The organism is Paenibacillus sp. J23TS9, assembly GCF_018403225.1.
In the GTDB taxonomy this organism is placed as follows: Bacteria; Bacillota; Bacilli; order Paenibacillales; family Paenibacillaceae; genus Paenibacillus_AQ.
The window spans coordinates 802,996-1,725,741 of record NZ_BOSG01000001.1 but is presented as its reverse complement, the minus strand read 5'-3'; the positions used below and the strand labels follow the sequence as shown (position 1 = coordinate 1,725,741).

The window sequence follows — 922,746 nt, the reverse complement described above, 5'->3', positions numbered from 1 at the left end:
GCGTGGCATTCGGCTTCAAGTCCGCTGCGATAGCGGGGGCGGCGAAAAACAGGACAGCGACGTCCATGGATGCAAACATCAACGGCAGACATAAAATGCTAAGCGCAATCCATTCTTTGCGTCCTGCACGCTTGGCCGCTTGAGGGGTAAAAGTTGTCATTGAAATCCTCCCATTACTGTTTATAATATAAACAGTTATTTTTATAAACAGTATATGCCGTATACAGTAATTGGTCAACAAAAAATTATGATTTTTTTAACCTTTCTGATTTGTCGAGGGAACGTCCTAATAATCTAAGCAGCTTCCTCTTTATTCGCTATATCGTTAAGTATGGATTTTTGAAATCCAATCTATAATTTTATGCTATACTCATACAGTAAAAGAGGGGGCTCGCTTCTTCTACTCATCCAAAGCCAAGTTTTGCTTTGCAAGGGGCAAAATCATTTTTAACGCTGAAAAAGCTTTTCTAATATTGTGGCTTTGCGCCTTGTTTTTCTTGAAATCAAAATAAGCAGCGGGTCAACATTGAAATATACGTATCTCAATGTCCTTATTGATCTGTATGACCAACAGGCTATGATTCGAGCGATGTATGGGACAGTGCTTCTAACTTTATTTAGAGGAGCTCAACTAAGGAGTGGTCGAAATGGCGCGTGTTTTATTTATCAATGGTGGATCCGAGGGACATATCAATCCAACGATTGGCGTTGTACAAGAGCTTATTTCGCGTGGAGAAGAAGTTGTATATTTTTGTATCGAAGCGTATCGGGAGCGTATGGAGAAGACGGGAGCAACCGTTCGAACCTTTGACGACCAGAAATTCATCAAAGCCTTTATTTCAGGTGGAAGAGATTATCTGCTTGAAAGAATCAACGGACTTTTACTTACGGCAGATATCGTCATACCAAGTATTCTCGCACAGATTCAAGGAGAGCATTTTGATTACATCATCCATGATTCCATGTTTGGTTGTGGACGTATAATTGCTCAAATTCTGAAGCTTCCTGCTATCAGCTCATGTAGTACATTTGCTCAGACAAAAAATACAATCGATGACATGCTGGAACAATCTTTTGAACATGTCCCGGCAGAAATCGTCAAACCTATAAAAGATAAATTCCAAAGCCTGACGGTCATGATCAAGGAAAAATTCGGTGTGGAGATCCATTCTCCTTACGAAGTGTATTGTAATCCAGCACCTCTTACAATGGTGTATACAACAAGGGAGTTTCAACCAGATGGAGAAGCATTCGATCCAACATATGCATTTGTAGGTCCATCCATCATTTCACGATTCATTCCAGAAAAGTTCGACTTTACTACAATCCAAGGAAAAAATCCCATTTACATTTCATTGGGTACGGTGTTTAACCAAGCCATGGATTTCTATAAGCTTTGTTTTGAAGCTTTTGGAAACACGGATCATTCGATTATCATGTCTGTGGGGAATAAAGTCCGGATTTCTGATTTAGGGGAGATTCCTGCTAACTTCAGCGTCCAAAATGTTGTTCCTCAAACGGAAGTTCTGCAGTACACGAAGCTATTCATTACCCATGGGGGAATGAATAGTGCCCATGAGGGTCTCTATTACGGAGTGCCGCTCGTTGTCATTCCACTAAGCGCGGATCAGCCGATCATTGCGGGGCAAGTCGCCAAGATGGGAGCAGGCGTTACCTTACATATGCAAAGCTTGACTGCAAATCAATTACGTGAAGCCGCAGATCATGTGTTAAGCCTCCAATCATTCAAGAAAGCCGCTTCAGAGATTAGGGAATCCTTTCGCAATTCGGGCGGCTATCATCAAGCTGTTGATAAGATTTTCGAATTCAAAAATCAATTTCATATTTAAAACGAGAGCGGCCATCCGAAAAGGATGGCCTTCATTTATGCGTTATTGACTGGTCTCATTTCGCCCTCAGGCGCTTAATATCTTCTCTTGGCGGGAAACCAAACATGCGTGAGTATTCACGGCTGAATTGCGATGGGCTTTCATAGCCAACCTGAAATGCAACATCAGCGGCGTCTGTTGATTCGGACAATAATAGTCGCCGTGCTTCCTGCAATCTCAGGTGTTTTTGAAATTGTATTGGACTCATCGCTGTCACTTCTTTGAAATGTCTATGAAGTGAAGCAGCGCTCATATTCGCAATTTCCGCAAGCTCCTCAATCCGCAAAGATCGATCATAGTTATTCATGATTTGTTCGATCACATCTCTGATCCGATACGTAGAGCTTCCTTCTAATGCAATTTGTTCCAGCACATCCCCGTGCTGCCCTTGCAGAACTCTATACAGAATTTCCTTTGTAACTAGCGGAGCAAGCACCGGAATATCCATCGGATGGTCCAGCAAACGAGCTAATCTAAGTACCGCATCCAATAAGGTTGACTCAGTCGGGCTGACATACATGGCTCGCTTTGCATTCTCTTTCTTTCCACCAGCGATCTTAGAATCACATAAAACATCCAGGATTTGATTCGGCGTAAATACAAGATTCAGTGCCAAATACGGAACGGCGGGTGAGGCTTCAACGACTTGCCCGGATACCGGCAGGTCAACCGATGCAACAAGGTAATCGGCTGGACTGTACCTGAAGCGCTCTTGTCCCAACCATACTTCCTTCGCTCCTTGAACGATGATACATAAGGAAGGCTTGTATACACTCTGCTTAGGTCCTGTAACTTCAGATCGGCGAACCAAAAATAAGGATGGAATCGCAATTGAGTTTACACCCTCCTGTACTGAATAACGCTCTATAAGTTTTGCAAGCTCATCCTGCTGTTGAAATATGGGTTCAGACATCTTGCCCTCCTTACTATTTGACCTTTATAACTTCATTATAATGCATATTCACAGTCGTAAAACGGGTTGTGAGATGATTAGGCAATGATTTGATACAAAGTGTATATCGTTCTCTTGCGTCGTACCGGACAATTGAACAAAAAAATATAATCTTCCCTGAAACGAAATAGGAGCAGATGGCTTAACATCTGCTCCTTGACTTGATATTTAGTGGATAAATCAACGAGTGATTAACCGAATTACGATAGTTAGATATCAAGCTTACGGTTCCCGAGCCATTTCACCATTTCCGGATCCCGATGTGAAAAGAACAGGCTCTGTTTCGTATCTAACGCAGCGATCTTCACCATATCCTCTTGGCTTAATTCAAAATCAAAGATATCGATGTTTTCGATTATTCTTTCTTTACGAACAGATTTTGGAATCACAACGACTCCTCTTTGTGTTAACCAACGTAGAACCACTTGAGCAACGGATTTATGAGCCTTTTCAGCGATGGATACCAATACTTCATTCTGGAACAGGTTATTTTTCCCTTCCGCAAAAGGCGCCCAGGATTCGATCTGAACCTGATTCTTTATCATGAATTTTGCATTTTCGATTTGCTGGTTAAAAGGATGCGTTTCTACCTGGTTTACGGCAGGAACGATTTCGTTATGGATAATCAGATCGATCAGACGATCCTCATGGAAGTTACTAACGCCAATGGAGCGAACCTTTCCTTCACGATGTAGTTCCTCCATAGCACGCCAAGAACCGTACACATCTCCATATGGCTGATGAATTAAATACAAATCCAAATAATCCAATTGCAATCTTTCCAGTGATTTTTCAAATGCTATTTTTGTGCGCTCATAACCCGTATCCTGAATCCAAAGCTTCGTCGTGACAAATAAATCCTCTCTCGCAACACCACTTCGTTTGATTGCTCTGCCAACGGCTTCTTCATTTAGATATGAGGCAGCGGTATCAATCAGCCGATAACCTGCCATGATAGCATCATAGACGCTTTGTTCACATTCATTTTGATCTGCAATCTGATATACGCCAAAACCGAGTATAGGCATCTCAACACCATTGTTCAAAATTACTTTTTGCATATAAAAGCCTCCTGTTTTTAGAATTATTTGTTGATCCCATCGTCGATCCGCCTTTTTACTTCTTTATTATGTACCAGATGTTAAAGTTACCGTTATTACATTCGTATCAAATGTTTGCCTAATTCTCTCACGGACACTTATCTGACTGACGAATATCCACTTTCATCGGACTGAAATGGAGTTGCGGCATTGGGGCTCTTGGTATGTTCAAGGTACACCAATTTTGGTAAGATGAAGTGATAAGAAATGGAAGGATCCGGAAACAGTCGAATTCTACTTTGGCGAGTAGTTTGAGGAGGAATCGAAGGCAAATGAATAGGGAAAAAATCCGATACGAGAAATTCAGTCAAAAAGATGATCCAATGGCGAGAGCATTATTAAGCGAAGACGTTGAAGGCGGGGAAGAGATCCATCGGGTGCTTATCAAAGAACCGGATTTGTTTAAAGCCGCGTTTATGGAGGACAAGCTTGTAGCGCTGGCTCAAGTGAATGAGCCCGGATCCCAATCCTATTTGAATGTGTTTGTAGGTCCGCGGTTTCGCAGGCAAGGCATCGGTTCCGCAATGGTCAAATATTTTGAAAGCGAATTGCAGGCGGGCGGAACCGAGAAAATCAGGAGTTCCTTTCTCGCCGGTCGACCATCTTCAATGTCGTTTGCGCGCAAGCTCGATTACGACCCATACTTTTCATCGGCTTTCATGCAGCGAACCGGCAATTCCTTCCCCCTGAAAGTCCTTCCGGTGAGACTGTATAGGGACGAAGACTATCTGGTAAGTCAATCTCTGTATGCCCAAGCATTTCATGAGATGCGTGTCCGTGTCGGGAGCTTTCCTGATTCTGTGATTGCCCAGCCCAGTGAAAAAGAGAGAACATTATGGAAAGATGATACAAACAACCATTTTGTCTACGAAATCAATGGGGAAGTCGTCGCTTATAGCCATATCTCCGGTAATGTACTCAGCAGCATATCAGTCCGTACAGACCTTCAGGGGCTTGGGATCGGAAGAAAGTTTGCTATGTATTTATGCAATGAGATCTATCAGCGGGGCAACGCGAATGTCGAACTTTGGTGCGTTGTCGGCAATTATGCCAGAAATTTATATAACAGCCTAGGCTTTAAAGAAAAATATGTTACGCAATACTTGCGGAAAACGCTATAAAGATTTGGGTTTATGCGGGACAAAAGCGAGAGCTGTTTCAGGAATCTATCCGAATTTCTTAAAGCTTGCTCTTCTGATCGAGTGGTCTAGGATGATGGTTGCATAACACCGTTTACACGACTCCAAACGGTAGCGTATAATTAATTGTCACAAAAAGTTAACTAATTAGAAGATATTCATTCCACGAATGCTTGGAATCTAAATTTTTATTTGGAAATTAACTTGACCGGAAGGATGTTGCTCATGAGCGAATCTAATCAGGAATATATCGTCATCTCGGCTGCAAGGGAAAACAATCTTAAGAACGTATCCTTGCGTATTCCCAAAAGAAAAATTACGATTTTCACCGGAGTATCCGGATCGGGCAAATCATCGATCGTCTTTGATACGATTGCCGCAGAATCCACGCGTTTGTTAAACGAGAACTTCAGCATGTTCGTGCGTACGTTCCTGCCCAAATATCCGCAGCCGGATGCGGACGCGATCGAGAATCTGAGCATGGCTGTTATTGTCGATCAGAAGCCGCTGGGCGGCGGTTCCCATTCCACAATGGGTACGATTACCGATATTTCTCCTATTCTCAGGATGCTCTTTTCACGAGTGGGGAAGCCCTATGTCGGGGGAGCAAACATGTTCTCGTTCAACGATCCGCAGGGCATGTGCCCCGAATGCAACGGAATCGGCCGCAGCCTTGGAATCAATATGGGCAAAGCGGTGGACATGTCCAAGTCGCTCCAAGAAGGGGCGATTATGCTTCCCGGCTATACGGTGGGCGGATGGGAATGGAACATGCTCATGCAGTCGGGTTCGTTTGATCCCGACCGGAAGCTCAGCGAGTATTCGGAAGAAGAGTTGGAGCAGCTGTTGTATGGCAAGGCAAGGAAAGTGAAGATGGATTTCGCCGGGAAAGCAACGAATATTACCGTGGAAGGCGTCATTGAAAAGTTCACCAACAAATACATCAAGCAGGACGTGAAGACGAAGTCCGAACGCACGCAACAAACCGTTGCACCGTACATCACCGAGGGTCCCTGCTCCAGCTGTCACGGTGCGAGACTCAGCCAGGCTGCGCTTGGCTGCAGGATCCATGGACATAACATTGCGGATTTGTCCTCCATGGAAGTAGGTCATCTCATCCGTGTCATCCGGGAGATTGACGATGCCGCCGCCGGGCCGATGATCAAGTCGCTGACGGAGCGGCTGCAGCATCTGGTGGATATCGGACTTGACTACTTGACGCTAGACCGCGAGACGGATACCTTATCCGGCGGCGAGTCGCAGCGGGTCAAGATGGTGAAGCATCTTAGCGGGAGCCTGGTGGATGTCACTTACATCTTCGATGAACCCAGCGTTGGCCTTCATCCCCGTGATGTACACCGGTTAAATGAATTGCTTCAGAAGCTGCGCGACAAAGGGAATACCGTGCTTGTCGTCGAGCATGATCCCGATGTCATCAAGGTGGCGGATCATATCGTCGACGTGGGGCCTTTCGCAGGCAGCCGCGGAGGCGAGATCGTGTTTGAAGGGAGCTACCCAGGTCTGCTGGAGTCTGGTACATTGACGGGTAACCATCTGAAACGCCATCTTCAGTTAAAGCAGGATTGCAGGAAGCCATCCGGCAAACTTAGCATCAAGGATGCAAAGCTGCACAACTTGCAGAACGTTAGTGTAGATATTCCAACCGGTGTCCTGACAGTCGTAACCGGCGTCGCAGGCTCGGGCAAGAGCACCTTGATTAACGACATATTGTTAAGCCAGCATCCGGACGCGATCGTCATCGACCAATCGGCGATAGGTGTGTCGACGCGCTCGAATCCCGCTACTTACACGGGGATACTGGATGATGTGCGTAAGGCGTTTGCTTCCGCGAACAAGGTGAGCCCAGGCTTGTTCAGCTTCAATTCCAAGGGGGCTTGCGAGCATTGCCAAGGGCTGGGCGTTGTGTACATGGATCTTTCGTTCATCGAAAGCGTGAAGCTGCCATGCGAAGTATGTGGAGGGAAACGATTCAAGGAAGAGGTACTCGAGTACAAGCTAAACGGCAAGTCGATCGCAGATGTGTTGGAGATGACGGTAGAGCAGGCATTGGAATTTTTCCAGATTAAAGAGGTCGTGCGCAAGCTCCAGGCAATGAATGACGTAGGTCTGAACTATATTACGCTAGGCCAGCCGCTCAGCACGCTCTCGGGCGGCGAATGCCAGCGCATCAAGCTGGCTAGCGAGCTGCATAAGAAGGGCAGCATCTACGTGATGGACGAGCCGACGACTGGCCTGCATATGTCGGATATTGGCCACCTGTTGGATATTATGAACCGCCTCGTGGATGCCGGCAACACGGTAATCGTGATCGAGCACAATCTCGAAGTGATCAGCCATGCGGATTGGATCATCGATATGGGACCGGACGGAGGCAGCAAGGGTGGCCAGGTGGTATTCGAGGGTACTCCTTCACAGATCATCCATGCGGAGCAATCGATCACGGGAACCTATTTGAAGTAAGCCAGCAGAATCGGTCGCCCTCAGACGATTAGATCTTATAAACATTGAAAGCCGCATAGCATGAAATGCGGCTTTTCTTGTTGTAAAAGCTCAAGTGCTTACCCTAACTTTATGACAAGAACATGATTGCTCGGCCGAAAAAGGATAATGTGCATTAACGTAGATGAAACACAAAACCGATGTCATACATGTTTATTCATTGCCCATATCCGATACATTGTTAGCATTATCATTAACATGAATCAGGTTTGAAAGCATACCAGGGAGTAGAACCAGACTGGTGACAATGAAGCGCGATTATTGACAATAGAACGTCCGTTTTATAAGATTTACCTATCATACAGGTGGAAAGGTGAAGAGAGACGAACGATGGGGAAAATTCAGAAAATTTTACTGCACGAACAGGTCTCGCAAGAGATACAGAGCTACATACAGGAAAATGAATTAAAAGAGGGAGATAAGCTTCCTTCCGTTGAAGAGATGACCCAGATGTTCGGTGTCGGACGATCTTCGCTTAGGGAGGCTCTACGTTCTCTGGAGGCAGTAGATCTTGTAAAGGTAGAAAACGGGAAGGGAATCTTTGTCCGGGATGTAGACATGTTCCGCTTTTCCGGCAAAGTAAAGATTGAGAGCGAACGCCACTTTTTGTTGAATACCCTTGATGTCCGCAGAGCTTTGGAAGGTCAGGCTGTCGCATTGGCTTCGAAACGAATTACAGCCCCGCAGATCAAAGAACTGGAACAATGTCTAGAAAAGTACCGGCTTCTGAAAGAAGCCAATCAAGATACTTCCGAGATCGATTTGGTGTTTCACCAGCTTGTGATTAAAGCCGCTAACAATCCGATTCTTAAGACGGTACTGGATTCCATTTCCGGGTTGTATGCGAAATTCTTTAACGAACCTCTGGGCGATAAGCAGCTATTTGACGAGACCTATCCTTACCATATTACGATGTTCAAGGGGATTGCCGCTCATGACACGGAATACGCGATGGAAGAGTTTCATAAGCTGATGAATTGTATTGAGGAGAAAATCAAAAATTTTTGAGCGAGCGGGCGTATATCCTGTATTGACACGATATATGTCTTCTCCTATAATCTACCTATCAGACAGGATGACTGTATGACGGACTACAAATTAAAGGGGGACCAAGGAATGCGATTGAAAAAAATGAAAGCGATTACTTTATTGTTATCGGCAGTTTTAACCGTCGGCTTGATCGCCGGTTGCGGCGGCAAACAGGAAAGCGACAAGGTTACGATTCGTATGATTGAAAGCTTAACCAGCCCCAAAAGAACGGAACTGATTCAAGCGATGCTCGATAAATTCCAAGAGGATAACCCGAAAATTAAAGTGGAACTCATTTCGCCACCCTTCGATCAGGCCGACAATAAAATCAGAACGATGCTAGGATCCAAAGAAGAGATCGACATTCTTGAGGTAAGGGACTTGAATGTCGCTGAATTCGTCAATAACGGATACATTGAACCCCTGAACGCGTATACCGACAAGTGGAGCGATTTTGCCACGGTAAGCGCGGTTTCAAAATCAGTGGGAACCGTTGGTGGTAAATTGTACTTCCTGCCCAATGGTTTATATCAGAGACAAATGTTCTACCGGGCCGACTGGTTTAAAGAATTGGGATTAAACCCGCCAACGACATGGGAAGAGCTTTATGAGACGGCGAAAAAATTGACGGATCCTTCTAAGAACCGTTTCGGATTCTCCTTCCGTGGAGGAGCCGGATCTAATGGCACAACGGATTCGATGATTCTGGCTTATAACGGAGATAAAGTGAATCTGGAAGATTCCATGTTCACGAAGGATGGAGCTACGATCTATTCCACACCCGAAGCCAAGGCTGCGATGGAATTGTATCTGAAGCTGTATAAAGACGCCTCACCACCCGACTCTATCAACTGGGGCTTCCAAGAGCAAGTGCAGGCCTTCACTTCCGGCGTAACTGGCATTTTGCTGCAGGACCCGGACGTTATTCAGTCGCTGCAGGAGAAGATGGAAGAAGGAACATGGGCGACGGCACCGCTGCAGACAGGACCAACGGGCAAAGCGCTTTTCGCCGCCGGCGGTGCGGGGTGGGGAATGTCCTCCAAGTCTAAGCATAAAGAGGAAGCTTGGAAGCTTATCGAATACCTGTCCAGCCCAGAGGTAAATACGAAATTTTCGAAGGATTACGGACTTATCCCTCTTCATACGACCGCAACGGAAGACGAATATTTTAAAACCGGTCCATACAAAACGCTGATTGATATGTCCGACAAGCCCGACACGTTTGTCAACTATAAACCTGCCTTCGAGTACCCGGGGAATGGACAGTGGGGCCAGGTGGCAATGGAGACCGGTCAGGCGCTCCTTCTGAATAAAGCAACTTTAGACGAAACCTTGAAGAAATGGGACAGCTATTGGACCGAACAAAAGGCAAGTCTGAAGCAATGAGCATATAAAACAAAGCCGTGAGGGGCGGGACTGCCGCCTCTCGCCCTTTATATTTAAGGCGGTGCTAATATGAATAATCGGAAAATCATACTTACGGGATTAATTCCCGCCTTGCTCCTTGTGCTGGTCTTTACGTATTATCCTTTCCTCCGCGGCATTATTATGGCTTTTCAGGAATACAAGCTGTTTAATTTAAGCCATGTTCATTTTATCGGAATAGATAACTTTAAAAATGCCTTTCAAGATCCCAAATTTATTATGGCTTTGCAAAATAGCGCCTACTGGGTGTTCTGTTCCCTTATTCTTCAATTCCTATTTGGCTTGACCCTTGCGCTGATGCTGAAAAAAAAATTCAGAGGACGAGGGATCTATCAAGGCCTGGTTTTTTATTCTTGGGCGCTCTCTGGTTTTCTGATCGGGATGATTTGGAAGTGGATGTTCAATTCCCAGATTGGCGTCATCAACGATTTGCTGCTCCGCTTCGGTTTCATTCAAGAACGAATCGGTTTTTTGTCGGAGCAAAAGTGGGCGATGATGTCCGTAATTATTGCGAATGTATGGTACGGCGTAGCATTTTTCGCAATCATGCTGCTGGCTGCCCTGCAATCCGTCCCCTCTGAGCTGTATGAAGCCGCGGAAATGGACGGCGCAGGGGGAGTGCGCAGGCTGTGGAATATTACGCTGCCCTATATCAAGCCGACGATTATCTCGACTTTGATGCTGAGGGCGATCTGGATATTTAATGATCCTTCGTTAATTTACGGATTGACCAATGGGGGTCCGGCAGGCAGTACGCATATTTTGTCCTCCTTGATGCTGGAACATATTATTTACGGAGGAGATTATGGGGCTGCTTCCGCCATTGGTATCATCATGATTGTCATTCTGCTGCTGTACACGATCTTCTTCCTGTCGGTTACGAAAGCAGAGAAGGCAGGTGAGTTCTGATGAAAAAGAACATTTTCCGATCGGGTAAAATCATTTATCTGGCACTTTATCTGCTGATTATGATTTTCCCCTTGTACTGGATACTCATCACCTCGCTCAAGCCGCAAAAGGAAATCTTCTCATTTCCGCTGAAATACTGGCCGGAGCATATGACACTGGACAATTACATTCATATTTTTAAAATTTCGAAGTTTCATATTTATATCGGAAACAGCTTGCTGGTCTCCATTGTCTCTGCACTTATCGTACTTGTCATCGCCACGTTAAGCGCATATGTTATGGCCCGGTTTACGTTTCGAGGACATAAACAGATCATGATGGCTTTCATCGCCACTCAGATGCTGCCGGGTTTTGTCGCACTTGCGCCCTTGTATCTCATGATGAGCAGCATGAACCTGATCAATAACCGCATGTCTCTCATTCTCATGTATACGGTAACGCTTATTCCATTTACGACGATTATGCTGCGCGGTTTTTTTCAGCGGATACCCGCCAGCTTGGAGGAAGCGGCCATGATCGACGGATGCTCCAGGTGGTCAGCCTTGCTGCGGATCATCATTCCTGTCATGCTTCCGGGAATCGCTTCCAGTTTTATTTTCGCATTCGTGCAGAATTGGAATGAGCTGTTTCTGGCGGTCATGTTCATTGACAATGATTCCTTGAAGACGCTGCCGGTAGCGATGAACTCCTTTATTCTAAAATTTGACGTCGATTGGGGAGCGATGTCCGCCGGAGCTGTTCTATCCATTATACCGACAGTTCTTATATTTGCCTTTGCGCAAAAGTTCATGCAGAAGGGCTGACACAAGGAGCGGAAAAAGGATGAGTGAACCGTTGAACCAGGCCATGAAGGATGAAAAACGAGAGCAACAATTTACACAAGCGGCATATGATCTACTGGATGGCCGGCATCATGGCGCAATTCATGTGCCTATTTACCAGAACAGCTTGTTTGCTTTCGAGAGCTACGAGCAGTTCGAGGAAGCCGGAAGGGAGCTTCTGAGCCACCATGTGTATTCACGGGGCAACAATCCTACAGTGCAGCATTTGGAACGGAAGCTGGCTGACTTGGAACAGGCTGAATCCGCCAAGTGCTTTGCCTCAGGCATGGCCGCCATTACCTCGGCGATCCTGTCGGTAGTAGAGGAGGGGGACCACATTATATGCGTTCGGCAAGCATATGGTCCGACCCGTGAATTTCTCGGTTCGTACCTGGCAAGGTTCCATGTGGAAACCACATTCATTGATGGCAGTTCCATCGATCATTGGCAGGATGCAGTTCAGCCGAACACCAAGGTATTTTATCTGGAGAGCCCGACCTCCATGTTGTTTCAACAGCAGGACTTGCGGCAGTGCGCGGAGCTTGCCCGCAGCATTGGAGCGATCAGTATCATCGACAATACGTGGGCGACTCCTTGTTTTCAGAATCCCCTTGCCTTCGGAATTGATTTGGTTGTTCATTCCCTGACCAAATATATAGGCGGACATAGTGATTGTATCGGTGGTGCCGTATTAGGCTCCAAGCTGCTAATGAACCGGATCGGGTATACGGAATATATGCTGCTTGGCGGGATCATGGCACCACAGACAGCTGCCCTGATATCCAAAGGGCTGCGGACGCTCCCTTTGCGGATGCAACGGCATGAAGAGAGCGGGCTTATCGTTGCCGAACATCTTTCCAAACAAGGCTACGTCGCCCGGATGAACCACCCGGGTCTGCCTTCTCATCCGCAATACGAGCTTGGCCAGCGTCAGCTGTCCGGCAGCAGCAGCTTATTTTCATTTATCTCGTATGAACCGGTAGCCAAATTAAAGGAATGGGCCAACCAGCTGCGTTTTTTCAAAATCGGCGTCAGCTGGGGGGGCTTTGAAAGTCTGATCACGATCAACTCCCTGGAAACTGACAAGGATGACCGGAAACCTTCCGTTGTGAGGCTTTACGTCGGATTGGAAAATCCGAAGGATTTAATTGCCGATTTAGATCGGGCATGGGGCGAGGTATAGCCGCAGATTATAGCCTTACTAAAATGAGGGCGGCTCAAGCGTCATTATGGCGGATCGCCCTCGTCTTTGCGTTTGGTCAATATGTGAATCAGTTGTTAACACGGTATGAAATTCGCTTTGACACAGAAGCGAGATCCGTACTCATGCAACCAACATCATGTTTCCGTCGTCCACAACAGCTGAAAAAACGGAGTTAACGTCCTGATTCCTGATACCGAAATGAGTTTGACAAATTAAGTCGATCATTGTTCAATGGAAATAAAACACAATGGGAGGTTTTTGATGAAAAGCACAGTAGCTGGAACGATAGCTGCATTATTTGCTGTTTCCTTGCTGGCTGGGTGTTATGATGCAAAAAAAACGAAAACCGCAAATTTGGACCTGAAAGGAAACTGGAGTCTTGTCACCGATTCCCAATCTCCAGCTTGCTTTTCCAGTGTAAAATTTTTGAACAATCCTACTTCCAACAGGAGCCCTATTTCCGTTCATGAGACAACGGGCAATAACACAAAAATTTGGATCGGCGAATATGAGAATGAAGGAAATAATATCCGGGTTATGTTGCATGAGCCTAAAGCTGATCCTTTCATGATGGCCGCCAACCGCAGCGAAGACGAATTAAAGCTTCGATACGAATGGAAATCGGCAGATTTAGTTTGCACGTATCAACCTGATTCATAGGTGTGACCACGAATTCCTGCATGCCTTTTGAATCTGCTATCCAAGCTTAAGGATGAAGTTATGTAAGGAGCCATGGCATCGCTGCTAGAAGCGTTCGAATCGAGTTTGCATATCAAGGGAATCTAGGCGGCATGATCGGAGCGGGGCTTCAGGTATGGAAACACCAGCAAAATATCTTATATTAGCATTTATACATCCCATCGATGAAATTCATTGATGGGATTTTCATTTAAATGGTTTATTGGCTGTAAGGGACTAGTGGTCATGTCTTGGGAGTATTGGTCATCAATTTTTCAGATTGCATGCGCTAAGGATTATGAGCAATGGATTAGGTTTTTTTTCGGTGAAATCCGGAGCGATAGCTTCGTGGCGACATCCGGCTAAACGACTTGAATACCTTCTCAAAATGCGAAAAGTTCTCGAAGCCGGACAATTCCGAAATCACGGTGATGCGTTCGTCGGTTTCACGGAGCAGCCGCTGGGCTTCTTTGGTCCGGGTAATGCCGATATATTCGATCAATCCAAAACCGGTATATTTTTTGAACGTACGACTGAGGTGGCTGGGACTGAGATAAAAACGTTCACTGAGGCTTCCCAGGGTTAGCGGTTCCTGATAATGCTCCGAGATGAAGCGAGCAATTTCCGTTATTCTGGCCGCAGCGGGGGAGACGGCCTCCTCAGAGGATGCGTGTTTGGGATGCAGCACCTCTCGTGCTGCGAATAATAGGGTCAAAGCCGCAGCATGGCGCACGGCAAGCTCATATCCAGGGGATTGATCCTGAATTTCACGAAGCATTTCGTATAATAACTGCTCGATCCGCAGCTTATCCGCCTCTGCCAGATGTAGTACGCGATTGCTGCGTAGAAACGGAGCCAGAAGCAGTTCGGCCTCTTCTTCGACCATCTGCTCAAAGTATTCCATGTTGAAATAAAGCACGACACGCTCATGATTGGGCACGCCGGTATCCGAGGTTCTATGCACTTCATTGCTGGGCACAAAAACCAGGTCGCCGGAACGGACCGGATAAATGCGGTCTTTGATGAAGAAATATCGTTCACCTCCGAACAGATAGTACAGCTCGCAGTGTCTGTGGATATGATCCGTCGCCATTGAGAAATGCCCTTTACGCCGGTTGTATTCCAGATGAAAAGGATGCTGCGCACTTCCGTAACGAAGTTCGTGGTTTAGAGTCATTTGCTTTTTCTTCCCTCCATGGCACAAAATTTGCGGGGTTTTATCCATAGTAGCATATATTGCGGAGACATTATGCTGATATTGCGTTACTCTTTTACTGGAAATCATCAAATAAGGAGAGTTGTAGCCATGAACAAGAAAACATATGTGCAGGTTGGCGCAGGTGGAAGAGCTGAATTTTTCTATGGGGCTATCGCCAAAACGTTCAGGGATTCCTCCGAGCTGCTGGCTTTTTGCGATGTCAATCAGACCCGCATGGATTATGCCAACAAGCTGCTTATGAACAAGTACGATTACCCTGCGGTGCGCACCTATAAAAGTGATGCATTTGATGAAATGATTGAGGCGGAGAAGCCTGACTTTGTCATTGTCACCAGCGTGGACCGAACACATCACCGTTACATTATTCGCGCTCTGGAGATGGGCTGCGATGTGATCACTGAAAAACCGATGACGATCGACGCGGCAAAATGCCAGGATATTATCGACGCGGTAGAGCGGACCGGAAGAAATGTTCGCGTAACCTTTAATTATCGCTATGCACCGCATCATACCAAGGCGCGTGAATTGATCGCGGACGGCACGATTGGCGACGTTACCTCGGTTCATTTTGAATGGCTTCTGAATACGCAGCATGGTGCCGACTATTTTCGGAGATGGCACCGGGACAAACGTAACAGTGGAGGACTTCTTGTACATAAGTCAACGCATCATTTCGATCTAGTGAATTTCTGGATTGATTCCCAGCCGGAAACGGTATTCGCCATGGGCGACCTGCTCTTTTACGGACGGGAGAATGCGGAACAGCGGGGGGTTACCACATTTTATGACCGAGCAACGGGCAATCCGAACGCCAACGACGACCCCTTTGCACTGTTTCTGGATCGCAATGAGCATCTGAAGGCGATGTATCTCGATGCGGAAGCTGAAGACGGGTACCGCCGTGATCAAAGTGTATTTGGAGACGGCATTTCGATCGAGGATACGATGAGTGTCCTTGTACGATACAAGAATAAAGCGCTTCTGACCTATTCGCTGAATGCTTATATGCCATGGGAGGGTTATCGAATTGCGTTCAATGGCACCAAGGGGCGGATTGAAATGACTGTCATCGAGCAATCTTATGTCAATTCCGGAGGTGACAAGGCACTTGAGGGAGCGGTCAAGGGAGTCAACATTCTGGTATTTCCGATGTTTGGCGATCCGTACAAGGCAATTTTTGAAGAGGGCGCAGGAGGACACGGCGGTGGAGATCCGGTGCTGCTGAACGATATTTTTGGCGTACCGGTCCCAGACCGTTTCCAGCGCGCGGCCAATCACGTTGATGGTGCGCGTTCCATATTGACAGGTATCGCTGCGAACCAATCGATTAGTACGGGGCGTGCCGTTAAAGTCGATAAACTGGTGCGATTAACTTGAATAGGTGGGGAACAATAATCGTTATGTTTTTGGTATTATGAATAGATCATTCTCCAGTACTAGACCATCGGGGAGCGATCGTTAAATTCCACTTGATCCGAGTCAAACATAACCGGCTGCATATCTGTTGCAGCCGGTTTATACACTTTTCTCTTTATATAGAAGACCGGGTTGCCATATAAATAACAACATGCTACAATACTGACTGAACGTTCGGTATAGATGATGGATTGGAGTGACGTTATGAATCAGAAACAGCTTCAGAGCGAGCAAACCAAAAAGAAAATCGCATTAGCTGCTCGTGCGCTATTTGTCCAAAAGGGCTATAAAGCGACTTCGATCGAAGATATCGTAGGCGCCACCGGGAGCAGCAAAGGCAATATCTATTACCACTTCAAAAGCAAAGAGGGCCTGTTTCTTTTTTTAATTGAAGAATGGGACCGCGAATGGGAATTGAATTGGGAACAAAGCGAGCATTTGTATAGCACAACCACCGAGAAGCTTTACGCCGTAGCCGAACAACTGGCGATCGATGATTTGAACCATCCGCTCACGAAGGCAGCCGATGAATTTTTTCATAACGAGGAGAAGACGTCTGAGGTCGAATCCAGAATGGCCGAGATGAACGCCAAGCATTTGGCGTTTAATCAAAAGCTGCTGCAGGAAGGAATCGAGAGCGGCGAATTTAAGCCAGGTGATGCCGAGAGCCTTGCTGTCGTATTGGAAGCCATCTTTTTCGGTGCAAATCATCTATCGCGAAGCTTGGCGCCTGATAAGACGACTATACTTTATCGAGATGCTGTCACTGTATTTTTAAATGGCGTAGCGGAAGAATAAAGAAAGCAGGCAACGGAGTGCAAAAAATCCGTCTACGTTATTCCGGGACAAAATACATAACGAATGTTCAGAATTAATGCAGAATTTTATGGAGGCTTTCTTGTATGTCGCTACTGCTTAGAAACCGGGGAGCAATACTGCTTCTCATGCTTAACAACTTCATTATTTTCACGGGGATCGGGCTGATCATACCGATCATGCCCAGTTACATGAACTTGCTTCATATAAATGGGAGCATACTCGGCCTGCTGGTTGCGGCCTTTTCGATTACGCAGCTCGTATTCTCGCCGATCGCCGGACGTCTATCCGATTCGATTGGCCGCAAAAAGGTCATTTTGTCCGGGTTGCTGCTGTTTGCCATTTCGGAATGGATGTTTGGCGCCGCCAGCTCGCTGCCTTTATTGTTTCTGGCTAGACTGTTGGGAGGGGTGAGCGCCGCCCTGGTCATGCCTGCCGTAATGGCTTATACGGCCGATGTCACCAGTGAGGAAGAACGGGGCAAAGGGATGGGATTCATCAATGCAGCCATCACCACGGGCTTTATCATTGGGCCGGGGATCGGCGGTTACCTTGCCGAATACGGCATACGGGTTCCTTTCTACGCTGCCTCCGTCGGTGGCTTGCTTGCGATGGCGGTTTCCGCACTGTTTTTGCGCGAAGTGAAGAAGGAGGGCCATACCAAAGAGGAGGGGACAGCACAGCCGGTTCAAGCCGGATTGCTGGGTCAGTTAACCGCCGCTTACCGGGCGCCTTATTTTATCAGTTTGATCGTCGTGTTCGTTGCTTCTTTTGGACTAGCGAACTTTGAAACGGTGTTCGGTCTGTTTGTCGATCACAAATTCGGTTTTACCCCGAAGGATATCGCGTTCATCATTACGTTCGGTTCGGTCTGTGGAGCTGTCGTGCAGATAACAATCTTCGGCTGGATCATTAATCGTTTCGGCGAGAAGAGAATCATTACTGTCAGCATTCTGGTGTCCGTCCTCTTTATTCTTTTAACGCTGCTGGTGCATACGTTTTGGCTCATAGTTGCGGTAACTTTTGTCCTGTTTCTGGCGATGGACATTCTGCGTCCGGCCATTGGAACCCAAATGTCCAAGTTCGCCAACGAGCAGCAGGGCTATGTCGCAGGTCTGAATTCGGCCTTCACCAGCCTCGGAAACATTATTGGTCCCATTATTGCGGGAGCACTGTTTGACTTGAATGTAAATTATCCTTACGTGATGGCGAGCGTCGTATTAATGTTAGGATTCCTGATCTCTTTCAAGTCTAAAGAAACACAATATGAGCTTGAGACAAGGTCACTTCGATGATCATTAACATTGAAATTATGAATGGAAGCAGGCATGAATAATGAAAAACCCTCTCAGACCGCAGCAGGTCTGGAGGGTTTTTCATTATGATTATTAATTCAAATTTGTGAAAATCGGATAAAATCGGATATTTTAGCCATAATAAGACAGCCTATTTTATTCCAAATGTATAGAGGAGCAGATGATTATGAACAACAAATGGTTGCTGGCGTTGCCTTTAACCTTGGCGCTCGTTTTTAGTATGACGCATGCGGTTGCATCCGGACAAGCGAAGGTAGGCGAAAAGAAAGCTTCAGTTTGCCTAAGCCCAAAAATGGTGCAATTGAAAGTCGATATGCAGAAGGTTTGGATTGACCATACGATATGGACGAGAAGCTATATTGTCAGCGCTATCTCTAATCGTCCGGATCAGAAAGATGTCTTAGACCGGCTTTTGCGGAATCAACAGGACATAGGTAATGTAATCAAACCTTATTACGGAGATGCCGCAGGCAATAAGCTGGCTGATCTTCTGAGAGAGCATATTCTGATCGCAGGGAAGATTGTGGATGCTGCCAAAGCGGGTAATCAGGCGGATGTGGAAAAGTTGGATGCCGATTGGCATAGAAACGCCGACGATATCTCCAAATTTTTAAGCTCAGCGAATCCAAACTGGCAATTTAAGGTACTGCAGGACATGCTGTATGAACACCTCCAATTGATTAAGGAAATCGTTCTGGACTGTCTCAAAGGAGATTGGAAAGCGGATATTGCAGCAACCGACAAAAATGAAATCCACATGATTCATTTTGCCGATATCTTGACGGAAGGCATTGTCAAACAGTTCCCCAATAAGTTTTAAACGGGGCGCAGCGGTTCTGCGCTACCGATGAGAGCTTTTGTAGTTGCCCAAAAGGCAGCTGTAAAAGCTTTTTAATTTATTCTAATTATGTTGCAAATGCAACATAATTAGAATATGATGAATTGAAGATTGTAGTTAGGATGAGAAAGGAGCGGCGCCGAAATGAAGACGGAAATCCTACGCGAAATCGGAATGATTGCCCGGGTTTTGGATTCGATCAGCAATATCGAATTCAAAGAATACGACCTGACCAAAGGGCAGTATCTGTACCTTGTACGAATATGCGAACACCCGGGCATCATTCAAGAAAAGTTGGCCGAAAGGATTAAAGTAGACCGTACGACCGCAGCTCGCGCCATACAAAAGCTCGAAATGCATGGCTTTATCGAAAAACGGGATGATGAACGCAACAAAAAAATAAAAAGACTCTTTCCGACGGAAAAGGGGAACGAAGTGTATCCCATTATTGCAAGAGAGCACGATCATTCGAATCGTGTAGCCTTAGCGGGATTTTCCGATAGCGAAGCCGATGTCATGCTTCATTATCTGCAAAGAGTGAGAAAAAACGTGGAAGCGGATTGGGAATCCGTCAAAAAGGGGAACAAAAGAGTCTATTGAACCAAAAAAAGGAGCTATCGATTTTTATGAATATTACAAAGTGCAGCCTGGAAGATTTGCCTGTCCTCCAGGAGATCAGCATCGAAACTTTTCGCAATACATTCAAGGACGAGAATTCACCCGAAAGCATGAGAGCCTACCTGGACAAAGCCTTTCATCCGAAACAGTTGGAGAAGGAAATGTCCCATGGCTCGTCGGAATTCTATTTCATCCGGATCCATGATGAGCCCGCCGGATATTTAAAGGTCAACGTAGATGATGCTCAGACCGAGGAAATGGGGCAGGATTCGCTCGAAATCGAGAGGATTTATATCAGGGACAAATTCCAAAGAAAAGGTCTTGGAAAACATCTGATCAACCAAGCACTGGAAATAGCCATCAAAACTAAACAAAAAGACTATATGGCTTGGCGTTTGGGAGAAGAACGGGAACGCGCTCGATTTTTACGCCAAATTGGGCTTTGTCCGCACGGGACAACACTCTTTTTATATGGGCGACGAAGAACAAATCGATTATGTTTTGACTAAAACTCTGGTGTAAATCGTTTAGATATCAGGAGCACCAATCATAGCCTAGACGCCTTGAGCGTTCCGACGAATTGAATAGCGCCCACGACAAGATACCGCGAATCATCGCGGTATTTTTTTGTTTTGCAACCGAAGTCAGGTTCCTGCACCTGTCTAAAATATGGGAATCTTGCGGTCTTATTCCGTATTCGGGCTTCCTAGAAAAAGTTTGTGGTACAGTACATACAAATCGTTCGTAAGGGAGAAGTGAATCCGCAATGCATAAAGTTATCGAACCCAAAATACTATACTTCGGAAGCTCGGTCGTGCTGATCAGTACACTCAACGAGGACGGTACGCCAAACCTCGCACCGATGTCTTCGGCCTGGTGGCTGAATCAATCGTGCATGCTTGGGATGAGCAGCAGGTCGAAGACCGTTCAAAACTTGGTCCGGGAAGGCGAGTGCGTCCTTAACCTCCCGTCGATCGACCTGGTGCCGGCCATAGAGCGATTAACGTTGTTAACTGGCAGCAATCCCGTCCCAGAGTCTAAAGCCAAGAGGGGTTATACATATGAAAAGGATAAATTCGGAGCCGCGCAATTGACTCCGCTTCTGTCCGAAATCGTTCAAGCGCCGCGCGTCCTCGAATGCCCCGTCCACCTGGAAGCCAAGTTAACGAAGCTTCATGTCTTTGAAGAACCCGGCTCGCTGGTTGCCTTGGAGGTCCGGATAGAAAGGGTCCACATCGAAGACCGTCTGCTTATGGACGGCCAAACGCAATACATCGACCCTTCGAAATGGAATCCGATGATCATGAATTTCTGCCAATATTTCGGCTTGTCCGAGCAGCTGACCGACTCGCGGTTAGCGCCGGTATTCGGACCCGGTTCCGCCCAATAGGTTGGGTTCTAGGCTGGATGCCCGAAAACTTAAAAGGAAACAGCGTTAGATCAGGACTTGAAATGAAAAGTCTTGGTCTAACGCTGTTTTTGATCGCCTGGCCATGATCTTTGCGCGGGTCCGATCCGTCTCCGTCATGAAGTAAAGGGAAAATGGTAACATGAACGACAGCGGACAAAATAGTATTCGTATATCCCATTTGGTGGGGAAGACCTCCCGCGATGCTTCTGGGGTATATTGACCAGATGTTTGCCTCGAATTTTGCCTATCGGGACAATGGAAAGCTGTTGCCGGAGGGACTCTTGAAAGGCAAATCCGCAGTATGCATTTCCACCATGAAAGGACCGCCATTCTATCTTTTGTACTGGTTGGGCAACGCACATAAAATTCTGATGAGGAAAGCATTGCTTCAATATGTGGGCATCCGAAAAGTGAAGTTTTTTGAATTTGGAAGCATGGAGAGCCAGAAAGGCAGGCACGAACAGAAATTGAAGCGGGTGTATCGCTGTTTTAGCGCAATAACCCGATAATCTGTATCCAATAAAACAAGCAATGCTCGTGGCGAGCATTGCTTGTTTAGTCATTTTGATTCCGCTATTTCAGTCTTAAGAAGGAGGTGAACGATGGAACATTGAGTATAATGAATTATGGAAGGGAGTGGAGAATCTTTACTAAGAATGGCATTCTTTATTAAACAAAGTGGAGGTTGAAAGTTTGAATAGGCCCGAAAAAAGCACAAATGCATCAGGCTTGCTTCGCAATCAATTCCTGCAGACGATTTTATTATCAAGCGTGCTCCTGCAGATCGGCATCTGGGTACGCAATTTCGCGATTCTTCTGTATGTTGCCGACAGAACAAACAATGATCCCTACGCCATTTCGTTAATCAGCGTGGCAGAATTCGCGCCTATTTTTGTTTTTTCGTTCATTGGTGGAACATTTGCCGACCGCTGGCGGCCAAAGCGAACGATGATCTGGTGCGATTTATTATCCGCGGTATCGGTATTCGTGGTCCTTCTGACCCTACATTATGGTTCTTGGGAATCCGTTTACCTTGTCGCGTTCATCTCGGCTATTCTTTCGCAGTTCTCGCAGCCTTCTAGTATGCGGTTGTTTAAGTATCACGTGCCAGAACAACAGCTGCAGCAGGGGATGGCTCTGTTCCAATCACTGATGGCTATCTTCATGGTGCTTGGCCCTATGCTTGGCACCTTCGTGTACAGCACGTTCGGCCTTGAAACATCGATCGCTGTCATGGGGGTGGTTTTCCTGCTCTCGGCTCTTGTTCTTATTCGCTTGCCAGAAGATCATATGGAATCTCAAACGGTTGCTGTAAGAGGGCAATTCCGCAAAGATTTCGTTGAAGGCTTCCGCTTTGTTTGGAAAAGCCAAGTGCTGCGGATGCTCGGACTTGCGTTTGTTCTCGCGGGACTCGCCGTTGGCGTAGCCCAAGCTCTCAACCTGTTTATCGTAACGGAGAGGCTGGGCAAGAGCGAGGAATTCCTGCAGTATCTGCTTATGGTGAACGGCGCAGCAATGCTGATTGGTGGCGGGATCGTAGCCGTCTTCGCGAAGCGGGTACCGCCGCAGATTCTTCTTGCCATAGGAATGCTGGCAGGAGCAGTCTGTACAGCTATAGTCGGGTATTCGACAAGCGTTCCGGTCACATTGACCGTCCAATTCCTGAACGGGCTAGTTTTCCCTTGCATTCATATTGGAATCAGTACCATGATTCTGAAATGGTCGCATGCTTCCATTGTCGGCCGGGTGAATGGGGTCTTGAATCCGATGTTCGTGGGCATGATGGTCATTTCCATGTCCTTCGCAGGTGCATTAAAAGACGCTTTTTCGCTTAGTACGATCTATAGCGGGGCAGGATTATTGTTTCTTCTAGGTGCACTGGTCATGGTACCGATCATGAACCAAAAAGCGCCGGATAACGTACTTACTGCACAAGAGACATAATTTCACGAAATCTATAAAATTGACCGGCCGCGTAAAGTCGTCGGTACTTCTGCATTCCCAGGAGATCGTTAATCCACATAAAGGTCGAGCGAAATCATCCAGACATTGAAAGCCGCATCAATTGCGGCTTTTTTGTTATGTGTACCATAGGGAAAGGGTTCGTATCGATCCAAAAGAAGACGATAGGAGGGGAGTGTTGATCCGTATCGGACAGCAACTTTTAAAGGTACAACATGATGTTTTCACCTGTATGTCCACCGACAGCAGAGGCAGTCCCATGAATTCGCCGTACCTCGAAGCGGCAGCGATCAGCTCGTCCGTCCGGTCGTCATGTGCAGCAAACAACTCCAATAGCAATTCCAACCACTAGCGCATGAGATCGATTTACACAAGGAAGGCCACTTTGCTGCAAAAAGCTTATCAGGAGCATCGGATGTTATATGGCATGGGCTTACCGGACCCGAAAATCCACGAAAGCAAAGTTGTTCCCATTATTGTTCTTGTTGATTGGAAGCATTGTTACCCATGCGGCAGCCGCTTCGCTCTTATGGTTTGTTTTTTTGTATCCGATTACCGAAGCTGCTCTGTGGAGCATGACAGCTGTGACGCTGACCGAGTCAATCATAGCCGCTTACCGGAAACAGTACGTGAAGTGGGTTGGGTTATTGAGTTTAGTGATCGTTCTGGTGTTTTTTATCAAATTGTTATCAAGGGCTTTTTAGTTCGGGCATAATCGTTATCAAAGGCATGTGGGGAAGAAGCGAATAAGGAAAATAACTTTTAGTTTATGTGATAGAAATGTGGTGTAGTTTGCATGCGGCAGCTGCTCCTATTGATCAAGTAGCGGGCAGGATAATTCAAAATAATTAAAGAACTATTACAAAGTGGGAATTTTAAATCATCTGATATTTTACTGCATAAAAAATCAGGCGACTTGATCTACCACATGATATGCTCCTTTTGAAAGGAGGGGTTGCCGTGGATTGGCTTCAACGTATGAACCACGCTATTGACTATATTGAAGACAACTTAGGAAATAATATTGATTATGAACAGATTGCTAGAATTGCTCTATGTTCTGTTTATCAATTTCAACGCATGTTTTCATTTGTACTTGGAGTATCTTTATCAGAATATATCAGACGCAGAAGGCTTACCCTTGCCGCCTTTGATCTAAAAAACAGACAGAATAAAGTGACTGATATAGCCTTGAAATATGGATATGAAACGCCGGAATCATTTTCGCGAGCATTTCAAAATCTGCATGGATTGACTCCCACATCAGCGCGCAATGCAGAAAGTCAGTTAAAAGCCTATCCACGCATCTCCTTCCAAATGATATTAAAAGGAGTTGCCGAGATGAATTATCGTATTGAGAAACGGGATGCTTTTCAAATTTTTGGGTTAGAGGATATATACACTTACGATAATATTGCGAACCCGCAGGGCGTATCTATACCGGAGGTTTGGCAAAACATTAGCAAGAATGGCGAGTTTGACAGATTACGCCAGTCGGTAATAGGGGATTGGTGGCGCGAAGGTAATTTCAGCAAGGAGCTTGGAGCTGTTTTTGCATTCGATTCCTACAAATTCACAAGTAATACCACGTTTCCTTATCTTATCGGGTGTTACAAATCGGAGGACAGCGGGGTCACTGGATATACTGTTGTTAATGTTCCAGCATCTACCTGGGCCGTATTTTCAACATTAAGTGATGAGAATGGCAGTGGCAATTACGATTTGCGCTCATTAAAAAATCGGGTATTTTCTGAATGGCTACAAACATCAAATTTTAATATTCTAGACGGCGGCAATTTTGAAATGTATTGTACAAATAAAGAAGGTTATGAGTATTGTGAGTTATGGTTCCGAATTGAGGAAAAGCAAATAGGATAAACACAAGTTCGCTCGCCATTTAGTTTGTTTGGATTGTGCCGATGTCTAAATCCGAATTGAATTTTATTTATATGCTCTGTTTTCCTTGATTGTTGATTTGCGACTAATAGAATAAACCGCCACATGAGGCGGTTTATTCTGAACTTTCGTTACCCTTTAGCGTGTTGCAAATCACTGGCTGCGCAACGCAGTTTAGTACTTTAAACCTTCCTGCTGGTTAGGGATGGTTGACCTACTTACGATTATTTCTTAATTCTTGTGCCCAGTATAATAAAAGCAGTATAGATTAAAATAGCAATCGAATCGATTAACGTATTCGTAAGTGCCGAAGCATCATATATTGCGGTTACACCGAGAATGACCATCAGACGAACGAGCAGAAGTGACACAATCATCCACGCAGCAAACCGGATCTTCGATTTCTCGCTTTGAAATGACAGGAAAATGAATACTATGCCGAAAACCAGATTCTCAGCGGTAATAATGTGCCAGACATACGTGAATGTTATCCGTGTATCCAAGGCTATATCCTTCACTAAGAGCGTCGGCAGTACAGCGGATTGCCCGTTCCATGCATGCGTAGCGGCAAAAAGTATCGCAAGAACGCCGGCTATCAAACAATAATAATTCTTAATTTTGATTTCCATCACAATCCTCCTTAGTTATTTCAGGTTCCTTCTTGTGAAGATCCCGGTAAATCTCCCGAACGAACACTGCCAGCCGCTGGTCACTTTCAAAATTAAAGTCCCTTAGCGTTTTAACGGCTACGTCAAGCAACTGACTGACCTTTTCAAGATGTGCGATTTTCTTGCGTGTTTCTGCTTTTTTGACATCAAGGAACTCAGCGACCTCCTGGCAATAAGCAGGATCTACACTCTGCATTCTGTGGAACTGAAACTTCCCCTTGATTTCTTCTAGAGAAAAGTCCGCATACTGCATGATTTGAATATTCATTAAATCGACGATGTCGTCCCTAGAATACCTGCGATAAGAATTGTGTCCCCGGGACGGCGATACGATTCCAATACGGTCATAGTACCGCAGCGTATCCTTCGGGATACCAAGTATCCGTGAAACCTCTTTTATAGAATATTGTTTTTCCATACATTCACAATAACATTGGAGTAAACTCCGATGTCAACTTGTTTTTTTAACAACACAGTTTAACAAAACCTATTTATGAGAAGTAGTGAAATAGGAAAGAGAATGGGATACAATTCCATTTAAGGGCTTGAATAATAGCGTAATTTGAAAGCAGCTCAAAATGTCGGAGAGATCAGTTAACAGAGAGTATTTTCTCCAAGATTAACTTCATGAAAATAGGGGCGAGTATTTATGATAGCATTTAAGGAAATAGACCGAAGCAATTTTTTTGATGTCATTAAGTTGAGCGTAGCTGATGAACAAAGTGAATTTGTAGCGAAAAATTTGTTTTCACTCGCACAGGCCAAGGCTTTCCCGGAATGTGTTTTATATGAAAAATTGGGATTTGATGAAGATGGTCGAGTGATAGATGGTGAGGTCGTTTATAAACTGGAATATTAATGAGACAAAAGAGAATAAATCGTTCTACGATATAATAAAAAAGACAGAGTATTTGAGTATATAAGAAAACATGGAACAATAGACTACGTTGATTCTGCTAGAGCTTTTCAATAATGAAGGGAGATTTAGACCATGCAGCAGGTTGATGTCATCAAGGTTCAAGAGGATCAAAAGTCTATACTAAGACAATTGATCGAATTATATGAATACGATTTTAGTGAATATAATGATCAAGATGTCAATGATTATGGAGTCTATGGATATAAGTATCTCGACCATTATTGGACTGATGAAAACAGATATCCTTTTTTCGTGAAGATCGATAATAATTATGCAGGGTTTGTTTTGATTAATAGCCATAGCTACTTACATAAGGATGATAAAGCGAAATCTATCGCTGAATTTTTTATCATGAGAAAGTATCGGAGAAGGGGAAATGGTAAGAAGGCAGCAATTAAGATATTTGATATGTTTAGAGGACACTGGGAAGTTCTCCAGCATGGAAATAATGGTCCTTCTAAATCCTTTTGGAAGGGAGTTATTGAGGAATATACGAAGGGTAACTTTGAATTGCTTGATGTAGAAACGGAAGATTGGAAAGGCCAAGGATATATTTTTAATAATGGAGTGAGATAGGGGGATTCAATCGGTGCGGGGCAACGTTAAGTGAAATCATCGAAAAACGAAAAGTATTCTGAACAAATATCAACCGGAAGAAAAAACGAAGGTGCAAGTAGAAAAACAACAAAGAGTTTTTAAAATCCGGAGCTTAAAAGCTTGTAAGTGCAGAGACAAAAGGGCTCGATGACATCACTTAACATTATATTCACGCATCGGGCATACTCCTCGGTCCGACAGAAGGATTTCAAGGAAGCGAAGGAAGAAGATGAAAGGAGAATATAAGTTGCATGACGATTTTGAAATAGATGATTTTATTAACCAAGCAGATGTTTCCGTTCCATTAGTAGCCATGATGTGTGGAGTAGCAGGATCCGGAAAAACAACATTTGCTCAAAGATTAGAGAAGAGAGGTTTTGTACGTCTTTCCATTGATGAAGAAATATGGGCTACGCATGGTCGTTACGGAATTGACTACCCAATTGAAATGTACGAGCAATTAAAAGTTGAAGCCGAGTTAAAGTTGCGTAATGAACTAGTCAATCTTTTGAATGAAAAGCGTAATGTGGTTGTCGATTTCAGTTTTTGGCAACGAAAGAGACGAAATGAATATAAGAAGTTAATTGAAGTTGGAGGAGGATTGTGGAAACTTATATATTTGAAAGTTCATCCTAATGAATTACGTGAACGACTTCGTATTCGGAGTCAGAGATTCGATGCAAATGCAGCATTTACAATAACTGAAGAAATATTATCTTCATTCCTGGAGGGTTTTGAAATACCTTCTGGAGAAGGGGAAATTATCATAGAAACAAAAGCGTAATCAAACTGAGTTTAGGAGGTCCAATGAAGACGCTGACCCAATAACAGTGTGTTCGGATTCATGACGTTCTAGGATTAGAAAGTGAAGCAGTGCCTTATAAATCTCTAGAATGGATTAAAGGGAGAAGAAAGACAAGGTGCATTATTTGGACTTGGAAGTACATATAGAACATTAGGGATGTATGATGAAGCCATGTCAATATTATTGAAGCAACTAGCAGAAACAAGTAACGATGAGGGGATTCAGAGCAATAGAAAGGCAATTTTATTTTACTCAGATACATTGGATCAGATAAGGAATTAAAGTGATATGAGGCTTCTTCACGGGGAAACCTCCATTCTCATTAAAAGATCAATACACGGCCCAATGAGTCGGATAACCATTAACCATTTCTCATTGGGCAGTAATTCAATTCTATAAACAGAGGTAATAACGTGTGAGGATGCAAACCCGAAATTGACCGAATTAGGATGTTTTTGGACCCTGTCCCTGGGCCAGGCGTTGTTCCGCCGCCTGTTGGTGCCGGAATTGTCCCGGGGTAAGTCCCGTTCTGGCTTTGAAGATTTTGTTGAAATAGCTGACGTTCGCGTACCCGATCTCCCGGCAAATCTCCTCCACGGAGACGTCTGTCTGCTTCAACAGCTCCATGGCTCGCTTAATGCGAAGCTGGATGAGATAATCATTGACGGTCATGCCCTTGGACTCCTTGAAGATGCGTCCCAAGTAGGACGTGCTGCGTTTTACATGTTCCGCCACACTATCCACGGATATATTGTTGTTGAAATTGTTGTCCATGTATTCCGTGGCGAGCTGAAGCGTCACATCCGTCATTTTAGAGCGTTTCTCTCGATGGTAGTCAATGATCTTACTGCACATCGTTAAGACGCATTCCTCCATATCCTGTACAGTTTCCGCGCGCGCCAAAGCTTCGGTATAGGATGATTTTTCGCCGAAAACAGCGGTCACCTCACCGCCGGTCTGAACGAGTGTTTTAACCAGCTCGCCGCTTAATTGCACATACAGCTGGTGAATATTGGCTCTACCCAACCTTTGGTCCAGCACCTCCCGGGTGATGGATCGGATCACAGCGGTACATTCCTCTTTATCCGTCTGCAAAAGGGATTGCTGCAGCTTCGTCTCAAGTTCATAAGGATAATAGTAGGAACCTTCTTCCGATTTCCATTCATCCAGAATAGAATAAGGCAGAATTTCGCCCTTACCAATGTATATTTTCATATTTAATGCCTCCTGAGTCTCGTTGTAAGCCGCACGCACGGATGGCTCTCCGAAGTGAACGCGACTGACAGCGATGGTCACGGAGATACCGTAACGACTGTGAAAATATAGTTTGAGACTCCGGGCTTGTTCCATCGGAAAGGTATCATCGGCATCCGGTTGTAAGGAGAGGAGGATGACCGTATGCCTGCTGTCTTTGACAAAGATTTCTCCGTCGATATCTTCTCCCAGTTCTTCCATCAGACCGTACTGGAGCAGATGGGAATGGAATATATCCTCCGTTCCCATCATCGGATCATGCTCTTCCAGTTCGAGGATCAGGATGGCATAACGATCGAAATCAAGCTTTAATCCAAGCAGCTCTGCCGCATGGTCGGGTCCGCTAACAGGTTCTTCCCGACCGGCGCCATGGATTAAATCGTTCAAATACTTTTCCTTAATGGCCGTACGGTTGCCGATGAGGAGTTCATCCACTTTTCGCTTCTCTTTCATTAAGATATCGTGGTGTCGTGTCATCTGCTCAAATGAATGACGGATATAGCCAGCTTCGTCAGTACGTCTTGGGGCGCCGGATTTGTCGCGCCGTTCGGATTCTTCAGAGCTCACGATATAGGAAATCACGCTTTGAAGCGGGCGATATAATCTTCTCGATAAATAATAGGAAATCGCAACAGCAACCGTAATGTATAGGATGGCGACGGTCCAAACGATGATTTTAATACCGTTCATGCCTTGCAGAAGGACGGATCGCTCGGTGATATCGACGAATCGCCAGCCTGTCATATTCGATGTCGTGTAGGTCACGATCTGATCGGAGTCGCCGATATAGTAGCCGCTGTCGGGTGTGATCTGTTCTGCATCCAATTGCTGAAGGAGCGTTTCTCCGTCAGGAGCATCGGAATAGAGAAGTTCACCTTGCGGACCGATCACCATGATGGTGCCTTTTTTGCTCTTGTAATGACTTAAGTAGTCGGCAAAGAGTCGATCCAGATTCAAATTAATGACGATGGCGCCATCCACATGGCCGATCAGTGGCATCTTCTGAAGCAGGGAGGTCGCAGGATGATCCGGAGCAAAACCATTCTGCCTTCCGGTTAACCACACCGTACGAGATCCCGTATCTTGATTTAAAGTATCCAGCCAGGATTGATCGGCAAAGCTCAATATAGGAGAAGTCTTTACCTCCGGACGTGATGTCAGGACAAGCTCGAGCGGGGCATAGTACAAATAAATGGAATCGATGTAGGGACTGAGCTTTTTTTGCTCTTCCACAAGCGCGGATAAATCGATTAATGAACTTACGGAGAGCTTACCTCCTATGGTCTGGTACAAGTAGGATTGAGCCATTAGCAGACTGTTGGCTGCATTTCTAATGGTGGTCAGCTCCTTTTGAATCAGCTCCTGCTGCTGAGCCAAGACGGATTCATTGTATCCGATGGAGTTACGAACACTGTTATTTGCAGATATCATGTAAGTGACTGATGAAATGAGAACAACAGTGATTAGAGCAATGGCGGTCATGGATAAGAGCAGTTTTACGAACATGGAATTATTCTTCATAGCCAAAAGTCCCCTCACGGCAATCCCCCCTTAACTTCGGGCGTGGCAGCGCTTACAAATATAAAGTTCCGGATATTTTAAAAGACGTGTGCAGTCAATTATATATCACATAAACGGAATTAGAACAGATCGAAATTGAAAAACATACAAAAAACGGAATAACGTCAGAAGCTTAAAACGGCTTTCGGAGCCAAAAACATAAGAAAAATGGAATCAGAGGATTGTGCACTGGCACGATATAAGCTTAAAGTTTTAGATAGTAAAAGCCGTTCCCAATACCCGGCCGGGTCGTCATACGGGCTGCGGATGTATCGAATCCAATAACAATTTCATAACAGGGGGTAGGTTCTTTTGAGTAAAAGAATCAAATTTGTAAGCGCCATCTTACTGACGGTAAGTTTAGCTGCAAGCTTGCTTACCGGATGTACTTCCAAGACAGACACCTCAAGTCCAAGTCCAAATATAGGAGGCACCCCGGAAGCGAAGTCCAAGCCGATCGAAATCTCCTGGGGCATTCATTTCGCGGCTGACGGAGTCGTAAATGACTCTGAGGTACAGAAGTGGCTGGAGCAGAAGTTTAATGTAAAGATCAAACCGGTGAAGGTAACGGATGCCAGTATCGCATCCGGGGATGTACCAGACATATTTATGCTCGGCGACCCTGCAAATGTAATCGCTTACCAGAATCAAGGCGTGTTAATGAGCATTGATCAGAACATGTTGAAGGAGAAAATGCCTGAGTATTACGCAGATATCGAAAAAAAGAAAGAGCTGTTCCAAACCGTTACCGTAAATAACGAGCTGTGGGCCATCCCGATGTTTATCGATTTGAAGCCATATGATTTAGCGATGTTATGGCGTAAGGACTGGTTGGATAAGGTCGGTATCACTAAAGTCCCGGAGACCTTGGATGAATTCGAGGAGGCTGTGTATGCCTTTGCTCAAAAGGATCCGGACGGTAACGGTGCTAAGGATACGTACGGTTTAACAGGAACGGCTACTTCCACCTGGTCTTCAGGTTTCTATTCCATCTTCGGGGCATTCGGCGTGGAGCCGACCATGTGGATGGAGAGGGATGGTCAGATTGTAAACGGTTCGGTCATGCCGGAGACAAAGGAAGCCTTGGCAAAGCTGCAGAAATGGTATGCGGATGGCGTCATCGATCCTGAATTCATCACAGATACACAGGATTCATATCGTAAGAAACTTTACAACAACCGGATCGGCGTCATTGAAGAGCAAATCAGCAAAGGTGCACTTCCTGAATCTGCCACAGTCAAGGAAATGCAGGCATTGAATCCGGATGCCAAGATGGCATTTTCCAAGAATCCGAAGGGTCCTGGCGGCGACGGCTCATGGGATTGGGGGATAAAGAGTAATTTCATGGTCATCGGCAGTAAAGTAAAGGATCAGCCTGAAAAGCTTGAAAAGCTGTTCGAAATTTTACAGGCACAGAGCAATGATGAAGAGACGATCAATAGGACCAGCCTTGGCGTAAAGGGAACTCAATGGGATTTTGTCGAGAGCGGTGCCACCTCAGGGGCCACAAAATTCCTGCCTGGTTTCGAAAAGCAGGAGCAGCGCGATCAGCTTGGAATCCGTCTGTTCTCTTTTGGTAACATTACAACCCAAGCTTACCGGGACAAATATTCCGATCCGAAGCTGAATGAGGCGGTTAAAACATATTCATCCGCTCCAAGATGGACCGATGCGCTGCTGTTCTCGGTGCTGCCTTCGGACGGGAAATACAAACAAGACCTGACGTCACTTATGCAAAAATATTTCGCTCAAATCATCAGCGGCGAAATTCCTCTGAGTGATTTCGATAAATTCGTAACGGAATGGAAGGCAAAAGGCGGCGATGAATTAACCAAGGAAGCCAATGAAATGTACCAAGCTCAGTTCAAAAAATAACCTGAACCCGGCCTAGGCCCCCCCCCGTAAGAGCTGAATCAGTCCTTACGGGGGGTCTGGCGGTTCGGTTTACAAGGAAGTGCGACATGAAAACGATAAAAAAACACGGAGAGCTGCTCTTACTATTTCTATTCGCCTTCGCGTTCTTCTTCGTATTTAAATATGGCCCTTTATACGGAGTCGTCATTGCCTTCAAGGATTTCCGGGTAGTCGACGGTATTTGGGGAAGTCCGTGGGTTGGATTCCAACATTTTCAAGAGATATTCCAGAATGGCGACTTTTACCGTTTACTTAAAAATACGCTGCTGCTGAACTTGTATCAGATGATCTTTTCTTTTCCCGCACCGATCATTCTGGCGATCTTGCTTAACGAGGTCCGCTCCAAGTATTTCCAAAGGTTTATCCAGACGACCATGTATTTGCCCCATTTCGTATCGTGGGTCATCATGTCCGGACTGATTATTTATTTTCTCTCTCCAACGTCTGGTGTTGTAGGAGAAATCATGAAATGGTTTGGAGGAGAACCCGTCTTTTTCATGGGGAAAAAGGAATATTTCCGTCCGATCGTGGTCATTTCCTCCATCCTGAAGGATATCGGCTGGGGCTCGATCATCTACTTCGCAGCCTTAGCGGCGATCAACCCGGAGCTGCATGAATCGGCAGTAATCGATGGAGCCAACAGGTGGCAGCGAATCATTCGAATTAATATTCCATCCATTATGCCTACCATCGCGATCATGTTCATTCTGAGTCTGGGCGGTTTCTTAAGCGCAAATTTCGAACAAATCATCAATCTGCTCAACCCGGTCAATTATGAAACCGGAGACGTCATCGATACTTATGTCTACCGGGTCGGTCTGCAGCAGTTCCAGTACAGTTATACGGCGGCCATAGGTTTGTTTAAATCGCTGGTTGGGCTTCTGCTGATTCTTGGAGCGAATCTTACCGTGCGCAAATTGAGCCGTGGCGAGAGCGGTCTATGGTAAAGGCAGGAGGAAGACCATCATGAAAACAAAAAGATGGCAAGACTTAATTGCACCCGCTATTATCTACCTTACGTTGTCGATCTTGGCACTCATCGTCGTGTACCCTTTCATACATGTTCTATCCGTCTCTTTCAGCGGAAGGGGAGAAGCTCTTCGAAGCGGATTTCATTTTTATCCCCGGGATTTCGAATGGCAGGCATACCGCGAGCTTCTGGACTATCCTTTAATCTGGTCAGGATACGGAAATACGCTGTTCCGGATGGTCGTAGGGACGACGTTAACGCTTCTGGTTACCGTCTGTGCCGCTTATCCGCTCTCCCGTCCAGATTTACCGATGAAACGGTTGCTTATTATGCTGCTGTTGTTCACGATGATCTTCGATGGTGGAATTGTGCCTCAATATTTATTAATAAAAGAACTGCATCTCCTTAACACACTGTGGGTTTATGTGCTGCCGCCGGCTGCCAATGCCTTTCATGTGCTTGTTATGATCTCGTTTTTCCGTTCTATTCCGGATGCACTGATCGAAGCAGCGCGCATCGACGGGGCAAGGGATTTGCGGATACTGTTCCGCATTCTTCTCCCGCTTTCGATTCCGTCTCTTGTGACGATCGGGCTCTGGAATATGGTATATCACATTAATGCTTTTATGGATAACTTGCTGTACGTCACTGATTCTTCCAAATTCGTGCTGCAGCAGGTTGTCCGCCAGATCCTCATCGAGAGCAAGCTCGACCCGTTTACGACGGCGACGCTTACAACACCTCCTGCTCCGGAGAGCCTGAAAATGGCGGCTGTCATTGTCAGCTCCTTGCCGGTGCTCGTGTTGTATCCGTTCTTGCTTAAATATTTTGAAAAAGGAACCATGATTGGGTCAGTGAAAGGGTAGTGATCGTTTTTCATTTTATTCAATTGATTTTAATAGGGAGGGATTATTAAAGATGATGAGAAGACGGATCATCGTTTCATTGATCATCGTCTTGTTGCTGGGTTGTCTGCCGGTTACGGGAACGTATGCGGAGGATATGGAGGATGCCAAGAACCCTGGTGCTGTCTTTTATATTTCAAATGATGGAGATGACTCGAATTCCGGCACTGAAGCGGCTCCTTTCCATACCCTGGAAAAGGCCAGGGACGCGATCCGGCAATTGAAGAAGGGTTCCGGGCTGCCTGAAGGCGGTGTTACGGTCTATTTGAGGGGCGGTACCTATAACCGAAGCGAAAGTTTTCATCTGGAGGAACAGGATTCCGGCACAGAGGATAAGCGGATCACCTATCGGGCTTACCCGGGGGAAAGCGTGCGCTTAAGTGGTGGTCTGGAATTGCAAAAAAACTGGTTTACTCCGGTAACAGACACGAAGGTCCTGAATCGAATCATCAGTCCCGATGCCAGAACGAAGGTTCTGCAGGCAGACTTAAGGACTCATGGGATCAGCGATTACGGTGTCATGAGCCGGCATGGCTATTATAAAGCCAATGATGTCAGTCAGGTTCCCCCGATGGAGCTGTATGTCGAAGGTCAAGGCATGACGCTTGCCCGCTGGCCAAACAACGGAACGGTCCAGATGGGAACCATCACGGATCCCGGACCTACCCGCAATGATCCGGACCTTCAGACACGCGGAGGCACCTTTACTTACAATTACGAAAGACCCGATCTCTGGAAAGAAGCGGATGACATTTGGTTGGACGGTATTTTCGGTTACAGCTGGGAATGGTCGTACAACAAAGTGGCATCGATTGATACAAGTAAAAAGACGATCACCTTGGCCTACGGGGAAATGAGCGGTCTGTTTACCAATTGGTACCCCGACTTCCATTTTGCACAGAACTTGCTAGAGGAGATCGATATGCCAGGCGAGTATTACATCGACCGGAAGCAGGGCGTACTTTACTTCATGCCTACGGCTGCCTTTGAAGGTGATCATCCTGAGATCACGGTTACGATGCTTAAAACCCCGATGATCAATGCGGTCAATGTTTCGCATGTGACCTTTGAAGACCTGATTTTGGAGAATGGCCGAGACTCGGCGGCAGTCATTATGGGCGGAGACGGCGTCAAATTGGATCACTGCGAAATACGCAATTTTTCCAATGGAGGCGTATTGATTAATACCCAGAGCCGCTGGTTGTATAACGACTTCGCCAAAGCGACCGGAGTGAATCATGCGGTGACGGGCTCCCATATTCATCATATCGGAGGCACGGGGGTCATTCTCAATGGGGGAGACAAACAGACACTTGAGCCAGGCAACAATGTCGTGGAGAACAGCCATATCCATGATTTTGCCTACTACCATAAAGCCTACAATCCCAGCATCTTCCTGACAGGGGCAGGGAACAAGGTTTCCCACAACGAAATTCATGACGCACCGCATCCGGGAATGCTGATCTTTGGCAATGATCATCTCGTGGAATACAACAACATTTATGATGTCTGCAAAACCTTCTCGGATCTCGGTGCCATCTATATGAATCTTGGCGAGTCGCCCCAGGAACGGGGATCGGTGATCCGCCGGAATTATTTTCACAACATAGGGGAAGGCAAGGAAGGCGTTCAAGGCGTATATCCGGATAACTTTACCATGGGGATAACTATCGAAGAGAACATATTTAACGGAATGGGCAACGATGCCATTTTGAATAACGGCGGCGCTCATATCAAGACCCGGAACAACCTTTTTATTGATGCGAAAGTGCCGTATGAATATTCGGACATGTATTTAGGCGATAAACCAGACCAGCAGATATCCAAAAACTATATGCCCAAATGGAAGGCTTTGTTCGAAAAGAACAACAATTTCGAAGGGACGCCGCATATGGAGAAATACCCGGAGCTGGCGGATTTCTTCACGGAAAACCGTTATTATCCGGATACTAACACGTTTCAGAACAATGTGATCTATAACCCGACGAGGAAATTAAACAGCACGACGAATGATCAGGGAGCAAATGACAAACGCAACCTGGTCCAGTATGCGAACAACTGGATTACAGATCATGATCCTGGTTTCGTTAATCTGGCGAACGGGGACTTGAACTTAAAAGCGGATGCGGAGGTGTTCCAGAAGATCCCTGGTTTCCAAGCGATCCCTTTCAGTGAGATGGGAACGGTGGGTAAAGTCGGTCCTTACTTGGCTCCGGATCGAATTGCTGTTGATGGAATCCAATTGTATGACGAGAGCGTAACGCTCGGGATTGGAAAGTCGTACGCTTTGTACCCGGCAGTACTTCCCTGGAACGCAACAAACCCTGCGATTCAGTACACGTCCAGCGACCCTTCTGTCGTAAAAGTGGATCAAGCCGGCAAGCTGAAGGGTGTTAATCTGGGGAAAGCTACCGTTACTGCAGTTTCTGCCGATAATCCGTCCTTAAAGGATGAGGTTCAAGTTACGGTCGAAGTCGGGGATGGAATTATCGATTATACCGATTTCGAGAACGGCAGGAACAGCTGGCCGACGGACCCGAACCGGAGCATTGTCGAGGTGGATGGCGGCAACCATATGTATAAGCTTCTTAAAGGAGCAACGACGTTAAACGATAATGATTATAACAACTATGAGCTGACCTTTAAGCTGAAGACCCCGAAAGTCATTGCGGAAGACGCTACGTTCTATGTGTTTGACCGGCTGAATCCTAGCGGAAGCGGCGGCCGGATCGGCTATCGTAAATATGCGAACGGAACGTCTTCCTGGCTCTTGTATAATTCGAACTGGGCTACGGTGAAGCAGAATACGCTGGCTGCCCCGGATTTACAGCCAGACACCATCTATAACATGAAAATTATCGTCAAAGGTCCGGAGATCAGCGTTTATGCCGATAACAAGCTTAAGCTGAAAGCCAGCGACGCGACATTCAACGCATCCGGCAAGGTCGGGTTTTATGCCGGCGGCTTCAGTGAGCTTTTGTTTGATGATATCAAATTCACGGTTCCAAGCACGGACGTGTCCGGTTTGCTGCTTAGCGAGAGCAACGTCAACATGGTCATGGGGGAACAAAAGCAGCTGCAGGTCCAATTTGATCCGCCTGATGCCGAGAACAGGGAAGTCGTCTTTCATACCTCCAGATCGGAGATTGCCACCGTGGATGCAAACGGACTGGTAACCGCTTTGGCGGAAGGCGAGGCTGAAATCACCGTCACTTCGGTCGCCAATCCGGAGGCCACGGCATTCGTACGAATTCAGGTATCCGATGTGATGCACTTTACGGATTTTGATTCGGGAGCGAACGGATGGCCGGTGGACCCGAACCGCAGTATCGTAACCGTAAACGGCAACAAAAAGTATAAAATTTTAAAAGGTGCCTCGGCACTTCATCCGAAGACATTTACGGACTATGACCTGACCTTCACGCTGAAGACGCCGACTGTCATGCCGGATACGGGAACACTCTATGTGTACGATCGTTCCGTCTCCAGCACATCAGGCAAGATTGCTTATAAGAAGCTGGCAGACGGCACCTCGCAATGGCTTCTTTATGACGGGGCATGGAGGGTTTTGAAAACGACGAACCTGCCTGGTGAGGACCTGAAGCCGGACACGGAGTATAACCTTCGTATTCGGGTCGAAGGTGCGGACATCCGCGTATACGTGAACGGGGAGCTTAGGCTTGAAGGAGCGGATACCCGTCATAATCCATCCGGAACGGTAGGTTTCTATGTCGGCGGGTTCAGTGAATTATGGTTCGATGACATCAAGTTTTCTCAGATCGATCGAATCGCTCCTGAAACCACGGCCGTCTTGAGCCCGGCCGAACCGGACGGCTTAAATGGATGGTATACAAGGCCAGTAACACTCACGTTGAGTTCATCTAAAGGGTCAGAAGCCGCGACTACGGAATACAGCCTGGATGGAGGGGATACCTGGCTGGCATATCAGGACGCCCTGACCTTCAGTCAGGATGGCCGTTATTCCATTCGTTACCGTTCGCTGGATCCGACCGGAAATGCGGAGGAAGCGAAATCCCTGGAGTTTAATCTTGATGCTTCGGCTCCCACTATATCGGTGACAGAGCCGATCTCTGGAGACTATACAGGAGTGGATTCCCTGAACCTGTCATGGACAGCTGCCGATGAGATGTCCGGGACGGATGAATCGAAAAGCACAGCAAAGCTCGATGATCAGCAGATGGAGCAGGGAGCGGTGGTGCCCCTCTATACGCTGTCTTTGGGAGCTCACATCTTCACGGTAGCCGCTATGGATGAGGCGGGGAATAAGCAAGAGTCTATAGTTTCGTTCTCAACGTATGCAGACATCAGCTCGCTGAAAGCCTTAGTAACACTCTTCCGGGAAAAGTCCTGGATTGACAATGGCGGGATCGCAAACAGCCTGCTCAAGAAACTGGAAAATGGGAATATCGAAGCCTTCCTGCATGAGGTTCAAGCCCAGAGCAGCAAACACGTTACGGAGGAAGCGGCAGCCTACCTGCTTCGGGATGGGCGGGCTGTAGCGAAAGAATAGAAGACAGAAAAAAGCCTTCCGATCGATTCGGAAAGGCTTTTTCTGTAGATATCAGAAAGTATAAAATTCGAAGCAAGATCTTCCTGATATCGCAAGAAAAACTACATCTTAATGCGGTCTGTCTACTTAGAGATACGTCGATTGACGTTTTTCTAATATCTAATCTTGACATTGCAGCTCCGGATAAACCCAGGCATACGAATGATAAAGCCCGCTGTTTGTATTGATATTGCCCTTGATCGGACGGTATGGGGCGACCAAACGTTCAAATTCCGGATTCTGATACACGACAGACATCGCCTCGTACAAATCGAGGGGCCAAGTGCCGGCTGAGAGCTGTGCCGGGAAGATCGGATCCTCGTCATACGGCCATTCCTCAACATGACCATCGGCATAATGAAAGAATTGTTCGACGGCTTGCTGGAGGCTTTTACCGCCAGGAGAGACCCAGCGGAATAAATCCTCTCCTGTTGTGTCCAGGACCAGCTTGGCGGCGGCCGTAACAGGAGCGAGGGCGAAATAATGATACCACATGGAATTCTTCCCTCGATTTGCTTCTTCCGGAATGAATCCTTCGACGGAGAGGGAATGGTCGAGATGTTCTTTAAGGGCCATTACCTCTTCCGCAAAACAGGGCTTATCATCCATAAAACGATACAGAGCTAACTGGGCATGCAGGCTCCAGCTCCACCAGTTGTTCCGGAGGGGGATACGATCCCACTCCGGCAGACACACCTGCGTCAACCACTCAGTGAATAGATGCCGTTCACGGCCGCTCCAGTCCCCGAATTTTTTAATCCAGTTCGCGGCTATAATCAGGCCAACTCCCAGATAAGCAGATACAAGCGGTCCATCTGGCCCCGTGATTTTCTTATTGACTTGTGCCCAACCCATCATGATTTCTTTCGCTTGATTAGCGTAGGCAGCTGTTCCTGTCAGCCGATATGCAAGTGCAGTTGTATAGGCTGCCTTGGCGTCCTTCTCCATCCGTCGCTTCGCCAGCGTATGCCCCTCAGCATCCTGATAAAAGCCGGGAATATCCCATGTTGAAACAGCATGACCGACCTCGGATAGACTCTCGTTTGCTTCTTCGAGAAGAACTTCAAGTGCAGTTTGGTGTTTCGTATGCATGCTACTTACCTCCTTTGGAATGGAATGATTCATCATAATCACTTCAGCAGCAAGAGATACGGAAGCGTAAACTTATTTGGGCTCTACATCATCCAAGGTGAGACGGTATTGAAGATGTCTCATGTAAGAACCGCCGGCATTCTTAAATACCAAACCGAACCGGATGTCCTCGCCGGACCCTTGTAGGATGGCGATCAGACGATTGATACCGGCACGCAGCTCGATATGACTCTCCGGATCGGGAACACGGCTCCCGTTCAAATAAATCTCAAACCCACAGTTCGTGTTCACTTGAAGCTTTCCGCTAAGGGTTCCATCGACCGGATTGCAGGCAGGGTCCAATACATGAACGAAACAACTCAGGAACCATCGCTCGTCACCGGGATCCTTTATATGAAAGGCTCCGTCCGAAGGTCTTCGTTCTTTTTTGAGCATCCAACCGTATAGACCCTCGCCCAGATTGTTCAGCGAGAACTCCGGATCCGTATAATAGGCCTTCATTTCTTCGTAATTTACCCAAGGTTTGCATGGCAGCGCCATCACCTTGTCAACGGTCCAGTGCGCGTCTTCTTTGGAGCTAAAGAGAAGACCGTCGTCGAAGGTTGCCCCAAAATTAGCCAAGAGCCGACTATATAGGCGTATGGACTTGTCGCTATCTGCTTCAAGGAGCAGTTGGGATAACACGATACTTCCTCGGCCCTGTTCGGCCTGCAGTATGAAACTGCCGGCAGGCTGCCGATTTTCCCGGTTCAGCTCTACCAATGCTAGCCTGCTGTATTCAGAAGTATGCTCATGCACAAAATAATCCTTCCATGCAGTACCTTCTACGCTTGTGCACAGTACCTCGGTATCGGACGCATCCAGACTGTAAGAAGCTAAGGGACGATTCACAACCTCTCTGGGCGAAAGAAACACTTTGTCGAAGCCGAACAGGTCAACCGGACTTAGCCCTTGGACCGCAGGCATATCGTATCTCGCCTCCAAGTGGTATGTCTCATGTTTCAGGATCGAGACTGGACGCTTCAATAGAGCGGATAGGGTAGCTTCATGACCCGGAACAGCGGAAAGGACCACGAGTTTACCACCATGGCGAACATATTCACTAATAACCGCTTCAGATTCCGGATCTGTGAGAAGATGCGGCTCAGCGACAAGAAGACCATAGGTCTCCAGAAGGCTGCTCGTGATATTTCCGAGCACATCGCAGGAAAGGCAAAGTGACCGCAGGAAATGCTCGGCCGGTCCTCCCGGTTCCACGAATGCACCCGTCCGAACCGTTAATGTTTCCACGTTTCCTGCATAAGCGAGCATATTGCGCAGCAAGCAGCAAGCTGCAGGGACAGTATGGAAATGGTCCATGAGCTGCAGTTGATTAGCGATGAAGAGACCATTACCGCTCCGGTATTCCAGAAGAGGCGACCACAGATCCCCGCCATCTCCGAAATCACCTGCGCTGCATTCCAGGATCAGATTGAAGTTGCCCTTGATCGGTTTTTCGTAAGCGGCACGGATGATGGGAGAAGGGCCATCCTCGCGTATTTTTTCGTCCCAGTACATAAAGTCATCATGTTCCAGTCCTTGAAGGACAGGATGATTATAGCTGCCCGAATGGGCCCTAATGAAATCTTGCCTCGAAATCGTCAGATTGCCAAGAGACAGATGGAGCTGTTCCAACAGCAGAAGACGTCCGCCCCTACTTACATAATCTTGGAGCGCCGTCTCCAGTCGGCCGTCCGCATCCTCCAGTCCGCTGCCTGCAACAACCAAATGCTTGGGGGAAAGCTCACCAATCTGTTCGAGCGGGACCCGCTTGCATCCCGGTGCAAGGGTGTTCATCAGATCGAAATCCTCGTCCCGGCCGATGTAGGCCACAGGTCGCCCGACAGAGACAGGGGTAGTCTTAACATGCGATGGATACATTTTGTATCGCAGATCCAGCTCATGAACGGGCTTGTCATCGTGAAACATCACGGCGTGAAAGTGTACAACCGTTACATCCTTGACAGGTTCAGGTTTCCAAGTGATTGTCACGATTTCGTGATTCGCCGGTTCTTGATCGAACGCGAAGAGCTCCCGGTGAAGGAGTCTGCCTTCCTGACGAACTTCACATTCGATCCGAATCTTGCTTCGATGGAACGTATCGTTATAGACATCGAAGCTTCTGATAATCGGCTCATCATCGAAGAAAGAACGATTGTATTCTGCCGGTATCATGGTGGCAGGCTTGAAAGAGGCTTCCATGATCGGGAAAGACGGGTTCTTCGTATATAGCGGATATTCCTTAGGAAGAAGGCCGTTGTTCAGCGTTAAAGAGTATTTCGGAATGACCTTCGGTTTCGGGCCCGCCGCGTTTAAAGCGGATGGAGGAAGCACAATATCGCACTCCGGCATAGCCCGTATGAAATAATGGGCGAAGTTGAAGGTGGAAATTCCGGAAACGCCTTGTCGTCTCGCATATTCCACGAACAGCCGCTCCTTCTCGGCGAGACCTTTGATGCATTCATCCGTGTTTCGATATGCGGCCAACCCTACATACATACTGCTGTTCTGGGGGCAGACATACCACCAGCCGCCGTGTTCGCCGAACACGAGAGGCACCTTCCGATCCCACCCGTCGATCGTCCCGTCAATGTTATAATGCCGGCTCTCGATCTCGGTGCGTGCTTTGGAGAGAAGCCGGTTATCACCTTCAGCGATGATCGGACGGGTAGGATCCAACTTGCGTATGAGGTTCATCATCGAAGGCATATGCTGTTTAAATGTATCGCGGCCGTCCACCCAGCGCATCTCGTTCTGCAAACTCCACACGATGACGGAAGGGTGGTTTCGGTCCCGTTCTACCAGTCTGCTCACATGGGCCTTGCAGTTGGCGATATAATCGGGATGATCCGCAGGCATTGATTTGCTTGAACCGTAAATAGCGGTTTCGTCCACGATCAGCATCCCCATCTCATCGGCGATATCAAGATAATAAGTCGGGTAGGGCTCAGCATGAAGCCGAACGCAGTTCACTCCTGCCTCCTTGCACATGCCATACCAGTTCCGGACATATTCGTGCGTTTGTTGGATCGCGCCTTGGAAATGCCAAGAATCGCCGCGCAGGTTGACGGGAGTACCGTTAAGCATGAACTGCGAACCTTCGATCCAGATTTCCCGGAAGCCGAACTGTTCCTCCACCTGGTCGATAACCGCGTCACTGACAAGGAGCAGCAGTTCCAGCTTGTAGAGGGTTGGTCGTTCAGGGTTCCAGTACTTGGCGTCCTCCCAATCCAAGCGGTACGTGAGTCGGCTTACGACCCCTTGGTCGCTCATCACCAATGCGTCAGTTTCAGCTTGAAGAACGGGGGAGGGGCTCGAATCACCAATCTCCCGCACTTTCAAGATTACCTTATAAGGTTTGCCTAGGGAGTGTTTCGAGGAATGGACCACCGAGGCATCGACCTCAAGTTTGTTCTTCCGGACGGAAGTGCGTATGGTTACATCCGCCAGGGAAACCATCGGCCGGCTTTCGAGATATACATCCTGCCAAATACCTCTGGCAAGAGAACCGAACCATGAGCCCGCTAGACCCGTGATTTTCTGTTGCCCTGAAGGAATCGCCACCTTGTCAAAGCTGCCGCAGACCACATGAAGATTATGTTCGGCATCACTCGTGACAAATTCGGTGATTTCTACCGAGAACGGCAGGTAACCATCCTCCCACATGGCAATGAGGTGATGGTCCAAGTAAACGGCAGCCTTCTGCATTATGCCGTCCATCCGAAGGAATATACGTGCCCCTATAACATCCATGTCTTGAGGCACCCGGAAGGTCCGGTGAAGAACTCCTGCTTCCGCTTGAGCCCACTCCTTCGGATAACGAAACAAATCATATGGAGCATATTCGTGCTCAGGAATGACCCCGAAGATCTTTCCAGGCAGCCTTTCGTAAGAGCTTCTCCAGCTGGAGGGAACTTGGACCTTTTGCTCTTCATAAACCAGCTCAGCAGGAAGCGAGAAGCCTGTGCCTTGCCCATATAAGGGCATGAAATTCCATTCTCCGTTTAAGCAATGTTCAATTCGCATATGAGGAATACTCCTTTCGTTGGGCATTCGTTAGGCCTGGATCATGAGTGGAATTTCCAGCCAGATCCGGGATTGTTCTGCAGGCTGATCCCAGGGTATGAAGTGAGGCTCCATCGTTCCCGCCCAGTCAGACGGCGTATTGGAACTGGAGAGCTTACCTGAATAGGACGGCTTTTCGACGGTTGCCGGATCTTCCGAGTAGAAAAACATCAGATTTTCATGAAGAGCAATCATACCGTACTTATCGCCATCGCCCGGCTTCTCCTCCTGATACTGGTAATGGTAAAACACATAACTGGCCACTTTATCCGGTTTGAGATGGGCGATTCTGGCATAAGGCTTGGCTGAAGTATTTGTTCTTAGCCAATGCTTCTCACTGATCGGCTGCTGATAATGAAAAATATCCATCATCGGCACCCACCTTCTAGGTTTATCCGTTCCGGGCCAGGTTTCCAAAGCGTCTTCGCAGTGAGCGAAGAGTGAATGGGGATCAACCGTCTTAGCCGGACTTTCATAATAAAGAAATAGCTGTGTTCCAAAATGGAACAGGCTGAGATGACTGGCCCCAAATTCCTTCATCCGGATCTGAAGTACGGATAATGCTTCGTTGAACTCTCGTTCCAGGTCGATATTTTCACGGCATTGCGCACGGAAATGATAGCGATACATAAGCCACCTCGTTTTCATGTCGTTTATCCCCATGTTACTGCAATCTGCAGCATGATTCCTTGACGATAGTGACCTTTTTTAGCATAATAGCGACATGAATAGAAAAAGCCATTACCTGGACCTGGGGCTGGAACCGGACTTTGTTTTTCGCATCGAAAAGTGCCCTCTAACTCAAGATTTTAGTGTCCATCAACATGACTATTCCGAGCTGGTTGTCATTCTTGGAGGTACCGCAACTCACATTATTGAAGGAAGGGAGTATCCGATCTCGGCCGGGCAGGTATTCTTCATCCACGGCAATGTTTCCCATGGCTATAAGGACGTGGATCATATTCAGTACGTCAACGTCATGTTTCATCCCGACCAGATCGCTCAACTGCAGGAACTGAAGCTGATGCCCGGCTTTCAAGCCTTATTCTATTTCGAACCGTTCTATCGGAAGGAAATGAACTTTAAAGGGATGCTTACCTTGAATGATGAGCAGCTGCAGCAAGTAGAGGGTTTGCTTGATGTCATTCTGAATGAGCATGATCAGAGGCCGGAAGGTTATCGGATGCTGATCCGCTTATACTTTACGGCACTCATAGGTCTGCTCTCCCGGTATTATGTGGCTAACAACGGGTTGCTTCAGAACAAAGCGCTGCGAATTGCCGAGTCCATTACGTACTTGGAGGAACACTTTCAACAGCCCCTGAGTCTGGATGCGCTGGCGGGAAAAGCCTATTTATCCAAAAGACAGTTTCTTCGCGAATTCGTAAGGAACTTCCAAACGACGCCCATGGACTATGTGATCCGGCGGAGGCTGGATTATTCCTGCACGCTGCTGCGTAATCCCGACTTGTCCATTTTGCAGGTGGCTCAAGAGAGCGGATTCCGGGACCAGAATTATTACGCTCGCCAGTTCAAGAAGAGTTACCTGTGTACGCCTACGGAATACCGGGACAAATATATCTGAATTATTCATAAGAAAACAGCAGGAACGATTTACGTTCCTGCTGTTTTTGTCAAGTCCGGCCCAATCGGGTATTTCGATATTGCCCGGGTGTCATTCCCATCTTTTTTCGAAATAAGCGAATAAAATAATTGGGATTCTCGATTCCTACATGCACACCGATTTCGGATACGGGGAGACCTGTATTTTCCAAAAGGGATTTGGCTTTACTGATCTGCAGCTCGTGCAGGTATTGAAGAGGGCTCAGCCCCGTGTATTTCTTCAGGCAGCGCGAGAGATAGTCAAAATGGAAATGAAGCGTTTCTACCATATGCTTCGCATCGAAGGGACGGGTTACATGCTGCTCGAGATAGGTTATCGTTTGATCGCACAGTATTCTCGAGCGGGGAGCATATTGCAAGCGCAAAGCCGTCTGCAATTCTGTCAACAAGCCAACCAGCTGCCACTGCAACGGTAAGGACGCTGCGGGTGACAAGCTTTGATGAAGCTCCATCATCCGCAGCAGGTATGGAAGAATGCTAGGGGTATGCAGGCTCGTGTATTTAGGAATATACATGACCTGCCGCTGCGGGGTGACATCCAGGTTGGAACTCTTCGTGAAAGGAGTCGACCATGGAATTTGTCCGCTATCCATCGTCCGGACAGGCGCAGAGTGGGCCAAATGGAGCCAATAAATTTCGGTTTCTTCCTCGCAAGGGCGATGCCCGGCATGCAGGCGGTTCGGCTCGAGCACAAGCAAGGAGCCTTCCGTGATTTCGTAAGGTACATCATCTTCCGTCATGTACAAGATGCCCTTCAACACGAATAGCATGTCATACGCATGGAAGGAACGGCTCAGGTGTTGTTGCCCCGGGTTCCAGATGGAGTGACCGATCGTCACCAATTGCGGAAGTGGAGGAATGGTTAGCTCAAGACAATTCATAACAGGCAGCCCTTTCCCTTATTTAATGGTGTTCCCATTGTAGCATGGACTGGAAAGTGATTGGTCGGAAATGTGCTATAAAAAGTCGGCTTTGCACCTATCCGCTCCATGCTGGAAGGACTATATTAGGGATATATGAATAGGAAAGGAAGAGAAATCATGCGATTCCGTCAAGTCCATCTGGATTTCCACACCTCGGAGGCCATTGTCCCGATCGTGGACTGTTTTGACAAAAGGCAGTTTCAAGACATGCTGAAGCTAGGACATGTCGATTCCATAACGGTGTTCTCCAAGTGCCATCATGGCTGGGCATATCATCCATCGGAGGCCAATGAGATTCATCCGGGCTTAAACTTCGATTTGCTTGCGGCCCAGATCGAGGCAGCTCATGAAATCAACGTAAAAACACCGGTATACCTATCGGCCGGATTGGATGAAAAACTGGCCCGGCGGCATCCTGAGTGGCTCATACGAGACAAGAATGATCGAACGAATTGGGCCGAAGGCTTCATGCAGCCAGGCTATCATCAGTTTTGCATGAACTCACCTTATCTCGATATTCTGATCGAACAGGTTCGGGAAGTGGTTCAGCGGTATGACGTAGACGGCGTGTTTCTAGATATTGTAGGTATTCGCAAATGTTACTGTCATAACTGCGTAGATGCCATACGCCGTAAGGGGCATGACCCTCGGAATGAGGAAGCGATGCAAAACCTCTGGGAGAGCACATACGCTAATTACACAGCCAGGGTAAAAGAAACCGTAGAATCGGTAAAACCAGGCCTGCCAATTTTCCATAACGGCGGACATATTAAGCGCGGTCGTCGCGACTTGGCTGCAATGAATACCCATTTGGAACTGGAGTCGCTGCCTACCGGCGGATGGGGTTATGACCATTTTCCGCTTTCGGCCAGGTACGTACAGACGCTCGGATACGATTTTCTGGGCATGACCGGAAAATTTCATACCGCGTGGGGAGAATTCGGCGGGTATAAGCATCCGAACGCGCTTCGTTATGAAACCGCTCTCAGCCTCGCCCATGGTGCGAAATGTTCGATTGGAGACCAGCTTCATCCTGACGGCCGCATGGATCCGGCAACCTATGAATTAATCGGCAAGGCTTTTCAAGAGGTCGAGAGCAAAGAAGCATGGTGCGTGAATGCCACGAACGTCGCGGATGTAGCCCTTTTGTCATTGGAAGCAGCAGGCGTGCACCCGAAAGCCAAAGAGAACGCAAGCCACTCCAATTCGGATGCAGGCGCTGTACGAATGCTGCTGGAGGGTAAAATCCTGTTTGATGTCATTGATATGGAGCATGATTTTTCGGCTTATCAAGTATTGATTTTGCCGGATTATGTGGCGGTGAATGACGAGCTGAAGGATAAGTTGGAACTATTTTTGAATAAGGGAGGTAAGATTCTCGCCACAGGCTGGTCGGGTCTAAATCAAGAAGGCACTCGCTTTGCCATTGACTTTGGAGTTCAATATCTCGGGGTTAATCCTTACCGTCCTGATTACTTTCGTCCTTTGTTCAAGCCTGAGAGCTTGAGGGAAGCTTCCTTCATTATGTATACGGAAGGCCAGAAGCTCTCGCTTGCGGGCGGAACGGAGCTTGGAAGCAGGAAAGACCCGTATTTTAACCGCGATGTTTATACCTTCTGCTCGCACCAGCATACGCCAAGCAGCGATGTCTATGGAGGACCGGGCATGGTAGAGGGCAGCAGCGGAATTTATCTGGCCTGGAATGCGTTTGAGGATTACGCAAACCAAGGAAGTCTGATATTGAAGGAAACGATCCTGTACGCGCTGAACCGCCTGCTGCCTGACAAGACACTTAATACCGATCTGCCAGCTCAAGGCGTGACTACCCTGCAGGAGCAGAAGGAAGAGAAAAGGCTGGTCCATCATCTGCTGTATGCGTCACCGGTTCGCCGCGGAAAAAATATCGAAGTGATTGAGGATATTATACCTCTATATGATGTTGAGGTGTCCATCCGGACTCCCCATCAGGTGAAGAGTGTATATTTGGCGCCGCAAGTTCAGTCCATTTCCTTTCAGTGCGTGAATGGATCGGTGTCTTACACCGTTCCAAAACTGGAATGCCATCAGATGGTCGTCATCGATTATGATTGAAATCAGATAGGAAGGAAGCAAAGCGATGGACTTCAAACCGCTATCAAAGTTTATCGACCGGATCACGGATTGGCGTATTCCATGGGCAGAGGTTCTGGTTCTGTACCAAAATCAAGAGGTGTTCCGGTACCGCAGCGGCTATGCTGACTTGGAAGGACGTATTCCCATCCACGACAGGCAAATCATTCGGCTGTATTCGCTGAGCAAAATCCTGACCTGCACAGCAGCACTTCAGCTGGTAGATAAGGGAGAGCTGCTGTTAAATGATCCGCTGTCGGACTATCTTCCCGAATATGGTGAGATGACCGTGAAGGTGACCTTACCGAGCGGTGAAGTTACTTTCGAGAAAGCAAAGAGACCGATCAGGGTACGGGATCTCTTTACCATGTCGGCAGGGCTCTCTTACGATATCCGTTCGCCTTCGATCCTGGAAGTCGTAAGACGCACAAGCGGCAGAGCTCCGACTCGCGAGGTAGCGGCGGTGATTGCGAAAGAACCGCTGCTGTTCGAACCGGGTGCGAGGTGGAGCTACAGCTTGAGCCATGACGTTCTTGCCGCTTTAGTCGAAGCGGTGGACGGAAGACGGTTCGGTGCCTACGTCCGGGATGAAATCACCGGCCCGCTTGGGATGCGGGATACCGGCTTCGATGTACCGGATGAAGATCGAAGCCGGTTGGCTCCGCAGTATGAATATAGCGAGTCCTTAAGCAAACCTGTTCTCAAAGATGGGAACGATTACATGCTCGGTTCGGAATACGAGAGCGGCGGTGCCGGATTATTCTCCACCGTGAATGACTATGCTCTCTTTCTAAATACGCTTACCAATCAGGGAACAAGCCCTGAAGGTATTCGGATACTGGCTGCCGAGACAGTTGAGCTTATGCGAACGGATCACTTGTCTGAGGCAATGCGCAGCCATTTCTCCTGGTCGCAGCTTGCGGGGTATGGCTACGGGCTGGGTGTTCGCACCCATTGTTCTAAGAAGACTAGCGGATCGCTTAGCCCACTCGGTGAATTCGGCTGGAGCGGCGCGGCTGGCGCTCTTGCTATCATCGATCCGTCATCTCAGGTGACCGTCATGTATGCGCAGCATATGTTGAACAATCAAGAGCCCTATGTACATCCTCGCTTGAGAAATTTGGTTTACACTTGCTTGTAACATCGTTAGGAGGAACCTGTATGAGGATTCGTTATGATCGTTTTCCTGGTGGAGTTCATAAGGCTATCACCCTCAGTTTTGATGATGGGCGGATTCATGACAGGAGACTGGTCGAGAAGTTTAATGCATATGGTCTTAAAGGTACGTTTCACTTAAACAGCGGCACTCTCGGAAAAGAGGGGTTTCTTACGCGGGAGGAGGTACGGCCTCTGTTCATGGGGCATGAAGTATCGGCTCATACCGTCAGCCATCCTTTTCTCGAACAGTCCCCGATCGAACAAATGGTGCAGGAAATCACGGAGGACCGTAAGGGGCTGGAAGCTCTTGTTGGTTATCCCGTACGTGGAATGAGCTATCCTTTTGGTACATATAACGAACAGCTCGTCTCGCTGTTACCCTCACTCGGGATTGAATATGCCCGGACAGCAGCAAACGAGTTCGGGTTCAATATGCCGTCAGACTTCCTAAGATGGCATCCGACCTGCCATTATCGGCAAATGGTGGAATATGCCAATCAATTATTGGCTTTAAAGCAGCGGCATACCCGGATGGCTTTGCTCTATGTATGGGGGCATAGCTATGAGTTTGAGAATGACAACAATTGGGAGCTGATCGATCGGTTTGGAGAACTCGTTGCCGGAAATGAAAGCATTTGGTTTGCTACCAACGCTGAAATCGTTTCTTATATGCAGGCATTGCGGCAGCTCCGTTTCTCAGCCGATTACCGAATGGTCCATAATCCGTCTGCACAAAGTGTATGGGTAAGCGTGGAAGCGGACATCGTTGAGCTGGCGGCAGGCCAATTGACCGTACTTGGCTAATGAGAATAAGACGGAAATAAAGACTAACAGTTAGCTGTTAGTCTTTTTACCTGCAAAAGGAGAGATTCACTGTGAGCAAAAAGGTAGATTATAAAAAAGATTTTAAGAACCTCTATTTGCCAAAAACATTACCGGATATCGTGGAAGTGCCGAGGATGCTGTTTTTTACGATCAGTGGTTCGGGGGACCCTAACGGCGAGGAGTTTGCCAAGGTCATAGAGGCTTTGTACAGTTTAAGTTATGCTGTGAGAATGTCATACAAAAGTGATGATGTACCAGCGGGATACTATGAATATACGGTTTTTCCACTTGAGGGCGTATGGGACTTGCTTGATCGGACAAAGCCTGCGACAGACAAAAGCAATTTTAAATATACGATGATGATACGTCAGCCCGATTTTTTGACCGAAAAAGGGTTTGTGCGATTTCTGGAACAGACGAAGAGAAAGAAACCGAATCCTTTCCTCGAGAAAGTCCGGTTCGAACAAGTGGCAGATGGATTAAGCTGTCAAATGATGCATATGGGAAGCTTTGACGATGAGCCGGAAAGTTTTGCGCAAATGGAAGCATTCTGTACAGTACATGGATTTATCCGTACAAGCAAAATTCATCGGGAAATCTATTTGTCAGATCCTCGAAAGACCGAACCAGCCAAGTTGAAGACGGTGCTAAGATTCCCTGTGGAAAAATGCTGATCGGTGATTTTTAAGGGGAATTCATCGCTATCAAAGGAACTTACCTGTTTGCTTATCATATTAAGGATATACTAATATTAATGAAGTATTGGAACAGCTTGAATCGAACAAAAAAGTGGTGGTTGAATTGGGGTAACCGTTAAAGATTTACTGCAGCTGCCTTCATTTAGAGGAGCTCAGGTAGTCACTGGAATAAGCAGGCTTCATCAGACCGTTTCCTCTTTATCTGTTTTAGAGGTGGCGGATGTTAATTTCTTCTCGCAAATCATTCAAACCGTTCAAGAAGAATGGTATGCCGAAGAGCTGGTCATCAGCTCTTTTTATTCCATAAAGGACAGCGTGGAGCAGCAGTGCAAAACGGTTCAATATTTGCATGACCTTGGTGAAGTGGGATTGATTCTGTACTATGTCGGCATTGTAATGCCGGATATCGCGGATGAAGTGCTCGAGCTGGCCGAATCCCTGAATTTTATTATCATTTGCATGCCGAGAAACGATTACTCTCTCCGGTATAATGAAGTCATTTATGAAGTCATGGAGGCGATCGTCAGCAACCAGCATGTGAATGAGCATTTCGTGAATGAATCACTGGAAAAGGTTTCACTGCTGCCGGAACATTTGCGGAGCGTGGAAATTACCCTTAAACTGCTGTCGGACCGGATGAAAGCGAACATCGTGCTGACGAACAGCAACCTGGATATCATCAATCGTGTCATGTGGCCGCGCAATTCATCGCTCCCTGTTGCGGATCTGATCCGGTCCATGGCGCCTTCCATTTTGAACGGCAGAGTGGGAGAAGATGAGCTGAATTCATCCTGCTTTGTTGAATACAAGCGGGTTCATCAAAAAAACGGGGAGACCCTGTACCTGTTTCTCATTAAAGAGAATACGAAGCTGCCTCCAAAGACCATGGATCAAATCAGCGAGGTGGTACAGGTGGCCATCAATTTATGGGGAGACAAGCATAACGAGGTCAGCGAATACGCCTTGGTTAAAGCGATCGTGAATGACGAAAGCGAAAAAATGCGCAGATTGGCCAATTTGCTATATATTGACGTTTCCGCCATCCAAATGATGTGGCTCGTTTACATTCAGGATTTGTCGGAGGAAAAAAGGATACGGGAAGACTTAAAAGCACATCTCTCCCAATATTACAAAACCGCGGTCATTCAAACGATCGATCACGGCATTGTCGTCTTGTTAGGGGATTGTTCCCATAAATACAATGAGTTTGATATCGCGGCGGAGTATATCGAAACCACGAGTCTCAGCGCTGAAATATCCAGCATCGTGTATTCTCCCCGGATGCGCAACACCCAGGACGTACGCCGGATGTATCAGCTCGTCAACGAAGCGTCCAAAGAAGTTCACCGTGTCTATCATAACCGCAAACTATACACCGCGGCTGAAGTCCGTTCCCTGAAACGGGCCATCGACCTCAGCAAACAAGGAGAAGAAACAACTGAAGAATGCTTGTCCGTCATGGAGCCGATCCTGGATGACCCTGACGCTTTGCAAACCCTGACGACGTTTCTCCTGGATGCGAAAGGGAATATGGATGACTGCAGCAAGCTGTTGTTCGTCCACAAAAACACGGTGAAATATCGCATTAAAAAAATCTGCGAGCTCATAGGATATGATGTAACCATCAATTCGGAATCGTATGATGTTTATACCGCCTGCATGGTCCACCGTCTCATTCATAACTAGAAAGTTCCGATGTTTTGTCCAATCAGACAAAAACATCGGATTTTTTTTTGTTTTCTGAAAAAGACGCTGACCTACTTCATCTTTTACAATAAGAAAAACTATTCGAAAGAAAAAGGTTGGGGGGATCCTATGAAAACCGTTAAAGAACATCAATCCTGGTTCAGTCTTGGGATCATCTGGGCTGGCGCGGTCATCAGCATCCCGAGTTTGTTGGTGGGAAATGCGCTTATAGCAGGCATGGGACTATCGAAGGCATTGCTTGTCACGTTGGTAGGGTACTCCATTATTGTGTTACTCATGATTCTGCAGGGAATTCAAAGCATGGATTTGGGGAGAACGACGGTTCAAGTTGCAGGTCAGGTGTTTGGCAAAAAAGGGTCTCGGACGATTCTTTCGATCATCCTCGCCATTGCGTGCCTTGGATGGTTCGGAATTCAGGCGAATGTATGCGGCGCATCCTTGGCTAACCTGCTAGCCGCGACCGGAGTGAACATACCGGTGCCTTTGGCATCTCTCATCTGCGGTCTCGTAATGGTGATTTCGGCCGTTTATGGCGTTAAAGTGCTGCGGGTGATTAGCTATATCGCCGTTCCTTTATTGGTGGGAATCAGCATATTTGGTCTAATTAAAGCTTTGACCGGTGACTCCCTGCAGATCATTCAGAATTATAAGCCTGAGGGAGCAATGAGCTTTACGGATGGGCTGGCGGTAACGCTGGGTTCATTTGCCCTGGGTGCAGTCATCGCTGGGGACTATTCGCAATTTTCAAGAAAACGGTCCGATGTCCTGAAAGCCGCTCTATTCGGGATTGTTCCGGCAGGCTTGCTGATGATCGGTGCAGGAGCTGTCCTGACGATTGCTTATCAAGCCAGCGATATCACAGCAACCTTTTTGAGCATCACGACACCGTTTATTGGCGGTGTGGTCTTGATTCTGGCTACATGGAAGACGAACCTCGTGAATGCCATTTCAGGCGGTTTTGCCTTAATTAACGTGTTCAACGTATCGAAGGAAAAAGAAAAATGGGCCGTTGGCATCGCGGGAACGATCGGGACGGTACTGGCTGTCATAGGCATACTCAACTATTTCACACCGATCATGTCCATCTTGTCGGCCATGATTCCGCCGGTGGCAGGCGTGATGATCGCTTCTTACTGGGTGCTTGGCAAAGGGGATAAGAGCCGCTGGCATGAGGTCGAAGGCGTGAATATACTGGGCATCGTTTCCTGGCTTGTGGGCGCGGTTATTGCTAGTACCCCTGTGGTGTTATCCCTGTTTCCAAGCTTGCCGCAGGTACCGAATCAGCCGTTGATCGGGATTGTCATTTCTTTTGTCATGTATTATGCAGGCTATCGTATATCGGCTCAAAAGACAGTCATATTGGAGGAAACGTGAATGAGATATTTAGATAAAGCAGCTGTTGAAAACATCGCCGTCGGCGCAGCCTTTCTGGGAACCGGCGGAGGGGGAGACCCTTATATCGGAAAATTGATGGCTCTCTCGGCCATTGAGAAGTTTGGACCTGTACAGTTATTCTCGGTTGATGAGATTAAGGATGAGGACTTTTTCATTCCGGCCGCGATGATGGGGGCGCCTTCCGTACTCGTGGAGAAATTCCCTAAAGGGGACGAGTTTGTAAAGGTTTTTCAAAAACTAGCGAATTACTTAGGAAAAGATCAGATTACCGGCACGTTTCCGATGGAGGCGGGGGGTGTCAATTCCATGATTCCCATCGTCGTTGCGGCGCAGCTGGGATTGCCCCTGATCGACTGTGACGGTATGGGACGTGCATTTCCGGAGCTTCAAATGGTGACGTTTAACCTGGACGGCATGCCGGCGACACCGATGGCGATTTCGGATGAAAAAGGGAATATCGGTATCTTTGAGACTATTAATAATACATGGACGGAACGGCTCGCCAGGGTGGCAACGGTAGAAATGGGTGCCAGTGCTCTAGTAAGCCTATATCCGGCAACAGGTGCTCAAATGAAGCAAAGCGGAGTTCATCATATTGTGACCCTTTCTGAACAGATCGGAGAGATCATTACATCGAAGAATCGGGAAGCCAATGATAAGCTTCAAGAACTGTTGAAACTTGTGTCCGGCTATGAACTTTTCCAAGGCAAAATCGTAGATGTCATTCGGGAAACCAAGGGAGGATTTAACCTCGGCCAAATGCATCTCGAAGGAATCGAGGCGTTTAAAGGCGGAGAGATGAAGGTTCATTTTCAAAATGAAAACCTGATTGCTGAAAAGAACGGTCAAGTGGTAGCGATGACCCCCGATTTGATCTGTCTGGTTGATTTCGAAACTTTGTCGCCTGTAACCACGGAGAGCCTAAAATACGGTAAGCGCGTACGGGTGGTTGGACTGCCCGCTCATGAAAAGTGGAGAACCGAAAAGGGAGTCCAGACGGTAGGACCAAGATACTTCGGATATGATTACGATTATGTTGCTATTGAGGAACTGGTGAAAAAGGCGGTGGCTGAAAATGTATAGAATCGGGATCGATGTAGGCGGCACCAACACAGATGCCATCATATTGGATGAGAATCATCATTTGATTCATGCGGTTAAATCCCCAACAAGTCTAGATATTAAAATAGGGATTGAAACCTCGCTCCGGAATTTGCTGCAGGAATCGAATATTGATAAAGCGCAAATCACGCATGCCATGTTAGGCACGACGCAGTGTACCAATGCCATAGTGGAGCGCAAAAAGCTGGCCCAAGTCGGCGTCATTCGTCTGGGTTACCCAGCAACGGCTTCCGTGCTTCCGTACACGTCCTGGCCTGAGGATATGGTTCAGAAGCTGTCGGGTCAATATGCTCTCGTCCATGGCGGATATGAATACGACGGCCAGGTGCTTGGAGAAGTAGATGAAACCGAAATCACAGCTTTATTAGAAAAATGGCGCGGCAGTGTCGAGTCCATCGCAGTCATCGGTGTGTTTTCATCCATTAAAAATGACCAGGAGCTTCAGATTCGCGATCTCATTCATGAAGTGTATGGCGAAGAGTTTCCGGTTTCCTGCTCTTCCCTGATCGGTTCGGTCGGTTTAATCGAGCGGGAAAATGCAACCATACTTAATGCAGCATTGTGCAAGGTCATTGAAACGACAACCCAAGGATTTGTACAAGCGTTAAAAGAAGAAGGCATCACGGACGCAGCGGTGTTTTTATGCCAAAATGACGGTACATTAATGTCGATCGATTACGCTAAACAGTTTCCGATCCTAACCATTGCCTGCGGGCCAACGAACAGCATACGCGGTGCCTCGTATTTGGCGAAGATCAAAGATACGATGGTTCTCGACGTGGGAGGAACGACATCGGATATCGGGGTGTTGCAGGACGGCTTCCCGAGAGAATCCTCGGTTGCGGTCGAGGTTGGCGATATCCGCACGAACTTCCGCATGCCGGATATTATCTCGGTTGGACTGGGCGGCGGAAGCATCGTACGCTCGGATAACGGGAAAATAACGGTTGGTCCTGACAGCGTAGGATACAAGATCGGACAGGAAGCGCTGGTCTTTGGCGGGAATACGCTGACGACAACAGACATTGCCGTTCGGCTGGGCCTTGCGGATGTCGGGGACAAGAGCTTGGTAGCGCATTTGGATGAAGGGTTCGCTAAACGAGTTGAAGCTGAAATTTCATCGATTATTGAGCAGGCCATTGATAAAATGAAGACTTCATCGGGAGACGTCGAGCTTGTTTTGGTGGGCGGCGGCAGTGTCGTTATTCCGGACGCGATTCGCGGGGTATCTCGTATGATTAAGCCTGAGAATGGAGGCGTAGCCAACGCCATCGGCGCATGTATTGCTCAAATCAGCGGACAATATGAACAAATCTATATATATTCAACAGAGCCCCGCGAGGATTCGTTAAGAGACGCACAAGAAAAAGCCGTGAAACAGGCGGTGCTAGCTGGCGCTGATCCGGCAACGGTGGAGCTCGTGGAAGTGGAAGAAACTCCGCTGGCTTATCATCCGGGAAATGCGACGAGACTGAGAGTGAAAGTGGTAGGAAACATGAAGTAGAAGAGAGGCTTCACATGAGTGTATACAACTTGTGTGAGGCTCTTTTTTTGTTACCCGTGAGGAGCAACGTGAACTATGGATGAATTCAGAAAATTATTCATCTAATAGTTTCACTAAGTAGAAGGGGATTTTTATTTAAAGTTGAAATATTATCCTATATTCATTTTAAGGAAGGAGAATTTATATTGAACAATCAATTAACGGAATTGGACACAAAACATCAACTGAAATTCGGAACGACAATTCAAGTTCGATTAGTCTCAGATCTAAAGAAATCACAAGAATACTATCGTGATGTTCTAGGATGTAGAATTGATGGTTGAGGACATGCTGAACGGGATGGAATGATTGTTATCTTGCAACAAGCAAATTCCCATGAAGATGTTAGACCAAATGCTCCTTCAAAGAAACGATCTGATTATCCAACTGAATGGGAAGGACCAGAATATGGATGGGATACATTTATACATGTTGGTTGGAATGATATTGACAAATTAACTGAAGAAATTCGAAATAAGGGTGGACTTTTTCCTAATGAGCCGGTAAGTGGTTCTCACGGCAATTGGGAATTCAAAAACGTTTATATACAAGATCCAGATAAATACACTATCGTGTTGGGTGCTATGAAGGAAATAATAGGATAGCAATAATAGGGGACTTTTTGAAGCTAAAATAAATTTATTTAAAGATAAAGTGATAAGAATATCAGACAATAAAAACCTGAATTTCTCAGATATGCGATTGTCCATTCGATAGTCGTTTAGATATCTTGATGAAGATTATTAGATGGAATGTTCAGCGGAGGCATGCGAAAAACAAAAAAACTTGGCCGATTGGCCAAGAAATAAAAAAATATTTGAACGACTAAAAGCACTATGATATAATCAGTAGCGCAATTGAAAATCATATGTGATTGGTCACTCTAATATTTTCCCTAATTTTATTGTACACCAGTGACATCTGATTTGTCAATGCCTATTTTACCGGACTGTAAAGGAGCGTGTTCAGACCCTATGGAAGCAAAGGAATGGCAGACTGAACAAGAACGGCTGAATCGGGTAAGGGAAAAGCTGAGAGCGAGGATCGACGAGCTGGAACCGATGGTTACCGGGCTGAGCGATCAGGCTGCAGAGATTCGCAAACGGTTCTGGGAAGAAGTTACGGTCAATACGAGCTCGGACGAAGAATTTGAAGAAACGTTCTATACGATTAAACAACAGGCCGCGGTGTTATCCGAACGAGAACGGCGCTACCGGCTTCTGACGCAACAATGGAGGAGCCTGAATCGTCTGCTGCCCTCTCCTTATTTTGGAAGAATCGATTTTCTGGAGGACGGTCTGAACTCAAGTGAGCGGATTTATATCGGTGTATCTTCATTCGTCGACGAAGATGGATTAAACTTCCTGGTATATGATTGGCGCACTCCCATAGCGAGTCTTTACTATGACCATTCACCAGGTACGGCTTCTTACGACACGCCTGGTGGGCGGATCACGGGTACGATGGAGCTGAAAAGGCAATATCAGATTCATAACGGACAAATCCGTAATATGTTCGATGCGAATGTAACGATCGGTGACGAGCTTCTCCAGCAGATGTTGTCCAAAGGCGCGGACTCTCAAATGAAGAGCATCGTAGCAACGATCCAGAAGGAGCAGAACGCTATCATCCGAAACGATCGCAGCCGGCTGCTTATCGTGCAGGGGGCAGCCGGCAGCGGGAAGACCTCAGCGGCTTTGCAGCGCGTGGCGTATTTGCTGTACAAAAATCGCGATACGCTTAAAGCTGACCAGGTCGTTCTTTTTTCGCCGAATCCGATCTTTAACAGTTATGTATCCTCCGTCCTGCCCGAGCTCGGTGAGGAAAACATGCAGCAAACGACGCTGCAGGAATATCTCGAATATTGGCTTGGTACATCCTTGCGACTGGAGGATCCCTTCGATCAGATCGAATATGTGCTGAACGCACAATCCACTCCGGATTACGAAGCTCGCCTGCAAGGAGTCAAATACAAAGCATCCGAGACTTTCCTGAACGCTTTACAGAACTATGCGCAGTGGCTGGGGCGTGAAGGGATGCTATTCACCGGGATTCGGTTTCGAGACCGCGAATTGATCTCCGCGAAGCAAATAAGCTCGAAGTTTTACAGTTACGACACATCCTTGAGCTTGGCCAATCGCGTCGAGCTGCTGCAGAATTGGCTTCTGAAGGAACTGTCAATATTGGAACGTGAGGAACGCGAAGCTTCTTGGGTTAAGGAGGAGATCCATTACCTCGACAACGATCAATATGCCGAAGTTTACGGCGCGCTGCACAAGGATCGGGAAGTGTTTGACATTGCCGAGCGTTACGCCCTCGTCCACGAGAAAATACGCAATAAACGCCGGGAAGATGAAGGGGACTTCGACTATGCCGAGCGGGAGGAGGATTTGCTCAGCCAAAAAATCGTAAAGGCAAGCTTTAAACCGTTAAGAAGAAGCATCAAGAAATTTTCGTTCATTCATGTCCAAGGTCTATATACTGAGCTATTTAGCGATGAAGCTGCTTATCGGGAGAAGACGAAAGAGGACGAAATCCCGGCTTTATGGGCTGAAATCTGCAAGCAAACCAGAGAAAAGCTGGACCAACAAGAATTATTCTATGAGGATGCCACTCCATACTTGTATTTAAAAGAACTGATCGAAGGCGTTCGGACGAATACCGAGATTCGGCATGTATTCGTCGATGAGGGACAGGATTATTCGCCATTTCAATACGAGTATCTCAAAAAACTCTTCCCGCGTGCCCGCATGACGGTACTCGGCGATTTCGGCCAGGCGATCTTCATGCAGTCTACCAAGCTGCAGGGGGCAGATTCGCCGCTTCTTCGATTATATGGCGAAACCGAAACAAGCTTGATCCGCCTTGTGCGCAGTTATCGTTCAACGCGGGAGATCGTGGAGTTCACGAAAGAGCTGCTCACGGATGAATCGGAAATCGTACCTTTTGAAAGGAGCGGACCGAAGCCTCTTCTTGCCAGATTAGAAGGCGGAGAAAGTCGTGACATTCGGATGTTGAAAGACATCGAGCGGCTGAAAGCCGATGGCTTCGACTCTATAGCCGTCATTACAAAGACTGCTGCCGAAAGCCGCACAGCCTTTGAATCCTTGCGGGAGAAAGGCAGCGGAGCAGTGCATCTCATAACGAAAGAGACGATCAACTTTCAAAAAGGGGTTATGGTTGTTCCCGTATATCTCGCCAAGGGGATTGAGTTCGATGCGGTTCTGATATATGATGCTTCGCTTCAAGCATACGGACGGGAAAACGAGCGCAAGCTTTTGTATACGGCAAGTACGCGGGCCATGCATCGCCTTCATTTATATACGACGGGCGAATGGTCGCCGTTCGTGCAGGCAGTGCCTGCGAATTTATACGAGAATGCAACCTGTTGAATGATCGGTGGCGCGTTGAGATCGCAGTGATTTTGTCTTGCCGTGTCAAGCGTATTCCCCGAAAAGAACGAATCGACTTTCAACTCCGAACAAAATTGTCGTCTCATCACTCACCCATTGGATGCTGATTTATCGGTGCTTGGGAGGGGCGGGGGCAGGAACGATAACAAAAGGAAGCCGCAGCTGGAGTTATACCTCCTGTGCGGCTTCCTTCATTTTACCCCTTACTAGCACTGCTGAATACGATATTGCGTAGCTTTCGCGTAATCGCCATCGTACCGGCATCTTTTAGCGGAGCGGCGAACGAAATCCGGTTTATCGGTCCAATAAAATAGAAGTCTGCTTTGGAAGTCGCCAAGCACGCGGCGTTTTTGACAACGAAAGTTAATTCTCGGTTGTTGTTTTTTCAAGATGCTCGTCCATTTTTCGGGCCAGTTCCGGATCTTCGTAGATCGCGATTTTTGAATCGATAAGCTCAAGGTTTTTCCCTAAATCCTCAATCTGCTTCAATACTTGGCTCCGGTGAACGATAAGCATCTCTTTCCGTTCGTTGATCGCCCGGCTGCCCTGCATGCACCAATCACTGTACTGCTTCATATCTTTGATCGGCATTCCGGTCTCCTTTAGGCAACAGATCAAAGCTACCCATTGGAGATCCAATTCAGTAAAGACCCGGTTTCCGGATTTGTTCCTCGAGATAAATGGCAGAAGTCCTTCTTTGTCATAATAACGTAATGTGTGTGCGGACAGACTGAATTTTTCAGCCACCTCGTTGATGGTGTAGTACATTTTTTCTTTCCCCCTTGACTTAGAGTTAACTCTAAGTGCTACGATCACTATAGACCACAGCTTCAGAACAATCAAGTGGTCAATCATAAAATGTAAGGAGAAATATACTATGGCAGCAACTCATAAGATCGCGCTAGTAACAGGAGGCAGCCGAGGGCTGGGCAGGAATACAGCCATCGCACTGTCCCGCAAAGGAATAGACGTCATCGTTACTTATCATTCCCGGATGGAAGATGGGATGTCGGTCGTCAGGGAAATTGAAGGTTACGGAGGGAAGGCAGCCGCGCTGCAGCTTGATGCGGGTGACATTTCCTCTTTCGAAGCGTTTGCGTCCCAATTGAATGATGTACTTAAAGAAAAATGGAATCAGGATTATTTTGATTTTTTGGTTAACAATGCAGGATTTGGGGTGAATGCTCTGCTTGCGGACACAACAGAGGAACAATTCGACAGCTTGATGAACGTGCACTTCAAGGGTGTCTTTTTCCTGACGCAGAGGTTGATATCCCGTATTGCCGATAACGGAAGGATTGTCAACATCTCGACCGGCTTAACCCGGTTTGCGAATGAAGGCTACGGAGCTTATGCGGCTATGAAAGGCGCAATCGAAGTATTGACGAAGTACATGGCCAAAGAGTGGGGACGCAGAGGCATTCGGGTCAATGCGGTTGCCCCGGGAGCGATCGCTACGGATTTCGGCGGAGGAGTAGTTAGGGATAATCAGGGGGTAAATGATTTTATCGGTTCACAAACAGCGTTAGGCAGGGTTGGAGAAGCCGACGATATTGGCGGAGTTGTGGCCTCTTTGTGTACTGACGAGATGGGCTGGGTCAACGCGCAGCGCATAGAAGCTTCCGGTGGCATGTATCTCTGATATGGGGATTAAACAGAAACCTAATGAAAACGGCTCTCTTCGGAGAGCCGTTTTTTCTTTTCAATCGGAAAGCTCATGAACCGGAATCCTCAACACCTATAAGATCGAGCCGTACGCTTCTAACTCATATTCTGTTTTAACTCCCGTGTTCTTTCCTTTTTAAGCTGCGGCATGAAAGCCGTGCCCAAGATGATCACCATGCCCGCGAGTCCGATCCACACGAGAACGGAAAGAGGCCCATTCCAGGTCAAACCTTGACCGAAGAAGAAAATCTCCCGCAATCCTGCGACCATGAATCTCATAGGAAGCCAAGAGAAAACCCAGTCCTGGTAAAAAGGAGACATCATTTCCGGCGCTAAAGCCAGCAGTGGACCGCCGAAGAAGAGCAGTAATGCAAAGATCGCTATCCCGCCAAATCCCAACAGCGAAATCACGGCCGAAATCAGCAGGAAAAAGCTGAATGACGAAATGGTCAGGAACAAAGCGGTATCCGTAAAATTCGGGATATGAAGACCGACCATTCCATCGGCGATCCAGGTGAAACCGAATCCCACCACGAGGGCGATGACCGCTCCTGTTAGAATCTGCCCTATTTTAACGGAAAGACGGCCCTTTCTCGTGCGGGCTTGAACTTTTTTGACCGCTGTGAAAATGATAGCGGAACTTGCCAGGCTGGCCATCCACAGAGGTTGGAACAAGGACACGGGCGCGTTGCCGTTGGCACTATGGGTGCCGATCTCGTGTACGTTCGTGACTTTCTTGGTAATCGGGTTCACCAAAAGAGAAGCTTGATCGACCGACAGTACGGCTCCTTGAGCTTTGAATCCTTCGAGGAGCTGGGTGCGGACCGTGTTATTGATATTATCAACGACACCGTTCAGGATTTGTCCCGCCGCCGTTGACGCCGCCATATTCATGCCCTGGTTGATCAGAATTTGAATCTCCGGCGAAACAGGGGCGGAAGTCCTGAGGGACGCCTGTTTTGAACTGAGATCCTGCGGAATAACCAAGGCTGCGTAGTACTCCTGATGGTCGAGTCCTGTTTGAACTTCTTCCAGGCTGTTAACCATCACCCACTTGACCGCAGGTTCTTCGCCATTCGCTGTTGCTGATGTTTTTTGCATCATTTTGACGATATTCTGTCCCATGTTCATCTCCGGCTGGTTTGGGATTTGAACCCCCTGATCCTCGTTCACGACCGCAATCGGTAAATTTTTGGGCTGGGGCTGCACCGATGGAAATAAAGTCAATGAAAAGACAAAAATGATAACCAAAGCAAGGATGGGCGATAGAACGACCATCTTATTTTTAAATAGATCCAACAAACTTCACTCCCTTTTAATGATCATGATGTTGATTAGCAATCACAATGTTGATTATAATAATTGCACGAAGAAAAACAATAATCACATTTTCATAAAGTGAACATTACTCAACACGATCCGAAAAGGTGTTGAATAAGGAGCGAAACGAAGTGGATCATGAATTGAAGAAGGATAGACGTAAGATCCGAACGAAGAAACTGATCCGACAGGCTCTGCTCGAGTTAACAGCAGAAAAGGGACTGAGCCGGATCAGCGTCATGGACCTGGCGGAACGGGCTGAGATTAACCGCGGTACGTTTTATCTGCATTATCATGATGTCGCGGACCTCGTAGACCAGTTGAAGCAGGAGATTTTCGAAGGGATAAAACTCATTGCAGTCGGCCTCAATCCGATGGAAGTAAAACTGTATGCGGAGCGCGGAGAGCCCTATCCAACGCTTCTTAGGATATTGGAATATCTTTTATCGCACGCGGATTACTTGCGTGTCATGCTCAGCCCTAATGGCGATCTGCAGCTTCCGATTCAGCTTAAAGAATTGATGTCGCAGCAGATGCTGCAGCAATTCGAATTGCAAAAATCAACAGAATCTGCGTCGATCGTCGCATGGGATTACTTTTTGGCTTTTACCGCCTCGGCCAATATCGGGCTATTAACGCACTGGATGTCCCGCGGGAACGATATAACGACCCGGGAGCTTGCCTCGATGATGACTCAAATTTTGAGCCGGGGTCCTTTGGAAACGCTGATGCGGGGAGTAGGAAATAAGTTATGATACAGATTGGCTTCATTGTTGAAAGGGTCGATGAATATGGCAGAGAAAATACATGATCAAATGGTGGAGAGGACACGCCGATTGATTCAAGATACATTTAATCGAGGACAAGGGCTTCAGTCATGCCAAATCAAGAAAACGCACCGTATTTTCCGTTGGTGGGGGTTTTTCAATATTTGAAAAAGATGATAGCTTAGAATCTACTTATCTCGGTCATTCTTAACATGCATCAACCGGGTTGAAGGCCGTCACCGAAACTTTAATCAATATTTCGTCCGGATCCCTTCGAAATGCTTTCATAAACCTTTTGTTTTGATTCGGAAATTCAAAAAAAAGAATCAGATAAGTTACGTTTTGAGGGATGGTTGAGTTATTTTCGAAATTCGTATTGGCAAAGTTCTGCCTAATAATGTCTGACATATCGTGAACTTGAGAATAGAATTTTATGAATCTTGGCGTCGATTTATAAATGTAAGTTAAAACGATCAGAATATCTATCAGATTGATGCCGCGTAAATCGCGGCTTTTTTCGTTCCAACGATTCTCGCCTTTAGCCTCAATAAAACACTTTGCTTTGAAGCACGTCCAATGCATGTTCGATGTCCGCCAATTCTTCCGGGGAAGCGTCTTTGATTCGATCCAGAAAGCGCCCGCCGATGCGTTGAAAAGCGCCGTCCATCAGGGTCTGACCAGCTTCGGAGAGACGGATCAATTGCTTGCGGCGGTCTTCGTCATCGCTATATTTCTCGCATAAGTTTTTTTCGGTTAACTTCTTAATCTCACGGCTCGTATTCGGCATGGAAATATCCTTACAGTCGCTAATTTCGCTAAGGGTAACCGGCTGGCTTACGGCGATATACTCTAGAATGCTATATTGAACGGGCGTAATGTCATCCGGCTTGATGCCTTTGGTCAATTCATGTGTCACTTCATGCACGGCCGTCGTAAAAGTCACGAATTTTTGAAACAAGGTTTCTTTATCCATTTCAATCACCTCTAACTGAAACCATACCAAATTAATTATCAATATACAATTATCAATTGACAACTAAAATAGAAACGTGTTACCATTTTGTTATCAAATGACAAGTAATGAGGTGGCCACATGAATGTCTTGGCGATTTATACGCATCCGAATCATCGGAGTTTAAGTTATGCGTTTTTGCAAAAGGTCATTGAGGGGAGCAGCGAAAACGCGCATATCACGGAAGTCCAGGTGCTTGATTTATATGAAGAGGGCTTCGATCCGGTACTCGTCTTTAACGAGAACAAAAGGAGGAGGGATATGCATATCGATCCCCGGTTAATGAAATATCGCGACCAGATACGTTGGGCGGACAAAATCGTGTTCGTGTATCCGATCTGGTGGGGGAGGCCTCCCGCGATGCTTTTGGGGTATATCGATCAGATGTTTGCATCAAATTTTGCCTATCGTGACAACGGAAAGCTCTTGCCGGAGGGTCTGTTGAAAGGCAAATCCGCAGTATGCATTTCCACCATGAAAGGACCGCCCCTCTATCCCTTATATTGGCTTGGAAATGCGCATAAAATTCTGATGAGAAAAGCCCTGCTTCAATATGTAGGCATCCGCAAAATGAAATTTTTTGAATTCGGAAGCATGGAGAGCCCAAAAGGCAGGCATGAGCAGAAATTGAAGCGGATATTTCATTATTTTAAAACGATTGCCCAATAATTGAAATCAGGATGTGAATCCAGTTTATATTCCATTATTTTCACTGCCAAAGCTATTGTAGAAGGGTACATTTAAAAAGGATGAGTAAGATTCACGTTTGGTGGTGGATCTTAACTCATCCTTTTTACTGAAAAAAAAGACAGAGAGGAAACGACAATTTCCCATCCCTTTTTCACATCAAAATGGTTATGATTAAACTGCGAGAACATACATCTACATAAAAAATGCGGGGGTTGATCATGCGAAAATCCTGGTTCAAGCGTCTATTGCTCTCCTATATGCCCATTTTTGTGATTGTGATTACGTTTATATTTTTTGTTTTCTTTCAGCTATTCAGCGAGCAGAGCCGGCAGGAGGCGCTAAATGCCAATAAAACGCTCTCCTTGCAAGCGATGCGTATGGTAGACACATCGCTGAAGGTGATCGACAATATGATCGTCCTCGAAAGCATCAACAGCAAGCCTTTGAACGATTTTTTCAAATCATCGATGACAAGTGATCCCTATATCAATATCCAAACCGTTCAGAAGCTCAAGGAAATCATTAATTACTATCCCTTGATCGATTCGATTTATCTGGTGAGAAATTCAGACGGTTATGTGCTCAGTGAAGCTACCAATGGATACATAAGCTCTTATCCGGATCGGAATTTTATCGAGCAATATCAAATATCGAAAACGCCCAAATGGACAGGGGTAAGGACTTTTGAACAATTTAAGATGAAAGGCAGCAAGCAGGTTGTCAGCCTGGTTAGAGGGTCGCCTTATATGAAAAACGACCTTGGCATGATTGTAGTCAATGTGGCTGCGGATTCCTTGAACAGGCTTACACAAGATATGTTGGATTCCAAAGTCAGCTTTATCCAGGTCAAGGATGCATTGGGAAAACCTTTGTTTGGCAGCCCCATGGATGTTCCGCCGTCTCAAGTGTATTCCCAGTATGTTTCAAGCTATACCAATTGGAAATATGATAGCGGCCTGTTGAACAGTAATTTTGTAAGCGCTGTCTCTTATCTTTATAACCTGTGGTTTATCGTCGGCCTTATCATGATCGCCATCGGATTCATCTGGATGATCTATGTTTCCAGACGGAATTCCAAGCCGATTGAGGCGATTGCCGCCCGGTTTAGCAGCTATTCTCTCCCGGTCGTCGGCGGAGGCTGGTGGAAAGGAAAACCGGATGAGTTTGCCTTTATTGAATCCGCATTTGACCAAATATTAGATCAGTCCAAGCAGTATCAGGAGAAGTACCGGGAGGATCTCCATGTACGAACCCGGTATATGTTCCGTCAGCTGATCGAAGGGGATTCTTCTCTGACCGTTTCCGAATGGAAATCTGAAGCTGTTCGACTAAACTTGCCGCAGCCGCTGGATCAATTCCGCATCCTAATGATTGAAATCGATAAGTATGGAGACTTCTGCAAAAATTATTCTAAGGTCGATCAGGATTTGTTGAAGTTCACTCTGCGGACTGTCGTGGATGAGATCGCTTCGAAATGGGAGTGCCAGCTTTGGACGGAATGGACATCTTCCTCCAACCTGTCACTCATGCTGTTTGAAGAACGGGATCATGACCGTTTCGAGAACACGGTGATGTTCCGTGTTGCGGAACAACTCATTACATGGACCCATCAAAATTTGAAGTTTACGATTACGATCGGCGTAGGCGGATCCACGAATCAGCTTGGCGATATTCCGAAATCGTATAAAGGAGCGATGGAAGCCTTAAAGTATAAAATTGTGCTCGGCGAGAACCGATTGATCCAAAGCGAGGATATTTCCAGCCAGGGCATCGCAGAAGTATATACGCATTTGGGCGAAATCCGTTCAATCATACAATCCTTCCGGATGCTTAAGGAGCATTGGAGCGACGATTACGAAAAATGGTTTGAGCAGTTAAAGAAAAGCTTCCTGACCAATGACGAAATATTTAGCCTGATGAATTACTTGATCTACTATATAGGACGCGAAATGTCGGGTATGGGCAAGGGGATTTACAACAGCTGGGTTCAGGAAGGATTGCCGAAGCTTACGGTAAAGGTGGACAATTCATACTCCTTGGAACAGCTGAGACATGAAACCAAGCAAGTGCTTATGGATCATTATGAAATGATGAAGCAGCTTCAGGATGAAAAGCAGTACTCCAATATCATCAGAGACATATGCAGACTAATCGAGAGGGATTACGCGAATCCGGATTTATCGCTTGAGATGCTCGGCGACCGATTTCAGCTGAACGCCAAATATGTAAGCAAATTGTTTAAAGAAAACACCGGACAAAGGTTTGTTGATTTTTTGATCGATATCCGAATGAAAGAAGCGAAGCGTCTACTGACGGAAACCGAATATTCTGTGCAGGAGGTTGCGGAACGGGTCGGATACGCTCATGCCATTTCGTTTACGCGGGTGTTCAAGAGAACGACCGGGGCTGCCCCGGGCGAATACCGGACGGACCAGAAGGCAAAGCGCACGGGTGAAAATGATTCAGCAGTAGAAAATGGTTAAGGCAGCGATCTTGTATCGCTGCTTTTTTTATTAGATATCAGAAAGTATAAACTTCGAGGATTCATACATCCTGATATCGCAAGAAAAACTTCCGCTTAGCGCGGTTTGTCTACTTTGAGATACGTCGATAAACGTTTTTCTTATAGAATCTGTTCCTGCATTAAATGCGGTCCGGCCACCATGATTACACACCGATACGTCTCTCTTATGGCGTTCAGGCGAAAAAGGTTAGGCGTTTTATTTTTGTTTATTGTTGTGGGATCACGATGTCGTTTACAATCGGCTTACATTACAAGTACCCGAAAGTTATGAATGAACGGAAGGAGTTAACCAGCATGCCTAGACTGACCTCCAAGCTTCAAACCGAGCCAAGCCTGGCTCCGAAAAATCCCGTGTCCTTGAAAGCGCCGCCTGAACGAAGAACAGGAAGAACAGTAGGAAAAAAAATAAAGCGGCATTGGCAGTTATATCTCGTTCTGCTGCTGCCCGTCCTTTATTTGATTATTTTCAAATATATACCGATGGCTGGAATTGTAATCGCATTCAAAAATTATAACGTCATTAAAGGAATCTGGGGCAGCGACTGGGCCGGGCTGAAGTATTTCCACCAGTTCTTCGACTCGCCGAATTTCTGGCTCTACATCAAAAACACGCTCGGCATTAGTTTTTACGGTTTGATTCTAGGCTTTCCTGCACCTATTTTATTGGCATTGGCACTAAACGAGATTCGCAACGGTCTTTTCAAAAAGAGCGTGCAGATGGTATCTTACGCCCCTTATTTTATTTCTACGGTCATTATGGTATCGATCATTATCGTCAACCTGACGCCAAACGTAGGGATGGTCAGCAAATTTTTCGAGATGCTCGGCGTGAGCAATACGAATTTCATGGGCATTCCTGGCCTGTTTAAATCTATTTATGTATGGTCTGATGTTTGGCAGTTTACGGGATATGGCGCGATTATCTACATTGCAGCGCTTTCCGGCGTCAACCCTGAACTGTATGAATCGGCCAAGGTGGACGGCGCATCCCGCATCCAAAAGATCCTGCATATCGATATTCCGAGCCTCATCCCTGTGTCGGTCATCATGCTGATTCTCAACCTGGGCAACATCATGAAATTAGGCTTTGAAAAAATATACCTGATGCAAAATCCGCTTAACCTAAGCACTTCGGAAGTCATATCCACTTATGTTTATAAGGTTGGTTTGCTTGGGTCCAGCTTCAGCTTCTCGGCGGCGATCGGTCTCTTCAACTCGGTCATCAACCTGATCCTGCTCGTGTCTGTAAATTATATTGCCAGAAAGCTGTCTAGCAATAGCTTGTGGTAGACATGTCTAATTTATTGAAAAGCAAAAGCAAACGAACTTGGAAAGAGAGGAGATCTTATGTCTAAAGGAACCGCTATACGTGAGTCCAAAGGTGATCGCCTATTTGTCTTCTTCATCTATCTGTTTTTGTCACTGGTCCTGGTTATTGTGGCAGTGCCGCTGATCTACATCTTAAGCTCATCCGTCAGTTCGCCCCAAGCCGTTGTATCGGGCAAGGTATGGCTGTTTCCCGTGGATTTTACGCTGGATGGCTATAAGGCGGTTTTTCATAATCCGCAAATTGGCGTCGGTTATTTGAATTCCCTCTTTTATACCGTCGTCGGCACGGTCATTAACGTGGCATTAACAATCATGCTTGGTTACCCGCTGGCTAAGAAGACGCTTTACGGCCGTAATTTTTTTATGGTTCTGCTCGTGATTACGATGATGTTTGACGGGGGGCTGATTCCTTATTATCTCGTCGTTAAAGATCTCCATCTGCTGGATACACGCTGGGCCATGATTTTGCCGGGGGCGCTGGGAGTATTTCAGGTTATCGTTGCAAGGACTTTTTTCCAAACCACGATTCCAGATGAATTGGCGGAAGCCGCGGAACTGGATGGATGCAGCGATATACGGTTCATCTTCAGCATCGTCCTGCCACTGTCCAAACCGATCATTGCGGTCATGACATTGATGTACGCAGTCGGCCATTGGAACGCCTATTTTGATGCGCTGATCTTTTTGCGAAAACCTGACTTGTTCCCGCTTCAAATCATTCTCCGCAATATACTCATTCTGAACACGGTCGATGCATCCATGATGGCGAATGTGAGCCAGGTGCAGGCGCAGCAGGGGCTTAAGGATTTGCTGAAATATTCACTGATTGTCGTTGCCAGTGCGCCAGTGCTCATCATTTATCCATTTGTGCAGAAACATTTCGTCAAAGGTGTCATGATTGGCTCACTGAAGGGCTGAAAATGAAGATCAATAGCAGTTTGAAGGAGGTGATGCCGCCCGTTATTCAGATATAGTTGAAGTTCGTGGTGGCAAAGGAAAGGGGCTCATCGCCCGGAATTCTGATGATGAATGGGGGAAATGTTCGATGCACAAAAGCTCTATGAAAAAAACCTGGCTAGGCACCATCAGCTGTCTGATGATTTGCATGCTTCTTCTTAGCGCCTGCGGCGGAACCAAAGCGGCCGATCCGAATTCTTCCGGTGATCAGGCAAACAACCAGACTGCTGAGAAAACAGACAATAAGGCCGCAGAGGAGGATGTGTTTACACCCGTCGGCTCCTATCCAATCGTGAAGAAGCCGATGACCATCAAAATGTTTGCGCCTCAGTTCGCGACGATTGAAAATATGGATACGAACTTATTCACCAAATATCTTGAAGACAAGACGAATATCAAAATCGCCTGGGATCTGGTACCCGATAACGCTTTGAATGACCGCAAGCAATTAATGCTGGCCAGCGGTGATTATCCGGAAGTCATTCTTCATGGGGGGTTGACCAAAGAAGAGCAGATGAAGTACGGGCAACAAGGGGTGTTTATCCCGCTGAATGATTTAATAGAACAATATGCTCCGAATATTAAGAAAGCTATGCAGGATATTTCCTACATGAAAGCTTCGATTACGGCTCCAGACGGCAACATCTATGCTCTGCCGCAGGTCAATGAATGCTATCATTGCGATAATGCGCTCAAAATGTGGATTAACAAAAAATGGCTTGATAAATTAGGACTGTCTGTTCCAACAACAACCGACGAATTTTATAATGTTCTGAAGGCATTCAAAGAGAAAGATCCGAATGGAAACGGCAAAAACGATGAAATCCCGCTAACGGGCTCGGATGAAATGTGGGCGGGCAACGTCTCGGCCTTCCTGATGAACTCATTCATCCTCGATGATTATGTGGATAAAGATTCAGGAACGTTCCTCCGCGATGTCGATGGCAAAGTCGACTTTACGGCCAATAAAGAAGAATGGAAACAAGGCCTCATTTATTTGAACAAATTGTACAAAGAGGGATTAATCGATCCGGCGGCCTTCACGCAAAATGCCGACGCCGTTCAGCAAATGGCCAACCGTGAGCCGGATAACATCATGGGGACGCTCTCAACTGCATTGATCAGTTATGCGTACAGCATGGATGATAAAGCTCCGCGCCATAAGGACTACGTTGCCGTGCCGCCGCTGAAAGGCCCGAATGGCGTGCAGCAGACGCTGAATTTTGCAGGAATCGGAAATTCGCAATTTGCAATTACGAACAAAGCAACGAAAGAACAGCAGATTGCAGCCATTCGGTTAGCGGATTATTTATACACAGAAGAAGCGATCCTTTTGGAGGAAAACGGCCCCGAAGGACCTGGGTGGAGGAAGGCGAAGCCTGGTGAAATGGATATGAATGGACAGCAGGCCAAATATACGGCAATTCCGGCAACGGAGAAGAAGCCGACTCATAACGATGGATGGGAGCAGATCGGTCCATCGCTCAGAACATATGCTTACCGCGCATCTTGGACGTCTCCTCAGGACCCGCTCGCTCCGGACGGATACGGTACCCGCCTGAACCAGGTTTCCAAGGAGTATGAACCGTTCCATTCCAAGGAGCAATATCCAAACGGGCTGTTCATAGCGCTTGAAGATGCCGAGATCGCTGCACAGATCAAGACGACGCTTGTTGGTTATGTGAAATCCAATATGGCCCAGTTTATTACAGGCTCCAAAGACATCAACAAAGAATGGGACTCCTATGTAAAAGGGCTTGATGGTATGCAGCTGAGCCAGTACTTGGATATCTATCAAAAAGCATTGGATGCCAAAAAATAACGAAAACCCTAGTCCCCTGTGCACGAATATTCTCTGTGCAGGGGATGATGATCTTTAACTCCATGGAAAGCAGGTGTACTATTCAATGTTAGCAAAACCATCTCCGCAGCAGCTGACATGGCAGGAATATGAACTGGGCATGTTTTGCCATTTTGGCATGAACACGTTTTGCGATCAGGAATGGGGGGAAGGAACGGATTCCCCAGAGCTCTTTAATCCAGATGAATTTGATGCCCGTCAATGGGCTAGGACGGCGAAACGCGCCGGCTTCAAGTATTTGGTTTTGACTGCAAAACATCATGACGGCTTCTGTCTGTGGCCGACTCGAACGACCGATTATTCCGTGAAGTCCAGTCCATGGAAAGACGGCAACGGGGATGTTGTTCGTGAGGTTGCCGATGCCTGCAGGGAGGAAGGGCTTAAGTTTGGGCTGTATCTGTCTCCATGGGACCGGCATGAACCCTGCTATCCGGATAAGGAGGCTTATGATGATTTTTACGCTGATCAATTAACGGAGCTTCTGACAGGGTATGGACCACTTGTCGAAGTATGGTTCGATGGGGCCGGTTCTCAAGGCAGAGAATATGATTGGACCCGAATCATCGGGCTGGTGGACAAATATCAGCCAGACGCGATGGTCTTTAACATGGGACGTCCGACGATCCGCTGGGTAGGGAATGAAGATGGCGTTGCTCCTTACCCGTGCTGGAATACGGCGACCACGGCAAGGGAGAGCATGTTTACCAGCGATATGCTGACTTGGATGGAAGGGACTCCCGCCTGGGTACCGGCCGAATGCGATGTCCCGATACGCAAACGTCACTGGTTCTGGCATCCTGACGATGAAGCAAGCTTAAGAAGCCTTGAGGAAGTGTTGGAGCTCTATTACCGTTCGGTTGGCCATGGCGCTACGCTGCTCTTGAATGTATCCCCGGATAACCGTGGGCTGCTGCCTGATGTTGACGTGACACGGGTCATCGAATTCGGGGATGAAATCCGCCGCAGATTCGGACAATCTATTGGCCAGACGAATGGAGAAGGAAACGAATTGCTGCTGAGCCTAGAACGCATCCAGCCAGTGAATCACGTGATACTCATGGAGGATATCGTCCAAGGGGAGCGTATACGCGAATACGTTCTTGAAGCTTACAGCAAAGGCGATTGGAAAGAGCTAGCACGGGGAAGCGCAATAGGGCATAAAAAAATAGACCGGTTTGACGCTATCGAAACCGATCTGTTGCGTGTAACTTTCCTATCCAGCGTGGAGAAGCCCATGATCCGATGTTTTGCTGCATACTGCGTGGAATGATTCCATGCTATGTCACTTAGTTGACAGAAGGGCTTACACACGGCTTTAGCACAACATGAATTTAGAATTCAATCCACTATCTGGTATTAAGCATTAGGGTATGAAAACAAGGTCAGACGCTCATGTTAAGAATGGAGGTGAACGTCATGACTGGAAGAAACAATAAACCGAAGAACGACGGACCTGCCTCTTCTCCAGGACGGCTGGATCAATTCGGTGAAAAGATGTCGGAAAGTGACAGAAACAAACCGATGAACCCAGGTAACAATAGTGGAAAGAACTGCTGAGTGAAAGCTTTCAAAAAAACGGCCGCCTTAAACAGACAGCCGTTTTTTCTATTCATGGCAAGTTTCATGTAAGATGACATTAACTTGTATTGTTAGCCCAGGACACGAACTTATATACATAGCCGATTATAAGAAAGACTAATGTTATTCAGCATCAGTATCGTTGCTCTGGTAAGGGGCTGGATTATTCAACTCATGGCTATTTACTTCTCCCTGATTATCTCATACGATATGGATAATGATAGATAAGGAGTTGAAATCAAATGAATGCTAAAGAAGCAGCGTTATTACTTGGGGTTCATTACAAAACGATCCTTAACATGATTAATGATGGGCGTTTGACCGCTACGAAAAACGACTCAGGAGATTGGGTCATCAGTGAGAGTGACCTGGCTGCTCGCGAGCAAACGATCGGTGATAAGGAGTTTGCAACGATATACACTCATATGGCAATACAAATGATTGAAAAAGCTCATAATCGCGCAATAAATGCAGCACAAGAAGAGCTAATTCACGTCGCCCGTTCAATTATTAAGGTAAAAGAGAATCGGAACGAGCTGAATCAACATGTAAAACGACTTCAAAATGCAGTAGATGCCTATAAAGCCGCTGATGCATTTACACTCACTATTGATTCCATCAAAAGGCAAGCGGAAATAGAAAATCACTAACATATGAGAAGATATTACGCGGATCATATTACGGCCATACATAATCCACGATCAGGAGGTTGAAGACATGAATATGATTGTTAGACAAGAAAAAGCGGAAGACGTTAACGAAGTCTACCATGTGGTACAAAAAGCGTTTGAAAATGCTGACTATTCAGACCATGATGAACATAATTTGGTAAACAGACTAAGGAATTCGCCGAATTATATTCCGGAGTTGTCTCTTGTAGCTAAATACGAGGACAAGATCGTGGGTTATATTCTTTTTACTGAAATCAAAGTGGGGGATAAAACGTTGATTGCCCTTGCACCTGTTGCTGTATTACCAGAAATGCAAAGCAAGGGCATAGGGAAGCTGCTGATTATGGAAGGCCACAAGATCGCTGCGCTGCTTGGTTATAAGGGTTCCGTTGTATTGGGTCATGACAAGTATTATCCGAAGTTTGGTTATAAAAAAGCCAGTCTATATGGTATAGAAGCACCATTCGAAGTTTCTGACGATCATTTTATGGCCGTTGAGCTTATTGACGGTGGTCTTACAGATGTCCATGGCGTTGTAGAATATGCTAAAGAATTTTTTGAAGAATAGAATATTAACTTGAGATCATATATTTAAGTCTTCTCTACTTGAACAGGAAACGGGAACCGTAAAAGGAGCAATTGCTGCGGCAGTTGCTCCTTTTTTCATTCATCGTGTTGAAAAGATTCGGTCGCTCCGTTTCTCTAACCAAGATTTCTGGAGAGGAGTATTTATATTGACTAGTGCAGAACAAATAATTTAGGATGTGTTAATGAAGTTGTCGGCAATTCCGATAAAAATACCTGTGGGGAATGTGGATGATTGTTCTGGAGGCTAGTTCAAAGCGATTCACATACAGTTCATAAATTTACTTTACAATGAATTCTTATTAGAAACCTGTGTATACGAAAAGATGATGATTGCAGAAATGGAAGGAAGATTCGTTTGGAATTGTTCGAATTTATTTTGCTAATGCTAGTGGCCGTTTCTTTATCCAATTTAGTGAACCGTTTTATCCCTTCAGTCTCCGTACCCATAATTCAAATCGTGCTGGGAATGTTGATTACTTGGTTACCCTTGCATTATGAACTGAAATTAAATCCGGAGCTGTTCTTGCTGCTGTTCATTGCCCCGTTGCTGTTTAATGATGGCAAGCATGCGGATAAAGAAGCGCTGTGGAAACTTAAGAAACCTATCCTTTTGTTAGCGTTGGGTCTAGTGTTTGTAACGGTAGCTGTGATGGGTTATTTCCTGAATTGGCTGCTTCCGGTCATCCCGCTGGCGGCATCCTTTGCTCTGGCGGCTGCATTAGCGCCTACCGATGCTGTGGCTGTGGGTGCACTGGAACAGAAAGTGAAAATCCCCCATCAAACGATGCAAATTCTCGAGGGGGAATCTTTAATTAATGACGCATCGGGGCTTGTTTCATTTCAGTTTGCCGTAGCTGCTATGGTCACCGGGATGTTCTCCTTCAAATCTGCTGGTCTCAGCTTTATTTCCATTTCGCTTGGCGGTGTGGTGCTGGGTCTTCTGCTCACGCTTGTAAAATATGGCGTAGTAAAATGGCTGCGGAGACTGGGAATGGAGAATGTCACGCTTCACATGCTGATTGAGATCCTGACTCCCTTTTTAATTTTTATGACGGCCGAGGAACTGGGGGTTAACGGTATCCTTGCCGTCGTCGCAGCAGGGATTGCCCATTCTTTCGGTTACAAGAAAATGAATCCCGAGGTAGCCAAGCTGAGAGTTGTATCCAAAAGCACCTGGTCGGTCATTATCTTTGTATTGAACGGACTGGTTTTCCTGCTGCTAGGCACACAGCTTCCGGATATTATTCAAACGATTTGGAACAGCGAGGAAATAGGGAATTTCAAAGTCATTATGTACACATTATTATTGACTTTGGCTGTACTCGCGCTGCGACTAATCTGGGCACTTCTGATGGATATCTCCAATCGCACTGAACCGCGTGGCCCTTGGCGGCTCAGGTTCAAGAAGGCACTTATTCTCAGCCTATCGGGAGTCCGGGGAACGATTACTCTGGCGAGTACGTTGTCACTGCCGTTTTTTCTTGATGATGGCACAGCTTTTCCGGCTAGAGATCTGATCATTTTCCTTGCGGCAGGAGTTATACTGTGGACCTTGCTGGCCTCTAACTATCTGCTGCCGCTTGTATTGGGGAAAGAAACGCAAACGGAGCAGGAAGAGGAGGAGATTCAGGCGAAAATTGAGATTCTGAGGAATGTAGTTAACGGATTAAACGAACTGACTACGGACCAGAACCGGCTGGCGACCGCCCAGCTCATCAATACGTATACTTCCAGAATCCGAACACTCAGGAAAGATGAAAAGAAAGATAAGGTACAACGGTCCTTGGGCCTGTCTGTCCTGAAATGGGAAAGAGAAAACACTTTGCTTGCACTAAAAAATAAAGAAGTAAATCCATACACAGCATACCGTTACCTTAACAAGATTAACCAACTGTTGTTTATGCACACAAAAGATGTCCGTTATAAAAAAGATCTTTTTCCAGTTAAACATTGGGACGAAGTGTTCGGGATGCTGCAGCAAGTCAGGTTAAGCATCCGAGAGGGACGCGCCGAATTGACCAGGCTCAGAATTCAAAATATATCATATGTCATTAAGCAGCTAAATGCTTTACTCGCAGTAGGCGAGCCGGATATGGAGACGGTCAGCTCTCTGATCCTGCAAAATGAACGTATGCTGCTGCATCTGACCAGAAACGAATCGGACACCGGCACCCGAAAAGAGTTCGACCTATCAATGCAGGAGCTGGCCCGAGTCGGAATTCAGATGGAGAGAGACAACATTCAATCCATGTTCGAGACAGGACGGATTACAAGACAGGGCATGAAGGAAATGAAACGCGATATCCTCTTCATGGAGCATGATCTGCGAGAAGAGACGAGTTAAGAGCGGTCCCGGACTATGAACATAGTTGCGGGACTTTTTTTATATTAATAATTCATCCAGAAATTTCTGGCCGATGAACAATGATTCATAAAAAGGAAGGCTTCTCGGATACTCGAATTTGCGTACGCCTTGCAGCTCGGTCTTAATTTCATTAACGATGGGATTCACATTGTTTTTTTTACGTAAATCGGACGATTTTCTCTATTGTCACGACTAAGGTTTATGCTACGATATTATGCACAGACAAGAAAATTACATATAAAGGGAGCTAAACTCATATTTCACAACGTATCCTCTGGATTTTGGATATTTATGAAAGCGAATACATTTAAAATGAATTGAGAAAGGAAAAGGCCGGGATCCATCCATGTTAAACGCTCGTCATAAAAAAGGAGGAAAAAACGATGAACATTCAGACGGATATCGACTGGCCCGCATTTCTCTCGCGGCATGATATGTTGTGGAAGACCAAGCCTATTAGCTGGGACGAGGGGGCTTTTATAGGCAATGGACTACTGGGAGCCATGATATACAGTGAAGAACATCGCGACCAGCGTCATGTGCTCAGATTCGTGCTAGGAAGGACAGATGTGACGGCATCACGTTCAGGGGGCGCCAAGAACTTTCCTGTACGTGTGCCCATAGGGGAATTTGTGCTTGAGATGGAAGGGTGGATCTACCAGCCTTGCGAGATTCGGATAGACCTGTGGAACGCAGAAATGCGGGCGGTTATCCCTACAACAAAGGGAGAGGTGAAATTGCGGGCTTTAATCCACGCCTCATCCCCCGTTGCGTTTATTGAACTAGATACAGATGAAGGTGAACATGGGGCGAAATTAAACTGGTATGCCTATCCGGATGTGAACCCGATTCTCAAAAACGCCGATGGAATCAATCTGAATCAATATATTCCCAAGATTGCAGTGGAAAAAACCGAAGAAAAGGGGATATATTTCGGGATTCAATCCTACGGACAGGGTGAAGGCTGCACGACGGCATGGAAGATGCATAACCATGAAAGAGCTGGGGTGTGCAAGGAAGAAGATATACCTCAAGACAGAAGATATCACCGAGTATGCCTGCTGACCGTAATGAAAGGAGTATCCGAACAGGACAAGGAAAACGCCCGCAGGGAGCTTGATAAGATAGACGTCACGGAGACAGGCATAGGTGAATGGATTTCCGCCCACCGCGTGTGGTGGCATAACTACTATCCGGCAAGCTTTATCTCGATCCCTGACATGCAGCTCGAAAGTTTTTACTGGATTCAGATATATAAGCTGGCTAGTGCTACCCGAAAAGATATGCTGCCTATGGACAACCAAGGTCCATGGATGACTTCAACGCCTTGGCCGGGTCTCTGGTTTAATATGAACGTGCAAATGAGCTATTCACCGGTGTATACCGCGAACCGGCTTGAGCTTGGACAATCTCTCATTTCTTCGCTCCGGCTACATGAGAAGCAATTGATCCATAATGTGCCTGAAGCTTTTCGCAGCGATTCGGCCGGCCTCGGGCGGAGCAGCAGCTATGATCTGAACAGTCCGGTTGACGATGAGGTCGGGAATTTAACATGGCTTATGCATAATTGCTGGCGGCAATACCGCTATTCGATGGACAGCGAGCTGCTGCGCGAATTCCTATATCCGCTTCTACGGCGGAGTATCTGCTTGTATATGCATCTGTTGGAGGAAGGGGAGGACGGTATGCTTCACCTGCCTCCCATGGTTTCGCCTGAATACGGTTCCTTCAAACAACTCGTGACCCGTGATTCCCATTATGACCTTTCTCTATTACGTTGGGGCTGCGAAACATTATTGCATGCATCCGAGAGACTTCAGATTCTTGACCCGCTCCGGGAGAGATGGAATGAAATCCTCACCCGCTTGACACCTCTGCCGGTTGACCCGGAACTCGGCTACAAGATCGGAGAGGATCTCAGTCTGGAGTTCGGTCATAGACACTTCAGCCATCTGCTTGCTGTTTTTCCGCTGCATATTGCCGGAGGATCGGAGGAAGAACGGGTGCTTGCCATCCGCACTCTCAGGCATTGGATCGCCATGGAAGGAGATCTGCGCGGCTTCAGCTTCACGGGTGCGGCTTCCATTGCGGCAGCACTGGGTCTTGGCGATGAAGCACTCGCTTATGTGCGAAGCCTGATGCATTTTATTAAACCGAATACGATGTATAAAGAAGCGGGACCGGTTATCGAGACGCCGCTGGCCGGAGCGGAGGCGATACATGATATGCTGCTGCAGAGCTGGGGGAACCTGATCCGGGTATTTCCGGCCATACCGGGCGAGTGGCAGGAAGCCGTCTTTCATAATCTGCGCACAGAGGGCGGTTTTCTTGTCAGCGCCGTCTATAAAGAGGGGAGAACAGAGCTGATCCGTATCCGCAGCCTTGCTGGAGAGCCCTGTCGATTGCTTACTGATCTCGCACATTCGGAACAAGGCTTCGTGATTGAAGTGCAGAATAAGACGCCGGATTATAGGATACATGAGGACCAATCCATTGAAATATCGCTTGGACAAGGAGAGGAAGCGGTGATCTACGCGACAGGCAGCAGGCAGAATGAGGCAATTGCACCTATACAGGCTGAACCCGGCATGTACAATTTTTTTGGAGGAAAGAAACCTTGGCGACTATACGGAATTCCCAAATAACATCCGGGAGGTAAGCGGATTATGTTCAAGCAGCTGCGCAAGTACAACCGAAGCGTTATTGTAACCTGGTTAGTATCCTATACAACCGTTCTAACGGTACCTATTCTCATCAGCTTTGTGTTGTATTCGATCTCGTTCAATCAGGTGAAGACGGAAACGAACCGGGCGAATGACCTGTTGCTCGAGCAGATGGAAATGTCCATTGACAGCAAGCTGAAGGGGCTGGAACAGCTGAGCCTCGAGATTGCCTTAAACCGCAATATTTCCAGCTTCTCCAGCGTTGATCTTCCGCTAAGGGATGCCCAATACTATGATTTATTCCAGATTTCGGAGAGCCTGCGCACCTATAAAAACGCCAATGATTACATCGATCAAATCTTTGTATGGTACATGAACAGCGATACCGTGTTATCTACCTACGATCATATGAACCGCCAAGGTTTATTTCAAAAGCTGCGCCCGCAAAAAAATACGACTTTCGAGCAATGGAACAGCCTGTTCGAACAAAAATATGTAAACGGCTACATTCCGATGAATTACTGGGATGACGGCACGGCGACACCGGTCGTAGTGTTCGCGCGCTCCCTTGTATTCAACACACCGGGCCAGCCGCCTGCCATCATCATGTTCGTCATGAAGGATGCCAAATTGATCGAGAGCGCTCCCCGAAATCCGGATGCTAGCGTGTTCATTCTGAATGAGGAAAGCCGCTACATTGCCGCTCCCGCGAAATCGGGAAGCCTGCTCTCACTGCAGCTTAAATACGATGAGCTTCAGGAACAGCAGGGCATGGTATACAAGGAGGTTCAGAATCAACAAGCGGCGGTCTCCTACATTACTTCCAAAGTTACGGGCTGGAAATATGTGTCCGTGCTGCCGGCATCCCTGTTCAATGAAAAAATGGAGTATATGCGCAGGCTTACCTGGATCAGCATCGGGCTCTGTTTTTTGGTCGGCGGCGTCATCTGCGTTCTGTTTCTTCGTAAAAATTACATGCCGATCCAGGTCATGCTGCAGAGTCTTTCCCATAAATTCGGACTGCGCTTTGACGGGGGCTTGAGCGAATATTCCTTCCTGCAGGGTGCGATCCAGGACTATTTTACGGAAAAGGAAGATATGCGCGTCCGCTTTGATAAACATCGCAATACGATCCGGGCTCATTTGCTCCGAAGGCTGCTGAAAGGGGCGATAGATCAAGAAGCGCCGCTGCATGAATCTCTTGCCGCCCATCATATTCAGTTTTCATCTGATCGTTTTGCCGTCATGCTGGTATCTGTGGATGAATACGGGAAATTTGAGCAGTACGGATCGGAGGAGTTGTCTGATAAAAAGCAGCAAATGCTGCATTTTATTCTGACGAATGTCCTTGAAGACACGGCGGCGGGCGAGGCTGCCGTATACACCACAGACATGAATGACGTTCTTGCTTCGATCGTGAATTTTCAGAACGATATTTCTGAAGAACAAGAGCAGCAGACTCTACAGCGCATTACGGAACAGATTCGTGAGTTCATGCATGTGCAAATGCAGGTGAAACTGACGATTGCGGTTGGTGGAGCCCATTCCCACATCTATGAAATTGCCCATTCTTATCAAGAGGCGCTGGATGCGCTTGAATATCGGGTTATACTCGGAAGCGGGCAATTCATCCGGTATGAGGATACGCAACTGAAGCATGCAGCGAATCATCATTATTATTATCCTCTGAGCGTCGAACAGCAGCTGATTTATGTGGTGAAGAGCGGGAATTATCCGAAAGCGGAAACGCTGCTCGAGGAAATTTTCAAGGAAAACTTCTCGGGTCATCCGGTATCCGTGCCACTCGCGAAATGCCTGATGTACAATCTGGCAAGCACGATGCTGAATACGCTCGATGAGGTAAGCGTAACAAGCAAACGAACGCTGGAATCGCAGCTCCTCGATGTAGAGCAGCTGCTCGCATGCGAACATGTCCTGCAGATGAAGGAGCAGATGAAGGATAAGCTGAAGCAGGTTTGTGAATGGATCCAATCCGAAAAGAGGGATCATCACCGTTATTTGATTGAGGATGTACGGCGTTACATAGAGAATCAATTGCATGATCCAAATCTGAATATCTCCATGATTGGGGAAGCCTTCCGAATGACACCCTCATATATATCGCGTCTGTATAAAGATCACGCGGGCGAAGCACTGCTCGATACGATTAACCGTTTACGCCTGGCAGAAGCCAAGGATCTCCTCCAGGAGCAGAAGCTGACGGTCAATGAGGTCGCCGGTCGCGTTGGCTATGCGGATGTCAGCACCTTTGTGCGAACCTTCAAAAAATTCGAAGGCATCACCCCTGGAGCATACCAAAAGACGACGAATTGAATGTAAAAATCAAAAAAATCACAGGCGAATTTACGTTTTTGCCTGTGATTTTATGTTTTGTCTATGTTCATATATACGGATTTGTTCAACAATGAGCATCGAGTACTTCATTTTGTAAGGGTATTCATAAAACAATCCGAATCGGGGGAATGGCAATGGTTCAACGTTTGCTTTCCAGTAAAAGTTTGGTAAGGCGTTTCAAAATGGGAGTTTCCGCCGTCCTGCTGATGAGCTTGGTGCTTGCGGGATGCTCCCAGGGAGATGGCAAGGAAACGAAAGCGAAACCGCAGGAAGACAAGAGTGCTGCTTCAGATCTCGGCATGACGTATCCGCTGAAGGCGAACAAGGGAATTACATCGTGGGAAATCCTGAATAATAACGCGGTTACGTTCTTCCCCAATCTGGCTGACACTCCATTCGGCAAGACGCTTGCCGAGAAGACCGGTGTTAATGTGAAGTATATCCATCCGAATGACCAGCAGACGAAGGAACAATTTAATCTGATGATCGCCTCGGATGAGCTGCCGGATACGATTGAGTATGACTGGACGGGACGGAGCGCGGGTTCCTATCCCGGAGGACCGCAAAAAGCGATTAAAGACGGAGTTATTCTGGAACTGAATGACATCATCGACCAATATGCGCCGAATCTCAAGAAGAAGCTGGAAGCAGACAAGGAACTCGACAAAATGGTGAAGACGGACAGCGGAAAATATTATGTATTTCCGATGATCCGCAATCCGTCCGGGCTTGTATTCCGCGGTCCGATGGTCCGCAAGGACTGGCTGGACGAACTGAATCTCCCTGTGCCGACAACGATTGAAGAGTGGGAAACTACTTTGAAAGCGTTTAAGGAGAAAAAAGGCGCAAAGGCACCGCTTAGCGTAACGTACACGGGAGGCAATTTTGAAATCCGCGATGCCTTTATCGGAGCGTTTCACACGTCCAACAATTTTTATATCGATGATGAAGGAAAAGTAAAATACGGTCCAGTGGATCCGCAGTATAAGGATTTTCTGACGCTCTTCCGTAAATGGTTTGCGGAAGGACTGTTTGACAAGGATTTTGCGCTTACCGATAGCAAAGCATTGGACAACAAGATTCTGACGGGTCAGACAGGAGCAACGGTTAACCTGCTCAGTGGAGGCATGGGCAAATGGATGGATGCGATGAAGAAGCAGGATCCGAAGTTTGAGCTCGTGGGCGCTCCTTATCCAACACTCAAAAAAGGCGAAGTTCCGTTTATCGGACAGCGTGATTTCAAATACAATCCAGGACCAAGCAAAGCGATAACGACCGCCGCAAAAAATCCGGAACTGGTCGCAAAGTGGCTGGACTATGCTTACAGCGACGAAGGCGCCATGCTGTTTAACTTCGGAATCGAAGGGGAGAGCTACACCATGGAGAATGGGGCCCCGGAGTATACCGATTTGATTAAAAATAATGAGAAATACAGTCTACAGCAAATGGTATCCATCTATTCCAAGCCGAATGGTCCATATGAAGCGGATGAACGCCGCAATTGGAACACCTTCCCGCAGCAGGATGAAGCGGTTAAGATCTGGTCCAACACAGAGGCGGAGAAGCATACGCTTCCGGCATTTCTAACGCCGACGGATGAAGAAAGCAAGGAGCTCGGCAAGATTCTGACGGACGTGACCAATTATAAGGAAGAAATGTTCGTGAAATTCATCGTCGGTAAAGAGCCGATGGAGAATTATGATCAGTACGTGGCACAGATTAAGAAGCTGGGCATCGACCGGGCAGTCGAAATCTACCAAAGCGCTATGGATCGATATAACAAGAGATAATGCCTGTAAGTCCGGGGGAGGCTTGTAATTGCCTGACTTCCTCCGGACGGCAGATTGATCATGAGGAGTGACAACGGCATGGCGAAACATCCATCTCACATGCAGCACGCGACCTTGCTGCCTGCTGACCGCACGAATACATCGAGCCGGTGGGGACTGCTGAAAGATATTCGGAAAAATCCTTGGCTATATATCATGCTTACTCCCGTACTGCTGTATTTCACTGTCTTCCACTACTATCCGATGTATGGAGCCATGATTGCTTTTAAGGACTTTTCGCCGCGGCTGGGTATCACGGGCAGCCCTTGGGTCGGCTGGGAGCATTTCGAGTCTTTTTTTCAGGGGATTTACTTTTGGCGCGTCATTACGAACACGTTAATCATTAGTTTCTATGAGCTTATTTTCGGTTTTCCTGCTCCGCTGATTTTGGCCTTACTGTTAAACGAAGTGAGAAAAACGGTATTTAAACGCACCGTACAGACATTGACGTATATGCCCCATTTTATATCGCTGGTAGTCGTGTGCGGCATTATCAAAGAGTTTACGATGAGCGACGGGATCGTTAATGATCTGCTTTCGTTCTTTGGCTGGGAACGGGTATCACTGCTGCTCGGACCGGAATATTTCCGTACCATCTTCGTCTCGTCAGGGATCTGGCAAAATATCGGCTGGGGCACGATTATCTATTTGGCTGCGCTGGCCGGAATTGACCAGGAACAGTATGAAGCTGCCAGGATGGACGGGGCAAGCCGCTGGAAGCAGATGCTTCATGTGACCTTGCCGGGGATTATGCCCACGATTATCATCCTATTTATCCTTGAGATGGGCAGAATCATGAATGTCGGCGGCGAGAAAATCATTCTGCTTTACAATCCGTCTACCTACGAAACAGCAGATGTGATCAGCTCCTACGTATATCGTGTAGGGCTCCAGGAGTTCGATTACAGCTTCAGCTCGGCCGTGGGACTATTCAATTCGGCTATTAACTTCACGCTTGTCATCTGCTCTAACTGGTTGAGCCGAAAGATGAACAATACGAGCTTGTGGTAGGAGGGATGGATATATGAAACACAGAATGGGACACTTGTCATTCGGTGAGAAGACTTTTGATGTCTTGAATTACACCTTGCTGACCATTTTAACGATTTGCACCTTATATCCTTTGGTTTACGTTTTATTCGCTTCCTTAAGTGATCCGACATTGTACATGCAGCATTCGGGTATTTTATGGAAGCCTTTGCACTTCAACCTGAACGCCTACCGTCTGGTATTCGAGAACCCCATGATCATTCGCGGGTATTTAAATACATTTATCGTGCTTATTGGCGGGCTTGTGCTCAATATTATTCTGACGGCTTTCGGCGCTTACGCGTTATCACGGAAAGGCCTTCGCTACCGCAAGCAGCTCATGCTGTTTATTGTGTTTACGATGTTTTTTAACGGGGGGCTCATTCCATTATATTTTACGGTAAAAGGACTCGGGCTGACCAACACGTTATGGTCCCTGATTATCCCGCAGGCCATTTCGGCCTTTAATCTGATTATAATGCGAACAGCATTCGAAGCCGTGCCGGACAGCTTGGAGGAGTCAGCGAAGATCGACGGGGCCAATGAATTCGTCATCCTGTTCCGCATCATGATTCCGCTGTGCATGCCGGTCATGGCCGTCATGCTGCTGTATTACGGGGTCAGCCACTGGAATTCCTGGTTTAATGCGATGATTTATGTGCAGGATCGTAACCTGTATCCGCTTCAGCTGGTCCTGCGGGAGCTGCTGCTGCTTAATGATGCCAGTTCGATGGCAACCGGAGCCAGCGGTGGTGAAGTCGCGGTAATCGGCGAAACGCTCAAACATGCTACCATCATCGTGGCTACCGTTCCGATTTTGTGCGTATATCCGTTTCTGCAAAAATATTTCGTTAAAGGCGCGATGATTGGCGCCATAAAAGGGTGAACCTTACAGATCAAACAAGGAGGTCAGCTATGGCTAAGCTTGCGGCTGAGAAGGATAAGAATCTGGAACTATGGTGGAGACAGGCGCAGCAAAAGGTAGACCAGTTAATGGCCAGAGGGCCGGAGCTGGCACCTCATGCGGCGAAAAACGGGGAATATGACGGATTGACCTTGGATAATTGGATATCCGGCTTTTGGCCGGGAATGCTCTGGATCTATTATGATATGACAGGGGAAGAGAAGTACCGGAACGCTGCTTGGGACTTTGATATCCGCATGGAGCGGCTGATGCTGGAGGAGAACCGTTTTCATCATGACGTCGGGTTTCAATTCCTTCCGACCTCCATTCTGAAGCATAAGCTTACCAATGATATCGATGGCAAACGGAGAGGACTGACAGCAGCCAATTTTTTGGCGGGACGCTTCAACCTCGCTGGACAATATCTGCGTGCCTGGAACCGGGATATGCCGGGCTGGGCGATAATCGACTGCCTCATGAATTTGTCCCTTTTGTTCTGGGCCGCAGAGGAAAGCGGTGATCCGCGCTTCAGCCATATTGCCAAAGCGCATGCCGATATGGCTCTGAAGCATATGATTCGTCCGGACGGCTCTACCTGCCATGTCGCGGTATTTGATCCGGCTAACGGCGAAATGCTTGAATACAAAGGCTGGCAGGGGTACGCGCCGGATTCCTGCTGGTCAAGGGGGAATGCGTGGGCATTGTACGGCATGGCAAATACGTACCGGTCTACAGGGGATATCCGATATCTGCATGCATCCCAGCGGGTAGCCCATCACTTTATTGCCTCATTGCCGGAGGATATGGTTCCGCCTTGGGATTTCCGCGTGCCGAATCCGGAGTCGGAGCCGCGTGATACTTCCGCTGCGGCGATTGCCGCTTCCGGCTTGCTGGAGCTTGCCGCATTAACAGTACCGGAAGTCGGTACGATATACCGTCAAGCGGCTGAACGCATTTTGGCTTCTTTATCCGAGGCATACGCAGCGTTTAACGACGCTGGCCATGAAGGCATTTTGCACGGTGCGACAGGGCATAAGCCTGAGGGAGTCAATGTCAATGTATCTTTGATTTACGGGGATTATTATTACGTGGAATCTCTGGCCAAACTCAAGGGTTGGTCACATCGTACTTTCTAGCAATCTATACCCTTCATTTCGGAAAGGTGGAGTGCACTTGGATACGTTATTGACAAAAATGCGGAACCGGCGATATTTCACAGGAATTTGCTTGGGATTGGCTTTCCTGCTGATCCTGGGATCCCTAACAGTACAACCTTCACAAGTTATGAGTGCCGCAAGCGGGAAGGGAGGAGAAGAAATGAAATTAGCAGTAGGGGCTGTTACGGCCAGCTCATACCAGCCGAATACGAACTATGTGCCGGCGAATGTCGTGGATGGAATTTGGGGCGAGGATGAGAACAGCCAGCAAAGCCGCTGGTCTGCATCCGGACAAGGAGAATGGCTTCAATTCGATCTGAATCAGCCGCAGAAGGTCACTTATGTAAAAATTGCTTTTTTGAATGCGCGCGAACGCCTTTCCAGCTTCGAAATCACGGCATCGGATACGCCCGAATTCAGTTCCGGAAAGACCGTGCTCCAAAAACAGTCGAGCCGCCAGCTCCAGCCGGAGGATAGCATCCTGCAAACCTATATGCTGGATCAACCGACAGAGACCAGATATTTGCGTCTTAAGGGATATGGAAACAACGCCAGCGGAAGCTCGGGAAATTGGAACAGCATCATGGAGGTGGAATGGTATACGGGGACTCCGCCGGAGACGGGAGAACCGACTTCGCCTCCTGCCGAAGGGGGAATTGTCAATGAAGGTGATGTAGAGCCTCCGGTATTCAAGCATGTTAAAGTCAGCACAGGCAGCGAGCTGCAGCAGGCCCTCGACCAGGCGGCCAGCGGAACATCGATTGAGCTGAAGGATGGATCTTATGAACAAAATGGGCCATTCGTGATTAAAGAAAAGCATGGTTCAGCAGCTTATCCGATCCGGATAACGGCCGTTCATCCCGGTAAAGCGTTGATTGCAGGAAACAGCTACATCCATATTGAGGATTCTAGCTACGTTGAGGTAAGCGGACTGAAGTTCGTGAACGGAATCGGAGATGAGAACGGGAATCAGACCTTGACGGATCGGGGTCTCGCCAGCCGTGCACTGACAGGCGTTCATCCTGGAGTGCAGCTGCAAAGTTCAAGCCATATCTCAATTCTGGGTAATACCTTCGCGCTCGATGAGACCAGCCAGGAATACAGATTCAAGGTGGATAATCGTTCCGTATGGTGCCTCGTTAACGTCAATGGAAGCTGCAGGTATGGTGAAAGCAGCTATGATCCAAAGGGCGAGGTTTACAGCGGTCCCACACCATATGAAGACAACAAGCTGCTGACAGACAATGGAACCAACCGTCATTATATCCGGGTGGAAGGGAAAAGCAGTCACAACCGTATTGCGTATAATGATATCGGTCCGAAGAAAGGTTTTGGCGCGGTGGTGATTTATGATGGCGAAGGGCACAGCGGACAAAGCATCTCGCAATACGATGTGATCGAATACAACCATTTTCATGACATCGGTCCACGGGTCAGCAACGGTTTGGAAGCGATCCGTCTAGGATTATCCAGTCTCTCCTTGTATTCCGGTCATGTAACGATTCAGCATAATTTGTTTGATGGATTGAATGGGGAAGATGAAATCATTTCGGTGAAAAGCAGCGACAATATCGTCCGCTATAATACGATCCGCAATTCCTACGGCGGTATTGTATCCCGGCACGGCAACCGCAACAGCTTCTACGGCAATTTCATTCTCGGGGACGGTAAAACGCCGGGTCTCAGCGGTTTCCGCATATACGGCAATGATCATAAAATTTTCAACAATTATATGGAAGGGCTTACCGACAAAGTGATTCGACTGGACGGTGGAACACATGACGGGGGGCCGGAAGGTAGTACGAACCCAACCGTACGCTGGGGAGGAGAACATGAGCAAACCGCCGTGCTGAATAATCTTCCGGAAGAGGAACGGACAGAGCTCCTGCGCGGACACTGGAGACAATATAATGTCCAGATCTTCCACAATACGATTGTCAACGTAGGCAACAGCACGCCAGCAATCACCCTTGGAGGCAGAACCTATCAGCCTGTGGGAACGAAAATATACAACAATTTGATTTTCAGCAATGCAGGCACAATTTTTAATGAAACCAGTGCGATGATGAAATCCCCGGAAGTCGAACGGCCTGACTATAAAGGCAATAAGATCGAAGGAATCGCGTCGGCTTCGAATAATCCCGTTGTCAGCGGGATGATCAAAAAAGAAGATCTGCGATTAGTACGCGGCATTGACGGATTAATCCGCTTGTCGGTTTACAGCCCTGCCATTGATGCAGCCGTCAGTCCGTTTTTTGCTCTTGACGATATGGATGGGCAGATGCGCTATGCGCCGGATGTCGGCGCCGATGAATACCACGCTGGCGGTGCGAAGACCAACCGTCCGTTACTGCCGGCCGATGTCGGTCCAAGAGCCTTATTAAAATGAGGTTCTAAAAGATAATTTGTTGCATCACGCTGACCAAATAACGTTATGGTGAACTCTGGAATAGTTGATTGGTGGGATAAGTACATTGATGATAAAAAAGGGCTGCTTCATACATGAAGCAGCCCTTTTTTATTCTTTATTCTAGAACGAGCGTACGACATGATCTGTCGGTCTTACTCCGGCTTCCCTTGAGTTACCCCATGAACGTATGTCTGCCAAGGGGTATCCAGTGCCCCTTGCCCAGGATTATAGGTAAAGAAGTACTCGATGGTATCCCCCTGCTTCAGGTTATGGACAGGATAGGTGTAATTGCTATTCCCCGCAGATGTCATGGCTACGTTCAATTGCACGCCGTTATTCACCTTATAGTGTAAATCGGCAAAGGTTGCGCCATTGACGTAGAACACCAATTCATCGCCGGTTTTCTTCAAGCCTTTTACCTCATCGCCGATGACGATAACGGTCGAAGGAGGAGGTACGACGGTGATCGTGGCGCTGGATGCTTTGTTGCCGTCGGCGGTCATTGCCGTAACGGTGGTTGTCCCCGGAACAAGTCCGGTCACGAGGCCGCTCTGATTCACGGAAGCGATGCCGCTATTGGAGACAGACCATGTTACCTGAGTATTTGTTGCATTGGATGGAGAAACGCTGGCATTCAATTGCGTGGTCTGACCTACTTCCACCTGTGAGGCGGCCGGATTCACTGTGACGCCGGTAACCGGTATGTTTCCAGGATTCTGGCTATTTCCTTCTTTATACACACGTACATAATCCACCTGCATCGTTGCTGGAATATCGGACGGATCCGGGGTCCGTCCGCCGTCAAAGTTTCCGCCGACCGCCAGATTCATAATAAGGTAGAACGACTGATCGAAAGGCGCGTTTGGATTGTTCGGCGCTGCCGCGGAATACCATTGATCCCGGGTCACTTTAAAGAAGAACTTGCCGTCCACATACCATTTGATGTCATCCTCTTCCCAGACGACCGAATATACATGATAGTCGCTCGCGATGGTTTGCCCTTGAGGGAAATGATACTCGCTCGAGAGATACTGGTTTGCCGGCCACGTTCCGCCAAAATGTACGGTGCCGCTCGTAGCGCCAGGCAAGCGTCCCCTGGCTTCCATGACGTCGATTTCGCCGGATGAGGCCCACGTGCCATATATATTATCTTTCGGAAGCATCCAAAGCGCAGGCCAGATCCCGTTGCCTGTTGGTAGCTTGGCACGGAAATCCACCCGGCCGTACTTGAATGAAAAATGATCTTTGGTATTGATCTTGCCGGAGGAATACTGGGCATTTCGGTTCGGATCTTGCGGAAACGATTTGGGCTCGTTCAAGGCTCTGATAGTTAACTTTCCATCCTGAACAAACACATTTTGCGCATGATCCGTATAATATTCCAGTTCCGCATTGCCCCAACCCCAGGTATTGGGATCGTCATTGAGATAATATCCTTGTTCATAGCTCCATTTGCTTTGATCAAGCTGCGTTCCGTTAAATTCATCCTGCCATATGAGATTCATGCCGTTAATGGCAGGGTCGCTTGGTGTTCCAACAAGAATATCCTCCTGATCGCTGACATCCGGGCGGGGAGCATTCGGATTGCCGATGAAGGTATACGTGACGTAATTGCTGCCGATATTGCCGCCGGATTGCCCATTCAGCGGATAGCCGATGCGAATCTGCATATCCACTTGGATCGGCTGAAACCACAGGCCATAGATATAATCGGACCAATATCCCCACTGATTGGCATTGGACATGTTATTATAGCCGTTCGAAGCATACATGAATCCGCTTTGGCTCGAATTGTCCAGATCGACCCAGCTGCCGTTGATCTTGATCTGGTATATGAAATTGCCAAGCTCCGTTCCGATCGGCGCACCGCCGTCAATTTTCGGAAGCGGGATGCCGATGGCGCCGCTCTCGTTGGCTGTATAGGTCGTACCGTCATAAGGCGTCAGCACAAACGAATTTCTTGCAGGTTTATCAAAGGTGATGGTATATACGAGGTTTGCCGAAGATGTCTTCGATTGTAATTTGACGTTGATCGACTCGGTCACGTTGAACCAGTAGCCTCCGCCGCCATCGGTGAATTGACCGAAGTTTTGATCATAAATCCAGCCGCTTGCTGCATTGTTATCGATATCGATCCATTCGCTTGTATTGACAGGTTTCACATATACCTTCAAATCATCCGCAACAGCTGCATAGGTTATGGCAGGATCATTGTTGAAAGTAGGGTAGGTGAAGCCGGCACCGCCTGTTAAACTCGCCGTAATTTGCGGACCTTGCGTCGGCGTCATCGCGGTGATGGTTGTTTTGTTGATGTTCTGAAAAACAAGTTGGTATTCCAGTTTAACCCCATTTGCTTTGGAGTACAGCTGAATCTCGGTTGTTGCAGAGAGCGTGAACCAATAGCCCGTAAAGCCGCCGTCATTCCAGTGACCCCAGTTCTGGTTATAGACAAAGCTTCCGACGCTGTCGATATCGACCCAGTTGCCGTTTACTTTCACATTGACGCCCAAGTCTTGGACAACATCATTCCAGGTGGCAGAGCCTCCGTTGAAAACAGGCATCACAAACCCATAACTGGCCTGGCCAACCCCTGATTTTGTGATGACAGGCCCATCTGCAGCCGAAAAGTAAGACATCGAGGAGATGGTGGATCCAGCTGCGGCCTGTACCTTCAAAGTAGGCCACAGGCCGGGACCAGTCAGCAGCAAGAGCACCAGCAACAAACTCCATGTCTTTTTCCTAAACATCCTTTTCGTCGTAAAAAAAAGCTTCATTTTTTCCCTCCCTGAAAAATATTGGTACTTCCAGAATTAGCAGCACAACAAGAAAGCGCTTACGAAAGGAAGTATCTTCATTTTATCGAATACCTTATGCGGATGAATAGGCGCTATATTTTGGGTTTTGTCTCATTTTTTCGGGTTCAGATCATTATTTTTTTGAAACGGTCTTGGAATATCCGGGCGCTCAAATCACGTGTCTCCCGATCAGCTTGTGCTGGTTTGATTTCACTCCAAGCCCCCTCAATTCGAGATATCTTTTTGAAGAATTTAATACGCTAGATACATGTATATAAGGAATATACATGTATCTAATTTAGGGGAAAATCAACAAAAGTATATCGATGTCATGAGAAGTCTCTTCTGAATCTATGAAAATGGCCTTTATGATAAACAGTAATCCAAACAAAAGGGGGGGCTATAATTGACTATTGATTATGGAGATTGAAGGCTGCGAAACAAGGAACGTACGGTCGCTTTGGAATGCGATGTACCGTAATCATGGATTTTGCAAGGAGAGCGTTTATTGCCATTTCACTTAACGAAATGAGGATAGAACATGAACTCTGGACAGCCTTTGAAACCGGGAATCTCTATGTTTTCAGCACTTGTACTGTTATTCACGATTGTTTTTTCGTCGTATCCGCCAGCAGCTGTTGCCGAAGAAAGCGTCAATGAACCCTCTCCGTTTGCTATAGAGGAACCGACAGCCGATGAACAAACGGAAATGCAGCAAACAGTTGTTGACGCCACGTATTCTGAAACCGCTTTATCTGAAGCGGGAAAAGAAAACTATGCTTTAAAAAAGCCGGTTAAAGTCTCTGGCAACGAAGTAGACTACGGATTATTCCCCGAATATGCCGTAGACGGGAACATGGGCACGCGCTGGTCATCGGCAAAGACGGACGACCAGTGGTTCGTCGTGGATTTAGGGGAAACGAAGGATATCGGCCAGGTGGTGATTCATTGGCAAACACCAGCCAAATCGTATCAAATCTACACATCTATCGACGGCGAACAATGGAATAATATCAAGGACGATGATAGTTTGATCGATTGCAGCGGGGGAAAAGACGTTCTTGATTTTCCAAGCAGACCGGCGAGATTCGTAAAATTCCAAGGGGTGGAACGAGCTCCGGTCGAAGGCATCTATTATGGTTATTCCTTTTATGAGTTTCAAGTGTTTGAGGAGGATCATATCGCGAAAATCATCCAGGGCATCACCGGTCTTGAGCCGATTGCCGAAGGACAAACCAAGCTTACACTGCCCGAGGTTCCCGCCGGGTACCGCGTATCCGTCTATGGCAGCGATGCGCTGCCTGTGATCGATAAAGATGCCGTCATACATCCTCCGTTAGTGGATCGCAAGGTCCATGTCATACTGCAGGTGCAGAATGAAGCGAAATCGGAAGAGAAAGGCATAACGGCCTCTTTCGAAGTGACGGTACCCGGAATCTATTCGCCCGGGACAGAGCAGAATCCGGAGCCAAGAGTCATTCCATCGCTGCGGGAATGGGTTGGAGATACCGGACAGTTCACGCTGACACCTGCTTCAAACATCGTAGTTAATGATGCGGCCTTACAGACGACAGCGGACATACTTAAAGAGGATTTGAAGGATGTCAGCGGTTTGGATCTGGAGACCCGTCAAGGCTCTCCGTCGAATGGGGATCTCTATCTAACCCTTGATCCTTCCCTAAACTATCTGGGAGCCGAAGGATACGTGCTGGATATAAATGATTACGCTTCCATAGCGGCCCCGACCGAAAAAGGAGTCCTCTGGGGAACGCGCTCCGTTCTTCAGATTCTGAAGCAGGACGCCGGGCATGATCAACTGCCGAAAGGGTTATCGCATGATTATCCCAAATACGAGACCCGGGGGCTCATGATCGACGTGGCACGGAAGTTTTACACGATTGATTTTTTACGCAAATACGTCAAAATGCTGTCCTGGTACAAAATGACGGATTTGCAAATTCATTTGAATGACGATGTAGGAGCACCTTTTCCGGATGGTAAACGTTCCGCCTTCCGTCTGGAGAGCGATCGGTACCCAGGCCTAACGAGTCAGGACGGTTACTATACGAAGGAGGAATTCCGCGATTTGCAGCGACTGGGCCGCAAATACGGCATCAACATTATTCCCGAGATCGATACGCCGGGCCATTCTCGTGCTTTCACCACCTATGACCCATCGCTTGGCAAGGACAGCTTCCTGGACATTACGAAGCCGGCCGCCACCGAATTCATCACGAATCTGTTCGATGAATACATTGATGGATACGGCAGCGACAAGGAGCCTACGTTCCTGGGACCGGATGTGCATGTCGGAACGGATGAATATGCAGGCGGATCGAACGAGGATTTTCGCAAGTACATGGATACGTTGATTCAGCATATCAACGACAAGGGAAAGCATCCCTACGTTTGGGGTGGGCTCAAACAATTTGCCGGCACGACGCCGGTCAGCAACCAAGCTACCATGGCGGTATGGTATGAACCCTATGAAGGACCGCAGCAGGCGATGGACGAAGGATACGATATCATCAACACGGATACCAACTATATGTATCTTGTACCGAGGCTCTATCGGGATTACCTGGATACGCCGCTGTTGTATCGGGAATGGGAGCCCGTTAAATGGCTAGGCGTCACCTTGCCGTACGGTCTTCCGCAGCTGAAAGGCGGCATGTTCGCCTTATGGAACGATATTTCTTATGCCTCAGGCATATCGATGGACGATTCCCATGCGAGGATGCTCCCGGCCATGCAGGTGCTTTCCGAAAAAATGTGGCAGGGGGCTCGTGACGGAGCCGATTATAACGCATTCATGAAAGCGGCCTCGACCATCGGGGATGCGCCCAATACCGATCTGTCGCACCGCATCGACGTTGATAATCCGGATGGAAACGTCATCAACTACACTTTCGAGGACGGATTTCAAGATGTTTCGGGTAATCACATGGATGGAGCAGCGACGAATGTAACGCTGGAAGAAGGTAAATACGGTAAAGGAGCCGCATTTCACGGTGGCCAAAGCTATATTCAAACGCCGCTGAACCCGCTGTGGTTCGGCTGGACGGTATCGATGTGGATCAAGCCGGATGCGGATAACCCGGATGATGCCGTGTTGATGGAATCTCCTAACGGCACGATTAAGCTAAAGCAGGGGAAGACCGGGAAGCTGGGTTTCTCGAAAGAAGGATACGACAGCGTTTTTCAATATGAGGTCCCTGTTAACCGCTGGACGCATATTCTGTTGACCGGCAACCAAATCGGTGTGTCGCTCTACGTGAACGGAAACGAGTACATGGAAAAGCTTGGACAGCCGGTACCGCTGATCCAAACGCTGGTGCTGCCTGCTGGAAAAATCGGAAGCGACACGAATGCATTTAAGGGCATGATCGACAATTTCCAGATTTACAACCGCTACACGCCGCTGCTGGATGTCAATAATTTCTCGCTTCAAGCCAAGGCGGAATCATCTCCTCTGGAAGCGGATGTATTGACGCCGGATAAAGCGATCGATGGCAATCTTTCGACCCGCTGGTCCAGCGCGTACGATGACGCTTCCTGGATGATCATCGATCTCGGACAGTCCCGGAAAATCAATAAAATCAATATTGCCTGGGAGACCCAGGCGGAAAAGTTCAAGCTCCTTGTTTCCGAGGATAAACAATCCTGGACTAACGTGAAACCAAACGACGAGATTCTCCGGTCCAATGGGAAACTGGATACGATCGATTTCGATCCGATCGAAGCCAGATACGTGAAATTTCAAGGCGTGGAGCGGCGTCCCGTAGGCGATACCAAGTATGGCTATTCGATTTATGAGCTGGAAGTGTACGGGGATGATTTAATGGTTTCCTATAATGAAACGATTCGTCTGGCAGAACTATTGCTCGCTTCGGGTAAGGGCGATCCTGCCCTCCGCAGTCAGTTGCTTGCCATGCTGGATCGCTATCCTTATCAATTCGAGGCTGTCGCCGAGACGCTGAAAGACCTGGTATCCCGGTTAAAAGCTTCAATCGAGGAAAAACCGACCGATCCTGGAGCAGCTAACGGAGGCACGGCCAGCAGCGGTGGAGGAGGGAACGCCGGAGGAGGAGGGACTTCTGCAAACGTAGACGAAGCAGAAATCTCACTGAACCCCGGTAAGCCCGGTATATTAACATTAGGCGACCGGGTCACCATTCAGATTCCGACGGATGCAGTGAAGACACCGGCGCGCTTGCATATTCGAAAGCTGGAGAATACCGAACCCGTTATGAAAGACAAAGCTGGAGCCATCAGTCCTGCATACGAACTGACGTTAACTCCAGGCGGCAGTTTCGAAAAAGCAGTCCGCATGTCGATATCCTTCGACAGTAGTAACCTTAAAGCGAATCAGAAGGCATCCATTTTCTTCTATGACCCTTCATCCAAGAAGTGGATCGAAGTCGGGGGGACGGCATCCGCAAGCATTATCCAAGCGGACGTTATGAAGACAGGCATCTATGCGGTCTTTGCGGTAGGGACTGAGGCTCCCCAGCCGGTATCAGGTACGTTCACCGACACGGCTCGCCATTGGGCTTCGGACGATATCGTGAAAGCCGTTCAGCTTGGGATCGTTACCGGTTATCCGGACGGCATGTTCCGGCCTGACGGGAAAGTGACGCGGGCTGAATTTGCAGCCATGGTGGCCAGAGCACTTAAGCTGCAGGGAAGCGGCAGCATTGTTACGTTTAAGGATGCGGTTTCAATCGGAGATTGGGCACGAATGCCCATCGCGCAAGCGGTAGAGGCCGGTATCGTTAACGGCTACGAAGACGGGACGTTCAGACCAAACGCCTTCATTCAGCGCGATGAGATGGTTACGATGGTTGCGCGCGCATTGAAGCTGGAATCGATCGAGGGTGGCAAAGCCAAAACGGCATTTGCCGATGACGCATCCATTCCCGCTTGGGCAAAAAACGCAATCCAGGCTGCAGCCTTGGAAGGATTGATCCAAGGCCGGAGCGGCAACCTGTTCGACGCAGACGAAACGGCTACCCGAGCGGAGGCGGTGACGATTATGCTAAAAGCCGCTGACTACAAGTCACGTTAAATTACGTCATAGAATGACAAGGCTGCCGATGTTTCGGCAGCCTTGTTTTAATGAAGAGTGAGGCTTCTTGCAGAGTATGTCAACTGGATATGGATATAGAACTACATTTACCCAGTATAATTAGCTCAAAGCTCGATATGCTGGGACTTTTCAATTGTAAGTTTTGGTTGTTAGCCGAAAAAGGTAAGACCATATATCGGTAAAAAAGCTGGGCCGCACATAACTCGGATTATAGACTTCTTTCTAACAAGGTCCCAACTTGTTTGGCTATGACTTGAGGTGAATAGGGCATTCCATTTCGGATCCACCATTCAATGACCCCTACATAAGCAGTCCCGGCATACTGCAGCATCACATCATCGATTAAATCCGTATTTTTACCGCTTTCTTGGTCAATCTCACCTTTGAAGCCTTCCATGAAAGAAGCAAGCAGCCGTGTTCTAAAAGATGAAGGGGCACCTTTAGATGCTAACATGGTTGAAAAAAGCAAATAATTTCTCTCGAAATATTCGAAATATGGAACTAGAGCTTCGACCCATTCCAACTCGCATGCCCATGTATCCATCTCCCTTAATTCGTTAATCTGATTCTCCATGATTTGATCCAATAAATCATATTTGTCCTGATAATGAAGATATATCGTACCTCGATTTACGTTTGCTTGGTCCGCAATGTCTTGAATGGTAATATCATCGAAATTTTTAACTGCCATCAGTTCAATGACGGCTTTTTTCAAGGATTCTTGCGTTTTTAGAATTCTCCGATCCACTTTTGCCATCCTGTCTTTCCCCCTGAGCTTTCCAAAATAATGAACATTTTTCATGAGGTTGTTGATATTTGAACAAATCGCGCTTTTTTAACCATTGAACTTCGGCTTCTTTTTTTATAATAATAGACACAAGTTGATTAAACAACTTAATTTGATTATTCACTTTCTGTGGATTATCACAATTGCCGTACCGGGAATATCATTTTTAGAAAAGAGGGTTGCACATATGACAGTTCATAAAAAGAGTGTGAATCAATATAGATACGGTTCGCGGCATGAGTGATTGCCCATCTATTCCCACCTGATTATTTTCTAAATAAGGACTTGCTGATAAAAACGGAATTATCTGGAGGTTAAACATGATTAATGCTAATGCACGTGCTGTGTTCGGTCCGGAAGGTCCGTTTGAATTAACCACAATTGAGCGTAGGGATCTTAGGCCGCATGATGTCCTCATTGAGACCAAGTACGCGGGTATTTGTCACTCTGACATCCATACCGCTCGCGGGGATTGGGGACCGGTCCAATATCCTCTCGTTCCAGGACATGAGATCGCCGGCATTGTCTCCCAGGTTGGTTCGGATGTCGCAAAGTATAAAGTTGGTGACCGAGTAGGGGTCGGCTGCATGGTTGATTCCTGCGGAGAGTGCGAAAGCTGCCGCCGAGGAGAGGAGCAGTATTGTCTTCATGGACATACGGGTACCTATGCAGCTATCGACAGACATGGACAATATACACAGGGTGGTTATTCCACCCACATCGTCGTAACGGAAGATTTCGTGGTTCGAATTCCCGACGGCATTGATCTCGATGTCGCCGCACCGCTTTTATGTGCTGGGATCACAACCTACTCGCCGCTGCGCCATTGGGGTGCTGCTCCCGGCAAAAGAATAGCGGTAGTTGGACTTGGAGGACTCGGACACATGGCTGTGAAGCTCGCTCATGCCATGGGAACAGAAATAACGGTTTTATCTCAAACCTTGAAGAAGAAAGAAGACGGTTTGAAATTAGGCGCGGATCATTATTATGCGACCAGCGATCCGGAGACATTCAATAAGCTAGCCGGTACGTTTGATCTCATCGTGAATACGGTGAGCGCCAGAATCGATTTGAATGCATACTTATCACTGCTGGCAGTGGACGGTACGTTGGTTAACGTAGGTGCACCGCCGGAAGCATTACCTGTTCAAGTATTCTCTCTTATCCCGCATCGTCGGTCGTTTGCTGGATCGGCAATCGGCGGTATTCAAGAAACACAGGAAATGCTTGATTTCTGCGCTGAACACCAAATCACACCTGAGATCGAGGTTATCTCCGCTGAACAGATTGATGAGGCTTGGGAACGCGTACTTGCTTCGAATGTCCGGTATCGATTTGTCATCGACATCAGCACGATGGGGAATGAATAAAGATTCATTGCAGCCAAAAAATATCAAGGGGCACGCCGAGTGGTGTGCCCCTTGATTGGATGGGAGTCCGGATTATTGGAGATGGAGTAAACATTAGTTTACAGAAAACATTTAATCAGTCATAGGAGTTAAAGGAATGAACGATAAGAATAAAAAAAACCTCTCGGTTTTGCCCTAATATTGGCAACATTTTCGGCGTTGGGGCCATTTACCGTCGATATGTACCTTGCATCACTTCCGCAGATCGCTGCTTTTTTTGGAACAAGCGCATCTGCGGTTCAAGCGAGTTTAACCACTAGCCTGTTAGGATTAGGGTTAGGACAGTTGATCATGGGGCCTTTAAGCGACATTTATGGAAGACGTCCGCCTTTATTGATTTCGATGATCATATATATTCTTTCTTCGATTGGATGCGCTTTTGCACCAAGCATCCAATGGTTCATATGTTTAAGGCTAATTCAAGGGGTGGCTGCGTCCGCCGGACTCGTCATTTCGAGAGCTATTGTTCGAGATCGGTTTAGCGGGGTCGAAATGACGAAGTTTATATCGCTGCTAACGATGATAAGCAATGTGGCACCGTTAATTTCCCCTACGGCCGGAAGTGCGGTCATGTCTTATAGCTCATGGATAGGTATATTTATATTTTTGGGGGTGCTTGGCATAGCATTAACCGGGATAACCCTATGGGGGCTAAAGGAAAGCTTACCTGTAATGCAGCGTGTACCGAGCAGTACCATTTCGCTGATGAGAAATTATAACAGCTTGTTCCGAAAGCGCTCGTTTATGGGGTATGCTCTCGTCAATGGCATTTTGTTCGCAGGTGTTTTTGCCTATGTTGCGGGTACCCCATTTATCTATCAAACCATATACGGCGTTTCGCCGCAAATGTTTTCGATCCTCTTTGCGCTCAACGGCCTTGCTATTATTTTGGGATCTCAATTCGTCAAACTTCTTGCAGGCCGGGTAACGGAAAGCCGACTATTTTTGATCGGATTAATAATAGCGTTTATATCTTCTGCTGCGACCTTATTTATAGTATTGGTACAAGGAGCATTATCAGCCATGTTTGTTTCGATCTTCTTATTCGCTTTATCCATTGGTATCATTGGACCCATCTCTTTTACATTAGCAATGGAGTCGCAGGGGCATATTGCAGGAAGCGCTTCTGCCGTGCTCGGTACATTACAGTTTGCGTTAGGTGCCGTTACGTCTCCGCTTGTGGGTATTGCAGGCGACAATTCTGCTATACCATTTGGGATTGTTATATTTTCGACCAGTTTACTATCAGTCATTGCTTATATCGTTCTGATTAAAGAAAAAAATGATCCGGCATTAAGATCATAAAAGAGCCACTCCTTTTTAAGAAGTGGCTTACTTTTTAGGGATGTAAGTTCTTTCGTATATGCCCCTTTTTAAGGATTCTCGTAGTTTCGTAACGGCATACCTACATATTCTTTGAAGGAACGGATCCGCTCTTCCTCGAACGTAAAGACGATTACAAGCTCATTGCTAAAATTCCGTCCATTCAACACACCTTCCGAGCGAAATAGAACCATCCCGTTATCTTCATTTTCAATTGCGATAACCGGAGTCAGCTGCATTTGAAATAGGGAGCGCTCAAACCTGATTAAATCTTCGAACCGCTCTTTCCCTTGCTGTTCATGATCCCAGCCCTCTAACGGAAGCGGAACGAAGAAATGAAAATCTTCCGTAACCAGCTTAAGAAATTCCTCGGTAGATCCCTTTTCTAAAGCCAGCTTAAACGCCTCAAAACCTTCGCTTGTTCGGGAAGTGATAGAACCTTTGGATTGTTTCATCATAGATTCCTCCTTATATTTAAGAGTTGCTTTAAAATATTGAGTTTCGATCGCCGAGATGCCTTTTCTACTCAATCTTTGGTTAGCGCGACAGAACCCTTTAGTTGGCTCGTTATCGTTCCAAGGTGGATGGCTTCATGAATGATAGCGAAATTAAACAACTCACCGGCGGTGTTGAATTGAAACGGACCCATGGCATAAGGAGTAGAAAGCTTTACTTCTAGCATCTCGGGTGTCAGCTCAGTCATTCTGAGAAGCTGCGCGGCTAAGATTCCGAGCATCTCTTTCTTCGATGGAGGAGTAGAGGACCAGTCCGAGGGCTTGGTCCCAGAGTTAAATAGCGTCTCATACGTATCCGGAATGACAGATGGAGAAGCGAAGCTCAAGGTAGAATATTGATCCATCCAATAAATGATATGACCGACATTCCAACGGATTGTATTGTTAAAACCTGCAATTTGAACGTCGAATAATTCCTCGGGGGTAGCCTGCACCTGTTGCTGTGTTATTTGACGTAAAACCTTTGCCGTATTGATAACCATTTCAGACATGTTCATTTCCTCCTTTGTTATAAGAAACGCTTGATATGTTCCCAGTATAGATTGCATGGAATATACCATCAATGCAGTGGGCGTTACCGGAACGTTAAGTAGAAGTTAATGAATATTTATTGACAGGGTAAGGAAGAAGGAGTGAGAATAATGATGTAACTTGCATTCATCATTCATGCTAAGGAAAGCAGGTGCGAATTTTGGAGTTGAAACAATTACAGTATTTTATGGCCATTTGTGATGAACTGCACTTCTCAAGAGCAGCTGAAAAAATGGGGGTCAGCGCACCGAACGTCAGTCAACAGATCAGGAGATTGGAAGAAGAATTAGGCGTATTGTTGTTCGACCGGTTGGGGAAAACAATTGTCCTTACAGACGCTGGGGCGATTCTTCAGGAACACGGAGCTGCCGTGTTCCAGCATCTGCAGCAAGCGAGCCACGCCATTGCGGACTTAAAGCAGATGCAGGGAGGATCGTTATCCATTGGCGTCTTGCCCGGTGATGCGGACCTCATGTTTAATTCCTTACTTTTGGACTTCCATCAGGCCTATCCCACCATCTCCTTGTCCCTCCTGGAAACCATGAAAGTAACAGAACAAGTTTGCGACCGAAGCATTGATGTCGGCGTAACCATTGGACCTGTTACCGATGAGCGTCTTACTTCAATTCCTCTGTTTCATGAGGAATTTTCCTTAGCGGTAAGTAAAAATGACCCCCTAGCCTCAGAAAACTTTATACCCTTGAACAGACTGCATGACTTGAAGATGGTTACGTTCCCACCTGACCATCAATGCCGTAAGCTGATCGATCGATTTTGCATGGACAAAGGTTTTGACATTCAGCCGCATATGGTGACGACAACGTTATCTTCCCTCCTACATATGGTACAGAGCGGAGTTGGCGCCTGTGTGCTGCCGCGTCTTCTATTGGATAATCTCCACAATACAGACATCAAAGTCGTACACTTGAGGAATCCCACGCCTTCTCAAGATATTTGTTTGATCTATCGCAGCGACAGATATATAGGATACGCCATGCGAACATTTATCAAGTCTTTGAAAGCATACATCGAGACAGCTATCCGACATTCAAAGTCTTCATAGAGAAGGGGCGAGAACGATGTCAATGGTCGCACCAGATACGGTAATTTTGCGGGCGAGGTGTTATTAAGAAAGACGACCAACACGCCGACCGTTGTTACGAGGTAATAATGAGCTGAACGAAGCGGAGCATCCACATATTAGTGAAGCAGATAAATGGGATAGGCAAATAGTAATGATATTGATGCGTTAACCTCGGTCCCATGGCCTTTCCGCAGTAAAGCAGTGAACTGCTGATTTAGCAAGGAGGCAGAAGGAATGACAATTGTTCTTGTTGTAGAAGATGATGCGAATATGTCGGAAATGATCTCAATCGTTTTAAAATGCGAAGGATATCGCGTTCTGGGCGCGGTCAATGGTAAAGAGGCTCTGGAGGAAATGGAACGCTCGCCTGCGGATCTGGTCGTGCTTGACGTCATGATGCCAATCATGGACGGATGGGATTTGTGCCGAGAACTGCGTCTTTTGAGCCCCGAATTGCCGATTATCATCATTACAGCCAAGCACGAGACGAGTCAGAAAGTGAAAGGATTCGGCTTAGGTGCCGATGATTACCTCGTCAAGCCTTTCGATCCGCAAGAGTTGGTAATCCGAATCAAAGCTGTGCTGCGCCGTTACCGGATCGCGGCCGATAAGAGTGTGATGCTGGGCAGCTTCAAGCTGGATCGGCTTCGGGGAACAGTCTCGGACGGCGACGTGAATTTGAGTTTGCCGCTCAAGGAATTCGAGCTTTTATATCAGCTTGCAAGCTATCCCGGCCAAATCTTTATGCGGGAACAGTTAATCGAAGCGGTATGGGGATTTGACCACGAAGGAGACGAGAGGACGGTCGATGTTCATATCAAGCGGTTGCGGGATCGGTTCGCCGATTATTCACATTTTTTCCGTATTGTAACGATTCGCGGAATCGGATACCGATTGGAGACGGAAAGCGATGTTTAAGAGTTTATATTTAAAAATCGTATTGCTGTTTTTCGTAGCCGTAGCGATAGGTCTCGGAAGCGCCATTCCGATCACCGTTTATTTGTTTAAAGATCAGATCACACAGTCGATCCAACGTGAGTATGCGGTGCGAAACTGGTTGATATCTGATGTTTTTTCTCGATTGGCGCCAACCGAACGTGACATTTTTCTGAAACAGTTGTCCGAAGAGCAGAAGGTATCCTTGTGGATATATGATCGGAACGGCCTTCGTTACGATTATGGAAAGGCAAGCAAGCCCAACCTTACAGGCGAGGATATCCGCCGGATTCAAAACGGTGCCGAAATCGTAAGGCGAACATCTTTTCTTCCCCTACCTACGAACCTGCATATGGGTTTCCCTTTACAAACTGCGGACGAACAGTTGGCACTTATCATCCATCCGGAAGAATCTAATATTTCTCAGATGCTTATGATCTTGGGCGTTGTGATTTTGATAGTGATTGCAGTCGCCAACACCAAGTTCATTCTCTTTACCAGCGTAGTGGTAAGGCCCTTAAAAGCATTGACCGCTGCAACGAAAAAAATTGCCAAAGGAAACTATGACCTCGATCTTCAGACGACGAGCAAAGATGAATTGGGCATCTTGTCGGAGCAATTTCAACATATGGCCCGCGAGCTGAGCCAGATAGAAATGATGCGGCAGGAATTTGTATCCAATGTGTCCCACGAAATTCAAACACCGCTTGCGTCTATTTCTGGTTTTATCTCCATCCTGCAAAATGCCGGTCTAGATGAAGCTGAGCAAAGGCGTTGCCTGGACATTATCCGTCACGAAAGCATGCGATTATCCCGGCTCAGTGAGAATATGCTCCGACTGGCCGCGATTGACTCGAACCAGTGCTCCTTTTATCCGTCACTCGTTCGGCTTGACAGCCAACTCCGCCGGATTGTCGTAGCCGCAGAGCCGCAATGGGCGGACAAACGAATAAATATTCATCTCAAGCTTTCCAAAACAGCGATTCAGGCGGACGAAGACCTGCTGAGCCAGGTATGGCTAAATATATTCAGCAACAGCATTAAATTTACGCCCGAAGGCGGTGAAATCTTCATCGAGCTACAGACCAGAAATGATGAAATCGGAGTCATCATTCGAGATTCGGGAATCGGCATTGCCGAAGAAGACCGCATTCGCGTCTTCGAACGCTTTTATATGGCAGATAAATCGCATAATCGTGCAGCGGGGGGGAGCGGTCTTGGACTCGCGATTGTAAAGCGTGTTGTTGACTTGCACGGCGGACGGATCGAGATAGACAGCCCTACAGGAAAAGGAACGGTGGTTACCGTCTTTCTGCCGGCTATGTAATCCAATCCAAACAATCGAATACCAAGCAAGAGAAAAGGTGAACAATTCGTTCATCTTTTTTACATTTTATCCCATTAGGTTCATATTACGTTCATATAGGATGCGTAGTATCGGTTGCGAAGGGAGACTTCATTTCATGAGAACATACTGAATCACCAAAACGTCTATATCAATTTAGTAAAGGAGCTGTCTTTTATGAGAAACGAATCATGTGTTGTACAGACCTCTCTTGGTACACTTCAAGGGATTCGAAGAAATGATGTCATTCAGTTTCGTGGTGTTCCATATGCAGCAGCACCCGAGGGGGAAAACCGTTTCTCTCCGCCACGCCCCGTATCTGCATGGACAGGAATTCGGGATGCAAGTATTCATGGCTTTATTGCACCACAGCCACCTTCGCCATTGCGTCAAGCCATCGGAGAATCTTCTGTGCCGCCACAAGGAGAATCTTCTGTGCCGCCACAAGGAGAAAATTGTTTATCGCTCACCATCTCTACGCCTGCCATAGATCAGGAGAAACACCCTGTTGTCGTTTGGTTGCATGGCGGACATTATATGACGGGAGCAGGGTCACTGGATTGGTACGATGGGGCGGAGCTATCTAAAGCTGGAAAGATCGTTACTGTTGGCGTCAATTACCGGCTCGGCGCTTTTGGATTCTTGCATTTTCCGGGAATTAGCGATGGAACAATGGGGATATCCGATATCCTCGCAGCGCTTAAATGGGTTCAAGACCATATTGAGCATTTTGGCGGCGATCCTGATCAAGTCACGGTCATGGGACAATCCGCGGGAGCTCATGCCATTATGTGCCTATTGGCCAGGAGAGAAGCGCGAGGTCATTTTCAAAGAGCGATTTTACAAAGTCCGCCCACAAGTCTTGCTCCGTTATCAGAAGCAAAAGCATTAGAAAATGGAAGACGGCTGTTGGATATCTTGAATGTGAATCCGAAGGATCCACAAGGAATCACCGCTCAATTGAATGCAGTGTCACCTACCCAGATCATCCAAGCAACGGGGAAATTAGCTCAGGAAATTGAACGTTTTGGACAGCTTAATCTTCCTTTTATGCCTGTTTTTGATTCTCTTTCCACGACGGATCATTTTATTGAGATGGTCGCAAAAGGAGCCGGTGAAGCAGGTATTGATCTCATTATGGGTACCAATCGAGAGGAAGCCAATGTCCTTTTGGGCAACCTGAAAACGCTAGATCCGGCTATGGTGAAAGAGCGTTTTGCTTCATTGACAGGGAAAGAAGAAACAATCGAGCGATACCGCGGGCGGCGACCCGGCAGCACTGCGATCGGTCTGGTATCTGACCTCATTACTGACTATACGTTCTTGCTCCCGACTCTAAGGCTAGCAGAAGCAGCTCATGAAGCCGGCTCAAGTACATGGCTTTATCAGTTTGACTGGGCACCGCTCGGAAATCCTTTTAAAGCCTGCCATGGCATAGAACTTCCGTTTATATTCGGAAATTTCGATTCGTACAGGGATGTTCCGATAATGCATGGGGCTGATCCAGAGGTTGTTGCTGATTTAACAACCGCTATGCGCAGGGCATGGATTGAATTTATCCGAACCGGCAATCCTGGCGTTTCCATCCCCTGGGGATCCTATGAGCCGGATCTTAGGCAAACCATGCGATATGCTTCCATAATTGGTGCTGTAGGTGACTTGGCCGAATTCAATCGCTTCCTTCTACGTTAGATATGTGTCCGAGCATGTCACCCGGGTGAAGTGATTCGAGTGACATGTTCATTTTCACCACAGGCTGTCATCCATTTTACTCAATAAAACAGTTAAAGGGAGGGAGAGCATTGACAAATAAAACAGGGTTGAATAGGCTGCTGGAAATCGCCGGAGAGAAACGCGGATTGATGATCATCTCCAGCCTGTTATCTTCCCTTAGCGCCGTTTGCATGCTGGTGCCTTACGCTTCTGTCTACTTCATATTGAAAGAATTATTGGAACATGCGGCGTCGCCGGGTTTGGCAGACGGAGCGAAAATGATCCGTTTAGGCGTTATTGCTTTAATAGGTCTGGCGGTCGGCTTGGTCACAATGTATGTGGGTGGAATGATCTCTCATATCGCCGCTTTTCGTATTCTATACGGTCTAAGAGTCAGGCTTTCCGAGCATATCGGCAAGCTGCCGCTTGGCTGGTTGAACGGTAACTCGACGGGAGCCGTCAAGAAAACGTTGGAACAAAATGTGGAGAAAGTGGAAACGTTCATTGCCCATCAGCTGCCCGATCTCGTTCATGTTACTGCGACCACAGTCCTGATGATCACCGTGATGTTTACGCTTAATATTTGGCTGGCTCTTGCGTGCATATTGCCGATTATCGTCGCTTTTGCGGTTCAGATCATGCTGATCAGCGGACCGAAGACGACAGAAAACCTCAAGCTCTGCCATGATTCGCTAGAACGGATGAATGCTTCAGCCGTTCAGTATGTGCGGGGGATGCCAGCCGTCAAGGTGTTTGGGCAAACCGTGCAATCGTTTCGCCGGTTTTACCAGGACATGATCCGCTATCGTGACTATGGTGTGAAATTAACAGATCAGTTTCAACTTGGATCTTTGATTCATAAGGTGATGCTCGGCTCTATTGTCGCATTTGTTCTGCCTGTCGGCGTGTTTTTATTGAGCCGCGATCCGGGCAGCGTCGCCTTCGCCTCCGTACTGTTGTTTTTCCTGGTCATGGCACCGGGCATATCCGCTCCGATGTTTAAAATCATGTTCCTGGCTGAAACGATCAGGGATATTAACGAGGGCGTTCAGCGCATCGACCGCATATTGGCAGAAGGACATGTACCGGAACCTGAGCGGCCAAGGCTGCCGACTACTTACGAAGTTTCATTTGACCATGTTTCTTTTTCATATGCAACGGAACTTACAGATACCGATGCGCTTAGTGACATTTCCTTTACCGCCCGTCAAGGGAAAATGACGGCGATCGTAGGTCCGTCAGGGGCAGGCAAATCAACCGTTGCTAACTTGGTACCCCGTTTCTGGAACGTGAACAGGGGAACGATCCGTATCGGCGATGTGGATATCCGCGAAATCGCGACCCCTGATCTGATGAATACCGTTGCATTCGTGTTTCAGGATTCGTTTTTGTTTTACGATACCCTGTACAACAATATCGCGATCGGGCGGCCGGACGCGCTGCCGGAAGAGGTGTACGCGGCGGCAGAGGCGGCACAGTGTCATACATTCATTGAGAACCTTCCGCTAGGATTTGACACACGGATTGGGGAAGGAGGCGTCCATTTGTCCGGTGGGGAGGAACAGCGGATATCCGTAGCTAGAGCAATCCTGAAAAATGCCCCCATCCTTGTGCTTGATGAAGCGACGGCGTTCGCCGATCCGGAGAACGAACATGATATACAGCTCGCTTTAAAAGCGTTGATGAAAAACAAGACGGTCATCATCATCGCTCATCGCTTGTCCACCATTCAGGAAGCAGAGCAAATTCTCGTGATGGAAAACGGGAGAATTATCGAGCGTGGAAGGCATGAAGCCCTCATCTCGGCTAACGGCATGTATGAACGCATGTGGCGTTCCTACCATCATGCAGCAGGGTGGCATATGGGCAAAGGGGAGGAGGACACTAAATATGAGCATGCTGCGCAACATAACGGCGGATAATCCGCGCTCGCTCGTTAAACCTGTTTTCTACACGACCATTGCCAATTTGGTGATCGTAATCCCTTTGATACTGTTGATGGAAGCAGTCAGATTGATGTTCACCCCGTTTGTACATCCCGATATGCCGTCCAATATTGCACGGCTTTGGTGGGTATGCGGAGCTATGGCGGTATCGATTCCACTCATGTTCGTCTGTGAAATTCCCGCCTATCGCGCACAATACCGGGATGCATACAGCGCGGCAGCGGAGGGACGGTCACGTCTGGCCGAGCATTTGCGCAAGTTGTCACTCGGGTATCTGAACAAGCGCGATCCGGGAGATCTGGCCAATATGGTAGTGGGCGATTTCGCGATGCTGGAACATGGCATCTCCCATGTGGTTCCGCAGATGATCGGGGCTATCGTCATGCCTATTCTGGCCTTGATTGGCCTGTTATTCCTCGACTGGCGCCTCGCGCTTTCGCTGTTCGCGGCGTTGCCTTTAGCGATCCTGCTGGTGTTATTGACTTCCGGGATCCAGCGCAAATTTGGTTCGCAACATATGCGAGCCAAGATGGATGCCTCCAATCGGCTGCAAGAATACTTGAACGGTATCCAAGTGATCAAAGCTTATAACTTGACCGGAGAACGTTTTGTCCGGCTCGAAAGATCCTTCAGTGAGTTGATGCGGCAGAGCATTCGCCTCGAAGGGATGGTGGGTCCGATTATACTGAGCGCGATGACCTTTATTCGTGCCGGTCTTACCCTGATGGTCATCGTTGGCGTTCATCTGCTGCTCGGCGGTAGCCTGGATGTTATCACCTTCGTAGCGTTCCTGATCATCGGAACCCGAATTTTCGATCCGCTGACAACCGCACTCGCCGGTTATGCGGAGTTTCGCTATTTAGATCAGGCAGGCGAACGCATCGTAAAGCTATTACGGGAGCCGATCATGCAAGGAGAGCGGCAGCCCCCTTCAGATCATGATGTCGAGTTAAAGCAAGTAACATTTAGTTATCTGGATCAGCCGATCTTGCGAGACGTAAGCATAAGCATGCCGGCAGGCTCCTTCACTGCATTGGTCGGCCCTTCGGGCAGCGGCAAAAGCACCGTCCTTCGTCTCATTGCCCGTTTCTATGACCCGAATAAGGGAAGATTGACGATGGGTGGAGAGGATATTCGTGCCATGGACCCGGAAGCATTGTTCCATAATGTATCGATGGTATTTCAGGATGTATACCTCTTTCAGGATACAATTGCAGGCAATATCCGGTTCGGGCGAAAGGACGCAACGCGCGAGGAAATTGAGGAAGCGGCTCGCCTTGCTTGTTGTCATGATTTTATCCTGAAGCTGCCAAAAGGTTACGACACGATGGTAGGCGAAGGCGGAAGCACACTGTCGGGCGGAGAAAAACAGCGAATTTCCCTTGCCAGGGCGATGCTGAAAAGTGCACCGATCATTCTCCTTGATGAGGCAACGGCTTCTCTCGATCCGGAGAACGAGGTGGAAATTCAGAAAGCGATCGATCGGCTTGTGCGAGGACGCACCGTTATCGTTGTCGCTCATCGGCTCAAGACCGTGCAGCATGCAGACAAGATTGTTGTAATGGATCATGGGAGGATCGTGGAGCAAGGCAGCCATGACGAATTGATCTCATTCAATGGCCTGTATGCCCGACTGTGGAAAAGGCAGCATGGTACAAGGGAGAGTCGTTCGGAATAGAACATACAGGAAAAGGTAAGTTTTAATCGAATTTAGATATAAATCTTTATTTACTTTTCATAAAGGAGTGACTTTTACTTTGATTTGTTCAGAGACTAAAGAAATCATTGATACCTATGTCGAAGCCTATAATTCGTTTGATGTTCCCGGGATGATTAAACTCTTACACAAGGATATCCTGTTCAGAAATATTTCAAATGGTGAAATTGACATGGAGACCCATGGTATCCATGAGTTTAGAAAGCTCGCGGAAAAGTCGACTAAGATTTTCTCTAGTCGCCGTCAGACAATTATCGACTGTAATGCTATTGACGACAAAATAGAAGTGATCATTGATTATGAAGGGATACTGGCCGTTGATTTGCCAAACGGGTTAAACAGAGGAGATAAGATGCAGCTGAAAGGGAAGTCAGTATATGGAATTCAGGAAGGTAAAATATTACTTATTGAAGATTACAGTTAATTAACAAGGTGTGGTGTTTTGTTGATAACCAGCGGAAATGGTAACCGGCAAGGAGGAGGAGGCACTGAGCAGCACTGTTATTTAATCATCTGTATATCAGGCAACGCATGAATATACCGTAGAAATGGAAAACCCCGGGGCTTTGCTGCAAACGGCACCATTCGTATCTTCCACTGACACAGAGGTTGGGGATGACGTTGCCGCTACCCGGAATGCTACGGGGGTCGGCCCGGTAATTGGCGGTATTTGGTTAAGTATATTGAAAGGGAATCCATCTTCTATGTGAATATTCCCGCCGACATCGTGGCGATTCAACTATCGTTTTGAGCGATCAAGCAGTCCAAGGACGAGTCTGCAGCACGTCCAAACGACCCAGCTTTATGGGTTCCGTGATTGCCGCCTTTTGTCTGAGCGCTGGGATGTATGCAATGCTATTGTATACAGAAATACAACTAGGAATGAGGTGGAATGAAAATGAGAATAAGAGTTATAGCAATAATCTTCTGTGGTCTGTTCATCTTTCCTTTATTCAGCTCAGCGGGCAGTGATGGAAACATGCAAATTGAGCAATCTGGAGATACTGTCTTCTCCGAAGTGGATGCGTATATTGCTCGCGAAATGAAACGGCAGCATCTTCCGGGGCTGTCTATCGGGATTGTTCAGGGAGATCGCATACTTTACCTTAAGGGATATGGCCAAGCCGATCCATCGGGCCGTCCTGTAACACCTGAAACACCTTTCGGAATAGGTTCGATCGGCAAGTCGATTACTGCTATGGCCGTTCTGCAACTTGCCGAAGCAGGAAAAATCGACTTGGATACGCCTATACAACGTTATATCCCCACCAAGTATAACGGTGCAGAGTTCATTACTGTACGTCAGTTGCTTAACCAGACAAGCGGGTTCACCCAAATCTCAACTTTTAGCAATACGCTGACAAGTGCCACTGACCAAGATCAAGATGCTTTGGAGAAAAACGCCTTATCTTATGCGGAAAGATTTTTAAAGGAAACCAAGCAATCTGAACATCCCTACAGGTATTCGAACGCGAATTATGTATTGCTCGGCTATATCGTGCAACAAGTATCCGGCCAGTCCTATGGTGACTATGTACAGGAACATATTTTCAACCCTCTGTCTATGAATGACAGCTTCGTTACGCTGAATGAAGCAGCCGTCCACGGACTGGCTACGCCCTACCAACGGATCTTCGGATACAACGTTCCCTACGATGGCCCCTATGTTTATATTCCGGGAGATGCACCAGCAGGCTATCTTTATGCCAGTGCAGAGGATATGAGCCATTACTTGATTTCCCAAATGAACGGCGGACGATATGAAAATCATTCCGTGCTTTCTTCGGATGGCATTCGACTTATGCAGACCGAACCTGTTCCGGGAACGTATGCCATGGGTTGGATGACAGGACGCATTAACGGTTTACCGGTGATCGGTCAACCTGGTGGCTCGATAGGCTTCCAAGCCCAGACTTATATTGTTCCGGAACAACAACTGGGAGTTATCGTGTTCGCTAACGTACTCAACGCGATCGATTCCACTTTATTCAAATCGCACATCATCACGACTACCCATATCGCCTCCGGGGTCATAAACTTATTGAATGAACAGCCGATTGGAGGATCTGGTCTAAGCATTACGCAGAAATACTTACTTGTAAATGGATTAATGCTCATACTCAGCGCATGGTTATTATACACGACCATTCGAACAGCGAAATGCTGCCTTGGACCGCTTAGTCCTAACAATTCCGGACATACTGAAATATCTATCAAAGTTATATCAAGCATTGTTCTGGATTTTGCAGGTCTGTTTATTGTCCTGATATTGAGTATGACTCAAGTTGTGCCGGTATGGCATATTGCAACAATCTATCAGTCGGACGTAATCCTTTGGCTGAAGATAATGACTGTACTTATGGCTCTGAAAGGAAGCTTGAAAATCATTAGGTTGTTTCGGTCCATTTCGCTTGAAAAAGCATCAAGGTTGAAATTTTGAGAATCAGTGAGAAAAACTGGAGAATGATCGCTGAATAAACAAATCATGTTGGGCAGGCTGCGGAGTCTGCTTTTTATTAAGCCTGTAGAAATCAATGCGTAAAGCAAAGTTATCTTATTTAGAATAATCAATTAACAATCAAGCATTTCTTTTTAAATTCACCAGGGTGATATGGAATACAATCTCTGCGATGAATTTTACACAAAGAACACGTAGAATTCATATATTTCCCTAAGTCCTTTTATATACTTAAATTGTTTGATACAGCGAATTAAAAGGACTAGGGGTAGATTAAATGTTAAAAAAACGAGATTTGCACGAATGCTATTCACTGTATAACTTAATGATCGATCCTATGGTTTTTCCTTATGTTCGTTATAAATGCCAATCTTATGAAGAGTATTTATTCATAACCAAACAGTTGATCGTTGAAGAAGAACAGGAGACATCTATTTCTAGAACGATTTTAAATGAGATGGGACATCCCATTGGTACTGTTGACCTATATAATATTGTTAATAAAACGGGCTTCTTGGCCACATGGATTGGAACCCCGTATTTTGGAAAAGGCTATAACCAACGCGCGAAGAAATCCATTTTTGCTGAACTCTTTCTACAGCATAATATCGAAACGGTATTCATGAAGATCCGAAAACAGAATATTCGATCGAAGAAAGCGGTAGAAAAACTTCAGTATGTCAAATTAGCAAATGATACAAGCCCTGAAATATATGAATCAATAAATTCTACGGATAAAATCTATGATTTGTACCATGTGGAGCGGTTAAGCTTTTTAGCAAGCTATCATGATATGCAGTATGTGGTTGCTACGTAACAAACTTCCCCAATTGAGATCTTATACGAAGGTAGTCTTAATTATGGATTTCTTCATTGCGTGAAACCGGTAGAACGGGAGGATTTAGCGAATTTATGGTAAACTTCTAATCAAGAAGACAAGGCAAGTAAGGAGTGGACCAGTTGTTTGCAGAGCAGCGGCATCAAATCATTATTCATAAACTGAACCAAGACAAATCGATCCGGGCATCGGAGCTCATGGAGCAGTTCGGAGTTTCGTTCGAGACGATCAGACGAGACCTCGAATACCTGGAAAGCGAAGGTTACCTGCGGCGGGTGCACGGCGGAGCGATTCTGAAGGAGCCGGACTATAGCCGGGAAATTCCGCTGCCGATCCGCGAATCTATATATTTAGAAGAGAAGAAGGAGTTGGCTCACATAGCGATTCGCTATGTGACCGAAGGGATGTCCATCGCGCTTGACCCGAGTACGACCAACACTCAGATTGCGAAGGCTCTGAAGGCCAAATTCGATCAATTAACGGTTATTACAAACTCGCTTCCGATCGTGAACGAGTTAATCTCCATGCCGGGGTACACGCTGATTATGACTGGCGGCGTTATTCGTCAAGACGAGCAAAGTATCATCGGTGATTTGGCGGAAGAGTTTACATCGCGATTTCATGCAGATATATTTTTTATGAGTATGAGCGGGGTTACATTAGAAGCAGGGATTACGGATACCGGGATAGGCGAAGTTCAAGTGAAAAAAATAATGCATGCGAACGCTAAGCGATCTATTGCCCTTGCAGATAGCAGTAAGTTCGGACAAAATTCGTTTATCAAAGTATGCGGCGCAACGGAAGTTGAACGGTTTGTAACAGATTCCAAAATCGACCGGACTATCGTGGATAAATTTAGCAAGAGCGGTATCGAAATCGTATACGAATGATATGATCAAATCCAAATAACGATTCTTGGTTTCCACGAACCCGGAATCGTTATTTTTATTGCGGAATAATATATCTGCCCTTTACATCGATAACCCGCTTTCCTGGTTTGCAAATTATAGAAATTTTTGTGTATTTGATTGTGAATGTGTGCTATTATTTGTGTTAATTGAGGGATCGCGGAAAAATGATCACTTCTCAAAGGGAGGAGAATCCAATGAAAATCCATTTTCTTGGAACGGCTGCAGCGGAAGGATTTCCGAACCCATTTTGCCGATGTGAGGCCTGTCGCAAAGCGAAATCGCTCGGGGGTAAAAACATTCGAACGAGAAGCTCTATATTGATCGATGATGTAATCAAGGTTGATTATTCAGCTGATTCCCATATGCAGGCGCTCCGTGATCAAATCGACTTGGGAGCGGTTGAGCATCTCTTGTTCACGCATACGCACTACGATCATTTTCAACCAACTGATCTGTACAACCGGATTGAGGGGTTTGCGCACGGTATCGATCATCCCTTACATATTTACGGCAACGATGCGGCGATTTGTCAGAGTAGGACGGCGCTGGGCTCGGTCGCTGGTAGCAAGAGGTTTGCATTCCACTTATTCCGACCGTTCGAGACGATCTCAATAGGCGATATGCAAATAACTCCACTGCTCGCAAATCATGACCAACTTGAAAATTGTTTGCTGTTTTATATTGAAAAAGGGGGTAAAGCTCTATTTTACGGAAATGACACCGGATGGCTGCATGACGATACTTGGGCATGGCTTCAAGGCAAAGCTATTGATATGGCGATCCTAGATTGCACCCATAGTTTTACGAAAAATGATCGAAATCCAAACCATATGGGGATTGAAACCGTGCTGGAGGTTCAGCGCATATGGAAGGAAGAAGGTACCCTTGGCGGGGACAGTCAAATTTATGTCACTCATTTTACTCATAACTCCGGTTTTATGCATAATGATTTTGAAAATGCTTTCAATTCCTACGGCATTAAGGTGGCCTATGATGGCCTGATCGTTGACCTATGACAAGTGGCAGCAGCGCAAAAGAACAGCGACAAATTATGGTTGTCGGCATTGTTACCGCGCTAACCCTCTTCGGCGATTCGATGCTGTACATTGTACTTCCGGTATTTTGGAAGGAAGTGGGACTGGATGCGCTTTGGCAGGTGGGAGTCCTGCTATCCGTCAATCGTTTCGTGAGGCTTCCCCTTAATCCTGCAATCGGCTGGTTGTATCACCGCATGTCGCTTCGAACGGGTCTGTTCCTATCCGTAGGGCTAGCGGCGCTTACCACAGTAGGATATGGCGTCTTCAAAGGGTTCGCTATTTGGATTGTGCTTCGGGCAGTGTGGGGAATTGCATGGTCCTTAATGCGAATGGGCGGTTATTTGACCGTGATTCGCTATTCCGACAATACGAATCGTGGGCGTTTAATGGGAACGTATAACGGATTATGGCGTCTTGGCAGTTTGGTAGGCGTACTGTTCGGAGGAGTGCTCGTACCCTTTTTCGGATTACAATCCGTCTCGATATTGTTTGGTATGATGGCGTTGGCCGGAATTCCGTTGATCGCGGCATCCATAAATGCGGGGAAAGCATCCGGGATTTATCAAACAGATTCAACTCGTGGTCGTGGAAATACGGTGTGGTCATTGCAAGTGAAGAAAATCGTTATAAGCGGATTAACTGTATCATTACTGCTCGCCGTGTTCAGTGCGACGCTTACTTATCTTATCGATACTAGCTATCCCAAGGGGGTACCGTGGTTCGGATTGGCCATCGGCAGCACGGCATTAGGCGGAATATTGACAGCGCTGCGCTGCGCTTGGGAACCATTCTTAGCCCGATGGTTCGGACAACGCACGGATGGATCAAGAGGAAGACTTCCATTGTTTATGCTGTCGTTGGCGGCTGCGGCGGTCTGTTACGCCTTGCTTCCGTGGAAGCTGCCGATCGGTATCTGGATTGTTATTGTGATTTTCGTAATGGTTACAAGCACCGCGCTTGGCACAATCATGGATGCCATGGCATCTGACGCCGCAAAGAGCACTTCTGTTATTACGGTCATGACCGCTTATTCCGTATCCACCGATTTGGGGGCGGCGATTGGCCCGACGTTGATTTATTGGGTGGTCGGTTTACGGTATGGCGTGACATCGATGTATCTGGCATGCGCTGCTGTATTCATCTTGATCGGCTTATGGTATTGGAAGGAATATGTGACAAAGGAGAGGGTATACCTTGGAAAAGAAGCTGAAGTTTCGTGACGACGGAACGTTTGTTATTGTACAGTTTTCCGATACGGAATTTATTGATGCGGAGGACCTGGATCCTGAGACACCACTTCTCGATGCAATGACGAAGGCGACGATGGAAAGGATCATCGAGCTCGAGCAGCCTGATCTTGTGGTGTTTGCGGGCGACGTGATTGCTAGCGCTAGAAGCAAAGACCCGCTCCAATCGTTCCGCAGCGCGATCGCTGTCGCTGAAGAAAACCGCGTAGCATGGGCTGCTGTCTTTGGAAATCACGACTCGGAAGGGAGCTTGCCACGAAAGAGAATGCATGAGGAGCAGCTTCTTCATGAATATTGTGTAGCCAAATCAGATCCTCCCGGGGTGAGCGGAGCGGGGAATTATGTGCTGACGGTCGACGATTCTACAGGAAAGCCGGCAGCTTCGTTGTTTTTCCTCGACAGCGGCGATTACTCACAGATGGATTCGGTGGGCGGATACGACTGGATACGCCGTGATCAAATCGGGTGGTACGTATCCGAATCTCGGCAATTGGCCGAGTGCAACAGTGGTACGCCATTACCTGCACTCGCATTCTTCCATATTCCGCTGCCGGAATACGATGAGGTGTGGAAGACCAAGGTGTGCGAGGGTCATTGCGTCGAATGGATCAGCACGCCTCAAGTGAACTCCGGCTTGTTCGCCGCTATGGTGGAGATGGGCGATGTTATGGGCACGTTCGCCGGACATGATCACTCAAACGATTACTGCGGTACACTGCACGGTATCCGTCTTTGCTACGGGAGATCTACTCGTTACGTTAGCTATGTAGACGGTGTGCGAATGGATGAGTTTCCGACGGGAGCAAGAGTCATTCGATTAAAAGCGGGCGAGCGTCAATTCGAGACATGGATTCGCCAAAGCGACGGACTTGTCGCGGAATTGCCTATGCATGAGCCGGATAATCGGTAAGACTGGGGTAGTTAGCGTATTCTAATAAGCCCCCGCATCCACGCGTAGATAACCTCATAAACCGATGTTTTTTAATTTAAGGATATATGTTCTTGTCTATTGCTCAGGACAAGAACATATATCCTTTCCTGTATATCGACAAAAACATGTAGTCTATGCCGATCATCAGTGGGAATGTCATCGAATTATTCTGGTTCACAGATGTCAGTTGCTCCTGCCGATGATTTTTCTGTGATACAGTATGCGATACAGAGAGAAGGGGGATTTGGAAGTTTAGCTGGAGAAGATGAAGGATTATTGATAGCGAGAAATCAAAAAAGAACCTGGACAGTTTTGCCAGATTCTTTGATATTGCATATAAAAAGACACAATGATATAATCAGATCACGACTGTCTCAAGGTTTAAAGGCAAAGTTATTTCATCTTACTCTTTAATTGTACCATGCTGATAAAACCTTGTCAAATGCTTTTTCTCAATTTAATGGTTAGGAGAGATGTTGAATGAGTTCTTTGGTTCTCGGTTTTCAAGAAATAGAAAAGACGCAGCACTTGCTCGTTGGCGGAAAAGGGTTTAATTTAGGGGAATGTTCAAAAATTGAAGGCATACAAGTACCAGAAGGATTTTGTATTACAACAGTGGGATATCAGAAAGCCATCGAACAAATCGAAGCGTATCATGTTTTACTCAATCGTCTAACCATGCTAAAAGCAGATGATCGAGACCAAATTGGTGAAATCAGCCGGAAAATCAGGCAACTCATTATGGAAGCAGAAATTCCATCCGATGTTGTGAAAGCAGTGTCTCAATATCTCTCCCGGTTTGGTGAGGAACATGCTTACGCAGTGCGTTCAAGTGCGACTGCTGAAGATTTACCACATGCCTCTTTTGCAGGTCAGCAAGACACCTATTTAAATATCATTGGCGTCGATGCCATCTTGCAGCATATCAGCAAATGTTGGGCTTCCCTATTTACAGATCGCGCGGTCACCTACCGTATTCAAAATGGATTCGATCACAGTCAAGTTTATTTGTCCGTTATCGTTCAAAGGATGGTATTCCCGCAGGCTTCCGGGATCTTATTTACCGCTGATCCAATGAGCGGAAACCGGAAGCAGCTGTCCATCGATGCCAGTTTCGGACTTGGGGAAGCGCTGGTCTCCGGCTTAGTTTCAGCCGATAATTATAAAGTACACGAAGGGGAAATCGTCGATAAGAGGATCGCAGCCAAAACATTGGCGATCTATGGACGAAAAGAAGGCGGAACCGAAACCCGGCAGATCGATCCAGATCAGCAAACGGCTCAAACACTTACCGATCAACATATTTTGCAACTGGAACGGATCGGAAGACAGGTCGAAGCTTATTTTGGCCAGCCACAAGACATCGAATGGTGTTTGGCTGATGATACATTTTATATTGTCCAGAGTCGGCCGATTACGACTTTATACCCGATCCCTGAAGCGAATGATCAGGAAAAACACGTCTATTTATCTGTTGGGCATCAACAAATGATGACAGATCCCATCAAACCATTGGGATTGTCTTTTTACCTGTTCATTACTCCTGCACCTATGCGTAAAGCCGGTGGGAGGTTGTTTGTTGATGTTGCATCTAGGCTGACTACACCTGTCGGCCGGGAAACCTTTTTGAAAACCATGGCATCCGATCCGCTCATTATAGGCGCACTCAAGACTATCATAGAGCGGGATTTTATAAAATTGTTACCAAATGATCCAACAGCACCGGTTCCCGCCAAAAGTAATACAAATAAGCCGGCAGCCTTCGAGAACGATCCGGCTATCGTTTCTGAGTTGATCCAGCAGAGTCAAGCCTCCATACAAGCTTTAAAACAAAACATCCAAACGAAATCCGGAGCGGAGTTGTTCGATTTTATCCTTGAAGACATCCAGGAATTAAAGAGGACTTTATTTAATCCGCAAAGTACGGCTGTGTTTATGGCTGCTATGAATGCTTCAGCATGGATCAATGAACACATGTACGAGTGGTTAGGCGAAAAAAACGCAGCCGATACGCTTTCTCAATCTGTGCCCAATAATATTACTTCGGAAATGGGCCTGGCGCTACTGAATGTCGCGGATGTGATCCGTCCTTATCCGGAGGTCATTGATTATTTGCAGCATGCAAAAGAAGATAACTTTCTGGATGAACTGGTTAAGTTTGATGGAGGTAAGGAAACCCAAGACGCTATCTATGATTATCTCAGCAAATACGGAATGCGATGTACCGGAGAAATCGATATTACGAAAACTCGCTGGAGTGAAAAACCGATCACTCTTGTCCCGTTGATTCTTGGCAACATCAAAAACTTTGAGCCTAATGCCGGCCATCGAAAATTTGAGCAAGGGCGCCAGGAAGCTCTGGAAAAAGAACAAGAGTTAATAGATCGATTGAAGCAATTACCGGATGGTGAACAAAAGGCTGAAGAAACCAAACGAATGATCGACCTCATTCGGAATTTCATTGGGTATAGAGAGTACCCCAAATACGGTTATATTAGCCGTTACTTTGTTTATAAACAGGCGATAATGAAAGAAGCCGAGCGGCTCGTTCAAGCTGGCGTAATTCTTGATCAAGAAGATATATACTATCTTACATTTGAAGAACTTCACGAAGTCGTACGCACCAATAAACTGGATGATCGGATCATCAGCAAACGCAAAGACGAGTATAGATTATATGAAAAACTGACTCCTCCGCGTGTCATCACGTCTGATGGCGAAATCATTTCAGGTGCGTACAAACGAGAAAATCTGCCGGCCGATGCGATTGTAGGTCTACCTGTTTCTTCCGGAGTGATCGAAGGAAGAGCGCGTGTCATTTTGAACATGGAAAATGCCGATCTGGAAGATGGAGATATATTAGTTACCCCCTTTACTGACCCTGGCTGGACGCCTTTATTTGTATCCATAAAAGGACTAGTCACTGAAGTTGGCGGATTGATGACCCATGGAGCGGTGATCGCGCGTGAATATGGCTTGCCGGCCGTAGTCGGAGTGGAGCATGCTGCCAAACTGATCAAAGACGGTCAGCGTATCCGCGTGAATGGAACAGAAGGGTACATTGAAATATTGAATTAAATGAAAAGTACGACATCTTTCGTAAATTCGGAGCTGGTGTTGTAATTTTTAAGCCGATCGTTTGGTTAATCTAAGGCAATCGGGAGAACGTCGCCATAAAAATAGTATCATGTTGAATGGAGCCAATAGAATGCACATAAGAACAATTCAAGCTGAAGATAACAGTGCCATAGAAGCGATTATACGGCAGTGTTTAATTGCTTTTGGCGGAAATCGTGAAGGGTTAGCATGGGAAGACGAAAGTTTAAGCCATCTGTTTGATTATTATAATCAAGATGGCAGAGCTTATTGGATCGCGTTCGATGCAAACGGAAAAATGCTTGGCGGTTGCGGGATCGCACAATTCGGCTCTCCTACGGAAGGGATATGCGAACTACAAAAGATGTATTTAATACAGGAAGCTAGGGGAACAGGTATTGCGAGAGAGCTGCTGCAGACCGCACTCCAGTTTGCACAACAGCATTATAGGGCTTGTTATTTGGAAACACTTCAAAATATGCAGGCAGCTAATCACTTTTATAAGAAACACGGTTTTCGGTTGTTGAAATCGCCGCTAACAGGTTCCGAGCATTTCGCATGCGACGCTTGGTATATTCGGGATCTATAATTGCCGGTCAGGGGAAGAGTCCCGGAACGGATGTGATCCGTTAGATGACGGTAGCAGAAAAATTGGAGGATGGCCAGGATGAAAAGAGCAGCGTAGTTCGCTGCTCTTTTTGTCGTTTATGGTGATAGGCAGGAGTGAATATCATCAGTTCCAGCATAGCGAAGCATCACGTCATTCCTCGACAGCGATGCGGGCATTTCCTAGCTTCAGGCAAGCTGGGCGGTGGGCCGGACCACCAGCTCGTTCACGTCGACGTCTGCCGGCTGCGCGATCGCATAGGCAATGGCACCGGCGATAGCGGAAGCAGGGAGGGCATCTCGCCGATACGTTTGCATCATTTTCCTGGCCCCGTCATCCGAAATACTCTCAGCGAGCTCGGACTCCGTCACGAGCGCGAACGGCGTATTTGGTCGCACAGTATACCGCTGCGGTCGGTGTGACGGCGTAAGCGCCGATGGAAGCCACGTTAACGAAGTGACCGGATTGCTGCTCTTTCATCAAGGGGAGCCCCGCAGCAATGCCATGCAATACCCCGCGGATGTTGATGTCGATCATTCGGTTCCATTCGTCGATTTTCAATGCTTCCAATCTTTCCACGCGTCTGGCCCCCATGACGACATGGGCGCCCCGGCTGGCGAGAAGCTTCGCCGTGGCTTCACCGATCCCGCTGCTTGCTCCCGTAATGACAACGAATTTTCCTTTTATTTCGGACATTGCATATTTCTCCTTTGAATGGATTCATATCGGTTGGTTCAAATAAATAATCACATGAATAATTAATGCCATTATCCAAATTGCAGTTCTCGCTATTTTTCAGGATAAAGGATCATGCCGGCGTGATAGAGCACCGAATCGCGGAAATCGCCGTCCGCCGTGAACCCTGTATCATCCAAGTAAGGTGAGCCGGATGAACGACACGCTTCTGGATGCGGTGCTGCGGCTCGTGAAGCTCGTCGAGGCACCACAGGATATTCCGGTACTTGCGCCCTATGCAATCCGGGAGATCATTTACCGGCTACTTCAGAACGAACAGAACGACGCATCTCTAAAGCAAATAACCGTCATCGGAAGCCATGCGCAGCGTATAGCTGGGATCGTAGAGAAGCTTAATCGCGATTTTGCGCAGCCCCTGCGAGTAAACGAAATGGCTGCAGAGGCTCGAATGAGCGCTTCGTCTTTGTATGATTATTTCAAGGAAGTAACGGGGATGAGTCCGATCCAGTTTCAAAAGCAGCTCCGATTGCAAGAGGCGCGCCGGCTGCTCTTCTCCGGATCGATCGATGCGGCGGAAGCTGCGTTTCAGGTCGGATATGAGAGCCCGTCGCATTTTAGCAGGGAATATGCGCGGATGTTTGGGGTGCCTCCAATCCGGGACGTTCACCGCTTGCGCAGTTCCCTTGTGAATGAAATGTCGGTTTCCTTGGAGATCAATGGAGGGTAGCCGGATCAATATAATGACATTCAGGCCCCTGTTTCAATTGAATACTGCATCCATCAACAAAACCCCGCTATGGCAGCGGGGTTTTGTTGACTAAATCAATGAGGCGATGCGTGATCGAAGCAAGCATCGTTCGATCTCTTCATTGAGGAGCTGTAATTCGGTATCCAAAACGCTATTTCCGGCCAAAATGTTGGAAAAGATCCGATAGATCGCCCCTCCAGCGCTTTAACCCGAGCTAGGAGGCCGGCAGCGCCAGACGGATCGGCCAGCGCTTCCCTTTCGAGAAGCTGCAGGTCCTTTTTGCCGCATTCGAGGAGCCCGAACTGTTGGCTGAAGAGATTCGTGCCTTCTTTCGGCTTTGAGAGGGAATATGTAATCTCATGATGCGGTTATAACGTCCAACGAAAAACAGGTGATCCAGGTAACTACACACAGAATGAATGGGATGTCCTCGCGGCGAGAGTAAAATAAATATCGAATTAAACTTTACACCTATTCATTTATATGCTAGATTAACTCAATAATAAATTCGACAAAGGAGGTGTAAGCAATGTTAACTGTTTTTAGAATTCTGTATGGAAAAAACGTGAAATTTGGCGATGATTTCGCGGACAAAGGGAGTAGTCTGTCCTTTATATGCGGAACCACCATACAAAAAACAGTTATCGGAGCTTTGCCTCTACGGCGAATACATGACAGAGAAATGACTCAGAATTCTTGATCATTATAGTCGTGTCTCGTTCTAAAGCTCAGCACCGATAATGCTATCGGTGCTTTTTTGCGGTTCATCTTCAGGATAGACCACTCCTTCTATATACTCCCGTTAAACTAGAGAGTCTTATGGAAGGATGGAAAACATGCAACTCAAACAAGGCAATAAGTATAGAAGAATAAAGGCATTCTTGAAGGAGCATCATTACCCCGATTTTAGGCTGAAACAAATAATGAATGCCGTTTTTCATGAGAAAATCGAACATTTCAACGACATCACCGTACTTCCCAAACGGTTAAGAGAAATGCTAGCCATGGAATTCGGAGCGTCTATTTTAGATATTGCTCCTTTAATGGAACAGCATTCCGAGCAAGTCACTAAAGTTTTGTTTGGGATTTCAGGAAATGAAAGAATAGAAACGGTAAATATGAAATATAAAGCCGGATGGGAATCATTTTGCGTCTCTTCCCAGTGCGGATGTCATTTCGGATGTACATTTTGCGCGACAGGCGACATTGGATTAAAAAGAAATTTGACCTCGGACGAAATAACCGACCAAATCCTTCATTTTTACCTGAAGGGGCATTCCATGGACAGCATTTCTTTTATGGGAATGGGGGAAGCGTTAGCCAATGTCCAAGTTTTCGATGCGTTAGACGTGCTCACGGATCCTGCTCTGTTTGGTTTAAGTCCTCGTAGGATCTCGATTTCAACGATTGGGATCATACCGAGCATTAAAAAAATGACCCTCCATTATCCGCAAGTCCATTTGACGTTTTCGTTGCATTCTCCTTTTCACGAACAGCGAAGTAAACTGATGCCGATAAATGATAAGTATCCGTTATTCGATGTCATGGACGCATTAGACGATCATATACGAGTCACATCCAGAAAGGTTTATATTGCTTATATTATGTTACCCGACGTGAATGATTCGATGGATCATGCCAAAGAAGTAGCGCGTCTATTGAAGGGGCGATACAGGGAAGGACGACTGTACCATGTGAATTTAATCCGGTATAACCCAACGGTGCGTTCCCCATTAAGGTTTGATGAAGCGGATGAGGACAGGGTGGTTAATTTTTACAAAACATTACAGTCATCAGGCATTCATGTGACCGTAAGAAGTCAATTCGGCATTGATATTGATGCTGCTTGCGGTCAGTTATATGGAAATTATTCAGCGGAATGACATATTCGCTTGTAACAGAAAGGAGTGAAAGAAATGAGTAATTCAGATACTGTGGTGACACATGTAATGCTCCGTATAAGTCGTTAATATCCATCAAGCTTATACGGAGAAGCAAAAAATCGATGGATGTGCCGACTTTGTATGAAAGAAACCAGCGAGATATACAAAGGAGGAATCATCATGTCAATGATTCAAGTACAAGACGTAACGTTTTCCTATCCATCCAGCTTTGACAACATTTTTGAAGGCGTGAGCTTTCACATCGATACGGATTGGAAACTTGGTTTTATCGGTAGAAACGGACGAGGCAAGACGACTTTTTTGAATCTATTATTAGGGAAATATGAGTACAGCGGGAAAATCGTTTCTTCGGTCGAATTCAATTATTTCCCTTATCCGGTGTCGGATATGAATAAGTACACGTATGAAATCCTTGAGGAAATATGTCCCCGAGCAGAAGATTGGGAATTTCTTCGTGAAATCTCCTATCTAGAAGTCGATGCCGAGATCATGTACCGGCCATTTAACACGCTCTCTAATGGAGAACAAACCAAAGTACTGCTTGCCGCGCTATTTTTGAATGAAGGCCAATTCCTATTAATCGACGAGCCGACCAACCATTTAGACACCAGTGCGCGAAAGATCGTCTCGGATTATTTAAAGAAGAAAAAAGGGTTTATTTTAATTTCGCATGACAGGAACTTTTTGGATGGATGCGTCGACCATATTTTATCGATCAATAGAGCGAATATTGAAGTCCAAAGCGGGAACTATTCTTCCTGGAAGCTAAATTTCGATAGACAGCAGGAACACGAGGAGGCAACGAATCAGCGTCTGCAAAAAGACATCGGGAGATTGAAACAGTCCTCCAAGCGTTCATCGGATTGGTCCCATCAGGTGGAAGCTTCCAAAAACGGAACGACGAATTCAGGTTCGAAATTGGATAAGGGCTTCGTAGGGCATAAAGCGGCCAAGATGATGAAAAGGGCAAAGAACATTGAATCAAGGCAGCAAAAGGCGATTGAGGAAAAGTCCAATCTGCTCAAAAACGTGGAAAAAACCGAAGCATTGGCTTTAGAAGCATTGAACTTCCCGTCAAAAGAATGGGTTGTTATGGCAGATGTGTCCGTTCAATACGATGGCCAAATCGTGAATAAGCCCATCAGCTTTACCGTTGAACAAGGAGATCGAATCGTGCTGGACGGAAAGAACGGGAGCGGGAAAAGCAGCATTCTCAAGCTGATCCTGGGACAACCGCTACAGCATACAGGCACGATGAAATTAGCTTCTGGGCTCGTCATTTCCTATGTTCAGCAGGATACTTCCCATTTGAAGGGCATGTTATCGGATTTTATTGAAGAGCATGAGATCAATGAACCACTGTTCAAATCGATCCTGCGCAAAATGGATTTTGACCGAATCCAGTTTGAGAAGGACATCTCTCATTATTCTGGTGGTCAAAAGAAAAAACTGCTGATAGCCAAAAGTTTATGCGAACAAGCACATCTATACATTTGGGATGAACCGTTAAATTTTATCGATCTTTATTCACGTATGCAGATCGAAGAGCTGATTCAAACCTTTAATCCCACTATGGTTATCGTTGAACATGATCAGGCTTTTCAACAAACCGTTGCAACCAAAATGATATCGATGTAGATGAACGTTACCGGAATGCACCTCGAAAGAGGTGTGAAGGGTAATGGATGTCTATGCAAACATGCATATATCAAAAAAAGCCTTTGGATTCGATCCAAGGGCTTTTTGTATGACTATTTTATTCGAGACCTTATTCAACATCATAAACAATCATAAAGAAAAAGTCTATACTTTTGGCTGGATATTTCTTACGATTGTGTTGCCGGCAAAACCTTAAAAAGGAGTTTTTGTACTTATGGATATTGATTGTCACCTCAATAAAGTTGATTTACAGGATTATGCTTGGAAGGTGTTTGGTGCCGGATATGTTGTGGATCATGTCTCGAAAATGCATGGTGGAGCGCAAAAGGTGGTCTATAAAATCGAATTTAGTAATGGATTCTTCTGCGTTTTGTATGTATGGGATCTTACCATGAATTATTTTCAAGAAGAAATCGCAGCTGATAACATTCATGAAAAATCCTATGGAAGCGACCTGTTTGCAATGAATAACAAATATTTAACCGAACATGGCATTCGAACGCCCGCTTCGTACGATCTGAATACGGAAAAAAACCTGTATCCTTTTGATTACGCGCTGGTTGAGTATATAGATGGGCATAAAGCAGAAGTCTATTTCCAACATTCTGATTCACGAGTTCAAGATAAGGTATTTCAACAGCTGGGGGAAATGCTTGCTGGGATGCATACCACAGAAAGATATTTCTATGGAAAAGCGAATCAAAGCGGAATGACCTCAGGGAATTGCCACCAATTGCAAATGGAAAACGCAAAAGTTCAGTTAGCCTATGCTTCCCAACATATGGATAGCATCAGAGAACATCAAAGTAAATTACTCGATACTTTATATGAACTTGAATCCAGAATCAAACCTAGAACACGGTATGGGTTTATTCACGGGGAACTCGGACCTGACCATGTTTTGGTGAATGACCGTCTTGAACCTTATTTGATCGATATTGAAGGAGCTATGTTTTTTGATATTGAGCATGAACACAGCTTTTTAGAGTTTAGGTTCGGAGATTTCTATCGATATCTAAAGAACGATACGATCGATCCTTACAGGATGTTGTTTTATCGGTATCATCACCATATCTCATTAACCTCGGGTGGTTTGAAGCTGCTTCATAGAGGATTTCCAGATCAACAGTTTGCTAGTCAGCTAGCCGTTCATCATTCCCAATGTGCATTGCGATTTAGTGAAGGAGGTTTTAAGTGAAATGACCCTAGTCATATGAAAGGATGCATCTGATTTCAGTTCATGGGCACGAGAGTGAATCAATGATTTGATTCGAGAGCAGACCGCTATGGCAGTCTGCTTTTTCTATTGAACCGCCGGAAGTTGTGAGCCGCATCAATCGCGGCATATTACAGTGCTCGATGTACGAGAATACGGGAAAGCTAGCAACAGGCCAAGCTCAACATGATCTGGGTTTAACCGGAACTACTTATGGACAATATAAGCTTAATCTGTCTTGCAAACATCCCAGGACTTCTTCCGGCATTTCCCTGACCTTGATATCCCTGCCCAGGAATAGCAGCCAATTTGTGATTTCGGTCAACTCTTCAGATTTATTTACATTGATATAAGTCCTTAAAATGGCGGTGGTTTGGTAAGGATTCGTATAGGAAATGGTAACTTTCAAAGGATGGTATTTTCTGAACTGGGCAATCGCTTTTGGACCAAGCTCAAGGACAAGGTTGATGACTTCTTCCTGCTTACGTATTTGTTCTAAAATCTTTTTCTTGCTTACTCTTTTTTTCTCGGGGTAAGGCTCTATTTGGGTGAGATCGTCGACAGGAAAAATCCTTCTTTTTTCTTCCTTCAAATCAAAACCTTCGATTAGCCAGAAGCTTTTTTCGCGATAAAGGTGCAGGAGATACATTGGATAAGACTTTATTTTCTTCTCTTCTTCAATGGAAACCAATACATAGCTGTCGAGCAGAATGATTTGAATTAGTTTCTCCAACATCGGATGGGGGAGGTCGGACAGATCGAGCAGATCGGGATTACTCGGGTTGGTCCCTTCAAAAAGCAACATTTGATTCAACAGAACAAGGTCATCCTGCTGGTTTTCCGAGATGAGCCCAAGCAATTTCTCAGCTAATGACTGGCGACTCTTCAGATAAGGGAGCTGTTGATTTCTTGTGGCCATAAAGGCAATAAACAGAGCTTTAATCTCGTTATCGGTAAAGCGGACCGTCGGCAGGATTGAGTTGTTCATGACAAAATAACCCCCATCCCTGCCAACTTCAGCCACAAGCGGCATCCCCATGGCTTCGATTTCCTGTATATCTCGAATAGCCGTCGAACGGGAGATGTTAAATTCCCGCATGATTTCAGAAATGGTAAAGTGGGCACGGTTGTTGATATAGCGCATGATGATATTAATCCGTTCAACTTTTTTCATCCGAGCCTCCTTAACAGTATCACTTTTTGACATGGTTTAAGGTTATTATAAGCCTATCAAGTGAAAAGACAAATCATTTGATCAAATTTAAAAAAAAGGAAGGTTTTGAATATGGCACAATATACGTTGGAAGAAAAGGACACCTTTATTGTTTTGGGAATTGGAACGGAGCTTAAGAGCCATTACACAGATTTTGCTGGCATAAACAAAGAAAAGTCAGAATTTTGGTCAGCCGTCGAAGAAGATGGGACGCTGGACACGTTAAAATCCGTCGCCACGAATGACTACATTTTTGCCGTGAACGAAGCGGTGAATAACAAGATGATGTATTATGCTGGCGTCATGACAGAGGCATCGTTGCCTGAAGCAACGAGAATGATCCAATTCCCTAAGGGGGAATACATCGTTGTTAAAGGAGAAGCGAAGTCGTCTGAAGAGCTCAGCAATCAGCTTGCCGGCATTGCCTTTGGGCAAGTCCTGCCGGAAGTAAATGAAGTTGCCTATGTCGGCGGTCCGAATGCATCGGTTGAGATGGGGCAGCGAGACGACGTCGTATTTGGTGAAATGTGGATTCCTGTTGTTAGGAAATAATGAGATACAGCTTCCGATGCGAGTTTTGCTCGAAGTCAGTTCTATTTGTTAGGAAATAATGAGATACAGCTTCCGATGCGAGTTTTGCTCGAAGTCAGTTCTATGATGCAATGCTCGCAAAACTAAGCCAATGCTTCCGATGCGAGTTTTGCTCAAAGTCAGTACTATGATGCTATGCTCGCAAAACTAAGAGCCAATGCTTCCGATGCGAGTTTTGCTCGAAGTCAGTTCTATGATGCAATGCTCGCGAAACTAAGCCAATGCTTCCGTTGCGAGTTTTGCTCGAAGTCGGTGCTATGATGCAATGTTCGCAAAACTTTTAGGAGGAATCGAAATGTCATATATCGTTGACTTTAAAAATGTGTCTACGGTTGGTTTGGAATCTTCGCCTGTAGCCGAAACGCTTGCTGGGTTGCGTGCGAATGAAGCCCGTTACCTCATGAACAAATATAATCACGAGTTTACGGTCGTACCCGCCAGCGAAAGTCAGGAAACCCTGGAGTACGTAAACCGTATTTTGAAAGAAGAACGTGATATCGAGTTTGCGGCCAAGCCTTTGGAAACGTCGCGTTTTCAAGTGGAAAATATTCAATTTACTTACGTCTTTTATGAAGATGGTCTTGGGCTCAATGTCATGTATACGGTTGATGACCCGAAGAAGCGGGCCGTTGGTTTTAAGCTTTCGGAAGGGATGGAAGTTCCGAAGGAGTTGGAAGCGAAATTCAAGTTTGCCAGACAGAAGTCTAAATTGGCCGGAACCATACGGGGCTCGTTTTTTGTCATTAAAAGAGAATATTAAAGTATCACTTTCTTTATCCTTAAAGAATAAAAAGAGCAGCGAACCGTCGCAGCTCTTTTTATTTTTCCTGATTAATCGAACAAGTCTCCAAACATATCCATGACACTTTTTTTCTTTTTCTTGTGTGGTGGATGGCCATGATGCGGGTACTGCTGCTGAGGTGGATAATACTGCCCTGAAGGCGGGTCTTCCTTCTTTGCTCCATGCTTGCTGGGGGAATCCCCGTAGTACCATTCGTTGTAATCCTGGCGGACTTCTCTGACGTCCTGCATCAGCTTGTCCAGCTCACCCCGATCGAGCCATACCCCTTTGCATGAGGGGCAAATGTCGATAAGAATGCCGTTCTTCTCCACTTCTTTCATGCGAGAGCCTTCGCAAACCGGACAATTCATTACTTCACCCTCCTTTATGAACCCAAGTTCACCAGTAATACGGCGCAATTGCACAGTGGGTTTCTTTTTTATGTCCGGGTTTCTGCTAAAGAGCAACAATGTGGATCGGTATGACTTCACTAATTCGAACTTCATTTTATTAAGTGCACTTCAAAACGTGTAGAGTACTTTATAAAATGTTTTATCCGTAGACTATTTAAACCTCCTTGATTATGATTACGGTGTAAACTAGTGTTTCTACGTCACAATAGAAATGCACCATCAGTCCAGTTCAAATCGAGGTGGAAAATGAAAACAGCTGACCATTTTAACTTAAGTGAAAAGTTAAATACTTACATGTATGCTTTAGCGGATCAAGGATATTTTAACGGAGCCGTACTGGTTGCGCAGGAAAACCAAATATTATTAAGTAAAGGTTTCGGTATGGCCAATTTTGAGCATGATGTACCGAACACTTCAACCACGAAGTTTCGTCTCGGGTCTTTAACCAAGAGTTTTACTTCACTTGCAATAATCCAGTTACAGAACCAGGGCTTACTTGATGTCAATGATCCGGTTACGTCGTATATGTCAAACTACCCCCATGGAGATATCATAACCATCCGCCACTTATTAACCAACTCATCAGGAATACCTGATTATCCGACTTCTCCTCACTTTTGGGAAAAAACAATGAAACTTTATTCGACTATTGAGCAAACCATTGAAACTTTTAAAGAGAGACCGCTGCAATTTACCCCAGGAGAGGGATACAATTACACAAGTTCTCCCTTCATCTTGTTAAGTTACATTATCGAGAAAGCTTCAGGAATGTCGTATCAAGACTATATAACTGATCATATCTTAACTCCGTTAAATATGAAAAATACGGGGGTTGAAGACGGTAGAACGCTCTTAAAACATTTTGCCTCAGGTTACTCCATTTGTAAGGGGATTATCCCAACCGAGTATACGGACATGTCATTGCATGCGGGAGCCGGAGGGATGTACTCCACAGTCGAGGATCTTTATATCTGGGACAGAGCTTTAACTAGGGACGGAATACTCACACATCAGCAATGGGAGCAATTATTCGGGGAGGATACGTCACCTTTTGGCAGCTACGGTTGGGTAGTAACAGAACAAATCATCAACAACAAATCAAGAAAACGGGTATGGCATAACGGAACCATGAATGGTTTTACTGCTGAGTTCAATCGCTATTTAGACGAAGATATCACCGTTGTAGTATTAAGCAATGTCAACCTTACACCTGTTGATGTCATTAGTGAGCGTTTGGCGAGAATAGTGATGGGCGAAGAAATCCTTTCACCAAATCCTTTCTCTCGTATAATTATAGCCCCCAATGAATTAAGAAAATATGCCGGAATATATCACACTGGTGAAGAGAATAACAGCATAGATTCCACAAGAGCAATTGAGTTGATGGAGGCTTTGGATAAACTATCAAGTATCGATAAACCTAAATTCGCTGTCGGATTATTTTATGAAACATTCTACCAATATGGGATCGACACTACAAAAACCGTTGTTGTAACTTATGAAGAGGATAGCCTTTATTTATTTATTCAAAAAAATTGGGGGGCATGGTTTAAGTACGAAATCGTACCTCTCTCCAAAAAAGATAACTCCCTAATTTGCACTACGTTGCACATAAAAGAACAGATAGAGTTCCTAATAGAACCAAACGGTCAACTCAGGTTAATCCATTTAGATCCGCATGGTCACCAAACTGATGCGCTTAACTTCATTCCGATTTAATTCATCCAGCGAATTGAAACAGATGTAATACATCATATGTAAGACGAAAAGAACATGCACGCTTAAATATATTTGCGGCTATTTGGGTTTTAACGATATATATTATCGATTTACGTAAATTAAACATACGTTTTCAGGAGGTGGAGAGACTTGATCGAGGAGTACAGCCAAGCCTATGAACTACTGCGAGAAGCCGTTGAAGGATTGTCTGAGGAAGAGTTGCGTTTCCAACCTGCACCAGACAAGTGGAGCATCCATCAGATTGTAATCCATGTGACAGATAGCGAAATCCTGTCGACACATCGGATGAGAAAAGTCTTGGCTGAGGAAGAACCGCTTCTGCTATCATTTGATCAGGAAGCCTGGGCAGACAACTTGGGATATGAACGGTTGGACCGTGAGCAGCATCTGCTCCTGTTCCAAATGCTTCGGGACAGTATGCTGCCGCTTATGAAAAATCTGACTCCCGAGCAGCTTGAGAGGATCGGGAAATATCCCGATGGAGCACAGTACACGTTCAAAGAGCTACTGGAATCGCGCATCAAGCATGTTCGTGACCACCTTGCCCAGATCGAGCGGGTAAGGCAGGCATATCTGGAGGATAGGGTATAACACTATTTGCTAGTGTTGATATTTGATATAAGAAAACCGCCTTTTTGAAAAGGCGGTTCAATGGGCCTTCGTACCGATAGATAAATAAATTAGTTGTCTGCTTTTATTGAGTGTCTTCATCGCTTTTGTACTCCAAAATATCTCCTGGCTGACAATCCAAAGTCTTACATATCGCTTCTAATGTTGAAAAACGAACCGCTTTTGCTTTCCCGTTTTTCAGAATGGAAAGATTCGCCATAGTAATTCCAACCCTCTCCGAAAGTTCTGTTACGCTCATTTTCCTTTTTGCCAACATCACATCAACATTGATGATAATAGCCATGATATTCACCTCAGACCGTTAAATCATTTTCTGATTTTATATTAATAGCTTCTTGTAAAAGTCTTTGGAGAACAGCAGCAAAAACGGCGATCACCATAGAGGCGAAAATAATGACCAATCCGATGGGTATGAAACTTGGAGGATCAACTCTTTTCCCCATGAGATAGTAGAGTGGCATACCTAGCAGGTACAAGGTACTGATCGTGATGGCACAGTATTTTATATTCCATAAAACCTTTACCGATAATTCCGAGAACGCTTGGTTCTTATCAATTATGCTTAAAAGTTTAAAAGCTTGAAACAGAGCAAAATAAAAAGGTATCGCTGCCGCGTACATATCGATTAAAACGAGAGATTTCATATATGCAATATCTGGATACAATTCCCCAGCAAAATTCCCGATCTTGGGTACCAAAAATATGCACAATGCAAGAACTAGGATTCCTATGAAAATAACAGCTAGCTTTAAAAAGAGTGTCGTAACTTGTTTCATAAAAAAGCACCTCGTTAATTAAACTTTACCGAAACGTTGACAACATGATTATAGTATATAATTTATCGTTTTACAATAAATAAGTATTGAATTACATTATATTATTATTGTTGTTGAAATATCCTATTAATTTTGACAAATATAAAAAGCATTTCTCATTACATAGAAATGCTCTAACTTTAAAATGTTAAATTTACAACTGGTCCCATTAAAGCAGTCCATCCATTTTTTTGAGCGGCTGTGGTAGTTGTTTACATTTTTGATAGGGTACCGCCTTTCACACGTTGTTCTCCGCCGGACTTGAATCGGTAATGAGCCGAGCCTTTTGAATTTGCATAGGAACGGAATCAGTAATTCAAAAGACGTCCGTTGTCATTCCAATTGCCATACAATTTATTTTGCCTAGTGTTTGTTATAAACTTATCTAATCTTTTCTTAAATAACTCAGGTTGATTTATATTACTTTGTATAGTGTCGATTCGAACTCTTTTATAGAGATCTGGTAATCGAACGAAATTCTGATATACACCTGTTTCCTCTTTCAGCCTCAGCTCGATAATAGGGTCAATGTTAAATGACTCGTAACTCAGATCAGGGAGCATCTTTCTACCTGCTTCTGTCATTAATCCTAACGTTACAAGACGACGTGCCCGTTCTTTATTTAATTCAGTCCATGAACTTTTTGGGGTTCTTGGAGATAGCCTTTGGGCTAGTTCAGTCTCGGAAATTTTCTTTTTTATTCCATCAATCCATCCAAAACACAAGGATTCTTCGACAGCGTCCAGATATAGCAACGTACCAGGTGTCAACTTCATACTCACGACAACCCAACAAGATTCTTCAGTCAAACAATGTTCCCGGAACCAATACCTCAATTCGCTTTTCGACTTTGCTGAAAGCAGTTCGTTGATTTCCATGAATGTCTTTCATTCTCCTTTCTGTCTTGGCTACAAACGAGAAAAGGTGGCAACGCTCATTGTACGTTGCCACTTATCCTTAAGTCATATGGCCTGCAACTTTAATTATCTAAAACGAAAAGATGCTCCTTGTAATTAATTACTGCTGTTGGTTTGAAACTAAACGTTCAAGAAACTTATCAGCGTCACGATTAAACTTCCAAACAACACCAAATTTATCAACCAACATGCCGAAGCAGGAAGACCAAGGCATTTCTGATAACGGCATGATAACATAGCCGCCTACAGACAAATTAGAAAAGTAATTTTCCAGTGTTTGCTTATCATCAATAACGATACTAATCAGTATATTGTTGCCTTTAACCAACTCGCCCGTTACCTTCTTCATAGAAGGAAGAATATCCGACATCATTATTTTGCCACCAGCGAATTCTAAGGATGACTCCATAATCATATTCAACTCATTTTCTGACAATGGGTAGTTTGGATCTTGTGGAAAATCCTTGAACTTCACTTTTTTGACCTTACTTGAACTCAGAGCTTCTGAATAAAAATCAATGACCTGCTCTGTATTCCCATCAAAGTTTAAATATGCAATAACTGACATGAAAAAACCTCCTTCTTGTAATACATGAAGTATAAGCTATAATAGGTGACAGCTATATTGTCACCTATTATAGCTTTGTAAAATTACTTTTTTATACCTAAGAAGATTCTCTGAAAGCTTTGTAAGTGTTCATAAATGGGTTAATTTTTTCACGGTTCGACCCGGGAGGGATAATATGGAGAAAATCGAAAGATTAATATCTATCGTAATGATCTTACTGCAAAAGAATGTAGTTTCAACTACCGAGTTCTCACAATTATTTAACGTATCTAAAAGAACGATTCTACGTGATATGGAAACCCTCGGTTTTACTAATATACCTATTTATTCTATCAATGGGGTTTACGGCGGCTACGGGATTATGGATGAATACAAATTAGACAAGCGACTTTTAAGCAGTAAAGACTTAGAAAATATCTTAACGGCACTGGGCGGATTGGGACAAATTCTATTTAGTGATGAAGTGGAACTAACTCTTAAAAAAATTCAATCGATGATAGAATCATCATCCTGGAAAAGCTCAATTCACCTGTCATTTTATGATTGGGACGGTCGTTCTGAGATTATTCAAATCTTAAAGACTTGTCAGGAAGCAATCGTGCAAGGAAGGTTACTTACCTTCGATTATATAGATCAAAGCGGACTCAAGACGAATAGAACGGTCGAGCCATACCAGCTTCATTTTAGTGAAATGAGTTGGTATTTGAAGGGATTTTGTTTAAATCGAATGGGATATCGAACTTTTAAATTGTCTAGAACGGATAATCTTAATATCGATATCAAAACATTTGTTCCTAGAGATTTTTTGAATGATCAAAAAGCTGAACAACATTATCAACCGAAATTAATTACAATTAAAGCATTGATCTCACATAGCATAAAAGATCACTTTATTGAAAGATACGGTCAAAAAAATATTGAAGCCTATAATTCTGAATTTCTAATAGCAACAATAGATGTGCCGCATAACCATAATGGATTCCAGTTTTTGGCTGGTTTTGGAACGAATTTAGTCATCATAGAGCCTAAATCATATGTTGAAGATTTTCGAGAGTTTCTAAATGTCATGATTAACAAATATGCCTAAATAACCCTATGCATAGTTCTGCTAATTATCTTTGTAGGGGGACTAACATGGTTACATTAGAAGTCGTCTATATGGCGGCATTTTTGTTTAAAGGGAACGATTTCTTGTACCTAGTTTAACTCGTTCCTTTGGCCGTAAAGGACAAGGGTATGGTCCTATTGCCACAGTTGATGAAAGTGTATATAAGAGAGAGGAAAGGGATACTTCAACAAAAAAAGGAAAGGCAACCGGCTGATAAAGCAGCTGCCTTTGCTCAACGAACAGGAGATGCGGAGTGTATAAGGGCCGTTTTTTAAATCTGAGCCGTAGGACGGATCACGATTTCGTTGATGTCCACTTCGGCCGATTGCTCGATTGCGAAAGCGACCGCGCGGGCAACGGCATCCGGCGGCAATCCTAGCCCGTCTCTAACCGAGGCCAGCCGATCCTTTACTTCCTGATTGGGTATTCCATCAATAAAGTTCGTCTGCACAACACCCGGTGAAATGATGGTTACGCGTATGTGATCGCCTGCTTCCTGCCGGAGTCCTTCGGAAATCGCTCGTACGGCAAACTTGGAACCGGAATAAACCGCCTGGTTCGCAACGGTCTTCAGTCCAGCAGTAGAGGCGATGTTTACAAAATGCCCGAAGTTTTGCTCTCGGAAAACAGGCAGCGCTGCAGCAATGCCGTATAATACGCCCTTCGTGTTGACGTCGATGGTCGCTTCCCAGTCTTCGACGCGCAGTTCATCCAGCGGGGAAATGGGCCCTATGCCTGCATTATTGATGAGCACATCCAGTTTTCCATACCTTCCGCATGCCAGCTGTATCAGATTGGACAAATCGTCGCGGCTAGTAACATCTGTTCTTGCATATACAGCCATTCCTCCGTAGCTTTCAATGCTCGTCACAATTTCTTTAAGCCGATCTGTACTGCGAGCCCCGAGAACAAGCTTTGCTCCAAGCTTTGCAAGGTGGACAGCTGTTGCTTCGCCAATTCCACTGCTCGCGCCTGTAATGGCAATGACTTTATCCTTAATTCCTGACATCGTTTTATCGTTCATATTCATAAACGAATCCCTCTTTCATTTTAAATTTGCTTTGCCTATCCCATAATAAGAAAAATCAGATGAAACCATGTAGACCATTCTTGCGTAATCCTTGCCTATTCCTGCTCAGTCTTATAATAGATTACTAGGTTGAACAAAAAGGAGCTGTGAACAAGCCTTGAACCAACTCGTTTCTGAATTAGCATTGCAAATTGCGCATCATGCGACGGTGGATGGTGTGCATACAACCGCGATTCCCGAGCTCTGCTTTCGGCGTGCATCCTATGAATCTGAACCGACGCATACGATCAACATGCCCTCGCTATACCTGATTGTCCAAGGATCCAAAACGGCCGCTTTTGCCGGGGATAGCTTCATGCTCGATCCGGGTATGTATATGGTAACCTCTGTTCATCTCCCGGTGATCGGGAAAATTATCGAGGCTTCGCCGGAAAAGCCTTATTTAAGCTTGGCACTGACGCTCAATCCGGATGTCATTGTGGATATAAACGAGAAATCCCGCCTTTCTCTTAAGGAAAGGGGAGAGATCTCAGGGCGGGGCATTCTGGTCAATCCGTCCATCCCCTCCTTGCTGGATGCAATGCTGCGCCTTGTCTACCTGTTAGATACGCCCGCAGATATTGACATGCTGGCACCGCTCGTGATCCGGGAAATATTCTATCGGGTACTGCAGGGAGAGCAGGGAGCGCTCATCAGGCAGTTTGCCGTAATCGGAAGCTATGCCCAGGGCATTTCAAACGCCATTCATCTGATCAACAGAAATTACTCACAGCCACTAGTGATTGAAGAGTTGGCAGCTCAAGTCAGCATGAGCCCGACAACCTTTCACAAGCAATTCAAACGAGTAACGGCCATGAGCCCGCTGCAGTTTCAGAAAACCATCCGCTTGCAAACGGCTCGACGGCTGCTGCTCAGGGAAGGACTGGATGCTGCAACGGCCGGATTTCGCGTCGGCTACGAGAGTCCCTCTCAATTCAGTAGGGAATATGCACGGTTATTCGGACGGCCTCCGATGAGCGATGTCCAACAACTGCGTGATTCGTTAGGGGAAGGATATGGTGACTGAATCGGCTCGATATGAAACCACAATAATATTTCTTCATTAATTGATGAATTAAAACTGAATTGATCAGCAATATCCTGGTGCTCTAGATGATATAGATTGAACGAGACAATAAAGAAGCTCAGAAAGCAGATATTGTAATACGACAAGTACTTGGATCTATAAAAGCCGCATTGCTGCGGCTTTTTGTATTTTAATAATAAATATTCTTTTCAAAACCGCAGGACAAGTACATATATCTCTGGCAGAAAAAGACAAGCAGATTTAGATTAACCGTTGCTGTACCCGTTTTAAACGGCAAATGATTTGATGGAATCCCGTTTAATTAAACGGGCGAGGGGTTAAAGCATGCGTAGAATAAAACGACATATTAAACATATGTATTTAAAATGTGTTCAAAATAGGATATTCTGTAAACAAGGAAAGCTGATGATATTGAAAAATGGAGGCGTTATCATGAATGGTTGGATTCAAGCGGGTACGGTAGAAGATCTTCGAGAGCAAAGACCGAAGTTGATCAAGGGGGGCATCGTAGTTTTTTATCACGAGGATGAAGTGCATGCGCTTGACAATCGGTGCCCTCACCTCGGTTTTCCGCTTCATATGGGAAGTTTGTGCAACGGGATTTTGACATGCCATTGGCATCATGCTCGGTTTGACGTATGCAGCGGTGGAACGCTCGATCCTTGGGCGGACGATGTTCCTGTACACGATGTAACCATTCAAAACGGAATAATTTGGGTCAACCCGAATTCTCGGAACAGCAATCAAGTACAGCAGTATAAAGACCGGCTTCTGAGCGGCCTTGAGCAAAATATAGGTCTTGTCATAGCTAAGGCCATAGTCGGATTAATGGAGGCGGGCGTTCCAGAGACAGAAATTGCTGCGATCGGGATCGAATTTGGGGTCAAACAGCGCACGCAAGGGTGGGGATCCGGATTAACGATTCTGGCCGCGATGGCCAACGTCCTGCCAAAGCTTGATAAGCAAGGCCGGATCCTTGCGTTGTTTCAAGGATTGCTGCATACGGCGCGCGAATCTGCCGGAGGAGGAACGCGCTACTTGCTCGATCCGCTTCCGAATACAGGCGTCTCTGAAGAACGATTGACGGAATGGTACCGCGATTGCATCGAGGTTCGAGATACACGCGGCGCGGAACGGGTATTGCTGACCGCCGTACAGGCGAGGGTGGATGAGAAGCGGTTATTCTCTATGATGGGCATGGCTGCGACGGATCATTTCTATATGAATGGAGGCCATACGCTGGACTTCCATAATAAGGCATTCGAGAGCTTAAAGTATGTTGGATCCGCCCAGCATAATGTTGTCCTCGCTTCACTCGTACCGATGTTCGGCAACGCATCGCGTAGCGAAGAACTTCATAGCTGGCAGTCTCCGGTCAATTGGGTTCAACCGTTGAAGGAAGTGTTCGAGGATCTGTCCAATAAGAGCTTTTCATCAGGAAGCGAAGACTCTGACATCGATGACGAGGAGATGCTCCAAGCGCTGCTCGGAGATGATCCGCTTCGAACGGTTCGCATGCTGAAGGAAGCTTTGCTCGGAGGCGCCTCTCCGGTGCGGATCTCGCAAATTGCCGCATTGGCTGCGGCAGAACGGATCGTTCGCTTCCATGTGCATAACGATTTCGGGGACTGGATTTCGGTACTACACACGTTTACGCATGCTCACGCCGTTCATGAAGGTTTGATCCGTTCTACCGATTCATGGCTAGTCCGCGGCATTTTCCATACTGCGGCTACGATTTACCTCGACCGGTTTTTGAACATCCCGGCTGCCCCGAGACCAGCTGCATTTGACACGACAGAGGAAGTGCCACAGCCCGAGGAGCTTCTGGAGATTCTCGACAAACAGCAGCAAGTGGCGCCGGCAGCGACATGGGTGATCCGCTATCTGCGCAGTGGCGGAAAGCCAGAGCCTTTATTCAACGTATTGGGTCATGCGCTGCTTCGAGAGGATGCGGAATTTCACACCTTCCAGATGTACGAAGCGGCTGTGGCGGAATATGACCGCTGGGCTTCCGAATCTGGACCATTTGCTGAAAAAGCCCGCGAAACGCTTATCCTTGCAGTTACCCGTTATTTGGCAGCACATGCTCCGACTTCCCGTGAAACGCCTCATACGGCGAAAATTGCATGGCGACTCCATCGCGGCGAGAAATTGTTCGAAGAAGAATAAAGTAAGCAAGCTGCTGCAATTATTGCAGAGTAGAGGTTACAACCGGCGAACCAGCTGAAAGGGGGTTCAGTTCTTAAAGAAGTTAATGCCCGATATTAGTTGATTTGAGAAAAGCCATGTACTGCAAGCTGGTATCAGTATTCAACTGCCGTCAGCTTGTTTTATTTTATTTTCCCTAGACAATAGTCGAAACAAATATGCTAACGAGGACATGAGGACAGCCGGTCGATTTAAATATGGCTCAGTTAAGTGGCTGTGATAAGAGTAACTTATTATTATATAAACGAAAAATGAAGGCTATATTGTGTATCCCTTAACCGCAGCGGTCAAGGGACAATAACATAAACGCTATAAAAACCCGCATATATAGCACCAGCAATATGCCGATAATGCACAAAATGGATTCGCAGTCATTAAGCTAACGATCAATTTGAATAAGCCGTATGGTTAACAATCACGTTGTGAAAATTCATGTTCGTAAATGGCTTTAATCCTCTCCAAAACGTTCCACGCTTCGTCTTTAAATTTTAATTCCGCAACCTGACCTTTCAACAAAAACACACCGGTTTCATTACGATGTTCCCCTAGCGCCCCTTCATACAGCTTGCCCGCGCCATGGGTAGGTGGAGAGAAAAACAGCTTCATCAACGGTATAACCAAAATGGGCAGCCCGGACTTTTTCCCTTTTCTTAACGTATTGTTGCTACCCGGGTCAACACTGCGGATCTTAATATCGTCCTTGGCAAGCTGCGGTGCGATGGCATGAGTCCACAGCGAAAGCGCTAGCTTTGAGGTGGCATAAGGTCCAATTAGTTTGCGGAAAACTTTGGGGCGCTCTAGGATTTCGATATTAAACTCTTTCGTAAATTTTAGCACTGAAGAAGAGGTATTAATCACCGTTTTTAAGCGACCGCTTTTTATAAGTTCCTTCAATTCCATTAGAATGATATAAGGAACGACTGTCAACAGCTCATAATGCTTTTCGCGCCCTTGTTTTGAATAGCTCAGCTCGGGAAAGGACCCGCCGGCGTTGTTGAACAAAATATCGATCCGCTGCTCCTTGCTTTTGATTTCTTCCAAAGTCCGTCTCAAGCTGGCATAATCAGCCAGATCCTCGATTTTATAAATTCGAAGCCATCCACTCTTGACCGCTGTTTGGATTCTTATATCGTCCGGCGGAAAGTCGGAACGATTCAAAGCAATCACCTGCCAGTCCTCCGACAGCAACTTCCGGGTTAATTCCAATCCGATCCCGGCGCTTGCGCCAGTAATCACTGCGATATTTTCACGTTGTCTCTTGTTCATTGCACGTCTCCTCCAGATAGGATATTTCCCTAATCGAGCACAATTCTATAACTTGGAGTCGACTCCAAGTCAAGGCAGGAAAAAAGTTTTTGTCCTAAGTATGGAAAGTTGACTTAGAGCCAGCACCAAGATGTATAATGGGACATAAAAATAATTTCGGAGGGACAGGATGAAGGAAGAGCAAACTTTTACGATAAAGCAAACCGCTAAGCAAACCGCAATTTCTGAAGATACGATCCGTTATTACGAAAAGATCGCACTACTGCCCCGGGCAGACCGGAAGGATAACGGGCACCGCGTCTACCGGCAGGAGGACATCAATACGATCCGGTTAATATCTTGCCTGAAAAAAACGGGGATGCCGCTGGAAGAAATGCGGCCTTTTTTGGCAGTCTCCGCCGATGCTGATCCCGCGGAATATCCCGAATTGGTGGAACACTTAAGGAGCCACCGGGAAAATATCGTCAGTCAAATTACCTCGCTGCAGCAGGTCGTCGATTTTATCGATATGAAGTTGGAGGAGGGGAAATACCGACGGGACTACTCGGATGAAATTCAGGAAGGTGTGTCAGAAAAAATGTTGGGAGAACCGAAACCAAAGCCCGTCTCACCTGTTGAGATGAGTTATTTTTCCGCATCGGCCAGAGCAGGCAAGTCGCCGACCTCCATAAGATAAGTTTGCAATAACAAGAGGGAGTACCAACGAAGCTGATACCACTGGCAAGCATTAGTGATAATCAGTTTGAATGATTCTTGTTTTCAATGCAAGGGCCGGATACTTCCTCACAACAACCGCCGGTTGCCGATGACAGTAGCATCCAATATTCCGCAGGCAGGTTATTCGTATTAGCTTGTGTTTATTTGCGGAAAATCTAAGCCAATCATCGATATTATGCCAATAGTTGGGGACATTGAAATAGTTGATAATTTTAATGAAAAAAGATGATTGAAATAGGTTATGAGCCTCTTGGAGAATTAAGGCAAATGAGAGAGACTTTTTATTTATAGTAGGTACACCATATTGGGAATGAAATGCAACTTAATTCATAATAATAATCCACGATTCCAGGAAAAGATCACTTGATTAAGCTAAATTAAAGAAATTAGAGAAGGGAGCGAGTTTATTAAAATGATTAAAGGTTTCGGGGGAATATTTTGGAGGACTAAAAATCTAGACGCTGTTAAAAAATGGTACAGTGAAGTGCTGAAGGTTGAAATGGAAAATTGGAATGGGGCTATTATTAAACCCCAATCAGGAAATGAAACTATCTTTTCATTCTTTACTGAAGATGACCTTTACTTCCCAACAGAACAACAAGTGATGCTAAATTTCCAAGTTTATGATCTAAACGAGACAATTAAGCATCTTGAACAAATTGGTGTACCTCTTGTAAAGGAAAAAGAGATTAGTGAATTTGGTAAGTTTATTTGGATTAAAGATCCTGAAGGTAGACTGATTGAGCTATGGGAGAAATAGTTGAATAATACATATTGTTGAGCAGGCTACCGCAGCCTGCTCATTTTATTAAGCTAATCGGCAGTAAGTTCAACTATAACTATTCATTCACTTGTTGACGTACTAGGTACTGTAGTATGTTAACCTTGATTCGTTATTGAATGTAAATTACTAACAGAGGGGGTTGTCTAATAGATGAATACCGTTCGTAAACTTGCAATAGAGGACGTAGATGCATTTACAGAAATTTCTTGTAATTCGTATCCATGGATTGGATATCAGGAAGATGATGTAAACAGGTTGAAAAGTTGGATTGAGAAAAGTATTGAACAGTTTCCTCAGCAAGATCTGTTTGGAGCTTATAGGGATAAACAACTTTTAGGCGGAATGTGTCTTTATGATTTTAAAATGAATGTTACATCGACAATTCTGAGTGTAGGAGGAATTGGTTCAGTGGCGGTGGATTTACTGCATAAAAAGGAAGGAATAGCCAAGGAACTAATACAGTTCTCTTTCCAGCGTTATAAGGAAAGCGGAGTGCCATTGGTCACACTATACCCATTTGATGCAGGATTTTATAAGAAAATGGGGTTCGGATTTGGCAGTCTAATTAATCAATATAGAGTAAAAACTGCAGGTTTCCCTAGAGGTGATTCGAAGCAACATATTGAATTTTTACATAATAACGACAGAAATGAGGTTCTTAATTGCTATAACAGGTTTTTTGAAAGGACAAACGGGTTAACTGAAAAGTTGGATAAAGGTCTGGGTGATCTGTTTGACTTTAGCGAGAATCGAATCGTGGGATTTAGAAAAGATGGAAGAATTTTGGGATATCTGGCATTTTCATTCCACACGCATTATCAGTACAAAAACGATCTGGTCATCAAAGAACTTGTTTACGAATCTCCAGATGTTCTTTTAGAATTCTGTACATTCCTTCATACACAATTTGATCAAGTAGAACGTGTAATCATAGAGACCCAGGATGAATATTTCCATTTTTTGCTTTCCGATCCCTCACGAGGCACTTATGATTCTTTTTTATCCAAATATCTCGAGACGAGTACAATAGGCATGGGAATTATGTACCGGGTAGTTGATATAAAAACACTATTCGATAAGCTAGTGAATCGTAACTTTGGAAATCAAAACTGTAAGATGAAAATCTCTATAGTTGATACTTTCTTCGAGTCAAATCATGGAAGTACAATAATACATTTTATAAATGGATTTCCAACTATAACTGAGAGCACCGATTACGATGTGGAAATTAGCATGGATGTCGCTGAGTTTTCTTCTCTAATTATGGGGGCAGTAGACTTTAAAACATTAATCCGTCTTGGACTAGCTAGGTTATCTGATAATACATATATTGAATCAGTACACAATGTGTTTAGAACAGAACAAAAACCAATGTGTCTTCTTCAATTTTGAACGCCAAAACTAAAGGAAGAAAGTAAGATACACAAGTCCAGTATTTCAAGGAGATAAAACATGGATTATACTACACCGATTGAAGCGGCGTTAAAGGTGAAACGATCGCCTAAAGATACCATAGCGGCGGGTCGTCGTCATACCGTAGGTCTTAAATTGGACGGAACGGTGACGGCAGCGGGTGATAATAAATTTGTCCAATGTGACGTAAGCTGCTGGAGCGATATTGTGGCGGTTGCTGCTGGTAATGTTCATATGGCGACGAACACGGGTAATGCTCATACAATTGGTCTTGCATCTGACGGCACGGTGGTGGCTGTCGGTTGGAATAAGCATGACCAATGCGATGTAAACGACTGGCGCGATATGGTAGCGGTAGCGGCGGGTTGGCGTCGTACCGTTGGACTTAAATCGGATGGCACGGTAGTGGCTGTGGGTCGAAATAGTGAAGGCGAGTGCAATGTAGGCAGCTGGCTTGGTATGGTGGCGGTAGCTGCGGGTGACTGGCATACCGTCGGACTTAAATCGGATGGAACGGTGACGATTGTGGGCAATAATCGGTATGGCCAATGCAATGTAAACGGCTGGCGCGGCATTGTGGCGGTAGCTGCGGGTTATCTTCATACTGTCGGGCTTAAAAAGGACGGTACGGTGTCGGCTGTGGGTTCGAATAAGCATGATCAATGCGATGTAGGCGGCTGGCGCGGTATTGTAGCGATAGCGGCGGGTAGTAATCATACCATTGGCCTTAAATCGGACGGCACGGTGATTGCTGTGGGTTCGAATAAGCATGACCAATGCAATGTAAGTGGCTGGCGCGATATTGTGGCGGTAGCTGCGGGTTGCGCGCATACGATCGGGCTTAAATCGGACGGTACGGTGGTTGCTGTGGGTGATAATGAATTTGGTCAATGCGATGTAAGCGGCTGGCACGGCATCCAACTACCCGGCAATTAGTATTCGAGTATCCGTAAAAGTGATTTCAACACGGTAGGACTACTATTATCAGCACCCTGCTGAAATTGTTGCAGTTTGGCACGGTGGCATCACTATCAATGGAACGTTAACCGCGGCGCTCCTTGCTGCTGTTTTTTTATACCCGCCAAAAAGGTTACAACTTTTGGCGGATTGCCGATATTTGTGCATCAGGACCGCTAATTAGAAGCATCAGTGGTCAGACCAGTTTCCCATTCAAAATTTGGGAAAGAAATGAAACTTCCCTGCAGATTCATTGAGTAAATAATTCACACAGTCATCGAGGTAAAAGGCGGAGGCAGATAGTAATAGTTAACATAACACTAATTATGTAACTCCATTCTACATGAATGAAAACATATTCTTGCCGCTGTCATTCGGGTATGCTCTTTTTCCTCGTTTGGGAAGGGGTCATCCCCATATACTTTTTATAAATCCTCGTAAAGTAATTCGGATTCTCACAACCCACATGAGCCGCAATTTCGGTAATCGAATCATTGCTATCTATAAGGAGCCGTTTGGCCTCTTTCATCCTAAAGATATTGACATACTCAACAAAGGTTCTGCCGGTTAGGCGCTTGAACAGCTTGCAGAAGTAATAGGGATTCAGACTTACCTCCCTGGCGGCCTGTTCAACAGTCACTTTAACCGCATAGTTGGATTCAATCCGCCGGATTAATTGCTTAAAGCGCTCCCGGTTGGGAAAATAAACCGCTTCACCTTGTTCCGCAAACTGCTGAGGCATAAAGCTGCGCGACATCAATGTGAAAAAGAGGTGAAGCTTGGATTTGACCACAAGCTGATAAGCAGGAGCTTTTGCAGAGAACTCCTGAATAATCTCATCCAAAAGAGAGAAGTAGGGTTTGCAGGTTTCGTCCTGCTCCACCGGCTTGACGGGAAATTGAAATCTGCCCTCCACGTAAGGGGCAACATACTGTGTGTGGACCGGATCCGATAGCCAGTCATTAAACAGCGAAGCATTAAGTACAATGCAGTCATAATTCACATCCCCGTCAACGAGTGAATAACCGACATGGAGACTGCCTGCAGGGATGAGGATGATATCCCCTTGCTGAACCACATATGGCCTGCTGTCAACGTGGAAAACAGCACTTCCTGTTTGCATAACCAGAAATTCAAAATGCTCGTGCCAATGCAGGTACAGGATACAATCCCCAGTTATGGCGGAAGCACAACGATTCTGAAAGAGTTGAAACGGATAATCCGCATGCTCAAGAACCGTATCCTCCCACAGTTCTTTTGGATAGGTCATAAGGTACTCCCCCCACAAAATCAGACTAGTATTGCACAAGATTGAGTAGAGATAACAGGAAAAATGCCCGTTATAATGATGGTGTTACGAATACTATAAGCCAATATAGGAGTGATAAACAAGATTGGAAAACATATTGCGCATTGGGACATTGGTGGGTGGAAATGATGCTGTAAAGGTCATTCCACAGATCGTAAATCATGGTTTTGAATCCTTTAATCTCACGTTCTGGCAATCTTCAGGCGATACAGATTTGGGGGAAATGGCACGAAAAGTACGTGAGCTCGCAGACGAGCATGATTTTGTGATTTCCGCAATCAGTGTGTTCGGCAACCCGCTGACAGGTGAAGGGGACAATGCTGATACACTTGCTACGTGGGAGCGTCTCATCGATCATGCCCACCTCTTCGGGACGAATCTTGTATCCGGTTTCACAGGAAGGCTGCCGGGCCGCCCGATCGACGAGTCAATCCCTAAATTTAAAGAGGTTTTCGGTGAATTGACAAGACGTGCGGCGGACAAGGGAATCCGGATTGCTTTTGAAAATTGCGATATGGGTGGTACTTGGGAGACAGGCGATTGGAATATTGCGCATAGTCCGGCGGCATGGGAGCTGATGTTTAATGCTATTCCTGAGAATAACATCGGTCTCGAATGGGAGCCCTGTCACCAGATGGTAAGCTTAATCGATCCGATCCCGCAGCTGCGCAAATGGGTGTCTAAGGTGTTTCATGTACATGGTAAGGACGCCACGATTGCCTGGGATATTGTAAAAGAACATGGGATTCACGGAAACCAGCCATTTGTGTGGCACCGGACACCCGGCTTTGGCGATTCAAATTGGACGGATATTATTACCATCCTAAGGCAGCATGGGTATCAGGGAACGATTGATATCGAAGGATGGCATGATCCGGTTTACAGGGGTGAGCTTGAAATGACGGGACAGGTTCATGCTTTGAATTATTTAAAACGCTGCCGGGGCGGTGACTTTGTCCCGAATCCGGTCTGAACAATGCGGCAGAGGGAGCTGAAGAAAATGGCAGTAGAGCACCGGATCGTTGTGGCTGGCTGTGGCGGCATGTCTAATACATGGATTGATTACGCCATGGCCAGGGAAGATACGGAAATTGTTGGATTGGTTGACATTAAGGAAGAGTTTGCTGCAGCCATGGCGGAACGAAAGGGTCTTTCCTGTCCGGTATTCACAGATATAGAGCAGGCAGTCACGGCAACTGAAGCTAACTTGGTTTTTGATGTGACTATACCGTCGAGTCATCACAAGGTCAGCACAACCGCGCTTGAACTGGGGTGTCATGTTTTTTCCGAAAAACCTCTGGCAGAATCGATTCAGGACTGTAAAGATATTGTTCATCATTCGGAGCAAAACCGGAGGACACATGCTGTGATGCAGAATCGTCGTTATGATCCGCGCATACGCGCTTACCGCAATCTGATTGCTGAGGGGACAATCGGACAAACCGGCTTCATAAGTGCGGACTTTTTTATTGGTGCCCATTTTGGCGGTTTCAGGGATGTTATGCAAAGCCCGCTGCTGCTGGATATGGCTATTCATACCTTCGATCAGGCGCGGTTTATTATGGATGCGAATCCCGTTTCGGTCTATTGCCACGAGTTTAATCCCCCCGGGTCATGGTATTCCGGAAATGCCATGGCGATTTGCATATTTGAAATGTCGGACGGTTCTGTTTTTAATTACCGGGGTTCTTGGTGCGCCGAAGGGGCCCCGACATCCTGGGAGGCATCCTGGCGTGTGACCGGTGAACATGGGACAGCGATTTGGGATGGGCAGGGAGAGCCTTATGCAGAGGTTGTCGCGGCTGGTGATCAGGAAGGCCAATTTATCCGTCATGTTGAGCATATCCCGTGCCAGCAGGTAGAAATGCATCATACCTTCCATCAGGGCTGTCTGGATGAGATGTTTGCATCGCTGGCTGAGAACCGCAAACCCGAAACCGAATGCAGCGACAATATTTACAGTATGGCCATGGTCCTGGCTTCGCTGGAAAGCGCGAAGACAGGCAGTAAAGTGCTTATTGCTGATTTGTTGAATGCGGAATTACCGATTTGAAAATGAGAGGACCATGAAGGTCCTTCTCGTTTCTTGCTCGCCGTTTACTGCTTCTGGTATGTACGACGCCGAGGAATATACCTCCGGAGGGAAACGCCTCGCCGATCTCGATGTTGACCTGTGTTTTTTGCTGAACAACGCAACAAAATGGTATAAACGCAACAAATGGTACATCAGAAGCGTCTATTCATCATACATAGAACAGCTAACAGAGGTGGAACAAATGAATGTAAAGATGATGACGATATTCGGTGCCGTTCTCGGTTCAATGCTTGTTTGGGCAGGAAATGCGGCTGCGGAAGAACGGTTTGCCGATCTGCAGCATTCGAAATGGGCAGAAGACAGCATTAACTATATGGCTAAAAGGGGTACAGTTGCCGGATATGGCAATGGGAAGTTTATGCCCGAGAGGCAAGTAACAAGAGCGCAAGCCGTGACATTCATGGTACGTGAGCTTTATCCGCAACAACTGCAGTCAGTAGCTCAAGGTACGAATTATTCAGATGTTCCAACAACACATCCTTTTTATCATGAAATCGCCATTGCGGAAAAAAATGGGCTGGCCAGCGGATTTCCTGACGGCACCTTCCATCCAGATACTGCGATGAGCCGCGCAGAGACTGCTGCATTCCTTACACGGGCATATTCACTTGTGACAGGCAAGCAACCCGTAAGTTTGATGGATACAAAAGGTCATTGGGCGGCAGCTCCTATTCTCGTCATGAGCTCCAACGGATTGATCGGTGGATATACGGATGGTACCTATCGGCCGGATCGGTCTGTCACGCGGGCGGAGTTTTCCGTATTTATGACGCGGGTGATTCGATTCGAACGATCAGCAGCCATTCAGGCGCATGATTGGGATAAGCTGATGTCATATATGACCGTCAGCGAGCAAGTCGGCCAAATGCTCATGCCTGACATTAGACAATGGAACGGTCAAGTGACCACGACCGTCAATGATGGGCTGAAACGTAGTATTCATGATCAAGATTTGGGCGGGCTTATTCTTTTCGACAAAAATATTATAGACGTACGACAAGTCACGAGGCTGACGCATGATATGCAAATGGAAGCGGGCGATATTCCGTTGTTTCTCGGTATCGACCAAGAAGGAGGCGTTATTAAGCGAATCCCCGGGGGGGCGAACCTGCCAGGTCAAATGGCGCTTGGAGCAACCGGTGACGCGGCATTGGCCGAAGCAGCAGGAAAGCTGACAGGGGAGGAGCTGAAGGCACTCGGGCTGCAGGTCAATTTTGCCCCGGTGCTCGACATTAACAGCAACCCGGACAACCCCATCATCGGGATGCGTTCGTATGGCTCGAATGCGGACTTGGTCTCGCGGCTTGGTCTCGCAAACATAAAAGGATTGCGGCAATCGGGTGTGATCGCGGCCGTCAAGCATTTTCCGGGGCATGGTGACACGACGGTAGACTCCCATCTGGGAATGCCTGTGCTGACACATAACCGTGAACGGCTCGATGCGGTAGAACTAAAGCCGTTTCGGGCCGCGATCGATAACGGGGTGGAGATGATCATGACCGCGCATATTGCTTTTCCCGCAGTAGATAATGAACACGTTATTTCGCTCAAGGACGGAAGCAGCGTGCCGATCCCTGCTACGTTATCTAAGAAGGTACTGAACGGACTGCTTCGGGAGGAGCTCGGATATAAAGGCGTCATCATTTCTGATGCCTTCACCATGAACGCGATTGCAGAGCACTTTGGGGAAAATAAAGCGGTGGAACGTGCAGTCTCCGCAGGCGTCGATATCATCCTTATGCCGCAAGATCCGGCAGCTGCACATCAAACGCTGGTGAACGCGGTGAAGAGCGGGACAATCCCGATCGATACCATCCATGCGTCCGTGAAACGCATTTTGGAGCTGAAATCGAAATATGGTTTGTTTGACCCCAGCGAAAGCCTTGCGTATAAATTGGCCGCTCTTAACGGCGTCATCGGATCCGAGGAGCATCGAGCAGTGGAGCGGGAAATCGCAGAGCGAGCGGTCACATTATTGGCCGGCCGCGACGGTAAGCATCCGGATCAAATTCATCAAGGCGACCGGGTTGTTATTGCCGCAGCTGATGTCGAAGTGGCGAAGCAGCTCGAGAGGCAGCTGCGGCAAGCCGCAAGTAACCTATCGCTAAAGACGGAAATTTCCGTCATGGGTCAAGGAAAAACGACTGAGGCGCTTCAGGCGATGGATAAGGCGGATTACGTCATCCTGGCCTCTTACCAGTTCCGTAACGTGGCCAGTCAGTTCGGATGGACCGACGTTCAAACCTGGATCGAAGAGATGAACAAGCGCAATAAGCGATACACGCTTTTATCGCTTGGCAACCCGTATGAGCAGATCTATTTGCAGAACATGCGCTCAGGTATTGCGGTTTACGGAAAGCAGGAGCCCAATACAATCGCCGGAATCAAAGTGCTGCTCGGAAGTTTGGAAGCCGGCGGCGTGTTGCCAGTGAAAACAGAGTAAAGATGGGTTAGTAGTTATTAACTCTCCCAGGGGGGCTTTCATCGAAAAAAAAAGTCATAACCACTAATAGTGGCTATGACTTTTTTTCTTCACAATGTAAGCCCTGTTATTCAACATGGCCTAACAGTCCTCAGTTGCAATGATCTAATCTTTTGCATTACGCGCCAACAAGCGTTTGAGATTATCATCAATAAATTGATTCTTCGGCACTGTTAAGTCCGCGGCCGGCAAAATGGCCCCGGATTGAATCGATCGGGTTGAAAACGGCATTAGGCATAAGCTTTGCCTCGTATTCGTTATCGTCCGCAGGACAGAAGAGATCCGTACTCCCGCGCTCCTAAGCATTAAAGCGCTCCTGCATCACTTTCGCCGGCGTGGCCAAGACTTAGCCCCAAACGTATGTGGTTCTGGAGGGAATGAAAGCCCCGCTTCGAATTATCTTTCATAGAATCAGCAAGAGAAGTTTTCACTTTTGAGAAGCAGGATAATACCGTTTAACCTGTTTCAGCGAATGACGCTTACAATGAGTCCATTATTTTAGAAAATATGTACTTTATCGGGGAAAGCTGCGAAATATCGCCAGGGCATTATGGCATCCCTAAAGTATTAACCGGATCGAAACCACAATCAGTAATAGAGCCAATATTTTCAGGAGCAGCTTGGCAGGGAGATATATGGCAAGCCGCGCGCCGATTTGACCGCCGATGATAGCACCCGGTGCGAGGGCTAATACCTTGAGCCAGTCAATGTTATATAAGAGCGCATGAACCGATGTGCTCACGATAGCGGACAGTAAAATTTGGAGCATGGAAGTTGCAACCGCAATATGGGGAGTGAAGGAGAGCAGCAGCGTCATTGTCGGAATCATGAGACTGCCGCCTCCGATCCCAAACAGGCTTGCCAGGAAACCGACGAAAAAACTAATGACGATGCCGGTAGGCATGTGATAGGCATATTCGAAACGTTCCCCGTTATTATCGATGAAGTTCCGGTTCACCGTTGGTTTAAAAGGCCAAGCGATCGGTTTATTGGGCTTAAATAGGAGCAGTAAGGCCACAAAAATCAAAAAAATGCCGAAACTAATGAAAAAGAGCTTCCCTTCCAAATACTCCGCAAAGAAGGCTCCGATGACCGAACCGGGAATCGAGGCTGCAGCAAAACGGACTGCTGCTTGATAATCGATTCTCTTCTGCTTGGCATACACATAAGTGCTTGAAATGGAATTAAAAAGAAGCATCGCCATGGAGGTACCCGCAATTTGTGCCCCTGGCATATCAGGAAACAAAAAGGCAAGGGCAGGTACGACGATAAAGCCGCCGCCAAGTCCGACCAATGATCCGGAGATGCCGGCAGCCAGTCCGATGCAGAATAATAATAAGTAAGTAAGCACGTTGAACTTCCCTTCTATAGCCGAATTCAGTTAATCCTTCCAGAAGAAGCGGCCGGCGAATAGATGCATTTGAAGCCAACTGCGCTGTTCGTCCGTTAACCGGACATCTTCGTCCAGCCTAGATATGATATGGTTAGTTATAAGTTTCGGGATGTATTGAACCATCGCCTGCTCCTCATTCGCATCCAGATAGAGGATATCGTTAGAACGGAATCCTGGGGTCCAGCGCTGCCAACCAGGTAGTTCTTCCCCATTAGGATCACCCGTGTATAAGAAACGCCGTAAATAACTGCGCATGAGGGAAGAGAGCATTTTACGCCCGGGATCGTTATGCTCGGAAATGACTCCCACCGGATGGTTTGTCATGACATTGGAGAAGTCGCCGGTATAAAAGGGGATATCCGCTCCATGAGAGGCTCCGATCAGAAATCGAATAACGGGATCGATAACGCCTTCTTGCAATCCCCAACCGAAGCGGTAAGCGTAAATCGGCAGTTCCGGGATCGAACTTATTAATTTCTCAGCGACTTGCTCGACATTAAAAGCCGCATACAGTTCACTTCCATATTGAACGGCAGTCTCATACAGTTTCTTTTGCTCCTCATCCTCGGTTAATTGTCCCTGCTGCAGGTAAAAGAAACGAGGATCGGTCAATGCAAATCCGGAAAATTCGCTAGCAGTACTCCCAAGGATGATCGGCATACAAGATGGATGTCGATCTTTAATCTTTTCGAAGCCTTCCTTGGGAATGACCGTACCATCTTCGAATAAATGAGGAAATGCATCCATTCGTAGACCTGTATCTCCGATGATCTCAGCAAAGTGAGCAGCCTGTTGACCTATGAGGTAGTCAGAAATCGTGGCGGGAGATTGCGTTGATATCCAGCCTAAAGCTTCTTCGAAGGTATTCGTTATCCCTGTTTTCATTAGTAACGAAGCTAGGACATCGTTAGCTTTTGCTTCGCCTTGTTCGCATGTAACCGTCGTTAAGCCTCCGCTCATCGCATAAAGCTTGTGAAAAAGTCCTTCGCTTAGAGGGGAAAGATATGCGGCTAATGCATTTCTTGCGCCGGCAGACTGGCCTGCCAACGTAACATTTTCCGGATCTCCCCCAAAGGAATTGATATTCGTTTGTACCCATCTCAGAGCTTGAATGATATCGAGTAAACCATAATTCCCCGAATCATCCAGAGGATCGCCGGTACGTAGAGCAGGATGACGGTAAAATCCCATTGCACCCAGGCGGTAATTCACCGTGATTACTATACTATTCGTTTCATAACCCAGTTGTCCGCCTTGAAAATCCCGTCCTGAACCATTTACATTTCCGCCTCCATGAAGGAAGACGAAAACGGGTAGATCCGATTCGGCAAGATCGGGTCGCCAAATGTTCAAATACAAGCAATCCTCGCTGCCAAATGGTAACCCTTGAATCATCTGGATGCAGCCATTTTTGAAATCGCGTACAGGCAAAATGCCAGTCCATGGTTCAACTTCACGCGGCGCTTTCCATCGGAGTTGGTCCACCGGAGGCAAAGCATAAGGAACTCCCAACCAAGCGATTACTTTCATTTTTGTCGAACGTATGCCCTTAAGCCACCCGCCAGAAACTTTTATCATTTCATCCCTAATTTGTTTCGTGTTCTTCATACTCTCCTCCGCTTTCTACTTTGCTTCCCTTTATTATAGGGTTCTGCCATAATAATGATAAATATATAATTATGCATATAATGTATAACCTCAGAGTTATAAATGGAGGGGATCGCAATGGAGTTACTTTCACTTCGGTACTTTCAAACGGTTGCACGTTTGGAGAATATGACCAGGGCAGCCCAAACACTGCAAGTATCTCAACCCGCATTAAGCAAAATGATAGGAAATCTCGAAAAAGAATTAACAATCAAATTGTTCGACCGAACAGGAAAATACATTCGATTAAATGAATATGGGAAACGGTTTCTTGCAAGAGTAGACTTGGCGCTTCAAACATTGGACGATGGGAAAACAGAGCTTCTCGACATGGCTGAAAAACCTTCTGGAACCTTAGTTATCTACATTCAAGTGGGGTCCTATTTGCTCCCAGATATGATTACTTCGTTTCGGAAGCTGTACCCGGAAGCCGAATTCAAGCTACTGCAGCATGATCAGGAACAACGCGAATCTCCAGCCTATGATTTGTGCCTTTCTTCATCTCCATTCAGAATACCGGGTAACGAATTCATTTCTTTATTAACTGAAGAGATCATGCTGGCAGTTCCGAGTGACCATAGGCTCGCTAACCGTGAGAGCATTCGATTGTCCGAACTTTCGGAAGACGGCTTTATTAGTTTAAAGCGTGGAAAACAGCTCCGCGAAATGACGGATTCTCTCTGCCTTGCGGCTGGTTTTACGCCTCGAATTATTTACGAATGCGACGAACCATCCATGGTTCGCAGCCTTGTTCATTCGGGGCTGGGTGTCTCATTTATCCCATCCATTACGTGGGGCGTATCTCAGGGATCTTCCGCCGTTCTCATACCCATCGAAGAACCGATAAGTACCAGAACCATTGAGATCACATGGTACACCAACCGTTACATGACGCAAGTCGCAAAAAAATTCAAGGAATTTGTTCAAATGTATTTCAAACAGTTATAAAACAGGCGAAATCATTAATATAGATCCAAAAAAACTTCCTGTAGTATAATAAAATGACTTGGAGTTATAGGGGGAATAACATTCTATGTTTGGCGCTGAGATCAGCATAACGGAGTCTTTTACGGAGCAAAACATCGAACTCTTTTTGGAGCGTTTCCGCTCGCTGGGACCGCTGCCCGGCATACTGCTAACTTTTCTGAAATCTTTCGTTCCGCCACTGCCTACCATCGTGATCGTCGGTGCAAATGCCGCCATCTATGGGCTATGGCTGGGTTTTTTATATTCTTGGATCGGCCTCGTAACAGGCAGCTTACTTACGTTTTGGCTGATTCGTAAAGCGTCGGATACACCCTTTATTCGGCGCTGGGCGGCCAAGCCCAAGGTACAGAAGGCCAGGGTGTGGGCGCAGAGGAACGGGTTTAGCTTCGTTTTTCTCTTAAGCATGCTCCCGATAGGACCGTTCGTCGTCATTAACATGGCCGCGGGATTAACGCGAATGCCTACGGTTTCCTTTGCGACAGCCGTAGCACTAGGCAAAGGAGTCATGGTATTCTGCGTTTCCTATATCGGAACGCATCTGTCCGATTTTATCGACCAGCCCGTCAAGTTTATTGGAGTGGCGTTGTTTATTGCGGCATCTATATGGTTGAACCGGAGGTTGCAGGCCTATTTTGTATCCGCGGCGGCTGTGGCACCCGAGCCCGCGGATACCATGGAATAAGACTGAGAGAGAACTTGGAGTTAGAATATAAGTAAATAGAACAATGAAAATGGCATCCCCTGGCCGAACGGCCAGGGATTTATTCTATGTTTTTCCTCTGTGCATCCAAGTTCGTTGTGTTTCGATTGTTTTATTACAATATTTCTGTACAAATACCGAGGTTTGTGTTTATAATATTGGAAATAAACCAAATCATGGGAAGGTGACATTCCTTTGCTTGAAGTTTCCATAAATGATTCCGAACGATTGGTAAAAGTAGCACATGCACTCAGCACGCATACAAGGGTCAATATCATCAAATTGCTGTTGAACAAGCCCAACCTCAATATTCTTGAAATTGCCGAAAAGCTGGATATCCCCGTATCCACTGCCGCCAACAATGTCAAAGTATTGGAAGAGGCCGAATTGATTGTAACAGAACTTCAACCAGCAACTAGAGGGGCTATGAAAGTATGCAGCCGGAATTTTGACGATGTTCGTCTAATTTTGAATCCCAGTGCTTATGATCCAAATACAAGCAAGGTTATAGAGATGGAAATGCCGATCGGTCATTTCAACAACTTTGACATTGTACCGACTTGTGGTATGGCAAACACTTCAGGCATGGTATTCCAAGAGGATGATCCTGTCAATTTTTACCTTCCGGACAGCAGGACGGCTGAACTCATCTGGTTTAGAAAGGGATGGATTGAATACCGCTTCCCTAAAAAACTGCCGGCGGGAGCTCAGATTTATACTCTTGAATTCTCCCTGGAACTTTGCTCGGAAGCTCCGAACTATAATAATGATTGGCCTTCGGAAATTACAGTTTGGGTGAATGAGGTTGAGGTTGGCTCGTGGATATCGCCGGGGGATTTTGGTGACCATCGAGGTAAGCTAAACCCGTCATGGTGGTATGACAACAGCACCCAACATGGTTTGCTGAAGAGTTGGTCGATTGACTTGACGAAGAGTATGATCGATAAGGAGAAATGCTCTGATCATTCACTTCATGATCTTCGGTTAGGAGAAAAGCCGTATATTACGCTCAGGATCGGAATTAAACCGGATGCGAAGCATCAGGGCGGCATAAACCTGTTCGGTAGAGGGTTCGGCGATTATGCGCAGGGAATTATTATGAGAATGGAGTATAACTAAAGCTATGCCCATAAATTCCAGATGCTTTGTAATAACAAGGCTATCTGGATTTTTTTTGCTTTATAATACAATAATATTGTAAGAAAGCGTTGACAATTACCTGATATATACATATTATCTTGTTTATAAACGAAATAATTGAATTAAATGCATTATGTGCTTTTTTATGTACAGCATGTTCTTCAGTTATTTTGTTTTTAACGACTTTATTAAAGGGGGAAGAGGGATTATGTTTCGAAAAGGAAAATGGGTTAGTCTTTCGTTAACTATGGTACTCAGCTTCATGTTGGTTCTCTCTGGTTGTAACTCCGGCAGCAACAGTAACGAAAGTAACACGGCAGATTCCAAAACAGATACTAAAACAGACACGAAAACAGAAGCAACAAATGCGACTCCAGACAAAGATGCAAAATCCGTAATTGAATTTATGGGATGGGGCGGAGATTCTGAGAAAGCCGTTTTTGAGAAACTGATTGCATCCTATATGAAGAAATATCCGAACAAAAAGGTAAAATATACTGTCGTTCCTCCTGCGGAATATTACCAGAAGCTTGATACCTTGATTGCAGCGAAGAAGACTCCGGACGTATTTTATGCCGGCGGAGCTCACTTTAACAAGCTTGTCTCTAGCGGTGTACTGCTGAATCTGGAATCCCAACTGAGCTCCAGCGAGTTGGTGGATACGAATAACGTGTGGAAACAAGGCCTAGACCGGTATCGATATGACGGTTCAAAGGTAGGCTCCGGGGATTTATACGGTTTGCCGAAAGACGTGGGTCCTTGGGCTCTTGCTTACAATAAGGATCTGTTTGATAAGGCCGGTCTGCCATACCCAAGCGCAAAAGCTGGCGAATATACTTGGGATAATATGATTGCCGATGCAAAAAAACTAACCGTAACCAATGAACGAGGAAAAATTGATACCTTTGGCGTTGCCGCCTATTCAACTGAGTCGGCTGTATGGGCAAACGGAGGGGATTGGGTGGATCCTACCTCAGGCAAAATCACGATTGATACACCTGAATTTGCCGAAGCGATGCAGTTCGTAGCGGATTTAAGCCTGGTCCACAAAGTCAGCCCTTCCCCGGATGATGAGAAGGCACAGAACGGTTATGCCCGCTTCGTTGCCGGCAAAGTAGCTATGTTTCCGATGGGGCCTTGGGATCAACCAGGTTTCTGGGATTTGCCATTCCAATGGGATATCGCGGCATGGCCGGCAAGCCCTAACACAGGTAAAACAGCGACTTGGCTTGGCTCCCTTGGATTCGTGGTATCGAAAAATACCGAATATCCGGAAGATTCATTCGCGCTTGCCTCTTACCTGAGTCTCGACAAAGATTCGCAGAAAGAAAACTATGTTCTGGGGCAGGCCGTACCGAACTTGATCGATATGGCGAAGGGCGAATTCATGGAAGTAGATAAAGCACCACATACGCGTCAGGTATTCATCGATATTATTGAAGATTATGGCCGGCCTCCAATTGAAGTATCCTCCAAGAATACCAAATGGTTGGACACGTTCTGGCAGGATGCGAGTCAGGTATGGAACGGTAAAAAAACGGCAGCGGAGTTTGTAAAAGAAGAGCAGCCTAAGCTGCAAAAGCTGTACGACGAGAACAACAAGTAAAGGACAGCTAATGCTGTGGCGGAAGAGCGAAAACGACGAGAGCTCGGTTGGAGACGTTTTCGCTTTTTCCGTTTCGGTATAGGGAGGGAAATGTGAATGAAGAACAAAACCCCGGGATATCGGCGTAAAGAAATTATTTGGTCTCTGATATTTATTGCGCCGCCAATACTAGGCTTCCTGATCTTCAGCTTGACGCCATTGATAACTTCGTTCGGATTAAGCTTCATGTCATGGGATATGTTCACGCCCGCAAAATTTACAGGTACGGAAAACTTTCGGTACATGTTAGAGGATGAGAAGTTTTATAAGTCACTTTATAACACGATTTTCTTGCTTCTTGGTGTACCGCTAGGCATGATTATTTCTCTGGTGCTGGCAATCTTGATGAACCGGTCATTAAAAGGGATTTCGATATTTCGTACCATTTACTATATTCCGGTAATTTCGCCGATCATTGCCGTTTCATTACTTTGGCAATGGCTGCTGAATTACGATTACGGGATCATCAATGAATTCATTTGGAATATTCTAGGCATCCAAGGGCCTAACTGGCTTGGCGATCCAAACTGGGTTAAACCGTCTTTTATCATCATGGGACTTTGGGGCGGAGTAGGCGGAACCATGGTACTCTATCTGGCCGGCCTGCAAGGAATTCCATCCAGTTATTACGAAGCGGCTCAGGTGGATGGAGCTTCACGCTGGCACCAATTTAAACATATTACGCTTCCGCTTTTATCGCCGATTCATTTTTATGTTGTTGTTATGGGGGTCATTGGGACTTTCCAGTCCTTCAGCCAAATGTACATTCTGGCGGCCGACGGCGGACCGGAATACAGCGGGGCGACGATTGTATATTACATCTTCCAAGAGGCCTTCAAGTATTTCAATATGGGGTATGCAAGTGCAGTGGCATGGGTACTCGGGATTCTGATTTTCATCCTAACCCTATTCCAGTTCCGCTTATCCAAGCGCTGGGTCTACCAGGAATAAGCTCATGCACGAATAGGAGGATTGAAAAGTATGGTAAAACAACGCCGTTTGATCAATTTGATCGTCTATATCGTACTGATCGCGGGGTCATTTATTATGCTGGCCCCACTAGCTTGGACGCTTTCAACGTCCTTAAAAAACCAGAAGCATGTTTTTGATATTCCGCCGCAGTGGATTCCAGACCCGGCAACATGGCTGAATTACAAGGATGTGTGGGCCAAAGCGCCTCTACTGTACGGTTTTATGAACAGCGCCATCGTCGTGGTGACTGTTTTGTCCGTTGGTTTATTTGTTGCGGCAATGGCAGCATATTCGTTTTCCAAGTTTGACTTTCCGTTCAAAGAAGGTATTTTCCTTGCCCTGCTGGGAACGATGATGATCCCTTATTCCGTCGTCATGATTCCCCAGTATATCGGGTTCTCGGAACTCGGATGGGTCGATACGTTACTGCCGTTAATTGTACCTGGAATGTTCGGAAATATTGTAACGATCTTCTTCTTTCGGCAATTTATGCAGGGTTCCATTCCGAACGACCTTATTGACGCGGCAAAAATCGACGGCTGCGGGTATTTTCGTACGTTTACGACCGTGGCGCTTCCTATCGTTAAGCCGGCGATCGCAGCCCAAGCTGCGCTTGGTTTCATGGGAATCTGGAATGACTTTTTGGGACCACTTATTTATTTGCATACGCCGGAACGGCAAACCATTCAGGTGTTGATTGCTAGCATGCAATCCAATTATATCTCCACCTCCAATTATCCATCACTCATGGCCGCTTCGATTATTGCGCTTTTGCCGGTCGTTATCGTCTTTTTCTTTGCCCAACGTTACTTCATTGAATCTCTTGCCATTACGGGCATCAAGGGCTAACCCATGAAGCAAAATCAAAACGTATGGAGGCATATAGGGATTGCGCTGGTAGCGGCCGGAGTTGTGGCGGCAGCAGCGATCTTTGTTTTAAGAGATAAGAATGGAAACGAGCAGACATCCGGAGGAGAGATTGCAATGAAACAAACCTATCAAAATCCGATGAAACTGGATCAGGAGTGGGAGGACTACGGGATAGGCGATCCCTATGTACTGAGATTCAACGGGAAGTATTACTTGTACTGCAGCACGAAGGATAGGCGGGTCGGAATCAAGTCGTGGAGCTCAGAAGATCTTATCCATTGGAAATATGAGGGGCTGGTAACTGAAGATCCAATAACGGAGGGAGCTTATGCACCGGAGGTCGTTTACTGGAACGGGTCATTTTATATGTACACTTCTCCCGGCGGCAAAGGACATTACGTGCTGAGAAGCGATAATCCGACTGGCCCGTTTAAGATTCAAACCGATAATTTGGGATTAAGCATTGATGGTTCCGTGTTTATTGATGATGATGCGAAATGGTATTTTACAAACGCCGCATCCGGCGGTATTATGGCAAGCACCATGGAGAATCCTTACACCATCGGTCCTGGAGACAAGCTAAATACGTCACTGGGACATTGGACCGAAGGTTCGATGATCATTAAACGTCAGGGGCGTTATTATATAACTTATACAGGCAATCATGTGTTTAGCCGCGGATACCGCGTCAATTATGCGGTAGCTCATGATTCGCCGAACGGAATCTATACGATACCGGACAATAACCCGATCCTCATATCGACCAAAGAGGACTTTAACGGCTTAGGGCATAGTTCAACCGTGATGGGTCCGGATATGGATTCCTATTATATCGTATACCACAATCTGATCGGCAGGTCGGCTGAAGGCCCACCGGTTCGGATGATGAATATGGATCGGCTGCTTTTTAACGGGGATAAGATGTCCGTTGCAGGCCCGACGTATGGGATGCCGGTGCAAGCGCCCGTACGGCCTGCTTTTTATGATTATTTGACGGGGTTGCCTGGTGAAGAACATTGGCAACATCAAGAATCGCGGCAAGACAAAGAGACATGGGTTACCAAGGACAGCACCAACAGCAAGTTTACGGCTGAGTTTAATGCCGTGATCTCCGAACGGGAGAATCAGGAGGCTTCGGGTCCTCGGGCATTTGAGGCGCTATTTTCTTACCAAGATGCCGACCGTTTCCGTGGTATTCGGGTGGATATGGAATCAAAAACGTTATCTTTATTTGAAACAGATCAAGGAAAGGAACGGGTCGTCCAAACCGGGGATTTGCCGAAAGGAATGGATATGACCAAGCATCATACCATGCGGGCGGAATCAGATCAAGAAGGGACATTGGTTTATTGGGACGGACTGCTCCTGCTGAGCGACGAGCAAATGAAAGGTGAAGTCGGCGCGATCGGCTACAGCTGGTCAACGGCTCTGAAACCGACTTTGAGCTACACGGCCTTTTCGAACGAAGCGGGAGGCAGCAGCGATCATAAGGTTCTTCACCCGCTACCGGGAACGATGGAAGCCATTCACGGTATTCCGGGAGAGGAGAAGGGGCAGGCATTTTCCACGAATGATGAGAATACGCCGGATAGAAGCTACTCGGTAACCCTCACGAAGAATGACTCGGAGCTGTCCTTTCCTGTTTATGTCAAGGAAGAAGGCACTTACCTGATCTCCGCTATGGTGGCAAAAGATAGCGCGGGAGGCAAGATATCGGTTCATGCAGGAGGAAAGGGCACAGAGATCAAGTTAAAGGCAGAAGATTTCTCGAATGAGTCGGAGTGGTCGAAGATTCCGTTGGCATCATTCCATCTCGGCGAAGGGCCTCAATGGATTTCCCTCTCAAAAGTAAAGGGAGAAGTATCTCTGCGGTACATCGAAGCCGATAAAACAGTCCCTGCACCATCCCGGCAAACCGTCGAATTTACGGATCAATTCGGAAATTGGGAGATGAACGGGGAACAAATAATGCTTCTATCGCAAGATCGGGAAGGCAAACTGTTCGGCGGAGATCCGGGCTGGAGCGATTACGAAGTGAATTTTCAAATGACTCATACGGAAGAGGCGCCGTCGAGAGCAGCTCTGCTATTTAGAACAGACAATGAATCCGATTTTAAGGATCAGGTAAATGATTCGTTTATGGGGTATGAACTCTCCTTCAATAACGGGTTTGTGAGACTGAACAGGATCAGTTACGAGGTAAACGAAGAGGTGGCATCGGAGCTCCTGGAGCTTGAAAATAACAAGGCCGTGAACATCCGGGTAAAGCTCGAAGGCGCTGGCATCAGCGTATTTATCGGCGACTCGAAAAATCCGTTGTTAACCTGGATCGATCCCAATGCTTTCCTGACAGGACGTGTTGGATTGCGCACAAGCTCGCAAGGCTGGATATTTTCGCCAATCACGGTCTCACCGATCAAATAGACGAAAAGATCTGCTCGAGATCATCCGTGGTTAAACATTCCAAATAGGAGGAGTAACATGTCACAGCAAACTTTCCAAAACCCGATGCTTGCCAGAGGGGCTGATCCTTGGGTAATACAGCATACGGATGGGTTCTACTATATGTCCGTTACATTGCGTGACCGCATTGACCTTTGGCGGAGCCGGACTTTGACGGGATTGGCTAATGCGAAGCCGACAACCATATGGACTCCGGAGCAGGAGGGCCCGTATTCATATCGTTTATGGGCGCCGGAGATTCACTTTATTGACGGATGTTGGTACATCTATTATACAGCCGACGATGGTGCTGGCGATGATACACGAAGAGTATGCGTTCTTCAACTAGAGGGAGATGACCCCATGCAGGATCCGTGGATCTTTAAGGGGGCCGTCAATACGGAATTTTCTGGCCTCGACGGAACGGTGCTGCAGCATCATGATGAGTGGTATTTCTTCTATGCCGGATATGGGCATTTCCCGGACTATGGATCAGCGATTTATGCAGCACGCATGATCAATCCCTGGACCTTGACCGGACCGAATGTCCTGATTACGGCTCCCACGGAATCTTGGGAAAAGCAGGGTGGAATGGCGATTAACGAGGGTCCTGTGTTTTTGCGGCGCAACGGGCGGATATTTCTTATATTTTCCGCCAGTGCCACTTGGTCCGATGATTACAGTCTTGGGATGGCGACGATTCAGGATTCCGAAGATTTGCTGGATGCCTCGGCATGGACGAAGCATGACGGTCCCGTGTTCGCCAAAAATCCCGGACAGGGTGTATACGCCCCTGGGCATAACAGTTTTACCGTTTCGCCCGACGGATCGGAAGATTGGATAGCCTATCACGCCTATTCCTACTCCGAGTCCGAACAGGACCGTTCATCCGGAACGCCGCGAAGCATGCGGATCCAGCGGTTTGGCTGGAAGGAGGATGGAACCCCGGATTTTGGAGTTCCCCTATCTACAGAAGTTCGTATTCCTTTGCCTGCGGGAGAGGCATAGCTCGATTGGTTACCCGGTCAAGCGAGACGGGCAGGATAGTTTAAGAAAGATCTTTATTTTTTTAACCCAAGTGATATAATTTTAATTATGGTAAAATACGGTTTGTAATAAAATGGTCCTTGGCATTCGATGCCAAGGGCCATTTTATGTTTATGAGAATATACAAATTGGAGGATTAAAAATGAAGTGGACTTCTATCAGGGATTTTCTTCATATTCCGAAAAGTATTACTGGAAGAGGGGTTAAAATTGCTATTATAGATGGAGGTTTTTATGGTCACCCAGACATTATTTCTAATCACATTAGAAATTCTTTCTTGGTAAAAACACATACAAACAATCCAGTACCAATTAAAATTACAAATGAATCACAACTGAATAATGGTCATCACGGATTATGGACAGCTTCTGCTGCCGGAGGTTCTGGCTTGTTGTCAAATGGAATGTATTCTGGGGTTGCTCCTGGAGCGGACATGTACTTAATTGAAACAGGATCACTTAGAACGGCAGAAGATGTCGAGAAAAATGTGGGGAGTGCGTTACAGTGGGTGATACAAAATGGAGGAAAATACGGGATAAGAGGGATTGTTCTAACGGTTGTTGGTCAAAGGGACACAGGGCTTCTTCCTTGGCAAGCAGATCCCCTTCGTATTTTATGTGAAGAGTTAATTTACAAAGGAATATTGGTTATAGTGGCATCGGGAAACAATATTGAGCTAACTAGTAGTTCTGTCATTTCACCCTCCGTTTTATCTGTAGGAGGTGTTGCTATACCTAAAAGTGGTGAGAGGGAAAGTGCTACTCCCTTTCCTGGTAGTAAAGGAATTACATTTGATGAGAAATGGAACCCTGATATTTTGGCTCCAGCAATGAATGTTGTTTTGCCTTTCCCATTTAAGTCAGAAGAAGAACGGTTAAATCATTATACAGTGATGCACGACAATCTTCCTCCAAATTATGCTCGACAATGGGGGACCTCATATGCCGCTCCTATAGTGTTAGGATTAGCAGCATGCTTATGGCAAATACAACCCGATTTGTCAGCTGAACAAGTTAAAGAGGCACTAATATCCAGCTCTGAATATAACGGAAGATGGGTAGAATTAAAGGCCGGACTTGTATCCTCAAATGCTTTGACGCTTGATTTTCATCAGATTGCTGACACTGGCATTAGAAGTTCTATGTATTTACGGTGGAAATATTGGAAAGAACGCTCCTTATCAGAAAAAATAGAAAAAATCAGCACTTTTGACCACGATGTGATTGATATTCTTTTATCATTTTTACCTGAAAGAGTACCTAATGAAGCAATTAATACTGTGCAAAAGTTGCTATATCACCCTTCATTTAAAGTGAGAGCAGCTGCAATTACTGTTCTTTCGACTCAACCATCCTCCATAAGTTACTCAGATTTATTACATTGTCTTACTGATGAATCCCCAAGTGTTAAAATGGGGGGGATGTATGCACTTAGATTATGTTCTATCTTTTGGGGGGAATTAACACCGACTCTTTGTATTTTAATAAACGATGAGAATACGGATATTCGTTATCATGCTTGTAAGTTAGCCTCAACAATAAAAAGCAAGCAATTCATTAAGCCATTGATGGATGGATTAATAGAAGATGCGCGAAAAAAAAGAATCGGCACCTTTGGGAAAAGACACTTTGCTTTGGAAAAAATAACTGGTATTGAGATACCGCGAGAGCCTGAATGGAAAGAAGGGGAAGATCCTTATTCAGAATGCAGCATTAATGCTCTCTTAGAAATAGCAACAAAATGGAAGACCTCCTTTCAAGAGAGGCAGTGATCGCACAGGCATGATCGTAGAATAAACAAAGGATTTTATTCAAGATTCGTAGAATTGGAAAGCATTTTGTAACTAGAACATTTGACGCATCTGCGATGGGAAATGGGGATTGCCAAGCAAAAGGTAAACCCACCTGTTCAACTAACTGGGAAACGATAGTTCGATACCGAAAGAGCTCCGGGCACGGTAATTCGAATTAAATTTATTGCATTGACCAGATTATAAACACGCTGTAAAATAATGTTAATAATATCGTTGAAAGTAATGAACTTACTTAAAGGTAAGGGGATGATTTATCAATGATTCATCAGCTTGAATGTCCTGTGGAGACAATCATTCATGTTCTGAGCGGCAAATGGAAACCAATGATTTTATGGCATTTGATACTATCCAATCTGCGATTCAGCGATCTGGAAAAGCTTATACCTGATGTTTCTCAAAAAATGCTTTCACAACATCTACGGGACTTGGAGCGAGAGGGTATAATCGATAGAACGGTCTACCCTACAGTCCCTCCAAAAGTAGAATATTCCCTTAGTGAATATGGAAAAACATTGATTCCTGTAGCAGAAGTCATGTGTGCTTGGGGAGAAAAACATAATAATCGGAAATATGAAGAACCTGCTTCTTAGCTGGTTCAAACAAATCATACACACAAGCTGCCACGGGATTTCCCCTGGCAGTTTGTGCTGTTTTACAGTCAGTATTCCTTCGCCGTGGACAAACATGGATATCCCATTCTGCTTAAGCTTACTTTTAAGTAAGTACCCTACTTTAAAGTGGGTTCTTATCAAGATTTTGAATTGATGCTAAGCTTGAGTCAATCCAATGACGAAATATCGGGATTCATTGATAAAGGGAGGGAAAAATGATGAAGATTATTGTTTTCGGGGCAACCGGAAATACAGGAAGGAGAGCGCTTGAGCAAGGGAGTAAAATGGGGCATGAAATGACCGCATTCGTACGAAACTCTGAGAAGTTTAACCAACAACAAGGCGAGCGTTCCGCAAAACAGGTAAAGGTGATCGTAGACGACATGATGAACCCGGCAAGCGTCGGTGAGTCGCTCTCGCATCAAGACGCCGCTATTATTGCTGCCGGCCATGCAGGACAAGGAGATGAGTTCGTTCGTCTCGTTGATAACATTATAAGCCAATGTGAAAACCACCCAAGTTTTTCTGGGAGGGTATGGGTAATGGGAGGTGCCGGCCTGCTGGATATTCCATATACGGATCTCATTGGCAACAATCTGCCCGGTTTCCCTACCGAGTATAAAAATCACAACCGGAATTTTGAACGACTGCTGCAATCTGAGCTCGATTGGTCCATGATGTGTCCGGGAACCATGAATGATTCGATAGAGCCTTCGGTGTCGGTTCATCTGCATGTAACAACGGAAATATTGCCCATTTCAATCCCGAAGACAATTGAGGGATTTTCCGAGGCCGATATAGCCGGTTACTTGTTCAGCCGGTTTCAAGAGCTGGATGTTGCTTATGATGATGTCGTAAAATGCATGCTAGACCATATCGAGCCCGGAGGGCCTTTTACTAGAAAAAGGGTCGGTCTCGCCTATCAAAGCGATTATCCGGTTCGCTAAGAAGCTGGAAGGGAGATGATCAGTTTGTTGGGATGGCTTCTCGTTTTGCATTTATTGGCTGCGATCGCGGTAATCGGTCCCGCTTTCGTGGTACCCGTCATTCGATGGTCTGCTAGAACGGCTGACCAGTTTCGCTTTGCTTTTGAGGTAACGAACAAGTTTGCCTTCCTGCCCAAAATTGGTGGAAGTGTACTTATTGTTACCGGGGTTTGGATGATGATTATAACCAAGATGGGACTGTCCCAAATGTGGCTAAACATATCAATCCTTTTATTATTGCTCGTGATCGCCACGCTCGACGGATTGATTGAACCACGCATTAAAAAGATTATGCAGATTGTATCTATCAGTCAAGGCATTGGGGATGAAGTACCCGCCGAGCTCGCCCGATTGATGAAGAAGATGGTACCCATCGAGTTGGCTTCACTGGTGATGATGATTGCCATCACCGTGCTTATGGTCCTTAAACCATTTTAAAGAAGCCGCCAAGCCTATTAACAATCGGCCCTTGTATAGTTACAGATATAGAAGATTCAATATCGAAAGGCAGCCGTAGCAACACTTTGTTCCGCTAATAGGGAACAATAATTGAATATAATACATCGTTGAGCAGGCGCTATGGAGTCCTGCTCATTGTATTAACGAGCAGATGAATGCACTGAATCTCCTAAATAGTAATTTTAATGTTATAATATCCCATATCGTTTTGATTTGAGAACGGAAAGGAGCAGGATGGAAATCCAGAAATGAACCAAGACATTGTTGATTACTCTCATGAGCATGTTAGACAGCATTTATACGCATTCCACAAAGTCTGAACAAGTAGAAGTACGTGGGATAAATATATAAATTTACTGTATTAGGAGGTCGTGAAATGGCATTTCCGACACATATTGTATCGGCAGGCGGAATAGTAGAAGATGGAAATGGAAATATCTTATTAGTAAAAGCACATGACGATGGTTGGGTGTATCCTGGTGGGGATCACAGAAGTTGGAGAAAATCTGATTGATGGCGTGATTCGTGAAATCAAAGAGGAAAGTGGAATAGACGCCACTGTTAGCTATTTAATTAGTGTTGTTTCGAATACAGCGATCCATAAATGGTATGACGGTGTGACTGATGTCCCTACGAAGGTCATGTTTGATTTCGTGTGCAAAGCTGTGGGTGGAGAGTTAGCTACCTCTGAAGAAACGAGCGAGTGCAGTTGGGTTCCCAAGGAAAGTGTTCTGGATCTCATTACCTTGCCCGCAATCCGCATGCGTTATGAAGCTTATTTGAACTTTAACGGCTCTGTGAATTATATGGAGTATGTCACTGCGACAACGTCAGAATGTAATGTCAAACTTCAAAGGCGTGTTTAATGGTAGTTTTTTGATGAGGAGGTTTAATCCATTTGTATAAGGCAATTCTTGATGAGGATACATACATTTCTATTTTTGAAGAGAGGCATTCACAAGAATTATATGAGTTAATAATAAGTAGCCGTGACTCCATAAGAAACTGGCTCGAATTCCCTGATCAAACCAACTCTGTTGATGATACTAGAGCCTTTATCAGTCGATCTTTAAATAGGTTTGCAAATAATAATGGGTACTGGGCCGGGATATGGTATAAGGAACAAATTGCTGGATCCATAGGGTTTTTAAGCATTGACTGGGATGCCAAGCGTACAGAAATAGGTTACTGGTTAGGTTCGAAATTTGAGGGTAGGGGTCTAATGACAAACGCATGTAAAGCCTTCATTGATCATGCGTTTAATGATTTGAATTTGCGAAAAATTGAGATCGGGGTAGCAACCAATAATATCAAGAGTCGTGCAATACCGGAACGTCTAGGATTTACTCAAGAAGGGGTTATTAGAAATTACGAACAGCTACATAATCAGTTTCTTGATAGAGTAATTTATGGGCTTATTATAGATGAATGGCAGTGAAATAATGAATGGGTCATAAACAAGAAAGAATACGTTCAACTAACGGGGAACGATAGCTCAATAAAAAGGGGAAGGCAGCCGGCTTCTTATCGGCTGCCTTTTCTCAGCTAACGGGCAGGTTAGTCAAGAAGACGTAGCAGAGTACCCCTGAACGAGAATAAAGGGACCCCTCCACATCGGACGGGTCCCTTCTTAAGCAGATGAATCCTGGAAAAGTCGGAGACCTTAAAAGGACTGAATTCTAATTCTATTGTTCGGTCAAAATAATCGGGCCATCCGCAGTAATGGCGATCGTATGCTCGTACTGTGCGGAAAGCGAGCCGTCAGCGGTTCTGGCGGTCCAGCCATCGGCATCAACCGTCATAAACGCTTTTCCGGCATTAATCATCGGCTCGATCGTTAAAACCATCCCTTCCTTTAAGCGGAACCCTTTGCCCGGTTTCCCGACGTGGGGATAATTAGGTTCCTCGTGCATTTCTCTTCCTACGCCATGACCAAGCAGATCGCGCACCACCGAGAATCCGTTTCGCTCGGCATGAGTTTGAACCGCGTGCATCACATCGCCGATCCGATTTCCGACGACAGCTTTTTCGATGCCAAGGTATAAGCATTCCTTCGTGACCCGCATCAATTTACGGGCTTCCTCCGACACCTCGCCGACCGCATAACACCAACCGGAATCGCCGATCCAGCCGTCCGCTTCCGCAACGATGTCGATGGTAACGATGTCGCCTTCCTTGAGCGGATTCCCGTTCGGAAAACCATGCGCAATGACGTCGTTGACAGACGCGCATGTGGCAAACGGATAGCCGTTGAAGCCTATCGTATAAGCTTTGGCGCCATTTTCCTTCAGGAACCGCACCGCGAACGACTCGATTTCGAGCGTCGTGATACCTGGCCGGATCATACCTGCTATGGCTTGATGAAAAGCAGCGACAATGTGGCCGGCTTTTCCCATTTCTTCAATTTCTGTTCTCGATTTCAATGTGACCATTCTATTTATCTCTCCTTTGCCTGATACCTGAAAAAATCATATCGACGATGCCTTCCACGTCTATCTCGCTCTGCATATTGTGGTGGATGTTCAAAGCCGTGCAGCCGACAAGCGAACCAAATATCAGATTAGCTGTTTTCTCCGGCGTTGAGGAATCGATTCCTTCACGAATCAGTTCCACAAAGGGCAAATAGATTCGTTCCTGAAAATCGGCAGACAGCTTAATAAACCGGTTTCCCGGGAAGTGATGAAAATTATCTGAAACCGTTTTAAGGAAAATGAACACGGAAGGATCCTGTACGCATTTCCGTAGAAGCAGCCTGGAGAATTCCTCAGCTTTCAGCAAACAATCGCCGTCCCCCGTCAAAGCGGGTTGTATTGCCGACTCCGTTCGATCCAGAGCATCCCATAGTAAATCCTCCAAAAGCATGTGCTTATTTTTGTAGTAATGGTACACGGTTCCGTAGCCGAGCTCTGCCTTGACCGCAACATCGCGTATTTCCAATTGAATGCCCTTCTCCAAATATACTTCCGCAGCGGCGTCCATAATTTGGTTCATCCGCATTTCCCGGATCGCATCATTTTGTTCTTTGGTACGTGGTGACATGGCTCCTCCTTTTTTAGACCTGCTGTAATGTCAATGTAAAAAACAATATACCTCATTTGAAGGTAAGGATCAAGTACTCGATTCGCCTGTTTTTTGGTACTGCAAGCCTTCAGATGCAAGAATCGCTTATAATCGCGAGTCGGCATGGCGAACACCATAAAATAATAATCTTTGCGGCTTCAGCCCATACGCGGCACTGATCTTCCTCATACGTTATATGGTACCTGCCTAATTAGTTGAAGAAAAATCATTGATCCATAAAAGGAGATGGAAGCATCCGTGAAATCTCAGGTTCAGCTTACTGGACGAGTGATCTTTAGGGGGGAACCCGGTTATGAAGCGGCTCGCAAAAATTGGGATCCGCATACGGACAGATTTCCTAAAGTGTTTGTTTTCGCTCAAAAAACGCAGGATGTTGCAAACGCCATAAGATGGGCCCGCAAAAACCATGTCCCTATCCGTCCGAGAAGCGGCAGACACGCCCTGGAGGGCAACCTTTCACAGGTAAATGGCGGCATTGTCATCGACGTAAGCGACATGAAGAAAATTAAACTGAATAAAAAGAGCGGGACTGCCGTGGTCGAGACCGGGAATCGGGTAGGAAGAATTGTGAATAAGCTGGCGCGCCAAGGTTATATCGCCCCATTTGGTGACAGCCCAACGGTGGGGATCGGCGGAATTACGCTTGGCGGGGGAATAGGACCGCTGCAAAGGACGACCGGGCTCATCAGCGATAACCTGATCGAACTCGAAATGGTCGACGCTAAGGGGAGAGTTCTCCGGGCAAACAAAAATCAGAACTCCGATCTCCTGTGGGCTTCCCGGGGTGGAGGCGGGGGCAACTTCGGCATTTATACCAAATATAAATTCAAAGTACTGCGCGCTCCGGCGAAAGCTACCGTATTCCACATTACCTGGCCATGGAACCAATTCGAAAAAGTCGTGAAAAAATGGCAAGTATGGGCTCCAAACACCAGTACCAAGCTGGGAAGCGAATTAAGCGTTGGTCCTAAAAAAGGCGGTAATGTCAGTATGCTGGGACTTTACCTCGGATCAAAAAGCGAAGCTATACGCCACTTAGAGCCTATTCTTAGTGTCGGCACGCCTACTCAAAAAACCATACGCTATCTGCCATACATTGAATGTACGAAGTTTTTGTTAGCTCCCGATCCCGTGCTTACCCAAAGGTTCAGCAACCAATTCTCCAGCAGCTTCGGCAGAAAACCGTTTCCAAATAAAGCATTTAAAGCCATGCGCGAATTTCTCGAGAAAGCTGAGGGAGGAACACCTGCCGGATTTTACTTCCTGAACTGGGGCGGTGCCATAAGTCGTATCGCACCTAGGGATACCGCATTCTTCTGGCGTGACCCTAAATTTTATGTAGAATGGAACAGCTCATGGGTGAAACCATCCCATGCGGCTAAAAATATTGCCTTAGTTCGAAATACCAGAAAGAAACTGCAGCCCTATATCGTAGGCTCCTATATTAACGTTCCGGATCAAGGCATCCAATGTTCTGGGCCGGTCTATTACGGAAAGAACTATGCCAGATTGAGAAGGGTCAAAGCGAAGTACGATCCGAATAATGTATTCAACAATCCGCAAAGCATCCCGCCAGCTAAATCAACCTAAACAAGCTGTAGACACCGGGCTATCATAAAAAGGAAGAACCATGGCAGCCATGATTCTTCCTTTTTATATTTCACATTTATGGTAAACTTTTTACCAAGAAGATAAGTTTGACATATCGTACCACGGCGGGAGGATAACACTATGAATAAGGCGGTAGGCGTAACTGTGATGTCTTACAATATTCATCACGGCGTAGGTGTGGATGACCAGTTAAGTTTGCAAAGAATTGCGGATGTCATCCGTGATTCCGGTGCAGAAATCGTCGCCCTACAGGAGGTTGACCGATTTTACGGAGACCGAAGCGAATATAAGGACCAGGCAGCAGAATTGGCAGTCTTGCTCGGCTATCACTACGCATACGGATCCAATCTTGATTTGGGACCAGAGGAGGGACGGGCTGACAACCGCCAATATGGGACCGCTATATTAAGCAAGCATCCTATTATCCGGCATGAGAATATATTGCTCAGCAGCTTTGAAGATGAGCCGCGCGGTGCACTGCATGCCATTGTAAATCTGCGTGACGTTCATATGAATGTATACAATACGCATCTCGGACTAGATACCACGAGCAGAACGGTGCAAGCCCAGGAAATTATTGACCTTGCCACCTCCGCCCAGGGACCGAAGATTTTAATGGGTGATTTTAATGCCGAACCCGACAGTCCAGAGCTTCAACTGCTGCTAAATAGCGGATTATTCGTCAACAGCTTTCAGGGAATTGAAGATGCCTATACTTTCCCGTTCAGCAATCCGCCCGAAATCATCGACTACATATTAACGTCTCCCACGGTACAGCACTCGAATCAGCAGGTAATCCGCACGGACGCTTCGGACCATCTGCCCATCGCAGTCGATTTGGCGTTCAAGTGAAACGAAGCGGCTGATAACGGCCTGTCGGGATGCAAGAGGTGTCTTCAATCCAGCGGCTGCGGCTGAAGCCGGAATCCTTCCGGCATCGGGTTAGAAACGAACAGAAAAAAACGTTAAAAACGCTACTGACATAATGGTGTCAGTAGCGTTTTTGTACCCTTAGATAAAAAGATAACTAAAGGCGATGATAAATTGATGAGCACAACAAAGGGAGCATTACAACGATTTGAGGAAACTGCGTTACCTTATATTCATGAAATGGATCCGTTCAGTCTGGATCAGCTGAAGGAATATGGATCAATGCCTGGTGCCAAGCCAAGATCTCCAAGGATCTCCAGCGGACAAAACCGAGATTGGCGGGGATCTGGATGCGTATAGATGAGATAAGCATAGAAAGCCGCTTCTGGGTTGGTGTCGTATCCGCATCCCACGTAAAGCGGGGAGAGCAGGGGGGATTCGCCCAGCTCTGTCATGGTAAGTCAGCACCTTTACGTAAGATGAGAGCAGGCGATTGGTTGATCTACTATTCTCCGCGTACAGATATGACGAAAGGGGAACCGCTTCAAGCATTCACCGCGATCGGAAAAGTGGCTGATGACCAAGTATATGAATATCTGATGTCCGAAACGTTTGTGCCATTCCGCAGAAATATCAGCTATATTCCATGCCACGAAGTCAAGATCAGGGATCTATTGGACCAACTAAGCTTCACGCGCGGGAACCGAAACTGGGGCTACGCCTTTCGCTACGGGCAGTTTGAAATCAGCCGGGAGGACTTTATGATCATTGCCTGTGCGATGCTCCAATGAGCAAACAAAAAACACCTCTTTCGAATCTGCATTCATAACATGCGGATTCAGGAGGTGTTTTGTCTTGTCCCGGGATTCGGAATCACTTTAGTGCATCAAATTCACTTGTAGTGCGCAAAAAATTCTTTCACAAAATCCAGAAAATGAACGGCTGCCTGCGACATATAATGCTTCCGATTCCAAGCGATGCCGAATGTTCTTATGCACTTCGGATCAACGATTTTGATCTGTACGGTCTCCTTGTTCAAGGCTCTGGTTCCTAACGATAGCGGAAGCGTCAACGTGACGCCGAGTCCCATTTCGACCAGGGTTTGGATAGCACTCGTTTCTTCCAATTCAAAAGCAATATTCGGCTCAAAGCCTGCCTGACGGCAATATTCGTCCGTGATTTCACGGAAAGTCGAGCTGACGGGAACGGAAATAATGGGTTCGTCAGCCACTTCACTCAAATGAACGCTTTCTCTTACGGCCAATGGATGATTCTTGGGCACGGTTAATCGCATTTCCTCTTCCACTAAAGTCAACCATTCAATGTCGGGACCGGTAATGGGGTAGGTGGACAAGCAAAAGTCCATATTCGATTTTTCCAGTTCCTTTCTCATTTCCAGCGTGGTGCTCGGTTGGCGCTGCGATATCCGAACATGGGGATGCCGGGCCAAGAATTCCTTTAGGAGTGTCGGCAAAATATGGGGGAGCATCATGCAAATCCTTAACTGCCCCCGGTATAACCCCGCCATCTCTTTGATTTCCGTTTCTCCTTCTTCTAATGCCCTAAAAGCCTCTTCCACTTTACCCAGATATACTTTTCCATAAGCATTTAATTTAAGCTGTCTGCCATGACGGTCAAAGAGGGGGACGCCCAGATTCTTTTCCAGCCTTTGGATCGAGTTGCTGAGCGAAGGTTGAGAGACATTTAACAGGTGGGATGCTTTCGTCATGTTTTCCTGCTGGGCGATCGCCTGGAAATATTTCAATTGCAGAAACTCCATCATGACCTCCTATATCACATCAATGTTATATATAAATTATATAATTAGTATTATACATGATATAAGGTTTTTTTGTATAATATTTCACATGCTGTTGATTCGGAAAGGATGGAGTAGAGAGAATGTCAGAAGGTAAGATATGGACCAAAAATTTTGTGATTGTTTGTTTGAGCAGTTTTTTTATGTTCCTGACTTTTTATGTGACGGCCACGGCCTTCCCTTTATATGTGGGAGATCATTTAAGCGGCAATGTACAGCAGATGGGTCTGGTGATCACGATTTATGTGGTTGGAGGCGTCTTAATCAGGCCGTTTTCCGGATTCTGGGTGGATCGTTTCGGTAACAAGAAGATGGCGCTGATCGGGCTTGGCATATTTTTGCTTGCCTGCATCTGCTATTTCGGGGCAAGTGGAATCGCATTATTCCTAGTGATTCGTTTTCTTCACGGCATGAGTTATGCGGTTGCATCGACAGCGACAAGCACGATTGCTGCTTCACTGATTCCCAATACCCGAAAAGGGGAGGGAATGGGTTATTACAGCATGTTTATGAGCATTGCCATGGTTATCGGACCGGCATTCGGCCTGTTATTGTGGCAGGATAAAAACGGAATGCTGCTACTGTCTGTTATTACCGTGATCGCGTTTCTGTCCCTGCTGTTTGTGCTACCGATCAAAGACCAAGATACATCGATTAAATCCAAACCAACCGCTGCGAAAAGTAGCTTCAGCCTGCGAGAGATCTTCGAACTGAAAGCTCTGCCCATTTCAATCGTGGGATTTGTATTAGCTTTCTCATACAGCCCGATTGCCGGATTTATTGCGCCGTTCGCCAATGAAATTCACCAATCCAAAGTGGCCAGCACGTTTTTTATCGTGTTTGCTGTGATGATTGTGGTTTTCAGACCGCTGGTAGGCAAAATATTCGATAAATTTAACGAGCATGTTTTGTTTTATCCCGGATTTATTTTATTCGGATTGGGCCTGCTTCTATTGAGTCAATCCCACACGGGAAGCATGGTGCTGTTATCGGGTGCTTTCATGGGAATCGGATATGGTGCTCTTTTTCCTTGTATCCAGGCGCTCGCCATGAAGCTGTCTCCTATGCATCGAACGGGCGCAGCCAACGGCACGTTCTTTTTATTGTTCGATCTGGGATATGGGGCAGGCTCGTATGTCATGGGCTTGATTAGCTCTCATTCCAATTACCGCACGATGTTTGCGGCTGCCGGCATCGTCGCATTGGCAGCCATCATCCTGTACTATTTTATCCATCATAAACGGCAGTCCGCTGTAAAGACGATTCGCAAAACGGCTTCAGAAGCCGTAGAGTAAGCTAATTTCGTGAGTGTCTTTTTGTGCAAATGGAAACAGCATATCTCCTGAGGGGAGACATGCTGTTTTAAGTTTTTCATCGAAAAGATCGTCTTGTATATTTTACTGCGTAATGAATTCAGAATGTTCCTAACTCAGGCCTGTTCCTGTTTAGGCGTTTTGATCAGGAGGGCCAAAACGGTAATGATCGCTGTGAAGACAAAGAGCATATTAAACCCGTTTTGTATGCCAAAAGCGTCGGATACCTGGCCGATCAAAAGTCCAACAACTGCGCCGCCGAGACCGGATGCGACATAAATAACGCCTTGCAGGGAGCCGGTCTGCTTCGTGAGCTTGGATGCAATGCCCTGTGCAGTAGGGAACAATACCGACATGGCAAGTCCGAAGAGCATCATCAGGTAGCTGGTGTTAGTGACCAGAATACGGCCAAGGATCAGTGACAGCAGGGCAAACAGCGAGAACGCGACCAATGTCCGGCGGTCACCAAGTTTGAGGATGATAAATCCTCCAAGAAAGCGGCCGATCGTAAAGAGGAATGCGAAGCTGGTAATGATATAAGCTGCCGTTGAAGCCTTTTGATCGGCAGACATTCCGGCAATGTTGAGTGAAGTGTAGAAGATCGGGAAGAAATTCAAGAACCCGGCTTCAGCCGCCACATAGAACAAAATATACAGAATGACAAAGAGAATCTGACGGTTCTTGAACAGTTGCAGTACCGATTTGAGCGTTACGCGGTCTTGCCCGTCCGCTGCAGCGAGAAGTACGAATCGCTTTTTATTTTTTAGCCATCCCTAGAAGATCCTTAGCGGCTAGATTAGATCCTTTAACCAGGCAGCAAGCGCCTCGCCAATTTCATGAGGCGAATCTTCCTGGGGATAATGAAGTCCACGGACGGTGATCTCTGTTTGCATTGACCAGGTACGGCAAAACTCAACATGAGAAATTGGCATAGTACCTGGATCACAATTGACGAAGAGTTTCGGGACGGAGCTCCGTGCCAACCACTCTCCGTACGTGGTAACAATGTCAGTCACATCAGCGGGATCCCCATCAAACGGAAGTTGCCGCGGCCAGGTTAACGTCGGGCGGCGGCCTTCACCAGGCAGCGAGAACGGCCTACGATATTCAGTCATCTCTTTCTCAGTCAACTTACGCAGAATGCCGATTGGAAGGTTAGTCTCGATGAACGAGTTGTGTTCTAACACCATCTGTTCACCTTCCTCTGATCGTAATGCCTGGAAAATTTTCCGCCCCCGTTCCGGAAGCTCGCTCCAACTACGAGGTTTTATGATTCCCTCCATGTATGCGATCCCTTTAACGGCCTTTGGATGACGGTAGGCCCAATCAAATCCCAGTGCCGATCCCCAATCGTGCACCACAAAAGTAACATGCTGGTGAACACCAATCTGATCCAACAGGGCATCGAGATAACGACGATTCTCTACAAAGGTGTAAGAGTCGGTACCACTATGGGGAATTTTCTCCGAATCACCCATACCTATGAGATCAGGTGCAATACAACGGCCAAACTCTCGAGCATAAGGAAGAATTTCACGCCAGAGATAAGAGGAAGTAGGGTTGCCATGTAGGAAGACAATCGGATCTCCACTTCCTTCATCTACATAGGCCATTTCTAGGCCAAGTACTCGTTGACGCTTTTTTTCGTAGGGAAAAGACGGCATGATCATTCAGAATCTCACCTTTCGTTGTTATATGTAAATGCATGCATTGATGAATGCAAGCACATACTTTCATTTGTTTTCTAAGAAAAGCCTCTTCGGAACTGTTCTCAGAGAAAACAATAACTAAGGGCTAAGTGCTTTCGTAAATACGCTAACGCTTTCTTCAATAAATTCGTCAAGTGTTTCTTCCGAGACCGCTTCTTTGGCATTTAGTCTACTGATGAAAGCCCCGTAATTCATCCACATAAACGATAATGCTTGGATTTCAGGATTTGAGGAGACCACTTTGCCTTCTGATGACATTGTAGTTAGATAATCAGCGAGCAAATTTTTCAATTGTTTCGGATTGCGCGAAGCCTCTTGTAGAACAGAATCAGGTAGAGTACTACTTCCTTTAAGCGCGATGGATATTAGTTTACTGTTTCGGTTCATGATGTTATGATACGTTCGACTCACTGTTAGCAGATCCTCATGCAGATGTCCTTTAAGACCCTCGTTAAAAACCCTAGTCATCTCATTACCATAGTGGAATCGGCTAAAGGCGGCCTCAAGCAGTTTTTCTTTCGTTCCAAAATGCCGAAATAAAGTGACTTCGTTCACTCCGGCAGCTAACGCGATTTCTTTGGTTGTTGTGCTGTCATATCCTTTTTCTGCCATAAGGTTGATGGTTGCCAGCAATATTTTTTCGCTTGTAGTCGGATTAGCACTCATAAGTTCATCCCCCCCCTTAATGCAAGTGCTTACTTTCATTTTATTGTAGATTACGTGTAATGTAGTGTCAATACAATATCCAACAAAGATGAAGTTGACCGAAGGAATATTATTTTGACTTGAGATCGACTTTTAACTATAACCGAACTGGAGAAATAGGTAAGTAGCTGATGGGTACGATAAATAGCAAGGAAAAGAGAGAACAGACACCTATTTAGCAAGTGTCTGTTTTTCCCAATTAAGGCGTCGCTCAATTTCTTCAGCTATTAGTATTCCATGGAATCGTCCATCTTCGATATAAACACGATTTGTAGTGCCTCCAGTTACAACACCTGCAAGAAAGGCGTTTTCAACGTTCGATTCATACGTTTCTGGATTAAAGGAAGGTACCAATGTTGAAGAATCAATCTCTATCCCAATGCTTTGTAGCATTGTTGTATCGGGTTGATATCCAATTAGTGAAAATACATAGTCATTTGAGATCGTAACCAACCCTTCCGGTGTATTTAAACAAACTGTAGTATCAAGTATCTTCTCCACACTGGAATTGGGATAAAATTTAATTTTTTCCTTTTCGATGAAATTTCGTATATCTAAAAGTAAAGATGGTTTAATTCCTTTGTAAACAGTGTCTCCACGATGGACAAGTGTTACGCGTGCCCCGTTACGATAAAGGTCGATAGCTGCTTCGACAGCAGAGTTTTTGCCTCCTACCACGGTTACGTCTTGTCCATGAAAAGAATGCCCCTCTTTATAATAGTGCATAACCTTCGACATATCTTCTCCTTCAACACCGATCCTTTTCGGATGATCAAAGATCCCTGTAGCCAAAACAATCATACGAGCTTGATAGGGAATTGTTGTTCCGATACGATCTACAGCATGAACTGTAAATGAATTAGTATTCTTCGAAATACTTTTAACCTTTTGAAAGCATTTAATATGAATACTTTGTCGTTCAGTAACAAGACGATAATATTTTAAAAGCTCCGTTCGTGTAGGCCTTACTTCTTGTGATAGGAAGGGGATATTACCAATTTCCAGACGGTCTGAAGTACTATAAAACCGCATATCTAATGGGCAATTAACAATTGAGTTCACAATCGCATCCTTTTCAACAATTACATAGCTGATTCCCTTTTCTTGAAGAGCAAGGCCAGTAGCTAAGCCGCAAGGTCCTCCACCTATAATGACAACATCATACATCTATAATTATCTCCTTAATCTTGGTTGATAATTTTGCTGTTTTACCCAAAAAATATTATTTATTTTACAATTCGATTGGATTTGTCCATTGATCGTTAATTTTTGATTTAGCTTTAAGCTAAACGTAATTCCCTATGTAAGGTAGGATTTCGAACACGTAGCAATGACAAGCGAATCATTAGTGATAGAATTTCAATATATCTATACAATATCATGCTACCAAACTAGTAAATCGTGTTACATTTTTAACAAATTGTAACACGATTAGTGTGTGCAGGAGGTAATTAACTTATACATTGTCTTTCAAACAAAAAAGTTTACTTCATAGATGAAAGAGGAGGTATTCTCTTGGATTTATAAAAGTTATTGCTAGATTAGGGCAAAGCCCTTCGTACAGCATACAAGGATAGCGGAATGATTCAACCTATCCCATACCCAGAAAAATACTATGAATCGCCATCGGCAAGGTGGCGAATCCCGGTCATTGGACGGTGGAGCTGGCAGTCGATGATATAGCTTTCTTTAACGAAATGCCTAAGGAATAACATAATGTAAACGACCTTGGCGCCAGAATATACAACGGCGACTGCTTAAGAATCATTTATCTTCTAACATTGAAGCCGATAAAAGCTTTGGTGTTGAAATCGAACACGACTATCAATGGACCAAGCAGCTCGTCTTGGTCCGTGTTGTAAGTAACCGTCACCACATTACCGCTTGCAGCCTGAACGTCTTCAAGTAATTTCTTCTTCTCGGCAGTCGAAGGCAATACGCCAACTTCTTTGGAAGAGACAATGTGGACTGCGGCTTCGTCTTGCTTCGTTGTAATATGGGCAACTTGCGCATTCACTTGCGACCATGCCAAGTTGCGGTATTCCTGCGCGGTCTCTGGCGTCATTTTCAGTCCGTCCGTAACAGGGGCTTGACCCTGAACTACGATTAGGAATACGGGGCTTTGCGGAGGAAGGCTTTTCGTCTCAAATGGACCGTAGTAGGCGGTGGCTTTCATTCCGGCCTTCATATCCTCCCACTTCACGGACTCGCCTTGGGACGTCATAACACGCGTTTCTTTGCCTGCGTTCAGGATCAAAGCGTCGCCCAATTGAACCTGCCAGCCGTCATCCGTATGTTTCACGGCTTGGATCGTATCTTCTTTGACCGCACGGTCTGCATGGACGTTAATACTTACGGCTTGCGCCTGACCCGGAAAACTCGTTGCCATGGCTGGTCCGAACTCTGCATCGATTTGCGTTCCGGCTTTCAAATCGACAGGGGTTAGCATGGTGCCGTCTAGATTTTGAATAGCTGTCGATTTGTCTACCGTCAAAATGACCCATGTGCTGCCGAGCAGCTCGATACGGTATTTCCCGTCTTCTTGAGCCTGCACGCTTACGATCACACCGGAAGCTCGAATCAGGTCAACCGCTTCGTCGAGCTCGATTTCTTTGTTTGCTTTATCGTAATTTAAAGTATATCCAAGCTTAGCCGCAGCATCCCGAACCGGAATATAAGCTTCTCCATTGATATAGACAGGAGTAAGCTTGCTGTCTTGTCCATTAACAAGAACCTTTACTTCTTTTTGTAAGTATCCTGTAACCTTTTCCGCTAGATTTTCAGCTGTAACTGCAGTCGTTGTGCCAAGTATACCAGCCAAGGTTAATAATACGGTCAGTTTCTTTTTCATGCAAAAATCCCCTTTCTATTTCCAGTCTGATGAGTGATCATGACGTTGACAATCCAACAGACGGAATTCAGACCGGATAGGTTGCAAATGTCCAATTAGCGTAACTTCATAACATCTGATTGCGTCTAATTTTAGAAAGGTAAAATATTAATTTCACGAGTGGTGAATGGGTAGATGATCGTGGATTGGTGAAGCGGATCGTCTTTGCTGTTATTTAAAGTGATTACCGGATCTCCATAGAATAGTCAACTCACATATACATCTTAAAAAGTCCGCATCAATAGCGGGCTTTTTCATTTGTTGATAGGAGTGCTTGTCCAATATTTAAAATAATTCGAACGATATCCATGATTATGACCAATATATAGTGTAGGCCCGAAGGGAAGGAGGTGGCGGATGAACCATTCATCTGAATATACAAGGCTCATTGCGCTTTCGCTGGACGGGAGCCTGAATGCGTTTGGTGAATTATATGAAGCAACCATTAATGACGTTTACAAAACCGTTTATTTCTTCATTCGGGAATCATCCGATGCAGAGGATGTCATTCAGGAGATTTATATTCAAGTATATCGGTCTCTTGAAAAATTTGACGTAAGCAGGCCGTTTCGGCCTTGGTTAATGGGCGTGGTTATGCGGCAAATCCAGGCTCACCGAAGAAAGAATTGGACACATATACGAACTCTCAAAAAAGCTGAACAGATTGACCAGGCCGTGGTTTACGATTTCTCCAGTGAGGTGGTCAACAAAGTATCGAATCGATCGCTGCTTGCAAGCGTGGATCGACTTCCTTATAAGCTGAAGCAAGTCGTTATTCTCCATTATTTGAATGATTACACGCAAGAAGAGATTGCAGCCACATTAGATATCCCTCTCGGAACGGTAAAATCACGAATCCATTCTGCTCTGCAAAAGATGCGCAAAAAACAAAAAATTAACATTCTGGGGATAGGGAAGGTGGAGGACCTAAATGAGTCTCGATGAAAGGTTGAGAACTGCTTTTAAGGAAGAAACCGAAGAATGGACAGCACCAGCGGAGCTCAAGGAAAAAATACTAAACCAAGTTGCACGCAATCAAGGAGGAAGACGAATGAAAAAATGGGTCGTGACATGTATTTTGGCTGCTTCATTATTAATACCTGCGGGTGCCTTTGCCGGGTATAGCTATTTATCTGATTCCATCTATGGTTCGCAAGAAAATATCGCTGAGTATGGAGTCATTCCACAGCAATATGATGAGCTGGAGGCAAAGCTGCAGAGCGCCAAGCAAATCCTAAGTGGGGAGGAGTTCACAAAATTCATGTCCTTGCTTAAAGAATTGGGTCCCCTTAATGTGAAAATGGCTGATACGAACGGGGAATTTAATTTGGAAAAATTGAGCGCAGGGGAGCAAAAAAACTATAAAAGGTTATTAACTGAGTTAGAGCCCTATTTTCACAAATTAAAGAATGTTCATCCAACGAAGAGCATAGCTAAACCTTTATATAGCTCTGTTTTCTGGAAAGAACAGTTACATGAAGCAAAGCAAATACTCAGCAAAGAAGAATTCAATGAGTTTCAAATCTTAATCAATGAGTTGAAGACATATGACGAGAAAACGCTTGATCCGGATGGTAGGGTTCATCTAGAACGGCTTACAAAGGAAGATCAGACAAATATAGAGCAAGTGGTACAGCAGCTGCAGCCCTTCTTAAAAAAGCTGGGCATTTCAATTAAGCCGAGAACTTGATCACAAGTTACCGAATGAAAAGAACATACTTGTATAATGGCCGCATCGCTGCGGCTCTTTTTTATTATTTTATTTGTTGCAGCTATTTCTTTTGGAATGTCGATTGACCTCAGGCGTTGCGCTAACGGGCAGGATAGTTAAGCATTTATATTGAATTTATTGAAAGCCAGGATTCGGAAAACATTACTTAGTGAGGTGAAAATATGAATAACGAAGTGATATTACGAGACGTGAATAAAGATGATTTGCCGATATTTTTTGAGCAACAATTGGACAAGGCTTCCAACTATATGGCTGCCTTTACTGCCAAAGATCCAACGGACAAGATTGCCTTTATGTCTCATTGGCAAAAGATATTAGACGACGATCGGATTATAAAAAAGACCGTACTCTTTAACGATCAAGTGGCGGGACATGTTTCGAGTTTTGAACAGTTCGGTGAACCAGAAGTCAGCTACTGGATCGGACGAGAGTATTGGGGAAGAGGTGTTGCAACTAGATCACTTTCTCAACTTCTTGACTATGTAAATATTCGTCCCTTATTTGCTCGTGCAGTGAAAGATAACATAGCTTCTATTATATGGATTGGGTTTGAATGACAGACTCATTCTTTAAAATAGGGCGAGATCCCTCTTGAATATAGGTTCTCCACTAACTTGAAAAATTCTTCTGACGATAAATCCTTTTGACGCTGGAGCCAAAGACGAAATAAAGAAAGGGATGTTGTCAGGTAAAACTCAATCAAGTATGGCGTTAAGGAATGGTTTGGCGGAACGTTTATTGCTAATTGATCCAAAGTGATTTCTTTTTTTAAGCGTTTTAAAAAACGGGCACTTCCATAATCACCCAAAAGGGCATTTAGAACCAGGAGATGTTCTCTTTTGTCCAGACAATAGAGCGTATCTTGAACTGTATGCATCGAGATGTCTTTATTCGCCAATTCTTTTTCAATTTCATTCAATAGGTTATTTTCAACAGATTCTAACAATTCGTAAATGTCAGTAAAGTATTGATAAAAGGTGCTGCGGTTATATCCTGACTTATTCGCAATTTCCTGAACCGAAATTTTCTCAATAGGCTTTTGGCTATATAACTCACAAAAAACTTCAACAAACTTTTGTCTTGTTTTCTCCGTTATTTGGGGTTGCTTCTTCATGTTTCCCTCCTGCTAGCGAATAAGAATATCATCCGACAAATACTAAAATACTGATGGTTGATCAATGAATACTAAAGATTTATGATCACATCATACAACATGTTGTCTGATAATTAAAAGAAAATGTGAATAAGTAGGGGAGGATTTCATGCCGGCAAAACAAGAACGAATTTTAATTTTTGGTGCAGGTGTCATCGGGAGCATGTACGCAATTAAGCTTATTGAAGCAGGGTTTGACGTTAGCCTGTTTGCACAATCTAATAGATTTAAATCATTAAGAGAAAATGGCCTGCAATATATAGAAAAAGGTACAGTTAGATCGATACAAGTGAATGTCCTTGATACGCTCGAAAATGATGATGTATACGATTTTATTTTTGTTACCGTTCGTTATGATCGGTCCGAATCAGCGTTGTTAGCGCTAAAAGATAATCAGAGCAAAAATATAGTTACGATGACTAGTAATTCAATTGGATTTTCTTCGTGGCTGGATATCGTAGGGGAAAGACTTTTACCAGCTTTTCCCGGCTTCGGCGGACAGATTAAAGATGGAGTATTGCATGCTCGATTTCTACCAAAGATGATAGCGGCAACTGCATTTGGAGAAATGAATGGTGTAGTTACAGAACGCATAGAAAATCTCGCAGAATTATTTGCAACAGCAAAGCTTCCCTACGTTATTAAAAAGGATATGCAAGCGTATCTGATCACACATTCCGTATCAGACATTGCCATGTTGAGCGTTTTGCATGCTGAGAATAAGATCATTGACAAAAAAACAGCCAGAACCAGAAAGACGGCACGCAAAATAACAGTCACTTTAAAAACGTATCTAAGGGCAATACAAAAAGCTGGCGTTTCAATTGATCCACCCATGCTTAAAATGGTGCTTAAATTTCCAAACTTATTTTTGGATCTTTTCTTTATGGCATGGCTACGAACTAAAATGGTTAGGGATATGATGTTGCCGGATTATGCGAATAGTGCTAACAATGAGATGGTGCAACTGAGTAATGATTTATCGAAATTTTTAAGTCAAAATGATATCACATCGGAAATACATGTTTAGTATTTTTATTGTTAAAATATTATGGTTCATTTAATCCATCAATTGGGCAAATAATAATGCATTTCGTCGTTGGACAAATGTCGAGGGACAAGAACATCTTCCCATTAAAGTCGCTATTATAGCGGCTTTTTTTGTTTTATCGGTACAAGTTCGTGTCTCAAGCTAAGGACAAGAAGAACTTGTACCAATTGCCGGAAAGGACAAGAACTTGTTCCCATTACCGTAAGACAAACAACTAGGAAACGTGTATCAGACTGTGTTAAAATAAGTACACCAAATCCATATTTTGCGCACTTTCGCTTTTGAACGATTTAAAAAAAGGAGCTTGACGATTGGACATGAATAAATTCGACATCGAAGAAATATACGCCGAACCAATCCGGGCTTTTACAATATGGATGAAGCAGTCGGGCTATACCGGAACCACAAGAAAAGAATATTTAAGGGAAGTTTACGATTATTTATCCTCGCTGGATCAGCTTCCGGTTCAGCAGGCCGGAAAATTGCAGGTCGTCAGCTTCTTGGTATCCAAACAAGAATCGGCCGGGGACCGGACGAGGAACCGTACGCTATCCGCAATCCGTTCGTTTTATGGGTCATTGATCGATTTTGAGCTGGCTACGAAAAACCCTGCTTTAGAGGTAAAAAAATCGAAGACGGAAAAAAATAAAATGCCGGTGTATTTGGAAGAACAGGAGCTGAAGACCACCCTTAATTATGTGAAGGGTCGTTACCGTAATCGAAATTTGGCTGTATTTATGCTGATGGGATATTGCGGTTTGCGCGTTGGAGAGATCCATCGCTTAAATCTATCGCATTTTAAGAAAGAGAAGGGAACGATTGAAGTCTTAGGTAAAGGGCGGAAATGGAATGAGATCCCTCTCCCGGATTTGGTTATAGAATACCTGACCAACGTGGAAGAGGAACGAATTCGTCCTTCCAGCTCACGGGAAGAAGCGTTCTTCGTTTCCCAAAAAGGGAAAAGACTATCCATCCGTCAGATCCAGAAGATTGCCGCGCAAGTCTTTAATGCTTTTAAGCAGGACCATCCGCACACGGCGGACTTGAAGTTGTCCTGCCATAAGCTGCGGCATTCCTTTGCCACGATGCTGCTGAACAATAATGTCGATATCCGGGTCGTCAAAGAACTGCTTGGGCATGCGTCCATCGAAACGACCATGATTTATACGCACATCAACGATGAGCAAAAACGAAGTGCCATGACGACAATCGAGGTACCGAGGATTTGACAGAAAATGAGGTTACAAGTTGTGACTGCAGCAGGAGGTTAGAATGTGATCATATTAATTGATTCTTACACGGAAGAAAAACTAGCTAAAAGTTTGATTGGAAGACCCGGTTTTTTCAAGCTTTTTTACGATACCGAAAATTGCGGATGCAACGGGGTGTTGGCCATCGAGATTGTTGAGCAGCCGCTTGAGACCGACATTAAGGTTTCTGTAAAAAAGTTTACTTTTCTGATCGACATGCAGCAGGAAAGCTTGTTCGACAAAGTGTTGAAGCTGGAAGCAGATCGAACATACCCGTCGTTTAAAGTGACCAGTGATTCGGCATTATACAGTACCAATGTTAGAATCAAAGACGACAGAGACATCGTTCTGGGCTGACCATCTGGCATACGTTTCATACCTTCGTGAAAGCATCCACTCGGACGTATATAATCAACGATCAATACATCCAGAATAAGCACAGCTCATGGACCGGAATGACTGTATTTGCTTTTGGGATTCGCAAGATTTTTGAAGCCGATATTCGGGTGGGGAAAATTTTGATCAGGACGAATACGAGCGAACGCCCGATTCATCATACACTGAAAATGCTGAAGCATATTATAAGTAAGGCGAACTATATTACGGAAGGTTACATAAGAAGCCCCTCCTCGAAAAATGATCGAGAGGGGCTTTCTTATTTAGTATAATGTTGAAAGTGTTTTTTTCTCAGATCTATTGCGCAGGAACCGAAATCATAGCTTTGAGGCTGTCTTCCTGGTACTTGTCCATGCCATGGAAAACGGCAGTATAATAAATACCGTCCTGCTTCCACAAATAATAAGGGAGATTCACTTCTTTCCCTTTGCTGTTGGAATACGAAGGTGGGAAGTAGACAGGGTCTTTGTCTTCATAAGCCGAAATTTCGATGCCGTCTGTCTCCAGCTTCCGAGTGAGCGAGAGTTTGGACGTTAGAAATATTCATCATGCGAAATCAATGGATAGTAGAGGTCGTTCCGGCCGGACTTTTCGAATCGAATCGCATTTTTCTTGTGAAGTCTATTCAGGAAGGTTTTAATCGTCTGATCCGACCATTGCATTTGTTGGGTTAATTTGATAATGATCTCACTGGCGGACAAAGGCTCCTTTTGCCAGAGGAGCTCATCATTCGCTTTCGGCCCCGAAGCAAGAAAGCGTCGCGCACAATCACAGTTGCAGAAACGAAAGTGGTAGGAAACCAGTTCTTATAAGCAAAACCTAGTAAATACAAAATTATTTTTCACCGATAGATCTGTTATGCTGAACCATATCAAAAATAAGGGCAAGTTTTTTTAGGTAACCCTGCAAAACTGTGCATGAGATGTCGGATGGGTACCGCTAAAACTTGCTATTCTGTTAACGAAAGGTGGTCATTCGCATGGATGGGCTTGGAAATCTGAATGAGGCCTTAAACTATATTGAAGAGAATCTTGCTGAAGATATAGATCTGAAGGAAGCGGCAAGGCTGGCTCGTTGTTCCGAATATCATTTCTCTAGAATGTTCTCATTCCTTGCAGGTATCACACTATCAGAATATATCCGCCGGAGACGCCTAACACTTGCGGCATTCGAGCTTCAAACCGGAGTTTTAAGAATTATGGATGTAGCGGTGAAATACGGATACAGCTCAGCAGACGCCTTTTCTAGAGCTTTCCAAAGCTTGCACGGTATTTCGCCCTCTTCGGTGAAGTCTTATGGCCCTTCATTAAAAGCCTATCCACGCTTGACCTTTCAATTAACCATACAGGGAGGAAGCGCAATGAATTATCGTATCGTAGAGAAAGAGTCGTTCCGTATCGTGGGTATCATGAGAAGGGTACCTATCCAATTTACAGGCGTAAATCCGGAAATCGAAACCATATGGAAAAGCTTATCCAGCGAAGATATCGATCAGCTCAAAAGGCTCTCGAATGTTGAACCTCTGGGGCTGATTCAAGCATCGACGAATTTTTCCGAGGGGCGAATGGAGGAAAAGGGGGAGCTTGACCATTATGTTGGTGTGGCTACAACAAAGCAGTGCCCCGAATATTTGACGAAACTAGAGGTCCCTGCAGCAACATGGGCTGTTTTTGAAGCCGTCGGACCATTTCCCGATACATTGCAAAATGTCTGGGGGCGTATCTATTCTGAATGGTTTCCTTCCGCAAGTTATGAGTTAGCAAGGGGCCCGGAAATTCTATGGAATGAGAATAAAGATGTATCTTCACCAACATTCAGAAGCGAAGTTTGGATACCGATTTTAAAAAGGTGACGAATATAGTCCCATTAAAAGTCGCTATATTAGCGGCTTTTTTGTTTTATCGCCGAAAAAAATCTACTTCTAATCTGCTTTCAGCGAAAATGGTAAATGTTATCTCCAATCTATGGGGAGTATCACAAAAAAGCGAAGTTGTTAGCACATAATACCAAAGGGGACCTCGGAACCCTTATGTTTTTCTCTTTATTGTTAACACTAAGTTTAAAGGTACGCGGCTAGCCCCAATTATAAAAACCTCTACATTACCATATTTCCTTGAAGGGGGATCTCTCTTTTGGATGCGCAGTTTTTAGATTTATTGGCCCAGAAATATGATACGAAAGAAAAAGTCGTAACCGAAATTATCAACCTTGAAGCGATCTCCAATCTCCCCAAGGGAACTGAGCATTTTGTCAGTGATTTGCATGGGGAGTTCCAGGCTTTTCAACATGTACTAAGAAACGGTTCGGGTACCGTAAAAGAGAAAATCAAGGATTTGTTCCGCGAGGCTTGGACGGATCAAGAAATCAGTGATTTTGCGGCGTTAGTTTATTATCCGGAAGAAAAAATACAGCTGGTTAAAGGCGACCTCTGCAATAAACAAGCCTTGAACCGGTGGTATAGACAATCGATTGAACACATGCTTAAGCTGATTACTTATGCCTCTTCCAAATACACGCGCTCGAAATTGCGTAAAGCTCTGCCGGAGCGGTTTGTATATATTGTCGAAGAGCTTCTATACAAGACGGATTCGACCCACAATAAGGATCCTTATTACGAGGAAATATACCGGCAGATTATCTCCTTGGGGCAGGCGGACAAGCTCATTATAGGCCTTGCTTATACAACCCAGCGCCTGGTGGTTGACCATCTTCATGTGGTCGGTGATATCTATGACCGCGGGCCGGATCCTGATAAAATTATGGACACCTTGATCAACTACCATTCTGTAGACATCCAGTGGGGGAACCATGATGTCCTGTGGATCGGCGCCTATGCGGGTTCCTTGGTCTGCCTTGCGAATATTATCCGGATATGCGCCAGATACGATAATCTTGACATCATCGAAGACGTATACGGAATCAATCTTCGTCCACTGCTGAACTTGGCGGAGAAATACTATGATGACAATCCAGCCTTCAGACCGAAGCTGCAAGCTGGCCATAACGTATCGGAGCCGGAAATCCTGCAGATTACCAAAATTCATCAAGCCATTGCCATGATCCAGTTTAAGCTTGAAATCCCGATTATTAAGAGACGTCCTTACTTTAATATGTCTGAAAGGCTTTTGCTTGAGCAGATCGATTACGACAACAATGAAATCGAAATAGGCGGAAAAAAGTACCCGCTGGCCAACACCTGTTTCAGAACCGTCAATCCGCAGCAGCCCGAACAATTATTAGAGGAGGAGCAGCAGGTGCTGGAAAAGCTGCTGTTCTCCGTTCAGCATTCCGAAAAACTGGCCAGACATATGAATTTTCTTATGAAAAAAGGCAGCCTTTACTTAAAATACAACGGGAATTTGTTAATTCACGGCTGTATTCCTTTGGATGAAGTAGGAAACACGGAAGAAATGCAGATTGAAGACAAACTGTATTCGGGTCGTCAGCTGCTCGATGTCTTTGAATATTATTTGCGTTACGCCTTTGCGAATCCGGAAGAGACGGATGATCTGGCTACGGATATGGTGTGGTATATCTGGACCGGGGAATGTTCCTCGCTCTTTGGAAAGAGAGAAATGACCACCTTTGAACGGTACTTTATCCAAGATAAAGAAACCCATAAGGAGCGAAAGAACCCGTACTACCATTTGCGTGAAAATGAGGAGATCTGCCGGAAAATCCTGCTGGATTTTGGTTTGAATCCGGATCATGGACATATCATTAACGGCCACACGCCGGTTAGAGAAATTCGTGGAGAGAACCCCGTTAAAGCTAATGGGAAAATGATCGTCATCGACGGCGGTTTTTCCAAAGCTTATCAATCCACAACGGGCATCGCCGGATATACCTTGTTGTATAATTCCTTTGGCATGCAGCTCGTCGCCCATCAGAAATTTAATTCCAGAGAAGATGTGTTATGTAACGGAACGGACGTTTTGTCTGTAAAAAGACTGGTGGACAAAGAACTGGAGCGGAAGCTGGTGAGGGAAACCAATGTCGGGGAGAAGCTGCAGCAGAAAATATCCAATTTGAACAATCTCCTGGAATATCGCTACATGAAATAAAATATTAACAATTAAGTTTTTTCACTTGATAATCATGCAGTGCATTTAAAAAAAGGAGTCCCCATTAAAAATATTAAAAATAAAGAAACCCAGCCATCTTCTCGCATGAAGGACGGCTGGGTTTTTAATTGGATGCTAAAGAAGTAAATAATGCATGGAAAGCTCTGAATTGTATCATAACGAGGATGTCCTTCAGGCCGCCTATAAATTCCTGTCCAACAAGATCCCTACTTGTTCTGCCACAACGTGAGTCGGTTCGGATAATCCGTTGGTGAACCAGTTTTCCACGATCTCAACGACAGCTGCTCCAAAAAATTTAAGAATTAATTCCTTGCTTAATCCTTGATTTATCCCTTCGGTTATATCTACATCGCGCTCCAATTCCTCAATTACAAATTTCAGGAAATGATTACGAAAAGCAGAAGTCCCTTTGGTGCCAAGCATCGTTGAAAAGAATGAAGAATGACGTTCAAAGTATTCAAACCAAATCAGATTCCCCTCAGCAAAACTCATTTCCGATGCTGTTTCACAAAGCTTCCTCAGTTCATCGATATGTTCCTTGATGAGCTTATCCAGCAAATCAAATTTATCCTCATAGTGATCATAAACGGTTCTCCGACCGACATTGGCCCGATCGGAAATATCTTGAACCGTAATATGATCAAAGCTTTTTTCGGACAGGAGTTGAATGAAAGCCTTTTTGATGGCTTCTTGAGATTTTAGTACTCTTCGATCTACCTTAGGCATCTACTTCACCAATCTCTCTATCGAATAACCGCACAATTTCCGCTCATTTGTATCATAACGTACAAAGCGTGGCATTTTGATAATTGAAGACATTCTTTTAACATTATATATTGTACACAGATGTGCGATATCGCATCAATATATATTTTCTGACCATCGTTTGTTGTTTCCTTCGGGATATTAGGAAAATGGAAAACATTCAAGAGGAGATGTGAATATGGATCGTGTTGAGAAGAGCCGAAAAAAATTCCAACAGCTTTTTGGCGATCATGTACCCGCCGCATATTCTACGGACCCGGAGTTCCATGATATTTTGAGCCGATTTATTTTCGGGGACGTTTTTTATCAGGGGAATCTGGATGACAAACAACGGGAACTGATCACCCTGGTCGTGCTTGCAACGATCCAGACGTTGCCCCAGCTTAGGTCCCATGTCAGCACGGCGCTGAATGTCGGCCTGACACCTGTAGAGATCAAAGAAGCGGTTTATCAGTGCGCTCCATACATTGGATTTCCCAAGACATTAGACGCGATCAACGAAGTCAACGGGGCTTTCGAAGCCAGTCATATTGCAATGCCGCTTGAGAGCCAAACGAAGGTTGATGAAGATCATCGCCTGGAAAAGGGACTTGCCGTGCAGACCGAGATTTTCGGCGATGTGATACAAAGCATGAGAACAAACGCCCCTTCAAATCAAAAGCATATTCAGGAATACCTTTCTGCTTTTTGCTTCGGAGACTTTTACACCCGGGGCGGACTTGATTTGAAAACAAGAGAGTTGTTAACACTGTGTATCATAAGCAGCTTGGGCGGCGCAGAAGGTCAAGTAAAGGCACATGTGCAGGGCAACAAAAACGTGGGGAATGACAAGGAAACTTTGATTACCGCCATCACCCATTGCCTTCCCTTTATCGGCTTTCCGAGAACGCTGAATGCGTTAGCTTGCGTGAACGAAATTATTCCTGAAGATTAAGTCAGGGGATTATTAATTTGGTCAAAACGATCGAAACCGAAGCAAATTTTTTTATCAAGATGATTCGTAAACATTTCAGTTCATTGGAGGAATTAAAAATGGCAAAGCATGAAGAAGTGAAAAATGGTGTTATTTTCCCGGCAGGAGAGAAAAACGACGCATTCGCACAATTTTTTGTGGGGCAAAGTTATCTTAAAACCTTGATCGCCGACCCTAAAGTGAATGTGGGGGTAGGGAACGTAACCTTTGAACCGGGATGCCGTAACAACTGGCATATCCACCGTGACGGATTTCAACTGTTATTGGTTACAGGAGGGGAAGGCTGGTACCAAGAAGAAGGGCAGCCTGCTCAATTCCTGACACCCGGCGATGTTATTGTCACTCACGATGGTGTGAAGCACTGGCATGGCGCAGCTAAAGACAGCTGGTTTGAACACATCGCCATTACGGCCGGCAAGCCGGAATGGCTCGAACCCGTTTCCGATGAAGTATATGAACAAGCAGCCAAATAAGCTCTTATGACGAAAAGGGGACGATATTTTGACAAGACCATATATTATCTGCCATATGCTGTCGTCATTGGACGGTAAAATCATCGGGAAATATCTTGAAACGTGACAGAGACCGAGCTCGGACACGATATTACCGACGAAGGCATCGCTGCCGGCTTAAAGGAACAGCGCAAAACAGCTCTTTCTCCGAAGGTCATTGCTAATGCCATGGCATATGCGATTGAGCAACCGGATCATGTGGACATAAGTGAAATTATTGTCCGTGAAAAGGGATGAATATATATAGCATCAACCTTGAGGCGTTTTTTACATGTAAAATAAACGATGGATTGATTACATTAGAACAAACCCAGCCAACTTCACATCTGAAGGTAGCAAATCCTGCGCCATACATCCAGCCGTCAATTTCACTCGGCTTGCCATAGATGCTTCATCCGGCAACTCTACTTTTTGAATCTACATTATCCTTGACGTAATGAAATATAATAGTTATTATAGATATGTTAAATCTGTGTTTGAGGTGATGATGAATGAAGTTCTCAAAGGCTACCGATTATGCCCTTCATACGATGCTCTTTCTTACTGCGGCGACTCCTCAAAAACCAATAGGTGTTCAGCAGTTGGCAGAGCGGCAGAGCGTATCTCCCACCTATCTGTCCAAAATTCTGACCAAGTTGGTCAAGGCGGGCATGATTGAATCGATAACGGGGGTAAATGGCGGATATCGGCTCAAACGAAATTGGGAAAATATTTCGTTCTTAGATATTATTCATGCGATTGAAGGTTCAGCCTCCTTGTTCGATTGCAGTTTCGATCATGGACCAGGATGCCCGATTCAAAAAGTGGTGTTATCGGCAGAGCAGAAGATGGAAGAACAGTTGAGAAATCAGAAAATGTCTGATCTTGTGCGGGATTTGGATATAGTCATATAATACTTTCTTTTTTTTTATTTAATTAAGGACATCACATGTCTTTGAAATCTGTAATAAGAAACTGAATGATCTATTGAGCCAACATTTGATCGGCCGAAGCCATTTGCGGAACATTCTGGTTGCAAAAGGAAATGGGCAGATCGTAGTGACAAATGATCAAAAGGAGAGTGAGAAGATGGATGTATTCAAAAGCCAGTATGAATTGATCCAACGCACAAGGGAATCTTTATTTCGTTATTGCGAGACTTTCTCCCATGCAGATTATGTTAAAGAAATGGAAGCCTTAGGCGGAATTTCTATTCGCAGTCTGCATGCTCATGTAGCCGATTGTTATAGGGTATGGTTGGGGAGTCGCGCACTTGGTAAATCACTTCCCAAAATAAAACCAGAATCCGTTGACAATGTACAAGAAATGCGTGAAGTTTTTAAGAAAACGGATGCCCTGGTTCATGAATTTCTGAATGATTTTAAAAACAAATGGGAACCTACCAATCAAGCATCCTGGCAAAGTGACAGCGTAGGGTTAACGGAATTATGGCTTTTTACACACACCATCACCCACGAATTTCATCATAGAGGCCAAATTGTAAAAATGGGCAGGCAACTCGGGTATATCCCGCCGAAAATGAACCTCGCTAAACCTTAGTGATGCCATGAAGATCCTTTCGGTAAGTTTGAGTCAACTCTTGGGGAGTATGACAACGATATTTTTTTCCAGGCATATGTCCTACATAAGATGCTCTTTCTTATTATGGTGGCTTCCCAAAGACCAATAGGTGATCAGCAGTTTGCGGAGAGGCAAAGGTATCTCCCGCCTATTAGTCTAAAATACTGTCAAAGGTGAAGGAAGATATCATTGATTCGATAAAGGGGGTGAATGGCGGCTATCGATCAAACTAAATTTTTTTTACAAATTAGAGATATCTAGTGTCTTTAAACTCTATATGTCAAGACGAGTATACAACGACAACCGTGCTATCCCGGCGAACAAGTGAACATCCGGCAAGTCGGCGGTTCGGCAAGTTGAATGTTCGTCTGCAAAGTCAACATATATGCGACAGAGAAGACCGTATCCAGCCTGCTGTCGCCATAAATATCGAATAACATACGAACGAGGAGGATAATATTCATGAACAAAGTGGATGTAGCGATAATTGGGGGAGGTCCCGCGGGTTTGAGCGCCGGACTTATGCTGGGGCGCGCGAGGAAGCAGACGATCATCATTGATGAGGGACGTCCCCGCAATGCCGTGACACGGGAGGCGCATGGGTTTTTGACGCGGGACGGAATCAGCCCGAGTGAATTCCGCAGTATTGCGAAGGATCAGCTGCGCGGCTATCCGTCGGTTTCCCATGCCGAAGGTACAGTTGTCTCGATCTCGGGTGAGGACGGAAACTTCTTGCTAGAGACGGCTACAGGGATGAAGATCGCCAGCAAAAAGCTGCTGTTTGCCGTAGGAATGAAGGATCGCAAGCTTGGGATTCCGGGATTGGATGAGGTATACGGAAAAAGTGCGTTTGTTTGTCCGTATTGCGATGGTTGGGAATTAAGGGATCAGCCGCTGGTTGTCATTAGCAGAGGAGCGGCGCTCATGCATTTCGCTCCATTGTTGTCGGGATGGACGAAGCAGTTTATCATTTGCACGAACGGCCCCGATGAATTGAGCGAGTCTGAACGCAATGAATTGCGGGATCATCAGATTCCGCTATTCAATCAACCAATTCGTGCCATTTTATCCAGCGAAGGTATGGTAAACCATGTTGTGCTTGAGGATGGGACAGAAATTCCGTGCACGGGAATCTTCTTCAAGCCGGAACTGGTTGCGGGAACGGATTTGCCGCAGGTTCTTGGCTGCAGCATATCGGATACGGGGGTGATTGCAGTCAACGAATTCGGAAAATCAAGTGTCCATGGCGTTTACGCAGCAGGCGACGCGTCGTCACTAATGCATCAATCTATTGCAGCAGCCGCATCAGGAGCCTTAGCTGCAGCAGCAATAAACGGAGAATTAAATCAGGAAGCTTGGCAGAATAAACAATGATTTGATCCATAGCGCGAGGGGAATTCTGCACTTTAGTGAGTACGGTTAATGTAAGACGACAAGAACATACACGTGTTTTGATGGAGAGAGAAGTTGCCCTCGAACTTATCTCTTTGGGCGTCATCAAACAAATAAACTCAACCACCAATCTAGATGTGGTTGAGTTTATTTGTTGTTTGGCGGAGCTTTCTCAGCCATGCAAATAGGCATTGGGACAGACCTACGAAATTAAACGATATCAACATTGCTGTAGTCCAACCAATACTATCAGCTAAAGTCGAAGTAATTATAAGGGAATGTCCCAAGCAGCCAATTAAGGCTTTGGGTTCGCTCCCTTTTTATGCAAAATAATGCCCTTTTTCGAGGTCGGCGATCAATCCGGGCTGTACCGGTTTCCAGCCCAGAAGTTCCCGTGTTGCCAGACTCGCTTGCGCAGTGTTGTACAAGTTTGTGATGTCCAATGACGCAATGGGGCCCAGAAATCCAAAATGAGAGGCTGCTTCCTCAGGTGTTATGCTGACTGTCGGCATCTTCAATTGCTGCCCGATAACAGCAGCGATCTCGCAAAGCGGGATGCCTTCATCGCCAGTGCCAAGCAGCCGTGAGCCAGCCGGGGCGGATTCCAGCGCCAAACGGTACAGAACCGCCGCATCCAGGCGATGAACCGCCGGCCAGCGGTTCGTTCCGTCGCCGATGTAGGCAGCGTAGCCCTTCGCCCGGGCGATGTTGATCATTAATGGCACAAAGCCTTTATCGCCTTCGCCGTGCACGGACGGTGCAAGTGAGACGATCGATGTCCGAGTACCCCGCTCTGCCATTGCGAGCACTGCTTGATCCACGGTATGTCCATTTGCGTGAGCCGTGGTAATGAACGGCTTGCCGGAGCCTTCGAGCGCCGCTCCCATGGCTTGGGCGGCCCTCAAATCCAGAGCTAATGCACCTTCAAAGTCGAAAAATCGTTGGTAAACGCCAAATGAATCACGCCGTCAGCAGCCGCGGCGGCACTGCCCAGAGTATCGAGATCGTCCAGCGTGCCATACACCACTTCGGCGCCCGCCGCCTTTAATCCCGCGGCTTTCTCTTCAGAACGGCAAAGACCCGACACGGTATGTCCCGCGACGATTAGTTCCCGGACGACCGCGGAACCGACATACCCAGTTGCTCCTGTAACAAAAACATGCATAATGATATCCTCCTTCAAGTGTTGACTGCTTGATCATGTTAAGCATAAACTATAAAGTTAACTCTAAGGCAAGCGGTCTGAAGGAAAAATAATCATGAAAATTCAGGAACTGGCGGACAAGATGGGATTAACGATCCATACGATCCAATTTTATGAAACAGGAATACCAACAAGCGATTTTGTTCGGCGACTATATTAGAAATGGAGGTTAATAAATGAGTAATAAGGCAGCTTTGAGTTATGGTCAGACAGCAGAAGAAATACTGAAGTATAAAGAACTCGATGAACAACGCCTACGTGAGCCAATACGTGAAGGGAAGTGGTCAGTCAAGGAAATCATAGGACATCTATATTATTGGGATAAGTTCATTTTAGGGAATCACGTCCCGTATATGAATGAGGGTACAAACTTGAACGCTTTCCCTAATCATGACTTACATAACAGAGAAGCCATCGAATACATAAGTGTTTTTACAACAACAGGTTCTTTAATAGATGAGTTTGTCCTGAATAGAAGACTATTAATTGGGGCGATATCTGATATCGACAGTAATGCTAAGTTCACAATTGGTTCCGGTAAACGTCAATTTACAGTTGATAAATACTTAAAGATATTCATTGATCACGATATCCATCACCTTAAACAAATGAATGAAGGGCTACGCTAACGGGACACGATAGCTCAATAAATAAACGAATACGCGGCTGCCGACATAGATCGGCAGCCGCGTTGCGCAAACACACATAGAACCAAAATCGGGAAGAGAGCGCAGTCACTCCTTACCCTTGGCCGAATGTAAGTTCCTTCACTTTGTTTTTATCCAATCGTTTGATTACTTCGTTAATCAGCTTCACGGCATTTTCGAAATCCTCGCGGTGAAGAATCGCCGCATGCGTGTGAATATATCGCGTTGCAATCGAAATCGCAAGCGACGGTACGCCGCCGGCTGTCACGTGAATGGCGCCCGCGTCGGTGCCGCCTCCTGCGACATAGTCGAATTGATAAGGAATGCCTAGCTCATCCGCTGTGTCGGTAACGAAGTTGCGCAGACGGCGATGCGAGATCATCGATCCGTCATAAATGAGAATTTGTGGCCCTTTGCCCATTTTGGCCAAGGCGTCCTTCTCGCTCACACCCGGCGTATCGCCGGCGATCCCTACGTCAACCGAGAAACCGATATCCGGTTGAATGACATTTGCGGCCGTTTTCGCTCCGCGCAAGCCGACTTCCTCTTGAACGGTGCCGACTCCGTATACGGTATTCGGATGCTCGACGTTTTTCAATTGCTTCAGTACTTCGATCGCAATGGCACAGCCGATGCGGTTGTCCCAAGCTTTTGCCATCAGCATTTTTTCATTTTTCATCACGGTAAATTCGCAAACAGGTACGATGGAGTCGCCCGGGCGAACGCCGAACTCCGTAGCTTGTTCTTTGCTTTCCGCGCCGATATCAATGAACATCTCTTTTTTGTCAACTGGATTTTTGCGGGCTTCCGGCGATAAAATATGCGGCGGTTTCGAGCCGATCACGCCGGGAATGTTCCCCTTGCGCGTCATGACGGTCACCCGCTGCGCTTGCATCACTTGCTCCCACCAGCCGCCGAGCGGTTGAAAGTATAGGAAGCCTTTGTCGTCGATCCGCGTCACCATGAAACCGATTTCATCCAAATGTCCGGCTACCATAATTTTAGGGCCGTCCGGGGCTGTGCCCGTTTTTTTGGCGATCAAGCTGCCGAGATGATCAACCGTCACTTCATCAGCGTAAGGGGCAATGTGCTCCCGCATAACGTCGCGCACTTCGTCTTCGTGACCTGGTACGCCGTTGGCGTCGGTTAGAGCTTTTAACATTTGCAAGGTAGAGTCCAAGGATATTCCTCCTCCAATATAATTGACTATCAATCTATTATATATGACTATACAGATTAAGTCATATATGGAAAGAGAGCGCCTTATTCGCTGCACACAGTCCCATTTACGGTCTTGCCTCGGCCCGTTTTCGAGGACAGATATGATTAATCGTTTCATGTTTTGGGCGAAATACGTTCGGTCAGTGAACTTGATTCATACTCAAGGGAGAGATTCAAATATGTGTGGGATATAATTGGAAAGACCAAATATTATTTTCACATGCCAACGTCACTAGAAGGAAAACGGCTGCCTTTAAGGCAGTCCATTTTGTTCTGCGTCGATAAAAAACAACAATTCAAAAATTCAAATGTCCCTTTTGGGCAACCAGAAGTGTTTTAAGGGATAAACAGAGAAGTGGGGTGAACTCAGAGTTGGACTCAACAGAGGAGTATGTTAGTCGGGTGAAAGCAGGTGATCGAGAAGCTTTTCGACCGATTGTAGAAATGTACCAACAACAAATCTATGTATACTGCAGGCGTATGCTCGGGTGTAAGCAAGATGCTCGAGACGCAGTTCAGGATATTTTATTCAAGACCTACAGGAAGCTTGATTTGTATGAACCGAGGGCGACGTTCTCATCATGGTTGTATAAGATTGCTTATCATCACTGTCTTAATTTGCTCCGTAAGCGCCGTGTCCGTGATCGAGTATATCGACTCTTTAAGTCTGTAACTTTCACCGAAAGCGCTGAACAGAAGTTGGATCGTCAACTGTTCAGTCCATCGCTTGAATATGCCCTGTCTAGGCTATCGGCGGATGAGCGAAGTATTCTGATTTTAAGAGTTTTTGAAGAAAAACGATTTGCCGAGATCGCCGACATTCTCGGTAAAAGCACGGATGCGGTCAAGAAAAAATATATGCGATTAAAGCAAAAAGTGATCCGGCTGATCGTTGAGAAGGAAGGTGAGAAAGGATGCAAGACAGAGGAGAGTCTGGTCAAGGTCAAGCTCTGAGAAACATGGAACGCATGGAAAGTCATGATCATATCGACGTTACTTCTGCTGTAATGCGCAAAGTTCATCAATACGAGGGAAGAAGAAAATCCGATCTGCGTGCAGGCACTCGTCGGAGGATGGCTCTTATCGCCTCATTTTGCGCTGTGGTCCTGCTCTCATCCATTACCGTATACGCGGGCACCAGATTCATTGAAATTAGAAACCATGAAGGAAAAATCGTCATAACTTCGATTGCACAGCAGTCCAACCCTTACGCGAATTATTACATAAATGTATTGGATAAGTATGAAGCAGAGCTCAAGAAAAAACTGAAGCCTGGCGAGATGGCTGCCTATTATGTCAAGGACAAACAAATACAGGCGGCTGAGACGCTCAACCCGGTTCATTTCCTGTATGTCCCGTATATGCACCGGAGTTATGATGAATTATCCAAAGAAATGCAAACCACGGATACGCCACAAATTCAAGAGCCAACATATATGCCCAAAGGTTATTTATTTGACACCGGCAGCATTCAGGCGAAGCCTGAACCTTTCGCGGGAACTCCTGAATATGAACAGCTTCTAGCAGAACTGAAGGCAATGGCGGAGAAATCTACGGACGAGCAAGCGTTATTTTACAAAATGATTCCTCCAACGAAAGGGGCATCATCGATGATTCGATATCGCAAAGGAGATCATCAGATCAACATCGTCGCTTTCTCCAAGCCCACGAATTCAACCGTTCAGGTTCCTTCCGGAAATGCTGAGAAACTAGTGGTAAACGGAAAGGAGATGCTCCTGTCATCACCTGAATCGGGTTCAGCCGCAACCTATACTCGCATACTAACATGGCTTGACGCGACAGGACATGTATTATACAACATCACGGATGACGCGAAAGACCCTCTTTCAAAAGAAGAGTTCGCCAAAATTGCAGCAGGAATCATGGGTGAATAAACGAGTGAACTGATTTAGTAATTGTAAAAAGAGTCCCTTTTCTGGTTTACCGGTTGTTATATGTTATGTAATCAAAATCCAATCATGCAAGGCCCTTGCGGCCGAAAGGAGCACGAATATCCATGTTAGGAACGAAATTGAAAACCGTTATTTCTCTCGTGGCAGTCATGAGCATTGCTGGAACGGTCAGCGCATACGCCTCGACTCCGTCAGTATCGCCAAAAGACTTGAAAAATAAAGTCGCCGTTACTCTGATTAAGGCAGACCAAAAGCCTGCAACTGTACAAGATCAGATCGATAAGCTGTACGCAGGACTCAAGCCAGGTCAAGTCATCGCGTATTATGTGAAGGATCCAAAGCTTAACCCGTCCGATCGGATCTCATTTGCAGGGAAAGGTTTTATGTTCCAAAAATACAACGATTATATGGCCAAAGCCAAGAAAATAAACGCACCTTCGCTCGCGAAGCCTGCAACTTTGCCAAAAGGTTATACATTCAAAGCTGGATTCTTATATCCGCAAAATCCGGATCCGACATCGGAATTATATCAAAAATTGGATCGAGAATTGAAAGAGCAAGCAGCACAAGGAAAGAAAACCTTGTACACCAAATCTTTGGAGGTCGTCGAAGAATCTAGTGCCGTTCTTACGTTCGTGAAAAACAAAGTAGAAGTGTCAGTGGTCGCGTCATTTGTGAAGTCCTCGGAGCCGATAGGCGGGACACCTGTACCCGGCTCCAATCCCGATGAAAAAACGGAGACCCTCGGCATCAATGGCATAGAGTGTACTTATACAACGGACATAAATGGAAAGGATCACTTAGATTGGACGGATCCAGCAAACAATGTGAACTATTCAATTAGGGCTAAGAATGCGAAAACGGATGTAATCAACCTTGCTAAAAGTATGGTGACAAAGTGATCCAGTACGGAAGAATCAAAGCGATAGATCATTTAAAGCGTGTTAGAATGTAAAGAAGCGGAAGGCAGCTCGGTTAACGGGCTGCTTTTTCTTGTTAAAGTGTATAGATCCATAAGGAAAATTCGACTTCCCAAGCGCAGCAGTACAGCTTTTTTATTGTTCTATAGGGCAGGATAGTTTGGAAATAACATCCATGTTAAAATGTAGCTAACATATTTAATGAGGGTGGACAAATCATTATGGAGAAATACGCCAAAGTCATGGGAGTTAATTTCCCAAAGATGACGTTAGACCGCACAATCGAAGTTCTCACTGATGTAATTGAAGAGAATAGACCCGAACTCTTTCATGTAATAACGGTTAACCCAGAGATCACCATGGCTTGTCAAAAAGATACATCTTTACGCTCAATAATTGATGAAGCAGGTCTCATTACAGCTGACGGTATTGGAATTGTAATGGTGTCTCGTCTAAGAGGTGGAAATCTCCCCGAAAGGGTTACTGGATACGACACGTTATTAAGGTTACTCGCTTCTGTCATCTTCCATCCATTCTTTTTTTATTAAAGAAATGCTTCAACTGCATAAGACCAAGTTTCTATATTTGAAAAAATGGAGAGAAAAGGACATCTCCATATAGATTACTGTTCTGGATGATCATTATTACGATCTGGGGGTTGCTTCTTCATGCGAGAGAAAATTTGCAGGGGCGGAACTCCTATCCAATCATATAAATCGGGCATTCCATAATGCTCGGTCAAGCTGTAAATGATCAGAAAGGGTAACAGTCCAAGCGCAAATACCGCAAATAATAATCCAATGGTGACAGATCGCCATGTCTTTCCAAACTTGATCATTTCACAAAACCCCACTTTCATCCTGATTTTCTAAGTCCCTTTCTCGGGATTCACATCCCCAAATCATATCGTATTGCGATATAAATATGTGAAGGAGGAAATAATCATGCCTGAAGAAAGTTTACCGAAGGTTGTGTACGAGCAGTTGGCCGAGTTCCGGTACAAGTTGAGAAAGTTTATTCGTTTCAGTGAGAGTGCAGCGAGAGAGGTCGGTTTGACTCCGCAGCAACATCAGCTGATGCTTATCATACAAGGGTATCCGGGAAGAGATTACGTGACGATCGCTGAGGCTGCTGAAAAGCTGCAAGTTACCCATCATGCCTGCGTTGGCTTGGTTTCTCGATGCGTAAACGCGGGGCTGGTTCTTCGTCGTTCTAACCCGAAAGATGCCCGGAGCGTTCATATAGCATTGACGGAAGAGGGGATGAATTGTTTGGAGAAGCTGTCAGCCGTACACCTGATGCAGCTCCAGAGTCTTGATATCGACTTGCTGTAGAATCTACTTCTGCTTAATATGTCACAAAAACAGGGAATGCGCCTATTAGCCCTGAGAGGCTCGAAAATAGTGCATCCCTGTTTTTAAGCTATGTACAGAACGGAATCTTCTTCAGGAATTCATTCAGCCATGTATACGCAAATTTGCTAAATCTGCAGAGGTTATTAAGGTAGAGGGACGATACTTCGGAAGCAGTCTGTTTAGAGGAATTTTATCGAGGGAGAGGCTTTACAGAATAGAAGTGAGGTTTCATGCATTTCAGATAAAAGTACATACACATTTTAGAATCCTTTCAGATGGGTTTGGGCAAGATATGTTTTGGGACTGACTGCGCTACAATGCAGCAGCGTTTCATATAAAAAAAGGATGGAGTGAGACGGATGAGTAAAAACAATGAACGCAATCGAAACGATGGACATGATGACATTAATACTGGTGAAGCTGTAGGAACCGTGGGTGGAGGGGCAGCAGGGGCTGTCGTCGGTTCCGCATTGGGTCCCATTGGAACTGTGGTAGGTGGCATCGTTGGCGCATCCTTGGGCCACAAGGCTGGTGAAGGCGTTGAAGATAACGACGATACTACTAAAGGAACAGATTAGAACCTTTGAGGATCACGCTAACGGTTCTACTTTAAAGAGCACTACATCACACAAAAGGATCAACCAGTTCTTTCTGGTTGGTCCTTTCGTGTGATGTAGGATTAAGATAGTCGGTACAAGTCGTATTTGATGTACGTGAGTGAGCTTGAATTTTAAAGGATAAACTTTTATAATTCAAATGTTCAGTTGAATAAAGAAAGCCGGTGGAAACAATGGAAGAAGCTAATTTAGCTAATTTATATAAAGAACAATTATTTTTACAATATGCCCGAATCGGAAAATGCTTATCCAGTGAGCGAAGACTTGAACTATTGAGTTTGCTATCAAACGGCCCTAAAGCTGTAGAAACGCTAGCACATCAGACAGGGATGAGTGTTGCCAATGTTTCACGTCATCTGCAAATTTTATTGGATGCGAACCTAGTCAGATTTACAAAAAAGGGCACATACGTCATTTACTGTTTGGCTAATCCGGTGGTCGCAGAATTTTTGTCGTCCTTGTGGAAGGTTTCTGAGCATCAGCTTTCGGATATTCCGCGGCTCAAGCAAGACATAGAGCAACATTACAATCGTGTTCATACCATTTCCAAGAAGGACGTTTTAAATCGGATGGAAAAGGGCGATCTGCTTGTATTGGATATTCGCCCAAGAGAAGAGTATGAGACCGCACATATTGAGGGGGCAATATCGGTTCCCATGGAAGAACTCGAAGACTATCTTGAAGAGTTGTCGCGAGATACTGAAATAGCAGCTTATTGCCGAGGGCCGTATTGTGTGTATACTACGCAAGCCGTTGAGCACATGCAAAAAAAAGGTTTTAAAGCCTATCGAATCGAAGAAGGCGTACAGGGCTGGCAAACTAGTTAAAGGAAATAATCAAAAACCGCAGCTCTTGAGCTGCGGTTTTTATTACAGGGATTATCTCGGCCTTCAGCTGATACTGTGTAGTCTCATTGATAAACCCAGTATGAGTGGATCTATCATCGCGTACTCGGAATCGAGAATTATATTCCGTTACCGATATGCAAGTGATCCTTGATCAAAAGCAAAAGTAAGAAATTGGTTTTGGCAAAAATAAGTACCATGTTGAAAATAGACTTGACGTAGGAAGATATTCAGCTTTATAATTCAATCAATCAATTGAATATTATAATACTTGAATATTCATTATTCAGAGGAGGAATTCATATGGGTGCAATAGCACTGACAAAAACAACATTTCAAAACCACATCGAGAAAGGTGTAACTTTGGTTGATTTCTGGGCGCCTTGGTGCGGACCATGTAAAATACAACTTCCGATTGTTCATGAATTGGCTGATGAGCTGAAGGGTCAGGCGACGACCGCTACAGTCAATGTCGATGAACAGACCCAATTAGCTTCGCAATTTGGTGTAAGAAGTATCCCAACTCTGCTGCTTTTTAAAGACGGCAAGCTGGTAGAGCAAATGGTTGGACTAAACGGAAAAGAGGTTCTCAAGGGAAAAATTTTAAAGCTGGCAAGTAACTAAAGACGAAAAGGAATATCAGCAACAACAATGTTGTTGCTGATATTTCTTTATAATCTTGGGATATATCTGTTGTATCCCGAATTTCCCGTAGCGAAAACCTGAAGGAATATTGACGGGTCGAAGTCTTGAAAAAAATACAAATGCACGTCGTGTAATTTATGATAGGGGAGAAGAAGTAGTGGAAAATTCAGTAGCAGTTGGGGAGAAGGTACAACACATGCCCGCCTCCATCGCGGAATATGTGAAATCTCCTGAAAAGCAGCGTCAGTTGCATACAAAAACAATGATGATCGTCATTATCTCACAAATTTTCGGCGGAGCTGGTTTGGCGGCGGGAATTACTGTAGGCGCGTTGATAGCTCAAGATATGCTGGGGACAGACAGCTACGCTGGAGTTCCCACAGGGCTGTTTACGTTAGGTTCTGCAGGCGCTGCCCTTTTGGTCGGTCGCCTTTCTCAACGATGGGGACGCAGGGCCGGGCTGTCCACTGGATTCCTCGCAGGTGGTGTCGGCGCCATTGGAGTTGTTCTCGCGGCGCTATTCAACAGTATTCTTTTGCTTTTTCTATCGATGCTGGTTTACGGGGCAGGCACGGCAACAAACTTACAGGCACGTTATGCGGGTACAGATTTAGCATTGCCTACACAACGGGCAAAAGCGATAAGTATGGCGATGGTGTTTACAACATTTGGCGCTGTTGCTGGACCGAATCTGGTGAATTTGACCGGAAAGCTAGCTACTTCTATAGGGTTTCCACCGTTATCCGGCCCATTCATGCTGGCAGCCGTAGCCTATATTGTAGCCGGACTGATCCTACTTATTTTTTTGCGACCCGATCCGTTCGTTGTCGCTAAGGCCATAGTTGAAGAACAACAATCCAATGCTGTTTCTGATTCTGATCAAGCGGAACTGTCTCGTGTTCATGAAAAAACCATCAATAAAAAAGGCATCATTCTTGGCGCTACTGTCATGGTGCTTACCCAAATCGTGATGATTGCGATTATGACCATGACTCCCGTTCATATGCAGCATCATGGTCACAGCTTGGGTAAGGTAGGTATTGTTATCGGCATCCATGTTGCTGCGATGTATCTGCCTTCTCTCATCACCGGGGCTCTTGTCGATAAATTAGGATATAGTATAATGTCGTTCGCCTCCGGGTTTACGTTGTTATTGGCAGGTTTAATAGCCGCTTATGGACCTGGTGATTCAATGGGCGTAACTATTCTTGCCTTGGCACTTCTTGGTTTGGGCTGGAACTTTGGTTTGATTAGCGGGACGGCAGCTCTCGTCGATGCTACACCTCCCCAGGTTCGTGCGAAGACACAAGGCACGGTGGATGTTTTGATTGCCTTGGGGGGAGCTGCCGGAGGTACACTGTCGGGTATGGTTGTGGCACACTCCAGCTATATGGTACTCTCTTTGGCGGGAGCTTTCCTGGCGGTGCTTCTTATTCCAGTAGTCGTTTGGTACCGGAAGAAAGCATATGAGAAATTTCTAAAAAATCATACAGGCTAGGCAGTGAATAGATCAAGCTTTTCCATTCTCATATGCTTGATCTATTTTACTATCTATGCTCGAACAGGGAAAAAAACCACTTTCACAAGCAATGTAAGGTGATCTTGACGCATGTATTTATAAATAAAATAATTCTATAAAACTATCGAATGGTTGAATAATGAAATCTTCATAATTCAAAGGGAGGAGAATAGAATGAACCACTTTCGTTCAGAATCGACCATTAAAGAAAGATTGTATCAGCAGTACTCCCGTATCGGAAAAAGTTTGTCCAGCGACAAGCGGCTTGAAATCATGGACTTACTTTCGAATGGTCCAAAAACTGTCGAGAATCTTGCCCAACAGACCGGCATGAGTCTTGCTAACGTATCGCAGCATCTAAAAATATTATTGGACTCACGATTGGTGAAATGTAAAAAGGCGGGTACTTATTCGATTTATAGTGTAGCGGACCCCGTAGTAACAGAGTTTTTATTCGTTCTATGGAAGCTCTGTGAGAACCGGCTTTCCGATATTCCTCGAATTAAGGAGGAGCTGCTGCATCAATATGAAGGGATTCGCACGATTTCTAAGAAAGAGTTATTAGAAAGAATGGCAGAAAACACGATTATGGTGTTAGATCTTCGACCTGAAGATGAATATGAGGCAGGACATATTGTAGGTGCGATATCGATACCCCTGGATGAACTGGACGGATATCTTGAAACATTGCCGCGGCATATAGAACTTGCAGCTTATTGTAGAGGTCCCTATTGTGAAAATACAACAGAGGCTGTGGAACATATGCAAAAGAAGGGATTTACTGCCTACCGAATCGATGAAGGAGTACAGGAGTGGAACTTCGCATGAATAAACATGATCCAGTGATAATTGTTGGTGCAGGTTTAAGTGGCTTGCGTATCGCGTCTTTACTAACAGCGCGCGGTTTCAACTGCAGTGTGCTTGAATCCCGGGAACGTATCGGTGGTAGAGTTTTAAGTGAAGAGGTTGCACACAGACCAGATCTTGGCAGATTTGATCTTGGTCCGACATGGTTTTGGCCACATTATGAACGTACCATTACCAAGCTTGTTAAAGAGCTCGGTTTAAGAACCTTTGAGCAGTATAATACAGGTTTGATGCTTTCGGAACGATCCAGAAATGAGCCCGCACAGCGGTATGTACTGCCAGAAGGAACGATGGAGAGATCCTTTCGTATTATGGGAGGCATTCAGTCCCTAATCGATGGCATAAAAGCCACACTTCCTCCGGGAACGGTTCAGCTCAATACAAGAGTGACATCAATCCGTCAGGAAGAAAACGGAGCCATTACGCTTGAAACGGATGGTAAAAGGGACCGTATCCGTGCTGGTGCGATTATACTCACCTTGCCGCCTCGAATGGTTGCGCGCAACATCACTTTTTGGCCGCAGCTACCTCCGGATCTCATAGCTAGCATGGACAATAAACCCACATGGATGGCAGCTCATGCTAAAGCCATTGCGGTTTACGAACGTCCATTTTGGCGAGAACAAGGGCTTTCTGGTCTCGCTTCAAGCTGGGTAGGACCTTTGCAGGAAATCCATGATGCATCACCTGATACGGGAGCAGGTGCTCTCTTTGGTTTCTTTGGAACACCGGCGAAGACACGCCAAGAACTAGGCAAGGATAAAATCCTTAAACTGGTTGTGGAACAGTTGACTCGTCTTTTCGGTCCGGCTGCAGAAAACGTGAGTGCCCTCCTCTATAAGGATTGGTCGAGTGATCCTGACACAGCGGTAGATGAAGATGCTGAGCCGCTTCGCGACTACCCAAGCTATGGTCCGCTTTTAAGCGTGGAGAGTTGGGAAAATCAGATCATATTTGCAGGGACAGAGACTACAAGTGAACAGGGTGGGCATCTTGAAGGTGCACTGCAATCAGCTGAGAGAGCGGTATCGGAACTTATGGAACTTTATAAAACACAGGGATGATATGAATCTCATCCCTGGTACCGTTAATGCCGAACCCTTGAAAGCAGATCTTGGTCCGTTGGTATTGACATAATTTATGCCTGACAATAATTCAACTAATCAATTGAACATTTGAAGTCTAACGCAAAATTGGAGGAGTTAAATATGTATAAATCCGTTATCGTAGGAACAGGGCCTGCAGGACTGACTGCAGCTATTTACCTGGCCCGCGCCAATATGAATCCACTTGTCATTGAAGGTCCAGAGCCTGGCGGACAATTAACCACAACGACGGAAATCGAAAATTTTCCCGGATTTCCGGAGGGAATTATGGGTCCTGAGTTGATGGACAATATACGAAAACAAGCCGAACGCTTTGGTGCAGAATTTTACACAGGTTGGGTAAATAAAGTGGATTTGTCCGATCGTCCATTTAAATTGCAGGTCGAAGGGAAGGGTGAAATTGTCACTGAAACACTCATTATTTCTACCGGTGCAAGTGCCAAATACTTGGGGATTCCAAACGAACAAGAGAATATCGGCCGCGGTGTCAGCACATGTGCCACTTGCGACGGTTTCTTCTTCCGGAATAAAGAATTGATTGTTGTAGGTGGTGGTGACACTGCGCTCGAAGAGGCTAACTTTTTGACACGTTTCGCATCCAAAGTCATCCTGGTCCACCGACGCGACGAGCTGCGAGCTTCGAAAATCATGCAAGAACGTGCGCGCGCCAACCCCAAAATTGAGTGGGCTTTGAACAAGACACCACTTGAAGTCATTGCCAGCGACCGCGGGGTAACCGGATTGAAAGTTCAAAACAATACCACAGGTAAAGAAGAAGTGATTGACTCTAATGGGGTGTTTGTAGCTATAGGTCATCATCCGAATACCGATTTTCTGGAAGGACAAATGATGACGGATCCGAATGGCTATATTATCACGACTCCAGGTTCTTCAGAGACCTCGATTCCAGGGGTATTTGCTTGTGGAGATGTGCAAGATAGTCGTTATCGTCAAGCCATTACGGCGGCAGGAAGCGGCGCAATGGCAGCCATGGATAGTGAAAAATTTATGGATTCCCACGAGCCCTCAAACCAATCGAGCTATGGAAATGAATGGAGCCACCTGAAACATAACGCTTAAATGATGTAAAATGATATAGAAAGCTCCCGTGGGTTACAAGCAAGCTTTCTATAATAATGGTCTAAGCTAAATTGAGGTGCGCAATGAATCGTATTTTACTGGTTGAAGATGATGAAAATTTAGTATTTGGTATCGAATATACCTTGACGAGTGAAGGATATACAGTAGTGGTTAGCGGCAGCTTAGAAGAAGCCAGGCAATCATTAAAGACAGCTGTCTTTGATTTAATATTGTTAGATGTCAATTTACCTGATGGCTCAGGGTATGGCCTATGCAGGGAAATCCGGGAATTGTCTCAGGTTCCAATCATATTCTTGACGGCTTTGGATGAGGAGGCGAACGTTGTTGCCGGTCTGGACTTGGGAGCGGATGATTATATGACCAAGCCGATCCGGACCAAAGAACTCCTCTCCAGAATGAAAGCCGTATTGAGGCGTAATCACAAGCCTAAGGTCGAAGTGAACAGGTGGATATCCGATGATATTGAAGTCCGGGTTCTTGAAGGGACGGTTCTTAAACACAATCAAGAGCTTTTGTTGACTGGAATGGAATATCGGCTGCTTTTGATGTTAATGACTCATTCCAAACAAATTTGCAGCAGAAGCACCATTCTTAACAGCCTATGGGACATGTCGGGAGAATTCATTGATGACAACACCCTTTCGGTCCATATCAGAAGGTTGAGAGAGAAGATTGAAGATATTGCTGCTGCGCCAAAATATATCATTACCGTTCGAGGAGTCGGATACAAATGGAATACAGATGTCGTAGGGCGATAAAGGATGCTTGATGTTGTCCGTAATCCGGAGTGGAAATCCATCGTCGTTAAAGTCATTGCAATACATTTGATGTTAGCGGTCATCATGTACCTTTTTTTGAATCATCAAGTGGGCCAGATCCATCATGCCTTGGTTAATCAGAATGCCGCTCTGGTGGGTCACGTATTGAAGCAAGATCCTCAGTTGGAAAACGACATGATACATTTGATCACCCAGGGGGCTCAACAAAGTGAAATTGAAGAGGGAAAACGCGTCCTGGCACAATATGCCTATAAGGAGAACATGTCCGTAGGAGATCAGCCTGTATTCGCAAATAACGCTTTATCCACGAAAACAGCAGCTGCAGTTTTGCTTTTTTGCATTCCATTTCTGCTGTTATTGTTATGGGAGTACCGCAAAATATTCGAAAAGATTCGAACCATATCCATTGCCGCGGAGCAAATTGTTGAGCATCAGCTGGAGAAGAGGCTTCCCGATAACATTGAAGGAGACTTTGGCGCCTTAGGACGGAGCTTTAACACGATGGCTGAAAGGTTACATAACAGCCTGGAGCAGCTTAAACAAGAGAGGACCTTTTTACGCAACCTGCTTTCCGATATCTCGCATCAGCTCAAAACGCCGCTGGCATCCCTGATCGTTTTTAATGAGAATTTGCTGAATGATCCGGATATGAAGCAAGAAATACGAAAGAAATTTCTGGAACGGAGCGGACAGCAGCTTGAACGAATGGAATGGCTGATTATCAGTTTATTGAAGCTGGCACGGGTCGAAGCCGGAGCAATCCGATTTCATAAGGAACACATCCGGCTAAGAGAAATAATCGATCATGCTGTACAGTCGCTGCGTATGCTAGCCGAGCAAAAGACCCAGAAAATCCACATTCATGGGGACCGGGATTTGTGCGTTCGAGCGGATGAAGAGTGGCTGACCGAAGCCTTGATTAATTTAATGAAAAATGCGATGGAACACTCGCCGCCAGAGGGTATCATCGATATCACTTTAGAGGAAAATCCATTGTTTACAACGTTAATCATCCGAGATCAGGGTGAGGGCATTTCCCCGGAAGATTTGCCCCACATCTTTGAACGGTTTTATCGAGGCGGAGGCAAGACCAAGTCACAAAGCATCGGAATTGGTTTATCCTTATCCAAATCCATTATTGAAGAACAGGGCGGTATCATCACCGTTTCTAGTGAGCCCGGGCGAGGAACGGAATTCAAAGTTTCGTTTCATAAAGGGGATAGGTAAGAGGAAGCTTACATTATCGTAAGCTTCCTCTTCACTTTGTCGTAAGCTTCGATGTTTATAATAACAAACATACGAAAACATACGAAGTGAACTTAAGCTCAGGAGGTACGCAAGTGGAAATCCTAAAAACCGTGAATTTATGCAAAACCTATGGAAGTGCAGAGGCCAAGATTGAAGCTTTAAAAAACGTGAATTTCTCTGTTCATCAAGGGGAATTTGTAGCCATTGTGGGAGCCAGCGGATCAGGGAAAAGCTCCTTGCTGCATCTTTTAGGCGGAGTGGACCAGCCATCTGGCGGACAGGTCATCATAGACGGAACAGATCTTTATGCCAAAGACGAAACGGAACTCGCCATATTCCGCAGACGAAAAATCGGATTTGTTTTTCAGTCCTATAATCTGATCCCGGTCCTAACCACGGAGGAAAATATCAAGCTGCCGATGCTATTGGAGAACAAAAGAGTTGATGAAAAATATGTGCAGGAACTGATGGGGTTATTAGGTCTGACCGAACGGAAAAACCATCTTCCATCCGAGCTGTCAGGCGGGCAGCAGCAAAGAACGGCCATTGGACGGGCATTAATCAATAAACCTTCGATTATATTAGCAGATGAGCCCACCGGAAATCTGGATAGTCAAAGCAGCAAAGAAATTATGGACCTGCTTACGTTCTCCGTTAAAAAATATCATCAGACGTTGATTATGATCACGCATGATTTAAATATTGCCAAAACCGCAGATCGTATTGTGAAAATCGAAGACGGCGTCCTCCTGCAGCCAAATGAGGTGAGTGAACGGTGAATAGCTATACAAGCCTTACCGGAAAATATTTAAAAGGACAGAAAAAAAGGTCCCTGCTTACGATCTTCGGGATAATCTTATCGGTTACGCTTCTAACTTCGATTGGGACGATCGGTTTGAGCTATTGGGATAAATCCATCAGACAAACCATGCGGGATTTCGGAGATTATCATGTCTCCATTCATGGCATTTCAGGAGAAGCCGTCCCGAAAATAGAAAACAATGCAACCGTAAAAAGCTCCGGCCTCATCAGCAGGGAAGGTTATGCCGTCATTCAGGAAACAACGGAGAAAGAAAAGCAGGAAGATTCGTTTGCGGCGCCCTATAGATACTTGAATGTCAAGGGATTTGACGCGAATGCGCTAAACATGCTTCAGGTACAGCTTGACTCGGGCAGGCTGCCTACAAATCCGAATGAGATTATGCTTTCATCATCGAGTTTGAGTTACTTTTCAGAAAAACCGAAACTGGGCGATAAGCTGAAGCTCCAGCTTGGGATTCGGAAGGTGGCGTCCACAGGTGAAGACAAGAAAATTAACGGTATTGGTGATTTTGGCTGGGATCTTGACGAAGCCTTCCAAGCGCAATCCCAAAAAGAATATACCGTCGTCGGCTTTATGAAGCCGCCAACGGGAAATTGGTCATCCAGTTATATCTTTCCGGCTATTACTTTCAACGATAACCAGACATTCGACAATAACAAAAAGTACTTCATTTACATCAAGATGAAATCTTTGAATCACATCCAGAAGAAAACGGAAGTGATGATGTCCACTTTACAACTGCGTGATGCACGTGATGCCGAGCAGGGTTCCGCTATGCAGCTGGGCAGAGATCATTCTGTTAATAATGTAAGAATAGAGTACAATAATGAGCTGCTTAAATGGTATGGCAAAAGCACCTATGAGGGTGTGAATCATAGCTTGATCCTGGCATACGCAGCCGTCATTGTAATTATTTTGATTTGTACCATTGCCGTCATCTATAATACGTTTCATATTTCTGTGTTGGAGAGAATTTCACAATTTGGCATGCTGAGATGCATTGGAGCGACGCCGGCCCAGATTCGCAAAATCGTGATTCAAGAAGCGGCACTGCTGAGCTTGATCGGCATCCCCATCGGACTTCTTATGGGAAGTCTTTTTATGAAGTTTTTGTTTTATAATATCAGTTTGTTGACGCTAGGTTACTTAAACGATATGAGAATGGTGATCTCCTTGCCGATTCTGGTATCTGCCGGCCTATTGGGCTTGTTGAGCGTGTTTCTTTCCGCCATTGGACCTGCAAGACAAGCAGCCCGCGTTTCTCCTTTAGAAGCGCTAAAGAGTACGGGGTCCACGAAGGTTGAACCTATCACTAAGGTCAACAAGTCCCTGATCGCGAAAAAGCTGTTCGGTATCATAGGACAATTCGCCGCCAGAAACCTGCAGCGGAACAAGAAACGGTTCCGGATTACAGCCTTTTCCATGATTATTAGTATTATTTTATTTATCGTCTTCAGCGGTTTGGCCCAGTTCATGCAGCAAGCAACTCAGGTCACAGGCACACAGTATTCTTATTCGATTTCCTATGATGGTCCTTCCAAACGAATGGATGACGCGGTGTATCAGCATATTTCCCGGCTTGATGCCGTTCGGAAAGCTTACAAGTTTTACAGCGATCAAGTGATGGCCATCATCCCGAAGGATAAGATCAATCCCTCATATTATGATTTAAGAAAGGATCGATATGTCGTTCCTGAAGGAGAGGGATATCGGACAAGCAATAACTCCCTCGTCTCCTACGGGGACAATGGGCTGGATGATCTGCAATCCAAACTCTCGGCCGGGAAAATCGACAAAGATCTAATGGACCGGGAGAACGGCGTGATCGTTCAGCAAAAAATTAAAATGCTGACGGAAAAAGGCAAACAGCTGATTATTGATCAAACCCATTTCAAAATTGGGGATCGCATCCAAATCCGAACATTTGACAGAAGCCGTAAAGGATACCAAACCGTGACGGTGGTCGGAATTGCGGATCATGATTTGTTGTCGCAGGAATATAGTGACAGCGAAGTTCTTTCCTTTATTACGACACCGAAAGTATACGCGAAAATAATGGGAACCGACGCTTATTCCAGAATATTTATTCTTGCTCACTCTGATATACCGAACCAACCGATAAGGGACTATCTTCAAACATTAAAAGAAAAAGATGCGGGGTTTAACTACCTGGATCGAGTGGCGGAGGTTGCCAAAGCCAAAAATGATTCCAAGACTTTCGGTATACTGCTTTACGGTTTTATCGGCGTCATTGTATTGATTGCTTTCTTGAATATCGTAAATACAGTCAGCACGAATCTGATCCTCCGCACTCAAGAGTTTGCAGTCCTTAAGGCCATCGGCATGACCCGGGATGAAGTGAGAAAAATGATCATTTTAGAAGCCGTTTTTTATGGTGTGTTTGCTGGCGTAATCGGAATCATGATTGGCACGGGTCTGGATTACGGAATACATGTGCTTTTCGCTGGGGCGTTCGAAACCGCTTGGGTGATCCCATGGCTCCATATCGGAATTGCATTTGTTGGTGCCCTGTTTTCGACACTTCTCGCAACGATTGGGCCGATGTATCGGCTGGATAAAGTAAATATCATCGATGCGCTTCGGAAGGAGAATTAGGCTCTTTTGATAAAATCAATGGCTGAATCTAAGGATTGGACGCGCTGTTCCAAGTATCTAAGGATCTCCGTTAAACGGCATAGTGATAAGATAGAAGGCTCCTGTAAAATTTAACAGGAGCCTGTTTTTATGATTTGTATAACCATCTAAACATTCTTCGAAATTCGTCCTCCGGGAATCATGGCTCCGGCGTGGCTTCCATTTGCTTGGGAATTAAGATGCCTTTTTACTTGATGTCAATACCAAAATCAACCCGATAATACATGCCGTACCCAGCCATTGAAAAAAACCAAAGGGCTCTTTTAACCAAAATACGGTTGTGATCACGGCAGCCAGCGGTTCCAAACTGCTTAGAAGGCTTGTTTCTTTAGGGGAAAGACTTTGCAAGCTTTCGATATAAAACCAAAATGCGATCATTGTGCCGAATAGAATTACGAATATAAGATACAGATAGGTCTCGATCGAAAGGCTTTTAAAATCGATTTGCCAAGGAGGGTGGATCAAGCTTAGTCCCAAGCCGCCGATCATCATCGCCCATCCGACAATGACGAGGGAATCGTATTGCTTCAATAACGGAACTGCGTACAAAGTGTAGAAGGCCAGGGCTATTCCAGATAAAACACCCCAAACCATGGCAGCGGTCGGTACGGAAATTTGGGAAACGGAGCCGTTCGTCAACAAGAGAAAGCAGCCCACGAGAGCAAGGAGAACGGTCAGCAAATCCTTACGCGTGAAAGTCATTTGCTTCCGCAGAATCAAATAGATAATGATCATGACTGGAGCTAAGTACTGCAGCAGCGTTGCCACGGCCGCATTCCCGTGCTGAATCGACGCCATATACGTATATTGAACCGAAAGCATACCGACCAAACCGAAAATAATGAGTTGAACAGCAGATCTTTTATTTTTCCATACGCCAAGTATTTGCGAGCGTTCTTTAAACAGAAAATGAACGGTCAACAGTAGAATCCCGGCGATAAGCAAACGAGTCGCTACAAGCCAATTGACTTCGATTGTGGTTTGCTGAAAGAGCTTTTTGGAGACGGTACCGCTGATCCCCCAAAATATCGCTCCTGTGGTAACAAGAAATAATCCCTTTTTTTCAGCTGTATTCATGACTCATTCTCCACCTTAAATGTAATAATAGTGTTATAATAGGTGAAAATTTTGAGCGAAAATACCGTAATTGGATATAAAAATATAAATATATTGAGGCAGTGGTCATTTGCAAATCAAAGATTTCAGGATCGACCAAAACTTAAAGGAACGAACCGAGCATCGAACAGTCATACTCCCGGTTGCTTGTTACGAAACGACGATTACCCAAAACATTCACGGACATATACCGCTCCATTGGCATGATGAAATTCAGTTTGTTCGGATTGTCAAAGGAGAGGCCGTTTTTCAAATTAATGAAGAGAAATTCATCCTTCGGCAGGGCGAAGGCATCTTTATCAACAGCGGCTGCTTGCACATGGCGGAAGATAGAAATGAATCGGGCTGCGTCTATATCTGTTTAAATGTTTCTCCTCATTTTGTGGTACCGAGAGAGCTTTACGCAACGCATGTTGCCCCGTATATCCAAGCGACAAATTTATCTTATTTGTATTTGGATTCTTATCAGCCTTGGGGAAAAAGCATTTTAGAAGCCATGATGTGCATTCATGATTGCATTCAACGAAAACCGCTAAACTTTGAAATCGATGTTTCGATGCATCTGACATGTATGTGGAAAAACTTAATCATGAACTGTTTTCAACTCACATACGACCCTTCGGAAGCAGTCAAAAGTGAGCGGATGAAGCAGATGTTAAGCTGGATCGATATCCATTACGCAGAAAAAATCACATTAAATGATATCGCCAGGGCCGGTCAATTGAGCCGTTCGGAATGCTGCCGCTATTTCAAACGGATTCTAAACACGACTCCGCTGAATTATGTGATGGATTACAGGCTTCAGATAAGTTTGCTCCTGCTGCAGCAAGACGGTTCTAACGTTACGGAAGTGGCCTATAAGGTTGGTTTTAACAGCACCAGCTATTTTATTGAAAGATTTCGAAAGTCAATGAACATGACGCCGCTGGCCTACAAAAAATCAAAAATGGATGCGTGATTGTTATCAGGACGCGACGGCAGTCACTTGTTTAAATGATCTGAAGGAGCATGTGCGAAATTAAGCATCCGTTTGCCGCTATTTTATTAAATTTACCTCCTAAGTGAAAACATGTCCCTTTCTTATGGATAAGTGATGTTATTGACACACGCATTCCTCTACTAGAGTACATAAAATATAGGATCAAACGTTATGAAAGTGGGTGGGAAACGTTGCCGAATAACCATGTTTTCAATTATCCCCTCCATGATCCTTTAGGTTCTGCGGAGCCATCTTATACAGCGGCTCAATCAGGGGATTATTATGTAATCACAACAGGAAACCAGTCAGTTATCCAAGCGAACGGTTTCCTGGCACTACAATTAACTGTTCCTGCAAATTCAAGAAAGACGATACGATTTGATAACATTCGAGCTTCATCATCATCTGACACGATTCTTAGTCTCTATCGTAATGCGACTCTGAACGTTAGTGGAACATCGGCGACACCTCGAAATGCCAATTGGGCCTATCCCGATGCGAGTGTAGTCACTGGAAGTTGGGTTTCGCAAAATGCAAACCCGACAAGTGGCGGTGTACTATTTCAAGTAGTGCACCAATTGGGAGGAGCAGTAGACGTTGATTTAAACGGCGAACGGGTCATTCCACCCATGACGACAAATCAAACATATTACATTCTATTGGAAAATTCAGTAGCCAACACTCAATTATCCATCAATATTAGTTGGTGGGAAGTGTAGGGGGACAATAAATCCTTTAACCTTGAGACACTTAAATTGCTCGATAAAGACCTTCCTAATGGCTGTTGGGGCTGAACACTTGGTATTCGTTAAATAAAAAGGGAATACATTCAGAAGCCTTTATGCAAGCTGGAGAACTTGAGAGGTTGCCACAATAGAGGCGATTTAGAAGATTATCGATATGTACCGCGAACATAAAATCACGAGAAAGACAGAGGAACCGTCGGAAGCGGATGAGCTGCATCAAGGTTTTGCTCTCATATTTGGCATTGCGTGGGCTTTTCTCGAGCATTACATTTTGAAGCAACCTGAGAATTTTCAGAAGCCTTGGACGTTGCCGATAACTGGAACAAAGCGGTATGAGAAGGCATAGACTATGGTCGCGATATGTGAAGGAATTGGACTCCGTTCAGGCGAGCGTCTTACGAGGGCAAAAGCAAAAATCCGTGCCGAACGCCTCACATTTGAAATGCAAGAGATTCCGGATCGCCTCGATTCCGTTCTGGAGGCCATCTATGCTGCTTACGGGAGTGGGTGGGACGAGGCAGCCATGGCCGATTCTCCTAGAAGAAGATTGGCGGAGGAAGCAATCTATCTGGGAAGGCTGCTTCTCCAATTGGCCCCCCGCAAACCTGAGGTCTATGGTCTGTTGGCAACCATTGCTAGTGGACTTAATCACAGATGTTTCTGTCCGGCAATTTCTAAGCCGTCAGGCTTCCGCGATATAAATAAATGTGGCATCGAAAAAATGTCTCCGAAGGGCACCCTACTAGGGTGCCTTAAACTTGCCGTCACAGACATCGAGGGGACCCATCGCCCAACACAAGACGACAAGGTCCTACTGCGTCTTGATGATCCTCATTCTTGAATTCCTACTGAAATAGAAAATGCCCTCATACGAAATGGGTCTTAGTGATGAATCACAAATGATATATGTAATATTGACAGCATTCAAACGTAAGTGAGATTTACCCAATAATACAAAGCGATTGACGAAACAAAGTAAATTATTTTTCACTAGCGCTTATGATTAATTTTCAATTGAGTGGAGCGGCCCTCTTTGATGTTAAGTGCCAGAATCACGCACAACACAAGCAGTCCCAGCATTAAATACACCGAGTTGATCCACGAAGCACTGTCCCCTTTTACAAGCTGCATACCCAATATGACAAGCACGCCACCTAGGTTTCCGGTCAGCATAATCAGTCCCGTCGCCTCTCCGGCATATCGCTCACCAGCCAGACGCTCCGTATGCGACAGCAGCAAAGCGTAACCGGGCAGGAAGATGAATCCGAGCACAGCGCCCAAAACAAGCAGAAGCATATATTGATCTATAGTACATATCAAATAGACCAGCACAATGGAGATCAGGCAGCTAATCCACAGGAAAGGCTTCATCGTACCGAGCTTATCGGATATACCTGGAATGATGCTCGAACCAACGATACCTCCAATGATCAGCATTCCCCCGATCAAGCCCGCCCCTTCGGCATCAATGCCATTTGGTTTTAGAATCGGCTCAAGCCATGAGGTCAGGCCGTTAAAGAAGCCGAGTGCGAGCAGCGCAATGACCGAAATCAAAAGGAGCTGCCGATTACGCAGCAGCGGAATATAATCTCGCCAGCTGATACCGCCGGATTCACCTATCATCCGTTCATCCAGCTTATTTAGCGGATTTGGATACGCTACAAGCGCAAAGAACACTGCCGACACGATCGTGATCACCGCAAAAATGGCCATTGTCATTTGAAGTCCTGCCGCGTCTACAAGCATCGGTGTACCTGCAAGCGCTAGGGCCATACCTGCGAACATGCCAGCGGTTCCCACTCCGGTCGCCATTGCCTGCTGCTTTTGACCGAACCAATCGACCACCAGCTTGGAAATCCCGTTTATTACATACGGCTGCCCAATGGCAATCCCAATCTGTCCAATCAGCAGCCACATAAAACTGTAGTCCATCATCCGAACACAGGCGAATATGGCCATAAGTAAGCCGCCGATTCCGATCCCGAACCGGTAGCCATTGCGGTCAATGACGATTCCGGCATGGATGGAAAGAAGCACATAAATGAGCGGAAAAACAATCAACAGCCAGTTGATATCCGATTCCGTCACATGATAAGTTGTTTCCAGCATTGTAATCAAGGGAGCAAAATTAAGCCAGAGCATTTGGCTGATACCTGCCAGTATCGTAAAGCTGATTAATACGGTGTAGCGATTTGTAAAACGATGCCGCTTGGCAAGTGCGTTCAACTTCAGTCCCCCCTGTAAACCATGAATAATTATAATTATGACAATACTTCGACCTTTAGTTGAATATTCCTTACAAAATGTAAAAGCAGACTCATCCATTGCTAAGCAGGGCTTTTATAAAAAAGTTGCTCAATTAATTCATTATAATAGAAGGGGAATGTGGAGGAATAAAACGATAGCGTCATTCGTAATTTATATATTGAACATATTGAATTGAAATGTGGTGATTCGGATGAACTCAACGGAAAGAATACCTTTGTATCAGATGGTTCAAGAGTATATACGAGACTTGATAACGTCGCAGATATTAAAGGTTGGAGACCGTATACCTACGGAAAAGGAACTCATGGAGCGTTTCGGTGTAAGCAAAATTACCGTTGTTAATGCCCTGTCCGGTTTGGTTAACGAAAAAATCATCACTAGGGTGCCCGGAAAGGGGACTTTTGTAAGCAATCCTGAATTTGAAATTTCAACGACAGTTCCTAAAGGTGCCGTAAAGCCTATCCAGAAAACTAGCGGAGAAATGCGGACACGATTGATCGGTCTCATTATGCCCAGCATCTATGACTATTTCACCATTAGACTTGTACATGGTATTCAGCAAGCATTAAATGAAAACGATTACCGCTGCATTATCTATTTATCGGAGGGCAGCATTGATAAGGAAAAAGAGGCTATCCAGACATGTAGTAAAATCGGAGTGGAAGGGTTACTGATTTTCCCGGTTGACGAGGAATTGTTCAACGAGGAAATACTAAGCATGAAATTTGCGGGATTTCCGTTCGTTCTCATCGACCGTTACCTCCCAGGGGTGGAAACTCATTATATAGCATCAGACGGTAGGCTAGGCGTTAACATGGCCGTAAATTACCTGTGGGAGCTTGGGCATCGTGATATCGCGATATGCTCCGATTCGCCGTTACAAACCGTTACCGTTCAAGAGCGGATCGATGGATATATGAATGCCTTCAAGGAAAAGGGAGCTTTAATTAACCCTGCCCACATCGTAACCGGTTTTGAAATCGGAAGCCTTGAGCAAGCCGAAACACATCCGCTGTACCGCTATATCCAAAATCGAATGGCTACGGCTTATATTACGCTAAATGGAAGTCTTGGAGTGAAAATTTATCAGATTGCGCGTCAAGTTGGATTGAAGGTGCCTGAGGATATATCAATCATCAGTTTTGACGATCCGACTTCTATCATCGAAGGATACAGCACTTTTACGCATGTTAAACAGTTTGAACGAGACATGGGCTACCGCGCGGCTTACACGCTGCTTGAGGTTATTCACAGTGATGACGGGCAACACGGAAAATACATTAAAACGCTAGTGGAGCCGGAATTGGTGATAGGCGAGACGACGGGGAAAAACATTTTCTCCTCATGATATCCCCCCGTTTCTCCTTAAATATATGTTACCTGTTAACGAGTCCGACGGGCCTTCGATTCGAACCTGACAAGGGGGACGAGGCCAGTTGGACTCTTCTATTAGGTCGGGTCTAATGAAATTGATTCATGTATATATTGAATATGATGTATCCTTACCAAGGAATAAAAGCGCCTGAAAAGAAGGCGGAAAACGGGTCGCTTAACCCGTTATCGATAACCTCAAGAACAGGATCCCCACATGGCCAACAGCAGCTTCCTTTCTCCATGTATCACCCAATTAATGAACGAAACCGCCAGAACTTCTTTTCAACCGGTTACTTTTTATCTAAATGAAGAAATTAAGGAATTTTTCTTACACCATATTGAATATATTTAAACTATATAAATGAAACCGTTTGCAATAGAGGAGGGGGACAGTCGCTATATTCCTTACGAAAAAGTGAGACCGGAATTTTTGATATCAATGTTCACGAGCTGGAGAAGTCCATTTATGTTCTACTTTCGAATTTAAACGTTACCGTCTGGGTGAACCTGTACACAGGCTTTCAGATGTCTGAAGCATAGCTTGCCGGTTTATTGGAAGAGCGCATAGAGCCACTGGATATCAACGACCAGACACTGAGCCTTACCTTCACACCTTTCGAGATTATGACCCTTAGATTGACCGCTCTATCCAGTACGACGAAGATGTAGGAGGTGTTCGGAGAATGGTATCCAAAGATGTTGTTATCCCTGGATTTGAACAATTAAAAAAGAACAGAAAACTAGTTAAAATATGGAGTTTCAGGCATATCTATTTATTTATTCTTCCTGCTATTATATGGTTTCTGGTTTTTGCTTACTATCCGATGTACGGCATTTTAATCGCGTTCAAGGATTACAAATTCAATCTGGGGATATTGGGGAGTCCGTGGGCAGGCTTTAAATATTTCGAACAGTTTTTAAATGATTCCAGTTTTTACGATGTACTCCGGAATACGTTATCCATTAGTGCCCTTAAACTTATTTTCGGATTTCCGGCTCCGTTGATCCTAGCCTTAATGCTCAATGCAGTCATGCACAAAAAATTTAAAAGAGTGTTTCAAACGGTTTCCTATCTGCCGCACTTCGTCTCGTGGGTCGTTGTCGTTACCTTACTTCAAAAAATCCTGTCTCCGAACGTGGGGCTTATCAATGACATTCGGTATCAAATGGGTTTGGATCCGATCTTTTTTATGGGAAAGCCGGAATTATTCTACCCATTGGTCATCATTTCCGACATCTGGAAAGGTATAGGCTGGGGCTCGATTATTTATTTAGCCGCATTAACGAATATCGATCCGCACTTGTATGAAGCTGCAGAAATCGACGGAGCAGGTCGATGGAGCAAACTATTCAAAATCACGCTTCCATGCCTGACGCCAACGATAGCCATATTGCTCATATTCTCCCTCAGCGGAATACTGAACGCGGGTTTTGACCAAATCTGGTTGATGCAGTCCCCAGCAACATTAAGCGTATCGGAAATTCTGGACACGTATGTCTTAAAAACAGGCCTCCAACAGGGGCAATTAGCATATTCCACGGCCATTGGTTTATTCAAGTCCGCGATCTCACTGTTTCTCATTGTTGCGGTAAATAAAATATCCAAACGCGTGAGTGACGTATCGTTATGGTAATAACTAGCGCTGATGATGAGGAGGTGTGTATATGGGTGTAAGAAGGCTGACGCTGGCAGATAGATTATATATGACGCTGAACTATTCGGTGATGCTTTTATTCTGCGCTACGGCACTCTATCCATTCATCTATTTTCTAGCCCTTTCTTTCAATGACGGCTACGATGCGATGAAGGGTGGAATCTACTTTTTTCCTCGAGTATTTACACTAGAAAACTATGCGAAAGCTTTTAGCAATCCTTTGATCTTAAATTCGTTTTACATTTCCATTTCCCGAACGCTTGTGGTAACAATTGGCTCCGTATTTTTGACGGCCTTATTAGCGTACGCACTTTCGCGGAAAGGTTTGCCCGGAAGAAAATATATCGTATTCTTCTTTTTCTTTACCACATTGTTCAGCGGGGGTCTTATTCCGACTTTTATCCTGTACCGGCAGTTACATATCCTGGATACGTTTTGGGTGTTGGTATTGCCGTCCCTATATAGTTTTTTCAATGCGATCATCATGAAAACCTTCTTCGACGGGATCCCTGATGGTCTGTCGGAATCGGCCCGAATAGACGGAGCTAGCGAGTTGTCGGTCTTTGCAAGAATCATCCTGCCTCTATCGATGCCGGTACTTGCTACCATTGCCTTGTTTGTCGGGGTGGGCGTGTGGAATGACTGGTTTACCGGTCAGTTTTTCATACAGAATGAGAAACTGCAGCCAGCAGCTACATTCCTTAACAAGATGATCAGCGAAGCGTCTTTCCAGTCGATGACGTCGTCGTCGGGTAATAGCGGATCTGCTATTCAAAACATGACTGAGTCTCAGATGGAACTGCGAGGTGTAACACCGGAAGCCTTGAGGATGACTTTCGTCATCATTATCACGACCCCGATCATCTGTGTATATCCATTTCTTCAGAAGTATTTCGTAAAAGGGGTCCTAGTAGGTTCTCTTAAGGAGTAGTTGGTATAAAAGGGTAAGCCTTTTATATAAAAACGTCCAATGGAAGGGGATTGTAGGATGAGGAAAAACAGGCGTAGGAGTGTTCTTGGTATGACACTGATCGCTTTACTGCTTTTAGTGACCATGACGGCATGCTCGGGGACAGGTAAAGAAGAGGAAACAGGCAAGGTTGATACGGGTACGGCGAAAGAGTCAGGTACGAATGAAATAAAGCCGGCAACCTTGACTTTCCTCAGTGCTTGGAACGGTGGCGGAGCCGGTTTCCCGCAAGACCAGAAGAATAATCCCGTAGCGCAAAAAATCAGGGAAAAAACCGGGGTAACGTTAAACCTGGAATCCATCACAACAAGCGAAGTAGAAAAACTAAACACCATATTTGCTTCCGGCACGGTTCCGGATATTGTTAACGCACCTTTCTGGTCTACAACAGGAGGAGAAGGACAAGTAATCAAGAAGGCGGCCGCGGAAGGACAGCTTCTGGATTTAACCCCTTATCTCGATAAATACCCGAATATTAAAAGACTTGTGACCACTGGAATCGCGAAGGACTTTGCCGAGTTCGATCTCAATAGTCCCGACTTTAAAGGCAAGACGTATCTCATTCCTACGGAGACCCCCGACGGAACCCCCGAGAGCATTCATAATTGGAATTACGGCCTGTTTGCCAGGGGAGATATCCTGAAAGCTTTAAATGTTAAGCCGGAGGATATTGATACACAAGACAAACTATATGATCTATTGGTCAAGATCAGAGATGGCGGTTTCAAGGATATTGGAGGGAAGCCGGTCATCCCGGCCGGAACCATGTGGAACGGATGGGATTACGGCCAATTCCTTGCCGGGTGGACGGATTACTCGATTTCGGACTTCCGTGAAGTGGATGGAAAACTGATCCACTGGACGCAGTCCAAGGATTATGAAGCTAGGTTGTTATACATGAGAAAGTTAATAAAGGAAGGTTTGTTTGATCTCGAAGCCTTCAACAATACGAGTACGACAGCGAATGAAAAGCTCACGACGGGCAAGCTTGCCATATTCGGAGCCCAACCGATGTTAGCTGATTTACAAAAAACGCTTTATAAGACAAATCCGGAAATGCAATATGAACTACTCGGACCAATGAAGAATAAGAACGGAGACATTCGGACTCAGGTTGAAAAACCCGGCCGTTCCGGTTTCCCTGTCCTTTTCTTAAGCGCTAACATCAAAGATCCCGATGCGGCATTGCGGTATATTGATTATGTCAACAGCGAAGAAGGCCGATTGCTTGCGAATTTCGGAATCGAAGGAACGCACTATACCATGGAAAACGGGGTACCTCAATGGATTCCTGATGTAAAAAAACAATTCGATGACAATCCGGATCTGAAAAGAGACGCAGGGCTCAACTATCTTCCAGGAAGGTTCATCGGTGCATTCTCCTCTGATGTCACTTGGCCTACGCCTGAAGATCAAAAAACGAAGTGGCAAAAGTTGGAGGAGAGTTTCTCGGCTAAAATGCCTATCAAAATCATCGACAAAGTAAGCGCCAGCTACCTTGCCAGAGAGTGGCCCAAATATCAGGATTTTATAAGTAAAACCAGCAGTTTGAATTTCGATGAGGAATTTAAGAAAGCGTTTTTTGCGGCATCAGATGAAGAAGCTCTAAAAATGCTTCATAGTGTTCAAGAAAAATTCAAAGCTGCCGGCGTGGATGAAATGGCGGCGTTCGTGGCTCAAAAAGCCGCAGAAAGAAATGATATAGGTTTCTAAAGAAGGTCCATGTTGGGGTGGCGTCATTGCCATCCCAAATCTCTTTTAACAGCACTCAAATTCATATGATCTGATTAAACGATTACAGGGGGGAAACGCATGTTGAACGTTGCGATGTTAAGTAAGTGGCATGTGCATGCCGCAGATTACGCAAGAAGGCTGCAAAATCATGGAAACGTTAAGCTCACGGCCGTCTGGGACGAACAGCCTGAACGCGGAAGCGAGTGGGCTGCCCAATTGGGAACGGATTTTGAAGCGGATTTGGACACTCTGCTGCAACGGGAGGACATCGATGGAGTCGTGGTTGACGCTCCTACAAGTATGCATGCAGACATCATGGTAGCCGCCGCTGAGGCCGGTAAACACATTTTTACCGAGAAAGCCATGGCGCTTACTGTCCAAGAATGCGACCTTATTTCTGCAGCAGTACGCAAAGCAGGCGTCAAGTTCTGCATTTCATTTCCCGCTCGCACAAGGCCGCACCAATTGTTCGCGAAGCAGCTGATCGATGACCATGTATTAGGGGCCATTACGCTTTTGCGCATTCGTAATGGCCACGATGGTGCTTTGAATAATTGGCTCCCGGATTACTGGTATGATGAGAAGCAAACAGGGGGCGGAGCCATGATGGACTTGGGTTGTCATCCGATGTACATCGCCAGTTGGCTGCTTGGTAAGCCGAAAAGAATCACATCCATGTTTCATTATTTCACCAATCGAGCAGTAGAAGATAATGCGCAGTGCTCTATTGAGTTCGTAAACAATGCGGTCGCACTGGTCGAAACAAGCCTGGTTACGTACAATACTCCTTCTGCTCTTGAGATTTACGGTACGGAGGGCACCTTGATCATCTCAGATGATACAGTCAGAGTCATTTCGAAGAAGCTCGATTTACCTTTTTCCGGATGGGTTTCACCCAATCAACTCCCTCAAGAGCAGCCACTTCCGATCATCCAATGGGCAGACGCATTGATTCATGGCAATCCGATGCCCTTCGGACTGGAAGACGGGAAGAAATTGACGGAGCTATTGGAAGGGGCATACGTCGCTCATAAGGAGAATCGAACGGTAGAGTTCAAATAACGCGGGGGAGGGAATTCAATGAGAACCGTAAAGGTAGGGATCATCGGCTGCGGAATGATTGCGGGCGGCAAACATATGCCGTGTTTGTCCAAGTTAGACAATGTACAGATGGTGGCCTTCTGCGATTTGAAGCCGGAAAGAGCCGAGGAAGCGGCACAAAAATACGGCACACCAAGCGCAAAGGTGTTTACAAATTACAAGGATCTGCTTGCGATAGAAGATATTGAAGTCGTACATGTGCTTACACCGAACAGCTCTCATGCGACGATTTCAATTGATGCTCTCGAAAGCGGCAAACATGTCATGTGCGAAAAACCAATGGCGGTCACAGGTGTGGAGGCTAAAGCGATGTATGAAGCCCACTTGCGAACAGGCAAGAAGCTAACCGTCGGATACCAGAATCGTTCCAACGCTAAAAGCCAACTGTTAAAAAAGATGATCGCTGATGGGGAACTTGGAGATATCTATTTAGCAAAAGCTGTCGCTACCCGAAGAAGAGGCGTACCTACGTGGGGCGTGTTTCTTGATAAAGAAAAGCAGGGGGGCGGTCCTATGATCGATATTGGAACCCACTCCCTTGATCTGATCTTATGGTTGATGGATAACTATGAGCCGGAGAGTGTCGTCGGCAGTGTTTTCCATAAACTGAAGTATACTGAAAATGCCGCGAATGAATGGGGAGCCTGGGATCCTAACGAATTCGAGGTCGAAGATTCGGCGTTCGGGTATGTGAAATTTAAAAATGGAGCTACAGTCATCATTGAAACCAGTTGGGCCCTAAACATTGCGGAAGGTGGCGGCAACCTGCTTTGCGGAACGAAGGGAGGAGCGGATTTTATAAAAAATGAACTACGGATCAATGGCGAAAGGAACGGGAGCTTGTTCCTGAATCATATCGATGTGAATCCGAACGCAAGAGAGCTATTCAGGGGAGAAGAAATGACAGATTTCGAGTATGAGGCCAAACAATGGATTCACAGTATCGTGAACGATACCGAACCCTTGGTTAAACCGAGGGAAGCTATGATTGTTTCACAAATATTAGAAGCGGTGTATATATCCGCAGATACAGGAAAAACCGTTTATTTTGATAAGGAATAAGGACGTGAAATAAAGAGTTTTTTGTTAGAACGATATATGTTCTTGTCAAAACCAGACGAAGGCTTTTTGTTATAGCGGAACAAGTTCTTATCGCAAGACAAGAACCTGTTCCGATTGCCGATAAGATATGATGCAGCATACGTGATGAATAAAAAAACAAGTCATCCCTTATTTTTTGAGTACCTTAGAATCCTGTTGTACATCGTTTTGTTCTTCAACGTGTTAAAGATGGTCATGTCAGGCCGGGTATTAATCTCCAAGACCCAGAGATTCATTTTATTATCAATTGCTATATCAACTCCAAATGCCCGTTTGCTTCTATAATTTCCACCAAGGACAGTGCTTGCGTCTTTCCCTAATTTCTCAATTTTTTGAATAAACGTTCTCCTTGATTCGCCACTCAGATGTGATTTGAGTAAGGTATCTATAGGTAAGGGAGTTCCTCCAGAATGAAAATTTGTTACTACTTTATTACGCTTCGCTTGTCTTCCAATAATCCCCGTAACATCTAATGTTCCTTTTCTATTTTTTTGTACCATAACTCTAATATCGAATGGACGATTATTGTGTTTCAACAGTTCAATTCCTTCTTGAACAATATATTTATCCCTAACTAGAATACTTTGAATTGGAATATATAAGTCATTTAATGAACTAAAGATACGCGAATTCGAACCGGTGCGTAAAATAAGACTATTTTTGCCCCTGGTGATTCTATATATCCCATGACCACCTGTTCCCTCATCGGGTTTTAAGTAAACAGATCCATACAATCCCAGCATTATTTTAATGTTAGACAAAGTTGCTTTTCGAGTGTCTGGCAAGAATATGCGTATCATTTTATATTTCCTCATGAAATCGTACTTTCCCAATTTCCCCATTTTATATTTCACCTTTTTCACAAGATCTACCTCCAATTGCTTTGCAATCTGGAATTCATAGGTTTACGTTTCAACAGGGGTAATACGGTTTTCTCATCAAAAAATAGACCATAGGTTTCAGGCCAGCTATTTCAGATTCATCCTTCAGCAGTTGCATTCCTCCAGTCACTTGGATCAATTCACAAGGTGAAATGTTCGCTTCTATCTAAGCAATGATCAATCTCCTTTATTCACATACGTTACGCTTCAGACTCCGTTCAGGACAGTGCGGATACCTATTTGATTGCTTGTCACTAAAAATAAAGGGATGACAAAGTATTGACTTACGAATTGGCATGTACGGCAACCCGATGGCTTTCGGCTATGCCGGTTTGGGTGGCATGATTGGATTTGCCGATCCAGCGAAATACCTTGCAGTGGCGGGACTGTGTAATCATATGAAGGTTGGAAGGGGAAAGCGGTCCCCTGATCGACTTGTATCTGATCTAACCGCGTGAAACTAAGTATGCTGAATCATAAATTTATACCTTGAAAAGAAAGGCCCGACTACGTTTTATAGTCGGACCTTTCTAATCATTCGTGGCGGCAGATATAGATAAACAACAAGGCATGGAATGAAATCCGTTCACCTTAAGAGTGGTCATCTCATTTAAGGGGTATCACAATCTCTCTGGATCGACTGATAATTCTGATTATGATGTTAGGAATGATCAGCAGCAACACAATGGAGCCATAAACGCCAATGATATAGCTGGTAGCATAAACAAGACCGAATCCCTGATGAAAAAGTGAAGTGATGAGATGAATCAACATGTTTGTAAAACAAAAGGCGTAACTTCGGATCATCCAGTTCCGGTGACGGATGATCCGTTTCTTTTTGATTTGGACGAGCGCCGTAATGGTTATAAGCAGCCATATCATATTTAGCACATTGAACCCCATACTGCTTATCTTTCCTCCGGTGGCGTAAGGCGCCATATATCCGGAAGTCATCACGACAAGAAGTACGGACACCAAATAAACGTAGCCGTTTATGCGATGGAACTTTCGGCTCTTTTCAAAGATTCGATTCGAAAAGTTGAGCAGCCCCGCCGCCATGGCGATACAGGCAAAAGTAACATGAACGTGCATTACGTTTAGCCAGACCGGGAGATTTAGCTCGCGCTTCAGTCCGGTTTTATGGCTTAAAAATGCCCCGGCTCCGGGATGGATTATAAAATTTTCCACCAAGACGTAAAGGATAAATACAATACTGACACAGGCCAAAAGTCCGTATAATGTTTTCAGCTTCTTCATGCAATCTATCCCCTCCCGCGGCTCCAAATTGATGACCAAACCACAATTCCGGGTCAGGAAACCCGCTTGCCTGTCAATTTTGATGCCGGCAGTATCCCGGCCTTGGCGATTCCGGTCATTTGATCTCCGTCCGCGTCAACTTCGAACTTCAGATTTAAGCGTATGGGTTTCGTGATGCTCAGCGACCAGATAAGCTTATTGTCCAGAAGTACGGGATTTACAAACTCGATCGTCTCATCCCCTTGAGTTGCCTGCCCTTGGATTATTCCATTAGTTGTGGAGATGGAGAGTTTGACCTGCAGTTTCCCGACTGGCGTAGCGATTGTCGTGTCCCAATCCCCGTCGAAGATAGATGCCTGCGTGACTTCGTCATGCGGGCTGCCGTAAGTCATTGGCGCTATGTCCGTAGCGATGTTCGGCTCATCCCCCGTCGGTGCTTTATGACTGCCAGGCGCCACTCCTGTTTCTCTCCAAACGGTCCCCCTGCGTTCAAATTCGAACAGCTGCTCTACCGCGTGTGCGATACGAGGTCCAAGCTCGCGTTCAACGAGATATAGCGCTACATCGAGTCCCGAAGTAACGCCGCCGCCGGACACCAGGTTGCCGTCGTCCACGACGCGTGCTGAAACGGGAATGGCACCGGTTGCTCCTAATACATCAATACCCAGATGATGCGTTACTGCCGGTCTGCCTTCCAAGAGCCCTCCCATGGCCAGCAGCAGGGAACCTCCGCAAACCGTTGCGATGACGATGTCTTTGTGCCCGAGTGCCTGTCCAATCATACCGGTCAACTCTGTATTCATTGCACGGTTTAGAATAGCCGGGATCGAATCAGGACCGTCTGCTTCGACGTCGCCGGCTGCGCCGGGAACGAGAATGATACCCGCACGTTCCGGGTTCAGCCGGCCGCTGGCCTCAATTTTTAACCCGTTGATGCCGCTAACCACGGACCTCGGCCCTTCGGCGGTGACGAATTCTACGCATAATGCGTTTTCAGCATGCATTGCAGCGGCGCAAAAGATCTCGTAAGGTGCAATGGCATCCAGAAGGTCGAAGCCATCAAAAAGCACGATTTGAACCGTTAACATCCATAAACCTCCCCATTAGTTTAACTTGTAGCGATCAGAAATTTGTTATTTTGTCAGAAGAGCTTTCAGCCTGTGATATTCCTTCTCGTCAATTTCACCTCTGGCCATCCGGCCTTTTAGAATCCGTGCGATGTCAAGGTCCTTTTGATTGTAATCCCCGTACCGATGACGAATCGCATAGATTCGAACTGCCACAAAACAAAAAAGTGTGAGACAAAATAGAACTCCGAATGGAAAAAATGAGAAACTGCCATGTTCCGATCCCATTGAAAACCTCCTTCATCAGATTACTGCGTGGGGGACAAGTCACTTCCCGCGATATTGGCCTTCCGTGTACGCAAGAAAAATCATATCAAATGAATATCTCAAACGAAGTTGTTAAAAAGTCACAAAACAATAAACAATACATCACAAATCAGGTGGATACGTTAGTTTCCCGCGGAAAGATGATAAACTAGAATTCAGAGGTGGGATATTCATGAGCGAAGTAAACACGATACTGGTTGTAGACGATGACCAAAGTATCGTTGAATTATTGAGGGACTTTTTGGAGAATGATAATTTTCACGTTATAACAGCTTGTGACTCCGCAGAAGCATGGGCCTTATTCCAACAAAGCTCCATTCACTGCATTATTCTTGACATCATGATGCCGGGACAAAACGGATTTGATTTATGTCGTCAGATTCGGGCAGAGAGCAACATTCCTATCCTTTTCTTGAGTGCTCGCAGCGATGATGTGGACAAGATTCGGGGACTGACTCTCGGCGGCGATGATTATATCGTCAAATCCGCTTCACCTGTAGAGATTGTTGCTAGAGTGAAAGCCGTATTGAGGCGTTCCTTTTCCCAGAAGCAAATGGATGGAAGGATCCTGGATTATGGACGCATCAAATTAAATCTGTCCACAAGAGAAGTGATCGTGGAAGGAAAAAAAGTCGATCTCACACCAAGGGAATATGAGTTGTTGAGATTATTTGTTGAATACCCCAGACATGTTTTTTCATATGAACAATTGCTTGCAAAATTTTGGGATGGTGTGGGTGATAAGCATACGATTCGGGTCCATCTCAGTCGGCTTCGCGAGAAAATCGAATCCGATCCGAACCATCCGCAATTCCTGGTCAACGTATGGGGAGTAGGGTATCGCTTCGAGGGAGGATAAAATGAGAACACTACGCATTCGTACGTTTACTGTGCTTTGCTTTTTCTTCATACTTTTATTACCGTGGATCTTTTTTCTTACAACTCACTATATGGACACTAAAACCCTTAGCTTCACAAAAAATCAGCCGCAAAATGGGACTCTCCAAAGACAATTGACTGAGACGATTCACCAGATCGAAGCGGGATCCGACAAATGGACGAATCGAAATTGGCAGAATCAATTACATAAAGAGTTGCGGAAAGCGAAGATGGATGTGGCTATTCTATCCGAATCAGATCAGGATATTTATCGGTCTAATCCGGAGCGTCGCGGCGCATTGTCGTCAACCGAACGGTTCTCCGTCATAGAGGACGGTCATTTGCTAGGAAGGGTTATTCTTTATCTGCCAAAATCAAATCCAGTCCCAATGATTTCGATATTTTTCGGATTACTACTTGCTTTCTTTGTTGTCGGTATTGAAATGAGACGATTCCTTCTTAAACCCCTCGAGAAGATGAGCGTTGCAGCCAGAAAAATTGCAGCAGGAGATTGGGATATGCAATTACCCTTGTCTAGGATCACAGAAATCACTGAAGTCCGCGACGGATTTGAAGTGATGGTGAAGGGGCTTCAAAAATCATATCGGAAACAAGTGGAATTGGAAGAAGAGCGCCGATTCGTGATTGCTGCTGTCGCACATGATTTACGGACACCGTTGTTCGCCTTACGGGGTTATTTGGATGGCCTGGAACAAGGGATTGCTCAATCACCGGAGAAAATAACAAAATATGTGGCGGTTTGTAAGGAAAAATCGGCACAATTGGATCGGCTGGTAGAGGATCTTTTCACATTTACAAAAATGGAGTATTTGGAGACGAAACTTAACAACAAGGCTGCTGATCTTAAGCTCATATTCCAGAAGTCGATTGACAGTCTGAGTCCACTGGCTTGGCAAAAACATATCTCGATTTCGAACCATGCTGCAGACGATTGCATCATTAACGGCGACACGCACTTATTGGAGCGTGCCATGAACAATCTTTTGGATAATGCGGTCAGACACACACCTTCCTATGGTGAAATTGTTGTTCATTGTTATAAAGACGGTAACAAAGTAAAGTTTACGATACGTGATACAGGTCCGGGTTTCTCATCAGAAGAACTACCACGGGTTTTCGATCCTTTATATCGTGGTGAAGAATCTAGAAATCGTTCAACAGGAGGGAGCGGATTAGGGTTAACCATTTCACAAAGAATTGTTAGTCGACACGGAGGTGAACTTGCAGTAAGAAACCATTCGGAGGGTGGAGCACTGCTGGAAGGTTGGATACCAGTAGCTAACCCACACTAAATATTGGGGTAGAGACAGCAGAACGCGAAATACATTCGTTAACAATTATGTTGCAAGTGAACTAGCACAAAGCAGACCAATAGTACTACCTATAAATGAACAAGAACTAAAACCTAATAATTTTATTATAGTTGAAGAACCATTCGGTAGAGGCAGAGAAGGAATGGCGGAATTAATTGATTTTGCTGTATGTATCGATATTCCACTGGAGGTAGCTCTGGCTAGGAGAATACTAGTTGGGATTCAGAAAGCAAAAAATACTCCCGATGAAACATTAAAAAACGTTGAAGAATATTTATCGCAGAATTAATTCCGTTAGGAGCTGTACAGGATTTCGACCATATGGATGATAGAGAGATGTATTCCGAACATTATATAGCCATTCGAGGACAGGAATACAAAGTATGTACTCAAAACCCAAAAGGACCGTCAGGATGAACTTCCCTGACGGTTTTTTCTTAAGTGGCACCCTGTTATTTCCGTTTCGCGAGGTGACTCCTAGTAGGATAACCAAAGATGCTCCATTTTAGAAATAGTCCGCGTTTCCCTCGATATGCTAAGATATGACTATATTAAATGGTTCAAAAAGGATGGAATTTATGATTCATGAGAAGTATGAAAACAATTCCCTTATATTAACCAAACTACGGATTCCACAGCTCCTGGATCAGTCTGTGCCCCGCCCCCATCTGCTTGAACGGATGAATCAGGGGGTGAATCGCAAAGCAACATTCATTATAGCTCCCGCTGGTTACGGTAAAACAACATTGGTCAGCGATTGGGTAAACCAGCTAGATGCGTCAATCGGTTGGTTGTCGTTGGATGACAAGGATAACGACCTGATTCGATTCTGGCAATATGCGACTAAGGCAGTTGAGCAGGCACTTGGCCATTCGTCCGGTCCGCTTCATTTGGCGGCCGGAACGCTAAGCCCTGGTCAATACGAGCCTTTTCTTGTTGCTCTGCTGAATGAATTGAATGTCTTGAGGGAACCACTTGTGCTGGTGCTGGATGATTGGCATGTCATTCGCGATAAGAACATCATCGCATCTGTCTCTTATTTTCTGGAGTACTTACCGTCTCTTGTACATATTTGCTTCGTCAGCCGTACCGTTTCTGAATTTTCGAAAGCGAGGTGGATCAGCCGGGGCTGGATTCATGAGGTCCATGTTGAGCATATGCGCTTTGATTTGCGGGAAACGGTGGATTTCTTCCGTTTATGCGTCAAGAAAGAGATGCGAAGAGAGCAGATTGAACAATTTCTGCAGAAAACCGAGGGCTGGGTAACAGGGCTTAAGCTTATATCTTTGTCCTTGCGTTATGATGAGCGGCCGATGGTCTTCATGCGTCGCGATTCCGGAGACAGCGTGCAAGTTGAGCAATTTTTGCTAGAGGAAGTCTTTGAAGTGCTTGACGAGTCGTCTAAGCAATTTCTGATGAACGTCTCCATACTTCAGAGAATGAACGAGTCGCTTTGCAAAGCGGTGGTTGGGGAAAACGGCGCAGGTAAACTTGCGGAACTGGCAAGCGTTAACCTGTTTCTCATCCCATTGGACGATAACAAAGAATGGTACCGATTTCATCATCTATTTGGTGATTTTCTGCAAAAGCAGTTGAGAGATCATAGCTCTGGGATAGTAAAGGAATTATACAAAGCGGCTGCTATATGGTGCGAGTCGTCGGGACTGCTGGAAGAAGCCGTAGATTACTATTTAGCCGGCCATTGCTTTACGGAAGCCCTACATTTGCTTGAGAAGCTGAGGAGCATCATGATTCGCAGGGAGTTCTCGACGCTAAAAGGATGGTTATCGGCTATCCCCGAACAGCTTCTAAGGGAGCATCCATATCTTTATTTCTCTTATATTTTTTCTTTATTATGGGCTCATGAGCTCGATCAGGCGGAACAGCACTTGCAACTGGCTGCAAAGCATTATGAAACATCCGCGGCGAGTTGGAGTCTGGAGGACAAAAATCGTTATTTGGGCTACTTATATTATGTAAGGAATTTCAAAGCGACCCAGTACGAAATGGATATGGTCAAGGGTCTCGAATACATCCGTCTGTCGCTTCTGCATAGTCCGTCAGGAACGGATCTAATATTTGCTTCCCCTCAGATGCCTTTGTCTCCGTCCATTTACAGATCGTACAACGGCAAGCGCGGCCAACATTTGCCCAGAGGGCTATCGGATACTTTCTTCCTTAACATGATCGATTTCATGACGCCTATGGGATTACAGCATTCGATACTTGTATGTTATGGAGAATTGCTGTACGAACGGGGCGAACTGGAGCAAGCGGAGTATTACTTGAAGCTAGGATTACATGACAAAAGCCAGATGTATTATCAACCGGAGAAGGTCTACATTCCAGCAAGCCTGTTCCTCTCGCGTATAAGTAATTCCAGGCAAGACATCTCCCAAGCAGAGAATTGGTTGGAAGAGGCCAGACAGAAGGCGATGAAGGATGGGGCGGAAGAAGCTCTTATTCTAATTGAAGCGGAAATGGCCGCATTGCGAATGGGATTAGGAGATCGAGATCTGTCAGCTGCTATTGAATGGAAAGAGCGTTACAGAATCTCAGCGGATGATCCCGTGTCCGTATACCAGTTGTACGTATATATCTTTCTTGTCAGAGTATTGATGGAAACCGGTTCCAGTAAAGAGGCTTGGGATTTGTCGGAAAGGCTATATTTTATCGCTGTTAAAGATCATCGTCCGATGGATGCGTTGGAAATTCAAGTGCTGCAGACGATGATTCTACGACTTGCGGATAAGCTCGAGCAAGCTCTGCTGAAGCTGGAAGAGGCACTAAAATATGCGGAACCCGACGATTATGTTCGTGTTTTCGCCGATAAGGGCAAAGTGATCACTGGTCTTCTGATTGCGTATGTACAGCAACGTCAGAAAGGCAATATTCGGGATAAAAATGCGCCTTCTTTAACCTATGTGCGTAAGGTCCTGTCCTTCTGCGGAGGGGTTGCAGACGCGCTCCATCCATCAGACGGTGCCTTGGGAACGCTTCTAACTCAGAAAGAGCACATGATATTCCGATGTATGGAGGATGGTATGGACAACAGTGCAATCGCAGAAGCGCTCGGCATCGGTATGGGTACTCTGAAAGCACACATTAATCACATATACAGCAAACTCCAGGTGACTAGCCGAGTAGAAGCGATTAAACGCGGCAAAGAAATGCAGGGTTAGCCGTGAAGATGCGACGTTGTCAGAAAGACTTGTGTTGTTTGTGCTATAACCGAATCTATAACCCAGGTTAGATTTCACATTCAATCGGATCACTTATAATACGGATAGATGTCGATAATTATCGAATGTGAGTGAAGGGAATGACGGAGCAGATGAGGCGTACTCTATCTATTTTAACAGCAATCTTTTTGTTTATAGGAATCTTTCCGCTTCAAGTGTTGGCTGATTCGGATAATGGGCTGACAGGCTCAGGAACGGAAGTTGATCCGTATATCATCATGAAACTAGAACAGTTGAATTTGGTGAGCAATGACTTGAGCGCACACTACAAGCTCGGTGCGGATATTGATGCTTCCGAGACCGCAAGCTGGAACAATGGAGATGGCTTTATTCCGATCGGCAGTGACGGGAATGACAGCAGCCCGTTCACCGGAGTCTTCGATGGGCAAGGACATATCATCAGCGGACTGACCATCAACAGGCCCTCAAGCGGTTTTATCGGTCTATTCGGAACCGTTGGCTCCGGAGGGGTCGTACGAAATGTCGGCTCTGAGGGAAGCTCCATTACCGGGCAACTCTATGTCGGCGGGCTGGTTGGGCGTAATGATGGCACAGTGAGCGGCTCCCATGTCTCAGGTACCGTCAGCGGTACGACCATTGTCGGCGGGCTAGTAGGGGACAATGAGGTCGGAAAAGTGAGCCAGTCCTATGCTACCGGGGTCGTCAGCGGAAGCGGAGAAAATGTCGGTGGGATGGTGGGGTATAATTTTGCCGGTCTCGTCATCCAGTCCAATTCCTTTAGCGATGTCAAAGGGCGGGATGGTGTTGGTGGACTGGTTGGCAACAATGATCAAGGTTCAATAAATCAGTCTTACGCCACCGGTACTGTTAACGGGCAGGATCATATCGGCGGCCTGGTGGGGATCATTAATAACTCCGGTGAGGTAAGCCAGTCTTATGCTATAGGCGCAGTCAGCGGGAGCGGGGATAATGTCGGCGGCCTGGTGGGATACAATAACTCCGGTGAGGTAAGCCAGTCTTATGCAACTGGCGCGGTTAGCGGGAGCGGTAATAATCTCGGCGGCCTGGTGGGGAGCAATAGCGGCAAACTCACAAGCAGCTTTTGGGATATGGATACAACAGGTCAAAGTAATGCCTGCGAAATGAATAACGGAAGTTGCACTGCTACCGGCCTCAATATTGAGCAGGCGCTGACACAAACGGGCTATTCCGGCTGGGATTTCACTAATGACTGGTTTATGGTCGAGGGCTTGACGCGGCCTTTCCTGCGAAGTGAATATTCCACTACCCTCACCAATACGCATCAGTTGCAGCTGATGGCGATTAACCAGTCGGAAAACTACACGCTGGCGAAGAATATTGATTTTGCCGCGACCTTCACTGATAGCACCCGCTCCGACATGTGGGCGACCAGCACGAACGGTGCGATTATCACGGGAGGGGGCTTCGCGCCAATTGGCGGGAATGGTGGTAGTTATTTCAACGGTACTTTCGATGGGCTGGGTCATACGATCAGCAATCTGATAATCCATCTTCCCCTAAGCAGCGATATTGGCTTGTTCGGTTATGTTCAATCCAACGGAGTCATAAAGAACATTGGGCTGGAAGACGGAAGTGTCACGGGAAATATCGCTGTCGGGGGGTTGGTTGGCATGAGCTTCGGCACGGTGAGCAATGTCTACAATACCGGCAATGTCATCGGCGAGGACTCCGTAGGCGGATTGGCAGGACGGAACAGCAATGGGGGCACGATAAGCGAAGCCTATTCGGCTGGCAGCGTTCATGGCCGTTCATTAATTGGTGGGTTGGTGGGAGAAAATTATGCTGAGGTGAGTGATACCTACGTCACTGGCTCTGTCAATGGTAACAATGAGGTTGGCGGATTGGTTGGGAGGAATTTCGCAACAGTGAGCACCTCCTACGCCACCGGTGCCGTTAGCGGCAATGCTTATGTAGGTGGGCTGGTGGGTTATAGTCAGATCGACACCTTGGTGAGCGCAAGCTTATATGACAGCCAGACTACCGGCCAATCCGATACAGGAAAAGGCGAACCGCGAACAACCTCAGAGATGAAGCGGGAATCTACTTTTCAGCCGGGATGGGATTTAAACGATACATGGATGATCGAGGAAGGGAAAGCATATCCCACATTACAAAGGATTGCTGCGAATATAGGATTGGACGCTGCTCCGCCGACAATCGTCAGCGCGAAGGTCGAGGGCGATCATCCTGATACCGTTATCGTAACGTTTGATGAAGAGGTAAACATTACGAATAGTGGCGGGTTTACGATTAAAGCAGATGGGATCGATGCAGCGATTATGAACCAAAGCTTAACAGAACCGAAAGTAATGACATTTACCATAAGCAATGCATTTGGAAATGATCAAGGAATAACGATTTCATATGATGGACAACTGGGCAATATTGTTGATGCGTCACACAATCCACTATACAGCTTTGCCAATCGAATAGTAGAGAATAATGCCGAAGTGCTTGAAGCGCCAACCAATTTGACAGCAACAGCAGATAACAGCCGAATCACTTTAAACTGGAACAACGTGACAAAGGCCGGCAGCTATAAAATCTATATGAGCACGACTAGCGGCGACTATTCCCTAGAGCCGATAGCGACCGTAACGGAAGCAACCTATAGCGTAACCGACGTGACCTACGGTACAACTTATTATTTCGCAGTCAAATCAAGCAATGAAGAGGAAGATAGCGAATACTCCAATGAGGTGAGCGCCACTTTACTGGATTATACGCCGCCTTCTGTTAGTTTCGGGATGAACGGCAGCGAAAGCTGGGTGATATCGGCAGAGACAACGGTAACGGTAAATAGCGATCCAACAGATATCGGAGTGGATAGTTCGACGCTGCAATATGCTTGGACAACGGATTCAGGGACGCCAGTATCGGGTTGGACGTCGTTTACAAACGGTGATTTGTTAGCGATAAGCGGTGTGGATGGAGACTGGTACCTGCATATTCAGGCATCGGATGAGGCTGGTCATAGGATAAACGTAGTATCCAACCGCTTCCGAATGGATTCGTCGATTGCATCATTAAGCGGCTTGACAGTGAGCACTGGAACGCTGAGTCCCGTTTTTGCGGCGAATACAACTAGCTACACGCTTAGTGTAGGGAACAGCGTTTCCAGCATGAACGTTACGCCCGTAGCCGTAGATGGGACAGATACCATAACATTGAGCATAAATGGAGGTACGTCCCAGAATATTTCAAGCGGCGAGCGAAGTAAACCTCTTGCACTCAATATAGGTGACAATACGATCACAGTTCATATCACAGCATTAAACGGCTCGCAGCAAACCTATATCGTCACCGCAACCCGGGCGGCAGAGAGTACAAATACAAGCAGTGGCGGAGGAAGTACAAGTTCAAGCAGTAGCGGAGGAAGTATACAACCTAACAGCAGCTACTTTATAAGCACGGACGGACGGACGATCACTTTCGATGGTGGTCAAATAATCCTGCCTAGCGGAGTGCTGGACCGTTCCTTTTATCTGACGCTAAAAGAGGTATTCGACACGAATACACTGCCGTTCTCCAACACGGAACAGTTAATAAGCAAAGTGATCGAACTCACGAAGGATCAACCAGAGAATTTTAATAAGGAAGTCATCTTATCCTTACATTTTGCTGTGGATAAGATAAAGAAGGAAGACGTTAAAATCAGCCTCTATTGGCTCAACGAAGCGACCAACGAATGGGTAGAACTGAAAAACACTCTAGTAGATTGGGAGAAGGGAACTGTCAGCGGTGCTACCGACCACTTCACCAAATTTGCGGTTATTGCCACACCAATAAAGGCAGTAGAACAACAACCGCAGGTGGAAGGCGAGTCGGGCGTTCATTTCACGGATATACATGGGCATTGGGCGGAAAAAAGTATTCAGCAATTGGCAGGAAAAGGTGCGTTGAGCGGTTATTCGGACGGTACGTTCAAGCCTGATAAACCGATTACCCGAGCAGAGTTTGCCGCGATTCTGGTTCGCACTTTGAAATTACCTCAAAAAGAAGGCAAGGTATTCGACGATACAGCCCATCATTGGGCTAGTCAAACCATATCTACAGCATATGCTTACGGGATAATTCAAGGTTACGATCAGCATACATTTGCTCCCAATGAACTCATTACACGCGAGCAAATAGCGATGATGATTGTTAATGCATTACAATTGGAGAATGAGGAAGCAAGTCATATCTTTGCCGATCAAGGAACGATTTCAACATGGGCGCAAAAAGCAGTCGCTGCGACAGTGGAGCAGGGAGTGATTACCGGTTATCCGAATAACACGGTGAAACCTAAAGCCCATGCAACCCGAGCGGAAGTAGCGACGATAATATCGCGCGCTATCGAGAAAATGAAAATCTAAGACCTGCCTTAGATGGCAGCCTGGATGCGATTCAGGTTTAAAAAGAGAACCGGCCCGTTGGTCGGTTCTTTTTGTTTAGAAGGCACTTATTTTCCTGTTGCCCTTCCGCATGGTAACACGAGCAAAGCCTGCTATCTTTTGTACACGCCGAGTAAACTCGTCTGCGCTTTCAACCTGTCTAAAGTTAAGTAGCAGCTCTTTTTTATTTTTGCTTCAATTGTTTAAGCATAGCAGTCCAAATTCTTAGACCGGTCACCCAGAGCGTCAGAGCAGAACTGAAGCCGATAAAAGTAGACGTCGCAATCAGAGATACATTGTTAACAGTAGCATTCATTGGTAAAAAGAAAGTAATAACGCCTAAAATACAGAGTGTTATACCTGTACCATAATAAAAATTTTCTCGAAACAATCGAGCTAAAGGAAAAAAGTGGATACCTACAATGATTGCCATAATAGGAAAAAAGATTTCAAAATAATTAATCATGTTACAAATTACACTTGCGATAAAGATAGCAAGCCCTTCCAGACCAACGTTCAAACCAAATTTCCGATTTATGTTTCTCCTCTGTTCTCTCTCATCTGGTGTAGCTGCATGTTTCATATTACGAGCTTTACCAAAAAGTGATATTGCTCCAATAAGTAAGATTAATGTCACAATACCTGAAAGAACAAGTAACCAAGGCTCCCCAAGTCCATGTGAACCAATAATACCAATGGAAGCCCAAAGAGCCCCAAAAAAAGTCATGAACATCACACCATTTGCAGCACCAAAGACAGCAGCTTTCGGTAATTTTACTAAACTCATTATTTCCAGACTCCTACACCAGATTTTATATTTTTATTTATCTAACCATCCTTCCTCCTTATTGTCTAGTTTTTTATTTGGTTCGAGTCCATTCTTTTACGAGAGAATATCGGTATAGGAGCCTTCAACCAATGGACATGTGGGGGGGGGACTATGGCGACTCGATTTCACTTTTAACCGGTGATTTAAATGAACGTGTAGCTGCACTTAAAAGCGATGTCCAAGGCAGCTTCATCATTCCTGGGAGTGCTGGCCTTGTGCAGAGTCTATTGAATACAAGTCTCCCCGACGAAATCAATATGGTTATCCACCCTGTCAGCTTCGGAAGCGGTAAGAGATACACCTCTCGTTTGCAACCAAATCTTCTATCAACCCGTTCATATTTATGTAAGGACTTAACTTGGAGGGGATCATTTTGAAAAAAATGTTTGTCTTATTCGTATTCGTACTGGTTCTGGCAACAGGATGTTCATCCGACAATACTAGTGAATCAGACGGGCGTTGGAATCATAAAGAAGGTTTTGTTGTTGCGAAAGAAAACGGTAGAGTCCTCGTGGTTCGTGACAGGGTTGATAATATTGAAGCACCACTTAACGAAATATTAGAAGATGCTAGTCCGAATGCAATCTGGCTTTCTGTAGACAAAAAGGGTTTCGATGTTGTCTCGGTAGGTGACCAAGTGAGCATAAATATCCATAATGGGGCGATAGACCAGTCCTATCCAGCTCAGGCGTCGGCGGACGTGATCAAGAAATAGCAATCGAAGACCTTTACGGGATAACTGCTCCGCAATTATAAATGGCAAGGGACCAAAACAAAGAGAAATTTACTTTACAATCTTTTTTGGGGACACATCATAGACTAAATGTACTTGCTGTGCAGGGGGGCTCTGCGTGAGATTACTGATTCTTTTGATAGGTGTGATATTACTTACTCTGCTTTGGACAAATCCTGATAGATCCGATTTTGAAAAGTGGGTGATCAAGAAGGAAGTCACCAATTATCAAAGAAGCACTTCTTTACAGCCTGTTAATTTTCGAAGCAAAAATTATCTGTTTTTTTCAATACATGAACTTTCGGTTGTAAGGCAACAGACTGATTTTATGACCGAATACACTAACTACGTGGGTGTGGGCATACTCGGAATGATATTTCCAGCTTCGGCTCCTAATATTGACGGCAAACAGTCCCCAGCATTTTAGTTCGTTTCTTAAACTAACGGGGAACGATAGTTAAGAAACGACCAGGAAGAAGCTGCCGGTGGATCGGCAGCTTCTTCACGTTAACGGGCAGGATTGCTCAATACAATCATAGAATACCTAATATCGGATTTGATGTTAGGAGGGCGAAAAATGGAATTCATATTTATTCGGCACGGTCATGGGGAACATCTCAACGATTATCCAAATCGGTTGAATACTCTGCATCCAAGTCTTACAGAGTACGGCAAATTTCAAGTATCGCAGCTACGAAATGAAATTAAAATTGATCCTGATGATTTAATGCTTGTTAGTCCAACCAAACGGACAATTGAGACGGCAACTATTATAAAAAATGGTATGGGCTTCATTATTTCTCCATTTGTTGGTCCGAGAATGTTTCCTCAGAACTCCAAACTTCCTTTTTTAGCATGTGATCACCTCCTTTCTAAAACTGAAATTACAAATCTGTATGGAGATACTGAATTTCTTGATTTCCATTTGGATTGCTGGAAAGAAGGGATTAATAGGATCGAACAAGATATTTTTGAAGGATATGCTAAGCGGTTATTAGATTGGATCGGGAAAAGCTATAAAAAAATATACATTATTTCACATGATGGTACGATAACGAATTATCGGATATTGCTTGGAGAAAAAGGATTGACCAGAAAAGATTTTCTCGGTGAGGCTGGGGTATATCGAATGAAGTTGTAGAGTAGTTTTTATTTATAATCAACCTTGGTCCATTTAAAAGAAATGTTATTGGTATAATTATGTAATAATAATGCCAACAACTGGAGTGAATATCATGCTTTCTGAAGAAGTTTATACGAAGGTGGCGAAACAAGCGTTAATTCAATACCCGATTATTTATGAGAAACTTGTATACCTTGGGAAAAGTGATAATGTTACATTCCAAATTCACACAAATGACGATAATCGGAAGTTTCTTATCAAAATCCATATCTCGACGAGTTCTAATAAATCAAAGGAAAATATCGAATCAGAACTCATTTGGCTAGAAGCTTTGGATAGAGATACAGATCTTGTTGTACCTAATCCGGTAAAGAATCTTGAAGGTGATCTGGTAACAATTATATCAACTGGTTGTAACGATAATAAATTCATTGTGACTATTCACCGCTGGGTTAATGGTAAAGTGCTTAACAGAGAGCCAAATAGTAATGAAACTGCAAGTTTGGCTATTTTAATGGCAACTTTACATAAACATTCTATGCAGTGGAATGCACCAGAGAGCTTTAATAGACCAATATACAATACTAACCATTTATATTCATCACTTAACCAATTAAAACAATTGGTAAATTTAGAACTAATGTCAATCGAAGCGTTTGTTCATGTGGAAGAGTCAGCACTTAAAATAGCAAAAGTGATACAAAACCATAAACGAGATCAGAATAACTGGGGAATTATTCATTCTGACCTTCATGAAAGCAATTATGTGTTTTATGAAGATATTCCTCGACCTATAGATTTTTCGAATTGTGGTTATGGCTTTTATTTATTTGATATGGCAGAAACATTTCTGCATCTTTCACTTAAAAATAGGGAAATATTTATTGCATCATATAGCAAAGTAAAACAAATACATGACAATTATTTAGAGTTATTAGAAGCTTTTTTCATATGGTCAATAATAAGAACTTTCGCATTTCATTCTTTAAATCCAAACGAACAACAATCTTTGGCAGATAGTTTTCCAATAGTTATTCAAGATTATTTTATAAAATATCTTAAAGGAGAAAATTTCTTGTTAAACTAATGGGAAACGATGGTTCAAAATGACAACAAAAGCGGCCAGCAAATTGGCTGCTTTTGTTACAAGAGTACAAACGAATTCAGAGCAAAGTCCTGACTTGTATAATCAGCTATTTATTATAAAGTTTGAATAGTAACCTACCTCACATAGTGGAGCTATGCTTCGTTACTTATTCCAAATACTTTGTGGGAATCCCAAAACAATTTTTTTAACCATAGTATCCTTATTTGCGGCTGACTGAACGAAATAACGTTCGGACTGCCGTCTTTTTTTTGGAGACAATATGTTTACAAGTAGGTGAAGTTTTCGAGACATCTTTACTTTATATTTGGAAAAGTCAGCGATAATAGTTTCAATTCTTTTTACAAGGATTGACAAGGGAGGGCCTTCCCGGAGGGTTGAAGACTATTCCAAGAGATAAGAAAGTGTAAACTTCAGAGACTTAACATCCTTATCTCGCAAGATAAACTTCCGCTACATGCGGTCTGTCTTCTGAGAAAGTACGTCGATAGACGTTTTTCTTATGATCTAATGGCTGCCCACGCTGCTTAAGGAAGTTAATGATAAAGAAAGGTGAGTCGTTGATGAAGAAAATAGGCTGGATATGGATTTGTCTAATTCTCTGTCTCTCCGCCTGCAGTGGAGCCCAGGGAAACAAAGGCGAAATGGCAATGAAAGAAGCGACAGCGGCGCAAGACGGGAATACGAAAGAAAGTGTGGATTCAAAAGGACATGTGAAGCTCGTGTTCTCGACTTTTTATCTGAGCAATCACATGCAGATGGCTGTGAAGAAGTATGAGAAGCTGCATCCCAATATCGAGATTGAGCTGCAGGCTACACCCTCTGAAGGTAAGGATCTCGGTGAGGTATATGCAAATATTGAAAAATTCGTTACCTCCTCCAACACAGCCATCTTGGCCGGCAAAGGTCCCGACCTGATTGAGCTTGATATGCTCCCGGCAGATAAATATGTAAGCCGTGATCTGCTTGTAAATCTAAGCGACTTGATGGAGAAGGATTCATCGATTCAGACGAAAAATTATTTCACCAACATCTTGGACAACTCGAAGATTGGCGGGGGACTTTACGGGATGCCACTTTATTTCTCCCTTGCCGGTTTGATCGGCGATGAGGATGCTCTCGAAAAGAGCGGAGTCAAGATCAATGATAGCAGTTGGACATGGAGCGATTTTGCGGATATTGCCAAACAATTGACACAGAAAGGCAAGTACAAGAATGTGCTCATTAGCGAACCGAATTATATGCTGAGCGAGATGGTCGCTGAAAACTACCCCCAGCTCGTCACAGAGGAAAACGGGAAAGCCAATTTTGATTCGGCGCGATTTGCCGGGTTAATGCAGCAGATTAAAACGATGTTCGATGACGGCTTGCTTTACGACATGGAAGCGGATGGCGGTGGCAGAGGCAGCGAAACTGCCAGGAATGTGAAAGTTTATTTTAACGAAGAAACCATCAGTTCTCTCCGAGGATATCTCTTGAACAACTTCGCCGAGCATACCAAGCTGTATACCAAACCGCATCCGCAAGATATGGGGGCAGGAGGTTATTTTAAAAACTTCGGAATGATCGGGATTAACACAAGCTCGCCCCATAAGAAGGAAGCCTGGGATTTTATCAAATTTCTGATAGAGGATGAGGCGCAGTCTTATACCGATGTATATGATCAAAGCCCTGGATTTCCAATTAACAGAATTGCCTACGAAAAACAGCTGAAGCAGCTTAAAGACGAAGGGACGATTCACGAGGCTGATCTTCCTGCGGTCAAGGTTGACAATGCATCGCTGGACCAACTGGACGCCTATATTACGGGAGCCGTTCATTCCACCGAGAAACTGTCCAAAATTGATGAGATCATTTCCAATAATTCAAAGTCTTTCTTCAGCGGACAGAAATCAGCGGACAATGTCGCGAAACAAGTTCAGAACAAGATCAATCTATATCTCAACGAATGAATCGATGAGGAGAATCGTCATATGAAGAAAATCGGGTTAGGATTATTGGTTAGAAGGTCGGATTGCTCGTACTTGCGGAAAGTGAGCCGTCAGCCATGGACATAAACATGGTCCGTGCCCAAAAAGGGGAATAATCTGCCCCGTCCGTTAAAGTTAATTGACCCTCCGCATGGAGCATGTGCTGCCGCTCGGAAGAATTTCATCAGGAGTCGCCGGATTTCCAGCGGAAGAGAGCGAAACTCATTCGATGGTCGACAACGAAAATAATTTGCATATAACATACGAATGGAAGACAATTACAAAGCTTGAGGGCCATGCTTTGTAAGCTGATGCCCGGTTAAACCATCCCCAGTATCTCCCTTGGAGAAACCGGGGATGGTTGTGTTTTTTTCATGCCCTTACAAGGAGGTGCGCAGCAGGCGACAGCTGATCAGCCCATTTTATGAAAGTCCTATCATTTAAAGCCCGTTTTTGATTGAACGAAATATGGGCAACCCAAAACATACGATAATGGAGGATATTAATGAAGAAGAAATGGTTGAAAACTCCGGCTTTGCACGCGCTTGTGCTTATTGAGTGTTGTTCTAAAATTTAGCGCGGCCACTTGGTTCAGTTATTTCAGATTTGGCTTGACCTTAACATGATGTAATGGATTAGAATATCAGTTATTAGACATGGAAGGGGAGGGTCTTATACATATTAGTGAATTATCCCGTAAGACAGGAGCAAGTCTTCGTTCTTTACGATATTATGAAGAAAAAGCCCTATTGAAACCTGCTCGTCTAGAGAATGGTTATCGTGAATATGATGAATCCCATATTGAGCAAGTAAGAATTATTAAACTATATTTTAGTCTTGGTCTCACTATTAAGGAGATTACCGATTTCTTTCACTGTACGATTAGTCGAGAAATTCAACGTCAGTGCTTACCGATTGCCATAGATGTCGGTGAAAGGAAGCTTGAAGAAATCAAAAAACAAATAGAGACTTTAAGAAAAGCAGAATCTCATTTGGAAGAAAGTCTATCAAGTTGGAGAGATGTCTTACGCAAAGGAGAGGAACAAAACGAATAGTCTAATGGATCAAGGAAATCCCCGAATTGCATTAGTCACAGGAGCCAACCGCGGTATAGGAAGGGAAATCGCATATCAGTTGGCTTTAAAAGGGTTAAAAGTATTGATTGGTTGCAGAGACGAAGATAAAGGGCGACATACTGTTGAGGACTTGCGCCAAAAAGGATTAGCAGTTGAGTTACAAGTTGTTGATGTGAATGATACAGAAAGCGTCAGAAAGATGGCGGAGTCAGTAAAAAAACATTATGGTCGTCTAGATATATTGGTAAACAACGCCGGTGTACTACTTGATCACGGGGTTTCCGTGTTGGATATTGAAGAGACCGTAATAAAAGAGACATTTGAAACGAATTATTTTGGGGCATTACGAATGATTCAAGCCACTGTTCCCTTGATGAAAGAAAATAGATATGGACGCATCGTCAATCTCTCATCAGGATTGGGAGCTTTTGAAGTACTTAAGGGATTATTAGGACTTAAAGGATCATCACCTGCTTATCGTATCTCTAAGACTATGCTCAATGCCATGACATGTTTAGTAGCACAAGATGTTGCTGAAATGGGTATAAAGGTTAACGCCGCCTGTCCTGGTAGAGTACAAACGGATATGGGAAGAGCAACTGCTTCCCAATCAGTTGTGGAAGGTGTCCCTGCTCCAGTAACGGTTGCTGAAGGAGCAGATACGGCTGTCTGGTTGGCTACTCTGGATGAAGAGGGTCCCAATGGTGGGTTCTTTCGAGAACGTAAGCTTGCCAATTGGTAGAAGCGTTTAAATGATATTGAAGCAATGGAGTCTATAGTTCAACGCTATAAAAGGGTCTAGCTCCCAGCTACTTCTTTGTTTCGCTTCCTCGAAATGATTCAGTTTCCTCACTCAGGCTCATGAATCCGCATAATTTTCCCAAGGAATCATTCTGGGTTCCGTGAAAGAATAGTACACAACCCCGCAGCAAGATACTGCGGGGTTTTCCTTGTTCCGATCATCTGTTTAATTATCGGTAAGCTTGCGGTGTAAAGCTCTCCACTGACTTGGCGTTATGCCGGTCACCTTTTTGAATACGGTACTGAAATATTGGCTCGTCTTAAACTCAAGATCTATAGCAAGGCGGGTAATGGGAATATCGGTATGGGTCAACAGCTGAGCAGCGTATTCGACGCGTGTACGCTCCACAAATGATGAAGGCGATTGGCCAAATGTCTGACGGAACAATCGGTAGAAATGAGATTCGCTTACACCAATCGCCGAAGCGATGTCCCGGTTGTTCCAATGCTTCTCAGGGTTTCTTTGAATGTTCTCCGTAATGGAATGCAAGGCAGCATGCAAGTCTTCAGGAATATGCAGATCAGGAGAAGGCTCAGTCATATTAAGAATAAGATCAAGCACAAGGTGCCTGACCTTAAGCTTAAGCCATGGCTGCTCTTCTATTTGAATAGCCTGCTGCAGCCTTCGGAAGCTTAGTTTCAGCTGGGCATTGGTCCGCAGGATTCTTGGCAGGCTCCTTAATTTATCTAAGACAGCGTCGGTCTCACTCTCGCATAGACCAAGCCATGAGGAGTTCGCCAAAGGCCTCCTGATAATCATCCACCAGATCGAGGAGGGCTCCATATAATCCATACGCGCCCGGTGAGTTTCATTCGGAAGGGTATGAAACATCTCGCCGGCCCTTGTTTCATAATATTGTCCATTAACCTCCCAAGTGACTTTCCCGCTTTCAGTCAGCACAAATTCATAGGCTCCGTCATGCTCGTGATGAGACAATTTCAATGCCTCCGTAAAATGATCATAGCCAAGCATAAGGAGCTCGGGAACTTGAATGACGTTTGTTAATGGGCGACCTGTTTCTGCTTCGTATTCCCATCTTCCCGTTCGGTTTTTCCTGGTTGTCATTGACCAATCTCCTTGTTTCAAATCATATGGATGTATAAAATCCTATTCGATAGTTTTCGGAAAGTCAAAGCCTAATACAACTGGTATCTTAAAGAGGCGGAACAATTACAAATGATGAGGTGGAATTATAATGGGTTTTATTCCTTATGAAGTAACCGAACAAGATAAGCAGGATTTTGAACGTGATGGCTATTGGATCAGTCCTAAGCTTATCGATGACGAGACCATTGAAAAGCTTAGACACGCACATGAACGGATTTGGTCTTCCGATTTCGACGGTGATGGCTATCCAATGTATGACATTCGTATTCCGGAGAATAAATTGGCTCTGCGTAAGCTTGATAACGGCTGGTGGATTAATAATGAGGTCCGCAACATTGTAACCAGCCCTGAACTGGGCCATATGTCTGCAGAGTTGATTGGAGAATCGTCCATCAGGCTGTGGCATGATCAGATTATTTATAAGCCAAGTGCTGCCGGTCAGGAAACCATGCTGGGAAATGTAGGCTGGCATCAAGATTATGGTTTTTGGAGATGCAGCAGCACAACCAATATGGTAACGGTCTGGATTGCCTTGCAGGATACCGATCTGGGAAACGGAGGAATGAGAACAATACTAGGTTCTCACAAATGGGGCGTTGTTGAAGGCAGCGATACTTTTTTTGATCAGGATTTAGATGGTCTTAAACAGAAATTCACCAAAGGAGAATGGATAGATGAGCCGTGTATTCTGAAAGCAGGCCAGGCAAGTTTCCACCATGCTTTGACGTTCCATGGCTCGGGTCCTAATCTGTCCGAGCATCCGCGACTTTCCATTGTCGCGCATTTGATGCCTGGTGATACCGTGTATAAAAAGGATAGAGGAAGACACGATAATGTCCGACTGCTAGGCCCGCAACCTTATGACGGCCAGCCCTTTAATAATCAATACTTCCCATTGCTGTACTGCAAATAAACACTCCTATTATGGAAAAACAGAAGAAGCTGTCCCAGTCGTTAATGACAGGACAGCTTCTTGACTTAGTATTTCGGCTATTCATCGGCATGCAAAGAAGAAAAATTGACTAGAATGGAGACCAATTCTGCCAACGGAATGTGTACCAAATAAATAGAAGAAGATATTGTCTAATATCACAAATGTAACCTCATAATTATTGTTTAAAAAGCCTGATGGATCAGGCTTTTTGTTATTTATATAGGAGAATTTGTGTCATAAAAAAGTGCACAAAAGTGCCTACATTGTAGGATAATGACATTAAAGTGCCTACATTTTGACGGGACTACAAGTATAGATAAAAAGAACATATCAGCCTAAAGATCCGCTAAATCGCAGTAAGCCTAAATATACCGTTTGCTCTCGAGAATGGCACCACTGTCATTAAGATATACCAGCTAATAGTTTGTCAACATTACCAGCAAAGTGAATGGAATTCCTGAGGTATAGTGAAAAGTAAGGATGCCTAATAACCCTCCAATTCACTGTGTTTGGTCAATTATAGAAATACTGAGGGTCATTAACCGTTAATTAGTCATGGGATGACATTTCCTTTCATAGCTTGACAGATTCCCCTCTGAATGCTAGGGTATTTTTAGACTTGCAAGTCAGTTTTTTTTGTGATTCGTTTTTTCCTAATTTACAGTGAAAGGTAGATCCTATTTGAGTAAAGATAGAATTATTAAAGCTGCCATTGAGGTGTTTTCTGAGAATGAATATCACCTTGCAAGCATGGATGAAATTGCCCTGCGTGCGCAGGTAGCCAAAGGCACCCTATACTATAATTTCCCTGGTAAATCCCAGTTGTTTAAAACGGTTGTCAAGAGAACTTTTGAACAATTTATACAGCGGATTGAGGCTGATCTACAATCTTCCATCCCGCTCAAGGAAAAAATTCAACAAACGATTCGTCACCATCTTGATTTGTTTCTGGAATCGCGCCATTTGTCACATATTGTATTTAATGATATTTCCACCGGGTTTGAGCAAGACGTTCTGGATGAATTAAAGCTGCTCAGACAGGAGCATCTCAACTTCTTAGCAAAGATCCTGGAAGAAGGAAAGTGCGATGACAATTATCTCCGTGATCTTGACTCGAATTTGGCTGCGGTCGGCATAATAGGTACGCTGGAGAGCACTTCAAAGTACTATCTTAGCCATCAGAATGAATATTCCCGCGTTGACTTGGAACGTCAAGTCTTTACGATGATTACCATGAGCCTGTTTAATTCGATCGAATAGCACAATTTACTTTTTCAGGTTCACAGAACTGATATATTAGTTCAAAAATGAAAAGGAATGCAAATCGTGTTCTTCTTATAAGAGGTGAAAATTATAGCTCATGCTGTACCGGGAGGACCATCAAAGATATGAAGATGTTAAATAATACTAATAGGAGCACAAAAATTTTGGACATACATAGTAAATACTCAAATCATAATCCTTGGAACTTTTTCTTGTTGGTTTTCATCCTTGCGATTCCTTTCTGGTTAATCGGAATGGCAGCTGAACATTGGCAACAAAAAATTCCGATAAATCTTCCTTTTAGTGCACTCATGTTTGTTTGCCCTATGATCGTGGCTTTCATCGTCGTCTATAGGACTCATGGATCAGACGGCATCAAACAACTATTGAAGAAGTCATTTCATCTGAGAATGAAGTACAAGATTTGGTTTGTCCCACTCTTACTCCTGATGCCTGTCATTACGATCTGTGCATATGAATTGATGAAATTAATGGGAGAACCACTCCCTAACTTGCACTTTTCCATCCTGACGGCACTGACTTTCTTCGTGGTGTTTTTGATTGCAGCCATATGTGAGGAGATCGGTTGGCAGGGCTATGTTTACGATATGCTGGAAAAACGGTGGCCCGCATTGGGGGCCAGCATCGTCCTTGGAGTTATTTGGCAGTTGTGGCACGTCGTTCCCCATGTTCAAAACCATCATTCGCCTGCATGGATCCTTTGGCAGTGCGCGGGTTCCGTTTTATTGCGGATACTGATTGTTTGGTTTTATAAAAATATGGGCAAAAGTGTACTGGCAGGTGCTATATTTCATGCTATGAATAATGTCTGTTCCTTTTTGCTTCCCAATTACGATTCCAGTTACGTTACATTCTCCCTCTTTATCATGACGGCATTGGCAGCTATAATCGTTACATTCTTATGGGGTTCTAAAACGTTGACTCGTTATAGATTCAAACACGCAAGCTAAATTTTTTTTGAGAATCATCAAGAGTTTTGAAGAAGAGAGAAGTCCGTTCAAAAAATGAGCGTAACAGATTACCGGATTAGGTACACACTGTGACGACGATCATCGCCTGCTTGCAAATCTGACGAATGAACTTGCTTACGTATTTTATGTGGTCACATATGTGTCATTAGTGTCGAGGGACAAAATCATAGACTCATGAAGGTCGCTATTCTAGCGGCTTTTTTGTTTTATCGGTACTATACGTAAATGAAACGGGGAAAGCGGTTGGTATCTTCACCTCTACACTTAGAGGAATTCAAGCTAGAATACCGACAATTACTGTAAAATGTGAATGGCACAGACGTGGTATTGGGGGAGCGATGCTAACCGAAATATTACTGCGGCTTCAACATTAAAATGCAGTTGATGTTCGATTAAGCGTAGAAAGTAAAAATGACGCGGCTAAGCTGCTCTATAAAAAATTTGGTTTTCAAGAGGAGTATAATGGCAATGCTTTTGTTCCCCATTCGGATAATCCCACGCTTTCCTGCCGCTGCTCGCCTTCCCGCAATTCATTGACTTTAAACAGAAGACATAAAAAAAATAAAAAAACCGAACCTTTTTTCCATCGAGCGACAATATAGGGTGTAAGCTGCTTACTCAGGAGGGCCCTCTGAATGCAAAACGAATCAATGTACCATATGCTCACAAAAATGATCGAAGGAGATCAGCAGGCGTTTCACACGTTGTATGATGCCACTTATCGGGATGTCTACCGGACCGTCTCTTTTCTAGTAGACCATCCGCAGGATCGCGAAGATATCATGAATGAGATTTACATGCAAATGTGGACCTCACTTCCCAACTACGATCCGAATCGTCCTTTCCACTTCTGGCTGCACGGCCTGGTCATAAGGCAAGTGCAGAGATTCCGGGTGAAAAGCTGGAGGAGATTCCGAATTTTCGAACGTATCCGTGTCTTTTCTCGGGAAGAGCATCATTGGGATCAGCCGATGACGACGGATGGGACAGACCCCGAGATATCGAAGGCCATGCACAAGCTGACTGATAAACAGCGAACGGTAATCATCCTCCGCTTTTACCACGACTATACGCTGGAGGAGATTGCAACATTACTCGCTATTCCGCTGGGTACAGTCAAGTCCAGATATCATGCCGGCCTGCAGTCGTTTCGAAAACACTTGGGAAATCTCCCCCTGGAAAGGATGGACAAGAACAATGCCTATTGAAAGCCAAATTCGCAAGTACCTGCACCAAAAGGCAGAGACCATGGAATGCCCACAGGCCGTTTCCAAACGAATCGAACAATCCTATTCTCAATACGTCCAACGACAAAGGAGCAAAAAAACGATGAAAAAACGATTAATTGGCGGCATTGTTGCTGCAGTAATTATGATTCCAACCGCGGCATTCGCGGCGCCTACCCTAATTGAAATGGTTACGAGAACACCGATGACGGCTGAACAAGTCAAGACGGATGCGGTTGGCCAAGCAGCGCTTGAAAAGCTGTATCGCTCTTATCCGGAAACCAAGTCGTTTGAAATCATCGACGCCAGCGAGCTTGGAGGAGACCCCGCCAATGCAAGTCAGGGGAAAGCCATCCAAACAAGCATCGTGCTGCAGGAAAAGGGAGCTTCCGGCAAAAAGATCCGACTTGACTTGAACGGTATCACGGGTGAAATTGAGCATGTGAACCAAGAGAATTGGGAGCCTCATGAGAAGCCGGTCATCTCCTTAACAGATGAAGAAATCAAATCGAAGGTAGATGCTCTCATTAACAAACTGTACAGCAGCACCGGTAAGTACGAATACAGCATGGAGCCAATGCAGGGTGCGGACCAAAAAACGATTTTATTGAACTACACCGAAAAGGGATCAACAACACCTTTCTATCAGGCATTCGTTCAAGGGAATACGATCAGCGTTTCTCTGATCGGAGGCGGCCCTGTTCCATCCGTGGAAGGCTTTTTCACGACAAACGGCAAGCCTGACTATACTGCGGATGCCTTTTTAAACGATGAAAAGCTCTTTTCATTACTTAACATGAGTCCAGCAGAATTGAAACAAGAATTGGCAAAGGGTACATCTGTCGTCGAGATCGCAGCATCTAAAAAGATTTCCCAACAACAAGTCATGGACGTGATCGCAAGTACGCAGGCCAAAAAACAAATCCAAGCCGATCCGCATGGAGGAGCTACCGATGACGATCGTACACTGGAACAATTGAAACGGATTCTTGAACCTAAAGTATCGCAAGTGATTGAACACAAAACAGAAACGCCTTGGTAGAGAAAGAAACACAGGCGCCAGAAATGGCGCCTGTGTTATATTTTTAAGATATTCTTTCATTACGTCATTCGAAATGCTTTATTTTAGAGCATCGGCTTTTGTAGATTGGTTGAATGATAAGATAGCAGCAGTCAAGGAAGTTATATTACTTGAAGGAAACCAATTTACTTCATCAAAAACCATTTATTTTTAAGAACCTCATAGGCTAACGGGGAGTATAATTACAATATATGGTATATTAAGAAAAAGGGTTTAAGGGGGGGACGATATTGAAGGAAATAAAGCATCCAGTTAAGAGCCCTACAAGGATTAAAACCATTATAGGCATGATTATTATTATATTGACTCAATCTAATCTTGTCTTTAGATCATGGGATAAGAGAGGTATATTCTACGCTTCATTAATGGTAATTCTTCTATGTTTAGTTGTACTGTTACTCGCATTGTACAGAACATTTTTCAAGAAACCAACCGAGTTATGCCTATCCAATGAACTAATCATATTAAACGGGGAAATTATTAATTCGAGGGATATTAAAGTGATCATGACCATGGGGTACTTTAAACCTGTTATCGGGATATTACCTTACAAGAGGAGAATTGTCCCAATGGATATGACATTTAGGTATTTAAAGGATGAAGACAGAGGTATCTCGAATTTAAAGAGCTGGGCGAAAATGAACAATGTACAGATGGTCAATAAATCGTTTCAAACTTGGATATAAGTATATTCCCTAATGAAGTGACGAAAAACTTTCTTTTGAAGAAGGAGTTGATCGTTTGTACCATAAGCAGGAAGTTTAGAAGATAATGTTGGACTTTCTTTAAGCAAAGTACGTTCAGCAATGTGTAATTGTGGTTACCAGATAATTTCTTAACTACAGTAAAATGCTAGGATAACCTTAGTTTCTTCTATAAGTATTGTTGAGGGTAGTGCGCACGATGTTCTACTTAAAATAGTCGTAAGATATTGTAACAAATTAACGAGGCTAGACTTATGATCAGACAGCAGAAGAAAAACCGAAGAAGAATTCGATGCTGAACTGTATAATGACGCAAATGTGACCCCATTTCGAACAGTACTAAAGCCTCGGAACATTTTATTTTAGGCAAAATATTAATCCCTTTACTTAAACGATGATCGAGGCGTATAATCCGTTAAGACATCGGAGTGAGGAAGAGGGAAATTGCTTATGAACAATGGGTTGGTCAATGCTATTATCGCGTATATCATGTGGGGGATTCTCCCACTTTATTGGAAGTTGTTTAACGATGTGCCGGCAGGCGAGATTCTGTCACATCGGGTTATCTGGTCGTTCGTCTTCATGGGTATTCTCGTCGCCGTCCAGCGTCGCTGGGGTGACATGAAGCGGATTGCGGCTAGTCGCTCGCTCCTGCTGTCGCTCACCGCTAGCGGACTGCTGATCGCAGCTAATTGGCTCATCTTCATCTGGGCGGTCAACAGCGACCATGTCGTCGAGACAAGTCTCGGCTATTATTTGAACCCGTTGCTGAACGTGCTGCTTGCGGTTGTCTTCCTTCGTGAGAAGCCAAACCGTGGCCAATGGCTCGCGATCGCCATCGCTGGAGCCGCGGTGCTCATCATCGCAATCGACTACGGACGGTTCCCATGGATCTCTATCTCACTGGCCGCGACGTTTGGCTTGTACGGCCTCGCGAAGAAGAAGATCGGACAAGACGCATCTGTAGGCTTGCTGTCGGAGACGGCAGTAGTCCTGCCCGTTGCGCTTGGCTATTGGATCTATTTGGCCGCCGTCGGAAAGACGACGGCATGGACGCTACCTGTGTCCACGTTCGTCGAACTGCTTCTTTCCGGTGTGGTAACAGCGCTACCGCTGCTTTTCTTTGCGCGAGCGGCTGCCCGGATGGCACTGTCCACGCTCGGCTTCGTACAATACATCGGGCCGACGATCATGCTTATAATGAGCGTATTCGTGTTCAAGGAATCGGTTTCTCCGGTTCTTCTCATCGGCTTCGCGCTCATCTGGACAGCGCTTGTCGTATACGTTGCGGCATCGGTTCGCGGCACGAAACTCTCGAAGACGCTCTGACGGTAAACACGTCCGTTAGGTACCGTCATAACAGCCATTTCCGTCCGCTGGGGAGGAGATGGCTGTTTACTGTTTGGGGTTAAGCTAACGGGAAACGTTAGTTGAATAAAACATTAAGTTAACGAACTGGTTAATGCAACTTTATCCTACTTCATACGTTTTAACAGTAAATGGAATCTAAGCAACCGATTATTGTTACAAAGAAGGATGGTCTTGCATAATGGCAGTAAAGATATGTACCAACTGTGGGGAATCAAACATCGAAGGATCGACTATATGTGTTATTTGTGGTAATTCGCTTAAAGATGCACGAATGGAAGGCACTTCAAACGTAGTTAAAGATTATTCAGGAAACTCAACAACTACAATATGCCAGCACTGTAATGAACGTTTGGCGCAAAGTTCAGTAACATGCAAATATTGTGGAACCGTAGTATCTAAGAAAGTAAAAGGTTCTCGTTATTATAATAATCATATTCCCTCGGATGAGGGGGACAGCGGAGGATCCACACCTATGGAGACGTTTGGAAGGGGCTGCCTGTGGCTCATTCTTGGAACATTAGGATTGTTGCTGATCGCTTTCATTACCCGGAGTACGATAAATATTCCGTTGTTCATATTTATCCCAATTGTGATTTTCGTCTTCTGGATGGCTTCAAAGAAAAGCAAATAATGAGATATGTTGTTTCAATTAACTAGCATAGAAACATACAACTTCACGACGAATTTCACACGGACATGATTCAGCCGTAATGAGAAAAGGCCCAAGGGCATGATCCCTGGGCCTATGTACGTTGAAATCAAATAGCAAACACATGACGTCCGATATTTACGGTACGGGCGCGTGTCCAAATCCACTTATTCGTTGCCGTTTTCGGATTATAGTAGTAGAGAGAATTATGTGTCGGGTCCCATCCGCGCACGGCATCAATGGCGGCACGGTAGGCGGTTCGGTTCGGCTTCATGCCATACTGGCCGTCGCTGACGGCAGTGAATGCATTTTTCTGAAAGACGACGCCTTGGATCGTGTCGGGGAACTCGTCCGACTGGATCCGGTTCATGACGACGGCACCGACGGCTACCTGTCCTTTATAGGACTCGCCCCGGGCTTCGCTGTAGATTATTTTAGCCATAATCTCCATATCGTTTTTGCTTAATGTGTACATTCGGAGCTTCCTCCATGTCGCGGGACCGACTGTACCATCTGCCACCGCGCCGTACTCCTTCTGGAATTGTTTGACGCTGGCCTCCATACCGGGGCCGTACTTTCCGTCAAGCGCGCCGGCATAGAGACCAAGCACTCGCAGCCGGTACTGTAAATCAGAAACTTTGGGATCCTCGCTCCCTAATGTAAGGACGGGAGCCGCTTCAGCATGGTCAGCCTTCCATGCGAAGCTTTGAATGACTAAGAGGACGACGAGGATCGAGGTAACTGCCCATTTTTTGGTTGTCATCGAATCATCTCCTTCACGAGGCATTATAACGGTAAAAGGACAGACTAAGCAAAGTCATAAACTGGAAATTAAGTGGTAAATCCTTGCGGCACTAAGCGAAATTTAGGGAAGATGGCAGTATTAAAATGATGGAGTTGGATCGTTTTTTACAACAAATAGGTTTGTTTCATTCAAGAAACTGAGTGGGATCTTTGGCTTGAAGATGAAGCAACCTGGAGGTTTATCCATGCGGTTGATTCTGATTCTGCTTTTATTAATACGATGTAGAGAGAGGGATGTTACTTGAAAAGAAAGGTATTATATATTGAAGATAATGAGAAAATAGGAAGCTTTCTAAAAGAAGAATTGGAACAGCGAGGATTTTCAGTTCAGTGGCTGCTTTCTGGTGAAGGAGCCGAAAAAGAAGTACATCAGCATGAAATCGTTATTTTGGATATCATGTTACCCGGTTTAGACGGATTTACTGTGGGAAAACGATTAAAAAAGGCAGCTCCTGCTGTTCCTATTTTGCTGTTGTCTGCTCGAACATCGATAGATGATAAGGTAGATGGTTTACAATTTGCTGATGACTATTTAACGAAACCATTCTATACGGATGAATTAGTTGCTAGATTAGAAGTATTAATCCGTCGAAGTGGTGGAACACATTCCGAACGCATTTCATTAGGAAATCATATAGAAGTAGATCCAGAAGTCCAAATGGTATTTGACAATCGCACAGGTGAAGAAATTATATTGACAGGGAAACAACATCAAATTTTAATGTATTTCTTACGCCATCCTAATCAAGTTTTACCAAAAGAACGAATTTATGAAGCCATTTGGGAAGAAGCATATATAACAGGTGATAAAACATTAATGGTACATATCCATCGACTGCGTCAAAAGTTGGAACGTGATCCGGATTCTCCAGAGATTATTGAAACGTTGAAGGGAATAGGCTATCGGGTGAAGCTATGAAACAGACAAGATCATTATTTCGTCGTTTTCTAAAAGGACATTTTCTGTTTATCTTTTTTCCTCCAATTTTGCTAATTTTCATGTCTGCGTTCATTGGGTTTTCTAACAATGGAGTACAACTGAATACGTTAAATCTATTTTACGTTACATTACTTTTGTTTGGTTTTATTATAGTCGCATTTGTTGTAATATCTTGGCTGTTCTTCTTGAGGCTTCGTAATCGTCTCACCAGCTTACAGGAAGTCATGTCATTTTCAGCTAATCATCATTCATTTCCTAAACCAATATCTGTTCAAACGGATCGTATGGATGAAATAGACCAGTTAGGAAGCTCTTTTAATTGGATGATTCAGCAGCTTGAAGACAGTCGCAAGCGAGAATATGAAGAGGAATTATTACGACATCGACTCATCGCGAATTTATCTCACGACTTACGAACGCCACTTACCATTTTGAGAGGACATATCACCAGATTAAAACAAGAATCAATGAGTTTAAAAGGGCAAGACTCATTAGCAGAAATGAACCATACGATTACAAGAGTCGGAGATCTAATGAATGATTTACTTTCCTACACATTGCTTACATCAGGGAAACATCCTTTTCATCCCACTTCAACAGATATTGTACGTTTAGTTAGAGCATCTGTTGCTGAGTGGTATCCAGCATTTGAAGAAAAAGAAATTCAGTTAGATGTTGATTTACCAACAGAGAAGACTTTTTATTGGGAAGCAGATCCTAAATGGATGACACGAGTTCTGGATAATTTATTTCAGAATATTCTTCGCCATGCAGCAGAGGGGAAATATACAAACATTGTGGTTGATGTAGAAAAAGAACTGGTCATTGTTGCAGACAGAGGTCCAGGTATGGATAACTCTTCTTATGAGGGTGGGTCGGGGATTGGTTTATCGACTTCAAATTATATGTTGAAAAAAATGAAGCTGAAAGCTGACTTTACATCAAATGAAAATGGTACAAGAGTAGCTATTGGTAGTGCTTAACCTAAAGTTAACCCAGAAGTAAACAGCATGATAACCGAGATGTAACTTTGCTTCTTTATAATTAAAACCATAACAGAAAGGGAGTGTTATGGTTGATTACCATTCATAACTTAGTCAAACAACGCGGAACTGGGGAAATCTTATCAGGTATCAGTTTTAAAGCTAGACCAGGTAGAGTAACTGGTTTTTTAGGTCCGAATGGGGCAGGTAAAAGTTCTACACTTCGCATCCTGCTTGGATTAGATCGTGCCACCTCAGGGAGTGCACTAATTAATGGTAAGCCATTCGCAGAATTACATAATCCTCTAGCAACAGTAGGTGCCGCACTGGATGGATTTGGAGCTCATCGTATGCGAACTGGACGTGCACATTTGCGTTGGATTGCTCGTGCCGCAGGATTGCCTCGCTCACGGGTCGAGGAAGTTCTGGAAATCGTAGGTCTTACGAATGCAGCTGGTAAAAGAGTTGGGAAGTATTCCCTTGGTATGGGGAGGAGACTTGGAATAGCAGCTGCACTGCTTGGTGATCCAAAAATATTGATTTTAGATGAACCCGTCAACGGGCTTGACCCGGAAGGAATTCGCTTTATTCGGACATTTTTACGTGAACGTGCTGAGTCTGGAAACACGGTGTTACTATCTAGTCATCTAATGGGAGAGCTTGCAGAGACTGTTGATGATGTGGTGATTATTAAGCATGGAAAAATCGTTGCAGATGGAACATTGGAACAAGTAATTGGTAACCATTCCTCGCTGGAGGAAGCCTTTTTTGCCCTGACATCTGACAAAGCAGGTGACGTGGTATGAGGGCATTCAACGCGGAACTATCTAAATTGTTCTCCCTGCCGGGCATTTGGCTTGCCTTTCTTATTGGAGCAGTCGCCCCAGCGGTTATTGCTGCCTTGGACAGTATGGCACAAAAAGAAGAGATCATTGCTGGAGTTAGCACACGTCTATCGGAAGTCGGATATATTGGATTAGTTCTTGGTGTGCAAGGTGTCATTATTCTCGGAGTAATTGCCGTCAGTAGTGAGTATGTGACAGAGAGCAGTGAATCTGGTGGAGGACAACAGATTGTAACAAGCTTATTGGTTGTTTCATCAAGGCTTCATTTTTTGCTGGCCAAGGCAGGCGTTGTGACCGTAACCAGCATACTGCTTAGTGTTGTTGCTATTATGACCACTTTGTCAGCCACACATCTTGTTCTTGGTGAATACACCCCTGCATTTGAAGGGTCTAAACTGCTCGGTGCAGTTTGTTACTGGACATTTACTGCTCTTGTGGCATTTGGGATTACTGTTCTAACGAAGAATGGCACGATTCCGCTTGCTGTGCTCATCATAAATACATCCGTTGTATCATTCAGTTTCCTGCTTTCTAAGGTTACAAAGTTAGCGTTATACTTACCGGATCGGGCTGGTGCTGAAATGTTTATGTTTACGAGCGATAGATTTCTCACCCCGTTCACAGGCGGTTTAGTCATGTTTGCCTGGGTAGTCGTTATTTTCATTGCTGCAGCTATTGTATTCCATAGGAGGGATGTTGCATCATGAGTGTCTCATCTAGTAGAAAGATAACACAAATCCTTGGTGCTGAACTGGATAAACTAGTTACATTACCAATGATATGGCTCACTCTTATTAGCACATTCATTCTTAATCTATTTTTAGCCGCAGCTTTTACTTCTGTTGATCTACAAGGGGCAGCAGGAACGCAAAGTATACTGAATATAGGACTTGCTTCTATGGGATATCTTCAAGCAGGGTTCATTATTCTTGGTATCTTAGCTACTTGTTCGGAGTATACTGGTGGACAGATTCGAACTACTTTAACTACGATACCTTGGCGTGGTTTTCAATTATCCACGAAGCTTTTGGCATTAGTGATTATAACCGTTCCTGTGGCGTTTATTATTGCTGCATCAGGTGTACTATATACTTTTATGATGACGAGAGACACAGCAGGAATGATTGAAATAGACACCATGATAAAAACATTATTAGGTGCAACAGGTTATCTAACATTAACCACACTTCTCAGTGCAGCTATAGGTGCATTATTAAGACGTACTACTCCTGCTTTAGTGATACTGCTTGGTTATTATTTCGTTGTCAGTCCATTGACGAGAGATTTTCTACCTAGAATGATAAATTATTTTCCGGATACTGCAGGATATTATATGTATATGCCGCCTTCCTCTGATGAAATAAATGTCCTTACATCAATACAAGGGACAGGTATTTCAATACTATGGACAATGATCTTTATTACAGTAGCTATTGAATTTTACCGTAAACGAGATGCCTAAACGATTCTCTTGCAATATTTAAAAATAAAAAGATTACATAAATCAGCTGCCCTGCTCAACTTACAGGGCAGCTTAGCTAAAAGTAGCTAATACATTGGATTTGTTGAAATCGACTTCAGGTGATGTAGCCAATGGATGCTATATAGTGCAATCATGGCAATATAATAATTATTTTCTGTGATGAACCCAACAATAGAGGGAGAATTGTATGATCTTCGACATGCTGACTTTTTCGTGCAGAAAATGCAAGGTATTCATTTTGTATCTGTCATAAAATTTATCTAGAAAGGAGGGAAAACGATGGATTGGTTGGACAGGATGAATAGCGCCATGGAATATATCGAAACAAACCTAGCAGACAAAATCTTATATGATGAATTAGCGAAGAGAGCCTGTTGCTCTACTTACCATTTTCAACGAATGTTTCCGTTTATTACTGGAGTATCGTTATCTGAATACATTCGGCGTCGACGGTTGACATTGGCTGCATTTGAACTGCAAACAACAGATGCAAAGGTTATAGATGTAGCAATGAAATATGGATATGATTCGCCAGAAGCGTTTGCACGGGCGTTTAAGAATCTTCATGGGATCATGCCGATATCTGCGCGCGATAAAGGCGTTTCCCTAAAAGCCTATCCTCGAATGTCCTTTCATATTTCAATTAAAGGAGATATCGAAATGAATTACCGCATCGAATCAAAAGGGCCTTTTGAGATGTTTGGAGCTTATAGTCTGGTCAATTCCGATCCCCAAAAAGTATATGCTGAAGTTGCTCAATTCCGTCAACAATGTGATGTAAATGGCAGTGTTGAAGGGATGAATGGATTACTGGGACGCTTTAGTAACACCATCTTGCACGCTGCCTTATATGATCATACTGGAACATCTTTTAAATACATGGTGAGTTATTTTTTGCCAAAAGGGCTTGAAATTCCGGAGAAATTTACAAAACTTTCTGTCCCGGCACTAACGTGGGCGATTTTCCCGGAACCGCAATGTGATCTAATCAAGTTATGGGGACGGATTTATTCCGAATGGTTTCCGACATCGGAATACGAACAGGTTGAAGGCCCTAGTTTCGAAATGTATTATGGAACGGCAGAGTATGTTTCTGGGGAGATTTGGATTCCGGTGAAGAAAAAATAACTTGTTACTTCATGCGGACGCATCTGCTTCTCATCGGGCACCCGTCGTACTACCTAAAATTCGGATTCGAACAAGAGAGACCACACGGCTTTGAACTATAGCAATTCGATGTGCAGACCGAGGTGTTTATGGTGAACATACTTTGTCAGAACGCCGGAATCAAAGAAGAGCGCCCGCAAGGTTGTGGGCGTCCTTTTTTATGGGCATTTGCTCAGACGGAAATGTAGTTATTGCACTAACGGGACACGATAATGGAGCTTGCATCTGTCAGCTCCTCTTTTGTTTTATTGAAGTAATCATGTGACGAAAGAAATTTTCATAATAGTATTTAATGTCCAACAGCATTATTTAACGTGTAAGAAGTACTTTAAATTTTATAAAGAAGTAATTAAATGGTGAAATTGAAGAAATATATCATGGTCAGTACAATAGGTGATGAAAGGCTAATTTTATCAGTAGATAGCAAGGAGGATTGTATTTGAGAAACATACTTAACTTACTGGTTACATTTCTTGTTTTTTGGTGTGGGAGTCAATACTTCAATCAGTATATATCCATTTCGGATACAAAAACATTGATACTTGCAACAGTGCTTATGTTTGTCATCAGTTTCATTTACGGTTTTTTATTAACCGTTTCAATGATTTCTATGGTAATTGGAATTGGTTGTTTAACTACTCCATTGTTAGTGGTAGCTTCACTTGTATTGACACCAATAAAGTTGTGGCTTCTTGATAAGTATTTAACGGGATTTGAAATTCATGGATTATGGACATATGTGATTCTCACCATTATATTAAGCATCTTTACTGTAAAAGTAAAAAGCAAAAAGGAATGAAGGTTTAAAATTTCATCAGGAGAACTAAACAGGCTAACCTAGAGCAATAGTTAAATGCAATCTGACATAACTGACGCAGAACGTAAGTGAAATAACCAAGGAGCAGTTCGCCGCGACCGGCAGCTGCTTCCTTTTTCTATTGAAGTAACGGGCAGATCAAATGGACAAGATGCTAAAGCTATATCCTGTGCTGAGTTAGGAAGTCCCCAAGAAGCGTTAGAGAGATATAGTGGAGCTGTTTACGGTGAAGTAAATCCAATAAAGGTCGACTTAAAGCAATTCGATCAATTGATTTTTGTCTGATTCCTGTACAAATATTGATTTTACCTCCGGGTTATCGAAAGATCATGTAAATTCGAAATAATGCTCCTTTAAAACATAAATTCACCTGACGACCGAAGAGCGGTTGCGGATTGTTGTTAATTCACGAAATATATAAAGTAGTCTGTTAGTACATTGAAAGCCGACTTTTCTCACTCCAAGAAAAGCAATTCTTCACGGCAGGGGAATTTAAACTAGGATTCTTTAGACACATGTTGCTTTCACGAATCAACTTCAACAAGAGTCTTATGTTTTTATGAATTGGGCAATGGAAATGCTATACATTAACAAATGTTAAATCCACATCAGTTCATAGATAAACACCGCCAATCCAACATGTTTAAACAATCCATTTATTCGAATCCTCGTAAGGGTCAAAGGACCGTGAATTCAGGCTTTTTTCGGGATAAATAAATTCTTGTCAGTAGAGATGCTGACAAGATAGCGTTTTCATTTTGTTGAGTGTCATATTGATGTCCGTTACGATGAGTATAGGACGAACGGCATATTGAAATATTACGTTCGACACAAGTATACAAGGAGGTTATCCTTATGGCCCAGTCCACTTCTTCCCCCGCATCCGGAGCCGCACGGGTGGGAGTTCAAAAATTCGGACGTTTCCTGAGCGGCATGGTTATGCCGAATATCGGAGCGTTCATTGCATGGGGCTTAATTACCGCACTTTTCATTCCGACAGGCTGGATTCCTCAAGAATACTTCGCCAAGCTTGTCGACCCGATGATCAAGTATCTGCTTCCGCTGTTAATCGGCTATACCGGCGGTACGATGGTGCATAAACAGCGTGGCGGCGTTATCGGGGCACTTGTCACCATGGGCGTCATTGTTGGAACCGACATTCCGATGTTCCTGGGCGCGATGGCCGTCGGACCAGGGGCTGCTTGGGTACTCAAGCAATTCGATAGAGCCGTGGAAGGCAAAATCAAATCCGGCTTTGAAATGCTTGTCAACAACTTCTCTCTCGGCATCATCGGCGGCGCGCTCGTCATGATCGCATACTCGATCGTGGGTCGCATCATTGAGGCCATCACGAATGTTCTTTCTTCGGGCGTCGAGTTTCTCGTGAATCATCACCTGATTCCTTTGGTCAATATTTTGATCGAACCGGCCAAGGTGCTGTTCCTGAATAACGCCATTAACCACGGCGTTCTGAGCCCGATTGCCATTGAGCAGGCGCAAAGCGCAGGTAAATCGATCCTGTTCATGCTCGAATCGAATCCGGGACCTGGACTTGGCATCCTGCTGGCCTACATGATCGTCGGACGTGGTTCGGCCCGTCAATCGGCCCCAGGAGCTGCAATCATCCATTTCTTTGGCGGGATCCACGAGATTTACTTCCCGTACATCCTGATGAACCCGCGCCTCATTCTTGCAGCAATGGCTGGAGGCGTGACCGGAACGTTCACGTTCTCGCTACTGAACGCAGGTCTGGTCGGACCACCTTCTCCGGGTAGCATCATCGCTTATTTGGCCATGGCACCTCGCGGAGAAATTCTGCCGGTGCTGAGCGGTGTCGTTACCGCTGCGATAGTATCCTTTGTCGTAGCCGCTCTTCTGCTGAAGACCAGCAAGAAGAAGGAAGAAGATGAAGAGGATTTGGAAGAAGCAACGAAGCGAATGAAAGACATGAAATCTGCCGGTACAACTTCTGTAGCAGTGGACGCTGATGCAGGACATAAGAGTAAGGAAGATGTTCAGAAAATCGTCTTTGCCTGCGATGCAGGCATGGGTTCGAGCGCGATGGGTGCTTCTATTTTGCGCAAAAAGATGAAGGCGGCGGGCTCCCCTATTGAAGTAACCAATACGGCGATCAGTGACATTCCGTCTGACGCGGATATCGTGGTGACTCATAAAACACTGACAGAACGGGCCCGTCGAGTGGCACCGCAAGCCGAGCATATTTCCATCGACAACTTCTTGAAGAGTCCGGAATATGACGAGCTTGTTGATCGGCTGAAATAACTATACAACGCTAAAGGCGAATGGATGCGGGCATAACGGCTGGCATCCAAGCGCCTTTTGCGGCCGTTTCTGGAGGGGCATTATCGATGGAATTGACGAACCGCATAAGACAGATCCTGGATTTACTCCTTCGCAGCCCTTATGAAACCACGGTTGCGGAAATGGCCCGCATCATCCGTGTCAGCCCGCGGACAGTACACAGGGAACTGGATGCGGTAGAGAGTTACCTGCATCGGCAAGGCATTACCCTTCACCGAAAGGCCGGTTCCGGTCTGAGCTTGGAAGGCGAGCCTGAACGATTCGAGAAGATCCGTTCGGAACTCCTCATCCCCTTCGATGTGGAATACTCGGCGGATGAGAGGCAGATTTACCTGCTCAGCAGACTGCTCGCTTCCCATGAACCGGTAAAACTATTTACGCTGGCGCATGAAATGAAGGTGACTGTGCCGACAGTTGGTGCAGATCTGGACGATCTGACGGATTGGATCAGCAAACAGGGATTGATACTCATTCGCCGGCGCGGGTACGGCGTGGATATTAACGGGCCCGAGCCTTTGCTCCGTGAAGCGATACGCAACCTCGTGCATTTTCGGCTGGATGACTTGTCGCTGATCGTCGGGGCAGACCGGAGGTCGCTCCATCCCGTGGATAGACGCGTAGCCGATATGGCTGGCGTCGACTTTATTACGTTGATTGAGGAAATATTGTGGAAGTGGGAGGAGCACCATCAGGAAGATTCATTCAGTGAAGAAGCATATACAGATCTGCTGATCCGGTTGTCCATTGCGGCTTCACGTTTCCGTTCTGGATCGGAAGTGAGAGATGCGGAAGCCGATCGGCTTGCTAATTTGCGGCGATTCGGCAGTCCTAGAACCACTCGGCGTTTCAAACAGGAAGCGGTAGATGCGCTATGCCGGCAGCTAGGCGATGCCCTGCAGCTGAAATACCCTGCGGCAGAGGTAAAGTATACCGAGGAGTTACTGGAAAGAGCCTATGTATTTTCAAGCAAGGCGCTGGCTGTCGATGACCTGGAGCTGTACGGAACGGTCCGATCTCTTATCCGCAAAATGGGGGAGCTTGACGTTAACGATTACACGGCGGACCGTTCCCTCCGGGACGGATTGTTTGTTCATTTGAAGGCGGCAATGGAGCGGATTGCTGCAGGGCAGCGAATCCGTAATCCGCTGCTGGATACGATCCGCAAGGACTATTCGGAATTGTTTGGACTCGTCCGGCAAGCGGCCGATGCCATTTTTACGTCCCTAAATATTCCTGATGAGGAAATCGCCTTTCTGGTGATGCATTTCGGAGCCTCAAGGGAACGCTTCGGACAGATTCACGAAAATATGCGTGCAGTGATCGTATGCACGAGCGGGATCGGTTCATCCAAAATGCTTGCGGTCAGACTGGGAAGAGAATTCCCGCAGCTGAACATCGTGGAACAAGCTTCGTGGTATGAAGCGACCCGTATTCCAAGATCTGATTACGATCTGATCATCAGCACTGTGGATCTGCCCTTGCCTGAAGAACAATATTTAAAACTAAGTCCGCTGCTTACCCCGGCTGAAGCCGATAAACTAAGGGATTATATCCGCAGGCTCAGCACGTCGCAGTCATCGGACATATTTATAGCCAATAAAAAACAACTGCCGGGGCTCGAAGATTTCAGCCCTTCTGCAGAGAAACCACCTGCCGGTCACAGTGAGGCGGCAGGCATGCTTCATATGAAGGAACTCCGTTCCTTAAACAGGGCCGTGCAGCAAAGCATCGAACTGCTGGAAGCTTTCCGGGTTGTTCCGTTGGCAACACAAGGAACACCCGACCTTCAAGAGTGCTTGCGGGCTGCTTGCTTCCATCCGCAGCTCAAGAACGCAATTCTCGATCCCGAAGCTGTCGTAAAGCTGCTGCTGGAGCGCGAACAAAACGGGACGCAGCTGCTTCCCGGTACGGAACTGGCCCTGTTCCATACCCGATCAGCTGTTATAAAGAAACCTGTATTAATGTTGTTTGTACTAGATCAAAGAATGAAGATGGACGCTTTGGAATCGGTTGAACTATCACGTTTTCTGCTGATGCTTGCCCCGAAGCAGTTGTCCCGGGAGAGTCTGGAAGTATTGAGCGAGATCAGCGCAACCTTGCTGGACAGTGAGATGATCGAAGCGCTGGCCGAGGGCCGTGAACAGCGGATCAGTGATATGATGTCCGTCCATCTTCGCGCATTCTTAGAAAACAAACTGGAGAGAGAGTGATCATCTATGAGTATTTTATCGGCAGATCAAATTCGGTTGAACGTGAATGTATCCGACAAATATGAAGCTATTCGCCAGGCAGGCCAAATGCTGGTCGATGCGGGGCATGTGGATCAAGAGTATATCGAGAAAATGATCGAACGTGAAAACGCGCTGTCCACCTATATGGGTTCAGGACTCGCCATTCCTCATGGCACCAATGAAGCGAAAGGAATGATCAAGTCTACTGGGCTTGCCGTGCTGCAAATTCCCGAAGGCGTCGATTTCGGCGGGGATGAGCCGGCCGTGCTGATCGTCGGAATTGCGGCCCAGAACGGAGAGCATATGGATATTCTGACTAGCGTCGCCATGGTATGTTCAGATGAAGACAGCATGGAAAGCATTCGTACTGCCACAACGGCTGAAGAAATCCTTGCGATTTTTGAAAGCGGGATGGAAGAATGAAGGCTCTTCATTTCGGCGCTGGCAACATCGGGAGAGGATTTATCGGGCTGCTGTTGTCTCAGTCAGGATATGAAGTCGTATTTTCCGATGTCAACGAGTCTTTGGTTCAATCGCTGCAAAAACGCGGTTCCTACGAAGTTACGATCGCAGATGAAAGTAGGGAGATAATTCCCGTCCACGGCGTTGACGCTATAGATGGCCGGAATTCCTCTGAGGTGGCCGAGGCGGTGGCAACCGCCGACTTGATCACGACAGCAGTCGGTGTTTCGATTCTTAAGCACATCGCTCCCGGCATCGCCACAGGAATCCGATTGCGCATGGAACGCGGTGGGTCTCCATTCCATGTCATTGCTTGCGAAAATGCCATTGGAGCCAGCACACAGCTGAAAGAACATGTCATGAGTCTGCTATCAGCAGAAGAGCAGGAAAAGGCTGCTATATTGGTCGCTTTTCCGGACTCGGCAGTGGACCGCATTGTACCTCTTCAGCATCATGAAGATCCGCTTGCCGTCACCGTAGAACGTTTTTACGAATGGGTAATCAACCGATCGCAAATGTTCCCGGACACGAAGGAGATCAGCGGCGTTCACTATGTCGATGATCTGATTCCTTATATTGAACGTAAGCTCTTTACCGTAAATACGGGCCACTGCAGTGCAGCCTATGCGGGCTATCACAAAGGGTATGCAACCATCCAGGAAGCGATGAAGGACGAGGAAGTCTTCGGCCTCGTGAATGGAGCCCTGCAGGAAACGGGAAGCATGCTGGTTCGCGATTACGGGTTCGATGCATCTGAACATGAAGCCTATATCTACAAGATCATGGATCGTTTTCGCAACCCTTATCTGAGCGACGAGGTCGTCCGGGTTGGGCGTTCGCCGATCCGCAAGCTTTCGCCGGATGATCGTCTGATCCGGCCGGCGATACGGATTTTGGAGCAGGGCGGCAGCGCGGAGCATTTGACCAAGGTTATGGCACTTGCCCTTAAATTCGACTATAAGGAAGATCCTGAAGCCGTGGAACTGCAGAGCTTAATTGCGGAGAAGGGGGTTCGCGAAGCCTTTGCCGAGGTAAGCGGGCTTGATGCTTCGCATCTGCTAACCCAGCGTGTCATGGTTGTTTATGAACAATAATGTACAATTTTATAAATGAAATGATTCGATTTTGAAACGATCGTAAAATAAGGAGGTATTGGAATGAGCAATCTGCTGAAAGGTGTACCTGCTTCTCCAGGCATTGCCATTGCCAAGGCTTACCGGCTTGAACCGGATGAATCCCTGCCGCAGCGGAAAGAGGCGGAAGACAGTTCAGCCGAGAAACAGCGTTTAATGGAAGCCGTCGAATCGGCGAAAGCCGATATCGACCGGATACGGGAGCAGACGCTGGAGCGGCTCGGACCGCAGAAGGCGGAAATATTCGAGGCCCATTTATTTCTGTTGGACGATCCGGATCTCATCGATGCTGCAATGGACCAGATCGACAGCGAAGGAGTCAACGCAGAGTATGCGTTATATGAAGTGGCATCCGGAATCATTGAAGCTTTGCGGTCCATGGACAATGAGATGCTGCGCGAACGGGCAGCGGACGTAAAGGACATTACCGGACGGGTGATCAGCAAACTGGAGGGACGTGAACACAGCGCGCTCTCCGAACTAAGCGAAGAAACGATTTTGATTGCCAAAGACCTTACTCCTTCGGATACTGCACAACTGAACCTGGAATTCGTGCGCGGTTTCGTGACGGAAATCGGGAGCCGTACATCCCATTCCGCCATTATGGCTCGTTCGCTTGAGCTGGCGGCCATAGTAGGCACCGGCACTGAAGCATCCGAAATTCGCACGGGAGACATGGTCATTTTGGATGCAACCCTAGGAGAAGTCATCGTTAACCCATCGGCTGTTCAGCTCGAAGAGTATTCGGTTCGTAAGCGGGAATACGAAGAGTACAAAATTCGTATGCGGAGCTATGTTGAACGTCCATCAGTAACGGCCGACGGCGTTCAAGTAGAGCTGGCGAGCAATATCGGAGGCATTGATGATCTGGAAAAGGTATTGGCCAACGGAGCCGATGCCATCGGATTGTTTCGCACGGAATTTCTGTACATGGGCCGTTCCGCATTTCCTTCCGAAGAAGAACAGTTTACCGTGTATAAGCATGTGCTGGAGAAAATGAACGGCAAACGCGTCGTGATTCGCACGCTGGACATTGGCGGAGACAAGGAACTGTCTTATCTCCAGCTTCCGAAGGAAATGAACCCCTTCCTGGGCCTTCGTGCCATCCGTCTCTGCCTGGACCGGGAAGACTTGTTCCGTATCCAGCTGAGGGCGCTGCTTCGGGCAAGCGCGCATGGTAAACTGGCCATCATGTTTCCAATGATCGCCGTATTGAGTGAACTCCGGGAAGCCAAACGGATCTTGGAAGAAGAACGTGTTCGACTGGCGCAGGAAGGAATCGCGGTATCGGATACGCTGGAAGTCGGCATCATGATCGAAATTCCCGCCGCGGCACTCGCAGCCGACATTTTGGCGAAGGAAGTGGATTTTTTCAGCATCGGCACCAATGATCTCATCCAATACACGATGGCGGCGGACCGCATGAACGAATCGGTATCCTATCTGTATCAGCCGCATCATCCGTCGATTCTCCGCCTGGTTCAGCTCGTAATTCAGGCAGCAGAACGTCACGGAAAATGGGTAGGCATGTGCGGAGAGATGGCCGGGGATTCGGCTGCCATTCCGCTATTGCTCGGTCTGGGATTGCATGAGTTCAGCATGAGCGCTTCATCTGTACTTCCGGCACGGGAGCTGGTGTCCCGGTTGTCCAAGGATGAATGGTCTGGTCTGGCCGAGCAAGCACTGGGTATGAGTTCACAGCAAGAAGTACTTGATTTTGTAAACCAACAACTTAGGAGTGAAGCATAAATCATGGTAACCGAAACTTTCACAGTCATCCACCCTCAAGGGTTTCACGCCCGTCCTTCCAAGCTTTTCGTGGAAAAGGCCACTACATTCCCTTGTAAAGTAACCCTCTTCAAAGGCGAGAAAAAAGCAAACGGAAAAAGTACTCTCGGTCTGTTGACTTTGGGCATTGCGGCAGGTGACGAAATCAGGCTGGAGACCGACGGCGAACAGGAAGAAATGGCTCTGAAGGAGCTTGGTCAGATGATGACCAAGATTTACGAGGAATAGGCGAATATTCAAAAAAAACATCCAGTTCAAAGTGGGAATTGCCCCATAGGCTGGATGTTTTTTTATTCAAGCGGATTTTTGGGTTTGAGAACAACAATAGTCGTATGTAAATGAATGCACTTGTATCATTCAACTAACGGGGAACAATGGTTCAAAATAACAACAACAGCGGCCAGCAAATTGGCTGCTGTTGTTGTTGAACTAAAGTACAGGTTAGTAACCGCCAAAAGTCTTGGTTATCCATACTGAAAATGGACAACACTTATAGTTGAATATTATTGCACACGAGAGGGGCATTTCTTCATGAAATTTGAGCTTGGACGCTGCTTGCTGCATGAACGACTTCTGGAATCCGGAAAAACAATGGAATCGCTGGCAAAAGAATTGCTTCTTAAACCGGAACGGATTTCCGACTTTATGGATAACAAAAGAGTCATGCCGCTCAAAATCGCCTTATCGATCGCCGACTCCATCGGTTGCGATGTACGCGCCCTGTATGAATTAATTCCCGTACGGCAGCCTTATTTCAGTTAACAAACTTATAATCTTAATAGGACCGTGGTTTGTATTGAGATAACTTTACTCTTTCCAACACTGTTCCAGTAGAATGACAATCATGGTACCTACGAGTAATCCATTACTTAAAATATATTGTAAGGAAGAAGGAATACCACTAAATGCACTCTCTGGAAGAAACATGATTCCCAGACTGATTAATAATGCAATTCCTAATATAGTTAATCGACGTTGATTTAATTCTTCACGTAAAATCGATTGAAATGAAATTCCTATCACTTGGACAAATGTTGCTAAAAGTGCGGCATTGGCAATAGGACCTGGTAGCAAGGACATAAAGCTTACAATTGAGGGAATTAAAGAAATTCCTGCTAATATGAGACTTGCAATTAGGAATGACTTCACTTTGTTTTGTCTTGTTAGTCGAATAAATCCTGCTGATGCAGGTAATGGTACAATTCCAATGGTAGAGAACAACGACGAGATAACATGTGATATCCCCCCCATCCATACACCACGGTTTAGTGTTTTCTTTTCATTTTCTTTAGATAACGGAGCCACTTGTTTTACAGCTGAAATAGCAGCAATCGTATTTGCAACTAAAAGAAATGTAAATAAAGTTGCAGTTAGCGTCATTCCAATATCGAATCTAGGTGTACCCCAAGCAAATATCTCTGGTAACTTAACTAACGGTGTATGAGAAGGCATATGAGATGTTTTCCCCAATACAGCATACAAAAGCCAACCACATGAAATGCCAAGTAATACAGCGTAGCTTTTCATCCATCCTTTCCCCTTAATTGAAAATAGGGAAATAGTAGCAAAAACAATGAATGCAATAGTAGCAGTTGTATAATCAGGATGAGTTACAGCTCCTTGTAATCCCATCATTCCTTTTAGCAACACACCACTAAGCTGAAGAGCTAAGATTAAAAGAAAAGCACCTGTAACCAAGGGGGTAAATAAACATAGAATTCGATTCACTAGCCCTGTTATCCCAAGAACGAAGAGTAATATACCTGCAATAATTAATCCACCTTCTAAAAGTTGTAGTACATCTTTCGAACTTTGTCCATGATGCATAGCTGCTTGTCCCAGTACGACAAATATACTTACCCATGAACCGGCAGGACCATCCGCAATGGGATAGCGATGCCCCAACCATGCTTGTATAAATGAACTTACTCCTACAACTAAAAAAGTTCGCTGCATTAATGTTGAGATGTCTTCTATTGAAAAGTGGAATATGCCACCAATAATGATTGGCAATGCAATTGCATTTGCTAATAGAAACACAAACCACTGTAGGATACTCAAGCTTGTATCAAAATATTTTTTATTCATATTTTTCTCCCTTGCCGAAAAAGAATCTCATAGTAAAAATCCATCCTTTCTATCATTTAGATTAAAAAGGATGGGTTTTTAGGATTATACGGTATTAGACTATAAAATAATTTAACTTATTTTGATAAATTCTTGTAATTAATTACCATCTGCGGTAAGGCAAGAATTTTCCGTTAAGTGTAAGGACAACACGAGGGTCACCACCATTTGGATCTTCTATTTTGTCCACATCTAGCTCGAAATTAATTGCACTCATAATACCTTCGCCAACTTTTTCTTGAATTAACTCCTTAATAGTTGGTCCGTACACCAATAACATTTCATACAATCGATACAAGATGGGGTCAGTAGGAGGCATTTGCATTACCTCACCTCTGTGTGGTATTACCGTTAATGCTTGAACTACTTCTTCATCTAACTCTAGTAGTTTGGCCATTTTTTCTGCTTCTGGACGTGTCATTGTGGCTTGTCCTAGTAATGCTGTTACCACCCAAGTCTCAGAGTTCTCACTTACCTTTGAAATTTCTTCCCATGTTAAGCCTTTTGCAATTTTTGCATCCATAATTTTTTGTGTAGCTTCTTTTCTATTCATATCTGATAACTTCCTTTCATTTGTGTGATGATAATACTTAATGTCTCAGACCATTCAATGTTTTATATCCATCAACTAACAAATCTAGTTTGCCTGTGTGAGGATCAATAGCTAAACCATGTACAGGAATGTCTTTTGGAATAAATGGATGATTTTTCACCAAATCAATATTCGCTTGAATGGAATCTTCGACATGATCAAATCCAAATAACCACTTTTCGAGGTCAACTCCAGCATATTCAATAGCTGATATAATTTCTGGTGAAGATACTCCACGATCTACTATTTTTTGAAGTGTTCCTTTTGGATTACTTTGGCTCATACCACATTTATGATGTCCAATAATATAAATTTCTTCTGCATTTAATTCATATACAGCTGTTACAATACTTCGCATGATACTACCGAAGGCATCGGTAATCGTACCACCTGCATTTTTGATGATTTTTGCATCACCATTGTGTAAATCTAAAGCTTTAGGAAGCAGCTCAATTAAACGAGCATCCATACAAGAAACAACAACCATACGTTTTTGAGGGATTTTCGTTGCTTCATAAGGCAGGTATTCCTTGTTTTGTACAAATTGTTCGTTGTACTCTAAAATTTCTTGTAATAACATGTCTTTAACCTCCTGTTAATCTTGATGTATTTCCTCTATGCTATAAGTTGTGAAATAAGAGGATAAACTAAGTATAGGGAATTGAATCGATAAGCAGAATAAGTTGGTGTAACACTTTCTGACTTTCTACTTTCGCGATGAAAGGATTGATTGATATCATTGATCAAACAGATATTGAGATACTGAAATTATTAGGAGAAAACTCAAGAATACAATGGAAAGAACTTGGAAAAGCAATACATTTGACGGGGCAGGCTGTAGGAAATCGGATTCGAAGATTAGAGGAATTAGGGATTATTGAACAATATACAATCTTAATAAACCGAATCAAATTAGGACAAATCGTGACTGCATTTGTTACATTGTTCGTAAAAACAGCTAATCATCTAGAATTCCAGAATTTCTTTCAAGAAGAAGAAGCAATTTCTGAAGTACATCGTATAAGTGGTGATGGATGTTATTTATTAAAAACACATTTTGCTTCCAATGAAGAATTGGATACCTTTCTAGAACGACTATTAAAGTACGGAAATTATCGTGTTAACCTATCAATAGGAAAGTTGAAATAAGGCTTTTTTTCTTTGGAGGTTATAGTAATATTAAGTGCCAATCCCTGTCTGTATAGAGATTATAAAGTTGTTTAAATTTCATCTTAAATAGTCAGAGCCTTACTACAATTTGTGTGTAGTAAGGCTCTTTACATTTGTTTGAACAATGCGAGACATGCTATGCAACAATCGGGGCTATTTCCCTCGTTACTAAAAATTAAATAAGTACAAAATTAATTTTAAAATAATACATTTTATTAAAAATTGTAGAGACTATAATTATGGACACGAGATATCTTCAGCTGAGTAGCGCAAATGACTCTACTTGCGGATGTTTTGTTAAATCTTATTCATTAAGGGGTTGATAGAAGTGAAAGCAGTCTTAGACAACCAGAGAAACAATCTCCGAATTAAGAAAAAAATAAGCAGCTTCCATAGTATAAAAAGAGATTCTCTCTTATATTTACTTTTACTGCTGCCATTGGCGTATATCATCATATTTAAATATGCTCCAATCTACGGTGTCTTGATGGCTTTCCAGGATTATAACATTTTTGAGGGAATTAGCGGGAGCGAGTGGGTTGGGCTTGATGTCTTCAGTTTCATTTTTCATCAGAATAGCTTTTATCGTGCTCTTATAAATACACTTGCATTAAACTTTCTGGATTTGGTAGCGGGGTTTCCGGCACCGATCATACTGGCCATTTTATTGAATGAACTCCGTTACATAAGATTAAAAAAATTAACCCAAACACTTCTATATTTACCTCACTTCTTATCATGGGTCATTATTGGCGGTATGGTATACCTGATGTTTTCTTCAGGCGGCATGGCGAATAGCGTCTTGTCCAGCCTTGGTTTGGGTAACATTGATTTCCTTTCTCAAAAAACGAACTGGCTGATCATGTATGTAGGTGTTGGGGTATGGCAAAGTGTAGGATGGGGGACCATCCTCTATTTAGCGTCAATTGTCGGAATCAATAAGGATTTATATGAGGCTTCAGATATTGACGGGTGCAGCAGGCTTCGTAAAATCTGGCATATTACTTTGCCTGGGATTAAGCCAACGATTATTATGTTGCTTATATTGCAAATTGGAAGAATGATCTCGATAGGATTCGATCGTCCGTTTGTTATGGGGAATTCCTTGGTGAGCGAATACTCCGATGTCATCAGTACCTATGTGTACAGGATAGGAATTGGGTCCGGGGATTTTTCGCAGGCAACCGCAGTTGGACTATTTCAATCTATTGTAGGGTTGATATTTTTAGTGGCAGCGAATTTTATTGCTAAAAAAATTGGCGAGCATGGAATTTGGTAAGGAGTGTGAATTTGATGAGCAGCAGGCTAAGAATGAATTGGGTTGATCTATTTATTATTATCTTCATTTCTGGAGTAGCGATTATATGTCTTGTTCCATTCCTGTATATGATTGCGCTTTCACTAAGTTCAAATAATGCAATTATTTCTCAGAAGGTTTCTCTTTGGCCGGTAGAGTTCACAATCGAAACGTATAAAACGATCTTAAGCGATATTGAAATGATATATACACTCGGATACACAATTGTACTTACGATTATATATACAATCTTCTGTATGTTTTTAACCATATGTGCAGCGTATCCGCTTACAAAGAAAAGATTAAAAGGAAGAAATTTTTTATTAACCATTATGGTAATTACCATGTACTTTAGTGGAGGTTTAATACCAAGCTATCTGCTAGTAAAAAACCTGGATTTGATCAATACGGTCGGGAGCTTGATTTTGCCTGGAGCTATGAGTGTTTTCAATGTGATTATACTAAAAACCTTTTTTTCCTCACTTCCGGAAAGCTTGGAAGAATCGGCATCTATAGATGGGTGTAATGATCTTGGAATCCTTATGCGGATTGTTCTACCACTATCTTTGCCTTGTATAGCAACGTTAAGCCTCTTTTACGCGGTTGACAGATGGAATGGATTTCAGGACGCCCTCTTTTATATCACAAGTAAGAACTTGTATCCGATCCAATTAAAACTGTACCAAATCATAACGGCAAATCAACAACTAGATACCCAGCAAGGTGAAGGCAGTGTTGGCGCCTTTATTGTTCCTGAGTCATTGAAAGCTGCGAGTGTTATGTTTGCAACTGTTCCTATTTTGGTTGTCTACCCTAAACTTCAAAAGTATTTTGTTGATGGTGTATTAACGGGGGCCATTAAGGGTTGACGAGTATTTGTATATTCATATTGCTTGTCAAAAGACGGCTCTAAAGGGGGTGATTATTGGGTCGACGGTCAGGAAGAAAAAACTCAAGCTTTATGGGAAAGCAACTCCTGAGAGGAACGATGAATAATTGGCTATAAAGCATCGAAATGACTAATTGAAAAGTGAGGTTACATATGAAAAGTAAAATAATGATGGTTTTATTACCGGTTTTGGCGCTATTAGCAGGTACATTGGCAGGATGTGGCAGCGATACAACAAAAGAAAGCCAGTCAACGTCATCAACGACGTCAACGTCAAAGGAAGAAGCCAAGTCTTCAGATTCGCCGGTTACCCTAACAGTTGAAGTATTTGACAGAGGCATACAGGGACAGCCGGATTTAAACAATAATACTTGGACTAGGTATATCAATGATAATTTTGGGAAACAGAACAATGCTATTGTGAAATTTGTTCCGGTACCTAGGTCACAGGAAGTCGATAAGCTCAATGTATTGATGGCAGCGGGCGAAGCACCCGATATATCCTTTACTTATGACAGTGCAACAGTCTCAAGATACTCTAACATGAATGGCATTCTGCAATTGGATGATTTATTGGATAATAACGGAAAGGATTTGACTAACTATCTGGGGAAAACAGTTCTTTCTTATGGAGCTTTTGATGGGAAACAGATGGCGATACCTGCCAAAAGAACTTCACTAGCATGGATTGGCATGTTTATTAGAAAGGACTGGCTGGATAAATTGGGTATGCCAATTCCTACTACAAGGGATGAATTATATAATACTTTAATTGCATTCCGAGATAAAAATCCGGGTGGCGTAGATGGTATTATTCCTTGGGGAGTGGCAGCAACCGGTATGAATTATGGCTATGGAAATTTAATTGACTCTTTCTGGGGGAAACAGTCGGAGGAAGAATTCGTTACAACTCCAGGCTGGCTAAAACCCGGAAACAAGGATGCATTCAAGTTCCTCAACAAGCTTTATAATGAAAAATTAATCAGCCCTGATTTCGCCTTAGACAAAACAGCAAAGCAAGTGGATGCTGACGTGACCAACGGTAAAGTCGGATTCTTCAGTGCAAACTGGGATTATCCGCTGCGTCAAAATATCAGTGAGCCATTAAAGGCAAATGTGCCTAGTGCAAACTTTGTTCCTATTGACACATTTAAGAATGATGAAGGAAAATACAAGAAAATTGCGTACAATGAAAACGGTATTAGCCTCTTTATCCCGAAGAGCAGTAAAAATGCAGAACTGGCAATTAAATACCTAAACTGGATGTCCGACCCCAAAGTATTATTCTTCTTGCAATACGGACAGGAAGGGGTTAATCACAAGATGGTGAATGGTATTCCGCAGGTGATCAATCAAACTGGGGATAACATGCAAACCAGCTATCTAAATCTTGATTATACACTGGTTGTAAATGGCGTGGAGCTTGGCGACCCTCAGAAAAATATTAAGGCATTAGCTGCCTCGGCTCCCGGACTTGAAGATGTTGCAGAACAATCATACAAAATAAATACGACAGACACATACACAGGCTTCTTCTATGATACTCCAAATAAGTCCAATATTAAGTTCGGCAAAACGCTTGGGGATATGAACAATCAAATGACGGATAAACTTATCGTTTGTAAGCCTTCGGAATTCGACACCTTGTACGATAAGTTAGTTGCGGAGTATATGGCAGCAGGCGGGAAGGCTGTTATGGATGAAAATGTGAAAATTTATAAGGCTATGCAAGCAAATAAGAAACAATAAACCATCCATGTTCAATATTGGACGTTGATCTATCAACGGCTTATATGAAAAAAAAACGTTGTTGAGTAAAAAGCCTGTGGACATAACGGCGTTATATCCATAGGCTTTTACTACGGAACGATTAGTACCATGACCGAGAATCAAATTTCAGGATACAAATGTTTTATTTTCCTCTGTCCTGCTCGGTGATATAATGCCATTGTCTTCTTAAGTATTTTTTACACCATGCGAAACGTCTCCCGTTATACAGAATCCAGAATATTCAGTTCGATCACCCGGCGATTCAACAGACGAATGGTCCAGCGCGCATATCGGTAAAGGAACTAGCAGGCATCTTGTCATCTTGCCAGCAAAAAAATGGGTATTTACGGAATAATATATCTAGGGGGTACCTATGTATAGCGTTATTATTATAGATGATGAACCTTGGGCGATAAAAGGCATTCGGAATGCATTTAACTGGCATAAATATGGATTTGAGATAACAGGCCAATTTACAAGCGTTCATAAGGCAATGGAGTTTATAAGCAAGGAGCGTCCTGATCTGGTTTTTACAGATATAAGAATGCCTGAAATTTCAGGTCTTGACCTAATGAGGCTTACCAAAGAAAAAGGAATGGATGTTGAATTTGTTATTGTAAGCGGTTTCTCTGAGTTCGCCTTTGCGCAGGAAGCCTTAAGGTATGGTGCGCTGGATTATTGCTTAAAGCCAATGGACATGGAGACGGCAGATCCATTGATAGAGAAACTGGCCTTGCACTTTTCAAAAAAAAGAAGCAGTAGAAATAACCTTATTCTAGAAGCGCTAACCTCAGGTGATAAAAGTGAATTAAATCGATTAACACAATTTTTTGACCATTTATCTGACGATTACTTTCGTGTACTTATCATTTATTCAAGTATTGAGAACAAGGGGTATAGGGACTTAAAGTTCTTTGATCGTAACCATACATTGGAAGTTGAATTTGGATCAACAAAGACGCTATATATTCTCAAAAGTGACACAAGATCTGATTTAGATGACGGATTAGATTGTGCAGTTTTCACGAGATCAGATATAAAAGCGGTAGGCATCAGCAGTACTTCAACTACCTGTGATCATATTGCAAAGCTTATCAAGGAAGCAGATCTCGCAGCATCACAAATATTTTTAAATGAAGGAACGGGGATATTTGAATATGAGTCAAAGCTAACTGTGGTTAAGCCCTTTATTGATGAAATCTCATCTATTATTCAAGAGAATAAGTTTGAAGAAATGGATGACATCATTAAAAGACTTGTGTATTTTTTCAAGCACAATCAATTAGGTATGGGAGAGTTGGTTCACTTATGGAATCAAGTGGTCAGTCTGTTGGCTAGTACCTATTACGAAGAGCTGAAATACATGGAGCTTGATTTCCTTAATTATTCCGAACTGAAGGAGCGATTTGAAAACTTTGAGTCCTTGTGCAGTTTTCTGAATGACATTTTTATATACATCAAGCAATTGAACAGCCAGTCTATCAATGAAGGTGATATCAACTCATATTTTACCCAGATGGTGAAGTACATTGACAATCATTTTCAGCATAGGTTGTATCTTAAAGATTTATCCGTGAAATTTTTTATTAACCAAGTGTATTGCTGCCAGCTTTTCAAGAAAAATTTGGGTAAAACCTTTTCGGAATATGTTACTGAATTGAGGATTAAAAAGGCTTGTGAGCTACTGAAACATACAGTGTTGTCAATTGAAGAAGTTGCAACCAAAGTAGGATATGCGGATTACTACTATTTCAATAAAGTATTTAAAAAACAGTGCGGGATTACAGCTTCGAAATTCAGAAAAAGTTGATGGTTGGGGATGGAGTGGGGAGTTTGCGGATTAGTAGAATGAAACTCAAACATCAGATTTTACTTATTTTTTTATTTTCGATCATCATATTCACAACGATGGAGTTCTATTTCTATTACAGCTTCTATAATCTGACCCAGAAAAGGGCTGTGAATTATGGAAATAAAATCATTGAACAAACACGCCAAAAAATAGATTCCGTTTTTAACGATATTGAAGTTAGTACAAATATTGCTGTTAATAATAGAAAGATCCAGGAATTTACCACTGCTGATGATGATTATAAACGGGCTTTTGATTTTGGCACCTATGTCATTGATCTCATGGAATATATGAGGTCCTTTAATTCCTATGTGAATGGGATTGTTATTAATGACAATCAAGGAAGACGAATTTACAGTTTAGCTATTGCAAAGGGTGACATCTTTTACTCAAATCAATATGATAAATTTTTCAAGCAATATAAAAACGATAGTGAGTCTGTTAAAAAAGGAACGTTTACAAATATTTTAAAAGACGAAAAAACAGGAAGTGAATATTTCTTTTATATAGCCCCGATTATTGAATCTATTGGCGGGGTTCATTTTTCTGAGCAAACCGGCTATTGTTCAGTTATGGTGAATACGGAAAAGCTGCAAGAACTTGTTGAAAATACCGATTTGACGCCTAACTCTTCTTTGTATCTATTAAACAGCCGAAATGAGGTCATTGTTTCAAATAACGCATATTACCGTGGTAATTTATTCAAAGATATACTCACCGTAGATCAGGGTAGTTTAACCAATGGCGTCAAAACAAATATAAACGGGAAAGACGTCATCGTTCAGGAAAAAGGCTTGGATCAGGCTAAGGGGTGGCGGATCGTAAGTATTGTTCCGGTGCACGAATTAACAACCGACATGAACGATATTAAAAACACGAGTATTATAGCAGGAATCGGTATCATTCTGAGTATGATGATTCTGGGATACTTTTTCTTGAATAATCTGACACGACCTGTCATGGGGCTTGTAGCCGATATGAAAAAAATTGGTAAAAGAGATATAGGATTCCGGATAAAGGTGCGCTCCACCAATGAAGTTGGCGTATTGGCCTACGATATCAATAGCATGGTTGACCAAATGGAAGAGATGTCAAGCGATATATTAAACACGCAGGTAAGATTATATGAGTCAGAGCTCAGCAAGAAACAGGCTGAATTTTCGGCCCTGCAAAGTCAAATCAACCCGCATTTCCTGTATAATACATTAAATTGCATAAGCAGTATCGGACTTGAATACGGCATCAATGAAATCGCGCAGATTACTTCATCCATGTCCAAGATCTTTCGATATAGTATTAAAAATGATGAGCTTGTTCTAATTAATGAAGAAATTCAATGTATTAAGGCATATATGAATATTATCTCAATTCGATATGAAAATAAGTTTTTGATGGAAGTAAATGTGGATTTAAAGCTATTGGAAATGAAAACACCTAAAATGATCTTGCAGCCCATTGTTGAAAATTCTGTATATCATGGGCTGGAAAGTATGGATGCAGGGGGGCATCTTCGTGTGAGCGGTCATATTGACTCTAATGGAGATGTATGTTTTCAAGTCTCCGACTCCGGAATAGGAATAGCTGAAGACGAGCTCGAGAGCATTAAAGCAAAGCTGAGTATGGAATATTCGGAGAGAATGAAAAACAGTCTGGATGGCAAAAATATCGGTCTATCCAATATACATAACAGGATAAAGCTGCTGTTCGGAGAAGGCTATGGAGTGGAAATAGAAAGTCAGATCGGTAGGGGAACTACAGTACTTGTTAAGATCCCTCACATTTGAAGGATTACGATGACAGCGGCAATGAATCCTGATTGTCTGCCGCTGAAACAGGAAGTCTGGCTGATGAGGTTGATTGACTAATGATCTTAAAGGAGCTGTCGCGGACAGCTTCTTTTTATATTCCCTACGGGTGTGATCACCTGTCGAACAAATCCCTCACCATCATTTCATTTAATACAAGATTATTGTACTAAAGGTCAATAAAGTGAATATTTCATTAATTTATTCATTAATCTTGGAGGAAAACGTTGACTTCGCCTGGAAAATGCCGATATACTCACGTTATATTACAATTATATTGTATGAAATGAGGTGATGAGATAACGGAGGCAGTAAGGATTCATATGATCATCCAAATATGAAAGCGTTTTAATTAAAATCGATGAGGTGATAAGTTTGATGTTAAAACGAAGCATTGCGGTCGTGCTGTGTGTGCTGCTCTTGATTGCCCCTCAGGCGGCATTCGCCTATAAAAATCCGACATCGCTGCCGGATGAATGGGGACAATATGGGCTTGGCGACCCTTACGTCTTGAAATTTAATGGTACATATTATTTATATGTGAGCACGAGAGATACCGATATCGGAGTCAAAGTGTGGAGCTCGCCAGACCTTGTCCACTGGAGCTATGGAGGATTGGCCGCAACAGATCCGGTTACGAAGGGAGCTTACGCTCCTGAAGTTGTTTATTGGAACGGTTACTTCTACATGTATACATCTCCTGCCGGCAATGGTCATTACGTGCTTCGCAGCGAGAGCCCGACCGGTCCGTTCACCGTGCAGACGGGCAATTTAGGCAATTCGATCGATGGCAACGTCTTCATTGACGATGATGGCAAATGGTATTTCTATCATGCAAGCGCAGCGGGCATTCTCGCGGCTACGATGCCTACGCCAACGTCGATCGGCAGCAGCGTCAATACAGGTGCAAGCATGAACGGTTGGACAGAAGGTTCTACGTTGTTCAAGCGCGACGGCAAATACTATATGACGTATACCGGCAACCATGTATTCAGCAAAGGCTATCGGGTCGACTACGCGGTCAGCTCAAACCCGCTCACGGGATTCGTGCGTGATACGGATAATCCGATTCTAATCAGTACGGAAGGTCCGACAGTCGGTCTCGGCCATAATACGGTCGTCGTCGGCCCGAACTTGGATGCCCGCTATATCATCTACCACAATCTCGAAGGAAAGGGCATTGTCGGACCTCTTCGACATTTGGGGATGGACCGGATCGTGTTCAACGGGGATAAAATGTCAGTGCTCGGGCCGACGGCAACCGAGCAGCCGGATCCGGAGATGCCGGATTTCGAGGACCGGTTCAATGGTGCAGAACTCAGCCCGGCGTGGACGAATGCGGACGGTGTCAGCTGGAGCATTGATTCCGGACTTCTACGTCAGCAAGCCGTCGGTACTAGCAGACTGTTGACCACTGCTACGGCCGGTAGCAGCTATACGGCAGAATTTAACCTCCAGTTAGCTGAGTCCAACAATACCGGAGGCCAACGGCTCGGGGCCGTATTCTCCTACAAGGACGATAACAATTTCGGCACAGCGCTTTTAGATCCGGCGAGCAATTCGCTGCAGACGCAGTTCCGTGTGAACGGCGCCGATCTGGGATGGGTGGAGAGCCCGCTGCCTGAAGGATACGATTATACGAAGCTGCACAATATCCGCGTTGAGAAGACAGGAGATACGTTCAAGATCTACGTCGACGGCATGCTGAAGGAGACGCGCAGTGTGATGCTTGGCGGCGGCAGCATCGGTTACGTCACGGAGAACGCGAAGGCTAATTTCGGTTATGCCGCTTTCAGCAACGACGTAAACGGCAGCAGCGATAATGACGCCGCAAAACCAGTACCGGGCCAAGTCGAGGCCGTCCATTACCTGTCGGGCGGCGAAGGGGTCGGGTATCACGACCAGACGCCGGGTACAATCGGTGATTACCGCGGAGATGGCGTGGATACGGGCAAAGCAGATGACAGCACCTCACATGTCACCGCTTTCGAGAAGGACGAATGGCTGCAATACCGGCTGAACATCGCGGAAACAGGCAAATACGACATCGACCTTTCTTATGCGGATGCAGCTCTGGGCAGCAAAGTACAGCTCACTCTGGATGATGGACAACCGCTGGGCGAGTTTGAGCTGGCTGGAGATACCAATTCTGCTGATACAGGATGGCAAACCGCACAGCTGAATGGGGTAGAACTGCCGGCAGGTGAGCATAGCATAAAGGTAACTGTCGTATCGGGTACGATCTCGATGGACAAGTTGACGTTCCACCAACACGCGGACGTTCCGGTTCTTTATGATAACTTCGATGATGGCAAGGATGACGGCTGGCAGCGCTATGAAGGTTTCTGGAGCGTGAAGAGCGACATTGCCGAGGAGGAGCAGGCTTACGACGCTTATCATCCGATCCCGGGTGAGATTGGTACGGTCCACTATATCTCTGGCGGCGAAGGTGTCGGTTATCATGAGAATACACTTCAAAACATCGGCGGCCAGTACAGAGGAGATTCGGTCGACATTCGCTCCAATCCGGTCAGCGGCGGTTACAACGTAGGCTGGAACCAGACGGGCGAATGGCTGAAGTTTAACATTGACGTAGCGGAAGCCGGAACCTATAACGCAGAATTCAAAGTGGCTACTACTTTGGATGGAGGTCAGATCCGGTTATGGCTTGACGATACGACGGATCTAACCGGTATTGTAGACATTCCGAAGACCGGCGACTGGAACATCTGGAATGTGGTGCGCAAATCCGGAGTTACACTGCCAGCAGGTAAGCATACGCTAAAAGCCGAGACGGTCCGCGGAGAATTTGATTTTGCAAGTATAGCGATAACGAGGACAGATCAGCCGATACCCGTACCCGGTGTCATCGAAGCCGAGCATTACAAGCCCGGCGGTGAAGGTGTAGGCTACCATGATTTAACGCCTGCGAACATTGGAGGCAAATACCGCACCGATAGCGTCGACATTCGATCCGCTGCATCCGGTGATCAGATCGTAGGCTGGAATCAAACAGGCGAATGGCTGAAGTACAATATAAACGTTGCGCAAGAGGGACTATACGATCTCGACTTGTGGGCAGCTACGACATTCACGGATGCACAAGTCCGCCTATGGTTGGATGACACGACTGATTTGACAGGTATACTAGGCGTTCCTGCTTCAGGCGACTGGAATAAGTGGAAGTCGGTGACGAAATCCGGTATTAGGCTGCCGTCCGGTGATCATGAACTGAAGGTCGAAATTGTTAAAGGCGAATTTGACATGACGAGACTGTCGCTCACCCAATTCAATAAGCCGCATGTGCTGCCCGGATTTATTCAGGCTGTTAATTATAAGGCAGGCGGTGAAGGTACAGGCTACCATGATCTGACTCCCGCTAACATCGGTACGGAATATCGGAATGATGCGGTCGACATCCGCCGAAATGCGGGCGGCAGCTATAATGTGGGGTGGAACGCTACCGGCGAATGGCTGGCCTACAATGTAGATATTGCCAAGGCAGGCGTGTACAACGTCGATTTTGTGACCGCTACATCGATGGACGGTGCGAAGGTTAGGTTGTGGCTTGACGATGCAACCGATCTAACCGGTGAAGTCGACATTCCGAATTCTGCCACCTGGGAGAACTGGGCGACAACAACGAAGCAAGGCATCAATCTCCCGGCGGGCGCACATACCTTGAAGGTCGAAACCGTAAAAGGTGAATTCGACTTCCAAGGAATACGTATTCATCAAAATCCGGTCCTACCGAAGGTTGCTCATACCGGCGAATATCAGGCAGCGGTCGGCAGCTTCGGGAAAACGTTGATTGGAGATGCCAATTGGTCGAATTACAGTGTGGAGTCTGATATCAAGCTGATTAGCGATACAGGCGACGGAGGCATTCTGTTGCGGGCGAGCAACCCCGCTCACGGCAAGGAGCTGAATCAGAACAATGCGGATTTCGTGCAAGGTTATGTCGCATACCTGAACAAACAGGGTGTTCATCTCGGCAAGCTGAATTACAGCTGGACCTATTTGACAGGGGCGCCGCTCGAGGTGAAGACAGGTGAATGGAAGCATGTGAAAGTCGTTGCGCAAGATGCCCGCATCCAAGTGTATGTCGATGATATGAGCAAGCCAGTTATCGACTACACGGACCGCAGCGGCAATCCATTCACACACGGCAAGGTCGGCATGCGGACGTTCACGAATGAAACGAGTTATGACAATTTCACGGTTCTACCTGCCCCCATGAACGCTCCTGCCATCGGACAGCTGCTGGAATGGTTTGGCTCAGCCGGACAGTTAGACGAGAAGATCTGGAAGCAGCTGGATAAGGAGCTTGAGCATGCTGCCGATGCGGTCAGCAAGAAGAAGCCAGACTGGAGGCAGGGGATCAAGCATCTGGAGAATTTGCTGAAGCAGCTGAATAAAGAGAAGAAGCAGGAAGAGGCTTCTGATCAATCAAAGACAACGCTCAATCGGAGCGTAAAGGCACTCATTGAGGTGTGGAGCGCAAATCTGAGCAAGTAGACGGCCAAATAGCGACTAACTAATAAGAACGTCCCTGTACCGAAGGATGGTGCCGGGACGTTTTGAGTTATTGCCGTTTGTCATTCAAGTAGACAGATATATCATTTCATAAACTAAATCCTTAAAGGAGGATGAGTAATATGGCAAATATCGAACACTTACAGACTGTGAATGTTCCAGCTTCTACAGTATATGAAGCTTTAACCACAGCAAAAGGGCTTTCAGAAATATGGACAAATGAACTAAAAGTTAATGATCAGATCGGTTGTATAAATGAGTTCCTATTCGGCGGCAAAGGCTTAACAAAGATGCGAGTGGATGAACTTATTACCGATAAAAAGATTTTGTGGAAGTGTGTAGATTCAGATCCAGAATGGATAGGTACGACTATTTCTTTTGATATTGAGGAAAAAAACGGGAGAACTTCAATCATTTTTCGTCAGATGAATTGGGCGGAAGTGACCGCATTTTTTCGTCTTTGTAATTATAACTGGGCTATTTTTTTGTACAGTCTTAAACAGTACTGCGAAGACGGCGAGGGTCTTCCGTATCATAAAAGAAAGTTTTAGCACGAAATAAAGTAACACCAAAGATGTGGTCTGAAAACTGTCGATATGTACCTGTACCATTTCGCTACTTATTTGCTTGGGTAGGGTTTTGAATTTGTTTTTCTGGACCATAAAAAAACAGACTCTTATTAAAGAGTCTGTTTTTTATTGTTATCATTTTTAAACTTTTTGTACGTTAGTAGCTTGGGGTCCACGTTGACCTTTTTCTACGTCAAAAGTAACTCTTTGACCTTCGTCAAGAGATTTGAAGCCTTCGCCTTGAATAGCTGAGAAATGAACGAATACATCTTCTCCGCCTTCACGTTCGATAAAGCCAAAACCTTTTTCTGCGTTAAACCATTTTACTGTACCTTGTTCCATTGTTATTTCCTCCTAGTGTGATAACCACACATATATTTACTATCCTTGCTCTCAGGATCTTCAAGACGAAATCCGAACAAAAATAATTCTTTATTATAATATCAGTAAATTGAACGGATAGCAATTTATTTGAGTTGTTTGTTAAACGGAATTAGATTGGTTGAAATAACCAGTTCCTCAAGTAAGCGAATTTTATGGAGGGATTCCTTTCTATATGAAGAACTAATACTCTGGATCATACCAAATAAAAATATTATTAATACGACCGTATGATTTTCAACATTCTAAACGTCTTACATAAGGAAAACAGGAAGGGATGGATGTCATGTCTCAATCTTATGATCCGATTGTTGAAGAGACTCGAGCATTACATAAGAAATTTGAGGAATTGGTCGAACCGCATCGCCCATCACTTTGGAGATATTGCCGTTATTTAACGGGTTCTCCCTGGGATGGAGAGGACCTATTTCAAGAAACGTTATTGAAAGCTTTTGCAACAATGGCCCAGATCTGGCACCCGATCGCATTAAAATCTTACTTGTTCCGAATTGCTACAAATACGAGAATTGACGGGCTTCGGAAGAAAAAGATTTCAATGGATACGTATTCAGAACAGGACTCCAACGATTTTCCAGAAGAAACAGTTGATCCATTGGAAATGATTGAGGCACTAGAAGTATTGGTCCAGTATCTGCCGCAAAGGCAAATCGCTGTTTTCCTGCTTATGGAAGTATACGATTTTACCGCTTCCGACGTCGCAGGGATGGTACGAATGACCGAAGGTTCGGTCTATGCAGCTCTTAACCGTGCGAGGGCTAATATTCGCAAGCATCGCAACATATTACCTGATCCAATTCATCCTGAAAAAATTGAATTCAACGCTTTGCTGCTCGATACCTTACTTCAGGCAATGAGAAGCGGCGATGTGGACAGTATTCTTGGAATGTTTGAGGAAAGTATTCATAATGATGCAAAACCCGGATTTCAGGAATATTCAAAGCGAGAAATGCTTAATGGTTCTTTCAAACACAGAGGGCCGGTTTTGCATGTTTCGTTGGAGCTTTTGTGGGGCCGGAAAGTATTCGTGGTATTGGCTGAAACTGAGCTAGGGCTTGTTCTTCACGATATTCATGAATATGATTTCGAAGACAATCGGATTGTGTATCATCGAGGTTATTATTTTTGTAAAGAGTTGTTGCTCCAAGCAGGAGAAACACTTGGCGTATCGGTGCAGCTGCAGAAAGCTCCAAACCTGGATTGGCGCGAGAAAATATAGTCTTTTAAGCTCAAAACATTGATAGACCTACATTATATCTGACTGCAGTTGAGCGGTTAGTTAGGATGTAGGTTTCTTTTTTACTTAAAGCTGTTTTTTTGTTTTACGCAAATAAAGAGTATTTGACTGATGTAAACTATGCTTTACATCAAAATGAAAGTAAAGTAAACTTTACGTAAAGCTAGCTTTACATTGAGGTGGGGTTGGATGGAACATCGTATTAAAAATTTAAGATCAGCTATAGGGCTAACACAGGAACAGTTGTCCGAACGAGTTGGTGTTTCGAGACAGACGATCATATCCATTGAGAATGGCCGATTTAATCCATCCTTAGAATTGGCATATAAAATTGCGAAAGTGTTCGATCGTTACATTGAAGATGTATTTATTTTTGACAAAGGGAGTGAATGATCATGAGTTTGAATCAGGTTGGAGTCTTACTGATGATACTGCTCGGCATTTTTGGAGGATTGCTCGGGTTATGGTGGGGTCGCAAGCAAGCAGCGCGTCAAAGGGGACTTGATGAAAGATTTCATGTCATTTCAAGTAAATCTCAAGCATCCGCATGGAAAATTACGCTGGTAGCAATCTATATCTTATTCATCATGATAGTATGCGGTGTGAAATTGTCTGCAGCTCCAGTCCTGGGGATTGTATTGCTCGTTCATATGGCAGGATGGGCGTTCTCGAGCGTGTATTACAATATTAAGCTATAGGGAACATCGAGCATGTTAGATTGACAATCGCTAAAATATAGGTGTTAAGCTAACGGGGAACGATAGTTCAAGTGCAGATTAGTTGAGCAAAATATTCAAATGATTAAACTAACGGATAACACCAGGTTCAAGGAATCGATGAGACGAAGAGGGGGAAACCGAAATGAAGACGATCAAGCGCATGATGGACCACCTGTACTGGGCGGACGGACGCATCTTGGACGCGCTCGAGGAGAGTGCGACGAAGAACAAGGACCTTCTGAAGCTGGTTCGACACGTCGCGGTCGCGGAACGAGTCTGGCTGTCCCGATTGCAGGGCAAGGGCAGCGCTCTATATTCGCTGTGGGAGGAAACGGAAGACCTGACGGCGATCCGGACGATGTTCGATGAAAATGCCGAGCAATATCGTGTCTATATCGAAGGGCTCAAGGAATCCGGTTTGGATGAGATGGTCGACTATGCAAACCAGAGCGGAGATCCGTTCCGATCGTCCGTCCGGGACATCCTGTCGCAGGTCCTCTTACATGGGCAATATCACCGGGGACAGATTAACCGGGCACTTCGGATCGAATCTGCAGAGCCCATCCAAGTCGATTACATCACGTTCGCGAGGCAATGAGCTGTAAGTATCTTGTAAAGCCTTATTTGTAACTGGTACACATCCAATAAAGCGAATGGCTATTCCAACGATCAGGTGGGTATTAAAACGGCTAGCTGATATATTCGCATCGCTTTCGTCATACCTATGCGTGTCACCTGCTTGATAATGGAATTTATACGAAGAGAGTCGGAGGACCAGAACATAGTCCCGTTGAGAGTCGCTATTTCAGCGGCTTTTTTGTTTTATCGGTACAAGTTCTGTGATTTTCGCGAGGATACTGACCAAGATCCTGAGGAGAGAGCACAGAAAAATTCGAGAAAATCATGGAGGTTTATCAAAAACCGATTTTTCTCTAATGTTATCATATGCTGGGCAATTATGCGGAAGCCGAGGATAACGCACAGGAAGTATTTTTGAAGACATTCCACAACTTGCAGAAGTATACCCTTGGTTTAACTGCGTTTGTAGGAATGATGTTAATGGCCTCCACAGGTTATGCGGCAGTTCAGTATAGAATTTGGTCCTTCGCATTTGCGCGAGTTGACATGGGTATACGAGAGCCCAGACAAAAATGAAAAATACGTTTATAATGTAACGGCAAATACGGATAAAATAAGCAAAGAAGCCTTGATGAAAATTGTCGAAAGCTACTTGGAATCATAAAAATTAAAACAATGGGAATCTTGTCCAAAGCCAGTGGGGGGCATTCCACTATTACGTATAACTTCGATATTGGATCGGGCTTACACGCTCAAAGAGAACCGTTAGCTAGATATATTACGGTGAACCGTATCTCAAGTAGCGGTGAATAAATGGGGTGTTTGCGAGGGGATTTTCGGGGCAAATATTACGCCAGATATTTCCATTCTGTGGTATCATACAATTGATGAGGAATTATGTGGAGTTGAATTACTACTCATTAAAGAAGAAAAAAAATCTGATCGACAGCGCGTTACAGACGGTAGTGAACACCGTCTGTTTTTATTTGAAAAACTTGCTGACTACATTATGGTTGAAAGGGCGGTCTTTGTGTGACAAAAAAGAAAACAATGAAAAGAATCAACAAGATTCTCCTGACTGCGATAGGTGGAATTATACTTATTTTCGGGGTTTTGGTGGGTTATGTTTATTTCTTTATCCTTGAAAAGCCTGCTGAACCGGATAAATGGGCTGCTGCGGAGCGCTATGTCTGGAATAAAATCAAGTTTGATCAGGATGCACAAGTATTTTCTGCCGACGGTTCGGAATATTATTTACTTGCCAATAAGGGAGCTGCTGCTGAAAATAAATTGATCATTTATTTTTCTGGGGGCGGTGTGGCCTGGGATGAGGTGACTGCCGCGCATCCGATCAGTCTGGGTGATGTAATGAAGAACGGTAAGATCAAATATTACTTTCCGAACATTCCATTCTTTAAGGTAAGTACGCTTGGCGGACTGTTGAAAAATAATAACCCTGACAATCCGTTCAAGGATTGGAACATTGTATATATCCCTTATTCTACTGGTGATCTGCATATCGGGAATGCATCCAAGGAATATACGGACGCCAAAGGCAAGCCGTTTACAATGCGTTACAACGGTCAAGCCAATACGCGTGCAGCATTGGAATGGGTTACAAACCATTTCTCTGCGCCTGAAAAGATCCTCATTGCGGGAGAAAGCGCCGGAGGATTCGGAGCTGCCTTCTGGGCGCCTGAGATTGCGAAATGCTACCCGGATGCCCGCATTTATCAATATTCGGACGGCTCCTACTTGAATGCCGAACGCTGGCCGAATATTATCGATAACGAATGGAGTGCCAACTTTGCAGCAACCTTTGGATATGAAGTCCACGATGATTTGATTTCGTCCATATTCACAGCGAACCGCAAGCTGCTCCCGGACAATGCGGTACTTTTGCAGTCCAATACACTTTATGACGAGCTGCTGTTCGACTTTGAAAAGGATCTGAATGGTGATGTTTCGGATGATGACGAATATGTGCATCGCTGGTCGGCGCGCATGCTGCAATCTGCCCGAGAGCTAACTGAAGTATTGCCAGGCTACTATTATTACATCACAGATTACGGTCTTAACGAGAAGACGGGCAGGACACCACATACACTCTCCCCATTAAATCATTTCTACAATGCCGAACAGGACGGGGTGAAGCTGATGAAGTGGCTGGACGATGCCGTGAATAAGGATGAATATTACTCTGTGGGGCGGCATTTTGTAGCACTAGCACGATAGTTGAATCACCGACAATCAGGCCGCCGATCACTTCGTGCACTCGTTATGAAAGGGGAGAAATTACATGCTATATCATTTTAGTGAGGATGATCGTATCAAAATATTTATTCCCAAAGAAAAACAAAATCGCCCCGATTTTCCTGCAGTAGTTTGGGCAATTGACGAAGAGCATGAGTTTACATACTATTTTCCCAGGGATTGCCCGCGTATTGTATTGAGAAGAGACGAAATGACAACGGATCAGCAAATGCAACTTTTCTTTAATAACACGACTGCCAATATTATAGTTACAGTAGAAAGCGATTGGTATACACGGATATCAAACCAGACCATGTTTAGATATAGCTTTAAGGATGAAGGTTTTGAACTCTTTGATAAGACAGCTGGTTATTATATCTCTCATCAAGCAGTTAAACCCAAGACAGTGCAAATATATGGAGATTTAATAGAAAGATTAATTCAAAGAGGAATTGAATTAAGATTCACTACAAATTTATATCCCCTAAGAGAAGCGATACTAGCTTCCAATTTTAAAGGGTTTGGCATACATAGATTTAATAATGCAAAAAACAATAATTCATTAAGCTAACGGGAAGGATTAATGGCAGATTTCTCCAAATGACGTTAGAATGGTTATAAGGCAATAACAGAGGAGGCAATCCATGCTTGATATTAATCAAATTAAAGAGCTTATTCCCCATAGATATCCCTTTCTTTTGGTCGATAGAATCTTAGAAATTGTTGAGGGAAAGAAAGCCGTTGGAATTAAAAATGTGACTTTCAATGAACCTTATTTCCTTGGTCACTTTCCCGATTATCCCGTCATGCCTGGAGTATTGATTGTAGAAGCACTGGCTCAGGTGGGCGGTATCGCTATGTTCAACGTAATGAGCAATAACCATATGATAGGGTTGCTGACTGGTATTGATAATTGTAGGTTCAAAAAGCAAGTAAAACCAGGGGATCAACTCCATCTTGAATTCGAAGTGACCCGAACCAAGGGACAGATAGTCAAAGGAACAGGCATCGCCATGGTAAACCATGAATTGGTTTGTGAAGCAGAAATCATGTTTTCATTTAATACTATTGAGGCATTCAACTAACGGAGAACAATAGCTCAATGAAGACAGTTCAAGGCAGACGATCAAAAAGACCGGCTGTCATTATTGGCCGCAACTACCACATTGGAAAAGAGGTTTTGAATCCATGAATAGTAATGTTATTTTGGGGATAGTATTATTAGCGCTGAGTTTGTTTCTTAAGCCCTTATTGGCGATTGTGGGACTGAATGAAAGGTTGCTCGGATTGTACTGGCAAGGTGAAACTGTGTTTTCATTGAGTCCATTCTTAGTTCGGATTATTCTGGCTGTAATTGGAATTATCATGCTTATCATCGGCGGTATGCAAGTAGCAAAGCAGAAGAATGAATAGTTGAAGGGATAGAGAGCACAACAATTGATCTTACTACAATATTGAACATTTATAACCAAGGTATTGAGACCGCTATAGTCTGCAGCCGTATGTTAGCAGAGAATAATTGTCTAATGACACAAGTCCACCTACATATTAAATTTGAAGAAAGCCTGATGAATCAGGCTTTTTGTTATTTGTGAAGGGAATTTTGTGTCATAAAAAAATGCACAAAAGTGCCTACATTATGACGGAACTATAAGATACGTTAAATCGCTTCGGGGGTTGAACCGTACAGAGGAAAAGTAGCGGTTTTTAACTATAATCAATTTATTATTCATCTCGGAATTTAAGTACGACCGACGATGCATTCAAGAAACGAGAAACAAGGCTGCCATGTGGCAGCCTCAAAAAAACATGATTTCATTCGTATTATTGTTGATATTGCCGCTGAACCGCCTCTGGTAGCTCCTCGAGGGTAACCTCTTCCCAGTGCGTGACGCCCCTGATCAGTGTGTTATATAGCTGAACATAAGCTCCTTCTCTCAATAGCTTTCCGGCAGAAAAACCAAGCTTCTTTTCCTTTCCTTTCTCGTTATATGAAGTCAGCTCATAGTTGTAACGTCCATTCTCATCTTGAACACCGAGGCCGATTACCATCGTATAATATATTGTTTTTCCCGCAGAATTTTCAGGCTTAAGCTTCTCCGGGTTGAAGAAGAACATCCACAAGCATGCCCCAATCACAATGATGAGCCCCAGCACTAGCGATATTTTTTTCATTATACTTTCCTCCTAAGCACAATCAAGATGAGACAATATCCTTGTTCTTCAACCGGCGAATAGACATCGACGCAAATATAATAATGAAAGCCAAGTTGATCATCCAAAATAGAAAGTTCTGCAGGTCAGTCAATTTATCCTGACTCATCACACTCATGCCAATGTTAAGCAATGAGAACGGAAAAAATATTCCCAACTTCGCAATATACATGCCTAGACCAATAAAGACCGCGCACAGACTAATACCGATAGGCGTAGCAAAGCTACGGATCCGTAGCGAAAGTCCCAATTGCAGTGCGCTGATGGACATAGAAGCATACCATCCGCGTATCGTCCAACCAATAGTCTCTGAAGGGATAGACCCGGGTAAGGAGAACAAGGTACCTGCAAGCCAGTAGAGTCCCATGAACAGCACTTGCGCGAACAAGATTAAAATACTAACGACAATCCATTTGGCAAGATACATACTGGCAACCGATACAGGAGAGGTCATAATCATATTCCAATTTCGGTTTAAATGCTCCAGTCTACATATATAGGAACAACAGATGGCAATCAGAATGGGCAGGAAAAATACACTGTAAAACAGGCTGATCTGGGTCCACAGGCTGTACCAACCATTTTGTAGGGCGCCCTGGTTAAAATAATAATTCGCACACCCAATCAACAGACTTATGATTGGAAGTACAGCGATTACAAGAACAATCCGGGAATTGCGCAGTTTGAGCCATTCCGCAGAAATACTTCGTTTCATCAACTTCCCTCCTCAGATTTCTTGCGAGCTTACACAGATGCTTCCTGCGATATAGAACAGGACAGTCATAACCAACGCTCCCAGTACAATTCCAAAGCTGAATGGCTGTACCAGATAGGCGCTCGCAGTCTCGGCGAATTGATAAGTAACCGGACTGAGATCCAAATAATAAGACCAAATGAAAATATGTCTAATAGTAGCCGGGAATAATCCTGCGGTCATTCCGATGAAGCCGCCCAGCATGCCCATGCACAGCGCAAAGGCCTGATTTTTAATGGCAAAAGAAATCCATTGTTGAAGTGCTGTGACAGCGAGAGTCGTCAGTAGGGAACCCCCAATGAACCGGATTAGTAAATCGATAGGAACCGTACCGGGAAAACCATTTATGAGTCCGAACACTATTATGAATAAGGCCTGTACAACGATGCCATACAGGAGCAAACTATTAGTGCATATATACTTCGCCGCGTAGAGATGCCCGCGTCCCACACTGGTAGCAACAAGTATTTTCCAGGTCGATCCCTTATGTTCCATATCACAAATACGTGAGACAACAACAGCCGAAATAATCGGCATAAAAAAGCCATTCATGGAAGAAATACTAAAAAAAACAGATTCCCATACGGCGTGATCCGGATTGCTCGCAATAGACCGGCTAATGGACATAAAGGCCCAAAGCATCTCTACGACAAGAAATAATATAATCATGATCCATATTTTTTTACGACGGATTTTGAAATATTCCAGTCCTAATAACTTGATCACAAGCTACGCTCCTTTCCTGTCAACTCCAGGAAAATATCCTCCAGACTTTTCTTCTGCTCCTCGATCCGAGTGACAGGGATCTTGTGTTCAACAAGGAATCTGTTCATTTCCGCCACTTCCGTATCCTGAAGATTGCCCAACTCAAGCCGGCCGCCACTTTGTGTTGGACTGTATCCTTGAGTGAAAAGCAGCTGCTCCGCTTTGGCATTATCCCCAGTTTTCATAACAATGGCATTTCTATTTTTTTGCCGCAGGCTTGCCATACTTCCCTGGTACAACAGATTCCCTTCGCTGATAATGCCTACTGAGGTAGCGATCTGTTCGATCTCCGAGAGCAGGTGGCTGGAGAGCAATATAGTTATTCCATAGCGCGCGGGTAATGATTTGATGAGCTCCCGAATTTCACCAATTCCTGCGGGATCAAGACCGTTCGTCGGTTCATCGAGGATCAGCAGCTTAGGGAAGGCCAGCAGGGCCATTGCGATTCCCAGCCGTTGCTTCATTCCTAGCGAATATTGTTCAGCTTTTTTATCTTTCTGATTTTCCAGCCGTACAATAGAAAGCGCCTCATGTATGTTTTTAGCTGGCACGTTCCGCAGGCGCTGCATGACCTTCATATTCTCAAGCCCTGTCAAATGTCCGTAGTAGGAGGGAGATTCAATCAGTGACCCGGTACGTTGCAGAATGGATGGTCGATGTTTGCTCAGGCTTTCCCCGAAAATTTTGATAGTCCCTTCAGACGGCTTGATAAGTCCGAGCAGCATTTTTAACGTAGTTGTTTTTCCCGCTCCGTTTGGACCCAGAAACCCATAGATTTCTCCCTCCTGAACATGTAAATCAACTTTATTTACACTGTTAATTGCCCCGTACGTTTTGGATAGATTTTGCGTCTGCACAATAGCTAATGCGCTCATAAGAAAGTCAACTCCATTCAAGTCTTTTTAAATATATCTGCTCTGTTTCAACAGTACTGAATCCACCTTTCATTATTCTTTAGACAACCTTACGTCAATCTTAAATAGGATTAGAAAACACAGATATTTCTCTTTGTTCATGTATAATTAATTCAGGTGGTGCTGCATGGAGAATTTAAATGACAAAAAAATATTAATGGTAGATGATGAACCAGAAATCAGAACTATGATTGAAAGTTTTTTAAGAAAAGAGGGCTTTTTCCGTATTTACACAGCAGCCAACTGCGCTTCAGCTCTGTCGATCTGCCGCAAAAGTAAGCCGGATATCGCGATTCTCGATGTCATGCTGCCCGATGGCGATGGATTCACGCTTCTGTCCTCCATTAGACAGTTCTCGGACATGCCGGTCCTTTTTCTTTCCGCCCGAGGCGAGGATGAAGACCGGTTACTCGGACTGGGTTTGGGGGCAGATGATTACATTGTGAAGCCGTTCCTGCCGCGTGAATTGGTATTGCGGCTAAGAGCGATTCTAAAGCGGATCTACTCCTCTCCCGTGACAGAGCATCTGTCTGTCTTCCAATTAGGGGAACAGACCATTGATCTGGATAGCGCTGTCGTGTATAGGAATCAGAAAGAGCTGCCATTAACGGCAAAAGAACATGCGATTCTTGTGAAGTTGTACGAGAACCAAGGTCGAATCGTCACGAGTGATGCCTTATGCCAAGCCGTTTGGGGAGACGACAGCTACGGATACGAAAATACATTAATGGTCCATATCAGGCGGGTACGCGAAAAAATCGAGCTCGATCCCTCCAAACCGATCCATCTTCTAACCGTCAGAAGACTAGGATATAAGTTGCAGGTGAAGGAGATACGTTAGTGGAGGGAATTATTCGAATATTACGCCGGTTTGTTGCTACGACCATCTTTGTCTCGATATTTTTGCTTATTTTTAACTTCATACTACTAGGCACGCTGGTGTTCAAGGAGATTAACCAGCACTTATCCCCAGAAGACGTGATCAAGCAAGTGGTCCAAGGCTTGGACAAGCAAGACGACAGTTATCGACTCGATAAGCATGCCACTGAGCTTTTACAGCAGAGTCATACCTGGGCCATGCTGCTTGGTGAAGATGGTCATGTACATTGGGATTACCTTTTGCCTAAGGATGTCTCACGATCCTACAATTTAGTCGATGTAGCCAAATTCTCTCGGTATTATCTTAAGGATTACCCGGTGTATACTTCGGAGTATGAGGATGGTCTTATAGTGGTTGGGTATCCCAAGAAAAGCCATTGGAAGTATCAATTGGATTTCCTGCCCGACTGGATAAGTTCGTTGCCCTTGCGTCTTATGCTATTGCTACTTTGTAATTTGGCGCTGGCTGTACTGCTATCTATCATGATTGGCACACGTCTCATCAGAAGGATACGACCACTTGTAGATGGAGTCCACAATCTTGCCAAGGAAAAAGAGGTTCAGTTGGACTCCAAAGGTATATTTGGTGATCTGGCCCAGAGTATTAATTCTGCATCGGCTATGCTTCAGAGCAAGACAACCGCGCTGAAAGCACGGGATGAAGCACGCTCCAACTGGATTGCTGGGATCTCTCATGATATAAGGACGCCCCTCTCGCTCGTGCTCGGCTATGCAAGTGAAATGGAGGATCATCCGGATTTACCGGAGGAGCAGAGGCTTCAGGCCGGGATCATACGGCGTCAAGGCGAGAAACTGCGCTCACTTGTAAGCGACTTGAATCTGGTCTCCATGCTCGAGTATGAAATGCAGCCTTTGCATCTGAAGCACATCCGGCTATCGGTTCTGGTTAGACAGGTAGTCACAGAATTTTTGAACAATGGGTTGGATGACCGGTATGACATTGAATTGAAACTGGCCGATGAAGCGGCTCAGATCAATGGGGACGAGAAATTGCTGCTTCGGGCAATCAGTAATCTTGTCCAGAACAGTGTGCATCATAACTCGCAGGGCTGCAGAATCATACTGGAAGCCTCTCTATCCAAGGACCACTCCCAATATCGCTTAATTGTAAGGGATAACGGACGGGGAATCCCACAGGAGCAATTAGCGGAGATTACTGAATTGCACTTTTCAACAAGGAGAAAGCGGTCTGTACATCAAGGACACGGTCTGGGGCTTCCGATGGTGGCAAGAATTGCAAAGGCACATCACGGCCGCCTCATTCTTGAAAGTGGTGTGGACCAAAGAGGTCTAACAGCGGTCATGGAATTCCCTGCCCAACCACAGAAGGAAAAATTAGGACATAAGAAAATTTGATTACATGTGGTTAAATAGTTATCTCATGAAGAAACTGCGGAGCACTTGTGGTTATTGAATTAAAGCCAGTATCAATTGACAACTGGTACGATTGTACCAAACTAATGTAAAGTAAGAACAAATAATTTGGGCTTTCAGTAAATTACTGAAGCCCATTGTTCAACTAACTACCGGAAAACGAAACGTTAGTAAAACAGAGAGCAAATCGGCGCTGCAACATAATGAACCTGCCGGCAATCAAGACGTGTGGCATTATCATCTCCATGTTTACCCTAGATATGTGAATGATCAACTTTATCTGTCAAAGGGTTATCAGTCCGATCCAGATGATCGCTCATTCTATGCAGATAGGTTGCGTTCTTGGATAAAGGAAAACATTTAAGATGTAGGAGTAGCGAATGATAACCCTGGTAGGAGATGAACCTGAGAAACGCTGGTGCAACTTGATCTCATCGACGAATATCGGCTCATGGTTTTCCCAGTTGTGCTTGGAAACGGAAAACGTCTCTTTGGAGAAGGGATCGATAAGAAATTGCTTAAACTGGCGGAAACAAAGACATTCGGTTCAGGTGTAATTGTTCTGACTTATCTTCAGGCAAGATAAGACTGATCAGGGAATCAACTACGAGTTTGCGGGAAAACCGTCTTTTGGCAATATGAAATGATGCTGACCGATTGAAGACTAATTACCAGTTACTGACTTGAACTGCGTAGGTCATGATAAGAAAAACCGTAAGAGAAGTTTGCCCTTCGAATGGAAAAATTATGTAACTACTTAACTTATGCATGAAAGAAGGTATAGAAAATGTTACGAGAAATTGAAGAGCAATTCACTGAAGAGATCCTTACCGAAGCAATAAAGCGATATGACATTAATAAAGACACTGTTCGTTCATTGGGCGGTTATGAAAGCTTTGTTTATGAATACCAGAAAAATAACGCATTTTTCATATTAAAAATCTCACATACAATTAGAAGATCAAGAAATCATATACAGGGTGAAATTGAATTTTTAAATTTTTTGTCGAATAAAGGACTGGCAGTTTCAAATGCTCTTCCATCGACCAGGGGTAATATGGTTGAAGAAATTGCTGCAGAAAATGGTTCGTTCCTAGCCATTTCATACGAAATGTCTCTTGGAAAAGAAGTGTCGGATGAAGATTGGAATGAATCGCTTTACGAAAAATGGGGCGAATTAATGGGGAAAATCCATCATGCCACAAAGGGTTATGAATGGAGTAATCCGGCGTTTAAACGACAAGCCTGGGACCAAGAAGTTCAATTAAAGGCGGAGAAGTACCTGCGACCTGATGATGTAATGATTTCAATTCTAAAAGAAAGATTAACAAAACTTACTTCTCTGCCCAAGTCCAAAGATACATACGGTTTGATTCATAGTGACTTTAGTCAAAGTAATTTTTATCTGCATAACGGCGACATTTATTTGTTCGATTTCGATGATTGCAGTTATACGTATTTCGTAAACGATATTGGGATTACATTGTGTTATGCACTTTTTTTTCCGTATAAGGAATTTGAAAATAAAACGGAATATTATAGGTTGTTCTTCCGCCATTTTATAAAAGGATATCTAAAGGAAAATACAATCCAAGAAGAAGAAATAGAATATTTACAAGAGTCTATTAAACTTCGTTATGTATTGCAGTATATTTATTTTCATCAAGCAAACGATGTGTCCAATTTGGATGAAGAGTCAATGAATAGGTTAAAAGAGCTTCAACGAGTAGCCGCTTCTGATGAGCCTATGCTGCCGATTGACTTTGTTCAAGAATTTAAAAGCATTTATAATATTATTCATTAACCTGTGAGCATCGTATTTTACTAAAGTAGGGGTAGGGGCTGACTCAACACAGCCGGCTAAGCATATACACTCTTAATAGCCGCGTGGCAGCGGCTATTTCTGTTTCAACGATATAAGTTCTTGTCAACGCAGACGGATGATCGATCACAGTGCCTTCAGTGATAATTAAACCTACGTTATTTTTCGCACGGCGTTAATAATAGTCGGCAACATCTTTGTTTAGGCACTCCGCAGGAAAAAACTTCCAGTCTTAGAAGGCATAACAATACGGTTATAAAGGGTCAAGCTACCGGCTATAAACAGTTTGAACAACGACGCCTCTACAATCAAAATACACCTAGTTGCTGCATGAGGGAAAGGCTATCAGCGACGGACCAGTGTTCAATGATTTTTCCATCGTGAATTCGGACGATCCCTATTTCCTCGAAAGTAAACTTTTTACCACTTGGAGCAATACCCATGAAGTCTCCTTGATGTGTTCCAGTAACTATGAATCTTGCGACCACTTTGTCATCTTCCGCGATCATATCCTCAGCGATTACATGCAGGTCCGGAAACGATTCGCGAAATTGCATAATTGCCTGTTTGAATCCATCGGAACCGGGTCCTTGGCCAGGAAAGGGGGCATGCGCGATAACATTCGAATCAACAAGCTGATCTACGATCTCCGGAGTTCCTTCATTGAATACTCCCTCGTAAAACCGTCGGTAGATTTCTTTATTTACTTGTAGAGACAAGGTTGATCATTCCTTCCTTCGCTATTCAAGTTTGATTACTGAAGTAGTATATACAATAAAAGCTCCACTAGTCAAATTTGATTAGCGGAGCTTTTTAACAAGCTACTTTACGTTTGGAGCTCTGAATCGTTGCATTCCTTCCCACAAATACCTTCCAAGCGTTCCACTAGACCGGATGTCCAATTAGAGGTGGAGAGAAAAAAGGCCATCCACATTCCGAGTAATTCTTGATGATTCGGAGAATCGTTTGCAGGTTGATAGAGTGGAAGCATTGCCTTAAGACCAGCGTGAATTTCATCTGATTGCTGCGCACGAATGCGTAACAAACTTACGGTTTCAGAGCGAGGCAATACCTGCATAAACGCAATGCCGGCACCGAAGAATTCCATATCCATGCTGGTGAGAGCTTTTTTAAGCAATTGAATGAACTCAACTTCCCCTTCTGTTGATAGCTCGTAAAGGGTGCGGGCAGGCCCTTCCTCGCTGTTCTCAACATTAACGTTTCGCAGCATATGCTGCTTTTCAAGCTGCTTGAGCGCATGGTAGACGGATCCGGCCTTTACACTTGTCCAGGTTTCGATTTTCCAGGAGGACAACTCGCGGTGCACACGATATCCGTGTGTTTGCCCCTGCCTCCGAATAACCCCAAGAACCAGTAAACGTACAGTTGACATGATATTCCCCTTATCTTGATTTTCTATAATTTTATTATGCCCTTATCCTTTCGTTGTGTCTAATATCTCTCCAAATTACTGGGGTGCTGGTTCGCCATCATCTATGGGAGGGGTGGGGTTAATCTGACCATAAATAATTTAATTTGGTTGGGTTCTTGTTACTTACAGAAAAAAGCAGATGACTACGTGAGTCTGAATCTGAATATGAGCGGGAGTATGGGAACTGAAATAACTTTAAATTGAACACATAAGTTATTCTGGAGGACATGTTTAGTGGAGAAAAGCGTGTTGTATTTTCTCTTAAAACTACTCTTTACTGTCGGCAGCTACCTGAAGGAAATCACGAAGGGTGGAGCGGACGTGGTCATCGACGCGGTGGGTATGGACGGAAAGATGAGTGATCTGGAGTACGTCCGGGAAGGTCAACGTAGCCGATATCATTACGCATGTCATCCCGCTGAGCGAAGCCAAAAAGGGCTACGAAATCTTCGATACGAAGACGGATAACTGCATCAAGGTTATCTTAAAGCCGTAAAAAGCTTGATTAAACGAGGGAGTGAAGTTCTAGATGAATCCAATGTATGCAATGCATGAAGCCTTGGAGGTCCATGAGATCGCTGCCTTCAAGACGGTCTGCATGATAAAGTCCAAAACGATGCAGGCTCTGGTCACGGAGCCTGAGCTGAAGCTAATTCTTCAGCAGGATGCCGCCATGTCATCCGATCAGTTGGCCGAGCTCGCTGCGATCCTGGCCAAAGGAAAGGAGAGGCTGCAATGAACCCCATACTGGAATATATGACTGGTATGAACAAATTGACAGATGATGTGATCGCTATGGACTTTCTCGTCACTGCCAAGAGCGGCGTCCGTAATTTAGCGATGGCCGTCACGGAGTGCGTCACCCCGGAGATCAAGACTATCCTGGAGCGCCAATTGGAACAGGCGATCGATACGCATGAGAAGATCACTAAAAAATGCGATTGACAAGGGATTATATCATCCCTTCAACGTGCAGGAACAATTCCGCGTCGATCTGCAGCAGATTCAAACGGCGCAGAGCATACCCTTTCCCTCACCGTAAATGGTTATTGTAAAACGATAAAAATATTCATGCTCAATAGCCGCATAGCTGCGGCTTTTTGTATTATAGGCCTTTAGATCATTTGAGAAATGATGCCTGCTTAGGATATGATTAGAAATGAGTCTTTTTGCTCGCGCTCGATTCCGATCATGACATGGAATTCTGCTGGTGGGATATTGCTCCCTATATTCGAGCTAAGCCTGAGAAGTCGATTACAGGGTATGTACGGATTGGAGTGACGGTTTTGAAATATTTAAAAGATATACAGGAGCCGGGAATGGGAACCTGGTATTTTGAAATTGATAACAACGGTATGGCGTACAGACAGATGGTTTATCATAATGACGGCATTTGTATTACATCGAATCGAAAGCATGAGCTCTATCATTTCATGCTGGCGGAACATCCACTAGATTCGCAGGAATCCTATTATCAGGAAATGAGTCAGGCGGAATTCGAGGAACTCTGGCACGAGCAGCTCCAACTTGGTATGAAAGATTGGCATCGAACCCAAAGTAAGTTTCCGATCGGGACTCGAGTGGAAGGGTATATCGAAGCTTTTTTTCCACAAGGTACCTTGATTAACTTACTGGAGTCTCAGGCCGTCGGTATAACGAACACAGCTGTTCTGAAATCTGAAACCCCTGCTGAATGGATGTACCCCCGCCATCGTGTGATCGCGGAAGTAACGGGATACGATGAAGTAAATCAGTGGGTACTTCTTACCCGTGCTGAAGTTAGGGGAAGTCTGTGTGAAAAGGCAGAAATGGATCCATATACCTGAGGCGAACATTTGTTGAAGGAGGGAATGGAAATAGACATGAAGTTAATGGACCGGATCAAGGGTGGAATGTATGGGGTCGCTGTAGGAGACGCTCTTGGCGGAACAACCGAGTTTATGAATGAAGAGGAAATTAAGGCACAGTATGGATATTTGACGGAAATCATCGGCGGCGGGGTATGGAACCTGGAAGCGGGAGAAGTAACCGACGATACGATGATGACGCTTTGCGTAGCTGATGGGTTAATCGAAAATAGTGAGGAGCCTATTGAAGCGATTGGGCGTTATTTTATGGAATGGTATCAATCGCGGCCTAAGGATATCGGAAACATCATTCGTCATGTTTTTGAAAAATATGATGGAGACTGGTTAGAAGCGGCATTTGTCGCTCACATGGACATGGGTCAAAGCGGTGGGAATGGCTCGCTCATGCGGTGCCTGCCGGTGGCGCTGGCTTATAAGGAGCTATCTGATATCGATCGAGTGACGATCATGCAGTCTCGAATGACACATTATGATCCCAGGTGTGCCGAAGTCTGCGTCATGTACAACCGAATCGCTCACCGTCTGCTGCAAGGGGAAGATTTAGGAACATCGATTAGGGCCGAGGTTGCAGGAAGTGAATACGAAGAAAATATAGAAGTGCTGCCGGATTGTCCGCCAAGTGGTTTTATCGTCCATACGTTCCGATGGGTGCTGTATATTTTGCTTCATACGTCAAACTTTGAAGAAGTCGTACAGAAGGCGGCAAATCTGGGTGGTGACTCTGATACGATCGGTGCCATTGCCGGAGGGTTGGCAGGTATTTATTATGGCTATGAAGGTATTCCAGCTCCATATGCAGATACAATTCTCATTAAAGAAAGACTTGACCAAACGATTTCGCAATTATATATCATGAAGACTTCATGATGACGAATAGTTAATAGAGAGGAGCAGATTGCCGATGGGCAGCTGCTCTTTTTTTAGAGTGAAAAAAGGTTAAGAGACCGTAAAACTTGACTACAGATAAATACTCATTGCTGTCTCGTTGAAATGAGCAATCGCCCAGACGGCATACAGGTTGACTCTAAATACGAAAGAAAATGAATAGTAACGCTGCCAGAATGGCAAGCACGCTGCTTGTACTGAAAGCCACGGTTGAGCCAAACGTCTGCCAAAGATACCCTGCAAGAATGCTTGCGGGCAATGCAGCTAATCCGGTTAGGGCGTTATATGTCCCCATTGCCGTTCCCCTTAATCCTTCAGGTACAATATCAGCAATGTAAGCCTTTTGTATGCCCTCGATGAAGGCGTAATAAAACCCATACAAAATAAAAAGGATCCAAATCCCCGTTTGGGAATTCACCATGCCAAATCCAAAATAGATAGCAGCAAAAATAAAAAAACCGGAAATAAGCACCGGCCGACGACCGAGTCGATCAGATAAAATGCCCACAGGCATTGAAAAAAGAGTAGTACATAGGTTAAACGAAAAAAAGGCAAGTGGAATCAATGCAGGGAATATGCCAACATCTTGAGCTCGCAATACTAAAAAAGCATCGGAGAAATTCCCGATCATAAACAGTGATGAGATGATTGTAAACCAGATAAAGCGCCGGTTTAAATCCTTAAAACCAAGTGTGGGCATTTTTGCACGTTTTTCTTTAACTTTATGTGGATTCTCTTTCAAAAATAAGATGATGAGGAGAACTGCTATCACCCCTGGAATGACGGAGAGCCAAAAGACTAGGCGATAATTATTGGTAGACACGGCTAGAATTCCAAAAGCAATTAATGGTCCCAGCGTTGCTCCTAAAGCATCCATAGAACGTCGGAAGCCAAAGGCTCTTCCACGTTCCTCTTTTGTTGTTGAGTCTGCAATCAATGCGTCTCGGGGAGAAGTTCGGATCCCCTTACCAATGCGATCCAAAAAACGAATGATGAGTACTTGTCCCCAAGTACCGCTGAAGGTAAATAGAGGCTTGGTCAAATTGGATAGTCCATAGCCAACTAACATCATCAATTTGTATTTTCCCAGACGATCTATGAGCATACCGGAAAATAGTTTCAAAATACTGGCGGTACTTTCGGCTATGCCTTCAATGATACCTATTGACTGCACTTGAACATGTAGAACCGTCGTCAGATACAGTGGCAGAATGGGAACGATCATATTGCTAGACAAATCGGTAAATAAACTTATAAGTCCGAGCATCACAATGACCGGGTTCATTGCAAAAAGTTTTAGTTTCTTTGGTCTCATTGAATCCATCTCATCACCTTTGTAATCAAGCTTTTCAAGGATATAAATTTATCTTTGTAATGACGCATTCGTTTAAAGCCTTACCAATGCGCACCATATTTATAGCCTCGATTCGTCAGCTATTCCTCATGTATGGCAGAATGTGCTTCACCAACTCTGGCCAGAGGCCCCATGCCAATAAACCGTAGCTTCTGTTACACGCTCTCTTAACGACGTACAAACGATGGCGCGTACGGACGGTAAGGCCAGCGTTCTAATGAATGTGATCAAAACTCTAGGCGCCAATATTTCAGACGTCGCAGACCAGGTCAAAACGCGTGTGGCAGCCCTACCAGCCGTCCAGAGCAGTGATGTCACCATGACACTTACCGGAGACCGCGCCCATGATTTGAATGCCTCCCTGATGGGACTTGTCCGCGAAGGACTTCTTGGCTGCATATTCTCCATGTTGTGCATGCTGTTCTTTTTCCGAAATATTCGTTCAACGCTGCTTATCGCCGTATCGCTTGCTTGCGGCAACGGCGATCCTGAAGGCAATGGGTGTCACGCTCAATATATTGACCGTTTCTGGCTTAATTGTGGCCATGGGCCGGATTGTCGACGACGCGATCGTTATCCTCGATAACATGCACCGAAAAATGCAGGAAAAGAATGATCAGGGTACGCTGCATGCGCTCGCTGCCTCTGTGGTAGAAATGCTTCCAGCCATCTTCGGTTCCACGGCGACAACGGTAGCCGTATACGCTCCTATCACACTGGTCGGCGGCATTATCGGTGCGTCGTATTCGGGCTTCGCCTGGTCTGTCGTCATCGCGCTCGCCGTTTCGTTCCTTGTTGCAATGTTTGTGATCCCGGCATTCGCCTATATGGGCTGGCATAAACCGGGTGGAAAGGCGATAACGATGGAGCCGGCGATGAAGCCGTTCCTAACCGTGTCGTTCAAACACAAGAAAACCGTACTGAGCGTGTCGCTAATCATTTTCATTACTGCAGCGCTTTTTGCTTCGCAGCTGCCGTTCAGCCTGCTGCCCAGCACAGCCAGCGGACAAGTTGCTGTTCAGCTTGAGCTTCCGAAGGGCACACCGTTGTCCGAAGTTGATAAGGCAGTACAAAGTGTGGAAACCGTATTAAAGCAAGAACCTCAGGTCGCTTCCTTTACGTCGACGTTTGGCTCCTCGTTCATGCCGCAGGCAGACGACGTATTCGACCAGGGCGGCGGCTACATCCAGCAGCCGAATATCGCAAACTTGTCGGTTTCGCTCAAAGTTAAGAAGCAGGTGAACAATTATATCACTTCACTGCAGAAAAGATTGGGGAACCAACTGGGTACTGCATCGGTGACGATCATCAACCAGAACATCGCGGGCGATGATTCTACGATCAATATTATGCTTAGCGGTTCAGATGCAAGGACTTTGGATAAAACGGCATCTGCTGTTCGTTCCAACCTTACAGGAATCGACGGTCTGAGCGTTGTTGGTTATACGGATTTGACCAACGGGATTCCTAAGTTTACGATTGCGCTGAATCGGGGAAATGTATTAAAAGCCGGCGTGAGTAGGAATGATATTAACAAAGTACTCGCCCGTTATATGAGCAAAGGGAAAGATTTTGATATCTCGGTATCTAGCGGAACGGGCATCATCCCTGTCGACGTCTATCTCGACCCGGTGAAGAAGGGTCAAACGCAGGTTGATAGTTCACTTCCCGTCTATTCGCCGGGCCAGGTGCTGGCTTCACTCGCAGCCGAAACCGTGAAGGGGAGCGGTGGAATAGTTTACCGGTTGGATCAGCTCGGAACGATCCAAAGAAGTGATACGGTCTCCTCCATTCAAGAACGGGATGGCAAGCCCTATACGGTAATTCAGGCCCGTATTGTTTCCAGCGATATCAGTGGTGTATCGAAGGCGGTAAATAAGACACTTCAGACCACGGATTTTCCGGAAGGTGTCACCTATTCGCTCGGCGGCATTACACAATAGGTGACTCCAATGATCTTTGAGATGACCATTGCCGTTGTCATATCGATTCTTCTTGTGATACTCATTACAAGTTTCGTCTTCCGAGGTTGGCGGGCTCCTGTCGCCGTCCTAATCAGTATTCCGCTCGCACTCTCAGGTGTTGTTCTCGCACTATATGCAGTTCATGGGCAGTGGAACCTCGCCGCGCTGATTGGTGTGCTGATGTTGACAGGTATTGTGGTTACGAACGGTATCGTACTAATCGATAAAATCGAGCGTAACCGCCGCGAAGGCCTGAACTTGCGGGACGCCGTCATGCAAGGCAGTCTTTCCCGGGTACCCCAATTTTTATGACTGCCGCAACAACCGTGTTGACATTGATCCCGCTCACGCTCTCAGTGGATGACGGAACGGTCATCTCAAAGGTGCTGGTGCAGTCGTCATCGGAGGCATGATCACCTCCACGCTAAACAGTTTTGTAGTCATTCCGTTATTGTATGAAACCATGAATCGTAAGAAAAACCGGGAAGCCGACCTCACCGATAAAGGTGCATCAGTATAATCCAACAGATATAGTGGATTGGTCGTCCTGCAATCCACCTGTATTTCGGAAGGTGATCAACGTTGGACATGTTAACGAATTTGCTGGAACATTACGGGTATGGTCTCATCTTTTTGTTCCTATGCCTTGAAATGCTGGCATTGCCGCTTCCGGGGGAGATGTTGATGAGCTACATCGGCCTCTCCGTATATGAACAAAAGCTGAGCTGGCTCATCAGTATATTGTCTGCCGGTTCAGGCGTCTTGACCGGAGTAACGCTCTCTTATTGGATCGGTTACCGTTTGGGAAGGCCGTTCGTTGCGCGATATGGTAAACGCGTCCATCTTACGGAAGAACGCATTGATAAGATGACCCTCTGGTTTGAGAAATATGGGGATAAGCTGCTTTTCGTAGCTTATTTCATTCCTGGAGTTCGGCATATTACGGGGTATTTTTGTGGCGTTACGCGCATGCCATTCAAGCGTTATGTACTTTACGCTTATACAGGCGCAATCTTTTGGGTGAGCTTGTTCATCTCTTTGGGCAAAGTACTTGGTCCGAAATGGGAGCTGTATCATTCAACAGCTAATCGGTACATGATCATCTTTGGTATCGCATCGGCACTGCTGACCGTCGTAATCTATGTGTATCGCAAGTACAAACGTCAGGTCGTCGAAGCACTCATGCAGCTCCTCATACAGGGTGGCCGCCGCTTTAACTCGTTTGGTAAAGTTCGGTTTCTTTTGCTCGCTTCGTTTGCCTTTTTCGTTTTGTTTTTTTCGCTGATGCTCGGTTTAATCCAGGACTTTCTGGCTCAGGAATTTGGCCAGTTCGATGAGTTCGTCTCCTATCTGGTTGCAGCCACATTCGGTACAGAATGGAATGAATGGATGCATACCTTTGCGAAGTTCGGCACCCTTTATTTCTATGGTCCCTTGCTTGGTTTAACAGCGCTTTGGATCGTAGTGCGCAGCAAAGAGCGTAGGTTAGACCTAGTCTTTCTTGTATGGGTAGTTATTGGAGGGGAGCTGCTTGACGACATTTTGCGCATGGTTTTCCATCGTCCAGGGCCTGTTATGGCCGGCTTCCAGTTTATGAATACCTTCCCGAGCGAGGAAACGTTAATTTCACTAACGGTATGCAGCTTTTCGGCTTTTCTGCTGCTGAGATATTATAGCTTTCATTATTTCCGTATGCCCATCATTTTGTGCGTCATTCTGATTTGCCTTGGAGTAGGTATCAGCCGAATTTACTTCAATGTACAATATCCAAGCGATGTCTTTGCAGGATATGTATTCGGCGGTGTATGGGTCAGTCTTAATGTAATGCTTTTAGAGATTCTCCGAAAATTGCGAACCGTTAGGGGATGAATACATCATGAAAAGGAGGTAGAAGTTATGGCTATTCTGCATAATTTTCCGCTTATTGCCGCTCTCTGCGCAATTGTAGCTGCTCAATTTATTAAGGTACCGATATACCTCATTACACACCGGACATGGAATGTCCGGCTTGGATTCAGTACAGGCGGGATGCCGAGCTCACATTCCGCAGCGGTGACTTCACTAGCAACCGCAATCGGAATGAGGAATGGTTTTAATTCCAGCGGATTTGCCATTGCGGCGATCGTGAGTGCGATCACCATGTTTGACGCTGCGGGTATTCGACGGCATGCCGGTATGCATGCTTCGATTCTGAACCAATGGGCCAAATCCTTTCCGGGTATTTCGCAAGAAGGAAACTTATGGAGGAGTGAACTGAAGGAACTCCTTGGTCACAGGCCAAGCGAGGTTTTTGTGGGGGCCTTATTTGGGATCTTCGTCAGCCTTCTGCTTCATTACACCTCGTTACTTTCATAAAGAATGCGGGACGCTCAATGAGTAATAATTAATGGGATGTGGCGCGAGGCGTGCTTGAGGCGTGCTGGGCGATTGAAGACGGAGGTGCGGATTGGTACAGAGGCATACAATTAACGGAACGCTTTGCCAATTGCCTGCATTGAGATCTATCCATGGCAAGCGCCTTTGGGCGATTTGAAGATAGTAAAATAGATAGGGTGAAACAAGTTAAGGACCTTCTTCAGTCGTAAGAACTATATCGTCGTGAAGAGGTGGAGCAAACTTCTCAGAATCTGGACCATTGAATTTGGCAATCAAGTACAGAAAAAGGACAAGGGGAACCCGCCTTGTCCTTTCTTCATAGATGAGGATAAACGCGTGGTGAGTATGCGGTTCGAGCCAGGTTTACAAATCTACTCTCCAGTTACCCATCATTTTGGCTACTTCCGGATCGCGGTACGATAAGAAAAGACTTTCCCCCGTATCGAGAGTGGAAATTTGTTCGATATCGTCTGCACTCAACTCAAAATCGAAAATGTTGAAGTTTTCAACGATTCGCTCTTTGCGTACCGATTTTGGAATAACAACGACTTCACGTTGAACAAGCCAGCGAAGCACGACCTGGGCTACGGATTTGCTGTGTTTTGCTGCGATTGAGGCCAGCACTTCATTCCCGAACAAGTTGCCCAGTCCTTCAGCAAACGGGGCCCACGACTGGTGCTGTACTCCCTGGTCCTTCATAAAAGCGGCGCTCTCAATTTGGTGGTAGAACGGGTGCGTTTCGACCTGGTTGATCGCGGGCAAGATTTCATTATGCATGATGAGATCCATCAGACGGTCGGGCAGGAAATTGCTGACACCGATCGCCTTGATCTTGCCTTCGCGGTACAGGTCTTCCATCGCACGCCAAGCGCCGTAGTAATCGCCGAACGGCTGGTGAATTAGGTATAGATCGAGATAGTCGAGCTGTAGCTTCTTCAAGGATTTGGCAAACGCCAGCTTGGCACTCTCGTAACCGGCATCCTGAACCCAAAGCTTGGTCGTGATGAAGAGCTCCTCACGCGGCACGCCGCTGCGCTTGATTGCGCGTCCGACCGCTTCCTCGTTCAGGTAACCGGCGGCGGTGTCGATCAGGCGGTAGCCGGCCATCAGCGCTTCATATACCGCGTTCTCACATTCGTCAGCATTCGGAACCTGGTAGACACCAAAGCCGATGATCGGCATTTTGACACCATTGTTTAATGTTACGGTTTGCATTGTAATTCCTCCTAATATTCAAATGTAATATAGCAAACGGCACGTATCCCTGAATCGGGCACTGCAGCGGGGTTCCATCTACGGCTCAGTTGCATTACAATAAGCCTACGACCTTCGTGTTACACGAAGTCAAGGCATCTTCTAAATAAATTTCCAAGGAGGTTTTCACATGCATACGGTCAAAGAGGCCGCCCTAATAACAGGACTCACCGAGCATGCTGTACGCTTTTACACAGATAAAGGCCTGGTGCCAAGTATACAGCGCAATCAAAATAATATTCGGATGTTCGATGAAGAATCGATCAACTGGCTGCATGGCATCAAATGCCTCAAGCAATCCGGAATGCCGATTGAAACCATTAAATTATACATTGATTTCTGTCTCGAAGGAGATTCGACCATTCCGCAACGCTCCTCACTCATGATGGAGCATAAAGAAGTAGCGCTCGCTAAGCTCGAAGAAGCCAAACAGCACGTGGCCCATTTGGAAGAAAAAACCGCCCTATATCAAGCCATTCTGGAGCACCGCTCTCCAGACACGACCAATCCTGGCAATTGGGACAAAATTCAGCACATGCATAGTGACGTATTTTACTCGTCCAATGTTCAAAAGGCGTGAGAGATCGACGTGAGAAAAAATCGCTCTGAAGAAAATACGAAAGCTTAATAAAACGAGTAGCTCTCCTGCAATTTACATTTATTGGTCATTCAGGGGAGGGGAATGGCAGCAGCTAATCATAAATGATTAGCTGCTTTTTAACTGCCGAAAGGAAGAGACTCTTGAGGAAAACGGGAATCCCGTGAATCGATTCGTCAAATCATATACGGACATGGATGCTTTGTTGAAATATGCGAAGCAGTTCATAGGCGTTTTAGTATATATAAACTTTCATCCCGCATTTACATATATCGTTTATCCGTGGTTGATAAGAATTATCACCCCAGATGCGCTTGCCTGATAATGAAACGTTGTTCGGTCACCAGAAATATAAGGCAATGGGTTATTTCGTGAAGTAATGGAAAATAGTTTTAAGCATCTAAATATATCTAATCTACCAAGCTATGCGGCTGATTGATCGTGAAGGCGGCCTTGTTAATGTAGATGCACTTGTCCGGCTTGGTCGAGATATGATGGGATCATCCGGGAATGGTAGCATATTACACGCGAAATCGGTGCCGATATTGTCTGCCTGTTTTTTAATGTTATCGGAAAACTAGATGTTAATTCTAAGACGTAATTCCTCCATCATAACCTCAGCTTGCTGTGGATCTTCGTTCAACAGCTTCCTGTACGTCAGCATCCAATTCAGCGTTACAAGCATATGATCGTATTCATCCTTCTTACGCTCGATCTCATTAATCTTCTGAAGAATCCATTCTATTACTTCTTGGTTCGTGCGTGCGTTCGTATCGTGATCCTGCAAAATCGTCTTCAGTTCAGCTAACGAGCAGCCGATGCCTTGAAATTTCTTAATCAGCTTTAACCGCCCAATGGCTTCGTCTGAGTAGTTGCGATAATTATTTTTCTCTCGCTGAATATGCCTGCTGTCAAGCAAGCCTTCCATCTCATAAAAACGAATGGTGTGGGGTGTTAGACCCATTAAGTCTGCTAATTCTTGAATTTTCATATGAAATCATACCTCCAAACGCTTGCCTTAGAGTTTACTTCATAGTTTAGACTGAAGTCATATCTTCGTCAAATGCTTAAGGAGGCTTAAAACAATTATGCGAATATTCGTTACAGATGCAGCAGGTTATATGGGTACAACTGTTGTCCGCGAACTCATCGGTGCTGGCCATCAGGTAGTTGGTCTGACCCGTTCAGAAAGTGGTGTTCAAGTATTAAAAAGCTTGGGAGCAGAGGTGGATCGCGGCGTTTTAGAGGATCTGGATTTACTGCGCAGCTGTGCAGCCACTTCAGACAGTGTTATTCAGCGAGATTGCCGGCGTCATCGGTCGTCACTTGGATGTACCGGTAGTCAGCATCCCGCATGAAGAGGCACAAGCGGTCTTCGGTTTTCTATGCATGGTTGCGTCGCATGACTTAGCAAGACCAAGCGAAGGGACGAAGGAGCTGCTCGGCTGGAAGCCTGTCCAACTTGGTCTTCTCGCAGATCTGGAGCAAGGACATTATTTCACAAAATAGTGTTAGCCATTACTGATCTAGGACATCGAGCGGTCACCTATTGGAGCATGATATATATTGAGATTGTCAATAAAGAAAAGGAAGTGAAAGAGTATGAATACGTTTGTAATTACAGGGGGGAATAGCGGTGTTGGCCTGCAGTCTGCTCACAAACTTATTGAGGCGGGCAATCGCGTGATTATTTTGGGGCGCGATAAACAAAAAGGTGAGAGTGCATTGGCATCTTTTGGAACAGCGCGTAATCGAGCAATATTTCTCTCGGTGGATCTCGCGACTCACGATGGAGTCAAAGAAGCGGCACGACAGATCAATGAAATAACCGACAAAATCGACGGACTGTTACACTCGGCGGGCATTTTTGATCCAAGGGACATCAGAACAAAAGACGATCTCCCGCTCTTTTTTGCGTTGGCTTACTTAAGCCGTTACCACTTAACTCAACTCCTGCTGCCAAAACTTCTTAAGGCAGACCATCCTCGGGTAATTATGATGGTGGGTACAGTTAAAAAGGTTCCCAAATTCGACATCAAGAAGTTCCAATCCTTTGAAAATTTTAATTTCTGGACGATGACGCTACCGATCGTTGGCGCGTGTATGCATTATGCAGACTATCTTACCAAGACGCATCCTAAGATTTTCACAGGATGTACAACCCCAGGGGTTGCGCGAACGGATATCTTTAAAAATGCGCCATGGTATTTCAGAGCCGGCGTCGCAGTGACACGACCTTTTCTCAACTCAGCCGAATTGGCGGCCCGCAACCCTGTTCAGGCACTCTTGAAGGGCGAAGGAACATCGGCATACATGTGGAACAAGGCCGGTAATTTCCAACGTAAATTTGCGATCGAAGTTAATAAAGAGGATCAAAAGGCTCTTATTGATTTGTCGCATAAACTCACGGGTGCATGATTGCTTCAATCGGGAAAAGAATATGTTGAGAGAATGAAAGAAGTAATATTACAGAAAAAAAGTATTGTAGACGTGGTAATGGTCGATAAATTGGTTTCTGAGATCTACACGGTATGCCGTACTTTTTGAATCTCTTTTTGGAGGGATCATTATCCATGAAAAATTCAAAATCAACATTCTTAGTATTTGGTGCAACCGGCAGAACTGGCCAACACTTTGTTTCCATAGCGCTTAAAGAGGGTCATAAAGTAAAAGCCTTAGTTAGAAATCCAGAAAAAATTAAAATACAAAATATAAATTTAGAGCTAATCAAAGGCTCCATCACAAATTATGAAAATATTGACGAATTATTAGATGAAGTCGACTTTGTAATTTGTATGCTTGGAAATGCTCAGGAACAAAATAAGGCGCCAATCAATACGATCTTTATTAAGAAGCTTATCCCAGCTATGCGGCGACAAGGTGTAAAACGTTTCCTATATCAGGCCGGAGGACTCACGCGTCGATATAAAGAAAGACTCCCTTTTATGACTTGGATTCTTAGAAATACTATAGCTAGATATAACGGTCTTCTCGGTCAGCATAAAGATAATGAAACTGTAATTGAATATTTAGTTGAAGAAGCACAAGATGTGGATTGGATTGTGCATAGGGCAGGCATAATCTCAGACGGTCCTTCGAAAGGAATATTGAAAAGAGATCGAACAAAGATTAGCCTTGCAACTCATATAGATATTGCTAAATATAACTTTCAGGTCATTAATGATGATTCTGCAATTCATACTTACGATTTGAGCTACTACAAAAAATAAACTTACTTCCAACGGGACCACGAATAGAAGGATCGACTGATAACCGAAAACGGAGGCGATGCGACAGATCGACATGAAAAGAACAACTTTTTATCGTTGGATCAGAGAAGTTGAAGCTCAAAGGGACAAATCATGAACTTAATTAAAAAAAGTCATAACCATGGATCGTGGTTGTGACTTTTTTTAGTAGCTGCCGGGGAGGAAGTTTTATTCTTAATTGAGCTATTGCCCCAAACTTATTTATTAAGAAGTTCTATTCTAAGGGCTTGTTTTCTGTAATTCTGCGGAATCAATCCGATTTGTTTACGGAAAATCAATGTAAAGTAGCTTGCACTTTGAAATCCGCAGGCTATTGCTATTTCACTTATAGATCGGTTCGTTTCTTTTAGCATTTCGCAGCTTTTTTGAATCCGGTAACGTGATAGATACTCATTTGGAGTTTGTCCTACGAACGTATTAAACAATTTACAACAACGGCTTCTGCAAACGGTCCCTGCTGCAGCAATATCGTTAAGGGTTATTTTATATTCATAGTTTTGATGAATGAATCCGGTCATTTTCCAGACAATGGTCCATGATTGTTCGTTGTCATTATACCCGGCACTTTGTTGCACATGATCTCCTACAGAGGCGCAAAGGGATAATGCCAGGGACAGGAGCCGAAGCGGGTTATGTGGTTCACGGGTGTGCATTTCATCATAAATTTCTTGAATGTTAAGCAAAATTTCCCGCTGCCAAGCAATTTGATCAGTAAGCAATAAAAAGTCATCCATATTAGTCCCGAATTTTTGGTCAGCGAACTTCCTTGCCAGGGACGCTTCCTCACCAAGAAGTGAAGGATGGATGACGATCACGATGAAAGTACAATCGATCTGGTCCTGGGAAAAACCATAGTGCATGCGTTTGCTATTTACAAAAATTCCATTCCCCTGATCGATTCGAATCGTTTGTCCGTTTACAAAGTAATCCATAGATCCTTTAAGAACCATAATAAATTCTACATCCGGGTGCCAGTGGCACGCAGCAGAATAATTGTAAAACTGCTGCAAGTTTCCTTTTCGTACATAGAGTAGTAAATCTGATAGGTTATAATCCAGGCGCTCGGATAGGTCTGAAAACACTTCTAATGATTTAATCTTCAGGTCACCTCGTTAAAATACATACGATTTTTATAGTACTATAACCAATTTTAATGGATATTAGTTTTTATTTATACTATCTTTATAACATTATGAGATACGTGAGGGAAGGGGAACGGGGTGAAAAAACATATCCAATTTGAGAAACCCTTGAATGTTAATTTCAGAAGAGAGTTAATGGTACTCGTTGTACCAATTGCATTACAAAACCTGGTTTCGGCTATGGTTATTTCTGCAGATGTTTTCATGTTGGGTATGATTAGCCAGTCTGCGATGTCGGCCGTATCACTCGCCGGACAAATCACTTTCGCATTGACCTTATTCTATATGGGGTTGTCAACGGGAGCGGGAATACTTACCGCACAGTACTGGGGAAAGAAGGATTTAAAAACGATACAGAGGGTTCTCAGCATCTCCTGCATGTTTTCTTTCTGTATATCTGTTTTCTTTTTTTTGCTTTCCATCTCATACCCAGGCATGCTGATGCGAATTTTTACAGATGATGACGAGTTGATTCACTATGGTGCAAGGTTTTTGCAATTGAATTCGTTTTCTTATCTAGCGATGGGAATTTCACAGATGTATCTCAGTGTTATAAGAAGCATGGAAAGTGCAAAGCTAAGTGCATGGATAAGTTCGGCTTGTCTAGTTATGAATATTATATTCAACTCGTTTTGTATCTTTATCTTTTTTCCCGGCAAGCCCGAACTTGCGATCACAGGAGTTGCCCTAGCAACGGTTTGTGCACGTTTCATTGAATTAGGCTGCTGCATTGTGCACTCTGTTACACGGGGCTCCATTCGCTTTCAACTGCCGTTACGTGATGGAATACAGCGGGAATTGCTTAAGGATTTCTTCAAGTACACCATGCCCGTACAAGGGAATTATATCGTCTGGGGCGGGGCCTTGACTGCAACAGCTGCCATTATTGGCCATGTAAGTGCCGATATGGTTGCAGCTAATTCCATTTCGTCAGTCGTCAAGAACCTGGCCATTGTATTATGCGGCGGCATTGCCAGCGGTGGTTCTGTGCTAATCGGGAAATATCTGGGGGAGGGTGAGATCGAGAAAGCCAAACATGCTGGTAACCGAATGAATGTATATGCTTTGATTTTTGGTACACTGGCAGGTTGTACTATTTTGTTAGTGAAGCCACTGGTTTTCTTGATGGTTAGTTTAAATGCTACAGCTCAACATTACCTCGATGGAATGATGTATATCTGCGCTTATTATTGTATCGCCAAATCAATGAATTCGACGACCATTGCAGGTATATTCACGGCTGGAGGGGATTCCAAATTTGGTTTTTGGTGTGATGCCATAGTGATGTGGGGCATTATTTTGCCATTAGGCTATCTATGCGCTTTTGTTTGGCAGGTGCCGCCTATCCTGCTGTTTGCAATAATTAGCCTGGATGAAATCATAAAACTGCCAGTCGCTTTGATTCGGTATCGTCAGTACAAGTGGCTTAACAATATTACAAGGAATTTTGCGGAAACCTGATAATAACGATATGGTATTGTCCGAATAAATCAAGGGTGATAAAAGGAGAGCTAAGAATGAATATCCAAGAACGAATGGCAAGCTGCCAGTTATTTACTGACCATGACGCTAATTATCCAGAAGAAGCTGCAGCATTGGCACGTGCGCGCCAGCGTGGCAAGGTACTGTGTTTTGAAATCAATCGTTTGCATCCTGATGATACGGCAGGACGTCAGGCTTTGATGAAACAGCTTTTCGGGAGCATGGGTGAGAACGTGTGGATGGAGCCACCCATTCGCATGGCGTATGGCTCGAACACTACGATAGGCAATAACGTTTATATTAACTTTAATTTAACCGTAGTAGATGACTATAAGGTTACGATTGGAGACGACGTCATGTTTGGCCCCAACGTAACGATCGCTGTAACCGGCCATCCTGTACATCCAGAAAAGCGTAAAGAAAGCGGAATGTATGCTCTACCCGTAGTTATCAAAGATGGGGTGTGGGTTGGTAGTGGGGCAATTATTTTACCAGGCGTTACTATTGGAAAGGGGAGCGTCATCGGTGCTGGGAGCGTAGTAACCAAGGATATTCCCGAGAACGTAATCGCTGTGGGAAATCCATGTAAGGTTCTTCGTGAAATCACGGACCATGACAGAGTATATTACCATAAAAACATGCGTTTCGATCAGGTTGAATGGTAGCGATTGTGGAGCGCCGTTGGCCAAGTCTACTTATAGGCTGAAATATTCAAAAGGCAGTGAATTGAAGTACGGCACGACATTATAGAGAGTGTTACATGATCAACATTTGAACACCCATAGTGCAGCGAAAGCACACATGATCCTAACAGGACAAAAGTGTGCTTTCTTTTTACCATCGGCATTTATTGCGACAGATCAGTCATTTATAAGCTGTTTCTTGGACTTCAGTCCATCCCATTTCAGGAGGTCAAACATGAACCACGCATTAACGACTCGTCAAATTTATTTATGGAGAATCGCCATCTATTTTATTTTTGCATTGCCCGGTTTTGCTATTGCCTCTTGGGTGTCACGCACACCAACGATTCGGGATGCTTTAGAGGCATCAACAGCTCAAATGGGCTGGATCATTTTTGGATTGGCTGTAGGCTCCATTGTCGGACTATTAAATGCCAGTCATCTAATTGCACACAAGGGCGGCCGCTATGTTATGGTGGTTGGTCTCATTGTCAGTTCGATTGGACTTATCATCGTAGGCTTTGGAGGCTCTTGGCTCACAAGCCGGATTGTTGTTTTTTTGGGATTGGCTGTGTTTGGATTTGGAAACGGAATATGTGATGTGGCAATGAATGTAGAGGGGACTGCGGTAGAAAGAGCAGCTAAAAAGTCCCTTCTTACAGGCTTTCATGCTGCGTTTAGCGTAGGAACATTGCTTGGCGCAATGGCCGGATCGGCCGCAATTAAGATCGGAATGTCAGTCCCTGCTCACTTGGTGCTTGCCGTTTTAGCTATTTTGATATTTAGTTTCTTTTTCTGTCGTCTGGTTCCTGCAGGAACGGGAAAGGAAACAGACGGGAGTTCGACAGATCAGCCAATGAGCGCCAAGGAACGCATGGCTGTATGGAAAGAGCGGCGTACCGTTCTAGTTGGTATGATTGTACTGGGAATGGCTTTTGCAGAGGGCTCAGCAAATGACTGGCTGCCACTCGCTATGGTGGATGGATACCAGGTCACACCAGCCACTGGTTCATTCGCTTTTGGGCTCTTTGTGGCTGCGATGACGATTTGCCGTGCAGCCGGTGGCTTTTTCCTTGACCGATTTGGGAGAGTCATTGTTCTGAGGGCATCCGCTCTGTTTGCTATTGTCGGTTTACTTCTTGTTATATTGGGGCAAAATTATACGTTTGCCATCGTAGGCGTTATTCTATGGGGGTTTGGTGCGGCTTTCGGATTTCCAGTTGGCCTTTCGGCAGCGGGAGACGACCCCCGTGGAGTAGCGGCAAGGGTAGGTGCAGTATCCACAGCAGGATATCTTGCATTTCTTGTTGGACCACCAGTTTTGGGGATTATTGGACAGTCAGTGGGTCTGCTTCGTGCATTAATTGTTGTACTTATCGCTGTAAGTATCGCTGGTTTTCTGTCCAAATCCGCGAGTCCGATCAGAGAGAAACAAAAATAAAATGGACATCAAACACCGCTAGGAGCACTCCGACAAACACGAGTGTTACAGGCTATTGGAGCTCAAATTTTATTCTTTATATGAAATGGAGGTAATTCAATGAACATTACAATTCTGGGATGCAATACTATAGGATTGGTCTATGTCAGTAACTTGGAAGGCATGCCTGGAATCCGTGTAGCTGGCATATTTAATTTGAATGAAGAACGGGTCTCCAAAGTGGGCAAGCTGTGCCAGGCATCAATTTATACAACCTGAAAGAGCTTCCAAAACACATATATGCTAGGCTATATGATTTTCTAATTCCGGCGATGTTTAGCGGTTATTCATTTGGGAAGATGCTTTTCGGCATCCGTATTGTTAAACTAGATGGAAGCAAAGTAAATATAGGAGCCATGTTTATGCGCACGATTATCGGTGGAATCATCTACTGGATTACTTTTGGAATTGGAACGATTGTGAGCTTATTTATGGTGTTATTACGTGAGGACAAAAGAGCAATTCATGACCTTATCGCGGGGACGTATGTTAAAAGCGACGATTAAGGAGCGATTACCTATGGATTTTCGCAATCCTCCGGGACATTATGACCCGAATGTACACAAAAGACGTCATGACGAGAACCCGGAAAAGGGACTCGTGTGGAATACAGTTAATTTACTCATCACTGTAGCAATTATTGTTTTGGTAATTAACCTGATAAGACTCTTCTAATTTTTTCTTTTCCCTTTATTGAAGAGAATCACTTGAAGATAATGGTGACAAAACCCGTTCACATCTCCATGAGCGGGTTTTCCTTAGTCAAAATAGAATTTTGAGACGGTGCCCAGTAGCTATCGAAATCATTGAGAATATAAAAACCCTGGAATATGGTTGGAAAGTATATACCACAACATATGGAGTTATTTACGAAGTTCGTAGAAAAGACGTTAGATGAAAGTGACGAAATACAATGTTGCTGTGGGAGAGATCAATGATGCCAATATGTATAAACCGAAAGGGTGATATTTTTGAGGACTCATTAATATCACTGAGGATCAAGTCGATAACACTGACTTTAATCCAATTACACATGCATTTGTCGTTGCAAAAAGTAAAAATGGATTTTTATTATTATATAATAACTGGAAGAATAATTGGGAATTAGCCGGTGTTATGATCGAAGCTGGGGAGACATTAAGAGAATGCGCAATAAGAGAAATGCTTGAAGAAACCAATCAAATTCCAGAAAGATTCGAGTTCAAAGGATTAATGAAGTTCACATTGAAGAATGGAAGGGTCGAATACGGGGGATTATTTAGTGCAGACATTGAACTCGAAAGGCCCTTTTTGAACAATGACGAAGCAACCAAGATAACTTTTTGGGATGGAACTGAAGATATTGGATACATAGATGAAATCGATAAAGAATTATTGAAGTACTATTAAGAGCTATTCTGTCAGTGATTCGAGAAGACGTCACCATCATCTAACAATGTATTCACGCTTCGGGACCTACGTCTCTCGGCCCGCCAGATGGATTTCGAGGAAGCAGAATCAGGCAACACACCTGCGAGGCTAAGTCCTGTCGGTCCCGGTCACTTTGCGACCTTAAACCTCTCGGCGTTGTGAATACGGGAACGTTATATAAAATCTGATCAAACCTAGTAATGAAGGGATTAATGTTGATGAATAATCCTCCGAAGCACTTTATATCCGCCGCTGCGATTGTAGTGAATAATGAAAACAAGATTTTATTACTTAGAGGACCCGAAAGAGGATGGAAAATGCCAGGAGGTGTGTTTTCTGCGATATGATGTAGTATTATTCGATGTGGATGATACATTAATTGATCACAATCATTCTGAGAAATATGCATTAACAAATGTATTTAAAGATCATGGAATTAATATTAATTCTTCTTATATTGAAAGTTTTAGAAAGATTAATCATGATCTATGGAATGAATACGTAAATGACAAACTTAAACTAGAACTTAAACAGTTAAGAACAGAGAGATTTGTAAGACTTATATCAAAATATGAATTACAGATAGATCCAAACCATTTTAGCGAACAATATACTAAGCATTTGATTGAAGGATCTCTTTTAATTGATGGGGCAATTGATTTATTCAGGTATCTTTCAAATAATGGATATAGAATCGTGATAATAACGAATGGAATTAATGAAGTACAGATTAAGAGAATAAATCAATCAGAACTAAGTAATACATTTGAAGTAATCGTAACCTCTGAAGATGCTGGATATCAAAAGCCTCATACAGGAATCTTTGATTATGCATTTAGAAAAATAAATGTTTGGAATAAAGAAAGAGTCATTATTGTAGGTGATTCTTTAACCTCTGATATTCAAGGTGGTATAAACTATGGAATCGATACTTGTTGGTTTAATCCAGGGAGAAAACCCAATAAACATGGAATTACACCAAAATATGAAATAAGAGAATTAAAAGAAGTTAAAGATATCCTAGAAGGATAATACTAGGATATCAACGTATTCACATGCTTCGCATTCGCCCCTAGGTCCGGTCGGAGGTAGAAGAGGGCGGATGTGAATTCAACCGGACGGGCGGGTTATTTTCAATATAAAAAACTCACGCATTTGATTAAAGCTCCATCTCCTAAATTCATTGAAAAGGGCAGATTAATTAATTTCTGCCCTTTTCATAATTTAACAATAAAATTTAATATTAGATAAGAAAGAGGTTGATGTATTGGCTTTCAAATATTTGGATATTTTTATATATGAAAATCCTTAGTATAACTTATTGTTTATATATTTTCCTGATAGTAATAATTCATGATAGTATATCAATACCGAATCGATAGTAGGGAAATCGAGCTATCAAAGGGGAAACAAGTTGAGAAGCTGCCGCGGGCACTCTTTTTATATGTAAATTGTATTTAGAAATGGAGGAATCAGCAGGCGTGACCGAAAAGCTAATTAGCAAAGAAGAGTGTGAAAAACTTTCAAAGAATAGATACGTTGTTCGAATTAGCGAAAAATCAATCACGTATTCAGATGAGTTCAAACGACTGTTTATCGATCAATATATGATGGGGAAAACACCGAAAGAGATTTTCGAGACGCATGGTTTTGATGTGAACATCATTGGAATAAATCGAATAAAGCAAAGTGCGGGCCGTTGGAAGAAGACGAAGTCGGTGTTATAAATGTCCCTTGTGATTCCTCTTTTGTTACTTGTAATAAAGCTTCAAGTGCAAATTAAAACGAAAACCCCGATTACCTGCATACTCCGTAATGCATCCATCACCCACCTTTTCCATATATCAAATTTCTCGAAACTGAACGTTTGGGAGGGGGGAGGAGCTCCCCTCTATAGCTTAAGAATCAACAGCGACCCGCTAAACCGCAGCCTGGAGATCATCTACCGCTCGGACCGATATTTGAGCCAAGCCACCAAAACATGGAACGAATTCAAACCTATTTTCAAACTCAGGGGTGGAGTATAAGGTGTCTATACGGATTAAATTATTACTGTCTTATACGGGGATGCTGGTCATCAGCTTGCTCGTATTTATACTGACCGCCAGCCTGTTCACCATCGCGGCTACGGGCGATATTCACAGCTTTCGGGATTTCTATAATGTCCATTATCAGCTCAACCCGTTGACCGAGCAGGAAGAGTCCATATTTCTGGAACTTAAATATCTTGCAAAAAACGAGCCGGATCAGCTTCAGAATAACCAACTTTTGCAGGACTATGACTTCAAGCTTAAAACGGTCCGTGCAGGTCTATATGTGCGTCGTGAAGACTCCCAGGTATTCGAGTCGCATACATTTAACCAGCCTGAACTCAGGCAACATCTGCCTCTTTATGATTTGAACAATAATCAGATCCGCAGCACGTTTAATATCGGGGAGAGGTTTTATGCGTATGCCAAGTTCGATTTTCTGTATTCCGATGGCAAGAAAGGGAGCGTCTTTGTCATTCGTGAGCGAAGTCCATTTGGCGAAGTAACGCGCAGACTGTTTCCGATTATTATTCTTGTTCTCATCGGTCTAATCGTCATTGCGAATGTGCTTTTATACCGTTGGATCACCAGGAGTGTCGTTAAACCGCTTCATTTGCTGCGAAACTCAGCTGAGCATATTCAGGAGGGCAACCTTCAGTTCTCGCTAGATCTGGATTCCAAGGACGAAATCGGTCAACTGAACGAGGCATTCGAGAATATGCGGCAAAGGCTTCAGGAGTCTGTCCAACTCAGACTGCAGGATGAAGAGAATCGGAAGGAATTGATTTCGAACATCTCACATGATTTGCGAACGCCAATCACGAACATCAAAGGTTACATTGAAGGCATACGTGATGGGGTCGCAGACACGCCGGAGAAGATGGACAAGTATGTAAACATTATTTATTCCAAAGCCGTCGATTTGGATAAACTCGTTGACGAGCTGTTCCTTTATTCGAAACTTGATCTAAGACAGGTTCCGTTTATGTTTGAGCATGTCGATATTGTTAATTTCCTGGACGATTGCATTGACGAATTGCACTATGTCATGGAGGAAAAGGCTATTGAGCTAAAGTGGGACAAACGCCCTCATCAAAGCATCCAGGTTATTGCTGATCTGGAAAAATTAAAACGTACCGTACTCAATATCATTGAAAATGCCCAAAATTTTATGGATAAACAGCACAAATTCATTCATGTCTCCGTACAAACTTCCGCAACATGGGTCACAGTCGAAATCAAGGACAATGGGATGGGGATCTCACGTGAGGATATGCCGCATATTTTCGAACGTTTATACCGTGCAGAACGGTCTCGCAATTCAGCGACGGGCGGGAGCGGACTGGGACTCGCGATCGCCAGTCAGATCATCGCAGAACATGGCGGTCGTATTTGGGCGGAAAGTGAACCGGGAGCAGGTACAAGCCTATTTTTTACCCTGAAACGAACAACAAACCTATAAAGGAGGCTTAATAAGCATGACGGCGCGCATTCTCATCATTGAAGACGAAACGACAATTGCCCAGCTGGAGCGGGATTATTTTGAACTGAACAGTTTTATTGTTGATTTATGCCATTCAGGAACTGAAGGGTTGGATCTTGCTCTTCACAGCGACTACGATCTTGTGATCATCGATCTGCAGCTTCCCGGCATGAACGGCTTTGACTTATGCAGCCAAATCAGACAGGCCAAGGAAGTTCCGATTCTGATCGTTTCGGCAAAAAAAGAAGAAATCGATAAAATTCGTGCATTTAATCTTGGCGCTGACGATTACATTACGAAGCCCTTTAGTCCCAGCGAACTGGTTGCCCGGGCCAAAGCTCATCTGACGCGATACGAACGGCTTTTGGCAAGGCAGCAGCATGTACAGAAATCCGAGATCCAGATCCGCGGCCTGGTCATTGATCAATCTGCCCGCAGGGTGCATGTACGCAATCAAGAGGTGATATTTACGACCCGAGAATTCAATCTGCTGAAATTTTTAGCAAGCCATCCGAACCGCGTCTTCAGCAAAAACGAACTTTTCGAGCGGATCTGGGGCATGGATTCGAACGGAGATATCGCGACGGTCACCGTTCATGTCCGCAAACTGCGGGAAAAAATCGAAATTGATCCCTCCAATCCGCAGTACATCGAGACAGTCTGGGGCGCAGGCTACCGATTCACCGTCTGATATTTTTAGAAACTGTTAATATAATTTTTAGAAACTGTTAATCCCTTGTTTCTTGGGAGTTTAGGAGTCTCCTTTATTATAGAGTTATGACAAACAACGAACTTGCTCGTTGATCATTAAGGAGGATGACACCTATGAATAAATATTCTACGAAATTGGCAGCATTCATGCTTGCGGCGGCGCTGGGAGCAACGGCCCTTCCATTTAATGCGCTGCATGCGGAGGCTGCTTCCGTAAAGCTTTCTGCAGAAGAGATCCAGCAGGCGATAAGCTCGCTCACTCAGCTTCATGTCATGCAAGGTTATGAAGACGGCTCGATGGCCGTTCAAAATCAGATTACCCGTGCTGAATTGGCAAAAATGATCATCACGACCTTCAACCTACAGGGCAAAGCCCAAACGACGGCAAGCTTCACCGATATTCATCCGCAGGCATGGTATTATCAATACGCCGCCGAGGTGGTAGGACAAGATATTATGCAGGCAAAAGACGGGCGCTTTGATCCGCGTGGCACGGTGTCGGATGCCGAGCTGGTACAAATCGCAGCCAAAGCGCTCCATCTCGACGTGAAATCGGTGAATTCCTGGGCGGAACACTTTTATGTCGAAGGAGGCAAAGCAACACGCGGTCAAGTGGCATATCTGCTGAACACGGCATATAAAGCGATTCTTTCACCAAATGCTAGGATCATAAAAGGTCAGGAAATGGCTGACATTCTTAGCAGCACAGATTGGCAAGGTACAAGAGTATACGACAAAGATAACAACGACTTGACAAATGAAAATGCAAACTTCATTGGTCTGGCGAAATATGATGTAAAGTCAGGAAGATATGAATTTTTCGATGCTAAAACAGGTGAAAGTCGTGGCGATAGAGGGACATTCTTTATTACGAATGACGGGGAAAAGAGGATATTAATTTCAGAATCAATGAATTATCAAGCAGTTGTTGACATGACAAAACTAAATAAAAATGTTTTCACATATAAAAGAATGGGGAAAGATGCTCAGGGCAACGATGTAGAGGTATTTGTCGAGCATGTTCCATATCAAGGAAAAAAGCTTGCTTTTACTGATTCGGACAAGCCGTTGAATGCTACTACAGGAGATATTAATAAAACCGTAGATGGAGATCAAATTTTAGGCAGTACCCTTTGGCATGGAACAAAAGTATTGGATGAGAATGGCAATGATGTAACAGAGTATAATTCCAATTTTATAAGTCTGGCAAAATTTGACGACAAGTCTAATAAATATGAGTTTTTCAATGTTAAAACAGGCGAAAGCCGTGGAGATTATGGTTATTTCGATATTGTACATGAAAATAAAATAAGAGCCCATGTTTCCATTGGAAAAAACAAGTATGGTATCGCGGTTGAACTTACAGAGCTTAATCATAATAAATTTACTTATAAAAGAACGGGGAAAGACAAAGACGGAAAAGATATAACCGTATTCGTTGAACATGAGCCTTATGAAGGTAATTTCAATCCAACATTCGCTTTTTAAAAACATCGAACCGATGAACTAGTAATCAGAGGAGCTGTTTCATCAAGTGAATTGGTGCACACCGTAGACAGCTGCCCTTAGTTAATGTATAGAAATGAATAAAAGGCGGCATTAGGGAATTATCCCTGAGTCGCCTTTTCTGATTTTGCTCCGGGTTGCTTGCCATAGAGTAATGATGGAGATAAGCTTGACCATTGTGGAAAATAAATCAATAAACGCCGAACTGATTGATGTAAGTGAGCTTGGGAGATGCGGCTGCTGTCGAGAAGTTTCTTAGGGGGACTCCGTTGAACCTATAGATGCGAATCTATACGTTTATGGTAATAATGACCCCTTAAATAATGTTGACCCAGATGGTAACTTTGCTTGGGCAGCAGCAGGAATTTACTTGATTCCAGGAGTTGGGGAAGTAGCCCTTGGGATTACCTTTGCAGTTGGTGCCGGAATTGCTGTCGGCTATGGAGTTATCAAGGGTGGGATGAAAATTATTATTCTTTAAGAACCTTTAGGAGGAAAAATAGACCATTTTGTAGAAACTAAGAACCTTATAGAAGAAAATGAAGTAACCGCCCTTCGGGGAGATCGTTAAGGGAGGCTGCGATGAACGAGACCGCATTTGACGAACCATTATTTGCAAGCTTGAAGCCGGGCTTAACCTCGTTCTGTTACCGAATGCTAGGCTCCATGGACGATGCGGACGATGCCGTTCAGGAGACGAGTATTCGGGTCTGGCAGAGCTGGAGCACGTTCAGACAGGATTCCTCGTTCAAAACTTGGGTCTATCGGATTGCCTCCAACCTGTGCTTGGACAAACTGAGACAATCCAAACGCCGCGCGCTTCCCGTTGACCTGTTCGACCCGGCCGTCGCCATCGTCGAGCCGCGCGACACGCTGCCGGACTCTGCCTGGATCTGGCCGTCTCCTGACTTTGGGGGCAATCCGGAGGATCGGCTTGTCCGTAGAGATACCCTTCAACTGTGCTTCATCGCTCTCCTGCAGACCTTGCCTCCGCGGCAGCGCGCGGTACTCATTTTGAAGGATGTATTTGAATGGTCCTCCAAGCAGATTGCGGAATCGTTGGCGATGTCGCCGGCAGCGGTGAATAGCGCCTTGCAAAGAGCCCGAGAGACGATGGACCGGGCGCAGCTTCGCTCAGATGAGCTCAGCAGCATGGACGTTCAACCGGAGCAGCAGCTGCTGTCCCGATATGTGGAGGCTTTCGAACAATTCGATATTGCTGCGCTCGTCGCGTTGTTCCACGAGGAAGGCTGCATGTCGATGCCGCCCTTCGAGATGTGGATCCGCGGCAAGGAAGATTTGTCCGCCTTCTATTCGCTTACTCGCTGGCATTGTGAAGGTTCGAGATTTGTGCCCATTACGGTGAATGGCGGTTATCCGGCGTTGGCCCAGTATTTGCCGGACAAAGAGGGCTCTGGCCTGGTACCCTGGGGCATCCACGTCATCGAAACCAAAGAGAATCAAATCCTGCACGTTCAAAACTTCATTCATACGCCATTATTTTCGCGATTTGGACTGCCTGAGCGAATTGACCAATGAATTTCGTCATTGGCTTACGTCTATATCATTGAGAAGTACCAAATGACCAATATCATGAGAGAGGTGTCTATTTAAAATGGAAACGAGTCAACCGAAGAAAGTAACCGTGCAAACCGTCATGGAGGCTCCTGTCGAGAAGGTATGGCGCTATTGGACCGAGCCGGATCACATCATGAAGTGGAATCAAGCGTCCGAGGACTGGCATGCGCCGAGAGCCGAAAACGATCTGCGGGTCGGCGGCAAGTTTCTGACACGGATGGAAGCAAAGGATGGCAGCATGGGCTTTGATTTTGGCGGTGTCTACGATGTCGTGAATCGGCATGAGGCAATCGGCTACACCATGGAAGACGGAAGAAGAGTGGATATTGCTTTCGTCGATCAAGGGAATGAGACGAAGGTCATTGAAACGTTCGACGCGGAAAGCTCCAATCCTGTGGAGTTTCAGCAAGCAGGCTGGCAAGCGATCATGGACCATTTCAAAGCCTATACCGAACAAAACTAATCATCGCGAAGAAGACGCCGGGGAAGATGACCGGCGTCTTTCTTTTTGAACCCTAGTACGAGCGTGCCTTCCTTAACCTTGTGCCGCTTCCATGCCCATGTAGTTGATGGCCCACAGATGGCCGTCCAAGTCCACGAAGCCCCAATGGTACATAAACCCATGATCTTCCGGTTCAGCGTGCAATTTCCCGCCCAAGGAGACCGCGGTATTCACGATTTCATCGACCTTTTCCCGGCTCTCGAAGGCCAATGCGATCGTCATCTGTGCATATTTGCTCGTATCGACGATTTCCCTCTCCGTGAGTGTAGTAAAAAATGCTTGATTGATCAACATGACCTGCAGGTTGTCGCCGATCACGATGGCTGCCGAATTCTCGTTCTCGGGGAATTGCGGGTTGAGCTCGAATCCGAGTCCGGTGAAGAACGCTTTCGATTGTTCTACATTTTTTACAGGCAGGTTGAAGCTCGTGAATGCGGATGTTAATGCCATTTGCAAAACACCTCTTCGTCAATTAGTTTGTGTTCATCTATGCCTTCGTTTATATAGACGACAGCCGATCCGGGAATTCATCGGTTTCATGGATTCGGAAGCGTAAATTTTGAAAAATAACTTGGCGGTCAAGGGGCAGCATCTGTATCTAACGATTAATCGCAAGGTGCAGCTCACCGCGCAGTAAGCCATTCTCAAAAAGTAGCCGTGCTTCTTCGGCAGCTCGTTGAACTAACTGGCAGGATATTTCAATCGTTTCTCGAATATTTTCTGAGTTGGATAATTTTATGAGCTTTGTATTTATAACGTTATCTGAATTACGCAATGATTTTTTTTGAAGGGATGATTAAATTGAAGCAAGGGATATTAGTTTTTCTAAATGGAACTTCAAGTGCTGGAAAGACCTCCATATCGACTGAACTGATAAATCAGAAAGAGATTCCTTTTTATCACTTATCAATTGATGATTTTTTTAATAATTACAATGATTTTATTAATCATAAATTTCCAGATGAACCTACAAGAGAAATAGATCATCAAGTTGTCTCACAAATACTCGATGATTCCATATTCTCAGTGTATCATTCGACAATTAAATTGTTATCAGAAATGGGTTTTAATGTAATAGTAGATACCGTAATCGACAATGACAAGAGGTTTAATGAGTGGCTTGATCAATTTTTCGATTCGCCTACATTATTTATAGGTGTAATATGCTCGAAAGAAGAACTCATAAGAAGAGAGCAAACAAGAGGAGATAGACAGATTGGACTAGCAGCTTCACAGTTTAGCAAAGTATATTGCTTTGATGAATATGACCTCGAAGTAAATACGGAAGAGATGAATCCAACTGAATGTGCCGAAGAGATATTAAGTTTTATTAAGTCCAATAAGGAATACTTGGTATTTAAGAAATTACGTAAAAGAAATGTCTGTGTTTCCTAGATGACGTATCCATCAGATAACACCATATTCAAAACAACCCTCAATCAAATCATTTGATTGAGGGTTGTTTTGTTTCATTGAACAATCCGGGAAGGTTTTTAGAACTTATTATTTGATGATCGAAAATACATATCATATATTGTGTAACAATTGTCGAGGGACAAGAACATGGCCCGATTACCGATTAGATAAATATCTAACTGATTGAAACTCGGAGACAATTTGTTGACAATTTGTTCAAGAAATGATGATATCTCTGGACTATATTAAATAAATGAAACTAAAAATTGATTTTCGTATTGTTTTGGAGAAGAAAAAGCGAAGTACACGGAGGGACAAAAAATGAAGAAAAAAAATATTTTTCAATCGATTTCTTCATCACATGAAAAGATATTCATTCCCAGGCTCTAGAACGTGTAGAAGTGACGACGTTGGAAAACAATGCAAGCGACAATACAATAAAAAGGACGAATCTAATTTATTAAGAGATAAGAAAGTAAAAATATCCGAGGCCTACCCCAATACAAGTGACAAAGGCAGAGGATTCCAAGAAAAAAACAATCAAAGTACAACCAGACGTTAATTTTAAGTGATAAAAGAACACTCTGTTGTAAATTCTGTGAAAGTTGGAGGTATGGAACATCTATGATTGTATCTTTTAAAGAAACAAAAATGGTAATTGTCTTGCTCGTTTTGTTAGTAACCATTACAGGATGCTCCGCAAAAATGCCTGTATCGTCAAATGATGATCATTCTTCAACTAATCTACCTCAAAATACATCCCCCACAACCGAGACCGGGAATGAAACACCACTTGCCGAAGTGACGAACATACCATCAAACCCACCGGTTGAGTATGATCCTGCCTGGCCGGATCGAACGGTGAGGTCTTCTAACGGGCATCTTGTGAATAGTTGTGTTCCAGGTGAGTTACGCGATAAAGCAACTACATTGACAACCAGTGATGGGGTGTATCTGTCGGCACTTGTACTTGGTAGCGGAGATAAAGGAGTCCTGCTTGCACACGAGCAAGGCTATAACATTTGCTCTTTTCTTGATATGGGAACTGAACTGGCAGACAGTGGATATCTAGTCGTTATTCCTGAGTATCGTAATCACGGTGCCTCACAGAATATTCAAGAGGATAATCAACATATAGATCGTGATGCAGATGCAGCCTTAAGCGAACTCAAACGATTGGGTGCAAAGAGAGTATTTTTGGCAGGAGCATCATGTGGCGGTAGTACAGCAATCATTGCAGGCGTTCGTCAAGAGCTGCCTATTGAGGGGCTAATCATTCTTTCTTCTCCTGCACAATGTGGGCCCCATGATGCAATTCCAAGTGTCAAAAAGATTAAAGCGCCATCCTTGTTTGTTTTTTCACCTGGTGATTATGGAGGCTCAATTGAAAAAGAAGTGCGCAAATTATATCAAGCATCCGGAGCAACTGATAAAGAGCTAATTGTGGATAAGAGTGGTTATCATGGAACAGATATGTACCATAAGGGAGAGCACGGTGATGCATTAAAGTCCAAGCTCATTGACTTTGTTAAAAAGAAATTTAATTAAATTAAACTCAAAATGAGGGTGTTTAATCTGAGGCATCAGTGTTGGTCGGCATTTTCTCTTGTATCCTATTGATTTTTGCAATTTTGATATTTCATGCTGCAAAATGGTTATGCTCGAAATCAAGTACTATTTATGATGGTATAGGCTTTGATCATTTTGCCTATGAATCTCAGTATAAACTCGACTACGCCGACCAATATCTAATTATTATTCAACAGCCATTTCATTAAGCTGACGGGCAGATTTACTTACTCAACAAACTATCGATAGTCTATTAAGCTAACGGGAAACGATGACTCAAAAAACCGCCTTTCACCCAAGGCGGTTTTTTGAGTCATAAATCAACATTAAAGGATCCAACAGGCAATATTCTAAAAGACGACGGAGCAGCCGACGAATGTCGGACGATAACAACATTGTCCAATTACCGACGAGCAGCCGCTTGGCCTGCGACTTGTTGAAGTAACGGCAGGAGAAATTCACTCCATCACGAATTATTCAGAAATTGGTCACTTTGGGGCGTAGTTTGAGTTATGCACCATATCGTTCATTTTATCGGCAGTTGAATCTCTAAACTCAACTACTGCTTGATAGGTTGATATCCATGAGGATGCTATGCTCATTTCATCAGTACTCTTCATCCATATTTGATAAGGAGGTTTTCGAGTGTCAACAGAGAAAAAAAAAGCTACGTACTCTGCGTGGTCAAACATCATGTACTCCATGCAGTTGCATTGGCGGGCGAGGCCGCTTACGTTGATTTGCTGTGCCATCTCGGTGCTTGTTGGCGTCAGTGTGCCTTTTGTAAGCATCTATATGCCTAAAATTGTCATCGACAACATTACTGCTGGAGTCACGCCAAGCGAGTTTATCCTGTCGGTGGGCATCATGGCGCTTCTCCTGGCCGCGCTAAACAGCACTAAAAGCTATGCCGATCTCATCACCAATGAATCTGTAGGTACCATCAGCATATTGAAGCACCTTCAAACCATCATGCATAAGCATCTACATATGGACTACGAGGTGCTAGAAAGCCCCGGATACGCAAAACTGGGCGAAAAGGCGTGGCGTGCCATGCAAAGCAATCACTCTCCCGCCTCCAACATACCGAGAAACCTATCACAGTTTCTCATGAACGTATTGGGTTTTCTTGTATATGGAACAGTTATCGTCTCGGTACATCCCCTTATTATTCTCTTTCTAGCCATTTCGGCCGGGATCAATTGGCTTGCTCTCTCTCGCGCCCGAAAAGTTGAGAGGGACACGCGAGAAGAGCGGTCAAAGCTTCAAGGCAAACTCTGGTATCTCCAGAAGGTATCGAAAGAACCGTCCGGAGGCAAAGACGTACGTCTATATGACCTCAGCAGCTTAATCCGCGGTATATTTCAAAATGTACTCGGTTCCTCAACCGAAAAAGAGAACAAGGTAGCGACTGGCGATATGAGGGCTCAGTTATCGGATGCGATGCTCAGTCTGATACGTGATGGTGCCTCTTACGCGTTTCTTATTTACTTGCTGTTGAACGGCGAGATGACATTGGGCAGCTTCGTGCTCGTATTTGCCGCCATTGGCGCGTTTGCGGGCTGGTTGTCGGGTATGCTGACAAGCTCAAGCGAGCTGATCCGTGCCTTAAGTGAGCTGTCAGATATACGAGATTATCTGGATGCCCCCGATCTTTCCAATACTGGCGCCGGCCATGTGCTACCAACCGGCGATCTCCTTCCTCCGACGATTACATTAAGAAACGTTGGATATACCTATCCGGAGGCAAAGGAACCGACCCTTTGCAGTATCGATTTTGAGATCAAGCCGGGAGAGCGCATCGCCATTGTCGGGACGAACGGAGCGGGCAAAACGACGCTTATTAAGCTTTTATGCGGACTTTATCAGCCAACATGCGGAGAGATTACGCTCGGCGGCGTCGACATCACGCGATATAACAGAGACGAATATTTTTCGCTTTTTTCAACGGTATTTCAGGATATTCATCTTTTCTGCTGTGATATTGCCGGCAATATCTCGCAGCAATCACCGGAAGAGACAGACTACGGGAAGGTAGAAAAATGTCTAATCATGTCCGGGCTTATGGATAAGGTAAGAGGGCTTGAGAAAGGTGAATCCACGCTTCTTGTACGTCGGGTGCACACCGATGCTATCGAACTCTCGGGCGGCGAGAGGCAGAAGCTGGCGCTGGCGCGCGCGCTGTACAAGGACGCGCCGGTTATCATTCTGGATGAACCTACGGCGGCGCTTGACCCGATCGCTGAAAACGAGATTTACCAGCAATACGCAGAACTGACTGCAGGGCGAACATCGATCTACATCTCCCATAGGCTGGCAAGCACACGTTTCTGTGACAGGATTCTATTAATCGACGGCGGCGGCATCGCCGAGTGCGGCACGCACGACGAGCTCATGAGACTTGGCGGGAAATATACCGAGATGTTTAACGTGCAGTCTCACTACTATAAGGATGGGGAGGTGACCGATCATGAAGGAGCGTTCCATTTGGCGTAACCTGCGCCGAGGATACGGCATCGTAAATCGCTTAACGCCAACCTATATTCCGCTTACCATCGTCTCATCCTTTATTAAAGCGGTTCAACCCTTGATGGTGCTCTTCCTGTCTGCCCAGATCATAAACGAGCTGGCCGGCGAGCGCGACATCGGGCGCATTACGCTGTATGCCGCACTTACAGTAGGGCTTGCGTTTGCCGGTTCCGCTATCAATGCCACAGTTAACCGCCGGATAACGACCTTAAACAGTACGTTGTGGGCGCGTTTCTATTTTTTCCTGGGCAATCGATATATGCAGCTGAACTACGACCAAGTGGAAGATACGATGAATAATGAAAGATTAGCGGATATTGAAGCGAAGACGAACGGAAACGGACTTGGCATTCTGCGCTTGCATTACAGTCTGCCGGAACTATTACAGCCCCTTTTTGAACTGATATTATCTATCATCCTGTTAATCGGAATGTTCACATCCGCTTCTTCCTACGAGCAGACGTTTATAACCTCACCGTATGCTACCGGTTTGCTAATTCTCCTCATCCTGTCCATGATTCCCTTTACTTATTTAATCAAAAAGAGGGAGGAGAGAATTCAGAAGAAGGTGTTCGAGGATAACCCGAAGGCAAATACCTATGTGGGTTTCTTCAACGAATATATGCAGGCAAAGAACGCCGCCAAGGACATTCGGCTCTATAAACAGGCGCCGGCGATCGAGGATCACTACAATAAATCGGTTGGAGCGGAGTACTGGTACCGCATTTTTAACCTGATCGGAAAGAACAACGCTTTGGCAGCGGCTATGAATGCCATACTAGGCGGCTGCGTATACCTCTTTATCGGTCTGCGGGCGCTATATGGCATGTATCCCTTAGGTAGCGTAGTGCAGTACATCGGCGCGGTTACGGGGGCTGTAGGTGCGCTGGCCAAGCTGGTCTCTGTTGTGGGCAATTTTATTACAAACAACCCATATCTCAGCCTCGTGTTCGAGTATCTTGACCTGCCGGACAACATGCAAAATAGCGCAAACAGCAGACAAATCCCGCAAGAAGGACTAGAGTTTGAGTTTCGTGATGTTTCGTTCAAGTACCCTGGGTCCGACAATTACGCCATCAAGAACCTTAGCATGAAATTTAATATCGGCGAACGGCTTGCCGTCGTGGGGTTGAATGGAAGCGGCAAGACGACGATGATTAAGCTGCTATGCCGGCTTTATGAACCTACGGAGGGCGTTGTCACGTTAAACGGCATTGATATTAGGGAGTACGAGTATTCGGCGTATATGGGCGTATTCAGCGTTGTGTTTCAAGATTTTAAACTTTATTCGTTCTCCCTTGGCCATAACGTCGCCGCATGCGAGAGTTATGACGCAGCATTGGCGGAGGAGTCTCTATACCTGGCCGGGCTTGGCGAAAAGATCAAGAACATGCCGGAAGGGCTTCAGACCTACCTGCATAAGGATTTCTCTGACGACGGCGTGGAGATTTCAGGAGGCGAAGCCCAGAAGGTGGCTCTCGCAAGGGCGCTGTACAAGAACTCGCCTTTCGTGATATTAGACGAACCTACGGCGGCGCTGGACCCGATCGCAGAGTTCGAGATTTATTCCCGGTTTAATGAATTAATCGGCGGTAAAACGGCAATCTTCGTCTCACACCGGCTTTCGTCCTGCCGATTCTGTCATGACATCGCCGTGTTTCACGAGGGTCGGCTTATTCAACGTGGCTCCCATGACGAGCTAGTAGCCGACCGGGACGGGAAATACGCTGAGCTATGGAATGCGCAGGCTCAGTATTATGTTGGGGCATAAGTAAGTGTCGGAAGACAAGTACATCAATACAAAGAAAGTCGCATAAATACAGGATTCGGAAAATACCACATTGTGAGGTGAAAATATGAATAACGAAGTGATATTACGAGACGTGAATAAAAATGATTTGCCGATATTTTTTGAGCAACAATTGGACAAGACATCCAACGATATGGCTGCCTTTACTGCCAAAGATCCAACGGACAAGATTGCCTTTATGGCTCACTGGCAAAAGATATTAGACGACGATCGGATTATAAAAAAGACCGTACTATTTAACGATCAAGTGGCGGGGCATGTTTCGAGTTTTGAACAGTTCGGTGAACCAGAAGTCAGCTACTGGATCGGACGAGAGTACTGGGGAAGAGGTGTTGCAACTAGAGCACTTTCTCAACTTCTTGACTATGTAAACATTCGCCCCTTATTTGCTCGTGCAGTGAAAGATAATACAGCTTCGATTCGGGTATTGGAAAAATGCGGGTTTAAGATTTGTGGTGAGGACAAGGGGTTTTCCAATGCACGTGCTGAGGAAGTCGAAGAATATGTTTTAAAGCTGCCTTCTAAGGCAGAGTAGCAATCTCCAGAATGATTTCGTTATCGCCAAGCGCTTGATTTTCCGAAACTCCCTTGAAAAATGGGGTACGAAAGACAACAGATCGAGAATATTTTGGAACGTTATCCGTGACAAGTATGGCAACCCGATCGGCACTATACTCACGGAAATTCCCCACTCCCATTTGAAATTCGACATTCCTTCGGCACCGGTCATTTACTCGCTGCGGGAGAGTCTCAAGGAGCGGATCGTGCAAGGAATCAGGCGAATTAAGGAATCCAGCTGAGTTCATTAGAATAGAGATGTACATCTCGAATGGATGGAATCGATATGATAGGTCCGAACCCAACAGAAAAGTTATTTGTTAAGCTAACAGGAAACAATAGTTGAATAAACGAACAGGAAGATTGATTCGAAAACGCGATAAAATCCAACTCATTCTTGAGTTGGATTTTTTATGACCCAAATGGCTTCAATCGAAGGATATGATCGAGGGAAGAAGCAACAAGTTGAGATCAGCTAGAGTTTACATATTCCTCCGAAATTAATCTCCAATAATCAATAAAATTGTGAATCCTCCAGTTTATGATTTGCATTAACAATAAGACCATAGGAGAATCAGTGGAATGATTTGGAGGCGGACAAACTATACATCTAATATGTGTGTACAGATAGGTTATATCATGATAAAACGGTAAGCCTTTTGAAAAAGGGGGAACATATGAAGCAACAAGTGTGGTATTTTGCAAATGCTGCAAACATGGTCTCAAGTTCAAAGTATCCCCGTAAGCATGTTATCATCTATTTTAGTCGCATTTTACTGCGAGTTACTCTTTTTTTACTTGGACTCATGATCATGAGCTACGGTATTGTCCTTATCGTTGAGGCGAACCTAGGCGCTGCTCCATGGGATGTCATGCATTTAGGCATTGTACGTCATTGGGGGTTTACCTTTGGAAGAACACGCCAAATGGTGGGTATCATTATCATTGTAGGTTCCTGTTTTGTTTTGAGAAAGTGGCCTTCCATTGGTATTATCGCCAACATGCTGTTGGTTGGGGAGTTTTGTAATTATATTATTAATTGGCATTTGACTCCCGATATTATTTCCTTGACTTCCCAAATAACAGCCTTTGCATCCGGATTATTTATCTGGGGGTTAGGAACAGGGATTTATATTCAGTCACAGCTTGGGGCTGGCCCGAGGGATTTATTAATGCTCGCTCTTCATCACGTTACCGGTATATCTATTCGATGGGTTAGAACACTTATCGAGATCACAACCGTTTTAGTTGGAATCAGTTTGGGTGGGCCGTTCTCATGGGGGACCTTGGTATTTTCAGTAACCATAGGTCATACCACTGAATTAGGTATGAAGCTCGCTAAAAAATGGTTTGGAAAAGTTACGGGTTAGTCAAACATAACCCAAATCGATAATGATATCCCCTATGAAAAAAATCCCCTGTTGGATCTAGCAAGATAAACGTAAACAGAAAGGGGAATTTACATGATCGGTAATTATGTACAGTAGAAGATCATCCCCCGTTTTTTAGAGGACGTTTCGGAAAGGGATACCGAACTGGCATCAGCCAGAGCTGCAGCATCACTAGGAAGTCCCTTTATCCTCGAAACAGAATCCTCCCGATCCATGGAAGAGGAAGCTGCGGTTATGGGAAGGGCCAATCACTGTTTCAATTATATTGGCCAATAGATTTCGAAATAACGAAGATCTTATCAGACAGCAGAATCCTCAGGTTATTCGGCTATCGTGGAGGGAGGCAACTCGACGGAACAATAACCGCACTAGAGGCCTTGCCAGCAATATGTGATCGTATACATGGACGCGTTCCAATTCTAATGGACCGTGGGATCCGGTGTGGAGCTGATGTAATAAAGGCCAATCCCTAGGTTCCACAGCTGGACTTGTCGGGAGACTGTACGTTTACGCATTATCTGTCTCAGGAGAAGCCGGGGTAAAGAGGGCGATAAGTAATCTATTCTTTGGTTAATTACGGGCGGGAGTGCTCTCTAACCTGGATTTTTCTCTACTTGTTCAAACCAGATAAGCATGCGTTTTATTAATTTTTGGCCGATTTGAGTTGGCCTTTGGGCTTAATCATAAAGAAGACGAGCAAAAGTGCGACCACGGCTAAAGAAGCCACGACGATAAAAACCAGCTGATTCGAAACCTTCATCAAATAACCAAACAGCGGTGGTCCAAATGCAACGCCGATCGATCGCAAACTATTATAAATCGAGGTAATCATGCCTCGTTCCTCCTTCTGGACAGTACCGGTTATCATCGTATTGAGACACGGTAATATAAGACCAGTTCCAATTGCACCGATTGTCAAAAGAACGATGAAAATAATCAGTTTGGTATGCAAAAAGATACAGCATGTAAGTGATCCGGCTAAAATAATAAAACCAATGTTAATAAGCCATCGCATTAAAGTGCCGTTTTTCTTTATCAGAGCACCCGTTGTGTAAGAAGTGATTACCATACCCAACAGGGGTATTGCCAATATAAGCCCCTTTTTGACACCGTCAATGTTATACGGAGCTTCTTCGAGGGTGTCAGACAGATAAAACAAAACTCCGAATAAGTTAAACAGCGCAAGAGCCCCGGAAAAAAAGGCTGGGAAAAGCCAGCGGCCTTTTTCCTTTAGAATCGATCCGGTATCGGATAAATACTTTTTTAACTTCGGAGGTTCTTTAGTTTTGTGCGGCTCCTTAATAATGAAAATAACACAAAGCAAAGACATCAGGCAGAACACCGGAAAAGCGAAAAAAGGGGTAAACCAAGTAATTAGAGCGAATAAAGTTCCAATAACGGGACTAAGCACTTTGCCTGTTCCGTTTGCTGCTTCTGTAACACCTAGTACTTTTGATTCGGTAGCCCCATTATAAAGGTCACCCACAAGCGCCATGGTAACAGCGCCTGTTCCCGCTGCCCCAATGCCTTGAATGGCTCTAGCTATAATAATTACTGTATATGAATGCCAAGTCGCCCCAAATCCTGCTAAGATTCCTGCAGACCCGTAAATGATAAGAGCTGGAATCATGACAGCCTTTCGAGAAAATCGATCGGATAGAAAGCCGGCAACCGGTATGAATATTCCGGCCAGTAATGAAAATACGGTAATAACAAGAGAACTTTGTAATCTTGAGATGTGAAGCTCGTTTTTCATTTGTGGCAATATCGGCACCAGCATGGAATTTCCTAACACAAACACAATTGGGACCGAGGCAATAGCTAAATAAAGGAGAAATCCTACCTTACTTTTGCCGTTTCGGTTATTTTGTTCATTTCTATCGTTCGAGGAATTGGTTTTGTAAAGATTTCCATATTTGACTTTTTCCATTGTGCAACTCTTCTCCTCTCCTGCAATTAGGTTCTTACTGTTCCCCGATCTTAACATTTACAATCAGAATGAAGTGGATAAATGTGTCCACAGCACATGCAGTGGAGGATACTAAGTACCTGCCCCCATTAATAAATGAGCCGTCGGCGTTTGTGAGACGATCGTGTTCGAAGTCTTTTGACCGCTGCTTCACGAAATAGCGTAGGCTCTTTTGTACAAACAAATTTCCTCCATGTTTCCTGGGCATTTACAATTACGAATAAAACATGGAGGGATAAAATAGTGCTACCTCATAATGGATATCCAAAGAATCTCGCATGGCATGAAACGATGGAATCACATGAACAGGTCGCTTTTCAATGGTGGTTCATATCATAAAGCTCTCCTTGGTTAGGAGTGAGAGATATGAACATAAAAACACTGCGTTCAGACCAAATTTATAAAAAAGTTGCCCACCATTATCGGGGTATGGGGGCGGCAACCTAGAAAGAACACTGCCAATTTATCTGGCGGTGTCTTTCTAGGTAAATAAAACGGGTACCGTCAGTATTTCGGGAATTTTGTACGCTAAGCGAATTTAAACTCAAAAGAGTCGAATGCCTGCTGCTCCATCTGTCGCTCGACCAGCTTTAAATCCTGAAGCGAGTATCAGTACCAAAAATCCCACAGCTATGCCCAACAAGATTGAGGCGTTCGAAGATGCAGCATCCATTCCGCCGAAGTACATCACTTCGCGCAGCCCCCCTGCCGCAAACCGCAATGGTGTCCACGAATAGATCCAATCTTGCGCAGTCTGTGGCAAGAACTCCGGAGCCGTGTTCAGCAACGGGATGGAGAAAAACATCAGAAATACGAGCAGTGGCATCGCCCGGAACCCGATCCAATTCAGCAAGCAACATTGCAGCAGAAAGAACGTCGAACCGACCAGCCATAAGAACAACCAAGTTCCTCCTGCATCCGCCATTTCCATACCGTACCACGACAAGGCCATCCAAATGGTGAAGCCCGATGCAATGTTAACGAACGTAAGTCCAACGATCACTTGCATCGCATTGACCGCCCATCTTCTTGAACCTGCAGCAATCGCCTTCTTACTAGCCAGGAACATGAAAATTCCAGTCACCAGACTGCCGATCCACATAACCTGGGTCAGCAAAGCCGGTGCATTCCCCAAGGCATTGTTCACCCCCGGCGAATGAATGACTTCTTCCTGAACGTTCATAGGTGTCACTAAAGCTTTAGCCGTCTCAACTGGAATTTGCTCCTTTTGCTGTCCGATCTGCTCAAGCAGCTGTTGCGACAGTTCTGCGCTAATCATTCTCAGAGCTTGCCCCAATTCCTGTATTACTATCGTCGAGGCTTGGGTGCTCATACCCTCGTTGGCAAGGATCTTCACTTGAGGAGGAAGTGGTGAAGAACTTGCTAATGAAAGAAGGCCACTGCTCAGATCCGCCGGAATCACCAACGCGCCGTAATATTCGCGTTTTTCTAGCCCTTCCCGAGCTTGTTCCTCGTTATCCACAACATGCCAGACAAACGGTAGCGCCAGGTTCGAAACTAATTTCGCCTGAATCATCTCACCTACCTCTAACGTTCCGCCAGAGGGCAGCTCACTCGACTGGTCAAGAACAACGATTGCCACCGGAAGCTCCTTTGGCTTAGCACCAAGCACCGAACCCAGCGTCGCTAATCCGAATAGGATCAAAACGGCCAATACGAGTATCACTCCCAGCCAAGTCATTTTTTCATTGAGCATTCTCATGAACCTCTACTCCTTATCTGTTTACAATAAACATAATGTTGATGATCCTTGCTCCACATGTTCACTTAATTGCAATGAATAAAAGCGTTGCAGAAGCAACGCTTTTATATCCATTTGAAGGATGAATTTGTCCACTCAAATACATCCGCCATGTGAAAGACATCATCACAATTCATCTCGTTGATGTCTGTTTGTGGTTCAGCTGCTCCAAACTCAAAATCTGCTGTTCGAGTTTTTTCGTTTTTCTACCGGCAGTACGGTTTCAACTACATCCCAATGCTCGGCAATCTTTTCGTTCTCCACGCGAAATAAATCATAGAACGCAGTGTGCTGATCATTAAAAAATCCTTCACTCACTACAAGCACAAAATCGCCTTCTCCAATCACCTGGTGGATCTGAGTATATTCGAATTTAATGTTTTTCTCCTTAAGCGCCTGCAATGCAGCATGGAGACCGGAAAGCCCGTCTGCAATATGAGGACTATGCTGAATGTATTTATCTCCATTAAAGTAAGAAGAGTGCAGGCTGAGGTTCTTCCCAAACAAGATGTTTTCAACATAACTTTTGACTAATTCTTTGTTGGCATCTGTCTTGTCGATATCCTTGATCGTGACTGGTCCGTCAATCATCGTATGGTTGCTTAGTGTCTTGCTTTCCATTGCTTGCATATTGTCCCAGTGTTCAACAATCAATCCATTCTCAAAACGGAAAATATCAATGATGATTTTGGGTCCAAAAAAATCATATATGGAATGAAGTACTACATATTCTCCGTCGATCAAAGCACGCTTAATACTTACCTTCGTACCAATTTCCTTTAAGTGATCAAGTGCACCAAGCATGGACGCACGGCCATCAGATAAGCCTTGGTTGTGCTGAATATATTGATCTGGGTGAACGTAAGCCGTAATCGCTTCAGGGTTGCCGCTCTCAAAACTTTCAATCACAGCGACTGCCTTACGAACAAGCTCATTTTGATGGTTAAATGACATTGGAATGTCCTCCTTATATTTTTATCACTAGATAAATAATGAACATATTGTTGTTTATTTATCTCTTGCTCATTATAATAATGATGAATATCAAGCTCAATATTCAATATTTTTAGTTTTGAAGGATAACAGACAATTCATCATAATTTGTCGCATAACGACTGAAAATAAACTTAGGAGGAACAAAAAATGAACAAAAAAACCGACCTAAGAGTACTCCGCACGAAACAATTCATTCGAAAGGCGTTTTATGAGCTCATTCAGGAAAAAGGATATGAAGGGATAACAATCCAGGATATTGCCGATCGAGCTATGATTAACCGGAACACTTTTTATCTTCACTATCAAAACAAGCCTGATTTATTGGAAACATGTATGGATGAATTGTTGAGCGAACTAAAGGATGCCGTCGTTCTTTGTCCCATCAGCATGAGCCCTTTCAGCATTTCTTTACTTGAGACAGTCATGCAAACTGTACTGGAACATATCTCGCACAACAATACCTTTTACTACGCCATGTTAATTGAAGAGAATAGAATTTATCAGTTTCGAGTAAAAATGGAGAATATCATTAAAGATAAATTAAATGAGGGAAAAGATCTTGTGCAGGAACACTCCCATTTAGCGATATCCAAGGAATTGCGGCTCGAATATCTCGTATCGGCTTTCATGGGGATTGTTATTTGGTGGATAAAAAATGATCAGCCTCTTCCTGCGGATGAAGCTTCATCTCAGTTTAGTAGACTTGTTACCTATGGGCATTTGAAAGTTGCGGGCATCCCTGTCGAAGAATAAAGAACGAAGTATAAAGTTAGTGAGGATAGAAGAAGCACAGGTACTAAACAGGAATATTTTTACTGCATAGAAATACAGAAACGGGGGAAATAGCAAAGTTATCCATGTCTTGCTTAAGTGTATTTCTTCACAATCTAATCTTTATCTTAGTGCTTATGAACGAAGTTAAAATCCAATAGCAGCAAGGGTTAGATACAGGACACTGTGGAGCGCTACCGAATGGGGGCCCTAAAACAAACAATGAGGCACGGCATCCCGATTGGCAGTACCCAATTGTTTAAGATCCATCCTTGGTCCAAGCATGCTGAATTTGGTATTTGGATTGGGAACAAAATGGTATGGGGGCAAGGTTATGCAACAGAAGTGACAAGTGTTGTCCTGGATTTTGCGTTCGAGCGTTTAAATCTTCATAAAGTGTATTTGACGGTAGATGCTGATAATCCTGGTGCTATTCGGAGTTATGAAAAGTCGGGCTTCAAGCAGGATGGCATACTTAGAGACGAAGTCTATAAGTATGGTCAATATGTCGATCGTATAATGATGAGTATCTTGAAGCATGAATATTTAAATATATCTAATTGTTCCCAATAACAAAGCGTGTAGGACACTAGAAAAAGGATATACAGGACATCAATTATAATGAGTCTATTATATATTAAATTTGTAAGATATTATTTAGTTAAAGGAATCCGGAAGAGGAATCCGGAAGCCAATCTTATTAGTAAGATTAATGATGTCAGAGAAGTATCGTATTTTAGTGGTGATTCAGGAAGGCAAGTACGTCATATAACATTATATTCACGCTGGGGGCTTACGCCTTTGATCGTCCGATGTATAATCATGGGAGATAACTCAGACGACACACAAGCCGACCTAAGATAGGAGCTATCTAAGGTCAGCTCGCGTCGTGAATATGGGAACGTTATATAAAATCTGAGCAAACCTAATCATGAAGGGACTAACTTTGATGAATAATCCTCCAAAGCACTTTATTTCCGCCGCTGCGATTGTAGTGAATAATGAAAACAAGATTTTATTACTTAGAGGACCCGAAAGAGGATGGGAAATGCCAGGAGGTGTAGTTGAAGAAGGTGAATCATTAACAGATGCTGCAATTAGAGAAACTAAGGAAGAAACCGGTATAGACATCGAAATTATTAAATTTTGTGGGGTTTTTCAGAATGTTAAAGATTGTATTTGTAATACATTATTTTTAGGGCGACCAATAGGCGGGGATTTCAGAACATCCAATGAGAGTCTCGAAATTGGTTATTTTACAAAGCATGAAGCTCTTAGTATGGTTACGTTTATGAATTTTAAAGAACGAATTGAGTATTGTATAAACCGACAAGAGCCTTTTTTTATAGAGTTTAATACATAATCATATTAGAAGGACCTATACACTAACCCAGGAGGTGTGTTTTCTGTTTTCTGCGATACGATGTAGTATTATTCGATGCGGATGATACATTAATTGATCAGAATCATTCTGATCAATTTGTATTATTAGAGATATCCTAGAAGTATAATGCTAGGATATCAACGTATTCACACTGCTTCGCATTCGCCCACAGTCCGGTCGGAGGTAGAAGAGGGCGGATGTGAATTCAACCGGACACACCTGCACCACCTAACCGAAGGTTCCGGAGAATGAAGGCATCTCACAGATGGATATCTGCCGGTCTCTCCATCTTCAACACTCCACCATCACGCGGCTGGTTGCGAGTTTTGATACCATGGTTTCTCAACACTCGCACGGTATTCGCCACGGACCAAGGAGGAGAATTAGAGAACGAAATTCATGAATGCTGGCATAAACTTCGTCAAAGATATAATACAATCTTGAACACCCAAGGCAATTTCAACTGTACGAAGTGAGCAACCGCTTGGAAAATACCGAATGATCCAAGGATTTGATATTTTATTTCAACTAATGGGTATTGGAGGAAATATTAATGATGAAGCTTCTTTATTATGTAACATTTGTATCTTCATTGGGGGTTGGCTTGCTTGCTGGTGTATTCTTCACCTTCTCAGCTTTCGTCATGCAATCGCTTACCAAGCTTCCCTCGGGAGAGGGCATATCCGCTATGCAAAGTATTAACACGACGATTCTGCAGTCGTCTTTTATGTGGGTTTTCATGGGCTCTACAGCCTTAAGTGTCTTTTTAGGAATCACTTCATTTTTCAATTTGGGCAACACCAGCGCACTATATGTGATTGTTGGAAGCCTGATCTTCTTTGTTGGAGTATTCCTAGTAACTGCTATATTCAATGTGCCGCTCAACGATACGTTAGCCGCTGCAACTCCAGGGAGTTCGGAGGGGGCTCAAGCATGGAAGAAGTTTTTGGACAGTTGGGTGCCGTGGAATCATGTGCGGACGATTGCTTCTATTGGGGCACTGATTTCTTATATCACCGCTATTCGCAAGTGGTAAGCCCGCATTTTTCAATGCGGTCTCTGGCTTAGAGTAGAGCAATTGTGATTACAGCTGAGTAAGCTTTAGAACATGTTGACTTAATACAGTTCGTAAGACAAAAGATAGAGAATTACGTGAAATATTTTCACCTACTGAGTATAGAAGAAATCGAAGACCCCGCAGAAATCGTTTATCTTGTAGTTGATGATTGGTTTCGCAGTAATGATAACAGATTGTTCGGCCCATTACTCGCAAAATAGGTAGACCGCTGAGCTAAACGGGCAGGATTATTGAATATGCAAGGGGGGTTATTAAAGTAGATATTTCTAAATCGTAAAGTTCTGGAGGTCAAACAAGCTTTCTTGACGAAACTTAGACATGTGAAATTCATTAAATTGGAGGGAAAACAGATGGCAGAAGTTTTGTTGTTACACCACGTTTTAGGCCGAACGAAGGGGATTGAAGCAATCGCCGATCAACTGAGAGATGCGGGACATACTGTGCACGTGCCAGATTTATTTGACGGCCGCATGTTTTCCTCGCTTGAGGAAGGCTTGGTATTTGTTAAGGAGATCGGATTTGATGAAGTGACTGCGCGCGGCGTTCGGGCAGCCAGCGAGCTTTCAAGGGATGTTGTCTATGCTGGTTTTTCACTCGGTGTCCCGGCAGCACAGCAGCTCGCTCAAACTCGTGAAGGCGCCAGAGGCGCACTGTTTTTTCATGCCTGCCTCCCGACCTCGGTGTTCGAATCTCAGTGGCCGGTCGACTTGCCTGTGCAAATTCACGCCATGAGTGCAGATCCTTTCTTCGTTGAAGACGGCGACATTAACGCGGCCCGTGAGCTTGTGGAGACGGCCAATCACGCAGAGTTTTTTCTGTACGAAGGCAAGGAACATCTCTTCACCGACAGCAGTATACCTTCTTACGATGCTGAAGCGACGAAACTTGTGATTAAGCGGGTTCTCGAATTTCTCGGATAGTTGTTAACGTTTTTATCCTTCCCGGTAACAATTCCTCTATTGACAATAGAAATTATTCATTTCTTTTGGAACCGGCTAGTCTTCAATAATCCCATAGGTCACTAAGGTTAACTTTTCTCTGCGTGATCCACTGGGAGGTTAAAAATTGTTTTCTAATAAAACCTGTACTCATATAAATGAGCACAGGTTATTAAATGTACTATAAAACAGTTATTGGTAGCTAAAAGAAAATAGTACTTCTTCAGAAGAAGCGTCAACAACAACGTGATTCTCAGTAAACATCACATGCTCGGTCTTACCAAAAGGGTTTGAAACAAATAAGACGGGTTTTAAAAGACAAAGGTAAGTTTTTAGCAACTACCAATAGTTGCGTCAATTGCATATCCCGTTTGAAATTAAAGAAGATTAACCCCCTTCTCATTAGAAAATGGAGAGGCTGTATTGGCGGAACATTTTAATCGGGTAGAACTACTGACTTATGAAGCGGGATTTAAGGTAACAGAACCAGAGCCAGTATTACAATACTATATGGCAACCCAACTTTATCAAGGGCCTTTTCAAGACGAAGTATTAAGTCGGGATATACGTGATGCAATTGCTCAAATTTTTCTGACTTTGACTAAAAAATGGATTGAAGCCTCTGGTGGGGAATAACTATCTCTAAGCCAATTGCGGCTTTTATTTGTATTAACGGGGAACGATTACTTAAAATACAAGACGGCAGCCGGCCCAGAAGCTTGGCTGCCGTCTTTATTTAGCTATAGAGCAAGTTAGTTCCAATACGTGGTATAGAATTTCTTTGCTTCTGGCTCTCATTACTGATGATAGTCAATAAATTCCCTTTGAATGACGTGGCTCAGGTTGATAACGTTCTCCGTTGGAACACCAAATCACAAAGGGTCTAAGAATATCTGATCCATGGTACAATGATATGAAAGATTTATTGCGCTGAAATAGGTGGTCGAGGGAGGTATTGGTAGTTGATTATTGAGGCTGATTTTTCTTTTTTTCAAGAATATATTTCCTGTCCTATGACATCGGGCAAGAAATCGAACAGTTTCAGAGGGATTTTTGGGAGTGGATATATGATAAAAATATAGACCACAGTTATTGGATGTATCGTGATGATAACAAACACGGAGTGAATTATAAAGCCGATGCGTTTATTTATTGGTTAAATAACGTTAGATTCAACAAAGTAGTCGCAGAGTTAATTCAGAATTCTCCTAACATGCGGAAGCAAGCAGTTAAAAGGATTTTATTTTAGGACTATCAATAAGAACAGTTGAGTTTTATATTAATTGTAAGACTATTAAACTAACGGAGAACGATAGTTGAATAAGGAATTAACTAAGTCGGCCAACAAATTGTTGGCCTTTTTCTGTCACATCCGGACGATTAAGTGTAACAGTAAACACCTTAAGTGAGGTCTTCCTAAGTAGTTAATTATGGTACTATTGAATTAGTTCTTCAACTATGTAGCTTGTTAGGAAAGAAATTCACAAAAAAAGGGTGTGTAAAAAGTGGATTTATTACTTTGGATAATTGTTGGTTTCATCATAATCGGATTTGTTGTTCTCGCTTCTATGAAAAAAAGTATGGAAAGGAAGGTCGCTTTACTAATAGAAAATAAGGAAAGTATGGAGAGTAAACAGATTTCAACTAAACCGGTAGTCTGGTGGATAGTTGGAGTCACGGTATGGGGATTAGTAAGTATCTTTTTAATCGTACGGTCTTTTCCTATTTATATGTAAAATAGGTACATACTTTTCCATAAAATTGGTGAAGGTATCCATAGGTGATGAAAATTGAAGAAAATGAAACTAACTGTGTTCCTTCTGCTTGCTGGAATAATTTCCTCAACACATTTATTAGCAGAAGCTAGTGACGGAACTAATTTAATAAAACTAACTGGATAGTGAAGTTTCATCAATATAAGTAATTCGTTTAAAAGGAACAGATGATTCAAGGATTTTCACAAATGTCAGATGGATATGACGCAAGGATTATTCGAAGGGTTTATTAATTGGATTAATAATTCAAGTCAAAGGATTGTCATTTGTAACAACGTTATGAGTTACCAGGAATCCAGGATGAATGATAAATCCGGCAACAGTATTCAAAGAAAAAGCTAGAAAGGGGAACTCATAAAAAAACAGAACGAAAATAAAATTGTCGGTAGACAAGAACAAGCTATTGTCGAGGGACAAGAACATGGTCCCATAGAATGTCGCTAATTTAGCGGCTTTTTTGTTTTATCGGTACAAGTTCTTGTCCCGAGTCGAGGACAAGAACTTGTACCGATTGCCGTATTGGACAAGAACATGAGCCGATTACCGATTAGATAAGTATCTAACTATTTTTCCATGCAAATTCATTAAGCTAACGGTCAGTTTATTAACCAGCAGGAGGGAGTTGAGCCTTGAGTTCATGAGCTAAGACCATGGAAGGCGTAAAACCCTTTGAAGTGCAGCTCCGATGTAATGGGATTGCGATCGGCCCGGTTTGATGAAGGGAGCTGGAAATGCACGAGATAGAAGCTCCAAATTCAATGTTCGGTGTTTCTTCCCTACTAACTGCTTTGTTTAAGAAAAATGATATCTCATTAAGCTAACGAGACACGTTAGTCCAATAAGAAAAAATGCATCCGCATAAAAACCTTCAATCCCTTGCTGAGAGGGAAGGTTTTTATGCTTCTTCTATTTGTAACAGAATATGGGTATTTTTGCCCCCTAATGACTAAATGCAACAGACAGAAAGGGCGCTTCTTTCTTCCACAAAAGCGCCCTTATATTGAAGAGATATTTTTTTCATATGTCTTTTTTCAAAGTTAATTAGTAACACCACTCAAACCACACGATGATTTTGTGACTATTCAGCTGTTTCGTCAAGATCTTCGGAGTAAGCCAAAATCCCACGTTTGAAATAATGAAGCTTACTATCCGTTGTGGTTTCCATTAAATTGGTGATCAGCAGGCTAACACTTTCCTTGTAGTTCTTACTATTATACAGAGCCATAGCTAGAAGTACTTGAAGCGCCCGATTTTCTGGAAATTCCCGCACTCCTTTGCCCAGCGTTTCAACAGCCTTCTGGTAGTATCCCCAGTAACGATATGTACTACCCAGGCCCAGTAGGCATCTTTCAAGATCGGGTCCGGAAAGGCCGATCTTCAAAGCCCGCTCATAATAAGGTATTGCCTCACGCCCCATACCAGAATTGTCATGAGCTATCCCAGTTTGATAGTTAATTTCGGCATCATCCGGGTAATCGGAAAGCAATTTTAATAAGTCTCCCCGGACATTACTTAGAATCGCTTGATCTTGTTTGGCCCTTCCTTCTTCACGACGTTCAATCAGCTTACCTAGATCATCTCTTGTCATGGTTCTCTCCACTCCCCAACGTGATTCTTTACTATAGACTATCCTAGCACCGAAGGAATTGTTGTACAAATTAAAGTTGAGATGTCGGATCTCCCAGACTTCCAATACGGCGAGGGATAGCCGGTATGATTTAACTTAAACATCTAATTTCCTTTGAAAATTTTTTTTCACAATCTGATCTTTATACGGAAGATGCTTACCTGTCATCGCTCCACTTTTCGATGGTTCCCTCTTTCAGTTTCGTTGGCCAAGTCAAAAATATCTTTAACGACCTGTTGCCGCTGTATTATCTGTTTTTCAGTCTGACTATTAGGGGTATATTGCTGATGGGTTGTCAGTTGAGTTCCGGTGTCATCAATTCTCATCTTTCTTTCGGATATCTTTGCCGGGACGAGTTCTGAACTACTCATCCGGAATAACCTTTAATTAACTGAGCCAATTCATGAATGATTTCATCAATGTTAACCGGATCTTGTGATTTGTAAAATTCGTAATAGCCAAATAAATTGATGTGTTGCCATGCAACGGAAGAAATTTTCTTGTGTACATTTATATGTTGACTCTGATTTCTCTGTGAGTCAACATATTTGATAAAATGCTGGCGTTGTAATAAATGATACAATTAGCGAGCAGACAGCTATATATACTCAACTGCAGTTGATAAGGATTCTCATTACAGATGTAGTTTTTAGCATTTTATAATACGTGGCTGAGCAGGGGTGAAAGAAGAACCGAGTCCCGATAAGTGAAAATAAAGTTCTAGACTGAGAAAATAAAGTATTTTCTTAGTGCTTAGGTTAAGTTAAGTCTCCTGTTTACGCACAACATGCTACCCGCGTACGTTCTTTAATTAGTAATTGGAAATGGAATAAAATGAGGAGGATGTAGGCCCATGCGAAAGCTCGGGAGCATCCTTTTTATTGACTAACGAAAGTTTAGCGTGAAATCTCCAGTAAAATAAAATTTTAGACTAAACAACTTGATTTAACGGGGCTTATGAGGTCAAAAATAGACGAGTTACAAGGACATTAAACGCGATATTCGCGGATTTTACTATACCTAATATTTTCTTTGGGAGCAGTCCTTTACTTGAGATAAACAAGCTTTCAAAATCAATATTGACATTCTCCATCGTCCGGTATATTCTTAAACCAACATAAAAATGAATGAACCGTTCATTTATTTTTTTGGGGGCGTGCCAAACAATGGAACCCAAAAAAGGAGCTTGGTCGGTAAAAGGCAAATACGTACTCATTACTGGCGCAACTAGCGGAATAGGTTTGGGCGCAGCCAAGGAGCTTATGAAACAAGGAGCAATTTTGGGCATTGTCGTCCGCAACTCGGCGAAGGCAGAAGCGACAGTGGCGGCATTGAAGTTGGCAGCAGGGTATGATGCCAGTGTGGATTTTTTCATGGCCGACATGTCCTCGCAGCAGTCCATTCGTGATGTAGCAAAGGGCTAGACGTTCTGATTAATAATGCGGGGGCGATGTTCGTTAAACACCTCTTAAACGAAGATGGCATCGAGATGACTTGGGCGGTTAACCAACTGGCTCCGTTCCTGCTGACGAATCTGCTACTAGACCGACTGAAAGAAAGTGAACATGGACGGATTATCACGACCGCCTCCCATGGGCACAAGATGGCCCGTAGTGGTATCAGATTTGATGACCTGAGTGGCCAGAAATACAATCGTTTCCCAGATATTCTTATAGGCGGACCCAACTTCCGTTATGGCGAAACTAAGCTTGCCAACATTATGTTCACGGTTGAGTTGGAAAGGCGGCTGGAGGGAAGTAGCGTTTCGGCAGCCTGCATCGATCCCGGGCTTGTGGCGACGAATTTCAATCAGGATAACGGCTTGTTGGCCCGCATGACGATGGCGGCTAATGAAGCGCTTCTCGCGCACTCCAGAGAAAGGGGCAGAGACACTAGTATGGCTCGCGAATCCCGACGAAATGTCTTTATCGAGCGGGCATTATTATCGCGAAACGGTTATGGGAAATGTGCGAGTATCAACTAAAAGTATTGTGGCTTTAACAAATGGGGATAAGCAGATAGGTAGTAGAACGGAAAGGAAGCAAAAAGATGAAGAAACAACAAGACCAAAAATCCGAGGTTTTAGTCGACGACCGAAGGGAACTGATTAAAAAAGCAGCATTGAAAGTATTTGCCAAGAGGGGGCTGCAGTCGGCCAAGATGGTTATGATCGCGGAAGAAGCCGGCGTCAGCCAAGGGTTGTCTTACAGGTATTTCAGCTCTAAAGAAGAGATTTTCGCGATCCTCGTGCAGGAAGCACTAGAAGAAGCGGAGACATCTTTAGCGGAAGTCTCGGGGCTGCCTGGCTCGCCAAAGGAACGATTAAGAGCTTTCACGTTGACCATGCTGGATGAAAATCATAAGAGACATTTCATGCTTCTGAGGTACGCGCAAATCGAGGAAGGTATGCCAGAGCAGATACAGCAAATTTTGGAGAGCTATTCGGCCGAGCGGACGATCGGGCATCTGGTTCCGTTGTTCCATCAAGGACAACAGGCCGGCGAGTTCAGCGAAGGTAAGCCGGAAAAGCTGCTGTTCTTTTACTTCTCGGTCATAACTGGTCTGATGCTACAGGATGCCCCTGGCATCTATGGCGATTGGAAGAACGATGTTGATCGCTTAATGAAGTTGATTCTAAAATGAAATCCCTAAGTTTCAAATTAAAGAGGATGTCATCCTACTCAACTCAAGATTTCATGTCAACCAACTCGTGAGCATCACTTTTTGGAATTCTCTTACTGTGCAGGCTGCCGTATTGGCAAAGTGAACAAATTGAATATTGAAGATAACAACTGTGAAAACCGCTCAGCCATGGTCAATGGGAAGGCTTCTAACCAAAGGGAGGAAGACAAATGAGTAAACTTTATTGGGGACCAAAGTCAGTATCATTTTGGCTCGTGGGTGTTGTTACGCTGTTAATGTTGTATTTAGGAGTAAGAGGTTTTGTCCAGCCAGAAGCTGCAATACGAGATTTCGGTTTACCGCTACATGACACCGCGGATAACTACCTTATTTACATCAAAGCAGATCGTGATTTGTTTATTGGTATCTTCCTACTAGCCTTGATGTTATTTCGTATGAGAAAAGCATTACTTATTGTGATGTTAACTTCTATTCTAATGCCTACCATTGATGCAATATTGGTCATTACGAATGCAGTAGATAAAACACCTTCTTGGATTCATATTGTTACTGCGTTATATGGACTTGTTGTTGGTTGTATGTTGTATCGAGAAGAACAGCAAGCCAGAACAGCAACTAAATGATGCCATTCCATCTCATTCGGACTCAAGGAGGCAACCTCATCCATGTATACATATTTGTTATTCATCCATATCCTATCCGCCATAACGGCAATTGTTACAATCATGGGCTCTCCATTCATTATGAGCGGTGTTCGAACGACAGGTCAGGCAAAATTCGGATTGGAGTTACAGAACAAGTTAGCAATCCTGCCTAAGATCGGGGGTACACTACTAATCTTATCCGGACTCGGGCTCGGTTTCCTGCAAACTTATCTTTTTCGGGAAATGTGGTATGTGGTCTCCATTGCAATCTTCTTTGTTATTCTGATTATTGTGGCCGTCATGCTTCCCTCCGGCATTAAGAAGCAACTTGTGCTGCTGCAGCAAACGCAAGGGGAAACCTTATCTGATACATATCAACAAAGTCGCAGACGCTCTGCGTGGTTGGAGGGTACTGCTAATCTAGCTGTGTTCATCTCGATTATCCTGATGGTGTTCAAACCGTTCTAAAACTTCCAGCTAATTTAGAAGATTATGAACGTCAAGCGGATGAGTTAGCTGATGACGATGTCTTATGAACGACAGATCCTACACTGCCTTACTTTGAACATATATAGCCCATTTGCCGTGTAAAATTGGAAATAAGAAACTTCCAAATTACGGTGATGGGCTTATTTACATTTTACATGGACGTCATAGTATACAATGTGATCGGCTGCTTTTGTTCGACTAACGAGCAGGATAGTTCATCAATACAATTAGACTATTTTTATAATGAACAGTTTTATAAAGTAATTAATCCTTTAAAGCGATGAAATTATATCTTCATTCCTTATCATCACAAGTCAATGTAGTGACGTAGACACACCGCAAAAATCACTTTCCTTATTAAATCTTTCGTTTGTATCCTCTTAGTTACTTGACAAAAGGTAACTGGTTAGATATTTTAATACATAACCAGTTACCTTTTGTGGAGGTGGAAAAATGGAATTTTCAATCGAAAAAAAAATCACACCTAAAGCATATGTTTATGGATCAATTTTCACATTGTCTAACCGTTTGCAACTTTTAGGCGATAGAAGATATAAGGATCTTTCATTAAAACAAGCATTTGTGTTGTGGAATATTTCTCTTTATGATGATTACTTTCTTAACCTAAAAGATATTGCTCAAATTGTCGGTACTTCGAGTCAGAATGTGAAAAAAATCATAAATATTCTTGAAAAAAAAGGTTTTGCAATAGTAGGAAAAAATGAAACTGACAGAAGGAGTTTACGCGTTGCTTTAACATCTAAGGGTAAAGAGTATTACTTGGAAAGAGGTAAGAAGGAAGAACAGTATATGGAAGAGTTATTTGCTGACTTTGATGATGAGATGCTTATGGGATTGTATCAAGGTCTATATAAACTTATGGAAAAAACAGCTCAAGAACACGGGGGGAAATAATATGGCAGTTTATCTGAATGAAGTATCGCGCACCTTTGGTGAGTATTTACTAATACCAGGTTACTCATCTGTAGAGTGTGTACCGGCAAATGTTAGTTTACAAACACCCTTAGTGAAATTTAAAAAAGGAAATAAACCTCCTATGTCTTTGAAAATTCCTATGACATCAGCAATTATGCAGTCTGTTTCTGATGATACAATGGCAATATCTTTAGCAAAAGAAGGTGGACTTTCTTTTATTTACGGATCACAATCTATTGAAAGTCAGGCACAAATGGTTGCTCGTGTTAAAAGTTATAGAGCTGGATTTGTTGTTAGTGATGCAAATATATCTCCTGAAGGTACTTTAGACGAACTATTAATGTTAAAGAAGCAGACAAATCATTCGACTGTAGCAGTAACCATTGATGGAAGTTCTAGAGGTAAATTAGTAGGCATTGTAACTAGCAGAGATTATCGAGTTAGTCGGATGACTTTAGATACTAAAGTTAAAGATTTTATGACACCATTCGAAGAATTAATCTGTGGTAATAAAGATACCACATTAAAAGAAGCGAATAATATTATATGGGAGCACAAATTAAATTGTCTTCCAATCATTGATGATGAACAAAGATTGATTTCTATGGTGTTTCGAAAAGATTACAATACGAATAAGAAAAATGAGAATGAGTTGATTGATGAATCTAAAAGATATATGGTTGGCGCAGGTATTAATACTAGAGATTATGCTGAACGAATCCCAGCATTACTCCAAGCTGGAGTAGATGTTCTTTGTATTGACAGTTCCGAAGGATTTACAGAATGGCAAAAGATTGTTCTTGAATACGTCCGGAAGAATTATGGTGATACTGTAAAAATTGGGGCGGGAAATATAGTTGATAGAGAAGGTTTCCGTTTCCTTGCCGAAGCTGGTGCCGATTTTGTAAAAGTAGGAATTGGCGGCGGTGCAATTTGTATTACACGAGAACAAAAAGGCATAGGGAGAGGCCAAGCTACCGCATTAATTGAGGCAGCGAAGGCTCGTGATGAATATTTTAATGAGACAGGAATCTATGTACCAATTTGTTCTGATGGAGGTACTGTACACGATTATCACATTACATTGGCACTAGCTATGGGAGCAGATTTTCTAATGTTAGGAAGATATTTTGCCCGATTTGATGAAAGCCCCACTAAAAAAGTGAATATAAACGGTAGTTATATGAAGGAGTATTGGGGAGAGGGAAGTACGAGGGCAAAAAATTGGCAAAGATATGACTTAGGCGGTGACGAAAAACTTTCTTTTGAAGAAGGAGTTGATTCGTTTGTACCCTATGCAGGAAGTTTAGAAGATAATGTTGGACTTTCTTTAAGTATAGTACGTTCAACAATGTGTAATTGTGGTTACCTGACAATTACTGAACTACAAAAAAATGCTAAGATAACCTTAGTTTCTTCTACAAGTATTGTTGAGGGTAGTGCACATGATGTAATACTTAAAGATAGTCGTCAGATATTGTAACAAATCATTATTAGTGAATTGCAGCGCTCGTTGGATTCTCATCATAGTAACAGGCTGGCGATGCAGATGATAAGCTGGCTGCTGAACAATATCTTAGAGAATTAAAAATTCTGTCAACAATCAAATGATTTTTAATAATTGAACAACTCGGCATGCTAAAGCGAGTTGTTTTTATTATTCTTTAATTGCCGTACAATGAAGGGAAAGGATGTAATGGGTCGAGGGACAAGAACTTAGTCCCATTGAAAGTCGCTATTAGCGGCTTTTTTTGATTTAACGGTACAAGTTATGTCCCAAGAACTTGTACCGATTGCCGTAAAGGACAAGAACATATTCCGATTACCGATTAGATATATACGGTTTGGATGATTGTATTTATTATTGTCTCTATTTAACTCTTTCACTAGATTTTCGCCTTAGAACCAAATATCATCTAAATTGAAAGAATTCATTGGACGGGCAGAACAAGATGATTCATCCGTCAAAGCAACTTCGAACTAACAGAAGCTGATTTTCATGCCCAGCTGGAGGAGAGACATCAGGTTACCATAAGATGAATCATTTAGTTAAAATTTAAGTGAGTATTTCCTTTCTTCCCATTTTTTCTTATGATGGAACAGAGAAAATCTGCTAAAGCTGGTTCGCTTGTACATATGATGTTTAGAAGGTAACAAGTTCGCTTTTGCATGAGGAGTATATATTTAGGAGGTTTCTGCATGGTGGAAGCACAAGAACGTCGGCATCTAGTCTTGATTGGCAACGGGATGGCCGGGATCAACACGGTGGAACAGATATTAAAATTGGCACCCGGCATCTATAGGATCACAGTATTTGGGAGCGAGCCTTATCCCAACTACAATCGTATTCAATTATCGTATGTGCTAGAGAAGAGTAAAGCGGTAGAAGACATCATTTTAAACGACAGGGATTGGTACCTAGAGAACGGAATAGAGCTATATACGGCAACGACTGTAACGCATATTGATACGGAGCAAAAAACCGTGAAGGCAGACAACGGCATGGAAGTTCCGTATGACACACTGATCATTGCAACCGGTTCCAACCCGTTTATACTTCCGGTTCCGGGAGCAGATAAAGAAGGAATTGTAGGTTTCAGGGACATTGCGGACTGCGAGAATATGCTGCACGCGGCTGATCAGTACAAGAAGGCTGCCGTAATTGGCGGGGGCTTACTTGGGCTAGAGGCAGCTAAGGGACTGCTTAAACTCGGGATGGATGTGACGGTGGTCCATCTGTTTGAGGAGATCATGGAACGTCAGCTGGACCATACCGCCTCGCTGATGCTTCAGGCAGAGCTGGAAAGCCAAGGCTTGAAATTCGCTACAGGCAAGCATACCGAGGAGTTTCTGGGGGACAAGCGAGTTAGCGGCATTCGTTTTTCCGACGGAACGACATTGGATGCGGAATTCGTAGTCATGGCGGTAGGAATTCGTCCGAATATTGCATTAGCTAAGGAAAGCGGTATAGCTGTAAATAAGGGTATTCTTGTGAATGATTATATGCGTACTTCGGTACCGGATGTATATGCGGTAGGGGAATGTAACGAGCATCGGGGCATTACATATGGACTCGTAGCTCCACTGTTTGAGCAGGGGGCTGTGCTTGCGAAGCATCTGTGCGGAGTGGATACGAAGCCGTATGAAGGATCTGTGGTATCTACTCAGCTCAAAATATCTGGTGTAGACGTGTTCTCCGCTGGTGAGTTTATGGATGCAGAAGGGCTGTCCATTGTGCGGATGCATGATGACTGGCGACGTATTTACAAAAAAGTGTTACTTCGCGGCGGACGGATCGTTGGGGGTGTTCTGATCGGTGACGGAAAGGAATCCTCCAGACTGCAGCAGTGGATTCGAACGGGCACTATTATGACAGAAGCCATTCACGATGCGATTGTGGGACTAGCCTCGGTCGAAACCGGGAATACGGCCGCAGAACTGGCGGATGAGGAAATCGTATGCGGTTGTAATGGTGTGACGAAGAAACATATCATGGATGCCATTAACGAAAAAGGATTAACCACAGTGGAAGAGATCAAGGTGGCAACAAGTGCATCGCGATCTTGTGGAGGCTGCCGACCTGTTGTAGAGCAGATTCTTCAATATGTGCTTGGGGACAAATATGATTCAGCAGCAGCGAAACAGGAAGCAATCTGTTCCTGCACCACACTCAGCAGAGATGAAGTCGTGACGGCGATTAAAGAAAAGGGGCTGATCACCTCTAAAGAAGTAAGGTATGCGCTGGAATGGGATAACCCGGAGGGCTGCTCCAAATGTCGTCCGGCGTTGAACTACTATCTGGGTATGATCTGGCCGGCTGAGCATGTGGACGAGAAGGATTCACGTTTTGTAAATGAACGGATGCATGCGAACATCCAGAAGGACGGAACATTTGGCGTTGTGCCGCGGATGTACGGCGGGGTAACCACTCCGGAGGATCTCAGACTTATTGCTGATATAGCGGTGAAATACAACGTCAAGCTGGTTAAGGTAACCGGTGGTCAGCGGCTTGACCTGCTTGGGGTCAAAAAGGAGGACCTGCCGAAGATCTGGAAGGATCTTGGCATGCCGTCTGGTTATGCGTATGCGAAGGCGCTGCGTACGGTCAAGACTTGCGTGGGATCACAGTTCTGCCGTTTTGGCACGAAAGATTCGATGGGAATGGGGATAAAGCTCGAGAAGAAGTTCGAGCGGTTAGATATGCCAGCCAAGTTCAAGCTTGCTGTAAACGGCTGTCCGCGTAACTGTGCGGAGTCATCAACCAAGGATATTGGGATCGTCGGCAATGAGGGGGCTTGGGAAATTTACGTTGGCGGTAATGGCGGGATTAAAGCCCGACTTGCTGAACTGCTATGCAAGGTGCGAACAGATGAAGAACTTCTGGAAATTGTCTCCGCGTTCATGCAGTACTACCGGGAGACAGGAAAATATTTGGAGCGGACCTCTGATTGGATCGAAAGGATGGGACTAGAGTCCGTCACCGAAGCTGTAGTTAGTGATCTGGATAACCGCCGGGCTTTGGCTGAGCGAATGGAGGTCGCCCTGGCGCAGGTGAAGGAACCTTGGAGTGAAATCCTGAACAATTCAAATTTAAGGGAACGGATGTTTGATGAGATCAGCGTCTCCACGAAACCGAACTAAATTAGGAAGGGGCTGCAAGATGGAACCGATATTGAATAGAAATGAATACACATATTACCTTGTTGGCAATGTGGATGATTTCACGGAGAGACTGGGACGGGTTGTGCGCTTGGGTAAGGAAGAGATTGCGGTATTCAAGACAACGGACGGACAAATCTATGCACTTGAGAATAAAAGCCCTGGGCCGCGCGGAGGCACGATTGCAGAAGGAATGATATCCGGGGAGGTCCTGTTCGACCCGATCTGTGACTGGAAAATTTCGTTGACGGATGGTCAGGTGCTTGATCCTGATAAGGGACAGGTTCGGACCTATCCGGTTCAAGTTCTCGGGAACGAGGTACGAATTGGATTACTTACGAATGGGGGAGGGCTGTTCCATGAGTAAAGACCTTCAGAACAAAAAAATTGTCATCGCCGGGTCGCAAAAAACAGAAGAAATGGCGGAAATTATTAAACGAAGAGGTGGAATCCCCCTAGTCCGTTCACTTCAGGGGTTAACGGATTCGGATCCGATTGAAGTGGAAAAGGATGTAAAGCAATTTATCGAGCAGGGGGCAGACTGGTTTATTTTCACGACAGGTATTGGATTTAAAGCCATGATTCAGGCTGCGGCGAGGCTTAACGCTGTATCTGAATTCGAAGAGAGATTGAAAAAAACGAAGATAGCCTGCCGCGGTTATAAAACAAACGCCTTTTTAAAGAAATCTGGTATTCATCCGGTCGTCTGTGATGATGATGGAACGTTTGCCAGTATGATCGAAAAGCTTGAGGTGTTTGATTTTACCGATCAAAAGGTGTGGATTCAGCTTCATGGTGAGTTGTCGTCGCAGTTATTTCAGTTTATCCAAAGCAAAGGCAGCATGGAAGTTCAGGCCGTACTGCCTTATCGTTACCATGCTCCTAAGCAGGAGACGCTTGCGTCGATTATGAATGAACTGATTCAGCGAGAAGTGGATGCCGTTTGTTTCACCACAAGAGTTCAAGTCGGATATTTATTTGATTATGCGAGAGAACATGGACGCGAAGAAGAGGTGAAATCCGTCTTTGAACAGGATGTGCTGGCTGCCGCTGTCGGCAAAGTAACGGCCGAGTCGCTTCGAGATAGAGGGATAAGCCGGATTATCGTGCCGGAGATGGAACGAATGGGTGCTTTAATTGTTGAGATCTCGCATTATTATGAAGGTCAGCAAAGTGGAGTAAAGGCAGATTAAAAGCGGAGAAATGGAAGATATATGCAGATGACAAAAATAGAGTTGGTTGTACTACTTATACATGCTGAGCAGTATATCGCCGATAATAATCAGTTATGGATTAAATCTTAGTTTGAATCATTTAAATAGCGCTTGCTGTCATTATACTTTAAGAGTGAAAACCCAAAAGCGGTCGTTTAATAACGACCGCTTTTTTTATTTTAAATTATGTGATTTATGGCGTAGGATATTTTGAAGGCTTGGGCATCGTAGGAGCAGCTGACGGTATTATTTATCAGTCGAGGGACAAGAACATGGTCCCATAATAAGTCGCTTAGATTAGCGGCTTTTTTTGTATTTAACGAAAACTAAAAAATTTCTGCACAAACCGTATTGACATTCTTTAACTACAGTTGTAGTATTAATTCGAAACTACAACTGTAGTTTGTAAAAATAAAAATTTAACTATAGGAGAGGAGCATTACCAAATGAAAGCTGCAACGAAAGTAGCAATCGCGACACTTAGCAGCATTTTATTAATGGGTTCATCCGTAAGCCTTGTGGCGAAGGCGCAATCCAACGAGAAAGCCCAAGAAGCCGCTGTTAAAAAAACAGCCGAAGCAGCCAAGCCTATATCTGCTGAGGAAAAAAAGTTTATCGAACAAGAGATCCAAAGAGTGAAGAAGTTGTCCCAAGAGTCGGGTGATATGTATGTCCTCTATCATAAGTACCCAAAATTAAATAGCGGATTTGATATTAGCTATTGGGGAGGCGTACATGAATTCACTACATACGAGGACTACTTGAAAAAAGCAACAACCCTGAAGGGATCGATTCTGAAGCAGCCTGCCAACCTGCCAAAGGGATATAAGTTTTTAACAGCGGTCATTGAAGGTCCGATCGAAGGAAAGTTCGTTGATGAAGTAAGGGCCGAAGGTAAGAAGAGCGGAAAGCCCATCTATGTGAAAAAGATAGATTGGAAAGAGGCGGCAACCATCCGTCTTAAATATACGAACGGAAAAGACACGCTGGGCTTTTCCAAGTATACGGTAGATTCGGAGGGAAACAAGAAGAAAGGTTTCTTTGACGATAAGCTGCCGGCTCATATCTTTCCAAAATACGTTTTTTGGAATGATGGCGGCAAATTCGAATACAACATTTCAACCTCTTCTTTGGATATTTCACGGAAACAGAAAATCGAAATTCTAAAAGCAGCCGTGAAAAAATAACATTTTGAGTCAGCTATTAGTTTTCTCGAACAGGTGCTCCAAAATGCGATAACAGTGGGTTTCTTTTGTAGATCATCATGTCGGACTGGCGGTACGAATCATTTTTGCGGGTAACAAAAACGAAAAAATAACACTCTGACAAACAAGTTGACATTACTAAACTACAAATGTAGCATGTGTATTGTAACTACATATGTAGTTTGAGTAAATTGACTTTGGAGGTTTCATGCATGAATCAAATACCACCGATTACGGAAGCAGAGCTGGAAATTATGCGCGTATTGTGGGCAAATCCGTACTGCCCTTCCAGCGAGGTCGTAAAACAAATGACGGATCGAATGGGGTGGAGCCCCAATACGACCCGGACGCTCCTCAGTCGTCTGGTGCAGAAGGAAGCAGCGGGTGCGAAATTGGAAAAGGGTTCAAAGCGCACCCAACTATTTTATCCTATCATCAGCGAACAGGAGTATCTGCAGTCCGAAACCAAATCCTTCATGAAAAAACTTTATGGGGGAGCTTTAAAGCCAATGCTGGCCAACTTTCTGCAGGATAAAAAACTGAATGCGCAAGAAATCGAGGATCTAAAGGCTTTGTTTGACGAAAACTGTAGCGACGGGGAAACAGAAAAGAGAGAGCCCTGATGAGTCCTACATTGCATGAAAATTTATTGTCTTTTTTAGGCTGGGTAATTCGCGGATCGTTCATGGCCTCCACCCTGATCGTACTTGTCCTGATCCTGCAATTTCTATTAAGAAACAAGATTGAAGCCAGATGGAAATATTGGCTTTGGCTTCCTGTGGCCATTCGTTTGCTGCTCCCTTGGGCCCCGGAATCCTCGCTTAGTCTATACAATGTTTTGTCCCTGGAGGCCATAGCGCCCGGTATTCATCAACAAACTCAAGCTTCATCGGGTTGGAAGGAAACGGGGAGAATAAGCGAGGCGACGGCTCATGTTGAGCGCTCTACAAACCCGGAAGTAAGCGGAACTTCGGAAGTACCTGATCCATCCCTTGAATCGGGACCCGTGCAGGAGAGCGGCTTTTGGTGGAATGGCTTCAACATTATGCTGATTTCGGTTTGGCTTGCGGGCGTGCTACTTCTTGCCGCGAAAACGGTATACGACCAGCTTCGATTGAAACAAGCCCTGCGCAAAAGCCGAAAAATGGATACGCCTTTTCTATTGGCAGTGTTTCACGAGACGAAACAACAATTAGGCGTAAAGCGAAAAGTGCAGTTTGTGGCCAGCGAGCGAATTCCCGGACCTGCCGTGGTCGGTTTTAGCAAGCCAGCGATTGTCATTTCACCCAGTCTGCTCATCACGCTGCAAAAGGATCAACTTCAATATATTCTGGCGCATGAGTTTGCACATATTAAGCGGCGGGACGTCGCAGTGAACTGGTTGATACATATCATCCTGATCATCCATTGGTTTAATCCGTTATTATGGCTAGCCGTATATAAAGCAAGACAAGACCAGGAGATGGCCTGCGATGCATGCGTCTTGAATCGGATGAGCCCGCAGCAAAACACTGCATACGGACAAACGATCATCCATGTGTTGGAGCATTTTTCAGGAAACCAACGCCAACCGGGACTTGCCGGCCTGTCCGCCACGCATAAACAAATGAAAAGGAGACTTACGATGATTAAACATTTTCATAAAAAATCATACCGCCTGTCCATTCTGGGGATGGGGATGATTCTCGCGCTTGGCAGCGTGACATTAGTTAATGCCAAGGAAAGCGATGCGGGGAGCGTAACACCAAAAGCTTCCGTGCAATCGGAACAGGATTTAAACGCTGCTTTGAATAATGATCAGGATATTATCTATCCCGATGGGGATGTAGACCGCGAGTTCTACAAGAAAGAACTGGAAAAGGCCCGAAAAAAAGCAGAAGCAGCAGCCAAGGCTCTAACTCCAGAGGAAAAGAAGTATATCGAAGATGAGACCAATAGAGTGAAGAAGCTAAGTAAAGAGACAGGTGATATGTACGTTCTGTATCATAAATATAAGGATCTTAACAGCGGTCTCGACCTAAGTTATTGGGGAGCGGTAGAAAAATTCTCTGGTTACGAGGACTACTTGAAAAGAGCTTCCACTCTGGAGGGTTCCATTCTGAAGCGGCCCATCAACTTGCCGGAGGGATATAAGTTTTCCAATGCGAGAATTGAAGGTCCAACTCAAGGAAGGTTCCTTGATGAAGTAAGGGCCGAAGGCAAGAAGAGCGGAAAACCCATCTATGCGAAAAAGATAAACTGGAAAGAGGCAGCAACCATCCGTCTTGAATATACGAACGGGAAAGATACGCTGGCCATTTCTAAATATATGTTAGACTCAGAAGGAAACAAGAAAAAAGGTTTCTTTGAGGATGACTTACCGGCACATATCTATCCAAAATACGTTTTTTGGCATGAAGGCGGCTTCGAATACAGCATCTCAACCACATGGGATATGTCCAAGGAACAAAAGGTCGAAATTCTGAAAGAAGCGGTGCAGAAATAATATTTTAAGCAAGCTTTGCTCTTTCCGCGAGCATACCTATGCAGTCCTGGAAATAGGATTGCATAGGTTATTTTATTGATCATATCTGACCAAAATTGCCGATACTTACAAATTCGATGCACGATTCAATAACTACTTTAAACAATATAGCAATGAGGATTTAGCAGATTTTCTGCACAGTGTTAGGCAAATGGAATACGGAAGGACTGATTTGCAGAAGTCTGTATTTACAGAATGCGGAACCATAAGAGTAGGTTAGGTCATTCTTTTATGGAGTATATTGTGTAAACAAGCTTATGCGCGTTATTTTATTGTTATACAACATATGGATTGGGTTTGAATGACAGACTTATTTTGACGCTGATTAAGTATGGCTGTGGGGTACTTTTGAAATGCTTCTTAATACACTGCAAAACCGTCATTTTGACGGTTTTTTTGTATCTTAGTACATCTTATCCAATCAGAATCTTATGATTTGCATCATTTTAAGTATATACAAGCATTCGTGCAACTAAATGTCATAAAATCCTTGATTAAATACTTAATATGACTTAAATTAAACTTGGGAGGATGGATATGAATCAAGAGGAACGATACGTTCACATTCTGGAATTTTTGGATGAACATAATACGATGTCTTTACAGCAAATTTGTGAGTTATTCGGCGTATCCAGAGACACGGCCAGACGCGACATCGTCCACCTTTCATCTAAAGGACTGGTCAGCCGAACCCATGGAGGGATTGCCGTTCCCTCATTATATCGAAAGTTGCGGGATTACGAATCCAGGTCAAAAGAAAAATCGGAGGTGAAGCTGCAAATCGGTGAGCAAGCGGCGAAACTGATCGAAGACGATGATTTGATATTTATGGATATCTCCACAACCGTTCACGCGATGACCCAATTCATGAATGAGTTGAATGTACAGGTCGTGACGAATTCCATCGATATTGCCAACACATTGACCCATTCGGTTAAACCGGAGGTTCACTTATTGGGAGGGACAGTGAACAAAATATCCCGTCATGTCTTTGGATATTCCACCCTGTCTAAAATTTCGGACTATCAATTTAACAAAGTGTTCATCGGTGCCGCCGGCATCACTAGCAAAGGAATTTATTACGGCAACGAGGAAGAAATCGAGTTTAAACGGGAGCTGGTGAAGCACGCTGGTCAAACCTTCCTGCTCATTGATCATACAAAGCACAACCTGCTTCATAAATTCAGGGCATTAGATTTAAAGGCAGTCGATCACATCATAACGAATCACTCTCTTCCTTTGGAAATTGTTCAGCGATTGGATGCGGATGTTCAGGTGATGGTTATAGGAGAACACGATTACGATTAATGCGAGGAAAAGGGGAAATGAAAATGGACCGACTCGTAGGCATTGACATTGGCTGCACCAAAATGCTGATGTTAGCCGAATATCAAGGTGAAAAAATTACGAAAACCGTTCCAACAGGCTTCGCTGTTACCAGAGAGTACCTTAAAAACGAGATCGTTTCGTTTATTCAAGGCTTGCCGTTTACTCCTTCCGGCATGGGCGTCGCTGTTGTGGGATTCGTTGAAAACGAGACCAAGGTCGTATTTTCAAGTTTGTCCTCGCTTACCGGAATCACGACAAGCGATTTGCAAGTCGGCGATTTTCCGGTATATTTCATAAATGATGTGAAAGCGGCGACCCTTCACGAAACCTCATCAATCGATCCAAATACGACATCCGTCGTTATCGTAATCGGAACCGGAATTGCCATGGGGATCAGAGCCAACGGCCAATTCGTCAACGGGGCCAACGGCTGGTCGGGCGAGCTGGGCTATATCCCCATCCCGACCCCGGAAGGCACGAATCGATTGGCCAAACTCGCCGGCGGTATTGGAGTCCTCGAAATGGCAGGCACGGATGCTGAAGATTTGCAGCAGCGGCTTGAACAAGGAAACCAAGAAGCCCAAGAAGTCATATTAACCGCAGGAAAATATATGGGATTCGGTCTGGCTATTGTCATTAACTTGCTGAATCCGGAAAAGATTGTGCTGGGAGGCGGCACGCTGAAGTATAAAGGATATTACAAGGCTGCACTGGAGCATGCGCAGCAGCATGCATTGCCTGATCTATGGAACGCTTGCACCATTGAGCAATCTAAGGAACCTGGATTCATGGTGGCTCAAGGAGCCAGACGCTTTGCGTTCCGCTCGTAACAGGCGATGGTGCCCAAACCGCTCTTTCTGAAGGATTATTATGGCAAAGCAGCTGCGGTCATCACATTGGCCGCTCCTGCGATGACGGAGAATATTCTTCAAACCGCCGTCGGGTTTGTCGACACCCTTTTTGTATCCAAACTGGGTTTGCAGGAAGTGGCTGCCGCCGGGATGGCCAACAATATAATGGTTGTTTATTTTGGTATTTTTATGGCGCTTGGCGTAGTGACCAATGCGTTGATTTCAAGAAGCCTCGGATCCCGCGAAAACGAAAAGTCGCAAAGCATCGCGATGCAATCCGTCCTGGTAGCGTGTGCGGCAGGGCTATTGCTAGGGTGTCTCACTTTTTTATTCTCAAAACCGATCCTGATATTATTCGGGGCAACCGGAAAAATGTTGACAGATGCAAATGTATATTTTCGAATTGTCGCCATTCCCTCCGTACTACCTGCACTAATGATTGTTCTGGGGAGTATTTTGCGTGGAACAAGCGATACAAAAAGTCCAATGAAAGCCGGATTATGGATGAACGCCATTCATATACTGTTGGATTATCTGTTTATCTTTGGTCTGTGGCGCTTTTCCGGATGGGGCATTGTCGGGGCGGCATGGGCTTCGGTCGTGGCGCGAATCCTAGGTGTCGTAATTTTGATTCTATCGGTAAGAAAATCGGTGGTGTCTTTCCCGCTTGCTAAATTGCTTCAATGCAAAGCAATCGAAATACTCCTGCTGTTAAAACTGTCCGGCCCCGTTGTCGTTGAGCGTTTATTGAGTCGGTTAGGCTCTGTAGCTTACATGGGAATAGTCATCTCCATCGGCACGGACGTCTATGCTGCCCACATTATCGCCGCAAATATCGAAACACTGGCCTTTATGCCGGGCTACGGACTAGGTGCGGCAGCAACGACCTTAGTCGGTTACAGTATCGGACAAAAAAACAAGCAAGATGCCTGGATATGTGGTGTGCTGTCCACCGCTATTGGAGCGATCATGATGTCCATCGTCGGCATCCTATTATTTATTCTTCTTCTCCCTTGGTTCGTTTTATGGTTTACGATGGACCCCAGCACCATCTATCGAGTTGAAACGGCGCTGCATATTGCTGCATTTTCGCAGCCCGCGCTAGCGGGGACCCTTGTCCTTGCCGGCGCTCTCCAAGGTGCCGGGGACACGAGAAGCCCGATGTATAGTACGTTTATCGGGGTATGGCTGATCCGTTTCGTTGGCGTCTATGTACTAGGCAGTGTGCTCAAGATGGGGATTGCCGGAATCTGGATCGCTATATCCGCCGATTTATTCGTAAGAGCGATCTATCTCTTCTTCCGCTTTCATAGGAAACTGCACATGCGTTCCATCAAGCATGAGCCTTCCGCCTAAACTGGCTCCCATTTTTTAGATCTGTTTCCTATAGGATCGTTAGAATCAAAACCAACGGCATCCATTTCGAATTCTTCATAATCAATTAAAAACAATGCATGAAACGATAAATGCCGGCAGATAGGGCCAGGCAGAGGAAGTAAGATATTTAATTTGAAGGTCCGCTTTATGCTATACATCCAATGCATAAAGCGGACGATAAATGAAATTTCAAATTGCAATGTTTTTAACGGACCTGCGCCTGAAGCGCCCTAATCTCGGCATCGCTAACGCGCATCAAGTACAGAGACAGTATTCTTAGTGAGGGTTAGGCAGGAGGCGTTCATGGCGGCAATCGCTTACCTTGGATAGTTACAGAGAGGGGCGTTAATTACTCCTACCTGAGGTCAGTTGATTGGCAATTTCATGTGAATGGTCAATCATCCCCAGCTCTTCATAAACTCGTGGAAAGTTGGGGCATGAAAAAGCATCAACCACTCAAATATCCCCCAGCTTCGTGGGGAACGCCGGCGAGAACTCTACCGTCGTTACTTTTAGGCTGTAACAGCGGTTGTTGTCTTAATGATATCACCGCTCAACTAAAGGGCAGTTATGTTCAATGTCTTGATGGTAATGAGGGTCACATTTGAGTGTAATCGTTAGCAACATTTTATTGAACGTGATCGTCTAAAGGATGTTAAACTAACAAATATTGGGGTGATCTAATCATAATGATGAAAAAATGGAATAAAGCGATTGCTGTTATTTTAAGTATGTCCATGCTATTTCTGCTAGGCACGCATAAGACCTATGCAGCTTCCAAATATGTCGTGCTGGAAGCGCAATGGAAGGATGGTCATATCGATCATGTGCAGACACTTCTGAAGGACGGGGTGACCTACGGAAGTATCTTCTCGTTTGGGAGTGAGGCAAGATTGCATTGGAGTATGGAAGATAAAGATACGGCAGTATTGAGCGGGAGTAGGAAGCACATTGTAGTAAATTTGGGGAGCAACATCGCCGAAGTGGATGGTCAAGAGGTAGACATGGGAAGAGCACCTGTGTGGTTTATCAGTCATCTATACGTTCCAATAAAATTCCTCGCCGCCGCATTGGACGGTGAAGTGGCCGAATGGGACGCGAAATCGGGAAAAGTAACTCTAACGGGACTTCATAAGTATAACGATAATTTCTCAAGCGGCATGCTGGGATACACCTATAGCATTCTCTCACAAGTAGGTGATTTGGAGATTACTCATGAAAATACGGGGAAAACGGTTACGATTCCATTGGGGATAAAAGATATCGATGTAAATACGCATAATCTCACAATGGACTTCGAGGTGACTTCTAAAAATTTATTGATCGCCACCATAGTCTATTCCGATCGAAAGACCAGCGTATATGACTTGTATACGTTAGTCTTCAAAAATCAAGGTTTGATTCGCAAATCCATCGCTCACGGGTTAACAGAGCAGATTGAGAGTATACGAGCGGATGGGAAAATTCAATTAATCAATGACGAAAATATTCGTGTGATAGAAGACGAAACTGGTAACATACTTGAGGTGAACGCAAGGTAAACAGCTGTCGGACGAGAAGGCAATCTATACAACGCGAAGCGTACCTTTGAGGTTCATTTCGGAGCAACTCGGCTATAAGGTGGAATATAAAAATAATACCGTCTCCATCGATCGCCATATGAGGATCTAGCTAAAGAGAATTTCTTCGCCCAGATGCTCTTTGGTGACTTGGAGAGAAGCAGAAGAATCATAACTGCTAATAATGGTTTATACGGTTTGCGCAATTATGAGCATCCTCCTTTGAAAACGGGCGCATTTGGATAAAGATATTCATTCCAGTATATGGTATTATCTCCTTGATGAAAGATAATTAATAAGGAGGGATTTATGGGATTATGGAAATTAAAGCTATTTACTTTGATTTATTCGAAACACTTATTTCAGAATATGAAAATGGACAAAGGAAGGCTCCACGTTCAACGCACAAGGTAGAACAACTTGGATTTGAGAGAAAGATATTTGATAATGAGTGGAGCGCAAGACAAGAAAAAAGAATGAATGGCTCGTATTCGGACTTTCCTTCTGTATTAAGAGAAATATTTAGCACCATGGGTCATGATGTTAATGATGAAATTATTGAATCCTTACATAGGGAACGTATTAATGCCAAATTGATACCATTCAACAATATTGATAAGGCAATTTTATCTACGTTAGACCAAATTAAGAAAATGGGAATAAAAATTGGTTTAATAAGTAATTGTACGCCAGAAGAAGTGACAGCTTGGGAATCTTCCTCATTATCAAAATATTTTGATGATGCTGTATTTTCTTATCAAGTAAAATTAGCAAAACCAAATCCCATGATTTATCAACTCGCATGTGAAAGAATGGGCGTTTCTCCAACTGAATCCTTGTTTATTGGTGATGGTGGATCGAACGAGTTGGATGGTGCTACCAAAGTTGGAATGTCAACTTACCATGCTACATGGTTTATTCCGACATACATAAGTGAAAGAATTACTGACTACAAAAAACTTACAAAGCCATCTGAATTACTCGAAATTTTACCTGGCTGATGAGATAGAGATATATCTTTCAACTAACGGGACACGATAGTTGAATAAACGACCAGGAAGAAGCTGCCCGTGCTGATCGGGAGCTTCATTACGTTAACGGGCAGTAGAGTTTAATCCAAGGCACAAAATCCAGAACAAATGTTCTTTACAGATGCGTTGTTAATGGATAAAATTAACTTATTTCCATATCAGAAATGGAGGTTAATAAATGAGTAATAAGGCAGCTTTGAGTTATGGTCAGACAGCAGAAGAAATACTGAAGTATAAAGAACTCGATGAACAACGCCTTCTTGAGCCAATACGTGAAGGGAAGTGGTCAGTCAAGGAAATCATAGGGCATCTATATTATTGGGATAAGTTCATTTTAGGGAATCACGTCCCGTATATGAATGAGGGTACAAACTTGAACGCATTCCCTAATCATGACTTACATAACAGAGAAGCCATCGAATACATAAGTGTTTTTACAACAACAGGTTCTTTAATAGATGAGTTTGTCCTGAATAGAAGACTATTAATTGAAGCGATATCTGGAATCGATAGTAATGCTAAGTTCACAATTGGTTCTGGAAAACGTCAATTTACAGTTGATAAATACTTGAAGATATTCATTGACCACGATATCCATCACCTTAAACAAATGAATGAACGACTAAGCTAACGGAGAACGATAGTTGAATAACAAACCATTAAAGAGCAAGCTGTGGTAGCTGCTCTTTTTTCATTAAACTAACGGGCAGTTTAGCGCAACATTACTTCATAGTTCCGTCATAGTATTAGTTCTCTAAAATATGCCAAGAAAGGAATGAAATATGATGAAACCAGTTCTCACGGGAATTTTCGCTGCATTAATTTTAATTTTATCTATCTCTTCACCTGCATACGCGGCAGATATGCAAATAAAAGTTGAAGGTATTACTATTGCCACCGATGTGAAGCCCGAAATGAAGAACAATCGAACGATGGTGCCTTTGCGTTTTATCAGTGAAAATTTGGGAGCCGAGGTCAACTGGTCGGGTTCGAAAGTTACGCTAGCAAAAAACGATATGCGGGTAATCTTAAAATTGAAGAGCAAAACAGCGGAGAAAAATGGTAAACCCGCTATACTCGATGCAACGCCATATATCAAGAATAATCACATCATGGTTCCGCTTCGCTTTATTGCAGAAACGTTCGATTGTAGCGTCGAATTCAGAAATTCGACAGTATCTGTTGAACCTGCTCCATTTGTTCTGGACGGCGTGAAAGTGAAAGCATTGCAATACGAAGTTTACTATACAATGGGCAGCATAGTAGAACAAATGAATGGAAGTGCCTATAATGAAGCGATTTATCATATTTTTGACAACAAAGGAAGTAAGGTGAATGCCCCTGCTAGGTACACATCGAGTGTAATAGAGCTTAAATCGGGGGATTATTACATGAGTGGGCAGTTTGATTTTGTGGATCAAAAAGGGAACAGCATTAAACGATTCGCTCTCTATACTTTATCTCATTCCAAGGGCAATCCCGATGTTATGTTATATGATGCGACTGAAAACCAATGGTATTTATTTACCTATTCAGCAGTTCAATCGATTTACCAGTTCATTGATACTGCAGGACAGAATGGTTTTCTGACGAAGATCAGCGATACAAATCCATAAGGCAACATACTGCCCCTACTTATGGAATTATTTATGAAGTTCGTAGAAAAGACGTTATGCGCCATTACCGGTAAATATTAAAGATAATATTTAAGGAGATAATTTATGAAAGGTGAGATACTCTTATTATTTTTTATTACGATAATGTTTTCATCTTGTCAAAATATTAGTCAATCGACTACTTTGAACAGCGAAACTAAATCAATAATGAATTCTGAACTGCCTCCTGATGTAGTGAGTACAGGTAATGGAATGGAATCGAAAGAAATAACTGAAGGTCGATCAGATCCTTCTAACAATGAAGTGTTATCCATGAGCATTGGGAACTATGATTTGAAAGGAGAATTTTATGATGAAATGCTTCGAAATCCTATAGATCATGATTATGAAGTGGAATTTAATGAATTACAAAATTCCAAAGAGATTATTACAACATTGGGATGGGGGGCGCTGGAAAGCAAATATACAGAGATCTGGGATAAAGAGTTGAATCAAATATATCAAAAGCTTCTTTCTAAGTTGGATAGAGAACCAAGAGAAGCACTAATTGAATCGCAGAAAGAATGGTTACAGTTTAACTTAAGGGAAACAAAATTTGTAGAGAAGACATTTATTAATAATGGTTACCTTGGATCACAAGGATCGATAAGCCTAGCCACGGTTATACGGGAGAGAATTAGGGAAAGAACAATGCAATTATTTGAATATCGTTATTTGCTAGATGGTGAAGTTGAGTTTTTATACCAAAGTAAAAAATAGAGTTAGAATCTTCATCAAAGGTTTTTAGGTGATGCTTAGAAGAAAGTAACGGCGCATAACAATGTATTCACGCTGCGGGCCTATCCCCCTTTGGTTGTCAGATGTATAATCATGGAAGAACACTCATACAACAAACGACCATAAGAGCTATCTAAGGCTGGGTCGTTTCGTGAATACAAAGACGTTATATGACAAACTAGATAAAACCTATTCTTACGATACATGTAATACACCCATAATTATAAGTTGAAAAAAGTGCTAATTCAGTTACATGGAGGGAAAAATATGCTATACGGTCAACGATTAACAATAAGGCCGGTTGTTGAAGAAGATTGGATACAGCGATATGAATGGCTATCCGATCCTGCAGTTAACCGAACGTTACCATCGGGAAGTGGTATGCCGATAACACCGGGTGTGGTCAAAGAACGTGTACTGAGGTACGCACAAACAGATCTATCAGCTGTCTATTTTACTATTATAAAAGAAGATGGCAGCCCGATTGGCAACACCCAATTGTTTAATATCCATCCTTGGTCCAAGCATGCTGAATTTGGTATTTGGATTGGGGACAAAAGGGTATGGGGACAAGGTTATGCTACAGAAGCGACAAGTGTTGTTCTAAAATTTGCATTTGAGCGCTTAAATCTTCATAAAGTGTATTTGACGGTAGATGCTGATAATCCTGGTGCTATTCGGAGTTATGAAAAGTCGGGCTTCAAGAAGGATGGCATACTAAGAGACGAAGTGTATAAGAATGGTCAATATGTCGATCGTATAATGATGAGTATCTTGAAGCATGAATATTTAAATATATCTAACTCTTCCAATTAGCATGCGTGTAGGTATCATTTTTTTGTAGTGATTCAGGAAGGCAATTATGTCATATAACAATGTGTTCACATCGGCGGACAAGCCGCTCGTGTTCGAAGTTCGTGAAATGACTATAGAAGATTATATTGAATCTCAAAACTAACGGGCAGTTAATTAACATGGCTGTCTGCAAAAAAAATTCTGATTCCCCCTTGAACCTTACGTAACGTAATGATTTAGTTTCTTTACTCGATGGTGAGAGGTTTCAACCAATTATATTCCTTTTTTTGTAATGAGGTGTTATACTCCAAGTGAAAAGTTCGAAAGGAGACGAATATGAAAAAAAAGAAGTTGCTGGTTGGCTTTGTGGGAATTCTAATTTTGTCTTGCGGTATAAGTATTGGTGCTTTAGCGAGCTCGTCCCTTCAGGAAATTAAGGCTTATCTAAATGGCAGCTTGAAGATCAGGGTAAACGGAAACATTGCGCAATTAAAAGATGGAAATGGGCATCAGGTATTACCAATCACCTATAACGGCGTAACTTTTCTACCTGTCCGCTCTGTTTCTGACGTTCTTGGTATACCGGTTACATACGACAATAAAGCCAATGAAGTCATTTTAGGCGAACAATCGGGAGGAACACCGGTCTCCAAAGATACACCAATTAAAAGCGAGGACTTTGATGATGCGCTGTATTCCAAGGATCCTACTCAAACAACAATCAATGGCAAAAATTATGGTGAAGTCTTGTTTAGCCCACCAGGTGAAAACTTTAATTATGTAGCCTTCACCCCTAATGGCAAATACAAAAAACTTTATCTGCAATTCGCAGCCGTTAAGGAAAAGATCCTTGGCCTTGAGATAAAGGAATTGGAGAAGAACGCTCTGTTAAAGAAAGTTGGAGAGATCAAAACAGAAGATGGTATACAAACGATTGAGGTTGATATCACTGGTGTAAAAACTATAACTATTGATGTAGATAAAAAGCAAGAAGCTGGCTATGTTATCCCGCTCACGACTTCATATTATAAATGATGCAAAACGATATTATGGTGAATGAAAACCACTCTCTATCGGATGGAACTGACCCCGTAATGTGATACAAATTAAAACACCTTCAAGTGAAAGAAACCATGTCGTAAGATGTGGAGGAAAACTTGGTGGTGTTTTTGTGTTATTAATTGGGACAGATTTCGAGGGACAAGAACATGGCCCATAGAAAGTCGCTAATTTAGCGGCTTTTTTGTTTTATCGCCTAAAAGGACAAGAACATGATCCGATTACCAGTTTGATGATGATCTAAACAGATCCATATTTATAGAGCTAACATTGAGAATAAAGAATATGTCCATTCGGATAGCTTCTGAGGGAAATAAAGTATCTGGGTATGATCCTTCTCCCTAATATGAGCAAAATTTGAAGTGATACGAAAAATGCAAATTTTGGTATGATAAGATATGGATATAGCTAACGATTGTCGATTCCTTCGTTCGAATATTTCTATTAAGGGGAGTTGGGTATGGAAATTAAGATACGAGAAGTTGTAGTAAGTGATTATACAGAAGTTGTTTTTTTATGGAACGATGTACTTGGAGTTCGCACTGTTAATATTGAAACCTTTCGAGTTACTATGGAAAACATGAATAAGGATGGAAATTACAAAACATTCGTTGCATTATTTGAAAATGATGTGGTTGGTTTTGTCTCTATAGTTCAGGCGTTATCCGTAGGGGATTTGATTGGTTATCTACATATTCAAGGGCTTGCTGTTAAAAAGGAATTACAGAATAGTGGGATAGGTACAAAACTACTAAGACACACTGAAAACTATGCTAAAGAAATGGGAATATCAAGTATTATTTTATGTAGCGGATTTAAGCGAACCGATGCTCATGCTTTTTATGTGCACAATGGCTATGACAAAGATTCATATTGCTTTGATAAGGTTATTAAACCTGACTAACTAATGAGTAATAATTAAACCAAATATGTAATAGACGGATAGCCATTTTGCATTAAACTAACGGGGAACGAACAAGAATAATTGTCGGGGGACAAAAACATTAACCCATTGAAAGTCGCTAATTTAGCGGCTTTTTGTTTTAAAGGTACAAGTTCTTGTCCTGATTCAGGACAAGAACTTGTACCGGTTGCCGTATTGGACAAGAATATGAGCCGATTACCGATTAGATATGCATTGAACTATTAATTAAATTTATTAAGCTAATAGGCAGGGGAGTTTATTGATTTCGCGAATATTCAACATATGAAGTTATTTACGAAGTGCGTAGATAAGACGTTAGCCGAAAGAGGTTCTTAGTTTAGGAGGAGTCTATATGATATTAGAAAAAGTTATAAATAGAATTGTAATACAAAGTGAATATAAGGATTTTGTTGATAAGTATATAGATAATATACTTACCGAATTTAAAGGTAAGATTCATAGCATTTATATGTGTGGCTCGATTCCAAAAGGAACTGCTAAACCTTTTAAGTCAGATGCAGACTTTACTATTGTATGTGTAAATCCCAAAGATATTGATTTCGAAAGATTGTCAGATATTAAAGACAGGCTTTTGGGAGAATATCCAGTATTAACTAAGATTGATACGACAATTTGCTCGATTGACGATGTATTAAGTACCAAATGAGTGGGGTTTTTGGGTTAAGATAATTTGTGTTTGCATATATGGTGATGACGTTGGTGAAAAAGTACCACCGATAATTATTTCTCCTGAGTTCATTTTAGACCTAAATACAGAGACCAAGGACGAAGTAGATCGTATACATAGTTTACTTTCTAATGCTAGTGATAACACAATGAAGAATAGATATATTAAAGGTTACTCTAAGAGATTAATTCGTGCATTATACTCTTTGGTTTTAGAAGATACAGGTGTATGGCAAGATGACATTATTATGATGAAGAATGCCATATTAAACTATTGTGAGATTGACTCCGCTTTAGTTGATTATCTGTATGCTTGTTACTTGGATAGTAGTAATGTACTTGTTGAAGAGTTTTTGGGAATTGCAGATGAAGTATATAGATATTTTGAGAACGCCTTAAATGCAATGGCTGCTTCCAGAACTTCCTTCGACTAACACCATATTGACGCTTCGGGTCACTCTGAGAAGCGAGTGACCACATCCAGCCCCCTAAGCCCGTCGGGACATCACTACATTAGGTGTTCGGAGCCTCACAACTATAAGCAGCGACTCTAAGGGGCCAGGCCGTCGTCAATACAAAACGTTATCAGAAATTACTGCAAGTGATACTTGTGAGTGTGCTATAAAAGAGTATGAGTTCTATTTAAAAGACCACTCCTATTGTGTCAGGAGTGGTTTAGTCTTTAACCAGCTGGAGGGAGTTGAGCCTTGAGTTCATGAGTTAAGACCATGGAAGGCGATCAGATATTCTGACCACCCGAAACCTCGATTCTCTGCCCGTTAACCCATCGATTATCGGAACCAAGTAAGCTGGCGACTGCGGGACCAATGTCCTCGGGTACCCCGACTCGACCAAGGGCAGTCATCGCGGCAAACGTTTCATTGTAAGCAGGTATGTCGCGTACAGAACCTCCTAGAAAATCGGTTTCGATTGCTCCAGGTGCAATGGTATTAGCAGTGATACCTCGGTGACCAAGTTCTTTGGCCAAATAGACGGTTAGAATCTCGACCGCCCCCTTTGCGGCAGAATAGGCGGAGAATCCAGGAAAAGAAACACGAGTAAGTCCAGTTGAGAAGTTCACAATACGACCACCATCTGCAAGCAGAGGCAGGAGGGCCTGTGTCAAGAAAAACACACCCTTAACATGCACATTAAACAGGCCCTCGAACTGAGCTTCTGTAGTTTCGGTAAAGCCGGTCATTTCTCCGTAGCCGGCATTGTTCACCAGATGATCGAAAGTGGTGCTATTCCAGGTTGACTGCAGGGTCGAACGAACTGTCTCAACAAAGGTAGTAAAGCTGGAAATATTTCCAACATCAAGTTGTAATGCCGCTGCTTTACGACCTAAAGATTCGATCTCAGCAACGACAGACTTTGCTTCTTCTGCTTGGCTAAGATAGGTCAAGATGACATCACCGCCATGACGTGCAATACTGATGGCAGTATTGCGACCAAGTCCGCGGCTGCCGCCAGTAACGATTGAGATATTTGCCATTGTAACTTCATCCTCTCAGAAATCATTTTAAATTTTACTTTGATATCATAAAAGATAAAGTTCACTTGAAGTCAAGGTTATTTTGATTATAATAATAAGTGCCTAATTAAACAGATTAATTAACTAAATTCAAATATTTCTCTATTTTTTATAGCGTAAATTTGGAAAAATCAATTTAAGTTGCCAAATATTCATTTAAAGTAAACTTTAACAGATAGCGGTGAGGTTTAGTTATGTTGACTATAAAAGAAGTTGCCGAAATGACAGGAATAACAGCTCCCACCCTTCGATATTACGAAAAAGAGGGGCTGCTTCCCCATGTGAAAAGAAATGAAACTGGGAAGCGGCTATATGACGATGAGGATTTAAGCTGGATATCCTTTGTTACCGCACTTCGAGCCACAGGAATGCCGATTGCTCAAATTCAAAAGTATGTATACTTGTATAAAGAAGGGGACTCGACGATTGCGGAACGAAAAATGATGATGCTTCATCATAAAAAAGAAATTGAGAAGAGTATAAGGGAACTATATTTTAACCTGGATAAAATAAACTATAAACTTGCTCTATATGATGTAATTGAATCTCAGATTGAACGAACTAACATCAAAATTTGATTATACAAAAATACATTTCCAAATAGTCATACCTATAACAATTTTGAGAATACGATATAGTAGGCAAATTCTGAGATCGTAGCAGGCGAGAAGGAAGTGGGCTTCGGCACTTCAGTTAAGGCCATTCGCATGTATCTGATGAAATTGAAGAGACTGTGGCACGTATTTAACGTGATGTAAGACTTCATTAAATGATTAATTTATAAACGAGGAGACTATTGAAATCTTCCGTGTTTATGGAAATCGCGAATGTCATCCGAACTCGCTTCAGGATATAAAGGTATATTTCCGCGAGTTGTTCATGAGTAAGGAAGAATATCGAGGAAGACAAGCCATGAGCATTATGCGAGACTACCTCGATCAGAGCGTGTCGTCTGAACGAGAACACCCGCGCAGCCTAAATAGGTTGAAGCGGGTGTTCTTTTTCTGTGAAAAACATGCTTTCATCTTGAGAATGTGGCATAATCCCATTGATGTAGCCTTTTCCTTTGGAATTATAAAATAAAGGAATAATCGTCTCCCGGGAATGATAGTATACGGTAGACCGAGAATCGGAAAAACCTGGGCTCTGATTGATCTGAAGTTTGCTATATCGGATTTGTAAATTGTCTAATGACACAAATCCACCTACATATTAAATGTGAAGAAAGCCTGATGGATCAGGATTTTTGTTATTTATGTAGGGAATTTTATGTCATAAAAAAATGCACAAAAGTGCCTACATTGTAGGATAATGACACAAAAGTGCCTACATTATGACGGGACTATAAGATACGTTAAATCGCAGTTTTCTGTTTTAAAGTTATATGTTCTTATCCCAACCCAAAAGAGAAGAACGACCCTATCTAAATTAAAACCAAGCCTAAATGAACCTCAGCTCTCGAGAATGGTACCACTGTCATTAAGCTAACGGGCAGGATAGTGCAGGAGGATATTAGAATGCAATCATCGAATGATATTCTAGGTAAAAAGGGAGTGGTTGGAACAATGATAAAGGTTCGAACAATGACAGGTGCTTTTCGGTCCAATAAAGAGGCTGTGCTTATGTTAAAGCATTCGGAAAACATAAAGATATCGAGACTATTGTTTAGACCTTGCCTTTAAGCGTGAAGATTCTTTGGAATTTGAAGGTAACTTTTTGGTGGGGTGGATTCTGCATATGAAAGGAAGTTGGGGAATGGAGCTATTCTTGAAGCAATACGATTATGTTCAACGTACACGCGAGATACTGTTTAATTATTGTGAGAAAATGACAGACGATGAATATATAACGGAAGTGGGGCAATTCGGTCATGGGTCGATTCGTGAGACGCATTTCCATGTTGCGGAGTGCTATGCTTTTTGGCTCGGAGAGTTCGGTTTGGGGCGTACTTTCGATTGGAGGTTGGAAACGGCCATGGATGTAGCCGCTATGCGCAGTTTATTTGCAGAAGCGGATAAATTGGTTCACGAATTTTTGGAACACTATCCACGGGATTTTGAGACGCGAATCGAAGGTCAGTTTAGCGGACAAAAGTTTGTAGCTACACCGCTTTGGCTTTTCACACATACTGTGACGCACGAGTTTCACCACAAGGGGCAAATTGCCACGATGGGACGGATGAAAGGATATATTCCACCAGACCTAGATTTAATCATGACAGATGGATTGGAGGAAACCTAGAAAAGACAATTTAATTAACGGGGACGTTAGTTGAGAACAACAAAATGGCTGCTGATCTAGATGATCAGCAGCCATTTTTGTCGAAGTAAAGGGCAGATTACGAAAATACGAACGGGAGAAGAGGTTTTATTTTATGGTGTATGAGATGAGAACCTATACAGTTAAAATTGGGAAATTAAATGATACTAAATGGGAACGCTAGTTGAATACAAGCTGTTTTGTCGAAGGACAAGAACATAGTCCCATTGAAAGTCGCTATTTTAGCGGCTTTTTTGTTTTATCGGTACAAGTTCTTATCCCGAGCCCAGGACAAGAACTTGTACCGATTGCTGTAATGGACAAGAACATGAGCCGATTACCGATAAGATAAGTATCTAACATTGTTTCCATGTAATCTCATTAAGCTAACGGGCAGATTACTTTAACATGAATACGGAAAGTTTCAAGGCTTTGAGTTAAATATAATTAATCTTTCCCTTTTTTTGTGGGTGAACTTTATGTTATGATTCTGTTGCTGTAAAAATAAATCGTAACGAGGTGAGGACAATGAAAACAAAAACAATATATGCGTCCTATCCTCAAATTGCTTTTTAATTACTTTTTACGAATTCATTAGGCTCTGAGGGTAGATTCCCCTCAGGGCTTTTATATTTAGGCAGAAGGAAAGTTTAAGCTTTCTTGCCGGTCTATGACAGCCACTCAGGGAGTGGCTGTTATTTTTATAGGCCATAAGATTGGTCAAGGCAACAATAGTGGTTTTTTTAAAAATTGGTCGGAATCTAATCGTTTGGGGGAATATGTATTGAACTTGAATTACCTAGGATGGAATTCATTTTTCGCGGATAATTTCAAACAGTGCCGGTTTAGGTTTGAGCAGGCTCATACCTGGAGATTAGTGGGCGATCCGTTTTGTCGTTGCCTTGTTCCAAAGGATAAGGGGCCCCCTTCTTGAGATATCGTTTCAACTTCGGCACTTTTTTCCGTTATTCACCGCTTTTCAAATATGAAAGGATGATGCTTTATTAAAAGACTCGCTCAATATTTTCGCTCATTACAATCCGGACAGTCATCTTACAGTATGATTTATGAAGGTTCATATTATGATGAAGGGGGTACGATAAGTGACCCAACCTATTGGAATAATGATGTTGCCTATTACATTGAACGGACACATAAACTCACACTAGATATACCATGTATCACCATAAAAATACCTTTTGACCGTCTCGGCTTAGATGAAAATATGGATCAGGTTGTTCTCTCAGATTTTGCATTAAGAGAATGGGTTAATCATATTGAGACATTAAATGAATTGATTTATAACCGGTCACGTTCTGATAAAGAAAATGGTGCTTTTTATTGTTTTCGTCCAACTAATGTGGTGTTGCAACGTAATGCATCCTTTGTCGAAGTCATCTCGGAAAAATGGTATCTATGCTTAATGATTACAGTTCAACTTCCATTCAAGAATAATGATAAAGCTATGCGCATGCTCTGCAAAATGCTTCCAAAAGAAGTGGAAGAGTTAATAGCCAACTTTGATCTTACCAAATTATATGCTGCCTATGAATTGGTAAAAAAACAAAATATGATTCGCGAATGGCTGAAATACAGTGATTATAGTGCGTTTATTGCGAATGGCAGCATTTTGCCAAGAAATAAAGACAACAGCGGTCCATTGGAGGGTGCCTTGCCTTTTACATCCCCGGAAGATGTCGAAGTTGAAATCTGTGGTTTGCGAGGAATGGGAATAAAACATGGTGTAACGGTCATCACCGGTGGTGGTTACTCGGGTAAAAGCACATTGCTGGATGCGCTAAATTCGGGGATTTACAATCACAGCATAGGTGATGGACGAGAAATTGTGATTACAGATCAAAGTGCAATGGAAATATCTGCAGAGGAAGGCCGTTCCATAAACAATATCAATATCACGCCTTTCATAAAATGGATACCCAATCGTTCGGCTGAACAGTTTTCGACTGACTACGCCTCAGGTTCTACATCTCAAGCCGCAAATATTATGGAGGCAATTAACTACGGGTGTAAGCTTCTTCTTATTGATGAAGACAGAAGTGCGACGAATTTTATGATTCAAGACACTAGAATGCGTTCATTAATCAAGCGTGAACCCATTACACCTTTAACTGAACGTGTCAGGGAGCTATATGAAGCTGTTGGCGTATCTTCCGTTCTTATTATTGGAGGTAGCAGTGAATTTTTATCCGTTGCTGACCAAATCATCATGATGGACAATTTTGTGCCCAAAAACGTAACCCAGCAAGCAAAAAAATTATGTGAAGATGACAAACCACGCGAACGTATCCCCTTTACAAAATGGGAGATAGATAGAAAAATAACCTCCGATCACTTTTCGAGCTATCCACAAGGCAGTGGTAGAGAAAAGTTAGTGGTTTCGGCTATGGGATACATGTTAATAGGTGATGAACAAATTGATATCAGAGGGCTTTACAATATCACATCACACGCCCAGCTTGCAGCTATTGCCTTTTTAATTCGTAAAATCGCTATAAGTAATCAGGATCGCCTCATTATTCTACATGATAAGATTAAAAAAGCTCTTGAAGATATGGAGAGAGAAGGAGTGGATATTGTATTTTCTTCTTCTTTTTCTGGCTTCGAAAGATGGCTAGAATTACCAAGAATTAATGAAGTATTATCTGTCATAAACCGAATGAAACATTTGAATTTTATTCAGCTTGAGCCCTCTGAAAACCTCTAATTACGACATATTAATGGCTTGCATGTTACGCTAACGGGGAACGGTAGTTCAATACATCATGCAGATTAAAACCTCTCCTTAGAAGCAAACTAGGTACGATTAGATGGGCATTAAAACGGCTTGCAGATCCGAGGAGAGATTGAAGCGAATGTATACCCACATCGATATCGGCATACCTATACGTGCCAACTCCTTGATAACAGTGCCCCTCTGGATTGCATCCAGGGGATGCTCGGTCATGAGAAGGCTTTAACCACGCAAATCTACGCACAACTCCGCGGCGAGCGCCGGAGGGAACTTTATCGACGATTTTTTTAGTATTTGACAGCGGCGGGTTTTCTTTTAAAATTCGTCGCTGTTAAACTAAAGGGCAGTTTAGTTCAGAAGCAAGTGAATGTATCATCCAATATGTGGTAATATAGAATCTCCTCAACCGAGTAACGTGAGAATGGAGAGGGGTATGCATCTTCTTTCAGTTTTAGGTGGTTTGAGCATGTGAGGATAATTTACTATGCTAAGGAGTGACATTCTATGGATTATACGAAGTGTTTTGAAGAAGTTATACTGAACTATTCTTTTATAGACCCTATTGTGGATTTTATTCGCCATAATGAAAACATTACTTTTAAGGTAACAGAAAAGGAATCTGAAGACACTTACTTGTTACGAATACATAAACCAATTACACAAAACATGCAGGGTGTACAAAACACGCGTGAGGCAATTCAATCCGAGCTAGAATATTTGTTAGCTTTGTCATCTCAATCCGAATTTCCTGTTCAAATCCCTGTTCCAAATATAAACGGTGAACTAGTAACAAACATTGTCATTGAAAGCCAAGAAGTATATTGTTCCGTTTTGAGATGGATTGCAGGGGAAACCATGACCAAGATAGATTTCACTAATGAGGAAATGGTTACTACGTTGGGGAAGCGTATTGCACATTTACATCAGTTTTCGAGGAGCTTCAAACATGGTTTGAACTTTATAAGACCCCATTATGAGCTAGAGTGGCTTAATAACATGTTGACCAAATTTCGAGCAGGCGAAAATATTGGTATTATCACCACCGAGGAATTTAAACTTCTTGAAAATACAATTTCGCTGGTAACCGATCGTATGAAAGGGTTGAGCAAAAATTCTGAAACATGGGGATTCATCCATGCCGACATTCACCATAGCAACCTAGTTAGCACATCATCGGGAATCTCATTCATTGACTTTGGAATATCGGGATTTGGATATTACGCAATGGATGTAGCTTCTGCTGTCCTATTTACTAAAAGTGAATTACGGGATGATCTGCTTTCCGGCTACACAAATATAATTTCAAGGGAGATAGACATTGCACAATTAGAAGATTTTATGTTTTTGGTAATATGCGAACTCTACGCATTTCGAGTAAGCAATGAAGGAATGCATCTATGGATACGTGAACATATACCAAGTCTGATTGAACTTTGTAAATCCTTGCTTAATGGCAAAATGGTTTTTTATGAAATCAATCAAAGAGGCTTAGCAAACTAGAGAAGCCCGTAGATAAATTGATTGTGCTGATACATAAAGGAACAGTTCCGATAAAAACGAAATGGCTGGTTTTACGTAAGTTTACAATGAACGATAAACATTCGGTATACCACAACATGACAAGTGATGTTCAAGTGACAAAATATTTGTCGTGGGAGACCCACGAATCGCTAGAAAAAACGGCTGAAATGCTTACCAAATGGATATCAGGATACGAAAATCCCGAGTTTTACCGTTGGGCGATTGAGTTTGAAGATGAAGTGATAGGTTCAGTTCATTTGCTTGATATATCAAATAAGTCATGTCGTTGCGACTCGGGCTATTATATCGGTTCAAGATGGTGGAATATCGGTATTGTAACGGAAACCGCATATGAAGTCATGAGATTTGCATTTGAAGTAATAGGCATGCACAAAATAGTAGCTTGGCACGATGCAGACAATGCTGCATCAGGACAAGTTTCTAGGCTATACAACCATACAAACTTCTTTCTGAGCTACTACCCCGAATAGAAGAAAATGTTTCTGGTAGGAGCGAGACAGAATATCTGAACGAGCTCCCGATCTCCCGGTTCAATTGCTTCGACTTTTCAAGTTCACTTTTGGCGTGCTGGGAGCCTGCTCATCTTTGTCGGAGTGTTCCTGGTGACAGCTTTCGTCAATTAAATAGAGGCAAGAATGAATGCTTCAAACTCACAGGTTAAAGGAGAAATGAAATTTCTGTGCTTGGGTTACTTGGAGTCAGATAAAATGGATGCCCGCCCAAAGGATGAGACTGATGTTATAATGAACGAATGTCCGCCCCACCTAGAAAATTTCTACAAGAGCGGCCAAATGATTATTGATGCTGGTCTCGCATCCGAAACGAAATGCTTGCGGCGGGCGAATGGGAAAGTGAAGGTTATGGACGGTCCTTTTATCGAAACGAAGGAGATGATCGGTAGTGCTTTTCTCATAGAAGCACGGGACATGGAGGAAGCGATCCGGATTGCTTCCTTACATCCAACTGTACAAGTGGCATCGGGCGAGCAGTTTGGATGGGGGATTGAGATCCGGCCGATCAATTACTATGAATCGAGAGACTAGAATCAACGTTTTACGGAAAAGATCGTTCAATATATGAAAGTAAGGGCCATTCCGCAAGGAGTGGCCTTAAAAATTTGCCGTTACAGTCAGTGCGGAGATCCCTTCCATAAATGACAGGTGAGGTCATCACGCTAAACGGAAGACGTTAGCACAATAAAAGCAGCGGCAGTCTAGGTCTTTCGAGTTCCTAGTCCGTCACTGCTTTTTACGAGTCAGTCTAATTCAATTGTCGGGTGATCGTGTCGTTTGAGCTTAGAGTAAGGAGAAACGCCAAGTCGGACGCACTTCGCTTAGCGCATATTTTCGTTAAAATGTTGGCGGTACCCCTATTTAGTCTAAGCGGAAAGTTTTTTACTTTGTTAAGATCGCATATATCCTGTGGATCAGTTTATTTGCACCGATATACCCATCACGTTGATGATCCATGAGCAGAACAACGGTTAAAAAAGCTTCAAAATTGAGGCATTCCCCATAGTATTTAACTATCTGATAAATAAAAGGAACAAACCCAATATGCAGGTGTTAAGACATATCTACTGTCCAGCAGGTACCTGAGTTATCCTTTGCTCCTATATACGCGTTCCGGACGTCCGACCAGGCCATAGGAGAGGTCAGCATGCACAATGCCAACTCCGACCAGATGTTCTAAATATCTTCGGCTGGTGGAGCGGCTGATGCCGATCATTCTCGCGATTTGGTGCGCGGTGTGTGCTTCGCCGACATGGGAGATAGTATGAATAACCTTTTCGAGTGTCAATCGATCGATTCCCTTGGGAAGCGATCCAGAATCAGGAACTGCCTCGGACTTAGCCGCTCCGGACAGGAGTCGGTCAACATCGTTTTGGCCGATGCTGCCTGCCCTACCTAGCCTGAGAAGCTCTTGATGGAATAGAGCGTAGCGCTGAAGCGTTTCCTTCAATCGGTCAAATACGAGCGGCTTCATCAAGTAGTCGAAAGCCCCACTACGGATCGCTTCACCTACTGGCTCGATTTCCCTTGCTGCTGTGATCATAATGACATCCGTGCTCCGGTATTTCTGGCGGATATACAGCAGCAATTCCAGTCCGCTGACGCGGGGGAGATAAATATCGAGCAGCACAAGCCCTGGCTCCAACACTTCCAGCTGCGTTTTGGCCTGCATTTCATCCGTGGCGATTCCCACGACCTTAAATCCCGGCACCTGCTCAATGAAACGTCGATTGATTTCAGCTATTTTCACGTCATCTTCCACGATCAATACGTCAATGGTTCCGTTCTGATGAGATGTCTCCATGAATGAACTCCTTTCCTTCGGAACTCTGTTTGGGAATGGCTACTGTGAAGACGGTACCGGTTCCAGAATTGCTGAATGTGATGTACCCGCATAACTTGTTTACGGCGTGGACCACAAGGGCAAGACCGATGCCCCGATGCTCCCCTTGCTTGCTGGAGAAGCCTTTATCATAAATAGACTTGTTGTATTTCCCCGGGATCCCGACACCGTTATCCTCACAATCGATAATCAGATCCTGACCTAAATCCGTTAACAGCAGAGTTACCGTCCCTGTATGTTCAAGCAAATCTTCTCGTGCGAGCACGGCTTCCATCGCGTTGTCGATCAGGTTTCCTATTATAGTAACGAGCAGGCTCCGATCCATGTGGTCCGGGATATCCCGGAACGAGCTCTCGTAATCAATTTCAAAATTGAGCTTCAGCTCCTGCGCGTGGTTATACTTTCCAATCAGCAAACCCCCGATTACTGGATCTGGGATTTCCCTCATGATGAACTGGATCAGGCTTTGATGAACCTTTACTTCGCGGTTGATGAGATCTACGGCCTCCTGATAGGATTCGAGCTGAATCAATCCCGAGATCACATACAGCTTATTGGAATATTCATGCGTCTGAGCCCGGAGTGAGTCTGCGAACCGTTTAACCTGCGACAGCTCTTCTGCCAGCCTGTAAAGCTCCGACTTACTGCGGAAACTCGATACGGCTCCAGTTACGCGGTTTTGGCGATCCGTAATCGGAACCCGGTTGACCACGACTTCGTGATCACCAATGACCATTTCGCGATCAAACTCCGCTTCGCCACTGCGCATGACCTCGGGAAGCCTCGTATTGGGAAGGATATCCCCTATGTGTTTGCCTAGGATCTTTTCATTTTCGCCGATCTGAAGCAGCTGCAGGGCAAACCGATTGGCGGAGGTAACCATACCCTGCTGATTAACGGCAAGGATGCCTTCACGGATCGATTCGAGCACCGCTTTTTTCTCGGTGTACAACACGCCAATTTCTTTTGGCTCAAGCCCATGCGTAGAACGTCTGACGCTCTGCGCGATCAATACGGCACCGCCTGCACCGACTGCGAGGCTTACTAAAGAAAGGATGACTATCCCATGCTGGTATGTGTCGTTGATCCGGTCGATGTTATCGTTCAAAAAACCAACGGAGACGATGCCGATGACATTCCCTGCCGCATCGAGCACCGGCGCCTTACCCCGAATGGAGGGACCCATGGAGCCGGTAGCCCTAGAGATGATCGCTTGCCCCTCCAGCACTGGGCCGTTGTCACCACCAACCATGTATTTGCCGATACGGTCGGGGATCGGATGCGAATAGCGGATTCCTTCCCGGTTACCCACGACGATATACTGTGCATTCGTTTTTATGCGTACGCTTTCAGAAATCGGCTGAATGATGCGGGAGGGATCAGGATCGCTGAAGGCTCTTCGGATTTCCGGCATGATGGCGACGGTCTCGGCAACCTTGAGCGCCCGCTCGCCGATTTGGTCATCGAAGACGTTTGTGATGACAATGTAGTAAATGCCGCTCAAACTTAGAATGATGAACGTTAAAAGGGAACAAATGATGAGAATGAGCTTCGTCTGCAGCTTCATGAGAGCCCCCTATTTTTTGCTCCTATTGTAGCATAAAGTTTGACCGAAAATGTCCCGTGTTTTTCGTGAACAAAATGATCAAAATTCGCACAATGATGTTTTTATCCTTTATGCGCATATCATTTTCTAATCCGCAGATGGATGTTATTATGAAGGCGATTAATGTAAGCGCATACAAAATAACATTTTAACTCAAAGGGGAGTTTGAAAATGAATAAAAAAATGATGTCAAAAGTATGGAAAATGGCACCTGCAGCTCTTTTGGTCATCAGTCTTGTTGGATGCGGAAGTGCCAGTGGAAGCAAAGACCGGGCAGCCTCCAAAGGATCAAATTATCCAGATAAGGCGCTGACGCTAGTGGCACCGTCTGGGGCCGGCGGTGGCTGGGATATGACGGCGCGCACGATCTCGAAGGTCCTTTCAGAAACAAAGATCACAAGTAAAGCGATCACGGTTGAGAACAAGCCCGGTGGTGGTGGAGCCGTTTTCATGGCTGAGTACGCGACCAAAGACACCAAGGATAATTATAAGCTGTTCGTCAGTTCGCCTCCCATTTTGATTAACAACCTGAAGAAGGAAGGGAACTCGCCTTACGGTTATCAGGATACTACGCCGCTAGCGCAGCTGACAAAGGATTATGGCGCGATCGCGGTCGCGGCCAATTCGAAATATAACGACCTGAAAAGCCTTCTTGAAGACCTGAAGGCCAATCCGAAGAATTTTACGGTAGCGGGTGGATCCGCCCCGGGTTCCATGGACCATCTCGTCTCCATTTTGCCTGCGTTCAAGTATGGCATTGATCCCAAAAGCATAAAGTATGTCTCTTATGACGGCGGCGGTGAAGCACTGACCGCGCTGTTGGGCGGCAACGCAGATGTGCTCGGGACGGACGCGTCATCCCTGGATCAATATTTGAAGGCCGGCAAGATCAAAGTGCTTGCGGTCGCTGCTCCTGAACGGCTAGGCGGCACACTCAAAGACGTGCCGACTATGAAAGAGCAGGGAGTCGATGCCGAATTCCTGATTTGGCGTGGTATTTTTGGGCCTAAAGAGATGAGTGCGGTCGCCAAGGCTTACTGGGAAAACGCACTCAAAAAGATGACAGAGTCCAAGGAATGGGCAAGCGAAATGAACGCCAATAACTGGCAGAACGATTACAAGAACGCAGATGACTTCAAAGGATTCCTCGTTGAGCAGGAGAAGCAGCTGCAAGAGATGCTGACCGCCCTGGGAATGCAGAAGTAAATCCCTAGGGGGAGAAGGAGAATGTGCTTCTCCCCTGATGCTTACAAAGGAGAGATGGATCCATGAATCATTCATTTGACCGTTACGCCGGAATTGTATTCGGCGCGATCGGCATCGCTTTCGTCATTGGAAGCAGGGGCATTGCAACGAGCGCTTATGGCAGCAACGTCGGAGCGAATATTTTCCCCCTGTTTCTCGGCGGTTTCCTTACGCTGCTTAGCGCAAAACTCGTCTATGACACTTTCCGAAAGCAACAGAAGCAGGAAAGCAAGGAAAAGCTGGATTACAAGCGATTCGGCATCATTTTCGCAGCAGCATTGCTGTATGCCTTATTTCTTGAGGATATCGGATTCGTCATTTCGACATTCCTGTTTTTGTTGATCGGTTTTCAAACCATGCAGAGAGGCAGGATGTGGATGTCCCTTCTGATTTCCGCCTGCTTCTCGTACGGCGTTTATTTTCTGTACGTCAACGTGCTGGATGGTTCCCTTCCCGGTTTTCCAGCTTGGTTATTCTAATTTAGGGGGTTATGGCAGTGAGCACGATTGAATATTTGCTTCATGGCTTGGGCACGGCGATGCAGTGGCATAATCTGGTGTTTGTGTTCTTAGGTGTACTAATCGGCACTGTGGTTGGCGTACTGCCTGGCATCGGACCCATGAGCGGGGTAGCACTGCTTATTCCTATTACCGCAACGATGACTTCCGGATTGTCACCAGAAGAGGCGGCAACAAGTTCGATTATATTGTTGGCCGGCGTCTATTACGGGGCAATGTATGGGGGTTCGACAACCTCGATTTTATTGAATACGCCAGGAGAGTCCTCCTCTGTCGTGACGACGCTGGACGGCTATCAGATGGCGAAGCAGGGTCGGGCAGGGGCAGCGCTCGCAATTTCCGCGATTGGTTCCTTCGCCGCAGGTATCATCTCGCTCATCGGGTTGATTTTCCTCGCACGGCCGTTATCCGCTGTTGCGATCAAATTCGGGCCGGCAGAGTATTTCTCTTTGATGGTGCTGGGACTGCTTGCCATCAGTGGACTTGCTGGTAAATCCATGGTAAAGGCGCTGATAATGACTGCCATGGGATTGCTGCTTGCGACGATCGGCATCGATAACGTCTCCGGCGTGGAGCGCTTTACTTTTGGCATCCCGGAGCTGTACCAGGGTCTGGAGTTTCTAACGATTGCCGTCGGCATGTTCGCGGTTGGCGAAGTGTTCAAGACGATTCTCGAGAGGGAAAGCAATGAAGGGGAGATCGCCAAGATCAACCGTATTTTGCCGACTAAACAGGATATGAAGGACAGTGCAGCACCGATTGCACGCGGCTCTATTCTGGGCTTCTTTATTGGGTTACTGCCGGGAGCGGGTGCCATTCTGGCTTCGTTCTTTGCGTACATCGTAGAGAAAAAAATAAGCAAAAATCCAGAGAAGTTCGGCACGGGCGCCATAGAAGGCGTCGCCTCTCCCGAATCGGCGAACAATGCCGCGTCCGGCGGAGCCATGATACCGCTTCTCAGCCTAGGCATTCCTTCCTCGGGGACGACGGCGATCCTGATGGGGGCATTCATCATGTACAACGTGCAGCCAGGTCCCTTGCTATTTCAAGATCATCCGCAGCTGGCTTGGGGTGTTATCGCTAGCATGTTCGTCGGCAACCTGATGCTGCTCGTTTTGAATATGCCGCTGGTGAAGCTGTTCGCCAAGGTGATTGAAACACCTTCGAAATACTTGATTCCTCTCATTATCGTATTTTCGGTTTTTGGCGTGTATGCGGTGCAGTATTCCACCTTTGATCTCGTGCTCATTATGGGCTGCGGTTTAGCGGGGTACATTCTATCCAAAAATGACTTTCCGCTCGCTCCGCTTGTGCTCGGCCTGATCTTGGGACCGATGATGGAGAACAATATGCGGCGCGCGTTGACCATCTCGAACGGTGACTTCATGATTTTTCTGCAAAAGCCCATTTCGCTTGCCTTTCTCTTCATCGGATTACTGTGGATTACAATACCGCTGGTCCTGAAGCTCAAAGGCAAAAAGGTTCTGGTCAATGAGGAAGCTTAAAGAAAGGAATGAATCATGGATATTGAATGGCTGCTTCTCGGATTATTGAAAATCATCGTGATTAATATCGTGCTAAGCGGCGATAACGCAGTCGTAATCGCACTTGCCTGCAAAAGCCTTCCCCCCGAGCAGCAAAAAAGGGCCGTGTTCTACGGCAGCTTTGGCGCGATTGTCCTACGGCTCGTATTGACGATTGCAGCGGTATGGTTGTTAAGAATTCCCTTTGTAGAGTTGGCCGGAGGGCTCCTGCTGCTCTGGATAGCATTGAAGCTCATGCAGGGGGAAGAACAGGAAGAAAATCTAGAGGCGAGCCCCCATTTGGGAAAGGCAATCCGGACGATCATTATAGCAGATTTAGTCATGAGCCTGGACAATGTGGTGGCGGTCGCAGGTGCAGCTTCAGGAAATTATATCCTCATTACTCTGGGGCTGACCATCAGCATCCCGCTCATTATATGGGGAAGCAAGCTGCTGATGGTCCTGATGAACCGTTTTCCGGTTATCGTGCTGCTCGGAGTGGCACTACTCGGATATACGGCGGGCGAAATGATGCTGAACGATAGTCATCTGAACGCCTTGGTGGAATCGCTTCCCCCATTCCTGCATATCCTGATACCGCTTCTGTTGGCCACGGCAGTTGTCATTGCAGGGAATCTGCTGAAGCGTCGCCGCTATTTTCATCGGAATCAGGGCGAGCAGACCGCAACCGGTACCCGCCGGTAAGGACCTTAATCAATTCTCATGAAAGGGCTGCCAATTGACCTGGCATCCTTTTGCGTAAATGGGGGCAATCAGCAACTTATTATTTTAAATTTAAAAATAGGTTTATATAGTGTGTGACTCGTCATGTCGGGGGACAAGAATATGGTCCCTTTGAAAGTCGCTATTAGCGGCTTTTTTTGTTTTATCGGTACAAGTTCTTGTCCCGAGCCAAGGACAAGAACTTGTACCAATTTTATGCTATACTGTTTAGGCTATGCTCTTGCCTGTTCGCTATCGAGCGATAAGACAAACTAACAGTATTTATATTGTTGGAGGCGATGTAATGACTGGGATAAGTGCTGGAGCTCTTGTAGCGATTGGTGCTGCGCTTTACATAATTTTGAAGAAAAAGAAGAAATGACGGAGAGACGCTTGACCTGCTTCCTTGAAGCGTGTGACCCATACGGCCGCCGCTGTCGAGGGACAAGAACATATTCCCATTGAAGTCGCTATTTTAGCGTCTTTTTTGTTATATCGGTACAAGTTCTTTTCCCGAGTCAAGGACAAGAACTTGTACCGATTGCCGAATTCGGACAAGAACATGGTACTATTGCCGATTTGATAAATATCTACCTAGGAAAGGTGGGGCTCTTTTGAGTGATAAACTAGACTGGATTAGGATCAATAAAACTTCAGTCCTCGGAAGTATTTCAAGCTGTAAACCCGTTTGAAAGTGCAAATATTAATTTAATCTCAAAACTTTTATGCAGGTATCATACTTCAAATTTAATACGTTTACCATAGCTGCAGCCTTGCTTCCAAAATTCTAGCCATCTGTTCAACCATCTCTTCTGGCGTATATGGCATAGATTGGACGACCCACCACTAAATCAACCCCGTAATGGAAACGGATAAGAATTGCAGGGTGTTTCAATGATTGTTGGCAATAAAGGAATTTTAATTTACACTAGGGCAACAAAATTAATGTGGCTTTGAAATAAAGTTGAACTGTTTTGAAAAAAGTTTAACCGTTTATAAAAAAGATGAACTGGAATTTCCTATCTCAATAAAGAAGGGATTTCGGTTTTTATTGTGGATTAAGAACTTGTTAGGTGATATTAAAGTTATTCCATTAATGGGCCAGATTGTGGAGTAAGGGAGGTAATCAGATGGTTCATCTCGAAATTGTAAGTTATGCCAAAACAACACGCCGCAAATGAATATTGACCAAAGGGATAATATTGGAGGAAATATAAATTGGATGTAAGGACACTTTTGTTACAACAATGGGCAAGCTGCTTAGATAAAGAAGACTGGTTTCCACCACTTGAAAAAGTACTAGACAATATTACTTTGGAACAGGCAATTTGGAAACCAGTTGAGGGGGCACATTCCATTTGGGAATTAGTTTGTCATTTACTTTTCTATGAAAAGAGAATTCTGTTACGCTTTCTTGGTGAAACAGCAAATGAACCAAAGGCAGAAAATAATAACGCTACATATCGATTACCAACTGAGACCTTTCAAAATTGGAAGGAAACAAAACAAGAATACTTTTCTGTTCATCGTGAACTTGGAAAAATACTAGCAAAATCAGAACTAGAAGATTTGTATAGACCGATTCCTGATGACAATCCATTAGTGCTTGAATTGAAGAGTTTAGCAATGCACAACGCATATCATATTGGGCAAATTGTATTCCTCAGTAAAATGCAAGGAGCCTGGGCAGGGAAACGCAGCTTTTAAAAAAACTTCATTAGCTTTACAGTTATTCCATTATCGGGCGCGATTGTTGAGAAGATCACAGTAATAAAATGATGATCAAACTATCCTTTTGACGCGTCCTGATGCCGCGCGACAGCAGCTTCTTTAGAGGCTGCTTGTCCGTGGCATTTTTGCGTCCAAAAAACAACATTAAAGGAGCTAACAAAAAAACATGGTAAATTTGAAAACCTATGGTTATACAGAAATAAACGCAATTCAAGGCGGTTTATTGACCGGCAGGGTAACGGAGGTTGAAAAAAATGAATATTAATCCCCAAACGCTGATTCATGCCTTTTTAAACAACAGTTCAAGAAGAATATTATCTCGGCTGATAGCCAACCATGCCGTTACAGGATGGTACTGTGGGGAATGTGTACCTAGTAACCGGGAGCGTCGAAACCGCAGGTGGAAAAAAACGCGGTACCGTATCGTACTGAAAATTCAGAAATAATCGGATGCCGATTTGAGAACTCGTTATGTTTGAAGAAGACGAGTTTGCGACCGGACAATTCTGACCGCCACCGCCGAATGGCCGGTCAATACAAGACGGCAGCCGGCCTCATGCAATTTCATTAAACTAACGGGCAGGATAGCTAATAAATCACTCGGAAAAGGGGAGGATAAGCAGAGTGAAATTGTGGAGGGTGAAAATGAAGAAAATAATTCCTTTATTAATTATTATGGCAATTATCTTTGTAGCTCCTGCGGACGCAAAAGGTAATGTAGAACCTGTCATGCCATGCAGTTTAGTCTTGGACCCAGTAAATAATAGTGAAATAAATGAAAAAGGTGTAGCTCTGATATATAAAGTGAAGCTAACTCCAAGTTTTCCACGTACCAGCATAAGCGTTCACGCTATTCATCTTCCTAAACCCTCTAATTATGGAGAATATGATAATTATGAGGGTTTTTCATTTATCGAAAACAAGATTAGTTGGAGGTTCAAACTCTATCCTACCGCCGAAGAAGATGGTCCAACTTGGGCAGGTAGGATTGACGATATTACTGCAAATTTAGAGAATAGCAGAATAGAAGTTTGTCTTTCAAACTCAAAATCAGGAAAATTGGGTCCAGTTGTTTTAAGCAATAGTATCAATTTGTGTCACTAATTTCATTGAGCTAACGGGGAACGATAACTCAATAAATAATGGTGGTTTCTCAATTGACGTAGACGGATATGCACATAGATAATAAAACGAGACTTGCTCGTCGTTAAGACAAGCAAGTCTCGTTTTATTGTTTTATTGTCTTAGCTAATTTGAGCATCGTTTCTTTTGTTAATTTATGACTGTCCATATTGAAATAAACTCCATTATCTATCCAATAAAGTGCGCCACCTTTTGTTACGCCAACATAAGGATAGTAATGATATGTAATGCTATTTAAAGTGTACGTACTTGCTGTTGGACTCTTAGAACTATCAATTGTTTTGTCCTCACTATTCTGCTCAACAAGGCCTAAGATAAAATCATCGTCTGAAGAAAAATAACTGATAATATATTGTGTTTTATTAGCTTTTGTGGCAACTTTCCAAGTTTTGGGGACATCAAGATATATGGGCTTAAATTTCACTTGAGTTTCGTGCGAGATTTTTTCCGTAACCTGTGGAGCAGCGACGCTTATATTTCCAGATAAGCCAAAAATCAATAATATTAACAAAACTAATTTATTCTTCATTTGTGTTCACCTTATTGTTTAATAGTAAAATTATTCGATACCAGGTTAAATTTTATACATATTATAAATCGAACTGTTTTTAATACTCATTACGCAGATCCTCTGGAACGGTTAAGTTTTCAAATCTTGTTGTGTCCAAGCCCAGGTACTTACGCATCAGCACAACGGCTTTAGAGGTGAGTAAGGACCAGGATAAGAACATCTTACTATGATATCCCCTGCAGAAAAACTCTGCCTGTATAGATGGGCGATATCTTCCACCGTGGAGGACTTCTCATCGATAGTCGGCCCGCTCTGCGAAAGATCTCGGCATATCGGAGAAATTGCAGAAGAGATGGCCGAGTTGTCCGCGCAGACGAATCTACTGTCGCTGAACGTGTCTATCGAGGCGGCGAGGGCCGGGGAGCAGGGCAAGGGCTTCGCAGTCGTCGCCGGCGAGGTGAAGAAGCTGGCGGAACGCTCGCAGTGATCCGCCATGCAGGTCGCGGAGCTAATCGGCGATACGCGAGGAGATATCGGCGCTGCCGTTTCGGCCATGGACAAGGGGAAGCGCGAGGTAACGGCCGGAGCTGAGCTCATCCAGCATTCCGGCAAAGCGTTCAACCGGATCCTGTTTGCTACTCGCAGCGCCGCGTACCATGTGCGGCAGACCTCTTCGATGTCCAGACAGATCTCCTCGAGCTCGCAGGAATTTACCGCGTGCTTGTTGGAGATTTACCATATGGCGAAGTGTTCCGACGATCTAGCGCAAGGGAATTTCGGCGGCCGCCACGCATCAGTTCACCGCCTTGTAGGAGATCTCGGCATCGGCCGACTCGATGAGCCAGATCTCCGAGGAGATGCTACGACTAGTTCAACGGTTTAAACTGTGAAGACGAAGGGAGACTAGATTGGCTAACGATTATCGATAATAGGAAGCGTAGGCTTTATTGAAAAGATGACTAAGTGGTACAATGTAGCCGAATTATGCAGGTTATTCAAGGTCTCAAAAAAGCGGATTCTACGCATGTAGAAAGACGAACCATCTAATACCAAGGATAGCAAGTCTTCCGGTAATGAAGTTCGCTTGAAAAGGGTTGACGGATGAATTTATGAAGTGTATATTTTATTTAGAATGATCGTTCGATCTAACTGAGAGAGGAGAAGCCGAATGTTTGACAAATACAATAAGGCGCAGCGTGCTGTCCTCGAAACAACACTTAACATTATCAGTCGGAAGGAACTACAAGCTACCTCCATGTCGCTGATCGCAAAAGAATCTGGCGTATCGACGGGGAGCATTTATCACTATTTCCAAAGTAAAGAAGATATTGTGAACGAATTGTATAGAGCAATTGTCACATTTAACGGAGAGTATGTACGTGAAGGATTATTGCAAGGAAGAACGATTCACGAAAAGTTCCAGATGGGTTGGAGCCGGGTTATCGATTTAGGTGAAAAATATCCGCAGGGCTTTCAATTTATTGAGCAATATTCATTCTCGCCTTACATTTATGAAGCGGTAAAGCTGGAAGTCTATACAGGCGGTTGGTGTGGGCCTATGAATCATTTATACGAAGAAGCGATTCAGCAGAAGTTGTTTATCCCACTTAATCCTAAAATGATGGTACAGATGCATTATGGAACATTTGTTTACATGTTAAAGGGCCATCTGCACGGGATCTTTGAGTTAACCAGCGAAAGCATAAATGAAGCAATCAGTTCCTGCTGGAATGCTGTGTGTCTCATGGATACTTCTGTAATGGAGAGATAGGTTTCGGGTTCGCTCGAACCTTCTTTTTTTTCAAAACAACTAGAACGAACATTCGATTTATTGGAGGGGGGTGCAAAACTTTTTCATAGCTGGTACTACTTTAGGACTACCATCTTTTTGCCTGTCAGGTTGCTGTTCATAGCATTATCATTGATTCTCTAACACATACTTATGGGCTGAATGACTCACCTGTCGGGCTTTTTGTCTGGATCATGATTCGCTGGTTGAAGATGATAGCGTCATTAAAGATACGAGATTAAAGGTAATCGTGAAGCTATTGGATTGTTAACTTCTAATTTAGCGCCTTTGCTTGCTGCTCCTGCTATTAAACATTTGTCTCTTGATTTTCCAGACTCCAGTAGGGTTCTAACTCAACTAATTCACTTTGCAGCATTGTTAGATCGATCATTCGATCTAATCTGAACGAAGGAGGCTGCCACGAATGTTAGAGCGCTATAACAAAGTACAGAAGGCCGTCTGGAATAACCGAGGTTGCCGCTTTCAGAAGTAGAAGTGAAGTTTTCAGCTTGGAAGAACTTGTGGTGGAAATTGGTCGCTGCGTCGATTAGCAGCTTAATGGTGCTTTTGAGAGGTTTAAACTCTACTTCATTACAAGCTTTGGATACAGCAAGAAAATCTAAAGAGTTGCCGGCCGTACATTGGTGAAGCGCTTTGTCTCCACGATTGTGCACCTTCAGAGCGAAATGTCGGTCACGTGGATTGCCTAGGGAGGAGAACTTTCGACAACTAAGCATATCTTCTTCGTCGTCAGCAAAGAACCTCCACTATAGTGGACATTACTGTATTGTATTCCAGATTGTGTTATTGACTGCTTATACTGGATTTTGCACATAAGGAGGTGCTGCGCTTAGGTTTTATGGAAAAACGTATGATTGGCGATTGGCACAATTGGAGGACCGAAAAGGTAACATTAAATATATCATTCAAGCATTCTTTGAGACACTTTTGAACGAGTCGGTCTGCGATCAAGATCGAAAGGGCTGCTTTTTGTTGAATGCTTCGCTCGAAATGGCTCAGTACTTTCTTGAAGTCGCCCAAAGAGTAAGCGCATGTTTGGATAGGACTAGAGAAGCGTTATATCGGATACTAGTTACAGCAAAAGAATCTGGCGAGTTAACATCGAAGCATGATCCGAAGAATCTGGCGGATTACTTTCTTAATGCATATATTGGCTTGAGAATTCTTGGGCGTACCAAGCCTGAACGTATCTATTAGAAAGCATTGTGTCCACAACGATTTCCATTTTAGGCTAATTTTTTTAAATATTTAGACTATGCAGTTTAAAATAGGTATTACTGAATACTGAATTAATATTAACCCTGCAGGCTTTGATGAGTACTTCATACACTCAACTTGTTACAGGACAATGCAAACGCGAATAATAAATATATTCATGGAGGAGACCTTATGGACACAATTGAGAAGCTCGAAATCATTGAGGAAATCAGCAATCTTAAAGCTCGATACGCTCGCTTTGCCGATGAAAAGCGATGGGATGACCTCGCACAACTGTTTACGCCAGACGGGAGCATGGAATTTTTTGATGTTGCCGGAAATCTGACGAGCAAGCGACAAGGCCGTGAAGAGATACAAGATACCATCGGTGGGAATGTAGGTTCGGCGCAGCCGATTCATCATCTCTTTTCTCGAGAAATTGAAGTGATCTCTCCGACGAATGCCCGTGCCATTTGGGCAATGGAAGACCTTATCATTTTTCCAGAGGGTGATACGGCTAAGTATCAAATGATGCATGGGTTTGGTCATTATCACGAGACCTATGTGAATGTCGATGGGAAATGGTTCATTAACACGGTTAAGCTTACACGGACCCGAATGGAATTCACATATGCAGCAGATAAAGAAGGGAAGAAATAACATGTCCATTGACCAATATCAATTCAAAATAAACGTAACGGATGAAGACCTTACGGATCTCATTAATCGTGTGAAAGCTGCGCGCCTGCCTGCGAATCCTGGAAACGAGGATAATTTCTATGGTGTGAATGCCGCCTATATGCGCGAACTCGTTGATTATTGGATTCATCAGTTTGATTGGCGAAAAGCGGAAGAACGCATCAATGCATACAATCATTATCGTGTCGAAGTGGAAGACGTGCCAATTCACTTTATGCATAAGCCAGGTAAGGGACCAAACCCGATTCCGCTCATCATTAACCACGGATGGCCATGGACCTTCTGGCACATGAGCAAAATAATCGATCCGTTGACCGACCCTGCATCTTACGGCGGTGATCCCACAGATGCTTTTGATGTCTACATTCCTTCACTTCCCGGCTTTGGATTCTCCACTCCACTCAAAAGACCGGACATGAATTTCTGGAAGATCGCCGATCTCTTCCATAAACTTATGACGGAAACGTTGGGGCATGCCAAATATGCTGCATCTGGTTCGGACTATGGATCGCTGGTCACAGGCCAGTTAGGGCATAAATACGCAGATTCTCTATACGGCATTCATCTCGGACGCGGACTCCGCCTGAATATGTTCCAAAGCGAACGACCTTGGGATGTTACTGAAGGAAATAGGGTACCGGCAGGTGTATCAGACGAGATCCGCGATGGCATGTTGGCTTTCCAACGTCGGTTTGCTTCTCATGTGGCCGTGCACATGCTTGACTCTACAACCCTGGCTTACGGGCTTAACGATTCACCGGTTGGGCTTCTCGCTTGGATTATGACCCGCTGGTTGAAGTGGGGAGATACGCATGGCGACATAGAGACCCTATATACCAAAGACGATATTTTGACGATGGTCTCGATCTACTGGTTCAGCAACAGTGTCGAAATGACGATGAGAATGTATGCAAACGCCAACCGGTATCCATGGCGGCCTTCTCATGATCGTCAACCAATTGTCGAAGCTCCTACCGGAATGACGTTCTTGGGATTCGAGAATCCTCCCGGGGTTACAACGGAAACACGAGTCCAAGCCTACCTTAACAGTCACGAGTCCAAATGGTTCAACAATGTATATTTGAATGCGCATGAAAAAGGCGGACATTTTATGGCGTGGGAGAATCCGGATGCCATTATCGAAGATATTCGTGCCACGTTCAAAAAACTTAGAAAATGAAATCTGATGCAATGGGCGTGTACCGCTGTGTCCTTTCAATGAACTTTTTTATGCGGAGAGGAAAACATACATGAAAAATGCTTTTAAGATAGCCTTGTTATCACTTGCCCTGACATCAAATTTAGCACCTCTGCTAGCAGCGCCTGCTATTAAACTGATAGGGGTAGATTTTCCCGATGCAAGCCCTGTTCTGGTTCAGCTCATCGTTACCTTCGCATCATTTTTCGTTGTTCCGGCCCTTTTATCCGTACGTTTCATTTCGACTTACTTTTCGAAAAAAACGATTCTGCTCTTCGGACTACTCCTATATATCATTGGTGGAGTAGGGCCGGCATTCATGCATTCGGTAACAGGCATTTTAGTGTTTCGCGCGGTTCTAGGAATAAGCATAGGCCTTGTAACAACAATGTTGAATACGCTGATTGCTGAACATATTCAAGGGAATGAGCGCATCAAAATGAACGGCTTGATACAAGCGATCAGCGGCCTTGGCGGAGCTTTTTTCCTGTCACTCGGAGGAAATATAGCTGCTTTGGGCTGGAGAGGCGTCTTCTTGACTTATTCGTACGCAATTATACTTGCGATTCTCGTTCTGTTATTTATCCCCCGAGATAAGCCCGGACGATTAACTATGAAATCAAATCAAGAAAAGCCGAGTCGCTTACCTGCCAAAGTATACGGGGTCTCGTTAGGTACATTAGGTATTCTCATTCTTTATTATGCGATCCCAACGAATCTCGCCGTCTATATGGCTGATAACGGATTCGGAAATGCGACTGCAACGGGTTATGTTACAGCTGTGTCTTTATTGGCAATATTCATTGGTGGTTTGTGTGTAAGAGTTATGGCGGAACGATTTAAACAGGCCATTATTCCTCTTGTAGTACTACTATATAGTGTTTCTTTTGTGATGATCAGCGTAACTCATCTGCTGAGCTTGGTGATTTTGAGTGTTTCATTAATTGGTTTTGGGTTTGGGATAGTTTATCCAATGCTCATGGGGAGCATCATGGAGGCAACGCCAAAGAGTCGACTTACTTCGGGAATTTCAATGTTGCTTATTTTCACTTATTTAGGTCAGTTCGTTACACCAATCGTTTTAAATGGTATTCATCTAATTGGCATCTCAACGCTTCGAGGAACATTTTTGACTCTTGGGATCATAACTGGAATCGCATTTATTTTGGTTTCCGTTTATTCTGTAAGTAAATCCATAATTAGAATGAAGCTCGATAGTAATTCTCCAGGCTAACGAAATATGTGTTAAAACCAATTGTATTACAGAAATGAAATGTGAAGTGTTTTCAGGACGCTTTAGAGTTGACAATAGCAAGGGCGATTGATGGTCGAATGTTACATTACGGTGCAGAAGGCCATTCTCGAAACTACGCTACAGCTGAATATCAATAAGGGACTGCAGATGACGTCCATGTCGCTAACTGACAGATGACATCGCGACCAAGTGATTCTCACTTGCTGGAACGCGATAAAGAGGAGGAGATTACGGTGTCGATTGGAGCGGATACACACGATCAATCATTTTCCGCGGTCATCCACGGGCGCCGATCCGTGCGAGCATATGATCCAAACTTCAAGATATCCCGCGAGGAAATGAAAGCTCTACTGGGGGAAGCCATTCTTGCGCCGTCTTGGGGCAATCTTCAGCCTTGGCGTTTCCTTGTAATTGATGACGAAAAGCTGAAATTGAAACTGCTGCCTATCGCAAACAATCAACAGCAGGTGGCCGACGCTTCCGCCGTTATTGCGGTGCTTGCAAATCTGGAGTATTACAAGCAGGCTAAGACGATATACGGTCGCGCATTTGAAGCAGGCTTCATGCCAGAAGATAGAGCTAAATTGTTCGTGGAACGTATCACCGCCAAACATCCTGCAATTCCTTCCGAAATGAGAACGAAGATCGTTTCGACGGATGCCGGCCTCGTTTCCATGGCATTGATGTTAGCAGCGCGAGCACGCGGACTGGACACGGTACCAATGGGCGGTTACGATGTTGATAATTTCAAGGAGACATTTGGCATCAGCGACCGTTATCTACCAATTATTCTGATTGCCATTGGCAAGGCGGTAAAACAGGGTCATCCTACCGTCCGCCTGTCGGTGGATGAAGTAACAAGTTTTAACCAAATGACCAACGAATAACGCTGAACACGTCTATGGTTCAACCGTATAGGTTGTAAAGGGAGACCCGATCGGCTAATGATTATGAAATTAGGGAGGTTTTGCTCATGAGCACGAGATTATACTTGACGCGCCATGGAGAGACGGAATGGAATGTCGTCCATCGCATGCAGGGGGAAATGGACTCCCCCTTAACGGAGCTAGGCGTACACCAGGCTGAGAGCTTAAAAGCCGTCTTGGATACAGTGCATATAGACGTGATTTACGCAAGTCCGAGTCCCCGGGCGATGCGAACCACAGAGATCCTGCGAGGAGAGAGGGAAATTCCCCTGATAGCATCCGAATCGCTTATGGAGATGAGATTCGGGATATGGGAGGGACAAGTTCATTCGGAGGTTCAAACCCATTACCCCGAGCAATGGGATCGTTTCTGGAATAACCCGGAGGAGTTCGCGATCGCAAATAGCGAGACGTATGCACAAGTGCGAACGAGAGCTTTGAACCTGCTCAATGAGATCATTCGGAAACACTCCGGGGAGTCGTTGCTGATAGTTACTCATACCATTGTCATTAAGCTGCTCATGGCGCATTATCAGGGAACTGACTTGAAGCAACTATGGAAATCGACCGAAATCCAACCTGCCAGTCTGTCGAGAGTCGACATCTCGGGGAAAACGGCCAAGATTGTCCTGCATGGTGACACCAGCCACTATCCACTCCCGTAAAGCGGAGCTGCGGCCCGGAGGACGGTCAAAGCTAGATCCAGTTATTCAAGATGACGCCAGGGGCCATGCTAACGGATGTAGGGAAGCGTGTCGTTCGCATTTTCCGTGAGATTTTTCTAACCAATTGACAGATAACAAGGTACGCTTTAGAATGATCGTTCGATCTATAATCTTAAAAAATATGCAGCCAGTGGTTCCGATTATGGCGCTCTAATTACAGGTCAACTGGGTCACAAATACGCGGATTGCCTCTACGGTATTCATCTCTGGGCCATGCGATTCTGCTCAATCTTTTCCAAGGCGAAAGACCATGGGACCTAACCGACGGATTTAAAGTGCCGGCTGACGTACCTGATGATATTCGTTATGGAATTCTTCACTTCCAACGTACTTATGTATCTCATGTGGCCGTTCACATGCTTAACTCTGCGACGATCTCATATGGGCTTAACGACTCTCCATTCGGACTTATTGCTTGGATCATGACGCGTTGGTTGAAGTGGGGCGATGATACGGGCTACAACATCGAAGCCAAGTACACCAAGGATGAGCTTTTGACTATGGCATCAATTTTCAGGTTCAGCAACAGTATTGAGATGACGATTCGGATGTATACAAATGCGAATCATTATCCATGGATGCCGTCCCATGATCGAATAACTGCCGAAAATTCTGCCATCCCGGTTCATAGTTCCATTTGACAGATAGATAATCTAATTAAAATGAATGTTCGATCCGATCTATTTATATTTGCATGCCAATTTAAACTGGAGGTTTTTAGTATGAGTAAAACAGTATTTATCACAGGAACAAGTTCTGGATTGGGCAAACTAACGGCGATTCGTTTTGCTCAAATGGGCTGGAACGTAGCAGCCACCATGCGTACGCCTGAGAAAGAAACGGAACTGACGGCATATGACAACATTAAAATTTTCAAACTGGACGTCACAAAGGTGGAGCAAGTTCAAACAGCATTGGATCAAGCCATACCGGCATTATTGACGTCGTCGTCAATAATGCCGGTATGGGTACTTACGGTCCGTTGGAATTGGCTAAAGAGGAAGCGATCGACTGGCAGTTCGCAGTTAATACTCGGGGACCAATCAATGTCATTCGTAAGTTTTTACCACATTTCAGAGCCAATGGCGGAGGCATGTTTATCAATATCAGCTCTTTCATGGGGATCACGACAGCGGTTCCGCTTGGATCGCTTTATAACATGTCCAAATTTGCTTTGGAAGGGTTGACGGAAGGTCTGTATTATGAATTGAAGCCGTTGAATATCGAGCTTAGATTGATAGAGCAGGGCGGCTCTACAGGAAATAAGTTTAAGGAAAGTACTATATGGAACCGAGATGAAAACATTAAAGATTACGATGATCTGATGACGAAAGTGCAAAATTTAATGAATCCCACGGAAACCAGCGGCATTTTGGATGATCCTCAAATTATCGTTGATGCCATTTCCGCTCTGGCAACGGGAGAAAGCAAGAAATTCCGTACCGTCATCGGAGCAGCGGGTAACGAATTAATGGCTCTTAGAAACTCCGTGCCGATCGAAGAATATTTGGAAACAATGGCTAAGAAATATATGTAACGTCCACTATAATTGACAAATACAATAATCAATGCCTAAAATAGAATGAATATTCGTTTTATAGTGCGGATTATCATTTTGTATTGGAGGCAAGTAAGGTGTTCGATAAATATCATAAAGTCCAGAAGGCGGTTCTGGAGACTACATTGTCCCTCATTATCGAGAAGGAGCTTCAGGCGACTTCCATGTCTTTGATTGCCAAAGAATCAGGTGTTTCAACAGGGAGCATCTACCACTATTTCGATAGCAAAGAATCGATTATTAATGAACTTTACAAAGCGATCGTAACGTTTAATGGAGAAAAAGTTCTTGAGGGTTTTTACTCCGATGAACCCATAAGAGTCCGCATAGAGCGTGCTTGGGAGAATTTGATTCGACTGTCTCTTGAATATCCTCAAGGATTTCGATTTATTGAACAATATTCTTTCTCGCCGTACATTTACGACGACGTCAAAAAAGAGGCGTATGAAGGCGGATGGTGCGGTCCTTTGAAAAAGCTGTATGCGCAGGCGATTCAGGAAAAGCTGATCATTGAGATGGATCCGTCGTTTATGGCTCAAATGCATTACGGCTCTTTCGTATACGTAGTAAAAGCATATCTGCATGGCAAGTTTACTCTCTCGGACGAAGAAATAAAACGTCTGATCGAAGTCACATGGAATAGCGTCAGTGCTCGCAATTAAAGCTCAGCACCGCGTCGACAGAGCGAGCTCGTACAAATCTGTAAAACGGAGGCCATCGCTTTAATTCAGCTTTGTTCAAACCGCAGATAGCAGGTGGGGGAAATCCGTTAAACGAATTATGAATTTCACAAAGTTTGTTTTAGCCTGATAGCAGTGACGGGCGTTCGTTAAACTAACGGGAAACGATAGTTGAATAAAACTTAATGTTGAGCAGACTACAACAGTCTGCTCATTTTATTTAGCTAAAACATAAGACTTTTATTGCTAATACCAAGGTGCTAGCTTCTGGCCTTAAGGTGTATATTAACGGTCAAAAGATCAGCTTTAATAGTGCGCCGGTAATATACCAAAACACAAACCTTGTTCCTCTGCGAGAGATTGCTGAAGGTTTGGGAGCGACAATCACTTACGACAAAGATAGTGGAACAATTGGGGTCACTAAAATGAGTCGCAAAGTTACTTTAACAATTGGAAGCAAAACGTTATTCTACAATGGTGTATCAGAAACAGCTAGTACAGCTACTAAAGTGATTAATTGGTGTTACATATGTTCCAGCGCAGGTTTTTGCTAGGGGACTAGGAGCAGGGATTGAATATAACTCGAGCAGTAACTCACTCAATATTACAACTTAATTTGAAGATGGGAGAGTCCTTTAAAACTCTCCTTGTTTTTTTCGTGTGAGAACATCTGTGAAACGAACGGTGTTATTAGATTTGTCTCGCAAACCCATTATCAAGGAAATATCAGATGGATCTCCAGATGTTTTAAAAGTAGAACTGTCGGATTTGTAGTAAGTGAGGTCAAGTAGGTGAATTGTCGGGGATACAGGAACTTATAAAAAAACAAAGTGAAAATAGAGCTATATAATGTATGACACTAAACTAATGTCGGGGGACAAGAACATGGTCCCATTGAAAGTCGCTATTTAAGCGGCTTTTTTGTTTTATCGGTACAAGTTCTTGTCTCGAGTCTAGGACAAGAACATGTTCCGATTACCGATTAGATAAATATCTAACTGAATATTACAGCTATTTATTAAGCTAACGGGCAGGTTAGCGCAACAGAGTGTATGTGTTAGAACATCAAGGTGTTGGGAATCCTTACTAAATACATGGAGGTCATCGTATAGAAATGACCGGGCAGAATTTTCACAACTAAAGGGAGGATCGTTGATTAAAAACCACACATTAACAAAAAAACCATAGTGATGGATCTTTTGATCTCTTCTTACACGTGGCATTATCAAGATTAAGGCAGTTCTGTTAGGGTTAAAGCACTGATTTAAAAATTGAATTTAATTGGGGGGGCAATGATGATTACTCATGAACTCAAAGTTATTGAACGAATGTCTGAAGGCGATGGGTTATCTTTGGAGTTTAAGGGATTTTTGATTCAAGGAGTGTCTATTGACTCCAGAACGGTAAAGCCTGGTAATTTATTTGTCCCCATTATAAGAGAGTTAGATGGACATAATTATGTTAATGAAGCAATATCTAAAGGAGCAATTGCGTCCTTTTGGCAAAAGGATCACCCTAATCCTCCAGATCATCTACCGTTAATTTATGTAGATGATTGCTTAGAAGCTTTTCAAAAATTAGCGGCACAATATCGACGAGAATTACAAGTCAAAGTTATTGGTGTTACGGGTAGTAATGGTAAATCAACTACAAAAGAGATGTTAAATTCTGTTTTACAGACAAAATTTCGAGTTTATAAAACAGAAGGAAATTTAAATAGTCAAGTAGGTGTTCCATTAACGGTATTAGGGATAAAAAAAGAAGATGAAATTGCAATAATTGAGATGGGGATGAGTGAAAGAGGGCAGATTGAGCAACTTTCTCGTATTACCAACCCTGACATAGCGGTAATTACAATGATTGGCGTTTCACATCTATTAAGCCTCGGCTCAAGAGAAGCAATAGCAGCAGCAAAATTGGAAATCCTTACTGGTCTAAAGAATGGTGGATGTTTTGTTTTCAACGGTGATGAGCCATTATTGACTAAAGAACTCTTCAAAATTAAAAAAAATAGCTCATTAGAAACCATTAGTTTTGGTCAGGGGAATTCTAATGATGTGAGCGTCGAGAATGCAATAACTAATTCCGATGGTTCCCAATTCTCTGTCGCTAACGACATTTATTACCTCCCACTTCTTGGTGACCATAATATTAATAATGCACTTGCTACAATTGCTATTGCTCTAAGGTTGGGTTTAAAATCTGCAGAAATAAATGAAGGATTTCTTCATTTAAAATTGCCTGATATGAGATTGGAGAAGATCATTTCACCATCGGGATTTACCATAATTAATGATGCATGGAATGCTAGTCCGGATTCGGTAAATGCTGCAATTAAGACTTTTCAAGAACTGACGGGTTATAATGATAAACACTTGGTCATTGGTGATATGCTTGAGCTTGGTCATCATGAAGAAGAGTTCCACCGAGAAATTGGTAAAAACCTTGACCCGGATAAAATAAACTATATTTATACATTCGGTGATCTCAGTTACCATATTGCATCAGAAGCAATAAAGAGATATCCAACAGGTGCTGTAAATACATTTAAAGATAAAATGGGGTTAGCAAATGCACTAAAACAAGCAATTAAGAAAAATGATGTGATTTTGTTAAAAGCATCCCGTGGGATACAGATGGATTCAATTATCCCATTCTTAATGAAGTAATCACTAAACTAACGGAACACAATAATTCAATGACGGCATTTATGGGCAGGACAGCTAACTGTAACCCACATTGAGGGCGTTAATAAGACTAAACTTAATCTTAATTATTGCATTCGAAGTAAAGCACGAATGCTTAATTTTTGGGAAGTCGGAAGGTAAAACCTAATGACTGTGGAAGCCCTATGCTTTGAGCACATTGCCCCTATTATTGAATCAATCGTAACGATTTTGCTCTCTTCCTTCTTTAGTTACAAAAGATCCTCAACCCGGTACCGCATTTGAACCAACTACTCAGAATGGGTACAACTACCTTGGTAATAAACCAGTAACATTTATTGATCCATCGGGAGAAGCCAGAATAAGATTTAAAGTTAATAGAAGAACGAATGGATTACTTCGCAGCAATGGCTGGTTACATTAAATCTGAAATCTACATGGCTTTTGCGCATAAGGGAGCAAACTAAATGAATGTCATTTGGAGATAGGAATGGCTTTTTGAATACGAGTTCCCTTGGTCTGTATTCGAAAAGTTAGCTCTTGTTAACCTTGCTGATCGGCAATGAAATACTTCGGGTTTTTGGAAATGCAGGAACACAATCCATAAAACATTATATTGGAGATAAGAGGAGGGGGCTTTTTGTTGAATTAGATGCTTTTAATCATGCGCTGCTGCTGCAAACACAAGATATTAAATTAAAAGAACACAACTAGAAAACTTGTCGAGGGACAAGAACATGGTCCCATAGAAAGTCGCTAATTTAGCGGCTTTTTTTGTTTTATCGGTACAAGTTCTTGTCCCGAATCGAGGACAAGAACTTGTACCGATTGCCGTATTGGACAAGAACATGAGCCGATTACCGATTAGATAAGTATCTAACTAGGTTTTCTAAGCAATTGAAATGTGGTTGTAGACGTATATGGGCATGTAGGAAGGATCGAGGAGCTCCAGTTGAATTGCTTTGGTGTGGCGAAGCAATTTTAAATCCTAACACGTAACGATGATAACCAAAATAAATACCTCCTCGAGATACAGAAATAGCCCCGTAGATCAGGTGGCATGGAAATAATATATGGTTGAAATTCTGTCGCTTTCGGTGTTGCATCTTACCCTCACAAGTATAGAAAGAATTGATGAAAAATTACTGGAAGGGGCGGGAATATGAGGAGGAAACGGAAGGCTTATGATAAGTCGATTGTTACAATTTCATATTCTCGTTCCATTAAGACACTAAAGCATTAGTTGCTTTAGTGTTTTTTATTTGCGCGGAGGTGTTAATTTGACAAGGTACAAAAGAGTTCTTATTAAACTAAGTGGTGGAGCAGTGGCCGGACAATCTAAGATTGAAAAGGGGCAAAGTCCTCCGACAAGAATTGTCGAACGATGTCTAATGACACAAATGTGACCCCATTACATAAAGTACTAAAGCCTGATTCTCAGGGCTTTTTTTATTTTATGTGGCTAGATTTGTGTCATTAAAAATGCACAAATGTGACCCCATTGTAGGATTTTGACACGCATAAAAATGCCACCGCCAAAAACGATTGTAATTCCTTTTATTCATTCGCTAGCCTCCGTCTATAAATGGACAAGTCTTTGTTTTCCGCTCCGATCATGGCCGTAAGCAACACCATTAACGGTCATTCCTTTCCTCATTTTTAACGTTTTTAATTATAACTGGGACTGACATCCAGCCAATAACTCGTAAGGGCTATTTTTATTTAAAATTGTGTAGTTTTTTTGTATTTTCGAATTCCATTTTTTGTTTTTCCTAATTTGTTCAATTTTTTTTCGATTTTTATAGCTCGATCGAGTCTGTTCGATCCTCCTCTAACTGAAATATAGTATCCATATATGAAAGGGGAGAAAAGTAAGCAAGCTTCATGAAAGATAAGGAATAAAAAATGCCTAACGAGAAGAGGATGGTTTAGCATGACATGGAAAAACGGGTTGAAATGGACTTTGATCCTAACGCTGCTGATCATGGTCATGGCGGGCTGCGGTAATTCGCCATCTGCTACATCGCATCTAGCTAGCGACAATGAAAAGACGGATATACAGGAAGGCACGAAAACGAATAAACCATTTCTTACTTTTAAAGATGACAGCGATAGGACCGTTACTTTAGAAAACAAGCCGGAGCGTATCATCATCCTTAACAATGAAATGACAGAGCTTTTCTATCAACTGGGCGGAGAAGCCGTGGGCATTGCAACTTCCCCAGGCGTGGATATCCCGGAGAAAGCGGCAAATGTCCAGCAAGTCGGAATCATAAGCAGCGTGAACATGGAGCAAATTATGAAGCTGAAACCAGATTTATTGATCGGGCAGCCTCTATTCCATCAAAAGCTGGCAGACACTTTTACCGACGCAGGAATCCCTTTTGCCATATTGACCATCGATTCGATCGAGGGCATTCGGGAAAATGCACGGCTGTTGGGAAAAATTTTGGATAAGGAGCAAGATGCCGATCTCGCTGTTGACAGCATGAATGCACAGCTTCAATCCCTAACCCGATCCCTGCCTTCAGATGAGCCTACCTATGCAATCATTACGTTGATGGCGAACAATATATCACTGCAAAAACAATCGAGCATCGCTTTGGACATTGCAGGATTGTTGAAAATGAAAAATGTCGCTGAATCGCTTCCGTCAGGAAAGATGCCAAGTTCAGTACCTTTTAGCATGGAAAAGCTGGCCGAACTGGATCCAGACTACCTGTTCATTGTCGTGCATGGTTCGAGCGAGGATGGGCAGCGAATGATACAACAGCAGCTTGAGAGTAACCCTGCATGGTCGTCCCTCAAGGCGGTGAAATCCGGTAACCTTCAAATTCTTCCGCCCTCCATGTTTGTTACCAGTCCTGGAATCAAAATTACAGACTCCGTCAAATACATGGAAAAACTTGTATACCCTAAAGTGGAAGCAGGAAATGAATGAGTAAGCCGAACCAGCTGTTGACGAAGCGGGGGATACGGCTTCTGATCCTGCTAATGATGGCTATACTGGCTTTGATAGCCAGTCTTAGCATTGGGGCAGTGAAAGTCAATCCCATGGATATTGTGTCCATCCTTACGGGACATAAAGATGTGGACGCCTACTTAATTATATGGAATATCCGCCTGCCACGGGTATTGATTGCGGCTCTGGTTGGAATGGGGCTTGCTTTATCCGGGACGATTCTTCAAGGTATGCTGCAGAATCCAATGGCGGATCCACATGTGATTGGCATATCCTCAGGGGCAGGGGTTGCCGGCATCGGCATCTTATTGGCATTGCCCCAATACGGCCACCTGCTTGTACCCGCTGCTTTTGCGGGGGCTGTTGTTGCTGCCCTGATCATATATATGCTGGGCTGGAAGAATGGCATGGTTCCAGTCCGGTTGATTTTATCCGGTGTAGCCGTGTCTGCATTCTTGAATTCGGGTATCTCGGCATTGTTGACCTTTTATAGTGATCGAGTAGAAGGGGCTTTGTCATTTATGGTTGGAAGCCTATCCGCCAAAAGCTGGCCGCATGTTGAAGTTTTATGGCCGTATATTCTTCCCGGCGCTATAGCGGCCTGCTTGTGCGGACGCTGGATCAACATCATGCAGCTTGGAGAAGCCACCGCCATTTCCCTTGGACTCCGGCTGGAGTGGGTGAGAGTCTTTCTGCTTACGCTGGCTTCATTGCTGGCAGCCGCAGCAGTCAGCGTCGCCGGACTTCTAGGCTTCGTAGGTCTGATTGTCCCACATCTTGCAAAGTTAATCATCGGCAGCGATTATCGCTGGTTATTGCCGTGCAGCGCTGTACTGGGGGTCGTTGTGCTTGAAACTTCCGATTTGATATCACGAATGATCTTTTCGCCGGTGGAACTTCCTGTTGGCATTATTATGGGCGCTATCGGAGCTCCATTTTTTCTCTACTTGCTGCGGACGAAAAGGTAACCCCCATTTCCGTTTTCAAGTCATGACTTCTTGTTTTAGGGGGAGGTGCTTCATGTCAGCTCCATTTAAAGTCATTTCAGCAATCAGTATCTTGTTTGTACTGACAGTTCTTTCCCTACTATTCATCCGGATGACCGTGCAACCTCCAGGGAATACAAGGGTGATTTTGGATCATTCCCTGCAAAAGATCATTGCACCGCCCTGCTTTAATTCGGCGGAAGTTACGAACAATTTAACGGAATCCAAGCTTTCGCGCGCTGATAAGCTGCAATTCAAGCCGGACTCAGCTTGTACTGAAAAGTCGTTGGCCGGCACGAAGATGACGTTATTCCAGATACTCTTGGAAAAAATCGGAGTAAAGAAAGGGGGATGGGATTGGTGATCAGTCAATTGCAAAAGGCTGCGACGATACTGATTATGGCGACGTTACCATTCTTGATGTCGGCATGTTCAGATTCGGCGCATAATGCAGAATCCGGACAAGGACTATTCCAGGACGTTATTAACGTTAGCATCCAAACGAGCCCTGATAAGCCCGCACTGAATCTGCCTGTCGAGATTAGCGCGAGCGTCTCACAGGGAGGGGAGGCGGTCAATGACGCCAAGGAAGTGGAGTTCGAATTATGGAAGTGGGGAGAAACAAATCATGAGACGCTCCAAGGTAAGCACCAAGGTGAAGGCGTTTATAGCATTGAGAAAGAGTTCCCCACAGAAGGTATTTATTATGTTGTGGCGCACGTGTCTGCCCGCGGAATGCATAACATGCCGCGCAGGCAGCTGGTGGTAGGCAACGTTTCCGAAAAAGAAATAGCGAAGGCGAAGGCGGATCCGAATCAAAGTACGCATGAACATTGATATTTCTCGCCCGACCATTCATTTCAGGGCAAAGGGGGAAAAATGGATGAGATTGAGTATGCCATTATTTACGGTTTTAATTATCACGATTATCATGTTGGCCGCATGCGGAAGCCATTCCAGCCAACAGAACGAAACGAACACGGCCGTAGTCGAGAGGGATTCAGATTCAAACGGGGCCGAAATGTTGTATAAAAAAAGTTGCTTGTCTTGCCATGCTGCTGATCTAAGCGGCATAGTCGGACCGAGCTTGAAAGAAATCGGGTCAAAGCTCACGAAGGAAGAGATTGTGGAGAGAATGACTATGGGACGCGGCGGAATGCCGTCGTTTAAGAGCCGGTTATCGGAGCAGGACATTGACACGCTCGGATCCTGGTTGGCAGACAAGAAGTAAGGAAAGTAGGGGATAAACTTGGTTAAGACCAGAAATGTTTTACTGGCAGTGTGTCTTATCTGCATCCTGCTTGTCACCGCTTGCGGTGATCATAAACCGGACAAGCTCAATATTAAACTTGAATCGTTTCAATCGATCGATCAAGAAGGGAATCGCAAAGACATTTCGGATTTAAAAGGCAAAATTTGGGTGGCAGATTTTATGTTCACGCACTGCACCACCGTCTGCCCCATACTAACCTCTAATATGGCGGAACTGCAGCAGGAATTGAAAGACGCCGGAATTAAGGCTGACCTTGTTTCGTTTTCGGTCGATCCCGAGAACGATCATCCTGAAGCGATCAAAACCTATATCAGCAAGTTTAGTGATGACTTCACAAACTGGCAAGGACTTACAGGGTATTCGTTCGATGACATCCAAACTTATGCCCGTAACAACTTCAAAATGGCGATACAGAAGGATACTGCTTCTGATCAGGTCATTCATGGAACCTCGTTTTTTCTAGTCGACCAAACGGGAACTGTCGTTTCGTATTACGATGGTCAGGAACCTCCTTACGATAAAATCAAAAAGGATATCAAGGCCTTAGAGCGTTCATGATTGCTGAATTCGTCATTCTGATTTATTTTATATGAAAAGATCCTGGGCTTGGCAATTTCCAATATGCCGGGTCTTTTTTTATTGCAAGGGGTTTTTGAAATACAAAACCGATGGTTCTCGGTGAAGCAATAGCTCAAAAGGGTGGTTTTGCGGTTTTTCACCGAGTTGTCGGAAAGAGTTGATCCTTCTTTGAACATTTAGGGTCGAAGCCGTAATCAGGATTGAAATGCTAAGGAACAAAGATATAATAATTTTAAATATCGGGTTTTGGTAGACTGCCTTGTGAAAAAAATCTCTTTATGTAAAGCAGAACATAGGCATGTTTAATTAACAGCCAGAAACGGTATTGTTGATTAGGCATTTGAAAGGAGGAATTCGAATATGGGTATCGATACGGTGATGTGGAGCAAGCTGGTGACAGGAATGACTCTGGGGTTCCATGCTATTTTCGCGACGCTTGGCGTGGGAATACCGCTCATGATCGCGATTGCAGAGTTGATCGGCATACGTAGGAAAGACCCCCATTACATACTTATGGCAAAGAGGTGGTCGAGGGGGTTCGTCATTTCGGTGGCTGTCGGGGTCGTGACGGGCACGGCCATTTCGCTTCAGTTGGCCTTGGTCTGGCCCCATTTTATGAAGCTGGCAGGGAATGTTATCGCGCTACCGTTATTCATGGAGGTATTCGCGTTCTTTTTCGAAGCGATCTTCCTGGGCATTTATCTGTATACGTGGGAAAGGTTCAAGAATCCATACATTCATTGGCTGCTGACGATTCCGGTCGTGGCCGGGGCGGGCATGTCTGCCGTTTTCATTACGACGGTGAACGGATTCATGAACCAGCCCGGAGGTTTTGCAATGGAAGGAGGACAATTCACAGCGGTTGATCCGGTGCAAGCAATGCTGAATTCGGCGTCGTTCTCCAAGGTGTTTCATGTATTAAGCTCGGCTTATTTGACGGGTGCTGCCTTGCTCGCCGGAATTGCAGCCTTTACGATGCTTAAAAAGGGGGTGTCCGCCTACCACAAAAAAGCTTTGAAGCTGATGATGGGCGTCGTTCTGCTGTTCGGATTGCTCAACACGTTGGCCGGGGATGTATCCGCAAAGTTTCTGGCGGAGCATCAGCCGGAGAAGCTGGCCGCCGCGGAATGGCATTTTGAGACCGAAAGCGGCGCGGATCTGGTTTTATTGGGTTGGCTTAACGCTGAGCATGAAATCATTGGAGCGCTTCATCTGCCGAATTTTCTCAGCTTCCTGGCCTTCGGAGACTTTAACGCAAAAGTGACGGGGCTTGAAGAGTTCCCGACGGATGAACGTCCGCCGCTGCTTGTCCATTATTTGTTTGACTTGATGGCAGGAATCGGTTTCACGTTATTGGGGATTTCGCTGCTATATTTTCTGTTCATCATCTGGAAAAAGCGCAACGAGCTCAACAAGTGGCTGCTTCGCGTGATTGCTCTGGGAGCGCCGCTCGCTTTTCTCGGAGTCGAGCTGGGATGGTTCTATGCCGAGATTGGACGGCAGCCGTGGATCATCCGAGGGTATATGCGAGTGGAAGACGCGGCTACGACATCGCCGAGCGTGAGAATTCTTTTCTTCCTGTTTCTGATCTTGTATATCATCCTTGGTATCGTGTGCGTACTCGTGCTGCGCCGTTTGTTTAACAATAATTCGGCCGAAACCGAGATGGAGAAGTGGCTGAAGCCTGTCCAAGGCGAGACGGCGGAAGAAAGGGGGCATGCATGATGAGTTACGAGCTCATTGGGATCTCGGTGTTGTGGCTGTTTTTGTACGGTTATTTAATCGTGGCCTCCATTGATTTCGGAGCGGGCTTCTTCGCTTTTTACGCACGCCTGACGAAGAAGGATCACTTGATTAACCGTCTGATTTCGCGATATTTGTCGCCTGTCTGGGAGATCACGAACGTATTTTTCGTCTTTTTCTACATCGGCATCGTTGGCTTCTTCCCGGATACTGCCTATTATTACGGGTCAGCGCTCCTTGTTCCCGGAAGCATTGCCGTCATTTTGCTTGCCATTCGCGGGTCGTTCTATGCGTTTGAGAACTACGGCTCCAAAAATAACATCGTGTACCTGTTCTTATACGGGGCTACCGGGCTCTTGATTCCGGCCTCGTTGTCGGTCGCGCTTACGCTCTCCGAGGGCGGTTTTATCACGAAACAGGGCGGGACGGTTACGCTCGATTACTGGGCCCTGCTTACGAGCCCCTTATCGTGGTGCATCGTGGGACTCGCCATCGTATCGGTCCTGTTCATCAGCGGAACGTTTCTGGCTTTCTACGCTTCGCGTGCAGAGGACCATGCGGCCTTGAAGCTGATGCAAAGCTACGCTCTGTTCTGGAGCACACCCACGATTATCGTTGCTTTGACCGCGTTCATTTACCTCAGCCAGCACAATGAGCGGCATTTTCAAAACATGATGGATTTGGGCTGGCTTCTGGCGCTGTCCGTCGGGTTCTTCATGGTTGCTATGTGGCTGCTGTACAGCGGCCGCCGTTACGGACTGGCTTTCATCTGCGTCATGCTGCAATTTTTCTGCGCCTTTTTCGCGTATGGGATCGGGCAATATCCGTATATTCTGGATCCATACATCACGATTCAGAGCAGCGCTACCTCGCCGGCGATGGGCATCGCGCTCGTCGCAGCGTTTATCGGCGGCCTGTGTCTGCTGATTCCTTCCCTGATTCTGGTCTTCCGGCTGTTCCTGTTCGATGCGGACTATGTGAAGGGAAAAAAATAGCCTGATCCGCTATTGTCGATTAATAAAATCCCTGTTGGTGTAAAAGGAGGTTCGTTTGCGTGAAAGGAAACAGGAGCCTGATTTCTCAAGAAATGACCGAGCAGCGAAAACGTCTTGTTCTCCTCGCGGTCATCTCGCTGGCGCTGGGCGCCGCCATCGTGAGTCAAGCGGCGCTGCTTGCCGAAGCGGTTCAGCGGATATTTGTGCAGGGCGACTCTTTAGCGTCGGTGGTCGGTTTGCTGTGCTTCTTGCTGGGGATAATGGCTCTGCGTACGCTGCTTACATTCGGCAACGGAAAAGTCGGACTGCGGATGGCTGCCGCCGCCAAGACGAATATGCGCTCAGCCGTGCTTCGCCGCTTGGTTCATGCTTCCATGCCTGCAGCAATAGGCGGACAAACAGGAGGAAAGGTGAGCGTTGCCCTGGACGCCGTCGATGAGGCTGACAGTTACTTCAGCCAATACATGCCGCGCATGATGGAGGCTGCCGTCATTCCGCTCCTGATCTTGCTGTTGACGTTTGCCCAGCATGCGAATTCCGGATTCATCATGCTGTTTACGGCTCCGTTCATCCCGTTATTCATGGTCCTGGCTGGATTGAAAACGAAAAACAAATCGGAAGAGAAATATGCCCAGCTGGCGAGATTTTCCGGGACGTTCCTGGATTCCCTCCAAGGGTTGGTCACGCTTAAAATCTTTGGGCAGGCACGCCGCCAGCGAGCGGTAATCGAGCGGAGCAGCCTGGCCTACCGTGACGCGACGATGGGCATTTTGCGGATTGCGTTCACGAATACATTCATGCTGGAAACCATCGTGATGCTGAGCATCGGCATCGTCGCTCTGGAGCTTGCCATTTCGCTGCTCGTATTCAAATCCATTACTTTTCATACCGCATTTTTCATCCTGCTGCTGGTTCCCGAATATTTCAGCCTGCTCAAAAATACGGGAACTGCGTTTCACAGCGGCCGCACCAGCATGGGGGCGATCCGGAAGGTTGAGCAGTTGCTTGCGGAAACGGCAGGAAAGCCCATGGCTCCAAAGGACAAGGAAGGCGCAGCACCCTCCGGTGGAACTGTGGAGACTAACTGGATGCGACCGGCCCGGGCCGCCGCCATTCCAATGCCGCCACCCATCCGGCTAGACCATGTCCGGTTTCGGTATGCCCCGGATTCATTCGAGCTTGTAACGCCATCCATATCGCTAGGCCAAGGTGAGCATATCGCCATCGTCGGTAAAAGCGGTTCAGGCAAAACGACGCTGCTTCATCTTCTTGCCGGACTGCTAAAACCGGATTCAGGCGAAGTGCTGGTTAACGGGATCCCGCTTTCGCAATACGATGAGGCTGCGTGGTTTGAGCGCGTAAGCTATATTACGCAGCATCCGTATATTTTTGCAAGCACGCTTTCCGAGAATATAGCCATCGGAGCCGGACGGCGCGTCACCGGGGCCGAGGTGGAGCAGGCCGCGAAGGAAGCCGGTCTTGCCGGGGTTGCTGCCCAACTGGAACATGGCTATGATACGCGGGTCGGCGAAGGGGGAAGGGGATTGTCCGGCGGCGAGCGGCAACGGCTTGCCTTGGCGCGCGCTTTTTTGAAGCGCCCCGATCTCATATTGTTCGATGAACCAACCGTAGGACTGGATTTGTACACGGAACGCATTTTGCAACGGTCCATGGCAGCGCTGGCACAATCGGCAACGATGATTACCGTAGCGCACCGGCTGCATACGATCCGGCATGCCGACAGCATTCTGTTCATGCATGATGGAAAAGTAGCGGATTCAGGACGTCATGAGGACCTATTGGAGCGCCTGCCCCAGTATGCCCAGATGGTCGATGCGCAGAGAAAAGGGGGATGGGCATGAATGAACTGACTCTTCTGGCGAAAGCGATGATTAGGGAGCGAAAGGATATTGTTCTTTCGGTAACAGGCGGGTTTATTGCCGGCATCGCCGGCGTAATCCTTTTTTCCGCAAGCGGGTATCTGATCGCCCAGACGGTATTTGCGCCGCCGCTTTATACATTGATCGTGTTGACGTCGCTGGTCAAAATCCTGGGTCTGGTTCGGGCGGCGAGCCGCTACGGAGAGCGCCTGTATTCCCACCGCGCGACGTTTTCCGTGCTCAGCCGGTTGCGCACGTCCTTTTTTGGCCGGTTAATACCCGTCGCTCCCGGCATCTTGAACCAAAAGCGGAGCGGGGACCTGCTTGCGCGGATTGTGGGGGATATAGAGAGCCTGCAGCATTATTTTCTGCGTGTCGTTTATCCGCCGATCGTGACGGTCATGGTCTTTTTGGCTACCGTATTATTCGCGTCCGCGTTTTCGGTCTGGATTGCCAGCCTGTTGATACTGGGGATGCTTGCCGCGGCATTCATCGTCCCCGGCATGATTCTGATCGGCCAGCGTAAAATTCGCGGCCGGGTTCGTGAGATCAGAGCTGCGCTTTCCACGGATGTGGCGGAAGTACTGTATGGGTTCCGCGATCTGAAAGTGTACGGGCAATTGAAGGAGCGAGAAAATCAGCTTCAGCAAGCTTCGGCCGCTCTAGCAGCCGAGCAGCAGCGGGCGGCCGGTCATCTGCTGCTTGGGCAATCGCTGCACGCTTTCGTTACGTTTCTCGTTTCCTGGGGCGTGCTGGCGCTTGGCGCTTATCTGATCAGGGACGGCCAGCTTGCCGGGGTATTTCTGGCCATGCTGATGATAACTTCGCTGACGGTGTTTGAAGAAGCTGCGGCTATGGCTACGCTGCCCGTGTATAAACAGGATAGCGAGCATGCCGCCCAGCGCCTTACGGAAACGGTCCCGATCTCCGATGTGCAGCCATCGGAGCCAGGCGGTGTCCTGTCTGCCGAATATGGCGTATCCATTGAACTATCCGGCGTAACGTTCCAATACGAAGGTGAGTGGCGGCCGGCACTCGGTGGCGTCTCCCTGGTGATCCCGCCAGGCACCAGAACAGCTATCGTCGGCCCGAGCGGATCGGGAAAATCAACCCTCCTTGACCTGCTGCTCAAGCTGCGCACGCCATCGGAGGGTGTCATTCGGTTAAACGGCCGGCCGGTGGAGGAGATAGATGAGGCGAGCATTTGGCGAACGGCTAATGTCGTATTGCAGCATAACCACTTTTTCCTGGGAACGATCAAGGATAATCTGCTGTTGGATGGAGGAGATTACGCCGACGAAGAATTAACTGCCGCGCTGGCTAACGTACAGTTGGCGAATGCGTCGTTAACCGATCCGGTGTACGAGAAGGGAGAAAATTTGTCGGACGGCGAGAAGCAAAGGCTGGCCCTGGCACGTGCAATGCTGCACAGGGGGCGGCTCTGGCTGCTGGACGAACCGACTTCTTCGCTGGATTACGTGACGGAGCAGCTCGTTATGAAGCATCTATTCGAACAGGCGTCCGGAGACACGCTTGTTCTCATCTGCCATCGCCTGGCCGGGCTGGAGAAGATGGACCGGATTATGGTCATGGACGCTGGAAGAGTGATTGAATCGGGTTCATATGCGGAGCTGATGGAGCAAAAAGGATATTTTTATGAGATGAAACAGATCGAACGGCAAATGTTCGATGATATGCCCGCTGCCCGGTCTCACTAGCTCTAAGGAGTCATACCCATCGTATCGCTTTCCAGATATGATCAGACATGAAGAAACGGCGAAGAGCCACACAGGGGTTGACGGAAGTCTTAGCATGGCAAGGCGCAAGGAGCGCTATTCGCCGCCTGAATGCAGTCCCTACTTGATATTTTGCTATACAACGCAAAGTAGCTTGGACTCTTGCCATAACTGCATTCGTATAGTTATATGCCATGCAAACGGCCCGTCACGTTTTACAGCGTACGGGCTATTCCCATTGCGGCGTCACTCGCTCATTACGGCTCGCGTTGGCCGCTTGGGCGTGCATAGCGGGGGCTTGTTTGTGCATCCTGTTTTATTCCGGGGTGGGAGGCGAGCGCATCCGGACATGAACACATGCATGCGGACGCAAGCGGAGAATGGACGTTTCTGCTTGGCAAGCTGAAGCGGATAGCGGAAGCAGGCACGCTGATGGCGCTGACGGGCCTATCTTTGTTCCGTGACGTCATTTAGCGCGCTGGCGACGAAGCTGCGGGGATGAACATCCGTCGAGTTGAACGGGTAGTAGCTGTCGGCGTCTTCGCGTCAAACCTCATTGCAGGTGTGGGCAGTCCGATTGCAATCGCCCTCGCTCAGCGACCCTTTCGTGTGGATCGCCGCAAAAAACTATGGAAGCTGGAAGCGAGCAGGAGACGATAAACCGCGCCAACGCTTCACCTTCATGCACAGCCTCCGGTTTTCCCTGTGCCGGCGGTGCTTGTCCTCTTGGCGTCCGCCTTGCTGCCGTCGCACCCGTTTGACGGAAGCGTTCTGAAAGAGCCGATTATGTGGCATGTCATGGGGGAGGAAGCGCATATGTCACTGCGTATTCTTGAAGGCAGCGACGGAATGCAGCATGTAAGCCTGGACGTCTGGCTGCCGAGCGGCAAAGGCGGGCCGATTGCGGCCGCGGCTCTCATTCATCGGGATGGTCAGAAGATCGAGGTCCCGATTATTTTCAGCAAGGTCAGTCCGTACCCTTACGGTTTCGAAGGGTTTGACCGCTATACCTATGAGGCGAAGGGAAGTTATTTTACCGTAAAGGGTGATTGGACGCTCGGGGCTGAGTTCACCGATGCGGATCGGAATAAGCATGTCTACGAGAAAAACGTACACATTCCGTAATCGGGACCATTCGAATCGCGGCAGTTCGACAAAAATGCGATCGCGAGGCTGTGATATAGCCATTTGGAGTCATATCTGTCCGGTTTGCTTCGGGGTAAAATAAAAGATACAGACCGCACTTGGAAGGAGAATTTAAGGTTGACATATAAACAGATCAAATGGCTGATCTTGACGATTCCCACGTTGACCATTGGGATTTGGGAGTACGTTCGACACGAATTTCTGCTTCCCTATATATCTATGGAGCTTGGGAATTGGCTGGCACCCCTTTTGGTGCTGCTGGTCACGATTCTATTTTTGACGCAGCTGTTTACGATCATTGAACATAATCAGGAAGAATTGAATCATGCGAAAGCCGTGCAGGCGGTCTTTGAGGAGAGGGAAAAGATTGCCCGTGAAATGCATGACGGCATCGCGCAGTCGCTGTTTTTTTTGAATGCGCAGGTTTCGCGGATGGAACAGATGAAGCAGGCGGAAGAATTGCCGTTGAATAAATTGAAAGAGAGCGTGCACCGTACCAACGATTATGTAAGACAAGCCATCGCGAATTTGCGGCATGTGGCGGACGTGGACCGGAACCCGTGGCTTCAAGGAGTGGAAAGTCTGATGGACGAACTGCACCGCGAAACCGACCTGGAATTCGAATTACAGTGGGATTTGCCCGAACAGTTTCTCAGTTCCAAGGAAAAAGTGGAGCTGCTGGCGATCATGCGCGAGTCGCTGCTCAACATCCATAAACATGCCGAAGCAACGCGGGTTCGTGTGCAGGCGATGGCGACGAAATTGGGTTGGCTATGCCGGATTACGGATAACGGAAAAGGATTCGATCCACGGGCTGCGGCCGGGAAAAACCGTTACGGACTTAAAATGATGCAGGATCGGGCCGATCAAATGGCCTGGCTGCTGCGCATTGAACGAAAAGAGAAGGAAACGTGGGTTACGATCGCAAAGGAGGATAAGCAACATGTCTACATTCCGCGTAATGATCATCGATGACAGTGAGATGGCCCGGGAAGGCATCCGAATGATTTTGGAAGACGATCCGGCCTTCGAGGTGGTGGCTGAAGGGAGCAGCGGAGAAGAAGCGCTGATGCTCAGCGAAATCTGGATGCCCGATCTGATCTTGATGGATATTCAGATGCCGGGTATGGGCGGTCTGGAGGCGACGAAACGCCTGAAGGAAAAATATCCTTATGTCAAAGTGGTGATGGTGACCGTCTCGGACGATATTGCCCATTTGTTCGACGCACTCAAGAAAGGCGCCCAGGGTTATTTGCTGAAAAACTTGAAGCCTGAAGCGTGGCATGAATATCTGAGGGCGATCGCCGTTGACGAAGCGCCGATGACGCGCGAGCTGGCTTTTCGCATATTGAAGGAGCTTTCGCCCATGGGCACCCAAGACGACCATTCAAGTCCCCTTACCGCACGGGAACGGGAAATATTGGGGTTGGTAGCTAAAGGTTTAAGCAATAAAGAAATCTCGAGCCACCTGGACATTTCGGAACACACCGTAAAAAATCATTTGAAAAACATCCTTCAGAAGCTTCATCTCGATAACAGGGTTCAACTGGCGCGATACGCGTATGAGCAGGGCTGGATGGGCAGACGGTAGCGAACATATGAAAGGAGGATGCGGATGTTTTTACTGGTAGAACTGTATGGATGGCACACCGTTATGACACCGGAGCTGCTGGTCGTTGCTGCGGGCCTGGCCTTGTTATATGCCAAGGCAGGCAATATTCAGCCCGTACGCGAAGGTGCATACGTCGCGATTCCTTGGAGCAGACAAGCTTTGTTTTATGCCGGAATCCTATGTTTTTATTTCGGCTACGGCGGATTTTTGTCCGTGCTTGCCAAAGAATCGATCGATTTTTACGTTTTGCAGCTTTGCATTCGATATTTGTTCATGATTCCGCTATTCCTTGCAGGCATGCCGACTTGGATACGGAATGGACTGGTTTCCCGGCTGCCGGGAGGCCGTCAGCTGCTGCGAAACGAAAGGCACGGACTATATACGGGGCTGGTTTTCTTTCTGATGTTGTCGGCATTGCTGCTGCCGCCCGTGTTCAATGCGTTATTAAAAATGGTTTTGCTTCGTTTGTTCGTCCATATGGTTTTGCTGGCAAGCGCATGGACCATGTGGGAGGACTTTTTTCGTGCGGGGCGTTCCCGGCGCCAGCGGAACGATCGCATGAAGATGCTGGCCTTAGGAAGCATATTGCTATTTCCCATATGCTTGATCCTGGCCGGTTCTGGCGCCGGAGCATACGACCATCCGCAGAATATATTATGCATAGCTCATCCCGTCACAGGGAGGGTGATCGAATACGACGGCATCAGGAGCTCGTCCGCTTTCGGAGGCATGCTGCTGATGGCGGCGCAGCAGCTTTCGTTCGTCCTTGCGATCCGGATGAGCCGGAATAGAGCCGGGAACACCTGACCGATACGATGGCAGCAGAACGCCGTCATCGCTCATAGTGTTGAGGATAGCAGTCCATATTCATAGGCAAGCACGGCCCGTTTAGCCTTGTTCTCTGGGCTTTTTTTATTTTATGTGGCTAGATTTGTTTCTTTAAAAAATGCACAAATGGACCCTATTGTAGGATTTTGACACAAATGTGGCTACATTGTGGGAGAATCATTGATCCAGCCGAGGCGTAGGGAGAAGAAGGGAAGTGGGCTGTGTTTCAACGGGTATTCAAAAAAGTGCCAGCACTTCTTAGTCTTTAATAATACGGATTCCGGCCACCGCAGAAGTGCAGCTTGTCGTATGTGTTTAGTGGTAAGATATCTATTCCGCTATTTCCACTGTTAGGGATTTACCCCTACGCTATTTGGTCCACTACCTACGGGAACAGCAGCTATGATGGTATTGGAATTACCATCGATTACCGAGATAGTGTTATCAGTAGCGTTTGCCACGTAGATACCGTTTGTTAAAGGATTCACCCCTAAACCTATTGGTGTATTACCTACTGGAATGGTGGCTATAACGGTATCGGTATTTCCATCGATCACTGAGACCGTTTTATCGACATCATTTACTACGTAAATTCGGTTCGTGACGGGGTTCACTCCTCCTCCTTCTGGAATACTCCCTACAGGAATTGTTGCTATGACGGTATTGGATAGTCCGCTAATGACCGAGACAGTGTTATCGCCAAGATTTGACACATAAATTCGATTCATGGCAGGATTCACTCCTACACTTATTGGCACAGCTCCTACTGCAACGGTGGCCATGACGGTGTTGGTCAATCCGCTGATGACCGAGACATTGCCACTATCTCTATTTACCACGTAAATGCGGTTCGAGATAGGATTCACTCCTACAGCTATCGGTCCGTTATTTACGGGAATCGTGATTATTATGGTATTTGTATTTCCGTCGATGACTGAGACATTGTTACTAGCCACATTTGCCACGTATATACGGTTCGTAGTTGAATTCACTTCTACACCAGCCGCTTCACCGCTGTCTACCGGAATGGTGTCTATGACTGTATTAACATTTCCATCGATCACCGAGACTGTGCTATCGGCACCATTCGCTACATAAATACGGTTCGTACTAGGATTCACTCCTATGCCCCCTGGTCCATTACCTACAGAAACGGTGGCTATAACGATATCGGTATTTCCGTCAATTACCGAGACAGTGTTATCGTTGAAATTTACCACATAAATTCGATTAATTGAAGAAGGAATCGAAGGTCCAGCAGGTCCAGTCACTCCGGCGGGTCCAGCGGGTCCAATTGCTCCGGCAGGTCCAGCGGGTCCAGTCACTCCGGCAGGTCCAGCGGGTCCAGTCGCTCCGGCAGATCCAGCGGGTCCAGTCTCTCCGGCAGATCCAGCGGGTCCTGTCGCTCCGGCGGGTCCAGCAGGTCCAATCGCTCCGGCGGGTCCAGCAGGTCCAATCGCTCCGGCGGGTCCAGCAGGTCCAATCGCTCCGGCGGGTCCAACGGGTCCAGTCGCTCCGGCGGGTCCAACGGGTCCAGTCGCTCCGGCGGGTCCAGCGGGTCCAGTTGCTCCGGCAGGTCCGGCGGGTCCAGTCGCTCCGGCAGGTCCGGCGGGTCCAGTCGCTCCGGCAGGTCCGGCAAGCCCTTGAGGTCCAGCGGCTCCCTGAGGACCTCTAAATCTACGAGGTCCGCGGGGTCCACGAGTCCTTACTGATTCTTCGAGTTTGTGTACTTTTTTGCACAATATTTTAAGATCTCGTCGAATTTGCAGGGATTTTATTTCGGAATTTTTAGAAAACACCACACTCAGGCACCTCCCTAATAGATACTTGCACTAAATATTATGATAATCATCTAGGGGGAGCGTGGACTTGTGTCTAATCATGTATCGAAATGATTCTATCTTACGCAAAAATAGGCACTCACGAGATGAATTTGAGCTGCATTACACTTCATTGCAAATGGGAAAATGTACAAAATCTCTGATTTTTCGTTATCCGTTGGCGGCTTTTCTTTAAGTAACACGGAACCTTGTCCGTTTGGATTTCTGGATATTTATAATCGCCATAAAAATTCGGTTCACCATCGCTTTAGCTTTGGCAGCTATTTTCAATCATTTTGAGAGGAGCGATTCAACGGCAACAGCAAAACGCGAACGACACTGCTACTTACAGCGTTGGCTAACCGAAAAGTATCCAGCGCTCATGGAGTAACGGCATTCAGCATCCCGAGCATAAGGACGCAGTACTGTGTAATTTAGTTGAAACTCTAACAGATAAAAAAAGCAAAAATCCACGTAACAACATCCACACAGAGCGGACCCGAATTCATATACTAGTAAAAATTAATAGAGAGTTGGTGATTTCATGCCTTTAACAACTGGCATCATAACGAATACGGGTATCCCCGTTGCATCCAACCTTGTAATTAACATTGACAATGATGATCATAGTTTTTCATCTAATGTTGTTTATCAAATCTACGTATGGAATAGTGTGGTGAGTAAGTCACTGGTTTATGCCAATTTTTAACCCATAAGTTATATCAACGCCAGTTTCCTAAATTTGACCTACAGACCAAGTTGAGATAGCGAAACGAAGAGACACCCGGAGTTGTCGAGGGACAAGAACATGGTCCCATAGAAAGTCGCTAATTTAGCGGCTTTTTTGTTTTATCGGTACAAGTTCTTGTCCCGAGTCCAGGACAAGAACTTGTACCGATTGCAACCGATTACCGATTAGATATGTATCTAACTATTTTTCCATGCAAATTCATCAATCTAACGGGCAGGATAGCGTGGTAGCAGTACAAAATATAAAAAAGACAATTTCTCCAACGCCATGCTTTTCGGAACCAGTAGAGTCTTTGGTGATATTGCATTAAAAATTGGTATAGATATTACCGGTGAAATACCAGGGGAACTGGTTTATTTTGAAGACCACGGATGGCGCAAACCCGGACCCTATAGACAAATGGGATGAGTTGCCTCTTCCAATGCCTGAGTCGTCAAATCAAGCCTGCTCGGATTTACACCCGATTTGTCCATGATGCCGATCCAAATGCAGAACATCGAGATCGTCTGCCAAAAATATTATCCGAGCCTGATGACAGGCATCGTCGACGTCGACACTGAGCTGCCGAAGTTCGATAAGGGCTGAGGCAGGCGGGACTGGATGAGGTCAAGGCAGAGGTGCAGAGGCAGCTGGATGTGTGGCGCAGGAATCAGAAGTAGCAAAACGAAGAAAGCCGCTACATGTTAATCCCGAGCAAGTAAATAATCAAAAAAAGTGATCAAGGGAACGTCATCCCATTGAAAGTCCCTATAGCTGATTGTATACCAAAGGATAAATAGTTGTTGGCCGATAAGAACATATATGTTTAAAAGTCGTGTAGTGGCTTTGCATGATCTTGGTTGGATATAAGGTGCTTCTATTAAAGCGTGCTTCATCACTTCTAAATAATGCTTGGTGCTATATTGGGGGAAGTATTGAAAAGAGGAGAAAGCTTGGCAACCAGCTTTGAGAGAGATCAAAGAGGAAACGGGCATCGCCAAGGTAGTGGGTTCCGAAAGAATGGGTTAGACTGGTCATCGGAGCATCGTTAATCGTGGCTATTATGAACATTCCGTTCATCGCGTGGCTGATGTGGATACTCATGATGGTATTATCGATTGGAACGTTCACACAATGGTTGTATAAGTTTCGCAAGAAGGGACAACAAGGAAAATCATAAATATTTTAAGAAAAATAACAACGGAAAATCGAATGGCCACGTAGGGAATTAATCAAAATGCCGCTCTAAAGGACTTGGGGTGCTTCTTTTAAAAGTTAAAAGCACTTATTCGAATAAAGCAATAAAGCCGCCTCTCGGCGGCTTTATGATCACGAGCTCTATTGTTATTTAATAGCAACCTAATCAGTGCAGTTAGTTGTATACCTTTCCAAACTAGATATACTCGGGTTCGTTCCTTTACAAAGTCCGCGTAATCCGTGGCTTCTTTTTTTAATATGAGAGGTTGAGGAACTACTTGAATGAACAAACTATGTTATGCTGAATACAACAAAGTGCGTTCATTTCAAGAAAGGGGTTTAAAATGCCATGTGCCGAAATATCAAGACCTTATTCAATTTCGACCCGCCTGCGACGGATGAAGAAATTCAGGCTGCAGCGCTGCAATTCGTAAGGAAGCTCTCGGGCTTTAACCGTCCTTCCAAAGCGAACGAAGCAGCGTTTAACCAAGCAGTGCAAGAGTTTACCGTCGTTGCACGGCAGCTGCTGGATTCTCTGGTGACTCAAGCCGAACCCCGCAATCGAGAGGTCGAGATCGCCCGGGCCCGGGCACGAGCCGCTAACCGATTCGGGGAATCCTAAGCGGGTATAGACGGAATCGCATTAGAGGTACCTTAGAGAAGAGCGCTTAAATTATTATCGACAATTAATTGATACGTTGATCATCGGTATCAATTAATTGTCAGCTGCATGTGTTAAAGCAGCAACATCCTGAGTTTGATTGGAAATCAAAAGAGAGTGGTGTGGTGGGTTGAAGCTTGGTCAGGAGTTTCAAATCCTTCTTTAAAGTTACGCGAACCCAAAATAGATAAGCGTATTCCTAAGTTTCTGATCGAGGAAGATTTAATTCACATGAAAATCTCTTGTCCCTGAGAGAAAGGGCCCTCCTGGAGTTTCTTTACAGTACTGGTTGCCGGGTTGGAGAGGTGGAGAAGTTAAACGTTGAGGACCTGAACTGGGAGAATTGTTCTGCTATTGTAAATGGCAAAGGCTCAAAACAGAGAGAGGTTTATTTTACATCCGAGTGTAAAGTGTGGTTGAAGAAGTATCTCGCGAGCCGTGATGATTTATGTAAGGCCTTATTTGTAACTGATGCACATCCAACAAGACGAATGGCGATTCCAACGATCAGATGGGCAGTAAAACGGATTGCTGATCGGGGCGAAATCGAAGCAAATGTATATCCGCATCGCTTGGATCATATCCCGATCATTTGGGAGGAACCGGATGAAGAGCGGAACGGGCACTTAGTCATCTGGCTTCCAGGGATGACCGGCAGCATGGATGAACTACGCTCACATCTGCGGATGTTCGCCGACGCTGGTTTCCTAGCCGTATCGTACGATCCGTACGAGCACGGGGAGCGGATGAGGGAGAGTCGCGAGCTGTTTATCGGTAAACTAAGAAGTAACAAGCGCCGTTTTTTTTGGCCAATGATCGCAATGACGGCGGAGGAATATCCGCGAGTGATGACGTCGCTCACGAATTTACCGATGACATGCTGAACGGGGCGCTGGACTGGTTCGTCCATCATGCCGTAATTTCCGGCCCTGAAATGGTATAAATTTCTAATATTTTGAGCTATCGGGCACGATAACTCAATAAAGACATTTGAAGGCAGCTGGCTCTTGATCAGCTGCCTTTTCTTAACTTCCATGAAAGAGAATTGATGCGGAAGTGAACTTTAAAGGTTCTCATTCGAGCATGGGGCACGTTAGTTGAATAGAGCCTAAAGTTGAGCAGGCTACAGCAGTCTGCTCATTCTATTAAGCTAACGGGCAGATTAGTTAAGTCCCTTTAAAAGTTTTTGATGATTTTAGTATACAATCGAATGCATTGTAAGTTTATATGTGGGAAAATAGATTAAATAACAATTAGAGGTGCTTAATTCGATGAAAACAATAGGTCTTATTGGTGGAATGAGCTGGGAGTCATCTTTGCTCTATTACCAAACAATCAATCAACGTGTAAAAGAAAAGTTAGGAGGTCATCATTCAGCAAAGAGTCTCATGTATTCTGTAGATTTCCAAGAAATCAAAATTCTTCAACATCAAGGAAAATGGGATGAAGCCACAAAAATTATGATCGACTTAGCTCAAAAATTAGAATCTGGTGGAGCCGAATTAATTGTCATATGTACCAATACGATGCACAAGATGGCAAAAGAAATAGAAGAATCGGTATCTATCCCGTTACTTCATATCGCTGATGCAACAGCAAATGAGATTGTTAATGATAGAATTAAGAAGGTAGCTTTATTGGGGACTGCTTTTACGATGGAACAAGATTTTTACAAGGGCAGGCTTATTGAGCGGTTTGGACTCGAGGTTATTGTTCCAAATGAATCAGAAAGAAAGGTTATTCATGACATCATATACGAAGAACTTTGTCTTGGGATCATCAAAGAAGAATCTAGGCAATCTTACTTAAAGATCATTAAAGGTCTTAGCGAACAAGGGGCAGAAGCCGTTATTCTTGGATGTACAGAAATAACGATACTCATATCACAAGATGATTGCAGTATCCCAGTCTATGATACAACAAGGCTTCATGCTGAGTATGCTGTTGACTTCGCTTTAAGAGAAATATAGGCAGTAATAACAAACGACGCAAATTAGTCACTGTAATTCCGCTACGGATGTTCGAATTAAATTATCTTATTACCCTAGTGGAAAGGCGTTAAGCTAACGGGAAACGATAGCTCAATAATTAAACTAAAACACGGCTGCCGGCATGCATCGGCAGCCGTGTTCCGCTAACGGGCAGGATAACGTAACAAATTAGAGTCCCTTACATTTTATAATATAAGAACTTCATTAATACTCGAGGGAGGGGATTCCAATAAAAGGAGTTCTAACAATCAACCTTATTGTTATGGAGGCGGATCAATATGACGATATTGATATCTCGCAAGCTGTATTTGGTGAAGAAATCTACACCATAAATCCAGGAGCAAGAGTTCTGGAAAACCGATGAATTCAAGTTTAAAACCACTGATCAAAAATGAATCAGTGGTTTTTTATTACTGACACGGGAAAGGGATTTAAATGGCAGATGGCAATGATAAATCAAAGTGACATATAATAAATGTTTGTTTGTGACACAATTGTCGAGGGACAAGAACATAGTCCCATTGAAAGTCGCTATTTAAGCGGCTTTTTGGTTTTATCGGTACAAGTTCTTGTCCCGAGTCAAGGACAAGAACTTGTACCGATTGCCGAAAAGGACAAGAACATGGTCCGATTACCGATTTGATGATGATCTAAACAGATCCATATTTGTAGAGTTGACATTGAAAATAAAGAATTTGTCCATTCGGAAAGCTCTTGCAGCCATTTCTTTTGGAATCATAAAAAAGGTATTAGACCAGGAAAATAATCAGGTGTTAAACTAACGGGCAGGATAGTTTCAGGAAGAACTTTATTTCTTAAATTATTGTGATATAATTAAATTATGGTAAAATATGGATTTATATTTGGGTAGTCCTTGGTCTTTAGTGTCGGGGACTATTTTGTGTTTGTAAGGATAACTAAACAGGAGGAATTAAAATGAATTGGACTTCAATCAGAGATTTTCTTCATATTCCAAAAAACATTACTGGTAAAGGGGTGAAAATTTCCATTATTGATGGTAGTTTTTATTGTCACCCAGACATTATTTCTAACCACAATAGAAATTCTTTTTTGGTAAAAACACATACAGACAATCCAGTACCAATTAAAATTACAAGTGAAGCACAACTGAATAATGGTCTTCACGGATTATGGACAGCTGCTGCTGCTGGAGGAAATGGATTGTTGTCAAATGAAAGGTATACTGGGGTTGCTCCAGAAGCAGATATGTACTTAATTGAAGCAGGATCGCTAAGAACGGCAGAAGAAGTTGAAAAAAATATAGGGAGTGCGTTAGAGTGGGTGAATCAATATGGATAAAAATATGGGATAAGGGGGGGTTGTTTTAACAGTTGTTGGTCAAAGGGACACGGGACTTCTTCCTTGGCAAGCAGATCCTCTTCGTATTTTATGTGAGGAGTTAGTTCACAAGGGAATATTGGTTGTAGTGGCATCCGGAAACAATAATGAACTTACTAGTAGTTCTATCATTTCACCCTCCATTTTATCTGTTGGAGGCGTTGCTATACCTGAAAGTGGAAAAAATGAAATTGCTACTCCTATTCCAGGTTGTAAGGGATTTACGTTTGATGGAAAATGGAATCCTGATATTTTGGCTCCAGCAATGAATGTTGTTTTGCCGTTCCCATTTAAGTCAGAAGAAGAACGATTAAATCATTATACAGTGATGCACGACAATCTTCCTCCAAATTATGCTCGACAATGGGGGACATCTTATGCGGCTCCCATAGTTCTAGGATTGGCAGCATGTTTATTGCAAGTAAAACCCGACTTGACAGCTGAACAAGTCAAAATAGCACTGGTTTCCAGCTCCGAATGGAATGAAGAATGGGTAGAATTTAAGGCTGGGCTTGCATCCTCAAGTGTTTTCATGTTTGATTTTCATCAAATTACTGACGCTGACATTCAGAGTTCTATGTATTTACAGTGGAAACATTGGAGAGAACGTTCTTTAGAAGAAAAAATAGAAAAAATCAGCTGCTTTGATCACAATGTTACTGATATACTTTTATCTTTTTTACCTGAAAAAGCACCTAATGAAGCAGCAAGTATTGTGCAAAAGTTGTTATACCACCCTTCATATAAAGTAAGGGCAGCAGCGATTACTGTTCTTTCGACCCAACCATTAATTATGAGTTCTTTAGATATATTACATTGTCTTTCAGATGAATCCCCTAGTGTTAGAATGGGAGGGAAGTGTTATACTTCAAAGCTAATTAGGAGGAATATTAATGAAAAGTACGTTGCTAATGAAATCAGAAGCACCTATTTCATTGAATTTTTTGATTTATGTCCAAAATATCTTCCTGAATCGAAATCGGAGTAGTAACGAAATGAAATTCCCTTACATAACATCAAATATTGAGTTTCGAGAAGACTTTGAAATGCATTACAGAGAGTTATGGAATGTAGTATCAAAACGAATTGCTGAACATCCCATAAACTTCCTGGAAGATGAGAAAAACATAATATATCAAGGATTATTTGCTCAAGATCAAAATACATTAAATGAATATAACGAAATATATCGTTCCTTTATAGTGTGGTGGCGCAGCATGGCTGGGGGTTTTTCAGTAGAAAGGTCTGTTGATGAAATAGGACAGCAAATTTATGCAGATCTAGCGAGTTTGCTTATAGAAAAAGGGATTCAGCCTCAAAAGGAATTTATTATTAGCTATATTTATGATGAATGTTTATTAGTTGAATTAGAACCCTCTTCTTATTATGCAATTGTTTCGATAAGAGATTGTTTTATGAATTACAAAGGGTTAATCCCAAAATTACAGCAGAGTATTTTATTAAGCTAACGGGAGACGATAGTTGAATAAAGAAATTCGAAGGCAGCCGACTTTTTTGTTCGACTGCCTTTTCTTAACTAACGGGCAGATAAGTGAAAAATGAGGTGAAATGAAAATGAAAAAATTTTTAGTTGTATTGATAACCTTCTTAATTGGATTTGGCACTGGAGGTAGATCCAAACAAAATAATTGCAGTGGGAGCATCGGCTGGTGGATACTTGTGTTTATGTTCAGCAATGATTGAACAATTTAATAATCAACAGGATAATATGCTTGTAAGTCCTGAACCAAATGCCATGATAATTTTTAATGGTGGCGTGAATTCCGATTTGCTCATTAACTTGTTTTCTGATATAAAGGAACAATTACTCCTTGCTTGTCCAACAGAAGCTGTAAGAGGGGGATTACCACCAAGCCTATTTTTTCATGGTACAGAGGATAGGAACATTCCAATAGAGGATGTAATAGATTTTACAAGCAAAATGAGATCTAAAGGCAATATTTCTAGATTAATAACATTTGAAGGACTAGGGCATGGATTTTTTAATTACGGAAACTTAAATAACGAACCGTATAATAAGACACTTAAAGACACAGAGATCTTTTTAAGAGAAATAGACATTCAGGGGTAACTCAAAGCACCTTCGTCTAACACTGTTAATGATTAATCCCGGGTTTTTTATTTTTTGTTTAAAACGATGATGGAAGAAATCCAAAAGGACGGCAAAGGGTACAAGTTCTTGTCCTTTAAAGGTACGGTACATGTTCTTGTCCTCCGACAACAATCCATTAGAAACCATGTGTACAAAAGAGGTATACAACATTTATAACATATGTACAAAATACGAGTTTTGTGTTTATGTCTTAAAGAAAACCAATAAGGCTAATAACATTTAGCTTAAATTACTCATTCATCATACATTTTTTACCTGTTATAGCTTTTCTTTATACTTTGCTATTTCCTTTGTTCTTAATCTTTTTTTCTTCATTATTATTATCCATTGTTATTATTAAGTTAATTTATTTCGTTCTAGTCAAGTTGTTCATGTTGGTTGTTCATGTTGGCTGTTCATCATTTAGTATTGGATCTTTAGAATTATCAGTTATCAGTTATCAGTTATCACTGATCTTAATAATCAATATCTAATAATTCATCCTAACTTGATTAACTTTTATAATAAGCTTCCAGAACTGGATTTTATTCAATACATTTCTAAATTCAATGGATTTCTGATGATTACATGATCTATTTTTCTATCCAATTTCATTATCTACATCCAGTTTATATTGCATTAACTTGTATCTATAATCTTTCCCAATTTATCATTAATTATGTGAAATATTGAACAATCCATAAAGTTTAATTCTCATATATTAGATTTTTTTCAGTTTAGGCCTCTTTTTCTATTTGAATTATCTTCCGTATACCCTTAGCGCTTTTATCCAAAGTTTACTCTCATGATGATCAGTTGTCATTGAACCTTAACTGGTACATAGGAAAAGATGAACATAATCAATTTTAGTTAACATAACATTATTTACGTTATCTACATTCGGCGATTTAAATTAACAGCCCTCTCCTTTCCATTATTTAATCACATTTAATATTAGTATTTGAACCGGCTCTATCATCATTTTATGATTGGGCAAGTCTCCTCAAAATAAAAAAGAAGCACGAACAGTGTAACCTGTTTCATACTTCTCTTCATTATAATGAGTTCGTTACATCGCAGCTTCAGTTAAAATCTCTTGCGGAATAGGCATTTTATGAATGGTCCGCAGGAAGCTGATCGTTTGGTTCTCAGAATGCATGATAACGGAATGGGTCTCTGCTTTCTGATTCGGCAGGTAACGCACTCCATTAAGGAGATCCCCAGGAGTTACGCCTGTTGCCACGAACAGCACGCTTTCACGGCCTACCATGTCTTCCATACTCAGCAGCTGGCTTGGATCAGATATTCCCATTCGTTTGCAGCGCTTCACTTCTTCAATACCATCCGGCAGCAGGCGTCCCTGCATTTCGCCACCCAGACATTTCAGGGCTGCAGCGGCAAGAACACCTTCAGGAGCGCCTCCAGAGCCAATATACATATCGACTTCGCTTTCGGTTGCTGCTTCAATGGCACCCATGACATCTCCGTGACTTAAGAGCTTGATCCGGACCCCGGCAGCTCGAAGTGCAGCAATGATCTCACGGTGACGTTCCCGATCCAGAATTGATACTGTCATATCCGAAAAAGGCTTATTCAAAATGCTTGAGGCTTTGGCAAGGGTCGTTTCAATGGGATCGTTTAGAGATAAATGACCGGCAAGCGTTGGCCCGACAGCCAGCTTCTCCATGTAGATGTCAGGAGCATGCAATAAATTCCCTTCCGGAGCTGCTGCAATAACCGAAATGGCATTATTTAACCCGCTAGCCACCGTTTCAGTGCCTTCCAGCGGATCTACCGCGATATCGATTTTAGGACCAAGGCGATTGCCTACTTTTTCCCCGATATACAGCATTGGAGCTTCATCCATTTCACCCTCTCCAATAACGACAGTTCCATCTATAGCAACGGAGTTCAATTTACTCCGGATTGCCGTGGTTGCTGCGTTATCTGCGCTGTTCTTATCGCCTCTTCCCGTCCAGCGGGCCGAATCGATTGCGGCTTTCTCCGTAATACGTACCAACTCCAAAGCTATATGATGTTCCATTTCTCTTTTCCCTCCATGTTCTCCATCTTTAAAAATGCTGCATAATAAGTCCTGCGGTTTCTTCAATGGCCTTATCTGTCACATCTATGACAGGGCACCCTAAAGAATCGTATAATGATTGCGCATATTTCAGTTCATCCTGTACTCGAACTAACGAGGCATAGTGGACATCCACCGGAAGTCCCAAAGCCTTGAGACGCTCGGAACGGATTTTAACCAACTGCTGCGCATCGATCGTCAATCCGAATATTTTGCCGTTGTAAACTTCCCGTAATTGGGCAGGTGGTGTCAGTTCTGGTACAACAGGATAGTTAACGACCTTCTTCCCTTTATGAGCGAGAAATATCGATAACGGTGTTTTCGACACCCGCGATACGCCAAGCAGAATAATATCCGCTTTAAGAACAGCGCCGACATCCTTGCCGTCATCGTTGTTGACTGCAAATTCAACGGCTTCGATTCTGCGGAAATAGTCTTCATCTAGTCTGTGAAGGAGTCCCGGTAACCGTTTTGGAGTATCGTTAAATGTGTCTATCACAGCCTGCATCATTGGGCCCATGATATCGACGGTGCGGACATGAAGCCGAATAGATTCTTCCTTTATGGCTTCTCTAAGTTCCGGTTGAACGATGGTGTAAATCACCATGCCTCCACGGCTGGATACTTCCTCCATTAACCGTGTAATCTCGTCTTCATGCCGAACGTTCATGATTCGTTTGATTTCTGTGTTGGTTAGCTCAAACTGTCGAAGGGTCGCCAAGGCCACTGCTTCTGCAGTCTCGCCGATCGCATCCGAGCAAATGGCTATAACACGAGTTGACGCCTGTTTCATCCCATTCCTCCCACTAATCCTCTGCGAGCATTTCAAGTAATTTTCTGATGATATTGGTTTTGGAAATCCGTCCAACCACATTAACGTCCCCATCCTGCCCGGAGGACACAGGTACCACGACCGGCAGGCTGTCGATCTGATGCGTAATAATCTTTCGCGCTGCCTCCATAACAGAGTCCTCAGGAGATACAGTCACAACATTAGCTCTCCGTGTCATGATAAAGCTCACTGGCATGGCGGATGCAGCGGCATTGCCGAGTGTCACCTTTAGCATATCTTTACGCGATACAATCCCTACGAGCTTCCCTTCTTCATCGGTGACAATGAGATGGCCTACATTTTCCAGAAACAAGGTCACCACCGCATCATGTATTGTTGTCGTTTCGCGGACAATGACAGGAACACCGTGAATATCGCCAACCTTCATATCAAACAGATTCTGCTTATTCTCATCTTCCGTTATTCTTCGGGTTCCTGGAAAATATCCGACTTTAGGTTTAGCGTCGATATAATCCAGACTAACCAGGATAGACAGATCGGACCTGATGGTTGGACGGGTTAAATTCAGCATTTCAGCGATTTGTTCGCTCGTTATTGGAGCATGCTTCTTGATGATATCCAAAATTTCCAATTGACGGGAAGTCAGCTTAATAATGATTTCCTCCTCTCCGTTGCAATGATTTATTCCTGTATAATACGTCATATAAGATCAATAATCAATATATAATACGTCCTATATTTTATTTAATCGAGTTTTCCGATGATAAATAGGTACGAAAAAGACTTCTCAACCATTCATGCAACGGTAGAGAAGTCTTTATACGTTTATCTACGATTTGCCGTTAAGCTCTATACATCCAGCCCTCAGGAATCTCCGTGAGTTCAGGAGCCTGTACGTATCTCGACCCGACTTCTTTAAAGCGTTCCAAAACATTTTTGTCTAACAGACCTCGCTGATTGGGCGCTCCATTCAATAAAAACGATACATTATGCTTATTCGAATCATGAATTTTATCCATTACCCAATCAGCCGTTCTCAATTCCATCGTCGTGTCCGTCGTTCGCCAAAACCAGGTTTTCGTTAAAATATTGCAGCTTGCACCTGGACCGGTGAAAGTCTCATCTACTTCCTGTCCGGCCGCATTTTCATAAAAAACAATATCTGTGTGGTTCAAATTGGTTTCACAGCTGATATTCATGAGCAAACATCCGGGCTGCAGCTTCTTCACCCATTCATCGATTTCCTCAAAAGGGAGATCATCATAATTCGGACCGCCCCAATGCGCATTCCAACCGTCAATAATAAGAAACGGAATGTCACCGTAACTTGTCAGTAGTTCTTCTAATTGATTTTTGATGAACTCCTTGTCTTCAGGAGTGCACTTTTTCCGGTTGATCTGATGATGCAGATCCAGCATGGAGAAATACAATCCCGCTTCAATTCCTTCATTTCGAAAAGCAGTCAGATACTCCTGTACGACATCTCTTTGATCGGTGGCATTCTTAACGCAATGATCCGTATACTTGCTTGGCCACAAATCAAATCCTTCATGATGCTTTGCTGTCATAGCTGCGAACTTCATCCCTGCCGATTTGGCAGCCCGAGCCCACTGTGCACAGTCCAGCTCTGCCGGGTTCCAATCTTTAGGTTCAAATATGTATCTGCGGGGTTCGTTATTATTTTCATGTCCATATTCCCAATCTTCCATTTCGGTATCGGCGAACTGAAACGTCGCGCTGTTAAAATGAATAAACATCCCAAATCTCTGATTAACAAACCACTGTTGTCTTTGTACTAATTCATTCTGGTTCATTCTGATTATCCACTCCTGTTCAATTTGCAGATTTATTCGCTAAATTCAGACCGAGTTTCCCCGATTGATGAAAATATCGTATCATGGATAAGGATTTAAGTATTTGTCGAAGTGTTCAATGATTTATCAATTCATCCGCTTTATCAAATATACGAACATAATGAGAACAATTATAAGGAGCCACAAAACATGAGAAAATTATCCGATATTACACCCCATGTGGGTGATTTCATGCATTATCTATATGATGGAAGTTCTAACGAGCAACTAAGAGCCGGGAGTGTATATGCGATGCATTTATTTTTGGATGGTCCAGGGGAGATGGAGATCGAAGGAATGATGTATCCGATTGAGCGGTTCACGCTTGTTTTTCTTCGTCCCACTCAGCCGCATGCTTTTCGTATTTCACCTAAACATCCCCTTCCATCGCTAAATATCTATTTTGATCTATGGGATAACCAGCATCCCGCTTCTTTGAACCGTTCTTTCATCTATGCGCCTCATGAATTCAGCTTTGATCTTATGTCCGAAGAACAGGAATGTGACGAACTAAAGCAGCTGCCCAGCGTGTTTAGTTTGCGAGATCATCCGCAGTTATTAGATACCTTTATGATGATGACCCGATCCATCAGTGATTTCAAATATTATCAAAGTGAAACGGCTAACAGCTTCATGTATGTCTGGATCCTCTCCTGGTTTAATGCGCTTCATGTTAAACAGCCAAGTGATTTCCGCATTCTCCGTCTGCTTGATTATTTGAATAATCATCCGGAGCAGGGACAATCGATTGAGACATGGTCAGATTATTGTGGATTGAAACGGACATATTTTCATGAGCTGTTTCTAAGGGAAACAGGACTCACGCCGAAAGCCTACCACCATGAGCTTGTCATGAAACGGGCCGCGAATATGATCCGGGAGACGGACTTAAGCGTCACAGCCATTGCCGAAAAGCTCAAGTATTCCTCGATTCATCCATTTTCCAGGCACTTCAATGACTTCTTTGGCATTTCTCCAAGTCAATACCGGATAAGACACCGCCGGATTTGAATAATTTTATCTTTTCGGTAAACCATATGAATTAATCAAAACGATGACAGATGACAGGGGAGAAAATCAACTTGATGTATACAGTATTGATCGCTATTGCTGTAATCGCCTGCGCAATCTCACTATACATGTCCGTGTCCATCATGCGTAAACAACAAAAGCAAAGGTTCGATCATATCAATCCTACGGTCGCCAAACATCCGATAGCGGCTAATCCCATCGTTATCCTCTATCTGGCCTTCCCTATTCTTGTAATCATCGGAGGACTGGTCTGGTGGTACCTGGAGGTAAAGGGGCTAACTTAAATCGTTAGGAGTGTTTGTCTTGGATAAGAAGAGATATTATGTATCCGTACAATCCAGAACTATTATGGAACGACAAGATGAAGCTGCATACGAGCTTGTCATTGAAGCTACACCGGAAGAAATCAAACCGCTCCGCGATTTGTTCAATTCCATGTATCACTTTGATATGGAAACTTACTTTCGTATGCATTACCCCGGTATACCTGAGCACTATGACAACGACAATGACTTATATGAGCGCGATCTAAAGCAAATTTACCAGACGCTCTATACTCTGGGCACCAGCGAAACGAGAGATCATATCGCCTCCATGAATGTTTTGGATTAGATTAAAGTTAAAAAGATCTGCTTCCTTCCCATACCGGGAGGAGACAGATCTTTTTTAACTTTAATGAGGAGACTTGCTTCAGTCGCTAGGAACAGACTCAGCAGATATCAATTTACTCATGTAATCATTCAGCACAATCGCTTGCCCGCCATTCAAACGCGAGGTTTCTGCAGCAAACGCAATCATATGGCTGCGCACTGAAGCCGAAGCAGACGTTAAGCTCTCCTGACCGTTATAACCGCGTACCTGGTTCAGGAAATCCCGGACGATCCCGCTGTCTCCGCCCCCATGTCCGCTGGATTGGGACGGAATCTCAATGGTTGTTTTCTGCTGGGTCAAAAAATCATATAGCGTAATATGATCCTCTTCTCCGCGCAGCTCGCCCTGGGTACCCATGATCTGTATTCTTCTTTCCTGTTCATAGGTAAATCCGCACATACTGAACATCGCTGTAGCCCCGCCTTCAAACTCCATGTTTACCACCTGATGGTCTACAACATTATTGTCACTTCGGAATACACAACGCCCATAGTCCGTTTCCTGTAAACCTTTGATGATATTAGACCTTGTAAGCTCCGGTGTAAAATGCCCAGCCCATCCCTTGTATTGATCACTAAGATAAAAACGGGGAGCAGAGTAAGCACATGTTGGTTCTACGGCACATTCCAGGCAACGGTCTCCCGAACCCTCCGGTGCACTCCCTTCATGAAAATATTTCAGGGATCCAAATGAGCTGACCCGAAGGCATGGTCGGTCCATGAGCCAGGAGAGCACATCCATGTCATGACAGGATTTGGACAGAATCATAGGACTTGAAGTATTCGAATTATTCCAGTTTCCGCGCACAAAACTATGAGCAATATGCCAGTACCCTACATTCTCATTCAACTGGATGGAGACAATTTCACCAATCCGGCCTTCCTGGATCACCTTTTTGATCATGCTCCAAAAAGGTGTATACCTGAGCACGTGACAGATCGTGAGCAGACGGTCCTGTTCACTGGCAGTTCGCTCCATATCCAGACATTCTTCAGGTGAGGGTGACATCGGCTTTTCCAGCATTACATGGTATTTCTGATGAAGAGCCAGCATAGCGGGACCGTAATGCATTTGATCCTGCGTACAAATGATGGCTATATCAGCAAGCCGGGGCTCCTGGAGCAGCGGCTCCCAGGATTCATAACATCGCTCGGGCGGAATGTCATGCTTTTCGGCAAAACCTGCCCGGCGAAGCGGATCAGCCTCTGCTACCGCAACAAATGTAAGCTCATGCGGATAATCCAGCGCGTATCTGGCATAACCTCCCGCGCCTCTCGATCCCGCTCCGATTAAAACAGCTGTAAGTTGGTTCATGTTCGTTCTCCCCTACCATAGATAGATTGAAAATCCTTACACGGGTGCTTCGGTAGATTGCGAGACTCGTGCTTCATGCTTTATTTGCGATTTTAACGATATATTCGTTTGATTCTCTACTTATGGCTTGGCATAACGTTCTGCGGCGGATTGATAGATGGCCTTGTATCGCTCTACACCCATTTTTTCGAGCGCAGCCACATATTTGTCCCAGTTATCAAACGACTCGTTGCCTGTAATGAATTTATCCTTCATTTCCAGCACATAGGCGTCAATGTCGGTCTGAATCGTTGTCAGCTCACTTTGTTCATCCTGCGTAAAGTTAAACGGCGGCCAGATTTGATCCTGCGACAGGACATAAGGCTCGGCTTTCTTGGCGTTCTCTACAGAAGTAGGCATGCCTTCCGCACCTTTAAAGAATTTCTGTTTGACAAAGCCCGGGTAGTAACCGCCTGGCCAAATGAGATACTGTCCAACGGCTTGGTCCAGGGTAAGACCTTTCGGGTTGTTCTTAATTTCATCCGTATAATCAACGTTCCCTCTTGCATCCTCCGTATAGGTTTCATCCTTCCAGCCCATGAAAAACTGTTTGATACCTTCATCGCTATAGAAATAGTCCACCCAACGCATCATCGCTTCCGGATGTTTTGCCTTATCCGTCAGTACGAACATGCCAATGTTACCAAGCGGGGATCCATAGGCGCTAAACTGCTGATCGCCATGCGGACCTTTTAATACGGACAGTCCTACATAGCCCTTCTGGTTATAAATAGCTACCGGATCTACGCTGTCAGACACACCTAGAAGTCCTTGCACTCCTTTGGAATCCACTTCTGTACTTTTGACCGATACGATATCCTGTTCAATCAGTCCATCCTTGTAGAGCTTATTCACAAATTGCAGCAGCTCTTTATAGCGCGGGTCGGAAGGAATAAAGCGCAGCTTGCCCGTCTCAGGATCCGTATCCACATTGATATTGGATGTACCATGATTGTTCAATCCAAATGAGCCTCTCAGATAATTGACGATCCCCGATGTACCGACAGCACCCCAAGCAATTTCATCCTTCTGATTGTTGCCGTTCGGATCTTTTTCCTTAAATGCTTTCAGCATGTTATAAAAATCATCAAGCGTCTCCGGCTGCTTCAGTCCGAGCTTATCCAGCCATTCTTGCTTCACCCAAGGCGTACCATACAGAACGGATTTGAACTCCGGATCATAAATGGTCGGCAGGCCATATATATTCCCGTCCGGCATGGTGATACCCTTGGCTATAATCGGGTATTTGTCCATCATGGCTTTAAAGTTAGGCGCATACTTGTCTATGAGATCATTCAATGGAAGGAACGCTCCCTGTTTGCCGTACTTTAGCAGATCGGACCTTGAAAACGCCGAAGCATAAAACATTTCCGGATAATCATTGCCAGCGAGCAGCAAATTCCGTTTTTCCTTTAACGTTTCCGTTTGTACGGTATCCCACTTCACATGGATATTCGTCTTCTTTTCGTAATCATTCCACAGCCTGATATTGTTCCAGTCTGCATTGGCAAAAAATTTGGCCGCAAAGCCGCTCACTGTCGTGCTCTCATTCATAATCGGAAAACCGGTTGGATTGATTTTGGCCTCCGATGCATCCTGCGCCTTGCCACCTCCCGAGTCAGCCGATTTCGTAGAGCTGCAGCCCGCCAGAACGGTAATGGTGACCATACAAGCGAGCAGTATTTTCCCCCTTTTGTTACCCTTCATCTTGTGTTCCTCCCTTTTCCTCATCATTTATCCAACCAAGGGGTTACCCTTTGATGGCACCAATCATCACGCCTTTGACAAAATATCTTTGCAGGAATGGATACAGGATCAGCACCGGAATATTGGCCACGACCAGCACGGCGTATTTGATACCCTCGACTTCCCGCTGCTGCTTGATCGCGGACTCCGTCGACATTTTGACCATATCGCTCGTTTGACCCTGTATCAGAATTTCACGCAATATCAACTGAAGCGGGAATTTGTTCTTATCCGATAGGTACAACAGAGCGTTAAAGAAAGCATTCCAATGACTTACGGCATAAAAGAGGATCATCACCGCGATAATCGGCATGGACAGCGGTAGAATGATGCGGGACAAAATCTGGATATTGGAACAGCCATCTATCGTTGCCGCCTCCTGCAATTCATAAGGAATCGACTGCTGAAAGAAGGTACGCATGATGATGATGTTGTAAATCGATACGGCATTGGGGATGATCATGACCCAGAATGAATTCAGCATCCCCAGATCCTTAATAAGCAGGTAGGTCGGGATCAATCCGCCTCCGAAGAACATCGTAAAGACGAACAAAGCCATAATCGCATTCCGGCCCACAAAATCCTTCCTTGAGAGTGGATATGCCCCCAAGATGGTCATAGTCAGGTTGATCAGCGTACCAATTGAGGTGTATAGGAGCGTATTGGAATAGCCAGTCAAAATATCATGATTTTGAAAAATCTTCACGTAAGAATTAAGATTGATTCCCTTCGGCCAGAGGAGCATCTCTCCGCGCAGAACCGTCTGCGGGTCGCTAAAGGAAGCGCTCAAGACGAAGACCAAAGGGTACAGCACAATGACCGTAACAAGACTTAGCACGATATAGATCATAACATTAAAAATACGGTCTCCACGGGATTCCAAAAGCATATCTCTTCCTCCTCACCACAGACTGGTTTCGCTCATGCGTTTTGAAGCCCAGTTAACACTTATCAGTAAAATAAAATTGATTACCGAGTTGAATAATCCAATAGCAGCAGAGAAGCTGTATTCAGCACCCTGTATACCTGCACGGTACACATAGGTTGCGATAATATCGGATGTATCCATGTTCAGGTTGTTTTGCATCAGGAGCACTTTTTCAAAGCCGATCCCCATGATGCTGCCAATGTTCAGAATGAGCAGTATGATGATCGTCGGTCGAATACCCGGGAGGTTAATATGCCATATCCGCCGCAGTCTGCCGGCTCCATCCACACGGGCCGCTTCATGGAGTTGATGATCCACCCCAGCCAGTGCAGCCAAATAGATAATCGAGCTCCAGCCCATCGTCTGCCATACATCAGAGAACACGTACAGAGATTTGAACCAGGCCGGTTCCGCCATGAAATTGATCGGATGACCACCGAACATGGTGATGAAATGATTCGCGATCCCATAGCGTGGAGACAAAAAAATCATCATCATGCCGACAACCACAACCGTAGATAAAAAATGCGGCGCATAAGTAACGGTTTGAACGAACTTTTTGAATTTGGCCGATTTGGCCTCATTCATTAGGAGCGCCAGCAGGATCGGGATCGGAAACCCTAAGGCAAGGCTATAGAGTCCCAGTCCCAGCGTGTTTTTAATAAGCCGCCAGAAGAAATAGCTGTGAAAAAAACGCTCGAAGTGCTCCGTGCCGATCCATGGACTACCCGTGATCCCTTTGGTGGCGATAAAGTCCTTGAAGGCAATTTGAATACCATACATAGGCACATAGTGAAATAGAATGTAATAAGCTACGACCGGAAAAATAAGCAAGTATAACTGCCAGTTACGCGCAATGCGGCTCCATTTTAGCTTGGAGTCTCGCTTGGCCTCCGGCGTTGCCCCTGCAATCGCAGATATCTTGGCATTGGCCACATGATCCCCTCCTTGGATTAGGCTTGGATGCGTATTCATTCAATTTTGAAAAATAACTTAAATGATTTTCCTCCTTTCAGCGTAAAAACAATGGTTTGTCCTGAAACCGCTGAATAGATATATGTAAGGGTTCATGACAGCAGAGTTGTAAAGACTGATAACACCAAGAGTGAAATACAGCTTAATGTATTGGGCTTTAATTTGGATAAATCGAGCTAACAGGCTGCGTAAGTTGGTGTGATTAGAGGTTGGGTATATTGATGTGTAATGGATTGGAATTGAGTTCTTAAAACGGATATGTTATTGACAACAAAAGGTTGTAAGCGCAACCAATTTGTCATCTGAAAAATAAGGAGGTTGTTAAACATATACCAAATGTTTGGATATCTATACCAATTCGATTTAATTTTTATCATCATAATATAGGAATATTTGGATTGTCAAACATTATTTTGGCATAGTTTGGATCATCATCTGAAATTTTAAATGAATACAAGTGAAAAAACCTGACACCGATAACGGTTTCAGGTTCATCTGTATTGCTATAGAGTAAATTATGTAATAATATATAACATATAATTACATTCGTGTTGCAAATGCCGATTCCTATTATTCAGGCCTTTTATAACTGGAAGACTCCCGAATAACCAAACGGCTTGGCAAAAGAATTTTTGGGAGTGCGGGGTAGTCTCCATTCAGGTAATCAATCATAAATTGGGCTGCAACCTTACCGATTTCGTACTTTGGAACATGCACGGAAGTTAATGGTGGATTGGTGTATTGCGCGAAGGAGATATCATCCATGCCGACAAATGCAATATCTTGTGGAATCAGACCATGTTGTTCCACTACTGCACGCATAGCAGGAATGGCAAGCATATCGCTCGCGCAAAAAATGGCCGTAGGCCATTCGCTTCTCGGTTGACTGGTGAGAAGCTCCGTGAGCATATTGTAGCTCCAATCGACATTCCAATTGGTATTGATGATCCACTCCTCCGGCAAACTCAGACCGGCTTCCATCATAGCGAATTTGTATCCGACAAATCGTTCGTCGTTATCCATCTTACTTGAGTAAGCAGGGCCTCCGATATAACCAATCCGGCGGTGGCCCTGTTCAACCAGATGCTGGACTGCTGTTCTTGCCGAGAGAATTCGGTCGCAATCCACGACGGGCACCGATAACCTTTCATCATTCAGGCTTACGCCAAGCACAGTAATGCTTTCTTTCTCCAGCAGCTCAATCAGCTCCTGATCATACCAGCTGATGACGACGACTCCTTGTATTCCGGCTTCCTTAATGAGCGTCTTGATGCGATCGGAATCGCTTACTTCATCCGCCGTACGCACTATTGCCGGAGGATGACCAAGTTCATTCATTCGATCATGAAATCCTGCGAGCACCTCCGTAAAATATGGATGGTTCTCGCTCAGCTTCTGCGGTATCACACAGGCTATATGCATAGGAGTGCTCCCCGGCATGCGTTCATTGCTGCGCTCCTCGTGAATACGGTATCCAAGCTCAAAAGCCGCTTCTCGAATTTTACGTTTTGTTTCTTCATTGACTGGACGGTTCATATCATTGCTGATGGCACGGGAAACGGTTGATATAGATACTCCAACCCGCTCCGCAATGTCTTTCAACTTCGCCAAGGCTACCCTCTCCTCTCTTTTGGTTTGTTTGGCGCCAAAAAAAGCTCTCCGCCTGATCATATCATAATTATGTATATATTTTACATAGAAATATGTGAGATTCGTCCATACCATAGCAAAAAAGGAACTGCGGTCGGCAGCTCCTTTTTAGATCAGTTCAATACAAGCGTTCAATCAGTCTTCAAATTCAACGTTGTGGTAAACCTGTTGAACATCTTCCAAATCCTCCAGCGTATCGATCAATTTATCGAATTGTGCTTGAGCCTCTTCTGGAATGGTGAGATAATTTTGTGCCAGCATAGTCAGTTCCGCAACGGTAAACTCAGTAATACCTATCGTTTTGAAGGCATCTTGAACCGCCTGGAATTGATCCGGCTCAGCATATACGATAACCGCTTCATCTTCTTCCACGATGTCACGCACGTCAACGTCCGCTTCCATCATCAGTTCCAGCACTTCATCTGCTGTTTTACCTTCAACGCCGATAACTGCTGTTTGATCAAACATATAGGCTACAGAGCCGCTGACTCCAAGGTTACCGCCATTTTTGCTGAATGTGGAACGCACTTCAGAAGCCGTACGGTTCACGTTGTTGGTCAGTGCATCCACAATAACCATCGAACCGTTTGGTCCGAAGCCTTCGTAACGAAGCTCATCATACACTTCATCCGAGTTGCCTCTCGCTTTTTCCAATGCACGGTCAATAATAGCTTTCGGTACATTGTACGTTTTGGCGCGTTCAAGAACTACCTTCAAAGCGCGGTTGGATTCTGGATCCGGCTCGCCTTGCTTGGCCACTACGTAGATTTCACGTCCAAACTTGGCATATACACGGCTTGTATTTGCATCTTTCGAAGCTTTCTTTTCCTTGATATTATTCCATTTACGACCCATACGTTTCCGCTCTCTTTCGCTATTGATTCTATTCTCGGTCTTATAAATACACTGGTATATTATAGCTCGAAAAAAGCGGATGAACAAGTTTCTGCAGAAGTCTGTCAGAAAATGAATGAAGCTTTGCAGCCAAAAAACCATAAAAACCGCTTTTCAAAAATGAAAAACGGTTCTCTGATGGACGGTTTATGCTAACTATATTTTATTAAATTATGCACCTATATCCGCGCTTTTGCGAGCAAGCATCTCGTCTTCTTTCGCCCGGAAAAAGCGGGTTCCTGAAGCTGAGAATGTCTTGGCGAACAGTACAACGCATACGGCAATTCCTATTCCCGCCGCTATACTGCATACCAGCTGGACGGAAAAAAGCTCCGATAGAACACCGACTGCCAAAGTCAGTACAATGGTAATGATGCTTTGGGTCATATCGGACAAGCTCCCAAACCGCCCCATGATGGACGAAGGCACATGCCGCTGGAAGAAGGTTGCATACCCCGAGCTGGCAAAGGACATGGAAAAGCCAAGTACCATGAAGGCTGCCGTAGCCGAGTAAAAGCCGGCCGATGCATAAAACCACAAATAACACACAGCAGTAATCGAAAGACCTGCACTGATAAACAAGCGGTAGGACATTCTTTTCGACAATATCGTTGCTATCAATGAGCCTGCCAATGAGCCGACACCCGTTAAACTTAGTAAATTGCCATAGTCCTGTTCCGATAATTTCAAATGCATCTTGATGTATGTAGCTTCCTGGGAGTCAATCGAAAAACCAATCAGCATGGCCACCTGAATGAGTAAGAAGATACTAGTGAAATAGGTGGACGCTTTGGCAAACCGCAATACGATGCGCCAGTCTTCCAATAGGGTGCGGAGATGCACGGGTTCACTTTTAGCTTGTCGTGCTTCATGCACATCGGGCAGCAGGTAAATAAAGAACGCGCATACCAGAAAGCTTGCTGCATTAAAAAGAATGCTGAAAGTCGTATTCGTCAGATTAATCAGCAATCCCGAGATTGCCGGGCCAAGCAAAAAGGCTCCCGAATTGGTCATACTCATAATGGAATTAAACCGTTGACGGCTGCTATTGGGAACCAGCTTGGTGATGTATACATTGGAAGCCGGACCGAAAAAGGAACCCACCACGCTGACCATAAAAGTGACCGCATAAATCATCCAAATGGACGGCAACCACGGAATGAGCGCGATCAGCAAACCCCGGATGATGTCAACGCCGATCATCAGCTTGCGGATATTTACGCGGTCAATGATGCTGCCGGACCACAGATTGGTCAGCAGCATGGCGACTGGCTTTACAATAAAAAACCCGGCTACCGCAGCTGCTGAACCTGTCAGATTAATGATAAGAAGGTTAATAGCTACAAAATAAATCCAGTTTCCAAGATTGGAAAACCCGATGCCAAAAATAAGAAGTGCAGATCTGTTCCATGCTTTCATATTGTACCTCATCATTTTGATGTATTATTTTATCTGATTAACTAACTAATCTTTAAGAAGTTTACATAATATATATGTTGTTAACTGCTTTGGTTTTGCTCATTAATCCGGTTCAGAAGAGCTTCAACCATTTCCTCGGATACTGCACCTTGACTGAATGCTACTACCACTCGCACCGGTGCGTCCATCATCATGGCCATTGAAACATGTGCCGCATCACTGTCATCCTCTTGAACGCCCGCATTTTGCTTCAATAACGGCTCAACAATCGCTCTGGCTACCGGGTCTGCCAGGATATCTCCAATCGTCGAATTCCGAGTAAATGTCTTTTTTATTGTTGTGGTGGAAGTGACATGTACGGTCAACGATTTCCCTGCATCTCTGGAAGATCTGGCAGCGATAATCTGAAATTCACCTGTCTCCACATGCCAATCTCTTAATTCTGTATTGTAGTAAGCAAAGGCGCGTTTACCCAGCGTGAAGGATACCATTTTTTGCTCCCCTGGCTGCAGTTCGACTTTGGCGAATCCTTTCAACTCTTGTACCGGACGAATCACTTGGCTCTGTACGTCCCGAACATACAGCTGGACGACTTCCTTTCCGGCCCGGCTGCCTGTATTGCATACCATCAGTCGGACTGTAAGTGTATCCGTATCCAGCATGTCATATCGGTCAACCGTCAGATTCGAATATTCAAAGCTTGTATAGCTGAGACCATGCCCAAATGGGAAAAGCGGCTCAATGGCTTTCGAATCATAATAGCGGTAGCCGACAAAAAGGCCCTCCCGGTATTCAACACTATCGCCTTCTCCAGGAAAGTATGGATGAGACGGATTATGCTCGAGCTTTTTCGGAAAAGATTCCGCAAGCTTCCCGCTCGGGTTTACGTCGCCAAAAATCAAGTCTGCCGCCGCACTGCCAAGTGCCTGACCGCCGAGATAGCATTCCAGTACGCCCTTAGCCTGATCCAACCAAGGCAACTCAACCGGCGAGCCATTGCTCAGAACCACTACCACATTAGGCTGGACCGCGGCAATTTCCTGAATCAGAGACAACTGGTTAGCAGGGATGGAAAGATGTGTCCGGTCATACCCTTCTGACTCATAGCGTTCGGGCAAACCTGCAAATATGAGTACCGAATCGGCTTTTTGAGCTGCCTCCACGGCTTCCAGGGACATTGGAGGATCCACCGCATCTTCTGCCAGCTTATAGCCCTGCGAGAAAATGATTTCCGCTTCTCCCGCTGCCTTGGCCAGCTCACTCAATATATCGTCTATTTTATTCGGATTGACATGGGAGCTGCCTCCACCCTGAAATCTGGGCGAAACAGCAAGTTCACCTACGACAGCAATTTTCCCTTTTTTAGGAAGAGGCAGGATGTGATCCTCATTTTTAAGTAATACCATGCTTTCATGAGCTACCTTTCTTGCCAGCTGATGATGTGCATCTCTATCATACATGGCATCCGCCTTCTTGCTGTCGTAAGCCTTGAACACAACAGCTAACAAGCGTTCAAGTGATTGGTCGAGCACTTCCTCGGATAATTCTCCCTTCTGCACACTTTCCATGATCCTCGCCGAACCCGCGTCAAAAGGCATTTCGAGTTCAAGACCTGCAGCAAGACCCTTAACCCGCTCATTTGTTGCACCCCAGTCGGATACGACGAAACCTTCGTGCCCCCACTCCTCTTTTAGGATATCTGTGAGAAGATACTTATTCTCAGAGGCATATTCCCCGTTAACTTTGTTATAGGAACACATAACGGTCCAAGGCTTGGCTTGTTTAACAGCGCCTTCAAAGCTGGCCAAATAGATTTCGCGCAGCGTCCGCTCGTCTAATACGGCATTAACTGTCATCCGCCGGTGCTCCTGGTTATTTACAGCAAAATGCTTCAGTGATGTACCAACCCCCTGGCTCTGCACAACTTCAATGAAGGCAGCAGCCAAGCGGGATGAGAGATACGGATCCTCAGAGTAGTATTCGAAATTCCTTCCGCATAGGGGTGAACGTTTGATATTGACTCCTGGACCAAGCAATATGCCTACCTCTGCTGCCTGGCACTCTTCACCCAAAGCAGCACCCATTTCCCGAAGAAGTTCGACATTCCAGGAGCTAGCTGTGCCAGCAGCCGTTGGAAAACAGGTTGAGGGCTCACTCATGTATATGCCGAGATGATCATCCGCCTGTTTCTGTACACGCAGTCCATGAGGACCATCGGCCACCCGGATTGCTGGAATTCCCAAGCGCTCTACGCCTTTCGTATGCCAAAAATCAGCGCCGCCGCAGAGTTCTGCTTTCTCTTCGAGTGTCATTTCTGCAATCAATTTCTTTAAGTTTCTGGGTTCAGTCATGAACTGTAATCCTCCTCAATTTATCGATTTTCGCTAGTAAAATCATAAGTTGCAGGATATCTACCCAAGGTGGTGTTCTTTCTCTATTTTATTATGAAAATAAAACGTTTTCTTGTAAATCATGGAATGAGCTAAAATCTATCTGAATAGATCTATGACATAAAATCGTCATTTACTATCGAAAATCGTTGATTAGTATAATTGAAGAACTGGAAATTATCGGTTATTTTTATATTATCAATACTATTTTTTACTATTTATAGATCAATTTGTGAAATTCAAACGACATTCATCTATCACTAAAGTTACGTCTATCGCTGTCTTCCAACGTTCGGTCTTGGATTTCATCGTTGTTAACAGACAATTTGTAAACGCTTTTATTGGTAATTATATAAGCTCAATTCGAGTTTATATAGCATGAACAACGAGAAGTCTCGCGAAAATTGCTGGTCGGCCAGTGGTTCCTTCATGTAGGAAACATCTATAAGGGAGGTGTTGCGATCGGTCCTGTCGGATGAATGTTTACGGCTGTTCACTTTTTTAAAAAAATTGGAGGAGGTTTTAGTATGACTACACTTCGTTTACCAAATCACAGGCTTATGAAATGGTTTATTGCCGGTGCTATGCTTTTATTTATGGCAGCCTTAATGCTTCTTATTGCCGACCGAGCATCTGCTCACGGCTATGTTCAATCACCAGGCAGCCGCGCTTATCTATGTAAAACGGGCGTTAATTCCAACTGCGGATCCATCGTGTATGAGCCGCAGAGTCTTGAAGCTCCAAAAGGCTTCCCGGCGGCTGGACCTGCTGATGGTAAAATCGCCAGCGCGAACGGTGCTTTCCCAACAATGGACGAGCAGACTTCCACCCGCTGGTCGAAAGTGAACATGTCTCCGGGTACGAACACCTTCACTTGGAATTTGACAGCCAGACATTCCACTACAAGCTGGAAGTATTACATTACCAAGCAAAACTGGAACCCGAATACCGCACTCACCCGTGATTCTTTTGACCTTACTCCATTTTGTTCGGTGAATTATACGGGCCAGCCGCCAGCAACCTACTCTGATACTTGCACTGTTCCTAGCAGAACTGGCTATCAAGTAATCCTCGCTGTTTGGGAGATTGCCGATACAGCCAACGCTTTCTATAATGTGATTGACGTTGACTTTGGCGGAGGCGGGGGTAATCCTTCGGATACTACCGCTCCAACGGCACCGACCGGTCTGGTAGCTTCTAACGTTTCGAGCACTGGCGCCTCTCTCTCCTGGGGAGCATCAACCGATAATGTTGGTGTTACGGGATATAAAGTTTACAATGGCTCAACGTTAGTAACGACAACTGGCGGTTCCACGCTCAGTTATAATGTAACGGGTCTCACTGCCAATACTTCCTACACATTCACCGTGAAGGCAGTTGACGCAGCAGGTAATACTTCATCTGCAAGCAATGCGGTAACATTCGTTACGACCTCTCTTCCTCCAACCGATACGACGGCACCTTCCGCCCCGGCGGGTCTTCAAGTAAGCGGTACGCCTACCTCCTCCTCGATCTCCTTATCCTGGAGTGCGGCTACAGATAATGTAGGTGTTACAGGCTACCGAGTGTACAAAGGATCTGCACTTGCCGGAACCGTATCTGGAACCACGCTCAGCTATACGGCTTCCGGTTTGACAGCAAACACATCCTTTACGTTTACGGTCCGCGCCATTGATGCAGCGGGCAATGAATCCGCAAACAGCAACGCAGTAACGGCGACTACCGCATCAGCTCCGGCAGCCGCTCCTTGGGCACCAAATGTTGCTTACACAACAGGTACCCTCGTCTCTTATAATGGTGCAACTTATGAATGCCGCCAGCCGCATACGTCCCTCGTTGGTTGGGAGCCATCGAACGTACCTGCACTTTGGCTGCTGAAATAAGATACTTCTAAAGTTACCAGCAATATTATTGATAGACTATGAGGTAATGATGAAATATATGACAACATTTCGCATAACCAATTATGCCAGAGGGAAATAATATATCACCAGACAAAATTGGGAGTGCCAAATGCTCCAGCACGATGGCAATTGAAATAAATTAGAATTAAAAAAGCGGGAGCCTTCTCATTGAATGAGTGGCCGCCGCTTTTTTTCTTATGAATACATGCTTTATTCTTCGGGTCTCTTTCCCGCATCCATACCTGTCTCGGACACGGTCATGATCGGCTTTACCGATAGATCCATATGTACGCGAATCTGACAGGATAAACGAACGTTTGGCTCCGTAAATCCTTTCTTCTCCAGTATCTCCGCTTCTGCTTCGCCCATAGGTCCGGCATCACCTTCGAGAATTTCCACGCGGCAGGTTGTACATCTTGCATTCCCTCCGCAGCGATGTAGGATATCTACCCCGTTATCCTCCAAAGCTAACACCAGTTTCTTTCCTTCTTCAATTTCAATCGGTCCTTTTCCCTCAACAAGAATAGTTGGCATCCTTATTCCTCCTTTGTCGGTTCTCCGCCATATTACCTGATATCGCTTTTCGTGAATCATAGCGTCAGTAACAATTCATTATCGCCTGAGTTGAATGAAAGTTCAAGCTTAGTCAAGAATTGCTCTTGATATATCCCACTAAGATGCGGAGAGATGATGGTTATGAGATTTTCCCTTGGGCAGGTAACGACCTGCAATTGCTACGGCCAAGCATAACAAGCAGCAAATACCGAAAAGTATGCGCAGGGGTGTTCCAAAGCTTTCTTGTGCCATTGAGTGACTTCCCATCGTACCAACCAACAGCGTGGCAAGTCCAATACCCACAATTTGACCGAGATAACGCACAAGTGCAAGCAAACTGCCTGCCAGGCTGCTTTTTTCAGCGGGGGCCGCGCTCATGACTTCGGCGTTGTTGGTCGCATGAAACAGACCTGTACCGATGCCGAAAATGGCTAGGTGCAGCCCGACGCTCATGGCCGTGATGGACGGCATGAATACAACAAAAAGCATGGAAACTGAACATAACACCGCGCCGGCATGGATAGGAAAGCTCCCTCCATACTTATCCCTGAACCAGCCTGCAAAAGGGGCCACGATCCCCATCAGCAGCGGTTGAAGCATCAATAGAGCCCCTGTCCACCAAGCCGAAAACCCAAGCTCGCTTTGCAGATAAAATGTAATGGGAATCAGCGTTGCGGTCTGGGCCAGGTTAATGATCAACGAGCTTGAATTGCCGAGCCATACCTTCCGATGACGGAAAAGTTCACGGTCGATAATGCCGTAATCGATTTTTTTCGCCTGAAAAATCAGTGCGCAAAGGAGCAGAATGCCGCTCCCTCCCTCCAGCCACACTTTGAGCGAGGTGGAACCATCTTTTACAGCTTCCGAGGCCAGCATGAGCAGACTGACTCCCGCTCCTAATAAAAAGGTGCCTACATAATCAAAAGGACTTCTGGCAGATGACATGCTCTCTCGTGGAAACAAGCGGAAACCAAGCCAGCATGCGGCCAGCGAAATCGGCACATTGATCCAGAAGAGCCATGTCCAATCCATGGCTTCAAGCAGCAGTCCACCCAGCGCCGGTCCTGATAATGTTCCAATCGAGACGACGATGGCATTGTATCCGAGCGCTCTTCCCCGTTCATGATCCGGAAACGCCTGTCTTACCATGGCCTGACTGTTGGCCATAATCATCGTGGCTCCAATACCCTGGAGGCACCGTGACAGCAGCAGAAGCACAAAGCTGTGTGAAACAGCGATGCACAGCGAACCGATCCCGAAGATCAGAAAACCGTAGCTGTACACCTTGCGCCGTTCCATACGGTCGGACAGCTTCCCCATAAAAGGAAGCAATATGACCATCGTCAGCAGGTAGATGGTAGCCACCCACTGGATTTGTGCAAGCGTTACCGAAAATTGACGCGCCATAATAGGCAGTGAAACATTCACAATGCCAACATCAAGGGTGGATATCAGCGTTCCCATGTTAACGACCTGTAAAATGCCCCATTTGTTACGTAGTCCAGGCATAAATTAAGTTCATTCCTCTCTGCAATCACGCGTAGTATTTTTAGCATCTATTTGAGTTCTGATAAACCGCATAAAATCAGGTTTGAACCTATTGTACGTTTCTCATCCCGGCTTGAAAAGAATTCATTTCTACGATATAAGTCACTATGCTATACAGGTGTCAGCAATTCCATTATAGTTAAATCATGTATTCTATTTATTTCCAGTCGCGAATCAGGGAGGTCTTTATATGGAGCCATTTTCGAATGATCTGCTAAAGGACAAAGTCGTATTAGTAACCGGAGGAGCCACGGGGCTCGGCCGTGCCATGGGCGAGAAGTTTGTGAAGCTTGGGGCTAAGCTGGCCATTACCGGCCGCCGGGAAGAAGTATTAAAACAAACCTCCGATGAGCTTTCTGCAAACGGTTACAGTGTCTTCTACAAGCCATGTGATGTTCGTGATCCCGCTCAAATCAGTGCCTTGGTGGATGCTGTAGAGCAGCATTATGGTGCGATCGATATTCTGGTCAACAATGCCGCCGGCAATTTTATCAGTCCAACCGAAAGACTGTCACCACGCGCCGTGGACGCAGTTCTCAATATAGTACTGCACGGCACCTTCTATGCTACCCTTGAAGTAGGAAAACGCTGGATTGAGCAAAAACGCACAGGCACCATGCTGAATATTGTTACGACCTATGCCTCCAGCGGATCGGGTTATGTTGTGCCGTCTGCGGCTGCAAAAGCCGGAGTCCTTGCCCTCACCCGCTCACTTGCAGTTGAATGGGCTCCGCACGGCATACGTCAGGTGGCCATTGCACCAGGTCCCTTTCCAACCGAAGGTGCTTGGTCGCGGCTGTCTCCTACCCCGGAGCTTGAAGAAAAAATGCTGGACCGGATTCCCATGAAAAGGGTTGGGGACAAAGAAGAGCTTGCGAATCTCGCTGCCTTTTTGGTTTCCGACTATGCCTCATACATCAATGGTGAGGTTGTCACGATCGATGGAGGTGAATGGCTTCAAGGTGCAGGACAATTTAACGACTTGCGTCAGGTAACCCATGAGCAGTGGGATGTCCTTGCCCAAATGACCAGGAAGGGGAAATAAATGAGAACAAAGCAAGAAATGATGGAATTAATCCTAAACGTTGCAAACAAAGACGATCGAATTCGTGCAGTTGCCATGAACGGCTCACGTACCAATCCAAATGCCCCTGTGGATCCATTTCAGGATTTTGATATTGTCTATCTTGTTTCCGAAATGGAATCTTTTCTTCATGATCCTCGATGGGTAGACGTGTTTGGAGAGCGGATAATTATGCAAACGCCGGAAAATATGAGTTTATTTCCACCGACGCTTGGCGACCGCTTTACGTATTTAATGCTTTTTACGGACGGCAATCGGATCGATCTCATGCTGATACCTGTCGCAGAAAAAGATATATACTGCCAAGAGGATAAGCTCACTGTTGTTTTGCTCGACAAGGACCAATTGCTTCCGGAGGTTCTCCCGCCTAGTGATGAAGATTATTGGGTAAAACGGCCTTCGGCCGAATTCTTTGCAGATTGCTGCAATGAATTTTGGTGGGTGTCTACGTACGTTGCCAAAGGACTATGGAGAAAGGAAATCCTTTATGCCCAAGATCACCTGCAAAAGATCATGGGACCTATGCTGCTCAAAATGCTGGAATGGCAGGTTGGCATTCAAACGGATTTTTCGGTGAGTACAGGTAAAAATGGCAAGTACCTGCAGAAATATATGACGGAAGAAAGCTGGAACGAGCTCCTTTCTACCTATGCGGACGGAAGCTATGAAGATGTATGGAGAGCCTTAACCGCCATGACCCGGTTGTTCCGCAAGAATGCCTTATTCGTTGCGGCGCATTTTGGATATGAATATCCTCATCAGGACGATCAGCGCGTGAGCGCGTATTTGGATCATGTGAGCAGCCTTCCATCCGACGCTAGCAACATCTTTTGAATGATATGTTGTAATGAACAAAGCTAAATATATAATCTACTGGAGATGTTGGAGGAGAATTGATTTGATCAGAGAACAAGTATTCACAGGCTCCCCATGGGAATCCCAAGTTGGTTATTGCCGTGCCATTCGTATTGGAAACAGAATTGAAGTCGCTGGAACAACCGCTATGCAAGGGCGGAGAGGTCATCGGCATTGGAAATCCCTATGAACAAACAAAATTCATTCTGCAAACCATTAAAAAAGCTTTGAGTGAATTGGGAGCTGAAATGTCCGACGTAGTCAGAACACGCATGTTCGTTACGGATATCTCAAAATGGGAAGAAATTGGGAAGGCTCATGGTGAATTCTTCAAAACGATTCAACCTGTGGCAACCATGGTGGAAGTTAAAGCTCTCATCGACCCGCTGTTAATGGTTGAGATTGAGGCAGAAGCTATCATGGATTAATAATCTATTTCATATTCAAGAGAAAGCCCCGTTTCTCGGTTCATCCATGAGAAACGGGGCTTTTGCTTATTCGGATTATACGTATTGCTTCAATACTTCCTGAAGCTTCAGCGCGAGTCCAATCTTGCCATCGACCTTTAGCGATCCGGTCATAAATGCCAGTGTTGTGTTCAAATCGTCTTCGAGCAGCTTGTGAAAATTCTTTTCTGACAATGTCATGGTACAATCAGCCGCCCCTGCAGCTTCCTCGGACACCATCGCTCTGGCGTTCTCAAAAGAAACCTGAAATATGCCGCTATCGCCTATGTTGAACCGATATATCGCATGTAGTGATTCGATGGGCTCCGGTCTTGCATTCATCCGGTCCGCAAGCTGCTGGAGCTCTTCCTTGATAGTCATGCCGCTCCTCCTTTTTAATATTCTTCTCAAGCTCCAGGAATAGGTTTATCCAGCACCCGGAAGGTTCCAGTGCCAAAGGCCAGCAAATCCCCATTTTCTTTGCGTGCAAAGGCCTGGGCTGTAATTAGCTTGCGGGAGCTATGGATCAGCTCCGCTGTCACCAGTACACGGCCTTCTGACGTCGGAGCCACATAGTTCATATTCAATCCCACAGTAACGACACTGACCCCAGGCCGGGCCAGCATCACGATAATCCCCATAGCTGAATCAATAACGGATGCATGCATACCTCCGTGCAAAATTCCAATAAGATTCAAATGATGAGGCTGGATCTCAAACGAAACCACAACCTGTTTTTCGTTAAGATCTACAATTTCACAGCCTATAAATTCCCAAAACGTATTTTTGGCAGCCCGTTCCAGAAGCTCCAAATCCGGAAAACTGCCGCCGGATGCGTTCTCCATCTGCCAACGACCTCCTTTGCTGTTACGCATGTTCATGCTTATACAACATTTCGACGATGATCTTACAAATCCACTTTGGATTGATTCACGAGCTTTTCATTTTCTTCCTCAATCAGCTTACGTCGCAGCACCTTGCCTACCAGCGTTTTCGGCAGAGAATCCCTGAACTCGTAAATTTTTGGCACTTTGTAAACTGCCAAACGCTCTTTGCACCAGCTTTTCAGATCCTTTTCTGTAACCTTAGAGCCCTTGCGGAGAACGATGTAAGCCTTTACATTTTCACCCCGATAAGGATCATTAATGCCTGCCACCACTGCTTCCTCTACATCTGGATGCTCGAACAGTACTTCCTCCACCTCACGCGGATAAATATTATAGCCTCCAGCTATAATCAGATCCTTGCGGCGGTCGAGAATGTAAAAGAAACCTTCATCGTCCATCCGAGCCAAATCACCGGTGTACAGCCAACCATCACGTAGCGTGCGTTCCGTATCATCCGGACGATTCCAGTATCCCTTCATGACCTGCGGACCCTTAACGATCAGTTCGCCGATTTCACCCAGCGGCATTTCTTCGCCAGTGTCGGAATGCACAATTTTTGCGGATGTGTCCGGAAACGGGATCCCGATTGAGCCGCTTTTCCGCTTCTCCCAGATGTTGTTCGCATGTGTCACCGGAGAAGCTTCGGTCAATCCATAACCTTCTGTCAGCTTGCCTCCGCTCAATTTCTCGAATCGTTCCTGCACTTCGACAGGCAGAGGTGCTGCCCCGCTAATACAAATCTGAATGGAGGATAGGTCAAAGCTGCTGACTTCCGGATGGTGTATGACGGCAATGTACATCGTCGGCGCACCGGGGAATACCGTTGGTTTCTTCTTATGGATCGTCTTCAGTACTTCATTAATTTCAAAGCGCGGTATCAGAATTAGCGTACCTGCAATATACATGGCCTGATTGAGGAGCACCGTTAAACCGAATACATGAAAAAATGGCAGTGCCGCCAAATACTTTTCATGTGCGATTTTGGAACGGTAGAACCATAACTGGGCTTGAATCGTATTGGATACCAGATTCATATGCGTCAGCATGACGCCCTTGGCGAAACCGGTCGTTCCGCCTGTATATTGGATCAATGCCAGGTCATTCTCGGCATCTACTGGAACCTCGAACGGAGCGTCGCTGGAGTTTTTCAAAAATGAAAGAAACGGGAGCACGCGCTGGCCATATTCCACCTGTGCCGCCATGCCGTCCTTCTTCGCCTTGATGGGGTAAAGTACATTCTTGGGAAAAGGCAAATAGTCCTTAATGGACGTCACAATCATATAGTCCATCGGATGGTGTTCCATCGCTTTCTTGACCCTCTCTACCAATGCATCCAGCGTAACAATGATTCGTGCGCCGGCATCCGTGAGCTGATGCTCGATCTCACGCGGCACGTACAGCGGATTGGTCATCACTGCTATACCGCCGACAAGGAGTGTGCCGTAATAGGCAATCACTCCCTGCGGGCAATTCGGCAGCATGATTGCAATCCGTTCCCCCTTGCGGACGCCCAGTTGATTCAGGGCGTTCGCAAAGCGGTATACAGATTGCAGTAAAGATGAATAGGTTATTTTCTTCCCCATAAAATCAAGTGCGATATGCTGGGGATATAATGCAGCGGAATCCACTAAAAATTTAGCCAGGTTTTGCTTGGGATAATCGTAACTGTGCGGGACCTCATCAGGATATTGATCTAACCATGGATTACTCGTCATCCAGGCCACCCCATCTCACAATATTACAAAACGTAAGCTTCTGCGTCGATCACCTTCGCTGCAATTTCACGCTTGATGCCAAGCGCATCGATCGGCGATTTGCGGACCAGCTTTTTCAGGACGGACAGCTGGGTGCGGAGGGTATCTCCGGATTCCATCGCTGCCAGCACTTCTTTAGCCCAGTTTTCAATTTTCGCGAATTCTTCATGGATAAATACCGTTGTCATTTGAATGGCAAGCTTCGCTTTATCTTCTCCGGAACGGTCGATCATCTTCTGGGTACGCAGCAGTGCACTTTCCATTGCAAATACTGAAATCATCATATCTGCGAGGTCACTCAGGATTTCCTGCTCATCCTCCAGTTTTAATTGATATTTCTGAACGGCTCCGGCACCGCACATGAGGAAAATCTTCTTTGACATCTTGAGCAAATGGGCTTCCTGTTCCAATGTTCCGTCAAAAAGTTGGTTCGGAATCGGCTCCATCAGTTCGCTTTGGAGCGCCATTGCTTTTTGCATCAAAGGAAGCCCGCCCTTCATGGCTTTCTTGATCAGGGCTCCCGGAATGAGCAGACGGTTGATTTCGTTTGTACCTTCAAAGATCCGGTTGATGCGGGAATCACGATAATTTCGTTCTACGCGGTACTCCTGGGTAAATCCGTAACCGCCATGGATTTGCACACCTTCGTCGACGATAAAATCCAGTACCTCGGAGCCGAAGACCTTATTAATGGAGCATTCCAACTGGTACTCGGCAATCGCTTTGGCCGACTGATAACCAACCTCCGGACTGCTATGATCCACATCAGCAAGACCTACATCAAAAAGCCCAGCAGTACGGTAAACCATGCTTTCGAGCACAAAAGCCTTGGTATTCATGTCAGCGAGCTTTTTACCCAGCAGCGGGAACGAAGAAATTTTGCGTCCGAATTGGGTACGTTCATTCGCATATTCGGCAGCGAGCTCAATCGTATCCTTGGATGCTCCTACGCAGCCTGCTGCCAGTTTGAAGCGCCCGATGTTCAGGATGTTAAACGCGATAAGATGGCCCTTGCCGACTTCCCAGAGCAGATTCTCTACAGGGACCTTTACATCTTCCAGAATCAATTGGCAGGTTGAGGAACCTTTAATCCCCATCTTCTTCTCTTCCGGGCCAATACTTACGCCTTCCATGGTGCGTTCGACGATAAAGGTACTGAAATCTTTGCCGTTTACTTTGGCATACACAATAAATAGGTCTGCAAAACCGGCATTCGTGATAAACTGCTTCGTTCCGTTTAACAGGTAATACTCGCCGTCATCGGATAAAGTTGCTGTTGTTTTGGCACCCAGCGCATCCGAACCGGAAGAAGGCTCCGTCAAGCAGTACGCAGCAATTTTTTCACCAGTGGCCAGGAGAGGCAGATACTTCTGCTTCTGTTCTTCCGTACCGAAGTATACGATGGGAAGCGTTCCGATTCCGACATGAGCCCCAATGGAGAGAGCAAATGCGGAGGCTTTCGTCAGATTTTCATTGATCAGTGTGGAGCTGACCTTATCCAGACCAAGTCCGCCGTAAGCTTCAGGCACATCAGCACCCAATAGTCCAAGCTCGCCGGCTTTACGCATTTTGTCCACGGTCAGTTCATAATTTAGCTTCTCGATTTCTTCATCGTGAGGAACGATTTCTCCTGCAACGAATTCAGCCGTTGTTTCCGCGATCATGCGGTGTTCTTCGGTAAAGTCCTCCGGCGTTACGATTTGAGTGAAATCCGTATCCTCGATAATGTAACTGCCACCAACCACTTTGTTCATTGTTGTGCTCATGTCTACCTCTCCTTTTCACATTTTATTCAGGATATACTTCAAAAACACCTGCTGCGCCCATTCCGCCGCCAATACACATCGAAACGACACCGAATCCCCCACCCTGACGGCGCAGCTCATTAATCAGTGTTGTCGTCAGCTTCGTTCCTGTACAGCCCAGCGGGTGACCCAGAGCAATCGCCCCGCCATTAACATTGACCTTATCTTCATCGATACCAAGTTCCCGGATGATGTGCACGCACTGGGAAGCAAATGCTTCGTTGATTTCAAAAATCTTCACATCGTCCTGTGTAATCCCCGCCATTTGCAGTGCCTTGGGAATTGCCTTAACCGGACCGACACCCATAATCTCCGGCTCCACACCACTCAGTGCGAAAGATCGGAAGGTTGCCAGCGGCTTCAGGCCAAGCGCATCCGCTTTTTCCCGGCTCATGACAACGACTGCGGCTGCTCCGTCACTGGTTTGGGAAGCATTGCCGGCAGTGACAGTACCGTTCAGCTTAAACGCGGGTCTCAGCTTGCTGAGTCCCTCCGGCGTTGTGTCCGGGCGGACGCCTTCATCTACTTGGAAAGTAAAGGATTTGGTCTGTACCTTTCCTCTGCCATCCACGCTTTTCAGTTCAGTCTGTACAGGAATAATCTCATCCAGGAATTTCCCCTCAGCAATAGCCTTTGCAGCCTTCTCATGGGAGCGGGCCGCGAATCGATCCTGCTCCTCCCTCGAAATGCTGAAACGTTCTGCAACCTCTTCCGCTGTATGACCCATACCGATATAAACTTCAGGCATTTCGGCAACCAGCTTTGGATTCGGTGAAACTTTAAAACCTGTCATGGGTACATGGCTCATGCTCTCCACGCCGCCTGCGATGAGTATATCCGCAGACCCAAGCATGATGCGCTCCGCAGCGAAAGCGATCGATTGCAATCCTGAAGAACAGAAACGGTTTATGGTCAATGCCGGTACGGTTACCGGGAATCCTGCGTACAACGACATGATGCGGGCAAAGTTCAGGCCTTGTTCTCCTTCCGGCATGGCGCAGCCAATAATAATGTCCTCCACATCTTCCTTTTGAAGACCTGGCGCACGGTCAATGACCGCTTCCAGGACGGCTTTCCCGAGATCATCCGCCCGGGTCTGAGCCAAGCTGCCCTTTTTGGCTCTTCCGATTGCGGTCCGGGCCATAGATACGATTACTGCTTCTCTCATTTCAATTTCACCCTCCCCTGGGATGTTAATTACGGAGTGCTTTGCCTTTGGTCAGCATATGGTGCATGCGCTGCTGAGTTTTTGGTTCCCCGCACAAGCTTAGGAATGCTTCCCGCTCCAGATCGAGCATATACTGCTCGGTCACAAGCGATCCGGCTGGAACATCTCCACCTGCCAGCACATGCGCTAACTTTTTGGCAATGAGTAGATCATGATCACTGATATATCCGCCGCGTTTCATGTCGATGGCTCCAAGCTGGAGAACCGCCTTGCCTTCCGATCCGACAACACAAATCTTTTCTTCCGGAATCGGCTTGTAATCGGCATTAGCGAGTCCCAGCACGGACTGTTTGGCTTCATAAATGGAGAAGTCCTGATTTGCCACGACACGGTCGGAAGGACGAAGATAACCCAGTTTTTTCGCATCGTATCCGCTGCTTGAAACCGTAGCCGTTCCCACAGTTTGAAATACGTGATTGATATATGGCTGCAAGTCAACGCCCTGCACGTTCGCATGCTGGCTTGCACGGAGCGTGAACTCTTTGCATCCTCCGCCTGCAGGAATCAGGCCTACGCCAACTTCAACCAAACCGTAGTAGGTTTCAGCAGAAGCAACCACCTGGTCGGCCGGCATGCAAGCTTCTACCCCGCCGCCGAGGCACATCCGGTGAGGAGCAGCTACTACCGGTTTTTCGAAGCGTTTCACTTTGTACATCGTGTTCTGGAATAAATGAATGATGTCGTTGATTTCATCCCACTCTTCATCCTGGGCTTCCATCAGCAGCAGCATGATGTTGGCACCTACGCAGAAGTTACGTCCCTGGTTGGCAATGACCATACCTTTATAATTTTTTCTGACTTCTTCAAGGCTCTGGGTGATCATGGTCAGAATGTCCTCGCCGATGGCATTGTTCGGGGAATGGAACTCCAGACAAGTTACGCCATCTCCCAGATCTATTAGGCTTGCGCCGCTGTTGCCTTTGATGATTTTATTCTGTTCTTTCAAGCTCCGCAGATTGATGATTTCCGGAGCAAATTCGACCTCTTTATATGCAGAAGAGCCGATATGAATGGAATACAGCTTTCCTTCCTCTTGTTTATAAAAGGATGTATGGCCGGCTGCGATCCAATCCTTTACCCATGCGGGTACGGTCAAACCTTCCGCTTCCATCCGTTCTACCGAACGCTTCAGACCAATCGCATCCCAGGTTTCAAATGGGCCGAGTTCCCAAGAGAAGCCCCATTTCATGGCATCATCAATCTCTTGGATGGAGTCCGAGATTTCTCCGACCTTTTCCGCAGAGTAGATCAGTACCTGTTTCAGAATATTCCAAGCCAGATCCGAGTAGCGGTCTTTGGCAGCCAGGATAGCTTTAGTCTTCTCCTTGGCCCCTTTCGCCAGCTTGGCGGCTTCCAGTGATGCCGACTTTGGCTTTTTCTGCGGAACATAGTCCATCGTTGTCAGATCAAGCGCTAGGATTTCGCTGCCGCCGGCATTTTTTTTCTTCAAATAAAACCCTTGACCAGACTTCTCGCCAAGCCAGCCCTTTTCCACCATGCTTTTCATCACGAGCGGTACGGTAAAGACGGAAAGTTCATTTTCATCAGTCACATTGTTGTATACGTTGTCCGCGACATGTACGAAGGTGTCCAATCCGACCAGATCCAGCGTACGAAAAGTTGCACTCTTCGGCCGACCCATAGCCGGACCCGTTACGGCATCCACTTCTTCCACGGTATAACCGTTCTCGGTCATTTCCTTTAATGTAACAAGCAGTCCGTAGGTTCCAATGCGGTTGCCGATAAAATTCGGGGTATCTTTGGCAAGCACGACGCCCTTTCCCAATACCTTCTCGCAGAAGCCCTTCATAAAGATCACAAGCTCCGGGTCGGTATGATCGCCGGGGATGATTTCGAGAAGCTTCATATATCTAGGCGGGTTGAAGAAATGCGTCCCCATAAAATGCTTTTTGAAGTTTTCATTGCAATCTGCTGCCATATCGTTGATGGAAATCCCCGATGTGTTGGAGCTGACAATGGTTCCTGGTGTCCAGACGCCTTCAATTTTTTGAAGCAGTCCTTTCTTCACTTCCAGATTCTCTACCACGACCTCGATGATCCAGTCCACCTGGGCAAGCTGGGATAGATGATCATCCAAATTGCCTGGCGTGATCCGGTCTGCGAACGAATTGTCAAAGAGCGGAGCCGGTTTGGTCTTGGCCAGCTTGGCAATCGCCGATGACGCAAGCCTGTTTCTCACGGCCGGGTTTTCGAGGGTCAAGCCTTTTGCCGTCTCTTCTTCCGTCAGCTGTTTGGGTACCATGTCGAGCAGTAAGCACGGAATTCCGACGTTGGCCAGATGTGCCGCGATGCCGGAACCCATGATTCCAGAACCGATGACGGCCGCTTTACGAATGGATTTATTCATTTTGTGCTTGCCTCCATTTCTAGTCCTTTATTGTGAGCGGAATGATCGCCGAACACGGAAAGCTCCAGTATTTCCGCGATATCCTTTGCCTTCACACGGTCTTCAACTTCCTTCATTTTGGTCCCGTCCTCCATCATGGTCAGGCAGTAAGGACAGGCGCTGCTGATGATGCTCGGATTCACTTCTAGAGCCTGCTCCGTTCGTGCCAGATTCACGCGTTTGCCGGAAGTCTCTTCCATCCACATCATGCCGCCGCCTGCGCCGCAACACATGGCATTTTCCCTGGTGCGCTTCATTTCTACTAGCTCTACCCCAGGTATCGCTTTCAGTACATTGCGCGGCTGATCATACACATTGTTGTACCGGCCGAGATAGCATGAATCATGATACGTAATGCGTTCTTTCACTTCATTCTTTGGCACCAGCCTGCCCTCGCGGATGAATTGGTCAAGAAGCTGCGTATGGTGAAATACCTCGACACCTTCGAGACCAAATTCCGGATACTCGTTTTTAAATGTATTAAAAGTGTGAGGACACGCGGTAACGATTTTTTGAACACCGTATTTCTCGAAAATCTCGATGTTCTCCATGCAGAGCTGCTGGAACAGCATCTCATTGCCCATCCGGCGTGGCGTATCACCCGAGTTCTTCTCCTCATTGCCGAGAATGGCGTAATTGACGCCCGATTCATTCAGCAGTCTGGCGAAGGCTCTGGAAATTTTGCGGCTGCGAAGATCATAAGAGCCCATCGAGCCGACAAAAAACAAATATTCAAAAGTAGGGTTATCCTTTACCGTCGGCACTTTAATGCCTTCCACTTCTCCGCTCCAGTTGGCGCGGTCGTTACGGTTCAGGCCCCACGGATTGCTTTGTCTTTCGATATTTTGCAAGGCACGCTGGCCTTCGGCCGGAACGCTGCCTTCCATAAGAACAAGATGTCTGCGCAAATCAATGATTTTATCGACATGCTCATTGCCAACCGGACATTGATCTTCACAGTTACGGCAGGTTGTACAGGACCAGATTTCTTCTTCGGTCATGACGTCGCCGATGAGGTTCATTTCCTGAGGACTTTTCTCCTGGTGAGTCCAAGTGGACTTTTGCCAGGCGAGTGTCGGACGGATATCAGTAATGTCTTCGCTGTTCCAGTCAGGCTCGCTGCCGGGGGCGGATAACGCATGCGCGCCGCTTGTTGGAAATGCATACTCAGGCACATAGGGGGATTTGCCGGTGATGGCAGTTCCCTTTTCCGTTAAATGATCCCGAAGCTTTACAATCAGATGCATTGGTGACAGTACTTTCCCGGTATTGGAAGCCGGACATACGTTGGTGCAGCGGCCGCATTCCACACAGGCGTAGAAGTCGATCATCTGTTTCCGGGTAAAGTCCTCGATTTTGCCGACGCCGAAGCTTTCCGCCTCTTCATCTTCCAGATCCAGCTTGCTGAGCTTGCCTACCGGTTCAGAGCGCCCCAGGAAGATATTAACCGGAGCCGTAATTAAGTGAAAATGCTTAGACTGAGGTACGTATACAAGGAAAGAGAGCAGGATGAGCAAGTGCGCCCACCAGAAGACATAGAAAAGAATTTGGGCTGCGTTGGCAGACAAGCCACCAAATAGGGCTGCCAGCAGTGAAGAAATAGGCGCGAAGCCCGATGTTTCCTGTCCAAGCCATACTCTCTCGAAGCCCAGAGACAGCACAACCGACAGCATGAGGAAGAAAATAAAGAAGACAACCAGGCTCGGCTTCCAGCCTTTTTTCAGACGGGCGAGCTTCTCGCCGTACCGGCGGTAAGCCGCATAACCAATAGCTGCTAAAATGAGGAATACGGTGATCTCCTGCAGCAGACCGAAAACGTCATAAGCGGGTAGCGGCAGATGCCCACCGTTCGTCAGCCCTTTAATGATGAGATCCAAGGCGCCGAACTGCAGAATAATAAATCCATAAAAGATCACAAAGTGCATAATGCCGCTCTTCCAGTCTTTAAACAGCTTCTTCTGCCCGAATACCTGCGAAAGAAATTCACCCCACTTCCCTTCGCGCTGCTTCCGAAAATCGGCCGGTTTGCCAAGCTTCACGTACAGGAACCGATGGTAGACGGCCTTGTAAAAGAGGTAAAAGCCGTAACCTGCCACAGCCAGAAACAAGACCAAGTTGACAATTTGCCACACCATTCGCTATCCGTCCTTTCTGGTATAAAAGTAAAATTATGACGGCATTACAATAGAAAGCGATTACAAATTGCTTTTAAAATCAAGATTCTGCAAAAATCAAACTTCTCTGGACCTTCGCAAAATCCTCACAACAAATCTTGTCTGTATCATTGACAATTAACATCGTTTACCATAAGATTAAGAAAAAATGAATGAGTGTTCATTCAGTTAATTGAATTCTATCACTGGGGTGGCTTGATGACAAGTAGAAAAATGGAAAAATATGAGTTAATTTTGGATGCAGCATTAAAAGTCATTGCGGAGAACGGGTTTCACGGCTCCCAGATTTCCAAAATCGCAAAGGAGGCTGGTGTAGCAGACGGTACCATATATCTATATTTTAAAAACAAGGAAGATATCCTTATTTCCCTGTTTCAGGAGCGGCTTGGAAATCTCGTCGCGATGTTCCATAGCAGCGTAAAGGAAACCAACTCGGCGGATGATGCGCTGCATAAGGTTTGTGAAATCCATTTTACAGAGCTGGAGAACAATGTGAACCTCGCGTATGTTACCCAGATTGAATTGAGGCAAAGCTCGCTGGAGCTTCGCAAGGCCATTGGTCTTGTAGTAAAGCCTTATATCCAGCTGATTGAGCATATTGTAGAAAGAGGCATGTCGGAGGGGTCCTTCCGCCAGAATCTCGATGTGAAGCTAACGCGGCTGCTGATTTTTGGCGCCATGGATGAGGTAGTCACCTCTTGGCTGATCTCGGACCGGAAGTATTCGCTATCCGGACAGGTCGACAAGACGGTTGAATTTTTCTTGAAAGGCCTGAAGTAATTTCCAATCCATTGAATTGAGAGGAGCTTGCCACATGAATATCTTTGTACTGCTGAAGCAAACCTTCGATACTGAGGAAAGAATCGTCATTAACAATGGAGAAATCTCCGATGACGGCGTGAAATATGTCATGAATCCTTACGACGAGTATGCTGTAGAGGAAGCACTGCTTCAAAGAGATCAGCATGGCGGCACCATTACCGTGGTTGGCGTGGGCCCAGACCGTACGGCAGAAGCTCTCCGGACAGCACTCGCGATGGGTGCGGACGAAGCTGTTCTGATCAGTAATGACGGCTTGGCGACCGACGAGTATACGGTTTCCCGGCTACTTGCGGCCTATCTTGGTCAACAGTCTTATGATCTAATTCTTGGCGGCAACTTCTCTGTGGATAGCGGCGGCGGACAGGTCGCGGTTAGACTGGCGCAGCTGCTGGATATTCCGCATACTTCCTCGATTACCAAGCTCGCAATTAACGGGCAACAAGCCGTGGTCGATCGTGACGCGGAAGGAGACACGGAAACCGTGGAAGTCTCCCTTCCTGCTGTCTTTACGGCGCAGCAAGGCCTAAATGAACCACGATACCCTTCCCTGCCTGGCATTATGAAAGCCAAGAAAAAACCCTTCCATCGGATGGCCATTGGCGATCTTGCCCTTAGCGTCAGTGATGCAGCAGCAAAAACCAAACGCATCTCCCTCTCCCTTCCTCCGAAGCGTGAGGCTGGACGTATCCTTCAAGGAGATCATGCTCAGCAAGCCGCTGAATTGGTGAATCTGCTTCGTACGGAAGCCAAGCTGATTTAACGAATGTTCTGGATTAGCTGCATGACGAAATGACATTCGAACGCCATATAATTTCATGGGTCTTCATGAGGACTTCGCGAGAGTCCTGACATATAAGGGAGGAATCTGGAAATGGGTAAAACGTATGTAGTAGTAGCTGAGGTTCGCGACGGAAGCTTGCGTCAGGTTACGTTGGAGGCGCTTCAGGCGGTATCGATCGCATGTCAAGAGGGTGACAGTACAGCCGCGGTTTTGATCGGATCACAAACCACTAAACTAGCTTCGGAGCTTGCTGGTTACGTGGATGGACAGATTTATTCAATTGACCATCCCGAGCTAGAAATATACAATCCAGAAACCTATTTGAATGTGATGAAAAGCGTCTTCGAACGTGTAACACCGGATGTGGTTATGCTTGGACATACCGCTCAGGGACGCGACTTGGGACCGGCGATCGCGGCGCATCTCGGTGCAGGTCAAATATCTGATGTGATAGCGATTGAGAAAGGCGATGCCGACGAGGTTATCTATACCCGTCCTCTGTACGCCGGCAAAGCTTTTGAGCAAAAGCAATTTACAGGTGGCGCTCAGGTTGTCACCATCCGCCCGAATAATATCAACCCAACTGAAGCTGCTGCTTCCGCGGGTGAAGTTGTAGAACTGGATTATGCTCCCTCCGCTTCTTTACGCTCCATTGTAAAAGATGTTGTCCGAAAAACTTCAGGTAAGGTTGATCTAACCGAAGCCAAAATCGTAATATCCGGCGGTCGCGGCGTTAAGAGCGCGGAAGGCTTCAAACCGCTTGAAGAGCTCGCAGATGTTCTTCATGGAGCCGTCGGCGCCTCCCGTGCTGCCTGCGATGCCGGATACTGCGACTATTCGATGCAGATTGGCCAAACCGGCAAAGTGGTAACTCCAGAAATCTATATCGCCTGCGGCATCAGCGGAGCGATTCAGCATTTGGCCGGCATGAGCCAATCCCGGGTCATCATTGCCATCAACAAGGATCCGGAAGCGCCGATCTTCAAAGTGGCGGATTACGGTATTGTTGGCGATCTGTTCGAAGTGGTTCCCCTGCTTACCCAGGAGTTCCGCAAGGTGCTTGTTTAAGACCATGACCAAAAAGGGACGCTCAAACGGAGCGTTCCTTTTTTGACTTACGGCATGCCAAGAATCCGCACTAAGAAACAAAGTAACGGCTCCCACAGCATGAATCGTAAAATGACAATGCATAACAGGAACCCAAAATAGGCCGGAATCTCCCTCTCTCGGATCATCCCGGCCTTGTCTGTTCAATTTGATTATGCTTGCTGGTAAGCAAGTACAAACTGCTCGATCACCTTCGCCACGCCATCATTCATATTAGTGTCCGTCACGTAATCGGCGGCATCCTTAATCTCTTCACGAGCATTTCCCATGGCTACGCCAAGTCCGGCAAACCGGATCATCGCCAAATCATTGAAACTGTCGCCCATAGCGATCACTTCCTCCTGCTGAATCCCCAGATGGCGAATGAGTTGGTGCAGGCTCGTCCCCTTGTCCACGCCCGCCTCCGTAAATTCAAGAAAAAATGGCTTCGAGCGCATCACGCTCAGTTCTCCAGCCAGTTCCACCTGAAGCTTTTCCTCTGCCTCAGCCACTTTTTCGGGTGCATCCACCATGAGCACCTTGACGACCGGCTCTTTCACTGCCTTAACGAAGCTGTCAACCTCGCGGATGCTCATACCCGTCAACCCCGATTCGATATCCGTGTATTCATTGCGATTTTCGGTAACGATATGATCTCCCAAGTACGTCAGCATGGACAGATCTTCCCGTTGACTGATCCCAAACAGCTTTTGCACCGTATCTACGGATAGCGTACTACTGAAAATTTCCTCTCCTGTAAGGCAGTTGATGATTTTAGCACCGTTAAAGGAAAGGATGAAGCTTCCGAATTTCTCCAGCTCCAGCTCTTTCGCAATTTCCTTCATGCCAAATGTAGGGCGGCCCGAGGCCAATACGACCTTAACGCCTTCCTTCTGAGCGTTCATGAGAGCTTCTTTCGTCCGCGGCGAAATGGTCTGGTCATCTTGAAGCAGCGTATCATCTAAATCGAGAACGATCATTTTGTATTTCATGTGTGTTACACCCTTTTCTATATGTCTAATGCAATTCTTGAATCTATGAATCTACTATATCACATCGGTGCAACAAGAAAACGCAGCATGCCACGCGGGTCTTTCTAGAAGCATTCGCAGAAGAGCAGTTGTCTGTCCCGTCATTCGTGGTTCTTTCTGGAGGTTCCTCCCTCCCTATCCCCGCTAAATTTTAAACATTTTGTGAAAATCTTTAAAACTCAATCTAGAAAGTTATTTATTTAGGGTTGCGGAATTTTCGAAAGTTGCTTACAATTCAACTATACAACATTCGTTGTTGTGTAAACTAACTAGAGCCGCAACACAAGAGATCATATAGCCAGTTTCTCACTTGGTTTTTCGCATCGCCTTTGTGTTCGACCATTGGAGGAAAATACAGCATGAACGTATTAGTCGTAAAGGCAAATAACCGGCCTGCAACAGAGGCCATATCAAGTAAAATGTACGAAACATTCATGGAAGCCGTTAAAGGCGCCGAAAACCTGAATGTAACGACATATGATGTGTTCGCCGAAGATACACCTTACTTTGGACAAGATCTGTTCAATGCATTCGGCAAATTGCAAAATGGCGGAGAATTGACCGACGTGGAAAACCGCATTTTGGCAGCCAAACAAAAAGCAATGGACGCTCTGACTGCAGCTGACGTTGTCGTATTCGCATTCCCTCTCTGGAACCTGACCATTCCGGCTAAACTTCAAACTTTCATCGATTATGTATATGCTGCAGGCTTTGCATTCAAATACGATGCTGAAGGCAACATGATTCAACTGATGACCGACAAGAAAGCGATCTTCCTGAACGCGCGCGGCGGGTTCTACTCCGCTCCGGAAGCTGCTCCAATGGAGATGGCTGTCAACTATATGCGCAACGTTTTCGCTGGTGTATTCGGTATGGAAATTATCGGCGAAGTTATTATCGAAGGACACAATGCACAGCGCGACAAAGCGGAAGCATTCATTCAAGAAGGACTCCGTCAGGTTACTGAGGTGGCCAACAAATTGGTGCTTCAGCACGCTTAATAACGGAACGCTGTTGAATAAATTTTAACAAGAACCCTTGAATCGTATGGCAAATGCCTTCGTTTCAAGGGTTTTCAAGTTAATAATAGGTAAATGAAATCTGTTTCCGAAAAAAACAGCAGGTATTCACTTCTTCCAAAGTTGTGTTATAATGAGCCCTGCGCCACAAAAGCGCCAATTGAAGAAAGTCCGGCTGCGGTTGATTCCGCCCGGGAGAGGTTCGCGAACTCCCTCTATAAAAAACTAAGACTGCCCTTTAAGGTCTATTTCCGATCGGGCTTGTTTTTTTACGGACAGTTCATGAACCCTCTCTCTTCGAAGGTAGAAGCGGATGTTTTCGCTTGTACAACACATTTTGAAGATGGAGAGGTTTTTTTTATGCTCAAAAACGAAAAAGCGGTTGTCGTATTCAGCGGCGGCCAAGACAGCACGACCTGCCTGTTCTGGGCAATGCAGCAGTTTGGTGAAGTTGAGACGGTTACGTTTGACTACGGTCAGCGCCACAGTCTTGAGATTGACTGCGCTAGAAGTATTTCGGAAGAACTTGGCGTGAAGAACACAGTGCTTGATATGAGTCTGCTCAATCAACTCGCTCCGAACGCGCTAACCCGCAGTGATATCGAAATTACCCAGGAGGAAGGCGAGCTTCCAAGCACATTTGTCGAAGGACGCAATCATTTATTTCTTAGTTTTGCAGCCGTTCTGGCTAAAGTTTCCGGTGCAAGGCATCTGGTCACAGGCGTTTGCGAGACGGATTTCAGCGGTTATCCGGATTGCCGGGATTCCTTCGTCAAATCGCTGAATGTCACTTTGAATTTGGCCATGGACTATAATTTTGTGATCCATACTCCGCTGATGTGGCTGGATAAAGCCGAAACCTGGGCTATGGCGCATGAACTGAACGCATTTGAATTCGTACGGGAACGTACTTTGACCTGTTATAACGGCATTATTGGTGACGGGTGCGGGGATTGTCCTTCCTGTGAGCTACGCCGTAAAGGTCTGGAATTATTCCTCCAAAATCATGCACTGGGTATCAACCGATGACCCGGACGCCAGGCGAATTCCGCATCGTTGAACATCTTCAGCAGCTGGGTACGGACATTCAAAAGACCGATTTGAAATACCGACATTACCGCGTTATGGTCAGCAAAGAATTCACCTTCGACGCCGCTCATCACCTGCATGCATATGAAGGCAAATGCAAAAATTTGCACGGCCATACCTATAAAGCTGTATTTGGCATCAGCGCTTATCCGAATGAGATTGGTATTGCAGCGGACTTTGGTCTGGTTAAAGACATATGGAAACAGCGGATTGAGCCTTACCTTGATCACCGTTATTTGAATGAGACGCTTCCTCCTATGAATACGACGGCAGAAAATATGGTGATTTGGCTATATGAGCAAATGGAATCGGCACTAGCCTCGGAGCCATTTGCAGATCTGATCGAGGCTGGGCGTACCGAATATGTGCGCTTGTATGAAACACCGACCAGTTATGCCGAGTTCCGCCGGGAGTGGGTGGAATCATGAATATGCTCAAGGCATCCATCAAGCCAATGCCAGCTATTCCGGTTCTGGAAATATTCGGACCCACGGTCCAAGGCGAAGGCATGGTCATCGGTCAAAAAACAATGTTTGTGCGTACTGCCGGCTGCGACTACCACTGCTCTTGGTGTGACTCCGCCTTTACCTGGGATGGAAGTGGCGTCAAGGATATTCAGAAAATGAATGCCGATGAAGTTTGGGCAGAACTGCAGCGTATAGGCGGAAACCGCTTTTCACATGTAACGATCTCGGGAGGAAATCCACTGCTTCTCCCCCAGCTCTCTTCGCTCGTATCGCTGCTGAAAGCTTCAGGCATACGGATGGCTGTGGAAACGCAAGGCTCCCGTTGGCAGGATTGGCTCGCGGATATTGAGGAAGTGACGGTATCCCCAAAACCACCGAGCTCTGGCATGACGACCGACTGGAATAAACTTGATGCGATTGTAAATCGCCTGAAGAATCGCCCGGCACCTTATGCCTATAGTTTAAAGGTCGTCATTTTCGATGATCAGGATCTGGATTACGCTAAAACCGTGCACAGCCGCTACCCCGCAGCACCGATGTATCTTCAGGTAGGAAACTCGGATGTGGCACGGATGGACAAGGAAAGCCATGCTGCTGAACTGCTCATGCAATACGAGGCGCTGATCGACAAGGTTGTGGTGTCCGAGGCGTTAAACAATGTGCGGGTACTACCGCAACTACATACGCTGGTATGGGGAAATAAACGCGGCGTCTAACGCCAACCACCAAAAGGAGGATTTTTCCGAGATGACAGGCAGACAACTTGAAGAAATGAAAGATCTAACGCTACTCGGCAATCAAGGGACTACGTATGTATTTCAATACGCACCCGAGGTGCTTGAGAGCTTTGACAATAAACATGCTTACCGCGATTATTTTGTGAAATTAAACTTTCCGGAATTTACGAGCCTATGTCCGATCACCGGCCAACCGGACTTCGCAACGCTGTATATCAGCTACATTCCGGATGTGAAGATGGTGGAGAGCAAATCTCTGAAACTCTATCTCTTCAGCTTCCGCAATCACGGCGATTTCCACGAGGACTGCATGAATATCATCATGAATGATCTGATCAAGCTGATGGAGCCACGGTACATTGAGGTGTGGGGCAAATTCACGCCGCGCGGCGGAATCTCCATCGATCCTTACTGCAACTACGGAAAACCCGGAACCAAGTTTGAACAGATGGCCGAGCAGCGTCTGATGAATCATGACTTGTATCCGGAGAAGATCGATAACCGGTAAGTCAAAGATTGGTTAGCCGTGTACATCAGAAAAAGCCGCAGAAATGCGGCTTTTTCTATTTGAATTAGGAAACTCTTCGTGTCACATAGGCAAATGCTGCATACCCTGTCATTGGGTAACACCTCATTCTATAGGCATTCAACGGAAGGGAGTAGCTATATGATTGCATTTATTATCACTAGAGGCAGCCAATTGAATGCGCTCCAAACCGAACTTTCTCTTCGGGACGCACTTCCCGAAATAACCCCCGTGCGGCTGCCAGTACTGGATACTGCTGCGAAATTAAACGATATTTTAGCAACCTATGATGAACCATTTTTTCTTACCTTTTATGCAGGCGATACCATTAAACCTGCTTTTAAAGAACAGCTTCAGCAATGGCAGACCGAAATGGTGCATGACTTGGCCGGGATCATTATTCAACCCCTTCCCGCAGTACACTTCGAAGAATCACAGAAGTTTGAATGCGTTGGCGCTATCTTATGGCGTACGGCTAACGTAATAGCAGAACCCAATAATGGTTTTACCGAACGAAGCCATCTCCCCTTTGATCTTTATGTACTTATAGATAAGCAATTTCAGCTTCTGAACTCTTACTCATGGCTATTTGTAACAACGGATACGATCGTACCATCAAAGGCTGACATCCTGCATTGGAAGAACAACGACATAGAGAAAAAAGAATTGATGCTCCTGCTTAAGAATCTTTACGCACAAGGAGATCACCAACAGGATAAAACACTAAATCCATTAATATCCATCGTTTTGTGTACGTATAATAATGCGAACTACTTGCCATGGGCTATCCGGTCCGTTCTCGCCCAATCTTATAAGAATTGGGAACTTATTATCGTTGACGACCGATCGACCGACGGAACCCAAGCGCTTCTAAACACACTTGAAAAAGACCCGCGGATTCAATGCTTGATCCAAGAACATAACCAAGGAAAAGCAGCATGCCTGAATAGAGCCCTAATGAAGATCAAGGGCAGCTGGCTGCTCGAGCTCGATGCTGACGACTGGCTGACTGTGGACTGCTTGCAGAAGCTTGCTGATGAAGCTTGCGGTATGGAACCCGTTGATGTAATCTATGCGGATCATCATGAATGGACAGAGCGCCTAAATGGACAGCTCATCTACCGGGGAGTCAATTCTCCACCCACCCTCACATATCAGGGTCTTCTTGAAAAAGGCTTAGCGATTGCTCCCCGAATGTTTCTCACCAAATCGCTTAAGGATGGTAACGGCTGGAACACTTCTGCACCTTGGAATGGAAGATTGTACGAGGATATTGAAATACTTGCCCGGTTTGCAAAAACAGAAACATTGCATTACATCCCTCTCCCACTATATAACCGGCGGATCCGCAGCAGCAGTATTACGCATATCCATACACAGGAATTCAAAAAGTGGAGTTCCTGGATGCTGGATCAGAACTTCTAAGCTTCTAAGTTTGATTCTGTTCATGTACTATGGAAGAATTCGGACGAAAGTAATATTATCGCTTATTGCGGTAACTTCCTGAGTCGTCGGTATATAGTTAGAGCTTACAAGCTGTACAGTGACCAGGCCATTAGAGACTGATGCCAATCTCCCCTGTAAAAATTGCCCCGGCTGAACGACTTCTGACATCCTGCCCATAAACGTATTCAAAGCTTCCAAGAAATTCATGGTCTTTATTCCTCCTCATTTTTTTAATATTAGAGTATTGACAATACACTCCGCAGCGGTATCAGAACAATACTTCCATCGGGTTCTCTGAGTTGAATAAAGTCATCCCCAACCAGGGTAAGTGTTCCGAAAACGGTACCCGCCGGGGTCTCAATAGTTATTTTCGAATTAACTTTTTTAATAAAAAAGGCTCTCGTACCTTGCTGGTTCTCAGTCATCAGCTCGACCTGATCCTGCAAAGAATTCACACGTGCGGACAAGCGGTTTACCCGGTATCTGAGCCTTCTTACTTGTTCAGCAAGTCTAGCTATGCTGCCTGCAAGTAATCTTTTAAGCTCGTTCAGCTTTCTTCTTAATGAACCTGTCTTCCCATGGGAAGATGGCTTCTTTTTACGAATAACTTGAACACAATTTGTATTGTTAAAAGTTTTTCTGCGCAGCTTCATGGATCTGCCTCCTTCGCTTGGTCATGAGTACAATATGATGTTTTCATACAAGCGGTAACCCCTGAGATACAAAGATAATCAATTTGCCTACCAAATTGAAAATAGGTATGGAAGAGCTTACGAATTATCATCCCTTTTATCCACTTGGAATGGTGATTTACCCACGCGGATATCCGGCAAGATACATATTTTGAACTAGACAATCGTTTAGGGAGGAGAATTCTGCTTGAATAGACCACGCAAAAGGCCCCGGAAGCCAATGATTAAATCAGCGTCTCCTTCGACTCTGAAGCATAAAAAAAGCAAAAGAACGGTTCCGAAGAAAACTCGGTATATCAAGCCACCACAAATGAATCCAGCATCCCCCATGAGTATTCCAACTCAGCCCCTGCCAAATCGTCATGTTATGGTTCCATTGAACGAAATTCCTGCTGCTGAGGTAGTTACGCCACAGGTGCGGTCTTATATGGAGGAACCTGGTATGTATGATGTCTTCCGTTTTCCAGTAATTGATTGGGATTTCAGATGGCAAAGACCGCAGCAGATCTCACAGCAGTTTGCCCAGCACGGACACCGTGTTTTTTATATAACTACCGGAGTAACGGCACTTCAGAAGAATGCGACTTATGAAGAAGTGGCCCACCATGTCAAAATCAAACGGATTGAGCCTAATATTTGGCTTGTTACTCTTTGTGCACACCAACGCCTTAATCTGTATAGAGACCAAATGAGCCAGGCTGATATTCAGTATTTAAGCTGGTCAATCGACTATGTCAGAGATCGGTTTCAGGTTCATCATCTAGTCTCGATCGTTGATCTTCCATTCTGGACTCCGCTCGTGACAGCCATGGAAAACCACAACCTTCTCTATGATTGCATGGACGAACACAATGGATTTTCAACCAATGAAAAGGCAGTACTCAGACAGGAAGAACAATTGGCCCGCAAGGCTAACCTGGTGCTCGCTTCATCCCAGCTGTTATACGATCGGATGCAAGCTCTTCATTCATCTACACTTTTGCTCCGAAATGCTGCTGATGTTTCCCATTTTTCCTCGCAGGCTGTCCCAGCCCCGGAACTCGATTCTGTTCAAGGTCCTGTCATTGGTTATTATGGAGCCATATCGGACTGGTTCGACATTCAGCTCGTCGAGAAGCTCGCCACGAAAAGACCTGAATGGACATTTATACTGATCGGTCATACGTTTGGCTGTGACACTTCGGCAGTCGAAAAGCTGCCCAACGTACTTCTTCTTGGTGAAAAACCTTATACCGAGCTTCCTTCATATCTGCAACGGTTTGATGTGGCTATCATTCCTTTCCTGCAAAATGAACTCACCCGGGCAACTAACCCGGTTAAGTTGTATGAATATCTGTCTGCAGGCAAGCCAGTCGTCTCCACTTATCTTCCGGAGCTTGAAATGGTTGCAGACGGGTTAACCTCCATAGCGCGAACACCTGAAGCTTTTGAAGATGCAATTGAATGGTCGCTTATGGAAAATAATCCGCAGCAAATGGAACTCAGACAACGGTATGCACACACCCATACTTGGGAGATGAGGTACCAGGAATTGCATCAAACCATACAGCGACAGCTGTTTCCCAAAGTAAGCATCGTCATCCTGACCTATAACAACTGGGCGTACACCCGGCAATGTCTTTTTAGCTTGCAGAAGCCTCATCGATACCCCAATCTGGAAATCATTATCATTGATAACGGTTCTACAGACGAAACACCGCATCATTTATCAGAACTCGATCCGGATCTGTTCCGAATCATTTATGCATCTTCCAATCTCGGATTTGCTGCAGGTAATTCATTGGGCTGTCGCAAAGCTACCGGCGACTATATCATTCTGTTGAACAATGATACCATCATCCCGGATGAGAGCTGGATCCAACGATTGATTGCACCTCTAGAGAAGAATCATGATATAGGAATGAGCGGTCCGATGTCCAATCATGTCGGCAATGATCAGGCCGTCGACCATTTTGTAGGAAATCCGGTTGATGGAGCACATCCGCAATGGCTGCATGATTTTTATCAATATTACAAAGGATCTTACCGGTATACGGAGCTGTTGGGCTTCTTCTGCGTCGCTATGAAACGAAGTGTTTTCGAAAAAATCGGTGGCTTGGACAGTAAATACGGTATAGGCATGTTTGAGGATGATGATTATTGCGAACGAGTGAAACGTGCGGGGTATAAGCTCTTGATTATTGAAGACGCCTTCGTCTATCACCACGGCAGCGCAACGATCAAGAAGCTGAAGCCCGATGAATACGATGCGCTATGGCAGAGGAACAAAGCTTATTACGAACAAAAATGGAATAAAATTTGGCAGCTCCCCAAACGTCCTGAAAACCTTTTTTTCGGTGCAGAAACAAATGAAGAGGTCTCCGGCAGACTAAAGAAGAATAATCAAAAGTGCATCCTTGTTCTTGGAGGCAGGGAATGGTCGAGGCGGAGCATCCGTTGGCAGCAGTTGATTAAGCAGTTAGCAGCGCATAAAGAATGGATTGTCATCATTCATCTGACCAAATATTATCATCATGATATTGTAGGCATACGCAAAGCCGGACCGCAGATGTACATGACTAACAGACTTGATTTGTTTAGCCTTGTCCCCTTCGAATATATTCTTTACTGCGGTGAAAATGAGGTCTTTCCGGATTTTCATACGCATCATAATGTGATAGACTCCCTCTCTTACCACGCACATCAGCTGGAGGATTTGAGAATGAGTATGAAGGACTATAGAATAGTTGAAGAGCGTCAGGCCCCTCTCTTGGTTCATCAGCTATTGGAGCCAAATCAGTCCCTGACAATGGAAGGAACACATTCATAAAATAAAAGGCCTTCGCATCCGGATGAGAATCATCTCCCTGATGCTGAAGGCTTTTTTACATGACCTATGAATCCTGTCACAGCTGATGTACATTTAGATACTGCTGTATGACTTCCGGATGACTTCCTGTAAAAGGAGCCGTTGCAATACTGTATTCGGCATGCGTGAAGCTCCAGTCCGGTTCTCCCTGATTATTGGGCACATTCACGTCACCGCGGCGATTATCGTTATATTTGATTTTCCTTCCGATTGCGTAATGGTAATGATAGATATTTATGTCCACCCGGTCGCGCGGAATGCTCCAAATACTTTGACCGCCGCTGCCCTCCAGCGTGCAATGATGCTTTTCATCACGGTACCTTATTCCAATGTTCGCACGCCACATTCGGGTAATATCATTTGACCACCTTTCATCTCCAGGGCTGTTTACGCGAAGTGTCCAAGGGCTGCCCCAAAAATTCACGAATGGGAACTGGAAAATATCAATCTCCGTACGGTTCATGATCTCCGGCAAAACATCGCGAAACCGGTCGTCCATCAGCTCGTCGATATCCAGATTCATGATCCAGTCCCCTGCAGCCTGGTCAATCAGAAAATTACGGACTCTGGATTCGTTCCAGTCTTCTGTATAAGGCAAGCCAGTTTGGTTCATCCTGTAGAGTCGAATAGGAAAATGCCGCTGATAGGCTTCAATGATCTGAATGGTCCGATCTGTACTGCCGCCGTCCACGATAACAATTTCATCTGCATAAGCGGCTGCACTTTCCAGATAAAGCGGGATGAATGTTTCCTCATTCAAGACCGGAACGATCAAAGATAATTTCATGGCTGTCAAACTCCTCTCTCTTTGGCCTGGATCAATCGATTCATTTCTTCCGGATTGCCTATTGCGGCTTTATACAAATTGAATAAAGAATAATTCGCGTCATAATGCGGGTTACCCGCGGGTCCGACAAACGGATGCCAAAAATGCAGCAGATTACCTTCAAGGCGAATATGCTTTCCCACCATCGTATCCAGAGAATACGCAAAAGCTTCGTCTTCCCCTCCCCAGCCTATAAACCGTTCATCATATCCCCCAACCAACTCAAAAGCTTTCCTTGAAAGTACATTCACTCCCCCGACGAAAAATCGGGCGTTATCGGGCATCGTTTCGAGCGGGATTTGAAGCGGCCAATGTGCATCCCTTTGAAGAATCGCCTGTGAATTGTTATAGGTCATGCGTGTGATACTGCTAAAAGGAATGATCCATCTGTTGTCTGCGACCTGCTTTAAGGCATCCTTCATCAGATCCGGATCATAGATGATGTCTCCATCGGCAATGATGAAGATCCGACCGCTTGCGGCCGCTGCTGCCTTGTTGATTGCCTTCGAACGGCAGAATATTTCATGACTCAGTTCTCCCACACAGATTTCAATTTCCGGCAGCTGCTGCTCATAAAACCCCTTTACATAACGAAAAGCCTCGTCCCGTGGGCCGCCGTCCGATTGATACGGAATGAGAACAGAAACACCGCATGACATGGTGTAATTCTCCCCCTCTTAGGTTTATGCTTCAATTATTTCAAAAACACGCCAAGCTCCCTGTACTTCCCTGTTCCAAAGGTGTCCGCGAGCTTCTCATAATAAGTAAAATCCGTATTATCCATAAGCAGCTTCTTCTCTGCATCGATTTCGTCACCCGATTCCCAGAACAGCAGATGAGAAATGGATGCATTCAATTTGGATAGAAAAGTGCCGCAGACTTTTTCATCTTTCATCACATGGTAAAAGACCGTCAGCATAATCCCGATATCATAACGTTCTGTTTCCGTGGTTTCGAAAGGCTCCGGAATCCATCTGAAATGGGTTCGCTCCAGACGGTTCAGCTCCTGCAGCAGCTGAAAGTGGTTGGGATCATGCTCGATACCAGTGACCTCTGCACCCTCTCTCGTCAAGCATCTCGCATGGTAGCCAATATTGCAGCCGATATCGAGAATACGAAGCTCATGTAAATGATAAGGACCTAGATATCGGAGCATGTAATCAAGTCTGGTAGGGTAGATTTCGTCTCTCTCACTTCTCCAGCTGTAGAATGCAGGATTCAGGATCGGGGTATAGATCAGCTGTCGTTTCTGTGTTTGTACGGTTTCTTGAACTACAGCAGCTTGCTCCTTGTTCATCCACTGCTCATAATTTTCCTTGCTCATTGCCATATACAGCCTACGAAAACCGCAGCAGTACAGAAACAATGCCCGGTGATGGCCATCTTTGATATTAAAATAACCGGAAGGGTTATAGCTTGCGTGAATGGGGTGTTCACTAAAAAAGGAACTTTGGTTAGACAGCTCATTTTTCATGTTGATGAACTCCATTTTTCGTTGATGCAGGATTTCTTCAGAAGACATCGGCGGCTCCAAACCACGGGTGGTATGGATTTTGCTGTACCAGTCCAAATAGGCGCCTGCGGATGCGGATTGTCCCAAAAAGTAGCGGTATAATTCCCGGTGCGGCTCAAACCTAATGATCGAAATATTGCTGTACTGAAGATGATGTTCATACCAAGTCTCGGTAAATTGTTCAATCAAGTGTTCTGTTTGCGATGATTTCACATCGATATCTGTAAAAATCAACTCAACTGGTACTTCGCAGATTATAGAAGCCTCATTCATCTCTCCCCGATCAGCCATCACATACGCCTCCTCCGTATATTTTCCAGCCGAATATTGAATATCACCCATTTCCTAGCAGTAATAGAGTTGCAAAATCCCGCTGGATATAATCCTTGAACATCTGTTTCGCGACGATCGGGTAGACATCAAATTCAGCTTCCGTCCATTCGCTCCGATGTGTTTCATAGTCGTTGCCATATTCACTGCCCTGCGGCCAGTCATTTCCGATTGGAATATTCAGAAGCACATACCTGCTTATTTCAAGGCAAGACTTCAATAGCTCACCCGCATCCTCTTTGGTGAAATGCTCCAGAACATCCCCCAAAATCACCAGGTCATACCCCTTTGAATTCTGCTGCCTGACAATGAATTCATAAGCATCCACAAGGTAAATATGGTTGTAAAAGCAATCATGATATACATCAATACTACGTTCAAACACCTCAATACCTTCAATAGTTGTCGTCCACTGCTCGCGAAATACCCTTCCCTGCCACACATCCAGAAACTCTCGGCAAATCATGCCCCAGCGGCCAAAACCCACGCCGACATCAAGTATTCTGCCAGGAGCTACTTGGCGGATCAGTTCCACGCAATACGAAAGATTTTGCCAGTTGGAAGTTCCCATCTCGTTACCTCCTATCTATCGGTTAAACAGAACACTCAACCAGTGGTTCACAGCCTGATCTATCCCCCAATGTTTCACTACTTCCTCCCGGCAGCGTTGACCAACCGCCTCAAGCTCGTTTCGCTTATGCATCCAGTCCTGAATGGTTTGGATAAATTCAATCGGGTCGTCACTATCCAGAATCAATGGATAAGCATCCGTGTGTGCCGCCTCTTTGACATAACCTACATGGGTCGACAAAACCGGTTTGCCGCAGGCATAAGCCTCCAAGGCCGGTGCGCCGCCCCCTTCATTTGCAGAAGTGATCAGCAAAAGATCAATAGAACGGTAAAATAAAGGCATGTCGTCATAAGCATACCCGCCCGAGGTCTCCACGATCTTCACTCCCGGTTGATGCTCGAAATACTGTTTTATGGGTTGAAAGAGCGAATCATAGTTTTTGGACTTCTTTGCCTTGTCTCCGGCCCATCCGATAACAAGAGGTAAAGAAAGATCACGATTCGAATCTGAAGGCGAGAATTTAGTCGTATCGACAAAATGTCCGATATACTCTACCTGAGCATGGGGAACCAGCTCTTTCAGGGTTTCGGCAAGCTTATGATTCATGGCTCCTATGACCGGGATACGGGGAAGTACCAATCGGAGAAAGTCGGGGTCTGGAAGGATCGGATCTTTCCATTCACGGAAGGTTTCGTAATTTAAGCTGAAATAGTAGTAAGAGACGGCAGCAGAGGAATCGATACGTATATTTTTGAAAATAGCCCAGGCAGCCATACCCAGACACATGGTACTAATAACAGAATAACGCCGGTTAACCTCCTGACTTCCTATCATTTGAATGAGCGTATCCAGCCCCGCGGCATTGATCAGTTCGAGATCAGGGTGATACTGCTGAATAACTTTGGCTGTCTTACCCAGAATCCACCAATCCACGTCGTAAATAAGCAAATGCTTTGACAGGCTGATCCCCTCCGCTTTAACATGCTTCTTGTTGGATTATATTCGGGGGTACTTCTCCCAGTTACGTGTTGGACAAAATTGATGAATTGGTCTATGTTAACAAAAAAAGAGAGTGCTTCAGCCGCGGTTACAAAGGCTAAGCACTCTCTTCATCCAATTCCCTATTCTTATACCTTATAATGCAGCAAGACGATATCTCCTCGCTGTTCCACTTGCCGCAATTCGAAAGTACTTGGCGGTGTACCGTTCGGAAATAAAGGTATGCCTTGCCCGAGCACTTTAGGGATTATGGCAATGATCGCTTCCTCCATCAGCCCCTCCTGCATGAAGGCCTGTACCATTTGACCTCCACCTACCAGCCATACCGAACCTTCCGATTGATTTTTCAAACGAGGCACAAGTTCAGTCAGTGCTTCATTCGTAAAGGTCACGTTCGGTTCATTTTGATATTGCTCTGGAGTTCGGGTTGTTACATAACACGGCTTCCCGGCATAGGGAAAATCATCTGAAAGCTTCAATATTACTTCATACGTAAGCCTGCCCATGATGACGGTTCCTATCGTGTTGTAAAAGTCCGCATACCCGTTGTCTCCGCCATCTCCCTTAACATCATCCAGCCATTCTACCGAGTCATCGGGTAGCGCAATATACCCATCGAGACTCATCGCAATATACAGCACCACTTTGTTGTCTTTTTCTTTATTCATTGTTCATCGCTCCTTTCTATCTCCTATGCTACAATATATTTATGACATTCTTTGTCGTAGTTATTTTTTCGTTAAGTATGAAGGGGAGTATTTCATGAATGAACGTAGAATTGCTCTGATGCGAATATTGGATTCCCGCAAGAAGTATACGGCACGAGAGCTTGCCGAGCGTTTTGACGTGTCTATCAGAACCATACAACGAGACCTTGATTATTTGCAGCAGACTGGTCTGCCGCTCTATACGGAAACCGGTCCGCATGGCGGATATCGGGCACTTCCCAACCGGCTGCTGCCTCCTCTTCATCTTGCCCGGGACGAAGCCATGGGACTATTTCTCATGCTGAAACTGCTGGAACATATTCCCGACATTCCTTTTGGTGAAGTTCGTGAGCATCTATCCGAGCATTATTACGCTGAGCTGCCGCAGGATGTGCAGGAGAGCATCGATCAAATGAAGGACTATGTCTCTTTTCAGATGGTACCCACGCATGCCGAGTCACCCTATACTTCTCTTATTTTGGAGGTGGCGATGAATAAACAGCGGGTGAAACTGCTGTATCGCTCTGCTGCTGGAGAAAGATGGTCTGAAGTATATCCCGTTGGTCTCTACTTTGATCATGGATACTGGTACATGCCTGCGCATAGCAGGGATCGGATTATTCTCTATCGGTCGGATCGGATCATCGAAATGACGAAACGCGATGAATTCTCCCCCTCTCTTCCCACTCTTAAGGAATGGCTGGCAGCGGATGATCCCCGTGAAGGCGTGCCGGCTAAAATCAAATTCACGCCGCTCGGTGTCCGGCTGGCAGAATCAGATCCTCTCTACCAACATATTTACCAGCAGGAGTGGCAAGGCAACATTCCTCCAGAAGAATATGCCTATGCAGCCAGACTTCTTTTAAAATATGGACCGGATGCTGAGGTGATATATCCCATGGAGCTGAGGGAGATGGTCAAGCAGCTGCTGCATGACAGCCTTAAACCTTATTTACGAAATATAAAGCCAGACGAAGATATAAAAGAGACTTGATCATCAGACCAAGTCTCTTTTATTAATTAATATTATTAATATTTATTAGGATTAATTCATCGTTGCCCAAATGCTCTCAATCTGCCCAGCCCCTTTGGTTTCTAGTTCCTTAGCCTTTTCCAAGAGTATGATTGCCTGTGGCGAACAATCCTGATCATTGGGCTTTCCGCCGTCAGGATATGGGAATAACCCGTGAAGCTCATCGAATACAAGGGCAAGCTGCTTATAGGTTTCTGCGGCTTCTTCCAGCAAAACACCTGTATTCCCGCTTGCATCTTCCGGCTCATTCCATGCAAGAGCAACTTCCTTCAGAAACTGAGAAGCATATTTTCTGCTGTCTCCAAAAACCACAATATTGTATGCATTTCCATTCGGCTCGACTGTTTGATTGCGGAAAGCTTCGCACCACGCATCATAAGCAGCGAGTCCTTTAACTGCTCCAGCTGGAACTTTGGGTTCCGTGCCGTTATAATGCTGCGTGATCATATGAAAAGCACCTCGAAGCTTATCTTTGAGTCCGATATTGAACGACGCATCAACGGCCAGGACAAAGATCTCTTCCATGACCCCTCTTCCTAAATGATCATAGGCGAGGGTATCCTTGCGACCGCATTCATTGATATAAAGACATCTTTGTTCATCATCGTATCCGTACACCATCCCGAACTCCGGAATACATAGATCCCAGGCCATGACCGGATAGCCCCGATCCATAGCATGATGTATCAAATCCAGGGCTTCCGGAAGTGCCTGGTGAATATCCCGCTTCTGCATTGCTTTGACACTCTTTTCCGAGTCATCTAATAAGTTTGCGTTCACGCCGATCAGCGGAGTCATTCCATCCACAACGCGGGAGGTCAGACCCAGATTATGTAGCCCTCTTGGGAATACTTCTGCGAAGTCGTATGCCGTAGGCCCGGCAATATGCACATTCTCCGGAAGAATGTTGATACGAAAAGCCAGTCCCGTTAACCCCATAACCATGGCTAACGAATGCTTTTTGCCAGCTGTATTCACTAATGTGTGCAGCATGTTCCCTGCCGTTGACCAAGAAGATCCTTTTCCATGTATTTGTTCCTCCGATAAAATAACCTTTCTCATGATTCCCCAATCCCTTCTTGTCCGTAAGTATGAGTCAACGGTGACGCGGATACGTTCCTGAATCACTTTTCTGCGGGAGCGGGATAGGATTTGATACACATTGGCGGAAGATAAGCTGAATTCCCGGGCAATCTCCTGCGGTGACAGCTGATCGAAGAAATGCGACTCAAAGATCTGCCGTTCCCTTGGTTTCAGGCAGGCGATAATGTTCAACAGCACACGCTGAGTTTCCTGGCGCATCAATCGTTCTTCCGGAACGCCAGCCTGCGCTGCCTCCTTATCCATGGAAAGGCTCACCTGTTTCAGCACGTAGTCCAGCTGGTTCCATTTCTCCGGTTGTTCCTCGAGAGAGGACAAACCCGCCTCCAAACTGGTAAAGGTGCTTTCCTGTCTTTGTCCCTCTTTTTTCAGCAGGGTCATGGCTTGGTTGCGTACAATCCGATGCATCCAGGGCAGGAATCGCTCGACATCGACAAGCTTACCCAAATGTAAAAAAGCTCTGATCAGCGCATCCTGAACGATATCTTCTGCAGCATGGGCTTCCTGTACCATACTTCTCGCATAGCCAAATACCTTGGACCGATGTCTGCGGACAAGTTCACCAAACGCCTCCTGACTTCCGGTTTGTGCCTCTTTAACCAATGCTGCATCTTCCATCTCTTCCCATTCCATAGCCTTTTCCTGCAAGTGATTCAACTTGATACCCCTCTCATAACGTTGACTTACTAGATAGACTTCAGAAACCGAAGGTTTCTGACAAAATCGGGATTAATTTTTAAATTAAAACCGTTTACCATTGGCAAACGGTTTTATCTTCATTCTATTTTCCTCCGTATATAAACCGCTCATCCTGCACTTCTTCCTGAAGACGATGCAGCTCCTTTTCCATGACTTCGACGATATGCTCGTAATCCGGGTCGTTGTACACGTTAATCATTTCCTGCGGATCTTTTTTGAGATCGAAAAGCTCCCACTCCGGTACCTTCGGTTCATCGACGGAACCATTTGTACCCAGTGCATCCGCGTAATAATAAATCAGCTTGTATTGATCCGTTCTAATGCCGTAATGCGCGTATACGCCGTGCTCGGACAAATGCTCCCAGTAGCGGTAGTACATTGATTTGCGCCATTCCTGCGGATCTTCACCTTGGAGAATAGTGCGGAAGCTATAGCCCTGCATGGATTCTGGAATTTCGATCCCCGCATAATCCAGAAATAAGGAAGCGAAATCCACATTCAGAACGATATGCTTATCTACGCTTCCTGCTTCAATTTCTCGCGGATATCGGATTACAAAAGGCATACGCAAGGATTCCTCATACATAAACCGCTTGTCATACCAGCCATGATCTCCCAGGAAAAAACCTTGATCCGAAGTATAAATGACAATCGTATCCTCACGTAAGCCCTCCGCTTCCAGATAGTCCAGCAGCCTTCCTACATTGTCATCAACCGAGGCAACACAGCGCAAGTAATCTTTAATGTACCGCTGGTATTTCCAGCTCTTGAGCGCTGCACCCTCAAGATGTTCCGGAGGGTCGATTTTCAAATCCCGCTTTGTTAAATCACGGTCAATCCGCATAATCGCGGCCTCCGCCGCGCTTGCCCGATTCGAATAATCATCGTTGAACGTTTCCGGCTCCGGAATGTCGATATCCTCGTACATATGCGCGTGCTTTTCATCCGGAATCCATGGCCGATGGGGTGCTTTGTGGTGGCACATCAGGAAAAAGGGCTGTTCCTTATCCCTTTTCTCCAGCCAATCAATCGACTTGTCTGTAATGATATCCGTCGCATAGCCTTTCTCTGTTATACTGCGTCCCATTTCTATAAAACTCGGATCATGATAATCTCCCTGTCCCGGGAGAACGCTCCAATAATCGAAGCCTGTCGGATCACTCTCTCCCCCATGTCCCAAATGCCATTTGCCAACGATGGCCGTTTGATAGCCGTTCTCCTGAAGCAGCTTCGGCATGGTGAGCTGGCGTCCATCCAGACGGTCTGACAGAGTTCTGACTCCGTTGATATGGTTATATGTACCTGTCAAAATACTTGCACGGCTCGGTGTGCAAATCGCGTTCGTACAGAAACAGTTGTCCATTCGCATTCCCTCATCAGCAATCCGGTCAATATGGGGTGTTTCATTAATTTTGCTGTCATAACAGCTCATAGCATGAGCTGCATGATCGTCACTCATAATAAAAAGAATATTGGGACGCTTACCGCGGTTTGTACTCATCTGAAAGATTCCCCTTTGCTTTGTTATCGTGATTGCAGCACTTCTTTCCGATAATGATCAGGTGTCTTGCCTGTGGCCTTTCTGAACATGCGGATAAAATAATTGGTTTCCATGCCGACATACTTGGCGATGTCCTTCACTGGCATGCCTGCCTCAGACTTCATCAAGTCAATCGCTTTCCCGAGCCGTATTTTCTGGACATACTGCAGCATACTCAGACCATACGTCTGCCGGAACAGCCGATTCAGGTATTGATGAGTATAGCCGAGAGACTGGGCAACATTGGATAATGAGATATTTTCATTGTAATGCTCATTTAAATACTTCGCAGTTTGCCGGACGACGACACCAGCAGGATCGGAATCTACTGGCACAGGCACTTCGTTTTCTAGCGGATTCGTACTCTTCATCCTCTCCATATCCAGAAACAGCCCATACAAAATTTTGGCCCCATCCCATTCTGCTCCTTCTTCATTGGCATCCGCAATCTCCCACAGCTTATCCAGCGTGCACCAAACCAGGTCAATATCAGGACAATCATAAGGCAGGCATGGTTTTATACCGAAATGCTCCATCAAGGGAGATATCCGGGTACCGGAAAATGAAATATACCCAACAACCCAATCCTCGTCGCCCGCAGGATGATATGCATGAGGCAATTCAGCCGGAAGAAATAAATACTGCATCGGGCCAAGCTCAAACTCATCATGACCAGTAATGCTGATCCTGCCTTTTCCGGATCTCGAAAATAACAGCTGATGTGTCGAAAAACCTTCCGGCCGTTTCATCGATTTCTGTTTGTTATAACCGGTGGTATGCGCATATAAAGGCATCGGATTCACGGGTGGTCTAAACAGCCGGATAATACGCATATCCAAGCTTTTCTCCTCCTTTCATATTCAATTTGTTATACTCGTTACAAAAAGTCCGTTATGAATAAAATCAAGGTTAGTATAATATCTAGGTGTGTTTTTGACAATAGGAACAAGGCAATCATTCAAAATGGTATATAGTTTCTACTATATACCCGGAACACCGTACTCCACCGGAATGGATTGAAGATTAGCTTAGAGTAAAAACAGGGCGCACACTTGCAAGAATTGATCGAATCAGCATATCATCAGATGAAACCTGAATGATATATACCGACAAACGAATCGTTATATTAAAAAAGGCCCGGACAGTTTGTCCGGACCTTATCCATAGTTCAGTCAGCAATCATCTGCATGATCTTCGCCGCGGTCTCTTCGCCGTTCGCGATGCAATCTGGAATACCGACCCCGTAGTAGGAGCAGCCAGCCAGCAGCACGTTCGGCATCAGTTCTTCCATCTTCGCTTCCAGTGACTTTACAATCTGATGATGCATGATATGATAGTTCGGCATCATTTCATGCCACTTGGTCACATCATAGGTCAGCGGCTGGCTTGAGATACCAAGGCTCGTTTGAATATCTTGCATACCGACCTGAAGCAGCTCATCTTCCGTCAGCTTCACCAGCTCATCATAATGCGGATTGGTGCTCTTGTAAAAGAGTCTGACGAGCAGCCTGCCTTCTGTTGAGGTGTGCTCCCATTTCCGGCTTGTCCATGTGCAGGCATTGCATTTTACATCTTCGCTGTCTGAAGTGATAAATCCCGTTCCATCTGCCGGCAGCTCTTCGTCGGGCACATCAAATGCCATATATACGCTGATCAGCGAACTATTCTTGAATTGGCTAAATTCTTCATCCAGTGAAGCATTTCTTAACAGCTTCTGTGCTGAAGCGGACAGCGTGCTAATCACGACAACATCGGCCTCAAGTAAACGTCCATCCATGAGCGTGATACCATAACCACCGTTCGCTAAAGGCTTCAAATCCTCTGCAGCAATGCCTTTGATGATCTCGGAATTTGAAAGTTGATTTTCAATTCCATCAATCAGCTCTGATACACCCTGCTGGAACGACAAAAACTTCTTACCGCCGCCGCTTTGGAACTTGGCCTTATTCTCGGATAACCCTGTAATGATGCTTCCGTATTCATTTTTGTAATCAATTAAATACGGCAGTGTGGAGGCGATGGTCAGATCGCTCAACTTACCAGAATATACGCCTGACAATACCGGTCCAATTTGCTTTTCCACAATTTCTTTTCCCAGAAAGGCTTCCAGAAAGTCGCCAACCGAATCATCTTTGGTAAAACGTTCATTCGGCGTATACAAGTCTTTTAGTGCTTCAACTTTGCCTTCAGCCGATACCAGCTCCGTCGTTGCCAGCGACTCTATGCTCGTTGGAATGCCGAATACCGCATCCTTCGGAATTTGCTTCAGCTTCCCGTCGGAATATATGTAGGATATCCCCGTCGCATTATAGACCACTTGATCCTTCAGCCCGATTTCCTCAATCAATTCTGCAGCATTGGTCTTGCGCGTTACGATAGAATCCGCCCCTGTTTCCATGGTGAATTCCCCGTCCTGAACCGTTCTGATTTTGCCGCCTAACCGTTCGTTTGCTTCTACAACTGTAATATGAATTTCACTACCGCTCTCACGGGCGTTTTTTTGCAAATAATAAGCAGTAGATAAGCCAGTAATGCCGCCGCCGATCACAACAACCTTTTTCAAAATCCGGACACCTGCTTCCGTCGTAATATTCCATGATTATATTATATCACAGGGATTTTACCGGTTTGGCATACCCATATGTGACGTTAATCTGACAAAAAAAGAAGAAACGGCCGTGCCGCCACCTGGCAGCCATTCCGTTTCCACTTCAAACTCACGTGCCCGTGATGAATCCTTTTTGGCAATATTCTATTGAGGATCAGAGGCTGGGTGAACTTGATCTTCGTTCTTTCCACCCTTGCCGTTCTTTTCGTTCTTATCCTTCTCCTCTTTATCTTCCCTCTGGCTGCTCTTTACCACGCCATAAGCGATATATCCCATTAGTCCCATGAACAAGCCTGTACCCACGACGATATAAATCATGGTGAAAATTTTACCGAAGGCCGTCTGAGGTACAAAATCGGGATGTCCTACCGTACTTAGGGTCGCAATGCAGAAATACAATGCATCGATAACAGACAAACCTTCCTCGCGTGTATAAAACAATGTGCCCGATAACAGCACAAACAGAATCACAACAAATAAAACTTGAAAATTTTTGTGCTTGAAGGCATGAAAAATACCGCTTAGAAGACGCTTTAATGTCAGCAGAAATGAAATCATGGGTGTATATTCACATTCTTTCTATGTAAGTTCATTCCAGTGATCAGGAAAATGTAATACACATTCTATCAGAAATGGGCGAACTGATGCATTTTCACTGAAAATCGGCCAAATGAGCAAAGCTGTTCAAATAAATACTAGTCTTCAAAACGGAAACGTCAATTTCTGATTCGAAATCTTCTCGCCGGTTTCCTTATCCATGATTTCGATCCAGGCTTCATTTCCGTCCCCCAGAAAACGAACCGGTACTTGCGTCCACAAAAGGAGCCTGTTATTCTCCACCACAAAGGTGGTCTCATCTTCAACATGTCCAACTTTCAAGTTGCTAATCATATCGCCGAAAAGGATACCCTTATGATCCGCCCCCATAAAAGTGATACCGACTTTTTCATGTCGGCTAAGATTAAGATCTAACACCAGATTGATTACGTGATCATCCACACCATACGTAATGGAGCCGAGATTCATCTTTAACGTGCTCGCTTGGGCCGTATGGATGGTGTTCACCTCGTTCAATATTTTACTCGCACCGGATGACGTATCCGGTTGTTTTGGGACTGGCGCAGCTAAGCTATACCCTAGGATAAAAACAGCGATAATGGTAACGCCCCAAAAAAGCCGTGCTCTCTGTCGATTCATCATGAATACACCCCCAAATATATCCAATTATAGCACAAGATATAAGCCAATAAGAGTAATTAGCAGGGTCGGAATGTCAAAATGATGCCTGTTTTAAAATAAGTCCCCCAGGACACCTTAACCCCTTTGGAAGAAAGAACATGGAGCCAAAGCAACGTTGCAAGTGAGCCGATAGGCGTACTTTTCGGTCCAAGATCCGAACCGATCACATTGGCATAAATCAAAGCATCTTTAACCGCTCCGGTGACATGAGCCGCATCAATCGCCAACGCATCTATCATGACTGTAGGCAGATTGTTCATGACCGAGGACAGGAAAGCGGCAATAAAACCCATGGAGATCGTGGCTGCAAATACCCCATGCTGCGCCGTACTGCGGATCACTTCAGCAAGCAGATCCGTCAATCCCACATTACGAAGTCCGTATACGACCACATACATACCGATGGAAAAGAATACGATTGCCCAAGGCGCTCCCATCAGCACTTCCTTGACTGGAATCACGCTGCTTCGGCTGCCATATGACAAACGTTAACGTAACGATAAAAATAACGAAAGCAAGTATAATGGATAACAAGTGACGACCCTCAATTCTGTTTTCTAAAGAACGTATGCATATAAGGCTTATTTACAAATCTGTCCCGGCTCCTTCATGTTCAGCAAAGATAATGTACCCGTTGTTCCTGGCATGTACTCAAGCACTGCCTGAATATAAGGGTTGTCCTGAACACGAAGCGAATAATAGACCCACTGCCCTCTTCTGGCCTCATTCACGACGCCATGGGACTTCAGTTTTCTCATGTGCTGGCTGATTCCGGGCTGGGAAATGGATAATACCTCAACAAGCTCACAAACGCACCATTCCCGGTCTTTTAGCAAGCAAAGTATGGTAAGCCGGGTTTTATCGCCAAGAAGCTTCAGCTTCTCCGCAGCATCCATAATCTGATCCATCAGCGAACCTCCTAACCTACCTGAATATTAAAATAGAATATAAGCATATGATTATATTTTATTTCTGATAGATCCATATATCAATAATAAACACATTGATTGATGTAAACAGAAAAAAAGCCACCTTTACAGGTGGCTTGGAATCTTACCATATTACAATTCTATCCGTAGTGGATCTGCTCTCCTGATACCTTTATTCTCCTTGAACAGATCTGAGATATTCCGGATCAGCGGATAAATCATACACAGGTTCAGCGAGAACAGCACAGCGCAGACCACATTAACAATCGGCGGCATCGCCATGAACAGCAGGTGGAACAGAGACATGAACAGCAGCACAGGTAAAACGGAGAGAATCATAATCATCCAGCTGCGGCGGAGTGTTGCCGATGGATTCTTCGATCCCTGCAGAAAAGCAAGAACTATAGAATGAACCACGAGCGGCAGGCTGAACATATAGCTTGCACCCGGCATCAAGTAGGTCATTACAAAGACCAGAATGAGGAACATGTATGCAGCTGAAAGGACCATTTCGAGTTCATTCCGACTCCGGCGCAGATACATTGTGAGCAGTACATGTACGATCAGTGTAATCACGAGGAAACTAAAATGATAAAACTGCAGGTTGATTTGCTCATTGATAACATGAAGCAATTCATAGAAACCTAGAGATATAAGTGCCGATAGAATAATGCCAAGCGTTACAAATCCCACTCCCGCAGCAATGTTACTAAGGCGTGCGGTTTTACGTTTAACAAATAACCAGCTCAGTATAATAAGAGCCGCCGCCAACACAATGGCTAATGGAAGATTAATGGACTGCGGGTAATATAAAATTTTCCCGTAGAGATTAAAATATTCAACATCCTTGGCATTCAGGCCGCTGAGATCCAATGTTCCAAAATGGCTCGCTACTGCAAGTGCGTTTTCGCCGTGATGCTGCAGCGTCGCTTTGGAGACATTATCGATGGTGTCCTCAGCCGAATGATATTTGTCCCAGCTCCCTACGTAAGCAAAGTTCAGGCCCGGAATACCTTCACCCAAGGAGATGGTCAAATCTGTATCATTGGGCATCTTACGGTAAATATCCGCCAGAAACGAATTGCTGACAGGTAGCGGTGCAATGGCTGCAAATTCACGGATCAACTTGCCGTTTTCATTACTTGTTTGAAACATGAGTGATGGACCGCTTGCACCCCTAGCTTCAAAGTTAGCGACCATGCCCACTTGATCTTTGAACTTGGAAGCCTTCCAAAATTCCTTCGCCCCCAGTAATCCCCCTTCCTCCCCATCCGTAATCACAAACAAGATGTCATGAAGCGGCTTACCTTGAACCTTCAAGGCACGAGCAGTCTCAATCATCGAAGCAACGGCCACTCCATCATCATTCGCACCTGGACCCCTGGCGACTGAATCGTAATGGGCGGACATCATTAATGCTTTGCCTTCTTTAGAGCCTTTGAGAGTAGCAATAATGTTATTCAGCGTAACATGTTCATCACCATTTCCACGGTTATATTGGATGGGATAAGATTCCACTTCAACGACGAGTCCGAGACTTTTAAATTGGTCCACTATGTATGTTCTGACTTTTTCCAGCTCAGGTGAAGAAATGGAATGCGGCTCCACAGCAATATGGGCTAAGTGAACAAACGCCCGTTCAGACGAGAATGAGGTTTTGGGTGTTCCCGTCCCCTTCCCTTTTGGGGGATTTTCAAACCATAGTGATGAAACGACAAGTATGCCGATAAACAAGAATACAGAAATAACTCCAATAAACCTTCGTAACAAGCTTTGATTCATCCTGTCAGAACGCATTTCCAATTGCCTCCATATCTTATCTTGTAAAAAAGAGCCGACTGCTGTGATTCGCAGCCGGCCGAAACAGCTGTGTTAATTAGTAAGAAATCGGTGTGTCTACCTTGCCTTGAAGATGGGCAAGCAATACGAGAATTTGGGCAGCTTCAGCTTTGGTAACCGCTCTTGCAGGATCAAATTTATCATCCTTGGCCGCCATCAGTCCGAGCTTCAGTACAAGCTCCACAGCTCCCTTATTTTGTATGGATGCCGCATCGGACAAGCTCATGACCTTCGGATCCGCGTTATAGTACTTGGACAGTTGGTCGTAATGTAGAATGTCGATGATCATATCAGCCAGCTTTTCCCGAGTTAGCTTCTGCTCCGGATGAAGCTCGCTGGACTTTGTATTCCGGAGCCATCCGCGGTCAGTGAACAGCTGAGTTGCCTGGGCATATGGACTATCTGCGGCAACATCCTTATACTGCGTACCTAGTCGGCCTGAATCATAATAATTTTGATCCGGCATGACCGCTTTTGAGAACATATTCATCATATCCCCGTAAGACAGCTCCGCATCCGGGTGGAGCAGGCCATCACTCCCCGGAGTAATGACGTTGTAATCAAGAAGTATGGCAAGATCCTTGCTTGCGCTGTGAGAAACAACATCCGACGGCAGGTTAGCTGGGTCTCCCTTATCCTTGGTTGTAGAGGAGCCATACAATTCACTTTTGCCTGTAACGGCATTCAGGAATGGAAGGGAACGTTCACCATCGAATGTGGGCACGTAACTGAGTGATACGGTTGGTTCCAAGTATCTGGTCTCCGTGTAGTAACCTCCGTCTGCGGTATATCTCAGCTCGGCCCCCAGAGCTTCCTTGTACGTACGGAGAGCGTCCTCAAGCGTAACTTTCGCCGTAAGGGAATTCAGTTCTTTTTCAAAGCCTTCAGAGAGTAAAGAACCCATGTTGTAGGACAGGAGCTTGCCGCTGCCATCCATAGCGACCGTTACCTGCTGGCTATACACCGGAAGATCCTTGTAGAACCGCTGGAATACAAATCTATAAGAGGTTTTGCCATCCGTCTTGTCTGTTGATGACTCATTGGAAAGTCTAAGTACTTTGGCTGCCTCAGGATAGTAGCGGGAAACCAGGTCAATCGCTTTTTCACGGGCTTTCGACTCTGAAATAACGGCTGTACTGCTCTTTGATTCCTTGCTGCTTTTCGAATCTTCAGCGTTGTTCATGCCCATAGAATATATCGCGATATTATAATTGATAAGCTGCCCGGTATCGGCATCCACCATCATATGGATACTGTCGTTCCCCATACCCATCACGCTGCGGTTATCCCAGTTTAGATTCCAAACCTGCTTGCTCGCATCCATCCAGTAATTTGAAAGGTTAGTGGACAATGTGTAATCCTTACCCGAAGGTGCAAAGTCGGCAAAAAGCTGCTGCGCTTCCTTCGATGTTAATGTCTTGCCCTGATGTGCTTTAAAGGAATTCGAAGACGCCGGAAGCGCCGTATATTCCAATGCCTTGGGTACCGTCGTTTCGGATCTCGTAATAGAGTTCAATCTTTTACCCGTAAGGGCATCCATTGCGCTCAGGTAAGGAGCCGGTATGTATGCTAGCTTCCAGTCCATTTTCGAATTGGGAGAGGCGAAAAAATCATTAAAAGGTACATAGGCCAATGTAAGGGACAGATCCTGCTTGTACGCGTTTACAGCTTCGGATTGTGATATGGACGGTTTAGGTGAAGGGTACTTTTGGATATCCGTAGCTGAACGATTGTAACTGAATATCCGGCCTTTGCCGTCAATGCCAATATTAATGTATTCTCCATCAGAAGGGACGCCGTTTATTTTGATATTATAATTAAAATTGTATGTAACGGGTCCAAATAACGCTTTGGAGGTGTTATATGTCAAACCAGTAGAATTAATCAACTCTCCGGCTTTCAGGGATGGAGCAGCTTGCGCGATAAAATCCCTGGCTAATTTATCGGCCTTTTCCTTCGTGATTTCTGCTGGATAATAAGCATTTTCTTCAGCGGAAAGATTATATGGCTGATAATAGCTGAGTACATCGCCGGTCACTGCGTCGACTCCTGTGCTCATGCCGTACGTGGTGTTGCCTTTCGTAATGGTCCAGTTGAACATCCATTCGGATTGATGACCAGGCATGTTTTCCGTTTCCGAATAACTGGAATTTTCCAGTTTGGCATCTTTAAGTGCCGGAAACAATGCAATCATTTTTTGCTCTGCTTGCTCCTTCGTGATCTTTGCATTTTCTCCTGATGTCTGGGTATTGGTAACAACGTTGCTCTCCTTGACTACCGCGAATCCAGTTCCGCTTATCGTGGAGGCAGCTGCCCATACCGGAATCTGAAGAAGACTCAACCCAATGGTACTTGCCAGAACGGTTTTGGCCACCGTTTTTGTGGAAATCCGCTTTTGGGCTTGTCTTGTAGATATCTTGCCGCGTTTCATCTTTTCAACCTCCCATTTTCCAATTTAAACCAAAATTATTATAGCATACCCTTTCATTTTACGCAGTTTACTTGAGTTCATGTTTAAAATGTTTTATGCTGAAACCGTAACTTTAGTAAAGGGGAGATTTCAATGAAAAAATCAAAGCCATATAAGCCAGCGAAATCCGCTCAGGCCAATCAATCTACACCGGTCCTCGGAGGCCGAATATCATGGAGCCGAAAACCAATGACTCAGGTAGTCGCCAACAAAAAAGCGGAACAGCGCCGATCGTGGTGCCGAAAAGGCACAGACGACGGCGCTGTTTTTTTATCCGATTGGATTCCCGGATATTTCCCGCAGCAGACGGCCTAATCGCTTGATCCCCTCTTCAATCTCTTCGATGCCAATGGACGCATAGGTTAATCGCAGTTTGCTTCCTCCTTCGCCGAACACCGATCCAGGATAGAAGCTTACCCCGTACTGAATAGCCTTTTCGATCCAAGCCTTCTCAGAAACGAAAGCATGTTCATCTTTCAAACGAAGCCAGAGATAATATCCACCGGCAGGCGCATCAGGCGCGATAAGCTCCAGATACTCTCCAGCCTCACGCTGTATGGCCTGCAGCATGTATTCCCTTCTTCTGGACAGTTCCCTTCTTACCCTATCCAAATGTGTATCCAAGCCCTCCTCATTCAAAAAATAATATGCCAAACGCTCCCCCATATGACTTGTGCTGTAGCCCATACGGTTTTTTGCCTCCGCCAGCCTTCGAATGACTTGTTCAGGAGCGGAAACGTATCCAATTCTCATACCGGGTGTCGATATTTTGGAAAGGGTACCTATATAAATGACGTACTGACTTTTCTGATCCATGGATTTGATAGCGGGAACCCCCGGCGATGTATTACTGAAATGAAGGAGACTGTAAGGATCATCTTCAACAAGTGGAATATTGAGCTGCTCGCATATTTCCAGAAGTTTGTGACGTCGCGATGTGGGCAATGTGGTACCCGTCGGATTTTGATAAGTGGGATTGGTGAATACCATGCGTACGCCAAACTGCTGATAAAGTGTTGGCAGCTGCTCAGGAATCAAGCCCTCCTCATCAACCTCCAGTTTGACCATGCGCAGCCCCTCCTCTGCAAAGACCTGCATCGAATATAAGTAGGACGGACCCTCGACCGCAATGGCATCCCCAGGCTGCAGCAGTGTCCGGGCAATCAGAGAGAGAGCATGCTTAACGCCGCTTGTGACCAGGATATTTGCGGAATCCGAATGAATATCCATTCGCGCAGACAAGAACCGGGCTAGAGTTTCCCTGAGCTGCACATCCCCTCGCCAATCTTCGAAATAACTGAAGGGAACATCATAGTTCAGCTGCTGTGAAGCCTTATGCAGCAATGACAGCGGCATCAGATCGTGAGACAGTTCCCCTCGGATCATATGGATGATCTCTTGATGACCAAGTGATTGATGTACCAGGTTACGTATCGGTTCGGATGTGTCATACACCACTCTGCGGTTATATCGCTGCCAATGAGGTTGTCTGATCGGTTTCGTCTCCCACATGAAACCACTCACACGTGTACCACTTCCCTGACGTGATTCAATTAATCCCGATGATCGAAGCTCGTCATAAGCCGTTGTGACTGTACTTCGATTGACAGATAGCTTGCGGGCTAGATCCCGCTCGGTTGGCAGCCTAGCTCCGCTTTGAAGCGTTCCGCTCCGGATTTGGTTCTCAAAATGGATATAGATTTGTTTATACATAGGCATCTCGCTCGAATGCTCTGGCTTCCAATTCACCACGTTCCCTCCCCTCTGCTGACATTATATATGCAATCCGAATTGGTTTGGGGAATATTCTGCCAATTGGCTGGTTAAAGCCAGGTCAAATCATTGTATACTGGCAAAAAAAGAACTCAATGCTAGGGATGCAAACACGACGGAGGGAGATTGTCCATGCTGTGGAGAGAGAAAAAATATGCCTGGTTTTTGCTGATATTTCTATGGTGCTTCGGCTTTGCCGGATCACTGAGCCGGTTCGTCATTTCATATTACCAGGGGGAGATTACATCTAGTCTTGGTGTAGGGAGAAATTTTCTGGGTACGACCTGGTCGGTTGCGACATTTATCGGCGCGTTGTGTGCACCGCTTGGCGGGCTGCTTGTGGACCGATTCGGGGTCAAAAAGGTGATGGTGCTCGTGTGCAGCTGTCAAATCCTTTCGATCATCACTGTACTGACCCTTCAAAATGAGCTCGGCTATTTTATCGGAAATGGATTATTCGCGGGATTTGTCGGTCTGGGGGCTTCTACCAGCTATGTTTTGATTACAAGCTGGTTCAGGCATCACCGGGCCAAGGCTTTGGCTGTACTCGGAAGCTCAACATCTCTTGGCTTTGCTGTAATGGTACCGGTTCTTGCCACTTGGGAAGGACTCAACTGGATTAAGGTCTATCAAGTGCTGCTTCTGATCAGTCTGATCTTTATTCCCTGCATTATTTTTGTACTGCGTGAACATCAAAAAGCGGATAGTAAGGACGAAGATTACGTTACTGCTATGTCTTCCCCATCCGAGTCTACAAACAAACCTGCAGCGAAGTGGCTTACGGGTATGAGAATATTCACGAAAATGCTCAGGCATCCGGTATACCTCGTTGTCGCATTCGGTATCCTCACCTGCGGAATCAGTATGGGAACGGTGGAAATGAACCTGGTTGCCATTCACCAGCAGGCACATGTCTCTACCGCAATGATCTCATCCGCAATGAGTCTGCTTGGCCTGCTCGAGGTATTCGGTGGCATCACATTTTCCTTCCTGCTGGATCATACCTCCAGAACTAAAGCGTTAGCCATTTTATACCTTCTAAGAACAGCTGCATTCACCTTGCTGATACTCCATTTCCCGGTATCGCCTGTTTTGTTCTCGCTGATCTTTGGTGCCACTTATGTTGGAGCTGTTCCGGGAGCAATCCTTGTAGCCAGAGAGTCTCTGGGCGGGACAGATAAAAATATGGGTCTGCACACGGGAATTCTGCTGCTGGTTCATCAGCTTGGCGGGGTGCTGGCTGCCATGGGCGGCGGTTTCAATTTTGATTATGCTCATAATTATCAGATCCTGATCGGTTTTAATCTTCTCTTAAGTCTGCTTGTAAGTGCTGGATACTTTAGAGTACAATCCCATCGTAAGACTACGACAGCTGCGGAATCCTTGGCTCAATAAAGCAGAATAACATGCAAACAGGGCAGTTTCTCCGCTGTACATCCGGGGAAACTGCCCTGCAATAAAGAATAAACCGATTGGTATTAGTAAGCAGTCCAACCTGAATCGGCTGTAATTACCGTTCCGTTCACAAAGCTCGAATCATCCGAAGCCAGGAACAATGCCACTTTGGCAATTTCTTCAGGCTTGCCGTTTCTTGGGTTCGAAGCTATTCCAGCCATAGCCTTTTTCATGCCAATGGATTCCATGTTAATCTCGCCTGCATCAGCCATAATATTTGTTTCTACGCCACCTGGAGCGATCGCATTACAGCGAATTCCCGCATCGGCATATTGAAAGCCTACGTTTTTAGTCAGACCGACGACAGCATGTTTGGAAGCTGTGTAGGCTGCGCCAGCACGGGATCCAAATAATCCGCCGACTGAAGCCGTGTTGACGATTACGCCTTTACCCTGCTTGATCATGATAGGCAGCGCTTTACGGATGGCGCGCATTGGACCGGTAGCGTTGACACCGATCACTCTTTCCCACAGCTCGTCGGTAAGCTCCGTAACCGGTGTCATTTTATCCATGATGCCTGCGTTGTTTACCAGTACATCCAGTGATCCATAAGTATTCACAGCGGTATCAATCATGTTTTGCACGTCTTCTTCTTTAGCAACGTTAGCAATTACGCCTACAGCGTTTCCGCCGTTTTCCTTCACCTGAGCTACAACCTGGTCCAATGAGGCTTGCGAAATGTCGGCAAGAACCAGCTTAGCTCCTTCCTGCGCGAACAGCAGTGCCATCTCTTTACCCATGCCGGAGCCTGCACCCGTGATCACAGTAACTTTGTCTTGAAGTTTCATTGTATATACCTCCCATGGCATTGAATTAGACAACAGAGTGTCTATAATGATTGTAACGCTAGTGCAACAACGGTACAAACATCATTTTGTCCGAAAATGTCTATTTCCACCATCAAAGATACTCACAAGGAGCGACCCTATGAATCCGCGTGTTCTTAAGACCAGAAAATCCATTATGAATGCCTTCCATGATCTGATGACAGAGAAAAAATATGAATCCATTACTATTCGCGATATTGTTCTGCGTGCCGGTATTAACCGGTCTACCTTCTATCTGCATTTCCTGGATAAAGCAGATTTGATGGAGCAGAATTCAAATTTCATACTTGAAAAGCTCCGGGAAGCCATACGTTACCCCACGTTCAGCCTTGAAGCTGCACAGCGTGATTATGAGGAGCGGCAGCAGCCCATTTCTTCGTTGATCGCTTTTTTCAATCATATCCAGGAGTACTTCAAATTCTATTCCGTCATGCTTGGTGAAAAGCAATTTCCACAGCAACTGGATGAGGTGATCAAAGAAGAGCTATTGAAATTTTCACTTGATAAAGTCCGTTGTGCCTACAATGCAGGCGGGTTGATCGGTCTCATACGGTACTGGGTTTCAACGAAAATGCAAGAATCTCCTGAGCATATGGCCAAATGGGTAACGCAGATGCTACTTTTTCCTTATAGTCAGATGGATGAATAAATTAAAGCTGACACTGCTACTTAAATGCCCGATCCGCTATTCCGCGAAAAGAAAGGTAGGAGTTAACTTCCTCTACGCGTCTAAAACGCTCCCCTCCAGATCACAGTTTTTTTCAACGTTCACGGAATTTTTACACTGTACAAATACAGTGCATACGGTATGCCTTTAAAATCAAGCTGACCGCTGCTGATCAAATGCCACAATCGGTATTCGATATATCTGTCACTTTCAAATATTTTTCGTTCAATTAATTCTGAAACCACAGCTCCTGCCCTAACATAACCGTTCTTTACGTTCTCCTTATCTCCCGATCGCTGCAAAGAGCGGACCGTATTGAGTATTTCAGCGTCAAAAGCGTCTTCTTCAAGACCAACAATTTCTCCATTCTTCCAAATACGCAGCGTGTCTGTTGTTATTGATAACTGCTCCCAATCCCTAACCAATGTTTCCTTTGTCTTTTCATCGATCGGCTGAGCAGACTCAAACTGAATCATCATCTCTGTTAAGGCTTCCATGGGAACATGTCCAACATATTTGGGTTCAAGCTTAGGTTCGAACCTGTGTACAGCTTCTTTATACATTTGCGAAACATTCAGGATATGTATGTCGTTCGTTTTACCGCGTAAAGCGTACATGGCTAGTCTTGCAGATACCTGGTCATGTGCGTTCTCGCCAACCCAGAGATAGATCCGGCGGTTCTCCGGAATGCTGCTCAGTTTACTCAAAAAATGCCCAACTCGGTTTTCCCTATCCAATAGACGATACATCCGGTCATTAAAACGCTCCATCATCCATCGCTCCCGCTTATGTCGTCCTTGCTCTAGATGCAGCTGCAAGATCGGTCCATAGGAATAAAAATCATCCACTTGAATGACTCGGCTCTCCAGCCTTTTTTCACATTCACTTAAAGCAACTTTTACTGAGCCCGCGCCTGAAGAGCTAAAAACCACATGCACATTGATTTTACGATCCAAACGATCTTGTTCTTCACGCTGCACATCATTTAAGATTCCTATCAGCTCTTCAGCCAATTTTTCATTCCCTTTCTCCAGTAAGCCTTGCTCGACACGTTCAACCATCCTTATCAGCAGCATTCTTCTGAGATTATCATTCATGGTCATTAACATGTCTTTTCCATTTTGCATTATTTGCCTCCTTATAATTACAGATAATACCTGTTATTCTATTAATAGTATAATATAATCATCACATTAAACTCCATTTTAGAAATTGTTAAAAAAAACCTGCATGGATTTCTTCTTGCACATCGTCTAACTACATAGGATACCCAAACAAACAGTGTTCCCCGACCTTAGTCCAGCATGTAAACCGGACCACGGTCCGTTTTGAAGATACATAATCCATCATACACTGATTATATGGGTTACGTTATCTTACATAAGACTGAACACTGAATACTTAACAGGATATATATCCCGTTAAAACATAGAACATAAGCTGCCTTCATCAAGAAGGAGCATCCAATATAAAAGATCGAAGGTGAACGTATGCGCAAGAAAAGAGTGTTAATCCTGTCTGAAGGTTTTGGAAGCGGGCATACACAGGCCGGTTATGCGCTGGCTGCAGGAATGAAAAGAATGAATCCGAATATTCGGACCAAAGTAATCGAGCTGGGCTCCTTCTTGAATCCTACCGTGGCACCCTGGATTCTCTCTGCCTACCGTTTAACGATTCACACCAATCCCGGCCTTGTCGGGTTGCTTTACCGCAAGCAGCATGACAAACCGCTGAGCAAATTGACCACGATGGCACTGCATAGGCTTTTTTATCATCACACGGCTGAAATTATCGAGCACTTAAGACCTGACTTAATCGTGAGTACGCATCCGATTCCAACCAATATCATTTCCCGGTTAAAAGCAGCCGGGCTAGATATCCCGCTCTATACGGTTATTACAGACTATGATGCTCATGCGTCGTGGATTAATGCCGAGGTCGACCGTTTCCTTGTTTCAACGGACAGCGTGCGTCAGCTTCTGCTTGATCGGGGCGTTTATCCGAGCAATGTTCAGGTTACAGGGATTCCGGTACATCCGGATTTCTGGTCGACTGAAGACAAGGCATCCGTCAGAAGAAAGCTGAACATTAAAAATATGCCTACGGTATTCATCATGGGCGGCGGTTGGGGGTTGGTCTCGAACAATCAGCTTACCGAGCAGTTGATCAAATGGAAGGAACATGTTCAGCTCGTTTTCTGTCTCGGCAGCAATCAGAAGCTGCTCGACAAAATGAAAAACGATCCGAAATTCCAGCATGAGAACATTGTGCTTATGGGTCACACGCGAGAAATCAGCAAATGGATGGACGCGTCCGATCTGCTCGTTACTAAGCCGGGCGGAATGACATGCACCGAGGCACTGGCCAAGGGCCTGCCCATGCTGTTCTGCGAATCCCTTCCGGGCCAGGAAGAGATGAATCGCGAATATTTTGTCACACGCGGCTACGGCGAGGCGCTCAAGAATGAGAATGTGATTGAAGATTGGCTCTGCAAGCTTGCCTGCGGTGAGAAGATCCACATGCAGCGCGGATCACAACAAACTTCGATGCCTTTTGATTCAACGGTAACAGATTCCTATAATCCCAGCCGCTGTGCTACTGAGCTTGTCAACATGCTGGATTATTCGGCTCAGCAAGCTAGCGTGCTAACAACTCATGGAATCCCTGTGGGTATATAAAAAAGGAGAGCCTTCAAGGCTCTCCTTTTATTTTACATGCCGGATTTTATTGTTCGCTCAGGTTCCATCTGGCTCGTCATTTCTTTAATACGCTGTTCGACAAGTTCTACGGCTTCTTCAATCGTCTTGAATTGAATCGCTGGAATCTGATCAAACGCTTCTCCGTACATATGGGAGGTGTGTGCATATCTCGGATCATAATAGGATTCAAGTAAAAGCTCAACGGCACGGCCGAATTGTGAGGTCAGCAAGCTTGCCTCAATTTCTTGGGCGGTGGGCGTATGAATCCGCGATTTGATCTGATGAAAAGCCTTTAAGCTCTGTTCCTTATGTTCTTTTGGTCGGTAATCGTTCAAAATGTTCGTCACCCGCAAGGCCGTAGGAGCTTCAAGCATAATATGTGTTCCCTGTTCTTTTTTATCAACCAGGAACTCGGGCAGTACCACTTTTCCAATACGCTTGCTTTCCGCTTCAATCAGAATGTATGGCTTGTCACGATAGCGGAGGATCTCCTCTAAAAGGAGCGAATCAAAGGTCTTCTGATTATTGCTCTTCAGTCCAATCTCGCCGAAAATAGAACCTCTGTGACCCGCCAAACCTTCCAAATCGACAACCGGATATCCTTTCCCCTTCAACACTTTGAGAATTTCGGTTTTTCCGGTTCCCGTATTACCATGAAGTACAAAGACCTTCGGGGCAAAATCCATCATACCTAACGTCTCAACGACCCATTTCCGGAATGAGCGATAACCTCCATCGAGGCGGTAGACATGAATACCCATGAGTGAAAGGACCGTTGCCGTCGTTCTGCTTCGCATACCACCGCGCCAGCAAAAGACGGTTTTATTTCCTTTAATTTCTGCAAAACGTTTTACAAATGCAGGCAGCTTGGCAGACATGATCTCCAGGCCCCGCTCTTTAGCTGTTTGTGTGCTGACTTGTTTATAAAGCGTGCCGATCTCGGCCCGTTCTTCATCTGTGAAAAATGGTATATTGATGCTGCCCGGTATCGTGGAATCCGCGAATTCGGATGGTGACCTGACATCAATGACAGTCATTTCATTTTTTGCTCGAAGTTCATTTAGCTTCTCTATCGATATGTCTTGAAACATAAGGCACTCCCTACTCGATCACAATTTGTCCGTTACCACTGGCTGTAACTTCACCGATAATTTTGGCTTCCACACCCGCGCTTACCATCTCCTGATGCAATGCTTCAGCCTGGTCTGCGCTTACCGAGATCAGCAGTCCACCTGAAGTGACGGCATCACATAGAATCCAGCGGTCGATCTGATCCATCTGATCAGGGAAATGAACACTATCCTCAACATGGTTATAGTTGTTTTTGGATCCGCCGGGTACCAGCCCCTGTTCTGCCAACTCACGGACTCGTGGAAGTACAGGTACATCATCCTTGCGAATAAGGATTTCCACTCCGCTGCCCTTAGCCATTTCCAACGAATGCCCCATCAACCCGAAGCCGGTCACGTCTGTGCAGGCATGAACATCATAGTTTTCCATGACTTCAGCTGCTTTTTTGTTCAGAGTCGACATCACCTGGGTTACTCGTGCAATTTCTTCAGCTGAAAGCTTATCGTTTTTAATGGACGTCGTCATGATGCCTACGCCAATCGGCTTGGTCAGGACGATCTTATCGCCTACCTTGGCTCCGGCGTTACTGCGTACTCTATCAGGATGGACAAGACCTGTGACCGCTAAACCGAATTTGGGCTCTTTGTCGTCAATAGAGTGTCCGCCTACCAAGGTCGCTCCAGCTTCCTTCACTTTATCTCCTGCTCCGCGTAAAATCTCGGACAAAATACGTTTATCAAGTGTGGAAATCGGAAATGCCACAATATTTAATACCGTTAAAGGCTTGGCGCCCATTGCATAAATATCACTGATCGCATTCGCTGCGGCAATTTGCCCAAAAGAATACGGATCATCAACAATAGGTGTGAAAAAATCTAGCGTTTGCACCAGTGCCAACTCGTCATTCAGCTTGTACACGCCTGCATCATCACTCGTATCCAAACCAACCAGCAGGTTAGGATTCGGCTCTGCCGGCGGAAGATTACGAAGTACCTGGCTCAAATCGGCGGGACCGATCTTGCAGCCACATCCTCCTTTGCTTGATAGAGAGGTTAATTTAATATTGAATTCAGAATCCATTAATCCTGCACGACCCTTCATGGATATATTATAAAGTTATGATATTAGGTAGTTCTTTCTACTGCATAAATCGTACACATCAACCGGTAAAAAGGCAAATCGCTCAAGTACGTAATGCTCTTCATCACAGCAAAGAGCAGGATATCGAGCTTCGCACATTCATTGCGCGGCCGTCTATCCTGCGTTACATTGCAATCCTATTTATCAAGTATACCTTGATTTAGGCTTTATTTGGACACTGGAATCGAGCTTCCAAAATATTGCTCCAACGTGGTCGAGCGGCTAGCAACCGTTTGAGCAATCTTGGTCCCGATATAACGTAGATGCCAAGGTTCATATTTGTAGCCTGTAATCGAATCCTTACCTTCCGGATAACGGACGATAAAGCCATATTCATGCGCATGACTTGCCAGCCATTTGGCTTCTTTGGTTCCTGCGAAACAGCTTTCTGCAGCACATTTGCCGGTGCTCCCCGACACGTCAATGGTCAGACCCGTCTGATGCTCGCTGTGACCCGGACGGGCACTATACGTATCGGCAGCTTTTACTCCGTCACGCTTAACATAGTTATTATACAACGTGGTTTGACGGGATTCTGAACGGTAGGCGGACACACCCGCCAAGCTTACACCGTCTTTTTTAGCACCTGCGAACAGTTTTTCAAGTGCAGTCGCAGCTTCCTTACGCATTTTGCGTTTGTCGACCTTTTCTGAGAAAGTGAATGGTACATTCGGGTATACCAGGTCTGGCGGCACATAACCTGCAGGAAGTCGGTAGGTTTTGTTCACCAATACATTCGTACTTTCCGGATTCGAAACGACATGCTCTACGCTGTATGTGTTGACAAATTCCTTTTTCCCGCCCGTTTTACTGGAACCTTTCGCTGAAGCCTCTGAATCCGATTTGGAACCCGCAGATGGTTTGGAATCCGTATTTTTAGAATTCACATTTTTCGCCGTTTGCGTTTGACCGGTTGACTTGCCAGCTTCACCGGATTTTGGCTGATTACTGCTAGTCTGGCTGCCCTGATTCTTTGTTGTGCTTTCACTCACGGTTCCTTTAACTGCAGAAGAAACGGATGTTTCCGGCTGACTACTCTTCTGCGGCGAGAGCGCGGGTGTTTTCTCCACAACCTCTCCATCGGCAGCAGGTGTCCGGTATTTGTCCCATGCGAGGAAACCTCCTGCTATAATTAGAACGGCCACTATAAAAGTGACCACATATTTACGCATATGCGTTCACCTCTCTCCCTTGTCGACTCCATATGAAAACATTGAATTACATATCTTCGACACGATGAATCTACAAATCTATGAAACTTCTATTTCATTATACGACAAAAAAAGACCCGATCAAATCATTGATCAGGTCTTTTACAGAAGAACAGCGATATGTAGCCTCAATTATTCGGCCGTTTTCAAACGTTTCTGCATAAATACGAGCTCTGACGCAAGTCTCTGGATTCTTTCCAGTACATCCGGGTCATTAATTTCCTTAAATTCATTATAATGATCATCATGCACATACACATAGCCCGGTGCCACGTAAGATCGGAAGAAACCCGCAATCGGCTTCAGCTGATTTTCAATGACAAGATAGTGCTGATATGTCCCGCCGGTAGCAACGAATCCGATCACCTTTTGCTGTAATGCCGATGTCGGAATCAGGTCAAACAAATTCTTCAACACACCTGACATCGAGGCTTGATAAATAGGTGTTCCGATCAGACAAAAGTCACTGGAAATGACGCTGTCGATCACTTTCTTGGTATCACCGGTATAAGCAGACGGATCACGTCCGTCACAAAACTGGACATCATATTCCTTCATATCCAGCAGCTCCGTTTCGATCTCCGGGTCAATTTTCTTTACTTCTTCCAGTACTTTTTGTACGACGATGGCTGTTTTGCTCCCAATGATCGCACCCGATATTCCAACCAGCTTCATGAAGGCAGTCTCCTTTTCTGATGTGATTCGCTTGATTTTGCCGGTAAATGGGAGATTCCTTCAGCGGTTGTCTGCCATTTCAGTCAGGATGCCAAGGTTGCATCTGTTTTCCCTTTTCCGTCAAATTGAAGCTTAAGTATTCAATAAAAATAGCCGGCTGACTTACTTGTCAGTCTCCTGTTCATCCGTATTCACAAAAAAGTAAGCGGTCATGGCTAACCGTTCCATCATCTGTTCACGCAGCATTTTATCCTCGATGACTTCGTCCATCGCCTGCTGCATACAGCTCAGCCAAGCCGTTGCGCGGTCAGGCGTGATCGGAAATCCGATATGTCTTGCTCTCATACGTGGATGGCCCTCTTTCATCGTGTATAGCTGAGGCCCTCCAAAGTATTGTGTCAGGAACATCTCCTGCTTTTCCATGACCGGATTAATGTCTTCCGGAAACAAAGGAGCCAGAAGTGGATGAGCGACAACTTTCGGATAGAAAGCTTCCACAATGGCGTGGATGGTTGGGGCACCGCCCACCTGCTCGTAATAGGATACCGGACGTTCGGAGTTTGTACGCCGCCCTTGGGATGCTTCGGCATTTGGATTATGTTCTGGACTCAATGAGAAAATGAGCCTCCCTTCCATATTAGACAGCATAATTTATACAGATTGAACGCAGTCCGTATTTGTCTTCGCTCATTCTAAATTATATAAAATGAACTAAAGTATGCTCCACGCTTCTGTATTTGAAATGGTCTGCCTTTTCTTTAGTTCAATTTCATTTAGTAAACATAAATGTATATTAATTATTATAATCCCAGAATCGCTTTGTCAAGAGTTCAGCACGAATATTGTTTAACTTTTTATACATATATGTTGACTATATGCGAAGCGTGTTCTACAATTACCGTGTCATAATTTGTACAGACGTAGCTTGTTATGCCATCTTTAATTGCCTTTATTCACTTGGCTTCCGTGTCATAAACGTGGTAAAGTCATTTTATTGCTGTGATGGTTGTACAATAAATTATGGCCATACTGTGTTTACAGATAGATAGAGAATTGAAGGTGAAAAAATTGACAAAGGATGATCTGGTCGCAGCGATCGCCCACATCAAGGATGATGAACATCAGCTGCCGCTGACAGAGGTTGGATTGATTCGTGATATTACCACGAACAAGGATCATGCCGCTCTTACCGTCCTGCTCACACCGGAACGGGTGTCCCGCGAGGAGGAGCTAAGAGAGCAGATCACAAGCTCACTGCAAAAGACAGGAATTACCGATGTTCATATACGCTTTAAACATATTTCAAAAGAAGAAAAAAATGATATTATAGCTATTAAGCTAAATAAATCGGTGCGCCGTGCTCCAACGTTGATGAATTCACCTTTGGTAGCCGGAGACTCCGGCGTTGCTTTCATAGCCATTGCGAGCGGTAAAGGCGGTGTCGGGAAATCAACCGTCACTGTCAACCTCGCAGCTGCTTTAGTTAAACAAGGAAAGCGCGTGGGTATTATTGATGCCGACATCTACGGATACAGTATTCCGCAAATGCTGGGAATTAAAGAACTGCCGCAAAAGCAAGGTAATCGCATCGCTCCTGTGGAAAGCCATGGCATCAAGGTGATTTCGACCGGTTTTTTCGTACAAGGCAACAAGCCGGTAGTATGGCGCGGGCCAATGCTTGGCAAAATGCTCGGTACTTTCCTGAATGAAGTGGAATGGGGTCCGCTGGATTACATGATCCTGGATCTGCCTCCAGGAACAGGTGATATCGCGCTGGATATGCATAACCGGATTCCACATTGCGAGGAAATCCTGGTAACCACCCCCCATCCGACAGCGAACCATGTTGCCGCACGGGCCGGTGAGATGGCTGTACAAACGAATCATCCCATTCTGGGTGTGGTTGAAAATATGTCCTATTTCACGGATCCCGCAGGTGAACGGCATTATCTATTCGGACGCGGCGGCGGTCAAAAGCTGGCTGAAGAGCTGAACACGAAACTGCTTGCGGAAGTGCCGATTCAATCCTTGGATGCTCAGGAAGGCGTTGATCCCACTACCCCTACTCTGTTTACAGAAAGCAGTGAGCAGTGGCATATTTTTATGGAATTAGCAGCGAGCGTCATTAAATCACAACAAAAGGTTAACTAAAATGAAAGGGTGAAAAGAAATGTCTTACGTTATTACTTCGGCTTGTATTGATGAGAAAGCAGCCGATTGCGTTGATGTTTGTCCAGTAGATTGCATCGAGGAAGGTGCAGACCAATATTTTATCGACACTGACATTTGCATTGAATGCGGCGCTTGTGAGGTTGCATGCCCGGTTGGTGCAGTGTATTACGATACGGATTTGCCGGAAGAAGAAAAGAGCTTTATTGCCAAAGCTGAGAACTTCTACAAATCCAAATAAGGATCAGTCTATACAATTTGAGTGGTTCAGCCTGCTGATCCTGATATCGGCAGGCTGTTTAATACTCGGCTAAGATTTTAATGAATTAACAGCAGAACAGGCGGTGATGAAAAATGGACCAACAACTGGATATTTCAACCCGGGACAAAATTCTGCAGCTGCTGAAGACCAAGGGTGAACTCAGTGCCAAGGAAATCACCGAGTTTATTGGTATCACGAGCATGGCTGTGCGCAGGCACATCAATACCCTGGAGAAGGATGGCTTAATTGAATCGAAAACGATTCGCCAACCAATGGGACGCCCCACTGCGATATACCATTTGACGGAACAGGCCGAAACCTTTTTTCCGAACAAGTATCATGCATTAACTTTGGATCTGCTAGGTGAGCTTGAATTGGATGCCGGATCAGATATGGTTGACCGCTTATTCGACCGCCGCGGCGAATCTCTCCAGAAGAATCATGCAGAGAAGATGCACGGGAAATCTTTTGCCGAGAAAGTCGAGGCTTTGGCTGAAATTCAGAATGAGAACGGGTATATGGTTGAACTTGAGAAAAACAGTGAGCATGAATACACTTTGATGGAATACAACTGCCCAATCTCCCAGATCGCCAAAAAATACAATCATGCCTGCACCTGTGAGATGAAGATGTTCGAATCTCTTCTCGGAGCCGAAGTGGGCCGAACGGAATGCCTGGCTAAGGGTGATAAGAAATGTGTGTATACGATTAAAAATAAAATGGAACTCTCGCATTGATCCCGAAACAATTTCGGAAGATCAATACGGAGTTCCTTTTTTTATGTTCTTATTCCTCAGGATCGTCGGATTCCACCAAGAGCTGTAAAGCAGCCATTTTGTTTTCCCAGAACCGTTCAAAATAGGCATACCAGCGCTTTAATTCCACGAGTGGCTCCGGATCAAGCCGATATCGGTTCTCACGCCCTACTCTTCTCTCTTTTACCAATCCCGCTTCTGACAAAATGCGAAGATGTTTGGAAACGGCTGTCCGGCTCATGGGGAAATGTCCGCTTATCATGGTCACCGGCATTTCCTTGTCGGCTAAAAGCTTAAGCAGCTTGCGGCGGGTAGGATCGGCAATCGCTTGAAAAACATCATGCTTTACTTGCGGTTCTCCCATGATTAGCCTTCAACATAAGCGCCCAGTTTTTGATGCAGACCGGCCCAGCCCTGATCCATGATTCCGCGAACTGTGGTATGAGGTTGTCCAAATTCGGTAACCACGTCTTCGCTCCAGCCGGAATGTATGATTGTTATTTCGGTTTGCCCATCCATATCCTTCAATTCAAAGGTAAGCGTCCAGTCCTTTCCCCAGTCAAAGGAAAGTCGTCTTGGCGGATCCATTTCCGTGACTTTGCATGGTGACATGCCGTAAGGCCCTGCATTGATGTGGAATTCGTATCCGATAATTGGCTCGAAATCATTGGGCATAAACCAAGCCTCAAGGCCCTCCGAAGTGGAAACAGCCTCCCATACCTTCTGAATGTTTGCGTTGAATACACCTGTATACCGGATATCCGGCAGTGCATCTTTATTTTGATTTTCCATATTATTTCCTCCTGAATTTTACTTTTTGGGTTTATTTTTTCTTGGACTGAACCAGATCAACATGGCGAAACCGGAGCGCTGACCATTTCTCATCCACAGCGACGTTGCTGACAGGTCGATATGGTGCCATGGATTCCACAAGCTTCCATAAGCTGTCCCGGTTAATATCTGTTTTCACCTTGGAAGTCTGTTTCGGATACGTGATCCAAAAAACTGCATCCTCAGCCAACCTCGGAATAGCTTGCGGTACCCATTCATGGACTTGCTCTGCATTATTGACGAATAGTTGGATGAAGGCTGCCTTTGAGTCAGAGCTCTTTGATTCAATTCCTAAATCATATCCCGCCGGAGCGTTTAACACCAAAGCATGTCCATTCTTATATCGCAGTTTCTTCAAAAGCTCTTCGTTTGACATATTACCTATCCTTTCCTTCGAAATGAAACCATTTGGTTTCATATATATTATATACAACCATTTGGTTACATATCAAGTATGAATATCTTCCTTATTCCCCACTTTGATGTACATGTTATTTTCTGTTTTCAGGTAACTGTTATTTTTCGCTTTGACCCGCTTTTTTGCAAGTGAAGCATGACCGCACAGACTAATTCATTCCTAAGCTTCATAAGCTGTAAAATAACACTTTCAAAAATTGGTGAAATCCGCCGTTACGATGGAATACATCGCTAAGGAGGTGAAATCATTCCTCTTATCGTCAGAGCCACATTCAACGCAACAGGTGCAGTTACATTTACCGGGAATACGCTGGGGCTGAGCCGTTCAGATACAGCGGGTGTCCCTGGCACTCAGGATAGCATTGGCGCATTTACTACCATCAATACAGCCACACAATACGGTTCATACCCAGCTGGAACGACAAGCGCATATCTCAATAACAGCTCGTCCGCCCAACTGGTTTTACCTACAGGAAGTACCGTTTTGTACGCCGAGCTGATCTGGGGCGGCTCTTATATTATTACTGGAGAGATCAATCTCAGCAGTTTTATCAATAATCCCGTCACGTTTACGACTCCGGCGGGTACATTTTCTGTCACACCCGATCCAGCAACGGCAAATTCCATCGATTTCGGTAATAATATGACTGCATATGTACGATCGGCAAATGTAACATCACTCATTCTGCAAGGAGGAGCTGGAACTTACACCACCGGCAATGTCGTAGGAACCATCGTCATACCGAACGATCCCACGGGGAACCATGCAGGATGGACGCTTGGAGTCATCTATCAAAATCCATCTCTTCCATTCCGTAATATGTCCATCCGCGCCGGCGCGGTTTTGGTGCAGGCCACTTCTAGTGCGGTAACCACCACACTAACCGGATTCGCCACACCTGTTTCGGGTGCGCTTGGCGGAAGAGCTTTATTCAGTGCGCAGGAAGGTGATGCGAACAGAACGGGTGATCAGGCACTCTTCGGCCCGACTTCTACAACGGCTGTCGCCCTGTCAGGGCCAAACAATTTTGCAGCCAATTTTTTTGCCTCTCAAATCAATAATGATTCTGGAAACCTGGATACAACCGGAACATTCGGTACCCGCAATCAGATCAACGGAGCACCAGGAACTAACATCACCGGAGGCCGCCAAGGCTGGGATATTACCAATGTGGATGTATCGGCCCGCCTCGTTAATAATCAATCCTCCGCCGTTTTAATATTAACGACATCCGGTGATGCATATTGCGTAAATGCAAACGCTATTCAAGTGGATATCAACGCTCCCAAGATCAACGTTGTTAAAAGCGCGAATACCAGCAGTGCTATTGTAGGTGATACGATTACCTATACTGTGACAGTGAGCAATACAGGTACCGCCAATGCCAACAGCGTCGTGTTGTCCGATGCCCTTCCAGCTGGACTAACCGCTGTTTCCGGAAGCGTTACGGTCGCAGGCTTCTCCAAACCGACCTATGATATTGTTGCCGGTGCTCCGCTCGGAACCCTGAATTTTGGCTCTTCCATCATTGTTACGTATAAAGCTACCGTCACCTCCATGCCTTCCACCAATACAATTGTGAATACTGCAAATGCAGCCTTCGCTTTTCAAAGTGTAGCCGGGGGATCCACCATAACCGGGGTTATTCCTTCCAATTCGGTTACCGTTACCGTCTATGCTCCAAATTTGACGTTAACCAAGAGCGCGAATAAAACCAACGCAACCGTCGGGACCGCTTTGATTTACACTGTTCTGATCAGTAATTCTGGAAATATTGCTGCTTCAGTAACCTTCAGTGATAATATTCCAACCGGCAGTACGTTTACAGCAGGCAGTTTCACGGTCAACGGAACAGCCGTTCCGGGAGCCAACCCAGCGACGGGTGTCGCCATAGGCACGGTCGCAGCCGGGGCTACAGTTCCGGTTACTTTTACAGTCACGGTCAATAATCTTCCTTCACCATCCCAGCTTGTGGACACGGCGACAGCGGCATATACTTTTCAACCACCCGATGGTCGCACCATATCTGGATCTGCCACATCTAACACACTCAGCGTTCCTGTAACATTACCCAATGTCAACGTTGTTAAAAGTTCTTCCGTTTCTGATGTTGCTGTTGGGGAAACGCTCACTTACACCTCTGTCGTGACGAACAGCGGGACAGAAGGGATCTCAAATACCGTCTTGACGGACACCATTCCTGCAGGGACCGCCTTTGTCGCCGGAAGTGTTACCGTTGGAGGAACTGTGCTTTCATCAGCCAATCCGGCAAGCGGAATCGCGATAGGTAGTGTGACTGCCGGAAGCTCAGTCACGGTTGCCTTTAAGGTTACCATCACTTCTCTCCCAAGTCCTTCCCAGCTGTCCAACAGCTCGAAGGTGTCCTACAACTCCGGTACGTTTGTTGGCACATCTCTGTCCAATACTGTCACAACGCCCGTATATCAACCCGTAATCGCGATCACGAAAAGTGCCACAACTGCTAAAGCAACCGTAGGTGACACGATTCAATACAACCTTTTGGTAAATAACACAGGCAACCTTGCTGCACAAGTTACCTTGACGGATAACATTCCAACAGGCACTACTTTTGTAGCAAACAGCGTTACAGTTCAGGGAGTCGCCGTACCGGGTGCTTCCCCGCTTACAGGGGTCTCCGCGGGTTCTGTCGCTATTGGAGCAACCGTAACCGTCACTTTTCAAGTGGTTCTGAACTCCCTGCCTACACCGCCGACGCTGGTCAATACAGCCAACAGCACTTATACATATCAGCTGCCGAGCGGCCGGAGTCTGTCGGGATCAAGCTCTTCCAATACGGTAACCATTCAGGCATCCGCACCGAATGTCACCGTTGTCAAATCTGCCAACTCGAATACTGCTGCCGTTAATGATGTTTTAACGTATACGCTTGCCATTACAAACAATGGGATTGAAGCAGTAAACAACGTCGTGGTCTCCGATAATATTCCCGCTGGCTCCACTTTCGTTGCCGGTAGTGTTGCGCTCAATGGAAGCATACTCCCAAACGCCAACCCGCAAAACGGTATCCAGATCAGCAGTCTTGCAGCATCAGCTGCAGCAACCGTTACCTTTCAAATTCAGGTCACCTCCTTGCCGAATCCGGCTCAGCTGGTTAATCAGGCGAGTGTAGCGTTCAACTCAGGATCGTTCATGGGAACCACCCTATCGAATACAGTCACCATTCCTGTGTACCAAGCGATTATTTCCATAACCAAAAGCGCCAGCACCACGAATGCAACCGTGGGTGACACATTGACTTATTCTTTTTTAATCAGCAATACAGGTAACATCCCTGCTGCGGTAACCCTGACTGATAATATACCTGCCGGGAGCACCTTTGTAGATAACAGTGTACTCATTAACAACACACCATCGCCTGGTGTAAGTCCTGTTACTGGAATACCTATTTCATCCGTGGCAAACGGGACAACAGCCACTGTAAGTTTAGTCGTTAATGTAACTTCCCTGCCACCAACCAGGCAGCTGGTTGATCAGGCGGCAGCAGTATCGGTATTTACCCTTCCCGGAGGAAGGCAGGTTTCAGTCAACTCTGCGTCCAATACCGTAACCATTCCGGTAGCGATACCTAACGTCAGTGTTGTCAAAACGGTATCAGCCATCGATGCGATTGTCGGCGATACCATTACTTTTACAAGCGTCGTGACTAATAATGGCGCTGCCAATGTGAACAATGTTATTTTAAATGATGCACTGCCTTCCAATGTGTCTTTTATCACCGGAAGCGTAATTGTGAACGGCGTCTCACGCCCGGGTGCAGTTCCGTCCGCCGGCATTTCATTAGGTACCCTGGCCTCTGGCGCTGCGGCTACCATAACATTCGAGGTGAGGATAACCATGCCGATTCCTTCACAGATTAACAACCAGTCAACCGTCAGCTTTACTTCCGGTACATTTTCGGGATCCGCTTCATCCAATGTCACATCAACACCTGTTGTTCAGCCACAGATTTCATTATTAAAAGCCGCGAGCACAACTAACGCTCAGGTAGGCGATGCTGTCAATTATTCGATTACGATAAGCAATACAGGCAATTTGGCTGCAAATGTCACACTTACGGATACAATACCCAATGGCGCCACATTTACCCCGAACAGCGTCATTATTAACGGTTTCCCCTTTCCTGGAGAATCCCCTGTGACCGGAATCAGCCTGGGCAGCATCGCGCCTGGAGCAAGTACTGTCGTAACCTTCGGAATTGTCATTAGTACATTGCCGAACCCGCAAACGATGAGCAATCAAGCAACTGCGAGCTTTACCTTTACACCACCGGATGGCAGAACCTTGACAGGCTCGGCCGTTTCCAATACCGTCACTTTTCAGGTATCCGCACCTAATGTGTCGGTTATCAAAGCAACACCTTCAACCGCGGCTACCGTTGGAGATACAATTGTATACGGCATTACCATTACGAATGCAGGGATTGAAGCCGTGAATAATGTTCAGTTGTCGGATACGATCCCCCCAGGTGCAGCCTTCGTAGCCGGAAGTGTTACGATCAATGGCACGCCGGCTCCCACGGCGAATCCATCAGCTGGGATAACTATTGGTTCCATCGCTCCTACAGCCTCGGCCAATGTCGCATTCAGTATTCTTGTGACTTCTGTTCCATCCCCTGCACAACTGAACAATACAGCTATTGTCACATTCACCGCAGGCGTTTTTTCAGGACTGACCAATTCCAATACGGTGACCACACCTGTATATCAGCCCGTTATTTCGACGACAAAAAGCGGCAGTACTTCCAATGCCACCGTTGGTGATACCGTGAGCTATACATTTAATATTGTGAACTCAGGAAATTACGGTTCCCAAGTTACATTAACGGATAACATTCCGGCAGGAACTTCATTTGTGCCAAACAGCGTTCTGGTTAATGGAACACAACAGGCAGGCACCGATCCGGTTACAGGTATCAATGCCGGTGTTGTGAATCCAGGCCAAACCACAACGGTTGTATTTTCAGTCATCATCAATACGCTCCCCTCACCACAACAGTTAGTAAATCAGGGAGTCGCAGCCACAGCCTATACTCTACCTGATGGAAGAACCATCACAGGATCTACCGTTTCCAATGTGGTTACGATTTCGGTTTCTTCTCCAAATATTGCCGTTGTTAAAAGCACGCCGTCCACAGCCCTCTCTGTCGGCGACACGATTACCTATACCACAACGATTACCAACAACGGCATTGCCAGTGTCAGTAATGTCCTCTTTACGGATGCGATTCCAGTCGGCGCTGCGCTGGTTCCTGGGTCGGTTACCATTGATGGAACGCCACGTCCTGCAGCAAATCCGGCAACAGGTATTATTATCGGAGCTATCCCTCCAGGTGGTGTAGTTACTGTCATTTTTAATGCTTTGGTGACCACACTGCCAGCATCGACAACACTTAGCAACCAATCTTCAGTGAGCTTTACTTCAGGCGCTTTCTCAAGCGTAACATTCTCAAATACGGTGATCACACCAGTGTATCAGCCCATCTATACCGCGGTTAAAAGCGCCAATACGGCCAATGCAACCGTTGGGGATACGGTCATATATACTATTAATATCTCCAATGCCGGAAATTTCGGAGCTGCCGTTACTTTAACGGATACCATTCCTGCAGGGACCACATTCCAGCCTAACAGCGTGCTTCTGAACGGTCAGCCGCTTCCAGGGGCTGACCCGTCAACAGGTATTCCACTCGGTGTTGTTGCCAGCGGCGCCGTTGTTATGTTTTCTGTAATCGTTAACTCCGTACCTCCTACGCAGCTGCTGAACAATCAGGCATCTGCAACTTACACGTTCACTCTTCCTGACGGCCGAATCGTGAATGGATCCCTTGTTTCCAATACGGTTACCATTCCGGTATCATCACCCAATGTTACCCTTGTCAAAACAACAACCTTGCCTGATGCTTCGCTTGGCGATGTGATTCCTTATACCGTCACTGTGACCAACAATGGTATAGAAAATGTGACGAATGTCATCTTCTCGGATACCATACCTCCGGAGACGACATTTGTAGCAGGAAGCGTCACGGTCGATGGAAGTCCAGTTCCGGCTGCGAACCCATCCACCGGCGTGTCTCTCAGTACAATAGCTCCGGGAGCGACAAAAACCGTTGCCTTTAATGTGACCGTTGTCGCTGTTCCAAGCTCTGGTCAAATTGCCAACCGTGCTTCTGCCAGCTTTACATCAGGTGCTTTTTCAGGTACATCGACATCCAATACCAATATTCTTCAGATATATCAAGCCGTGATCGGAGCTGTTAAAACAGCCAATACAACCAATGCTACGGTTGGTGATACGATCGTTTATACCGTAGCTTTGACCAATACAGGAAATCTGCCAGCGCAAGCTACCGTCATTGATCCGGTTCCAGCAGGTGCTGTGTTCGTCCCGAATAGTATTCTGGTTAACGGGGTTCCGCAGCCTGGAGCAGATCCGGTAACGGGTATCAATGCCGGAACCGTCTTGCCAGGCACGACGGTTACTGTGAGTGTCACTATGCAAGTCAGTGTCCAAAGTCTTCCCGCTCAGCAGCAGCTGGTTAACCAGGCGACTGTAAACTTTACATTCCAGCATCCGGACGGATTGATCCTGACCGGAACCTCACTTTCAAACATACTTACCATTCCGGTATCTTCCCCTAATATTTCTGTCGTGAAAAGCACGCCCTCGATTGATGCGGTTGTGGGGGATACCATCACTTACACCATCGTTGTTACCAATAACGGTATTGAAGCTGTCAACAGTGTCGTTCTTGTTGACCAGGTGCCCGCCGGTTCCGTGTTCATCACAGGCAGCGTAACGGTAGATACCGTTCCTAGACCGACAGCCAATCCGAATACAGGTATCCAGATTGGCACACTCGCAGCAGGCGCTACATCCACAGTCACATTCCAGGTACAGGTCACGGCGTTATGATGCCGGACCTAAGATCTGAATTTATTCTCAGAAATCAAACCATAGTCCATTTTCAAACCGGAGAAGCAGAAGCGGTAGCCTATTCCAACATTGTAGATACTCCTTGGGTCGGTCCCATACTCCGTTTAACCAAAGCAATAAGCGAACAGCAGGTGACATTGAATCAACCAGTCACATTCTTTTTTACCGTGAGCAATGATGGCAACAGGGATGCCCAACTGCTTCTCTATGATGCATTGCCGGATGGATTGGCTTATATCCCGAACAGCGTCGTTATTAACGGCGCTCCCCTACCGGGGGAGAATCCGGTTACCGGCATTCATGTAGGGACAGTCCCTATTCAATCGACAGTCCAAATTGTATTTCAGGCTATATTGATATCGATTCCTGCTTCGCTTCAGCTATCGAATCAGGGGATGGCCCAGTATTCCTTTCAGTCCTTGGAGGGAAGAACGATCACAGGTTCGCTGGATTCCAATATCGTGACACTAACGGTTCTTCCCCACTATGTTTCACTTGTTGCGGAGGTGAGCACAAACCAGACATTTGCTGGTGATGTAATTACCTACATGCTGACCATTGCCAATCTGGGGAATGTACCTCTGGAAAATCTGGTTGTTTACCTTCCTCTCCCTTCAGGAGTTACTTTTATCACGGGAAGCGTCATGATTGGTGAGATTTATTTTCCATCGATCAATCCGGAAGATGGGATTCCAATAGGTACGTTGCTGCCGGGAGCAATCATAATCGTTAGAGCAAATCTTCGCGTAGGCAGAGTAACCGGTGCCAATCCCTTCACTTTGCAGGGGGAGTTATCCTATCTCATTAATGGGATACAGCAATCCGAACCAGCCAATGCTCTTCTGGTTACTGTAATTCAGCCGGAGATCAAAGTAAGTAAATCCGTTGATAAACCCCAAGCAACGACAGGCTGCATCTTGCATTATGAGAACGTGGTTAACAATACGGGTGACTTTGCCCTTGACGCTACATTTAAAGATGTACTGCCTCAAGGTCTTCAGTTTCTCAAAGGCAGTGTTCATGTGGATGGCGTTCTTCATTCCAATGCAAATCCCGTCGAGGGTATCTTTCTCGGAACGGTTCGGCCACGTTCAGCAGTCATTATCGCTTTTGATGCTATCGTTCTTAAGCCATCCGGCAGCACCCCCGTCACTGTCAATAATCATGCTTCAGCATCCTTTACCTTCCGTCTGCCGGATGGGCGTGTTGTGCAGCAAACCGTTATGTCTGACAACGTATCTGTTGAGGTAGTGTCTGCGGACATTAAAATATATGCACAGCCGGAGCATCTTGTGGTTGAGCCAGGCGAAGTCTTATCTTTTGATATTTCCATCATCAACAATGGATCACTGGCTGCTGAATTAATACTGAACGGATGGATTCAGAATAAACCTGTATTAGATGAAGGTGTTGTATTCATTCATAATGATTACGTTCAATTCCATCATGGTTACCCACTCGGAACGATCGGTCCGCTTCAAACCTTAACGTTCAAATATATGGCCCTTGTACGAACCGATCTGCATCATACAATAGAAGAAGTTACTGGCAGCTTCCTATTCTCCTACCGTGCGCAAGTGGAAGAATGCGCTGATGACGGTGAGGTAAGATCAGATTATTTGACCATCATCGTTGACTCGGGAGAAGAATAATTATAGATGAATAATACGACAACAAAAAAACAGTGGTACGTTCCGGATGAATTCCGTCTAACGTCCACTGTTTTTATAATGACTCTCTATATCATTTCAAACTATTCATTTCTGTACTGCTTCAAAAATTGCACTGCTTTGGAGATATCAGCTTCCGGATCTTCTCCCACTTCACGTTCAATCGTCAAATATCCCGTATATCCGATGTCCTTCAGAGCATTCAAATACTGTGTCCAGTTCACGCCGCCTTCACCAAGCGGAACCTCACGGAAATATTCGCCTTCACCCGGCACAAATGTATTGTTCTCGTTTGCAGGAGCTTCATAACCAAGAGATTCATAAATGTAATGCGCAGGTACTTCTTGCAGACGAAGTCCATCCTTCGCATGTGTGTGCACGATATAATCCTTCAAGTTATAAACTCCCTGTGCAGGGTCATCCCCCGTAACCATAACCATGTTAGCAGGGTCAAAGTTTACCGACACGCCTTTGGATCCCAATCCGTCCAGGAACTGCTTTAATCTTGCTGACGGCTCAGGACCGGTTTCAATCGCAAAGAAAGCGTTCATGCTTGTTGCGTAAGAAGCAAGCTCTTCGCAGGCATCATGCATGGTTTGGTAAATTTCACTGTTTGTATCTTCAGGCACAATCCCAATATGTGTCGTAACGACCGGGGTGCCCAGTTCAACCGCCAGATCTAAAATCCGCTTGGATTTCTCGATTTTCCCTACGTTAACACTCTTATCCTGAAATCCATAACCTCCCAAATCCCCAACCAGTGCGGAAATTTCAAGTCCAAGGGAAGCAATATATTCCTTAAGTTCTTTCCGCTGCGATCCTGAAAGGTTGGCAGGGTCCATCTCGCCGCTCACCGCGTAAATCTGAACTCCGTCTGCGCCGACCTTCTTGGCACGCTGCAGCCCTTCTCTGACGCCCACACGGAAGCTGTCTACAATAACACCGATTTTATTATTCATTACATGTATCTCCCTTCTTCAATGATTGTTTAAATTTCGTTCCAGATACGTTTTACGTTATCAATACCGATTTTTGTTCCCTGATAGGCATCTTCCATACCTTCGAATTCAATGGACAAGTAACCGTCGTAACCTGATTCTTTGATGATGCGGATCGATTCACGCAGATTGATATCGCCGTGTCCGGAAATGGCACCTCTCAAAAAGTTGCCGCTGGCGGTTTTAAACCAGCCTTCGCCGGGATTTTGAGAAGCATGACGAAGGTAAAAATCTTTAATATGCACGATTGACGCGTAAGGAAGATTCTTCTCAACAGCGACTACAGGATCCTCATCGACACACATAAAGTTACCTACATCAAGTGTAGTTTTGAAGTTTGGACGGTCTACCGCCTGTACAAGCGTCTGTACACGGTCACTTGCTTGGATATAGTAGCCATGATTCTCCACACTTGTCGTAATGCCATATTGCGCCGCATAATCAGCAACCTGGCGGCAGGCTTCGGCCAATCGGCCGACTTCACTGTTGAATTGCTTAATGGAAGTATCGCTGCGGCCGGCTACATCATGGCGCATCAGCTTGACGCCAAGGCGTGCTGCGATATCCACTTCTTTTTTAACGCGTTCAATTTCCTTAGCAACTTCTTCGTCGCTGTCCACTCCGAAATTTGCATAAATCGCATAATTGGATATATCGATGCCGACTTCCTTTGCCTTGGCTACGATTTGATCCACCAGCTCTGGATTGTCAGTCAGGGTATAGCCGATCGGCACGATTTCTACATGCTCTCCGCCCATTTCAGCGATTTTCTCAATCGCTTCAAGAATGGTGATTTCTCCGGCATGAATGGGACGGTAGAGGCTGTATGTGCTTACTCCGATTTTCATAGCTGGATTTCCACTCCTTTTTCTGCGGATTCATAAATGGCAGTCAACATTTTCATGAGTTCCAGACCATCCTCAACAGGGCTCATCGGCTCTCTGTTATTTTGAACGTTAATGATGAACTGGTCGATTTCATTCTGGAATGCTGCAGCGAAGTTAAATCCTTTATTGTCGATCTGCGGCTCGATGTTGATCATGACATCGTTCTTCTCGGTCACGATAACCAGGGCAGGATCAATCTCAAATCCACCTTTAGTTCCGAAAATTTTGACAGCCGTTTCGTCCTTCTTGGCATGCAGCGAGAAGCTGACATCCACCATGAGCGACGCGCCGTTTTCAAAGCGGATCAGAGCGTTGGCCATATCTTCTACTGTATTTTTGCTGGCATCATAGTCAGCTGCCTTGTAAAAGGACAAATGCTTGACGTTCGAACGATTTCCAAGCTTATGATACACGTTACCTGAAACCGATTTCACTTTCGGTCTGCCAAGCATATACCAGCACAGATCGATGACGTGAACGCCAATATCGATCAGCGGTCCGCCGCCGGAGCGTTCCTTATCCGCAAACCAGCCACCAGGATTGCCCAGACGGCGCAAAATGGACGCTTTGGCGTAATACAGCTCGCCGAACTCATCCTTTTCAATAAAGCTGTTCAGAAGCCCGATATTCGGATCATAGCGGCGTACGAAGCCAACCTGCAGAAGCTTATTGCTCTCCCGAACCGTTTGCTGAATATGTAGCGCTTCTTCTACACTGCGGCAGAGCGGTTTTTCGACCAATACATGCTTGCCCGCTTTGATAGCAGCAATGCTGATTTCAGCATGTGTGTTATTCCATGTGCAAATACTGACCGCGTCGATCTCAGGATCGGCGAGCAATTCATTGTAATCGATATATGTTTTCTGGGCACCGTATTTCTGTGCAGCCGCTTTCGCTCTCTCTTCTTTCAAATCACAAATCGCCACAATTTCGGCTTCAGGGTTGTTCTGATACGAATTCATGTGTGATTCTGAAATTGAACCTGCTCCAATAATACCCACTCTAATTTTGCTCATTCGTATTCAACTCTCCTTTTGAATCATCCTTTTGTCTTTCTTCATATTGAATTATAATATTTATAAGAAAGTCTGCCATGTAGAGCCTTGCTCATTATTTAGACAATTGTGCGATTTAGAGGTGACAGTGATGGAAAGACCCCTTTCCCTTCAAGAACCTATGGATATGCCAGACCGCTTCTTCCCTATTAAAGTCCACTATTGTACGTCGGATGAATACGGAAAGGCGCTGTTTAATCATCACTGGCATAACCATATTGAATTCTTGTATTTTACCAAAGGCTCGGCCATGATCGAGCTGAACTCCGTTCCATATGAAGTATGTGAAGGCGATCTGGTTGTCGTGAACAGCAATGATCTTCATTATGGGGTGAGTCAATGTGACGATTTGGTCTATTATGCGATGATCGTTGATATTAAGCTTTTGCACAGCCACTCCGTGGATGCCATAGAAACCAAGTTCATAACTCCCATTACGCAAAACCAGATTCTGTTTGCCAGCAAAATTTCCGGAGACGCGGAAATCATCACCTGTATCTCGTCTTTGATTCAAGAATTAAGCCAGCGTGATCTGGGTTACGAGCTGTCTATCAAATCTTATCTGTACCGTATCCTGACGATTCTCCTGCGACGATATGGAACGAACAAAATGACAACGGAGGACGATCAGCTGCGCCTTAAAAATCTTGAACGGTTCACACCGGTATTCCAGCATATTGAAGAGTATTACCAGGAGGATTTGACCGTCGAATTATTGTCCGGGATTGCGGGCCTCAGCCGCTTTCATTTCAGCAGATTGTTCAAAGAACTTACAGGTCGAACCGTGACGGATTATATCAACACGCTCCGTATTAATAAATCGGAATACCTGCTGCGTAATTCTCAGATGAATATCTCTGAAATCGCATTATCTACCGGCTTTAAAGATATATATTACTTTAGCCGGTCATTTAAGAAGTATAAAAATTTATCGCCATCTGAACTGCGTAAAAGTTTTAATGTCTAATGGCTACTCTCCTCTCTCATTCACCCAGAAAAAAGATTGTCGATTAAAAATTGGCATTTTGCATAGTCAATCTGCTTATTTCTGGGTATAATAGTCCTGAATGTAAGATATCTTTTATACATATAGTACGTTATTTGAGGAGGAACAGACCTTTGGATCCATATTCATCATCAGGACAATTTAACCAGTTTCAGCAAATGCCGCCTATGCAGCCGCAGAAGACGAACGGGAAAGCCACAGGAGCGCTCGTTTTGGGTATTCTTAGCTTAATCATTCCTTATGTTGGTTTCATTCTCGGCATTATCGCGATTGTGCTTGCGAGCCTTGCCTTCAAAGAAATTAAAAGAAAAAATGAAGGCGGGCGCGGACTTGCCGTCGCCGGATTGGTATGTGGAATCTGCGGTACGGCATTGTACGGCATCATTATTCTGATCGTTGTAGCTGCACTCATCTTTGTAGGTGCTTCAGGCAGTATGTATGATGTGCTTTCATCGATTCCAGAACTAAGAGCAGCTTAATCATTCATAGCGTGATCTATATGTAAAAAAAGGATTGGAGCAATAAGCTCCAATCCTTTTTTATGGTTCTAATTCTAATAGAAAAACCAGCTGCTTAAAAAGCAGCTGGTTCATCATAAACCCTTTATATATAAAGGTTATTCCGTGATAATGCCATGCACCAGTACAGGTGCTTCAGCTTTATCAGCGATGCGGATGTTTTCATAAATTTTGTTCATCACATCATCCACATTTTCGCGGTTAGCATGAATGGTAACGAGCGATTCGCCTTTTTTCACGGAATCACCGATTTTTTTGTTGAGCATCAAGCCCACAGCCAAATCGATTTCCGATTCTTTGGTTGCGCGTCCGGCGCCCAGCCACATGGCTGCTGTACCGATTTCATCAGCCACGATCTCAGCAACCACACCGTCTTCCTTGGCAGGAACTTCGATGAGGTATTGAGCTTGTGGAAGCTTCTCAGGATGATCCACCACATCAGGATCTCCACCCTGATTCTGAATGAACTCCTTGAACTTATCCAGTGCCTTACCATTGCGGATAACTTCCTTCAGCATCTCTTCTGCTTCTTCAAGGGAGCTGGCCTTATTAGCTAGGAACACCATTTGACGGCCCAGTGCGAAGCAAAGCTCTTCCAGATCCTTTGGTCCTTCGCCTTTCAGTGTGTCGATCGCTTCCTTCACTTCCAGCGAGTTGCCGATTGCAAGGCCGAGAGGCTGGCTCATATCAGAGATTACAGCCATTGTTTTACGTCCGACATTGTTCCCGATGCTAACCATCGCATGAGCCAGTTCTTTGGCATCGTCGACCGTTTTCATGAACGCACCAGCGCCGGTTTTCACGTCAAGCACAATCGCATCCGAACCTGCAGCGATTTTTTTACTCATAATGGAGCTGGCAATCAGGGAAATGGAATCCACTGTACCTGTTACGTCACGAAGAGCATACAGCTTTTTATCAGCAGGAGTCAGGTTGCCGGTTTGACCGATGACTGCGATTTTATGTTTATTTACCAGGTTAACGAATTCTTCGCGCTCGATTTCCACATGGAAGCCTTCAATGGATTCGAGTTTGTCGATCGTACCACCCGTGTGTCCCAAGCCGCGGCCGGACATTTTCGCTACCGGGATATCAAGTGCCGCTACGAGTGGAGCAAGCACCAAGGTTGTTGTATCGCCCACACCGCCTGTGGAGTGCTTGTCGACTTTAACTCCTTCAATCTCGGACAAATCGATCGTGTCTCCGGAGTTCACGATCGCCATCGTCAAATCCGCGCGTTCACGCTGGGTCATGTCTTTAAAGAATATTGCCATAGCCAAGGCACTGACCTGGTAATCCGGGATATCTCCTTTTGTATAGCCTTCTATGATGAAATTAATTTCTTCTGTTGTCAATTCTCCGCCGTCACGTTTCTTTTCAATCAAGTCGACCATTCTCATAGATGCAATGCCTCACTTTCAAAATTTAATGATATTAATTAAGTATTTACAGCGTGATTGCGGTTTCCAGTGCCACTTCCATCATCTCGTTAAACGTCGTTTGACGTTCTTCCGCACTTGTCTCTTCCCCAGTCAGCAGGTGATCACTTACGGTGAGCAAGGTAAGAGCATTGACACCAAATTTGGCAGCCAGTGTGTACAAAGCAGTGGTTTCCATCTCAATACCCAGAATGCCATGCTGCATCAGCTTTTCAACAACGGATTTGTCATCACGGTAGAAGATGTCCGAGCTGAATACGTTGCCGACATGCAGCTTAAGGCCTTTTTCCACGCCTTTATCATAAGCTGTTTTCAGCAGCTGGAAGCTGGCAATTGGCGAAAAGTCGTATCCGCTGAAGTAATGGCGGTTAGCTCCGGAATCGGTACAGGAAGCTTGAGCCAAAATCACATCGCGAACATGGACGTCTTTTTGCATACCGCCGCAAGTGCCAACACGCATCAGGTTTTTCACGCCGTACTGGCTGATCAATTCGTTCACATAGATGCTGATGGACGGAATGCCCATCCCTGTTCCCTGAACGGAAACACGTTTGCCTTTATATGTTCCTGTGAATCCGAGCATGCCTCTGACTTCGTTATAGCAGGTTACATCTTGCAGATAAGTTTCTGCGATAAATTTGGCCCGGAGCGGATCCCCAGGTAAAAGAATTGTTTCCGCGATATCTCCAGCTTGTGCTCCAATATGAGTGCTCATTGATTGTCCTCCTGACAGGTATGGGTATGATGGAAAGAACTATTTCAAATCTTTAAGGAAGCTTGTGCCGTACTGCGGCATTTTCACACCAAAGTTATCAGCTACTGTGGCTCCGAGGTCTGCAAATGTCTTACGCAGCTCAAGCTCGCTTCCACCATTTTTGAAGCGTGGAGAGTACACGAGCAAAGGCACATATTCACGGGTATGATCCGTTCCGCGATAGGTTGGATCGTTACCATGATCTGCAGTAATGATCAGAAGATCCTCATCCGTCATCTTCGCGAAAACTTCCGGCAGACGTGCATCGTAATCTTCCAGTGCCTGCGCGTATCCCTGCGGATCACGGCGATGACCGTACAGTGCATCAAAGTCTACAAGGTTCAGGAAGCTAAGACCCGTAAAATCCTGATCCATCGTGTTAATCAGCTTGTCCATTCCGTCCATGTTGGACGTGGTACGAATCGCTTGGGTTACCCCTTCACCATCGTAAATGTCGGAAATTTTGCCGAGCGCGATGACATCAAAACCAGCATCCTTCAGCTCACTCATGACCGTTCTGTCAAAAGGCTTCAGCGCATAGTCATGACGGTTAGGTGTGCGTTTGAAAGCTCCTGGCTCACCGACATAAGGCCGTGCAATAATGCGTCCGAGCATGTATGGGTCATCCAGGGTGATTTCCCGGCAAAATTCGCAAATTTCGTAAAGCTCTTTTAGTGGGATAATATCTTCATGAGCCGCAATCTGCAGCACGGAGTCCGCGGAAGTATAAACGATCAGAGCACCTGTCTTCATTTGCTCCTCACCAAGCTCATCGAGAATTTCCGTGCCGCTAGCCGGTTTGTTACCGATGACCTTACGTCCTGTTTTTTCCTCAATGCGCTGAATCAGCTCATCCGGGAAACCTTCAGGGAATACACGGAATGGTGTATCGATATACAGGCCCATGATTTCCCAGTGTCCTGTCATGGTGTCCTTGCCTGCTGATTTTTCCTGCATTTTCGTGTAATATGCAAGCGGCTGATCCGCCTTGTCAATGCCTTGGATCTCACGGATATTGGACAATCCAAGCTTGCCCATGTTCGGCATCTTCAGACCGCCGCGTTCTTTTGCAATATGTCCGAAAGTATCCACATCAAAATCATCAAATTGAGCGGCATCCGGTGCTTCACCGATACCAACCGAGTCCATAACTACTAAGTGTACACGTTTAAATTCTGCCATTTCTTATCACTCCTCCGTTTAGAGTATAACGCATGCTAAGCGATTATAAAAACACACCGGCAATCGTTGCGGAAAGTACGCTGACCAGAGTCGCACCGTAGAGCAATTTAAGTCCGAAACGAGCGACAACATTACCTTGCTTCTCATGCAGGCCTTTTACCGCGCCAGCGATAATACCGATGGACGAGAAGTTTGCGAACGATACAAGGAAGATCGAGACGATACCCGTTGCACGGGCAGACAATGCATGTTTGCCAAGATCAAGCATGGCAACAAATTCGTTGGAAACCATTTTGGTCGCCATAATACTGCCTGCATCCACAGCTTCTTTCCAAGGGACACCCATAACGAAGGCAAATGGCGCAAAGACATAACCAAGGATTTCCTGGAACGAAATTCCGAAGATTCCGTTGAAAATACCGTTAATCATGGCGATCAATGCGACGAAACCAATCAGCATCGCAGCTACTGTAATCGCCACCTTGAAGCCGTCCATAATATATTCGCCAAGCATTTCGAAGAATGACTGCTTCTCCTGCTCTTCCTGAACTTCCAGTTGGTCTTCCTCTGGAGTGACTTGATACGGATTCAAAATCGAAGCGATGATGAAACCGCCAAACAAGTTAAGCACCAGCGCGGTTACGACATATTTGGGATCGATCATCGTCATGTAGGCACCTACGATGGACATCGATACCGTTGACATGGCGGATGCGCACAAGGTATACAAGCGGTGCTTTGGCAGCAGACCGATTTGTTTTTTTACAGAAATGAATACTTCAGACTGGCCTAAAATAGCAGATGCGACGGCATTATAGGATTCGAGCTTGCCCATACCGTTAATCTTGCTGAGCACCAGACCGATGAAACGGATAATTATCGGGAGAACTTTGACGTACTGCAAGATCCCGATCAGAGCTGAAATGAAGATAATTGGCAGCAGTACATTCAGGAAGAATGGTGCTTGCCCTTCATTCGCTATGCCGCCAAAGACAAAGTTTATGCCATCTGACGCATAGGTGAGCAGATTGTTAAAAACATCAGAAAATCCCTTGATCAGCACGGTCCCGACAACCGTATTCAGCAGGAAGAATCCCAGAATGAGCTGCAGGATAATCATCACAATAATCGGGCGATAGCGAATACCACGTTTGTTATTGCTTGCTATAAACGACAGGGCAAAAACGACGAGTAAACCTAATATCGCAATCAAAAATTTCATGGTTGTCTCCCCAGTTGTGAGTGTTTTTGAAAATCATTCATGAAGCGCTTCCACAGCTTTGATAGAAAAGCGGAAACTACAATAATGAGTCTCCCGCTTTACAGACATTGCCAGCTGCTCATATTTAACTTAGTAAGAAGCCGTAGATTGGCCGCCTTCCATAATCTTCACGCCGGAGCTTGCACCGATTCTCGTTGCGCCAGCTTCAATCATCTTGTTCATATCTTCAAGGCTGCGTACGCCGCCGGAAGCTTTAACACCAACATCAGGTCCAACGGTTTGACGCATCAAACGCACGTCTTCCGGTGTAGCACCACCCGTAGAGAAACCGGTAGAGGTTTTTACAAAATCAGCACCTGCTTGAACAGACAAACGGCTTGCTTGTACCTTCTCTTCGTCAGTCAGAAGACAAGTTTCAATGATTACTTTTACAAGTGCTTTACCTGCAGCAGCATCAACGACAGCTTTAATGTCCTTTTCAACGACATCATACTGCTTGTCTTTCAAAGCGCCAATGTTGATAACCATATCAACTTCAGTCGCACCGTTTTCGATTGCATTCGTTGCTTCAAAGGCTTTGACTGCCGAAGTCGTTGCTCCCAGAGGGAAGCCGATAACGGTACATACCTTCACCTTGGATCCGTTTAATTGTTCCGCAGCGAATTTCACCCATGTAGGGTTTACGCATACAGAAGCAAATTCGTATTTCTTCGCTTCTTCAGTTAATTGGGCTACTTCATTTTGTGTTGCGTCTGCACGCAGCAGTGTATGATCGATCATACCCGCAAGATTTGTCATCATCATGTCATCTCCTTCAAGAGTCATTACCCTTTATTTATCCAATTTACATGAATTGAAAAGGTTTTATTGTATAGAACAAACCTACAGATGTCTTGTCCTTAGCTTGTTCTACGTTGATGCAGAATTATCATAACACTCGCTTGAACATATGTAAACATAGTTATGAAATTATGTTCATGAACGATTTGTGAAGCTTCACCAGGCTATTTTGCACAAAAAAAATCTGCCATATGTACCTATGACAGATTTTGCAATATATCAAGCCAAAAGCGATTGCGCCGTAAACTGATCAGTCACCAAAATGTTAGCGTATTTGCCGGCAAGTGCTGCCTGGATCGCCTCGACCTTGCGCTGTCCGCCAGCGACCAAAATGGACTTTTCCTTCTTACGCAGCTCGTACAGATCAATGCCGACCGTCCGATTGTTGATTTCCTCGCTGCAGATACGGCCTTCCTTATCGAAGAACCGTGAGCAGATATCTCCCGCGCCGTTTTTCTTCAGAAGCTTCTGCTCTTCCTCGTTAAAATAACCCAATCGAAACAGCAGTGCATTTTCCTTTACGGTTCCTACCGTAAATACGGCAATATTAGCCTGCTTGCCCAGCTCAATAATCCGGTTGATATGCCTGTCCTCTTCCACAATGCGTTTGAGGGCAATATTATCAAAAATAACCGGCAGCGGCAGGTACCTGGCTACCGTCTGATATGCTTCGGCAAACAGATTGACGGTTTCCGCGGCATACGTATTCACATGGGAATGACTGACACCGCCTTTAAGCTGTACGACCTCTACACCCTTTACATTTTTGGGCTGCAGCTGCTGCGCGACTGCATGCATCGTTGTTCCCCAAGTCACCCCGATGATATCTTTATCTTGAATTGTATCATGCAAATATTCAGCCGTTTGTTTGGTAATATGCTTTTTAATCTCTTCATACGTATTCAGCGGTGAATAACATACCTGTACCGTATCCAATTCGTATTTGTTCTGCAGCTCCCGCGACAGCACATTCAAATCCTCGTGGGGATCGACAATATCAATTCTGACATATCCCTGTTCCTTGGCAAACTGCAGCAGTCTGGATACGGTAGGCCGGGATACACCGAGCCTCTGGGCGATATCCTGCTGACTGAAATCCGACTGATAATAGAGCCTCGCAGCTTCAATCGATAATCTTTGTTTTTCAATGTCCATCTCGTATACTCACCCGTCTCTATGTCTATAATCGGTACTCATGTTTATTTACATTTCCAGATCGCATGCCAATTTCCTGCTATCTCTAAGATATGCTTTTTCCGGAGCGTATTATTTGATAAGATAGTAACTGCGGAAATTTCCCTTATTATATCAAAAAAAGAACCTGCGGGTTGCGGCAGGTTTTCAGCCTGGATAGAAAGCGAGCCTATCATGAACAATACATATTCCCCTTATTTTGAATTTGACCGAACTGCCTGGGCTTTGTCCCGCGATCTCCCTCCTCTATCCATATCGGAAGAGGAATTCGAGAATTTAAAGGGATTGAACGAAAAAATTGCAATTGAGGAAGTAACGGAGGTCTACCTGCCACTTGCAAGGCTTTTGCATTTATATGTAACCGCTTTTCAAAGTCTTCAATCTAAGATGAATTCATTTCTCAGCACGCCGGCACCTAAAGCCCCTTTTGTCATTGGGATTGCGGGCAGCGTCGCTGTGGGGAAAAGCACAACCGCAAGGCTGCTACAAAATCTGTTATCGCGCTGGAATGAGCATGCCAAAGTCGATCTGGTGACAACGGATGGATTCTTATATCCAAACCAGGTACTTGAGGCTAAAGGCATCATGAACAAGAAAGGTTTTCCGGAAAGCTATGATATTAACAAGCTTATGCATTTTATCAGCGGCATCAAATCCGGAGAGCCTGCTCTGCAGGTACCCGTATATTCACATCTGGCCTATGATATTCTGGACGATCGGACACTGCTCGTGGATCAGCCGGATATATTGATCCTGGAAGGAATCAACGTGCTCCAGGTCAATACGCAGGAACCTTTTTTTGTCAGCGACTTTTTTGACTTTTCTATATACATCGATGCAGATGAAGAGGATATCCGTGACTGGTACATTGAGAGATTTCAATTGCTGCGGGATACAGCGTTTCAGGACCCGCGCTCCTATTTCCATAAGTACGCTTCGATTACGGAAGAAGAGGCTATGCTTACAGCAACGAGAATCTGGCGCGATATTAATGCTATCAATCTGCATGCCAACATCATGCCTACCAAGGAACGTGCCAAGCTCATCATTAAAAAAGGCGCCAATCATATGATCGATCAGGTTCTGCTGCGAAAATAAATCATATTGAATCAAGGTATCGCTGCTGGCGGTCAAGAAGTTCGAAGCCAGCGCGGTACCCACCAGTTAAAGCGCCCCAGGAGCTTCATGAGCGAAGGGACAAGCAGCAGCCTGATCAGCGTGACGTCAATAAATACGGCTGAAGCAATGCCTACCCCAAGCTGTCTGACTCCCTCCACCTCTCCAAAAGCAAACGGCAATGTCACCGCGATCAGTATGGCCGCCGCCGATGTGATCAGCTTCCCTGTTGCCGCCATGCCATGCCTTATAGCATTCTCCGGATTCCCCGACTCCTCAAATGCTTCTGACATACGCGACAGCAGAAACACCCCATAGTCCATGCTCACGCCAAAAACCAACCCAAAAACAAATACAGGGATCATAATCGCTATATTTTCAGGAGTCATGCCTGTTATTCCCGTCTGAAATACAAGCACCAAAACACCAAAGGAAGCTGCGATGCTCAGCATATTCATAACTAAAGCCTTCAAGGGTATTAGAATGGACCGAAATGCGATAAAAAGGACAATCAAGTTGGATAAGGCAATAAAACCAAGCATTTTGGGAAGGGAGCGATGTATCGCGTCCTTCACTTCCTGCTGGGACTTGGCTTCTCCGCCCCACTTTATATTCAATCCTGTGGTACTTCCCCTTACTTCCGCATCCCGAAGCCATTCATGGACTTTCGCGGAGCCTGCGGGCCCGAGCAGCGAAACCTGTAAAACAGCAGCATTTGCTGAATAGGTATTCTCTGAGAAACTGTCCACCCAATTTATTGGTGTTACGCTATCGACTTCAGGGTCGTTTTTTAAGTCTGCGAGCCATGTATAAGCCCTTCTCCGCTCTTCTGATGTAAATTTGCTGCCCACAGGCTGAAGTAAAAGCAGAACATCCGATGTCCCTTCTTTTTGAAAGTGACTTCGAATCTTCTCATCTGCTTGTCTCGACTCGCTGCCAGCCGGAAGAGAGCTTGCATCAGGAACCGACGTAGATAAATGTAATGACGGTATGAGTAACAAGGTCATGATCAGCCCCGCTATTGCAAGCATCCGCGCAGGTCTGCGCATAACGATATCTGCCCAGGAGGACCACATGTTGTAGCTCCGGCTCAGGAATAACAGAGGTCTTCGGTCTCTTTGCATGAATGGAGACGTCAGCAATAGTAAGGCGGGTACGAGACTCAAATTGATGGCAGCAGCCAGTACTACAACAATTATCGAGCATACAGCTGCAGACTCAAACATCGGCATGGGTATGAAAGCCACGGCAGTTAAGCCGCATACCACGCAGGCAGCTGAAAAATAGACGGCTCTTCCCGAAGTGAGCATTGTAGCCCGGAGTGCGCTTACCGCACTGCCTCTTCGTAATTCTTCCCGAAAACGGCTGGTGAGTATAAATGCAAAATCAAGACTAAGCGCCAGTCCTGTCATTGGAATCACATTCAGGATGAAATTGGACAAATCCAAATCAAACATCCGGCTAAGCAATACCATCATTCCCATGGCCGAGGAAACAGTTAACATTCCCATTAATACCGGAATGAACGCATACAAGAAACCGCCGAAGGAAATGAACAGAATGATGAAAGCGACCGGGATTCCAATACGCTCTGCCATTTTAAAATCATGCATGCTAGCCCGGTTGACATCCTCCTGAACAATCGACTTCCCCGTGAGTTGAATGGTAACGCCTTTTACCATAGGCTGTAGCGAGCTGCGTATTTCTTGAATAAGATGGCCTTGCCGATAAGAAGGTTGATCAAAGCCTAATAATGCGTATGCTACACCACCATGAATGAATTCATTGTTCTCCAGAGGGGAGATCAGGGATTCCAACCCTTTAAGATCTCTGATTTTGTTTAAGGTTCTTTCGATTACCGTTGTAAACTCCTCATTCGTAGCCGCTTCGTGCTGCTCAAACACAATGACGACGGGATCTGCGGGTATACCCAATTGTTCTTCCATCATCTGCTGTACCTTAGTGGATGAGCCGTCCGTGTACAGTCCAGGGCCCCGAACGACTGACGGCAGCTGTACAGATAGGGAACCAAAAAAAACAAAAAACGCCATCCAGCATGCCATAATGACACCGGGATAGCGATAAATGAAATAAGCCAGCAATCTATACCCCATTACGAATCTTCCCCTTAAGGCATCGGAGTTTTCCCGTTTAGCCGGGTTGCTTGCACCATAGACTTGGCAAGATGCGGAAACAATTTGGTTCCGGCTGTCCATAACCGGGGTACCACCGGCAGACTTCCAAGCGTCTGTAGCAGATGTCCCCATCGCAAAATAGCGGCATATTCCTTATGCATCGCTGAACGGTAAGCATCTTCCCATTCGTCCATACTTATATTCCCGAGAAGAAAACGGTCTCCATATAAAGCGCAAATTTTAGCCGAGCGGAGCGCAGCCGACATGCCATCACCGAAGAGCGGTGGTATCATCGCGCCAGCATCTCCAACCTGCGGGATGATGCTCCATGCATTTGGTTTTGTAGATAAATAAACGGGTGCCGCGGAGACTTGGGTATCAGGGAGTAACACGCCCCCTGAGAGCCTGTCCGCCAGCTCCCTATTTTCTGACGCAACCGAAAGCAGAAGTTCAGAAACCGAGCTTCCTTTTCCTCGTATCCGATCGAGCGGCAGTAATGCTGCAACGTTTGCCTTTCCGTATTCCACAGGGGAAATGCCTACGTAACCGCCGTGAATAAAGAAAAGTTCAACGGTCTGCTCTAGCTTTAGCCCGGTGAAATGGGCTTTTAAACCAATATAAGCGCGTTTACCCTTGTCAGTTACTGCTTGCGTCTTTCTAATGAGATCCGTACGGGGATGTGCTCCCCAGGCTGCATATACGGTACGAGAGTGAAGTACTTCCGAAGAACCGTCATGACGTGATCCAATACGGAAGCCATTATTCTCGCTCACAATGCTGGACACGGCTGTACCGGTCTGCACCCGCACCCCTGCTTCTTCCGCCGCTTTCAGCATGATGGAATCCATAGCGTATCGGCTTAACCCCCATGCCGGTTCTTCCAGATCTGCTTCAACGACACCTCCATGCCTGAAGATGAGGCGGGTCTTTGAAATACGGCCGGGACGGAGTGCTTCCAGTTGATGGTTAACACCGAGTTCTCTGAACATGTCTTTGGTCTCCGGCGATAGAAATTCACCGCAAGCTTTATGCCGGGGAAAGTTCTGGCGGTCCAGCAATACGGTATTCCATCCGAGGTTTGCGAGACGAATCGCAAGACTGCTTCCGGCTAAGCCTCCTCCAATCACCACTGCGTCCGGCATCCAAATCCTCCCCTCTGACATCTATTAAGTCGGTGAAATCTCATTTTTGGAGATCACAACGCTGTATCGAAACAGGGGCTTCCAAGTATATTTCAATGCATAGCTCCCCCGCTGGATTAACGCTTGTCTTAGCCTTTTCCAATCCGCGGACTGAAATCCTTTGGCTACGGATAGCGGACCGTCATGACGGATATAACGATTGCTGGATATGAGATGTGCGGTTAGCCAAACGGCTGACCAGGATATCCAGTGCCGGTGAATATCGCCGATGACGATTCCCAAACGGGAAGATTGCAGCATATGGCAGGTCAAGTCCGGAAGCTCCTCATCCGTAAAATGATGCAGGAACTGGGAGCAAATCAGTATATCTGCCGTTTCCTTTTCAATTTGGAACACATTTTGCCTAATAGCCGTTACCCGAGGTTCATCCTTGAAAATCCGACTCGCTTCCCTGCATGCTTCTTCAGTCATATCCACTAAAGTAATGCGGATTTGTATCTCCCTGCGGTCTGCCCAGCGGAGAAGATACCGGTTGATTTCACCCGAACCGGCTCCAATATCCATCACATGGAGCTGCTTTGGCTTTCCTGATTGAATCCATAAATCATTCATCCCTCGGAGAAGTGGTCCGGATGCACCGAAAATCCGGTTTAACCTGCGTAAATGCCGCAATGCTTCCGTCAACTCTTCGCCGCCAGAACTGAAATCATCCATGTATTCTTCTTTCAGTGACCGTTTCCCTAGTTCACTAAACATACGCAGCATCTTTTTCGGAAGAATGCAGTTTTTCTGTTCTTGAAATATATGAAAAGCTGAGCAGCTCCGCCGTCAAACCAGGCCCAAAGGCGAGTGATATCCCGTTTGCCTGTTCCATTTCCTGCTGCACGAGATCTTCTCTCATCCTTTTTAAAACAAACAAAATCGTAGCCGAAGACAAGTTCCCATAATGCTTCAAAATGTCACGGCTATAGGAAACCTGACTATCATTCAGCGCAAACATCTCCTGGACAGCATCTACGATCCCTCTTCCTCCTGGATGAATAGCCCATAGGGGAGGTAAATGATCTCCTAGCAGCAATCCGACTTCCTCTCTCAGGAATGATTTGAGCAGCTTAGGAATGGCTGGTGAGAGATACAGGTCAAACCCCTGATTACCTACTTTCCAGATCATTTCATCTACCGAATCCGGAATAAGCACGGAATGCCCGCTTCCCAGCTGAAACACATGCTCTTGGCCATCAGCAACAGCACTGATGATACATGCCGAAGCACCATCTCCAAAAAAAGATGCACCGAACAATGCTTCACGTGAAGCTGGGGGCTGAAAATGAATGGTACACAGTTCCACGCATACGACTAGAACATGATGAGAAGAATCGCTTTCAACTATGCTTTTCGCAAGCTGTATCGCCTTTAATCCAGCACTGCAGCCTTGAAATGTTAGAGGGATACGATTTATCCTTCTGGACAGCTCCAGATCTTTTATCAATAAGGTATCCAAGCCTGGCAAAAACTGCCCGGTACAACTGACGGTAATGAGATGCGTTACACTCGAAGGAGCTAACTTCGCTTCAGTCATTGCTTCCCTTGCCGCCTGTGCAGCGAGTGGAACGGATTCTCGTTGGTATACCTCCATCCGCTGGGAAGTGGACGGGACAACAGCTTCTTCATGATCAGGCAAATAACGGCATGCACCCGCAGGCTTCAAAAAATCAGGTTCGCAGGTATACCGTGTATCTACACCGCATTGCCTGAATATCCGCCTGGCCCACCGCATCACATCGGAATCCTTTTTGCAGGACTCCTCAATCCTTTGAAATACTTCATTTTGCTTCAGCTGAAACTGTGGGATGCTTGTACCAATCCCGGTGATCCCTGCTGCACCTGCAAAATTCAACTCCTTCATCAGTTTCCGCACCTCCCTTTCCTGAAAAATGTGCTCTACCCGTAAAGAAAGAGTTATTGTGAGACAAGTCTATTCCGGAATAAGGACAATTATGCGAAAAAACAGAAAAAGGACGCTCCCGATTTTACGGGTAGCGTCCTTTTACAAGTGCACCTGAATTAAAGAACTGAATCGTCCACTTTATTTAGCCAAGCTTCAATATCACCGATGACAGAGGCTACACAGCCGTCTTCGAATGGAGATTTCAGACCAGCATATTCAACCAATCCAGTGAATGATTTGCTTCCTCCTGCTTTACAGAGCTTCAAATAATCAGCCCAAGCGGATTTCCAGTCTTCATTCATACGTTTCCAGAATTGGAATGCGCAAAGCTGCGCGAGAGTGTAGTCGATGTAATAGAATGGAGATTGGAATATATGGCCTTGCTTTTGCCAGAAGCCACCGCGTTCCAGATAGTCATTCTCCCCATGATTACGATGCGGCAGGTATTTCTTCTCGATATTACGCCAAGCTTGCTTGCGCTCAGCCGGAGTCGCATCCGGATTCTCATACACAAAATGCTGGAATTCATCGACCGATACGCCGTATGGAACAAACAGAAGCGCGCTGCTCAGATGATCGAATTTATATTTATCCGTATCTTCCTCGAAGAAGAGGTTCATCCAAGGCCAAGTGAAGAACTCCATGCTCATCGAATGGATTTCAGCTGATTCATAGGTCGGCCAGTGATATTCCGGAATATCGAAATGTCTGCTGGAGTACACCTGGAATGCATGACCCGCTTCGTGCGTCAGCACGTCGATGTCACCGGAGGTGCCATTAAAGTTCGAGAAGATGAACGGTGCGCCATATTTACTGATAAAAGTGCAGTAACCGCCGCCCTGCTTGCCTTTTTTGCTCACGAGATCCATCAGGCCATTATCGACCATAAACGTGAAGAACTCATTCACTTCCGGTGCCAGCTCGGAATACATTTTCACGCCGCGGTCCAGAATCCAATCCGGGTCACCTTTCGGGGTGGCATTGCCGGATTTGAAGCTGAAGTTCTCGTCGTAGAAGTACAGCTGATCCACATCGATGCGTGCGCGCTGGCGTTCTTTCAATTTGGTAGCGGCCGGAACGATATATTCCTGTACCTGTTTACGGAAATTCGCTACCATCTCTGCGTTGTAGTCCGTACGATTCATCCGTGCGTATGCGAGCTCAACGAAACTCTTGTATCCAAGTTTATGAGCCATTCGTGTACGTGTTTTCACGAGTTCATCATAAATGCGGTCGAAATCAGCTTCATGTTCAGCCATGAATTGATATCTTGCCTCGGACGCTCTGCGGCGCAAATCACGGTCCGTCGAGAGCTCAAAAGGCGTCAACTGAGTCAAGGTGCGATCTTCGCCTTCAAAAGGGATTTTCGCAGATGCGATCAGCTGAGTGTATTCGGTTGAAAGCTTATTTTCCTGCTGCAGATCCTCAATAATTTCAGGACTGAAAGACTTAAGCGCCATTTCGGCAAGCAAGAACAGCTGGGTGCCCCACTTTGCTTCGAGCTCAGCTCTGAATTTTGAATTTACCAGCGCACGGTAATAATCAGTTATGTATTCCTGGTAAACGGGGCCAACCTCGTCCATGTGGTCCTGCTCGGCTTTATAAAACGCATCGTTGGTATCGACGGAATGGCGAATGGTTACGATCTCTGCCATCGATTCTACTTCACTGCGCAGGTGGTTGATTTCGGTCATAGCTTGCTCTTGATCCTCTAACCGTTCTGCGGATTCGAATTTTTGCACGAGCTGTTGAAATTGTTCCTTGATGCGCTCCATATCTGGACGCTCATAATTGTACTCACTGAATTTCATACCATGGCACTTCCTTTCTAAACTAGGGTCATGCTTATTATACATGGAGATGGGAGACAGATTCTACCACCGTTCAAAAAAATTTAACGTTGTTTTAGTCTCAAACTCGAAATCGGTTCTTTACCATGTCCTTATGCTGATTAATCCGCCAACCACAAAATAAGCACAGCAATAATGCCAATCGTAAACCATAAGCCAAGAAGGATAAGAAAGCCCATCGTAAGCATCTTTCCAGCGGATAATAGATATTTTTTCCAGTTAATACTTGTCATCCGTCCAACCCCCATAATCATACATTAAATACCATTAAAAACCTTTTACCGTCATGTCGTCAAATCTTCCGTTGTAATTTCAAAAAGTCATTGCTATATTAAGGTGGTACATAAATTATTTAGGTATTGCCTAAAATGTCCACTGTCATGATTATGAGGAAAGGTAGCGTGAAACGAATGCTTGTCTGGATGCTAAGGCAGGTTATGGTGCAAAAAGAAATTTGGTCGGGAGCCGAACTGGCACGGCTTTTAAAGGAAAAAGCAGGATATGAGCTGTCCCCTCCTTCCATCAGCGCTTTGCTCAGAGGACAGCCTAAACAGATGAAAGCTGATACTTTGGATGCGCTGTGTACAGCACTTGAATGTACCCCAAGCGATCTATGGGTGCATACACCACCCCGTATTCAAGGTGCATAATACAAGTTCAGGAGGCATGAATGTGGCAGAGAAAGAGATACTTCCTTTTGGCGATCCGGTGCTTCGGAAAAAAGCAAAACCTGTTGAAGAGCTTACTCCCAAAATGCTGAGAATATTGGATGATTTAGTCGATACACTATATGCCGAAGACGGCCGGGCGGGTTTAGCCGCGCCCCAAATCGGTATTTTGCGCAGAATGATTGTAATGGATTGCGGTGAGGGTTTGATTGAACTGATCAATCCGGAGATTCTGGATTTACGAGACGAGCAAATCGGACCGGAAGCCTGCCTTTCCTATCCGGGCATTACCTGTATTGTAAAACGCGCAAATTATGTCAAAATCAAGACGTTGACCCGAACCGGTGAAACGATGTACCTGGAGGGATATGACTATCTGGCCCGCTGTATTCAGCATGAAATCGATCATCTGAACGGTATTTTATTCATTGATCATGTGGCGGACGGGCAGCTTTACAGAGAACAGACGCGGGAAAAGGCTGACCTCATGCAGGCCCTTAAGTTATCGCGAAAATAATCTGCTTGTGAAAATAAAATAAAACCGCCCCGCTTACGCAGGACGGTTTTTGTGCTTCTTATGAATTCATAAGAAATTCTTATCGATGCGCTGTATAGACATTCGCACGGCTGATACCTCGGATAATCTCCAACTCTTCCTTGCTTAGCGCTGGCGATTCCGCAGCTTTCACATTATGAATTAACTGATTTAGTGAGCTTGCTCCTGGGATGGCTGCAGCAACGGCCTGATGGCCAAGGGAATAACGAATAGCGGTTTGCGACAGGCTCCGTTCGGGACATACAAGCGGCGCAAGTTTGGCTCGAATATCGATAAGCTCATCAGAGGTGTAATCCAAATAACCTTTTTCCACCTTGCTTGCACCCGCTTCAGCTAATACCCCGGATGCCACTGGCCCGCGCGCGATCACGCTAATCCCTTTTTCTGCAAGCAGTGGAAGAACCTCTTCCTCTGCCCTTCTGTCCAGTATGCTGTACTGGCTCATCACGGATACAATATGCGAACGGTTCACATATTCACGGATCACATTGGGTCGGATGGAAGAAATGCCGTAGAAACGGATAACCCCTTCCTGCTTCAGCTCCTCGAACGCTTCAATCGTTTCGTCGATCGGATCATCCAATGTACCGCCATGCAGCTGATACAAATCAATATAATCCGTTTGCAGGCGCCGCAAGCTATCTTTGACTGCAGACTTGATGTACGATTTGGATGGGTCCCAGCTTAAACCCTCCTTGCCGGGAATGCGGCGGTTACCTACTTTTGTAGCCAGGATTACATCGCTGCGACGTCCCTTCACCGCTTTGCCGACAATCTCTTCATTCCGGCCAGTATCATACAAATCCGCTGTATCCAAAAAATTGATTCCCCGTTCCAGCGCTTCATGTACAAGGCGCACAGCCTCTTTTTCCTCCGTACCCAGCGACATACAGCCAAGTCCGATTTCACTGATATATAGATCCGAAGATCCAAGACGATTCTTTTTCATATTCAAGCTCCTCTCCCATCGTTTAAGCGATGATCATATGAATGACGGTCAGAACGAGTCCGATTAGAAATCCGCAAATAGCTCCGTTAACCCGAATCCACTGCAAATCGCCGCCGACCTTCTCTTCAAGCATTTGAACCAGGGATTCGTCATCAAGCTGATCCAGGTTATCACGTACCAAAAGACCGATGCGGTAGTAGTTGGCTTCGACTGCTTGCACAATAAGGGACAAAATCCCTTGCTCCCACCGGTCCATCATTTCTTCCTTACCCCGCAAATTATTCGTGATCCACCGGTACATCTTGATTATTCCGCGCCCACCATTGATCTGCTCCTGTTCAAGTATCAACAATACGCGGGCTCTGATCTCCTCGAGCTTGCTCAGCAACCACTGTTCGGTACCCGAATCAGCCAGTTTATCTCCAATCATACCCTTCAAACGCTCAGCAACTTCCGGATTCTCTGTAAAATCAGATACCTGCTGGCGTACCTCTGCCAGAATGCGCTGCCGGAAAGGGCTATCTTCATAAGACATTTCATGTAAGGAAGACAAGATCAGATTTTTCAATATATTGCCGAGCTTCTCCTCGCTCATAAAGCCGAGCATGGCCTGAAGCGCAAATCCTTTCATTCCATTGAGCTGAATCTCCTGGAGCTTGTTGTGTGCGAGCTGTCCCAGCATATATTCATTCTCAGGCTGGCTCACCCATCTCCCGGCAAAGTTTAAAATGTAGTTTAATGCTTTTTCATCCACCTTGCTGCGAAAAGCCTGCCTGGATACGGATTCTAGAACTGGAGACAAATCCTGACTTTGCAAAAATTTCACCATAGCCTTCTGAACGGCTGGTGTCATTTGCTCCAGAGGAACTTGACGGATGACGTCACTTACCGTGTCAATAACCTTAAGCCGGATCTTCTTTCTGCTTACCAGCTTTAAAATGCCGGATGACAAGCCTTTAAACAGTTTTATCTGACGCAGCTTTTTCGTAATGCTGTCCTTATTCAGCAGCTCCGTTTCCAAAGCGGAAATGAGCGAGTTGATAATTTTATTGCGGTTTTGGAGCAGCAAAGATGTATGCGGGATAGGTATCCCCATGGGATGACGGAACAATGCTGTAACTGCAAACCAGTCCGCAAAGCCGCCAACTAATCCCGCTTCAAATCCGCCCTGAAGCAGGCGCACCGCTAAATTCTGCGGCAAAAACAGGGTGATCAGAAATCCCGCCCCCATGACTGCAAGGGAAGTTCCTGCTAAATATCTGGTTTTCATGTTGAATCCCTCCGCTATGTACCTGTTAACTATATTGTAACCAAGATTGATCCTAAAGTGATCAGTCCCTGGCATCAAAATGAATAGAAAAACTCCCGAATGACCGGGAGCTACAAATCATATGTCGGCACATACACCGTAAACTTCTCTTCTGCTGGGGTTCTCGGCTTGCCTTCCGGTGCTTCATTATAAAATCCCAAGTGCAGAAATCCTGCAATTTTCTCTCCAGCCTGAACACCAAGCATTTCCTTCACTTTCGGATCATAGATATGCATATTTGTTTTCCAGACGGTACCGAGCCCGCGTTCCCAAGCAAGCAGCTGAAAATTCTGGATCATCGAGCTAACAGCGCCATAATCTTCATCCTGCTGTTTTTGGTTGTCGCTGACTGTCATGACGATAATCAAGTAGGCATCAGGCTCGTTAAAGTATTTGATACGATTCTCGAACATATCATCCGGATAATGCTGTGCCATCTCGAGCGCGAACAGCTGCTTGGCATCCGTTGGTACAAAAATAAATCTCCAAGGCTCACGCAGCTTATGATTGGGTGCATATACCGCATCATTAAGCAGCTCAAGCACCAATTCCTGTGGTACAGGGATATTTTTATAGCCGGTCTTGACAGACCTTCTTTCTCTGATAATTTGGGCCAAAGCCGACGGTTTATTGTTATCCATAGATTCCTCTCTGCTTCCTGTGAAGGCTGTAAGTATTTAGTCACTACAATAATAATCATTTAAAAGAATAAGAGCGTCTTTCGCACCAGCTTCGGAGCAGCATGCCCACGATCAAGAGCAGCACACCCGCGTTAATAGCCAGATCTGCAATATTCATGATTCCCGAGCCCGAGCCCCAAACGATAAAATCAGTCACCTTGCCGAAAATGAGCCGATCGAGCGCATTGCCCAATGCTCCACCCGCCAGAAAGCCAGCTGCTATATCCATGAGATTTCCGCGTAATGCGCCTTTGATCCGGTAATACACAATAACGCCCACCACAATGACCGCCAGGTATGCAAAGCACTTGCCGTATCCTTGAAAGGAACTAAAGGCGGCCCCGCTATTTTGATAATATTCAAAATGAAGATAAGGAGCAAGGACATCCCGTGTTTCGCCTACCGACATGTGCGCGCGCACCCACCATTTTGAACCTTGGTCGATCAATAAAACGATGAGTGATAGTATGTAGAAGAACATATGTCACCCTCCTTTCGCCTGAGTACCTGAACAGATAGCGGCATATAAAAAGCAGGAAGGTATCTCTCCCTGCCTTCGATGAAAATCAGTCTTGTTAACGGCTTTTGATTAAAAGCTCCACCGCTTCTTTAACCAGAGGACCGGTATCATTACCTTTTGCTTGTTCTTCCAGAATGCACTGCTCCAGGTTCATCGCGACAATATAGGCCATCGCTTTATCCGTCGCACTGCGGACAGCCGACAACTGAGCTACAACATCTTTGCAGTTTTTACCTTCTTCCATCATATTAAGTACGCCCCGGATTTGCCCTTCAAGCCGCTTCAAGCGGCGGACGACATTATCATCATAGTTCATGCTCATTCATCCTTTCCCGGCCTGCCTGGCATGCCTTGAGTTTTATTGTTCCATAGATTCGCGTGCCGCATCTACCAATGCGTCAAACAAATCATCATCCTCTTCGAGCTGTTCATCCACTTTCAGAAGTTCTTCCTCATTGCCGGATTCCTCTGCGAAATTCAAGCTGTAATCCCATTCTTTTCCTCTTTTACTGAAAAGCGTGATTTCGTACTTGGAGCTATGACCCGTTAAAGTGAAAGTCACGTGCCCCAGGTACTTCTTGTCCTCATCCTGCTTCATATCTGCTTTTATGATTTGATATTCCATGTATACATATCTCCTTTACTTCCGTCTCGATGTTTATATAGTATACCATGTGCGGTATTCTTTCCATCCGGAGCGTACATATTTTCAATATGTCATCCGATTTAGTACAATACTATCAGAGGATTTGGTTAAATCCCGGTTTCAGACAATTCATGACTAATCATATTGGAGGTTCAAAGTTCATGGCAAATTTCCAAGACAATCTAAACAAATATGCCGATCTTGCAGTCAGAGTCGGTGCCAATGTCCAACAAGGACAAATTCTGGTCGTTAACGCACCTATCGAATCGGCAGAGTTCGTACGCATGATCACCGAAAAGGCATACAAAGCTGGTGCCAGCGATGTACGCGTGAACTGGAATGATGAAAAGATCACCCGCCTGAAATACGAACATGCAGCTGAGGAAGTATTCTCCGAATCACCAAAATGGTACGCTGGCGAAATGACTGAGCTTGTGGAAAAGGGAGCCGCCGTACTGCATGTGCTTGCCGAGAACCCGGACCTCCTGAAAGGCATCAAACAGGAGCGCATTGTAGCGAATCAAAAAGCCAGAGGTCAAGCTATGACCAAATACCGCGCTTACCAGCAAGCTGACAAATTCAGCTGGTGTCTGGTTGCTGTTCCATCGCCGGAGTGGGCAGATAAAGTGTTCCCGGATGCACCGCAAGAAGAACGGATACAGAAGCTCTGGGATGCGATTTTCCATACCGTGCGCGTCGATCAGGACAATCCTGTGGAAGCATGGACCAAGCATCTCGAAACCTTGGATGAGAAGTCCAAATTCCTGAATGAAAAGAAATACAAAAAGCTGCATTACATAGCTCCGGGCACGGATTTAACCATTGAGCTTCCTGAAGGCCATATTTGGGCTGCGGGCGAAAGCTTTAATGAAAATGGACATAGCTTCGTTGCCAACATGCCAACCGAGGAAGTGTTTACGGCTCCCCTGAAGACTGGCGTGAACGGGTATGTCAGCAGCACCAAACCTCTCAGCTATGGCGGCAATATTATCGACCAATTCACGATTACATTTGAAAACGGCCGAATCGTTGGTGTCAAGGCTGAAGAAGGCCAAAAAGTACTTGAGCATCTGGTCGAAATGGATGAAAGCTCACACTATCTGGGCGAGGTTGCCCTGGTTCCGCATCAATCGCCGATCTCTGATTCCAACATTCTGTACTTCAACACGTTGTTCGACGAGAATGCCTCCAACCACCTGGCAATCGGCAGCGCCTATGCCTTCTGCCTGGAAGGCGGCAAGAACATGAATCAAGAGCAGCTCAGCGAGCATGGACTGAATACCAGCGTTACCCATGTCGATTTCATGATCGGCTCCGGTGAGATGGATATTTTCGGCGTAACAGCAGATGGAAAAGAAGAACCTGTATTTAAACAAGGAAACTGGGCATTTTAAGATTGACTTCAAAAAACCATCAATGCCGTATTACCTTTTCTGCATAAGATGTAACCCTTGGAGTCCTATAGAGTCTTTCCAGCAGCAGCGGGAAAGACTCTATTTTTTAGAGAAATCATACATTTCACCATCAATGGACAAGTTATGGTTCTATTTGACCCTTGGTTGATTTACAATAGAAAAATAACCCATCGACACTCTAGGAGGATTTTGCCATGTTATCTTTTGAAGACAAATTAAACAACTATGCGGAGCTCGCAGTTAAAATCGGCGCCAACGTGCAGCCCGGTCAAACCCTTGTCGTTAGTGCCGCAATCGATGCCGCAGAGCTCGTGCGTCTGATCGTTAAAAAAGCCTATGAAGCCGGAGCGAATTTCGTTAAAGTCAATTATACGGATGAGGTCGTTACCCGCCTCAGATATGATTTGGCGCCGGAAGAATCCTTCCTGGTCCCTCCAACTGCCCAAGCGCGTGAGTGGACAGAGCTGGCTGAACAGAATGCGGCATTTTTGACAGTCATCTCCTCCAACCCGGATCTCTTGAAAGGTGTCAGTCCGGAACGGATTGCCAGCAATCAACGCACCTTTGGACAAGCTATGGCAAAATATCGCCAATATCAACAATCCGACAAAATGAGCTGGACGGGTGTCGCCTTCCCTTCCCCCGATTGGGCTGCTAAGGTATTTCCGGATGCTCCGAAAGAAGAACAGGTTGCGAAGCTGTGGGATGCTATTTTCCATGCTGTCCGCGCTGACCAGGAAGATCCGATTGGTGCTTGGCATAAACATATTGATACACTTCAAGCCAAATCCGATGAGCTGAACAGTAAGAAATATCAAAAGCTTCATTTTGTCGCTCCGGGAACTGACCTGACAATTGAGCTTCCGGTCGGACATATTTGGGCTCAGGCAGGCAGTGTGAACGAACAAGGCACTACTTTTGTAGCCAATATTCCTACCGAAGAAGTCTTTACGGCACCGCTGAAAAACGGAGTATCCGGATATGTCAGCAGTACAAAGCCACTGAGCTACGGCGGCAATATTATCGACCGCTTCAAGCTCACCTTTGAGAATGGACGGATCGTAGACTTTGCAGCTGAAGAAGGACAAGACACCCTGGCCCGTCTCATCGGGATGGATGAAGGCTCTCATTATCTCGGGGAAGTGGCGCTGGTTCCTTTCCACTCGCCTATTTCCCAAAGCAATATTTTATTTCTTACGACCCTCTTTGATGAAAATGCGTCCTGCCATCTCGCCATTGGCAGCTCTTATGCGTTCAATCTCGAAGGCGGAAAAACGATGTCTGAGGAAGAACTTGCCGCGCACGGAATGAATGCAAGCATTACCCATGTCGATTTTATGTTTGGATCACCGGAAATGAACATTACCGGTATTACACATGACGGCAAGGAAGAATCGATTTTCGTCAATGGGAATTGGGCATAAACGCAATTATGCAGCAATAGGGAATGACCATATTTCTGATCGTTAAGGTACCTGAAAAGACCGGGCATTATCGCCCGGTCTTTTTATCTGCTTTTCATTGACGCTTAATGAATCCCAGTGGTACCATTAGACCAATTTCATGATGTGAGGAGCTGAATCCTTTGATTCCAATCGATTTATCGGGGAAAACCGCATTGATCACCGGAGCGACCGGTCAATTGGGCCGTGTCATGGCTCGTACACTGGCCCAAGCCGGCGCAAATACGGTGCTGCACTACCATGGCAACGCAGCGAAAGCTGCCGAGCTGAAGACAGAAATTGAAGCTCTAGGCAGAGCTTGTGTCACCGTGCAGGCGGATATCACGGATTTTCAAGCGGTACAGCTGATGAGCGAGACTGCGGTGAACGCTTTAGGCAAGGTTGATATTGTGGTAGCCAATGCCGTCATCCAGTATGAATGGACAAGTATACTGGAGCAGCCGCTAGAGGATTACCGGAGCCAGTTCGAATCCTGCGTTCTTCAAAGTGTGCATCTGGCCAAAACCTTTGCACCGGCAATGATGGAACGTGGTCAAGGGCGGTTCATCGGGATCAATACGGAATGCGCCATGCAAAACTTCCCTGGACAGTCTGCCTACACGGCTGGCAAAAGAGGCATGGACGGAATCTACCGGGTACTGGCCAAGGAGATTGGCGCGCATGGCATTACCGTCAATCAGGTCGCTCCCGGATGGACGATCAGCGAAAAAGACCGTGAAAATAATAGCGAGCATCAAGCATCCTATTCCCAGCATGTTCCGCTTAAACGCCGTGGAACCGATCAGGAAATTGCCAATACGGTCCTCTTCCTGGCTTCGGATCTGGCGAGCTACATAACGGGTGCGTACATTCCGGTTTGCGGCGGAAATGTCATGCCATCGATTTAATGTGACTCGAGGCAGCCGTATGCCTTTAATGTAATCAAACGATCTACCGCAATCAGACTGCGCCATTCGGCTTCGTTACCCGTGCTCAGTGCCGGAAAGCTCATCATCCAGCCTCCGTCCTCCTGTTGATGCTGGATCAGATAATCCAAATGACGCTGTACATCCTCATCTGTTATCCATTGCTTTGCGTAGCTGCCCGGGGTCGGAGCCCATTCCAGAACCTTATGTACATAACCTCCGGCCCCTGGATCCAGCTCGATAGTCCCCGGCTGCTGGAGCCATTCATTCACTCTTTTCAGTTCCTCTGCTGCTCTTTGCTGATCTGGAGCTGAATCAAGAAATGAAATACATTGGATCAGGTCGTGATAATCCGTCTTATCTGCTAACGGGATCCTTTGCCATACAAAGTCAACACTCTGCGCAAACCACTTTTCTTTCTCCAAATCTGAGATTAATTGATGCTTCGATAATATCCCCAGAATCCTTCCTGTGGGATTAAGTGATCCAGACCCGTCTTCCTCCGTATTCCACCAAGGAGCGTGAGGGTATTCGTTCACACTCATAGCCGCTCGCGGAAAGCCGCCTTCCACTCTCGATGAACTTCCAAGATACTTCAAGATGCCCTTCATCATATCCGGATCAAAGAATTCGATCTCTTCCATCGTCATTAAGGCATACTCCGTGGCTATAGGCTGACTTCCGGGTGTGCGCATATCCGGTTCCAGTGCGTTACCAAAGCCGCCATCGGCATTCTGATAGGGACGAAGCGCGTCTGCAACGGAAGCCGCTCTGCCTTGTTCAAAATGATATTCAAACCGTCTGCGGTCCAGCAGCCTGCCATTGGCATAAATAAAGTCACGTGCTTTCATGAACTGAGCACTCGATAGTTTCAAGGGAACAACCTCCTAGGAATTGAATATTTTTTTGAAAGACATGAGCGCCTTATCGCTGCTTCTCTCACCTAACCGGGTGAGCAATTCTTCGCGTGCTTCTTCCTTCGTGCGGTTATTCTTCTTGATTCCGTTCTGCCGCATCCAATTCTCCGCAGTCTCATAGGAAGTGCTGCTCCAGCCATTCACCTCACCCATCTCATTCACCTTGGCCTTCACGCCGGATATGACGATAAACAGAGATTCCTGCAGTTCAATGATCGCTTGATCAAAAGCCTTCTTGTCCTCCTTCGCCTTCATCAGCGCACGCTCCCGCAGCATACGTGTATCGATTCCTTGCTCGGTATCAATGAGCTGATACAGCTGCCATGCTGTTCTGGATAACAGGCCATCCCTATAACATTTTTCAGCGTCCGTTCCCATGCTCAGACAGGTGTACACCCAAGGAAACCATTCAGAAGAGACAAATACTGCTTTTTTCTTAAAGAATTTTCCATAGGCAGCCTTCCCTTCCAATGGAAACCGCGTACGCCAACTCCATGGATCGTCCTCTGTATCGCTGTGCCAGCTGTCTTTCGGAGTGATGCTTTCAAGAGAAGGATAGTCTGGGATTAGGGAGGCCAGCGGCAGTATGCCAACCTGTTCGATGTATTCCACTGCCTCTTCATAATGATTTATCATCACTTCAGTATGAATATTTTCATTCATATCATTAACTCTCCTCTGTACTGGCTTGTTCGTATCTATACCTCAGTTGTTCAGCTCTGTGACGGACTTCAGCCCGCAGCTTTTCAGGCATGATGACTTTAGCGTCGAGACCTAACGAGAAAAATAACTGTACGGCCCACTCCCACTCGCTTTCCGGCAGATGAAAGTCTGCAATCCAGCGTTCATCGCCTACATGTTCAATGTGTTCTCCAACATGCTCGTCCCGTTCCACCTGAAGCATACCTTTGTAGGTTAGCTCGGCTCGGATATGTACTGTTTTTACTTGGCTTTGAAGTCTTACGGGTTCGGCATAATCCTCTGGAGCATCAACTTCAGCGATGTCACTCATCCGGTCAACACGAAGACGCCTGTTCTCGCCATGTGTATTAGAGTTGCAATCACAGTACCAGAATCCGTGGGCAGCAAATATCTTAAGGGGTTTGATCAGCAGATTTCTCCGATGATTCAAGGACTGATAAAAAACAGATATCCATTTCCCTTTTGCTGTCATCTCAAGCAGCAATTCCAGATGGGGAATGTTGTAGACCCTTTTCGGAACCTCGACTTCCATGCTGTTCAGAAGCGGAGCAATGCTCAGTGATGTATCCTGTGGAAGAATGCTCCTTATTTTGTCCATTACCGTCCATCGTTCTCCATTAAACGGAGTATCCGTATACCCAGTTAAACCCTGCAGCGCAAACAACACGCATAAAGCTTCTCTGGAGCTTAGCTGAAGGGGTGGAAGCTGAAAACCTTCCATCAGTGAATAACCGCCGTTTGGACCGCTCGCCGCCCCGAGAGGCACACCAATCTCCGACAGAGTCTGGATATCACGAAGAATCGTGCGGCGGGACACCTCCAGCCTTTCCGAGAGTACGGTTGCCGTCTGGCTGCCATGCTGCAAGGCCATGATAATAGCCATTAAGCGGTCCATCTTTTTCAAGCGCGGCACCCCCTTTTTCATGAATTTATCCCTATTATAGCAGGCTATTGGTGACAACTTATATGTCACTAATTATTTGCTCCCCTGAACTTTTTTCAGATGAACATTCCACATGGATATTTTCCATATGTACAGCTTTAACACCCGCTTGAATGGATCAAAAAAACAGGTATTTCCCTCTTCCAGTTACTCGGTTATAATGCCATAAGATGAGCCATACACTATAACTACCAAAAGGTATCCATAAGCGGGTAAGCCGGGAGGACCCCCGTGTTCCTCTCTCTTGTACGTAAAGAAAAGATGGATACAGAACGGGTGAAGGAGGAGAACCACCGTTATGTCCAACTTTTTAAACAAGCTCAAACAGGGTGTGTCAGACGCGGGCAAAAAAGCCCAGCAAACCGTGGAGTCCACGTCACTGAAATTCCAGGTGTCATCCAAAGAAAAGGATATTGAAAAAAACTATACGGAAATAGGGCGAATTGTATATCGTTCGCTTGAAACGGAATCCAGCTTTATTCCGAATGAAGAGTTTACAAAGTACCGTGAAGCCATACTTGGTCTGGAACAAGAGATCGAAGATCTGAACCGCAAAATTCAGCATCTACAAAATCTCAAGGAATGCGGATGCGGTAAAATGCTGCCGGCAGACGCATCCTACTGTCCTTTCTGCGGCCAGCAGTTTCAAACTGTCGTTGTACAGCCTGCAGCCGTGCAAAGCCCTCATACCGAAAAAGCAGCCTTCTGCCCAAATTGTGGCGAGCCAGCGTCTCAGGCAGACCATTTCTGCCGTGGCTGCGGGTTCCAATTAAGCGAGTAAGAACAAAAACCGCCCTTCCTATCCGGAAAGGCGGTTTCTTACGTCTTCTGTGTTATTGAGAAGGTATAATTTATTTAGTGCGCTTGATTGCGTAGAAGGAACTGGTCTCTTCCCATCTCTCGCCAGGCTCTAGCCCAAGAAGCCCCATTTCCTCGGCTGGTATGTCTGAAATATTCGGTGCATTCACCAGATTAATTTGTGGTTCCGGACAGAAGAATTTCCCGCCCGCTCCGTTGTTCCAGATCATCCAATATTTATATGCTGTTCCAACATCATAGACAAGTACATCACCCGTGCGTTGATCTGTCAGCTCCATCCGATTGCGCCCATCTTGCGGGACTGCCGTGTAATGGTTATCCATGGAGGCAAAATACGGGCTGACACCCTCCGTCTTCATCAATTCTTCCTCTTCGCTAAGCGTCTGGAATTGTCCAGTCGGAAGCATTCGTTCAGTCATTTCCCAGCGCTGTCCGATCGTCATTTTAAACGTATAGTCCGATGCTGCGCTTCCAGGGACAAACGGTGCATTAATCGCTGTGTGGAATGCCAGCAAATTCGGCATTCTCTCTTGCCCGTCATTTGTTACGGTAACATGCTGCTGCAAACCTTCTCCGTTCAAGGTATAACGCAGCGAAATGGTAAACTCGAACGGGAAGTACTGTTTATAAAGATGGCCGTCTCTCACCCGCTGGGATAGAACAACCACACTTTCATATTCGTCTCCCTTTATGTAATCGACAGCCCATGGCAGCTGATGCATGAAGCCATGCAGATGGTTGCCGCGATCCGTCTCATTGACTGGAAGCTCATAGACTTTACCCTCCCAGGCAAACTTTCCTCCATCAAAACGATTGGGCGGAAACAAAACCGGTATACCATAGATACCTGGATTTGCAATGAAATCCTCCATCTCGTTTGCTTCCGGTTCACGTAAATACCGGAAACCGTTCTCAAGATCGCGGAATAAGATCAGGTTTGCGCCCCGTTCGGGCAGAACCGCCGCTTCGTATTGTCCATGCTTCAGCCAGATGGCATGTTCGCCATGAAAGTCGCCTTCATATGCTGCATTTTGTGTCTCCATGATTGCCTCCTCTTGGGTATCGAAATCGTAAATACACTGCTTGTAATAATATACCACGCTATGCAGGTTTACGAAAACGATATAGTAAACTTAAGTTTACTCATTTGCACTAGCAATGATGGTAGGGTTGGATCAGCTAAAGCTTTCCGGATTGGATACCAGAAGAACGTCAATATCCCGTGCCAGGCGGATCAGCTCGCGAATGACTTTGCGGCGACGCATCGATTGACCGCTTACCGCCTGACCGACAATAATTTGTGTCGCCTTCACTTGGTTTGTCTTATCCATAACGAAATCCGGAATTTCCTTCCAGGCTCCCACGGACATCGTATCGAAGGAACCGCCGAAGCTCTCGGTGAGCTTGCGGCAAGCATCTATTTTTAACTGTTCATCTTCTTTCGAAAGAGTTTCCGTCTGAATATAATTCACATACCATGTGGCTTTCAATCGGTATGCAATACGAAACCCGCGCCGGATCAGACGCTCATGATTGGAGCCGGGCAGGATGCATACATAAATAGCCTCTTCTTTGCGCCAGGGTCCCCGCAGTGAAAACCGCCTTTCCCAGGCTTCCAGCCTCTCATCCACATCGTCAGCAATTTCACGAAGGGCTAACTCTCGTAAAGCAATCAGGTTTCCGGTTTTAAAAAAAGAGCTCAGTGCTTGCTCGACTTTGTCTGCCGCGTATATTTTCCCGTCCCTCATCCGCTGCTGCAGCGACTGGGGGGTGACGTCAATCAATTCGACTTCATCCGCCATGGACAGAATATAATCAGGTACCGTTTCCTGTACACGTATGCCCGTGATTTGCTCCACTGCATCATTCAGGCTTTCCAGATGCTGAACATTCACAGTCGTGATCACTGATATTCCATGCTCCAATAGAAACGCGATATCCTCATATCTTTTCTTGTGAATACTTCCGGGAACATTGCTGTGCGGAAGCTCATCCACCAGTACCAGCTCCGGGTTACGTGCAATAATGGCCACAGCATCCATTTCTTTCAGAACCGTTCCTTTATACGGAATCTGTAGAGCAGGAACCATATAAAGGCTCTCCACCTGATCAGCCGTCTCCGCACGCCCATGTGTTTCCAACCATCCAATGACCACATCTACTCCTTTACGGAGACTTTCATTACCCTCATGGAGCATTGTATAAGTCTTACCGACACCGGGAGCCGCGCCGATATAAATTTTAAAGCGTCCACGTTTCATTCGTTCAACCTTTTTCTCCATTTCTTCTTTGTTGAGCCGATGGTACATATCATTCTCTTCCGGCTGCTGCCTGCGTGTGGGCAAAATTCTCGGCCCGCCCTGAGACGTGCGGTCTGCGACCCAGAAAATATCAATGCCTTTGGCCCGTTTTAATATCCCATCGGTTACCGATCCCTGCCAAAATTCCTGCCAGCTGCTTTTTTTAGAATGACCGAGCACAATACGTGTGACTTTTTTATCCACGGCATAACGGATTAAAGCTTCAGCAAACTGGCGGGTTGAGCGTAGGGGCAGTTCCTCTATTAAAGCACCCGTCTTTTTAGCCATCTTCTGCAATGAACGCTTGAAGGCTGAAGCTTCCTTCGTGAGCTTGCTCTGATCAAGCATGAAAATTACAACCAGCAAATCTCCATTCAATCGCTTGGCGATTTGCTGCCCCCTCCTGATATAGATGGAACCATTCCAGTGATATTGCGCCGAGACCAGAATCCGTTCCGAGGCACCGGAAGGCCCAGGCAGTCCTTGCTCATCCCGGTGCTTTTCCAGGGTCGAATTGACATCCTCAGCTACGAGCCGCAGTGACATTTCCCGAAGCACGGCCAAAGCCTTGCGTGTGAAGAGTTCCCTATCCATGCTCTGCTCCAGATGCCCTTCCTGGAGCCTTGCGATCAGCGTCTCAGGCGTAACGTCGATCAGCCGGACCTCATCAGCCTGACTCAATGTATCCAGGGGAACGGTCTCTCTCGCTTCCATCCCCGTCCACTTTCTTGCCAGCTCATGAACTCCCTCAAGTTCATATACATTAAGCGTCGTAATAACACTGATCCCTTTTTCAAGCAAAAACTCTATATCCTTCAACCGGTTCGGAAAAAGGGCTTCCTTACGATTCCGGTGAGCTAGTCCATCCACAAGAACAACCTCGGGATTGCGTACCAGCAGCCCCTCCAAATTCAGATCCTTGGATTCTTTGTCTTGATCCATCCAGTGGATACTGGGCACCCGCTCCAGATCAGCAAGCTGCCTGACCGTTTCCGGACGTTTGAGTGTTGAGACCGCGCAGATGACAACATCTATGCCTTGGTTTTGTAAAATCTGGCCTTCACGCAGCATGTGATAGGTTTTGCCGCTGCCGCTGACGGCCCCGATGATAATTTTCAGATTGCCGCGTTGAAGCCTTCGAATATCCTCCAAAATTTGCTCCGGCGTTTTTCTTTTATATCCTTCCATGGTGCATGTCTCCCCTGTTTCTGGTTCTTTGTGGAATCGTAATCCCGAACGGGATGTAAGTAAAATGGGGATTGGCGTATTTCAGGCATAGTGTGCGGAATATTCCGAAAAAATGACTTTTTGCCGAGCAAAAGGCATATATTTGAAACGTTATCTCGGCATTGCTTTACTTATCTCATTTTCATGCTTTTGTTCTCCTAAAATTTCAATACCAAATATTAGGCTAAGTTGCCATAAATATTGTAAAATAGAATATAAGCGAATAACCAAAAGAACGGGGTTATCGGGAAGGGGATTACCATGTCCAATATGATCAGACTTCTTGCGACGGCGGATTTCAGCGATGTCAGTCAGGATTTGCAGGAAGAAATATATTATGAATATTATGATTTTGCTTATGGCATGATTCTCTATATCGTTAAAGATCACGCGGCTACCGAGGATATTATACAGGAATCTTTTATTAAAGTTATTAGAAACAAGCCCATTTTTGAGAACGAGGGCAAATTGCGAGCATGGCTTAAAGTAGTTACCAAAAATACAACCATTAATTATTTGCGAAAAAATAAAAACTACCGTAACCAATTGGATGTTGAAGGTGTTTTTATGTATAAAGAGGAAATTTCCAAGTCTCCGATATCGGTAGAAAACACAGTAGAAACCATGCTAATTGAAGAGTCTATCATGGAATACCTTCAGCAATTGAAGCCTGAATACAGCGTACTGATCGAATACAGGTGGAAACAAGGCCTCACCTACAAAGAAATCTCTAATATGTTGGATCTGAGCGAAGACGTCGTTAAACAGCGTCTTTTCAGAGCCCGTGAAAGTATCAAAAAAATGCTGTTTAAAGAGTGGGGGATTAAGGATGAAAAGCGAAAAATATGAAGAATGGTTTGAGGTCGCTTTCGACCGAGCGGTTTCTTCATCCTCGTTAACGTCCGACGAAAGCAAGAAAGCATCCTGGAAAAAGGTTCAGGCTGAAATTGAACAGATTAACCAAAAGCGCAAACGTAGACGTCGTATGCAGCTCAGCGGCATTGTTGCTGCTTCATTTATCGCGGGAGCTATATTATTCAGTCCTCCTGGCGTAACTACAGCTATCTCCCCTATCATGAAATCTGTCGTCGATTTGGGTAACGGCATGATGAATATCATTATCAGAAATGGTGAAGTTCCTTCAAATCTAGTTACTCCCAAAACGGAATTACCGGAAAAATATTTCAGTCCGGAAGGCGAGAATGACAATTTTGCCCGTTTGGAGTCATCGGAAGTTAGAAACAGTGTAAGTGAACCTCCTAACAGAGAGGAATTAAAATCCAAACTATCATTCGTACTGCCTGAAATAAATCAGATGCCTGAAGAATATAGTTTTGAAAATTACACCCTTTCCTTTCCAACAGAAGATGGAAGCAAATATGACAGGATTTCATTAAAATACACCGATAAAGAGCAGCATGTACTTTGGATACACATCATGAAATTAAAAACCTATCAATCAACCATTTCAACGGTTCCCATAGACACAGAAAAATTAAAGTTAGGTAATGATGAATTATATTATAGCCCGGGTGTATATAATCAATTACTCGGAGCCCATCAATCGCTGATCATTCAGTTTTCCAGCAATCTTCAGAAAAATGAGTTGGTCGAAGTGTATAAATCATTGATGCAAATCCCTTAGTACGAAATAAAGAAGCGGCGAACTGAAAAGTTCGCCGCTTCTTTATTTCTAAATTAGTAAGCTAAAACAAAGTCCGAATATTCGATGCTTTGCTCGTAGAGTCCACCCTTGTTAATCGAATGCGTGCAGGCAACACGATAATAGAAGGCTTTAACGCCAGTAAAGAGCGCATCCCCAACTACAAAATCGGTGTTGTTTTTTGAGAAAGTCGTATTGGATACATCAACCCAACTTGTACCTGTATAACGTTGCAGAGATACATAGGCTTTAATGGTATCCACGCTAGATTTTGCTGCCGTGTCTGCATTAATCCGAAGCTGCCCGTTACCGATCGCGCTAATCGTTGCATTACCCGCGGCCAAATATTGGTAGTTTCCGCTAATGCTGAGAGGACTAAACTCTGTTGGTGGAGGTGGTGTGAGAGCACCCGGCTCAATCACTGCAGAAGAAGTAGAAGTATTGTCGGCGGCGTACGATTCGGCTCCTGCCCCGGTAGCCAGCAGCATGCTGAGCGCGGAGACAGCAACGGTCATGGATAGAAGTTTGCGAAAATTAGATTTCTTCATTCTCTCACCTGTCCTTATATGGGTAATATTGGAATACACCTCATATAACGTTTTAGAAGCAGACAAGTTACGACTTTTTAAAAGAATTTTTTATGAATTTCGATAGATTTATTTTTCACTGTCTCCAGCTATTGATTTATAATAGTCATATTCGTTCTAGGAGGGATCGTTTTGATCATAAAAAATGAGCGGGACATCATTCAACTCGTCCAAGAAGATACATGGATGATGGATATTCTATATACTGCCAAAACGTTGCAGCTTCCGGATTGGTGGGTATGTGCGGGATTTGTTCGTTCGAAAATTTGGGATGTTCTGCATGAATTTTCAGATCGGACTCCACTGCCGGACGTTGATGTCGTCTATTTTGACCCAAACTGCTGCGATGAAGCTGTTGAAAAAGAACTGGAGAAGAAGCTGTTCTCGATCAACCCTCATGTCCCCTGGTCTGTGAAAAACGAAGCCCGAATGCATCTCATCAACAATATGCCTCCTTTCACCTCCTCGGTGGATGCTATTGCGAACTTTCCTGAGACAGTGACCTCACTTGGACTAACTTTAGGTGAACATAACCAATTAATTCTGACAGCTCCACATGGAATTCAGGATGTGATCGATATGACGGTAAGATCCACTCCCTACTATGTACAATCCAAAGATCATGCGGAAATTTACGAAAGACGTGTAATGAAGAAAAATTGGAGTCAGACATGGCATCAAGTGAAAATTATACATATACAAGAAGCGTAACGTGAACATATCAAAGGCATAGTCCATTTCGGACTATGCCTTTGATAATGATATCTCGGTACGTCATACCAAATGACAAGCTACAAAGTGCCCTCCGCCCGCGTCGCGGAATACAGGTACTTCTTCCTTGCAGCGTCCTACAGCAAATGGACAGCGTGTATGGAATTTGCATCCGGCTGGCGGATCCGCAGGGTTTGGAATATCCCCTTTCAGGACGATCCGTTCACGTTTAAGCTTTGGAATAGGAATGGGAACTGCCGATAGTAAAGCCTTGGTATAGGGATGAAGCGGGTTTCTGAAGAGCTCATCCCGGGATGCTGTCTCCATCATCGATCCCAGATACATAACCCCAATCCGGGAGCATAGATGCTCAACCACGCTCAGATCATGAGAGATAAACAAGTACGTTAGACCACGTGTCTCCTGCAGCTTGCGGAACAGGTTGATAATCTGAGCTTGAATCGATACGTCCAGAGCGGATACGGGTTCATCGGCAATGATTAGATCCGGATTCAACACGAGAGCGCGCGCAATGCCAATCCGCTGACGCTGTCCTCCCGAAAATTCATGCGGAAACCGGTTAATGTGATAGGATGACAGACCGCATGATTGAAGCACCTCGAGCACACGGTCCCGGACCTCTGCTTTGGGCACGAGCCCATGATCCAGCAGCGCTTCACCTATCGCATCGCCTACCCGAACCCTTGGATTAAGCGAGCTATAAGGATCCTGAAAAATCAGCTGCATGCTTGGGCGAATCTTGCGAAGCTCTTGAGGAGATAGGCTGTACAAATCGACGCCTTTGAACTTGACCTCTCCCTCTGTCTTTTCCGTCAGTCGAATAATGGTCTTGCCCACTGTACTCTTGCCGCTGCCAGATTCACCGACAAGGCCAAACGTTTCACCCTTTTGAATCGATATACTAATATCATCGACTGCCTTCACATGACCTACAGTCCGGTTCAGCAATCCTTTCTGGATCGGAAAGTACTTCTTAAGATGGTTGACTTCAAGCAATGCATCAGACATGCACGACCGCCTCCTCATACAGCCAGCAAGCAGCCTTTTGTTGCGCGGCAACTTCACTCAGCTTGGGCTGTTTTGTTCTGCAAATATCCATGCAGTGCTCGCAGCGGTCATGAAAATAACAGGATTCTGTCAATTCAAGCGGATTCGGTACTTGACCCGGAATGGAATATAGTTCATCCTGGCGCTGATTAATGACTGGCTTGGACTTCAATAAACCCTGTGTGTACGGATGTTTTGGCGATTGGAAGAGCTTGACGACTTCGCCTTCTTCCACAATTTTGCCTGCATACATGACAATAACATAATCCGCCATCTCGGCCACAACGCCGAGGTCATGCGTAATCAGCATGATAGACATGTTGGACTGTTCCTTAAACTGTCGCAGCATATCCAGAATTTGAGCCTGAATGGTAACATCAAGCGCTGTCGTTGGTTCATCGGCGATAAGCAGCTTTGGATTACCGGATATGGCAATGGCAATCATAATCCGCTGCAGCATCCCGCCACTCAGCTCATGCGGATAGGAATCCACAATCTGTCCAGCTCTCGAAATCCCCACCTGTTCAATCAGCTGAATAGCCCGCTCGCGCGCTTCTTTTTTACTCAGATTTTGATGAACGATCAAAGGCTCCATGATTTGCTCCCCGATCTTCAGAACCGGATTCAGGGATGACATTGGCTCCTGAAAAATCATCGAAATATCGTTACCACGGATCGTCCGCAGTTCATTTTTACTTAACTGAAGCAGATCTTTTCCATCAAAATGGATTTGACCGTTGACGACCCTACCTCCAGGCTCCTCGACTAGACCCATGATGGACATTGCGGTAACGCTTTTTCCGCAGCCGGACTCGCCTACGATACATACGGTTTCACCTTCGCGCACACGCAGACTGATATCGTCAACCGCTTTGACCTTACCATTGCCATTATCGAAATAAGTGCTGAGATGGTCTATTTTAATTAAATCTTTCATAGGAAGTCTCCCACCTACCTCTTCTGTTTAGGATCAAGAACATCTCTGAGACCATCGCCAAAAATATTAATGGCAATGACTGTCGCAAAGATGGAAAAGCCTGGAGGAATCCATAGCCAAGGGCGTTCCTGGAAGTCAATCAGATTATTAGCCGCATCGATCATATTCCCCCATGTTGGCGTCGGTGCCATCACTCCGAGACCGAAGAAGCTGAGCACGGATTCACTCAGAATCGAGCCGCCGATATTTAAGGTCGCAATGACGATCAGCAGCGGGAAAATGTTCGGCAGTAAATGATTGAACAGCTTACGCCGGTCACGCAGCCCGAGAACCACTGCCGCCTGCATAAATTCGCGCTCCCGCAAACTCAGCATCTGGCCTCTTACCATGCGCGCCAGACCAGGCCAGTTTACGAATCCAAGCATGAACATTACAATATACATCCTATATTCGGTTGGTACCTTCCATTCCGATAACAGTGAGCCTCCAATGAACAACAGCGGCAGACCTGGTATCGTAAGCAGCAAATCGGCAATCCGCATAATTACCTGATCCACAATGCCTCTGTAGTAACCCGCGATAGCTCCGAGTAGTGATCCGATAAATACAGAGAGTACCATAGACGCAAAACCGACAGTCAACGAAATGCGGCCGGCCTGAAGCACACGTGTCAGTACATCTCTTCCAAGTGCATCGGTTCCAAGCCAATGCTTCAGGTTTGGTGCCTTATTCATCATCGCCATATTCACTTTATTATCTGTGTACGGCGAGAAGAATGGTCCGATAAAACAAGCTAACAACATCATAACGACAACCACTAACCCCGTAATCGCAAGCTTATTCTTAAGCAGCTTTTGCATCGACTGCCCAAATAAGGAGGATGATTTCGCCAAGGATTTCTTGGCCCCGATCGCCCCGGGCAGCGGTGTGCTGTTCAGTGACATGAAATATTTCCCCCTTTTCTAGTGCAGCCGGACACGCGGATCAGCAATTTGATACAGCACATCGGATATAAGTGTTCCAATAACGGTAAGTATAGCTATTAGCATGGTGAACCCCATGAGCAGCGGATAATCCCGTAGTCCAAAGGACTGCATGTACAGCTGGCCTATCCCCGGCCAGTTAAAAATTTTCTCAATAATAATGGATCCGCCAAATAATGCCGGAAGCTCAAACCCAACCAAGGTAATAGCCGGCAAGAGTGCATTACGCAGTGCATGCCTGAAAAGTACTTTGCTCTCTTTAAGCCCTTTGGCCCGTGCAGTCCGGATATAATCCTGCTTAATGACATCGATCATACTGCTGCGGAAGTAACGGCTCAGTGAACCCACGCCAAGCAGCGTCATGACAATCACCGGAAGCGTCATATGATGCACTACTTCCTTAAAATAAGCCATGCCCACGGCATTGGTGCCTGTGGTCAGCATGCCTCCTGGTGGTAGCCACTTCAGATCGACCGCTAGTATTTTAATCAGGAATAAACCGATAAAAAACGATGGCAGAGACATCGCTGCAAAAATAAGGATCGTCATCAGCGTATCAAACCATGAATATTGCTTATACGCTGACACGACGCCGACGATCACGGCAATCAGCCAGGTCAAAAACGTGGACACGATGGCGAGCAGAAAGGAATTCCAAATATATTCGTTAAACAGGGTCAGAACCGGTTTCTGTTGTGCCAAGGAATAACCTAAATCACCATGAATCGCATTCTTCATCCATATGCCGTAACGTTCGAGCAGCGGCTTGTTCAAGCCGTAGATTTCCCTCAGCTCCGCCTTGCGTTCGGGGCTAAGCTTGATATTGTTGCTGATGTAATCCCCTGGTGTCAAAGCATACAGGCTAAAAATCAAAAGTGATGCAGCCAGTAGGATAATCAGCATATAACTGATCCGTTTCGTTAAATAAGCACTCATCATTAGCCTCCTAATCGCATTGTCCCCCGCCCGTTTACCATGCTGCGCTCGGGGCGAGGGACGAAATGTTTTTTACGGATTATTGTGCCGGCTTAAGCGACCAGTCTGGAAGACTGTTTGCCAAGCCAACAAACGGGCTAACGGCCAAGTTATCGATCCGTCCATTATACCCATAGACGGTTTTCTTATAGTTCGTAAAGATAATTGGAAGCTCATCATTCAGGAGCTGGAAGATTTCTTTATATACTTTTTTGCGTTCTTCAATATCAGAAGTTGCTAAGCCTTTTTCATACAGCTCTTTGAGCTTAGGATTGTCGTAGGCTTTAATCTCTCCGTCCAGGAACTGCACCAAACCGTCCGAAGGATCCGTCAGCATGGGTGTGGAGAAGGATACGAGATCGTAATCCCCGCTTTCCATTTTAGATACCAGAGAGTTAAAGTCAGCAAATACTTCAGGTTCAAATTTCACGCCGATGGCTTGGAAGTTTTCTTTCGCTACTGCAATGAAGATATCCGTCTGTTTGCTCTTGGATCCAAGGAAATGGATGGAGAGCTGCTTCCCGTCCTTCTCACGGATACCGCCTGCGCCTTCCTTCCAGCCAGCTTCCTCCAGAAGCTGCTTGGCTTTTTCCGTATCAAATTTGTATGGATTGATCCCTTCTTCCGTATAAGCCCAGGAAATAGGTGAAGATGGAATGTTAGCTACGGAGCCTGCACCTTGGTTAGCATCCACATAAATACTTTTACGATCCAGTCCGTAGGTCAGCGCTTGGCGTACTTTCTTGTCCTTCAGTGCTTCATGCTCCAGGTTCACCTGCAGATATCCATACGTACTTGGCGTGTAAGGGATGATATTTACGAATCCAAGACTCTTCAGCTTATCGATATTTTCCGTGGTGGCGCTGAACGAAGAGTAGTCAATTTCACCTGTTTCGAGATACTGCCAAGTATCGCCTTCGGAGGTTTTGTAAATAAAATGCTCCGTTTTCGGTTTGCCTTTGTAATAGTTCTCATTGGCAACGAAACGGACTTCCTGACCCGGAATGAATTTCTCCAGTTTGTATGGTCCGTTACCGACCGGAGTGGAATGAAGCTTCTTAATATATTCCAGTTGGCCAAACTTATAATCCTTACCGTAGTAAGCCTTGGACAAGACCTTATCACCTAACATGACCAGTGCCGTTGCATTAGGTTTTTCCAGCGTAACGGATATCGTCTGTGGATCAATGATCTTGATGCCTGAAATGCTCGCAGCCTTGCCTTCCTTATATTCTTGCGCACCCTTTACAGGGAGTGTTGGAACCATAGAGTCACCATCATAGGCTTTATCGAACTGGATCGTCCATGTGAAAGCGACGTCATCTGCTGTCATTGGAGATCCGTCACTGAATTTCAAATCCTTGCGAAGATGATATGTATATGTCAGCTGATCATCTGAAATATCCCATTTCTCAGCCAAATCTGGAATTGGAAGACCCTTCTCATCCACGGTTACCAGTGATCCGAACAGCAGCGAGTTGACGTTGCCGTCGTATCCGCTTTGTGTAAAGTATGGTGTGAACGCACCGCTCGGATCGGTTAAACCAACGATAATCGTATCCGTGCGCTGCTTGGCAACTGCTGGAAGCTTAGACATATCCGTTGCCGTAAAAGGTTCGTTGAGTCCGGACTCTCCGCCTGGAGCTGCAGCCGGCTGATCTTTCGAGCCTTGTTCGGTTTGTGTTGTACTGCCGGATGACGCCGTATCCTTTTGATCCGAGCATGCCGAGAGCACCAGGGAACCAACAATGAGTAGTGATGTTAATAAATAAACGCCTTTTTTCATAAAGAACAACCTCCTATTTTTCCGATTTACTAATCATTCCTATAAGATAAGTATGATTTAAGATACCATTGATTAATGTTTATTATAGAAACCATTTGTAGTTCTGTAAATAGAGAACTTAAAAAGTTTTCTGAAAATAATTCAGAGTAATTTTCTGTAACTTTTTCTATTTGTGAAAAGTGCTCCTGAAGAACTACTTGATCCGATTGAAAAATGAGAACATTAAAAAGACCTCCCTGCTTGCCAAATAGCAAATCAGGAGGCCTTATCTCATGTGATATCTTATAATATTATCCTTCCTCGATATAGTGCATCAATCGCTCTTGAACCTGATAGAGCGCACGTTTTCTCAGACTGTATTCCGTCAGGTTTTCCCCTTCAAAATGCGCATATAGCACCCCTGCGCTGCGAAGCTTCGAGATGTGATCGTGGGTGATTCCTTTGGATAGCTTAAGATGACTCACAATTTCGGTGAATGTACGGGGACCTTTATGCAGGAACCTTAAAATTTTCAAACGGTTTTTCTCCCCAAGACTCCGAAGTGTTCGCAGATCATGCGTTGGAATCAGTTCCTCATCCCCCAAATAAATTCGAGCGTTATAATGACAGATCAGCTTGGAACCATATTGAGAAACGATATTGAGCGGTTGAAAATGATACTGAGGAACCAGAAGCAGCTCCTGCACGCCAGGTATTGGTTTAAAGATCATTCCATTTGTTGTTTCGTCTACAAACTCTTCTCCTTGAACTTCAATCAGACGGTTGACTCTCGCCACTTTTTCTTTTTCGAGCGCAGTCAGAATCTCCTGATCTACAAATCTAAAATATTGCTCGTACCATTGCTGAAACATGGAGCTTGTTTTTTCCTGAAAAACTTCAATGTCATCCTCAGGGAATTCATTACCATTTGCTTCGAATAGCTCAATAAGTTGATGAATGCTTAATTGCCTAAACCAAGATAAAAAACCATCTACACCAAGGCCCTCTGGAACAAGGAACGCCATTAGATAGGCAAAACTCCAGTCTCCGTTAATCAGCATGTCATCAAGCGTTTGGGCAAATTCAGGTGTTAGCTTTTCTTTGGTTTCGATGGCCCAACAAGGGGCGAGGTCTATTTTTTTGTGTGATTTGCGGCATATGTAGGAATGCAGGCTGTTCATAAATTCATGAACGGGTTCGAATTTTATATCCAAGCTATAATTCAATCTCTTTATCCTCCCTTCAATCTACATTGAACTAAAGTTTATGTTACCCACATGCCAAAACCCCTTATTTATGCTGCAATGGATGAAATGGCTCGATGCATCTTTAGTTCTTTTTATCAAATTGAATATATTATAACGTGATCATTTTAGCGCATTCCATCCCTTTCTATCAAATGCTATATAAAATTGTGTTATCATCGCCTCAAAACAGGCCCGAATCCGCTCCAATTTCTTCTTCATAATCCGTAATACGAAAAGACACGATGCAAACTGCATCGTGTCTCCTTTTTATATTTTACACTTTATGCGCCCGCTTCCTCCACCATCAATTGGGGTTTCAGCAGCTTAATCCTTGCTATGCGCTTATGATCGGTTTCTTCCACTATGAAAATATGACCATCGAGCTCAGCCGATTGTCCCTTTTGTGGAGGAATCGCCTCAACACGGGAATATAACCAGCCGCCGACAGTATCGTAGTCCGTCGTGTCCAGTTCAAGTCCGAACCGGTCGTTCACTTCATCAATGAGCATTAATCCGTCAATCGAATATTCATTCTCATGAATCATTTCAACTCCAGGACGCTCTTCATCAAACTCATCCTGGATTTCACCGACGATTTCTTCCATAATGTCTTCCAGGGTAACAAGCCCGGATGTGCCACCATACTCATCAATCAGGATGGCAATCTGAGTCTTACCCCGCTGCATCAGCTTCAGCAAAGCGCTGATCTGAATGGATTCCGGTACAGCAAGGATCGGACGAATTAAAGTATTGTATTCAGTCGCCGTGGAACGCAGCAAATCTTTAATATGAATAAAACCGATAATGTGATCCTTATCACCATCACAAACAGGATAACGGGTTCTCATGCCTTCATAAGCAATCTCAAGATTTTCTTCCCGGGACATTTGTGTATTCAAACATATCATTTCCGTACGGGGAATCATAATCTCACGACCGGTTGTTTCGGCAAAATCGAAGATATTATCAACCAGTGCGAGCTCCGTATTATCGATAAGTCCGTTTTTGTTGCTTTCCTTCATCAGAACCCGGATTTCTTCCTCCGTATGGGCGGAATCCGATTCTGAAGCCGGTGCGATGCGCAGCATGCGCAATAAAGCATTAGCGAGTCCGTTTAATACCCAGATGAAAGGATACATTAGCTTATTGAAATACACCATTGGAGCGGCCGACATCAGGACGACAGTTTCCGCCTTGCGGATCGCCATCGATTTGGGCGCCAATTCTCCAAGTACGATGTGCAGAATCGTAATCAGCAGAAAAGCAATGACCACGGCAATGCCGTGTACAGCGGCTTCTCCAAAGCCCAAGGCATGTATCAGAGGTCTAACGAGACTTGCTATGGCAGGTTCTCCAAGCCATCCAAGTCCGAGTGATGCGAGCGTGATGCCTAGCTGACAAGCAGATAAATAGGCATCCAGGTTATTTACGATTTTTTGTGCGAATAATGCGCCTTTACGTCCTTCGTCAACCATGGTTTCCACACGGCTGCTCCGTATTTTCACCATTGCGAATTCCGCGGATACAAAAAAACCATTCAGTATTACCAATACCACTACCCAAATCAAATTCATCAAACTCGGTAAGGGGTCAGTCAATCTTCTTCCTATTCACCGTATTTCTTAACCGGCAAATAGGTACACCTCCTTCGTATTGTAAAGTTGTAAGCCATGCCAGGCATGTATGAAGGGTTCACCGTCAACTTCCCAATGGATCCATCTCCTATCTCTGTGTATGATTTTGCTGCATATCTTTAATTATATAATTATACACTACACAGTCAAACAGCAAGGTATGACTGTATTTTACAGGGACCGGATGGTTTTTTAAGCAAACCTCCGGTTAACAGGCTAAAAGAGCCGTCCCCTGTCATTTATGACAGCAAAGACGGCCTTTTCGGCTTTTTTCAACAAATTATTTTATATCGAATCAATTTCATAAAACCTTAGGCTGCTTCAATCAAGGCTATATATAGATCCAAAGGGTTTTATTGGTCTATATATAGTTTCAATTTTATCGTTTTAGTGAGTTATGAAATGGATTCATCGTAAGTAAATAATGTCTTTAACGACCTTGACCAGGGTTTCCAATAACACCTGGATACTGGTATATGAGCGGTTCGTTAAATGTAATGTAATCGAGATTAAGAGTCAGCAGAACGATACGCTGGCCTGTCGATCTTTCCGAAATAATAATGTGATCCCGTCCTGCGGCTTCAATCACTCCCGTGAATACTTTTGCATTCCATTGGGAGTTGTTTTCATAAGTCATGTAGAAGGTTCCGGTTTTCCCCAGGTTCAAACGCAGAATATTCTCAATGTAAGATTGCTCGAATTGCGGTTGCTGGGGTGCTTGCATAACCGTTCCCATCGGACCCATCGGACTGCCGCTGGTTACTTGCGGAGGGACGGATCCCATTCCGCCCATACTTCCCATGGTCATACTTCCGGGCATGCCTTGGCCGCCTCCGGATAAACCAGGATATCCATTTCCCATATTATACGCAGCCGGACGAAAAGGTTGAGGCATCATACCATATAATCCTCCTTATAAGTACATTTCGGAATTACGCACACTTCAATTAATACACATTCGGGCAATTCTCACTCGAAGGGCTGAAAAAGCAGTGTGCCTTAAAACGTCCCGTATTCGCCTGATTGTACCAGGTTGCCGGGCATTCAGCTGTGGGACGGAAAAACCACAATGCGTTGGAAGCCGGCCAATACCGTTCACCGTTAATGGCGCGCTCAGCTAACCTGATATCCTGATCCCTGGCCTTTTGATAAAAATACCCCTTCTGCGGAGCTTCAAAACCGCCTGGACTTTGGTAGACCATATCCTGGATACTGCGAATATTGTTGAAATCCAAACAGTTTCCCAAGATGCGGTTCACGCCGACGTTACCTACCATCAGCATACCAAGATTCCCTTCCCCTTCAGCTTCAGCCCTCATCAAACGAGCGAGCAGCCTGGTTTGCCCCGAGTTCGTTTTGATAACAGCCAAGATCCTACCTCCCTGCATAATTGATTTTCTTTATAAGTGTATGTGCATTCGCCCAGTTGAGTGACAACAAATCTTGCATACTTGTACTTCATTACGACAGAATTTATCCTTGCTTGACATTTTAACAAAGTCGATCTCAAGCTTTACTTCCCTCTGATCTCCCCAAAACATCTGCGCTTTATACTGATGAAGATTGGTTTTGAAATCATCAGAAAAGCGAGGTCGTTTAGTTCCATGGAGAAAGAAATCACACTGGCTTCCCCGCTCCCGAGGGAAAGTTCCCGCAGCAAAAGAGCTGCTTCGCTTCGGACAAGCCGCTGGAAGGAAAGATCATTAGCCTACTTCTTTTTGGCCCCTTCTCTGATACTGTTCGGGATATTTCTGTTTTATCCCTTACTGAAATCGGTGTACCTGAGTCTATATTTAACCGATCCGCAAGGCCGGGTTGCATCCTTTGCCGGTGCCGATAATTTTAAGAATGTACTGACCTCTGAAGTCTTTTATAACAGCTTGTGGATTACCGTCAAATTCATTCTGCTAACCGTTCCGACGGGAGTTGCTGCAGCTCTCGTACTAGCCGCTTTGTCTATTCAGAAGCTGAAATTCACCAAGCTGTTCCAGTTCTTTTTCTCCCTGCCGATGGCTGTTTCAGTTGGTACCGGTTCGATTATCTGGATGGTACTGTACCATCCGACCTTAAGTATCCTCAACTACGGTCTCAGCTTGGCGGGAATCCCCCCGATTGCATGGCTGACGGATCCCAAATGGGCATTACTCTCTATTGCCCTGATGACGGTATGGCTCAATCTCGGCTTTAACTACATTGTCATGCTGAGCGGCATGCAAAGCGTACCTGAGGATCTGTACGAAAGCGCCAAAATCGACGGATCAGGATCATTCCGCACATTTTTCCGCATCACCCTGCCCCTGATTTCGCCATCGCTCTTCTTCATCAGCGTCGTGTCGATCATCAGCGCATTTCAATCCTTCGCGCAAATTAACATCCTGACCAAAGGCGGTCCGATGAACAGCACGGATGTACTGGTGTACAACATCTACCAGGATGCTTTTATTAATTACCGATTCGGCATTGGCAGCGCGCAGGCGTTAATCCTGTTTGTCCTGATTACGCTTCTGACTATTGTCCAATTCAAATTTGGCGAAAAGAAGGTGCATTACCAGTGAGCATACGGGCTGTCAATCAAACGATTCTTTATATCATGTTAAGTATTGCGGCGCTGTTCATTCTGTTTCCGCTGCTGTTTACATTGTCTTCCGCATTCATGAGCAGCGCTGAATCGGCCACATACCCGCCTCGGCTGCTCCCTTCAGGATTGCACTGGGATAACTTCCTCCAGGTCGTAGATACAGTTCCAGTTATCCGTTTTATTACGAACAGCTTTGCCGTTTCCGGAGCCATTATGTTGGGACAGCTGATTACGGCAAGTATGGCTGCCTACGCTTTTGCCTTTCTGCGTTTTCCAGGTAAAGCCGTCATCTTCTCGCTGTTTCTATCCACAATGATGATTCCCTGGGAAGTCACCATGATTCCCAACTATCTCACAGTGCGCAGCTGGCACTGGATTGATTCCTATCAGGGGTTAATCGTGCCTTTCTTGGCCTCGGCCTTTGGCACGTTTCTTCTGAGACAATACTTTCTTCAGCTTCCAAGAGAACTGTTCGAGGCTGCTAAAGTCGATGGCTGCGGCCATATCCGTGTTTTTATTCAGCTGGTCCTTCCGCTGTCCGCACCTTCGCTGGCCACGCTCGCCGTATATTCGTTTTTAACAAATTGGAGCAATTATTTGTGGCCGCTGCTCATCACAAACAAAGAAAGCATGCGGACGGTACAGATCGGTATCAGTATGCTCCAGTTCGAAGAAGTCACCGCTTGGAATATGGTGATGGCCGGTATTGTGATTATGCTCCTGCCTTCTCTTATTTTGCTGATCGTTGGTCTGAAGCCGTTGGTACGCGGAATTACTGCCGGAGCGTTAAAAGGTTAATTACATATATCATTAACTATACATTAATATTATGACGGGTCGTCATTACGATCAGCTAATTTTCAGGCTGCTTGTAATTTCACAATAAAATCACTTAAATCAAAAGGGAGAGAAGAGAAAAAATGAAACCATTTGGAAAGAAATCATTGGCCATGCTCCTGCTGTCCTGCATGATGCTGGTTGCCTCGGGCTGCGGCTCGAAAACAGCGGACAACAAAGAGGACACGGCTGCTGCCGCCGAAGCTCCGACAAAACAGGAAGATCCGATCAAAGTCGTATGGTGGCATTCCATGAGCGGAGATGTTGGGAAAGCAGCACAGCAGCTGGTGGATGAGTTCAACGCAGGGCATAAAGACATCGTTGTGCAGGCCGAGTATCAAGGTAAATACGATGAGAGTCTGAATAAGCTCAAAGCTTCCCTTGGTTCTGACAGTGGCCCTTCCTTGATTCAGGTATACGAAATCGGCAGCCGCTTCATGATCGACAGTAAGGCAATCACTCCCGTTCAACAGTTTATTGATGCCGACAAATATGACACTTCTACGCTCGAGCCTAATATTTTGAATTACTATACATTTGATAGCAAACTGTATTCTATGCCTTTTAACACTTCGAATCCTATTCTCTACTACAATAAGGACGCCTTTAAAGCAGCGGGACTGGATCCTGAGAAACCTCCAGCTACGTATGAAGAAGTGGCAGAAGCAGCTAAAAAACTGACCAAAACAGGTCAAGCCGGCGGTTCCTTTGCCATCTATGGCTGGTTCATGGAGCAGTTGTTTGCGAATCAAGGCGCTGAGCTCCTGGATAACGGAAACGGACGGACGCAGCCAGCAGCTTCCTCTCTATTGAGCAGTGATGCCGGCGTTAAAACGCTCGATTGGTGGAAGAAGATGGTGGATGAGAAATCCATGCTCAATCTCGGACGTAAAACCGACGATACTTCCAAAGCCTTTGCGGCGGGTCAAATCGCCATGACGCTTGATTCTACAGCATCCTTGCGCAGCATTGTAAAATCTGCCGAGGGCAAGTTTGAGGTTGGTACGGGCTTCCTGCCAAAAGCAGATGCGAATGTCAAAGGCGGAGTCATCGTTGGCGGAGCGAGCAACTGGATTCTGAATAACCGTCCTGAAGCAGAGCAAAAAGCAGCTTGGGAATTTATCAAGTTTTTGGCTGAACCTAAATCTCAAGCAGAGTGGCATATCAATACAGGTTACTTCCCCATCACGCAAAAAGCATATGACGAGCAAATCGTTAAAGACAATATGACCAAATATCCGCAGTTCCAAACAGCCGTAGACCAGCTTCACCAAACCGAGCCTAGCCTTGCAACACAAGGAGCTGTAATGGGTGTATTCCCAGAAGCCAGACAACTGACAGAAACAGCCATTGAAGAAGTGTTGAACAACAAAAAAACATCCAAGCAAGCGCTCGATGATGCGGCCAAAGTAATTACAAGCAAAATTGAAGAGTATAACAAAACCGTTAGCAAATAAGCAGCATCAAGCACCCCTTCCATTTTTCTAATGAAGGGGTGCTTTCAAATTCATTTTGTATACATAACATTTATTATGTTACTATTCCTCTGACAATGCTGCGGTATTCGTCAATACTTCGATTTGCTGGATAATCTGGCGCGCCAAAGTCTTTATTGCAGCTGGATCAATTGCAGTGTCGTAGGCCTCCCAAACCTCATCCCGAATACGCTTCACTTCCGACAAGACGGCTATTGAATTTTTCATGGATGAAGTATATCTGCCGCGTATTTCGGCAATTTCCTCGGCATAGACTTCATCGGTTCCCGCACGGATTGCCAGCTCATACACATCGAGTATTTTGTCACCTTCACGGGTCGGGAAATGTTCATGAGGTGCCGTACTATCGAAAATAGCAAGGCTAAGCTCTGGAAAAATGAGCATATCCAGGCTGTTCGGATCAAAACCGCAGTGGTAGATTTCCGTGTCGATGCCCCGGGCTTCGGCTTCCTTAGCCAGCTTTTTGAACATGGTGGATTTGCCGGATCCGGGACGTCCCTTCACGAAAATACGTGTCCGAAGCGATTCTGTTAAATTCGGAACATAATCTACCGCGCCCCGCCAAGCCGCCGCACCCAGAAAACGGTGCTTGATGACAGCTTTCTTGGTACCAACCGGAATCAGGTATTCGTCAGCGAACTCAGATGTGATCCGGTTTGCGCTGCCACGGTCTAAATTATCGATGTAGAATTTTTCCCATTCATCATGAATCCGAAGTGTTCTTAAGAAGGAATCATAGGCTTTTTTGTAGAGTACAGCCATTTCCGCGTCTTGACCTATTGTTACGTCTTCCGCTTCCTCAAGTAAACCCTCGCGAAGAGCCTGAATGGCATCCACAATGCGTATTTCCGTTCCTTCTAGTATAGGATCCGCACTCCATGCATTTCCGTCGATGACGCCGATGCGTGCCTCTTCGAGTATAATCCCTTCCAGCCGCTCGTTATCCAAAGTCTCGTGTATATAATGCTTGGTCCAATCATTGCTTCGCCAAGCCTCTGCCAATTGAGCCAGCAGCTGAGAAGTTCCTGATCCGGTCCGCCCATTGATCACAAATACGGTATCCAATCCATTTAACACAGAATCATACAAAGTGTATAATCCTGCGGCTGTATTTCCGCGCGCAAAATAATGCTTTTCCTGACCTGCCATTCAAGTCCACGCTCCTTCATCTTCCTTAGATGCTAACACCTTATGCTATGCACGTTGTCTTTTCTGTGTGAATGCCCAGTGCATACAGCCTTTGTACGCAAAAAAGCAGCCCCTGACTGACTCCTTGGGAGTTAGCAGGGACTGCACCAGATTTAATATGTTACGGTTTGGCATTCTTCCAGTAATCATAGGCGTGCACCAGATTGCCGGTATATGATGGTGAGTTCTCAAGCATTCCTGGCAGCTTCGCCAGCTCTGCTTCCATGTAAGACGAACCTTCCTCAAAAAAGGTAATATGGTTGCCTTCATGACTCTCCTTCATCTCTACTGAGATTAGAATCGGCTTGCCCAGTTCATCCGCAAAAGCGATCTCTTCCTTCGACACGGTAACAATGCCGTTCGATCCGCCTGCAGTATCCCGGAAGGCCATTAATGAGACATGATCCATGCGATTAATCATCCATTTGCTGAGAGAAATATCTTCGCCGGGAACCTTGTATTTATCCAGCCATACCGCCAGATCCATGCTCGCCTGCAAATTGGAATCCTTCTTCAATTCGCTGACAAAAGCGTCCAGATTAGAAGTCCATTCGGAAATGACCTCCTGCGAATCCGTTTTCCACTCCGGCAGCACATAAGGCTCAATGTCCAAATGAACACCATGAAACCGCTCATCCCCTTGGGCAGCACGGTTATAGCCCTTTACATATTGGACCAGCTTCATCATCTTCGCCCTGTTCTCTTCCAGAGCCCAGATCGGGTGCCCTCCCATGGCATGCACTTCAATTCCGGCAGCAGATGCTTGTTTAACAAAGGATCTGTAAGCACTAAACGGCTGCTGCAGATCAAGGCGGATATACAGCCAATTCAATTTCTTTTCTTTGGCAAAATCGAGGATCTCCTGCCCATTCTGCAGTACTTCATTGGCTTCCCAGATATATGTACCTCTAACCATTTGATCGCGGACCACCGGGTCTGGATCAGGCACTTGATCCCCTGCTCCGGGATCCGGATCAGGCTCCGGCTTCGGATCCACTTCTCCAGGTTCACTGCCCTCAGGCATGTTCTCCCAGTTACGGAAATCGTGGACGGCTATGCCTGCAAAAGACGAATAGGAACTCAGCTCATTCGATAGATTTGCAAGGGATTGGTTCATCCGCTCTTTCCCTCGTCCAAAATAGGTCGTATGGGTCTCTCCAGGCATTTCCTTGGTATTGACGCCGACAAGAACATGCTTGCCCAGCTTGTCAGCAAGTTTTAGCTCGTCCTGAGAGAGATATACGATACCATGCTCGGAATCCACTTCATTCCGGTATGCGAGCACCGTCACATGATCAAAAGAATTCATCAGCCACTCATTCAAGCTGCCACCTTCTGAAGTGAGGATATTATCAAACCAGAATGGAATATCGATTCCAAGCTCCAGCGATGTATCCGATGCCTTGTTAAGAAAAGCCTTCAAATTGCTCTCCCATGAAGAAATGACTGCCTCCTGATCGCTTTCCCACTGGGGAAGTACATAGGGTTCTATATCGAGATGTATGCCATCAAACCGGCTATCAGACGGTACACTGGCATTATAGTTCGTAGTCCAGTCGGCTAATCCCAGCATGCGATCCCGGTGTTCCTGAAGCGCCCATTTGGGATCTCCACCCAATGCATGAACTGCGATGTTCCCTTCATGCGCATGCTGTATAAACTTTTCATAGGTTTCCTTAGGTAAATCCCGATTGATTTGTAAGTAGATCAAATTAATGCCCTCAGTACGTGCAAAATCAAGCAGTTGCTCTCCTCCATCCTCGATCAGTTCCGTCTGCCACACCCAAGTCGCCTTTACTCCCTGAGTCGGGGACTGAAAACCCACCAGAAGCATAGCGGCCAGAAACAGCAGACCTGCAAGCCATCGAGAATTCTTGACAATCATAAATTCCCTCCATTCCTATGTGAGGACCTGTGAATCCTCAAATGATAAAATGAACTAAAGCTTGCCCAAGCTATCATCTCAACTCTTTCTATCTGCTGTATATGAGATGATATGCCTTTTCTTTAGCTCAATTTTATATAGTAAACGGAGTTATTATAGCATTGATCTCATAAAAAAAGATGAGCCCATGTCCTTATAGAACGGGCTCACCCTTTTTACTCTCTTTTGGATCTGCACAAAAGGAACTATATCCAATTGGAAGGGTTATCCTTTTTGTCAGTGATAGAGAAATTATGGAAGGCATTAGGGCCAACTGCTCAGGAGAAAAGTTACGGTTCGTAAATCATTTTACGTGTCATTCCGCCATCAACGACCAAATGTGTCCCGGTTACGAAGGTATTGTCCGGATCTGCCAAATACAGGCAAGCTCTTGCAATATCATCCGGTTTGCCTACTCTTCCCGCTGGATGCTGCTCATGATCCGTCTTTTTGAGAGATTCGTAGTTCTGCGTTTCAATCCAGCCGGGACTGATACAATTCACACGAATACCGTCAGATCCCAGCGAGACGGCCATGGCATGGGTAAGCGCCACAATTGCACCTTTGGATGCGGCATAGGCCTCGGTATCCGGTTCAGACATCAGGGCACGTGTAGAAGCCATATTGACAACGGCTCCGGTGCCTCCATTCTTTTTCATATAAAGCGCCGCTTCTCTGGTGGCAAGAAAACAGCTTCTTACATTCGTATTTAAAATATCATCCCATTCATCGACAGAGAGCTCATATGGTGATTTCCAGCGGGATACGCCGGCGTTATTGATCAATACATCAATTTTTCCATACACTTCCTCAGCAGCCTTCATCAACTGTTTAATATCTGCTTCATTGCGGACATCACAAGGGACAAATACAGCTTGTCCCCCTTCATTCCGGATGGCTGCCGCGGCTGCCGCTCCCTGTTCTTCGTTCAGATCACCCATGACGAGCCTGGCACCTTGATCCGCAAAAGCTTTAGCAACACCGTAACCAATTCCCTGTGCAGCTCCAGTAACGACCACAACAAGATCCTGATAAGCCATATCTTTTTCCTCCTTGTAAACTCCAGATGCTTCTACTTTAAGTTCACCCGCGGTCTTTAATCAAGAAACATGTATAAAAAACAAAAAAGACCACATCCCAAGGGACGCGGCCGATGATTGGAATTAATATGGATTAAAACTGCCCATAATCGCGATAACGGGCTTCTGACCCAGCCTCTCTTGCAAAACGCATATTCCGCTCGAAGCCTTTAAACCGTGTTCCTTGAAATGTAAGCCGTCCCGAATCGCCGTCCGCACATAAACCATATTCCTGCCCGTTTACGGTGAATTCCATCCGGTCGCCGCTCTCCACCTCAAAAGTAATATAATATGTCGTATTCGTGCGACTGGACATATGATCATTAGGTTCATGATGATGATGTTGATTGATTTCAGTGCGTTTACTGACAATACGGGAATCAACGGTGAGAACAGCTTGCTTATTATTCCGCCCCCACTGCAGCAATCCTCTGCCGGCAGACAAGATGATAATACCGATAATGACTGCGAAAAAGATCGGCATGACTTTACCGAAGAAGTCAAACATCCAAAATGATGGTTCTCCTGGCATGCTTCTCACCCCTCTTTTGACTTTAGGCTAAGGCGATGCAAAGATTCTTAGCGGGCCTGTTCATAACATATATATGCAAGCAGTATGACAAAAAAACCTCCACTTCGCTTTTCAGCTTGTGGAGGTTTCAGGGTGAAGAGTTTGCTCGGTTACGCATGAACCTGATCCAGAAAGTAACGGGTCTCATCCTGCTGCTGTTCATCTAAAGCGCCTTGTGCGCCCCAGCATTCCCTGCACTTCTCTTCTGTGTCGCAAGTGCAGGCATCCTGGCAGTCGTAGCATAATTGAAGGAAGTATTCCGTCGTTTTATCTTGATTAAAGTTTGTCATGATTCTCACTCCCGTTGTTTTTTTAAGCTCTCCTTACACTCTTAGAGTAACATACATTGACAGGACATATTGTGATTTATTTCACATATAATTTAAAATTTTATATTTTATTTAGAAATACGATTTTAAATCAAAAAAAAGCGGAGAACCTGAGTTCTCCACCCTGCTATAATACGCTCCAAGTTCTTCCGCCGTCCATGGTTTGTAGAAGCCTTGAGCTTTTTTGTTCATTATTCTCGATCAGCATCCAACCAACCTGTGCAGAAGAAAACTGCAGCTTCACAACCTCTGGATACTCCTGAAGCTTTTCCCTGAGGATCTGGTTATCCCCAACGGCAGGCCATGTCTTCCCCTGATCCACCGTGTGATACAGTGTGCTTCCGATCAGTGCCCAACCTTCATCTTCATTAATAAATGTTGGCCGGAGATTCTGATTAAGCCCCACATTCGTGCCTAGTCCAAAATTGACGAAATTCCATGTTAGACCACTGTCCTTCGTAAAGTATGCATTATACTTCATGCTGTCTCCGACTTTACAGCCTATTGGTATCCAGCCGTTCTTGCGGGCAGAGTCAAAGAACTGCGGACTGTCCGAAGCATATGATACGCAGTTTTTGAATTTATCCCTGTCAAAAAAGGCTGGTCCGGAGATCCATTTGCTTCCCCCGTCAAGCGTACGATACATCTTGGGTTCTCCGAGCTCCTGAACCATCGTATATCCATGTAACGGATCAACAAAGGTCACCCCCAGCGTATAACCGAGATGAGGCAAAGGACTGGTAACGGTGGATTTATCCGGATTATACTCCGTATTTTGCATAATGACCTTCCAGATCGAGCCTCCATCATCGGTTCGATAGAGAACCTTTAGCTCTTTGCCGGTGGTCGAATCCTCGGAAGTCATCAGCCAGCCTCGCTGAGGCGAATCAAAAGTAAGCGCGGATACTTTATTTTTTTGAGGAATGGATGCGATATCCCAGGTTTCTCCTCCATCATTCGTATGAAGAACGATTGTTTCAGACATGCCTGATGGATCACGTATGATCCAACCATGCAACGGATCTGTAAAATAAATATCTTTCCCATACCGCGGATTCGCCGGAAATTGCACATTCGCCGAAGGGGATATGTTCATCCAGGTCTGACCATTATCTTCAGTTACATATAAACGCAGTTCATTGCGGGTCAATCCCCAAGCAATTCCCTTCGTCTCACTTAACAGTTGGAAGTCGGTAAGTTTGGTTTGGATCTGATATTTGCCCGAATCCTTCGTGCTTTGTTTAACCGTATCCGGAGCTACCACCGTCAAGGTCTGGCCCTGATCTGCCGTTACGTCAGCAGTATCTGTCATTGCAGGAGCCGTCTCGGATATCGGGGTCTGTTCCTCACTGGAAGAACAAGCACTCAAAAATACACTGAATATTAAAGTGATTACAACAAGCTGTTTGTACCATTTCATTCAAGTTCCTCCTCTCCTTGAGGACAGCTTGTCCTGTCGAAAGAAAACCTCCAATTCAAATAATATAACATAATCAGGGGTTCGCGCCAGTTCAAGCCGGTGAAAGGAATGAAATACTAGTTAAATATTTATTAATAATATTAATAATTAATGTTATTATTTTTATTTTTGTTTACATAATTATGTTTACGTAACTATAAATCGGCTTTTTCAGAACCATTGTTGAGTACACTATGCTTTTTACCGTACAAGAAGTATATCAGCAGCCCCACGATCATCCAAATTACAAATCCGATCCAGGTAATCGCCTGTAAATTAATCATTAAATAGATACATGCTGCTGCACTTAGCAGTGGCAAATAAGGCACCCATGGTACTTTGAATCCACTTTTATTCCCTGCATTGTTTCTTCGCAGTGCAATAATTCCCAAAGAAACTACAGCAAAAGCAAACAACGTTCCGATACTCGTCAGGTTTGCCAGTTTGTTCAGAGGCACAAAGCCGGTAAGTATTGCGATGAGCGTACCCGTCACCCAGGTGCTTTGCGTTGGTGTTTGGGCTTTACCGCTGACATTGGATAGTTTGCTTGTAAGCAAGCCATCCCGGGAAATCGCAAAGAGCAATCGGGTCATTCCGAACAGCATTACCAGCAAAACGGTGGTCATCCCGGCAATTGCACCTACGGATGTGAGTCCGGCTAACATATTCTGATTCACGAATCGCAGCGCAAAAGCTACCGGATCCCCCACATTCAGCGAAGAATAAGGCACGATTCCCGTCAGAACCAAAGACACCGTAATGTACAGCAGCGTACAAATTGCCAGTGAGGCAATGATGCCAATCGGCAGATCACGCTGTGGTCTCTTCACCTCTTCTGCAGCTGTCGCAACGGCATCAAAACCGATATATGCGAAAAATACCGTTGCTGCCCCGTTAATCACTCCTCCGACCCCAAAAGGAAGGAATGGCGACCAGTTGACCGGCTTCACATAGAATGCGCCTACGCCAATAAACAGCAGTACGACGAGCAGCTTAACAATGACCATGATGCCGTTAAATCTAGCCGTTTCTTTAATGCCTCTGTTCAGTAAATAAGTAATTACGAAAATAATGATCACCGCTGGCAAATCAATGATTGAACCTTTGGATGCATCATAAGCCCCCGAGATCGCAGCAGGCAAATGAAGTCCGAATCCGTCCAGCAGACCTGTAAAATAAGATGACCAACCACTCGCCACAGCCGCTGCAGCTACACCGTATTCCAGTATCAGATCCCATCCGAGTATCCATGCAATAATTTCACCGAATGCTACATAGCTGTACGCGTAAGCACTCCCCGAAACCGGGACACTGGATGCAAATTCCGAATAACAGAGTGCCGATAAAACACAAGTAAGCGCCGCAATGGCAAATGAAATAATAAGACCCGGTCCGGCGTGCACCGCAGCGGCTACTCCAGTCAGGACAAAAATACCCGTACCGATAATGGCTCCTACCCCAAGCGCCGTCAAATCCAGTGCACTTAATGTTCTATTGAGCTTTCCAGCCGATTCTTCCAAGCTTCCAACCGTTTTTTTTCGAAAAATATCCATGATGTTCTCTCCTCGCCGTAATCCTTTTCGCTTTAAACGGTTAAAGCTTATTTTTTTATGGATTTAATTATGAACTGGAAAGGTTTTTACTGTCAATCTATAGCATAATGGTAATTATATACATATTGTGAAAGCTCCATAATTAGGCTTTATTATGCTTTACGATTGTGTGGTTATGATATGTATTTTTCTCATCTTCACAGATCCCGCTTTGGTGTCCTTTTTTATCGTATCAGCTAAAAGAGCACCTAATTTCCACATCTGATGTGGGCTTTAGGCGCTGAGCAGGTCGTTTTTTGAAAATAACTTTGTACCTTTATTTTATCACTTTTACACGTTCTTCAATCGGCATGAACTCTTTCTCACCTGCAGTAGCCGTTGGTTTGCCAAAAGGCATTTGAGCGATCAGTTTCCATGAAGCCGGAAGCTTCCATTCCTTCTGTACCTGTTCATCAATGAGCGGATTGTAATGCTGCAGAGATGCCCCCAGGCCTTCCTGTTCAAGCAAAGTCCATACGATAAGCTGAATCATACCCGAAGTTTGGTTGGCCCAGACCGGAAAGTTGTCTTTGTAGAGCGCAAACTGATCCTGAAGATTCTTAACGATATCCATATCCTCAAAAAACAGAACCGTACCGTAACCACTTTTGAAGGATTCGATTTTTTGATCGGTATTCTTAAACGCTTCCTCGTTATTCATGACTTTACGGAGCGTTTCCTTCGTCATATCCCATAATTTGTCGTGGTTAGCTCCAAGAAGCAGAACGACGCGAGATGTTTGCGAGTTAAACGAAGACGGAACATATTTCACGGTTTCTTCGATAATTTGCTGTATCCGTTCATCGGTGCTTACATTTTCTTTGCTGATACCATAAATGGAGCGTCTCTTCTTCAAGGCTTCGATCACTGGACTGGACATTTGTATATAACCTCCGTCTGCTTTTTGTGCATGTTGAAATGAATGACGGAGATTAGTTTTCCCTCACCAGAATGAAATATGCCTCTATTACTGCTTCACCCAAGCCGTACGCAGATCCATTTCCCGGATGCATTCGGAATTATCATGATCATCATTACCGATGAGCGGAGTTACAGGATACGCCTCCATCTCATCTTCCGAATAGGTCTGCAGGAGTGAGCTTAACGAGTGAAATGCCGTATTTTCTTCATTAAGCCAGTCCTTTATCGCTTCCTCCGGCAAAATGGCCGGCATGCGGTTTTCCTCAAAATTACCAATCAGGCGATTGGCGTCTGTCATGACCAGCGTACAGGTCCGCAGCGGATCTCCCTTATAGTCCTTCCATATCTCATACAGCCCTGCGACACCGAACATCCCACGGTTTTTCAGGACTACACGTACAGGATGCATTTTCTTGCCTTCCTTTTTCCAATAGTAAAAACCATTGCATGGAATGACGCATCGCTGTTTCTCAATCATTTTGCGGTATGTGGGATTCTCCTTCACCGTACGAAGATCTGCGTTCACCGCATCCTTTCCCCAGTAAGGAATAAAGCCCCAGCGGAATTCATCCAGAACACGCTCTCCATGATGCTGAAGCAGGACAGGAGCAGACTGGGTTGGACTGATATTATAGCGGTTCTGATAATAGTACATTACTCGGTCAACTTGAAAATGCTCCAGCACGACCGGCAGATCGGCCGCCATTGAATAACGCTGGCACATGCAGCATCACCCTCCTCTATTGTGACTTTAGTGTCCGCTAAAGGAGGAAAAATATGCATGATGTGGTTATTACTCCATTTCCTCGTCAAGAAATCCAGCATTTAGGGATAATTAAAACGGAAGAACAACCTCAAGCCGCGAAATGGCCTCTTCCTTCTCTCTGCTGGTGACATGGGTATATACCGTCGTCGTCTGAATGGATGAATGTCCGAGAAGCTCCTGCACCGTTCGCAGGTCTGCTCCCTTGCGGAGAAGCATGGTGGCGAATGAATGCCGGAGCTTATGGCTGGAATAGGGAATACGCTGACGTTCCGGCACATCGGATTGGTACCTGTCAAACGTATCCGCGGCAATCTGCTGGATGTTGCGGATCGAGAGCCGCTGCCCTTTTTGTGAAATAAAAAGCGCATCTTCCTTCTTACGCCAAGGCGTGATCCGCTCAAGAATGGCCCGGTCCAGCATCACTCCGACCGCTTCAGGCACCGGAAGTGTCCGCCACTTCCTGCCTTTGCCGAATACGTCGAGTGTATGCCGCTCTCGATTGTAATCGGTCAGGTTCAATGTGTGTACCTCTCCAACGCGAAGTCCCATATAAGCCATGAGTAAAAATACGGCTACATTCCGAGAACGGTACTTGCCTTCCACACTTTCCAGAAACCGTGGCAGCTGCTGTTCATCAAGATACACAGGTGTTCGATTTTTATCCGTTTTGGATTTTTTGATCCCCGCCGCCGGATTGGTATCCGCCATTTCGAGCTCTATTAGCGCTTTGAAAAAACTATTCACCGCCGCATGCTTCCGGTTTCTTGTGGTATCGCTGACCCCTTGCTCACGCACTGAGGAAAGATAGGACATCACATGGATTTTTTTGAGCTGCTCCAGTTTCTTATCTCCAATCGAATCGAGAAACTGGGAAACATCGCCGAGGTAAGACTTTTGAGTATGCTGCGTGTATCCCGCATCCTTCATCCAGATTAGAAAAGCTTCTTTATATTCGTCATAGCTGTCATCCTTATCACTCATCCGGCAGTCCCTCCTCAAATACAAAAAATGTACCTCATGGATAGAAAGAAATGCTCAATAACATTTTCTGCAAAATCATTAATATATTAGGATAAATAACCTATCTACAGGGCTGTATAACTCGACATGAAGCATCAAAATAATCGTTTTAAACGAAAACTGCGTATAATTTATGTTATGCGCAGTTTTTTAAGGCATTATTATTGTAGCATATATCCCCATCTCTTGGAAAAAAGAAAGCTCCTGACTGCTTCTTCCCGCGCTAGAATCGTTATGGAATATGAGAATTTATCACCTATTAAAAAATTCTATAACAAACTTTTCGTAAGTTGATTGACAAAACACACTAACTGTTATTATTATGATTACAGCAACCTAAATAATCATGAGATTCGTCGAGGAGGAAATTACGATGTCCAAATTAAATATCGGCATTATCCTGGGCAGCACCCGTCAAGGTCGCTTGAGCCCACAAGTCGGTGAATGGGTGAAACAAATCGCCGATGAGCGCGGTGACGCGAATTATGAAATCGTAGATATCGCCGATTATAAACTCCCGCTATTGGGAGAAGCCGATGCTACAGAACAAGCGACAGCTTGGAATACCAAACTTGCAGGTTTGGACGGTTTCGTATTCATCGTGCAGGAATACAACCACAGCATCACCGCTTCCCTCAAAAACGCACTGGATTTCGCGCGTGATGCATGGAACAATAAAGCTGCCGGAATCGTAAGCTATGGTTCGGTCGGTGGTGCTCGTGCCGCAGAGCATCTGCGCGGCATTTTGGGAGAATTGTCCGTTGCGGACGTCCGCGTTCATCCAGCGCTATCGTTGTTTACTGATTTTGAGAACGGAACGGTTTTCAAGCCGGCGGATCTTCATCTCATCAATATTAATGGAATGCTGGACCAAGTACTCGCTTGGAGCGGTGCTTTGAAAGTCCTTCGCTAAGATCTGAATAAGAGCTGCCTTGATCGTCATGTTCATGACTTTCGGGCGGCTCTTTTTTTATCCGATAATTGTATCCATTCGTGGGAATAACTATAACGAGATAAGGAGGGCAGCAGATGGAATCGGAAGAGAAGTGCAGAGATTTAACTCCGCAAATGCATGAAATTAAAACGCGGCTAGTGAGCATATCCAAGGACATCCATGCTTTAATCGCCTCCTTGGATCAAGAGGACATCGATATATTAAAGGATATTAAAACACTTTCGAAAAAATTAACGGATATGGCCAACATGGCGTCTTCATATCATTTAAACCGCCTACTGGCTCCTTACACCCATAAATGTAATATCATTTTCAACGCTGTACGACAATTAAGCTCCAAACGCAAAGGAGCACTGATCGTCATCCAAAGGCAAGATCCGATTGAGGATCTGATTACGAAAGGTATCCCCCTCTCCGCAGAAATTTCAAGCTTGCTATTAGATTCCATTTTTCATGTGGGCACCCCACTCCATGATGGAGCCGTTTTGATTCAGAATGATATCATTTTTTCAGCAGCGAATATCCTTCCGCTCACCCGCAAAACCTATAAACATGTAAAATTAGGAACCCGTCACCGTGCGGCCATTGGTTTGTCGGAGAAATCGGATGCATTAATTTTTGTCGTATCCGAAGAGACAGGCAAAGAATCGTTTGCTTATCATGGATCGATTTATACTTTTCAAGTTCCAACATGAAACCACCATGTTTTTTAGGAGTGATATTCACGAATGGACAGAAATTACTGTACCGGAGATTATCCGTTGTTACGAAACGATCTGACGGACAAGCTTACACATATTGCAACAATTCTAGACCATGATATCGCTACACTCGAACAGAATGATATACAAATTTTGAATGATATCGAGGAGATCACTAAGGGATTGTCTGAATTGGAATCCATCACATCCACTTATTTTTTGAACTGCCTTCTTACCGAGTATACGAATTATAGTAAAGAGATCTCCCGTTCAATCCATAAAATGAGTTTGAAAGGTCAAACAGCGCTGATCGTACTTGAAAAAAACGATCCTGTTGCTCCTCTGATCAAAGACGGAACGCCTATAAACGCCAAAATATCAAGCCAGCTGATCGAGTCCATTTTCCATCCGGAAAGCCAATTATCTCATGGAGCGGTGCTCATACAATCCGATATGGTGGTATCCGCATCGAATGTGCTGCCGGTATCTAGCCAGATCTTTTGGGATCGCTTCTTCGATATTCGCGAGCTTTCTGCCCTTGGACTATCTGAACTATGCGATGCGTTGATTTTACTCATTTCCAAAGACAAATCGACGTTGTTTTGTTTGAATGGAAATCTGTTCCCTTTCTCAACGAGTTCCCCTTAAAAGCGATACCACTCTGCTCCCCTCTTCTACTCGTGTGCAGCAAAGACACCTCATGTAATCGCCCGATGATTTTACTGGCTGCCGATTTATTCATAGCGAAGACCCTGCGTAATTTCAGCCAGCCGAATCTGATCAACTACTTGAACAATGTCCCCTTCCCTGCGAATGAGACCCTGCTCGGATAATTTCAAAATCACTCTGTTCAGATGCCTCGATGTCGTGCCGATCAAATCCGCAATCTCATGGGTGTTTGTTGTCCGGATTTCTTTGCCGAATTCGTTCTCCTTCTCCAGTGTAGTCAGCATATAGCTGGCAAAACGGTTTTCGACCGAAGCTAATAAATTCACGCGTGAAGCCGTTGTGCAGGTCTGAAGTTTATAAGTAACATGCGTGAGCAAGGACATTAAAAACTTTGGATCGGTAATGAGATGCTCATATATGTACCTAAAAGGCACCGCAACACAGTAGGTCCGTTCGACGGCTTCAACCTGCGACTGTACTACGACTTTTTGAATGAGCTCAATGTCACCCATAATCGCAAAAGGCTCACAAAAGCGCAGCAGCAGCGCCTTTCCCGTCTGAACGCTGGATGAAATTTTCACCTTACCCTCCACAAGGAACAAGATGGCATCCATCTGCTCTCCTTCTTCGAGTACAAGCTCTTGTTTCTCATAACTACGGAGCTCAAAAGGAATACCGTCCTTACAAGTAAATAGACTCGGGATATCGAAATGCTGCAATTTAGAGTGTAAAAGCTCTGTATCGTGTATGATTTTCATGGAATAGCTATCCTTTCAGGACATCGGTCCTTTTCTTTGTTCTGGTGGCCGCTTATGATGATATCAAAAAAACAGCAAGGATGTGTACAATGAAGTTCGTGTTTGATCTGGACGGAACGATTTGTTTTCAAGGAAAACCACTAAGCAAAGTCATCGTTGAGGCACTGGAGGAGCTGGCGCGCCATGATCATGAGATTATTTTTGCTTCTGCCCGCCCGATTCGTGACCTGCTCCCTGTCCTTCCACCGCAGATGCAGGCTTATCCGATGGTTGGTGGAAACGGCGCGTTCGTCGCTAAAGATAACCATATCATTTCAACCGTTCATTTTGAAGAAGACGTAAAAAACCATATTCTCTCGATGATTCAACTTCAAAACCTGAAATACTTAATTGACAGCGAATGGGACTATGCCTTTACTGGAAATGAGGACCATCCCATCAGACGCAATGTCGATCCAGAGAAGCGGGCAAAACAGATTCCTTTGGCTTCCATGGATATCATCATGAAAATGGTTTTGCTGGAAATACCCGACCCTGGACTAATCATGAATCAGCTATCGGCATTGCCGGTGGTTGTGCATGTGCATGGGAATGAAGGGATTCTGGATATCAGTCCTCCTGGGATTGATAAATGGAGCGGACTTATGAAGCTGGGAGTCGAAGACCAATCCTATGTTGCTTTCGGCAATGACGCGAACGATATTACCATGTTTCAGCATGCCCATACTTCGGTCATGATCGGCAGCCATAAGGAGCTGGGAAGCTATGCATCCGAGCAAGTACCCGCCGATGCAGCGATAATTGCACAAAGATTGCTGGCTTTTTGCGAGATAAATGAATGTTTGACGACATAGGCCTAAGACGTAATAAAAGAACATACCGCATAAAAGCGGTATGTTCTTTTTCTAACTATGGTTTCATGGTGTAGTGCAGTTTCCGATTCTTTCCTGTTAAAGGACTATCATATGAAAAAGTTAAGATTCCATTCTCTGAAGCTCCGTAAAAACTCAATTCATCCCCGTAATAAGGAATATCATTTTTCTCGGAATACTCCTGCTCTTCCGGTGTGAGGAGCTCTTTATACAGCAAGGTTCGAGAGTTATCCTTCAGATTAATGAGCGTTAACAGTCCGGTATCATTGGGGCGAATGATCAGAAATGTTTCGCTAACGGCAGCAACCGAATATTCCTCATCCTTGCCGCCGAGTGCTGGCAGATCATAGGTTTTGACTACCGTACCTTCAGTGTCCAATACTGTTAGCGTCTTCCCGTCCAGCAGCAGCGGATGATTATCATAAGATACGATACTCCGTTCAAACCGCTTAAAGTAATAGGCTTTGGCCTGCTTCACGATCTTGTTATTTTTAACATAGGCCGTGTAGACATTATTATGAATATGAGGTTCGCCATAGTTATCGATAACGGTTAACATCATTCCCCCGTCTGTTAAAAGCTGCGCATCGATGCTCAAATGCTCCTTTAGATCCAAGTCCAGTTTTCCAATGGATACCGGCTTGGCATTAAATGGGTGTGCTACGAGAACCTCACCGGTTTTCCGGTTTAACCACACAACCGTATTTACTCCGATCCCTGTGGTATATGCTGAGGAATATGTGACTGCTACCGTGCGCTTAGCTGCGTTCCACTGCACGTTAATACCGAGCGATTCCGATACAAACCGCAGCGGTAGATAGGCTCGCCCACCGATGATGCGGGCAGGAGTGCTCAGCGTTACTTTCTTACCGTTAATCACGGCTTCTTTGCCACCAAAAGGCATATGGATCAGCGTACCAGGATAGGTAATGGAAATATCCTTGGTTGTAATATCCCAAAATACTTGGATGCCGAGCATTTCTCCCAGATCACGGAGCGGTACATACACCGTCCCTTTATCCATAAGTGGAGCATTCTCAAAAATATAGCTTCCACCATTTAAGGTTACTTGGATAGGACCGCTCTTCTGGCGTAACACCGAAGAAGATGCAGCTGATGCTACTGGATTCGCATTTGTTAACACAGAACCTGCAGACATAACCGCGGTCAAGCTTAAGATGGTCATCACCGTCACGGCTTTAGTTTTGATTGACATGCGTCATTTTCCTCCTGTCAGTCTCCAAAAATATGAAAATTCTACTAATGAATTAGACGAACCATACGATCATAAGGTTGCGCTGATACCAATTGCGATGCCCTTCATGATGCGATATATTGTACATATCTGTATTCCATTTTCTGATTGGAGATGAAACCGAAAAATGACTGTGTACGCTGCCCTGCTCCGCGGCATTAATGTCGGCGGACATAACAAGATTAAGATGTCTGAACTGAGGGATGTTTTGGAAGCAGCCGGCTGCAAGCAAGTACAAACCTACATACAAAGCGGAAATGTGGTGCTAACCTCTGAGCTTGATGCCTCTTCCCTCCAACGATTAATAGAAGACCAGATCCAAAGTACTTTTGGATTCAGCATTTCGGTCGTCATCCGCAGTTCTGCGGATTTCGAAGCCATTATGCGTCAGTGCCCCTACAAGGAAGAGACTCTCTTGGAAGGTGAATCTATCCATGTTTCGATGCTCTCCAGTGTTCCGCATGAAGATGGTCTCAACAGGCTGGCGGCTGCGGAAAAGGGTAATGATGAATATACAATTATCGGACCCGATGTTCATCTGCTCTTTCGCAAAAGCATTCGTGACTCCAAGCTGGCGGTGCATCTGGCCAAACTGGGGACACCCGGAACGGTCCGCAACTGGAATACAATGAAGAAGCTTTCAGATATGATCTCCAACCAGGAGCGATAAGAAGCTTGCAGCAAAAAAAGACGGGCCGGTTTCTACACCGGGCCCGTTTTTCATTGTCTATCTTGTTTTGTCGTTATTTTTCTGAATTGCATGTTCTTTACCCCTTCGTCCCGCCCTGCATGCTAAAGCCTTTGGACATAAACCGCTGCGACAGGATATAGAGCACAATGGAAGGCAATGCATATAACACGGAGAACGCCGCCAGTCTGCCGTAATCCACCATGCCATATTGACCGAAGAACTGGTAGAGCTTCAGAGACGCCGGGAACTTTTCAGGCGTTTGCAGCAATATGTAAGGTACGAAGAAATTCCCCCAACTGCCGGAAAAGGTAAAGATGGCTACCGTACAAATCCCTGGTACCATCAGAGGTGCAATGATTTTGCGGATTCCTGCAAATACCGAGGCACCATCTACCCATGCTGCTTCTTCCAGGTCTCCTGGAACGGAATCCATGAAGTTTTTGAGCATCCAGATTCCATATGGCATAGACGATGCAACGTAAAAGAGTACAACACCCACATTATTATCATACAGCTTTAAGCTCAAAAACAATTGATATACCGGTACCATAACCGCTGTAATTGGAAGTGAAGTCATAAACAGAATCGTCAGCATAAACGGCTTCTTGTATTTCAACTGATACCGGGACAACGGATATGCGGCAAGCAGTGCCAGCAGTACTACAATGACAGCTTGGCCAAGTGACATCAGTAGTCCGATCACATAAGCACGCTGATTTTCATGACTGGTGATCACATCCATATAATTCCCCGCCGTTATCTGCTTTGGCATTTTCAGAGACTGCATCGCATTTGGATCCACGGATGCCACCAGCACCCACAGGAGCGGCAGCAGAAAACAGATCCCGATGAACGATAATATGACGTAAGGAAGGATTCGGTATATGAGGTTGCGCTGGTTCGTATCCATACGAAATCTCCTTCTTTATTAAATGAACTAATGCATACTCACTCATCTTACAATTACAAGAGTTTAATCTTTTAAAGAGCGGATATAGAACAGACTGAGCACGATTCCAATGAGCAGCAGCAGCAGTGATATGGCTGTTCCGTAACCGAGCTGGTAATTAACAAAGGCTTGATTGTACATGAATATCGGAAGTGTTGTCGTGGATGTGCCGGGTCCGCCTCCGGTCATGGCATAGATCAGTCCGAAGACGCCAAGCGTCTGCAGCGTAACAAGCATCATGTTCGTTGTGATAGTCTCTTTAATATACGGAATGGTAATCCGGAATAAAATCTGCAGCTTGGAAGCGCCATCGACAACAGCAGCCTCCTCAATCTCGTTTGGCACATCATCCAGCGCCGCTTGAAACACAAGCATGGAAAATGCGGTCCCATGCCAGATGTTGGCGAGTATTATCGTCAGCATGGGGACGGTAAAAAGCCAGGTCACTGCCGGTATGCCAAAAAAGGTGATAATCGCGTTTAAAGTGCCTTCATCGCCGAAAAAGCTGTACAAGCATAGGGCGCACACAATTTCCGGCGTCACCCATCCTGCCAGCACGATCGTGCCGATGACGCGTCGGAACACTTTTTTCTTATGCTTCATCAGCAGAGCAATCAAAAAACCAAGCACCTGCTGTCCAATGACTGCCGACCCAATCAAAAAGATAAGTGTATTCCATATGCTGATTCGGACCGTCGGATCCTGAAACATGCGAGTGTAATTATCCAGACCGACGAATTTCAGCTCCTTGGCCGCTTCACCGGTCAGGGCAAGATTGGTGAAGGAGTAGAAAAAGGTTAGCAGAATCGGATAGATAAAAAATAACAGCATGATCGCAATGGATGGCAATAAAAAATAAAGCCATGTGTAATTTTTTCTTTTGATATGCGGGTTTGAAACCGAAAGTCCTCCCATTCGCGCGTCTCCTTTCTTCTGTGAATAAGAACACCGCTTGCCCGCGCTTCGCACCTGGTTAAGGGAAAGCGCGGGCAAGCCGGAATGGTTATTTTTCCAATGTATTATCCTGGCCAACGATCCGGGTTATGTCCTGCGTATACTTCTTGGCTGCATCCGCTGCCGATGTTCCTGAAGCGACCGATTCAACCATCGTTTGGATTTGCGTTGACACTTCAGGATACTTATCCTGGGCTGGTCTAAATTCTGCATTCTTTAAATATTCCGTGGAGAGCTCATTAAACGGCATTTTAGTGTATTCTGCATCCTTCGCTACATCTGCCCGTACGGTAATATTTCCGGAAGCAATGACCAGCTTTTCGGTGTTTTCTTTGTTCAAGGCGAATTTAATAAAATCAAAGGCTTCATCCTTATGCTGCGCGTTACTTGGAATAGACAGTGCCCAACCACCTGCCAGTGTGATCGAACCAGGTGCCTGACCTTTATTGGTTGGCATTGGCGCGAATCCGAGCACATCTTTGTATTCAGGCCATGGCGCAGCCCCGCCTTCCAGGTAGTTGCCTGGAATCCACGAGCCGTCTAGTGAGATGGCGAGTTTTCCTTTTGGTAGATATTCGCGTGTTGCCGTATTGCCGGCCTGACCATTCAGTACTTTGGAAAGCGGAGGTCCCAGTTTTTCCTTTGTAATCGTCTCAATGAACGTCAGTGCATCATTGATTCCCTGGCTTTTCGTGATCCATTTTTTGCTGGCATCATCATACAGTCTTTCCCCTGTACCATAGAGAAGCATTTCATAGGTCTGCATGGATGTCGCTTCGCCGGTTGCCTTACCAAGGTTCATCCAGATCGGTACAACATCCTTCCCCGCCTTTTCCTTAATGGTTCTGGCTGCTGCCAGCACCTCTTCCCAGGATTTCGGCTGCCAATCTTCCGGAAGTCCTACCTTTTTAAAGATATCCTTGTTGTACCAAAGACCTCTTGAATCGGTGTTGTATGGGACGCCATAAATCTTGCCATCACTAGCGGTTACTCCCTTTTTCATCGCTTCAATAAATGAACCGTTACTCCAGTCCTCCCAGCCTTTAAGCCGCTCATCCATCGGTTCGAGGAAACCGGCACTTGCATCGGAGTTCAGCATGAACGTGTCCTCGGTCACAATATCCGGAGCGGTATCCTTGGATTTCAAAGCCAATGCAATTTTTGCAAAATAGTCCCCTTCCGATGCTTGAATCGGTGTCGGCTTGATCTCTACATCCTTATTGGGATATTGAGAGGATACCTCCTTAATCCACTTATACAGCGTACCCTTCTCACCAGTGCCGTCATCACGATATGTAATCGTAATCGTTTTCTTTGCCGTCGCAGTTTTGTCGCCGCTGTCTTTGGACGGTGCTGGCTCACTACCTGTGTCTTTTGTTTCTTTTGGACTTGAACTCGAATCTGTACTTGAACCAGAGCCTGAGCTTGAACAGCCAACCGTCATTGCCAGCACCAGAGCTGACGACAGGAGCGCCCATTTTCTTTTTGAATGCTTCATCTTTAACCCTCCTTCAATCGAAAGCGTTTCATCATCTAATCTTTATTTCGCTTGGATCGCAAATATTCAAAAAGGCTTCAAAACTTGAAAGAATCAAAATAACTGCTGGTATTTTTGCTAAATCCTTACATTATTAGATTGATTTGATTTTTCGCCTCTTAACTTATGTGGAATAAAGAAGTTTTTTATTTTTCTACAGATTTTAAATTTAAGTCTGCGAACCTATTTTGTCGTAAGGAAAGAACCACGGATATGGGAAGGAAATATGTCCTTTTTCACAATTAATACTCGAAATTCTTTTTTTAGAGATTTTCGACACGCTCAAATGACAGCAAATGCCTTGTTATAGCACATAGGGCCTTATTCCTTAAGTCTCATACCAGAATAATGTAAAAAATGTAAACTATATTTGTATTTTACTAGTGTTCAATTAAATCCATGTAAAAAGGAGGATCGTTGTTCACCCCTATTTACGATTCCAGTCTCTTTAAAGGAGGATATGATTTGAGAAAAGGTCCATCTAAAATCCGCACTTATTCCACATTGCTGTTAAGCACCATACTTGCTGCAGGTATTACATATCCGAACGCGACTGCTGCATCTGCATCTATTTCTACTTACAAGCTTCCGGCCAATACGAAAATCCAGCTGGATTCCCTGCTTAAACAAGGCAGCTTGAAAAAGGAATTATTAAACCAACAGGCGGCAGCTCAGTTAAAGGGTCTTTCAGCTGCAGAAGAGGCTCAAAATTATGTGGATACATCGAACAGCAGCGATCCGATTACGGTCATCGTTCAGCTTCGGAATGATCCCATCAAAGTATATGAAGCAAATCCGTCTTCCCGCGCCCGCTCGTCCATTGGCAGCTACAGCAGTATTTTGAATCAGGAGCATACAGCGTTTAAATCAGCAGCACTATCCAAAACAGGTGCCCTATTCAAACGGGAATACTCCAAAGTTTTTAATGGCTATTCGGTGACTCTACCGGCCAATCAAGTGGATAAGCTGCTCGCGCTGCCTGGTGTAAAAGCGGTATTCCCTAACGAGGAAGTTCATGCACTGCCCATAGCAGATGGCCATGATTTCTATCCGAATATGGACGAAAGCGCTCCACTCATTGGTGCGAATGATTTGTGGGATTCGGGTTTTGATGGTAAAGGGATTAAGGTCGGGGTTATTGATACAGGTATCGATTATGATCATCCCAGCCTGCATGATGCTTATAAAGGCGGATATGATTTCGTAGATAATGATAATGATCCGATGGAAACATTACCGGATTCCAGCAAACCGGATAAAAACGGAAGCTCTTATAATACCCTGCATGGGACACATGTTTCGGGAACTGTCGCCGGTCGTGGAGATCCGAAGGATCCCGCTTCCACAACAGGTTGGGTTCGCGGTGTGGCACCCGCTTCCGATCTCTATGTATATCGTGTACTAGGTCCTTACGGCAGCGGGAGCACTGAAAATGTCATTGCAGGGATCGAAAAAGCAGTGGCGGATGGCATGGATGTCATCAACCTCTCACTTGGTTCAAAAATGAACAATTCCTATACGCCCGATGCCATTGCAGCGGATAATGCGGCATTAGCCGGTGTAACTGTCGTTTTGTCCAACGGGAATGAAGGTCCCGGAGAAGAAACCGTAGGCAGCCCGGCTGCCGCTCAACTGGCCATTTCGGTTGGAGCCTCCACTCCTCCGCTGCAAACGCCTATTTTCAAATCAACCAAGTTAGGCACTATTTATGCCCAGCTCGCTGCCACTTCTTCCAAGCTGGATAATGTCGACGAAGATCTTGAGCTCGTATACGCTAACCTGGGTGACGTGAAAGATTATGCTGGTTTAGATGTCAAAGGGAAAACGGTTTTGGTATCCCGAGGTACGATCACCTTTGCTGCGAAGGCTGAAAATGCTGCGGCAAATGGTGCTAAAGCCATCATTATCTTCAACAATATACCTGGGGAAATTGGTGGTGCCACCATTGAGGGTGCTAAACAATCCGTGCCAACCTATACGATCACCCAGGATAGCGGCCTGCAGCTTCAAAAAGAAGTAGAAGCGGGAAATAATCATGTGACCTTTAATTATCAAAAGGAACAAGATTTACTGGCCGATCTAAGCTCAAGAGGCCCAGCTCTTCCTAACTACAACATTAAACCGGATATTTCAGCTCCGGGTGTAGGTATTAAATCTTCCATTCCGGCGTTTGGGGGAGATTATACGAATGCTTACGAGGAGCTGCAGGGAACCAGTATGGCCGCACCGCATGTGGCCGGCTCCGCCGCTCTCCTGCTGGAGAAAACACGCCAAGAAGGATTGACTCTAAAACCGGAGCAAATCAAAGCTTTGATAACCAATAATGCTTTGCTGATTAAAGATCGTCAAGGTAGACAATATGGAGTAAATGAACAGGGCGCAGGCCGTGTAGATTTGAAAAACTCCGCCGAAGCACAGGCGATCGTCAAGGTAGAAGAGAATTTACCAATCCAGCTTCAGGATGCGACTCATCTGACTTCTTACTCTGGCAACTTATCATTCGGTCAACTGGGTGCAGGTACAACAACTAAAAGACAGCTGACCATTGATAATATCGCGCACATCAATCAACATTATGGAGTATATGTCAATTGGAGTAGCAGCAACGGACTATCGCTTATTCCGGATCTTTGCGATATCAATATCAATGCAGACCAAGGTTCTGCTAATCTATCGGTTACACTCACCATACCAGAAGGAACTGCACAAGGTATGTATGATGGACAACTCGTATTCACCCAAATGAAGACAGGTCACAAGCTGCATGTTCCGTTTAGTGTATATGTGGGTGATAAATATAATCAGGATGAAATTACTAACCTGGAGCTTGACCCGGTCTACCTCTCAACTGCTGAAGACGGCCATGGTACAAAAGTATATTATTCAGTCAATAAAAAGCTTGAGGATTATGTGTTCGGTGTCTATGGTGTGGATATAGAAGGAAACTTGATTCCGGAGCCTGTGGGTTATATCCACAATGATGACTTCAAAAAATCGCTTGACCCATTCTATTATTCATTTGACTGGGATGGAACTGTAAATCCTTTTGACGACTCCCAAGATGAAAAAATCAAACTGGATCCGGAAGGAATCTATGCCATGGTCCCATTCGTATTTATTCCGGATGAGGAAGACAGTACTCCTTTGATCGATTCACTTAAAGCTTTCATGGTGGATAATACGGCACCTGAAGCTACATTGCCTGATGAAATTACTGTAAATCCTGAAAAACCGAATGTTGGAATCCTCAAAGGCACAATCGAAAATGATATGCTTTTGGACTTGTATGATGGTACAAACCTTGAGGATCTTATCCATGTCAAAGCAAAAGCCGGCTTGGATACAGATACAGATACAGATACAGAGCTGAAAGATTTCACCGGTACCATCGATGCAGAAGGTAATTTCAGTGTAGAAGTTAATTTGAAAAAAGGTTTGAACAAAATCCAGCTATTCGTTTATGATGACGCAGGCAATGGCTTGTCTGTTCCAGCGATGACTTACGAATACAATACGGAGAAAGCACCTATTGATCATTCAACTGAAGTAGCGCTTAAGGCAGATTCATACAACTTAACAGTTTCCGAACCAATTAACATTAGCGTGGATTTCAAAGGTATGGATGCCATTCAATCCATTAGTGTTGATGTGGCTTATGATGCCAAGCTCTCCCTGGAGAATACCCTTGCTGGCATAAAAGGTGAAGAAATTAAGTCTGTCGATGCATCAGTTCTAGATCCGTCTGAGTCTGACCAAACGGTTGTCCATTATGGACTGACATTTAAGGAACCGGTTGCGGAAGGTACTCTAGTCAAATTATCTTTTATTGCGAATGAAGCAAACAAATACTCGTTTAATGTTCAAAACATACGTCTATTGGATGCACAAGATAAAGTAATTGCCTCAAAAGTAACTGACGCAATAGTAGTTAACGTATCTGAAGATGGAGATGGTTCTCCCATTCCCCCAACGGAGTCTGAACCAACACCAGAACCACCGTCCAATGAACCAGCGGACCCACCTGCAAATTCTGGGCAGGAACCTGTTTCATCACCCGAAAAGAATCAAGATCCCGAATCAGGGTCTGATCCATCTCCTGGTGGTGACCAAGTATCCGATTCATACCATGTAACAAAAGCAAAGCTCGCTGCAAATTCCAGTAATCAGCTGGCTTCAGAAGTATCATTCTCTGCACCGCTTAGTCCTTGTACGAAACCAAATCCGGATCCAGGCACAGATCCAGGCAATGGCTCCGGCAATGGCTCGTGGTCAGGCTCAGGATCAAATTCTACACCAAGTACGCCTTCTACACCTTCCGCCAAAAAGTTGACAACCGGAGCGCTATCTGAGAAAGGTACAGGCGATCAGAAGTCCGCTGTACTAAACGTAGATTCTTCTTACCTGACTGGACAACTGAACAACACAGATGCAAAAAATATTACTCTGGATATTAGTGATGTGCCCATTGAGTCGTATCATCCGTTGAACCTTCAGCTCAGCAGTTCTTTAGCAGACCAGCTGCTGAAGACCAATAAACCTCTTGTCATTAAAGGGAAAGGTTTTGAAATATCTATTCCTGCTAATGACATGAAGAGTTTTGTCACGAAAGATGGACTTATTATTGGACTCAGCTTTAGCAACGCACCTACTGGTACGCCGCAAGCCCCAACCGGCGGAACTGTAAATTTCGTTTCAAACGCGCTGACTATTAATGAACCACCAGCAGCGTTGACATCACCGATTGCTATTACGCTTGCTATTGATCCAGCTAAAGTAAAGAACCGCAGTAAAGTTGGAATCTTTACTCAGAGCACTGGTGGAAATTGGACTTATCTATCCGCCGGAAACAACAGTCCTAGCACCATTTCGTTCCAGACTTCCAAGCTGGGCGCATTCAGCGCTGCCGAAGTCTCCAAGACATTTGCAGATATCGTCAATCACTGGGCCAAAAATGAAATTGAAGTCATCGCAGCCCACTACCTGGCAAACGGTAAAGATTCATCTGATATGTACAAACCAAATGATCAAGTCACGCAAGCCGAGTTCCTGTCACTCCTTGACCGTCTTCTCGGCACAGGCAGGACATGGAGCGAGCGTGCAGCAGAAACGGGTTCAAACCACCAGCTGACTCGTGAAGAATTAGCCATTCTGCTTGCAAATGCACTGGGCGCTCCTGTGACCGGTACAGCATCTGACCTTTCATTTAAAGATCAGAACAGCATCCAGGATGCTGCAAAGGGAGCTGTCTTGTATGCTGTGCAAAAGGGCTATCTGAAAGGAAATCCGGATCATTCTTTCAATCCAAAGGGTAAATTAACCCGGGCAGAAGCCGGTGTAATCCTGTATCGTTTGCTTCAAGATCTCCAATCTAAATAAATCCGTTTTAACGAAGAACAGCAGGCCTCTGAAATGGAATTTCAGCGAGACCTGCTGTTCTTTTCACAAAAAAACACATCATTTGATGATCGCATGAATGCTTTTTTAATTACCATTTCATTGTTAATTACTTCTTATCTACCTGCAGCAGTGTAATCTGCTTAAGCGTATAGGTATCTTGAATCCGTTCTTCCTTAATAACCCCCAGCTTGATCAGCCCGGCTATTTTCGATGAATCCGATTTGGACAGCATCCGCCACAGCTCCAGATCCGGCAGAGCTTCATACAGCTTGGCATCATCATAATCCTTTCGGGACTGTGAAACGAGCTTGACCCGGTAGGCACCTGCTGCAAACTCCGAAGTTTCCTTCTCCTCACAAAAGGTCATAATCTGATCGCGCAGTTCCTTCAGCTCCTGCTCGGTTTCCTTTTGCTGCTGCTTCAGTTGATAATATCTTTTGACAATCTTGTCCATGCCAAAATCACTCTCCCCTCTTCTACATTTATATGCAGAACAAGGCTCGGAATAGGACATTATATGAAGTTCGAATATCTGCTATTCGTACTGCTCGGATTCTAAACCATTTAATTGCAGTGCTTCACTCCAGCCTTGAAGCTGCTTCTCCACATCTCCCATAAGAATAAACCGGGACTGGCGAAAGACTTCCTTGCCTTCCATGAACAGAAGCAGTGTGGGCGCTGTAAAAACGAGATATTCACCGGACACCTCCGGAGCTTCTTCCATCCGAATATAGATGCCCTTAACTTGCGGAAAAGATGGCAGCTTGTCATCCAGCTTGGCCATGACACTGTCGCACACACCACAATGATCTGTTTTGATCAGCAGTAAGGTTAGTGAAGCTTGCTGAATCTGATCTTTAATTTGATTCAGATTGGTTACATGCTGCACAGTAAGCACCCCACCTTCTTGTTAAATATGTTCACATACCCCTCTGGGTATAATTAGAGTGTACTCCCTGATGTACCAATGTCAATAAAGCTCAACTGATTCAGGAGTAAAGATGAATGTACTCTATTTAAGTTAACATAATTATATTTACGTAAACTTCGCTCCTTTTATACCCATCTTGTAGATAGATATGATTGTTTGTTGGTTACATGAAATGGTCTCTAGAACGAACAAGAACAAGGTTTTTCTATTGTGAATTTTTCACATGGTGAATTTATTACTATAAGGTTTTAATTTGCTTTGTTATGTTGTACGACGTATCTAGCTTTCATTTATTCGTTTTGATACACGATGCTGCCGTTAACCACGGTCATTTGAATAGAATTTTGCAGCAATGCCTGAGGTTCCTCCTCAAATGGATCCCGGCTTAAAATCGTGAAATCCGCAGCAAAACCTTCTTCAATCATTCCCCGGTCCATTTCATGAAGAATGGCATGAGCGCTTCCCGTGGTATACAAGGATATGGCTTCGTACATACTGAGCCTCTCCTCTTCCCCATATACTGCAGGTTGATTCGGTTTGGTTCTCGTGACTGCCGCATGAATGCCTTCAAGCGGTGACACCTTCTCAATCGGTGAGTCGGAGCCCCCTGCACAATGTATTCCATGGTTAAGCAGTGTTTTCCAAGCATAGATTAACAAGTTTTCAGGCTCTCCGATCCGATCCATCACCCATGGAAAGTCTGAAGCGACGAAGCTTGGCTGAATATCCGTTATCAACGGCAGTCTTTTCATCTGTTCTACCAACTCCGGACGCAAAATTTGTCCATGAATCAGCCGGTCTCTCTTGCCTTCCGGACATGGATGCTTCTCCAAATACCGGAGTACTTTTTCTGCCGCCCCATCTCCGATTGTATGTGAAGCTACGGACATGCCATGCTTTCTCGCAAGAACTATCAGCTCCTCCAATTCCACATCACTATGGACAGCGATACCGGATGTTTCAGGTGCATCTGCATATGGCCGGCTGAGTAATGCAGTTCTGCCACCAAGCGCCCCATCTGCAAAGAGCTTCATGGCTCCAAATTCCAGCATAGGGGATTCGATACCCTTTCCTTTCATTTCCTCCAGCCATTCATCCAGCGCCAAATGATGGACAAGCAGATGAGCTCTAAAATGCTTTTCATGCTCATGAATAACGGTATTAAATGCACGCATCGTGCGTGCACATCCTCCATAATAACTTAAATCCTCCGTATGACAGCCTGTTAAGCCGTTGGACCAGCAATCTTGTATAGCCGCAGTTAATGCCGCCTCCAGATATTCCTCTGTTACACCCGGTACAGCTTCGAGTATAAGGTCTTGTGCTTTTTCCTTGAGGATTCCGCTTAATGTTCCTACTGTAGTTCTGCCCAGGACTCCTCCTGCCACCTCAGGGCAGCCTTCTTTGATACCTGCAGCTTCAAGTGCAGCAAAATTAACTGCGATAACATGCCTGCAAATTCTTCTAAGCAGGACCGGATGTCCGGGTGCAGCGAGGTCCAGCTGTTCTCTCTCAGGTAAGCATGAATCCACCCAATTATTCTCATTCCAGCCTTCTCCGATGATCCACATACCCTCCGGTAATAGTTCTGCCTGATCCCGAACGGCCTCCAGTAATTCCTCCCTGCTTGTACAGCTGCCCAGCTGCAGCTTGAGGAATGTCTCCCCATGCCCAATCAAATGCATATGACTGTCCACCCAACCGGGGAACATCACCCCGCCACCAAGTTCTTGAACTTCTGTGATTTGCCCGCTGTACTTATGCATTAACTCGTCCAGCTTACCGATCTCCCGAATGGTTCCGCCTTCTGTAAATACAGCTTCAACCGTTTGAAGCTCCTGCTTCATCGTGTAGATCGTTCCGCCCTTCCAGATCGTTCCCACACCGTTCTCCCCCTTATCTCATTTCATTATTATATTTCCAGGATTATATGATTTCCCCTCACAACTATTATGAATTTTTCATATGTTGTTTTTTTATAATGTTGTAAGTGAAAAAGCTTGGCCTGTACAGGCCAAGCTTTTTTGCGGCTGCCTTGTCTGCGTGCGGGTGAATCAGGTTTTTCCCACCCAGTCATCTCCCGCGACTTCCTTCCAGCGCGCCCTGATTTCCTCATACACTTGTTCGGGCAATGAACTGGTCTGCAAAAGCTTAGCATTTTCGGACCATCTCCCCGGCTTTTGTGTTCCGACGATGGCCGTATCCACGCCAGGTACAGTAAGTGAGAACCGCAGTGCTGCTGCAATCGCCTGTTCATGGTCTGCAAGGAAATCGTACTGGAGCTCCTGCAGCCTCTGCCAGTATACGTACGGATAAGCCTTTTCCGATAGTGTCTCGTAGGTCCAGGCAACGTTTGCAACCGGCCGTTTGGCGATTATGCCCATACCTCTCTCTCTGGCTTCAGGCATAGTCAGTTCAATCGCTTCCTGATCAGCAATATTCAAAGAGATCATCAGGCTGTCGAACAAACCGGTTTGCACAGCATACAATGCGTCGGTCCGGTCTCCACTGTAGCCAATGAAACGAGTCTTCCCCTGTTTCTTTGCTTTTTGCAAAACCTCGATCACAGATCCCTGCCTCAATATCTTTTCCGAGCAGCTGTGCAGATGTATGATATCGACGTAATCGGTCTTCAGCCGCTGTAGGCTGCGGTCAATACTCTTTTCCAGCATGACAGGATCCCAGTCTTCTTCTTCAAAACCGGTAGCATGCCCACACTTCGTAAATAAGTAAAAGTCATCTCTGCGGCCGGACAATGCCTTCCCGATCAGCTCTTCACTGTCTCCGTAGCATTCTGCCGTATCAATAACATTCAGACCCGCGTCTAGTGCATGGTTCAGCAGCTCCTCCACTTTGGACAGATCATTTTCCTGACCAATTTCAGAGCCTCCAAAACCTAAAATACTAACTTCCATTCCTGTTTTGCCAAAAGAACGCTTTTCCATCTTCTTGCCTCCTTATTCATAACACAAAAATATGAAACAGGTTCTCTCAAATATGGAGCTAAATTCTATATTACCCCGCTTTGGGGAGATAACCGATAACCTGTATTTCCTCATTCCAAAGCCAGCACTTTGGTCATTTGAATCATTGCCGCCTTAGTGCCACATTACATCCGGCCTCCGCTATATCAACAAATATCTCCTTTTATACGCAAGTTCAAAACCAGTTAATTTATGCTGTTCATCTTTTGTGACGTAAAATACTGACTGATATGTCCGTGAATTGGACTTACCTTTTCTTCAAACTGTTGATCCGTATATGTACCGATGACTTTTCTCCAAAAAGCCTGCGCTGGAGCATTCGTCTTGACCTGGGTCACTTTCCAGCGTCCCTGGAACCGGTCAAACAGCTCGCGTGCTGCCCAGCTTCCCATACCGGATCGGCGGTATTTTTGCATAACAAAAAATTCAGTCATATAAAAATCGCCTTCCTCCGGGTCTACCAGGCGGTCCACCAGAGCAAATCCCGCGGGAATATTGCCACTTGTCATCAGAAAAGGGTATTTCCCCGATCCTCTTTTCCAATATTCATCCAGACCCGGATAGTCGGGAAATATACCATCCTGATTCACATCCAGATTCTGAAACAGGGTGAAATCATACAAATACAGCTGCATCAAACCGCTGATCACCTGTTTTCTCCGTGCCGGAACCAGATCCATTCTGAAATCCATGAGCCCACCTCAATTATGTACATCGTCTCATATTAACTATATAACTTTGAACCTTATGGAGCAAGGTTATACCCCGAACCCCCTATAAAGATGGTTTCAAAGCACCTGGCTAGCCAATATGGTAAAATATACTTTATAGATCTAATCAAAAAAATGAGGTGATGCCCGCATGAATGTACAAAAAGAACTCGACCGGATCAAACTAGATGACAAGGTACTGGGCATGCCGTGGTTTGTCCAGCAATTTATCGACTACAAACTGCCTGACCTGTCTCCCTCCACTTTACTTGAATATGTAAGAGACTATGAGACCTTCTTTAACTGGCTCCGAGGTGAAGGACTATCCAAAGCTGAAGCTAACAAAGAGGTTACTTTGCAGGAGCTCGAGGTACTCCGGATGGAGGACGTGGTCAGTTACCGGATTTTTCTTACAACAAAACGGGAGGGCACAAATTCCCGGATCACTGTGTCCCGCAAGCTGTCTTCATTAAGATCCTTATTTCATTATTTAAGCCAGATTGCAGAAGATGAAGATTTTTACCCGCTTCTGAAGCGCAATATCATGGCAAAAATCGAAATCAAGCGAATCCATAAACCAAAGGATACCGCTGCCAAGCTTAAAGGAAAAATTCTGGAAGAGGAAGAACTGCTTGAGTTTATTGGATACATCCTTGAAGGCTATGCCAAAGATGTCGAGAAGAATAAGCAGGCTTTGTACTCGCATGAACAGAACAAGGAGCGCGATGCCAGTATCACAAGCCTGATATTGAACTCTGGTCTCCGTGTATCCGAGGTAGTCAATTTGAATGTTGACGATATCGATATGAATAACAAATTACTGTATGTCTACCGTAAAGGCAATAACGATGAAACCTTTAAAACACCAGTGTACTTCCGGGAACAGGCCAAGGATGATTTGAACGCCTACTTGAACCTGCGCCAAGCCCGCTATAAAGCACCCAAAAGAGAAAAAGCGCTTTTTCTTGCGCTGGCCAACGGGCAAACTGAAGGCAGCCGTATGACCAAACGAGCGATGCAGGCCATGATTATCAAATATGCAAAGCGCTTTGGTAAGCCTTTTCTGACGGTCCATAAGCTCCGCCATTCGTTTGCAACCGATTATTATTTGCAAAATGATATATACAAAACAAAAGAGCAGCTCGGCCACGCTTCTACAGAAACAACGGAAGTATATGCGCATCTTACGGATAAAACCATGTCCGAAGCCATTGAGCGGCGTACGGATTAATCCTAATTCCATTATGAAATATGATCTTTTTATGAAAAACCGGTCTCCCCAAGGAAACCGGTTTTTACTTGCTTATATTCGCTTCTGGAGCCACTCCGTAATCTGTACAACATCATCTTTGCCAAAAACAATAGGAAGCTCTGTTGTTTCAGCGAGAGTCTCCTCTTTGGACAGCCAGGTTACCACGCCTTTTACGGAGCTTAGCTTTTTAATCAGCTCCCTGTCCTCCGCTCTCCGCACCATAACCAGCTTGGGATAGTTCTCCTGCTTAAAGCCCTCAACCAGAATGATATCGTAGGAGGAGAAACCCTTAACGAGCTCGTCCAGATAAATTTCCTCTTCCCGAATCACGGCCGTTTTACGCGGGGATACCAGAGCAATAGCCGAAGCGCCGGCTGCACGATGACGGTAAGAATCCGTACCGGGATGATCCATCTCAAAATCATGAGCGTCATGCTTGATCACAGCTACCCGAAAGCCCATTTCCTTTAATCTCTCGACAAGGGAGCAAACCAGCGTTGTTTTTCCACTGTTTTTGTATCCAACAACTTGGCATACAAACGGCTTGTCTACTGCATCCTGATCAGCATGAGCCCTTTTCACAGAACTCACAATGTATTTCCTTTCAACAGCAAAATTTTCACTTTCTCTCCTGCGGGTGTAATACTTTTGGCCGGTGGAATAACGATCAGACAGTCACTGTCCTTAATCGTCACCATAACGCTTGATTCATCGACCTTGGCCGGAATGGCATAGAGCATACCATCTCTTGCCTCAACCCTGCCTCTTACAAAACGGGTAAAAGCATTCACCTTAGTGTAATCCTGTTCAAGAATTGCTGTCCATTCCGTCAAATAAGGCTTATCACAGCCAATCACCCGCTGAATGAACGGACGTACAAATAATTCAAAGCCGACAAAACATGCACCCGGATTGCCCGAAAGAGCGAAAAGCAGCTTGCCGTCTTTGACAGCCGCGGTAGTAACGCTTCCGGGTCTCATTGCAATTTTGTTATAGAGCATATCCACGCTGTCACTCCGAACGAAATCGCCCATGATATCATAGTCGCCTACGGATACACCGCCGCTTGTCACCACAGCATCATATTCCTGCATGGCTTTTTCCACCTTTGCTTTGGCCAGCAGCAGATCATCCATCACAGCCTCCAGGATGAACGGCTCACCGCCAGCTTCGCGCACTTGAGAGGCCAGCATATACGTATTACTATTGCGAATTTTGCCAGGCTGCAGCGGCTCATCCACGGTCAACAACTCAGAGCCGGTTGAAAATATAGCGATGCGCGGTTTTTGGTACACAGTGACCTGATGCACGCCGAAGGAGGCCAGCACAGATATTTCACCCGCCTGAATCCGGCGGCCCGGACGGAGCAAAACCTCCTGCTGCTGTACTTCAAACCCGATGGGAGTAACATTCTTGCCTTCCTCGATCTTCCGCTTGAGTCCCAGCTGAGTGTGTCCCTCATACTCGCGCAGCTCCGTCATTTCCAGCATGACGACAGCATCCGCACCTTCCGGAACCTGGGCACCTGTCATGATGCGCGCAGCAGTTCCAGCGGTAATCTCGTGCTCTGAAACAGAGCCGCATGGGATTTCATCAATCACGTCCAGCCAGACCATCTGGTCTGAACTGCATCCCATTGTATCCTCTGAACGGACGGCATAGCCATCCATCCCCGAGCGGCGAAACCGTGGGAATGGATGGGGTGCTTTTACTTCCTCGGCCAAGTAGCGACCGTGACTTTCCTGTATAGGGATTTGCTCGGTTGATCCGGGTTTTCCATACGCGGAGAGCAGATCTTGCGCCTGCTGAACCTGTAAAGGCTTGCGGTGAAATTTATCGTTATCTTCCTTGTTTAGTTTCATGTAGTAAACACCATCCTTTATTTCAATCCAGCATAAGATGAACACATACTTATATCATGACACAAAAAAACGCACGAATCCATGCTTCGTGCGCTGCTTATTGTGTTATCTTCGTGACCTTCGCGTAATTTTACCGGAACCGACTCTCGTTTTCGGTTTGGTATAGGATTTTTTCGGTGAGTCAAACAAGCCGCCAGATCCGGTCTTCCCTCGGGAAATGCTTCCTTTACTGGACTTGGATGAATCTGTATTCCGGTCAAAAATGCTGCCGCCTGAACCAACGCTTGTATCTCCATTATTGGTACCACGGCGGAAGATTGAACCTTTCTTTTCTACCGTCAGAGGAGGAGCAATTTTCTTGTCATTGGTGGTAGGAGCATGGTATGTCCCCTGCTTGGGTTGGTAAATGTCCCGGCTGGAATAGCCCCTGTACCCGCCACCCCCTCCGCCAAGCGAGTCAAAAAGATGGCCAATTACGACCGCTGTGAGATATCCTTTCAGAAAGCTTGAATCATAATTTTTTTGGACATACTGCTGGGAATCGACTTCAATGAGTGTATCGCTTTCTTTTTTTGGATCCTTTTGCAGATGATAATATTCATTGCCATAAACGAGAAACATTCGTTCCGTGTCTTCTTTAGAAACTTGATCCGGCTTTTTCTCATCGGTTAGTTCTTTTGCCACTTCCGGGACGGTCTTATCCGCAGCCCGGTATACGTACGAGGTCGCACTGCCGTCGCGATTTACCGATTCCAAAGGATAGGTTTCCTTCACATTCGGTGAACCGATCCCGCATCCGCTCAGCAGTGACATGACAAGGCTGATGACAAGTGCGATTTTCAAGCTTAGCAGCGACCGTCCCTGCCGTCCTTTCATAAGATCACTCCTAATTGGCCCGGATGACTTTTACATCTCCCGACAGTACTTTCTCTCCTTCATACAGCATAAAGCGTCCGTTCTGCCATTCAATGCGCACCAAACGGTAATCATCGGATTGATATTGCCACACATGCTGCTCCCCGCCTTGGGTGAAAGGTGTTTTACCATTCACCAGCACATGTCCTTCATACTCCTCTTCCAGGAAAAAGGTTCTATTATCCAAATCCAGCTCTGTCGGCACTTCGCTCGGATTATCGAGACGACCATCCAATGGCGTATATAGAGCATATTGAACCGTTTCACGTTCCTCGATATGCAAATAAGCGATAGCGCTTCCGTCCTGCAGCGTCAGAACTACGGCGTTGCGGCCACGGTTGTGTACACGGCCTGTAACCTCGTAGGTAACTAGCGATACTTCGCAAATATCCCCGGGCATGAGAGCCAGCATGCTTTTTTCCGCCTTTGGCGGTTCGGGCTTGGCAAACAGATTACCAATTCGTTTAAATACGCTCATATGTTATAACTCCTTATGTTCATAAACTTATTCTGTGATGATCCTTTACTTTATAGGCATGCGGTAATAATTAACGCGCCAACCATATGAAGCGAACCCGCAAACAACCCGTAACCGACTTTCCCTTGCTGCGTTCCCACATCAAGCTCCAGCTTTGCCCATATGCGCAACAAAACACGGACGATTGCCTCCAGTACAAGCAGGATCAGGAAGGAAATGATGGACACCATTACAGCATCGAGCAGATTGTTGGATGTACTGATTGAAGCTGAAAGGATGTACCCCTGAGCCAGCAGTTTCAGTACAAGTCGTGTCGTTACTGCCATGTTTCCTGCTTTGACTTCCTCAAAGTCCTTGTATCTTGTGAACAGGGAATCGACAAACATCAGTATAAAAAGGAGCAGCGCTCCAGATCCTGTCCACACCAGAATCCCCATAATCGTATTAAAATCCATGAAACGTGCCTCCACCAGCTCAGGTTTTTATCTTATACAGCAGGAACAGCGAAGGAGGACATTGGCATGTAATCCCCTTCGCTGCTTTAAACTTGCGTACTATTGGCCCGTAACTATTACTTATTCTCGTACTGTTTCATCAGCGCAGCCAGCTCGTCGTCAACCGCTTTGTCCGTACCGAGCTTTTCAAATTCATCATCAAGGGATTTGCCTTTGGAGGACATTTCATTACTTGCTTCGGCTTGCGCCTCCATTTGCATCATTTTTTCTTCCATACGCTTCATGCCGTTTGAAGCACTGTCCGGGCTGAAGCCTTGCATAGCTTTATTAATTTCAGTTTGCGCCTTGGCTGCATTATAACGGGCAACCAATGTTTCACGTTTATTTTTCATTTCGGTCAGCTGTTTGCGCATCTCATCAAGCTTGCTGCGAAGATTATCTGCTGCTGCTTTGTTTTGGTCATAACTTGCTTTGTATTCGGCCATTTTTTGTTCAGCAGCATTCTTTTCCTCAAGCGCACGGCGGGCTAAATCAACATTTTGTGCTTGTGCTGCCGTATGTGCCTGTTGGGTACGTTTTTCGACCAGAGCTGCTTGTTCCTCATACAGCTGCTTGAATTTCTTCTCAATAGCTATTTGAGCTGCTACTGCTTTCTCCGCATCTTCAAGATCTTCCGTCATGTCACGGATATATTGGTCTGTCATTTTTACCGGGTCTTCCGCTTTGTCGATAATTGCGTTAATGTTAGACATTGTCAGGTCACGTAATCTTTTAAAAATAGCCATTTTGTTATTTCCTCCTAGAAAGGTTTAATGTTGTTCTTATGATATTCATTTACGCAGCAGCTTTGAAGTCGTTTCAAAATTCACAAAAAAATTTTTCGTTTTCTTTTTGAGTCTTAACAGCAAGATACCTGTCAAACACCGAATTTGCCTCTGCTACAATCTCTGAAATCTGCTCCCGTTTGATACCATCATAATGGATTCCAGCCGCCACGGTAACGGTGACGCCAAGCGCCTCTGCTGCTTTCTCCGCCATTTCCTCTGCCAAATCATGCTCTCGATGTCCTGGCAGCTCTACCGTTTGCACCGTAGCCTCCATGGCATCATTACAATAATATGCGGTAGCTACAGCACCAATATGAGCTGATCCGCCGGTTATAACGAGCAGAATGTCTCTTCCGACGGGGACCTCCTCGATCCGTATATCCCATTTTGTGCTTGGTTCCATGCTGCCGCCCCTCTACATTGTAATCATTCATCAAAAACAGTTCCATATTTTAAATACCATTTTATAGGATAATAAGCATTCCGTACAACGATGAGAATGGAAAAAGGGCATAGACAGATTATCTGCCCATGCCGTTATCACTCCTATGTTAAAAGCCCCGTAAATACTGCTTCGGTATTTTTCCATCACCTTGAAGCGCTTGAGATGCATGCAGCGCCCAGTAAGGATCTTTCAACATTCCCCTGCCTACAGCCACCAAATCCGCTTTACCATCCAGCACCACGTTTTGCGCGACTTCAAAGTCATCTAGACGTCCTACTGCGATAACAGGTACATCCAGCTTGTCTTTGATATGCTCTGCCAGCTCCACTTGATAACCCGCCCCAGCTTTCGGTCCTCCGTTGGCGCCAATATGCCCTTCACCGCCGGAAGAGACATGAAACACATCCACGCCTGCCTCCTGGTAACGCCGGCAGACTTCTGTAATATAATCTACGTCATAACCGCCGTCCACATATTCTTTGGCCGAAACCCGCATAATGACCGGCATATCCTCAGGCACAACCTCCCTGACCGCCCTTGTTACTTCTACGCCAAAGAGTGGCAAATCCTGACCGTAAACATCATCGCGACGGTTGGTAATTGGTGAATGGAATTGGTGGATCAGGTATCCGTGCGCTCCATGAATTTCTATCGTATCAAACCCGGCTTCAACTGCCCTTCTTGCCGCTTCTTTGTATGCCCGCACCATTTCTTCTACCTCTTCGGTAGTAAGAGCGCGAGGTGTTTTATATTTTTCATCGAACCGAATGGCTGACGGAGCTACCGGCGGATTAGCATCCTCCGCCTTGCGTCCGGCATGTCCTAACTGAATGCCAATTCGTGTTCCATGGGTATGTATCTCGTCCACAATTTTGCGGTATGCGGGGATGTGCTCATCGCTCCAGATCCCTGTATCCTGATTCGTAATACGTCCATCCGGATGAATAGCCGTCATTTCCACAATGATCAGCCCTGTGCCGCCCACCGCCCGGGAAACATAATGCACAAAATGCCAGTTGTTCGGGATTCCATCCTGCGCTTGCACCGAGTATTGGCACATAGGAGGCATTACAATTCGGTTCTTCAAAGATAATCCCTTTAATACATAGGGTGTGAATAAATCCGCCATGCTTTTTGTCTCCTTTCAGTAAGCTTATATTTGAAGTCCGTATGTTGAAACGGTTCATATGAAACACATTTATTATACACGTTTTCGGAGTAATTATGGAAATGTGGGCTATTTTGAAAAACCATCATAATTCTTTCCAATTCGGGACATAACAGTATAGACAATCACAATTGCTGACAGCAATACCGGGGAAAGGAGCCGCAACCGATGATAAATACCCGACTCGTTAAAGCCTGCGCTGCTATGCTTCTTATCAGCCTGCTTTGGCCTGAAGCCGCTCTTAATGCGGCCCAGCTGGAAGATCCGGCCTCTTCCAATTCAATACAAGAAACAAGCAGTCATGAACGAAAGGAAACACGTCAGGAAAAACAGATTTTAACCCTGGGGCAGCTTATCAAGAAATACCCTGATACTTTCAAAATTCACGGTCCCCATATCAAACAGATCGCATTGACCTTTGATGATGTTCCTGATCCCCGTTTTACTCCGCAAATTCTAAAGATATTGTCCCAGAATGGAGTAAAGGCCACGTTCTTCGTTGTAGGCAGCCGGGCCAGAAAGCATCCTGACCTGGTAGCCAGAATTGTACGGGAAGGACATGTCATCGGGAATCATTCCTATAACCATCCACAGTTCCATAAGCTGACGATGGCCGAATATATGGATCAAATCATCCGGACAGAGAAAATCCTGTATGGCATTACCGGCTATAAACCTAAATTGATCCGTCCTCCCTATGGTGATATTACGGAGAACCAGCTGCGCTGGGCCAAACGCGAGGGATATAAAATCGTCAACTGGAATGTCGATTCCTTGGACTGGAAAGGCATCAGCAAAGAGGCTGTGAAAAGAAACGTAATGACCACAGCCGGGCAGGGCTCCATCATTCTTCAGCATGCCGGAGGGGGCAGCTCTTCGGACTTATCCGGAACGATCGGAGCCTTACCGGAAATCATCCGCGAACTAAAGAAAAAAGGATATACTTTTGTGACTTTACCCAAACTGCTAAAAGTTCAAAAGGACAAATAAAAAACAAGCAGCTCTCCATTTTTGCAAATGGTAAGAGCTGCTTGTTTGCGTAAAAGCGAAATAGGGTATATATCATTATGTCAGTAAAAAACGATACTACTATTTAATGAAGTATAGTTGAACGTCCTGGAAACCAAATTCGCTGACGGATTGCGGGCTGCCCGGAACAAAGATATCAATACGGTTCCCTTTAATGGCACTGCCAGTATCTCTGGCCGTAGCTACAAAAGCTTTTTTAGGAAGACCTTCGAAGTTATGTCCTGTGACAAGCACCTTTGTGCCAAGCGGGATAATGGATGGGTCTACTGCGATTGTACCGAGTTCAAGCGGATTACCGAAGTAATCAACCGCACCCCATTTTCCATTCTCGCTTGCAGCTGCAGAATATGCCGTTGCTTTCACGTTAAGCGTTTTATTATAAGTAAAGGTTTTTCCCCATGCTTCTACGACTTTTTGATCCGAATTCACATTCAGAGACGCGGTTGTGATCGTTGATGCAGAATCCGCATCCGCATATGCCTTCATTGTGTTGTCACCCGGAATATTCAGCTTAATGCCTTCATAGATGTTCGTCGCTTGTACGTTAGGATTTGCATTCATCAGCTGATTCATATTCACGCCTAATTGTTTCGATAGCGTGTAGTAAGTGTCGCCTTCTTTGGTTACATGTACAGAGTCCGCGTGAATAGGTACGGCTTGTACAGTCAAGGTAATGCCCAATGCTGCTGCAAAAATTTTAACTTTCTTAAATCTCTTCTTCATAGTTCCTCCTTAAAATCATCGATGCCTGCGAGGTTAGCTGTCGGGTTCGGATTGAGGAGACAACCCTACGTTACAATAACGATTCACCCCGAGTGACAATAGTCTTTCACGGTAAAAATTTTCCCCCGCACTTTGCATTCCAAAGTTTTGGCTTACTCAATATATCACAATTTTGTAACCTGTGCGCTTGAAAATGTTACCATACTGCAACTATTCAAGGTCTAACTTCCTCTATCAGCCGAAGATTGTTATTAAAACCTCTAGAAAAAACAAGATCTCATCAAAATAAATGATTACATTTTTTTCATTTAGTTAACATCATCAATATTATGTAAACTTAAATTGAAATCTTCATTATATTTCTTTCTATATCTTTCCATTAAAAAAAGCTCCGCTCAGATGTAATCCTGCAGCGGAGCTTTTTATATGAAGCATTCGAGTCATAAGTCATCAGAGTACTTTGCTAAGAAAATCTTTGGTACGGCTATTTTTCGGATTACCAAATACCTCAGATGGAGTACCTTCTTCCATGATCTGACCGTCATCCATGAATACAATACGGTCACCGACCTCTCTGGCAAAACCCATCTCATGGGTTACGATCACCATAGTCATGCCGCCTTCTGCGAGCTTCTTCATGACCTCCAGCACCTCACCCACCATCTCAGGGTCGAGCGCAGATGTAGGCTCGTCAAACAGCATGACATGCGGCTGCATGGCCAGCGCGCGGGCAATGGCGATACGCTGTTTCTGTCCCCCGGACAGCTGCGACGGGTACGCATCCTTCTTATCCGCAAGTCCGACCGTCTGCAGGAGATCGAGAGCGATTTTCTCAGCTTCCGGCTGCGGCATTTTCTTCACCTTTACAGGGGCAAGCATAATATTTTGAAGAACCGTCTTATGCGGAAACAAATTGAATTGCTGAAATACCATCCCCATTTTTTCGCGTGTCAGGTTGATATTATGCTTTTTATCCGTAATGGAATCACCTTCAAACGCAATCTCTCCGCTTGTCGGAGTTTCAAGCATGTTGAGGCATCTCAGGAATGTACTTTTTCCCGATCCGCTGGGACCGATGACAACAACAACTTCCCCTTTGGCGATCTCAATATTCACGCCTTTTAGGATATTAAGCTTTCCAAACGACTTGTGCAGATCCTTAACGGTGATCATCCGTACTTAACCTCCTTTCGAACAAACCAAGCAGCTTGGACAATGTAAAGGTCATCACGAAATAAATAGCTGCGATAATCAGAAGCGGCTTGAGTGATTCATAGGTAATGGTGGTAACGGCCTGTGCCTGGTACATCAGATCAGTGACGCCGATAAAAGATACGATCGAAGATTCTTTTATAATCGTAATAAATTCATTCCCGATAGCCGGCAACACGCTTTTCACCGCCTGCGGAAGAACAATATATCTCATCGTCATTCCTTTGCTCATTCCCAAAGAACGCGCTGCCTCAGCCTGTCCCCTGTCCACACCCTGAATGCCGGCACGGAATGTTTCAGCCAGATAAGCGGAGCTGTTAATCGAGAGAGTAATGGCGCCGGATTCAATAGCTGTTAATTTGATCCCGAACGATACGAGACCGTAATGGATGATAAAGAGCTGCACCAGCATAGGGGTACCTCTAAGGAATTCTACCCATACCGTACCCAGAAACCGCGGCAGCCAGAATCGGGACATCCGCAGCATGGAAACAAGCAAGCCAAGGATAAACCCGCAAACGACCCCGATCGCTGCAAGCAGCAATGTATACTGGATGCCATGGCCAAAGTAAGACCGGTATTCCCAGAACGTTTCAAATATATTCATGAAATAGTTACATCCTCCTTCTAGTGTTGCAATCAAAAAAATAGCGAACGCTCATCCGCTATTTTTTCTGTAATCGCAACATTACTTATTTTTGAGCAGCAAGATCACTGGCTTCAGATACAAATTGTTCTATTTTTTTCTCTGATTTCAAGCGGTCCAACGTTTTGTTGATATGATCAACCAGCTCCGTGTTGCCTTTTTTAACACCAATTGCGTAGCCGTCTTCCTTATAATCAGGGACCGCATCAGCGATGGCGAGACCTTTAACATTTTTCAAAAAGGCTTCGGCAACCGGTTTTTCCATGATCGATGCATCAACTCGTCCAGAATTAAGCTGCATGATGATGTCGTTAATTTTACTGAGACCGGTAATTTTCGCATTGGGAATTGTCTTCGCAATATCCTCTTGAATGGAACCTGTTTGAATCCCAAACGATACGCCCTCGAGCGATTTCATCGTAGAATATTTATCCTTATCCTTATCTCTTATCACAACAGCCTGCTCGGCTTTGTAATAGTTATTGGAGAAATCCACTTCCTTCTTGCGATTCTCATCCGGTGTCATACCCGAGATGACAAAGTCCACACGTCCACTCGATAATTCGCTGAGCAAAGCTTTAAAATCCATGTCCTTAACTTCCAGATTCGCTCCCATATCGGCTGCGATCTGCTTGGCGATCTCAATATCGAAACCTACAATCTGGTCTTTGCCACCGACCATTTTATGAAATTCATAAGGAGGAAAATCGGCGCTTGTCCCGAGTACAATTGTTTTCGCTTCTGTCTTGCTTCCCCCATTATCTGAAACGGACGCCTGATCTGAATTTTTATCTCCACAGCCTGCAAGCAAGCTTCCTGTCAGCAACAAACATGCCGTTAAAATACCCCATTTTTTCATGATCTATCTCTCCTGTTCACATTCTTCGTAAGTTGTATTAGCCATAGTATGAGCATGTTGACTGATCGTCATCAGCCAATGGAAAACATGTTTTATAGTACAACAGTCTGCATGATTATGCAATGTAATTTTCATACAAATACATTCATTTTCAATAATTTGTAAATCGGAACATTACTCGAGCATTATTATAATCCGTTGGTTAATAATCGAAAGTACTGTTGGTACGGGCTTTTGGAAGGATTGTTGCTTGAAAAGTTTCAGTTATAAATATATATATCGAGTATTGCTCCTCATTAATAAAACAATGAATGCAACTCGGGATATACATTGTTTTTTTCCATTTAATACCTTGTTTTAGAACGTACAATTATTCTGCCTACATGTTATAACCCAGATTTCAATGATTTTTAACGTTTATTTTCATTCATTTATGTATTTTTATAAATCCACAAGACCTTATTGCGCTTAACATAACAGCTAGAGCAATGATGTGTCCATCATCTGCACATAATAAATACAATATAAAAGCATTCGGCTATGGTTCATTATTCCGGATTCTCGGTTATTAAATAGCTAGAAATAAACTGGAGGTGTAGTCATGCTGCTCGAAGCTCTTTATCATGTGCCCCGTGACAAGTGGGCCTATGCATACGATCCACGTACCATTCACCTGCGTGTCCGCACCAAAAAAAACGACGTGGATACCGTTGTCGCCATGACCGGTGATAAATACGACTGGGACTCGACCTACTTTGAAATTACAATGGAAAAAGCAGCATCCGACGAGATGTTTGATTTTTGGGAGGCCTCGGTGCTCCCTAAATACAAACGACTAACCTACGCGTTCCGTGTAACCGCCGGGACCGAGTCGATCTATATGCTGGACAGCGGAATTTACCATGATTGTCCTGCCCCAACAGGCGGTTACTATGAATTCCCCTACATACATGAAATCGATGTGTTTAAGGTACCGGATTGGGCCAAGGATGCTGTTTTTTATCAAATACTTCCCGAGCGGTTCGCTAATGGAGATCCTGGGAATGATCCAAAAGGAACGCAGCCATGGGGTGGTCAGCCTGAAACCGATAATTTCTTCGGTGGCGATTTAAAAGGCGTTCTCGACCATTTGGACGATCTGCTGGATCTCGGAATCAATGCGATATACTTTACCCCTTTGTTCAAATCGCCATCCAATCATAAATACGACATCGTAGACTATAAGCAGGTCGATCCTCAATTTGGTGACAATGCGTTGTTGAAAGAGGTGGTGGAGGTCTGTCATGAAAAAGGAATCCGCGTGATGCTGGATGCGGTGTTCAATCACTGCAGTGAGCTCTTCCCTCCTTTCCAGGACGTCCTCAAAAATGGTGAAAAATCAAAATATGCCGATTGGTTCCATATCAATCATTTTCCTGCCCGTGTGGAAAACGGTATTGCCACCTATGATACCTTCGGATTTTATGGAAATATGCCTAAATTCAATACGGCAAACCCCGAAGTAAAGCAATATCTGCTTGATGTGGCGGAGTATTGGATTAAGGAGATAAAACTCGACGGATGGCGTTTAGATGTTGCCAATGAGGTCGATCATCATTTCTGGCGTGACTTCCGTAAAGTCGTCAAAAATGTGAATCCGGAAGCTTATATCGTGGGTGAAGTGTGGAGTGACTCGCTTTCCTGGCTTGTCGGTGATCAATTTGATTCGGTTATGAATTACCCGTTTGCTGACAAGGTGCTCGAATTCTTTAATGGCGGCATGGACGGAGCCACATTCTCAGATCGTATGAGCTCGCTTCTCATGCGTTATCCGCAGCAGACTAACGAAGTTGTATTTAACATGCTGTGCAGCCACGATACACCACGCCTTCTGACGCGAGTTGGCGGCGATAAGCGGAAGCTGAAATTGTCCGTCGTATTCCTCTTTACGTATATGGGAACGCCTTGTATTTACTATGGCGATGAAGTCGGCATCACAGGTAATGGCGATCCGGATTGCCGCAAGTGTATGATTTGGGATCCGAATAAACAGGATCGCGAGCTTTATGATTTCTATAAAATGATGATCAATCTGCGCAAGACTCATAAAGCGCTGCGTGAAGGCAGATTCCGGTTCCTGAAAGCGGATCAGGGCAACCCGTGCATCATTTATGAACGTGCAGATGACTCCATTCACTTCACCATCTGGATGAACAATACAAATCAAAAACAAACGCTCTCCCATCCAATGGTCACTTCGGATTGGCGCGATGCTCTAACGAATGAGAAAGTCAAACCAGCGGATGGAATGATGAATGTAACTCTGGATCCATTCGGTTATCGGATTTTATATCGGAATATTACCAAATAGGCTAGCTGCACACATAAAAAGGAGCATTCCTAGGGTCTTTTCAAAAGACCTGGAATGCTCCTTTTTCACCGAGAGACATTTTTAATTTTTACCTGTAACCTGCTCGTAAATATCACTGTACTCCTTGGCAGATACGTTCCAGCTATAATCCCCGCTAGTTGCATTCTTCACAATTTTATTCCAATGCTCTGGCTGATGATAAAAGGCAACAGCACGGCGAACAGTATGCATCATATCATGAGCATTGATGTTCGTGAAAGTGAAGCCATTCCCTTGCCCCGTAAATTCATTATAGGCATGAACGGTGTCATTAAGTCCGCCGGTCTCCCTGACCACAGGAATACTGCCATATCTCAGGGCAAGCAGCTGGCTGATCCCGCAGGGCTCAAAATTGGACGGCATCAGGAATAAATCACTTGAAGCGTATATTTTCCTGGAGAGCGCCTCACTAAAAGTGATCTGGGCAGACATCTTTTGCGGATGACGCTGTCCGGCTTCCCTGAACCAATGCTCATATTGTCCATCCCCCGTACCCAGAATCACAAACTGCATATCATCATTTGTCAGCAGCTCATCCAAAACTCGTACAACCAAATCCAACCCTTTGGAATCCACCATCCGTGTCACCATCGCAATCATCGGGATATCGGCTGATACCGGAAGGTTAAGTTCTTCTTGCAACAACTTCTTATTTTCTCTTTTCTTGGAAAGGCTTGACCGGTATTTGAGTGCAATATGAGGATCAGTCGCCGGGTTATAGCTTTTGGTGTCTATCCCGTTCACAATACCACTTAGCTTGGGACCAAGTGAATACAGGAGCCCTTCCAGTCCGTATCCGTAATGAGCCGTCTGGATCTCGTTTGCGTAAGTTGGACTGACGGTCGTGACATGATCCGAATACACGATACCGCCTTTCATGAAATTGACATTTCCGTAGTATTCGAGGCCGTCCGCAGTGAAAAACCGATGATCCAGACCTAGAAGCTCACCGAGGACATTAAACGGAAAAATGCCTTGATACAGTAAATTATGTATCGTGAAAACAGTCCGGATTTCATAATAAAAAAGATCATGACGGTAGTGTGCATTGAGCAGCACTGGAATGAGCGCCGCATGCCAATCATGGCAATGGATGACATCCGGCTGAAAGTCTATAGTTTTCAACAGCTTCAGCACCGCCCGGTTAAAAAAGGCAAAGCGTTCACCGTCATCCCCATAGCCGTATACAGCATCACGGCCAAAGTAGAATTCATTATCCACAAAATAATAAGTAATACCATCATACATCAGCTTTTCTATACCGCAATATTGGCTGCGCCAGCCAACCGGAACATAAATTTCACCCAAATGCTCCATTTGATTGCGATATTTCTCCGGAATTCCGCGATATTTGGGCAGCACGACACGGACATCAACCCCACTGCGGTATAAAGCCTGTGGCAGGGCGCCGATAACGTCGGCGAGCCCTCCTGTCTTGATGAATGGTACCGATTCTGCGGCAGCAAATAATACCTTCATACTTCATTTCCTCCTTCATTGGATGCCATGGCTTCTTCAGATTGTTTTGATGCACTCTGTTTGCGTGCCGATACCTTGGAGTTCTTTTTTTTGCCTTGTTCTAATTTGATTGCCGATGGTTCCGATTGACGGCTGACCGTTACACGCTTCAAGACAATAAAACTAAGTGGGGGCAAAGTGATTTCCAAACTGTTTAATTGTTCATGCCAAGTTATTTTCTCGGTCAGAATCGGCTCCAAAATAGAAGCACCTCGTCCCCCATATCTTTCATCTTCGCTTTGGAAAACAGGTACATACTTGCCGGGGCGGGGTACCCCAATGCGGTATTGCCTGCGTTCCACCGGCAGAAAGTTGATTAAAACAATCAACGTATCGCCGGCTTTCTTCCCTTTTCTAATATAAGAGATGACGCTCTGTTTGGAGTCATGCGGACTGATCCATTGGTATCCCTCCAGTTCATGATCCCGCTCCCACAGGGCTTTTTCTTCAAGATACAATTGATTCAGTTCTGCCGTATAGGTCTGCATCTTCCGGTGTGCATCATATTCCAAAAGCAGCCAATCCAGCTCGTATTGGTCGCGCCACTCGATAAACTGTCCGAATTCACTACCCATGAACAGCAGCTTTTTACCCGGATGCGTCATTTGATATCCCAGCAAAATCCGGAGTCCTGCAAACTTCTGGCTGTAATCTCCGGGCATTTTACCCAGCAAGGACTTTTTACCGTGGACAACCTCATCGTGGCTGAGCGGCAGTGCATAGTTGTCTGAATAAGCATATGCAATCGGAAAAGTCAGCAAGTGATGCTTGGAAGGCCTATCTTCAAATGATGCTTCCACATAATCCAGCGTATCGTTCATCCAGCCCATATTCCATTTGTAATTGAAGCCAAGCCCATTCTCATCCACAGGGGAAGTGACACCCGGCCATGCGCTTGATTCTTCAGCCATCATCAGTGTATACGGGTAGTAATTAAAAACTGTTGTATTGAGCTTCTGCAAAAATGATATAGCTTCCAAATTTTCAATACCACCATGCTCATTCAAATGAAATTGTCCTTCTTTTTTCTCAAAATCGAGACGCAGCATGCTGGTAACGGCATCGACACGGAGACCATCAATATGAAATAGATCCAGCCAAAACAAGGCATTGGAAATCAAAAACGAATGAATCTCAGGCTTGCTGTAATCAAAGCTTAGCGTACCCCAGCCTGGTTTTTCGGCCTTCAGGGGATCTGCATATTCGAACAAAGGTGTTTCGTCAAACATCCGCAGACCATGGGCATCCTTCGTAAAATGGGCAGGGACCCAATCGATGATGACCCCGATATCGGCCTGATGACATGCATCTACAAGATACATAAAGTCTTGAGGTGATCCAAAACGACTGGTGACAGCAAAATATCCTGTGCACTGATATCCCCATGACAGATCATAAGGATGTTCAGCGAGCGGCATAAATTCTACATGTGTATATTTCATTTGTTTGATATAAGGAATCAGTAAGTCGGCGATCTCCCGGTAGGTGTATAGCGTTCCATCTTCCTTTTGCCTCCAGGTTCCCAAATGAACCTCATAAATATTGACGGGCTTGCTGTAAAGCCCCTTCTTCTTTCGCCTCCAGGCTGCATCTTGCCAAGCATAGCCGTTTAAATCGGATACAACGGATGCGGTAGCAGGACGGAGCTCAGCTTCAAAGGCATAGGGGTCTGCTTTTAAAAAGCGTTCGCCGCTCGGTCCTTCAATGTCATATTTGTAAAAAGTACCTGTCGTTATGCCGGGGAAAAAGCGAGTCCAAACGCCCGAATCGGGTATCTTATGTAATGAATCCTCAACTCCGTCCCAACCGTTAAAGTCGGATGCCAGACCGACTTGCCGGGCATGCGGAGCCCAAACGGTAAACCGGACGCCTTCCAAACCCTCTTCCACAGCAGGATGAGCGCCCAAGATTCTGTAACTGTGGTAGGAGGTCCCTTCATGGAATAAGTATATATCTTCATCTGTAGGCGGCAGTCCGGTTAGATTGTTTATTTTAGCCAATAAGATCACCTGCTTTATAAATATAGTGCACCTAAACCATTACCCCATTCTAGCCAAAATAAACGAGAAAATGTTTCTTGAAAAATAAATTTGTAATTTTTCAATTATTTTTCAATATAATCGTTTCAGTGGGGCTGACAATCGTTTATGTATGTACTACATTGACAAATTTTTGGGAGGGAAACGACATGAATAAGAAAGATTGCATCGCCATGTTGCTTGCCGGAGGTGAAGGCCGCAGACTCGCACCTCTGACATCTAAACAGGCAAAGCCGGCTGTACCTTTTGGCGGTCGCTACCGCATAATCGATTTTCCTCTCAGCAACTGTGTGAATTCGGGTATCGATACGATCGGTGTCCTTACACAGTATGAGGCAGAATCGCTCCATAAACATATCGGAGAAGGTGAACCATGGGGTCTCCAGAATAAAGGAGAGAACGGAATTACCCTGCTCCCTTCCTACAATACAGGATCCGCAGAATACTTAGGAACAGCTGACGCCATCTATAAAAACATTGAATATATAGACGGTCAACATCCTGAACATGTTCTTATTCTTTCGGGAGATCATATTTACCACATGGATTACAATAAAATGCTTCAATTTCACAAGCAGCAAGGAGCCGAAGCCACAATTTCCGTAATGGAGGTTCCTTGGGAAGAAGCGAGCCGTTTCGGAGTGATGAGTGTAAACGATGAGCTCCGCATTTCTGAATTTGCAGAAAAACCTGCAGAACCGGAAAGCAATTTGGCTTCCATGGGCATTTATCTTTTCCAATGGGATTATCTTCGCCGTCATCTGTTGGAGGATGCAGCTGATTCATCTTCCAGTCATGATTTCGGGAAAGACTTGATTCCAAAAATGCTAAACGAGCAAAACCGTATGTTCGCTTACCGCTTCGATGGTTACTGGAAAGACGTTGGTACCGTCAATAGCCTGTGGGAAGCTCATATGGATCTGCTGGCCAATGATTCCTCCTGGAAGCTGCATAACAGTGAATGGCCAATGTATTCACGTCCGTGGCGCACAAAGGTTAATTCGCATAAAACCAGAACGGGAGTGGCAGCAAATTGTCTGATTTCCGAGACCAGCTCGATGGATGGATCGGCTTATCAGTCTGTCGTGTTTTGCGGTGTTGAAGTCGGCAAATTCTCCGAGATCAAAGACAGCATCGTAATGCCAAACGTTAAAATTGGGCGCAATGTCCATATTGAACGTGCCATTATCGGTGAAGGTGCAGTGATCAAGGAAGGTGCAGTCATTAAAGGAACGGCTGATCAAGTGGTTGTCATCGGGCCTTATGAAACCGTACTGCCAAAACCAACGGTTCGTACCCAGCCTTCCCGCTTGCTTCAGGATGTATACGAAAAGACAGGTCGTCTTCGTGCCGAGGGCTTATCCTCATAATATTCGGAGTTACCGGTTCTCATATACAAAAGAGCGAAAGCCGCCACTCGCGGATTTCGCTCTTTTCATGATGTCTTAATCCTGTGTTGTTTCCGCTCCTGGGAGCTGAGGAATTTCGGATTCCTCAGCTTCAAGCAGTCTCGGCAGCCTAACCACAATGGTGGTACCTACATCCAGCTCACTTTGAATCAGCAGAATACCGTGATGAAGTTCAACCAACTGCTGTGAAATGGCCAGCCCCAGACCCGTACCACCGTTCAGCGGATCGACCTGGAAGAAACGGTCTTTTACTCTAACCAAATGGTCTTCACTTATGCCGATTCCCGTATCATGTACCTGAACGACCACATTATTGCCCTCAAAGGATACGAACAAGTCGATTGCCGAGTTTTCATGTGAGAATTTAATGGCATTATCTATCAGGTTTAAAAAGACCTGCTTCAGCCGGTTGGCATCCCCTTCGACGAGGGGCTTATCGACCGAATCAAGGCGAAGCTCAATAGTACGCTTCTCTGCTTTAGTCCACAAATTCAACATAATTTCCTGGAGCAGTTCCTTCAGATCAACACGTGCAAATGACACCTTCATCTCATTTTGCTGCAGCTTGGAGAAATCAAGAATTTCTTCCACCAGTCCAATCAAACGCTCCGTCTCCTTGGTGATAATCTCCATGCCAATCTTCGTCTCTTCAGGATCATATCCACCCGAGTTAATGGTTTCACTCCAGCCTTTGATACTCGTTAGAGGTGTCCTAAGCTCATGAGAAATGGAGGAAATGAAGTCATCTTTTACCTGGTTACTGCGTACAATTTCCTGTGCCATATAATTTAGTGTTGAAGCAAGTTCTCCCAGCTCATACTTGTAATTGCCTTTAATTCTGATATTGAATTTGCCCCTGGCCATTTGCGCCGAAACGGCAGTAATGGTGTTTAGCGGTTTGACAATCGAATTCGCCAGTCCCAAGCTGAACGCCAAGACGAGAGCCAGCACTGCGGCAGCTACCGCCGTCGCGATCAATGTGACATTAAACAATTTCGCATTAACTTTTTCCAGTGAAGTGACGTATCTGACGATATAAGAATCTCGTCCATTGTCCTGTTCCATCTTGGAGACCGCCATGACATCTTCCCCTGTGTTTGGCTGCCGGCCAACCCATCTGCCGATATTCCCGGATTGAGCCTGGGAGATATCACTGGTCTTAATGGAAACATCAGGCTGAAAATCAGAAGAGTTAATAAGAACATCACCCTGGATATTAAGAATCTGCATCTCGGTATAATTGAGCTTGTATACCATGAGCAAATTTCCAAGGTCATCTTTACCTTCATTGGAGGAGGTACCAAATTTCTGGTACTCCTCCACTTGTTTGATATGCTGCGTAATATGGCTGTTTATGCTGTCATAATAATAACTTCGTATGGCTAGCAAAAAAATGACTTCGGCCAACAGCAGCGTCGAAAACACCACGATGAAGTAATGCATGACGATCTGCCGGCGAATGCCTTTCTTGATCATTGTCCCTGACCCTTCCATTTATACCCGTGACCCCATACGGTCTGGAGAAACTCGGGCTCGGAAGGATTATCTTCAATCTTTTGGCGCAGACGGCGGATGTTTACGTCAACGATTTTCGGATCCCCCATATATTCCTTGCCCCATACGTGATCGAGAAGCACGTCCCGGCTGAGCGGGGTATTTTCTTTTTCTAGAAAAAATTGCACCAGTGAGAATTCTGTCGGTGTAAGTTCAATATTATGCCCGTTCTTTTTAAACTGTTTGGAAATTAAATCCAGAGCAAATGGTCCGGACTGAAAACTAACCTTCGCTGAGGTTTCACGATGTACATTGACTCTGCGGAGCAGAGACTGAATTCTTGCGATCAGCTCGGTTGGACTGAATGGCTTACTGACATGATCGTCAGCACCCACCGACAAGGCATAGACCTTGTCTTGTTCCTGAACCTTGGCGGTCAAGAAAATAATGCCCAAACGCTCATTCGTTTCACGAATGCGCCGGCACACCTCAAAGCCGTCAATGCCCGGCACCATCACGTCCAGCAGCGCAATATCAATATCCGGAGTACTCATTAAAAGGTCAAGCGCTTCATTGCCATTGGATGCCTCTAGCACATCAAAACCGTTGCGTTTTAAATTGATTACGATAAAACTGCGGATGGAATCTTCATCTTCCAAAATCAATACTTTACTCACTTTGCTTGTCCTTCCTTTCTATCGGAGGTACCTCGTCCTTTGATTTACTTTTGTTATTGTTCAGGTCAAAGTCGGCGCTCTTTTTATAGCCAATGACCTTTCCACTATTCCGGGACAGATATTTCCAGTCTTCATGCTGCTTTTCCCACTCGGTCTGCGAGAAGAACTTAATCTCCGCGACTGTTTTTCCTGTGCCAATCATGTAAAACCGCAAATATTTATCTTTTTGGGATTTGGTATCCACCGTAATTTTGTTATGCCATTGCGGAGGAAAAAACCCGAAATCGAAATCATTTTTCTTATCATGGTATTTCTCTGCGATGAATTTCAAACCGGTCTTTCCATCCCACTGGTAATAAGAATAAAAATAAGGGATTTCCTTCTGGTCAAAATACTCCCATCCAGCCGGCTTTGTCAGCAGAGGAATCTCAATAATACCATCATTGTTAACATCTTCGCTAAAAATCCTGGATTGCCTGAACGTCTGGTCATCCTTCTCGAACACCGATTTGAGTTTACCATCCTGCATAACGATGATGCTCGTGAAGGAAGCGTCTCCGACCGTAGAGAGTGTAGCATCCAGTACAATTCCCTCGATGCTGTTTCCTTCTTGATCGACAAACACTTTACCTGCGACAATATTGTAATATTCGTAAATATACGGCTTCAGTTCAAGTCTGTCCAGTTCGACAAAGCTGCCTTCATCGTATTGGAACGTCGTAATGAAGTTGCTTTCCCCATGTTTGAGATCCACGATCGTAAGATCATTAATATGATCTTTGTTCATATCGCTGATGACAAAATTCGTATAAGGACGCTCCAGCACCCTTTCCAGACTCTTACCATTGTAGCTGTATATAAAAACACGGTTCTGAGTCTCTTCGTTACCCATTGAAAATCCAGCTACGATATCCACTTTACCATCGTTAGTCATATCTTTGAAATAAAGGGATTCCAGAACCTTACCTACACCATCAAAGGTTATTTGCTTGACCCAAGTATCATTGCTTTTTTTAAAGATAATACCGTGAACGCCGATGTTTTGATCCGGTGTCTCGTAAAATACGACCGCTTCACTTATGCCATCATTATCGAGATCAACAAAATGTATGACATTCGTATCGTCTTCTTCGTTTGACCGGATCAGGTTGGCATCCTCAGGCAGCTGGGCCATAATGATGGACCGCAATGATTCCTTTTCAGCAGACAGCTGCGGTGTTTGCATCATCAGGACCGGGTCACTGATAAACGAGCAGCCACTTAGCAGAAGCATCAAAAGAAATGCGGCAGGGAAATAGATCCAGTAGCGTTTTACCAAAATGAATCACTCTTTTCTATCCAAAGCCTGTTTAAGAGGCTTTATAACATATTTCGTTCGCGAACCGTGAGCCGGCGTCCAGAAATATCAAATGCCATTTCCCCGCCGGATATTGCCATTATCCGCGTTGCGTAACGTTCTGCAAGCTCAATCGGCAGTACAGTTAGTACCGTGACTCTCTCTTCTTCGCAAAGCTTTTTCAGCGTCTCCATAACGCTCTCCTGCGATTTGGGATCCAGTCCGATGACGGGCTCATCCGCCAGAATTACCTTGGCCCCGTGAACAAGGGCACGTGCAATCGCAATTCTTTGCCGCTCTCCGCCACTAAGTTTATCACATTTTTGATGGGCTTTTTCCAGCAGCCCCAGCTGCTCAATGACATCCATGGCACCCATATAATCATCTGACCGAACCATGCCGGTAGCCATTCTCCAAAGCGGCGTTTGCCCTGCTTGTCCGATCAGCACATTTTTCAAGGCCGTGCGATTGGGGTTTAAATGAGGATTTTGCTCTAAGTATGCCCATTCGCGTTTTATTTTTCTTTTCCCGGCAAACGGATCCTTCAAGACATCAAATCCGTTAACCACGAAGGTCCCTTTATCCCACTTCTCTTTCATGGCCAGACAGCGCAGCAGCGTGCTTTTACCGCTTCCGCTCGCACCCACTAGAGCGATCAGTTCCCCCCGCTGAAAATCAAGTGAAATGTCCTTGAGTACAGGTATTTTATCTACTCCGACGGACTTGGTTAAATGCTGGATTCTAATCATGACATTTCTCCTCTGGTCTCTCGTTCTCTTCATACTATCATAAAGCATTCTTTTTCAGGAGTACAGCTATAGGATTCCGGCATTTTCCAAAGATTTTTTCCTTACGGCTACTCCAAGAAAAGCGAATATAATGAAACCCGACCCAAGTACGATAAACATTCCCGCATTCCATCCATATTGCATCAAGGTCCCTCCAATATTGGGTCCCGCTATGCTCCCTATATTAAAATGAAAGGACGCGATCACATTGGCCGCAGGCAGCAGCACCTTGGGGAGTATATCAGCCGCGTAAGCAAGACCAAGGGAGAAGAAAGAGCCGATCATCCCGCCGGCAATCATAAGCAGGAGCAGAATCCCTACTGTGGAAGTGCCGGCCATAGGTACCAGCATGAACGCCAGACCGCCGAGAATTCCGCAAATGATCAAAATCCGTTTCCTTCCGAAGCGGTCACTTAGCATCCCCAGCGGCAGTTGAAGCACAAGCCCCCCGATTCCGATGAAAGGCAGCAGGAACGCGATTTGCTGTTCGTTCAGTCCCACACGTAACCCGTATACAGGGAAGTTACTGTTTATTCCCGATTCCATATAACCGTATAGCAAAGCCGGAATGAGGGCATACCATGCCCACGCATAGCTGCGGCGGAATCTTTTCACCGGACGCTCCCCCTCTTTAAGCTTCTCTGGACGAAGATCCGGAAGCTTCATCAACACCAGAATCAGTACCAGCAAGACCAGTATGGCAAGAGCGATAAAGGGTATGCTGTTTCCAATATGGAGGAGCGGTATGCCGAGCGGGCCTAGACTAAATCCCAGGCCATACGACATACCGTATATCGAAATATTTCGACCTCTGTTTTCTTCTGGGGTAACCAGCAGCACCCAAAGCTGGGCGGAATAATGCACCGCACTATCTCCGATGCCAACCAGAAGCCGGAGGATAAACCAAAACTTGATGTTTGGTACAAGCGGAAACAATATGACAGAAACCAGAACCAGCACAAGACCGGCACTTACCAGTTTCTTAAAGCCGAGCGCCCCGAGAGTCCGTTCAGCGACGAGCGTCATCGCGAAGGAACCGACATAGAGTGCGGCTGCATTTAAACCGTTCATGGAAGACGAAACGCCCATTTGTTCCAGAAAAATGGATAAAAGGGGCAAAAGCAGCCCCTGGCTAACCCCTGCTGCTACAATAACGGTGAGTAATATGACATAATGAAAAGACGAGCTGCGATTCATGCTGCTTGATTGAGACACTTTAAAATTTCCTCCTTCGATATATCCGGGCAAACTACTTGAACATTATAGTGGACAACCCGACACTCAACAAGCCATAATGAAGGAGATGCACTGATTTCATAGGAGGTTACCCTTTTCATGAACTATGAAGTGAAAGTTGACGTTTCACCCATTTACGAACTGCTCGGCAGTTTTATGGTATATACTTCCAAGAAGTGGATTCGCAACCTGGATATTGGACCTGAATGGATCAGTGAAGTGAGCAGCAAGCTTTCCTCAGATGTCTCTGCTGCCCTTTCCCAAACTGCGGCTTGGCCATTTGTTGATTTCGACGTGCTCTACGCCTGGGCTATTCACCGAAACAATGGCGATTCCGTACTCAGCTTTCTGGAATGCTTGCAGGAAACATCCGCAGAAGTTCTGCATGAAGCTGCATCTCCCTATCTTCCGAATTTATCGATCGAAGAAGCCCGCAGGATCCGGGACCAATATACTCCGCTACTGGAGCTGTGGTATGAAAATTATTTTAAAGATGTAGAAGCAAGCATCATTCCGCTTATCGAAGAAGATGCTAAGGAAAAGGGAATGCTGCTCACCAAAATGGATCCCATGAGCCTCGTTGAATATGCTTCAGGCGGGCTGGTCATCGAAAATGCCCCTGAAGTTCAAACGATTGTTCTTTTCCCGACAGTCCATAACCGTCCCATCAATACGTATTGCTTCTATAAAAAAATGATGCTGATTCAGTATCCTGTTGACGTACCGGAAGAGGATGAGGACGAGCCCCCAACCTGCTTGCTGCGGATGACCCACGCCCTATCCGATCCCAAGAGACTGCGCCTGCTTCGCTATGTAGCGGAAAAGCCTCATTCCCTTGATGAAATGGTCCGGGATTTGGATCAAACAGAGGAATCGCTCAAACATCATTTGATGATCCTGCGAGTAGCAGGTCTGCTGCGGATTCATCTTGGAGCAGAAGACACGGAAAAATTCAGTATCCGTCCAGACGGTGCGTCGGAGCTCCAGATGTTCCTGGAATCTTACATGCGTCTATAAGGAGTGAAGCTTGTTGACTAACACATTAAAGCAGCATATTTTATTTGATCTGGATGACACTCTCATCCATTGCAATAAATACTTCGGTCTTGTTCTGGGTGAATTTTTCGAGCTGGTGCATCATTGGCTCGGGCATGAGAATCTTTCGACTGATGAAATCCGTCAAAAGCAGATCGAAATCGATGTCGCACAAGTAAGCAAAACAGGCTTCAGCAGCGGAAACTTTCCAAATTCCCTGATCGAAACCTACCGCTATTTCTGCCGGAAATTGAATCGCCCCATCCATCTGGAAGAAGAACAGCAGCTGAACAAGCTGGGACTAAGCGTATACGAACAGGAAGTAGAGCCCTACCCTGGCATGGTGGAAACCCTGGAGACCCTGCAAAAGGAAGGTCATTACTTATATCTGTATACCGGCGGGGAAACGGCTATTCAGCAGCGTAAAATTGATCAGATGAAGCTGAGTACCTATTTCGATAACCGGATTTACATTACACAGCATAAAAATGAATCCACACTGGAGCAGATATTGCAAAGAGGATCGTTTGACCGCTCCTCTACCTGGATGATTGGCAATTCACTGCGGACGGATGTCGTTCCGGCACTGACTGCCGGACTGCAAAGCATTTATATCAAACAGTCCGATGAATGGGTATACAATATGGTCGAGCTGCAGCAGGAGCCCGGAAGTTCGTTTTATACCATTTCATCTATTGAAGAAATACCGAATATTATCGACGTTAAAATCAAACAGGAAATAAAACAACGGCCCTTGAACTAGGGCCGTTGTTTTATTTCTCAGTCGAATGATAAATTCCAGAAACGTTATGAGTCTATTCCGATTGCCCCTGTTTCCGGGTCCAGCAGGACTAAATATCCCTGCCTTTGCTGTCCGTTATCGTCCAAAGCAAAGTCTCTCGATGTCTTTCGGCCTCCCGCAAGTGAAGCAATATCTTCCGGTTCAAGCGAAATGCCGAACTGATCCTTCCAAATGACGAACTTGCACCCCGTTTTGTAATGAGAGCAGCCATAACCGCGCCGTCCCATAATCAGCGTGCCTTGGCAGCCTGCTCTTGGACATGGTGCGATTCCTGCGATTGTCGTTACGCGCTGTCGCTCTGATGGCACTTGTATGGATGGAAGCTTCTGTACCGATCCGGATTTGGCAGTTCCAGCTGCCTTTTTCGTTGAAGTTCTTTTAGCCTTACTTGCAGTCTCAGCTTCCACATTCTCGCCTGGCTTCGCCGCTGGTTTCTTCCGGCTTCGCGGCGGTTTGGCATCCTCGGAAGGCTTATCCTCAAAGGATTCCTTCGCTACTCTGGACTGCACCTTTACCTTGCTGATAATCATCGTCGCAAATTTTTTAACATTCGCCATAAATACTTCATCGGATGCAGATCCCTTGGCAATTTCATTCAGCCGGCGTTCCCATTGCCCTGTCATTTCAGGGGAAGTCAGAAGGTCGACACCTGCACCGCGGATAACCTCGACTGCCATTTTCCCCTTTTGAGTAACGACAATACGTTTACCCTTCATCACCATATATCCTACTTGTTTCAGTCGTTCAATGATGGCGGCACGAGTCGCTGGTGTCCCAAGTCCAGAATCTTTCATGGCATCCCGCAATTCCTCGTCCTCAATCTGCTTGCCCGCACTTTCCATGGCTTTTAGAAGAGTACCCTCCGTATACGGCTTTGGCGGCTGAGTCTCTTTTTCCTTCGCCTCACTCCGGATACACAGAACGCCTTCATTCGCATTTAAGTGGAAAGGACTGGTGACTTCTTCTTCGCTTTGAGCTTCGTCCTCGTCCTCTTTATCCTTTTTGGCTCGGGTTTTCTTGGCATCTTTTTTCTGGTCAGCATAGATGACCTTCCAGCCTTCAGAGAGCAGCTGCTTGATCGTGGTCTTAAATTCTTCTTTTTCCACTTCCGTCATGATCGTATGCACCTTATACTCTGCAGGCGGGAAAAAGTGCGACAGAAAGCGCCTTACAATCAGGTCATAGATCTTGGCTTCATCCGGAGCCAGATTCCGCGCCATTTTATTGGTAGGCAGAATGGCGTGATGATCTTCGACCTTCGACGGATTGCAGACTGATTTATTTTTTTTATGAACGTATTTCTTGTCAGCCTGCTCGGCGAATTTCACATAATCCGTTCCCCGCAGCTGATCCAGTGACTTGTACATCTGCGGGATATTTTGCTCGGTCACATAATTGGAAGTCGTTCTCGGATAACTGATGACCTTATGTTTCTCATACAATGCCTGGGCAAGATCAAGGGTTTTTTTGGCGGAAAAACTATATTTGGCATTCGCTTCACGTTGAAGCAAAGTCAAATCATACAGCTTGAATGGATACTCCTTCGTATCCTTCACGTCATAGCTCTGGATGATGCCTTCCTTGCCTTGAACCTTTGCTGCGATTGCCTTGGCTTTCTCCTCGTCCTGGATTCGTTCCCCTTGCCATAAGCCCTTGTAATCGGAATCACCCTGTTTAAACATGGCTTCCACATCATAGAACTTTGCTGAGTTGAACGCGTCAATCTCCTTTTGCCGGTCATATATGAGTGCGAGTACAGGTGTCTGTACGCGTCCTACCGATAGTAAAACATTGTGTTTAGTCGTAAAAGCACGGGATCCGTTCATGCCGATCAGCCAGTCCGCCTCACTTCTTGCTCTGGCCGCCTTGGACAAATTCTCATACTCGCTGCCATCTTTCAGCTCATCGAATCCTTTTCTTATCGTTTCCGGTGTTAAGTCCGATATCCAAAGACGTTTTACCGGCTGCCGCATTTTCAGATGCTGTTGAATCAAGGAAAAGATATGCTGGCCCTCGCGCCCGGCGTCACAGGCGTTTATGAGTCTGTCGCTCCGTTTGGAAAGGTCGGCAATCACTTTTAACTGATCCTTGGTCTTCGGATTCGGTTTCAGCTTAAACTGCTCTGGGATAATCGGCAAATCGTTTATATTCCACTTTTTATATTTATCGTCGTACACATCCGGTTCGGCTAAACCAATGAGATGCCCGATCGCCCAAGTAATGATGTAATGCTCACCTTCTATGTAGGTGCGGGCATTTTTGGCCTTCGGTTCAATCACCGCCGCAATATTTCGTCCCATATCCGGTTTTTCCGCAATCACTAGAGTTTTCAAAAGTACCGTCTCTCCTCAATTGGACGTTCATTTCCCCATGAAAAAGGCCGAGAAAAGGAAGCTTCCCCCGACCGTAATTTGTTCATTTCATAGATTAGAATACCTATTATGATAGCATACAACACCCATTGTTTCAACGCTCGCGCATGGTTAGAACGTTCCTTAAAATATCACATCTGCGTGCACATGCCGTTTCTCTTAAAGTCATCAAGCCATATCATATCAGAAGACATTCTAAGTAAGGAGGCTTAATGCGGCGCATACCTAACCGAACACATAAATAGCTGACGTATTCTTTAAACCGAACGGAATTCAAACAATCGAAAGATTTCCTATTTTGAAATAAAGGAGTGATTATATGCCAAACTACAGTATTTTCCAAAATGACCCGAACAATTTGCGTATGCTTATTTACGGTCGTGACGCCACTAACACCAGCCACGTTGTCGCCACAGATACGGCAGGCAACCTCACTACCATCATTCTTGGTGGTACGATCACCAGTGTACTGGGCACAACCATTACGGCAGGTACTCTGTCTTCTGCAGGTACCGTGACCGACATCTTAAACGGTACGATCACCAGCGTGCTCGGCGCCACCATTACAGCGGGTACCCTCTCCTCCGCAGGTACCGTGACCGACATCTTAAACGGTACGATCACCAGCGTGCTCGGCGCCACCATTACGGCGGGTACTCTCTCCTCAGCGGGTACCGTGACCGACATTTTAAACGGTACGATCACCAGCGTGCTCGGCGCCACCATTACAGCAGGTACTCTCTCCTCCGCGGGTACCGTGACCGACATCTTAAACGGTACGATCACCAGCGTGCTCGGCGCCACCATTACAGCGGGTACTCTCTCCTCCGCAGGTACGGTCACCGACATCTTAAACGGTACGATCACCAGCGTGCTCGGCGCCACCATTACAGCGGGTACTCTCTCCTCCGCAGGTACGGTCACCGACATTTTAAACGGTACGATCACCAGCGTGCTCGGCGCCACCATTACGGCGGGTACTCTCTCCTCCGCGGGTACCGTGACCGACATCTTAAACGGTACGATCACCAGCGTGCTCGGCGCCACCATTACGGCAGGTACCCTGTCTTCTGCTGGTACCATAACCAACATCCTGAACGGTACAATCACAGCCGTGCTCGGAACGACGATTACTGCGGGTACCTTGAGCAGTATTACCTCTATATCACAAAAGAGCTTTGTCGAGCAGCCTGACATCGGTATCACAACAGCCGATGCTTTGACACCGCTCCCTGCTGTTACAACAAGCGTCCTTGGCGTGTATTCTTTCTTCGTGCACAATAGCGGTGCCAATCCGGTAAATACTCAAATCGAAATCAGTGCCGATGGTACAAATTATTATGTGGATACAACCGGAGATAATCCGTTAGCAGCGGGTTCCGTGGATGTGCTGGTACCTGCACGTTTCCTTAAATACACCCGTGTGTCCTATCAATCAGCTTCAGCAGGCCTGCCATCCACGATCAATGTCATCCTCAATGCCCAAGGAACTTAAAGCTTCTTCTATTAATACAATATAAAATGGGATGATGCATCATCCTGTGAAGATTGGCTGAGGAGTATACGGGTCACCGTATACTCCTCCTTCAAGAAGGAGGAAAACAAACGATGTCCACAATTGGCATCCATCTGATCGTTAAGGATGAATCTGAAATCATTCATAATTGTCTAAATTCCGTTAAGCTTGCGGATGAAATCATCGTGGTTGATACGGGATCACAAGATGATACCATCCATATTGCCAAACAATATGGCGCCGATGTTATTTCAATGAAATGGCAAAATGATTTCTCAATGGCCAGAAATGAAGCATTGCGTTATGCGACAACAGACTGGATATTGGTCATCGATGCAGATGAAGAACTCCTCACTAGTATGGATGAGATCCGGCTGCTGATCGAAGAAAGCCAAGTCGAAGCCTACGACATCACCATCATAAATCTGTTAAGCCATTCGGAGGAAGATATGTTATATCATCGTTCGCTCCGCCTATTTCGAAACCGCCAGGAATATCAGTTTGAAGGTAAGATCCATGAAGAAATTGAACCTTCCATTCTCCTCTTCTCAGGTAGAGATAAAATCAAAGATTCCGGCATCGAAATGAAACATACGGGATACTTATCCCATAACATATGGAACAAAAACAAACTGGAACGGAATTACCATATACTTATGAATGCTTTGAAGGAAGAACCTGAAAACCCATACTATCTCTATCATCTGGGAATTACACACTGTCAGGGGGGCAATATCCCGGAAGCCAAAAAATACATGCTTCAAGCTAAGCAGCATGCGCCTTCCAACGCTTATTTCCGGCCAACTTTAATTAAAGATCTGGTTAAAATCATGCTGGATCTAAACGAAGCGCAGCAAGCTGGGCTGATATGTCTTCATGAAACCGAACGTTATCCGGACTATGCAGATATTCATTTCCTTCATGGTCAATGTCTGGAGATGCAAGGTCTATGGGAAAGAGCATTCGAAGCTTACCGTAAAGCAGTCGAGTGTACTTCCAGCACCTATGTAACGGAAGCAGGCATAAATAGCTACAAACCCTTAAGTAAAATGGGGGAAATCTCCCTGAAGCTTCAACAACCCGAGGAGGCAGCGCGGCTTTTTTATGAAGCCATTCAGCTCCATCTTTCATATTCCCCTGCAGCCCAAGGTTTGGCAACATCCTTTCACAGACTTCATGCTTCCGATGAAGAGATTAGTAAACTCCTCCTAAAAACAATACAGCCCCGCAACAAGCAACAGTGGAGTATTTTGCTCCGTTCACTCGACTGTATTGGAGCGGATGAGGAAATCATCCGGCTATGCCCTGCCCAGTGGATCACCGAGGATGAAATTAGTACCCTCTATGCATCATCCTTGATTCGTTCGAACAAATTAAAGGAAGCCCATTCCTTCTTTTACCATGCAGCCACTGTGAGCCCTGCATCGAATTCTACACGCGAATTGCTGCATCTGATTACGCAATGGCAGCTTCTGGGTTCTCTAGAACCTCACATCTGGGCATCCATCCATGAACATAAGCGTGAGACGATTGAGTGTATTGATCGTCTTCTCTTCCAATCCTTAGAGGCGGACTCTCAACACGAAACTGCAGATCAGAAAGAAGAAACTCAGCTGATCCACACGCTGATTCAACAATCCGTCTCCATTGGCTTAACGGATCTGGCACGCAGATTGTCTGTTCTGGAAAATATGGGACCTCTCATCTTAGCCAAAGCATTATACAAGGAAGGTTATGTGCTTGAGTCAGCGGATTTGTTTATATCCCTGCTTGAGGTTCAAGCACTCGACGATGAAGGGGCACATATGCTGGCCGAAATTTTATACGACAAGGGCCATTACACAGAAGCGGTACGATTATTCGAAAATATTACGCTAAATGATCCGTCACTCGCTCAAGCTTCCATTGGCGCCGCCATATGTTATTTGCATCTGGCGGCAGATTATCTGGAGCAGGCGCATGCATCATCTCCTGGTGCCGCAACTCTTTTGCAAGAAGCCAGTCAGCTTCGGTCTGCCTTACGTCAGCTGCAAAGATCCGGGTGGCACATGTCTTGGGACGACAGACAAAGGAGATGCATCGATGAGCAAAAACGCAACCGGGATCTCCCTCTGCATGATCGTCCGGAATGAAGCTTCGAACCTTGCCCGCTGCCTGAAAAGCGTTCATAAGGCCGTCGACCAGATCATCGTTGTCGATACAGGCTCCACGGATGATACGGTTCAAATTGCACGCCAGTTCGGAGCACAAGTTCTTCAAATCCCGTGGGAAGGCGATTTTGCCAAAGCCCGGAATGCAGGCATTGAGCTTGCTCGCAGGCCGTGGATTCTATTTATGGACGCTGATGAAGAGCTTGACGCGAATGATATAGCGGAGCTGCATCTGTGCGCCAAGCATATGGAATTCGAAGGTTTTTTCTTGCAGGTGCAAAATCACATCAGCGATCATATCCACTCTGCAACCGCTACCGTCAATCCCCTGCTTCGCATGTTTCGCCGGCGCCCGGAACATCGTTTCCGCGGAAGAATCCATGAACAAATAGCTGCTTCTATCACCGAGCATCGCCCCGCTGCAAAGCTTCACATCACCAATATCAAAATCCATCATTATGGATACAGCAGCGGTATAGTCGCTGCCAAAGATAAAATCCGCAGAAATGTGGAACTGCTCCAGCAAGCATTGCAGACCGAACCCGAGGATCCGTTTCATCATTACAACATGGCCGTGGAATACATGCGGATGAACGAGCATGATTCGGCGCTGCATCATATAAGGCAGGCCAAACAATTCGCTGCGACTGAAATCAGCTACTACCATCTGCTGTTCAAATACGAAGCACGTTGTCTGTTCGCTTTGGGTCATGCAGAGGAAGCCGTGTCTGTATGCAGCATAGGACTTATTCATTATCCAGATTATACAGACCTCCATCATCTGAAGGGCGTTGTTTATCTCTCTTCGGGGCAGTTAATCAAAGCGGAAGGAGCTTTCCTGAAAGCAGTCGAATCCGGTCCAGCTCCCGTGTATTATCATACTGAAACCGGAGCCGGAACTTACCTGTCCACGCTCGGACTAGGTCAAATGTATGAGGATGCCGGAGATGACGCGCAGGCAATTCACTGGTATGCCGAGACCATCAAGCTTGAACCGGGTATGCGCCTGCCCTTGAATAAAATCATCATGTTGATGAAAACAAATCTTCAGGAGCATCTCATCCCTTCTCTTGTGAATGATCATTTCAAAATAAACTCCCCTGAAAAGATGAACGTTATGATCAAGCTGCTCATGGCAAACCGTTGTTATCATGCTGCGTATATGCTGCTTAAGAATTCTCAGATAAATAACGATTCTCCCGAGAACGAACCATTGCTGCTCATTTGCAAACTGCTGTCGGAAGGAACTCAACTTCAGCACTCCGGAGCGTTTATGGAAACTGGTGTGTTGAGTCCAATGAAGCAAATCGAGTTCAGCTATTATTCCGGAAAAACAGAAGACGCGCTGAAATCAGTCGAAGCTCTACTCGCCCCCCTTCATGCCTCCCCCGCTGCTCCCTTTACGGATCAAAAACGGTCTTTCAGCCGCTTGCTGACCTCTTTCACGGAAACTCGTCTGCTTCAGGTTCTGAATGATCAGCCCCATCAATCCGTGATCCGCCGTGCTATCCGTATGCTGCCTTTGTATGAAGAATACGAATAAAGGAGCCGCACATCATGCCGCCCCAAGACATATCCCTTTGTATGATCGTTAAAAATGAAGAGCAGCATCTGGATCGATGCTTGCGTTCCGTACGGGAGCTGGTCTCCGAAATCATTATAGGCGACACGGGTTCCACAGATCATACCCGGTCCATCGCCATGAAATATGGCGCCCGTATTATTGAATTGGAATGGAATAACGATTTTGCTGAGGCTAGAAACCGTGTACTGGATATGGCCACGTTTTCCTGGATTTTAGTTCTTGATGCAGATGAAGAAGCCGATAATTGGGATGCGGATGTGTTGTCTGATATGCTGACGAGTGACGACCGCATTGCAGGCTTTTATATTCCAATAATTAGCTATTACGATACATTTTCCGAAGAAGCCTATTTTACGGATTCCGTGTGCCGGCTATTCCGGAACCATCCTAATCTTCGTTTCCGCGGAGCCATCCATGAAAACGCTGCGGAGAGCATCCTTGAGCTTACACGGCGTCCAATTCCGTATGCTCCATTACAAATCAAGCACTATGGCTACCTACAATCCGAGATTGATCAAAAAAATAAACACTTGCGCAATCTCGAGCTTATTCAGGCCTCCCTACAGAAAGATCCTTTGAATGTACAATTACGGTATGCGCTGGGAACGGAGTATTTTCAGGAAGGCCAATACGAAGAATCACTCAAGCATCTAATACCCGTGTATGAACAGAACCCGGAATCCGGATTTATTTCCGATGTATATTTAAAAGCGGCATATGCCCTGTATATGACAGGACACTATGAATTAGCTGAAGTCATAACTGAACAAGGGATAACAAACTATCCGGGCTTTACGGATTTGCTGGAGCTCAAAGGTATACTGCTCACACAGAAAGAAGCCTACGGCGAAGCATATGACTGGATGCTAAAAGCCTCTGTCCAAGGTAAAGCCAAACCCATGTATTCCTCCACAGCCGGAAGCGGCACATACCGCACTTCATGGCTCTCAGGCAGGCTTTCAGAGAAAATACTGCACCCAGAACGGGCACTTTTTCATTACCAGCATACTTTATTGCATCATCCGGATTATTTGCCGGCTTGGGCTGATGCTCTACATTGCTCCCTCTTATCTGGAAACTCGCGTTCGATGCTGGACTGGATCATTCCCCGTAAAACCTCTATTTTGCAGAAACAACTGGATATCCTTATCCCGGCAGCTTTAAATACAGGCAGTGAGGATTGGCTGGAATTCATCATACAGACACGAGCGCTCTCTGAGCAACGGCAGCTTTGGATTACAATCATGCTACGATATGCGTCAGAGCCAGGCAGCCGCTTATACACGGAACTGCTGGCCTCCTCATCCAGCTGGCCCGAAGACCCCTTCTGGACATCCTATCTATGGTCTGCTGCCTGGAAAGCACAGGACTCGGATGCTGCAGCCCATGTGGAAGAACAACTGCAGTTGATCCATTCGCCGCTTACAACGATACATGCTTATCTCTCTGGCCGAAATCATGAACTCCCTTCCGCAAAAGAACTCGCCTATGCGCTTCAGCTCCTTCTCCAGTGCCGCGCTTACCCGCAGGTTATGCAGCTGCTCACGGCTTTTTATGAACGCTCATCTGCTCCTTCCCTGCCCGCTTCCGTCATTGCAGGTCTGCTGTCTGCGCCTGTTCATGTACTCCATGCTTGGTGCTTGCAGTGGGTACAATCATTTTCGAGTGATAAACAGCGGATCCCTGCTCTAGAGGAAATTCTGCTCTACGCAAGTATTGCACAACAATGTTCGTCTTCCACTTGTCTGGACGCCGCAGCGATGCACCTCGGCAGCTATTCCAACAATACTTACGCGCTGGTCGCCAGAGCAGCCTGTCTGACTGAGAAATTAACACTCCGGTATTCCATTCCTGTCAAATCTGGCATTCGCTTACCGCTGCTGCTCCGAGCTGCTTCCATGCGCCCTTAACTATCCTTTAAGGAGGATCACCTGATGCCGGAACCATTAACGATGCCGCCCATACTGTATCTCCCTTGCTTTGATTACCAGGTACACCGCCAGCGGCCGCAGCAGCTGCTCTATCATTTGAGCCTGCTTAACTTTAACGTCATATATTGTAATGTCACGCAAGACCGCGAACATCCCTTTGTCGTTCTCAACGATCATTTCGCGGTATGCCAGGATGTCGAGGCATTGAACCTCAGTCAGCCTTATGTCATGTGGCTCACGCACGGCCCTTATGTCGATAGCCTCCCAAGCTTTAACACAAGTATGGTCATCTCCGACCTGGCTGACACAACAGAGGAGGAGTTTGCTCCTTTTGCCGTATGGGAGGATCGTAAAATTCAGGCTGCTGACATCGTTCTCTGCGCTTCGCGAATCATTTACGATTCCGCAGCCCCGAAACATCCGCAGGTACATCTGGTCCGCAATGCAGCGGATTACACACATTTTGCCCAAGGAGTCCAGAAAACACCGTTAACGATTCCGGAAGAGAAGGATTGTACGATATGTCGCACAACGGAGCCCGTGATCGGCTTCTGGGGCGCTGTCGCTTCCTGGCTGGACTACTCATTAATCCGAATGCTGGCCGTGGAACGCCCTCAATATACCTTTGTTTTCATCGGTCAGATTACATGTGGTGGACCTGATTCACTTTCTGATCTTCCTAACGTTCATTGGCTGGGAAACAGGGAGTATGAAAGCCTGCCCCTGTATGCAAGCCATTTTGATGCAGCCATTATTCCGTTTGAGGTCCGCAAGGTAACGAGTGCAGCCAATCCAGTCAAAATGTATGAATACATGGCTGCGGGACTGCCCGTGATCAGCACCGATTTACCAGAAGTCAGCATGCAGAAGCATGTCCGAATTGGCCGTTCTCCTGCCCAGTTTCTCAGGCATCTGGATGAAGCGCTTCTTAAAGATCGTACCCCTGAATGGATTCAGGCACGACAAGAGATCGCACGAACGGAAAGCTGGAGCCATCGTGCCGAGTTCATCAAGGAACGCATTATCGAAAAGTTTCTGCAGAAATACGGGAGCTCCGGTTAGAAGGTATTTACCTTCGACCGGAGCTTCATTACGTTTCTAGACAACTTTGCCATGAGTCAGCAGCAGATAGCCTGGAAACAGCCGCTGCTCTTCTATTTCCAGGCTGCTGTACCAGTGCCTCAACCATGCTTTGACACTGCCACCATCCGGAATAAAGTCAATGAAATCCAAACTCTCCAAAAATCCGATTTCCCGCTCTTCAACCGGCTGTATTCCGGCTTTGCTGAATGAATCCTTTAGCGACTCAACAGGCATTTCCACACCATATGGCCATGAACCTGCTTGCTCCGCAAAGGATTTACCCATCCGGTAAGGCAAACAGCCGCTGTATGGGACAAGAACAACGATATGGCCTCCCGGCTTGGTAATACGGGCCATTTCCTGCAGGATATTCACCTTTTCTTCGTTCGAAAAATGCTCCAATACTCCGGCACTCCAGCATACATCATAGGCCTTATCGCCAAGCGGCATGGACCGGATATCAGACTGTATGAATTCAGCATTTCTATTTTTGAGCCTAAATGCGAGCTTCGACTGTTCCAGTGCCTGCAGCGCGTAATCGACCAGCGTAACCTCCGCACCTTCAATGGCCAATCGGAGTGAGATTTTACCTGTACCAGATCCGGCCTCAATCATTCTTTTTCCATCAAACGGGCCGGTTGTCTCCAGCAGCGCGTTCATCACCAGCTCACTTAAAGGATCCCAGCGGTAGGACACATCTTTACTCCACAGCCTTTCCCAAATATGCTTCTGGCCTTCCTCATGGTCTCTTCCGATCGTTTCTGCATTCCTTTTCATGTCCATGAGCGCCTCAAACCTCCAGTCCCAGATAGGAGCCCAATATTTCTTTCCACTTCTCTCTCCAAATGCGGATATCAAACGCCCGGGCGACGGCCCTCGCATTGGCTCCAACATAATGACGCAGCTCGGAATTCTCCACCAAGGCTGCAATGGACTGATACAACTCCTCTTCGGTAGGGGACACACAAAAACCGTTATATCCATCAATGATGAGATCATTTAACCCGCCAACATTCCCTGCTACAACCGGCAGACCGCAGCTCATGGCTTCAAGACAAGAGTAAGAGGTCCCTTCGGAAAAAATGGTTGGAATCACCGCAATATCCGCTTTCTGATAAGCTTCATTCATCTCTTGAAAGGTATAACTCCGGTGAGTGATCCGCTCCTGGTAAGGACTGCTGTCCATCCACTGACGAAACGCTTTCGTTATCAGATTGCTCTCAACGACCTCTCCGGCAAACTCAAAATGGACCTGAGGGTAATTTCGCAGCAGCCGGTCTGCTACCAGCATCATCGGGATGATCCCTCTCTCAAGACTGATGCGCCGCGGAAAGACGATGCGGATTTGGTCTTCATGCTCCTCAAGCCCCCTCCACTTTGCCCCAGGTGTAAACCATACGGTATCCACTGCATTAGGAAGCAGCATAATTTGGTCCGGGTCAGGATATTGGCAAACCGCTCGGCAAAAGGTCAGAAAGTGGGAATCTACCGATACGATTTTTTTCAAATACCCGAGAGCGTGCTGAATATTTCGACCGACCGCGGCTTTGTGTTCAGCCGATGCTGCATGATAGTCCCAATTGATTCCATGGCATATCCCTAGACTGCCTGATTGATATTCTACAGCCTCCCAAATAAAACTGGAGTATATGAGCGGGCCCTTCGCCTCCACAGTCATCCGGTTAAACACCTCAATGCTGTCTTCTTGACTGCAGTGATAGCCATGCACACGGACCGGTCCGATTTCCTTCTCGAAATCACCGCAATAAGAGAGCTGATGTATGACAGGCTTTCGTCCCAGCGCTGCGATAATCCCGCATATTTCATGCAAATAACGCTCCAATCCTCCGCCGTATATACGATTAATATTGCCGTTGTATGCATCGACAAAGCTGTGGGTTAATATGCCGACTTCATTCATACGTCTTCCTCTCTCCACTCCACAAGCGTCGGATGTTTATCCAAAATGGATTGATACTGCTGTAAATCTCCCCAAATCCCTTCCGGATCACGCTGCATATATCGTTCAAATTTCTCCTCAAGCTGCTCGCGGCTGATGGCCCATCCATAATGTTTAACGCGCAGTTCCGCCAGAAATCCGGGGAGTGCGGCATAGCTTAGAGGAAGCCGCGGGACATGATGATCCATTTTCGGATAAAAATAATAATAGCCAGGTATGTACCTGACAAGTGTACGAGTGTGCCGGCGGTGTATCTGCCAGTGCTCATCTTCCCGGAAATGGGTTGTACCTCCCCAAAAGTCAAACAGGCGAAAGCCTACCCAGTCAAACTGATCCTGATCCATCAGATCCCTCATATAAGCTTTGGCTTTGTCCTCATATATTTCATCCGCATCTACGGATAATATCCAGTCCGGATCCGTTGAGCATGCAAGCTCCCAGAGCTGTTTGCGCAGCAGCCACTCCCTGTCAAAATGTGATTTTGTCAGCGTTAGCAGATGAGCAACCTTGGGAAATCCCCGGCATATTTTAACGGTTTGATCCGTGCTGGCATCATCCACGATCACGATGTCATCCACAAAGCTGCTCAGATCCTCCAGGACCTGCTCCAGCATTCTTCCCTCTTCATTACGTACCTGCATGATCGCAGTGAGCTTGTTGCCTTTCGTTTTGCGCAGTTTCTTAAGATCCAGATCCATGATTCACTCTCTCCTTCAACCGGTGACATGCCTGCTCGAGCAAATCCGTTTCAGCGAAGGATATCAAAATATTCCAATCCTGAACCGATGCTCGCAGCAGCTCCGATACCGCCTCATGTTTCCGGCCGCGCGTCCATAATAAAATGGCTCTGACTTGCTCTCTGGAAATTCCATTTTCATATAGTAATTGATATCGGTCCATCACTTTCAACGCCTTCTCCCACATCCATTGCTCCAAATACATATCTGCGAGAAAATGAGCGGCAGCCTCGGAATCATCCCTTTCAGCAGCTTCTTCTGCTCTTCTGTAGTCTTCATTTACGCGGTAAAGCTCAGCTTTTAAGAGCTCCAGACGTTCTTCGGCAGCCCAACGCTCCATCCTCGCCAGCGTTTCTTTCTCATGCGGCAGTACCGCCGTAATTGCATACGTATATACCGCCCGTTCTATCTCCCCTTGCTGAATCTCAATAGCTGAAAAGAAACGGTAATGTGAATGCAGCGTTCCGTTATGTTCTCTGAGAAGCATCATCTCAAAGGATTCCTGAAGTGCTTGGGCCGCTCCCGTTTCCCCAAGAAAATACCAATAAGATGCCAGCAGGTAGCTGATCGTCTCATGCGGTCCCATCTGACGATATAACCGGGAATACAATTGTATTCTTTGCTCCCACTGCCTTCTCATTAATTCGTCCAATGGATTTCCCTGCACCACATGTTCTACAAATAAATGAAGCAGAGCATGATTCTCTTCCGTGTCCTCATGATCTCCGTCCCACCAGTACAGATTTCTTCTCCGCAAGGATTGTTCCAGATATGTCTTTTCAGAAAGAGTTATCACTAGATCCGACGCCTCTGCCAATAAGCCGCTGTACTTATTCCAGATTTGTTGATCTTCTTCTACCGGACAATCGTCCATAATAAAAAGCACCTTGCTGAATCCGCCGCCAAGTGCCTGTTGAATCCAGAAAGGTGAACATACGATAGCAATATATTCGCTGCCCCCATTAACCTCCCACATGTCCGTATTCATGAAGGTATAATCACACTCTTCATTTTCATGCTCCGGCTTATTGCCTATAAAAATAAATGTTTCACCATCAGGTACATGCTTTAGCATCTCTTTATATGCAAAGCTCTTCCAAGGCAGATTACCCAAAATCACGTATTTCATAGGGTCACTCCCGACACCCGTATTTTCCGTGCTACATCATATGCCGCACCAGGGATCAAAGTGATTGGAAAAAGAATGCCTCTTTCTTGTTTCAGCCCTCAAGCTTCTTGTTCCATTTCATATATTGATCTAAAAAGCATGTTTTGAAGAATTCGATAATTCAGCGTAAAGGGGGGATCCACATGCCGGTGCTTACAACGGAGATTATCGCCAATGTGACACAAACCACAAGCCGCGGCTATTCTCAGTACACGTTGATCTTGGTGAATAACTGCGGATTTACTGCGAATGTATACCTTGAAGGTTTTAGTGTTGTAGGAACTAAAGAGTTATTCGCCCAGGAAACGATAACCTTGCTCCCGAATGGAGCCGTCATTCGTAATTACCCTGCTTTTTTTGATTTTGCTCAATTCATTTTTTATGTCTCCATGAACAATGTAACGGTGCAGATGTTTGCTGTTAACGAAAATAATGCTTATATAAAAATACCTATATCACCAACAGACTCACGCCGCATCACTTCAGACTTTAGGAATAACATTCCGCTCACAGCCAATGAACAGGCGGTAATCAGTTATCAAAGGGTTCCAGATTTCACGCTTCCTGAACAGTTTGGCGCGGCAGTCTATGCACAGGGAGTTGAAATCATCTCCTCATTGCCCGTACGTTATAAACTAATCCAGGGAGGAACAGTGGATGGCAGCTTTCAATATTTCCCGACTCCGACAACATCCATACCCGCGGACAGTACAGCTCTTCAAGTCAATTTCACCTGCACCACCGTCACGGGGGGGCAGGTCGTCTATGAAGGCCAAACGTATGGAGCATCAGAAGCTTACTTCAATGCCCTGATTCCTTTTGATGATAACAGGCTGGCCAATCTGCCTGAACAACAGATATTGACCCTCGTGGTAAGCGCCATGGATGGTCCTGATCAAATTTACGTGACCTTCCGTATGTATGAAGAGTGGTAATCACAAGAAAAAAAAGACCTCCCAAGCGGGAAGTCCTTCACTTTTATATATTTTTCTTTACACGAGGACCGTGGAACCCATCAAGTATTTATCTACTTCACGAGCAGCCTGACGTCCTTCATTAATGGCCCATACCACCAAACTTTGACCGCGGCGCATATCTCCAGCTGCAAATACTTTATCTACACTCGTCTGATACTTACCGTACGGTGCCTTCACATTGGAACGACGGTCCGTCTCCAGCCCAAGCTGATTAACAATCGTTTGTTCCGGTCCGTCAAAGCCGATGGCGATCAGAGCCATTTGTGCATCAAACACTTTTTCCGTACCTGGAATCGGCTGATAGATCTTACGTCCCGTTTCATCAACGATACGTCTAATTTGAACCGTATGAAGCTCCTTTAAATTGCCTTCTTCATCACCAACAAATTTGGTCGTCATGATGGAAAATTCTCGTGGATCATTACCATACAACGCTTTAGCTTCTTCCTGAGCATAATCGAGCGTATAGACATTCGGGAACTGCGGCCACGGATTGTTGATCGGATCACGCTCAAGCGGAGCCATATCATGTGTACCGAATTGAGTGATGCTGCTGCATCCATGACGAAGAGCCGTAGCCACACAGTCAGAACCGGTGTCACCACCACCAATGACAATCACATCTTTACCTTCTGCGGAAATATATTGTCCATCAGACAAACCGGAGTCCAGCAGACTCTTGATGGTTCCGTTCAGATATGTCATTGCGTAATGAACACCTTTCAATTGACTGCCCTCTATATCGAATTCACGAGGCTTCGTGGCACCGCCGCATAATACGACCGCATCATAATCGTCAACGAGTTGCTCTGAAGAGATATCTTTGCCAATTTCTGTGTTGGTAATAAAACGGATACCTTCCGCAGCAAGCAGATCCACACGGCGCTGTACCACGGCTTTATCCAGCTTCATTGAAGGGATACCGTACGTCAGTAGTCCTCCGATCCGATCAGAACGCTCATAAACTGTGACGCTATGGCCTGCCTTGTTCAACTGGGCTGCGGTTGCAAGTCCGGCAGGTCCAGAACCCACGACGGCAACACGTTTACCTGTACGTTTTTCGGGCGGATTCGGAACCACCCATCCCTCTTCAAAACCTTTATCGATGATAGCCTGTTCAATCGTCTTGATGGTTACCGGTTGGCCGATCAGTCCCACTGTACAGGAGCCTTCGCAAGGAGCCGGACAAATGCGTCCTGTAAACTCCGGAAAGTTATTGGTTTTGTGTAGACGTTCAAGAGCTTCTTTCCATAGTCCGCGGTATATCAAGTTATTCCATTCCGGTATCAGATTGTTTACTGGACATCCGGAGGTTCCCCCTGCCATGTCAATCCCTGTGTGGCAATAAGGAGTACCACAATCCATACAGCGTGCACCCTGCGTACGCAGCTCTTCCTCAGACAAATGCTTGTGGAATTCTTCCCAGTCTTTTATACGTTCAGCCGGTTCGCGGTCAGCCGGCAGCTGGCGGCTGTATTCCATAAAACCTGTTGGTGTAGACATGACGTGTTCCCCCATCCGTTCTTTTCCTGTTGATTCTATCAAATAACGACACCATGATATTTCAATTATAGTATCATCTTAATCTTTGAATATTAAATGGATTTTCCGAATAATTATTTGTATTATTTGACACGCTGCTTACATACGGATGAAAACTATTCATATAACCTACACACGAATATACGTGCAGAAACGGTAATCATACGGGTTTCTTTCGTCCCTGATCCCTTGTACTTCCTGAACACATTTCCACTCGGACTCGTTGATTTCAGGAAAAAATGTATCCCCTTCAAACGATTCATTAATCTTTGTGATTACAAGGCAGTCCGCATAGGGAAGCAGTGTACGGTAGATTTCCGAGCCGCCGATAACCATTAATTCCCCGTCAATTCCAAGCTCCAGTGCTTCATCTATCGTATGAATCATCTGGGCACCTGGTGCTGTATATTCAAGATCTCGCGTCAGAACGATATTGGTCCGACCGGGAAGCGGTTTTCCGCCAAAGGACTCCCAGGTTTTCCGTCCCATCAGAACCTTTTTACCCATGGTTTGTTCTTTAAAAAAAGCCATATCCCTTGGCAGTCTCCAGGGAAGCCCGTTGTTACGCCCGATGACTCTGTTTTCGCCCATGGCCCAAATAAACGTCATGCTCATGTGTGCCAGCTCCTTCCATTCGATAATGGTCAATATTTTACCTATTAAATAGCTACCGGCGCTTTTATGCCCGGATGATGCTTATAATCAACAAATTCAAAATCTTCAAACTTATAATCAAAAATAGAATCCGGCTTACGCTTAATCATTAGCTCCGGAAGCTCATACGGTTCACGGTCAAGCTGGGTCTTTACCTGCTCCAGGTGATTTGAATAAATATGCACGTCGCCGCCTGACCAAACAAACTCGCCGGGCGTAAGTCCGCATTGCTGCGCCACCATATGCGTCAGAAGGGCGTAACAGGCAATGTTAAATGGAAGGCCGAGGAATGTATCTACCGAGCGCATGGTCAGCATACAGGACAATTTCCCGTCCGCTACATAGAACTGGAACACAAAATGGCAGGGAGGAAGTTTCATCTGCTCAATTTCCGCTACGTTCCATGCGCTGACAATATGTCTCCGTGAATCAGGGTTATTCTTGATGGATTCAATGACATTGGCAATTTGATCAATATGCGTACCGTCCGGTGCTTCCCAATTGCGCCACTGCGATCCGTACACCGGTCCTAAATCCCCATTTTCGTCGGCCCATTCATCCCAGATCGTCACCCCATTTTCCTTCAAATAACGAACGTTCGTCTCTCCACTCAGAAACCATAGCAATTCATGCACCACAGATTTAATATGAATCCGTTTGGTTGTCAAAAGAGGAAAACCCTTGGAGAGATCAAATCTCAGCTGTCTGCCAAACACCGATATCGTCCCGGTTCCCGTTCGATCTTCTTTTGGTGTTCCATTTTCCATAATGTCTTCCAATAACTCCAGGTAATTCCGCAAGTTTCGTCCACCCTTTCGTTCTCCGTATCTTTCTATCTCAAAAAATCCTTGTTACTAGTTTACCATGCTCCCAACTCCTGAGAAATAGCTAAATAAAACCTTCCACCTGGATAGAACAAAAAACAAGAGCCTCGCTTGCGCAAGGCTCTTGTTCAGATACTGCAAATATTCAAAACTAATTATCTGCGTGGTGCAATTACGTGAATTGGATTGCCAAGAGCAAGCTCAGCTGTTTCCATTACGATCTCACCAAGCGTTGGATGCGCATGAATCGTCAGGGCGATATCCTCAAGGGTTGCACCCATTTCGATCGCCAGGCCCAGCTCAGCAATCAGGTTGGAAGCTTCGATGCCTGCAATGTGGCAGCCAAGAACCAGCTGAGTTTCTTCGTCAAAGATCATTTTGACAAAACCGTCAGGATTGTTCAGGGACAGCGCACGACCGTTACCCGCAAATGGGAACTTCGCAGCTTTCGCTTTATAACCTTTTTCTTTAGCTTCTTTTTCCGTGTAGCCTACGCTTGCGCACTCTGGATCTACGAATGCGACGGCAGGAACGACTTTGTAATCCACAACAGACGGCTCTCCGGAGATTGCTTCTGCTGCCACTTTACCTTCGTAAGAAGCTTTGTGAGCCAGTGCAGGACCAGCAACGATGTCACCGATAGCAAAGATGTTTGGTTTATTCGTACGACCTTGATGGTCAACTTTCACGAGACCACGGTCAGTCATTTCGATACCAACCAAATCCAGACCCAGGTCTCCGTCCGTATTAGGACGGCGTCCAACGGTTACGAGCAGGTAGTCTGCTGTAACTTCTTTGGTTTCGCCGCCAACAGAATATTTAACGGTTACGTCTTTATCGGTTTGCTCAGCACTTTCAGCTTTTGCATTCGTGATAATTTCAACGCCAGTCTTCGTCATGTTCTTCACAACGAGCTTGGTCATGTCCGGATCAAATCCGTTCAGAATCGTATCCAAGCCTTCAAGAATAGTCACTTTCGTACCAAATTTGGAGAACATTTGACCCAATTCCGCACCGATGTAGCCACCACCAATGACAACAAGGCTCTTCGGAATCTCAGGCAGGCTCAAAGCCTCTGTGGACGACATGATGCGTCCGCCAAAAGGAAATGCCTTAAGCTCGATAGGACGGGAACCCGTTGCAATGATGCAATGTTTGAAACGGTAACGTGGAGATTCATGCTCATTGAAGCAGCGTGCTTCATTTTCACTGATGAACATGCACTCGCCGTTGAAAACTTCAACCTTATTGCCTTTCAAGAGACCAGCAACGCCGCCGGTCAGCTTTTTGACAACGCTGTTTTTGAATTCTTGGGTTTTCGTGAAATCCACTTTTACATTCTCAGCAGTTACGCCGAAAGCTTCGCCATGCTTTGCAGACTCATATTGGTGAGCTGCAGCGATCAGCGCTTTGGAAGGAATACAGCCGCGGTTCAAACACACGCCGCCAACTTCAGATTTGTCCACGATCAAGACTTTTTGACCCAGTTGTGCAGCACGAATTGCCGCAACATAACCGCCGGGGCCAGCACCAATAACTAATGTATCGATATCGAGAGAAGCGTCGCCTACTACCATATCTTACACCTCCATAACCAGCAGCTCAGGATTGTTGAGCAGTGATTTAATGTAATTCATAAAGTGTTGTGCAGTTGCGCCATCAATGATGCGATGGTCAAAGCTCAGGGACAATGCCATTACAGGAGCGGCAACAATTTCACCGTTCTTCACGACAGGTTTTTCAGAGATACGTCCGGTACCGAGGATTGCAACTTCAGGGAAGTTGATGATCGGAGTAAAGAACATACCGCCGGCAGAACCGATGTTGGTAATGGAGATCGTGCTGCCCTTCATTTCGTTGGGAGACAGCTTGCCATCACGGCCTCGCGCTGCCAGATCACGAATGCTGTCCGCGATCATCCAGATGCTCTTACGATCGGCATCCTTGATAACCGGAACGATCAGACCGTTGTCTGTATCTGTTGCGATACCGATATTGTAGTACTTTTTGTACACAATTTCGTTGTTCTCTTCGTCGATCATCGCATTCAAGGCAGGGAATTGGCGGGAAGCCGCAACCAGAGCCTTCACGATGAATGGCAGATAAGTGATCTTCGTGCCTTTTTTCTCGGCGATTGGTTTCATGCGTGTACGGAATGCAACCAGCTCAGTAACATCCACTTCATCCATGATGGTAACATGAGGTGCAGTGTACGCCGATTTAACCATCGCATTCGAGATCGCTTTACGAATACCCTTAAACGGTACGCGTTCTTCTTCTGCACGTGGATCCACGGCTGCAGAAGATGCTGCGGACGATGCCGCTGGAGCAGCTTTCTCTTCGCTTTGTGCAGATGGAGCAGATGACTGGCCTCCACCATTTTTGAAGGATTCAACATCTTCTTTTGTGATTTTTCCGTTATTTCCGGAACCATTCACTTGAGTGATGTCGATGCCTTGCTCGCGGGCAAATTTGCGTACGCTAGGTGTAGCGAGCACTTCTTTGTTTGGAGCAGCTGGAGCCGAGGCATTCTTCTCTCCGCCTTCTTTGGCTTCTTCAGGGCTGCTTTGTGCAGGAGAAGAAGTGGTATCAGCACTGCCTTTAGCTGAGTCCGCTTCCTGGGAACCATGGTCGCCAGCTGGAGCTTCCTGTTCAGGAACTTCGCCTTCTGCATCAATAATTGCAACGACTTCGCCGACGCGGCATACCTGTCCGTCCTTCGTCAGAACTTCCTGCACCGTACCGTTAACCGGGCAAGGAACCTCTACAACCGCCTTGTCGTTTTGTACTTCCATGATAATGTCGTCGTCTGTTACTTTATCGCCTGGTTTGATGTGCATTTTAATAATTTCGCCTTCATGCAAACCTTCTCCCAGTTCAGGGAACCGATATTCAAATTTTGCCACCTTTACTACCTCCTATCAAATGACTGCTTTTCTTAGAATTCCATGACTTTGTTGACTGCAGCAATTACCCGAGCCGGTGTAGGAAGCCATGTATCTTCGATCTGTGCAAACGGATATACGGTGTCAGGACCCGCTACGCGGAGAACTGGCGCTTCCAGATGCAAAATAGCCTTCTCGTTAATTTGTGCAATCACTTCTGCGGCAACGCCGGAAGTTTTTTGCGCTTCCTGAACCACGATTGCACGGTTCGTTTTCTTAACGGAAGCCACGATTGTATCAATATCCAAAGGATTCAACGTACGTAGATCAATCACTTCGGCTTTAATGCCACTGGTCTTCTCAAGCTCTTCAGCCGCTTTTGTTGCCGTATGAACCATCATGCCATAAGTAATAATGGTTACATCCGAACCTTCACGCACCACGTTAGCTTTACCAAGCTCAACGACATAATCCTCTTCAGGGACTTCAGCACGGAAAGCATGGTACAAATTCAAATGCTCCATGAAGAACACAGGATCGTTGTCGCGAATCGCGGCAATCAGAAGGCCTTTGGCATCATAAGGATTCGAAGGCACTACCACTTTAATACCCGGAGTTTGGATTGCCAAACCTTCAAGGGAATCCGTGTGCAGCTCAGCTGCTTTCACGCCGCCGCCAAAAGGTGTACGGAACACGATTGGAGCGTTGTAGCGACCGCCGGAACGGTAACGCATGCGCGCTGCCTGAACGAACATTTGGTCCAGAGCTTCATAAATAAATCCAACGAACTGGATTTCAGCTACAGGACGGAAGCCTTGAATACCAAGACCTACTGCCATACCGCCAATCGCGGACTCAGCAAGCGGTGTATCAAAGATACGTTCCTCACCAAATTCTTTTTGCAGGCCTTCCGTTGCACGGAACACACCGCCAACATTACCAACGTCTTCACCAAACACAATGACGTTAGGGTCACGTTTCATTTCCACGCGCATCGCATCGCGGATTGCTTCTTTCATATTCATTTGTGCCATTGCTTCTTTTCCTCCTTAAACATTCACTGTTCACGTTGCTTGAGCATTACTTTTCAATCGATTTATTGGAAATCAGCTTTTTGTTCTTCCAAATGTTTCGGGGTTTGCTCGAACATGCTGTCGATCAAGCCAGGAACCGTCATTTTAGCCGTTTGTTCTGCTTTTTTGATCTCTTCGTTCACTTTCGCTTTGGCTTCATCTTTTACGCGGGCAGTGTCTTCATCAGACCACAAGCCTTTTTTCTCCAGATATTTAGCCATGCGAGTAATCGGATCCTTTTCGTTCCATTCGCCTTCTTCATCCTTCGTACGGTACTTGGTAGCATCGTCAGACAGGGAGTGAGGACGGAAACGGTAAGTCACAGCTTCGATCAAAGTAGCGCCTTCGCCTTTACGGGCAAGCTCTGCAGCTTCCTGAACAGCACTAATTACAGCAAGCACGTCCATACCGTCGATTTTTACACCGCGGATACCGGCTGCTACTGCTTTATGGGCAATAGACAATGCTGCTGTTTGTTTTGCGAAAGGAGTTGTGATGGCATAACCGTTATTTTGCACAAAGAAAATGACTGGCAGTTTGAAGCGTCCAGCGTAGTTCAGACCTTCATAGAAGTCACCTTCCGAAGAACCGCCGTCACCTGTATAAGTGATAGCAACTTGCTTTTGTTTTTTCAGTTTGAAGCCCATAGCAATACCCATCGCATGCAGGATTTGCGCACCGATGATAATTTGCGGCATCAGAACATTGACGCCTTCAGGAATTTCTCCACCATGCTGGTGTCCACGGGAATACAGAAATGCTTGGTACAAAGGCAATCCATGCCATACGATTTGCGGCATGTCACGGTAGCCCGGACATACAAAATCTTCTTTTTCAAGAGCGTATTCACTGCCGACCATCGTTGCTTCTTGTCCAGATACCGGAGCATAGAAACCAAGACGTCCTTGACGGCCCAGATTCACGGCACGATCATCCCAAGTACGGGTAAATACCATGCGATACATAATTTCTTTTAACTGATCATCAGTAAGGTTAGGCATTTTATCTTTGTTAATGATTTCACCTTCGGGAGAGAGCACGGAAAGAGCTTCGACTTCCTCGGTATACACTTCATAAGGCACCTTGCTCATTATCTTCACCTCAACAAAAAAATTTGAATATCAAGTGCTGCTGTTATAGAATTATTATACACCTGTTTTATTCGATTCGTCAAAGACATTGCGGATAAAATTTCAGAATAACTGAATTTTGTATATATAACAGTGTGATGATTGTCATATAACAGTTTCGGAAAGTTTGACAGGATCGTGAACTTTACCACATGATGGGTTATCTGAATGAAATAGCTTTTTTCAGCCTAAAAAATCAACTGTGAGAAGGATGAATATTCATGACAGATTCGAAGTATCTGAAGCGCACTATTAATAAAGAACAAATGGACAGCCGCTTTCTAAATGAAACGCGTAATCTTCGGGTATACCTGCCACCAGGCTATAATGAAATTTTGAGCTATCCAGTCGTCTACTGCCAGGACGGAGAAGAATTCTTTAATTTCGGCCGAATCGCAACTACAGCCAACCATTTGATCCTGGATGGCGATGCAGAGCCCTTTATAATAGTAGGTGTTGAAGTCGATACCTCGATCCGCACGGAAGAATACGCTCCTTTTGGAAGCCGCTTTGAAGCCTATACCCGCTGCTTTGCAGAAGAGATTATTCCCTTCATTGAAGCGAAATATCCTGTACGCAGGGAAGCTTCCGAACGTGTTCTGGCCGGTGACTCCTTGGGTGGAAGCGTATCGCTCCATCTGGCCATTCGTTATCCGGAGCTCTTTGAGCGTATTATCAGCTTGTCCGGTGCGTACTATCCCGCTTCCCAGGACATTTACGAAGCTCAGGACGATTTGTCTAGGCTCGATGTCTTTATGATTGTCGGTCTGCAGGAAACGGCTTTTGAAACGGATCATGGCGTTCATAACTTTGTCGAATTAAACCGTCAAACCCGGGAATTACTGCTGGATCGCGGTGCAAAAGTTCAATATGCCGAAAAAGACGGCAAGCATATTTGGGGCTTCTGGCAAAAAGAGCTGCCGGATGCGCTTATGTATTTTTTACACGCCTAGTCCCGGATTAAACATAATAAAGGTGAGCCCAATGACAAGCATGTATGCCCTTCAGCAGAAGAATGTCGATGGTTCACCTTTTTTGTTTGATCAAATGATTGCGTTTTCATTGTTTTTCCGAAAAAAGGCACCATTCGTGCCCATTTTCATTGAGGGAGAAAACTCCCATCCTATTTATCCCTATTATAGCTTCTCTATTTTAATCTTGTCCAAAAGCTTTTGGCAGCCCGCATCCATTAATTCGTATACCTGCTCGAAGTTTCCCGTATAATACGGATCCGGCACTTCCTTGAGTTCATGTCCAGGCAGCAAATCCATAAATCTGATCAGACTCTCCTCTTTTGCTCCAGGAAGGGATTTAACATTACTCCAGTTGCTGTTATCCATGCATACGATGTATTCGAATTGCTCAAAATCAGCGTTAGTGAACTGACGGGCAATCATGCCCTCATAGCTGATCTGATGCTGGTCAAGCAAATCACGAGTACCTTGATGAGGCGTATGTCCGATATGCCAGTCGCCTGTACCGGCGGAATCCACCTGAATGCTTCTTTCCAGTCCAGCCTCTTTAACCTTATTCCTCATAATGGCTTCCGCCATAGGTGAACGACAAATATTTCCCAAACAAACAAATAGTACAGATACCATGTTGATTGTATGCCTCCTTCTCCATTTATGCTGTCTTCCGATTGTGTTTGCCTTTGTGGTTGCCCTTTACGGATAGACCGGTTGAAGAAGACATGTGCAGCATGCGCCGCGGAAGCTTCCATTTATAAAAGACGGAAAACATACGGAGCATAACGATGACTGCAAATAGAAGTACCGCCTGCCATGTCGTATGAATCCAGTTCAAACCGATCACCACACCGGCGATCATAGCCCATACCGCGTAGATCTCATCCCGAAGCACCAGCGGCTTGCGTCCAGCCAATAGATCACGGATGATCCCTCCGCCAACGCCTGTCATTACTGCAGCCACCGCCACAGCCGACAACGGATGATGCATTTTGACTGCGTACAGAGCTCCCTGGATTGCGAAAGCGGACAGCCCAATAGCATCAAACCAAGCTTCCGTTCGCTTCCAATGCTTGATCCAGCCTAGAGGAAGTAAAAATGCAATGATGACTGACAAAATAGCCAGTTTAATCAGCAGTCCTTGGCTCCAAAGCGTCGTTACAGGAACACCGATCAATACATTACGGATGACCCCGCCTCCAAAAGCCGTGACAAGTCCCAGCACCAGTATGCCCAGGATGTCGTATTCTTCCTCCATGGCGACAAAGGCGCCTGACATCGCAAAAGCAATTGTCCCGATGATGCTGAAAATTTCAAAAGCATGCATGTCCAATTTCTCTCTAACCTCTCCCCTATCATATGTCTTCCCTATTGTAGTCGCGGCTGGCTAAATTGTGCAACTTTGTTTTCTCATTTATACTGGAGTAACGATCTAATAGGAACGAATTGGTTTTAGGGGGAATCAAAATGAACCAGAAACGCGTCATTATTTTTTCAGGGGGACAGTTATACCCTCAATATATACAGGAGATCCAGCCAGGTGATTTTATCATTGGTGCAGACAAAGGAGCACTGTATCTCATCCGTCACGATATCAAGCCCGATCTGGCTGTTGGAGACTTTGATTCGATATCACCACAGGAATTGAAGCATGTCAGAGCGGAATCCGGAAGAATCGTCGAATGCGATCCGGTTGATAAAAATTTAACGGATACGGAGCTCGCCTTTGAAATGGCCATTCGGGAGCAACCTGATTTCATCATGCTCGTGGGAGGCACAGGAACGAGGATGGATCATACCCTAGCCAATGTTCAGATGTTGAACCGTGCGCTTCAGCATCATATTGAGTGTGCCATTATGGATCAAAACAATTACATTACATTAACTGGCTCTAAAATAGAGGTGCGGGATCGCGGTTACAAATACGTCTCTCTGCTCCCGATGACTCCAGAGGTAACCGGTATTACGCTCGAAGGATTTCAGTATCCACTCGAAAATGCCACATTAAAAATCGGGGAGTCCCTCGGAATCAGCAATGTATTGTTGGAATCGGTTGGCCTGGTGAGCATTACGAGTGGACTTTTACTCGTAATTCAAAGCAATGACTAGAGGATCTCCCTGATAAAAACCAAACGGAAATAACATTTTAAATTAAGTATCAATACGATTTTGTTACTTTATGATTGTCACTAAAAAACCCTTGTCTATCAAGGGTTTTTCTTGTTTTTAGAACTCGCTACAAATCAATTTCTTAATTTTTTGTAACTTTTAATGGTTTTTTAATAAAAGGGAAAAAACCCTATCACTGCAAGGGTTTGATAGGTGCTATCCATAATTTAGGGAGTTACAAAACTGTTATACTCGGAAACGAGCCTGAAAGAAAACGAAATTTGGAGGTAATACAAACATGAATCAAAAACAACTAATCCAAAAACTAGTAGCCGTAGGGTTATGTGCATCGATAGGTTTTACTGCGATGATGGCCACCGGAGCAGATGTGACGGAAGCATCCTCATCTAAATCCGTCTCCGCATCATCCGCTACTTCTTCCAAAGGAACGTCTGTTGTGAATTATGGTAAAAAATTTATGGGTACGCCTTATAAATTCGGAGCATCTACCAGTACAACAAAAGTATTCGATTGCTCCTCCTTCATGAAATATATCTTTGGCAAATACGGCGTTAAACTTCCACGTACGTCCGTAGCACAATCCAAAGTTGGTGTCGCTGTTTCGAAATCCAACCTGAAACCAGGCGATCTCGTGTTTTTCTCCAGCGGTGGCAGAGCAAACGGTAAAAATGTAACTCATGTCGCAGTATATGCAGGTAACGGTAAAATCCTGCACACTTACGGTTCCCCTGGCGTAACAATCTCTGATCTGAACTCAGGCAACTGGAAGAGAACATACTTGAAAGCACGCCGGGTCCTATAGTAGAACCGAATGTTTTATTAAATTAAATACTTTAGTAAATGGAAGGCGATAAGTTTAGGGACTTATTCGCCTTCTTTTATTATATAACCCACTCCGCGTACGGATTGAATCAGTTTTTTACTGAAACCTTTATCCATTTTTCTGCGAAGATGCCGGATGTATACATCCACCACATTGGTCCCCATGAGAAAATCATAATCCCAGACTTTCTTTAAAATCTCCTCACGTGTACATACCCGGTTCGCATGCCTCGCCAAATATAACAGCAAATCGAATTCTTTGACCGTCAATGATAACTCCCTACCATCTCTGCTTGCCTTCCGGCTTCCAGGATCAATAACTAAATCTTCAACGATAACTTTTTGATTGTTTCGCTCATTTTCGATATGGAAAATTCCAAGCAAATTCCGAATTCGTGCCAACAGCTCACTGCCCTGGATCGATTTAGGCACGACATCATTCGCCCCGGCCCTCAGCCCCTCAATGACAGCTTCCGTATTTAGATTTTCTTCGAAAAGGATGATTGGAAAGGGCCTGCCCCCTTGCTCCCTAAGAAGTGCTTTTAAAATTTTATGTAATGAACTTGCTGTATGTTCCGAACGTTTCAGCAGCAGCATATCGATGCTTTGCTCATTCATGGCTCTTATTGCTTTGTGCTCATTAGGAACGACGGTTACTTCATATCCATCCTGAAGAAGGATATCCATTAAACCTGCATCTTTTAAAAAGGTTCCAACTACTAAAAGCTTTTCTTGCATGGATTCACCTGATTTCACGTTAAAGTCCGTTGGCATCGATACTTCACCATAGGGTTTCCGGCCGTGAAAAAAACCATTCCCCTTGGAATGGTTTTACTCATTCAAATGATGTATTCCAGAATCAAATTCATCCGAAATAACGGTGATATATGGTTCTGGCTTCAGATATATCCTTCGTTCCATGGATCAACGCTCTGCCGTCAGCAAAAATAACAAGGCGCCGATCTCCCATCGTGAAGGAAACCAGGAACGGATTGCTCTCCACCTTGCCTTCTCCCAGCTTCGAAAGCCTGTCAGCAGTCTCCTGCAGATTTAGGGATTGCTTCTTGCCCGGACGAATCTGTACGGTATCACGTCCGCATAATACATCTGTCTTTTCCAAATTGGATGCTGATAAATAGGGATACGTTCGATGCGGACCGCAAGAGAGGCAGTCTTCTTTTTTCGCATGCTTGACCCCCATGGACATTGACTCATTCCGCCACAAATCAAAAGTCAGCAGCTTATCACGGAGAGCCTCATGATGCCCACTAAGCAGCTTCATCGCTTCTGTCGTTTGATGGGCGGTTACAACCTGCACAGCTTGCGGGATAATACCTGCGGTATCACATGTATCTCCGCCCAGTGGAACAGCACCAAGCAGACAGTTCAAACATGGCGTATGACCTGGCAATATCGTATAGGTTATTCCGTAGCTTCCGACACATCCGCCATAAATCCACGGAATATTATGCTTTTGAGATATATCGTTAATAAGCAGACGGGTATCAAAGTTATCCGTACCATCCATGATCAGATCCACACCGTTCGCAAGAGTATCCAGCTCTTCAAGCTTCACGTCCATCACATGGCTGTCGATTTGAATGGAGGAATTGATCGCTTGCAGCCTTTGTTTGGCTGCGATTGCCTTCGGTAACCTCAGGACAGCATCCTCCTCGGAAAAAAGCTGCTGACGCTGGAGATTGCTCCACTCCACATAATCGCGGTCCGCTATCGTCAGATGTCCCACGCCGGCTCTGGCGAGCGTCTCGGCAATCGAGGTGCCTAAAGCACCGGCTCCGATAATCAATACATGGCTTTTTCCCAGCATAAGCTGGCCTTCTAATCCAAACGGTGTAAAGCGTTCTTGCCTGGAGTAACGGTCATCCCCGGTGTTCATGTGTACATCTCCTTCGATAAAAAGCCGCATTCCACTGAGGGAATACGGCAGCTTCCTTATTGGCATTACGATAGATCAAGCGTTCTGATGTGACCATTCTTCCACGTTCCATGTTTTTGTAACCCAATCCTCGTAAAAATCAGGCTCATGGGATACGAGCAGAACAGTTCCTTTAAATTCCTTCAAGGCCCGTTTCAGTTCAGCTTTGGCGATGACATCCAAATGGTTCGTCGGTTCGTCAAACAGAATCCAGTTGGTTTCGCGCATCATCAGCTTGCACAGTCTGACTTTGGCTTGTTCGCCACCGCTTAACATATTGAGCGGACGAGTAATATGCTCATTTTTTAATCCGCAGCGTGCCAGATGAGCCCGGACTTCATGTTGATTCAGAGAAGAGAACTCATTCCAGACATCATCGATCGGTGTGATGTTACCGGGACGAACCTCTTGCTCGAAATAAGCAGGCTCCAGAAAGTCTCCAAGATATGTTTTACCGCTGATTGGAGCGATTTTGCCCATAATCGTCTTGAGCAACGTGGACTTACCAACGCCATTGCAGCCGACGATTGCAATCTTTTCCCCACGTTCAATCGTCATGCTCATTTTTGGCAGCAATGCATGCGAGTATCCGATCTCAAAGTCAATTCCTTCAAATACGGTCTTGCCGCTTGCACGGTATTCCTTGAAATTAAAGATCGGCTTGGCTGCTTCTTCAGGTTTATCAATACGTTCAATACGATTTAACTGCTTCTCGCGGCTTTTCGCACGTCCCGATGTAGAAGCACGGGCTTTGTTTCGCTGAATGAAGTCTTCCTGTTTTTTGATGAATTCCTGCTGTTTCTCATATGCATCAATATGCTGGTTCTTTGAAATATCAGCCATCTCCAGAAACTTATCGTAGTTGGCAGCATATCTTGTCAGCTTGGCGAATTCCAAGTGGTAAATAACATCTACGACTTGATTCATGAATTCTGTGTCATGCGAGATGAGCATGAAAGCATATGGGTATGACTTGAGGTATTGGGTAAGCCAATCAATATGCTCTACATCAAGATAGTTCGTCGGCTCATCTAGAAGAAGGACCGTCGGCTTTTCAAGCAGGAGCTTGGCCAAGAGAACTTTGGTGCGTTGACCGCCGCTAAGCGAGGTTACGTCACGATCCAGTCCAATCGCGGATAAACCGAGCCCATTGGCCATTTCCTCGACCTTCACGTCGATCAGGTAGAAATCACCTATCTCAAGCTGCTCCTGGATTTCACCCATCTGCTCAAGCAGCAGTTCCAGCTCTTCAGGAGTGGCATCCCCCATTTTATTGGTGATTTCCATCATTTCTTGTTCCTGCTCAAGCAGCGGAAGGAAAGCATCCTTCAATACATCGCGGACGGTTTTTCCCGGCGTCAGCTTGGAATGCTGATCCAAGTAACCGTAACGGATCCTCGGAGTCCATTCAACCTTACCCTCATCTTTAAGCAGCTGTCCTGTTAAGATGTTCATTAACGTGGACTTGCCGACCCCATTTGCACCAACCAGACCAACACGCTCACCAGCCAGCAGGCGGAAGGAAACATCTTTAAACAATGTGCGCCCCCCAAAGTTATGGGAGACATTCTCAACTGTCAATAAACTCATAAATACATTCTGACTCCTGTCTATGATAAAAATATCTTATAGTGAAAATGATTAAAAACGGGCATTCAAAATATCATTTTATCATAAGTAGGAATTTTCCGAAAACATGAACATGACTATTTTTCAAAAGATACAAATCTGTATAAATCATTGAGGATGCCACATACTAATTTCGCCATCAATATTCAGCGAGTCGATGTCCTTCATCAGGAGATACAACAATCTACGGTTTTATGGAAAGACATCTTGATAACAGACTCTTTCATAATAACCTTCGGCAGCAGCGTCCTTCGCAGAAGTAAATGTCTCTTCGATACGCAGTCCACTCCGGCAGTTTCCCCTTTCGAAATAGCGAATACCTGATATAGGATCAGTCCCCGCAAATATATCCGGCTTTTTCACCATTCTTCCGCCGCCCAAGGCATAATTGTTGATGTAATCTTTTCCGACAGGGATGCCTTGGACAAAAGCAATGAGACCAATATCATGGATAGAGTTATTCCACTCCTCTCGCGGGATCAAAGGAAGTGTAAAATCATAGGAAACACCATTCTTTACGGCAATTTCGTTATGGCGATTAATTACGTTGGCCAAGTCATTTTCAATAGTCTGGACAATGATTGTCTGCTTTACCTGCTCAAATAATTCAGATTGGGCTAGTAATGGCACACCTGTCGTTGCTTTCAATTCTCTCTGCATACCATGAACCCAGCTATCAGCCTCATGATCATAGACATCCACAACATTATCTAATGTGAAACGGATAAAATTCCCATACTCATCACTGTGAGCATAGGGTTTTTTAGGACTCCAAACATGCTTGATGAGCGCCTCATGATCCTTATCTGTAAACTCACCATCCGAGTATACATAATAACCATCATAGTCGATAACAGCGATGGCAGGAATGTAATAATCAAGTGACTGCTGTGCCTGAACATCATCTTCGATTCCAAGATTCGCGTACAGGCTCCTATAGAAAACACCCAAAGCCAGTTCTTTGTCAGCGCGGAAATATTTCGATGAACCATAACCCGCTTCCCACTCCTGCTTTTCATTCGTATTCAGCACACTTGCTCCATCTTGAACAGCGGTACGGAGCGCGGTCACATATTTCATCTCAAGAAACTGCACCGTTTGCTGATCCTTAATTTGAAAACCACTGAGTAGAAATATAGGCACAAAGATGATGATGAACACGATTGAAAAATCAGTAATCTTCATTGAGAACCATGCCTCCATACGGATATGCAAGTACAGCCGCTTCCCCTGAAATAGAACCAGATACAAAATCCATCATGATCGTTCCTGCCGTGCGGTTGATATTCTTAACAGTGACCTTGAAGAAATCACCAACGTTCATTTTATATTTCCGAGCGTCATCATCCTTCTCCATAGTAGAATTCGGAAAAATAACAGAAATAATATCAGCCGTGTAGTAGCCTGTGTAGGATACATCAATATCATGTTGAAATGTGTCCGGATTCGATGCATCTGTGTAAACAGGTGTGTATTTCTTATGTAGATGCTCCATTTGAATATCAAAGTCATTGCCTGTCATATGAATCTCATTCAAGAAATCCTGATACATAACCGGTGTAAGGTATCCCTTATTCCTGACTGCATCGACAAACTGGGTAACTGCATTGTAGACCATGATCCGGGATAAATCATCCTGTCTCTGGTATGTTTCAGCAGCCGGATAAACGAACATCAGCGCAACGGCGAGTAGTACTGCAACGAATTTCGAAACCGCACTGCTCATGAGGATTCCTCTATCTTAGGGAGCTTGTAGAACTGTATTTCTGTCATATCCCCATGGATGTCCCGTATATATACTGCGCGGTAATTAGCATCAGCTTGAAAAATGGATTGATTGATAAGCGCCACAGGATCATTATGAGTGACAGTAACTCCATCTGCTTGGATGCGGACCTCGGAATCAACCACGATCAGAAGCGCCTGGGGACCGCTGTAGACATCAGGCTCGCTCGGCTTAAGGGTTGAATGAACACTACGCTTTTGACCTCCAACTACGGAGACAGCTTCATGCAATGTCATCCTAATCTGACTGGTAAGGCCCAGAGTAAAGAAGCAGGCACCCAGAAACAGGGCTATCGTTATGCTAAGTGTTATCATGTCTCGCATATTTTCGTTCATGGCGCCCCCCTTCCTCTCTTGATGCTATTGTACAAAAATAAGTCCACGAACTACGTTGGATTTGTCTTTTATGATGCTGGCTTTAAACTTACCGCTCGGGTTTACGTATTCATTGCTGGATTCGAGCGTTGTATTTCTTAAATCTCCTGTTTTTTTCTTATTATCATCGACTGAACCAAATCTGTCGTCCGTTACGACATCGTCGATGAACAAAGTGTTTCCGTACCATTGTCCTCCTTTGTTCTTACCTGTTTTGACGAGTATGCCGAATTGATCCTTGTCATAAAATTTACGCAAAGCATTTGTCACCTGTGATCCGCTGATGCTTGTGCCGTCATATACTGTAAATGAAGCCTGAGACAGCTCGGTTTGAATATCCGAAAAGTTATTTTGCGCTGTCTTGGTAGCCTCTTGGGCTGAAATAAAAAGAATTACAACAATGGTAATCAATGCGATGGTCAGAAATATGCCAGCGGCCACCTTCAACGCGCTTGAAGCATTATTCATTGGACAGCAACTCCTTATATTTTTTGAATTTGTTCATAGTACACATTCATCTGCATGAAGCTTATGACAATAAGCGGTACAACCAGATACATAAAAATGAGCGCATACATAGGTGTAAAGCCAAGCATTTTGCCCAAACCTGCCTTCGTATCAATCATTTTCTCGTATTCCTGTTTGCGCTGTTCGAAGTAAAAGGACATCTCATTCTCAAGATCGTCAAAAGCCTGGGCAATGGGAATTTTCTCAACACAGAGAAGCAGCTTGTCCACAATTCTTTGGAATTCTATCAACCTAACCTGTTCCTTCAGCTGAGTTAGCGCCATTTCCGCACCATGATCGTAATGGAGCACGCATCTCTGGATTGGCACTTTAAAAATAATCGCAAATCGGTTCATCCATTCCAGTATTTCTTCCACCGAAATCCTTTCCATCTCCCGGAGCATCGAGATCACCGTCTGGAATTGATAGACCTCATGTCTCATATCCATATAGCGAATTTTCCGCTGAAAATAGAGAAGCCATAGCGGAAACTGATATCCTGCCCACCCTATCAAAAGAGCAGTTAGAATCTCCCACCACTTCAGATATTCCTGATTGTACGCCTTCAATTTGGACAGGATTCGATTCGTTGAATTGACAAGCGTATCCTTATTGGGGTTGGCATTTTGTCTCCCATTGATCCTTTTGGCGATCTCGTCATAACTTGCGGAAGATGACATACCAACCTCCTTCATCACCATCAGATCCTGATCACTAAGTTGATGACCCGCCTCTCTTTGATCGCTGGATACTTGTCCGAAAAAGGTGTTCCCGTCTACAGGAGCATACAGGATGTGGCTTTTGGCTGTTTGATGCAAAATCATCATAATCGTCATGGTCACCGCAAAGGACAAAATAAAAAACATAATTCTACGGATATAGAACCATTCATATCTCATATGTGTACTGCTCTCCTTGAGCAAACGTATCATTTGGGCATATGCCGGGGTCGCCGGCTTTGGAGCTATAAATGAAGCTATGAGCCTTATAACCGAAAAGGAAGAAAGAAACTGCTCCCAGTTTTTTTTCTTATCACTCCAGCGATATGTTGTCTCATTGTCCTGTTGTAACCGCTGGAGCAAAACAAAGGACAAAATAATGACGATAAAGATTATAATTTTCGTGATATACCCCAACTTGCTTGTATAGAACTCATCCATAGCCGGAAAACTGCTGCGGGCCCACCGCTCAATCGGCTTCGTAAAAAATACGGGAGCAAGCGCTATGACGTTCAAACCCTTCAAAAGATAATCCAGCTTATCCCGGCGCAAAATCTCCAATTGAATTTCCTTGGTCAGACCGCTTAGCCCCTGCAGATAGATCGAGCCCTGCTCTTTGACCTTGTCACCAAACTCCATAATCATAAAAGAAATACCCGCAAAGGCCTTCAGAAAGCGATTAGGTGCCGTCTCATAGAATTTCTCAAGCTCTTCAGATGGATCTTTCGCATTTAAAGCTTCGTATATTTTTCGTGTATGAACCGACGCCTCATAACCAGCAGATTCAGCTGCTTCATATAATGCTTCATCAATCATTTCATGCTGCTGATATCTGTGCCTCACTTCAGAGAACAAGTCAATCATCTGCACCAACAGTTTTTTCTCCATACGGTTGACGTACATATCGATCAGTAGGCTGTTGATGATAACTGCTGTAAGCAGGACCATCAGGAGAAAGCTTACGCTTGGATTAAGCGTGAAAAGAATCAGAACAGATACTCCTAAAATGCCTAAAATACCCAAAGTGATCTTGGTCGTCTCACGTCTCAATCTGAATTCATCGTATGCATGAACACCCGATATTCTTTTTCTGATCCTCTGTATGTAAGAAGACAGCCCAGGAATTTTTGACATGGTCATGTAAGATCTTTGTAAAAAGTGATTCCAGCGCTCCATCAAACTGACATTTTTGAACAGCGTCTTCCCATGGAATTGCATTTGAGCGGTATGCTTTTGTCTGATCTTGATCCAGGACAGAAAAGCAAAAGATGCTCCGAAAAGAATAAGTGATGACATCAATACAACGAGCAGGACCGCTTTAATATTCATATGGACCGCTCCAATGATGATTCAAAAACTCATGAAACCTATTCGCGTCATCGATCCCCATCTGTTCTGCCATTTCAAAGGCATTCCCGCCGGAAATCGGTTCAACTGCGACATATTTCCCATCCCGATACTCCACAATATTACGTGAAACATATCGCTCCGCTTTCTGCCTTGATTCGTATTGAAGCTCCAGGAGTTCGCCCAACAATTGCTCGATTGTGCCCTCCCCATGCATCTTCCTCTCTAAAATGGGATCATTCCCGATGGGTATACACTCTGTGATCCTTTCAATGTACCGTCTGCCATCCACATCCCTTTTCATATGAATATCAAAGTTTATGACCTGTATGACCTGTTCCTCAGCGATAAACTCATTGTGGAACACACCAGTCTTCAGCAGTGAATTCCGCAGCGAATAGACGAGGTCACGAAATGTCTTGGCATGGTGGGTGAATATAGTAAACAAGCTGGCTACCTGAGACATTTGAATCATCCATGCAGCGACCTCGTCACTCGCCACTTCACCCAGAATATTGACCGTTCCGTCCGTTTTCTTTTGCAAATCCAATCCCTCTTGGCCCGATATCCGTTCTGTTTCACGAAAAGACAGAATGTTTCTCCGGCTGTAAATTTTACGCAAATGGAGCTCAAAGGCCATTTCCTGGACACGTAAAGTAAATGTGGGGTCGATATGCTCTACCATGGCCATGAGCAGCGTTGTTTTACCCGAACCCTGTGCACCGGTTATGGCTGTAATCCGGCTTCCTTTCATCAGATAGCTAAGCAGTTCAATCGGAAGCTCGGCGTTCTCCCCGGTCACCAGCTGCTGGAGAGAGGCATTCGGAATATCAAACTTGCGTACAAAAAAAGCCCAGGATTCAGCAAACGGAGGTCGGACAACGACGACACGTGAGCCGTCTTTCATTTCATTGACTTTATAACCATTGGATTCAGACAGCTGCCCGGGATGGTTGTACTTATAAATGTTTTGACAGACTCGCTTCAGCTCCAGCTCCGAACCGAAAGATAGAAAAGCCATATGTACCGATTTCCCTTTATAAAAAACCCAAACGCTCTCGGATGCAGTAAAAGGCTTGTGATGTTCATCCTCGTACAATAAGGGCAGTGAATATTTGTGATTTCCATATGTATCCGGTATTCCATCATCTGTTAAAATGCCATTAACACCTCCGCTGATTCCATCGATGCGCTGATCCCGCAAATCGTCTACTACTGAAAAACCTTTATATTGCTGATAAATCCGCTGCACGACAATATCCAACTTTTCGGTAAAAGTTAAGCTTCCACAGTCTAACTCCGACATGAAAATCCGCTCAATATCCTCAGCAGTCACTGCGTATACTGGCTGTTCCCCATAACCGTCAATGATGCGAGGATCTGCTAATCCATAATTTTCAAATAGCTGCGACAATGCTTCCTGTCCATATTGCTTCTGGTATAAGTAGAAAATAATTTCAAACTGATCCTGTGATGTTAAGTGTCCCATATCTTCAAATGGAATGACTTCATTTATATGTTCCTCCGTTAAACCAAAACTCCTGACAAGCAGATCCCCCATGAACTGTTTAACATACTGCTTCTCATGCAAATCACCGGAGATACACGCCTTTAATGCCTTGCGAAGCTCACTCCGCTTATTCAGCCTCCTCTTATACTCTTCCTCATGAAGACCCAGATCGGTTAGTTGGCTGTGTGTCAGCTCATGCAGCGTCTCCTTCACGAACTCTGTCATTTTCTCTATCGAATATTGTCCAGCTGAGATATTTGCGTTCAAGGCAGGGCGACGATAATCCAACCATTTCACATAAACGAGCAGACCTGCGAAAAGAACAATTACCGCGATCAGCAGTATGTTCATGATCGTTCCGGAGATCATTTATGCCCCCCTTTCCACCAGCTTTAGTACGGAGGTCATATCCAGCTGAGTTAAAATATCCTTGTTCAATGACCGGATACTCTCCAGAAATGCTGCCGAAGGCTGACGGTTGTTCAGATTACGGCTGCGCTGTAAGAACGGCAGGACACTTCGCATATTCCATGCATCCAAGAAATCCGTCGTGTATGGAATCCCATGAATCGTTCCTTTGTAGCCAAATCTTCTTTTCACGTTATTCAGTGTACAATGAGAGTACTTATCGTACCGGCCCAACACCAAAATATACGGTTTTTCGTTAATCACTGGCGGGCGGCCTCCATCCTTAAAAAATAAATCCAAACCTTCAATACACTGATTCAGACTAACTACGATTAAATCGGCTGTTTCCAGCAGCGCTTGGTCACCGCTTCCATCCTTCGGAATACCGCAGCCCGCGTCTGCCAAAACAAGATCATAACTCTGGTTTGCAACAGCACATATGGACTGGAGCAGCTCCTTCCGGTATCCGGGCATCGTTCCTTCCGGTTTTGCATTTCCTTGGACCAAGTCCAGTCTTTCAGGAAGTAGTGGCAGTGTGTAATCCCGTATATTGTCACGGGTTAATCTGCGGTTCAGGCAAAGTCTCTCAAGTGCGTCCATACCATGATCCTGAAAGGAAATCAAAGAATGATCCAATGCATACGCTCCCGTTTGAAAAGCTCCTTCTACCCTATCCTTCGCCATGCCTCCATGTGCTAAAAGCAGCTTCAATCGATATTCCATCCCTATACTTATGGCAGCCGCAGATGCATGTGCGGAATTTCCGCTGCCTCCCTGTAGGGGACTCCAAAAGACGACTTTGCTCATGCTTTTCTCCTCTCCGCAACCCGCAGTGCGCGATTGATCTGTTTTTGATCCCATTCGGTAATCATTTGAACTAGCTGGCACAGATTTTTCTTAAATCCCCTGGTTAACGGCTTCATCTGGACCCTTTTTGTGTGCTCATTCCGCAGCTTTAGTGACAGATCAAGCTCATTCCATGGAATAACAATCGGCTCCTCTTTCCAACATACCGGCAGGTGATTAAAATACCCGTCGAGGTAGGATGTAGCGTACCACTCATCCACGGCTCGGACGATCAATTTAAACATTTCTGGCTCCGTACCTTCAGCAAAGTTGCGTTTAACAGCTTCCTGCAGCCACATGCTTCCCTTTTCCAACGTCCATATCTCATAGTCAGTAACCCAAACTAACGCAGAAGCCTCTCTCCATACTCTCGGTGGACAAAAATCCGGAAGCTCCAGATCATAGATGACATAATCATAGTTCTCCAAGCTGCTGCCTGTGATCTGCAAATAAGCGTTAAGGCTGACCACATCATCAAATCCGCATGCAACATCAAATCCTGCAAATTCCGTAATTAACAGCTGCTCATCGAGCTGCCCGATATAAAATGGATATTTTCTTTTATCCGTCGCATCCACCAACAGCACACTGTAATTGCTGGAGACCAGTATTTTGCATACATACATTAAGGTCTCACTCTTGTCACATAAGCCGGCAAAAATCCATGTGTTCAAACCCTATCCTGCTCCTTTCCACTATTGCTTTGGATCGATGATGTTTACATCCTGGTCATGGCTGAGTAGAGGGCACCTCTCGCTCGGTCTGATTTTCGTTCATACTTTTTTCAAGCAGCTTGTTGTCCTGAGACTCCCCCCAGGAAAAAGTATCCTTTTCAGAAGTAGCAGGTCCCGGATTGGCCATTTCAGTCTTATTTTCTGTTTCATTACTAGTAACTGTCGATCCGCCTTCTTGTTTTAAATCTTCAAAAGTAAATCCGGAAATGGTGGACTCCGAGTTATGACCCGAGTTTACCCCTCCGCTTTGATACGTTGGTGCAAACTCTGAATCTGCAAATCCCTGGTTTGTCTTTCCGGAGCCTGATACTGCAGTTAAGTCTTTTTCAAGGGAGACACGTACAGCTTCAGACAGCTTTTGTTCCGCTTTCTTTACAATATTCGGATCACTGTCAATCAGCTTCAGCACCTCTTTATTGACTGGATACGTCGGTATAGCTTTATCCTGCATTTCCGGTTCAACATAAGTAACAGCATACAGCTTGGCATCATGCAGGTAAGCGTCAACCATAGCGCTGGATAATGACAGAATTTCCTGCTCCGTCATCGTAATCCACATTGCCGGATTGACCAGCTTATCAATTTTCTTCTTGGATAAAACGATGTAGTCCTGTCCTGTAGGAAACTGGACTCGCACATCTACAACATCATGCTCATGCAAATTGGAAGGCAGGGCTATCGCCTGTAATTCTCTGTTCCTGAGATCCGCCAGCAAAGGCTCCTGTTCATAAATCATTGCAACTGTTAATGCAGTACCTTTTTTCAAATCAATCTTGGCGATCTTCATTCCACTTGCCTCACTGCTTTGAACTAGATTGACCGGAGCCGCTCCCTGAGGCAGCTTAACCTGCACAAGATCCTTCACTGAAATGACGTCGCCAGCTTGAACATCTCGAGCGAGTACCCAACTGGAAGCCATCTTTTTTTCCTCATCCAACTGCGCCTGCTCCAGCCTCGTAATCTGCTGCTCATAATCGTGCTTGATGCTGTTTTCCCTGGTATGATGCTGCATACTGCTGATCACGGCATAGCCTGCAAATACGACACCCATTACAGCGGCACCCGCCAATCCGGCATAAAGCAATTGTTTTGTTCGCTGTCTCAGCTTGGACATGTACCTTTTCATTCTCCTCTCTCACACGAATCAGCTGAGTCCGAACCTGAATCTTCTTCTACGCTCGACCCCTGACAATACGCCTTGAAAAATACGGTTTAACGCTCGATCCATTTCCTCACTTTGATCAAAAGGATCCATTTGAAGCGGAAGTGAAAATACCTGAGATGTGTTTAACTGCTTGCGCAGCCTTTGGACAGCATCCGTTTGGGCAAGCGGCAGAAAATACATCCACTTCTGCTGTGGGTATCTCGACAGGCTGTGGACCATATCCATCACATCCTGCTGACGCCATTCCGCACCCGAAGAAATAATTATGGGAATATCTGCCCTAAGAAACTCTTCCAAACGCTCTTTCTCCCGGTAAGTTCCCAAATCGATCACTACATAGTTGTAGCTCCCAGATAACAGGGTGATGACATCAGCTCTTGCCGTCTGCCTCCAGTAATCCACCCCCTGCACTTCAAACTTGCGGCTGCCCCCGCCATCCCCATTCACAATATGCTGAATTCTCCGAAAGGCCGGAGATCTTACATTCATTTCAACAAGTGCGACCTTGCTGTGACACCGTGCCAGGAAATGACTAATCGCAATGGCAGTATGCGTTGTACCCGTGCCACCGCTCGCTCCCATCACTGCGATCACCTGTGTACTGGTTCTTCCGGCGATATCTTTTCCCCGTCTCGCTTCCGGTACTGACTTCTGTCTTACTGCCGAAGCCAATTCCTTACGAACTTCATTTGCCGACGCATAGCGGTTATCTGGAGCTAACTGTAGAAGCTTGCGTATCACCGGAATCAGCCTGCGCGGTAGATCGGGACGAATATATTTCTCAGCCCTATCCGACCACTCACTATATGCTCCTGCAGTGGACAGATAAAGCAGCAGAGCACCCAGGCCATACAAATCAGACCTTGCATCACTCTGTCCGGAACCATATTGCTCTGGTGCCGCGAAGCCGATCGTCCCCAATTTAACCGTGTCCTGCGTCTGCTCATGTTTGTAATTTCGGGCAATCCCAAAATCAATGAGTCTTAGCTCCAGCTGTTCCGTAAGCATAATATTTGACGGCTTCAAATCTCTGAAAATAATAACCGGATCATGTGTATGTAAGTAACCCAGCACCTCCAGCAGCTGATCCGCCAGTTGAAGGATGGAATCTACAGGAACCTTGCCTCTATACCCGCTAAAATACTTCTCAAGCGTAATTCCCTGAATATAATCCATTACCAGATACGAATATCCATCATTGTCAGGAGGAAAAAAATCTACAATCCTTGGAAGTCTGACATGACTAAGAGAAATTAGAAGCTTCGCTTCATCCCTTATGCTGCAGTAATGTTGTGGATCAACGACACTTTCCTTAACAGCCCACAACTTGCCAGGCAGCTTCAAATCCTCTGCAAGATACACATGGCTCATGCCGCCTTCTCCAATCTTCCGGACAATCTCATATCTCCCCCCAATCGTCAGTCCGATAAGCAGTTTGGAAGGATGATCCATTCTCGTCCCCTCACTTTCAAGACAAAAAAAAGGAAAGCACTCCTGGAGATGACTATTACGGTTATCCGTAAAGCCATGCACCGGGATGCTTTCCCTTTATTTATCATCTGGTTAATTTGGTATCATTATAGAGCAATGGTAATATCTGTGTAAAGCACTATTTTAATAGCATCACTCTAAAATCGCTAAAAAAATAATTTACGACATTAATATTTAATCATATACAAAGTGATTTCGTCACGGTTATGAAACAGCTGTTTTGCCCGTTGGATCTGCATATTGGCATCTTCAAATGAAGAAATAACATCATCAATGAGCGCCATTGGCTTTTTATGCATCAGCTTAACCGTAACTACCGCCGTGCCACCTGGTCTTAGACTCGGCAGCAGCTCCGTTACCAGCTTAACCATCTGTTTTGGACTCCAGCTCATATCACAAACAAGCAGATCAAATTCACTGTCACGGAAACGCACTTCGGAAGCATTTTTCTTGAAAATTCTTAATGCCGGATGGTCTTGCAGCGACTCATGCATAAAGGCAGGGTCAACCGCGGTCACACGCAGCCCTCGTTCCAGCAAAAACGAAGTCCAGCCTCCAGGCGCCGCGCCGATGTCAATGCCCTTATCAAAGGCAGCAAAATCAATCCCAAAGCTTTGTTCTGCCTCCAGAAGCTTGAACTTGGCACGTGATATTTGGCCGTCTTCACGCTGAAACCGGATGGCGCCACCGCTCCAGTCAGACAGATTATTCACGGGTTCCGACACGCCAATATACAACATATCTTCGGCTGCAAACACAGAAATGACCCACTCCGCATCGCGAACAACAAATTCGGCGTTCAATTCGGCGAGCATCTCCTGAAGCTTATCACGGAGCTGTCCCGCACTTTCTTCCCGTACGCTGTCATCGGCTTTACGTACTTGCACTGACAGTTTTGTGCCATGCAGCTTATCTTGACGGTTCAAGTATTGAACCATTTGCGAGTATGACTCTTCAGTACCTGCATTCAGCTCGAGCTGAACCGGCTGGATATGGCGCAGGAAAATCGGAGGATTGGTGACGATCATGTCCACAGCTCTGTCCGCATCCTCAAAGAAGGTGGCCAGGAAAACTTCACCCGATATCAAGGTTTTACTTTTGAGCTTGCCGAACTTCCGGCGCAGCTCTTCCTGTGCATAAGGTGCAAAGCCATGGTTGGCCGTGCATATGAACCGGGATGTTTCAATATTCATCTCTTCATTTATTAACTGTTTATCATCCAAAACGGATTACCCTCCAGAAACCACTTTAATCCAAGGCCGGCCGCCGTCCCATTCGATCCGGGCCGGAATATCGTAGGTTTGTTTTATCATTTCATTGTTCAAAATTTCTTGTTTCGGACCGGCACCCGCTATTTTCCCGTCGCGGATCAGGGCCGTATGTGTAAACAACGGCATAATCTCTTCCACATGGTGAGTCACGTAGACCACGGTGATGTCCCGCTCCCCAAGCCGCTCAACCTCAGCAAGCATCTTTTCGCGCTCATACAAATCAAGACCCGCACAGGGCTCGTCCAAAATCAGAAGCTTGGGCTCACTCATCAGGCTTCGCGCAAGCATCACCTTTTTTCGTTCACCTTGAGACAGTGTACCCAGCGGATGATATGAGAGCTTACCCAGATTCATTTCATCCAGAATCTTCAGGGCTCTTTCTTTAACCTCGCTTGGAATCTCCTGGTAAAAGCGTAAAAACGCATATGCACCTGTGGCAACGACCTCCCACACCGGATCACTCAGGTTCAGCTTTTCCAGTAGATTGGGGCTGATATAGCCAATCTCCTTACGGACTTCACGGACATCACATTCCCCATATATATTTCCCAGCACCTCAATACGGCCTTCACTTGGAAAAAGATATCCTGTGAGCATTTCCAGAATCGTCGTTTTGCCGGAACCATTGCGTCCTAAGATAACCCAATTTTCTCCCTTTTTGATTTCCAGGGATATATGATCCAAAATTTGATTCTCTTCTCTTCTCAATGACACATCCCGCATCGAAATCATGAAAGCACTCCCCTTATTTGAGCTAACAAGTCCTCTACCGATCCCATGGAATATATAATTTCAGGTTTACCGGTGCGTTTTGGGTCTGCGATAAGCAGGGCAGGAACACTCGAGATCCTGTACTGCTCCACTACCTTAGGCAGCATATTCACATCCGCTTCTGCAAGGATGCCTTCCGGAAGCAGGTGCTCCGTAACTTCAAGCATTCTGCGTGCCACCTTGCAGGTTCCACAAAAAGGGGTGTGCAGGAAGACAGCCAAAGGCTTGCCCTTGCTCCACAACTCTTCAAGCAGCTGCTTTTCGTCCAATTCCCTCATTTCCGCACCCCCTCAGCAATACGATCCAGCACCTCCGAAGGCATCGGACCGTTATGCAGCTTCACTTGCTCAGGAACGGACTGATAGAGAAGCTCGTACATCTCTCTTTTCCCCCACATGCTGGATGTATGCAGATATATTTCCCGAGGGAACAGCTGCCTGGCAATCATCCCCCGTACAACCTCTTTTCCGGTAGGCTCACCGGGGCCAAGGTCGAAATCCAGTGACAAAATATCAACCTTACATTCTTCCAGCATCAAAAGACATTCCTGTGCATTTCTGGCTAGAGCAAATCCTTGCGGACAACGCCGGTAATCATCCAGATACAAATGAATCACAGCCGCTCCCCCTTTCTCCCGTTCTTCCCATTGCTCGTATAAGCTCTATTTCTTCATTCCTCTTCTATGCAACGGTATAAGTACTCAATCTCATCCCTATGCGTTCCATCCTTACCAGGTTCCGTTTCCAAAATAAGAGGCTTGCGTTTAAACTCTGGAAATGAGATAAGTTCAACAATTGCCTCTGTCCCGATATAACCTTCACCGATCCGGGCATGACGATCTTTCCCAGAACCGGACGGATATCTTGAATCGTTCAAATGTAAGGCTGCAAGCTCTTCCCAGTATCCAAGCTCACGTCCACGCTCCATCAAACGATCGGTTTCTCCGGGAATCCATGTGGCCGAAGCATAAGCATGGCAGGTATCCAGACAAAACGCAATTTTTTTCGGCTCGTTAGCCAAATTGCGGACATTAACCAGCTCTTCAAGCGTAATTCCCATCGATCCTGGTTGACCCGCTTGATTTTCAAGCAGTATTTTTGCATTGCCCTGCCAATCAGCCAGCGTTTCATTTAAACATTGTATTATATTTTTATAGCCTTGTAACGGGTCATTGCTTTTCAGATGGCCAAAATGTACGACAATTCCTACAGATCCGCAGGCCTCGGCAATGATCAGATCATTTTTCAGGGATGCCACAGTAACTTGGTACAGTTCATCCCCCCGTGTATCTCCAGCTGCAATATTCACCGGGTAAGGTGTATGAGCTATGCTTGGCATCCCTTTTTCCCGGCAAAAACGAAAGCAATCCGCCGCAGCGATGGCATCTAGATCCTTCCATGCCAGACTGCGCGGATTTTTAGGAAAGTATTGAAATGCTCTGGCTCCCATATCCCATGCCCGCTTGGCTGCTCTCCCAAAGCCTCCGCGGGTGCTGACATGACAACCGATCAATCGTTTATTGTTCATGCTGGCAGGACGGACAAAAGAATGCTTTGCGTCCTGTCAATTCAATTCTGTTCACAACCCCGCCGCAGCGAACGCAGCCTTCCCCTTCACGGTCGTAAACTTTGCACATGTCATCATATCCACCGGTCCGAGTATCTCCCTCCATAAAGGGAGCCTCCATGTAACCTCCATGCTCCAGCGCATCAGGTAAAACCTTCAGCATCGCGTCATATAATCTGCCTATCGCCTCTTCTGAAAGATCCTGTATCTTGACGGAAGGAAGCAATCCGGCTTCAAAAGCGATCTCATCCGCATAGCAGTTGCCAATGCCCGCGATGACATGCTGATTGACAAGCAGGCTTTTCATCGCACCGCGCCGCCCTTTGAGCAGCTCCACAAAACGCTCCTTGCTCATTCTCCGGTCAAACAATTCCGGCCCAAGCGGCTTTAGGATTTCTTCTACTTCCTTGGCGGACAGCAGATGGAGATATCCAAGACGAAGACCGATAAAGTATAATGTATTCTGTCCAAAAGTAATTTCCACCTGAGTATTCCGGCTCAGACGGCCTTCCTCTGTTCCATAGTACAACATTCCGCCCAGCATGAGATGCAGCAGGAGTCTGCGACCGTTATTCATATGAAAAACGAGATACTTTCCACGTCTTTCCACAAAAATAGCACGCAGTCCAGTCAGCTCATTTATGAACTGGTCTGCTGGTACATTGATTGACTTTTCTCGGTTGACAACCACATGAGTGATCGGCTGGTTTATTATATACTCCGAAAGTAGTCTTCGGTAATTTTCCATTTCCGGCAGTTCCGGCATTTGTTCATCAATCCTTTCGTATATAGCAATGATGGCTTCAATATATTTAAATGTTCTTTGAGGACGGACATACGATTTCCTTTAATTCGTACAAATCTTTACAAATAATGTCCGCTTCAAGTCCAGCATTCTGGATTTGCTCGGCCAAATTCTCCTCCGTGGTTAGTCCGGTCAAAACGAGGATTGTCTGACAACCCGCAGCCGCTCCGGCGGCAATATCTGTGCGCATATTATCACCAACAACCGTTGCTTCTGCAGGTGATATGCCTAATCGATCCGTAGCAAAAGTCATCAGATGGCCGGCAGGCTTACCGATTATCACGGGCTCAACCCCGGATGCAGCCTGTATAGATGCAGCCAGAGCACCCGCTCCAGGTACCAAGCCATGATCCGACGGAAGAAGCAGGTCCGGGTTCGTCAACACATACACAGCCCCTTCACGGATCCACCGAACCGCATTGGCCAGTGTCTCGTATGTAAATGAACGGTCAATTCCCTGCACAACGAATTGCGGATTATCGTCAACGATATGTAATCCCGCATCCATCAGCGCGAGACGAAGTCCTTCTTCTCCTAGCATAGCCACAGCAGCTCCTGGAGATTCTTCAGCAATATATTTCGCCGCAGCAAGTGAAGATGTACATACTTCTTCCGGCAAAGCTTGAATCCCCATTTCATTCAAATGGGCAGCAACGCCCTCAGCTGTTCTGGATGAATTGTTCGTCACGAACATATAAGGAATATTGTGTTTCTTTAACGTTTGGATCAGCGTATCCGCTCCGGGAATACGATTTTTCCCATGATAGAGAGTTCCGTCAAGGTCAATCAACAGACCTTTTGTTTCTTTGTATTGTGTCATCGCTGTGCCTCTTTCCGATTCCTCAGACAGATAGACAATATACCTGTATTCAGAGTATGTTACGGACTATTTTCTGTTCAGCATTTCCCGTTCTATGCTCAGTATTTCCTATATGGAAACAGAAAACAATCCCGTTTCAAATGATTACGCAAGTTCTATTCTAAGAAAAATGAAGAAAAGCCGCAACTCATTGAAGCAACTCTTTCTATTCCCACGACGCTTTAGACTCTTTTTCACCGCAGTTCGTCAAAGATATCCGCTTCCTAAGCCTGAAAAAGTCTGGAGTTGATACCTTGTGTCATTTCCTGCGCTTTCCCGGAAAATAATCCATTCCCATGCGATATCCTTCAGCCGCTGGAGGCCGTATGGAATCACGTTTAAAGCTTACTCCAATATAGAAAAAAGCTCCATAGGGAGCTTTTTCAACTCATGATTTCTCGTTCTCTATCCTGATCTTTAAGCATGTCTCTGAACGGGAAACAATACTAGCTCTTCAGCAAGCTTTGTATTTGGAAAAATGGTTTTAGCTTCCGCAAGCAGCGGCTGAAGATGCTCGAGATCTTTATATCGCGAGCTGAAATGGGTAAGGATCAGTTCTTTGGCTCCAGCCTTCAGAGCGGCTTCTGCCGCCTGAATCGACGTACAATGATGATAATTATAAGCCGATTCTTTCAGATCATGCATAAATGTGGCTTCATGGACCAATAGATTCGCATCTCGGGCAAGCGTCAAAACATTATCGCAGGGCCGTGTATCACCCAGAATGGTTACGACTCTCCCCTTTTTGGGTGAACCCAAAACATCTTCTGGCTTCAACAGCTGGCCATCTCCCAGATCGATGCTTTCTCCTCTTTTCAGCCGGCCATATGCGGGTCCGGGTTTAAGCCCGTACTCGGCAAGCCGCTTAAGATCAAGACTACCAGCCTTGTCTTTCTCAGCAATGCGGTAGCCATAACTATCCACACGGTGATCCAGCAGCAGCGATTCAACCCTTATTTCCTGATCCTCATACACCAATCCGCCAGTATGTTCAATGACCTCAAGTTCGTATTCGATTCTTGACTGACTCAAAGTCAAACTGACATCAACAAACTGTTTTAATCCAGGAGGACCGTAAACCGTTAGTTTGGTTGTACCTCCTTGATAAGCACGGCTGGACAATAACCCGGGTAATCCAAAAATGTGATCCCCATGCAAATGTGTGATAAATACCTTTTCCAGTTTGCTGAGCTTTAATGAAGATCGCAGAATCTGATGCTGCGTCGCTTCCCCACAGTCGAATAACCAAAACGTTCGCCGCTCTTCAAACATTCGCAGAGCCATCGACGTCACATTCCGCTGAAGTGAGGGTACTCCCGCATTGGTCCCCAAAAATTCAAGTTCCATAACTAGCAACCTTCTTTCTATGTATGTCAGCAAGAAGAAACGGCTGCTCCGTCGTTAGCAAGCAGCATCGTTCCCATTTAACCTATAAATGAACCGGTACAACAGGTATCATTTTACCTTATCCACATTAAAGTACCTAGCTTCCGGATGCGCGAACACCATGGCCGATACCGATGCTTCCGGCTCCATCATGAAGCCTTCCGTGAGCAGAACACCGATGTCCTCAGGATGCATCAGATTAAACAGCGGCTCCTGGTCCTCAAGATCCGGACAAGCCGGATAACCGAATGAAACGCGGATCCCTTGATACCGTGCTCCATGACGCTGCTTCATGGTCATATCCGCAGGATCCGGAATGCCCCAGCTATCCCGGATGATGTGATGCACACGCTCAGCAAGGGCTTCGGCTGTTTCGAGTGCAACCGATTGAAGCGCATGTGAACGGAGATAATCCCCTTTATCTTTCCATTCGGAAGAGAGCTTGGAGATCCCCTCACCTGCTGTCACAACCAAAAATCCAACGTAATCCATCTGTCCGCTGTCGACAGACTTCAAGAAGTCCGCCAAACAAAGAAATGGAGGCACATTTTGACGCGGGAAGCTGAAGGTGTGAAGCACCTTGGATGTATCCTCAGGATCATAAATCACGACATCATTCCCCCGGGATTGTGCCGGGAAGAATCGGTACATTGCATGAGCTTGAATGATTCCTTCCTTGGCAGCCTGATCCAGCAGGCTGTCAACCGTGGCTTTGAGTTCCACCGCCTTCTTATTGCCTTCGGCAAGAAGCTGCTCTACCTGTCCCTTAAGACCGAGATGATGCCCCAGAAGCATCTGCATATTCATATAAGGAATGATATGTGTAATCGGGTAATTCCGGATGATATGACGCTCCATATCCGGTGGGCTAAATACGGGCACATCAGTCGACACGCTGGACTTCGCGGCCCTTGTCGGCTCCGGCATCGCTCTTGGCTTTTCCACTTCCGCAGCCATTGCTTCAAGCTCTGCCTGCATTTCCGTCTGCATCATCTCACGCTGCACAGGATCCATCAATTTATTGGCAATATCAAGTCCATCCATAGCATCCTTTGCATATACAACCATGCCTTGGTATTCCGGACGGATTCGGGTCTTCGTAAATTTACGAGTTAAGGCGGCCCCACCTACCATAATGGGTACGTCTACACCCGCGTTTTTCAAATCCTGCGCAGTAACGACCATCTGCTGCGCAGACTTAACCAGAAGTCCAGATAAACCGATCATGTCGGCCTTCTCTTTGCGGTAGGCTTCAATAATAGTTTCCGGTGGTACTTTTATACCCAGATTGACGATCTGATAACCATTATTGGAAAGGATGATCTCCACCAGATTTTTCCCGATATCATGCACATCACCTTTAACGGTTGCCAAAAGCATTTTGCCTTTAACTGAAGACTCATTTTTTTCCATGAACTGTTCCAGATACGACACGGAAGCCTTCATGACCTCTGCGCTCTGAAGTACCTCGGCCACAATCAGCTCGTTATTGTTAAACAGCCGTCCAACCTCGGACATTCCGGCCATCAGCGGACCATTGATAATTTCCAAAGCTCCATATTTTTGCAGCGCAGCTTTCAAGTCGGGAAGCAGCCCCTCCTTAGTTCCTTCCACTACATAAGTTGCCAAACGCTCCTCCAAGGTCAGATTAGATAGCTTTTCCTTCTTCTCCACCTTTTTGTTCCGGAACGCGGCTACAAAAGCAGCAAGCGTCACATCATTTGTATCATAAATCAATGCCTCTGCAAGCTTGCGATCCCCCTCCGAAATCGAGGCATAACGCTCCAGCTTTTCCGTATTGACGATAGCGTAATCGAGACCTGCCTTCGTACATTCATACAAGAATACAGAATTCAATACCTCACGTCCCGCTTCAGGCAAACCGAAGGATACGTTGCTGATACCGAGAATAGTCTGACATTCTGGCAAAGCTTCTTTAATGAGTCGGATTCCTTCTATGGTTTCCTTTGCAGATCCGATATACTGTTCATCCCCGGTACCCACCGGAAACACCAGTGTATCAAAAATCAGATCTTCCGCTTGCAGTTTGTATTTGTTCACGAGAAGGTCATGGGAGCGCAAAGCTACTTTCAGCTTATCGTCCCGATGAATCGCTTGCCCGGTCTCATCAATGGTGCCGACAACGACAGCTGCTCCGTATTTATGGATTAACGGGGTCACCCGTTCGAATTTTTCTTCACCATCTTCAAGATTAATGGAGTTAATGATCGACTTCCCTTGCGAGTATTGCAATGCAAGATCAATCACGTCCGCGTCTGTGGTATCGATCATGAGCGGCACTTTGACCTTTTTAGCGACCAGCTCCAGGAACAGTTTCATATCTTCCGTTTCATCACGGTCAGGATCTTGTACGCAAACATCGATGACATGAGCGCCATTCTTCACCTGTGCACGGGCTATTTCCGAGGCTTCTTCATATTTGCCTTCAACAATAAGGCGTTTAAATTTCCGCGAACCGAGTACATTGGTCCGTTCACCCACCATATAAGGCCGGTTATCGGATTCAATATAGACCGGATCAATTCCTGAAATCGCGGGTGAATGGGTGCCTTCCATTGGCCGCGGGCGATATTGACTCATCGTATCAGACAACGCTCGGATATGATCCGGGGTCGTACCACAACATCCTCCGGCAATATTCAACCAGCCCTGCTTCGCAAAGTCTTCCATTTTACGTGCAAGCGACTCCGGAGATTCATGATAATTCCCGTTTTCATCCGGAAGTCCGGCATTCGGATAGCAGCTGACTGCCGTTTTTGCCATGGCTGACAAGGAGCGGATATGATCCCGCATAAATTCGGGTCCCGTTGCGCAGTTCAAACCAACGGAGACCGGACTCAAATGCTCGAGCGAAATATAAAATGCTTCAATATTCTGCCCGGCGAGCGTTGTACCCATCGGTTCAATCGTACCGGATATCATGACTGGCAAGGTGACACCACTGTTATCAAATGCCCGGCGGATCCCGATACTTCCCGCTTTTACGTTCAGTGTATCCTGGCTCGTCTCCAATAGCAGCGCATCGACGCGGCCTTCAATTAAAGCAAAAGCTTGCTCTTCATAACTGATTATCAGTTCTTCAAAGGTTACGCCTCCGGTAACGGAAAGTGTCTTCGTTGTGGGTCCCATCGCTCCGATAACATATCTTGGCTTGTCCGGCGTGCTGAATTTATCAGCGGCCCGGCGGGCAATTTCGGCAGACTTCAGGTTAATTTCTCTAGCTTTTTCAGGTATATCATATTCCGCAAGTACAACGGAAGTAGCACCGAAAGTATTGGTTTCAATCAAATCGGCTCCCGCTTCCAGATACTGTTCATGAATCTCTTCAATGACATCCGGACGTGTTAGAACCAGCATTTCATTACAGCCTTCGAGTTCTTCTCCTCCAAAATCCTCGGGACCGAGCTCGACCTGCTGTATCATGGTACCCATGGCACCATCAAGTATTAATATTCGTTCTTTCATTATTTCCTGCAAGCCAGGTCTGTCCATGTAATTTCCCCCCTGCAAAACGTTAGCTCTTAGTTTAACAGAATCCTTTCTATTAGAAAAGTGTCAGAAAACGCAGTCATCCCTTATGCTAAGAAGGAAGATGCCATCGACAAAGAAAGACTGCTTCGTTATAATATGAATTAAACCAAGTGGAAAAGAGGGGTAAGCTAATGGCTGAAATCGTGATCCGTAATACGAACGAAAGAATCTCTGGTGACGATAATGTTCGTGAATTCTTAAACAATCAGAATGTACTATATGAAAAATGGGATGCTTCTAAGCTTCCTATCGAGCTTCAAACTAACTTTCAATTAAATGATGACCAAAAAAATGAAATTTTGAGCACATATGATGAAGAAATCCGCGACTTGGCCGCACGCCGCGGTTATCAAATTTGGGATGTTATTACTTTGTCGGATTCGACTCCAAACCTTGAGGATTTGCTTAACAAATTCGAAGAGGTTCATACCCATACGGAAGATGAGATCCGAGCAATTGTCGGTGGTAAAGGGATTTTTGTCATTAAGGGCAGTGATGATCTGGGATACTTTAATGTGGAGCTCGAGGCGGGTGACGTTATTTCTGTACCCGAGAACACCAACCACTTCTTTACATTGATGGATAACCGTAAAATTATTGCCGTCCGTCTCTTCATTGAAAAGAATGGCTGGGTTGCTTATCCTGTGGAAGATCCCAGCTTCCAAAAAGCATAATTGATTAATTGTATAAATTGTTAATTTCATTTATTTCACAAAAAAAGAACCTGCACTTTGTGAAAAGTCAGGTTCTTTTTTTAGTCCATATTAAAGACTGCGATTACTTGCTAACCGTCAGCTTTTTGGTAGGCATCGTATGCTGTGGGCCATAGGTTACATGAGAGGTAATGCTGTAGGTTCCATCACTATCAAATGTCTTCTCTAGAACATACTTTCCTTCTCCTGCATTTTCAGCCGGCACCTTTTCATGGTTGCTGCTGTCTCCCTCTTTTGTAATTTCAATCATCACTTCATCCGCTTTATCGACCTTTTTATTCTTTTGTGCCACATTTACTTCAATGGATACCTTTTGCCCTACTTTAACCTGTTCCGGTGTCCAGCTTAGATCGACAGTCAGCGGCTCCATCATGCCTTCATCCATATTCATCCCGTCATGCTCACTCTTGCTGCCGCAGCCTGCCAACGCCAGAATAACAAGTAAAATAACTCCCGTTAACCATATTCTGTTCTTCATATTTGTCACTCCTTAAATCAATTTCCATTATTATGTACGCTTGGTTATACCGCGCCTTATTTATTATACATACTTTTAACTCTTTCAAAACGCAAGCCTGTTCACAATTTGGTGACAAATATCACTCATAAAGCATGTCATTGAGATAAGCTTCTCTTAATACCAAAAAAGTCTGTTTCGGCGCAGCAAATCATGCATCACCAAAGCAGACTTTTTAATTAAAGCTTACAGCACAGCATTATAAAGTTTCCAAAATACCATGAAGCTCTGACAAATGCTTAATCACATGATCCGGCTGTATATTAGAGTGGTAGGGCTTCCCGTTGCGGTTGATCCAAACCGTGTTTAATCCAGCGGCAAGTCCGCCCTTCATATCCGTGGAAAGCTTGTCGCCTACCATCACGGCTTCCTCAGGCTTGATGTTTAAACGGGAAAGGGCATGTTCAAAAATGCTTGGATCCGGCTTGCCTTTGCCAAAACTGCCCGAAATAACGATTTCATCAAAATAGGGAGCCAGTGCAGGTACACCATCCAGCTTCTCCTGCTGCAGTCCTGGACATCCATTCGTCAAAAGCAGGAGTTTATAACGTCCTTTTAGCTCATCAAGCACCTGAAAGGTTTCTTCATACACATGCGGACGAGCACGTCTTTCTGCTCCAAACTGTTCTGCCAGCTGCTGAGCCAACTGCTCATCCTCCACACCCATTGCACGGAGTCCGCGCTGCCATGCTTCTTTTTGATAACCAGGGACGATCTGTTCCATCCGGCGGAATTCAGGCTGTTCACCCGCTGTAAATTTACCCCATAGTGCTTCAAAAGGATTGATTCCGATCATGGCAGTAAAAGCGTAGGTATCGTAAGTTTCATACAAAGCTCTGGCCTCTTTGCGGACAGCCGTTTCCAGCGCTTGCGAATCAATCCCCGTTTTCGCAGCAGCTGTGTCGCAGGTCGCCCGAAAAGATTCCTCCACGCTCCGCTCATCCCAGAGCAGCGTATCGTCCAAATCAAAAAATACAGCGGTTGTCCCCATCTTCATCCATCCCTCTCCCATGTTTATCTATTATTTTTCAAATGGAATATCAAAAGTATTAGCGAAACGCTCCAAGCGTTCACCCATGGCTGCAGTATCATAACGATTAATCAATCGGGTGAAGACCCAGTTGCCGCCTTTACTTACTTTACCTTTCTTGCCCTTTGCACCCTTAAGTTCAATAACTACAGAACCGGAACCAACTTTAATGCTAGCGATTTGGTCAGCCGTGAGACGGCGATCCCTGTTGAATTTAATTGTAGAGATCGAATTTTTATCCACCTTGAGAAAAGGTCTCCGCAGAAAAATAACCACCGCAAGTAAAATATACAGTCCGACCACAATCCAAGTTAATGAAGTGCTCATCGCCTGCTGCTGACTAGCCATTCCCAGAAGCACATATATAGCGGCCAGTGCAACTAATGTTACCGGAAGAACGAAATTCCGGCCTCTGAAAATATCCGCTGTTGCAGATCCTTTCGAAGCATAGATTGAAGGTTTTCCATCCTTCTTGCGCTGCTTGTTTAAATGAGATGTGTTTTTCTGAACCATTCTTTCCCAGGAACGGGACATAGTTGTTCCCCCTTAACCATCTTGTCATGTATTTTACTTGCGCTTACCGTCCTGCTGGTCCTCGACCCATTCGATGGATTCCAATTGGGATTTAAAATTGCGGCGGACGTTCTGGAGGTATTGTTCGCGCAGTTTAGCACGTTCCTCTGTTTCTTCCTTTGTCAGACCCGTTTCCTTCTGCTTACGGGCAAGCTCGTTAATCCGCTCAACTAAGCTGTCGATATCCATACACTACTCCTCCATTATTCAATTCATACCTAACTTTGCCATGAGAAAAAGAGCTTGTCAAGGTATGAACCTTTCCAAGCTCTTCTGGTATAAAAACTATTAATATAAAGGAAGAGATAGAACGTCTCCGGCTTCAATTCCACTGGTCTTTAAATGGTTCGTTTCCTTAATAATACGAATAAAAGCGCGTGTATCCATGTCCTTCGGTTTGTATTCCACAGCGATTCCCCAAAGCGTGTCTCCCTGGGAAACAACCACCTGCTCCATCGGAATCTCATCCTGGGGAGAACCAGCAAATACTCTTACCATGCCCGTACAACCAGCGATAATAATTACAGCAGCCAACAAAAGCTTGAATAGCAGGCGGCGTGAGAACATGGCTTGTATTGCTTGAAAACGTTCCGTAGTCTTTATACCGCTGCTTGCAGTTTCAATAAAGTCATTATTATAAATACTCTGATATGTAGTGTGTCTTAACATAATAAGATTCCTCCAAACATTTGTTCTTGTATAAAACCAATATAACACGAACACATGTTTTGTTCAATACTTTTTTCGAACGATTGTTCCCAGAACTATTGTTCCTATTTATTTGAGTATCGCTCGTGTCCGAATAGCGGCCCTGAAACTGCAGTATTTAGACTGAAATCCTTTCGCTCATCCATATTTTAGATTCGGAGAGATGGCATCAAATTTTGAATTCCTGATTTTAGAACTTGTGTTTGTACGAACGGTAGTTCTATGTTATAATTTTACCAAACGTTACTAATGGGGTTGATGGGGAATGTCGAAGATATCTAGCCGGCAGCAAGCGATATTGGAATTTATCAGAAATGAAGTCCGGGCCAAGGGTTATCCGCCTTCCGTTCGTGAGATCGGTGAAGCCGTAGGACTGGCTTCGAGCTCAACTGTTCATGGTCATCTGGACAGACTTGAGAAGAAGGGCTTAATCCGTAGAGACCCTACGAAACCTCGCGCCATTGAGATTCTGGGTCAGGAAGAGTCCGAGAGCAGTAACCTGTTCACACATACGATTGCAAGAGTTCCTGTGGTTGGTAAGGTTACAGCCGGTGTACCTATTACCGCAACAGAGAATATTGAGGATTATTTCCCTCTTCCCCAGCATTTTGTCGGGGATGAGAAAGTATTCATGCTTTCAGTAATGGGAGATAGTATGATCGAGGCAGGCATCCATAATGGCGACTATGTCATTGTGCGTCAGCAGCAGACCGCAGATAACGGAGACATTGTTGTTGCGATGACCGACGAGGATGAAGCTACAGTCAAGACTTTCTATAAAGAGAAGGATCACATTCGTCTACAGCCAGAGAATCCGTCCTATACGCCGCTAAGGCTGAATCATGTGACGATCCTTGGCAAGGTTGTCGGGTTGTTCCGGGATATTCATTAATGAAGTAATTTATGCCGTTCATATGTACAAGCCCTTGTTCTTTCGAAGAGAACAAGGGCTTTTTATTACTCTCAAATTAACTGCCCTTGCTGCCACAAACTTGCTAGATGTCCAAGCAGACTTTGGGTCTGATGCACTCCCGGATCTGCGTTCATCATCAAGACCGCTCCTCTGCCTATCTTCGGATACGTAATCAGCATACACTGATATCCTGCTCCCCAGCCAAGAGACGAAACTTCGAGCTCACCATCAGGGGATTCCAGAAATACACCAAGACCCGTCCACTTGAAACAGCCTTGGGGTTTGATCATTTCGTCAGCTGTTTCAGCAGAGATGCCAAGCCTGCTATTTCCCTGAAGTGAAGAAAGGAATTCCTCAACTAACAAGGCCAGATCCGCAGGCGTTGTCCACAGCCCGGCTGCTGCCGGATACGGGTATATGGGATGAGATTCCTTCAGACGTACTCCATGCTTATTATGTCCAACCGCTGAACCCATCCGGATCTCCGACTGGGATGTAACAATGATACTGTTGTTCATATGTAACGGTTCAAATAACTTTTCTTGAAGAAGCTTATCAAAGGACTCCCCAGTCACATCCTCGATCATCAGCTGGATAATGCAAAAACCCGTATCCGAGTAAATAAATTGACTGCCCGGCTCTGCCATCAATTCAATCGGCTTTTGGCAGTAGTAAGTCATACCTCGAAGCAGCTTAGCCATGTCCGGAGAACCGTATTCGTGAATATACTGACCAAAGCCTCCTTGGGGGTCAGCGAACCCCGCCTGATGGCAGAGGAGTCTGCGAAGAGTAACCGTTCGTGAATTAAAACTTGGATGTTCGGGGATATTCCATGAAATCAGGAAGTTGCCCACATCTTCATCCAGACTTAGAAGCCCCTCCTCAACCAATTGAAGCGCGAGTATACTCGCAGCAAATTTACTGATGGAGCAAGCATTAAACAGCGTATTAGATTGAATAGGATCCCCGCTTCCCGCTTCCACCTCTCCCCAACATTCATGATGGCTCAGCTTCCCCTCGCTGATAAAAGCGATGCTTAGTCCGGGTATATTGCTCTCCCTCATCCGTTCGGCGATATTCCGAATATCCTTTTTCAAATTGAAATGCCTCCATTCTATCACGCTCGATGTACCTCATAAATCAATTATAGAACATTTGTTCCTATTTATCAATAAGCGGCATTATAATCACATCTTCACTGTTTTAATGCATGCAAAAAAGCCCTGTCACATTGAAATGACAGAGCTTTAATAAATAGACACACATCCGATTTGTTTTGCTGTTTCTAATGGCATGCTCGGCTCATGCTGGATTCCGACGCCATACGCTGCCGGTATTCTGTCGGTGTAACATTCATGCGCTTGCGGAATACCTGTGTGAAGTGCTTTACATCCTGGTAACCGATTTTTTCTGCAATATCAACCAGCTTAAGCTGGGTATGCTCCAGAAGATGGATCGCCTTTTCCATTCGAAGGCCTGTTACATATTCCTTGAATCCGCTGCCCGTTTTTTGTTTGAACACCTGACTGAAATAGGCCGGATTCAAAAATACGACTGAAGCCACCTTTTCAAGGGTCACATCGGTATTATAATTCGCCCGGATATATTGCACAGCAACTTCCATCGCCCTGTTGCCACCGGGTGCGTAGTAATCAAATTCCAGTGTGCCTGAATCGCGCCCCATTTTCTGAATCGTCGCGGGGATACTGTTAAAATCACTGATCACATCCGATAACTGAATTTGAAATGGAACCTTCACATATTTTTTCAGGTGCATCCGCAGTTCATCCGTTAAAATCTTTATCCCATATTTCGCATCAACGGTGATCAGACCAAGCAGACTTTTGCCGTCCAAACTGGTGACGAACCCTTCACCATATTTTTCAATCAGCTCGGTGAGCACATTTTCTACAATGTAATGCTCCAGATGAACCGCATTGTCACTTTCCATTTTGATTAGAGCCAATTGAAACTGCGGATGCCGCTCCACGAAAGGGGCAATATCCATATTCCCGATGTCCAGCCCCATTGCCCATCGCTGAAATACAGCTTCCCGCAAAAATTTAAGATTACTTCGAAGCATCTTGGCCTCTTGTTCCAGTTCAGCTTCCCGTTCTACTTCCTCAACAAGCTGCGCAATCATGGAAACCAGTAAATCCTTGCCAATAGGCTTTAGCAAATAATCCTTGGCTCCGAGCCTCACCGCTTCCTTAGCATAAGCAAATTCCGAATAGGCGGAGATAATGACCCATTTGATATGTGGATGGCTGCTTCTCGACAGTTTCATGAATTCAAGTCCAGTCATGCCCGGCATCAGAATATCTGTCAGCACAACATCGATATGACCGCTTCTAAGAATCATGACCGCTTCATCCGGATTAGCTGCCAACTGTACATCATGCTCAGGAAAAGCTTTCCGGATCGTCCGTTTGATCCCTTCCCGGATTACATTCTCATCATCCACGATCAATATGTTCATCTTCGTTCTCCCCCTTTGGTGGTATAGGAATGGTGATTTCAACCATCGTGCCTTGTTTAAGTGTACTTTCGATCTGCAGGCCGTAGGCTTCACCGAACATCATAACGAGGCGATCATGGACATTCCGGAGCCCTATACCGCGTCTTGGTCCGGACTTTTCCTCGTTTGATATTCCTGTTTGTCTGTGCGTGAGCGTCTCTCTGACCCTCTCCAGTGTCTGCTCATCCATGCCAGCGCCGTTATCTTCGATCCTGATATGCAGCTTGTTTTCATGTGCTTCCGTAGTCACTCTCAGATATCCGAGGCTGCCCTGCGGCTCCAGACCGTATTTAACAGCATTTTCAATAATCGGCTGAATGGTCATTTTAGGCAGCACAACATCCATCCAAGCTTCATCCGCTGCAATCTCCGTCCGGAGTCTTCCACCGAGCCTCATCTCAATGATGGTCAGATAATGACGGATTTGCTCCAGCTCACGCCTTAATGTCGTCCTTGATGCTTCCTCCCAATTGCTGCTGTATCTGAACATTTGCGATAACGAAAGCACAACCCGGCTCAGCTGCTCATTTTCTTGCTCATCCAGCATCCAATAGATCATATCCAGGGTGTTATACAGAAAATGCGGATTCACCTGGGATTGCAGCGCCTGCAGCTGTGCATTCTTTTCACTGACCGTCGAAATCTTGATCGTCTCGATCAGTTCATCCATCCGGTGCACCATCCGGTTAAAGGACGAAACAAGACTATTAATCTCATCAAAAGAATTCACGTTGACCGAACCGCTGAAATTCCCCATCTCTACCTTCTTCATCTCCCGGATCAGCAGCTTCAGCGGTGAAGCAATATTGCGCGAAACGATGGATGCAAGCACTGTAGACAATATGATGAGCATCAACACCACGATAATGAGATATTTCGTCGTCTGATAGACTTCCGCCCTAATATCTTTTTTAGGCGTTAGACCATAGATGGTCCATCCAGCTAAAGAGGTGTTGGCAGCTACAATCAATTGATTCGAGGTGCTGTCGACGACAATATTTTCGTCCTCCGAAGGTTTTGGCAGCTGATCAAGCTGCGGTCGTTTGGCTCCTTTTTGCCCGGATGATGCAATAACCTTTTGATCCTCGCCCAGGATGTAGACCCGTGTGCCCGGACTGATGCTCACGTTAGAGAGCGCTTCCATGATCGGAGATGGATTGGTTTCGATGACGAGTATTCCGATCTCCTTATGGTTGGTTAAATCATATAGTTTCCGTCCGAAGACGAACACCTTATCCTGCTGCTGCATCGTATTGATGGGTGATCCGGGGTATAATCCCAGCCACACCATGTTGCCGGAAGACTCCCCCAGCTTTTTATACCAGTCGGTCTGGGCATAGTTATTGTCAATAACACCTGCAAACTGCCTTTCATAGCTGTACACCTTGCCATCCTTCGATAAAATATGAATGCCTACCACTTCGCTCCGCGAATAGTAGGCTGCTCCAATAATATTGGTAATGGTTCGTTCATTTATGACCCCAACCGCAGGATTAGAGGCCGTTTCCTGCAGCAAACGTGTCAGTTCATAATTACTGTTGAGTGACTTCGATAGGCTGTTGTAACCCTGAAGCATCAGGTTGAACAGTCCCGCGGTTTGAGAAATATTTTTCTCGGCTATATCACTGACTTTGGAATGGATGATGGCGAGTGTTCGATTATAGTACAAAACACTCATGAGGATCAAAATACCGGTCATGCATCCCAAAAATAGCAGGAACAAGCGGTTGTGTATGGATCGGAAGCGTCTCACAAACGATACGTTCTCCTTTCGGCAAATCGACATTTCGTGTCAATTTTAGCATACTCTCCGCTTGTCTCGTACTATCTTTTTTTTAAAAGCCTAGCCTTTTACTGCACCAGCTACCATGCCCTGCGTAATCTTGTCCGCGAGCAGGAAGTAAATAATGATGACCGGGAGTGCACCGAGTACAAGATAAGCACCAATCGCACCGTAATTAACGGAGTACTGGCTGACAAAACTGTTCACTCCGAAAGGCAGGGTCTTGAGCTTTTCTGAAGAGATAAACGTTGCTGCCAGAATGTATTCATTCCAAATGTTAATGAAAGTCAGAATGCATACCGTCATCACCGGTGGAACGGACACAGGCAGGATAATGCTCCAGAAAATCCGTCCGACGTTCGCGCCGTCGATGACTGCCGACTCTTCAATCTCATGCGGAATGGATTTCATAAACCCGCTTAAGATAAATACTGCGATCGGCATCGCAAACGCGACATAAGGCAAGATCAGCGACAAATGCGTGTTCAACACATGGATGTTCTTAAAAATAATCATCAGCGGCAGCAGCGTGGCCTGCATTGGAATCATCATACCGACGAGAAACAGCAGCATGACAACTTGACCATACTTCCAGCGGAAGCGGCTGATCGCAAACGCACATAGGGAGCTCAGCAAAATAACCGTAGCCATAGTCACTGAAGTAACGAAAAGACTGTTCAAGAGATACCGAACGTAATTTCCTTCGAGCGCGGCGCTGTAATTACTCCATTGGAAGGAATGCGGCAGAGCAAAAAAGCTGCCTGATAAAATTTCTTCATTGGTTTTCAGTGAATATAGAACCAGCCACAGCAGCGGATAAACCTGAGTCACGACGAGCAGTGACAAGAACAGAATCACGATTGTCTTCGCAATAGAAAACCGTCCGCGTCTGGTTGTTGCCGTCTGCTGATTAAGTGATACGACAGAGCTTGTATTCATGGCGATTTTCCTCCTTTACGAGAATCGTTTCTCCAGTTTGTTAAATATCAGATTGATCAGGAACGTAGCTGCTAGGCAGAGTATGACCAGGAAGGCTGCAATCGAACTGCCGTATCCATATTTCATGGACAGGAAGGACATATTGTACATATGCGTCGAAATCACGTCCGTGGCATGTGCCGGACCTCCGCCTGTCATTACCATAACCATGTCGAAAGCTTGAAGCGATCCGATAAACGCAAGCACGATCGATATTTTGAAAATAGGAATGATATTCGGAAACGTGATATATCGGTCCGCAGTAAAACCTTCGGCACCATCGATTCTTGCTGCCTCGTAAATTTCCTCCGGCACATTCAGAATGCCCGTGTACTGTATTAGCGTGTGGTAACCCAGATACTGCCACAATGCCACGAAGTACAGTGAATACATGGCAACCGAAGGTTCAGTCAACCATGAGTGAGTCCAAGATTCCAACCCGACCGCAGTCAGCACCTGATTCAGCATGCCGCCCATGGACGCAGGATTGTAAATGGTTTTCCACAGCTGTCCAACGACAACAACCGATAGAATAACCGGTAGAAAATAGCTTGAAACCAGAAAGTTTGGCCGGCGGACATATCTTTTCAGCAAAATCGCCACGAGCAGCGCTACCGGAATCTCTGCCATGGAAAAGACCGCAAACATCAGCGTCCTGCGTACAGAAGGCCAAAAAACAGGATCATGAAAAAACAGATTTCTAAAATTCTCTAGCCCGATAAACTTGGACTCTCCTATGCCGTTCCAATCCAGCAAACCACTGTACATGGATACGATAATCGGTACAAATACGATTCCTACATAAATGATTAAGCAAGGCAGTACAAACGCGGCAATCGTCAGGCGGGAGACCTTCAGCACGTTCACAACTAACCCCCTCCTTCTCTGGCTGGTTCATCATGGAATTGAAGGGAACGTCATGCTGTTATTCCGCACGCGTTCCCTTCTCCACGGTCATGCTTATTTGTTGTTTGCCTCGAATGCGGCTTGATGTTCCTTCGCAACTTCAGCTGCATCCTTTTTCTGTGCGAAAAGATTCTGGATGCTGGTCAAGTGGACTTGTGCTGTGCCCGGGTTCATCGTGTTATCGAATGCCAGGTCTCCACCCTTCACGTCTTTGAAAAGTCCCAGAACATCCATGGCCATATCAGAATATCCGGCTGCTTTAAAGTCGCCGTCAACTTTCTGTCCGATACCGACTGCTCCTTTGGCTTCAAACGCTTCTTTCGGGAAGTTAATCATGAACCAGTTCAGGAATGCTTTGGTTTCATCCAGGTGCTTGCTGTCTGCCGAAATCGCAAATGCGGATCCAGGTGCGAGCATAAATTCATCCGGATTCCCCTTGCCATTAATGGTAGGGAATTTGAATACACCAACCTTACCGTTTACAGAAGAAGTTTCAATTCCGCCTGTTGCCCAAGTTCCCATGTAGTACATCGCTGCTTTACCTGTCTTGAACAGGTTCTCGCCAGCATTGTAGTCAAAGGAGGTTGCCCCGTCTTGGAAGGCTCCGGCTTGTACCAGGTTTTCGAATGCATCTACAGCTTCTTTGAAGGCAGGATCATCAAACGTTTTCTTTTTATCCACAACATCCTTCAGGAATCCAGGACCGTTGTTTGTGCGGAGCAGCATGTTCATGAACAGGAACGAACCGGTCCAGCTGTCCTTTTCACCGATTGCCATCGGTTGAATCTTTTGGGACTTCAAAGTTTTCACGACATCCAGCATTTCCTCGAACGTCGTTGGCACTTTCACGCCAGCTTTATCAAACAGCTCTTTGTTATAGTACACTACGCCGATGTTATTGCCGTCAGGCAGGGCGTATGTATTACCATCGAAGCTGTACCAGTCTAAAAGCCCATCCTGGAATGTGTCTTTCAATCCGTTTTGGTCGAGCATATCATTTAGCGGTGCAAGGAGCTTCGCATCAACGAAAGGCTGCATTTGAGCGGCCGGGTTCACCACTGTAATATCCGGAACTTCTTTAGAAGCTGCTTGCGTCTTGAGCTTCAGCTTTTGCTGGTCCGTGTTCAGTGAATCCAGCTCGATTTTGATATTCGGATGATCTGTTTCGTACTGCTTCACCAGCTTGTTCATCAGCTTGTTCTTCGGATCGGTTGGATCCGGGTAGATATTTTGGAAGGTAATCGTAACGTTCTTTTCCTTCACCGTTTCCGTGGTATTACTGGATGTTCCCGAAGCATTGGAAGAAGTGCTTCCTTCATCGGTCTTGCTGCCACCGCCGCATGCTGTAAGGCTGAGCGCCAGTGTGCCCGTCATCACCAGGCTTAACAATTTCGACATCTTCGCCATCGTTTAATCCCCTTTTTATTTGGTATGAACTCATTATGCAGGGAAATGCCGATAATAGGGAGGTGTGAAATTCAGGTTTTAGGTTTGATTTCTATAGATTCCACAGCATGTCATAAAAAAATCCCCCTAATAAGGGAGATCAATTCGCTGTTATATGTAATTTTAAATCATAAATTAGCTGATTCTTTCGATCTGAAATTTTTCAGCCTACAAACTGTATAGCGAAGAGTAAAATCAACAGCACAATGGCCCCGCCGAAAATATATCCAATAAGACGGCTGCCCTTCGACCTTTTTTCCGATTTTCTAATGTGGTTTTCCAATGCAGCAATACGCTCTTCTAATTCCTGAACCTTCCCACCGCTATCCTTCATGGTTTAGTTCCTCCTAACTTGAATTTCTGCATTGGGCTTTCCCCTCAATTTCCTCATAATTAAGAATAGTATACTTTTTCTACTTTATATAATGTATGCTCAATCGTTGGGCAGAGATCGGCATCATCTTTGTAAAATTTAACTCGAAAGTATAAACTTTTCAAAAAGTTCTTTATATTATTTTTTTGCTTAAAGGCAGGAAGAAATTCTGAATCTTTCTCCACATCACCAAAACTTTGAATCCATTGCTCTACATAAGTCTGACTAAGTATTTTTCTATTTAGAACGCTGATTATGGACGTTGCCATTCTCTCATCTTCCCCATCGGAGTAAATTCGATCTGTTATGGTCATCTTTTCGTAAACCAAATCGAGTATGATTAAGAGGTCTTCTTTATCCAGTTCGGAACATTGAGCCAAATCGTCTAAAGCATCTGCTGCATGGGCGATGGCATGAGCCCAGCCTTTTTCCTCGTCATACCCACGGTAATCCCTCTCATTTTGTACATTGTAAAATACGTTCTCTTTGATCAGGTGAATTTCCTCTCTTGACAGAAATGGTGATTCTCTATGTCTCATCAAGAGAAGCGGTATGACTAGCATAGAGAAAGATCGAGTGAAGACGGAGTCTGTATTCGTTTCACCAAGCTTACAAAGCAAATGGTCTTTATCCAAAACAACTGGCAGAAGTTGTTCCAATTCGTTTGCAGTTAGAGAATTACCGGGAATCCAATGTGACAATGTTGTATAAATGAGCTCATCACGCAGCACGGCATCCAAAGATCCGATGTTATTTATCATTTCTTGTATCAACTGGAATGTATCGGGAGATGGTTGGTAGCCATTTTCTTTTATTAATTCCAACTTTTCTTTTAAATTCATTCTACACGCTCCTACTAGAAATTAACCGAACTGATTTTTTTGAAGGGTTTCCGTTTCCACTGACTATGCGGCTCCTTCCGTACCCCTTCTTTCCTTACTATAAAGATACAGATAGGAATCAGATCCATTTTTTAATAATTATCATCCAGGTTAACTTGGTTCGCAACCCATATCTTTGAAGCTCGTTTAATAATAACAAGCGAGAATGATGAACAAAAGTAACAGCCGAATGTTTAAGTAGTCTAGTACCTCCGGCATCGTAACATGCTTTAAGCAACACAGATATGGAGATTTTTTCATGAGGTCGTCTCTTACCAATCGTCTTGTATGGTGAAAATGATTTCACAAAAATGGTGTCCTTTTTTCGAATTCATGTTTACAACCAGGCGATTTGGTTTAATAACTATTTGACTTTCCAGAATTGCACATGTAAGGAGAAATACAGTATGACAAACCATAACATTCAGAAATCCTTTGAAAATCAGTCAGATACCACTGTTCATCTGGTTAGCGGTGAATTTTATCAGGGGATCTGCCAGGAAAATGACTCCAGTACATTTAAGATGATCACCAGCGAAAATCAAACGATCACCATTCCCTACTGGACGGTAAAGCGAGCGGTTATGCAAAAATAACAGATCTGGCCACTAAGTTTGTGTGCCGGCTCTTTTTTTTTCATACTCTAAAACATAATAGCCCCTACCGGCATAAAGCCGGCAGAGGCTATCTTCAATAACTTAAATTAGAAAATAAATGCTTTGGAGATGATTACCAGCAAAATGAACAGTACCAGGATTGCTCCGATACCTCCACCACCAAAACCGTATCCTGCGCCTACTCCTCCAACTACTTCACTCATGTTTACACCCTCCTTTGTTTTGGAACACATCATATCTTATGGAAATTTCAGGGGAAGGTAAGGGCGGATTGGCAATAAAAAAACAATCATCCGAATCGCAAATACAACACATGCTTTTATAGATACCTTTTCCCAGTTCCGGTAAACTAAAACATTTGATAAAATGTTCGGTGTAACAATAATCATTATGAACCTGATGATTACATATGATTATTCGGCTCATTTCCGCTTTAATTTAGATCAATGGGTTAACTCCCCATCCCAAATCAGATTTATGCTGCATCGGTTTTCCAATTCCTGCGTATTTATTTAAAAAGGAGATGAGTGAAATGCTCATATTCAGTGGAATTTTATTCATTGTGATCGGCATATTAAATATCGTAAAACCTAACTTTGCCTGGTATTTAAAAGAAGGCTGGAAAATAGACGGTGATTCTGAACCAAGCGATAATTACATCGTTCTTGCAAAGATAGGCGGAGTAATAGCGTTAGTCATGGGCATCATCTTTTTTTTCACAGGAATCTTTTTCTAATCATCTCTCATATCTTGTAATCCTTACATAGTAATTCCATTACAAAGATTAAGAGGCTCCCTGCTGAATGCAAGTGAGCTTTTTTGCTTGTAATTCAAGGCAATGTTCAGAATCGGTTCAGAATGGAATTTTATAATTCAATTGTCATCTTTTGTCGAAATACACAGAATCATTTTAGGGGGAAAAGAAAGTAATGAGTAAAAAACAAGGATTCAAAAAGAAGTCAATCATCATGTTATCCACAGCTATTTTACTCGGTGCAATGGTACCACAGGCAACCTGAAGTATTTAACAATGGTGTTCTTGTTGTAACTTCTATGGATTTTATTTTTGATACTGATGATATCTATGTCGCCGAATCTGGATGGAAAAAAATCTCCGCTGATCAAATCAGTAACGATGGACATAGCGTAACGATTTCTAACATTAATGGTTATGCTCGGGACGTAGCCTTTCAATTGGTAAATCTGGTTATCCCTTCTCCAGGAAGATATGACATCAAGTTTAAAGCCGATGCTGATGGTATAAATGTAGGGAAAGATTTTTCTGACGAACAAAGCATTACATTGATTTCTGTCCCCCCTGCACTTTAAAGAAAAATAGATACCAAGAAGACCCTACCACCGCAGGTTCAACAACAAAAAAGGGCTCACTCCAAAATTGCGGGTGAGCCTTTTTACCGATGTTTTTCGATTGTATAACGGCGCGTCTGTAAATGTTGAAATTATTCAATTTATAGATTGCCCATAATTTATTGCTTGCAATATTAAGCTGAATTCCGTTTGTACGCGCGCATTGCAAAGATATAAGCCACGAGCATAATTCCGACACACCACGTAAGCGCAATCCATATATCATTGCCTACAGGCTGACCTGACAGCAGCGCACGGATGGCTTCCACGATTGAAGTCACCGGCTGGTTTTCGGCAAAAGCACGAACTAGCTTCGGCATCGAATCGGTCGGCACAAAGGCCGAGCTGATAAACGGCAGGAAGATTAACGGATAGGAAAAGGCGCTTGCTCCCTCCACCGTTTTTGCGGACAGTCCGGCAATGGCCGCGATCCAAGTCAAAGCCAGCGTAAACAGCACAAGTATTCCTGCTACGGCTAGCCAAGACAGTACCCCTGCAGACGAGCGAAAGCCCATAATGAGCGCTACGAGTATGATGACGACAACAGAAATGACGTTAGATACCACCGAGGTCAGCACATGCCCCCACAGCACAGTGGAACGTGCAATCGGCATGGAGTGAAAACGCTCAATGATGCCCCGCTGCTTATCCAAGAACAGGCGGTAAGCCACGTAAGCCACCCCGCTGGCAATAGCCATAAGCAATATACCAGGCAACAGGTAGTTCACATAGTTATCCGTACCGGTTTCGATTGCGCCGCCAAACACATAGACGAACAGCAGCATCATTGCAATCGGAGTGATACAGACCGTGAAGATGGTGTCCATACTGCGGAAAATATGGCGCATAGAACGTCCAAGCATAACACTCATGTCGCTGAAAAAATGTTTTTTTGCCGCCTCCATTTACATGGCCTCCTTTTTACCAATGATTGCGAGGAATATTTCCTCCAATGTCGGCTGTTTTTCAACATACTCCACCTTTGCGGATGGGAACAGCTTTTTCAGTTCCGCGAGCGTGCCGCTGGCGATAATCCTGCCCTCGTGCAGAATGGCAATGCGGTCGGCAAGCTGCTCGGCTTCCTCCAAATACTGGGTGGTCAGGAATATCGTCGCGCCGCCGTCGGCAAGTTCCTTTACAATCTTCCAAACCTCGATACGTGCCTCGGGGTCAAGCCCTGTGGTTGGCTCGTCGAGGAAAATGATCTGCGGTTTGCCCACAAGGCTCAATGCGATGTCGAGCCTACGGCGCATACCACCCGAATAAGTAGATGGCTTACGGTCGGCCGCGTCAGTTAAGCCGAAACGTTTCAGCAAATCGTCCGCAACTTGACGAGGATGATCCAGATGCCGCAGCTTGGCAATCATGATCAGATTTTCCCGCCCGGTCAATATCTCGTCAACCGCGGCAAATTGTCCGGTCAAACTAATCGACTGCCGCACATAGTCCGGCTTTGACGCGACGTCAAAGCCGTTTACGGTGGCGGTGCCTCCGCCCTGTTTGAGCAGCGTGGTGAGGATTCTAACAATCGTCGTCTTGCCCGCGCCGTTGGAGCCAAGCAGGGCGAAAATCTCACCTCGCTTCACTTCAAAATCGACGCCCTTTAGGACTTCTGTGTCTTTGAAAGATTTTCGCAGACCTTTGGCTTCAATTGCTTTTTCCATCCCGATACCCCCCTTTTACTTTGTTTTATCCGTAACCTTTTTTATGGCCTTATAAACTTTTTGGTCAACGGATTCTTGATAGATGTCAGTGTAAGTTTTTGAATCTTTGATTAGATCGTCGCAGAAAGCCGCTACGTCACTGCCCGTCACTTCGAGCACGCCTTTCCCCAAGGCCGCGCCCTCTTCAAAAAGATCGATAATCCCCGATAGCAAACCCGTACCTTCGGTTAGTTCAACAGGGCCGACCTTAAAGAGATACTTTTGAATCTCTTTATAAACAATCTGGTAATCTTGCGGGAGCGCTTTGACACGCGCCACGTGCGCTCTCCACTCTTTTTTGCCTTCGATGATATCTTGTATTCTCATATTATCCTCCTATTTATATAGAATGAACTTAAGAAACTAATGTTTTAAGGCCATTTGGAGCCGTTGCGACAGGGATTTCAAATCAAAACTTTAGTTCATTCTATTTACCTAATTTTTTAGCGATATTATTGTTGAGCTGCTCGCGCCACTTGTCGCGAAAAGACTTTGCCCCTTCTTCGCCGGCCAGCGCTGAACAGAAGCCTTTGATATCGTCACCCAAAACCTCTTGGACACTCTGACCGTCCGCCGCCGTTTCTTCGAGCAGTCCAAGCACACCATCAAGAATTGGCATGAGGTTACGACCGGAAAAATCTGAATGCGGCCAAAGATTGGTATTAATTTTTCCCCATGCCGCTTGATAATCAGCCGGAAGCTTTTTGGCTCGCGATTCAAAAGCTTTCATTTCTTTCGTCATGTCGCTGCCGGTGATTTTTTCCCAAAAATTCATTCTGTTCTCTCCTTTAACTCATTGATTTTTGATGATACGAACTCCCATTTTTCCCAGAACCTCCGCAGCTCCTCGCGCCCCGCGTCGTTAATCGCGAAAAACTTTCGCGGCGGTCCCATGTCGGAGGGTTTCTTGGTGATCTCCACCAACTTGTTTTTTTCAAGCCGGATCAGGATGGTGTACACCGTTCCCTCCACAACATCTGTAAAGCCGAGGGCGTTCAGCCGCCGCGTAATTTCGTAGCCGTAGGTTTCTTTGCGGCTTATAATTTCAAGGACGCAGCCCTCAAGCGCCCCTTTGAGCATTTCCGTTAGATTTTCCAGCACAATCACTCCTTGCTATTCTGTATGACTGGTATGAAGTATTACTTACTACCACTACAAAGTAACACGCAGTAGTTGGTTTGTCAACAGCGTTTGCCCTGACACAGATTTTTAATTTTCAACTAATCTGCCCGCTTTCATTAATGAATAGTCCACACAGCAAGTTGAACTCGACATTTATATTCAGTCTTTTCAATGCGCATAACCAGTAATTTCACCAGCTTTTTTTGAATGATATCATGCCGCAGGTCGTTACCATTGTCATATGATGAGGCGGTCTATCTGGGAGATCAAACGTACGCCGCATGGAATATTTTAGGTGGATTTGTTCATAGAAAAATGGTACATTATTTTGGCATCAATTGGGCAGCGTGATCGTGTTCGATACGTGTTACTGGGATAACAGGCAAGTCGGGATCTACGTCAGGCTTATATTTTTTATTTTTAGGGAGGGCGTCGGCATGGACAAGAGTTCTGTTTATAGAACAAACATTATAGGCGGCGGCGAGGTTGGCAGAGCCATTACGGTCGACATGGATAAGAATTCTATTCATCAAACGAACAGCATCTTTTGGGACACAAAAGGAAATGAAATCTTGGGAGCAACCTCGCTTCCTTACTATGGTGCATTTGTCTCTGAAGAAAAATGCCAGCTTTTTGGCGATGTCTCAGGAAAAAAGATGCTGGAGATAGGCTGTGGAAGCGGTCAATCGTTGAAATATCAAGGGGAACGCAATGCATCTGAACTATGGGGAATGGATATTTCGGAAAACCAAATCGAAAAGACAAGTCAACTTTTGACGGCGTGCGGTCTCTCAGCAAAATTAGTCTGTTCCCCCATGGAAGAAAAATGTGGCATACCAGAGGATTATTTTGACTTTGTTTATTCGATTTATGCCATAGGCTGGACAACCGACCTTGAGAGTACTTTTTGCCGAATTGCTTCGTACCTAAAAAAAGACGGCGTATTTATTTTCAGTTGGTCTCACCCTATACACAAATGTGTTGTTGCAGAAAATAATATGCTTCAATTCAAAAAATGTTATTTCGATGAATCTTGGTATTCGGTGTCTCTTGACGAAAGTACGCTAACATTATCGGACCGCAAACTATCAACCTATGTAAATGCGCTCTCCAAAGCGGGATTTGTCATTGAGCAAATGATTGAGCAATCTGATGATGAAATGTTGCCATCGCGGGGCGATAACAGCGATTTTGCAAAAAAAGCTAAGATGCTTCCTGTAACTTTTGTAATCAAGGCAAGAAAACTATAGTATCTAATACGGCGTTCCCCGCGCAGCTTAGTCTCCAACCCGGCAGGCCGGCACTATAGAGTAACTCCTGCCGTGCTCTTTCCTCCAGGGACTGGAACCGACAAGAGATTTTCAAGTGAATGACATCTTCCTCGATCAAAAACTTAGAAAATACGATTTTTCATTTTCCAGATCTCCTAGTTCTCTTTAGAAGCATCTTGAGCTGCAGAGCATAGGCTTTCAATGTACTCGGACTTAAGCCCTGGATACGTTTGACAGCTTCGACAATCGCCATAACTCATTTTCAAATCATAAAAAACCTCCCAAAAGAGCTATTATATCTAGTTTCACTTCTCATGGAAGGTTTTAATTTTAATCTATTTAATTAGCGTATCGGCGGTTTACCCCACTTTTCCGGGTTTACAAATGAGAGCCTCCACTGGCATCGATCAATTGCCCGGTTATCCAGCGGCTGTCGGAAGAAGCTAGAAAAGCAGCTATATCCGCGACATCCTCTGGTTGCCCCCATCTTCCAAAGATCGAAAAATCAGCACCATATTTTTTTGAAGCAGGATCTTGCAGCATTGCGGCATTCATATCCGTGGCAACAAATCCAGGTTGGATGGCATTGATCGTAATTCCACGTGAGCCGAGTTGGCTGGATAAAGTGAGTGTTAGTGTATTGATTGCCCCTTTGGTCATACTGTATGCAGGAATAATAGGCAGGGAAATTCTTGTGACAGCGGACGACAAGTTAATAATTCGACCTTCGTCTCGTAAATGTGGCAAAGCTTGTTGAATCAGGAAAAATGGCATCTTTACATTTATCTTCATGATCTCATCGTATGCCTCTTCCGTAGTATCTTCAATTAGGGTTGTCAGGCCGATCCCTGCGTTGTTCACTAGTATATCGAAGTGCGTGTCACCTGTACGCTCTTTCAACAAATCATCCAAAGTCTTATAAAATGTCTGTATGCTTTCTAAAGAACCAAGTTTTGTACCAATCGTGAATGCAGTTCCTCCGTTCTGCTCAATATCTTGTACGACTTCTTCGGCAGCGCTTCGATTCGTGCCATAATGAACGGCTACTAATGCCCCTTCTTGTGCTAAACGAGTCGCAATGGCACGTCCAATCCCCCGGCTTGCACCCGTAACTAAAGCAACTTTTCCTTTTAATCTAGTCATGATTTTTAATCTCCTATCTGTGTCAAATAAGTACACGATAGTTATAACATGAGGTGAATAACGAAATGTTGCTCTCATATTCGCGGAACCCATATTCGGTCCAATCAAGGAATCATCATACCATCGAGATCTTAATGGGATATTTTCAACTATTCTGACCCGTTAGCTTAAAAAGCACCCTTACTATTTATGATCCAAGAATCAAATTCTTCAAGTAAGTAATTGAACATAAGATATCTTGTGGTAATTGGGCGTATACCCCTACCCAAAAAAAGATTTCTCGAAGTAGGATCAATATGCTATTACCTTCAAATAATTCTGCTTCTCATGGCGTCGTTATGTACTTCAGTGTATTGGATAATGATCATCCGGAAGCGGTCTTTACTCGAATTGACTGCCAGCAGCGAACCTGAAAACGCCGTGCGTGTTCGTCAATGGATGGATCATGAAGCCTCATGATACTCCTATAAACCAAAATATTTACTGATCCCGTAATACAAAAAGACCCTGCCAGCTCAAAGCCAGCAGGTCTTAGATGTCCTAATCTTAGAAAAAGAAAGATTTAGTTATGATAACCAGCAAAATGAACAGAACAAGGATAGCTGCAGTACTTGTGCCTAAACCTCCATAACCTACTCCTCCAACAACTTCACTCATGAGTGCGCCCTCCTTTAATTTAGAGTACATCATATCTTATGGAATGCACCGAGCTTGCGGAAGGGCAATAAGGCAATTAAATAATGGTTCAATCCACGTCTCAAGATAAACCATCAGCACGGGTCCAACAAATGAGCGGATTGTAAAACATCTGCATTTTATTTTGTTATTCACAAAATGTTTTCAAAAAAAGACTCTTCCAGCAGGACTCCTGGGGATAAGCTTGGTGTCAATTACGACTGAAGCAACAGCATCAGCAACCGTAGATAAACAAGTGCAAGTGTTAGCCCATCAGTGATAAACCTATTTTCTGATTTAATTTCATATGTATCGCCTCCACCATCTATACGATGCGCGTAAGGTAAAAGTTTCAAATACTAGAATATACATTGATTGCATGACGCAAACCCATTAGCTGTCACGTTCAGGCATCTTAGGTTCCCTTTTTCTGGCTTTGTTGTCTCATCGTAAATATAAAATGGGTGGCAATCTTGGGGGCACTCCTTCCAAAGCCGATAATCCCTTTAAAATGCCCTCCATATTTAAAAAAACCTCACGCCTTGAGGACTGACCCCCATTTGTGAGACAGGGATCAGAACCTTTAAAAGTCTAAGCCACCAGTTGTCGAAATTACAGTATTGATTTATAATTCCTCCGGAACTCAAGACTCAACATTTTGGCACAACTCCATTTCTCCACTATATAATCTTTATAATTACATATTTTATAAAAAATATATTTATATGTAACTTTTGTATATTTAAATTGTTTTATATATCGTAACAGTAAAAATTAATAAAGGAGGGGAGATTTTTTGGTGTAGACACATTATTTTGTTGTACGAAATCGCACCGAGACAAATTACATAAAAATCGGATTTGAAATTTGCATTTGAAGAACCACTAATCTAATAACTAATGGAGGTAAAAATGAAACTAAAAAAATTTGCAACATTCTTATTATCAGCCACTTTTCTTCTTGTCCCATTATCAAGTTCGTTTGCTGCTGAAGCAAACGAACAATCTTCTTCTCAAAAGCAAGTCTCAATTGAAGAATCAAATTCAGTAAAAACATTCTCGGCTCCATCAGTTGCACCCAAAATCGATATTCCGATGGATGAAATTGTTGATAAGAAATCAAATACGATTGATAAAACTAAGCTTAAAAATGAACTATCCAAACAGTCGATTGGATCAAACGAAATCGATGCAATTATTGCTAAAGTTGATAGCATCAATACTACTACACTTAAAAAGACAAATGGTGAGATAACTCCATTTGTGTATACTGTATTATATAATGACTGGGCACCAGGTAAATCACCTGTTTTGACTTATGATGGTAACTGGTATACTTACGCAATAGTTTGGTTAGCAGAGGATAATTACAGATCTACTATTCCGGTTACTATTTCAACAACAACAAGTTCCACGATTAATGAATCCCTTGGATTTTCGGGCGACATTAACATTAAAGCAAAATTTGGTTTTCAAGCTTCTTATGGCGCTTCGCAAACCGCTTCTAAGTCAACTGGCGTTACTGTAGATGCGTGGACTTACTGGGCAACAAGACCTTATATTTACTGGAATAAAAAGATCTATCAAGGAACATGGAAGTATGAATATATTGATGATGCTGGTTATCATCTCTATGAAACCCCTAATTCTGGAGAGAATAGAACTCTCTTAACTAAAACGAATGATTATTGGACAAGAACTAATAGCGCACATAGTTCAACTGCAAGCTCACCGATACCGCCTGCGTCTATGCCATATTAAATTAGCATTAAGAGTTGCAATCGTATGATTGCAACTCTTTAAGCTACAACCTACTTTCATTACTAAATTATCAACTTTGAGGTGAATAGTTTGAAAAATACAATACGAGTAAGTTATAAGTTTTTCTCTTACTGTCGAATTACCCTCTTTTTTGTTTATGCTTTCTTATTGTTTATTTTTGGTATTTGTAATGTTCCGTTCTACACCTTTTGGGGACCAAATAAAGAGTATGAACGAGCGCTTGTTGCACCAATATGGAGTAGTATGGATGTAAACCGTGATTACAATGGCTATAATCTGATTTACAATTTGAATTCTGAAAAGTTGTGCATCGAAATTCTGATTATTTCTTTAATTGTATTAGCCATATATCTAATAATTAGAGAAGCCGAAAAACAAGCCGACGAAAATAATGTTTGAAAAAAATAAATTGGAAGTATCATAATTATAATGCAGGAGTTGATTTTAAATAAATGTGGGCGTTTTGTGGGCGTCTAACATCTTTATAAAATATACTCCCCCCCATCTCCTACAAATACAAAAACCCCTCACGCCATTGGCGTAAGGGGGTTATCATCCTAGTACAGAGTCATGTATTGATCGCGTTCCCATTGATGAACTTGCGTGCGGTACATATCCCATTCAATTTCTTTAAGCTCGTAGAAGTGGGACAATGCATGTTCACCAAGCGCTTCGATGACCACTTCATCGCGAACCATTTCGTTCAGCGCTTCTTTCAGGTCAGCTGGTAGACTTGGGATGCCTTCTTCAATACGCTCTTCTTCGGACATCACATAGATGTTACGGTCGATTGGAGCTGGAAGAGGCATCTTTTTGCTGATACCGTTCAGACCGGCACGCAGCATTACGGCAAGTGCCAGATAAGGGTTGGCAGCTGGATCCGGGTTACGCACTTCGACACGAGTACTCAGACCGCGGGAAGCCGGGATTCGGATCATCGGACTGCGGTTGCTGCCGGACCATGCTACATAGCAAGGAGCTTCATAGCCTGGGACCAGACGTTTATAAGAGTTTACGGTTGGGTTCGTGATCGCAGCAAAAGCACGTGCATGCTTCAGAATACCCGCCATGTAGTAACGAGCTTCCTGGCTCAGGCCAAGCTCATCGGATTCGTCATAAAAAGCGTTGACGTTACCATTAAACAGGGATTGGTGACAGTGCATACCGGAACCGTTCACACCAAACAGCGGCTTAGGCATAAATGTTGCATGCAGGCCATGCTGGCGTGCAATGGTTTTAACAACCAGCTTAAATGTTTGGATTTCGTCAGCTGCTTTAACAGCATTTTCATATTTAAAGTCGATCTCATGCTGGCCCGGAGCCACTTCATGGTGGGAAGCTTCGATTTCGAAGCCCATTTCTTCAAGGGTAAGCACGATTTCACGACGGCAGTTCTCACCAAGGTCTGTAGGAGCAAGGTCAAAGTATCCGCCTTGGTCGTTCAGTTCCATTGTCGGATTACCTTTTTCATCCGTTTTGAACAGGAAGAATTCCGGTTCTGGGCCCACATTCATGGAAGTGTATCCCATAGCCTCTGCTTCTTTAAGGTTACGTTTCAAAATGCCGCGTGGATCTCCTTCAAATGGAGTACCGTCTGGCATGTATACGTCACAAATCAAACGTGCAACGCGGTCTTCGGTTACCCAAGGGAAAATAACCCAGGTATCGAGGTCCGGATACAGATACATATCGGATTCTTCAATACGAACATAACCTTCGATGGAAGATCCATCGAACATCATCTTATTGTCAACTGCTTTTTTCAATTGGCTTACTGGAATTTCAACGTTTTTAATCGTTCCCAGCAAATCGGTAAATTGAAGGCGGATAAAACGAACATTTTCTTCCTCGGCAATTCGAAGAATATCTTCTTTAGTGTAGCTCACAGGATCCTCTCCCTTTCCATTTTTGAATCTATTTTATTTTTTATTAAAAAACCGGGATAATTCACCTTGAATTAATGATACCTGGCCCGGTCTCTTACCGGAAACGAGCTGCTGCTTCAGCAGGCGGTGCAGTTGGGATTCTGACATTTCTTTTCGTTTCACTTCTGTATCCGGGGTAATGACTGTCGCTTCCTCGGATTCTTTGGACACCGGGTTCATCACCTGCTTAATACCGGCGATGTTAACACCCTTCTCAATCAGAGCCTTGATTTCCAGCAATCTTTCCACATCGTTAAAGGAGAACAGGCGCTGATTACCCGAGGTACGTGCAGGAACAATCAGGCTATGCTGTTCATAGTACCGGATCTGTCTGGCTGACAAATCGGTAAGTTTCATAACAATACCAATTGGGAACAATGCCATGTTTCTGCGAATATCATCACCCATGACTTATCTCAACCTTCCAGTAAACTTTTCTCACTCATATTGTACATTTCCTGATCTCATGCGTCAATAACATGTCAGATAAACTTACAATAAATTTTGATCTTTCATCTTTTGCAGGGCTAACATGACTCCAAATTTGACATGAGAGTATGTCAGACCTCCTTGCATGTACCCGATGAAAGGTTCCCGGATCGGTGCGTCAGCGGATAATTCGAGACTTCCGCCTTGGATGAAGGTCCCCGCTGCCATGATAACGGGGTGATCATATCCAGGCATGTCCCACGGTTCTGGAACCACATGGCTGTCCACTGCAGCGGCGCGCTGTATACCTTGGACAAAAGCAATCAGATGTTCTGCGCCCGTGAATGCGATAGCCTGAATCAAATCCGTCCGCGGCTCATTCCAGGCCGGCTTAGTTACAAATCCAGCTTGTTCGAACATGGCCGCTGCAAAAATACTTCCCTTTAAAGCTTGTCCAACCAATGTCGGTGCCATGAACAACCCCTGATAAATTCCACGTGTCGTACCTAACATCGCACCCACTTCACTTCCGATTCCTGGAGCTGTCAGCCGGTACGCGCAGAGATCCACATAGGCCTGCTTTCCGCAAATATATCCTCCTGTTTCGGCAATGCCTCCACCCGGATTTTTAATCAAAGAGCCCGCGATCAAATCCGCACCTACTTCTGTAGGTTCAAGCTCTTCGGTAAATTCCCCATAACAGTTATCGACGAATAGGATCACATCCGGCTTGATTTCTTTCACCTTTTTGACCATTTCACCGATTTCATTCACCGTAAAAGATGATCGCCAATCATACCCTCTTGAGCGCTGGATTCCGATTACTTTCGTGGAAGCATGAATTCCGTCACGGACAGCATCCCAATCAATGCCGCCATCCGCCGTTAAGTCAGCTTCACGGTATGTAATTCCAAAATCCTGCAGCGAGCCGGTTCCGTCGCCTTTTTTACCAATAACTTTATGAAGTGTATCGTAGGGACGTCCCGTGATATAAAAAAGCTCATCCCCAGGTCTTAACACGCCAAATAGAGCCGTCGAAATCGTATGTGTGCCCGAAGCAAAATGCGGGCGTACCAGAGCAGTTTCGGCTCCAAATACGTCCGCATATACCAAATCCAGCACCTCTCGGCCCCGGTCATTATAGGCATACCCTGTTGAACCCGCAAAATGAAAATCACTTACCTGATGCCGCTGAAACGCTTCGATGACCTTCCATTGATTCTGGTCAATAACACGGTCCAGTTTACGCAGTTGTCCTTCGATCCGATCTTCAGCAGTTTCTTTCCATTGTTCCAGTTCTTGTGCAAATTGTTTCATGTCTCCGAATTTCTCCTCCACGTCGTTCCATTCAATCTCTTACAAGATATGAGGCAAGCATGTGTCCCCATTTCTCATAATCAGGCTTGTGTACCTTTACTTTATAGATCATATCATTTTCTTCGGCCTGCTGTCCTATGACATCTCCTACACGATAAAGCATCGCCATGGTGTTACCGTCTTCCGGCGGGATCCGGAATGTCAGAATCCCACCAGACAAACGGTTTTGGATTTCTTGTCTTACAAGGAGCAGATCATCTTGATTGAGTGCACTGATTTTTAGATACCCTGGACCTGCCGGCAGCATTTCAAGCTGCTCCTTCGTACAAATATCTGCTTTATTAAAAAGAATCAGCTGCGGCTTATCCGCCGCTCCCAGCTCCTCAAGAATGGAGTCAACGACCGATATTTGCTCATCGCGCATCGGTGAAGAGGCATCCACCACATGTAAAATCAAATCTGCTTCATTGGCCTCCTCAAGGGTAGCCCGAAAAGCAGCAATCAGATCATGCGGCAAATTCTGAATAAATCCGACCGTATCCGTTAAAATAACCTCACTGCCGCCAGGCAGCTCTAAAGTGCGCGAAGTCGGATCCAAAGTGGCAAACAACTGGTTTTCAATATACACGTCAGCACTGGTAAGCTGCTTGAGCAGCGTTGACTTCCCGGCATTGGTGTATCCTACAAGCGCGATCTGAATAGCCCCGCTCTTTTGCCTGCGTCCCCGGTACAGCTTGCGGTGCTTGATCACTGCCTCAAGCTGCTTTTTCAAATCACCGATACGGCTCCGGATATGACGTCTGTCCGTCTCCAGTTTGCTCTCACCCGGTCCACGCGTACCGATCCCCCCGCCGAGACGCGACAAATTTTTGCCGTGTCCCGACAGACGAGGAAGTAAATAAGACAGCTGTGCCAATTCAACATGAATAATCCCCTCACGTGTCTTCGCACGTTGCGCAAAAATATCAAGAATAAGCTGCGTCCGGTCAATAATCTTAACATCCAGGCTTTGCTCCAAATTACGAACCTGGGCTCCAGATAAATCATGATCGAAAATAGCGGTATTTGCTTGGGCGGAGTCAATTGAGACCCTCAGTTCCTCTACCTTACCCTTGCCGATTAACCAGCGGACATCAGGTACATCACGGTTTTGGCTGATAACATCAAGCACCTCAACACCCGCCGTTTCAGCCAGGCTGACAAGTTCCTGAAGGGAATGCTCCGGATTGATTCCAGACCTTTTAACCTCATCGGTGACAAGACTGACAAGAACGGCCCGGTCGCGTATTTGTGTGTTCGTATCGTGAATGGTATGTGCCAAAAATGAGTACCCCTTTTCCGCTGCTTACGTATTCTGAAAAGCCATTAAACCGTACCCTTAAGTTCAAGCTTGAAATCTTCTGTTCTCAGCGTCATCAGCTCAAGTTTTCCGGGATTGGTGTTCGCGTACACATTGAGCAGCCGTACGGCTTGATTACGAATGGATTTTTCTATCGTATTACGCACGTATCTGGCGTTGCTGAAGGCATGCTCGGTTTCCGTTTTTTCCTGAATCAGATGCTGTCTTAATTTCATTATCGCCTGTGGCATTAAAATGTAGTCACGTTCTTTCGCCATCAGTTCTGAAATCTGAATCAGCTGGTCTACGGAATAATCCGGAAATTCCACCTGAATCGGAAAGCGGGAAGGCAGTCCAGGATTGGTTTGCAGGAAAAAGTCAATCTCTTCGGAGTAGCCGGCCAAAATAAGAACAAATTGATTCTTATGGTCCTCCATCGCTTTGACCAGCGTATCGATCGCTTCCTTGCCAAAATCCTTTTCTCCGCCACGGGCAAGACTATAGGCTTCATCGATAAAGAGAATGCCCCCAAGAGCTTTTTTAACAAGATCTCTCGTCTTCTGTGCAGTATGTCCGATGTATTCACCAACCAGATCCGCACGTTCCACTTCAATCAAATGACCTTTACTGAGTACACCCATCTTCTGAAAAAGCTTCGCAATAATGCGTGCAACCGTTGTTTTCCCCGTACCCGGGTTCCCTTTGAACACCATATGATATACCTGCCCTCCGCAGGCAAGACCCGCTTCCTGGCGCATATGTGTGATCTGCAGCAAGGCATAGATTTCAAATACAAATTCTTTGATATTCTCCAAACCCACGAGCTTTTCTAGCTCTCTTTCAATTTCCTGATACAGAGTGTGCTGAACAATGCTTTTTTGTGCAGTCACAGACTCTTTTTCGGGAACAGCACTGCTAAGTACAGGAGGCTCCTGGTTGCGTAAAATAACATTGATTTGTCTGGATGGCCTGCCTTCCGGCAGGCCCTTTGCGGCCGCAACACGCCCGTTCATGCATCCATCACCTCATATCCACAGAGATGTATTCTCTATTCAATGTATTCTACTTAAAGAGTGGTTATTAGCAGTTTCAGGCTTATTTCCAGCCAAGCCAGAGCAGCAGCTCATCAATCTTCCATTTGGTGTAGGCCAGTACCTCCCTGGGCTTATGGTATTTCATTTGAAGCGTCCGAGATTCCGTTAAACCGAGCTGCGGTTGCTCGTATTTCAAATATTTTGCAATATCGTTTGAGCGCATACCATGATATTGATGAGTTACGATGACAGCACTGGAGTAGCCGCGCTCCTTCATAATCTCTTGACTGAACAAAAGATTTTCATAGGTGCTTCGCGCCTTGTTTTCCAATATAATAGCTGCTTCAGGCACGCCATGGTCTACCAAATAATTCCGCATGCCTTCCGCTTCCGTAAACTTATTTCCCGGCTTGTCCAGTCCGCCGCTGACGATGATACTGCTGAACTTCTTCTCCTGATACAGCTTCAAAGCTTCATCAAGCCTTTCTTTGAGGCCGGGACTCGGAGAATCACCCCACATGGATGCTCCCAGAACAATGCCGACATCGCTGGCTCCGCTGAGGCTGGAGCTTTGGGTACTGTCTATTTTCCACCACACCAACCCGGTCCACAGCAGACCCAGAATCACCAATGCAGCGATGCAAAAGAAAGTGGTTTTCAAGGGAGAGCGCCTTTTCCTCGTCAGCATCACCGGTCCCCGTTCAGACATTGTCATGTTTTCCTCCTGAAATCCCCATTTTCAAACAGCCGCTTGCGCTGATCCAATGACATCAGGAAATAGGGAAACTTATGTGCTTTAATATCATGCAGCACTTCCCGCGCCGTTGTTGTCGCAAGCATGTAATCGTCTTGTGTAATCACTCCGCGTGCCAAGGCTTCCTCAAGTTCATCCTCATCCAGTAAGAAAACTTCTCCGTTTCTCAGGACGACGATATCCAAATACAGATCATCAAACCATGGGACTCCCTGTTCTGTGACTCCTTGCGTCTTACAGGTGTCTATGTACCATTGAATGATTTCCTGATGTTCATCAAACATGGCTGTGACAATGTAATGACTGTTTTTAGGAAAATACTGCAGCCAAGAATAGCCTTTATCCGCAATGCGGTAGGTATGGGTCCCGTAATGCTTCCATAGTGGCTCTTTTAAGTTGTAAATCGTGTAGAGCGTTATGTACCCGGTGAATGAATCACTTTCGACATAACGGCAGGCAAATCGCCGGCGGGAAATCCGGCGCCAGTTCGCTCGATCTCCAAATTTTCGTTTCATGGAAATTTCCCTCTCCAATATGTTAGCTTCAGCTTATCACATTTAGGAATCACACTCAAAATGTATAAGTTAAATATAGCGCAAGCACGGCCTATTGTATAAGCAAAAAAATGAAAAGAGCCCCCATAAGGGAGCTCATTTTCTGTACCACATGCAGTTATTAAGGGTTCGTTCCATCTTCAATCGGTCCGGAGCCGATGTTATCCGGCTTTCTAGTACCGTCGCCAGTGGAGCCCGTATCCGTAGAGCCACCACTACCGTTATCCGGTGGAACGATCGTACCGGTATCAGTACTCCCGTTCCCCGTACCTGATCCAGTACCACCGCCTTGGTCACCGCCTTGCCCGCTACCGCTACCATTTCCATTTCCATTACCGTTATTGTTTCCGTTATTGTTTCCATTGTTATTGCCATGGTTATTGCCATTGTTGCCATTATTGCCAATACCATTATCACTGCCGTTACCCTGGTCTCCATTGCCCGGATTGTTACCCGTGTTTCCATCTTGGCCTTGGTCCGTATTTCCGTCCTGACCGTTATCGCCTGTATTTTCGTCAGGTGGCAGCTGTTCTTCCGGAGGTCCCTCGACCTTTATCGTTACGGTGTTCGATGGATCGGACTCTGTCCCTGTATCCTTCGATACTGCTGTAACGTAGTACTGGTAAGTGAGACCTGCCACTGCACCCATATCCTCTGCGCTTGTATCAGACACATCATTCAGAAGCAGCGAGAAATCGGCTTCCGAGGATTCCTTGCGGTATACACGATAAGTTGCATTGCCGCTGTCCGAACCATTCCAAGACAAGGATACCGTTTGTGTTTCCGGACTATAGCTTGCAATGAGTCCACTTACATGTTCCGTCGTCTCTTCAACCGGAGGTGGTTCAGGCTGCTTCATATTATCCGGAACTTTAAAATCCTTCTTCGGGAAGTTTTCGAGAGCCTGCTTCATAACCTTACCCCAGAATGCGGCTGCGAGCGGACTGCTGTTGTGGAGCAGATGAGTCTTATCGGGATTATCATAACCCATCCAAACTGCAGCGGTCAGTTCAGGCGTATAGCCAACGAACCAGACGTCGCGGTTAGACTTGAGTCCCGAGATACCACTTTGTGTTGTACCTGTTTTACCTGCTACAGGTCTGTCGATTCTGGCTTTTGTTCCTGTACCGCTCTCTACGACCTTTTTCATCATTTCGGTCATTTGATAAGCAGTGCTTTCTTCCATCACTTTCTCACTCTTATCTTTATGCGTATATACAGGTTTGCCATCGCTGCCATCAATCTTTTTGATGGAGAACGCTTTGTTGAACTTGCCGCCGTTGGCAAAAGCACTATATGCCTGAGCCATTTCCAGCGTGTTGGTGCCTTTGCTGATACCGCCAAGCGCCATCGCAAGATTCTTGTCATCCTCAGTCAACTGAATGCCAAGCTTTGTAGCGAAGTTAAAGCCCGTTTTAACACCAATTTCATTAAGCGTCCACACGGCGGGAATGTTTTCCGACTTGGTGATCGCCTCAGACATTCCAATCGTGTCAGAATAACCGTGAAGGTTGCCCGGACAGTATTTACCGAAACACTGCTTTTTGTTGCTCAGCTGTGAATCCATATTGAAATTACCGGTTTCGAGTGCCGGAGCATAGGATACAATCGGTTTAAACGCCGATCCCGGCTGACGGCGGCTGTTCGTCACACGGCTGTATCCCTTACGTTCATAGTCACGTCCACCTAGAAGCGCAACCAGGGAACCGTTCTCCTGATTCATAATGACCATGGAGCCCTGAACAGGCTGATCATCCTTGCTCTTCTCGAAATTGGAAGCATCAGCAAATTCCTTTTCAAGCACCTTTTGGGCATTTGCATCCATGGTCGTGTAAATTTTATAGCCACCGATATTCAGATCATCTTCACTTAACCCGGTTACGTCCTCAGCCTCATTCATGACATAATCCATAAAGTTCTGATAATTCTGTTTTTTCTTAGGAGGTTCGTAATTATAAACTACTTCTTTAGCCTTGGCGGCCTCGTCTGCAGTAATGTAGCCTTGGTCAGCCATCAAACTGAGAACCACCGCGCGGCGCTGCATCGAAAGCTCCGGGTTACGGAGCGGGTTATATTTGGATGGTCCCTTAGGCATCGCAGCAAGCGTCGCGATTTCCCAGACTTTAAGATCATTCAAATCGCTTTTACCAAAATAATATTTGGATGCTTCTTTAATCCCGTAAATTTGTCCTCCAAAGGGAATCCGGTTCAAATACATCGTAATGATTTCGTCTTTGGTCAAATTACGGTCAAGCGCAAGCGCAATGGATACCTCCGTCGCTTTACGGAAGAACGTCTTGTCGCGGGTCAAGAAAATATTCTTTGCCAACTGCTGGGTGATCGTACTGCCGCCTTCGACCTTGGAACGGGCCATGACGTCTTTTACGGCCGCTCGCCCGATCGACCAAAGATCGACGCCGCTATGCTCATAGAACCTTTTATCCTCTGTTGCAATAAATGCATCCTTCAAAAGCTTAGGAATGTCTTCGCTTTTTACCGGATCGCTTTTTTGCAGAGACAACTCGCCCATGAGATCCCCGTTACGGTCGTATACCTTTGAGGTTTCATTAACCGTAATTTTATCCTTGTTGGCTTGGTACAGTCGTTCGCCGTTGACCGATATATACAGATACCCTGCAATGGCGCAAAACACGGCGATCGCGCATGTAAAAAACAAAGTCCAAAATATTCGTTTGCCTGATAGTTTTTTCTTTTTCTTTTTCGGTGTCTTGGATGGTTGTTCTTTATTTTTACTACCCGTCCTCGACAGTTTATTGTTATCCATGGTGCCTCCTGACTCCCTTTAGGATCATTCAAGTTTTGGAATGAAAAGAACAACCTCGACAAGGTTGCTCCGCTCCAGTCCTATGCCTACAGACATTAGCAAACGCAGCAGATCGCCGGCTTACTGAAGTCTATATACTTAAACGAAAATCATCCAAAAAAGTTTCAAATTACGTCCGTTAGCCCTCGTTTGGCGTTTCTTGCATCAATGAAACATTGCGTTGAGGTGTAACAGTGGAGATAGCGTGCTTGAACAGCATCTGCTGCTTGCCATCGGAATCGACAACTACAGTAAAGTTATCGAAAGCTTTGATGGTGCCGCGAATCTGAAATCCGTTTACGAGAAAAATGGTAACTGGGATGTTTTCCTTGCGCAGCTGGTTTAAGAATGTATCTTGGATATTAATGGATTTGTTCATTTACCCGTACCCCCAACGTTTCATTTAGATTGTTTTGAAGTATATTCAAGATTTGAGAGAAACTTTCCTGCTATTATATCACGGATTTCCGCTAATTTAGCAGAAAAATTTACGGGCTCCGTGACGTCCACCCATGAGATATCCTTCATATGGCGGAACCAGGACAGCTGGCGTTTGGCGAACCGGCGTGTGTCTCTCTTCAGGATCATAACCGCCTCATCCAGAGATTCGCGGCCTCGAAGATAGGATATGATTTGCTTATAACCCAGCCCCTGCATGGAGACCAGATCTGTTCCGTAGCCCTTTTCCAGCAGAGAAGAGACTTCTTCTACCAAACCCTGCGTCAGCATTTCATCAATACGGGCTTCAATACGTTTATATAGCATTTGCCTATCCATTGTCAAACCGACGAGACATAATTGATACGGAGATTCCCGGGTTTGTCCCTCCAACTGGGCCGAAAGAGCGATTCCCGTCAAATGATAGATTTCCAAAGCCCTAATAATCCGTCTCTGATCATTGGGATGCAGTTTTTCAGCACTGACCGGATCCACCGCCATCAGCTTGGCATGCAGGGCTTCAGCTCCTTGCTCCTCGGCAAACGCAGCCTGCTCATCGCGAAAAGCCTTGTCTTCACCCACCTGGGCAAATTGATAATCATAGCAGACCGATTCCACATACAAACCCGTCCCGCCAACGATGAAAGGCAGCTTCCCGCGCGCATGAATTTCCTGGATGAGCTGATGGCTCTGTTCCTGGAATTCAGCAACGGAATAAGGCTCATCCGGAGAGTGAATATCGATTAAATGATGCGGAATCCCCTGCATTTCGTTCTGGTTGATTTTGGCAGTACCAATATCCATCTCCCGGTAAACCTGCATGGAATCTCCAGAAATGACTTCGCAATTCAGCTCTTTTGCAAGCTCAATACTCAGCTTTGTCTTACCGACGGCCGTAGGTCCTACAAGCACCAGCAGCTTCGGTTTATTCTCGGTTGTATTAAGTCCTGTCAACGGTGATCACTCCATATGAAATTTTAGAATGGGCTCGTTCCCGCTCCGAGAATCCGAGACGGGCAAACTCGCCACTGCCTTGTTTTTCCTTCAGTACCACCGTTTTCCGGGCAACTCTGACGGCTTCTCTAATGCTCTCTTCGGTCAGTGGGTCGCTGTTGGCAAACCACCGCAAAGGCCTAATTGCTGATGAGTCCATGAGCGGCTCGCGAAACATCGGATCGAAATAGACGATGTCCATACTGCCATCCGGCAATGAGCGGAGTACATCCAGATGATGCTGATTCAGAACGTTCACGCGCCGCATAGCTGCATTGATCTCTTCAACGCCCGAGGTGTAGTATGCCAGTCCTTCTGATAGGAGCGCAGCCAGCGAGGGAGAGCTTTCCACTGCCGTTATCTTGGCGTTCAATCCGCCTTTAACCGCGAAAACCAGTGCATCCGTGCCAAGCCCGGCCGTACAATCCAATACGCTATTACCCTCACTCATATGGGCCGAATCGATCATGGGATCATTTTCTCCCCTAATAATCCGTTTCGCGCGAACAAATCCCATACTGGGGTGAAAAGCCATGGGATCCTCGCCTGCTCTGACCAGCCTGGCACCTCCATCTAAAACAACGATGATATCCGTATTCCCATGCATACCGGCCATCTTCGGCAATGAGGTATGGCGCCTTGGTACATATAAGCTCCCGGTGCGGGATGCCAGGGCCTCAGCACGGCTAATAATCTTCTCTCCGGCCTTGTCCCCTGTTGTAATAATCATGTCAATCTCCATTCATCGATAATTATCAGTATTTTACAGCAGTATTCATTTACATGACCCGCTTAAAAAGCTTTTCCAGATCGTAGGTTGAAAAAGAAACCACGATCGGCCGCCCATGTGGACAAGTGTATGGCTGTCTGCAAGCTCCCAAACGGTCAAGCAACGTGTTGGCTTCCTGCTCTGTCAGCTTCTGATTTGCTTTGATGGATGCCTTGCAGGAGCACAGAATCGATGATTTCTCTCTGAGCTTCGCCAGGTCAATCATGCGTTCACCCAAAACCCATTCTGCCATCTCTTCGATAAGCTCCTTTTCCTCGCCCTTAGGAAACCAGTAAGGATGGGAACGGACGCGGAACGTCTGGCCCCCAAAATGCTCCAGGTACACACCTACCTGCTCAAACCATTGCAGCCTGTCCTTCAGCTGATCGGTCTCGGAAGGTGTGAATTCCAGCGTGATCGGCAGCAGGAGTTCCTGGGAGGCATTCGCCGGCTGCCCAAATTTTTCATAATAAAATTCATAATTCACACGTTCATGGGCCGCATGCTGATCAATCAGATACAGTCCTTGATCGTTTTGTGCGATCAGGTAGGTACCGTGATGCTGCCCAATTAGTGTCAATTCAGGAAACGACGGTATTTCCGCTTGACTGTCCGCAGAAGGAGCCAATAATCTGCTGGCCAGCTCTGGATTAGAGCTCTGACTGCCCCGCTGGGCGGGAACGGAACCCCCGCGATAGGTGGTTGGCCGTTCTTCTCTAATCACGCTGCTGCCAGTTTGCCATTGTCCCTGTACTCGATCCGAATATCCGCTTGAACTGTATGGTTTGCTTTGTTCTTTGGATTTCTGTGAAAAGAGCTCATTGCTACTGAAATTATTCGCAGATGGCGCCTGATCCGAAGTTGTTGGCAAATTCACTGTTTCTGAGGCTGAAGCCGTTTCTGCCGCCGGATCAGCTTGCGCGCTCCGGTTAGGAAAATGGAACTGCTCCTGAACAAATGAACTGCTGTTCTTGCCGCCTATATTTTGCTTAACGGCCTGAGGAATCAAGATCTCATGACGCAGGACACGATGGATACTCTCCTCGACAAACGGATACAGCTCCTGTTCTTTACTGAACCGGACTTCCAGCTTGGCCGGATGCACGTTAACATCCACAAGAGATGGATGCATTTTGATTTCCAGCACAGCCAGCGGAAATCTGTTGATCGGAAGCAGCGTATGATAAGCGCGTTGAATCGCTTGATTCAGACCGTAATTCCGGATATACCTTCCATTAACAATGGTAGATATCCCATTTCTGTTCGATCTTGTCCATTCCGGCAAACTCACATAACCGCTAATTCCAAAATCAAGATTCTCTGCTTGGATCGGCAGCATCGCTTTAGCGGCTTGTGTGCCATACACGGCCGCAATAACCTGGAGCAAATCGCCATTTCCAAGCGTTTTAATCAGCTGATTCTCATTATGACGCAGCGTGATGGCAATTTCCGGATGGGAAAGAGCAATCCGGTACATAAAATCAGAGATGTGACCGAGCTCAGTCTGAATGGTCTTCATATATTTCAGTCTCGCCGGTGTATTAAAAAATAACTCCTTCACATGGATATCTGTTCCGCGCGGTGCAGGCGTATCCTCCTCCACCAGAAGCTTGCCACCCTCCATGCGGATTCGCCGTCCCATGCCGTCATCCCGGTTCGAAGTCACCAGTTCGACCTTGGCTACGGCTGCAATACTGGGTAGAGCTTCACCGCGGAAACCCAGACTCGTTATGTGAAACAAATCCCGACTGTTTTCAATTTTACTGGTTGCGTGGCGGTAAAAGGCTGTCCCGCAGTCATCAGGCTCGATTCCTGAGCCGTTATCTGACACCCGGATGCTTACAAGCCCTCCCTCCTCCACATGAACCTCGATGCGGGTCGCGCCGGCGTCAATAGAGTTCTCCACGAGTTCCTTTACAACGGAAGCTGGACGCTCCACCACTTCACCGGCAGCAATCTGGTTGGCAATATGCTCGTCCAATATATGAATTTTTGCCATATCCGTCACCCCTTATCTCATATCCTTATATCAAAGCCATATATAGTTACAGATCCCTGGCTTTCATTTTTAATTCATTCAGCAGCTGCATCGCCTGAAGCGGCGTCATATTCATGACATCTACACTCTTGATCGTTTCCACGATATGTATGAGCGATGGGTCTACCTTTTCAGCAGGTGCCGCAGCCTTCGAAGCAGGTTTTATTTCCTCTTCTCCAAAAATGGACATCTGGACGACTTCATTGGAGACATGGACAGGCTCTGCTGGTGCCGCAGACTCCATTGTTGCAGTAGATTGTTCCACTTCCTCGAGCCCTACAGCTGCTTGTGAAACGCTCTGTTCAAGCCCTTGCAGTAAAGTATAAGCCCGTCCAATAATCGATGAAGGCAGACCTGCCAAGCGGGCACAGTAGATGCCGTAACTGCTTCCTGCAGGACCAGGCACCAGCTTGCGCAGAAAGTGAACATTTTCTCCGCTTTCCTGTACCGCCATGGAATAATTTCTTAGTCCTTTCAGGCTTTCCTCCAAGTGGGCAAGCTCATGAAAATGCGTTGACACGAGTGACTTACAGCCAATGGTATCATGCACATATTCAATGACGGCTTGAGCGATGGCCATGCCTTCACTGGTCGAGGTACCCCGACCCAGCTCGTCTATGATAATCAGGCTTCGCGGCGTTGCTTTTTCCGTCATGACCTGAATGTCGGCCATCTCCACCATAAACGTGCTCTGTCCGCCAATCAGGTCATCCGCAGCACCAATCCGTGTGAAGATACGATCTGTCATAGGTACTTCGGCCTTTCCTGCCGGTACGAAGCAGCCCATTTGAGCCATGATGGAAATGAGTGCTACCTGACGCATATACGTGCTCTTACCTGCCATGTTCGGACCGGTAATCAGCAGAATCCCTGCCTCCTCACGGCTCAGACGCGTCGCATTGGCAATGAACGAGGAATCCTTCATAACCGCCTCGACTACCGGATGCCTTCCTGCTTCCACAATCAGATCATATCCATCCGTCAGATCAGGTTTTACGAAGCCCTGCTCGGCGCTGACTGCGGCCAGTGACTGGTACACATCAAGCTCTGCCACTTTTTCGGCCAGCAGCTGCAATCTCGAGATTTCAGCAGCAAGCTTTTCCCTGAGTTCTGTGAATAGAGTGTATTCCAGGTCTACCATCTTTTCCTGAGCTTCAAGAATTAGTCCTTCCTTCTCTTTCAGCTCGGGTGTCACATAACGCTCTGCGTTAGTCAGCGTCTGCTTGCGTTCATATCTGCCTTCAGGCAAGGAGCTTACATTGGCCTTGGTCACCTCAATATAGTATCCGAACACTTTATTAAAGCCGATCTTCAGTGAGCGGATGCCTGTGACCTCGCGTTCTTTGGCTTCAAGCTCCGCGATCCAGCGCTTCCCGTTAACGCTTGCTTCCCGCAGTTCATCCAGATGGTCATGGCAGCCTGGCTTAATGAGACCCCCATCCCGAACGGATACGGGAGGATCCTCCACAATCGTCAGATCAATGGCCTCGCTAAGATCCGTACATTCGTCCATTTCACCGGCGATGCGGCGAAGCGTGCTAGAAGAGGAAGTCGCGCAGAGCTCCTTAAGGGCGGGAATTTGCTGCAGCGATACTTTTAATGCATTCAGATCACGCCCGTTGGCGTTTCCAAAAGCAATTCTTGCCACAAGCCGCTCCAAATCATAAATCTCATTTAATGAGGCCTTTAAATCCTCACGAAGAATAAACTGGTTATAGAGATGATCTACCGCCTCCAGGCGTTCTTCAATAGGTTTACGGTGAAGAAGCGGCTTATCGATCCACCTCCGCAAAAGTCTTGCTCCCATCGACGTCTGAGTACGATCCAAAAGCCATAGCAGAGATCCCTTCTTCGAGCGATCACGTACTGTCTCCACAAGCTCCAGATTCCGCCGAGTAAATGGATCCAGAATCATGTAATGCCCGGGTTCATACGGCGAGAACTGAGTCAGCTGCCCCAAAGAGCGGCGTTGGGTCTCACTCAGATAGGAAATGAGAACAGACACGCAGTGCTGGCGCTCGGGATCCAGTCTGGCCCAGGCCGCTTCACCGAATTGGCTCCGCACCAGCTTCTCATCTTTTTTCTCCCAAGGTGTATACACAACCGGACGGCTCCACTGCATTTGTTCCGTTTGAATCAGCTCCAGAACCCCGCTGTCGCCAATCATTTCCGCAGGTTCATAAATGCCGATTTCATCGCGCAGCCATTCCACAGAGGAAGGAACCGACGTGACATACAGTTCACCTGTCGAGATATCACATGCAGCAAGCGACATCATTCTGTCACTCTCTGTCACACATACCAGATAATTATTGGATTTGTCAGCAATGGTCTTCCCTTCCATAATGGTTCCCGGGGTCACCACACGGACAATTTCACGGCGTACCATGCCCTTCGTGACAGCCGGATCATCCATTTGCTCACAAATGGCCACTTTATAGCCTTTCTCAATCAGGCGCTGGATATAGCCTTCAGCCGAATGGTATGGTACTCCGCACATCGGAATTCGTTCAACCCCACCGCCTTCGCGGCCGGTCAAGGTAATCTCAAGCTCTCTTGATGCCCTCACTGCATCTTCAAAAAACATTTCATAAAAATCGCCTAGACGAAAAAAAAGGAAAGCGTCTTGCGCTTGTTCCTTCACTGCTAAATATTGTTCAATCATTGGCGTATATTGTGCCATGACTTACCTCCAAACCTCGAACTTTGCTCATGCCCTATTATAGCAGAAATCAAAGGATATCATCATCAAGGCTGAAAGGGAATATTCCAGAGCGGTCTAATATCACGAAATTCATTCCAGACGCCACCTTGCCGGATATGACGGAGGAGTGGGTCGATATACGATTCCACTTCCTTATACTTCTCCAGAGCCTGAAGATCTGCGACCATCGGCTCGAGGCATTCACGTATCTTCTCCCTTTGCCCCCTATAGTAGGCCTGATGTATCCGGTCTTCATCTTCAAGAGGACGGCGGGAAAGTGTCCGATAATTGGTAACAATCAGGTAGGAGAGATATACAATCCCTTTGGTCAAAAGAGGGGAGACAAGGAAGCTGGGCAGCGTCCTGTACTCAAAGCCTCCATGCGGTTGCCTGCGGAAATCTCCGAGATAACCATATTTCGGACGTCTTAACTGACTGCTCGGCGCCTCCAGAACGGAGACCGGTAGAGTAAGATAATTATCCAGCGTCCTCAGCAGCTCAGCTGTCAGCTCGATGCCGCTGAAATGAAGATGGCCTCCGAGCGGCAGTCCTGTCTTCGGCATGCCTCCGGCCAGCCAAAGCAGTGACCGGTCCGTGATCATCTCCCCTGCCATCCGCATCGTTCTCATCAATCCGACCAGCAGTCCCCGGGGATTCGCACTCGGCTGCGGCCGCAGCTCGGCAATGGGATATGTGGTTATCCCGTCTCCATGCACCGCATCACATCCGACTTCACCTTCCCGGTCCAGATAGCGGGATGCAGGTACAACCTCATGGTCACCGGGTTCTACAATCAGAAATTCCGGATCCATCCCCAGCATGAGAGATGATGTATTGCCGAGCTCATGCCGAAGCTTCCGTGCATGTTCACGTTCTGCCCGTAGATACAGCTGCTGCAGCCTCTGACCTTCTATCCAAGCCGACGGTGTGATCTGTTCAACCGCATATTTTCGTTCGCCGCCGGTGGATACAAGCAGTACCTCCCCAGAGCTTAAGCCAAGTGTGTACAGGCTGCGTACTGCCCTTTTTTCAAGTTGATAAAGCAAGGAGGATGAAACGGCTGCCTGCTCCGTATTCAGCGGTATCGGTGAGCGGAATGAACGGTCCGGTCCTTCCACTTTAGCCACTTCGATGGCATGCAAGCCGGATACATGAACAGCATAACGGCTGCGATAGACACCGCCCTCTTGAGGTTTATCGCTCACGTTGAGCAGTGAAGCTATCCCGGAACGGGTCAGGCGTGCATGCCTGAGTGAGACGGACCAGCTTCCATAACGTTCTGCTTCCTCCTGATTATTCATCTACCGCTTCACCCTTTTCGCGAATAAATAAAAATAAAAATAAAAAAGGAGGGCATCCGCCCTCTACGCCGCCGCCCTCGCGTCATATATTAAACCATACCTCTTTTCCAGCCCCGCTAACCTACAATTCATCATCCAATGAATCAGGATCCAAATCGTCGTAGTCCACATCGTCGCCGAAATCAAATTCTTTGTCTTCGTAATCCCCATGGCCTTTTTCACACACCAGAACACGAACCTTGGTCTCGGCCACAAGCTCTACGCAAAACTCACGTTCTACGCGGATGATGACATTGCCTCCCCCGGACGAAACACTGGCTTCAACGCAGCTAGGTTCCTGCGTGGCCTCCGCAGATACCTCCACGGTTGAAGCCCGGTGTTTTGGATCCAGATACGAGAGCGGAACCAGCTCTACATAGGATACCGTTTCTTTCGCGACGTCGGTTTGAGAGTTTTTGTCATAGGAGTACCAGATGTTGATATCGTAAGTACCAATAACTTCAATTCCGTCGCCTGCGGCAACCGCTTCGTACTGATGGTTTATAATCCATGCCCCCAAGATGCTGGTTGGATTATGAGGCGGAGTCACGGTATGTGTTACGGTAGAGAACTTACGACCTTTGCCGCAGATCGCTTTCGTTATGATCTCTCTACATTGATGTTTATCGCTTAATGACATCTTTGAACCTCCTCCATACAATCATTCACTTAAGTGTATGCAGGACATAGGCATTTGTTGATTAAACGAGCATAAATGAATGAAATATTCTTCTTCGCTTCGAAAGAGAATGCCAGCGAATGGCGAAAATACGCAACTTTCTAAGTAGAACACCGTGTAGTAACTAATAATATCAAAGCTTTGCTCTACTGCGTTGGAAGTATTATATGATGAAAATCCCCTGCAAAAAACGTGAAAACCCCTGCTGGCGATCAGGTTCTAGCACAGAAGCCTGCAGCAGGGGTATATGAGGCATATGCCGTTATTCAGAAGTGATGGCAGCTTTACGTGCAGCGACGGAAGTCGGCGCCTTATTCTTTTTCGCCAGCTTAAGATAGAGGGACAATTCGCGGATCAGCTGCAGAATTGCCGAGCGGATCTCAAATTCCTCCCGGGTGGAAGGCAGCTCCATCGTTTTAAATTCCTGTTCCAGCCGTTCCAAAAGAAATTCCGTGCGGCCGGTATATACTTCCTCCGTAACATCATGACTGAGCTGCTCGAAAAGCTCTGCTACATCATCCGCTTGCGGGAGCTTATGATATACATGTGAAATGAGCTGCAGCATGTTCTGAATGGACTCCAGCTGCTCTTTCCTCATGTAAAAATAAATGCTCCAGACCTCGTCCGGATGAAGCATTTGATTCTCCATCGCCCGGTGCGACGCCTCTTTTCCGATGCGGATTTCTTTGCCTGCTTCAATCAGTTCTTTTCCATCCCATACATAGTCAGGATCACGCAGCGTTTGGGCAATCCGGGCGAAAATAATAGAGAACTGCTTATCCACCCGTTTGCGGATTGCAACCATCTGATCGGCTGCCTGCGGCATATATGCCAGGTTAACAATCATTGCTGAACCCAGGCCAATCACAAGCAATTCAATCTGTGTCACGAGCGTCGGCAGCGTGATGCTGCCATTGCCATAGACCCGGAAGACAACTACCGAGCTGGTTACGATACCTTCTTTGAAGTTGGCGCGGGCTATTATGGGAAAGGCAACTAATATATAGATAGCCAGCACCCAGTAATGATAGCCCAGAATTTCAAATAATACGCAAGCAAAAGCAAGCCCGAGAAGCGATGCGAAAAAACGGGCAGATATCGTTCTTATGCTTTTCTTACGGGTAACATCCACGCCGAGTACAGCCAGCAGGCCTGCTGACAGCGGCCCTGTTATGCCGAACGCATCCGCTACCAGAATCGCCATGAGAGTTGCAATGGCTGTTTTAATGACACGAAAGCCCATGAAACCGCCTCTTTCTTACACATTTGACGTATTCCATGGTAGCGGATTTCAGCGCCGGACACAATGTCACACGGGCCTGTCAATTTTTTGAGCGGAACAAATGTCGGAATTCAGCAGCATTTTCTCCCTTGGTTATCGCCGATGATTCAGCAGTTTACGCTCCGCATAGACGACAAGCTGGTACATACCTGTAGCAACAACAGCAATAATCAGCAGGCTGGACATGACAAGCGTAAAGTTAAATACCTGAAAACCATAAATGATCAAATAGCCGAGCCCCATCTTGGCCACCAGAAATTCGCCTACAATAACGCCAACCCAGGCCATGCCTACATTGACCTTCAGGGTAGATATAATGGTAGGAAAAGAGGCCGGAAGAATTACTTTACGGAATACCTGAGCCCTCGTCCCGCCGAAGACGCGCACAACCTTAATCAGATTGGTGTCCACCTCGCAAAAGCTGTTATACACTACCAGCGTCGTCACAATCACTGTGATGGACAGCGTGGTAACGGTGATGGATAAAAATCCGGCACCAAACATCACGATGAATATGGGACCTAAGGCGACCTTAGGCATACTGTTAAAGACAACCATGTAAGGGTCAAGCACCTTGGAAAGAAACGGTGACCACCAGATCAGTACGGCAAGCAGCGTCCCAAAAAGCGTTCCCAGCACAAATCCCGCTGCTGTTTCCCCGACCGTAATTCCAAGATGCCCCCAGAGCTCACCGCTCACCATATCTTTGCCAATCTGCGCGAATACCTTGGACGGATAGCTGAACAGCAGCACATCGATCCATTTCAGCCTGCCCGCGATCTCCCAAAATGCAAAAAACAACAGCAATAACGCCATTTGTACGGAAAACACCTGAATACGCTGTTTCTTTTGGCGCTTGAGATGTGACTTATGCAGCATCTGCAAACTATCTTCCGGAAGAGCGGGTGTATTCGTGTTCATCCGGCTGTTCAGCACTGACATCTACCCTCACTCCTTATCCCCGGCGCTCTCCATTTCGCGCCAAATCTCATGAAACAGTTCATTAAAGCCACTCTGCTCCCTGGCCACCAAAGGCCTTGCGAGCCGAATATGCTCCGGAACTTCAAAAGTTCTGCGAATCTTTCCCGGATGGCTTCCAAGCACGATAACACGGTCGCTGACCGCTACGGCCTCGGATAAATCATGGGTAACCAAAATTGCCGTTTTATTCTTCTCACGCAGCGTCTCCGAAATCAAATCCTCCAGCTGCAGCTTAGTCTGGTAATCCAGTGCGGAAAAAGGCTCATCCAGCAGCAGCAGACCGGGATCAGTAGACAGCGTCCGCACCAGAGCCACTCGCTGCCTCATTCCTCCGGATAACTGCTGCGGATACATATTTTTGGCTTCCTCAAGCCCCATTTCCTCAAGCAAAGAGGATGTTCTGGCGAGTTGTTTATCATCCAGTCTCCCTGTAAGCTCAAGCCCGATCGAGGCATTTTCAAAAATAGTGCGCCAAGGGAATAAATAGTCCTGCTGCAGCATGTATCCTACTTCAGGCGTCGGTCCTTCCACTTTGCGCCCGTAGACAAACACTCCGCCTTTCGTAGGGTTGAGCAATCCAGCTACAATGGAGAGCAGCGTCGTCTTGCCGCACCCGCTTGGGCCGACAAGACTGACGAACTCCCCCGGAAACACCTTCAAATCCAATCCGTCCAGGGCCAGTGATGCTTCGCGGTCACTGACGTAAACATGCGTAATATGCTGTAATTCAACTACCGGCTCCATGCTTCCACTCTCCTCTCGGCATTGGAATGCTATTTCACGAATGACTTGGCTTTTTCGGCAAAGCTGTTGTCGACGATCGCTGTTGCCGGCACTTTCTCTTTCAGTTCTCCAGCCTGGCTCATGACATCGAGCAGATTATTCCATTCGGTTTCATCCACGATCGGATCCGCAGCATACGTACCTTGATCTTTATAGCGTTTGACGGAAGAGATGATAATTTCTTTATCTGCGTCCTTGAAGTAAGGCAGGATGGCATCCGCAATTTCTTCAGGACTGTGCTGTTGGACCCAGTTTTGCGCTTTCTGCAGCGCATTCGTGAATTTTTGTACGGTATCGTTGTTCTTTTTGATGTAGCTCTGCTTACTCATAAATACCGTATACGGCAAATGGCCGCTTTCCTCACCGAAGGATGCAACGACATGGCCTTTTCCTTCTTTTTCAAAAATAGATGCCTGCGGCTCAAACAGCTGCACATAATCCCCCGTCCCGGATAAATAGGCAGAGGCGATATTCGCAAAATCAATATTCTGGATCAGCTTCAAATCCTTCTGGGGATCAATGTTATGCTTGCGCAGTGTAAATTCGCCTGCCATTTGCGGCATGCCTCCTTTACGCTGACCCAGGAAAACACTCCCTTTCACATTGTTCCAATCCAGCTTGCCTTCTTGGTTCCTTGCCATTAAAAAAGTGCCATCGGTTTGCGTGACTTGACCAAAATTGATGACCGGATCATCCGAACCCTGCTGGTACACATAGATGGATGTTTCGGATCCGACCAAAGCCACATTAATGGCCCCTGATAAAAGAGCTGTCATCGTTTTGTCGCCGCCAGGGATCGTTTGCAGCTCGACATCCAGTCCTTCCTCCTTAAAAAATCCTTTTTCCAGCGCCACATATTCAGGGGCATAGAAAACGGACCGCGTGACTTCCCCCACTTTCACCTTCACCGCGGATTTGCTGCCGGAGCATCCCGAAAAGATCATTCCGCACAGGACAAGAGAGAAAAGTCCGATCCAAATCCCTCGTTTGTTCTTCAGCATATGCCTTCCTCCATCCTCTTCAAGCCATATGCCATCATATGCATCCGCCCAGCAAAGGGTTAAATAAAACTGTTATCAAAAATGACTCACGGTAGATAGACCGATCGTTCACAACACAAAAAAAGCCCCTAAGTCTTCCGCAACATAAACGTTGCAGAGAACACTCAGGAGCTTTCTTTGTAAGCTTGTACTTAATTCAGCAGCTTACAGCTTGTAAATTTCCTTGTACTTCTCTTCGAGATAATCAGCCAGATAATCCGGGCTCAGTTCCTCTCCGGTTACTTGCATGATGATCTCGGCAGGAGATAAGCTTTTGCCGAAGCGATAGATTTTCTCGGTCAGCCATTCCTTGATTGGAATCAGATTGCCCTCACGGATATACCGGTCCAGCTCAGGCAGCTCCTTTTTCATGGTATTCATGATTTGGGCAGCGTACATGTTGCCGAGGGAATAAGAAGCGAAATAACCAAAATCCCCTCCGGACCAGTGAACGTCCTGCAGTACGCCTAGACTGTCATTTGGTGGCGTGACGCCAAGATATTGCTGATATTTTTCATTCCATACTTTCGGAAGATCTTTGACTTCCAATCCTTCATTAAAGATCATCTTCTCGATTTCGTAGCGGATAATGATATGAAGGTTGTACGTCAACTCGTCGGATTCGATCCGAATGAGGGAGTTTTCCACACGGTTAACGGCGCGGTAGAAGTCTTCAAGCTTTACATCCTGAAGCTGCTGCGAGAAATGCTTTTGCAAATCTGTGTAATAGCGTTCCCAGAACGCGCGGCTGCGGCCGATTATGTTTTCCCATAAACGGGATTGGGACTCGTGAATGCCCATCGAAGTTCCTTGCGCGAGCGGTGTGCCGGCAAGGTCTTTGCTGATATTTTGTTCATACAGTGCATGTCCGCCTTCATGCAGGGAACTGAACAACGCACTGGTCACATCATCCTGAAGATAGTGGGTCGTAATCCGTACGTCGCCAGAGTTTAACCCCGTAGCGAATGGATGGACGCTTTCATCAAGACGTCCTGCGTCAAAGTCATAACCCATTTGTTCGAGGATAAAGAGGCCCATTTTCTCCTGCTGCTCTTTTTCAAAAATTTGATCCAGGAATGTCGTATCCGGTTTGCTGGGAGATGCTTGTATAGCGGAAACCAGCGGTACCAAACGGTCACGCAATCTGCCAAAGACTTCATCCAGCTTTTCTACGGTCAATTCCGGCTCGTATTTATCCAGCAGCGTGTCATAAGTCGTGCCTTTAACACCCCAGTACTGAATAAATTCTTTCAGCAAACTTACGATTTTGGTCAAATTCGGCTCGAAGGAAGCAAAATCATTGTTTTCCTTTGCTTCTTCCCAGATGGTCTGCGTATGTGCAGAAAGCACGGAGAATTCCTCGATTTTTTTAGCAGGGATTTGTTTGTTTTCTTCGTAATCCTTTTTGCATTCCTTCACCACGCGACGGGTTGTTTCATCCAGTTGGCTGTCGACTTCTGGGTTTGTGAAAAAGGATATGTATTCTCCCATTTCGTCCGATACACGCAGCTTGAATTGCTCCGCAGACAGTGTGCCGATGACTCCGGAACGAAGTTCCACGCCTTTGCGTGGTGCACCCGTACGAAGATCCCAGTGCATCAGGGAAATCGCTTCGGTATATGCGCCAATTTTGCGCACGAGTTCCTTAAAAGATTCCAATTTTGCCTTTACATCGTTATTCATTCCAAGATTCACCTCGCCACGTATTTTTGTCTTACCTCTTGATGATACTTTTTGAGGAAAGTATAATCAATATTTAATACGAATCGTTCGTCTTCAAACCTGCATTTTGAGTAAAGGAGCCTGTAGTCACCATGAATATTCAAATCTCCGAACGCGCGGAACGCTTTCTCCGCCAGAAAATAGGCAGCAAGTCTTCGCCTGTCAGGCTTGTCTTTGACTCTGAGGGCTGCGGCTGCGGGGTCAACGGTATACCGGCTTTGTGGATTCTCCCTGCGCAGGATGAACATGATATAATCCTACATAGCAATGGAGTTCCTTTTCTCATTAACCGGATTCATGCCGTATATTTTGAAGAACATCTTTATCTGGATTCGGAAGAGACGTACCCATCATTTCGTCTTTCGGGAGACAGCCAGTTGTATGGTCAGAATATAAGACTGCTGGACAAGCGCGAAGACGAATCTTAAATCCTTGAAAGGTTGTGTATGTATTATGAGCCACGTTTCAGAAATTCTGGAGTATAACCATCAATTTGTGGAAGAAAAACAGTATGAACAATACTTGACAGGCAAGTTTCCCGATAAAAAGCTGGTCATCATCACTTGCATGGATACCCGTCTGGTGGAACTGCTTCCTAAAGCCATGAATCTGAAGAACGGCGATGTCAAAATCATCAAAATTGCGGGCGCGATCGTATCCCATCCGTTCGGCAGCGTGATGCGCAGCATCTTGGTTGCCCTGTATGAACTGAGCGCGGACGAAGTCATCGTCGTTGGCCACCTCGACTGCGGCATGGCAGCCCTGAATGCTGATCATATGATCCAGGAAATCCGCAATCGCGGCGTTTCCGAGGAAGTGCTGTCCACCCTGGAGAATTCCGGCATCAAGCTGGATACTTGGCTTCAGGGCTTCAACAACATCAAAGACGGCGTGACCGGAACCGTCAACCTCATCAAAAAGCATCCGCTTCTTCCGGGAGACGTGCCGGTTCATGGCATGATCATCGATCCGAACACCGGCTCGCTTGAACTGGTCGTCGACGGCTACGAAAAAATTTCACAAAAATAACTCTTTACATTTGCATGCAAAAACACGGATACCTGTATCCGTGTTTTTTTGTGACTTCGGTTGCAAAACCATACAGTTTAAGTGTACACTTTTTGATGAAAGAACATATCACGTATGGGAGACATTGCAAATGAATACGTTATCCTACGGATTGTTGGCTTTTTTGGCCAGGGAACCTGGTTCAGGCTATGATGTGATGCTAAAGATCCAGCCGTTCTGGCAGGCCAAGCACAGCCAAATTTATCCTCTCCTTGCACAAATGGAGGAGAATGAACTACTTACTTCTTATTGGATCAAACAGTCGGAAAAACCCGACAAAAAAATCTACTCCATCACCGACAGCGGCATTCGAAAACTGAAAGAATGGATGTACATGCCTCTTCCGGACCCGGTTACCAGGGACGAGCTGTCTATGAAAACGTTTTGCATGTGGATGACTGACCGCGATAACGCGATCGAAATTGTGGAGACGAGAAAGGCTTATTTTACACGCAGGCTCGAATCCTTCAACAACATGCTGCAAAAAATCCCTGAAGAAAAGCGGACATTCGGCAATCGTGAATTTTATGATTACATTCTGATCCAAAAGGGAATATTTAATGCAACGGCCGGACAGGATTGGTGCAAATGGGTCCTTGGTATGCTAAAGGAGCAGCAAGCAACAGAATCACAGGCTCAACCGGCGCAGTAAAAATGCTTCAAAAAATTCTATGAAAGAAAGAATTTAAACTGTTTGATATTTTATTTTTCAAAAAATGAAACTTTAAGATACTAAGCACGTAAAGCATAGTAGGCAAACAAACATGCCAGCAAATTACTCGGGAGGTTTTCTACTTCATGATGAACAAATCGTTGAAGAAATGGATCATGATTGTCATGGCATTTACGTTCTTCTTCGCAATTTCTGTACCGGCGGATAATGCGGATGCCAGACGTGGTGGTGGAAGCAGCTACAGATCCGGCACCAAAGGCTTCACCAATACACCGAAGAAATCGACGACGACTGATAACGTTAAAAAGTCGACGAATACGAACAACTCCACAGCAGGTACAACGGCTAAGCGCGGATTCTTCAGCGGTGGCGGTTTCATGAAAGGCCTGATGATCGGCGGCCTCGCAGGCATGCTGTTCGGTGGTATGTTTGGCGGTATGGGAGCATTCGGTAACATTTTAGGCTTGATTATCAATCTTTTTGCCATTTATGTGGTCATTTCCCTCGCGGTTGCGGCTTACAGGGCATTCAAGAACCGGCGTAAACCGGACCCACGTAACGGACGGTACTAAACGATGCTGATACTCACAATGGAGGAAATTATTAATGCAATTTGCCTTCATATGGCAGAGCGCAAACGGATTCGTCCCCAAGACGTTCAAGTCGAACTCTTTTGGGAAGAAGAAACTGGCTATTCCGCTGAGGTATGGACCGAAGGCCGCAGTCAGTACCTGGTTGAATCCAATATGATCGAAGCCATTATGCGTTATCTACAAAGCGAGTACGGCATTCGTGCTTACCGTGAGCAGATTTCATTGGACGTGGACGAGGAAATAACAGCCCAGATCGATGTGGAAGTGCAGCAGACGAATTAAAAATAAAAGGTAGACATCATTACGATGTCTACCTTTTTTGCGCGTTATGGAGCTAAGTTACGTAGCTGATGCCAAAGCTTCATGCAACGCTTATCCGATTAATGGCTGCCGGTTCTTATCCGTTTCATGCGCTTAAGGCGGGTGTATCACACCTTGGTGTTCAAATAGACAGCTATATCCTGGATCAGATATTTCCCTGCCTCTTGACTCCCGTTGAACGCTTGAATAACCAGTCGAAGCGATTTAGCCTGTTCGACTTGCGCTAGTGTGATTTCGTGCGTTTCCAGTTCATCCTCATTGTGGCTCCATGCAACCTGCTCTGACTCGCCCACTTTACGCCAATCCGTTAATCCGTCAAGGGATACTTCAATATCCCACTGTGTCGGGCCTTGCTTCAAGCCCGCCCGTGTCGATAACGTTACCGTATCAAACACTTGAATACCCACCCAATCCAGATAAACATAGTGAGGTAATGATTCTTCCGGCTTGCTCATTAATGCCGTATTCGGATCTCCGTCATTGATATAACAAATATGCGATTGCGCGTTGTACAAATCTCCCCATGTAATATCGTTACCTACTCCGCTAATAGCAAACCTGGCGAGATTGCCTTCCTTTCCTTCGAGCGGAATGAGCTCCATTGGCATTCCTTCGCGCTTATACACCCTTAGATAGTCTACGAGGAATTCCTTGGGATAAGGAATGGATCGGTCCAGATCTCCAATCCATCCCCCATCACCATCATTAATTTGCAGCAAGGTAACCATCGGATAATCCGGTGACTGATCGACTTCCCAATATAGCTCATGATCCAGATAGAACTTCATACCGGATTCATCCCACTCAAAGCCATATACGTGAAAATCTTCAGATAAGTCCACATCCGTACGATACGGAATATGGGCATACTTCAATTTCGTATCACGTAATGAATGAAGGGTCGTATTCAGTAACCGTGTATCTTTGCCTAGCATTTCGAAAATATCGATTTCAGCATTCTGTTCTTTCTTATTTTCGAACCCGATCATCCACCAAGCTGAATTAAGCCCGCTCCCTTTCGCCACCTTCGCACGTACCTCGAAGTAACCATATTTCGTCACAAGGTTCATAAAGGCATGTTCATGATGGTTTAGCCCTAGATCATCACCGTAACGATGCAGTCCATCTCGCATCCCCGTAACAATAGCGGATACACGCTTATGCTCATCAGGCAGTTGTAACACGATACAACTATCGCGGAATTGATAAGCCGCCTCGGCTTCTTCTATCGTCTTCCAATGGGATAACCCGTAAGGTGAGAACGTCGTCCGATCGAGTGTTTCCCCATCAAACTCTTCATGAAAAACAAGGGTCCAGCCTTCCTTATGCAGCATATCTGTCATGATTTACTCGCTCCTATTCCGTACATCTATTTTGTCTGAAACGCTCTTACTTTTTATTCTTGGCATCCTTAATCTTGATCGCAGATTCCTCTTCCAGCACCCGAATAAACTCAGGAATGTTCATGTCCGATGTCGCAAACTTCTTCATAGCCCCATTCAAATCAACGAATTTATCCCACACACTTGCTCTAACCGGAGGAAGCGCAAACTGATTTTGGAACATCGCCATTACATTTTTACCTTGATGATCTGGATTGTCGGCACCAAATTGTTTGCGAATTTCCACATCGGATGTAGCTGGAATTGTACCTTTTCTTGTAGCCTTCGTTTGATTATCTATTGAAATAATGGCTTGAAGGACTTGCAGAGCTGCTTCTTTATTCTCGCTATACGGGTTAATTACCGTAGGTGCCGTATGAACTGCTGGAGCTGTCGCTGGAATGTCAGACCAGGATGGAATCGGCAAGATGTCCATGTCTTTCTTAAATTCCGCCCTTTCCTCCGGGGTCTCCCCGCCGAACCAAGTCAGGTAACCATGCCAATTGATTTCCATGGCAGCTGTTTTCTGCATAAACTTATCTGGTTCTTCCGGATTGTATATGCTCGGGATACTGTAAATCTTCTTCATGAGTTCCATATACTTCGTAAACTTCGGATCTTTGGACAAAAACACTTCCCCTGTGTCCGGATCCGTCAATGTTGTGGATAGCTGTAACAGAGCAGCATCCACCGTATCCGAGCCGAACTCCAAGCCTACGTATTGATTTCCATCACGGGTACCTGTCATTTTCTTAGCAAGGTCAATAATTTCATCCCAAGTCATATTATCCGTCGGATAAGGAACACCGAATAGGTCGAATACCTCTTTATTGTAGAAGAGGCCATAAATTCCTCCATTGCCCGTCAATCCGATTAACCGTCCCTCTGGATCTTGAGAGCGAATCAGAGCAATAAACGAAGGGTCCACGGTGCTCAAATCAATCCCATACTCTTTTACCATCTCATCCAGTGGCTGTACCATATCAAGATCGAGCAATACATTCACCCCCAGATTCGGTGTCAATAAATCAACCACCGTCCCTGCGCTGTTAATCTCCTGAATCCCCTCAGCCGTTCCGTTCCAATCGACATATTCGAATGTAATATGGGGAACAAGCTCCTTCATATCTTGAACAAAATTGTTTTGGAAGTTTTCCTCCCCCCATTGTGTGGCTACTTTTAGCGTAACGGGTTCATTCGAGAATTGCTTCACTTCTACAGGTTCAGGGTCCTCCGCTTTCTCATCGGTTTTCGTATTTGTTCCTTCCGCTGATACTGTTGTATCTGGCTTCTCACTTGTCACTTCACTGCTCTTTGATGAGGAACATGCTCCCAGAACGAACATGAACAAGAGACATATCATGAACAGCAGACCTTGACTTTTTTGACCACTTTTTCTCAAACCGATACCCTCCCTTTTTCATTAATACAAATAAAAACGATGTGAAAAGAATGGATTAAATGAATGCAAGAGCCAGTCGATTCGGATTTCTTAACCTTGGCTATTCCTGAATCTACTGGAACAATTCTCTATTGTCGGTAGGCGTTTTCAATCCAATCTTTAATTCATAGTTTACTTGGCTTACCCTTGGAAGTATTTAGCCCAGAGTAACACTTTTATAACAAAAATAACCCCCTAAGATTCTTCTAGGGGGGAGACGATATCGATTGATGAAATAAGTGTTGCATTAAACTGACTCAGGCTGATTCCCATTCGTTTTTTGAACATTCGACTAAATGAGTGCAGCTCTGAATATCCGACCTGGTTCGCGATCTCACTGATCGAAAGGTCGGTTTCAAGTGCGAGCTGCTTCGCCTTCTCTATGCGGATCGTAGCCAGATAATCAGACGGTGTCATGCCGTAACATTTGCGAAATTGCCGTATGATATAGTTTCTGCTCAGCCCCGTCATCTTACTTAACGTATCTAAACGGATTGCCGTACTATAATTTTCTTTGATGTAATTGCAGATTTTCACCATTTTCGCGTTGATTTTTGTTGCTTGTCTCGCTGTTTCATCCACCGGAATGTTATTTGACAATTCATATAATATTTGTAACAACAATCCTTGTGCAAGCATATTGCTCGTCAATTTTTTTTGCTGAATGGCCTGAATTAAAGAAATTAGTTTCCCGAGTAACGAGCCGTCTGGATCTTGCCCCCTATAATAGTCATTTTCAAATAGGGATTGAAGAGGTGACTTCGACACTCCAAAATGAAATGAAATGGTTATACCCACGTATGGATCATGTTTTGATGGTTGCAATGAACGAACAGCATCGGGTCGGATAATATAAATATCCCCTTTTCCGATTGGATGCTTCACGCCATCAACTATACTTTCTGCCGACCCATCCACCCCATATAAAAGCTGATATTGACTAATCACCTGAGGAATCATAAACCAACCTGTCGGAGGTTTGTACATATGGGCAAGCGTAATATAAGGCGGATAATAGAATTGATCTTGTAATAACGGGATCGTTTCCTCTGGACTTAGGACTGGAAGCTTATCATACACAACAAAATCACCTTCTTCCCTTCTGACTGATGAATCCCCTGCTCTTACGATACAATAAACTCCATGAAAGTAGTGTGAAGATTTAATCAGCAATATAGTCCAACAAGTGCGCAATGCTATATAGAGACTCCATCATTTTTTCAATTTAGAATGAAGGCAGCTGAATTTACACTTCATGCATTGGATTAAATCCGATTCGGCAACCGCTTACATTAAAATGATCGGGAGGTCTCACATGAAATTAGTAAAGAAAAGCTGGACCATTTTGTTGCTGTTTGCGATGTTATGCACCTTTGTCATTGCTTGTGAAAATACGACCGATAACAATGATAGCAATAAGCAAGTTCGTTCGGCAGATGAGAATACGGCGCCTAACCAGGAAAGCGAAGAAACCGATACGCCGAAAGAAACACCACTAGTCGAAGGAACGGCCGATAATCCCGTTACAATCACCGTCGCATTTCCTTGGGGGGAAGAAATATTTAATAATCGGTTTCAGGAAATTGATGAGAAGCTGCCCAATATCAATATTGAGATGGTAGCATGTGAGTGCAAATCCGCATCCCTTCAGGAGTTGTTTGCTAGCGGAGTGAATCCTGATATTATTTTTCCGAACTATGGGGTTCATGAAATAGAAAATTTAGGAGTTATTTATCCACTTGATGAATTAGCAAAAAACCATAATTTCGATATCAATTCGTTAAATCCAGGACTCGTATCCTCTATCCGATCCTTAGATATTGAGGGAAGGTTAATCGGTATTCCTGATGGAACGGGCTATCTGTCCCTCTTCTACAATAAGGAAATATTTGATTTGTTCGGTATACCTTATCCTACAGAGACTATGACTTGGGATCAGGCATTTGACTTGGCTAAAAAAATGACTGGACAGCGTAATGGTATCTCCTATCTCGGACTTGAGCTCGGCGGCTACGGGAATACAGGTGATGGTGCCGCAGTACCGATCAAGGAACTCGCAGTGAATAAGACCGATCCGGACACAGGCGAAGTGCTCATTACGAAAGACCCTGCATTCACGAAATATTTAGAACTGATGAAGAAGTATTACAGCATCCCGGGTGTACGATCTGAAGAAGCTAAAAATGGTGAATTATTCGGACAAAAACAAGCGGCAATGACGGTGACATGGACTGCATACTTCGTTCATGGAAATCCATTTGAAGATGTGGAATATTTAAAGAACAAAGTAGCTATGCTGCCTGTTCCTGTGTGGGCAGATCAACCAACGACCGGTCCTGTTTTAGGGACTACACCGATGGTCATTTCCAGCTCAAGCGAGCATAAAGATGCGGCATTCAGCGTGCTGAAGGAATATGTGTCTGTACCGAATCAGACGAAAATCGCCCAGTCTATGGCATCCGGTCCTGCAATTACCGAGGTTGCCGATCTGTATGGCTCAGCCATCGAAAATTATGTCGGTCAAGATGTGACTTCCGTATTCAAGTTAACTCCTGCAAACTATCAGACGAGACAAAGCTTATGGGATCAATACGTGAACCTTGACCTTGCCAAGTTTGCCGATTCCGATATGAATGTACAAGAATTTCTAAGAATTACAAAGGAAGAGGGCGAGGCGGCAGTTGCCGAGGCCAAAACACAGTTAGGAAACACGAAAAAGTAATATGAGAACGTGCCGTCCCCTTTAAGTAGATACTCAATGATCTCTTGTGTCCATGAGAGACGATTCGAGTGAACTTGGAGGGGATATTGTTGTATGATTAGTTGCGTTCAGTGGATGAACCATCGCTTGCATCGTTTGTTTACGGAATTCGGAAGGTGAGCACAGCCTATATTTTCTAAATACTCTGTTAAAATAATTAATATTATTAAATCCCACCCGGTGAGCTATTTGTGTTATGGGTAAACTGGAATTTATGATCATTTCCTCCCCTTTTCTAATCCGGCATAAATTAACATACTCTATAAACGTTTGTCCGGTTATCTTTTTAAATGTCCTGCAAAAATGATAAGGGCTCATTCTAGCGATCTTGGATATATCATTCAAGTTGAATTGCTCTCCATAATGTTCTTCTACGTACATCATGACGTCACGAAGCTCCTCGATTTTCCTTCGACTTACCCGTTCGGATTTGCTGTAATTAACCTCATAACCATATTCGCGTGTCAGTGTCACGATAAGCTGATAGAGATAGGATTTAATGACCAATTCGTATCCACTCTTTTTCGCACTATATTCACCAGCAATGTTTAGAATTAATTCTTTCAAGTCCTCATAGTTAGCGTCCCCTGCTTGAATGCAACGGGGAAAAGACAGCTTTCCATTCAATAACGGTTCATGAACGATGTGCATCGATTCCGCCGTTAACAAAATGGTTTTATTGATTAGAACAGCATAGTACTCTGGGACTTCTTCCTTTTCTAGTAAATATGCTCCATGAATTTGCCCTTCTTCAATCAAGAATATATCCCCTTCGACTCCAATATACGGATAGCCTCCAATGAAGAGCTGCATCCTACCTTTTACGACGTATATCAATTCCATAACGTGATCATGCCAATGAGAGGAAAACAAGGCATTGCCATAGGGCTCTGCTTGAAACAGATTGAACGGAAGATAGTTGCTGATTAGGTAAGCCGGCAAATTCTGTGGTATTGGAAAAGATGACACTTAGACATCCTCCTTTCAAAACATCAAGAACCTGAGACGATGCCTCAGGTTCTAATCAAAGTAGATATGCAGTGATCGAGGCTTCCAACTTTCGTAGATATTCAGCCGTATTCATCTCAAAAATCTATTCAACTAAACCTGTACGTTCAACACTCTCAACAAAGTAACGCTGGGCAACAAGGTAAAGAATAAGCGGAGGCAAAATAACCAGGAAGCTTGCACCCATTTTTATTGGCTCAGCTAAATATTCCGGCAACCCTCCATTTTTAATAAACGTCGTCAATTGACTATCGATAAACGACATTTTCAGTGCTAACGGCATATCGCCGCTTGAACCCAGGAACATCCTAGGGTAGTACGTATCATTCCAAGTCCAGACGAACGAGAACAACAGGACGACCAGAATGGCGGGTCTTGCCAATGGAAACATAACGCGTATATAAAACCTCAAAGCACTAGCACCATCGATTCGTGCTGCTTCTTCCAATGCTTTAGGCTGCGTAGAGAAGAACTGGCGGAAGATGATAACAAAAAGTGCGCCCTTGACGCCGAATCCAAAAATAGAAGGCAAAATTAATGTTAATAAATGACCATTCAACCCCAGCTTCGTATACATCAAAATCGTAGGCAAAATAACAACTTGAGGCGGAATAATGAATGCCAAGAAAACAAGGAAAAGAATCGTCTTCTTGAATGGGACATCCAACCTTGCCAGGGCATAGCCCGCCAGCCCACACGAGATACAATGCAGCACGGCAGTTGAAATCGCAATCAGTACACTAATGGAGAGTGACTTCGGATAATCCAGCAGCTTCCATGCTTCGACCACATGGCCCAAATAAACGGAAGACGGAATCCATGTCACGGTTGGATCAATTAAGTCCTTGGCACTCATGACCATCTTCACCAGCATTTTTAAAATCGGATTCAAATAAACATAGGAGGTTACGATGAATATTCCGTACAAGATGAGTTTAAATATCAGCCCTTGATTCATCTCTCGTCCTAGAATGGTATACTTCACTTGTCGTAATCCACGTTTTGTCGAAAACTTCTGTTTCACCCGCGTTGCTACGTCAACCTTCATGTTCTGCCCCCTTCCTCTAACGATTTACTCCGGCATTTTTCCGGTTAATTCTACTATAGATGAGAATGACAATTCCCAAGAATACAAGAATAATAGCGAAGTAGATCCATGCCAGCGCACTATTAAATCCGTAGTTCCCCGTATTAATCAAACTGATTACAGGATTGGACGGGAACGTAAACATATCTACAACGGTATAAATCAAATTCAGCAGGATGAACGGCGACATCGCTGGAAGTGTGATCTTCCAAAACACTTCCCATGGTGTAGCACCATCGATTCGAGCTGATTCATACGCAGACGTTGAAATGGTCTGAAGTCCTGCAATAAAGAGCAGAATTTGAACCCCAGAATACCATAAGACAAGGACAAATTGATTTAATACGGTTTTTACAGGTTTCGCCCATGAACTATCTCCAAGGAACATATCCATGTAACCGCCAATATTAAATCGTTCAAGGAAACCTAGGTTACCCTCCCCTTGATTAATAAAGGACATCAGTACAGCACCTGTAGAGAAGATAACCGGTAAGAAGAAGATCGCGCGAAATAAAAATCGACCGGGTAGCTTTTGGTTAAGCATGATAGAGATCATAAAGGCGAATATGACGATCACCGGGATCATGATGACGACTTCTTGAAAATATGGAATTAACTTATCGTAAAGATCTGAGCTGTTAAACAAGATCTCACGGTAATATTTAACTCCAACAAAGTCGTACACAATTTTTTTCGGCAATATTTTTACTGTGTGGAAGCTCATAAAGAGTGAGAAGACGAGTGGAAATCCTAAAAAAGCGATAAACCCGATCAACCATGGTGCAATAAATAACGACCCTTCCAGCTTTCGAGATCGCTTAGCAGAAAGTATTCGCTTTGGGGTCATATTACGCACCTCCTTTGCTTACGATATAATCTTTAGCCTTCACCACAGCATTGTCCACGTGAACGTCTTTATCGTTGTAGTTCACGATGACTTGTTTCCCGTTACTGTACGTGGTTTCGAATACGCCGTTTACGATTTCACGATGCCCTGTAATGAACTCGTTCTGCACATCCCCAAGCGCCTCTTCGTATTTTTGATACTGGGACACGATCTCATCAAGCCAGTCTTTGTAGTTTGTACTGTAGAATTCATGCAGAGAAAGTGATTTAAGCAGCTCCTGCGATGAGGCATTCGTCACGACAAATGACGGTACCGCGCCGTATTCAATTCCCTTTAAGAAATTGTTCGCGTAGTCGTCGCTCAAGTTCGCATACTCGAATGAGTATGTTGTCAGACCATGGAGAGCAATTTGGGCAAAGGGCACCACACGATCGACAAATAGATCATACGAGAAGTTGGATGCCATATTGTCCATATGACTGATATACGGCAAGGTGTATGCGTTACTCCGTTCCCCATTTACACTGCCGAATGTTTCTTTTGTCTTTTCGAATAATTGCTTCTGAATTTCCTTCGATTGTTCTCTCGTTGTTGGATAGTTCTCATTAAAGTCCGTATTCAGGAACGTCCCGATTCCTTGCCCGTAAAGATAACCATCGATGCCTAACGATTTCGCTTCCTGGAGATCTCCTTCAATAACACCTTTCATAAATTTTGGACTGACAAAGGTCTTCCGTCTGCTATCCCAATTCATCAATTCAACGACCGAAGAAGCTAAGTCACGCAGACCATCTCTATTCTTTCGAAACCCGTCTTTGCCGCCTCTGTTATACGTATAGGAAGAGGCATCAAGATAAACCGTGTAGCCCTTCGAATGAGCGAAATCCGTAAATTTCTTCATCCCCTCATTACCGCCAAGTTTGTTTGGAACGGGGAAGTCGCCGCCAAACTTGCTGTATCCATCGTTTTGCCATCCGAGATAAGTGATATCCATCTTATCTACTCCAAGTGCAGACAACTCTTGGACAATATCTTCCGCCTCTTTCGTCGTTGTTAACGGTAGATAGGAATCCCACAAAAAACCGTCTTCCGTGTCGCCGCCGAGTAAGTGCAGCTGAAGCCGCAGCTTCGCTTGCTCATCTTCTAAGGGTTTCATCCCGGACTCCTTCATCAACAATTCCCGATAGCGTTCAGCTAAAGTAACATAGCTAATTTCCTCGTTTATCTCCTCGATCATATAATAACGGGTCGCATGATCCGACTTCGTTATTTCCTTGCTATACGTCAAGTAACCGTTCTGCTTCTTCGTATCTGTCGGTTGGAAGAACTTGAACCGGTATTGATACTCCGGTGCAACCCAATTGAATTGACTGAATGACCCTGAAGGTGCCGCTACCACATTTGCATACTCTTCACCTTCCGTTATGACTCCTAGAATTGCTTGCTTATTCGATTTAATGCCGAATACCGGCATGGTAATCGGATTACGGTCAGAGAGGGTATTGCGGTTACTGTATGCCCAATCGTCACCGTAAACACGTTCCGTATAGAGGTTCTGTGTGCCCGCACGACGTTCCCTGAAATCAATTAACGCACCAGGACCGTCTGGGATGTACAGAAATCCATCTTCATCATTCGAAGTTTGAGCACCCAGGAAAGGGAACAACCGAATGGATGCCAGGCGAGCCATAGGATCTTTCTTAGCCTTCGGTTTCTTGACTTCTTTGCCATCCTTATCAACCGTAGCTGCCGCCGGCTCCTCCTTCGGAATGACTTTCTCATCTACCAGGCCTTCAGCTAATACTTTGGTTTCAACGAAATCTTCCCCGAGCTTTACTTCTACAGGAATAGTGAAACCAAGATCCGGCATGTCATAAATAACCTTAAATCCCTGATCCGTTACTTCGAACTGGCTTATTCCCCCTTTTTGTGCATAAAAATTAGTCTCTTTCAGCAAATCTTTACGCAGATTAAACTCTACATAACGGAACATAAAGGGTGAGGCAAGATGCATCTTCCATGCATCTGTATTGAGCTTATCCTGCCAATCCTTCGGATTAGGAAAGGAGCGCCATACTTCTCCAGTTGTTTTACTTGTTACGGTAAAATGACCGGAGGCCTTATCCGCTTTGAGCAATAATTTTTCATTTTCCGCTATCATTTGGAACTGGGTTTCATCCGGCAATTTCCCATTTGATTTCGCTGGGGTTACTGCCTTTGTTGTATTCGTCTGAGGTGCCGTCTTTGGCTCCGTTTGTGTTGTAGTTTGAGCTGTGGTCTGCTTCTTATCCGTTGAAGTGGATTTTGCCAGGATGAAACTGCTGAGCGTCGACGCGGATATGACGCAGATTGCAGCTGCCATTAATAGTTTTTTGGAGCGTAATAAGCGCATCACATCGACACCTCCTGATAGATCGTGTAAACAAAGTTAACAAATTCGGATGTGAGTCCGATTAAGATAAATACAAGGACCCACATGATGGTCATCGTGATGACCGTAAGTGTAATGTTCAATACCGTTTCTCCAACTCCATAGTTTTGCAGCGCTTGAATGTTCCAGAAGAATAATAGCCCGCTCCACAAAAGCATACCTACCTCAATAGAGTTGTAAATGGATGCTTCGCTTAGTGTAAAGATGTTCGATATAAGAGCAAGCGGGGTGCCGAGCAACACGACCGGGAACAATGAATAACAACTTCCCACGAACACATCTTTAAATCGTGCTTCACCTTGCTTGATCGAACCTACCAAATAGTTGCATATCACCCACGAGAACCATACGGCCAAGAAGACCGTGAGCATGTAGGTTGAACCTTTTGCATAGACCGGAACCGGATTAAATGTAAAGCTCGTATAGAATGATTTCACCAGCAGCATGACTATAGTGAATAGAAGGATAACGAATGCACTGATGTAGCCACCCATTTTTAAATATCTCAAATCACCAAATCCATCAATGGGATGTTTCAGAATGTAGAATACATGCTTTAACTGCTTGAACCAGGTTTGACCGTTTAACTTATTCGATTTCGGTATCATGCGAAAATTGAATTTGCTCTTTAGCTTGATAAGAGCCCATAGTAAGAAGGCAGCTATAATAGCAGCATTCGCCAAGGTCGAGAAATTTCTCTGGAACCACTGCAAGCGAATTTGCCAGAATGAATCCGAGTATCCCTCTCCATCTCCCGCAAGCTTGAACAAGTCTCTAGCGCGCTCATACTCACCACGGGAAAATGCGGCTTCCGCGATTCCTTTGTAGGCTGGAGAGAAGTGGGCATTCAACTTCAGAACTTTGTTCCAATATTGCTCTCCTTCTGCATACTTCCCTTCCTGCATTAACCTGTAAGCTTCATGTACCGTTGCCCCAAACTCTGTCGGTTTATATACTTGAATGAGGTTAAGGGCTTCATCTAAAATATAAAGGCGTTTTTTCGAATCGGTTTCCACTGCAACAGGTGCCGATGTTAAACCAACCAGTGAATTACCCAGGGCAGAACGACCCGACCAATAAAACAACATCGCTCCGTTCGCATCATATTGAGAGACAATGTTCCTTGATTTATCGATAATCGTTACATTACCATTCTGATCTAATGAAACATCGGTAAGTTGCTTCTCAACCAATTCATCAGGTTCTACGGCCGATAAAGAGAATAACCCTTTATTAAACTCCATATCCTTCCATATGTTCTCGCCACGAATGTTTAATTTCTTGACCTGCTCTGTCTTGGACCCGGACACTGTATAAATAAATCCTTGATCATCGATATCGATATTTCGGATCGTTACAGGCAGCAATCGAACTTGCCGGCTCAATTGCTCCTTCGAATAAAACTGTCTACGGATGATGTCCATCAGCGTGACTTCAGTTTTGTTCGTTCCGAAAAATTGATCGAATTTCCCCTCAGGCGTAAATTGGATGATCCCGTGATAACTTCCTTTCGATACGACATATATAAAACCTCGTTTATCGATAACCATATTCGTCGGTTCATATACGAAGGATTCATTAATAAATCGGGATTCAGGACGGCCAATTTCATGTAATAATTTCTCATTCTTATCTAGGTGAACAACCCGCTTATTCCCTGTATCCGCAATGTAAATATCGCCATTGTCAGCAACAAACACACCCTGTGGTTGATTTAGCGGACTTTCTGGCAGGGTGATTAAACGAACGACCTCTCCTTCTTCATTCATGTGCACAATCCGATTATTATCAGTATCCGCAATATAAATATCATCATTGTCTGCTATGAATAGATCTTGAGGTCTTTGCAGCGATGTATACTCTACTTCGCCCTTCTCGTTGACTACTGGAATTTCCTGCGCTAATACGCCGGCCGGAGAATAAGCAGATTGAGTCATAATCGTACGTTCATAACTATCTTCTGTGAAGGTGCGATAAGGAACATCAGCGCTCGCTTTCATCGGGAATCCAGTCAATGCAATCAAACAGACTAGCCAAAGCACATATTTCGATTTGCTTTGATTGTTGTGCATGGTACACCTCCCCCATTCCTCTGCTTATTTGATCCCCGAATGCGCCATTGTCGTGATCACTTTTCTCTGGAAGATCAAAAAGATTAGCAATGACGGTAAAAACATAATTAATGCTCCAGCAGCCGCAGCTCCCTGTCTAGCTACCGAGTTACTTAGACCAGCTGTTAATGTGCTCATGTAAAACGGGAGGGTCTTCATGGAATCTTCCTGCATGAACAACGTTGAAGTCTCTATGTTTCCCCATGCCGATTGGAAGGCAAGGATCGAAATCGTTGCGATGGCAGGAGTAACGATGGGCATAACGATACGCAGGAAAATTTTGAATTCTTTCGCACCATCGATCTTCGCCGCTTCAAGCAGCTCATTCGGCACTTGGTCCATAAACTGCTTTAATAGGAATACTCCCACTGGCATCGCAACAAGGGGCAGTACATGACCCAGATAAGTGTTCATGATCCCTAAGCTTTGAATGACGATAAAACGCGGAATTGCAATAGCTTCTGTTGCGAATAGCAACGACAGCATAATTAAACCAAGAACAAGCTTCGAACCTGGGAACGGATGCTTGGATAAAGGATAGGCACACATCGCTCCTGTGATAACCATTGCAACGCTTGACAAAAGAGTAACCACAACACTGTTAAATACATATCTGGATACCGGTACAATGGTGCTTTCGGTCATAGCAAACAGTTCCGAGAAATTCCCCGTTGTCGGCTCCCTAACAATGAATGTCGGCGGAAACTTGAATAACTCATGCAATGGTTTAAATGCATGGTTGAACAAATAAACGAGCGGAAGGAGCATGAAAATAGCAAGCGGTAAGAGACAGATGGCAATCCATATTTGTGCTCGATCGATCAATTTCAGAGCCAATACAAAATCGCTCCATTTTATCTTTAATTTCCGCTGCATGGCAGTCATCCGTGCCTCTTGCATTATTCATCCTCCTTCGGTGCGAATAAATAACCGAAAAATTTACTTAACGCATAACACATCAGAAGAACGACGATAGAAATCGCACTGGCATAGCCAAGCTCAAATCGAATGAATCCATAGTCATTGATATGGTCAATTAATAATTGCCCCGCATAATTCGGGGTTGGATTCGTACCCGACAATTGAACCCCAATACCACCGGATTTAATCGTATGAACAATCGCCATAATGGCTGCGAACATCATCTGCGGCTTCATCATTGGGATGGTGATGTACCACACTTCCTGGAGACGGCTCGAAATACCGTCAATTCTACCTGCCTCATATAATTGTCGATCCACATTAAGAATACCGGCCAAGATGGCCAAGAATCCGATACCCATGGAAGACCAAATCGAGACGATAATCATAATATTGAGCAAGAAATCTTTATCTAATAAGAATAAAACCGGCTTCTCAATAATTCCCCATTTGAGTAAAAAGCTGTTGATATAACCCGACCGGTCCCCGGTAAACATGACGGTCCATACGACTGTCATCGCAATACCTGCCGATAACGAGGGTGCATACATGGCAAGTGCATACCAGGTACGCATTGTATTCGGCAGCTGTGCGATCAGCCAGGCTAATAAAAAGGCAAGAATATAACCGACCGGCCCTACGAACACGGCAAATTTAAATGAGTTAGGCAATACATGCTGCAGGAAAATAATGTCCTGAGAGAATAGGTTCTGGTAGTTAAGCCAGCCCCGCCAAGATGGAAAATCAAAGGCATTGAAGTAGGTGAAGCTTAGCAAAACACCTGACACAACAGGAATCAGGATGAATACGATGAACATGGCCATAAACGGTAAAATAAATAAGTAAGATAAGCGGTACTTCCACATTTCTTTCAGCAAAAAATTCATCCGTTCCGAAATGCCTGGCTTCCTATTCACTGGCCTGGCCGGAGCTCCGCTCATCTTTTCAGAAAGAGCTGGCACATTATCTGTCATTTTAGAATCGCTCCTTTCCAGGGTTCGGTAATTCGGATGAGATTCATCTTCTTCAGCACGTTCCCGTTCTCATCGATATAATTAAATTCTTGCTGTTTACGCTTCATCTCTCGATTAATCTCTTTAACCGCCTTCTCGAGGGCAATCCTTGGATTAACTTGATCAATTGCTGCATTATTCCAAGCAAAACCGAGTTCACGCGTCGTCATATATCCTCCCGGAACGTTCGGCCATTCTTGCATCCACTGCCATTGCTCCAAAATAACGCTGAGATCGTCCTGCTTCCAAGGCATATTGGCAAAAGCCTGAACATTAGCCGAATTCCAGCGGAATGTTTCACCGCGATATTGCTCCAGATTAAGTCCAAATTCGGTTTGAATATCTTCGGACATATACCATTTAAGGAAATCCCAAGCTAATTCGCGTTTCTCTTTCGGCGTATCATTAAAGAGGACGTTCGCTGTCGGTGCTCCGCCTGCAGCCCATCTTGCAACCGTACCGTCTGGTTGCTTCGTTCCAGGGATAGGAGCGATTGCCCATTCATTCATGATTTCAGGTGCTGCGACAAGTAGCTGCATATATGTATTGAAATCTGAAATCCCGATAGGCATTGTTCCGTCTCTAAACTGTTGATAGAAACTGTTGACTTGTCGTTCCATACCGTACACATTGAACATATCCGTCCACTCTTTGAACGCTTCAAAAGCTTTCGGTTCATTTAATGCGCTTGATAGTCCGTCCTCCGAATACAACTGCACATTATTTTGGAAGAACAAATAAGAGAAGTTATCCGGCGGGATGTAGAAGTTACTTTCATTCTGCAATAACGTCGGCAGAATCTTGTATACATCATCCCAAGTATCCGGGATCGACAGGCCAAGCTGGTTCATAATATCCTTGCGATAAAACATAATGTTAAAGTTATTCGTCTCCGGAATACCATACACACCGCCGTCATAGCGGTAAGGCTGCATAATCCCTGGATGAAATTGTTCTAACTGTTCCTTCGAATCAGGAAACTTCGTAAAGTCATAAATGGCATTACGAAGTGCATAATCAAAAATCGATGCACTCGGCAGCCCAATTGCTACATCAGGCAATATCCCGGCAGCTTTACCGAGAACCACTAAATCCGCTGATTGGACCAAATTGATATTTACCTTAATGCCATGTTCTGGCGTAAATCGCTCATCGGCAAGCTGCTGCAGTTCATCTACATAATCGCGACCTTTGAACATCCAGATATTCAGTTCATCTTCTGCGTTCCGATCAAGCTGGTTTTTGCTTGTAAAGGAGTAGAATAATGTAACGATCGAGTTCCATAATTTCTCGAAGAAGTTTGCCTCTATTTTAGGCAGTTTTGTACCGGGGACAGCTGCATAAATTCGATCAATTTGCAGCGGGGTATTCATCAAATCCACGCGCTGTGCTTCAATCTTCTCTTGCATCGTTCCGATGGTTAACTGGCTATAAGGAATTTCATTCGGATCTTTCAATAAATCTTGTAAATCTCGCGCACTGGATTTAAAGGACTGTGACACATTGTCTCTTACCTTGTTGATTGCAAGCATTTCATCTGTTAGTGAGTTGTACTTATCCTTTAATGCTTCAAGTCTCTTGGTCATGCCCGGAATGTCTTTTTCTATATTCCATACGCGATACGCATCACTGCTATTCCCTGTTGCAATACGCAGCTCTCTGGAAACATCCCGAAGCTCTTTCGACATTTGATCGATGTCAGCAATAACGGAAATATATGGCTCTATCGTTGCTTCCATCTTGATCGAATGCTTTCCTTTGGTGAAATAGAAATCAAATAATTCCCCATCCGTGTCCGCAAGCGATACCTTTTTCCAATCGCTATGATAAGGAAACGGAACGTTTTTCATTTCGTTAAAAGGAATTTCACCGTCGATATAAATATTTCGGAATACCGTAGCGTTTTTACGTAAGTTTTGTTTTACACGGAATGTCAGATTGTAAAGGCCATCTTCCGGAACTTCAAAATCCCAAGTCACCGCTTGACCGCCTTTGCTCCAGCCGTTACCGCCGATCGTATTAAATCGAACTAGATTTAATGATTTAGGCTGAGATAAAGGACTTCGATCATACTGTGTTTGAATGGAAGATGAGTTTTTAAGACTAAACTGTTCGCCCTCGATGACAATGGCTTCCTTGCTACCACTCTCGGCTGTCGTTGGATACGATTTTTTCACGTCTTCATAATTAGCGATCGCTTCAGGTGCCTCTAGACGAAATGATTTTAGCGCAACCGATTGACGAATCGTTTCAATACGAATCGTGTTTTCGCCTTTGTTCAAATGCCATTGTAACGGTTTACTGTAGAACCCTTCAGAATCCCGAAAGGAGGTCGTTTTCCAGCCCACCTCTTCGTCAATCAAAGAGCGAAGTTGATTACCTTCATCATCATATTTTTCAGGTCTCACTTCAGAAAATCGCCGTTCCAGAGAAACCGAGTGTGCCTCACGAAACGGATATTCTCCGTTGATCTGGACACTCATGATCACCGACTGGCGTCCGGTTCCATCTTTTGAGAGAAACGGATGATAATCCGTAGCCAGTTCATAAATGCCTTCCTGATCTACATTTACTTTGTACTCTACCCAGCCTTTAGGTTGAGACCATAGAAGAACATCATTCTTCCCTTCATAGGAGCCGACAGAGACGACAGCATCATCCGATTTCGCATGATACGATTTAGCGTCAATCTCAATTCCCTCTGACCCCGCTTTAAGCTTCTTCTGTTCCCATTCTTTCGAGATCGTATAAAAATACGGTTCATGACTCGAAAAATCCTGAGTAAGTGAATCCTGACTACTCGTTTCTGAAGTCTTGGAATCACCTTGAGCGTTACCTGGCGACACCGGATTGCCTATCAGGGCTACGGATAAGATAACGAGCAATAATCGGTTAAGAAATTTAATATTTCTCTTTACCATTCGTATCCCTCCATCACTTTGTTAATAGAATCCCAGTATCTTTATGGAAAAATAATGCTTTGTTCATATCTACTGCTACAGCGGTTCTCATTCCATCGTCAAAGTGATAGCGTGGATGAGCACGGGCTACTAGATACTTCTCGAGTCCTATATTCATATGATAGTAACGGTCAGATCCAACAAATTCACTTAATTCCATCGTTCCGTTAATGATTGATTGTGGATACGTTTCCAACATAATTTCCTCAAAGCTGATGTTTTCCGGGCGCATTCCAATAATGATTCCCCGGTCTATAAGATTCATCTGTCTAATCGTGTGAGCTTGCTTCTCTGTGAGGCGGAGTCCAAAACGCTTCGTATGGAATTCAAGGAAACCATCTCGTTCTTCGATTTTACCGGTCACAAAATTCATCGGCGGATTCCCGATAAAGTTAGCTACGAACAGATTGGCAGGCTCATTATAAATGACTTCTGGCGTATCTACCTGTTGAACAATCCCCTTCTCCATGACCACAATACGATCACCCATCGTCATTGCTTCAATCTGATCATGGGTAACATAAATCGTCGTGACGCCGATTTTTTTATGGAGCCGAATAATTTCCGAACGCATTTGTACACGTAGTTTAGCATCCAGGTTAGAGAGAGGTTCATCCATAAGAAAAGCCTGTGGGGTACGAACGATTGCCCGACCTAGTGCAACCCGTTGACGCTGGCCACCAGATAATTCTCTTGGTTTACGGTCCAAAAAATTCTCGATTTCCAGCACACGGGCAGCCCGTTTAACCGATGTCTCAATTTCATGTTTCGGGAGCTTTCTCATTTGCAAACCAAAAGCAATATTATCGTAGACAGACATGTTCGGGTATAGCGCATAGTTTTGGAATACCATCGATATATCACGGTCTTTGGGCGGCATATCATTCACAATGGTATCGCCAATGTATATTTCGCCTTCTGAAATATCTTCTAATCCTGCGAGCATTCGTAATGTTGTCGACTTCCCACATCCTGAAGAACCTACAAACACAAGAAATTCTTCATCCTCAACTTCAAGGTTGAAGTCTTTCACCGCGTATTCTTTATATTTTCCGTAACGTTTGTGAACATGATTAAATATGATTCTCGACACTGGAATGCCTCCTTTGCTGATCACACCTTTTCCAACCATTACCTTGATTTGAATCTTAACAAAATTTTTGTGGGGGTAGTGTGAGGATGATGTGTGTTCCGTGTGAATATTGTCTTATCCCCCACCATTCGACAAAGGGGGGCCACATTAGAGCAAGCCTGTCTTTGATAGACAAGCCTGCTCATTGTTCTTTACACTCCATTAGTTATATTTTGTATTACGGGACATTTACTGTCCCTTAGCCATGGCATCTTTGATTTTCGCCTCAGACTCTTCCTTCAATACTCTTAGAAATTCTGGAATGTTCATGTCTGATTCGGAGAACTTCAGAAGGCTTCCTGAAAGATCCACATATTGATCCCATTTGCTGATCGTTGTTGGAATAACCGGCTTACGAGAGAAGAATGCACTAATATCCTTGCCCTCATATACTTCGAGTTCTGCGCCAAACTCTTCATACACTTTCGGATCGGTTAGGACTGGGCGGTCCCCTATTCTGGCTAACTTGGTCTGGTGCTCGGGAGACACATATTCGGTAAGAACTTCAAATGCTGCATCTTTATGCTCACTGTATTTATTAATAATGAATGGATGTGAGAATGAAGCCGGTGCAACATTCGGTAATTCCGGCCATACCGGTACAGGTACGGATTGAACGTTCTTAGCAATTTCCGGATCTCCAATGCCCCATTTAATGTAACCGGGCCAAGATACGATCATTGCGACGTTTTTATTTTGAAAAGAGTAATCTTTTCTGACTTCCGGATCACTACTGTAAATACCAGGGATGCTGTAGAATTTCTTCATCAGTTCCAGGTATTTCGTAACTGCCGGTTCCTTCGTAATCAATACCTCACCGGTCTCTGGATCTGTCAGGTTCACATTCAATTGTTTTAGAGGCACCAAGGCTTCCGTACCTGCAAACCCAGGACCCATCTCCAGCCCATGATATTGGATGCCGTCCCTTTCTCCAGTCAGCTTCTTCGCAAGATCAACCATGGCATCCCATGTTAGATCTTTTGCAGGATAAGGCACTCCAAACAGATCGAACACCTCTTTGTTGTAATACATCGTATAATTGTCACTAGCTGTAGGCATACCTAGCAATCTGCCCTCAGAATCAACTAAACGCCAATAAGCTATAATGGAAGGGTCTATACCACTAAGATCAAATTGATGGGATTCAATCAACTCATCAAGCGGTTCAATCATATCCAGCTCTTTCAACGCGTCAATTCCCCAGTTGGCATAGATGATGTCCGGAACGATCTGTTTCGCGTTCAGCTCTTGTAATGGCTCTAATTGGGCTTGAGAGTCGACTAATTCAATCTTAATATTAGGAAGCTTCTCATCAATATCCTTAAAAAGTTTATCGAACGCATCTTGTCCCCATGGATACAGAATCTTGATGGTAACTTCATCTGTCGATGCGGCCTGTTCTTCTGTTTTTGCATCCGTGGGTGTAGTATCTACGGACACCGATTCTGTTGTGTCACCTTGCTTGTCACCATCTTCTGTACTGCACCCTGATAACAACATCGATATGGACAAAACAAACACGAAAAGAAGGACTAATGTGCGGTTTAGCTTCATATAACGCTCCCCCTAATAGATCCAGGTTTATTTCTTGGATTGTTCTTCCTTGATCTTAATTTCCGACTCTTCCTTCAGTACACGTGTGAATTCTGCTATGTTCAAATCGGTAGTTGCAAACTTGGTTATTGCTTCATTGATAGCAACGTGCCTATCCCATGGGCTTTTACGTGCAGGTGGTTCAGCAAATGTATTTTGGAACATTGCGCTGACATTTTTGCCTGTATACGTTGGATCATCTGCACCGAACAATTTCCCGTCCTCTTGGCTCAAGGATACGGAAGGCGTCCCCATTCTCATCCGATACTGTAATTGATAATCCGGTGAGATCAGGTAAGATAATACTTGCAGCGCCGCTTCTTTATGTTCACTGAAATTATTGATGACCCATGGATGAGCGCCTGGTTTTGGAGCGATACCCGGCATATCTGCAAACGACGGAACGGGAACCAAATCCATACTTTTCTCATATTCAACTCTCTCTTCTGGAGTTCCGCCAAACCAAGTTAAGAAGCCATGCCAGTTAACGACCATTGCGGCTGTTTTACCTTCAAACTTACCCTGTTCCTTTGGATTATAGATATTTGGTATACTGAAATACTTTTTGAGAACTTCCATCATTTTCGCGAACTTCGGATCTTTATCGAACAATACTTCACCCGTTTCCGGGTCTGTATAGTTTATTGATAATTGATTGAATAACGCCGTTGGCATGGCCCCTAAATCAAGGCCACTATATTGAACACCATCCTTCTTGACGGTCAGCTTCTTAGCCAGTTCCATAAGTTCATCCCAAGTCATATTACCAGTCGGATATTCAGCACCTAACAGGTCAAATATTTCTTTGTTATAGTACAGTGCGAGAACATCTCCAGCATCCGGAAGCCCAATCAGGCGTCCTTCCTTATCCCTTGAACGTAATTCTTGAAGTAATTGTGGATTGACTCCACTTAAATCAATACCGTATTCAGCAATCATGTCATCCAGGCCAAACACCATCTCCAGCTCTTCAAATGGAGCTTGACCGGTGTAGCCCAATATAATATCAGGAACAATCCCTTGCGCACTTAATTCCTGCATATTCTCAGAGGTTCCATTCCAGTCAACATGCTCCACGGTCACATGAGGGAATTGCTCTTGAATCGGCTCAATCATTCTCGGGGTGAAATAGTCAATTCCCCACGGCGTCGCTATTTTCAGCGTTACGGGCTCATCGCTAAATTGTTTGACAGGCTCTTTCGGTTCCTCTTCCTTTTCTTCCTCCTTATTGGTATCCGTATTATTGGTATCCGTGGCTTCAGGCTGGCTTCCCTGTTCATTAGCCGTATTATCCGAGCTGCTGCAAGCGGTTACAATGATGGTAAACATAAGACACAGCACCATGAGTACATTCCACATTTTTCGGTTTTTCATCACAATCAATTCCCCCTCACATATATGAACTACATAATCCCAAAGAAATCTCCCCCCGATGAATGGGGGGCTCTAACCTACAGGTTGATGCTCCGGCTGTTCTCGTGTGACCGTACCAACGCTAAGATGCAGCAAGATAAGAATGTTCCAGCTCCCTCCTGCAATTGAATTATTCTTGCCCTCAGAGGATTGGTTTGACGATCTATTCGGAATCATAGGCCTCCCCCACATGATAGAGCGCAAGCTGACGGATTGAAGGCACACCCTCACAATCTGTTATTTCTAACTGAACGCCTCGAACTTTAATGGCAGGAATGCGAATAATGGATTTATGTCCAATGTTTCTGCCTTCATACACCGTGATGGACCGTTGGGTTTTTTCAGTCATGACATTTATCCGGAAACTCCGAACATGCTCTCCGCTCGTTAAATCCTCTTGAATTAATATATGGTCGATTAAATGCGGCTTCGCGGCTTCATACGACCATCCGGATTTATTCGGTGAACATTGTTCAATTGAAGCAATAGGATTCCCAAATCTTCTGCGAATCTCTTCGCCCATTGCCTGTAACTGCGCTGTGTCTTTTGCAGGCAGAAGACCCTCTCGATCGGGACCGATATTCAAGAGCAAATTAGCCCCTCGGCCTATCGAGTAATAATACAAACCCATCAGTTGATTCAGACTCTTGACCGTGTGCTCATCACTGTCACTGTAGAACCAGTTCGCCCGCATCTGTACATCGCATTCCGCTGGTAACCATATATGTTCACCCAAAGCTTCTTTCTGCTCTGTTAAAATCGAGAATTCCGTTGCATCTGTCACATTCCAGCATGGAATCGGCGCAATCCCGTCTTCATTACCTACCCACCGGAAATTAGGATCGCCCATATTGAAAATCAATATATTCGGCTGCATTCGGCGAATTTCCCTAATAATTCTTGACCAATCGTATTCATGATCCTCAGAACCGCAACCGTCAAACCACAATATATCAATGTCCCCATAGTCTCCAAGCAGCTCCGTAATCTGATTTACGAAATAATCATCATAAGCCTTGGCATCCTGATTATAGAAATCTGCCGATCCGTCAAATGGAGAATAATATAATCCAGGTTTCACACCATACTTATGACATGCCTCAACGAACTCCTTAACAACATCCCCTTTTCCATCTTTCCATGAAGATTGTGCAACAGAGAACGAACTATATTTCGAAGGCCAATTCGAGAAACCATCATGATGTTTGGCTGTTAACACCGCATATTCCATTCCTGCTTCTTTCGCTGTTCGAATCCACTGCTCACAATCTAACTGAACCGGATTGAATTCCGAAGGTGACATCGGACGCTTATCAAAATCAACATACCCCTCATAAAATGTACGCAGGCCAAAATGCAGAAACAGACCAAATTCCCATCCCTGGTACTCTAACTGCCTAAGAGTCGGTTTGATCATCGAATTTGTTATCATAGTGAGCCCCCTTAACTTTTTTCTAATCTTAACAATTCTGTTGTGAAGGTAGTGTGAAGATGTTGCGTATTTCATGTGATGATCCATAACGACAAATAGCAGTAAGAACGAATGTCCTTACTGCGGTCTAAAGAGGTTAATTTTGTTTATGTAATAGGGTTTCATTTTTTTCATGAATATAAATTGAACTCAAGTTTTTGAATTGAAACCACTGTTGTAGCGGCTTATCCAAGCCCTCCCAAAGTGACCTTCTTGAGTACATTCTATGTAGACGCTTTGTTTGACAATAACAGCTGCATGAATGCAATTTGAATAACCCCCATGACTACGGCACAAATGGGTATCGCCATCATTACTGCTGCCGGGCTCCACAGATAGTGAAGCAGCAAGCTTATTACGCCTGAACTTATCATCATGACAATAATAATACCTGACGTGTTATAACTTGACACTTGAAAATAACGTCTGCTCTGACGAAATGCTGCATCAATATTCAACTGATCGGCAACAATACAGTACTCTACATAAATAAAGATGAAACGGAGAACTACAAATAAAATAAGAGAAAGAAATATTCCGATAATACCTAAGAACGCAGCCAATAACGTTGTAATTGCAGTCTTTGCTGCCGTAATGATCATAAACAAGAAGATAAAGCGGACCCAGTGTTTTTTTCCGTCCTTCATAAATTGACCCATTGAAATTGGAGTGCCTTCCACTATATTACGTAATGAAGCAATATAGCCTCCTTGAGCAAAAGCCATCAGTAACAGCATGAAGATAACCGGAATCCACGCTCTCACGGTTACCGTATCACCCATAAACTGCATTTGATTGATGAGCTGCGGAATATTACTAATATAGCTGACCGATGGAATCCCCATCTCCAAAATAAGACGTACAGATAGTGATGGCACACCAATAAAACCAACTATCATAAGCCCTATAATGAATGATAGCGCATCCAAAATAATCGGATAAATGATAATTAATGGGTTTCTGAATAGCAAGCGGAATGCTTTTTTCATTTTGAAGTAAACCTCCGTTATAACTTATATGGCAAATATGAGTTCACCAGCAATTCGTTTTTGGGCGATCGGACTAACGGAATATCAATGCGAAATATCGAACCCTCACCTATTTTACTTTCCGCCTGTATAGTTCCCCCAAGAGCTTCAATCAGTGCTTTAGCAATGCTTAATCCAACTCCAATTCCACCCGTATCTCTAGTGCGAGCTTTATCTGCCCGATAAAACCGGTTGAAAATGAGGGGCAAATCATGCTCAGATATCCCTATTCCGTTATCTCTACAATAAATCGTAACCATTTCTTTGTGATCGATCGTGACACCCACATCGATGCTCCCACCAATTGCCGTGTACTTGATCGCATTGGAAATAATATTCGTCATAATTTGGACGAAACGGTCAGTATCTACATCCACGTGACAAGGGGTATAGATGGTATGCAGAGTAAAAACGATATCTTTGGCTTTCGCTAAGAAGATTAAATTTTCGTAAACATCCTTCACCAGATTACGTATATCAATGATTTCGGTATCAAGCTGGAATTTAGCTCCCTCTGCTTCCGACAATTTTTCTACATCATCCACAAGGCGGCATAGCCGATCAATCTCGGCATAAATACGATTTAAATTCTCTTCATTCGCTGGATAAATACCGTCAATAAGCGCCTCCATTCTGGATAACATGGAAGTTAGCGGAGTACGAAGTTCATGCGTTAAATCTTGCATCGATTGTTCCCGCCAGTGTTCTTGGTTATTCAAATCTACGACAAGCTTATTCATAGAAGTAATGAGCTGATTCAGCTCCAACGTTCCCGTTTCCGAAATTAAAATGTCTCTATGCCCCCCAGCAATTCGTTTCGCCTGTAGGCTGCTTAAACGGAGAGGCTTCGACAATCGCATGGCAAGAAGATAATAGATAGCTACTATAAGAATTAGTAAAATGAGAGCAAGACCACCGCTACCTCCAAATAAAGCAAACGAGAAAAACGATATGGAAGGAAGATTGAAATCATTATCCAAATCAACCGTAGCATCCAGAATTCCGATTAACTGGCCATGGACATAGATCGGACTACTCGCCTTAAAGGGCCGACCATACTGCTGATTTTCCAGCCCTGAGTCATACAGCACTTCTTCATGGTCCGGAGCGTAATATCGTACATTCATTGAATATACATTAACTGCCTGTTTAAGCCAGTCCATCTTCTCGACCGAAAGCTTGCCCGGTTCTAGATGAGTTCGCAAAGTAAAGGCAATTTTCTGCGTTTGATCCTCTACAAACCTTATCTTATATTCCTCTATTGAACGATCTAATGAAATACGGAATAAGAAATAGGACGATAACAAAAAAATCAAAGACGTAAAAATAAGGGTGATAAAGAGAATGTAATGTGTCTGGCGTAATCTGTTCCACAGTCTCATTAGTAATCTTCATCCGGATGGAATGTAAATTTATATCCCGCACCAATTTTAGTTACAATGTAAACCGGATTTTTATGATCTTCTTCAATTTTTTTGCGGATATTTTTGATATGTGTATCTGTCGTTCTCCCATCCCCGATATCTCGATAACCTTGAACTTCATAAGATAAATCTTGCCTGCTATATAACTTATTTGGTTTTTTGAGCAAAACACTTAGCACCTTAAACTCTGTAACCGTTAAATTCACGAGTTTACCGTTTACATATACTTCTTTCGATTCAAAGTTTATTTGAAGTCTTCCTTTGTTAAATCGCATCATAGTTCGGCTATTTATAGAGAGCATATTCATTCTTCGCTCCAGAGCTCGAATTCGAGCGATGACCTCTTTCACACGGAAAGGCTTCGTAATGTAGTCATCCGCACCTAAATTAAGACCATTAATCGTATCGATTTCACGAGCTTTGGATGTGATCATTATGATCGGCATGCTGGAAGTCCCTCTTACTTTCCGACAAACTTCTTCCCCTGGTATGCCATGAATCATCAAATCCAGAATTAATAAATCAATTTTAAAGTTATGAATTTTTTGCAGGGCATCATTACCATCTTCCGAGGTATATACCGTCCAACCTTCATTCACCAGATATGACTGTAGTATATTGCAAATTGATTCATCATCCTCAACGATTAGAATGTTCATGCTTTATTTCTTCCTCTCCCATAATTTAGTATACTCAATATCCATACATTCTATCATCTAACCGCTTCACCGCAAACAATAAGAATCATCAAATAAGGAGAAGCGGGCATGTATTAGACAGCCTGCTTCTCCTTATTTATCATATTCTGGAAAATACATGACGTTATTTCTTACTCTCTTTCTCTTTCAATAGCGCATCATATTCTTCTACCATTTTACGTAAAAATGTGTTTACGTCTTCCTTGCCGTTCAATTTAATAAACTCTGCGGTCTTATCATCAATAATGTTGGCTTCGTAATAGAAAATGTCAGGACCGAAAGGTGAATAGACCGATTTAGCCACTTTTCCTTTATAGGCTGCATCAATGTTATACACGCCTACATTATCTTCGCCCGCCATGTATTGCCGTATCTCAGCGTTCTTAAGCACCGGGGGAGCTCCGCCAATAGATAAATTCTTCTGGTTCTCATCAGAAACTGCGAATTCTAACACTTGAAATGCTTCTTTAATGTGTTCACTGTTCGGATTAATAGCCAGTGTAAGCGGTACGTTGTTTGGCAATACACCCGGAAGCTCGCTCCAGCTTGGATACGCTGACATACCGAAATTCAAACCTTCAACATGAGCATATAAATTAGCACTGTTTACAAAGGACAGGATCATGGCGACATTCCCTTTATCAAAACCAAAAATATCTTTCTCCGATTCAGAGGGAACATTGTCCGGGATACTAACGACGCGCTGGATTAAATTAAAATATTTGGCGAAAGCAGGATCTTTCTCGAACATGATCTCTCCTGTTTCCGGATTTGTACCCGGAACGGATAATTGAAGCATTGCTTGGGATAGCCCACGTGTGGCTAAGCCAACGTATTTGCTGTCTCCATGCTTCCCTGCAAGTTTCGCTGCCTTATCGAGAACCTCATCCCATGTTGGTGTTTCACTTGGATATTCAATGCCCATTTTATCGAAAATATCTTTGTTATAGAATAGATTCACGATAACATCTTCAAATGGTAAGCCAAGCAATCGGCCCTGCTGTTCCGGATCACGTAATCGAATGGCATCAATCGCACCATCCCGGAATTTAGTCAAATCCAGATTACTTTCAGCAATCAGACTATCAAGCGGATAAGTCATTTCCAACTCGTTTAATGTCACGAACGGGTCTGTTACGAGCATAATATCTGGTGAATTATTAGCAGCATTGGCTTCCTGAATTTTCTCAGCTGATGCAAATGCACCAATATGTTCAATTTTAATATTCGGGTATTTCGCTTCTAGTGCATCCGAAAGCCGACTTTTGACTTCTTCCGCACCCCAAGGTGTCATAAATTTAATCGTTACTTGCTCGCCTGAATCGGATACTTCTTCTGTCCTATTCTCATCTGATTTGACTTCATCACTGTTTGAACTTCCGCATGCCGAGAGTAAAATTGAAACAAGGAACGTAGAAATAAGTAATATAAACCGCATCTTTCTAAACGTTTTCATCATATGCCCCCTATTCTCATTGTAGGCCCTCACACTTAACCATACTGAAGATTTGATATACTTTAGTGACGTAGTACACTCCTCCTTTGGATATGTCAGATGAATGAATTAGATATAATATATCAAATAATGCATAAGCTGGTGTGAATATCCAGTGATTTTCATGTGTGTTTCATGTGAATTTTTAATATGCGAATGGAAAAAGGAGCTTCTAGAGTTGCAGCCTTTCCCCTTGGTTATACCATATGAACATAAATTTCAGTAAATTAAGTATATCTACTTTATTTTGAAATCCTGTCATGAGTTTCTCGTTTCCTCTCTCCTGCCAGGATCTGCTGTTCGCTGAGCTCGCTTCATCCCGCTTACGGCAAAGGTGACGGCACAAACCTTACACTCCTTTTTTCTATATCTGTAAGGGGCCCACGGACTCGAAGGCTCCCCCTTTGGATAAAAAAACCTATCCGACGAAGGTCAGGATAGGTTTTAATCATATATTTTTGTAAAAATGCGTTCCCCGTTATCGCTGTAGAAACATGGTGCTCGATCGACATCTCGGTCAGGTTAGGGAATACCCAGGAAATTTGTCGTCAAGCACCTCGATCCCCGCCTTTTCAGAATCCGTATGCATCAAGGCTGTAAAGTTGGCTCCGGTACCCGTTTGGTGTGGGTCTTAGACATGTTACGCTGCGCAGTAACCAGCTTATAATAAATCCCTTGCTTCTGGATCAATTCTTCATGAGTCCCGACCTCTGCAATAACTCCTTTATCCAGTACAAACAGTCGATCCGCGTTCTTCAATGTAGGAAGCCGATGTGCAATGGCAATGGTTGTTCGGTTCTTGGTGACACGCTGCAGCGCTTCTTGGATCTCGGATTCTGTCTCGATATCTAGCGAAGCTGTTGCCTCATCCAAGATTAGAATTCTAGGATTGTTCAATACCGCTCTAGCAATGGCAAGACGCTGTCTTTCACCACCCGAGATATTGTTTCCGTTCTCCTCCAGCTTAGTATCATAACCGTCTGGGAACTGGCTAATAAAATGATGAGCGTTCGCGATCTTCGCAGCCTGTATGACTTCCTCCATCGTTGCCTCTGGCTTGGAATATTTGATATTATTCATGATCGTTCCGCTGAACAAAAATGTCTCCTGAAGGACAACCCCGATTTGAGATCGTAAATCCTCCTGCTTGATATCTCTAATATCCACGCCGTCAATACTTATCGTTCCTTCATTGACGTCATAGAACCGGGAGATCAGATTGATAAACGTCGATTTCCCTGATCCTGAGTGACCCACGAGCCCTATCATTTCGCCCTTCTTAATATCCGCATCGACGGATTTGAGTACAGGTTCATACGACTGGTATCCAAAGGTAACATTCTTAAAACTTATCGTTCCCTCAATCTTGTGCTTCATGGATTTCTCTTTGTCGAAGATCTCCGGCTGTTCATCAATGACCGAGAATACACGCTCTACCGAAATCAGGGCGTTAGCGATCCATCTCGGCATATTCATTAACCACCCGAGTGGACCATAGATCATAGCTGCATAACCAGTAAACTGGACCAATTCACCAAGGGACAGCTCCCCGCCCAGAATCATGTTACAGCCAACAAGCAATACAAAATATTGACCAATCTGGATCAAATACTGAGAAATCGGCGATAGATAACTGTATACCTTTTCACTTCGGATCGTAGCTAACGCATATTCACGATGATATGCTCTAAACCGCTTGATCTCCCGCTCCTCTTTGCCGAATGCCTTAACCACACGAATTCCGCTCAGCACATCATGCAAAAATGAGTTGGCTTTATCATTGACCCGCCACTGCTTGCGAAAGAGCTTTCGAAGCACGGCTTTCCAGACAAAATATTGAATGTAAACAACGAGCGGCGCCGGCAAAATAATAATAAGTGCAAGCGTCCAGTCCGTATAAAATAGCAGGAAGCTTACAGAGGCCAGCATAATGACTTGATAGATAGCCATCGAAAACACTTCTTGAATCAAATTCCGAATGCGGTCTGTATCGGAATTGATTCGGTTCATGATGTCTCCGGCACGCTGCGAGGTTAGGAATCCAAGCGACAAGCTTTGAACCTTTTCAAAAACAAGCATACGCAGATCCGCCGCAATTCTTGAGCTGACACGGGCCATAATTCTACCCCTTAATATCCCTAACAGTTCTCCTGCCACTAATCCAAATGCGATTCCAGCGATCGCAATTAGAAATATCCGCATACTTGGGTTTATACCCTCTGGCGGCTGCAAAGCCGCATTCACGAGTATTTTCTGGAAATACGGACCGGTTAACGTAACTGCCGACATCATGAGAAGAACGGCGAGCGCCGTAATTAATATTTTCCAATGTGACTTCGATACATCCCATAGCTTCTTGAAGGCTGCTCCCTTGTTCATACATTTCGGACACAACCGGGTACCTTTCACGAGATAACCGCCACACTGTGAACATACGCTTTCGCTCTCGTTGTTGTAGATTCGGATCTTGCTATCCGAAGCCATATAATTCAAAATTTGTGCGATATAAGAGAGCCTTGCTGCATGCTGCATCGAACAGCGGACGATAATCCTCTGGGTATGCAGATGTGTTGCCTCAATGATCACATTTCCGATTAAAGGAACCATCTTATAATCATGTGCCTCATGAATACTGCAGACTTCCGTCACGGTTCCGTGGACAACGTGGGCCCACTTGGTTTCTCCAATGACAAAATAACCATCCGTCCTTCGCCCTTCAAACGATAAATCTGCAGGCACGGAGTATGTAATATTCTCTCCCAGGGCTTGCTGAACTGCTAGAAGATTTTGCTCAGAGAGCGTAAATTGAAGGTTCATTGCAGTCTCCCCTAAATATACATTTCCACCAATCGGTATTCCTTTTCGCTTAGCTGCTTGATATCCTCGATGACGAATCGGTTCCCATACACATCGATAATTAGCAGCTTGCGCTCGGTTACCAGCTTCACATTCCCTCCACCGTTTCGTACCGTAAACTGACAACTCCCGGAATTGGTTTCTGCATCCCAGTAGGAGTACCCGAACTCTTCTTTAATTCCGGTCAATCTCGTGATCTCAGGAGCAAAGTATCTCATTTGTATCTGCTCCTCTAGCAGGCCTACAACATCCTTCGGAAAATCATCATCCAGTGATTTAATGATGCCGATCTCCTTATTATCGCCTGTTCGAATCGATATATATATCCGGTTGTTCGTATGGGGAAAGGAGCAGTGCAGATATACCCCTTTATGTTCTTCATCATTCACTTTAATCATCAGTAGTTGACCTTCTGTTTTTGTAAACGTCGTGTTATCAGCCGTTAAATAATTCATGCTTGCTGCGACTGACAAATCGGATTGAATAGGTTTCGTGATTTGCATTAAAAGATTACCCCACCCTTCTTATGCTCAGCGCTTCATCATGCTTCTGTATTAAGCCATGGTATATGCCTTGCTTCGTCATTAACTGATCATGCGTTCCTTCCTCAACCACTTTGCCCGCATCCATCACGAGTAAATAATCAGCATTCCTTAATGTAGACAAGCGATGTGCAATTGCAATCGTCGTTCTGCCTTGGATTAACGTTTCTAGCGCTTCTTGAATTTGAAGTTCCGTCTCCGTATCGAGCGATGCTGTTGCTTCATCCAGGATCAGAATTTTAGGGTTATGCAGAACCGCCCGTGCTATGGATATTCTTTGCCTTTCTCCACCGGATAGATTATGACCTCCTGTCCCTACGATCGTGTCATAACCATCCGGCAGCTTCTCAATGAAATCATGTGCATTCGCAATTCGGGCAGCATTAATGATGTCATCCATCGAGCATTCAGGGTCTGCATAAGCAATATTCTCGGAGATTGTCCCCATGAACACATATACTTCCTGCGATACAATTCCGATGTTCTTACGCATCGAATCGAGCTTGAGATCCTTCACGTTGATCCCGTCTATCGCAATTTCGCCATCAGTAACATCATAGAGGCGGGAGATCAGATTCACGAGTGTCGATTTACCCGCACCCGAATGTCCGACTACCCCGATCATCTGGCCCGGTTTTGCATGCAGGGATACTTCTTTCAGGATCGGCTTATTCGGTTCATAACCGAAAGTAACATGAGACAGGCGAATATCTCCATTCATCTGCTCTCTATGAACCGCATCCTCTTTTTCTACAACATCGGAGACGGAGTCTTGAATTTCAAAAATACGCTGTGCCGCACTCATGCAACTGGACCACCAATTAACAATGTTATTCATAAATTGCAGTGGACCATACAGCATGTAGATATAACTGACAAACGTCATGATTTCACCGAACGATATACTTCCTTGCATAACCTTCCAGCCGCCGAATGCCCAGATCAACACACCCCCGAATTGAGTAACAATCGTTAATATCGGGAAGATGGTGCTGCTCATCAGGTTAAAAGACTGTTCGGAGTCAGAATAGGATGTATTCGCTCTCTGGAAACGATGAATCTCTTGATTTTCTTTTCCGAATGCTTTCACAACGCGCGTGCCCTGTATCGTATCACTGATCATCGCGTTGAGCATGCTCACTCGTCTATGTCTCCGCCAAGACAATCGCCACAGCTTAGGGAATACCCATCGTATCAGCAGCAGGACAAATGGAATCGGGATGAAGCAGATCAATGTGAGTTTCCAGTCCATAATCAACATAATGGTTGTAATACCGACGATATTCATCGCATTGACGATAAAATAAGAAATGCCATCCACGAAGAAATACTGCAATTCTTGCGCATCATTGCTAACCCTTGTCATGAGCTGGCCGGTTTGTTTTTTCTGAAAAAAACTAAGCGATAACCGCTGCATCGCAGCGAATACGCTTGCTTTCAAATCGAATACGACATTCGCCGCCAATCTGGCATTCATCATGCTAAATAGGACCCCGAACAATAGTGAAATCGTTCGAAAAGCGAAAATGAGCAGGATCACAAGCCCAATTCGTCCAGCGAAGTTTCCGGTATTCCCAAGTGCCTGATCGAACAGTACTGTACCTTGCAAATAAGGGATGGCAAGACCTGTAGCGGAATTGAGGAGCATAAATAAAACAATGAAAAACATCAGAAGTTTATACTGTCCAGCAAATCTTAGCAGCCTGGAGAAGATGGCATGCCTCTTCATACATTTCGGACAGATTTGCCTGCCTTCTTCGGGATATCTCATTCCGCATTTTGGACAAGTGGTGTTCTCCTGATCATCTTTTACTTCTTCATCGCTGATGACTTCTTTCTTTTTAATCTTCGTAAAGAGCGAGACAAACTTGGCCGCATTCCCCATCTGTCCATTCGTAAATGCTCCGATGACCCGCTCCTCTTTCTCTTTTATAATCATGATACCGGAGGCAACTAAATTGACGATGAATGCGGTTTCGATATTGTCGATTGCAATGGAATTTACATTCGCCTCATCCCCTGAGTTTGAGTTTGATACGACAAACAGATTTTCCGCACTTAAAATTAAATATGTGTTGGCGTAACCTTCGCCATCTATGCTTCGATCACACGACATCCAGTAGACAACCTCATATGGTTTATGAGGTTCTAACGCGGTAATCACTTGTAGTGGTAAACTCTTGGTCATGAGCTCTCCTTTCATCATTCGATAAATTCTCCTGCACATATACTATCAACTAAGATGTGAAGATAGTGTGTGTTTCTTTGATTCTTTGATGCTTACCGATCATGCACTTTATTTTGTCTTCATGGGGTACGGAGCGCCGAGCAGGTACCCTAACCATAGAAAGCTTTTTTATAGAAAGGGACACTTTACCTAATGGTTAATCGTATTTGATTAGATAGCACTCCATGATAAATTTTTAGAAGGGGATTTTCAAAGTCATGTCGAAATAAACGGCATTACATGATTAAAGGGGTATAACAATGAAGGATAAGGTTAAAGGATTAGTGTTGGGGATTGCAATCGGGACCATGTTGACTGGAGCTACTGCATTTGCTGCGAGCGAAACAAACATCAAAGTAGCTATTCAAAAATTAGGAATATATGTTGATGGTACTAAAAAAGCTTCCGCAGATGCGATTATCTATAGAGGTACCACCTATGTTCCTGCACGTTCAGTAAGTAATGCTATTGGAAAGGAAATAGGCCTGGTGAATGGTGGACTGTATATTGGAAAACAACCAGTCATCAAAATCACTGAAGAAAAAGCAGTTGACTTGGTTATTGACAAATTTGATAAATCAGAAAAGGTAAACTTCAAGGTAATATTCATGATGGACAGCCAAGATGATACAAATTACTATATTGGCGCATATGAGGATTTTCCTGAGCGGATTTTAATTTATAAAAGGTATGTCGTCAATAAAAACAATGGGACAGTAACTATTGAACCTGAATATTAATGAAATGCTAAAAACGGATCGGTAGTACAATCGATCCGTTTTTTTATGAGATTCCTTTGCCAATTTTCTCACCAAGTCCTAACAGAATAGTGAAAAACAAAAAAATAAGCTCCTATTTCACATAAGAGCTTTAAAACAGTGTGCACTAGAAAGAAGAAAGACAATTCTTTAACTAATTAGCTGTACGCCCTCTACCCTTTTCTTCATACCAATATCCAAGCCCGCATGTCCCGGAAAGGGAACTGTTGGGACGATGCATGTATGGAAAACTTCTTTAGTCATTTTAAAGCAGAGTGCTTCTATCTTCATGTTTTTCATTTAATCACTCCATAAAGCAGGACAAACATGCCGTTAACTGTACATCCATTTCTACAACCATGAACGCTTTCAAAAGAAACTAAACAACCTGGCCCCTACGAATACAGGACTCAGGCTGCTTAAATTTTGCTTTTTGTTAATCGTCTACTTGACAGGGGTCACTTCATAATAGCAGGGGCTTTTATTTTTGGGTAAGCAACGAGTCCCTCACAATCTCGGCTGCTTGGAACGCAATCTTATGCTTTGGACAAGGCACTCAGTGTTTAGAAACACGTAAGGGAGCTAACACCACCAATAGAATAGGCCCGGCACATTGACCGACCTGGTAACCTAGTTGTGTCAGGCTAACCATGCCTAGTCACGCATTCGCTGTATCTGAATTCATACAAATTATTTTCAACCTTTTATACCGCTAAATGTAATGCCGCTAATAAACGTCTTTTGAAGAAAAAAGAACAAAACAATAATCGGTAATGTCATTAAGGTGGATACGGCCATTAGTAGACCCCATTCGGATCCCTTTTGACTTTGAAATTGCTGCAATCCGAGCGAAACCGTGTAAGATGCTTCATTGGTTAAATAGAGCAAGGGGCCCATGAAATCAGTCCAGCTCCCCATAAATTGAAAAAGTGCAACGGCTAAAACGGCGGATTTGGCCAGTGGAAACATGATCTGTAAATATATGCGGAACTCACTAGCCCCATCTAAGCGGGCCGCTTCACGGAGAGCATCAGGCAATCCCAGGAAAAACTGCCGCAATAGAAAAATATAGATCGGCACTCCAAAAAATTGGGGCACAATCAGCGGAAGAGATGTTCCTACCCAACCTAATTTAGTAAACAATAGGAAAAGAGGAATCATCGTCACTTGACCGGGAATCATCATAACAGCGAGAGTAACAAAGAAAAGTATACCTCTTCCACGGTACTCTAACTTGGCAAAACTGTAGGCAACCAAGGGGCAGGATATGATCACACCTAGCGTACTAACGATGGTTATAATGGCTGTGTTTTTCAGATATGTCCAGAAATGGATATACTCTACAGCACGGGAATAATTGCTCCACAGAAATGGATGCGGAATCCACTCTGGTGGGTATGCAAAGACTTGTGTGAGCGGTTTAAGTGAAGTCGAAAGCAGCCAAATGAACGGAATAATGAAAAATGCAGAAGCAACAATCAGACATAAATAGGCTAACGCACGATTGATCCTCTTGATAGCGATTGGATTCATCCCTTATTTCCTCCTCCTCATTTCCCTTGATAATGAACCCAGCGTTTAGACGTTATGAAAACAATTCCGGTTAATGCCATAACGATAATAAATAAGATCCAGGCCATTGCGGAGGCATAGCCCATTTTGAAATATCTGAACCCGTTCTCATATAAATACATGACGTAAAAAGTCATGGAATTTGCAGGCGTTCCTTGTCCTTTGGTCAACGTATAGGGAAGCGTGAACTGCTGGAATGCACCGATCATTCCCATAACCAGATTGTAAAAAATAACGGGAGTGAGCAAAGGGATGGTTACCTTTCTCGTTTTCTGAAACCAGTTAGCTCCATCGATTTGCGCTGCTTCATAGTACTCATCAGGGATGTCTCCTAATCCGGCAAGGTAGATGACGACGGCTTGCCCAATACCCCAAAGCGACATCAAGATGAGTGAAGGCTTGGACCAAGCTTCACCACCAAGCCAAGGAGGACCATCGATACCGAAATGCGCTAACATCCCATTTACCAATCCGAAATTTGGATGTAACAACCACATCCACAGAACAGCCAAAGCCACTTGTGGAACAAGTGTAGGTAGGAAAAAGATCGTTCTGAATACAGCCATACCTTTGACCTTCATATTCAACATCATAGCGAGTGCCACACCAAAAAATATACTTAATGGAACAAAAAATACAGTGAAATAGATCGTGTTGTATATTGATTTCCAAAACAAAGGATCATGGAATAGATCTATATAATTACTCATTCCGACAAATTCACCAGGCTGCAGAATGCTATATGAGGTGAAGCTGAAGTAGATCGACATCAGCATCGGAACTGCATAAAAGCAAAGCAGTCCTATAGCCCAAGGTGAAGCAAACAGCCACCCAATCACGTTAGTTTTGCGGAGCGCGCGTTGTTTCCTTGCCGATGAAATTGTATTTACACGAACTGAATCGGCCAGTTTCGCCATGTACATCCTCCTTCCAATTGTCAATCAACAATAGGCAAGGAGAGAGAAGTCCCCTCCCCGCCCATCAAGCATCTTATTTATCGTATTTCTCCAAAGCCTTATTAACAGTCTCTGTTACTTTATCCAGGTTCTCTTTCGGAGTACCGTTACCGCGGGTAGCCTTTTCCGTAGCGGAGGCTAACTCATTCCACAACAGCTGTCCTTCAGGAATAACCGGGCGGTTGTGTGAATTGGGCAAAATATTGATAAATTCCTTCATAATCGGATCGTCCTTGTAACCGTATTTGTCGTTAACCGAATCGATAACGGAAATCTGAGAGTCAGCGTTTAATAACGTTTGCCCCTCTTCTTTCCCTAAGAATTCGAGGAATTTCCAAGCAGCAGCGACATTCTTGGCGCCTTTAGGGATAATAGCGGACCCGCCTCCCGACCATGTCGTAAAATTCGTACCTGTTGGGGTCGGTATTGGTGCAACACCATAATTTAAATCCGGCTTAAATTTTTCGATACCCTTCACCGTAAAGTTTCCACTTATCTTCATGCTGATTTGACCGGAAATGAACGGATCCATTTCCTCCGAGCCAGCTGCGCTTGTGAATCCGGCAATATCCTCGACATTGTATTTTTTGCCGAAGTCGGTCATCCATTGCAGCGCTTCAACGACTTTAGGATCATTTGCGGTAATTTTTCCAGTAGCAGGGTCCTGGAATTCTCCTCCAAACGCCCAGCCCCAAGTATACAGCCAGCCTTGCGAATACCATGGGATGAAACCGATCCGTTTGAAACGTTTGCCATCCTTGATGGTCAACTTTTCGGCTGCCGCTTCAAGCTCGGCAATTGTTTTTGGCGGGTTGTCGGGATCCAGCCCTACTTCTTTAAAATGATCCTTATTGTAAAACAGCAGGCGGGAGTCCGTATCCATCGGCATTGCATAAAGCTTTCCTTGATAACTGGACTCGTCCCAAGCAAATGGATAATACAATTCCTTGGTAATTCCGGATTCTGCTGCCATCGAGGATAAGTCAGTCAGAGAACCCTGCGCTGCCCAAGTACCGACCTTAAACCGGTCGAAAAGGGCCACATCAGGCGGATTGCCGCCTGCGACTGCAGTTAGCAGCTTCTGATCGGATCCCTCACTGGATTCTGTATAAACCAACTTCATTTTGATGGTGGGGTTTTTCTCCTCAAATGCCTTTACGACTTTATTCATATTATCTAAATCGATTGAGGTGAGACCATGCCACATCGTAACTGTTGTAATCCCTTTTCCGGCCTGATCGCTTGAGCCATCTTTCGTTGAGCAAGCGGTTACAAGCAATAACATAGCCAAAACATAAACAAGAATTGGAATTACGAGTTTCTTGGATTTCCTCATTCAAAAATCCCCCTTAAGTTCAAAATTTATTAATTTACCTTTAATTCCTATAAAATTCATTTCAGAGCCTGATAATTTCAGATTTACATGTCATTAATAGAAACATAATCGGATTCACAAACTAAGTAAGCGTTAACATGAATGGTGATATGAACGATTAACGACAGAAACTGATAAACTTTCAGATTGTGAAGTGATGGGGCATAAGGAATTATCTGGGTATACTAAGTATATTAATATGCTTAGTATAATGTGTCAATTGCAATATTACGACATAAAAATTCATGATACGCGGCTAACCTCGCAACCAAATCCTTGATTTGAGAAGAACTTTAACGCTCTAACATAAAAATAAAGTGCCGAAAAGTCCTTATGGACTCCTCGACACTTTGAACAAACGTTATCCTTGATATTCTTTGCTGAAATGGACTTATATTCACCCTACCCGTTATTTTTCACGACCATGCGATGTTCAATGATGTTCAGCTCTGGCACGGCTGTTCCTTCCAACTGAGAGATTAGCATATCCACCGCCAATTCACCCATCTGCTTCTCATCCTGCTCAATGTGAGTGAAGATGGGTTGTCCCAGGTGATCGTTCAGCGAGTCGAAACAAACTATTTCGAATTCCTCCAGAGACTTCCCCAGCGAGTTGATAACCTGAGCCAGCATCGTGGCTATTAGAAATTCCGACGCAACAAACGCTTTTACATCAGGGTGTTGTTGCAAAAAATGCTTCACTGTTTTTTTATCGCTTTCAATGGCTGATCCGTCTATGTTGATGGGAAGGGTGCCCTTCAAGTTCGTCAATAAATAATCTTTGTTCAAGTTCATTCCCTCTTCGGTGAAGGCTAACGTATATCCGAGCAGCCTTTCCTCCAATGTTGAAGTGTTCTCTTCCGGCGGAGACAAAAAGGCAATTTTTTTGTGACCTTTGTTAATCAGATGGCGTGTAAGATCCATGGCTGCTTTCTTATTGTCTGTGTAAACCGAACACACCGGAATTCCTTTTAGATACCTGTCCACCAAAACAATTGGAAAGCGATCCAATACAAGACGCAGCAGCTCCGAATTATAGTGCTGTCCATGAATGGGGGTCACGATTAAGCCTTTGATGCCTAAACTAATAAATAACTCTATGGCACGTTTTTCTTCATCCCGGCCGTCGAAAGTTCGCTTGATGATCAGTTGATAATTATGCTCAGCACTTCTCTTTTCCATCGATCTAAGAAGTTGAAGGCCGAACTCATCAGAAAAATTCGGTATAATGAACCCTATTAACCGCTTATCATCATCAGGAACCAGATGCGTTCTTACCTCTGAATAGTGCTTCGGCTCTTGTTCTCCCATCAGACCATCTGCCACATAAGAACCTTTCCCTTGTATTCGTATGATAACCCCAGAATCGGCCAGCTTCTCCAGAGCTTTCTTAGAAGTAATACGACTGACACCAAACTTTTCAGCCAAATCTTTTTCAGAAGATACTCGATCTCCTTCTTTTAATCGGCCTTCTTTAATCTCTTGAACAATATGGAGATATATCTGCTCATATAAATGCAATTCCACTAAAACCACCCTGCCATCATAATATTAATATACTAAGTATATTATACAAAAAATAATTCGCAAACTTAATCATCGATATTTTCCTCATTTGTGAAAATGATCACCGCCTATGTATATTTCTGAAAATGAACCTTTATCTCCTTGTTTTAGGTACCTTCACCGTAAAAACAAGTGTAACCAAAAAGGAAGCTATCGGTGAAGTCATATTCCGCTGGATATAGGTTAAAGCAGTAGGCCACTTCCGCCCGGAGATGCTCGCCCGTGTCTGAACACCTTATACGCTTTTATATTTTTCCCAGCAAATAAGCCATCCCCTTGAATAAAGCGAAGGGGATGGCTTGTTTACTATACTACTTTCTTATTCTGAGTCGCATTGCGCTTTGGCTGTGCTCTTCCCGCTCCTCTCAGAGCGCCGCGATCCGCTGCTGGATGCGCGGAAACAGTCCAAAGGCATTCTCGTAAAATACTTTCTCATGATGCTGTTCAGGCACAAGTCGGCGAACGAATTCCGCATAGAGATCAATTGGCGCTAGCGGCCAATCGGTTCCAAACAACATTTTCTCATAATGATCGGAATACACCAGCGCCCGGCGAAAATGGTCCATGAATAGGGGTTCGTTCATGAACCGTTCAAAATGGGGCCGATCGCCGACGACAAGACCGGACAAATCGGCATAGACATTCGGATTCTTGGCTACCACTTCGGCAGCGTCCATCACCCAGGGATCGCCCAGATGGCAGATCATAAAGTTCACGCCGCGCTGCTGGTAGGCTAATTCATCCACGGTGAGAGGATGCGCATACTTGAGCAATCCATTCATCGAATACGTATCGCCGGTATGTATGACCACGGGTACGCTGTACTTGGCAGCTAACTCATAGATCGGTGTATAGATTTTGTCATAGACGTAATGATGATAGTAACCGGCATACAGTTTAATTCCCGCTACCTCGGGTGCTTGCAGCCGCGCTTCGATCCGGTCTAGCTCCTCCAGGGCGTGTTTCCCTTCGAGTCTGTTCGGATTGATGCCGACACATTCCATTAAGAACGGCGGAACACGGTCTTCCAAGTTCAGGCCCATCGGATTGGGTGAGGTAGAGTCGGGAAACGCTCCCTTCGTCTGCTCCGTGACCCCCATTCCTATGCCGAGAACAACATTGTTCTTGTCAAACTCCGCTTTAAGGCCAGCGGCAGTGTAATCGACTTTGGACAGATCCACCGCTGTTTGATGAAAGCTGTCGATGTCCGACAGATGAATGTGAATATCAATGATCAGCATTTGTGGTCTCCTTTTCGGCAGCAGGACTATCAAATGTCAGCTTCAGAAGGCCACGGACATCCTCTGGATCCAAAGCCATCTCTCCCAATATGAGGAGGGTCGGCTGTGTCCAAGCCGTTTCTCCATTCAGAAGTGGAAGATGGTGATTCACACCGTAAGAGAACACCTTATTGTTCACATAAGCCGAAGCCCTCTGATTGGAGTAGCTATTCACGATATGCAGCATGTCCTTACGCGAAACCGCACCGATTCGTATAAGCCCTTTGGAATCAAGGTGAGCTTCGACCTTCCCATGAAGAAACTTGCCTTCATCGGGGAGTTCCATCCATCCTTCGGAAAAGACTGGCGATGGCTTGAAGTAACTATTCTCCGATAGGGAATACTGCGGCAGAACCATTCCGCTTCCATTAGTCACCGAATGCAGCACACTGAGCACAGGGACGCCAGGCAGCATAAGGTAGTACTGGTTAATTGTGATTCCCCGGTTTGCTTCCTGCTTCTCGATGGACGTGGTTATTCGTAATCCCTTCCAGACGTTGCCGTGAATATCAATCCGCTCCGCCCAAGTCACTGTTCTCGGCTCCTGCTGCCGACTAAATCCACCCAGGCCGGGAATTCCCACGCCAAGTCCACCGTGCCAGGGATTCCACCAGGAATGCGGAACCGCTTCCGGATAGGAACTGTCCAGCCATTCTTCTCCTTGGTGCTTCAGCGAATGCACGAAGCTCCCGAACTCAGGGGCAGCCGCTATCGAGAGAACTCCATTACTCACCGTGTATATGGAACCAACCGGTCCTTCTTCCACCCCGCAAACGACGGTTGTTTCCGTCTGAGGGAACCAGAGGCCCGATCGTTCCTGAACGCGATCCTCCCCGTGATAAACGACCCGGATCTTCCTACCGGGTTCGCTGTGTCCAGGCGATTCCATTTCCTCAGGAGAGAGCTCAAATCCCGCGGATCTCAAATCCTGCTCCCTTTGCAGCTCCATATCAGCCGCTGCCAGCTCCGCTCCTCCATCGTTTTGCACATACAGTTCAAGTCTCCCGGCAAGCGGAATCATCTTTCTTTCGATTAATTCTGCATGAAGTGCCCCCGCCACAAACGGATTTCCGCCGCCGAGCGTTAATTCAAGATGATCATCCAGCACCGGTTCGACCGGATTCCTCTCCTTTCGGGCGAAGGAACGGAAATCCGACCACTTGGCGAAGGTGTTCAGAGCAAACACAGTCGTCTTTGTCCGCAGGGCATCTCCGGCGGAAATCCGGCCAAGATTATGCTCCAGCCCAAGCGGGTATTCCGGTCGAATCAGCTTTAGAGAAGGGTCCCAGCAGATTCCGCATGTGACGTTTTCTTCCTTGCAGAACAGCCAGTTCTCTGTGATCTGGGCGCTGTCCCAGCGACTTGGATCGCCGGAGTAAGCATCGCCCATGTCCACATAATGGCCATGATATGGCAGGATGAGTCGCTTACCGAAGAAACCGAAATTCGTCAGCACATACACGTTCTCATCCAGTTCCTTGCTGCTTGTATTACAGATTTCATGATGAAACTCAGTGATACCGTTTGCGAATAGCTTGGCCACCGTTTTTATCTCCAAGCCTGGGAATTCTTCCGACTCGTAGAGGGCTTCGAGAACCTGACTCTCCGCTTCCGAATAAATTTTGACTTCTTTCGCTTGCTTCTTGGAGAATTCCTCTGCGAACGGCTTGCCTATCTTCGGATAAGTCCACCAAAAATTGTGGCTGGAGCCGGGATAATCAATCCATATTGAATTGTCGAGCTTGTTGAAATGGAGAGAGAATGCGCCGTTCACGACGACCCACTGATCCCCGTCTTCCCCGCCAAATCGGCCCTGTGTTCCTTTCATTAGGGCGGAAAGCTTGCTTGTAAAGGAGACCGCCTTCTTACCAGCCGGAACGGCCGTCACCTCAACATCCCGCGAGTAGAGCCCATAAGACCATAAGGTGAAGGATACCGGGACAGAGGCTTTGCTCTTAGCCGGAACCGTGAAGCGTACCGAATGATCCGCCCATTCCATGAATTCATCCTCAGGCAAGTCAAAAGAGAATTCCGCTTCCGAGGCAAAATTATTCTCCACGTTCAAATACAGTTCCGCCGGATGCCCCGGATACAGTTCCCGGGTTGGCAGCGCTACCTTCATCTTGACCGGAAATTTAGGGGTGATGCCAATGCGGAACTCAGCCCGTTTACCACCGATGATCCATTGGCTCATGACAACCGGATGGGTCTTCTTATCGTTCTGCTCCTCCCGGATAGGATCAAGCTCGAAATCTCCCTCTACGATGATCGTTTCTCCCGGAGCGAGCGTTGGTGCAGCAGCCAAGGCAAAACGGATATTCTTATCGTTCTGGCCCTTGATTTCAATCGCCAGATCGGTCGCAGAGCGATTCTTGATATGATAGCGAATCTTGTAGGGGAAGCCGAACACAAGATCATGATCGTCAATTTCAGTGGAAATCTCATAGTCAGGTGTGTCAAGAGCAGTCAGCCCGCGCCCGGTTTTCTCGAATTCTGCCCGCAAGGAGAGCTCTCCCTTTTGCCACGTGTACTCCAAGAAATCAAAGCCGCGCTCCCTGCGACCATCCGGCTGGATGGGGAGTTCGCGGGTGCTGTCTGCATACCAATCCAGCTCCTCGAAATAGGGAGCAAGCGCTTCCGTTTGCAGAACGGTTGGAATAAAGTTCATCAGATGGACGTAATCTTCATTTTTTTCCCAGAAGAACCCACATTTCTTATACATCGGAACTGCCTTGGTGTTGCCTGCCCAAGTAAACAGATCGAGACGCGGCCAGCCCGCTTCTACTGTTTTGCGGACGGCGTTCAAAATCAGATTGCGGCCTACCTTATAACCGTGATAATCCGGTCGCACATTCAAAAGCGGTACGTACAAAGCTCCTTCGTCATGACGATAATGGGCGAAACTGCAGAACCCAACCACGTCCTTGCCATCGACAGCGAGAAACACATGAAGATTGGACGAAATCTCCATCTCCCGGCGCACAGCGTCCTCTGTTCTTTGGTTGGTGCCGCCGCCCCAGCTTTCGTTGCTGCGATTCCACATCTCAGCGACCGCTCCCGCATAGGAAGGATCGTATTCAATAATGCGGATTTGCTCCGCAGTGATATTTGCCGGCATGAACTCAACTCCTTATTTTTCAAATATGAGTATGTATTTGTAATAACGTGATTCTGGATGGCGTCTTTAGAAAATGGAACACAACGATATTGAAATCCCCCTATTAGTTCTTATTATACTATTAATTGGAAGATTATGGCGAGAGATAAAACTCTTTAAACTCTTCTCTCCAACAAAAAAAACCTGTCAGCACTAAGCTGCAGAAATTAACAACATAAAAAAAAGGCATTTCTGCCGTTTGTAAAAACTCGAATTGACAGCTTAGGGCTGTCTGCAATAATTAGTAGCAAGCTAAAAAGCTCAGCGGCAAACCCGCATTCGGGATTCCGCCAGATCTGAAGCGATAAGCTGATTCTTTCAATAGATCTTTTATTGCTGCAATTATGAAATTATGATGGGGGTGGCCTGAAATACCGACCAACACAAAAAGATTTTAGAGACTTATTATATCTATGATCAACACAAAAAAAAGATGCTTTTTATAAACTCATCTTCATTTTTTCTGCGAGCTCAGCCATCGTCTGATTTCTCAAATGTTCTTCCATCTTTTCTTCCGCCGATAGTACCACCTGCTGAATCGGACATTCTGGTCCATGATCCAAGCTGCAATCGAACAAAGAGGCCGTCCCTTCAATTGCATGAATAATGTCCAGGAACGAGATTTCTTGCGAATTCCGCTTTAACCGATACCCGCCATTGGCACCTGACGCGGATTCAATCATTCCCGCCTTGACCAGCTTGGTTAATATTTTGGATAAATACGTAGGGGAAACTTGCTGCTGCTCCGCCAACTGCTGTACACCAACAGGTTTATCGGGAGGGGCTGCTACAAGAAAGAGCATCGTGTGAAGGGCATAATTCGTCGCCTTCGAATACTTCATTACAATCATTCCTTCAATAAAGGTTTTTATTTATCGATAATAACTTTTATATATCGGCATCGTCAAGTATTTCCATGTTACCTAAATAAGGTTAAAGAAAACTCAAAAAGAGAAATCCTCCTCCATCAACTCCGTATTGATGCTGACAGCAGTCATACTACCAGCGGCCGCAGACAGAATAAGCTGCGAGGGCGCTCCCGTGGTTGCCTCTCCAGCCGCAAACAACCCGGATACCGTACTTTTCCCTGTTCCATCGGTCAGGATTCCGCCTAATTCTGTTGTTTCCAAACTAGGACCTTGAAAGGGAGCCTTGGCAACCACTGAGGCATTACGAATCCCACCCGTTCTGTCAATCCGCGAACCGTTGTAAATTCCACCTGCTGCAGCTTGCCCTCATTGCCCAGAAAAGCGGCTATTTTTTGTTCCGACACGATAATATTTCGAGAAGCCAGTAGTTGTTTTTGTTCATCCGTCAGAACGCTACGGCCATTTGTACAAATTATGAGATCCGGGCTCCAGCTGTAGAGCAGTTTAACCATATGGAAAACACCTGGATTCTCAGACACCACGATCAATGACTGGTCCCTCAATTCCCAACCATCGCAATAAGGGCAGTGAAAAAGACTTTTGTCATATAGTTCCTTAATACCCGGAATATCAGGTAATATTTCCTTGAGTCCGGTGGTGATCAGCACTTTACGGGATTGGATCGTTTCATCTTGATCTGTGTTAATCTCGAATACGTTTTGAAGTTTGCGAATATGATTAACTTTTAGAGGGAACTGTCCTACCGAAGGATATCTCAGCACCTCATCGTATGCAATTTTCCGAAATTCGGCCGGCGCAACGCCATCCCGAGTCAGAAAACCATGCGAGGCACGAGTAACCGCATTTCGGGGTAGATTGTTATCAAACAGCGCCACACTCCTCCTCGCCCTGCCCAGCACCAATGCCGCATTTAGTCCTGCCGGGCCTCAACCTAATATTGCACAATCGTAAATCATAACCACCATTCCTTCCACAATAATCTCGATTTTTCTATCAAGTACATTGTAGATTAGTTATATCTATAAATCAACAAACGGGTATTTGGACATCCTATGTGATGTAAATTGAATAACTTCCCCCGCTTGGAGATTCGCTTCGAAAAATGGGACAGAGCTTCCGAGCTTTTTTAAGCTTGCTTCGATTATCGTCTAGATTGCTTAGTGATTCACACGAACATCTCATCAATGACAGGTTCGTGTGGGCAATAACTAGCTATATTCATAGAGCTTCCACTTAGCTCTGTCGAAAGCTTCTTCGAATAAGGAGAATTCAAAGTGTTAAGTTTATGTCACAGCAATACGCCAACTTCTACTTCGCACATCTATTGAATCCTCTGTGAGTTGTCATGGGGCATCAGCTCGTTGCGTATATGTGTAAAAGTATTGCTTAGGGTTAGTTTAACAAAAATGGTGGGGAGAATCCCTTCCTGTGTCTTGTAGACTTCCTCCATCATCGTTTTACAGGCAGCGTAGCCTATGAATCATGAATACTACCCGCTCTCGATAGCCTAGGAATTAGACAAATCCCCTTACGCATCTGTGTCCATTAACAGCACTCATTTGCCTTCCTTAACCAAGCCTATTCCCAAATTTACAGCCGTTATCGTTTTGCCCACACCGCACTTTTGATTAGCCAGAACGATTACCTTGGTCATTTTATTTCCTCCCTTCAACGTAAAAAAGCTGACTGCGCTGAATTTCAGGGCAATCGGCTCTTAAAAGAATATCTATATAAAAAGAGAGCATCCAGCGTAGGACGCTCTCTTGAAAATTTAATATTTTGAATTTATATAGAACCTAGTTACATCTATAATCCAATAGTAAGCCACATCTTATCCTTCCTCACAATAATAAGGATCATCCAGAGCATCAAGTAAACAGTCAAGTTGCTTTAAATAATCATAATTACTTACATTATCGCGAAGAAAAGATGTATCCATACCAGATTTCCTGACATATTCGATCCAATTTAATGCTTCGCTTTTATTAACGCCCTTCTGTAACATTCCATAATACATATAAGCAATTTCATTACTTATATTTGTGTTAAAAACAATAGGATCATCAGTATTTATACTCATCATGGTACTAGGAACATTATTGTCACCATTCTTATGAATTTGAAAAAATTGATTCTCATAGAGGGAATTTAACTGTCCTATAACAAAATTCGAGGAAGGATTGACTTCAATAACAATACCATGCTGTGCAACTTTATTTCTTACGAAACGCTGCATATCCATGGTCATCTCCTTCTCAATCTCAGTAGTTCGCACAAAAATCGGAGCCATCAAACGCTCCAGATATACCTTGTCATGATAAATACGAATTACATTTTGAATTGCCTTTTTAATTGGCTTAAATGTGGTATATATTGAATTTGCGTCTATTATTTCCTCAATCGGTTTGAATCTAAGTTGGTAGACTTCATAAAGCATTTCAATAGTTATATTAAAGTTAAAAGCATCATCTATAATAATTTTAGCTACTTCATAAATTTTGTGCTGTAAGTACGAATAAGTTCGAAAATTAATATCAGATGATCTAGTATATACCCCCCAAATCCAAAGAAGGTTATCCAAATATTCGCCTCGTGGAAGAATTACCTGTTCATTATCTTGAATCCATCTGTCTACTGATATTCCAAGTGAAATTCCATGTCCAATGCGATCACCAGAATGAAACTTACAATAATCAATAACCTCATCTATACGACGAATTCCCGAATTTAAATGACGGTAATCCTCACCTGCATGGAAGGTGAAAAATAAACTTTGCTGCTTTATCTTATAACCATCACGGTCTAATAAAAGCATTTGATCGTTGTCGCTATTGCGCGCTCTCTCAAATACTGGAGCAAATACCTGAACCGGAGTACTATTCTCTAAACTGGCTGCATCAAGGCCAACAATAAAATTAGATAAGTAAGGAATACGTTCTCTTAAACATAAAATCATATCTATTTTGTTCAAATATTCCTGCTGAAGACGCCCATAATGAAGTGAACTTATTTGACTTCTATCACCGATATATTCCTTCCAATCTTTGTAAATATCATCTTTTTGCTTTATTAAATGATATACAATCCCAATACGCGGAAAAATCGTTTCTATGTTGTGATCTATATGATAATCCTCGACAAGTATTTGCTTGTAGGCTTGGAGTAACTTTTTAATATTTTGTCGATTAGTTGACTCGCGATTTGCTATTGATAGTCTTAGCTCAACCTTGCGTAAATATTGATTTTGAAATAAATTCCTTAGCATATCCAAGAAATAATGTGTCTCTCTTTTATCAAATCCAGAAGTAGCTCTATCAAAGTAGCTACGAAAATAATCAAGTCCATTTACAGCATTGGATTGATTAACCTGCTGATAAAACTCATTCTTGATTCTTAGATAACGAAAGAATAGATAAAGAAATTCATTAAGTTCTTCCTTTTCTCCCCTTTTCTCTAGTTTTGTTCTATACTTCATAATTTGATGTAAAAATACATTCTCCCCGTAAGTGTTAATAGGAGTATAGTCTTTAAACACTGCAATGATCCAATCAGTACCTTCCTCATGCCCACTAATGTCATATTCTTTCCTAATATATTCAATTGCCTCTTTTAGTTCTTCTACCGAAGCTAGAGCACTATTATTAAAAATAAGATGTGCAATGCTTTGTACCTGACTACCTACATGAATTCGAATCCATCTAGTTACAGACATTTCAGTATCGGATGTCATATAGTGTGCTAAAACCAAACGTAGTAATTGAGCAGTCAAGACATACTCCTTAACCTGTTTCGATTTATTACTATAGGAGACATTAAAATTAATCAAATATTTACCGATGGCGGTATTGGAAAAATCCCCACTAAAATTCATACAATTTTGCCACAACATTGTGAAGGTAAAAGCTGCACTAGCATGCATATGATTTTCAGAAACACCATTTCTAAGCGCATCATGTAGCGGTGCATCAGCCAGATTAATATGTTGATAGAACCCATCTAATTGAAGAGGTTCATGCAATCCGTTATTTGAATAGTAACTAGCTACGAATAAATCTATCGGAAGCAATCGGCTTAATATACTAAACATATGAACTTTATCTAACTCCGTGTACGCACCCCATACATCTGCTAGTTGCTCATCATTAACTCCTAGTTCATGTTTCCAATACTTAAAAACCATCTCACCATCTCGATGTGAAAGAAGTGCACGAGTAAATTGTTGAATTAAGTGAAAATAATGATTATATAAACAAATCTCCATTTCCTCATAAGAAGATATTTCTGGTGAAAAATGCTTTTGAAACAAATATGGGTGAAACTTTTCTAACATAAGATTTATTTCATCTATACTAGAAGCCATATTTTCAGAAACTAGACATATGCATAATTTATCTAAAAACTCCTTAACTTGCTTTCCATTTTTTTTAGTAGGCTGATGTATACAAAGAGCAATATTCACTAGTTCTTCACTTTGAAAATACAATAAATCTTTAATTGGAAAAAAGGCTACGTTAAGCATGAGTTGTATTTTTCTAAACATTATCATCAATGTCCTCGTCTTCTTCTAATTCTATTCCTATGGAACTTAAATCAGTGACAACTAACTCCATAGCAGCCTTAAATCCTTTATCTAGTTTATTTCTCATGTCTTCTTTTATTTTTTCATAAGAGGGATCTATATTAACCACGTCGTTAACTTGAGTTAAGTAGAAATCTAAGTGTTGCAAAACCCATATTTCATCTGTATCAAAAATATCGGGCGCAAGATAAGCCTGTTCGTCAAGTACTCTAAGCAAAGCAACTGCTTCACTTCTTCCATACCAAACGGCATAATTTGACGCCAATTTTTCAACAAAAAATATAAGATCACTAAATTTTGAAGATAACAGGGTTTTATCAGTATTTATATTCATTCCTCTTACTCTATTTTGTAAATTTTTATACTTTGTATCTGAAACTCCAGAGTGTCCATTAAGAAATTCATTAATAGCACTAAAAACTTCATTAAAATCCTTCCATAAAACAAAAACACGTTCATCTTGATTATAATTAATAATTTTCTCAAATAATGCATCATAAAACTGTTCAATAAATTTGTTAATTCTATTTATCTGTGTAGCTGTAAGTTTAAATTCCTTATCTCCCTGTTGCTTGGTTTTTAAACTAGTCAAAGCATTTTTTAATCTTGTTGCTGCTTGATTTTTTGATTTGGCATTTTCACCAACAATTGATTTCACATTATCTTCTTTAGAACTTAGGAATTTTTCAGGTATTATGCTGCTTTGTTCATGAAGCAAAATTATTAAATTAACCATAAGGTTATCGAAATCATGGAAACCTTTAAACAGTGTTGAAGTTCTACTCCACAACTTATAGCCAAATGGGTATTCGTATAGTGACTTATAATAGATAAAAGCCCCTCTACTAGCACTATGCTGGGTTAAATATTCCAAAATCTGATAATAACTTGGTTTATTAGAAGCTTTATTCTTAGAATAAATATACTGATCATAGTATAACCGTGTTAGCAGTTCAACGTCCCTATCCTCAATCAGTTCATTTATTTGTGAAAGAATCCATCTAACTTTTCTATCTTCTGATAAAGTTGTATGCTCTTTTTCTCCTGAGTCTCCTTGGACTAGCCAGCTTTTGTTCTCTAATAAAAGTTGTGATAAAAATAATCCGTGTTGAAAACTTATGGCAGGAAGAAGCCCATTAATAATTTGTCCATGCTGATTCAATTTAACATCCTTACCACCTAGTTGAAGGATATTTTTAAGTACTTCCACTTGTAATGACGAGCATTCATTTCTATCGAACCTTATATTTTCTAATAAACTGTGAATAACTTCACCAAGAATAATTAGTAGCAACAAAAGACTCCCCTCTTGTTTTACACGATTTCGTTCACTCTCAAGAGACGTAATCGCTTCAAGTTCAGAATAATCTAAGTAAGTACTACTTTCATCATGTCCCCACTGAATGAATTTTTCTAGTATATGTCGTTGAACAGATGCTAGTCTAGTTGAAGAGAGAATTATTGTATCAACTATTGATTTAACTGTAACAAAACGTTCTTTTCTCTCTTCATTGTTCAGATTCTTCCCTTTAATCCACCATTCCTTAAAATGCTTGTTAACTTCATAAACATGATAATACACATTGACAATTCCCCGCGGCGTTCTATCAAAGATGCAATAGCTTTTGGTTATTGGTTGAATTTTATTTTCTTTGTTATCTTTGTAACCAAATAATTCTTTATCCCCAAAAAGTTCATATAATTGATCAAGAAACCTAACTTGTCCAAAAGAAAACCTTGGAATAGTGTTCTCATTCCATTGCAGTAATTGATGCCTTCTAGCAGGCGGAATAATCTTCTTAACATACTCATGAGATAGTATCTGCTTACGTTCTTTGATAGATTCCTCATCATTAGGCTTAAAATGAGCACTAATATTGCTATACATTAATTTTTCATCCTGAATTAACGCTAAAGCTATAGCATCTCGCAGTATCTCGTAATCACCTGATAAAATAGTCACCACATTGGGGTGATTTGCATACTGTAGTATGGCTTCAATTAACTCGCGGCTACGTATCATCTTTAGATCAATATCATCAATAAACAAAAAAATTAGAGGCTCTTCTATTGATTTTTCTCCTTCTTGTAAACTAATTTTCAGCAACAATCTTTGATTATCAATAAGACATGTAATAAGTTCATGAAGTTTCTCTCTAAATTCAACATCTGGTGTTAACAGCCGGGCTGATTTTTTAATATGAGTTGCTAAATCGTCATATGTATGTATCAATAGTTGCCTATACTCATTCTCTGTATACATGTGATACTCTACTAAATCATTCATTTTACTTTGCAAAGGGTTATTTGAACGAAACAAGCCCTTATTAAAATATTCATTAAGCTCTTTTGTAATTTGTCTGTTGGGCTTAGATATCTGTATTATCTGTTGATCAACCATTTTTTTAAGCATACCAACAATTGAACCCATTATCTTGGTATTGTCTCCCAAATGATCCGGTTCGATAATCCCCAAAATCATGTTGTGTTCATATTTTTCTTTTAAAATATTATTTGTTACAGGCTTCAATTTATTAATTAATGTATATAAAACAGATGTTTTTCCTGTTCCTCTTGGTCCGAATATACCAATTGTATTGTTTACATCTTTTCTATAGTCTTTATTTGAAATGCCTCTTTCTTGTTGTCCTTGTTCACGAATTTGTTCAATCTGCTTTAGAAGCAAATCAAAAGTAGGTAAGATATTGTAAACTTCTTTTTTTAAATCACGTGCACCAATGAAAACTTTAGTATTTGAATCCTCTCTCATTATTTCATCACTATTTTGAGCACTCATCATAACACTCCTTATTTGTCTGTATTTTATAAGTCCATGGTACCATATCTTTGGGATACATATCCGTTTTTTTACATAATACGACAAGTGATTCTTAGTTTCAAAAGGATATTACTAAGAAATATTAATACGAAAAAGAACGCCCTAAGGACGCCCTCTTGAAATTATGATCTAACTATTTCAGTTTACTATTTACTAACCCCTGACATGTCTACACACTCCACGTCAAAACCAAGATCCAGAACGACCGAAATCTCAATTGTTTCCTTCAGCTCCTTGTTTTTAAAATCAGCGCCATCCTTCGTGAAGGTCCTCAAGCCAGCAAAGTGTTGAAAATAAAAGGATTTTTATTCGTTGTATTCCTACTACGACCTCCAATAAATTAGAGTGTCAGTCACAGTAATTTAAGCCGTAGGAAGAGCGGTGGCGGCACACTTGTAATGATTATTTACCGAACCATCCGCCTGAACTTCAATCTTATCAATGAACCTATTGTTCATTGGAAGCTTCTTTTCACTAAAAAATCACATAATGTTACTTCGAACCCTGAATGTTATGATATTTAATCAAGGTCCGTTCAATTACTGTGCAAACAAAGAAGAACGACATCTCTGTCGTTCCATTAAATGATACTTGCGTTATAAAATTAATTACTCTTATCAATTAATAATATTCAGAGTTTCATCTAAATAATTTTCCATGCTACCATCATATTGAGTTAAAAAAGCGCGTTCTCTAACTCCTTCTCCTATACAAATCAATTTAGCTCTTCCATTAAAATACTTTTTATTATATTCATGTATGCTTTTTTCATTTTCTTTAGTTTCTGCAATTGACAATATTAATTGAGTATCGTTAGGTTTATTTTTCCCAATAAACTCAATGATAGCATTTTTATTTGATTGCTCTATATCTTCCTTAAAAATTGCATCGAGCATAAAGGGAAAACGATGTATACCATCAGTCTTTTCTATTAATTTATTTAAAGCAAAATTATATGCAAGTACTGTTTTATGAAGTTCAACCCCTTGAGAAGGAAATGCTGAAATATTATATAATGATATATATCTATCTTCCTTTAAGGTCTTTACACCTAAATCATCAATATACCCTAGGAATATACGCTCAAATTCTTTACTTTTAGATATTCTAGATTTTTGGACTTCTTCTTCTGTTTTAAAACCTTTGAGGCTATTCTCAATAGTAATTTTTTCAGTACTTAATACCCCAAGTTTATATTTAATGTCATGAATTAACTGTATATTCACTTTATTATTCAACCAACTATCAAAAGAAATATTATGATTAAAATACCTTTTTAATATTCCATATGTTTTTAAGTTATTTTCTTTACGAACATTTATAAGTTTTCCCAGAGAATTAATTTCCCCTTGCAGCTTCTTTATCATTGCTTTACATTTTACCATTTCTGCCTCAGTGTCATTCTCTTCTTGAAAATACTTATATGATGAAGTAATACTAAATGAAAGTTCCCGATCACAAGCAGGACATGCTCCCTCTAAAGGGTTTTGTTTCTTGTGATGTCTTGACACTTTTCGAAGTAAAGACAATCGTTCTTTATAGTAGCTCTGTTCATTGCATTTAGAAATATATTCTTCTTCATTTTCATTTAGAAGCACCTGATTATCACTGTGCAACTTGATATATTCTAATGACTCTTCAACAAATTCTTCATCAACTAGTTTTGTAATTTGGAACTCGTCATTACTATTTTCTAAATTTAAATAAAATTTAATTTCATCTTCTTTACTTTTTAATTTCCTTTCCAATTCCTGCTTCTTATCCCTATCAACAAGTGATTCAATTCCTAAATAATAGTCAAGATAATCTTCTTTAAGATTTTTATAATACTCAAAGCTGCTAAAAGATTTTCTAAGGTATACCCACCCTACTGACTGAGGTATATAATAAGGCAAAAACATTGCTTCGATTGGAGCAGCTTTGTACCCCTCCTTATTCTCTAGTTTAAGTGTGAAATTAAATAATTCATGAAGGAATCCTTTAAGTTTAATATGTTCAGCAGACTGATTCGCTCTAATACCATTAAACCTCATAATAGGTTTATCGACCCTTTTAATAAATATGGTTTCATCATCTCTAACAAATGTAATTTTTTCACTTTCTCGATTGTTAATTACTTGAAAGTCTACTCTTAAAAAAGCACCTTCTTCAATTATTTCTTTCAAGTAGTCGTTATTGTCATTTATACCCAGTGTGTATAAAAGCATTTGAAAAATTGTGCTTTTTCCTGATGTATTTTTTCCATAAATTATGTTTATACCTTGATCAAACTCTGTGTAAAAATATTTGTTTTTACTCTCAGAATATGCAAATAGTTTGTTTATTAATAATTTTGTTTTCATAATTGTCCCCTTACTTCTATATATGCAGCATAAATAGCTGCTTTTATACTTAGCTCTGACAATTGAGAACTTATGTTCTTTCGAAACATTTGATATAATTCTAAAATACAATCAGTCTCTACAGTAAAGCGATACATTATATTACTATTCTCCTTAACAAAGGAGAGTATTTTTTTATGTTCAACTTGTCGATAATCTTTAAATCTATCAAAGCTATTAATAAAATTCAGCTTAAACTCACTCTTATCTGGAATGGAAATTTCCAGATTTCTACAGACTTCTTTTTCCTCATTTCGCCACAAATCAAATGCCATCGTTTTTGTAGTAATTATATCAATAGCATCATTAATACTTGCAGAACTAACACGTTTTGATTCATCCATTAACTTCACAACATTGCCTTGGTTTAAAGTGTTTTCTACATCTCTAAATAGAAGCAGCAGAGCATCTACAGCAGCTCTATGATCACTGACCTTTTCTCCAAATATTCTACTGAGCAGTCCAACTAGAGAATCCTTTTGCCCAGCGCTTTTCTTTGGAAAATCAATATAGGCTAATGAAACATTATTTAATTCCTTTAAACCTTCTAAATCCTTACCTAACAATTTTGTTAATTCTGCTTCAATTTTATTTGTAATCTCAGTATCTAGATCAGTAAATTTCAACCTACTATTACTCTCGTTAATAGTTATACTTTTATTCTTACCTTTTCCTCTAAGACCATTACTTAATTGTATAGAGTTGTTAGTTATGAACTCTAAGTTATGTGTATAGTTATTTACTTTAGGCATACTATCTGCATTCAGTGATAAGCCTACTCCAGTCATTTTTCTAAGTAATTCATATAAGCCACTCATTTCCCACTTTTCAGAAGACTTCTTTGCTTGATAAGAGTCAATAGAAGAAATAAGCTCATCACTATTTTGATAACAAAACAAAAAATCATCATGATGTTCTATACAAATAAAGTACTTTCTATCTTTTAAATCATTATACTTTTCGAACAAAAAGTATAATGCACAATGTTTTTGAAATTCAGTGCCCGTCGAACCATGAACACCAGCATTTACAGCAGCTTTGCTTTGATTATTCATTGTCTATTCCTCTACACAAATTATTTTTACAAATTTGCATTAATCCATTTCCTCCGACACACAAGGGGTTATAGTACTAGGAATATTTCGACAAATATATTCAAATCCCTTCTATTTTATACATTCTTCTTCTTTAGTGGCTCTCGCAAACTACCGCTTCCATGTTCTAGGATAAGGTTGCAATTCTGAGAAGCTGATCAGTAGTTGCATCATCTACAAGCAAACCAATCAAATAATAATTACTTTTTGTAATGGTGTCGACCATACCAATACCTCCATTCATAGATTTTCTTACCATTAGCTCAATATGTAATAATTTTAGCATACATTCAGAACATATGTTTGTGTAAAATGTATTAATCTTCATTTATAACAAACCGTCAACTCCACCCGGTTCCCTTCCAGATCATAAATAATCCGCTCCACCAGTTTCTTCAACGCTCGATTCTTCTCTTCACTCGTCACCGCAACACTCCACAACTCCCTAAACTCCCCTATCCGTTCATATATCTGATCAACAGTCGGATAATTCCCTTCATCTACTACAACCTTCCGCAAATCCTTTAACTCTTCCTCCAGTTTCTGTATCTGCTTAGACCGGATAGCTTTACGTTCCAAAAACACATGTTTCGTTATCATGTCCTCTTCATACGATTCATGCAACTTGTCCAATGCCCGCTTCAGCTTTTTCAATTCCTGCTCTTTGACCTCGATAATGACCTGTGTATCATTGTACCTACTTCCATGCAGTTCAATTTCTCGTAATATATCCGGGTCTACATGAATAATCCGATCATACAGAGCATTGAAAAAATCGGCATCCATTACCTTGCCACGCTGCTCACATTTGCTGCCATCTTTATACTGGTGATAGCACAGTGCATTCCAGTGCTGCCCCTGCTTCTTGTTCTCCCCCACTCGGAATCTCATCCGTGAACCGCACTTCTCACAATACAACAAGCTGACAACGGAAAAATACTCCTCCTAGAATTCGGGTTCAGCATTCTGTTCTTAAGCAGCCGCTCTATAATCGCTTCATGTTCTTCCGGTGTTTTCAGCTTTTCATGTGTTCCCATGACTTTAATCCGCTCTTCTTCGGGTACAAGCTCCACCTGACCACGCTTGGAACGGGTTTTACCATAAGTGATGTAACCCAAATGGATTTCGCTTGCCAGCAATCTTTGAACCGTAATATTTGACCAGCCCTTGTTCTTTCCATCCGGCTTAATGTTGTATGGCGTGGGTATCTTGTTATCCGTCAACCAAATGGCGATATGTCCCAAGTTTGTTCCATTAAGATATTTCTCTACAATCGCTCGGTAAATCGGACGCTTCGTTTCATCCACCAGTACCGACCTTGTGTTCTTATCATAATAGTATGGAAATGGTGGCTTTCCGTTTGTCCACATGCCTTTCTTCGCCCCAGCCTCTTTGCCCTGCTTCATTCTTCGCTTAATCGTTTTGTACTCTATTCGGGCAAAAATGGACATGAAATCAAAGGATACATCATCATTGTCTATTTCCAGATCATATATCTTGTTCGGTGTAATGATTACCGTCTCGGAGTTCAAAAACGTATCTTTTATGAGTGCCCAATCCTTATTTTCTCCACGCCCTAAACGGTCAATATCCATGACCACTACTCCATCATAGAGTTGGTCTTCAACATGCCGAAGTAACAACTTCAGCATTTCCTTCCGGGACTCTATCTTTTCACCAGAGACCACTTCTTCAAATAGCCTATAGGTCCAATTTCGATTCTCGAAGAAGGCCAGAAGGGTATCCCTATGCTTCGAGAGAACGTCTTCAAATTCACCATCATCACGAGATTTTCTTAAATAGACAGCTACGTGCTTAATTGTTTTGCTTTCCATAATAGTTTCTACTCCAAGCCTGAAATTTTTGCCGCCTTCCAAATAGAATGTTGAGTATTTTTGATGACACATCATCAAATATGACAACTGTAAAATTTTAGAGGCGTAATTTATGAAGAAATGTGAATATGTAATCAAAGAAGTTAATCGGCCCTCTGGCAAAGCGTTGCGGCAGTTTCATGAGCATGTGGGTGAGATGTTGAGCCAAACTGCCCGAGTCAAGGCCGAGATAGACATACCTCTCCCCAAAGTGCATCATTCTACGCAAGACAAGCAGAAAACTTAACAAAATAAAAACAAGCCGGAGCGCATGACCATTCCACGCTCCGGCTTGTTCTATTTCAGGTTATTTTGAATGAATTCCCGTTCCGACTTCTTCAGATACCTTAGTGTATTTTCAAATGAATACAGGTACATGGAGCGAAGCATCCTCAGCTTTTCGACTGACCCATCCGCAATCACTTGCTTAATTGCTGGGATCATTTGGCTGTTGGTTACTCCGAATTTCCCCGGCTTTACGATATCTTCAATGACGAATGGCATCTCTTCATTGCCCTCATTCAGTTCTTGTTGTAACTCTTGTAAATTTGCTTCATTTAATATCGCTTCCGGCTGTGCCGCAACTTCTTGCTGCTGTTCGCCATCCCCTTGTTCAAGCACGATCTCCTGTACTTCTTGAATAATTGGTTTTTCCTCTGAGTTCTCATTGACTAACTCAGCTGGGGTTGATTCTTCCTTAACCAATACTTGCTCTTCCTGTTGGGCTTGTTCTTGCCCTGTCTCTTCATGAACTTGAATTTCTTCTGCCGGATGCTTAATACTTGTCGACTCATTTTCACTTTGAAGCTGTTCTGGCATCGTTTGTTCACCTTCCAGTCTAACCTGAGAACTTCCACGGCTGTTTCTACCTGAAACCCTATTCTTATTTATCATCGTGTTAACTCCTATAAATTGGTATTTTTTTGAGCCGATCTTATCAACATGCTTGACTCTCGTACAGCGTTTCTTCCACTTAATATAGTAATTATTTTGCTATGTATCTTCATTTAAAAGGTAAAACAAGCCCATAGTGAATTTCTACACTACAGGCTCATAAAGCTTGATTTAAATGAAAGTTATAATGAATACTCTACGACAGGTCTCCCCAATCCCTAACAAATGTCCAAGGGTTCTTCCTTGTCCAGGTTACAATTTGCTCCGGCATAAATGACTCGGCGGTTACTTCAAATTGGATGACTTGTTCTGGACACAAACTCAGTAAATGTGGTTTTGGCTCGCTATCCAAATCCCACATATGGTATTTGTAGAATTTAATCTTTGCTCGTTCACTGAGTGCTAAATCTAGCGGTGCACAACGTCTAATTCGTTCTTGTCCACTCTTCATTAAAAAGGTAGAACTTATCAGCATTCTTCTCTACGTGGTATTTGGCGGCCTCCTGTTTGTCCTGTCATACAAACGCAATCGTCAATGATTTACTACTCCAGGGTTTTTCCTGGGCTTTATTCATTAGAACATAAAGCCTCCAAATCCATTTCACTTAATGGTTTTGGAGGCTTCTTCTTGTTTATTGGATGACTGCTGGTTTACTTGATCGATCTTCCTTGCAGCCTAAACATACTGAATGGCTTTAATCATTGTGGCTATTCGCTTTGAACATAGGGGAATCATTTTGAATGACCTAATTAAAAAATTCACCTTGATTTACAGACCCTAGAATACTGGCTGCTGTGCGCATTGGATTATTACCTGCAAGACTCGTAACAATACTATCAATATGTTCATATACTTCACGTGGTTTCTTTACCGACTCGAGTATTTTTATAGGTGTATCGACATCGGCAACATTTAAATGAATCGAACCACATCCAAATACACGCTGCCAAAATGGTAAAACAATACTCTTATCAAGTACTTTATAAAAATCCAACTCATCCTCTACTATTGAAAAGAATCCCCGTCTCGTTACCAATCTTTTTTCGTATACAAAGTACTTCGTAAATGAAAGTGGCAAGCCAAAAATTGTACATTTTCTTCCTGACCAAATTAAAGCCCCTCGCGTTGTAGATCCTTGATTTGACACTGATGCTTCCCCCCATATGGTACAAATGATTATTTAGTATATACGTGAATGATTCAGTCATGTTTCAGATCCTATATGATCCAGACTGTCGAAATTGTAACACTTCATGATCTCTGAAGAAAGTAACAATACTTTTTGAGATGCAATTCTCACTGGCAATTTGGTTTTATTTGTTATGTATATGCCAAATCACTGCTTTCCTTCACTGGTCCTTCAGATTAATTGACCACTATTACATTTACATATATACTCAGCTAGTGGAATATTAAGGAGGTTATTACATATGAAAGAAACTGCCGATTCCATCGATACGAGTCCAGACACGCTTACAACGCTGCTCCGCATGGCTCATTCGTTTAAGAATTGGGACAATCTAATCAGACTATCGGATGTTCTATACGACTTGGCTCTCAATATGTATAACGATGACCCGCGCGGAAAGCCTTATCTGCAAAAACCATTGGTTTATTACTTAGGTTTTAGCAGTCTGATGAAGGGATTGTCTTTACAAAAGAAAAAGTTATACAAAGAAGCTTTATTATGTATCGAGATCTACAAAGACCTTAGCTTGTTTTCAGATGGCAGCGAAAAGAGCAACAGCATCGTTGACAGTTTCAAATTCTTTGCTGAAGCCAATCGTTTTTCAATCCGCATTTTATCTGGCGACAACAGGAATTTGGATGATTATGCTCAGTTTATCCAACGATATCCAAGCGAAATATTGCCAGGTTTTATTACCATTTTAGAGCATGCGATTGCCCATAACATTGAGGTTGATGAAGAAATAGTTCCATTACTAGAGTTCGTCCTTCATTATGTTGATGATGAGATAAATTCTGATAAAAGATCATACTATTTCACAATTTTTTACTTATTAGCCATTTATAACTTCAAAAATAAAAGATATCAAGATGCTATAGAGTATAACTTGAAATATTTGGAATCCTCCGATAAAACGAATGATGATCAACATTTTAAGAAGGCAGTTGCTCTCCATGAAGAATTTAGATCACATGCCTCATCACAACAACTGGAGCGCTATAACTCAATCTTAAAGAACTATCTGTTCGGAGTGATTCGTGATGAAGAAGGTTTTTCTCTAGACAGTCTTATCGTTAAGAATTCTTAGTGATGGCTTGATGATTACCATGTAAAGCACTGGTAACTTTCGGGATGCTCCGAGTAAAAACAACGAACCCTTAAATTATCCTCCTACTAATTGACCTACCTTTAATTAACATATAGACTCATGATATGAAAGATTAAGGGAGGAGAAACATTTGGAAACGGAGTTAACACAGATTAAAAACAGCGTAGATTTTTTAGTAGCGACGCTTCGTATGGCTCATTCTCTTGAAAATTGGGATAACCTCATCGTTTTGGCAGACAAACTACTGGATAAAGTGTATAGTCCTTTCAAGGAAAATGCAGAAATACCCATTCCTTTTATGGAAAAACCTTTGGTTTATTATATAGGCTACGGTAATCTCATGAAAGGTGTGGCTTACCAGAAGAAAAAGCATTATAGAGAAGCTAAAATGTGCATTGAGAATTATAAACATCTCCATCTATTCTCCGACGGAAGCGAAAGTAATAAGAAAATCGTCGACGACTTTAAATTTTTTGCGATAGCTAATTTATATACGATCGATATTTTATCGGGAAAAACAAATATTTTAGAGGAATATGCTGCATTTATTCAGAAATACCCTTCTGAAACGCTGCCAGGCTTAATTACTATTTTAGAATGTGCGAATACGAATAATATTGATGTAGATAAGATCATTGAATCTCTGTCGGATTATGTAACGAGTATTCGATATGAAGAATTGAGTTCAACAGACTGTACTTATTATCTTTCTATTCTCCATCTACTATCCATTTATTATTATAAAAGAAGTCATTTTGAACTTGCCTTAAATTCCACTATACAAGCATTGATTTTTTCTGATAAAATTGGAGATGACAAGCAGTTTAAAAAATCAACTGCACTTTTTGAGATATGCAGACCGCGCGCTTTGCCGGAACATCTCGAAAAGTACTACAACGTTTTACAAGACTACTTATTAGGAGTGATGAAAAATGAAGAATGTATTACTCTCGACACTGTTGTTACTAGGGATCGTTAGTGCAGGTGTAGTTTCAGCACCTACCACTTCACCAGGAATCCAACCTCTAAATCATGGCGTAGGCTATGACGGAAAGTAAAAAGTAAATTAAGCAGTACCTCATGGCTGATTAATACATAGAAGATCAATCGTAAACCACTCACATCCATTGAATCAGCCATGAGTGTCTTATAGTTTAACCCCCGATTTCCAATCCCCATTCAAGATATAACTCATTAAGATTGTTTGAATCTCATATGAAGTTCTACCTAATAATAAAGCCATCCGACGCCTGAACTCTGTGTTTGCCTCCTTGGTGTTTCATCTATTAAACAGAAACCCAAGTCCTTCGGACCTGGGTTTTATTCGTTCAATGTTTTTCTTCCAACTTAGCCAAATCCAGAAATCATATTTCTGCAAAGTAGTATATTAAAATGAAGACAACCATTATGCCAAGTATAGTCCATAGAAAAGCATTTCTTTTCATATACACGACCACCTTTATAAAGGCTAGAAGGACGATGTTGAAAAAAAACAGACTTAACCACTAATCGGTAATATTACTCGTGTAGTACTCAATAATATCCTTACGACGGATGATTCCGACGAAAATTTGGTCGTCTACGACGGGAACAAAGTTCTGATCGGCAGCTAACTCTAGCATATCCTCCAGATTTGCTTGAATTGCAACGCATTCATTTTTAATACGGCGTTTAATCTCATGAACTTGGACGATACTCAGGTTATCAAAACTCAATCCGGAAGTATTCTTCAACTTCCATAATAGATCCCCTTCAGAAAGCGTACCCACGTACTTCCCCTTCTCATCAATAACAGGAATAGCCGTATACTGACTTTTCTCTAACATTTCCATGGCCTCCTGCATGTTGGCAGTTGAGTGAACGTAAGCCACTTTGTCTTTCGGGAACAGAAAATCGGATATTTCCATCGATCAGAACTCCCTTCCACCGAATGATGCATTTCGCTATATCAAGTTTAGCATACTCAGAAAAAAGAGAAAACTTGATGTCCAATCTAAGAGTTCGAACACCCCAACTTATTGCTGTACTTTTTAAAAATAGACATACTTAAAATCAATTTTGTCTATTTTCCAACTATGATCTTCATATTTAAACTGCATCGTACGCGAAAGCCATACAAGCGTCGTAAAATGCGTGATCTGTGAGATCGTCGCCTCCGAATGATACATGTTACTGTAAGTGATATCCCCTTGATTTTTTGAATCAAATTGGGTTTTAAATGGCAGTCCCTTATACCAAATGATATTTCCTAGTAATGGGGCCGTAAGATAAGGCTTAAAATATACTTTTGCCTGATGAATATCTGTAATCACAGCTGCCTTGTTTGCGATCTGTGAAAATATGTTTAGCTGATCTGCCGTCAATTTGGGAATCGGTTTAATCTGTGTATAGATGAGAAGATCGGCTTCAGCTAATTTAACATGAGCTGCCTTAAATGTCTGGTCCCAGCTGATAGTCGCTCCGAAAGCATCTCCCACAAACTTTAACGGCACATATGTAACTCCATCAACGATTTGAGCAGGTGCATCTAAAATGACTTCCTTGCCGTTAACCACAGCCTGTTTAGAATTCAGCTTCAAGGCAATATCTGATTCTTTATCACCAATGTTTACCGTCTTGGATTCTTGGTTCCAATCCACTTGGAATCCAAAATGTGTAGAAACCACTCTGATCGGAATGATTGTTCTACCATTTAAGATCTTACCGTTATCAATAATGATGGGTGATTCCTTTGCATCGGCAGCTGCCGATGTTGAAGTTACTCCGATAACACTACATAAGAAAATGATGAGTAAAGAAATGATTTTTTTCATGATGTTTGTTCTCCTGATGTGATATTGAATGATGTAGCCTAGAAAATTATATATATTTCACCCAATATATACAATTCCAATTCCTGTAATATAAGCTTCCAAAAAAAGAACGCCAGTAATGGCGTTCTTTTTACGATCCATTCTAATAGATAGAGCAACGATCCATTACTCAAATTATAACAATTAATTTCAACATTTCTGCCACTTCTTCACTCTTCCGAACCTTACCGATCCTAGGAAAAATTGTTGTACGCACATAATTATGCTCTTCCTGGGTTTTCGCGGCCATCGCATCTTCTGCAAAAACTTGATGATATCCATGTTGATAAGCTTCTCTTGCTGTCGTATCCACACCGATGGTTATGCTGCCGGCGCCTCCTGTAACCAAAATGAGCTCATGATGTGAAAGTGTTCCGGAGAATTCACGTGGAAACCTCTATGGCTCCTTCAATTTCCTGCCATTGCAATAATGAATGTGAAAAAAAAGCTGGTTGCTGTTCATAAATCCCTCCATGCTACAAAATCCCAGTTTATCTCATCGCAACATGCCTATTATACCCGAATGGTTGAGGATGTCATGATTTTTTCAGATGGAGTCCCCAAATGAACCGAAAGTGGAATGAAAATTGCTTATTAATATAGCGGAAGACAAACACGTGTTACCCAATGCAAAGCTGAAACCGTTCACACGAATAAAACTTTCGGAGGGAAAATAGATGACCAGAATTGAACATGATCACTTAGGGACACGAGAGGTCCCCTCCTATGCTTATTACGGCATTCAAACGGTGCGCGCCGCCGAGAAATTCCCGAGTGCAGGCACGCCCGTTCATGACGAGTTTATTATCGCGATGGCATGCGTGAAGCGCGCTGCTGCTCAGGCTAATCTCGAGCTTGGCATGCTGCCGAAGCACATCGGTCACTGTATGATCAAAGCTGCGGAAGAAATTATGAATGGAAAGCATCTGGAGGATTTCACATTGGATTTCGTCCAGGGAGGAGCTTCCGATGCATTAAATACCAACATGAACGAGGTTATCGCGAATCGGGCTCTTGAGTTTATGCTTGAGGATAAGGGGAATTATTCCTTAATTAACCCGGACGGACATGTAAACCTAGCCCAATCATCAAATGGGATCATTACGGTTGCTCTCCAAATCGCTGCCTGTCAGCTTACTCACAATTTGATTAAGTCCACCGATCAATTGATCACCTGCCTTCTCGCCAAAGAGAAGAAAATGGAGGAGCTTTATAGACAAGGGAGTATGTCTGTGAAAGTAGGAACCTCTCCTTGGCTCGGCCGTCAATTTGGCAATGCCGCTCGCAACCTGCTGCGGGATATGAAACATCTCGTCATGTCTGCCTCACAGCTGCAGACCGTCGATCTGAGCGAAGCGTTTACCCACTCCGAATCGAACGCGAGCCCAGAGTTCACGGACATCATCGCAGCGTATTTAAAAGTCATCACCAAGCTTAACATAACCACCATTAAAGGCCGGCAAGATACAACCGGCAGCAAAGATGCGTTTGTTGAACTCTCCTCAGTGATAAACCAATGTGCGGCAGATATATCGAAAATGTGCAGCGATATTCGCCTGGCCGCCGCTTCGTTCCCGTCGGATCAGAACGAACCGTATTTGAGCATCGGCGTGAATACTGAAACATCTGAAGCTCTCAACCAAATCGTATTCCATGTCATCGGACTGGGCCATGGCATTAACCTAGCCGCTGAAGCCGGGATGGCGGATCAGAATGCTGTCCCGCCCATAATCGCCTATAATTTATTGGAATCCATGAAATTACTCATCAAAGGAATGGATTCATTGCAAAATGAATTTTCTATTTCGTTTATGCATCGGTGAACGCCAAACACATTCAGTCATATTAAAGGGGCTGCCTCAGCAATGAATGCTGAGGCAGCCCCTTGTATTTATATTTTGCGTCTTCGGCTTGAAGAAGAAAGAATCTTTAATTCTTCACGATATTTGGTAACCGTTCTGCGCGACAGCCTTACCCCTTCCGAAAAAAGCACATCAACGAGCTTCTGATCGGAGTAAGGACGGGTTTTATTCTCGGAATCGATGAGCTCTTTGATCCTCGCTTTCACTTTCTGGGAAGACGCTGCTCCTCCGCCCGAAGTCGAAAGACCGGCAGCGAAGAAGTACTTAAGCGGAAACACGCCATATGGCGTAAGGACGAACTTGTCGTGAACCGCCCGACTGATCGTTGATTCATGCATATCCAGCTTGCTGGATATCGTATGCAAGGTCATAGGACGGAGGCCTTTGACGCCTTTTGCCAAGAACTCACGTTGCTCATCCATCATGGCGTACACGACCTTCATCAAGGTCTGCTTCCGCATCTCAATGCATCGAATGATCCATTGTGCCGACTTCACGCAATGGTTCAAATACGATGAAGCTTCTGTCGATTGCCGCAGCTTAACCCATTCTCTGCACTCGTTGCTGATGGAAAGTTTGGGAATACCTGAAGATTGCATCGAAACTGTAAAACCATCGGCATGATATTCGACAATGGCATCCGGAACGATATAATGTTGTTCGAATGCGCCAATCGAAAGCCCGGGACGAGGATTTAAGCTTCGTATATATTTATAGGCGACCATCACCTGTTCCCTTGAGATCCGTAAAGCAGAAACCATGCGTCCCAAGTTTCCATCAGCTAATTCCGTCAAATATTCATCCACGATCTCATATGCGTAGGGAACAGCATCCGGATCCCGGATGATCTGCAGCAGCAAGCATTCCCGCAAGTTTCTTCCCGCTATGCCTGCCGGATCCAGCGATTGCAGCTTCTCAAGCGCAAGCTCCAGGAGTGCCTCGGAAATATTCAGCTCTGTCCGAATATCGGTTAGGGTAATGTCCAGATATCCGTCATCGTTTAGATTACCGGCCATGTATGCAGCGGTTCTATACACTTCCGGAGGGAGCGAGAGAAGTCGCAGTTGACTCTTCAGCCTTGCCTCCATTGTTTCTTGTGCTTTGTTCACATTCCAGAACGGATCTTGCATGAAGTCCTTTTCTTCACCGGTTCTGGTCTTTCTGCCATAGATATAGATATCACTGTGATCTTCAAGTTCCAGGACAGGATTCTCTGTCGCCTGTTCCTGCAAATACGGAACAAGCTCATAACCCGACAATGTTAAAATATGAATGGATTGTTTCAGTTCAGGAGTGATCGCCAGTTTCAAGCGCTGATCTTGCACCAATTGATAGCCTAACAACGAAACTCTCCCCTTCCGCGCAGGTTGTCTCTTCGCAAAAGTACGATTCTCTCTTCACTATACTTAAAAATATCCAAATTGAACATTGCTACCGTGTCTAATATTTTAGAATCGATCGCATACCAGCTTCGCTTGCGTAAACAATAATAAATAATCACGACCGCCGGCTTTCGAATCCGTACCCGACATATTGAATCCGCCAAACGGATGCGTTCCGACCAATGCACCCGTGCATTTGCGGTTGAAGTACAGATTGCCCACGAAAAATTCCCGTCTTGCTTTCTCCAGATTGGCTCCATTGCTTGAGATCACTGCCCCGGTTAAGCCGTAATCCGTATTGTTGGCGAAATCCAGCGCTTCATCGAAGGATTTGGCTTTTGTAAAGGCAACGACCGGCCCAAATATTTCTTCTTGGGAAATCCGGGCATTGGAATCCACATCTGCGAAGATCGTCGGCTCGATGAAAAATCCGTTCGGATCACCCGTACCGCCTCCAAGCACCAGACGCCCTTCCTGCTTGCCAATTTCAATATATTCACGAATCTTCGCGTATGCCTTCTCATCGATTACAGGTCCCAGGCTAGCACCTGCATCGGCCGGATCGCTCATAACCAATTTACTTGCACGTTCTACGACTCTCTCCAGAACCGTATCATAGACATCCTCATGAACGATAACGCGGGAGCATGCCGAACATTTCTGCCCGGAGAAACCGAAGGCGGAAAGCGTAATCGTGTCCGCAGCCAGATCCAGATCGGCTTCTTTGTCAACAACGATCGCATCCTTGCCACCCATTTCAGCTACAACGCGTTTAATCCATTTTTGCCCTGGATTTGGTTTTGCAGCCCGTTCATTAATACGCAAACCTACATCGCGAGAGCCTGTAAAACTGATGAACCGGGTGAGAGGATGGTCAACGAGATAATCGCCGACTTGCCCACCGGGTCCGGGAAGGAAGTTGACAACTCCGGCAGGTAACCCTACTTCTTCCAGCAAAGCCATGAATTTCGCAGCAATGATTGGTGTTGTGCTCGCCGGCTTCAGAACGACCGTGTTGCCGGATACAAGAGCCGCAGAGGTCATGCCTGCCATAATCGCAAGCGGGAAGTTCCACGGCGGAATAACGACGCCTACGCCAAGAGGAATATAGTACAGCTCATTCTCTTCCTCTGCGCTAACCGTCAATGGCTGTGGCTGGCTGAGACGCTGCATCTCACGCGCATAAAATTCGAGAAAATCGATGGCTTCGGCGGTTTCGACGTCTGCTTCCACTCTCGTTTTTCCAGCCTCAAAAGTCATCAATGCAGAAAATTCATGCTTGCGCCGTCTTAAAATCGCTGCGGCCCGGTACAAATATCGGGCACGCTCATTGGGATCGGTACGCTTCCATGTTTCAAACGTCGCCGCAGCAGTTTGGATTGCTTTCTCCGCGATATGGATGTCCGCTTGCGACACGATGCCGATCACTTGCGTTTTATTTGCCGGATTTATCGACGAGATTTTATGGTCGGTCATGATTCTCTCGCCGCCGATAATGAGCGGATATTCCATGCCAAGTTCGGCCTCCACCTTCTTAAGAGCTGCATCGTATTCCACATTATTGTGTGCTTCCTTAAAGTTAACGAATGTTTCGTTCCTGAATTCTGATCTCATAAATACAAAACCATCCTCTCTCTTATGATTTGTGTAATTTAACCTGCTCTATAAATTAGAAGCAATAATCATGCCAATTCCCTTAGTGATGATTTTGGTATGAATTTTGCTTAACTAATGATGCAAGTTGACACACGACAATATTCAACATCTGAAAGGGGAAATATCCATGGACAGTACAGAATTATACCGAAAGGTGCTGCTCTCGATTTCCGGCAATAAACTGGTCGAGAAGCTTTCACTTCAATACGGCAAGAAATTGGCAGGCAAATTTATTGCAGGCGATACCTTGGCTGAAGCTCTAGCCGAAATCGAAATCATGAACAGTAAAGGCATCATGGTCACATTGGATCATCTGGGTGAGGGGATCAAGGAATTAACGGAAGCCACTGGCTACAAGGAAGAATATATTAGACTGGTTAATGGTATCGCAGAGGGGAACGTAAACTCTAATGTATCTTTGAAGCCCACCCAAATGGGTTTAGCTCTCAATAAGGAAGCCTGCTACGACAACATCCGTGCCGTCGTTATCCAAGCCAAGAAGCATAACAACTTTGTGCGCATCGATATGGAAGATACGCCATTCACCCAAGCGACGATTGATATCGTACTGCGACTGCATGCGGAAGGATTGACCAATGTTGGCACCGTCATTCAAGCCTATTTGTTCCGCACGGAAGACGATGTAAAGCAATTGATCGAAGCAAAAGTAAATCTTCGTTTGGTTAAGGGGGCATATAAAGAACCGGGAACGGTTGCCTATCAACAGATGAGCGAAGTCATTGACAATTACAAGAAGATCATCAAGATGCATTTGGACGGAGGCGTCTATACCGCCATCGCCTCACATGACGACCGCATCATACATTGGGTCAAGGAATATGCGGCAAGGAACGGTATCTCCAAAGAAGCCTTTGAATTTCAGATGCTGTATGGCTTACGGATGAATGATCAGGAACAATTGGCCAAAGAAGGTTATCGGATTCGCTGCTATATGCCATACGGTACCATGTGGTATCCCTACTATACGCGCCGGCTGGCCGAAAAACCCGCAAATTTGTGGATGGTCGTCAAAAACATGTTCAAATAGCTACGTATTCATAATCAAAACTTAAAAAGGATTTACACTTAAAATCAGGCTGGGTATAATGACCCTAATAATACAATGAGCTTACATTCTTCATATATAGGGGGTCAGCTGAATGAAACATCTATTGCCCAGTCTGGAACGTCTTATTCGAACGGATTACAATATTGTCAATCTGTCTGACCTGGCATCACTCCAAGATAGCCATGAAATAGGGTATAACTTCCCTGTTTTCCTAAGAAATGATTCCGGACAATATGGATTATTGAACAAGACATCCAACGATCCCCACTCAAATATACCGAACATGATCAACGTTCAAACCGTCAATGCAGAGGATTCTTTGACCTCCATCTCTACAGCCTTCGTTTCTTGTTCTCTTGCGATTGTCTTGCGTGATGGCCAGCCGGTCGGTTATGTTACAGCCCCGGATATAATCGAAGCAACCGTGCAGGCGCACAGATATATAGAAGCTTATTTTTCAACCACTTTGAAAACGCTTAATCCTGACGTCGCGATCACACTAATAAATGAGGAAGGACATGTCGCAGTCTGGACATCCGGTGCGGAGCATATATTTTCTATTCAGAAAAACGAGATCATCGGCAAACCCGCTTCGGATTTTTTTCAAGTCGACCGCCTGCAATCGCTTAAAACGCTTGAAACCGGCGAATCCGTGCATAAAATGCAGCATCGGCCGCGGCAAGATATGTTTGTCCTCATTAATTCCACCCCCGTAAAATTGGATGATCGTATCATTGGGGCTGTTGCAGCGGAATCCGATTTGACGACACAGATGAGACTTCATCAGGAGCTGCTGCAGATGACAAGCAAGGTTCATCATTTGCAGAAAGAAGTTGCATTGTTGAGCCCTTCAAGTGATCCTTTCCAGCATATCAAGGGAACGAGCACCACAATCAAAAACAGCATCGACACAATTAAAAAGATCAGTACGACGAAAGCAACGGTCCTTATCCAGGGAGAAAGCGGTACTGGAAAAGAACTTTTCGCCCAGGCGATTCACAATTCCCGCGAGCAGAGCAACGCCCCGTTTATCGCAATCAATTGCGGGGCTATTCCGGCCGCCCTGTTCGAAAGTGAATTATTCGGCTACGAGAAGGGTGCCTTCTCCGGAGCTGATCCGAAAGGCAAGAAAGGTAAAATCGAATTAGCCAATGGAGGCACGCTTTTTCTTGATGAAATTGGGGAAATGCCCCTGGATATGCAAGTTAAAATGCTTCGAGTGCTGCAGGAAAAGAATTATTTTGCGGTCGGCGGCACTCAATTGAAGAAAGCAGACTGTCGCATCGTTGCGGCAACCAACCGTGATTTAAAGAAAATGATTATGGCAGGCAGCTTCCGTGAGGATCTCTACTATCGACTGAATGTCGTATCCCTGGATGTTCCCTCGTTGCGTGACCGCAAAGAAGATATATATGAACTTACGCAATCCTTTCTGCATGAGTTCTCACTCGTTTATGGACGTCATATCCAATCATTCACGCCCGATGTATTCGAGGATTTGCTTCAATACGATTGGCCCGGCAACATTAGGGAACTTCGAAACATCGTTGAGCGGCTTGTTATTTTCTCTACCGACGGGGAAATCAAACGCGAATACTTGCCTGCCAATATCTATTCAGGAGATCATAAGCGCCGATCTCCAGGCCCGCCGGCCGATGATCTGAATAAAACTGAGCTGGACGGCTCCACATTTCAGGCTAAACTCGACGAATTCGAACGTACTCTTTTGCTCCACACTTTGGAATCGGCCAATGGAAACAAGCTTGCCATCGCGAAGCAGCTCGGCATTTCGAGGGCAACGCTCTATAACAAGCTCAAGCGGCTAAATTTATAGCCACGAAACGAATGTTCATATTATTAGACACCAAAATTCGAAAATCTAAAATTTTAAACACTATGGTGAAGCTCACCAATGGTACGGCTTGTACTTACGTGATAACCGATGAAATGGAAAGACCTTAGGAGATGGAGCAGGATGAAGATGCGCATGGCTACGGATATGAGACGTTTTTTGCAGGTCGAGGGCGCTGCCAGGATGCTGTTTACGTTAATTTGCTATGGAATGGGCATGGGAATATTGGCTCCGATGAATGCCATTTATCTGAGCGAGAGCATTGGACTGTCCAAGGGCGAAGTCGTGTCGATCTTCGTTGTATCGCTGCTGCTCAATATGGGAACGACGATTACCGTTGGACTGTTAAGCGATAAGCTGCGCAGCAGGAAAAAGCTCGCCATTACAGCAGCTTCGTTATGCCTCATCGGTTTGTTGGTATACATGCGTGCTGAAGGATATATTCAGGCTCTGATCGGGATGTGTATTGTGAGTGCGCCGTCCGGACTCATTATGGGACAGTTATTCGCTTTGTCTCGGAATCATTTTTCCAGACTAGCCGGTGATATTGTGGAAATGGCGCAAATTTGGCTGCGAGCCGGGTACAGCGTCGGATTTTTTTGCGGTTTGCTAGCTGGAGCGAATTTATATTTGATTGCAACGTTTCAAGGGGTATTATGGGGCAATTTTGCAGGTTATGCGCTGCTTGTTATTATGCTGCTAACTTATCGGGAACACACGGAAGAGAAGAATCAGTCCAGTCCGGGAGCGGGTGAACCTTTTTCCTTTGTCATGCTGATCGCGCTGCTGCTGCTTGCAAGCGCAGATGCCCTTCGCGGATTGTATCTGCCGCTTGTTGTCAAATCGTTATTCGGCAAACCGGAATACGTGTCATATATTTGGAGTACGCAGGCCGTATTCGAGCTGTTGTTCATGACGATTGCCGGTTATTGGGCGGCGAAATACGGCAGCAGAAAAATTATATTGCTCGGCGGGATCTGTGCGCTTATTACTTATTCGGTTTACGCTTTGCATTCGCCTCTGATCGTATTTTTCCTCATTCAGCCGGTTTATTCTTTCTTCGTTTCCATCTTATATGGAGTGGCTATGGGGTATGTTCAGCGTATGTTTGTAGGCCGAACCGGATTCGGTTCGAGTTTGTACGTATTCATTTCATTAACGGCATCATTGATCGGATACGTACTGCCACTATTCATCGAAGGGTATGATCCATCCATATTCGTCATTCCGATGTCACTGGTGCTCATTTCCCTTATGATCATTTGTATTGTTCTGTTTCGTGAACGCCGTTCCTCGAAGCCGTCTCAACTGCTCCAATAACGAAAAGCAAGCCGCCACACTATACATCAACATGATGTTGATCTGAATAGCCGGCGGCATCCTCTTCCCGATATCGTACAAATACATATGTTCTTGATTCACTGCTCCGGGGATTATTCCCCGGAGTTTTTTTGGTTCATTCCATCTATTTTTCGAATCGCTTAGCGCCTAATTCAATCTGCCGATTGATTTCCCTCGCAATTTTGGGCTCAGGAGCATGGTCCTTCTCCCAATGTTCCGGTTTGATAACCTTCCCTACTTCATTGTAATGTGGTTTGCCATCCGGGAAAATCTTCCCCATATTTGCTTCATGAACTATTGAAAAGATGGGATCGGGCTCAATCCCCATTTCCACAAAGCCACCATTAGCAAAATACTTAATATCGGTAAATGAATCCACTTGCCCGGTAAGTTTATCTTGCGGATAGGGTTTTTGAGATTGCTTTACATAAGTTTCTTTTGCACGATCTATCAAATCGTTAAAAAACAACTCGAAACGTTCATCGCTTCCAGCAGTTGCATGTAAGAGCTCAATGACTTCCTCTAAAATAAAAGCAGCACGATTGTTAGCCAATTTATCCGACAACGGTGTTGGCATCTCTGGTGCAGGACAATTGAATGCCTGGTGAAACTCTCTAACCTGTTCAAAGTTCGTCTTCTGTGTCATTATGTAATCTATTTCTCCTTTAAAATGTAGTTAACTCTATTATAATCCATTACAGCCGATGTCGTGAAAAGCTCTTTGTTTTGCAGCTTGTCCTCTTCGTTCTGGCGGTATGGGATAACGACAGTTTGGATGAGCATGCCCCCCTCCCTCGTCTTGAAAGTATTCCCTGCACCTGTCCATGAAAGCCTTCGCCGCTTGGCTCAGATAACGGTCAGAACGGTAGATGATCGCCATACTGCGGCTTGGCGGATTATCTTTGATACGAATCATTTGCAAATCCGGATCATTGATTTGTCGAATTAACAGATAGGGCTGCACTGTCGCTCCGATGTTGGCTTTCACCAGATTGAGAATCGAAGTAGCCGAACTGGTTTCAAGAATGGAATGGAGCTGGAAGCCCTGCTGCGCTGTCGTATCTTCCACCAAATCACGGCCGAGATATCCTTCGGGATACATGATGACGGGAAGATCCTTTAATTCCTTCAGGTCAATACTCGTCCGGTTGGCTAATGGATGCTGCTTTGAAACCGTCAGCACGTATTCCTCTCTGCATAAAGGGATGGTAACCAGCCGGTCATTCGGCCGTACATTCACGCCGATTCCGATATCCACCTCACTATCAAGCACCTGCTGGAGAATATCTATGGACGAGATCACCATCAATTTCACCTTCGGAAATTCATGATGGAAATCAATGACCAGCTGCGTAATCCGGTAATCCAAATCAGATGGCATGATACCCACTCTTATTTTCCCGCCATGAAGATGACGAAGATCCGCGATCGAATCCTTGACGTTCTGCAGTGTATCCATAATTGTGGTTGCATTATTTAACAGCAGCATCCCCGCTTCGGTGAGCGCTATTTTTTTGCCGATCCGGTCAAACAGCGGCATATGAAGCTCATCCTCCAGCGCACGTATCTGCTGGCTTAATGTAGGCTGGGATACGCCAATTTTTTCCGCTGCTTTCGTAAAATGCATCTCTTCACAAACCGCCATAAAATAGTGAAGCTGACGGATTTCCAAACGATTCACCAACTTTTCATAAGTAATACTAATGATAATAATAGAAATAATAGGATTGATCAATCAATACTCTTTCAGATACACTGGATTTGACCTACCCGATACGATGAATATGAAAGATGGTGTTAATACTTGTCACGTTTTATTTTTCTTATTATGGCCCTGTTCCTTGCTTCACTCAATTTGCGTCCCGTGATCACTTCTGTCTCTCCCTTGCTGGGGACGATACAAGATACATTAGGCATGAACGGATCCGCGGCCAGTTTGTTGACCTCCCTGCCCGTCTTGTGTATGGGGTTCTTTGCACCAGCGGCGGTCAAATTAAGCAACCGCTGGAGTCTTGAACGTACCATTACTTATTGTCTACTGCTGATTGGCGCCGCCACAGCCGCAAGATATGTCGTTAACTCTGCATGGCTGATGCTGGCAACCGCTTTTCTTGCCGGTGTGGGTATTGCCGTTATTGGACCGCTGTTGTCCGGATTCATCAAGAAGAATTTTTCCAACCCTTCGGCTATCGTCGGTGTATATTCCATGGCGCTTGTCATAGGTGCTGCCCTCGGATCCGCCTTTTCCGTGCCTTTGCAAAATACGCTGAACCATTCCTGGCAGGCTTCAGTCGCATCATGGTCGGCCCTGGCCGTCATTGCCCTTTGCTTTTGGTGGAGACCTGTCCGGAAAACTGCAAATACAGCAGATCCTGCCGCAGCCAGCGTTTCATCCTTAGCAGAGAACAAAGGATTAAAGCTGCCGTTAAACAATAAACGAGCTTGGCTGCTGACCTGCTTTTTCGGTCTGATGGCTTTCATGTTTTACTCACTCACCGCTTGGCTGCCACCGATCGTAGAGGAAATGGGTTACGACAAACATACGGCAGGCATGATTTTGACCTTATTCACACTCGTACAAATACCGGTCAGCTTTCTGCTCCCTATCCTCGTCAGCCGTTTTCAGCACCGGGTAGTCTGGCTGATCGGCTGCTCCATGATGGAGCTGGTCGGTCTGGTTCTGCTTCAGTTGCCCGTGACGCCTTGGCTCACCTGCATTTTTCTGGGGATCGGCGCTGGAGGATTATTCCCCATGGCCTTAATGCTGCCTATTGATGAGTCAGCGAATATGGAAGAAGCAAGTGCATTATCTGCAATGACGCAATCCGGCGGCTATATATTTGCTTCCCTGGGTCCGCTTTGCGTAGGCTTAATACATGATAATACAGGCAGTTTTCCGCCTGCGCTTCTTGGATTAACGGGCGTGGTGGTCATCATGATGGGGATTCAGTTTAAAATCGGAAACCGAAAAATCAAGCCTATTCCATCCGGCGAAAAGATATCTGGTTGATTCGGGTGGAAATATTAGCCGTAATATGAAGAAAAGAGCGAACGGACCTCTCCGCTCGCTCTTTCCATTTCGTGAAATCTTTCGTGACCCGTTACTGATGAACTGCCGCTTTTACGCACCCGACAGTTGTAAAATATGTTCAATTTCACGATATCCACGTTTTTTAGCATGATGCAAAGGAGTGATGCCGTCACCGTCAGCAATATGTACATCGGCATCGTGATCAACCAGCAGCCGCACGATTTTTTGATGCTTCTCTCCGCCGTTTCCTAGAATGACCGCTTCAAGTAATGCCGTCCAATGCAAATTATTAATGTGGTCAATGTCTATATCCGAATGGGTAAGCAGTTCTTCAACAATTTCGACATGTCCACGTTCAGAAGCAGGGATCAGGGCTGTGCCTCCAAACCGGTTCGTAAGTTTGGTATTTGCACCGGCACCGATCGCGAGTTTTACGATTTCAAGAAAACCTTCCGCTCCGGCATACAAAAGCACATTATTCAAGTTGTGATCGCGAATATTAAGGTCTGCACCCTTTTGGATCAGTGCTTTTACCGTATCCACCTTATTGTTATACGTCGCTGCCATGACGGCAGTTCTTCCGCGTTCATCCACCGCATTAATGTCCGCTCCGTCTTGAAGCAGTTTCAGAACGTTTGACGTGTCTCCTTTTCCCGCTGATAAAATGAATGGTTGATTCAGCGTTTCCACCCTCTTTTCCTTGGATTGCGTTTCTTTCGCCGAACTCTGCAGAGATTCGGGTACCACTTGACATGAGGTAAGAAAAACAATGCATAACATGATAAAGAGACGAACCATACGCATGACTCCTTTGCCCTTCTTAACGACATGCTAACATGTGCGTAACATATGAAAAACATTAAAATCATTCGTTTTTTCAAAACCAATTGGCATTATAAATCTTCAGGCTGATTGATCCATTTTCATGGAAATATTGCGTCCCTTCCTTCCGATCCGTCTCCCCGATACGAAGCTGCTGACGAGCAGCACGAACGCTCCAAACAAATACGGTAAGTCAATATGGATATCGAATAGAATCCCCGCCATTGCAGGTCCAAAAATATTTCCGAGACTCATGTAGGCATTGTTCATTCCAGCCACGAAGCCCTGTTCCTCACCTGCCTCCTTGGACAGCATGGTATTGATTGTCGGACGTAAAATATTATTGAATGTAAAGAAGAGCATCGTTACGAACATGACATAATAGAAATTGCCCGAGAATAGCAAGAATACGAGGGATACCGCGGATAGCAGAAGCATGGCGCTGATAATTCGCTTTTCCCCGAACCGCTGCGTTATCCGGTTGGTTAATACAACTTGGTTAAACGTACCGATCAAAGAACAGACTGTTATCAGTATGGCGATATCACGTGTAGTGAATCCGTAGCCCTGCACAACGAACAGCGGAAAAATCGCCTCAAAATGTGTAAGACCAAACGTTGAAGCAAAAACAATGAGCAATAATATAAAATAACGGGACTTCACCGAAAGCGCAAGCTCACGAAAGACACTCTCCCGTCTCTCTATCGATTGCTGACGCATTAATCGTATTTCCGGCGACAACGATTCCGGCAGCATTTTGAGGCTGCAGCCCATGGCCAATAGTCCAATGCATGCGGATGCGTAGAATGGCCCCTTGATGCCAAACTCAGCAAGTAACCCGCCGACGCCCGGCCCAATAATGAAACCTGATGACATCGACGCACCCAACCACGACATGGCCTTGCTGCGCTGATCATCGGTCGTGATATCCGCTACATACGCCATAATGGATGGAACCAAGGCTGCTGAGCCTATTCCGCCAATTAAGCGCGATACGAATAATAAAGACAGATCACCAGCAAACGCCGCCAATAAGTTGGAGAGCGCGAACAGCATCAGTCCAACGACAATCATCGGTTTACGGCCGTATTTATCGGACAAATTGCCTGCAATCGGTGAAAATAGAAACTGTGTCAGACCGAAGCAGGATACCAGATATCCCGCTGCTTGACCGCCTGCTCCAAACTCTTTTAGAAGATCCGGCAATATCGGAATGACAAGACCCGTGCCGAGCATAGCAAGAAACATGTTCAATAATAGTAAGGGAAACGCTGATTTGGATAGCATCTGTTATCTCCTCTGCAGTCAAAACAATTCATACGAACCTGAACCACTTCCCCCCTTTTCTCTGTATCTTGTATGCTAACATGCGTCTATCCATATGGATAATATGTAAAAAATATAAGATATGAATGTATTTCATATACATCTCGCACAAATAGGCACCTCTCCTTCTTCCCATCAATATAATGCAGGAGAGAAAGGGCGGGATGCAGGTGGGTACGAATGATGATCAACAGCAAAGGGCTATCTTTCTGGCGGCTGTCTGCGGGCAGACCTATGCACAATTTACAAATACGGACGGTTCTTTCGTTGTCCCACTGAATTATTCGGTCATGGATACCATAGAAGCGAAATCCATTACCCGCGTATGGGAACGCTTCGGGTTCATCCTGGCATCTCCCCAGGAAATTATCATTGCTTTTCGGGGAACCAGTTCAACATCCAATTGGATATCCGACGCTATCGCCTCGCAAAAGAATTTCAAATATATTAAAGAAGGCTGTCTTACACACCGCGGTTTTACTGACATTTATTCTTCCGCCCGCAGCCAAATCTTCTCGGCTCTGGGCAGATTATCTCCAGGTATGGCACTTTACATTACAGGTCACAGCCTCGGCGCAGCACTCGCGACATTGTGTGCTATCGATATTGCGGCCAACACCGCCTTCGTCTCACCCAACCTGTTTACATATGGTTCTCCCCGTGTAGGCGATCCAGCCTTCTCAAAAGCCTTTACAAAGTATGTCCGGAGCAGCTGCCGCACTGCCAATCTACTGGACGTCGTAACTCATACTCCCCCATCTATATACAAGCTTCCAAGACGAGAAAAAAAATACTATTACACTCATGTCCAGACCTCCTCGCCCCTACCTTTCCAGAATGGATCGGTTGGTGCCAATCACGTCATTGGAAGCTATTTTGCAGAGCTCTCCAAGCTCCAGCCGCAATACACCAAACAATTATGTTCAACGAACCCGGGATTCTGTCCGGTCCCTGAACTAAAGAGCACAAGAGTAATGAAGGTCTAGTGAGCTTATTCGATTTCTCCTGGTATCAAACTTGAAATTTCATCTTCATGGATTCGTAACCCATTACCATTTAGAATCTACTAATATGGAGGATGAACTTAAGAAACTTGTTTGATAAAGAAAACATGTGGTAAATACATGTTACAAGGAGAGGATGCAATCATGATTAAACAACCGGCTAAAAAAGCAGTAATCACCTTAACTATGGCAGGCGTCGTTGGCCTGAGCGCACTTGGAGTCAATAATATCGTATTCCCTATACATCAGGCAGACGCTGCGGCGACAGCCAGCACTAGCAGCTATGCATCCCAGCAGGCAATCCAAACGCTGAACAGCTTTTATAAACCCGCTTTGAAAGGACAGTTCCCCGGAGCGGTGAGCGGCCTTACGATCGGGCAAAGCACAAAACAGAACGTCATAAAAAAAATCGGCGAACCTACCGCACCTGGAAAAAATTCCGATGCTTTCGATCTGTACAGTGCGAATATGGGGAATCCCGGCTATGCCTTCTCGTACAAACTGAACAAGGTCCGCGAGATCCGCTACTTCGGTACCAATGTGGAACGCCAAACTAATATCGGCGGCATTACCATGAAAATGGTGAAGCAGAACTGGTTTGCTCCGAGTTCCACGACAACATTCAAAAACGGCAAAACAACGCAAACGAAGCTTACGTATATCCGTGGAGATTACAAACTGGAGTTTATCTTTAACAGCAGCACGAACCTGGATCACATTAATCTTCTGGCAAAATAAAACGATGAAAAGACAGCGATCATACGATCGCTGTCTTTTCAGTTGTGCTTCTTATACCTTCGCCATATATTTCTGCACAGAGAGCCCCATTGTTTTATGCAAATTCTCTAGGATGGCGTCTCATGAGTTCTGCGGCTGCCTCTTCCCGCCCCGTCTGTTTCAGTCGTTCTATATACATAGGCAAATGACCCTTGGCGTGGTATGGCCCGCCTTCCTTCATAACCGTCCATAACGGATCCACATCATGGTTCATGGTCTGCATCATATCATCATGCCATTCATTAAGCAGGTAGACAGCTTCCTTGCACAGGTCCCGGCGCTCTTTGGCCAGGTTGTTCTGCTCATACACATCCTCCGTGAGGTTAAACAACATTTCCTTATCGAACAAATGGAACCCATCATGATACGACCGGATATACAGCCAATCCCCGAACCGTACGCTGCGCTGGCAAACATGGGCACATTGCGATACGACCAGATATTCCCGGCCTTCCTCTTTGCCACCGCTTACCGTATTTGCATAACTGATTCCGTCCCAACTTGGCGCCGGTTTGAGGTTCAGAAGATCGGCCATGGTTGGAAGCAGGTCTAAATGATAATGAAGCTGGGTATCCGTGATCCCGCTTTGTTGGCCTGGCCATCTGATGATCATTGGAATGCGGCATGTACCCTGATCGGCTGTGGCATGCTCGCCATATATGCCGAGCTCACCCATATTCTCGCCATGGTCGGCCGTAACGATGATGACAAGCTCTTCCATGATTCCTTTCTGTTCCAACAGCTGGAAGATCAAGCCGATATGATCGTCCATATGGCGGACACCGGAATCATAACCGTCGATCATCGTCCGCAAATCCTCCATGGAAGTAATCTCTCCGGGATGTCGCGGGTAACGAGGTGAAGTGTCGCTGTTATACATGTTGATTTCACGCGCGCCATGCGGACCTGCCTTCTTCTTATGAGCTTCAAGCACCTCCGCGGTAATCCACTCAGGAAGCGGTTCATCCTTAAATGGGTTGCCAAAAGCTTCTGGAGCACGGTATGGCGTATGCGGATCCCAATAGTTCACGTACAGCATCCAGTCATCCTGATCGGCATTGCGTTCAATCCAGTCCAGAACAACAGGCGTGACCTCTTCAGCCGACTCCATTCCGGACTTGCCCGTGTTGTAGATTTCATTGAAGCCCGCATAAAAGGTCCAAGCGGAATGCCGCTCACCAAATGGACTCACCAGCGCGGTTCTCATGCCAGCCTTACGGAAAAGTGCAGGAAAACTCTCGGAAGACAGTTTGTCATGAAAATCCCTGTTAATGCCCTCGTATCTTACATCCGCCGCTGTTCCTCCATGACCGACCACACCATTATGTATGCCGAACCTCCCTGTCATTAAAGCCGAACGCGACGGAAAACAGGGAGCATCCGAGGTGTAATATTGATCAAAACGGATGCCCTCTGCAGCCATCCTATCGATGTTGGGCGAGGTATTCCGATGATAACCATAACAGCCCAAGTGATCGGGTCTCAAAGAATCCAAATCCAGCAACAAGATTTTCATATCGTATCCCCTTACCTTCCCATGTGTGAATGTTGTGTAGCAATAATCATATAAATGTATTTTTCCAAGTCGATTACCCGCTTAATTCAGAGCGGACATGTACGTCACTACTTCATGTAAGATGAATTATAGGTCAATGTTTTGAATGCCGTCCATGTACATTTCACTAAAATGATGTACAATTCAACAATGGATTTTTATATATAAAAATAATTCGGATTCTGTTTACTGGAAATAAACTTGTGTGATAGGGTGTTATCAAGCATTTTGATAGAGAGGCGTGAAATGTTGATCCAAATTATGAGTGTAAATTTCGATAAAAATATTCCGAATTGGCGAACACAGCTGGAAGCGATCAATTACAACGTTCTTGTCCTGGTGAGAGAGGGAAAAGTCCGGTATGAAATAAATGGCAAGGAGGTTATCGCAGATAGCGGTGATGTTCTCTTCATTCCGAGGTCTACCCGTAGATCCGGAGAAAATTGGATGGGCATTCCACATCAGAAGCATACGATTTTGTTTACATACGATGCCGATTTTGAAACGGGGATTCCATTCCTGGATCAGCGTCAATTCATTCAGTTCAAGTTGTTCAATGATCAATATGCTTATCAACGCTGTGAAAGGCTGTATGAAGAAATCCGAGGCGGCAAAAGCTTTCGTACGATGATTTGCTTTGGCATCTTTCAGGAGCTGATCGGCATACTCGCCCGTGAGTTGGAAAAACCGGATCTGACGCCAAGCAAACTGAAATATGCGGAAATCATTAAAACACACTTGCTTGAGCATTATCGGCAGCATATTGAAATCGAGCAGTTATCCAAGCTTATATGCCGTTCACCTAATTACACCACGGCTTTATTCAGAGAGGTATATGGCCATTCCCCGATTCGTTATATGCATCAGCTGCGTATGCTGGAAGCCTGTAACCTGCTGATCAGCTCGGATATGACCATCGCCAGCATATCGCAATACTTAGGTTACTACGACACCTCTTATTTTCACCGCGTATTTAAAAAACACACCGGTATGGCACCTACAGACTATATGCAGCAGGGTGCTCATTCTGATATGACAAAACTGCTATCTTAACAATACCTTCGGTATATGGGCAGGTAGTGTTTACAACGATAACTAAATATGTTACAGTTCGAATGAATCCACACTATTCCAAGAAAGGAAGTGGGATTAAATATGAAAATTGCGATTATTGGTGCAGGAAATATCGGGGGAAATCTTGCCCGCCGTCTAACCAAGCTCGGACATGATGTGTCCATAGCCAATTCGAGAGGCCCACATACCTTGACGGAGCTTGCAGCCGAAACTGGAGCTCAGCCTAAAGAAGTATCTGTTGTAGCTCGAGACGCCGAGCTCGTGGTCGTTACGATTCCTCAGAAAAACATTCCCGACCTACCAGACGGTGTTCTTGATCACGCGGCACCGAATGCGGTCATTCATAATATATCCAACCAAAAGTCAAACTTGGAACGCTTATATTTATTAGCTTTATAGGCAATTTGATGTATTGGGTATGATCAATTACTATTTATCACTTCTTCCTTTTAAATAGTTCTTTTCAACCAACAAGACAGCCTAATGGCTGTCTTGTTTTTGTTCATTTTCAATTCAATATCCTAGCAATTAAAATGGAACGCGCTGTTCCTAGCTATCCGCGCTCCTATTTCGTTAATTAAATACCGTCCCCATTCGTTACTCCTATTCCCTCTCTCTCCCCAAATGCTTCCTTAAATACAGCCCCGTCAATGATTTCTTGCAATTCACAATATCGTTGGGGAGCCCTTCAAAAATGATTTTCCCTCCATCCTGACCCGCTCCGGGACCAAGATCTATCATCCAGTCCGCCTGTGTCATCACGTCCAGATTATGCTCGATGACAAGGACGGTGCTGCCTTGATCTACCAGGCGATCCAAAATACCAATCAGCTGCTCAACATCGGACATATGCAGACCCGTCGTAGGTTCGTCCAGTACATACACTTCTTTCCGGTGCTCCATTTCCTTTGCAAGCTTTAACCGTTGAAGCTCGCCACCCGATAACGTGCCCAAAGGCTGTCCAAGCGTTAAATAACCTATACCTACATCCTGCAAACGCGCCAAAACGGATAATATTTCCTGTTCTTGAAAATAGTCGCTAGCTTCTTCGACTGTCATCCGCAGTACATCGCTAATATTTTGTCCCCGAAACGTGAAACGAAGAACCTCGTTGTTAAACCTGCGCCCTTCACAGGTCCCGCATACAGTTTCAATGGAATCCATAAAGGCCAGATCAGTAGAGACGATGCCTGTTCCCTTGCATTCCGGACAAGCTCCCTTCGAATTGAAGCTGAATAGGGAGGCATGTACTTGATTTTGCTTGGCAAATAAATTTCGGATCGTATCAAAAATCCCACAGAAGGTTGCAATATTGGAACGATTCGTAGCGTGAACGGCTTCCTGATTGATGTATACCGCTTCAGGAATATATTTCGGCAATACATGATTAACGAGCGAGCTTTTTCCAGAACCTGCGACTCCTGCAACGACTGTCATTACACCTAATGGTATTTGAACGCTGACATCGTTCAGGTTGTGCATCGAGACATGCTGAATTGTTAACCATCCCGACGGACGCCGAGGCTCTTGTTTCAGTTCAGGATGATAATTCAAGAACTCTCCTGTTAACGTATTCGCGGTTAGCAGTCCCTTCAAATTGCCCTCGTATACCACCTTCCCGCCGCTCGTGCCAGCCTTGGGTCCCATATCAATGAGATGATCGGCGATCCGAATGACATCCGGATCATGCTCGACGATGATGACGGTATTTCCTTTGTCTCTTAACTGCTTGAGGAGGGTATTTATTTTATTCACGTCATGCGGATGAAGACCGATACTGGGCTCATCAAAAATATACGTAAGATCCGTTAAGCTGCTTCCCAGCTGCCTGACCATCTTAATTCGCTGGGATTCTCCGCCGGATAATGAGGCCGTTTCCCGATTCAACGTCAAATATCCTAAACCTATGGACATCAGCTGATTCAATCGCAATACAATTTCCTCTATGATGGTAGCAGAAACCGAGTCCTTTACAGAAAGCATAACATGGATCAGATCACTGACCTGCAGGGCTGAGCAGTCTGCAATGTTTTTTCCATTAATTCGGCACTCCAGCACATTCCGATTCAGCCTGGCACCTTGGCATGTTGGACACGTTCCGCTTACGGTCACATTATAAATTTCATTCTTATATTGCTCCGAATCCCTTGATTCTTTGCTCAAAAAGCTGCGCCGAATTCTGGGAAGGATCCCTTCGTATTTGGAAGTTCCCGGCCAACCTTCCGTTGGATGCGGGGGCTTAAATCCCGATTTGTACAGCAGCGTATTCCATTCATCTTCAGTATAGTCTTTAAGCTTCTTGTCATTATCAAACAATCCTGTACATACATACCTCTTCCAACGAAATTCTCCCGGTCTGAAGGTCGGAAACTGGACAGCGCCCTCATTCAATGATTTCTCCCTATCCACTAGCTTATCGATGTCAATCTCGTTGACGTACCCAAGTCCTTCGCATTTCGGACACATTCCTTGCGGATTATTGAATGAGAACATTTCCGCTTCACCCACTTGCGGTTTTCCAATTCGGGAGAACAATAAACGGAGCAAGGAGTATATATCCGTAATCGTGCCCACGGTAGAGCGCGAATTCCCTCCAATCCGTTTCTGGTTGATGATGATGGCAACTGACAGATTTTCAATGGAATCGGCATTGGGCTGCCCGTAATGTGGAAGACGGTGACGGATAAAGCTGGAATACGTTTCATTCAGCTGACGCTGCGATTCCGCGGCAATCGTATCAAAGACGAGCGCCGACTTCCCTGAACCGGATACACCGGTAAACACGGTAATCTTCTTCTTCGGAACTGCCACGCTGACTCTCTTTAAATTTTTTTCTCTCGCACCTGTGACCTTAATGTTCTGACTAGAATTATCCTGTTTCATGATCTGCACTCCTTCCCGGTATTTTGACCACTTGTCTCCCAATAGCATATACTTTTAACATGCCAAATTCTGTCGACATATTAAAAATTCATCAGTCTACCGGAGGTATCCATGTCCAAAACCAAGCTTTTATTCGATCTGATCATGTACGTAAATTCGAAGCGGAATTTTACGGCTCAAGACGTAGCCGATGAATTTCAGGTGTCCGTTCGAACCGCACATCGTTATTTAATGGAGATCAGCGAACTAGGTGTGCCCATGTACACGGAGCAAGGACGAAATGGTGGATACCGTGCTCTCAAAAACAGGGTTCTTCCGCCTATTTTATTTGACGAAAATGAGGCACTGGCCATCTTTTTTGCGTTCCGCTCTCTTGCGTTTTATGAATCACTGCCCTTTGATACCGATATCGAATCAGCCTCCCGAAAGCTGTTTTCAAGTCTGCCGGACGATATTAAATCCAAAATAAACAGTCTTGAATCGGTACTTTCTTTTTGGAATCCGAAAAGAGGACTGCACGCCCCTTATCTGAAAGAGCTTATCGAGGCATCCATGGATCATAGTGTGATCACCTTAGAGTATCAGTCCAAATCTGACAATACGCTGCGAAAACTCGTGCCGATCGGCGTCTACGCCAATGATGGTTTATGGTATTTGCCCGCTTATGACATGGACAACGGTAAGGTGCAATTATTTCGGGTGGATCGTATACTTTCACTGAAAAATACCGGGGAAATAGTCGAGGTTCAAACAGAACTCTTGAACTGGCTTCACAGCTATACGGTTTCTACGCCTATACGCCTCGTGGTTGAACTGACAAGAGAAGGCATGCGACAGTGTCAAAGCAAACCATGGTTCGAGCCGATGCTCCTAAATGATGAATCCGGGCACGGAAGGATCGATACATTCATTGATCAAGATGATATGGAATTTACAGCTTCTTTTTTTGCCCAGTTGGGTCCGGAGGCGAAAGTTATCGAACCGCGGGAGATGATCGACCGGATCCGGAATCATGCCCACGTCCTGCTAAGTCATTATCAATGATCCTTTTCATTCCTGAGAAATAGAAAAAAGCAGCCGGTCTTTCGACCAACTGCTCTCTTACGCCGATTATCCTTATTCCCACACCACTTTCAAATACTTCCGGTACAACTGGTCGAGCAGCTCCGTCGGATCTTCTAATTCAGTCTGTGTTGATTCCGCAAACTCCGTGAAGTGCCGTATCTCTTTCTCAATAAAATCATTGATCACATCCACGCGCTTTTCGAAGTCCAATTCTTCCCCGGCGATCTTCCTTTTGAGCAAATCTTCAATAGCCTGGAGCAGCTCCGGTTCCGTAATCAGATCATGAATCAGATCCTGAAACAGAATCGGAGGATTCAGGTTATATTTCTCAATCCATTTACAGGCAAGAATCGGTCTCAGAACATAAAAATACTTTTTAATCTTTACCAGCTCTCCCTGCAGATACTCTCTGAAGTTCCCTTTGGCCATATTCAAATAATGATGAAGGGATGCCCTTGGCGAGAAGACTTGGTTTCTTAGTTGAAGCATCTCCTCTTTAAAACCATAAGCCTCATAATAGTGAATATCCGAAACTAACCATTCCAGCAGCGGCGGATTTGATTTTCTGAATAATTTCAGTGCCTTCCTGATATCCCAACCGTTGATGTCGAGCATCTCGTTGATCGGCATCTCGATCACATCCCGCTTCTCATCGATGGACAAATACCATTCCGGGCTGTGTATATATACGAATCGAACATCGTAGTCGCTATCCTGTGACGGAAATCCCCAGGCCCGGCTGCCTGATTCAACGGCAAACAGGACTTTGACCTGATGGTCACGCTCAATTTCATGAATTTTCTCTATAATGGTGTTATTCATATTTTTTTCGCAGTTTTGCATGTCAACTCCCCCAATTTTGTTTAGGCGGGGTGTTATATTCTTCGCAGCTGTTAACCACCTTCTGAATGGTTTTGATTATCGATGACTGCTCATCGATAACTTTTTGTAGACGTCTCACTTCTCTCTCCGCCGCAAAAAGCCTGCTTTTGGAATTGAATTCAAATCCGGTAATGATCCAATCCAGTGATACCTGGTAGGTATCCGCAAACTTGGATAGCGTCACCAACTCAGGCTCAGCTTGAGCCGATTCATATAAAGTAAGTGTATCTGGATTGATTTGTGTGAGTCTGTATACTTCCATTTGCGTCATTTTCCGGTTGATTCTTGCCTTCTTTAAACGTTCTCCCATTTCCTCAAGCAGAGTTTTTGCCACAAATACCACCGCTTTTCATTTTGAAGTTTGTTGACTTATTCTCTACAATGCTATATTTTTCCTGTAAAGTCCGCAAATTTTAACAACTTTCTCAGTACTTCTACATATAAAAACCCCGGATATAGACCCGAGGTTACTCCTGATTATTATATTAATTAACATTTCCGCTTATTCGTGTTCCTCTTCATCTTGATCTCTAGGACGCAGCCATGATGCTAATTCTTGATTGAATTCCACTTGCTTCTCCAGATCAAGCCATTCATCGGGAATCATCAAATAGTGACTCGCATTATTCTGCAGATAGCTGTATATAATTTGCGCCTCATCAATTTCATCTCTGCCCACTTCGGCGGTATAAGCGGTCTGATCCAGTATAAAATACGCCGAGATCAACGCTTTGACCTCTTCCTGCATCTGCGTGATGTCCGAACTGTCCACATGAAACTTCCCGCTAAAAAGAACCGTACTCCGTTTAATCAAAAACAGCTTGATCGTGTCATCGTTCATAAATTCATAGATTGCAATATTCCGATTCTCTTCAACGAATCCTATCACTTTTTCTTTATGAAGCAGGAAATTAACGGACTTGATGCCGTCCCTGAATTTTGCCGCCGTTTCAAAATCAAATCGTTCGGAGGCAGCCGTCATCTGTTGTTCCATTTCTTCATACAAACTAGTATCCGATCCTTCCAACAGGCCGATGAACTGATTCATTAGTTCGTTATACTTATGAAGACTCTCCCCGCCTAGACACATTCCGAGACATAAACCGAGCGAATGATTCAAGCATGGGGTAGCAGCTCCGGCAGCCGTGTGACTGCAGGCTATTTTGAAGCATTCCTGTATCCGCTGAACGGCTTTATCAACCGTGCTTCTGTTCGCTGTATAGGGACCGAAAACGACTCTATCTTTTGCAGGAGCCGGGGAATGGGTTATTTCAACGCGTCTAAGTCCATCCGAGTTTGGGACCATAATATACGAATAGGCCATCGGATTTTTCATCTTCCGGTTATACATCGGCTTATACTTGTGAATCAGGCTGCATTCGAGCAAAAAAGCCTCAAATTCGGTATCCGTTTGGATAATCTCCAAATCCTTCACATGATGTACGAGCCTCTTAATCTTGGGAGCATGCGATTGGGAGTTATAAAAATAGGATTGGACTCTTTTCCTCAAACTCTTGGACTTACCGATATATATGATACTGCCGTGAGCATCCTTCATCAGATACACGCCTGGAGTTAGCGGCAAGCTTTGGACTTTCTCTTTGATATCCATCAAGGAAACAACCTGGCGACACGGCTGATTTCAGCAGGGGATTTTTTCGAAATCCTGGTTTTGCTGCGATTGGACTCTAAAACAAGCATGTTCTCCAGTTTCTTATATTCGTTATCCTGTTCCGAACTATCACGAAAATCCCGTTCAAAATTGCTTTTGCCGATCAAGTGACCCTACCTCCATACGTATATCGATATAGACAAATCATGATTAATGACATGAATAGGATCATATAAATGACCATCCGTCCCCACTATTTCCTTTCATTGTACGTCAATTACATAAAAATAAAAACAAGCCTTTTATTCAATTTCTACAATTAAGAGTTTTTCCCGTTTCGTATGTAGTGTGGTAAGGAAAATAAAAAAGGCCGCCGGATGCTCGACGACTCAATTCTTTATAGCTTGTTATTTAAGTCCAGCTTTTAATGATCAAGGCTCTTATACTCAATATCTGCTTGTTTCCCGGTTTGGGCGTCCACATAGACATTTGTAACCTGTTCATAGCCTTTTACGGGGATGGAGTAAACCAGTTTCCCTTTACGTATCATCAGATGAGGGCGATCTGTAACTGTTAATTCAGCATTTACTTGTTTCAGCGCAGTCTCAGGTGGAATGCCTGCGTTCGTTTTGACGATTCGATCTCTTTTCAGATAATAACCTGTCGTATCGAAATTTTGCAGAACTCCTGTGGCTGTATCGATCGTAACTACAACATTTGCGTCAGTATAAGGAACTCCTCCAACCTGAGGAACAAATGTTACATCCACTAAGGTACCCTTTGCGAATGTATTGTCGATAACCAGAGGAGCCTCCCCCCAGCTTTTTACGAAGGATTGGGCTAATTTAATGGCCTCTGCTTTAGTTATTTTTCGATTGTCGGACTTTTTAGAACCATCTTCAGTTGGATAAATCCGTAATATATGTCCTCCAGCAACACTGATTTGAACATTATAGAACATGTTGCCGCCATTTCCGGACAAAAAATCAAGGCTATCCCCAAACTCAGGTGTTATGCCTCCACCACTCGACATGACTTGTTTATCACGCTTGTCTTTCCAGAGGACATTCATGAAAGATTCCACTTTCGACTGCAATTCTTCCTTATGCACTCGTACTTCCTTCTTAAACGCTTGAACCTGAGGTTGATACGGATTCAAATGGTAAAGGTACTCATTGAACAACGGTTCCTTATCACCGATTAAGGGGTTGGAATCGAGCTCATTGGTTAAAGAGGTTATTCGTCGACTCAGTTCTTCCGAAGGAACTTCATTCTTAACATGAGGACCATACAACACGCTATCGTTTATTTGATGCAACGCAGGAGCTGTTTTGAGGATGAAGTTTCGCATCTTTAATACGTTTTGCCGCTGAACCTCCGTTAGTGTTTCTGCACTGTCATCTACTAAGTAACCTAAATAACTTGCTGTTTGGCTCCAAAATGGCCCAGAACGATTAGACTGAAAGTCATATAGAATCGTCGGGGTTGGAGTATACCAGTTCATATTCGTCATAAAAGAAGCCGATTCATAGGCAGCTTTCAAGTATTTTTGGCGATATGCTGCAGAGTTCGAAGATAGAACGTTTGCCAGATCAAAATCTAGCGTTTCAGTATTCATCATTTGCAGCTGAAACCACAGACGTGTGTTATTAAGCTTTTCGCTTTGCAGTTGATCCAATTCTTGTTTCAATTCTTTATGCTTCATATAGCCATAAATGATAATGCCGATCAAGAGAAATGCAATTAAAAGCGTAGTCATTTTGGTTCTGCGAGCCTGGTTCAAGTTCTAAGTCTCCGTTTCTAATAAGCAGTAATTCTTATTAAACACTACAGATGAATAGAAGTCATGCACCAAAATCTGCTAACCGAAGATCCTGAGTACAGCTCTCTGTAAAAGTACTCATTCGGGGGATTCATGCTTATCGGGAGACGCAAAATACCCGGCACTTATTTGCTTTTGCTCGATCAGATCGTCAATAAAACAAACATGGATAATAGGTAGCCCAATTAATTTAGGCCAAGTGTCGCTATTCCTGTGTAGGCATAATATGTATCAACCACGAGACGGAAGGGGAAAATCTATGATTCAGGAAAACTATAACATTCAAGGATCTCAACAAAGAGATCCCCAATCACCTCATCATTACGGCCATGAACATATGCATCATCCCTATTATCATACTACCAGTTACCCGCATGGTCAGCACTATATCCATGTCCACCACCATCATCATTATCACTATCATCATGTGATGAGAGATCAAAATACCACTCAACCGTAAGATAAAAGATAACAAATATTTAAGGTGAGAATGGTTACGCCCGGTTCAACTCCACATTCATGCATCCGGGCGTACCATTCTCACCTTTTTCAGAGCTCGCAATTCATCGCTAATATTAGAAAAAATCCGCACTAATCTGATCAAGCAAGCGGAACATTAATTTCCTACGGGGTGCCTTTATTCAATCTCCCACAGTATGACCATAACAGGTAGAGCACTACTCTACTTCTACCGCGAATTCAGCCCATTGTGTCATTGATGGTCCGTTTTCGAGGAAAGGAATATAGGCAGGACTGATTACTCTGATCAGATAGCTGCCTTTTTGGCTTAATGTGAACGAGCCTGCGAATTTTTGGTCCTTAATGGGCAGCTTGAAACTATTCTCCACTTCATATACCTGATAGCTGTCCTTGCTTGACGGTTGATACCTTTCAATGCTGACGGTCAGCTTATCAAACAGGTCATTATGCTGCAGAATATCCCCCGACACATCAATCTTTTGTTCAGGCCTTATCTGGATATAGCCATGGATAGGGTTGGTGAAAGTAATGTTATCTTCCCCCTCTTCCGTTATGGTGACCGGTAGCGAGGTAATATTTGTTACCTTTCTTTTCACAGTGACTACCTTGCTGCCAGCCGACACGGCTGTGAGCATCACCGGATTGGGTCCGGGTCGTAAATTCACTGTGAATTGCATACGGTTATACACCCTTCCATCCAATGATATATCCTTTTCAGTGACCTTGCCTGTTTCACCAGCCCAGCCGCCGCTTCCTAATGAATACATGTACTGTGGAATATACATATCCTTCTGATACAACATGGTAAACGTGGCGCTGGTTTGATCAGTCTCCCATTCCGTCTTCAATACCTCTATGACTTTATCGCTCCAGTCCAAGCTCACCGTGTCCTTGACGGTGGATACAGCCATTCCAAGCCAGGATAACGCCCGAACAGGCACATATGCCTTTCCCGAAGCAAGAAACGGGGTAGGGATCTTCTCGCCAATCTTGCTTCCATCCGGAAGGTACGCATCCTCCGAACCGATTTGGAAGGTCAGTTTAGTAAACGCGGGTTGTAGTTCCGGATGGATCACGACTTGCACCTGCCGTTTCGCTGCATCCCAGGTAACGCTGTCCGCTGCACCAGACTGCCGCAGGGTACGGAGAGGAACATATACACGCCCCCCTTTCAGTATGGGCTTGTCCGCCGTAATGGCCTTACCGTCAAGCGTTGCGTCTTTCCCTTGAAGATCAAATTTCATTTCATGCTTAACTCTGTACATTTTCGCTACATCGCCCTTCGGCTCCGTTGAGGACGCGGGAGCGGCATCTATAAGTGAACCCGTTCCAAGGCTCAGGGCGGCTACGGATATCATCAGACATAACCATTTTTTCATCGTCTTCCATCCCTTCTTGATTGAATTTTTTCTCTTATTTACTTAACGGGACAGAATAGTGATTAGTTACAAGTCAGCCAATTTCCGGTCATATGCAACGAATAGCCGCCAGCGTTAATCGTCATATATGTGCCTGTTCGTTACCAAGCCTGAAAAGAAATAAGCCTCCCCATAGTTCGCAGAACTTATGAGAGGCTTATATAAATTAAATATTCGCTTCGCTAATGCATGATCTTTGGAGAAGAAGCCAGATATATATAGTCGGGTTCGCCACGTTCCTGAGGAACAAATTTAACCTCAACCTCATCAAAAAAGATTTTTAAGTGATCCACGAATTCAGGCGAAGCCATAGCGCTCCAAAACGATATGATTCCATGGGAACGAAGCAGCCTGATTAATGCCTCAATCCCTTTCTCCGAATAAAGTCCATTATTCGATTCCGAGACGGTCCAATCCGGGCCGTTATCAATGTCAAGGCAGATGACATCATAAGGCTCATGAGCTGAATTCATCCATTTCACCAGGTCTGTGTGGATAACCTGGGTACGGGGATCATCCAGCGCAAAACCGGAGAGAGGCGCCAGATGACTGCGGTTCCATTGAATAATCACTTCCTCAATCTCGACGACATCCACCTTCCCGACTCTGGAATCGGATAACGCTTCTTCCAGTGAAAATCCGACTCCAAGACCGCCAATGAGCACCCTATGCGCGCTCCTGCATCTCTCCAAAGCACTGCTGACGAGCAAACGTTCCGATTTCCCATTATATGTTGCCATTAAAAAGATGCCGTTGTAAATGATCTCATAATGACGCTCTCTTTTTTGTAGCTGAATGTCACCTCGCTCCGTATGACTGCGTTCAATGATTTCCGGTGTGTAATCCAAGGTTCCGACCTCCTCTTTTGGTAAAATATCACTTTATATATTCTATTATAGCCCTTAAAACTGAAGATAGTCTTTATCTCATATAAAAGGCATCCGTTAAGCCGAAGACCCGCTTATTGGATATCCCGCGTGTAATCTGGTGAATTATAAATAAGAGATCTATTCGGTATATGTAATCCCCCCCCTTATTATGAAGTTTGAGTTTCCAACTTTCGATATTCCCGATAACGATATCCATTGGGGTATTTACTCGTAAATACGTTTATGTTGAAAACCTGTGAGAAAATATGATAAAAAAAACAGGGTAATCATGGTGGCAACTGATCATAATCGACCTGTTTGATGTAACGCTAAAGCATTATTTAGGTATAGAATGAAAGCATTTGAAGTGCGTGCAAACAAAGTGACGAAATCTATATACGGATATTACATGGATTACAGGTTATTGGTTGAATTTCAACCCCTTACTATGGACGATATGAGACGCTTTTGAACACCGTACCCTATGGATTCCATCATCAATATCCGCTTATCGATTTCGTCTGTTGCGCCCATTGACCCACTTGCGTGAATTGATCGGATGCTTCTCAGATTCCCTTCGTCTCCAGCCTCTTGGCTAGCTCCGACAGATCCTGTCCTTTTAACGCACCTTCCACCAACTGCGGCAGCAGCGCGGGAGTACAGGCAAAGCAAGGGGTTCCATCCTTCGTCAAAGCCTTGGCCAGCTGCTCATCATAAAATGGCTTACCTTCATCGGATAACGCGAGCAGGCAGAGTGTCTTCACACCGGATTCCTTCATCTCTCGCATACGCCGTATCAGCCTTGACTGGTTACCACCTTCATAAAGATCAGAAATGATAATAAACAATGTTTTTTTGGGTTCCTGAATAAACTGCTCACAATATGCTACTGATTTATCGATATTCGTACCACCGCCAAGCTGAATACCGAACAGCATATCCACGGGATCATTCGCACATTGTTCTGTCAGATCAACCACCTCTGTATCGAACACAACGACGCGGGTATCAAGCGCAGGTATGCTGGCAAAAATCGATCCGATTACCGATGCCCAGATGACCGACTCCGCCATGGAGCCACTCTGGTCGATATCCACGATAACCGTCCATTCCTTATTCCGTCTTGCACGGTCATAGAAATAGAATCGTTCGGGAATGATCCGCTGTAGTCCGGCATCATAATGTTTGAGATTTCTCTGGATTGTCCGCTTCCAGTCTATTCCGCTTAATGAGGAAAGCGGCGTATGCTGCCTGCGATTCAGCGCACCGGTAACGGCCCTTTGAATATCCTGCTCCATTTTTTTAACGAGTTCATCCACCACGGCCTGCACCAGCATTCGTGCGGTATCTTTCGTTTGCTCCGGTATTTTCCCTTTAAGTGACAACAGAGTTCCGACCAGCTGTATATCCGGTTTTACACTTGCCAGTACTTCCGGCTCAAACAAAAGCTGCTTCCAGCCCTTTCGCTCCATGGCATCGTTCTGTATAACGGAGACCACGTCGTCAGGAAAAAAAGCACGCACGTCCCCGAGCCACTGCGCTAACCGCGGTGCGGACTTCCCTTGACCTGCGTTACGTGATTTTGCGCCCGAAGAAGTTCCGCCATCTTGCCCGGAATCATCCGTTTGGTCATAAATAGCAGCGAGTGCCCGGTCCATAATCAGCTCATCGCTGGACAATTCCAAATGACCGCCGCTGCTGTAGCGGTTCAGTTCCTCTTCAGCAGCCGTGCCCAGAATGAGCCGCCAACGGGATAATGCCTGATGTTCTGCATTGTTTCCCATATTTAAAAATCCTCAAAGTCAAAATCATTTAATTCATTCAGCATCCGTGTATCATCCTCCTTAAGGTCATCCATGAGTATTTCCGCTACCTGCTCCGTATCCGCACCCCAAAGCTCACCAAGCAGCTCGGCTACCATCGTTTTCTCTTTCGGGGTGAAGACACTAAATGAACGGCGCAAAAATACAAGTGCTCGCACGAACTCTTCGTTCTCGAGTGTACAAATATACTCATCCAGCTGTTCCCACAGGCTCATTCGCGATAAAAGCGCATAGCGGTTGCGCATCGCAAGCCCCTCGAACCATCCTGCCCCAAGATCTGCCGGAATACCCGGAGATAGCCGCCGGGATACCTCCGCAGCGCATTGCTCCGCCGTAATATCATTACGTTCCAGCGAAATGGCACAAGCAAGTCCCGAAAGACGCGGATGAGCATCGTCCCTGTCTGACAACTTGCCCAGCTCTTGAATCCATAATGCTTCATCAACTTCTTCGCTGTGTTCCGAAGCGATATGGTTCATTTCATTGATCGCCGAAGCCATCGCCTGCGCCACTTCATCATTGCACTGACTCGCATCGTATAAAAATAGGCAGGCCCGCATAAACAGCTGCTGAAGCAGTGGTACGAGCGGCGCCGTATTCATTCTTCGTACTCCTCCGAAACGAATCAGCTGCGACAGCTTTCTGGCCGCTGCCGCAATGTGTACAACATCCTGGCTTTCAACCGCAAGTCTTTGCAAGGTCTGGCGGGCAGCCTCCATCTGATGAATCATTCCACACTCGTATGCCATAGTAATAAGCCCAGATCCTTCTTCAATTGAGGCGCAGCTTTCCAGCCGCTGCTGCAGGACAAATCCCGCTGCGATTTCCACCGTCTCGCCGAGCAGCGTGGATTCAACAACCTCAATCTCCACTTCAGGTGACCACTGGACAACCCAATGTTCCGCCCAGATGGCCTGTTCCTGAGATCTGACGCTTTCTTTGACAAAATGAATCCCCAGCAGTTTCAAGCGATGAAACCAGAATGAGCGGTTCAGGTCGAGATAGGCAGCTTCTTCCGAAGACACCCTACGGTTCTCGCGCAGATCGAGGATCAGATCGCTTGCAACAGCCGACTTGTATTTATCCAGCTTCAGCCGCTTCAACTGTCGTTTCATATCCTCCTGAATTGGTGTCTGGCTGACGCCTTCTGCCAATTCTCCGATCGACGTCCCAACCTCTGTTCTTGCCAATGACTCCGCAATTACCGAGAGCTCTCCCCTTCCAAGGAGTGTTTTGGCTGCATCCCTTAGATCCCTGAGCGTTGGGGCCAAGCCGTCATGCAGCGCTGCAAGGGATTCAGCCAGCCGTACCGCCTCGATTACCTCCGCAGTCGAGCGGTGCGTGCCGGCTTTTCTTAAATCACCCGCCACCGATGACAGGTAATGATGAGGCAAATCCCCAAGCGTGCCTTGAAGCATATGTCCCCACATCATTTCAAAATAGTACGGAGCAATATTGCCGGCACCATAGCCGGAGAGAGACGACAATTTCAAATAAGAATAAGGCATGAGCGTCAGCTTCGTCTTGCGGGAAGGCAGCTGCTTTAATTCATCGTCGGTCATCGCAGATGAAAGATTGATCAAAGCAGAAGCATGGTAAGCCCCGCAGATCACCACAATTTTATCCGGTTTGTGGCCTGCCGCGATGGCATCTGCAATTTTCCGGCACATATAGGCTTCACGTACCGCATTATAGGCGTATTCCAGTCTCTGATTATTACGCTCCTGTTCCTCCGTAAGCTCTCGCATCTGGCCCGAATAAGCCAAAATGGCCCGCCGGTAAGCATCCGGGCTCAGGTTATGCTCAAAGCTGCGCTCCCAATACGTGTCGTAATCCACCTCTCCGGATATTTCCGCGATCCTGCTGTAGATGGAGCTGCTGTCTTCTGCCTTTTCACTCCGGTCACTTTCTGCCCTTTGCTCTGATCTATGGGTATTGGACTCCAATGCCTGCTGCCCTTCTGATTCCTCGGCTTCATCTGGACCCGAATGATTCTCCCCATGTTCCCCTCGTACATCCTGTAAACAGACAGCTAAAGATGAAGGCAAATCGATAAAAGCGCAGTGAGCTCCATTTCTTCGTGCCCAAATCATCGCCTGATACTCGGGGGAATATACAGCAAAAGGCCACAGCACCGTTCGCACAGGCAGTTCCTCGGTAAATGCAAGAATAGCAACGGGCGGTTTCGTGGAGCTGTTCGTCAGGTGGAGGATTTCAGAGGTTGCATCTGAAGGCCCCTCAATTAATACCGCTGTAGGCTGTACCTGCTCCAAATAATCTGCGACATGAAAAGCGCCGGCCGGCGACAGATGCCGGACGCCAAAAATATGTACCCCAGCGCCGCTGGCCGCATTCATTGATTCATCTCCTTGCATGCCGTATAAAGACCACGCCAACTTGCCCCGCGTTTTTTCATCACATTATCCAGGTATTCCTTCCATACAAGCCGGTCTTTATCATCATCTTTCACGATGGCCCCCTGCAGTCCTGCCGCTAAATCCTCATCTGTCATATGTCCGTTTCCAAAACTCGCCGCCAGCGCCATGCTGTTCGTAAGCAGGGAAATGGCTTCGGCCGTCGAGATGACGCCTGCCGGAGATTTCACCTTTTCCTTCTTATCGAGGGTCATACCACTGCGCAGCTCTCTAAATATGGTCACAACCTTTTGTAGTGCTTCATCCGCAGGAACTGCCGCCTGTAAATCGTAAGAGGCAGCAATCTCGGCAACCCGTTTTTTCACGATTTCCATTTCGGTTTCAAGATCTGCAGGCGCCGGCAAGACAATTATGTTAAAGCGGCGCTTGAGTGCCGTCGACATCTCATTCACGCCACGGTCGCGGGTATTGGCTGTGGCAATAATGCTGAATCCTTTACGGGCATTCATTTCCTTACCGAGCTCAGGCACAGAAATTGTCTTTTCAGAAAGTATGGATATCAAGGCATCCTGCACCTCGGAGGCGCAGCGTGATATTTCCTCAAAACGGGCAATTCCTCCAGCCTCCATCGCCCTCATCACCGGACTTTTCACTAGCGCTTCCGGCGTTGGCCCTTGCGCCAGCAGCATGGCGTAGTTCCAGGAATATCGTACCTGCTCTTCAGTGGTTCCCGCCGTCCCCTGCACGACGAGACCAGAATTTCCATTGATGGCCGCAGACAGATTTTCGGACAGCCAGGATTTGGCCGTTCCCGGTTCACCGATGAGCAGCAGCGCCCGGTCCGTGACGAGCGTCGCAATCGCCATTTCAACAATACGTGGATTACCGATATATTTTGGTGTAATGACCTGTTTTCCCGCCTTACCTCCCACAATAAATTTTAATACCGACTGCGGGGACATCTGCCAACCTGCCGGAATTTTCCCTTGATCCTCTTGAATTAATGCATTTAACTCCTCCCGATACAACAGCTCAGACGGCTGCCGCATGATATCCTGCATGGCTTGTTCCGTACTCATAGATAACACTCCTTTATGAATGAATGGATGACGTCAAATCCTTCAAAATGAATTCCAGCTGCTCCTCTGCGTTGGACTTGAACTTAGGCAACGCAGACCGGATTCGCTCAGCATAGCTTGCGGGAAGTCGGCATAATTGATTGAACAGGTACGGCTCGATTTCATGGCAATCGGTATTCCGTTCATCCTCCAGTGCACGAACGAGTGCTTCATGCAGTTGAGCTTCCGGGATACCTGCGCGAACCAGCCCGATCACTGCCAAATTGGCGAAACGATTACGAAATTCCGGTGAATTCTGCAGCTTGCCAAGCAAATAAGAAGCCGCTTCAGTCTGTCCTGGACGGGCAAATGCACTAACCAGGGCCATATGATCCAGCTCCATAAAATGCCCAAGCCACCTTGAGTCCCAGCTTGCAGCGATCTCCTCCTGTGGCAGCATCTCCACATGATAGGTATAGCCTTCATTTTTACCATATGCCCATTCCCTGTTATAAGCTTGGTACCTCCTGGATATGACCAGGTCCTCCATCGTATCCAGCAGCTGTTTACAATAATTGGCGCTGCGGCTTACGGCTGATGCATGAAGCCGGTCCATCAGGATCTTGGCGTATTCCTCGTATAACCGCTCCGGGGACAAAACGGGCTGTGCTTTAATGAATATCTCGCGCGCATAGGAGCTGGTGCCGGCATAATGCTTTAAATCCAATTCCACGGCTGCCTCCATGAGCTGTCGACCTTCTTCGGAGTCTATTTGTTTCATATAGTTCATTGCTTCATTGGCCAAAAATACCCAGCCGAGTTTATACATATACAGTTTATATTGACGCAGGACATTCAAATACAGTTCCTCTAGCTCAGGACTCTCTTTTTGATGCAGGGACCAGAGATACCGTTTTACCTGAGTCCAGATCTCCTCCGTTTTTTGCTTGTTTCCCTCTATCTCTTGCAGCGACTGCAAAATATCCGAGAAATCCCGTGTAAGCCATCCGGTCAATTGTTCCGACTGGCACCGGGTCAGTGAAGAATTCACGAGATCGCAGTCTTTGCCTTTGGAAGCCTCGTACAGACGTTCAGCCGCACTTTCCCAGCCACTGTCCGCGAGCGCATGGTATGCAGCTTCACGGATACCCTTCTTCTTGTCCCGGCTAAAGTCCAGCAGCGCTTGTTCATATTCCTGGTTCCCTGCCAGCAGCCGAATGGCTGTTGTACGGATCTCATCCGAACCTGAAACAGCAGCCTCATATACGACATGTATTACATCTTGACCACCGCTCTTTGAAATGACGGTCAGCTTGCGTGCTTCGAGTTTGCCCCCGGCAGGCTGAAAGCTTTCAAGAAGATGCGGCACGATTTCCGGTCCATACGATGGCAGAATATCCGTCATGGCAAACTCTGCGATTTCTACATAAGGGTCGTTAAGCGCTTCAACGGCAAGCGGCAGGAGTCGCAAATCCCGGAATAATCCCTCTCTGTAAGCTTCCAGAATAACTTCATGACGTCCACCTCCACGTGTCGTCAGTGCGGTCCGAACCGCAGATAATTTGCGATATGACAGGCGGGTTGGGAGCAAAAGAGGTTTACTTATAAACGGTGTTGTCTCTCCTTCTGCTGCCGCCTTGCCTTGGGTATGTAATACGGACTGCAGCAGCTGGTTCACGATCTGCAGCTGCCGGGCAGAGTCCGTATCGGTGCTGTTATCTGCTTCGATTAAGCCATGGACACCTTCGGCAAGCTTTTTAAACACCGGCGCCCGTTCACCAAGCTGTTCAAAAGACGGCAGCAGCCGTTTCAGCCGATAGTCTCCGGCTGCGAGGTCACTCCCAGCAATATATAAGCGTCTGATTTCTTCGTTCAGCTCCATCAGCAATGCATGACTCATTATGCGTATCTCCTCCAATTCTGCATGTTAATATAGCAAACGGATAATCTCTTGTTTATTTATGATACTCAGCGGCTGCGTTTGCAGTTGTCCGCTTTGAGTATTATGATCGAACATAACCAGCATTGAGACATCCTTCAGGCTGTCATCAGGTAAATACTTCAACAGGTTAACCGTGGAGTCATCGAGCAGATCCTGTAGTCCAAGCGTCTCCCCGTTCGAATCCGAGATGAATAATCGGCCTTCCTTATCAGCCACCACCTGCTCCACATGCAGCAGCATCACGGGATTCGGATCACCCAGCGGATTTTTGAGTTGATTCTTCACTTTTTTTATAGCCTCGGCATAGGAATGGGCAGCATATTGCCGTATTCGGGCAATGTCCTGCTCTTCCACCGGTCTAGTGGTGAAGGACTCATACCGCACTCGGCGGTTCATATCACCCGGGTAACGATAGAGAGCCGGCACATGAACAACATCAAAACAGCTGTCCTCCTCCCGCATCAGCTTCGCCGCCTTATATGGACGGTACTGTAATGTGCAATGAAGCTCGCCGCTGTCCTTTTGAATCCAGTAACCACAGTCCACAAACTCCTGACGGGATGAATCATCATAGCTGAGGAAAGATAACTGGATTAGTTCCGTCTCCGGGCTAACCAGACCTGCTTCCCTGAGCTCTGAGAGCTGCCAAGCATGACCCAGCCACTCTTCAATGGTGGATTCACAGTCTAACGCAAGTTCGGTATCCTGAAGCTTCGCGTTCAGATGTGCCCTTCCTTTTTTGATAAAGGCATGGATGATAGCAAATTGTTCAGCGGCATTAGTATAGGTAAGTTCGGGATTGCCGCCTGCCGAAAGAATCATATGCAGCTTACGCAGCTGGATCTGAGCCCCGTTTAAATAGAAGCTTCCCATTTGCTTAACATGATCCTGGATGACTTTAAGCTCTTTTGTATCCAGCGTTCCCAGACCACGGCGTATCAAGGAATGAGTCAGCTTTTCCAGTACATCCAATCCTTCGAGCTGAGCCATCACTTTTTTCTTCAGGGCCGATTTATTTACTTTCTTAGGCTTGACCGCAACCCCGTCAGCTGCTTCCTTCGCTTTTTTCTCTTCCCGCTTCTCGGCTTTCTCACGTTTGGCAGCCAATTCATCCGGCACCGCCGCTGCGGAAAAAGGCTTGCCTTGCACATGGGCATACAGCAAACCAAGTACATGCTTGCACGGAATTTGCCTGCTCGGACAGCTGCAGCGCATCACAGGTTTATCCGGAATCACAAAATCCACAGAAGGTACATACGGCGTCTTCCCGCTGCCCGCACATGTCCCAAATAGCACCTGCTGGTCCTCAGAATGGTGAAGCGTTGTAAACTTCCCTTTTTTTATAAGATCATGTCCGTTTTTTATCGCAGCACTATTGGGTGCCTGCGAATCAATCCAATTCTCTGAAATTTCAATCAAACGATTTCCCTCCCGCTCGGTAAGTTATGCAGTACCACCAAGATTATGATATTAACCCTATAAGTTAAATCATACCTAATAATATGAATCGCCCCTACCCTCTTAAGTCCTATTTAAGAACAGGCATTCCCATTTTAGAATATGGAGCTATGAATAAAAAAAACAGATCCATCATGGTGTAATAACCATAATCAATCTGTAATCTGTCCATATCATAGTATTAACAGGGTAATTCCTACCATTTTATTCAATGAGCCAAGACTGCAATTCTGCGTATTTATGAAAGAATCATTACCCACGCGGAAACAACAACAGAATGCCTAACCCAGTAATGATCACAAATAAAATGCGTTCAAACTTCCTGGCTGGAATCCGCTTATTCAATAGAACCCCGAGGCCTGTAGCTAATAGAATGGCTGGAATAGAATATGCGTATAAAACAAAGGCGTCTGCTGTCCATAATCCTCCCAAAGCATGCCCCGCTACAACGAGTATTCCGGAAACCAGAAAATGCGCCTGTAATGTGCCTCGTAAACGTTCAGGGTTCCACCGCCGCAAAGTACCGTAAATCATGACCGGCACACCATTGATGTTATATGCACTACCCAGCACGCCTGAAGCAAATCCGAAAGGCCAAACCCAGCCGCGGCTATTGAGCAGCGGATGATCAATCGCTTTAGAGAGGTTTTTCTTAATTAAACAATACGCCCCGTAACCGATGAGAAAAATGCCCAATATGGATGTAATGATGTATGAAGGAATGGTGTTCAATACGATAAGCCCGACCGGAATGCCAATGACCGTGGAAACAGCCAGCCGGAAGAGGACAGGCCGTTCAATATGACGCCAGCCACTGAAAACAGTCAATAAAGCGACCGTTAAACCGGCTAAACCGATCAAAGAAACCGAAGTATGGAGCGGGATCGGCAAAAGCGTAAGCAAAGGCATGCTCACGATCGCCTCACCGAAGCCAAACATGGATCTCATAAGAGCACCGATAAAAACTGCAGCTACAGCCAACAAGATAAGCGTAATGGACATGAATGAATCTACCTCCTCTTTCTGTTTTGAAATGATAACATACCAAAAACCCAAAGAAAATAGCGATTTTAACGCTCTCAGAACTCTATCTAAGCACTCAAAACCACTATAGTAAGGCAGGGATCAATACCGGTAACAAAGAAGCTATTTAGACAGGATATAATGCGTCTGAGTGGAATCGTTAATTTAGCGTTTTTAATCGAAGACAAATAAAAAAAAGACTGTCTGTTGATCCAGACAATCCTTCAAGTTATCCCAATACATTTTTATTGATCCTTCTGTTCCACTCTTTCCTTAACCGTATTAACCATTTTGTAGTAACCATCGTTCATCATCACAGCGATCGCGTCGTCCGTGCTGATTTCAGGAATGGAGTACAGCTTAGTGCCCTCGATAAATCTGTTGGAATATACCCCATGACCTTCAATGGTCTCATTCGTAATTAGAGATTCCACAGTCCCTACCTCCCGATAACTAACGTAATCCTAATGTCAGTTAACCGGTATGAAACGTCATTCCAATGAACAAAATCACACGCCCATGAGTGTGAAACCGAAGTGGTTATTGCTTTCTCGTCTACTTGTTCTTTTTGTGTACAGCCTATCAGTAAGATTGGTATGAACATAACCATTACACTAGCTTTCAGTTTATGCATATTCATACTAACAATCCCCCTCTTCTCCATAACTTTCATCCAATCCAATTCTTACTCTAGCGAATACAATAATAGATCTAATCGTTTAAGGAGGTGAGACTACTGATAAATAAAGCATTCGATGTGATCTTTAGTCTCGGCCATAGCTGCCAGGTGGCTTCCCAATTAAGACGTAATCAATTACGAAAAGCTGCCGGTCCGCTGGATTGGTTTAATTTTGCTTCAACGGAGGCGGTATGCAAGGTTTTACGCGGGCGTTTTCAAGGTTTTATGGAACTTGAGCATCTGGAGGTGTACGGAAAGTCAAAGAATTGCTACTACGTGCGGGATCTTCAGACCTCCTGCTTATCCTTTCACGACTTTAACAATGCCCCTGATCAACCTCCGTTATATGATTACGCATGGTTCAAAGAAAAACTGGCCCGGAGAATCACGCGCTTCGTCTCGTATTTATCATCCGATGCCGAAGTTTTGCTGATCAGAACCATATCCAATCCCGCGGATGCACTCCGTTTCTATCATGCGATAACCGACGCCTATGCGAATCCGAATCTGCATTTTCTGTTCGTCATACCCAGTAAGAAATCTTCCATTATACAGCGGATATCCGAGCATGAACGAATCACCATTGTTCAAATTCCTCACGGAAGCACATGGGAGGGCGATGCTGCGGCATGGAAATCCCTGCTTAGTTCCATATCACTCTAATTATTCACAATCTCCGGATTTGCCAGCATGATCTCTTCAGCAATCTTCCAGAGTCTCGGTAAAAAACGCATGACCTCTTCTCCGCGGCGGACAAGATCCTCACTTGAATGAATTCCCAAGTCTGCGATCAATTCCACAAAAAAGGGAGTCAGCTCGCGCTGTATTTCTGCTGAAGCGTCAACTGCTAATATCTGATGGCATCTCGCGTAGGTCGCCACAATCCAAAAGACGGCTTCCCGGTGATTGCCTGCCCGGATTTGTTCCCGACTTCCGTCAATGGCTATCTGCCTCGCTTCAGGAGTGATGTCAGAGCTGAAAAAGAATGCTGTCTTGGCTGCCGCTGCAGCAGCATCAAATGTTTTTTCAAGCCCAGCTAAATGATGCTCTACTTTGTCCGCAGTCCAATCTTCACATCCTAACAATTTAAGCAGCATTGGATAGAACTCTTCGTAACCATATTCCTCCAACACATGACGCGCTGCCAGGTAGCGTAGTCTCACAGTCGGATTGCGGAGCGCAGCGACAAGAAGAACATGTGTCATCACTCCGGTCGGAAACATCCAGGATGTGACCTGCTCATACAAGGGAGCAGAGGGATTCAAGGACTGAATCCCATTTTCTATTTTTTTAAGAGCATTCTCACAACGGAGGCTCACCCATTTTCTCTCCGCAAAATGTCGGGAAACTTTCTTTTGCAGCAAACTTAAGTATTCCGTAGGATCATCAATCAGCGTGTTGATGCGGAAGCTGCCAGCAAGATGATAGGACTGCAGAACATTTTCTGCTGATTCCAGCTGCCGAGAGGATAAATAAGTAATCTCAATTAAAGTATCCCGGTACAACAATTTCCCCAGCTTTGAAGGAGCCGTATCACCGTCCCTGACAACGACAACATCCACATCCGAACCGACAGGCAGCAAGTCTTCATCTGATCGCCCTACGGTAGAACCGCTAAAGTATGCCCCCAAGTAACCTTTATCCGCACTTGCATATGCCATAACCCATTCTGCAGCATGTTTCCGCGCTAATCCGATCTTCATCAACAGTCAGCACCTCCAAAGCAGAATATTCATGAATCACTTCACTTCATTCCATATTAACCCATATTCTTTGATACTCCAGATTCAAGTTGCTTCCCGGTTAATTCCCTTTACTTTATTTTCGTTCATTGCATGGGAAATGCTTGTTTATTTCTCGGGTAATCGCAGGATATCTTTCATTTCGACGTTTTATCCCATTCTTATGTATAAACGAAAGTGATGACTTTATTTATATATAAAAGGATCCTTTATAAATATGGATGCTTTTAGACTGCGCAAAAATAACTCGATTTTAATTTGGGATTATTATAAAATGAAATTGTTAAATGAAACCATGTTTCATTGTTCGAAACCTAATAGGAGGAGGAAGATGTATGGCTTACACTTTCTATGGTCTTGACCATGTTCAACTTGCCGCACCGGAAGGCTGCGAAACAGAGGCTCGGAATTTTTTCAATAACCTATTGGGTTGGACGGAGATTCCAAAACCTGAAGCCCTAAAAAAACGTGGTGGGGTTTGGTTCCAATGCGGTACTCATCAAGTACATATTGGAGTACAAAAGGATTTTGTTCCCGCTGTAAAAGCCCACCCAGCATTTCATGTACAGAACTTGGATGAATTGCGCGAACAACTGCAGCACAACAATATTCCAATAATTGATGATGAAGCAAGGACTCCCGAAGGAATAAGACGATTCTATGTAAACGATCCCTTTGGAAATCGACTTGAGTTTTTAGAATGGCTATCCTCATAAGTAAAGTTCAATTCCTCTGATCTAATGTCGTTTCTAAGACAGACTTAAAAAAAGAGTTATAAATAAAAGACGCTGACAAATATCATCTTCACCAGATGATCGACAGCGCCAAAGAAACCAAGTATTCGTTTCATGTGATTAAGGATTCTCCTGATAAGCAGGAAACACCTGATTTCTGGGCCGCATGTAACTAAATTCGAGCGTTTCGCGTGTCGAGAAGAAAAAGCCGCCAGAATCCTTGTTAATCTTCTCATCCATCCAAGCTGCGGAGTGTCCCGGTTGCCCCCCTGCTTCGTAATATAAGGAGCTCTGAATTTCAGGGCTTGCCACATATTCTGCAAACTCCGCTGCCAAGGGGATATGGTCAGATTTGGCTGATACTGCGATTCCGACACCACCCAGCAAAGCGTGCTCAGGTTTCCGTGTCATCGATGGGATATCGGCAAAACGGAGTCTATGGCCATGACTGGCGGCCCTGGAATAATTGGAATATCCGAATGCCAAAGGAACATAATTTCTTCTGCAATCCTTGCGTTCGTGTCCTTCTCAGTCTCCCCATTATTCAAATTTCATTTCAATAATATATAGCATCGGCTTGATACCTAGTTTGTGAACTGTATCTCCGTTTCGTGATTCCCAGGTGCAGCGAATTCCAGCAGCTTCTTTCCTTCTTCGCGAAGCCCATTCATCTCTCGTGAAGTTAGCGATTGAAAGGGCTCAATCATCAGCTTCGTACTATTTTTGGTCTGGTCAAGCTTCCATAATCCCCCCACAAATCCATCGATCAAAATGGTTGAGCGGATGATCCCATTGATCGTAAATACCTTTTTACGATCAGCCTCTTCCATAATCCGTGAACGGTCCGAATGGGAGAGGAGAATATTATCGAACTCTCCCAAAAAGCGCGGAGAACAGGGTGTATCAGGTGAAGGTCTCGGAGCGTCCGGAAGATCAAACAGCTCAGTACCCATTTCGTCCATAAAGATTGCCAGCTGCGGCCGCAGTCTTTCCACCACATCTTTCAACCTGGTTAGTCCGGACCACACCTGCATATCCTTAATTGAAGCCGGACCAAAGGCAGCCAAGTATCGAAGAACCAAGGCGTTTAGATCCGTGCAGGCCTGCAATGTTCTGCCAAGCCATGCTTCGGCAGTTGTATATGCAGCTTGCCCTCTTCTACCCCACAGTCCGCGAGGCGGTATTTGAACCAGAGGGATCATATTCCGTATAACCATTGCCAGTGCTTCAGGGTCACGTCCTCCCCAATGCTCACTCAGCCTTATCCCTAATTCATTCAGTGTTAAAGGCTGTGATTCTACCAATGCACGGCCGGCTGATGCAATTTCTTGCAGATTTAAATCCGTGAGTTTTTTTCCATAATTACCCTTAAACCCACGATCCAGTACAGGTTGGAACAATGGCCTCCAGTTCAGACAGTCCTGCGCAGATACCAGATGAATGGTGGATCGCATCAGAGCAATACGTACGGCTTGTCTGTCTTCAATTAATCCTGTTAATTCTTCATGACCAAAACCTTCAATCCGCGTCCATAAGGCAAAATATACCGGGTTCGGAGCCTGTGCTTGTAATCCTGCAAGCTTGTCTATGACCTCCAGCGCCGGCAGGTGGACTCGGCTCATAAGCATCTGTCTGGCCAACAGTGCACGGTTCAAGGCCCGCTTTGTCATGATCTCTGGCGTTTTTCCGTAAATACCAGCATGGCTTAGATTACCGGTCATACTCTGTCTCCTTTAACAACATCAATTATTTACAATATACGTTTTATCAAAGCTCGGAGCAATAAAACTTCATGAAATATACGATTAAAATCCCCCTGTCTTCTTTAACAATAGAATGAGCCGGGAGAATATCTCCCGGCTCATAACCAAACTAAAATATCTAATGCTCTTTTAAACGTTGTAATGCCATATATACGCCGCCCATGGATGCATCGCTTTTGGGCGTAATACATTCCATTTCAGGATAGCGTCCGATCAGCAATTCCCTGAATTTCGATTGCACAAAGGTATTCTTGAGCAGCACGCTGCCTGCCATCGCCAGGCTATTCTTCTGAAGGGAAAGAGTTTCCGCGACAGGAATGACCAGCTGAAATAGCGACAAAGCACTCTTTTCCGCAATACTCAAGGCTGCCGGATCACCTGCCGCGCAGGCCTCGGAGAGTATCGGAGCAATCGCTGCAATGTCTTTTTTATTGGTGCGCTTATCATACACGAAACCGATGATTTCCTGAACGGAACTGATCGCAAGCTTTTGATACACCATATCGGTGATGATCGTCCGTGGTATACGGCCATCCTGTGCTTGAACCAGTGCGGATAACAGATCACGGCCGATGCTGTATCCGCTTCCTTCATCATCAATCAGATGCCCATAACCTCCGACACGGTGGGTTAAGCCGGCTTCGTTCTTCCCAAGTCCAATGGACCCTGTGCCTGCGATCAGAATCATTCCGTATGGTCTCCGGTGGGCTCCTACCAATGCCGTTTCATGATCACCCGTAATATGCAGACCGCCGTGATATCCATGCAGTCTGACTTGAGACGTCATTTTACTCACAACGTTTGGATTGCTTACGCCGGCAGCTCCAATACATACTTCCGCACAATGCTCGATTCCTCCGCAAATCTGTGCAATGGTTTCAACAATTTCCTTTAAGCTTGCGCCGACACTTACTTCATCCTGGCCGTTATAGTTAATGGCCCCGGAAGTAAACGTCTTTACCACCACGCCATACTCGTCAGCGACGGTTACCGCCGTTTTCGTACCCCCGCCATCCAGACCGGCTACAAATTTCACTGATGCCATCACATCCTTGCTCTCTGAACTTAAATCATTGGTACATATTCATTGCGAAGGCTAAGCTTACCTGTTGGCACTGCTTCTCCGCCAAGAATTCGAATAACAGAACGGATCGCCATAGATGTATATTCAAATGCTGCCAGACCGTAAATATCGCCTTCAAGCATTTCCAGATCATATGGCTTGCCAAGCGCTACAGCAGTCACCTGATGTCCCGCACGGGACAATCGATTCACAAGCTCCACCTGTCCTGTGTGATCGCATCCATTATACAGGCCAACAACCACTTTGGAGTAGCCTTTTACTTGTTCTACAATTCGGATTTGTTCCTGTTCATCCGGATTGAAGTCTGTCATCAAATGCTGTATTCCCAGCAAAGCTCCTGCTTCAGCCGGAAATGACAGTTCTGTGCTGGTGAGGCTCGATGCCTGGTCCGGGCGGTATGGCAAACTGCCGATGATGATCGTGTCCAAGTCATTCCGCTGAACCGTATCCAGCTGTCCGCTGACATGGCAAATGCTTTCAAGACTGATAGCCTCGGCTGCTCGCTGATTCACTTCATTTTCCGCATCAGACAGATCACCATGAACCACTTGTCCGTACTTCGCTCTGTAAAACAGCACCTTTGCCACGGCTTCATCAACAATGGCAATCGGCAGTTCTCCGGATTCCACAGCCTGTTCTATCCGCTCCACTGCATCCATCACGAGCTGACCGGAATGACTGATAAACAGCAGGTGAACACCGGCTTTGAGTGCTCCGACTGCTCCTTCCGCGGTACCGTAAAACTCCTGAATCGCGTTCATTTCAAGGCAGTCGGAAATGACAAGACCTTGGTAGCCCATTTTATCCTTGAGCAGGTCGGTTATAATCGTTCTGGACATCGTAGCCGGAACCTGATTTTTTTCAATTGAAGGGTACAGGATATGCGCACTGGTCAAGCATTCCGCTCCGCTGTCGATCGCAGCCTGGAAAGGCTTAAGCTCAAGCTCGGCAAGTGCTTCCAGCGATTTGTCGATGGAGGGAAGCCCTAAATGTGAATCCACAGCCGTGTCCCCATGTCCCGGAAAATGCTTGATTGCAGCGAGTACGCCTCCCTCTTGCAGGCCACGCATCATTTGGAGTCCGTATTCCGTCACAATCTCTGCAGTATCTCCGTAAGAACGTACGTTAATTACCGGATTCTTCTTATTGTTGTTGATATCCAGCACCGGTGCCAGATTGAAATTAATGCCTAGCGCCAGCATTTCACGGGCAGTAATCCGTCCTGCGGCATACGCATTTTCGGGACGGCCTGTCGAAGCAGTCGCCATGGCACCCGGCACATTAACGGCTTCCTTCGGAAGACGTGTCACGCGGCCGCCCTCCTGGTCGATGGAGATTAAAGCCGGATGGCCCGTATGTTCAGTGATCTTCGCCTGAAGGTCGGTACACAGGGATCTCACCTGTTCTTTGTCCTTCACATTATGTGCGAACAAAATGATATTCCCGATTTTATAATCGGCTATCAGACGCTGCGTCTGCTCATCGATGTCAAGGCCGGGAAAGCCTGCAACAATCAACTGGCCGACTTTTTCTCGTAATGTTAATTCTTTCATCTTGATATCGGCTCCTTCATATTCGTTCATATTATTTAATACAAATGATACTGCGCCTTCAGCTTGGCGAACTCGCGGCTTTCTTCACGGAACTGCTCAAGCAGGACAGGAATATCAATGTTCTCATTCCGATACATGTTGTCGCCGCCCAAAAGATCGATAAATGGTCTTGAATTTTCTTTCAGAGGGGGCAGGAACGAGAATTCCTCGTAGTTATTCTTGATCGTAAACAGGAGCTTCACACCGGTCTCGAGTGGCTGAACCGCCCGCGTATCCGTAATATGAATCTGCACGCCGCTGCACTGCTCTCCCTGAAACTTGGAGAAGGATGGCTTGAAGTATACAGGACGGAAGATCACTCCTGGATGCTGCTGGCCGTTCATCTCATCCGCCAACTTCTCAGCATGGATAAAGGGCGCACCAATCATTTCAAACGGAGCGGTTGTACCACGCCCTTCCGACATATTCGTGCCTTCGAACAAACAGGTGCCTGGATAAATGAGCGCTGTTTCAAAACGCGGTATTCCCAGGGATGGCATAATCCACTGACGGTCCGTTTCAGGAAAGAGCATCTTGCGATCCCAGCCTTGACAACGGACAACATGAAGCTTGGCATTCCATCCCGTCTGTTCATTGGCCATCATTGCCACTTCGCCCGCAGTCAGCCCGTAACGAACAGCCAGCGGGTAATTGCCCACGAAGGATTCATATCCTGGCTTCAGAATATTTCCTTCCACAGTCACGCCATCGAGCGGATTGATCCGATCGAGGATAACAATCTCCTTGCCTGCCTTCGTGCAGTCTTCCAAGGTATAGAGCATCGTATATATGAACGTATAATAGCGGGTACCAACATCCTGGATATCGTAAACCACCATATCCACTTCATCGAGCATTTCTTGGCCCAGTCGTTTGGAATCCTTACGATACAAGCTGTACACAGGTACACCCGTTATCGGATCGGTATAGTTTTCGACCATCGCTCCTGCAGCCTGATCTCCCCGTACACCGTGCTCCGGCGAAAAGAGTGCGGCCAGATGAAAATTTTCATGAAGAATTTGTATCGTGGACACATATTCCTTATTCAGGCCCGTTGGTGAAGTAATCAGTCCGAGCTTCTTTCCCTTGAACAAATGGGCTGCTTCCATCATTGTATCAATTCCGTTTAGAATCATCGCTGCTTCCCCCCATATCAGATATAAGTCATTTATTAAAAAATGACTGCCGCAATATCCATTGCTGCAGTCATTCTTCTGTTTCATTAAACTACAACAGATCGCTTTTCAGTACACGTTTGGTTTCTTCCGGAATCATGAAGGTTTCGGCATATTCTTTACGTGCTTCAATGCCGCGTACTCTGGCAAGATGTTTATAGTACTCCAGGTAAGGGAAGGATTTGCTGTTGGTAACGAACCAATGCTGCTCGGTTGCTTTCACCCACAAATCAAAGGCTTCCTTGGAGAAGTCCACATATACATATGGCTTGTATTCAACAGCATCTTCCCAGTTTTCCGCATAATACAGTCTGGATGCGAAATGTGCAGGCAACTCTCTTTCGAATGAAGCCAGTCCAGCGAAGAAACGCGCATCATTAACGATATGATGTGTTGTCGCATGGTCCTTGTGCATACTGTTCTTCCAGTGGGTGATGATCACATTCGGCTTCACTTGACGGATCACATCACATACGCGCAGACGCATATCCTCCGTGTCCTTCAGTTCGCCATCCGGGATATCAAAAACGATGGATTCGCCGCCCAGCATATCAGCAAATGCTTTGGCTTCGTTAACCTTTTGCGCACGATACTCCGCCATGTCTTGGCCTGCAGGCACTCCACGTTCACCTGCCGTAAGTGCGAGTGTTACGATTTTATCCCCTTTTAAGGAGTGGCTGGCCAGTACGCCCCCTGCTGTCAGTTCTGCATCTCCTACATGTCCGCCAATCGCCAAAATCGTCAATTTCTGTTCGCTCATTATGAAAACTCCCTTCTCATGATTGAAAATTGCCTTACGGTTTGGAAGCCTGCTTTTTCATAAATCCGGATCGCCGGATTGGAACTGCCTGTGTAGAGTGACATATAATCGGTTCCTATAGTCTTAAACGCTTCACAAAGCTTGAAGAAAAGGATCGTACCGAGTCCGTGTCCTTCATGTTCCGGATGTACCCCGATACCGGCAAAATAGCCGCGGCCATTCTCTTGACGGATAACCGGTCCGGCGAAGCCGACAACCTGGTTCCCATGTGCCGCGATAACAACCGGTACGCCTTCTGACGTACATCTGCCGATTTCTTTTTCCCATAACGGATTATTCAGTCCTTGAAGCATTTCAGCAACGCTTTGATGCTTGCTTGCATCAAACAATTCTACGTTATAACCGCCGGCAGCAGCTTTATCTTCTTTGCCGCGGATTTCCTCCGGCATTGAAAACTGCTCAAGGTTCAGATACATGGCACATTCCTTGGCCCGTTCCACATATCCCTCACTTTGCAAAAATGAATACAACCTGCTGTCCACTGGTACCCCTGGTGCATTGTTGTGTTCATGCTGTGGCGTATTCGGTATGTACCACGGCAGCATCATCGGATTGAAGAAAAGGACATCCGACTGTTTTTTCCCAAGCTCCCGAAATCGGGCTTCAATCGCACTTAGGAGAAGCTTGTAATTATCATCCGTTTGGCTCCCGTCCGCAAGCACGATGCAGGTAATGTACCCGGCCACCTGTCCAAGCGGCAGATCGTCTCCGGTACATCCACAGGCAAAGCCTGTTACCTGTTCCTCTTCAAACAGGACAAACGTGTTTTTTTGATCAAAATAAGGGCTTGAAACAAATATCTGCTGAAAGCTTTGCTTCGTAAGTTCCTTGTATCCATCCTTAACGGCTTCCTTGTTCCATAAATCGATTACCGCCTGCATATACGTCTCTTCCCAGGTGTTAATCATGATCAGCGGCACCTCCGTCCTTTGTCAGGATTAGTAGCTTATTTTCCCCATGATGATGGGCCTTGCAGCTCCCGTTACATTCGGAAGATTGTTCGGCTGCTGTTTCATCGTATAATCGGCAAGCAGTGCAAAAGCAACCGCTTCCTTCGCATCACTGCTCTGACCGATTTCCTCTTGTGTCATCACCTGAACACCCATCGGTTCCATTTCTTGCCGCAGAAATTCGATCATAACCGGATTATAGCTTCCGCCGCCGCCTACAAGCAGGACATCCGCCGGATCATGTTCACGTACATAACGGCGGTACGCATCACCAATCGACCATGCGGTCAGCATGGTGACGGTAGCCACCACATCTTCTGCTATCATGTTCTGCTGTTTGGCATATGCCAGCAGCCAATCTATATAAGCTGAGCCGAATTGCTCCCTACCGGTCGATTTCGGAAGCGGCTGCGTATAATAAGGCTCCTGTGTAAGGAGGTTCAGCAGTCCTTCATGAATTCTCCCTTTGCGGGCAATGGCCCCTCCAGTATCCATCGTTTGTTGTCCCGGATACAGACGCTCAACGACCCCGTCGATGATCATGTTTCCCGGTCCGGTATCAAAAGCATATACCTGCTCCTGTGTACATCCGGCAGGTATTACCGTCATATTCCCGATGCCGCCGATATTTTGCAGTAGCAGGGTCCGGTGAGCCTCTCTGTATAACAGATATTCCGTAAACGGAACGAGCGGCGCACCCTGTCCTCCAACTGCCATGTCTGCCGGGCGGAAATCGGATACGCACGGAATCCCTGTCCGTGCAGCGATAACCGATCCTTCGCCAATCTGCACTGTATAATGAATCTCATACCCATGCAGCTTCGTGGCTTCCGGCGCATGATAAATCGTCTGGCCATGCGAACCGATGACGGCGATATCAGCGTTTGTTAGTCCCGCTGCCGTGATGACGGATAATGAAGCTTCCGCATACAGCTCGCCAAGTAATACATTCATGCTTCCGATCTTATTGACTGTTGCCTTAAGCGGATCAAACAGTGTAAAAATATCCTCTCTGACGGCCGCCGGGAAAGGCGTGTTTTCAAATCCGATCAATTTGACCGACATTTTTCCGTCAGGACAATCCGTGATTTGAACCACGGCTGCGTCTATTCCATCCACTGAAGTGCCGGACATGAGTCCTACGGCATAGCGGCTTGAATGCGTATCAAAGGTTTCGCGTCCCATATTAGCCCTTCACCGCGCCTACGGTAACACCCTCGAGGAAGTATTTTTGCAGGCTGAAGAACAATATGAACATTGGCAGTGCGGAAATCGTTGCACCTGCCATCATTGGCGCAAATAAAGTCGTATTCGCAAACTTGAAGCTCTTTAGTCCGACCTGGATTGTCTGCATATCCATGGAGTTCGTTACCAGAAGCGGCCAAAAGAACGTATTCCAGTTGTCCATAAATGTAAGAATCGCCATTACCGCTAGTACGGTTTTGGATAAAGGCATAATGATGCGGAAATAAATTTGGAACTGGTTACAGCCTTCAATTTTTGCACACTCCAGAATCTCGTTCGGAATGCTGCTCATAAACTGCTTGGCAAGAAAGATGTTATAAACTGTAACAAGACCCGGCAAAATCAAAGCGGTATACGTGTTTTGAATATGGAAGACGTTTACGATCAGGATGTACAGAGGAACCTGTGTTACCTGATAAGGGATCATCATGGCGACCAGCATCACTGAGAAAGTAATGGCTCTGCCTTTAAATTTGATTTTCGAGAAAGCATACCCTGCCATACTGGCGAACACCACGTTAGTCACCATAACTGAGGATGCCACAATCAGGGAGTTCAGCAGCCAGCGCCAAGTGTATGAATTGAATTGAAAGAAGAACTTGTAAGATTCAAGCGAGAAGCTGCTCGGAAATAATTTGTAATCCATGGCCCCGGCTGCAACGGGTTCACCAAAGGAAGAAATAATCATAAAGTAGATTGGGAAAATCGTTGCCACAGCAAACAGCAGAAGCACGGTGAAAAGAGCCGTATTTCTGATGTTTCTGGTAGCTGGTTTCCCAGCATGCGCGTTGTAAAGAGCCATAATTGCTGTATCTCCCTTCCTTTAATATTCCACGTCTTTGCCCAGGAATTTGAATTGGATTACCGAAATACCAGCGATAATTGCGGCCAGAATCAGAGACTGTGCTGCTGCCTTGCCGAATTCGAAGTATTTAAATGCGTTATTGAAAATGAGTAAACCTACCATCGTTGTTGCATTATCTGGTCCGCCGCCAGTCATCAGATACGCATTTTGGAATACCTGGAACGAACCGATCACGCCTGTAACAAGCAAGAATAAGGTTGTTGGTTTCAAACAAGGAACAACAATGTACCACAGCTTTTGGAAGAAGTTCGCTCCATCCAGCTCGGCTGCTTCATAGTAGCTGCCATCAATGCCAAGCAAAGCTGCAAGGTAAATAATGATGCTCGTGCCATGACTGGACAACCAAGCCATCAAAACGAGCGAAAACATCGCATAAGTGCTGGATCCAAGCCAGTTGTGGGTGCCCATACCGAAGAATGCAGTAATCTTGTTGAAAATACCCTCTGGCATCGGATCGTAGATCCACAGCCAAACAACGGATAGAGCCACGCCTGAAGCGACCGCAGGAAGATAATATACTGCTTTAAATGCAGTTTGCATTCTTTTCTTAAACGGCAAGATCAGGATCGATACTGCAAAAGATAAGAAAAGCGATACCGGAACAGTCAACAAGGTATAAATAATGGTGTTTATAACAGCCTTCCAGAACAGAGAGTCCTTGAAGGTTTCTGTATAGTTTTCAAATCCGATAAACTTGGAACCTAACGGCTTATACTCTTGAAAGCTGATAATCAAGGCACTGACAACCGGGTATGCGGTAAACATCACAAAAATCAGGAGAGCTGCAGCAATAAAAGCATATCCCCACGCTGCATCACTATTGATCTTCCGCCGTTTGATCGGTTTAGCATATTCTGTCATATCTGCGAAACCCCTTTCATACTAACGTATCACAGGCATTGGAGGAAAAACCGTATGGAAATCCATACGGTTTCCGATGTATTCTCTCTAGTCTTTTACAACGCCGTCTTCACCGAAGGCCGATACCGCTGCGGATTTCACAGCTTCGTACATCGTTTCTGGCGTTATTTCGCCTGCGATAAGTGCTTGGAGCTTAGGAACAATCACTTCGTCCTCAAGCTTGATGGCTTTCGCGCCGAGGTCCGTAGGAATGTCCGGACGGGCAGGAACCGCTGTCTTAAGCATCACTTCAACGGCAGCTTTGTTGTCCGCATCACGGTCAACCGTCATGCTTTCCGCTGCTTTTCTGCTGCTCTCTGTAATTTGAGCAACGAAGAGCTCATTGTTGGTTGTAGCTGCGTTTGCTCCGCTGGACAAGAAGTTAGCTGCTTTAACGACGTTAGCCTTGTGGGCAGCCGTAGGTTCTTTCGTGCCGCGGAATGTTACGTAACCGTCAACGGCAACGCTTGCTTGTGCTTGTGCACCAGCGAAAGCAGGAACCGGAAGTACTACGTAATCGACAGGGATGGAACCTTTAACCGCGCTTGCGTCTTTGTTTTGCAGCTTCTCGTTGTTCAGCTTCGCGGATCTTTCGAAGCCTGCGAGACCTTTACCTGTGATCATCGTTTGACCTGTCAGGAACATATTCCAACGCTTACCTGCATCAATGGAGCTGAGTTCTTTCGGCATGGAGCCGTCCTCGATCATCACGCGGATGTCTTTCAGCACTTCAAGGAAATTCTTGCTTGTGTAAGCGTATTTCAGATCTTTGTCAAAAGCTGCCGGCATGCCGGCGCTCTTCACCAGGATCCCGAGGTAGTCTTTGGAAGTTACGCCCGCTGTAGCAAATACAAAACCGTAACGGGATGTTTTACCGTTTTCAGAGACAACGCCTTTTTTGATGGCTTCACGGAACTCGTCGAAGGTCCATCCTTCTTTTTGCACCTTTTTGTAGTCGATGCCGGCTTTTTCCATGAACTCTTTGTTACCGCCGATGGCATGTGCTTCCATGTAAGCCGGGAAGCCGTAAAGACCTTTGCCGTTCTTCATATACTCGAGTGGAGCCGGGTCATAATCTTTGATCATTTCATCTGTTACCGTATCCGAGATATCCATGACCATACCTGAATCTACATATTTCGAAATTCCGTCAGACCCTATAAATGCGATATCCGGCGGGCTGCCCGCGTTTACTTGCGTGTCCAGCTTTTGCGTCATGTCTTCCCAGCTTGCAGGTTCAATTTTGAGCGTCAGGTTCGGATATTTTGCGTTGAAATCTTTCGACATTTGATCGAAATTGTTTTGGAAGTTCGCGGACACCGGTGGAAGCAGGGCCGTGATGGTGTCTTTCGCATTCGGATCATCTGCATTGGATGATTTAGCGTCGTCTTTACTTCCGCAAGCGGACAATGTTGTCAGAGCCATGCTGAGTGCAAAGACAGATGCCAATACTCGCATTTTCTTTTTCATGAAAAATGGCCTCCTAGAAAATATAAATGTAATTTTAGACTACATGATTAAAGCCTTTTATTGCTTTCTTCAAACTGCCTTCGGCTTGATTGAGCGCTTGCTCCGCAGCCCCTGCCTCCAACCCGGTTTTGATCATCATGATAGCCAGCTTGCAATTCATGGAAGCGCTTTCTAAATGGGCGGAAGCTGTAGCGTCATCGACGCCCGTTGCCGACTTGATAATGCGAATGGAACGATCCCTCAGCTTGATGTTACTCGCTTTCAAGTCAACCATTAGATTGTCATATGTCTTCCCAAGCTTAACCATAGTACAAGTGCTAAGCATATTCAAAACCAATTTCTGGGCAGAGCCTGCTTTCAGCCTTGTTGAACCCATAATAACCTCAGGCCCGACTACCGGCGCAATACAGATATCACAGACTTTCTCTAATTTAGATGGCTTGTTGTTCACGACGCCGATCGTTGCAGCTCCAATTTCCCGGGCTCTTCGAAGTCCCGCAATCACGAATGCCGCGCTTCCGCTCGCCGTAATACCGATAACAGCATCTTTGTCTGTAACCCCGCATTGCTCGATTAATGCGACCCCCTCCTCTTCGCTATCCTCGCAACCTTCCACAGCCAGTCTCAGCGCTCCATCGCCTCCGGCAATATGACCTTGCACTCTTGAAGGATCAATGCCGAATGTCGGCGGACATTCAGATGCGTCCAGAACACCCAATCTGCCCGAGGTTCCAGCCCCTATATAAAACATTCTGCCGCCATTCTTAAGCACATGATGCAGTACATCAACCGCTTTCGAAATCTGCGGGATTTCCGCTGCCACAGCGGCTGGAACCTTGGCATCTTGTTCGTTCATGAGACGAAGCATTTCTTCTGTGGTGCATTCATCGATCATCCGAGTCTGCTCATTGATCTCTTCCGTTGTCAGCCCCGCCAGATACTCATCCATTGCGATCCTCCTATCCATTTTTTTAATTTATGGGAAGTCGCAAATCCTAAAGACGGATTAAGGCACAATATGTAGTTTTTTTATATGTGGTCCTACTACATGATGTGTATCAAAACCGCACTTTTGATATTTGCCAAATCCTCTTCTTGATTTCAATATTAACGAGAAATTTCATTTTGGTCAACAGTTTTTGAAATATTATTTTATTATAAAATAAACTATTGTTTTTTAATTTTAGTTTTTACAACAAAAAAAGACATCGTACGCCACGAGGCTTCGATGTCTTACCTAAGATTAGCGATGCTTGCTGGCAATAATATTATGCGTCTTGGTCAGGTATTTCTTCACATTCTTGTATTCCGCACTCGCCACACCGGCAAATAAAATATCGATGATCGTAAGCATGGCGATGCGCGAACCCATTGCACCGCTGCGGATGGTCACCTCAGGAGTCGAGATATTCAAAACGATATTGGCCTTATCCGCGAGTTCACTTTTATTATACTTAGTGATGGCGATGATGGTCGCTCCACTTTTCTTGGTGATCTCCAGCGATTCCAGAATTTCAATGGTATTGCCGGAATTGGAGATAAATACTGCAACATCCCCCTTGTCCAGAAGCGTAGCTGCGGTTAACTGGCTGTGTCCATCGGTATAGGTGTGGCACATTTTGTTGATGCGCGAAAATTTCTGCTCCGCATCAATGCCAACAAGTCCTGAAGCTCCGATGCCGAAGAAGACAATACGGTTGCTCTGCCGGAGTACCTGAACAGCACGGTCTACTTCATTTTTATCGATGACACTTAGCGTGTCTTCAATCGATTTGATATTGTTTCTTGACGTATTTGAAATGATAACGGACAGATCGTCTCCGGGCTGAATGTCAGTATAAGAATCCTTCTGCTCTTCCATGGAGCCAAGAGATGCCGAAATACTGACAATAAAACTTCGATAACCCGAATAACCCATTGTTTTGCAGAAGCGCAGCACAGATGCGTCGCTGGTCTTCGTAAGCTGGGCAAGACTTTTAATAGAGAGATGCGGAATTTCCTCCAGGTTCTGCAGTACATACTCCGCAACCATTTTTTCGACAGGGGTTAAGCTGTCTTTCATTTCACGAATTTTAATTAGAATATTATCATGGATCGACATATGTATTACCTACTCACTCACAGTTTAATAGAAGCTCTTTTTTCATCATAATAGTTAATTTTCCGGAAAACAAGAATAACAACTAAATGATAGGAATATTAACAATATTATGCATATAAAATTTAATTTCAAAAATAATCCATCAATATAAAATTTTAATTCTATTTTATATTACAGAAGATCAAAATGCAATGAACCTTACACGATGCGTCTGTTCGTTTCTAGGATTTCACCCGAAAATGTTACAGGTAACTTCGTAGAAATGTGAAATTCAATGAATTTGTAAATATGTGAATTCTTTCAGTAAAGCGCATACAAGTTTAGATTAGCAAAAGCTATACTCCCACCTCCGACTTTCCTCCATACTTTCTAGCTTGTTTTATTTCTGCAAAGTCTTACTCTTGTATCATAACTAAAAATCTGCCCGGAATCTATCATCAGTATGGTTCACAACAGCTTGTACGTTCATTCGGGGCATCTGCCGTTACCATTTGTCCATTTCAGTCATATGATGACTTTATCATGGAAGGGGTGATGGGGTGGAAGCGTATTACAACTGTAGACAGTGTATGAACCGGAAGGTGCGTATTTTAACCAGAGACGGCAAGATACATGAAGGAAAAATCGTGAACGTAGACAGAAATAACGTATATCTGGAAACAGAGCGAAGAGGAAATGTCACAACCTCAGCTTTTGGTCCTTATGGCGGTTTTGGATATGGCAACCCGATCTTAACCTTAAGCCTGTTTACACTGCTCGCGATTGCGTTAATCTAATTGATTTCCTCTCCTCTGCAAGAGGAGATTTTTTTATGAATAGAAAAAACACGAAGCACAGCTTTCATGCGCCTCGTGTTGTCTGATAGAAGTTAACCCCAGATCTCATGAGCAGTCTCAACGACAAGCCCAAGCTTGTTCCATTGATCCTGATCGGTTACCGTATTCCCCTCTTCTGTAGACGAGAAGCCGCACTGAGGACTGATGCAAAGCTGATCCAGTTTTACATATTCAGCAGCTTCCTGAACACGCCGCTTCAAATCATCCTTGTTCTCAAGCTCACCGGTTTTGGTTGTGACCAGCCCCAGCACTACGCATTGATCCTTGATATGGCGGAGCGGTTTGAAATCACCCGAACGGTCGCTGTCATATTCAAGGAAGAAGCCGTCCACGTTCACCCGCGAGAAAAGCTCCTTCGCAATCGGCTCATAACCACCATCATACAACCAGGAGGATTTAAAGTTGCCGCGGCAGATGTGGATGGTAATCGCCATATCTGCTGGCTTTTGCGCCACGGCATCAATGGTAATATCTGCGAACTGTTTCACCAATTGATCCGGATCAAAGCCCTTTGCCTTAATTTTCTCTCTGAAGTCATCGCTGAACAATGCTCCCCAGCTAGTATCATCGAGTTGAAGGTAGCGGCAGCCTGCATCGTAAAATGCCTGAATCGCAACGCGGTATACTTGCACAATATCTTTTGCCACATCCTCAAGTGCTGCGTAAGAAGGGTTGTCCGCATATTTTTGGCTGTTAATCACGCCGGAATAGAAAATCATATTGGGACCTGGAATCGTAAATTTCGCCACATGGTCACCCGCTGCGCTTTTCAAAAATTTAAAATCCTCCAAAAACGGATGGTCCGCCGGGAAGCCCAGCTTCGATGCGACTGTATAGCCTTTGGCCTTGCTCATCGCCCCATGGAACAATCCGGTAGCACTCAGATCGAATACCTCGATGCCTTCTAAAGCTTCAATGAAATCAAGATGCCACCATGTACGTCTGAATTCTCCATCCGTCACTGCGGTAAGACCGACAGCCTTCTGCTTCTCCACCAGCTTGATGATCTCTGCATTCTCAATGGAACGCAGCTCTTCCTTCGAGATCAGACCTTTATGGTATTTGGTTCTAGCCTCTTTCAAAGCCTTCGGCCGCAGGAAGCTGCCCACCTGGTCCGCCCGGAATGGGGGCGCAATTCTGTTTGAAATTTTTGTTATCGGGTTCATTGGCCTTCTCTCCTTTTCTATATACAGCAAACAAATGATTTCTATTGATTATCCTACTTCTCCACGCGGTTAACAAGAGAAAAACAAATATATATCCTTAGTGTGTACCCCTAACTCAAACAAAAGGCAGCCGGGAGGCTGCCTTTCTTCTAAATTTATATGATTATATAAAAGACACCGGCTGCCCCGTTTTGGCAGACTCATTCGCGGCGAGCGTGACTTCCAGCGTACGCAGCGCCTCTCTGTACGGAGCCAGGATCAAGCTGCGATCCCCGGTTTCCACTGCACGGATAAAAGCATCATCCTGCGCCTGATAAAAATCACCTTTGCCTCGCAGGATCGTGGTTTGTTCAGGCTCCAGAATCGTCAGATCCATGCCTTCCAGCGTTAATCTGAAATTCCGCCCCAACACTTCCAGAGATGATCGGCCATCCGGCTGCGGGAAAAATCCGGTATCAATATGTCCGAGTGCACCCGATTCAAACACCATATTGACCGAAGCAGCATCCGGTGTTGTAATACCGGGAACGTCACGGCACAGTTGAAGCGCCATATCTGCAGATACTTTGCGTACGTCACCGGCCAGATACAACATCATATCCACATTATGTGTTGTTTGCTCGACAAGCTGACCTCCGGATTTGGCATGATCCACCCACCAAACATTCGGGGGAAGACCTCCAAAACGGTATGCCCGGACCATGGCAATCTCTTTCCCCTCCAAGTACTTCTTGGCACGCTGCACAGACTCCATATATCTCAAACAATAGCCCGAACCGGTAATAATGCCGGATTGGTCCAGGATGTCCGCTTTCTTTCTTACTTCCTCCATGTCCAGACCAAGCGGCTTCTCCACCAAAAGATGAATCCCGCGCTCTGCTGCTTTTTCTTCCATATCCCCATGGGCAAAGGGAGGAACACATAAAAACAATGCATCCAGTTTTTCCTTTTCCAGCATTTCGTCAAAATTGGTGTATGCCGTTCCCCCATACTGCTGGACTGCCTTTTCCGCGGCTCCAGGTGCAACATCACAGATTGCTGTGAGTTCTGCGTGATCATTTTGATGGATATGCTTCATATGCTCTGCTGCAATGATTCCCGCTCCAACCATTCCAATTCTAATCATGTACCTATCTCCTCCATTTCTATACTAGTGCGGATTTTTCCCCATAATAACATCCAAATGGCGGGATGTATCAAAGATCAACTGATCCGGAAAGCTGCTGTACGGGTCGAGCTCGGCTGTCAGACTATCACGGTATTGAATATCGCTGAGTGCTAATCGGACATTCAACCAATCCACATCACCGGACAGAAGTGGTACGAAGCCATGATAATTACCGACCTGCACCCGAAAGTCTTTGACGTGAATTTTACGTATACGGCCTCCAAGCGTGCGGATCCAGTGCTCCGGTTTGCCAAAAGCCAGTGTATTCCCCACGTCAAAGTAGGCACCCACATGACGGGATTCAAATTGATCGATATAACGGGCCATTTCGAGTGGGCTCCACAGGAATTTGTTCCATACGTTTTCGATGGCAATGCTCACCCCGCTGCCGTCTATATCATCAATCAGCGGCTGCAAAGCCATTTGCGACCGTTCCCATACTTGCTCATAGGTCACATCCGTTTCAATCCGCCCAGGAACGACGAGGATTGTGTCCACCTCAAGCTCAAGTGCCAGCTCAATTTGCTTGCGGACCGAATCTACGCCTTGCGCTCTAGTCTCTTTATCAGGAGAACTGAGCGGATAACGTCCCAGCATTTCGGTAGACAAGCTGCTGATGGATAGACCGTAGCTGCGCACAAGACGTCCTATGGCCTTTGCCTCGTCCGGCGTAGTATCCATTGTCAATCCAATTCCACCGGAAGCATACAAATTCAGCTCAATCGTCTCAAAGCCTGCTGCCGCGCTTGTACGCAGTAATTTACCCATTGGGGTTCCTGCCGGAAAGCACCATTGATTAATTCCCTTTTTCATCTTCATCCTCCTTCATTCAGCCTGAATTTCGCATCAAATGGATAAGTGCAAAGCCCCCTAAAGGGCTTTGCACTTACACATGTTATTTTAAGTTCGCTGACCACTTTTCGGCGCGCTGCTGCAGATCATCCAGGAATTTCTGAATATCCGGCGCACTGCCCGTTGCCGCTTTACTGATAAAACCGTTAACGGCAGGCACAATGTCACTCATATAGAACGGATTTGCTTCATCCATCAGCTCCGAGTGTCCTACTTCCGCAATTTCCAGCGCTTTTTTAACATATTTGTCATCAGCCGACACGAAATCGGCATTTTTCAGCGTTGGTGTTTGAGCAAAGTTATCATACATATATTTTTGAGTCATCGGACTTGTCAGGAATTTCAATACTTCCCAGGATGCTTTTACGTCTTTGGCTTTTTTCGCCATAATGAACGGGTCTACAGCTACCCAGCCTTCGCCGTTGGGTCCCATATTCAGAACAGGCTCAAAACGGTCCAGAAGATCCTTATTCTTCTTACTTTGATATTCATTCATCGTTGCACCGCCTGTGGAATCAAGTGCGATAGCAATATTATTCTTCTCCAGACCAAAGTTTTCGCCGCCTTGTGCGTTCACGAAACCGGCAGGAGGCAGCTTCGATGCTTCCTTCAGCCATTCCATGACTTTCACCATCTCAGGTGTGTTCAGCTGCCACTTGATGCTTTTCACATCTTTAAGGCTGCCTTCTGCCCCTTTTGCACCAAAGGCAAGTGTCAACGCAACAAATGTAGATCCGTTCAGTGAGTTGCCGCTCCAGTATAGCCCGTAATTGTCTTCACCGGTCTTCGGATTTTTACCTGTCATTTTCTTGCCCTTTTCGAGCAGCTCTGCCGGAGTCGCTTTTGCGGTTAATGGCTCAACTCCCCAGTCTTCAAAGAGCTTTTTATCATAAATCGTCATTCTGCGGCCAAGGGCTACCGGAATACCAAACTGCTTGGTTCCGTCCGGTGATTTGGTGCTGTAGGAATTGTTCATAATGCCTGCCAGATAAATGCTTGGATCGAAGCTTGTGTCCTCCTTGATGAGATCATCGAGGTCACGCAGCAGTCCCTCTTGATACCATTGGGAAGCAAATGCACCGCCTGTATACATGACATCAGCATCTCCGGAGAGCAGCATAGCTGATTGCTTTGCCTTGACGTTCTCCCATGGAATTTGATACAGCTCGAGTTTGATATTCGGATACATTTTATAAAAGGTTTGATCCAGATATTCGTTAAGCCCAATCGTCGGATTACCTGTCTGAGCATTAAGCCCGTTATCCAGCTGCCACCCTGCCAAAGCTACCCGTACCGTTCCTTTCATATCAGAAACCTTCTTGATTTCTACCCCGCCCGTCACATCCGAGTCCGAACCACCCGAGCAAGCCGCTAGCGACAAGACGAGTACGCAGGACAATACCAGTAATAATAGCTTTTTCATGAATCTTCCGTTCCCCCTTTGTTAATCAAACTTGGAATACAGTACATTTGAAGTCTGTCATCCCGCTGATTCGAGGCGCTGCTTACTGCTTGATTCCCGATAATGCAATGCTTTCAATAATGTAACGCTGCAGGAACATATATACGACAACGACCGGGATCAGACTCACCGTCGTAGCAGCCATAATGATGGAAGGCTGTTTGTCGATACCATTGTTGTACGTAAACATCGCGAGACCGATCTGAATGGTATACTTGGTCGCCTTTTTAAGGATAAGCAGCGGCCACAGCATGTCGTTCCATACGCCGAGAAACAGCAGGATGATCATCGTCGCGATAATCGGTGTGCAGAGCGGCAGATACACCCGGCTGAAAACAGATACTTCCTTGGCCCCATCCAGAATGGCAGCCTCCCGAAGCGTGGTAGGAAGCTGGTCGAAGAAGGCCTTTGCCAGGAATGTTCCGAATGCATAATTGAGAGCTGGAAGATAAAATGCCAGATAATTGTCCACGAGACCGAGCTTGCTGAACAAAAGATATTGGGGAATCATGGTCATTTCAAACGGAATCATCATTGTGCTCAAGGCCAGCAGCAGCACAATATTTGCCCCTTTAAACCGGAGCTTTGACAATGCATAACCAGACAGCAACGCCGATAGCGCACTGATAATAATGACTCCCGCGCTGACCATGATGGAATTGGTAATATACCGGAACATTTTAATGCTCGTAAAAGCTGCTTCGAAGGTCCTAACAGACGGTTCTTCTGGCCAAAGCCTTGGCGGGAAATTAATATGAAGCCGGGCTGCCCAGTCGAAGCTCGTTACAAGCATCCATAGAAACGGAACGATCATGACGAACGATCCCAGAAAAAGAACGATGGTTAGAATCCATTGATTCAGGGATATTTTCTTGCGGCGATGTGTAATTTTTGCATCCACGGTGTTCATCACACTGACCTCCTAACTCAGGTTGGATCTGCTAACAATGCTGCATGGATTAATCGAGGCTGTCCTTTCGCCGGTTCAGCAGCATCAGGAATGCGGTGAGTATAAATATGATGATGAACAGCAGGTAAGAGGCCGCCGTCGCCATACCCATTTGTGAAGCAAGGAAGGCATTCCGGTAAATATACAGCACGACGGTCATTAAGCTGCCACCCGGATTCCCCGCCGTCCCGCCAATAAGCCATACATCTGTAAACCGCTTCATTGCCCCGATGGTACCCATAATGAGCATGAATACGAAAATGGGGCGCAGATAGGGAATCGTAATATAAAACCATTTGCGATAAGTCCCGGCTCCATCCACCTCTGCGGCTTCATACAGATCACGCGGAACACTCTGCAGACCGGCGAGGAAAATGATCGTGTTGTAGCCAAGAGCCCCCCATAAGCTCATAAGGACTATGCTGTACCTGGAAATTTGGGGATTGGTGAACCATCCCACAGGATCGATGCCGAATATTCCGATGACGAAATTGAGCAGCCCTTCCTTCGAGGGGAAAAACAAAAATGAGAATAGCAGCGTAGTCGCAACACCCGACACGACATTCGGCAGAAAAAACACGGCTTTGAAAAAGTTTTTACCCGTACTCCAATTCAGGTTGTTGATCAGACTCGCCAGTACAAAAGACAATATGATTCCGAGCAGAACGGACCAAATTCCAATAAAAAACGTATTTGTAAGCGCTTGCCAAAATAAAGCATCCTGTACCACATAGTTGTAATTGCTGAACCCCACCCATTTTCCACCAACAGATAATCCCGAGGTTTGATGAAAGCTCATGATCAATGCGGCAATCATCGGGTAAATAGCAAATGCCAATACCCCAATGATTAATGGCGCACTGAAAAGATATCCCATCCAGTCGTTTCGGGTAAATCGCTTCTTCCGCTTGTTTGAGGTCTCCGGAAATGTATCCGTTTTCATATTTGCGTTTAATGACAAGCAGTTCTCCTCCTTCCGATGGCAGCGTCTTATTCAGAAGATAACGTCAGGATCATGGTGAAGCATTTTTTAAATATGTATGTGCCCCTGTTTGGATTATGTGCTCTTTTTTTATTTTTGAAGTACAAGCTAAAATTTATAGAAAAAAGAGAGCCTCTCGGGCTCTCTTCCTCATGCTAATGATTCGGTTTATCATGGTTTACTGCAAGAGTGATGATCATGACGACAAGTGTTAACAGAGCAATCAGCTGGTCGATTGTCAACCCGTCCGCCTCCCCTGAACCCAGGATGGCTCTACGGACGGCTTCTTACTCCCATGAAATGCCGACTTACGTTTCCCCGTTATATACCTATTCGCGCAGGCGGAGGGTTATTCGTCCTTTTGCCCCAAAAATGTTTTGACTTTGCCGATGTATGTTTTTTTATCGGTATAAGACTGATACAGCCGGTTGACGACGACAGAGGAATCTCCGAAGAAAAAACGCTCATAAAGCGTCTGACGGCCTCCAAAGCCGCTTGTGCTAAGGTCCCACGCCAATCGGAATAACGCTGTTTTCGACATGGAATCCACATCGCTACCCCGGAGATACTTATTCAGATCCGCTTTCGGCTCACCACTAAAATCCAGCTCCGATGGAAGCATGATGATACCGCTGCCGCCAAGAAGCTGAATGATCTCCATCATTCTCGGATACACTTTCGGAAAAATGACGTTTGCTGTCCATAATGGTCTCCGATCAGGCAGCATGCTCCCGAAACGGTCGATGGCTGCACCGGCCTCCGAGGCGATCAGCAGAGACTTCAGGGTCTCCAATTGTACGATCACTTCAGATACCTTTTCGATGGTCGCAGGATAAGTGGCCCGATCGAGCGTTTCGGCCATGTATAGAATTACACCCAGCGTAAACTCCATCTTCGCAATATATCGGCACAGTACCTGGTGACCGCAATGTACATGAAAGCCGCTCTCCGAAAACAACCGCATCGATAAATGGTCGCTGCCAAGAATAAACACACGATCCCAAGGCACGAGGACATGATCGAAAAGAACGAGGGTGTCCATCTCATCAAAACGGGAGCTGAGAGGGTAATCGAATGCGGAATCTCCACCAACCAGGCTTTCCCGGCATATCCACCTTATACCCGGCAGATTGTTTGGTACTGCAAACGCAAAGGTCCTCGGACTATCCTCCTCTGGCAAATAAGAGGAAGCCGGAGGATAAACCAGAATTTCATCCGTGGTCACGCCCTGTGTTGCCAGTAAAAATGCACCCTCCACGATGATTCCTTCCTCATTCTCTTCAATGACCCTCGCAGCGCATGTTTCGATGCTCCCGTCTTCCAACAATTCGTCGAATCGGCTGGCATGCGGCTGGACAAAGGCGTGTGAAAGAGAAATATCGTTTTCACGGCAAAATTCATAGTATTTCCGCATATTGTCCGCGAACCGCGGTTCTTTCTCACCAAGTATTTCCGATGCCGTATAGAAAGCCATCAGCCCCGTGTTCATATAATCCGGTGACCGTCCAAGCAAACCATGATGTTTTTCTCCCCAGAGCATCATCATCCGTCTGCGTTTCTCCAGATCTTCCCGAGTCTTGGGCTGCATAAATGATAGACCGACCGGATCTCCGGTGGTTGGTGAAGCATAGGTCATACGTTCTTGAAAATCGGGATGGCTCTGCATATCATACAGTTCCGCCTGAGTGGACATGAGTCCCCGAAAAGCAGAATGATCCGAGAGCCTCCCGTCGATATGTTCTCCACGAAACCACACGCTCGGTTTGGCATGATTGATTCGGTCCAAGAACTGCTTTCCGTTTTTTGCCGGCACAGGCGAGGCCCCCTTTGAATGAATAGTTATCTTCATCCTATTCAGGCATGTATGGATCAGAAAGGGTCAGTTGCCTAAAATATCCTACACTCTCTCTGCGCTCAGCTTTTCCTCCACGGATAAAAAGGATTGAAATTCGTATACGAACGCCCCATTATCCGCGACCTTTACATGCAGAAATCCTTTTCTTCTCAAACCCTCAAGGGCTTCACCCGACTGCTCCATATTAAGAGGGGTATACAATGCCACGTCAGCTGCGGTTAATAAATTTTGCTTCCTGGCTGCAAGCTTTAGGATCTGTTTTTCCATATTCTCTTGTGCCTTCTTCCGGTTACGCTGATCTAACGTCCAGCCATAACCTAGTGGCAGTATTGCAAAAAGCAAAAAACCGACGAAGTCCCACATTCCATACATGAGCGCTCCGTATCCGTATAACAGAATACTAAGCATACCAAAGCCAATTAAGATTCTGGATATGACCTGCCTGCTATCCACTTATTCTCGCCCCTTCCACAGATTATTGTCCTGTAATGCATATTTACCCATTATCGGGCCGAGAAAGTGCATTGTTGCCGTCAAATGTTGTACAATATAAGCTAAACGAAAAATTGCACAGAAGGATGGATTGAACATGTATGTAGCTCGTGATTGGCAAGATTACGAATTGATCGATACAGGATCAGGTGAGAAGCTGGAGCGGTGGGGAGATGTCATCCTGCGCAGACCTGACCCGCAAATTATATGGCCTCTAGAAAAAGACAGCGGAATGTGGCGTGAGGTACACGGCCATTACCATAGAAGCTCCTCTGGCGGTGGACAGTGGGATATGAAAAAGCAGCTGCCGGAGCGTTGGACGGTTTCCTATGATCAGTTAAAATTTCATATCCGCCCAACCAACTTCAAACATACGGGGCTTTTTCCGGAACAGGCTGCCAATTGGCGCTGGATGATGGATAAGATCTCTGCTGCCAAACGACCGATCAAGGTATTGAATTTATTTGCTTATACAGGTGGAGCTACCGTTGCTGCGGCCTACGCCGGTGCTGAGGTGGTCCATGTCGATGCCGCTAAAGGAATGGTGCAATGGGCCAAGGAAAACCTTCAGCTGACAGGAATTGGTGACCGTCCGGTCCGTTTCATTACCGATGACGTATTCAAATTTGTACAGCGCGAGGAGCGCCGGGGCAACAAATATGACGCTATCATTATGGATCCGCCTTCGTATGGAAGAGGCCCGGGCGGCGAAATGTGGAAGCTCGAGCAAAGTCTGTACCCATTCGTGGAAAGCTGCATGAACATTATGTCCGAGCAGCCCTTGTTTATGTTAATTAACTCTTACACGACTGGCATATCGCCGACCGTGCTTCACAACATTCTGTCCATGACCGCCGGCCGCCGTTTTGGCGGAAGCATATCCTGCGGTGAGCTTGGCCTTCCGATTACGACTTCGGGACTTCATTTGCCTTGCGGAATTTTGGGCCGCTGGGAGTCGTAAATCATATATGAGTCATGAACATCTTTCCCAAATTCCAATTTTATATGAAGACAATCATCTGTTAGGGATTGTGAAGCCGGTCAACATTCCGACGCAAGCTGATATTTCCGGTGACCCGGACCTGCTTTCCCTTCTGAAAGATGACATTAAAGAGCGGTACAATAAGCCGGGTAATGTGTATCTGGGACTGGTGCACAGATTGGATCGGCCGGTTGGGGGAGCGATGATCTTCGCGAAAACCTCCAAAGCGGCCTCACGTTTGTCGGAAACGGTGCGAAGCCGCAGCTTCCATAAGGTATATGCAGCTGTCGTTCATGGTCAGCTGCCAGCACCACGCGGAACGCTGAGGGACATGCTTCTGAAAGATCCAAAGACCAATATGGTCTCCGTCGTCAAAAGCGGCACTCCCGGAGCCAAGGAAGCCATTCTCGATTACGAGGTTCTCGGTTCGAACGGCTCCTTCAGTCTGGTACGGATCGAACTTCATACAGGCCGATCCCATCAGATACGTGTCCAGATGAATCAGGCAGGCTGTCCACTGTACGGGGACCAGAAATACGGCAGCCGCGTGAACAAGCCGGGGCAGCAGATAGCACTCTGGTCTGTCATCGTCCGTTTCCCACATCCGGTGACCAAAGAAAATGTGAAACTCACTTCTCTTCCTCCTGCCGAGCATCCATGGAATTTATGGGCCGAACCGGTATTGAACCGTTTGATGATAGATGAAGCATAGTTAAGCATAAGATGTCAATAAAAGAAAGCCGGAGCAGCATATGCAGCTCCGGCTTGAATTTAATTATGATGGGTATTTCGAAAAATAAGCATATGATCAGCATTTTTCTGGAAGTGGTAGTGTGCGGTTTTAATTTCAGCTGTCCAGCCCACGGTATGAGCGAAATCGACAAGCTTATCGACTTGCTCAGGAATTCTCCCGCTCTGGTCTACAAGCGGAAAGATCCGTACCTCAGTCCTTGTCACACGAAACAATTCACGCAAGGTCTCAAGGTGAAACTGAATATCCAGCTTGTCAGCATAAGTGAACAGGAAATGTGCCGATAAGGTCATATCGAACTGTTCTGTCTGAAATGGAAGTGAAGGCAGCGTAACCGGAATATACCGCTCCGGATGAAGACGCATGTCGCTTACGCAATCCTGCAAAGCTTTGTTCCGCTCTGCCCGAAGATTCTCTACCGACAAGAATTCGGTCCAAATATACCTTTCTTTCTCGGTTTCAACATGCTCCATGGCGTGAACGATATCCTGAATACCCTTTTCATACAGCTTCTCTGTGTCATGATAATAAGCGATATCCGCAGCCAGTACCTCACAGCCAAGCTTACGGGCAACTGCCGTAAACGAACACGCACCGCCAGGACAATCCAGTATACTTAGGCCCGAGATCGTATTCTCATCCAGGTCGAACATGCGCATGTATTCATCGAATGTCCTGCCAATAAACACAATCCGCTCCAGCCGCTTCTCGGCCTCTTCTAACGCATGTACCTGTTTCTCTTCTAATTCTTTACTCTTCTCAGCTCTGCTCATCTCTTCTCAACTCACCTTTCGAAAAAAGAATTCGGATTCCACAAACACCAAGTCTGCGTACCGAGATATTAACTTATTCGAAATGATAAGTCCAGAATCTTTCTTTGCTGAATCGGCTTTTAATCTGCTCGTCATCCTCAGTCAGGCTGCCCAGCATATCCTTCCAGCGGAACTGAGAGCTGTGGGCACGGATGGATCCGAATTTATTTGGAAGAAAGTCCTGGATATCCACCATAACATCCGGCTTGCCCAGAATTTTCTCGCAGCCTTTGGAAAAAGCGACACAATTCACGACTGGACGCTCCCCCTTCGGCATCGCTGCAACCGTTCTGATGACCGCTGCACCGGTTGCATCATGGTCCGGATGTACGCTGTAACCAGGATAAAATGTAATGATCAGAGACGGTTTAAGTTCGTCAATCAAATCCCGAATCATTCCATCCAGCATATCCTGATCTTCAAATTCAATCGTCTTATCATGCAATCCCATCATACGAACATCCTGAATCCCTATTGAACGGGCTGATTCAGCAAGCTCTTTTTTGCGGAGTTCCGGAAGCGTAACCCGGTTAGCCATCAGCGGCTTACCCATATTACGGGCCATCTCGCCTAATGTCAGGCAGGCATATGTCACCTGTGCACCTTCATGTATTCGTTTAGCCAATGTTCCGGATGTCCCGAACGATTCATCGTCCGGATGCGGAAAAACGACCAGTATATGATTCTCCATATCTCTATCACCCTTTCACGATTTATGACCGATGTTGTGAATTATTCAGAATGGTTCCTTGCTTAACTGAAGAGCAACAACGAGCTTGCCTTCGCTGTCATGGCCTGCCATGATGAGACGTTCCGTCTCTGTCTGATCAATATGAGTCAGCCCTTGGGCATAAATCCATCCCTGCTCCATTTTAAGCCCAACGCGGTATGGCCCAAAGCCTGCGATGGAGCCATGATTGTAGCGTACGACACCATTTTTGATAAATGTGGATGCTGTAAATTTGGATTCATCCTCGTGGGAAGCATACGCTCCGGTCGTCATTTCCAGATGTATATAAAGATCCTGATCCTGTAATTTATCGAGAAGCTCTTGAACCATTTGCGGGTTAATCAGCTGCATCATAAATCCCTCCGTTTCAATGACGTCTATATAGATTAAGTTCAATTCTCATAACTGCAACATATTTTATTATAATTCAAAGCATAGCATTTTCACAAACATGGTTTCTGCGTATTTTTTATCGAACATTTTAATAAGCCCTATTAAGTAAGAAAAAAGGCAGCCTGTTGGCCGCCTTTTTTCGCAGTCTGCAAGAGATTTAATCTGTCAATTCCTTGCCCTTGGTCTCTGTGCCAAGCAGCAAAACACCAATCGCGCCGATCAGAATGACTACGAAGAACAAAATGAAAATCGTGCTGATCTGAATGTGATGCTGCACCAGGTAACCTACCAGGAATGGCGCAATGACGCCGCCGATCCTCCCCACCGATGTTGCCAGTCCTACACCCGTCGAACGTACTGAGTTAGGATACAGCTCCGGTGTATAAGCATACAGTCCTCCCCAGGCTCCAAGATTGAAGAAGGATAGACAGATGCCTGCTGCGACCAGCATGCCGGCAGAATCGGCATTTCCAAACCATGCAGCACTTACGGCTGTTAAAACCAGGTAAGTAATCATCACGAATTTTCTGCCAAACTTTTCGATGAAATAGGCTGCCGTAAAATAGCCTGGAAGCTGAGCGATCGTCATAATCAGCACATATTCAAAGCTTTTGATCAGACTGAAGCCCTTCATCGTCATGACAGAAGGGAGCCATAAGAACATCCCATAATAGGAGAACACGACCGTAAACCATAAGATCCACAGCATAACCGTCGTACGACGGTGTTTACGGGTCCATATGGAGTTCAGCTTACTAGTAAAGGATTGTGACGCCATCTTGCCCTTCCCGCTTTTATACAGAGGCGAGTCATCAATGGCACGTCGCAAATACAGTGCATACAGGGCGGGCAGTGCTCCGATCACAAAAGCAATCTGCCAGCCATAGGTTGGAATCAAAAAGTACGAAATCAACGCAGCGACCAGCCAGCCTCCCGCCCAAAAGCTCTCCAGCAGCACTACAGCCCGTCCGCGCTGGCTGGCAGGCATACTTTCGGATACGAGTGTGGAAGCGACAGGAAGCTCTCCTCCAAGCCCGATACCCGTGATAAATCGCAGCAGGCACAGCACCCAGAAGCTCGAAGCTAATGCGGACAACCCGCTGGCCACGGAGAAGATCAGCAAGGTCCAGAGAAGAACCTTTTTACGCCCGAACCGATCAGCCAAATAACCAGCTGCCGCTGCACCAAATACCATACCCACTGAATTCATACTCGTCAGAATACCGATATCCTGTGGCGACAGCTTCCACTCCAATGTCAGAGCGGTCACGATAAAAGAGATAATACCGACGTCCATTGCATCAAAAAGCCAGCTGAAGCCAGCGCTGAACAGCAATTTTTTTGTTTTAGGATTTTTCAGAAGTGCCGCATCGTTCATCTAGTTGACTTCCTCTACATTTATTCTTTTAGAGCCTTCTTAGGGCACCATAGTTAGCTTTCCCAATAAATAGATCAGGAGCTGCTGATTATGTGACGAAATACGTGAGAGAATGCTGGCAAGAAATGCATCACGGATTTGCAGGCCGCGTACAACCTCCTGGCTGCCCTTATCCGATATGGACACCCAGACAATACGGCGGTCGTTGCCATCACGTTCCCTGTTGATTAGTCCGTTCTTCTCCATCCGGTCGAGCAGCATCGTTACCGCAGCCGGGCTGGTCGCCAGCAGCGGTGTCAGCTCGGAAGGCTTCATCCGCTTTTGCTCCCCAAGCACCTCAAGTACAACGAGCTGAGCTTCAGTAAGGGCGGGAGCCAATTCATTCTCCATATGTAATTTGTAATCTTTGCTCAGTTTAGACCATATTTTCGCAAATTCGGAAGTCTGCACGGGATTATCTTCCTTTCGCAAGCAATCTTTTACAGGATTAACTTTCGAGCAATTCCGTTCCAATTCCTTCCTCGCATCAAAATTTTTTTGTGAAAAAGGCATCCCCGCCCTGCGAGGGCGAAGACACCTTAACATCGTTCTTATTCAGAGCCGGACAGCGTTCATCAAGAGGATTCAGGATACACCAGCAAAGCCGATATTTCGTCTTTTTTCTCAAGATGAACGAGCAATTTCCCTGTCGATTTGCGCTCTGTGATCGGAGCTTGCTCCGAACTGAAAGAATAATTCAATCCGTCTCGGCTGATGGCAGTAATTTGCAAAGGCTCCCTGCAGTAGAACGCGCCGGCAATTCGATTTCCGTTCGGTTTTACGCGTTTGCCTTCCTTAAATTCAAAGTTTGCCAGTCCCTTGCCACCACGACTCTGCGGCTGGTAATCCGCGAGCAGCGTACGCTTACCGTAACCAAGATCGGTCAGAGTCAGAATTTCACCTTCGTCTTCCTCAACCCACAATGCAGAAACGACCTCGTCTCCTTCGCGAAGCTGAATCCCTTTCACACCAGCGGATACACGGCCCATGGCATTGACATCGCTTTCTCTGAAGCGAATGCTCATGCCGTCTTTGCTGACCAGAAGTATATCCTTGGTTCCGCCGCTGAGCGTGACCGAGATAATCTCGTCGTCCGCGCCAACCTTACAGGCAGCCACCGCCCCGGAACGGTTGGTCATATACTCTTTGAGTTCCGTCCGTTTGACTTGTCCCCTCTTCGTAACAAAGACAAGCGAATGATTGGGTTCTTCGAAATTATTGACCGGAATCACTCCGGCAATAACATCTTCCTTGGAAAGATGAATCACATTCACAATAGCAGTTCCGGGATCTTTCCATTTGAACTCAGGTATCTGGTGAACCGGAAGCAGGAAGAACTGTCCCTTCTGCGTGAATATGAGCAGATTATCGAGTGTGTTGATCTCAAAGATCCTCGAAATATAATCGCCTTCCTTGATGCCTGAATTCCCACGTTCTCCGCCCGATCTGGTAAAGGAGAGCATACTTGTCCGCTTGATATAGCCATCATTGGATAGCGTCACCAGAACGTCCTCGGAGCTGACCATGACTTCCAGGTTAACCTTGATCTCTTCGACTTCGCCTTGGATAGAGCATCTGCGATCAATTCCGTATTTGTCCCTAATCTCCAGCAATTCCTTACGGATTAGTGCAATCAGCTTTTTATCACTCTCGAGAATTGAACGGTAGGAATCAATCTTCTTCATCAGATCATCTAGCTCTTTCTGAAGGGTTGTAATCTCCAGATTGGTCAGACGGTACAGCTGAAGGGTCAGAATCGAATCTGCCTGCCGCTCGGTGAATCCAAACATCCATTGCAGGTTGTTCTGGGCATCCTGACGATTTTTCGAGGCCTTAATTGCCGCGATCACCTCATCCAGAATATTCAGAGCCTTGACCAGTCCTTCAAGGACATGGGCACGGTCTTCGGCCTTTTCCAGATCAAAACGCGTACGATTGCTCACGACTTCACGTTGGTGTCCGATATAAGCTTCAAGCATGGGTTTAAGGCCAAGCTGCTGCGGTGCCTTATTCACGATAGAGACCATGTTAAAGTTATATGTTACCTGAAGATCCGTCTTTTTGAGCAAATACGCCATAATACCTTGCGCATCTGCTTCTTTTTTGATCTCAACGACGATCCGCAAGCCTTCCCGTCCGCTTTCATCACGAACCTCTGCGATACCCTCGATTTTTTTCTCAATACGAATGTTTTCCATCTGGGTAACCAAACGGGATTTGACTACCTGATAAGGAATTTCCGTCACAACGATTTGCTGTTTACCGCCCCGCAAAAATTCGATATCGGCTTTGGAACGCAAATAGATGCGTCCCTTACCGGTCCGGTAAGCTTCCTTGATTCCCTCTTCGCCCATAATCAGACCGCCCGTCGGAAAATCAGGACCCTTGATAAACGTCATGATCTCTTCCAGTTCAATTTCAGGCTTCTGCATGACAGCCACACAAGCATCGATGACCTCCCGCAGATTATGCGGAGGAATTTCGGTGGCGAAACCCGCCGAAATCCCGCTGACACCGTTGACCAGCAGGTTCGGATACCGCGCAGGAAGCACGACCGGCTCCTTGGCGGTGTTGTCAAAATTATCCTTGAACTGGACTGTCCGCTTATCAATGTCTCTCAGCAGTTCCAATGCGATTGGTGAGAGTCGGGCTTCCGTATAACGCATGGCTGCCGGAGGATCATCATCAATCGAGCCCCAGTTGCCGTGGCCGTCTACCAGCACATGCCCCATTTTCCATGGTTGTGCCATCCGGACCATTCCGTCATAAATCGAGGTGTCGCCGTGAGGGTGGTAGTTACCCATTACATCCCCGACCGTTTTCGCAGATTTCCGGTAACCCTTCTCATGCGTATTGCCTGACTCGTACATGGCATACAATATCCGTCTTTGAACAGGCTTCAGACCGTCACGCACATCAGGGATGGCGCGGTCTTGAATAATATATTTGGAATACCGGCCGAATCGGTCACCCACGACCTCTTCCAAAAAAGCCGGCAGAAACTGTTCTGATAAGCTCATCAATTCACCTTCTATTCCTCGAACTCTCTAAAGTCGACATTTTCCACAATCCAGCGTTTACGCGGGTCGATTTTGTCGCCCATCAACGTGGACACACGGCGTTCAGCCTTGGCTGCATCCTCGATTTGCACCTGAAGCAGCGTACGTGTTTCCGGATTCATCGTTGTTTCCCACAGCTGTTCGGGATTCATCTCGCCAAGACCTTTGTAACGTTGAAGCTCATAATTTTTTCCGAATTCCTTGAGATAATTTTGCAGCTGCTCATCGGTATAAGCGTATCTGACCGTCTCCAGCTTGCCCGATTTGCGTGTGATTTTATATAACGGCGGCTGAGCGATATAGACCCGGCCTTTATCAATCAGCGGCTTCATATAGCGGTAAAAGAATGTAAGCAGCAGCACTTGAATATGTGCGCCGTCTGTATCGGCATCCGTCATAATTATGATTTTGGAGTAATTGCTGTCTTCCACTTCAAATTCAGTTCCGATCCCTGCGCCAATCGCATGAATGATCGTACGGTATTCTTCATTTTTCATAATCTCGGCGAGCTTGGCTTTCTCCGGATTAAGCGGCTTCCCCCTTAGCGGAAGGATCGCTTGAATTTTGGAGTCACGGCCCTGCTTGGCCGAACCGCCGGCAGAATTCCCTTCAACAACAAACAGCTCGGTGCGGGTAAAATCCTTGGACTGTGCAGGGCTAAGCTTACCGCCAAGACTTGCGCTCTCACTGCGCTTTTTGCCGGTGCGCATATCATCCCGAGCCTTACGCGCCGCTTCCCGCGCCTTCGATGCCTGGATCGCCTTTTTGATCAGCGTCTGGGCAATCTGCGGATTTTCCTCCAGGAAGATCTGCATTTTCTCGGATACAATCGCATCCACCGTACTGCGGGCCGAAGCACTGCCCAGTTGATCCTTCGTCTGGCCGACGAATTCGACCTCGGACATTTTAACGCTGATAACCGCCATCATACCTTCGCGGAGATCATTGCCCTCTAGGTTCTTATCCTTTTCTTTGAGCATGCTGTTCTTGCGGGCATAATCATTCATGATGCGTGTATATGCCGTCTTAAAACCAGTCTCATGCGTACCCCCGCCCCTTGTAGGGATTGAGTTAACAAATGAAGCCAACGTTTCGGTATATCCAGCATTGTACTGCAGAGCGACCTCTACCTCGACGTCTTCCTTTTCACCGTAAAAGTGAATGACTTCATGCAGGACGTCTTTGCCTTCGTTCAAAAACTCAACGAATTGGCTTGCTCCGCCTTCATAGTAAAACTCGTCGGAATTACCTGAGCGCTCATCCTTAAGTACAATACGAAGACCAGAGTTCAGAAAAGCAATCTCCTGCAGGCGTTCCGACAGCGTGTCATAGTTAAACTGGATTCCTGCATGGAATACACGGATATCAGGCTTAAAGGTAACTTTAGTGCCTGTTTTGTTGGTATTGCCCAGTACCTCAAGTCCGGTAACAGGCTCGCCGACATGCTCTTTCCCTTTTTTGTCCTGCCAGTATTCAAAACGCTGTCGGTGAACTTTACCATCGCGGTAAATTTCGACTTCCAGCCATTCTGATAACGCGTTCGTTACGGATGCACCCACACCATGCAGACCGCCTGATTTCTTATATCCGCCGCCGCCAAACTTGCCTCCTGCGTGCAGAATCGTGAAAACCACCTGTGGTGTCGGTATTCCTGTCTTATGCATTCCTGTCGGAATGCCTCGTCCATTATCAACGACGGTAATTGATCCGTCTTTGTGTAAAGTAATATCAATTCTCGTGCAGTATTTGGCCAAATGCTCATCGACGGCATTATCCACAATCTCCCATAACAGATGATGAAGCCCTGATGAACTTGTGCTGCCAATATACATACCTGGCCGTTTGCGTACCGCAACCAGGCCTTCGAGCACTTGAATGTCGTCAGCATCGTATCCGGTGTGGCCATTATTGCTGCCGCCCTGTGATGACTCTGCAAACATATCGATCTGGTCGACCATTCATGCTCCCCCTTTGTGCTTCTTTATGTAGGATTTTCACCCCAAAATGCAAACAGATGTTTTGTTATCCTTGTCCATTTTAATTCAAGATATCCCTTTTCGTAAAGACAAGGAATGAGATTATCATTGCGGCAATAGCCCATATGGACAAAACCGCCAAAGAAAATGCTAAATTCATCCCCTCAATCGGAGCCGGTGTTCCGGACAGATAGTCCGTGAGCTCCAAGTTAACCATAAACAAATATTTAGCGCTGGTCCAGGCTGAAGCCATATTGGTCAAAATGGATCCCGCGATGAGCGCAGCCATCATAACCACGATGCTTGCAGCCGTGCTCCGTACCAAGACGGATACCATGAACGCCAGCGAGGCCACGGTCAGACTCACGAACCAGATTAATCCCCCTTGCATGAGCAGGTATTTCCACTGCGGAACGCCATGCACAGCTGCCAAATCCACATCAGAGCCGGTAATTTGAAAGCCGGTAAATACCGGGAGATTAAATCCCTTATAGCCGAAAACAGCTCCGGACACCACGTACGTAATCACAAATGCAGCCACGACAATCAGCGAGGTAAACATAAACAGCGTCACCAGCTTGCTCAGCAGTACCTTCCATCTTTTCACCGGACGGGTCAGGAGCATTTTGATCGTGCCGGTGGTTCGTTCCCCGGATACTATATCGGATGCAATCGCCATAATCAGCAGGGGTATAAACAAAGTTATTGAATTTGACATAAACTCCCGCGTAAATGTAACGCCGTTGGGTTCGTTCGGATTGACATCATGATCCAGATAATATTGGAGCTGCTGAACGAAAATCTTCCTGAACTTTTTCCATTCATCCGGTACCCTGTCGCTTCCGAGGGAATTTTCATTATCGGTAATCTGCTGCTGAATTTCAAGCCGCCAGTCTCCGTTGAATTTTTCACGCGTCCGTTCGGCAGACCGCATTTGAGCATAAGTGAAGATCGGAACCAACACCAGCAGAATTAACAGAATAACATAAAACCGTTTCTTTTTGATGATTTTAATGGTTTCATTCTTGATCAGAGGCAACACGCTAGTCAATGCTCTCACCCTCCGTCATTTTCAGGAATAGCTGTTCCAAAGTCGGATTAATCTTGTGCACGCCTTGAACTAAAATTCCCGAATGCACCAGATGAGTCACCGTTTCAGCAATCCCTTCTTCCTCCATGCGGGTAACAATAGCGCCTGGGCTCATTCCGGCAACGATCGTGTCATCCAATACCGCATCCGCTTGCTCAATGACATCAATCCCCTGCCGGCTTGCAAGTTCAAGCTTCCCTGCTTCGGGCGGCTCAAGGTCCCAGATCACATATTTCGCGTTCGCTGCAACAAGTTCCTCTACTTCACCTACAGCCAAAACCCGTCCGCGGCTAATAATGGCTACTCTATCGCATAGAAGCTGGATTTCACTGAGCAAATGACTGGAGACAAACACTGCCAATCCGCCTTCCGCTAGCTCCCTTATAAACTGACGCAGCTCTTTGATCCCTTTCGGGTCGAGACCGTTTGTCGGTTCATCAAGAATAAGCAGCTTGGGTCTGCCTAAGAGAGCCTGCGCGATGCCCAAACGCTGGCGCATGCCGAGGGAATAGGTTCTCACCTTGTCATGAATCCGCTGATCGAGGCGGACAATATCAACGACCTCCTGAATCCTCTTTTGGTCGATTCCAGGCTGCATGCGGGCAAAATGTTCAAGATTTTCCCATCCTGTGAGGTACGTGTAGACCTCCGGATTTTCCACAATTGAACCGACATATTGCAGGGCTTTTTCCTGCTGCCTGTTCACATCATAGCCGCAAACCTTAATCATGCCGCTGCTTGGCTTGATCAAATCCACCAGCATGCGGATCGTCGTTGTCTTGCCTGCTCCGTTCGGGCCCAGAAATCCGAAGATTTCACCTTCCCGGACATCAAACGTGACGTCATCGATGATCCATTTTCTTCCGATCTTTTTTCTGACATTTTCAACCGATAAAACAATCTTTTCTTTGCGGCTCAGGTTGTCCGTCACAGCCATTCTTTTTCACTCCTTTCCTCGTGTTGGTATTTAACGGATACCCTGAACGATTCGCTCGGCAATTTGCTGATAACCGTCACCATTCGGATGAAAATGATCCGACGATAAATACTTGTTCAAATTATGCTGAAAAAGATCAAATGTAGGGACAAGGGTCATGCTACTGTATTTATTTATGGACACGAGTGCGGCCTGATTCCAGCTGGCTACTGCCTGGTTGCCAGGAATCTTCAGATCCTCGATGTCTCCAAACGGATTATATAATCCAACGTACACAATCCATGCGTCCGGATTGATGGCACGAATGCGTTCCAGAATTGCCTTAAGCTGCGTGGAAGCCTTTGGCAAGCCCTTCAAAAGATCCTTAGGATCCATCTCTTGACCCGTGGCTGTTGAAGAAGTTCCGGAAATGCCTTTAGATGCAAGATCGGCGCCCTGGAACAGATCATTCCCGCCGATGGATACAAGAATTATATCCGCCTGTCCTAGTACATACTGCGTCCCGCGTTCTTCCAGCTTCGGCAGGAGTCCTGTCGTTGTAAGTCCGTTAATGCCAAGATTGTTCAGAAGTGTCACCTTCTTGCCAGTATCCGTCGACAGCTCCTTGACTGTACGCCGTGCAAACCCCATGCCCGAATTGTCACCTGTTCCTTTGGCCAGTGAATCGCCAATCGCCGCGATTTTGATTTCCTTTTTCGTATCAGGATTTTTTTCTTCCGTGTTCCCTTGAGGCTCGGCCGACGGAGCTGCCAGCTCATTTCCGGCTTGCGGATTCTGGATATCCTTGATCGCATAGACAAAACCGGCCAAAAGCAGCAGTGTGGCCAAGATGGATAAGGTACTCACTATGCGCCAAATCCACTTCGTTGAATTCAAACAGATCCCTCCATATCCATCCATGATGGCAATTCTTTAATCTATCCGCCAGATACATATGTACATAAACATAAAACTTCTATGTAAAATTTGCAAATACGACAGCATGCCACTTTAACATCCCTATGTTCTCCCTGTTACCCATACTTTTATAAGATGATGCAGTCTATTTGTATAAAAAAAGGAGCCTGTTCCCATGAGGAACAGACTTCCTTTGTATAATCGATATTAGTTCGCGATAAACTCTTGTACCCAGTATCCGTTGTAGTAAGCTACTCCGATGGTGGTGTAGTTGCTGTTCAGGATGTTGGCACGGTGACCTTCGCTGTTCATCCAAGCAGTCATGACATCAGATGGTGTTTTTTGGCCTTTAGCGATATTTTCTCCTGCATAGCTGTAAGAAATACCGTATTTCTTCATCATGTCAAACGGAGAACCGTAAGTTGGAGAGTTATGGTCAAAATAGTTGTTGTTGTTCATATCTTTGGCCTTGTCCATTGCCATGCCCGAAAGCTTTGTATTTTCAGTCAATGCCTTCAGACCTGCTTTGGCACGTTCCTGGTTAACCAGCTTGATCACTTCAGCAGCATAGCTGGATTGGTTCGAAGTTGTACCCGTTCCCGTCGCAGGTTTCGAAGTGGATTGATCCGGTTTAGTCGTTTCAGCCGGCTTCGATGTTTCTGGTTTGGACGTTTCTGGCTTCGAAGTCTCCGGTTTCGATGTTTCCGGCTTGGAAGTTTCTGGCTTCGATGCTTCTGGCTTCGATGTTTCTGGCTTGGTCACCTGACCCGCATCTGGAAACTGGAATTGGTATTTTAATATATAAGCACCGCCATTGTCTTGCAGCCATTGTTGCAGGTAACTTTGCAGGTTTTTCAAGTTATTTTCTGTTGGTACGTTGTTTTGCTGTGCAGATGCCGCCGAGGCAGGACCTGCTCCCATAAGACCTACTGCTAATACTGCAGCACAAGCTGTGCTGATCATTGTTTTCATCATTTTGTTGTTCTTCATGGATACATCTCCTTCTTGTTGTGTTCAACCAGAATGGGTGTTGCTCCGGTTACAAAGTTGTCATCTCTTACTCAAACATTGTAACATGATTGTTTCTTGTGTGGAGACCTCAAATAATGGAAATGAATTTCCATTCATGAAACACGAATAAGCCGCAACCAGCAGGCTGCGGCGAATCCGGATCATAAATCTAATGAATTATTTTTTAGCGGCGTATTTTCTCATATCAAACGCGACTGCCGCCACAATGATCAAGCCTTTGACGATCAATTGCCAGTACGGACTAATGCCGATAAACGTAAGTCCATAATTGATGATCGTAAAGATCAGTACGCCGACCATGACTCCCGGCACCGTTCCGATGCCTCCTGTCGTAGACACGCCGCCTACAACACAAGCTGCGATAGCGTCCAGCTCGTACATGTTACCGTAGTTATTCGTCGCACCGCCGGTTCTGGAAGCTTCCAGCACACCCGCAAGACCATACAAAGCACCGGCAATCATATAAATATAAATCAGATACTTGGCTACATTAATGCCGGATACCTTGGCTGCCTGCACATTTCCGCCAATCGCGTACATGTTCTTGCCAAGCTTTGTTTTGTTGAATATGACCCATACAATGAATGCGACAAAGATGGCAATTAAAACAATGTAAGGTATGGAATATTGTCCTGTACCGATAGAGCCCGAGCCGATCTTCGTGAAATCCTTACGCAGTCCGCCGATCGGCTGCGAGTTGTTAGGATCCATATCAAAGTACATCGAGTTAATGCCGTATACCACAACCATGGTGCCAAGCGTTGCAATGAATGGTGGTACATTCAGCTTCGCCACAACCAGCCCGTTAAGCAAACCGCAAATCAAACCAACCAAAATAGCAAGTAAAATTGGCACAATGACCTGAAGCTGCGGCAAATCCGGAAAAAAACGGTTGGCATAAGTAGCCGTCTGCAGCATGGATGCGGAAACGACGGCCGTAAGGCCTACAATCCGGCCGGCGGATAAGTCCGTTCCGGCTGTAATCAGGATAAAAGCAACGCCTAATGCGATAATTGCCCTTGTGGAAGACTGAATTAGAATATTGCGCAAAGAGTCTATGGATAAAAATGATGGGTTATAAATGGTGATTCCGATTACGAGCAGCACCAGAACGATATAAATCGCATATTGCGATGTAAAGCTCTGCATGCTTTTGCTGCCGCCGAGTTTTTTCGTATTCAGCATGGGTTCTCCTCCTTTGATGTCCTTAATGCTGTGCTGCCAGCCGCATAATTTCTTCTTCCGAGGCGGCATCGCCATCCAGAATCCCGGTAAGGCGTCCTTCGGACATGACCATAATTCTGTCAGACATTCCGATCAGCTCAGGCATCTCAGAAGAGATCATGATAATGCTTTTTCCCTGCTTGGCAAGGTCTTTAATAATAGTGTAAATTTCGAATTTGGCACCAACGTCAATACCGCGCGTCGGTTCGTCGAGCAGCAGAATTTCCGGCTCCGTCAGCAGCCATCTCGCCAACAGCACCTTTTGCTGGTTGCCCCCAGAAAGGTTCATAATCAGGGTGTTCGTTGTAGGCGTCTTGGTGCGAAGCTTTTCGATCATTACATCCGCTTCTTTTCTCTTCTTTCTTCCATCCAGAAAAAACAATAATTTACGGTACCGGCTGAGATTTGCAATCGATGCATTCTCATGTACGGGCAGCACCGGGATAATCCCCGTAACTCGACGTTCCTCGGTTAAAAGCGCCATGCCCTGCTTAATGGCATCTTCCGGCGTCTTAATTTTAACCTCTTTCCCGTGTATCTTGATATGGCCGGTTGATATCCCCCGCAGACCAAACAGCGCTTCTATGAGCTCCGTACGCTGAGCGCCGACAAGACCACCAATACCCAATATCTCCCCTTTTCGGAGTTCAAATGAAATATCCTTAAAGGATTTAGGAAGGAGCGAAGTAATTCCGTTGACTTCAAGCAGGACATCACCGGGAACATTTTCTCGGTCCGGAAAGCGCTGCGTCAGGTCACGCCCCACCATTTTCGAAATAATCAGGTCCGTGGTCAGCTCGCTTGCAGGCCAGGATCCGATCTTCTGTCCGTCGCGCATAATCGTTACCTCATCACAAATCTGTAAAATTTCTTCCATTTTATGCGAGATATAAATAATGGACACGCCGCGCTGCTTCAGATCCCGGATAATCCGGAACAAATGCTCCACCTCAACACTCGTCAGAGAAGAAGTAGGTTCATCCATAATAATGATCTTCGATTGGAAGGATACCGCTTTGGCGATTTCAATGGACTGAACCTTGGAAACGGATAGTTTACCCACGATGGTTTCCGGTTCCAAGTCAATATCCAGCTGCTTGAAAAGCGCCTCCGTATCCTGATGCATTTTCTTATGATCAATGAACTGGATCGGGCCCACACCAATGGTAGGAAAGCGTCCCAGCCAGATATTTTCCATAACATTGCGGAACGGCACGGGATGCAGCTCCTGATGGATCATGGATATGCCATAATTCAGCGCATCCTTGGAATTTTGGATTTGAGCCTTTTGGCCATCCAGCAGTATCTCGCCCGCATCCGGTGAATAGATACCGTACAAACACTTCATCAATGTTGATTTACCGGCGCCATTCTCTCCCATTAAAGCATGGACCGTACCGGGTCTCACTTTAAGCGTAACATCATCAAGCGCTTTGACACCGGGGAATTCCTTGGAAATCCCATTCATCTCCAAAATATACTCACTCTGAGCCATAGATTTCCGCTCCCTGCTCCTCATCCCCACCATGAGGGGAGACGGCTAACGCCGCCTCTCCCGGAAGGATGGTTATTAATGTTGACGCGTGATCTATTTATTTGGCGTCGTTGATATTGTCCTTGGTGATTTTTTTATAAGGAATCCATACATATTGATTATCTGTGATATCGAATCCGATATTATCCTTGGATGGTGTTTCACCTTTCGCCAGAACGGTGGCGAGCGATACCGAAGCTTTACCTTGGTTGTTGGCGTCGTTAAGTACGGTTCCGAGAAGAGTTCCTTCCTGCAGGGCTTCGAGAGCCGGAGCTGTTGCATCCACGCCGACAACCGGCATCATTTTGTCTCCTTTAAAGTAACCGGCAGCTTTCAGGGCTTCAATCGCGCCGAGTGCCATATCATCATTGTTGGCCAATACGGCTTCGATCTTGTCGCCATGGGCACCAAGGAACGCAGCCATCTTCTCTTGACCTTTTACACGGTCCCACATCGCGGTATCTTCTTCTAATTTTTCCACTTTAATGCCGGCTTTCTCAATCGCTTCGATGGAGTACTTGGTACGAAGCTCGGCATCCTGGTGTCCAGGCTCCCCTTTCAGCATGATGTACTGCAGCACGCCGTCTTTGTTCTTGTCTGCTTCCGGATGGGCTTTCCAGTAATCGGCAATGAGCTCACCTGACATAGTACCGGATTCTTCAGCCTTTGCGCCTACATAATACACTTTATCCCATTTTTTCATATCTTCAGGCAGCGGTTCACGGTTCAGGAAGACAACCGGAATCTTTGCTGCTTGTGCTTTGTCGATAATCACGCCTGCAGCCGTACGGTCAACCGGATTAATCACCAGTGCATTGGATTTCTTCGAAATAAACAAGTCCACTTTATCGTTTTGTGTCGGCTGGGAGTTTTGGCTGTCTACGATGTCTACTTTCGCTTTTCCCTCTGCGTTGGTTTTGATGGAGTTGCGCACGCCAGTCATGAAGGTGTCATCAAACTTATAAATGGCTACGCCAACGGATGGTTCCTTGCCGCTGTCCGTGCTTTTGCTGTCGCCGCCGCTTGCGCTTTTGTCGCTCCCACTGGAGCAGCCTGCCATGACAGTTCCGAGCAAAGCACCTGCCAGCAATACGGAAGTTATTTTTTTCATCGTAATAGTGACCTCCTGAATTTCTACTGTTTTATCGCATCCCCTTGGATACGTTTTCATTATGCTGGATCGAACGCCAGATTCGAATACAAAATTCTCATATGTTCTATGAAAATTCTCATGCCTTGATCATACCCATAAATCATTATTTCACGAACGGAAACAGCAGCTTCTGGTTATCGGGCCGCAGCATGTTATCAAGATCGATCAGCCTGGATTTCGTATCCTCCCGCTCTTTGACTTCGATGCCTTCCATCACCTGAACGGCGTATTGGACCGCCAGGTATCCATTGTTAAAAGGGTTCTGGATGACCGTCCCCTGGACGATCCCCTCCTGCAGCAGCTCCATCACTTTTGCCGGGCTGTCGAACGTAATGATTTTGACCTTCCCACCGTAGCCCAGTTCTTGAATTTCCTCCGCCGTGCCTATGGAAGCCACCTCGTTTAACGCCACAATACCGCTTATATCGGGATGCTCCTTCATCATTTTGCGTGTCAACTGCCTGGCAATCTGCTCATCCGATTCGCAGTATTCGATATCCACGACCTCCACGCCGGGAAAACGGGCAACGTAATCCATAAAGCCTTCCTCGCGTTCGTCCGCGTTTTTGGCCCCTCTGACGAAATTCATGACGCCTATTCTGCTTTCAGGTCCGGTCAACTTGATCAGCCTCTCGGCGGCCTTTTGCCCCGCTTCGTAATTGTTCGTGCCCACGAACGTTGTGATCCGCGCTGAAGCCACTTCCGAGTCCATGGAGATCACAGGTATTTTGTAGTAAGCCGCCCGGTCCGTCACTTGGGCCAGCCTCATGTAGTCACTCGCGGATAAGATGATGGCATCAGCATTGTTCTTGATCGATTCATCGACCAGTCGGATCTGTTCATCTATATCGCTTTCGTTCTGGGGCGCCTTGAAGGTCAGGTTGACGTTGTATTCCTTGGCAGCGACTTCAGCACCCATTTTCACCGTTTTCCAAAAATCGCCGTGATTCATTTTGACGATCATGTCCACGTTTTTCGGCTTCTCCAGCACATGCAGGTTCGGAGCAGCTCCGCCGCAGGATGCCAGCAACACCGTCCACGCGAGCATAAAATAAACTCTCATTCGAACAGCCCGAGTCCTTCTCATGCCATCCCTCTTTCCTGCTGCTCGTCATCGTACTTCTCTACGGGCAGCGTAATGGTGACAGTGGTGCCTTCCTCCAGTTCGCTTTCAAAGCTAAGACCATAGTTTTTGCCGTAATACAGCCGGATCCGTTCATTGACGTTTTTGACTCCAACGCCGGAACCGCTGCTGCGGTTACCCCCGATCAGAAGCTGGTCCATCACTTGTCGGGTCATGCCAAGCCCATTATCGGAAACCTTGATCACCAGCCGGTCCCCCTGAATGGAAGCGGAAATGCGGATAAGACCTTCATCAGACATTTTTTCGATGCCATGATAGATGGCATTTTCTACAATGGGTTGGAGAATAAGCTTCAGCGTCCTGCAAGACAGAGCCAAATCCTCGCATTCAATGGCATAGCTGAATTTATTCTTAAAACGTATTTTCTGAATAATCAAATAATGCCGTACATGCTCCAGCTCTTCTTCCAGGGTAATGATGTTCTTGCCTTTGCTCAGACTGATCCGGAAAAATTTCGAGAGCGATGTGATCGTCGCAACGATCTCTTCCTTTTTTCCTTTTTCCGCCAGGCGAATGACCGAATTCAAAGTATTGTAGAGAAAGTGCGGGTTAATTTGGGATTGCAGAACATCCAGCTCACTCTTGCGCTTGGCTTCCTGCTCATGAATAATCTGATCCATCAGCTGGCGGATACGGTGCAGCATAAAGTTAAACCGCTTGGAAAGCTGTACAACCTCATGTGCGCCACTGACATGAATCGGCGTATTAAAATCACCCTGCCCGACACTCTGAACCGATTTTTCCAGTCTGCGGAGCGGTTGTGAAATTTTCGCGGAAACGAACATGGCCAGCACGACGACGGCTGCGCATACGACCAGCAGAAACCAGAATACGAACTGATTCAGGTCCTTTTTGGTCGTCACAATTTCATCCGGATAAGCTACTCCGACGATCTTCCACTTGATCGGTTCCACCGTTCTGATCGTGATGTATCTCGGCTCACCCGTCGATTTGTCTATGTAACTGCCAAAAGCATATTCAAAAACAGGCTCCAGATTCTCGTACTTCAGTCCGGCATAGATCAGCTGCTGCTGCGGATGATACACGATATTGCCCAGGTCATCGATAATATATGCATATCCCCTTTTACCAAGGCTGACCTTGCGGCTGAGCTCATCGATCGTCCGGAAATTGACATCCACGAGCAATATGCCTTCTTTACTGATGCCATGATCCTTGTATTTAATCATTCTGCTGAGCGACACGACCCATTTATATTGACCTTTGTATAAATTCTGGATGTGCGGAGCCGAAAAAGAGAGTTTTTGCGGCTGATCATGGGCGGATTCGAACCAGCTCTGTTCCTCCAGCATCGTATTCTTGCGCATTTCCAGATCAGGGTTGTCCAAAACGAGCTTGCCCCCAGGTGTGAATAGCCCCACGGATACCAGATCCTCACGGGTATGCAGCAAAGTCGTCAGCTGTTCCCTCAACACCGGGCTTGAAATATCCTGTGTATCGTTGATCTGTTCCTCTACAACTTCATAGATATCCTGCATACCTTTTACATACAGCTCCAAATGATAGTTGACCTGTTCAATAATTTGCTGAATGTTCAAATAGGCATTTTCCTCAGCTGTCTTGGTGAATTTGTTATACAGCATGAAGCTGACCGCAACGACAACCAAAATTGTCATGAGCGTGAACGACACGGTAATGATCGTTTGAATGCTGCGCAGCTTGAAGGATACCCGGATCCGCGGCAATTTCATTGCATTCCGTTTATGTTGGATTTTCAAATCGGTTACGCACCTCCGGCGCCGTTTCGGTATTCTTTCGGTGAGATGCCGAATTTCTTGCGAAAGCAAAAGCTAAAATAATTCGGATCGGAAAATCCGACAGCTTCAGCGATTTCAAATGTTTTCTGATCGGTTGACCGGAGGGACTCCTTCGCCGCTTCCATACGGATATGCATCAAATAATTGACAAAGGTCATTTTCACTTCTTTCTTGAAAATGCTGCTAAAATAGCCGGTGCTGATATGCAGATGTTTGCACACCTTATTAATGGATATGTCACTTTCCTGGTAATGAAGACGGATGTATTCCTTGGCGTTTTCAACCAGCTGGTTATACCCCGTCTGCCGCCCCTGTGCTATGGAGATCATCAGCTTCAGACATATCGCGCCCATCCACTGTCTAACTTCCTGAAGATTGTTATATTTGTAAATTTCCGCAAATGGATACGTACCTGCTCCAAACAACTCCTCCATCTCCACACTGAATTCTTTCGCGATTTTCATGACACAAGTGAGAATTTCCATCAAGTAGACCTGGCATTCCTGTACAGATAGCTGTGTCATATGCAAACCAGTGAACAAATCCGCAAGTATTTCATCCAGCTCTTCCTGGGTGCCTACCTTGATGCAGCGGATCAATGACTGTTCTTTCATTTCGTCAAAACTCAGCGACTCATAATGTTCCGACTCAACATCCCCGATCCAAATGACACGGTCATTGCCCAGAATCAGACGATAATCGAGCGCCTGCATCGCTTTTTGATAGGATAGATGAATCTCCCCTGGCCACACGCATACCGTACCTGCACCTGCAGTAAGCGTAAGCTTCAGATACTTGGCCACGTTCAAGCGTATTTCTTCGAGAACGGCAAGGTTCCTTTGAGCCGCCAAGCCTTGCTCCTGCTCCGGGAGAGCGGATAGCAATACGCAATCCTCCAAATGGATAAACACTTTAAATCCCTCTACCCGCTGGCATATTTCCTCTGCTATATTCAGAACCGCGTACAGCTGGAGATAGCGATCCTCAGAATATTTTAATGAGCCGGGTGAAAAAGCTTTCACGCTATCCTTCTGCAATTCCAGATGATTATGGACATAATCAATCCGGATGACTGAAGCCATAAAACTGTGACCATCGAGCTCCATTCCATAGCTGCTGCTCTTTTCGCGTATCTCTTCGGATGACATACGGCGTGATACCAGCTGAGACAAAAAAAGCTCCCTGAGCACAGGAATGCTTTTGCGGTAATGATCCATCAGCACTTGGACATTTTCTTTCTCAGACATTTCGGCATCCATTTGCTGCTTTACCTTAAGTACGACCTCAATTAGCTCCTGTGATGAGAACGGCTTGAGCACATATTCATCAATTTGCAGTTTAATGGCTTTTTGCGCGTATTCAAATTCGTCGAATCCAGTTAAAATAATAATCTTCGTTGTTGGATAATGTTCCCGGATCCAGCCAGCCAACTGCAGCCCATCCATAAAAGGCATCTGGATATCGGTCACAACCACATCGGGAATATGCTTGTCTATGAGCTCTGCAGCTTCTCTTCCGTTCTCGGCGGTATCCACAACCTGGAATCCATAGCTTACCCAATCAATCTCTTCTACGAGCCCGTCTCTTACATCTTCCTCGTCTTCCACCAGTAACAGCTTATACATCGTTCTCATCCATCCCTTTGGCATTCTATATAATTATCTTGTAAACGCTTACTCATTTTTACTAAGGTATTCTATATCAGCGTTGGGACATTGTAAATAAAAATCCACACCTCCAGACCCGGTTTTATATACAAAAAGCCCGCCCCTTAGAAAGGGACGGGCATATTATCATCAAGCATCAAGGATTACTTCAGTTTTCTTACGAACTGGTATCCAATTTTCTCAAAACCGATATGTTCATAGAAAGCATGGGCCGGTGCCCGCTCAACACGGTTACCACTAGTAAGAAACAGGATTTGGCTTCCCTGATTCTGACTCCATTCTTCTGCGTTGCGGATCAGTCTTTTGCCAATACCTTGTCCGCGGTGATTCTGTGATACGATCAGTGCGGAAACTTGAGTTGCAGTTTCGCTTTTCGCGTAAGACTTCACCTGATTAAGAGCAATCATGCCTACGACTTTTCCATCGAGCTCAGCAACCATGGTGCAAAGCTTGGGATTGTTCTCGGATGCCTGAATACGTTCACGCATGACATTAATCGTGGTCGGATAATTCAGTTCCCGCATCAGGGCTGTTACCGCTTCAAGATCACACTCACAGTCGGATTTACGAATCTGCAGAGCAGGAGCCAAAATGTTACTGTTCATGATCATATTCCTCCACTTTTAAAAGACTGGCGGCTTGTTTAGCCGTATTCCGAGCTTTTTGAAGATCCGTATCAGCGCTTAAGGCGACAGCCATTCTCCGGCCACTCCTTGCTTCAGGTTTGCCAAAAACACGAACCTGGGTCCGGGGCAGGCTGAGCGCATCCTCCACACCACCAACAGCAAAATTCGTACTAGCGTTCTCCGCTTTCAACGTTGCCGAAGCACCCGGCGTCAGCAGTTCTACGGAAGGGATCGGAAGACCGAGAATTGCTCTGACATGCAGGGCAAATTCGGATAAATCCTGGGTGATCATAGTCACCATCCCAGTGTCATGCGGACGGGGCGATACTTCACTGAATATGATTCCTTCTTTGGTAACAAACAGTTCTACTCCGAAAATGCCATATCCCCCGAGTTCATCCGTAATGGCTTTCGCAATGGACTCCGCTTCCTTCAGTTGATCCTCGCTCATCACATGAGGCTGCCAGGATTCAACATAATCGCCATCTTTCTGAATATGACCAATCGGCTTACAAAAAATGGTTCCGCTTACAGATCGTACCGTAAGCAGCGTGATTTCACTTTCAAATGAAACAAAGGCTTCTACGATGACACGGGTGCTTTTGGCACGTCCGCCTTCAATCGCTGTGTTCCAGCAGGCTTCCGCTTCATCCTCTGTATGGCATACGCTTTGCCCTTTACCGGAAGAACTCATAATAGGCTTGATCACACAAGGCGTTCCCAGTGCGAAAACAGCTTCCTTTAACTCTTCCAAGCTATCGGCAAATCGGTATCCTGCTGTTGGAAGACCCAGATTCTCGGCCGCCAACCGGCGAATTCCTTCGCGATCCATCGTCAGACGCGCGGCTCTTGCCGTCGGAACGACATGAAATCCTTCTGCTTCAAGTTCAAGCAAAGCATGTGTAGCAATAGCCTCAATTTCCGGTACAATCACATCCGGTTTTTCCTGATGAATAATCCGTTTCAGGGAATCGGCATCGAGCATATCAATCACATGGGACCGGTGCGCAACCTGCATGGCAGGTGCATTAGCATAGCGGTCCACGGCTATGGTCTCCACGCCCAGTCGCTGGGCTTCGAGCACCACTTCTTTTCCCAATTCTCCGCTGCCTAGCAGCAGCATCTTCTTGGCATGTGCAGAAAAAGGAGCACCCCACACCACTTCCCAATTCCCCCCTAGTCTTGTATACCACATCTGTATACCACACTAACTATTTTCAGGGTTTAAGAGAAAGAATGCAAGAGTGCTCCGACATTTTCCTGTAAAGTTCACAAACTCTCCTCATTTTTAGGCCTTTCGGCTGTCGATATTTAGGGAAAGTTGAATGATTTTACAGAATATTATTGTGAAATCTTCCAAACCTTATGCATTAAACAAATCTGAACTGGGCTTCAATCAGCCCATAATAGGTTCCACGATGCTGCATCAGTTCCGCATGGTTGCCTTCTTCCTTGATTTCTCCATGATCCAGCACAATGATTTTGTCCGCGTGTCGAATTGTGGAGAGACGGTGAGCGACAATAAAGGAAGTCCGGCCTTTTAAGAGCACCTTGAGTGCCTCTTGAATTTTCAGCTCGGTTTCCGTATCAATACTTGCCGTTGCTTCATCCAGAATCAGAATCCTTGGATCGGCTAGAAGCGCACGGGCGAAGGACAGAAGCTGACGCTGACCCATAGATAGCATATTCCCGCGTTCCTCAACCTCCGTGTCGTATCCTCCCGGAAGCTTTTCGATAAACTCATGCGCGTTAACAGCTCTCGATACAGCTTCAATTTCTTCATCCGTCGCATCCAGACGCCCGAAGCGGATATTATCCCGGATGGTGCCGGAAAAAATGAAGGTATCCTGCAGCACGATCCCGATTTGGCTGCGCAGCGTTTCCAGCTGCACATCACGAATATCATGGCCGTCGATCGTTATATTACCGCTGGAGATATCATAGAAACGGCTGAGCAGATTGATAATGGTACTTTTTCCTGAGCCGGTATGCCCTACGAGAGCAATCGTCTGTCCCGCTTTCACATCCATATTGATGCCCTTGAGTGCCTGACGACCTTTTTCATATTCAAACACGACATCCTGCAGCTTGATATCACCTTTGATTTTCGGCATCGGTACGGCATTGGGTTTATCATCAATATTTGGCTTTTCATCGATAAATTCAAAGATCCGTTCGGAGGAAGCCATCGCCACCAGCAGCTGATTGTACATTTGGCCAAGGCGGTTGATTGGCTCCCAAAAATTCCCTACATAACTTGAGAATGCGACCAGCAAACCTATGGTCAACTGACCTTCCTGAATCAGATACGCACCAAACCAGAACAAGATGAGCGTTCCGAATCCGCCTGTGATTTCAATCAGGGGTCCAAACCCCTGATTAAGCATTGAAGCGCGGTCCCAGGATTTTTTGCTTTCAAAGTTCATTTTATCGAAGAAACGAATGTTTTCCTGCTCCTGCGTGTAAGCTTGAGTGACACGTATACCCTGAATCGATTCATTCAAGTGCGAGTTAATCCGCGAGTTCTTCATCCGCACATCCTGCCAGGCACGGCGTATCCGGACGCGCAGCTTGGTAGAAATGATGAACATGATCGGTACAGTCAAAATGACTGCCAGCCCCAGCTTCCAGTTGATGGCGAGCAGAATAACGACGATACCTACAAGCTGCACACAGTCAATCATGAGGTTCACGACGCCGCTTGTGAACAGCTCCTGCAGTGAGTTGACGTCATTCGTAACGCGTACCAGCACGGAGCCTGCAGGTCTTTTGTCAAAGAAGTTAAAAGACAGCTTCTGAATATGCTTAAACAAATCACTTCGCAAATCATATATGACGCGCTGCCCAATAATATTCGTGAATTTGATACGGTATGTACTCGCAAGCCATTGGATAATGTACAAAACAAGTACAATTGCCGTTATCGTATATAACATGTTGATGCTAGTTGGGCCTACTTCCGGCGCGATCGCCTTGTCGATGGCCATACTTGTCAGAAAAGGTACCGTCAGTTTGGTCACGGTGCCAAGAATCATCATAAGAATGACGAGCGGCAGCATCTGTTTCGCGTAAGGCTTCATATAGGCAAACAGCCTTGTCAGCTGAGCCCAGTTAAACGGCTTTTCGATAATTTCATCATCTTGATAGACGAAACGTTCACCCGTCTTGCCTGGCATCTTACCCTTCTGCTTGCCAGGATCTTTCTGAGGACGTTTTTCGGTATTCAGGGCCGTGTTCATGAGCTCACCTGCTCTCCTGCATTACCATTCATCCGGGCAATGTGGTCTGCATATTGTATATTGTATACATCCTGATAAGGTCCAGTCTCGGCGATCAACTGCTCATGTTTACCCCGCTGTACGACCTTACCTTCGTTCATTACGAGAATCTCATCCGCGTGACGCAGTGAAGAAATACGGTGGGCGATGATAAATGTCGTGCGCCCTCTCATGACCTCTTGGAATCCGGACTGGATCTCATGTTCCGTCTCCATATCAACCGCACTCGTCGCATCATCCAAGATAAGAATTTTCGGGTTTTTCAGCAGTGCACGTGCAATGGCAATCCGTTGCTTCTGTCCCCCGGACAAGCCCATACCCCGTTCACCAACGACCGTATCATACCCTTCAGCCATTTCCATAATAAATTCATGGGCTTTCGCCAGCTTCGCGGCACGGATAATTTCATCCATCGAAACATCCTTGAGACCGTATGCAATATTGTTCCGGATACTGGACGAGAATAAGAATGTCTCCTGGAACACAGATGCGATTTGCCCCCGCAGGCTTTGAACTTTAATATCATTAATATTGACTCCATCCAGCTTAATGCTTCCACCGTTAACATTGTAAGCATGCATCATAAGCTGAATGATTGTTGATTTACCCGATCCGGTTCCCCCGAGCAGGCCGATTACCGTTCCTGGAGGCGCATCCAAATTGACATCCTGGATAGCAGCCAGTTTGTTCCCGTAAGCAAAGGTTACATGATCAAAGGTGACATGGCCTTTCACTTCCTCGGAGTTCAGCTCGATTGCATCCGCTTTATCCTCAACATCAATCGGCTGATTAAGCAGCTCCATGACACGCTCACCTGAAGCCTCCGATTGTGTGTAGTTATTAATCAGATAACCGATGTTCCACATGGGGCCGATAATGTACCAAATCAAGCTGAAGAAAGCAACCAGCTCACCCAGTGATAACGATTTATGGATAACAAGAGTTCCGCCGACGCCAAGCAAAATGACGACGCATACAGATGCAAGCAGTTCCATCAGTGGGAAGTAACGGCTCCATAAGGTCGAAGCAAAAATCTGATTACTCTTGTACCGTTCATTGCGTAGTGAGAATTTATCGACTTCATAAGGCTCACGTGCAAATGATTTGACTGTTCTTACCCCCGTAATGTTTTCCTGAACCGAAGTGGTTAACGCGCTGAGCGCTAGCCGCATTTCCTGGAAGGCAGGATGGATACGGTTTTCAAACTTCAGTGCGACGATAACCAGAAACGGTATGCTGATCATCGTTAGCAATGTAAGCTGCCAGCTGATCGACAGCATGACAATGGCGCCAAAAACCACCATCAGAATCGTATTTAGTATTTGTGGAATACCGAAGGCTATAAACTGGCGGATCGCTTCGAGATCCCCGGTCAGACGGGACATTAAATCTCCGGTTCTGGCCGTGTCATAATACCGGAAAGACAAGACTTGCAGTTTCTCATAGCAGCCGTTCCGTAAACGGTATGCCAGATAGTTCCCCATTCTTCCGCCAAGAAGACCGCTTAAAAACTGCATAAGCGCTTTGGCAGCTACCACCAAAATGACGGATAGTGCCAATACGGGAACCTTTTCATAATGCTGCGGCTGGATGGCGTCATCAATTAGACTCCGCAGCAGGTTTGGGGTTACAAGCCCCAAGGCAGTAGCTATGGCGAGGCAGAGTATAGATAGATATAGAAAACTCCGTTTCTCCCAAAAAAAGCTCTGCATTTGCCTGAGAACATTCATGGTTCTCCTCCTTCGAGTCATCTCAAAACTTTATCACTTCTTTCGGAAGTGATGTTGAATATTTATGAAGTTTAACACCGTCTTCGAAAGGCGGCAAAGAGGATAACCGGGCATATTTTCGCCGCATTGGCAATCAATGGTCAATACCTTTGTATAATCATAAATTACTTATCAAATCATAGAAAATCCTCCATATCTCTGCCTAACCCGATAAAAAAGTCAATCCTCCTGTCAAACTCCTTCCAGAAAGCATGCAAAGGACTCGTTTTAGAGGTGACCCGCGCCGTAAAACAAGTAACGCAGGCTTAAAAAAAGACGATTATCAATGAAATTCATCCGATGCATCATTCCAGAAACAACGGCTCTGAGGTCGCTCTCACTCGGAATGACAGAATCATCCAGATCAGATGATCATTTAGTATTTATAAATTCCAAATGAAAAGGGAGCGTCATCATGACGCCCCCTCTTTCGTTTACCTGCTATTTCTTATGCCAATGATTGTTCCATTTGCTGAAGCTGCGAAGCCAGCTGATCCCAAACTTCAGGCTGTTCTCCGGAAGAAAGCGAGGAGGTCGCCGCCTCCATGGCTTCATGGAGCTGCTCCCGCAGTTCCTCCTTCTGCTTCTCCTGAGCGTCAGTCACGAGAGTGTTATAGAAAGACACAAGAACCTCCTGCTTGACTGCAGCCTCTCCGCTCAAGGCTTCCTTAATCACAGGCTCTACTGCACTTCTGAGCTTCTCCCTGCCTCCGTCCTCGAAGAAATGCTTCGGCGACTTGAACAAAGACCAGTACGATGTCCAATCCACAAAGCTGGTCAGGCCAGCATCATTCCACTCGGGCGAAGTCCACTGTTTTTCCGCCGGCGGCGTAAGCATAATGACTGCATCGTAACCACGTATGTCTTCTGCAGCCCCATCGGCCGCTGCATGGAGGACCGCTTTGCCCTTGTTCTCCAGTCGAAGCGTTGTTGCCCACAGCTCCTGCTCCAGCTCATGCACAATAGTCCGTTCAAGTTCCCTTCCGCAGTCCGTGAATATTCGCTTCAGCTGACCTGCGTCCTCCCGGAGCACCGACGGATGGAAGGCTTCGGCAAAAAATTCGCCTAGACTAAAGCCGATTCGCTGTTTGACATGGAAGAGCAGCTCGCGGATCTCCTGTTCCACTTCACGCGAAAGATCCTGCCGGGCAAAAGAATCGATTCGGGACAAGGCCAACTGATTGACCTCGAGCAGCTGCTGTCTGCGCTGCTCCCGTGAACCAGCATCCTGCCGGGCCATCCGTCCCCATTCAATCACACGCTGTCGGACGGATGAAATCTCTTGAACGGCGCTTGCCAAAGATAACTTGGGCAGTTCTTCTCCAGCAAAGGCTCCAAGCGCCTTCTCGAAGGATTCAAATGCAGATTCCGCATAAAGATCTGCGTCGCCGTCCATCTTTCCTTCCAGTGCTTTCATACTGGAAACCGGATAAATATGCGGAAGACGGATACCTCTTGCCTTCAGATTCGTCTCCACGTGCTTGATAACCTGGTCCAGCTCTTCTTCCGACGAAGCCAGGTCTGCCGCATTGACGATAAAGAACATTTTATCAAGAGCGAAGCTGTCCTTGACTCTGCCGAGCTGGGTCAGGAATTGACGGTCTCCCTTGGAAAAAGCGTGATTATAATAAGTCACAAAGACGATCGCGTCTGCATGCTTCATATATTGGAAGGTGACTCCTGTATGCCGGGCATGAAGCGAATCCGCCCCTGGTGTATCCACCAGAACGATTCCCTGCTCGGTAAGCGGGCTGCTGTAATACAAATCAATGCGATCCACAAAGCAGGACCGTGTCTCATCAGCTACAAAGGCCTTATAGCCATCCATGTTCACCGTTTGAGTGGTGCCCAGCAGTGGCTGTGCCTCCTTCCAGCCTGCCGCGGCTGCTTTCAGGAAGCCATAATGCGGCAATCCGGCAGGATGAATCCCCTCTGGCTTCAATTGCTCGATCACTTGAAGCCATCCATCTTCTGTCGGTGTTCCCAGCTGCAGAACAGAGAATGAATACTCCAGATCCTCCTTAAAGGTGTCCGGAGATTTCATCATGACCTGAGCCGTGCCATGCTCAAAGCCATCCTTTGGAGCGAGGATGCGGTTAATCGCCGCGGTTGTCGGATGCGGCGATACAGGCAGTACGCGTTCGCCGAGCAAAGCGTTGGCGAACGAGGACTTGCCGGCGCTGAACGCTCCGAACAGCGCCAAGGTGAACGAGCCGCCGGCCAGGGCATCGGCCCGGCTGCGCAGTCCGCGCGCGGCAGAAGCCAGCGCGGGATAGCGCCCGAGCAGCGCCGCCGCGTCCTGCAGGCGCGCTGCTGCAGCGTCCAGCCGCTGGCGGCGGCCAAAGGCCGCGCCGCCGAGCGGCTCAGCCCCGCTGCGCGGGGCTCCGGCGGGCGCGGACATCCGCGCGCCCGCTTCAGGCCCTGGCGGCTGCATGGCCGCCGGGGCAGGGGCGCTCACCTCCGGCAGGAAGCCGGGGGTGAGCGTCACGCGCGCAGGCAGCAGCTGCCCGGCGGCTGCCGCGCGCTCCGCGATGTCCCGCTCCAGTTGCACATAGCGGGACATCGCGGCCGATTGCTCCAGCAGCCCGTTCAGGGCTGCGACGACGCGCTGCTGCTGCTCTTTGGCGGATGAGGCTACATCCGCCAGCACATCCTCCGCCGCGTTCATGAACGCGCGGCGGTATACACTTTTGATATCTGCCGACAGCATGCGGCAGTAGTTCAAAACATATTCGCCGGACAGCACCGCATCCGGCTTCACGGAGCTTTCCAGCATAGCCTCACTAATTTCGGGCATGGACTCTTCAAGGCTCTTCTGACGCTCTTCTGTCCACAAATTCTTGCCCCACCGCTTCATGAGCTCCAGCAGATGCCAAACCACTTGTGAAGCCGACTGCTCCCGTAGTTCCTCAGCAAACTTGCGGAGTCGCTCCTGCTTTTCCTGCTCCGTCTTGGCACCTGCAAACAGAAGCCCTTTCTTGAAGCCGTTTTTGCGGCTCTCCAAAAACAGCTTTGCCGTATCCCTCAACTCGGCAGGCGTAATATTTGCATTGTCCAGCAGTACATCTACCTGCTTGCGTATGCTCTCTCGCTCGGTTTGCGGCAGCTCTTTTAAATGCTCAAGCTCTTTTCTGTAACCGGTAATCTCCGCTTCCAATTTCGCAGCCTGCTCTTCCCCGCCCATTTCGTCCAGAAGCTGCTGCTTGGTATCCTCCAGCGAATCCGCATACTGCTTCACATGCTGCTCAATGATATGACGAGAGGAACAATCCAAGCTATAATTCAGAATCGGTTCCCTTTTTTCAATCAGCTCTGCAATCAGCTCTTGAATCTGTTTCCACTGATTATAAGGATGATCCGGCTCCTTCAGTGTGGTAAACAGCAGACTCTCATAGTTAACCTGCCAGCGCTTAAAAGCAGCTTCCACTTCTGCTCGGTAGCTTTCAAAGGAAAGCTCACGCTCCCTATGCTTGTCGATCTGGTTGACAACCAGATACAGCGGCTTGCCCCAGTCGGACAAGCTTTTGGCAAAGGCCAGATTATTTTCCGACTGTACATGATTGTAATCCATCACATACAGCACCGTATCTGCCAAATGAAGCGCAGAATGCGTCGCCTTCTGATGACTGTCATCCGTTGAGTCCACACCAGGTGTATCCATCAGTACCCCGCGCCCGCCCAGGAGAGGAATATGATCCCATACCTCTACCGAGGAGTAGGAGCCTCCATTCGTGCAGTATGTATAGAGCTCATCCAGTGAGACTTCCTGGGGTTTTACTTCCTGACTTGATAGCTCCGTAGCTTGAGCAGGATAGATCAAAGCATGCGGCTCGCCGTTACGAATTGAAACTACATTCGCACTCGTGGGTACCGGACTGGATGGAAGCACTTTTTTGCCGCATAAGGAATTGATCAAACTTGATTTCCCCGCTGAGAAATGCCCGCAAAATGCGATCGTCATCTCTCCCGCAGTAGCCTTGTTCAGCAAATCACCCATTAGCTTCGAGGATTTATCATCTTTCCAACCGTGCAGTCTCTCCTGCAAACGCTGCAGTGAACCGGTATCTAATTGAATTACTGGACTTGATGTCGACATGCTGCCTTCTCTCCCCTTACTCTCTAATCAATAAATGATCCGAAGTTTGTCGCTCTATCATACATTATGCTGTTTTCTCAAATAGTTACATTTTAACATCATGGAGGAGGAAAGAGAAACATTTTAAGCCGGAACCTTATTCTTCAAGGACAAAAAGGTCCCGCTGAAATAAACTCATAATATTGCCATGTTTAACGATTATGATAAGCAGAATAGTATCAAATGATATTTACACTTTGTTCTAGTGCATTGTCATTCAATGTAAAGTAAATATTTATATATTTACATGCGATCTCTTGTATAAAACGGGGATTGCCGCTGCTATAAGGATCATACCCATTATTGCAGGTGCGGCATGACCAAGTAATACATAGATTTGACCTCCAATGATAGGCCCCATCATTCTAGCTAAAGCCTGAATCGATTGGCTGCCCCCTTGAATCCGTCCTTGTTCGCTGGAATCGACAGAATTGGAGAGCATCCCATTGAATGAAGGCCCGAAGATCGAATCCCCAAAACCAAATATAAACATTCCGGCGATAAGAAGAGGATAGAAGGAGAACAAAGCAGATGATGCAATAAGACTGTAGCCTATTATCTCCGAAACCATTCCAAGAATGGCTATCTGTTTATCCTTAAGTTTTTTCAAAAGCTTTGGCATGATGAAACCTTGAGAAATGATGTCTTGAACGCCCATAATTGAAAACATAAGTCCGATGAGTGCAGGCTTCCAACGGAAAGTATCCATTGTAAATTGTGAAAAAACGGCCTGCAAAGATCCGTTAGGTATCCAAAGTAAAAACGCTGAAATAAGCAGCCTTCTTAAAATTTTCATGGAAAGCAGGTTTGCAAGCTGCGTAAATGGATTCAATCTAATAAAAGTAATCTCTTTTAGTCTATTCTTCTTCTTAAGGCTCTCAGGCATAAAAAAGAATCCGTAAACAACATTCAATAGAGTGATGATTGCTCCAAAATACATGGGTACAGAATAACCAAACTTGGCAAGTAATCCACCTAACGTTGGGCCAATGACGGTGCCTACACCTACAACCGCACTCACCCATCCAAAGTATTTGGTTCTCTGCTGCGGAGGAATGATATCTGCAAAATAGGCGAAGATCGTACCTATGCTGCCGCCTGTTATCCCTTCTATTATGCGCCCGGCAAATAGTACCCATAAAGCTCCTCCTATGCCAAAAACAAAGTACCCGATTGCAGAACCTAAAAGGCATACTAAGAGCAATGGACGACGGCCATATTTGTCGCTTAGAGCTCCAAGTACGGGCGCTGCAAAAAACACGCAAAAGGCATAAACAGAGGTCAGCAGCGTAACAATGATAGCCTGTTCTCCCGGATTGCTTATATAAGGCTGCACTAAGAATGGGACGACAGGTGCTATGATACTGAAGCCTATTCCGCAAAGAAACACCGAGATAAGGCCGAATATTAAAGCGTGTTTATCTACGGATTGTTCAGTGTGTTGTACATTGTGTGATCTAAATTTGAACATTAAATTCTCCTCGTAAAAGTTATTATTTTGATTCCTAGGAAACAAATTTATCGTATTACGTTTTTGTTTCCTTGTCAACAAAATAATAACAATAAAAATGCAGCCTGTTCTCAATAGAGTCCGGCTGCCTGTGGTTTCATTTTTATGATTCAAATTTATTCCGACTTCAAATCTTTACCCAGCTTCTTTATTTCTGCATCCAAATGCCTGCTATACTTTTCCACAAAGCTGAGCATACCGTCAAATTGCTCCTCGGTTACCTGCTCAAATACAGCTTTATCCCGTTCATGGAACTCTTCATGCAGATCCTCGTGGATTTTATAAATTACTTTCCCTTTCTCCGTAAGCCGAAAATAAATTTCTTTCTTGTTATCCGACTTCTGATAGCTTTCAATAAGGCCTTTTTGTATGAGCTTCTTCGTCATTTTACTCATGGCGCCTCGAGTCATATAAAAATATTCCGCAAGTTTTGTCACATTGGAATCCACATTTTTTTCAATATATTCGATGCAATGTACCTCAGAAGATTGATACCCCTTAAGACTGTCTTCCATCTTATCCTTATTAAGCCAAACCAACTTGTTATATAAATCCCTGAAACCCATTAGGACTTGTTCTTCTTTGTTCATGGCCTGTCCTCCCCCGTTGGTGCTTTAACAATATTGAATTCGTTGTTTTTACAATGGAATTGACCTAGTTCCTCGGTATATTCTATTCGCAGGAATAAATAACCTTCACCCAAATCTGATAAATTCTATAATGTCAAAAAAAAATAAAACCGAATAAGCTTCGGTTTTATGCTTGTTTACACCGGTTATTGAATTATACGCTTGCGTTTTCCAGCTCTGGTACAAGGATTTCAAATACTTTACCATGCTGCAAAATCGTTGTGCCACGGGACTTGTCTCTCATGACGACAACCTCAGGCTTAGTGGACATACGGTCCAGGTAATGCTCGGGAACATCGCCGGAGTGGCTGACAGTGATTCCTTCGAACTCTTTTTCTTCGTTCTCTACAAGTTCAGCGTCCATCACTTGATCCATAATATCAGAAAATATTTCAAAATTGTCAGTATATACTGAGATGCATTTCATGTTTATCCCATCCTTCTCCATCTTTGTAGTTCCTATCCTGCTCATAAAATGAACTAAAGTCTAACATTGCTTCTCCTCGATTCCATCTGGAATTTAGGAGAAATGCTATCCCTTTCTTTAGTTCAATTTATATTGTTACTTATCTTTTCTGATTTGGGACGTCTTCATACGTTTTTTTCCTTCGCGGCATACATCAAGCAGCGGGCATACCTGGCATTTCGGATTCTGGGCTTTGCAGTGGTATCGTCCGAAAAAGATCAAGCGGTGATGCGTTAAGGTCCACTCTTCACGCGGCACCTGCTTCATCAGCTTCTTTTCCACTTCCAGCACGGAATCTTTCCAATTTGCCAGACCCAGCCGTTTGGATACCCTTTCCACATGCGTATCCACGGCAATCGCCGGTACATCAAAAGCATTGGACACCACCACATTGGCCGTCTTGCGGCCAACCCCTGGAAGCTTCACAAGCTCATCATGCTCCCGCGGCACTTCACCGCCGTATTGTTCCATGAGCAGCATACAAAGATTACGAATATGCTTCGCCTTATTCCGGAAAAGACCGATTCTACGGATATCCTGCTCAAGCTCCTCTACAGGAACTGCCACATAATCTTCCGGAGACTTGTACTTTTGGAACAAATCTTTGGTGACCTTATTCACCGTTTCGTCCGTACATTGTGCGGACAACAAAACGGCAATGGTCAGTTCAAAAGCATTGCTGTGGTTTAATTCACAATGGGCATCGGGAAACAATTCACCGATGGTATCAAGTATATAACGTACGGTTGCTGCCTTCATCGCTTACGTACCTCCTGCAAAAAAAACGTCTTGATACGGGTAAGACTTCCCGTATCAAGACGGTGTATCTCATGACCATTCCCATAGCATACTATTGTTTCTGTATCTCGACAATCGTTCCATTGTTTAAATACAGTACAATATTATCATTTTCTTTCAGGGATTGCACGGTCAAAGTCGTATCTCCTTGATGAATGTAAGCAGCCGGGGACAGCGAATAATGGCTGGTATCATTGACATTTTGACGTTTCACATATATTTCCTTCGCATAACTGTCATATTTCCAGAAGGTTTGGTTCGTTATATTCAGCACTTTCACGACCGAATTACCGTCAGCATCCTTGCGCACTTCTACACGGTTACCTGTTGTAACATTGCTGAGGTTAAGCGCGCTTCCGGCATCATTTATAATTTTGGATGCATTGTCCAGCTTAAAGGTTTCTGTTGTTCCTCCATAATTCTTGACTGTAATGCTTGGTGATGCGGAAGAAGTGTTCACTGCAGTCACTTCACCGGTCGTCAGCTTGACAACCTGTACAGCGGCTGGTGTAATCCCGTTGAAAGTAACGTTCAGCAATTGACCCGAACGAAGCTCTTGCACCGTAATCTCTTGTCCGTTGTCACCGGTCAGAGTTGATTTGTCCACATAGAACTGGCTGATGATTCCATCCTTTTTCACTGTAATACGGGAGTTGTTATAATCGACATCCACAATCTCAAACTGAACATTTGATTTTACCTGGATCGATTGAATGGCATCCTGTGTCGCACTCAGTACAGCTGCAATTTCACTTCCCACTTTGACATCAGAGAGGGATGTGCTGCTCTTGCCGTATACCTGAACAACCGGATTCGTGAACGGCAGCGTCATGCTTTGTCCGTCAGCGGTCAGCAGCGTAAGCTTTTTGCCTGCCAGGTCGAGCGAAGATACTTTTCCTTCATATTGATAAATTACTTCAAGCGACAACGCCCGGTTTGTCAGGTAAGTGATATTCACCTTGCGGCCGTTAATCAGGTATGGTTCGATTCCGGCCAAAGTCGGATTTGGAGAATTATAAGTCAATTTGGTCTTTTCATCAATGGAAACAACGTATGGCTTCTTGTTCGCATCCAGAAGTGTCAGAAGTTTGCTTTTAGGTTCATACTGAACGATGGTTGCGCCCTTCTTCTGTTCCATTTGACGGTTCATCACTTGAATTTTGGTAACCTGATCCTGCGGATTCAGCGTGATTTCCACCTGATCCCCGTTCACGGAGTCAGCAATCAGGTCGCCCAGTACTGGAGAAGCGATGCCGCTGATCACAAGCTCAGGCTTATCCGTGAGGAGCTTCACTTCAAGCTGTCCTCCATCACGTTTGTATGTAATGGTGGCATTGTTAGCCCCGACTTCATACAGAGAACCGCGAATTGTTCTTTCCACACCTTGGGTAACTTCAATCGATTCAACAAGATTGTTTTTAACGGTGTAATTAATAACTGCCCCATTTTTCAATTCGGATGGCGAGAGGAGCTGATTCTGATATTTTACGATCAGGCTGTCATCCCATGTGTAGCTTTCCATCGCACCGGAAGAATTTTTAATAACCAATGATTTGGTGGCTGTATCCACGCTTTGAAGGGTACCGTTGCCACTTTTATTGATAATTCCCGATTTGACCTGAATAATAACCGGCTTTTTCGCAGAACTAAATGTTTCTTGTTGAATCTGGATTTTACTGCCTACAACCAATGCAGCCGGATCAATTTTAGATCCATTTTGATCCAGGAAGGATGTTCCGGCGTCATAAGTGAACTCCTTGAACGTGTTGTTGGTCTCCAGCCAGATGATGTTGCCAGGCGAAAGCTTCTGGAAAGTTCCTTCAACGCTCTCAAGCTGCAATTTAGAGTCTGTGACTTCTACATATGCAGTTTTGTTCGTGCTGCCAATGACCATCACTTTCGTGTATGGCTTCAAATCAGCAAAGCTGATTTTGTTATCAGAATCGCTGGTGTAATATACCGTCGAACTATCCAGTGCATAAGTACGGATGCTTCCATCCACATACAGATCGAGCTTGTTGGTACCCAATCCGGTCACGATGCCCTCGGCGGAGTTGTTGTATTTCACATTATTAAGTGCTTCGGCACGGCTGAAGAAGGTTGCGAGCTGGGCGCGGGTCACTAAACCTTGAGGATCAAACCGGTTGCCGTCTACGCCATTAGTCAGTCCAAGCTCCAGAGCCGCGTTAACGAATCCTCTCTTGGAGGCGGATATTTTACCGTTGTCTGCAAACGTCGTTGCTTTGGAAGCCATCGAAGCCGCATCGCTTTCTTTGCCGAGCGCACGAATCAGAACTTCAGTGATCCATTCCCGGCTCGCTTTTCGTTCGCCCCAAGTTTCCTTGGAATTCACTGCAGCACTCTCGGAGGTTTTATCCAGGAGATTTTGCTGAAGTGCCAAAGCCACATACGGCTTAAAGTAGTTGTTCACCTGCAGATTGGCAGGAAGTGCCACTGCAGAGTTATTGCTGATTTTATCTTCTAAACCTGCAAAGCGGATCGCCATCGTAACAGCTTCCTGCTGAGTAACAGAATCATTCGGACGGAACAAACCGTTATTACCCAACAGTATTCCTTGGGATGCCAGCTTATAGATATGTTTTTCGGCCCAATACCCGCTTTTGACATCGCTGAAGAGCCCGCTTGCCGTCACGGATGCTGAGGTTGTTGTTGCTGTTGTGTCTGCGAACACGGCAGTGCCGGTACCCAGTGCCATCATGCCTACGATGACGGCTGATACTACTTTTTTAGAATGTGATGAAGAATTGCTGCGTTTGGAAACCATTCTTTTTCCCCTTTCTCTAATAAGGATTGTGCCGTATGGCATAATCCCGAAAATAAACAGAAAGAACTAAAGAGATTGCGCCCCTTGCCGGATGACCTTTAAGGACACCTGGCAAAATCGGGAGCGCAAACTTTAGTTCATTTCATATCCACAAAAATCACGCCTATATGATATTCGACAAGAAGGCCTTAAGCTCCTGCTTTTGCCCTAATTTTTTCAGTGTCTTGTCAAAGGATGCTCCAGATCGACATGACCCATCAGACTTTCCACCTTCGCACCATCTACCAGAAGTTCAACGGTTTTGACCTCGTCAAATTGGAACATCGTCTTGGTCAGTGCATCCAAAGCATACTGTTCGCCACCGGCTCCCAGTCTCGCCTCGTCAGGCATATGAATGTCCATGGTGATTTCACCATTTTTAAAATCAAGCTTTTTCAGCTCGATTTTTCCCCATAGCGGAACCAGCTCGGACTTGCCGCTGGATTGAAGAGCCTTGAAGGCTTCCTCATATTTCCCAGTTTCATTCTTATAGCTGATTTCCTTTTGGGATTTTTTCAAATCCAATTCCTGAGGATCGGTATAATAAACATCTATCATTTCTTTTTTAGCGGTTGACTCCGTTGTTTGGGAAGATGAATCGGTTGATGACCCTTTAGACGAATCATCTTGCTCGGTACCTGCCGCACTACCTTTATCATCGCTGCCCGCATTATCCTCAGGAACAGTCTCATTGCCGCTTCCTGTAGTTTGCTGCTCCCCGGAGACTGTCTCTTGCTGTCCGCTTTCCGGCGCGGTTGTCGGCTTCTGGCCGCAGCCGGCCGAGGCAATCATCACCAAAGCCAAAATGCCTGCACACCACAATTTCCTACTCATTCACTGCCGCCTCCTTAAGGGGACATTCCTTATTGAACACCCAAATATTCTTTAATTCCATTTACGACCCCTTGAGCAACGCGTTGTTGAACGCTTTCGGTGAACAGTGTAGCTTCATCCTTTTTGTTGCTGAGGTATCCGACTTCAAGAAGAACCGCCGGCATTTTTGTTTCCCGGATGACGTGGAAGTTGCCATAACGGACTCCACGGTCCGAAAGACCCGTAGCTTGTACCAGATATTTGTGCATGACATTGGCAAACGCCTTGCTCGCGTCTCGCTGATAGTAGGTTTCGCTGCCGGAAGCAGCCGAAGAACCTGCACTGTTAGCATGAATCGATACAAACACGTCTGCTTTCAAATCATTGGCAATCTTGACACGATCCTTCAATTCAAGGAACGTATCATCGCTGCGTGTAAGCACAACATCAATATTTGGTTCCTGTTTCAGGAGTTTTTCAACCTTCAAAACAATAGCCAGGTTGAAATCCTTCTCCTTTTTGCCCGTAATACCGGTTGTTCCCGGGTCATGAGCTCCATGTCCTGCATCAATAACGACGATTTTCTTTCCGCTGCCGCCAATTGGCTTCGACGGCGTACCGGAGTCTGATGTATTCAAATCGACGATGTACAAACCATTCTCATTGGTCAGCTTGTAATTTTTCGCATAGTTCAGATCAACAACGACCCTTACCGTTGAAGGATTATTGTTATAGAGCGAATATCTGACTTTCGAAACGTCAGGATAACCGCTGACATCCAACGATCCCATCGAGTTTTGATCGAGAGGTGAATTGCTGCTGCTGAAGGTATCCGAAAATTTCGCGCTTTCCAAATCGATAACAATCCGATCAGGACCGCTCATTTTGAAAGCATTGACCTTGGCTTGTCCATTCGTTGCGATCATCAGGCGATTGTCACTGAAACTGATACCATTCACCTGAGCCGCTGTACTGCCCGCATTGCTGCCGCCATTACCTGATCCTGTTCCCGGAGTCGCTTCTCCGCCGTTTCCGGCACCTGTTCCTGCGTCCCCGTTTCCAGTTTCAATTTCTTGGGTATATAAGTATACGATCTTCTTATTATTGTCCCAGTTCACTTTAAGCCCCATTTGTTCACTGACGAAGCGTATAGGTACGATCACGGTATCTGTACGCAAAATGGGTGCGATGTTCAAGGATACTTTTGTTCCATTCACATCGGCTGTTTTTTGATTAACTACAAGTTTGATGACCTCAGAATCTTTTTTTATGGTTACCGTGCGCGTCTTTTGTTCCCATGCGACGTCAAACCCCAGATTCTCTCCGACGACACGAAATGGAATCATGATATTACCATTCACATTTTCCACTTTTGCATTTCCTGACAGACTCAGTTGCTTGTCATCCAGAAAAATTTTGGCACTGCTTGCCGCAGCCTGTCCATTGTGAGGAAACGCCAAAATGAAGACAAATAACAACACTGCCATAAAACCAAACTTCTTCATTCTTCACCCCTACCATTCTAAAATTTTTGTCATTAGCTCCGACGTTTCGGCTATGGCTTTCATTCGACATCACCAGACATCTATTAGACGCTCTATGCTTCAAAAAGTTGCGAATATATTCCTCTTTATGCAAAACTTAATCTATGCCTTAAGGTAGACAAGCTTAGTAGTTTATGCACACTTACTCATTGGAATTCAATAGAAAAAGACCGCCAGCACGGGATTAGCCCTATATGCTTGCGGTCTCTTGACTAAATTAATTTTATAAAATTAGTTTCTCTTCATCGGATGATCCAGGTCTACATGACCCATTAGGCTTTCGACCTGCTGCCCGTCAACCAGAAGCTCTATCGTTTGGACTTCTTTAAACTGGAACATCGTTTGGGATAATGCATCAAGAGCGAACTGCTCACCGCCGGCTCCCAGTCGTGCTTCATCCGGCATGTGAATATCCAGTGTCATTGCTCCGTCCTTCACGTCCATTGATTTCAGCTCAATCTTGCCCCAAAGAGGGATGAGTTCGCTATTTCCGCTATTCTGCAGTGCTTTGAAGGCCTCTTGATATTTATCAGAATCTGTTTTGAAATGGATTTCCTTCTCGCTTTTCTTCAGTTCCATTTCCTGCGGATCCGTATAATAAACCTCAATGGTTTGCTTCTGAGCTGCGGGTTCATCCGCCTTCTGATCCGGCTTATCCACCTGATCCGTATTTGTTGCATCGTCCCCCTGGGCAGCATCGGAACCGTTAGAATCATCGGGCTGCGCCGCGTTGACATCCGATTGTTCATTTTGATTTTGTGCTGTTTCCTGCGAAGCAGGGGCTGCTGTCGGCTTTTGTCCGCAACCTGCTCCTACAACCATAACCATAGCCAGAAGCGCAGCGCTTAAGAGCTTTTTGTTCACTTTACCGCCTCCTTAACTGACGAATGACTTATTGAATTCCAAGGTATTCTTTAATGCCGTTTACGATGCCTTGGGCAACGTTATTTTGCACAGACTCACTGAATAAAGCAGCCTCATCCTTCGGATTGCTCAAGTAACCGACTTCGAGCAGAACGGCAGGCATCTTGGTCTCGCGGATGACGTGAAAATTGCCGTATTTGACACCGCGGTCTGGCAATCCCGTCGCCGTGACGAGGTACTTGTGCATGACGTTCGCAAGCGCCTTGCTTGCATCGCGCTGATAGTATGTTTCACTGCCGCTGGCTGCTATAGGCCCGCTATTGGCATGGATGGAAACAAAAACATCCGCATTCAGGTCATTCGCAATCCTTGCTCTTTCTTCAAGCTTAAGGAACGTATCGTCACTGCGTGTAAGCACAAAATCTATGTTCGGTTCATTGGCCAGAAGCTGTCCTACCTTTTGGGCTACAGCCAGATTGAAGTCTTTTTCCTTTTTCTTCGAATAGCCTAGCGTTCCCGGGTCTTGATCTCCATGGCCTGCATCAATAACCACGACTTTTTTGCCGTTTCCTCCAACCGGATTAGCTGGCGTGCTGTCAGACTTGTTCAGGTCAACAATAAGAAGTCCTGGACCCGATGGATCGCTGTATACCGAGTATTCTTTGGGGTAACTCAAGTCGATGACAACTCTAACGGTTGAAGGACTGCTGCTGAAAAGGGAATAACGGATGTTCGTTACATCCGGATAGCCGCTGACATCCAGCTGTCCCTGATTTCCTGCAGCAGCGTTCGCCCCGCCCAGAAAATCGGATGAGAAGCCCGCATTAGGCAAATCTACAACGATTCGGTCCGGACCGGACATTTTAAATACTTTAGGGGTAATCGAACCCCCTTGGGAAGCAATCATCAAACGGTTCTCGCTGAAGCTGATACCACTGATCAGGGCTTTACCTGATGTAGGCGGCACCGTAGTCGAGGGATCAGACACTTCACCCGGCTCCGTCGTCGGCGTCCCACCCGTTGGGCTTGTACCAGGCAAAGGATCGGGAACGGGTACGTCTCCATTGCCCGCGCCTGTTCCGCTTTCGGATTTCGGAGGATCGGATGCCGCTGTTGTAAGATATACCGTTTGGTTTGCCCCATCCCAGCTCACATGAATACCCATCTGTTCACTGACAAAACGTACAGGAACGACCACAATGTTGTTTTGCAGGAGCGGAGGGTTGTCCAAGCTTAATTTTTTCCCATTCACAGTAGCATTCTTTTGATTCACAATCAGCTCAATCGACTTGCTGTCCTTGCTGATCAGGACCTTTTGCGATTTCTGCTCCCACTTCACATCGAATCCAAGGTTTTCCCCGATCACGCGGAAAGGAACCATGGTACTGCCATTCACATTCGTAACCTTGGTATCTTTAGAAACTTTCAGCTCGTTCCCGTCCAGTATAATCTGAACATTTCCTGCCGCGGCAGCTGCCCGATCCTGAACAGACACCATCATGACGATAAACAGCAACAAAAACAATAAAAATCCGTTTTTTTTCATTATCCACCTCTGCCAAACTAAATTTTTTGCCGATTCTTGGGCATGAAAAACAAATATATATAAAAAAATCATTATCATCGGAATATAGGACAATATTCGCCACCGGGAACCCATTTTCCTCCTGGAACATTTCATTTTTTTACCTTTTTCAATTTTTCCTGTGTTCAACAAAAAAAGACTTCTATATCCCGCGAAGGAAATATAGAAGTCTTTCAATTTTAAAGATCAGGCGCAGGCAAGATTAAGCAAACAGATGCGAAGCATGCTTTTGCTCGTATGCGGAAATCTCATCTTCATGTTGAAGAGTCAAACCGATGTCATCCAGACCCTGCAGAAGGAATTGGCGGCGGTGCTCATCAAGCTCAAAATCGATATGAAGACCTTCGCTATCGGTAATTGTCTTATTATCCAGATCTACGTTCAGCTGATATCCTTCATGAGCTGCAGTGCGCTGGAACAAATCCTCCACCTGCTCTTCAGAGAGCTTGATCGGCAGAATACCGTTTTTAAAACAGTTATTATAGAAAATATCCGCAAATGATGGAGCAATGACGCATTTAAAGCCATAGTCCATGATTGCCCATGGTGCATGCTCACGGGAAGATCCGCAGCCAAAGTTGGCACGGGAAATCAGGATTGAAGAGCCCTTGTAGCGCGGTTGGTTCAGGGAGAAATTGGCGATGTCATTCCCTTGCTCATCAAATCTCCATTCGAAGAACAGAAACTGTCCGAAGCCGGTGCGTTCGATCCGTTTCAAAAACTGTTTAGGGATAATGGCATCCGTATCCACGTTCACCCGGTCTACCGGGGCAACAAGGCCTGTTAATTTAGTAAAAGCTTCCATGTCTGTTCTCCTCCTTAGCTAACCACATCAGATTTAATATTCCATTCGCGGACATCCGTAAACCGGCCTTTGATCGCTGCAGCAGCAGCCATGGCAGGAGAAACCAGATGCGTCCGTCCACCGCGTCCTTGACGTCCTTCAAAGTTACGGTTTGAGGTTGAAGCGCAGCGTTGTCCAGGCTGAAGCACATCCGGATTCATCGCCAGACACATACTGCAGCCGGCATCGCGCCATTCAAAACCAGCTTCAACAAAGATTTTGTCGAGACCTTCAGCTTCGGCTTGAAGCTTCACGCGTCCGGATCCAGGAACGACAATGGCTGTCACCTGATCCGATACCTTATAGCCTTTGGCTACTTCTGCAGCCGCGCGCAGATCTTCAATCCGTCCATTGGTGCAAGAGCCGATAAATACATAATCGACTGGAATTTCATTCATAGGTGTGCCTGGTACCAGACCCATATATTCGAGGGCTTTTTCAGCAGCCTTGCGTTCATTTTCAGTTGGCAATTCGGAAGGTACAGGTACTTTTGATGTGATGTCTGTCCCCATGCCCGGGCTTGTGCCCCAGGTCACTTGAGGGATCAAGGACTCCATATCAAACTCAAGAACCAAATCGTATGAAGCGCCTTCGTCGGTCACAAGCTGCTTCCATTCTTCTACACGGCTGTCATAATCACTGCCTGCCGGCACATGCTGGCGACCACGAAGATACTCGAATGTAGTCTCATCCGGTGCGATCATCCCAGCGCGTGCTCCACCTTCGATGGACATATTGCATACAGTCATGCGTTCTTCCATCGTCAGCTCACGAATCGCTTCACCTGTGTATTCAATAACATAGCCAGTAGCAAAATCCGTGCCGTATTTGGCGATTACGCCAAGGATCATATCTTTTGCAGTGATGCCGGCTTTACGTTTACCTACAAAGCGGACTTCCATTGTTTTGGCTTTAGCCTGCTGCAAGCATTGTGTCGCGAGGACATGCTCAACTTCACTGGTTCCGATACCGAACGCCAGAGCGCCGAAAGCACCATGCGTAGAAGTATGGCTGTCACCGCAAACGATCGTTTTGCCTGGATGTGTTAAACCCAGTTCCGGTCCCATAACATGCACGACGCCTTGATCAATCGTATCGAGATCAAACAGTGTTACGCCGAAATCACGGCAGTTTTGAGTGAGGGTATCGATCTGCTGCTTGGAAATCGGGTCTTTAATGTTGAAACGGTCTTTGGTTGGTACGTTATGGTCCATGGTAGCAAAGGTCAGCTCAGGGCGGCGAACCTTGCGTCCGCTGAGGCGAAGTCCTTCAAACGCCTGCGGGGAAGTAACTTCATGGACGAGATGCAAATCGATGTATAGGATACTCGGCTTGCCTGCTTCCTGATGAATAACGTGGTTATCCCAAATTTTCTCAAACATTGTTCTTTTACTCATCTTTTTCACCTCATCATGGTTTTACGACCTTGGAAGAGCACCGGAGTACGGTATCTCATGAATGACATAAATATAGCATTTCGCTCTTAATTGTTCCAAGATATAATATCTATAAAAGTAATAGGAAATAACTATGAGCATAATCATGTAATACGACAATTCAAAACGATTGGACCGATGAATATGGAATTGAGACAACTCCAATACGCCTTGCAAATCGCTTCGGAGCGAAATTTTTCCCGGGCAGCCGAAAAGCTGCATATCGCCCAGCCATCCTTAAGCCAACAGCTCTCCAAGCTTGAAAAGGAGCTGGGGGTGCTTCTTTTTCAGCGGAATACCAGCACGGTTGAGCTTACCCATGCCGGCTCGCTATTTATGGATCAGGCTCAAAAGATCATGGACGCCGTAGAGCTGCTGCGCCAGGAAATGTCGGATATCTCCCAGCTTAGAGGGGGGAAGGTTATGGTCGGTAGTATGCCGATTACGGGTGCCCACCTGCTGCCCCATGTCCTTCCTTCTTTTAAACAAAAATATCCCGAGATTGAAATTGCATTACTTGAGGATTCATCCATGAATCTGGAAAAGCTGACGGCCGGAGGTAAAACCGATTTGAGCCTGCTCTCCCTACCGCTGCAGGAGCCTTCCCTTACCTATGAAATTATAGGGGAAGAAAAAATAGATCTCGCGGTCCCAGCCGGCCATCCGCTTGCGGAGAGGGCCAAGGGCGGCAAACCTATACCCGTCCGTATCGAAGAACTGAGCGGAGAATCATTTATCGTTCTGAAAAAAGGACAGGGCTTCCGAAAGATCACATTAGACTTGTGTCAAAAGGCGGGATTTGAACCGAAAGTGGTATTCGAGAGCAATAATATGGAAACCATCCAATCACTGGTAGCCACGGGAATGGGAATTACCTTGGTACCGCGGTTTATCTCACGTTCTTCGAGAAGTGAATTTGTCCCTGTGTACTTACCGCTAGCCGAGCCCGTTCCAAGCCGGACACTCGTGATCGCTTACCGCCGTGGGCGCTACCTGTCCAAAGCCGCTGAGGCTTTTATCGATACCTTTAAAGAAACCATGCAGGAGTTAGTGAAATAAGCTTCCCCTAAATAGAAGAAGGCTCCCAATTCCTCAGGAGCCTCTTTTCCCGTCTATTATTTATCCGTATAAAACTCCGGCCGACGGTCTGCAAACACGGGGATCCGTCCCCGGACCTCATCTACCAGCTCCGGTGAGATCAGACCCGTTACAATTTCCTCCGATTCGCTGCCCTCAGCCACAATTTCACCCCAAGGATCAATGATCAGGGAATGACCGAAGAAATCCGTTCCCCGGCTGCTGCCCACACGGTTGCAGGCAATCACATACATCTGATTTTCAATGGCTCTTGCCATCAAAAGCGTACGCCAGTGATGAAGGCGCGGATGCGGCCATTCGGCAGGTACGATAAGCATCTTTGTGCCGCCAAGTGCCAGGCTTCGGGCAAGCTCAGGGAAACGGATGTCGTAACAGATGGAAGCCCCAACCTTGAATCCATCCAAATCAAAGGTAACCACAGCCTCACCAGCCGTTAAATGCTTCTCTTCATCCATCAGCCTGAATAAATGCAGCTTGGAATATTCTCCAACCTGCTGGCCATTCCGATCAAAGGCATACATCGTATTAAAGATTTGATCCCCTTTTTTGACAGCAACCGATCCGCCCACAATCATGACATGATGTTTTTTGGCGAAAGACGACAGCCATGTCCGGGATTCCTTTCCTTCCGGATCAGCGATATCCTGAATTTGCTCCAATGCATATCCGGTATTCCACATTTCAGGCAGTACCAGAAGATCGGGCTTCGATTCACCCTGTATGGCCTTCTCCAATAATTCCTCAAGATGTGCTTTATTCGCTTGCGGACTGCCTATTTCAATATCCGCCTGAATCAAGGCGACAGCCAGCTGGTTCTCATCCATATGTCCCATGTTTTTCCTCCTTGCACCTTATAAAACCAGGAGATGGACCTGCATGGTCCATCATATTGTATTCCATCATAAATGTATCGAAAGGATCGGGCAAGAGCTGGCTATTCCCTCTATACACCCCGGATAAATCATGTTAGATTAAATCTATTCTATTTTGAAGCAAGAACCGGAGTGATGAATATAATGAAACCGACAGACAACCCTTCATATCAATCGGCTTTTCATATTAAACCCGCAGAAGTGATGAACCAGCTGCCTACACAATTTTTTGCCACTCTTGTACAAAAAGTGAACCGTGAAATCAACGCAGGCCATGATGTAATTAATTTGGGACAAGGCAATCCTGACACACCGACACCGGGCCACATCGTGAAAGCTGTTCAGGAAGCAGCCGCCAATCCGCTCTATCATAAATATTCGCCTTTTACAGGCTTCAGCTTCCTGAAGGAAGCCATTGCGAAGCGTTACCTGGAGGATTACGGCGTTGAACTCGATCCTGAAACCGAGGTAGCCGTTCTGTTCGGCGGCAAAACCGGACTTGTACAGCTCCCGCAAATTTTGCTCAATCCCGGCGATCTTTGCCTGGTTCCTGATCCGGGCTACCCGGATTATTGGTCTGGTGTAGCACTCGCCAAAGCCGAAATGTCCTTTATGCCATTACGTAAGGATAATGCCTTCCTGCCGGACTTTGGAAGCATTTCCGAGGCTGACCGTCGACGGGCGAAGCTGATGTTCCTGAACTATCCGAATAATCCGACTTCCGCTACGGCACCTTTGTCTTTTTATGAGGATACCGTCAAATTTGCTGCAGAAAATGGCATTGTCGTGGCCAGCGATTTCGCTTACGGCGCCATCGGATTTGACGGACAGCGCCCGGTGAGCTTCCTTCAGGCACCGCATGCCAAGGAAGTCGGGGTTGAGTTCTACACCCTCTCCAAAACCTATAACATGGCAGGCTGGCGCGTGGGCTTTGCCCTCGGCAACCGCGAGATCATCTCAATGATCAACCTGCTCCAGGATCATATCTATGTCAGCTTGTTCGGCGGTATTCAGGCTGCGGCAGGCGAGGCTCTAACCGCTTCCCAAGACTGCGTGTATGAGCTGGTCAAGCGCTACGAATCCCGTAGAAATGCTTTTTTCACAGGTCTGGCCGACATCGGCTGGCAGGCTGAGAAGCCTGGAGGCTCTTTTTTCAGCTGGCTGCCTGTGCCCAAAGGATATACCTCCACATCCTTCGCTGATTTGCTGCTTCAAGAAGCC

General features: G+C 45.2%; 809 protein-coding genes, 27 pseudogenes and 2 riboswitches (2 of these 838 cut by a window edge). Of the genes and pseudogenes, 429 read left to right on the top strand and 407 right to left on the bottom strand.

Features of this window, described 5'->3' with window-relative positions; translation table 11 throughout:
• Positions 1–160, bottom strand: the 5' end (the start) of a protein-coding gene (locus KJS65_RS08220; protein ID WP_213649383.1) for an MFS transporter. It extends 1,400 nt beyond the left edge of the window; only the first 160 of its 1,560 coding nucleotides appear in the window; the start codon lies at positions 158–160; its stop codon lies off the left edge, out of view.
• Between the two features lie 487 nt (positions 161–647).
• Here KJS65_RS08220 and KJS65_RS08215 point away from each other — a divergent pair, with 487 nt between their 5' ends.
• Complete coding sequence (locus KJS65_RS08215) at positions 648–1,850, top strand: macrolide family glycosyltransferase (RefSeq protein WP_213649382.1); 1,203 nt, start codon at positions 648–650, stop codon at positions 1,848–1,850.
• 55 nt (positions 1,851–1,905) lie between these two features.
• On the opposite strand, the gene KJS65_RS08210 is transcribed toward KJS65_RS08215, so the two are convergent.
• Both KJS65_RS08210 and KJS65_RS08205 read right to left on the bottom strand, forming a co-directional pair.
• Positions 1,906–2,802 carry an AraC family transcriptional regulator gene (locus KJS65_RS08210; protein WP_213649381.1) on the bottom strand — a complete coding sequence of 299 codons (897 nt, stop codon included), beginning with the start codon at positions 2,800–2,802 and terminating at the stop codon, positions 1,906–1,908.
• A 248-nt stretch (positions 2,803–3,050) separates the two neighbouring features.
• Entirely contained in the window at positions 3,051–3,902 is an 852-nt protein-coding gene (locus tag KJS65_RS08205) for an aldo/keto reductase (protein WP_213649380.1), read from the bottom strand.
• A gap of 311 nt (positions 3,903–4,213) precedes the next feature.
• Between KJS65_RS08205 and KJS65_RS08200 the strand changes: the two genes are divergently transcribed.
• The 8 genes from KJS65_RS08200 to KJS65_RS08165 all read left to right on the top strand — a co-directional run bounded on the left by KJS65_RS08200 (position 4,214) and on the right by KJS65_RS08165 (position 13,648).
• Positions 4,214–5,062, top strand: coding sequence for a GNAT family N-acetyltransferase (locus KJS65_RS08200; RefSeq protein WP_213649379.1), 849 nt, complete (start codon positions 4,214–4,216; stop codon positions 5,060–5,062).
• A 243-nt stretch (positions 5,063–5,305) separates the two neighbouring features.
• Positions 5,306–7,561 (top strand): ATP-binding cassette domain-containing protein, encoded by a 2,256-nt coding sequence (locus KJS65_RS08195; RefSeq protein ID WP_213649378.1) that lies wholly within the window; start codon positions 5,306–5,308, stop codon positions 7,559–7,561.
• A 369-nt stretch (positions 7,562–7,930) separates the two neighbouring features.
• The gene (locus KJS65_RS08190) at positions 7,931–8,608 is read left to right on the top strand and encodes a FadR/GntR family transcriptional regulator (protein WP_213649377.1); all 678 of its coding nucleotides are present in this window, start codon (positions 7,931–7,933) and stop codon (positions 8,606–8,608) included.
• Between the two features lie 108 nt (positions 8,609–8,716).
• Positions 8,717–10,015, top strand: a complete 1,299-nt coding sequence (locus KJS65_RS08185) for an ABC transporter substrate-binding protein (RefSeq protein ID WP_244864433.1) — start codon at positions 8,717–8,719, stop codon at positions 10,013–10,015.
• A 69-nt stretch (positions 10,016–10,084) separates the two neighbouring features.
• Positions 10,085–10,963 (top strand): carbohydrate ABC transporter permease, encoded by an 879-nt coding sequence (locus KJS65_RS08180; RefSeq protein WP_213649375.1) that lies wholly within the window; start codon positions 10,085–10,087, stop codon positions 10,961–10,963.
• Positions 10,963–11,766, top strand: coding sequence for a carbohydrate ABC transporter permease (locus tag KJS65_RS08175; protein WP_244864432.1), 804 nt, complete (start codon positions 10,963–10,965; stop codon positions 11,764–11,766). Before KJS65_RS08180 ends, KJS65_RS08175 begins: the two co-directional genes overlap by 1 nt.
• A gap of 19 nt (positions 11,767–11,785) precedes the next feature.
• Positions 11,786–12,967: a trans-sulfuration enzyme family protein gene (locus tag KJS65_RS08170; RefSeq protein WP_244864431.1), complete on the top strand. Its 1,182-nt coding sequence runs from the start codon at positions 11,786–11,788 to the stop codon at positions 12,965–12,967.
• A 282-nt stretch (positions 12,968–13,249) separates the two neighbouring features.
• Positions 13,250–13,648: a hypothetical protein gene (locus tag KJS65_RS08165; protein ID WP_213649374.1), complete on the top strand. Its 399-nt coding sequence runs from the start codon at positions 13,250–13,252 to the stop codon at positions 13,646–13,648.
• Between the two features lie 328 nt (positions 13,649–13,976).
• Here KJS65_RS08165 and KJS65_RS08160 read toward each other — a convergent pair whose 3' ends face one another.
• On the bottom strand, positions 13,977–14,843 hold the full coding sequence (locus KJS65_RS08160; protein WP_213649373.1) for an AraC family transcriptional regulator: 867 nt from the start codon (positions 14,841–14,843) through the stop codon (positions 13,977–13,979).
• Positions 14,844–14,972: 129 nt separating this feature from the next.
• Between KJS65_RS08160 and KJS65_RS08155 the strand changes: the two genes are divergently transcribed.
• From KJS65_RS08155 to KJS65_RS08105, 11 genes and pseudogenes are all read left to right on the top strand, one after another.
• Positions 14,973–16,262, top strand: coding sequence for a Gfo/Idh/MocA family protein (locus KJS65_RS08155; RefSeq protein ID WP_213649372.1), 1,290 nt, complete (start codon positions 14,973–14,975; stop codon positions 16,260–16,262).
• Between the two features lie 243 nt (positions 16,263–16,505).
• Positions 16,506–17,099, top strand: coding sequence for a TetR/AcrR family transcriptional regulator (locus tag KJS65_RS08150; RefSeq protein WP_213649371.1), 594 nt, complete (start codon positions 16,506–16,508; stop codon positions 17,097–17,099).
• Between the two features lie 104 nt (positions 17,100–17,203).
• Complete coding sequence (locus KJS65_RS08145) at positions 17,204–18,412, top strand: MFS transporter (protein WP_213649370.1); 1,209 nt, start codon at positions 17,204–17,206, stop codon at positions 18,410–18,412.
• 187 nt (positions 18,413–18,599) lie between these two features.
• Positions 18,600–19,253, top strand: a complete 654-nt coding sequence (locus KJS65_RS08140) for a glycosyltransferase (RefSeq protein WP_213649369.1) — start codon at positions 18,600–18,602, stop codon at positions 19,251–19,253.
• Positions 19,254–19,415: 162 nt separating this feature from the next.
• On the top strand, positions 19,416–19,871 hold the full coding sequence (locus tag KJS65_RS08135; protein ID WP_213649368.1) for a MarR family winged helix-turn-helix transcriptional regulator: 456 nt from the start codon (positions 19,416–19,418) through the stop codon (positions 19,869–19,871).
• A 26-nt stretch (positions 19,872–19,897) separates the two neighbouring features.
• Positions 19,898–20,398: a GNAT family N-acetyltransferase gene (locus KJS65_RS08130; protein ID WP_374706143.1), complete on the top strand. Its 501-nt coding sequence runs from the start codon at positions 19,898–19,900 to the stop codon at positions 20,396–20,398.
• A 257-nt stretch (positions 20,399–20,655) separates the two neighbouring features.
• A complete protein-coding gene (locus KJS65_RS08125) occupies positions 20,656–21,279 on the top strand; it encodes a flavin reductase family protein (protein ID WP_213649367.1) in 624 nt (207 codons plus the stop codon).
• 170 nt (positions 21,280–21,449) lie between these two features.
• Positions 21,450–21,809 (top strand): annotated as a pseudogene (locus KJS65_RS08120) (NAD(P)H-dependent oxidoreductase); the annotation flags it as partial.
• A gap of 184 nt (positions 21,810–21,993) precedes the next feature.
• Positions 21,994–23,244 carry an MFS transporter gene (locus KJS65_RS08115; RefSeq protein ID WP_213649366.1) on the top strand — a complete coding sequence of 417 codons (1,251 nt, stop codon included), beginning with the start codon at positions 21,994–21,996 and terminating at the stop codon, positions 23,242–23,244.
• Between the two features lie 403 nt (positions 23,245–23,647).
• The gene (locus tag KJS65_RS08110) at positions 23,648–23,977 is read left to right on the top strand and encodes a hypothetical protein (RefSeq protein ID WP_213649365.1); all 330 of its coding nucleotides are present in this window, start codon (positions 23,648–23,650) and stop codon (positions 23,975–23,977) included.
• A gap of 245 nt (positions 23,978–24,222) precedes the next feature.
• A complete protein-coding gene (locus KJS65_RS08105) occupies positions 24,223–25,140 on the top strand; it encodes an AraC family transcriptional regulator (RefSeq protein ID WP_213649364.1) in 918 nt (305 codons plus the stop codon).
• A 242-nt stretch (positions 25,141–25,382) separates the two neighbouring features.
• Here the strand turns inward: KJS65_RS08105 and KJS65_RS08100 are convergent, their stop codons facing one another.
• Positions 25,383–25,787, bottom strand: coding sequence for a hypothetical protein (locus tag KJS65_RS08100; RefSeq protein ID WP_213649363.1), 405 nt, complete (start codon positions 25,785–25,787; stop codon positions 25,383–25,385).
• The gene (locus tag KJS65_RS08095) at positions 25,771–26,244 is read right to left on the bottom strand and encodes a MerR family transcriptional regulator (protein WP_213649362.1); all 474 of its coding nucleotides are present in this window, start codon (positions 26,242–26,244) and stop codon (positions 25,771–25,773) included. The genes KJS65_RS08100 and KJS65_RS08095 overlap by 17 nt, the downstream gene beginning before the upstream one ends.
• A gap of 231 nt (positions 26,245–26,475) precedes the next feature.
• Between KJS65_RS08095 and KJS65_RS08090 the strand changes: the two genes are divergently transcribed.
• From KJS65_RS08090 to KJS65_RS29795, 4 genes and pseudogenes are all read left to right on the top strand, one after another.
• Positions 26,476–26,685, top strand: coding sequence for a hypothetical protein (locus KJS65_RS08090; protein ID WP_213649361.1), 210 nt, complete (start codon positions 26,476–26,478; stop codon positions 26,683–26,685).
• A 132-nt stretch (positions 26,686–26,817) separates the two neighbouring features.
• Positions 26,818–27,321 (top strand): GNAT family N-acetyltransferase, encoded by a 504-nt coding sequence (locus KJS65_RS08085; protein WP_213649360.1) that lies wholly within the window; start codon positions 26,818–26,820, stop codon positions 27,319–27,321.
• Between the two features lie 250 nt (positions 27,322–27,571).
• On the top strand, positions 27,572–28,126 hold the full coding sequence (locus tag KJS65_RS08080) for a P-loop nucleotide/nucleoside kinase family protein (RefSeq protein ID WP_213649359.1): 555 nt from the start codon (positions 27,572–27,574) through the stop codon (positions 28,124–28,126).
• A 44-nt stretch (positions 28,127–28,170) separates the two neighbouring features.
• Positions 28,171–28,429 (top strand): annotated as a pseudogene (locus KJS65_RS29795) (tetratricopeptide repeat protein); the annotation flags it as partial.
• Positions 28,430–28,591: 162 nt separating this feature from the next.
• Here the strand turns inward: KJS65_RS29795 and KJS65_RS08075 are convergent.
• Positions 28,592–30,922 carry a helix-turn-helix domain-containing protein gene (locus KJS65_RS08075; protein WP_213649358.1) on the bottom strand — a complete coding sequence of 777 codons (2,331 nt, stop codon included), beginning with the start codon at positions 30,920–30,922 and terminating at the stop codon, positions 28,592–28,594.
• Positions 30,923–31,273: 351 nt separating this feature from the next.
• On the opposite strand from KJS65_RS08075, the gene KJS65_RS08070 reads away from it, so the two are divergent.
• The 4 genes from KJS65_RS08070 to KJS65_RS08055 all read left to right on the top strand — a co-directional run bounded on the left by KJS65_RS08070 (position 31,274) and on the right by KJS65_RS08055 (position 39,281).
• Complete coding sequence (locus KJS65_RS08070; RefSeq protein WP_213649357.1) at positions 31,274–32,836, top strand: extracellular solute-binding protein; 1,563 nt, start codon at positions 31,274–31,276, stop codon at positions 32,834–32,836.
• Positions 32,837–32,922: 86 nt separating this feature from the next.
• On the top strand, positions 32,923–33,822 hold the full coding sequence (locus KJS65_RS08065; RefSeq protein ID WP_213649356.1) for an ABC transporter permease: 900 nt from the start codon (positions 32,923–32,925) through the stop codon (positions 33,820–33,822).
• Positions 33,823–33,841: 19 nt separating this feature from the next.
• The gene (locus KJS65_RS08060) at positions 33,842–34,711 is read left to right on the top strand and encodes a carbohydrate ABC transporter permease (protein WP_213649355.1); all 870 of its coding nucleotides are present in this window, start codon (positions 33,842–33,844) and stop codon (positions 34,709–34,711) included.
• 52 nt (positions 34,712–34,763) lie between these two features.
• Positions 34,764–39,281 carry an Ig-like domain-containing protein gene (locus KJS65_RS08055; RefSeq protein WP_213649354.1) on the top strand — a complete coding sequence of 1,506 codons (4,518 nt, stop codon included), beginning with the start codon at positions 34,764–34,766 and terminating at the stop codon, positions 39,279–39,281.
• A gap of 159 nt (positions 39,282–39,440) precedes the next feature.
• Here KJS65_RS08055 and KJS65_RS08050 read toward each other — a convergent pair whose 3' ends face one another.
• From KJS65_RS08050 to KJS65_RS08040, 3 genes are all read right to left on the bottom strand, one after another.
• The gene (locus KJS65_RS08050; RefSeq protein WP_213649353.1) at positions 39,441–40,412 is read right to left on the bottom strand and encodes an alginate lyase family protein; all 972 of its coding nucleotides are present in this window, start codon (positions 40,410–40,412) and stop codon (positions 39,441–39,443) included.
• Between the two features lie 72 nt (positions 40,413–40,484).
• Positions 40,485–44,477 (bottom strand): glycoside hydrolase family 2 protein, encoded by a 3,993-nt coding sequence (locus KJS65_RS08045; protein ID WP_213649352.1) that lies wholly within the window; start codon positions 44,475–44,477, stop codon positions 40,485–40,487.
• 30 nt (positions 44,478–44,507) lie between these two features.
• Positions 44,508–45,164 carry a hypothetical protein gene (locus KJS65_RS08040; RefSeq protein ID WP_244864430.1) on the bottom strand — a complete coding sequence of 219 codons (657 nt, stop codon included), beginning with the start codon at positions 45,162–45,164 and terminating at the stop codon, positions 44,508–44,510.
• Between the two features lie 76 nt (positions 45,165–45,240).
• On the opposite strand from KJS65_RS08040, the gene KJS65_RS08035 reads away from it, so the two are divergent.
• Positions 45,241–46,101: a helix-turn-helix domain-containing protein gene (locus KJS65_RS08035; protein ID WP_213649351.1), complete on the top strand. Its 861-nt coding sequence runs from the start codon at positions 45,241–45,243 to the stop codon at positions 46,099–46,101.
• Positions 46,102–46,150: 49 nt separating this feature from the next.
• Here the strand turns inward: KJS65_RS08035 and KJS65_RS08030 are convergent, their stop codons facing one another.
• On the bottom strand, positions 46,151–47,020 hold the full coding sequence (locus tag KJS65_RS08030; RefSeq protein ID WP_213649350.1) for a helix-turn-helix transcriptional regulator: 870 nt from the start codon (positions 47,018–47,020) through the stop codon (positions 46,151–46,153).
• A 159-nt stretch (positions 47,021–47,179) separates the two neighbouring features.
• Here KJS65_RS08030 and KJS65_RS08025 point away from each other — a divergent pair, with 159 nt between their 5' ends.
• From KJS65_RS08025 to helD, 10 genes are all read left to right on the top strand, one after another.
• Positions 47,180–49,153: a beta-galactosidase trimerization domain-containing protein gene (locus KJS65_RS08025; protein WP_213649349.1), complete on the top strand. Its 1,974-nt coding sequence runs from the start codon at positions 47,180–47,182 to the stop codon at positions 49,151–49,153.
• A 25-nt stretch (positions 49,154–49,178) separates the two neighbouring features.
• Entirely contained in the window at positions 49,179–50,312 is a 1,134-nt protein-coding gene (locus KJS65_RS08020) for a serine hydrolase domain-containing protein (protein WP_213649348.1), read from the top strand.
• Between the two features lie 20 nt (positions 50,313–50,332).
• Positions 50,333–51,133 (top strand): polysaccharide deacetylase family protein, encoded by an 801-nt coding sequence (locus KJS65_RS08015; protein ID WP_213649347.1) that lies wholly within the window; start codon positions 50,333–50,335, stop codon positions 51,131–51,133.
• A 71-nt stretch (positions 51,134–51,204) separates the two neighbouring features.
• Positions 51,205–51,828 (top strand): GyrI-like domain-containing protein, encoded by a 624-nt coding sequence (locus tag KJS65_RS08010; RefSeq protein ID WP_213649346.1) that lies wholly within the window; start codon positions 51,205–51,207, stop codon positions 51,826–51,828.
• Between the two features lie 126 nt (positions 51,829–51,954).
• A complete protein-coding gene (locus tag KJS65_RS08005; RefSeq protein WP_213650698.1) occupies positions 51,955–53,538 on the top strand; it encodes a PucR family transcriptional regulator in 1,584 nt (527 codons plus the stop codon).
• A gap of 129 nt (positions 53,539–53,667) precedes the next feature.
• On the top strand, positions 53,668–54,933 hold the full coding sequence (locus KJS65_RS08000; protein WP_213649345.1) for a cytosine permease: 1,266 nt from the start codon (positions 53,668–53,670) through the stop codon (positions 54,931–54,933).
• Positions 54,934–56,037 (top strand): S-methyl thiohydantoin desulfurase family protein, encoded by a 1,104-nt coding sequence (locus KJS65_RS07995; protein WP_213649344.1) that lies wholly within the window; start codon positions 54,934–54,936, stop codon positions 56,035–56,037.
• The gene (locus KJS65_RS07990) at positions 56,030–57,580 is read left to right on the top strand and encodes a hydantoinase/oxoprolinase family protein (protein ID WP_213649343.1); all 1,551 of its coding nucleotides are present in this window, start codon (positions 56,030–56,032) and stop codon (positions 57,578–57,580) included. Before KJS65_RS07995 ends, KJS65_RS07990 begins: the two co-directional genes overlap by 8 nt.
• A 344-nt stretch (positions 57,581–57,924) precedes the next feature.
• Positions 57,925–58,224 carry a VOC family protein gene (locus KJS65_RS07985; RefSeq protein WP_213649342.1) on the top strand — a complete coding sequence of 100 codons (300 nt, stop codon included), beginning with the start codon at positions 57,925–57,927 and terminating at the stop codon, positions 58,222–58,224.
• A 369-nt stretch (positions 58,225–58,593) separates the two neighbouring features.
• Positions 58,594–61,011, top strand: coding sequence for an RNA polymerase recycling motor HelD (helD, locus tag KJS65_RS07980; RefSeq protein ID WP_213649341.1), 2,418 nt, complete (start codon positions 58,594–58,596; stop codon positions 61,009–61,011).
• Between the two features lie 384 nt (positions 61,012–61,395).
• Here helD and KJS65_RS07975 read toward each other — a convergent pair whose 3' ends face one another.
• Entirely contained in the window at positions 61,396–61,800 is a 405-nt protein-coding gene (locus tag KJS65_RS07975; RefSeq protein ID WP_213649340.1) for a MerR family transcriptional regulator, read from the bottom strand.
• 109 nt (positions 61,801–61,909) lie between these two features.
• Between KJS65_RS07975 and KJS65_RS07970 the strand changes: the two genes are divergently transcribed.
• Positions 61,910–62,674, top strand: a complete 765-nt coding sequence (locus tag KJS65_RS07970) for an SDR family NAD(P)-dependent oxidoreductase (RefSeq protein WP_213649339.1) — start codon at positions 61,910–61,912, stop codon at positions 62,672–62,674.
• A 119-nt stretch (positions 62,675–62,793) separates the two neighbouring features.
• Here the strand turns inward: KJS65_RS07970 and KJS65_RS07965 are convergent, their stop codons facing one another.
• Entirely contained in the window at positions 62,794–63,975 is a 1,182-nt protein-coding gene (locus KJS65_RS07965) for a YhgE/Pip domain-containing protein (RefSeq protein WP_213650697.1), read from the bottom strand.
• A gap of 173 nt (positions 63,976–64,148) precedes the next feature.
• Between KJS65_RS07965 and KJS65_RS07960 the strand changes: the two genes are divergently transcribed.
• Positions 64,149–64,772, top strand: a complete 624-nt coding sequence (locus tag KJS65_RS07960; RefSeq protein WP_213649338.1) for a TetR/AcrR family transcriptional regulator — start codon at positions 64,149–64,151, stop codon at positions 64,770–64,772.
• Between the two features lie 556 nt (positions 64,773–65,328).
• Here KJS65_RS07960 and KJS65_RS07955 read toward each other — a convergent pair.
• Positions 65,329–65,757: a MarR family winged helix-turn-helix transcriptional regulator gene (locus KJS65_RS07955; RefSeq protein ID WP_213649337.1), complete on the bottom strand. Its 429-nt coding sequence runs from the start codon at positions 65,755–65,757 to the stop codon at positions 65,329–65,331.
• A 120-nt stretch (positions 65,758–65,877) separates the two neighbouring features.
• Here KJS65_RS07955 and KJS65_RS07950 point away from each other — a divergent pair, with 120 nt between their 5' ends.
• The 17 genes from KJS65_RS07950 (at position 65,878) to KJS65_RS07870 (ending at position 90,685) form a co-directional block, all read left to right on the top strand.
• The gene (locus KJS65_RS07950; protein ID WP_213649336.1) at positions 65,878–66,465 is read left to right on the top strand and encodes an NAD(P)H-dependent oxidoreductase; all 588 of its coding nucleotides are present in this window, start codon (positions 65,878–65,880) and stop codon (positions 66,463–66,465) included.
• A 239-nt stretch (positions 66,466–66,704) separates the two neighbouring features.
• On the top strand, positions 66,705–68,969 hold the full coding sequence (locus tag KJS65_RS07945) for a helix-turn-helix domain-containing protein (RefSeq protein WP_213649335.1): 2,265 nt from the start codon (positions 66,705–66,707) through the stop codon (positions 68,967–68,969).
• Between the two features lie 335 nt (positions 68,970–69,304).
• Positions 69,305–70,300: an ABC transporter permease gene (locus tag KJS65_RS07940; RefSeq protein WP_213649334.1), complete on the top strand. Its 996-nt coding sequence runs from the start codon at positions 69,305–69,307 to the stop codon at positions 70,298–70,300.
• A 57-nt stretch (positions 70,301–70,357) separates the two neighbouring features.
• Complete coding sequence (locus KJS65_RS07935) at positions 70,358–71,257, top strand: carbohydrate ABC transporter permease (protein ID WP_213649333.1); 900 nt, start codon at positions 70,358–70,360, stop codon at positions 71,255–71,257.
• Between the two features lie 127 nt (positions 71,258–71,384).
• Positions 71,385–73,118 carry an ABC transporter substrate-binding protein gene (locus tag KJS65_RS07930; RefSeq protein ID WP_213649332.1) on the top strand — a complete coding sequence of 578 codons (1,734 nt, stop codon included), beginning with the start codon at positions 71,385–71,387 and terminating at the stop codon, positions 73,116–73,118.
• Between the two features lie 85 nt (positions 73,119–73,203).
• On the top strand, positions 73,204–74,427 hold the full coding sequence (locus KJS65_RS07925; protein ID WP_213649331.1) for an alpha-L-fucosidase: 1,224 nt from the start codon (positions 73,204–73,206) through the stop codon (positions 74,425–74,427).
• A gap of 146 nt (positions 74,428–74,573) precedes the next feature.
• Positions 74,574–74,714: a hypothetical protein gene (locus KJS65_RS07920; RefSeq protein ID WP_213649330.1), complete on the top strand. Its 141-nt coding sequence runs from the start codon at positions 74,574–74,576 to the stop codon at positions 74,712–74,714.
• Positions 74,715–74,977: 263 nt separating this feature from the next.
• Entirely contained in the window at positions 74,978–75,385 is a 408-nt protein-coding gene (locus KJS65_RS07915) for a helix-turn-helix domain-containing protein (RefSeq protein WP_213649329.1), read from the top strand.
• 67 nt (positions 75,386–75,452) lie between these two features.
• Positions 75,453–75,974 (top strand): GNAT family N-acetyltransferase, encoded by a 522-nt coding sequence (locus KJS65_RS07910; protein ID WP_213649328.1) that lies wholly within the window; start codon positions 75,453–75,455, stop codon positions 75,972–75,974.
• A 375-nt stretch (positions 75,975–76,349) separates the two neighbouring features.
• The gene (locus KJS65_RS07905) at positions 76,350–78,338 is read left to right on the top strand and encodes a Na+/H+ antiporter (protein ID WP_213649327.1); all 1,989 of its coding nucleotides are present in this window, start codon (positions 76,350–76,352) and stop codon (positions 78,336–78,338) included.
• A 404-nt stretch (positions 78,339–78,742) separates the two neighbouring features.
• Positions 78,743–81,004: a glycosyl hydrolase family 95 catalytic domain-containing protein gene (locus KJS65_RS07900; protein WP_213649326.1), complete on the top strand. Its 2,262-nt coding sequence runs from the start codon at positions 78,743–78,745 to the stop codon at positions 81,002–81,004.
• A 21-nt stretch (positions 81,005–81,025) separates the two neighbouring features.
• Complete coding sequence (locus KJS65_RS07895) at positions 81,026–83,356, top strand: helix-turn-helix domain-containing protein (protein WP_213649325.1); 2,331 nt, start codon at positions 81,026–81,028, stop codon at positions 83,354–83,356.
• Positions 83,357–83,511: 155 nt separating this feature from the next.
• Positions 83,512–85,167, top strand: coding sequence for a type 2 periplasmic-binding domain-containing protein (locus tag KJS65_RS07890; protein WP_213649324.1), 1,656 nt, complete (start codon positions 83,512–83,514; stop codon positions 85,165–85,167).
• Positions 85,168–85,266: 99 nt separating this feature from the next.
• On the top strand, positions 85,267–86,217 hold the full coding sequence (locus KJS65_RS07885; protein ID WP_244864566.1) for an ABC transporter permease: 951 nt from the start codon (positions 85,267–85,269) through the stop codon (positions 86,215–86,217).
• A 13-nt stretch (positions 86,218–86,230) separates the two neighbouring features.
• Positions 86,231–87,121 (top strand): carbohydrate ABC transporter permease, encoded by an 891-nt coding sequence (locus KJS65_RS07880; RefSeq protein WP_374706142.1) that lies wholly within the window; start codon positions 86,231–86,233, stop codon positions 87,119–87,121.
• A gap of 29 nt (positions 87,122–87,150) precedes the next feature.
• Positions 87,151–88,275: a glycoside hydrolase family 88 protein gene (locus tag KJS65_RS07875; RefSeq protein ID WP_213649322.1), complete on the top strand. Its 1,125-nt coding sequence runs from the start codon at positions 87,151–87,153 to the stop codon at positions 88,273–88,275.
• A 181-nt stretch (positions 88,276–88,456) separates the two neighbouring features.
• The gene (locus KJS65_RS07870) at positions 88,457–90,685 is read left to right on the top strand and encodes a chondroitinase-B domain-containing protein (RefSeq protein ID WP_213649321.1); all 2,229 of its coding nucleotides are present in this window, start codon (positions 88,457–88,459) and stop codon (positions 90,683–90,685) included.
• 173 nt (positions 90,686–90,858) lie between these two features.
• On the opposite strand, the gene KJS65_RS07865 is transcribed toward KJS65_RS07870, so the two are convergent.
• Positions 90,859–93,480 (bottom strand): family 16 glycosylhydrolase, encoded by a 2,622-nt coding sequence (locus tag KJS65_RS07865; RefSeq protein ID WP_213649320.1) that lies wholly within the window; start codon positions 93,478–93,480, stop codon positions 90,859–90,861.
• Positions 93,481–94,042: 562 nt separating this feature from the next.
• Here KJS65_RS07865 and KJS65_RS07860 point away from each other — a divergent pair.
• Positions 94,043–98,569, top strand: coding sequence for a discoidin domain-containing protein (locus KJS65_RS07860; protein WP_213649319.1), 4,527 nt, complete (start codon positions 94,043–94,045; stop codon positions 98,567–98,569).
• Positions 98,570–98,798: 229 nt separating this feature from the next.
• Here KJS65_RS07860 and KJS65_RS07855 read toward each other — a convergent pair whose 3' ends face one another.
• On the bottom strand, positions 98,799–99,347 hold the full coding sequence (locus KJS65_RS07855) for a TetR/AcrR family transcriptional regulator (RefSeq protein WP_213649318.1): 549 nt from the start codon (positions 99,345–99,347) through the stop codon (positions 98,799–98,801).
• 350 nt (positions 99,348–99,697) lie between these two features.
• Between KJS65_RS07855 and KJS65_RS07850 the strand changes: the two genes are divergently transcribed.
• Both KJS65_RS07850 and KJS65_RS07845 read left to right on the top strand, forming a co-directional pair.
• Entirely contained in the window at positions 99,698–100,747 is a 1,050-nt protein-coding gene (locus KJS65_RS07850; protein WP_213649317.1) for an NAD(P)-dependent alcohol dehydrogenase, read from the top strand.
• Between the two features lie 177 nt (positions 100,748–100,924).
• Entirely contained in the window at positions 100,925–102,091 is a 1,167-nt protein-coding gene (locus KJS65_RS07845; RefSeq protein ID WP_213650695.1) for a multidrug effflux MFS transporter, read from the top strand.
• A gap of 68 nt (positions 102,092–102,159) precedes the next feature.
• Here KJS65_RS07845 and KJS65_RS07840 read toward each other — a convergent pair whose 3' ends face one another.
• Positions 102,160–102,564 carry a nuclear transport factor 2 family protein gene (locus KJS65_RS07840; protein ID WP_213650694.1) on the bottom strand — a complete coding sequence of 135 codons (405 nt, stop codon included), beginning with the start codon at positions 102,562–102,564 and terminating at the stop codon, positions 102,160–102,162.
• A 71-nt stretch (positions 102,565–102,635) separates the two neighbouring features.
• The gene (locus tag KJS65_RS07835) at positions 102,636–103,115 is read right to left on the bottom strand and encodes a DinB family protein (protein WP_213649316.1); all 480 of its coding nucleotides are present in this window, start codon (positions 103,113–103,115) and stop codon (positions 102,636–102,638) included.
• 200 nt (positions 103,116–103,315) lie between these two features.
• On the opposite strand from KJS65_RS07835, the gene KJS65_RS07830 reads away from it, so the two are divergent.
• The 15 genes from KJS65_RS07830 to KJS65_RS07760 all read left to right on the top strand — a co-directional run bounded on the left by KJS65_RS07830 (position 103,316) and on the right by KJS65_RS07760 (position 123,003).
• A complete protein-coding gene (locus KJS65_RS07830; RefSeq protein ID WP_213649315.1) occupies positions 103,316–104,218 on the top strand; it encodes a LysR family transcriptional regulator in 903 nt (300 codons plus the stop codon).
• Positions 104,219–104,473: 255 nt separating this feature from the next.
• Positions 104,474–105,157, top strand: a complete 684-nt coding sequence (locus tag KJS65_RS07825) for a response regulator transcription factor (RefSeq protein ID WP_213649314.1) — start codon at positions 104,474–104,476, stop codon at positions 105,155–105,157.
• Entirely contained in the window at positions 105,150–106,502 is a 1,353-nt protein-coding gene (locus KJS65_RS07820) for a sensor histidine kinase (protein ID WP_213649313.1), read from the top strand. Before KJS65_RS07825 ends, KJS65_RS07820 begins: the two co-directional genes overlap by 8 nt.
• Positions 106,503–106,697: 195 nt before the next feature.
• A complete protein-coding gene (locus tag KJS65_RS07815; RefSeq protein ID WP_213649312.1) occupies positions 106,698–108,212 on the top strand; it encodes a carboxylesterase/lipase family protein in 1,515 nt (504 codons plus the stop codon).
• Between the two features lie 110 nt (positions 108,213–108,322).
• The gene (locus KJS65_RS07810; protein WP_213649311.1) at positions 108,323–110,155 is read left to right on the top strand and encodes an ABC transporter ATP-binding protein; all 1,833 of its coding nucleotides are present in this window, start codon (positions 108,323–108,325) and stop codon (positions 110,153–110,155) included.
• Complete coding sequence (locus KJS65_RS07805) at positions 110,124–111,857, top strand: ABC transporter ATP-binding protein (protein ID WP_213649310.1); 1,734 nt, start codon at positions 110,124–110,126, stop codon at positions 111,855–111,857. The genes KJS65_RS07810 and KJS65_RS07805 overlap by 32 nt, the downstream gene beginning before the upstream one ends.
• 79 nt (positions 111,858–111,936) lie before the next feature.
• Positions 111,937–112,320 (top strand): nuclear transport factor 2 family protein, encoded by a 384-nt coding sequence (locus tag KJS65_RS07800; protein ID WP_213649309.1) that lies wholly within the window; start codon positions 111,937–111,939, stop codon positions 112,318–112,320.
• A gap of 474 nt (positions 112,321–112,794) precedes the next feature.
• On the top strand, positions 112,795–114,336 hold the full coding sequence (locus tag KJS65_RS07795) for a serine hydrolase domain-containing protein (RefSeq protein WP_213649308.1): 1,542 nt from the start codon (positions 112,795–112,797) through the stop codon (positions 114,334–114,336).
• A 295-nt stretch (positions 114,337–114,631) separates the two neighbouring features.
• Positions 114,632–115,171: a GNAT family N-acetyltransferase gene (locus tag KJS65_RS07790; RefSeq protein WP_213649307.1), complete on the top strand. Its 540-nt coding sequence runs from the start codon at positions 114,632–114,634 to the stop codon at positions 115,169–115,171.
• Positions 115,172–115,314: 143 nt separating this feature from the next.
• The gene (locus tag KJS65_RS07785) at positions 115,315–116,082 is read left to right on the top strand and encodes a DeoR/GlpR family DNA-binding transcription regulator (protein ID WP_213649306.1); all 768 of its coding nucleotides are present in this window, start codon (positions 115,315–115,317) and stop codon (positions 116,080–116,082) included.
• Positions 116,083–116,297: 215 nt separating this feature from the next.
• Positions 116,298–117,119, top strand: a complete 822-nt coding sequence (locus KJS65_RS07780) for an MBL fold metallo-hydrolase (protein WP_213649305.1) — start codon at positions 116,298–116,300, stop codon at positions 117,117–117,119.
• Positions 117,116–118,360, top strand: coding sequence for an MFS transporter (locus KJS65_RS07775; protein ID WP_213649304.1), 1,245 nt, complete (start codon positions 117,116–117,118; stop codon positions 118,358–118,360). The genes KJS65_RS07780 and KJS65_RS07775 overlap by 4 nt, the downstream gene beginning before the upstream one ends.
• Positions 118,335–119,297, top strand: a complete 963-nt coding sequence (locus tag KJS65_RS07770; protein ID WP_213649303.1) for a metallophosphoesterase family protein — start codon at positions 118,335–118,337, stop codon at positions 119,295–119,297. The genes KJS65_RS07775 and KJS65_RS07770 overlap by 26 nt, the downstream gene beginning before the upstream one ends.
• A gap of 501 nt (positions 119,298–119,798) precedes the next feature.
• Complete coding sequence (ppsA, locus tag KJS65_RS07765; protein WP_213649302.1) at positions 119,799–122,396, top strand: phosphoenolpyruvate synthase; 2,598 nt, start codon at positions 119,799–119,801, stop codon at positions 122,394–122,396.
• A gap of 130 nt (positions 122,397–122,526) precedes the next feature.
• Positions 122,527–123,003: a GNAT family N-acetyltransferase gene (locus KJS65_RS07760; protein ID WP_213649301.1), complete on the top strand. Its 477-nt coding sequence runs from the start codon at positions 122,527–122,529 to the stop codon at positions 123,001–123,003.
• 206 nt (positions 123,004–123,209) lie between these two features.
• On the opposite strand, the pseudogene KJS65_RS07755 reads toward KJS65_RS07760, so the two are convergent.
• Positions 123,210–123,717 (bottom strand): annotated as a pseudogene (locus tag KJS65_RS07755) (SDR family oxidoreductase).
• A gap of 92 nt (positions 123,718–123,809) precedes the next feature.
• A pseudogene (locus KJS65_RS29790) lies at positions 123,810–123,899 on the bottom strand (Atu4866 domain-containing protein); the annotation flags it as partial.
• A gap of 2 nt (positions 123,900–123,901) precedes the next feature.
• On the opposite strand from KJS65_RS29790, the pseudogene KJS65_RS07745 reads away from it, so the two are divergent.
• The 4 genes and pseudogenes from KJS65_RS07745 to KJS65_RS07730 form a co-directional block, all read left to right on the top strand.
• Positions 123,902–124,444, top strand: a pseudogene (locus KJS65_RS07745) (AraC family transcriptional regulator); the annotation flags it as partial.
• Between the two features lie 857 nt (positions 124,445–125,301).
• Complete coding sequence (locus KJS65_RS07740) at positions 125,302–126,348, top strand: Cfr family 23S rRNA (adenine(2503)-C(8))-methyltransferase (protein WP_213649299.1); 1,047 nt, start codon at positions 125,302–125,304, stop codon at positions 126,346–126,348.
• A 180-nt stretch (positions 126,349–126,528) separates the two neighbouring features.
• A complete protein-coding gene (locus KJS65_RS07735) occupies positions 126,529–128,007 on the top strand; it encodes an Lsa family ABC-F type ribosomal protection protein (protein WP_213649298.1) in 1,479 nt (492 codons plus the stop codon).
• Between the two features lie 235 nt (positions 128,008–128,242).
• Positions 128,243–129,226 carry a phosphotransferase gene (locus KJS65_RS07730; protein WP_213649297.1) on the top strand — a complete coding sequence of 328 codons (984 nt, stop codon included), beginning with the start codon at positions 128,243–128,245 and terminating at the stop codon, positions 129,224–129,226.
• Positions 129,227–129,455: 229 nt separating this feature from the next.
• On the opposite strand, the gene KJS65_RS07725 is transcribed toward KJS65_RS07730, so the two are convergent.
• Positions 129,456–130,418, bottom strand: a complete 963-nt coding sequence (locus KJS65_RS07725) for a helix-turn-helix transcriptional regulator (RefSeq protein WP_213649296.1) — start codon at positions 130,416–130,418, stop codon at positions 129,456–129,458.
• A gap of 111 nt (positions 130,419–130,529) precedes the next feature.
• On the opposite strand from KJS65_RS07725, the gene KJS65_RS07720 reads away from it, so the two are divergent.
• Both KJS65_RS07720 and KJS65_RS07715 read left to right on the top strand, forming a co-directional pair.
• Positions 130,530–131,009, top strand: a complete 480-nt coding sequence (locus KJS65_RS07720) for a GyrI-like domain-containing protein (protein ID WP_213649295.1) — start codon at positions 130,530–130,532, stop codon at positions 131,007–131,009.
• A gap of 334 nt (positions 131,010–131,343) precedes the next feature.
• Positions 131,344–131,808: a phage tail protein gene (locus KJS65_RS07715; protein ID WP_213649294.1), complete on the top strand. Its 465-nt coding sequence runs from the start codon at positions 131,344–131,346 to the stop codon at positions 131,806–131,808.
• A 71-nt stretch (positions 131,809–131,879) separates the two neighbouring features.
• Here the strand turns inward: KJS65_RS07715 and KJS65_RS07710 are convergent, their stop codons facing one another.
• Positions 131,880–132,200, bottom strand: a complete 321-nt coding sequence (locus KJS65_RS07710; protein ID WP_213649293.1) for a TFIIB-type zinc ribbon-containing protein — start codon at positions 132,198–132,200, stop codon at positions 131,880–131,882.
• A gap of 288 nt (positions 132,201–132,488) precedes the next feature.
• Between KJS65_RS07710 and KJS65_RS07705 the strand changes: the two genes are divergently transcribed.
• Positions 132,489–133,961: a serine hydrolase domain-containing protein gene (locus KJS65_RS07705; protein ID WP_213649292.1), complete on the top strand. Its 1,473-nt coding sequence runs from the start codon at positions 132,489–132,491 to the stop codon at positions 133,959–133,961.
• 150 nt (positions 133,962–134,111) lie between these two features.
• Positions 134,112–134,573, top strand: a complete 462-nt coding sequence (locus KJS65_RS07700) for a DinB family protein (RefSeq protein ID WP_213649291.1) — start codon at positions 134,112–134,114, stop codon at positions 134,571–134,573.
• Positions 134,574–134,676: 103 nt separating this feature from the next.
• Here KJS65_RS07700 and KJS65_RS07695 read toward each other — a convergent pair whose 3' ends face one another.
• From KJS65_RS07695 to KJS65_RS07680, 5 genes and pseudogenes are all read right to left on the bottom strand, one after another.
• On the bottom strand, positions 134,677–134,895 hold the full coding sequence (locus KJS65_RS07695) for a helix-turn-helix domain-containing protein (RefSeq protein WP_028776701.1): 219 nt from the start codon (positions 134,893–134,895) through the stop codon (positions 134,677–134,679).
• A 10-nt stretch (positions 134,896–134,905) separates the two neighbouring features.
• Positions 134,906–135,388, bottom strand: coding sequence for a DUF2975 domain-containing protein (locus KJS65_RS07690; protein WP_213649290.1), 483 nt, complete (start codon positions 135,386–135,388; stop codon positions 134,906–134,908).
• A 165-nt stretch (positions 135,389–135,553) separates the two neighbouring features.
• Positions 135,554–135,735, bottom strand: a pseudogene (locus KJS65_RS29785) (IS1595 family transposase); the annotation flags it as partial.
• Positions 135,736–136,305 carry a YdeI/OmpD-associated family protein gene (locus KJS65_RS07685; protein ID WP_213649289.1) on the bottom strand — a complete coding sequence of 190 codons (570 nt, stop codon included), beginning with the start codon at positions 136,303–136,305 and terminating at the stop codon, positions 135,736–135,738.
• A gap of 139 nt (positions 136,306–136,444) precedes the next feature.
• Entirely contained in the window at positions 136,445–136,912 is a 468-nt protein-coding gene (locus KJS65_RS07680) for a VOC family protein (protein WP_213649288.1), read from the bottom strand.
• Between the two features lie 175 nt (positions 136,913–137,087).
• Here KJS65_RS07680 and KJS65_RS07675 point away from each other — a divergent pair, with 175 nt between their 5' ends.
• On the top strand, positions 137,088–137,999 hold the full coding sequence (locus KJS65_RS07675; protein ID WP_213649287.1) for a helix-turn-helix transcriptional regulator: 912 nt from the start codon (positions 137,088–137,090) through the stop codon (positions 137,997–137,999).
• Between the two features lie 292 nt (positions 138,000–138,291).
• On the opposite strand, the gene KJS65_RS07670 is transcribed toward KJS65_RS07675, so the two are convergent.
• Positions 138,292–139,050 (bottom strand): SDR family oxidoreductase, encoded by a 759-nt coding sequence (locus KJS65_RS07670; protein ID WP_213649286.1) that lies wholly within the window; start codon positions 139,048–139,050, stop codon positions 138,292–138,294.
• A gap of 157 nt (positions 139,051–139,207) precedes the next feature.
• On the opposite strand from KJS65_RS07670, the gene KJS65_RS07665 reads away from it, so the two are divergent.
• The gene (locus tag KJS65_RS07665; protein ID WP_213649285.1) at positions 139,208–140,116 is read left to right on the top strand and encodes an AraC family transcriptional regulator; all 909 of its coding nucleotides are present in this window, start codon (positions 139,208–139,210) and stop codon (positions 140,114–140,116) included.
• A gap of 453 nt (positions 140,117–140,569) precedes the next feature.
• Entirely contained in the window at positions 140,570–142,309 is a 1,740-nt protein-coding gene (locus tag KJS65_RS07660; protein ID WP_213649284.1) for a Rieske (2Fe-2S) protein, read from the top strand.
• Between the two features lie 447 nt (positions 142,310–142,756).
• On the opposite strand, the gene KJS65_RS07655 is transcribed toward KJS65_RS07660, so the two are convergent.
• The gene (locus KJS65_RS07655; protein ID WP_213649283.1) at positions 142,757–143,614 is read right to left on the bottom strand and encodes an SDR family NAD(P)-dependent oxidoreductase; all 858 of its coding nucleotides are present in this window, start codon (positions 143,612–143,614) and stop codon (positions 142,757–142,759) included.
• A gap of 169 nt (positions 143,615–143,783) precedes the next feature.
• Between KJS65_RS07655 and KJS65_RS07650 the strand changes: the two genes are divergently transcribed.
• From KJS65_RS07650 to KJS65_RS29780, 5 genes and pseudogenes are all read left to right on the top strand, one after another.
• The gene (locus KJS65_RS07650) at positions 143,784–144,290 is read left to right on the top strand and encodes a MerR family transcriptional regulator (RefSeq protein ID WP_213649282.1); all 507 of its coding nucleotides are present in this window, start codon (positions 143,784–143,786) and stop codon (positions 144,288–144,290) included.
• A gap of 453 nt (positions 144,291–144,743) precedes the next feature.
• Positions 144,744–145,091: a VOC family protein gene (locus KJS65_RS07645; RefSeq protein WP_213649281.1), complete on the top strand. Its 348-nt coding sequence runs from the start codon at positions 144,744–144,746 to the stop codon at positions 145,089–145,091.
• A gap of 174 nt (positions 145,092–145,265) precedes the next feature.
• Positions 145,266–146,507: a GNAT family N-acetyltransferase gene (locus KJS65_RS07640; protein ID WP_213649280.1), complete on the top strand. Its 1,242-nt coding sequence runs from the start codon at positions 145,266–145,268 to the stop codon at positions 146,505–146,507.
• Positions 146,508–146,567: 60 nt separating this feature from the next.
• Positions 146,568–147,464, top strand: a complete 897-nt coding sequence (locus tag KJS65_RS07635) for an RCC1 domain-containing protein (RefSeq protein WP_213649279.1) — start codon at positions 146,568–146,570, stop codon at positions 147,462–147,464.
• Positions 147,465–147,516: 52 nt separating this feature from the next.
• Positions 147,517–147,669, top strand: a pseudogene (locus tag KJS65_RS29780) (hypothetical protein); the annotation flags it as partial.
• Positions 147,670–147,855: 186 nt separating this feature from the next.
• Here KJS65_RS29780 and KJS65_RS07625 read toward each other — a convergent pair.
• Positions 147,856–148,755: an AraC family transcriptional regulator gene (locus KJS65_RS07625; protein ID WP_213649278.1), complete on the bottom strand. Its 900-nt coding sequence runs from the start codon at positions 148,753–148,755 to the stop codon at positions 147,856–147,858.
• Between the two features lie 124 nt (positions 148,756–148,879).
• Here KJS65_RS07625 and KJS65_RS07620 point away from each other — a divergent pair, with 124 nt between their 5' ends.
• The 3 genes from KJS65_RS07620 to KJS65_RS07610 all read left to right on the top strand — a co-directional run bounded on the left by KJS65_RS07620 (position 148,880) and on the right by KJS65_RS07610 (position 153,332).
• Entirely contained in the window at positions 148,880–149,767 is an 888-nt protein-coding gene (locus KJS65_RS07620) for a sugar phosphate isomerase/epimerase family protein (protein WP_213649277.1), read from the top strand.
• Between the two features lie 27 nt (positions 149,768–149,794).
• A complete protein-coding gene (locus KJS65_RS07615; RefSeq protein ID WP_213649276.1) occupies positions 149,795–150,847 on the top strand; it encodes a Gfo/Idh/MocA family protein in 1,053 nt (350 codons plus the stop codon).
• Positions 150,848–151,070: 223 nt separating this feature from the next.
• Positions 151,071–153,332 (top strand): glycoside hydrolase family 3 N-terminal domain-containing protein, encoded by a 2,262-nt coding sequence (locus KJS65_RS07610; protein WP_213649275.1) that lies wholly within the window; start codon positions 151,071–151,073, stop codon positions 153,330–153,332.
• A gap of 144 nt (positions 153,333–153,476) precedes the next feature.
• Here KJS65_RS07610 and KJS65_RS29775 read toward each other — a convergent pair.
• The 3 genes and pseudogenes from KJS65_RS29775 to KJS65_RS07600 form a co-directional block, all read right to left on the bottom strand.
• Positions 153,477–153,663: pseudogene (locus tag KJS65_RS29775) on the bottom strand (hypothetical protein); the annotation flags it as partial.
• Positions 153,664–153,930: 267 nt separating this feature from the next.
• Positions 153,931–154,722: a sulfite exporter TauE/SafE family protein gene (locus tag KJS65_RS07605; protein WP_213649274.1), complete on the bottom strand. Its 792-nt coding sequence runs from the start codon at positions 154,720–154,722 to the stop codon at positions 153,931–153,933.
• Positions 154,723–154,752: 30 nt separating this feature from the next.
• Positions 154,753–156,372, bottom strand: a complete 1,620-nt coding sequence (locus KJS65_RS07600; RefSeq protein WP_213649273.1) for a carboxylesterase/lipase family protein — start codon at positions 156,370–156,372, stop codon at positions 154,753–154,755.
• Positions 156,373–156,489: 117 nt separating this feature from the next.
• On the opposite strand from KJS65_RS07600, the gene KJS65_RS07595 reads away from it, so the two are divergent.
• The 15 genes from KJS65_RS07595 (at position 156,490) to KJS65_RS07530 (ending at position 171,521) form a co-directional block, all read left to right on the top strand.
• On the top strand, positions 156,490–157,359 hold the full coding sequence (locus KJS65_RS07595) for a LysR family transcriptional regulator (RefSeq protein WP_213649272.1): 870 nt from the start codon (positions 156,490–156,492) through the stop codon (positions 157,357–157,359).
• Positions 157,360–157,444: 85 nt separating this feature from the next.
• On the top strand, positions 157,445–158,080 hold the full coding sequence (locus KJS65_RS07590; protein WP_213649271.1) for a TVP38/TMEM64 family protein: 636 nt from the start codon (positions 157,445–157,447) through the stop codon (positions 158,078–158,080).
• 213 nt (positions 158,081–158,293) lie between these two features.
• Positions 158,294–159,217, top strand: coding sequence for an ArsR/SmtB family transcription factor (locus KJS65_RS07585; RefSeq protein WP_213649270.1), 924 nt, complete (start codon positions 158,294–158,296; stop codon positions 159,215–159,217).
• 229 nt (positions 159,218–159,446) lie between these two features.
• Positions 159,447–160,844, top strand: a complete 1,398-nt coding sequence (locus tag KJS65_RS07580; protein ID WP_213649269.1) for an ABC transporter substrate-binding protein — start codon at positions 159,447–159,449, stop codon at positions 160,842–160,844.
• Between the two features lie 96 nt (positions 160,845–160,940).
• Entirely contained in the window at positions 160,941–161,834 is an 894-nt protein-coding gene (locus KJS65_RS07575) for a carbohydrate ABC transporter permease (protein WP_213649268.1), read from the top strand.
• Positions 161,835–161,864: 30 nt separating this feature from the next.
• Positions 161,865–162,704: a carbohydrate ABC transporter permease gene (locus KJS65_RS07570; protein ID WP_213649267.1), complete on the top strand. Its 840-nt coding sequence runs from the start codon at positions 161,865–161,867 to the stop codon at positions 162,702–162,704.
• A gap of 3 nt (positions 162,705–162,707) precedes the next feature.
• Positions 162,708–165,149 (top strand): family 43 glycosylhydrolase, encoded by a 2,442-nt coding sequence (locus KJS65_RS07565; RefSeq protein ID WP_213649266.1) that lies wholly within the window; start codon positions 162,708–162,710, stop codon positions 165,147–165,149.
• 57 nt (positions 165,150–165,206) lie between these two features.
• The gene (locus KJS65_RS07560; RefSeq protein WP_213649265.1) at positions 165,207–166,175 is read left to right on the top strand and encodes a glycoside hydrolase family 43 protein; all 969 of its coding nucleotides are present in this window, start codon (positions 165,207–165,209) and stop codon (positions 166,173–166,175) included.
• Positions 166,176–166,356: 181 nt separating this feature from the next.
• Positions 166,357–167,985: a S8 family serine peptidase gene (locus KJS65_RS07555; RefSeq protein WP_213649264.1), complete on the top strand. Its 1,629-nt coding sequence runs from the start codon at positions 166,357–166,359 to the stop codon at positions 167,983–167,985.
• 299 nt (positions 167,986–168,284) lie between these two features.
• Complete coding sequence (locus tag KJS65_RS07550; RefSeq protein WP_213649263.1) at positions 168,285–168,617, top strand: winged helix-turn-helix transcriptional regulator; 333 nt, start codon at positions 168,285–168,287, stop codon at positions 168,615–168,617.
• Positions 168,618–168,853: 236 nt separating this feature from the next.
• Entirely contained in the window at positions 168,854–169,585 is a 732-nt protein-coding gene (locus tag KJS65_RS07545; protein ID WP_244864429.1) for an NAD(P)-dependent oxidoreductase, read from the top strand.
• A gap of 15 nt (positions 169,586–169,600) precedes the next feature.
• Positions 169,601–170,062, top strand: coding sequence for a DUF2269 family protein (locus KJS65_RS07540; RefSeq protein WP_213649262.1), 462 nt, complete (start codon positions 169,601–169,603; stop codon positions 170,060–170,062).
• A gap of 397 nt (positions 170,063–170,459) precedes the next feature.
• Positions 170,460–170,597 (top strand): NUDIX hydrolase, encoded by a 138-nt coding sequence (locus KJS65_RS30165; protein WP_306432962.1) that lies wholly within the window; start codon positions 170,460–170,462, stop codon positions 170,595–170,597.
• A complete protein-coding gene (locus KJS65_RS07535) occupies positions 170,563–170,949 on the top strand; it encodes an NUDIX hydrolase (RefSeq protein ID WP_306432961.1) in 387 nt (128 codons plus the stop codon). Before KJS65_RS30165 ends, KJS65_RS07535 begins: the two co-directional genes overlap by 35 nt.
• Before the next feature lie 32 nt (positions 170,950–170,981).
• Positions 170,982–171,521 (top strand): GNAT family N-acetyltransferase, encoded by a 540-nt coding sequence (locus tag KJS65_RS07530; RefSeq protein ID WP_213649261.1) that lies wholly within the window; start codon positions 170,982–170,984, stop codon positions 171,519–171,521.
• Between the two features lie 247 nt (positions 171,522–171,768).
• Here KJS65_RS07530 and map read toward each other — a convergent pair whose 3' ends face one another.
• Positions 171,769–172,515 carry a type I methionyl aminopeptidase gene (gene map / locus KJS65_RS07525; RefSeq protein WP_213649260.1) on the bottom strand — a complete coding sequence of 249 codons (747 nt, stop codon included), beginning with the start codon at positions 172,513–172,515 and terminating at the stop codon, positions 171,769–171,771.
• A 1-nt stretch (position 172,516) separates the two neighbouring features.
• A complete protein-coding gene (locus KJS65_RS07520) occupies positions 172,517–173,122 on the bottom strand; it encodes a TetR/AcrR family transcriptional regulator (RefSeq protein WP_213649259.1) in 606 nt (201 codons plus the stop codon).
• A 279-nt stretch (positions 173,123–173,401) separates the two neighbouring features.
• Here KJS65_RS07520 and KJS65_RS07515 point away from each other — a divergent pair, with 279 nt between their 5' ends.
• The 3 genes from KJS65_RS07515 to KJS65_RS07505 all read left to right on the top strand — a co-directional run bounded on the left by KJS65_RS07515 (position 173,402) and on the right by KJS65_RS07505 (position 176,436).
• On the top strand, positions 173,402–174,754 hold the full coding sequence (locus tag KJS65_RS07515; protein ID WP_244864428.1) for an FAD-binding oxidoreductase: 1,353 nt from the start codon (positions 173,402–173,404) through the stop codon (positions 174,752–174,754).
• Between the two features lie 141 nt (positions 174,755–174,895).
• The gene (locus KJS65_RS07510) at positions 174,896–175,627 is read left to right on the top strand and encodes an endonuclease/exonuclease/phosphatase family protein (protein WP_213649257.1); all 732 of its coding nucleotides are present in this window, start codon (positions 174,896–174,898) and stop codon (positions 175,625–175,627) included.
• A gap of 368 nt (positions 175,628–175,995) precedes the next feature.
• Positions 175,996–176,436, top strand: a complete 441-nt coding sequence (locus KJS65_RS07505; RefSeq protein ID WP_213649256.1) for an EVE domain-containing protein — start codon at positions 175,996–175,998, stop codon at positions 176,434–176,436.
• A gap of 101 nt (positions 176,437–176,537) precedes the next feature.
• Here KJS65_RS07505 and KJS65_RS07500 read toward each other — a convergent pair whose 3' ends face one another.
• Complete coding sequence (locus tag KJS65_RS07500) at positions 176,538–177,428, bottom strand: LysR family transcriptional regulator (protein ID WP_244864427.1); 891 nt, start codon at positions 177,426–177,428, stop codon at positions 176,538–176,540.
• A gap of 119 nt (positions 177,429–177,547) precedes the next feature.
• Here KJS65_RS07500 and KJS65_RS07495 point away from each other — a divergent pair, with 119 nt between their 5' ends.
• A complete protein-coding gene (locus KJS65_RS07495; protein ID WP_213649255.1) occupies positions 177,548–178,759 on the top strand; it encodes an MFS transporter in 1,212 nt (403 codons plus the stop codon).
• Between the two features lie 134 nt (positions 178,760–178,893).
• Here the strand turns inward: KJS65_RS07495 and KJS65_RS07490 are convergent, their stop codons facing one another.
• The 6 genes and pseudogenes from KJS65_RS07490 to KJS65_RS07470 form a co-directional block, all read right to left on the bottom strand.
• Complete coding sequence (locus KJS65_RS07490) at positions 178,894–179,349, bottom strand: MFS transporter (RefSeq protein WP_306432977.1); 456 nt, start codon at positions 179,347–179,349, stop codon at positions 178,894–178,896.
• Positions 179,341–179,481: pseudogene (locus KJS65_RS30160) on the bottom strand (MFS transporter); the annotation flags it as partial. The gene KJS65_RS07490 and the pseudogene KJS65_RS30160, both read right to left, overlap by 9 nt.
• An 87-nt stretch (positions 179,482–179,568) precedes the next feature.
• Positions 179,569–180,447 (bottom strand): haloalkane dehalogenase, encoded by an 879-nt coding sequence (locus tag KJS65_RS07485; RefSeq protein ID WP_213649254.1) that lies wholly within the window; start codon positions 180,445–180,447, stop codon positions 179,569–179,571.
• A 117-nt stretch (positions 180,448–180,564) separates the two neighbouring features.
• Positions 180,565–181,152 carry a TetR/AcrR family transcriptional regulator gene (locus KJS65_RS07480; RefSeq protein ID WP_213649253.1) on the bottom strand — a complete coding sequence of 196 codons (588 nt, stop codon included), beginning with the start codon at positions 181,150–181,152 and terminating at the stop codon, positions 180,565–180,567.
• 210 nt (positions 181,153–181,362) lie between these two features.
• A complete protein-coding gene (locus tag KJS65_RS07475) occupies positions 181,363–182,358 on the bottom strand; it encodes a YpdA family putative bacillithiol disulfide reductase (RefSeq protein ID WP_213649252.1) in 996 nt (331 codons plus the stop codon).
• A gap of 601 nt (positions 182,359–182,959) precedes the next feature.
• Positions 182,960–184,042 (bottom strand): stalk domain-containing protein, encoded by a 1,083-nt coding sequence (locus KJS65_RS07470; protein WP_213649251.1) that lies wholly within the window; start codon positions 184,040–184,042, stop codon positions 182,960–182,962.
• Between the two features lie 396 nt (positions 184,043–184,438).
• Between KJS65_RS07470 and KJS65_RS07465 the strand changes: the two genes are divergently transcribed.
• From KJS65_RS07465 to KJS65_RS07455, 3 genes are all read left to right on the top strand, one after another.
• On the top strand, positions 184,439–185,026 hold the full coding sequence (locus tag KJS65_RS07465) for a sigma-70 family RNA polymerase sigma factor (RefSeq protein WP_213649250.1): 588 nt from the start codon (positions 184,439–184,441) through the stop codon (positions 185,024–185,026).
• On the top strand, positions 185,013–185,771 hold the full coding sequence (locus KJS65_RS07460; RefSeq protein WP_213649249.1) for a DUF3600 domain-containing protein: 759 nt from the start codon (positions 185,013–185,015) through the stop codon (positions 185,769–185,771). The genes KJS65_RS07465 and KJS65_RS07460 overlap by 14 nt, the downstream gene beginning before the upstream one ends.
• 203 nt (positions 185,772–185,974) lie before the next feature.
• Positions 185,975–186,370, top strand: a complete 396-nt coding sequence (locus KJS65_RS07455) for a GNAT family N-acetyltransferase (RefSeq protein ID WP_213649248.1) — start codon at positions 185,975–185,977, stop codon at positions 186,368–186,370.
• A gap of 5 nt (positions 186,371–186,375) precedes the next feature.
• On the opposite strand, the gene KJS65_RS07450 is transcribed toward KJS65_RS07455, so the two are convergent.
• A complete protein-coding gene (locus KJS65_RS07450; protein WP_213649247.1) occupies positions 186,376–186,927 on the bottom strand; it encodes a TetR/AcrR family transcriptional regulator in 552 nt (183 codons plus the stop codon).
• A 148-nt stretch (positions 186,928–187,075) separates the two neighbouring features.
• Here KJS65_RS07450 and KJS65_RS07445 point away from each other — a divergent pair, with 148 nt between their 5' ends.
• From KJS65_RS07445 to KJS65_RS07435, 3 genes are all read left to right on the top strand, one after another.
• The gene (locus KJS65_RS07445) at positions 187,076–187,996 is read left to right on the top strand and encodes a ketopantoate reductase family protein (protein WP_213649246.1); all 921 of its coding nucleotides are present in this window, start codon (positions 187,076–187,078) and stop codon (positions 187,994–187,996) included.
• A 338-nt stretch (positions 187,997–188,334) separates the two neighbouring features.
• Positions 188,335–189,246, top strand: a complete 912-nt coding sequence (locus tag KJS65_RS07440; RefSeq protein ID WP_213650691.1) for a tyrosine-type recombinase/integrase — start codon at positions 188,335–188,337, stop codon at positions 189,244–189,246.
• Between the two features lie 45 nt (positions 189,247–189,291).
• The gene (locus KJS65_RS07435; protein ID WP_213649245.1) at positions 189,292–189,624 is read left to right on the top strand and encodes an iron-sulfur cluster biosynthesis family protein; all 333 of its coding nucleotides are present in this window, start codon (positions 189,292–189,294) and stop codon (positions 189,622–189,624) included.
• 572 nt (positions 189,625–190,196) lie between these two features.
• On the opposite strand, the gene KJS65_RS30085 is transcribed toward KJS65_RS07435, so the two are convergent.
• Entirely contained in the window at positions 190,197–190,466 is a 270-nt protein-coding gene (locus KJS65_RS30085; RefSeq protein WP_213650690.1) for a BlaI/MecI/CopY family transcriptional regulator, read from the bottom strand.
• 176 nt (positions 190,467–190,642) lie between these two features.
• Between KJS65_RS30085 and KJS65_RS07425 the strand changes: the two genes are divergently transcribed.
• Together KJS65_RS07425 and KJS65_RS07420 are read left to right on the top strand one after the other, a co-directional pair.
• On the top strand, positions 190,643–191,515 hold the full coding sequence (locus KJS65_RS07425; RefSeq protein WP_213649244.1) for an AraC family transcriptional regulator: 873 nt from the start codon (positions 190,643–190,645) through the stop codon (positions 191,513–191,515).
• Between the two features lie 280 nt (positions 191,516–191,795).
• Positions 191,796–193,727: a fructose-1,6-bisphosphatase gene (locus KJS65_RS07420; protein WP_213649243.1), complete on the top strand. Its 1,932-nt coding sequence runs from the start codon at positions 191,796–191,798 to the stop codon at positions 193,725–193,727.
• 201 nt (positions 193,728–193,928) lie between these two features.
• Here KJS65_RS07420 and KJS65_RS07415 read toward each other — a convergent pair whose 3' ends face one another.
• On the bottom strand, positions 193,929–194,474 hold the full coding sequence (locus KJS65_RS07415) for a TetR/AcrR family transcriptional regulator (protein ID WP_213649242.1): 546 nt from the start codon (positions 194,472–194,474) through the stop codon (positions 193,929–193,931).
• Between the two features lie 217 nt (positions 194,475–194,691).
• On the opposite strand from KJS65_RS07415, the gene KJS65_RS07410 reads away from it, so the two are divergent.
• The 6 genes from KJS65_RS07410 (at position 194,692) to KJS65_RS07385 (ending at position 198,932) form a co-directional block, all read left to right on the top strand.
• Positions 194,692–195,447, top strand: a complete 756-nt coding sequence (locus KJS65_RS07410; RefSeq protein ID WP_213649241.1) for a carboxymuconolactone decarboxylase family protein — start codon at positions 194,692–194,694, stop codon at positions 195,445–195,447.
• Between the two features lie 98 nt (positions 195,448–195,545).
• On the top strand, positions 195,546–195,959 hold the full coding sequence (locus tag KJS65_RS07405; RefSeq protein ID WP_213649240.1) for a cupin domain-containing protein: 414 nt from the start codon (positions 195,546–195,548) through the stop codon (positions 195,957–195,959).
• 102 nt (positions 195,960–196,061) lie between these two features.
• The gene (locus KJS65_RS07400) at positions 196,062–196,235 is read left to right on the top strand and encodes an SDR family oxidoreductase (RefSeq protein WP_244864426.1); all 174 of its coding nucleotides are present in this window, start codon (positions 196,062–196,064) and stop codon (positions 196,233–196,235) included.
• Between the two features lie 254 nt (positions 196,236–196,489).
• Complete coding sequence (locus KJS65_RS07395) at positions 196,490–196,891, top strand: Rrf2 family transcriptional regulator (protein ID WP_213649239.1); 402 nt, start codon at positions 196,490–196,492, stop codon at positions 196,889–196,891.
• A gap of 175 nt (positions 196,892–197,066) precedes the next feature.
• Positions 197,067–197,537 carry a DinB family protein gene (locus KJS65_RS07390; RefSeq protein ID WP_213649238.1) on the top strand — a complete coding sequence of 157 codons (471 nt, stop codon included), beginning with the start codon at positions 197,067–197,069 and terminating at the stop codon, positions 197,535–197,537.
• Positions 197,538–198,020: 483 nt separating this feature from the next.
• On the top strand, positions 198,021–198,932 hold the full coding sequence (locus KJS65_RS07385; protein WP_213649237.1) for an NAD(P)/FAD-dependent oxidoreductase: 912 nt from the start codon (positions 198,021–198,023) through the stop codon (positions 198,930–198,932).
• 338 nt (positions 198,933–199,270) lie between these two features.
• On the opposite strand, the pseudogene KJS65_RS07380 reads toward KJS65_RS07385, so the two are convergent.
• Positions 199,271–200,115: pseudogene (locus KJS65_RS07380) on the bottom strand (SDR family oxidoreductase).
• 94 nt (positions 200,116–200,209) lie between these two features.
• On the opposite strand from KJS65_RS07380, the gene KJS65_RS29760 reads away from it, so the two are divergent.
• Together KJS65_RS29760 and KJS65_RS07370 are read left to right on the top strand one after the other, a co-directional pair.
• Positions 200,210–200,314 (top strand): MerR family transcriptional regulator, encoded by a 105-nt coding sequence (locus KJS65_RS29760; protein ID WP_244864425.1) that lies wholly within the window; start codon positions 200,210–200,212, stop codon positions 200,312–200,314.
• Positions 200,315–200,330: 16 nt separating this feature from the next.
• A complete protein-coding gene (locus KJS65_RS07370; RefSeq protein ID WP_213649236.1) occupies positions 200,331–200,783 on the top strand; it encodes a DinB family protein in 453 nt (150 codons plus the stop codon).
• A gap of 112 nt (positions 200,784–200,895) precedes the next feature.
• Here the strand turns inward: KJS65_RS07370 and KJS65_RS07365 are convergent, their stop codons facing one another.
• Positions 200,896–201,963, bottom strand: coding sequence for a M42 family metallopeptidase (locus KJS65_RS07365; protein WP_213650689.1), 1,068 nt, complete (start codon positions 201,961–201,963; stop codon positions 200,896–200,898).
• 461 nt (positions 201,964–202,424) lie between these two features.
• On the opposite strand from KJS65_RS07365, the gene KJS65_RS07360 reads away from it, so the two are divergent.
• The 4 genes from KJS65_RS07360 to KJS65_RS07345 all read left to right on the top strand — a co-directional run bounded on the left by KJS65_RS07360 (position 202,425) and on the right by KJS65_RS07345 (position 205,403).
• Positions 202,425–202,976: an RNA polymerase sigma factor gene (locus tag KJS65_RS07360; protein ID WP_244864424.1), complete on the top strand. Its 552-nt coding sequence runs from the start codon at positions 202,425–202,427 to the stop codon at positions 202,974–202,976.
• Positions 202,937–203,917, top strand: a complete 981-nt coding sequence (locus KJS65_RS07355) for a hypothetical protein (RefSeq protein WP_213649234.1) — start codon at positions 202,937–202,939, stop codon at positions 203,915–203,917. Before KJS65_RS07360 ends, KJS65_RS07355 begins: the two co-directional genes overlap by 40 nt.
• Before the next feature lie 122 nt (positions 203,918–204,039).
• Positions 204,040–204,837 carry a hypothetical protein gene (locus KJS65_RS07350; RefSeq protein WP_213649233.1) on the top strand — a complete coding sequence of 266 codons (798 nt, stop codon included), beginning with the start codon at positions 204,040–204,042 and terminating at the stop codon, positions 204,835–204,837.
• Between the two features lie 239 nt (positions 204,838–205,076).
• Positions 205,077–205,403: a WecB/TagA/CpsF family glycosyltransferase gene (locus KJS65_RS07345; RefSeq protein ID WP_213649232.1), complete on the top strand. Its 327-nt coding sequence runs from the start codon at positions 205,077–205,079 to the stop codon at positions 205,401–205,403.
• A gap of 74 nt (positions 205,404–205,477) precedes the next feature.
• Here the strand turns inward: KJS65_RS07345 and KJS65_RS07340 are convergent, their stop codons facing one another.
• Positions 205,478–205,693, bottom strand: a complete 216-nt coding sequence (locus KJS65_RS07340) for a hypothetical protein (RefSeq protein ID WP_213649231.1) — start codon at positions 205,691–205,693, stop codon at positions 205,478–205,480.
• A 106-nt stretch (positions 205,694–205,799) separates the two neighbouring features.
• On the opposite strand from KJS65_RS07340, the gene KJS65_RS07335 reads away from it, so the two are divergent.
• From KJS65_RS07335 to KJS65_RS07280, 12 genes are all read left to right on the top strand, one after another.
• Complete coding sequence (locus KJS65_RS07335) at positions 205,800–206,189, top strand: MarR family winged helix-turn-helix transcriptional regulator (RefSeq protein WP_213649230.1); 390 nt, start codon at positions 205,800–205,802, stop codon at positions 206,187–206,189.
• A gap of 380 nt (positions 206,190–206,569) precedes the next feature.
• Positions 206,570–206,788: a glycine zipper domain-containing protein gene (locus KJS65_RS07330; protein WP_213649229.1), complete on the top strand. Its 219-nt coding sequence runs from the start codon at positions 206,570–206,572 to the stop codon at positions 206,786–206,788.
• Positions 206,789–207,000: 212 nt separating this feature from the next.
• Positions 207,001–207,654: an ArsR/SmtB family transcription factor gene (locus KJS65_RS07325; RefSeq protein ID WP_213649228.1), complete on the top strand. Its 654-nt coding sequence runs from the start codon at positions 207,001–207,003 to the stop codon at positions 207,652–207,654.
• Between the two features lie 321 nt (positions 207,655–207,975).
• Positions 207,976–208,296, top strand: a complete 321-nt coding sequence (trxA, locus tag KJS65_RS07320; protein WP_213649227.1) for a thioredoxin — start codon at positions 207,976–207,978, stop codon at positions 208,294–208,296.
• Positions 208,297–208,513: 217 nt separating this feature from the next.
• Positions 208,514–209,815, top strand: coding sequence for an MFS transporter (locus KJS65_RS07315; RefSeq protein WP_213650688.1), 1,302 nt, complete (start codon positions 208,514–208,516; stop codon positions 209,813–209,815).
• 195 nt (positions 209,816–210,010) lie between these two features.
• A complete protein-coding gene (locus KJS65_RS07310) occupies positions 210,011–210,664 on the top strand; it encodes an ArsR/SmtB family transcription factor (RefSeq protein WP_213649226.1) in 654 nt (217 codons plus the stop codon).
• A complete protein-coding gene (locus KJS65_RS07305) occupies positions 210,661–211,767 on the top strand; it encodes a flavin monoamine oxidase family protein (RefSeq protein WP_213649225.1) in 1,107 nt (368 codons plus the stop codon). Before KJS65_RS07310 ends, KJS65_RS07305 begins: the two co-directional genes overlap by 4 nt.
• Positions 211,768–211,911: 144 nt before the next feature.
• Positions 211,912–212,889 (top strand): thioredoxin-disulfide reductase, encoded by a 978-nt coding sequence (gene trxB, locus KJS65_RS07300; RefSeq protein WP_213649224.1) that lies wholly within the window; start codon positions 211,912–211,914, stop codon positions 212,887–212,889.
• 83 nt (positions 212,890–212,972) lie between these two features.
• Positions 212,973–213,668, top strand: coding sequence for a response regulator transcription factor (locus tag KJS65_RS07295; protein ID WP_213649223.1), 696 nt, complete (start codon positions 212,973–212,975; stop codon positions 213,666–213,668).
• A 3-nt stretch (positions 213,669–213,671) separates the two neighbouring features.
• On the top strand, positions 213,672–214,916 hold the full coding sequence (locus KJS65_RS07290; RefSeq protein ID WP_213649222.1) for a HAMP domain-containing sensor histidine kinase: 1,245 nt from the start codon (positions 213,672–213,674) through the stop codon (positions 214,914–214,916).
• A gap of 113 nt (positions 214,917–215,029) precedes the next feature.
• Complete coding sequence (locus KJS65_RS07285; protein ID WP_213649221.1) at positions 215,030–215,716, top strand: ABC transporter ATP-binding protein; 687 nt, start codon at positions 215,030–215,032, stop codon at positions 215,714–215,716.
• Positions 215,713–218,376, top strand: a complete 2,664-nt coding sequence (locus KJS65_RS07280) for an ABC transporter permease (protein ID WP_213649220.1) — start codon at positions 215,713–215,715, stop codon at positions 218,374–218,376. The genes KJS65_RS07285 and KJS65_RS07280 overlap by 4 nt, the downstream gene beginning before the upstream one ends.
• 213 nt (positions 218,377–218,589) lie before the next feature.
• On the opposite strand, the gene KJS65_RS07275 is transcribed toward KJS65_RS07280, so the two are convergent.
• Positions 218,590–219,492, bottom strand: coding sequence for a DMT family transporter (locus KJS65_RS07275; protein ID WP_213649219.1), 903 nt, complete (start codon positions 219,490–219,492; stop codon positions 218,590–218,592).
• A gap of 109 nt (positions 219,493–219,601) precedes the next feature.
• On the opposite strand from KJS65_RS07275, the gene KJS65_RS07270 reads away from it, so the two are divergent.
• From KJS65_RS07270 to KJS65_RS30155, 4 genes are all read left to right on the top strand, one after another.
• Complete coding sequence (locus KJS65_RS07270; RefSeq protein ID WP_213649218.1) at positions 219,602–220,489, top strand: AraC family transcriptional regulator; 888 nt, start codon at positions 219,602–219,604, stop codon at positions 220,487–220,489.
• Between the two features lie 212 nt (positions 220,490–220,701).
• Positions 220,702–221,229 carry a hypothetical protein gene (locus tag KJS65_RS07265; RefSeq protein WP_213649217.1) on the top strand — a complete coding sequence of 176 codons (528 nt, stop codon included), beginning with the start codon at positions 220,702–220,704 and terminating at the stop codon, positions 221,227–221,229.
• 181 nt (positions 221,230–221,410) lie between these two features.
• Positions 221,411–221,602 carry a hypothetical protein gene (locus KJS65_RS07260; RefSeq protein WP_213649216.1) on the top strand — a complete coding sequence of 64 codons (192 nt, stop codon included), beginning with the start codon at positions 221,411–221,413 and terminating at the stop codon, positions 221,600–221,602.
• Between the two features lie 3 nt (positions 221,603–221,605).
• A complete protein-coding gene (locus tag KJS65_RS30155) occupies positions 221,606–222,097 on the top strand; it encodes a DUF6596 domain-containing protein (protein WP_306432960.1) in 492 nt (163 codons plus the stop codon).
• A gap of 149 nt (positions 222,098–222,246) precedes the next feature.
• Here the strand turns inward: KJS65_RS30155 and KJS65_RS07255 are convergent, their stop codons facing one another.
• A complete protein-coding gene (locus KJS65_RS07255) occupies positions 222,247–223,482 on the bottom strand; it encodes an MFS transporter (protein ID WP_213649215.1) in 1,236 nt (411 codons plus the stop codon).
• Between the two features lie 232 nt (positions 223,483–223,714).
• Here KJS65_RS07255 and KJS65_RS07250 point away from each other — a divergent pair, with 232 nt between their 5' ends.
• The 6 genes from KJS65_RS07250 (at position 223,715) to KJS65_RS07225 (ending at position 231,420) form a co-directional block, all read left to right on the top strand.
• Positions 223,715–224,872, top strand: a complete 1,158-nt coding sequence (locus KJS65_RS07250) for a GntR family transcriptional regulator (protein WP_213649214.1) — start codon at positions 223,715–223,717, stop codon at positions 224,870–224,872.
• Positions 224,873–225,581: 709 nt separating this feature from the next.
• Positions 225,582–226,532 carry an ABC transporter permease gene (locus KJS65_RS07245; protein WP_213649213.1) on the top strand — a complete coding sequence of 317 codons (951 nt, stop codon included), beginning with the start codon at positions 225,582–225,584 and terminating at the stop codon, positions 226,530–226,532.
• Between the two features lie 31 nt (positions 226,533–226,563).
• Complete coding sequence (locus KJS65_RS07240; protein WP_213649212.1) at positions 226,564–227,484, top strand: carbohydrate ABC transporter permease; 921 nt, start codon at positions 226,564–226,566, stop codon at positions 227,482–227,484.
• Between the two features lie 90 nt (positions 227,485–227,574).
• Complete coding sequence (locus KJS65_RS07235) at positions 227,575–229,236, top strand: type 2 periplasmic-binding domain-containing protein (RefSeq protein WP_213649211.1); 1,662 nt, start codon at positions 227,575–227,577, stop codon at positions 229,234–229,236.
• A gap of 99 nt (positions 229,237–229,335) precedes the next feature.
• A complete protein-coding gene (locus KJS65_RS07230; protein ID WP_213649210.1) occupies positions 229,336–230,319 on the top strand; it encodes a Gfo/Idh/MocA family protein in 984 nt (327 codons plus the stop codon).
• A gap of 18 nt (positions 230,320–230,337) precedes the next feature.
• On the top strand, positions 230,338–231,420 hold the full coding sequence (locus KJS65_RS07225; protein WP_213649209.1) for a Gfo/Idh/MocA family protein: 1,083 nt from the start codon (positions 230,338–230,340) through the stop codon (positions 231,418–231,420).
• Between the two features lie 161 nt (positions 231,421–231,581).
• Here KJS65_RS07225 and KJS65_RS07220 read toward each other — a convergent pair whose 3' ends face one another.
• The 4 genes from KJS65_RS07220 to KJS65_RS07205 all read right to left on the bottom strand — a co-directional run bounded on the left by KJS65_RS07220 (position 231,582) and on the right by KJS65_RS07205 (position 234,952).
• Positions 231,582–232,322: a YheC/YheD family protein gene (locus KJS65_RS07220; protein WP_244864423.1), complete on the bottom strand. Its 741-nt coding sequence runs from the start codon at positions 232,320–232,322 to the stop codon at positions 231,582–231,584.
• Between the two features lie 624 nt (positions 232,323–232,946).
• Positions 232,947–233,597 carry a DUF2306 domain-containing protein gene (locus KJS65_RS07215; protein ID WP_213649208.1) on the bottom strand — a complete coding sequence of 217 codons (651 nt, stop codon included), beginning with the start codon at positions 233,595–233,597 and terminating at the stop codon, positions 232,947–232,949.
• Positions 233,598–233,650: 53 nt separating this feature from the next.
• On the bottom strand, positions 233,651–234,685 hold the full coding sequence (locus tag KJS65_RS07210; protein ID WP_213649207.1) for a DJ-1/PfpI family protein: 1,035 nt from the start codon (positions 234,683–234,685) through the stop codon (positions 233,651–233,653).
• 45 nt (positions 234,686–234,730) lie between these two features.
• A complete protein-coding gene (locus tag KJS65_RS07205) occupies positions 234,731–234,952 on the bottom strand; it encodes an SHOCT domain-containing protein (RefSeq protein WP_213649206.1) in 222 nt (73 codons plus the stop codon).
• Positions 234,953–235,163: 211 nt separating this feature from the next.
• Here KJS65_RS07205 and KJS65_RS07200 point away from each other — a divergent pair, with 211 nt between their 5' ends.
• The 5 genes from KJS65_RS07200 (at position 235,164) to KJS65_RS07180 (ending at position 244,807) form a co-directional block, all read left to right on the top strand.
• Positions 235,164–235,850, top strand: coding sequence for a response regulator transcription factor (locus KJS65_RS07200; RefSeq protein WP_213649205.1), 687 nt, complete (start codon positions 235,164–235,166; stop codon positions 235,848–235,850).
• A 1-nt stretch (position 235,851) separates the two neighbouring features.
• The gene (locus KJS65_RS07195) at positions 235,852–237,183 is read left to right on the top strand and encodes a sensor histidine kinase (RefSeq protein ID WP_213649204.1); all 1,332 of its coding nucleotides are present in this window, start codon (positions 235,852–235,854) and stop codon (positions 237,181–237,183) included.
• A 163-nt stretch (positions 237,184–237,346) separates the two neighbouring features.
• On the top strand, positions 237,347–237,493 hold the full coding sequence (locus tag KJS65_RS07190; RefSeq protein WP_213649203.1) for a nucleoside/nucleotide kinase family protein: 147 nt from the start codon (positions 237,347–237,349) through the stop codon (positions 237,491–237,493).
• Between the two features lie 289 nt (positions 237,494–237,782).
• On the top strand, positions 237,783–240,386 hold the full coding sequence (locus tag KJS65_RS07185) for a winged helix-turn-helix domain-containing protein (protein ID WP_213649202.1): 2,604 nt from the start codon (positions 237,783–237,785) through the stop codon (positions 240,384–240,386).
• A gap of 140 nt (positions 240,387–240,526) precedes the next feature.
• Positions 240,527–244,807, top strand: coding sequence for an S-layer homology domain-containing protein (locus KJS65_RS07180; RefSeq protein WP_213649201.1), 4,281 nt, complete (start codon positions 240,527–240,529; stop codon positions 244,805–244,807).
• A 202-nt stretch (positions 244,808–245,009) separates the two neighbouring features.
• Here the strand turns inward: KJS65_RS07180 and KJS65_RS07175 are convergent, their stop codons facing one another.
• Positions 245,010–245,612 carry a hypothetical protein gene (locus tag KJS65_RS07175; protein ID WP_213649200.1) on the bottom strand — a complete coding sequence of 201 codons (603 nt, stop codon included), beginning with the start codon at positions 245,610–245,612 and terminating at the stop codon, positions 245,010–245,012.
• A 131-nt stretch (positions 245,613–245,743) separates the two neighbouring features.
• Between KJS65_RS07175 and KJS65_RS30245 the strand changes: the two genes are divergently transcribed.
• The 8 genes from KJS65_RS30245 (at position 245,744) to KJS65_RS07135 (ending at position 252,403) form a co-directional block, all read left to right on the top strand.
• Entirely contained in the window at positions 245,744–246,031 is a 288-nt protein-coding gene (locus tag KJS65_RS30245) for a dihydrofolate reductase family protein (RefSeq protein ID WP_213649199.1), read from the top strand.
• A 5-nt stretch (positions 246,032–246,036) separates the two neighbouring features.
• Positions 246,037–246,369 carry a DUF3221 domain-containing protein gene (locus KJS65_RS07165; protein WP_244864562.1) on the top strand — a complete coding sequence of 111 codons (333 nt, stop codon included), beginning with the start codon at positions 246,037–246,039 and terminating at the stop codon, positions 246,367–246,369.
• A gap of 136 nt (positions 246,370–246,505) precedes the next feature.
• Entirely contained in the window at positions 246,506–246,814 is a 309-nt protein-coding gene (locus KJS65_RS07160; protein ID WP_213649197.1) for a hypothetical protein, read from the top strand.
• A 150-nt stretch (positions 246,815–246,964) separates the two neighbouring features.
• The gene (locus tag KJS65_RS07155) at positions 246,965–247,528 is read left to right on the top strand and encodes a phosphoglycerate mutase family protein (RefSeq protein ID WP_213649196.1); all 564 of its coding nucleotides are present in this window, start codon (positions 246,965–246,967) and stop codon (positions 247,526–247,528) included.
• Between the two features lie 94 nt (positions 247,529–247,622).
• Positions 247,623–248,597, top strand: coding sequence for a phosphotransferase enzyme family protein (locus KJS65_RS07150; RefSeq protein WP_213649195.1), 975 nt, complete (start codon positions 247,623–247,625; stop codon positions 248,595–248,597).
• A 581-nt stretch (positions 248,598–249,178) separates the two neighbouring features.
• Positions 249,179–250,567 carry an ABC transporter substrate-binding protein gene (locus tag KJS65_RS07145; RefSeq protein WP_213649194.1) on the top strand — a complete coding sequence of 463 codons (1,389 nt, stop codon included), beginning with the start codon at positions 249,179–249,181 and terminating at the stop codon, positions 250,565–250,567.
• 674 nt (positions 250,568–251,241) lie between these two features.
• On the top strand, positions 251,242–251,640 hold the full coding sequence (locus KJS65_RS07140; RefSeq protein WP_213649193.1) for a MerR family transcriptional regulator: 399 nt from the start codon (positions 251,242–251,244) through the stop codon (positions 251,638–251,640).
• A 4-nt stretch (positions 251,641–251,644) separates the two neighbouring features.
• Positions 251,645–252,403 (top strand): SDR family NAD(P)-dependent oxidoreductase, encoded by a 759-nt coding sequence (locus KJS65_RS07135; RefSeq protein ID WP_213649192.1) that lies wholly within the window; start codon positions 251,645–251,647, stop codon positions 252,401–252,403.
• A 225-nt stretch (positions 252,404–252,628) separates the two neighbouring features.
• Here the strand turns inward: KJS65_RS07135 and KJS65_RS07130 are convergent, their stop codons facing one another.
• Positions 252,629–253,528, bottom strand: a complete 900-nt coding sequence (locus KJS65_RS07130) for an AraC family transcriptional regulator (RefSeq protein ID WP_213649191.1) — start codon at positions 253,526–253,528, stop codon at positions 252,629–252,631.
• A gap of 130 nt (positions 253,529–253,658) precedes the next feature.
• Here KJS65_RS07130 and KJS65_RS07125 point away from each other — a divergent pair, with 130 nt between their 5' ends.
• From KJS65_RS07125 to KJS65_RS30240, 9 genes and pseudogenes are all read left to right on the top strand, one after another.
• A complete protein-coding gene (locus KJS65_RS07125; RefSeq protein ID WP_213649190.1) occupies positions 253,659–254,483 on the top strand; it encodes a phytanoyl-CoA dioxygenase family protein in 825 nt (274 codons plus the stop codon).
• Positions 254,484–255,185: 702 nt separating this feature from the next.
• On the top strand, positions 255,186–255,764 hold the full coding sequence (locus KJS65_RS07120; protein WP_213649189.1) for a TetR/AcrR family transcriptional regulator: 579 nt from the start codon (positions 255,186–255,188) through the stop codon (positions 255,762–255,764).
• A gap of 128 nt (positions 255,765–255,892) precedes the next feature.
• A complete protein-coding gene (locus KJS65_RS07115; protein ID WP_213649188.1) occupies positions 255,893–256,738 on the top strand; it encodes a CPBP family intramembrane glutamic endopeptidase in 846 nt (281 codons plus the stop codon).
• Positions 256,739–257,394: 656 nt separating this feature from the next.
• Positions 257,395–257,967 carry a sigma-70 family RNA polymerase sigma factor gene (locus KJS65_RS07110; RefSeq protein WP_213649187.1) on the top strand — a complete coding sequence of 191 codons (573 nt, stop codon included), beginning with the start codon at positions 257,395–257,397 and terminating at the stop codon, positions 257,965–257,967.
• Positions 257,957–259,027 carry a hypothetical protein gene (locus tag KJS65_RS07105; protein ID WP_213649186.1) on the top strand — a complete coding sequence of 357 codons (1,071 nt, stop codon included), beginning with the start codon at positions 257,957–257,959 and terminating at the stop codon, positions 259,025–259,027. The genes KJS65_RS07110 and KJS65_RS07105 overlap by 11 nt, the downstream gene beginning before the upstream one ends.
• Positions 259,028–259,296: 269 nt before the next feature.
• A complete protein-coding gene (locus tag KJS65_RS07100) occupies positions 259,297–259,752 on the top strand; it encodes a hypothetical protein (RefSeq protein WP_213649185.1) in 456 nt (151 codons plus the stop codon).
• A 19-nt stretch (positions 259,753–259,771) separates the two neighbouring features.
• A pseudogene (locus KJS65_RS29755) lies at positions 259,772–260,028 on the top strand (IMP dehydrogenase); the annotation flags it as partial.
• A 192-nt stretch (positions 260,029–260,220) separates the two neighbouring features.
• Entirely contained in the window at positions 260,221–261,099 is an 879-nt protein-coding gene (gene rarD, locus KJS65_RS07095; RefSeq protein ID WP_213650686.1) for an EamA family transporter RarD, read from the top strand.
• Positions 261,100–261,319: 220 nt separating this feature from the next.
• Positions 261,320–261,772, top strand: coding sequence for a double zinc ribbon domain-containing protein (locus KJS65_RS30240; protein WP_213649184.1), 453 nt, complete (start codon positions 261,320–261,322; stop codon positions 261,770–261,772).
• A gap of 127 nt (positions 261,773–261,899) precedes the next feature.
• Here the strand turns inward: KJS65_RS30240 and KJS65_RS07085 are convergent, their stop codons facing one another.
• Positions 261,900–262,553, bottom strand: a complete 654-nt coding sequence (locus KJS65_RS07085; RefSeq protein WP_213649183.1) for a cell wall hydrolase — start codon at positions 262,551–262,553, stop codon at positions 261,900–261,902.
• 282 nt (positions 262,554–262,835) lie between these two features.
• On the opposite strand from KJS65_RS07085, the gene KJS65_RS07080 reads away from it, so the two are divergent.
• From KJS65_RS07080 to KJS65_RS07015, 14 genes are all read left to right on the top strand, one after another.
• Positions 262,836–263,513, top strand: a complete 678-nt coding sequence (locus KJS65_RS07080; protein ID WP_213649182.1) for a response regulator transcription factor — start codon at positions 262,836–262,838, stop codon at positions 263,511–263,513.
• Positions 263,510–264,517 carry a sensor histidine kinase gene (locus KJS65_RS07075; RefSeq protein ID WP_213649181.1) on the top strand — a complete coding sequence of 336 codons (1,008 nt, stop codon included), beginning with the start codon at positions 263,510–263,512 and terminating at the stop codon, positions 264,515–264,517. The genes KJS65_RS07080 and KJS65_RS07075 overlap by 4 nt, the downstream gene beginning before the upstream one ends.
• 92 nt (positions 264,518–264,609) lie before the next feature.
• Positions 264,610–265,323: an ABC transporter ATP-binding protein gene (locus KJS65_RS07070; RefSeq protein ID WP_213649180.1), complete on the top strand. Its 714-nt coding sequence runs from the start codon at positions 264,610–264,612 to the stop codon at positions 265,321–265,323.
• Positions 265,320–266,069 carry an ABC transporter permease gene (locus KJS65_RS07065; RefSeq protein ID WP_213649179.1) on the top strand — a complete coding sequence of 250 codons (750 nt, stop codon included), beginning with the start codon at positions 265,320–265,322 and terminating at the stop codon, positions 266,067–266,069. Before KJS65_RS07070 ends, KJS65_RS07065 begins: the two co-directional genes overlap by 4 nt.
• Entirely contained in the window at positions 266,066–266,824 is a 759-nt protein-coding gene (locus KJS65_RS07060; RefSeq protein ID WP_213649178.1) for an ABC transporter permease, read from the top strand. The genes KJS65_RS07065 and KJS65_RS07060 overlap by 4 nt, the downstream gene beginning before the upstream one ends.
• A 300-nt stretch (positions 266,825–267,124) precedes the next feature.
• Entirely contained in the window at positions 267,125–267,973 is an 849-nt protein-coding gene (locus KJS65_RS07055) for an AraC family transcriptional regulator (protein WP_213649177.1), read from the top strand.
• 478 nt (positions 267,974–268,451) lie between these two features.
• Entirely contained in the window at positions 268,452–268,811 is a 360-nt protein-coding gene (locus KJS65_RS07050; protein WP_213649176.1) for a phage holin family protein, read from the top strand.
• A gap of 873 nt (positions 268,812–269,684) precedes the next feature.
• Complete coding sequence (locus KJS65_RS07045; RefSeq protein ID WP_213649175.1) at positions 269,685–271,112, top strand: PTS mannitol transporter subunit IIBC; 1,428 nt, start codon at positions 269,685–269,687, stop codon at positions 271,110–271,112.
• An 86-nt stretch (positions 271,113–271,198) separates the two neighbouring features.
• Positions 271,199–273,361 (top strand): BglG family transcription antiterminator, encoded by a 2,163-nt coding sequence (locus tag KJS65_RS07040; protein WP_213649174.1) that lies wholly within the window; start codon positions 271,199–271,201, stop codon positions 273,359–273,361.
• Positions 273,362–273,367: 6 nt separating this feature from the next.
• The gene (locus KJS65_RS07035) at positions 273,368–273,805 is read left to right on the top strand and encodes a PTS mannitol transporter subunit IIA (RefSeq protein ID WP_213649173.1); all 438 of its coding nucleotides are present in this window, start codon (positions 273,368–273,370) and stop codon (positions 273,803–273,805) included.
• A complete protein-coding gene (locus KJS65_RS07030; RefSeq protein WP_213649172.1) occupies positions 273,802–274,938 on the top strand; it encodes a mannitol-1-phosphate 5-dehydrogenase in 1,137 nt (378 codons plus the stop codon). Before KJS65_RS07035 ends, KJS65_RS07030 begins: the two co-directional genes overlap by 4 nt.
• A 63-nt stretch (positions 274,939–275,001) precedes the next feature.
• A complete protein-coding gene (gene ptsP, locus KJS65_RS07025; RefSeq protein ID WP_213649171.1) occupies positions 275,002–276,726 on the top strand; it encodes a phosphoenolpyruvate--protein phosphotransferase in 1,725 nt (574 codons plus the stop codon).
• Between the two features lie 3 nt (positions 276,727–276,729).
• The gene (locus KJS65_RS07020; RefSeq protein ID WP_213649170.1) at positions 276,730–276,993 is read left to right on the top strand and encodes an HPr family phosphocarrier protein; all 264 of its coding nucleotides are present in this window, start codon (positions 276,730–276,732) and stop codon (positions 276,991–276,993) included.
• Positions 276,994–277,296: 303 nt separating this feature from the next.
• Positions 277,297–277,527, top strand: coding sequence for a helix-turn-helix domain-containing protein (locus tag KJS65_RS07015; RefSeq protein WP_213649169.1), 231 nt, complete (start codon positions 277,297–277,299; stop codon positions 277,525–277,527).
• A gap of 45 nt (positions 277,528–277,572) precedes the next feature.
• Here KJS65_RS07015 and KJS65_RS07010 read toward each other — a convergent pair whose 3' ends face one another.
• The 3 genes from KJS65_RS07010 to KJS65_RS07000 all read right to left on the bottom strand — a co-directional run bounded on the left by KJS65_RS07010 (position 277,573) and on the right by KJS65_RS07000 (position 280,064).
• Positions 277,573–278,853 carry a purine/pyrimidine permease gene (locus KJS65_RS07010; protein WP_213649168.1) on the bottom strand — a complete coding sequence of 427 codons (1,281 nt, stop codon included), beginning with the start codon at positions 278,851–278,853 and terminating at the stop codon, positions 277,573–277,575.
• Positions 278,854–278,995: 142 nt separating this feature from the next.
• Entirely contained in the window at positions 278,996–279,445 is a 450-nt protein-coding gene (gene cynS, locus KJS65_RS07005; RefSeq protein WP_213649167.1) for a cyanase, read from the bottom strand.
• Between the two features lie 37 nt (positions 279,446–279,482).
• The gene (locus tag KJS65_RS07000; RefSeq protein ID WP_213649166.1) at positions 279,483–280,064 is read right to left on the bottom strand and encodes a beta-class carbonic anhydrase; all 582 of its coding nucleotides are present in this window, start codon (positions 280,062–280,064) and stop codon (positions 279,483–279,485) included.
• A gap of 137 nt (positions 280,065–280,201) precedes the next feature.
• Here KJS65_RS07000 and KJS65_RS06995 point away from each other — a divergent pair, with 137 nt between their 5' ends.
• The 8 genes from KJS65_RS06995 to KJS65_RS06960 all read left to right on the top strand — a co-directional run bounded on the left by KJS65_RS06995 (position 280,202) and on the right by KJS65_RS06960 (position 293,354).
• Entirely contained in the window at positions 280,202–280,633 is a 432-nt protein-coding gene (locus KJS65_RS06995) for an Lrp/AsnC family transcriptional regulator (RefSeq protein WP_213649165.1), read from the top strand.
• 349 nt (positions 280,634–280,982) lie between these two features.
• Positions 280,983–281,933 (top strand): ABC transporter permease, encoded by a 951-nt coding sequence (locus KJS65_RS06990; RefSeq protein ID WP_213649164.1) that lies wholly within the window; start codon positions 280,983–280,985, stop codon positions 281,931–281,933.
• Between the two features lie 14 nt (positions 281,934–281,947).
• The gene (locus tag KJS65_RS06985) at positions 281,948–282,820 is read left to right on the top strand and encodes a carbohydrate ABC transporter permease (protein WP_213649163.1); all 873 of its coding nucleotides are present in this window, start codon (positions 281,948–281,950) and stop codon (positions 282,818–282,820) included.
• A 173-nt stretch (positions 282,821–282,993) separates the two neighbouring features.
• Positions 282,994–284,589, top strand: a complete 1,596-nt coding sequence (locus tag KJS65_RS06980) for an extracellular solute-binding protein (RefSeq protein ID WP_213649162.1) — start codon at positions 282,994–282,996, stop codon at positions 284,587–284,589.
• A 394-nt stretch (positions 284,590–284,983) separates the two neighbouring features.
• Positions 284,984–286,420 (top strand): response regulator transcription factor, encoded by a 1,437-nt coding sequence (locus tag KJS65_RS06975; protein WP_213649161.1) that lies wholly within the window; start codon positions 284,984–284,986, stop codon positions 286,418–286,420.
• A 38-nt stretch (positions 286,421–286,458) separates the two neighbouring features.
• A complete protein-coding gene (locus KJS65_RS06970; protein ID WP_244864422.1) occupies positions 286,459–288,246 on the top strand; it encodes a sensor histidine kinase in 1,788 nt (595 codons plus the stop codon).
• Between the two features lie 399 nt (positions 288,247–288,645).
• On the top strand, positions 288,646–292,785 hold the full coding sequence (locus KJS65_RS06965; RefSeq protein ID WP_213649159.1) for a carbohydrate-binding protein: 4,140 nt from the start codon (positions 288,646–288,648) through the stop codon (positions 292,783–292,785).
• A gap of 140 nt (positions 292,786–292,925) precedes the next feature.
• On the top strand, positions 292,926–293,354 hold the full coding sequence (locus KJS65_RS06960) for an SRPBCC family protein (protein WP_213649158.1): 429 nt from the start codon (positions 292,926–292,928) through the stop codon (positions 293,352–293,354).
• Positions 293,355–293,513: 159 nt separating this feature from the next.
• On the opposite strand, the gene KJS65_RS06955 is transcribed toward KJS65_RS06960, so the two are convergent.
• Positions 293,514–293,714, bottom strand: coding sequence for a cold-shock protein (locus KJS65_RS06955; RefSeq protein ID WP_136605620.1), 201 nt, complete (start codon positions 293,712–293,714; stop codon positions 293,514–293,516).
• 325 nt (positions 293,715–294,039) lie between these two features.
• Between KJS65_RS06955 and KJS65_RS06950 the strand changes: the two genes are divergently transcribed.
• The 9 genes from KJS65_RS06950 to KJS65_RS06910 all read left to right on the top strand — a co-directional run bounded on the left by KJS65_RS06950 (position 294,040) and on the right by KJS65_RS06910 (position 299,972).
• Positions 294,040–294,990: an RNA polymerase sigma factor gene (locus tag KJS65_RS06950; protein WP_213649157.1), complete on the top strand. Its 951-nt coding sequence runs from the start codon at positions 294,040–294,042 to the stop codon at positions 294,988–294,990.
• Positions 294,991–295,197: 207 nt separating this feature from the next.
• On the top strand, positions 295,198–295,401 hold the full coding sequence (locus KJS65_RS06945) for a helix-turn-helix transcriptional regulator (protein WP_213649156.1): 204 nt from the start codon (positions 295,198–295,200) through the stop codon (positions 295,399–295,401).
• Between the two features lie 2 nt (positions 295,402–295,403).
• A complete protein-coding gene (locus tag KJS65_RS06940; protein WP_213649155.1) occupies positions 295,404–295,706 on the top strand; it encodes a hypothetical protein in 303 nt (100 codons plus the stop codon).
• Positions 295,707–295,869: 163 nt separating this feature from the next.
• Entirely contained in the window at positions 295,870–296,325 is a 456-nt protein-coding gene (locus tag KJS65_RS06935) for a DinB family protein (RefSeq protein ID WP_213649154.1), read from the top strand.
• Between the two features lie 786 nt (positions 296,326–297,111).
• Entirely contained in the window at positions 297,112–297,342 is a 231-nt protein-coding gene (locus tag KJS65_RS06930; RefSeq protein WP_213649153.1) for a hypothetical protein, read from the top strand.
• Entirely contained in the window at positions 297,339–298,541 is a 1,203-nt protein-coding gene (locus KJS65_RS06925) for a pectin acetylesterase-family hydrolase (protein WP_213649152.1), read from the top strand. Before KJS65_RS06930 ends, KJS65_RS06925 begins: the two co-directional genes overlap by 4 nt.
• A gap of 64 nt (positions 298,542–298,605) precedes the next feature.
• Entirely contained in the window at positions 298,606–299,130 is a 525-nt protein-coding gene (locus tag KJS65_RS06920) for a DUF6886 family protein (protein ID WP_213649151.1), read from the top strand.
• Between the two features lie 73 nt (positions 299,131–299,203).
• Positions 299,204–299,644 (top strand): 3-hydroxyacyl-ACP dehydratase FabZ, encoded by a 441-nt coding sequence (gene fabZ, locus KJS65_RS06915; protein ID WP_213649150.1) that lies wholly within the window; start codon positions 299,204–299,206, stop codon positions 299,642–299,644.
• 103 nt (positions 299,645–299,747) lie between these two features.
• On the top strand, positions 299,748–299,972 hold the full coding sequence (locus tag KJS65_RS06910) for a hypothetical protein (RefSeq protein ID WP_213649149.1): 225 nt from the start codon (positions 299,748–299,750) through the stop codon (positions 299,970–299,972).
• 411 nt (positions 299,973–300,383) lie between these two features.
• On the opposite strand, the gene KJS65_RS06905 is transcribed toward KJS65_RS06910, so the two are convergent.
• The 4 genes from KJS65_RS06905 to KJS65_RS06890 are packed head-to-tail and all read right to left on the bottom strand — an operon-like array spanning position 300,384 to position 303,167.
• Positions 300,384–300,734: a YxeA family protein gene (locus tag KJS65_RS06905; protein WP_213649148.1), complete on the bottom strand. Its 351-nt coding sequence runs from the start codon at positions 300,732–300,734 to the stop codon at positions 300,384–300,386.
• 22 nt (positions 300,735–300,756) lie between these two features.
• Positions 300,757–301,488, bottom strand: coding sequence for an ABC transporter permease (locus KJS65_RS06900; RefSeq protein WP_213649147.1), 732 nt, complete (start codon positions 301,486–301,488; stop codon positions 300,757–300,759).
• 12 nt (positions 301,489–301,500) lie between these two features.
• Entirely contained in the window at positions 301,501–302,253 is a 753-nt protein-coding gene (locus KJS65_RS06895; protein WP_213649146.1) for an ABC transporter permease, read from the bottom strand.
• Positions 302,250–303,167, bottom strand: a complete 918-nt coding sequence (locus KJS65_RS06890; RefSeq protein ID WP_213649145.1) for an ABC transporter ATP-binding protein — start codon at positions 303,165–303,167, stop codon at positions 302,250–302,252. The genes KJS65_RS06895 and KJS65_RS06890 overlap by 4 nt, the downstream gene beginning before the upstream one ends.
• Positions 303,168–303,333: 166 nt before the next feature.
• Between KJS65_RS06890 and KJS65_RS06885 the strand changes: the two genes are divergently transcribed.
• The 4 genes from KJS65_RS06885 (at position 303,334) to KJS65_RS06870 (ending at position 307,284) form a co-directional block, all read left to right on the top strand.
• Positions 303,334–304,047, top strand: coding sequence for a response regulator transcription factor (locus tag KJS65_RS06885; RefSeq protein WP_213649144.1), 714 nt, complete (start codon positions 303,334–303,336; stop codon positions 304,045–304,047).
• Complete coding sequence (locus KJS65_RS06880; protein ID WP_213649143.1) at positions 304,047–305,462, top strand: sensor histidine kinase; 1,416 nt, start codon at positions 304,047–304,049, stop codon at positions 305,460–305,462. The genes KJS65_RS06885 and KJS65_RS06880 overlap by 1 nt, the downstream gene beginning before the upstream one ends.
• Positions 305,463–305,898: 436 nt before the next feature.
• Positions 305,899–306,066, top strand: coding sequence for a dihydrofolate reductase family protein (locus KJS65_RS06875; protein WP_280531308.1), 168 nt, complete (start codon positions 305,899–305,901; stop codon positions 306,064–306,066).
• Between the two features lie 201 nt (positions 306,067–306,267).
• A complete protein-coding gene (locus KJS65_RS06870; RefSeq protein WP_213649142.1) occupies positions 306,268–307,284 on the top strand; it encodes a phosphotransferase enzyme family protein in 1,017 nt (338 codons plus the stop codon).
• A 326-nt stretch (positions 307,285–307,610) separates the two neighbouring features.
• Here the strand turns inward: KJS65_RS06870 and KJS65_RS06865 are convergent, their stop codons facing one another.
• A complete protein-coding gene (locus KJS65_RS06865) occupies positions 307,611–308,021 on the bottom strand; it encodes an ester cyclase (RefSeq protein WP_213649141.1) in 411 nt (136 codons plus the stop codon).
• Positions 308,022–308,128: 107 nt separating this feature from the next.
• Positions 308,129–308,695: a PadR family transcriptional regulator gene (locus KJS65_RS06860; RefSeq protein ID WP_213649140.1), complete on the bottom strand. Its 567-nt coding sequence runs from the start codon at positions 308,693–308,695 to the stop codon at positions 308,129–308,131.
• Between the two features lie 321 nt (positions 308,696–309,016).
• Here KJS65_RS06860 and KJS65_RS06855 point away from each other — a divergent pair.
• The 5 genes and pseudogenes from KJS65_RS06855 to KJS65_RS06835 all read left to right on the top strand — a co-directional run.
• Positions 309,017–309,230, top strand: a pseudogene (locus KJS65_RS06855) (hypothetical protein); the annotation flags it as partial.
• A 33-nt stretch (positions 309,231–309,263) separates the two neighbouring features.
• Complete coding sequence (locus KJS65_RS06850; protein WP_213649139.1) at positions 309,264–309,473, top strand: hypothetical protein; 210 nt, start codon at positions 309,264–309,266, stop codon at positions 309,471–309,473.
• Positions 309,470–309,776: pseudogene (locus KJS65_RS06845) on the top strand (spore coat protein). The gene KJS65_RS06850 and the pseudogene KJS65_RS06845 overlap by 4 nt, the downstream one beginning before the upstream one ends.
• A 244-nt stretch (positions 309,777–310,020) precedes the next feature.
• Complete coding sequence (locus KJS65_RS06840) at positions 310,021–310,560, top strand: hypothetical protein (protein ID WP_213649138.1); 540 nt, start codon at positions 310,021–310,023, stop codon at positions 310,558–310,560.
• A gap of 24 nt (positions 310,561–310,584) precedes the next feature.
• Positions 310,585–311,469, top strand: coding sequence for an ADP-ribosylglycohydrolase family protein (locus KJS65_RS06835; protein ID WP_244864421.1), 885 nt, complete (start codon positions 310,585–310,587; stop codon positions 311,467–311,469).
• A gap of 157 nt (positions 311,470–311,626) precedes the next feature.
• On the opposite strand, the gene KJS65_RS06830 is transcribed toward KJS65_RS06835, so the two are convergent.
• On the bottom strand, positions 311,627–312,802 hold the full coding sequence (locus tag KJS65_RS06830) for an MFS transporter (protein ID WP_244864420.1): 1,176 nt from the start codon (positions 312,800–312,802) through the stop codon (positions 311,627–311,629).
• Positions 312,803–313,025: 223 nt separating this feature from the next.
• Here KJS65_RS06830 and KJS65_RS06820 point away from each other — a divergent pair.
• The 3 genes and pseudogenes from KJS65_RS06820 (at position 313,026) to KJS65_RS06805 (ending at position 317,160) form a co-directional block, all read left to right on the top strand.
• A pseudogene (locus KJS65_RS06820) lies at positions 313,026–315,117 on the top strand (efflux RND transporter permease subunit).
• A gap of 276 nt (positions 315,118–315,393) precedes the next feature.
• Positions 315,394–316,674, top strand: coding sequence for a VTT domain-containing protein (locus KJS65_RS06810; protein ID WP_244864419.1), 1,281 nt, complete (start codon positions 315,394–315,396; stop codon positions 316,672–316,674).
• Between the two features lie 27 nt (positions 316,675–316,701).
• Complete coding sequence (locus tag KJS65_RS06805) at positions 316,702–317,160, top strand: divergent PAP2 family protein (RefSeq protein ID WP_213649133.1); 459 nt, start codon at positions 316,702–316,704, stop codon at positions 317,158–317,160.
• Positions 317,161–317,544: 384 nt separating this feature from the next.
• Here the strand turns inward: KJS65_RS06805 and KJS65_RS06800 are convergent, their stop codons facing one another.
• Positions 317,545–318,396: an aldo/keto reductase gene (locus KJS65_RS06800; RefSeq protein WP_213649132.1), complete on the bottom strand. Its 852-nt coding sequence runs from the start codon at positions 318,394–318,396 to the stop codon at positions 317,545–317,547.
• Positions 318,397–318,565: 169 nt separating this feature from the next.
• Between KJS65_RS06800 and KJS65_RS06795 the strand changes: the two genes are divergently transcribed.
• A complete protein-coding gene (locus tag KJS65_RS06795; protein WP_213649131.1) occupies positions 318,566–319,015 on the top strand; it encodes a MerR family transcriptional regulator in 450 nt (149 codons plus the stop codon).
• Positions 319,016–319,610: 595 nt separating this feature from the next.
• On the opposite strand, the gene KJS65_RS06790 is transcribed toward KJS65_RS06795, so the two are convergent.
• Positions 319,611–320,024, bottom strand: coding sequence for a MerR family transcriptional regulator (locus KJS65_RS06790; protein WP_213649130.1), 414 nt, complete (start codon positions 320,022–320,024; stop codon positions 319,611–319,613).
• Between the two features lie 97 nt (positions 320,025–320,121).
• Between KJS65_RS06790 and KJS65_RS29745 the strand changes: the two genes are divergently transcribed.
• The 4 genes from KJS65_RS29745 to KJS65_RS06775 all read left to right on the top strand — a co-directional run bounded on the left by KJS65_RS29745 (position 320,122) and on the right by KJS65_RS06775 (position 322,263).
• Positions 320,122–320,391, top strand: a complete 270-nt coding sequence (locus KJS65_RS29745; protein WP_306432959.1) for an NmrA family NAD(P)-binding protein — start codon at positions 320,122–320,124, stop codon at positions 320,389–320,391.
• Entirely contained in the window at positions 320,303–320,542 is a 240-nt protein-coding gene (locus KJS65_RS29740; protein WP_244864417.1) for a Rossmann-fold NAD(P)-binding domain-containing protein, read from the top strand. Before KJS65_RS29745 ends, KJS65_RS29740 begins: the two co-directional genes overlap by 89 nt.
• Before the next feature lie 93 nt (positions 320,543–320,635).
• Positions 320,636–321,451, top strand: coding sequence for an SDR family NAD(P)-dependent oxidoreductase (locus tag KJS65_RS06780; RefSeq protein ID WP_213649129.1), 816 nt, complete (start codon positions 320,636–320,638; stop codon positions 321,449–321,451).
• Positions 321,452–321,606: 155 nt separating this feature from the next.
• Positions 321,607–322,263, top strand: coding sequence for an NAD(P)-dependent oxidoreductase (locus KJS65_RS06775; RefSeq protein WP_213649128.1), 657 nt, complete (start codon positions 321,607–321,609; stop codon positions 322,261–322,263).
• A 236-nt stretch (positions 322,264–322,499) separates the two neighbouring features.
• On the opposite strand, the gene KJS65_RS06770 is transcribed toward KJS65_RS06775, so the two are convergent.
• Complete coding sequence (locus KJS65_RS06770) at positions 322,500–323,384, bottom strand: AraC family transcriptional regulator (protein ID WP_280531307.1); 885 nt, start codon at positions 323,382–323,384, stop codon at positions 322,500–322,502.
• Positions 323,385–323,522: 138 nt separating this feature from the next.
• Between KJS65_RS06770 and KJS65_RS06765 the strand changes: the two genes are divergently transcribed.
• From KJS65_RS06765 to KJS65_RS06695, 16 genes and pseudogenes are all read left to right on the top strand, one after another.
• Positions 323,523–324,905 (top strand): MATE family efflux transporter, encoded by a 1,383-nt coding sequence (locus KJS65_RS06765; protein ID WP_244864415.1) that lies wholly within the window; start codon positions 323,523–323,525, stop codon positions 324,903–324,905.
• Between the two features lie 56 nt (positions 324,906–324,961).
• Positions 324,962–325,591 carry a sugar O-acetyltransferase gene (locus KJS65_RS06760; protein WP_213649127.1) on the top strand — a complete coding sequence of 210 codons (630 nt, stop codon included), beginning with the start codon at positions 324,962–324,964 and terminating at the stop codon, positions 325,589–325,591.
• Between the two features lie 136 nt (positions 325,592–325,727).
• Positions 325,728–327,050 carry an MFS transporter gene (locus tag KJS65_RS06755; RefSeq protein ID WP_213649126.1) on the top strand — a complete coding sequence of 441 codons (1,323 nt, stop codon included), beginning with the start codon at positions 325,728–325,730 and terminating at the stop codon, positions 327,048–327,050.
• A gap of 99 nt (positions 327,051–327,149) precedes the next feature.
• A complete protein-coding gene (locus tag KJS65_RS06750) occupies positions 327,150–327,308 on the top strand; it encodes a hypothetical protein (RefSeq protein WP_213649125.1) in 159 nt (52 codons plus the stop codon).
• A complete protein-coding gene (locus KJS65_RS06745; RefSeq protein WP_244864414.1) occupies positions 327,281–327,595 on the top strand; it encodes an RDD family protein in 315 nt (104 codons plus the stop codon). The genes KJS65_RS06750 and KJS65_RS06745 overlap by 28 nt, the downstream gene beginning before the upstream one ends.
• A 13-nt stretch (positions 327,596–327,608) precedes the next feature.
• Positions 327,609–327,764: a hypothetical protein gene (locus KJS65_RS06740; protein WP_213649124.1), complete on the top strand. Its 156-nt coding sequence runs from the start codon at positions 327,609–327,611 to the stop codon at positions 327,762–327,764.
• 306 nt (positions 327,765–328,070) lie between these two features.
• Positions 328,071–328,478, top strand: a complete 408-nt coding sequence (locus tag KJS65_RS06735; RefSeq protein ID WP_213650679.1) for an NUDIX domain-containing protein — start codon at positions 328,071–328,073, stop codon at positions 328,476–328,478.
• A 239-nt stretch (positions 328,479–328,717) separates the two neighbouring features.
• Positions 328,718–328,828 (top strand): annotated as a pseudogene (locus tag KJS65_RS30235) (NUDIX hydrolase); the annotation flags it as partial.
• Positions 328,827–329,531: a YjjG family noncanonical pyrimidine nucleotidase gene (locus tag KJS65_RS06730; protein WP_374706141.1), complete on the top strand. Its 705-nt coding sequence runs from the start codon at positions 328,827–328,829 to the stop codon at positions 329,529–329,531. The pseudogene KJS65_RS30235 and the gene KJS65_RS06730, both read left to right, overlap by 2 nt.
• 431 nt (positions 329,532–329,962) lie before the next feature.
• Positions 329,963–330,205 (top strand): annotated as a pseudogene (locus tag KJS65_RS06725) (HTH domain-containing protein); the annotation flags it as partial.
• 322 nt (positions 330,206–330,527) lie between these two features.
• Positions 330,528–331,991, top strand: coding sequence for a sensor histidine kinase (locus KJS65_RS06720; RefSeq protein ID WP_213649122.1), 1,464 nt, complete (start codon positions 330,528–330,530; stop codon positions 331,989–331,991).
• A gap of 16 nt (positions 331,992–332,007) precedes the next feature.
• A complete protein-coding gene (locus KJS65_RS06715; RefSeq protein WP_213649121.1) occupies positions 332,008–332,703 on the top strand; it encodes a response regulator transcription factor in 696 nt (231 codons plus the stop codon).
• 125 nt (positions 332,704–332,828) lie between these two features.
• Positions 332,829–333,047, top strand: a pseudogene (locus tag KJS65_RS30080) (S-layer homology domain-containing protein); the annotation flags it as partial.
• Between the two features lie 222 nt (positions 333,048–333,269).
• The gene (locus KJS65_RS06705) at positions 333,270–334,211 is read left to right on the top strand and encodes a DUF4822 domain-containing protein (protein WP_244864560.1); all 942 of its coding nucleotides are present in this window, start codon (positions 333,270–333,272) and stop codon (positions 334,209–334,211) included.
• Between the two features lie 600 nt (positions 334,212–334,811).
• Positions 334,812–335,768, top strand: a complete 957-nt coding sequence (locus tag KJS65_RS06700) for a sigma-70 family RNA polymerase sigma factor (protein ID WP_213649120.1) — start codon at positions 334,812–334,814, stop codon at positions 335,766–335,768.
• Between the two features lie 76 nt (positions 335,769–335,844).
• The gene (locus KJS65_RS06695; RefSeq protein WP_213649119.1) at positions 335,845–336,270 is read left to right on the top strand and encodes an SRPBCC family protein; all 426 of its coding nucleotides are present in this window, start codon (positions 335,845–335,847) and stop codon (positions 336,268–336,270) included.
• Between the two features lie 72 nt (positions 336,271–336,342).
• On the opposite strand, the gene KJS65_RS06690 is transcribed toward KJS65_RS06695, so the two are convergent.
• Positions 336,343–336,759: a VOC family protein gene (locus KJS65_RS06690; protein WP_213649118.1), complete on the bottom strand. Its 417-nt coding sequence runs from the start codon at positions 336,757–336,759 to the stop codon at positions 336,343–336,345.
• Between the two features lie 351 nt (positions 336,760–337,110).
• Between KJS65_RS06690 and KJS65_RS06685 the strand changes: the two genes are divergently transcribed.
• The 8 genes and pseudogenes from KJS65_RS06685 to KJS65_RS30230 all read left to right on the top strand — a co-directional run bounded on the left by KJS65_RS06685 (position 337,111) and on the right by KJS65_RS30230 (position 346,156).
• On the top strand, positions 337,111–337,704 hold the full coding sequence (locus KJS65_RS06685) for a chloramphenicol phosphotransferase CPT family protein (protein WP_213649117.1): 594 nt from the start codon (positions 337,111–337,113) through the stop codon (positions 337,702–337,704).
• A 645-nt stretch (positions 337,705–338,349) separates the two neighbouring features.
• Positions 338,350–339,273, top strand: a complete 924-nt coding sequence (locus KJS65_RS06680; RefSeq protein ID WP_213649116.1) for an alpha/beta hydrolase — start codon at positions 338,350–338,352, stop codon at positions 339,271–339,273.
• 666 nt (positions 339,274–339,939) lie between these two features.
• Positions 339,940–341,790, top strand: coding sequence for an ABC transporter ATP-binding protein (locus tag KJS65_RS06675; RefSeq protein ID WP_213649115.1), 1,851 nt, complete (start codon positions 339,940–339,942; stop codon positions 341,788–341,790).
• The gene (locus KJS65_RS06670; protein ID WP_213649114.1) at positions 341,765–343,594 is read left to right on the top strand and encodes an ABC transporter ATP-binding protein; all 1,830 of its coding nucleotides are present in this window, start codon (positions 341,765–341,767) and stop codon (positions 343,592–343,594) included. The genes KJS65_RS06675 and KJS65_RS06670 overlap by 26 nt, the downstream gene beginning before the upstream one ends.
• Positions 343,595–343,679: 85 nt before the next feature.
• Positions 343,680–344,168, top strand: coding sequence for a GNAT family N-acetyltransferase (locus KJS65_RS06665; protein ID WP_213649113.1), 489 nt, complete (start codon positions 343,680–343,682; stop codon positions 344,166–344,168).
• A 16-nt stretch (positions 344,169–344,184) separates the two neighbouring features.
• Positions 344,185–344,433 (top strand): annotated as a pseudogene (locus tag KJS65_RS29730) (DUF6022 family protein); the annotation flags it as partial.
• Positions 344,434–344,868: 435 nt separating this feature from the next.
• Positions 344,869–345,561: a YczE/YyaS/YitT family protein gene (locus KJS65_RS06660; protein WP_213649112.1), complete on the top strand. Its 693-nt coding sequence runs from the start codon at positions 344,869–344,871 to the stop codon at positions 345,559–345,561.
• Between the two features lie 170 nt (positions 345,562–345,731).
• A pseudogene (locus KJS65_RS30230) lies at positions 345,732–346,156 on the top strand (alpha-hydroxy-acid oxidizing protein).
• 69 nt (positions 346,157–346,225) lie between these two features.
• On the opposite strand, the gene KJS65_RS06645 reads toward KJS65_RS30230, so the two are convergent.
• The 3 genes from KJS65_RS06645 to KJS65_RS06635 form a co-directional block, all read right to left on the bottom strand.
• Positions 346,226–347,512 (bottom strand): MFS transporter, encoded by a 1,287-nt coding sequence (locus KJS65_RS06645; RefSeq protein ID WP_213649111.1) that lies wholly within the window; start codon positions 347,510–347,512, stop codon positions 346,226–346,228.
• A gap of 583 nt (positions 347,513–348,095) precedes the next feature.
• Entirely contained in the window at positions 348,096–349,274 is a 1,179-nt protein-coding gene (locus tag KJS65_RS06640; protein ID WP_213649110.1) for a YhgE/Pip domain-containing protein, read from the bottom strand.
• 213 nt (positions 349,275–349,487) lie between these two features.
• Positions 349,488–350,267, bottom strand: coding sequence for a nuclear transport factor 2 family protein (locus KJS65_RS06635; protein WP_213649109.1), 780 nt, complete (start codon positions 350,265–350,267; stop codon positions 349,488–349,490).
• Between the two features lie 189 nt (positions 350,268–350,456).
• On the opposite strand from KJS65_RS06635, the gene KJS65_RS06630 reads away from it, so the two are divergent.
• From KJS65_RS06630 to KJS65_RS29725, 7 genes are all read left to right on the top strand, one after another.
• Positions 350,457–351,062 (top strand): TetR/AcrR family transcriptional regulator, encoded by a 606-nt coding sequence (locus tag KJS65_RS06630; RefSeq protein WP_213649108.1) that lies wholly within the window; start codon positions 350,457–350,459, stop codon positions 351,060–351,062.
• 219 nt (positions 351,063–351,281) lie between these two features.
• Complete coding sequence (locus tag KJS65_RS06625) at positions 351,282–351,653, top strand: GNAT family N-acetyltransferase (protein WP_244864411.1); 372 nt, start codon at positions 351,282–351,284, stop codon at positions 351,651–351,653.
• 376 nt (positions 351,654–352,029) lie between these two features.
• Positions 352,030–352,443 (top strand): NUDIX hydrolase, encoded by a 414-nt coding sequence (locus KJS65_RS06620; protein WP_244864410.1) that lies wholly within the window; start codon positions 352,030–352,032, stop codon positions 352,441–352,443.
• 574 nt (positions 352,444–353,017) lie between these two features.
• Positions 353,018–353,500, top strand: a complete 483-nt coding sequence (locus tag KJS65_RS06615; protein ID WP_213649106.1) for an anthrone oxygenase family protein — start codon at positions 353,018–353,020, stop codon at positions 353,498–353,500.
• A gap of 392 nt (positions 353,501–353,892) precedes the next feature.
• Entirely contained in the window at positions 353,893–354,462 is a 570-nt protein-coding gene (locus tag KJS65_RS06610) for a dienelactone hydrolase family protein (protein WP_213649105.1), read from the top strand.
• Between the two features lie 441 nt (positions 354,463–354,903).
• Positions 354,904–355,116, top strand: a complete 213-nt coding sequence (locus KJS65_RS06605; protein WP_213649104.1) for a hypothetical protein — start codon at positions 354,904–354,906, stop codon at positions 355,114–355,116.
• Between the two features lie 869 nt (positions 355,117–355,985).
• Complete coding sequence (locus KJS65_RS29725; protein WP_244864409.1) at positions 355,986–356,216, top strand: hypothetical protein; 231 nt, start codon at positions 355,986–355,988, stop codon at positions 356,214–356,216.
• Between the two features lie 1,117 nt (positions 356,217–357,333).
• Here the strand turns inward: KJS65_RS29725 and KJS65_RS06600 are convergent.
• Entirely contained in the window at positions 357,334–357,843 is a 510-nt protein-coding gene (locus tag KJS65_RS06600; RefSeq protein ID WP_213649103.1) for a tetratricopeptide repeat protein, read from the bottom strand.
• Between the two features lie 1,205 nt (positions 357,844–359,048).
• Here KJS65_RS06600 and KJS65_RS06595 point away from each other — a divergent pair.
• The 24 genes and pseudogenes from KJS65_RS06595 (at position 359,049) to KJS65_RS06475 (ending at position 384,636) form a co-directional block, all read left to right on the top strand.
• Positions 359,049–359,993, top strand: a pseudogene (locus KJS65_RS06595) (SDR family NAD(P)-dependent oxidoreductase).
• Positions 359,932–360,525: a TetR/AcrR family transcriptional regulator gene (locus tag KJS65_RS06590; RefSeq protein ID WP_213649102.1), complete on the top strand. Its 594-nt coding sequence runs from the start codon at positions 359,932–359,934 to the stop codon at positions 360,523–360,525. Before KJS65_RS06595 ends, KJS65_RS06590 begins: the two are co-directional and overlap by 62 nt.
• A gap of 209 nt (positions 360,526–360,734) precedes the next feature.
• Positions 360,735–361,148 (top strand): DUF4267 domain-containing protein, encoded by a 414-nt coding sequence (locus KJS65_RS06585; protein WP_213649101.1) that lies wholly within the window; start codon positions 360,735–360,737, stop codon positions 361,146–361,148.
• Between the two features lie 42 nt (positions 361,149–361,190).
• The gene (locus KJS65_RS06580; RefSeq protein WP_213649100.1) at positions 361,191–361,637 is read left to right on the top strand and encodes a DUF2269 family protein; all 447 of its coding nucleotides are present in this window, start codon (positions 361,191–361,193) and stop codon (positions 361,635–361,637) included.
• 474 nt (positions 361,638–362,111) lie between these two features.
• Positions 362,112–362,573: a MarR family winged helix-turn-helix transcriptional regulator gene (locus tag KJS65_RS06575; RefSeq protein ID WP_213649099.1), complete on the top strand. Its 462-nt coding sequence runs from the start codon at positions 362,112–362,114 to the stop codon at positions 362,571–362,573.
• Position 362,574: 1 nt separating this feature from the next.
• Positions 362,575–364,077: an IMP dehydrogenase gene (locus KJS65_RS06570; protein WP_213649098.1), complete on the top strand. Its 1,503-nt coding sequence runs from the start codon at positions 362,575–362,577 to the stop codon at positions 364,075–364,077.
• A 716-nt stretch (positions 364,078–364,793) separates the two neighbouring features.
• On the top strand, positions 364,794–367,235 hold the full coding sequence (nirB, locus tag KJS65_RS06565; protein ID WP_213649097.1) for a nitrite reductase large subunit NirB: 2,442 nt from the start codon (positions 364,794–364,796) through the stop codon (positions 367,233–367,235).
• Between the two features lie 19 nt (positions 367,236–367,254).
• Positions 367,255–367,620 (top strand): nitrite reductase (NAD(P)H) small subunit, encoded by a 366-nt coding sequence (locus KJS65_RS06560; protein ID WP_213649096.1) that lies wholly within the window; start codon positions 367,255–367,257, stop codon positions 367,618–367,620.
• Positions 367,613–368,446 carry a uroporphyrinogen-III synthase gene (locus KJS65_RS06555; RefSeq protein WP_213649095.1) on the top strand — a complete coding sequence of 278 codons (834 nt, stop codon included), beginning with the start codon at positions 367,613–367,615 and terminating at the stop codon, positions 368,444–368,446. Before KJS65_RS06560 ends, KJS65_RS06555 begins: the two co-directional genes overlap by 8 nt.
• A gap of 467 nt (positions 368,447–368,913) precedes the next feature.
• Complete coding sequence (locus tag KJS65_RS06550; protein ID WP_213649094.1) at positions 368,914–369,654, top strand: hypothetical protein; 741 nt, start codon at positions 368,914–368,916, stop codon at positions 369,652–369,654.
• A 230-nt stretch (positions 369,655–369,884) separates the two neighbouring features.
• On the top strand, positions 369,885–370,295 hold the full coding sequence (locus KJS65_RS06545; RefSeq protein WP_213649093.1) for a BlaI/MecI/CopY family transcriptional regulator: 411 nt from the start codon (positions 369,885–369,887) through the stop codon (positions 370,293–370,295).
• Positions 370,295–372,157, top strand: a complete 1,863-nt coding sequence (locus KJS65_RS06540; protein WP_213649092.1) for a M56 family metallopeptidase — start codon at positions 370,295–370,297, stop codon at positions 372,155–372,157. Before KJS65_RS06545 ends, KJS65_RS06540 begins: the two co-directional genes overlap by 1 nt.
• Positions 372,158–372,733: 576 nt before the next feature.
• A complete protein-coding gene (locus KJS65_RS06535; RefSeq protein WP_213649091.1) occupies positions 372,734–373,504 on the top strand; it encodes a DeoR/GlpR family DNA-binding transcription regulator in 771 nt (256 codons plus the stop codon).
• Between the two features lie 23 nt (positions 373,505–373,527).
• Complete coding sequence (locus KJS65_RS06530; RefSeq protein WP_213649090.1) at positions 373,528–374,355, top strand: ROK family protein; 828 nt, start codon at positions 373,528–373,530, stop codon at positions 374,353–374,355.
• Positions 374,356–374,361: 6 nt separating this feature from the next.
• Entirely contained in the window at positions 374,362–375,732 is a 1,371-nt protein-coding gene (locus KJS65_RS06525) for an MATE family efflux transporter (RefSeq protein ID WP_244864408.1), read from the top strand.
• Between the two features lie 710 nt (positions 375,733–376,442).
• The gene (locus KJS65_RS06520) at positions 376,443–377,294 is read left to right on the top strand and encodes a stalk domain-containing protein (protein ID WP_244864407.1); all 852 of its coding nucleotides are present in this window, start codon (positions 376,443–376,445) and stop codon (positions 377,292–377,294) included.
• Positions 377,295–377,629: 335 nt separating this feature from the next.
• Complete coding sequence (locus KJS65_RS06510) at positions 377,630–378,313, top strand: HAD family hydrolase (RefSeq protein WP_213649089.1); 684 nt, start codon at positions 377,630–377,632, stop codon at positions 378,311–378,313.
• A gap of 208 nt (positions 378,314–378,521) precedes the next feature.
• Entirely contained in the window at positions 378,522–378,974 is a 453-nt protein-coding gene (locus KJS65_RS06505) for a DinB family protein (RefSeq protein WP_213649088.1), read from the top strand.
• Positions 378,975–379,128: 154 nt separating this feature from the next.
• Complete coding sequence (locus tag KJS65_RS06500) at positions 379,129–379,959, top strand: copper amine oxidase N-terminal domain-containing protein (protein WP_213650672.1); 831 nt, start codon at positions 379,129–379,131, stop codon at positions 379,957–379,959.
• Positions 379,960–380,064: 105 nt separating this feature from the next.
• On the top strand, positions 380,065–380,718 hold the full coding sequence (locus KJS65_RS06495; RefSeq protein WP_213649087.1) for a lysozyme inhibitor LprI family protein: 654 nt from the start codon (positions 380,065–380,067) through the stop codon (positions 380,716–380,718).
• Positions 380,719–381,003: 285 nt separating this feature from the next.
• Positions 381,004–381,552 (top strand): GNAT family N-acetyltransferase, encoded by a 549-nt coding sequence (locus KJS65_RS06490; protein WP_213649086.1) that lies wholly within the window; start codon positions 381,004–381,006, stop codon positions 381,550–381,552.
• A 315-nt stretch (positions 381,553–381,867) separates the two neighbouring features.
• Positions 381,868–382,566, top strand: a complete 699-nt coding sequence (locus KJS65_RS06485) for a stalk domain-containing protein (RefSeq protein WP_213649085.1) — start codon at positions 381,868–381,870, stop codon at positions 382,564–382,566.
• 484 nt (positions 382,567–383,050) lie between these two features.
• The gene (locus KJS65_RS06480; protein ID WP_213649084.1) at positions 383,051–383,494 is read left to right on the top strand and encodes a GNAT family N-acetyltransferase; all 444 of its coding nucleotides are present in this window, start codon (positions 383,051–383,053) and stop codon (positions 383,492–383,494) included.
• A 373-nt stretch (positions 383,495–383,867) separates the two neighbouring features.
• Positions 383,868–384,636, top strand: a pseudogene (locus tag KJS65_RS06475) (nucleotidyltransferase domain-containing protein).
• Between the two features lie 305 nt (positions 384,637–384,941).
• On the opposite strand, the gene KJS65_RS06470 reads toward KJS65_RS06475, so the two are convergent.
• Positions 384,942–385,697 (bottom strand): SDR family NAD(P)-dependent oxidoreductase, encoded by a 756-nt coding sequence (locus tag KJS65_RS06470; protein ID WP_213649083.1) that lies wholly within the window; start codon positions 385,695–385,697, stop codon positions 384,942–384,944.
• A gap of 233 nt (positions 385,698–385,930) precedes the next feature.
• On the opposite strand from KJS65_RS06470, the gene KJS65_RS06465 reads away from it, so the two are divergent.
• The 7 genes from KJS65_RS06465 to KJS65_RS06435 all read left to right on the top strand — a co-directional run bounded on the left by KJS65_RS06465 (position 385,931) and on the right by KJS65_RS06435 (position 393,332).
• The gene (locus KJS65_RS06465; RefSeq protein WP_213649082.1) at positions 385,931–386,314 is read left to right on the top strand and encodes a MerR family transcriptional regulator; all 384 of its coding nucleotides are present in this window, start codon (positions 385,931–385,933) and stop codon (positions 386,312–386,314) included.
• A 1,177-nt stretch (positions 386,315–387,491) separates the two neighbouring features.
• Entirely contained in the window at positions 387,492–387,977 is a 486-nt protein-coding gene (locus tag KJS65_RS06460) for a DinB family protein (RefSeq protein ID WP_213649081.1), read from the top strand.
• A 1,078-nt stretch (positions 387,978–389,055) separates the two neighbouring features.
• On the top strand, positions 389,056–390,720 hold the full coding sequence (locus tag KJS65_RS06455; RefSeq protein ID WP_213649080.1) for a P-loop domain-containing protein: 1,665 nt from the start codon (positions 389,056–389,058) through the stop codon (positions 390,718–390,720).
• Between the two features lie 120 nt (positions 390,721–390,840).
• Complete coding sequence (locus KJS65_RS06450; protein WP_244864406.1) at positions 390,841–391,038, top strand: tyrosine-type recombinase/integrase; 198 nt, start codon at positions 390,841–390,843, stop codon at positions 391,036–391,038.
• Between the two features lie 213 nt (positions 391,039–391,251).
• Positions 391,252–392,247 carry a phosphotransferase enzyme family protein gene (locus KJS65_RS06445; RefSeq protein ID WP_213649079.1) on the top strand — a complete coding sequence of 332 codons (996 nt, stop codon included), beginning with the start codon at positions 391,252–391,254 and terminating at the stop codon, positions 392,245–392,247.
• A gap of 23 nt (positions 392,248–392,270) precedes the next feature.
• Positions 392,271–392,759, top strand: coding sequence for a GNAT family N-acetyltransferase (locus KJS65_RS06440; protein WP_244864559.1), 489 nt, complete (start codon positions 392,271–392,273; stop codon positions 392,757–392,759).
• Positions 392,760–392,924: 165 nt separating this feature from the next.
• Positions 392,925–393,332 carry a YciI family protein gene (locus tag KJS65_RS06435; protein ID WP_306432958.1) on the top strand — a complete coding sequence of 136 codons (408 nt, stop codon included), beginning with the start codon at positions 392,925–392,927 and terminating at the stop codon, positions 393,330–393,332.
• 556 nt (positions 393,333–393,888) lie between these two features.
• Here the strand turns inward: KJS65_RS06435 and KJS65_RS06430 are convergent.
• The gene (locus tag KJS65_RS06430; RefSeq protein ID WP_213649076.1) at positions 393,889–394,605 is read right to left on the bottom strand and encodes a response regulator; all 717 of its coding nucleotides are present in this window, start codon (positions 394,603–394,605) and stop codon (positions 393,889–393,891) included.
• Positions 394,574–396,211 (bottom strand): ATP-binding protein, encoded by a 1,638-nt coding sequence (locus tag KJS65_RS06425; protein WP_213649075.1) that lies wholly within the window; start codon positions 396,209–396,211, stop codon positions 394,574–394,576. The genes KJS65_RS06430 and KJS65_RS06425 overlap by 32 nt, the downstream gene beginning before the upstream one ends.
• A 210-nt stretch (positions 396,212–396,421) precedes the next feature.
• Between KJS65_RS06425 and KJS65_RS06420 the strand changes: the two genes are divergently transcribed.
• The 4 genes from KJS65_RS06420 to KJS65_RS06405 all read left to right on the top strand — a co-directional run bounded on the left by KJS65_RS06420 (position 396,422) and on the right by KJS65_RS06405 (position 400,241).
• Positions 396,422–397,456 carry a tripartite tricarboxylate transporter substrate binding protein gene (locus KJS65_RS06420; RefSeq protein WP_213649074.1) on the top strand — a complete coding sequence of 345 codons (1,035 nt, stop codon included), beginning with the start codon at positions 396,422–396,424 and terminating at the stop codon, positions 397,454–397,456.
• 62 nt (positions 397,457–397,518) lie between these two features.
• The gene (locus tag KJS65_RS06415; protein WP_213649073.1) at positions 397,519–397,974 is read left to right on the top strand and encodes a tripartite tricarboxylate transporter TctB family protein; all 456 of its coding nucleotides are present in this window, start codon (positions 397,519–397,521) and stop codon (positions 397,972–397,974) included.
• Positions 397,975–397,991: 17 nt separating this feature from the next.
• Positions 397,992–399,518, top strand: a complete 1,527-nt coding sequence (locus KJS65_RS06410) for a tripartite tricarboxylate transporter permease (RefSeq protein ID WP_213649072.1) — start codon at positions 397,992–397,994, stop codon at positions 399,516–399,518.
• A gap of 15 nt (positions 399,519–399,533) precedes the next feature.
• A complete protein-coding gene (locus tag KJS65_RS06405; RefSeq protein ID WP_213649071.1) occupies positions 399,534–400,241 on the top strand; it encodes a TerC family protein in 708 nt (235 codons plus the stop codon).
• Positions 400,242–401,015: 774 nt separating this feature from the next.
• On the opposite strand, the pseudogene KJS65_RS29720 reads toward KJS65_RS06405, so the two are convergent.
• Positions 401,016–401,141: pseudogene (locus KJS65_RS29720) on the bottom strand (TetR-like C-terminal domain-containing protein); the annotation flags it as partial.
• 336 nt (positions 401,142–401,477) lie between these two features.
• Between KJS65_RS29720 and KJS65_RS06400 the strand changes: the two are divergent.
• Complete coding sequence (locus tag KJS65_RS06400) at positions 401,478–401,966, top strand: DinB family protein (protein ID WP_213649070.1); 489 nt, start codon at positions 401,478–401,480, stop codon at positions 401,964–401,966.
• 669 nt (positions 401,967–402,635) lie between these two features.
• The gene (locus tag KJS65_RS06395) at positions 402,636–403,094 is read left to right on the top strand and encodes a YoqH family protein (protein WP_213649069.1); all 459 of its coding nucleotides are present in this window, start codon (positions 402,636–402,638) and stop codon (positions 403,092–403,094) included.
• Between the two features lie 124 nt (positions 403,095–403,218).
• Here KJS65_RS06395 and KJS65_RS06390 read toward each other — a convergent pair whose 3' ends face one another.
• On the bottom strand, positions 403,219–403,662 hold the full coding sequence (locus tag KJS65_RS06390; protein WP_213649068.1) for a DUF4367 domain-containing protein: 444 nt from the start codon (positions 403,660–403,662) through the stop codon (positions 403,219–403,221).
• 79 nt (positions 403,663–403,741) lie between these two features.
• Positions 403,742–403,909 (bottom strand): annotated as a pseudogene (locus tag KJS65_RS30325) (hypothetical protein); the annotation flags it as partial.
• Here KJS65_RS30325 and KJS65_RS30075 point away from each other — a divergent pair.
• Positions 403,871–404,131, top strand: coding sequence for a methyl-accepting chemotaxis protein (locus tag KJS65_RS30075; protein ID WP_213649067.1), 261 nt, complete (start codon positions 403,871–403,873; stop codon positions 404,129–404,131). The pseudogene KJS65_RS30325 and the gene KJS65_RS30075 sit on opposite strands and share 39 nt — an antisense overlap.
• 21 nt (positions 404,132–404,152) lie before the next feature.
• On the opposite strand, the gene KJS65_RS06380 is transcribed toward KJS65_RS30075, so the two are convergent.
• On the bottom strand, positions 404,153–404,302 hold the full coding sequence (locus KJS65_RS06380) for a hypothetical protein (RefSeq protein WP_213649066.1): 150 nt from the start codon (positions 404,300–404,302) through the stop codon (positions 404,153–404,155).
• A gap of 81 nt (positions 404,303–404,383) precedes the next feature.
• Between KJS65_RS06380 and KJS65_RS06375 the strand changes: the two genes are divergently transcribed.
• The 29 genes and pseudogenes from KJS65_RS06375 to KJS65_RS06240 all read left to right on the top strand — a co-directional run bounded on the left by KJS65_RS06375 (position 404,384) and on the right by KJS65_RS06240 (position 432,077).
• Positions 404,384–404,527: a hypothetical protein gene (locus KJS65_RS06375; RefSeq protein WP_213649065.1), complete on the top strand. Its 144-nt coding sequence runs from the start codon at positions 404,384–404,386 to the stop codon at positions 404,525–404,527.
• A gap of 285 nt (positions 404,528–404,812) precedes the next feature.
• Positions 404,813–405,415, top strand: coding sequence for a TetR/AcrR family transcriptional regulator (locus KJS65_RS06370; protein WP_213649064.1), 603 nt, complete (start codon positions 404,813–404,815; stop codon positions 405,413–405,415).
• Positions 405,416–406,315: 900 nt separating this feature from the next.
• Positions 406,316–406,651 carry a TetR family transcriptional regulator C-terminal domain-containing protein gene (locus tag KJS65_RS30225; RefSeq protein WP_374706140.1) on the top strand — a complete coding sequence of 112 codons (336 nt, stop codon included), beginning with the start codon at positions 406,316–406,318 and terminating at the stop codon, positions 406,649–406,651.
• Positions 406,652–406,843: 192 nt separating this feature from the next.
• On the top strand, positions 406,844–407,311 hold the full coding sequence (locus KJS65_RS06360; protein WP_213649062.1) for a nuclear transport factor 2 family protein: 468 nt from the start codon (positions 406,844–406,846) through the stop codon (positions 407,309–407,311).
• Between the two features lies 1 nt (position 407,312).
• The gene (locus KJS65_RS06355) at positions 407,313–408,530 is read left to right on the top strand and encodes an epoxide hydrolase family protein (protein WP_213649061.1); all 1,218 of its coding nucleotides are present in this window, start codon (positions 407,313–407,315) and stop codon (positions 408,528–408,530) included.
• Between the two features lie 70 nt (positions 408,531–408,600).
• The gene (locus KJS65_RS06350) at positions 408,601–409,782 is read left to right on the top strand and encodes an MFS transporter (protein WP_213649060.1); all 1,182 of its coding nucleotides are present in this window, start codon (positions 408,601–408,603) and stop codon (positions 409,780–409,782) included.
• Between the two features lie 248 nt (positions 409,783–410,030).
• Positions 410,031–410,690 carry a nitroreductase family protein gene (locus KJS65_RS06345; protein ID WP_244864558.1) on the top strand — a complete coding sequence of 220 codons (660 nt, stop codon included), beginning with the start codon at positions 410,031–410,033 and terminating at the stop codon, positions 410,688–410,690.
• An 86-nt stretch (positions 410,691–410,776) separates the two neighbouring features.
• Positions 410,777–411,394: a histidine phosphatase family protein gene (locus KJS65_RS06340; RefSeq protein WP_213649058.1), complete on the top strand. Its 618-nt coding sequence runs from the start codon at positions 410,777–410,779 to the stop codon at positions 411,392–411,394.
• Positions 411,395–411,810: 416 nt separating this feature from the next.
• The gene (locus tag KJS65_RS06335; protein WP_213649057.1) at positions 411,811–412,095 is read left to right on the top strand and encodes a hypothetical protein; all 285 of its coding nucleotides are present in this window, start codon (positions 411,811–411,813) and stop codon (positions 412,093–412,095) included.
• Between the two features lie 21 nt (positions 412,096–412,116).
• A pseudogene (locus KJS65_RS30220) lies at positions 412,117–412,323 on the top strand (SDR family NAD(P)-dependent oxidoreductase); the annotation flags it as partial.
• Positions 412,324–412,436: 113 nt separating this feature from the next.
• Entirely contained in the window at positions 412,437–412,991 is a 555-nt protein-coding gene (locus tag KJS65_RS06330) for an SDR family NAD(P)-dependent oxidoreductase (protein ID WP_244864404.1), read from the top strand.
• 98 nt (positions 412,992–413,089) lie between these two features.
• Positions 413,090–413,674, top strand: coding sequence for a TetR/AcrR family transcriptional regulator (locus KJS65_RS06325; protein WP_213649056.1), 585 nt, complete (start codon positions 413,090–413,092; stop codon positions 413,672–413,674).
• Positions 413,675–413,949: 275 nt separating this feature from the next.
• Positions 413,950–414,246, top strand: a complete 297-nt coding sequence (locus KJS65_RS06320) for a copper amine oxidase N-terminal domain-containing protein (protein ID WP_306432957.1) — start codon at positions 413,950–413,952, stop codon at positions 414,244–414,246.
• Between the two features lie 738 nt (positions 414,247–414,984).
• Positions 414,985–416,361 carry a UDP-N-acetylmuramoyl-tripeptide--D-alanyl-D-alanine ligase gene (locus KJS65_RS06315; RefSeq protein WP_244864402.1) on the top strand — a complete coding sequence of 459 codons (1,377 nt, stop codon included), beginning with the start codon at positions 414,985–414,987 and terminating at the stop codon, positions 416,359–416,361.
• A gap of 1,930 nt (positions 416,362–418,291) precedes the next feature.
• Positions 418,292–419,299, top strand: a complete 1,008-nt coding sequence (locus KJS65_RS06310) for an ABC transporter substrate-binding protein (protein WP_213649055.1) — start codon at positions 418,292–418,294, stop codon at positions 419,297–419,299.
• Positions 419,296–420,288, top strand: a complete 993-nt coding sequence (locus KJS65_RS06305; RefSeq protein WP_213649054.1) for a FecCD family ABC transporter permease — start codon at positions 419,296–419,298, stop codon at positions 420,286–420,288. Before KJS65_RS06310 ends, KJS65_RS06305 begins: the two co-directional genes overlap by 4 nt.
• Positions 420,289–420,340: 52 nt before the next feature.
• Positions 420,341–420,670: a hypothetical protein gene (locus tag KJS65_RS06300; protein ID WP_213649053.1), complete on the top strand. Its 330-nt coding sequence runs from the start codon at positions 420,341–420,343 to the stop codon at positions 420,668–420,670.
• Entirely contained in the window at positions 420,667–421,143 is a 477-nt protein-coding gene (locus KJS65_RS06295) for a FixH family protein (protein ID WP_213649052.1), read from the top strand. Before KJS65_RS06300 ends, KJS65_RS06295 begins: the two co-directional genes overlap by 4 nt.
• 46 nt (positions 421,144–421,189) lie before the next feature.
• Entirely contained in the window at positions 421,190–421,537 is a 348-nt protein-coding gene (locus KJS65_RS06290) for a c-type cytochrome (protein ID WP_213649051.1), read from the top strand.
• 18 nt (positions 421,538–421,555) lie between these two features.
• The gene (locus tag KJS65_RS06285; RefSeq protein WP_213649050.1) at positions 421,556–422,137 is read left to right on the top strand and encodes an SCO family protein; all 582 of its coding nucleotides are present in this window, start codon (positions 421,556–421,558) and stop codon (positions 422,135–422,137) included.
• Positions 422,138–422,518: 381 nt separating this feature from the next.
• Entirely contained in the window at positions 422,519–423,883 is a 1,365-nt protein-coding gene (locus KJS65_RS06280; protein ID WP_213649049.1) for a cytochrome ubiquinol oxidase subunit I, read from the top strand.
• Positions 423,880–424,896 (top strand): cytochrome d ubiquinol oxidase subunit II, encoded by a 1,017-nt coding sequence (locus KJS65_RS06275; RefSeq protein ID WP_213649048.1) that lies wholly within the window; start codon positions 423,880–423,882, stop codon positions 424,894–424,896. The genes KJS65_RS06280 and KJS65_RS06275 overlap by 4 nt, the downstream gene beginning before the upstream one ends.
• A 59-nt stretch (positions 424,897–424,955) precedes the next feature.
• On the top strand, positions 424,956–426,758 hold the full coding sequence (gene cydD / locus KJS65_RS06270) for a thiol reductant ABC exporter subunit CydD (RefSeq protein WP_374706139.1): 1,803 nt from the start codon (positions 424,956–424,958) through the stop codon (positions 426,756–426,758).
• Positions 426,755–428,494 (top strand): thiol reductant ABC exporter subunit CydC, encoded by a 1,740-nt coding sequence (cydC, locus tag KJS65_RS06265; RefSeq protein ID WP_213649047.1) that lies wholly within the window; start codon positions 426,755–426,757, stop codon positions 428,492–428,494. The genes cydD and cydC overlap by 4 nt, the downstream gene beginning before the upstream one ends.
• 516 nt (positions 428,495–429,010) lie before the next feature.
• Entirely contained in the window at positions 429,011–429,172 is a 162-nt protein-coding gene (locus KJS65_RS06260) for a hypothetical protein (RefSeq protein ID WP_213649046.1), read from the top strand.
• 156 nt (positions 429,173–429,328) lie between these two features.
• Positions 429,329–429,637 carry a hypothetical protein gene (locus KJS65_RS06255; RefSeq protein ID WP_213649045.1) on the top strand — a complete coding sequence of 103 codons (309 nt, stop codon included), beginning with the start codon at positions 429,329–429,331 and terminating at the stop codon, positions 429,635–429,637.
• A 138-nt stretch (positions 429,638–429,775) separates the two neighbouring features.
• A complete protein-coding gene (locus KJS65_RS06250) occupies positions 429,776–430,633 on the top strand; it encodes a sensor histidine kinase (protein WP_213649044.1) in 858 nt (285 codons plus the stop codon).
• On the top strand, positions 430,602–431,249 hold the full coding sequence (locus KJS65_RS06245; RefSeq protein WP_213649043.1) for a response regulator: 648 nt from the start codon (positions 430,602–430,604) through the stop codon (positions 431,247–431,249). Before KJS65_RS06250 ends, KJS65_RS06245 begins: the two co-directional genes overlap by 32 nt.
• Positions 431,250–431,273: 24 nt before the next feature.
• Positions 431,274–432,077: a cytochrome c oxidase assembly protein gene (locus tag KJS65_RS06240; protein WP_213649042.1), complete on the top strand. Its 804-nt coding sequence runs from the start codon at positions 431,274–431,276 to the stop codon at positions 432,075–432,077.
• Positions 432,078–432,448: 371 nt separating this feature from the next.
• Here KJS65_RS06240 and KJS65_RS30320 read toward each other — a convergent pair whose 3' ends face one another.
• Positions 432,449–433,840 carry a YVTN family beta-propeller repeat-containing protein gene (locus KJS65_RS30320; protein ID WP_213649041.1) on the bottom strand — a complete coding sequence of 464 codons (1,392 nt, stop codon included), beginning with the start codon at positions 433,838–433,840 and terminating at the stop codon, positions 432,449–432,451.
• Positions 433,841–435,140: 1,300 nt separating this feature from the next.
• Between KJS65_RS30320 and KJS65_RS30205 the strand changes: the two genes are divergently transcribed.
• The 9 genes from KJS65_RS30205 to KJS65_RS06200 all read left to right on the top strand — a co-directional run bounded on the left by KJS65_RS30205 (position 435,141) and on the right by KJS65_RS06200 (position 441,948).
• Positions 435,141–435,254 (top strand): DUF3502 domain-containing protein, encoded by a 114-nt coding sequence (locus KJS65_RS30205; protein WP_374706172.1) that lies wholly within the window; start codon positions 435,141–435,143, stop codon positions 435,252–435,254.
• Complete coding sequence (locus KJS65_RS30200; protein ID WP_374706171.1) at positions 435,251–435,328, top strand: DUF3502 domain-containing protein; 78 nt, start codon at positions 435,251–435,253, stop codon at positions 435,326–435,328. The genes KJS65_RS30205 and KJS65_RS30200 overlap by 4 nt, the downstream gene beginning before the upstream one ends.
• An 866-nt stretch (positions 435,329–436,194) precedes the next feature.
• Positions 436,195–436,467, top strand: a complete 273-nt coding sequence (locus KJS65_RS06230) for a DUF2277 domain-containing protein (protein WP_213649040.1) — start codon at positions 436,195–436,197, stop codon at positions 436,465–436,467.
• Positions 436,468–436,748: 281 nt separating this feature from the next.
• The gene (locus KJS65_RS06225) at positions 436,749–437,390 is read left to right on the top strand and encodes a tyrosine-type recombinase/integrase (protein WP_244864401.1); all 642 of its coding nucleotides are present in this window, start codon (positions 436,749–436,751) and stop codon (positions 437,388–437,390) included.
• A 387-nt stretch (positions 437,391–437,777) separates the two neighbouring features.
• Positions 437,778–438,476, top strand: coding sequence for an aspartate/glutamate racemase family protein (locus tag KJS65_RS06220; protein WP_213649039.1), 699 nt, complete (start codon positions 437,778–437,780; stop codon positions 438,474–438,476).
• 957 nt (positions 438,477–439,433) lie between these two features.
• Positions 439,434–439,817 (top strand): S8 family serine peptidase, encoded by a 384-nt coding sequence (locus KJS65_RS30070; RefSeq protein WP_213649038.1) that lies wholly within the window; start codon positions 439,434–439,436, stop codon positions 439,815–439,817.
• Between the two features lie 85 nt (positions 439,818–439,902).
• Positions 439,903–440,844 (top strand): S8 family serine peptidase, encoded by a 942-nt coding sequence (locus tag KJS65_RS29710; RefSeq protein WP_280531324.1) that lies wholly within the window; start codon positions 439,903–439,905, stop codon positions 440,842–440,844.
• Between the two features lie 7 nt (positions 440,845–440,851).
• Positions 440,852–441,325, top strand: coding sequence for a hypothetical protein (locus KJS65_RS06205; RefSeq protein WP_244864400.1), 474 nt, complete (start codon positions 440,852–440,854; stop codon positions 441,323–441,325).
• Positions 441,326–441,468: 143 nt separating this feature from the next.
• Positions 441,469–441,948 carry an alpha/beta hydrolase gene (locus KJS65_RS06200; protein WP_213649035.1) on the top strand — a complete coding sequence of 160 codons (480 nt, stop codon included), beginning with the start codon at positions 441,469–441,471 and terminating at the stop codon, positions 441,946–441,948.
• A gap of 1,090 nt (positions 441,949–443,038) precedes the next feature.
• On the opposite strand, the gene glpX is transcribed toward KJS65_RS06200, so the two are convergent.
• The 4 genes from glpX to KJS65_RS06180 all read right to left on the bottom strand — a co-directional run bounded on the left by glpX (position 443,039) and on the right by KJS65_RS06180 (position 446,659).
• Complete coding sequence (gene glpX, locus KJS65_RS06195) at positions 443,039–444,013, bottom strand: class II fructose-bisphosphatase (RefSeq protein WP_213649034.1); 975 nt, start codon at positions 444,011–444,013, stop codon at positions 443,039–443,041.
• A gap of 28 nt (positions 444,014–444,041) precedes the next feature.
• Complete coding sequence (locus KJS65_RS06190; protein ID WP_213649033.1) at positions 444,042–444,845, bottom strand: pyruvate, water dikinase regulatory protein; 804 nt, start codon at positions 444,843–444,845, stop codon at positions 444,042–444,044.
• A 13-nt stretch (positions 444,846–444,858) separates the two neighbouring features.
• On the bottom strand, positions 444,859–445,548 hold the full coding sequence (locus tag KJS65_RS06185) for a helix-turn-helix transcriptional regulator (RefSeq protein ID WP_213649032.1): 690 nt from the start codon (positions 445,546–445,548) through the stop codon (positions 444,859–444,861).
• 139 nt (positions 445,549–445,687) lie between these two features.
• A complete protein-coding gene (locus KJS65_RS06180) occupies positions 445,688–446,659 on the bottom strand; it encodes an alpha-L-fucosidase (protein ID WP_213649031.1) in 972 nt (323 codons plus the stop codon).
• Positions 446,660–446,848: 189 nt separating this feature from the next.
• On the opposite strand from KJS65_RS06180, the gene KJS65_RS06175 reads away from it, so the two are divergent.
• The 3 genes from KJS65_RS06175 (at position 446,849) to KJS65_RS06165 (ending at position 448,342) form a co-directional block, all read left to right on the top strand.
• Positions 446,849–447,709, top strand: a complete 861-nt coding sequence (locus KJS65_RS06175) for an AraC family transcriptional regulator (RefSeq protein ID WP_213649030.1) — start codon at positions 446,849–446,851, stop codon at positions 447,707–447,709.
• 71 nt (positions 447,710–447,780) lie between these two features.
• Positions 447,781–448,014, top strand: coding sequence for a hypothetical protein (locus tag KJS65_RS06170; protein ID WP_213649029.1), 234 nt, complete (start codon positions 447,781–447,783; stop codon positions 448,012–448,014).
• 10 nt (positions 448,015–448,024) lie between these two features.
• Complete coding sequence (locus KJS65_RS06165) at positions 448,025–448,342, top strand: hypothetical protein (protein WP_244864399.1); 318 nt, start codon at positions 448,025–448,027, stop codon at positions 448,340–448,342.
• Between the two features lie 78 nt (positions 448,343–448,420).
• On the opposite strand, the gene KJS65_RS06160 is transcribed toward KJS65_RS06165, so the two are convergent.
• The 8 genes from KJS65_RS06160 to KJS65_RS06125 form a co-directional block, all read right to left on the bottom strand.
• The gene (locus tag KJS65_RS06160; RefSeq protein WP_213649027.1) at positions 448,421–449,695 is read right to left on the bottom strand and encodes a Gfo/Idh/MocA family protein; all 1,275 of its coding nucleotides are present in this window, start codon (positions 449,693–449,695) and stop codon (positions 448,421–448,423) included.
• A 120-nt stretch (positions 449,696–449,815) separates the two neighbouring features.
• Complete coding sequence (locus tag KJS65_RS06155) at positions 449,816–451,441, bottom strand: extracellular solute-binding protein (protein ID WP_213649026.1); 1,626 nt, start codon at positions 451,439–451,441, stop codon at positions 449,816–449,818.
• 43 nt (positions 451,442–451,484) lie between these two features.
• A complete protein-coding gene (locus tag KJS65_RS06150) occupies positions 451,485–452,369 on the bottom strand; it encodes a carbohydrate ABC transporter permease (RefSeq protein ID WP_213649025.1) in 885 nt (294 codons plus the stop codon).
• 12 nt (positions 452,370–452,381) lie between these two features.
• On the bottom strand, positions 452,382–453,344 hold the full coding sequence (locus tag KJS65_RS06145; protein WP_374706137.1) for an ABC transporter permease: 963 nt from the start codon (positions 453,342–453,344) through the stop codon (positions 452,382–452,384).
• Between the two features lie 609 nt (positions 453,345–453,953).
• Complete coding sequence (locus KJS65_RS06140) at positions 453,954–454,994, bottom strand: LacI family DNA-binding transcriptional regulator (protein ID WP_213649023.1); 1,041 nt, start codon at positions 454,992–454,994, stop codon at positions 453,954–453,956.
• A gap of 174 nt (positions 454,995–455,168) precedes the next feature.
• Positions 455,169–455,888 (bottom strand): YebC/PmpR family DNA-binding transcriptional regulator, encoded by a 720-nt coding sequence (locus KJS65_RS06135; protein WP_213649022.1) that lies wholly within the window; start codon positions 455,886–455,888, stop codon positions 455,169–455,171.
• A gap of 210 nt (positions 455,889–456,098) precedes the next feature.
• The gene (locus KJS65_RS06130) at positions 456,099–457,346 is read right to left on the bottom strand and encodes an MFS transporter (protein WP_213649021.1); all 1,248 of its coding nucleotides are present in this window, start codon (positions 457,344–457,346) and stop codon (positions 456,099–456,101) included.
• Between the two features lie 80 nt (positions 457,347–457,426).
• Complete coding sequence (locus KJS65_RS06125) at positions 457,427–459,697, bottom strand: glycoside hydrolase family 3 C-terminal domain-containing protein (protein WP_213649020.1); 2,271 nt, start codon at positions 459,695–459,697, stop codon at positions 457,427–457,429.
• A gap of 566 nt (positions 459,698–460,263) precedes the next feature.
• On the opposite strand from KJS65_RS06125, the gene KJS65_RS06120 reads away from it, so the two are divergent.
• Positions 460,264–461,619: a lytic polysaccharide monooxygenase gene (locus tag KJS65_RS06120; RefSeq protein WP_213649019.1), complete on the top strand. Its 1,356-nt coding sequence runs from the start codon at positions 460,264–460,266 to the stop codon at positions 461,617–461,619.
• Positions 461,620–461,850: 231 nt separating this feature from the next.
• On the opposite strand, the gene KJS65_RS06115 is transcribed toward KJS65_RS06120, so the two are convergent.
• Both KJS65_RS06115 and KJS65_RS06110 read right to left on the bottom strand, forming a co-directional pair.
• Complete coding sequence (locus KJS65_RS06115; RefSeq protein ID WP_213649018.1) at positions 461,851–462,174, bottom strand: 2Fe-2S iron-sulfur cluster-binding protein; 324 nt, start codon at positions 462,172–462,174, stop codon at positions 461,851–461,853.
• Positions 462,175–462,312: 138 nt separating this feature from the next.
• Positions 462,313–463,704: an MFS transporter gene (locus KJS65_RS06110; RefSeq protein WP_213649017.1), complete on the bottom strand. Its 1,392-nt coding sequence runs from the start codon at positions 463,702–463,704 to the stop codon at positions 462,313–462,315.
• A 229-nt stretch (positions 463,705–463,933) separates the two neighbouring features.
• On the opposite strand from KJS65_RS06110, the gene KJS65_RS06105 reads away from it, so the two are divergent.
• The 3 genes and pseudogenes from KJS65_RS06105 (at position 463,934) to KJS65_RS06095 (ending at position 466,110) form a co-directional block, all read left to right on the top strand.
• Entirely contained in the window at positions 463,934–464,788 is an 855-nt protein-coding gene (locus KJS65_RS06105) for an SDR family oxidoreductase (protein WP_136605766.1), read from the top strand.
• Positions 464,789–465,661 carry an aminoglycoside 6-adenylyltransferase gene (locus KJS65_RS06100; RefSeq protein WP_136605767.1) on the top strand — a complete coding sequence of 291 codons (873 nt, stop codon included), beginning with the start codon at positions 464,789–464,791 and terminating at the stop codon, positions 465,659–465,661.
• Positions 465,662–465,725: 64 nt separating this feature from the next.
• Positions 465,726–466,110: pseudogene (locus KJS65_RS06095) on the top strand (RidA family protein).
• A 75-nt stretch (positions 466,111–466,185) separates the two neighbouring features.
• Here KJS65_RS06095 and KJS65_RS06090 read toward each other — a convergent pair.
• The 7 genes from KJS65_RS06090 to KJS65_RS06060 form a co-directional block, all read right to left on the bottom strand.
• Positions 466,186–466,509: an SCP2 sterol-binding domain-containing protein gene (locus KJS65_RS06090; protein WP_213649016.1), complete on the bottom strand. Its 324-nt coding sequence runs from the start codon at positions 466,507–466,509 to the stop codon at positions 466,186–466,188.
• A 26-nt stretch (positions 466,510–466,535) separates the two neighbouring features.
• On the bottom strand, positions 466,536–466,973 hold the full coding sequence (locus KJS65_RS06085; RefSeq protein WP_136606970.1) for a PaaI family thioesterase: 438 nt from the start codon (positions 466,971–466,973) through the stop codon (positions 466,536–466,538).
• Positions 466,974–467,035: 62 nt separating this feature from the next.
• Positions 467,036–468,730, bottom strand: coding sequence for an AMP-binding protein (locus tag KJS65_RS06080; RefSeq protein WP_213649015.1), 1,695 nt, complete (start codon positions 468,728–468,730; stop codon positions 467,036–467,038).
• Between the two features lie 23 nt (positions 468,731–468,753).
• Positions 468,754–470,535 (bottom strand): acyl-CoA dehydrogenase family protein, encoded by a 1,782-nt coding sequence (locus KJS65_RS06075; RefSeq protein ID WP_213649014.1) that lies wholly within the window; start codon positions 470,533–470,535, stop codon positions 468,754–468,756.
• 22 nt (positions 470,536–470,557) lie between these two features.
• Positions 470,558–471,742, bottom strand: a complete 1,185-nt coding sequence (locus KJS65_RS06070; protein ID WP_213649013.1) for an acetyl-CoA C-acyltransferase — start codon at positions 471,740–471,742, stop codon at positions 470,558–470,560.
• A 25-nt stretch (positions 471,743–471,767) separates the two neighbouring features.
• A complete protein-coding gene (locus KJS65_RS06065; protein WP_213649012.1) occupies positions 471,768–474,170 on the bottom strand; it encodes a 3-hydroxyacyl-CoA dehydrogenase/enoyl-CoA hydratase family protein in 2,403 nt (800 codons plus the stop codon).
• The gene (locus KJS65_RS06060) at positions 474,167–476,344 is read right to left on the bottom strand and encodes a heterodisulfide reductase-related iron-sulfur binding cluster (RefSeq protein WP_213649011.1); all 2,178 of its coding nucleotides are present in this window, start codon (positions 476,342–476,344) and stop codon (positions 474,167–474,169) included. Before KJS65_RS06060 ends, KJS65_RS06065 begins: the two co-directional genes overlap by 4 nt.
• Before the next feature lie 237 nt (positions 476,345–476,581).
• Here KJS65_RS06060 and KJS65_RS06055 point away from each other — a divergent pair, with 237 nt between their 5' ends.
• The 3 genes from KJS65_RS06055 (at position 476,582) to KJS65_RS06045 (ending at position 479,054) form a co-directional block, all read left to right on the top strand.
• The gene (locus KJS65_RS06055) at positions 476,582–477,163 is read left to right on the top strand and encodes a fatty acid metabolism transcriptional regulator FadR (protein WP_213649010.1); all 582 of its coding nucleotides are present in this window, start codon (positions 476,582–476,584) and stop codon (positions 477,161–477,163) included.
• 34 nt (positions 477,164–477,197) lie between these two features.
• On the top strand, positions 477,198–477,965 hold the full coding sequence (locus KJS65_RS06050; protein ID WP_213649009.1) for an electron transfer flavoprotein subunit beta/FixA family protein: 768 nt from the start codon (positions 477,198–477,200) through the stop codon (positions 477,963–477,965).
• Positions 477,966–478,076: 111 nt separating this feature from the next.
• The gene (locus KJS65_RS06045) at positions 478,077–479,054 is read left to right on the top strand and encodes an electron transfer flavoprotein subunit alpha/FixB family protein (RefSeq protein WP_213649008.1); all 978 of its coding nucleotides are present in this window, start codon (positions 478,077–478,079) and stop codon (positions 479,052–479,054) included.
• 191 nt (positions 479,055–479,245) lie between these two features.
• Here the strand turns inward: KJS65_RS06045 and KJS65_RS06040 are convergent, their stop codons facing one another.
• On the bottom strand, positions 479,246–480,064 hold the full coding sequence (locus tag KJS65_RS06040; protein ID WP_213649007.1) for a Cof-type HAD-IIB family hydrolase: 819 nt from the start codon (positions 480,062–480,064) through the stop codon (positions 479,246–479,248).
• Positions 480,065–480,462: 398 nt separating this feature from the next.
• Between KJS65_RS06040 and KJS65_RS06035 the strand changes: the two genes are divergently transcribed.
• From KJS65_RS06035 to KJS65_RS06010, 6 genes are all read left to right on the top strand, one after another.
• Complete coding sequence (locus KJS65_RS06035; RefSeq protein ID WP_213649006.1) at positions 480,463–481,104, top strand: FMN-dependent NADH-azoreductase; 642 nt, start codon at positions 480,463–480,465, stop codon at positions 481,102–481,104.
• 209 nt (positions 481,105–481,313) lie between these two features.
• A riboswitch (PreQ1 riboswitch) is annotated at positions 481,314–481,357 on the top strand.
• Between the two features lie 125 nt (positions 481,358–481,482).
• Positions 481,483–482,151, top strand: a complete 669-nt coding sequence (queC, locus tag KJS65_RS06030) for a 7-cyano-7-deazaguanine synthase QueC (RefSeq protein ID WP_213649005.1) — start codon at positions 481,483–481,485, stop codon at positions 482,149–482,151.
• Positions 482,148–482,639: a 6-carboxytetrahydropterin synthase QueD gene (gene queD / locus KJS65_RS06025; protein ID WP_213649004.1), complete on the top strand. Its 492-nt coding sequence runs from the start codon at positions 482,148–482,150 to the stop codon at positions 482,637–482,639. Before queC ends, queD begins: the two co-directional genes overlap by 4 nt.
• Positions 482,636–483,394, top strand: a complete 759-nt coding sequence (gene queE / locus KJS65_RS06020; protein ID WP_213649003.1) for a 7-carboxy-7-deazaguanine synthase QueE — start codon at positions 482,636–482,638, stop codon at positions 483,392–483,394. The genes queD and queE overlap by 4 nt, the downstream gene beginning before the upstream one ends.
• Positions 483,395–483,425: 31 nt before the next feature.
• Complete coding sequence (queF, locus tag KJS65_RS06015) at positions 483,426–483,923, top strand: preQ(1) synthase (RefSeq protein ID WP_213649002.1); 498 nt, start codon at positions 483,426–483,428, stop codon at positions 483,921–483,923.
• A gap of 159 nt (positions 483,924–484,082) precedes the next feature.
• On the top strand, positions 484,083–485,366 hold the full coding sequence (locus KJS65_RS06010) for a glycosyltransferase family 2 protein (RefSeq protein WP_213649001.1): 1,284 nt from the start codon (positions 484,083–484,085) through the stop codon (positions 485,364–485,366).
• 27 nt (positions 485,367–485,393) lie between these two features.
• Here KJS65_RS06010 and KJS65_RS06005 read toward each other — a convergent pair whose 3' ends face one another.
• Positions 485,394–485,594 carry a hypothetical protein gene (locus KJS65_RS06005; protein ID WP_213649000.1) on the bottom strand — a complete coding sequence of 67 codons (201 nt, stop codon included), beginning with the start codon at positions 485,592–485,594 and terminating at the stop codon, positions 485,394–485,396.
• 29 nt (positions 485,595–485,623) lie between these two features.
• Positions 485,624–486,040 (bottom strand): hypothetical protein, encoded by a 417-nt coding sequence (locus KJS65_RS06000; RefSeq protein WP_244864398.1) that lies wholly within the window; start codon positions 486,038–486,040, stop codon positions 485,624–485,626.
• Between the two features lie 466 nt (positions 486,041–486,506).
• Here KJS65_RS06000 and KJS65_RS05995 point away from each other — a divergent pair, with 466 nt between their 5' ends.
• The gene (locus KJS65_RS05995) at positions 486,507–488,888 is read left to right on the top strand and encodes a glycosyltransferase (protein ID WP_244864397.1); all 2,382 of its coding nucleotides are present in this window, start codon (positions 486,507–486,509) and stop codon (positions 488,886–488,888) included.
• Between the two features lie 76 nt (positions 488,889–488,964).
• Here KJS65_RS05995 and KJS65_RS05990 read toward each other — a convergent pair whose 3' ends face one another.
• The 6 genes from KJS65_RS05990 to KJS65_RS05965 all read right to left on the bottom strand — a co-directional run bounded on the left by KJS65_RS05990 (position 488,965) and on the right by KJS65_RS05965 (position 493,834).
• The gene (locus KJS65_RS05990) at positions 488,965–489,714 is read right to left on the bottom strand and encodes a glycosyltransferase (protein WP_213648999.1); all 750 of its coding nucleotides are present in this window, start codon (positions 489,712–489,714) and stop codon (positions 488,965–488,967) included.
• Between the two features lie 5 nt (positions 489,715–489,719).
• On the bottom strand, positions 489,720–490,412 hold the full coding sequence (locus tag KJS65_RS05985; protein ID WP_213648998.1) for a galactosyltransferase-related protein: 693 nt from the start codon (positions 490,410–490,412) through the stop codon (positions 489,720–489,722).
• A gap of 35 nt (positions 490,413–490,447) precedes the next feature.
• Complete coding sequence (locus KJS65_RS05980; protein WP_244864396.1) at positions 490,448–491,557, bottom strand: class I SAM-dependent methyltransferase; 1,110 nt, start codon at positions 491,555–491,557, stop codon at positions 490,448–490,450.
• A gap of 43 nt (positions 491,558–491,600) precedes the next feature.
• Positions 491,601–492,167, bottom strand: coding sequence for a class I SAM-dependent methyltransferase (locus KJS65_RS05975; RefSeq protein ID WP_213648997.1), 567 nt, complete (start codon positions 492,165–492,167; stop codon positions 491,601–491,603).
• Positions 492,168–492,182: 15 nt separating this feature from the next.
• Complete coding sequence (locus tag KJS65_RS05970; RefSeq protein WP_244864395.1) at positions 492,183–493,115, bottom strand: glycosyltransferase family 4 protein; 933 nt, start codon at positions 493,113–493,115, stop codon at positions 492,183–492,185.
• Positions 493,116–493,294: 179 nt separating this feature from the next.
• The gene (locus KJS65_RS05965) at positions 493,295–493,834 is read right to left on the bottom strand and encodes a dihydrofolate reductase family protein (protein ID WP_213648996.1); all 540 of its coding nucleotides are present in this window, start codon (positions 493,832–493,834) and stop codon (positions 493,295–493,297) included.
• A gap of 94 nt (positions 493,835–493,928) precedes the next feature.
• Here KJS65_RS05965 and KJS65_RS05960 point away from each other — a divergent pair, with 94 nt between their 5' ends.
• A complete protein-coding gene (locus KJS65_RS05960; protein ID WP_213648995.1) occupies positions 493,929–494,867 on the top strand; it encodes a helix-turn-helix transcriptional regulator in 939 nt (312 codons plus the stop codon).
• Positions 494,868–494,918: 51 nt separating this feature from the next.
• Here KJS65_RS05960 and KJS65_RS05955 read toward each other — a convergent pair whose 3' ends face one another.
• From KJS65_RS05955 to KJS65_RS05910, 10 genes and pseudogenes are all read right to left on the bottom strand, one after another.
• Complete coding sequence (locus KJS65_RS05955) at positions 494,919–496,664, bottom strand: RNA polymerase sigma factor (RefSeq protein WP_244864394.1); 1,746 nt, start codon at positions 496,662–496,664, stop codon at positions 494,919–494,921.
• A gap of 124 nt (positions 496,665–496,788) precedes the next feature.
• Positions 496,789–498,207, bottom strand: a complete 1,419-nt coding sequence (locus tag KJS65_RS05950) for a sulfatase family protein (protein ID WP_213648994.1) — start codon at positions 498,205–498,207, stop codon at positions 496,789–496,791.
• 23 nt (positions 498,208–498,230) lie between these two features.
• On the bottom strand, positions 498,231–499,079 hold the full coding sequence (locus KJS65_RS05945) for an AraC family transcriptional regulator (RefSeq protein WP_244864556.1): 849 nt from the start codon (positions 499,077–499,079) through the stop codon (positions 498,231–498,233).
• Positions 499,080–499,414: 335 nt separating this feature from the next.
• A complete protein-coding gene (gene hemG / locus KJS65_RS05940) occupies positions 499,415–500,809 on the bottom strand; it encodes a protoporphyrinogen oxidase (RefSeq protein WP_213648992.1) in 1,395 nt (464 codons plus the stop codon).
• A 267-nt stretch (positions 500,810–501,076) separates the two neighbouring features.
• Positions 501,077–501,412: pseudogene (locus KJS65_RS05935) on the bottom strand (potassium channel family protein); the annotation flags it as partial.
• Between the two features lie 144 nt (positions 501,413–501,556).
• Positions 501,557–502,054: a hypothetical protein gene (locus KJS65_RS05930; RefSeq protein WP_213648990.1), complete on the bottom strand. Its 498-nt coding sequence runs from the start codon at positions 502,052–502,054 to the stop codon at positions 501,557–501,559.
• Between the two features lie 24 nt (positions 502,055–502,078).
• Positions 502,079–502,545 (bottom strand): annotated as a pseudogene (locus KJS65_RS05925) (ArsB/NhaD family transporter); the annotation flags it as partial.
• Positions 502,546–502,674: 129 nt separating this feature from the next.
• Entirely contained in the window at positions 502,675–503,001 is a 327-nt protein-coding gene (locus KJS65_RS05920) for an ArsR/SmtB family transcription factor (RefSeq protein WP_213648989.1), read from the bottom strand.
• 153 nt (positions 503,002–503,154) lie between these two features.
• Positions 503,155–504,819: a M20/M25/M40 family metallo-hydrolase gene (locus tag KJS65_RS05915; RefSeq protein ID WP_213648988.1), complete on the bottom strand. Its 1,665-nt coding sequence runs from the start codon at positions 504,817–504,819 to the stop codon at positions 503,155–503,157.
• A gap of 79 nt (positions 504,820–504,898) precedes the next feature.
• Positions 504,899–507,292: a YcdB/YcdC domain-containing protein gene (locus KJS65_RS05910; protein ID WP_213648987.1), complete on the bottom strand. Its 2,394-nt coding sequence runs from the start codon at positions 507,290–507,292 to the stop codon at positions 504,899–504,901.
• A 132-nt stretch (positions 507,293–507,424) separates the two neighbouring features.
• On the opposite strand from KJS65_RS05910, the gene KJS65_RS05905 reads away from it, so the two are divergent.
• Entirely contained in the window at positions 507,425–507,646 is a 222-nt protein-coding gene (locus tag KJS65_RS05905) for a hypothetical protein (protein WP_213648986.1), read from the top strand.
• Here KJS65_RS05905 and pdxR read toward each other — a convergent pair.
• The gene (pdxR, locus tag KJS65_RS05900; protein WP_244864393.1) at positions 507,602–509,080 is read right to left on the bottom strand and encodes a MocR-like pyridoxine biosynthesis transcription factor PdxR; all 1,479 of its coding nucleotides are present in this window, start codon (positions 509,078–509,080) and stop codon (positions 507,602–507,604) included. The genes KJS65_RS05905 and pdxR overlap by 45 nt on opposite strands.
• A gap of 156 nt (positions 509,081–509,236) precedes the next feature.
• On the opposite strand from pdxR, the gene KJS65_RS05895 reads away from it, so the two are divergent.
• Positions 509,237–510,499, top strand: a complete 1,263-nt coding sequence (locus KJS65_RS05895) for an MFS transporter (protein ID WP_213648985.1) — start codon at positions 509,237–509,239, stop codon at positions 510,497–510,499.
• Positions 510,500–510,582: 83 nt separating this feature from the next.
• On the opposite strand, the gene KJS65_RS05890 is transcribed toward KJS65_RS05895, so the two are convergent.
• The gene (locus tag KJS65_RS05890) at positions 510,583–511,347 is read right to left on the bottom strand and encodes an SDR family oxidoreductase (protein ID WP_213648984.1); all 765 of its coding nucleotides are present in this window, start codon (positions 511,345–511,347) and stop codon (positions 510,583–510,585) included.
• Between the two features lie 139 nt (positions 511,348–511,486).
• Here KJS65_RS05890 and KJS65_RS05885 point away from each other — a divergent pair, with 139 nt between their 5' ends.
• Entirely contained in the window at positions 511,487–512,035 is a 549-nt protein-coding gene (locus KJS65_RS05885; RefSeq protein WP_213648983.1) for a TetR/AcrR family transcriptional regulator, read from the top strand.
• 119 nt (positions 512,036–512,154) lie between these two features.
• On the opposite strand, the gene KJS65_RS05880 is transcribed toward KJS65_RS05885, so the two are convergent.
• Complete coding sequence (locus KJS65_RS05880) at positions 512,155–513,180, bottom strand: DUF1835 domain-containing protein (protein WP_213648982.1); 1,026 nt, start codon at positions 513,178–513,180, stop codon at positions 512,155–512,157.
• 363 nt (positions 513,181–513,543) lie between these two features.
• On the opposite strand from KJS65_RS05880, the gene KJS65_RS05875 reads away from it, so the two are divergent.
• Entirely contained in the window at positions 513,544–514,731 is a 1,188-nt protein-coding gene (locus KJS65_RS05875; RefSeq protein WP_213648981.1) for an MGDG synthase family glycosyltransferase, read from the top strand.
• A 32-nt stretch (positions 514,732–514,763) separates the two neighbouring features.
• Here KJS65_RS05875 and mnmH read toward each other — a convergent pair whose 3' ends face one another.
• From mnmH to KJS65_RS05850, 5 genes are all read right to left on the bottom strand, one after another.
• Positions 514,764–515,843 carry a tRNA 2-selenouridine(34) synthase MnmH gene (gene mnmH, locus KJS65_RS05870; protein ID WP_213648980.1) on the bottom strand — a complete coding sequence of 360 codons (1,080 nt, stop codon included), beginning with the start codon at positions 515,841–515,843 and terminating at the stop codon, positions 514,764–514,766.
• A 10-nt stretch (positions 515,844–515,853) separates the two neighbouring features.
• Positions 515,854–516,903, bottom strand: a complete 1,050-nt coding sequence (gene selD, locus KJS65_RS05865) for a selenide, water dikinase SelD (RefSeq protein WP_213648979.1) — start codon at positions 516,901–516,903, stop codon at positions 515,854–515,856.
• Between the two features lie 227 nt (positions 516,904–517,130).
• Positions 517,131–518,135 carry a M15 family metallopeptidase gene (locus KJS65_RS05860; RefSeq protein ID WP_213648978.1) on the bottom strand — a complete coding sequence of 335 codons (1,005 nt, stop codon included), beginning with the start codon at positions 518,133–518,135 and terminating at the stop codon, positions 517,131–517,133.
• Positions 518,136–518,306: 171 nt separating this feature from the next.
• Positions 518,307–518,849 (bottom strand): NADPH-dependent FMN reductase, encoded by a 543-nt coding sequence (locus KJS65_RS05855; RefSeq protein WP_213648977.1) that lies wholly within the window; start codon positions 518,847–518,849, stop codon positions 518,307–518,309.
• Between the two features lie 162 nt (positions 518,850–519,011).
• Positions 519,012–519,461, bottom strand: a complete 450-nt coding sequence (locus KJS65_RS05850) for a globin domain-containing protein (RefSeq protein WP_244864392.1) — start codon at positions 519,459–519,461, stop codon at positions 519,012–519,014.
• Positions 519,462–519,908: 447 nt separating this feature from the next.
• On the opposite strand from KJS65_RS05850, the gene KJS65_RS05845 reads away from it, so the two are divergent.
• From KJS65_RS05845 to KJS65_RS05835, 3 genes are all read left to right on the top strand, one after another.
• On the top strand, positions 519,909–521,000 hold the full coding sequence (locus KJS65_RS05845) for an Mrp/NBP35 family ATP-binding protein (protein ID WP_280531306.1): 1,092 nt from the start codon (positions 519,909–519,911) through the stop codon (positions 520,998–521,000).
• Between the two features lie 19 nt (positions 521,001–521,019).
• Entirely contained in the window at positions 521,020–521,259 is a 240-nt protein-coding gene (locus KJS65_RS05840) for a DUF362 domain-containing protein (RefSeq protein ID WP_136605813.1), read from the top strand.
• Between the two features lie 113 nt (positions 521,260–521,372).
• Entirely contained in the window at positions 521,373–522,017 is a 645-nt protein-coding gene (locus KJS65_RS05835) for a helix-turn-helix transcriptional regulator (protein WP_213648975.1), read from the top strand.
• Between the two features lie 49 nt (positions 522,018–522,066).
• Here KJS65_RS05835 and KJS65_RS05830 read toward each other — a convergent pair whose 3' ends face one another.
• From KJS65_RS05830 to KJS65_RS05820, 3 genes are read right to left on the bottom strand one after another with little or no spacing between them, the layout of a single operon-like run.
• On the bottom strand, positions 522,067–522,399 hold the full coding sequence (locus tag KJS65_RS05830) for an ArsR/SmtB family transcription factor (protein WP_213648974.1): 333 nt from the start codon (positions 522,397–522,399) through the stop codon (positions 522,067–522,069).
• Between the two features lie 2 nt (positions 522,400–522,401).
• Positions 522,402–522,827 carry an SRPBCC family protein gene (locus KJS65_RS05825; protein ID WP_213648973.1) on the bottom strand — a complete coding sequence of 142 codons (426 nt, stop codon included), beginning with the start codon at positions 522,825–522,827 and terminating at the stop codon, positions 522,402–522,404.
• A gap of 31 nt (positions 522,828–522,858) precedes the next feature.
• A complete protein-coding gene (locus KJS65_RS05820) occupies positions 522,859–523,242 on the bottom strand; it encodes a hypothetical protein (RefSeq protein WP_213648972.1) in 384 nt (127 codons plus the stop codon).
• A gap of 288 nt (positions 523,243–523,530) precedes the next feature.
• Here KJS65_RS05820 and KJS65_RS05815 point away from each other — a divergent pair, with 288 nt between their 5' ends.
• Together KJS65_RS05815 and KJS65_RS05810 are read left to right on the top strand one after the other, a co-directional pair.
• Positions 523,531–530,238: a DUF7507 domain-containing protein gene (locus KJS65_RS05815; RefSeq protein ID WP_374706170.1), complete on the top strand. Its 6,708-nt coding sequence runs from the start codon at positions 523,531–523,533 to the stop codon at positions 530,236–530,238.
• Positions 530,235–531,911, top strand: coding sequence for a DUF11 domain-containing protein (locus tag KJS65_RS05810; RefSeq protein ID WP_213648971.1), 1,677 nt, complete (start codon positions 530,235–530,237; stop codon positions 531,909–531,911). The genes KJS65_RS05815 and KJS65_RS05810 overlap by 4 nt, the downstream gene beginning before the upstream one ends.
• A 101-nt stretch (positions 531,912–532,012) precedes the next feature.
• Here KJS65_RS05810 and KJS65_RS05805 read toward each other — a convergent pair whose 3' ends face one another.
• From KJS65_RS05805 to KJS65_RS05795, 3 genes are read right to left on the bottom strand one after another with little or no spacing between them, the layout of a single operon-like run.
• Positions 532,013–532,888 (bottom strand): sugar phosphate isomerase/epimerase family protein, encoded by an 876-nt coding sequence (locus KJS65_RS05805; RefSeq protein ID WP_213648970.1) that lies wholly within the window; start codon positions 532,886–532,888, stop codon positions 532,013–532,015.
• Positions 532,889–532,917: 29 nt separating this feature from the next.
• Positions 532,918–533,775 (bottom strand): sugar phosphate isomerase/epimerase family protein, encoded by an 858-nt coding sequence (locus tag KJS65_RS05800; protein ID WP_213648969.1) that lies wholly within the window; start codon positions 533,773–533,775, stop codon positions 532,918–532,920.
• Entirely contained in the window at positions 533,772–534,830 is a 1,059-nt protein-coding gene (locus KJS65_RS05795) for a Gfo/Idh/MocA family protein (protein WP_213648968.1), read from the bottom strand. The genes KJS65_RS05800 and KJS65_RS05795 overlap by 4 nt, the downstream gene beginning before the upstream one ends.
• Positions 534,831–534,960: 130 nt before the next feature.
• Between KJS65_RS05795 and KJS65_RS05790 the strand changes: the two genes are divergently transcribed.
• Together KJS65_RS05790 and KJS65_RS05785 are read left to right on the top strand one after the other, a co-directional pair.
• Positions 534,961–535,836: an AraC family transcriptional regulator gene (locus KJS65_RS05790; protein ID WP_213648967.1), complete on the top strand. Its 876-nt coding sequence runs from the start codon at positions 534,961–534,963 to the stop codon at positions 535,834–535,836.
• Between the two features lie 152 nt (positions 535,837–535,988).
• Complete coding sequence (locus tag KJS65_RS05785; protein ID WP_244864390.1) at positions 535,989–536,354, top strand: DUF4190 domain-containing protein; 366 nt, start codon at positions 535,989–535,991, stop codon at positions 536,352–536,354.
• Positions 536,355–536,491: 137 nt separating this feature from the next.
• Here KJS65_RS05785 and KJS65_RS05780 read toward each other — a convergent pair whose 3' ends face one another.
• From KJS65_RS05780 to KJS65_RS05755, 6 genes are all read right to left on the bottom strand, one after another.
• Complete coding sequence (locus KJS65_RS05780; protein WP_213648966.1) at positions 536,492–537,793, bottom strand: pyrimidine-nucleoside phosphorylase; 1,302 nt, start codon at positions 537,791–537,793, stop codon at positions 536,492–536,494.
• A 46-nt stretch (positions 537,794–537,839) separates the two neighbouring features.
• Positions 537,840–538,547, bottom strand: a complete 708-nt coding sequence (gene deoD / locus KJS65_RS05775) for a purine-nucleoside phosphorylase (RefSeq protein WP_213648965.1) — start codon at positions 538,545–538,547, stop codon at positions 537,840–537,842.
• A 39-nt stretch (positions 538,548–538,586) separates the two neighbouring features.
• The gene (gene deoB, locus KJS65_RS05770; RefSeq protein ID WP_213648964.1) at positions 538,587–539,768 is read right to left on the bottom strand and encodes a phosphopentomutase; all 1,182 of its coding nucleotides are present in this window, start codon (positions 539,766–539,768) and stop codon (positions 538,587–538,589) included.
• A 43-nt stretch (positions 539,769–539,811) separates the two neighbouring features.
• Positions 539,812–540,990 carry a NupC/NupG family nucleoside CNT transporter gene (locus KJS65_RS05765; protein WP_213648963.1) on the bottom strand — a complete coding sequence of 393 codons (1,179 nt, stop codon included), beginning with the start codon at positions 540,988–540,990 and terminating at the stop codon, positions 539,812–539,814.
• Positions 540,991–541,119: 129 nt separating this feature from the next.
• Entirely contained in the window at positions 541,120–541,791 is a 672-nt protein-coding gene (deoC, locus tag KJS65_RS05760; RefSeq protein WP_213650660.1) for a deoxyribose-phosphate aldolase, read from the bottom strand.
• 258 nt (positions 541,792–542,049) lie between these two features.
• Positions 542,050–542,985 (bottom strand): DNA-binding transcriptional repressor DeoR, encoded by a 936-nt coding sequence (locus KJS65_RS05755; protein WP_213648962.1) that lies wholly within the window; start codon positions 542,983–542,985, stop codon positions 542,050–542,052.
• 213 nt (positions 542,986–543,198) lie between these two features.
• Here KJS65_RS05755 and coaA point away from each other — a divergent pair, with 213 nt between their 5' ends.
• On the top strand, positions 543,199–544,122 hold the full coding sequence (coaA, locus tag KJS65_RS05750) for a type I pantothenate kinase (protein WP_213648961.1): 924 nt from the start codon (positions 543,199–543,201) through the stop codon (positions 544,120–544,122).
• 32 nt (positions 544,123–544,154) lie between these two features.
• On the opposite strand, the gene KJS65_RS05745 is transcribed toward coaA, so the two are convergent.
• The 6 genes from KJS65_RS05745 to KJS65_RS30065 form a co-directional block, all read right to left on the bottom strand.
• Positions 544,155–546,254 carry an MMPL family transporter gene (locus KJS65_RS05745; RefSeq protein WP_213648960.1) on the bottom strand — a complete coding sequence of 700 codons (2,100 nt, stop codon included), beginning with the start codon at positions 546,252–546,254 and terminating at the stop codon, positions 544,155–544,157.
• Positions 546,255–546,268: 14 nt separating this feature from the next.
• Complete coding sequence (locus KJS65_RS05740) at positions 546,269–547,417, bottom strand: NAD(P)/FAD-dependent oxidoreductase (protein ID WP_213648959.1); 1,149 nt, start codon at positions 547,415–547,417, stop codon at positions 546,269–546,271.
• Positions 547,418–547,441: 24 nt separating this feature from the next.
• Positions 547,442–548,173, bottom strand: a complete 732-nt coding sequence (locus KJS65_RS05735) for a methyltransferase domain-containing protein (protein WP_213648958.1) — start codon at positions 548,171–548,173, stop codon at positions 547,442–547,444.
• Positions 548,166–549,323 carry a type III polyketide synthase gene (locus KJS65_RS05730; RefSeq protein ID WP_213648957.1) on the bottom strand — a complete coding sequence of 386 codons (1,158 nt, stop codon included), beginning with the start codon at positions 549,321–549,323 and terminating at the stop codon, positions 548,166–548,168. The genes KJS65_RS05735 and KJS65_RS05730 overlap by 8 nt, the downstream gene beginning before the upstream one ends.
• Before the next feature lie 158 nt (positions 549,324–549,481).
• Positions 549,482–551,176 (bottom strand): M3 family oligoendopeptidase, encoded by a 1,695-nt coding sequence (locus KJS65_RS05725; RefSeq protein WP_213648956.1) that lies wholly within the window; start codon positions 551,174–551,176, stop codon positions 549,482–549,484.
• A gap of 140 nt (positions 551,177–551,316) precedes the next feature.
• Positions 551,317–551,448 (bottom strand): hypothetical protein, encoded by a 132-nt coding sequence (locus tag KJS65_RS30065; protein ID WP_280531305.1) that lies wholly within the window; start codon positions 551,446–551,448, stop codon positions 551,317–551,319.
• Positions 551,449–551,625: 177 nt separating this feature from the next.
• Between KJS65_RS30065 and KJS65_RS05720 the strand changes: the two genes are divergently transcribed.
• Together KJS65_RS05720 and def are read left to right on the top strand one after the other, a co-directional pair.
• Entirely contained in the window at positions 551,626–551,865 is a 240-nt protein-coding gene (locus tag KJS65_RS05720) for a helix-turn-helix domain-containing protein (RefSeq protein ID WP_213650659.1), read from the top strand.
• A gap of 22 nt (positions 551,866–551,887) precedes the next feature.
• Positions 551,888–552,400, top strand: a complete 513-nt coding sequence (def, locus tag KJS65_RS05715; protein WP_213648955.1) for a peptide deformylase — start codon at positions 551,888–551,890, stop codon at positions 552,398–552,400.
• A 79-nt stretch (positions 552,401–552,479) separates the two neighbouring features.
• On the opposite strand, the gene KJS65_RS05710 is transcribed toward def, so the two are convergent.
• The 6 genes from KJS65_RS05710 to KJS65_RS05685 all read right to left on the bottom strand — a co-directional run bounded on the left by KJS65_RS05710 (position 552,480) and on the right by KJS65_RS05685 (position 556,522).
• The gene (locus KJS65_RS05710) at positions 552,480–553,388 is read right to left on the bottom strand and encodes an aldo/keto reductase (RefSeq protein WP_213648954.1); all 909 of its coding nucleotides are present in this window, start codon (positions 553,386–553,388) and stop codon (positions 552,480–552,482) included.
• Positions 553,389–553,410: 22 nt separating this feature from the next.
• Complete coding sequence (locus KJS65_RS05705; RefSeq protein ID WP_213648953.1) at positions 553,411–554,658, bottom strand: DUF445 domain-containing protein; 1,248 nt, start codon at positions 554,656–554,658, stop codon at positions 553,411–553,413.
• 110 nt (positions 554,659–554,768) lie between these two features.
• Positions 554,769–555,338 carry a nitroreductase family protein gene (locus KJS65_RS05700; RefSeq protein ID WP_213648952.1) on the bottom strand — a complete coding sequence of 190 codons (570 nt, stop codon included), beginning with the start codon at positions 555,336–555,338 and terminating at the stop codon, positions 554,769–554,771.
• Between the two features lie 55 nt (positions 555,339–555,393).
• Entirely contained in the window at positions 555,394–555,858 is a 465-nt protein-coding gene (gene lspA / locus KJS65_RS05695; protein WP_213648951.1) for a signal peptidase II, read from the bottom strand.
• 94 nt (positions 555,859–555,952) lie between these two features.
• Entirely contained in the window at positions 555,953–556,219 is a 267-nt protein-coding gene (locus KJS65_RS05690) for a metal-sensitive transcriptional regulator (RefSeq protein WP_136605841.1), read from the bottom strand.
• 36 nt (positions 556,220–556,255) lie between these two features.
• On the bottom strand, positions 556,256–556,522 hold the full coding sequence (locus KJS65_RS05685; RefSeq protein ID WP_213648950.1) for a hypothetical protein: 267 nt from the start codon (positions 556,520–556,522) through the stop codon (positions 556,256–556,258).
• Positions 556,523–556,704: 182 nt separating this feature from the next.
• Here KJS65_RS05685 and KJS65_RS05680 point away from each other — a divergent pair, with 182 nt between their 5' ends.
• From KJS65_RS05680 to KJS65_RS05670, 3 genes are all read left to right on the top strand, one after another.
• A complete protein-coding gene (locus KJS65_RS05680) occupies positions 556,705–557,937 on the top strand; it encodes an aminopeptidase (RefSeq protein ID WP_213648949.1) in 1,233 nt (410 codons plus the stop codon).
• A 215-nt stretch (positions 557,938–558,152) separates the two neighbouring features.
• Positions 558,153–559,382, top strand: coding sequence for an aminopeptidase (locus KJS65_RS05675; protein WP_213648948.1), 1,230 nt, complete (start codon positions 558,153–558,155; stop codon positions 559,380–559,382).
• A 164-nt stretch (positions 559,383–559,546) separates the two neighbouring features.
• Positions 559,547–560,308: an SDR family NAD(P)-dependent oxidoreductase gene (locus KJS65_RS05670; protein WP_213650658.1), complete on the top strand. Its 762-nt coding sequence runs from the start codon at positions 559,547–559,549 to the stop codon at positions 560,306–560,308.
• On the opposite strand, the gene KJS65_RS05665 is transcribed toward KJS65_RS05670, so the two are convergent.
• Genes KJS65_RS05665 through KJS65_RS05655 form a run of 3 tightly spaced genes read right to left on the bottom strand, consistent with a single transcriptional unit; the run spans position 560,305 to position 562,840 of the window.
• A complete protein-coding gene (locus KJS65_RS05665) occupies positions 560,305–561,201 on the bottom strand; it encodes a hypothetical protein (protein ID WP_244864389.1) in 897 nt (298 codons plus the stop codon). The two genes, KJS65_RS05670 and KJS65_RS05665, sit on opposite strands and share 4 nt — an antisense overlap.
• Before the next feature lie 12 nt (positions 561,202–561,213).
• Positions 561,214–561,906: an AlkZ-related protein gene (locus KJS65_RS05660; RefSeq protein ID WP_244864388.1), complete on the bottom strand. Its 693-nt coding sequence runs from the start codon at positions 561,904–561,906 to the stop codon at positions 561,214–561,216.
• Positions 561,907–561,910: 4 nt separating this feature from the next.
• A complete protein-coding gene (locus KJS65_RS05655; RefSeq protein ID WP_244864555.1) occupies positions 561,911–562,840 on the bottom strand; it encodes a helix-turn-helix transcriptional regulator in 930 nt (309 codons plus the stop codon).
• Between the two features lie 346 nt (positions 562,841–563,186).
• Between KJS65_RS05655 and KJS65_RS05650 the strand changes: the two genes are divergently transcribed.
• A complete protein-coding gene (locus KJS65_RS05650; RefSeq protein WP_213648946.1) occupies positions 563,187–563,669 on the top strand; it encodes a double zinc ribbon domain-containing protein in 483 nt (160 codons plus the stop codon).
• A 70-nt stretch (positions 563,670–563,739) separates the two neighbouring features.
• Here KJS65_RS05650 and KJS65_RS05645 read toward each other — a convergent pair whose 3' ends face one another.
• Positions 563,740–564,750: an aldose 1-epimerase gene (locus KJS65_RS05645; RefSeq protein ID WP_213648945.1), complete on the bottom strand. Its 1,011-nt coding sequence runs from the start codon at positions 564,748–564,750 to the stop codon at positions 563,740–563,742.
• A gap of 132 nt (positions 564,751–564,882) precedes the next feature.
• On the bottom strand, positions 564,883–567,195 hold the full coding sequence (locus KJS65_RS05640) for a histidine kinase (RefSeq protein WP_213648944.1): 2,313 nt from the start codon (positions 567,193–567,195) through the stop codon (positions 564,883–564,885).
• A 300-nt stretch (positions 567,196–567,495) separates the two neighbouring features.
• On the opposite strand from KJS65_RS05640, the gene KJS65_RS05635 reads away from it, so the two are divergent.
• Both KJS65_RS05635 and KJS65_RS05630 read left to right on the top strand, forming a co-directional pair.
• Positions 567,496–568,083 carry an RNA polymerase sigma factor gene (locus KJS65_RS05635; RefSeq protein WP_213648943.1) on the top strand — a complete coding sequence of 196 codons (588 nt, stop codon included), beginning with the start codon at positions 567,496–567,498 and terminating at the stop codon, positions 568,081–568,083.
• Positions 568,064–568,879, top strand: coding sequence for a hypothetical protein (locus KJS65_RS05630; protein WP_213648942.1), 816 nt, complete (start codon positions 568,064–568,066; stop codon positions 568,877–568,879). The genes KJS65_RS05635 and KJS65_RS05630 overlap by 20 nt, the downstream gene beginning before the upstream one ends.
• A gap of 53 nt (positions 568,880–568,932) precedes the next feature.
• On the opposite strand, the gene KJS65_RS05625 is transcribed toward KJS65_RS05630, so the two are convergent.
• Positions 568,933–569,412, bottom strand: a complete 480-nt coding sequence (locus KJS65_RS05625; protein ID WP_213648941.1) for a hypothetical protein — start codon at positions 569,410–569,412, stop codon at positions 568,933–568,935.
• Between the two features lie 204 nt (positions 569,413–569,616).
• Here KJS65_RS05625 and KJS65_RS05620 point away from each other — a divergent pair, with 204 nt between their 5' ends.
• Positions 569,617–570,195, top strand: a complete 579-nt coding sequence (locus tag KJS65_RS05620) for a nucleotidyltransferase family protein (protein ID WP_213648940.1) — start codon at positions 569,617–569,619, stop codon at positions 570,193–570,195.
• Between the two features lie 63 nt (positions 570,196–570,258).
• Here KJS65_RS05620 and KJS65_RS05615 read toward each other — a convergent pair whose 3' ends face one another.
• From KJS65_RS05615 to KJS65_RS05575, 9 genes are all read right to left on the bottom strand, one after another.
• Positions 570,259–571,224: an ABC transporter ATP-binding protein gene (locus KJS65_RS05615; protein WP_213648939.1), complete on the bottom strand. Its 966-nt coding sequence runs from the start codon at positions 571,222–571,224 to the stop codon at positions 570,259–570,261.
• On the bottom strand, positions 571,217–572,200 hold the full coding sequence (locus KJS65_RS05610; RefSeq protein ID WP_213648938.1) for an ABC transporter ATP-binding protein: 984 nt from the start codon (positions 572,198–572,200) through the stop codon (positions 571,217–571,219). Before KJS65_RS05610 ends, KJS65_RS05615 begins: the two co-directional genes overlap by 8 nt.
• 14 nt (positions 572,201–572,214) lie before the next feature.
• Positions 572,215–573,144 (bottom strand): oligopeptide ABC transporter permease, encoded by a 930-nt coding sequence (opp4C, locus tag KJS65_RS05605; protein ID WP_213648937.1) that lies wholly within the window; start codon positions 573,142–573,144, stop codon positions 572,215–572,217.
• 18 nt (positions 573,145–573,162) lie between these two features.
• The gene (locus tag KJS65_RS05600; protein ID WP_213650655.1) at positions 573,163–574,119 is read right to left on the bottom strand and encodes an ABC transporter permease; all 957 of its coding nucleotides are present in this window, start codon (positions 574,117–574,119) and stop codon (positions 573,163–573,165) included.
• A 79-nt stretch (positions 574,120–574,198) separates the two neighbouring features.
• Entirely contained in the window at positions 574,199–575,944 is a 1,746-nt protein-coding gene (locus KJS65_RS05595; protein WP_213648936.1) for an ABC transporter substrate-binding protein, read from the bottom strand.
• A 290-nt stretch (positions 575,945–576,234) separates the two neighbouring features.
• Positions 576,235–577,149, bottom strand: a complete 915-nt coding sequence (locus KJS65_RS05590) for an ArsR/SmtB family transcription factor (protein WP_244864387.1) — start codon at positions 577,147–577,149, stop codon at positions 576,235–576,237.
• Between the two features lie 302 nt (positions 577,150–577,451).
• Positions 577,452–578,744, bottom strand: coding sequence for a hemolysin family protein (locus KJS65_RS05585; protein WP_213650653.1), 1,293 nt, complete (start codon positions 578,742–578,744; stop codon positions 577,452–577,454).
• Between the two features lie 490 nt (positions 578,745–579,234).
• Positions 579,235–579,702: a spore coat protein GerQ gene (gerQ, locus tag KJS65_RS05580; RefSeq protein ID WP_211147005.1), complete on the bottom strand. Its 468-nt coding sequence runs from the start codon at positions 579,700–579,702 to the stop codon at positions 579,235–579,237.
• Between the two features lie 49 nt (positions 579,703–579,751).
• The gene (locus KJS65_RS05575; RefSeq protein WP_136605860.1) at positions 579,752–580,174 is read right to left on the bottom strand and encodes a cell wall hydrolase; all 423 of its coding nucleotides are present in this window, start codon (positions 580,172–580,174) and stop codon (positions 579,752–579,754) included.
• Between the two features lie 234 nt (positions 580,175–580,408).
• On the opposite strand from KJS65_RS05575, the gene KJS65_RS05570 reads away from it, so the two are divergent.
• From KJS65_RS05570 to KJS65_RS05560, 3 genes are all read left to right on the top strand, one after another.
• Positions 580,409–581,359 (top strand): carbohydrate ABC transporter permease, encoded by a 951-nt coding sequence (locus tag KJS65_RS05570; protein ID WP_213648935.1) that lies wholly within the window; start codon positions 580,409–580,411, stop codon positions 581,357–581,359.
• A 35-nt stretch (positions 581,360–581,394) separates the two neighbouring features.
• Positions 581,395–582,180, top strand: a complete 786-nt coding sequence (locus tag KJS65_RS05565) for a carbohydrate ABC transporter permease (protein WP_213650652.1) — start codon at positions 581,395–581,397, stop codon at positions 582,178–582,180.
• A gap of 122 nt (positions 582,181–582,302) precedes the next feature.
• Complete coding sequence (locus tag KJS65_RS05560; protein WP_213648934.1) at positions 582,303–583,676, top strand: ABC transporter substrate-binding protein; 1,374 nt, start codon at positions 582,303–582,305, stop codon at positions 583,674–583,676.
• Between the two features lie 81 nt (positions 583,677–583,757).
• Here the strand turns inward: KJS65_RS05560 and KJS65_RS05555 are convergent, their stop codons facing one another.
• The 10 genes from KJS65_RS05555 to KJS65_RS05510 form a co-directional block, all read right to left on the bottom strand.
• Positions 583,758–584,864: a hypothetical protein gene (locus KJS65_RS05555; protein WP_213648933.1), complete on the bottom strand. Its 1,107-nt coding sequence runs from the start codon at positions 584,862–584,864 to the stop codon at positions 583,758–583,760.
• Between the two features lie 160 nt (positions 584,865–585,024).
• Positions 585,025–586,788 carry a hypothetical protein gene (locus KJS65_RS05550; RefSeq protein ID WP_213648932.1) on the bottom strand — a complete coding sequence of 588 codons (1,764 nt, stop codon included), beginning with the start codon at positions 586,786–586,788 and terminating at the stop codon, positions 585,025–585,027.
• A gap of 329 nt (positions 586,789–587,117) precedes the next feature.
• Positions 587,118–587,867: an SDR family NAD(P)-dependent oxidoreductase gene (locus tag KJS65_RS05545; protein ID WP_213648931.1), complete on the bottom strand. Its 750-nt coding sequence runs from the start codon at positions 587,865–587,867 to the stop codon at positions 587,118–587,120.
• Between the two features lie 133 nt (positions 587,868–588,000).
• The gene (locus KJS65_RS05540) at positions 588,001–588,438 is read right to left on the bottom strand and encodes a DUF2500 domain-containing protein (protein WP_213648930.1); all 438 of its coding nucleotides are present in this window, start codon (positions 588,436–588,438) and stop codon (positions 588,001–588,003) included.
• Between the two features lie 149 nt (positions 588,439–588,587).
• Positions 588,588–588,767: a hypothetical protein gene (locus KJS65_RS05535; protein ID WP_213648929.1), complete on the bottom strand. Its 180-nt coding sequence runs from the start codon at positions 588,765–588,767 to the stop codon at positions 588,588–588,590.
• 166 nt (positions 588,768–588,933) lie between these two features.
• On the bottom strand, positions 588,934–590,226 hold the full coding sequence (locus tag KJS65_RS05530; RefSeq protein WP_213648928.1) for a VPS10 domain-containing protein: 1,293 nt from the start codon (positions 590,224–590,226) through the stop codon (positions 588,934–588,936).
• Positions 590,227–590,420: 194 nt separating this feature from the next.
• Positions 590,421–591,818: a branched-chain amino acid transporter BcaP gene (gene bcaP / locus KJS65_RS05525; protein WP_213648927.1), complete on the bottom strand. Its 1,398-nt coding sequence runs from the start codon at positions 591,816–591,818 to the stop codon at positions 590,421–590,423.
• 316 nt (positions 591,819–592,134) lie between these two features.
• On the bottom strand, positions 592,135–592,737 hold the full coding sequence (locus KJS65_RS05520) for a nitroreductase family protein (protein WP_213648926.1): 603 nt from the start codon (positions 592,735–592,737) through the stop codon (positions 592,135–592,137).
• Between the two features lie 87 nt (positions 592,738–592,824).
• Positions 592,825–593,502, bottom strand: coding sequence for an SOS response-associated peptidase (locus KJS65_RS05515; protein ID WP_136605872.1), 678 nt, complete (start codon positions 593,500–593,502; stop codon positions 592,825–592,827).
• A gap of 111 nt (positions 593,503–593,613) precedes the next feature.
• Entirely contained in the window at positions 593,614–594,525 is a 912-nt protein-coding gene (locus KJS65_RS05510) for a tyrosine-type recombinase/integrase (RefSeq protein ID WP_213648925.1), read from the bottom strand.
• A 412-nt stretch (positions 594,526–594,937) separates the two neighbouring features.
• Between KJS65_RS05510 and KJS65_RS05505 the strand changes: the two genes are divergently transcribed.
• The 3 genes from KJS65_RS05505 to KJS65_RS05495 all read left to right on the top strand — a co-directional run bounded on the left by KJS65_RS05505 (position 594,938) and on the right by KJS65_RS05495 (position 596,868).
• Positions 594,938–595,477, top strand: a complete 540-nt coding sequence (locus tag KJS65_RS05505) for an NADPH-dependent FMN reductase (protein WP_213648924.1) — start codon at positions 594,938–594,940, stop codon at positions 595,475–595,477.
• A 116-nt stretch (positions 595,478–595,593) separates the two neighbouring features.
• Positions 595,594–596,214, top strand: coding sequence for a sporulation-specific diadenylate cyclase CdaS (cdaS, locus tag KJS65_RS05500; protein WP_213648923.1), 621 nt, complete (start codon positions 595,594–595,596; stop codon positions 596,212–596,214).
• Positions 596,215–596,247: 33 nt separating this feature from the next.
• Positions 596,248–596,868 carry a diadenylate cyclase gene (locus KJS65_RS05495; RefSeq protein ID WP_213648922.1) on the top strand — a complete coding sequence of 207 codons (621 nt, stop codon included), beginning with the start codon at positions 596,248–596,250 and terminating at the stop codon, positions 596,866–596,868.
• A gap of 86 nt (positions 596,869–596,954) precedes the next feature.
• Here KJS65_RS05495 and KJS65_RS05490 read toward each other — a convergent pair whose 3' ends face one another.
• Positions 596,955–597,647 (bottom strand): cyclic nucleotide-binding domain-containing protein, encoded by a 693-nt coding sequence (locus KJS65_RS05490; RefSeq protein WP_213648921.1) that lies wholly within the window; start codon positions 597,645–597,647, stop codon positions 596,955–596,957.
• Positions 597,648–597,736: 89 nt separating this feature from the next.
• On the opposite strand from KJS65_RS05490, the gene KJS65_RS05485 reads away from it, so the two are divergent.
• Positions 597,737–598,501 carry an HAD-IIB family hydrolase gene (locus KJS65_RS05485; protein ID WP_213648920.1) on the top strand — a complete coding sequence of 255 codons (765 nt, stop codon included), beginning with the start codon at positions 597,737–597,739 and terminating at the stop codon, positions 598,499–598,501.
• Between the two features lie 55 nt (positions 598,502–598,556).
• Here the strand turns inward: KJS65_RS05485 and KJS65_RS05480 are convergent, their stop codons facing one another.
• Complete coding sequence (locus KJS65_RS05480; protein WP_213648919.1) at positions 598,557–599,735, bottom strand: copper amine oxidase N-terminal domain-containing protein; 1,179 nt, start codon at positions 599,733–599,735, stop codon at positions 598,557–598,559.
• 166 nt (positions 599,736–599,901) lie between these two features.
• On the opposite strand from KJS65_RS05480, the gene KJS65_RS05475 reads away from it, so the two are divergent.
• On the top strand, positions 599,902–600,444 hold the full coding sequence (locus KJS65_RS05475) for a DUF1697 domain-containing protein (RefSeq protein WP_213648918.1): 543 nt from the start codon (positions 599,902–599,904) through the stop codon (positions 600,442–600,444).
• A gap of 97 nt (positions 600,445–600,541) precedes the next feature.
• On the opposite strand, the gene KJS65_RS05470 is transcribed toward KJS65_RS05475, so the two are convergent.
• The 3 genes from KJS65_RS05470 to KJS65_RS05460 form a co-directional block, all read right to left on the bottom strand.
• On the bottom strand, positions 600,542–601,375 hold the full coding sequence (locus KJS65_RS05470; protein ID WP_213648917.1) for a carbohydrate ABC transporter permease: 834 nt from the start codon (positions 601,373–601,375) through the stop codon (positions 600,542–600,544).
• A gap of 63 nt (positions 601,376–601,438) precedes the next feature.
• Positions 601,439–602,329, bottom strand: coding sequence for a carbohydrate ABC transporter permease (locus tag KJS65_RS05465; protein WP_213648916.1), 891 nt, complete (start codon positions 602,327–602,329; stop codon positions 601,439–601,441).
• Positions 602,330–602,417: 88 nt separating this feature from the next.
• Positions 602,418–603,866 (bottom strand): ABC transporter substrate-binding protein, encoded by a 1,449-nt coding sequence (locus tag KJS65_RS05460; protein WP_213648915.1) that lies wholly within the window; start codon positions 603,864–603,866, stop codon positions 602,418–602,420.
• Positions 603,867–604,370: 504 nt separating this feature from the next.
• On the opposite strand from KJS65_RS05460, the gene KJS65_RS30060 reads away from it, so the two are divergent.
• Positions 604,371–609,281: a S8 family serine peptidase gene (locus KJS65_RS30060; protein ID WP_213648914.1), complete on the top strand. Its 4,911-nt coding sequence runs from the start codon at positions 604,371–604,373 to the stop codon at positions 609,279–609,281.
• 127 nt (positions 609,282–609,408) lie between these two features.
• Here the strand turns inward: KJS65_RS30060 and KJS65_RS05450 are convergent, their stop codons facing one another.
• From KJS65_RS05450 to KJS65_RS05430, 5 genes are all read right to left on the bottom strand, one after another.
• The gene (locus KJS65_RS05450; RefSeq protein WP_213648913.1) at positions 609,409–609,756 is read right to left on the bottom strand and encodes a hypothetical protein; all 348 of its coding nucleotides are present in this window, start codon (positions 609,754–609,756) and stop codon (positions 609,409–609,411) included.
• Positions 609,757–609,837: 81 nt separating this feature from the next.
• Positions 609,838–610,191 carry a thioredoxin family protein gene (locus KJS65_RS05445; protein WP_213648912.1) on the bottom strand — a complete coding sequence of 118 codons (354 nt, stop codon included), beginning with the start codon at positions 610,189–610,191 and terminating at the stop codon, positions 609,838–609,840.
• 332 nt (positions 610,192–610,523) lie between these two features.
• Positions 610,524–612,116, bottom strand: coding sequence for an amidohydrolase (locus KJS65_RS05440; RefSeq protein ID WP_213648911.1), 1,593 nt, complete (start codon positions 612,114–612,116; stop codon positions 610,524–610,526).
• Positions 612,117–612,287: 171 nt separating this feature from the next.
• Positions 612,288–613,178 (bottom strand): aldo/keto reductase, encoded by an 891-nt coding sequence (locus tag KJS65_RS05435; RefSeq protein ID WP_213648910.1) that lies wholly within the window; start codon positions 613,176–613,178, stop codon positions 612,288–612,290.
• A 224-nt stretch (positions 613,179–613,402) separates the two neighbouring features.
• A complete protein-coding gene (locus KJS65_RS05430; protein ID WP_213648909.1) occupies positions 613,403–613,909 on the bottom strand; it encodes a GNAT family N-acetyltransferase in 507 nt (168 codons plus the stop codon).
• Positions 613,910–614,078: 169 nt separating this feature from the next.
• On the opposite strand from KJS65_RS05430, the gene xerS reads away from it, so the two are divergent.
• Positions 614,079–615,158 carry a tyrosine recombinase XerS gene (gene xerS / locus KJS65_RS05425; protein ID WP_213648908.1) on the top strand — a complete coding sequence of 360 codons (1,080 nt, stop codon included), beginning with the start codon at positions 614,079–614,081 and terminating at the stop codon, positions 615,156–615,158.
• Positions 615,159–615,230: 72 nt separating this feature from the next.
• On the opposite strand, the gene mobB is transcribed toward xerS, so the two are convergent.
• The 8 genes from mobB to KJS65_RS05385 all read right to left on the bottom strand — a co-directional run bounded on the left by mobB (position 615,231) and on the right by KJS65_RS05385 (position 621,290).
• Positions 615,231–615,770: a molybdopterin-guanine dinucleotide biosynthesis protein B gene (gene mobB / locus KJS65_RS05420; protein ID WP_213648907.1), complete on the bottom strand. Its 540-nt coding sequence runs from the start codon at positions 615,768–615,770 to the stop codon at positions 615,231–615,233.
• Positions 615,767–617,041 (bottom strand): molybdopterin molybdotransferase MoeA, encoded by a 1,275-nt coding sequence (locus KJS65_RS05415; RefSeq protein WP_213648906.1) that lies wholly within the window; start codon positions 617,039–617,041, stop codon positions 615,767–615,769. Before KJS65_RS05415 ends, mobB begins: the two co-directional genes overlap by 4 nt.
• A gap of 105 nt (positions 617,042–617,146) precedes the next feature.
• Positions 617,147–617,917, bottom strand: coding sequence for a DUF4247 domain-containing protein (locus KJS65_RS05410; RefSeq protein WP_213648905.1), 771 nt, complete (start codon positions 617,915–617,917; stop codon positions 617,147–617,149).
• A gap of 10 nt (positions 617,918–617,927) precedes the next feature.
• The gene (locus KJS65_RS05405; protein ID WP_213648904.1) at positions 617,928–618,434 is read right to left on the bottom strand and encodes a DUF4178 domain-containing protein; all 507 of its coding nucleotides are present in this window, start codon (positions 618,432–618,434) and stop codon (positions 617,928–617,930) included.
• 50 nt (positions 618,435–618,484) lie between these two features.
• Complete coding sequence (locus KJS65_RS05400) at positions 618,485–618,889, bottom strand: DUF350 domain-containing protein (RefSeq protein ID WP_213648903.1); 405 nt, start codon at positions 618,887–618,889, stop codon at positions 618,485–618,487.
• Between the two features lie 116 nt (positions 618,890–619,005).
• Complete coding sequence (locus KJS65_RS05395) at positions 619,006–619,674, bottom strand: PspA/IM30 family protein (protein WP_213648902.1); 669 nt, start codon at positions 619,672–619,674, stop codon at positions 619,006–619,008.
• 73 nt (positions 619,675–619,747) lie between these two features.
• Positions 619,748–620,119: a prenylated flavin chaperone LpdD gene (lpdD, locus tag KJS65_RS05390; protein WP_213648901.1), complete on the bottom strand. Its 372-nt coding sequence runs from the start codon at positions 620,117–620,119 to the stop codon at positions 619,748–619,750.
• Between the two features lie 148 nt (positions 620,120–620,267).
• The gene (locus tag KJS65_RS05385; RefSeq protein WP_213648900.1) at positions 620,268–621,290 is read right to left on the bottom strand and encodes an NADH:flavin oxidoreductase/NADH oxidase; all 1,023 of its coding nucleotides are present in this window, start codon (positions 621,288–621,290) and stop codon (positions 620,268–620,270) included.
• Between the two features lie 210 nt (positions 621,291–621,500).
• Here KJS65_RS05385 and KJS65_RS05380 point away from each other — a divergent pair, with 210 nt between their 5' ends.
• Positions 621,501–622,319 (top strand): polysaccharide deacetylase family protein, encoded by an 819-nt coding sequence (locus tag KJS65_RS05380; RefSeq protein ID WP_374706169.1) that lies wholly within the window; start codon positions 621,501–621,503, stop codon positions 622,317–622,319.
• Between the two features lie 99 nt (positions 622,320–622,418).
• On the opposite strand, the gene KJS65_RS05375 is transcribed toward KJS65_RS05380, so the two are convergent.
• The 4 genes from KJS65_RS05375 to KJS65_RS05360 form a co-directional block, all read right to left on the bottom strand.
• Positions 622,419–623,081 carry a 3D domain-containing protein gene (locus KJS65_RS05375; RefSeq protein WP_213648899.1) on the bottom strand — a complete coding sequence of 221 codons (663 nt, stop codon included), beginning with the start codon at positions 623,079–623,081 and terminating at the stop codon, positions 622,419–622,421.
• A gap of 7 nt (positions 623,082–623,088) precedes the next feature.
• Positions 623,089–623,244, bottom strand: a riboswitch (cyclic di-AMP (ydaO/yuaA leader).
• A gap of 287 nt (positions 623,245–623,531) precedes the next feature.
• The gene (locus KJS65_RS05370) at positions 623,532–624,254 is read right to left on the bottom strand and encodes an amino acid ABC transporter ATP-binding protein (protein ID WP_213648898.1); all 723 of its coding nucleotides are present in this window, start codon (positions 624,252–624,254) and stop codon (positions 623,532–623,534) included.
• The gene (locus KJS65_RS05365; protein ID WP_213648897.1) at positions 624,241–624,900 is read right to left on the bottom strand and encodes an amino acid ABC transporter permease; all 660 of its coding nucleotides are present in this window, start codon (positions 624,898–624,900) and stop codon (positions 624,241–624,243) included. Before KJS65_RS05365 ends, KJS65_RS05370 begins: the two co-directional genes overlap by 14 nt.
• A gap of 85 nt (positions 624,901–624,985) precedes the next feature.
• Positions 624,986–625,798: a transporter substrate-binding domain-containing protein gene (locus KJS65_RS05360; protein WP_213648896.1), complete on the bottom strand. Its 813-nt coding sequence runs from the start codon at positions 625,796–625,798 to the stop codon at positions 624,986–624,988.
• A 601-nt stretch (positions 625,799–626,399) separates the two neighbouring features.
• Here KJS65_RS05360 and KJS65_RS05355 point away from each other — a divergent pair.
• Entirely contained in the window at positions 626,400–628,148 is a 1,749-nt protein-coding gene (locus KJS65_RS05355) for an alpha-glycosidase (protein ID WP_213648895.1), read from the top strand.
• 81 nt (positions 628,149–628,229) lie between these two features.
• Here KJS65_RS05355 and glgA read toward each other — a convergent pair whose 3' ends face one another.
• Together glgA and glgB are read right to left on the bottom strand one after the other, a co-directional pair.
• The gene (glgA, locus tag KJS65_RS05350) at positions 628,230–629,666 is read right to left on the bottom strand and encodes a glycogen synthase GlgA (protein ID WP_213648894.1); all 1,437 of its coding nucleotides are present in this window, start codon (positions 629,664–629,666) and stop codon (positions 628,230–628,232) included.
• Positions 629,663–631,705 carry a 1,4-alpha-glucan branching protein GlgB gene (glgB, locus tag KJS65_RS05345; RefSeq protein WP_374706136.1) on the bottom strand — a complete coding sequence of 681 codons (2,043 nt, stop codon included), beginning with the start codon at positions 631,703–631,705 and terminating at the stop codon, positions 629,663–629,665. Before glgB ends, glgA begins: the two co-directional genes overlap by 4 nt.
• A gap of 188 nt (positions 631,706–631,893) precedes the next feature.
• On the opposite strand from glgB, the gene KJS65_RS05340 reads away from it, so the two are divergent.
• Positions 631,894–633,114: a glucose-1-phosphate adenylyltransferase gene (locus KJS65_RS05340; RefSeq protein WP_213648893.1), complete on the top strand. Its 1,221-nt coding sequence runs from the start codon at positions 631,894–631,896 to the stop codon at positions 633,112–633,114.
• 75 nt (positions 633,115–633,189) lie between these two features.
• Here KJS65_RS05340 and KJS65_RS05335 read toward each other — a convergent pair whose 3' ends face one another.
• From KJS65_RS05335 to KJS65_RS05315, 5 genes are all read right to left on the bottom strand, one after another.
• Positions 633,190–634,629: a HAMP domain-containing sensor histidine kinase gene (locus KJS65_RS05335; protein WP_213648892.1), complete on the bottom strand. Its 1,440-nt coding sequence runs from the start codon at positions 634,627–634,629 to the stop codon at positions 633,190–633,192.
• Complete coding sequence (locus KJS65_RS05330; RefSeq protein WP_136605902.1) at positions 634,626–635,324, bottom strand: response regulator transcription factor; 699 nt, start codon at positions 635,322–635,324, stop codon at positions 634,626–634,628. The genes KJS65_RS05335 and KJS65_RS05330 overlap by 4 nt, the downstream gene beginning before the upstream one ends.
• The gene (locus KJS65_RS05325) at positions 635,317–636,642 is read right to left on the bottom strand and encodes a hypothetical protein (protein WP_213648891.1); all 1,326 of its coding nucleotides are present in this window, start codon (positions 636,640–636,642) and stop codon (positions 635,317–635,319) included. The genes KJS65_RS05330 and KJS65_RS05325 overlap by 8 nt, the downstream gene beginning before the upstream one ends.
• A 41-nt stretch (positions 636,643–636,683) precedes the next feature.
• Positions 636,684–637,409: a phosphonate ABC transporter ATP-binding protein gene (locus KJS65_RS05320; protein WP_213648890.1), complete on the bottom strand. Its 726-nt coding sequence runs from the start codon at positions 637,407–637,409 to the stop codon at positions 636,684–636,686.
• A gap of 66 nt (positions 637,410–637,475) precedes the next feature.
• Positions 637,476–638,645: an MFS transporter gene (locus KJS65_RS05315; RefSeq protein WP_213650649.1), complete on the bottom strand. Its 1,170-nt coding sequence runs from the start codon at positions 638,643–638,645 to the stop codon at positions 637,476–637,478.
• 138 nt (positions 638,646–638,783) lie between these two features.
• Between KJS65_RS05315 and KJS65_RS05310 the strand changes: the two genes are divergently transcribed.
• Together KJS65_RS05310 and KJS65_RS05305 are read left to right on the top strand one after the other, a co-directional pair.
• Entirely contained in the window at positions 638,784–639,701 is a 918-nt protein-coding gene (locus tag KJS65_RS05310; RefSeq protein ID WP_213648889.1) for an ArsR/SmtB family transcription factor, read from the top strand.
• Between the two features lie 13 nt (positions 639,702–639,714).
• Positions 639,715–640,482 carry an HAD family hydrolase gene (locus KJS65_RS05305; RefSeq protein WP_213648888.1) on the top strand — a complete coding sequence of 256 codons (768 nt, stop codon included), beginning with the start codon at positions 639,715–639,717 and terminating at the stop codon, positions 640,480–640,482.
• Positions 640,483–640,526: 44 nt separating this feature from the next.
• On the opposite strand, the gene KJS65_RS05300 is transcribed toward KJS65_RS05305, so the two are convergent.
• On the bottom strand, positions 640,527–642,854 hold the full coding sequence (locus tag KJS65_RS05300; RefSeq protein ID WP_213648887.1) for a DNA topoisomerase 3: 2,328 nt from the start codon (positions 642,852–642,854) through the stop codon (positions 640,527–640,529).
• A gap of 358 nt (positions 642,855–643,212) precedes the next feature.
• On the opposite strand from KJS65_RS05300, the gene KJS65_RS05295 reads away from it, so the two are divergent.
• The 5 genes from KJS65_RS05295 (at position 643,213) to KJS65_RS05275 (ending at position 651,137) form a co-directional block, all read left to right on the top strand.
• Complete coding sequence (locus KJS65_RS05295; protein ID WP_244864384.1) at positions 643,213–644,388, top strand: DUF6385 domain-containing protein; 1,176 nt, start codon at positions 643,213–643,215, stop codon at positions 644,386–644,388.
• A 113-nt stretch (positions 644,389–644,501) separates the two neighbouring features.
• Entirely contained in the window at positions 644,502–646,541 is a 2,040-nt protein-coding gene (locus KJS65_RS05290; protein ID WP_213648886.1) for a glycosyltransferase, read from the top strand.
• Positions 646,492–648,102: a glycosyltransferase family 2 protein gene (locus tag KJS65_RS05285; RefSeq protein ID WP_213648885.1), complete on the top strand. Its 1,611-nt coding sequence runs from the start codon at positions 646,492–646,494 to the stop codon at positions 648,100–648,102. Before KJS65_RS05290 ends, KJS65_RS05285 begins: the two co-directional genes overlap by 50 nt.
• A 14-nt stretch (positions 648,103–648,116) precedes the next feature.
• On the top strand, positions 648,117–650,054 hold the full coding sequence (locus KJS65_RS05280; protein ID WP_213648884.1) for a glycosyltransferase: 1,938 nt from the start codon (positions 648,117–648,119) through the stop codon (positions 650,052–650,054).
• 24 nt (positions 650,055–650,078) lie between these two features.
• The gene (locus KJS65_RS05275) at positions 650,079–651,137 is read left to right on the top strand and encodes a glycosyltransferase (protein WP_213648883.1); all 1,059 of its coding nucleotides are present in this window, start codon (positions 650,079–650,081) and stop codon (positions 651,135–651,137) included.
• Positions 651,138–651,173: 36 nt separating this feature from the next.
• On the opposite strand, the gene KJS65_RS05270 is transcribed toward KJS65_RS05275, so the two are convergent.
• From KJS65_RS05270 to KJS65_RS05255, 4 genes are read right to left on the bottom strand one after another with little or no spacing between them, the layout of a single operon-like run.
• Positions 651,174–651,941, bottom strand: a complete 768-nt coding sequence (locus tag KJS65_RS05270) for a class I SAM-dependent methyltransferase (protein WP_244864383.1) — start codon at positions 651,939–651,941, stop codon at positions 651,174–651,176.
• 7 nt (positions 651,942–651,948) lie between these two features.
• A complete protein-coding gene (locus KJS65_RS05265) occupies positions 651,949–653,079 on the bottom strand; it encodes a glycosyltransferase family 4 protein (protein WP_213648882.1) in 1,131 nt (376 codons plus the stop codon).
• On the bottom strand, positions 653,076–653,816 hold the full coding sequence (locus KJS65_RS05260; protein ID WP_213648881.1) for a glycosyltransferase: 741 nt from the start codon (positions 653,814–653,816) through the stop codon (positions 653,076–653,078). The genes KJS65_RS05265 and KJS65_RS05260 overlap by 4 nt, the downstream gene beginning before the upstream one ends.
• Complete coding sequence (locus tag KJS65_RS05255) at positions 653,800–654,984, bottom strand: tetratricopeptide repeat protein (protein ID WP_213648880.1); 1,185 nt, start codon at positions 654,982–654,984, stop codon at positions 653,800–653,802. The genes KJS65_RS05260 and KJS65_RS05255 overlap by 17 nt, the downstream gene beginning before the upstream one ends.
• 182 nt (positions 654,985–655,166) lie before the next feature.
• Between KJS65_RS05255 and KJS65_RS05250 the strand changes: the two genes are divergently transcribed.
• Positions 655,167–655,958, top strand: a complete 792-nt coding sequence (locus tag KJS65_RS05250) for a hypothetical protein (protein WP_213648879.1) — start codon at positions 655,167–655,169, stop codon at positions 655,956–655,958.
• Positions 655,959–656,015: 57 nt separating this feature from the next.
• Here KJS65_RS05250 and KJS65_RS05245 read toward each other — a convergent pair whose 3' ends face one another.
• The 7 genes from KJS65_RS05245 to pdhA form a co-directional block, all read right to left on the bottom strand.
• A complete protein-coding gene (locus KJS65_RS05245) occupies positions 656,016–657,503 on the bottom strand; it encodes a glutamate synthase subunit beta (protein ID WP_213648878.1) in 1,488 nt (495 codons plus the stop codon).
• 168 nt (positions 657,504–657,671) lie between these two features.
• The gene (locus KJS65_RS05240; RefSeq protein ID WP_213648877.1) at positions 657,672–658,157 is read right to left on the bottom strand and encodes a dihydrofolate reductase; all 486 of its coding nucleotides are present in this window, start codon (positions 658,155–658,157) and stop codon (positions 657,672–657,674) included.
• Between the two features lie 44 nt (positions 658,158–658,201).
• Positions 658,202–658,996, bottom strand: coding sequence for a thymidylate synthase (thyA, locus tag KJS65_RS05235; RefSeq protein ID WP_213648876.1), 795 nt, complete (start codon positions 658,994–658,996; stop codon positions 658,202–658,204).
• 179 nt (positions 658,997–659,175) lie between these two features.
• Positions 659,176–660,597 carry a dihydrolipoyl dehydrogenase gene (gene lpdA / locus KJS65_RS05230; RefSeq protein WP_213648875.1) on the bottom strand — a complete coding sequence of 474 codons (1,422 nt, stop codon included), beginning with the start codon at positions 660,595–660,597 and terminating at the stop codon, positions 659,176–659,178.
• 3 nt (positions 660,598–660,600) lie between these two features.
• Entirely contained in the window at positions 660,601–661,926 is a 1,326-nt protein-coding gene (locus KJS65_RS05225; RefSeq protein WP_213648874.1) for a dihydrolipoamide acetyltransferase family protein, read from the bottom strand.
• A gap of 32 nt (positions 661,927–661,958) precedes the next feature.
• On the bottom strand, positions 661,959–662,939 hold the full coding sequence (locus KJS65_RS05220) for an alpha-ketoacid dehydrogenase subunit beta (protein ID WP_136605924.1): 981 nt from the start codon (positions 662,937–662,939) through the stop codon (positions 661,959–661,961).
• Positions 662,940–663,001: 62 nt separating this feature from the next.
• Entirely contained in the window at positions 663,002–664,069 is a 1,068-nt protein-coding gene (gene pdhA / locus KJS65_RS05215; RefSeq protein WP_136605925.1) for a pyruvate dehydrogenase (acetyl-transferring) E1 component subunit alpha, read from the bottom strand.
• Positions 664,070–664,329: 260 nt separating this feature from the next.
• Between pdhA and KJS65_RS05210 the strand changes: the two genes are divergently transcribed.
• On the top strand, positions 664,330–665,061 hold the full coding sequence (locus tag KJS65_RS05210) for an alpha/beta hydrolase (RefSeq protein ID WP_213648873.1): 732 nt from the start codon (positions 664,330–664,332) through the stop codon (positions 665,059–665,061).
• A 183-nt stretch (positions 665,062–665,244) separates the two neighbouring features.
• Here KJS65_RS05210 and KJS65_RS05205 read toward each other — a convergent pair whose 3' ends face one another.
• A complete protein-coding gene (locus KJS65_RS05205; RefSeq protein ID WP_213648872.1) occupies positions 665,245–665,709 on the bottom strand; it encodes a low molecular weight protein-tyrosine-phosphatase in 465 nt (154 codons plus the stop codon).
• A 25-nt stretch (positions 665,710–665,734) separates the two neighbouring features.
• Complete coding sequence (locus tag KJS65_RS05200) at positions 665,735–666,403, bottom strand: trimeric intracellular cation channel family protein (protein WP_213648871.1); 669 nt, start codon at positions 666,401–666,403, stop codon at positions 665,735–665,737.
• Between the two features lie 140 nt (positions 666,404–666,543).
• On the opposite strand from KJS65_RS05200, the gene KJS65_RS05195 reads away from it, so the two are divergent.
• Together KJS65_RS05195 and KJS65_RS05190 are read left to right on the top strand one after the other, a co-directional pair.
• Entirely contained in the window at positions 666,544–667,185 is a 642-nt protein-coding gene (locus tag KJS65_RS05195) for a thiamine diphosphokinase (RefSeq protein ID WP_213648870.1), read from the top strand.
• 298 nt (positions 667,186–667,483) lie between these two features.
• Complete coding sequence (locus KJS65_RS05190) at positions 667,484–668,008, top strand: C40 family peptidase (RefSeq protein WP_213648869.1); 525 nt, start codon at positions 667,484–667,486, stop codon at positions 668,006–668,008.
• Between the two features lie 62 nt (positions 668,009–668,070).
• Here the strand turns inward: KJS65_RS05190 and KJS65_RS05185 are convergent, their stop codons facing one another.
• From KJS65_RS05185 to metH, 22 genes are all read right to left on the bottom strand, one after another.
• Positions 668,071–668,802, bottom strand: coding sequence for a response regulator transcription factor (locus KJS65_RS05185; protein ID WP_213648868.1), 732 nt, complete (start codon positions 668,800–668,802; stop codon positions 668,071–668,073).
• A 91-nt stretch (positions 668,803–668,893) separates the two neighbouring features.
• On the bottom strand, positions 668,894–669,925 hold the full coding sequence (locus KJS65_RS05180; protein ID WP_213648867.1) for a MoeB/ThiF family adenylyltransferase: 1,032 nt from the start codon (positions 669,923–669,925) through the stop codon (positions 668,894–668,896).
• A 75-nt stretch (positions 669,926–670,000) separates the two neighbouring features.
• A complete protein-coding gene (gene abc-f, locus KJS65_RS05175; protein ID WP_213648866.1) occupies positions 670,001–671,554 on the bottom strand; it encodes a ribosomal protection-like ABC-F family protein in 1,554 nt (517 codons plus the stop codon).
• Positions 671,555–671,785: 231 nt separating this feature from the next.
• On the bottom strand, positions 671,786–672,796 hold the full coding sequence (locus KJS65_RS05170; RefSeq protein ID WP_306432956.1) for a hypothetical protein: 1,011 nt from the start codon (positions 672,794–672,796) through the stop codon (positions 671,786–671,788).
• Complete coding sequence (locus KJS65_RS05165; protein ID WP_213648865.1) at positions 672,765–673,319, bottom strand: hypothetical protein; 555 nt, start codon at positions 673,317–673,319, stop codon at positions 672,765–672,767. Before KJS65_RS05165 ends, KJS65_RS05170 begins: the two co-directional genes overlap by 32 nt.
• Positions 673,316–673,714: a hypothetical protein gene (locus KJS65_RS05160; RefSeq protein ID WP_213648864.1), complete on the bottom strand. Its 399-nt coding sequence runs from the start codon at positions 673,712–673,714 to the stop codon at positions 673,316–673,318. Before KJS65_RS05160 ends, KJS65_RS05165 begins: the two co-directional genes overlap by 4 nt.
• Before the next feature lie 24 nt (positions 673,715–673,738).
• On the bottom strand, positions 673,739–674,221 hold the full coding sequence (locus KJS65_RS05155) for an ABC transporter permease (RefSeq protein ID WP_213648863.1): 483 nt from the start codon (positions 674,219–674,221) through the stop codon (positions 673,739–673,741).
• Between the two features lie 14 nt (positions 674,222–674,235).
• On the bottom strand, positions 674,236–676,308 hold the full coding sequence (locus KJS65_RS05150) for a hypothetical protein (protein WP_213648862.1): 2,073 nt from the start codon (positions 676,306–676,308) through the stop codon (positions 674,236–674,238).
• Entirely contained in the window at positions 676,298–678,205 is a 1,908-nt protein-coding gene (locus KJS65_RS05145) for a P-loop NTPase family protein (RefSeq protein WP_213648861.1), read from the bottom strand. Before KJS65_RS05145 ends, KJS65_RS05150 begins: the two co-directional genes overlap by 11 nt.
• The gene (locus KJS65_RS05140; protein ID WP_213648860.1) at positions 678,206–679,051 is read right to left on the bottom strand and encodes a hypothetical protein; all 846 of its coding nucleotides are present in this window, start codon (positions 679,049–679,051) and stop codon (positions 678,206–678,208) included. It abuts the gene before it with no gap.
• Complete coding sequence (locus KJS65_RS05135) at positions 679,048–679,764, bottom strand: hypothetical protein (protein WP_213648859.1); 717 nt, start codon at positions 679,762–679,764, stop codon at positions 679,048–679,050. The genes KJS65_RS05140 and KJS65_RS05135 overlap by 4 nt, the downstream gene beginning before the upstream one ends.
• A 55-nt stretch (positions 679,765–679,819) precedes the next feature.
• Complete coding sequence (locus KJS65_RS05130) at positions 679,820–680,938, bottom strand: SAF domain-containing protein (RefSeq protein WP_213648858.1); 1,119 nt, start codon at positions 680,936–680,938, stop codon at positions 679,820–679,822.
• A gap of 30 nt (positions 680,939–680,968) precedes the next feature.
• Entirely contained in the window at positions 680,969–682,441 is a 1,473-nt protein-coding gene (locus tag KJS65_RS05125; protein ID WP_213648857.1) for a protein kinase domain-containing protein, read from the bottom strand.
• A 206-nt stretch (positions 682,442–682,647) separates the two neighbouring features.
• A complete protein-coding gene (locus KJS65_RS05120; RefSeq protein WP_213650645.1) occupies positions 682,648–683,673 on the bottom strand; it encodes a 23S rRNA (cytidine(2498)-2'-O)-methyltransferase RlmM in 1,026 nt (341 codons plus the stop codon).
• Positions 683,674–683,709: 36 nt separating this feature from the next.
• Entirely contained in the window at positions 683,710–684,483 is a 774-nt protein-coding gene (locus KJS65_RS05115; RefSeq protein ID WP_213648856.1) for an ABC transporter ATP-binding protein, read from the bottom strand.
• On the bottom strand, positions 684,480–684,800 hold the full coding sequence (locus KJS65_RS05110; RefSeq protein WP_213648855.1) for a thioredoxin family protein: 321 nt from the start codon (positions 684,798–684,800) through the stop codon (positions 684,480–684,482). Before KJS65_RS05110 ends, KJS65_RS05115 begins: the two co-directional genes overlap by 4 nt.
• A complete protein-coding gene (locus KJS65_RS05105; RefSeq protein WP_213648854.1) occupies positions 684,797–685,138 on the bottom strand; it encodes a cyclic-phosphate processing receiver domain-containing protein in 342 nt (113 codons plus the stop codon). Before KJS65_RS05105 ends, KJS65_RS05110 begins: the two co-directional genes overlap by 4 nt.
• A gap of 53 nt (positions 685,139–685,191) precedes the next feature.
• Positions 685,192–686,049 (bottom strand): deoxyribonuclease IV, encoded by an 858-nt coding sequence (locus KJS65_RS05100; protein ID WP_213648853.1) that lies wholly within the window; start codon positions 686,047–686,049, stop codon positions 685,192–685,194.
• Positions 686,039–686,854 carry an Fpg/Nei family DNA glycosylase gene (locus KJS65_RS05095; RefSeq protein WP_213648852.1) on the bottom strand — a complete coding sequence of 272 codons (816 nt, stop codon included), beginning with the start codon at positions 686,852–686,854 and terminating at the stop codon, positions 686,039–686,041. Before KJS65_RS05095 ends, KJS65_RS05100 begins: the two co-directional genes overlap by 11 nt.
• A gap of 46 nt (positions 686,855–686,900) precedes the next feature.
• Positions 686,901–687,713, bottom strand: coding sequence for a TIGR01457 family HAD-type hydrolase (locus KJS65_RS05090; RefSeq protein ID WP_213648851.1), 813 nt, complete (start codon positions 687,711–687,713; stop codon positions 686,901–686,903).
• 456 nt (positions 687,714–688,169) lie between these two features.
• Positions 688,170–689,099 (bottom strand): ribonuclease Z, encoded by a 930-nt coding sequence (gene rnz / locus KJS65_RS05085; protein WP_213648850.1) that lies wholly within the window; start codon positions 689,097–689,099, stop codon positions 688,170–688,172.
• Between the two features lie 108 nt (positions 689,100–689,207).
• The gene (gene metH / locus KJS65_RS05080) at positions 689,208–692,651 is read right to left on the bottom strand and encodes a methionine synthase (RefSeq protein WP_213648849.1); all 3,444 of its coding nucleotides are present in this window, start codon (positions 692,649–692,651) and stop codon (positions 689,208–689,210) included.
• 170 nt (positions 692,652–692,821) lie between these two features.
• Between metH and KJS65_RS05075 the strand changes: the two genes are divergently transcribed.
• Positions 692,822–693,364: a 1,2-dihydroxy-3-keto-5-methylthiopentene dioxygenase gene (locus tag KJS65_RS05075; protein WP_213648848.1), complete on the top strand. Its 543-nt coding sequence runs from the start codon at positions 692,822–692,824 to the stop codon at positions 693,362–693,364.
• Between the two features lie 103 nt (positions 693,365–693,467).
• Here KJS65_RS05075 and KJS65_RS05070 read toward each other — a convergent pair whose 3' ends face one another.
• From KJS65_RS05070 to yneA, 5 genes are all read right to left on the bottom strand, one after another.
• Positions 693,468–693,881, bottom strand: coding sequence for a FixH family protein (locus KJS65_RS05070; RefSeq protein WP_213648847.1), 414 nt, complete (start codon positions 693,879–693,881; stop codon positions 693,468–693,470).
• A 238-nt stretch (positions 693,882–694,119) separates the two neighbouring features.
• Complete coding sequence (locus KJS65_RS05065) at positions 694,120–694,911, bottom strand: HAD family hydrolase (protein WP_213650644.1); 792 nt, start codon at positions 694,909–694,911, stop codon at positions 694,120–694,122.
• Positions 694,912–694,941: 30 nt separating this feature from the next.
• On the bottom strand, positions 694,942–695,484 hold the full coding sequence (locus KJS65_RS05060) for a hypothetical protein (protein WP_213648846.1): 543 nt from the start codon (positions 695,482–695,484) through the stop codon (positions 694,942–694,944).
• A gap of 33 nt (positions 695,485–695,517) precedes the next feature.
• A complete protein-coding gene (locus KJS65_RS05055; protein WP_136605955.1) occupies positions 695,518–695,712 on the bottom strand; it encodes a DUF896 domain-containing protein in 195 nt (64 codons plus the stop codon).
• 99 nt (positions 695,713–695,811) lie between these two features.
• Positions 695,812–696,192, bottom strand: a complete 381-nt coding sequence (gene yneA, locus KJS65_RS05050) for a cell division suppressor protein YneA (RefSeq protein ID WP_213648845.1) — start codon at positions 696,190–696,192, stop codon at positions 695,812–695,814.
• A 304-nt stretch (positions 696,193–696,496) separates the two neighbouring features.
• Between yneA and lexA the strand changes: the two genes are divergently transcribed.
• Positions 696,497–697,123, top strand: a complete 627-nt coding sequence (gene lexA, locus KJS65_RS05045; protein WP_136605957.1) for a transcriptional repressor LexA — start codon at positions 696,497–696,499, stop codon at positions 697,121–697,123.
• 71 nt (positions 697,124–697,194) lie between these two features.
• Here the strand turns inward: lexA and KJS65_RS05040 are convergent, their stop codons facing one another.
• The 8 genes from KJS65_RS05040 to KJS65_RS05005 form a co-directional block, all read right to left on the bottom strand.
• The gene (locus KJS65_RS05040; RefSeq protein WP_244864382.1) at positions 697,195–698,241 is read right to left on the bottom strand and encodes a serine hydrolase domain-containing protein; all 1,047 of its coding nucleotides are present in this window, start codon (positions 698,239–698,241) and stop codon (positions 697,195–697,197) included.
• Positions 698,242–698,429: 188 nt separating this feature from the next.
• The gene (locus tag KJS65_RS05035; protein WP_213648844.1) at positions 698,430–699,623 is read right to left on the bottom strand and encodes a response regulator transcription factor; all 1,194 of its coding nucleotides are present in this window, start codon (positions 699,621–699,623) and stop codon (positions 698,430–698,432) included.
• Positions 699,601–701,415, bottom strand: a complete 1,815-nt coding sequence (locus KJS65_RS05030; protein ID WP_306432955.1) for a sensor histidine kinase — start codon at positions 701,413–701,415, stop codon at positions 699,601–699,603. The genes KJS65_RS05035 and KJS65_RS05030 overlap by 23 nt, the downstream gene beginning before the upstream one ends.
• A 90-nt stretch (positions 701,416–701,505) precedes the next feature.
• Positions 701,506–702,384, bottom strand: coding sequence for a carbohydrate ABC transporter permease (locus KJS65_RS05025; RefSeq protein WP_213648842.1), 879 nt, complete (start codon positions 702,382–702,384; stop codon positions 701,506–701,508).
• Positions 702,385–702,399: 15 nt separating this feature from the next.
• Entirely contained in the window at positions 702,400–703,290 is an 891-nt protein-coding gene (locus KJS65_RS05020) for a carbohydrate ABC transporter permease (RefSeq protein ID WP_213648841.1), read from the bottom strand.
• 93 nt (positions 703,291–703,383) lie between these two features.
• Positions 703,384–704,736 carry an extracellular solute-binding protein gene (locus KJS65_RS05015; RefSeq protein WP_213648840.1) on the bottom strand — a complete coding sequence of 451 codons (1,353 nt, stop codon included), beginning with the start codon at positions 704,734–704,736 and terminating at the stop codon, positions 703,384–703,386.
• Between the two features lie 202 nt (positions 704,737–704,938).
• Positions 704,939–705,109 carry a hypothetical protein gene (locus KJS65_RS05010; protein WP_213648839.1) on the bottom strand — a complete coding sequence of 57 codons (171 nt, stop codon included), beginning with the start codon at positions 705,107–705,109 and terminating at the stop codon, positions 704,939–704,941.
• A 59-nt stretch (positions 705,110–705,168) separates the two neighbouring features.
• Entirely contained in the window at positions 705,169–705,990 is an 822-nt protein-coding gene (locus tag KJS65_RS05005) for a DUF2785 domain-containing protein (protein ID WP_213648838.1), read from the bottom strand.
• Between the two features lie 446 nt (positions 705,991–706,436).
• On the opposite strand from KJS65_RS05005, the gene KJS65_RS05000 reads away from it, so the two are divergent.
• Entirely contained in the window at positions 706,437–706,625 is a 189-nt protein-coding gene (locus KJS65_RS05000; protein WP_213648837.1) for a hypothetical protein, read from the top strand.
• Between the two features lie 107 nt (positions 706,626–706,732).
• Here KJS65_RS05000 and KJS65_RS04995 read toward each other — a convergent pair whose 3' ends face one another.
• Entirely contained in the window at positions 706,733–706,849 is a 117-nt protein-coding gene (locus KJS65_RS04995; protein WP_136605964.1) for a dihydroorotate dehydrogenase, read from the bottom strand.
• Between the two features lie 329 nt (positions 706,850–707,178).
• Between KJS65_RS04995 and KJS65_RS04990 the strand changes: the two genes are divergently transcribed.
• Positions 707,179–707,382 (top strand): DUF6199 family natural product biosynthesis protein, encoded by a 204-nt coding sequence (locus KJS65_RS04990; protein ID WP_213648836.1) that lies wholly within the window; start codon positions 707,179–707,181, stop codon positions 707,380–707,382.
• A 317-nt stretch (positions 707,383–707,699) separates the two neighbouring features.
• The gene (locus tag KJS65_RS04985) at positions 707,700–707,975 is read left to right on the top strand and encodes a hypothetical protein (protein ID WP_213648835.1); all 276 of its coding nucleotides are present in this window, start codon (positions 707,700–707,702) and stop codon (positions 707,973–707,975) included.
• Positions 707,976–708,148: 173 nt separating this feature from the next.
• Here the strand turns inward: KJS65_RS04985 and KJS65_RS04980 are convergent, their stop codons facing one another.
• The 5 genes from KJS65_RS04980 to KJS65_RS04960 all read right to left on the bottom strand — a co-directional run bounded on the left by KJS65_RS04980 (position 708,149) and on the right by KJS65_RS04960 (position 710,797).
• A complete protein-coding gene (locus KJS65_RS04980; protein ID WP_213648834.1) occupies positions 708,149–708,919 on the bottom strand; it encodes an ABC transporter permease in 771 nt (256 codons plus the stop codon).
• On the bottom strand, positions 708,920–709,678 hold the full coding sequence (locus KJS65_RS04975) for an ABC transporter ATP-binding protein (RefSeq protein ID WP_213648833.1): 759 nt from the start codon (positions 709,676–709,678) through the stop codon (positions 708,920–708,922).
• A 15-nt stretch (positions 709,679–709,693) separates the two neighbouring features.
• Entirely contained in the window at positions 709,694–710,044 is a 351-nt protein-coding gene (locus KJS65_RS04970) for a DUF1048 domain-containing protein (protein ID WP_213648832.1), read from the bottom strand.
• Between the two features lie 100 nt (positions 710,045–710,144).
• Complete coding sequence (locus KJS65_RS04965; protein ID WP_213648831.1) at positions 710,145–710,492, bottom strand: DUF1048 domain-containing protein; 348 nt, start codon at positions 710,490–710,492, stop codon at positions 710,145–710,147.
• Positions 710,489–710,797: a PadR family transcriptional regulator gene (locus KJS65_RS04960; RefSeq protein ID WP_280531323.1), complete on the bottom strand. Its 309-nt coding sequence runs from the start codon at positions 710,795–710,797 to the stop codon at positions 710,489–710,491. Before KJS65_RS04960 ends, KJS65_RS04965 begins: the two co-directional genes overlap by 4 nt.
• 479 nt (positions 710,798–711,276) lie before the next feature.
• Between KJS65_RS04960 and KJS65_RS04955 the strand changes: the two genes are divergently transcribed.
• Complete coding sequence (locus tag KJS65_RS04955) at positions 711,277–712,089, top strand: class I SAM-dependent methyltransferase (RefSeq protein WP_213648830.1); 813 nt, start codon at positions 711,277–711,279, stop codon at positions 712,087–712,089.
• Positions 712,090–712,488: 399 nt separating this feature from the next.
• Here the strand turns inward: KJS65_RS04955 and KJS65_RS04950 are convergent, their stop codons facing one another.
• Together KJS65_RS04950 and KJS65_RS04945 are read right to left on the bottom strand one after the other, a co-directional pair.
• Complete coding sequence (locus KJS65_RS04950; protein WP_213648829.1) at positions 712,489–713,253, bottom strand: SDR family oxidoreductase; 765 nt, start codon at positions 713,251–713,253, stop codon at positions 712,489–712,491.
• A 546-nt stretch (positions 713,254–713,799) separates the two neighbouring features.
• Positions 713,800–713,910: a sporulation protein YjcZ gene (locus KJS65_RS04945; RefSeq protein WP_213648828.1), complete on the bottom strand. Its 111-nt coding sequence runs from the start codon at positions 713,908–713,910 to the stop codon at positions 713,800–713,802.
• A 929-nt stretch (positions 713,911–714,839) separates the two neighbouring features.
• On the opposite strand from KJS65_RS04945, the gene KJS65_RS04940 reads away from it, so the two are divergent.
• Entirely contained in the window at positions 714,840–715,688 is an 849-nt protein-coding gene (locus KJS65_RS04940) for a hypothetical protein (protein WP_213648827.1), read from the top strand.
• A gap of 578 nt (positions 715,689–716,266) precedes the next feature.
• On the opposite strand, the gene glnA is transcribed toward KJS65_RS04940, so the two are convergent.
• The 20 genes from glnA to KJS65_RS04840 all read right to left on the bottom strand — a co-directional run bounded on the left by glnA (position 716,267) and on the right by KJS65_RS04840 (position 740,615).
• Positions 716,267–717,595 carry a type I glutamate--ammonia ligase gene (glnA, locus tag KJS65_RS04935; RefSeq protein WP_136605981.1) on the bottom strand — a complete coding sequence of 443 codons (1,329 nt, stop codon included), beginning with the start codon at positions 717,593–717,595 and terminating at the stop codon, positions 716,267–716,269.
• 33 nt (positions 717,596–717,628) lie between these two features.
• Positions 717,629–718,042, bottom strand: a complete 414-nt coding sequence (locus KJS65_RS04930; protein WP_136605982.1) for a MerR family transcriptional regulator — start codon at positions 718,040–718,042, stop codon at positions 717,629–717,631.
• An 84-nt stretch (positions 718,043–718,126) separates the two neighbouring features.
• Complete coding sequence (locus tag KJS65_RS04925) at positions 718,127–719,380, bottom strand: methionine gamma-lyase family protein (protein ID WP_213648826.1); 1,254 nt, start codon at positions 719,378–719,380, stop codon at positions 718,127–718,129.
• Positions 719,381–719,411: 31 nt separating this feature from the next.
• Complete coding sequence (gene hflX / locus KJS65_RS04920) at positions 719,412–720,701, bottom strand: GTPase HflX (protein WP_213648825.1); 1,290 nt, start codon at positions 720,699–720,701, stop codon at positions 719,412–719,414.
• Positions 720,702–720,745: 44 nt separating this feature from the next.
• On the bottom strand, positions 720,746–721,732 hold the full coding sequence (locus KJS65_RS04915) for an AAA family ATPase (protein WP_213648824.1): 987 nt from the start codon (positions 721,730–721,732) through the stop codon (positions 720,746–720,748).
• 82 nt (positions 721,733–721,814) lie between these two features.
• Positions 721,815–722,462, bottom strand: coding sequence for a YdcF family protein (locus tag KJS65_RS04910; protein WP_244864381.1), 648 nt, complete (start codon positions 722,460–722,462; stop codon positions 721,815–721,817).
• Between the two features lie 2 nt (positions 722,463–722,464).
• Positions 722,465–723,022, bottom strand: a complete 558-nt coding sequence (locus tag KJS65_RS04905; protein ID WP_213648822.1) for a ribonuclease FAU-1 family protein — start codon at positions 723,020–723,022, stop codon at positions 722,465–722,467.
• Between the two features lie 160 nt (positions 723,023–723,182).
• Positions 723,183–725,846, bottom strand: a complete 2,664-nt coding sequence (locus KJS65_RS04900) for a transglycosylase domain-containing protein (protein WP_213648821.1) — start codon at positions 725,844–725,846, stop codon at positions 723,183–723,185.
• A gap of 178 nt (positions 725,847–726,024) precedes the next feature.
• Entirely contained in the window at positions 726,025–726,264 is a 240-nt protein-coding gene (gene hfq, locus KJS65_RS04895; RefSeq protein WP_127602544.1) for an RNA chaperone Hfq, read from the bottom strand.
• Between the two features lie 20 nt (positions 726,265–726,284).
• On the bottom strand, positions 726,285–727,277 hold the full coding sequence (gene miaA, locus KJS65_RS04890) for a tRNA (adenosine(37)-N6)-dimethylallyltransferase MiaA (RefSeq protein ID WP_213648820.1): 993 nt from the start codon (positions 727,275–727,277) through the stop codon (positions 726,285–726,287).
• Positions 727,264–728,046: a class I SAM-dependent methyltransferase gene (locus KJS65_RS04885; protein WP_213648819.1), complete on the bottom strand. Its 783-nt coding sequence runs from the start codon at positions 728,044–728,046 to the stop codon at positions 727,264–727,266. Before KJS65_RS04885 ends, miaA begins: the two co-directional genes overlap by 14 nt.
• Before the next feature lie 49 nt (positions 728,047–728,095).
• Complete coding sequence (mutL, locus tag KJS65_RS04880; RefSeq protein WP_213648818.1) at positions 728,096–730,084, bottom strand: DNA mismatch repair endonuclease MutL; 1,989 nt, start codon at positions 730,082–730,084, stop codon at positions 728,096–728,098.
• A gap of 46 nt (positions 730,085–730,130) precedes the next feature.
• On the bottom strand, positions 730,131–732,806 hold the full coding sequence (gene mutS, locus KJS65_RS04875; RefSeq protein ID WP_213648817.1) for a DNA mismatch repair protein MutS: 2,676 nt from the start codon (positions 732,804–732,806) through the stop codon (positions 730,131–730,133).
• A 65-nt stretch (positions 732,807–732,871) separates the two neighbouring features.
• Complete coding sequence (locus tag KJS65_RS04870; RefSeq protein ID WP_213648816.1) at positions 732,872–734,128, bottom strand: putative amidoligase domain-containing protein; 1,257 nt, start codon at positions 734,126–734,128, stop codon at positions 732,872–732,874.
• Positions 734,129–734,249: 121 nt separating this feature from the next.
• Positions 734,250–734,807 (bottom strand): outer spore coat protein CotE, encoded by a 558-nt coding sequence (locus KJS65_RS04865; RefSeq protein WP_136605993.1) that lies wholly within the window; start codon positions 734,805–734,807, stop codon positions 734,250–734,252.
• A 301-nt stretch (positions 734,808–735,108) separates the two neighbouring features.
• Entirely contained in the window at positions 735,109–736,089 is a 981-nt protein-coding gene (locus KJS65_RS04860; protein WP_213648815.1) for an aromatic acid exporter family protein, read from the bottom strand.
• 132 nt (positions 736,090–736,221) lie between these two features.
• Positions 736,222–737,007, bottom strand: coding sequence for an ABC transporter permease (locus tag KJS65_RS04855; RefSeq protein ID WP_374706168.1), 786 nt, complete (start codon positions 737,005–737,007; stop codon positions 736,222–736,224).
• A 69-nt stretch (positions 737,008–737,076) separates the two neighbouring features.
• Positions 737,077–737,853 (bottom strand): ABC transporter ATP-binding protein, encoded by a 777-nt coding sequence (locus KJS65_RS04850; RefSeq protein WP_213648814.1) that lies wholly within the window; start codon positions 737,851–737,853, stop codon positions 737,077–737,079.
• 29 nt (positions 737,854–737,882) lie between these two features.
• Complete coding sequence (locus KJS65_RS04845; protein ID WP_213648813.1) at positions 737,883–738,893, bottom strand: ABC transporter substrate-binding protein; 1,011 nt, start codon at positions 738,891–738,893, stop codon at positions 737,883–737,885.
• A gap of 204 nt (positions 738,894–739,097) precedes the next feature.
• Entirely contained in the window at positions 739,098–740,615 is a 1,518-nt protein-coding gene (locus KJS65_RS04840; RefSeq protein WP_213648812.1) for a carboxypeptidase M32, read from the bottom strand.
• A 131-nt stretch (positions 740,616–740,746) separates the two neighbouring features.
• On the opposite strand from KJS65_RS04840, the gene KJS65_RS04835 reads away from it, so the two are divergent.
• From KJS65_RS04835 to KJS65_RS04815, 5 genes are all read left to right on the top strand, one after another.
• On the top strand, positions 740,747–741,082 hold the full coding sequence (locus KJS65_RS04835) for an iron-sulfur cluster biosynthesis family protein (RefSeq protein WP_213648811.1): 336 nt from the start codon (positions 740,747–740,749) through the stop codon (positions 741,080–741,082).
• Positions 741,083–741,107: 25 nt separating this feature from the next.
• Complete coding sequence (locus KJS65_RS04830) at positions 741,108–741,683, top strand: beta-class carbonic anhydrase (protein ID WP_213648810.1); 576 nt, start codon at positions 741,108–741,110, stop codon at positions 741,681–741,683.
• A gap of 130 nt (positions 741,684–741,813) precedes the next feature.
• Positions 741,814–742,374, top strand: coding sequence for a PadR family transcriptional regulator (locus tag KJS65_RS04825; RefSeq protein WP_213648809.1), 561 nt, complete (start codon positions 741,814–741,816; stop codon positions 742,372–742,374).
• A gap of 146 nt (positions 742,375–742,520) precedes the next feature.
• Positions 742,521–742,967 (top strand): hypothetical protein, encoded by a 447-nt coding sequence (locus KJS65_RS04820; protein ID WP_374706135.1) that lies wholly within the window; start codon positions 742,521–742,523, stop codon positions 742,965–742,967.
• Between the two features lie 6 nt (positions 742,968–742,973).
• Positions 742,974–743,270 carry a YxcD family protein gene (locus KJS65_RS04815; RefSeq protein ID WP_213650640.1) on the top strand — a complete coding sequence of 99 codons (297 nt, stop codon included), beginning with the start codon at positions 742,974–742,976 and terminating at the stop codon, positions 743,268–743,270.
• A 146-nt stretch (positions 743,271–743,416) separates the two neighbouring features.
• On the opposite strand, the gene KJS65_RS04810 is transcribed toward KJS65_RS04815, so the two are convergent.
• From KJS65_RS04810 to KJS65_RS04800, 3 genes are all read right to left on the bottom strand, one after another.
• Complete coding sequence (locus tag KJS65_RS04810) at positions 743,417–744,652, bottom strand: family 16 glycosylhydrolase (RefSeq protein WP_213648808.1); 1,236 nt, start codon at positions 744,650–744,652, stop codon at positions 743,417–743,419.
• A 46-nt stretch (positions 744,653–744,698) separates the two neighbouring features.
• Complete coding sequence (locus KJS65_RS04805) at positions 744,699–746,093, bottom strand: ABC transporter substrate-binding protein (protein WP_213648807.1); 1,395 nt, start codon at positions 746,091–746,093, stop codon at positions 744,699–744,701.
• A gap of 234 nt (positions 746,094–746,327) precedes the next feature.
• Positions 746,328–747,212 carry a helix-turn-helix domain-containing protein gene (locus tag KJS65_RS04800; protein WP_213648806.1) on the bottom strand — a complete coding sequence of 295 codons (885 nt, stop codon included), beginning with the start codon at positions 747,210–747,212 and terminating at the stop codon, positions 746,328–746,330.
• Between the two features lie 235 nt (positions 747,213–747,447).
• Here KJS65_RS04800 and KJS65_RS04795 point away from each other — a divergent pair, with 235 nt between their 5' ends.
• Positions 747,448–748,854, top strand: a complete 1,407-nt coding sequence (locus KJS65_RS04795; RefSeq protein ID WP_213648805.1) for an ABC transporter substrate-binding protein — start codon at positions 747,448–747,450, stop codon at positions 748,852–748,854.
• Positions 748,855–748,887: 33 nt separating this feature from the next.
• Here the strand turns inward: KJS65_RS04795 and KJS65_RS04790 are convergent, their stop codons facing one another.
• From KJS65_RS04790 to KJS65_RS04700, 19 genes are all read right to left on the bottom strand, one after another.
• Positions 748,888–749,862 carry an AraC family transcriptional regulator gene (locus KJS65_RS04790; protein WP_213648804.1) on the bottom strand — a complete coding sequence of 325 codons (975 nt, stop codon included), beginning with the start codon at positions 749,860–749,862 and terminating at the stop codon, positions 748,888–748,890.
• A gap of 124 nt (positions 749,863–749,986) precedes the next feature.
• Positions 749,987–750,949, bottom strand: a complete 963-nt coding sequence (locus KJS65_RS04785; protein ID WP_213648803.1) for a carbohydrate ABC transporter permease — start codon at positions 750,947–750,949, stop codon at positions 749,987–749,989.
• Positions 750,950–750,965: 16 nt separating this feature from the next.
• Positions 750,966–751,835, bottom strand: coding sequence for a carbohydrate ABC transporter permease (locus KJS65_RS04780; protein ID WP_213648802.1), 870 nt, complete (start codon positions 751,833–751,835; stop codon positions 750,966–750,968).
• Position 751,836: 1 nt separating this feature from the next.
• The gene (locus KJS65_RS04775) at positions 751,837–754,227 is read right to left on the bottom strand and encodes a DUF5696 domain-containing protein (protein WP_213650639.1); all 2,391 of its coding nucleotides are present in this window, start codon (positions 754,225–754,227) and stop codon (positions 751,837–751,839) included.
• On the bottom strand, positions 754,227–756,338 hold the full coding sequence (locus tag KJS65_RS04770) for a YIP1 family protein (RefSeq protein ID WP_213648801.1): 2,112 nt from the start codon (positions 756,336–756,338) through the stop codon (positions 754,227–754,229). Before KJS65_RS04770 ends, KJS65_RS04775 begins: the two co-directional genes overlap by 1 nt.
• A 24-nt stretch (positions 756,339–756,362) precedes the next feature.
• Complete coding sequence (locus tag KJS65_RS04765) at positions 756,363–757,277, bottom strand: carbohydrate ABC transporter permease (RefSeq protein ID WP_213648800.1); 915 nt, start codon at positions 757,275–757,277, stop codon at positions 756,363–756,365.
• Positions 757,277–758,239, bottom strand: a complete 963-nt coding sequence (locus tag KJS65_RS04760; RefSeq protein ID WP_374706167.1) for a carbohydrate ABC transporter permease — start codon at positions 758,237–758,239, stop codon at positions 757,277–757,279. The genes KJS65_RS04765 and KJS65_RS04760 overlap by 1 nt, the downstream gene beginning before the upstream one ends.
• 29 nt (positions 758,240–758,268) lie before the next feature.
• The gene (locus KJS65_RS04755) at positions 758,269–761,232 is read right to left on the bottom strand and encodes an extracellular solute-binding protein (protein ID WP_213648798.1); all 2,964 of its coding nucleotides are present in this window, start codon (positions 761,230–761,232) and stop codon (positions 758,269–758,271) included.
• Positions 761,233–761,245: 13 nt separating this feature from the next.
• Complete coding sequence (locus KJS65_RS04750; RefSeq protein WP_280531304.1) at positions 761,246–762,364, bottom strand: ABC transporter ATP-binding protein; 1,119 nt, start codon at positions 762,362–762,364, stop codon at positions 761,246–761,248.
• A gap of 228 nt (positions 762,365–762,592) precedes the next feature.
• The gene (locus KJS65_RS04745; RefSeq protein WP_213648796.1) at positions 762,593–763,957 is read right to left on the bottom strand and encodes an ABC transporter substrate-binding protein; all 1,365 of its coding nucleotides are present in this window, start codon (positions 763,955–763,957) and stop codon (positions 762,593–762,595) included.
• 27 nt (positions 763,958–763,984) lie between these two features.
• Complete coding sequence (locus KJS65_RS04740) at positions 763,985–765,370, bottom strand: ABC transporter substrate-binding protein (protein WP_213648795.1); 1,386 nt, start codon at positions 765,368–765,370, stop codon at positions 763,985–763,987.
• Between the two features lie 202 nt (positions 765,371–765,572).
• A complete protein-coding gene (locus tag KJS65_RS04735; RefSeq protein WP_213648794.1) occupies positions 765,573–766,841 on the bottom strand; it encodes an alpha-L-fucosidase in 1,269 nt (422 codons plus the stop codon).
• Between the two features lie 263 nt (positions 766,842–767,104).
• Positions 767,105–767,869, bottom strand: coding sequence for a hypothetical protein (locus KJS65_RS04730; protein ID WP_213648793.1), 765 nt, complete (start codon positions 767,867–767,869; stop codon positions 767,105–767,107).
• 17 nt (positions 767,870–767,886) lie between these two features.
• Positions 767,887–769,290 carry a sensor histidine kinase gene (locus tag KJS65_RS04725; RefSeq protein WP_213648792.1) on the bottom strand — a complete coding sequence of 468 codons (1,404 nt, stop codon included), beginning with the start codon at positions 769,288–769,290 and terminating at the stop codon, positions 767,887–767,889.
• Positions 769,290–769,991: a response regulator transcription factor gene (locus KJS65_RS04720; protein ID WP_213648791.1), complete on the bottom strand. Its 702-nt coding sequence runs from the start codon at positions 769,989–769,991 to the stop codon at positions 769,290–769,292. The genes KJS65_RS04725 and KJS65_RS04720 overlap by 1 nt, the downstream gene beginning before the upstream one ends.
• A 163-nt stretch (positions 769,992–770,154) precedes the next feature.
• Complete coding sequence (locus KJS65_RS04715) at positions 770,155–771,489, bottom strand: ABC transporter substrate-binding protein (protein ID WP_213648790.1); 1,335 nt, start codon at positions 771,487–771,489, stop codon at positions 770,155–770,157.
• 624 nt (positions 771,490–772,113) lie between these two features.
• The gene (locus KJS65_RS04710; RefSeq protein ID WP_213648789.1) at positions 772,114–774,342 is read right to left on the bottom strand and encodes an ABC transporter ATP-binding protein; all 2,229 of its coding nucleotides are present in this window, start codon (positions 774,340–774,342) and stop codon (positions 772,114–772,116) included.
• 11 nt (positions 774,343–774,353) lie between these two features.
• Positions 774,354–774,884 (bottom strand): DUF1854 domain-containing protein, encoded by a 531-nt coding sequence (locus KJS65_RS04705; RefSeq protein ID WP_213648788.1) that lies wholly within the window; start codon positions 774,882–774,884, stop codon positions 774,354–774,356.
• A gap of 7 nt (positions 774,885–774,891) precedes the next feature.
• Complete coding sequence (locus KJS65_RS04700; RefSeq protein ID WP_244864380.1) at positions 774,892–777,129, bottom strand: ABC transporter ATP-binding protein; 2,238 nt, start codon at positions 777,127–777,129, stop codon at positions 774,892–774,894.
• Positions 777,130–777,410: 281 nt separating this feature from the next.
• Between KJS65_RS04700 and KJS65_RS04695 the strand changes: the two genes are divergently transcribed.
• A complete protein-coding gene (locus KJS65_RS04695; protein ID WP_213648787.1) occupies positions 777,411–777,890 on the top strand; it encodes a stalk domain-containing protein in 480 nt (159 codons plus the stop codon).
• 714 nt (positions 777,891–778,604) lie between these two features.
• Here KJS65_RS04695 and KJS65_RS04690 read toward each other — a convergent pair.
• From KJS65_RS04690 to KJS65_RS04610, 18 genes are all read right to left on the bottom strand, one after another.
• Positions 778,605–779,441, bottom strand: coding sequence for a carbohydrate ABC transporter permease (locus tag KJS65_RS04690; protein ID WP_213648786.1), 837 nt, complete (start codon positions 779,439–779,441; stop codon positions 778,605–778,607).
• A 17-nt stretch (positions 779,442–779,458) separates the two neighbouring features.
• The gene (locus KJS65_RS04685; protein ID WP_213648785.1) at positions 779,459–780,397 is read right to left on the bottom strand and encodes a carbohydrate ABC transporter permease; all 939 of its coding nucleotides are present in this window, start codon (positions 780,395–780,397) and stop codon (positions 779,459–779,461) included.
• Positions 780,398–780,470: 73 nt separating this feature from the next.
• Positions 780,471–781,772: an ABC transporter substrate-binding protein gene (locus KJS65_RS04680; RefSeq protein WP_213648784.1), complete on the bottom strand. Its 1,302-nt coding sequence runs from the start codon at positions 781,770–781,772 to the stop codon at positions 780,471–780,473.
• Positions 781,773–782,213: 441 nt separating this feature from the next.
• Positions 782,214–783,338, bottom strand: coding sequence for a GntR family transcriptional regulator (locus tag KJS65_RS04675; RefSeq protein WP_213648783.1), 1,125 nt, complete (start codon positions 783,336–783,338; stop codon positions 782,214–782,216).
• A gap of 404 nt (positions 783,339–783,742) precedes the next feature.
• The gene (locus KJS65_RS04670) at positions 783,743–784,618 is read right to left on the bottom strand and encodes an amidohydrolase family protein (protein WP_213648782.1); all 876 of its coding nucleotides are present in this window, start codon (positions 784,616–784,618) and stop codon (positions 783,743–783,745) included.
• Positions 784,605–787,775 (bottom strand): GNAT family N-acetyltransferase, encoded by a 3,171-nt coding sequence (locus KJS65_RS04665; RefSeq protein WP_213648781.1) that lies wholly within the window; start codon positions 787,773–787,775, stop codon positions 784,605–784,607. The genes KJS65_RS04670 and KJS65_RS04665 overlap by 14 nt, the downstream gene beginning before the upstream one ends.
• 479 nt (positions 787,776–788,254) lie before the next feature.
• A complete protein-coding gene (locus tag KJS65_RS04660) occupies positions 788,255–788,656 on the bottom strand; it encodes an RrF2 family transcriptional regulator (RefSeq protein WP_213648780.1) in 402 nt (133 codons plus the stop codon).
• Between the two features lie 102 nt (positions 788,657–788,758).
• Positions 788,759–788,944 (bottom strand): hypothetical protein, encoded by a 186-nt coding sequence (locus KJS65_RS30150; RefSeq protein WP_306432954.1) that lies wholly within the window; start codon positions 788,942–788,944, stop codon positions 788,759–788,761.
• Positions 788,926–789,579 (bottom strand): NAD(P)/FAD-dependent oxidoreductase, encoded by a 654-nt coding sequence (locus tag KJS65_RS04655; protein WP_306432953.1) that lies wholly within the window; start codon positions 789,577–789,579, stop codon positions 788,926–788,928. The genes KJS65_RS30150 and KJS65_RS04655 overlap by 19 nt, the downstream gene beginning before the upstream one ends.
• 680 nt (positions 789,580–790,259) lie before the next feature.
• Complete coding sequence (locus tag KJS65_RS04650) at positions 790,260–790,358, bottom strand: AAA family ATPase (RefSeq protein WP_213648779.1); 99 nt, start codon at positions 790,356–790,358, stop codon at positions 790,260–790,262.
• Between the two features lie 177 nt (positions 790,359–790,535).
• The gene (locus KJS65_RS04645; protein WP_213648778.1) at positions 790,536–793,244 is read right to left on the bottom strand and encodes a hypothetical protein; all 2,709 of its coding nucleotides are present in this window, start codon (positions 793,242–793,244) and stop codon (positions 790,536–790,538) included.
• Entirely contained in the window at positions 793,237–796,083 is a 2,847-nt protein-coding gene (locus tag KJS65_RS04640) for a hypothetical protein (RefSeq protein WP_213648777.1), read from the bottom strand. The genes KJS65_RS04645 and KJS65_RS04640 overlap by 8 nt, the downstream gene beginning before the upstream one ends.
• A gap of 656 nt (positions 796,084–796,739) precedes the next feature.
• The gene (locus KJS65_RS04635) at positions 796,740–798,464 is read right to left on the bottom strand and encodes a P-loop NTPase family protein (protein WP_213648776.1); all 1,725 of its coding nucleotides are present in this window, start codon (positions 798,462–798,464) and stop codon (positions 796,740–796,742) included.
• Positions 798,461–799,558 carry a dsDNA nuclease domain-containing protein gene (locus tag KJS65_RS04630; RefSeq protein WP_213648775.1) on the bottom strand — a complete coding sequence of 366 codons (1,098 nt, stop codon included), beginning with the start codon at positions 799,556–799,558 and terminating at the stop codon, positions 798,461–798,463. The genes KJS65_RS04635 and KJS65_RS04630 overlap by 4 nt, the downstream gene beginning before the upstream one ends.
• A gap of 363 nt (positions 799,559–799,921) precedes the next feature.
• Complete coding sequence (locus KJS65_RS04625; protein ID WP_213648774.1) at positions 799,922–800,488, bottom strand: hypothetical protein; 567 nt, start codon at positions 800,486–800,488, stop codon at positions 799,922–799,924.
• Positions 800,485–801,507 carry a recombinase family protein gene (locus tag KJS65_RS04620; protein ID WP_213648773.1) on the bottom strand — a complete coding sequence of 341 codons (1,023 nt, stop codon included), beginning with the start codon at positions 801,505–801,507 and terminating at the stop codon, positions 800,485–800,487. Before KJS65_RS04620 ends, KJS65_RS04625 begins: the two co-directional genes overlap by 4 nt.
• A gap of 261 nt (positions 801,508–801,768) precedes the next feature.
• On the bottom strand, positions 801,769–802,365 hold the full coding sequence (locus KJS65_RS04615) for a hypothetical protein (RefSeq protein ID WP_213648772.1): 597 nt from the start codon (positions 802,363–802,365) through the stop codon (positions 801,769–801,771).
• A 746-nt stretch (positions 802,366–803,111) separates the two neighbouring features.
• Positions 803,112–803,513 (bottom strand): PH domain-containing protein, encoded by a 402-nt coding sequence (locus KJS65_RS04610; protein ID WP_213648771.1) that lies wholly within the window; start codon positions 803,511–803,513, stop codon positions 803,112–803,114.
• Positions 803,514–803,796: 283 nt separating this feature from the next.
• Between KJS65_RS04610 and KJS65_RS04605 the strand changes: the two genes are divergently transcribed.
• Together KJS65_RS04605 and KJS65_RS04600 are read left to right on the top strand one after the other, a co-directional pair.
• Entirely contained in the window at positions 803,797–804,642 is an 846-nt protein-coding gene (locus KJS65_RS04605) for a hypothetical protein (protein WP_213648770.1), read from the top strand.
• Between the two features lie 151 nt (positions 804,643–804,793).
• Complete coding sequence (locus KJS65_RS04600; protein ID WP_213648769.1) at positions 804,794–805,642, top strand: hypothetical protein; 849 nt, start codon at positions 804,794–804,796, stop codon at positions 805,640–805,642.
• Positions 805,643–806,168: 526 nt separating this feature from the next.
• Here the strand turns inward: KJS65_RS04600 and KJS65_RS04595 are convergent.
• From KJS65_RS04595 to KJS65_RS04585, 3 genes are all read right to left on the bottom strand, one after another.
• Positions 806,169–806,570: a CBS domain-containing protein gene (locus KJS65_RS04595; RefSeq protein WP_213648768.1), complete on the bottom strand. Its 402-nt coding sequence runs from the start codon at positions 806,568–806,570 to the stop codon at positions 806,169–806,171.
• 123 nt (positions 806,571–806,693) lie between these two features.
• On the bottom strand, positions 806,694–807,476 hold the full coding sequence (locus KJS65_RS04590) for a copper amine oxidase N-terminal domain-containing protein (protein ID WP_213648767.1): 783 nt from the start codon (positions 807,474–807,476) through the stop codon (positions 806,694–806,696).
• A gap of 169 nt (positions 807,477–807,645) precedes the next feature.
• Positions 807,646–807,867 carry an isochorismatase family protein gene (locus KJS65_RS04585; RefSeq protein ID WP_213650637.1) on the bottom strand — a complete coding sequence of 74 codons (222 nt, stop codon included), beginning with the start codon at positions 807,865–807,867 and terminating at the stop codon, positions 807,646–807,648.
• 325 nt (positions 807,868–808,192) lie between these two features.
• Between KJS65_RS04585 and KJS65_RS04580 the strand changes: the two genes are divergently transcribed.
• The gene (locus KJS65_RS04580; RefSeq protein ID WP_213648766.1) at positions 808,193–809,338 is read left to right on the top strand and encodes a lyase family protein; all 1,146 of its coding nucleotides are present in this window, start codon (positions 808,193–808,195) and stop codon (positions 809,336–809,338) included.
• 68 nt (positions 809,339–809,406) lie between these two features.
• On the opposite strand, the gene rpoN is transcribed toward KJS65_RS04580, so the two are convergent.
• Together rpoN and pruA are read right to left on the bottom strand one after the other, a co-directional pair.
• Positions 809,407–810,720 carry an RNA polymerase factor sigma-54 gene (rpoN, locus tag KJS65_RS04575; RefSeq protein ID WP_213648765.1) on the bottom strand — a complete coding sequence of 438 codons (1,314 nt, stop codon included), beginning with the start codon at positions 810,718–810,720 and terminating at the stop codon, positions 809,407–809,409.
• 105 nt (positions 810,721–810,825) lie between these two features.
• On the bottom strand, positions 810,826–812,373 hold the full coding sequence (gene pruA, locus KJS65_RS04570; protein ID WP_213648764.1) for an L-glutamate gamma-semialdehyde dehydrogenase: 1,548 nt from the start codon (positions 812,371–812,373) through the stop codon (positions 810,826–810,828).
• Between the two features lie 169 nt (positions 812,374–812,542).
• Between pruA and KJS65_RS04565 the strand changes: the two genes are divergently transcribed.
• From KJS65_RS04565 to KJS65_RS04555, 3 genes are all read left to right on the top strand, one after another.
• On the top strand, positions 812,543–813,463 hold the full coding sequence (locus KJS65_RS04565) for a proline dehydrogenase family protein (protein ID WP_213648763.1): 921 nt from the start codon (positions 812,543–812,545) through the stop codon (positions 813,461–813,463).
• Between the two features lie 112 nt (positions 813,464–813,575).
• Positions 813,576–815,318, top strand: coding sequence for a sigma-54 interaction domain-containing protein (locus KJS65_RS04560; protein ID WP_213648762.1), 1,743 nt, complete (start codon positions 813,576–813,578; stop codon positions 815,316–815,318).
• 141 nt (positions 815,319–815,459) lie between these two features.
• Positions 815,460–816,656, top strand: coding sequence for an MFS transporter (locus KJS65_RS04555; RefSeq protein WP_244864379.1), 1,197 nt, complete (start codon positions 815,460–815,462; stop codon positions 816,654–816,656).
• A gap of 145 nt (positions 816,657–816,801) precedes the next feature.
• Here KJS65_RS04555 and KJS65_RS04550 read toward each other — a convergent pair whose 3' ends face one another.
• Together KJS65_RS04550 and KJS65_RS04545 are read right to left on the bottom strand one after the other, a co-directional pair.
• On the bottom strand, positions 816,802–817,323 hold the full coding sequence (locus KJS65_RS04550; protein WP_213648761.1) for a pyrophosphohydrolase domain-containing protein: 522 nt from the start codon (positions 817,321–817,323) through the stop codon (positions 816,802–816,804).
• A 39-nt stretch (positions 817,324–817,362) separates the two neighbouring features.
• Positions 817,363–818,412, bottom strand: a complete 1,050-nt coding sequence (locus tag KJS65_RS04545) for a LysR family transcriptional regulator (RefSeq protein ID WP_306432952.1) — start codon at positions 818,410–818,412, stop codon at positions 817,363–817,365.
• Positions 818,413–818,481: 69 nt separating this feature from the next.
• Here KJS65_RS04545 and KJS65_RS04540 point away from each other — a divergent pair, with 69 nt between their 5' ends.
• Entirely contained in the window at positions 818,482–819,687 is a 1,206-nt protein-coding gene (locus KJS65_RS04540) for an MFS transporter (RefSeq protein ID WP_244864378.1), read from the top strand.
• 111 nt (positions 819,688–819,798) lie between these two features.
• Here KJS65_RS04540 and KJS65_RS04535 read toward each other — a convergent pair whose 3' ends face one another.
• Together KJS65_RS04535 and KJS65_RS04530 are read right to left on the bottom strand one after the other, a co-directional pair.
• Positions 819,799–820,389, bottom strand: coding sequence for an ankyrin repeat domain-containing protein (locus KJS65_RS04535; RefSeq protein ID WP_244864552.1), 591 nt, complete (start codon positions 820,387–820,389; stop codon positions 819,799–819,801).
• Positions 820,390–820,611: 222 nt separating this feature from the next.
• Complete coding sequence (locus KJS65_RS04530; protein ID WP_213648759.1) at positions 820,612–821,817, bottom strand: MFS transporter; 1,206 nt, start codon at positions 821,815–821,817, stop codon at positions 820,612–820,614.
• A gap of 203 nt (positions 821,818–822,020) precedes the next feature.
• On the opposite strand from KJS65_RS04530, the gene KJS65_RS04525 reads away from it, so the two are divergent.
• Both KJS65_RS04525 and KJS65_RS04520 read left to right on the top strand, forming a co-directional pair.
• Positions 822,021–822,842 (top strand): lipase family protein, encoded by an 822-nt coding sequence (locus KJS65_RS04525; protein WP_213648758.1) that lies wholly within the window; start codon positions 822,021–822,023, stop codon positions 822,840–822,842.
• A gap of 162 nt (positions 822,843–823,004) precedes the next feature.
• Positions 823,005–823,598, top strand: coding sequence for a YjgB family protein (locus tag KJS65_RS04520; protein ID WP_244864377.1), 594 nt, complete (start codon positions 823,005–823,007; stop codon positions 823,596–823,598).
• A 94-nt stretch (positions 823,599–823,692) separates the two neighbouring features.
• On the opposite strand, the gene KJS65_RS04515 is transcribed toward KJS65_RS04520, so the two are convergent.
• Complete coding sequence (locus tag KJS65_RS04515) at positions 823,693–825,153, bottom strand: sulfatase family protein (RefSeq protein WP_213648757.1); 1,461 nt, start codon at positions 825,151–825,153, stop codon at positions 823,693–823,695.
• 285 nt (positions 825,154–825,438) lie between these two features.
• On the opposite strand from KJS65_RS04515, the gene KJS65_RS04510 reads away from it, so the two are divergent.
• Positions 825,439–826,245: an AraC family transcriptional regulator gene (locus KJS65_RS04510; protein WP_244864376.1), complete on the top strand. Its 807-nt coding sequence runs from the start codon at positions 825,439–825,441 to the stop codon at positions 826,243–826,245.
• A gap of 102 nt (positions 826,246–826,347) precedes the next feature.
• The gene (locus KJS65_RS04505; RefSeq protein ID WP_213648756.1) at positions 826,348–826,665 is read left to right on the top strand and encodes an NADPH-dependent F420 reductase; all 318 of its coding nucleotides are present in this window, start codon (positions 826,348–826,350) and stop codon (positions 826,663–826,665) included.
• A gap of 204 nt (positions 826,666–826,869) precedes the next feature.
• Here KJS65_RS04505 and KJS65_RS04500 read toward each other — a convergent pair whose 3' ends face one another.
• Complete coding sequence (locus KJS65_RS04500; protein ID WP_213648755.1) at positions 826,870–829,149, bottom strand: ATP-binding cassette domain-containing protein; 2,280 nt, start codon at positions 829,147–829,149, stop codon at positions 826,870–826,872.
• 111 nt (positions 829,150–829,260) lie between these two features.
• Between KJS65_RS04500 and KJS65_RS04495 the strand changes: the two genes are divergently transcribed.
• Complete coding sequence (locus KJS65_RS04495) at positions 829,261–830,193, top strand: helix-turn-helix transcriptional regulator (RefSeq protein WP_213648754.1); 933 nt, start codon at positions 829,261–829,263, stop codon at positions 830,191–830,193.
• 72 nt (positions 830,194–830,265) lie between these two features.
• Here the strand turns inward: KJS65_RS04495 and KJS65_RS04490 are convergent, their stop codons facing one another.
• The 13 genes from KJS65_RS04490 to KJS65_RS04430 all read right to left on the bottom strand — a co-directional run bounded on the left by KJS65_RS04490 (position 830,266) and on the right by KJS65_RS04430 (position 847,410).
• Positions 830,266–831,036 carry a nucleotidyltransferase domain-containing protein gene (locus tag KJS65_RS04490; RefSeq protein ID WP_213650631.1) on the bottom strand — a complete coding sequence of 257 codons (771 nt, stop codon included), beginning with the start codon at positions 831,034–831,036 and terminating at the stop codon, positions 830,266–830,268.
• Between the two features lie 22 nt (positions 831,037–831,058).
• Positions 831,059–831,430: a helix-turn-helix domain-containing protein gene (locus tag KJS65_RS04485; RefSeq protein WP_213648753.1), complete on the bottom strand. Its 372-nt coding sequence runs from the start codon at positions 831,428–831,430 to the stop codon at positions 831,059–831,061.
• A 168-nt stretch (positions 831,431–831,598) separates the two neighbouring features.
• Entirely contained in the window at positions 831,599–832,708 is a 1,110-nt protein-coding gene (locus tag KJS65_RS04480; RefSeq protein WP_244864375.1) for a GIY-YIG nuclease family protein, read from the bottom strand.
• A 424-nt stretch (positions 832,709–833,132) separates the two neighbouring features.
• A complete protein-coding gene (locus KJS65_RS04475) occupies positions 833,133–834,491 on the bottom strand; it encodes a PepSY1/2 domain-containing protein (RefSeq protein ID WP_213648752.1) in 1,359 nt (452 codons plus the stop codon).
• A gap of 716 nt (positions 834,492–835,207) precedes the next feature.
• Positions 835,208–836,389, bottom strand: coding sequence for a stalk domain-containing protein (locus tag KJS65_RS04470; RefSeq protein ID WP_213648751.1), 1,182 nt, complete (start codon positions 836,387–836,389; stop codon positions 835,208–835,210).
• Positions 836,390–836,610: 221 nt separating this feature from the next.
• The gene (locus KJS65_RS04465) at positions 836,611–837,276 is read right to left on the bottom strand and encodes a spermine/spermidine synthase domain-containing protein (RefSeq protein WP_213648750.1); all 666 of its coding nucleotides are present in this window, start codon (positions 837,274–837,276) and stop codon (positions 836,611–836,613) included.
• Between the two features lie 587 nt (positions 837,277–837,863).
• The gene (locus KJS65_RS04460; protein WP_213648749.1) at positions 837,864–839,081 is read right to left on the bottom strand and encodes a VWA domain-containing protein; all 1,218 of its coding nucleotides are present in this window, start codon (positions 839,079–839,081) and stop codon (positions 837,864–837,866) included.
• A gap of 2 nt (positions 839,082–839,083) precedes the next feature.
• Entirely contained in the window at positions 839,084–841,477 is a 2,394-nt protein-coding gene (locus tag KJS65_RS04455) for a DUF5682 family protein (protein WP_213648748.1), read from the bottom strand.
• The gene (locus KJS65_RS04450) at positions 841,474–842,574 is read right to left on the bottom strand and encodes an ATP-binding protein (protein ID WP_213648747.1); all 1,101 of its coding nucleotides are present in this window, start codon (positions 842,572–842,574) and stop codon (positions 841,474–841,476) included. Before KJS65_RS04450 ends, KJS65_RS04455 begins: the two co-directional genes overlap by 4 nt.
• Before the next feature lie 13 nt (positions 842,575–842,587).
• A complete protein-coding gene (locus tag KJS65_RS04445; RefSeq protein WP_213648746.1) occupies positions 842,588–844,453 on the bottom strand; it encodes a HEAT repeat domain-containing protein in 1,866 nt (621 codons plus the stop codon).
• A gap of 27 nt (positions 844,454–844,480) precedes the next feature.
• Positions 844,481–845,914, bottom strand: coding sequence for an SWIM zinc finger family protein (locus KJS65_RS04440; protein WP_213648745.1), 1,434 nt, complete (start codon positions 845,912–845,914; stop codon positions 844,481–844,483).
• A gap of 291 nt (positions 845,915–846,205) precedes the next feature.
• The gene (locus tag KJS65_RS04435; RefSeq protein ID WP_213648744.1) at positions 846,206–846,955 is read right to left on the bottom strand and encodes a sulfite exporter TauE/SafE family protein; all 750 of its coding nucleotides are present in this window, start codon (positions 846,953–846,955) and stop codon (positions 846,206–846,208) included.
• Positions 846,956–847,221: 266 nt separating this feature from the next.
• On the bottom strand, positions 847,222–847,410 hold the full coding sequence (locus KJS65_RS04430) for a hypothetical protein (RefSeq protein ID WP_213648743.1): 189 nt from the start codon (positions 847,408–847,410) through the stop codon (positions 847,222–847,224).
• Between the two features lie 293 nt (positions 847,411–847,703).
• Between KJS65_RS04430 and KJS65_RS04425 the strand changes: the two genes are divergently transcribed.
• A complete protein-coding gene (locus tag KJS65_RS04425; protein WP_244864374.1) occupies positions 847,704–848,318 on the top strand; it encodes a DUF1796 family putative cysteine peptidase in 615 nt (204 codons plus the stop codon).
• Here the strand turns inward: KJS65_RS04425 and KJS65_RS04420 are convergent.
• The gene (locus KJS65_RS04420) at positions 848,315–849,358 is read right to left on the bottom strand and encodes a hypothetical protein (protein ID WP_213648742.1); all 1,044 of its coding nucleotides are present in this window, start codon (positions 849,356–849,358) and stop codon (positions 848,315–848,317) included. The genes KJS65_RS04425 and KJS65_RS04420 overlap by 4 nt on opposite strands.
• Positions 849,359–849,732: 374 nt before the next feature.
• On the opposite strand from KJS65_RS04420, the gene KJS65_RS04415 reads away from it, so the two are divergent.
• The gene (locus KJS65_RS04415) at positions 849,733–850,113 is read left to right on the top strand and encodes a VOC family protein (protein ID WP_213648741.1); all 381 of its coding nucleotides are present in this window, start codon (positions 849,733–849,735) and stop codon (positions 850,111–850,113) included.
• A 138-nt stretch (positions 850,114–850,251) separates the two neighbouring features.
• Here the strand turns inward: KJS65_RS04415 and KJS65_RS04410 are convergent, their stop codons facing one another.
• The 13 genes from KJS65_RS04410 to KJS65_RS04350 form a co-directional block, all read right to left on the bottom strand.
• Entirely contained in the window at positions 850,252–850,617 is a 366-nt protein-coding gene (locus tag KJS65_RS04410) for a type 2 periplasmic-binding domain-containing protein (protein ID WP_213648740.1), read from the bottom strand.
• 98 nt (positions 850,618–850,715) lie between these two features.
• Complete coding sequence (locus tag KJS65_RS04405) at positions 850,716–851,852, bottom strand: winged helix DNA-binding domain-containing protein (protein WP_213648739.1); 1,137 nt, start codon at positions 851,850–851,852, stop codon at positions 850,716–850,718.
• Between the two features lie 160 nt (positions 851,853–852,012).
• Complete coding sequence (locus KJS65_RS04400) at positions 852,013–852,939, bottom strand: N-acetylglucosamine kinase (RefSeq protein WP_306432951.1); 927 nt, start codon at positions 852,937–852,939, stop codon at positions 852,013–852,015.
• Positions 852,940–852,959: 20 nt separating this feature from the next.
• Positions 852,960–854,531, bottom strand: a complete 1,572-nt coding sequence (locus tag KJS65_RS04395; RefSeq protein WP_213648738.1) for a glycoside hydrolase family 3 protein — start codon at positions 854,529–854,531, stop codon at positions 852,960–852,962.
• A gap of 35 nt (positions 854,532–854,566) precedes the next feature.
• Positions 854,567–855,706: an exo-beta-N-acetylmuramidase NamZ family protein gene (locus KJS65_RS04390; RefSeq protein WP_213648737.1), complete on the bottom strand. Its 1,140-nt coding sequence runs from the start codon at positions 855,704–855,706 to the stop codon at positions 854,567–854,569.
• A gap of 91 nt (positions 855,707–855,797) precedes the next feature.
• Complete coding sequence (locus tag KJS65_RS04385) at positions 855,798–856,505, bottom strand: PIG-L deacetylase family protein (RefSeq protein ID WP_213648736.1); 708 nt, start codon at positions 856,503–856,505, stop codon at positions 855,798–855,800.
• On the bottom strand, positions 856,505–857,473 hold the full coding sequence (locus tag KJS65_RS04380) for a GNAT family N-acetyltransferase (RefSeq protein WP_213648735.1): 969 nt from the start codon (positions 857,471–857,473) through the stop codon (positions 856,505–856,507). Before KJS65_RS04380 ends, KJS65_RS04385 begins: the two co-directional genes overlap by 1 nt.
• A gap of 30 nt (positions 857,474–857,503) precedes the next feature.
• Positions 857,504–858,700, bottom strand: a complete 1,197-nt coding sequence (locus tag KJS65_RS04375) for an anhydro-N-acetylmuramic acid kinase (RefSeq protein ID WP_213648734.1) — start codon at positions 858,698–858,700, stop codon at positions 857,504–857,506.
• A gap of 1 nt (position 858,701) precedes the next feature.
• Entirely contained in the window at positions 858,702–859,562 is an 861-nt protein-coding gene (locus KJS65_RS04370; RefSeq protein WP_213648733.1) for a carbohydrate ABC transporter permease, read from the bottom strand.
• Between the two features lie 21 nt (positions 859,563–859,583).
• Complete coding sequence (locus KJS65_RS04365) at positions 859,584–860,486, bottom strand: carbohydrate ABC transporter permease (protein WP_213648732.1); 903 nt, start codon at positions 860,484–860,486, stop codon at positions 859,584–859,586.
• Between the two features lie 87 nt (positions 860,487–860,573).
• Positions 860,574–861,995, bottom strand: coding sequence for an ABC transporter substrate-binding protein (locus KJS65_RS04360; protein ID WP_213648731.1), 1,422 nt, complete (start codon positions 861,993–861,995; stop codon positions 860,574–860,576).
• Between the two features lie 34 nt (positions 861,996–862,029).
• The gene (gene murQ / locus KJS65_RS04355) at positions 862,030–862,944 is read right to left on the bottom strand and encodes an N-acetylmuramic acid 6-phosphate etherase (RefSeq protein WP_213648730.1); all 915 of its coding nucleotides are present in this window, start codon (positions 862,942–862,944) and stop codon (positions 862,030–862,032) included.
• Between the two features lie 294 nt (positions 862,945–863,238).
• The gene (locus KJS65_RS04350; RefSeq protein ID WP_213648729.1) at positions 863,239–864,096 is read right to left on the bottom strand and encodes a MurR/RpiR family transcriptional regulator; all 858 of its coding nucleotides are present in this window, start codon (positions 864,094–864,096) and stop codon (positions 863,239–863,241) included.
• A gap of 539 nt (positions 864,097–864,635) precedes the next feature.
• On the opposite strand from KJS65_RS04350, the gene KJS65_RS04345 reads away from it, so the two are divergent.
• The gene (locus KJS65_RS04345; protein ID WP_213648728.1) at positions 864,636–864,872 is read left to right on the top strand and encodes an LSm family protein; all 237 of its coding nucleotides are present in this window, start codon (positions 864,636–864,638) and stop codon (positions 864,870–864,872) included.
• A gap of 92 nt (positions 864,873–864,964) precedes the next feature.
• On the opposite strand, the gene KJS65_RS04340 is transcribed toward KJS65_RS04345, so the two are convergent.
• The 8 genes from KJS65_RS04340 to KJS65_RS04305 form a co-directional block, all read right to left on the bottom strand.
• Positions 864,965–866,098 carry a 5-methyltetrahydropteroyltriglutamate--homocysteine S-methyltransferase gene (locus KJS65_RS04340; protein ID WP_213648727.1) on the bottom strand — a complete coding sequence of 378 codons (1,134 nt, stop codon included), beginning with the start codon at positions 866,096–866,098 and terminating at the stop codon, positions 864,965–864,967.
• A 163-nt stretch (positions 866,099–866,261) separates the two neighbouring features.
• A complete protein-coding gene (locus tag KJS65_RS04335; RefSeq protein ID WP_213648726.1) occupies positions 866,262–867,224 on the bottom strand; it encodes a Gfo/Idh/MocA family protein in 963 nt (320 codons plus the stop codon).
• Positions 867,225–867,248: 24 nt separating this feature from the next.
• Positions 867,249–868,079: a sugar phosphate isomerase/epimerase family protein gene (locus tag KJS65_RS04330; protein ID WP_213648725.1), complete on the bottom strand. Its 831-nt coding sequence runs from the start codon at positions 868,077–868,079 to the stop codon at positions 867,249–867,251.
• 82 nt (positions 868,080–868,161) lie between these two features.
• Entirely contained in the window at positions 868,162–869,541 is a 1,380-nt protein-coding gene (locus tag KJS65_RS04325; protein WP_136606069.1) for an extracellular solute-binding protein, read from the bottom strand.
• Between the two features lie 82 nt (positions 869,542–869,623).
• Positions 869,624–870,490, bottom strand: coding sequence for a carbohydrate ABC transporter permease (locus KJS65_RS04320; RefSeq protein ID WP_213648724.1), 867 nt, complete (start codon positions 870,488–870,490; stop codon positions 869,624–869,626).
• Positions 870,491–870,539: 49 nt separating this feature from the next.
• Positions 870,540–871,472 (bottom strand): carbohydrate ABC transporter permease, encoded by a 933-nt coding sequence (locus tag KJS65_RS04315; RefSeq protein ID WP_213650627.1) that lies wholly within the window; start codon positions 871,470–871,472, stop codon positions 870,540–870,542.
• Between the two features lie 388 nt (positions 871,473–871,860).
• Positions 871,861–873,324 (bottom strand): 4-hydroxyphenylacetate 3-monooxygenase, oxygenase component, encoded by a 1,464-nt coding sequence (gene hpaB, locus KJS65_RS04310; RefSeq protein ID WP_213648723.1) that lies wholly within the window; start codon positions 873,322–873,324, stop codon positions 871,861–871,863.
• A gap of 84 nt (positions 873,325–873,408) precedes the next feature.
• The gene (locus KJS65_RS04305) at positions 873,409–873,819 is read right to left on the bottom strand and encodes a hypothetical protein (RefSeq protein ID WP_213648722.1); all 411 of its coding nucleotides are present in this window, start codon (positions 873,817–873,819) and stop codon (positions 873,409–873,411) included.
• 136 nt (positions 873,820–873,955) lie between these two features.
• On the opposite strand from KJS65_RS04305, the gene KJS65_RS04300 reads away from it, so the two are divergent.
• Both KJS65_RS04300 and KJS65_RS04295 read left to right on the top strand, forming a co-directional pair.
• On the top strand, positions 873,956–874,819 hold the full coding sequence (locus tag KJS65_RS04300; protein WP_213648721.1) for a class I SAM-dependent methyltransferase: 864 nt from the start codon (positions 873,956–873,958) through the stop codon (positions 874,817–874,819).
• A gap of 7 nt (positions 874,820–874,826) precedes the next feature.
• Positions 874,827–875,552, top strand: coding sequence for an RluA family pseudouridine synthase (locus tag KJS65_RS04295; protein WP_213648720.1), 726 nt, complete (start codon positions 874,827–874,829; stop codon positions 875,550–875,552).
• A gap of 59 nt (positions 875,553–875,611) precedes the next feature.
• On the opposite strand, the gene KJS65_RS04290 is transcribed toward KJS65_RS04295, so the two are convergent.
• From KJS65_RS04290 to leuC, 33 genes are all read right to left on the bottom strand, one after another.
• Positions 875,612–876,364: an SAM-dependent methyltransferase gene (locus KJS65_RS04290; RefSeq protein ID WP_213648719.1), complete on the bottom strand. Its 753-nt coding sequence runs from the start codon at positions 876,362–876,364 to the stop codon at positions 875,612–875,614.
• Between the two features lie 73 nt (positions 876,365–876,437).
• Positions 876,438–877,094 carry a bacillithiol biosynthesis deacetylase BshB2 gene (bshB2, locus tag KJS65_RS04285; protein ID WP_213648718.1) on the bottom strand — a complete coding sequence of 219 codons (657 nt, stop codon included), beginning with the start codon at positions 877,092–877,094 and terminating at the stop codon, positions 876,438–876,440.
• Positions 877,095–877,139: 45 nt separating this feature from the next.
• Positions 877,140–877,484 carry a YojF family protein gene (locus tag KJS65_RS04280; protein ID WP_213650626.1) on the bottom strand — a complete coding sequence of 115 codons (345 nt, stop codon included), beginning with the start codon at positions 877,482–877,484 and terminating at the stop codon, positions 877,140–877,142.
• A gap of 199 nt (positions 877,485–877,683) precedes the next feature.
• Entirely contained in the window at positions 877,684–878,904 is a 1,221-nt protein-coding gene (locus KJS65_RS04275; protein WP_213648717.1) for an MFS transporter, read from the bottom strand.
• A gap of 39 nt (positions 878,905–878,943) precedes the next feature.
• Positions 878,944–879,354, bottom strand: a complete 411-nt coding sequence (locus tag KJS65_RS04270; RefSeq protein ID WP_136606079.1) for a MarR family winged helix-turn-helix transcriptional regulator — start codon at positions 879,352–879,354, stop codon at positions 878,944–878,946.
• A gap of 164 nt (positions 879,355–879,518) precedes the next feature.
• On the bottom strand, positions 879,519–881,963 hold the full coding sequence (gene gyrA, locus KJS65_RS04265) for a DNA gyrase subunit A (RefSeq protein ID WP_213648716.1): 2,445 nt from the start codon (positions 881,961–881,963) through the stop codon (positions 879,519–879,521).
• A gap of 11 nt (positions 881,964–881,974) precedes the next feature.
• Positions 881,975–883,960, bottom strand: a complete 1,986-nt coding sequence (parE, locus tag KJS65_RS04260; RefSeq protein ID WP_213648715.1) for a DNA topoisomerase IV subunit B — start codon at positions 883,958–883,960, stop codon at positions 881,975–881,977.
• Positions 883,961–884,039: 79 nt separating this feature from the next.
• Positions 884,040–885,029, bottom strand: a complete 990-nt coding sequence (locus tag KJS65_RS04255; protein ID WP_213648714.1) for an ABC transporter permease — start codon at positions 885,027–885,029, stop codon at positions 884,040–884,042.
• The gene (locus tag KJS65_RS04250) at positions 885,022–886,005 is read right to left on the bottom strand and encodes an ABC transporter ATP-binding protein (protein ID WP_213648713.1); all 984 of its coding nucleotides are present in this window, start codon (positions 886,003–886,005) and stop codon (positions 885,022–885,024) included. The genes KJS65_RS04255 and KJS65_RS04250 overlap by 8 nt, the downstream gene beginning before the upstream one ends.
• A 30-nt stretch (positions 886,006–886,035) precedes the next feature.
• Positions 886,036–886,881, bottom strand: a complete 846-nt coding sequence (locus tag KJS65_RS04245) for a GDSL-type esterase/lipase family protein (RefSeq protein ID WP_213648712.1) — start codon at positions 886,879–886,881, stop codon at positions 886,036–886,038.
• 228 nt (positions 886,882–887,109) lie between these two features.
• Positions 887,110–887,892 (bottom strand): CAP domain-containing protein, encoded by a 783-nt coding sequence (locus KJS65_RS04240; protein ID WP_244864372.1) that lies wholly within the window; start codon positions 887,890–887,892, stop codon positions 887,110–887,112.
• 198 nt (positions 887,893–888,090) lie between these two features.
• Positions 888,091–889,119, bottom strand: a complete 1,029-nt coding sequence (gene mglC, locus KJS65_RS04235; protein WP_213648711.1) for a galactose/methyl galactoside ABC transporter permease MglC — start codon at positions 889,117–889,119, stop codon at positions 888,091–888,093.
• 22 nt (positions 889,120–889,141) lie between these two features.
• Positions 889,142–890,653, bottom strand: coding sequence for a sugar ABC transporter ATP-binding protein (locus KJS65_RS04230; protein ID WP_213648710.1), 1,512 nt, complete (start codon positions 890,651–890,653; stop codon positions 889,142–889,144).
• A gap of 97 nt (positions 890,654–890,750) precedes the next feature.
• Complete coding sequence (locus KJS65_RS04225) at positions 890,751–891,803, bottom strand: galactose ABC transporter substrate-binding protein (RefSeq protein ID WP_213648709.1); 1,053 nt, start codon at positions 891,801–891,803, stop codon at positions 890,751–890,753.
• Between the two features lie 145 nt (positions 891,804–891,948).
• The gene (locus tag KJS65_RS04220; RefSeq protein WP_244864371.1) at positions 891,949–892,932 is read right to left on the bottom strand and encodes a substrate-binding domain-containing protein; all 984 of its coding nucleotides are present in this window, start codon (positions 892,930–892,932) and stop codon (positions 891,949–891,951) included.
• Entirely contained in the window at positions 892,929–894,701 is a 1,773-nt protein-coding gene (locus KJS65_RS04215; RefSeq protein ID WP_213650623.1) for a sensor histidine kinase, read from the bottom strand. The genes KJS65_RS04220 and KJS65_RS04215 overlap by 4 nt, the downstream gene beginning before the upstream one ends.
• A 32-nt stretch (positions 894,702–894,733) precedes the next feature.
• A complete protein-coding gene (locus KJS65_RS04210; protein WP_213648708.1) occupies positions 894,734–896,392 on the bottom strand; it encodes a response regulator transcription factor in 1,659 nt (552 codons plus the stop codon).
• Between the two features lie 185 nt (positions 896,393–896,577).
• Positions 896,578–897,039 (bottom strand): GNAT family N-acetyltransferase, encoded by a 462-nt coding sequence (locus KJS65_RS04205; protein WP_244864370.1) that lies wholly within the window; start codon positions 897,037–897,039, stop codon positions 896,578–896,580.
• Entirely contained in the window at positions 897,029–898,219 is a 1,191-nt protein-coding gene (purT, locus tag KJS65_RS04200) for a formate-dependent phosphoribosylglycinamide formyltransferase (RefSeq protein WP_213650622.1), read from the bottom strand. Before purT ends, KJS65_RS04205 begins: the two co-directional genes overlap by 11 nt.
• A gap of 211 nt (positions 898,220–898,430) precedes the next feature.
• Positions 898,431–900,236 (bottom strand): ABC transporter ATP-binding protein, encoded by a 1,806-nt coding sequence (locus tag KJS65_RS04195; RefSeq protein WP_244864551.1) that lies wholly within the window; start codon positions 900,234–900,236, stop codon positions 898,431–898,433.
• Positions 900,237–900,295: 59 nt separating this feature from the next.
• Positions 900,296–902,068 (bottom strand): ABC transporter ATP-binding protein, encoded by a 1,773-nt coding sequence (locus tag KJS65_RS04190; protein ID WP_213648706.1) that lies wholly within the window; start codon positions 902,066–902,068, stop codon positions 900,296–900,298.
• A gap of 487 nt (positions 902,069–902,555) precedes the next feature.
• Complete coding sequence (locus KJS65_RS04185) at positions 902,556–906,203, bottom strand: dynamin family protein (RefSeq protein ID WP_213648705.1); 3,648 nt, start codon at positions 906,201–906,203, stop codon at positions 902,556–902,558.
• A gap of 274 nt (positions 906,204–906,477) precedes the next feature.
• Positions 906,478–907,791: an MFS transporter gene (locus KJS65_RS04180; protein ID WP_483874578.1), complete on the bottom strand. Its 1,314-nt coding sequence runs from the start codon at positions 907,789–907,791 to the stop codon at positions 906,478–906,480.
• Between the two features lie 77 nt (positions 907,792–907,868).
• Positions 907,869–908,342 carry a MarR family transcriptional regulator gene (locus KJS65_RS04175; RefSeq protein ID WP_213648703.1) on the bottom strand — a complete coding sequence of 158 codons (474 nt, stop codon included), beginning with the start codon at positions 908,340–908,342 and terminating at the stop codon, positions 907,869–907,871.
• 193 nt (positions 908,343–908,535) lie between these two features.
• Complete coding sequence (locus tag KJS65_RS04170) at positions 908,536–908,808, bottom strand: NAD/NADP transhydrogenase alpha subunit (RefSeq protein ID WP_213648702.1); 273 nt, start codon at positions 908,806–908,808, stop codon at positions 908,536–908,538.
• 135 nt (positions 908,809–908,943) lie between these two features.
• On the bottom strand, positions 908,944–909,606 hold the full coding sequence (nth, locus tag KJS65_RS04165) for an endonuclease III (protein ID WP_213648701.1): 663 nt from the start codon (positions 909,604–909,606) through the stop codon (positions 908,944–908,946).
• A gap of 91 nt (positions 909,607–909,697) precedes the next feature.
• Positions 909,698–912,430, bottom strand: coding sequence for an S-layer homology domain-containing protein (locus tag KJS65_RS04160; protein WP_213648700.1), 2,733 nt, complete (start codon positions 912,428–912,430; stop codon positions 909,698–909,700).
• A gap of 216 nt (positions 912,431–912,646) precedes the next feature.
• Positions 912,647–913,303, bottom strand: coding sequence for a GerMN domain-containing protein (locus KJS65_RS04155; protein WP_213648699.1), 657 nt, complete (start codon positions 913,301–913,303; stop codon positions 912,647–912,649).
• Positions 913,304–913,332: 29 nt separating this feature from the next.
• Complete coding sequence (locus KJS65_RS04150; RefSeq protein WP_213648698.1) at positions 913,333–914,787, bottom strand: N-acetylmuramoyl-L-alanine amidase family protein; 1,455 nt, start codon at positions 914,785–914,787, stop codon at positions 913,333–913,335.
• A 270-nt stretch (positions 914,788–915,057) separates the two neighbouring features.
• Entirely contained in the window at positions 915,058–915,690 is a 633-nt protein-coding gene (locus KJS65_RS04145; RefSeq protein ID WP_213648697.1) for a GerMN domain-containing protein, read from the bottom strand.
• Positions 915,691–915,718: 28 nt separating this feature from the next.
• Positions 915,719–917,236: an N-acetylmuramoyl-L-alanine amidase family protein gene (locus KJS65_RS04140; RefSeq protein WP_213648696.1), complete on the bottom strand. Its 1,518-nt coding sequence runs from the start codon at positions 917,234–917,236 to the stop codon at positions 915,719–915,721.
• 241 nt (positions 917,237–917,477) lie between these two features.
• Positions 917,478–918,080, bottom strand: coding sequence for a 3-isopropylmalate dehydratase small subunit (gene leuD, locus KJS65_RS04135; protein WP_213648695.1), 603 nt, complete (start codon positions 918,078–918,080; stop codon positions 917,478–917,480).
• A gap of 14 nt (positions 918,081–918,094) precedes the next feature.
• Complete coding sequence (leuC, locus tag KJS65_RS04130; RefSeq protein WP_213648694.1) at positions 918,095–919,516, bottom strand: 3-isopropylmalate dehydratase large subunit; 1,422 nt, start codon at positions 919,514–919,516, stop codon at positions 918,095–918,097.
• A 183-nt stretch (positions 919,517–919,699) separates the two neighbouring features.
• On the opposite strand from leuC, the gene KJS65_RS04125 reads away from it, so the two are divergent.
• Positions 919,700–920,614, top strand: a complete 915-nt coding sequence (locus KJS65_RS04125) for a LysR family transcriptional regulator (RefSeq protein WP_213648693.1) — start codon at positions 919,700–919,702, stop codon at positions 920,612–920,614.
• 56 nt (positions 920,615–920,670) lie between these two features.
• On the opposite strand, the gene KJS65_RS04120 is transcribed toward KJS65_RS04125, so the two are convergent.
• Positions 920,671–921,486, bottom strand: a complete 816-nt coding sequence (locus tag KJS65_RS04120) for a carbon-nitrogen family hydrolase (protein WP_213648692.1) — start codon at positions 921,484–921,486, stop codon at positions 920,671–920,673.
• A gap of 183 nt (positions 921,487–921,669) precedes the next feature.
• Here KJS65_RS04120 and KJS65_RS04115 point away from each other — a divergent pair, with 183 nt between their 5' ends.
• Positions 921,670–922,746: the 5' portion of a pyridoxal phosphate-dependent aminotransferase gene (locus tag KJS65_RS04115; RefSeq protein ID WP_213648691.1), read on the top strand. Its footprint extends 132 nt past the window's final position; only the first 1,077 of its 1,209 coding nucleotides appear in the window; the start codon lies at positions 921,670–921,672; its stop codon lies beyond the right edge, outside the window.

Excerpts from the sequence above, each read along its gene's own strand:
- KJS65_RS08215 (WP_213649382.1), top strand. The coding sequence starts at position 648 with ATGGCGCGTGTTTTATTTATCAATGGTGGATCCGAGGGACATATCAAT.
- KJS65_RS08210 (WP_213649381.1), bottom strand. The coding sequence starts at position 2,802 with ATGTCTGAACCCATATTTCAACAGCAGGATGAGCTTGCAAAACTTATA.
- KJS65_RS08205 (WP_213649380.1), bottom strand. The coding sequence starts at position 3,902 with ATGCAAAAAGTAATTTTGAACAATGGTGTTGAGATGCCTATACTCGGT.
- KJS65_RS08200 (WP_213649379.1), top strand. The coding sequence starts at position 4,214 with ATGAATAGGGAAAAAATCCGATACGAGAAATTCAGTCAAAAAGATGAT.
- KJS65_RS08195 (WP_213649378.1), top strand. The coding sequence starts at position 5,306 with ATGAGCGAATCTAATCAGGAATATATCGTCATCTCGGCTGCAAGGGAA.
- KJS65_RS08190 (WP_213649377.1), top strand. The coding sequence starts at position 7,931 with ATGGGGAAAATTCAGAAAATTTTACTGCACGAACAGGTCTCGCAAGAG.
- KJS65_RS08185 (WP_244864433.1), top strand. The coding sequence starts at position 8,717 with ATGCGATTGAAAAAAATGAAAGCGATTACTTTATTGTTATCGGCAGTT.
- KJS65_RS08180 (WP_213649375.1), top strand. The coding sequence starts at position 10,085 with ATGAATAATCGGAAAATCATACTTACGGGATTAATTCCCGCCTTGCTC.
- KJS65_RS08175 (WP_244864432.1), top strand. The coding sequence starts at position 10,963 with ATGAAAAAGAACATTTTCCGATCGGGTAAAATCATTTATCTGGCACTT.
- KJS65_RS08170 (WP_244864431.1), top strand. The coding sequence starts at position 11,786 with ATGAGTGAACCGTTGAACCAGGCCATGAAGGATGAAAAACGAGAGCAA.
- KJS65_RS08165 (WP_213649374.1), top strand. The coding sequence starts at position 13,250 with ATGAAAAGCACAGTAGCTGGAACGATAGCTGCATTATTTGCTGTTTCC.
- KJS65_RS08160 (WP_213649373.1), bottom strand. The coding sequence starts at position 14,843 with ATGACTCTAAACCACGAACTTCGTTACGGAAGTGCGCAGCATCCTTTT.
- KJS65_RS08155 (WP_213649372.1), top strand. The coding sequence starts at position 14,973 with ATGAACAAGAAAACATATGTGCAGGTTGGCGCAGGTGGAAGAGCTGAA.
- KJS65_RS08150 (WP_213649371.1), top strand. The coding sequence starts at position 16,506 with ATGAATCAGAAACAGCTTCAGAGCGAGCAAACCAAAAAGAAAATCGCA.
- KJS65_RS08145 (WP_213649370.1), top strand. The coding sequence starts at position 17,204 with ATGTCGCTACTGCTTAGAAACCGGGGAGCAATACTGCTTCTCATGCTT.
- KJS65_RS08140 (WP_213649369.1), top strand. The coding sequence starts at position 18,600 with ATGAACAACAAATGGTTGCTGGCGTTGCCTTTAACCTTGGCGCTCGTT.
- KJS65_RS08135 (WP_213649368.1), top strand. The coding sequence starts at position 19,416 with ATGAAGACGGAAATCCTACGCGAAATCGGAATGATTGCCCGGGTTTTG.
- KJS65_RS08130 (WP_374706143.1), top strand. The coding sequence starts at position 19,898 with ATGAATATTACAAAGTGCAGCCTGGAAGATTTGCCTGTCCTCCAGGAG.
- KJS65_RS08125 (WP_213649367.1), top strand. The coding sequence starts at position 20,656 with ATGCATAAAGTTATCGAACCCAAAATACTATACTTCGGAAGCTCGGTC.
- KJS65_RS08100 (WP_213649363.1), bottom strand. The coding sequence starts at position 25,787 with ATGGAAATCAAAATTAAGAATTATTATTGTTTGATAGCCGGCGTTCTT.
- KJS65_RS08095 (WP_213649362.1), bottom strand. The coding sequence starts at position 26,244 with ATGGAAAAACAATATTCTATAAAAGAGGTTTCACGGATACTTGGTATC.
- KJS65_RS08090 (WP_213649361.1), top strand. The coding sequence starts at position 26,476 with ATGATAGCATTTAAGGAAATAGACCGAAGCAATTTTTTTGATGTCATT.
- KJS65_RS08085 (WP_213649360.1), top strand. The coding sequence starts at position 26,818 with ATGCAGCAGGTTGATGTCATCAAGGTTCAAGAGGATCAAAAGTCTATA.
- KJS65_RS08080 (WP_213649359.1), top strand. The coding sequence starts at position 27,572 with ATGAAAGGAGAATATAAGTTGCATGACGATTTTGAAATAGATGATTTT.
- KJS65_RS08075 (WP_213649358.1), bottom strand. The coding sequence starts at position 30,922 with ATGAAGAATAATTCCATGTTCGTAAAACTGCTCTTATCCATGACCGCC.
- KJS65_RS08065 (WP_213649356.1), top strand. The coding sequence starts at position 32,923 with ATGAAAACGATAAAAAAACACGGAGAGCTGCTCTTACTATTTCTATTC.
- KJS65_RS08060 (WP_213649355.1), top strand. The coding sequence starts at position 33,842 with ATGAAAACAAAAAGATGGCAAGACTTAATTGCACCCGCTATTATCTAC.
- KJS65_RS08055 (WP_213649354.1), top strand. The coding sequence starts at position 34,764 with ATGATGAGAAGACGGATCATCGTTTCATTGATCATCGTCTTGTTGCTG.
- KJS65_RS08050 (WP_213649353.1), bottom strand. The coding sequence starts at position 40,412 with ATGCATACGAAACACCAAACTGCACTTGAAGTTCTTCTCGAAGAAGCA.
- KJS65_RS08045 (WP_213649352.1), bottom strand. The coding sequence starts at position 44,477 with ATGCGAATTGAACATTGCTTAAACGGAGAATGGAATTTCATGCCCTTA.
- KJS65_RS08040 (WP_244864430.1), bottom strand. The coding sequence starts at position 45,164 with ATGAAAACGAGGTGGCTTATGTATCGCTATCATTTCCGTGCGCAATGC.
- KJS65_RS08035 (WP_213649351.1), top strand. The coding sequence starts at position 45,241 with ATGAATAGAAAAAGCCATTACCTGGACCTGGGGCTGGAACCGGACTTT.
- KJS65_RS08030 (WP_213649350.1), bottom strand. The coding sequence starts at position 47,020 with ATGAATTGTCTTGAGCTAACCATTCCTCCACTTCCGCAATTGGTGACG.
- KJS65_RS08025 (WP_213649349.1), top strand. The coding sequence starts at position 47,180 with ATGCGATTCCGTCAAGTCCATCTGGATTTCCACACCTCGGAGGCCATT.
- KJS65_RS08020 (WP_213649348.1), top strand. The coding sequence starts at position 49,179 with ATGGACTTCAAACCGCTATCAAAGTTTATCGACCGGATCACGGATTGG.
- KJS65_RS08015 (WP_213649347.1), top strand. The coding sequence starts at position 50,333 with ATGAGGATTCGTTATGATCGTTTTCCTGGTGGAGTTCATAAGGCTATC.
- KJS65_RS08000 (WP_213649345.1), top strand. The coding sequence starts at position 53,668 with ATGAAAACCGTTAAAGAACATCAATCCTGGTTCAGTCTTGGGATCATC.
- KJS65_RS07995 (WP_213649344.1), top strand. The coding sequence starts at position 54,934 with ATGAGATATTTAGATAAAGCAGCTGTTGAAAACATCGCCGTCGGCGCA.
- KJS65_RS07990 (WP_213649343.1), top strand. The coding sequence starts at position 56,030 with ATGTATAGAATCGGGATCGATGTAGGCGGCACCAACACAGATGCCATC.
- KJS65_RS07985 (WP_213649342.1), top strand. The coding sequence starts at position 57,925 with ATGATTGTTATCTTGCAACAAGCAAATTCCCATGAAGATGTTAGACCA.
- helD (WP_213649341.1), top strand. The coding sequence starts at position 58,594 with ATGGAAGCAAAGGAATGGCAGACTGAACAAGAACGGCTGAATCGGGTA.
- KJS65_RS07975 (WP_213649340.1), bottom strand. The coding sequence starts at position 61,800 with ATGTACTACACCATCAACGAGGTGGCTGAAAAATTCAGTCTGTCCGCA.
- KJS65_RS07970 (WP_213649339.1), top strand. The coding sequence starts at position 61,910 with ATGGCAGCAACTCATAAGATCGCGCTAGTAACAGGAGGCAGCCGAGGG.
- KJS65_RS07965 (WP_213650697.1), bottom strand. The coding sequence starts at position 63,975 with ATGGTCGTTCTATCGCCCATCCTTGCTTTGGTTATCATTTTTGTCTTT.
- KJS65_RS07955 (WP_213649337.1), bottom strand. The coding sequence starts at position 65,757 with ATGGATAAAGAAACCTTGTTTCAAAAATTCGTGACTTTTACGACGGCC.
- KJS65_RS07950 (WP_213649336.1), top strand. The coding sequence starts at position 65,878 with ATGAATGTCTTGGCGATTTATACGCATCCGAATCATCGGAGTTTAAGT.
- KJS65_RS07945 (WP_213649335.1), top strand. The coding sequence starts at position 66,705 with ATGCGAAAATCCTGGTTCAAGCGTCTATTGCTCTCCTATATGCCCATT.
- KJS65_RS07940 (WP_213649334.1), top strand. The coding sequence starts at position 69,305 with ATGCCTAGACTGACCTCCAAGCTTCAAACCGAGCCAAGCCTGGCTCCG.
- KJS65_RS07935 (WP_213649333.1), top strand. The coding sequence starts at position 70,358 with ATGTCTAAAGGAACCGCTATACGTGAGTCCAAAGGTGATCGCCTATTT.
- KJS65_RS07930 (WP_213649332.1), top strand. The coding sequence starts at position 71,385 with ATGCACAAAAGCTCTATGAAAAAAACCTGGCTAGGCACCATCAGCTGT.
- KJS65_RS07925 (WP_213649331.1), top strand. The coding sequence starts at position 73,204 with ATGTTAGCAAAACCATCTCCGCAGCAGCTGACATGGCAGGAATATGAA.
- KJS65_RS07920 (WP_213649330.1), top strand. The coding sequence starts at position 74,574 with ATGACTGGAAGAAACAATAAACCGAAGAACGACGGACCTGCCTCTTCT.
- KJS65_RS07915 (WP_213649329.1), top strand. The coding sequence starts at position 74,978 with ATGAATGCTAAAGAAGCAGCGTTATTACTTGGGGTTCATTACAAAACG.
- KJS65_RS07910 (WP_213649328.1), top strand. The coding sequence starts at position 75,453 with ATGAATATGATTGTTAGACAAGAAAAAGCGGAAGACGTTAACGAAGTC.
- KJS65_RS07900 (WP_213649326.1), top strand. The coding sequence starts at position 78,743 with ATGAACATTCAGACGGATATCGACTGGCCCGCATTTCTCTCGCGGCAT.
- KJS65_RS07895 (WP_213649325.1), top strand. The coding sequence starts at position 81,026 with ATGTTCAAGCAGCTGCGCAAGTACAACCGAAGCGTTATTGTAACCTGG.
- KJS65_RS07890 (WP_213649324.1), top strand. The coding sequence starts at position 83,512 with ATGGTTCAACGTTTGCTTTCCAGTAAAAGTTTGGTAAGGCGTTTCAAA.
- KJS65_RS07885 (WP_244864566.1), top strand. The coding sequence starts at position 85,267 with ATGCAGCACGCGACCTTGCTGCCTGCTGACCGCACGAATACATCGAGC.
- KJS65_RS07880 (WP_374706142.1), top strand. The coding sequence starts at position 86,231 with ATGAAACACAGAATGGGACACTTGTCATTCGGTGAGAAGACTTTTGAT.
- KJS65_RS07875 (WP_213649322.1), top strand. The coding sequence starts at position 87,151 with ATGGCTAAGCTTGCGGCTGAGAAGGATAAGAATCTGGAACTATGGTGG.
- KJS65_RS07870 (WP_213649321.1), top strand. The coding sequence starts at position 88,457 with ATGAAATTAGCAGTAGGGGCTGTTACGGCCAGCTCATACCAGCCGAAT.
- KJS65_RS07865 (WP_213649320.1), bottom strand. The coding sequence starts at position 93,480 with ATGAAGCTTTTTTTTACGACGAAAAGGATGTTTAGGAAAAAGACATGG.
- KJS65_RS07860 (WP_213649319.1), top strand. The coding sequence starts at position 94,043 with ATGAACTCTGGACAGCCTTTGAAACCGGGAATCTCTATGTTTTCAGCA.
- KJS65_RS07855 (WP_213649318.1), bottom strand. The coding sequence starts at position 99,347 with ATGGCAAAAGTGGATCGGAGAATTCTAAAAACGCAAGAATCCTTGAAA.
- KJS65_RS07850 (WP_213649317.1), top strand. The coding sequence starts at position 99,698 with ATGATTAATGCTAATGCACGTGCTGTGTTCGGTCCGGAAGGTCCGTTT.
- KJS65_RS07840 (WP_213650694.1), bottom strand. The coding sequence starts at position 102,564 with ATGAAACAATCCAAAGGTTCTATCACTTCCCGAACAAGCGAAGGTTTT.
- KJS65_RS07835 (WP_213649316.1), bottom strand. The coding sequence starts at position 103,115 with ATGTCTGAAATGGTTATCAATACGGCAAAGGTTTTACGTCAAATAACA.
- KJS65_RS07825 (WP_213649314.1), top strand. The coding sequence starts at position 104,474 with ATGACAATTGTTCTTGTTGTAGAAGATGATGCGAATATGTCGGAAATG.
- KJS65_RS07820 (WP_213649313.1), top strand. The coding sequence starts at position 105,150 with ATGTTTAAGAGTTTATATTTAAAAATCGTATTGCTGTTTTTCGTAGCC.
- KJS65_RS07815 (WP_213649312.1), top strand. The coding sequence starts at position 106,698 with ATGAGAAACGAATCATGTGTTGTACAGACCTCTCTTGGTACACTTCAA.
- KJS65_RS07805 (WP_213649310.1), top strand. The coding sequence starts at position 110,124 with ATGAGCATGCTGCGCAACATAACGGCGGATAATCCGCGCTCGCTCGTT.
- KJS65_RS07795 (WP_213649308.1), top strand. The coding sequence starts at position 112,795 with ATGAGAATAAGAGTTATAGCAATAATCTTCTGTGGTCTGTTCATCTTT.
- KJS65_RS07790 (WP_213649307.1), top strand. The coding sequence starts at position 114,632 with ATGTTAAAAAAACGAGATTTGCACGAATGCTATTCACTGTATAACTTA.
- KJS65_RS07780 (WP_213649305.1), top strand. The coding sequence starts at position 116,298 with ATGAAAATCCATTTTCTTGGAACGGCTGCAGCGGAAGGATTTCCGAAC.
- KJS65_RS07775 (WP_213649304.1), top strand. The coding sequence starts at position 117,116 with ATGACAAGTGGCAGCAGCGCAAAAGAACAGCGACAAATTATGGTTGTC.
- ppsA (WP_213649302.1), top strand. The coding sequence starts at position 119,799 with ATGAGTTCTTTGGTTCTCGGTTTTCAAGAAATAGAAAAGACGCAGCAC.
- KJS65_RS07760 (WP_213649301.1), top strand. The coding sequence starts at position 122,527 with ATGCACATAAGAACAATTCAAGCTGAAGATAACAGTGCCATAGAAGCG.
- KJS65_RS07740 (WP_213649299.1), top strand. The coding sequence starts at position 125,302 with ATGCAACTCAAACAAGGCAATAAGTATAGAAGAATAAAGGCATTCTTG.
- KJS65_RS07735 (WP_213649298.1), top strand. The coding sequence starts at position 126,529 with ATGTCAATGATTCAAGTACAAGACGTAACGTTTTCCTATCCATCCAGC.
- KJS65_RS07730 (WP_213649297.1), top strand. The coding sequence starts at position 128,243 with ATGGATATTGATTGTCACCTCAATAAAGTTGATTTACAGGATTATGCT.
- KJS65_RS07725 (WP_213649296.1), bottom strand. The coding sequence starts at position 130,418 with ATGAAAAAAGTTGAACGGATTAATATCATCATGCGCTATATCAACAAC.
- KJS65_RS07720 (WP_213649295.1), top strand. The coding sequence starts at position 130,530 with ATGGCACAATATACGTTGGAAGAAAAGGACACCTTTATTGTTTTGGGA.
- KJS65_RS07715 (WP_213649294.1), top strand. The coding sequence starts at position 131,344 with ATGTCATATATCGTTGACTTTAAAAATGTGTCTACGGTTGGTTTGGAA.
- KJS65_RS07710 (WP_213649293.1), bottom strand. The coding sequence starts at position 132,200 with ATGAATTGTCCGGTTTGCGAAGGCTCTCGCATGAAAGAAGTGGAGAAG.
- KJS65_RS07705 (WP_213649292.1), top strand. The coding sequence starts at position 132,489 with ATGAAAACAGCTGACCATTTTAACTTAAGTGAAAAGTTAAATACTTAC.
- KJS65_RS07695 (WP_028776701.1), bottom strand. The coding sequence starts at position 134,895 with ATGGCTATTATCATCAATGTTGATGTGATGTTGGCAAAAAGGAAAATG.
- KJS65_RS07690 (WP_213649290.1), bottom strand. The coding sequence starts at position 135,388 with ATGAAACAAGTTACGACACTCTTTTTAAAGCTAGCTGTTATTTTCATA.
- KJS65_RS07685 (WP_213649289.1), bottom strand. The coding sequence starts at position 136,305 with ATGGAAATCAACGAACTGCTTTCAGCAAAGTCGAAAAGCGAATTGAGG.
- KJS65_RS07680 (WP_213649288.1), bottom strand. The coding sequence starts at position 136,912 with ATGTCAGTTATTGCATATTTAAACTTTGATGGGAATACAGAGCAGGTC.
- KJS65_RS07675 (WP_213649287.1), top strand. The coding sequence starts at position 137,088 with ATGGAGAAAATCGAAAGATTAATATCTATCGTAATGATCTTACTGCAA.
- KJS65_RS07670 (WP_213649286.1), bottom strand. The coding sequence starts at position 139,050 with ATGAATATGAACGATAAAACGATGTCAGGAATTAAGGATAAAGTCATT.
- KJS65_RS07660 (WP_213649284.1), top strand. The coding sequence starts at position 140,570 with ATGAATGGTTGGATTCAAGCGGGTACGGTAGAAGATCTTCGAGAGCAA.
- KJS65_RS07655 (WP_213649283.1), bottom strand. The coding sequence starts at position 143,614 with ATGAACAAGAGACAACGTGAAAATATCGCAGTGATTACTGGCGCAAGC.
- KJS65_RS07650 (WP_213649282.1), top strand. The coding sequence starts at position 143,784 with ATGAAGGAAGAGCAAACTTTTACGATAAAGCAAACCGCTAAGCAAACC.
- KJS65_RS07645 (WP_213649281.1), top strand. The coding sequence starts at position 144,744 with ATGATTAAAGGTTTCGGGGGAATATTTTGGAGGACTAAAAATCTAGAC.
- KJS65_RS07640 (WP_213649280.1), top strand. The coding sequence starts at position 145,266 with ATGAATACCGTTCGTAAACTTGCAATAGAGGACGTAGATGCATTTACA.
- KJS65_RS07635 (WP_213649279.1), top strand. The coding sequence starts at position 146,568 with ATGGATTATACTACACCGATTGAAGCGGCGTTAAAGGTGAAACGATCG.
- KJS65_RS07625 (WP_213649278.1), bottom strand. The coding sequence starts at position 148,755 with ATGACCTATCCAAAAGAACTGTGGGAGGATACGGTTCTTGAGCATGCG.
- KJS65_RS07615 (WP_213649276.1), top strand. The coding sequence starts at position 149,795 with ATGGCAGTAGAGCACCGGATCGTTGTGGCTGGCTGTGGCGGCATGTCT.
- KJS65_RS07610 (WP_213649275.1), top strand. The coding sequence starts at position 151,071 with ATGAATGTAAAGATGATGACGATATTCGGTGCCGTTCTCGGTTCAATG.
- KJS65_RS07600 (WP_213649273.1), bottom strand. The coding sequence starts at position 156,372 with ATGAAGAACACGAAACAAATTAGGGATGAAATGATAAAAGTTTCTGGC.
- KJS65_RS07595 (WP_213649272.1), top strand. The coding sequence starts at position 156,490 with ATGGAGTTACTTTCACTTCGGTACTTTCAAACGGTTGCACGTTTGGAG.
- KJS65_RS07590 (WP_213649271.1), top strand. The coding sequence starts at position 157,445 with ATGTTTGGCGCTGAGATCAGCATAACGGAGTCTTTTACGGAGCAAAAC.
- KJS65_RS07580 (WP_213649269.1), top strand. The coding sequence starts at position 159,447 with ATGTTTCGAAAAGGAAAATGGGTTAGTCTTTCGTTAACTATGGTACTC.
- KJS65_RS07575 (WP_213649268.1), top strand. The coding sequence starts at position 160,941 with ATGAAGAACAAAACCCCGGGATATCGGCGTAAAGAAATTATTTGGTCT.
- KJS65_RS07570 (WP_213649267.1), top strand. The coding sequence starts at position 161,865 with ATGGTAAAACAACGCCGTTTGATCAATTTGATCGTCTATATCGTACTG.
- KJS65_RS07565 (WP_213649266.1), top strand. The coding sequence starts at position 162,708 with ATGAAGCAAAATCAAAACGTATGGAGGCATATAGGGATTGCGCTGGTA.
- KJS65_RS07560 (WP_213649265.1), top strand. The coding sequence starts at position 165,207 with ATGTCACAGCAAACTTTCCAAAACCCGATGCTTGCCAGAGGGGCTGAT.
- KJS65_RS07555 (WP_213649264.1), top strand. The coding sequence starts at position 166,357 with ATGAAGTGGACTTCTATCAGGGATTTTCTTCATATTCCGAAAAGTATT.
- KJS65_RS07550 (WP_213649263.1), top strand. The coding sequence starts at position 168,285 with ATGATTCATCAGCTTGAATGTCCTGTGGAGACAATCATTCATGTTCTG.
- KJS65_RS07545 (WP_244864429.1), top strand. The coding sequence starts at position 168,854 with ATGATGAAGATTATTGTTTTCGGGGCAACCGGAAATACAGGAAGGAGA.
- KJS65_RS07540 (WP_213649262.1), top strand. The coding sequence starts at position 169,601 with ATGATCAGTTTGTTGGGATGGCTTCTCGTTTTGCATTTATTGGCTGCG.
- KJS65_RS30165 (WP_306432962.1), top strand. The coding sequence starts at position 170,460 with ATGGCATTTCCGACACATATTGTATCGGCAGGCGGAATAGTAGAAGAT.
- map (WP_213649260.1), bottom strand. The coding sequence starts at position 172,515 with ATGGTCACATTGAAATCGAGAACAGAAATTGAAGAAATGGGAAAAGCC.
- KJS65_RS07520 (WP_213649259.1), bottom strand. The coding sequence starts at position 173,122 with ATGTCACCACGTACCAAAGAACAAAATGATGCGATCCGGGAAATGCGG.
- KJS65_RS07510 (WP_213649257.1), top strand. The coding sequence starts at position 174,896 with ATGAATAAGGCGGTAGGCGTAACTGTGATGTCTTACAATATTCATCAC.
- KJS65_RS07505 (WP_213649256.1), top strand. The coding sequence starts at position 175,996 with ATGCGTATAGATGAGATAAGCATAGAAAGCCGCTTCTGGGTTGGTGTC.
- KJS65_RS07500 (WP_244864427.1), bottom strand. The coding sequence starts at position 177,428 with ATGATGGAGTTTCTGCAATTGAAATATTTCCAGGCGATCGCCCAGCAG.
- KJS65_RS07495 (WP_213649255.1), top strand. The coding sequence starts at position 177,548 with ATGTCAGAAGGTAAGATATGGACCAAAAATTTTGTGATTGTTTGTTTG.
- KJS65_RS07490 (WP_306432977.1), bottom strand. The coding sequence starts at position 179,349 with ATGTCTGCCGATCAAAAGGCTTCAACGGCAGCTTATATCATTACCAGC.
- KJS65_RS07485 (WP_213649254.1), bottom strand. The coding sequence starts at position 180,447 with ATGATCATGCCGTCTTTTCCCTACGAAAAAAAGCGTCAACGAGTACTT.
- KJS65_RS07480 (WP_213649253.1), bottom strand. The coding sequence starts at position 181,152 with ATGAGTGCTAATCCGACTACAAGCGAAAAAATATTGCTGGCAACCATC.
- KJS65_RS07475 (WP_213649252.1), bottom strand. The coding sequence starts at position 182,358 with ATGTATGATGTTGTCATTATAGGTGGAGGACCTTGCGGCTTAGCTACT.
- KJS65_RS07470 (WP_213649251.1), bottom strand. The coding sequence starts at position 184,042 with ATGAAAAAGAAACTGACCGTATTATTAACCTTGGCTGGTATACTTGGC.
- KJS65_RS07465 (WP_213649250.1), top strand. The coding sequence starts at position 184,439 with ATGAACCATTCATCTGAATATACAAGGCTCATTGCGCTTTCGCTGGAC.
- KJS65_RS07460 (WP_213649249.1), top strand. The coding sequence starts at position 185,013 with ATGAGTCTCGATGAAAGGTTGAGAACTGCTTTTAAGGAAGAAACCGAA.
- KJS65_RS07455 (WP_213649248.1), top strand. The coding sequence starts at position 185,975 with ATGAATAACGAAGTGATATTACGAGACGTGAATAAAGATGATTTGCCG.
- KJS65_RS07450 (WP_213649247.1), bottom strand. The coding sequence starts at position 186,927 with ATGAAGAAGCAACCCCAAATAACGGAGAAAACAAGACAAAAGTTTGTT.
- KJS65_RS07445 (WP_213649246.1), top strand. The coding sequence starts at position 187,076 with ATGCCGGCAAAACAAGAACGAATTTTAATTTTTGGTGCAGGTGTCATC.
- KJS65_RS07440 (WP_213650691.1), top strand. The coding sequence starts at position 188,335 with ATGAATAAATTCGACATCGAAGAAATATACGCCGAACCAATCCGGGCT.
- KJS65_RS07425 (WP_213649244.1), top strand. The coding sequence starts at position 190,643 with ATGGATGGGCTTGGAAATCTGAATGAGGCCTTAAACTATATTGAAGAG.
- KJS65_RS07415 (WP_213649242.1), bottom strand. The coding sequence starts at position 194,474 with ATGCCTAAGGTAGATCGAAGAGTACTAAAATCTCAAGAAGCCATCAAA.
- KJS65_RS07410 (WP_213649241.1), top strand. The coding sequence starts at position 194,692 with ATGGATCGTGTTGAGAAGAGCCGAAAAAAATTCCAACAGCTTTTTGGC.
- KJS65_RS07405 (WP_213649240.1), top strand. The coding sequence starts at position 195,546 with ATGGCAAAGCATGAAGAAGTGAAAAATGGTGTTATTTTCCCGGCAGGA.
- KJS65_RS07395 (WP_213649239.1), top strand. The coding sequence starts at position 196,490 with ATGAAGTTCTCAAAGGCTACCGATTATGCCCTTCATACGATGCTCTTT.
- KJS65_RS07390 (WP_213649238.1), top strand. The coding sequence starts at position 197,067 with ATGGATGTATTCAAAAGCCAGTATGAATTGATCCAACGCACAAGGGAA.
- KJS65_RS07385 (WP_213649237.1), top strand. The coding sequence starts at position 198,021 with ATGAACAAAGTGGATGTAGCGATAATTGGGGGAGGTCCCGCGGGTTTG.
- KJS65_RS29760 (WP_244864425.1), top strand. The coding sequence starts at position 200,210 with ATGAAAATTCAGGAACTGGCGGACAAGATGGGATTAACGATCCATACG.
- KJS65_RS07370 (WP_213649236.1), top strand. The coding sequence starts at position 200,331 with ATGAGTAATAAGGCAGCTTTGAGTTATGGTCAGACAGCAGAAGAAATA.
- KJS65_RS07365 (WP_213650689.1), bottom strand. The coding sequence starts at position 201,963 with ATGTTAAAAGCTCTAACCGACGCCAACGGCGTACCAGGTCACGAAGAC.
- KJS65_RS07355 (WP_213649234.1), top strand. The coding sequence starts at position 202,937 with ATGCAAGACAGAGGAGAGTCTGGTCAAGGTCAAGCTCTGAGAAACATG.
- KJS65_RS07350 (WP_213649233.1), top strand. The coding sequence starts at position 204,040 with ATGTTAGGAACGAAATTGAAAACCGTTATTTCTCTCGTGGCAGTCATG.
- KJS65_RS07345 (WP_213649232.1), top strand. The coding sequence starts at position 205,077 with ATGGAGAAATACGCCAAAGTCATGGGAGTTAATTTCCCAAAGATGACG.
- KJS65_RS07340 (WP_213649231.1), bottom strand. The coding sequence starts at position 205,693 with ATGATCAAGTTTGGAAAGACATGGCGATCTGTCACCATTGGATTATTA.
- KJS65_RS07335 (WP_213649230.1), top strand. The coding sequence starts at position 205,800 with ATGCCTGAAGAAAGTTTACCGAAGGTTGTGTACGAGCAGTTGGCCGAG.
- KJS65_RS07330 (WP_213649229.1), top strand. The coding sequence starts at position 206,570 with ATGAGTAAAAACAATGAACGCAATCGAAACGATGGACATGATGACATT.
- KJS65_RS07325 (WP_213649228.1), top strand. The coding sequence starts at position 207,001 with ATGGAAGAAGCTAATTTAGCTAATTTATATAAAGAACAATTATTTTTA.
- trxA (WP_213649227.1), top strand. The coding sequence starts at position 207,976 with ATGGGTGCAATAGCACTGACAAAAACAACATTTCAAAACCACATCGAG.
- KJS65_RS07315 (WP_213650688.1), top strand. The coding sequence starts at position 208,514 with ATGCCCGCCTCCATCGCGGAATATGTGAAATCTCCTGAAAAGCAGCGT.
- KJS65_RS07310 (WP_213649226.1), top strand. The coding sequence starts at position 210,011 with ATGAACCACTTTCGTTCAGAATCGACCATTAAAGAAAGATTGTATCAG.
- KJS65_RS07305 (WP_213649225.1), top strand. The coding sequence starts at position 210,661 with ATGAATAAACATGATCCAGTGATAATTGTTGGTGCAGGTTTAAGTGGC.
- trxB (WP_213649224.1), top strand. The coding sequence starts at position 211,912 with ATGTATAAATCCGTTATCGTAGGAACAGGGCCTGCAGGACTGACTGCA.
- KJS65_RS07295 (WP_213649223.1), top strand. The coding sequence starts at position 212,973 with ATGAATCGTATTTTACTGGTTGAAGATGATGAAAATTTAGTATTTGGT.
- KJS65_RS07290 (WP_213649222.1), top strand. The coding sequence starts at position 213,672 with ATGCTTGATGTTGTCCGTAATCCGGAGTGGAAATCCATCGTCGTTAAA.
- KJS65_RS07275 (WP_213649219.1), bottom strand. The coding sequence starts at position 219,492 with ATGAATACAGCTGAAAAAAAGGGATTATTTCTTGTTACCACAGGAGCG.
- KJS65_RS07260 (WP_213649216.1), top strand. The coding sequence starts at position 221,411 with ATGTACCGCGAACATAAAATCACGAGAAAGACAGAGGAACCGTCGGAA.
- KJS65_RS30155 (WP_306432960.1), top strand. The coding sequence starts at position 221,606 with ATGGTCGCGATATGTGAAGGAATTGGACTCCGTTCAGGCGAGCGTCTT.
- KJS65_RS07250 (WP_213649214.1), top strand. The coding sequence starts at position 223,715 with ATGAACTCAACGGAAAGAATACCTTTGTATCAGATGGTTCAAGAGTAT.
- KJS65_RS07245 (WP_213649213.1), top strand. The coding sequence starts at position 225,582 with ATGGTATCCAAAGATGTTGTTATCCCTGGATTTGAACAATTAAAAAAG.
- KJS65_RS07240 (WP_213649212.1), top strand. The coding sequence starts at position 226,564 with ATGGGTGTAAGAAGGCTGACGCTGGCAGATAGATTATATATGACGCTG.
- KJS65_RS07235 (WP_213649211.1), top strand. The coding sequence starts at position 227,575 with ATGACACTGATCGCTTTACTGCTTTTAGTGACCATGACGGCATGCTCG.
- KJS65_RS07230 (WP_213649210.1), top strand. The coding sequence starts at position 229,336 with ATGTTGAACGTTGCGATGTTAAGTAAGTGGCATGTGCATGCCGCAGAT.
- KJS65_RS07225 (WP_213649209.1), top strand. The coding sequence starts at position 230,338 with ATGAGAACCGTAAAGGTAGGGATCATCGGCTGCGGAATGATTGCGGGC.
- KJS65_RS07215 (WP_213649208.1), bottom strand. The coding sequence starts at position 233,597 with ATGAAGAAGCTGAAAACATTATACGGACTTTTGGCCTGTGTCAGTATT.
- KJS65_RS07210 (WP_213649207.1), bottom strand. The coding sequence starts at position 234,685 with ATGTTAACGGTTCAAATCGTGCTTTTTGATGGCTTCGACCTTCTGGAT.
- KJS65_RS07205 (WP_213649206.1), bottom strand. The coding sequence starts at position 234,952 with ATGGGATCGGAACATGGCAGTTTCTCATTTTTTCCATTCGGAGTTCTA.
- KJS65_RS07200 (WP_213649205.1), top strand. The coding sequence starts at position 235,164 with ATGAGCGAAGTAAACACGATACTGGTTGTAGACGATGACCAAAGTATC.
- KJS65_RS07195 (WP_213649204.1), top strand. The coding sequence starts at position 235,852 with ATGAGAACACTACGCATTCGTACGTTTACTGTGCTTTGCTTTTTCTTC.
- KJS65_RS07190 (WP_213649203.1), top strand. The coding sequence starts at position 237,347 with ATGGCGGAATTAATTGATTTTGCTGTATGTATCGATATTCCACTGGAG.
- KJS65_RS07185 (WP_213649202.1), top strand. The coding sequence starts at position 237,783 with ATGATTCATGAGAAGTATGAAAACAATTCCCTTATATTAACCAAACTA.
- KJS65_RS07180 (WP_213649201.1), top strand. The coding sequence starts at position 240,527 with ATGACGGAGCAGATGAGGCGTACTCTATCTATTTTAACAGCAATCTTT.
- KJS65_RS07175 (WP_213649200.1), bottom strand. The coding sequence starts at position 245,612 with ATGAGTTTAGTAAAATTACCGAAAGCTGCTGTCTTTGGTGCTGCAAAT.
- KJS65_RS30245 (WP_213649199.1), top strand. The coding sequence starts at position 245,744 with ATGGACATGTGGGGGGGGGACTATGGCGACTCGATTTCACTTTTAACC.
- KJS65_RS07165 (WP_244864562.1), top strand. The coding sequence starts at position 246,037 with ATGTTTGTCTTATTCGTATTCGTACTGGTTCTGGCAACAGGATGTTCA.
- KJS65_RS07155 (WP_213649196.1), top strand. The coding sequence starts at position 246,965 with ATGGAATTCATATTTATTCGGCACGGTCATGGGGAACATCTCAACGAT.
- KJS65_RS07150 (WP_213649195.1), top strand. The coding sequence starts at position 247,623 with ATGCTTTCTGAAGAAGTTTATACGAAGGTGGCGAAACAAGCGTTAATT.
- KJS65_RS07145 (WP_213649194.1), top strand. The coding sequence starts at position 249,179 with ATGAAGAAAATAGGCTGGATATGGATTTGTCTAATTCTCTGTCTCTCC.
- KJS65_RS07140 (WP_213649193.1), top strand. The coding sequence starts at position 251,242 with ATGGAAGGGGAGGGTCTTATACATATTAGTGAATTATCCCGTAAGACA.
- KJS65_RS07135 (WP_213649192.1), top strand. The coding sequence starts at position 251,645 with ATGGATCAAGGAAATCCCCGAATTGCATTAGTCACAGGAGCCAACCGC.
- KJS65_RS07130 (WP_213649191.1), bottom strand. The coding sequence starts at position 253,528 with ATGACAACCAGGAAAAACCGAACGGGAAGATGGGAATACGAAGCAGAA.
- KJS65_RS07125 (WP_213649190.1), top strand. The coding sequence starts at position 253,659 with ATGGGTTTTATTCCTTATGAAGTAACCGAACAAGATAAGCAGGATTTT.
- KJS65_RS07115 (WP_213649188.1), top strand. The coding sequence starts at position 255,893 with ATGAAGATGTTAAATAATACTAATAGGAGCACAAAAATTTTGGACATA.
- KJS65_RS07110 (WP_213649187.1), top strand. The coding sequence starts at position 257,395 with ATGCAAAACGAATCAATGTACCATATGCTCACAAAAATGATCGAAGGA.
- KJS65_RS07105 (WP_213649186.1), top strand. The coding sequence starts at position 257,957 with ATGCCTATTGAAAGCCAAATTCGCAAGTACCTGCACCAAAAGGCAGAG.
- rarD (WP_213650686.1), top strand. The coding sequence starts at position 260,221 with ATGAACAATGGGTTGGTCAATGCTATTATCGCGTATATCATGTGGGGG.
- KJS65_RS30240 (WP_213649184.1), top strand. The coding sequence starts at position 261,320 with ATGGCAGTAAAGATATGTACCAACTGTGGGGAATCAAACATCGAAGGA.
- KJS65_RS07085 (WP_213649183.1), bottom strand. The coding sequence starts at position 262,553 with ATGACAACCAAAAAATGGGCAGTTACCTCGATCCTCGTCGTCCTCTTA.
- KJS65_RS07075 (WP_213649181.1), top strand. The coding sequence starts at position 263,510 with ATGAAACAGACAAGATCATTATTTCGTCGTTTTCTAAAAGGACATTTT.
- KJS65_RS07065 (WP_213649179.1), top strand. The coding sequence starts at position 265,320 with ATGAGGGCATTCAACGCGGAACTATCTAAATTGTTCTCCCTGCCGGGC.
- KJS65_RS07060 (WP_213649178.1), top strand. The coding sequence starts at position 266,066 with ATGAGTGTCTCATCTAGTAGAAAGATAACACAAATCCTTGGTGCTGAA.
- KJS65_RS07055 (WP_213649177.1), top strand. The coding sequence starts at position 267,125 with ATGGATTGGTTGGACAGGATGAATAGCGCCATGGAATATATCGAAACA.
- KJS65_RS07045 (WP_213649175.1), top strand. The coding sequence starts at position 269,685 with ATGGCCCAGTCCACTTCTTCCCCCGCATCCGGAGCCGCACGGGTGGGA.
- KJS65_RS07040 (WP_213649174.1), top strand. The coding sequence starts at position 271,199 with ATGGAATTGACGAACCGCATAAGACAGATCCTGGATTTACTCCTTCGC.
- KJS65_RS07035 (WP_213649173.1), top strand. The coding sequence starts at position 273,368 with ATGAGTATTTTATCGGCAGATCAAATTCGGTTGAACGTGAATGTATCC.
- KJS65_RS07030 (WP_213649172.1), top strand. The coding sequence starts at position 273,802 with ATGAAGGCTCTTCATTTCGGCGCTGGCAACATCGGGAGAGGATTTATC.
- ptsP (WP_213649171.1), top strand. The coding sequence starts at position 275,002 with ATGAGCAATCTGCTGAAAGGTGTACCTGCTTCTCCAGGCATTGCCATT.
- KJS65_RS07020 (WP_213649170.1), top strand. The coding sequence starts at position 276,730 with ATGGTAACCGAAACTTTCACAGTCATCCACCCTCAAGGGTTTCACGCC.
- KJS65_RS07015 (WP_213649169.1), top strand. The coding sequence starts at position 277,297 with ATGAAATTTGAGCTTGGACGCTGCTTGCTGCATGAACGACTTCTGGAA.
- KJS65_RS07010 (WP_213649168.1), bottom strand. The coding sequence starts at position 278,853 with ATGAATAAAAAATATTTTGATACAAGCTTGAGTATCCTACAGTGGTTT.
- cynS (WP_213649167.1), bottom strand. The coding sequence starts at position 279,445 with ATGAATAGAAAAGAAGCTACACAAAAAATTATGGATGCAAAAATTGCA.
- KJS65_RS07000 (WP_213649166.1), bottom strand. The coding sequence starts at position 280,064 with ATGTTATTACAAGAAATTTTAGAGTACAACGAACAATTTGTACAAAAC.
- KJS65_RS06995 (WP_213649165.1), top strand. The coding sequence starts at position 280,202 with ATGAAAGGATTGATTGATATCATTGATCAAACAGATATTGAGATACTG.
- KJS65_RS06985 (WP_213649163.1), top strand. The coding sequence starts at position 281,948 with ATGAGCAGCAGGCTAAGAATGAATTGGGTTGATCTATTTATTATTATC.
- KJS65_RS06980 (WP_213649162.1), top strand. The coding sequence starts at position 282,994 with ATGAAAAGTAAAATAATGATGGTTTTATTACCGGTTTTGGCGCTATTA.
- KJS65_RS06975 (WP_213649161.1), top strand. The coding sequence starts at position 284,984 with ATGTATAGCGTTATTATTATAGATGATGAACCTTGGGCGATAAAAGGC.
- KJS65_RS06970 (WP_244864422.1), top strand. The coding sequence starts at position 286,459 with ATGAAACTCAAACATCAGATTTTACTTATTTTTTTATTTTCGATCATC.
- KJS65_RS06965 (WP_213649159.1), top strand. The coding sequence starts at position 288,646 with ATGTTAAAACGAAGCATTGCGGTCGTGCTGTGTGTGCTGCTCTTGATT.
- KJS65_RS06960 (WP_213649158.1), top strand. The coding sequence starts at position 292,926 with ATGGCAAATATCGAACACTTACAGACTGTGAATGTTCCAGCTTCTACA.
- KJS65_RS06955 (WP_136605620.1), bottom strand. The coding sequence starts at position 293,714 with ATGGAACAAGGTACAGTAAAATGGTTTAACGCAGAAAAAGGTTTTGGC.
- KJS65_RS06950 (WP_213649157.1), top strand. The coding sequence starts at position 294,040 with ATGTCTCAATCTTATGATCCGATTGTTGAAGAGACTCGAGCATTACAT.
- KJS65_RS06945 (WP_213649156.1), top strand. The coding sequence starts at position 295,198 with ATGGAACATCGTATTAAAAATTTAAGATCAGCTATAGGGCTAACACAG.
- KJS65_RS06940 (WP_213649155.1), top strand. The coding sequence starts at position 295,404 with ATGAGTTTGAATCAGGTTGGAGTCTTACTGATGATACTGCTCGGCATT.
- KJS65_RS06935 (WP_213649154.1), top strand. The coding sequence starts at position 295,870 with ATGAAGACGATCAAGCGCATGATGGACCACCTGTACTGGGCGGACGGA.
- KJS65_RS06920 (WP_213649151.1), top strand. The coding sequence starts at position 298,606 with ATGCTATATCATTTTAGTGAGGATGATCGTATCAAAATATTTATTCCC.
- fabZ (WP_213649150.1), top strand. The coding sequence starts at position 299,204 with ATGCTTGATATTAATCAAATTAAAGAGCTTATTCCCCATAGATATCCC.
- KJS65_RS06910 (WP_213649149.1), top strand. The coding sequence starts at position 299,748 with ATGAATAGTAATGTTATTTTGGGGATAGTATTATTAGCGCTGAGTTTG.
- KJS65_RS06905 (WP_213649148.1), bottom strand. The coding sequence starts at position 300,734 with ATGAAAAAAATATCGCTAGTGCTGGGGCTCATCATTGTGATTGGGGCA.
- KJS65_RS06900 (WP_213649147.1), bottom strand. The coding sequence starts at position 301,488 with ATGAAACGAAGTATTTCTGCGGAATGGCTCAAACTGCGCAATTCCCGG.
- KJS65_RS06890 (WP_213649145.1), bottom strand. The coding sequence starts at position 303,167 with ATGAGCGCATTAGCTATTGTGCAGACGCAAAATCTATCCAAAACGTAC.
- KJS65_RS06885 (WP_213649144.1), top strand. The coding sequence starts at position 303,334 with ATGGAGAATTTAAATGACAAAAAAATATTAATGGTAGATGATGAACCA.
- KJS65_RS06870 (WP_213649142.1), top strand. The coding sequence starts at position 306,268 with ATGTTACGAGAAATTGAAGAGCAATTCACTGAAGAGATCCTTACCGAA.
- KJS65_RS06860 (WP_213649140.1), bottom strand. The coding sequence starts at position 308,695 with ATGTCAACTGTACGTTTACTGGTTCTTGGGGTTATTCGGAGGCAGGGG.
- KJS65_RS06850 (WP_213649139.1), top strand. The coding sequence starts at position 309,264 with ATGAATCCAATGTATGCAATGCATGAAGCCTTGGAGGTCCATGAGATC.
- KJS65_RS06835 (WP_244864421.1), top strand. The coding sequence starts at position 310,585 with ATGGAAATAGACATGAAGTTAATGGACCGGATCAAGGGTGGAATGTAT.
- KJS65_RS06830 (WP_244864420.1), bottom strand. The coding sequence starts at position 312,802 with ATGAGACCAAAGAAACTAAAACTTTTTGCAATGAACCCGGTCATTGTG.
- KJS65_RS06810 (WP_244864419.1), top strand. The coding sequence starts at position 315,394 with ATGTTAACGAATTTGCTGGAACATTACGGGTATGGTCTCATCTTTTTG.
- KJS65_RS06805 (WP_213649133.1), top strand. The coding sequence starts at position 316,702 with ATGGCTATTCTGCATAATTTTCCGCTTATTGCCGCTCTCTGCGCAATT.
- KJS65_RS06800 (WP_213649132.1), bottom strand. The coding sequence starts at position 318,396 with ATGCAAACCGTAACATTAAACAATGGTGTCAAAATGCCGATCATCGGC.
- KJS65_RS06795 (WP_213649131.1), top strand. The coding sequence starts at position 318,566 with ATGCATACGGTCAAAGAGGCCGCCCTAATAACAGGACTCACCGAGCAT.
- KJS65_RS06790 (WP_213649130.1), bottom strand. The coding sequence starts at position 320,024 with ATGAAAATTCAAGAATTAGCAGACTTAATGGGTCTAACACCCCACACC.
- KJS65_RS29745 (WP_306432959.1), top strand. The coding sequence starts at position 320,122 with ATGCGAATATTCGTTACAGATGCAGCAGGTTATATGGGTACAACTGTT.
- KJS65_RS06780 (WP_213649129.1), top strand. The coding sequence starts at position 320,636 with ATGAATACGTTTGTAATTACAGGGGGGAATAGCGGTGTTGGCCTGCAG.
- KJS65_RS06775 (WP_213649128.1), top strand. The coding sequence starts at position 321,607 with ATGAAAAATTCAAAATCAACATTCTTAGTATTTGGTGCAACCGGCAGA.
- KJS65_RS06760 (WP_213649127.1), top strand. The coding sequence starts at position 324,962 with ATGAATATCCAAGAACGAATGGCAAGCTGCCAGTTATTTACTGACCAT.
- KJS65_RS06755 (WP_213649126.1), top strand. The coding sequence starts at position 325,728 with ATGATCCTAACAGGACAAAAGTGTGCTTTCTTTTTACCATCGGCATTT.
- KJS65_RS06750 (WP_213649125.1), top strand. The coding sequence starts at position 327,150 with ATGAACATTACAATTCTGGGATGCAATACTATAGGATTGGTCTATGTC.
- KJS65_RS06740 (WP_213649124.1), top strand. The coding sequence starts at position 327,609 with ATGGATTTTCGCAATCCTCCGGGACATTATGACCCGAATGTACACAAA.
- KJS65_RS06715 (WP_213649121.1), top strand. The coding sequence starts at position 332,008 with ATGACGGCGCGCATTCTCATCATTGAAGACGAAACGACAATTGCCCAG.
- KJS65_RS06700 (WP_213649120.1), top strand. The coding sequence starts at position 334,812 with ATGAACGAGACCGCATTTGACGAACCATTATTTGCAAGCTTGAAGCCG.
- KJS65_RS06695 (WP_213649119.1), top strand. The coding sequence starts at position 335,845 with ATGGAAACGAGTCAACCGAAGAAAGTAACCGTGCAAACCGTCATGGAG.
- KJS65_RS06690 (WP_213649118.1), bottom strand. The coding sequence starts at position 336,759 with ATGGCATTAACATCCGCATTCACGAGCTTCAACCTGCCTGTAAAAAAT.
- KJS65_RS06680 (WP_213649116.1), top strand. The coding sequence starts at position 338,350 with ATGATTGTATCTTTTAAAGAAACAAAAATGGTAATTGTCTTGCTCGTT.
- KJS65_RS06670 (WP_213649114.1), top strand. The coding sequence starts at position 341,765 with ATGAAGGAGCGTTCCATTTGGCGTAACCTGCGCCGAGGATACGGCATC.
- KJS65_RS06665 (WP_213649113.1), top strand. The coding sequence starts at position 343,680 with ATGAATAACGAAGTGATATTACGAGACGTGAATAAAAATGATTTGCCG.
- KJS65_RS06660 (WP_213649112.1), top strand. The coding sequence starts at position 344,869 with ATGAAGCAACAAGTGTGGTATTTTGCAAATGCTGCAAACATGGTCTCA.
- KJS65_RS06645 (WP_213649111.1), bottom strand. The coding sequence starts at position 347,512 with ATGGAAAAAGTCAAATATGGAAATCTTTACAAAACCAATTCCTCGAAC.
- KJS65_RS06640 (WP_213649110.1), bottom strand. The coding sequence starts at position 349,274 with ATGAGAATGCTCAATGAAAAAATGACTTGGCTGGGAGTGATACTCGTA.
- KJS65_RS06635 (WP_213649109.1), bottom strand. The coding sequence starts at position 350,267 with ATGTCATTTAACCATCAAAATGAGCTTGTTCGTAAGGCAGTCGCTGTG.
- KJS65_RS06630 (WP_213649108.1), top strand. The coding sequence starts at position 350,457 with ATGAACAAAAAAACCGACCTAAGAGTACTCCGCACGAAACAATTCATT.
- KJS65_RS06625 (WP_244864411.1), top strand. The coding sequence starts at position 351,282 with ATGGGGGCCCTAAAACAAACAATGAGGCACGGCATCCCGATTGGCAGT.
- KJS65_RS06620 (WP_244864410.1), top strand. The coding sequence starts at position 352,030 with ATGAATAATCCTCCAAAGCACTTTATTTCCGCCGCTGCGATTGTAGTG.
- KJS65_RS06615 (WP_213649106.1), top strand. The coding sequence starts at position 353,018 with ATGATGAAGCTTCTTTATTATGTAACATTTGTATCTTCATTGGGGGTT.
- KJS65_RS06610 (WP_213649105.1), top strand. The coding sequence starts at position 353,893 with ATGGCAGAAGTTTTGTTGTTACACCACGTTTTAGGCCGAACGAAGGGG.
- KJS65_RS06600 (WP_213649103.1), bottom strand. The coding sequence starts at position 357,843 with ATGACAAGAGATGATCTAGGTAAGCTGATTGAACGTCGTGAAGAAGGA.
- KJS65_RS06590 (WP_213649102.1), top strand. The coding sequence starts at position 359,932 with ATGAAGAAACAACAAGACCAAAAATCCGAGGTTTTAGTCGACGACCGA.
- KJS65_RS06585 (WP_213649101.1), top strand. The coding sequence starts at position 360,735 with ATGAGTAAACTTTATTGGGGACCAAAGTCAGTATCATTTTGGCTCGTG.
- KJS65_RS06580 (WP_213649100.1), top strand. The coding sequence starts at position 361,191 with ATGTATACATATTTGTTATTCATCCATATCCTATCCGCCATAACGGCA.
- KJS65_RS06575 (WP_213649099.1), top strand. The coding sequence starts at position 362,112 with ATGGAATTTTCAATCGAAAAAAAAATCACACCTAAAGCATATGTTTAT.
- KJS65_RS06570 (WP_213649098.1), top strand. The coding sequence starts at position 362,575 with ATGGCAGTTTATCTGAATGAAGTATCGCGCACCTTTGGTGAGTATTTA.
- nirB (WP_213649097.1), top strand. The coding sequence starts at position 364,794 with ATGGTGGAAGCACAAGAACGTCGGCATCTAGTCTTGATTGGCAACGGG.
- KJS65_RS06560 (WP_213649096.1), top strand. The coding sequence starts at position 367,255 with ATGGAACCGATATTGAATAGAAATGAATACACATATTACCTTGTTGGC.
- KJS65_RS06555 (WP_213649095.1), top strand. The coding sequence starts at position 367,613 with ATGAGTAAAGACCTTCAGAACAAAAAAATTGTCATCGCCGGGTCGCAA.
- KJS65_RS06550 (WP_213649094.1), top strand. The coding sequence starts at position 368,914 with ATGAAAGCTGCAACGAAAGTAGCAATCGCGACACTTAGCAGCATTTTA.
- KJS65_RS06545 (WP_213649093.1), top strand. The coding sequence starts at position 369,885 with ATGAATCAAATACCACCGATTACGGAAGCAGAGCTGGAAATTATGCGC.
- KJS65_RS06540 (WP_213649092.1), top strand. The coding sequence starts at position 370,295 with ATGAGTCCTACATTGCATGAAAATTTATTGTCTTTTTTAGGCTGGGTA.
- KJS65_RS06535 (WP_213649091.1), top strand. The coding sequence starts at position 372,734 with ATGAATCAAGAGGAACGATACGTTCACATTCTGGAATTTTTGGATGAA.
- KJS65_RS06530 (WP_213649090.1), top strand. The coding sequence starts at position 373,528 with ATGGACCGACTCGTAGGCATTGACATTGGCTGCACCAAAATGCTGATG.
- KJS65_RS06525 (WP_244864408.1), top strand. The coding sequence starts at position 374,362 with ATGGTGCCCAAACCGCTCTTTCTGAAGGATTATTATGGCAAAGCAGCT.
- KJS65_RS06520 (WP_244864407.1), top strand. The coding sequence starts at position 376,443 with ATGATGAAAAAATGGAATAAAGCGATTGCTGTTATTTTAAGTATGTCC.
- KJS65_RS06510 (WP_213649089.1), top strand. The coding sequence starts at position 377,630 with ATGGAAATTAAAGCTATTTACTTTGATTTATTCGAAACACTTATTTCA.
- KJS65_RS06505 (WP_213649088.1), top strand. The coding sequence starts at position 378,522 with ATGAGTAATAAGGCAGCTTTGAGTTATGGTCAGACAGCAGAAGAAATA.
- KJS65_RS06500 (WP_213650672.1), top strand. The coding sequence starts at position 379,129 with ATGAAACCAGTTCTCACGGGAATTTTCGCTGCATTAATTTTAATTTTA.
- KJS65_RS06495 (WP_213649087.1), top strand. The coding sequence starts at position 380,065 with ATGAAAGGTGAGATACTCTTATTATTTTTTATTACGATAATGTTTTCA.
- KJS65_RS06490 (WP_213649086.1), top strand. The coding sequence starts at position 381,004 with ATGCTATACGGTCAACGATTAACAATAAGGCCGGTTGTTGAAGAAGAT.
- KJS65_RS06485 (WP_213649085.1), top strand. The coding sequence starts at position 381,868 with ATGAAAAAAAAGAAGTTGCTGGTTGGCTTTGTGGGAATTCTAATTTTG.
- KJS65_RS06480 (WP_213649084.1), top strand. The coding sequence starts at position 383,051 with ATGGAAATTAAGATACGAGAAGTTGTAGTAAGTGATTATACAGAAGTT.
- KJS65_RS06470 (WP_213649083.1), bottom strand. The coding sequence starts at position 385,697 with ATGGCAAATATCTCAATCGTTACTGGCGGCAGCCGCGGACTTGGTCGC.
- KJS65_RS06465 (WP_213649082.1), top strand. The coding sequence starts at position 385,931 with ATGTTGACTATAAAAGAAGTTGCCGAAATGACAGGAATAACAGCTCCC.
- KJS65_RS06460 (WP_213649081.1), top strand. The coding sequence starts at position 387,492 with ATGGAGCTATTCTTGAAGCAATACGATTATGTTCAACGTACACGCGAG.
- KJS65_RS06455 (WP_213649080.1), top strand. The coding sequence starts at position 389,056 with ATGATTTATGAAGGTTCATATTATGATGAAGGGGGTACGATAAGTGAC.
- KJS65_RS06445 (WP_213649079.1), top strand. The coding sequence starts at position 391,252 with ATGGATTATACGAAGTGTTTTGAAGAAGTTATACTGAACTATTCTTTT.
- KJS65_RS06435 (WP_306432958.1), top strand. The coding sequence starts at position 392,925 with ATGAATGCTTCAAACTCACAGGTTAAAGGAGAAATGAAATTTCTGTGC.
- KJS65_RS06430 (WP_213649076.1), bottom strand. The coding sequence starts at position 394,605 with ATGGAGACATCTCATCAGAACGGAACCATTGACGTATTGATCGTGGAA.
- KJS65_RS06425 (WP_213649075.1), bottom strand. The coding sequence starts at position 396,211 with ATGAAGCTGCAGACGAAGCTCATTCTCATCATTTGTTCCCTTTTAACG.
- KJS65_RS06420 (WP_213649074.1), top strand. The coding sequence starts at position 396,422 with ATGAATAAAAAAATGATGTCAAAAGTATGGAAAATGGCACCTGCAGCT.
- KJS65_RS06415 (WP_213649073.1), top strand. The coding sequence starts at position 397,519 with ATGAATCATTCATTTGACCGTTACGCCGGAATTGTATTCGGCGCGATC.
- KJS65_RS06405 (WP_213649071.1), top strand. The coding sequence starts at position 399,534 with ATGGATATTGAATGGCTGCTTCTCGGATTATTGAAAATCATCGTGATT.
- KJS65_RS06395 (WP_213649069.1), top strand. The coding sequence starts at position 402,636 with ATGAAGAAAATAATTCCTTTATTAATTATTATGGCAATTATCTTTGTA.
- KJS65_RS06390 (WP_213649068.1), bottom strand. The coding sequence starts at position 403,662 with ATGAAGAATAAATTAGTTTTGTTAATATTATTGATTTTTGGCTTATCT.
- KJS65_RS30075 (WP_213649067.1), top strand. The coding sequence starts at position 403,871 with ATGATATCCCCTGCAGAAAAACTCTGCCTGTATAGATGGGCGATATCT.
- KJS65_RS06380 (WP_213649066.1), bottom strand. The coding sequence starts at position 404,302 with ATGGTACGCGGCGCTGCGAGTAGCAAACAGGATCCGGTTGAACGCTTT.
- KJS65_RS06375 (WP_213649065.1), top strand. The coding sequence starts at position 404,384 with ATGGCGAAGTGTTCCGACGATCTAGCGCAAGGGAATTTCGGCGGCCGC.
- KJS65_RS06370 (WP_213649064.1), top strand. The coding sequence starts at position 404,813 with ATGTTTGACAAATACAATAAGGCGCAGCGTGCTGTCCTCGAAACAACA.
- KJS65_RS06360 (WP_213649062.1), top strand. The coding sequence starts at position 406,844 with ATGGACACAATTGAGAAGCTCGAAATCATTGAGGAAATCAGCAATCTT.
- KJS65_RS06355 (WP_213649061.1), top strand. The coding sequence starts at position 407,313 with ATGTCCATTGACCAATATCAATTCAAAATAAACGTAACGGATGAAGAC.
- KJS65_RS06350 (WP_213649060.1), top strand. The coding sequence starts at position 408,601 with ATGAAAAATGCTTTTAAGATAGCCTTGTTATCACTTGCCCTGACATCA.
- KJS65_RS06340 (WP_213649058.1), top strand. The coding sequence starts at position 410,777 with ATGAGCACGAGATTATACTTGACGCGCCATGGAGAGACGGAATGGAAT.
- KJS65_RS06335 (WP_213649057.1), top strand. The coding sequence starts at position 411,811 with ATGCTTAACTCTGCGACGATCTCATATGGGCTTAACGACTCTCCATTC.
- KJS65_RS06315 (WP_244864402.1), top strand. The coding sequence starts at position 414,985 with ATGATGATTACTCATGAACTCAAAGTTATTGAACGAATGTCTGAAGGC.
- KJS65_RS06310 (WP_213649055.1), top strand. The coding sequence starts at position 418,292 with ATGACATGGAAAAACGGGTTGAAATGGACTTTGATCCTAACGCTGCTG.
- KJS65_RS06305 (WP_213649054.1), top strand. The coding sequence starts at position 419,296 with ATGAGTAAGCCGAACCAGCTGTTGACGAAGCGGGGGATACGGCTTCTG.
- KJS65_RS06300 (WP_213649053.1), top strand. The coding sequence starts at position 420,341 with ATGTCAGCTCCATTTAAAGTCATTTCAGCAATCAGTATCTTGTTTGTA.
- KJS65_RS06290 (WP_213649051.1), top strand. The coding sequence starts at position 421,190 with ATGAGATTGAGTATGCCATTATTTACGGTTTTAATTATCACGATTATC.
- KJS65_RS06280 (WP_213649049.1), top strand. The coding sequence starts at position 422,519 with ATGGGTATCGATACGGTGATGTGGAGCAAGCTGGTGACAGGAATGACT.
- KJS65_RS06275 (WP_213649048.1), top strand. The coding sequence starts at position 423,880 with ATGATGAGTTACGAGCTCATTGGGATCTCGGTGTTGTGGCTGTTTTTG.
- cydC (WP_213649047.1), top strand. The coding sequence starts at position 426,755 with ATGAATGAACTGACTCTTCTGGCGAAAGCGATGATTAGGGAGCGAAAG.
- KJS65_RS06260 (WP_213649046.1), top strand. The coding sequence starts at position 429,011 with ATGAACATCCGTCGAGTTGAACGGGTAGTAGCTGTCGGCGTCTTCGCG.
- KJS65_RS06255 (WP_213649045.1), top strand. The coding sequence starts at position 429,329 with ATGTCACTGCGTATTCTTGAAGGCAGCGACGGAATGCAGCATGTAAGC.
- KJS65_RS06245 (WP_213649043.1), top strand. The coding sequence starts at position 430,602 with ATGTCTACATTCCGCGTAATGATCATCGATGACAGTGAGATGGCCCGG.
- KJS65_RS06240 (WP_213649042.1), top strand. The coding sequence starts at position 431,274 with ATGTTTTTACTGGTAGAACTGTATGGATGGCACACCGTTATGACACCG.
- KJS65_RS30205 (WP_374706172.1), top strand. The coding sequence starts at position 435,141 with ATGATGCCGATCCAAATGCAGAACATCGAGATCGTCTGCCAAAAATAT.
- KJS65_RS06230 (WP_213649040.1), top strand. The coding sequence starts at position 436,195 with ATGTGCCGAAATATCAAGACCTTATTCAATTTCGACCCGCCTGCGACG.
- KJS65_RS06220 (WP_213649039.1), top strand. The coding sequence starts at position 437,778 with ATGAAAACAATAGGTCTTATTGGTGGAATGAGCTGGGAGTCATCTTTG.
- KJS65_RS30070 (WP_213649038.1), top strand. The coding sequence starts at position 439,434 with ATGAATTGGACTTCAATCAGAGATTTTCTTCATATTCCAAAAAACATT.
- KJS65_RS06205 (WP_244864400.1), top strand. The coding sequence starts at position 440,852 with ATGAAATTCCCTTACATAACATCAAATATTGAGTTTCGAGAAGACTTT.
- glpX (WP_213649034.1), bottom strand. The coding sequence starts at position 444,013 with ATGGAACATCATATAGCTTTGGAGTTGGTACGTATTACGGAGAAAGCC.
- KJS65_RS06190 (WP_213649033.1), bottom strand. The coding sequence starts at position 444,845 with ATGAAACAGGCGTCAACTCGTGTTATAGCCATTTGCTCGGATGCGATC.
- KJS65_RS06185 (WP_213649032.1), bottom strand. The coding sequence starts at position 445,548 with ATGACGTATTATACAGGAATAAATCATTGCAACGGAGAGGAGGAAATC.
- KJS65_RS06180 (WP_213649031.1), bottom strand. The coding sequence starts at position 446,659 with ATGAACCAGAATGAATTAGTACAAAGACAACAGTGGTTTGTTAATCAG.
- KJS65_RS06175 (WP_213649030.1), top strand. The coding sequence starts at position 446,849 with ATGAGAAAATTATCCGATATTACACCCCATGTGGGTGATTTCATGCAT.
- KJS65_RS06160 (WP_213649027.1), bottom strand. The coding sequence starts at position 449,695 with ATGAACCAACTTACAGCTGTTTTAATCGGAGCGGGATCGAGAGGCGCG.
- KJS65_RS06155 (WP_213649026.1), bottom strand. The coding sequence starts at position 451,441 with ATGAAGGGTAACAAAAGGGGGAAAATACTGCTCGCTTGTATGGTCACC.
- KJS65_RS06150 (WP_213649025.1), bottom strand. The coding sequence starts at position 452,369 with ATGCTTTTGGAATCCCGTGGAGACCGTATTTTTAATGTTATGATCTAT.
- KJS65_RS06135 (WP_213649022.1), bottom strand. The coding sequence starts at position 455,888 with ATGGGTCGTAAATGGAATAATATCAAGGAAAAGAAAGCTTCGAAAGAT.
- KJS65_RS06130 (WP_213649021.1), bottom strand. The coding sequence starts at position 457,346 with ATGAAAGCATGGAACAGATCTGCACTTCTTATTTTTGGCATCGGGTTT.
- KJS65_RS06125 (WP_213649020.1), bottom strand. The coding sequence starts at position 459,697 with ATGACTGAACCCAGAAACTTAAAGAAATTGATTGCAGAAATGACACTC.
- KJS65_RS06120 (WP_213649019.1), top strand. The coding sequence starts at position 460,264 with ATGACTACACTTCGTTTACCAAATCACAGGCTTATGAAATGGTTTATT.
- KJS65_RS06115 (WP_213649018.1), bottom strand. The coding sequence starts at position 462,174 with ATGCCAACTATTCTTGTTGAGGGAAAAGGACCGATTGAAATTGAAGAA.
- KJS65_RS06110 (WP_213649017.1), bottom strand. The coding sequence starts at position 463,704 with ATGCCTGGACTACGTAACAAATGGGGCATTTTACAGGTCGTTAACATG.
- KJS65_RS06105 (WP_136605766.1), top strand. The coding sequence starts at position 463,934 with ATGGAGCCATTTTCGAATGATCTGCTAAAGGACAAAGTCGTATTAGTA.
- KJS65_RS06100 (WP_136605767.1), top strand. The coding sequence starts at position 464,789 with ATGAGAACAAAGCAAGAAATGATGGAATTAATCCTAAACGTTGCAAAC.
- KJS65_RS06090 (WP_213649016.1), bottom strand. The coding sequence starts at position 466,509 with ATGACTATCAAGGAAGAGCTCCAGCAGCTTGCGGACCGGATGAATGCA.
- KJS65_RS06085 (WP_136606970.1), bottom strand. The coding sequence starts at position 466,973 with ATGGAGAACGCATCCGGCGGCAGTTTTCCGGATTTGGAGCTTCTGGAA.
- KJS65_RS06080 (WP_213649015.1), bottom strand. The coding sequence starts at position 468,730 with ATGACGAGTAATCCATGGTTAGATCAATATCCTGATGAGGTCCCGCAC.
- KJS65_RS06075 (WP_213649014.1), bottom strand. The coding sequence starts at position 470,535 with ATGAGCACAACAATGAACAAAGTGGTTGGTGGCAGTTACATTATCGAG.
- KJS65_RS06070 (WP_213649013.1), bottom strand. The coding sequence starts at position 471,742 with ATGAGAGAAGCAGTAATCGTATCTATGGCCCGGACCGCAATCGGAAGA.
- KJS65_RS06065 (WP_213649012.1), bottom strand. The coding sequence starts at position 474,170 with ATGAATAAATCCATTCGTAAAGCGGCCGTCATCGGTTCTGGAATCATG.
- KJS65_RS06060 (WP_213649011.1), bottom strand. The coding sequence starts at position 476,344 with ATGGTGTGGCAAATTGTCAACTTGGTCTTGTTTCTGGCTGTGGCAGGT.
- KJS65_RS06055 (WP_213649010.1), top strand. The coding sequence starts at position 476,582 with ATGACAAGTAGAAAAATGGAAAAATATGAGTTAATTTTGGATGCAGCA.
- KJS65_RS06050 (WP_213649009.1), top strand. The coding sequence starts at position 477,198 with ATGAATATCTTTGTACTGCTGAAGCAAACCTTCGATACTGAGGAAAGA.
- KJS65_RS06045 (WP_213649008.1), top strand. The coding sequence starts at position 478,077 with ATGGGTAAAACGTATGTAGTAGTAGCTGAGGTTCGCGACGGAAGCTTG.
- KJS65_RS06040 (WP_213649007.1), bottom strand. The coding sequence starts at position 480,064 with ATGAAATACAAAATGATCGTTCTCGATTTAGATGATACGCTGCTTCAA.
- KJS65_RS06035 (WP_213649006.1), top strand. The coding sequence starts at position 480,463 with ATGAACGTATTAGTCGTAAAGGCAAATAACCGGCCTGCAACAGAGGCC.
- queC (WP_213649005.1), top strand. The coding sequence starts at position 481,483 with ATGCTCAAAAACGAAAAAGCGGTTGTCGTATTCAGCGGCGGCCAAGAC.
- queD (WP_213649004.1), top strand. The coding sequence starts at position 482,148 with ATGACCCGGACGCCAGGCGAATTCCGCATCGTTGAACATCTTCAGCAG.
- queE (WP_213649003.1), top strand. The coding sequence starts at position 482,636 with ATGAATATGCTCAAGGCATCCATCAAGCCAATGCCAGCTATTCCGGTT.
- queF (WP_213649002.1), top strand. The coding sequence starts at position 483,426 with ATGACAGGCAGACAACTTGAAGAAATGAAAGATCTAACGCTACTCGGC.
- KJS65_RS06010 (WP_213649001.1), top strand. The coding sequence starts at position 484,083 with ATGATTGCATTTATTATCACTAGAGGCAGCCAATTGAATGCGCTCCAA.
- KJS65_RS06005 (WP_213649000.1), bottom strand. The coding sequence starts at position 485,594 with ATGAATTTCTTGGAAGCTTTGAATACGTTTATGGGCAGGATGTCAGAA.
- KJS65_RS06000 (WP_244864398.1), bottom strand. The coding sequence starts at position 486,040 with ATGAAGCTGCGCAGAAAAACTTTTAACAATACAAATTGTGTTCAAGTT.
- KJS65_RS05995 (WP_244864397.1), top strand. The coding sequence starts at position 486,507 with ATGGAGGAACCTGGTATGTATGATGTCTTCCGTTTTCCAGTAATTGAT.
- KJS65_RS05990 (WP_213648999.1), bottom strand. The coding sequence starts at position 489,714 with ATGAAATTATCTTTGATCGTTCCGGTCTTGAATGAGGAAACATTCATC.
- KJS65_RS05985 (WP_213648998.1), bottom strand. The coding sequence starts at position 490,412 with ATGTCATGCGGTGTTTCTGTTCTCATTCCGTATCAATCGGACGGCGGC.
- KJS65_RS05980 (WP_244864396.1), bottom strand. The coding sequence starts at position 491,557 with ATGGCTGATCGGGGAGAGATGAATGAGGCTTCTATAATCTGCGAAGTA.
- KJS65_RS05975 (WP_213648997.1), bottom strand. The coding sequence starts at position 492,167 with ATGGGAACTTCCAACTGGCAAAATCTTTCGTATTGCGTGGAACTGATC.
- KJS65_RS05965 (WP_213648996.1), bottom strand. The coding sequence starts at position 493,834 with ATGAATAAAGAAAAAGACAACAAAGTGGTGCTGTATATTGCGATGAGT.
- KJS65_RS05960 (WP_213648995.1), top strand. The coding sequence starts at position 493,929 with ATGAATGAACGTAGAATTGCTCTGATGCGAATATTGGATTCCCGCAAG.
- KJS65_RS05950 (WP_213648994.1), bottom strand. The coding sequence starts at position 498,207 with ATGAGTACAAACCGCGGTAAGCGTCCCAATATTCTTTTTATTATGAGT.
- KJS65_RS05945 (WP_244864556.1), bottom strand. The coding sequence starts at position 499,079 with ATGCGTATTATCCGGCTGTTTAGACCACCCGTGAATCCGATGCCTTTA.
- KJS65_RS05930 (WP_213648990.1), bottom strand. The coding sequence starts at position 502,054 with ATGATGAATCGACAGAGAGCACGGCTTTTTTGGGGCGTTACCATTATC.
- KJS65_RS05920 (WP_213648989.1), bottom strand. The coding sequence starts at position 503,001 with ATGGATCAGATTATGGATGCTGCGGAGAAGCTGAAGCTTCTTGGCGAT.
- KJS65_RS05915 (WP_213648988.1), bottom strand. The coding sequence starts at position 504,819 with ATGCGTTCTGACAGGATGAATCAAAGCTTGTTACGAAGGTTTATTGGA.
- KJS65_RS05910 (WP_213648987.1), bottom strand. The coding sequence starts at position 507,292 with ATGAAACGCGGCAAGATATCTACAAGACAAGCCCAAAAGCGGATTTCC.
- KJS65_RS05905 (WP_213648986.1), top strand. The coding sequence starts at position 507,425 with ATGAAAAAATCAAAGCCATATAAGCCAGCGAAATCCGCTCAGGCCAAT.
- KJS65_RS05895 (WP_213648985.1), top strand. The coding sequence starts at position 509,237 with ATGCTGTGGAGAGAGAAAAAATATGCCTGGTTTTTGCTGATATTTCTA.
- KJS65_RS05890 (WP_213648984.1), bottom strand. The coding sequence starts at position 511,347 with ATGAAACTTCAAGACAAAGTTACTGTGATCACGGGTGCAGGCTCCGGC.
- KJS65_RS05885 (WP_213648983.1), top strand. The coding sequence starts at position 511,487 with ATGAATCCGCGTGTTCTTAAGACCAGAAAATCCATTATGAATGCCTTC.
- KJS65_RS05880 (WP_213648982.1), bottom strand. The coding sequence starts at position 513,180 with ATGCAAAATGGAAAAGACATGTTAATGACCATGAATGATAATCTCAGA.
- KJS65_RS05875 (WP_213648981.1), top strand. The coding sequence starts at position 513,544 with ATGCGCAAGAAAAGAGTGTTAATCCTGTCTGAAGGTTTTGGAAGCGGG.
- mnmH (WP_213648980.1), bottom strand. The coding sequence starts at position 515,843 with ATGTTTCAAGACATATCGATAGAGAAGCTAAATGAACTTCGAGCAAAA.
- selD (WP_213648979.1), bottom strand. The coding sequence starts at position 516,903 with ATGGATTCTGAATTCAATATTAAATTAACCTCTCTATCAAGCAAAGGA.
- KJS65_RS05860 (WP_213648978.1), bottom strand. The coding sequence starts at position 518,135 with ATGCGTAAATATGTGGTCACTTTTATAGTGGCCGTTCTAATTATAGCA.
- KJS65_RS05855 (WP_213648977.1), bottom strand. The coding sequence starts at position 518,849 with ATGAAGCTGGTTGGAATATCGGGTGCGATCATTGGGAGCAAAACAGCC.
- KJS65_RS05840 (WP_136605813.1), top strand. The coding sequence starts at position 521,020 with ATGTCTTACGTTATTACTTCGGCTTGTATTGATGAGAAAGCAGCCGAT.
- KJS65_RS05835 (WP_213648975.1), top strand. The coding sequence starts at position 521,373 with ATGGACCAACAACTGGATATTTCAACCCGGGACAAAATTCTGCAGCTG.
- KJS65_RS05830 (WP_213648974.1), bottom strand. The coding sequence starts at position 522,399 with ATGGGAGAACCGCAAGTAAAGCATGATGTTTTTCAAGCGATTGCCGAT.
- KJS65_RS05825 (WP_213648973.1), bottom strand. The coding sequence starts at position 522,827 with ATGGAAAATCAAAATAAAGATGCACTGCCGGATATCCGGTATACAGGT.
- KJS65_RS05820 (WP_213648972.1), bottom strand. The coding sequence starts at position 523,242 with ATGTCAAACGAAGAGCTTTTGAAGAAACTGCGATATAAGAATGGACAT.
- KJS65_RS05810 (WP_213648971.1), top strand. The coding sequence starts at position 530,235 with ATGATGCCGGACCTAAGATCTGAATTTATTCTCAGAAATCAAACCATA.
- KJS65_RS05805 (WP_213648970.1), bottom strand. The coding sequence starts at position 532,888 with ATGAATAATAAAATCGGTGTTATTGTAGACAGCTTCCGTGTGGGCGTC.
- KJS65_RS05800 (WP_213648969.1), bottom strand. The coding sequence starts at position 533,775 with ATGAAAATCGGAGTAAGCACATACAGCCTCTACCGTCCCATTCATGCC.
- KJS65_RS05795 (WP_213648968.1), bottom strand. The coding sequence starts at position 534,830 with ATGAGCAAAATTAGAGTGGGTATTATTGGAGCAGGTTCAATTTCAGAA.
- KJS65_RS05790 (WP_213648967.1), top strand. The coding sequence starts at position 534,961 with ATGGAAAGACCCCTTTCCCTTCAAGAACCTATGGATATGCCAGACCGC.
- KJS65_RS05780 (WP_213648966.1), bottom strand. The coding sequence starts at position 537,793 with ATGAGAATGGTCGACTTGATTGAAAAGAAACGTGACGGCGGAGAATTG.
- deoD (WP_213648965.1), bottom strand. The coding sequence starts at position 538,547 with ATGAGCACTCATATTGGAGCACAAGCTGGAGATATCGCGGAAACAATT.
- deoB (WP_213648964.1), bottom strand. The coding sequence starts at position 539,768 with ATGGCAGAATTTAAACGTGTACACTTAGTAGTTATGGACTCGGTTGGT.
- KJS65_RS05765 (WP_213648963.1), bottom strand. The coding sequence starts at position 540,990 with ATGAAATTTTTGATTGCGATATTAGGTTTACTCGTCGTTTTTGCCCTG.
- deoC (WP_213650660.1), bottom strand. The coding sequence starts at position 541,791 with ATGATGACAAATCTTGCGGGTATGATCGATCATACACTGCTGCGTGCA.
- KJS65_RS05755 (WP_213648962.1), bottom strand. The coding sequence starts at position 542,985 with ATGGACATTGAAAAACAAAGATTATCGATTGAAGCTGCGAGGCTCTAT.
- coaA (WP_213648961.1), top strand. The coding sequence starts at position 543,199 with ATGAACAATACATATTCCCCTTATTTTGAATTTGACCGAACTGCCTGG.
- KJS65_RS05745 (WP_213648960.1), bottom strand. The coding sequence starts at position 546,254 with ATGGGGTATAGATTGCTGGCTTATTTCATTTATCGCTATCCCGGTGTC.
- KJS65_RS05740 (WP_213648959.1), bottom strand. The coding sequence starts at position 547,417 with ATGCCGGACGCAGTGGTGATTGGAGGAGGCTTAGCCGGAAGCAGTCTT.
- KJS65_RS05735 (WP_213648958.1), bottom strand. The coding sequence starts at position 548,173 with ATGTTTAGTGAACTAGGGAAACGGTCACTGAAAGAAGAATACATGGAT.
- KJS65_RS05730 (WP_213648957.1), bottom strand. The coding sequence starts at position 549,323 with ATGAAGGAGTTGAATTTTGCAGGTGCAGCAGGGATCACCGGGATTGGT.
- KJS65_RS05725 (WP_213648956.1), bottom strand. The coding sequence starts at position 551,176 with ATGAAATTCAGTGAGTACAATTATGAGCGTCCAGATATGGAGCGCATC.
- KJS65_RS30065 (WP_280531305.1), bottom strand. The coding sequence starts at position 551,448 with ATGACAAGTATTAACTGGAAAAAATATCTATTATCCGCTGGAAAGATG.
- KJS65_RS05720 (WP_213650659.1), top strand. The coding sequence starts at position 551,626 with ATGCTTGTCTGGATGCTAAGGCAGGTTATGGTGCAAAAAGAAATTTGG.
- KJS65_RS05710 (WP_213648954.1), bottom strand. The coding sequence starts at position 553,388 with ATGAAAAAGAATCGTCTTGGATCTTCGGATCTATATATCAGTGAAATC.
- KJS65_RS05705 (WP_213648953.1), bottom strand. The coding sequence starts at position 554,658 with ATGAAAACCAGATATTTAGCAGGAACTTCCCTTGCAGTCATGGGGGCG.
- KJS65_RS05700 (WP_213648952.1), bottom strand. The coding sequence starts at position 555,338 with ATGGATAACAATAAACCGTCGGCTTTGGCCCAAATTATCAGAGAAAGA.
- lspA (WP_213648951.1), bottom strand. The coding sequence starts at position 555,858 with ATGTTCTTCTACATACTATCACTCATCGTTTTATTGATCGACCAAGGT.
- KJS65_RS05690 (WP_136605841.1), bottom strand. The coding sequence starts at position 556,219 with ATGAGCATGAACTATGATGATAATGTCGTCCGCCGCTTGAAGCGGCTT.
- KJS65_RS05685 (WP_213648950.1), bottom strand. The coding sequence starts at position 556,522 with ATGGAATATCAAATCATAAAAGCAGATATGAAGCAGGATGAGGACAAG.
- KJS65_RS05680 (WP_213648949.1), top strand. The coding sequence starts at position 556,705 with ATGGCAAATTTCCAAGACAATCTAAACAAATATGCCGATCTTGCAGTC.
- KJS65_RS05675 (WP_213648948.1), top strand. The coding sequence starts at position 558,153 with ATGTTATCTTTTGAAGACAAATTAAACAACTATGCGGAGCTCGCAGTT.
- KJS65_RS05660 (WP_244864388.1), bottom strand. The coding sequence starts at position 561,906 with ATGAATGAAAATATTCATACTGAAGTGATGATAAATCATTATGAAGAG.
- KJS65_RS05655 (WP_244864555.1), bottom strand. The coding sequence starts at position 562,840 with ATGGACCGCTTAATGGCTATTATCATGGCCTTGCAGCATGGCAGCCAG.
- KJS65_RS05650 (WP_213648946.1), top strand. The coding sequence starts at position 563,187 with ATGTCCAACTTTTTAAACAAGCTCAAACAGGGTGTGTCAGACGCGGGC.
- KJS65_RS05645 (WP_213648945.1), bottom strand. The coding sequence starts at position 564,750 with ATGGAGACACAAAATGCAGCATATGAAGGCGACTTTCATGGCGAACAT.
- KJS65_RS05640 (WP_213648944.1), bottom strand. The coding sequence starts at position 567,195 with ATGGAAGGATATAAAAGAAAAACGCCGGAGCAAATTTTGGAGGATATT.
- KJS65_RS05635 (WP_213648943.1), top strand. The coding sequence starts at position 567,496 with ATGTCCAATATGATCAGACTTCTTGCGACGGCGGATTTCAGCGATGTC.
- KJS65_RS05630 (WP_213648942.1), top strand. The coding sequence starts at position 568,064 with ATGAAAAGCGAAAAATATGAAGAATGGTTTGAGGTCGCTTTCGACCGA.
- KJS65_RS05625 (WP_213648941.1), bottom strand. The coding sequence starts at position 569,412 with ATGACCGTTGCTGTCTCCGCGCTCAGCATGCTGCTGGCTACCGGGGCA.
- KJS65_RS05615 (WP_213648939.1), bottom strand. The coding sequence starts at position 571,224 with ATGTCTGATGCATTGCTTGAAGTCAACCATCTTAAGAAGTACTTTCCG.
- KJS65_RS05610 (WP_213648938.1), bottom strand. The coding sequence starts at position 572,200 with ATGAAAGATTTAATTAAAATAGACCATCTCAGCACTTATTTCGATAAT.
- opp4C (WP_213648937.1), bottom strand. The coding sequence starts at position 573,144 with ATGTCACTGAACAGCACACCGCTGCCCGGGGCGATCGGGGCCAAGAAA.
- KJS65_RS05600 (WP_213650655.1), bottom strand. The coding sequence starts at position 574,119 with ATGAGTGCTTATTTAACGAAACGGATCAGTTATATGCTGATTATCCTA.
- KJS65_RS05595 (WP_213648936.1), bottom strand. The coding sequence starts at position 575,944 with ATGAAAAAAGGCGTTTATTTATTAACATCACTACTCATTGTTGGTTCC.
- KJS65_RS05585 (WP_213650653.1), bottom strand. The coding sequence starts at position 578,744 with ATGAATTTGATTTGGGTAGTGGTATTGGTAATACTGAATGGTTTTTTT.
- gerQ (WP_211147005.1), bottom strand. The coding sequence starts at position 579,702 with ATGATGCCTCAACCTTTTCGTCCGGCTGCGTATAATATGGGAAATGGA.
- KJS65_RS05570 (WP_213648935.1), top strand. The coding sequence starts at position 580,409 with ATGGAGAAAGAAATCACACTGGCTTCCCCGCTCCCGAGGGAAAGTTCC.
- KJS65_RS05565 (WP_213650652.1), top strand. The coding sequence starts at position 581,395 with ATGTTAAGTATTGCGGCGCTGTTCATTCTGTTTCCGCTGCTGTTTACA.
- KJS65_RS05560 (WP_213648934.1), top strand. The coding sequence starts at position 582,303 with ATGAAACCATTTGGAAAGAAATCATTGGCCATGCTCCTGCTGTCCTGC.
- KJS65_RS05555 (WP_213648933.1), bottom strand. The coding sequence starts at position 584,864 with ATGGCAGGTCAGGAAAAGCATTATTTTGCGCGCGGAAATACAGCCGCA.
- KJS65_RS05550 (WP_213648932.1), bottom strand. The coding sequence starts at position 586,788 with ATGATTGTCAAGAATTCTCGATGGCTTGCAGGTCTGCTGTTTCTGGCC.
- KJS65_RS05545 (WP_213648931.1), bottom strand. The coding sequence starts at position 587,867 with ATGGCTTATCAGGATCTTGTTGTGGTCGTTACTGGAGCTGCACAGGGA.
- KJS65_RS05540 (WP_213648930.1), bottom strand. The coding sequence starts at position 588,438 with ATGCCAGGAGAACCATCATTTTGGATGTTTGACTTCTTCGGTAAAGTC.
- KJS65_RS05535 (WP_213648929.1), bottom strand. The coding sequence starts at position 588,767 with ATGACAAACTTTAATCAAGATAAAACGACGGAATACTTCCTTCAATTA.
- KJS65_RS05530 (WP_213648928.1), bottom strand. The coding sequence starts at position 590,226 with ATGAAATGGTACAAACAGCTTGTTGTAATCACTTTAATATTCAGTGTA.
- bcaP (WP_213648927.1), bottom strand. The coding sequence starts at position 591,818 with ATGGATATTTTTCGAAAAAAAACGGTTGGAAGCTTGGAAGAATCGGCT.
- KJS65_RS05520 (WP_213648926.1), bottom strand. The coding sequence starts at position 592,737 with ATGTCCAGTCCAGTGATCGAAGCCTTGAAGAAGAGACGCTCCATTTAT.
- KJS65_RS05515 (WP_136605872.1), bottom strand. The coding sequence starts at position 593,502 with ATGTGCCAGCGTTATTCAATGGCGGCCGATCTGCCGGTCGTGCTGGAG.
- KJS65_RS05510 (WP_213648925.1), bottom strand. The coding sequence starts at position 594,525 with ATGAGTGATAAGGATGACAGCTATGACGAATATAAAGAAGCTTTTCTA.
- KJS65_RS05505 (WP_213648924.1), top strand. The coding sequence starts at position 594,938 with ATGTCCAAATTAAATATCGGCATTATCCTGGGCAGCACCCGTCAAGGT.
- cdaS (WP_213648923.1), top strand. The coding sequence starts at position 595,594 with ATGGAATCGGAAGAGAAGTGCAGAGATTTAACTCCGCAAATGCATGAA.
- KJS65_RS05495 (WP_213648922.1), top strand. The coding sequence starts at position 596,248 with ATGGACAGAAATTACTGTACCGGAGATTATCCGTTGTTACGAAACGAT.
- KJS65_RS05490 (WP_213648921.1), bottom strand. The coding sequence starts at position 597,647 with ATGAAAATCATACACGATACAGAGCTTTTACACTCTAAATTGCAGCAT.
- KJS65_RS05485 (WP_213648920.1), top strand. The coding sequence starts at position 597,737 with ATGAAGTTCGTGTTTGATCTGGACGGAACGATTTGTTTTCAAGGAAAA.
- KJS65_RS05480 (WP_213648919.1), bottom strand. The coding sequence starts at position 599,735 with ATGTCAATCAAAACTAAAGCCGTGACGGTGATGACCATCTTAAGCTTG.
- KJS65_RS05475 (WP_213648918.1), top strand. The coding sequence starts at position 599,902 with ATGACTGTGTACGCTGCCCTGCTCCGCGGCATTAATGTCGGCGGACAT.
- KJS65_RS05470 (WP_213648917.1), bottom strand. The coding sequence starts at position 601,375 with ATGGATACGAACCAGCGCAACCTCATATACCGAATCCTTCCTTACGTC.
- KJS65_RS05465 (WP_213648916.1), bottom strand. The coding sequence starts at position 602,329 with ATGGGAGGACTTTCGGTTTCAAACCCGCATATCAAAAGAAAAAATTAC.
- KJS65_RS05460 (WP_213648915.1), bottom strand. The coding sequence starts at position 603,866 with ATGAAGCATTCAAAAAGAAAATGGGCGCTCCTGTCGTCAGCTCTGGTG.
- KJS65_RS05450 (WP_213648913.1), bottom strand. The coding sequence starts at position 609,756 with ATGGACAAGATTGTCAAAAGATATTATCAACTGAAGCAGCAGCAAAAG.
- KJS65_RS05435 (WP_213648910.1), bottom strand. The coding sequence starts at position 613,178 with ATGGAAAAGCGTTCTTTTGGCAAAACAGGAATGGAAGTTAGTATTTTA.
- KJS65_RS05430 (WP_213648909.1), bottom strand. The coding sequence starts at position 613,909 with ATGGATTTCAGAATGGATCTGGTTCCGGCACGGAGAAAACAGGTGATC.
- xerS (WP_213648908.1), top strand. The coding sequence starts at position 614,079 with ATGAATGTACAAAAAGAACTCGACCGGATCAAACTAGATGACAAGGTA.
- KJS65_RS05415 (WP_213648906.1), bottom strand. The coding sequence starts at position 617,041 with ATGAAACTAAACAAGGAAGATAACGATAAATTTCACCGCAAGCCTTTA.
- KJS65_RS05410 (WP_213648905.1), bottom strand. The coding sequence starts at position 617,917 with ATGAAAGGACGGCAGGGACGGTCGCTGCTAAGCTTGAAAATCGCACTT.
- KJS65_RS05405 (WP_213648904.1), bottom strand. The coding sequence starts at position 618,434 with ATGAGCGTATTTAAACGAATTGGTAATCTGTTTGCCAAGCCCGAACCG.
- KJS65_RS05400 (WP_213648903.1), bottom strand. The coding sequence starts at position 618,889 with ATGGATTTTAATACGATTATGGGGATTCTGGTGTGGACAGGATCTGGA.
- KJS65_RS05395 (WP_213648902.1), bottom strand. The coding sequence starts at position 619,674 with ATGGCTATTTTTAAAAGATTACGTGACCTGACAATGTCTAACATTAAC.
- lpdD (WP_213648901.1), bottom strand. The coding sequence starts at position 620,119 with ATGGAACCAAGCACAAAATGGGATATACGGATCGAGGAGGTCCCCGTC.
- KJS65_RS05385 (WP_213648900.1), bottom strand. The coding sequence starts at position 621,290 with ATGGCGGATTTATTCACACCCTATGTATTAAAGGGATTATCTTTGAAG.
- KJS65_RS05375 (WP_213648899.1), bottom strand. The coding sequence starts at position 623,081 with ATGAAGAAGAGATTTAAGAAAGTTAAAATTTTTGCAGCAGCATTGGGC.
- KJS65_RS05370 (WP_213648898.1), bottom strand. The coding sequence starts at position 624,254 with ATGATCACCGTTAAGGATCTGCACAAGTCGTTTGGAAAGCTTAATATC.
- KJS65_RS05365 (WP_213648897.1), bottom strand. The coding sequence starts at position 624,900 with ATGAATATATTTGAAACGTTCTGGGAATACCGGTCTTACTTTGGCCAT.
- KJS65_RS05360 (WP_213648896.1), bottom strand. The coding sequence starts at position 625,798 with ATGAAAAAATGGGGTATTTTAACGGCATGTTTGTTGCTGACAGGAAGC.
- KJS65_RS05355 (WP_213648895.1), top strand. The coding sequence starts at position 626,400 with ATGCTGCTCGAAGCTCTTTATCATGTGCCCCGTGACAAGTGGGCCTAT.
- glgA (WP_213648894.1), bottom strand. The coding sequence starts at position 629,666 with ATGAAGGTATTATTTGCTGCCGCAGAATCGGTACCATTCATCAAGACA.
- KJS65_RS05340 (WP_213648893.1), top strand. The coding sequence starts at position 631,894 with ATGAATAAGAAAGATTGCATCGCCATGTTGCTTGCCGGAGGTGAAGGC.
- KJS65_RS05335 (WP_213648892.1), bottom strand. The coding sequence starts at position 634,629 with ATGATCAAGAAAGGCATTCGCCGGCAGATCGTCATGCATTACTTCATC.
- KJS65_RS05320 (WP_213648890.1), bottom strand. The coding sequence starts at position 637,409 with ATGATTAGAATCCAGCATTTAACCAAGTCCGTCGGAGTAGATAAAATA.
- KJS65_RS05315 (WP_213650649.1), bottom strand. The coding sequence starts at position 638,645 with ATGAATCGCAGCTCGTCTTTTCATTATGTCATATTACTCACCGTTATT.
- KJS65_RS05310 (WP_213648889.1), top strand. The coding sequence starts at position 638,784 with ATGAACTATGAAGTGAAAGTTGACGTTTCACCCATTTACGAACTGCTC.
- KJS65_RS05295 (WP_244864384.1), top strand. The coding sequence starts at position 643,213 with ATGCCAAACTACAGTATTTTCCAAAATGACCCGAACAATTTGCGTATG.
- KJS65_RS05290 (WP_213648886.1), top strand. The coding sequence starts at position 644,502 with ATGTCCACAATTGGCATCCATCTGATCGTTAAGGATGAATCTGAAATC.
- KJS65_RS05285 (WP_213648885.1), top strand. The coding sequence starts at position 646,492 with ATGAGCAAAAACGCAACCGGGATCTCCCTCTGCATGATCGTCCGGAAT.
- KJS65_RS05280 (WP_213648884.1), top strand. The coding sequence starts at position 648,117 with ATGCCGCCCCAAGACATATCCCTTTGTATGATCGTTAAAAATGAAGAG.
- KJS65_RS05275 (WP_213648883.1), top strand. The coding sequence starts at position 650,079 with ATGCCGGAACCATTAACGATGCCGCCCATACTGTATCTCCCTTGCTTT.
- KJS65_RS05270 (WP_244864383.1), bottom strand. The coding sequence starts at position 651,941 with ATGGACATGAAAAGGAATGCAGAAACGATCGGAAGAGACCATGAGGAA.
- KJS65_RS05265 (WP_213648882.1), bottom strand. The coding sequence starts at position 653,079 with ATGAATGAAGTCGGCATATTAACCCACAGCTTTGTCGATGCATACAAC.
- KJS65_RS05260 (WP_213648881.1), bottom strand. The coding sequence starts at position 653,816 with ATGGATCTGGATCTTAAGAAACTGCGCAAAACGAAAGGCAACAAGCTC.
- KJS65_RS05255 (WP_213648880.1), bottom strand. The coding sequence starts at position 654,984 with ATGAAATACGTGATTTTGGGTAATCTGCCTTGGAAGAGCTTTGCATAT.
- KJS65_RS05250 (WP_213648879.1), top strand. The coding sequence starts at position 655,167 with ATGCCGGTGCTTACAACGGAGATTATCGCCAATGTGACACAAACCACA.
- KJS65_RS05245 (WP_213648878.1), bottom strand. The coding sequence starts at position 657,503 with ATGTCTACACCAACAGGTTTTATGGAATACAGCCGCCAGCTGCCGGCT.
- KJS65_RS05240 (WP_213648877.1), bottom strand. The coding sequence starts at position 658,157 with ATGAGCATGACGTTTATTTGGGCCATGGGCGAAAACAGAGTCATCGGG.
- lpdA (WP_213648875.1), bottom strand. The coding sequence starts at position 660,597 with ATGGTAGTAGGCGACGCTTCTCTCGATATCGATACATTAGTTATTGGT.
- KJS65_RS05220 (WP_136605924.1), bottom strand. The coding sequence starts at position 662,939 with ATGGCACAAATGAATATGAAAGAAGCAATCCGCGATGCGATGCGCGTG.
- pdhA (WP_136605925.1), bottom strand. The coding sequence starts at position 664,069 with ATGAGCAAGGTGCCTTATGAAGTGTATACCGAGGAAGTCGAAGCTCTT.
- KJS65_RS05210 (WP_213648873.1), top strand. The coding sequence starts at position 664,330 with ATGACAGATTCGAAGTATCTGAAGCGCACTATTAATAAAGAACAAATG.
- KJS65_RS05205 (WP_213648872.1), bottom strand. The coding sequence starts at position 665,709 with ATGGTATCTGTACTATTTGTTTGTTTGGGAAATATTTGTCGTTCACCT.
- KJS65_RS05200 (WP_213648871.1), bottom strand. The coding sequence starts at position 666,403 with ATGCATGCTTTTGAAATTTTCAGCATCATCGGGACAATTGCTTTTGCG.
- KJS65_RS05195 (WP_213648870.1), top strand. The coding sequence starts at position 666,544 with ATGAACCAGAAACGCGTCATTATTTTTTCAGGGGGACAGTTATACCCT.
- KJS65_RS05190 (WP_213648869.1), top strand. The coding sequence starts at position 667,484 with ATGAATCAAAAACAACTAATCCAAAAACTAGTAGCCGTAGGGTTATGT.
- KJS65_RS05185 (WP_213648868.1), bottom strand. The coding sequence starts at position 668,802 with ATGCCAACGGACTTTAACGTGAAATCAGGTGAATCCATGCAAGAAAAG.
- KJS65_RS05180 (WP_213648867.1), bottom strand. The coding sequence starts at position 669,925 with ATGAACACCGGGGATGACCGTTACTCCAGGCAAGAACGCTTTACACCG.
- abc-f (WP_213648866.1), bottom strand. The coding sequence starts at position 671,554 with ATGAGTTTATTGACAGTTGAGAATGTCTCCCATAACTTTGGGGGGCGC.
- KJS65_RS05170 (WP_306432956.1), bottom strand. The coding sequence starts at position 672,796 with ATGGAGGCATGGTTCTCAATGAAGATTACTGATTTTTCAATCGTGTTC.
- KJS65_RS05165 (WP_213648865.1), bottom strand. The coding sequence starts at position 673,319 with ATGAGCAGTGCGGTTTCGAAATTCGTTGCAGTACTACTCGCCGTTGCG.
- KJS65_RS05160 (WP_213648864.1), bottom strand. The coding sequence starts at position 673,714 with ATGAACGAAAATATGCGAGACATGATAACACTTAGCATAACGATAGCC.
- KJS65_RS05155 (WP_213648863.1), bottom strand. The coding sequence starts at position 674,221 with ATGAATAATGCTTCAAGCGCGTTGAAGGTGGCCGCTGGCATATTTCTG.
- KJS65_RS05150 (WP_213648862.1), bottom strand. The coding sequence starts at position 676,308 with ATGAATATTAAAGCGGTCCTGCTCGTTGTATTGATGTCATCACTTATT.
- KJS65_RS05145 (WP_213648861.1), bottom strand. The coding sequence starts at position 678,205 with ATGATCTCCGGAACGATCATGAACATACTGCTGATCGCGGTAATTGTT.
- KJS65_RS05140 (WP_213648860.1), bottom strand. The coding sequence starts at position 679,051 with ATGAGCAAAGTCGTCTTTTGGAGTCCCCTACAGGGAGGCAGCGGAAAT.
- KJS65_RS05130 (WP_213648858.1), bottom strand. The coding sequence starts at position 680,938 with ATGTCCAAGCTGAGACAGCGAACAAAACAATTGCTTTATGCCGGATTG.
- KJS65_RS05125 (WP_213648857.1), bottom strand. The coding sequence starts at position 682,441 with ATGGATCATCCTTCCAAACTGCTTATCGGACTGACGATTGGGGGGAGA.
- KJS65_RS05120 (WP_213650645.1), bottom strand. The coding sequence starts at position 683,673 with ATGAATATTGAAACATCCCGGTTCATATGCACGGCCAACCATGGCTTT.
- KJS65_RS05115 (WP_213648856.1), bottom strand. The coding sequence starts at position 684,483 with ATGATTTCGATGCGGGATGTGTCATTGAGAAGAGAAGAGAATCAAATT.
- KJS65_RS05110 (WP_213648855.1), bottom strand. The coding sequence starts at position 684,800 with ATGAGGGAATTGGACGAAAAGCAGCTGCTTGAAGAGTTGTGGAGCAAG.
- KJS65_RS05100 (WP_213648853.1), bottom strand. The coding sequence starts at position 686,049 with ATGAACAATAAACGATTGATCGGTTGTCATGTCAGCACCCGCGGAGGC.
- KJS65_RS05095 (WP_213648852.1), bottom strand. The coding sequence starts at position 686,854 with ATGCCGGAACTGCCGGAAATGGAAAATTACCGAAGACTACTTTCGGAG.
- KJS65_RS05090 (WP_213648851.1), bottom strand. The coding sequence starts at position 687,713 with ATGACACAATACAAAGAAACAAAAGGTCTGTTGATTGACCTTGACGGA.
- rnz (WP_213648850.1), bottom strand. The coding sequence starts at position 689,099 with ATGGAACTTGAATTTTTGGGGACCAATGCGGGAGTACCCTCACTTCAG.
- metH (WP_213648849.1), bottom strand. The coding sequence starts at position 692,651 with ATGGACAGACCTGGCTTGCAGGAAATAATGAAAGAACGAATATTAATA.
- KJS65_RS05075 (WP_213648848.1), top strand. The coding sequence starts at position 692,822 with ATGGCTGAAATCGTGATCCGTAATACGAACGAAAGAATCTCTGGTGAC.
- KJS65_RS05070 (WP_213648847.1), bottom strand. The coding sequence starts at position 693,881 with ATGAAGAACAGAATATGGTTAACGGGAGTTATTTTACTTGTTATTCTG.
- KJS65_RS05065 (WP_213650644.1), bottom strand. The coding sequence starts at position 694,911 with ATGGGGACAACCGCTGTATTTTTTGATTTGGACGATACGCTGCTCTGG.
- KJS65_RS05060 (WP_213648846.1), bottom strand. The coding sequence starts at position 695,484 with ATGTCCCGTTCCTGGGAAAGAATGGTTCAGAAAAACACATCTCATTTA.
- KJS65_RS05055 (WP_136605955.1), bottom strand. The coding sequence starts at position 695,712 with ATGGATATCGACAGCTTAGTTGAGCGGATTAACGAGCTTGCCCGTAAG.
- yneA (WP_213648845.1), bottom strand. The coding sequence starts at position 696,192 with ATGTTAAGACACACTACATATCAGAGTATTTATAATAATGACTTTATT.
- lexA (WP_136605957.1), top strand. The coding sequence starts at position 696,497 with ATGTCGAAGATATCTAGCCGGCAGCAAGCGATATTGGAATTTATCAGA.
- KJS65_RS05035 (WP_213648844.1), bottom strand. The coding sequence starts at position 699,623 with ATGAACATATTGATCGTGGATGATGAGAATGTAATCCGGGAAGGGATC.
- KJS65_RS05025 (WP_213648842.1), bottom strand. The coding sequence starts at position 702,384 with ATGAATACAAGCTCTGTCGTATCACTTAATCAGCAGACGGCAACAACC.
- KJS65_RS05015 (WP_213648840.1), bottom strand. The coding sequence starts at position 704,736 with ATGGCGAAGATGTCGAAATTGTTAAGCCTGGTGATGACGGGCACACTG.
- KJS65_RS05010 (WP_213648839.1), bottom strand. The coding sequence starts at position 705,109 with ATGAAGGATAGCGGTGGGAAGGTTCAGGAATTAGAAGAGCGTATTGCT.
- KJS65_RS05005 (WP_213648838.1), bottom strand. The coding sequence starts at position 705,990 with ATGAATTTAAAAGAAAAGTTGGAATTAATAAAAGAAAATGGCTACCAA.
- KJS65_RS05000 (WP_213648837.1), top strand. The coding sequence starts at position 706,437 with ATGACAAACCATAACATTCAGAAATCCTTTGAAAATCAGTCAGATACC.
- KJS65_RS04995 (WP_136605964.1), bottom strand. The coding sequence starts at position 706,849 with ATGAGTGAAGTAGTTGGAGGAGTAGGCGCAGGATACGGTTTTGGTGGT.
- KJS65_RS04990 (WP_213648836.1), top strand. The coding sequence starts at position 707,179 with ATGCTCATATTCAGTGGAATTTTATTCATTGTGATCGGCATATTAAAT.
- KJS65_RS04985 (WP_213648835.1), top strand. The coding sequence starts at position 707,700 with ATGGATTTTATTTTTGATACTGATGATATCTATGTCGCCGAATCTGGA.
- KJS65_RS04980 (WP_213648834.1), bottom strand. The coding sequence starts at position 708,919 with ATGGAGGCGGCAAAAAAACATTTTTTCAGCGACATGAGTGTTATGCTT.
- KJS65_RS04975 (WP_213648833.1), bottom strand. The coding sequence starts at position 709,678 with ATGGAAAAAGCAATTGAAGCCAAAGGTCTGCGAAAATCTTTCAAAGAC.
- KJS65_RS04970 (WP_213648832.1), bottom strand. The coding sequence starts at position 710,044 with ATGAGAATACAAGATATCATCGAAGGCAAAAAAGAGTGGAGAGCGCAC.
- KJS65_RS04965 (WP_213648831.1), bottom strand. The coding sequence starts at position 710,492 with ATGAATTTTTGGGAAAAAATCACCGGCAGCGACATGACGAAAGAAATG.
- KJS65_RS04960 (WP_280531323.1), bottom strand. The coding sequence starts at position 710,797 with ATGCTCAAAGGGGCGCTTGAGGGCTGCGTCCTTGAAATTATAAGCCGC.
- KJS65_RS04955 (WP_213648830.1), top strand. The coding sequence starts at position 711,277 with ATGGACAAGAGTTCTGTTTATAGAACAAACATTATAGGCGGCGGCGAG.
- KJS65_RS04950 (WP_213648829.1), bottom strand. The coding sequence starts at position 713,253 with ATGACTAGATTAAAAGGAAAAGTTGCTTTAGTTACGGGTGCAAGCCGG.
- KJS65_RS04945 (WP_213648828.1), bottom strand. The coding sequence starts at position 713,910 with ATGAGTGAAGTTGTTGGAGGAGTAGGTTATGGAGGTTTAGGCACAAGT.
- KJS65_RS04940 (WP_213648827.1), top strand. The coding sequence starts at position 714,840 with ATGAAACTAAAAAAATTTGCAACATTCTTATTATCAGCCACTTTTCTT.
- KJS65_RS04930 (WP_136605982.1), bottom strand. The coding sequence starts at position 718,042 with ATGGGTGATGATATTCGCAGAAACATGGCATTGTTCCCAATTGGTATT.
- KJS65_RS04925 (WP_213648826.1), bottom strand. The coding sequence starts at position 719,380 with ATGAAACAATTTGCACAAGAACTGGAACAATGGAAAGAAACTGCTGAA.
- KJS65_RS04915 (WP_213648824.1), bottom strand. The coding sequence starts at position 721,732 with ATGAACGGGCGTGTTGCGGCCGCAAAGGGCCTGCCGGAAGGCAGGCCA.
- KJS65_RS04910 (WP_244864381.1), bottom strand. The coding sequence starts at position 722,462 with ATGTCTGAACGGGGACCGGTGATGCTGACGAGGAAAAGGCGCTCTCCC.
- KJS65_RS04905 (WP_213648822.1), bottom strand. The coding sequence starts at position 723,022 with ATGAAACGAAAATTTGGAGATCGAGCGAACTGGCGCCGGATTTCCCGC.
- KJS65_RS04900 (WP_213648821.1), bottom strand. The coding sequence starts at position 725,846 with ATGGATAACAATAAACTGTCGAGGACGGGTAGTAAAAATAAAGAACAA.
- hfq (WP_127602544.1), bottom strand. The coding sequence starts at position 726,264 with ATGAACAAATCCATTAATATCCAAGATACATTCTTAAACCAGCTGCGC.
- KJS65_RS04885 (WP_213648819.1), bottom strand. The coding sequence starts at position 728,046 with ATGATTATTACAACAGGGGACAAGGCCGGAGAGAAGATTATTAGCCGT.
- mutL (WP_213648818.1), bottom strand. The coding sequence starts at position 730,084 with ATGGCAAAAATTCATATATTGGACGAGCATATTGCCAACCAGATTGCT.
- mutS (WP_213648817.1), bottom strand. The coding sequence starts at position 732,806 with ATGGCACAATATACGCCAATGATTGAACAATATTTAGCAGTGAAGGAA.
- KJS65_RS04870 (WP_213648816.1), bottom strand. The coding sequence starts at position 734,128 with ATGAATAATCAGGAGGAAGCAGAACGTTATGGAAGCTGGTCCGTCTCA.
- KJS65_RS04865 (WP_136605993.1), bottom strand. The coding sequence starts at position 734,807 with ATGTCATTAAGCGATAAACATCAATGTAGAGAGATCATAACGAAAGCG.
- KJS65_RS04860 (WP_213648815.1), bottom strand. The coding sequence starts at position 736,089 with ATGGGCTTTCGTGTCATTAAAACAGCCATTGCAACTCTCATGGCGATT.
- KJS65_RS04855 (WP_374706168.1), bottom strand. The coding sequence starts at position 737,007 with ATGCTGCATAAGTCACATCTCAAGCGCCAAAAGAAACAGCGTATTCAG.
- KJS65_RS04850 (WP_213648814.1), bottom strand. The coding sequence starts at position 737,853 with ATGGAGCCGGTAGTTGAATTACAGCATATTACGCATGTTTACGTCAGT.
- KJS65_RS04845 (WP_213648813.1), bottom strand. The coding sequence starts at position 738,893 with ATGCTGAAGAACAAACGAGGGATTTGGATCGGACTTTTCTCTCTTGTC.
- KJS65_RS04840 (WP_213648812.1), bottom strand. The coding sequence starts at position 740,615 with ATGAATAACGATGTAAAGGCAAAATTGGAATCTTTTAAGGAACTCGTG.
- KJS65_RS04835 (WP_213648811.1), top strand. The coding sequence starts at position 740,747 with ATGAATATTCAAATCTCCGAACGCGCGGAACGCTTTCTCCGCCAGAAA.
- KJS65_RS04830 (WP_213648810.1), top strand. The coding sequence starts at position 741,108 with ATGAGCCACGTTTCAGAAATTCTGGAGTATAACCATCAATTTGTGGAA.
- KJS65_RS04825 (WP_213648809.1), top strand. The coding sequence starts at position 741,814 with ATGAATACGTTATCCTACGGATTGTTGGCTTTTTTGGCCAGGGAACCT.
- KJS65_RS04820 (WP_374706135.1), top strand. The coding sequence starts at position 742,521 with ATGATGAACAAATCGTTGAAGAAATGGATCATGATTGTCATGGCATTT.
- KJS65_RS04810 (WP_213648808.1), bottom strand. The coding sequence starts at position 744,652 with ATGACAGATATGCTGCATAAGGAAGGCTGGACCCTTGTTTTTCATGAA.
- KJS65_RS04795 (WP_213648805.1), top strand. The coding sequence starts at position 747,448 with ATGAAATTAGTAAAGAAAAGCTGGACCATTTTGTTGCTGTTTGCGATG.
- KJS65_RS04785 (WP_213648803.1), bottom strand. The coding sequence starts at position 750,949 with ATGAAGGTTGACGTAGCAACGCGGGTGAAACAGAAGTTTTCGACAAAA.
- KJS65_RS04780 (WP_213648802.1), bottom strand. The coding sequence starts at position 751,835 with ATGACCCCAAAGCGAATACTTTCTGCTAAGCGATCTCGAAAGCTGGAA.
- KJS65_RS04775 (WP_213650639.1), bottom strand. The coding sequence starts at position 754,227 with ATGCGCTTATTACGCTCCAAAAAACTATTAATGGCAGCTGCAATCTGC.
- KJS65_RS04770 (WP_213648801.1), bottom strand. The coding sequence starts at position 756,338 with ATGCACAACAATCAAAGCAAATCGAAATATGTGCTTTGGCTAGTCTGT.
- KJS65_RS04765 (WP_213648800.1), bottom strand. The coding sequence starts at position 757,277 with ATGCAAGAGGCACGGATGACTGCCATGCAGCGGAAATTAAAGATAAAA.
- KJS65_RS04760 (WP_374706167.1), bottom strand. The coding sequence starts at position 758,239 with ATGAGCGGAGCTCCGGCCAGGCCAGTGAATAGGAAGCCAGGCATTTCG.
- KJS65_RS04755 (WP_213648798.1), bottom strand. The coding sequence starts at position 761,232 with ATGGTAAAGAGAAATATTAAATTTCTTAACCGATTATTGCTCGTTATC.
- KJS65_RS04745 (WP_213648796.1), bottom strand. The coding sequence starts at position 763,957 with ATGAAGCTAAACCGCACATTAGTCCTTCTTTTCGTGTTTGTTTTGTCC.
- KJS65_RS04740 (WP_213648795.1), bottom strand. The coding sequence starts at position 765,370 with ATGAAAAACCGAAAAATGTGGAATGTACTCATGGTGCTGTGTCTTATG.
- KJS65_RS04735 (WP_213648794.1), bottom strand. The coding sequence starts at position 766,841 with ATGATAACAAATTCGATGATCAAACCGACTCTTAGGCAGTTAGAGTAC.
- KJS65_RS04730 (WP_213648793.1), bottom strand. The coding sequence starts at position 767,869 with ATGAAAAAAGCATTCCGCTTGCTATTCAGAAACCCATTAATTATCATT.
- KJS65_RS04725 (WP_213648792.1), bottom strand. The coding sequence starts at position 769,290 with ATGAGACTGTGGAACAGATTACGCCAGACACATTACATTCTCTTTATC.
- KJS65_RS04720 (WP_213648791.1), bottom strand. The coding sequence starts at position 769,991 with ATGAACATTCTAATCGTTGAGGATGATGAATCAATTTGCAATATACTA.
- KJS65_RS04715 (WP_213648790.1), bottom strand. The coding sequence starts at position 771,489 with ATGATGAAAACGTTTAGAAAGATGCGGTTTATATTACTTATTTCTACG.
- KJS65_RS04710 (WP_213648789.1), bottom strand. The coding sequence starts at position 774,342 with ATGAACCTTCAATTTACGCTCTCTGAGCAAAATCTTCTAGCAGTTCAG.
- KJS65_RS04705 (WP_213648788.1), bottom strand. The coding sequence starts at position 774,884 with ATGCAAATCACGAAACCTATTCAATCCGATTTGTCAGTCGCAGCAAGC.
- KJS65_RS04700 (WP_244864380.1), bottom strand. The coding sequence starts at position 777,129 with ATGATGAAAGGAGAGCTCATGACCAAGAGTTTACCACTACAAGTGATT.
- KJS65_RS04695 (WP_213648787.1), top strand. The coding sequence starts at position 777,411 with ATGAAGGATAAGGTTAAAGGATTAGTGTTGGGGATTGCAATCGGGACC.
- KJS65_RS04690 (WP_213648786.1), bottom strand. The coding sequence starts at position 779,441 with ATGAATCCAATCGCTATCAAGAGGATCAATCGTGCGTTAGCCTATTTA.
- KJS65_RS04685 (WP_213648785.1), bottom strand. The coding sequence starts at position 780,397 with ATGGCGAAACTGGCCGATTCAGTTCGTGTAAATACAATTTCATCGGCA.
- KJS65_RS04680 (WP_213648784.1), bottom strand. The coding sequence starts at position 781,772 with ATGAGGAAATCCAAGAAACTCGTAATTCCAATTCTTGTTTATGTTTTG.
- KJS65_RS04670 (WP_213648782.1), bottom strand. The coding sequence starts at position 784,618 with ATGCTGATCATTGATATTCACATTCATCTGTCGGACATCGACAGCTTT.
- KJS65_RS04665 (WP_213648781.1), bottom strand. The coding sequence starts at position 787,775 with ATGCCGGCAAATATCACTGCGGAGCAAATCCGCATTATTGAATACGAT.
- KJS65_RS04660 (WP_213648780.1), bottom strand. The coding sequence starts at position 788,656 with ATGAAGTATTCGAAGGCGACGAATTATGCCCTTCACACGATGCTCTTT.
- KJS65_RS04650 (WP_213648779.1), bottom strand. The coding sequence starts at position 790,358 with ATGACCAAGGTAATCGTTCTGGCTAATCAAAAGTGCGGTGTGGGCAAA.
- KJS65_RS04645 (WP_213648778.1), bottom strand. The coding sequence starts at position 793,244 with ATGTTTAGAAAAATACAACTCATGCTTAACGTAGCCTTTTTTCCAATT.
- KJS65_RS04640 (WP_213648777.1), bottom strand. The coding sequence starts at position 796,083 with ATGATGAGTGCTCAAAATAGTGATGAAATAATGAGAGAGGATTCAAAT.
- KJS65_RS04635 (WP_213648776.1), bottom strand. The coding sequence starts at position 798,464 with ATGAAAACAAAATTATTAATAAACAAACTATTTGCATATTCTGAGAGT.
- KJS65_RS04630 (WP_213648775.1), bottom strand. The coding sequence starts at position 799,558 with ATGAATAATCAAAGCAAAGCTGCTGTAAATGCTGGTGTTCATGGTTCG.
- KJS65_RS04625 (WP_213648774.1), bottom strand. The coding sequence starts at position 800,488 with ATGAGATTCCGAGTGGGGGAGAACAAGAAGCAGGGGCAGCACTGGAAT.
- KJS65_RS04620 (WP_213648773.1), bottom strand. The coding sequence starts at position 801,507 with ATGATGTGTCATCAAAAATACTCAACATTCTATTTGGAAGGCGGCAAA.
- KJS65_RS04615 (WP_213648772.1), bottom strand. The coding sequence starts at position 802,365 with ATGATAAATAAGAATAGGGTTTCAGGTAGAAACAGCCGTGGAAGTTCT.
- KJS65_RS04605 (WP_213648770.1), top strand. The coding sequence starts at position 803,797 with ATGAAAGAAACTGCCGATTCCATCGATACGAGTCCAGACACGCTTACA.
- KJS65_RS04595 (WP_213648768.1), bottom strand. The coding sequence starts at position 806,570 with ATGGAAATATCCGATTTTCTGTTCCCGAAAGACAAAGTGGCTTACGTT.
- KJS65_RS04590 (WP_213648767.1), bottom strand. The coding sequence starts at position 807,476 with ATGAAAAAAATCATTTCTTTACTCATCATTTTCTTATGTAGTGTTATC.
- KJS65_RS04580 (WP_213648766.1), top strand. The coding sequence starts at position 808,193 with ATGACCAGAATTGAACATGATCACTTAGGGACACGAGAGGTCCCCTCC.
- pruA (WP_213648764.1), bottom strand. The coding sequence starts at position 812,373 with ATGAGATCAGAATTCAGGAACGAAACATTCGTTAACTTTAAGGAAGCA.
- KJS65_RS04565 (WP_213648763.1), top strand. The coding sequence starts at position 812,543 with ATGGACAGTACAGAATTATACCGAAAGGTGCTGCTCTCGATTTCCGGC.
- KJS65_RS04560 (WP_213648762.1), top strand. The coding sequence starts at position 813,576 with ATGAAACATCTATTGCCCAGTCTGGAACGTCTTATTCGAACGGATTAC.
- KJS65_RS04555 (WP_244864379.1), top strand. The coding sequence starts at position 815,460 with ATGAAGATGCGCATGGCTACGGATATGAGACGTTTTTTGCAGGTCGAG.
- KJS65_RS04550 (WP_213648761.1), bottom strand. The coding sequence starts at position 817,323 with ATGACACAGAAGACGAACTTTGAACAGGTTAGAGAGTTTCACCAGGCA.
- KJS65_RS04530 (WP_213648759.1), bottom strand. The coding sequence starts at position 821,817 with ATGCTATCCAAATCAGCGTTTCCCTTACTATTATTGAACATGTTTCTT.
- KJS65_RS04525 (WP_213648758.1), top strand. The coding sequence starts at position 822,021 with ATGCAGGTGGGTACGAATGATGATCAACAGCAAAGGGCTATCTTTCTG.
- KJS65_RS04520 (WP_244864377.1), top strand. The coding sequence starts at position 823,005 with ATGATTAAACAACCGGCTAAAAAAGCAGTAATCACCTTAACTATGGCA.
- KJS65_RS04515 (WP_213648757.1), bottom strand. The coding sequence starts at position 825,153 with ATGAAAATCTTGTTGCTGGATTTGGATTCTTTGAGACCCGATCACTTG.
- KJS65_RS04510 (WP_244864376.1), top strand. The coding sequence starts at position 825,439 with ATGTTGATCCAAATTATGAGTGTAAATTTCGATAAAAATATTCCGAAT.
- KJS65_RS04505 (WP_213648756.1), top strand. The coding sequence starts at position 826,348 with ATGAAAATTGCGATTATTGGTGCAGGAAATATCGGGGGAAATCTTGCC.
- KJS65_RS04500 (WP_213648755.1), bottom strand. The coding sequence starts at position 829,149 with ATGAAACAGGATAATTCTAGTCAGAACATTAAGGTCACAGGTGCGAGA.
- KJS65_RS04495 (WP_213648754.1), top strand. The coding sequence starts at position 829,261 with ATGTCCAAAACCAAGCTTTTATTCGATCTGATCATGTACGTAAATTCG.
- KJS65_RS04490 (WP_213650631.1), bottom strand. The coding sequence starts at position 831,036 with ATGAATAACACCATTATAGAGAAAATTCATGAAATTGAGCGTGACCAT.
- KJS65_RS04480 (WP_244864375.1), bottom strand. The coding sequence starts at position 832,708 with ATGGATATCAAAGAGAAAGTCCAAAGCTTGCCGCTAACTCCAGGCGTG.
- KJS65_RS04470 (WP_213648751.1), bottom strand. The coding sequence starts at position 836,389 with ATGAAAAAATGGTTATGTCTGATGATATCCGTAGCCGCCCTGAGCCTT.
- KJS65_RS04460 (WP_213648749.1), bottom strand. The coding sequence starts at position 839,081 with ATGGGAAACAATGCAGAACATCAGGCATTATCCCGTTGGCGGCTCATT.
- KJS65_RS04455 (WP_213648748.1), bottom strand. The coding sequence starts at position 841,477 with ATGAATGCGGCCAGCGGCGCTGGGGTACATATTTTTGGCGTCCGGCAT.
- KJS65_RS04450 (WP_213648747.1), bottom strand. The coding sequence starts at position 842,574 with ATGAGTACGGAACAAGCCATGCAGGATATCATGCGGCAGCCGTCTGAG.
- KJS65_RS04445 (WP_213648746.1), bottom strand. The coding sequence starts at position 844,453 with ATGAGTCATGCATTGCTGATGGAGCTGAACGAAGAAATCAGACGCTTA.
- KJS65_RS04435 (WP_213648744.1), bottom strand. The coding sequence starts at position 846,955 with ATGTCCATTACGCTTATCTTGTTGGCTGTAGCTGCAGTTTTTATCGGT.
- KJS65_RS04420 (WP_213648742.1), bottom strand. The coding sequence starts at position 849,358 with ATGAAGATCGGATTAGCGCGGAAACATGCTGCAGAATGGGTTATGGCA.
- KJS65_RS04415 (WP_213648741.1), top strand. The coding sequence starts at position 849,733 with ATGGCTTACACTTTCTATGGTCTTGACCATGTTCAACTTGCCGCACCG.
- KJS65_RS04405 (WP_213648739.1), bottom strand. The coding sequence starts at position 851,852 with ATGACCGGTAATCTAAGCCATGCTGGTATTTACGGAAAAACGCCAGAG.
- KJS65_RS04400 (WP_306432951.1), bottom strand. The coding sequence starts at position 852,939 with ATGGCATCAGTGAAATTTGTAGCCGGTCTGGATGGCGGGGGTACGAAA.
- KJS65_RS04395 (WP_213648738.1), bottom strand. The coding sequence starts at position 854,531 with ATGAAAGAATTAACATTACGAGAAAAAGTCGGCCAGTTGATTGTTGCA.
- KJS65_RS04390 (WP_213648737.1), bottom strand. The coding sequence starts at position 855,706 with ATGATTCTAAACGGAATTGATACAATGATGGAAGCAGCCCATTTGTTC.
- KJS65_RS04385 (WP_213648736.1), bottom strand. The coding sequence starts at position 856,505 with ATGAGCGAACAGAAATTGACGATTTTGGCGATTGGCGGACATGTAGGA.
- KJS65_RS04380 (WP_213648735.1), bottom strand. The coding sequence starts at position 857,473 with ATGATTAACACCTGGGAAGAGACGTATATGCAGGCGGTAATCGATTTA.
- KJS65_RS04375 (WP_213648734.1), bottom strand. The coding sequence starts at position 858,700 with ATGGGACGCGAAACCTTTGATACGCATTCAAGCCGCTATGCCGTAGGA.
- KJS65_RS04370 (WP_213648733.1), bottom strand. The coding sequence starts at position 859,562 with ATGGCTCTTTACAACGCGCATGCTGGGAAACCAGCTACCAGAAACATC.
- KJS65_RS04365 (WP_213648732.1), bottom strand. The coding sequence starts at position 860,486 with ATGACAGAATATGCTAAACCGATCAAACGGCGGAAGATCAATAGTGAT.
- KJS65_RS04360 (WP_213648731.1), bottom strand. The coding sequence starts at position 861,995 with ATGAAAAAGAAAATGCGAGTATTGGCATCTGTCTTTGCACTCAGCATG.
- murQ (WP_213648730.1), bottom strand. The coding sequence starts at position 862,944 with ATGGATGAGTATCTGGCGGGGCTGACAACGGAAGAGATCAATGAGCAG.
- KJS65_RS04350 (WP_213648729.1), bottom strand. The coding sequence starts at position 864,096 with ATGTCGATCCATGATAATATTCTAATTAAAATTCGTGAAATGAAAGAC.
- KJS65_RS04340 (WP_213648727.1), bottom strand. The coding sequence starts at position 866,098 with ATGAACCCGATAACAAAAATTTCAAACAGAATTGCGCCCCCATTCCGG.
- KJS65_RS04335 (WP_213648726.1), bottom strand. The coding sequence starts at position 867,224 with ATGATTAGAATTGGAATGGTTGGAGCGGGAATCATTGCAGCAGAGCAT.
- KJS65_RS04330 (WP_213648725.1), bottom strand. The coding sequence starts at position 868,079 with ATGAAAAAGGGAATTAATCAATGGTGCTTTCCGGCAGGAACCCCAATG.
- KJS65_RS04325 (WP_136606069.1), bottom strand. The coding sequence starts at position 869,541 with ATGAAAAAGCTATTATTACTGGTATTGTCCTGCGTACTCGTCTTGTCG.
- KJS65_RS04320 (WP_213648724.1), bottom strand. The coding sequence starts at position 870,490 with ATGAACACCGTGGATGCAAAAATTACACATCGCCGCAAGAAAATATCC.
- KJS65_RS04315 (WP_213650627.1), bottom strand. The coding sequence starts at position 871,472 with ATGAAAACGGATACATTTCCGGAGACCTCAAACAAGCGGAAGAAGCGA.
- KJS65_RS04300 (WP_213648721.1), top strand. The coding sequence starts at position 873,956 with ATGTATGTAGCTCGTGATTGGCAAGATTACGAATTGATCGATACAGGA.
- KJS65_RS04295 (WP_213648720.1), top strand. The coding sequence starts at position 874,827 with ATGAGTCATGAACATCTTTCCCAAATTCCAATTTTATATGAAGACAAT.
- KJS65_RS04290 (WP_213648719.1), bottom strand. The coding sequence starts at position 876,364 with ATGAGCAGAGCTGAGAAGAGTAAAGAATTAGAAGAGAAACAGGTACAT.
- bshB2 (WP_213648718.1), bottom strand. The coding sequence starts at position 877,094 with ATGGAGAATCATATACTGGTCGTTTTTCCGCATCCGGACGATGAATCG.
- KJS65_RS04280 (WP_213650626.1), bottom strand. The coding sequence starts at position 877,484 with ATGCAGCTGATTAACCCGCAAATGGTTCAAGAGCTTCTCGATAAATTA.
- KJS65_RS04275 (WP_213648717.1), bottom strand. The coding sequence starts at position 878,904 with ATGAACGATGCGGCACTTCTGAAAAATCCTAAAACAAAAAAATTGCTG.
- gyrA (WP_213648716.1), bottom strand. The coding sequence starts at position 881,963 with ATGAGCTTATCAGAACAGTTTCTGCCGGCTTTTTTGGAAGAGGTCGTG.
- parE (WP_213648715.1), bottom strand. The coding sequence starts at position 883,960 with ATGGTCGACCAGATCGATATGTTTGCAGAGTCATCACAGGGCGGCAGC.
- KJS65_RS04250 (WP_213648713.1), bottom strand. The coding sequence starts at position 886,005 with ATGGCTGTGACGGACAACCTGAGCCGCAAAGAAAAGATTGTTTTATCG.
- KJS65_RS04240 (WP_244864372.1), bottom strand. The coding sequence starts at position 887,892 with ATGAAGAACAACAAAATGATGAAAACAATGATCAGCACAGCTTGTGCT.
- mglC (WP_213648711.1), bottom strand. The coding sequence starts at position 889,119 with ATGCTGAATACGAAAAAACTCGGCGGCAGCAAAAGCATGCAGAGCTTT.
- KJS65_RS04230 (WP_213648710.1), bottom strand. The coding sequence starts at position 890,653 with ATGGCTCAGAGTGAGTATATTTTGGAGATGAATGGGATTTCCAAGGAA.
- KJS65_RS04225 (WP_213648709.1), bottom strand. The coding sequence starts at position 891,803 with ATGAAAAAAATAACTTCCGTATTGCTGGCAGGTGCTTTGCTCGGAACT.
- KJS65_RS04220 (WP_244864371.1), bottom strand. The coding sequence starts at position 892,932 with ATGAGAAGGACTCGGGCTGTTCGAATGAGAGTTTATTTTATGCTCGCG.
- KJS65_RS04215 (WP_213650623.1), bottom strand. The coding sequence starts at position 894,701 with ATGAAATTGCCGCGGATCCGGGTATCCTTCAAGCTGCGCAGCATTCAA.
- KJS65_RS04210 (WP_213648708.1), bottom strand. The coding sequence starts at position 896,392 with ATGTATAAGCTGTTACTGGTGGAAGACGAGGAAGATGTAAGAGACGGG.
- KJS65_RS04205 (WP_244864370.1), bottom strand. The coding sequence starts at position 897,039 with ATGAACAGTAACATTTTGGCTCCTGCTCTGCAGATTCGTAAATCCGAC.
- KJS65_RS04195 (WP_244864551.1), bottom strand. The coding sequence starts at position 900,236 with ATGCCAGGCAAGACGGGTGAACGTTTCGTCTATCAAGATGATGAAATT.
- KJS65_RS04190 (WP_213648706.1), bottom strand. The coding sequence starts at position 902,068 with ATGAATGTTCTCAGGCAAATGCAGAGCTTTTTTTGGGAGAAACGGAGT.
- KJS65_RS04185 (WP_213648705.1), bottom strand. The coding sequence starts at position 906,203 with ATGTCGACATCAAGTCCAGTAATTCAATTAGATACCGGTTCACTGCAG.
- KJS65_RS04175 (WP_213648703.1), bottom strand. The coding sequence starts at position 908,342 with ATGAACAAAGAAGAACAAGTCCTAATGGGTTTCAGGGATTTATATAAC.
- KJS65_RS04170 (WP_213648702.1), bottom strand. The coding sequence starts at position 908,808 with ATGAAATGCATCTCAGTATATACTGACAATTTTGAAATATTTTCTGAT.
- nth (WP_213648701.1), bottom strand. The coding sequence starts at position 909,606 with ATGAAGGCAGCAACCGTACGTTATATACTTGATACCATCGGTGAATTG.
- KJS65_RS04160 (WP_213648700.1), bottom strand. The coding sequence starts at position 912,430 with ATGGTTTCCAAACGCAGCAATTCTTCATCACATTCTAAAAAAGTAGTA.
- KJS65_RS04155 (WP_213648699.1), bottom strand. The coding sequence starts at position 913,303 with ATGAGTAGGAAATTGTGGTGTGCAGGCATTTTGGCTTTGGTGATGATT.
- KJS65_RS04150 (WP_213648698.1), bottom strand. The coding sequence starts at position 914,787 with ATGAAGAAGTTTGGTTTTATGGCAGTGTTGTTATTTGTCTTCATTTTG.
- KJS65_RS04140 (WP_213648696.1), bottom strand. The coding sequence starts at position 917,236 with ATGAAAAAAAACGGATTTTTATTGTTTTTGTTGCTGTTTATCGTCATG.
- leuD (WP_213648695.1), bottom strand. The coding sequence starts at position 918,080 with ATGGAAGCTTTTACTAAATTAACAGGCCTTGTTGCCCCGGTAGACCGG.
- leuC (WP_213648694.1), bottom strand. The coding sequence starts at position 919,516 with ATGAGTAAAAGAACAATGTTTGAGAAAATTTGGGATAACCACGTTATT.
- KJS65_RS04125 (WP_213648693.1), top strand. The coding sequence starts at position 919,700 with ATGGAATTGAGACAACTCCAATACGCCTTGCAAATCGCTTCGGAGCGA.
- KJS65_RS04120 (WP_213648692.1), bottom strand. The coding sequence starts at position 921,486 with ATGGGACATATGGATGAGAACCAGCTGGCTGTCGCCTTGATTCAGGCG.